This window comes from Bosea sp. OAE506, assembly GCF_040546595.1.
Lineage (GTDB): Bacteria > Pseudomonadota > Alphaproteobacteria > Rhizobiales > Beijerinckiaceae > Allobosea.
This window is the reverse complement of sequence record NZ_JBEPOB010000001.1, coordinates 4,027,652-4,919,947: the sequence shown is the minus strand read 5'-3', so window position 1 is coordinate 4,919,947 and position 892,296 is coordinate 4,027,652. Positions and strand designations below refer to the sequence as shown.

834 protein-coding genes, 5 tRNA genes, 17 pseudogenes, 2 riboswitches and 1 other annotated feature (2 of these 859 only partly in view) are annotated in these 892,296 nt (G+C 68.4%); of the genes and pseudogenes, 478 read left to right on the top strand and 378 right to left on the bottom strand.

Going from position 1 to position 892,296, the window contains the following annotated elements:
- Positions 1–434, top strand: partial view of a M20 family metallopeptidase gene (locus tag ABIE41_RS23840; RefSeq protein WP_192642939.1) — the 3' portion only. It extends 766 nt beyond the left edge of the window; the window shows 434 of its 1,200 coding nt (coding positions 767–1,200); its start codon lies off the left edge, out of view; the stop codon is at positions 432–434.
- A gap of 113 nt (positions 435–547) precedes the next feature.
- Here the strand turns inward: ABIE41_RS23840 and ABIE41_RS23835 are convergent, their stop codons facing one another.
- Together ABIE41_RS23835 and otsB are read right to left on the bottom strand one after the other, a co-directional pair.
- Positions 548–2,389, bottom strand: a complete 1,842-nt coding sequence (locus ABIE41_RS23835) for a glycoside hydrolase family 15 protein (protein ID WP_354193298.1) — start codon at positions 2,387–2,389, stop codon at positions 548–550.
- A gap of 2 nt (positions 2,390–2,391) precedes the next feature.
- On the bottom strand, positions 2,392–3,186 hold the full coding sequence (gene otsB / locus ABIE41_RS23830; RefSeq protein WP_192642674.1) for a trehalose-phosphatase: 795 nt from the start codon (positions 3,184–3,186) through the stop codon (positions 2,392–2,394).
- Between the two features lie 284 nt (positions 3,187–3,470).
- Here otsB and ABIE41_RS23825 point away from each other — a divergent pair, with 284 nt between their 5' ends.
- The 6 genes from ABIE41_RS23825 (at position 3,471) to ABIE41_RS23800 (ending at position 11,242) form a co-directional block, all read left to right on the top strand.
- The gene (locus tag ABIE41_RS23825) at positions 3,471–5,015 is read left to right on the top strand and encodes an alpha,alpha-trehalose-phosphate synthase (UDP-forming) (protein WP_192642673.1); all 1,545 of its coding nucleotides are present in this window, start codon (positions 3,471–3,473) and stop codon (positions 5,013–5,015) included.
- Between the two features lie 183 nt (positions 5,016–5,198).
- Positions 5,199–7,466 carry a phosphoenolpyruvate--protein phosphotransferase gene (gene ptsP / locus ABIE41_RS23820; protein ID WP_192642672.1) on the top strand — a complete coding sequence of 756 codons (2,268 nt, stop codon included), beginning with the start codon at positions 5,199–5,201 and terminating at the stop codon, positions 7,464–7,466.
- A 50-nt stretch (positions 7,467–7,516) separates the two neighbouring features.
- Entirely contained in the window at positions 7,517–8,602 is a 1,086-nt protein-coding gene (prfA, locus tag ABIE41_RS23815; protein WP_192642671.1) for a peptide chain release factor 1, read from the top strand.
- Positions 8,603–8,686: 84 nt separating this feature from the next.
- A complete protein-coding gene (locus ABIE41_RS23810) occupies positions 8,687–8,962 on the top strand; it encodes a hypothetical protein (protein WP_354193294.1) in 276 nt (91 codons plus the stop codon).
- A gap of 53 nt (positions 8,963–9,015) precedes the next feature.
- Positions 9,016–9,834: a peptide chain release factor N(5)-glutamine methyltransferase gene (prmC, locus tag ABIE41_RS23805; protein ID WP_354193292.1), complete on the top strand. Its 819-nt coding sequence runs from the start codon at positions 9,016–9,018 to the stop codon at positions 9,832–9,834.
- A gap of 364 nt (positions 9,835–10,198) precedes the next feature.
- Entirely contained in the window at positions 10,199–11,242 is a 1,044-nt protein-coding gene (locus ABIE41_RS23800) for a DUF4167 domain-containing protein (protein ID WP_354193290.1), read from the top strand.
- Between the two features lie 52 nt (positions 11,243–11,294).
- Here ABIE41_RS23800 and ABIE41_RS23795 read toward each other — a convergent pair whose 3' ends face one another.
- Together ABIE41_RS23795 and ABIE41_RS23790 are read right to left on the bottom strand one after the other, a co-directional pair.
- The gene (locus ABIE41_RS23795; RefSeq protein WP_192642668.1) at positions 11,295–12,080 is read right to left on the bottom strand and encodes an MOSC domain-containing protein; all 786 of its coding nucleotides are present in this window, start codon (positions 12,078–12,080) and stop codon (positions 11,295–11,297) included.
- Between the two features lie 79 nt (positions 12,081–12,159).
- Positions 12,160–12,504 carry a DUF2293 domain-containing protein gene (locus tag ABIE41_RS23790; protein WP_192642667.1) on the bottom strand — a complete coding sequence of 115 codons (345 nt, stop codon included), beginning with the start codon at positions 12,502–12,504 and terminating at the stop codon, positions 12,160–12,162.
- Positions 12,505–12,677: 173 nt separating this feature from the next.
- Here ABIE41_RS23790 and clpB point away from each other — a divergent pair, with 173 nt between their 5' ends.
- Complete coding sequence (clpB, locus tag ABIE41_RS23785; RefSeq protein WP_192642666.1) at positions 12,678–15,299, top strand: ATP-dependent chaperone ClpB; 2,622 nt, start codon at positions 12,678–12,680, stop codon at positions 15,297–15,299.
- 111 nt (positions 15,300–15,410) lie between these two features.
- Here clpB and metW read toward each other — a convergent pair whose 3' ends face one another.
- Both metW and metX read right to left on the bottom strand, forming a co-directional pair.
- A complete protein-coding gene (metW, locus tag ABIE41_RS23780; RefSeq protein ID WP_192642665.1) occupies positions 15,411–16,034 on the bottom strand; it encodes a methionine biosynthesis protein MetW in 624 nt (207 codons plus the stop codon).
- A 4-nt stretch (positions 16,035–16,038) separates the two neighbouring features.
- Positions 16,039–17,208: a homoserine O-acetyltransferase MetX gene (gene metX, locus ABIE41_RS23775; RefSeq protein WP_192642664.1), complete on the bottom strand. Its 1,170-nt coding sequence runs from the start codon at positions 17,206–17,208 to the stop codon at positions 16,039–16,041.
- A 229-nt stretch (positions 17,209–17,437) separates the two neighbouring features.
- On the opposite strand from metX, the gene ABIE41_RS23770 reads away from it, so the two are divergent.
- The 14 genes and pseudogenes from ABIE41_RS23770 (at position 17,438) to ABIE41_RS23705 (ending at position 33,682) form a co-directional block, all read left to right on the top strand.
- On the top strand, positions 17,438–18,292 hold the full coding sequence (locus ABIE41_RS23770; RefSeq protein ID WP_192642663.1) for a chorismate mutase: 855 nt from the start codon (positions 17,438–17,440) through the stop codon (positions 18,290–18,292).
- 162 nt (positions 18,293–18,454) lie between these two features.
- A pseudogene (gene hisC / locus ABIE41_RS23765) lies at positions 18,455–19,556 on the top strand (histidinol-phosphate transaminase).
- Positions 19,556–20,503, top strand: a complete 948-nt coding sequence (locus tag ABIE41_RS23760) for a prephenate/arogenate dehydrogenase family protein (RefSeq protein ID WP_192642661.1) — start codon at positions 19,556–19,558, stop codon at positions 20,501–20,503. The pseudogene hisC and the gene ABIE41_RS23760 overlap by 1 nt, the downstream one beginning before the upstream one ends.
- 128 nt (positions 20,504–20,631) lie before the next feature.
- Positions 20,632–20,707 (top strand) — tRNA-Thr (locus tag ABIE41_RS23755).
- Between the two features lie 225 nt (positions 20,708–20,932).
- Positions 20,933–21,403 carry a hypothetical protein gene (locus tag ABIE41_RS23750; RefSeq protein ID WP_192642660.1) on the top strand — a complete coding sequence of 157 codons (471 nt, stop codon included), beginning with the start codon at positions 20,933–20,935 and terminating at the stop codon, positions 21,401–21,403.
- Between the two features lie 125 nt (positions 21,404–21,528).
- Complete coding sequence (locus tag ABIE41_RS23745) at positions 21,529–23,154, top strand: amidohydrolase (RefSeq protein WP_192642659.1); 1,626 nt, start codon at positions 21,529–21,531, stop codon at positions 23,152–23,154.
- A 118-nt stretch (positions 23,155–23,272) separates the two neighbouring features.
- The gene (locus ABIE41_RS23740; protein WP_192642658.1) at positions 23,273–24,217 is read left to right on the top strand and encodes an ABC transporter permease; all 945 of its coding nucleotides are present in this window, start codon (positions 23,273–23,275) and stop codon (positions 24,215–24,217) included.
- Entirely contained in the window at positions 24,210–25,097 is an 888-nt protein-coding gene (locus tag ABIE41_RS23735; protein ID WP_192642657.1) for an ABC transporter permease, read from the top strand. The genes ABIE41_RS23740 and ABIE41_RS23735 overlap by 8 nt, the downstream gene beginning before the upstream one ends.
- A 46-nt stretch (positions 25,098–25,143) precedes the next feature.
- Positions 25,144–26,733 carry an ABC transporter substrate-binding protein gene (locus tag ABIE41_RS23730; RefSeq protein ID WP_210320853.1) on the top strand — a complete coding sequence of 530 codons (1,590 nt, stop codon included), beginning with the start codon at positions 25,144–25,146 and terminating at the stop codon, positions 26,731–26,733.
- Positions 26,734–26,843: 110 nt separating this feature from the next.
- Positions 26,844–28,280, top strand: coding sequence for an amidohydrolase family protein (locus ABIE41_RS23725; protein ID WP_192642656.1), 1,437 nt, complete (start codon positions 26,844–26,846; stop codon positions 28,278–28,280).
- A gap of 106 nt (positions 28,281–28,386) precedes the next feature.
- Positions 28,387–29,568, top strand: coding sequence for an acyl-CoA dehydrogenase family protein (locus tag ABIE41_RS23720; protein ID WP_192642655.1), 1,182 nt, complete (start codon positions 28,387–28,389; stop codon positions 29,566–29,568).
- A 20-nt stretch (positions 29,569–29,588) separates the two neighbouring features.
- A complete protein-coding gene (locus ABIE41_RS23715) occupies positions 29,589–30,167 on the top strand; it encodes a TetR/AcrR family transcriptional regulator (RefSeq protein ID WP_192642654.1) in 579 nt (192 codons plus the stop codon).
- A 75-nt stretch (positions 30,168–30,242) separates the two neighbouring features.
- Entirely contained in the window at positions 30,243–32,561 is a 2,319-nt protein-coding gene (locus ABIE41_RS23710; protein WP_192642653.1) for a putative bifunctional diguanylate cyclase/phosphodiesterase, read from the top strand.
- Between the two features lie 74 nt (positions 32,562–32,635).
- On the top strand, positions 32,636–33,682 hold the full coding sequence (locus ABIE41_RS23705) for a histone deacetylase family protein (RefSeq protein WP_192642652.1): 1,047 nt from the start codon (positions 32,636–32,638) through the stop codon (positions 33,680–33,682).
- 129 nt (positions 33,683–33,811) lie between these two features.
- On the opposite strand, the gene ABIE41_RS23700 is transcribed toward ABIE41_RS23705, so the two are convergent.
- The gene (locus ABIE41_RS23700) at positions 33,812–35,365 is read right to left on the bottom strand and encodes an acetolactate synthase large subunit (RefSeq protein WP_192642651.1); all 1,554 of its coding nucleotides are present in this window, start codon (positions 35,363–35,365) and stop codon (positions 33,812–33,814) included.
- A gap of 247 nt (positions 35,366–35,612) precedes the next feature.
- Here ABIE41_RS23700 and ABIE41_RS23695 point away from each other — a divergent pair, with 247 nt between their 5' ends.
- The 8 genes from ABIE41_RS23695 to ABIE41_RS23660 all read left to right on the top strand — a co-directional run bounded on the left by ABIE41_RS23695 (position 35,613) and on the right by ABIE41_RS23660 (position 43,613).
- On the top strand, positions 35,613–36,575 hold the full coding sequence (locus ABIE41_RS23695) for an ABC transporter substrate-binding protein (protein WP_192642650.1): 963 nt from the start codon (positions 35,613–35,615) through the stop codon (positions 36,573–36,575).
- Positions 36,576–36,702: 127 nt separating this feature from the next.
- Entirely contained in the window at positions 36,703–37,476 is a 774-nt protein-coding gene (locus tag ABIE41_RS23690; RefSeq protein ID WP_192642649.1) for an ABC transporter permease, read from the top strand.
- A gap of 11 nt (positions 37,477–37,487) precedes the next feature.
- Positions 37,488–38,267 (top strand): ABC transporter ATP-binding protein, encoded by a 780-nt coding sequence (locus ABIE41_RS23685; RefSeq protein ID WP_192642648.1) that lies wholly within the window; start codon positions 37,488–37,490, stop codon positions 38,265–38,267.
- A 186-nt stretch (positions 38,268–38,453) separates the two neighbouring features.
- A complete protein-coding gene (locus tag ABIE41_RS23680) occupies positions 38,454–39,212 on the top strand; it encodes a FadR/GntR family transcriptional regulator (RefSeq protein ID WP_192642647.1) in 759 nt (252 codons plus the stop codon).
- Between the two features lie 113 nt (positions 39,213–39,325).
- On the top strand, positions 39,326–40,276 hold the full coding sequence (locus ABIE41_RS23675; RefSeq protein ID WP_354193538.1) for a sialic acid TRAP transporter substrate-binding protein SiaP: 951 nt from the start codon (positions 39,326–39,328) through the stop codon (positions 40,274–40,276).
- A 157-nt stretch (positions 40,277–40,433) separates the two neighbouring features.
- A complete protein-coding gene (locus tag ABIE41_RS23670) occupies positions 40,434–41,012 on the top strand; it encodes a TRAP transporter small permease (protein ID WP_192642645.1) in 579 nt (192 codons plus the stop codon).
- Positions 41,013–41,020: 8 nt separating this feature from the next.
- Positions 41,021–42,427 carry a TRAP transporter large permease gene (locus ABIE41_RS23665; protein WP_192642644.1) on the top strand — a complete coding sequence of 469 codons (1,407 nt, stop codon included), beginning with the start codon at positions 41,021–41,023 and terminating at the stop codon, positions 42,425–42,427.
- 37 nt (positions 42,428–42,464) lie between these two features.
- Positions 42,465–43,613 carry an oxidoreductase gene (locus tag ABIE41_RS23660; RefSeq protein ID WP_192642643.1) on the top strand — a complete coding sequence of 383 codons (1,149 nt, stop codon included), beginning with the start codon at positions 42,465–42,467 and terminating at the stop codon, positions 43,611–43,613.
- Between the two features lie 8 nt (positions 43,614–43,621).
- On the opposite strand, the gene hutU is transcribed toward ABIE41_RS23660, so the two are convergent.
- From hutU to hutI, 4 genes are all read right to left on the bottom strand, one after another.
- The gene (gene hutU, locus ABIE41_RS23655; protein WP_192642642.1) at positions 43,622–45,292 is read right to left on the bottom strand and encodes a urocanate hydratase; all 1,671 of its coding nucleotides are present in this window, start codon (positions 45,290–45,292) and stop codon (positions 43,622–43,624) included.
- Positions 45,289–46,095 carry an N-formylglutamate deformylase gene (gene hutG, locus ABIE41_RS23650; RefSeq protein WP_192642641.1) on the bottom strand — a complete coding sequence of 269 codons (807 nt, stop codon included), beginning with the start codon at positions 46,093–46,095 and terminating at the stop codon, positions 45,289–45,291. The genes hutU and hutG overlap by 4 nt, the downstream gene beginning before the upstream one ends.
- A gap of 99 nt (positions 46,096–46,194) precedes the next feature.
- Positions 46,195–47,730 (bottom strand): histidine ammonia-lyase, encoded by a 1,536-nt coding sequence (hutH, locus tag ABIE41_RS23645; protein WP_192642640.1) that lies wholly within the window; start codon positions 47,728–47,730, stop codon positions 46,195–46,197.
- Positions 47,727–48,959, bottom strand: a complete 1,233-nt coding sequence (gene hutI, locus ABIE41_RS23640) for an imidazolonepropionase (RefSeq protein WP_354193277.1) — start codon at positions 48,957–48,959, stop codon at positions 47,727–47,729. The genes hutH and hutI overlap by 4 nt, the downstream gene beginning before the upstream one ends.
- 104 nt (positions 48,960–49,063) lie before the next feature.
- Here hutI and ABIE41_RS23635 point away from each other — a divergent pair, with 104 nt between their 5' ends.
- Together ABIE41_RS23635 and hutC are read left to right on the top strand one after the other, a co-directional pair.
- Complete coding sequence (locus ABIE41_RS23635; RefSeq protein ID WP_354193275.1) at positions 49,064–50,431, top strand: formimidoylglutamate deiminase; 1,368 nt, start codon at positions 49,064–49,066, stop codon at positions 50,429–50,431.
- Between the two features lie 5 nt (positions 50,432–50,436).
- On the top strand, positions 50,437–51,186 hold the full coding sequence (gene hutC / locus ABIE41_RS23630; RefSeq protein ID WP_192642639.1) for a histidine utilization repressor: 750 nt from the start codon (positions 50,437–50,439) through the stop codon (positions 51,184–51,186).
- A 76-nt stretch (positions 51,187–51,262) separates the two neighbouring features.
- Here hutC and ABIE41_RS23625 read toward each other — a convergent pair whose 3' ends face one another.
- Positions 51,263–51,526 (bottom strand): glycine zipper domain-containing protein, encoded by a 264-nt coding sequence (locus ABIE41_RS23625; RefSeq protein ID WP_192642638.1) that lies wholly within the window; start codon positions 51,524–51,526, stop codon positions 51,263–51,265.
- A 347-nt stretch (positions 51,527–51,873) separates the two neighbouring features.
- On the opposite strand from ABIE41_RS23625, the gene ABIE41_RS23620 reads away from it, so the two are divergent.
- From ABIE41_RS23620 to ABIE41_RS23605, 4 genes are all read left to right on the top strand, one after another.
- Positions 51,874–52,269, top strand: coding sequence for a PRC-barrel domain-containing protein (locus ABIE41_RS23620; protein WP_354193272.1), 396 nt, complete (start codon positions 51,874–51,876; stop codon positions 52,267–52,269).
- Between the two features lie 211 nt (positions 52,270–52,480).
- Positions 52,481–53,374 (top strand): transglutaminase-like domain-containing protein, encoded by an 894-nt coding sequence (locus tag ABIE41_RS23615; RefSeq protein ID WP_192642637.1) that lies wholly within the window; start codon positions 52,481–52,483, stop codon positions 53,372–53,374.
- 48 nt (positions 53,375–53,422) lie between these two features.
- Complete coding sequence (locus ABIE41_RS23610; protein ID WP_192642636.1) at positions 53,423–54,322, top strand: diacylglycerol/lipid kinase family protein; 900 nt, start codon at positions 53,423–53,425, stop codon at positions 54,320–54,322.
- A gap of 71 nt (positions 54,323–54,393) precedes the next feature.
- On the top strand, positions 54,394–55,071 hold the full coding sequence (locus ABIE41_RS23605; protein ID WP_192642635.1) for a phosphatase PAP2 family protein: 678 nt from the start codon (positions 54,394–54,396) through the stop codon (positions 55,069–55,071).
- Between the two features lie 15 nt (positions 55,072–55,086).
- On the opposite strand, the gene ABIE41_RS23600 is transcribed toward ABIE41_RS23605, so the two are convergent.
- The gene (locus tag ABIE41_RS23600; protein WP_192642634.1) at positions 55,087–55,575 is read right to left on the bottom strand and encodes a pyridoxamine 5'-phosphate oxidase family protein; all 489 of its coding nucleotides are present in this window, start codon (positions 55,573–55,575) and stop codon (positions 55,087–55,089) included.
- Between the two features lie 110 nt (positions 55,576–55,685).
- Between ABIE41_RS23600 and ABIE41_RS23595 the strand changes: the two genes are divergently transcribed.
- Entirely contained in the window at positions 55,686–55,838 is a 153-nt protein-coding gene (locus tag ABIE41_RS23595; protein WP_192642633.1) for a hypothetical protein, read from the top strand.
- Between the two features lie 12 nt (positions 55,839–55,850).
- Here ABIE41_RS23595 and ABIE41_RS23590 read toward each other — a convergent pair whose 3' ends face one another.
- Positions 55,851–57,065, bottom strand: a complete 1,215-nt coding sequence (locus ABIE41_RS23590) for a polyhydroxyalkanoate depolymerase (RefSeq protein WP_192642632.1) — start codon at positions 57,063–57,065, stop codon at positions 55,851–55,853.
- A 174-nt stretch (positions 57,066–57,239) separates the two neighbouring features.
- On the opposite strand from ABIE41_RS23590, the gene ABIE41_RS23585 reads away from it, so the two are divergent.
- The 3 genes from ABIE41_RS23585 to ABIE41_RS23575 all read left to right on the top strand — a co-directional run bounded on the left by ABIE41_RS23585 (position 57,240) and on the right by ABIE41_RS23575 (position 60,566).
- A complete protein-coding gene (locus ABIE41_RS23585; RefSeq protein WP_192642631.1) occupies positions 57,240–57,896 on the top strand; it encodes a glutathione S-transferase family protein in 657 nt (218 codons plus the stop codon).
- A gap of 110 nt (positions 57,897–58,006) precedes the next feature.
- Positions 58,007–59,452 (top strand): aldehyde dehydrogenase family protein, encoded by a 1,446-nt coding sequence (locus ABIE41_RS23580; protein ID WP_192642630.1) that lies wholly within the window; start codon positions 58,007–58,009, stop codon positions 59,450–59,452.
- Between the two features lie 109 nt (positions 59,453–59,561).
- On the top strand, positions 59,562–60,566 hold the full coding sequence (locus ABIE41_RS23575) for a BMP family protein (protein ID WP_192642629.1): 1,005 nt from the start codon (positions 59,562–59,564) through the stop codon (positions 60,564–60,566).
- Positions 60,567–60,569: 3 nt separating this feature from the next.
- Here ABIE41_RS23575 and ABIE41_RS23570 read toward each other — a convergent pair whose 3' ends face one another.
- A complete protein-coding gene (locus tag ABIE41_RS23570) occupies positions 60,570–61,583 on the bottom strand; it encodes a zinc-binding alcohol dehydrogenase family protein (RefSeq protein WP_192642628.1) in 1,014 nt (337 codons plus the stop codon).
- A gap of 101 nt (positions 61,584–61,684) precedes the next feature.
- Between ABIE41_RS23570 and ABIE41_RS23565 the strand changes: the two genes are divergently transcribed.
- Positions 61,685–62,035, top strand: coding sequence for a winged helix-turn-helix transcriptional regulator (locus ABIE41_RS23565; RefSeq protein WP_192642627.1), 351 nt, complete (start codon positions 61,685–61,687; stop codon positions 62,033–62,035).
- 9 nt (positions 62,036–62,044) lie between these two features.
- On the opposite strand, the gene pobA is transcribed toward ABIE41_RS23565, so the two are convergent.
- From pobA to ABIE41_RS23545, 4 genes are all read right to left on the bottom strand, one after another.
- The gene (gene pobA / locus ABIE41_RS23560) at positions 62,045–63,217 is read right to left on the bottom strand and encodes a 4-hydroxybenzoate 3-monooxygenase (RefSeq protein WP_192642626.1); all 1,173 of its coding nucleotides are present in this window, start codon (positions 63,215–63,217) and stop codon (positions 62,045–62,047) included.
- 105 nt (positions 63,218–63,322) lie between these two features.
- The gene (locus ABIE41_RS23555; RefSeq protein ID WP_192642625.1) at positions 63,323–64,201 is read right to left on the bottom strand and encodes a transglutaminase family protein; all 879 of its coding nucleotides are present in this window, start codon (positions 64,199–64,201) and stop codon (positions 63,323–63,325) included.
- Positions 64,198–66,690 (bottom strand): circularly permuted type 2 ATP-grasp protein, encoded by a 2,493-nt coding sequence (locus tag ABIE41_RS23550; RefSeq protein WP_354193265.1) that lies wholly within the window; start codon positions 66,688–66,690, stop codon positions 64,198–64,200. Before ABIE41_RS23550 ends, ABIE41_RS23555 begins: the two co-directional genes overlap by 4 nt.
- 36 nt (positions 66,691–66,726) lie before the next feature.
- Complete coding sequence (locus ABIE41_RS23545) at positions 66,727–70,131, bottom strand: transglutaminase family protein (RefSeq protein ID WP_192642623.1); 3,405 nt, start codon at positions 70,129–70,131, stop codon at positions 66,727–66,729.
- A 355-nt stretch (positions 70,132–70,486) separates the two neighbouring features.
- Here ABIE41_RS23545 and ABIE41_RS23540 point away from each other — a divergent pair, with 355 nt between their 5' ends.
- The 8 genes from ABIE41_RS23540 to eda all read left to right on the top strand — a co-directional run bounded on the left by ABIE41_RS23540 (position 70,487) and on the right by eda (position 78,780).
- Positions 70,487–71,983 (top strand): ABC transporter substrate-binding protein, encoded by a 1,497-nt coding sequence (locus tag ABIE41_RS23540; protein ID WP_354193263.1) that lies wholly within the window; start codon positions 70,487–70,489, stop codon positions 71,981–71,983.
- Between the two features lie 106 nt (positions 71,984–72,089).
- Entirely contained in the window at positions 72,090–73,154 is a 1,065-nt protein-coding gene (locus ABIE41_RS23535; protein ID WP_192642933.1) for an ABC transporter permease, read from the top strand.
- Between the two features lie 7 nt (positions 73,155–73,161).
- Positions 73,162–74,052, top strand: a complete 891-nt coding sequence (gene nikC, locus ABIE41_RS23530; protein WP_192642621.1) for a nickel transporter permease — start codon at positions 73,162–73,164, stop codon at positions 74,050–74,052.
- Positions 74,053–74,057: 5 nt separating this feature from the next.
- The gene (locus tag ABIE41_RS23525) at positions 74,058–74,909 is read left to right on the top strand and encodes an ABC transporter ATP-binding protein (protein WP_192642620.1); all 852 of its coding nucleotides are present in this window, start codon (positions 74,058–74,060) and stop codon (positions 74,907–74,909) included.
- Positions 74,910–75,027: 118 nt separating this feature from the next.
- Positions 75,028–75,780, top strand: coding sequence for an ABC transporter ATP-binding protein (locus ABIE41_RS23520; protein WP_192642619.1), 753 nt, complete (start codon positions 75,028–75,030; stop codon positions 75,778–75,780).
- Between the two features lie 124 nt (positions 75,781–75,904).
- Positions 75,905–77,407, top strand: coding sequence for a glucose-6-phosphate dehydrogenase (gene zwf / locus ABIE41_RS23515; RefSeq protein ID WP_192642618.1), 1,503 nt, complete (start codon positions 75,905–75,907; stop codon positions 77,405–77,407).
- Entirely contained in the window at positions 77,404–78,096 is a 693-nt protein-coding gene (gene pgl / locus ABIE41_RS23510; protein WP_192642617.1) for a 6-phosphogluconolactonase, read from the top strand. Before zwf ends, pgl begins: the two co-directional genes overlap by 4 nt.
- Before the next feature lie 39 nt (positions 78,097–78,135).
- On the top strand, positions 78,136–78,780 hold the full coding sequence (gene eda, locus ABIE41_RS23505) for a bifunctional 4-hydroxy-2-oxoglutarate aldolase/2-dehydro-3-deoxy-phosphogluconate aldolase (protein WP_192642616.1): 645 nt from the start codon (positions 78,136–78,138) through the stop codon (positions 78,778–78,780).
- Positions 78,781–78,902: 122 nt separating this feature from the next.
- Here the strand turns inward: eda and ABIE41_RS23500 are convergent, their stop codons facing one another.
- From ABIE41_RS23500 to ABIE41_RS23485, 4 genes are all read right to left on the bottom strand, one after another.
- Positions 78,903–80,009: an NAD(P)/FAD-dependent oxidoreductase gene (locus ABIE41_RS23500; RefSeq protein ID WP_192642615.1), complete on the bottom strand. Its 1,107-nt coding sequence runs from the start codon at positions 80,007–80,009 to the stop codon at positions 78,903–78,905.
- Between the two features lie 14 nt (positions 80,010–80,023).
- Positions 80,024–81,196 (bottom strand): M20 aminoacylase family protein, encoded by a 1,173-nt coding sequence (locus ABIE41_RS23495; RefSeq protein ID WP_192642614.1) that lies wholly within the window; start codon positions 81,194–81,196, stop codon positions 80,024–80,026.
- Between the two features lie 63 nt (positions 81,197–81,259).
- Complete coding sequence (locus ABIE41_RS23490; protein ID WP_192642613.1) at positions 81,260–81,649, bottom strand: cupin domain-containing protein; 390 nt, start codon at positions 81,647–81,649, stop codon at positions 81,260–81,262.
- 150 nt (positions 81,650–81,799) lie between these two features.
- Positions 81,800–82,768 (bottom strand): threonine ammonia-lyase, encoded by a 969-nt coding sequence (locus ABIE41_RS23485; protein ID WP_192642612.1) that lies wholly within the window; start codon positions 82,766–82,768, stop codon positions 81,800–81,802.
- A 170-nt stretch (positions 82,769–82,938) separates the two neighbouring features.
- Here ABIE41_RS23485 and argE point away from each other — a divergent pair, with 170 nt between their 5' ends.
- From argE to ABIE41_RS23455, 6 genes are all read left to right on the top strand, one after another.
- Positions 82,939–84,099: an acetylornithine deacetylase gene (argE, locus tag ABIE41_RS23480; RefSeq protein WP_192642932.1), complete on the top strand. Its 1,161-nt coding sequence runs from the start codon at positions 82,939–82,941 to the stop codon at positions 84,097–84,099.
- 151 nt (positions 84,100–84,250) lie between these two features.
- Positions 84,251–85,852 (top strand): ABC transporter substrate-binding protein, encoded by a 1,602-nt coding sequence (locus ABIE41_RS23475; RefSeq protein ID WP_192642611.1) that lies wholly within the window; start codon positions 84,251–84,253, stop codon positions 85,850–85,852.
- Positions 85,853–86,042: 190 nt separating this feature from the next.
- The gene (locus tag ABIE41_RS23470) at positions 86,043–87,026 is read left to right on the top strand and encodes an ABC transporter permease (protein ID WP_192642610.1); all 984 of its coding nucleotides are present in this window, start codon (positions 86,043–86,045) and stop codon (positions 87,024–87,026) included.
- Positions 87,027–87,042: 16 nt separating this feature from the next.
- Complete coding sequence (locus ABIE41_RS23465) at positions 87,043–87,987, top strand: ABC transporter permease (protein ID WP_192642609.1); 945 nt, start codon at positions 87,043–87,045, stop codon at positions 87,985–87,987.
- A gap of 5 nt (positions 87,988–87,992) precedes the next feature.
- Positions 87,993–88,994: an ABC transporter ATP-binding protein gene (locus tag ABIE41_RS23460; RefSeq protein ID WP_192642608.1), complete on the top strand. Its 1,002-nt coding sequence runs from the start codon at positions 87,993–87,995 to the stop codon at positions 88,992–88,994.
- Positions 88,991–89,992 (top strand): ABC transporter ATP-binding protein, encoded by a 1,002-nt coding sequence (locus ABIE41_RS23455; RefSeq protein ID WP_192642607.1) that lies wholly within the window; start codon positions 88,991–88,993, stop codon positions 89,990–89,992. Before ABIE41_RS23460 ends, ABIE41_RS23455 begins: the two co-directional genes overlap by 4 nt.
- Before the next feature lie 6 nt (positions 89,993–89,998).
- Here the strand turns inward: ABIE41_RS23455 and ABIE41_RS23450 are convergent, their stop codons facing one another.
- Positions 89,999–91,240: a peptide ABC transporter permease gene (locus ABIE41_RS23450; RefSeq protein ID WP_192642606.1), complete on the bottom strand. Its 1,242-nt coding sequence runs from the start codon at positions 91,238–91,240 to the stop codon at positions 89,999–90,001.
- 188 nt (positions 91,241–91,428) lie between these two features.
- Between ABIE41_RS23450 and ABIE41_RS23445 the strand changes: the two genes are divergently transcribed.
- The 5 genes from ABIE41_RS23445 to ABIE41_RS23425 all read left to right on the top strand — a co-directional run bounded on the left by ABIE41_RS23445 (position 91,429) and on the right by ABIE41_RS23425 (position 94,218).
- A complete protein-coding gene (locus tag ABIE41_RS23445; protein WP_192642605.1) occupies positions 91,429–91,941 on the top strand; it encodes a DUF2478 domain-containing protein in 513 nt (170 codons plus the stop codon).
- A 13-nt stretch (positions 91,942–91,954) separates the two neighbouring features.
- Complete coding sequence (locus ABIE41_RS23440) at positions 91,955–92,848, top strand: formate dehydrogenase accessory sulfurtransferase FdhD (protein WP_354193254.1); 894 nt, start codon at positions 91,955–91,957, stop codon at positions 92,846–92,848.
- A gap of 116 nt (positions 92,849–92,964) precedes the next feature.
- Positions 92,965–93,396: a hypothetical protein gene (locus ABIE41_RS23435; RefSeq protein ID WP_192642604.1), complete on the top strand. Its 432-nt coding sequence runs from the start codon at positions 92,965–92,967 to the stop codon at positions 93,394–93,396.
- A complete protein-coding gene (gene mobA / locus ABIE41_RS23430) occupies positions 93,396–94,016 on the top strand; it encodes a molybdenum cofactor guanylyltransferase MobA (protein WP_192642603.1) in 621 nt (206 codons plus the stop codon). Before ABIE41_RS23435 ends, mobA begins: the two co-directional genes overlap by 1 nt.
- Positions 94,017–94,092: 76 nt before the next feature.
- Complete coding sequence (locus tag ABIE41_RS23425; protein ID WP_354193252.1) at positions 94,093–94,218, top strand: hypothetical protein; 126 nt, start codon at positions 94,093–94,095, stop codon at positions 94,216–94,218.
- A gap of 158 nt (positions 94,219–94,376) precedes the next feature.
- Here ABIE41_RS23425 and ABIE41_RS23420 read toward each other — a convergent pair whose 3' ends face one another.
- Both ABIE41_RS23420 and ABIE41_RS23415 read right to left on the bottom strand, forming a co-directional pair.
- On the bottom strand, positions 94,377–95,510 hold the full coding sequence (locus ABIE41_RS23420) for an Mrp/NBP35 family ATP-binding protein (protein WP_192642602.1): 1,134 nt from the start codon (positions 95,508–95,510) through the stop codon (positions 94,377–94,379).
- A 24-nt stretch (positions 95,511–95,534) separates the two neighbouring features.
- Positions 95,535–95,765 carry a sulfurtransferase TusA family protein gene (locus tag ABIE41_RS23415; RefSeq protein ID WP_192642601.1) on the bottom strand — a complete coding sequence of 77 codons (231 nt, stop codon included), beginning with the start codon at positions 95,763–95,765 and terminating at the stop codon, positions 95,535–95,537.
- Positions 95,766–95,866: 101 nt separating this feature from the next.
- Here ABIE41_RS23415 and ABIE41_RS23410 point away from each other — a divergent pair, with 101 nt between their 5' ends.
- Positions 95,867–97,141, top strand: coding sequence for a c-type cytochrome (locus ABIE41_RS23410; RefSeq protein ID WP_192642600.1), 1,275 nt, complete (start codon positions 95,867–95,869; stop codon positions 97,139–97,141).
- Between the two features lie 78 nt (positions 97,142–97,219).
- On the opposite strand, the gene ABIE41_RS23405 is transcribed toward ABIE41_RS23410, so the two are convergent.
- The gene (locus tag ABIE41_RS23405; protein ID WP_192642599.1) at positions 97,220–99,259 is read right to left on the bottom strand and encodes a 4Fe-4S binding protein; all 2,040 of its coding nucleotides are present in this window, start codon (positions 99,257–99,259) and stop codon (positions 97,220–97,222) included.
- A 130-nt stretch (positions 99,260–99,389) separates the two neighbouring features.
- On the opposite strand from ABIE41_RS23405, the gene ABIE41_RS23400 reads away from it, so the two are divergent.
- From ABIE41_RS23400 to ABIE41_RS23345, 12 genes are all read left to right on the top strand, one after another.
- Positions 99,390–100,133: a biotin/lipoate--protein ligase family protein gene (locus ABIE41_RS23400; protein ID WP_192642598.1), complete on the top strand. Its 744-nt coding sequence runs from the start codon at positions 99,390–99,392 to the stop codon at positions 100,131–100,133.
- Positions 100,130–100,684, top strand: a complete 555-nt coding sequence (locus ABIE41_RS23395; protein WP_192642597.1) for a DUF6505 family protein — start codon at positions 100,130–100,132, stop codon at positions 100,682–100,684. Before ABIE41_RS23400 ends, ABIE41_RS23395 begins: the two co-directional genes overlap by 4 nt.
- On the top strand, positions 100,681–101,691 hold the full coding sequence (locus tag ABIE41_RS23390; RefSeq protein ID WP_192642596.1) for a DUF6352 family protein: 1,011 nt from the start codon (positions 100,681–100,683) through the stop codon (positions 101,689–101,691). The genes ABIE41_RS23395 and ABIE41_RS23390 overlap by 4 nt, the downstream gene beginning before the upstream one ends.
- A gap of 10 nt (positions 101,692–101,701) precedes the next feature.
- On the top strand, positions 101,702–102,232 hold the full coding sequence (locus tag ABIE41_RS23385) for a DUF3305 domain-containing protein (RefSeq protein WP_192642595.1): 531 nt from the start codon (positions 101,702–101,704) through the stop codon (positions 102,230–102,232).
- Positions 102,229–102,939 carry a DUF3306 domain-containing protein gene (locus ABIE41_RS23380; protein ID WP_192642594.1) on the top strand — a complete coding sequence of 237 codons (711 nt, stop codon included), beginning with the start codon at positions 102,229–102,231 and terminating at the stop codon, positions 102,937–102,939. Before ABIE41_RS23385 ends, ABIE41_RS23380 begins: the two co-directional genes overlap by 4 nt.
- Positions 102,940–103,046: 107 nt before the next feature.
- Entirely contained in the window at positions 103,047–103,853 is an 807-nt protein-coding gene (locus tag ABIE41_RS23375; protein WP_192642593.1) for a Cro/CI family transcriptional regulator, read from the top strand.
- Positions 103,854–103,897: 44 nt separating this feature from the next.
- Positions 103,898–104,098 (top strand): formate dehydrogenase, encoded by a 201-nt coding sequence (locus tag ABIE41_RS23370; protein ID WP_192642930.1) that lies wholly within the window; start codon positions 103,898–103,900, stop codon positions 104,096–104,098.
- Between the two features lie 13 nt (positions 104,099–104,111).
- The gene (locus ABIE41_RS23365; protein WP_192642592.1) at positions 104,112–107,090 is read left to right on the top strand and encodes a formate dehydrogenase subunit alpha; all 2,979 of its coding nucleotides are present in this window, start codon (positions 104,112–104,114) and stop codon (positions 107,088–107,090) included.
- 14 nt (positions 107,091–107,104) lie between these two features.
- Entirely contained in the window at positions 107,105–107,701 is a 597-nt protein-coding gene (fdh3B, locus tag ABIE41_RS23360) for a formate dehydrogenase FDH3 subunit beta (protein ID WP_066723776.1), read from the top strand.
- Positions 107,702–107,852: 151 nt separating this feature from the next.
- Positions 107,853–108,860 carry a formate dehydrogenase subunit gamma gene (locus ABIE41_RS23355; protein WP_192642591.1) on the top strand — a complete coding sequence of 336 codons (1,008 nt, stop codon included), beginning with the start codon at positions 107,853–107,855 and terminating at the stop codon, positions 108,858–108,860.
- Positions 108,861–108,960: 100 nt separating this feature from the next.
- Positions 108,961–109,491: a molybdopterin-guanine dinucleotide biosynthesis protein B gene (gene mobB, locus ABIE41_RS23350; protein WP_192642590.1), complete on the top strand. Its 531-nt coding sequence runs from the start codon at positions 108,961–108,963 to the stop codon at positions 109,489–109,491.
- Positions 109,492–109,498: 7 nt separating this feature from the next.
- Entirely contained in the window at positions 109,499–110,752 is a 1,254-nt protein-coding gene (locus ABIE41_RS23345) for a molybdopterin molybdotransferase MoeA (protein WP_192642589.1), read from the top strand.
- A 7-nt stretch (positions 110,753–110,759) separates the two neighbouring features.
- Here the strand turns inward: ABIE41_RS23345 and ABIE41_RS23340 are convergent, their stop codons facing one another.
- The 3 genes from ABIE41_RS23340 to ABIE41_RS23330 form a co-directional block, all read right to left on the bottom strand.
- A complete protein-coding gene (locus ABIE41_RS23340; RefSeq protein WP_354193244.1) occupies positions 110,760–111,533 on the bottom strand; it encodes a TIGR02186 family protein in 774 nt (257 codons plus the stop codon).
- The gene (locus ABIE41_RS23335) at positions 111,530–112,459 is read right to left on the bottom strand and encodes a sulfite exporter TauE/SafE family protein (protein ID WP_192642588.1); all 930 of its coding nucleotides are present in this window, start codon (positions 112,457–112,459) and stop codon (positions 111,530–111,532) included. The genes ABIE41_RS23340 and ABIE41_RS23335 overlap by 4 nt, the downstream gene beginning before the upstream one ends.
- 198 nt (positions 112,460–112,657) lie before the next feature.
- Positions 112,658–116,035, bottom strand: a complete 3,378-nt coding sequence (locus tag ABIE41_RS23330) for an SEL1-like repeat protein (RefSeq protein ID WP_192642587.1) — start codon at positions 116,033–116,035, stop codon at positions 112,658–112,660.
- A gap of 374 nt (positions 116,036–116,409) precedes the next feature.
- Here ABIE41_RS23330 and ABIE41_RS23325 point away from each other — a divergent pair, with 374 nt between their 5' ends.
- The 5 genes and pseudogenes from ABIE41_RS23325 to ABIE41_RS23305 all read left to right on the top strand — a co-directional run bounded on the left by ABIE41_RS23325 (position 116,410) and on the right by ABIE41_RS23305 (position 122,965).
- Complete coding sequence (locus ABIE41_RS23325; protein ID WP_192642586.1) at positions 116,410–116,865, top strand: MerR family transcriptional regulator; 456 nt, start codon at positions 116,410–116,412, stop codon at positions 116,863–116,865.
- Between the two features lie 219 nt (positions 116,866–117,084).
- On the top strand, positions 117,085–118,881 hold the full coding sequence (locus ABIE41_RS23320; RefSeq protein WP_192642585.1) for an acyl-CoA dehydrogenase C-terminal domain-containing protein: 1,797 nt from the start codon (positions 117,085–117,087) through the stop codon (positions 118,879–118,881).
- A 148-nt stretch (positions 118,882–119,029) separates the two neighbouring features.
- Entirely contained in the window at positions 119,030–120,238 is a 1,209-nt protein-coding gene (locus ABIE41_RS23315; protein WP_192642584.1) for an acetyl-CoA C-acetyltransferase, read from the top strand.
- Between the two features lie 11 nt (positions 120,239–120,249).
- Positions 120,250–122,058 (top strand): annotated as a pseudogene (locus tag ABIE41_RS23310) (FAD-dependent oxidoreductase); the annotation flags it as partial.
- A 412-nt stretch (positions 122,059–122,470) separates the two neighbouring features.
- The gene (locus ABIE41_RS23305) at positions 122,471–122,965 is read left to right on the top strand and encodes a peptide deformylase (RefSeq protein WP_192642582.1); all 495 of its coding nucleotides are present in this window, start codon (positions 122,471–122,473) and stop codon (positions 122,963–122,965) included.
- A gap of 4 nt (positions 122,966–122,969) precedes the next feature.
- Here ABIE41_RS23305 and ABIE41_RS23300 read toward each other — a convergent pair whose 3' ends face one another.
- Both ABIE41_RS23300 and aptA read right to left on the bottom strand, forming a co-directional pair.
- A complete protein-coding gene (locus tag ABIE41_RS23300; RefSeq protein ID WP_354193239.1) occupies positions 122,970–123,194 on the bottom strand; it encodes a hypothetical protein in 225 nt (74 codons plus the stop codon).
- 13 nt (positions 123,195–123,207) lie between these two features.
- A complete protein-coding gene (aptA, locus tag ABIE41_RS23295; protein ID WP_192642580.1) occupies positions 123,208–124,548 on the bottom strand; it encodes an omega-aminotransferase AptA in 1,341 nt (446 codons plus the stop codon).
- A gap of 179 nt (positions 124,549–124,727) precedes the next feature.
- Here aptA and ABIE41_RS23290 point away from each other — a divergent pair, with 179 nt between their 5' ends.
- The 3 genes from ABIE41_RS23290 to ABIE41_RS23280 all read left to right on the top strand — a co-directional run bounded on the left by ABIE41_RS23290 (position 124,728) and on the right by ABIE41_RS23280 (position 129,125).
- Complete coding sequence (locus tag ABIE41_RS23290) at positions 124,728–126,530, top strand: tetratricopeptide repeat protein (protein ID WP_192642579.1); 1,803 nt, start codon at positions 124,728–124,730, stop codon at positions 126,528–126,530.
- 148 nt (positions 126,531–126,678) lie between these two features.
- On the top strand, positions 126,679–128,172 hold the full coding sequence (locus ABIE41_RS23285; RefSeq protein WP_192642578.1) for an EAL domain-containing protein: 1,494 nt from the start codon (positions 126,679–126,681) through the stop codon (positions 128,170–128,172).
- A gap of 83 nt (positions 128,173–128,255) precedes the next feature.
- Positions 128,256–129,125 carry a TIGR01459 family HAD-type hydrolase gene (locus tag ABIE41_RS23280; protein ID WP_192642577.1) on the top strand — a complete coding sequence of 290 codons (870 nt, stop codon included), beginning with the start codon at positions 128,256–128,258 and terminating at the stop codon, positions 129,123–129,125.
- Between the two features lie 36 nt (positions 129,126–129,161).
- Here ABIE41_RS23280 and ABIE41_RS23275 read toward each other — a convergent pair whose 3' ends face one another.
- Complete coding sequence (locus ABIE41_RS23275; RefSeq protein WP_192642576.1) at positions 129,162–129,545, bottom strand: response regulator; 384 nt, start codon at positions 129,543–129,545, stop codon at positions 129,162–129,164.
- 265 nt (positions 129,546–129,810) lie between these two features.
- Here ABIE41_RS23275 and ABIE41_RS23270 point away from each other — a divergent pair, with 265 nt between their 5' ends.
- The 8 genes from ABIE41_RS23270 (at position 129,811) to mutL (ending at position 140,673) form a co-directional block, all read left to right on the top strand.
- Positions 129,811–130,254: a MaoC family dehydratase gene (locus ABIE41_RS23270; protein WP_192642575.1), complete on the top strand. Its 444-nt coding sequence runs from the start codon at positions 129,811–129,813 to the stop codon at positions 130,252–130,254.
- Positions 130,255–130,358: 104 nt separating this feature from the next.
- A complete protein-coding gene (locus ABIE41_RS23265; protein ID WP_192642574.1) occupies positions 130,359–131,327 on the top strand; it encodes a bifunctional riboflavin kinase/FAD synthetase in 969 nt (322 codons plus the stop codon).
- 327 nt (positions 131,328–131,654) lie between these two features.
- Complete coding sequence (gene ileS, locus ABIE41_RS23260) at positions 131,655–134,627, top strand: isoleucine--tRNA ligase (RefSeq protein ID WP_192642573.1); 2,973 nt, start codon at positions 131,655–131,657, stop codon at positions 134,625–134,627.
- Entirely contained in the window at positions 134,624–135,106 is a 483-nt protein-coding gene (gene lspA, locus ABIE41_RS23255) for a signal peptidase II (RefSeq protein ID WP_192642572.1), read from the top strand. The genes ileS and lspA overlap by 4 nt, the downstream gene beginning before the upstream one ends.
- A 75-nt stretch (positions 135,107–135,181) precedes the next feature.
- On the top strand, positions 135,182–135,826 hold the full coding sequence (locus ABIE41_RS23250) for a hypothetical protein (protein WP_192642571.1): 645 nt from the start codon (positions 135,182–135,184) through the stop codon (positions 135,824–135,826).
- 182 nt (positions 135,827–136,008) lie between these two features.
- Positions 136,009–137,295: a M16 family metallopeptidase gene (locus ABIE41_RS23245; protein WP_354193535.1), complete on the top strand. Its 1,287-nt coding sequence runs from the start codon at positions 136,009–136,011 to the stop codon at positions 137,293–137,295.
- A gap of 51 nt (positions 137,296–137,346) precedes the next feature.
- Positions 137,347–138,642: a M16 family metallopeptidase gene (locus ABIE41_RS23240; protein ID WP_192642569.1), complete on the top strand. Its 1,296-nt coding sequence runs from the start codon at positions 137,347–137,349 to the stop codon at positions 138,640–138,642.
- A gap of 225 nt (positions 138,643–138,867) precedes the next feature.
- Positions 138,868–140,673, top strand: a complete 1,806-nt coding sequence (mutL, locus tag ABIE41_RS23235) for a DNA mismatch repair endonuclease MutL (protein ID WP_192642568.1) — start codon at positions 138,868–138,870, stop codon at positions 140,671–140,673.
- Between the two features lie 9 nt (positions 140,674–140,682).
- Here mutL and ABIE41_RS23230 read toward each other — a convergent pair whose 3' ends face one another.
- From ABIE41_RS23230 to ABIE41_RS23210, 5 genes and pseudogenes are all read right to left on the bottom strand, one after another.
- Positions 140,683–141,057 (bottom strand): DUF2019 domain-containing protein, encoded by a 375-nt coding sequence (locus ABIE41_RS23230; protein WP_192642567.1) that lies wholly within the window; start codon positions 141,055–141,057, stop codon positions 140,683–140,685.
- A 16-nt stretch (positions 141,058–141,073) separates the two neighbouring features.
- The gene (locus ABIE41_RS23225) at positions 141,074–141,448 is read right to left on the bottom strand and encodes a DUF2019 domain-containing protein (protein WP_192642566.1); all 375 of its coding nucleotides are present in this window, start codon (positions 141,446–141,448) and stop codon (positions 141,074–141,076) included.
- Positions 141,449–142,384: 936 nt separating this feature from the next.
- Positions 142,385–143,278 (bottom strand): DMT family transporter, encoded by an 894-nt coding sequence (locus ABIE41_RS23220; protein ID WP_192642565.1) that lies wholly within the window; start codon positions 143,276–143,278, stop codon positions 142,385–142,387.
- An 83-nt stretch (positions 143,279–143,361) separates the two neighbouring features.
- A complete protein-coding gene (gene rsmD, locus ABIE41_RS23215) occupies positions 143,362–143,928 on the bottom strand; it encodes a 16S rRNA (guanine(966)-N(2))-methyltransferase RsmD (protein WP_192642564.1) in 567 nt (188 codons plus the stop codon).
- 949 nt (positions 143,929–144,877) lie between these two features.
- Positions 144,878–145,892 (bottom strand): annotated as a pseudogene (locus ABIE41_RS23210) (pseudouridine synthase); the annotation flags it as partial.
- A 388-nt stretch (positions 145,893–146,280) separates the two neighbouring features.
- Between ABIE41_RS23210 and ABIE41_RS23205 the strand changes: the two are divergent.
- A complete protein-coding gene (locus ABIE41_RS23205; RefSeq protein ID WP_192642928.1) occupies positions 146,281–146,709 on the top strand; it encodes a nucleoside deaminase in 429 nt (142 codons plus the stop codon).
- 12 nt (positions 146,710–146,721) lie between these two features.
- Here ABIE41_RS23205 and ABIE41_RS23200 read toward each other — a convergent pair whose 3' ends face one another.
- Positions 146,722–147,090, bottom strand: coding sequence for a hypothetical protein (locus tag ABIE41_RS23200; protein WP_192642562.1), 369 nt, complete (start codon positions 147,088–147,090; stop codon positions 146,722–146,724).
- 414 nt (positions 147,091–147,504) lie between these two features.
- On the opposite strand from ABIE41_RS23200, the gene ABIE41_RS23195 reads away from it, so the two are divergent.
- The gene (locus ABIE41_RS23195) at positions 147,505–147,912 is read left to right on the top strand and encodes a peptidoglycan L,D-endopeptidase MepK (RefSeq protein WP_192642561.1); all 408 of its coding nucleotides are present in this window, start codon (positions 147,505–147,507) and stop codon (positions 147,910–147,912) included.
- Between the two features lie 19 nt (positions 147,913–147,931).
- On the opposite strand, the gene ABIE41_RS23190 is transcribed toward ABIE41_RS23195, so the two are convergent.
- A complete protein-coding gene (locus ABIE41_RS23190; RefSeq protein WP_192642560.1) occupies positions 147,932–148,690 on the bottom strand; it encodes a sulfite exporter TauE/SafE family protein in 759 nt (252 codons plus the stop codon).
- A 104-nt stretch (positions 148,691–148,794) separates the two neighbouring features.
- Between ABIE41_RS23190 and ABIE41_RS23185 the strand changes: the two genes are divergently transcribed.
- Positions 148,795–149,538 carry an ArsR/SmtB family transcription factor gene (locus ABIE41_RS23185; RefSeq protein ID WP_192642559.1) on the top strand — a complete coding sequence of 248 codons (744 nt, stop codon included), beginning with the start codon at positions 148,795–148,797 and terminating at the stop codon, positions 149,536–149,538.
- Here ABIE41_RS23185 and ABIE41_RS23180 read toward each other — a convergent pair.
- The 5 genes from ABIE41_RS23180 to purD all read right to left on the bottom strand — a co-directional run bounded on the left by ABIE41_RS23180 (position 149,498) and on the right by purD (position 153,361).
- Complete coding sequence (locus ABIE41_RS23180) at positions 149,498–150,349, bottom strand: patatin-like phospholipase family protein (protein ID WP_354193229.1); 852 nt, start codon at positions 150,347–150,349, stop codon at positions 149,498–149,500. The genes ABIE41_RS23185 and ABIE41_RS23180 overlap by 41 nt on opposite strands.
- Positions 150,350–150,427: 78 nt before the next feature.
- Complete coding sequence (locus ABIE41_RS23175; protein WP_192642557.1) at positions 150,428–151,342, bottom strand: alpha/beta fold hydrolase; 915 nt, start codon at positions 151,340–151,342, stop codon at positions 150,428–150,430.
- Entirely contained in the window at positions 151,339–151,761 is a 423-nt protein-coding gene (locus ABIE41_RS23170; protein ID WP_192642556.1) for a type II toxin-antitoxin system VapC family toxin, read from the bottom strand. Before ABIE41_RS23170 ends, ABIE41_RS23175 begins: the two co-directional genes overlap by 4 nt.
- Positions 151,758–152,021 carry a type II toxin-antitoxin system VapB family antitoxin gene (locus ABIE41_RS23165; protein ID WP_192642555.1) on the bottom strand — a complete coding sequence of 88 codons (264 nt, stop codon included), beginning with the start codon at positions 152,019–152,021 and terminating at the stop codon, positions 151,758–151,760. The genes ABIE41_RS23170 and ABIE41_RS23165 overlap by 4 nt, the downstream gene beginning before the upstream one ends.
- A 59-nt stretch (positions 152,022–152,080) precedes the next feature.
- On the bottom strand, positions 152,081–153,361 hold the full coding sequence (gene purD, locus ABIE41_RS23160; RefSeq protein WP_192642554.1) for a phosphoribosylamine--glycine ligase: 1,281 nt from the start codon (positions 153,359–153,361) through the stop codon (positions 152,081–152,083).
- Positions 153,362–153,473: 112 nt separating this feature from the next.
- Between purD and xseA the strand changes: the two genes are divergently transcribed.
- The gene (gene xseA / locus ABIE41_RS23155) at positions 153,474–155,063 is read left to right on the top strand and encodes an exodeoxyribonuclease VII large subunit (RefSeq protein WP_192642553.1); all 1,590 of its coding nucleotides are present in this window, start codon (positions 153,474–153,476) and stop codon (positions 155,061–155,063) included.
- A gap of 12 nt (positions 155,064–155,075) precedes the next feature.
- On the opposite strand, the gene ABIE41_RS23150 is transcribed toward xseA, so the two are convergent.
- On the bottom strand, positions 155,076–155,954 hold the full coding sequence (locus ABIE41_RS23150; RefSeq protein ID WP_354193225.1) for a dienelactone hydrolase family protein: 879 nt from the start codon (positions 155,952–155,954) through the stop codon (positions 155,076–155,078).
- Between the two features lie 55 nt (positions 155,955–156,009).
- On the opposite strand from ABIE41_RS23150, the gene ABIE41_RS23145 reads away from it, so the two are divergent.
- A complete protein-coding gene (locus ABIE41_RS23145) occupies positions 156,010–156,231 on the top strand; it encodes a DUF2093 domain-containing protein (protein ID WP_192642552.1) in 222 nt (73 codons plus the stop codon).
- On the opposite strand, the pseudogene lpxK reads toward ABIE41_RS23145, so the two are convergent.
- From lpxK to ABIE41_RS23120, 5 genes and pseudogenes are all read right to left on the bottom strand, one after another.
- Positions 156,208–157,217, bottom strand: a pseudogene (gene lpxK / locus ABIE41_RS23140) (tetraacyldisaccharide 4'-kinase). The gene ABIE41_RS23145 and the pseudogene lpxK sit on opposite strands and share 24 nt — an antisense overlap.
- A complete protein-coding gene (locus ABIE41_RS23135; protein ID WP_192642550.1) occupies positions 157,217–158,521 on the bottom strand; it encodes a 3-deoxy-D-manno-octulosonic acid transferase in 1,305 nt (434 codons plus the stop codon). The pseudogene lpxK and the gene ABIE41_RS23135 overlap by 1 nt, the downstream one beginning before the upstream one ends.
- Positions 158,518–159,270, bottom strand: a complete 753-nt coding sequence (locus ABIE41_RS23130) for a lysophospholipid acyltransferase family protein (protein WP_192642549.1) — start codon at positions 159,268–159,270, stop codon at positions 158,518–158,520. Before ABIE41_RS23130 ends, ABIE41_RS23135 begins: the two co-directional genes overlap by 4 nt.
- A gap of 19 nt (positions 159,271–159,289) precedes the next feature.
- On the bottom strand, positions 159,290–159,523 hold the full coding sequence (locus ABIE41_RS23125; protein ID WP_192642548.1) for a DUF4170 domain-containing protein: 234 nt from the start codon (positions 159,521–159,523) through the stop codon (positions 159,290–159,292).
- A gap of 126 nt (positions 159,524–159,649) precedes the next feature.
- Positions 159,650–160,477 carry a 3'(2'),5'-bisphosphate nucleotidase CysQ gene (locus tag ABIE41_RS23120; protein ID WP_192642547.1) on the bottom strand — a complete coding sequence of 276 codons (828 nt, stop codon included), beginning with the start codon at positions 160,475–160,477 and terminating at the stop codon, positions 159,650–159,652.
- A gap of 248 nt (positions 160,478–160,725) precedes the next feature.
- On the opposite strand from ABIE41_RS23120, the gene ABIE41_RS23115 reads away from it, so the two are divergent.
- A complete protein-coding gene (locus ABIE41_RS23115; RefSeq protein WP_192642546.1) occupies positions 160,726–161,247 on the top strand; it encodes a DUF6101 family protein in 522 nt (173 codons plus the stop codon).
- Between the two features lie 5 nt (positions 161,248–161,252).
- Here ABIE41_RS23115 and ubiA read toward each other — a convergent pair whose 3' ends face one another.
- Positions 161,253–162,212, bottom strand: coding sequence for a 4-hydroxybenzoate octaprenyltransferase (gene ubiA / locus ABIE41_RS23110; RefSeq protein WP_192642545.1), 960 nt, complete (start codon positions 162,210–162,212; stop codon positions 161,253–161,255).
- A gap of 15 nt (positions 162,213–162,227) precedes the next feature.
- A complete protein-coding gene (locus ABIE41_RS23105; protein WP_192642544.1) occupies positions 162,228–162,704 on the bottom strand; it encodes a hypothetical protein in 477 nt (158 codons plus the stop codon).
- A 217-nt stretch (positions 162,705–162,921) separates the two neighbouring features.
- Here ABIE41_RS23105 and ABIE41_RS23100 point away from each other — a divergent pair, with 217 nt between their 5' ends.
- The 4 genes from ABIE41_RS23100 (at position 162,922) to ABIE41_RS23085 (ending at position 166,812) form a co-directional block, all read left to right on the top strand.
- Positions 162,922–163,668, top strand: a complete 747-nt coding sequence (locus ABIE41_RS23100) for a 16S rRNA (uracil(1498)-N(3))-methyltransferase (RefSeq protein WP_192642543.1) — start codon at positions 162,922–162,924, stop codon at positions 163,666–163,668.
- A gap of 149 nt (positions 163,669–163,817) precedes the next feature.
- Positions 163,818–164,987 (top strand): carboxylate-amine ligase, encoded by a 1,170-nt coding sequence (locus tag ABIE41_RS23095; RefSeq protein ID WP_192642542.1) that lies wholly within the window; start codon positions 163,818–163,820, stop codon positions 164,985–164,987.
- Positions 164,988–165,159: 172 nt separating this feature from the next.
- Positions 165,160–166,557: a glutamate--cysteine ligase gene (locus ABIE41_RS23090; protein ID WP_192642541.1), complete on the top strand. Its 1,398-nt coding sequence runs from the start codon at positions 165,160–165,162 to the stop codon at positions 166,555–166,557.
- Between the two features lie 78 nt (positions 166,558–166,635).
- Complete coding sequence (locus tag ABIE41_RS23085) at positions 166,636–166,812, top strand: Flp family type IVb pilin (RefSeq protein WP_192642540.1); 177 nt, start codon at positions 166,636–166,638, stop codon at positions 166,810–166,812.
- 12 nt (positions 166,813–166,824) lie between these two features.
- Here ABIE41_RS23085 and ABIE41_RS23080 read toward each other — a convergent pair whose 3' ends face one another.
- Positions 166,825–167,706, bottom strand: a complete 882-nt coding sequence (locus ABIE41_RS23080) for a LysR substrate-binding domain-containing protein (RefSeq protein WP_192642539.1) — start codon at positions 167,704–167,706, stop codon at positions 166,825–166,827.
- Positions 167,707–167,876: 170 nt separating this feature from the next.
- On the opposite strand from ABIE41_RS23080, the gene ABIE41_RS23075 reads away from it, so the two are divergent.
- Entirely contained in the window at positions 167,877–168,272 is a 396-nt protein-coding gene (locus tag ABIE41_RS23075; protein WP_192642538.1) for a DUF1127 domain-containing protein, read from the top strand.
- Positions 168,273–168,339: 67 nt separating this feature from the next.
- Here ABIE41_RS23075 and ABIE41_RS23070 read toward each other — a convergent pair whose 3' ends face one another.
- Together ABIE41_RS23070 and ABIE41_RS23065 are read right to left on the bottom strand one after the other, a co-directional pair.
- On the bottom strand, positions 168,340–169,263 hold the full coding sequence (locus tag ABIE41_RS23070; protein WP_192642537.1) for a DUF937 domain-containing protein: 924 nt from the start codon (positions 169,261–169,263) through the stop codon (positions 168,340–168,342).
- 92 nt (positions 169,264–169,355) lie between these two features.
- Positions 169,356–170,711 carry an MATE family efflux transporter gene (locus ABIE41_RS23065; protein ID WP_354193218.1) on the bottom strand — a complete coding sequence of 452 codons (1,356 nt, stop codon included), beginning with the start codon at positions 170,709–170,711 and terminating at the stop codon, positions 169,356–169,358.
- 176 nt (positions 170,712–170,887) lie between these two features.
- Here ABIE41_RS23065 and ispH point away from each other — a divergent pair, with 176 nt between their 5' ends.
- The 4 genes from ispH (at position 170,888) to ABIE41_RS23045 (ending at position 173,882) form a co-directional block, all read left to right on the top strand.
- Positions 170,888–171,907: a 4-hydroxy-3-methylbut-2-enyl diphosphate reductase gene (gene ispH, locus ABIE41_RS23060; RefSeq protein ID WP_210320851.1), complete on the top strand. Its 1,020-nt coding sequence runs from the start codon at positions 170,888–170,890 to the stop codon at positions 171,905–171,907.
- 12 nt (positions 171,908–171,919) lie between these two features.
- Complete coding sequence (locus tag ABIE41_RS23055; RefSeq protein WP_192642534.1) at positions 171,920–172,885, top strand: homoserine kinase; 966 nt, start codon at positions 171,920–171,922, stop codon at positions 172,883–172,885.
- Positions 172,886–172,896: 11 nt separating this feature from the next.
- The gene (rnhA, locus tag ABIE41_RS23050) at positions 172,897–173,343 is read left to right on the top strand and encodes a ribonuclease HI (RefSeq protein WP_192642533.1); all 447 of its coding nucleotides are present in this window, start codon (positions 172,897–172,899) and stop codon (positions 173,341–173,343) included.
- A 155-nt stretch (positions 173,344–173,498) separates the two neighbouring features.
- Positions 173,499–173,882: a response regulator gene (locus tag ABIE41_RS23045; protein ID WP_192642532.1), complete on the top strand. Its 384-nt coding sequence runs from the start codon at positions 173,499–173,501 to the stop codon at positions 173,880–173,882.
- Positions 173,883–173,922: 40 nt separating this feature from the next.
- Here the strand turns inward: ABIE41_RS23045 and ABIE41_RS23040 are convergent, their stop codons facing one another.
- The 3 genes from ABIE41_RS23040 to ABIE41_RS23030 form a co-directional block, all read right to left on the bottom strand.
- A complete protein-coding gene (locus ABIE41_RS23040) occupies positions 173,923–174,999 on the bottom strand; it encodes a sensor histidine kinase (protein WP_192642531.1) in 1,077 nt (358 codons plus the stop codon).
- 195 nt (positions 175,000–175,194) lie between these two features.
- Positions 175,195–175,689, bottom strand: a complete 495-nt coding sequence (locus tag ABIE41_RS23035) for a YqhA family protein (protein WP_192642530.1) — start codon at positions 175,687–175,689, stop codon at positions 175,195–175,197.
- Between the two features lie 84 nt (positions 175,690–175,773).
- Positions 175,774–176,223, bottom strand: a complete 450-nt coding sequence (locus ABIE41_RS23030; protein WP_192642529.1) for a GNAT family N-acetyltransferase — start codon at positions 176,221–176,223, stop codon at positions 175,774–175,776.
- Positions 176,224–176,931: 708 nt separating this feature from the next.
- Between ABIE41_RS23030 and ABIE41_RS23025 the strand changes: the two genes are divergently transcribed.
- Positions 176,932–178,044 carry an acyltransferase family protein gene (locus tag ABIE41_RS23025; RefSeq protein ID WP_192642528.1) on the top strand — a complete coding sequence of 371 codons (1,113 nt, stop codon included), beginning with the start codon at positions 176,932–176,934 and terminating at the stop codon, positions 178,042–178,044.
- Between the two features lie 302 nt (positions 178,045–178,346).
- Here the strand turns inward: ABIE41_RS23025 and ABIE41_RS23020 are convergent, their stop codons facing one another.
- From ABIE41_RS23020 to ABIE41_RS23010, 3 genes are all read right to left on the bottom strand, one after another.
- The gene (locus tag ABIE41_RS23020; RefSeq protein ID WP_354193212.1) at positions 178,347–178,901 is read right to left on the bottom strand and encodes a sugar O-acetyltransferase; all 555 of its coding nucleotides are present in this window, start codon (positions 178,899–178,901) and stop codon (positions 178,347–178,349) included.
- 159 nt (positions 178,902–179,060) lie between these two features.
- On the bottom strand, positions 179,061–179,546 hold the full coding sequence (locus tag ABIE41_RS23015) for a peroxiredoxin (protein ID WP_192642527.1): 486 nt from the start codon (positions 179,544–179,546) through the stop codon (positions 179,061–179,063).
- 51 nt (positions 179,547–179,597) lie between these two features.
- Positions 179,598–180,449, bottom strand: coding sequence for a protein-disulfide reductase DsbD domain-containing protein (locus tag ABIE41_RS23010; protein ID WP_192642526.1), 852 nt, complete (start codon positions 180,447–180,449; stop codon positions 179,598–179,600).
- A gap of 182 nt (positions 180,450–180,631) precedes the next feature.
- On the opposite strand from ABIE41_RS23010, the gene ABIE41_RS23005 reads away from it, so the two are divergent.
- Positions 180,632–181,243 (top strand): YqgE/AlgH family protein, encoded by a 612-nt coding sequence (locus ABIE41_RS23005; RefSeq protein WP_192642525.1) that lies wholly within the window; start codon positions 180,632–180,634, stop codon positions 181,241–181,243.
- A 91-nt stretch (positions 181,244–181,334) separates the two neighbouring features.
- Here the strand turns inward: ABIE41_RS23005 and ABIE41_RS23000 are convergent, their stop codons facing one another.
- From ABIE41_RS23000 to coxB, 12 genes are all read right to left on the bottom strand, one after another.
- A complete protein-coding gene (locus ABIE41_RS23000) occupies positions 181,335–184,244 on the bottom strand; it encodes an EAL domain-containing protein (RefSeq protein WP_465247103.1) in 2,910 nt (969 codons plus the stop codon).
- 119 nt (positions 184,245–184,363) lie between these two features.
- A complete protein-coding gene (locus ABIE41_RS22995; RefSeq protein WP_192642523.1) occupies positions 184,364–184,963 on the bottom strand; it encodes a GNAT family N-acetyltransferase in 600 nt (199 codons plus the stop codon).
- A 4-nt stretch (positions 184,964–184,967) separates the two neighbouring features.
- Positions 184,968–186,317 (bottom strand): M16 family metallopeptidase, encoded by a 1,350-nt coding sequence (locus ABIE41_RS22990; protein ID WP_192642522.1) that lies wholly within the window; start codon positions 186,315–186,317, stop codon positions 184,968–184,970.
- On the bottom strand, positions 186,314–187,729 hold the full coding sequence (gene thrC / locus ABIE41_RS22985; RefSeq protein WP_192642521.1) for a threonine synthase: 1,416 nt from the start codon (positions 187,727–187,729) through the stop codon (positions 186,314–186,316). Before thrC ends, ABIE41_RS22990 begins: the two co-directional genes overlap by 4 nt.
- A 264-nt stretch (positions 187,730–187,993) precedes the next feature.
- Positions 187,994–188,764 (bottom strand): SURF1 family protein, encoded by a 771-nt coding sequence (locus ABIE41_RS22980; RefSeq protein WP_192642520.1) that lies wholly within the window; start codon positions 188,762–188,764, stop codon positions 187,994–187,996.
- The gene (locus ABIE41_RS22975; protein WP_192642519.1) at positions 188,761–189,135 is read right to left on the bottom strand and encodes a DUF983 domain-containing protein; all 375 of its coding nucleotides are present in this window, start codon (positions 189,133–189,135) and stop codon (positions 188,761–188,763) included. The genes ABIE41_RS22980 and ABIE41_RS22975 overlap by 4 nt, the downstream gene beginning before the upstream one ends.
- A 66-nt stretch (positions 189,136–189,201) precedes the next feature.
- Positions 189,202–190,059, bottom strand: coding sequence for a cytochrome c oxidase subunit 3 (locus ABIE41_RS22970; protein ID WP_192642518.1), 858 nt, complete (start codon positions 190,057–190,059; stop codon positions 189,202–189,204).
- A 49-nt stretch (positions 190,060–190,108) separates the two neighbouring features.
- On the bottom strand, positions 190,109–190,723 hold the full coding sequence (locus ABIE41_RS22965) for a cytochrome c oxidase assembly protein (RefSeq protein ID WP_192642517.1): 615 nt from the start codon (positions 190,721–190,723) through the stop codon (positions 190,109–190,111).
- Entirely contained in the window at positions 190,723–190,893 is a 171-nt protein-coding gene (locus ABIE41_RS22960; RefSeq protein WP_192642516.1) for a hypothetical protein, read from the bottom strand. Before ABIE41_RS22960 ends, ABIE41_RS22965 begins: the two co-directional genes overlap by 1 nt.
- Complete coding sequence (locus ABIE41_RS22955) at positions 190,890–191,837, bottom strand: heme o synthase (RefSeq protein ID WP_192642515.1); 948 nt, start codon at positions 191,835–191,837, stop codon at positions 190,890–190,892. The genes ABIE41_RS22960 and ABIE41_RS22955 overlap by 4 nt, the downstream gene beginning before the upstream one ends.
- A gap of 139 nt (positions 191,838–191,976) precedes the next feature.
- Entirely contained in the window at positions 191,977–193,608 is a 1,632-nt protein-coding gene (gene ctaD, locus ABIE41_RS22950; protein ID WP_192642514.1) for a cytochrome c oxidase subunit I, read from the bottom strand.
- A 91-nt stretch (positions 193,609–193,699) separates the two neighbouring features.
- The gene (gene coxB, locus ABIE41_RS22945) at positions 193,700–194,581 is read right to left on the bottom strand and encodes a cytochrome c oxidase subunit II (RefSeq protein WP_192642513.1); all 882 of its coding nucleotides are present in this window, start codon (positions 194,579–194,581) and stop codon (positions 193,700–193,702) included.
- Positions 194,582–194,981: 400 nt separating this feature from the next.
- On the opposite strand from coxB, the gene ABIE41_RS22940 reads away from it, so the two are divergent.
- The 7 genes from ABIE41_RS22940 to ABIE41_RS22910 all read left to right on the top strand — a co-directional run bounded on the left by ABIE41_RS22940 (position 194,982) and on the right by ABIE41_RS22910 (position 202,614).
- Complete coding sequence (locus ABIE41_RS22940) at positions 194,982–195,491, top strand: invasion associated locus B family protein (RefSeq protein WP_354193206.1); 510 nt, start codon at positions 194,982–194,984, stop codon at positions 195,489–195,491.
- Complete coding sequence (locus ABIE41_RS22935; protein WP_192642511.1) at positions 195,488–196,099, top strand: hypothetical protein; 612 nt, start codon at positions 195,488–195,490, stop codon at positions 196,097–196,099. Before ABIE41_RS22940 ends, ABIE41_RS22935 begins: the two co-directional genes overlap by 4 nt.
- A 111-nt stretch (positions 196,100–196,210) precedes the next feature.
- Positions 196,211–196,310, top strand: a riboswitch (glycine riboswitch).
- 162 nt (positions 196,311–196,472) lie between these two features.
- Positions 196,473–197,630 carry a glycine cleavage system aminomethyltransferase GcvT gene (gene gcvT, locus ABIE41_RS22930; RefSeq protein ID WP_192642510.1) on the top strand — a complete coding sequence of 386 codons (1,158 nt, stop codon included), beginning with the start codon at positions 196,473–196,475 and terminating at the stop codon, positions 197,628–197,630.
- Between the two features lie 36 nt (positions 197,631–197,666).
- A complete protein-coding gene (gene gcvH, locus ABIE41_RS22925; protein ID WP_192642509.1) occupies positions 197,667–198,041 on the top strand; it encodes a glycine cleavage system protein GcvH in 375 nt (124 codons plus the stop codon).
- Between the two features lie 173 nt (positions 198,042–198,214).
- Entirely contained in the window at positions 198,215–199,555 is a 1,341-nt protein-coding gene (gcvPA, locus tag ABIE41_RS22920) for an aminomethyl-transferring glycine dehydrogenase subunit GcvPA (protein ID WP_192642508.1), read from the top strand.
- Positions 199,555–201,129, top strand: a complete 1,575-nt coding sequence (gene gcvPB, locus ABIE41_RS22915; RefSeq protein WP_192642507.1) for an aminomethyl-transferring glycine dehydrogenase subunit GcvPB — start codon at positions 199,555–199,557, stop codon at positions 201,127–201,129. Before gcvPA ends, gcvPB begins: the two co-directional genes overlap by 1 nt.
- 252 nt (positions 201,130–201,381) lie before the next feature.
- The gene (locus tag ABIE41_RS22910; RefSeq protein WP_192642506.1) at positions 201,382–202,614 is read left to right on the top strand and encodes a L,D-transpeptidase family protein; all 1,233 of its coding nucleotides are present in this window, start codon (positions 201,382–201,384) and stop codon (positions 202,612–202,614) included.
- Positions 202,615–203,002: 388 nt separating this feature from the next.
- Here the strand turns inward: ABIE41_RS22910 and ABIE41_RS22905 are convergent, their stop codons facing one another.
- The 9 genes from ABIE41_RS22905 to ABIE41_RS22865 all read right to left on the bottom strand — a co-directional run bounded on the left by ABIE41_RS22905 (position 203,003) and on the right by ABIE41_RS22865 (position 211,251).
- Entirely contained in the window at positions 203,003–203,479 is a 477-nt protein-coding gene (locus ABIE41_RS22905; protein WP_192642505.1) for a F0F1 ATP synthase subunit B family protein, read from the bottom strand.
- 11 nt (positions 203,480–203,490) lie between these two features.
- A complete protein-coding gene (locus ABIE41_RS22900) occupies positions 203,491–204,051 on the bottom strand; it encodes a F0F1 ATP synthase subunit B family protein (RefSeq protein WP_354193201.1) in 561 nt (186 codons plus the stop codon).
- A gap of 150 nt (positions 204,052–204,201) precedes the next feature.
- Positions 204,202–204,429, bottom strand: a complete 228-nt coding sequence (locus ABIE41_RS22895) for a F0F1 ATP synthase subunit C (protein ID WP_043231023.1) — start codon at positions 204,427–204,429, stop codon at positions 204,202–204,204.
- Positions 204,430–204,490: 61 nt separating this feature from the next.
- Positions 204,491–205,252, bottom strand: a complete 762-nt coding sequence (locus ABIE41_RS22890) for a F0F1 ATP synthase subunit A (protein WP_192642503.1) — start codon at positions 205,250–205,252, stop codon at positions 204,491–204,493.
- 46 nt (positions 205,253–205,298) lie between these two features.
- The gene (locus ABIE41_RS22885) at positions 205,299–205,649 is read right to left on the bottom strand and encodes an AtpZ/AtpI family protein (protein WP_192642502.1); all 351 of its coding nucleotides are present in this window, start codon (positions 205,647–205,649) and stop codon (positions 205,299–205,301) included.
- Positions 205,650–205,878: 229 nt separating this feature from the next.
- Positions 205,879–209,334 carry a chromosome segregation SMC family protein gene (locus tag ABIE41_RS22880; RefSeq protein ID WP_192642501.1) on the bottom strand — a complete coding sequence of 1,152 codons (3,456 nt, stop codon included), beginning with the start codon at positions 209,332–209,334 and terminating at the stop codon, positions 205,879–205,881.
- A gap of 156 nt (positions 209,335–209,490) precedes the next feature.
- A complete protein-coding gene (locus tag ABIE41_RS22875; RefSeq protein WP_192642500.1) occupies positions 209,491–210,111 on the bottom strand; it encodes a DsbA family protein in 621 nt (206 codons plus the stop codon).
- Between the two features lie 107 nt (positions 210,112–210,218).
- Complete coding sequence (locus tag ABIE41_RS22870; RefSeq protein ID WP_192642499.1) at positions 210,219–210,716, bottom strand: DUF721 domain-containing protein; 498 nt, start codon at positions 210,714–210,716, stop codon at positions 210,219–210,221.
- A gap of 46 nt (positions 210,717–210,762) precedes the next feature.
- Positions 210,763–211,251 carry a hypothetical protein gene (locus ABIE41_RS22865; protein WP_192642498.1) on the bottom strand — a complete coding sequence of 163 codons (489 nt, stop codon included), beginning with the start codon at positions 211,249–211,251 and terminating at the stop codon, positions 210,763–210,765.
- Positions 211,252–211,444: 193 nt separating this feature from the next.
- On the opposite strand from ABIE41_RS22865, the gene ABIE41_RS22860 reads away from it, so the two are divergent.
- The 3 genes from ABIE41_RS22860 to ABIE41_RS22850 all read left to right on the top strand — a co-directional run bounded on the left by ABIE41_RS22860 (position 211,445) and on the right by ABIE41_RS22850 (position 214,830).
- Positions 211,445–212,566, top strand: a complete 1,122-nt coding sequence (locus tag ABIE41_RS22860; RefSeq protein WP_192642925.1) for a PA0069 family radical SAM protein — start codon at positions 211,445–211,447, stop codon at positions 212,564–212,566.
- 191 nt (positions 212,567–212,757) lie between these two features.
- Positions 212,758–213,369 carry a ribonuclease HII gene (locus tag ABIE41_RS22855; protein ID WP_192642497.1) on the top strand — a complete coding sequence of 204 codons (612 nt, stop codon included), beginning with the start codon at positions 212,758–212,760 and terminating at the stop codon, positions 213,367–213,369.
- A gap of 261 nt (positions 213,370–213,630) precedes the next feature.
- Positions 213,631–214,830 carry a site-specific DNA-methyltransferase gene (locus ABIE41_RS22850; protein WP_210320849.1) on the top strand — a complete coding sequence of 400 codons (1,200 nt, stop codon included), beginning with the start codon at positions 213,631–213,633 and terminating at the stop codon, positions 214,828–214,830.
- Between the two features lie 7 nt (positions 214,831–214,837).
- Here ABIE41_RS22850 and mutY read toward each other — a convergent pair whose 3' ends face one another.
- From mutY to ABIE41_RS22835, 3 genes are all read right to left on the bottom strand, one after another.
- A complete protein-coding gene (gene mutY / locus ABIE41_RS22845; RefSeq protein ID WP_192642496.1) occupies positions 214,838–215,905 on the bottom strand; it encodes an A/G-specific adenine glycosylase in 1,068 nt (355 codons plus the stop codon).
- Positions 215,902–216,483 (bottom strand): hypothetical protein, encoded by a 582-nt coding sequence (locus tag ABIE41_RS22840; RefSeq protein ID WP_192642495.1) that lies wholly within the window; start codon positions 216,481–216,483, stop codon positions 215,902–215,904. The genes mutY and ABIE41_RS22840 overlap by 4 nt, the downstream gene beginning before the upstream one ends.
- Positions 216,484–216,562: 79 nt before the next feature.
- Positions 216,563–216,961, bottom strand: a complete 399-nt coding sequence (locus ABIE41_RS22835) for a GFA family protein (protein ID WP_192642494.1) — start codon at positions 216,959–216,961, stop codon at positions 216,563–216,565.
- Positions 216,962–217,106: 145 nt separating this feature from the next.
- Here ABIE41_RS22835 and ABIE41_RS22830 point away from each other — a divergent pair, with 145 nt between their 5' ends.
- The 6 genes from ABIE41_RS22830 to ABIE41_RS22805 all read left to right on the top strand — a co-directional run bounded on the left by ABIE41_RS22830 (position 217,107) and on the right by ABIE41_RS22805 (position 223,129).
- Positions 217,107–217,781 carry a FadR/GntR family transcriptional regulator gene (locus tag ABIE41_RS22830; protein ID WP_192642493.1) on the top strand — a complete coding sequence of 225 codons (675 nt, stop codon included), beginning with the start codon at positions 217,107–217,109 and terminating at the stop codon, positions 217,779–217,781.
- A gap of 128 nt (positions 217,782–217,909) precedes the next feature.
- On the top strand, positions 217,910–218,797 hold the full coding sequence (locus ABIE41_RS22825) for a fumarylacetoacetate hydrolase family protein (RefSeq protein ID WP_192642492.1): 888 nt from the start codon (positions 217,910–217,912) through the stop codon (positions 218,795–218,797).
- 69 nt (positions 218,798–218,866) lie between these two features.
- Positions 218,867–219,835 carry a Bug family tripartite tricarboxylate transporter substrate binding protein gene (locus ABIE41_RS22820; protein ID WP_465247102.1) on the top strand — a complete coding sequence of 323 codons (969 nt, stop codon included), beginning with the start codon at positions 218,867–218,869 and terminating at the stop codon, positions 219,833–219,835.
- A gap of 4 nt (positions 219,836–219,839) precedes the next feature.
- Complete coding sequence (locus ABIE41_RS22815; RefSeq protein WP_192642491.1) at positions 219,840–220,319, top strand: (2Fe-2S)-binding protein; 480 nt, start codon at positions 219,840–219,842, stop codon at positions 220,317–220,319.
- Positions 220,316–222,430: a molybdopterin cofactor-binding domain-containing protein gene (locus ABIE41_RS22810; protein ID WP_192642490.1), complete on the top strand. Its 2,115-nt coding sequence runs from the start codon at positions 220,316–220,318 to the stop codon at positions 222,428–222,430. The genes ABIE41_RS22815 and ABIE41_RS22810 overlap by 4 nt, the downstream gene beginning before the upstream one ends.
- A 3-nt stretch (positions 222,431–222,433) precedes the next feature.
- Entirely contained in the window at positions 222,434–223,129 is a 696-nt protein-coding gene (locus tag ABIE41_RS22805) for a molybdate ABC transporter substrate-binding protein (protein WP_192642489.1), read from the top strand.
- Positions 223,130–223,157: 28 nt separating this feature from the next.
- On the opposite strand, the gene ypfJ is transcribed toward ABIE41_RS22805, so the two are convergent.
- From ypfJ to ABIE41_RS22785, 4 genes are all read right to left on the bottom strand, one after another.
- Positions 223,158–224,048: a KPN_02809 family neutral zinc metallopeptidase gene (gene ypfJ, locus ABIE41_RS22800; RefSeq protein ID WP_192642488.1), complete on the bottom strand. Its 891-nt coding sequence runs from the start codon at positions 224,046–224,048 to the stop codon at positions 223,158–223,160.
- Positions 224,049–224,143: 95 nt separating this feature from the next.
- Positions 224,144–225,148, bottom strand: coding sequence for a cytochrome d ubiquinol oxidase subunit II (gene cydB / locus ABIE41_RS22795; RefSeq protein WP_192642487.1), 1,005 nt, complete (start codon positions 225,146–225,148; stop codon positions 224,144–224,146).
- 13 nt (positions 225,149–225,161) lie between these two features.
- Positions 225,162–226,592 carry a cytochrome ubiquinol oxidase subunit I gene (locus ABIE41_RS22790; protein WP_192642486.1) on the bottom strand — a complete coding sequence of 477 codons (1,431 nt, stop codon included), beginning with the start codon at positions 226,590–226,592 and terminating at the stop codon, positions 225,162–225,164.
- Between the two features lie 108 nt (positions 226,593–226,700).
- Positions 226,701–227,516, bottom strand: a complete 816-nt coding sequence (locus ABIE41_RS22785; protein ID WP_192642485.1) for a uracil-DNA glycosylase — start codon at positions 227,514–227,516, stop codon at positions 226,701–226,703.
- A gap of 203 nt (positions 227,517–227,719) precedes the next feature.
- On the opposite strand from ABIE41_RS22785, the gene ABIE41_RS22780 reads away from it, so the two are divergent.
- The 5 genes from ABIE41_RS22780 to ABIE41_RS22760 all read left to right on the top strand — a co-directional run bounded on the left by ABIE41_RS22780 (position 227,720) and on the right by ABIE41_RS22760 (position 235,242).
- The gene (locus ABIE41_RS22780) at positions 227,720–229,399 is read left to right on the top strand and encodes an electron transfer flavoprotein-ubiquinone oxidoreductase (RefSeq protein ID WP_354193190.1); all 1,680 of its coding nucleotides are present in this window, start codon (positions 227,720–227,722) and stop codon (positions 229,397–229,399) included.
- 536 nt (positions 229,400–229,935) lie between these two features.
- A complete protein-coding gene (locus ABIE41_RS22775) occupies positions 229,936–231,672 on the top strand; it encodes a tetratricopeptide repeat protein (protein WP_354193188.1) in 1,737 nt (578 codons plus the stop codon).
- 46 nt (positions 231,673–231,718) lie between these two features.
- Positions 231,719–232,723, top strand: a complete 1,005-nt coding sequence (locus ABIE41_RS22770; protein WP_354193186.1) for a 4-(cytidine 5'-diphospho)-2-C-methyl-D-erythritol kinase — start codon at positions 231,719–231,721, stop codon at positions 232,721–232,723.
- Positions 232,724–232,828: 105 nt separating this feature from the next.
- Positions 232,829–233,881: a hypothetical protein gene (locus ABIE41_RS22765; protein ID WP_192642483.1), complete on the top strand. Its 1,053-nt coding sequence runs from the start codon at positions 232,829–232,831 to the stop codon at positions 233,879–233,881.
- 113 nt (positions 233,882–233,994) lie between these two features.
- Positions 233,995–235,242 carry a DUF2254 domain-containing protein gene (locus ABIE41_RS22760; RefSeq protein WP_192642482.1) on the top strand — a complete coding sequence of 416 codons (1,248 nt, stop codon included), beginning with the start codon at positions 233,995–233,997 and terminating at the stop codon, positions 235,240–235,242.
- Between the two features lie 166 nt (positions 235,243–235,408).
- Here the strand turns inward: ABIE41_RS22760 and ABIE41_RS22755 are convergent, their stop codons facing one another.
- On the bottom strand, positions 235,409–236,437 hold the full coding sequence (locus ABIE41_RS22755) for a polyprenyl synthetase family protein (protein WP_192642481.1): 1,029 nt from the start codon (positions 236,435–236,437) through the stop codon (positions 235,409–235,411).
- A gap of 163 nt (positions 236,438–236,600) precedes the next feature.
- Between ABIE41_RS22755 and ABIE41_RS22750 the strand changes: the two genes are divergently transcribed.
- Positions 236,601–236,825, top strand: coding sequence for a putative signal transducing protein (locus ABIE41_RS22750; RefSeq protein ID WP_069054291.1), 225 nt, complete (start codon positions 236,601–236,603; stop codon positions 236,823–236,825).
- Positions 236,818–237,618, top strand: coding sequence for a tRNA1(Val) (adenine(37)-N6)-methyltransferase (locus tag ABIE41_RS22745; RefSeq protein WP_192642480.1), 801 nt, complete (start codon positions 236,818–236,820; stop codon positions 237,616–237,618). Before ABIE41_RS22750 ends, ABIE41_RS22745 begins: the two co-directional genes overlap by 8 nt.
- Here ABIE41_RS22745 and ABIE41_RS22740 read toward each other — a convergent pair.
- Complete coding sequence (locus ABIE41_RS22740) at positions 237,612–237,929, bottom strand: hypothetical protein (RefSeq protein WP_354193181.1); 318 nt, start codon at positions 237,927–237,929, stop codon at positions 237,612–237,614. The genes ABIE41_RS22745 and ABIE41_RS22740 overlap by 7 nt on opposite strands.
- A gap of 159 nt (positions 237,930–238,088) precedes the next feature.
- Positions 238,089–238,376 carry a hypothetical protein gene (locus ABIE41_RS22735; protein WP_354193179.1) on the bottom strand — a complete coding sequence of 96 codons (288 nt, stop codon included), beginning with the start codon at positions 238,374–238,376 and terminating at the stop codon, positions 238,089–238,091.
- A 236-nt stretch (positions 238,377–238,612) separates the two neighbouring features.
- On the opposite strand from ABIE41_RS22735, the gene ABIE41_RS22730 reads away from it, so the two are divergent.
- From ABIE41_RS22730 to ABIE41_RS22720, 3 genes are all read left to right on the top strand, one after another.
- A complete protein-coding gene (locus ABIE41_RS22730) occupies positions 238,613–239,530 on the top strand; it encodes a glycine--tRNA ligase subunit alpha (RefSeq protein WP_192642920.1) in 918 nt (305 codons plus the stop codon).
- On the top strand, positions 239,530–241,668 hold the full coding sequence (gene glyS / locus ABIE41_RS22725; RefSeq protein WP_192642478.1) for a glycine--tRNA ligase subunit beta: 2,139 nt from the start codon (positions 239,530–239,532) through the stop codon (positions 241,666–241,668). The genes ABIE41_RS22730 and glyS overlap by 1 nt, the downstream gene beginning before the upstream one ends.
- A 360-nt stretch (positions 241,669–242,028) precedes the next feature.
- Positions 242,029–242,190, top strand: a complete 162-nt coding sequence (locus ABIE41_RS22720; RefSeq protein WP_171905132.1) for a Thivi_2564 family membrane protein — start codon at positions 242,029–242,031, stop codon at positions 242,188–242,190.
- A 55-nt stretch (positions 242,191–242,245) separates the two neighbouring features.
- Here ABIE41_RS22720 and ABIE41_RS22715 read toward each other — a convergent pair whose 3' ends face one another.
- Positions 242,246–243,604: a hypothetical protein gene (locus ABIE41_RS22715; protein WP_192642477.1), complete on the bottom strand. Its 1,359-nt coding sequence runs from the start codon at positions 243,602–243,604 to the stop codon at positions 242,246–242,248.
- 219 nt (positions 243,605–243,823) lie between these two features.
- Here ABIE41_RS22715 and ABIE41_RS22710 point away from each other — a divergent pair, with 219 nt between their 5' ends.
- The 3 genes from ABIE41_RS22710 (at position 243,824) to upp (ending at position 247,147) form a co-directional block, all read left to right on the top strand.
- On the top strand, positions 243,824–245,086 hold the full coding sequence (locus ABIE41_RS22710; RefSeq protein WP_192642476.1) for a GTP cyclohydrolase II: 1,263 nt from the start codon (positions 243,824–243,826) through the stop codon (positions 245,084–245,086).
- 8 nt (positions 245,087–245,094) lie between these two features.
- Complete coding sequence (locus ABIE41_RS22705; RefSeq protein ID WP_192642475.1) at positions 245,095–246,312, top strand: URC4/urg3 family protein; 1,218 nt, start codon at positions 245,095–245,097, stop codon at positions 246,310–246,312.
- A 193-nt stretch (positions 246,313–246,505) separates the two neighbouring features.
- Positions 246,506–247,147, top strand: a complete 642-nt coding sequence (gene upp / locus ABIE41_RS22700; RefSeq protein ID WP_192642474.1) for a uracil phosphoribosyltransferase — start codon at positions 246,506–246,508, stop codon at positions 247,145–247,147.
- Between the two features lie 85 nt (positions 247,148–247,232).
- Here upp and ABIE41_RS22695 read toward each other — a convergent pair whose 3' ends face one another.
- From ABIE41_RS22695 to ABIE41_RS22660, 8 genes are all read right to left on the bottom strand, one after another.
- Positions 247,233–247,652 (bottom strand): DUF1236 domain-containing protein, encoded by a 420-nt coding sequence (locus tag ABIE41_RS22695; RefSeq protein ID WP_192642473.1) that lies wholly within the window; start codon positions 247,650–247,652, stop codon positions 247,233–247,235.
- Between the two features lie 169 nt (positions 247,653–247,821).
- Positions 247,822–248,250 carry a DUF1236 domain-containing protein gene (locus ABIE41_RS22690; RefSeq protein ID WP_192642472.1) on the bottom strand — a complete coding sequence of 143 codons (429 nt, stop codon included), beginning with the start codon at positions 248,248–248,250 and terminating at the stop codon, positions 247,822–247,824.
- A gap of 199 nt (positions 248,251–248,449) precedes the next feature.
- Positions 248,450–249,421: a tripartite tricarboxylate transporter substrate-binding protein gene (locus ABIE41_RS22685; RefSeq protein WP_192642471.1), complete on the bottom strand. Its 972-nt coding sequence runs from the start codon at positions 249,419–249,421 to the stop codon at positions 248,450–248,452.
- 65 nt (positions 249,422–249,486) lie between these two features.
- Positions 249,487–250,986 carry a tripartite tricarboxylate transporter permease gene (locus ABIE41_RS22680; protein ID WP_465247101.1) on the bottom strand — a complete coding sequence of 500 codons (1,500 nt, stop codon included), beginning with the start codon at positions 250,984–250,986 and terminating at the stop codon, positions 249,487–249,489.
- 4 nt (positions 250,987–250,990) lie between these two features.
- Positions 250,991–251,509: a tripartite tricarboxylate transporter TctB family protein gene (locus ABIE41_RS22675; protein ID WP_192642470.1), complete on the bottom strand. Its 519-nt coding sequence runs from the start codon at positions 251,507–251,509 to the stop codon at positions 250,991–250,993.
- Positions 251,509–252,498, bottom strand: a complete 990-nt coding sequence (locus ABIE41_RS22670; RefSeq protein WP_192642469.1) for a LysR family transcriptional regulator — start codon at positions 252,496–252,498, stop codon at positions 251,509–251,511. Before ABIE41_RS22670 ends, ABIE41_RS22675 begins: the two co-directional genes overlap by 1 nt.
- A 151-nt stretch (positions 252,499–252,649) precedes the next feature.
- Entirely contained in the window at positions 252,650–253,567 is a 918-nt protein-coding gene (locus tag ABIE41_RS22665; RefSeq protein WP_354193173.1) for a DMT family transporter, read from the bottom strand.
- Positions 253,568–253,676: 109 nt separating this feature from the next.
- Positions 253,677–254,339 carry a glutathione S-transferase family protein gene (locus tag ABIE41_RS22660; RefSeq protein ID WP_192642468.1) on the bottom strand — a complete coding sequence of 221 codons (663 nt, stop codon included), beginning with the start codon at positions 254,337–254,339 and terminating at the stop codon, positions 253,677–253,679.
- A gap of 352 nt (positions 254,340–254,691) precedes the next feature.
- Here ABIE41_RS22660 and mgtE point away from each other — a divergent pair, with 352 nt between their 5' ends.
- Positions 254,692–256,086, top strand: coding sequence for a magnesium transporter (gene mgtE / locus ABIE41_RS22655; RefSeq protein WP_192642467.1), 1,395 nt, complete (start codon positions 254,692–254,694; stop codon positions 256,084–256,086).
- 46 nt (positions 256,087–256,132) lie between these two features.
- Here mgtE and ABIE41_RS22650 read toward each other — a convergent pair whose 3' ends face one another.
- Complete coding sequence (locus ABIE41_RS22650; protein WP_192642466.1) at positions 256,133–259,147, bottom strand: sensor histidine kinase; 3,015 nt, start codon at positions 259,145–259,147, stop codon at positions 256,133–256,135.
- A gap of 269 nt (positions 259,148–259,416) precedes the next feature.
- Between ABIE41_RS22650 and ABIE41_RS22645 the strand changes: the two genes are divergently transcribed.
- From ABIE41_RS22645 to ABIE41_RS22625, 5 genes are all read left to right on the top strand, one after another.
- Positions 259,417–259,812 (top strand): phasin, encoded by a 396-nt coding sequence (locus ABIE41_RS22645; protein ID WP_192642465.1) that lies wholly within the window; start codon positions 259,417–259,419, stop codon positions 259,810–259,812.
- Between the two features lie 139 nt (positions 259,813–259,951).
- Positions 259,952–260,965 carry a phasin family protein gene (locus tag ABIE41_RS22640; RefSeq protein ID WP_192642464.1) on the top strand — a complete coding sequence of 338 codons (1,014 nt, stop codon included), beginning with the start codon at positions 259,952–259,954 and terminating at the stop codon, positions 260,963–260,965.
- 137 nt (positions 260,966–261,102) lie between these two features.
- Positions 261,103–261,179 (top strand) — tRNA-His (locus tag ABIE41_RS22635).
- Positions 261,180–261,375: 196 nt separating this feature from the next.
- Complete coding sequence (locus tag ABIE41_RS22630; protein WP_192642463.1) at positions 261,376–261,813, top strand: Hsp20 family protein; 438 nt, start codon at positions 261,376–261,378, stop codon at positions 261,811–261,813.
- Between the two features lie 94 nt (positions 261,814–261,907).
- Complete coding sequence (locus ABIE41_RS22625; protein ID WP_192642462.1) at positions 261,908–262,174, top strand: BQ00720 family protein; 267 nt, start codon at positions 261,908–261,910, stop codon at positions 262,172–262,174.
- Positions 262,175–262,179: 5 nt separating this feature from the next.
- On the opposite strand, the gene ABIE41_RS22620 is transcribed toward ABIE41_RS22625, so the two are convergent.
- Positions 262,180–262,956 (bottom strand): alpha/beta hydrolase, encoded by a 777-nt coding sequence (locus ABIE41_RS22620; RefSeq protein ID WP_192642461.1) that lies wholly within the window; start codon positions 262,954–262,956, stop codon positions 262,180–262,182.
- A gap of 140 nt (positions 262,957–263,096) precedes the next feature.
- On the opposite strand from ABIE41_RS22620, the gene ABIE41_RS22615 reads away from it, so the two are divergent.
- From ABIE41_RS22615 to rplT, 7 genes are all read left to right on the top strand, one after another.
- Positions 263,097–264,326, top strand: a complete 1,230-nt coding sequence (locus ABIE41_RS22615; protein WP_192642460.1) for a glycosyltransferase — start codon at positions 263,097–263,099, stop codon at positions 264,324–264,326.
- Between the two features lie 148 nt (positions 264,327–264,474).
- Positions 264,475–265,017 (top strand): translation initiation factor IF-3, encoded by a 543-nt coding sequence (gene infC / locus ABIE41_RS22610; RefSeq protein WP_066720171.1) that lies wholly within the window; start codon positions 264,475–264,477, stop codon positions 265,015–265,017.
- 49 nt (positions 265,018–265,066) lie between these two features.
- Entirely contained in the window at positions 265,067–265,861 is a 795-nt protein-coding gene (locus ABIE41_RS22605) for an aldolase (RefSeq protein ID WP_354193166.1), read from the top strand.
- Between the two features lie 129 nt (positions 265,862–265,990).
- Positions 265,991–267,046, top strand: coding sequence for a DUF1176 domain-containing protein (locus ABIE41_RS22600; protein ID WP_192642458.1), 1,056 nt, complete (start codon positions 265,991–265,993; stop codon positions 267,044–267,046).
- 222 nt (positions 267,047–267,268) lie between these two features.
- The gene (locus ABIE41_RS22595; protein ID WP_192642457.1) at positions 267,269–269,839 is read left to right on the top strand and encodes a chemotaxis protein CheW; all 2,571 of its coding nucleotides are present in this window, start codon (positions 267,269–267,271) and stop codon (positions 269,837–269,839) included.
- A 176-nt stretch (positions 269,840–270,015) separates the two neighbouring features.
- Entirely contained in the window at positions 270,016–270,216 is a 201-nt protein-coding gene (rpmI, locus tag ABIE41_RS22590) for a 50S ribosomal protein L35 (protein ID WP_069054318.1), read from the top strand.
- Positions 270,217–270,244: 28 nt separating this feature from the next.
- The gene (rplT, locus tag ABIE41_RS22585; protein ID WP_192642456.1) at positions 270,245–270,625 is read left to right on the top strand and encodes a 50S ribosomal protein L20; all 381 of its coding nucleotides are present in this window, start codon (positions 270,245–270,247) and stop codon (positions 270,623–270,625) included.
- Between the two features lie 154 nt (positions 270,626–270,779).
- On the opposite strand, the gene ABIE41_RS22580 is transcribed toward rplT, so the two are convergent.
- From ABIE41_RS22580 to ABIE41_RS22565, 4 genes are all read right to left on the bottom strand, one after another.
- Complete coding sequence (locus ABIE41_RS22580) at positions 270,780–271,559, bottom strand: LOG family protein (protein WP_192642455.1); 780 nt, start codon at positions 271,557–271,559, stop codon at positions 270,780–270,782.
- 31 nt (positions 271,560–271,590) lie between these two features.
- Entirely contained in the window at positions 271,591–272,208 is a 618-nt protein-coding gene (locus tag ABIE41_RS22575; RefSeq protein WP_192642454.1) for an SCO family protein, read from the bottom strand.
- Positions 272,209–272,216: 8 nt separating this feature from the next.
- Positions 272,217–272,735 (bottom strand): hypothetical protein, encoded by a 519-nt coding sequence (locus ABIE41_RS22570; RefSeq protein ID WP_192642453.1) that lies wholly within the window; start codon positions 272,733–272,735, stop codon positions 272,217–272,219.
- Positions 272,736–272,862: 127 nt separating this feature from the next.
- Positions 272,863–273,333, bottom strand: coding sequence for a hypothetical protein (locus tag ABIE41_RS22565; RefSeq protein WP_192642452.1), 471 nt, complete (start codon positions 273,331–273,333; stop codon positions 272,863–272,865).
- A 128-nt stretch (positions 273,334–273,461) separates the two neighbouring features.
- Between ABIE41_RS22565 and pheS the strand changes: the two genes are divergently transcribed.
- The 7 genes from pheS to ABIE41_RS22530 all read left to right on the top strand — a co-directional run bounded on the left by pheS (position 273,462) and on the right by ABIE41_RS22530 (position 281,965).
- On the top strand, positions 273,462–274,544 hold the full coding sequence (gene pheS / locus ABIE41_RS22560) for a phenylalanine--tRNA ligase subunit alpha (RefSeq protein ID WP_192642451.1): 1,083 nt from the start codon (positions 273,462–273,464) through the stop codon (positions 274,542–274,544).
- A gap of 28 nt (positions 274,545–274,572) precedes the next feature.
- Complete coding sequence (locus ABIE41_RS22555; RefSeq protein ID WP_192642450.1) at positions 274,573–275,760, top strand: ceramide glucosyltransferase; 1,188 nt, start codon at positions 274,573–274,575, stop codon at positions 275,758–275,760.
- Positions 275,757–278,180, top strand: coding sequence for a phenylalanine--tRNA ligase subunit beta (pheT, locus tag ABIE41_RS22550; protein WP_192642449.1), 2,424 nt, complete (start codon positions 275,757–275,759; stop codon positions 278,178–278,180). The genes ABIE41_RS22555 and pheT overlap by 4 nt, the downstream gene beginning before the upstream one ends.
- Positions 278,181–278,378: 198 nt before the next feature.
- Positions 278,379–279,290 carry an alpha/beta fold hydrolase gene (locus ABIE41_RS22545; protein ID WP_192642448.1) on the top strand — a complete coding sequence of 304 codons (912 nt, stop codon included), beginning with the start codon at positions 278,379–278,381 and terminating at the stop codon, positions 279,288–279,290.
- Complete coding sequence (locus ABIE41_RS22540; RefSeq protein ID WP_192642447.1) at positions 279,287–280,366, top strand: tartrate dehydrogenase; 1,080 nt, start codon at positions 279,287–279,289, stop codon at positions 280,364–280,366. Before ABIE41_RS22545 ends, ABIE41_RS22540 begins: the two co-directional genes overlap by 4 nt.
- 134 nt (positions 280,367–280,500) lie before the next feature.
- Complete coding sequence (locus ABIE41_RS22535; RefSeq protein WP_192642446.1) at positions 280,501–281,205, top strand: TerC family protein; 705 nt, start codon at positions 280,501–280,503, stop codon at positions 281,203–281,205.
- A gap of 19 nt (positions 281,206–281,224) precedes the next feature.
- Entirely contained in the window at positions 281,225–281,965 is a 741-nt protein-coding gene (locus tag ABIE41_RS22530) for a TerC family protein (RefSeq protein ID WP_192642445.1), read from the top strand.
- A 19-nt stretch (positions 281,966–281,984) separates the two neighbouring features.
- Here the strand turns inward: ABIE41_RS22530 and ABIE41_RS22525 are convergent, their stop codons facing one another.
- Positions 281,985–282,659 (bottom strand): 4'-phosphopantetheinyl transferase family protein, encoded by a 675-nt coding sequence (locus tag ABIE41_RS22525; RefSeq protein ID WP_192642444.1) that lies wholly within the window; start codon positions 282,657–282,659, stop codon positions 281,985–281,987.
- Positions 282,660–282,826: 167 nt separating this feature from the next.
- On the opposite strand from ABIE41_RS22525, the gene ABIE41_RS22520 reads away from it, so the two are divergent.
- From ABIE41_RS22520 to ABIE41_RS22505, 4 genes are all read left to right on the top strand, one after another.
- Entirely contained in the window at positions 282,827–283,498 is a 672-nt protein-coding gene (locus ABIE41_RS22520; RefSeq protein ID WP_354193158.1) for an AzlC family ABC transporter permease, read from the top strand.
- Entirely contained in the window at positions 283,485–283,817 is a 333-nt protein-coding gene (locus tag ABIE41_RS22515; RefSeq protein WP_192642442.1) for an AzlD family protein, read from the top strand. The genes ABIE41_RS22520 and ABIE41_RS22515 overlap by 14 nt, the downstream gene beginning before the upstream one ends.
- A gap of 125 nt (positions 283,818–283,942) precedes the next feature.
- Complete coding sequence (locus tag ABIE41_RS22510; RefSeq protein WP_192642441.1) at positions 283,943–284,809, top strand: branched-chain amino acid aminotransferase; 867 nt, start codon at positions 283,943–283,945, stop codon at positions 284,807–284,809.
- Between the two features lie 282 nt (positions 284,810–285,091).
- Complete coding sequence (locus ABIE41_RS22505; RefSeq protein ID WP_354193155.1) at positions 285,092–285,793, top strand: NAD(P)H-dependent flavin oxidoreductase; 702 nt, start codon at positions 285,092–285,094, stop codon at positions 285,791–285,793.
- Positions 285,794–285,812: 19 nt separating this feature from the next.
- Here ABIE41_RS22505 and murJ read toward each other — a convergent pair whose 3' ends face one another.
- Entirely contained in the window at positions 285,813–287,339 is a 1,527-nt protein-coding gene (gene murJ, locus ABIE41_RS22500; RefSeq protein WP_192642439.1) for a murein biosynthesis integral membrane protein MurJ, read from the bottom strand.
- A 208-nt stretch (positions 287,340–287,547) separates the two neighbouring features.
- The gene (locus ABIE41_RS22495) at positions 287,548–288,582 is read right to left on the bottom strand and encodes a glycosyltransferase family 2 protein (RefSeq protein ID WP_354193153.1); all 1,035 of its coding nucleotides are present in this window, start codon (positions 288,580–288,582) and stop codon (positions 287,548–287,550) included.
- Positions 288,583–288,719: 137 nt separating this feature from the next.
- Between ABIE41_RS22495 and ABIE41_RS22490 the strand changes: the two genes are divergently transcribed.
- Together ABIE41_RS22490 and ABIE41_RS22485 are read left to right on the top strand one after the other, a co-directional pair.
- Positions 288,720–289,547: a ChbG/HpnK family deacetylase gene (locus ABIE41_RS22490; RefSeq protein WP_192642438.1), complete on the top strand. Its 828-nt coding sequence runs from the start codon at positions 288,720–288,722 to the stop codon at positions 289,545–289,547.
- 104 nt (positions 289,548–289,651) lie between these two features.
- Complete coding sequence (locus ABIE41_RS22485; protein ID WP_192642437.1) at positions 289,652–291,346, top strand: methyl-accepting chemotaxis protein; 1,695 nt, start codon at positions 289,652–289,654, stop codon at positions 291,344–291,346.
- Positions 291,347–291,428: 82 nt separating this feature from the next.
- Here the strand turns inward: ABIE41_RS22485 and ABIE41_RS22480 are convergent, their stop codons facing one another.
- Positions 291,429–292,031, bottom strand: coding sequence for a superoxide dismutase (locus tag ABIE41_RS22480; RefSeq protein ID WP_192642436.1), 603 nt, complete (start codon positions 292,029–292,031; stop codon positions 291,429–291,431).
- Positions 292,032–292,361: 330 nt separating this feature from the next.
- Here ABIE41_RS22480 and ABIE41_RS22475 point away from each other — a divergent pair, with 330 nt between their 5' ends.
- On the top strand, positions 292,362–293,804 hold the full coding sequence (locus ABIE41_RS22475) for a hypothetical protein (RefSeq protein ID WP_192642435.1): 1,443 nt from the start codon (positions 292,362–292,364) through the stop codon (positions 293,802–293,804).
- Between the two features lie 13 nt (positions 293,805–293,817).
- Here the strand turns inward: ABIE41_RS22475 and ABIE41_RS22470 are convergent, their stop codons facing one another.
- Positions 293,818–295,971: a S9 family peptidase gene (locus ABIE41_RS22470; RefSeq protein WP_354193149.1), complete on the bottom strand. Its 2,154-nt coding sequence runs from the start codon at positions 295,969–295,971 to the stop codon at positions 293,818–293,820.
- A 337-nt stretch (positions 295,972–296,308) separates the two neighbouring features.
- Between ABIE41_RS22470 and ABIE41_RS22465 the strand changes: the two genes are divergently transcribed.
- The 3 genes from ABIE41_RS22465 (at position 296,309) to ABIE41_RS22455 (ending at position 298,138) form a co-directional block, all read left to right on the top strand.
- Positions 296,309–296,725 (top strand): Ros/MucR family transcriptional regulator, encoded by a 417-nt coding sequence (locus tag ABIE41_RS22465; protein ID WP_192642433.1) that lies wholly within the window; start codon positions 296,309–296,311, stop codon positions 296,723–296,725.
- A 220-nt stretch (positions 296,726–296,945) separates the two neighbouring features.
- Positions 296,946–297,284, top strand: coding sequence for a helix-turn-helix domain-containing protein (locus tag ABIE41_RS22460; protein ID WP_354193147.1), 339 nt, complete (start codon positions 296,946–296,948; stop codon positions 297,282–297,284).
- Positions 297,281–298,138, top strand: coding sequence for a DUF6456 domain-containing protein (locus ABIE41_RS22455; protein ID WP_354193145.1), 858 nt, complete (start codon positions 297,281–297,283; stop codon positions 298,136–298,138). Before ABIE41_RS22460 ends, ABIE41_RS22455 begins: the two co-directional genes overlap by 4 nt.
- Here ABIE41_RS22455 and ABIE41_RS22450 read toward each other — a convergent pair.
- Both ABIE41_RS22450 and ABIE41_RS22445 read right to left on the bottom strand, forming a co-directional pair.
- Positions 298,104–298,532, bottom strand: a complete 429-nt coding sequence (locus ABIE41_RS22450; protein ID WP_192642430.1) for a SufE family protein — start codon at positions 298,530–298,532, stop codon at positions 298,104–298,106. The two genes, ABIE41_RS22455 and ABIE41_RS22450, sit on opposite strands and share 35 nt — an antisense overlap.
- 88 nt (positions 298,533–298,620) lie before the next feature.
- Entirely contained in the window at positions 298,621–298,905 is a 285-nt protein-coding gene (locus tag ABIE41_RS22445; protein WP_192642429.1) for a hypothetical protein, read from the bottom strand.
- Positions 298,906–299,263: 358 nt separating this feature from the next.
- Here ABIE41_RS22445 and ABIE41_RS22440 point away from each other — a divergent pair, with 358 nt between their 5' ends.
- Genes ABIE41_RS22440 through ABIE41_RS22430 form a run of 3 tightly spaced genes read left to right on the top strand, consistent with a single transcriptional unit; the run spans position 299,264 to position 302,030 of the window.
- The gene (locus ABIE41_RS22440) at positions 299,264–301,033 is read left to right on the top strand and encodes a sensor histidine kinase (protein ID WP_192642428.1); all 1,770 of its coding nucleotides are present in this window, start codon (positions 299,264–299,266) and stop codon (positions 301,031–301,033) included.
- A 15-nt stretch (positions 301,034–301,048) separates the two neighbouring features.
- Complete coding sequence (locus ABIE41_RS22435; protein WP_192642427.1) at positions 301,049–301,663, top strand: hypothetical protein; 615 nt, start codon at positions 301,049–301,051, stop codon at positions 301,661–301,663.
- Between the two features lie 31 nt (positions 301,664–301,694).
- The gene (locus tag ABIE41_RS22430; RefSeq protein ID WP_192642426.1) at positions 301,695–302,030 is read left to right on the top strand and encodes a DUF1491 family protein; all 336 of its coding nucleotides are present in this window, start codon (positions 301,695–301,697) and stop codon (positions 302,028–302,030) included.
- A 19-nt stretch (positions 302,031–302,049) separates the two neighbouring features.
- On the opposite strand, the gene ABIE41_RS22425 is transcribed toward ABIE41_RS22430, so the two are convergent.
- Entirely contained in the window at positions 302,050–303,183 is a 1,134-nt protein-coding gene (locus ABIE41_RS22425; protein ID WP_192642425.1) for a DUF2336 domain-containing protein, read from the bottom strand.
- Positions 303,184–303,326: 143 nt separating this feature from the next.
- On the opposite strand from ABIE41_RS22425, the gene ABIE41_RS22420 reads away from it, so the two are divergent.
- On the top strand, positions 303,327–303,557 hold the full coding sequence (locus ABIE41_RS22420; RefSeq protein ID WP_192642947.1) for a hypothetical protein: 231 nt from the start codon (positions 303,327–303,329) through the stop codon (positions 303,555–303,557).
- 32 nt (positions 303,558–303,589) lie between these two features.
- Positions 303,590–304,357 carry a hypothetical protein gene (locus ABIE41_RS22415; RefSeq protein WP_192642424.1) on the top strand — a complete coding sequence of 256 codons (768 nt, stop codon included), beginning with the start codon at positions 303,590–303,592 and terminating at the stop codon, positions 304,355–304,357.
- Between the two features lies 1 nt (position 304,358).
- Here ABIE41_RS22415 and ABIE41_RS22410 read toward each other — a convergent pair whose 3' ends face one another.
- The 3 genes from ABIE41_RS22410 to ABIE41_RS22400 all read right to left on the bottom strand — a co-directional run bounded on the left by ABIE41_RS22410 (position 304,359) and on the right by ABIE41_RS22400 (position 307,888).
- The gene (locus ABIE41_RS22410; protein WP_192642423.1) at positions 304,359–304,997 is read right to left on the bottom strand and encodes a DUF1254 domain-containing protein; all 639 of its coding nucleotides are present in this window, start codon (positions 304,995–304,997) and stop codon (positions 304,359–304,361) included.
- Entirely contained in the window at positions 304,994–305,569 is a 576-nt protein-coding gene (locus tag ABIE41_RS22405) for a DUF1214 domain-containing protein (protein ID WP_192642422.1), read from the bottom strand. The genes ABIE41_RS22410 and ABIE41_RS22405 overlap by 4 nt, the downstream gene beginning before the upstream one ends.
- Before the next feature lie 93 nt (positions 305,570–305,662).
- Entirely contained in the window at positions 305,663–307,888 is a 2,226-nt protein-coding gene (locus ABIE41_RS22400; protein ID WP_192642421.1) for a transglycosylase domain-containing protein, read from the bottom strand.
- Between the two features lie 278 nt (positions 307,889–308,166).
- Here ABIE41_RS22400 and ABIE41_RS22395 point away from each other — a divergent pair, with 278 nt between their 5' ends.
- The 6 genes and pseudogenes from ABIE41_RS22395 (at position 308,167) to ABIE41_RS22370 (ending at position 314,224) form a co-directional block, all read left to right on the top strand.
- Complete coding sequence (locus ABIE41_RS22395; RefSeq protein ID WP_192642420.1) at positions 308,167–308,661, top strand: YcgN family cysteine cluster protein; 495 nt, start codon at positions 308,167–308,169, stop codon at positions 308,659–308,661.
- 154 nt (positions 308,662–308,815) lie between these two features.
- Positions 308,816–311,501: pseudogene (gene ppdK / locus ABIE41_RS22390) on the top strand (pyruvate, phosphate dikinase).
- Between the two features lie 269 nt (positions 311,502–311,770).
- The gene (locus ABIE41_RS22385; protein ID WP_066724499.1) at positions 311,771–311,980 is read left to right on the top strand and encodes a cold-shock protein; all 210 of its coding nucleotides are present in this window, start codon (positions 311,771–311,773) and stop codon (positions 311,978–311,980) included.
- Between the two features lie 178 nt (positions 311,981–312,158).
- Positions 312,159–313,595, top strand: coding sequence for a DEAD/DEAH box helicase (locus ABIE41_RS22380; protein ID WP_192642418.1), 1,437 nt, complete (start codon positions 312,159–312,161; stop codon positions 313,593–313,595).
- Positions 313,596–313,673: 78 nt separating this feature from the next.
- Positions 313,674–313,946: a translation initiation factor IF-1 gene (infA, locus tag ABIE41_RS22375; protein ID WP_066724490.1), complete on the top strand. Its 273-nt coding sequence runs from the start codon at positions 313,674–313,676 to the stop codon at positions 313,944–313,946.
- An 8-nt stretch (positions 313,947–313,954) separates the two neighbouring features.
- Positions 313,955–314,224 (top strand): hypothetical protein, encoded by a 270-nt coding sequence (locus ABIE41_RS22370; protein ID WP_192642417.1) that lies wholly within the window; start codon positions 313,955–313,957, stop codon positions 314,222–314,224.
- Positions 314,225–314,547: 323 nt separating this feature from the next.
- Here the strand turns inward: ABIE41_RS22370 and ABIE41_RS22365 are convergent, their stop codons facing one another.
- The 3 genes from ABIE41_RS22365 to ABIE41_RS22355 form a co-directional block, all read right to left on the bottom strand.
- A complete protein-coding gene (locus ABIE41_RS22365) occupies positions 314,548–315,171 on the bottom strand; it encodes a hypothetical protein (RefSeq protein ID WP_192642416.1) in 624 nt (207 codons plus the stop codon).
- 195 nt (positions 315,172–315,366) lie between these two features.
- On the bottom strand, positions 315,367–315,684 hold the full coding sequence (locus ABIE41_RS22360) for a DUF6894 family protein (protein ID WP_192642415.1): 318 nt from the start codon (positions 315,682–315,684) through the stop codon (positions 315,367–315,369).
- 73 nt (positions 315,685–315,757) lie between these two features.
- Positions 315,758–316,084, bottom strand: a complete 327-nt coding sequence (locus ABIE41_RS22355) for a hypothetical protein (protein ID WP_192642414.1) — start codon at positions 316,082–316,084, stop codon at positions 315,758–315,760.
- A gap of 107 nt (positions 316,085–316,191) precedes the next feature.
- Here ABIE41_RS22355 and ABIE41_RS22350 point away from each other — a divergent pair, with 107 nt between their 5' ends.
- Positions 316,192–316,524 (top strand): hypothetical protein, encoded by a 333-nt coding sequence (locus ABIE41_RS22350; RefSeq protein WP_192642413.1) that lies wholly within the window; start codon positions 316,192–316,194, stop codon positions 316,522–316,524.
- On the opposite strand, the gene ABIE41_RS22345 is transcribed toward ABIE41_RS22350, so the two are convergent.
- The 3 genes from ABIE41_RS22345 to ABIE41_RS22335 form a co-directional block, all read right to left on the bottom strand.
- Entirely contained in the window at positions 316,525–316,956 is a 432-nt protein-coding gene (locus ABIE41_RS22345; protein WP_354193136.1) for a hypothetical protein, read from the bottom strand. It lies immediately after the preceding gene.
- A 485-nt stretch (positions 316,957–317,441) separates the two neighbouring features.
- On the bottom strand, positions 317,442–317,849 hold the full coding sequence (locus tag ABIE41_RS22340) for a cell wall hydrolase (protein WP_354193134.1): 408 nt from the start codon (positions 317,847–317,849) through the stop codon (positions 317,442–317,444).
- Entirely contained in the window at positions 317,794–318,717 is a 924-nt protein-coding gene (locus ABIE41_RS22335; RefSeq protein ID WP_354193132.1) for a hypothetical protein, read from the bottom strand. The genes ABIE41_RS22340 and ABIE41_RS22335 overlap by 56 nt, the downstream gene beginning before the upstream one ends.
- Before the next feature lie 265 nt (positions 318,718–318,982).
- Here ABIE41_RS22335 and ABIE41_RS22330 point away from each other — a divergent pair, with 265 nt between their 5' ends.
- From ABIE41_RS22330 to ABIE41_RS22320, 3 genes are all read left to right on the top strand, one after another.
- Positions 318,983–320,227, top strand: coding sequence for an MFS transporter (locus ABIE41_RS22330; RefSeq protein WP_192642411.1), 1,245 nt, complete (start codon positions 318,983–318,985; stop codon positions 320,225–320,227).
- Between the two features lie 82 nt (positions 320,228–320,309).
- Entirely contained in the window at positions 320,310–321,296 is a 987-nt protein-coding gene (acuI, locus tag ABIE41_RS22325; RefSeq protein WP_192642410.1) for an acrylyl-CoA reductase (NADPH), read from the top strand.
- Between the two features lie 93 nt (positions 321,297–321,389).
- Positions 321,390–322,487, top strand: coding sequence for a glycoside hydrolase family 19 protein (locus ABIE41_RS22320; RefSeq protein WP_192642409.1), 1,098 nt, complete (start codon positions 321,390–321,392; stop codon positions 322,485–322,487).
- A gap of 21 nt (positions 322,488–322,508) precedes the next feature.
- Here the strand turns inward: ABIE41_RS22320 and ABIE41_RS22315 are convergent, their stop codons facing one another.
- Together ABIE41_RS22315 and ABIE41_RS22310 are read right to left on the bottom strand one after the other, a co-directional pair.
- A complete protein-coding gene (locus ABIE41_RS22315) occupies positions 322,509–323,408 on the bottom strand; it encodes a LysR family transcriptional regulator (protein WP_192642408.1) in 900 nt (299 codons plus the stop codon).
- A 70-nt stretch (positions 323,409–323,478) separates the two neighbouring features.
- Positions 323,479–324,459: an L-threonylcarbamoyladenylate synthase gene (locus ABIE41_RS22310; protein ID WP_465247100.1), complete on the bottom strand. Its 981-nt coding sequence runs from the start codon at positions 324,457–324,459 to the stop codon at positions 323,479–323,481.
- Positions 324,460–324,723: 264 nt separating this feature from the next.
- Here ABIE41_RS22310 and ABIE41_RS22305 point away from each other — a divergent pair, with 264 nt between their 5' ends.
- Positions 324,724–326,499 carry an acyl-CoA dehydrogenase family protein gene (locus ABIE41_RS22305; RefSeq protein WP_192642406.1) on the top strand — a complete coding sequence of 592 codons (1,776 nt, stop codon included), beginning with the start codon at positions 324,724–324,726 and terminating at the stop codon, positions 326,497–326,499.
- 17 nt (positions 326,500–326,516) lie between these two features.
- Here ABIE41_RS22305 and ABIE41_RS22300 read toward each other — a convergent pair.
- Positions 326,517–327,306 (bottom strand): annotated as a pseudogene (locus ABIE41_RS22300) (class I SAM-dependent methyltransferase).
- 80 nt (positions 327,307–327,386) lie between these two features.
- Here ABIE41_RS22300 and ABIE41_RS22295 point away from each other — a divergent pair.
- From ABIE41_RS22295 to ABIE41_RS22275, 5 genes are all read left to right on the top strand, one after another.
- Positions 327,387–328,244 carry an SDR family NAD(P)-dependent oxidoreductase gene (locus tag ABIE41_RS22295; RefSeq protein ID WP_192642405.1) on the top strand — a complete coding sequence of 286 codons (858 nt, stop codon included), beginning with the start codon at positions 327,387–327,389 and terminating at the stop codon, positions 328,242–328,244.
- Positions 328,245–328,331: 87 nt separating this feature from the next.
- Positions 328,332–329,321, top strand: coding sequence for a magnesium transporter CorA family protein (locus ABIE41_RS22290; RefSeq protein WP_192642404.1), 990 nt, complete (start codon positions 328,332–328,334; stop codon positions 329,319–329,321).
- Positions 329,322–329,422: 101 nt separating this feature from the next.
- Positions 329,423–331,207 carry an SLC13 family permease gene (locus tag ABIE41_RS22285; RefSeq protein WP_192642403.1) on the top strand — a complete coding sequence of 595 codons (1,785 nt, stop codon included), beginning with the start codon at positions 329,423–329,425 and terminating at the stop codon, positions 331,205–331,207.
- A 123-nt stretch (positions 331,208–331,330) separates the two neighbouring features.
- Positions 331,331–331,474: a hypothetical protein gene (locus ABIE41_RS22280; RefSeq protein WP_192642402.1), complete on the top strand. Its 144-nt coding sequence runs from the start codon at positions 331,331–331,333 to the stop codon at positions 331,472–331,474.
- A 136-nt stretch (positions 331,475–331,610) separates the two neighbouring features.
- On the top strand, positions 331,611–332,540 hold the full coding sequence (locus ABIE41_RS22275) for a lipid kinase (RefSeq protein ID WP_192642401.1): 930 nt from the start codon (positions 331,611–331,613) through the stop codon (positions 332,538–332,540).
- Positions 332,541–332,551: 11 nt separating this feature from the next.
- Here ABIE41_RS22275 and ABIE41_RS22270 read toward each other — a convergent pair whose 3' ends face one another.
- The 3 genes from ABIE41_RS22270 to ABIE41_RS22260 form a co-directional block, all read right to left on the bottom strand.
- The gene (locus ABIE41_RS22270) at positions 332,552–334,525 is read right to left on the bottom strand and encodes a methyl-accepting chemotaxis protein (RefSeq protein WP_192642400.1); all 1,974 of its coding nucleotides are present in this window, start codon (positions 334,523–334,525) and stop codon (positions 332,552–332,554) included.
- A gap of 114 nt (positions 334,526–334,639) precedes the next feature.
- Positions 334,640–335,143, bottom strand: coding sequence for an MOSC domain-containing protein (locus ABIE41_RS22265; RefSeq protein ID WP_192642399.1), 504 nt, complete (start codon positions 335,141–335,143; stop codon positions 334,640–334,642).
- Positions 335,144–335,149: 6 nt separating this feature from the next.
- The gene (locus ABIE41_RS22260; protein ID WP_192642398.1) at positions 335,150–336,196 is read right to left on the bottom strand and encodes a cysteine synthase A; all 1,047 of its coding nucleotides are present in this window, start codon (positions 336,194–336,196) and stop codon (positions 335,150–335,152) included.
- Between the two features lie 132 nt (positions 336,197–336,328).
- Between ABIE41_RS22260 and ABIE41_RS22255 the strand changes: the two genes are divergently transcribed.
- Together ABIE41_RS22255 and ABIE41_RS22250 are read left to right on the top strand one after the other, a co-directional pair.
- Entirely contained in the window at positions 336,329–337,582 is a 1,254-nt protein-coding gene (locus ABIE41_RS22255) for a class I SAM-dependent RNA methyltransferase (RefSeq protein ID WP_354193124.1), read from the top strand.
- Between the two features lie 40 nt (positions 337,583–337,622).
- Entirely contained in the window at positions 337,623–339,011 is a 1,389-nt protein-coding gene (locus ABIE41_RS22250; protein ID WP_192642915.1) for an FAD-binding oxidoreductase, read from the top strand.
- Between the two features lie 51 nt (positions 339,012–339,062).
- On the opposite strand, the gene ABIE41_RS22245 is transcribed toward ABIE41_RS22250, so the two are convergent.
- On the bottom strand, positions 339,063–339,830 hold the full coding sequence (locus ABIE41_RS22245; RefSeq protein ID WP_192642397.1) for an SOS response-associated peptidase: 768 nt from the start codon (positions 339,828–339,830) through the stop codon (positions 339,063–339,065).
- Between the two features lie 138 nt (positions 339,831–339,968).
- On the opposite strand from ABIE41_RS22245, the gene ABIE41_RS22240 reads away from it, so the two are divergent.
- Entirely contained in the window at positions 339,969–340,415 is a 447-nt protein-coding gene (locus ABIE41_RS22240) for a hypothetical protein (RefSeq protein WP_192642396.1), read from the top strand.
- Here ABIE41_RS22240 and ABIE41_RS22235 read toward each other — a convergent pair whose 3' ends face one another.
- Together ABIE41_RS22235 and dxs are read right to left on the bottom strand one after the other, a co-directional pair.
- Positions 340,416–341,156 carry a TlyA family RNA methyltransferase gene (locus tag ABIE41_RS22235; protein ID WP_354193121.1) on the bottom strand — a complete coding sequence of 247 codons (741 nt, stop codon included), beginning with the start codon at positions 341,154–341,156 and terminating at the stop codon, positions 340,416–340,418. It lies immediately after the preceding gene.
- A 10-nt stretch (positions 341,157–341,166) separates the two neighbouring features.
- Positions 341,167–343,080 carry a 1-deoxy-D-xylulose-5-phosphate synthase gene (gene dxs / locus ABIE41_RS22230; RefSeq protein ID WP_192642394.1) on the bottom strand — a complete coding sequence of 638 codons (1,914 nt, stop codon included), beginning with the start codon at positions 343,078–343,080 and terminating at the stop codon, positions 341,167–341,169.
- Between the two features lie 225 nt (positions 343,081–343,305).
- On the opposite strand from dxs, the gene ABIE41_RS22225 reads away from it, so the two are divergent.
- From ABIE41_RS22225 to ABIE41_RS22215, 3 genes are all read left to right on the top strand, one after another.
- Positions 343,306–344,946, top strand: coding sequence for an ABC transporter substrate-binding protein (locus tag ABIE41_RS22225; protein WP_192642393.1), 1,641 nt, complete (start codon positions 343,306–343,308; stop codon positions 344,944–344,946).
- Between the two features lie 5 nt (positions 344,947–344,951).
- Complete coding sequence (locus ABIE41_RS22220; protein ID WP_192642392.1) at positions 344,952–346,364, top strand: amidase; 1,413 nt, start codon at positions 344,952–344,954, stop codon at positions 346,362–346,364.
- A gap of 82 nt (positions 346,365–346,446) precedes the next feature.
- A complete protein-coding gene (locus ABIE41_RS22215) occupies positions 346,447–347,670 on the top strand; it encodes an MFS transporter (RefSeq protein WP_192642391.1) in 1,224 nt (407 codons plus the stop codon).
- Here the strand turns inward: ABIE41_RS22215 and ABIE41_RS22210 are convergent.
- From ABIE41_RS22210 to ABIE41_RS22195, 4 genes are all read right to left on the bottom strand, one after another.
- Entirely contained in the window at positions 347,648–348,568 is a 921-nt protein-coding gene (locus ABIE41_RS22210; RefSeq protein ID WP_192642390.1) for a pirin family protein, read from the bottom strand. The genes ABIE41_RS22215 and ABIE41_RS22210 overlap by 23 nt on opposite strands.
- Before the next feature lie 129 nt (positions 348,569–348,697).
- A complete protein-coding gene (locus ABIE41_RS22205; protein WP_192642389.1) occupies positions 348,698–348,955 on the bottom strand; it encodes an exodeoxyribonuclease VII small subunit in 258 nt (85 codons plus the stop codon).
- Positions 348,956–349,023: 68 nt separating this feature from the next.
- Positions 349,024–349,491, bottom strand: a complete 468-nt coding sequence (locus ABIE41_RS22200) for an Lrp/AsnC family transcriptional regulator (protein WP_069054388.1) — start codon at positions 349,489–349,491, stop codon at positions 349,024–349,026.
- A 146-nt stretch (positions 349,492–349,637) separates the two neighbouring features.
- The gene (locus ABIE41_RS22195) at positions 349,638–350,150 is read right to left on the bottom strand and encodes a tyrosine phosphatase family protein (protein WP_192642388.1); all 513 of its coding nucleotides are present in this window, start codon (positions 350,148–350,150) and stop codon (positions 349,638–349,640) included.
- Positions 350,151–350,302: 152 nt separating this feature from the next.
- On the opposite strand from ABIE41_RS22195, the gene ABIE41_RS22190 reads away from it, so the two are divergent.
- Positions 350,303–350,866 (top strand): acyl-CoA thioesterase, encoded by a 564-nt coding sequence (locus ABIE41_RS22190; RefSeq protein WP_192642387.1) that lies wholly within the window; start codon positions 350,303–350,305, stop codon positions 350,864–350,866.
- 24 nt (positions 350,867–350,890) lie between these two features.
- On the opposite strand, the gene ABIE41_RS22185 is transcribed toward ABIE41_RS22190, so the two are convergent.
- A complete protein-coding gene (locus tag ABIE41_RS22185) occupies positions 350,891–354,460 on the bottom strand; it encodes a NahK/ErcS family hybrid sensor histidine kinase/response regulator (protein WP_192642386.1) in 3,570 nt (1,189 codons plus the stop codon).
- Positions 354,461–354,618: 158 nt separating this feature from the next.
- On the opposite strand from ABIE41_RS22185, the gene mscL reads away from it, so the two are divergent.
- The 3 genes from mscL to ABIE41_RS22170 all read left to right on the top strand — a co-directional run bounded on the left by mscL (position 354,619) and on the right by ABIE41_RS22170 (position 357,551).
- Positions 354,619–355,038: a large conductance mechanosensitive channel protein MscL gene (gene mscL, locus ABIE41_RS22180; RefSeq protein ID WP_192642385.1), complete on the top strand. Its 420-nt coding sequence runs from the start codon at positions 354,619–354,621 to the stop codon at positions 355,036–355,038.
- Positions 355,039–355,158: 120 nt separating this feature from the next.
- Positions 355,159–356,349: a pyridoxal phosphate-dependent aminotransferase gene (locus ABIE41_RS22175; RefSeq protein ID WP_192642384.1), complete on the top strand. Its 1,191-nt coding sequence runs from the start codon at positions 355,159–355,161 to the stop codon at positions 356,347–356,349.
- 137 nt (positions 356,350–356,486) lie between these two features.
- Positions 356,487–357,551 carry an AbrB family transcriptional regulator gene (locus ABIE41_RS22170; RefSeq protein ID WP_192642383.1) on the top strand — a complete coding sequence of 355 codons (1,065 nt, stop codon included), beginning with the start codon at positions 356,487–356,489 and terminating at the stop codon, positions 357,549–357,551.
- Positions 357,552–357,573: 22 nt separating this feature from the next.
- On the opposite strand, the gene ABIE41_RS22165 is transcribed toward ABIE41_RS22170, so the two are convergent.
- The 3 genes from ABIE41_RS22165 to ABIE41_RS22155 form a co-directional block, all read right to left on the bottom strand.
- Positions 357,574–359,163, bottom strand: a complete 1,590-nt coding sequence (locus ABIE41_RS22165) for an ABC transporter substrate-binding protein (protein ID WP_192642382.1) — start codon at positions 359,161–359,163, stop codon at positions 357,574–357,576.
- Between the two features lie 96 nt (positions 359,164–359,259).
- A complete protein-coding gene (locus ABIE41_RS22160) occupies positions 359,260–360,201 on the bottom strand; it encodes an SMP-30/gluconolactonase/LRE family protein (RefSeq protein ID WP_192642381.1) in 942 nt (313 codons plus the stop codon).
- Between the two features lie 43 nt (positions 360,202–360,244).
- Complete coding sequence (locus ABIE41_RS22155; RefSeq protein WP_192642380.1) at positions 360,245–361,150, bottom strand: LysR family transcriptional regulator; 906 nt, start codon at positions 361,148–361,150, stop codon at positions 360,245–360,247.
- A gap of 120 nt (positions 361,151–361,270) precedes the next feature.
- Here ABIE41_RS22155 and ABIE41_RS22150 point away from each other — a divergent pair, with 120 nt between their 5' ends.
- The 8 genes from ABIE41_RS22150 (at position 361,271) to ABIE41_RS22115 (ending at position 370,848) form a co-directional block, all read left to right on the top strand.
- Entirely contained in the window at positions 361,271–362,707 is a 1,437-nt protein-coding gene (locus ABIE41_RS22150; RefSeq protein ID WP_192642379.1) for an FAD-binding oxidoreductase, read from the top strand.
- Between the two features lie 54 nt (positions 362,708–362,761).
- Entirely contained in the window at positions 362,762–363,046 is a 285-nt protein-coding gene (locus ABIE41_RS22145) for a GIY-YIG nuclease family protein (protein WP_192642378.1), read from the top strand.
- Positions 363,047–363,220: 174 nt separating this feature from the next.
- Positions 363,221–364,408 (top strand): FAD-binding protein, encoded by a 1,188-nt coding sequence (locus ABIE41_RS22140; protein ID WP_192642377.1) that lies wholly within the window; start codon positions 363,221–363,223, stop codon positions 364,406–364,408.
- Between the two features lie 106 nt (positions 364,409–364,514).
- Entirely contained in the window at positions 364,515–365,891 is a 1,377-nt protein-coding gene (gene glcF / locus ABIE41_RS22135; RefSeq protein WP_192642376.1) for a glycolate oxidase subunit GlcF, read from the top strand.
- A 224-nt stretch (positions 365,892–366,115) separates the two neighbouring features.
- Positions 366,116–367,687 (top strand): histidine--tRNA ligase, encoded by a 1,572-nt coding sequence (hisS, locus tag ABIE41_RS22130; protein ID WP_192642375.1) that lies wholly within the window; start codon positions 366,116–366,118, stop codon positions 367,685–367,687.
- A 250-nt stretch (positions 367,688–367,937) separates the two neighbouring features.
- The gene (locus ABIE41_RS22125) at positions 367,938–369,050 is read left to right on the top strand and encodes an ATP phosphoribosyltransferase regulatory subunit (RefSeq protein WP_192642374.1); all 1,113 of its coding nucleotides are present in this window, start codon (positions 367,938–367,940) and stop codon (positions 369,048–369,050) included.
- A complete protein-coding gene (gene hisG / locus ABIE41_RS22120; protein ID WP_192642373.1) occupies positions 369,047–370,048 on the top strand; it encodes an ATP phosphoribosyltransferase in 1,002 nt (333 codons plus the stop codon). The genes ABIE41_RS22125 and hisG overlap by 4 nt, the downstream gene beginning before the upstream one ends.
- A gap of 317 nt (positions 370,049–370,365) precedes the next feature.
- Positions 370,366–370,848 carry an META domain-containing protein gene (locus ABIE41_RS22115; protein WP_192642372.1) on the top strand — a complete coding sequence of 161 codons (483 nt, stop codon included), beginning with the start codon at positions 370,366–370,368 and terminating at the stop codon, positions 370,846–370,848.
- A gap of 123 nt (positions 370,849–370,971) precedes the next feature.
- Here the strand turns inward: ABIE41_RS22115 and ABIE41_RS22110 are convergent, their stop codons facing one another.
- The 4 genes from ABIE41_RS22110 to groES form a co-directional block, all read right to left on the bottom strand.
- Entirely contained in the window at positions 370,972–373,068 is a 2,097-nt protein-coding gene (locus ABIE41_RS22110) for an ABC transporter ATP-binding protein/permease (protein WP_192642371.1), read from the bottom strand.
- A 161-nt stretch (positions 373,069–373,229) separates the two neighbouring features.
- Positions 373,230–374,837: a PAS-domain containing protein gene (locus ABIE41_RS22105; protein ID WP_192642370.1), complete on the bottom strand. Its 1,608-nt coding sequence runs from the start codon at positions 374,835–374,837 to the stop codon at positions 373,230–373,232.
- A 335-nt stretch (positions 374,838–375,172) separates the two neighbouring features.
- Positions 375,173–376,810, bottom strand: coding sequence for a chaperonin GroEL (gene groL, locus ABIE41_RS22100; RefSeq protein WP_192642369.1), 1,638 nt, complete (start codon positions 376,808–376,810; stop codon positions 375,173–375,175).
- Positions 376,811–376,858: 48 nt separating this feature from the next.
- Positions 376,859–377,146 (bottom strand): co-chaperone GroES, encoded by a 288-nt coding sequence (gene groES / locus ABIE41_RS22095; RefSeq protein ID WP_069054408.1) that lies wholly within the window; start codon positions 377,144–377,146, stop codon positions 376,859–376,861.
- Between the two features lie 332 nt (positions 377,147–377,478).
- On the opposite strand from groES, the gene ABIE41_RS22090 reads away from it, so the two are divergent.
- Together ABIE41_RS22090 and ABIE41_RS22085 are read left to right on the top strand one after the other, a co-directional pair.
- Entirely contained in the window at positions 377,479–377,865 is a 387-nt protein-coding gene (locus ABIE41_RS22090) for a MarR family winged helix-turn-helix transcriptional regulator (RefSeq protein ID WP_354193108.1), read from the top strand.
- A 65-nt stretch (positions 377,866–377,930) separates the two neighbouring features.
- A complete protein-coding gene (locus ABIE41_RS22085) occupies positions 377,931–378,410 on the top strand; it encodes a PaaI family thioesterase (protein ID WP_354193106.1) in 480 nt (159 codons plus the stop codon).
- 6 nt (positions 378,411–378,416) lie between these two features.
- On the opposite strand, the gene ABIE41_RS22080 is transcribed toward ABIE41_RS22085, so the two are convergent.
- From ABIE41_RS22080 to ABIE41_RS22070, 3 genes are all read right to left on the bottom strand, one after another.
- Complete coding sequence (locus ABIE41_RS22080) at positions 378,417–379,259, bottom strand: DMT family transporter (protein ID WP_192642366.1); 843 nt, start codon at positions 379,257–379,259, stop codon at positions 378,417–378,419.
- On the bottom strand, positions 379,256–379,801 hold the full coding sequence (locus ABIE41_RS22075) for a GNAT family N-acetyltransferase (RefSeq protein WP_192642365.1): 546 nt from the start codon (positions 379,799–379,801) through the stop codon (positions 379,256–379,258). Before ABIE41_RS22075 ends, ABIE41_RS22080 begins: the two co-directional genes overlap by 4 nt.
- A gap of 82 nt (positions 379,802–379,883) precedes the next feature.
- Positions 379,884–380,324 (bottom strand): BLUF domain-containing protein, encoded by a 441-nt coding sequence (locus ABIE41_RS22070; protein ID WP_192642364.1) that lies wholly within the window; start codon positions 380,322–380,324, stop codon positions 379,884–379,886.
- Between the two features lie 244 nt (positions 380,325–380,568).
- Between ABIE41_RS22070 and ABIE41_RS22065 the strand changes: the two genes are divergently transcribed.
- Positions 380,569–381,996: a lipopolysaccharide biosynthesis protein gene (locus ABIE41_RS22065; RefSeq protein WP_192642363.1), complete on the top strand. Its 1,428-nt coding sequence runs from the start codon at positions 380,569–380,571 to the stop codon at positions 381,994–381,996.
- Between the two features lie 181 nt (positions 381,997–382,177).
- On the top strand, positions 382,178–383,002 hold the full coding sequence (locus ABIE41_RS22060) for a L,D-transpeptidase (RefSeq protein ID WP_192642362.1): 825 nt from the start codon (positions 382,178–382,180) through the stop codon (positions 383,000–383,002).
- Between the two features lie 92 nt (positions 383,003–383,094).
- On the opposite strand, the gene ABIE41_RS22055 is transcribed toward ABIE41_RS22060, so the two are convergent.
- Both ABIE41_RS22055 and ABIE41_RS22050 read right to left on the bottom strand, forming a co-directional pair.
- The gene (locus tag ABIE41_RS22055; RefSeq protein ID WP_192642361.1) at positions 383,095–383,880 is read right to left on the bottom strand and encodes a DUF2076 domain-containing protein; all 786 of its coding nucleotides are present in this window, start codon (positions 383,878–383,880) and stop codon (positions 383,095–383,097) included.
- 116 nt (positions 383,881–383,996) lie between these two features.
- Positions 383,997–384,770 carry a L,D-transpeptidase gene (locus tag ABIE41_RS22050; RefSeq protein ID WP_192642360.1) on the bottom strand — a complete coding sequence of 258 codons (774 nt, stop codon included), beginning with the start codon at positions 384,768–384,770 and terminating at the stop codon, positions 383,997–383,999.
- Positions 384,771–385,284: 514 nt separating this feature from the next.
- Here ABIE41_RS22050 and ABIE41_RS22045 point away from each other — a divergent pair.
- The 12 genes from ABIE41_RS22045 (at position 385,285) to ABIE41_RS21990 (ending at position 398,553) form a co-directional block, all read left to right on the top strand.
- Positions 385,285–387,273 (top strand): methyl-accepting chemotaxis protein, encoded by a 1,989-nt coding sequence (locus ABIE41_RS22045; protein WP_192642359.1) that lies wholly within the window; start codon positions 385,285–385,287, stop codon positions 387,271–387,273.
- Between the two features lie 204 nt (positions 387,274–387,477).
- The gene (locus tag ABIE41_RS22040; RefSeq protein ID WP_354193101.1) at positions 387,478–387,996 is read left to right on the top strand and encodes a M20/M25/M40 family metallo-hydrolase; all 519 of its coding nucleotides are present in this window, start codon (positions 387,478–387,480) and stop codon (positions 387,994–387,996) included.
- Positions 387,935–388,708, top strand: a complete 774-nt coding sequence (locus ABIE41_RS22035; RefSeq protein WP_354193099.1) for a hydantoinase/carbamoylase family amidase — start codon at positions 387,935–387,937, stop codon at positions 388,706–388,708. The genes ABIE41_RS22040 and ABIE41_RS22035 overlap by 62 nt, the downstream gene beginning before the upstream one ends.
- 33 nt (positions 388,709–388,741) lie before the next feature.
- Positions 388,742–390,154, top strand: coding sequence for an amidase (locus tag ABIE41_RS22030; RefSeq protein ID WP_192642357.1), 1,413 nt, complete (start codon positions 388,742–388,744; stop codon positions 390,152–390,154).
- 266 nt (positions 390,155–390,420) lie between these two features.
- A complete protein-coding gene (locus ABIE41_RS22025; protein WP_192642356.1) occupies positions 390,421–392,022 on the top strand; it encodes an ABC transporter substrate-binding protein in 1,602 nt (533 codons plus the stop codon).
- Positions 392,023–392,168: 146 nt separating this feature from the next.
- Positions 392,169–393,110 (top strand): ABC transporter permease, encoded by a 942-nt coding sequence (locus ABIE41_RS22020; RefSeq protein ID WP_192642355.1) that lies wholly within the window; start codon positions 392,169–392,171, stop codon positions 393,108–393,110.
- A 2-nt stretch (positions 393,111–393,112) separates the two neighbouring features.
- On the top strand, positions 393,113–394,021 hold the full coding sequence (locus tag ABIE41_RS22015) for an ABC transporter permease (RefSeq protein WP_192642354.1): 909 nt from the start codon (positions 393,113–393,115) through the stop codon (positions 394,019–394,021).
- Between the two features lie 167 nt (positions 394,022–394,188).
- Positions 394,189–395,124 (top strand): N-carbamoyl-D-amino-acid hydrolase, encoded by a 936-nt coding sequence (locus ABIE41_RS22010; RefSeq protein ID WP_192642353.1) that lies wholly within the window; start codon positions 394,189–394,191, stop codon positions 395,122–395,124.
- Positions 395,125–395,223: 99 nt separating this feature from the next.
- Positions 395,224–396,387, top strand: a complete 1,164-nt coding sequence (locus tag ABIE41_RS22005; RefSeq protein WP_192642352.1) for an amidohydrolase/deacetylase family metallohydrolase — start codon at positions 395,224–395,226, stop codon at positions 396,385–396,387.
- A 77-nt stretch (positions 396,388–396,464) separates the two neighbouring features.
- Positions 396,465–396,995 carry a GNAT family N-acetyltransferase gene (locus ABIE41_RS22000; protein WP_354193525.1) on the top strand — a complete coding sequence of 177 codons (531 nt, stop codon included), beginning with the start codon at positions 396,465–396,467 and terminating at the stop codon, positions 396,993–396,995.
- On the top strand, positions 396,992–397,450 hold the full coding sequence (locus ABIE41_RS21995) for a RidA family protein (protein ID WP_192642351.1): 459 nt from the start codon (positions 396,992–396,994) through the stop codon (positions 397,448–397,450). The genes ABIE41_RS22000 and ABIE41_RS21995 overlap by 4 nt, the downstream gene beginning before the upstream one ends.
- Before the next feature lie 20 nt (positions 397,451–397,470).
- Entirely contained in the window at positions 397,471–398,553 is a 1,083-nt protein-coding gene (locus tag ABIE41_RS21990; protein WP_192642912.1) for a D-TA family PLP-dependent enzyme, read from the top strand.
- Between the two features lie 50 nt (positions 398,554–398,603).
- On the opposite strand, the gene ABIE41_RS21985 is transcribed toward ABIE41_RS21990, so the two are convergent.
- The 6 genes from ABIE41_RS21985 to ABIE41_RS21960 all read right to left on the bottom strand — a co-directional run bounded on the left by ABIE41_RS21985 (position 398,604) and on the right by ABIE41_RS21960 (position 405,248).
- Positions 398,604–399,119, bottom strand: coding sequence for a DUF2345 domain-containing protein (locus ABIE41_RS21985; protein ID WP_192642350.1), 516 nt, complete (start codon positions 399,117–399,119; stop codon positions 398,604–398,606).
- Positions 399,120–399,205: 86 nt separating this feature from the next.
- Positions 399,206–399,931 carry a DUF1028 domain-containing protein gene (locus ABIE41_RS21980; RefSeq protein ID WP_192642349.1) on the bottom strand — a complete coding sequence of 242 codons (726 nt, stop codon included), beginning with the start codon at positions 399,929–399,931 and terminating at the stop codon, positions 399,206–399,208.
- A gap of 10 nt (positions 399,932–399,941) precedes the next feature.
- A complete protein-coding gene (locus tag ABIE41_RS21975; RefSeq protein WP_192642348.1) occupies positions 399,942–401,741 on the bottom strand; it encodes a gamma-glutamyltransferase family protein in 1,800 nt (599 codons plus the stop codon).
- A 147-nt stretch (positions 401,742–401,888) separates the two neighbouring features.
- The gene (locus tag ABIE41_RS21970) at positions 401,889–402,773 is read right to left on the bottom strand and encodes an ABC transporter permease (RefSeq protein ID WP_192642347.1); all 885 of its coding nucleotides are present in this window, start codon (positions 402,771–402,773) and stop codon (positions 401,889–401,891) included.
- Positions 402,773–403,717, bottom strand: a complete 945-nt coding sequence (locus ABIE41_RS21965; RefSeq protein ID WP_192642346.1) for an ABC transporter permease — start codon at positions 403,715–403,717, stop codon at positions 402,773–402,775. The genes ABIE41_RS21970 and ABIE41_RS21965 overlap by 1 nt, the downstream gene beginning before the upstream one ends.
- Before the next feature lie 25 nt (positions 403,718–403,742).
- A complete protein-coding gene (locus tag ABIE41_RS21960; RefSeq protein ID WP_192642345.1) occupies positions 403,743–405,248 on the bottom strand; it encodes an ABC transporter substrate-binding protein in 1,506 nt (501 codons plus the stop codon).
- A gap of 277 nt (positions 405,249–405,525) precedes the next feature.
- Here ABIE41_RS21960 and otnK point away from each other — a divergent pair, with 277 nt between their 5' ends.
- The 5 genes from otnK (at position 405,526) to ABIE41_RS21935 (ending at position 410,538) form a co-directional block, all read left to right on the top strand.
- Complete coding sequence (gene otnK / locus ABIE41_RS21955; RefSeq protein ID WP_192642344.1) at positions 405,526–406,791, top strand: 3-oxo-tetronate kinase; 1,266 nt, start codon at positions 405,526–405,528, stop codon at positions 406,789–406,791.
- Between the two features lie 73 nt (positions 406,792–406,864).
- Positions 406,865–408,193 (top strand): malonyl-CoA decarboxylase, encoded by a 1,329-nt coding sequence (locus tag ABIE41_RS21950; RefSeq protein ID WP_192642343.1) that lies wholly within the window; start codon positions 406,865–406,867, stop codon positions 408,191–408,193.
- A gap of 123 nt (positions 408,194–408,316) precedes the next feature.
- On the top strand, positions 408,317–409,828 hold the full coding sequence (locus ABIE41_RS21945) for a malonate--CoA ligase (protein ID WP_465247124.1): 1,512 nt from the start codon (positions 408,317–408,319) through the stop codon (positions 409,826–409,828).
- Between the two features lie 61 nt (positions 409,829–409,889).
- The gene (locus tag ABIE41_RS21940; protein ID WP_192642341.1) at positions 409,890–410,246 is read left to right on the top strand and encodes a type II toxin-antitoxin system RelE/ParE family toxin; all 357 of its coding nucleotides are present in this window, start codon (positions 409,890–409,892) and stop codon (positions 410,244–410,246) included.
- Between the two features lies 1 nt (position 410,247).
- Positions 410,248–410,538 carry a helix-turn-helix domain-containing protein gene (locus ABIE41_RS21935; RefSeq protein WP_192642340.1) on the top strand — a complete coding sequence of 97 codons (291 nt, stop codon included), beginning with the start codon at positions 410,248–410,250 and terminating at the stop codon, positions 410,536–410,538.
- A 42-nt stretch (positions 410,539–410,580) separates the two neighbouring features.
- Here ABIE41_RS21935 and ABIE41_RS21930 read toward each other — a convergent pair whose 3' ends face one another.
- Positions 410,581–411,384, bottom strand: a complete 804-nt coding sequence (locus tag ABIE41_RS21930) for a creatininase family protein (RefSeq protein ID WP_192642339.1) — start codon at positions 411,382–411,384, stop codon at positions 410,581–410,583.
- Positions 411,385–411,589: 205 nt separating this feature from the next.
- On the opposite strand from ABIE41_RS21930, the gene ABIE41_RS21925 reads away from it, so the two are divergent.
- The 4 genes from ABIE41_RS21925 (at position 411,590) to ABIE41_RS21910 (ending at position 415,813) form a co-directional block, all read left to right on the top strand.
- Positions 411,590–412,612, top strand: coding sequence for an ABC transporter substrate-binding protein (locus ABIE41_RS21925; protein ID WP_354193090.1), 1,023 nt, complete (start codon positions 411,590–411,592; stop codon positions 412,610–412,612).
- 111 nt (positions 412,613–412,723) lie between these two features.
- The gene (locus ABIE41_RS21920; RefSeq protein ID WP_354193088.1) at positions 412,724–413,539 is read left to right on the top strand and encodes an ABC transporter ATP-binding protein; all 816 of its coding nucleotides are present in this window, start codon (positions 412,724–412,726) and stop codon (positions 413,537–413,539) included.
- Positions 413,536–414,420, top strand: a complete 885-nt coding sequence (locus ABIE41_RS21915) for an ABC transporter permease (protein WP_354193086.1) — start codon at positions 413,536–413,538, stop codon at positions 414,418–414,420. Before ABIE41_RS21920 ends, ABIE41_RS21915 begins: the two co-directional genes overlap by 4 nt.
- 1 nt (position 414,421) lies before the next feature.
- The gene (locus ABIE41_RS21910; RefSeq protein WP_192642337.1) at positions 414,422–415,813 is read left to right on the top strand and encodes an FAD-binding oxidoreductase; all 1,392 of its coding nucleotides are present in this window, start codon (positions 414,422–414,424) and stop codon (positions 415,811–415,813) included.
- Here the strand turns inward: ABIE41_RS21910 and ABIE41_RS21905 are convergent.
- Positions 415,801–416,757, bottom strand: coding sequence for a hypothetical protein (locus tag ABIE41_RS21905; RefSeq protein WP_192642336.1), 957 nt, complete (start codon positions 416,755–416,757; stop codon positions 415,801–415,803). The two genes, ABIE41_RS21910 and ABIE41_RS21905, sit on opposite strands and share 13 nt — an antisense overlap.
- A gap of 311 nt (positions 416,758–417,068) precedes the next feature.
- Between ABIE41_RS21905 and ABIE41_RS21900 the strand changes: the two genes are divergently transcribed.
- The 6 genes from ABIE41_RS21900 (at position 417,069) to ABIE41_RS21875 (ending at position 421,705) form a co-directional block, all read left to right on the top strand.
- Positions 417,069–418,214, top strand: a complete 1,146-nt coding sequence (locus ABIE41_RS21900; protein ID WP_192642909.1) for an MlaE family ABC transporter permease — start codon at positions 417,069–417,071, stop codon at positions 418,212–418,214.
- Positions 418,215–418,368: 154 nt separating this feature from the next.
- Positions 418,369–419,091: an ABC transporter ATP-binding protein gene (locus tag ABIE41_RS21895; protein WP_354193523.1), complete on the top strand. Its 723-nt coding sequence runs from the start codon at positions 418,369–418,371 to the stop codon at positions 419,089–419,091.
- A 3-nt stretch (positions 419,092–419,094) separates the two neighbouring features.
- Positions 419,095–420,240 carry an MlaD family protein gene (locus ABIE41_RS21890; RefSeq protein ID WP_192642334.1) on the top strand — a complete coding sequence of 382 codons (1,146 nt, stop codon included), beginning with the start codon at positions 419,095–419,097 and terminating at the stop codon, positions 420,238–420,240.
- A gap of 4 nt (positions 420,241–420,244) precedes the next feature.
- Entirely contained in the window at positions 420,245–420,844 is a 600-nt protein-coding gene (locus ABIE41_RS21885; RefSeq protein WP_192642333.1) for an ABC-type transport auxiliary lipoprotein family protein, read from the top strand.
- 98 nt (positions 420,845–420,942) lie between these two features.
- The gene (locus ABIE41_RS21880) at positions 420,943–421,371 is read left to right on the top strand and encodes a MerR family transcriptional regulator (protein WP_192642332.1); all 429 of its coding nucleotides are present in this window, start codon (positions 420,943–420,945) and stop codon (positions 421,369–421,371) included.
- On the top strand, positions 421,307–421,705 hold the full coding sequence (locus tag ABIE41_RS21875) for a carboxymuconolactone decarboxylase family protein (protein WP_192642908.1): 399 nt from the start codon (positions 421,307–421,309) through the stop codon (positions 421,703–421,705). The genes ABIE41_RS21880 and ABIE41_RS21875 overlap by 65 nt, the downstream gene beginning before the upstream one ends.
- Positions 421,706–421,784: 79 nt before the next feature.
- On the opposite strand, the gene ABIE41_RS21870 is transcribed toward ABIE41_RS21875, so the two are convergent.
- Positions 421,785–427,400 carry an apolipoprotein A-IV repeat region-like domain-containing protein gene (locus tag ABIE41_RS21870; protein WP_192642331.1) on the bottom strand — a complete coding sequence of 1,872 codons (5,616 nt, stop codon included), beginning with the start codon at positions 427,398–427,400 and terminating at the stop codon, positions 421,785–421,787.
- Between the two features lie 264 nt (positions 427,401–427,664).
- Here ABIE41_RS21870 and ABIE41_RS21865 point away from each other — a divergent pair, with 264 nt between their 5' ends.
- From ABIE41_RS21865 to ABIE41_RS21855, 3 genes are all read left to right on the top strand, one after another.
- On the top strand, positions 427,665–428,000 hold the full coding sequence (locus ABIE41_RS21865) for an Hpt domain-containing protein (protein WP_192642330.1): 336 nt from the start codon (positions 427,665–427,667) through the stop codon (positions 427,998–428,000).
- A gap of 109 nt (positions 428,001–428,109) precedes the next feature.
- A complete protein-coding gene (locus tag ABIE41_RS21860) occupies positions 428,110–428,430 on the top strand; it encodes a 2Fe-2S iron-sulfur cluster-binding protein (RefSeq protein ID WP_192642329.1) in 321 nt (106 codons plus the stop codon).
- Positions 428,431–428,631: 201 nt separating this feature from the next.
- Positions 428,632–429,054, top strand: a complete 423-nt coding sequence (locus ABIE41_RS21855) for a universal stress protein (RefSeq protein WP_192642328.1) — start codon at positions 428,632–428,634, stop codon at positions 429,052–429,054.
- A 7-nt stretch (positions 429,055–429,061) separates the two neighbouring features.
- On the opposite strand, the gene ABIE41_RS21850 is transcribed toward ABIE41_RS21855, so the two are convergent.
- The 4 genes from ABIE41_RS21850 to ABIE41_RS21835 all read right to left on the bottom strand — a co-directional run bounded on the left by ABIE41_RS21850 (position 429,062) and on the right by ABIE41_RS21835 (position 431,469).
- Complete coding sequence (locus tag ABIE41_RS21850; RefSeq protein WP_192642327.1) at positions 429,062–429,661, bottom strand: hypothetical protein; 600 nt, start codon at positions 429,659–429,661, stop codon at positions 429,062–429,064.
- A gap of 64 nt (positions 429,662–429,725) precedes the next feature.
- Positions 429,726–430,901: a vWA domain-containing protein gene (locus ABIE41_RS21845; protein WP_192642326.1), complete on the bottom strand. Its 1,176-nt coding sequence runs from the start codon at positions 430,899–430,901 to the stop codon at positions 429,726–429,728.
- 89 nt (positions 430,902–430,990) lie between these two features.
- The gene (locus ABIE41_RS21840; protein WP_069057048.1) at positions 430,991–431,263 is read right to left on the bottom strand and encodes an HU family DNA-binding protein; all 273 of its coding nucleotides are present in this window, start codon (positions 431,261–431,263) and stop codon (positions 430,991–430,993) included.
- Positions 431,263–431,469 (bottom strand): hypothetical protein, encoded by a 207-nt coding sequence (locus tag ABIE41_RS21835; protein ID WP_192642325.1) that lies wholly within the window; start codon positions 431,467–431,469, stop codon positions 431,263–431,265. Before ABIE41_RS21835 ends, ABIE41_RS21840 begins: the two co-directional genes overlap by 1 nt.
- A 65-nt stretch (positions 431,470–431,534) precedes the next feature.
- On the opposite strand from ABIE41_RS21835, the gene ABIE41_RS21830 reads away from it, so the two are divergent.
- Positions 431,535–432,779 carry a flavin-dependent oxidoreductase gene (locus tag ABIE41_RS21830; protein WP_192642324.1) on the top strand — a complete coding sequence of 415 codons (1,245 nt, stop codon included), beginning with the start codon at positions 431,535–431,537 and terminating at the stop codon, positions 432,777–432,779.
- Between the two features lie 4 nt (positions 432,780–432,783).
- Here the strand turns inward: ABIE41_RS21830 and ABIE41_RS21825 are convergent, their stop codons facing one another.
- The 16 genes from ABIE41_RS21825 to xdhA form a co-directional block, all read right to left on the bottom strand.
- The gene (locus ABIE41_RS21825) at positions 432,784–433,143 is read right to left on the bottom strand and encodes a PilZ domain-containing protein (protein ID WP_192642323.1); all 360 of its coding nucleotides are present in this window, start codon (positions 433,141–433,143) and stop codon (positions 432,784–432,786) included.
- Between the two features lie 180 nt (positions 433,144–433,323).
- Positions 433,324–433,692, bottom strand: coding sequence for a PilZ domain-containing protein (locus ABIE41_RS21820; protein ID WP_192642322.1), 369 nt, complete (start codon positions 433,690–433,692; stop codon positions 433,324–433,326).
- Between the two features lie 136 nt (positions 433,693–433,828).
- Positions 433,829–434,155, bottom strand: coding sequence for a PilZ domain-containing protein (locus tag ABIE41_RS21815; RefSeq protein ID WP_192642321.1), 327 nt, complete (start codon positions 434,153–434,155; stop codon positions 433,829–433,831).
- A 116-nt stretch (positions 434,156–434,271) separates the two neighbouring features.
- Positions 434,272–434,730: a cupin domain-containing protein gene (locus ABIE41_RS21810; RefSeq protein WP_192642320.1), complete on the bottom strand. Its 459-nt coding sequence runs from the start codon at positions 434,728–434,730 to the stop codon at positions 434,272–434,274.
- Positions 434,731–434,748: 18 nt separating this feature from the next.
- Positions 434,749–435,447, bottom strand: a complete 699-nt coding sequence (locus ABIE41_RS21805; protein WP_192642319.1) for an ABC transporter ATP-binding protein — start codon at positions 435,445–435,447, stop codon at positions 434,749–434,751.
- Between the two features lies 1 nt (position 435,448).
- The gene (locus tag ABIE41_RS21800; protein WP_192642318.1) at positions 435,449–436,198 is read right to left on the bottom strand and encodes an ABC transporter ATP-binding protein; all 750 of its coding nucleotides are present in this window, start codon (positions 436,196–436,198) and stop codon (positions 435,449–435,451) included.
- Positions 436,191–437,192 carry a branched-chain amino acid ABC transporter permease gene (locus ABIE41_RS21795; protein WP_192642317.1) on the bottom strand — a complete coding sequence of 334 codons (1,002 nt, stop codon included), beginning with the start codon at positions 437,190–437,192 and terminating at the stop codon, positions 436,191–436,193. Before ABIE41_RS21795 ends, ABIE41_RS21800 begins: the two co-directional genes overlap by 8 nt.
- Complete coding sequence (locus ABIE41_RS21790; RefSeq protein ID WP_192642316.1) at positions 437,189–438,115, bottom strand: branched-chain amino acid ABC transporter permease; 927 nt, start codon at positions 438,113–438,115, stop codon at positions 437,189–437,191. Before ABIE41_RS21790 ends, ABIE41_RS21795 begins: the two co-directional genes overlap by 4 nt.
- A 95-nt stretch (positions 438,116–438,210) precedes the next feature.
- A complete protein-coding gene (locus ABIE41_RS21785) occupies positions 438,211–439,380 on the bottom strand; it encodes an ABC transporter substrate-binding protein (protein WP_192642315.1) in 1,170 nt (389 codons plus the stop codon).
- A gap of 250 nt (positions 439,381–439,630) precedes the next feature.
- Positions 439,631–440,713 carry a BMP family ABC transporter substrate-binding protein gene (locus ABIE41_RS21780; protein ID WP_192642314.1) on the bottom strand — a complete coding sequence of 361 codons (1,083 nt, stop codon included), beginning with the start codon at positions 440,711–440,713 and terminating at the stop codon, positions 439,631–439,633.
- Positions 440,714–440,742: 29 nt separating this feature from the next.
- Entirely contained in the window at positions 440,743–441,666 is a 924-nt protein-coding gene (locus ABIE41_RS21775; protein ID WP_192642313.1) for an ABC transporter permease, read from the bottom strand.
- A 103-nt stretch (positions 441,667–441,769) separates the two neighbouring features.
- Positions 441,770–442,834, bottom strand: coding sequence for an ABC transporter permease (locus ABIE41_RS21770; protein WP_192642312.1), 1,065 nt, complete (start codon positions 442,832–442,834; stop codon positions 441,770–441,772).
- On the bottom strand, positions 442,827–444,386 hold the full coding sequence (locus tag ABIE41_RS21765; protein ID WP_192642311.1) for an ABC transporter ATP-binding protein: 1,560 nt from the start codon (positions 444,384–444,386) through the stop codon (positions 442,827–442,829). Before ABIE41_RS21765 ends, ABIE41_RS21770 begins: the two co-directional genes overlap by 8 nt.
- Positions 444,370–445,224 (bottom strand): xanthine dehydrogenase accessory protein XdhC, encoded by an 855-nt coding sequence (gene xdhC, locus ABIE41_RS21760; protein ID WP_192642310.1) that lies wholly within the window; start codon positions 445,222–445,224, stop codon positions 444,370–444,372. The genes ABIE41_RS21765 and xdhC overlap by 17 nt, the downstream gene beginning before the upstream one ends.
- A complete protein-coding gene (gene xdhB, locus ABIE41_RS21755; RefSeq protein ID WP_192642309.1) occupies positions 445,221–447,575 on the bottom strand; it encodes a xanthine dehydrogenase molybdopterin binding subunit in 2,355 nt (784 codons plus the stop codon). Before xdhB ends, xdhC begins: the two co-directional genes overlap by 4 nt.
- On the bottom strand, positions 447,568–449,043 hold the full coding sequence (gene xdhA, locus ABIE41_RS21750) for a xanthine dehydrogenase small subunit (protein WP_192642308.1): 1,476 nt from the start codon (positions 449,041–449,043) through the stop codon (positions 447,568–447,570). Before xdhA ends, xdhB begins: the two co-directional genes overlap by 8 nt.
- Positions 449,044–449,337: 294 nt before the next feature.
- On the opposite strand from xdhA, the gene guaD reads away from it, so the two are divergent.
- Together guaD and ABIE41_RS21740 are read left to right on the top strand one after the other, a co-directional pair.
- Positions 449,338–450,660 (top strand): guanine deaminase, encoded by a 1,323-nt coding sequence (gene guaD / locus ABIE41_RS21745; protein WP_192642307.1) that lies wholly within the window; start codon positions 449,338–449,340, stop codon positions 450,658–450,660.
- A 55-nt stretch (positions 450,661–450,715) separates the two neighbouring features.
- Positions 450,716–451,738: a nucleotidyltransferase family protein gene (locus ABIE41_RS21740; RefSeq protein WP_192642306.1), complete on the top strand. Its 1,023-nt coding sequence runs from the start codon at positions 450,716–450,718 to the stop codon at positions 451,736–451,738.
- Positions 451,739–451,748: 10 nt separating this feature from the next.
- On the opposite strand, the gene ABIE41_RS21735 is transcribed toward ABIE41_RS21740, so the two are convergent.
- From ABIE41_RS21735 to ABIE41_RS21705, 7 genes are all read right to left on the bottom strand, one after another.
- On the bottom strand, positions 451,749–452,606 hold the full coding sequence (locus ABIE41_RS21735) for a D-amino-acid transaminase (RefSeq protein WP_192642305.1): 858 nt from the start codon (positions 452,604–452,606) through the stop codon (positions 451,749–451,751).
- Between the two features lie 107 nt (positions 452,607–452,713).
- Complete coding sequence (locus ABIE41_RS21730) at positions 452,714–454,309, bottom strand: peptide ABC transporter substrate-binding protein (protein ID WP_192642304.1); 1,596 nt, start codon at positions 454,307–454,309, stop codon at positions 452,714–452,716.
- A 121-nt stretch (positions 454,310–454,430) separates the two neighbouring features.
- A complete protein-coding gene (locus ABIE41_RS21725) occupies positions 454,431–454,943 on the bottom strand; it encodes a BLUF domain-containing protein (RefSeq protein ID WP_192642303.1) in 513 nt (170 codons plus the stop codon).
- A gap of 168 nt (positions 454,944–455,111) precedes the next feature.
- Positions 455,112–456,245 carry an alpha/beta hydrolase family protein gene (locus ABIE41_RS21720; protein WP_192642302.1) on the bottom strand — a complete coding sequence of 378 codons (1,134 nt, stop codon included), beginning with the start codon at positions 456,243–456,245 and terminating at the stop codon, positions 455,112–455,114.
- Between the two features lie 95 nt (positions 456,246–456,340).
- Positions 456,341–458,635: an NADP-dependent malic enzyme gene (locus ABIE41_RS21715; RefSeq protein WP_192642301.1), complete on the bottom strand. Its 2,295-nt coding sequence runs from the start codon at positions 458,633–458,635 to the stop codon at positions 456,341–456,343.
- A gap of 250 nt (positions 458,636–458,885) precedes the next feature.
- Positions 458,886–459,122 carry an Lrp/AsnC ligand binding domain-containing protein gene (locus ABIE41_RS21710; protein WP_038361355.1) on the bottom strand — a complete coding sequence of 79 codons (237 nt, stop codon included), beginning with the start codon at positions 459,120–459,122 and terminating at the stop codon, positions 458,886–458,888.
- Between the two features lie 55 nt (positions 459,123–459,177).
- Positions 459,178–460,002, bottom strand: a complete 825-nt coding sequence (locus ABIE41_RS21705) for an alpha/beta hydrolase (RefSeq protein WP_192642300.1) — start codon at positions 460,000–460,002, stop codon at positions 459,178–459,180.
- A 181-nt stretch (positions 460,003–460,183) separates the two neighbouring features.
- On the opposite strand from ABIE41_RS21705, the gene ABIE41_RS21700 reads away from it, so the two are divergent.
- Positions 460,184–461,185: an asparaginase gene (locus ABIE41_RS21700; protein WP_192642299.1), complete on the top strand. Its 1,002-nt coding sequence runs from the start codon at positions 460,184–460,186 to the stop codon at positions 461,183–461,185.
- 15 nt (positions 461,186–461,200) lie between these two features.
- Here ABIE41_RS21700 and ABIE41_RS21695 read toward each other — a convergent pair whose 3' ends face one another.
- The 3 genes from ABIE41_RS21695 to meaB form a co-directional block, all read right to left on the bottom strand.
- On the bottom strand, positions 461,201–462,580 hold the full coding sequence (locus ABIE41_RS21695) for a TIGR03808 family TAT-translocated repetitive protein (RefSeq protein WP_192642298.1): 1,380 nt from the start codon (positions 462,578–462,580) through the stop codon (positions 461,201–461,203).
- A 61-nt stretch (positions 462,581–462,641) separates the two neighbouring features.
- Positions 462,642–463,283: a pyroglutamyl-peptidase I gene (locus ABIE41_RS21690; RefSeq protein ID WP_192642297.1), complete on the bottom strand. Its 642-nt coding sequence runs from the start codon at positions 463,281–463,283 to the stop codon at positions 462,642–462,644.
- A 4-nt stretch (positions 463,284–463,287) separates the two neighbouring features.
- Positions 463,288–464,274, bottom strand: coding sequence for a methylmalonyl Co-A mutase-associated GTPase MeaB (meaB, locus tag ABIE41_RS21685; RefSeq protein WP_192642296.1), 987 nt, complete (start codon positions 464,272–464,274; stop codon positions 463,288–463,290).
- 106 nt (positions 464,275–464,380) lie between these two features.
- Between meaB and ABIE41_RS21680 the strand changes: the two genes are divergently transcribed.
- The 3 genes from ABIE41_RS21680 to ABIE41_RS21670 all read left to right on the top strand — a co-directional run bounded on the left by ABIE41_RS21680 (position 464,381) and on the right by ABIE41_RS21670 (position 467,637).
- Positions 464,381–465,550: an alpha/beta hydrolase gene (locus tag ABIE41_RS21680; RefSeq protein WP_192642295.1), complete on the top strand. Its 1,170-nt coding sequence runs from the start codon at positions 464,381–464,383 to the stop codon at positions 465,548–465,550.
- A gap of 121 nt (positions 465,551–465,671) precedes the next feature.
- Positions 465,672–466,679, top strand: a complete 1,008-nt coding sequence (locus ABIE41_RS21675) for an alpha/beta hydrolase (RefSeq protein WP_192642294.1) — start codon at positions 465,672–465,674, stop codon at positions 466,677–466,679.
- 61 nt (positions 466,680–466,740) lie between these two features.
- The gene (locus tag ABIE41_RS21670; protein ID WP_192642293.1) at positions 466,741–467,637 is read left to right on the top strand and encodes an alpha/beta hydrolase family protein; all 897 of its coding nucleotides are present in this window, start codon (positions 466,741–466,743) and stop codon (positions 467,635–467,637) included.
- A gap of 4 nt (positions 467,638–467,641) precedes the next feature.
- On the opposite strand, the gene ABIE41_RS21665 is transcribed toward ABIE41_RS21670, so the two are convergent.
- Complete coding sequence (locus tag ABIE41_RS21665; protein WP_192642292.1) at positions 467,642–468,100, bottom strand: Lrp/AsnC family transcriptional regulator; 459 nt, start codon at positions 468,098–468,100, stop codon at positions 467,642–467,644.
- 147 nt (positions 468,101–468,247) lie between these two features.
- On the opposite strand from ABIE41_RS21665, the gene ABIE41_RS21660 reads away from it, so the two are divergent.
- Positions 468,248–469,531: a cystathionine gamma-synthase family protein gene (locus ABIE41_RS21660; protein WP_192642291.1), complete on the top strand. Its 1,284-nt coding sequence runs from the start codon at positions 468,248–468,250 to the stop codon at positions 469,529–469,531.
- Between the two features lie 109 nt (positions 469,532–469,640).
- Here the strand turns inward: ABIE41_RS21660 and ABIE41_RS21655 are convergent, their stop codons facing one another.
- Positions 469,641–470,378, bottom strand: a complete 738-nt coding sequence (locus tag ABIE41_RS21655; RefSeq protein ID WP_192642290.1) for a DUF3750 domain-containing protein — start codon at positions 470,376–470,378, stop codon at positions 469,641–469,643.
- A 129-nt stretch (positions 470,379–470,507) separates the two neighbouring features.
- On the opposite strand from ABIE41_RS21655, the gene ABIE41_RS21650 reads away from it, so the two are divergent.
- The 5 genes from ABIE41_RS21650 to ABIE41_RS21630 all read left to right on the top strand — a co-directional run bounded on the left by ABIE41_RS21650 (position 470,508) and on the right by ABIE41_RS21630 (position 474,940).
- Positions 470,508–471,620 (top strand): polyamine ABC transporter substrate-binding protein, encoded by a 1,113-nt coding sequence (locus ABIE41_RS21650; RefSeq protein ID WP_354193065.1) that lies wholly within the window; start codon positions 470,508–470,510, stop codon positions 471,618–471,620.
- Between the two features lie 59 nt (positions 471,621–471,679).
- On the top strand, positions 471,680–472,834 hold the full coding sequence (locus tag ABIE41_RS21645) for an ABC transporter ATP-binding protein (RefSeq protein WP_192642289.1): 1,155 nt from the start codon (positions 471,680–471,682) through the stop codon (positions 472,832–472,834).
- A gap of 35 nt (positions 472,835–472,869) precedes the next feature.
- Positions 472,870–473,748, top strand: coding sequence for an ABC transporter permease subunit (locus ABIE41_RS21640; protein WP_465247123.1), 879 nt, complete (start codon positions 472,870–472,872; stop codon positions 473,746–473,748).
- Entirely contained in the window at positions 473,745–474,533 is a 789-nt protein-coding gene (locus ABIE41_RS21635; protein WP_192642288.1) for an ABC transporter permease, read from the top strand. Before ABIE41_RS21640 ends, ABIE41_RS21635 begins: the two co-directional genes overlap by 4 nt.
- A gap of 137 nt (positions 474,534–474,670) precedes the next feature.
- Positions 474,671–474,940: a hypothetical protein gene (locus ABIE41_RS21630; protein ID WP_192642287.1), complete on the top strand. Its 270-nt coding sequence runs from the start codon at positions 474,671–474,673 to the stop codon at positions 474,938–474,940.
- A 60-nt stretch (positions 474,941–475,000) separates the two neighbouring features.
- Here ABIE41_RS21630 and scpA read toward each other — a convergent pair whose 3' ends face one another.
- The 4 genes from scpA to ABIE41_RS21610 all read right to left on the bottom strand — a co-directional run bounded on the left by scpA (position 475,001) and on the right by ABIE41_RS21610 (position 480,529).
- The gene (gene scpA / locus ABIE41_RS21625) at positions 475,001–477,166 is read right to left on the bottom strand and encodes a methylmalonyl-CoA mutase (protein ID WP_192642286.1); all 2,166 of its coding nucleotides are present in this window, start codon (positions 477,164–477,166) and stop codon (positions 475,001–475,003) included.
- Positions 477,163–477,987 (bottom strand): bifunctional hydroxymethylpyrimidine kinase/phosphomethylpyrimidine kinase, encoded by an 825-nt coding sequence (gene thiD / locus ABIE41_RS21620; RefSeq protein WP_192642285.1) that lies wholly within the window; start codon positions 477,985–477,987, stop codon positions 477,163–477,165. The genes scpA and thiD overlap by 4 nt, the downstream gene beginning before the upstream one ends.
- A 12-nt stretch (positions 477,988–477,999) precedes the next feature.
- Positions 478,000–479,964 (bottom strand): methylmalonyl-CoA mutase subunit beta, encoded by a 1,965-nt coding sequence (locus ABIE41_RS21615; protein ID WP_192642284.1) that lies wholly within the window; start codon positions 479,962–479,964, stop codon positions 478,000–478,002.
- 178 nt (positions 479,965–480,142) lie between these two features.
- A complete protein-coding gene (locus tag ABIE41_RS21610) occupies positions 480,143–480,529 on the bottom strand; it encodes a DUF2267 domain-containing protein (protein WP_192642283.1) in 387 nt (128 codons plus the stop codon).
- A 156-nt stretch (positions 480,530–480,685) separates the two neighbouring features.
- Between ABIE41_RS21610 and ABIE41_RS21605 the strand changes: the two genes are divergently transcribed.
- The 3 genes from ABIE41_RS21605 (at position 480,686) to ABIE41_RS21595 (ending at position 484,420) form a co-directional block, all read left to right on the top strand.
- Positions 480,686–482,227: a helicase HerA-like domain-containing protein gene (locus ABIE41_RS21605; RefSeq protein WP_192642282.1), complete on the top strand. Its 1,542-nt coding sequence runs from the start codon at positions 480,686–480,688 to the stop codon at positions 482,225–482,227.
- A 215-nt stretch (positions 482,228–482,442) separates the two neighbouring features.
- Positions 482,443–483,834, top strand: a complete 1,392-nt coding sequence (locus ABIE41_RS21600) for a dipeptidase (RefSeq protein WP_192642281.1) — start codon at positions 482,443–482,445, stop codon at positions 483,832–483,834.
- A gap of 4 nt (positions 483,835–483,838) precedes the next feature.
- Positions 483,839–484,420, top strand: a complete 582-nt coding sequence (locus ABIE41_RS21595) for an LOG family protein (protein WP_069054484.1) — start codon at positions 483,839–483,841, stop codon at positions 484,418–484,420.
- Between the two features lie 143 nt (positions 484,421–484,563).
- Here the strand turns inward: ABIE41_RS21595 and ABIE41_RS21590 are convergent, their stop codons facing one another.
- The gene (locus ABIE41_RS21590; protein WP_192642280.1) at positions 484,564–485,013 is read right to left on the bottom strand and encodes a hypothetical protein; all 450 of its coding nucleotides are present in this window, start codon (positions 485,011–485,013) and stop codon (positions 484,564–484,566) included.
- 1,192 nt (positions 485,014–486,205) lie between these two features.
- On the opposite strand from ABIE41_RS21590, the gene ABIE41_RS21585 reads away from it, so the two are divergent.
- The 7 genes and pseudogenes from ABIE41_RS21585 to ABIE41_RS21555 all read left to right on the top strand — a co-directional run bounded on the left by ABIE41_RS21585 (position 486,206) and on the right by ABIE41_RS21555 (position 491,312).
- Positions 486,206–486,604 carry a hypothetical protein gene (locus ABIE41_RS21585; RefSeq protein ID WP_192642279.1) on the top strand — a complete coding sequence of 133 codons (399 nt, stop codon included), beginning with the start codon at positions 486,206–486,208 and terminating at the stop codon, positions 486,602–486,604.
- Positions 486,582–487,845: pseudogene (locus ABIE41_RS21580) on the top strand (DNA-packaging protein). Before ABIE41_RS21585 ends, ABIE41_RS21580 begins: the two are co-directional and overlap by 23 nt.
- 117 nt (positions 487,846–487,962) lie before the next feature.
- Positions 487,963–489,147: a phage portal protein gene (locus tag ABIE41_RS21575; protein ID WP_192642278.1), complete on the top strand. Its 1,185-nt coding sequence runs from the start codon at positions 487,963–487,965 to the stop codon at positions 489,145–489,147.
- Positions 489,144–489,344, top strand: a complete 201-nt coding sequence (locus tag ABIE41_RS21570; protein WP_069054486.1) for a hypothetical protein — start codon at positions 489,144–489,146, stop codon at positions 489,342–489,344. Before ABIE41_RS21575 ends, ABIE41_RS21570 begins: the two co-directional genes overlap by 4 nt.
- Positions 489,341–489,523: a hypothetical protein gene (locus ABIE41_RS21565; protein ID WP_192642277.1), complete on the top strand. Its 183-nt coding sequence runs from the start codon at positions 489,341–489,343 to the stop codon at positions 489,521–489,523. The genes ABIE41_RS21570 and ABIE41_RS21565 overlap by 4 nt, the downstream gene beginning before the upstream one ends.
- Complete coding sequence (locus ABIE41_RS21560; protein ID WP_192642276.1) at positions 489,520–490,041, top strand: HK97 family phage prohead protease; 522 nt, start codon at positions 489,520–489,522, stop codon at positions 490,039–490,041. The genes ABIE41_RS21565 and ABIE41_RS21560 overlap by 4 nt, the downstream gene beginning before the upstream one ends.
- A gap of 26 nt (positions 490,042–490,067) precedes the next feature.
- On the top strand, positions 490,068–491,312 hold the full coding sequence (locus ABIE41_RS21555; RefSeq protein WP_192642275.1) for a phage major capsid protein: 1,245 nt from the start codon (positions 490,068–490,070) through the stop codon (positions 491,310–491,312).
- A gap of 33 nt (positions 491,313–491,345) precedes the next feature.
- Here the strand turns inward: ABIE41_RS21555 and ABIE41_RS21550 are convergent, their stop codons facing one another.
- The gene (locus ABIE41_RS21550) at positions 491,346–492,185 is read right to left on the bottom strand and encodes a S1 family peptidase (protein ID WP_354193063.1); all 840 of its coding nucleotides are present in this window, start codon (positions 492,183–492,185) and stop codon (positions 491,346–491,348) included.
- A gap of 66 nt (positions 492,186–492,251) precedes the next feature.
- On the bottom strand, positions 492,252–493,022 hold the full coding sequence (locus ABIE41_RS21545; RefSeq protein WP_192642273.1) for a S1 family peptidase: 771 nt from the start codon (positions 493,020–493,022) through the stop codon (positions 492,252–492,254).
- Between the two features lie 71 nt (positions 493,023–493,093).
- Between ABIE41_RS21545 and ABIE41_RS21540 the strand changes: the two genes are divergently transcribed.
- The 22 genes and pseudogenes from ABIE41_RS21540 to ABIE41_RS21430 all read left to right on the top strand — a co-directional run bounded on the left by ABIE41_RS21540 (position 493,094) and on the right by ABIE41_RS21430 (position 515,310).
- Positions 493,094–493,663 (top strand): head-tail connector protein, encoded by a 570-nt coding sequence (locus ABIE41_RS21540; protein WP_192642272.1) that lies wholly within the window; start codon positions 493,094–493,096, stop codon positions 493,661–493,663.
- A gap of 3 nt (positions 493,664–493,666) precedes the next feature.
- Positions 493,667–494,011, top strand: coding sequence for a phage head closure protein (locus ABIE41_RS21535; protein ID WP_192642271.1), 345 nt, complete (start codon positions 493,667–493,669; stop codon positions 494,009–494,011).
- The gene (locus ABIE41_RS21530) at positions 494,008–494,418 is read left to right on the top strand and encodes a DUF3168 domain-containing protein (RefSeq protein WP_192642270.1); all 411 of its coding nucleotides are present in this window, start codon (positions 494,008–494,010) and stop codon (positions 494,416–494,418) included. Before ABIE41_RS21535 ends, ABIE41_RS21530 begins: the two co-directional genes overlap by 4 nt.
- A gap of 31 nt (positions 494,419–494,449) precedes the next feature.
- On the top strand, positions 494,450–494,860 hold the full coding sequence (locus ABIE41_RS21525; RefSeq protein ID WP_192642269.1) for a phage major tail protein, TP901-1 family: 411 nt from the start codon (positions 494,450–494,452) through the stop codon (positions 494,858–494,860).
- A gap of 10 nt (positions 494,861–494,870) precedes the next feature.
- Positions 494,871–495,239 carry a gene transfer agent family protein gene (locus tag ABIE41_RS21520; protein WP_192642268.1) on the top strand — a complete coding sequence of 123 codons (369 nt, stop codon included), beginning with the start codon at positions 494,871–494,873 and terminating at the stop codon, positions 495,237–495,239.
- Complete coding sequence (locus ABIE41_RS21515; protein WP_354193521.1) at positions 495,236–495,439, top strand: phage tail assembly chaperone; 204 nt, start codon at positions 495,236–495,238, stop codon at positions 495,437–495,439. The genes ABIE41_RS21520 and ABIE41_RS21515 overlap by 4 nt, the downstream gene beginning before the upstream one ends.
- 36 nt (positions 495,440–495,475) lie before the next feature.
- A complete protein-coding gene (locus tag ABIE41_RS21510; protein ID WP_192642266.1) occupies positions 495,476–496,072 on the top strand; it encodes a phage tail tape measure protein in 597 nt (198 codons plus the stop codon).
- Between the two features lie 11 nt (positions 496,073–496,083).
- Positions 496,084–496,723 (top strand): annotated as a pseudogene (locus tag ABIE41_RS21505) (phage distal tail protein, Rcc01695 family).
- A gap of 13 nt (positions 496,724–496,736) precedes the next feature.
- Entirely contained in the window at positions 496,737–497,618 is an 882-nt protein-coding gene (locus ABIE41_RS21500) for a DUF2163 domain-containing protein (RefSeq protein ID WP_192642264.1), read from the top strand.
- On the top strand, positions 497,615–498,058 hold the full coding sequence (locus ABIE41_RS21495) for an NlpC/P60 family protein (protein WP_192642263.1): 444 nt from the start codon (positions 497,615–497,617) through the stop codon (positions 498,056–498,058). The genes ABIE41_RS21500 and ABIE41_RS21495 overlap by 4 nt, the downstream gene beginning before the upstream one ends.
- A pseudogene (locus ABIE41_RS21490) lies at positions 498,058–501,975 on the top strand (baseplate multidomain protein megatron). Before ABIE41_RS21495 ends, ABIE41_RS21490 begins: the two are co-directional and overlap by 1 nt.
- A gap of 56 nt (positions 501,976–502,031) precedes the next feature.
- The gene (locus ABIE41_RS21480) at positions 502,032–502,352 is read left to right on the top strand and encodes a PepSY domain-containing protein (RefSeq protein ID WP_192642262.1); all 321 of its coding nucleotides are present in this window, start codon (positions 502,032–502,034) and stop codon (positions 502,350–502,352) included.
- Between the two features lie 41 nt (positions 502,353–502,393).
- Complete coding sequence (locus tag ABIE41_RS21475; RefSeq protein ID WP_066725926.1) at positions 502,394–503,062, top strand: response regulator transcription factor; 669 nt, start codon at positions 502,394–502,396, stop codon at positions 503,060–503,062.
- Positions 503,063–503,071: 9 nt separating this feature from the next.
- Positions 503,072–504,442 (top strand): sensor histidine kinase, encoded by a 1,371-nt coding sequence (locus ABIE41_RS21470; protein ID WP_192642261.1) that lies wholly within the window; start codon positions 503,072–503,074, stop codon positions 504,440–504,442.
- Positions 504,443–504,518: 76 nt separating this feature from the next.
- A complete protein-coding gene (gene ccmI / locus ABIE41_RS21465) occupies positions 504,519–505,619 on the top strand; it encodes a c-type cytochrome biogenesis protein CcmI (protein ID WP_192642260.1) in 1,101 nt (366 codons plus the stop codon).
- Positions 505,616–506,146 carry a cytochrome c maturation protein CcmE gene (ccmE, locus tag ABIE41_RS21460; RefSeq protein WP_192642259.1) on the top strand — a complete coding sequence of 177 codons (531 nt, stop codon included), beginning with the start codon at positions 505,616–505,618 and terminating at the stop codon, positions 506,144–506,146. The genes ccmI and ccmE overlap by 4 nt, the downstream gene beginning before the upstream one ends.
- Positions 506,147–506,153: 7 nt before the next feature.
- The gene (locus tag ABIE41_RS21455; protein ID WP_192642258.1) at positions 506,154–508,139 is read left to right on the top strand and encodes a heme lyase CcmF/NrfE family subunit; all 1,986 of its coding nucleotides are present in this window, start codon (positions 506,154–506,156) and stop codon (positions 508,137–508,139) included.
- Positions 508,140–508,144: 5 nt separating this feature from the next.
- Positions 508,145–508,624, top strand: a complete 480-nt coding sequence (locus ABIE41_RS21450; protein WP_192642257.1) for a cytochrome c-type biogenesis protein — start codon at positions 508,145–508,147, stop codon at positions 508,622–508,624.
- Between the two features lie 138 nt (positions 508,625–508,762).
- A complete protein-coding gene (locus ABIE41_RS21445; protein ID WP_192642256.1) occupies positions 508,763–509,941 on the top strand; it encodes a trypsin-like peptidase domain-containing protein in 1,179 nt (392 codons plus the stop codon).
- A gap of 173 nt (positions 509,942–510,114) precedes the next feature.
- Complete coding sequence (locus tag ABIE41_RS21440; RefSeq protein WP_192642255.1) at positions 510,115–510,798, top strand: winged helix-turn-helix domain-containing protein; 684 nt, start codon at positions 510,115–510,117, stop codon at positions 510,796–510,798.
- Positions 510,782–512,344: a sensor histidine kinase gene (locus tag ABIE41_RS21435; protein WP_465247099.1), complete on the top strand. Its 1,563-nt coding sequence runs from the start codon at positions 510,782–510,784 to the stop codon at positions 512,342–512,344. The genes ABIE41_RS21440 and ABIE41_RS21435 overlap by 17 nt, the downstream gene beginning before the upstream one ends.
- Positions 512,345–512,355: 11 nt before the next feature.
- The gene (locus ABIE41_RS21430) at positions 512,356–515,310 is read left to right on the top strand and encodes a bifunctional [glutamine synthetase] adenylyltransferase/[glutamine synthetase]-adenylyl-L-tyrosine phosphorylase (RefSeq protein WP_192642254.1); all 2,955 of its coding nucleotides are present in this window, start codon (positions 512,356–512,358) and stop codon (positions 515,308–515,310) included.
- Positions 515,311–515,322: 12 nt separating this feature from the next.
- Here ABIE41_RS21430 and ABIE41_RS21425 read toward each other — a convergent pair whose 3' ends face one another.
- The 3 genes and pseudogenes from ABIE41_RS21425 to ABIE41_RS21415 all read right to left on the bottom strand — a co-directional run bounded on the left by ABIE41_RS21425 (position 515,323) and on the right by ABIE41_RS21415 (position 522,058).
- Positions 515,323–517,620 (bottom strand): PAS domain-containing sensor histidine kinase, encoded by a 2,298-nt coding sequence (locus ABIE41_RS21425; protein ID WP_192642253.1) that lies wholly within the window; start codon positions 517,618–517,620, stop codon positions 515,323–515,325.
- A 213-nt stretch (positions 517,621–517,833) separates the two neighbouring features.
- Positions 517,834–520,480: pseudogene (pepN, locus tag ABIE41_RS21420) on the bottom strand (aminopeptidase N).
- 132 nt (positions 520,481–520,612) lie between these two features.
- On the bottom strand, positions 520,613–522,058 hold the full coding sequence (locus tag ABIE41_RS21415; protein ID WP_192642251.1) for a cation diffusion facilitator family transporter: 1,446 nt from the start codon (positions 522,056–522,058) through the stop codon (positions 520,613–520,615).
- Positions 522,059–522,210: 152 nt separating this feature from the next.
- Between ABIE41_RS21415 and ABIE41_RS21410 the strand changes: the two genes are divergently transcribed.
- The 29 genes from ABIE41_RS21410 (at position 522,211) to ABIE41_RS21270 (ending at position 549,567) form a co-directional block, all read left to right on the top strand.
- Complete coding sequence (locus ABIE41_RS21410; RefSeq protein WP_192642250.1) at positions 522,211–522,660, top strand: VOC family protein; 450 nt, start codon at positions 522,211–522,213, stop codon at positions 522,658–522,660.
- A gap of 120 nt (positions 522,661–522,780) precedes the next feature.
- Positions 522,781–523,674: a PfkB family carbohydrate kinase gene (locus ABIE41_RS21405; RefSeq protein WP_192642249.1), complete on the top strand. Its 894-nt coding sequence runs from the start codon at positions 522,781–522,783 to the stop codon at positions 523,672–523,674.
- A gap of 123 nt (positions 523,675–523,797) precedes the next feature.
- Entirely contained in the window at positions 523,798–524,652 is an 855-nt protein-coding gene (locus ABIE41_RS21400) for an urease accessory protein UreD (protein WP_192642248.1), read from the top strand.
- A gap of 10 nt (positions 524,653–524,662) precedes the next feature.
- Positions 524,663–524,977, top strand: coding sequence for a hypothetical protein (locus tag ABIE41_RS21395; RefSeq protein WP_192642247.1), 315 nt, complete (start codon positions 524,663–524,665; stop codon positions 524,975–524,977).
- On the top strand, positions 524,974–525,594 hold the full coding sequence (locus ABIE41_RS21390; protein ID WP_192642246.1) for an urease subunit gamma: 621 nt from the start codon (positions 524,974–524,976) through the stop codon (positions 525,592–525,594). The genes ABIE41_RS21395 and ABIE41_RS21390 overlap by 4 nt, the downstream gene beginning before the upstream one ends.
- 55 nt (positions 525,595–525,649) lie before the next feature.
- Positions 525,650–527,386 carry an urease subunit alpha gene (gene ureC / locus ABIE41_RS21385; RefSeq protein ID WP_192642245.1) on the top strand — a complete coding sequence of 579 codons (1,737 nt, stop codon included), beginning with the start codon at positions 525,650–525,652 and terminating at the stop codon, positions 527,384–527,386.
- A 71-nt stretch (positions 527,387–527,457) separates the two neighbouring features.
- Positions 527,458–527,709: a hypothetical protein gene (locus tag ABIE41_RS21380; protein ID WP_192642244.1), complete on the top strand. Its 252-nt coding sequence runs from the start codon at positions 527,458–527,460 to the stop codon at positions 527,707–527,709.
- Between the two features lie 72 nt (positions 527,710–527,781).
- Positions 527,782–528,819: an ABC transporter substrate-binding protein gene (locus ABIE41_RS21375; RefSeq protein ID WP_192642243.1), complete on the top strand. Its 1,038-nt coding sequence runs from the start codon at positions 527,782–527,784 to the stop codon at positions 528,817–528,819.
- A 108-nt stretch (positions 528,820–528,927) separates the two neighbouring features.
- The gene (locus ABIE41_RS21370; RefSeq protein WP_354193047.1) at positions 528,928–529,215 is read left to right on the top strand and encodes a putative quinol monooxygenase; all 288 of its coding nucleotides are present in this window, start codon (positions 528,928–528,930) and stop codon (positions 529,213–529,215) included.
- 28 nt (positions 529,216–529,243) lie between these two features.
- Entirely contained in the window at positions 529,244–529,963 is a 720-nt protein-coding gene (locus tag ABIE41_RS21365; RefSeq protein WP_192642241.1) for an urease accessory protein UreE, read from the top strand.
- A gap of 9 nt (positions 529,964–529,972) precedes the next feature.
- Complete coding sequence (locus ABIE41_RS21360) at positions 529,973–530,647, top strand: urease accessory protein UreF (RefSeq protein ID WP_192642240.1); 675 nt, start codon at positions 529,973–529,975, stop codon at positions 530,645–530,647.
- Positions 530,644–531,081 (top strand): DUF3995 domain-containing protein, encoded by a 438-nt coding sequence (locus ABIE41_RS21355; protein WP_192642239.1) that lies wholly within the window; start codon positions 530,644–530,646, stop codon positions 531,079–531,081. Before ABIE41_RS21360 ends, ABIE41_RS21355 begins: the two co-directional genes overlap by 4 nt.
- Positions 531,082–531,084: 3 nt before the next feature.
- On the top strand, positions 531,085–531,717 hold the full coding sequence (ureG, locus tag ABIE41_RS21350; protein WP_192642238.1) for an urease accessory protein UreG: 633 nt from the start codon (positions 531,085–531,087) through the stop codon (positions 531,715–531,717).
- Between the two features lie 40 nt (positions 531,718–531,757).
- Positions 531,758–532,318, top strand: a complete 561-nt coding sequence (locus ABIE41_RS21345) for a HupE/UreJ family protein (RefSeq protein WP_192642903.1) — start codon at positions 531,758–531,760, stop codon at positions 532,316–532,318.
- Positions 532,319–532,351: 33 nt separating this feature from the next.
- The gene (locus ABIE41_RS21340; RefSeq protein ID WP_192642237.1) at positions 532,352–532,936 is read left to right on the top strand and encodes an ANTAR domain-containing response regulator; all 585 of its coding nucleotides are present in this window, start codon (positions 532,352–532,354) and stop codon (positions 532,934–532,936) included.
- Positions 532,937–532,966: 30 nt separating this feature from the next.
- Positions 532,967–534,013 (top strand): CmpA/NrtA family ABC transporter substrate-binding protein, encoded by a 1,047-nt coding sequence (locus ABIE41_RS21335; RefSeq protein ID WP_192642236.1) that lies wholly within the window; start codon positions 532,967–532,969, stop codon positions 534,011–534,013.
- 307 nt (positions 534,014–534,320) lie between these two features.
- Complete coding sequence (locus ABIE41_RS21330; RefSeq protein WP_192642235.1) at positions 534,321–535,640, top strand: CmpA/NrtA family ABC transporter substrate-binding protein; 1,320 nt, start codon at positions 534,321–534,323, stop codon at positions 535,638–535,640.
- Between the two features lie 4 nt (positions 535,641–535,644).
- Positions 535,645–536,859 carry an NAD(P)/FAD-dependent oxidoreductase gene (locus ABIE41_RS21325; protein ID WP_192642234.1) on the top strand — a complete coding sequence of 405 codons (1,215 nt, stop codon included), beginning with the start codon at positions 535,645–535,647 and terminating at the stop codon, positions 536,857–536,859.
- A gap of 1 nt (position 536,860) precedes the next feature.
- Positions 536,861–539,566 carry a nitrate reductase gene (locus ABIE41_RS21320; protein ID WP_354193041.1) on the top strand — a complete coding sequence of 902 codons (2,706 nt, stop codon included), beginning with the start codon at positions 536,861–536,863 and terminating at the stop codon, positions 539,564–539,566.
- A gap of 34 nt (positions 539,567–539,600) precedes the next feature.
- Positions 539,601–540,509, top strand: a complete 909-nt coding sequence (gene ntrB / locus ABIE41_RS21315) for a nitrate ABC transporter permease (protein WP_192642233.1) — start codon at positions 539,601–539,603, stop codon at positions 540,507–540,509.
- A gap of 13 nt (positions 540,510–540,522) precedes the next feature.
- Positions 540,523–541,314 carry an ABC transporter ATP-binding protein gene (locus tag ABIE41_RS21310; RefSeq protein WP_192642232.1) on the top strand — a complete coding sequence of 264 codons (792 nt, stop codon included), beginning with the start codon at positions 540,523–540,525 and terminating at the stop codon, positions 541,312–541,314.
- A gap of 152 nt (positions 541,315–541,466) precedes the next feature.
- The gene (locus ABIE41_RS21305; protein ID WP_192642231.1) at positions 541,467–543,260 is read left to right on the top strand and encodes a NirA family protein; all 1,794 of its coding nucleotides are present in this window, start codon (positions 541,467–541,469) and stop codon (positions 543,258–543,260) included.
- A complete protein-coding gene (locus tag ABIE41_RS21300) occupies positions 543,257–544,846 on the top strand; it encodes a sulfite reductase subunit alpha (protein WP_192642230.1) in 1,590 nt (529 codons plus the stop codon). The genes ABIE41_RS21305 and ABIE41_RS21300 overlap by 4 nt, the downstream gene beginning before the upstream one ends.
- 91 nt (positions 544,847–544,937) lie before the next feature.
- Positions 544,938–546,089, top strand: a complete 1,152-nt coding sequence (locus tag ABIE41_RS21295) for an alpha-D-ribose 1-methylphosphonate 5-triphosphate diphosphatase (RefSeq protein ID WP_192642229.1) — start codon at positions 544,938–544,940, stop codon at positions 546,087–546,089.
- A 71-nt stretch (positions 546,090–546,160) separates the two neighbouring features.
- Positions 546,161–547,174 (top strand): DNA topoisomerase IB, encoded by a 1,014-nt coding sequence (locus tag ABIE41_RS21290; RefSeq protein ID WP_192642228.1) that lies wholly within the window; start codon positions 546,161–546,163, stop codon positions 547,172–547,174.
- A gap of 56 nt (positions 547,175–547,230) precedes the next feature.
- A complete protein-coding gene (gene dusA, locus ABIE41_RS21285; RefSeq protein WP_192642227.1) occupies positions 547,231–548,232 on the top strand; it encodes a tRNA dihydrouridine(20/20a) synthase DusA in 1,002 nt (333 codons plus the stop codon).
- Positions 548,233–548,241: 9 nt separating this feature from the next.
- Positions 548,242–548,697 carry a PaaI family thioesterase gene (locus tag ABIE41_RS21280; RefSeq protein ID WP_354193036.1) on the top strand — a complete coding sequence of 152 codons (456 nt, stop codon included), beginning with the start codon at positions 548,242–548,244 and terminating at the stop codon, positions 548,695–548,697.
- Positions 548,698–548,747: 50 nt separating this feature from the next.
- Positions 548,748–549,101: an ArsR/SmtB family transcription factor gene (locus tag ABIE41_RS21275; protein ID WP_192642225.1), complete on the top strand. Its 354-nt coding sequence runs from the start codon at positions 548,748–548,750 to the stop codon at positions 549,099–549,101.
- A gap of 25 nt (positions 549,102–549,126) precedes the next feature.
- Positions 549,127–549,567: an SRPBCC family protein gene (locus tag ABIE41_RS21270; protein WP_192642224.1), complete on the top strand. Its 441-nt coding sequence runs from the start codon at positions 549,127–549,129 to the stop codon at positions 549,565–549,567.
- 42 nt (positions 549,568–549,609) lie between these two features.
- Here the strand turns inward: ABIE41_RS21270 and ABIE41_RS21265 are convergent, their stop codons facing one another.
- Positions 549,610–550,851: an SMP-30/gluconolactonase/LRE family protein gene (locus ABIE41_RS21265; protein WP_192642223.1), complete on the bottom strand. Its 1,242-nt coding sequence runs from the start codon at positions 550,849–550,851 to the stop codon at positions 549,610–549,612.
- A gap of 325 nt (positions 550,852–551,176) precedes the next feature.
- Here ABIE41_RS21265 and ABIE41_RS21260 point away from each other — a divergent pair, with 325 nt between their 5' ends.
- Positions 551,177–552,010, top strand: coding sequence for a sulfite exporter TauE/SafE family protein (locus tag ABIE41_RS21260; RefSeq protein ID WP_192642222.1), 834 nt, complete (start codon positions 551,177–551,179; stop codon positions 552,008–552,010).
- 24 nt (positions 552,011–552,034) lie between these two features.
- On the opposite strand, the gene ABIE41_RS21255 is transcribed toward ABIE41_RS21260, so the two are convergent.
- Both ABIE41_RS21255 and ABIE41_RS21250 read right to left on the bottom strand, forming a co-directional pair.
- Positions 552,035–552,208, bottom strand: coding sequence for a DUF1289 domain-containing protein (locus ABIE41_RS21255; protein WP_192642221.1), 174 nt, complete (start codon positions 552,206–552,208; stop codon positions 552,035–552,037).
- Positions 552,205–553,098, bottom strand: a complete 894-nt coding sequence (locus tag ABIE41_RS21250; protein ID WP_192642220.1) for an adenosylcobinamide-GDP ribazoletransferase — start codon at positions 553,096–553,098, stop codon at positions 552,205–552,207. The genes ABIE41_RS21255 and ABIE41_RS21250 overlap by 4 nt, the downstream gene beginning before the upstream one ends.
- 81 nt (positions 553,099–553,179) lie before the next feature.
- Here ABIE41_RS21250 and cobT point away from each other — a divergent pair, with 81 nt between their 5' ends.
- Positions 553,180–554,208 carry a nicotinate-nucleotide--dimethylbenzimidazole phosphoribosyltransferase gene (gene cobT, locus ABIE41_RS21245; RefSeq protein WP_192642219.1) on the top strand — a complete coding sequence of 343 codons (1,029 nt, stop codon included), beginning with the start codon at positions 553,180–553,182 and terminating at the stop codon, positions 554,206–554,208.
- On the opposite strand, the gene ABIE41_RS21240 is transcribed toward cobT, so the two are convergent.
- Together ABIE41_RS21240 and ABIE41_RS21235 are read right to left on the bottom strand one after the other, a co-directional pair.
- The gene (locus ABIE41_RS21240) at positions 554,196–555,317 is read right to left on the bottom strand and encodes a D-alanine--D-alanine ligase family protein (protein ID WP_192642218.1); all 1,122 of its coding nucleotides are present in this window, start codon (positions 555,315–555,317) and stop codon (positions 554,196–554,198) included. The two genes, cobT and ABIE41_RS21240, sit on opposite strands and share 13 nt — an antisense overlap.
- A gap of 91 nt (positions 555,318–555,408) precedes the next feature.
- Positions 555,409–556,926 carry a sensor histidine kinase gene (locus tag ABIE41_RS21235; RefSeq protein WP_192642901.1) on the bottom strand — a complete coding sequence of 506 codons (1,518 nt, stop codon included), beginning with the start codon at positions 556,924–556,926 and terminating at the stop codon, positions 555,409–555,411.
- 86 nt (positions 556,927–557,012) lie between these two features.
- Here ABIE41_RS21235 and ABIE41_RS21230 point away from each other — a divergent pair, with 86 nt between their 5' ends.
- The 5 genes from ABIE41_RS21230 to ABIE41_RS21210 all read left to right on the top strand — a co-directional run bounded on the left by ABIE41_RS21230 (position 557,013) and on the right by ABIE41_RS21210 (position 559,830).
- Complete coding sequence (locus tag ABIE41_RS21230) at positions 557,013–557,564, top strand: thermonuclease family protein (protein WP_192642217.1); 552 nt, start codon at positions 557,013–557,015, stop codon at positions 557,562–557,564.
- A 94-nt stretch (positions 557,565–557,658) separates the two neighbouring features.
- The gene (locus tag ABIE41_RS21225) at positions 557,659–558,270 is read left to right on the top strand and encodes a glutathione S-transferase family protein (RefSeq protein WP_192642216.1); all 612 of its coding nucleotides are present in this window, start codon (positions 557,659–557,661) and stop codon (positions 558,268–558,270) included.
- A complete protein-coding gene (locus ABIE41_RS21220) occupies positions 558,270–558,740 on the top strand; it encodes a hypothetical protein (RefSeq protein WP_192642215.1) in 471 nt (156 codons plus the stop codon). The genes ABIE41_RS21225 and ABIE41_RS21220 overlap by 1 nt, the downstream gene beginning before the upstream one ends.
- Entirely contained in the window at positions 558,740–559,207 is a 468-nt protein-coding gene (locus ABIE41_RS21215; protein WP_192642214.1) for a hypothetical protein, read from the top strand. The genes ABIE41_RS21220 and ABIE41_RS21215 overlap by 1 nt, the downstream gene beginning before the upstream one ends.
- Positions 559,204–559,830 carry a uracil-DNA glycosylase family protein gene (locus ABIE41_RS21210; protein WP_192642213.1) on the top strand — a complete coding sequence of 209 codons (627 nt, stop codon included), beginning with the start codon at positions 559,204–559,206 and terminating at the stop codon, positions 559,828–559,830. The genes ABIE41_RS21215 and ABIE41_RS21210 overlap by 4 nt, the downstream gene beginning before the upstream one ends.
- Positions 559,831–559,855: 25 nt before the next feature.
- Here ABIE41_RS21210 and ABIE41_RS21205 read toward each other — a convergent pair whose 3' ends face one another.
- The 3 genes from ABIE41_RS21205 to ABIE41_RS21195 all read right to left on the bottom strand — a co-directional run bounded on the left by ABIE41_RS21205 (position 559,856) and on the right by ABIE41_RS21195 (position 562,849).
- Complete coding sequence (locus tag ABIE41_RS21205) at positions 559,856–560,242, bottom strand: hypothetical protein (protein ID WP_192642212.1); 387 nt, start codon at positions 560,240–560,242, stop codon at positions 559,856–559,858.
- Positions 560,243–560,396: 154 nt separating this feature from the next.
- Positions 560,397–561,491, bottom strand: a complete 1,095-nt coding sequence (locus tag ABIE41_RS21200) for a TRAP transporter substrate-binding protein (protein ID WP_192642211.1) — start codon at positions 561,489–561,491, stop codon at positions 560,397–560,399.
- A 272-nt stretch (positions 561,492–561,763) separates the two neighbouring features.
- Positions 561,764–562,849: a TRAP transporter substrate-binding protein gene (locus tag ABIE41_RS21195; RefSeq protein ID WP_192642210.1), complete on the bottom strand. Its 1,086-nt coding sequence runs from the start codon at positions 562,847–562,849 to the stop codon at positions 561,764–561,766.
- 239 nt (positions 562,850–563,088) lie between these two features.
- Between ABIE41_RS21195 and speB the strand changes: the two genes are divergently transcribed.
- The gene (speB, locus tag ABIE41_RS21190) at positions 563,089–564,141 is read left to right on the top strand and encodes an agmatinase (protein WP_192642209.1); all 1,053 of its coding nucleotides are present in this window, start codon (positions 563,089–563,091) and stop codon (positions 564,139–564,141) included.
- A 9-nt stretch (positions 564,142–564,150) separates the two neighbouring features.
- Here speB and ABIE41_RS21185 read toward each other — a convergent pair whose 3' ends face one another.
- Entirely contained in the window at positions 564,151–564,828 is a 678-nt protein-coding gene (locus ABIE41_RS21185; RefSeq protein ID WP_192642900.1) for a spermidine synthase, read from the bottom strand.
- Between the two features lie 270 nt (positions 564,829–565,098).
- Between ABIE41_RS21185 and ABIE41_RS21180 the strand changes: the two genes are divergently transcribed.
- The 3 genes from ABIE41_RS21180 to ABIE41_RS21170 all read left to right on the top strand — a co-directional run bounded on the left by ABIE41_RS21180 (position 565,099) and on the right by ABIE41_RS21170 (position 567,393).
- The gene (locus ABIE41_RS21180) at positions 565,099–565,878 is read left to right on the top strand and encodes a transporter substrate-binding domain-containing protein (RefSeq protein ID WP_192642208.1); all 780 of its coding nucleotides are present in this window, start codon (positions 565,099–565,101) and stop codon (positions 565,876–565,878) included.
- 73 nt (positions 565,879–565,951) lie between these two features.
- Positions 565,952–566,680 carry an ABC transporter permease gene (locus ABIE41_RS21175; RefSeq protein WP_192642207.1) on the top strand — a complete coding sequence of 243 codons (729 nt, stop codon included), beginning with the start codon at positions 565,952–565,954 and terminating at the stop codon, positions 566,678–566,680.
- On the top strand, positions 566,677–567,393 hold the full coding sequence (locus tag ABIE41_RS21170) for an ABC transporter permease (protein ID WP_192642206.1): 717 nt from the start codon (positions 566,677–566,679) through the stop codon (positions 567,391–567,393). The genes ABIE41_RS21175 and ABIE41_RS21170 overlap by 4 nt, the downstream gene beginning before the upstream one ends.
- Before the next feature lie 19 nt (positions 567,394–567,412).
- On the opposite strand, the gene map is transcribed toward ABIE41_RS21170, so the two are convergent.
- Complete coding sequence (map, locus tag ABIE41_RS21165; RefSeq protein WP_192642205.1) at positions 567,413–568,162, bottom strand: type I methionyl aminopeptidase; 750 nt, start codon at positions 568,160–568,162, stop codon at positions 567,413–567,415.
- A 145-nt stretch (positions 568,163–568,307) separates the two neighbouring features.
- Here map and ABIE41_RS21160 point away from each other — a divergent pair, with 145 nt between their 5' ends.
- The gene (locus tag ABIE41_RS21160) at positions 568,308–569,174 is read left to right on the top strand and encodes an NAD(P)-dependent oxidoreductase (protein WP_192642204.1); all 867 of its coding nucleotides are present in this window, start codon (positions 568,308–568,310) and stop codon (positions 569,172–569,174) included.
- 23 nt (positions 569,175–569,197) lie between these two features.
- On the opposite strand, the gene ABIE41_RS21155 is transcribed toward ABIE41_RS21160, so the two are convergent.
- The 3 genes from ABIE41_RS21155 to solA are packed head-to-tail and all read right to left on the bottom strand — an operon-like array spanning position 569,198 to position 572,446.
- Positions 569,198–570,388 carry a multidrug effflux MFS transporter gene (locus ABIE41_RS21155; RefSeq protein WP_192642203.1) on the bottom strand — a complete coding sequence of 397 codons (1,191 nt, stop codon included), beginning with the start codon at positions 570,386–570,388 and terminating at the stop codon, positions 569,198–569,200.
- Positions 570,385–571,287, bottom strand: a complete 903-nt coding sequence (locus ABIE41_RS21150; protein WP_192642202.1) for a DMT family transporter — start codon at positions 571,285–571,287, stop codon at positions 570,385–570,387. The genes ABIE41_RS21155 and ABIE41_RS21150 overlap by 4 nt, the downstream gene beginning before the upstream one ends.
- A 19-nt stretch (positions 571,288–571,306) precedes the next feature.
- Complete coding sequence (gene solA / locus ABIE41_RS21145; protein WP_192642201.1) at positions 571,307–572,446, bottom strand: N-methyl-L-tryptophan oxidase; 1,140 nt, start codon at positions 572,444–572,446, stop codon at positions 571,307–571,309.
- 297 nt (positions 572,447–572,743) lie between these two features.
- Here solA and ABIE41_RS21140 point away from each other — a divergent pair, with 297 nt between their 5' ends.
- Positions 572,744–574,414, top strand: a complete 1,671-nt coding sequence (locus ABIE41_RS21140; RefSeq protein WP_192642200.1) for a methyl-accepting chemotaxis protein — start codon at positions 572,744–572,746, stop codon at positions 574,412–574,414.
- Positions 574,415–574,425: 11 nt separating this feature from the next.
- Here ABIE41_RS21140 and ABIE41_RS21135 read toward each other — a convergent pair whose 3' ends face one another.
- The 4 genes from ABIE41_RS21135 to moaA form a co-directional block, all read right to left on the bottom strand.
- Positions 574,426–575,190 carry a hypothetical protein gene (locus ABIE41_RS21135; RefSeq protein ID WP_192642199.1) on the bottom strand — a complete coding sequence of 255 codons (765 nt, stop codon included), beginning with the start codon at positions 575,188–575,190 and terminating at the stop codon, positions 574,426–574,428.
- Between the two features lie 113 nt (positions 575,191–575,303).
- Positions 575,304–576,761: a hypothetical protein gene (locus tag ABIE41_RS21130; RefSeq protein WP_192642198.1), complete on the bottom strand. Its 1,458-nt coding sequence runs from the start codon at positions 576,759–576,761 to the stop codon at positions 575,304–575,306.
- Complete coding sequence (locus ABIE41_RS21125) at positions 576,751–577,338, bottom strand: hypothetical protein (protein WP_192642197.1); 588 nt, start codon at positions 577,336–577,338, stop codon at positions 576,751–576,753. The genes ABIE41_RS21130 and ABIE41_RS21125 overlap by 11 nt, the downstream gene beginning before the upstream one ends.
- A gap of 118 nt (positions 577,339–577,456) precedes the next feature.
- Positions 577,457–578,446 carry a GTP 3',8-cyclase MoaA gene (moaA, locus tag ABIE41_RS21120; protein ID WP_465247098.1) on the bottom strand — a complete coding sequence of 330 codons (990 nt, stop codon included), beginning with the start codon at positions 578,444–578,446 and terminating at the stop codon, positions 577,457–577,459.
- A 211-nt stretch (positions 578,447–578,657) separates the two neighbouring features.
- Between moaA and ABIE41_RS21115 the strand changes: the two are divergent.
- Positions 578,658–579,027: pseudogene (locus ABIE41_RS21115) on the top strand (gamma-butyrobetaine hydroxylase family protein).
- Between the two features lie 21 nt (positions 579,028–579,048).
- Here ABIE41_RS21115 and hpxZ read toward each other — a convergent pair.
- From hpxZ to ABIE41_RS21095, 4 genes are all read right to left on the bottom strand, one after another.
- On the bottom strand, positions 579,049–579,453 hold the full coding sequence (gene hpxZ, locus ABIE41_RS21110; protein WP_192642195.1) for an oxalurate catabolism protein HpxZ: 405 nt from the start codon (positions 579,451–579,453) through the stop codon (positions 579,049–579,051).
- Positions 579,450–580,622, bottom strand: a complete 1,173-nt coding sequence (locus ABIE41_RS21105; protein WP_192642194.1) for an amidase — start codon at positions 580,620–580,622, stop codon at positions 579,450–579,452. Before ABIE41_RS21105 ends, hpxZ begins: the two co-directional genes overlap by 4 nt.
- 117 nt (positions 580,623–580,739) lie before the next feature.
- Positions 580,740–581,318, bottom strand: coding sequence for a L,D-transpeptidase (locus ABIE41_RS21100; protein WP_192642193.1), 579 nt, complete (start codon positions 581,316–581,318; stop codon positions 580,740–580,742).
- 187 nt (positions 581,319–581,505) lie between these two features.
- Positions 581,506–581,757, bottom strand: coding sequence for a hypothetical protein (locus ABIE41_RS21095; protein ID WP_192642192.1), 252 nt, complete (start codon positions 581,755–581,757; stop codon positions 581,506–581,508).
- 173 nt (positions 581,758–581,930) lie between these two features.
- Between ABIE41_RS21095 and ABIE41_RS21090 the strand changes: the two genes are divergently transcribed.
- Positions 581,931–582,941 carry an ornithine cyclodeaminase family protein gene (locus ABIE41_RS21090; protein ID WP_192642191.1) on the top strand — a complete coding sequence of 337 codons (1,011 nt, stop codon included), beginning with the start codon at positions 581,931–581,933 and terminating at the stop codon, positions 582,939–582,941.
- Positions 582,938–583,741 carry a phosphate/phosphite/phosphonate ABC transporter substrate-binding protein gene (locus tag ABIE41_RS21085; RefSeq protein ID WP_192642190.1) on the top strand — a complete coding sequence of 268 codons (804 nt, stop codon included), beginning with the start codon at positions 582,938–582,940 and terminating at the stop codon, positions 583,739–583,741. Before ABIE41_RS21090 ends, ABIE41_RS21085 begins: the two co-directional genes overlap by 4 nt.
- A gap of 147 nt (positions 583,742–583,888) precedes the next feature.
- Here ABIE41_RS21085 and ABIE41_RS21080 read toward each other — a convergent pair whose 3' ends face one another.
- From ABIE41_RS21080 to cyoA, 13 genes are all read right to left on the bottom strand, one after another.
- A complete protein-coding gene (locus tag ABIE41_RS21080) occupies positions 583,889–584,842 on the bottom strand; it encodes an ABC transporter ATP-binding protein (RefSeq protein WP_192642189.1) in 954 nt (317 codons plus the stop codon).
- The gene (locus ABIE41_RS21075; RefSeq protein WP_192642188.1) at positions 584,839–585,474 is read right to left on the bottom strand and encodes an ABC transporter permease; all 636 of its coding nucleotides are present in this window, start codon (positions 585,472–585,474) and stop codon (positions 584,839–584,841) included. The genes ABIE41_RS21080 and ABIE41_RS21075 overlap by 4 nt, the downstream gene beginning before the upstream one ends.
- Positions 585,474–586,103: an ABC transporter permease gene (locus tag ABIE41_RS21070; protein WP_192642187.1), complete on the bottom strand. Its 630-nt coding sequence runs from the start codon at positions 586,101–586,103 to the stop codon at positions 585,474–585,476. The genes ABIE41_RS21075 and ABIE41_RS21070 overlap by 1 nt, the downstream gene beginning before the upstream one ends.
- On the bottom strand, positions 586,100–587,653 hold the full coding sequence (locus ABIE41_RS21065; RefSeq protein ID WP_210320844.1) for an HAL/PAL/TAL family ammonia-lyase: 1,554 nt from the start codon (positions 587,651–587,653) through the stop codon (positions 586,100–586,102). The genes ABIE41_RS21070 and ABIE41_RS21065 overlap by 4 nt, the downstream gene beginning before the upstream one ends.
- Positions 587,654–587,658: 5 nt before the next feature.
- Complete coding sequence (locus tag ABIE41_RS21060; protein WP_192642186.1) at positions 587,659–588,543, bottom strand: glycine betaine ABC transporter substrate-binding protein; 885 nt, start codon at positions 588,541–588,543, stop codon at positions 587,659–587,661.
- Positions 588,544–588,673: 130 nt separating this feature from the next.
- On the bottom strand, positions 588,674–589,336 hold the full coding sequence (locus ABIE41_RS21055; protein ID WP_192642185.1) for a DUF1684 domain-containing protein: 663 nt from the start codon (positions 589,334–589,336) through the stop codon (positions 588,674–588,676).
- Between the two features lie 130 nt (positions 589,337–589,466).
- A complete protein-coding gene (locus ABIE41_RS21050) occupies positions 589,467–590,000 on the bottom strand; it encodes a response regulator transcription factor (RefSeq protein WP_192642184.1) in 534 nt (177 codons plus the stop codon).
- A complete protein-coding gene (locus ABIE41_RS21045) occupies positions 589,997–591,244 on the bottom strand; it encodes an ATP-binding protein (RefSeq protein ID WP_354193018.1) in 1,248 nt (415 codons plus the stop codon). Before ABIE41_RS21045 ends, ABIE41_RS21050 begins: the two co-directional genes overlap by 4 nt.
- A 40-nt stretch (positions 591,245–591,284) precedes the next feature.
- Positions 591,285–592,043, bottom strand: a complete 759-nt coding sequence (locus tag ABIE41_RS21040) for an SURF1 family protein (RefSeq protein ID WP_465247097.1) — start codon at positions 592,041–592,043, stop codon at positions 591,285–591,287.
- On the bottom strand, positions 592,040–592,423 hold the full coding sequence (gene cyoD, locus ABIE41_RS21035) for a cytochrome o ubiquinol oxidase subunit IV (protein WP_192642182.1): 384 nt from the start codon (positions 592,421–592,423) through the stop codon (positions 592,040–592,042). Before cyoD ends, ABIE41_RS21040 begins: the two co-directional genes overlap by 4 nt.
- Complete coding sequence (cyoC, locus tag ABIE41_RS21030) at positions 592,420–593,052, bottom strand: cytochrome o ubiquinol oxidase subunit III (protein ID WP_192642181.1); 633 nt, start codon at positions 593,050–593,052, stop codon at positions 592,420–592,422. The genes cyoD and cyoC overlap by 4 nt, the downstream gene beginning before the upstream one ends.
- Positions 593,053–593,056: 4 nt before the next feature.
- On the bottom strand, positions 593,057–595,066 hold the full coding sequence (cyoB, locus tag ABIE41_RS21025) for a cytochrome o ubiquinol oxidase subunit I (RefSeq protein WP_192642180.1): 2,010 nt from the start codon (positions 595,064–595,066) through the stop codon (positions 593,057–593,059).
- Positions 595,067–595,079: 13 nt separating this feature from the next.
- A complete protein-coding gene (cyoA, locus tag ABIE41_RS21020; protein WP_192642179.1) occupies positions 595,080–596,291 on the bottom strand; it encodes a ubiquinol oxidase subunit II in 1,212 nt (403 codons plus the stop codon).
- Positions 596,292–596,465: 174 nt separating this feature from the next.
- On the opposite strand from cyoA, the gene ABIE41_RS21015 reads away from it, so the two are divergent.
- Entirely contained in the window at positions 596,466–597,797 is a 1,332-nt protein-coding gene (locus ABIE41_RS21015; RefSeq protein WP_192642178.1) for an MFS transporter, read from the top strand.
- Here the strand turns inward: ABIE41_RS21015 and ABIE41_RS21010 are convergent.
- Positions 597,751–598,233 carry a DUF1810 domain-containing protein gene (locus tag ABIE41_RS21010; protein WP_192642177.1) on the bottom strand — a complete coding sequence of 161 codons (483 nt, stop codon included), beginning with the start codon at positions 598,231–598,233 and terminating at the stop codon, positions 597,751–597,753. The two genes, ABIE41_RS21015 and ABIE41_RS21010, sit on opposite strands and share 47 nt — an antisense overlap.
- A gap of 83 nt (positions 598,234–598,316) precedes the next feature.
- On the opposite strand from ABIE41_RS21010, the gene ABIE41_RS21005 reads away from it, so the two are divergent.
- Positions 598,317–598,583, top strand: coding sequence for a hypothetical protein (locus tag ABIE41_RS21005; RefSeq protein WP_192642176.1), 267 nt, complete (start codon positions 598,317–598,319; stop codon positions 598,581–598,583).
- Positions 598,584–598,642: 59 nt separating this feature from the next.
- Here the strand turns inward: ABIE41_RS21005 and ABIE41_RS21000 are convergent.
- Both ABIE41_RS21000 and gph read right to left on the bottom strand, forming a co-directional pair.
- A tRNA-Val gene (locus tag ABIE41_RS21000) sits at positions 598,643–598,717 on the bottom strand.
- Between the two features lie 37 nt (positions 598,718–598,754).
- Positions 598,755–599,468: a phosphoglycolate phosphatase gene (gene gph, locus ABIE41_RS20995; protein ID WP_192642175.1), complete on the bottom strand. Its 714-nt coding sequence runs from the start codon at positions 599,466–599,468 to the stop codon at positions 598,755–598,757.
- A gap of 154 nt (positions 599,469–599,622) precedes the next feature.
- Between gph and ABIE41_RS20990 the strand changes: the two genes are divergently transcribed.
- The 4 genes from ABIE41_RS20990 (at position 599,623) to ABIE41_RS20975 (ending at position 603,185) form a co-directional block, all read left to right on the top strand.
- Positions 599,623–599,994 (top strand): hypothetical protein, encoded by a 372-nt coding sequence (locus ABIE41_RS20990; RefSeq protein WP_192642174.1) that lies wholly within the window; start codon positions 599,623–599,625, stop codon positions 599,992–599,994.
- 141 nt (positions 599,995–600,135) lie between these two features.
- Positions 600,136–601,587 (top strand): NAD-dependent succinate-semialdehyde dehydrogenase, encoded by a 1,452-nt coding sequence (locus ABIE41_RS20985; RefSeq protein WP_192642173.1) that lies wholly within the window; start codon positions 600,136–600,138, stop codon positions 601,585–601,587.
- Positions 601,588–601,705: 118 nt separating this feature from the next.
- Complete coding sequence (gene rpiA, locus ABIE41_RS20980; protein WP_192642172.1) at positions 601,706–602,407, top strand: ribose-5-phosphate isomerase RpiA; 702 nt, start codon at positions 601,706–601,708, stop codon at positions 602,405–602,407.
- Positions 602,408–602,666: 259 nt separating this feature from the next.
- On the top strand, positions 602,667–603,185 hold the full coding sequence (locus ABIE41_RS20975; RefSeq protein WP_192642171.1) for a DUF2059 domain-containing protein: 519 nt from the start codon (positions 602,667–602,669) through the stop codon (positions 603,183–603,185).
- A gap of 79 nt (positions 603,186–603,264) precedes the next feature.
- Here the strand turns inward: ABIE41_RS20975 and ABIE41_RS20970 are convergent, their stop codons facing one another.
- Positions 603,265–604,689, bottom strand: coding sequence for an APC family permease (locus ABIE41_RS20970; protein ID WP_192642170.1), 1,425 nt, complete (start codon positions 604,687–604,689; stop codon positions 603,265–603,267).
- A 141-nt stretch (positions 604,690–604,830) separates the two neighbouring features.
- Here ABIE41_RS20970 and ABIE41_RS20965 point away from each other — a divergent pair, with 141 nt between their 5' ends.
- Positions 604,831–605,877: an SDR family oxidoreductase gene (locus ABIE41_RS20965; RefSeq protein ID WP_192642169.1), complete on the top strand. Its 1,047-nt coding sequence runs from the start codon at positions 604,831–604,833 to the stop codon at positions 605,875–605,877.
- A gap of 6 nt (positions 605,878–605,883) precedes the next feature.
- Here ABIE41_RS20965 and ABIE41_RS20960 read toward each other — a convergent pair whose 3' ends face one another.
- The 3 genes from ABIE41_RS20960 to ABIE41_RS20950 form a co-directional block, all read right to left on the bottom strand.
- Entirely contained in the window at positions 605,884–607,383 is a 1,500-nt protein-coding gene (locus ABIE41_RS20960) for a tripartite tricarboxylate transporter permease (RefSeq protein ID WP_192642168.1), read from the bottom strand.
- A gap of 13 nt (positions 607,384–607,396) precedes the next feature.
- Positions 607,397–607,876, bottom strand: coding sequence for a tripartite tricarboxylate transporter TctB family protein (locus ABIE41_RS20955; RefSeq protein ID WP_192642167.1), 480 nt, complete (start codon positions 607,874–607,876; stop codon positions 607,397–607,399).
- A gap of 109 nt (positions 607,877–607,985) precedes the next feature.
- A complete protein-coding gene (locus tag ABIE41_RS20950) occupies positions 607,986–608,855 on the bottom strand; it encodes a Bug family tripartite tricarboxylate transporter substrate binding protein (protein WP_465247122.1) in 870 nt (289 codons plus the stop codon).
- A 264-nt stretch (positions 608,856–609,119) separates the two neighbouring features.
- On the opposite strand from ABIE41_RS20950, the gene ABIE41_RS20945 reads away from it, so the two are divergent.
- Positions 609,120–610,388, top strand: coding sequence for an O-antigen ligase family protein (locus ABIE41_RS20945; RefSeq protein WP_192642165.1), 1,269 nt, complete (start codon positions 609,120–609,122; stop codon positions 610,386–610,388).
- Positions 610,389–610,397: 9 nt separating this feature from the next.
- On the top strand, positions 610,398–611,765 hold the full coding sequence (gene gor / locus ABIE41_RS20940) for a glutathione-disulfide reductase (RefSeq protein WP_192642164.1): 1,368 nt from the start codon (positions 610,398–610,400) through the stop codon (positions 611,763–611,765).
- Between the two features lie 9 nt (positions 611,766–611,774).
- Here gor and ABIE41_RS20935 read toward each other — a convergent pair whose 3' ends face one another.
- Positions 611,775–612,809, bottom strand: coding sequence for an alpha/beta hydrolase (locus ABIE41_RS20935; protein WP_192642163.1), 1,035 nt, complete (start codon positions 612,807–612,809; stop codon positions 611,775–611,777).
- 489 nt (positions 612,810–613,298) lie between these two features.
- Here ABIE41_RS20935 and ABIE41_RS20930 point away from each other — a divergent pair, with 489 nt between their 5' ends.
- A complete protein-coding gene (locus ABIE41_RS20930; protein WP_192642162.1) occupies positions 613,299–614,684 on the top strand; it encodes a class II 3-deoxy-7-phosphoheptulonate synthase in 1,386 nt (461 codons plus the stop codon).
- Between the two features lie 82 nt (positions 614,685–614,766).
- Here ABIE41_RS20930 and ABIE41_RS20925 read toward each other — a convergent pair whose 3' ends face one another.
- The gene (locus ABIE41_RS20925; RefSeq protein WP_192642161.1) at positions 614,767–615,654 is read right to left on the bottom strand and encodes an outer membrane protein; all 888 of its coding nucleotides are present in this window, start codon (positions 615,652–615,654) and stop codon (positions 614,767–614,769) included.
- Positions 615,655–615,803: 149 nt separating this feature from the next.
- On the opposite strand from ABIE41_RS20925, the gene ABIE41_RS20920 reads away from it, so the two are divergent.
- Entirely contained in the window at positions 615,804–617,429 is a 1,626-nt protein-coding gene (locus ABIE41_RS20920; RefSeq protein ID WP_192642160.1) for a nitrilase-related carbon-nitrogen hydrolase, read from the top strand.
- Positions 617,430–617,447: 18 nt separating this feature from the next.
- Here the strand turns inward: ABIE41_RS20920 and ABIE41_RS20915 are convergent, their stop codons facing one another.
- Positions 617,448–618,929, bottom strand: coding sequence for a SulP family inorganic anion transporter (locus tag ABIE41_RS20915; RefSeq protein WP_192642159.1), 1,482 nt, complete (start codon positions 618,927–618,929; stop codon positions 617,448–617,450).
- A 64-nt stretch (positions 618,930–618,993) separates the two neighbouring features.
- Positions 618,994–619,049 (bottom strand) — a sequence feature (sul1 is cis-regulatory element that is thought to sense ions involved in sulfur or methionine metabolism; They are found in Alphaproteobacteria).
- A 126-nt stretch (positions 619,050–619,175) separates the two neighbouring features.
- Between ABIE41_RS20915 and gltX the strand changes: the two genes are divergently transcribed.
- Positions 619,176–620,534, top strand: a complete 1,359-nt coding sequence (gene gltX, locus ABIE41_RS20910) for a glutamate--tRNA ligase (protein WP_192642158.1) — start codon at positions 619,176–619,178, stop codon at positions 620,532–620,534.
- 122 nt (positions 620,535–620,656) lie between these two features.
- On the opposite strand, the gene ABIE41_RS20905 is transcribed toward gltX, so the two are convergent.
- On the bottom strand, positions 620,657–621,985 hold the full coding sequence (locus ABIE41_RS20905; RefSeq protein WP_192642157.1) for an MFS transporter: 1,329 nt from the start codon (positions 621,983–621,985) through the stop codon (positions 620,657–620,659).
- A 197-nt stretch (positions 621,986–622,182) separates the two neighbouring features.
- A complete protein-coding gene (locus ABIE41_RS20900) occupies positions 622,183–623,364 on the bottom strand; it encodes a DUF2865 domain-containing protein (RefSeq protein WP_192642156.1) in 1,182 nt (393 codons plus the stop codon).
- A 284-nt stretch (positions 623,365–623,648) separates the two neighbouring features.
- Between ABIE41_RS20900 and ABIE41_RS20895 the strand changes: the two genes are divergently transcribed.
- Positions 623,649–624,599, top strand: a complete 951-nt coding sequence (locus tag ABIE41_RS20895) for a phosphoribosylaminoimidazolesuccinocarboxamide synthase (RefSeq protein WP_192642155.1) — start codon at positions 623,649–623,651, stop codon at positions 624,597–624,599.
- A 149-nt stretch (positions 624,600–624,748) separates the two neighbouring features.
- On the opposite strand, the gene ABIE41_RS20890 is transcribed toward ABIE41_RS20895, so the two are convergent.
- Entirely contained in the window at positions 624,749–625,243 is a 495-nt protein-coding gene (locus ABIE41_RS20890) for a MarR family winged helix-turn-helix transcriptional regulator (protein ID WP_192642154.1), read from the bottom strand.
- A gap of 31 nt (positions 625,244–625,274) precedes the next feature.
- Positions 625,275–626,360, bottom strand: a complete 1,086-nt coding sequence (locus tag ABIE41_RS20885; RefSeq protein ID WP_192642153.1) for a TRAP transporter substrate-binding protein — start codon at positions 626,358–626,360, stop codon at positions 625,275–625,277.
- A gap of 63 nt (positions 626,361–626,423) precedes the next feature.
- Here ABIE41_RS20885 and ABIE41_RS20880 point away from each other — a divergent pair, with 63 nt between their 5' ends.
- The 3 genes from ABIE41_RS20880 (at position 626,424) to ABIE41_RS20870 (ending at position 628,508) form a co-directional block, all read left to right on the top strand.
- Entirely contained in the window at positions 626,424–627,248 is an 825-nt protein-coding gene (locus tag ABIE41_RS20880) for a fumarylacetoacetate hydrolase family protein (protein WP_192642152.1), read from the top strand.
- A 132-nt stretch (positions 627,249–627,380) separates the two neighbouring features.
- Positions 627,381–627,914 carry a hypothetical protein gene (locus ABIE41_RS20875; RefSeq protein WP_192642151.1) on the top strand — a complete coding sequence of 178 codons (534 nt, stop codon included), beginning with the start codon at positions 627,381–627,383 and terminating at the stop codon, positions 627,912–627,914.
- An 81-nt stretch (positions 627,915–627,995) separates the two neighbouring features.
- Positions 627,996–628,508, top strand: a complete 513-nt coding sequence (locus ABIE41_RS20870) for a CreA family protein (protein WP_192642150.1) — start codon at positions 627,996–627,998, stop codon at positions 628,506–628,508.
- A 9-nt stretch (positions 628,509–628,517) separates the two neighbouring features.
- On the opposite strand, the gene ABIE41_RS20865 is transcribed toward ABIE41_RS20870, so the two are convergent.
- The gene (locus tag ABIE41_RS20865) at positions 628,518–628,853 is read right to left on the bottom strand and encodes a hypothetical protein (protein ID WP_192642149.1); all 336 of its coding nucleotides are present in this window, start codon (positions 628,851–628,853) and stop codon (positions 628,518–628,520) included.
- A 321-nt stretch (positions 628,854–629,174) separates the two neighbouring features.
- Here ABIE41_RS20865 and cysS point away from each other — a divergent pair, with 321 nt between their 5' ends.
- Entirely contained in the window at positions 629,175–630,713 is a 1,539-nt protein-coding gene (cysS, locus tag ABIE41_RS20860; RefSeq protein WP_192642148.1) for a cysteine--tRNA ligase, read from the top strand.
- A gap of 159 nt (positions 630,714–630,872) precedes the next feature.
- A complete protein-coding gene (cimA, locus tag ABIE41_RS20855) occupies positions 630,873–632,471 on the top strand; it encodes a citramalate synthase (RefSeq protein ID WP_192642147.1) in 1,599 nt (532 codons plus the stop codon).
- Between the two features lie 124 nt (positions 632,472–632,595).
- On the opposite strand, the gene ABIE41_RS20850 is transcribed toward cimA, so the two are convergent.
- Positions 632,596–632,943, bottom strand: a complete 348-nt coding sequence (locus tag ABIE41_RS20850) for a hypothetical protein (protein ID WP_192642146.1) — start codon at positions 632,941–632,943, stop codon at positions 632,596–632,598.
- Between the two features lie 161 nt (positions 632,944–633,104).
- On the opposite strand from ABIE41_RS20850, the gene ABIE41_RS20845 reads away from it, so the two are divergent.
- Together ABIE41_RS20845 and ABIE41_RS20840 are read left to right on the top strand one after the other, a co-directional pair.
- A complete protein-coding gene (locus ABIE41_RS20845) occupies positions 633,105–635,018 on the top strand; it encodes an ABCB family ABC transporter ATP-binding protein/permease (RefSeq protein ID WP_192642145.1) in 1,914 nt (637 codons plus the stop codon).
- Positions 635,019–635,109: 91 nt separating this feature from the next.
- Positions 635,110–635,598: a hypothetical protein gene (locus ABIE41_RS20840; RefSeq protein ID WP_192642144.1), complete on the top strand. Its 489-nt coding sequence runs from the start codon at positions 635,110–635,112 to the stop codon at positions 635,596–635,598.
- A 6-nt stretch (positions 635,599–635,604) separates the two neighbouring features.
- Here the strand turns inward: ABIE41_RS20840 and ABIE41_RS20835 are convergent, their stop codons facing one another.
- Entirely contained in the window at positions 635,605–636,969 is a 1,365-nt protein-coding gene (locus tag ABIE41_RS20835; RefSeq protein ID WP_192642143.1) for a cytochrome P450, read from the bottom strand.
- A gap of 63 nt (positions 636,970–637,032) precedes the next feature.
- Between ABIE41_RS20835 and ABIE41_RS20830 the strand changes: the two genes are divergently transcribed.
- Both ABIE41_RS20830 and ABIE41_RS20825 read left to right on the top strand, forming a co-directional pair.
- Positions 637,033–637,845: a phosphatidylserine decarboxylase gene (locus ABIE41_RS20830; protein ID WP_354193513.1), complete on the top strand. Its 813-nt coding sequence runs from the start codon at positions 637,033–637,035 to the stop codon at positions 637,843–637,845.
- A 161-nt stretch (positions 637,846–638,006) separates the two neighbouring features.
- Entirely contained in the window at positions 638,007–638,855 is an 849-nt protein-coding gene (locus tag ABIE41_RS20825; protein ID WP_192642141.1) for a CDP-alcohol phosphatidyltransferase family protein, read from the top strand.
- Positions 638,856–638,864: 9 nt separating this feature from the next.
- Here the strand turns inward: ABIE41_RS20825 and ABIE41_RS20820 are convergent, their stop codons facing one another.
- Complete coding sequence (locus ABIE41_RS20820) at positions 638,865–639,254, bottom strand: hypothetical protein (RefSeq protein ID WP_192642140.1); 390 nt, start codon at positions 639,252–639,254, stop codon at positions 638,865–638,867.
- A 334-nt stretch (positions 639,255–639,588) separates the two neighbouring features.
- Here ABIE41_RS20820 and ABIE41_RS20815 point away from each other — a divergent pair, with 334 nt between their 5' ends.
- Positions 639,589–640,197, top strand: a complete 609-nt coding sequence (locus ABIE41_RS20815; RefSeq protein ID WP_192642139.1) for a Maf-like protein — start codon at positions 639,589–639,591, stop codon at positions 640,195–640,197.
- Between the two features lie 265 nt (positions 640,198–640,462).
- On the top strand, positions 640,463–642,100 hold the full coding sequence (locus tag ABIE41_RS20810; protein ID WP_192642138.1) for a methyl-accepting chemotaxis protein: 1,638 nt from the start codon (positions 640,463–640,465) through the stop codon (positions 642,098–642,100).
- A gap of 60 nt (positions 642,101–642,160) precedes the next feature.
- On the opposite strand, the gene ABIE41_RS20805 is transcribed toward ABIE41_RS20810, so the two are convergent.
- A complete protein-coding gene (locus ABIE41_RS20805; RefSeq protein WP_192642137.1) occupies positions 642,161–643,192 on the bottom strand; it encodes an NAD(P)H-binding protein in 1,032 nt (343 codons plus the stop codon).
- Positions 643,193–643,386: 194 nt separating this feature from the next.
- On the opposite strand from ABIE41_RS20805, the gene ABIE41_RS20800 reads away from it, so the two are divergent.
- The 4 genes from ABIE41_RS20800 to ABIE41_RS20785 all read left to right on the top strand — a co-directional run bounded on the left by ABIE41_RS20800 (position 643,387) and on the right by ABIE41_RS20785 (position 645,322).
- Positions 643,387–644,208, top strand: a complete 822-nt coding sequence (locus ABIE41_RS20800; RefSeq protein ID WP_192642136.1) for an SDR family NAD(P)-dependent oxidoreductase — start codon at positions 643,387–643,389, stop codon at positions 644,206–644,208.
- On the top strand, positions 644,201–644,440 hold the full coding sequence (locus ABIE41_RS20795; RefSeq protein WP_192642135.1) for a DNA gyrase inhibitor YacG: 240 nt from the start codon (positions 644,201–644,203) through the stop codon (positions 644,438–644,440). The genes ABIE41_RS20800 and ABIE41_RS20795 overlap by 8 nt, the downstream gene beginning before the upstream one ends.
- A gap of 128 nt (positions 644,441–644,568) precedes the next feature.
- Positions 644,569–645,018 (top strand): hypothetical protein, encoded by a 450-nt coding sequence (locus ABIE41_RS20790; RefSeq protein WP_354192998.1) that lies wholly within the window; start codon positions 644,569–644,571, stop codon positions 645,016–645,018.
- A 16-nt stretch (positions 645,019–645,034) separates the two neighbouring features.
- Positions 645,035–645,322, top strand: a complete 288-nt coding sequence (locus ABIE41_RS20785; protein WP_192642134.1) for a hypothetical protein — start codon at positions 645,035–645,037, stop codon at positions 645,320–645,322.
- Positions 645,323–645,341: 19 nt separating this feature from the next.
- Here the strand turns inward: ABIE41_RS20785 and ABIE41_RS20780 are convergent, their stop codons facing one another.
- Positions 645,342–646,214: a LysR substrate-binding domain-containing protein gene (locus ABIE41_RS20780; RefSeq protein WP_192642133.1), complete on the bottom strand. Its 873-nt coding sequence runs from the start codon at positions 646,212–646,214 to the stop codon at positions 645,342–645,344.
- Between the two features lie 239 nt (positions 646,215–646,453).
- Here ABIE41_RS20780 and ABIE41_RS20775 point away from each other — a divergent pair, with 239 nt between their 5' ends.
- The 6 genes from ABIE41_RS20775 to ABIE41_RS20750 all read left to right on the top strand — a co-directional run bounded on the left by ABIE41_RS20775 (position 646,454) and on the right by ABIE41_RS20750 (position 653,714).
- Entirely contained in the window at positions 646,454–647,248 is a 795-nt protein-coding gene (locus ABIE41_RS20775) for an SDR family NAD(P)-dependent oxidoreductase (protein WP_192642132.1), read from the top strand.
- Between the two features lie 13 nt (positions 647,249–647,261).
- Positions 647,262–648,521: a ribulose-bisphosphate carboxylase large subunit family protein gene (locus ABIE41_RS20770; protein ID WP_192642131.1), complete on the top strand. Its 1,260-nt coding sequence runs from the start codon at positions 647,262–647,264 to the stop codon at positions 648,519–648,521.
- On the top strand, positions 648,518–649,888 hold the full coding sequence (locus tag ABIE41_RS20765) for a four-carbon acid sugar kinase family protein (protein WP_192642130.1): 1,371 nt from the start codon (positions 648,518–648,520) through the stop codon (positions 649,886–649,888). Before ABIE41_RS20770 ends, ABIE41_RS20765 begins: the two co-directional genes overlap by 4 nt.
- A gap of 26 nt (positions 649,889–649,914) precedes the next feature.
- A complete protein-coding gene (locus ABIE41_RS20760; RefSeq protein ID WP_192642129.1) occupies positions 649,915–650,700 on the top strand; it encodes an SDR family NAD(P)-dependent oxidoreductase in 786 nt (261 codons plus the stop codon).
- 40 nt (positions 650,701–650,740) lie between these two features.
- Positions 650,741–651,760: a TRAP transporter substrate-binding protein gene (locus ABIE41_RS20755; protein ID WP_192642128.1), complete on the top strand. Its 1,020-nt coding sequence runs from the start codon at positions 650,741–650,743 to the stop codon at positions 651,758–651,760.
- Positions 651,761–651,833: 73 nt separating this feature from the next.
- Complete coding sequence (locus tag ABIE41_RS20750) at positions 651,834–653,714, top strand: TRAP transporter large permease (RefSeq protein WP_192642127.1); 1,881 nt, start codon at positions 651,834–651,836, stop codon at positions 653,712–653,714.
- A gap of 40 nt (positions 653,715–653,754) precedes the next feature.
- On the opposite strand, the gene ABIE41_RS20745 is transcribed toward ABIE41_RS20750, so the two are convergent.
- Positions 653,755–654,630 carry a LysR family transcriptional regulator gene (locus ABIE41_RS20745; RefSeq protein WP_192642126.1) on the bottom strand — a complete coding sequence of 292 codons (876 nt, stop codon included), beginning with the start codon at positions 654,628–654,630 and terminating at the stop codon, positions 653,755–653,757.
- Positions 654,631–654,718: 88 nt separating this feature from the next.
- Here ABIE41_RS20745 and ABIE41_RS20740 point away from each other — a divergent pair, with 88 nt between their 5' ends.
- The 10 genes and pseudogenes from ABIE41_RS20740 (at position 654,719) to ABIE41_RS20695 (ending at position 664,666) form a co-directional block, all read left to right on the top strand.
- Positions 654,719–656,317, top strand: a complete 1,599-nt coding sequence (locus ABIE41_RS20740) for an NADH-quinone oxidoreductase subunit L (RefSeq protein ID WP_465247096.1) — start codon at positions 654,719–654,721, stop codon at positions 656,315–656,317.
- Positions 656,314–658,716 (top strand): YbcC family protein, encoded by a 2,403-nt coding sequence (locus ABIE41_RS20735; protein WP_192642125.1) that lies wholly within the window; start codon positions 656,314–656,316, stop codon positions 658,714–658,716. The genes ABIE41_RS20740 and ABIE41_RS20735 overlap by 4 nt, the downstream gene beginning before the upstream one ends.
- Before the next feature lie 174 nt (positions 658,717–658,890).
- A complete protein-coding gene (locus ABIE41_RS20730; RefSeq protein ID WP_192642124.1) occupies positions 658,891–660,099 on the top strand; it encodes an ABC transporter substrate-binding protein in 1,209 nt (402 codons plus the stop codon).
- A gap of 40 nt (positions 660,100–660,139) precedes the next feature.
- Positions 660,140–661,000 carry a branched-chain amino acid ABC transporter permease gene (locus tag ABIE41_RS20725; RefSeq protein ID WP_192642123.1) on the top strand — a complete coding sequence of 287 codons (861 nt, stop codon included), beginning with the start codon at positions 660,140–660,142 and terminating at the stop codon, positions 660,998–661,000.
- A pseudogene (locus ABIE41_RS20720) lies at positions 660,997–661,371 on the top strand (ABC transporter permease subunit); the annotation flags it as partial. The gene ABIE41_RS20725 and the pseudogene ABIE41_RS20720, both read left to right, overlap by 4 nt.
- An 88-nt stretch (positions 661,372–661,459) precedes the next feature.
- The gene (locus ABIE41_RS20715; protein WP_354192991.1) at positions 661,460–661,981 is read left to right on the top strand and encodes a branched-chain amino acid ABC transporter permease; all 522 of its coding nucleotides are present in this window, start codon (positions 661,460–661,462) and stop codon (positions 661,979–661,981) included.
- Positions 661,981–662,703: an ABC transporter ATP-binding protein gene (locus tag ABIE41_RS20710; protein ID WP_192642121.1), complete on the top strand. Its 723-nt coding sequence runs from the start codon at positions 661,981–661,983 to the stop codon at positions 662,701–662,703. The genes ABIE41_RS20715 and ABIE41_RS20710 overlap by 1 nt, the downstream gene beginning before the upstream one ends.
- A gap of 10 nt (positions 662,704–662,713) precedes the next feature.
- The gene (locus tag ABIE41_RS20705; RefSeq protein ID WP_192642120.1) at positions 662,714–663,433 is read left to right on the top strand and encodes an ABC transporter ATP-binding protein; all 720 of its coding nucleotides are present in this window, start codon (positions 662,714–662,716) and stop codon (positions 663,431–663,433) included.
- Between the two features lie 37 nt (positions 663,434–663,470).
- Positions 663,471–663,866: a carboxymuconolactone decarboxylase family protein gene (locus tag ABIE41_RS20700; protein ID WP_192642119.1), complete on the top strand. Its 396-nt coding sequence runs from the start codon at positions 663,471–663,473 to the stop codon at positions 663,864–663,866.
- Between the two features lie 8 nt (positions 663,867–663,874).
- Positions 663,875–664,666, top strand: a complete 792-nt coding sequence (locus tag ABIE41_RS20695) for an N-acyl homoserine lactonase family protein (protein ID WP_192642118.1) — start codon at positions 663,875–663,877, stop codon at positions 664,664–664,666.
- On the opposite strand, the gene ABIE41_RS20690 is transcribed toward ABIE41_RS20695, so the two are convergent.
- The 3 genes from ABIE41_RS20690 to ABIE41_RS20680 all read right to left on the bottom strand — a co-directional run bounded on the left by ABIE41_RS20690 (position 664,667) and on the right by ABIE41_RS20680 (position 667,556).
- Positions 664,667–665,881, bottom strand: a complete 1,215-nt coding sequence (locus tag ABIE41_RS20690; protein ID WP_192642117.1) for an alpha/beta fold hydrolase — start codon at positions 665,879–665,881, stop codon at positions 664,667–664,669.
- Complete coding sequence (locus tag ABIE41_RS20685; RefSeq protein WP_192642116.1) at positions 665,881–666,786, bottom strand: NAD(P)-dependent oxidoreductase; 906 nt, start codon at positions 666,784–666,786, stop codon at positions 665,881–665,883. The genes ABIE41_RS20690 and ABIE41_RS20685 overlap by 1 nt, the downstream gene beginning before the upstream one ends.
- Positions 666,787–666,872: 86 nt before the next feature.
- A complete protein-coding gene (locus ABIE41_RS20680) occupies positions 666,873–667,556 on the bottom strand; it encodes a GntR family transcriptional regulator (protein WP_192642115.1) in 684 nt (227 codons plus the stop codon).
- A 110-nt stretch (positions 667,557–667,666) separates the two neighbouring features.
- Here ABIE41_RS20680 and ABIE41_RS20675 point away from each other — a divergent pair, with 110 nt between their 5' ends.
- On the top strand, positions 667,667–668,635 hold the full coding sequence (locus tag ABIE41_RS20675; RefSeq protein WP_192642114.1) for a tripartite tricarboxylate transporter substrate-binding protein: 969 nt from the start codon (positions 667,667–667,669) through the stop codon (positions 668,633–668,635).
- Between the two features lie 91 nt (positions 668,636–668,726).
- Here ABIE41_RS20675 and ABIE41_RS20670 read toward each other — a convergent pair whose 3' ends face one another.
- The 4 genes from ABIE41_RS20670 to ABIE41_RS20655 form a co-directional block, all read right to left on the bottom strand.
- The gene (locus ABIE41_RS20670; protein WP_192642113.1) at positions 668,727–669,521 is read right to left on the bottom strand and encodes an AsmA family protein; all 795 of its coding nucleotides are present in this window, start codon (positions 669,519–669,521) and stop codon (positions 668,727–668,729) included.
- 268 nt (positions 669,522–669,789) lie between these two features.
- On the bottom strand, positions 669,790–670,740 hold the full coding sequence (gene kdgD / locus ABIE41_RS20665; RefSeq protein WP_192642112.1) for a 5-dehydro-4-deoxyglucarate dehydratase: 951 nt from the start codon (positions 670,738–670,740) through the stop codon (positions 669,790–669,792).
- 82 nt (positions 670,741–670,822) lie between these two features.
- On the bottom strand, positions 670,823–671,740 hold the full coding sequence (locus ABIE41_RS20660) for a LysR family transcriptional regulator (RefSeq protein WP_192642111.1): 918 nt from the start codon (positions 671,738–671,740) through the stop codon (positions 670,823–670,825).
- Positions 671,741–671,790: 50 nt separating this feature from the next.
- Positions 671,791–672,783 (bottom strand): Bug family tripartite tricarboxylate transporter substrate binding protein, encoded by a 993-nt coding sequence (locus ABIE41_RS20655; RefSeq protein ID WP_192642110.1) that lies wholly within the window; start codon positions 672,781–672,783, stop codon positions 671,791–671,793.
- Positions 672,784–673,017: 234 nt separating this feature from the next.
- Here ABIE41_RS20655 and ABIE41_RS20650 point away from each other — a divergent pair, with 234 nt between their 5' ends.
- From ABIE41_RS20650 to ABIE41_RS20635, 4 genes are all read left to right on the top strand, one after another.
- Positions 673,018–674,013 carry a Bug family tripartite tricarboxylate transporter substrate binding protein gene (locus ABIE41_RS20650; protein WP_354192985.1) on the top strand — a complete coding sequence of 332 codons (996 nt, stop codon included), beginning with the start codon at positions 673,018–673,020 and terminating at the stop codon, positions 674,011–674,013.
- A 1-nt stretch (position 674,014) separates the two neighbouring features.
- Positions 674,015–674,473, top strand: a complete 459-nt coding sequence (locus ABIE41_RS20645) for a tripartite tricarboxylate transporter TctB family protein (RefSeq protein WP_192642109.1) — start codon at positions 674,015–674,017, stop codon at positions 674,471–674,473.
- Between the two features lie 12 nt (positions 674,474–674,485).
- Complete coding sequence (locus tag ABIE41_RS20640; protein ID WP_192642108.1) at positions 674,486–675,991, top strand: tripartite tricarboxylate transporter permease; 1,506 nt, start codon at positions 674,486–674,488, stop codon at positions 675,989–675,991.
- Between the two features lie 143 nt (positions 675,992–676,134).
- Entirely contained in the window at positions 676,135–676,677 is a 543-nt protein-coding gene (locus tag ABIE41_RS20635) for a lipocalin family protein (RefSeq protein ID WP_210320843.1), read from the top strand.
- A gap of 38 nt (positions 676,678–676,715) precedes the next feature.
- On the opposite strand, the gene phnE is transcribed toward ABIE41_RS20635, so the two are convergent.
- Genes phnE through phnD form a run of 3 tightly spaced genes read right to left on the bottom strand, consistent with a single transcriptional unit; the run spans position 676,716 to position 680,204 of the window.
- Positions 676,716–678,344, bottom strand: a complete 1,629-nt coding sequence (gene phnE / locus ABIE41_RS20630) for a phosphonate ABC transporter, permease protein PhnE (protein ID WP_354192981.1) — start codon at positions 678,342–678,344, stop codon at positions 676,716–676,718.
- Positions 678,341–679,126 carry a phosphonate ABC transporter ATP-binding protein gene (gene phnC, locus ABIE41_RS20625; RefSeq protein ID WP_192642106.1) on the bottom strand — a complete coding sequence of 262 codons (786 nt, stop codon included), beginning with the start codon at positions 679,124–679,126 and terminating at the stop codon, positions 678,341–678,343. Before phnC ends, phnE begins: the two co-directional genes overlap by 4 nt.
- 34 nt (positions 679,127–679,160) lie before the next feature.
- On the bottom strand, positions 679,161–680,204 hold the full coding sequence (gene phnD / locus ABIE41_RS20620) for a phosphate/phosphite/phosphonate ABC transporter substrate-binding protein (RefSeq protein ID WP_465247121.1): 1,044 nt from the start codon (positions 680,202–680,204) through the stop codon (positions 679,161–679,163).
- A gap of 305 nt (positions 680,205–680,509) precedes the next feature.
- On the opposite strand from phnD, the gene ABIE41_RS20615 reads away from it, so the two are divergent.
- The 3 genes and pseudogenes from ABIE41_RS20615 to ABIE41_RS20605 all read left to right on the top strand — a co-directional run bounded on the left by ABIE41_RS20615 (position 680,510) and on the right by ABIE41_RS20605 (position 684,863).
- Positions 680,510–681,826, top strand: a complete 1,317-nt coding sequence (locus ABIE41_RS20615) for an ABC transporter substrate-binding protein (protein ID WP_192642104.1) — start codon at positions 680,510–680,512, stop codon at positions 681,824–681,826.
- Positions 681,827–682,043: 217 nt separating this feature from the next.
- Positions 682,044–683,764: pseudogene (locus ABIE41_RS20610) on the top strand (ABC transporter permease).
- Position 683,765: 1 nt separating this feature from the next.
- On the top strand, positions 683,766–684,863 hold the full coding sequence (locus ABIE41_RS20605; protein WP_192642102.1) for an ABC transporter ATP-binding protein: 1,098 nt from the start codon (positions 683,766–683,768) through the stop codon (positions 684,861–684,863).
- A 73-nt stretch (positions 684,864–684,936) separates the two neighbouring features.
- On the opposite strand, the gene ABIE41_RS20600 is transcribed toward ABIE41_RS20605, so the two are convergent.
- The 6 genes and pseudogenes from ABIE41_RS20600 to ABIE41_RS20575 form a co-directional block, all read right to left on the bottom strand.
- Positions 684,937–685,728, bottom strand: coding sequence for an enoyl-CoA hydratase/isomerase family protein (locus tag ABIE41_RS20600; protein ID WP_192642101.1), 792 nt, complete (start codon positions 685,726–685,728; stop codon positions 684,937–684,939).
- Position 685,729: 1 nt separating this feature from the next.
- Positions 685,730–686,554, bottom strand: a complete 825-nt coding sequence (locus ABIE41_RS20595) for an ABC transporter ATP-binding protein (RefSeq protein ID WP_192642100.1) — start codon at positions 686,552–686,554, stop codon at positions 685,730–685,732.
- A gap of 10 nt (positions 686,555–686,564) precedes the next feature.
- The gene (locus ABIE41_RS20590) at positions 686,565–687,074 is read right to left on the bottom strand and encodes a MaoC/PaaZ C-terminal domain-containing protein (RefSeq protein WP_354192977.1); all 510 of its coding nucleotides are present in this window, start codon (positions 687,072–687,074) and stop codon (positions 686,565–686,567) included.
- A 46-nt stretch (positions 687,075–687,120) separates the two neighbouring features.
- Positions 687,121–688,119 carry an ABC transporter substrate-binding protein gene (locus tag ABIE41_RS20585; RefSeq protein ID WP_192642098.1) on the bottom strand — a complete coding sequence of 333 codons (999 nt, stop codon included), beginning with the start codon at positions 688,117–688,119 and terminating at the stop codon, positions 687,121–687,123.
- Between the two features lie 98 nt (positions 688,120–688,217).
- Positions 688,218–688,406, bottom strand: coding sequence for a hypothetical protein (locus tag ABIE41_RS20580; protein WP_354193510.1), 189 nt, complete (start codon positions 688,404–688,406; stop codon positions 688,218–688,220).
- A gap of 109 nt (positions 688,407–688,515) precedes the next feature.
- A pseudogene (locus ABIE41_RS20575) lies at positions 688,516–688,827 on the bottom strand (ABC transporter permease); the annotation flags it as partial.
- 446 nt (positions 688,828–689,273) lie between these two features.
- On the opposite strand from ABIE41_RS20575, the gene ABIE41_RS20570 reads away from it, so the two are divergent.
- Positions 689,274–690,209: a ketopantoate reductase family protein gene (locus ABIE41_RS20570; RefSeq protein ID WP_192642097.1), complete on the top strand. Its 936-nt coding sequence runs from the start codon at positions 689,274–689,276 to the stop codon at positions 690,207–690,209.
- 3 nt (positions 690,210–690,212) lie between these two features.
- Here the strand turns inward: ABIE41_RS20570 and ABIE41_RS20565 are convergent, their stop codons facing one another.
- Positions 690,213–691,850, bottom strand: coding sequence for an acyl CoA:acetate/3-ketoacid CoA transferase (locus ABIE41_RS20565; protein ID WP_192642096.1), 1,638 nt, complete (start codon positions 691,848–691,850; stop codon positions 690,213–690,215).
- A gap of 156 nt (positions 691,851–692,006) precedes the next feature.
- On the opposite strand from ABIE41_RS20565, the gene ABIE41_RS20560 reads away from it, so the two are divergent.
- The 4 genes from ABIE41_RS20560 to ABIE41_RS20545 are packed head-to-tail and all read left to right on the top strand — an operon-like array spanning position 692,007 to position 695,447.
- Entirely contained in the window at positions 692,007–692,750 is a 744-nt protein-coding gene (locus ABIE41_RS20560; protein ID WP_192642095.1) for a 3-ketoacyl-ACP reductase, read from the top strand.
- A 12-nt stretch (positions 692,751–692,762) separates the two neighbouring features.
- Positions 692,763–693,449 (top strand): DUF4286 family protein, encoded by a 687-nt coding sequence (locus ABIE41_RS20555; RefSeq protein ID WP_192642094.1) that lies wholly within the window; start codon positions 692,763–692,765, stop codon positions 693,447–693,449.
- A gap of 33 nt (positions 693,450–693,482) precedes the next feature.
- Positions 693,483–694,562: a LacI family DNA-binding transcriptional regulator gene (locus ABIE41_RS20550; protein ID WP_192642093.1), complete on the top strand. Its 1,080-nt coding sequence runs from the start codon at positions 693,483–693,485 to the stop codon at positions 694,560–694,562.
- 39 nt (positions 694,563–694,601) lie between these two features.
- On the top strand, positions 694,602–695,447 hold the full coding sequence (locus tag ABIE41_RS20545; RefSeq protein ID WP_192642092.1) for a shikimate dehydrogenase family protein: 846 nt from the start codon (positions 694,602–694,604) through the stop codon (positions 695,445–695,447).
- A gap of 151 nt (positions 695,448–695,598) precedes the next feature.
- Here ABIE41_RS20545 and ABIE41_RS20540 read toward each other — a convergent pair whose 3' ends face one another.
- The gene (locus tag ABIE41_RS20540; protein WP_192642091.1) at positions 695,599–696,813 is read right to left on the bottom strand and encodes an extracellular solute-binding protein; all 1,215 of its coding nucleotides are present in this window, start codon (positions 696,811–696,813) and stop codon (positions 695,599–695,601) included.
- A gap of 106 nt (positions 696,814–696,919) precedes the next feature.
- Between ABIE41_RS20540 and ABIE41_RS20535 the strand changes: the two genes are divergently transcribed.
- Positions 696,920–698,065 (top strand): AGE family epimerase/isomerase, encoded by a 1,146-nt coding sequence (locus tag ABIE41_RS20535; protein ID WP_192642090.1) that lies wholly within the window; start codon positions 696,920–696,922, stop codon positions 698,063–698,065.
- 48 nt (positions 698,066–698,113) lie between these two features.
- Here the strand turns inward: ABIE41_RS20535 and ABIE41_RS20530 are convergent, their stop codons facing one another.
- The 6 genes from ABIE41_RS20530 to ABIE41_RS20505 form a co-directional block, all read right to left on the bottom strand.
- Positions 698,114–699,142 (bottom strand): Gfo/Idh/MocA family protein, encoded by a 1,029-nt coding sequence (locus ABIE41_RS20530; RefSeq protein WP_192642089.1) that lies wholly within the window; start codon positions 699,140–699,142, stop codon positions 698,114–698,116.
- Positions 699,139–700,164, bottom strand: coding sequence for a Gfo/Idh/MocA family protein (locus ABIE41_RS20525; RefSeq protein WP_192642088.1), 1,026 nt, complete (start codon positions 700,162–700,164; stop codon positions 699,139–699,141). Before ABIE41_RS20525 ends, ABIE41_RS20530 begins: the two co-directional genes overlap by 4 nt.
- 15 nt (positions 700,165–700,179) lie before the next feature.
- Positions 700,180–701,370 carry an ABC transporter substrate-binding protein gene (locus ABIE41_RS20520; protein ID WP_192642087.1) on the bottom strand — a complete coding sequence of 397 codons (1,191 nt, stop codon included), beginning with the start codon at positions 701,368–701,370 and terminating at the stop codon, positions 700,180–700,182.
- A 102-nt stretch (positions 701,371–701,472) separates the two neighbouring features.
- Positions 701,473–702,306 (bottom strand): ABC transporter permease, encoded by an 834-nt coding sequence (locus ABIE41_RS20515; RefSeq protein ID WP_047582407.1) that lies wholly within the window; start codon positions 702,304–702,306, stop codon positions 701,473–701,475.
- Between the two features lie 4 nt (positions 702,307–702,310).
- A complete protein-coding gene (locus tag ABIE41_RS20510) occupies positions 702,311–703,201 on the bottom strand; it encodes an ABC transporter permease (RefSeq protein ID WP_192642086.1) in 891 nt (296 codons plus the stop codon).
- On the bottom strand, positions 703,198–704,274 hold the full coding sequence (locus tag ABIE41_RS20505) for an ABC transporter ATP-binding protein (RefSeq protein ID WP_192642085.1): 1,077 nt from the start codon (positions 704,272–704,274) through the stop codon (positions 703,198–703,200). Before ABIE41_RS20505 ends, ABIE41_RS20510 begins: the two co-directional genes overlap by 4 nt.
- A gap of 299 nt (positions 704,275–704,573) precedes the next feature.
- On the opposite strand from ABIE41_RS20505, the gene ABIE41_RS20500 reads away from it, so the two are divergent.
- Both ABIE41_RS20500 and uxuA read left to right on the top strand, forming a co-directional pair.
- Entirely contained in the window at positions 704,574–705,275 is a 702-nt protein-coding gene (locus ABIE41_RS20500) for a GntR family transcriptional regulator (protein ID WP_192642084.1), read from the top strand.
- A 51-nt stretch (positions 705,276–705,326) separates the two neighbouring features.
- Complete coding sequence (gene uxuA / locus ABIE41_RS20495) at positions 705,327–706,526, top strand: mannonate dehydratase (protein WP_192642083.1); 1,200 nt, start codon at positions 705,327–705,329, stop codon at positions 706,524–706,526.
- Positions 706,527–706,606: 80 nt separating this feature from the next.
- Here the strand turns inward: uxuA and ABIE41_RS20490 are convergent, their stop codons facing one another.
- The 3 genes from ABIE41_RS20490 to ABIE41_RS20480 are packed head-to-tail and all read right to left on the bottom strand — an operon-like array spanning position 706,607 to position 709,620.
- A complete protein-coding gene (locus tag ABIE41_RS20490) occupies positions 706,607–707,800 on the bottom strand; it encodes an ABC transporter substrate-binding protein (protein ID WP_192642082.1) in 1,194 nt (397 codons plus the stop codon).
- Complete coding sequence (locus ABIE41_RS20485) at positions 707,797–708,867, bottom strand: N-acetylglucosamine-6-phosphate deacetylase (RefSeq protein ID WP_192642081.1); 1,071 nt, start codon at positions 708,865–708,867, stop codon at positions 707,797–707,799. The genes ABIE41_RS20490 and ABIE41_RS20485 overlap by 4 nt, the downstream gene beginning before the upstream one ends.
- Positions 708,868–708,876: 9 nt before the next feature.
- Positions 708,877–709,620, bottom strand: a complete 744-nt coding sequence (locus tag ABIE41_RS20480; RefSeq protein WP_192642080.1) for a glucosamine-6-phosphate deaminase — start codon at positions 709,618–709,620, stop codon at positions 708,877–708,879.
- Positions 709,621–709,706: 86 nt separating this feature from the next.
- On the opposite strand from ABIE41_RS20480, the gene ABIE41_RS20475 reads away from it, so the two are divergent.
- Positions 709,707–710,927, top strand: a complete 1,221-nt coding sequence (locus ABIE41_RS20475; RefSeq protein ID WP_192642079.1) for an ROK family protein — start codon at positions 709,707–709,709, stop codon at positions 710,925–710,927.
- A 76-nt stretch (positions 710,928–711,003) separates the two neighbouring features.
- On the opposite strand, the gene ABIE41_RS20470 is transcribed toward ABIE41_RS20475, so the two are convergent.
- The gene (locus ABIE41_RS20470) at positions 711,004–712,350 is read right to left on the bottom strand and encodes an MFS transporter (protein ID WP_192642078.1); all 1,347 of its coding nucleotides are present in this window, start codon (positions 712,348–712,350) and stop codon (positions 711,004–711,006) included.
- A gap of 296 nt (positions 712,351–712,646) precedes the next feature.
- Between ABIE41_RS20470 and ABIE41_RS20465 the strand changes: the two genes are divergently transcribed.
- The 3 genes from ABIE41_RS20465 (at position 712,647) to ABIE41_RS20455 (ending at position 715,717) form a co-directional block, all read left to right on the top strand.
- Positions 712,647–713,675, top strand: a complete 1,029-nt coding sequence (locus tag ABIE41_RS20465) for a phosphotransferase (RefSeq protein ID WP_354192967.1) — start codon at positions 712,647–712,649, stop codon at positions 713,673–713,675.
- An 82-nt stretch (positions 713,676–713,757) separates the two neighbouring features.
- Positions 713,758–715,086: an aspartate aminotransferase family protein gene (locus tag ABIE41_RS20460; protein ID WP_192642077.1), complete on the top strand. Its 1,329-nt coding sequence runs from the start codon at positions 713,758–713,760 to the stop codon at positions 715,084–715,086.
- Positions 715,087–715,225: 139 nt separating this feature from the next.
- Positions 715,226–715,717, top strand: a complete 492-nt coding sequence (locus ABIE41_RS20455) for an Lrp/AsnC family transcriptional regulator (RefSeq protein WP_192642076.1) — start codon at positions 715,226–715,228, stop codon at positions 715,715–715,717.
- A gap of 80 nt (positions 715,718–715,797) precedes the next feature.
- On the opposite strand, the gene ABIE41_RS20450 is transcribed toward ABIE41_RS20455, so the two are convergent.
- From ABIE41_RS20450 to ABIE41_RS20440, 3 genes are all read right to left on the bottom strand, one after another.
- A complete protein-coding gene (locus ABIE41_RS20450) occupies positions 715,798–716,466 on the bottom strand; it encodes a haloacid dehalogenase type II (protein WP_192642075.1) in 669 nt (222 codons plus the stop codon).
- A gap of 174 nt (positions 716,467–716,640) precedes the next feature.
- The gene (locus tag ABIE41_RS20445) at positions 716,641–717,156 is read right to left on the bottom strand and encodes a GNAT family N-acetyltransferase (RefSeq protein WP_192642074.1); all 516 of its coding nucleotides are present in this window, start codon (positions 717,154–717,156) and stop codon (positions 716,641–716,643) included.
- Between the two features lie 111 nt (positions 717,157–717,267).
- On the bottom strand, positions 717,268–718,146 hold the full coding sequence (locus ABIE41_RS20440) for a LysR family transcriptional regulator (RefSeq protein WP_192642073.1): 879 nt from the start codon (positions 718,144–718,146) through the stop codon (positions 717,268–717,270).
- A 75-nt stretch (positions 718,147–718,221) separates the two neighbouring features.
- On the opposite strand from ABIE41_RS20440, the gene ABIE41_RS20435 reads away from it, so the two are divergent.
- The 5 genes from ABIE41_RS20435 (at position 718,222) to ABIE41_RS20415 (ending at position 724,132) form a co-directional block, all read left to right on the top strand.
- Positions 718,222–719,289 carry a four-carbon acid sugar kinase family protein gene (locus ABIE41_RS20435; protein WP_192642072.1) on the top strand — a complete coding sequence of 356 codons (1,068 nt, stop codon included), beginning with the start codon at positions 718,222–718,224 and terminating at the stop codon, positions 719,287–719,289.
- A complete protein-coding gene (pdxA, locus tag ABIE41_RS20430) occupies positions 719,286–720,284 on the top strand; it encodes a 4-hydroxythreonine-4-phosphate dehydrogenase PdxA (RefSeq protein WP_192642071.1) in 999 nt (332 codons plus the stop codon). The genes ABIE41_RS20435 and pdxA overlap by 4 nt, the downstream gene beginning before the upstream one ends.
- An 11-nt stretch (positions 720,285–720,295) precedes the next feature.
- Positions 720,296–721,303, top strand: a complete 1,008-nt coding sequence (locus ABIE41_RS20425; protein WP_192642070.1) for a cupin domain-containing protein — start codon at positions 720,296–720,298, stop codon at positions 721,301–721,303.
- A 378-nt stretch (positions 721,304–721,681) separates the two neighbouring features.
- Complete coding sequence (locus ABIE41_RS20420) at positions 721,682–722,674, top strand: catalase (RefSeq protein ID WP_192642069.1); 993 nt, start codon at positions 721,682–721,684, stop codon at positions 722,672–722,674.
- A 288-nt stretch (positions 722,675–722,962) separates the two neighbouring features.
- Positions 722,963–724,132: a sensor domain-containing phosphodiesterase gene (locus ABIE41_RS20415; protein ID WP_192642068.1), complete on the top strand. Its 1,170-nt coding sequence runs from the start codon at positions 722,963–722,965 to the stop codon at positions 724,130–724,132.
- A 63-nt stretch (positions 724,133–724,195) separates the two neighbouring features.
- Here ABIE41_RS20415 and ABIE41_RS20410 read toward each other — a convergent pair whose 3' ends face one another.
- Positions 724,196–725,578 (bottom strand): aminotransferase-like domain-containing protein, encoded by a 1,383-nt coding sequence (locus tag ABIE41_RS20410; RefSeq protein ID WP_192642067.1) that lies wholly within the window; start codon positions 725,576–725,578, stop codon positions 724,196–724,198.
- 319 nt (positions 725,579–725,897) lie between these two features.
- Between ABIE41_RS20410 and ABIE41_RS20405 the strand changes: the two genes are divergently transcribed.
- The 8 genes from ABIE41_RS20405 to ABIE41_RS20370 are packed head-to-tail and all read left to right on the top strand — an operon-like array spanning position 725,898 to position 732,777.
- Positions 725,898–726,380 carry an MSMEG_0572/Sll0783 family nitrogen starvation response protein gene (locus tag ABIE41_RS20405; RefSeq protein WP_192642066.1) on the top strand — a complete coding sequence of 161 codons (483 nt, stop codon included), beginning with the start codon at positions 725,898–725,900 and terminating at the stop codon, positions 726,378–726,380.
- 10 nt (positions 726,381–726,390) lie between these two features.
- Positions 726,391–727,440, top strand: coding sequence for a Nit6803 family nitrilase (locus ABIE41_RS20400; protein ID WP_192642065.1), 1,050 nt, complete (start codon positions 726,391–726,393; stop codon positions 727,438–727,440).
- Complete coding sequence (locus tag ABIE41_RS20395) at positions 727,373–728,503, top strand: MSMEG_0568 family radical SAM protein (protein WP_354192960.1); 1,131 nt, start codon at positions 727,373–727,375, stop codon at positions 728,501–728,503. The genes ABIE41_RS20400 and ABIE41_RS20395 overlap by 68 nt, the downstream gene beginning before the upstream one ends.
- Positions 728,500–729,045 carry an MSMEG_0567/Sll0786 family nitrogen starvation N-acetyltransferase gene (locus tag ABIE41_RS20390; RefSeq protein ID WP_192642064.1) on the top strand — a complete coding sequence of 182 codons (546 nt, stop codon included), beginning with the start codon at positions 728,500–728,502 and terminating at the stop codon, positions 729,043–729,045. The genes ABIE41_RS20395 and ABIE41_RS20390 overlap by 4 nt, the downstream gene beginning before the upstream one ends.
- A complete protein-coding gene (locus tag ABIE41_RS20385) occupies positions 729,045–730,025 on the top strand; it encodes a sll0787 family AIR synthase-like protein (RefSeq protein ID WP_192642063.1) in 981 nt (326 codons plus the stop codon). Before ABIE41_RS20390 ends, ABIE41_RS20385 begins: the two co-directional genes overlap by 1 nt.
- Positions 730,022–731,209: an MSMEG_0565 family glycosyltransferase gene (locus ABIE41_RS20380; RefSeq protein WP_354192957.1), complete on the top strand. Its 1,188-nt coding sequence runs from the start codon at positions 730,022–730,024 to the stop codon at positions 731,207–731,209. Before ABIE41_RS20385 ends, ABIE41_RS20380 begins: the two co-directional genes overlap by 4 nt.
- Positions 731,202–731,489, top strand: a complete 288-nt coding sequence (locus ABIE41_RS20375) for an MSMEG_0570 family nitrogen starvation response protein (RefSeq protein ID WP_192642061.1) — start codon at positions 731,202–731,204, stop codon at positions 731,487–731,489. Before ABIE41_RS20380 ends, ABIE41_RS20375 begins: the two co-directional genes overlap by 8 nt.
- A gap of 16 nt (positions 731,490–731,505) precedes the next feature.
- Positions 731,506–732,777, top strand: coding sequence for an MSMEG_0569 family flavin-dependent oxidoreductase (locus tag ABIE41_RS20370; protein WP_192642060.1), 1,272 nt, complete (start codon positions 731,506–731,508; stop codon positions 732,775–732,777).
- A gap of 67 nt (positions 732,778–732,844) precedes the next feature.
- On the opposite strand, the gene ABIE41_RS20365 is transcribed toward ABIE41_RS20370, so the two are convergent.
- The 6 genes from ABIE41_RS20365 to ABIE41_RS20340 all read right to left on the bottom strand — a co-directional run bounded on the left by ABIE41_RS20365 (position 732,845) and on the right by ABIE41_RS20340 (position 740,973).
- Positions 732,845–733,882, bottom strand: coding sequence for a TRAP transporter substrate-binding protein (locus ABIE41_RS20365; RefSeq protein WP_192642059.1), 1,038 nt, complete (start codon positions 733,880–733,882; stop codon positions 732,845–732,847).
- A gap of 37 nt (positions 733,883–733,919) precedes the next feature.
- Positions 733,920–735,224, bottom strand: coding sequence for a TRAP transporter large permease (locus tag ABIE41_RS20360; RefSeq protein WP_192642058.1), 1,305 nt, complete (start codon positions 735,222–735,224; stop codon positions 733,920–733,922).
- Entirely contained in the window at positions 735,221–735,835 is a 615-nt protein-coding gene (locus ABIE41_RS20355; RefSeq protein ID WP_192642057.1) for a TRAP transporter small permease subunit, read from the bottom strand. Before ABIE41_RS20355 ends, ABIE41_RS20360 begins: the two co-directional genes overlap by 4 nt.
- 133 nt (positions 735,836–735,968) lie before the next feature.
- A complete protein-coding gene (locus ABIE41_RS20350) occupies positions 735,969–737,624 on the bottom strand; it encodes a hydantoinase B/oxoprolinase family protein (RefSeq protein WP_192642056.1) in 1,656 nt (551 codons plus the stop codon).
- Positions 737,621–739,678 carry a hydantoinase/oxoprolinase family protein gene (locus ABIE41_RS20345; RefSeq protein ID WP_192642055.1) on the bottom strand — a complete coding sequence of 686 codons (2,058 nt, stop codon included), beginning with the start codon at positions 739,676–739,678 and terminating at the stop codon, positions 737,621–737,623. Before ABIE41_RS20345 ends, ABIE41_RS20350 begins: the two co-directional genes overlap by 4 nt.
- 386 nt (positions 739,679–740,064) lie before the next feature.
- Positions 740,065–740,973, bottom strand: coding sequence for an AraC family transcriptional regulator (locus tag ABIE41_RS20340; RefSeq protein WP_192642054.1), 909 nt, complete (start codon positions 740,971–740,973; stop codon positions 740,065–740,067).
- Positions 740,974–741,227: 254 nt separating this feature from the next.
- Between ABIE41_RS20340 and ABIE41_RS20335 the strand changes: the two genes are divergently transcribed.
- From ABIE41_RS20335 to ABIE41_RS20300, 8 genes are read left to right on the top strand one after another with little or no spacing between them, the layout of a single operon-like run.
- Entirely contained in the window at positions 741,228–742,544 is a 1,317-nt protein-coding gene (locus tag ABIE41_RS20335; RefSeq protein WP_192642053.1) for a tetratricopeptide repeat protein, read from the top strand.
- 43 nt (positions 742,545–742,587) lie between these two features.
- Positions 742,588–743,223 (top strand): hypothetical protein, encoded by a 636-nt coding sequence (locus ABIE41_RS20330; protein WP_192642052.1) that lies wholly within the window; start codon positions 742,588–742,590, stop codon positions 743,221–743,223.
- Positions 743,224–743,262: 39 nt separating this feature from the next.
- Positions 743,263–744,432 (top strand): patatin-like phospholipase family protein, encoded by a 1,170-nt coding sequence (locus ABIE41_RS20325; protein WP_210320840.1) that lies wholly within the window; start codon positions 743,263–743,265, stop codon positions 744,430–744,432.
- 6 nt (positions 744,433–744,438) lie between these two features.
- On the top strand, positions 744,439–744,828 hold the full coding sequence (locus ABIE41_RS20320) for a hypothetical protein (protein WP_354192950.1): 390 nt from the start codon (positions 744,439–744,441) through the stop codon (positions 744,826–744,828).
- Positions 744,825–745,880 (top strand): Rieske 2Fe-2S domain-containing protein, encoded by a 1,056-nt coding sequence (locus ABIE41_RS20315; protein ID WP_192642051.1) that lies wholly within the window; start codon positions 744,825–744,827, stop codon positions 745,878–745,880. Before ABIE41_RS20320 ends, ABIE41_RS20315 begins: the two co-directional genes overlap by 4 nt.
- The gene (locus tag ABIE41_RS20310) at positions 745,877–746,668 is read left to right on the top strand and encodes a hypothetical protein (RefSeq protein ID WP_192642050.1); all 792 of its coding nucleotides are present in this window, start codon (positions 745,877–745,879) and stop codon (positions 746,666–746,668) included. The genes ABIE41_RS20315 and ABIE41_RS20310 overlap by 4 nt, the downstream gene beginning before the upstream one ends.
- Complete coding sequence (locus ABIE41_RS20305; RefSeq protein WP_192642049.1) at positions 746,665–746,871, top strand: hypothetical protein; 207 nt, start codon at positions 746,665–746,667, stop codon at positions 746,869–746,871. Before ABIE41_RS20310 ends, ABIE41_RS20305 begins: the two co-directional genes overlap by 4 nt.
- Before the next feature lie 23 nt (positions 746,872–746,894).
- Positions 746,895–747,605, top strand: a complete 711-nt coding sequence (locus ABIE41_RS20300; protein ID WP_192642048.1) for an SDR family NAD(P)-dependent oxidoreductase — start codon at positions 746,895–746,897, stop codon at positions 747,603–747,605.
- Positions 747,606–747,616: 11 nt separating this feature from the next.
- On the opposite strand, the pseudogene ABIE41_RS20295 reads toward ABIE41_RS20300, so the two are convergent.
- The 4 genes and pseudogenes from ABIE41_RS20295 to ABIE41_RS20280 all read right to left on the bottom strand — a co-directional run bounded on the left by ABIE41_RS20295 (position 747,617) and on the right by ABIE41_RS20280 (position 752,041).
- Positions 747,617–748,225: pseudogene (locus tag ABIE41_RS20295) on the bottom strand (chlorite dismutase family protein).
- A gap of 72 nt (positions 748,226–748,297) precedes the next feature.
- Positions 748,298–749,830: a hypothetical protein gene (locus ABIE41_RS20290; RefSeq protein WP_192642047.1), complete on the bottom strand. Its 1,533-nt coding sequence runs from the start codon at positions 749,828–749,830 to the stop codon at positions 748,298–748,300.
- Positions 749,830–750,579: an ABC transporter ATP-binding protein gene (locus tag ABIE41_RS20285; protein WP_192642046.1), complete on the bottom strand. Its 750-nt coding sequence runs from the start codon at positions 750,577–750,579 to the stop codon at positions 749,830–749,832. Before ABIE41_RS20285 ends, ABIE41_RS20290 begins: the two co-directional genes overlap by 1 nt.
- A 526-nt stretch (positions 750,580–751,105) precedes the next feature.
- Positions 751,106–752,041, bottom strand: coding sequence for a LysR family transcriptional regulator (locus ABIE41_RS20280; RefSeq protein WP_192642045.1), 936 nt, complete (start codon positions 752,039–752,041; stop codon positions 751,106–751,108).
- A gap of 117 nt (positions 752,042–752,158) precedes the next feature.
- Between ABIE41_RS20280 and ABIE41_RS20275 the strand changes: the two genes are divergently transcribed.
- Together ABIE41_RS20275 and ABIE41_RS20270 are read left to right on the top strand one after the other, a co-directional pair.
- Positions 752,159–752,731: a carboxymuconolactone decarboxylase family protein gene (locus tag ABIE41_RS20275; protein ID WP_192642044.1), complete on the top strand. Its 573-nt coding sequence runs from the start codon at positions 752,159–752,161 to the stop codon at positions 752,729–752,731.
- Between the two features lie 59 nt (positions 752,732–752,790).
- Entirely contained in the window at positions 752,791–753,507 is a 717-nt protein-coding gene (locus ABIE41_RS20270) for a peroxiredoxin-like family protein (RefSeq protein ID WP_192642043.1), read from the top strand.
- Here ABIE41_RS20270 and ABIE41_RS20265 read toward each other — a convergent pair.
- Both ABIE41_RS20265 and ABIE41_RS20260 read right to left on the bottom strand, forming a co-directional pair.
- Positions 753,492–754,238: an acetoacetate decarboxylase gene (locus ABIE41_RS20265; protein ID WP_192642042.1), complete on the bottom strand. Its 747-nt coding sequence runs from the start codon at positions 754,236–754,238 to the stop codon at positions 753,492–753,494. The two genes, ABIE41_RS20270 and ABIE41_RS20265, sit on opposite strands and share 16 nt — an antisense overlap.
- A 13-nt stretch (positions 754,239–754,251) precedes the next feature.
- Positions 754,252–755,034 carry a 3-hydroxybutyrate dehydrogenase gene (locus ABIE41_RS20260; RefSeq protein WP_210320839.1) on the bottom strand — a complete coding sequence of 261 codons (783 nt, stop codon included), beginning with the start codon at positions 755,032–755,034 and terminating at the stop codon, positions 754,252–754,254.
- Between the two features lie 207 nt (positions 755,035–755,241).
- Here ABIE41_RS20260 and ABIE41_RS20255 point away from each other — a divergent pair, with 207 nt between their 5' ends.
- A complete protein-coding gene (locus ABIE41_RS20255; RefSeq protein ID WP_192642041.1) occupies positions 755,242–756,609 on the top strand; it encodes a DcaP family trimeric outer membrane transporter in 1,368 nt (455 codons plus the stop codon).
- Positions 756,610–756,673: 64 nt separating this feature from the next.
- On the opposite strand, the gene ABIE41_RS20250 is transcribed toward ABIE41_RS20255, so the two are convergent.
- Positions 756,674–757,357: an ankyrin repeat domain-containing protein gene (locus ABIE41_RS20250; RefSeq protein ID WP_192642040.1), complete on the bottom strand. Its 684-nt coding sequence runs from the start codon at positions 757,355–757,357 to the stop codon at positions 756,674–756,676.
- A gap of 169 nt (positions 757,358–757,526) precedes the next feature.
- Between ABIE41_RS20250 and ABIE41_RS20245 the strand changes: the two genes are divergently transcribed.
- Entirely contained in the window at positions 757,527–758,570 is a 1,044-nt protein-coding gene (locus ABIE41_RS20245; protein ID WP_192642039.1) for an MBL fold metallo-hydrolase, read from the top strand.
- A 66-nt stretch (positions 758,571–758,636) separates the two neighbouring features.
- Here ABIE41_RS20245 and ABIE41_RS20240 read toward each other — a convergent pair whose 3' ends face one another.
- The 5 genes from ABIE41_RS20240 to ABIE41_RS20220 all read right to left on the bottom strand — a co-directional run bounded on the left by ABIE41_RS20240 (position 758,637) and on the right by ABIE41_RS20220 (position 764,200).
- Positions 758,637–759,614 carry a Bug family tripartite tricarboxylate transporter substrate binding protein gene (locus tag ABIE41_RS20240; protein ID WP_192642038.1) on the bottom strand — a complete coding sequence of 326 codons (978 nt, stop codon included), beginning with the start codon at positions 759,612–759,614 and terminating at the stop codon, positions 758,637–758,639.
- Between the two features lie 89 nt (positions 759,615–759,703).
- Complete coding sequence (locus ABIE41_RS20235) at positions 759,704–760,552, bottom strand: fumarylacetoacetate hydrolase family protein (RefSeq protein ID WP_192642037.1); 849 nt, start codon at positions 760,550–760,552, stop codon at positions 759,704–759,706.
- A gap of 14 nt (positions 760,553–760,566) precedes the next feature.
- Positions 760,567–762,204: a bifunctional 3-(3-hydroxy-phenyl)propionate/3-hydroxycinnamic acid hydroxylase MhpA gene (gene mhpA, locus ABIE41_RS20230; protein ID WP_354192942.1), complete on the bottom strand. Its 1,638-nt coding sequence runs from the start codon at positions 762,202–762,204 to the stop codon at positions 760,567–760,569.
- A 26-nt stretch (positions 762,205–762,230) separates the two neighbouring features.
- Positions 762,231–763,148, bottom strand: a complete 918-nt coding sequence (locus ABIE41_RS20225; RefSeq protein ID WP_192642035.1) for a VOC family protein — start codon at positions 763,146–763,148, stop codon at positions 762,231–762,233.
- Entirely contained in the window at positions 763,145–764,200 is a 1,056-nt protein-coding gene (locus ABIE41_RS20220; RefSeq protein ID WP_354192939.1) for an amidohydrolase family protein, read from the bottom strand. The genes ABIE41_RS20225 and ABIE41_RS20220 overlap by 4 nt, the downstream gene beginning before the upstream one ends.
- Before the next feature lie 179 nt (positions 764,201–764,379).
- Between ABIE41_RS20220 and ABIE41_RS20215 the strand changes: the two genes are divergently transcribed.
- Positions 764,380–765,048: a GntR family transcriptional regulator gene (locus tag ABIE41_RS20215; RefSeq protein ID WP_192642888.1), complete on the top strand. Its 669-nt coding sequence runs from the start codon at positions 764,380–764,382 to the stop codon at positions 765,046–765,048.
- 171 nt (positions 765,049–765,219) lie between these two features.
- Here ABIE41_RS20215 and ABIE41_RS20210 read toward each other — a convergent pair.
- Positions 765,220–765,310, bottom strand: a tRNA-Ser gene (locus tag ABIE41_RS20210).
- A gap of 212 nt (positions 765,311–765,522) precedes the next feature.
- Between ABIE41_RS20210 and ABIE41_RS20205 the strand changes: the two genes are divergently transcribed.
- The 6 genes from ABIE41_RS20205 to ABIE41_RS20180 all read left to right on the top strand — a co-directional run bounded on the left by ABIE41_RS20205 (position 765,523) and on the right by ABIE41_RS20180 (position 769,916).
- Positions 765,523–765,598, top strand: a tRNA-Phe gene (locus ABIE41_RS20205).
- A gap of 218 nt (positions 765,599–765,816) precedes the next feature.
- On the top strand, positions 765,817–766,935 hold the full coding sequence (locus ABIE41_RS20200) for a mandelate racemase/muconate lactonizing enzyme family protein (protein ID WP_192642033.1): 1,119 nt from the start codon (positions 765,817–765,819) through the stop codon (positions 766,933–766,935).
- A 210-nt stretch (positions 766,936–767,145) separates the two neighbouring features.
- A riboswitch (TPP riboswitch) is annotated at positions 767,146–767,245 on the top strand.
- Positions 767,246–767,335: 90 nt separating this feature from the next.
- Positions 767,336–768,331, top strand: coding sequence for a glycine oxidase ThiO (gene thiO / locus ABIE41_RS20195; protein WP_192642887.1), 996 nt, complete (start codon positions 767,336–767,338; stop codon positions 768,329–768,331).
- On the top strand, positions 768,315–768,512 hold the full coding sequence (thiS, locus tag ABIE41_RS20190; protein ID WP_192642032.1) for a sulfur carrier protein ThiS: 198 nt from the start codon (positions 768,315–768,317) through the stop codon (positions 768,510–768,512). The genes thiO and thiS overlap by 17 nt, the downstream gene beginning before the upstream one ends.
- A gap of 13 nt (positions 768,513–768,525) precedes the next feature.
- On the top strand, positions 768,526–769,299 hold the full coding sequence (locus ABIE41_RS20185; protein WP_192642031.1) for a thiazole synthase: 774 nt from the start codon (positions 768,526–768,528) through the stop codon (positions 769,297–769,299).
- Positions 769,296–769,916 (top strand): thiamine phosphate synthase, encoded by a 621-nt coding sequence (locus tag ABIE41_RS20180; protein ID WP_192642030.1) that lies wholly within the window; start codon positions 769,296–769,298, stop codon positions 769,914–769,916. The genes ABIE41_RS20185 and ABIE41_RS20180 overlap by 4 nt, the downstream gene beginning before the upstream one ends.
- Before the next feature lie 127 nt (positions 769,917–770,043).
- On the opposite strand, the gene ABIE41_RS20175 is transcribed toward ABIE41_RS20180, so the two are convergent.
- The 3 genes from ABIE41_RS20175 to ABIE41_RS20165 form a co-directional block, all read right to left on the bottom strand.
- A complete protein-coding gene (locus ABIE41_RS20175; protein ID WP_192642029.1) occupies positions 770,044–770,358 on the bottom strand; it encodes an Rdx family protein in 315 nt (104 codons plus the stop codon).
- An 83-nt stretch (positions 770,359–770,441) separates the two neighbouring features.
- Positions 770,442–771,497: a DUF3616 domain-containing protein gene (locus tag ABIE41_RS20170; protein ID WP_192642028.1), complete on the bottom strand. Its 1,056-nt coding sequence runs from the start codon at positions 771,495–771,497 to the stop codon at positions 770,442–770,444.
- 91 nt (positions 771,498–771,588) lie between these two features.
- The gene (locus tag ABIE41_RS20165) at positions 771,589–773,076 is read right to left on the bottom strand and encodes a carboxypeptidase M32 (RefSeq protein ID WP_192642027.1); all 1,488 of its coding nucleotides are present in this window, start codon (positions 773,074–773,076) and stop codon (positions 771,589–771,591) included.
- A gap of 82 nt (positions 773,077–773,158) precedes the next feature.
- Between ABIE41_RS20165 and ABIE41_RS20160 the strand changes: the two genes are divergently transcribed.
- Entirely contained in the window at positions 773,159–773,437 is a 279-nt protein-coding gene (locus ABIE41_RS20160) for a hypothetical protein (protein WP_192642026.1), read from the top strand.
- Positions 773,438–773,444: 7 nt separating this feature from the next.
- Here the strand turns inward: ABIE41_RS20160 and ABIE41_RS20155 are convergent, their stop codons facing one another.
- Positions 773,445–774,536 carry an NADH:flavin oxidoreductase/NADH oxidase gene (locus ABIE41_RS20155; RefSeq protein WP_192642025.1) on the bottom strand — a complete coding sequence of 364 codons (1,092 nt, stop codon included), beginning with the start codon at positions 774,534–774,536 and terminating at the stop codon, positions 773,445–773,447.
- 155 nt (positions 774,537–774,691) lie between these two features.
- Between ABIE41_RS20155 and ABIE41_RS20150 the strand changes: the two genes are divergently transcribed.
- Genes ABIE41_RS20150 through ABIE41_RS20140 form a run of 3 tightly spaced genes read left to right on the top strand, consistent with a single transcriptional unit; the run spans position 774,692 to position 779,531 of the window.
- Positions 774,692–775,180 (top strand): MarR family winged helix-turn-helix transcriptional regulator, encoded by a 489-nt coding sequence (locus ABIE41_RS20150; RefSeq protein WP_192642024.1) that lies wholly within the window; start codon positions 774,692–774,694, stop codon positions 775,178–775,180.
- Positions 775,181–775,197: 17 nt separating this feature from the next.
- On the top strand, positions 775,198–776,409 hold the full coding sequence (locus ABIE41_RS20145; protein ID WP_192642023.1) for an efflux RND transporter periplasmic adaptor subunit: 1,212 nt from the start codon (positions 775,198–775,200) through the stop codon (positions 776,407–776,409).
- Positions 776,406–779,531 (top strand): efflux RND transporter permease subunit, encoded by a 3,126-nt coding sequence (locus ABIE41_RS20140; RefSeq protein ID WP_192642022.1) that lies wholly within the window; start codon positions 776,406–776,408, stop codon positions 779,529–779,531. Before ABIE41_RS20145 ends, ABIE41_RS20140 begins: the two co-directional genes overlap by 4 nt.
- Here the strand turns inward: ABIE41_RS20140 and ABIE41_RS20135 are convergent.
- The 10 genes from ABIE41_RS20135 to ABIE41_RS20090 all read right to left on the bottom strand — a co-directional run bounded on the left by ABIE41_RS20135 (position 779,482) and on the right by ABIE41_RS20090 (position 790,261).
- Positions 779,482–781,203, bottom strand: a complete 1,722-nt coding sequence (locus ABIE41_RS20135) for an SDR family oxidoreductase (RefSeq protein ID WP_192642021.1) — start codon at positions 781,201–781,203, stop codon at positions 779,482–779,484. The two genes, ABIE41_RS20140 and ABIE41_RS20135, sit on opposite strands and share 50 nt — an antisense overlap.
- Positions 781,200–781,616 (bottom strand): thiol-disulfide oxidoreductase DCC family protein, encoded by a 417-nt coding sequence (locus tag ABIE41_RS20130; RefSeq protein WP_192642020.1) that lies wholly within the window; start codon positions 781,614–781,616, stop codon positions 781,200–781,202. The genes ABIE41_RS20135 and ABIE41_RS20130 overlap by 4 nt, the downstream gene beginning before the upstream one ends.
- Positions 781,613–782,281, bottom strand: a complete 669-nt coding sequence (locus ABIE41_RS20125; RefSeq protein WP_192642019.1) for a DUF4166 domain-containing protein — start codon at positions 782,279–782,281, stop codon at positions 781,613–781,615. Before ABIE41_RS20125 ends, ABIE41_RS20130 begins: the two co-directional genes overlap by 4 nt.
- 37 nt (positions 782,282–782,318) lie before the next feature.
- Positions 782,319–782,876, bottom strand: coding sequence for a GbsR/MarR family transcriptional regulator (locus ABIE41_RS20120; protein WP_192642018.1), 558 nt, complete (start codon positions 782,874–782,876; stop codon positions 782,319–782,321).
- A 52-nt stretch (positions 782,877–782,928) separates the two neighbouring features.
- Positions 782,929–784,200, bottom strand: a complete 1,272-nt coding sequence (locus tag ABIE41_RS20115) for an acyl-CoA dehydrogenase family protein (RefSeq protein ID WP_192642017.1) — start codon at positions 784,198–784,200, stop codon at positions 782,929–782,931.
- Between the two features lie 11 nt (positions 784,201–784,211).
- On the bottom strand, positions 784,212–785,252 hold the full coding sequence (locus ABIE41_RS20110) for a phosphotransferase family protein (RefSeq protein WP_192642016.1): 1,041 nt from the start codon (positions 785,250–785,252) through the stop codon (positions 784,212–784,214).
- A gap of 49 nt (positions 785,253–785,301) precedes the next feature.
- Positions 785,302–786,702, bottom strand: a complete 1,401-nt coding sequence (locus tag ABIE41_RS20105; RefSeq protein WP_192642015.1) for a protein kinase domain-containing protein — start codon at positions 786,700–786,702, stop codon at positions 785,302–785,304.
- Positions 786,703–786,718: 16 nt separating this feature from the next.
- On the bottom strand, positions 786,719–787,459 hold the full coding sequence (locus ABIE41_RS20100; RefSeq protein ID WP_192642014.1) for a metallophosphoesterase family protein: 741 nt from the start codon (positions 787,457–787,459) through the stop codon (positions 786,719–786,721).
- A gap of 82 nt (positions 787,460–787,541) precedes the next feature.
- Positions 787,542–788,918 carry a methyl-accepting chemotaxis protein gene (locus tag ABIE41_RS20095; protein ID WP_192642013.1) on the bottom strand — a complete coding sequence of 459 codons (1,377 nt, stop codon included), beginning with the start codon at positions 788,916–788,918 and terminating at the stop codon, positions 787,542–787,544.
- 104 nt (positions 788,919–789,022) lie between these two features.
- The gene (locus ABIE41_RS20090) at positions 789,023–790,261 is read right to left on the bottom strand and encodes an aspartate kinase (protein WP_192642012.1); all 1,239 of its coding nucleotides are present in this window, start codon (positions 790,259–790,261) and stop codon (positions 789,023–789,025) included.
- A gap of 149 nt (positions 790,262–790,410) precedes the next feature.
- On the opposite strand from ABIE41_RS20090, the gene ubiG reads away from it, so the two are divergent.
- Positions 790,411–791,181 carry a bifunctional 2-polyprenyl-6-hydroxyphenol methylase/3-demethylubiquinol 3-O-methyltransferase UbiG gene (ubiG, locus tag ABIE41_RS20085; RefSeq protein ID WP_192642011.1) on the top strand — a complete coding sequence of 257 codons (771 nt, stop codon included), beginning with the start codon at positions 790,411–790,413 and terminating at the stop codon, positions 791,179–791,181.
- Positions 791,182–791,191: 10 nt separating this feature from the next.
- Here the strand turns inward: ubiG and ABIE41_RS20080 are convergent, their stop codons facing one another.
- Positions 791,192–791,500, bottom strand: a complete 309-nt coding sequence (locus ABIE41_RS20080) for a hypothetical protein (protein ID WP_192642010.1) — start codon at positions 791,498–791,500, stop codon at positions 791,192–791,194.
- 215 nt (positions 791,501–791,715) lie between these two features.
- Between ABIE41_RS20080 and ccrA the strand changes: the two genes are divergently transcribed.
- The 5 genes from ccrA (at position 791,716) to ABIE41_RS20055 (ending at position 797,694) form a co-directional block, all read left to right on the top strand.
- Positions 791,716–792,987: a crotonyl-CoA carboxylase/reductase gene (ccrA, locus tag ABIE41_RS20075; protein WP_192642009.1), complete on the top strand. Its 1,272-nt coding sequence runs from the start codon at positions 791,716–791,718 to the stop codon at positions 792,985–792,987.
- A 77-nt stretch (positions 792,988–793,064) separates the two neighbouring features.
- The gene (locus tag ABIE41_RS20070; protein ID WP_192642008.1) at positions 793,065–793,724 is read left to right on the top strand and encodes a glutathione S-transferase family protein; all 660 of its coding nucleotides are present in this window, start codon (positions 793,065–793,067) and stop codon (positions 793,722–793,724) included.
- Between the two features lie 106 nt (positions 793,725–793,830).
- On the top strand, positions 793,831–794,715 hold the full coding sequence (locus ABIE41_RS20065) for a DMT family transporter (RefSeq protein ID WP_192642007.1): 885 nt from the start codon (positions 793,831–793,833) through the stop codon (positions 794,713–794,715).
- Positions 794,716–794,835: 120 nt separating this feature from the next.
- Positions 794,836–796,542 carry an acyl-CoA dehydrogenase family protein gene (locus ABIE41_RS20060; protein WP_192642006.1) on the top strand — a complete coding sequence of 569 codons (1,707 nt, stop codon included), beginning with the start codon at positions 794,836–794,838 and terminating at the stop codon, positions 796,540–796,542.
- A gap of 81 nt (positions 796,543–796,623) precedes the next feature.
- On the top strand, positions 796,624–797,694 hold the full coding sequence (locus ABIE41_RS20055) for an HD-GYP domain-containing protein (RefSeq protein ID WP_192642005.1): 1,071 nt from the start codon (positions 796,624–796,626) through the stop codon (positions 797,692–797,694).
- 40 nt (positions 797,695–797,734) lie between these two features.
- Here ABIE41_RS20055 and ABIE41_RS20050 read toward each other — a convergent pair whose 3' ends face one another.
- The 10 genes from ABIE41_RS20050 to ABIE41_RS20005 form a co-directional block, all read right to left on the bottom strand.
- A complete protein-coding gene (locus tag ABIE41_RS20050; protein WP_192642004.1) occupies positions 797,735–799,630 on the bottom strand; it encodes a bifunctional sugar phosphate isomerase/epimerase/4-hydroxyphenylpyruvate dioxygenase family protein in 1,896 nt (631 codons plus the stop codon).
- A gap of 5 nt (positions 799,631–799,635) precedes the next feature.
- Positions 799,636–800,682 (bottom strand): Gfo/Idh/MocA family protein, encoded by a 1,047-nt coding sequence (locus ABIE41_RS20045; RefSeq protein WP_192642003.1) that lies wholly within the window; start codon positions 800,680–800,682, stop codon positions 799,636–799,638.
- A complete protein-coding gene (locus tag ABIE41_RS20040) occupies positions 800,682–801,419 on the bottom strand; it encodes an ABC transporter ATP-binding protein (RefSeq protein ID WP_192642002.1) in 738 nt (245 codons plus the stop codon). The genes ABIE41_RS20045 and ABIE41_RS20040 overlap by 1 nt, the downstream gene beginning before the upstream one ends.
- Before the next feature lie 102 nt (positions 801,420–801,521).
- Complete coding sequence (locus ABIE41_RS20035) at positions 801,522–802,265, bottom strand: ABC transporter ATP-binding protein (protein ID WP_192642001.1); 744 nt, start codon at positions 802,263–802,265, stop codon at positions 801,522–801,524.
- The gene (locus ABIE41_RS20030; RefSeq protein WP_210320838.1) at positions 802,262–803,284 is read right to left on the bottom strand and encodes a branched-chain amino acid ABC transporter permease; all 1,023 of its coding nucleotides are present in this window, start codon (positions 803,282–803,284) and stop codon (positions 802,262–802,264) included. Before ABIE41_RS20030 ends, ABIE41_RS20035 begins: the two co-directional genes overlap by 4 nt.
- Positions 803,281–804,159: a branched-chain amino acid ABC transporter permease gene (locus ABIE41_RS20025; protein ID WP_192642000.1), complete on the bottom strand. Its 879-nt coding sequence runs from the start codon at positions 804,157–804,159 to the stop codon at positions 803,281–803,283. The genes ABIE41_RS20030 and ABIE41_RS20025 overlap by 4 nt, the downstream gene beginning before the upstream one ends.
- Positions 804,160–804,347: 188 nt before the next feature.
- Entirely contained in the window at positions 804,348–805,484 is a 1,137-nt protein-coding gene (locus tag ABIE41_RS20020) for an ABC transporter substrate-binding protein (RefSeq protein WP_192641999.1), read from the bottom strand.
- A gap of 80 nt (positions 805,485–805,564) precedes the next feature.
- Positions 805,565–806,449 (bottom strand): shikimate dehydrogenase, encoded by an 885-nt coding sequence (locus ABIE41_RS20015; RefSeq protein ID WP_192641998.1) that lies wholly within the window; start codon positions 806,447–806,449, stop codon positions 805,565–805,567.
- Between the two features lie 113 nt (positions 806,450–806,562).
- A complete protein-coding gene (locus ABIE41_RS20010) occupies positions 806,563–807,492 on the bottom strand; it encodes a LysR family transcriptional regulator (protein ID WP_192641997.1) in 930 nt (309 codons plus the stop codon).
- Positions 807,493–807,577: 85 nt separating this feature from the next.
- On the bottom strand, positions 807,578–808,075 hold the full coding sequence (locus tag ABIE41_RS20005) for a DUF4142 domain-containing protein (RefSeq protein WP_192641996.1): 498 nt from the start codon (positions 808,073–808,075) through the stop codon (positions 807,578–807,580).
- A gap of 183 nt (positions 808,076–808,258) precedes the next feature.
- Here ABIE41_RS20005 and ABIE41_RS20000 point away from each other — a divergent pair, with 183 nt between their 5' ends.
- The 6 genes from ABIE41_RS20000 (at position 808,259) to ABIE41_RS19975 (ending at position 820,575) form a co-directional block, all read left to right on the top strand.
- On the top strand, positions 808,259–809,011 hold the full coding sequence (locus ABIE41_RS20000) for a hypothetical protein (RefSeq protein ID WP_192641995.1): 753 nt from the start codon (positions 808,259–808,261) through the stop codon (positions 809,009–809,011).
- A gap of 116 nt (positions 809,012–809,127) precedes the next feature.
- Positions 809,128–811,140, top strand: coding sequence for an autotransporter assembly complex protein TamA (locus ABIE41_RS19995; RefSeq protein ID WP_192641994.1), 2,013 nt, complete (start codon positions 809,128–809,130; stop codon positions 811,138–811,140).
- 11 nt (positions 811,141–811,151) lie between these two features.
- Positions 811,152–815,474 (top strand): translocation/assembly module TamB domain-containing protein, encoded by a 4,323-nt coding sequence (locus ABIE41_RS19990; protein ID WP_192641993.1) that lies wholly within the window; start codon positions 811,152–811,154, stop codon positions 815,472–815,474.
- A gap of 499 nt (positions 815,475–815,973) precedes the next feature.
- A complete protein-coding gene (locus tag ABIE41_RS19985) occupies positions 815,974–817,344 on the top strand; it encodes a porin (RefSeq protein ID WP_192641992.1) in 1,371 nt (456 codons plus the stop codon).
- Between the two features lie 269 nt (positions 817,345–817,613).
- Complete coding sequence (locus ABIE41_RS19980; RefSeq protein WP_192641991.1) at positions 817,614–819,905, top strand: OmpA family protein; 2,292 nt, start codon at positions 817,614–817,616, stop codon at positions 819,903–819,905.
- Between the two features lie 10 nt (positions 819,906–819,915).
- A complete protein-coding gene (locus ABIE41_RS19975; protein ID WP_192641990.1) occupies positions 819,916–820,575 on the top strand; it encodes a hypothetical protein in 660 nt (219 codons plus the stop codon).
- Positions 820,576–820,581: 6 nt separating this feature from the next.
- Here ABIE41_RS19975 and ABIE41_RS19970 read toward each other — a convergent pair whose 3' ends face one another.
- Together ABIE41_RS19970 and ABIE41_RS19965 are read right to left on the bottom strand one after the other, a co-directional pair.
- Positions 820,582–821,487 carry an alpha/beta fold hydrolase gene (locus tag ABIE41_RS19970; RefSeq protein ID WP_192641989.1) on the bottom strand — a complete coding sequence of 302 codons (906 nt, stop codon included), beginning with the start codon at positions 821,485–821,487 and terminating at the stop codon, positions 820,582–820,584.
- A gap of 138 nt (positions 821,488–821,625) precedes the next feature.
- Positions 821,626–823,698 (bottom strand): lytic transglycosylase domain-containing protein, encoded by a 2,073-nt coding sequence (locus ABIE41_RS19965; RefSeq protein WP_192641988.1) that lies wholly within the window; start codon positions 823,696–823,698, stop codon positions 821,626–821,628.
- 168 nt (positions 823,699–823,866) lie between these two features.
- Here ABIE41_RS19965 and dapA point away from each other — a divergent pair, with 168 nt between their 5' ends.
- The 3 genes from dapA to smpB are packed head-to-tail and all read left to right on the top strand — an operon-like array spanning position 823,867 to position 825,930.
- Complete coding sequence (gene dapA, locus ABIE41_RS19960) at positions 823,867–824,760, top strand: 4-hydroxy-tetrahydrodipicolinate synthase (protein WP_192641987.1); 894 nt, start codon at positions 823,867–823,869, stop codon at positions 824,758–824,760.
- Between the two features lie 52 nt (positions 824,761–824,812).
- Positions 824,813–825,460, top strand: a complete 648-nt coding sequence (locus tag ABIE41_RS19955; protein ID WP_192641986.1) for an FMN-binding negative transcriptional regulator — start codon at positions 824,813–824,815, stop codon at positions 825,458–825,460.
- Positions 825,457–825,930 (top strand): SsrA-binding protein SmpB, encoded by a 474-nt coding sequence (gene smpB / locus ABIE41_RS19950; protein WP_192641985.1) that lies wholly within the window; start codon positions 825,457–825,459, stop codon positions 825,928–825,930. The genes ABIE41_RS19955 and smpB overlap by 4 nt, the downstream gene beginning before the upstream one ends.
- A 208-nt stretch (positions 825,931–826,138) precedes the next feature.
- Here the strand turns inward: smpB and ABIE41_RS19945 are convergent, their stop codons facing one another.
- From ABIE41_RS19945 to lepB, 5 genes are all read right to left on the bottom strand, one after another.
- Entirely contained in the window at positions 826,139–826,774 is a 636-nt protein-coding gene (locus tag ABIE41_RS19945; RefSeq protein ID WP_192641984.1) for a LabA-like NYN domain-containing protein, read from the bottom strand.
- A gap of 138 nt (positions 826,775–826,912) precedes the next feature.
- Positions 826,913–827,497 carry an orotate phosphoribosyltransferase gene (gene pyrE, locus ABIE41_RS19940; RefSeq protein WP_192641983.1) on the bottom strand — a complete coding sequence of 195 codons (585 nt, stop codon included), beginning with the start codon at positions 827,495–827,497 and terminating at the stop codon, positions 826,913–826,915.
- A 153-nt stretch (positions 827,498–827,650) separates the two neighbouring features.
- Positions 827,651–828,577 carry a GTPase Era gene (gene era / locus ABIE41_RS19935; protein WP_192641982.1) on the bottom strand — a complete coding sequence of 309 codons (927 nt, stop codon included), beginning with the start codon at positions 828,575–828,577 and terminating at the stop codon, positions 827,651–827,653.
- A complete protein-coding gene (gene rnc, locus ABIE41_RS19930; RefSeq protein WP_192641981.1) occupies positions 828,570–829,301 on the bottom strand; it encodes a ribonuclease III in 732 nt (243 codons plus the stop codon). Before rnc ends, era begins: the two co-directional genes overlap by 8 nt.
- Positions 829,302–829,314: 13 nt before the next feature.
- A complete protein-coding gene (lepB, locus tag ABIE41_RS19925) occupies positions 829,315–830,082 on the bottom strand; it encodes a signal peptidase I (RefSeq protein ID WP_354192915.1) in 768 nt (255 codons plus the stop codon).
- Positions 830,083–830,331: 249 nt separating this feature from the next.
- Between lepB and ABIE41_RS19920 the strand changes: the two genes are divergently transcribed.
- Together ABIE41_RS19920 and aqpZ are read left to right on the top strand one after the other, a co-directional pair.
- Entirely contained in the window at positions 830,332–831,342 is a 1,011-nt protein-coding gene (locus ABIE41_RS19920) for a histidine kinase dimerization/phosphoacceptor domain -containing protein (protein ID WP_210320837.1), read from the top strand.
- A 74-nt stretch (positions 831,343–831,416) separates the two neighbouring features.
- Complete coding sequence (gene aqpZ, locus ABIE41_RS19915) at positions 831,417–832,142, top strand: aquaporin Z (RefSeq protein WP_192641979.1); 726 nt, start codon at positions 831,417–831,419, stop codon at positions 832,140–832,142.
- Positions 832,143–832,158: 16 nt separating this feature from the next.
- On the opposite strand, the gene acpS is transcribed toward aqpZ, so the two are convergent.
- Positions 832,159–832,566, bottom strand: a complete 408-nt coding sequence (acpS, locus tag ABIE41_RS19910; RefSeq protein ID WP_192641978.1) for a holo-ACP synthase — start codon at positions 832,564–832,566, stop codon at positions 832,159–832,161.
- Between the two features lie 9 nt (positions 832,567–832,575).
- Entirely contained in the window at positions 832,576–833,325 is a 750-nt protein-coding gene (locus ABIE41_RS19905) for a pyridoxine 5'-phosphate synthase (RefSeq protein ID WP_192641977.1), read from the bottom strand.
- Positions 833,326–833,564: 239 nt separating this feature from the next.
- Here ABIE41_RS19905 and ABIE41_RS19900 point away from each other — a divergent pair, with 239 nt between their 5' ends.
- From ABIE41_RS19900 to ABIE41_RS19890, 3 genes are all read left to right on the top strand, one after another.
- On the top strand, positions 833,565–835,265 hold the full coding sequence (locus ABIE41_RS19900; RefSeq protein WP_354192911.1) for an ATP-binding protein: 1,701 nt from the start codon (positions 833,565–833,567) through the stop codon (positions 835,263–835,265).
- Positions 835,266–835,367: 102 nt separating this feature from the next.
- Positions 835,368–835,760, top strand: a complete 393-nt coding sequence (gene rpoZ, locus ABIE41_RS19895) for a DNA-directed RNA polymerase subunit omega (protein WP_066721492.1) — start codon at positions 835,368–835,370, stop codon at positions 835,758–835,760.
- A gap of 168 nt (positions 835,761–835,928) precedes the next feature.
- Positions 835,929–838,157 (top strand): RelA/SpoT family protein, encoded by a 2,229-nt coding sequence (locus tag ABIE41_RS19890; protein WP_192642883.1) that lies wholly within the window; start codon positions 835,929–835,931, stop codon positions 838,155–838,157.
- A gap of 3 nt (positions 838,158–838,160) precedes the next feature.
- Here ABIE41_RS19890 and ABIE41_RS19885 read toward each other — a convergent pair whose 3' ends face one another.
- Positions 838,161–839,006, bottom strand: a complete 846-nt coding sequence (locus ABIE41_RS19885; protein ID WP_192641976.1) for a LysR substrate-binding domain-containing protein — start codon at positions 839,004–839,006, stop codon at positions 838,161–838,163.
- A gap of 115 nt (positions 839,007–839,121) precedes the next feature.
- Between ABIE41_RS19885 and ABIE41_RS19880 the strand changes: the two genes are divergently transcribed.
- Together ABIE41_RS19880 and recO are read left to right on the top strand one after the other, a co-directional pair.
- Positions 839,122–839,505 carry a tautomerase family protein gene (locus tag ABIE41_RS19880; protein ID WP_192641975.1) on the top strand — a complete coding sequence of 128 codons (384 nt, stop codon included), beginning with the start codon at positions 839,122–839,124 and terminating at the stop codon, positions 839,503–839,505.
- A 136-nt stretch (positions 839,506–839,641) separates the two neighbouring features.
- Complete coding sequence (gene recO, locus ABIE41_RS19875; RefSeq protein WP_192641974.1) at positions 839,642–840,385, top strand: DNA repair protein RecO; 744 nt, start codon at positions 839,642–839,644, stop codon at positions 840,383–840,385.
- Here recO and ABIE41_RS19870 read toward each other — a convergent pair.
- Entirely contained in the window at positions 840,292–841,083 is a 792-nt protein-coding gene (locus ABIE41_RS19870; protein ID WP_192641973.1) for a DUF1003 domain-containing protein, read from the bottom strand. The two genes, recO and ABIE41_RS19870, sit on opposite strands and share 94 nt — an antisense overlap.
- A 131-nt stretch (positions 841,084–841,214) precedes the next feature.
- Between ABIE41_RS19870 and parC the strand changes: the two genes are divergently transcribed.
- A complete protein-coding gene (gene parC, locus ABIE41_RS19865; RefSeq protein ID WP_192641972.1) occupies positions 841,215–843,461 on the top strand; it encodes a DNA topoisomerase IV subunit A in 2,247 nt (748 codons plus the stop codon).
- 153 nt (positions 843,462–843,614) lie between these two features.
- On the opposite strand, the gene ABIE41_RS19860 is transcribed toward parC, so the two are convergent.
- The 8 genes from ABIE41_RS19860 to hemB form a co-directional block, all read right to left on the bottom strand.
- Positions 843,615–844,220, bottom strand: coding sequence for an outer membrane protein (locus ABIE41_RS19860; protein WP_354192907.1), 606 nt, complete (start codon positions 844,218–844,220; stop codon positions 843,615–843,617).
- Between the two features lie 89 nt (positions 844,221–844,309).
- On the bottom strand, positions 844,310–845,314 hold the full coding sequence (locus ABIE41_RS19855) for a DUF2336 domain-containing protein (protein WP_354192904.1): 1,005 nt from the start codon (positions 845,312–845,314) through the stop codon (positions 844,310–844,312).
- Positions 845,315–845,474: 160 nt separating this feature from the next.
- Positions 845,475–846,500: a DUF2336 domain-containing protein gene (locus tag ABIE41_RS19850; protein ID WP_192641969.1), complete on the bottom strand. Its 1,026-nt coding sequence runs from the start codon at positions 846,498–846,500 to the stop codon at positions 845,475–845,477.
- Positions 846,501–846,657: 157 nt separating this feature from the next.
- Positions 846,658–847,404 carry an arginyltransferase gene (locus ABIE41_RS19845; protein WP_192641968.1) on the bottom strand — a complete coding sequence of 249 codons (747 nt, stop codon included), beginning with the start codon at positions 847,402–847,404 and terminating at the stop codon, positions 846,658–846,660.
- A gap of 76 nt (positions 847,405–847,480) precedes the next feature.
- A complete protein-coding gene (locus tag ABIE41_RS19840; protein ID WP_192641967.1) occupies positions 847,481–847,954 on the bottom strand; it encodes an RDD family protein in 474 nt (157 codons plus the stop codon).
- Between the two features lie 55 nt (positions 847,955–848,009).
- Positions 848,010–849,269 (bottom strand): threonine ammonia-lyase, encoded by a 1,260-nt coding sequence (locus ABIE41_RS19835; RefSeq protein WP_192641966.1) that lies wholly within the window; start codon positions 849,267–849,269, stop codon positions 848,010–848,012.
- A 56-nt stretch (positions 849,270–849,325) separates the two neighbouring features.
- On the bottom strand, positions 849,326–850,660 hold the full coding sequence (locus ABIE41_RS19830; RefSeq protein ID WP_192641965.1) for a branched-chain amino acid ABC transporter permease: 1,335 nt from the start codon (positions 850,658–850,660) through the stop codon (positions 849,326–849,328).
- A 100-nt stretch (positions 850,661–850,760) separates the two neighbouring features.
- Positions 850,761–851,867, bottom strand: a complete 1,107-nt coding sequence (gene hemB / locus ABIE41_RS19825) for a porphobilinogen synthase (protein WP_192641964.1) — start codon at positions 851,865–851,867, stop codon at positions 850,761–850,763.
- 116 nt (positions 851,868–851,983) lie between these two features.
- On the opposite strand from hemB, the gene ABIE41_RS19820 reads away from it, so the two are divergent.
- From ABIE41_RS19820 to ABIE41_RS19805, 4 genes and pseudogenes are all read left to right on the top strand, one after another.
- Positions 851,984–853,039, top strand: coding sequence for an enoyl-CoA hydratase/isomerase family protein (locus ABIE41_RS19820; RefSeq protein ID WP_192641963.1), 1,056 nt, complete (start codon positions 851,984–851,986; stop codon positions 853,037–853,039).
- Complete coding sequence (locus tag ABIE41_RS19815; RefSeq protein WP_192641962.1) at positions 853,039–853,485, top strand: DUF6163 family protein; 447 nt, start codon at positions 853,039–853,041, stop codon at positions 853,483–853,485. Before ABIE41_RS19820 ends, ABIE41_RS19815 begins: the two co-directional genes overlap by 1 nt.
- Positions 853,486–853,689: 204 nt before the next feature.
- Positions 853,690–854,202, top strand: coding sequence for a transcriptional regulator LdtR (gene ldtR / locus ABIE41_RS19810; RefSeq protein WP_192641961.1), 513 nt, complete (start codon positions 853,690–853,692; stop codon positions 854,200–854,202).
- 255 nt (positions 854,203–854,457) lie between these two features.
- Positions 854,458–855,700, top strand: a pseudogene (locus ABIE41_RS19805) (L,D-transpeptidase family protein).
- A gap of 229 nt (positions 855,701–855,929) precedes the next feature.
- Here the strand turns inward: ABIE41_RS19805 and ABIE41_RS19800 are convergent.
- The 4 genes from ABIE41_RS19800 to nhaA form a co-directional block, all read right to left on the bottom strand.
- Positions 855,930–856,295, bottom strand: coding sequence for a hypothetical protein (locus ABIE41_RS19800; RefSeq protein WP_354192897.1), 366 nt, complete (start codon positions 856,293–856,295; stop codon positions 855,930–855,932).
- A gap of 140 nt (positions 856,296–856,435) precedes the next feature.
- The gene (locus ABIE41_RS19795) at positions 856,436–856,822 is read right to left on the bottom strand and encodes a hypothetical protein (RefSeq protein WP_192641958.1); all 387 of its coding nucleotides are present in this window, start codon (positions 856,820–856,822) and stop codon (positions 856,436–856,438) included.
- Between the two features lie 550 nt (positions 856,823–857,372).
- Positions 857,373–857,759, bottom strand: coding sequence for a cupin domain-containing protein (locus ABIE41_RS19790; RefSeq protein ID WP_354192895.1), 387 nt, complete (start codon positions 857,757–857,759; stop codon positions 857,373–857,375).
- Between the two features lie 194 nt (positions 857,760–857,953).
- Entirely contained in the window at positions 857,954–859,159 is a 1,206-nt protein-coding gene (gene nhaA, locus ABIE41_RS19785; RefSeq protein ID WP_192641956.1) for a Na+/H+ antiporter NhaA, read from the bottom strand.
- A gap of 207 nt (positions 859,160–859,366) precedes the next feature.
- Between nhaA and glyA the strand changes: the two genes are divergently transcribed.
- The 11 genes and pseudogenes from glyA (at position 859,367) to allE (ending at position 867,978) form a co-directional block, all read left to right on the top strand.
- Complete coding sequence (gene glyA / locus ABIE41_RS19780) at positions 859,367–860,668, top strand: serine hydroxymethyltransferase (protein WP_192641955.1); 1,302 nt, start codon at positions 859,367–859,369, stop codon at positions 860,666–860,668.
- A gap of 56 nt (positions 860,669–860,724) precedes the next feature.
- Entirely contained in the window at positions 860,725–860,958 is a 234-nt protein-coding gene (locus ABIE41_RS19775; protein WP_192641954.1) for a hypothetical protein, read from the top strand.
- Position 860,959: 1 nt separating this feature from the next.
- Entirely contained in the window at positions 860,960–861,403 is a 444-nt protein-coding gene (locus ABIE41_RS19770) for a PIN domain-containing protein (protein ID WP_192641953.1), read from the top strand.
- A gap of 19 nt (positions 861,404–861,422) precedes the next feature.
- Positions 861,423–861,920 carry a transcriptional regulator NrdR gene (gene nrdR / locus ABIE41_RS19765; protein WP_192641952.1) on the top strand — a complete coding sequence of 166 codons (498 nt, stop codon included), beginning with the start codon at positions 861,423–861,425 and terminating at the stop codon, positions 861,918–861,920.
- The gene (ribD, locus tag ABIE41_RS19760; protein WP_192641951.1) at positions 861,913–863,058 is read left to right on the top strand and encodes a bifunctional diaminohydroxyphosphoribosylaminopyrimidine deaminase/5-amino-6-(5-phosphoribosylamino)uracil reductase RibD; all 1,146 of its coding nucleotides are present in this window, start codon (positions 861,913–861,915) and stop codon (positions 863,056–863,058) included. Before nrdR ends, ribD begins: the two co-directional genes overlap by 8 nt.
- A complete protein-coding gene (locus tag ABIE41_RS19755) occupies positions 863,058–863,705 on the top strand; it encodes a riboflavin synthase (protein ID WP_192641950.1) in 648 nt (215 codons plus the stop codon). Before ribD ends, ABIE41_RS19755 begins: the two co-directional genes overlap by 1 nt.
- Positions 863,706–863,740: 35 nt before the next feature.
- Positions 863,741–864,251 (top strand): annotated as a pseudogene (ribH, locus tag ABIE41_RS19750) (6,7-dimethyl-8-ribityllumazine synthase).
- Complete coding sequence (gene nusB, locus ABIE41_RS19745) at positions 864,248–864,745, top strand: transcription antitermination factor NusB (protein WP_192641948.1); 498 nt, start codon at positions 864,248–864,250, stop codon at positions 864,743–864,745. Before ribH ends, nusB begins: the two are co-directional and overlap by 4 nt.
- Positions 864,746–864,910: 165 nt before the next feature.
- Positions 864,911–865,897, top strand: a complete 987-nt coding sequence (thiL, locus tag ABIE41_RS19740; RefSeq protein ID WP_192641947.1) for a thiamine-phosphate kinase — start codon at positions 864,911–864,913, stop codon at positions 865,895–865,897.
- Between the two features lie 38 nt (positions 865,898–865,935).
- A complete protein-coding gene (locus ABIE41_RS19735; RefSeq protein ID WP_192641946.1) occupies positions 865,936–867,141 on the top strand; it encodes an MFS transporter in 1,206 nt (401 codons plus the stop codon).
- Between the two features lie 36 nt (positions 867,142–867,177).
- Positions 867,178–867,978, top strand: coding sequence for a (S)-ureidoglycine aminohydrolase (gene allE / locus ABIE41_RS19730; protein ID WP_192641945.1), 801 nt, complete (start codon positions 867,178–867,180; stop codon positions 867,976–867,978).
- Positions 867,979–867,982: 4 nt separating this feature from the next.
- Here allE and ABIE41_RS19725 read toward each other — a convergent pair whose 3' ends face one another.
- The gene (locus tag ABIE41_RS19725) at positions 867,983–868,876 is read right to left on the bottom strand and encodes a polysaccharide deacetylase family protein (RefSeq protein ID WP_192641944.1); all 894 of its coding nucleotides are present in this window, start codon (positions 868,874–868,876) and stop codon (positions 867,983–867,985) included.
- Between the two features lie 203 nt (positions 868,877–869,079).
- On the opposite strand from ABIE41_RS19725, the gene ABIE41_RS19720 reads away from it, so the two are divergent.
- Positions 869,080–871,236, top strand: a complete 2,157-nt coding sequence (locus ABIE41_RS19720) for a sodium-translocating pyrophosphatase (protein WP_192641943.1) — start codon at positions 869,080–869,082, stop codon at positions 871,234–871,236.
- 164 nt (positions 871,237–871,400) lie between these two features.
- Positions 871,401–872,324: a DMT family transporter gene (locus ABIE41_RS19715; protein WP_192641942.1), complete on the top strand. Its 924-nt coding sequence runs from the start codon at positions 871,401–871,403 to the stop codon at positions 872,322–872,324.
- 68 nt (positions 872,325–872,392) lie between these two features.
- Here ABIE41_RS19715 and ABIE41_RS19710 read toward each other — a convergent pair whose 3' ends face one another.
- Complete coding sequence (locus tag ABIE41_RS19710) at positions 872,393–872,887, bottom strand: outer membrane protein assembly factor BamE (protein WP_354192886.1); 495 nt, start codon at positions 872,885–872,887, stop codon at positions 872,393–872,395.
- Positions 872,888–873,029: 142 nt separating this feature from the next.
- Here ABIE41_RS19710 and ABIE41_RS19705 point away from each other — a divergent pair, with 142 nt between their 5' ends.
- From ABIE41_RS19705 to sugE, 7 genes are all read left to right on the top strand, one after another.
- Positions 873,030–873,566 carry a ubiquinol-cytochrome C chaperone family protein gene (locus ABIE41_RS19705; RefSeq protein WP_192641941.1) on the top strand — a complete coding sequence of 179 codons (537 nt, stop codon included), beginning with the start codon at positions 873,030–873,032 and terminating at the stop codon, positions 873,564–873,566.
- The gene (locus ABIE41_RS19700) at positions 873,563–874,117 is read left to right on the top strand and encodes a YceD family protein (RefSeq protein WP_192641940.1); all 555 of its coding nucleotides are present in this window, start codon (positions 873,563–873,565) and stop codon (positions 874,115–874,117) included. The genes ABIE41_RS19705 and ABIE41_RS19700 overlap by 4 nt, the downstream gene beginning before the upstream one ends.
- 115 nt (positions 874,118–874,232) lie before the next feature.
- The gene (gene plsX / locus ABIE41_RS19695; protein ID WP_192641939.1) at positions 874,233–875,306 is read left to right on the top strand and encodes a phosphate acyltransferase PlsX; all 1,074 of its coding nucleotides are present in this window, start codon (positions 874,233–874,235) and stop codon (positions 875,304–875,306) included.
- A gap of 10 nt (positions 875,307–875,316) precedes the next feature.
- Positions 875,317–876,294: a beta-ketoacyl-ACP synthase III gene (locus ABIE41_RS19690; RefSeq protein WP_354192883.1), complete on the top strand. Its 978-nt coding sequence runs from the start codon at positions 875,317–875,319 to the stop codon at positions 876,292–876,294.
- A 190-nt stretch (positions 876,295–876,484) separates the two neighbouring features.
- On the top strand, positions 876,485–876,799 hold the full coding sequence (locus ABIE41_RS19685) for an integration host factor subunit alpha (protein WP_066735618.1): 315 nt from the start codon (positions 876,485–876,487) through the stop codon (positions 876,797–876,799).
- A gap of 35 nt (positions 876,800–876,834) precedes the next feature.
- Positions 876,835–877,302 carry a MerR family transcriptional regulator gene (locus ABIE41_RS19680; RefSeq protein WP_192642880.1) on the top strand — a complete coding sequence of 156 codons (468 nt, stop codon included), beginning with the start codon at positions 876,835–876,837 and terminating at the stop codon, positions 877,300–877,302.
- Between the two features lie 119 nt (positions 877,303–877,421).
- Positions 877,422–877,736 carry a quaternary ammonium compound efflux SMR transporter SugE gene (sugE, locus tag ABIE41_RS19675; protein WP_066735621.1) on the top strand — a complete coding sequence of 105 codons (315 nt, stop codon included), beginning with the start codon at positions 877,422–877,424 and terminating at the stop codon, positions 877,734–877,736.
- Between the two features lie 10 nt (positions 877,737–877,746).
- Here the strand turns inward: sugE and ABIE41_RS19670 are convergent, their stop codons facing one another.
- Complete coding sequence (locus tag ABIE41_RS19670; protein WP_192641938.1) at positions 877,747–877,896, bottom strand: hypothetical protein; 150 nt, start codon at positions 877,894–877,896, stop codon at positions 877,747–877,749.
- 192 nt (positions 877,897–878,088) lie between these two features.
- Here ABIE41_RS19670 and ABIE41_RS19665 point away from each other — a divergent pair, with 192 nt between their 5' ends.
- Positions 878,089–878,592, top strand: a complete 504-nt coding sequence (locus ABIE41_RS19665; RefSeq protein WP_192641937.1) for a YciE/YciF ferroxidase family protein — start codon at positions 878,089–878,091, stop codon at positions 878,590–878,592.
- Positions 878,593–878,650: 58 nt separating this feature from the next.
- Here the strand turns inward: ABIE41_RS19665 and ABIE41_RS19660 are convergent, their stop codons facing one another.
- The 3 genes from ABIE41_RS19660 to ABIE41_RS19650 all read right to left on the bottom strand — a co-directional run bounded on the left by ABIE41_RS19660 (position 878,651) and on the right by ABIE41_RS19650 (position 880,316).
- A complete protein-coding gene (locus ABIE41_RS19660) occupies positions 878,651–878,803 on the bottom strand; it encodes a hypothetical protein (RefSeq protein ID WP_192641936.1) in 153 nt (50 codons plus the stop codon).
- On the bottom strand, positions 878,800–879,816 hold the full coding sequence (locus ABIE41_RS19655) for a LysR family transcriptional regulator (RefSeq protein ID WP_192641935.1): 1,017 nt from the start codon (positions 879,814–879,816) through the stop codon (positions 878,800–878,802). Before ABIE41_RS19655 ends, ABIE41_RS19660 begins: the two co-directional genes overlap by 4 nt.
- A gap of 74 nt (positions 879,817–879,890) precedes the next feature.
- Positions 879,891–880,316 carry a DoxX family protein gene (locus ABIE41_RS19650; protein ID WP_192641934.1) on the bottom strand — a complete coding sequence of 142 codons (426 nt, stop codon included), beginning with the start codon at positions 880,314–880,316 and terminating at the stop codon, positions 879,891–879,893.
- Positions 880,317–880,507: 191 nt separating this feature from the next.
- Between ABIE41_RS19650 and ABIE41_RS19645 the strand changes: the two genes are divergently transcribed.
- The gene (locus ABIE41_RS19645) at positions 880,508–881,440 is read left to right on the top strand and encodes a ring-cleaving dioxygenase (protein ID WP_192641933.1); all 933 of its coding nucleotides are present in this window, start codon (positions 880,508–880,510) and stop codon (positions 881,438–881,440) included.
- A gap of 65 nt (positions 881,441–881,505) precedes the next feature.
- Positions 881,506–882,126 carry an alpha/beta hydrolase gene (locus tag ABIE41_RS19640; protein ID WP_192641932.1) on the top strand — a complete coding sequence of 207 codons (621 nt, stop codon included), beginning with the start codon at positions 881,506–881,508 and terminating at the stop codon, positions 882,124–882,126.
- Between the two features lie 49 nt (positions 882,127–882,175).
- On the opposite strand, the gene ABIE41_RS19635 is transcribed toward ABIE41_RS19640, so the two are convergent.
- The 16 genes from ABIE41_RS19635 to ABIE41_RS19555 all read right to left on the bottom strand — a co-directional run.
- The gene (locus tag ABIE41_RS19635; protein ID WP_192641931.1) at positions 882,176–882,406 is read right to left on the bottom strand and encodes a hypothetical protein; all 231 of its coding nucleotides are present in this window, start codon (positions 882,404–882,406) and stop codon (positions 882,176–882,178) included.
- Between the two features lie 456 nt (positions 882,407–882,862).
- On the bottom strand, positions 882,863–884,008 hold the full coding sequence (locus ABIE41_RS19630) for a tyrosine-type recombinase/integrase (protein ID WP_192641930.1): 1,146 nt from the start codon (positions 884,006–884,008) through the stop codon (positions 882,863–882,865).
- A 187-nt stretch (positions 884,009–884,195) separates the two neighbouring features.
- Positions 884,196–884,702, bottom strand: a complete 507-nt coding sequence (locus tag ABIE41_RS19620; protein WP_192641929.1) for a hypothetical protein — start codon at positions 884,700–884,702, stop codon at positions 884,196–884,198.
- Positions 884,703–884,712: 10 nt separating this feature from the next.
- Positions 884,713–885,201, bottom strand: coding sequence for a single-stranded DNA-binding protein (gene ssb, locus ABIE41_RS19615; RefSeq protein ID WP_192641928.1), 489 nt, complete (start codon positions 885,199–885,201; stop codon positions 884,713–884,715).
- 3 nt (positions 885,202–885,204) lie between these two features.
- On the bottom strand, positions 885,205–885,453 hold the full coding sequence (locus tag ABIE41_RS19610; protein WP_192641927.1) for a hypothetical protein: 249 nt from the start codon (positions 885,451–885,453) through the stop codon (positions 885,205–885,207).
- Positions 885,454–885,456: 3 nt separating this feature from the next.
- On the bottom strand, positions 885,457–885,690 hold the full coding sequence (locus ABIE41_RS19605; RefSeq protein ID WP_192641926.1) for a hypothetical protein: 234 nt from the start codon (positions 885,688–885,690) through the stop codon (positions 885,457–885,459).
- Positions 885,683–886,834: a DUF5131 family protein gene (locus ABIE41_RS19600; RefSeq protein ID WP_192641925.1), complete on the bottom strand. Its 1,152-nt coding sequence runs from the start codon at positions 886,832–886,834 to the stop codon at positions 885,683–885,685. The genes ABIE41_RS19605 and ABIE41_RS19600 overlap by 8 nt, the downstream gene beginning before the upstream one ends.
- A 40-nt stretch (positions 886,835–886,874) precedes the next feature.
- A complete protein-coding gene (gene dnaN / locus ABIE41_RS19595; RefSeq protein ID WP_192641924.1) occupies positions 886,875–887,987 on the bottom strand; it encodes a DNA polymerase III subunit beta in 1,113 nt (370 codons plus the stop codon).
- A 120-nt stretch (positions 887,988–888,107) separates the two neighbouring features.
- Entirely contained in the window at positions 888,108–889,091 is a 984-nt protein-coding gene (locus tag ABIE41_RS19590) for a DUF2303 family protein (RefSeq protein ID WP_192641923.1), read from the bottom strand.
- 35 nt (positions 889,092–889,126) lie between these two features.
- The gene (locus tag ABIE41_RS19585) at positions 889,127–889,474 is read right to left on the bottom strand and encodes a hypothetical protein (RefSeq protein WP_192641922.1); all 348 of its coding nucleotides are present in this window, start codon (positions 889,472–889,474) and stop codon (positions 889,127–889,129) included.
- A gap of 5 nt (positions 889,475–889,479) precedes the next feature.
- Entirely contained in the window at positions 889,480–890,181 is a 702-nt protein-coding gene (locus ABIE41_RS19580) for a hypothetical protein (protein WP_192641921.1), read from the bottom strand.
- On the bottom strand, positions 890,178–890,345 hold the full coding sequence (locus tag ABIE41_RS19575) for a hypothetical protein (protein ID WP_192641920.1): 168 nt from the start codon (positions 890,343–890,345) through the stop codon (positions 890,178–890,180). Before ABIE41_RS19575 ends, ABIE41_RS19580 begins: the two co-directional genes overlap by 4 nt.
- Positions 890,342–890,860 carry a hypothetical protein gene (locus tag ABIE41_RS19570; protein WP_192641919.1) on the bottom strand — a complete coding sequence of 173 codons (519 nt, stop codon included), beginning with the start codon at positions 890,858–890,860 and terminating at the stop codon, positions 890,342–890,344. Before ABIE41_RS19570 ends, ABIE41_RS19575 begins: the two co-directional genes overlap by 4 nt.
- Positions 890,860–891,261, bottom strand: a complete 402-nt coding sequence (locus ABIE41_RS19565) for a hypothetical protein (protein WP_192641918.1) — start codon at positions 891,259–891,261, stop codon at positions 890,860–890,862. Before ABIE41_RS19565 ends, ABIE41_RS19570 begins: the two co-directional genes overlap by 1 nt.
- Before the next feature lie 95 nt (positions 891,262–891,356).
- A complete protein-coding gene (locus ABIE41_RS19560) occupies positions 891,357–891,974 on the bottom strand; it encodes a hypothetical protein (RefSeq protein ID WP_192641917.1) in 618 nt (205 codons plus the stop codon).
- 26 nt (positions 891,975–892,000) lie between these two features.
- Positions 892,001–892,296: the 3' portion of an XRE family transcriptional regulator gene (locus ABIE41_RS19555; protein ID WP_192641916.1), read on the bottom strand. It continues 688 nt past the right edge of the window; 296 of the gene's 984 nt are visible here — the last part of the coding sequence; its start codon lies off the right edge, out of view; the stop codon is at positions 892,001–892,003.

Below are 892,296 nucleotides of genomic sequence, written 5' to 3'. Positions count from 1 at the left end.
GCCAGACCGTCAACACGGTCGCGCCCCATGCCTGGTGCGAGATCGACCTGCGCTATGTCACGGCCGCCCAGCGTAGCGCGATGGTGGATGCCATCCGCGCCATTGTCGAGACGCCGGTCGTGCCAGGCACGGGCGCCGTGCTCTCGATCAAGGGCGAGTTCCTGCCGCTGGAAGGGACGTCTGACTCGCAGAAGCTGTTCGAGACCTATCGCGAAGCGTCCGCCGGCTTCGGCATCGCGACCATCGCCGAGTTCACCGGCGGCTGCGCCGATTCCGGCTTCACCGCGGCGCAGGGCTGCCCGACGCTGTGCAGCGTCGGGCCCATTGGCGGCATGGCCCATACGCCCGACGAGTTCCTTGAGGTCGAGAGTATCGTGCCCGCCGCGCAGGTGCTGGCGCTGTCGGTGATGCGCGCGGCGAAGCTGATGGAGTGAGGCGCCAGAGACGTCATGCTCGGGCGACGCGGAGCGGCGACCCGAGCTTCTCGGGCCGGAGGGTCTCCTTCACGAGATGGTCCGGGCAAGCCCGACCATGACGCTTACCTTGGTCAGAACGCCTCTTCCCAATTGCGGCTGAGCCGCATCGCCGAGTTGATCATCCCGACATGGGAGTAGGTCTGGGGGAAGTTGCCCCAGAGCTCGCCTGTTTCGAGATCAGCGTCTTCCGACAGCAGGCCGAAACTGTTGCGCCGTTTCAGGATGCGGCCGAACAGGGCCTTCGCCTCCTCGCGCCGGCCGATCGCATGCAGCGCATCGACATACCAGAAGGCGCAGATCAGGAAGCCGGTGTGCATGAAGCCGAAATCGTCCTGCGTCGCGTAGCGCAGGAGGAGGTCGCCGCGCGTCAGGTCGCGGCCGATCGCCTCCACCGTCGCGACATAGCGCGGGTCGTCCGCCTTCAGGAAGCCGAGCTCGGCGAGCAGCAGGAGGGTGGCGTCGAGATCGTCGCCGCCGAAGGTCGAGACGAGATGACCCTTCCCGGTGTTCCAGATGTTGTCGAGGATCACGCCCTTGAGGCGCGTGGCCTCGGCCTCCCAGTATGCGCTGCGGTCGGCGCGGCCGAGCGTCGCCGCAATGCGGGCGAGACGATCGCACGCCGCCCAGCACATCACGCTGGAGAAGGAATGCACCGCCTCCTTCTCGCGCAGCTCCCAGGGGCCGGCATCGGGCTTGTCGAAGCAGGTGGCGGCAAGCTGCCCCATCCGCTCCAGCTGGCCAAACAGCGATTCCTTGCCGGGCTGGATCAGGCGTTGGTCGAAGAAGGCATGGGTCGCCGCCAGCACGACCGCGCCATAGCCATCGTTCTGGACCTGGATCGCCGCGCCATTGCCGAAGCGCACCGGCTGGTGGCCGCGATAGCCCGAAAGCGTGGCTGCCTCGAATTCACGCAGCGTCCCGCCCCTCGTGATCGGATAGAGCGGCGGGAGATGCTCGGCGCCGCTTTCGGTGAAGCTGTCGACGATGTTGGTGATGAAGCCGAGATAGTCCTCCATCGTTCGCGTCGTGCCGAGCCGGTTCAGGGCGTGGACGACGAAATAGGCGTCCCGCAGCCAGCAGAAACGGTAGTCCCAGTTGCGCTGCGTGCCCGGCGCCTCGGGGATCGAGGTGGTCAGCGCCGCGACAATGGCGCCCGTCTCCTCGAAGGCGCAGAGCTTCAGCGTGATCGCCGCGCGGATGACCTCGCGCTGGTATTCGAAAGGCAGTGAGAGCGAGCGCACCCAGCCCCGCCAGTAATCCGTTGTCTTGTCTAGGAACTCGCGTGAGGTTTCCTCGATCTCGGCGCGAAGCGCCTCGTCGGAGCCGATGAAGAAGGAATAGGGCCGCTCCACTGCAAAGGGCACGCCGTCCACGACATAGGAGATCGGCGCGTCCGTGGTCAGGCGGATGGTCTGGTCGGCCCCGACGAAGCGGACATGGTTGGAGCCGCGGGTGATCTCGTCGGGCTCCTCGCCGATGCCGAGCGCGGGCTTCACGACCACGCGGATGCGCGGCCGGCCGGAGATGCGCCGGACGCGCCGGACGATCTGCGGCGGCCGGAAGAAGCGCTCATAGCGCACGAAGCGCGGCGCGAAATCGAGGATCTCGATGGCGTTGCCATGATCGTCCGACAGCACCGAGGAGAGGATCGCGGTGTTGTCGAGGTAGGACTGCTCGCAGCGTGTCATGCCCACGAGTTCGATCGCGAAGACACCCTTTTCGGGCATGGCGTCGCCGTCATCGGGCTGGTTGTCGATCAGGGCACAGAAAACCGGGTCACGGTCGAAGCGCGGGAAACAACCCCAGACGATCCGGGCGCGCCGGTCGATGAGGGCCGCGATCGAGCAGTTGCCGATCACGCCGAGGTCGAGCGAGGCCGAATGAGGCCCCGCAGGCATCGTCGAAACAGTCATCGTCATCCTTGATAGAAGCTGGAGGCCGTCAGGCGGCCGGTGTCGGCTGCGTTGAGGAGAATGGCACGCAGCGCGGTCGGCGAGGGCAGGCGCAGCGGCGCCAGCGTTTCGCCGTCGCCGATGCGAATCGAGAGCCCGCCGAGCGCATTCACCGCCTCGAAGCCATGCTCGTCGGTGACGTCGTCGCCGATGAAGACGGGCACGCGGCCGGCATAGGGTGCCGCCTGCATCAGCTGGGCGATGGCTGTGCCCTTGCTGGCGCTGGCGGGAACGAGTTCGGCCACCGCCTTACCGGCCTGCAGCCGCACGAGCGGGCCGATCCGGTCCGCGATGCCCTGCATGAGATCGAGTGCCTCGTCGTGAACATGCGGGGCGAGGCGCCAGTGCAGCGCGACCGAGATGTGCTTGTCCTCCACGATGATGCCGACATGGCTGTTGGCGAAGCGAACAAGGTCCCGCACGGCCAGCCGCATTTCGGCAGAGGCGTGCGCCTGCGTCAGCACTTCGCCTCCGAGGCGGACATCGGCACCATGCAGGGCCGCGGTGTCGAAGCGGTAGGGCGTCAGCACGTCGTCGAGGAAGGAGATCGGCCGCCCGGAGACGAGCGCCAGAGCGCCCGACAGATGGCCTCGCAGCGTGTCGAGCGCCGCAGGGACACGCCGATCGAGCCGGACATCGGCGGGAGAGGGCGCGATCTCGACGAGCGTCCCATCGAAGTCGAGGAACAGCGCGATGTCCCGCTGATCCGCAGCCCAGGACGCGGGCTGCGTGGCGACGGAAGGATCGATGAAGGTCATTGTAAAAAACCTGTTTGAAATCAAATGCTTTCGATGACTATCCGGGCGTTTCCGCGGTCCGTGAACGGCTGATCGTCGGTGCGGGCCATGCCCTATTCAGCATCGCAATTCGACATTACGCGGGCCGTCCCGCCTTCCTCTTTCCATAGCACGGCCACTCCGGCGCCGATTTCCGGCGACGCGATCTCGAAACATTACGCCGCGGCAGGCGTTCTGTTCCTGCTCCCTGCCGAATTTGGATCGTTGCGACGGCGGGAAACAGGCCACAGGAGACCATCGCCGCCATGCGCCTCGTCATCGTCTCGAACCGCGTCACCATCCCCGAGCGGAACGAAAAAGCCGCCGCTGGTGGGCTGGCGGTCGCGCTGCGGGAGGCGCTGGAGCAGCAGGGAGGCCTCTGGTTCGGCTGGAGCGGCAACGTCAAGGAGGCGGCCAGCGCACCGAACGTCGTCGAGCGTGGCAATGTCACCTATGCGGTCACCGATCTGACGGAGGCTGAACGCCAGTCCTACTATCTCGGCTTCTCCAATCGCGCGCTCTGGCCGCTGATGCACTACCGGCTCGGCCTCACCGAGTTCTCGCGGGTGGATTACGCCGGCTACCTCGCGGTCAACCGCCGCTTCGCCAAGGCGCTGATCGGTTTGCTGCGTCCCGACGACATCATCTGGATCCATGACTACCACCTGATCCCGCTGGCGGCCGAACTGCGCCGCCGCGGCGTCACCAACCGCATCGGCTATTTTCACCATATTCCCTGGCCGCCGGCCGAGGTCTTCGGCGCGTTGCCTTTCGCCTCGACGCTCGCGAGCACCATCGCCGCCTATGATCTCGTCGGGCTTCAGACGGAGACCGATGTCGGCAATCTGGTGGGCTGCCTCGTGGCGATGTGCGGCGCCGTCGTAGAGGGCGGACGGCTGCGTGTCGGCCGCCGCCAGACGCAGGTCCAGGCCTTCCCGATCGGCATCGACGTCGAGGCGTTCCGCAAGCTCGCGGCGGCTTCCGTGCGCTCGGCCACCACGCCGCTCAAGGCTACGCGCCAGTCGCTGGGCGAGCGCAAGCTCGTGGTCGGCGTGGACCGGCTCGACTATTCGAAGGGCATCGTCCAGCGGCTCGAAGCCTTCGGGCAGTTCCTGCGCAGCCACCCCGACCAGCGCGGCCGCGTCGGGCTCCTGCAGATCGCGCCGCCCTCGCGTTCGGACGTGCCCGAATATGCCGAACTCGACCGGCAATCGGACGAGGTCGCGGGGCGCCTCAACGCCGCGCTCGGCGAATTCGACTGGACCCCGATCCGCGTGGTCAAGAAAGCCTACTCCCGAAACGCGCTGGCGGGCTTCTACCGGCGTGCGCAGGTCGGCCTGGTGACCCCTATGCGGGATGGCATGAACCTGGTCGCGAAGGAGTATGTCGCCGCGCAGGACCCCACAGATCCCGGCGTGCTCGTGCTGTCGCGCTTCGCGGGGGCGGCGCATCAGATGGGCGAGGCGCTGATCGTCAACCCCTACGATACGCATGAGGTCGCGGAGGCCATCCGAACGGCGCTGGCCATGCCGAAATCCGAGCGCATCCGGCGCTTCGAGAAGCTCTACGCAACCATCGCCGCGACCGATATCGGCTGGTGGACGCAGAACTACCTCGCCGTGCTGTCGGGGGCCGCGCCATCGGAGCCGGAGATCGTGCCGTTTCCGGCGAAGCCCGCAAAGGCGGCTCAGGGGCGCTCTGGCTCGCGCAAGCCGCCGCAGAAGCCGCGTTCGGCGGAGGCCGCACCGGCGAACCTCCGCCTGGTCGGGCTGGGCAACGGTGCCTCCGCCGAGCCGCAGGCGCGTGGCTGACGCCCGTCCCCGCGCCGCGCCCTACAACCATTCCGCGTCATCGCGTCCGCGGCCCTTGCCCAAGACCGCCGCGGGTGGCTAGAAGCGCCCGAGGCGGGAGCGCTTGCGACTCGGCCATGACAGGTGTCAGGTCTGCGATGCATAGCGGCCTGGAAGGCCAGGCAGGCGGAGGACGAACAATCGATGCGAGGCGCTCACGGAGGATCGGGCGTTCTGCTGCGCCGCCTTCGGGAGGTCATGGCGGCGTCGATCAGCCCGCAGGAGCGGCTGGACCGGCTCGTCGTCCTCATCGCCGGCAATCTCGTCGCCGAAGTCTGCTCCGTCTATGTGCTGCGTGAGGACGGCTCGCTCGAGCTCTACGCCACCGAGGGCCTGAATCGCGAGGCGGTCCACCTCACGACCATGCGCGCCGGCGAGGGCCTCGTCGGCCTGATCGCCCGCGAGGCCGAGCCGCTGGCGCTCTCGGACGCCCAGAACCACCCGGCCTTCTCCTATCGCCCCGAAACGGGCGAGGAAATCTACCGCTCCTTCCTCGGCGTGCCGATTCTGCGCGGCGGCGCCGTGATGGGCGTCCTCGTCATCCAGAACCGCGCCTCGCGCCTGTACAGCGACGAGGAGATCGAGTCGCTCCAGACCACCGCCATGATCATGGCGGAGATGATCGCGGCCGGCGGACTCAAGTCGCTGGCCCGGCCGGGCGCCTCGATCGGCCTCGACCGTCCGATCCATGGCGTCGGCGTCTCGCTGGCGGATGGCGTCGGCCTCGGCCATGCGGTGCTGCACGAGCCGCGTGTGGCCATCACCAACTTGATCGCCGAGAACCCGGCCGGCGAGGTGAAGCGCCTCGAGGCAGCCATTGCGGAGATGCGCGCCTCGATCGACGAGCTGATCGAGCGAGGCGACGTCGCCCATATTGGCGAGCATCGCGAGGTGCTCGAGACCTTCCGCATGTTCGCCCATGACCAGGGCTGGCTGCGCCGCATGCGCGAGGTCGTGCTGACCGGCCTCACCGCCGAGGCGGCGGTCGAGCGCGTCCAGTCCGACACGCGCGCCAAGATGCTGCGCCAGACCGACCCCTATCTGCGCGAGCGCCTGCACGATCTCGACGATCTCGCCAACCGGCTCCTGCGCACCCTCGTCGGCAAGGCCAACGGCGTCGCCCGCGAGGAGATGCCGGAAAACGCGATCCTGATCGCGCGCTCGATGGGCCCGGCCGCGCTGCTCGACTACGACCGCGCGCATCTGCGCGGCCTCGTTCTCGAGGAGGGTGGGCCGACCAGCCATATCGCCATCGTCGCCCGCGCACTCGGCATCCCGGCGGTGGGCGAGATCGTCAACGCCACGGCGCTGATCCAGTCGGGCGATGCGGTCATCGTCGACGGACAGGCCGGCGAGGTCCAGATCCGGCCCCAGCCCGACGTCGAGAACGCCTACAAGGACAAGGCGCGGCTGCGCGCCCGCAAGCAGGAGCAGTACCGCAAGCTCAAGAGCCAGCCGGCCGTCACCCGCGACGGGGTGCCGATCGTGCTCCAGATCAATGCCGGCCTGCTGGTCGACATGCCGAATCTGGAGGCGACCGCAGCCGCCGGGATCGGTCTGTTCCGCACCGAGCTGCAGTTCATGGTCGCCGAGCACATGCCCACGACGAGCGAGCAGCAGGCGCTCTACACCGCCGTGCTCGACCAGGCGCAGGGGCGCCCCGTGACCTTCCGCACGCTCGACATCGGCGGCGACAAGGTGCTGCCCTATATGGAGCGCGTCGAGGAGGAGAACCCGGCGCTCGGCTGGCGTGCGATCCGCATCGGGCTCGACAAGCCGCGCCTGCTGCGCGCGCAGATCCGCGCGCTGCTGCGCGCCGGCGCCGGGCGCGATCTGAAGATCATGCTGCCGATGATCGCCACGGTCGACGAGTTCCTGCGCGCCCGCACCATCGTCGATCGCGAGCAGGCCATGCTGGCCAAGCAGGGTCATGTGCCGCCGCTCAGCCTCCAGCTCGGCGTCATGGTCGAGGTGCCCTCGCTGCTGTTCGAATTGCCCGAGATCGTGCGCGAGGCCGATTTCCTGTCGATCGGCACCAACGACCTGATGCAGTTCCTGTTTGCGGCCGACCGCGAGAACAAGCGCGTCGCCGACCGGTTCGATCCGCTCGGCGTCGGGGCGCTGCGCGCGCTCCGCAGCATCGTCGACGCGGCGACGGATGCGAACTGCCCCATCACCGTCTGCGGCGAGATGGGTGGCAAGCCGCTCGAGACGCTGGCGCTGATCGGGTTGGGCTATCGCGCCTTCTCGATGTCGGCGGCGTCGATCGGCCCGGTCAAGGCGATGCTGCGGGCGCTCGATGTCGGCAAGCTCACCGAGCGCATCGACTGGATGCTGGCATCGGGCGAGGGCGCCGCCAGCCTGCGGCCGCAGCTCGCCGCCTTCGCCGCCGAGTTCAAGGTGCCGGTCTAGCGGGCCGTCCCGGCCCCGCCGCACCCTCCCACCTCCCGTCCGAGTTCATCATGTCGCTTCAGCTTCCGCAGGACCGCCTCGACGCCATCGTCGCCCGCCACGCCGCGGCTTCGGCCGAGATCAATACGGCCACCGAGGCGACGCGTGTGGTCGAGCTGTCGCGGGAGCTCGCTGAACTCGGCCCTGTCGTGGCCGCCATCGCCGCCTGGCGCCAGGCGCAGACCGGCCTCGCCGAGGCCGAGACGCTGATCGAGGATGGCGCGACCGACGCCGAGCTGCGCGAGCTTGCCTATGAGGAGCGCGATTCCGCGCGTGTCGAGATCGACGCCCGCGCCCGCGAGATCCTGATCGCGCTGCTGCCGAAGGATGCCGCCGACGAACGCGGCGTCATCCTCGAGATTCGGGCCGGCACAGGTGGCGACGAGGCCTCCCTCTTCGCGGGCGACCTTTTCCGCATGTATCAGCGCCATGCCGCCCAGAAGAACTGGAGCATCGACATCCTCTCCGAGAGCGAGGGCACGGTCGGCGGCTACAAGGAAATCATCGCGGAGATTTCGGGCCGGGGCGTCTATGCGCGGCTGAAATACGAATCCGGCGTGCACCGCGTCCAGCGCGTCCCCGATACCGAGACCAGCGGCCGCATCCACACCTCCGCCGCCACGGTGGCGATGCTGCCGCTCGCAGGCGATGTCGACATCGTCCTCAACGACGCCGACATCCGCCTCGACACGATGCGCGCCGGCGGCGCGGGCGGTCAGCACGTCAACAAGACGGAATCGGCGGTGCGCCTGACCCATCTGCCCACCGGCATCGCGGTCGTGGTCCAGGACGAGCGCTCGCAGCACAAGAACAAGGCCCGCGCCTATGATCTGCTGCGCGCAAAGCTCTACGACATGGAGCGCACGCGGCTCGATGCCGAGCGCTCGGCCGATCGGCGCTCGCAGGTCGGTTCCGGCGACCGTTCCGAGCGGATCCGCACCTACAACTTCCCGCAAGGTCGCGTCACCGACCACCGCATCAACCTCACGCTCTACAAGCTCGACGAGATGATGCAGGGCCTTGTGCTCGACGACATCATCGACGCCCTCACCGCCGAGCATCAGGCCCGCCTGCTCGCGACAGAGGGGCTGGCATGAAGCGGGACGAGCCCCCTGCGATGAAACCTCTGCGCCCCTCCGGCGTTGCTGACGCATCGACAGTGCAACAGGGGGGACCCCTCGATGATCAAGACCTTTTCGGGCTTCGCCATCGCCGGCCTGATGGCCGGCTTCCTCGCCGCCCCGGCTCAGGCCCAGACGGCGGAGCGCGTGGAGCGCTCGATGGAGCGCGGCCTCAAGCGCGCGACGACCGGCGAGCCCGCCCGCATCAACAAGGCGATGACGCAGGCCCAGGCGCGCCGCGCCTGCCAGTCGGAGATGCGCGGCTCGGGCGAGAGCGGCTCGTCGATCCGCACCAAGATGCGCTTCTGCATGAATCAGAAGATGCAGGGCAACTGACCGCTCGCCCTGCGGCGACCGACGGCTTCGACGCCGCATCTCCCCTCCGGGAGGTGCGGCGTCAGCTTGTGCGGAGGCTGACGGAGGCCGGCCTCGACAATGCCGCGCTCGAGGCGCGCTGGCTCGTCGAGCAGGTCGCAGGCGCCACAGCCGATCCCTCGCTGCCGATCGCGCCCGAGGGCATGGCGCGTCTCGAAGACTTCACGATGCGCCGGCTCTCTGGCGAGCCGCTCTGGCGGGTCATCGGCGAGCGCGAGTTCTGGGGCCTGCCGTTCCGCCTGTCGCCGGAGACGCTGGAACCTCGGCCCGACAGCGAGACGCTGATCGAGGCTGCTCTCGCGCTGTTGGGGCCGCGCCGAACCGAGCCGCTGGCCATCCTCGACCTCGGAACGGGTACAGGCTGTCTGCTCATCGCCATGCTCGACGAATGCCCTGCCGCTCAAGGTCTGGGGCTCGATCTCTCGCCCGGCGCCTGCGAGACGGCCCGCGCCAATGCGCTGGCCAATGGTGTCGGCGGGCGCTGCGAGATTCGCCAGGGCCGATGGACGCAAGGGCTCGACGGCCGCTTCGACCTCATCCTGTCCAACCCGCCCTATATCCCCAGCCGCGAGATCGCCGGGCTCGCCCGCGAAGTGCGCGAGCACGATCCGTTGCTCGCGCTGGACGGCGGCATCGACGGGTTGGAGCCCTATCGCATCTTCGCGCTGACCCTCGGCGAGCATCTGGCGCCCGGCGGCCTACTCGTGCTGGAGATCGGGGCGGGGCAGGAGGCGGACGTGGTCGCGCTCATGCGCGAGGCAGGCTGGGTCGCGCGTGCAACGCGGCACGATCTCGGAGGTCATCCGCGCGCGCTGATCTTCGCCCTCCACTGAAAAAGCGCGGTCATTCGCGCGATTTTGCTTGGAGCGGCCGGGGAAATCCTCTATGCACCAACCTAGCCGACGCTGGTGTCGTCAGCACGGAGCCGCGGATCATGTCTGCGGTACCCGGTCGCTTCTTTCGGACATGTCCGCAGATCGACGGAACTGACCAGCCAGATTGGATACCGAAAGCGCTGTGGCGCTGATCGGCTGACGGGACCTCGGGTCCCCTTTGGAAAGAGCGCGTGAAGACCAGGAACGGCGGATCGCCACTTCAGGTCAATCTCCTCCGGCGCAGCGCCGCAACCCGCTGTGCGCCGGGACGCGCATGATGTCCCCACGGTTGCCTTGAGCACAGAGCGCGAGATTCACGCGAATGAGACCAGGTCAGAACCGGCGCATGCGCGGCCGTAACAACAATAATAACAACAATAACAATGGTAACCGGAAGGCGCCGAACCCGCTGCAGCGGAGCTACGAGTCCAACGGTCCTGACGTGAAGGTCCGCGGCACGGCCCAGCACGTGGCGGAGAAGTACCTCCAGCTGGCGCGCGATGCTCAATCGTCGGGTGACCCTGTGTCCGCCGAAAATTACTTTCAGCATGCGGAGCATTATTACCGCATCCTGCTCGCTGCCCAGGAGCAGATGGCCCAGCAGTTCGGCCACAGCTTCCCGCCCAACCGCGCCTTCAACGAGGATGCGGACGATGGCGAGGAGGATGGCGACGAGGACGGTCAGCCGATGCAGCAGGGCGGCCCTCAGCCCGACCAGCGCGGCGGCCAGGGCGGCTACAACAACAATGGCAACGGCAACGGCTATAATGGCCAGCACACCGGCCGCCAGGATGGCGAAGGCGGCGAAGGCCAGCGCTTCGACCGGGCGCCGCGTCAGAACGATCGCCCGGGCAATGATCGTCCCGGCAACGACCGTCCGGGCAATGACCGCCAGGGCAATCGCCGCTTCGACCGCAACGATCGCAATGGCGAGCGGCGCTTCGATCGTCCCGAGGGCGGCCAGAACCCGCAGGGCGGTTACGCGCCGCGTCCCGATGCGCCGCGCTCCGACATCCCGGTCGCCAGCGAGCAGCCGGATCTGGCGCCGCAGCCTGTCCAGGGCGAGCGTCGGTTCGATCGTCCCGATCGTGGCCCGCGCCCGGAGCGCCGCCCCCGTCGCGAGCGTGACGCTGGCCTCGATGCGGACCAGCCGGGCGACGATGTCGCGGCTGCGCTGCCGTCCTTCCTGACCAACCCGGTGCGCGTCCCGGTCACGGTCGAGCCCGAGGCGCCCGCCACGGAGCCCACCGCCGGCGAGTCGCCCGAGACTGCTGCAGAGGGCGCTCCCAAGCGTCCCCGCCGTCGCCGCTCCCCGCGCGAGGTCATGGATGCGCTGGGCTCGGAGGCCGATGGCTCGCCCGAGTGACGGCATGCGCGCTTGAACGATGAATGAGGGGCCCGCGAGGGCCCCTTTTTCGTCAGGAGATCCCGAGCGACGCCGGCGGCTCCGCCAGATCGAAACGCTCGCCCTCGGCCAGCCTCCCGCCGGCGACGATGCGGCAATAGATGCCGCAATCGACATGGCCGAAGGCGGACATCAGGGCCTTCGGCAGTTGCAGGTCGCGGGCGCCGGTCTGCGGGTCGACATTGGTCGCGGCGCAGCGCTCGATCCGCTTGATAACATGCAGCCGCAGGCCCGATGCGGTCGTCAGTTCGCGTCCCACGAGGTCGAGTTCCGCCCAGGGAGCCAGCCCCTCGACCATGATGTTGCCGCGGAAGCGCAGCGGATCGATGGCAGCGCCGATGCGCCCTTCCAGATCGGCGACGCTGGCGAGATTGATCAGGGAAACGAAACCGGAGCGCGAATCGGTGAAGCGATAGCCGTCCGGTGCTTCCAGCAACCGCGGTTCGCCGCGCAGCGCCTCCGGCATGAAGGCCTCGAAGAAGGCCGAGACGGACCGGCGGCCTTGCTCCGTGCGCGTCGAGGCGCGCAGCACCTCGGCCCCGTCACGGGCGATCACGAGGTCGCCGCTGTCATCCTCGAAACGGGTTCTCAGCGTCGCCAGCGCCTGATGCCGCATCAGCATCAGATAGCGGATCTTCGGCTGGTGGACCGGCTCGGCCGGGTCGAAACCCGACGGGCCGTTCTCGATGGCGAAGAGCCGGTCGCCGGGAAAATAGCTGTCGCTTTCCAGCCGTGCGGAGGTCAGGCGTTCGGGCGAGAGACCCTTGACCGGGTAGCGGTAGAGGGAGGCGATGCGCATGGTCGGTCCTTCGTCGATAGCGGCGGGACCCTAGCGCGCGCCCGCGGCGAGGTCCGATGACACTGTGTCATGGCAGCCATCAGCGCCGCGAGATCCGGGTCCGGACGGTTGCTTCCTCGGTCTCGGGCAGTTCCGCCACCGAGCGCTGGCAGCCCCAGCCCGCGAGGACAGCGTCCGTTTCGTCGACGACGAAGAAGCGCGCCGCTTCCCGGTCGTAGCCATCCGCGAGGAGCAGTTCGTAATCGGTGTGGACATGGCGGACATGGCTGCCCAGGGCGAGCCAGAGCGCGGTCGAGGGCGGGAGATCCTTCATATGCCGGCGCTCTGCCAGTTCCACCACGGCCTGCGCGTCGGCGAGCGGAATGCCCGGCGCCAGAGCCCGGAGCGCCCTACGGATCGACTGCTGTCGCTGCGTGCCAGCCATGCCCCATCGTGCCCGCGGGATTTGACCCAGGTCAATTCGGTTTCGCCGCCTCTTCCGTTGCGGGAATGCCACACTATCTAAGTCGCGAGGGGCGGCCCGAACGGGCGCTCCATCCTGACGAAAGGCGACCGGTTCACGCTGCTACGGGGCGTGCCGGTGGGCGGAGTGACCAGATGAACATCGAGAAATATACCGATCGGGCCAAGGGATTCCTGCAGGCCGCCCAGACCATCGCGCTTCGCGAAGGCCATCAGCAGTTCGCGCCGGAGCATCTGCTCAAGGCGCTGCTGGACGACAATGAGGGCATGGCCGCCGGTCTGATCGACCGCTCGGGCGGCAATGCCAAGCTCGCCCTCCAGCTCACCGACACCGCACTGGCGCGGCTGCCCAAGGTCAGCGGCGCGGGCGCCGGGGGCCTGAGCCTGACGCAGGGCCTGGCGCGTGTTTTCGACACCGCGGAGAAGGCGGCCGAGAAGGCAGGCGATTCCTTCGTGACGGTGGAGCGGCTGCTGCTGGCTCTGGCGATTGAGAAGGACAGCGAGGCAGGCAAGGCGCTGAGCAAGGCCGGCGTCACGCCACAGGCGCTGAACGCTGCCGTCGAGGCCCTGCGCAAGGGGCGCAAGGCGGATTCCGCCGGTGCCGAGCAGAGCTACGATGCGCTCAAGAAATATGCCCGCGACCTCACCGCGGCGGCCCGCGAGGGCAAGCTCGATCCGGTCATCGGCCGTGACGAGGAGATCCGTCGCACGATCCAGGTGCTCTCGCGCCGCACCAAGAACAATCCCGTGCTCATCGGCGAGCCCGGCGTCGGCAAGACCGCCATCGCCGAGGGGCTGGCGCTGCGTATCGTCAATGGCGACGTGCCCGAGGGTCTGAAGGACAAGGACTTGCTCTCGCTCGACATGGGCTCGCTGATCGCCGGTGCGAAGTATCGCGGCGAGTTCGAGGAGCGGCTCAAGGCGGTGCTGAACGAGGTTTCCGCGGCCGAAGGCGGCATCATCCTCTTCATCGACGAGATGCACACCCTCGTGGGCGCCGGAAAGAGCGACGGGGCGATGGACGCCTCGAACCTGCTCAAGCCCGCTCTCGCGCGCGGCGATCTCCACTGCATCGGCGCCACCACGCTCGACGAGTACCGCAAATATGTCGAGAAGGACGCGGCCCTGGCGCGGCGCTTCCAGCCCGTCTACGTCGACGAGCCCTCGGTCGAGGATACGGTTTCGATCCTGCGCGGGCTGAAGGAGAAATACGAGCAGCACCACCGCGTCCGCATCACGGACTCGGCACTGGTCTCGGCTGCGACCCTCTCCAACCGCTACATTACCGACCGCTTCCTGCCCGACAAGGCGATCGACCTCGTCGACGAGGCCTCGGCGCGGCTGCGCATGCAGGTCGATTCCAAGCCGGAAGAGCTGGACTCGATCGACCGCGAGATCGTCCGCCTCAAGATCGAGCAGGAGGCGCTCAAGAAGGAGAGTGACACCGGCTCGAAGGAGCGGCTGAAGCGGCTCGAATCCGAGCTCGCCGACCTGGAGTCGCGCTCCGCTTTGATCACAGCGAAGTGGAAGGCCGAGAAGGACAAGCTCGGCGCTGCCGCCGAACTGAAGACGAAGCTCGACAACGCCCGCAACGAGCTGGCGCAGGCGCAGCGCAAGGGCGAGTACCAGCGCGCCGGCGAGCTGGCCTATGGCGAGATCCCGCAGCTCGAGAAGACGCTGGCCGAGATCGAGGCCATCGGCGACTCCTCGGGCATGGTCGAGGAGGCCGTCACCTCCGACCATGTCGCGCAGATCGTCAGCCGCTGGACCGGCGTGCCCGTGGACCGGATGCTGGAGGGCGAGAAGGACAAGCTCCTGCGCATGGAGCAGGTGCTGGCGTCCCGCGTCGTCGGCCAGCGCGAGGCGGTCGAGGCCGTCTCGACGGCCGTTCGCCGCGCCCGCGCCGGCCTGCAGGACCCCAACCGCCCGATCGGCTCTTTCATGTTCCTCGGCCCCACCGGCGTCGGCAAGACCGAGCTGACCAAGGCACTGGCCTCGTTCCTGTTCGACGACGACACCGCGATGGTTCGCCTCGACATGTCCGAATACATGGAGAAGCACTCCGTCGCCCGGCTGATCGGCGCACCTCCCGGCTATGTCGGCTATGAGGAGGGCGGGGCGCTCACCGAGGCCGTGCGCCGCAGGCCCTATCAGGTCGTGCTTTTCGACGAGGTCGAGAAGGCCCATCCGGACGTGTTCAACGTCCTGCTGCAGGTGCTCGACGACGGGCGCCTGACGGACGGCCAGGGCCGCACGGTCGACTTCCGCAACGTCCTGATCATCATGACCTCGAACCTGGGCTCCGACTATCTGGTGAACCAGCCCGAGGGGCAGGATTCGGAAGCCGTCCGCGACGAGGTGATGGGCGTGGTCCGGCAGGCGTTCCGGCCGGAATTCCTGAACCGCATCGACGACATCATCCTGTTCCACCGGCTGCGCCGGGAGGACATGGGTGCAATCGTCGACATCCAGATGGCCCGTCTCGCCAAGCTCCTGACCGACCGCAAGATCGTGCTGGAACTGTCGAAGGACGCCCGCCAGTGGCTCGCCGACAAGGGCTACGACCCGGCCTATGGCGCGCGCCCGCTCAAGCGCGTCATCCAGAAGTCGGTGCAGGACCCGCTGGCCGAGATGCTGCTGGCCGGCAAGGTCCATGACGGCGAGACGGTGCCGGTCACGGTCGGCCCCGCCAGCCTGATGCTGGGCGATATCGCGGCCGTGAAGGAGAAGCGGCCGGTGGGCGTGCCGCTGAACTGATGGGGCTTAGGCGCCGTCATCCTCGGGCGGCCCGCAGCGCCGACCCGGGGATCTCCGGCAGGATCAATCTCCTGCAAGAGAGGCTCGGGTCTGCACCCGAGCATGGCGCCTTCACCCGCGCTTCAGCAGGAACACCGCCTGCGCGCCGAACAGGTTCCAGAACCACCAGGGCGCGCTGACGCCGACGCGGCCGCCTGCCGCGTCGAGCGCGACCGCGCGCTCCTTCTCGGCGCCGATCGTGTCGCATAGCGTCACGAAATCGCGGATCGTGCAGAAATGGATGTTCGGCGTGTCCCACCAGGCATAGGGCAGGGAGTCCGTCACCGGCATGCGGCCGAGGAAGAAGACCTGCCCGCGCATGCGCCAATGCCCGAAATTCGGGAAGGAGACGATGGCACGCCGGCCGATCCGCAGCATCTGCTCCAGCACGAAGCGCGGGTTGCGCGTCGCCTGGATGGTCTGGGACAGGATGACGTAGTCGAAGGCGTCGTCGGGATACTCGGTCAGGTCGGTGTCGGCATCACCCTGGATCACGGAGAGCCCGCGCGCGACGCAGCCCGCCACCCCCTCGCGCGATAACTCGATCCCGCGGGCATCGACATTGCGGGTCTCGGCCAGCAGCGCCAGCAGCGCCCCGTCGCCGCAGCCGACATCGAGCACGCGCGATCCCGGCGTCACCATCTCGGCAACGAGCTTGAGATCGATGCGGTTCGTGTGGCTGTCGATCTGCGCCATGGCCTCAGATCCCCCGCGCCCGCGCCGCTGCACCGAGGAAGCCGCGCGTCGTCGCGAACAGGTTGGGCTCCTCCAGCAGGAAGGCGTCGTGGCCCTTATCGCTCTCGAGTTCGACGAAAGAGACCGAGGCGCCGGCCGCGTTGAGCGCATGCACGATGGCGCGCGAATCCGCGGTCGGGAACAGCCAGTCGGAGGTGAAGGACGCCACGCAGAACCGAGTCTTCGTGCCCGCAAAAGCCTTGGCCAGCACGCCGTCATGGTCGGCGGCGAGGTCGAAATAGTCCATCGCCCGCGTCACGTAGAGATAGGAGTTGGCGTCGAAGCGCTCGACGAAGGAGAGCCCTTGGTAGCGCAGATAGCTCTCGACCTGGAAATCCGCGTCGAAGGAGAAGGTCGGCGCCTCCCGGTCCTGCAGCTTGCGGCCGAATTTGCGGTGCAGCGCCGGCTCAGAGAGATAGGTGATATGCGCGCCCATCCGCGCCACCGAGAGCCCCTTGGAAGGGCGCGTGCCCTCTTCGAGATAGCGCCCGCCGCGCCACTCGGGGTCGGCCATCACCGCTTGGCGGCCGACCTCGTGGAAGGCGATGTTCTGGGCGGAGTGCTTGGCGGCGGTCGCCAGCGGCAGCGCGGCAAAGACGCGATCGGGATAGCTCGCCGCCCATTGCAGCACCTGCATGCCGCCCATCGAGCCGCCGGCGACGCAGAACAGGGTCTCGATGCCCAGGCTGTCGACCAGATGGCGCTGCGCGCGAACCATGTCGCGGATCGTCACCATCGGGAAGGCAAGCCCCCAGGGCTTGCCCGTCTCGGGATGGGTCGAGGCCGGCCCGGTGGTGCCCGTGCAGCCGCCGACGACATTGGCGCAGATCACGAAGAAGCGGTCGGTATCGACAGGCTTGCCGGGGCCCACCATCGCGGTCCACCAGCCGCCCTTGCCGGTGATCGGGTTGCGGCTCGAGACATGCTGGTCGCCGGTGAGGGCATGGCAGACCAGGATCGCGTTCGAGCGGGCCGCATTCAGAACGCCATAGGTCTGGTAGGCGATCTGCCAATGGTCGAGGCTGACGCCGCAATCCATGGCGAGCGGCGTATCGGGGCCGAAGCGCGCTACCGCGCTCGTCGGCTCGTTCGCTTCCTTCAGGGGATCGGCCAGGCTCGCCGCGAAATCGCTCATTCTTGTCCGCTTCGACGCGATAATCTGTCTTGCCGGTCGGCTCGTTCGGAAGATCGAACTTAAGCGATGGCGTGACGCGGGCCTTCTGTCAACGCAGCGGTGCATTCGGTCGCTTTGCCAAGGCGTGGTGGGAGCGCTAAGGAGCGTGACGACGCCCGGCCAGGGGCCAGCCTTCAGGCTGCGCCTGGGTCAAAGCGGGCGCAATTCTGGCCAGAGATTCGTCTCCATCATGTCCGAAGCCGCCCCGCCCGCGCTCGCTGCCCCGACGACCCTCGCCGATCTGCGGGCCGAGATCGACCGCATCGATGCGCAGATGCATGCGCTGCTGATGGAGCGCTCCTCGATCATCGAGACGCTGATCTCGGTCAAGAAGACGCAGGCCTCCGGCTCCGCCTTCCGCCCCGGGCGCGAGGCGGACATGATGAAGCGCCTCGCGCTGCGCCATCAGGGCCTTCTGCCGCTCGACACGATCGAGGGCATCTGGCGCATCATCATCGCGACCTTCACCTATGTGCAGGCGAATTACGCGGTGCATGCCGACGTCTCGGGCGGCGACCCCGCGATGCGCGATTCCGCCCGCTTCCATTTCGGCTTCACCGTGCCCTTCGTCACCCATGAGGATGCCCGCGCCGTCATCCGCGCCGTGGCGGGCTCGGCCGGCGATCTCGGCATCTTCCGCATGGACCAAGGCGCCAGCGCCGGCATCTGGTGGCGCGATCTCGTCGGCGCCGATGCGCCCAAGATCATCGCGCGCCTGCCCTTCATCGAGCGGCCGAACCACCCGGCGGGCACCCCGGTCTATTGCATCGCCAAGCCGCTGGCGGATGCCGCCGTGCGCGAGATCGTGCTCTATGCCGCCCGTGTCGAGCGCTGGTCGGAGACGCTGCGGGCCGGGCTCGCCCAGCATCTGGCCGAGGTCTCGGCTTCGGCGGCCGACGGCTCGCATCTGTCGCTGCTGGTGGCTGCGTCGGGTGAGGTCGATCAGGCCACGATCCGCGCCTCGCTGGAGCCCGCAGGCCTCAGCGACTTCGCCGAGATCGGCAGCCACGCCGCCCGCTTCGCCTTCAAGCCCGTCCGTTCATAAATCCGATTATGTCTCTCGCCTGATCCCACCACCGTCATCCCAGACGAAGCGAAGCGGAGCTCCGGGATCCATCATAGAGCGCGGCGCGCTGCGATGGATTCCGGGTCTCCCTCCAGTCGCCCGGAATGACGGAAAGGGTCGCCAACGTCGAAAGCCAAGACCATGTCCGCAGCCTCCCGCCCCATGCCCCGCCCCGGCGTCCTCGACATCGAGGCCTATGTCCCCGGCAAATCGGCCGCTCCGGCCGGCGTGAAGCTGCACAAGCTCTCCTCCAACGAGACGCCGCTGGGCCCGAGCCCCAAGGCCGTCGAGGCCTACGGCAAGATCGCCGGCAAGCTCGAGCTTTATCCGGATGGCTCCTCGACCAAGCTGCGCGAGGCGATCGCCGGCCGCTACGGGCTCGATGCCGGCCGCATCATCTGCGGCACCGGCTCGGACGAACTGCTCCAGCTCATCACCAAGGCCTATCTCGACGATGGCGACGAGGGCGTCTTCACGCAGCACGGCTTCCTCGTCTACCGCATCGCGATCCTGGCGGCCGGCGGCAAGCCGGTCGTGGTCGACGAGACGAACTTCACCGCGGATGTCGACGCCATCCTCGCCGCCGTGACGCCGCGCACGAAGATCGTCTTCCTTGCCAACCCCAACAACCCGACCGGGGACCTACATCCCCTTCGACGAGGTCAAGCGCCTGCATGCCGGGCTGCCGTCGCATGTGCTGCTGGTGCTGGACGCGGCCTATGCCGAATATGTCCGCCGCAACGACTATGCCTCCGGCCTCGAACTGGTCGCCGAGAGCGAGAACGTCGTGATGACGCGCACCTTCTCGAAGATCTATGGCCTCGCCAATCTCCGCATCGGCTGGATGTATGGGCCGGCTCACATCATCGACGCGCTGGAGCGCATCCGCGGGCCTTTCAACGTCAATGGCGCGGCGATCGAGGCCGGTGCGGCCGCCATCGCCGACGAGGCCCATGTCGCCGCCGCGATCGAGCACAATGACAAGTGGCTGGCCTGGACCACCGCCGAGCTGGAGAAGCTCGGGCTGACGGTCACGCCCTCCGTCGGCAATTTCGTGCTGGTCCATTTCCCCGCGACGCCGGGCCGGACGGCGAAGGAGGCCGACGCCTTCCTGACGCAGCGCGGCCTGATCCTGCGTGGCGTCGGCGCTTATGGCCTGCCTGGCGCGCTGCGCATGACCATCGGCACCGAGGAGCAGAACCGCCTCGTCGTCGCCGCCCTCAGCGAATTCCTGGCGGCGTGATGGCGCCGTCCCAGGACAGCTTCGCGCCGCGGCGTGAGGCACCGCTCTTCGGGCGGCTCGCGATCATCGGCATCGGGCTGATCGGCTCCTCGATCGCCCATGCCGCCAAGGCGCTGAACCTCGCCGGCCGCGTCGTGCTCTATGACCGCGAGCCGGAGGTGCGGCAGCGGGCCCGCGAACTCGGCCTCGGCCACGAGATCGCCGACAGCGCGGCGGCTGCCGTGGCGGACGCCGACCACATCATCCTCTGCGTGCCGGTCGGCGCCTGCGGGCCGGTCGCGGCCGAGATTGCATCTGCGCTGAAGCCGGGCGCGATCCTCTCCGATGTCGGCTCGGTCAAGAAATCCGTGGTCGATGCGGTGACGCCCCATCTGCCCGAGGGCGTGCATTTCGTCCCGGCGCACCCGGTGGCGGGCACTGAGAATTCCGGCCCCGACGCCGGTTTCTCCAGCCTCTTCCTCAACCGCTGGTGCATCCTGACCCCGGCGGACGACGCCGATCCGGCCGCCATCGCCGCCACCCGCCAGTTCTGGGAGGGCATGGGCGCGATCGTCGAGGTGATGACCGCGAGCCATCATGACCTCGTGCTCGCCGTCACCAGCCATCTGCCGCATCTGATCGCCTACAACATCGTCGGCACGGCGGAGGATCTGGCGGCGGTGACGCAGTCGGAGGTGATCAAGTTTTCCGCCGGCGGCTTCCGCGACTTCACCCGCATCGCGGCCTCCGACCCGACGATGTGGCGCGACGTCTTCCTGCACAACAAGGATGCGGTGCTGGAGATGCTGGGCCGCTTCAGCGAGGATCTGGCGGTGCTGACCCGCGCCATCCGCTTCGGCGACGGCGACACGCTGCACAAGCACTTTACCCGCACCCGCGCCATCCGCCGCGGCATCGTCGCGCTCGGCCAGGAGAAGCCCGAGACGGAAAAGCTGCGCAAGGACTGAACAAGGCCGGACGGACGCGGAGGCGGACGGACGAAGCAGGGGGCGGACGAAAAAGCCGGAGTTTCCGGCCCGAGCCCCACGCCATCGCCTTGCCAAGAATCGGCCGGGCTGGTAGAGGCTCCCGCGTCGCCGCTTTAGCTCAGCTGGTAGAGCACCTCATTCGTAATGAGGGGGTCGGGGGTTCGAATCCCTCAAGCGGCACCATTTTCCCCCGTTATTGTCGGAATACTCGCGCGTTGGGCCAAGTGCAGTGGCCTATCCGCCTGTCGGTCTGAAATTGCCGGTTTTCTCTTCGTCTGCGCCAGACAGAGCGCAGGAGCCATTGGCAAAAAGTTCCCCCTGCCGACGTTTGCTATTGGGATTTGGCTAGTCTCTACTAAAGCTACTTGGCCGAGCATCCCCGCGACGCAGAGATTTGAGGACCGGCTGGTGACAGATGATCAGAGCCGCGACAAACGCTTTGCTGTTGCAGTCGTCGATGCTGTTCCGCCCGAGCACCATCTCGCGCTCAAGGCATGGGCTGACCAACTCCTTATCATAGCGAATTCACCGGCCCCGCGTTGGCAGAAAGCCAAAGAGGCGATGAGGGCCACGCGGGCGAGCGAAGTGATCTGGCCAGCGCTCAAAACGGTGGCAAAGCAGATCAAACGAGCGGGTTGGGATACCCGCTCGGGGCCGGCTAAGGCGTTCGTGAGCGTCGCAGCGGTGAGTGCCGCCGTGTTCGGCGGCAAGGCCGCCGGCGTCGCCGCTCTTGGTACAGCTGTAGGTGTCCCGCTCTGGATTGTGTTCGGAACAGGCGCTTGGTTCGCCAAGGCGGTCGCAGACGAGGTTACGCGGAAGAGCGCGCCTGCCAAAGGCGCAACCTACACGGTAATCGATGCGGATCGCCGTGATGTCTAAGAGGCGGACAGGCAATGCCGACTGCTCATCTCTTCATCGCCACCATGGCGCATTTTGCTGCGCGCGCTCCGATTGCCCGGGGATTTTTTTGATGCCATGAATTGGTTCCCGGAGGAACTAATTCCATGCCTAGCCTGCCGTACGCGGATCTTATTCTCCAGAACGGTCCGGTTTATCTCGGGCTGAAGGAGGGCTACGCCTCGGCTGTCGCGCTCTGGGCGGGCAAGGTTCTGGCGACCGGTACGCCTGCCGACATGGCGCCGCTGATCGGCCCCGGCACGAAGGTGATCGACCTCGCCGGCCGCATGGCGACGCCGGGCCTCTACGAGGCGCATCTGCATCTGCTGCCGCTCGGGCTGACGATGAAGGAGCTCGACATCCGGCCGCGCTTCGTGCGCACGCTGGACGGGTTGCTGGAGATGATCGCGCAGGCGGCGGCCAAGGCGAAGCCCGGCGAATGGATCCTGGCACGCGGCTACGACCATTTCGAACTGGACGTGAAGCGCCATCCGCACCGCACGGAGCTGGACCGCGCCGCGCCGAACAACCCCGTCTACATCGTGCGCGCCTGCGGCCATCTCTCCGTCGCCAATTCGCTGGCGCTGAAACTCGCCGGCGTCGACGAGAAGACCCCCGTTCCCGCCGGCGGCGCGATCGAGCAGGTCAATGGCGTGCTGACCGGGCTGATGGCCGAGAACGGCCGCGACGCCGTCAAGAAGGTCATCCCCGATCCGACCGACGAGGAACTCGTCGCCGCGATCGAGCGGGCCGGGCGCTACTGCAACTCCTTCGGCATCACCTCTGTGATGGACGCGGCGGTGGGCATGCGCTCGCGCTACCGCGAGGTCGCGGCTTATCGCACGGCGCAGCGCACCGGCCGCCTGCCGGTGCGGACCAATATGTGCCTGCTCGGCGGGCATAACGGCATCGTCGAGCAGTGCTTCGCCGACGGGCTGGTGACGGGGGCGGGCGACGACTGGCTCAGCGTCGGCCCGGTCAAGATCTTCACCGACGGCTCGGCCGGCGGCCGCACGGCGGCGATGAGCCTGCCCTATCTCGGCGAGCCCGAGACCAAGGGCATCTTCTGCCTCACCGACGCCGAGATGGACGCTCTGACGCGCGACTACCACGCCAAGGGCTATCAGCTCGCCGTCCACGCGATTGGCGATGCCGCCATCGAGCAGACGCTGAACGCGATGGAAAACGGCCTGAACGATCACCCCGATGCCGACCGCCGCCACCGCATCGAGCATTGCGGCTTCAACTCGAAGGAGCAGATCGCCCGCATGGTCCGGCTCGGCATCGAGCCCGTGCCGCAGCCGGTCTTCATCTATGATTTCGGCGATCTCTATCTCTCGGTGCTGGAAGCCGACCGAGTCGAGGCCTGCTATCCGATGCGGGACTGGATCGAAGCCGGTCTGAAGCCCGCCGCCTCCTCGGACGCACCGGTCTGCGACGCGAATATCTGGCCCAACATCTACACGATGCTGACCCGCAAGACGGCGCGCGGCACCGTCATCTCGCCGGACCAGACCCTGACGATCGACGAGGTCATCTCCGCCTACACAGAGTTCGGCGCCTATGTGAACCGCTGCGAGGACAGTCGCGGCCGCCTGCTGCCGGGCATGGCGGGCGATGTCGCAATCTTCTCGCGCGATCTGTCCAGCGCGACGCCGGAACAGCTATTGCACGAGACCCGCTGCGACATGACGATCATCGCAGGCAAGATCGTGTACGAGGCGGGAGCGTGATGGTGTTGAGAGCTTTGTCGTCATTGCGAGCGCAGCGAAGCAATCCAGAAGGGCGTCGCGCGTGCGCTGGATGGCGTCGTCGGCTTCGCCTCCTCGCCATGACGATGACTGCTCGCCCATGCTGAACCACATCGCCCAGCGCGTCGCCATGTCGGTGCCGGTGCTGCTCGGCGTGCTGCTGTTCGGCTTCCTGCTGCTGCAACTGGTCCCGGCCGACCCCGCCGCCATCGTCGCGGGCCCGACCGCGAGCCCCGAACTGGTCGAGCAGATCCGCAAGGATCTCGGCCTCGACCGGCCGGTCATCGTGCAGTTCGGCATCTATCTCGCCCGCGTCCTGCAGGGCGATCTCGGCGTCTCGCTGATCTCCAACACCAGCGTCATCGCCGAACTCGGCGAGGCGATCGGCCCCACCGCCGAACTGATGTTCGCCTGCCTGGTCTGGGCCGTGCCGCTCGGCATCGCGCTCGGCACCATCGCGGCGGTCTATCGCGGCCGCCTGCTCGACCGGGTCGTGATCGCGATCTCGGTCGCTGGCGTCTCGACCCCGGTGTTCTTCATCGGCCTGATCCTGATGCAGTATATCGGCTACCACTGGGGGCTCCTGCCGTTCATCGGGCGCGGCGGGCCGCTCTGGAGCCTCGACGGTCTCGCCGCCATCGCGCTGCCGGCGCTGACGCTCGGCCTCGTCTTCATCGGGCCGATCGCTCGGATGACGCGCACCGCCGCGCTCGAGGTGCTGAGCGCCGACCATGTCCGCACCGCCCGGGCCAAGGGCCTGTCCGAGCGCGCCGTGGTGCTGCGCCATGTGCTGCGCAACGCGCTCATCCCGGTGGTGACGCTGATCGGCCTGCAGGCCGGCTATCTGCTGGGCGGCGCCGTCGTCACCGAGACGATCTACTCCTGGCCCGGCGTCGGCCGGCTCGCGGTGGGCGCGATCCTGGCGAGCGATTTCCCGCTGGCGCAGGGCGCGATCCTCGTGCTGGCACTGGCCTTCCTCATCATCAATCTCATTGTCGACATGCTCTACGCCGTGCTCGATCCGCGGGTCGAAAAACATGGCTGACGTCGCCGTCACCGCCCCTGTCGCGAGCCGGCCGCTCAAGGCCTTCGGCCGCCGCATCCTGCGCGACAAGCTCGCTTTGCTGGCGGCGCTCGTGCTGCTGCTGATCATCCTGGCCGCTCTGTTTGCGCCATGGCTCGCCCCCTTCGACCCCTACAACACCACCCGCCGCCCCTTCATCCCGCCGCGCTGGAGCGAGGGCTCGCTGCCGCAGCATTGGCTCGGCACGGACGGGCAGGGCCGCGACATGCTCTCGCGCCTGCTCTACGGAACGCGGCTGACGCTGGTGATGGGCCTGGCCTCGATCATCATCGGCGGTGGCCTGGGTGCGCTCGTCGCCCTGCTCGGCGTCTATTACCGCCGGCTCGACCCATACATCATGCGCGCCGCCGACATCCTCCTGTCCTTCCCGGCGATCCTGCTCGGGCTGGCGCTGGCCGCCGTCGTCGGCCCCGGTTTGACCGCCATCGTGATCGCGCTCTCGATCGCGACCATCCCCGATGTCGCCCGCATCACCCGCAGCGCGGCCATCGTCATCATGGGGCAGGACTATATGGAGGCCGGCCGCGCCATGGGCCTGCCGGACCGCACCCTGATCTGGCGCTACCTTGCGCTGAACTGCCTGTCGCCGGTCTTCGTCTTCATGACGCTGCGCTTCGGCCAGATCATCCTGATCGGCGCGGCGCTCTCCTTCCTCGGGCTCGGCGTGCGCCCGCCCGAGGCGGAACTCGGCATGATGGCCTCGCTCGGCCGCGACGCGCTGTTCTTCGCGCCGCATATCTCGCTTTTGCCAAGCCTCGTGATCATCGCCATCGTGCTCTGCGTGAACCTGCTGGGCGACGCCCTGCGTGACCTGCTCGACCCGCGCATGCGCAACCAGTGAGGCGGCGCGCCGCCATTCGTTTCGACAACAAGAGGGGAGAACGATCGTGACGCATCTGAGATCCATCGCTGCCGGTGCCCTGCTGGGCCTGGCTACCCTCGCAGGACCAGCCCTGGCGCAGGGCTCCAACAACAGCCTCACCATCGTCCGCGAGGTCGACAGCGACCGCTACGACCCGCACCGCTCGACGGCGCGCGCCGCCTCCGAGGTCATCTTCATGATGGCCGACACGCTGGTCTCGCTCGACCACGACATGTCGACGATCAAGCCCGGCCTCGCCACCTCCTGGTCGATGTCGCCCGACGGCAAGACCTACACCTTCAAGCTGCGCAACGACGTCTCCTTCTGCGACGGCAAGAAGATGACCGCGCAGGACGTCGTCTACTCGATGAAGCGCTGGATCGATCCGGCGACCCGCTCGCCGGTGCGCTGGCGCGCCGGCAAGGTCGACGACATCGTCGCGGTCGACGACACCACAGTCGAGTACAAGCTGACCGCGCCCTTCTCGGAACTGCTCTACCAGCTCACCCAGAGCTTCGCCGTCATCATGGACAAGGCGAATGTCGAGGCACTTGGCGCCGATTTCGGCGTCAAGGGCTTCAACGGCACCGGACCCTATTGCTGGGGTGACTGGAAGCCGCGCAACGAGTTCCGCCTGAAGAAGCACGCCGCCTACAAGTGGGGCCCGCCGATCTATGAGAACAAGGGCGCCGCCCAGATCGAGGAAATCGTCTGGCGCATCGTGCCCGAGGAGAACACCCGCCTCGCCGCCGTCATGACCGGCCAGAGCCAGGTCACGCAATACGTGCCCTATTCGGGCCTTTCGCAGATTCGCGCCAACCGCAATCTCAAGCTGGTCGACTCCAAGGAAGCCTTCTGGACCTATTTCGTCGGCTTCAAGATCGACAAGGACGGCGTCAGCGACCCGGCGGTTCGCCGCGCCATGGTGATGGCCGTGGACCAGAAGGCGATCGCCGAGAACCTCTATTTCGGCGAGGTCGAGCCGGCCTATACCTATATCTCGACCGAGGCGCTGGACTGGAACAAGGGCGTCACGCCGATCACCACCAATGTCGCCGAGGCCAACAAGATCCTCGATGCCGCCGGCTGGGTGAAGGGTGCCGACGGCATCCGCGCCAAGGACGGCAAGAAGCTCGCCCCCGTCGTCTACGGCTTCACCGGCTCGACATGGCAGAAGCTGATGGAGGCGATCCAGGGTGATCTGCGCAAGATCGGCGTCGACCTCAAGGTCCAGCTCTTCGATGCCACCATCGCCTGGGGCAAGATGGCGACGCAGGAGTTCGACATGTTCGGGATGAGCTTCCCCTACATCTCGGCGGGCGACGCGCTGAACCTGTATTTCCCGTCCGCCAACGCCCCGACACCCAACCGGATGAACTGGAAGGACGAGCAGACCGACGCGCTGCTCTCCAAGGGCATGACCGCGCTGAACGATGCCGATCGCGCCGCCGCCTATGGCGAGGTGCTGAAAAAGGTGCATGAGGCCGCCGTCTGGCTGCCGCTCTATCACGAGCCGATGAAGATCGCGGCCTCGGCGAGGTTGGCTCCTTTCAAGGCCCACAACATCTATGGTTGCGGGCTCTACAAGGGTCTCGACCTGAAGTTCGTGCGCTGATCTTTCGTCAATCCCGGGCGATGCGAAGCGCCGACCCGGGAATCTCCTGCCAAAGATGGTGGGCCTCAGGCCGACCATGACGCCCTCATTCTGCCCTGCCGGAGCCTGCCATGCCGATTACCCTCATCCGCAATGCCAGCTGGATCGTCGCCTACGACGCCAAGGCCAAGGGGCATGTCTATCTGCGCGACGGCGACGTCGCCTATGACGGCGACCGGATCGTCCATGTCGGCGGCAGCTACAAGGGCAAGGCCGACGTCACCATCGACGGGCGCGGCAAGATGGTCATGCCGGGCCTCGTCAACATCCATTCCCATCCCTCATCCGAGGCGATGACCAAGGGCTGGAACGATGAGCTCGGCTCACCGAAGATGTATGGCACGGCGCTCTACGAGTTCATGCCGCTGTTCCGCTGCGACGCGCAGGGCATCAAATCCTGCGCGCAGGTGACCTATTCCGAGCTCCTGATGTCGGGCGTGACCACGCTGGTCGACATGTCGGTCGCCTGGGATGGCTGGCTCGAGACCTTCAAGGCCTCGGGGCTGCGCGGCGTCTTCTCGCCGATGTACCGCTCGGCCCGCTGGTACACCGACAATGGCCATCTCGCGAAATACGAGTGGGACGAGAAGGCCGGCGAAGCCGCGATGGCCGCTGCCATGAAGCTGCTCGACCAGGTGGCCGCCGACGACAGCGGGCGCCTCTCCGGCATGGTCTCGCCCTCGCAGATCGACACCTGCACGCCCGAGCTGATCCAGACGAGCTATGCCGAGGCCGAGAAGCGCAACGTGCCCTTCCAGATCCACGCTGCCCAGAGCGTGGTGGAGTTCCACGAAATCACCCGCCGCCACGGCATGACGCCGGTGGAATGGCTGGAATCGCTCGATGTCCTCGGGCCGTTCTCGATCATCGGCCACGGCATCTTCCTCGACCACCACTCCTCGGTGAAATGGCCGGCGACGGACGATCTCGGCTGCTTGGTCGAGACCGGCACGAACGTCGCCCATTGCCCGATCGTGTTCCAGCGCCGCGGCATCGCGATGCAGAGCTTCGGGCAATATGTCGCCGCCGGTGTCAATGTCGGCATCGGCACCGACACCTATCCCCACCACATGCTCGAGGAGCTGCGGGCCGTCTGCATCGGCTCGCGCATGATGGCGGAGGACGTCTTCGACCTGCGCACCTCGGATGCCTTCAACGCCGCGACGCTGGGCAGCGCCAAGGCACTCGGCCGCGACGACATCGGCCGCCTGGCCAAGGGCGCCAAGGCCGACATCGTGTTGGTCGACGTCACCCATCCGATGATGCGCCCGCTGCGCGATCCGATCCGCAGCCTGATCTATGCGGCGGGCGAGCGCGCCGTCACCACCGTCATCGTCGACGGTGTCACGGTCGTCGAGAACGGCAAGGTCCTGACCATGGACTACGCCGCCGCCACGGCCGAACTCGAGGAGGCCCAGCGCCGCGCCGAGCCGAAGGTCAAGGGGCTCGACTGGGCCGGCCGGGACCATCTCGAGATCTCGCCGCTGACCTTCCCGCCCGGGAAATAGCCGGCGTCGGTCCTCGCCGTTTTTGGCCGCGGCGGAACGCCTCGCTTGATCTCCCGCGATCGCCAACCTACCGTCCGGTAGGCTGGCGCATCGGGAGGAGATCGGCATGTCCGCAGTCGAGAAGATCGGGTCCGAGGGAGCATCGGCACGCTCGCCCTATTTCACCGAGGAGCACGAGGCGCTGCGCGACCAGGTGCGCCGTTTCGTCGAGACCGAGATCAAGCCTCACGCAAAGGCCTGGGAGGAAGCGGGCTTCGTGCCGCGCGAGGTTCTCCGGAAGATGGGCTCGCTGGGCTTCCTCGGCATCCGCTATCCGGCCGAATATGGCGGCTCGGAGATGGACACGATGGCGACCGTCGTCTTCGCCGAAGAACTCGGCCGCTCGACCTTCTCGGGCGTCGCGATCACCGCGCTCGTCCATACCGATATGGCCTCCGTCCACATCGCCAATGCCGGCAGCAAGGCCCAGCGCGACCGGCTGATGCCGGCGATCGTCGCGGGCGAGAAGATCGTCGCCGTCGCCGTCACCGAGCCCGACGCGGGCTCTGACGTGAAGGGCATCCGCACCACCGCGCGCCGCGAGGGCGACAGCTATGTGCTGAACGGCGCCAAGGTCTACATCACCAACGGCGTCCATGCCGATCTCTACTGCGTCGCGGCCAAGACCGACCTTTCCGCCAAGCCGTCGCAATCGGTCTCGATCTTCCTGGTCGAGAAGGGCACGCCCGGTTTCCGCGTCGCCCGCGAGCTCGACAAGCATGGCTGGCGGTCGTCCGACACCGCCGAGCTCGTCTTCGAGGATTGCCGCATCCCCGCCGAGAACCTGCTCGGGCAGGAAGGCCGTGGCTTCTACGCGATCATGAGCAATTTCCAGAACGAGCGCACCGTGATCGGCGCCATGGCGATGGGCGAGGCACAAGCCGCGATCGACCTGACGCTGGACTATGTGAAGACCCGGAAAGCCTTTGGCGCACCGCTCTGGGACAAGCAGGCTATCCGCCAGAAGCTCGCCATGCTGGCGGCGAAGGTCGAGGCCGGCCGGCAGCTCGTCTACCACGCCGCCTGGCTCGACGCCCAGGGCGTCGATGCGACGCGCGAGGTCTCGATGGTCAAGGCCTACTGCGGTGAACTCGTCAACGAGGTCATGTATGCCTGCCTGCAGTTCCATGGCGGCATGGGCTACATGCGCGAGAGCACGATCGAGCGCATGACGCGCGATGCCCGCGTCCAGGCGATCGGCGGCGGCGCCACCGAGGTAATGCTGGAAGAGGTCGCCAAGCGGCTGTGAGCGCGGCGACCGACACCCTTGTGGGGGACGTCGCCCCCGGCGGATCGCGCCGCCTGATCCTCGACACGGCGGCGCGGCTGCTGCGCTCGGGCGGCTATCACCAGACCACGCTGCGCGAGATCGCCGAGGCGGTCGGCATCCGCAAGGCGAGCCTCTATCACCACTTCGCCTCGAAAGAGGAGATCGTCGAGGCGGTGGTCAATGACGGCGTCCGCTTCGTGCGGGATGCCGTCGTCGCTGCGCTGGCGGGGATGGACGGCGCGTCACCGCGGCAAAGACTCGAGGCGGCGATCACCGCCCATCTGACCGCCCTTCATGGCCAGCGCGACTACACCACCGCGAGCTTCCGGGTCTTCACCTTCGGCGCGACGCCGGTGCCCGAGAGCGTGCGGGCGGCGAGGCGGGCTTATGAGGACGTCTGGCGTGGGCTCATCGCAGAGCTGCAGGCCGCCGGAGCCCTGCCGCAGGAGCGATCGGCCGATCTGATGCGCTACATGATCCTCGGGGCGATGAACGGCTCGATCGACTGGTTTCGGCCGGGTCGCTTCGCCATTGCGGAAGTCGCCCAGGAGTTCTCGGCCCTCATCCTCGCGCGCTGAAACAAAGTGGCGTCGCTTCGGAAGCGATCCGTCAATTTAACTCGCTTTTGAGGGGTTATCGCCGACAAGCGCCGCATGGCTGGCGGAAAATTGAAGTTTGGCGGCGAGTTTCGCGATTCCGCGATGGAGCAGGCCTTTACGGTCGCTCGGCATGACGAGACGCTCAGGCAGTGCCGGCTGCTCTTCCTGCTCTCGGCGGCGCTCAACACGCTGTTCCTGCTGAGCGACTGGCGCTTTGCCGGAACGCCGCATTTCTTCGTCGCCGTCCCGGCCCGGCTCTGCGTCGTCGCGTTCTCGCTGCTCTGCTTCCTGCTCGTCCGGCGCGCCACGGACATTGGCCGCACCCTGGCGGCAACCCTGCTCTGGGAGGTGACGACCGCGGTCGCGGTCGCCTTCCTCGTCAGCTCGCGCAGCGATCTCGCACTCTTCGTCGTCCTGCTGCTGCCCTCGATCTTCTATCTGGTTGCGACCACGCCCTTCCGCTTCACGCTGCTCATGGGCGTCGGTGCGAGCGTGCTGATGCTGACGGGCTATCTCGGTCGCGGTCCCTATCCCTCGACGCTGCTCGGCCTCGTGCTGGTGCTGGCCATGCTGAACTTCGCGCTCAGCCTCGTGGTGATCCACGCCAACCGCCTGCGCCGGCTGGAATGGCTGGCGACCCGGTCTGAGCGGGCGGCGCGCGAGGCGCTGGAGGAGAGCCAGGCCCTGCTCGAGCGCGTCTTCATGGCGGTGCCGATCCCGCTGGTGGTCACGGCGGTCGCCGATGGCAGTTATCTGCGCGCCAATGAGGCGGCGGTGCGCTATCTCGCGGCGCCGGGCGCGACGGGTCTCGCTGGCCGCACGATCGCCGACAGCATCGGCATCGACGACCGGCGCCGGGCCATCGCCGAACTGCGTGACCGCGGGCGGATCGAGACGCTGGAAGTGCCCCTGCGCGACGGCCAGGGCCGGATGCGCGAGGCGGTCATCACTGCGGCCTCCGTTCCGGTCGGACAGGGCCAGGCCTTCGCCGCCGGCATCGTCGACGTGACCGAGCGCAACGCCGCTGCGGCCCAGATGCGTTGGCAGGCGACGCATGATGCGCTGACGGGTCTCCCCAACCGGCTGATGTTCCAGGAGACGCTGGCAGATGCGCTGGCCAGTCGCGGCGGCGGCATCGTCGCCGTCTTCCTGATCGATCTCGACGACTTCAAATCGATCAACGACACGCTCGGCCACGACGTCGGCGATGGCCTTCTGGTTAGCGTCGGCCGGCTGCTGACCGAGGTGCTTGCACCGGGCGACACCGTGGCGAGGCTCGGAGGCGACGAATTCGTCGTCGTGGCGTCGCTCACGGAAGGGGGCGAGGCTGCGGCCGCCAAGGCCCGCCAGCTGTTGCAGGCCCTGCAGCGCTCGTTTCCGGGCATCGAGATCGCCGGTCCGATGCGGGCGAGCATCGGCTTTGCTCTGGCACCGCAGCACCATGACGAGGCGGGCGAGCTGCTCAAGGATGCCGATCTTGCCCTGTATCGCGCCAAGGCGCTCGGCCGGAACATGGCCGTGGCCTATGAGCCGGCGATGCGCGAGGCGATGAACGCGCGCGTGGAGATCTGCGGCGCTATCGTGGAGGCCGTGGCCCAGGGCCGGATTCTGCCCTTCTACCAGCCCCAGATCGACCTCGAGAGCGGCGCCATCGACGGCTTCGAGGTGCTGGCGCGCTGGGACCACCCCGCGCGTGGCATCCTGCCGGCGGGCGTCTTCCTGCTGGCTCTGCAGGATCCCGAGACCGCACGCCAGATCGGCGAGGCGGTGCTCGCGGGAGTCCTGGCCGATCGCCGTCGCTGGCTCGATGAGGGGCTGGCCGTGCCGCGTCTCTGGCTGAACCTCGCGCCGGGCGTGTTCCGCGACCCGCTCTTCGCCGACGGGCTACTGGAGCGGCTGCGAATCGCAGGTCTCTCGCCGGCTCAGTTCGGGGTCGAGGTCACGGAGAACGTCCTGCTGACCCGGCAGGGCGATCAGGCGGGGCCCGCCCTGCACCGGCTGCGCGGCGCCGGGATCAGCGTGGCGCTGGATGATTTCGGGACCGGCTATGCCTCCCTCACCCATCTGCGGCGCTTCCCCGTCGACGTCGTCAAGATCGACCGTTCCTTCGTCGCCCGCATCGGCGAGCAGGGCGAGGACGCGGCAATCGTGCGGGCCGTGGTCGCGCTCACGGCCGAACTCGGGCTGGATGTGGTCGCCGAGGGCATCGAGACCCTGCCGCAGCAGGAATTCCTGCGCGCCCAGCGCTGCCGCTTCGGCCAGGGCTATCTCTATGCGCCTGCCGTTGCGGCGCCGGATGTGCCGGCGCTGCTGGCCCAGCCGGACCTGCGGCCCGCCATCGACGCAGGGCAGGGCGGCGTCATCCCCGCCTGACGTTCGGGCGCAGGCTTTGCTAGCCTCATCGCATTCGGGCCGCGACCGGCCCGTCCCTGGAGACCTGTCGACCCATGCGCGCCTTCTACCATCCCGACCAGTCGATGCACGATCCCCAGCAATATCTGCGCTTCGGTGCGGTCGTGGCGCCGAAGGATCTGCCGGAGCGTACGGCGCGGCTGCTGGCGGCGCTGGCGCGGCACGGCATTACGCCCGAGCGACCCGCATCCCATGGCAAGGGTCCGGTGCTGGAGATCCACGATGCCGGCTTCGTCAAGTTCCTCGAAACCGCCTGGGAGCGTTGGCAGGATCTGCCGGCCGAGCGCGGCCCCGAAGTCTGGCCGAGCACCTTCCCTTATTGGAGCGGGCGTCCGGAGGAATCCGTCCGCCAGCCTTGCCGTCCGACCGGCTTCATCGGCCAGCTCGGCTGGTATCTCGGCGACATGTCGGTGCCGATCGGCGAGCATTGCTGGCATTCGACGCTGCTGTCGGCCGAGACGGCAGTCACGGCCGCCGATGCGATCCTTGCCGGCGAACGCGCCGTCTACTCGCTCTGCCGCCCCTCGGGCCACCATGCCCGCGCCGACCGGGCGACCGGCTTCTGCTACCTCAACAACACCGCCATCGCGGCGCAGCGCCTGCGTTCGAAATTCAAGAAGGTCGCGATCCTCGACGTCGACGCCCACCACGGCGACGGCACGCAGCAGATCTTCTACCGCCGCGACGACGTGCTGACGATTTCGGTCCATGCCGACCCGTCGAACTACTATCCGTTCTACACGGGCTATGAGGACGAGCGCGGCAATGGGCCCGGCGAGGGCTTCAACCTCAACCTGCCGCTGCCTCATGGCGCCGGCGGCGCGGAGATGGCCGCGGCCGTCGACAAGGCAGGCGAGGCGATCAAGGCTTTCGGCGCCGATGTGGTCATCGTGGCGCTCGGCTACGACGCCCACAAGGACGATCCCATCGGTGTGCTGAAGCTCGACGCCGCCGATTTCGGCACCATCGCCAGCAAAGTGAAGGGCTTTGGCCTGCCGACGCTGGTGGTGCAGGAGGGTGGCTACGCGATCGAGGCGATCGGCGAGTGCCTCGACGCGTTCCTCGGCGGGTTCAAGGCGTAGCCAGATGCGTCATGGTCGGGCTTGACCCGACCATCTCGTAATGAGGGGAGCCTGCCAGTTTAGTAGTGGGCTCACGCGGCAAGAGATTCTCGGGTCGCCCATCGGGCGCCCGAGAATGACGGGTCTGCCTCAGATCACCGCCTCGATCAGGAACGGCCCCTTGCGGCCGAGCGCGCCCTTGAACAGCTTGGTGAATTCCTCGGCAGTGGTGGCGCGTGCCGCTTCCACGCCCATGCCGCGCGCCATCGCGACCCAGTCCAGCGCCGGCTCGTCGAGGTTCAGCATCAGTGTCGCGTTGCGGCCAAAATCATTGACGCCGACGGCGCGCATCTCGCCATGCAGGATCGCATAGGTCCGGTTGGCGAAGACCACGGTGACGATGTCGAGGTTCTCGCGCGCCTGCGTCCACAGGCCCTGAACCGTGTACATGCCCGAGCCGTCGGCTTGCATGCCGATGACCTTGCGGTCGGGGCAGGCCACCGCCGCACCGACGCACATCGGGATGCCTTCGCCGATCGCACCCCCGGTGAGCTGGAGATAGTCGTGCTGCGGCGCGTTGTGGCACTGCTGGTAGAAGACGCGGCCCGATGAGACCGACTCGTCGCAGACGATCGCGTTCTCGGGCAGCAGCCGCGCCACGATGGTGCAGACCTTGTCGGCGTCGAGGTCGCCCGTGGGCAGCGCGGTTTCGGTCTGCGCCTTGGCGATGAAGGCGGGTTCGGCGTTGGTGGCGCCCGTCTCCTGCGCCAGCGCATCGAGCGCGCCGACGAGATCGTCGCCCATCTTGCCCAGCGTGGTCACGGTGCAGCCGTCATGGATCAGCCGGCCGGGCTTGCCCGGATAGGCGAAGAAGCCGACCGGGATCTGCGCGCCGACCAGCACGAGCAGGTCGATATCCTTGAGCTGCTCCAGCGCCATGTCGATGGGGTAGAACACCTTGGGGATCGCGACGCGGCCCGCGCCGCGCTCGATCCGCCCGTTCGACATCTGCCCATACATCTTGCAGCCCGTCGCCGCGCAGATGCGCGCCGCCGTCTCCATCGGCCCGGCACGCAGGGAAGCGCCCGTCATCATCAGCGCCGCCCGCGAGCCGTGCTGGCGAAGCGCCGCGGCGACCTCACTAATGGTCTCTGCCGCCACCGTCCGGAAGGCCGGAACCGGCGTCGCCTTGACCTCGGCCGGCTCGACCGAGCCCCAGGCGCAATCGCCCGGCAGGATCACGGTGGCCACGCCGGGCAGCGACATCGCCGCCGCATAGGCTTCGCCGATGGCGGGCCCGACATCCTCCGGCGTCGCGATCCGGTGCACGTAATGCGACATCGGTCGCGCCAGGCTCTCGATGTCGCTGGTCAGCGGTGCGTCGTTGACGAGGTGATAGGTCGCGTGGTCGCCGACGACGTTGAGCATCGGGGTCCAAGCCCGGCGGGCGTTGTGCATGTTGGCGAGCGCATTCGCCATGCCCGGCCCGCAGTGCAGCAGCGTCGCGGCCGGCTTGTCGGCCATGCGCGCATAGCCGTCGGCCGCACCCGTCACCACCCCCTCGAACAGGCCCAGCACGCAGCGCATCTGCGGCTTGCGGTCCAGCGCCGCGACGAAATGCATCTCGGAGGTGCCGGGATTGGCGAAGCAGACATCCACGCCATTGACGAGCAGCGTGTCGCAGAGGCGGTCGGCACCGTTCATTCGAAGTATCCCACGGAAGAGAATGGAAGAGTCGTCGAGAGGACGCACAGGGGAGGGGATGTTCCCGATCCTGTCAAACGAGAGAATGTCATCACTGTCCCCAGCCGCGGTGATCGACGGCTTGACGGATTTGCATATGCATTTAACCTCCGCTGGAACGAAGGTTGCATCCGCCTTCGCCATGCGCTGCGATGGGTCTCCGCCCTCGCGCTGCGGGTCGGACAGCACAACAGGGGAAGGTTCCGTCATGACAGGTTTGAAGCGTTGGGGAACGGTCGCGGGTCTCGGCCTCGCGGCAGCGCTGGCCACGGGCGGCGCACAGGCGCAGACCAAGGTCAGCATCGGCATTTCGGGCTGGACCGGCTTCGCGCCGCTGGTGCTGGCCAAGGAGGCCGGTATCTTCGCGAAGCACGGCCTCGACGTCACCATCAAGAAGATCCCGCAGAAGGACCGCCACCTCGCCATCGCCTCGGGCGACATCCAGTGCGCGGCAACCACGGTCGAGACCTGGATCGTCTGGGACGGCGCGGGCGTGAAGACCAAGCAGATCTTCCAGCTCGATAAGAGCTACGGCGCCGACGGCATGGTGACGCGCAACGCCACCGCGTCGATCAAGGATCTCAAGGGCAAGACGGTCGCGGCCTCGGCGCCCGGCACCTCGCCCTATTTCGCGCTCGCCTGGTTCCTCAAGGAGAACGGCATGTCCGTTAAGGACGTGACCGTGGTCAACATGGAGCCCGGCCCGGCTGCCCAGGCCTTCATCGCTGGCCAGAACGACGCCGCGATGACCTATGAGCCTTATCTCTCGGCCGTGCGCGAGAAGCCCGATGCCGGCAAGATCATCGCCACCACGCTCGACTACCCGATGGTGATGGACACCTTCGGCTGCACCCCGGCCTTCCTCGCCGCCAATGACGCGGCCGCCGCTGCGCTGACGAAGAGCTATTTCGAGGCGCTCGACATGATCGCCAAGGAGAAGGACAAGGCCTTCGGCATCATGGGCGCCGATGTGAAGCAGACCGGCGAGCAGTTCGGCAAGTCGGCCGCCTTCCTGAAATGGTCGGATGCGGCCGGCAACAAGGCCTTCTTCTCGGGCGACTGGCAGGCCTTCTCGGCCAAGGCGGCCGACCTGCTGCTCGAGATCGGCCTGATCAAGACCAAGCCCGACCTCGCCAGCCTCGTCGAGACGAAATACGTCGCCGGCAAGTGAGCTGATTCCCACGCGTCATGCCCGGGCTTGACCCGGGCATCTCTGGATGACGAGATTCTCGGGTCCGCGCTGCGCGCGGCCCGAGAATGACGGCTGCGAGCGGCCGGCATCAAATGAGACAATCCCAATGAAACCCCTCCAGCCGGTCTCCGCGTCCTCTCGCGTCGCCTACGGCATCGCCTTCTTCGCGCTGTTCGTGGCGCTGTGGTCGGTCGCGACCTTCGGCGGCTATGTCCAGAAGCTGTTCCTGGCCGACCCGCTCACGATGGTCCGGGAAGGCTACAACCTTCTCTTCCAATACGGCTTCGCCTTCGACATCGGCATGACGATCTGGCGCGTCGTCGGTGGCTTCGTGCTTGCCGCGCTGGTCGCCCTGCCGCTCGGCATTGCCATGGGCGCCTACAAGCCGATCGAGGCCTTCCTCGAGCCCTTCGTTTCGTTTGCCCGCTATCTGCCGGCTTCGGCCTTCATTCCCCTCCTGATCCTCTGGGCCGGCATCGGCGAGGCGCAGAAGCTGCTCGTCATCTTCATTGGCTCGGTCTTCCAGCTCATCCTGATGATCGCGGTATCCGTCGGCTCGATCCGGCGCGATCTGGTCGATGCCGCCTACACGCTGGGCGCCACGGACACCTCGGTGGTGCGGCGCGTGCTGCTGCCGAACGCGGCCCCCGAGATCGCCGAGATCTTCCGCCTCGTCCTCGGCTGGGCCTGGACCTATGTCATCGTCGCCGAGCTGATCGGCTCGTCGTCAGGCATCGGCCACATGATCACCGACAGCCAGGCGCTGCTGAACACCGGCCAGATCATCTTCGGCATCATCGTCATCGGCCTGATCGGGCTGGTCTCGGATTTCCTGTTCAAGGCGGTCAACCAGCGCCTGTTCCCGTGGGCGCAGAGGTAGTTGACGCGAAGATGAGCAAGCTCCTCGTCGAGAATGTCGGGAAGATCTTCCCGCCCCAACGCGGCGGCCAGCCGACGCGCGCCCTGATGCCGACCTCGCTGAGCGTCGGCGACAACGACTTCATTGCCATCCTCGGCCCCTCCGGCTGCGGCAAGTCGACCCTGCTGCGGATCATCGGCGGGCTGGAAACGGCGAGCGAGGGCCGCATCATGCTCGATGGCGCCCCCGTCACCGGGCCGGGCGCCGATCGCGGCTTCGTCTTCCAGAGCTACACGCTGTTTCCGTGGCTGACGGTCGTCCAGAACATCGCCTTCGGATTGCGCGAGAAGGGCATCGCCGAGCGCGAGCGGCTCGACATCGCCCGTGGCTGGGCCGAGCGCGTCGGGCTGGCGAATTTCGTCGACCATTTTCCCAAGCAACTCTCGGGCGGCATGCAGCAGCGCACCGCCATCGCCCGCGCGCTTGCCAACGATCCCAAGATCCTGCTCCTCGACGAGCCCTTCGGGGCCCTCGACAACCAAACCCGTGCCCTGATGCAGGAGATGCTGCTCGGCATCTGGGAGCGCGAGCGCAAGACCGTGCTCTTCGTCACCCACGATATCGAGGAGGCGATCTTCGTCGGTTCGCGTGTGGTGGTGATGAGCGCGCGCCCGGGTCGCATCAAGGCCGACATCCCCGTCGATCTGCCCCATCCCCGGCCCTACACGATCAAGACCAGCCCGGAATTCGTGGCGCTGAAAGAGCGCCTCGTCGAGGAGATCCGCGCCGAGGTCATGGCGGCCGACCACTGACGGCACGCAGGCTTCGCGGGCCGTCGCGCTGCCCGGGACCGCACTCGCTCCCCCCGCAAGAGGCACTTCCGCCCGCCGATTGACACCCGGGAGCGCAGGTGCTTCTCTCTGCGCCAATTGGCCTGACCACATGGCCAAAAGAGCCTCTCTCGACAGAGGCCTTGGGATGGAAACCGGGAGTAGACTGTGCCGCTCGAAGCTGTCGAGTCGCCACGCCTTTATCGACAGATCGCCGACCAGCTCCGCCATCTCATCGATCGGCGCGAGTATCCGGCGGGCGGCCGGCTGCCGCCGGAGCGCGAGCTCGCCGAAAAGCTCGGCGTTTCCCGCCCGTCCGTTCGCGAGGCGTTGATCGCGCTGGAGGTCGAGGGCCGCGTGCGCATCCGCATGGGCTCGGGCGTCTATGTGGTCGAGCGGCCCGTGGCCCCGCCGACGCTCATTGCCGCCGGCGAAGCCCCGGAGGGCCCCTTCGAGGTGCTGAAGGCGCGCGAACTCGTCGAGAGCGCGATCTGCGCCGAGGCCGCGGGGGCTGCATCCGCCGCCGATATCGCGGCGCTGGACGACATCCTGCGTCGCATGGAGTTGCCGGGTCTGGGCAGCGACGAACTCGTCGCGCTCGACCGGGCTTTTCACGTCGCCATCGCCGCGAGCCTCGGCAACGCCGTGCTCGCGCGCTTCGTTGGCCTGCTTTTCGACCAGCGCATCAACCCCTATTTCCGCCAGCTCGCGAGCTATTTCGAGAACGCCGAGTCCTGGCAGGAGGCGGTCGCCGAGCATCGCGCCATTCGCGATGCCCTCGCGGCCGGCGGCGGCGAGGCGGCCCAGGCGGCGATGCGGCACCATCTGCAGCGCTCGCAGGAGCGCTTCTCACAGAGTTTCGGCGAGGGCCCGCCACGGACCCGCGCCGGGGACGTCGGGCTGTCGCGCATCGCCGGCAGGTCCTGAACGAAGAGGCCTGAGCGACGATACCCGGATCAACAAGAAGAAGACCACGTAACCACGTCAACGAGAGCAATCCCATGGGAGGGACGACGATGAAGAAGACCTGTCTGACAATCATGGCCATGGCTGCGGGCCTTGCCCTTGGCGGCCTGCCGGCCCAGGCCCAGACCAAGCTGAAATGGGCGCATGTCTACGAGACCTCCGAACCCTTCCACACCGAGTCGGTCTGGGCGGCGGACGAGTTCAAGAAGCGCACCAATGGCCGCTACGAGATCACCGTCTATCCGGCCTCGCAGCTCGGCAAGGAAACCGACATCAACCAGGGCCTGACGCTCGGCACGGTCGACATCATCATTTCGGGGTCGAGCTTCGCCGCGCGGTCCTTCGCGCCGATCGGCGTGACCTACTACCCCTTCACCTTCCGCAGCCCCGAGCATCTGCTCGCCTATACCAAGAGCGATGTCTTCACCGACATGGCCAAGGGCTATCAGGAGAAGACCGGGCACCAGATCGTCTCGGTGACCTATTACGGCACCCGCCACACCACCTCGAACAAGCCGATCAAGAGCTGCGCCGACATGAAGGGGCTCAAGATCCGCGTGCCCGACGTGCCGGCCTATCTCGCCATGCCGCGCGCCTGCGGCGCCAACACGGCGCCGATCGCCTTCGCCGAGGTCTATCTCGCGCTGCAGAACGGCACCGTCGAGGCGCAGGAAAACCCGCTGACCACGATCGAGGCGAAGAAGTTCTACGAGGTTCAGAAGCACATCGTCCTGACCGGCCACATCGTCGACCACCTCAACACGGTCGTCGCCAAGGGCACCTGGGACAAGCTCTCGCCGGAAGATCGCAAGATCTTCAGCGAAGTCGCACAGGAGGCCTCGGCCCGCGCCACCAAGCAGATCCAGGCCGATGAAGTGAAGCTCGTCCAGTTCTTCAAGGACAAGGGCCTGACCGTGACCGAGGTCGACAAGGCCGACTTCCTCGCCAACGTCCAGAAGAACGTCACCTTCGAGCAGTTCGGCTATCGCAAGGCCGACTGGGAGCGCATCCAGGCGATCAAGTAAGTCTCAATCTTGCCTCCTCGCGACAACGTTTTCGTCATTGCGAGGAGGCGCTGCCGACGAAGCCATCCAGAGCCACTGCTCGACACCCTGGATGGCTTCGCTGCGCTCGCAATGACGATGGCCGCCTCGGCGGAGCTCCTCACGACTGGACCAGCCTATGACCCCGACGCCTGAAATCCACACCAAGGTGACGAGCGAGGAACTCGCCCACGTCTTCGACGAGGCACCTCCTCCTGCGGACCTCTCGGTCTACGGTGTCGAGGACTGGATCACGCTCGCGGCCTTCTGGGTCATGGTCGGCTGCGTCATCCTGCAGTTCTTCACCCGCTACGTCCTGAACAACTCCTTCGCCTGGACGGAGGAGATCGCGATCAACGCGCTCGTCGTCGTGGTCTTCCTCGGCGCCTCGCTCTGCGTGCGGGCCTCGCGGCATATCCAGGTCGATTTTCTCTACCGCTACATGTCGCCAGGCTTGGGGCGGATCATGGCGACCTTCGTCGACATCGTCCGCATCGGCTTCTTCGCCTACGGCACCTGGCTGACCTACAAATACGCGTCGCTGATCCCCGACGAGATGATGACGACGGTCGATCTGCCGAAATCGATCATCTTCAACGCCGTGGTCCTCGCCTTCGCGCTGATGACGCTGCGGGCGCTGCATGTCGCCTGGCAGAACCTTCGCCGCGGCTATTCCGTCCTTGAAAAGCCCGCAGCCTTCGACGGCTCGGAGGCCTGAGAACAGACATGCTGATCCTGCTCGGTTCCTTCCTCGCCCTGATGATCCTCGGCGTGCCCGTGGCGATCGCCATGGCCGTCGCGTCGCTGGCGTTCATCATCATCTCAGGCACGGTGCCCGACGTCATCCTGGCCCAGCGCATGATCGCGGGCGTCGAGAGCTTCCCGCTGCTCGCCGTGCCGTTCTTCATTCTGGCCGGCAACCTCATGAACATTGCCGGCGTCACCGGCCGGATCTATGCCTTCGCGGTCGCGCTCGTCGGCTGGATGCGCGGCGGCCTCGCCCAGGTGAACATCATCGGCTCGGTGATCTTCTCGGGCATGTCGGGCACCGCCATCGCGGATGCGGCGGGCATCGGCACGATCGAGATCAAGGCGATGAAGGACCACGGCTATTCGGCCGAGGTCGCGGTCGGTGTCACTGCGGCCTCCGCCACGCTGGGGCCGATCATCCCGCCCTCGCTGCCTTTCGTCATCTACGGGATGATGTCGAACACCTCGATCGGCGCGCTCTTCCTCGGCGGCGTCATCCCCGGCGTGGTCATGACGCTGTTCATGATGGCGACGGTTGCGATCTTCGCCCGCATCTACAAATGGGGCTCGGACTCCGCCTTCTCCTGGCGTGAGATCGGCACGGCGGGCATCGAGGTCGCCGTGGTGCTCGGCTTCCCGCTAGTCGCCTATGTCCTCATTTGGGCCGGGCTCTCAGATAATGTGGCCATCGGGCTGGCGCTCGCGCTGCTGCTGGGCCTCGACTACTATTTCGACTTCTCGGCCGTGATGGCGCTGATGACGCCGGTCATCCTGATCGGCGGCATGACGATGGGCTGGTTCACGCCGACCGAGGCCGCCGCCGCCGCGGTGATCTGGTCGCTCTTCCTCGGTCTCGTGCGCTACCGCTCGATGACGCTGCGGACCCTGACCAAGGCGACCTTCGACACGATCGAGACCACGGCCTCGGTGCTCTTCATCGTCACGGCCGCCTCGATCTTCGCCTGGCTTTTGACCGTGTCGAACACGGCGCAGATCATGTCGGACGCGATCCTCAGCCTGACCCAGAACAAATGGGTCTTCCTGGTCCTCGTGAATCTGCTGCTGCTCTTCATCGGCTGCTTCCTCGACACCATCGCCGCGATCACCATCGTGGTGCCGATCCTGCTGCCGATCGCGCTCAAGCTCGGCGTCGACCCGATCCACTTCGGGCTGATCATGACGCTGAACCTGATGATCGGCCTGCTCCACCCGCCGCTCGGGATGGTGCTGTTCGTGCTCTCGCGCGTCGCCAACCTCTCGGTCGAGCGGACCACGATGGCGATCCTGCCCTGGCTGATCCCGCTCTTCGCGGCGCTGTTCGCGATCACCTTCATCCCCGAGCTGACGCTCTGGCTGCCGCGGCAGATGGGAATGGTGCGGTGAGGATTGTCCCGGCCCGTGAGAGGGAGCCGGTGAAGGGATGACCGATCCGTGGACGCCCTTCCGCTTTGGCGGCGGGCGCACTCTGCCCAACCGCTTCTTGCTGGCGCCGATGACGACGGATGCCTCCGATCCCGACGGAATGGTCAGCGCCGGGGAGCGCGCTTTCGTGCGGCGACGCAGCCTGTCGGGTTTCGGTGGCCTGATCAGCTCATGCGCTTACGTTCATGAGGATGGTCGCTCCTGGAACGGCATCGGAGCGGCAAAGCCCGGGCACCTTCCGAGCCTTGAGGCGCTGGCGGGGGATCTGCGCGCCGGCGGCGGTCTTGCGATCCTGCAGATCTACGATGGCGGCCGCATAGCGCGGCCCGCCCTGATCGGGGAGGGACGGATGCGTGCCCCGTCGGCCGTCGCGTCGCTACGACCCGGCGCGCTGACCCCGCGCGAGATGACCGCGGCCGAGGTCGATGATCTCGTCGGCTGCTTTGGTGCGGCAGCCGAGCGGGCGCGACAGGCCGGCTTCGACGGCGTCGAACTCCATGGCGCCAATCACTATTTGCTGCATCAGTTCTTCTCGCCGCGCGCCAACCGCAGGCGGGACCGCTGGGGCGGTGACCGCGATGCGCGGATGCGCTTTCCGCTCGCCGTGGTGCGGGCGGCCCGAGAGGCGGTGGGGCCGGGCATGGTTCTCGGCTACCGGGTCACGCCGTTCGAGCCTGAACCCGATGGTTACGGGCTCGATGACGCGCTCGCGCTCGTCGATCGGCTGGCCGGTCTCGGCCTCGACTACATCCACGTGTCTCTCGATGATTTTCGCCTTCAGCGGCCGCAGCGCGAGGATCGCAACTACCTGGTTGCCAGCGCGCCCACCGGTGGTGACGGCCGCAGCCCTCTGGCGGAAATCCGTGCGGTGATCGCGGGGCGCTGCGCGGTCGTCGCCTGCGGCGGCGTCGGCACGCTCGCTGATGCCCGGGCCGCGATGGTGGCGGGCGGCGATCTCGTGGCGGTGGGCCGGGCGCCCTTGATCGACCCGGACTGGCTACGCAAGCTCGCCGACGGTCGCGAGGCTGACATCGCCTTGCGTTTCCCCCACGGGCCCGAGGAGATCGCGGCGCGATGCGCGATCCCGCCGCGCATGGTCGACTATCTGCTGAGCCGGCCCGGCTGGATCAAACGCGAGGACGCCTGAGCGGCGCCTCAGCCTATGCCCATCCCCGGTAGCCTCAGACCCTTCTCGCGCGCGCAGTCCTGCGCGATCTCGTAGCCGGCATCGGCATGGCGCATCACGCCGGTGGCCGGGTCGTTCCAGAGCACACGTTCGAGCCGCTTGGCCGCTTCCGGCGTGCCGTCGGCGACGATGACCACGCCCGAATGCTGCGAATAGCCCATGCCGACGCCGCCGCCATGATGCAGCGAGACCCAGGTCGCGCCGCCCGCCGTGTTGAGCAGAGCGTTGAGCAGGGGCCAGTCGGACACCGCGTCCGAGCCGTCCTTCATCGCTTCCGTCTCGCGGTTGGGCGAGGCGACGGAGCCGGAATCGAGATGGTCGCGGCCGATCACGACGGGCGCCTTCAGCTCGCCCTTCGCCACCATCTCGTTGAAGGCGAGGCCCAGGCAGTGCCGGTCGCCCAGCCCCACCCAGCAGATTCGCGCCGGCAGGCCCTGGAACTGGATGCGCTCGCGCGCCATGTCGAGCCAGTTGTGCAGATGCGCGTCGTTGGGCATCAGCTCCTTCACCTTGGCGTCGGTTTTGTAGATGTCCTCCGGATCCCCCGAGAGGGCCGCCCAGCGGAACGGGCCGATGCCCCGGCAGAACAGCGGGCGGATATAGGCGGGCACGAAGCCCGGGAAATCGAAGGCGTTGGCGACGCCCATGTCTTTCGCCATCTGGCGGATGTTGTTGCCGTAGTCGAGCGTCGGCACGCCCATGCGCTGGAAGTCGAGCATCGCCTTGACATGCTCGGCCATGGAGCGCTTGGCGGCCTCGATCGTCCCGGCCGGGTCGCGCTCCTTGCGCTCCTCCCACTGCTCGAGCGTCCAGCCGGCCGGCAGATAGCCGTTGAGCGGGTCATGCGCCGAGGTCTGGTCGGTGACGACGTCGGGTCGGATGCCGCGGCGGACCATGTCGGGGAAGACCTCGGCCGCATTGCCGAGCACGCCGACCGAGACCGCCTTGCCCTTGGCATGCGCGGCCTCGACGATTCTGAGCGCCTCGTCGATGCTGTCGGCCTTCTCGTCGAGATAGCGCGTGCGCAGGCGGAACTCGATCGAGGAGGGCTTGCACTCGACCGCTATCATCGAGGCCCCGGCCATGGTCGCGGCCAGCGGCTGGGCACCGCCCATGCCGCCGAGCCCGCCGGTCAGGATCCATTTGCCCTTGAGCGAGCCGCCATAATGCTGCCGGCCGACCTCGACGAAGGTCTCGTAGGTGCCCTGAACGATGCCCTGCGTGCCGATATAGATCCAGGATCCGGCCGTCATCTGGCCGTACATCATCAGCCCGAGCTTATCGAGATGGTGGAAGTGCTCCCAGTTCGCATAGGCCGGGACGAGGTTCGAATTGGCGATCAGGACGCGCGGCGCATCCGGATGCGTCCTGAAGATGCCGACCGGCTTGCCCGACTGGACCAGCAGCGTCTCGTCGGCCTCCAGCGAGCGCAGCGAGGCGCAGATCCGGTCGAAATCCTCCCAGGTGCGGGCGGCGCGGCCGATGCCGCCATAGACCACGAGCTCGCCGGGCTTCTCGGCGACGTCGGGGTCGAGATTGTTCATCAGCATGCGCAGCGGCGCCTCGGTCAGCCAGCTCTTGGCGGAAAGTTCGCTGCCATGGGGCGCGCGGATGACGCGGCTGTTGTCGATGCGGGTCATGAACGGCTCCGTTCGTGCTGGGCCGCCGCGTCGAGCGCTGCGGCGATGATGGCGGAGAGGGCGGATTGAAGGGGCGCGGCCGTGGCCGCGTCGAAAGTCCAGGGCGCGGCTTCCGTGGCGAGATAGGTGCTGAGCGCCTTCTCCATCTGGAGCGCGTGCACATGCTCGGCCGGGCGGCCGTAATGGCGGGTGATCCAGCCGCCCTTGAAGCGGCCGTTGACGACATGGGTCAGGGGCTGCGCGGCCATCGCTGCCGCTGCGGCGGCCTCCACGGCGGGCGCGCAGCTCGCACCCGAATTCGTCCCGAGATTGAGCGTCGGCAGCGTGCCGGGAAACAGCCGCGGGATCACCGACTTGATCGAGTGGCAGTCCCAGAGCACGGCATAGCCATGGGCCGCCTTGACCCGCGCGATCTCGGCTGCGAGCGCGTCGTGATAGGGCTGGAAATAGACGGCGCGGCGCCGCTCGATTTCGGCGGCGTCAGGCAACACCGTCCAGATCGGCGCGCCGTCGAAGGTCGTCGTAGGCACGAGTTCTGTCGTCGCCTGTCCCGGATAGAGCGAGACGCCCGACGGGTCGCGGTTCAGGTCGATGACGAAGCGCGACAGCTTCGCCTCGACGATCGTCGGCTGGAAGCGCTCCGCGAAGGCATAGACCTCGCGCATGTGCCAGTCCGTGTCCTCGACCAGCCGCCCGCGTTCGTTCAACGCGGCATGAACCTCCGATGGCAGCCCGGTGCCGGGATGCGGCATCGAGAGAATGAGCGGGGAGGGGCCCCGGGTGACGGTGACGATCGAGGTCATGCGTTCAAAGCTCCGTCATGCTCGGGCTGCCCCGAGCATCTCCTGCCCGAGATTCTCGGGTCTGCGCTGCGCTCCGCCCAAGAATGACGCGCGCGAGCCTCACGCCCCGAACTCCGCAAACGAGTCCAGCCCTGCCGCCTTGCCGACTGCGCCGGACAGCACCAGTTCCGTCGCCGCCGCGAGATCGGGCGCGAGGTAGCGGTCCTCTGTCAGCGGCGCGATCCGCCCGCGCAGCAGCGCCAGCACCGGCTCCAGCCGCGGGCTCGTCGTCATCGGGCGATGATGCTCGATCGCTTCCGCTGCCGTCATCAGCTCGACGCCGATGATGCTCGCGGCATTCGCCGCCATGTCCAACAGGCGATAGGCGCCATGCGTCGCCATCGAGACATGGTCTTCCTGGTTGGCCGAGGTCGGGATGGTGTCGACCGAGGCCGGATAGGCCTTCTGCTTGTTCTCCGACGCCAGCGCCGCGGCGGTTACCTGCGCGATCATGAAGCCCGAGTTCAGCCCCGCATCACGCGCCAGGAAGGGCGGCAGGCCGCTCATCACGGGGTCGACCAGAAGCGCGATCCGCCGCTCGGAGAGATTGCCGATCTCGCACAGCCCCATCGCCAGCATGTCGGCGGCAAAGGCCACCGGCTCGGCATGGAAATTTCCGCCCGAAACGACCTCGCCCGGCCCCAGCACCAGCGGGTTGTCGGTGACCGCATTGGCCTCGATCGCCAGCGTCGCTGCGGCATTGGCGAGCAGGTCGCGCACCGCGCCCATCACCTGCGGCTGGCAGCGCAGCGAATAGGGGTCCTGCACCTTGCTGTCGCCGAAGCGGTGGCTGTCGCGGATGGCGCTGCCGGCGATCAGTTCGAGCAGCAGCGCCGCGACGCGGATCTGGCCGGGCTGGCCGCGCAAGCGTTGGATGCGGGGGTCGAACGGCGTGTCCGAGCCCTTGAGCGCATCGACCGAGAGCGCGCCGGCGACCAGCGCGGCATCGAACACCCGCGCCATGGCGGTGAGGCCGGTGAGCGCCAGCGCGGTCGAGACCTGCGTGCCGTTGATCAGCGCCAGCCCCTCCTTGGGACCGAGCGCAAGAGGTGCCTGGCCGATCCGCGCGAGCGCATCCGCGGCCGGCATCACCTCGCCCTTGAGCCTGATCTCGCCGACGCCCATCAGCGCGGCGGTGAGATGGGCGAGCGGCGCGAGATCGCCCGAGGCGCCGACCGAGCCCTTGGCCGGCACGACCGGAAGCGCATCGGCCTTGAGCGCGCCGAGCAGCGCCTCGACCACAACAGGCCGAACGCCCGATGCGCCACGCGCCAGGCTCGCCGCCTTCATGGCGAGGATGAGCCGCACCACGCCGTCGGGCAGGGCAGGGCCGGTGCCGACCGCGTGCGACAGGATGAGATTGCGCTGCAGCGTCGCGAGGTCGGCATCCGCGATGCGGACGCTGGCGAGCTTTCCGAAGCCGGTGTTGACGCCATAGGTCACAGTGCCGGCCGCGACGATGTCGTCGACGATCGCCTGGGCGGCTGCGATTGCATCCGCACTTGCCGCCGACAGCGAGATCGACGCGCCGTCGATCACGTCGCGCCATTGCGTCAGGGCGGCGTGGCCCGGGTCGAGGAGAAAGGGCGTGCTCATTGTCCGTTCCAGATCCGGGCGTGAAGCGGGTTGAAGCCGATGCGGTAGGCGAGTTCGGCCGGGCGCTCGATGTCCCAGATCGCGAGATCGCAGGCCTTGCCCGCCTCCAGCGTGCCGACTTCGTTGGAGAGGCCGAGCGCCTGCGCGGCATGGCGGGTCAGCCCCGCCAGCGCCTCCTCCGGCGTCAGCCGGAACAGGGTGCAGGCCATGTTCATCACGAGCAGCGGCGAGGTCAGCGGCGAGGAGCCGGGATTGGCGTCGGTTGCGAGCGCGATCGCCACGCCATGTTGGCGCAGCAGCGCGATCGGCGGCTTCACCGTCTCGCGCAGGAAGTAGAAGGCCCCGGGCAGCACCACGGCGACCGTGCCGGCCTTCGCCATGGCGTTCACGCCGGCCTGGTCGAGATATTCGAGATGGTCCGCCGAGAGCGCGCCCATGCTAGCCGCCAGTGCCGCACCGCCGAGATTGGAGAGCTGCTCGGCGTGAATCTTGATCGCCAGCCCCTTGGCCTGCGCGGCCTCGAAAACCGCCCGCGTCTCGTCGGGCGAGAAGGCGATGCCCTCGCAGAAGACATCGACCGCATCCGCCAGCCCCTCCGCCGCGATGGCGTCGAGCATCGGCCCGGCAACGAGGGCGGTGTAGTCGCCCGAGCGGCCCTTGAACTCGGGCGGCACCGCATGGGCGCCGAGGAAGGTCGTGCGCACCCGCACCGGACGCTCCCGCCCGATCCGGCGCGCGACGCGCAGCGTCTTCACCTCGGCCTCAATCTCCAACCCGTAGCCCGACTTGATCTCGACGGTGGTGACGCCTTCCGACAGCAGCGCGGAGAGTCGCCGGTCGGCGCTGGCGAACAGCGCGTCCTCGCTCGCCGCCCGCGTCGCGGTCACCGTGGAGAGGATGCCGCCGCCGGCGCGCGCGATTTCCTCATAGCTCGCGCCCTGCAGGCGCAGCTCGAATTCATGGGCGCGGTCGCCGCCATAGACGAGATGGGTGTGGCAATCGATCAGCCCCGGTGTGATCCAGCGCCCGCCGCAATCGATCGTCTCTGCCGCCGCGAAGGCCGGCGCTTCCTTGCGCGGCCCGGCATAGAGGATGCGCCCGTCGCGGGCCGCCACGATGCCATCCTCGACAGCGCCATAGGGAGCCGCCGCCAAGGCCGCCATCGTCGCCAGCCGCGCATGCGTCCAGAGCCGGTCGCAGGTCGGGGTCTCAGCCGACATCGTCGCCATGTCGCGTCCTCTCGACTATCCTCGAACGGAGAGTATGCTAGCTAATTGCATATGCAAATGACAACCCCTTAATTGCATAGGCAATTAGACGCTGGAGAGACGCCGTGACCCTGACCCTGCATCTGCAGCAGGCCCTGCTGCCGGACGGTTTTGCCGAGAATGTGCGCCTCACTCTCTCGGAGGGAACGATCACCGCGGTCGAGCCCGGCGTCCCGGCGCAAGCGGGCGACACCAGGCTCTCCGGGCTGGCGCTGCCGGGCATGCCCAACCTGCACAGCCATGCCTTCCAGCGCGGCATGGCCGGCCTGTCGGAGCGCCGTGGCGCGAGCGAGGATTCGTTCTGGACCTGGCGCGAGGTGATGTACCGCTTCCTCGACCGTCTCGACCCTGATGACGTGCAGGCGCTCGCCGCCCAGGCCTTCGTCGAGATGCTGGAGGGCGGCTTCACGGCGCTCGCCGAGTTCCACTATCTGCATCATGACAGGGACGGGCGCCCTTATGCCGACATCGCCGCGATGGGGGCCGCCATCGCCGCAGCCGCGGACGAGACCGGGCTGGGTCTGACGTTGCTGCCCGTGCTCTACCGCTTCGGCAATTTTGGCCAGGCGCCGTCGGTCCATGGCCAGCGCCGCTTCGTCAACGACCGCGATTCCTACCTCAGGCTGATCGAGGCGAGCGAGGCCGCCATCCGCCCTCTGCCCGACGCCCGCCTCGGCCTCGCGCCGCATTCGTTGCGAGCTGTGGCGCTGGAGGATCTGGACTGGCTCGCCGGCCTGCGCCCCGGCACGCCCCTCCACATCCATGTCGCCGAGCAGATGCGCGAGGTCGAGGATTCGATCGCGATCATGGGCCGCCGTCCCGTCGCCCTGCTGGCGGACACCATCGCACTCGACCACCGCTGGTGCCTGATCCACGCCACCCATCTCGACGATGCCGAGCGCGATGCGATCGCGGCTAGCGGCGCTGTCGCAGGTCTCTGCCCGATCACGGAAGCGAGCCTCGGCGACGGCATCTTCGACGGCGTGCGCTACCGGCGCTCCGGCGGGGCCTATGGCGTTGGAAGCGACTCCAACATCCAGATCGACGCCGGCTCCGAACTGCGCCTCCTCGAGTATTCGCAGCGCCTGCGCGACCGCCGCCGCGCGCTGCTGGCCGAGGAGGATGCCTCGACCGGTGTCGCGCTGTGGCGCGCCGCCGCCGCCGGCGGGGCCCAGGCCTGCGGGCGGGCACTTGGGGCTCTCGCGCCGGGCATGAGGGCCGATCTCGTCACGCTCGATCCCGATCATCCGGCGCTCATCGCCAAGAGCGGCGAGGCGGCCCTCGACAGCGCGATCTTCGCCGCGAATGCGCTGCCCGTTCGGGATGTCGTCGTCGGCGGCCGGCATCTCGTCGCCGACGGGCAGCACCGCGCCCGCGGCGCGGTCAAGGCGCGCTTCGGCACCGTCATGCGCAAGCTTCTGGCGGCGCTGTGACGGCGATGGCTCAGGACCGGCTCGACGCCGTGAAACTGGATGGCGCAGGCCCGGTCTACGACCAGATTCGCCGGTCGATCCGTGATCTCATCCTCGGCGGCACCTGGCCGCCGGGCACGTCGGTCCCGCCCGAGCACGCGCTGATGGAGCAGCTCGGCGCCTCCCGCATGACCGTCCACCGCGCGCTCGTACAGCTGGCGCGCGAGGGGCTGATCACCCGCCGGCGCCGCTCGGGCACCGTGGTGGCAAGCCCGCCGACGACCCATGCCATGCTCGACATCCTCTCGATTCCGGCCGAGGTGGAGCGGCTGGGGCAGCGCTATGCCTATGAGGTGCTGGCGCGGCATGACGGGCGGCCTACGCCTGAGCTGGCGCTGCGCTTCGGGTTGAAGCGCGGCGAAAAGATTGCCCATCTCGTGACGCTGCACCGGGCGGACGACCAGCCCCATGTGCTGGAGGAGCGCATCATCCATCTCGCGACCGTGCCGGCTGCCGCGGCGGAGGATTTCGCAACGACCCCACCGGGCGACTGGCTGCTTCGCAACAGCCTCTGGTCGCAGGCCGAACATGCCATCAGCGCGGTCCCGGCCGAGCCGGATGACGCCACCCTGCTCGGCATCGCCGCCGGCGAGCCCTGCCTGCTGATCGAGCGGCGGACCTGGAACCACGCGGCCCCGGTCACGGCCGTGCGCTTGCTCTATCCCGGCAGCCGCCACCGCTTCGTCGGTCGCTTCGGTCCCTACGGCGCGGTTTGACACCGACCAAGAAAAAGCCCGGCTGGCGCATCGCGCCGGCCGGGCCTCTGTTTCACCGCCAATGCGGCGAGGTCGTTCAGCAATCGTAGCGGAAGCGCTGGCCGTACTCGTCGCGCCCGACGCAGGTGCGGGTGGGGGAGGTGGCGCCGCCGATCGCGCCGCCCGCGACACCGCCGATGGCCGCACCAGCCAGCGCGCCGCCGGCGCGACCGGTCGCAAGGCCACCGATGACAGCACCGGTGCCGGCTCCGATCAGGGCGCCGCCGCCGACACGCTCTTCCTGAGCGGTGCAGGCGCCGAGGGTGGCCGCCATCGCGGCGATGATCAGGATTTTCTTCATGGGTTCGTTTCCTTGGCGCTTCGTTGGGTGACGTTGGGTGACGATGCCGCGCGGTCGCCAGCTTAGGGCTCATCGTGGCGACCCGATGGCGGGCGGTGCCGACGTAACGTCTGCCTGTCCCGAATGTTCCGCGCGGGACCGGCCCGGGTCGTCCGCCCTCACGAAACACGCTCACGCGCTATCGCGAACATGCGCGCGCTAGGGGGAAAGGTGTCCTCCCGGGGACGGCTGAGCGCAGACAAGGGACGCCCCAAAAGCCGTGTGACGGGTGCGGAACCTTTGGCCCGGACGCTGCGTTCTTCCGACGATCTGCAGCACGACAGCTGCTCCTGACGGAGGACCCGATCATGACCATGAGCGACACGTTCTCGACGTCCGAGCCCAAGGTTTCGTCGAATCCCCTGATCGCTGGAGCCCGCGTGGCGGGAACCGAGGTCTACAACAGCACGGGCGACCATCTCGGCGAGATTTACGACGTGATGCTCGACAAGCGCAGCGGCAAGGTGGCCTACGCCATCATGTCGTTCGGCGGCTTCCTGGGCCTCGGCGAAAAGTATCACCCGATCCCCTGGAGCGTGCTCGATTTCGATCCCGAGCGGGGCGGCTATGTGGTGCCGATGACCAAGGACAAGCTCGAGGCGGCGCCGATGTATGACAGTCAGGGCGAGCCGGATTGGGACGACCGCGCCTATGGCAAGCGGGTCCACGATTACTACGGCACGATGCCCTACTGGATGATGTAGGCGACGCCCAGACGCAGGTCGCGGCGGTTGCTATCCCCCCAGCCGAACCGTCGTGGCGGCGGGATGCGGGCCGAAAGGCCCGCATCTTCCGTTTTATGAGAGCCTCTGCGGCCTAGCCGATCGGCGCAGCAGCGGAGGATGCCCGGGCGGGCCCTGGATCAGGGTGCCGCCCGCGCGGAGGCGCAGCCTCCCGCCAACCCGCGAGGGCGTCATGCGTATCCGCTACGGCTACAACATCGAGATCCTCTGCCAGCAGGAACTGCCGCTGGTCACCCTGCTCGACATCCACCCGTCGCGCCGGCACGACGTGCTGGTGCCGGACGAGTTGGAGGTGACGTCGCTGCGCGATCCGCAGATGCGGGTGGCGAGCAAGGAATACATCGATCAGTTCGGCAACATCTGCCGCCGCATCACTGCTCCGGCAGGCGGTATTGCGCTGCGGGCGCAGGGCATCGTGCATGATTCCGGCGAGCCCGATCCCGTCGATCCGAGTGCCGGCGAAGTGACGCCCGCCCGCCTCCCGGACGAGGCGTTGGTCTATCTGATGGGCAGCCGCTATTGCGAGACCGACAAGCTCTCGGCCCAGGCCTGGAGCCTCTTCGGTCATATTCCGGCCGGCTGGCCGCGCGTCCAGGCGATCGTGGACTTCGTCCACAACCACATCACCTTCGGCTACCATTTCGCCCGCAGCACCCGCACGGCCGCCGAGGCCTTCGAGGAGCGTATTGGCGTCTGCCGCGATTTCGCGCATCTGGCTGTCGCGCTTTGCCGCTGCATGAATGTGCCGGCGCGCTACTGCAATGGCTATCTCGGCGACATCGGCGTGCCGCGCGACCCGGCGCCCATGGACTTCAACGCCTGGTTCGAGGTCTATCTCGGTGGCCGCTGGTTCACCTTCGACGCGCGCCACAACCAGCCGCGGATCGGCCGCGTCGTCATCGCCCGCGGGCGTGACGCGACCGACGTCGCGATGGTCAGCTCCTTCGGGCCGCATACGTTGCAGCGCTTCGAGGTCGTGACGGAAGAGGTCGAGGAACCGGCACCGTCGCCCGTCGTCGGCGCCCCCATCCTGCGCGACGGCTCCTTCATGGCGACCCATCCCTGACCCAGGCGCCTCTTTCGCAATCGAACTTCCCTCTCACCGTCCTGGACCATGCACCACACTGTCGTCGTCAACGCCCGGGCCGGAACCGTCCTGGAGGCGGGTCAGGACGAATTCGCCGCGCGCATCGTGGCCGCCTTCGAGGCGAGCGGCTGCACCGCAGAGGTGCGGCTGGTGCATCCGCGCGAACTCGACGATGCACTGTCGCTCGCCATCGAAAATCCCGACACCATCCCCGTCATCGCCGGCGGTGACGGCACGCTGAACGGCGTGCTGCCCGTCCTGTTGCAGGCGCGGCGACCCGTCGGCGTGCTGCCGCTCGGCACCGTCAACGTGCTCGGGCGCGATCTCGGCCTCACCGGCACGCTGGAGGAGCAGATCGCCGCGGTCTGCCACGGCCAGCCGGTGGTGCTTGACATTGGCTGCGTCAATGATCGCCTGTTCCACTCGCTGTCGGGCATGGGCTTCTTCAGCCTGATGGCCCGCGAGCGCGAGCAGGCGCGGCGCCGCTTTCCCTTCAGCCGCGCCATCGCCTTCGCTGTCGCCGCGACGCGCTCGATCCTGTTTACCCGTGCGATCACCGTCGATATCGGCATCGGGAATGAGCGCAGCGTCGTGCAGGCCGATGCGGTGCTGGTCACGGTCAACGGCTTCGAGGGTGCGGAGTGGCACCGCCCCCGGCTCGATGGCGGCGTCTTCGAGGTCCATATCCTCAAGGCCGGCGGCCTCTACTCCCGCTGCAAGGCGGCCTTCTCCATCGTCTCGGGCGGCTGGCGCACCTCCCCGAACCTGACCTCCTTCACCGGCTCCGAGGTGACGCTGACCCGCCGCGACAAGCGCCGCGGCCACATCACCTTCGACGGCGAGGTCGAGCGCAAGGCGGGGCCGCTGCAGTATTCGCTGCTCCCCGGCGCCGTTCAGCTGATCTCCGCGCGAAACCGCTCCGTCTAGCGTCCGGCGGGTTGCGTCCCGCCTTTCGGCGCCTATGTCCCGATGGTCCCTGTTCCGGAGGCGGTCGTTCCGTGTTCTCCCCGCGCGTTCTTTTCCCCGTCGCCGCCGGCTTCGCCTTTCTCGGCCTGGCGCTCTTCATCGCCTCCGGGCACAGCTTCGCCTTCGACCGCACCATCGTCCTGTTCTTCCGCGAGACGGGTGATCCGGCCTCGCCGATCGGGCCGGCCTGGCTGCAGGAGGCGGTGCGGGATATGACGGCCTTCGGCAGCTTCGTCGGCCTCGGCCTGATGACGATCGCGGCGAGCCTTTCGCTCTGGATCTGCCGTCACCGCCCGCTGGCGATCGGGCTCGCCTTGTCGGTGATCGCCGCGACGCTGGCCTCGACCGGGCTGAAGATCCTGATCGGCCGAGATCGCCCCGATATCGTCGAGCATGCGGCGCTGACCTTCACCGCCAGTTTCCCGAGCGGCCATGCCTTTCTCTCGGCCGTAACCCTGCTGAGCATCGCCGGCTTCGTCGGCCTCGCTTCCCGCCGCGAGGACATCGCGCGGCTGTGCGTCTGGCTCGCCTGGGTGATGATCGGCCTGATCGGACTCAGCCGGATCTATCTCGGCGTCCATTGGCCGACCGACGTCATCGGCGGCTGGTGCTTGGGCATTGCCTGGTCGAGCCTGTCGGTCGCCATTCTCGGTCGGCGCATGGCGAGAGCGGAGGGGATCGATCCCGCACAGGCCGGACACGCCGCCTGAGCCGGGGTCGAGGCCTCAGCGCATGTCGATGGTGGCGTTGACCCCGAGATCGGGCGCGCGCCCGAGAATCTTCGCGGTCGCGAGCTTGAAAGCCACGAGCACGCCGCTCGACGGCCCGTTCCAGATCTCGGCGGAGATCGGCGTCAGCGCCAGCAGCGTCGCATCCGGATCCTCCGGCCCGCCGGGGAACCACGCGCCGGTCACCGGTGTCCAGATCCGGGCAAGGAGGTCGCGGTCCTCGATCGCCGCCGCCGCGCAACGCAGCGCTGCGTAGAAGTTCCGGTCCTCTTCGCTGACCGCGATCGACAGCGCCGTTGGTTCGAGGGCGGCCGCGAGCAGCGCTGCCTCGCGATGGACGATGAAGAGAAGGCGATGGTTCTCGCGGTCGACATGCCCGCTCATCGGCCGCGTGCGGAGCGCACCGTCGACGACCATCGTTACCATGCAGACGGGGTGGCGCTCGAGGGCCGCCCAGACGCTCTGCTGCAGTTCGGTCTCCGGCATGGCGGTCTCCTGATCGGTCCGTCGGTCCTCCGGCACAATGGCCGGAACAATGCCGCGGGTCGTGGGTTGGTAACGCGCCGCAGGGGATGCGGTTTCACACGGATCGTCACATGCTCGCTTCGCGCCAGGTTCTCGTTGCCCTCGTCTTCGCCCTCGTCGTCGGCCTCGCCGCCACCGGCTATGCCCTCTACCAGGAGAAGAAGCAGCCTGAAGGCGTCGAGATCTCGGTCGGCAAGAACGGGCTGTCGATCAAGGAGAAGTAGGCGCTCGGCCGCTCAGCTGTTGGCCAGGATCATGTTGCGGACGATCGGGTAGATCTGCCCGTCCCATTTGCGGCCCGAGAAGACGCCGTAATGGCCGACGCCGGCCTGCATGTGGTGGCGCTTGCGAAAGGGCTTCAGCCCCGAGCAGAGATCATGCGCCGCCGAGGTCTGGCCGAGTGCGCAGATATCGTCGCGCTCGCCCTCGACGGTGAGCAGGGCGGTGCGCCGGATGGCGCGGCAATCGACCGGCTCGCCGCGATAGGTCAGGGTGCGGGCCGCCAGTCGGGCCTCCTGGAAGATCCACTGCACGGTCTCGAGATAGAACTCTGCCGGCAGGTCGAGCACGGCGAAGTACTCGTCGTAGAACGCCTTGATCTTCTGTGCCTCCTCGGTCTCGCCGGTGGCGAGATGCAGGAACATGTCGATATGCGCGTTGACATGGCGCTGCATGTTCATCGCGACGAAGGCGCCGAGCTGGACGAAGCCCGGATAGACCCGCCGCCCGCCGCCCGGAAAGCGTGACGGCACCGTCGCGATCAGGTTGCGCCGGAACCAGTCGATCGGCTTGTCCATCGCCAGCTTGTTGACGGTCGTCGGGTTGACGCGCGTATCGACCGGCCCCGCCATCAGCGTCATGCTGCGCGGCTGGAACGGGCTGCCCGCCTGGGCCATCACCGCCGCCGCCGTCAGCACCTGCACGCAGGGCTGGCACACGGCGACGATATGCGTCTCGGCGCCGAGCGTCTCGACGAAACGGATCAGCGTGTCGACATAATCGTCATAGCCGAAGGGCCCGGCCTCCAGCGGCACGTCGCGGGCGTTGTGCCAATCGGTGATGTAGACGTCGTGGTCGCGCAGCAGCGTCGCCACCGTGTTGCGCAGCAGGGTTGCGAAATGGCCCGACATCGGCGCCACCACCAGCACCTTTGCCTGCGGCGTTTCGCTGTCCTTGCGGAAGCGCAGCAGGCTGCCAAACGGCAGGGTCAGCACCACCTCCTCGGTCACCGGCACGTCGCGATTGCCCTCGCGCACGCTGTCGATCTCGTAGGGCGGCCGCTCATGGGTGAGGCCGGCCCGTGTCACCATCTCATAGGCGGCGGCTGTCGCGCGCCAGTCCATCGGCTGGCCGCTCATCGCCCGGGCGCCGATCGCAGCCAGGGCCGATTGCGCCAGCATGCGCGCGGGGTTCATGAAATCCGCCTGGGTCTGGTAGGCGAGATAGAGCATCGCGATGCGCCTTCGGATCAACAGCCTGGTGCCGCAGCCGGGCTTGGCCGGTGGCAGCCCGCGCCCTCGTCGATGTTGCACTGCAAAAGGTCGTTTCCGCAAGATTGTTCTAATCCGCATTCCGGAGTGGAATGCCTCTTGCTAGATCTCGGGCTGCCGCAGAGGATGCCTGCCATGACCGGCGCGACACTGACCATCAGCAGCAAGAACTACTCGTCCTGGTCGCTGCGCGGTTGGCTGCTCTGCATGATGGCGGGGCTCGAGGTGGAAGAGCACATGCTTTCCACCGACGATCCCTCGACGCGGGCCGAGCTGCTGCTGCTTTCGCCCTCCTTCCTCGTGCCCTGTCTGACGCATGACGGCATCAAGGTCTGGGACACGCTCGCCATCGCCGCCTATCTCGACGAGATCAGGCCCGGTGCCGGCCTCGTGCCGAAGGACGCCGCCGCCCGCGCGCATTGCCGCGCCATCTGCGGCGAGATGCATTCCGGCTTCGCCAATCTGCGCTCGGCCCTGCCGATGAACCTCAAGGCGCATTATCCGGGCTTCAAGGTCTGGGCCGGCGCCCAGGCCGATATCGACCGCGTCACGGAAATCTGGCGCGACAGCCTGCAGCGCTATGGCGGGCCCTACCTCTTCGGCAAGACGCTGACGATGGCGGACGCGATGTATGCGCCCGTCTGCCTGCGCTTCCTGACCTATGACGTCGCGCTCGACGCCGCCTGCCAGGCCTATTGCCGGACGATCTCGGCCTGGCCCGCTTTGCAGCGCTGGATCGAGGCCGCTAGGGCCGAGCCCGACGACGTGGAAGAGCTCGACGCCGAGTTCTGAACGCGGCCATCATGCATGGCGGGGCAGACCCAATGCACCGGCCGGCATTGGCCATCGCGCTCCAAAGCGGCTAAACCCCGGCGAACACAAAACGCCGTGGGAGGCCGCTGATGACCGAGATGTTCAAGAACCTGATTGCCGGCGAATGGGCTGGTGGCTCGCAAGTTTCGCGCAACATCAACCCTTCCAACACCAACGACGTCGTCGGCGAATACGCGCAGGGCTCCGTCGATCAGCTCAACGACGCGGTCGCGGCCGCCAAGGCGGCCTTCCCGGCCTGGAGCCGCTCCGGCCCGCAGGAGCGCTACGAGATCCTGAAGAAGGCCTCCGACGAGATCCTCGCCCGCAAGGAGGAACTCGGCCGCCTGCTCTCCCGCGAGGAGGGCAAGACCCTGGCCGAGGGCATCGGCGAGGCCGGCCGCGCCGGCCAGATCTTCGCCTTCTTCGCCGGCGAGTGCCTGCGCCTGTCGGGCGAGGCGCTGCCCTCCGTGCGTCCTGGTGTCGGCGTCGAGATCACGCGCGAGCCGGTCGGCATCGTCGGAATGATCACGCCCTGGAACTTCCCGATCGCGATCCCCGCCTGGAAGATCGCCCCGGCGCTCGCCTACGGCAACTGCGTCGTCATCAAGCCGGCCGATCTGGTGCCGGGTTCGGCCTGGGCGCTGGTCGACATCATCCAGCGCGCCGGCCTGCCCAAGGGCGTGCTCAACCTCGTCATGGGCCGAGGCTCGGTCGTCGGCCAGGCGCTGCTGCAGCACAAGGACGTCCACGCCATCTCCTTCACCGGCTCGGTCGCGACCGGCCGCAAGGTCGCCGAGGCCTGCATCGCCTCCTCGCCGATGAAGAAGGTCCAGCTCGAGATGGGCGGCAAGAACCCGCTCGTCGTGCTCGACGACGCCGACCTCAAGGTCGCGGTCGAAGCCGCCGTCACCGGCGCCTTCTTCTCCACCGGCCAGCGCTGCACGGCGTCCTCGCGCCTGATCGTCCAGGCCGGCATCCATGACCGCTTCGTCGAAGCCTGCGTCGAGCGGCTGAAGGGCGTCGTCGTCGACGACGCGCTCAAGGCCGGCACGCATATCGGCCCGGTCGTCGACCAGAGTCAGCTCGACCAGGATCTGAAATACATCCAGATCGCCAAGGACGAGGGCGGCAAGCTGGCCTGGGGCGGCGAGCTTCTGAACCGCGAGACCCCCGGCTTCTACCTCCAGCCGGCGCTCTTCACCGAGACGACGAACGCAATGCGGATCTCGCGCGAGGAGGTCTTCGGCCCCGTCGCCAACATCATCCGCGTCAAGGACTACGAGGAGGCGCTCGCCGTCGCCAACGATACCGAGTTCGGCCTGTCCTCGGGCATCTGCACGACCTCGCTGAAGCACGCGACGCATTTCCGGCGCAATGCCGAGGCCGGCATGGTGATGGTCAACCTCGCCACCGCGGGCGTCGACTACCACGTGCCCTTCGGCGGTCGGAAGGGATCGAGCTACGGCCCCCGCGAGCAGGGCGCCTACGCCAAGGAGTTCTACACCACGGTCAAGACCGCCTACACGCTGGCCTGAGGCGACACTGGACCGGGCGGCCGCCGCGCCGCCCGGTCCTCCGACATTGCGGCGGGGGCTGATCTGGTCTTTGCTTCCGGCTGTTCTCAACCGGAGGGACCCCGCCACGATGACCCTGCTTCGTCCGAACCGCCGCACCGCGCTCGCCCTGATCTCGTCCGCCTCCCTGCCGACTCTCGGGCGGGCTCAGGCTCCGAAGAAGGTTGCCGCGCTCTTCGCCGGGCGCATCGACGATCGCGGCTTCATGCAGGCGGGCTATGACGGGCTGAAGCTCGCCGAAGCGCGCCTCGGCGTCTCCGTCGCCTTCAAACAGGGCGTCCAGCCGAAGCCCGAGGATCTGAGCGCCGCCTTGCGCGAACTCGCAGCAGCCGGGCCCGATCTCGTCATCGCTCATGGCGGCCAGAACAACGCCGCCGCCAAGACGGTCGCTGCCGAATTCCCGGCCGTGCGCTTTGCCGTGACCCAGGGCAACGTGACGGGGACCAACCTCGCGAGCTATGAGGTGCTGCAGGAGCAGTCGGCGTTTCTCGCCGGCATGCTCGCCGCTTTGACGACCCGCACCGGCGTCGTCGGGCATATGTCCGGCATCCGGGTGACGCCGGGACTGAAGGGCCGCGCCGCCTATGCCGCCGGTGTCGCCCATGCCGATCCGAAGGTAATCCTGCTGACCAATTTCTCCGGCAACCAGGACGACAACGCCCTGTCGGAGAAGGTCGCCCGCGCCATGATCGCCAAGGATGCGCAGGTCATCTTCACGATGCTGAACGCCGGCCGTAACGGCGTCATCGCGGCCTGCCGCGAACTCGGCGTCAAGCAGATCGGCAATGTCGGCGACTGGACGGCGATCGCGCCGGACGTCTTCATCGCCTCCGCCTTCGCCGATTCCGGCCGGGCCCTGTTCGATGCGGTCGCGGATTTCGCCACCGGCAAGTTCGCCACCGGCGAGATCAAGCGTCTGGGGCTGGAGACACCGGAGGCGGTGCGGCTGATCATGGCCCCCTCCGTGCCGAGCGAGATCCGCGGCCGCATCGAGGCCGCGGCGAGGGCGATCACCGCCGGCACCCTCGACGTGCCCGTGGAATGGGCGGGCTCGGAATTTCCGACGCCCGCCTGAGGCTCAGAAGCCTTCGAGCACGATCTTGCCCTTCGCCTTGCCGCTTTCGAGCAGGGCATGGGCCCGCTTCAGGTTGGCGACGTCGATCCGGCCGAAGCTCTCGGTCAGGGTGGTCCGCAGCTCGCCCGCATCGACCAGCCGCGCGACCTCGGCCAGCAGATCGCCCTGCGCCTGCATGTCGGGCGTCTGGTGCAGCGAGCGGGTGAACATCAGCTCCCAGTGCAGCGACAGCGACTTGTTCTTGAGCGGCATCACGTCGAGCGTTGCGGGATCGTCGATGACGCCGAGCCGCCCCTGCGGCGCAACGAGCTTCAGCACCTCGGGCAGGTGCTGGGTGGTGTGGGTCGTGAAGAAGACGAAGCCGGGCGCGCCGAGGCCGAGCGCTGCGACCTCCTCAGCCAGCGGGCGGCTGTGATCGACGACATGATGCGCGCCGAGTTCGCTCGCCCAGGCCCGGGTCTCGGGCCGCGAAGCGGTTGCGATGACGGTGAGATCGGTCAGGCGTCGTGCGAGCTGGATCGCCGCCGAACCGACACCGCCCGCCCCACCCACGATCAGCAGGGCCGTGGCCGCGCCGGGTACGGGATCGCGGACCTTCACCCGGTCGAACAGCATCTCCCAGGCCGTGATCATCGTCAGGGGCAGGGCGGCGGCCTCGGCGAAGGACAGGCTCTTCGGCTTCGGGCCGACGATGCGTTCGTCGACGAGATGAAGCTCCATGTTGGCGCCGGGCCGGTTCAGCGCGCCCGCGTAGAACACCCCGTCGCCTGGTCGGAAGGCCGTGACCTCGGGACCGACCGCCTTGACGACGCCCGCGGCATCCCAGCCGAGGATGCGCGCCTCGCCCTCCGGCGGGCGGGCGTTGCGCCGAACCTTCGTATCGACCGGATTGACCGAGATCGCCTTCACCTCGACCAGAAGGTCGCGGCCGCTGGCCACCGGTTCGGGCAGATCAAGCGGGATCAGGCTGGTTTCGGCGCTGATCTCCTGGGCATCGCGATAGCCGATGGCGCGCATGGTCGAGGTCTCCTGCGTTGCAATGCCGGCGAGATGACCGCTATTCTCGCTTGTCGCAAGTACGCACAAATACCGCCCATAGTGTCGAAAAGGATACCGTGATGCCGCCCCGCTTCAAGGAGCCCTTTTGCGCCGAAGGCTGCCCGGTCGAGGCCGCGCTGGGGTTGATTGGCGGCAAATGGAAGGGGATCGTGCTGTATCACCTGATCGGCGGGACGTTGCGCTTCAATGAAATCCGCAAGCGCGTCCCCGGCGTGACCCAGCGCATGCTCACCACACAACTGCGTGAGCTGGAGGCGGACGGGCTGATCCTGCGCGTCGTCTATCCGCAGGTGCCGCCCCGCGTCGAATACTCGCTCTCGGCCAAGGGGCGCACGCTAGAGCCGGTCATTGCGGCGCTGAAGGAGTGGGGCGAACGTCACGCCACGCGGCAGGAGTCGCAGGCCGCCTGAGCACTTCCGTCAGTAGGGCAGCCCGACATAATTCTCCGCCAGCGCCGCCATCGCATGCTCGGAGGAGACGAGGTAGTCGAGCTCGGCCTGCTGCATGCGCTGCTCGAACGGGCTCTGCTCCGGGAAGAGGTGCATCAGCGAGGTCAGCCACCAGGAGAAGCGCTCCGCCTTCCAGACCCGGGCCAGCGCCTTCTGCGAATAGGCGTCGATGCCGGCCTCGGAGCGGTCGAGGAAGAGCTCGCGCAGCGCCTCGAACAGGTAATGCACGTCGCTGGCGGCGAGGTTGAGGCCCTTCGCGCCGGTGGGCGGCACGATATGGGCGGCGTCGCCTGCCAGGAACAGCCGGCCGAAGCGCATCGGCTCGGCCACGAAGGAGCGTAGCGGCGCGATCGACTTCTCGATCGAGGGACCCGTCGTCAGGCCTTCCGCCGTTTCGGGGTCGAGCCGGCGGCGCAACTCGTCCCAGAAGCGTTGATCCGACCAGGCATCGACGCGCTCGTCGGTGCCGCACTGGACATAGTAGCGGCTTCGGGTGGCCGAGCGCATCGAACAGAGCGCGAAGCCTCGCTGGCTGCGGGCATAGATCAGCTCGTCGGAAACCGGCGGCACATCGGCGAGGATGCCGAGCCAGCCGAAGGGATAGACGCGCTCGAAGACGCGCAACGCGCTCGCCGGGATGCTGGCGCGGGCGACGCCGTGATAGCCGTCGCAGCCGGCGATGACGTCGCAGTCGAGCCGCTTGGGAACGCCGCCTTCGAGATAGGTGACATAGGGGCTGGTGCCGTCGAAGCCGTGCAGCGTCACGTCGTCGGCCTCGAAGACCGTCTTGCCGCCCTGCGCGGCGCGCTGGTCCATAAGGTCGCGCGTCACCTCCGTCTGCCCGTAAACGGTGACGTGCCGCCCGCCGGTCAGTTCGCTCAGCGCGATGCGATGGCGCTGCTCGCCGAAGAGCAGGTCGAAGCCGTCATGCGGCAGGCCTTCAGCATGGAGCCGCCCGCTGGCACCGACTTTGTCGAGCAGGCCGACCGTGCCCTGTTCGAGCACGCCGGCGCGAATGCGCGCCAGCACATAGTCGCGGCTCTTGCGTTCGAGAATGACGCTGTCGATCCCCGCCTGGTGCAGCAACTGGCCGAGCAGCAGCCCCGACGGGCCGGCTCCGATGATGGCGACCTGAGTTCGCAAGACATCCTCCCTGCGCCTGCCTTGCCGGCGGCTGCGCGGGAAACAAGTTGCCATGGCAACCAATAAAAGAAAAGCGCCTCGCGCGGGTTCTGTGGCCGCAGCGGGTCAGCCGATGGGGATGACGTCGACGGCCACGCCGATCTTCTGCGAGCCGGGGCCGATGACGACGCCGTCGAGCGGGGAGACGTCGGCATAGTCGCGGCCGAAGGCGGTGACGATGTGGTCGTCGGCGACGATCAGATCGTTGGTCGGGTCGAGGCCGATCCAGCCGGTCTCCGGACCGCACCAGAGCATCACCCAGGCATGGCTGGCGTCAGCGCCCTCGAGCCGTTTCTGGCCCGGCGGCGGCACGGTGCGGATATAGCCGCTGACATAGGCGGCCGGCAGGCCGAGCCCACGCAGCCCCGCGATCATGACATGGGCGAAGTCCTGGCAGACGCCGTGGCGCTCGCGGAAGGCTTCCTCCAGCGGCGTCGAGACCTCGGTCGCTTCGGGATCATAGGTGAAGTCGGCCCGGATGCGCGCCATCAACTCGGTCGCCGCCTCGAGGACCGGCCGCTTCTGCGGGAAACTGTTGCGCGCATAGTCGGTGACGGCGGCGACGGGCGGCACGAGACGGCTGGGATAGAGATGATGTGCGGGCGAATCCGGCGCCAGGCTGGCCGAGGCGAGGGCCTGTTCGCCGACATCCTCCCAGCTCCGCGTCAGGCCGGGGAAGGGCGCCTGGGGCCGCCTGACCTCGACGCGCGCCCGCATCTCGACCTTCAGCTCGCGATGCGGCTTGGCGATGGTGATCGTCGTCATCCGGTTGCCGAAGAAGCAAACGCTGTCGTCGCGCTCGGCCGGGCGTGGAGTCACGCTCAGTTCGCTGCTCTGGACGCTCTGCCCGCCATCGTTGCGCGGCTGCAGCCGTAGGATGCAGCGCGCGAAGGGGACCGGCCGGCTATAGGCGTAGGTCGTGACGTGACGGAGGTCGTAGATCACGCGATGCCTGTCAGGCGCGAGGCTTCCGGACCGCTGCTCTGCAGGAAATAGCGGTCGGCGATGGCGCTCGAGACGCCCATCAGCAACTGCTCAAAGAGCAGTATGCTGGTGCGGTCGAGCCGCGAGGCTTCGGCCGTGCGGCATTCGGCGGCGAGCTTCAGGATCAGCCGGCGCGGCGCTTCCAGCATGCCGTCCTCGGTCAGCGACGGCAGATCCCGAATCTCGGTGTCGAGCCTGTCGATCTGGAAGGCCACGGAGCGCGGGTTGTAGGGGTCGAGCATCACGAGATCGAGCACCGGCTGCAGGCTGGCGCCGAGCAGATAGCGCGAGCGATAGGTGATCTGCGAATCCGTCAGGTCGAGCAGCGCGTCGAGCGCGTCGCCCGGTGCATTGGTCTCGGCGAAGTGGCGGGCAAAGCGGCAGGTGGCGATGCCGCGCTCAAGCCTTCGCCCGATATCGAGGAAACGCCAGCCGGGGCCGCGCACCATGTTCTCCTGGCTGAGGCCCGAGAAGGCGGCGAGCGACTTCAGCGCCCGGTCGGCGATCTCGTAGGCCTCGCCCTCGCTGGGCTCGCGCCCGGCTTCGAGGGTGAGCTGCTGCTGCATGTCGCCGAACAGGCGCCAGGCGTCGATCGAGAGCCGCTCGCGGATGACCGAGGCCGTGCGTCGGGCCTCGCGTGTCGTGGCGATCGCGGAGCCATACTGGTCCAGCGCGTGCAGCGCCGCCGAGGCCTGGCCCGCCGGGGTCTGGCCGCGCCCTCCCGGCGATGCCCCCCAGGCGACAAGCAGATTGGCGAGGCGTTTCAGCGTCTCGTTGCGGCCCTGCGTCGGGTCGGTGTCGATCAGCCGCCCGAGCAGCGCGCGCACCAGCCGCAGTGTCGCCTCCGTCCGCTCCAGATAGCGACCCAGCCAGAACAGGTTGTCGGCGGCGCGGCTCGGCAGCGTGCCGGTGATCCTGCGGATGGTGATGCGGTCGGGCGCCGGCAGCAGCGACACCTGGTCGACCGGCGCGTCGGACGTCACCCAGACGTCGCTGGAGCGCACGCCGCTGCGCATGCTCACCGCCCGCGCGTCGCGCTCGTCTGAAATGCGACAGAAACCCCCGGGCATCACCTTCCAGCCATCCGGCGTCACGGCGGCGAAGACGCGCAGCGTCATCGGGCGTGGCTGCAGCCGGCCGTTCTGGAACACCGGCGTGGTCGAGAGCCGCACCACCTCCTGGCCGACATAGTCCATGCCCCGCGCCTCGATGCGGCGGCGCAGCGCCTCCTTCTCGGCGGCCGGGAGATCGGCCACCACGACCGGCCCGCTGTCGAGCCCGCCGCCGGCGCTCCGGAAGGCCGGCGCGATGCTCATTTCGTCGAAACGCTCCAGCACCACCGCCCGTTCGCGCGGCTGGCCGCACCACCAGGTCGCGACATTGGGCAGGATCATCGCCTCGCCCAGCAGCCGCTCGCCCAGTGCCGGCAGGAACCCCATCAGCGCGCGGGCCTCGACGACGCCCGAACCCAACCCGTTGGCGACATGCACGCTGCCCTTGCGGACAGCCTGAACCAGCCCGGCGACGCCCAGCGCGGAGGAGGCGTTGAGCTCGAGCGGGTCGGCGAAATCCCCGTCGATGCGCCGCCAGATCACGTCCGCCCGCTTCAGCCCGGCGATCGTGCGCACATGCACGCGCCCCTCGCGCATGACGAGGTCGCCACCCTCGACGAGCAGGAAGCCGAGATAGCGCGCCAGATAGGTCTGCTCGAAATAGCTTTCGTTCAGCGGCCCCGGCGTCAGCAGGCCGATGCGTGGCTCGACGCGCTTGGAGCGGGCGACGAGCCCGGCACGGAAGGCCTGGAAGAAGGCCGCCAGCCGCTCGATGTTCATCGTCCGGAACATGTCGGGGAAGGCGCGCGACAGGGCGAGTCGGTTTTCCAGCGCGTAGCCGGTTCCCGATGGCGCCTGGGTGCGGTCCTGCAGGACCCACCAGCGCCCGTCGGGGCCGCGCCCGAGATCGACGGCGTAGAGCTGCAGCGTGCCCCCGCCGGGGGCGCCCTGCAGCGGTCGAAGGTAATCCGGGCTGCCCGTCACCACGGAGGCCGGCAGGAGCCCGTTCGCGATCATCTCGCCGGGGCCGTAGATGTCGTCGAGCAGCGTGCTGAGGAGCTGCGCCCGCTGCGCGACCCCGGCCGCGATCGTCTGCCACTCCGCCCCTGTGATCACCAGCGGCACATGGCTGAGCGGCCAGGCCCGCTCCCCCGCGGTCGGGTCACGCGGATCGATGTCGCCATGGACGCGGTAGGAGACGCCGGTGTCGTGGACGTGGCGGTCGGCGAGGCCGAAGCGCTGGTTGAGCTCGTCCGGCGAGAAGGCGCACCACTCCGTCAGGAAGGGCTCCCATTGCGGGCGCACCTGGCCGTCGGCGCCGAGGATCTCGTCATAGACGCCCGGCAGCGGGCGATAATCCGCCAGCAGAGCGTTGCGACGCTCCGTCCTCACGCGCACGGAGGGGGATCGACCCTGGGCTGCCATCGCTCGCGTCTACACTCCCGCAGGGCGCCTCAGATCCAGCGTCAGCGGGAATTCGGCGCTGCGCTCTTCCGGCGGAATCGCCAGCGCGCCGGGAGTATGGCCGATCGCTTCGAAGCGCGCGAGCCGCCGCGCCTCCGCCTCGTACGAATTCACAGGCGGCGTCTCGTAATTGCGCCCGCCCGGATGGGCGACATGGTAGACGCAGCCGCCCAGCGAGCGCCCGACCCAGGTATCGACGATGTCGAAGGTCAGGGGCGCGTGGACGGGAATGGTCGGGTGCAGACCGGACGCCGGCTGCCAGGCCTTGAAGCGCACAGCCGCGACGCTCTCGCCCGCCGTACCGGCCGGGGTCATCGGCAGGCGGCGGCCATTGCAGGTGACGAGGTGCCGCCCGGGCACCAGCCCCTTCGCCTTGACCTGAAGCCGCTCGACCGAGGAATCGACATAGCGCACCGTGCCGCCGATCGCGCCCTCCTCGCCCATGACGTGCCAGGGTTCCAGCGCCTGACGGATCTCGATCTCGACGCCGCCATGCTCGACCTTGCCGAAGAAGGGAAAGCGGAACTCGGCCTGTGCCTCGAACCACACCGGATCGAAGGCGTAGCCGGCGCGGCCGAGATCGGCGAGCACCTCGCGGAAATCCTGCCAGACCATCTCCGGCAGCATGAAGCGGTCGTGCAGCGCCGTGCCCCATCGCACGAGCCCGCCCGTCTGCGGCTCGCGCCAGAACCAGGCAATCAGAGCCCGCACCAGAAGCTGCTGCGCCAGGCTCATCCGCGCATCCGGCGGCATCTCGAAGCCGCGGAATTCGATCAGCCCGAGCCGCCCGGTCGGACCGTCCGGCGAATAGAGCTTGTCGATGCAGATCTCGCTGCGATGCGTGTTGCCGGAAACGTCGACCAGCAGGTTGCGCAGGTGCCGGTCGACCAGCCAGAGCGGGATCGCGGGCGCGCCGGTGCCTGGAATGTTCGCCAGCGCGATCTCGAGCTCGTAGAGCGCGTCGTGACGCGCCTCGTCGATGCGCGGCGCCTGGCTCGTCGGGCCGATGAACAGCCCCGAGAACAGGTAGGACAGCGATGGATGCCGGTTCCAGTAGAGCACGATGCTCTTCAGAAGGTCCGGCCGGCGCAGGAAGGGCGAATCCAGCGGCGTGACGCCGCCGAGCACGACATGGTTGCCGCCGCCGGTGCCGGTGTGGCGCCCGTCGACCATGAACTTCTCGGCGCAGAGCCGCGCCAGCCGCGCCTCCTCATAGACGCCCCGCGTGATCTCGACGGCCTCGCGCCAGTTGCGGGCCGGATGGATGTTGACCTCGATGACGCCGGGGTCGGGCGTGACCTTGACGACGTTCAGCCGCGGATCGTGCGGCGGCGCATAGCCCTCGATATGGACCGGCTGGTTGCGCTCGCGCGCCACCGCCTCGACGCTGGCGACGAGGTCGAGATAGTCCTCCAGCCGTTCCACCGGCGGCAGGAAGACGCACAGCACCTTGTCGCGGATTTCGAGGCTGATCGCGGTGCGGACATGCTCGCCACCGATCTCCTGCTCGGTGCGGTCCTGCGCAGCGGCGCCGCCGGCCTCGACCGTGCGCGACATCTGGTGTGGCGAAGCCTGCGGGGGTGGGGCCGGCTCTGGCTGGACGGGCGCCTGATGCGGCGGATCGACCGCGGGGCCGAAGCCGCCGGCCGCGCGCGGCAGGGGCGGGCGCGCCTCCATCGGGTCCCGCGGGTGGATATGCGGGTACTCCGCCTTCGGCACGACCGGCAGGGAGCCGAGCGGCAGGCGATATCCGACCGGGGAATCGCCCGGCACGAGGAACAGCTTGCCGCGCCGCAGCCGCCATTTCTCGGAGCGCCAGCGCTTGTCGCCGGACTGAGCCTGCCAGCGCTGGACGGGAATGACATAGCCGCGCGGCTTGCCCAGACCGAGCTGGAAGACCTGCTGCATCCGCGCCCGCTCCTCGGGATCGGCGAGCCGCGGATCGAGCGGGTCGACATTTTCGGGAAGCTGCGCCTCCTTCAGCAGCCAGAAACCGGTGTCCTCATAGGCCGGCAGCACATAGTCAGCGCCCAGCCCCAGCCGCTCGGAAAGGCCTTCGGCGAGGGCCTCCGCCTCGGCCATCGTCGCGCCGGTCTCGAGTTCGCGGTCGATGCCGGTCGGGGCGCCGGGCTCGCGGGCGATCAGCGCGGCATCGCGCCAGATCGGCTCGCCATCGGCGCGCCAGTAGAGCGCGAAGGCCCAGCGCGGCAGGCTCTCGCCCGGATACCATTTGCCCTGGCCGTAATGCAGCATGCCGCCCGGCGCGAAGCGCTCCCGCAGTCGCCGGATCAGTTCATCGGCGCGCTGCCGCTTAGTCGGCCCCACGGCGGCGATGTTCCATTCCTCGCCCGTCTGGTCGTCGACCGAGACGAAGGTCGGCTCGCCGCCCATCGTCAGCCGCACATCCTGCGCCTGCAGGTCCGCCTCCACGCGCTCGCCCAGCGCGTCGAGGCGCTGCCAGGATTCGTCCGAGAAGGGCAGGGTGATGCGCGGCACTTCATGGACGCGCGCCACGCTCATGTCGAAATCGAAACTCGTCTCGGCATAGCTCGCGAGACCCGAGACCGGCGCCGCCGAGCGATAATGCGGCGTCGCCGCCAGCGGCAGATGGCCCTCGCCCGTCAAGAGACCCGAAGTCGGGTCGAGCCCGATCCAGCCGGCACCGGGAATGTAGACCTCCGCCCAGGCGTGCAGGTCGGTGAAGTCCTTGTCCGTGCCGCGCGGACCTTCCAGCGGGTCGATATCCGCCTTCATCTGGATCAGGTAGCCGGAGACGAAGCGGGCGGCGAGGCCGAGATGCCGCAGGATCTGCACGAGCAGCCAGCTCGTGTCGCGGCAGGATCCGGACTTGATGCCGAGCGTATGCTCCGGCTCCTGGACGCCGGGCTCCATGCGGATGCCATAGGCGATGGCACCGGCGAGGCGGGCGTTCAGGTCGACGACAAAATTGACGGTGTTGGTGGGCTCCCGCGCCACCGTGGCGAGGAAGTCCGTCAGGAGCGGGCCGGCCGGCTCTGTCACCAGATAGGGGGCGAGTTCCGCCCGCAGTTCTTCCGGATAGGTGAAGGGGAAGACCTCGGCATCGGTTTCGACGAAGAAGTCGAACGGGTTGATGATCGACAGCTCGGTGACGAGATCGACCTCGATGCGGAACTCCCGAACCGGCTCCGGGAAGACGTAGCGAGCCAGCCAGTTGCCGCTGGGGTCCTGCTGCCAGTTCACGAAATGCTCGGCCGGGGAGACCTTCAGCGAATAGCTGTTGATCGCCGCCCGGCAATGCGGCGCGGGGCGCAGGCGGATGATCTGGGGCCCGAGCGTGACGGGCCGGTCGTAGCGATAATGCGTGACGTGGTGGAGCGCGGCGATGATGGCCAAGGGCTGTGCACCTGCTTGTCATGGGCCGGCGGTCGCCGGAGTCCCCCTCACGTTAGCGAGGCCGGGAGGGCGCGCAAAGCTGCAACTCGCGACGCATTGCCCGATCCTGTCAGCCCGATGCACAAGAACTGTGCAGCAACATCTGGACATGCGCCTCGTCCTGCTGGACAGAAGCCGCCGACTGGTTCCACATTCACGCCAATGGCCGACGGACCGCGGCCGACAATCCGAACCGATGGGGAATGCGATGCGTCACGTTGCGAAATTGATGGTGGCGTCGGCCTTCACAGCGTTGCTGGCGACGACCGCCCAGACCACCGTGGCCCTGGCCCAGACCCCGAAGGACACGGTGGTCATGGCCAAGCAGATCGACGACATCATCTCGCTCGATCCGGCCGAGGCCTTCGAATTCTCCGGCGTCGAGGTCGTCACCAACCTCTACGACAAGCTGATGGGCGTCGATCTCGCCAAGAACAACGAGCTCGTTCCCGAAATCGCCCAGAGCTGGAGCGTCACGCCCGACAACCTGACCTACACCTTCAAGCTGCGCCCCGGCGTCAAGTTCCACTCCGGCAATGCGCTGACGGCGGCCGACGTGGTCTATTCCTTCCAGCGCGCCGTGACGCTCAACAAGTCGCCCGGCTTCATCCTCGCCCAGTTCGGCTTCACCAAGGACAACGTCACCGAGAAGGTGAAGGCGACCGACGACTCCACCCTCGTCATCACCGTCTCCAAGCCCTTCGCGCCGACCTTCTTCCTCAACTGCCTGACCTCGGGCGTCGCCTCGATCGTCGACAGCAAGCTGGTCAAGGCCAATGAGAAGGACGGCGACTGGGGCAATGGCTGGCTGAAGCAGAACTCGGCCGGCTCCGGCGCCTACAAGGTCCGCGCCTACCGTCCCAACGAGCAGTACGCGCTCGACGCCAACGAGTCCTGGTATAAGGGCGCGCCAAAGAACAAGCGCATCATCGTGCGCCACGTCGCCGAGCCGGCGTCGCAGCGCCTGCTGCTCGAGAAGGGCGACATCGACATCGCCCGCAACCTCTCGAAGGACCAACTCTCCGCCGTCAAGTCCAACAAGGACGTCGAGCTCGTCCAGGGCGACAAGGGCTACATCCTCTATCTCGGCCTGAACACGAAGAACGCGAACTTCGCCAAGCCGGAAGTCCGCGAGGCCCTGAAGTACCTGGTCGACTACGCCTCGATCGAGCGCAACATCGTCGAGGGCACCTACAAGGCGCACCAGTCCTTCCTGCCCAAGGGCTTCCTCGGCGCCATCGACGACCAGCCCTACAAGTATGATCCGGCCAAGGCCAAGGAGCTGCTCGCCAAGGCGGGTCTGCCGAACGGCTTCACCGTAACGATGGACGTGCGCTCGGTGAACCCGATCACCGACATCGCCCAGGCGATCCAGTCGAGCTGGGCCCAGGCCGGCATCAAGCTCGAGCTGATCCCGGGCGACGGCAAGCAGACGCTGACCAAGTACCGCGCCCGCACCCACGACATCTATATCGGCCAGTGGGGCCCGGACTATCTCGATCCGCACACCAATGCTGAGACCTTCGCCATCAACGAGAACAACGGCGAGGACGCGAAGTCGAAGACCCTGGCCTGGCGCAACGCTTGGGACATCCCCGAGATGACCAAGACCACCCAGGCCAACGTGCTGGAGACCGACGCCGCCAAGCGCGCCACCGTCTACGGCTCCCTGCAGCGCGAGCATCAGAAGGTCTCGCCCTTCGTGATCATGTTCCAGCAGGTCGAGGTCTCGGCCGACCGCAAGGGCGTCAAGGGCTGGGTCATCGGCCCGAGCTCGGACACCAACTTCTACGCGCCGATCTCGAAGAACTGAGCATTTCGAACGACACGCCCCGCCTCGGCCGGACGGCCGCGGCGGGGCTTTTGCTTCCGGCCTGGGGCCATCCCGCCCCGCCGGAGCCGAACACGGAAGAATGACGATGACGAACGTGGCTGCCAGCCCGGTTCGAAAACGCCCCTGGGGCGAAACGGCGGGCCGCTGGGCGAGGATCGCCTCGCGCGAGCTCGTGACCGTAGCCATCACCATCTTTGGCCTGCTGCTGATCACCTTCTTCATCGCCAGGGTGATCCCGATCGACCCCGTACTTGCGGTCGTCGGCGACAACGCCCGGCCCGAGACCTATGAGGCCGCCCGCATCGAGCTCGGCCTCGACAAGCCGCTCTGGCAGCAATTCGCTGTTTATGTCGGCAAGGTCTTCAGCGGCGATCTCGGCCGCTCGGTTCTGACGTCGAACACGGTCGTCGACGACATCAAGCGCGTCTTCCCGGCGACGCTGGAACTGGCGACGCTCGGCACGCTGATCGGCTGTCTGCTCGGCATCCCGCTCGGGGTCGTTGCCGCGGTCTATCAGGGCCGCTGGCCCGATCAGGTCGCCCGCATCATCGGCCTGTTCGGCTATTCGATCCCCGTCTTCTGGCTCGGCCTGATGGGGCTCTTGCTGTTCTACGCCAAGCTCGGCTGGGTCGGCGGGCCCGGTCGCGCCGGCGTCGCCTTCCAGGACCTGATCACGCCGGTCACCGGCATTCTGATGATCGATGCCGCGCTCGAGGGCGACTGGGAGGCGGTTCGCGACGCCTGGTCCCATCTCGTCCTGCCCGCCTCGGTGCTCGGCATCCTCAGCGTCGCCTATATCAGCCGCATGACCCGCAGCTTTATGATCACCGAGCTCCAGCAGCAATACGTCATTGCCGCTCGGGTGAAGGGGCTGTCCGAGTTTCGCGTCGTCTGGCGCCACGCCATGCACAATGCCTTCGTGCCGTTGGTGACGGTGATCGCCGTCTCCTACATGCACCTGCTCGAAGGCTCGGTGCTGACCGAGACGATCTTCGCCTGGCCCGGGCTTGGCCGCTACCTCACCAATTCGCTCCTCAACGCCGACATGAACGCGGTGCTGGGCGGCACGCTGGTGATCGGGGCGGTCTTCATCGGCGTCAACCTGCTGTCCGACATCCTCGGCCGGCTGGTCGATCCGCGCACGCGCTGAGGCCGGCATGACCACCTGGACCGACTATCTCCTCACCGATTCCCCGTCCTCCCGCCGCCAGGCGCGGCTCGGGCAGATGTACCGGAAATGGCTCGCCTTCCGGCGCAACCGTCTCGCCATGGTTGGGCTCGGCATCATCATCGCGCTGCTTCTGGTCGCCGCCTTCGCGCCGCTGATCGCCACGGCCGATCCGCTGGCGCAGAATCTCGACCGGCGCCTGCTGCCGCCCTCGGGCACGAACTTCTTCGGCACCGACTCGCTCGGCCGCGACATCTTCAGCCGCATCGTCTACGGCACCCGCGTCACGCTGGTGATCGTGCTGCTCGTCGTTGTCTCCGTCGGGCCGATCGGCCTGCTGATCGGCGCCGCCTCGGGCTATCTCGGCGGCTGGGTCGACCGGGCGCTGATGCGCATGACCGACGTGTTCCTGGCCTTCCCGCGCCTCGTCCTCGCGCTGGCCTTCGTCGCGGCCCTCGGCCCCGGCTTGGAGAACGCGGTCATCGCCATCGCGATCACCGCCTGGCCTCCCTATGCCCGCGTCGCCCGCGCCGAGACGCTGATCATCCGCCAGCAGGATTACATCGCCGCGATCCGCCTGCAGGGCGCCTCGCAATGGCGCATCGTCTGGAAGCATGTCGTGCCGCTCTGCCTGCCCTCGCTGATCGTGCGCACCACGCTCGACATGGCGGGCGTCATCCTGATCGCCGCCGGCCTCGGCTTCCTTGGGCTGGGCGCCCAGCCGCCGATCCCCGAATGGGGCGCGATGATCTCGGCCGGCCGCGAGCAGATCTTCGACCAGTGGTGGGTCGCGACCTTCCCCGGCGTCGCCATCTGCATCGTCGCGCTCGGCTTCAACCTGCTCGGCGACGGCCTGCGCGACGTCATGGATGCGAGGTGAGCGAGATGGATGAGCCCCTCCTCGAACTCGACAATCTGCGCGTCGATTTCCACACCCCCACCGGCATCGTCCACGCCGTGCGCGGCCTGTCCTTCACGCTCGGCCGCGAGCGGCTCGGCATCGTCGGCGAATCCGGCTCCGGCAAGTCGATGACCGGCCGTGCCATCCTAGACCTGATCCCGCCGCCCGGCGTCGTCACGGCCGACCGCATGGTCTTCCGCGGGCAGGACCTCCTGACCATGGACAAGCGCGAGCGCCGCAAGCTGCGCGGCCGCCGCATCTCGATGGTGATGCAGGACCCGAAATTCTCGCTCAACCCGGTCCGCACCGTCGGCGACCAGATCGCCGAAGCCTATCGCGTGCATCACAAGTCCAGCGCCCGCGAGGCGAAGGAACGCTCGCTGGCCATGCTGGAGCAGGTGCAGATCCGCGAGCCGGCGCGCGTCTACGACCTCTACCCGCACGAGGTCTCGGGCGGCATGGGCCAGCGCGTGATGATCGCGATGATGCTGATCGCCGAGCCCGATATCCTGATCGCCGACGAGCCGACCTCGGCGCTCGACGTCACCGTCCAGCTGCAGATCCTGAAGATCCTCGACGATCTCGTCACACAGCGCGGCATGGGGCTGATCTTCATCAGCCACGACCTGCATCTGGTGCAGTCCTTCTGCGACCGCGTCATCGTCATGTATGGCGGCAAGGCCATGGAGACGCTGCCGGCGGCCGAACTCGCCGACGAATCTGCTCGCGCCCGGCGCCACCCCTACACGCTCGGCCTGCTCGGCTGCCTGCCGGACCTCGACCATCCGCGCGCGAAGCTGTCGACCCTCGAGCGCGACCCGGCATGGCTGGCATGATGGCTTTGCAATTGAGCTCTGTCCGTCATTGCGAGCGCAGCGAAGCAAGCCAGCTTCGTAGAGCCCGACGCCCCCTGGATTGCTTCGCTGCGCTCGCAATGACGACGAGGCATCTGTCATGACCACGCAACCCGCGATCCGCGTCGAAAAGCTCAACGTCTCCTTCGGCGACTCGCATGTCGTGAAGGACCTCTCCTTCTCGGTCGCCCCCGGCGAGAGCTACGGCATCGTCGGCGAATCCGGCTCCGGCAAGTCGACGGTGCTGCGCGTGCTTTCGGGGCTGAACCGGGACTGGAGCGGCACCGTCGAGATCACCGGGCAGACCCAGCCGAAGATCCGTGACAAGGCCTTCTATCGCGCCGTCCAGATGGTCTTCCAGGACCCCTACGGCTCGCTCCACCCCAAGAAGACCGTCGACGATACCCTGGCCGAGCCGCTCGCCATCCACGGCATCGGCGACGCCGAGAAGCGGATCGGGCGGGCGATGGGGGAGGTCGGGCTGCCCGCCTCCTTCCGCTTCCGCTATCCGCACCAGCTCTCCGGCGGCCAGCGCCAGCGCGTCGCCATCGCGCGCGCGCTCGTGCTCGAGCCCTCGATCCTGCTGCTCGACGAGCCGACCTCGGCGCTGGACGTCTCCATCCAGGCTGAGGTGCTGAACCTGCTGCAGGCGCTGCGCCACGAGCGCAAGCTGACCTATATCCTCGTCAGCCATGACCTCGCCGTCGTCGGCCATATGTGCGAGCGGCTGCTCGTCATGCAGTTCGGCCGCGGCGTCGAGGAGATGACGGCGAGCACACTCGCCGCCCGCAGCCCGCAGACGGACTATGCCCGGCAATTGCTGACCGCCAGCGAGGGCTTCCGCCGCGATTGACGGCCGGTCGCCCTGCGATCTGAGCGTTTGGCAATCGCTGCGCTTGGTCTCATTCTCGTCGCAAGCCCGCCGTCCAGATGGACGCCGCGCCGGATTCGCGGACGGGCACGGAGACGACTGACCGATGGACGATATTGCCGGCCGCATCCTGCGGCCCGAAACCATTCCCGAGCGCACGCCGGTGCCCGCCTTCGACCTGGTGATCTTCGGCGCGGGCGGCGATCTCGCCATGCGCAAGCTGTTCCCGGCTTTGGCGCAGCGCAGCCGCGAAGGCGTTCTCCCCGACGAGAGCCGGGTCCTCTGCATTGTCCGCAAGCAGGAGGATGTCGAAGGGCTGCCGAAGCAGATCGCCAAGCGGCTGAAGGAGGAGGGGCTCTCCCCCGACCATATCCACGCCTTCCAGCAGCGCCTCACCATCGTCCTGCTCGATGCGGTGAAGCCGGAGACCTACAAGGCGCTCAAGAAGGCGCTCGGCGACGATGGTCGCGTGCGCTCGTTCTATCTCTCGACGCCGCCCGACCTCTTCATCCCGATCTGCGAGAACCTCGCTGCCGCCGACATCCTGACGCCGACCTCGCGCGTCATCCTCGAGAAGCCGCTGGGGCGCGATCTCGCCTCGGCGCGCGAGATCAACGATGCCGTCGCGCGCATCCTGCCGGAGGATCGGACCTACCGGATCGACCATTATCTCGGCAAGGAAACGGTCCAGAACCTGCTGGTGCTGCGCTTCGCCAACACGCTGTTCGAGCGCTCCTGGACCGGCCGCGACATCGACCATGTCCAGATCACCGTCGCCGAGACGGTGGGGCTCGAAAGCCGGGCCGGCTATTACGACAAGGCCGGGCAGATGCGCGACATGGTGCAGAACCATCTCATGCAGCTGCTCACCCTCTTTGCCATCGAGCCGCCCAATCTGCTCGAGGCCGGCGCCGTGCGCGACGAGAAGATCAAGGTGCTGAAGGCGCTGCGCCCGATCGTCGGGCCCGATGTCGAGCGCTACACGGTGCGCGGCCAGTACGGCGCGGGCCAGATCGACGGCCAGCGTGTGCGCGGCTATGCCGACGAGCTCGGCCATCTCAGCAACACAGAGACCTTCGTCTCGATCCGCTGCGAACTCGACAACTGGCGCTGGGCCGGCGTGCCGATCTATCTGCGCACCGGCAAGCGCATGGCGCAGCGCTATTCGGAGATCGTCGTCACCTTCAAGCCGGTTCCGCATTCGATCTTCGGCGGCGGCTCCTGCGACAAGCTCTATGCCAACCGCCTGCTGATCCGCCTGCAGCCCAATGACGGCGTCCAACTGCAGCTGATGATGAAGGTGCCGGGCTCGGGCCGGCTCAAGATCGTGCCGCGCCAGCTCGACCTGCGCTATTCCACCGCCTTCGACGAGCGCACGCCCGACGCCTATGAGCGCCTGCTGACGGACGTCATCCGCGGCGACCAGACGCTGTTCATGCATCGCGACGAGGTCGAGCAGGCCTGGCGCTGGGTCGATCCGATCATCGCCGGCTGGCAGGAATACGCCCCCCATCCCCATCGCTACGCCGCCGGCTCCTGGGGGCCGTCGCAGGCGATCGGGCTGATCGAGCGCGAAGGCCGCTCCTGGGCCGATCCGGACTTCGAATGATGCAGCCGCAAGGTCCCGTCGCCTGGCATCGCTTCGCGACCCTCGCCGACGCCTCCGAAGCACTGGCGGAGGCCGTCGCCATCCGCCTGCAGACCCTGCTGACGGAGCAGGGCCGGGCCTCGCTCGCCGTGCCCGGCGGCACGACGCCGGCCCGCTTCCTCGCAGCGCTCGGCACCCGCGATCTGGCCTGGGAGAAGGTGACGCTGCTGCCGACCGACGAGCGCTTCGTTGCCGCCGACGACGCGGCCTCGAACGAGCGCATGATCCGTGCGCAATTCGCGCCGCTTCGCGAGGGGCGGGTCCGCTTCCTGTCCTTCCATGGCCGTGGCAGTGATATCGAGGCGGCGGCGACCGCGCTTTCCTCCGAACTCGCGAGCCTGCCGCCGCTGGATCTGGTCGTGAGCGGCATGGGCACCGACGGCCATATCGCCTCGCTGTTTCCCGGCGAGGAGGCGCGCTTTGAAGGGCGGCCCGACAGCGGCATCTGCATCGCTACGCCGCCCGGCCTGCCGCCGCGTCTCTCCCTGTCTCCGGCGCGTCTTGCAGGCGCCGGCTGGACGAGCCTGCTGGTCTCGGGCACGCAGAAGGAGGCCGTGCTGAAGGCAGCCTCGAACCGCCCCGCGTCGCTGCCCGTCGATCTCCTCCTCGGCCGGCCGCAGGGCCTCGACGTCTACTGGGCGAAAGAGTAGACCGCGCGCAGCCGTTCAAACGATTGAAAGACGCCGACGATGGACGAGACTGCCGCGATTGCCCGCCTCGAAGCCTGTGGCGTGATTCCGGTCGTGGTGATCGAGGACGCCTCGCGCGCCATCGACCTGGCGCATGCCCTCGTCGCCGGCGGTATCGACGTCGTCGAGGTCACGCTGCGCCGCCCGGCCGGGCTAGCTGCGCTGGAAGCCATCGCCAGATCGGTGCCGGGGGCGCTGCCGGTTGCCGGCACGGTCGTTACGCCGGCGCAGGTCCAGCAGGTCAAGGATGCCGGTGCCAAAGCCGTCGTCAGCCCCGGCTTCAGCGAGGCCGTCGACGAGGCGCTGAAGGCCGCCGGGCTGCCCTGGCTGCCGGGCGTCGCCACCGCGTCGGACTGCATGCGCGCGGTCGCCGCCGGCCGCACCGTCGCGAAGTTCTTCCCCGCCGAGACGGCAGGTGGGCCGCCTGCGCTGAAGGCGCTGTCGGGCCCGTTCCCGCAGATGCGCTTCTGCCCGACCGGCGGCGTTGGCCTGAACAACCTCGCCAGCTATCTCGCCTTGCCGCAGGTCATCTGCGTCGGCGGCTCCTGGCTGGTCCCGGCGGACGCCATCGCATCCGGCGACTGGAAGCGCGTGACGCAGCTGGCGAAAGAGGCCAGCGAGGCGTTCAGGGCGCTGCGGCGCTAACCGCTCGCGTCATTCTCGGGCGGAGCAAAGCGCAGACCCGAGAATCTCTCGCAGAATGGAACGCGGGTACGGAGGCCTCATCGGCCTGAGATGCTCGGGTTTTCGCCCGAGCATGACGTCCGCTATGCCGCAAGCCGCTCCACCACCATCTCCGCGATCGCCAGCGAACTGGTCAGCCCCGGGCTCTCGATGCCCAAAAGGTTGACCAGCCCGTCCACGCCATGGACTTGCGCGCCGTCGATGCGGAAATCCGGCATCGGCTCGGTCGGGCCGTGCAGCTTGGGGCGGATGCCGGCATAGTCGGCGACGAGCGCGCCGTCGGGCAGGGCCGGCCAATAGGTCCGGATCGCGGCGTAGAACTTCTCGGCCCGCTGCGGATCGACAACGAGGTCCTGATCGTGCTGGACCCATTCGACATCGGGGCCGAACTTGACCCGCCCGCCCATGTCGATCGTCGCGTGGATGCCTAAGCCCGCCGCCTCGGGCACCGGGTAGACCAGATGCGAGAAGGGCTGCTTGCCGAGCAGCGCGAAATAATTGCCCTTGGCGTAGTGCTGCACCGGCACATGCTCGGGCGGGAACCCCTCCAGCGTGCCGAGAAGCTTCGGCGCGCCATGGCCGGCCGAATTCACGATCGTCCTGACGGTATAGGTCGCAGGCTCCTCGCCGCCGAAATCGACGCTGAAGCCGTCGGCCTCGCGGCGCCATCCGGCGATCGGCGTGTTGAGCGCCAGCGATCCGCCGGCCGCCTCGCATTCGCCGAGCAGCGAGAGCATGAAGGCGTGGCTGTCGACCACGCCGGTGTCGGGCGAGAGCAGCGCGATCTCGCAACGGACTTCCGGCTCTCTCGCCTGGGCCTCCGCGGCATCGAGCCAGCGCAGGCTGTCGACGCCCGAGGCCTGGGCACGGGCCATGATCGTCTCCAGCGCCGGCTTCTGCGCGGCGCTGGTGGCGACGATCAGCTTGCCGCAGGCCTTGTGAGGCAATCCGCGCTCACCGAGATAGGCATAGAGGCGCTGGCGCCCCTCGACGCAGACCTTCGCCTTCAGCGAGCCCGGCGGATAATAGATCCCCGCATGGATGACCTCGCTGTTGCGCGCCGACGTCTGTGTGCCGATGCCGTCCGCGGCTTCCGCGATCACGACCTCGCGCCCGGCCAGCGCCAGCGCCCGCGCCGTCGCGAGGCCGACAACGCCGGCCCCGATCACCAGGCAATCGATGTCGTGCATGAGGCGGGCGCCCTTCAGACCTTGGCCGGCATCGCGGTCTCGACGAGATTCGCCCAGTAGGTCACGCCGACCGGGATGACCTCGTCGTTGAACTCATAGGCCGGGTGATGCAGGCCGGCCGACTCGCCATTGCCGATGTTGATGAAGGCGCCGGGGCGCTCCTCGAGCATGTAGGAGAAATCCTCCGAGCCCATCGTCGGCGGCACGGTGGTGTCGACCTTGCCCTCGCCGAAGGCCGCCTCGATCGTGCCGACCACGAACTCGGCCTGCTCCGCATGGTTGAAGGTCACCGGGTAGCCATGGAGATAGTCGCAGACGACGCTCATCCCGAAGGCGCCCATGATGCCGGCGGTGACCTCCTTGATGCGCTTCTCGGCGAGCTCGCGCATCTGCGGCGTCAGCGTCCGCACCGAGCCCTTGAGCTCGACGGTCTGCGGGATGACGTTGAAGGCCTCGCCGGCATTGATCGCGGTGACGGACACCACGATGGAATCCAGCGGGTCGGCATTGCGCGACGAGATCGTCTGCAGTGCGGTCACCAGCTGGCAGGCGGCGACGATCGGGTCGTTGACCCGGTGGGGAGCCGCGGCATGGCCGCCCTTGCCCTCGATCTTGATGTGGATGCGGTCGGCAGCGGCCATCGTCGGGCCCTTGCGCACGTCGAACTGGCCGACGGCCAGGCCCGGCTTGTTGTGCATGCCGTAGACCTCCTGGATGCCGAAGCGGGTCATCAGCCCGTCATCGATCATCGCCTTGGCGCCGGCGCCGCCTTCCTCCGCGGGCTGGAAGATCACCACCGCGGTTCCGTCGAAATCGCGCGTCTCGGCGAGGTACTTGGCGGCGCCCAGCAGCATGGCGGTGTGCCCGTCATGGCCGCAGGCGTGCATCTTGCCCGGCACGGTCGAGCGGTGCTCCAGGTTTGTTTCCTCGTGGATCGGCAGCGCGTCCATGTCGGCGCGCATCGCGATCACCTTGCCCGAGCCCTGGTTGCGGCCCTTGATCACGCCGACGACGCCGGTCTGGCCGATGCCGGTCACGACCTCGTCCACGCCCCAGGCCTTCAGCTTCTCGGCGACGACGCCGGCCGTGCGATGCACGTCGTACATCAGTTCGGGATGGCGATGCAGGTCGCGGCGGATGGCCGTGAGCTCGGGATGGATGGCGGCGATGAGGGAGGCGTTGGGCATGGTCGATCCTCGGAGAGGGCAGCGATGGCCCGCGGGGCGGGCCGGGGGGTAAAGAGCGCCGGGTTAGGCGTCGGCGGGGACGTAGCGGCGGGATAACTCGTTGCGGTCGTCATAGGAGGCTTCGAAGATCGCCGCCGCCAGCGTCGCGCGCACATGCAGTACGCCGGTGCCGATGTTCTTGAAGCCATGGCGGGCGCCTGCGGGCACCAGCACGGACTGGTTGGCGGTGACGACCATCGTCTCGTCGCGCAGATAGATCTCGGCGGTGCCGGCCATGATCTCGAGCACCTCCTCGACTGCATGCAGATGCATCGGTGCGCCGAGGCCCGGATCGCAGAACTGCTCGAAGATGCAGAGCTGCCGGCTCTGCACCAGCGCAGAAACCCGCATCTGCGTCATCACGCCGTCGCGCCATTTGTCCTGCGGCTGCGTCTCGTGGTCGAGGATCGTCATCGCGCATTCCTAGCCGGTGGAGCCCTTCCGCGATGGCGGCAGGGCGCGCCCTGCTTCTCCAGAAACCCGAACGCGCGGCAGCGTCAAGGCTCTGATCTGCGACCCAGCCGCGCGTCGGCGTCAGGCCTCCCGCAGTTCCTCGCGCCCGCCTCAGACTCCGAACTGTGTCCGCCAGGCGGCGATGTCGTCGAGCGCGACATTCGAGCCGCAGAGCACGAGGCCGACGCGCTCGCCGGGCTTGAACATCTCCTTGCACGCCAGCGCCGCGGCGACGACGCAGGAGGCCGCCGGCTCCAGCAGCACGCGCCCGTTCTGCAGCACCCAGCCGATCTCGCGCACCGCCTCCGCGTCGGGCACGATCACGATGTCCTCGATGAACTGGCGCGCGGCCGCCATGGTCCGCTCGGTCGCAAAGGGCGCGCCGAGCGTGCGCGCGATCGAGGTCGGCCTGATCGGCACGGGCTTGCCAGCCTCGAGCGCCTGCGTCATGGCGGTCGCGCCTTCCGTCTCGACGCCATGGATGCGCAGCACCGGGTCGAGCCCCTTCATCGCCGCGCCGACGCCGGCCGCGAAGCCGCCGCCGCCGATCGAGATGAAGACATGGTCCAGCCGCCCGCCGGCATCGTTGTTCATCTCCAGCCCGAGCGAGCCATGGCCGGCGATGATCGCCGGATCGTCATAGGAGTGGACATGGGTCATGCCCTGGGCGGCGTAGTCCTCGGCCCTGGCGAAGGCCTCGATCGAGTCGGCACAGAGCTCGATCTCAGCCCCCAGCGAGCGGGCCATCTCGACATTGAAAGTGGCGGCGTTCTGCGGCATCAGCACCAGCGCGCGGCAGCCCATCGACTTGGCTACCAGCGCCACCGCGATGGCGTGGTTGCCGCCGGACACCGTGACGACCCCGCGCGCCAGCTCCCGGTCGCTCAGCCCCATCAGCTTGTTGAAGCAGCCGCGCACCTTGAACGAGCCGCCGAGCTGCAGGCTCTCGACCTTGACAACCGTCTCGACGCCGAGCCGCGCCGAGAGCCCCGCGCTGTAATAGGTTGGGGTCCGCCGGATCTTGCCGGCGATGCGCGCCGCGGCGGCCTGGATGTCGGGCAGTGTCACGTCGAAGTTCATGAAGGCGCCTCTTGCTTCGTCGCACCCTTATAGGGGCGCTTTGCGGCTCACGGAAACGCGGCGTTGGCAGGCGGGGCGAGGAGCCTTACACAATATATCAGGACAGCCGAATGATGCGCCGCGGCACGAAACCTGCCTCGGGCCGCTTTTCTGGAGAACCGCCCGTGACCATGACGCCCGCACCGTTCACGCCCAAGGAGATGCTCGCGAAGCTGGTGTCGTTCAACACGGAGTCGCAGCGCAGCAATCTCGAGCTGATTCATTTCTGCCGCGACTATCTCGCCGGCCTGGGCGTCGAGAGCACGCTGGCGTTCAATGCCGAGGGCGACAAGGCCAACCTCTACGCCACGATCGGCCCGAAGCGGGAGGGCGGCGTCGTTCTGTCCGGCCATACCGACGTCGTACCGGTGGCGGGGCAGGACTGGAGTTCCGATCCGTGGACGCTGACCGAGCGCGACGGCAAGCTCTTCGGCCGCGGCACCTGTGACATGAAGGGCTTCGATGCCATCGCGCTGGCGCTCGTCCCGGAGATGCTGGCCGTCCCGTTGCAGCGGCCGATCCACATCGCCCTGTCCTATGACGAGGAGGTCGGCTGCCAGGGCGCGCGCGTCCTCATCAAGGCGATGGTGGAGGATGGCTTGAAGCCCGCCGCCGTCGTCGTCGGCGAGCCCTCGATGATGCAGGTCGTCACCGGTCATAAGGGCGGTCTGCGCATGAAGACGACCGTGCGCGGTCACGCCGTCCATTCCAGCCGCGTCGATGTCGGCGTTCCCGCGGTGATGATCGCCGGGCGCCTGATCGACTGGCACAACCAGGTGATGGCCGAGAACAAGGCCCGCACCACGCCGGGCAACGGGTTCGAGCCGCCCTATACGACCCTGCATGTCGGCGTCGTTCAGGGTGGGACGGCGGTCAACATCACGGCCGAGCACTGCATGTTCACCCATGAGGTCCGCTGCATCCCGGGTGAAACCTTCGAGACCTACGAGCAGCGCTATCGCGCCGAGGTCGCGGCACTGGAAGCGCAGATGCAGGCGATCGCGCCCGAGACCGGCATCGACTTCGTCATCACCTCCGACACTCCCGCGATGGGCCCGGAGGAGAGCGGTGCGGCCGAGGAACTCTGCCGCCGGCTGACCGGCGACAATGGCCGCCATGTCGTCGCCTATGGCACGGAGGGTGGCCTGTTCCAGCGCGCCGGCTGGTCGACCGTGGTCTGCGGCCCCGGCGACATCGCCCAGGCCCACCAGCCCGACGAGTTCATCACTCTGGCGCAGCTCGACGCCGGCACGCAGTTCGTGCGCAAGCTGATCGCGGATCTCTCGCGCTAGCAGTCCCGGCGCGGCAGATGACGGAAAATTGTGCAGGCTCTGCCCTGCGCCATGCGTCCGCCGCGCAGGAGACCCGTGACTCGCGCGCGGCCTGCCTCTAGCATCCCTGTCTTTCGGGCGCCGCGGGGCGCCTGCATGGGAGGGTGACTTGATGAAGGCGCGTGTGTTCGGCCTTGCGGCCGCATTGCTCGGGGTTTCGCTGCTGGCGCTGGGCGCGGCCGAGGCCCGCCCCCTGAAATGGGCCGCCGCCGGCGACGCCCTGACGATCGATCCCCATGGCCAGAACGAGGGGCCGACCACCTCGCTCAACCAGCACATCTATGAAAGCCTGACCGAGCGGGACCATGCCGGCAAGCTGCTGCCGCTGCTGGCCTCGTCCTGGCGGGTCCTGCCCGACGACCCGACGACCTGGGAATTCAAGCTGGAATCGGGCGTCAAGTTCCATGACGGCGCGCCCTTCACCGCCGACGACGTGGTGTTCTCCTATGAGCGCGCCATGCAGCCGACCTCGGACTTCAAGGGCTATCTCACCTCGGTCGAGAAGGTCTCGAAGGTCGACGACCTGACGGTGCGCATCAAGACCAAGGGACCGAACCCGCTCCTGGTCAACAACACCTCCTCGATCCGCATCATGAGCAAGGCCTGGGCGGAGAAGAACAACGCCGTCAAGGCGCAGGATTTCAAGAACAAGGAAGAGAACTTCGCCGTCCGCAACGCCAACGGCACCGGCCCCTTCACCCTCGTCTCGCGCGAGGCCGACGTGAAGACGGTGCTGAAGCGCAACGACGCGTACTGGAACAAGGCCAAGGTCCCGCTCGAGATCACCGAGCTGACGCTGGTTCCGATCAAGCAGGACGCGACCCGCGTCGCGGCGCTGCTCTCGGGCGAGGTCGACTTCGTCCAGGACGTGCCGGTGCAGGACATCGCGCGCCTCAAGAACCAGCAGAACCTGCGCGTGAACTCCGGCGCCGAGAACCGCACCATTTTCTTCGGCATGGACGTCGCTTCCGCCGACCTCAAGGGCGACGATGTCCAGGGCAAGAACCCCTTCGCCGACAAGAAGGTGCGCCAGGCCCTGAACATGGCAATCAACCGGCCGGCGATCCAGCGCGTCGTCATGCGCGGCGAGTCGGTGCCGACGGGCGTGATCATGCCGCCCTTCGTCAATGGCTGGACCAAGGAGCTGGACTCCTTCCCGGCGGTCGACAACGCCAAGGCCAAGGCCCTGCTGGCGGAAGCGGGCTATCCCAACGGCTTCTCGGTGACGCTGCACTGCCCCAATGACCGCTACGTCAATGACGAGGGCATCTGCCAGGCGGCGGTGGGCATGTTCGGCCAGATCGGCGTGAAGGTGAACCTCGTCTCGCAGTCCAAGTCGATCCACTTCAACCTGATCCAGAAGAACCCGCCGGAGACCGAGTTCTACCTCGTCGGCTGGGGCGTCCCAACCTATGATTCCGACTACATCTTCTCCTACATGTACCACTCGCGCACGGGCTCGCAGGGCTCCTGGAACGCCACCGGCTTCAAGAACGCCGAGGTCGACACCATGATCCAGTCGCTCTCGCAGGAGGTCGATATCCCCAAGCGCGACGCGACCATCGCCAAGCTCTGGGCGCGGCTGAAGGACGAGACGATCTACCTGCCGATCCATCACCAGTCGCTCAGCTACGCGATGAAGACCTCGCTCGATATCCCGGTCGATGTCGGCAACAACCCGAAGCTGAAGATGGTGAGCTTCAAGGGCTCGTAGTCCCTTTCACGTCCTGGCTTCGTGAACCTTGCCGTCATCCCGGACAAGCCGCGTCAGCGGCGCTGCTCCGGGATCCATCATAGAGCACCGGCCAGCCCTATGATGGATCCCGGAGCTCCGCTGCGCTGCGTCCGGGATGACGCCGAGGGTGGGAATGACGTGACGACCGCCTTCGGAGGGTAGCCTCGCAATGCTCGCCTACATCCTGCGCTCGCTGATGCAGGGCATCGTCGTGATGCTGGCGGTCGCCTTCATCGCCTTCTCGATGTTCCGCTTCGTCGGCGACCCCGTCGTGAACATGCTCGGCCAGGAGGCGACGCTGCAGGACCGCGCCGAGCTGACCGAGCGGCTCGGCCTCAACGATCCCGTGCCGCTGCAGTTCGCCCGCTTCGTCGCGGATGCGGCGCAGGGTGATTTCGGCATCTCCTATCGCCAGGGCCGCAAGGTCTCGACGCTGATCCTGGAGCGGCTGCCGGCGACGGTCGAACTCGCTGTGCTCTCGGCGATCTTCGCCTTCGTCGCCGGCATCGCGCTCGGGGTCTATGCCGCCATCCGGCGCGACGGCTGGCTGGCCAATGTCGTGATGTCGCTCTCCCTGATCGGCGTCAGCCTGCCGACCTTCCTGATCGGCATCGGCCTGATCTACATCTTTGCCGTCGAATTGCGCTGGCTGCCCTCCTTCGGCCGCGGCGACACGGTCGCGATCGGCTGGTGGACGACCGGTTTGCTGACGACCAGCGGGCTGAAATCGCTGGTGCTGCCCGTACTGACCCTCGGCTTCCTGCAGCTCACCCTGATCATGCGGCTCGTCCGCTCCGAGATGCTGGAGGTGATGCGGGCCGACTTCATCCGCTTCGCCCGGGCGCGCGGCATTCCCGAACGGCGCATCGAGTTCCGCCATGCGCTGCGCAACACGCTGATCCCGGTCATCACCATTGCCGGCGTCCAGCTCGGCGGCGTCATCGCCTTCGCTATCGTCACCGAGACGGTGTTCCAGTGGCCGGGGTTGGGGGCGCTCTTCGTCAACGCGGTCCAGTTCGTCGATGTGCCGGTGATGTCGGCCTATCTCCTCTTCGTCGCCTTCGTCTTCGTGCTGACCTCGCTCCTGGTCGATCTCGTCTATGTCGCGCTCGATCCGCGCCTGCGGACGGGCAATCCGGCAATGGCGAAGTGACAGCGAGGTTCACGTCATGACCAGCATGCCAGCTTCCCCTAAGCCGCCCGGACGTCTCGCGAGGCTCTGGGATTCCGACATCGCCTACTCCTTCCGCTCCTCGCCGGTGACGGTCGTGGCGACGCTTCTGGCGCTGCTGCTCGTGCTGGCGGCGGTCGCGGCGCCGCTGATCGCGCCTTACGACCCGTTCGACCCCGCCTCGCTCGACCTGTCGGACGGCTTCTCGCAGCCGATGGTGCCCAATGAGATTACCGGCAAGGTCTTCTGGCTGGGCTCGGATTCGCAGGGTCGGGACATCTTCTCCGCCATTCTCTACGGCTCGCGCGTCTCCCTGCTGGTGGGCGCGGCCTCCGTGCTGTTCTCGCTCGTCATCGGCGTGGGCCTGGGCCTCGTCGCCGGCTATGTCGGCGGCCGCACCGAGGCGCTGATCATGCGCGTCGCCGACGTGCAACTCTCCTTTCCGGCGATCCTGGTTGCGCTTCTGGTCTTCGGCGTGGCCCGCGGCCTGATTCCGCCGGCGCTGCAGGAGCAGATGACGCTGCTCGTCCTCGTCGTCGCCATCGGCCTGTCGAACTGGGCGCAATATGCCCGCACCGTGCGCGGCTCGACGCTGGTCGAGAAGAACAAGGTCTATGTCGATGCGGCCCGGCTGATCGGGCTCAAGGCTTGGCCGGTGATGCTCAAGCACGTCCTGCCCAATGTCGCCGGGCCCGTGCTGGTGATCGCCACGATCAATCTGGCGCTCGCCGTCATCGAGGAGGCGACGCTCTCCTTCCTCGGCGTCGGTATGCCGCCGACCCAGCCCTCGCTCGGCACGCTGATCCGCTTCGGCCAGCAATATCTATTCTCTGGCGAGTGGTGGATCCTGCTGTTTCCCTCGCTGGTGCTGGTCCTGCTCGCTCTGTCGATCAACCTGTTCGGCGACTGGCTGCGCGACGCGCTCAACCCGAAGCTGAGATGAGCGCGATGCCGCCTGAAGACGCCGCCCCCATCCTCTCCGTCCGTGACCTCACGGTCGAGTTCGTCACCCGCCGCGGCACGCTGCGCGCGCTCGACCGCATCTCCTTCGACGTCGCGCGCGGCGAGGTGCTGGGCGTCGTCGGCGAATCCGGGGCCGGCAAATCCGTCACCGGCTCGGCCATCATCGGCCTGATCGACCCGCCAGGCCGTATCGCCGGCGGCGAGGTTCGGCTGTCGGGCGAGCGCATCGACAACCTGCCCGATGAGGCGATGCGCAAGGTCCGCGGCAAGCGCATCGGCATGATCTTCCAGGATCCGCTAACCAGCTTGAACCCGCTCTACCGGATCAGCGAGCAGCTGATCGAGACGATCCGCGTCCACACCGACCTCGATGCCGCCCAGGCCCGCGCCCGCGCCATCGCTCTGCTCGACGAGGTCGGCATCCCCGCCCCCGAAAAGCGCATCGACAGCTACCCGCACGAATTCTCCGGCGGCATGCGTCAGCGTGTCGTCATCGCACTCGCGCTCTGCGCCGAGCCCGAGTTCATCATCGCCGACGAGCCGACCACCGCGCTCGACGTCTCCGTGCAGGCGCAGATCATCGCGTTGATCAAGGCGCTCTGCCGGGAGCGCGGCACCTCGGTCATGCTCGTCACCCACGACATGGGCGTCATCGCCGAGACGGCCGATCGCGTCGCGGTGATGTATGCCGGGCGCATCGCCGAGATCGGCCCCGTGCGCGACGTTGTGAAGGAGCCGCTCCACCCCTATGCGAAGGGGTTGATGGGGGCGATCCCTTCGCTCGAGGGCGAGACCACGCGGCTCGTGCAGATCCCTGGCTCTATGCCGCGGCTCTCGGCCATCCCGCCCGGCTGCGCCTTCAACCCGCGCTGTGCCCAGGCCTTCGACCGTTGCCGGACCGAGCGGCCGGAACTGATTGCGGTCGGCAGCCGCAAGGTCGCCTGCCATCTCTACGACACGCCCACCGAAAGCGAGGTCGCCGCATGACCGCCGATCCCGCCGCGCTGGTCGAGGTCCGCGACCTGAAGCGCGTCTTCGACGTCTCGAAGCCCTGGCTCAACCGCGTCATCGAGCGCGCGCCGCGCCAGTTCCTGAAGGCGGTCGACGGCGTTTCCTTCGACATCCGCAAGGGCGAGACCTTCGCGCTCGTCGGCGAATCCGGCTCGGGCAAATCGACCGTGGCTCGCATGGTCGTCGGCCTGCTGCCTCCCTCGGCCGGCACGGTCACGATCGACGGCGTCTCGATGAGCGATGCGGCCGCGGCCGATGAGCGCCAGCGTCTGCGCCGGCGCATCCAGATGATCTTCCAGGATCCCTACGCCTCGCTCAATCCGCGCTGGCGCGTCGGGCGCATCATCGCCGAGCCGATCCGCGCCTTCAGCCTGATCGAGGGCGAGGCCGCGATCACCGACCGCGTCGGCGAATTGCTGACGCTGGTCGGCCTGCACCCCGACGACCGCACGAAATTCCCGCACGAGTTTTCAGGCGGCCAGCGCCAGCGCATCGCGATCGCCCGCGCGCTCGCCTCGGACGCCGAGTTCATCGTCTGCGACGAGCCGACCTCGGCGCTCGACGTCTCGGTCCAGGCCCAGATCCTGAACCTGATGCGCGACCTGCAGGAGCGGCTGGGGCTGACCTATCTTTTCATCTCGCACAACCTCGCCGTGGTCCGGCACATGGCAAGCCGCATCGGCGTGATGTATCTCGGCCGCCTCGTCGAGGTGTCGGAAGGGCGGCAGCTCTTCGCCGCGCCGCGCCACCCTTATACGCGCATGCTGCTGGACGCGGTGCCCGACGTGGCGATGGTCGGCAAGGTCCGCCAATCGGTGAAGGGCGAGATCCCGAACCCGATCGCGCCGCCTTCGGGCTGCACCTTCCACCCACGCTGCCCGCTCGTCTTCGATCGTTGCCGGGTGGAGAACCCGCCCGTGATCGACGGCGTGGCCTGCCATGCCGTGCAGGCCGCGCGCGAGGCGGCAGCCTGATCGCGATCAGGCGGACGTGCCGGCCTTCGGGCGCGTCGTGCCGGCGGGCTTGAGCAGCGGCGCGACGGGCCGGTCCGTGCGGTACTGGCCGCGCGCGATGGCACCGAACATCAGCACGACCGCGGTCAGCGTCATCAGCCACCAGGGCTGCAGTGTCGCAAAGCCGAGTGCCGAAAGAGCGAACGCCGTGGTGAAGGCCGCGACACCGCCGGCCGCGAGCGCGCTCGGCATCCGCCCTGCGGCCCGGATCGCGACATAGAGGCAGAAGGCGGCGGCGCCCGCGCCGACGAGGCCGAGCTCGTACCAGGTCTCGAAGAGCAGCGTCGTCGGGGTCGCGGGCGGCAGTGCGCCGGTCAGGCGCCCGCGCAGCACGGTGTCGAGTCCATGGCCGGTGACGAGCTGGATCGGTGCGCCGCTGACGACATCGGCCCAGGTCGCGAGCGACTGGACGATCCCGCTCTCCGGCAGCCGCGCGGCGATCGGAATCAGCAGGAAGGGCAGGATCGGCGCCAGCAGCATCAGCCCGGCGATCGCTGCCGCGATCAGGGCCGAGGCCTTCTCGCGGCTGGCGCTGACCGCGCCGAAGGCGACGGCGCCGCAGATCATCGCGACGGCCTCGCCATCCTCGAAACGGGTCAGCGAGAGCAGCCCGACCACGACCGCTAGCCCGACCGCGCTCAGGCCCCGCTCGCGCGACAGGAGCCAGGCCAGGGCGGGCCAGGCCATGATCAGGATCACGCTGATGCCGCGCTCGACGCTGCCCGCTTCCGCCTCGGCATGGCGCAGCGCGGCCACGACGATCAGCGCCAGAGCGAAGGCGCCGGCCACGCCCGCGCCCAGCGGGGCCAGGTTCAGGTTCGAGGCACGCATCCGCTCGGGCAGGGCCGCATTGCCGAGGAAGCCGAGCAGGACGGCCAGCACGAGATTGGCCGCCTTCTCGGTCGCCGAGACCGTGTAGGGGCTCCAGACCAGCGAGAGCACGGCCCAGCCGACGAGGCCGACCAGCATCAACGCCGGCAGGCTCAGCAGCGAGCGGCGGAACATCGTCGCGAACGCACGCGGGTCCTCGATCAGCGCCGCGATCACCAGCAGCACCACGCCGATCGGCGCCAGCACGACCGCGGCGCGGCGCGAGACCAGCGAGGCGATCGGCAGCAGCAACGCGAGCGTGCCGAAGGCGATGCGGCGCAGCAGCAGCGCGGCGTCGGCAGCCGGGTCGAGCGGGGGTGGGGCGAGGTGACGGGGCATGGAACGCGAACCGAGGGAGAGCCTCTGCCGGAGAGCGCCGGGAGGATGTGCCTCAACCGTAGCCGTCCCCAGCGGGCGAGACTGTAGGGCCGGCGCAACACTGGGTCCGCTTCTCGCCGCGAGGCGTCCGCTTCCCCTGCGGCGAATGTCCACTGGTGGCAGCCCCCTTTTCATGGGAAGAGGTCCTGATGCTGATGGCCGTCATTCCCTATTCGTCGGGTTTCCCCATCGATCGGTTCATGGCCGACACCGCCCAGCGGCTGAAGGCGCGGGGCTTACGTCTCGGCGGCGTCGTCCAGCACAATGACGGCGCCTGCGACAGCGGCTGCCTCTCGATGGAGCTCGAGGATCTCGCCAGCGGCGCGCGTTTCCCGATCAGCGAGAACCGTGGCGCCGGCGCGACCGGCTGTCGGCTCGACGCAGGCGGGCTCGCGGCCGCCGGCGGTGCGCTGGGCGCGGCGCTGGCGGGCGAGACCGATCTCGTCATCGTCAACAAGTTCGGCCGGCAGGAGGTGCTGGGCCAGGGGTTGCGGCAGGAAATCGCCGCGGCGCTGCTCGCGGGCCTGCCTGTCCTGATCGCTGTCCGGCGCGACATGCTGCCCGCATTCCGCGACTTTGCGGGAGAGGACTGGTCGGAGCTGCCGGCTCAGGCCGAGGCGGTCGAGGCCTGGGGGCTCGGCGTCGCGCGCGTGGCCGCCTGAGCGGAGGGGCGGGATGCCACAGGATATGAGCTTCCTCGACGATTACCTCGTGAGGCCCGACCCTCAGGCGTCCCGCCTCGGCGCCACCGTCTCCGGCATCGACCAGACCGGCGCGACCGTCGAGACCCGCGTCGTCACCGAGCGCGCGCTGACGCTCTATCTCAACGCCCAGGAGATCGTCACGATGATGACGATCGGCGACCATCCCGACGCGCTGGCGCTGGGCTATCTCCTGAACCAGAACATGCTCAAGCGCGGCGATGTGGTCGATGCCGTCGATTATGACGAGGAGCTCGAGGTCGTGGTCGTCCGCACGCCGGAGCGCACCAATTTCGAGGAGAAGCTGAAGAAGAAGACGCTGACCTCGGGCTGCGCCCAGGGCACCGCCTTCGGCGACCTGATGGAAGCGATCGACGAGATCGAACTGCCCAAGGCGGAACTTCGCACCAGCTGGCTCTATGCGCTGACGAAGAAGATCAACACCACGCCCTCGCTCTATCTCGAGGCCGGCGCCATCCATGGCTGCGTGCTCTGCGAAGGCGACAGGCCCTTGGTCTATATGGAGGATGTCGGCCGCCACAACGCCGTCGACAAGGTCGCCGGCTGGATGTTCCGGCACAATGTCGATCCTGCGAAGATGATCTTTTACACCACTGGCCGCCTGACCTCCGAGATGGTGATCAAGACCGTTCGCATGGGCATCCCCGTTCTGGTCTCGCGCTCGGGCTTCACCGAATGGGGCGTCGAACTGGCGCGCAAGGCAGGCCTCACCCTGATCGGCCGGGCTCGCGGCAAGCGCTTCGTCGCGCTCGCCGGCGAGCAGAACATCGTCTTCGACCAGGACCCGGACACGGTCGAGGAAGAGGGCGGGAAAAGCCGCCGCAAGGGGGCGGGGGGCGACGATTGAACCGCCTTGCGCCCCGAGCGGATTTGCCGTGTCCCACGCATTTGCTTGATCCCGGCGAGCAGGCAATCTGGTGGGGTCGGCCTGATCCTTGGCGCTACGGTCAGAGACAGGCGTGGGTGGCGCTGCTGGTTGGCTCAGGGGGGATTGTTGTTGCGGGGCTTATTGCAGCTCAATCCTTTCGGGAAGGACGCTGGAGTGGCGTCGGCATGGTCGTTCCGGTGTTCTGCGCGTTCCTCGCAGCGTGCGGTGTGCTTGCTATGAGCTGGCCGGCAGTTCGATTTCGGCGCGCGAGGGAGCTGACGTACCTCCTGACCGACCGCCGAGCGATCATCGTGGAAGGAAGCGCAGTGACAGATGCTCGTCTCGCTGCGATCCGCTCGGTCGAGGTTGAAAACAGCGGTAAGCCGATTGGAAGCGTCATTTTTCTGGATCGACCGGCGCCTCCCAGTGACAGCGGTCCTGACATGATCAGGGACCGCTTCATCGGCATCGCCGATGCCGAGGCTGTCGCCCAGGAAATGCGTCGCCTGCAGGGAATTGCGTCGTGATGCCCCCCACCCTCGGCCTCCTCCTCGCCGGCGGCCTCGCGCGCCGCATGGGCGGCGGTGACAAGCCGCTGCGGACCATCGCGGGCCGCAGCATTCTCGCCCATGTCATCGAGCGCCTGGCGCCCCAATGCGATCGCCTGCTGGTCAACGCCAATGGCGATCCCGCCCGCTTCGCGGATTACGGCCTGCCGGTGGTCGCCGACAGCGTGCCCGATTTCGCCGGGCCGCTCGCCGGCATCCTCGCCGGGCTCGACTGGATGGCGGCCCATCGGCCCGAGACCGAATGGCTCCTGAGCGTCGCCGCTGACACGCCCTTCATCCCGCGTGATCTCGTCGCCCGCCTCCATGCGGCGCGGGAGGCGGAGAACGTCCCGCTCGCCTGCGCGGCGTCCGGCGGCTGGACGCATCCGGTGATCGGGCTCTGGCCAGTGTCGTTGCGCGCGGATTTGCGTCACGCGCTGACGGTCGAGGACGAGCGCAAGATCGACCGCTGGACCGCCCGCCATGGCTGCGCCAGCGCGGAGTGGCCGGTCGATCCGGTCGATCCCTTCTTCAACGCCAACAGGCCCGAGGATCTGGACGAGGCCGAGCGGCTTTTCGCCACCCTGCCACCGGCTTGAACCCCCCGCTGTCCTTCGCTATCTGTCCAGTATAAGAGCGGCTTATCGCTGCCGTGTCGCCTTTCGGGGGAAGATCATGAAGTCGTTCGTCGCCGCCATCGCCGTCTCCGCCATCCTCGCCTTCGGCGCGAGCCTTGTGCTGAACGACTACTTCCAGAAGCCCGTCGACGTCGCCTTCACGACCGGCGGCGTCCGGCTCTGAGCGGCTGAAGTGGCGCCCGAACCAGGCCGACATGCTCGGGCTTGACCCGAGCATCTCGTGCCGCGGCAGGCCTGGCGCTTTACCGTCCTGAAATTCTCGGGTGCGCGCTTCGCTGCGCCCGAGAATGGCGTCGAGGTGGCCCCTAAAGGGCCCCTCCCTCACTCGATGACGATCCGTGGCGCGGCCTTGGCGGCGCCTCCGGCCATCGACGCCATCACCTGCCGCGCGATCGCGAGATAGGCCTTTGCATGGGCTGAATCCGGATCGCTCGCGACGATCGGCCGGCCTGAGTCGGACGTTTCGCGGATCGGCATGGCCAGCGGCACCTCGCCGAGGAAAGGCACGCCGAGGCGTTCCGCTTCATGCCGCGCCCCGCCATGAGCGAAGATGTCCGAGCGCGTGCCGCATTCCGGGCAGATGAAATAGCTCATGTTCTCGACGATGCCGAGGATCGGCACCTCGACCTTCTTGAACATCGCGACGCCGCGGCGCGCATCGAGCAGCGCCAGATCCTGCGGCGTCGAGACGATGACGGCGCCGGCCAGCGGCGTCTGCTGCGCCATGGTCAGCTGCGCGTCGCCGGTGCCGGGCGGCATGTCGACGACGAGCACGTCGAGCTCGCCCCAGGCGACCTCGCGCAGCATCTGGGTGATGGCCGAGATCACCATCGGGCCGCGCCAGATCATCGGCGTTTCCTCGTCGATCAGGAAGCCGATCGACATGATCTTCAGCCCATAGGCCTCCATCGGCGCCAGCGTCCGCCCGGAGACCAGCCGCGGCTTGCCGGTGATGCCGAAGATCTTCGGCACCGAGGGGCCGTAGATGTCGGCATCGAGCACGCCGACCTTGAGGCCGAGCGTCGCCAGGGCCACCGACAGGTTCGCGGTGGTGGTCGACTTGCCGACACCGCCCTTGCCCGAGGCGACCGCGATGATCTGCTTCACGCCCGGCACGCCGGCCGCCTTCGGCGTCGGGCCACCAGGCCCCGCACCGGGAGTGGGACGCTGCGCCTGCTGGCGCGCCTGCGCGGCGGCCGAGCTGGGCGCCTTATCAGCGGTCAGCCCAACCAGGACCTGGCTCACGCCGGGCAGGCCCGACACCGCGCTTTCGGCCGCCTTGCGCACCGGCTCCATGGCTGCGGCTTCGGTCGGGTCGATGCCGATGGCGAAGATCACCTTGCCGCCGTCGATCAGGATGTCGGCGACGCGGCCCGAGGCGGAGAGCGACTGGCCGCTGGCCGGCAGCTTCACCAGTTCGAGCGCGCGCAGGATATCGGCTTGGGTGAGGGCCAAGGGCTGAACTCCTATCGGCGCGGTTCAGGCCGGCGCCTTGCGGATGTGGAAGACGAGCAGGTCGCCGTCGCTGCGGCTCTCCTCGATCGCATCCCCGGTTTCGCGCATCAGGTTGGGAATGTCGATGGCCGCCATCGGATCGGTGCATTCGACCAGGAACAGCGTACCGGGCACGGCCCCCTTCAGCGCCTTGCGGACCCGCAGCGCCGGCAGGGGGCATTTCAGGCCGCGGAGATTGAGAGGCGTGGCGGTCATGGCGGGACCCGGTTGCAGGGGCGCAGCTTCATAGGATGGGCGGTCGCACCGGGGCAACTGGCCGCTTTGTCACGGCGCCCGGGAGCCGGCATGATGGGTGGATGCGATCTGTCCTGAAGCCTCTCTTCGTCCTTCTTTGCCTTGCCGATCCAGCTGCTGCCCAGGAACTGCGCGGCCATGGCGGGCCGGTGCGCGCCATCGCGGTCGCACCCGATGGCGCGAGCGCCATGACCGGCTCCTTCGACCAGTCGGCCATCCTATGGAGCCTGTCGGGTGGCACGGCGGAGGCCGTGCTGCGCTTCCATGAGGGCGCGGTGAACGCGGTCGCGGCCGTGCCGGGCCTCGGCTTCGCCACCGGCGCCGAGGATGGGCGCATCGCGCTCTGGCGCGGGGCGGCGGCCGAACCGGCCGAGGTCATCGAAGGCCATAAGGGGCCCGTGGCCGCGCTGGCGGTCTCGGCCGACGGGCGCCGCATCGCCTCCGCCTCCTGGGACGGGACGGCGCGGGTTACGACGCGCGAAGGCGGCGCCGCGCTCGCTTTCGAGGGCCATCAGGGGCCGGTCAACGGCGTCGCATTCCTGCCCGGCGGCGGCCTCGTCACAGCCGGCTATGACGCGACGCTGCGGATCTGGCCGGCCGACGCCGGCGCACCCCGGATCGTCACGCTGCCCGCGCCGCTCAACGGGGTCGTCGTCGCCGCCGATGGCGAGATCGCCGTCGCGGCGGCGGATGGGCGGCTGCGTCTGTTCGCACCGGATGGCGAGGCGCGCGGGGAGGTGGCCGTGGGCGAGACGCCGCTGATCGCGCTGGCGCTCTCGGCCGACGGCACGACCCTCGCAACGGGTGGCCTGCGCGGCCAGGTCGCGCTGGTCGACCGGGCCGCACGCCGGATCCGCGCGACGCTGGTCGGGCCGGGGCTGCCGGTCTGGTCGCTCGCCTTCCTGCCGGATGGCCGCCAGATCCTGTCGGGCGGCGCCGACCGTCTCGTGCGCCGCTGGAACGCCGTCACCGGCGAGCATATCGGCACGGTCGTGCCGCGCGCCGGGGCCGATGTACTCGCCGCCTTCAACGGCGAGCGTGGCGCGCAGGTCTTCCGCGCCTGCGCCGCCTGTCACACGCTAACGCCGTCCGACGGCAACCGCGCCGGGCCGACGCTGCACGGCATCTTCGGCCGCCGCATCGCCAGCGCGCCGGGCTACGCCTACTCCGAGGCCTTCAGGACGATGGACATCGTCTGGACCAAGGAGACGGTGGCGAAGCTCTTCGAGATCGGCCCCAACGCCTACACGCCCGGCACCAAGATGCCCGAGCAGACAATCGGCAGCGCTGAGGACCGCCAGGCGCTGGTCGACTGGCTGGAGAAGGTAACGAAATAGGCGTCATTCTCGGGCTTGACCCGAGAATCTAATTGCTGGTGTCAGAGATGCTCGGGTCAAGCCCGAGCATGACGTGACCTACTGCAGCGGATCTTCCCCGCGCTCGGCCCGCTCGCGCAGGTAATCCTCCGTCGTGCGAACCGGCGGGCGCTGCGGCGAGAGATGCGGGTCGAAGCTTTCGTTGACGACGACCTCGACGCGGCAATCCTCGCACATCTTCAGGACCGAGATGCGCTTGGCCGCGTCGCCCGAGAACATCCAGTGCTTGTTCTCCAGCTTGGCGGTGATCTTCTCGATCGTGCTGCGGACGCCGAAGGGCTTGGCGCAGCTGATGCAGTGGAACGGCTCCTCCTGCTTGATCACGCGCTTTCCGCCCTTCCAGGCATCGAAATCGATGCGCGGCTCCAGCGTGATGACCTTCTCAGGGCAGGTCGCGGCGCAAAGCCCGCACTGCACGCAGAGATCCTCCTGGAAGGCGAGCGTCGGCCGCTCGGGATCATCAGACAGCGCCTGCACCGGGCAGGCGGAGACGCAGGCGAGGCAGAGCGTGCAGCCATCCGTGTCGACATGCACGGTGCCGAAAGGCGCGCGCGGCGGCAGGGCGACCGTGGCCACCGGCATCGGTGCCGCGGCGTGCAGCTCGCCGATCGTCTGGCGCAGCAGCGGCCGGCCTTCGCCCATCGGGCGGAAGCGCGCCGGCCTGGGGGAGACCGTGCCCGGAGCGACCCGCACCAGCGCCGCCGCCAGCTGCTCGGGGTCGTCGGTCTCGATCAGCCCGGCGCTGCCGGCGCCATAGCCGAGCGCGCTGGCGAGCGTCTCGGCATAGGCGAGGTTGCGCTGCAGGCCGGAGAGATCGTGCTTCGGGCGGGCACGGCTGAGCACCTGCACGGACGCCGCGCCAAAGGAGAGCGCCGCGGCGAAGGCATCGAGCCCCATCTGGGTGATCTCGTTGACCCGCAGCGGCAGCACGCGGGCCGGCAGCCCCTCGCCGAAGCGGGCGAGCGCATCGATCAGCGGCTCGCCATGGTCCTCGTCATGCAGCAGCACGACCGGCTCGCGCCCGCCTGCCTCGGCATAGGTCGCCAGCAGCGTGCGCAGGCGGCGCAGCAGCGCATCCGCCGGCGGCAGCGCATAGGTCACCGCCCCGGTCGGGCAGACGGCGGCGCAGGCGCCGCAGCCGGCGCAGATCTCGGCAGAGATCGCGACATGGTCGCCATTGGGGGTGATCGCGCCGGTCGGGCAGAGCTCGAGGCAGCGCGTGCAACCCGTCTTTTTCGAGCGCGAATGGGCGCAGAGGTCCTCGTTCAGTTTGACATAGGTCGGCTTGTCGAACTCGCCGACGAGATGGCCGGCCTCCGCGATCAGCTTTTCGATGGCCGCCGGGCTCGCCGGGTCGGCGCGCAGATAGCCCGCCCGCAGCTCGCCGGCCGGAAACAGCGGCATGCCGCCGGAGACGTCGATAACGATGTCGCATTGCGAGGTCGCGCCGTTGCGCGGTTCGCCGAAGACGAGCCGGGCGCGGGAGGAGGGGGCCGGCGCGGCATAATCGTCGATGCGCAGCTCGAAGGCGCCGAGCCAGCCGGTCGCCGACACGATGGTGCCCTTCAGCACCGGCGTCTCGACCACGCGCGGCGGCGTGATCTCGCCGGGCCTGCTGATCAGGATGGTGACGTCGAGATGCTCGGCCAGCCGCTGCCCCACCGAGAGCGCCGTCTCGTCGCGGCCATAGACCAGCGCGACGCCCTTGCTGGTCAGGGTCGTGAAGGAGATCGGCGGCATCGGCTCGGCGGCGGCCGCCAGCAGCGCCGCCATCTTCGGCCCGGCCGCCTTGGCTTCGCGCGACCAGCCGCCCGTCTCGCGGATATTGGTAAAGACGAGATCGCCCGCATAATCGAGATCGGCCGCGATCTCCTCGAACAGCGGCGCCTCCTGCGTGCAGGCGACGGTGACAGCCGCGCTCTCGCCGAGCGCACGCGTGAACAGCTCGGTCTGCGTCCGGCAGAGATGGCGCGCGGTGCGTATATCGGCGCCTTTGCAGCCGCGTGCGATGGCCGCCGAATCGAGCGGCATGGTGTCCTCGCACGAGCACACCATCAGCGTGCGGGTGGCGTCTTGCATGGTGGGCTTGTCCTCGGGCCGGCGGCGTTGTGTCGCCTCTCTTGCGATAATCCGTGCTTATATGGAATTGGAGCGGTTCAAAAGAAACGAAGCCTGCGTGTTTCGTCGCACTCCCGGAGGAAGCCCGATCATGGCAGCCAGTGCCCTGCGCCCCGACGATCTGCGTCGCGAGCCGGTCCTGCCGCCGGGGTTCTCGCTGGTCGCACTGCGGGAATCGGGCGACGCCTTCGCCCATGCCTGCACGATCGCACCTGAGGCGGGCGCGGCGACGCTGGTCTGGACCCGGCGCTTCGACGTCATCGAATTCGCCGTCGTGCTGGAGCCGGACAACCCGCTGCGCGAGGCGCGGCTGGCGCATTACCTCGCCATGACGGCGCTGGCGGATGCGCTTGCCGTCTACAGCCCGCCCGAGCGGCCGATCCTGTTTCGCTGGCCCGATGCCCTGATCTACGACCTCGGGCTGATCGGCGGCGGCCGGCTGGCCTGGCCGGAAGACTGCGCCGAAGATTCAGTGCCGGAATGGCTCGTCTTCGGTGCCATGCTGCGCGCCACGACGATGACGCCCTTCGCCGTCGGCCAGGTCGGCGTCGGCATGGCCGAGGAGGGCTTCGAGGAAATCGACGCCGTCGATCTGATCGAGGCTTTCGCCCGCCACCTCATGCTCGCGGTCACGCGCTGGCAGAGCGCGGGGCCGAAGGCCGCCGCGCTGCGCTGGCTCGACCGGCTCGACAAGGTTGTCGGCACGCGCCACGGCATCGAGCCGAACGGCGATCTCGTGGCGACGACCCAGGCCGGCACCGAGCGTCGCAGCCTTGTCGAGGCGCTTGCGCGGGTCGACTGGCTGGACCGCGAGAGCGGCGGGCCGAAGCTGTGACCGGTCTGAAGCTGCCCCGCGCCATCCGGCTCGACCCGTCCGACACCTTCGTCTTCCGCCGGGCCGCCGAGCCGGGCGACTGGCTCGTGACCGGCTCCTTCCTGTTTGGCGGCACAGATCCCTCGGCGCTCGATGCCAAGGGCAAGGCTGCCTTCCGCTCCGGCTTCCTCGGTGTCGCAAGCTTCGGCTGGAGCACGCTCGCCGTGGTGACGGAGGCGACCGAGGCCGAGCGCGAGGCGGCGGTCGAAAGCCTAGCCGGCCATCTCGTCGACAAGCTTGGCGCGCCCGATCTCGCCACCGCGCGCGCCGCGGCTGCCGAGGAGGTCGCGTTTGCCGCCTCCCTCTGCGATCATCCGCCCCAGACCCTGCTCGCGCTGCACCGGGCGCTGGAGGACGGCGAGATCCGCGAGCGCTTCCGCACCCTGACGCCTCGCGACGCCAGCCAGAGCGAAGGCTTCCGCGCCTTTGAGTTCCTCGAGGTGGCGGGCGATGAGGACGGGCCGGTCGAGCATGTCGATCTCCTCAATCTCGAAAAGACCAGGCTGACATGACGCATTTCTGGGCCAGTTCCGGCCATCTCCTGCTGGATCGCGAACCCGGCGGCGGGCTGCGCGTTACCGACGATTTCCTCAAGGCGTATCTCGCCCGGCCGGAGCTGCTGCCGCCGGAAGAGGCCTGCGAGGCCGAGCGCGCGCTCCACGCCCGGCTGATGGAGACGCCGCAGGCGGAGATTCCGGCCGCCGCGATCGAGGCCATCGCCGATGAGGATGCCCGCGAGAACTGGCGCTTCATGCTCGGCTGGCGCGACAGGCTGCTGGCGGCGCCGACGCTGGAGGCGGCCTATGCCGGCATCATCCGCGAGGGCGTGAGCGCGATCCCGCCGCTCTTCCTCGACCAGCTGGTCCACGTCATCATGCGCGCGGCGCTAGACGAGGCCGACGACCCCTTCGTCACCCGGGCCGCCGAATGCCTGTTCCGCCCGCAGCGCGTCACCTTCCACGAGAACACGATCCTGCTCGCCGATGCCGAGATGATCGAGGGGCACGAGGCCGATCGCCATGCCTCGCCGCTGCTCGCCATGCTGGGCGGACCGGCGGCGACCGAGCTCGACATTCTCAAGCCGGCCAATGCCGATCATTACTGGCAGCGCTCGGACGGGTTCGACATGGTGCTCGACCTCGGCGGCTCCCCCTCGGGCCGGGCGGCGCTCGGCCAGGCCTTGCGCCACTGGATCCGCCAGATCCATGGTTTTGACGTCGCCATCGAACCGCTGGAGACGGTGACGGATGCGGACTGGCGCTGGTTCGTCGGTCTCGACGCCGAGGCCACCGCGATCGGCAATGCGCTCTGGCAGGGGAAGACGGTCGCCGCAGCCGACATGGCGCGCGTGCTCGCCCTGTTTACGCTGACGCTGCCCGCCGACGTTCCGGTCCTGCCCGCGGCCAAGGGCAAGCCGGTCTATCTGATCATGGCCATGTCGGCCGACAATCTGCTGCGGCTGAAGCCGCAGAACCTCGTCGCAGGCCTGCCGCTCGCCCGGCGCGAGATGGCGAACTGAGGAGGCAGTCATGACGCAGCAGCACATCGAGGTGGGCATCGTCGCCGAACGGCGTTCCATCGACTCGCCCTGGGCCGATCACGCCTGGACGCCGCTGGCCGTGCTGCCGGAGCCGCCGGCGCTCGCGCCATGGACCGAGCTGCCGGGCGAGCCAGGCCGGCGCCAGTTCTATCTCGGTCCCGCGACGCTGACGCTGCATTCGGTCGATACCGCCCATTTCCGCGAGAACTTCCAGGCCGGTCGCGCCAAGCTCTGGGTCGCGATCCGCCCGACCGGGATCGATCCCGAGATCGAGTTCGTCGGCGTCACGGCCGATCCGTTCGAGGGCGAGGTCTATTGCGAGAATGTCGGCGACATCGTCGAGGCGTTGCCGATGCCGATGGCGATCGCCGAGACAGTGCTCGCCTTCTTCGAGACGCATCATGTCGAGCGCGAGTTCATCAAGCGCAAGCGCACCGAGCATGATCCGCGCAAGGGGTCGGCTCCGCGCCCCGAGCCCGGCCAGCGCCGCCGCGAGAGCGGGCCAGGAGGGGCGCCATGAGCACCCGCACGCCGTCCGATGAAGGCTTCCTGACACGCTGGTCCCGCCGCAAGCGCGAGGTGGAGGGCGAGGAACTGCCGGCGCCGCCTCCCGCCCCCGCGACGGACACCGCCGCGCCGGCCACCCCCGAGGTGGCCGAGCCCGAGGCCGAACTGGTCGAGCCGCCCTCGCTCGATCTGATCGACAAGGACTTCGACCTCGCCTCCTGGCTGAAGCAGAACGTGCCGGAGGCGTGGAAGCTCGCCGCCATGCGGCGCGCCTGGGAGAACGACCCGGCCATCGCCGGCTTCGAAAATCCGGCCCGCGATTACGCACTGGACTGGAACACGCCCGGCGGCGCTCCGGGCTATGGCCCGCTGACGGAATCGGACGACATCGCCGAGATGGTCCGCGGAATCTTCGGGGACCAGCCCGCCCCTGCGGCAGCCTCACTGACCACGGAAGAGGCAACCGGCGACGGCATGTCGCATCCCCTTTCGTCTAAGGACGGGGAGGGCGATTCCGATGCTGCGGCGCGAGAAGAGGCGCCCGCCGAGGCCGAGCCGGTTGCGCTCCGTCTGAGCGAAAGCCCCGCAGACCCCTCGAATCGCCATCAGGATTGGCCCTCGGCGCAGCTCGAACCCGATGCTGCGGCGCAGCAAAACGAGGTTCGCGAGCCTGTTTCCGTGCGCGTGCGCAAGCGCGGCGGTGGCGCCATTCCAATCTGAATAGAGATTGGAATCGTTTTATTTTTGGGCAATAAGCAGGCGTTATCACGACTCCCGGGCGGCCCATTTTCGAGCCGCTCAGCCTTAAGGACATTGACCTGAGTCAAATGCGCGACCCGGCATTGGAAAAAGCGATCGGCAGCGTCGGTGGCGTCCGGGCGCTCGCGCGCAGTCTCGGGATTTCGCAGCCTGCGATCTCGAGCTGGAAGCGCGTTCCCGCCGACCGGGTCCTGTCCGTCGAGGCGACCACCGGCATCTCCCGCACTGAGCTGCGCCCCGATCTCTATCCGCGTCCCGATCCGGCCGCGGCTATCCAGTCCGAGATTGCGCTGACGCAGCCCATCGACGAGATCGATGCCGCGCGGGCGCAGGAATGTGAGCTGATCGGCGCGCTGCTCTGGCGGGCTCCGACGGCCGAGACGCTGGAGGTCCTCCGCGGCCTGCAGGGCGACGCCTCGCCCTTCGGCATGGCCCATCTCGCTCTGGCCGAGGCGGCCGACGAGGCGACGCCCGAAAGCCTGCGCGACGAGTTCTTCGAGCTCTTCATCGGCGTCGGCCGCGGCGAGCTGCTGCCCTACGCCTCCTACTATCTCACCGGCTTCCTCCATGAGCGCCCGCTGGCGCTGGTGCGCGAGGATATGGGCGCGCTCGGGCTGGCCCGCGATGCGCGCGCCGGCGAGCCGGAGGACCACATCGCCGTGCTGCTCGACATCATGGCGAAGCTGCTGCGCGGCGAGGTCGCCGCCGATGGCCTCGACGCGGACCGGTTCTTCGCCCGGCACATCCAGCCCTGGGGCGAGCGCTTCTTCGCCGATCTCGAGGTCGCGAAGGGTGCGAAATTCTACAAGGCGGTGGGCCGGCTCGGAAGCCTGTTCCTGTCGATCGAAACGCAGGCTGCGGGGCTGCCCGCATGACCGGCTCCACACACAACATAAAACCCGACGCTTGGGAGACGACGATGTCGAAAAGCAAAGAAACCGGCAAACCGGCCGTCGATCGCCGCAGCTTTTTCAAGGCGCTGGGCGCGGGTGCCACGCTGGCGGCGACGCCGGCGATGGTGACGCCGGCCGCAGCCGTCGATCCCGGCAAGGAAGAGACCAAGGCGCGCTACCGCGAGTCGGAGCACGTCAAGGACTTCTACCGCGTCAACCGTTACTGAGAGGCGCCGCATCATGCTGATCAAGCGTAAATCCGCCGACGTCCAGCGCGGCCGGCTCCAGTCGGCGATCGCCGGCCTGTCTTCCGGTGTCATGGATCGTCGCGCCTTCCTGCGTCGTTCGGGGCTCGTCGCGGGCGGCGTCGCCGCTGCCGGCGCCCTGCAGATCGGTTCGGTCCGCAAGGCCGAAGCCGCAGGCCTCGGCCCGGCGACCGGCACCAAGATCGTCAAGAACATCTGCACCCACTGCTCGGTGGGTTGCACGGTCAAGGCCGAGGTCGCCAACGGCGTCTGGGTCGGCCAGGAGCCGGCCTGGGAGAGCCCGATCAACCGCGGCTCGCACTGCGCCAAGGGCGCCTCGGTGCGCGAGCTGGTCCATGGCGACCGCCGCATCAAGTATCCGATGAAGCTGGTCGACGGCCAGTGGCAGCGCATCTCCTGGGACGTCGCGATCAACGAGATCGGCGACAAGATGATGGAGATTCGGGCCAAGTCCGGCGCCGATTCCGTCTATCTGCTCGGCTCAGCCAAGTTCTCCAACGAGGGCGCCTATCTGTTCCGCAAGTTCGCCGCCTTCTGGGGCACGAACAACGTCGACCACCAGGCGCGCATCTGTCACTCCACCACGGTCGCGGGTGTTGCCAACACCTGGGGCTACGGCGCGATGACGAACTCCTACAACGACATCCGCAACTCCAAGACGATCATGTTCATGGGGTCGAACGCGGCCGAGGCCCATCCGGTCTCGATGCAGCACATCCTCGTCGGCAAGGAGCAGAACCGCGCCAACGTCATCGTCTTCGATCCGCGCCTGACCCGCACCGCGGCCCATGCGACGGACTATATCCGCATCCGCTCGGGCACCGACATCGCGGTGATCTGGGGCATGATGTGGCACATCTTCAAGAATGGCTGGGAGGACAAGGCCTTCCTCGCCGCCCGCGTGCACGGCATGGATGACGTCCGCAAGGAGGTCGAGAAATACGACCCCAAGACGGTCGAGGACATCACCGGCGTTCCCGAGGCGCAGCTCAAGCGCGCCGCCGAGACCTTCGCCAAGGTCAAGCCCGCGACGTTCATCTGGTGCATGGGCGTGACACAGCACTCCGTCGGCACCGCCAACGTCCGCGCCATTTGCAACCTGCTTCTCGCCACCGGAAATGTCGGCGGTATGGGCAACGGCGCCAACATCTTCCGCGGCCACTGCAACGTGCAGGGCGCGACCGATTTCGGCCTCGATATCTCGAACCTGCCTTGCTACTACGGCCTGGTCGAGGGCGCCTGGCGCCATTGGGCCCGCGTCTGGGACGTGCCTTACGACTACTTCGTCACCCGCTTCGACGAGGTGCCGGCCAAGGGCGGCCGTCCGGCGCGCACGGCCAAGGCCAATATGGAGACCTCGGGTCACACCTCGACCCGCTGGTTCGACGCGGCCAACCTGCCGGCCGAACAGGTCGACCAGAAGGACAACCTCAAGGCCATGTTCGTCATGGGCCATGGCGGCAACACCATCCCGCGCATGCCCGATGCCGTGAAGGGCCTCGAGAAGCTCGAGCTTCTCGTCGTCGCCGATCCGCATCCGACGAACTTCGTCTCGCTCGGCCAGCGCAAGAACGGCACCTATCTGCTGCCGATCGGCACGCAGTTCGAGTGCTCGGGCTCGCGCACCTGCTCCAACCGCTCGGTGCAGTGGGGCGAGAAGGTCGTCGAGCCGATCTTCGAGGCGGCCAGCGACTATTTCGTCATCTACAAGCTGGCGCAGAAGCTCGGTTTCGCGGAGCCGATGCACAAGAACTTCCAGATGGTGCAGGGCAAGTACGGCCCCGAGCCGTCCGCCGAGTCGATCCTGCGCGAGATCAACAAGGGTGGCTGGTCGACCGGCTACACCGGCCAGTCGCCGGAGCGTCTGAAGCTCCACATGGAGCATCAGGACAAGTTCGATCTGGTGTCCTTGCGCGGTGCCGTCGGCTCGCCGGTCGAGAACGACTTCTACGGCCTGCCCTGGCCATGCTGGGGCACGCCGGAGCTCAAGCACCCCGGCACGCACATCCTCTACAACACCTCGCTCGAGGCCAAGAACGGCGGCGGCACCTTCCGTCCGCGCTTCGGCCTCACCCGTGAGCGTACGCTCGCCGACGGCAGCAAGGTCAACGACACGCTGCTGGCGGAGAACGGCTCCTACTCGCTGAACTCGGATATCAAGGACGGCTATCCCGAGTTCACCATGGGCGTGCTCAAGAAGCTCGGCTGGGATGCCGACCTGACGCCCAAGGAACTCGAGACGATCACCTGGGTCGGCGGCAACAACATCGACGCGGTGAACTGGGCAAACGACATCTCCGGCGGCATCCAGCGCGTCGCGCTCGCCCATGGCTGCGTGCCCTATGGCAACGGCAAGGCCCGCGCCAATGCCTGGAACCTGCCCGACCCGGTGCCGACGCATCGCGAGCCGATCTACTCGCCGCGCGTTGATCTCGTGGCGAAGTGGCCGGCCCGTCCCGACGAGCGCACCCTGCGCATCCCGAACCTCCACACCTCGGTCCAGAAGGCCGCCGTCGAGAAGGGTATCGCGAAGTCCTTCCCGATCGTCCTCACATCGGGTCGTCTCGTGGAATACGAGGGCGGCGGCGAGGAGACGCGCTCGAACCGCTGGCTGGCCGAACTGCAGCAGGACATGTTCGTCGAGATCAACCCGGCTGACGCCACCGCGCGTGGCATCAAGGACGGCAGCTTCGTCTGGGTCTCGGGTCCGGAGAACAACTCGAAGGCCCGCGTCAAGGCGCTGGTCACCGAGCGTGTCGGCAAGGGCGTGGCATTCATGCCCTTCCACTTCGGCGGCTTCTATCAGGGTCAGGACCAGCGCGGGAATTACCCGAAGGGAACCGATCCGATCGTGCTCGGCGAGTCGGTCAACATCGTCACCACCTACGGCTACGACCCGGTGACGGCGATGCACGAAGGCAAGGTCACGCTCTGCCAGATCGCAGCGGCGTAAGGGGGAACTGAACCATGGCCCGGATGAAATTCCTCTGCGACGCGGATCGCTGCATCGAGTGCAACGCCTGCGTCACCGCCTGCAAGAACGAGAACGAGGTGCCCTGGGGCATCAACCGTCGGCGCGTCGTCACCATCAATGACGGCAAGCCCGGCGAGCGCTCGGTCTCGATGGCCTGCATGCACTGCACCGACGCGCCCTGCGCGGCGGTCTGCCCGGTCGACTGCTTCTACACCACGGCGGACGCCGTCGTGCTGCACAGCAAGGATCTCTGCATCGGCTGCGGCTACTGCTTCTACGCCTGCCCCTTCGGCGCGCCGCAGTATCCGAAGGTCGGCAACTTCGGTTCGCGCGGCAAGATGGACAAGTGTACCTTCTGCTCAGGCGGCCCGGAGGCCGATCTCTCGCCGGTCGAGTTCCAGAAGTATGGCTCGAACCGCCTGGCCGAGGGCAAGCTGCCGCTCTGCGCCGAGATGTGCTCGACCAAGTCGCTGCTGGCCGGCGACGGCGAGATCATCGCCCAGATCTACAAGGAGCGGGTGGTGAAGCGCGGCTACGGCTCGGGCGCCTGGGGCTGGCAGACGGCCTACAAGGAAACCATCGCCATCTGACGTCCTGTCTGGAGACGGACGAAGGCCCTCATCGAGACGGGCCACGACAGGCGCTCCGAACGGAAACCGGCCAGGCCGGTCCCTTCGCCGGGGCGCCCTTTTCAGACAGATCGGCCTCTCGCGACGAGGGCCGGAGCAAGGGAACAGAGCCATGCGTTTCGGCGCCCATATCCGCCTGCTGGTGACCGGCCTGCTGCTGACCTTCGCGGTCGCGCTTGCCGTTCCCGCCGGCGCCCAGCAGGTCAACCCGACGGCCGATGCCGTCCGCGAGCGGCAGTTCCTCGACGCGCTCAAGGGCAATCCCCAGGCCGAGCTTCAGGGCCGCATCACCATTCCCGACCAGAAGGCCGCCACGCTGGAACGTCCGGCCGGCCGCGACTGGCGCGCCTTCCACCAGGGCACGATGCTGCGCACGGCGGTGATCGCGGTGCTCGGCACGCTTCTGGTGCTGACGGCCTTCTTCCTGATCCGCGGCCGCATCCTCATGGAGGCCGGTCCGGCGGGGCAGACGATCACGCGCTTCAACGCCTTCGAGCGCTTCGTGCACTGGCTCACCGCCGGCTGCTTCATCATCCTGGCGCTGTCGGGCCTGAACGTCACCTTCGGCAAGCTCGTCCTGCTGCCGCTGATCGGACCGCAGGCCTTCACCAACCTGTCGATCGCCGCCAAGTGGTCGCACAACTTCCTGGCCTGGCCCTTCATGCTCGGCATCGCGCTGATGTTCGTCATCTGGATCAAGGACAACATCCCGACCCTGATGGACCTGCGCTGGTTCGCCGCCGGCGGCGGCATCATCGGCAAGGGTCACCCGGAAGCGCGCCGCTTCAACGCCGGCCAGAAGGTCGTGTTCTGGAGCGTCGTTCTGGGTGGAGCGGCCCTCTCGGTTTCGGGCTTCTACCTGCTCTTCCCGTTCTCGGCTGGCGGCGTGCTCAATCTCCAGTTCTGGAACGTCGTGCACGGCATCGTCTCGGTGCTGATGGTCGCGCTCATCCTCGGCCACATCTACATCGGCTCGATCGGCATGGAGGGCGCCTTCGACGCCATGGGCTCCGGCGAGGTCGATCTCAACTGGGCCAAGGCGCATCACTCGCTCTGGGTCGAGGAAGAGATGCAGAAGGCCCGCGCGGGCGCCGACAACCGGCTGCAGCCGGCTGAATGATCCGCTTGACCCGCAGGGGTCGGCTGACGGATGACGACCGGGCGCTTCGGCGCCCGGTTTTCGTTTGGGGCCGTGGTTTTCGTTTGGGTGAAGGACGGCGATGCGTGTGATCGGCCTGGCGGGATGGAGCGGTGCGGGCAAGACCACCCTGCTGACCCGGCTGATCCCGGAGCTCGGCCGGCGCGGCGTCTCGGTCTCGACGCTCAAGCATGCGCATCACGCTTTCGATCTCGACACGCCGGGCAAGGATTCCCATGCCCATCGCGAGGCGGGCGCCCGTGAGGTGCTGATCTCCTCCGAGCGCCGCTGGGCCCTGATGCGCGAGTTGCGCGGGGAGGCCGAGGCCGAGCTGCCGGACCTGCTGGCTCGGCTGTCTCCCGTCGATATCGTCGTGGTCGAAGGCTTCAAGCGCCAGTGCCACGCCAAGATCGAAATCCACCGCGCCGGCAACGGCAAGCCGCCGCTCCATCCGGGTGACGACAGCATCGTCGCGGTGGCCAGCGACGTCGCCTTTCCCGACGCCGGCCGTCCGGTCGTCCCGCTCGACGACATCGCTGCCGTCGCGGAGATCGTCCTGGCGCAGGCCCTGCCGCTGGCCGAGACGCTGGCGCGCTGCGGCAGGAAGGACTGACGGCGCCATGGCCCAGCTCAGCCGCGACGACGAGGCCTTTGGCGCCCTGATGACACTCGAACAGGCGGGCGAGCGCGTCGCCGCGCTGGTCGCCCCGGTGAGCGGCACGGAGACGGTCTCTCTGGCCGCCGCCGACGGGCGCGTGCTGGCGGACGCGATCCTCTCCCCCCTCGATCTGCCGCCCTTCGCCAATTCGGCGGTCGACGGCTATGCCGTCCACTCCGCGGATCTCGCATCGTCGGGGCCGACGCGCCTGCCCCTCGGCGGCCGCGTCGCGGCGGGCGCCGATGCTGCAGGCCTCAGCGTGCGGGGCCGTGCGGTGCGGGTCTTCACCGGCGCGCCGATGCCGGATGGCGCCGACACCGTCTTCATGCAGGAGGATGTCACGCTCGAGGGCGAGGCCGTGCTCCTGCCGCCGGGGCTCGCCCGGGGCGCCAATGCGCGTCCGGCGGGTGAGGATATTGCGCGCGGCGCGCTTGCCGCGGCTGCGGGTCAACGCCTGCGGCCTCAGGATCTCGCCTTGCTCTCGGCGCTCGGCGTCACGCAGGTGGCGGTGCGCCGCCGGCCATGCGTCGCGATCTTCTCCACCGGCGACGAACTCACCGAACCCGGACAGCCGCTGCGCCCGGCCGCGATCTACGACGCCAATCGAGCCTTGCTGCGGGCCATGGTGGCGCGCGCCGGCGCGGAGGTCGTCGATCTCGGCATCCTGCGCGACGAGCGCGCCGGGCTGGCGAAGCGCCTTGCCGAGGCGGCACGCGATTGCGACCTCGTCCTGACCTCGGGCGGTGTCTCGACCGGCGAGGAGGACCACGTCAAGGCGGCGCTGGAGCAGGTCGGCGAGCTCGCCTTTTGGCGCATCGGCATCAAGCCCGGCCGGCCCGTGGCGCTGGGGCGCATCGGCACGGTGCCGTTCATCGGCCTGCCCGGCAATCCGGTCGCGGTCTTCGTCACCTTCGCCTTTGTCGCCCGCGTCCTGATTGCGCGGCTCGCCGGCACGGCGCCGGTCGCTCCTCTGTCGCTTCCGGTGCGCCTCGGCTTCGCCTACCGCAAGAAGGAGGGCCGCAGGGAATATGTCCGCGTCTCGCTCGAGCCCGGCCCCGACGGCGTGCAGGTCGCGCGCAAGCACCCGCAGGACGGGGCCGGCGTGCTGACTTCGCTGACGCGCACCGACGGTCTGGTCGAACTCGCCGAGGACATGACGCGGATCGAGGAGGGCACGCTGGTGCCCTTCCTCGGCTATTCGCTCCTGATCGGCTGAGCCGCGCTCAGTCTCGCCGGAAGACGACGCTGGCGAGCCAGCCCAGCAGCAGCGCCATCAGCACGGTGACGAGCCCGTAGACCAGCGGAAGCTCATGGGCCCCCGCTGCCAGGCGCTGCTCCATGCCGCTCTTCACCACCTCGAAATTGGTGGTCTGGCGGGCGAGTGGAACGCCGCCGGCATAGAGCACGATTTCGATCTCGTAGGATCCGGTCGGCGCGGTGGCGGGCACCTCGATCGGGGCGCTGAACACCGTGCTGGAGAGGAAGGTCACCCCCCGCTCCTCGGCCGAATAGAGCCCCTTCTCCGAGAGGATGCGCAGCAGCCCGTCCGAGAAACGGGCGGTGGTGGTGTCGAGGTCGAGCGCGGCGTCGCGGGTCTTGTGAGCGTTCTCCAGCCCCACGCGTTCGCGCCGCGCCGTCTCCGGGCTCACGATCTCGCTCAGCGGCCGGTTGCTCGCGACTGTCAGGAACAGCGAGCTGTCAGGGAAACGCCGCTGCGTGCGGTTGATCCAGATCGGCCCCAGCCGCTCCTTCTCGCGCACCAGCAGCATCCGCCGCGGCCCGCGTGCCGTGACGACGATGTCGTAGGGGTCGCCGCGTGCGACCGTCCGCCCGTCGCGCTCGACCACGCCGAAGACGGTGAGCTGGCTTCCGGTGTAGTTGGAGGTGATCAGGATCTGGTGGCTCGACATCGCCGCGATCAGCGTCTCCGCGCGCGCGACGCCGGCGCCGGCTGCGAGCAGCACGAGGAGAGCTGCGAGGCGCGCAAACAGGCTCACCGCGCCCCCTCCGAGATCACGACGGAGAACGGCTCGCTCGGCGGGATGAACAGCTCGATCGCAAAGCGCAGCCCGACCGAGAGGATCAGCAGAGCGAGCAGCAGCCGGAAGGATTCGACATTGAGGTTGCGGGCCGCCCGCCCGCCGAACTGCGCGCCGATCACGCCGCCCAGCAGCAGCAGGATCGCCAGCACCAGATCGACGGATTGGTTGGTCAGCGCGTGCAGCAGCGTCGCGCCCGTCATCGTCATCAGGATCTGGAACAGCGAAGTGCCGACCACGATGGCGGTCGGAATCCGGAAGAAATAGATCAGCGCCGGGACCAGGATGAAGCCGCCGCCGACGCCCAGCACCGCGCCGATGAAGCCGATGACGATGGCAAGCGTCGCGATGGGGATGACGCTGCAATAGAGCTGCGAATCGGGGAAGCGCATCCGCAGCGGCAGCCCCATCCACCACGGATGGGTGCCGGCCCGCCGCTTCAGCCGTGCCGGCTTGCCCGCGCGCACCCGCAGCATCGCGCGCAGGGCGTCATAGAGCATAAGCCCGCCGATGATCGTGAACAGCGTGACATAGGACAGGGTGATGACGAGCTCGAGCTGGCCCAGGCGCCGCATCGAGTTGAAGAACAGCACGCCGAGCAGGGTGCCGAGGATACCGCCCGCGACGAGGATGGTGCCGAGCTTGAGATCGAGCGCGCGGCGGCGCCAGTAGGTCAGCACGCCCGTCGTCGAGGAGCCGGCGACCTGGGCCGCGACGGTCGCCACCGCGACGGCGGGCGGGATGTCCAGGAAGATCAGCAGGGGCGTCAGCAGAAAGCCGCCGCCAACCCCGAACAGGCCTGACACGAAACCGACCGCGCCGCTGAGTCCCAGCACCGTGAGGATGCTGATCGGCAGCTCGGCAATCGGTAGGTAGATCTGCACCTCGGCTCCTCACGCGACGCGGGCGTCGGCTGGCGGGCTCTCTCGCCCGGTCTCACTCTGCACCGATCCGGTTAAGGGGAGTTTCCGATGCGGAGAGGCCGAAGCGGGCGGATGCCCGACTTCGACCTGATGGCGCGCCAACGCGTCGAAACCATGACGGTTCCAGCGCGCGAGGCCTCGGTCCGGCCGGCGCGGGGCTCAGATCCGGGCGGGCTTGGCCGGCTTCGGCGCCGTCGCGGTCGGCGAGGCCTCCCAGCCCCGTGCGGGCGGGGTCACCTCGTTGGCGGCGGCGCTGGCCTGGCGCGGCTTCCAGGTGGCGGCCTCGGCCTTGGCAGCGGCGAGATCGGTCGGGCTCAGGCGCTGGGAGACTTCGTCGCGCTTGCGCGCGGCGTCGTCGTCGCCCTGGCCGGCGGCCACGGCGAACCAGAGATAGGACTGGGCGAGGTCGGTCGGCGCGCCGAGGCCGCGACCGAGCAGGACGGCCAGATTGTACTGGCTGTCGCGCACGCCATGCTCGGCGGCACGCCGGAACCAGTCGGTGGCCGAGGCATAATCCGGCTTGCCCGAGACACCCTCGGCATGGAGGACGGCGAGGTTGTGCATGGCCTTGGCGTTGCCGCGCTCGGCGGCTCGCGTGTACCAGACCCGGGCCAGCGACAGGTCGCGGGCCGTGCCGATGCCCTTTTCGAACATATTGCCGAGGCGGAACTGGGCCGGGGCGAGCCCGGCGACGGCCGCGCGCTCGAACAGGCGCATGGCGAGCTTCGGATCGCGGGTGGCGGCCGGGCCGTCGGCGGCGCGGCTGGCAAGCTCGTAGACGGCGCGCGCGTCGCCATCGAGGGCGGCCTTGCGCAGCCCCGGGCCGCCGAGCCCGGCGGGCAGCTCGCCCAGGCCAGTCACGGGCTGAACCGTCTCGGCCGTTCCGGGGGTCGGGGTGGCAACCGGCGCCGCGGCGGGCGGGGCCGGAGGCTGGGTGGTCGAGCCGGTGATCTCGGCGGCGGCAGGAGCGCTGGCCGGAACGGCGGCCAGCGTGGTCGCCTGCGGGGCGACGGTGCCGGGCTGCAGAGCCGAGGACTGGTCCTTGGCAGGCGGGGAGGTGGGGGCCTCCTCGCGCGGCGCGATCGGGCTCTGCACGGCTTCGCCGGTCGTGGCCGTGCGCGGGCCTTTCAGCGCGCCGCTGACAAGGTGGGCCGTGCCGAGCGCCAGCACCAGCGCGGCGAGGCCGAGCAGGAGCGGGCGCTTGCGCTTCTCCAGCATCTCCTTGAGGCGGTTGCCGCCCTTGGGCGTCTCGGACGAGGCCGCCGGCGCCGTCGCGGCGGCTTCCGTGGCCGCCTTGGCGGAGCGACGCGCGGCGGCGATCAGGTTCTGGCGGATCGACTGCGGATCCGGCACGCCGCTCGCGGCAGTCTCGGCCCGCGGCCGCCCGGAGCCGGGCTCCAGCGGCACGTCGAGCGCGGCATTGAGCTGGGCCGCCGCCGTGGTGGCGACCGGCTCCGCCTTCGCAGCGGGCGCACGCTCGGGAGCGGCGATACGGTCCTCCATCGCCAGGCTGATGCCGGCGGGCGCGGCCGGCGGCTTGGCGGCGGCGCGCTCGGCGGCAGCCACGCGTGGCGGCATCGGCGTGCGCGGCGCTGCGGCGGCCTGCCGGTCAGACACCAGCTCGGCTTCCAGGCTGGAGAGCCGCGAGATGATGGTTTCGAGCGTCTGGTGGACGGCGCCGATGGCGTCCTGCGTCTCGCGCCCGGTCGAGGCCTGGGTTTCGTGCAGGCCCGACAGCAGCGTGCTGAGCTCCGACAGGCCGCTGGCCTGGGGCGCCTTGTCGAGATGGTCCGACATCGCGGCGCGGGCGGCGCGCTCGGCGGCCTCGGTGGTCTCTTCGCGCAGCGAGCGCAGATGCAGCACGAGGTCCTGCAGCGTGCGCTCCATGCCGGTCTCGGCGGAGCGGGTCGCTGCGGCGGCGTCGAGACGCTGGGCGAGGCCCGAGATCTGCCGCTCCAAGGCATCGAAGGCGCCGGTATCGGCGCCCGGGCGCCCGGCCTCGTCGATCTTCTCGGCGAGATTGCGCAGCATCTCCTCGACCGGGCGCAGATCGACCTGCGCGACCTGAATCGGCTGGCCGTCGCTGACCAGATGGGCGAGGCTGCTGGAGGCGGCGAGGTTCTCGATGCGCCCGGCGAGCGCCTCGATCTGGCGCGTGACCCCCGTGGGCCCCTTTTCCGCGAGCTGCTCGATGCGGGCCTGCAGCGCGTCGATGCGGTCCTCGATCTGGCGGTCGGGACGCGTCTCGATCTTGCCGGCGAGCGTCTGGATCTGCCGGGAAAGGGCCTCCAGCGGCTCGAGATCCTGCAGGCGCGACTGGCTGCGATCCGACAGGATGGCGTCGCGAACATCGTCGATCGCCGACGTCAGGCCTTGAAGCTCGCGCCCGTCAGGGCGGCTGTCGCGCATCCGCCCGATCTCGAGCGACAGCGCGCCGACCTGCTGAGACAGCTCGCCCAGCCGGGCTTCGTTGCCGCTGCTGGCGAGGATGTCGCGCAGCTCGGCGATGTCGCGCTGGACCGGCGCCAGCATCGTGCGGTCGCTGCCGCGCGCGGTGAGCGCGTCGACCTTGGCGGCGAGATGAGCGATCTCGAGTTCGAAGCGTTGGAAGCTCTCGCCCGAGCGGTCCTGAGCGAGGCGCGAAACCTCGGATTCGATCCGCGCCAGCGGCTTTAGGATGGGGTCGAGGCGGTCGCGCGTGTCGAGCCGGTCGAGCTTGGTGCCGAGATCGGCGATGCGGCTCTCGATCTGGTCGATTTGCGGGTCGCGCACAGGGGGCGCCGCACGGACGGGCGCCAGCGGACGCTCGGCGCGGGCGGCGGCCGGCGCGATGCGAGCGCTGAGGTCGCGCAGGTCCTGGCGCAGCGCGGAGATGCGGCTCTCGGCGGCGGCGGTCGGGGCGCGCGGGGCGGCTGTCTCTTCGTCGTCCAGCATGCGCTGGCGCGTGCGGATGTCGGTGACGGCGGCGGCCAGCCCGTCGCGGCTGAAGGCGAGGCGGGGCGCCGGCTCGCTGCGGGCAGGCGCACGCGCGGCCTCGCTCGTGCGGCGTTCGATCTCGACGAGCCGCTCGCCCATCGTTTTGATCGCATCGGCGATGACGCTGGTCGCGCGGTCCTGGCGCTCGGCGGCGGCGCGCTCGCCCGAGCTCATGCGCTGCTCGGCGGTCTCGATCCAGCGGGCGATCGAATCGAGCGCGCCGGCGGTCTTGGCGCTCGACTCCCGGGTCAGCTTCTCGATCTGCGCCGCCTGGGCGAGAACGGCATCGATCTCATGGCGGGCTGTTCCGTCCCGAGGCAGCGGGGGCGCGGGCTGCGGGGCGGTATCCATCTGGCCCTGGGAGAGCCGGGCGAGACGCTCCGACAGGGCCGCGATGTCGAGCTGCTCCGGGGGCGACGACAGCTCGGGCGCGGCTTCCTCGCGGAGCTTGTGGTCCAGCCACTCGCCGAGCGTCATCCCGGCGCGCCGAGCGGCGGCCTTGGCGGCATCGCGCGTGCGGGGATCGACGCCCTTGACGCTCCAGGGCAGGCTGGTGGCCATGTTGACGCTCGCCTTCGGGGCTTCCTGACCAGATCGGAAGAACGCAGGCCCCTGAATGCCGCGGCTTCCTGCGGATCGCCGACACCTGAAGATTACGTTGCCGCAGGCAGGACGCCGATCCGCAGGCGGGAGCTTTTGGCCGACGTGGTAAACAGCGGGTTAAGATTCGCGACCCCAACCGTTAATTTTGTCCCAACGCCGCCTTGACGCGGCGCGCCGAGGCGCTCATTCCACCCCCGGCTAACGGTAACTTACCTCAGGTAAGGGCGATATTACCTGACGCTAGGAGAGCGACCCGTATAGAAGGTCGTCATCCCCCAAGATCGCCGCGATTCAAGCCGGCGACATGTTCCCGTATTCAAGGATTGAACCCGATGTCACGCCAAAGCTCCGCTCTGGCGGCCGCCTCGATTGATACCGGCCGTGCCGACCCCGCCCTGAACGACGCCGATTCCTCGGGCGGTTTCACCATCAGCGATCTCGCCCGCGACTTCGGCGTGACGCTCCGCACGCTGCGCTTCTACGAATCGCGCGGTCTGATCGCGCCGGCTCGTTCGGGCATGACGCGCATCTATTCCAGCCGCGACCGCGCCCGCCTGGCTCTCATCCTGAAGGGTAAGCAGCTCGGGTTCACGCTGGTGGAGATCCGCGCCATGCTCGCCAATGAGGACAAGAAGGGCGCCGACACCGGCGCCGCGTCCGTGGGTGGCCTGCAGCTCAGCCGCGAGCAGGTTCTCGAGCAACTCGACCTGCTGCGCGCCCAGCGCTCGGAGATCGACGACGCCATCGCCGAGCTCGAAGCCTCTGCCGCCCGCTTCGCCAAGTCCTGAGCAGGCGAGGCGCGGGAACGGCGGATAGCCTCCGCCTGACCACGTCTTCCATGCATGTCATCGACGCCCCGGCATCCGCCGGGGCGTTTGTCGTTAGGGCCTCCTCACAACGCACGAACTCGCGAGCTTCCTTGCCAAAGCCGTCGAGATAGTTTAGATATGAACTATCACGATGCGTCGCGGTCGACGGCGCTCGAAGCGATGCGAGGGAGGCACGCCATGCCGGTTTACAAGGCACCCGTCGAAGACACCCTGTTTCTGCTGAACGACGTCTTCAACATCGAACGCTACAACAACCTGCCGGGCTTCGCCGATGCGACGCCGGACGTGGTCGAGGCCGTTCTCGGCGAGGGCGCCAAGCTCTGCGAGGAGGTGCTCCAGCCGCTGAATCATTCCGGCGATCAGGAGGGCTGCACCCGCCACGCCGATGGCCGCGTCACCACGCCGAAAGGCTTCAAGGCGGCTCATGAGGCCTATGCCCAGGGCGGCTGGATCGGGCTGGCCATGGATCCGGAGTATGGCGGCCAGGGTCTGCCCTACACACTCGGCGCCGTCATGAACGAGTTCGCCTCCTCGGCGAACATGGCCTTTGCCATGTATCCCGGCCTGACCATGGGCGCGATCGCTGCGCTGAACGTCCACGGCTCGGACGAGCAGAAGCGCACCTATCTGCCCAAGATGATCGAGGGCATTTGGTCGGGCACCATGAACCTGACCGAGCCGCATTGCGGCACCGATCTCGGGCTGATCAAGACCAAGGCGGTCCCCAACGGCGACGGCTCGTATTCCATCACCGGCACCAAGATCTTCATCTCGGCCGGCGAGCAGGACATCACCGAGAACATCATCCACCTCGTGCTCGCCCGCATCGAGGGCGCGCCGGCCGGCGTCAAGGGCATCTCGCTCTTCGTCGTGCCGCGCAATGCGATCGGTGAAGACGGCTCAGTGGGCGAGAACAACCACGTCTCCTGCGGCTCGATCGAGCACAAGATGGGCATTCACGGCAACGCCACCTGCGTCATGAACTATGACGGGGCGAAGGGCTGGCTCATCGGCACGGAAAACAAGGGCCTCAACGCCATGTTCGTGATGATGAACGAGGCCAGGCTCGGCGTCGCCATTCAGGGGCTGGCCCAGTCCGAGGTCGCCTACCAGAACGCCGTCGTCTATGCGAAGGACCGCGTCCAGGGCCGCTCGCTGACCGGCGCCAAGAGCCCCGACAAGGCCGCCGACCCGATCATCGTCCATCCCGACGTCCGCCGCACCCTGATGTCGATCAAGGCCTTCAACGAGGCGGCGCGCGCCTTCGTGCTCTGGAACGCGCTGAAGTCGGACATCGCCCATCGTTCGGGCGACGAAGCCGAGCGCCAGGCAGCCGACGACCAGCTCGGCCTGATGACGCCGGTGCTGAAGGGCGTGCTCACCGATGTCGGCTTCGACAACGCGGTGAAGGCCCAGCAGATGTTCGGCGGCCATGGCTACATCGCCGAATGGGGCATGGAGCAGTTCGTGCGCGATGCCCGCATCGCCATGATCTACGAGGGCGCCAACGGCGTGCAGGCGATGGACCTCGTCGGCCGAAAGCTCGGCCGCGACGGTGGCCGCGCCATCATGGCCTTCTTCAACGAGGTCGGCACGTTCCTGAAGGAGAACGGCGAGGACGAGGCGCTGAAGCCTCTTCTGGCGCCGCTGGCCGCCTCGCTCGGCCATCTCCAGCAGGCGACGATGTGGTTCATGAACAACGCGCTCGCCAAGCCCGATAATGCCGGCGCCGGCGCGACCGACTACATGCACCTGCTCGGCCTCGTCTCGCTCGGCTATATGTGGGCCAAGATGGCCAGGGTCGCGCAGGACAAGCTCAAGGCCGGCGCCAATGGCGCGACCGAGCGCATGAACACCAAGCTCGTCACGGCCCGCTTTTTCATGGAGCGCAGCCTGCCCGAGACGGCGGCGCATCTGGCACGGATCACCAGCGGCTCGGATTCGACGATGGCGCTGAGCGCCGAGCAGTTCTGACGATCGCGCCTCATGGTCGGGCTTGACCCGACCATCTCTGGCAGACCTTGCCGAAACCGCTGGATGACGAGATGGTCGGGTCAAGCCCGACCATGACGTCCGGCACGAAAACGAGCCGCCTCGCAGCGGCCAGCCCGGGAGGCCCCTGATGGCAGACGCATTCATCTACGACCATGTCCGCACGCCGCGCGGCAAGGGCAAGGCCGACGGCTCGCTGCACGAGGTCACCGCGATCGAGCTCGGCACGACGACGCTGCGCGCGATCCGGGACCGCAACGACCTCGACACCAAGCTCGTCGAGGACGTCGTCTTCGGCTGCGTCGATCCGGTCGGCGAGGCCGGTGCCGACATCGCCCGCACGGTCGCCCTCAAGGCCGGCTACGGCAAGGAGGTGCCGGGCATCCAGATCAACCGCTTCTGCGCCTCGGGGCTGGATGCGGTGAACCTCGCCGCCGCGCAGGTGATGTCGGGCCAGAAGGAGATGGCGATCGGCGGCGGCGTCGAGAGCATGAGCCGCGTCGGCATGGGCGCCTCGGGCTTCGGCATCGCGCTCGACCCCTCCGTCGCCATCGACACGTATTTCATGCCGCAGGGCATCTCGGCCGATCTGATCGCGACGAAATACGGTTTCTCGCGTGACGATGTCGACGCCTATGCCGTGCGCTCGCACAAGCGCGCCCATGCCGCCTGGGAGGCGGGACGCTTCAAGAATTCGGTCATCCCGGTCACCGACGTCAACGGCCTGACCATCCTTGCCCGCGACGAGACGATCCGGCCGGGCACCGACATGCAGGCGCTCGCTGCGCTGAAGGCCTCCTTCGTCCAGATGGGCGAGATGGGCGGGTTCGACGCGGTCGCGACGGCGGCGCATCCCGATGTCGAGTTCGTCAATCACGTGCACCATGCCGGCAACTCCTCGGGCATCGTCGATGGCGCGGCGGCCGTTCTCGTCGGTTCCAAGAAGGGCGGCAAGGCGGCGGGGCTGAAGCCGCGCGCCCGCATCCGCGCCTTCGCCACCGTTGGCTCGGATCTCGCGCTGATGCTGACCGGCCCGGTCGACGTCACCGAGCTGGTGCTGCGCAAGGCCGGCATGACCACCAAGGACATCGACCTGTTCGAGCTGAACGAGGCGTTTTCCTCTGTCGTGCTGCGCTTCCAGCAGGCCTTCGACATCGACGACGACATCCTGAACGTGAATGGCGGCGCGATCGCCATGGGCCACCCGCTCGGCGCCACCGGCGCGATGATCCTGGGCACCGTGCTCGACGAGCTGGAGCGGACGGACAAGAACACCGCCCTGGTGACGCTCTGCGTCGCCGCCGGCATGGGCGTCGCCACCATCATCGAACGGGTTTGAGGAAAGCCATCATGAACCTCACCAATTTCCGCTTCGAGACCGATTCCGACGGCATCGCGACCGCGACCTGGGACATGCCGGGCCGCTCGATGAACGTCATCACGCCCGAGCTGATGGCCGAGATCGACCAGATCATCGACACGGTCGCCTCGACCGAGGCGATCAAGGGCTGCGTGATCACCTCCGGCAAGGAGGCCTTCTCCGGTGGCGCCGACCTGACCATGCTGCAGGGCCTGCGCGACCTCTTCGTCAAGCTGTCGAAGGAGAAGGGCGAGCCCGTCGCGATGCAGAGCTTCTTCGACGAGAGCCGCAAGCTTTCGCTGCTCTACCGCAAGCTCGAAACCTGCGGGAAACCCTTCGCCGCTGCCATCCACGGCGTCTGCCTCGGCGGCGCTTTCGAACTCGCGCTCGCCTGCCAGTACCGCGTCGTCTCCGACGATGCCTCGACCCGCGTCGGCCTGCCCGAGATCAAGGTTGGGCTCTTCCCCGGCGCCGGCGGCACCCAGCGCGTCGCACGGCTGATGCAGACCGGCGACGCCCTCCAGATGATGTTCAAGGGCGAGCAGGTGAAGGCGCTGCCCGCGCGTAACACCGGCCTCGTTCATGCCGTCGTCCCACGCGATCAGCTCGTGGCCAACGCCAAGGAGTGGCTCAAGGCCAACCCGACTGCGACCGCTCCCTGGGACCAGAAGGGCTTCAAGCTGCCCTCCAACAAGGTCTATTCGCCGGCCGGCATGCAGATCTGGCCGCCCGCCAACGCGATCTATCGCCGCGAGACCAACGACAACTACCCGGCGGCCCGCGCCATCCTCTCGGCCGTCTACGAGGGCCTGCAGCTCCCGATCGACCTCGGTCTCAAGGTCGAGAGCCGCTACTTCGCCAAGATCCTGCGGACGAAGGAGGCGGCCTCGATGATCCGCTCGCTCTTCGTCTCGATGCAGGAGCTCAACAAGGGCGCGCGCCGCCCCGCCGATGTGCCGCCGAGCAAGCTGAAGAGGGTCGGCGTCGTCGGCGCAGGCTTCATGGGCGCCGGCATCGCCTATGTCACGGCCCAGGCCGGGCTCGAGGTCGTGCTGGTCGACCGCGACCAGGAGGCCGCCGACAATGGCAAGGCCTATTCGCACAAGCTCGTCTCCGACCAGATCATGAAGGGCCGCGCCAAGACCGCCGACCGCGACGCGCTGCTCGGGCGCATCACCGCCACGGCCGACTATGCCGCGCTCAAGGGCTGCGACCTCGTCGTCGAGGCCGTCTTCGAGGATCCCAAGGTCAAGGCCGAGGTCATCGCGAAGGTCGAGGTGGCTGTCGGCCCCAAGACCGTCTTCGGCTCCAACACCTCGACGCTGCCGATCACCGGGCTCGCCACCACGAGCCAGCGGCCGCAGAACTTCATCGGCATCCATTTCTTCTCGCCAGTCGAGAAGATGCTGCTGGTCGAGGTCATCATGGCCAAGAAGACCGGCAAGAAGGCGCTCGCCATGGCGCTCGACTTCGTCCGCGCCATCAAGAAGACGCCGATCGTCGTCAACGATACGCGCGGCTTCTACGCCAATCGCTGCGTCGGCAATTATCTGCGCGAAGGCCATCTTATGCTGATGGAGGGCGTGCCGCCGGCGATGATAGAGCAGGCCGGCAAGCAGGCCGGCATGCCGGTCGGTCCGCTCTCGCTCAATGACGAGGTCGCGGTCGATCTCGCATTCAAGGTGCTGAAGGCCACCAAGGCCCAGCTCGGCGAGGGTGCCGTCGATCCCGCGCAGGAGAAGCTGCTCTCCGACATGGTCGAGAAGAACGGACGTCTCGGCCGCAAGAACCGCAAGGGCTTCTACGACTATCCGGAATCCGGGCCCAAGCGCCTCTGGCCGGGGCTGGCCGATCTCGTCGGCAAGCGTCTGGCGCCGGAACAGGTCGATATGGAGGAGCTGCAGCACCGCCTTCTGGTGACGCAGGCGCTGGAGGCGGCGCGCACCTATGAGGAAGGCGTCGTCACCGATCCGCGCGAGGCCGATGTCGGCTCGATCATCGGCTTCGGCTTCGCGCCCTATTCGGGCGGCACGCTGTCCTTCATCGACAATATGGGCGCGGCCGCCTTCGTGAAGCTCTGCGAGGGGCTCGCCAAGAAGCATGGCGAGCGCTTCAAGCCCAACCGCCAGCTCAAGCGCATGGCCAAGACCGGCGAGAGCTATTACGGCGCCGCCGCCGCGAAGGCCGCAGCCAAGGCAGCCTGAGGCAGCCTTGGCAATCCTGCCGATCCTCCGGTTCCCCGATCCGCGCCTGCGCGCGGTCGCGGAGCCGGTCGAACGCTTCGATGCGGATCTGCGCCAGCTCGCCGCCGATCTGCTGGAGACGATGCGTGCCGCGCCCGGCGTCGGCATCACCGCGCCCCATGTCGGCGTGCCCCTGCGCCTCGTCGTGCTGGAGCTGACGCCCGGCGAGGTCCGCACTTATGTCAACCCGCAGATCCTCTGGGCCTCGCCGGAAACCGCCCGTACAACCGAAGGCAGCGTCTTGATGCCCGGCGTCACCGAGGAGGTCGAGAGGCCGGCGAAAATCCGCGTGAGCTGGCGCGATCTCGACGGCACCGCCCATGAGGCGGAGGCCGAAGGCTTCCTCGCCACCTGCCACCAGCACGAAATCGACCAGCTCGACGGAATCTTCTGGCTCCAGTGCCTTTCGCGGCTGAAGCGAGAGCGGGTGATCGCGCGGTATGGGAAGCTGGGGCGTGCTTAGCGGCTCACTTTCCGAAGGCCTTCTGTAGGATTGCGAGCAGTTCCGTTCCAGATGCGCGATCAAACTGCAGTGTCTGACTAAGTTTCCCCGGAACATCGCGGTCGTGCGATCCGAACGTGTCGATCTGCACGACCGGGCCTCGCGCGCCTTCACCAAACGTTTTGATGCGCGCGTGCACTTCGGTTGGATGGGCACGGCCCTTGGTGGGGCCGACCTCGATGCGTGTCACGCGCGCCATCACTTTACCCCGCCACGGCCCGGATCACCCGGCGCGTCTTCTCGACGATCTCGCCGATCTGGTCTTCGGTCACGATCAGCGGCGGGGTCAGCGCGATCGTGTCACCGGTGACGCGGATCATCAGGCCCTCCTCGTGGAAGGCGTGCTCCATCGCGGCATAGGCGCGCTTGCCGACGCCTTCGGGCCGCGAGGACAGGTCGATGCCGGCGACGAGCCCGAGCGTGCGGATGTCGAGCACGTTGGGCTCCTCCTTCAGCTCCATGATCGCATCGGCCCAGAGCGGCTCCAGTGTCTTCGCCCGCTCGAACAGGCCCTCGTCGCGATAGATGTCGAGCGTCGCCAGCGAAGCCGCCGCCGCCAGCGGATGGCCGGAATAGGTGTAGCCGTGGAACAGCTCGATCGCATTCTCCGGGCCGTTCATGAAGGCATCGTAGATGTGCTTGCGCACGATCACGCCGCCCATCGGCACGGTGCCCGAGGTCACGCCCTTGGCGAAGGTGATCATGTCGGGGATGACGCCGTAGCGCTCGGCCGCGAAGGCGAAGCCCAGCCGCCCGAAGCCCGAGATGACCTCGTCGAAGATCAGCAGGATGCCGTGCTTGGTGCAGATCTCGCGCAGGCGCTGGAGATAGCCCTTGGGCGGCGGCAGCACGCCGGTCGAGCCCGCCATCGGCTCCACCATCACGGCGGCGATGGTCGAGGCGTCGTGCAGGGTGACTATCCGCTCGAGCTCGTCGGCGAAATGCGCGCCGTACTCCGGCTCGCCCTTGGTGAAGCGCTGCTTCTCGCGGTCATAGGTCGCGGGCATGTGATCGGAGCCCGCCAGCAGCGAGCCGAAGAACTTGCGGTTGGAGACGATGCCGCCGACCGAGATGCCGCCGAAGCCGACGCCGTGATAGCCGCGCTCGCGCCCGATCAGCCGGGTCTTCGAGCCCTTGCCGGTGACGTTCCAGTAGGCGATCGCGATCTTCAGCGCCGTGTCGGCGGCCTCAGAGCCGGAGCCGGCGAAGAACACATGATCGAGATCGCCCGGCGCCAGCGCCGCGATTCGGGCGGCGGCCGCGAAGACCTTGGGATGGCCGAACTGGAAATTCGGGGCGAAATCGAGCTCCTCGGCCTGGGCCTGGATCGCCTCGATGATCGGCCGGCGCTTGTGCCCGGCATTGCAGCACCACAGGCCCGCCGTGCCGTCCATCACCGGCTTGCCCTCGGGGGTGTAGTAGTACATCCCCTCCGCCCGGGAGATCATGCGGGGGCGCTGCTTGAAGGCCCGGTTCGCCGTGAACGGCATCCAGAAGGCCTCGAGATCGTTAGGGCTCGCGATCGGGGAGGAGGCTGCGGTCATCGGGCGGATCCTGTGATTAACAATAACTCAACCTAACAGCACGATCCGGGCTGTAAATCGCATGCGGGACGGGGCATCCCTGCGTGGCCGTGACAGCGGGGGCGTGTTGGCGCAGTGGGGTGACCCAGCGTCGCTTTTGCTGTAATCCGAAAAAGGGGTGTAAACTGAACCGGACCCCCATGGACGCATTTGGCGCAGGCTCGGAACCGCTCGAAAACGAACCTGTCGCGGAGATCCGCGCGGGGCTCGCGCGCATCCTCGCGTCGGATGCCTTCCGCGCGGCGCCGCAGCTTTCCGCCTTCCTCGCCTTCATCGTCGAACGCGCCATCGCCGGCCGCGGCGGCGAGCTGAAGGGCTACACCATCGCGGTCGAGGCTTTCGGCCGTTCTCCCGATTTCGATCCGCAGTCGGACCCGATCGTCCGCGTCGAGGCCGGCCGCCTGCGCCGGGCGCTGGCGCAGTACTATGCCGGCGAGGGCACGGCCGATCCGCTGCGAATCACCATCCCCGTCGGCGCCTATGTCCCGGCCTTCGAGCGCGTCGAGCGTATGGCGGCCGAAGTCGAGGGGCCGGCGCGCAGCGTCCTCGACCCGTCCTTCCCGCCGTCTGGACCGCGCCATCCGATGCCGGCCGGCGAGCGGCCGCTCGAGCGCCGCCTCGCGAAGCGCTGGCCGCTGGCGGCGGGTCTGTCGCTGGGCCTGGCACTGCTCTCGCTCGCGGCCTGGTATGGCGGCCTGCTGGGGGCGCGCACGGACAACCGCGTCGCCTCGATGCGGGAGGCCGGCGCGGCGATGGCGAGCACGGGCCAGGAGATGCCCCTTGCCAGCCCCGGCAAGCCTGTCGCGGAACCGCTGGAGACGACCGTCCTCGTCATCTCGGTGCCGGACCTGCCCGATGCCGAGCTCGCCGCAGCCTCCCGCCGCTTCACGAATTTCCTGGTCGATGCGCTCTCCCGTTTCGACGACCTCCTGACCGTCAAGGTGCCGGCACCCGGGCAGCCGCTGCCGCCGGAAGCGGACTATGTGCTGGAGATGTCGGCCCACAGCGTCGCCGGCAGCACGGAAGGCTTCGGCCGGCTGAAGGCGGTCCCGGACGGGCGCATCATCTGGTCGGCCTCCTCGACGCGCGTCCTGACCGCGAATGACGAGGACCTTCCCGAAAATGCGAGGCGGCTGGCGACGCGGCTGGCGGAGCCCTTCGGCATCATCCACGCCGACATCCGTCAGAACCGGCCCGCAGGCCCGATGCGCTGCATCTATGAGGCGATCGACGTGCGCCGGACGATGGCGGCGCAGGACCATCTCGCCGCCCGCAGCTGCCTGCTGGATCTGGTCCGGCGTGATCCGACCTTTTACCCCGCCTGGATCCAGCTCGCCCAGTTGACGGTCTTCGAGCAGAGCTTCGGCTTCAACCCGCTGCCGGACCCGCCGCTGGAGCGCGCCCTGACGGCGGCGCTGACGGCGGTTCGGCTCGCGCCCTCCAGCGCCCGCGCGCAGCAGGCGCTGATGACGACGCTGTTCAAGCGCGGCGCCATCGACGAAGGGCTGGCCGCCGGGCGGATCGCCATGGCCCGCAACCCCTATGATCCCGACATCATGGCGATGCTCGGCGCCCGCTACATCCAGCTCAACCGGCCGGCCGAGGGGCTGCCGATGCTGGAGAAGGCGATCGCGCTGAGCGCCGGGCGCCCGGCCTCCTATGATTTCTATGCCCTGCTGGGCGCCCATCTCCTCGGTGCGCGGCAGGTGTCGCGCGGGCATGGCGAATTCCTCGGCGGCGGCAACCATCCCTTCTCGCTGCTCGGGCGCGCGATCCGTGCTGTGCAGACCGGCGACACCGACGAGCGCGCCCGCGCGCTGAGCGAACTTTGCGAGCAGTTCCCGGCCTTCCACAGCGAGCCACGGACCTGGCTGCTGCGTCGCGGCTTCGGGGTTGAGGTCACCGATCGCCTGCTCGCGGAGCTGGGCGTCGGCCGCCACTGACGGCGGCGCCCGCCCTTGCCGGGGGAGAACTGGCCTTTCGACGGGTGAAAACGGGCTAAAGCTCGCCTCCGCGCGGGTCTGCGGCTAGTGTTGTTGCAGTGGTGTGATTCGCCGTTTCTCCCGATCAACCCCTCGCGCGATCGCTGCCTTGGCCCCTCTCCGACCGAATGCCCTGCATCCTCTCGCCAGCGCCGTCACCGGCCTGTCGGCGGGCGCGGTCCTGACGCTGCTCTGGCCGACGCCTCTGGGTGCCGCGCTCGGCCTGTTGCTGGCCGGCGCGGGCTGGCTCGGCTCGATGTGGCTGACCGACCGGAGGTCGCAAGCGCAGCGCGAGCAGGTCCTCGCCGCCGTTGGCGAGGTCAAGGTTCGGCTGGCGACCAACGCGATCCGTATCGATGCCCTCTCCAAGCGCGTCGAGCAGATGCCGATGCGCGATGCCGATGCCGCTCCCGCGCGAGCCGCCATCAACGAACTCACGGCCGAGGTCGGTCTTCTCGGCGATCTGATCCACCAGGTCGCCACCACACTGGCCGATCACGACGCCGCCCTGGCCGCGGTTCAGTCGCGCGCCGCCGCCCCGGAGCCGGAAGTACGATCCCCGGCCATGGCTTTGGCCGCTGCCAAGGCTGCGCCGCTGGTCGTCGTCGATCCGGAAGCCGCGCGGCAGGAGCGCCTGAAGGCACAGGCGGCCGAGCGTGCGGAAGCCGCCCGCCAGGCGGAGGAGCGCGCGGCCTCGGAGCGCGCCGCCGTCATCGGGGCCGCCCTGTCGGACGGTCGCGTCGAGGTTCATCTGCAGCCGATCGTACAGCTGCCGCAGCGCCGCACGCGCGGCTATGAGGCGCTGGTGCGGCTGCGGCTCGATGAGCACACGCTGCTGCTGCCGCACGAGTTCATCCCCGTCATCGAGGAGCGCGGCTTCGGCCCGACGCTCGATGCGCTCGTGCTGACCCGGGCCTTGGCCATCGCCCGCCATCTCGGCTCCAAGCCCGGCGAACTCTTCGTCTCCTGCAATTTTAGCAGCGCGACCTGGAGTTCCTCGAAGGCGCTGGCAACGCTGTCGCGCATCCTCGAAAAGTATCGCGAGCACACCGGCCACCTCATCATCGAGATGCCGCAGCGCGTGTTCCGCGGGTTGGACCCGGCCAGCCTCGGCTTGCTCGGCGCCATGTCTGCCAATGGCGTGCGCTTCGCGCTCGACGAACTGGCCGATCTCAGGCTCGACCCCGTGTCGCTGTTCGATCGCGGCATCCGCTTCGTCAAGGCGCCCGCCGCCCTGCTGATGGAGCAGGTCGACAACCAGACGGCCGACATCGCGCCGGCCGATCTCACGGCGCTGCTGGCGCGTGCCTCGATCGTCCTGATCGCCGACCAAGTCGGCGACGACCCGACCGTCGCGGATATGATCGATCTCGGCGTCGCGATGGGGCAGGGGGCGGTCTTCTCGCCACCGCGACCGGTCAAGCCAGACGTCTTCGCCGAGCCGGCCGAACCCGCCGCGGCCGAGCAGCCGGCGCCGCCCGCCCCCGCGCCGGAGCAGCGCCTGGCCGAGGTCGTGGACTATCCCGCCCAGCCGGCGGCCGCCCGCGAGGCTCCGCCGGAGCGGCAGTCCTTCCGCTCGGTCCTGCGCCGCGCCACGGCCTGACCGCCGCCGCCCGGCCTTTCGCAGGTGCGAGGCGCGGCGTGATCCTGTAAAGCCGGCGGCATCGAGTCAGGGAGCCACCCGCCGTGCCGTCATCCGCCACCCCGCCGACCCTGCCGCTGTCGGGCTTCTCCGAGATCGCCGGCCGTTTCGACCTCTGCCTCTGCGATGTCTGGGGCGTGGTCCATAACGGCGTTGCCGCGTTCCGCGAGGCCGTCGCGGCCCTTGTCGCGATGCGCGAGCGCGGAATCACCGTCATCCTCGTGACCAACGCCCCGCGGCCCGCCGCGGTGATCGAGCAGCAGTTGGACGGTTTCGGCGTGCCGCGCTCGGCCTGGGACGCGATCGTCACCTCCGGCGATGTCTGCCGCGGCCTGATCGCGGCGCGGGCCGGCCGGCCGATGTTCAGGCTCGGGCCGGAGCGGGACCGGCCCCTCGTCGCAGGCCTCGACGCGCCCGAGGTTGCGCCCGAGGCTGCGGATTACGTCCTCTGCACCGGCCTAATGGATGACGAGACCGATACGGCCGAGACCTATGCCGGGCTGCTCGCCGGCTTCGCCGCGCGCGGGCTCGAGATGATCTGCGCCAATCCCGACCTCGTCGTCGAACGCGGCGGCAAGATCGTGCCCTGCGCCGGCTCGGTCGCGCTGGCCTATGAGGAGATCGGCGGGCGGGCGATCTATGCCGGCAAGCCGCATGCCCCGATCTACGAGGCGGCGCTGGCAGAAGCCGAGCGGCGGCGCGGCGCGCCGATCCCGCGCGAGCGGGTCTGCGGTATCGGCGACGCCATCCGCACTGACATCGCCGGCGCGGACGCCTTCGGCATCACGGGCATCATGGTGCTGGCGGGCATCCATGCGCAGGATCTGATGGAGGCGTCCTGGGACGAGCGCCACGGCTGGTTCGGCCGGCAGAGCCACCGCCCCGCCTATGCGCTGCCGCATCTCGTCTGGTGAGGCGCGGCAGGCGCGGGCTGGCGCCTCGCGCGGGGATCAGCCCGTGCAGACGGATTCGATCTTCGAGCGCAGGGTCTGCGCGTTGAACGGCTTCACGATGTAGTTGTTCACGCCGGCCTTCTTGGCGGCGATGACGTTTTCGGTGCGCGATTCCGCCGTCACCATGATGAAGGGCGTCGAGGCCAGCGCGTCTTCCTCGCGCACCCTCTGCAGCAGCTCGAAGCCGGTCATCGGCTCCATGTTCCAGTCGGAGATCACCAGGCCGTACTGCTTGTCCCGCATCTTGGCGATGGCCGCCTGTCCGTCCGAAGCATCGTCGACATTCTCGAAACCCAGCTGTTTCAGCAGGTTGCGGATGATCCGGACCATCGTCTGGTAATCATCGACCACCAGAATGGGCATGGACGGGTCGAGAGCCATTGCGGTGCTCCAAGCAAACGGTGACGGCGCGGATCAAGCCGCGCCGGGCCGCTGCAAGCGCGGCGGCAGTCAGTGGACCCAGCGTTACCGCGGCCTTGTTTCAAAGCCGTTAATCCAATGCCGCAGTGACGATGGGTTACGGGCTTTTGCCCGCCAGCCACGAAAGTCCAATGGCCGGCTTTTTGCCGCTGTGAGAGGTTGCGACGCAGCAAAGATCGATCCAGCCGCGCCCCCACGCCGTGGTCGAACCGAGGCATCCGCACCGATGACCAGCGCCCTTTATACCGTCCACGCCTTCGAGGACCTGACGATCGGCATGAGCCAGAGCCTCATGCGGACGGTGATGGAGCGCGACGTTTCGCTCTTTGCGGACCTCTCCGGCGACGCCAACCCGATCCATCTCTGCGACCGCTACGCCGCCAATACCAAGTTCGGCCAGCGCATCGCCCATGGCATGCTGACCGCGAGCCTGGTCTCGGCTCTGCTCGGCACGCGGCTGCCGGGCCCCGGCGCGGTCTATCTGTCGCAGACCCTGACCTTCCTCGCGCCCGTCAAGATCGGCGACGTGGTGACGGCGCGCGTCGAGGTGATGGAACTGGTGGCGGAGCGCCGCCGCGCCCGGCTGTTCTGCGAATGCCTGGTCGACGGCAAGGCCGTGCTCGAGGGCGAGGCCTGGGTCGCCCTGCCGCCGGCCCGGCCGCGCGGCTGACGCTGCCGACGGCCATCGGGCGACGGCCCGGCTTGACGCTTCGCCGCCGCTGGCCAATGAGGGGCCGGTCCGGCGCATGCCGGATGTCCGGATCGCCCGCACCGATGACCTCTTCCGCCGACGCATCCTCCAGCTTCGTTCTCGACCTCGACAAGCCCGTGCCGGCGGCGCTGCGCGGCTGCGTCGTCGCGCTCGGCAATTTCGACGGGGTGCATCGCGGCCATGCCGAGCTGGCGCGCGAGGCCGTCGATCTGGCCGGAACACTCGGGCGGCAGGCGGCGGCGCTGACCTTCGAGCCCCATCCACGCAGTGTCTTCAAGCCCGAGGAGCCGGTCTTTCGCCTGACGCCGCCCGCCGTGAAGACGGAGCTGCTCGGCGGGCTCGGCCTGCCGCTCACCTTCGTCCTACCCTTCGACCGGGCCGTCGCCGCGATCCAGGCGGAAGCCTTCGTCGACGATCTTCTGCTCGGCCGCCTCGGTGCCGCCGGTCTCGTCTGCGGTTACGATTTCCACTTCGGCCAGGGCCGGGCGGGCTCGCCGGAGATGCTGCAGGAGCGCTGCGCGGGGCAGGGCGTCCCCGTCGTCGTCGTGCCGCCCTTCGCCTGGGAGGGCGAGCCCGTCTCCTCGACCCTGATCCGCACGGCCCTCGAGCACGGCGACGTCGCCCGCGCGGCGGGCCTGATCGGCCGGCCCTGGTTCGTGCGCGGCGTCGTGGCCCATGGCGACAAGCGCGGCCGCGAGCTCGGCTACCCCACCGCCAACCTGCATCTGCCCCGCGACTGCCGGCTGAAATACGGCATCTATGCCGTGCGCATGAAGATCGACGGCATCTGGCATGACGGCGTCGCCAGCTTCGGCAGCCGCCCGACCTTCGACGACGGCGCGCCGCGGCTGGAAACCTTCGTCTTCGACTTCGCCGGCGACCTCTATGGCCAGCAGGTGGACGTCGCGCTCGTCGCCTGGCTGCGCGGCGAGGCGAAGTTCGACTCGCTGGAAGCCCTGATTACCCAGATGGACGCCGACAGCGCCCGCGCCCGCGAGATCCTGAGCACCACGCCGCCCTTCCTTCCGTAAGGGGGCTTTGCTAGAGCAACCTCGCGTTAGAAAAGCGCGCCGTCATCCCGGGCGACCGCAGGGAGACCCGGGATCCATTCCTGAGCCTTTCCGGATGACCGTAGTGGTTCCTGCGCTGAGATTTTTGCTCTAGAAGCCGATCATGATCATGTTGCGCATCTTCCGCTTCATCAGGCTCCGGCGAATTACGGGCCCGGCTGCCGCCCTGCGCTAGAAGCGCGGGCGTGCGCGCAGGCCGGGTGACCGTCGCAATTCTTCCTGTTTTCCAGCGGACAGCGCCACGCCAGACGATGATGGCAGGCCAGCCCGCCTTGCCCGAGCCGGACCATGACCGACAAGACCGCCGATACATCCGCCGCCGTCGATTATTCCCAGACGCTGTTCCTGCCCCAGACCGAGTTCCCGATGCGGGCCGGGCTGCCGCAGCGCGAGCCGGAACTGCTCGCCCGCTGGGCGAAGATGGACCTCTACCGCAAGCTGCGCGAGGCCGGCAAAGGCCGCGACCGCTTCGTCCTGCATGACGGCCCGCCCTACGCCAACGGCAACATCCATATCGGCCATGCGCTCAACAAGGTCCTGAAGGATCTCGTCACGCGCTCGCAGCAGATGCTGGGCTTCGATTCCAACTATGTGCCGGGCTGGGACTGCCACGGCCTGCCGATCGAGTGGAAGATCGAGGAGCAGTACCGCGCCAAGGGGCTGAACAAGGACGACGTCGATGTCGTTGAGTTCCGCAAGGAATGCCGCACCTTCGCCGAGCACTGGGTCTCGATCCAGCGCGAAGAGTTCAAGCGGCTCGGCGTCGAGGGCGACTGGGACGACCCCTACCTGACCATGGCCTTTCCCGCAGAGGCGCAGATCGCCCGCGAGATCATGAAATTCGCCGAGACCGGCCAGCTCTATCGCGGCTCCAAGCCGGTGATGTGGTCGGTCGTCGAGAAGACCGCGCTGGCCGAGGCCGAGGTCGAGTACGAGGAGCACACGAGCGACACGGTGTTCGTGGCGTTTCCGGTCGAACTCGCGACCGAACGAGAAGACCAAAATCTCTACTGCAATGCGTCGGTCGTCATTTGGACGACGACGCCTTGGACAATTCCCGGCAACCGCGCGATCTCATTCAACCACAAGATCGCCTACGGTCTTTATCGCGTCACTGCCGCGCCTGAGAATAACTGGGCGAAGGTCGGTGCGACCTACATCCTCGCGAAAAATCTGGCCGAAGGCGTATTCAAAGCTGCGAAGGTCGAAGCTTTTGAACTAGTCCAAGAAATTGACGCGACGGATGTCGCCGGCCTGACCTGCGCCCACCCCCTGCGTGGCCGCGGTTACGACTTCGACGTGCCCCTGCTCGACGGCGACCATGTCACCGACGATGCCGGCACCGGCTTCGTCCACACCGCGCCGGGCCATGGCCGCGAGGACTTCGATGTCTGGATGAGCAATGGCCGCCAGCTCTCCGAGCGCGGTATCGAGACCCGCATCCCCTACACCGTCGATGCCGATGGCCGCTTCACCACCGACGCGCCGGGCTTCGAGGGCGCGCAGGTCATCACCGACAAGGGCGAGAAGGGCAACGCCAACGAGGTCGTCATCAAAGCGCTCGCGGCGTCCGGCAACCTCGTCGCGCGCGGGCGGCTCAAGCACCAGTATCCCCATAGCTGGCGCTCGAAGAAGCCGGTGATCTTCCGCAACACGCCGCAATGGTTCATCGCCATGGACAAGGGCGTCGACACGCTGGGCAACCGCACCCTACGCGAGGTCGCGCTCGGCGCGATCAAGGACACCCAATGGGTCCCCGCAGCGGGTGAGAACCGCATCAACGGCATGATCGCCAACCGCCCCGACTGGGTGGTTTCGCGCCAGCGCGCCTGGGGCGTGCCGATCACCGTCTTCGTCGCGAAGGAGAGCAAGGAGATCCTCGTCGATGCGAAGGTGAACGCCGCCATCGCCGAGGCCTTCGAGGCGGAAGGCGCCGACGCCTGGTTCACCGACACCGACGGTGCGCGCTTCCTGAAGCCCTTCGGCTATGACCCGGCGAGTTACGAGCGCGTCACCGACGTGCTCGACGTCTGGTTCGATTCAGGCTCGACCCACGCCTTCACACTGGAGAAGCGGGCCGATCTGCGCGCAAGGCGCCGCGGCGACGGCGGCAATGACCGGGTGATGTATCTCGAGGGCTCGGACCAGCATCGCGGCTGGTTCCACTCCTCGCTGCTCGAAAGCTGCGGCACGCGCGGCCGCGCGCCCTACGACATCGTGCTGACGCACGGCTTCTGCCTCGACGAGAAGGGCGAGAAGATGTCGAAGTCCAAGGGCAACGTCACCGCGCCCCAGGACATCATCAAGGACTCGGGCGCCGACATCCTGCGCCTCTGGGTCGCGGCGGCCGACTATTCCGACGATCTGCGCATCGGCAAGGAGATCCTGAAGACCTTCGTCGAGACCTACCGCAAGCTGCGCAACACGATGCGCTGGATGCTCGGCACGCTCGCCCATTTCAGCGAGGACATCCGCGTCGCCGACGTCCAGACCATGCCGGAGCTGGAGCGGCTGATGCTGCACCGGCTGGCCGAGATCGGCCCGCAGGTCGAGGAGGCCTACCGGACCTACGACTACAAGAAGGTCGTGACGCTGCTGTCGCAGTTCATGAACACCGAGCTCTCGGCCTTCTATTTCGATGTCCGCAAGGACGCGCTCTATTGCGATCCGCTCTCGAGCCATGTCCGCAAGAGCGCGCTCACCGTCGTCGACCATCTCTTCCGCTGCCTGACGACCTGGCTTGCGCCGATCCTGGTCTTCACCGCCGAGGAAGCCTGGCTGGAGCGTTATCCCGAGCAGAAGACGCTCGACGGCTCGGTCCATCTCGAACTCTTCGCCAGCGTGCCCGATGCCTGGCTCGATGCCGAACTGGCCGAGCGCTGGAGCAAGATCCGCAAGGTCCGCCGCGTCGTCACCGGCGCACTCGAGCTGGAGCGCGCGGCCAAGCGTTTGGGCTCCTCGCTCGAAGCCGCCCCGCAGGTCTTCGTCTCCGATCCCGATCTGCTCGCGGCACTGTCGGGAGCCGATCTCGCCGAGATCAGCATCACCTCCGCCATCCGCGTCGAGAGCGGGGAGGGCCCGGCCGATGCGGTCCGCCTGCCCGAGGTGCCGGGCGTGGCGGTCGTCCCCCACCGCGCCGACGGCGTCAAATGCGCGCGCTCCTGGCGGTATTTCGATCCCGCTACGGCCGACCCGGCCTATCCCGCCGTGACGCCGCGTGACGCGAAGGCGCTGCGCGAACTGGGCCGGGGCGCCGCGTGAGCCCCGCCCGCCGCCTCGGCCTTGCCATCGTCCTGGTCGTCTTCCTCGTCGACCAGGCGCTGAAGCTCTGGCTGCTCTTCGGGCTGCGCCTGGCGGAGACGGGACCCTTCGCGGTCACACCCTTCATGGACATCGTGCTCGCCTGGAACCGCGGCATTTCCTACGGCCTGTTCCAGCAGCACAGCGACATCGGCCGCTGGGGCCTCGTCGTGATCTCGATCGCGGCCGCGATCTGGCTCGGCCGCTGGATGTGGCGCGAGCAGCGGCCGCTGACGGTGGCGAGCCTCGCCCTCATCGTCGGCGGCGCGCTCGGCAACGGGCTCGACCGCGCCGTCTATGGCGCGGTCGTGGACTTCGTTCACCTGCATTGGGGCAGCTTCAGCTGGTACATCTTCAACATCGCCGACGCCGCCATCGTTGTCGGGGTGGTCGGGCTGCTGTATGAGTCCTTCCGGCCGGCGGCCGAAAACGCGGCCTGAAACCGGCTTCGCCATCGTTTTGCCGTTCGTCTGCGGTTAGAGACGGGGAAGCAATATCCCCGAGGGAGGTTTGACATGGCGCATCGCATCCGCGTGACGCATCTGCTGCTGGCCGGCGGCCTCGCCTTGGCGGCGCAGCCCGCGCTCGCCCAGGAAGGCATGCTCTTCAAGAACCTGATGGAAGGCGTCGTCGGCGGCCGTCCGGGTGACGACATCGAGTATCGCCAGCGCCCGCCGCTGGTCGTGCCGCCGAACTCGACCCTGCCGCGTCCGCAGGACCCCGCCAGCGCCCGCAATGCCGCCTGGCCGAATGATCCCGACGTCGCCGCCCGCCGCGCCGATGCCGCTGCCGCCCGCGCGCCTGCCGGCTCCAACCCCAACTGGCGCAACAACCCGATGCTGAGCCAGGAAGAGCTGCGCCGCGGCCGCACCACCCGCGACACCGGCCGGCCCGAAGTCACCGAGGAACACAACAACTACAACAACCAGATCGCGCCGATCCGCGTCGGCCGCGAGCTGGCGACCCGCCAGAACCAGGTGGCGCTCGATCAGCTGAACTACGGCTCCGAGCCGCCGCGCCGCACGCTCTCCGAGCCGCCGGTCGGCTATCGTCGTCCCGCCGGCTCCGCCCCGGTGGGCCCCGGTCAGGGCGGCCCGGTCGAGGACAAGCAGGCCGTCGGCCAGCGCGAGTTCCTCACCGGCCAGGTGCCGATGCAGTAAGCCGCAAGGCCGCGGTGTCCCTTATGGGGCGCTGCGGCGTCGCGGCTCTGGGCCGGCCACTGGCGTTTCGCGCCGGCAACACATAAGTGCCCAACGAGGCGGTGCGTCGTTCCGATGCGCCGCCTCGCTGACATCGGTACGCGGCGCCGGCGTGCCCGATCATGGAGACGGCCCAGGTGAACATGCACGCGCAGCCGACCGCGGCCGCCCAGCCGGTCGAATCCTTTCGCCTCGCAAACGGTCTCGACGTCGTGGTGGTGCCGGACCGGCGCGCCCCCGTCGTCACCCACATGGTCTGGTATCGCAACGGCTCGGCCGATGATCCGGCCGGCAAGTCCGGCATCGCCCATTTCCTCGAGCACCTGATGTTCAAGGGCACGGCGAAGTGGCCGGCGGGCGAGTTCTCCAAGATCGTCGCCGGCCTCGGCGGCCAGGAGAACGCCTTCACCTCCTTCGACTACACCGCCTATTTCCAGCGCGTGCCGAAAGAGCACCTGCGCGCGATGATGGATTACGAGGCCGACCGGATGACCGGGCTGGCCTTCGACGAGAGCGTCGTCGGGCCCGAGCGCGACGTGGTGCTGGAAGAGCGCAAGATGCGCGTCGATGCCGACCCCGCCGCCCAGCTCGGCGAGGAATTCTCGGCCGCGCTCTTTGTCCACCACCCCTATGGCACGCCGATCATCGGCTGGGAGCATGAGATCGAGGGGCTGAACCGCGACGACGCCTTCGCCTATTACCAGCGCTTCTATACGCCGGAGAACGCGATCCTGGTCGTGGCCGGCGACACCGACGCCGACACGGTCCGCCGCCTTGCGGAGGAAACCTATGGCGCCATTCCCGCCCGCGGCGAGGCCCCGGTCCGCAAGCGCCCGGCCGAGCCCGATCCGCGCGCCGCGCGCCGGGTCTCGCTCAGCGACCCGCGCGTGCGCCAGCCTTCGCTGCGGCGCGGCTGGCTGACGCCGACCTATCTCAGCGGCGATGCCGGCGAGGTCTTCGCGCTTGAGCTCCTGGCCGAGATCCTCGGCGGCGGGACCACCTCGCGGCTTTACCGCCGCCTCTGCGTCGAGGCCGATCTGGCCTCCGGCGCCAGCGCCTATTTCATGGGCTCGATGGTCGACCGTGCCGCCTTCCAGCTCTCGGTCAGCCCCCGCCCCGGCGTCGAGATGGCGGCGCTGGAAGCGGGGCTCGATGCCGCGCTCGCCGCCTTCCTCAGCGAGGGGCCGAGCGAACTCGAACTCGCCCGCGCCCGCACCCGCCTCGTCGCCGAGACGATCTTCGCCCGCGACAGCCAGTCCTCGCTCGCCCGCATCTTCGGGGCGTCGCTGGCGGTCGGTGAGACGGTCGAGGACGTGCTGGCCTGGCCGGCTCGCATCGAGGCCGTCTCGCGCGACGCCGTTCTGGATGCGGCGCGGCGCTATCTGCGCCCCGATCGCGGCGTCACCGGCCTGCTCCTGCCCGCCGCCTGATCCGTCCTCCTTCCGCACGGGGCCGCGTTCCGGCCCGAGCCAGGACATGACATGAACGCTCCGATTCCCGCTGCCGCCACCAGCCTCGCCGGCCCCTCGGTCCCGGTCCAGAAGGTCCGCTCGCCTGCCGGCGTCGAGGCCTGGCTGGTCGAGGAACACAGCCTGCCGCTGATCGCGGTCGATTTCGCCTTCGACGGCGGCGCGACGCGCGATCCCGAGAACGCCGCCGGCAGCGCCTATCTCGTCTCCGGCCTGCTCGACGAGGGCGCGGGCGATCTCGACGCCGAGGCCTTCCAGGGCCGGCTCGCCGACCACGCCATCAGCCTCGGCTTCGATGCGCGCCGCGACGACTTCCATGGCCATCTCCAGACGCTGTCGAGCCATCGCGACACCGCTTTCGAGTTGCTGGCGCTGGCGCTGAACGCCCCGCGCTTCGACGCGGACGCCGTCGCGCGCGTCAAGGGTCAGGTCATTTCCGGGCTTCAGCGCCAGGCCCAGAACCCCGAAACCCTCTGCCGCAACGCGCTCTACGCCGCCGCCTTCCCCGGCCACCCCTATGGCCGGCCCGAGAAGGGCGATGTCGACAGCGTCTCGCGTCTCGAGGCCGCCTCGCTGAAGGCGCTCTCGCGCGATCTCCTGGCGCGGGCCGGGCTGAAGGTGGTCGTGGTCGGTGACATCACCGCCGATGAACTCGCCCGCCGGCTCGACCAGGTCTTCGGCGGACTGCCGGAAGGGCTCCCGCGCGCGCAGCCGGGTGAGGCCCTGCCGATCCAGGGCCTCGGCCAGACCCACACCATCGACCTCGACGTGCCGCAGACCGTGCTCCGCTTTGTCGGCCCAGGCCTGATGCGGCACGACCCCGATTTCATCGCGGGCAGCGTGCTGAACCACATCCTCGGCGGCTCGGCCTTCACCTCGCGGCTCTTCATGGAGGTCCGCGAGAAGCGCGGTCTGGCCTATGGCGTCTCCTCGAGCCTGCTGCCGCTGCGCGAAGGCGCGATGCTGGTCGGCGGCACCGCGACCAAGAACGAGCGCGCGGCCGAATCGATGAGCGTGATCCGCGAGGAGATGGCCAAGCTGGCCAATGAGGGCCCGAGCGAGCACGAGGTCGCCGAGGCCAAGCGCTACATCATCGGCTCCTATCCTCTGCGCTTCGACACCTCGCCCAAGATCGCCTCGGAACTGCTGGGCCTCGCCGTCAACGGCTTCGAGCCGGAGTTCCTAAGCGAACGCAACAGCCTCTTCGCCGCGGTGACGCTGGCCGACGTCAAGCGCGTCGCCGAGCGCCTCTTCGGCGATCCGCGCCTGCTGGTCCAGGCGGTGGGCCGGCCCGTCGGGCTGGTGTGAGTGTCTTTGAGCCCTCATCCTGAGGAGCCGCGCAGCGGCGCCTCGAGGGATGCTCCAGAGGGTTCGGGAGCCTGCTGCAACATCCTTCGAGACGCAGCCTTCGGCTGCTCCTCAGGATGAGGGCTGAGAGAGGCGCAGTGGCGCGGACATGAGCCGCTCCCATCCACTATCCTGCCTCAACGCTGCCCTTCGATTCGCCGCGCCGCCCGCCGCCCCGGAACCCGCATGCCCGTCCGCCGCCTCGATCCCGTTCTGGTCGACCGCATCGCCGCCGGCGAGGTGATCGAGCGGCCGGCTGCGGCGGTGAAGGAACTGGTCGAGAACGCCATCGACGCGGGCGCGCGCGCCATCGCCGTCACCATCGCGGCCGGCGGGCGCGAGCTCATCCGTGTCGTCGACGACGGCGCGGGCATGACGCCCGAGGACCTGGCGCTCGCCGTCGAGCGCCACGCCACCTCGAAGCTTCCCGATGGCGACCTCTTCGCGATCCAGTCGCTCGGTTTCCGCGGCGAGGCGCTGCCCTCGATCGGCTCGGTCGCGCGGCTCTCCATCGCCACCCGCCGCCATGATGCAACCCAAGGCTCGGGCCTCGTCGTCGAGGCCGGCGAGAAGGGCGTGGTCCGCCCCGTCGCGGCGGCACCCGGCACCCGCATCGAGGTCAGCGATCTCTTCGCCTTTACCCCCGCCCGTCTGAAATTTCTCAAGAGCGACCGGGCCGAGGCGCAGGCCGTCTCGGAGATGCTGCGGCGCCTCGCCATCGCGCGTCCGGCGATCCGGTTTTCGCTCGAGGGTGAGCATGTCTCCCCGTTCGACTGGCCAGCTGAGGGGCTTGGCGAGGAGGGGCAGTTGCGCCGGCTCGGCCGCGCGCTCGGCCGCGATTTCCCCGAAAACGCGCTGCGGCTCGATGCGGCGCGCGAGGGCGTCCATGTCACCGGCTTCGCCGGGCTGCCGACCTTCCACCGCGGCACCTCGGCCGGCGTGCATCTCGCCGTCAACGGCCGGCCGGTGCGCGACAAGCTGCTGCTCTCGGCGGTGCGCGGCGCCTATGCCGATGTCGTGCCCTCCGACCGCCACCCGGTGCTGTTTCTCGACGTCGCCTGCGATCCGCGCGCCGTCGACGTCAACGTCCACCCGGCCAAGAGCGAGGTCCGCTTCCGCGATCCGCAACTGGTCCGCGGCCTCGTCGTCTCCGGGCTGAAGGCGGCATTGGCGGAGGCGGGCCACCGCGCCACCACGACGGGCGGCGCCCGCACGCTGGAGGCCTTCCGCGCGGTTTTCGCTGGCACCGGCAACAGCACCTCGCCTTTGCGCCCAACCCTGCCGGACACGCCCGCCTGGAACGCGCCCGCCACCGGCTTCGACGCCCGCCCGCAGCAGGGCTTCGCGGGATTCGACGCCTCCTCGGCCGACGCCCGCGCCCATCTCGCGGAAGCCTCGCCGGACGCGCTCGACCGGCCGCTGGGCGCGGCCCGCGCCCAGCTCCACGAGACCTATATCGTCGCCCAGACGCGAGAAGGTGTCGTCATCGTCGACCAGCACGCCGCCCATGAGCGGCTCGTCTATGAGCGCCTCAAGGCCGAGCGCGCCCGCAGCGGGATCGCGACGCAGCCTCTGCTCCTGCCCGAGGTGGTCGAACTCGACCCCGTCGACGCTGACCGGCTCAACGCGGCGAGCGAGGATCTGGCGACGCTGGGCTTGAGGCTGGAGCCCTTCGGGCCGGGCGCTGTGCTGGTCCGCGAGGCACCCCAGCAACTCGCCGGCGGCAACCTCCAGAAGCTCGTCCGCGACGTCGCCGACGCGCTGGCTGAGCACGGAACCGCCGGTTCTCTGGAGCGCCGTCTCGACCATGTCCTGGCGACCATGGCCTGCCACAACTCCGTCCGCGCCGGCCGTCGGCTCCGTCCCGAGGAGATGGATGCGCTGCTGCGCGAAATGGAGATCACGCCCAATTCGGGCCAGTGCAACCATGGCCGCCCGACCTATGTCGAACTCAAGCTCGCCGACATCGAGCGGCTGTTCGGGCGGCGGTGAGGGAGCGGCTCACGTTGGCCGATAAATTCCATTGTCCAGATTGATGAGGGTCATTCCAGCGTCTCCGCATTGCGGACCCCATTTGGAGTCGGCGATCTCCTGTATCTCGCGACGGGCGGCGAGATAATCGACGGCAAGGGTGGCATGCGCCGCCGTCAAGCGGACCTGCATGTTGGGATGGCCGAAGAGCGTCATGAGGATGCGGCGCTGATCGCCGGGACGCGACTTCAGCTCGTCTTCGATCGCCTGGATTCGATCGTATCGCCGGTTGAACGCCGCGTACTCCTGGCGATCGAGAGCGTCGTACTGTTCGACGCACAGCTTTTCGAAGCGGGCGAGGAGTTCGCGGTCCGGCAAGCAGCTCAGCTTCGTGCCACGCCTCATCGAGTCCTCCTTCGGGTCAGGTCGGCCGATAGACCCCGTTGTCCAGATTGATGAGGGTCATGCCAGCGTCTCCGCATTGCGGACCCCATTTGGAGTCGGCGATATCCTGAATCTCGCGACGGGCTGCCGGGTAGTCGATCGCGAGATTGGCGTGAGCTGCTGAGAGCCGAACCTGCATGTTCGAGTGGCTGAAGAAGCGCCGAAGCAGCCGCCTTTGATCCCCGGGACGGGATTTCAGCTCCATTTCCAATGCATGGATGCGCCAGACCAGGCGGTTGACGCGCCCCCGTTCTTCGCGATCCATGGCGTCGTACTGCTCGATGCAGAGCTGTTCGAAGCGCCTGACGATCTCCTCACTGGACAGCGCCCCCAAATCCTCATCGCGCTTCATTTGAGAACTCCGAATGGACGCAGGGCCTCATGGCCGACACGGACATGCTCCGTCCAGTCGCGGCCGCGGAGATAACTGCGCGGCGATTGCATGCCGAAATCGGTATTGGGTCGGCTGTACCAGTCCGTAATTTCATGATGCTTGTAGCGGGGCACGCTGACAACGTTGCCGGGGCCGTCGAGCATCGAGCGCGGAAAGCCTTCACGCCCTCCCGCACCCTGCTCGACGATGTGGTGATCGTCATAAACCCTGTCGCCGCTGCCCCGCCTGTTGCTGGAGTTCGGCCAGTGATTGGGGAGGATCCTGAAAGGACCGGATCGACGGCCATTCGGAGTACAGCCAATGGCCCGCCTCGAGATATGGACGCGCTGCTCGAAATGGAGGTCACGCCCCAGTCAGGCCATTGCAACCACGGTCGCCCGATCTATGTCGAACTCAAGCTCGCGGGATATCGAGCGGCAGTTAGGGCGAAGGTCAGTATGTGACCCGAGCCATGCTCAGAATGTCTTGCATGTGGCAGAGTTTGTACCCCGCGAACAGTGGGTCACTATCGGAGGCCTATACGACGATCCTCTAAATGTGAATTGGGGAAACGTGCCGTCCGATTTGCCACACTGATAAGTCATTGAATACCACGTAACTGGTCCAGGAATAATATCCGCGACCAGACCCCCGGCATTCGAGTGGCTGTCGATCACCTGGTAGGGCCCCTTGCAGACCTCGCTTGCAGTCTTGAAACAAGCTTGTGGGGACTGGCTGCATTTGGTTGATTGAATTTGGGTGCCCGTCGGGCCCGTAAAGGATTCTGTGCTCGCAGTTTGGCAGCTTGCGACACCAAGCGCTGACATTGCAGCGATACAAATTCGAAACATCGAATATCCCTCGCATTTCTTGCAGGATGTTGCGATTGATCTCGGCCCGCGGAACGAAATCCTGTCAAGCCTCCGTGGCCTTCGCCCGTTCCGGGATCAGGATCGAGCCCGACGCCGCGATCACCAGCGCGAGGCCGAGCCAGTCGCTCGGCGTCGGGCGCTCGCCGAGCAGCAGCACCGAGCCGAGCACGCCGACAGCCGGCACCATCAGCGTCCCGAGACTGGCGATGGCGGCCGGGAGCCGCGCGATCACCGTGAACCAGAGCACATAGGCCAGCGCCTGTGCGCCGAGGATGTGGAAGGCGAGTGCCGCCACCGTCCGCGCCTCCAGCATCTTGGGCACCGGCACGCCCTCGAAGACGAGCATGCCGAGCCCCCCAGTCGCGCCGCCGATCAGGAGCTGCCAGGCGGCGATGGTCAGCGCCGGCGCGCTGACGGGCCAGCGCTTGCTGACGATGGTGCCCAGCGCCCAGCTGACGCTCGCGACCAGCGCCAGCAGCAGGCCGAAGGAGAGGCCGCCACCGGCGATCAGGGGCAGGCCGAGGCAGGCCAGCCCCGCGATGCCGAGCCCGAGCCCGACCAGCCGCCGCCGGTCGATCGGCTCGGCCAGGATGAATCGGGCGAGAAGCGTCGCCCAGATCGGCATGGTGAAGGTCAGGATCGCCGCGCGCGAGGTCGGCGCGGCCAGCTGCGCGAAGGCGAGCAGGATGTTGAAGGCCGCGATCGACAACAGCCCGGCGACCGCCAGCCGCAGCCATTGCGCCCGCGGCACCGCCAGCGGGACGCCGCGCCCCAGCGCGACCGCAACAAGGAACAGCCCCGCGAAGGTCATGCCGCTCGCCCGCAGCGTCCACGGAGCGATCTCGGTCAGCGCGATCCGCACCGCCGGCCAGTTGAAGCCCCAGAGCAGGCCCAGCAGCGGGACGAGCAGCAGAGAACGACCGGGCGGTTGCGACATCGTGCGACTATGCGTGGGTCGCGGCCGCCGGCGTCATGCGATTTGGGATGCGGCCCGATGCGTGAAGGGCATCGGGCGGACCGTTACGGCTGGCTCGCCTGCAGGATCAGAACCTGCGTCTCCCCGTACTCCCGCCGCTCGAGCAGTTCGAACCCGTCGGGCAGGGCGATCTCGACATCGCCAGCCTCCTCCAGGATCACCAGCGCGCCGGGCGCCAGCCAGCCGCCATCGCGGGCGGAGGCGAGTGCTGTCTCGCCGAGGCCCTTGCGGTAGGGCGGGTCGCAGAACACGACCGCGAAGGGGTCCATGGCGCTGATCGGGCCGAGCTTGGTCGCGTCGCGCCGGAAGACGCGGCTGTGGCCGGCGAGCCCGAGCGCCATCTGGTTCTCGCGGATCAGGCCGCGCGCCTCGGTGCCGTCATCGACCAGCAGCGCGAAGGTGGCGCCGCGCGACAGCGCCTCGAAGCCGAGCGCCCCGGTGCCGGCGAAGAGGTCGAGCACGCGGGCGCCGTCGAGCGGGTCGGCATAGGCATGGGCGAGCACATTGAAGAGGGATTCGCGCAGCCGGTCCGAGGTCGGGCGGATGGTCCCGATCCCCGGCTTGGGGCCGGCCAGCGCTCGCCCGCGCAAACGTCCGCCGACGATCCGCATCGGTTAGCCGTCAGTCCCGCTTGCCGCCGGAGCGCGGCCCCTTGGACCCGCCGCCAGGGCGGCCGCCACCCGGACGTCCACCGCCGCCCGGCTTGCCGCCGAAGGGCCGGCCGCCACCGGGTTTGCCGCCGAAGGACTTGCCGCCCGGCTTGGCGCCGAAGGATTTACCCCCGCTGCGTTCGCCGCTGCGGCCCGCGGGCCGCTCGCTGGAGCGCGCCGCATAGCTGCGCTTGGCGCCGCCCGGAGCGTCGTCGGAACGGCGCGGAGGCCGCTCACCGCCCTCGCGCGGAGCGCGTTCGGGGCGGTCGCCGCGGGGCGCACGCTCGGGGCGCTCGCCATAAGGCTTGTCGCCGCCGGCTCTCTCGGGTCTCGGCGCCCGCGCGGGACGCTCCGTGCGGGGCCCGGCATCCTGCCAGGGCCGCTCCTGCGTGCGGTCGCGCTCGCCACCTTCGATACGAGGGCGGCGGGCCGGACGCTCGCTGCTGCTGGCGCGTTCGGCTGCGCGGGGCTGGCGCGCCTCCGCGGCGTTCCGCTCGCCGCGCTCGCTGCGCGGCAGGCGATCGGGCCTGCGCTTCGGGTTCACACCGTCGCGCGCAGGCCTTTCGGCACGCTCCTCACGGGGCGGGGCGCCGACGCGCTCGACCAGCACGCGCCGGCCCTTGGGATCGGCGATCGCCTTGTCGCGGCGGCGCACCACCTCGCCGCTGGCCTCGCGCGTCTGGCGCTCGGCCTTGGGGTCGGCGCCGCGGCGCGGCGGGGCCTTGCGCTCGCGCTGCGGCTCGGCCTCGGCATCGCGCCAGACGGTGCGCTTCCACGGCTTGTCGCTGCGGTCGTCCTGCGAGGGCGTGCGCACGGCGTCGCTCTGCCAGCGCTCGGGCTTGCCGTCGCGGTCGCCGCTCTCGCGCCGGCGCGGGCGGTCATCGCCGCTCGGCGCAGCCTTGCTCACGAGAGGTCGCGGCGGGGCCGCCGGCAGTTCATCGCGGCGCGGCGCCTCGAAATCGACGCCGGCCTTGGCCATCAGCTCCTCGCCGAGCTGGTCCTTCAGCACGCGCGAGCGGATCTCGTCGACCTCGCCCTCGGGCAGGTCGGCGAGCTGGAACGGCCCGAACGAAACCCGGATCAGCCGGTTCACGTCGAGGCCGAGATGCTCAAGCACCGTCTTGACCTCGCGGTTCTTGCCCTCGCGCAGATCGACCGTCAGCCAGGTGTTGGAGCCCTGCTGGCGCTCGAAGCGCGCCACGACCGGGCCGTAGGAGACGCCGTCGATGGTCACGCCGTCACGCAGCGTGTCGAGCTTGTCCTGCGTCACCGAGCCGAAGGCGCGCACGCGGTAGCGCCGCAGCCAGCCCGTCTCGGGCAGTTCCAGCATGCGCGCCAGGCCGCCGTCATTGGTCAGCAGCAGCAGGCCCTCGGTGTTGATGTCGAGCCGGCCGATCGAGAGCACGCGTGGCAGGTCCTCCGGCAGCGCGTCGAACACCGTCGGCCGCCCTTCGGGGTCGTGGTTCGTCGTCACCAGCCCGCCGCGGCTTGTGATAGAGCCACATCCGCGTGCGCTCGCGCGCCGGCAGCGGCTCGCCGTCGATCAGCACGACGTCGTCGGGGCCGATATCCAGCGCGGGGCTGTCGATCACGCGACCGTTCACGCTGACGCGGCCTTCGAGGATGATCGCCTCGCTGTCGCGGCGCGAGGCAACGCCGGCCCGCGCCATTACCTTGGCGATGCGCTCGGGCTCCTGGATCAGCGAAGGCAGCAGCTTGGCCTCGGAAACCGGGGCTTCCTCGCGAGCCCGCCGCGGACGCGCCGGGCCGTCGGAGCGGGGACGGTCGAAGCGCGGTTTGTCGAAGCCGGGTTTGTCGAAGCGCTTGCCCCCGGAAGCCGGACGCTCGCCACGGGGCGCAAAGCCTTCGCGCGGCGGGCGGCTGCCGCTGCGCTCGCCATCGGGGCGGGCCCGGAACGGGCGCGCCGGGCCATCGGCTCGCGCCGGGCGCTCGGCACTGTCGCTGCGGCCACGGAACGGCTTGCGCTCGCCACCGGCCGATCCTCCGGCACGCGGGCCCTTGCCGCCGAAACCGCCGCCATCACGGCCGCCGCCAGACCCGCCGCCGCGTCCGCCGGTTCCGCCGCCCTTGCGCGGGCCCCGGCTTTTCTGATTGTTGTCGTCGCTCATGATAGCTCCTGAGCCTATCGTCTTGCGGGCGAAGATCCGCTTCGCACGCTGGACAGGCTCGAAATTCGCGGTGTAGCCGGCGCTTGTAGCAGAGCGCTTCCGGCGCCGCGAGCGCCAAAACGGAGGTTCGGTGGCCCCGCAGCGATCAAAGGCCGAGCCTGCGCCCGTGCCCGCCCCGGATCCGATGGCACTCGCCTTCGATGAGGCGCGCGCTGCCGCCTCGCGCGGGGAGGTGCCGGTCGGCGCCGTCGTCAGCCGGGACGGTGTGGTGCTGGCCCGCGCCGGCAACCGGACGCTGGAACTCAAGGATCCGACGGCCCATGCCGAGATGCTGGCGCTGCGGCTCGCTTGCGAGGCGCTGGGATCCGAGCGCCTGATCGGCTGCGATCTCCACGTCACGCTCGAACCCTGCCCGATGTGCGCGGCGGCGATCTCGTTTGCCCGCATCCGCCGGCTCTATTTCGGCGCGGGTGATCCCAAGGGCGGGGCGGTCGAGAACGGGGTTCGGCTCTATGCCAGCCCGAGCTGTCATCATGCGCCGGAGGTCTATGGCGGGCTGCGGGAGAGCGAGGCGGCCGCACTGCTGCGCGACTTCTTCCGCGAACGCCGCTAGCTGCGGCCGGCTTCAGCCGGCGAGCGTCAGCGGATCGGTGGCGGGCTCGCCAGCCTGCATTCGTGTGGGTTGGCCCTGCAGCGAAGCCAGCATCAGCGCCGCCAGCGCATCGACCGCGACGAGCGTGCTGCGCCGCGCCTGCTCGATCTCGGCGATCGGCACCTGTCCGTAGAGCAGCCGCGCGAACTGGGCGATCTGGGCCACGGCGAGATAGGTCGCCTCCTCCAGGGGCGGCGACAGCGCCACCAGCGGCAGAACGTTTTCGAGGTGCTTCTCGGCGGCCGCGCCCAGCGTCTTGGCGTTCAGCGCACCCGCCTTGAACACGGTGGCCTGCAGCGTCTCTATCTCGGAGAGGAGATAGTTGCGCGTCTCGTCGATCATTCTCCCTCTCCCCTGCAGGATCGGACGATCGAACGCTAGCATGCGTGAAGAGCCGTTGCGCTCGCAGAGCGCCCCTGCGGTTAGCGCTGCGTCAATGCGATGCCGCAAATCCTCCGGGCGAGGCCTTCGTATCGTCGGCCGAAATCCGCCGGCCAGCGGCCGAAACCGGCGCAGGCCGATCGGTGCGTTCGTAACCGTTGATGAATCTGCCCGATTCCGGAGCGTTTCAGGCGTGGCCGCCGAGTCTTGGGTCGAGCCTCAGGCTACAGTGATAGATCAGGATAGATCATCTGCCTTGTTTTGGCCGCGTGATCGCTCTAGTGAAGCGCCCGAACCGCTCAGCCGGACCCCATGATGGTGGCTTGAGCCTTCCACTCTCCCCATCACGTCAGGTTAGTAATGCGTTGTATTGTTATGGCCGTGATCTTCACGGTCTCGGTGCCTGTTCTTGCGCGCGCAGACTCCGCGATCGAGCAGGTTTCCTTCCAGCCCCAGGTCAAGGGGCTGCGCTGCCTCAAGGCCGAAACCGTCGCCATGATCCGGGACCTGGTCGGGAAGATCGGTCCGATCCAGATCACCTCGACCTGCGGCGGGCGCCATGCCCGCAATTCCCAGCACTACAGTGGCAAGGCCATCGACTTCCGCCCGCTGGCGACGACGCCGCGCAAGGCTGCCGCGGTGGCGAAGAGCCTCGATGCCGTCGGCGGTGTCGGCTCCTATTCGAACGGTCTCGTCCATGTCGATGTCGGGGACCGGCAACTGGCCTGGTACGGCGTCAAGCGCAGCAATCGCCGCTTCGCCTACAACACCCGCGGCCGCTGAGGCCCTGGCGCGACCGGCGTCAGCCGGTCGCGCGCAGCACCAGATAGCCGCCGAGCGCCAGAAGCCCGGCGAAGAAGCAGAGCCTGAAGGTCGCAGCCGAGATGCGGGCGCGCAGCGCCGCGCCTGCGGCCATGCCGGCGAGCGCAGGCAGGAGCGCGAGGCCTGACTGCAGCGCGACCCGCGCATCGAGCACGCCCGCCTCCAGCAGTCCGACAGAGAGCGCCAGCGTCGAGACCAGGAAAGACAGGCCGAGCGCCTGGACGAGTTCGTCCTTGTCGAGACCGAGCGCCTGCAGATAGGGCACCGCCGGCAGCACGAAGACCCCCGTCGCCGCGGTGGCCACACCGGTTGCAAGCCCGACGAGCGGCGCCAGCCATGCCTCGGCTCCGGCGGGGACCCGCAGCTTGGCCGCCTTCAGGCCGACCAGCCCGTAGAGCACCAGAGCGAGACCGAGCCACAAGGTCGCGGAACCGTTCTTCTGCTGCTCGATCAGTCCCGCGCCCAGCCAGGTCCCGGCCGCGATCCCGGCCAGCATCGGCCAGAGCCGCGAAAGGACGCGCCGGAGACTCGGCCCCGTCGCGAGCTGCCAGCCATTGGTGACGAGGTTGGGCACGGCGAGCAGCGCCGCGGCCTGGGCCGGCGCCATGACGACGCCGAGCACGCCGACGGCAATGGTCGGCAGGCCGAGCCCAATGACGCCCTTGACGAAGCCGGCGAGCAGGAAGGTCGCGGCAATGAAGAGCAGGAGGGAGGGATCGGTGCTGAGAGGCTGGAGCATGCCGTGTTGTCGCATTGCCGAAGCCCGCTGTCTCGGCAGGACACAACGGCCGCGGCCGTAGCATCGCCTCTTGCGCTGGCGGCAGGACGGCGCATCCTCGCGGCATGAACGCCAGCGGCCCCTACCTCGCGGAAATCGCCAGTCTGATGGGCGACCCCGCCCGCGCGAACATCCTGCATGCGCTGATGGATGGCCGCGCGCTGACCGCGAAGGAACTCGCCTTCCTCGCCGGCGTCGCCCCGCAGACCGCCAGCGGCCATCTGGCGCAATTACTACGGGGAGGCCTTCTGGCCGTCGCGGCACAGGGACGCCACCGCTACTACCGCCTGGCGGGTGCCGAGGTCGCCCAGGCGCTGGAGGGGCTGATGGTGCTCGCCGCTTCCGGGCCGGCCGCCCGGCGATTGCCAAAGCGCGTCGGTGCCGAACTCAGCCAGGCCCGCACCTGCTACGACCATTTCGCCGGACGGCTCGGCACGGATATCCACGATGCGCTTGTGGCGGGCGGTCATCTCGCCGTGGCCGAGGGCGGCTACGGCCTGACGCCGTCGGGGGAGGGCGTCTTCGCCGCGCTCGGGATTGCCCTGCCGGACAAGCCGCCGCGCCGCGCGCTTCTGCGCCCCTGCCTCGACTGGAGCGAGCGCAGGCCGCATCTCGCGGGCCATCTCGCCGCCGCCCTGGCCTGCCGCTGCTTCGATAAGGCTTGGGTCCTACGCCGCAAGGACAGCCGCGCGGTGACGTTGACGGAGAGCGGGCGGGTGGCGTTGGCGCAGGCGTTGCCGGGCTTCGTCTGCGACGCGCCCGAGCTCGTCAGCGCGCCTCTTCCAGCGCTTGCGTCAGCCGCCGTTTGACCTCGTCCTTGACGGGTTCGGCCGCCTCCAGGATCGCCTTCGCCTTGAAGAAGTCGAGCCCGCCGATACCATCGGCCCCGGCACGGATCAGGATGTCCGGCGGCTGGCGCTCGATCATGCGCTGTACGATCGTCCGCGTCAGGATCTGGCTGACGCCGAGCATCGCCTCCAGCGGGCTGGGAACCCGGGTCTCGCTGACCGTGGCCGGCGCGCTGGTGTCGACTGCCATGACGATCCGGCCCGGCGCCATCAGCCGGTCATAGGGCAGGGGGTTGATCGCGCCGCCATCGATCAGCACGCGCCCCTCGATCACGACCGGGCGGATCAGCCCCGGGATCGCCAGCGAGGCCGCCACGGCCGGCGTCAGCGGGCCACGGCCGAGGGCGACCTCGGCATGCAGATGGTAGTCGGTCGCCGTCGCCAGGAAGGGCGTCTTCAGATCCTCGAAACGGTCGGGCACGGAATCCGGCCAGAACAGGTCGAGCATCCGCTCGCCATCGATAAGGACGGGGTTCCCGAGCCCGCGCATCAGGTCGGTGAACTTGCCGATGCGGGCATCGAGCAGCCGCGCGATCACCTTGGCCCGGTCGCGGAAGGAGGCGGTGACATAATCGCGCAGATCGCGGCCCGACAGCCCGGCCGCATAGGCCGCGCCGACGATCGCACCCATCGAGCAGCCCGCGATCAGGGCCGGCCGAATGCCGAGTTCGTCGAGCGCCTCCAGCACCACGATATGGCTGAGCCCGCGCGCGCCGCCGGCCCCCAGCACGAGGGCAAGCTCGGTTTGGCCTGGCTGCGGCTGTCGCCGCACGGTGGCATCCTGCGAATCTTGGTCTGGAGGGCGGGGCGCGCTGCGCGTCATCACCCGAATCTGGCCCTTCGCGCCGCCTCAGGCAATGGGTTGCGACAGGAAGGGCACGAGCGCCGCCAGCGTCGCCGCCGGGTTCTCCTCGGGCAGGAAATGCCCGCTCGCGATCGCCGTCCCTTCCGCCTGCGGCGCGAAGGTCTCGCGCCAGATCTCGAGCGGGCTTGCGCCTTTCGCCGGGATGCCGGCCTCGCCCCACAGGACCAGCGTCGGGCAGAGGATGCGGGTGCCCGCGGCGAGATCGACCCGGTCATGCTCGACATCGGTGGTCGCACCGGCGCGGTAATCCTCACAGGCGGCATGAATCCGGGCGGGGTCGCCGAAGGATTCGCCATAGGCCTGCATCGCCAGGGGATCGAACAGGTCGAGCGACTTCGCTCGCGTCCAGCTCGCGATGGTGTGGTCGAGCCAGCCCAGCGGATCGGCCTTGATCAGGTTCTCCGGCACCGGCTCGGGCTGGGCGAGGAAGGTCCAGTGATAGACCTGCATGGCGCGCCCGGCATTCATGCCATCCCACATCGAGACGGTTGGCAGGATGTCCAGCAGCGCCAGCCTCTCGACGCGGCCGGGATGGTCCAGCGCCAGCCGGTAGGCGACGCGAGCCCCGCGGTCATGACCGACCACGGCGAAGCGCAGATGCCCCAGCGCCTGCATCACCGCGACGATGTCCTCGCCCATGGCGCGCTTGGTGTAGGTCTCGCGCCCACCATCGCCATGGGGCGCCATCGACCAGCCATAGCCGCGCAGATCCGGGCAGACCACGCTGTGCGTCTTGGCCAGTTCTGTGGCGATGCGGTGCCATTCGGCATGGGTCTGCGGAAAGCCGTGGATCAGCACCACCGGCGGTCCCTCGCCGCCGACGCGGGCGAAGATCTTGCCCACGGGCCCGTTGATCCAGCGCCCGGTAAAGCCGGGGAAGAGGCTGTCGATATTGCTCATGGATGGGCTCCTGCCGTCAGCGCAGATGCAATGTCGGTTCGGGTGAAATCCTCGCCCTTGTAGAGCAGGGGCGTCTGCAGGGATTTGGCAAGAGCATAGGAAAAGCAGTCGCCGAGATTGAGCTTCGCCGAGTGCCCGCCTTTTCCGAAGCGCAGGAAGGCTTCGCTGGCCAGGCCCGACTGTTCTGCATCGACCGGTCGTTGCTCAATGGCCAACGTCTGCAGCGCCGTCGCTAGCCCTGCCACGCTCAGGTTCGCGATCCGCGATGACAGGACCATGAACGTCTCGACGAAGGTTACGCCCGAGCAGTAGCTGATCGGTCTCGAATCGAGGAGATCGGAAAAGACCGTGGCCTCGGACTCCTCGGTCAGGATCGCGACGATCGCGGCGCTGTCGACGTCGAGGAGGCCGAGCGTCACGAAGGCAGGCCGTTCTCATCGTAGCCGATGATCTCGTCGTCCGTCCGCGGATCGTCGATGCGGTCGGCCCGAAATCTGGCCAGGATCGCTTCAAGGCGCTCCCTGTCGACAGAACCGGAGCGCCGTTCTTGCGTAGCCGGCAGCCTCGCCAACTGCTCTTCCGCTGCGATCGCGACAGCCTCGGCGATCGTCTCGCCGGTGCGGCTGGCGAGCTCGCGCACCAGGCGGTCGGCACGGTCACTCTTGATCATCAGCACCATGCTCGCCTCCGATATAGACCGAGACCTAGGCTGGTATACACGCGATCCACCCGCCGCTGTCAGCCTTCGCGCTCGCGCTTGACCGCCTGCCAGCCGATGTCGCGGCGGCAGAAGCCCTCCGGCCAGTCGATCGCGTCGACGCCGCGATAGGCGCGCGCCTGCGCCTCGCTCACCGTCTTGCCCAACCCCACGACATTGAGCACGCGCCCGCCGCTGGCGACGATGTCGGTCGCGGTCTGCTTCGTGCCGGCATGGAAAACGAGCACGTCGTCGAGCGCCGCGGCCTTGTCGATCTCCTTGATCACGCTTCCGGTCTCCGGCTTGCCCGGATAGCCGCGCGCGGCCAGCACCACCGTCAGCGCGGCCTCGTCCGACCAGCGCAGTGTGATGTTGTCGAGCACGCCGTCGCAGGCCGCCAGCAGCGCCGGCACGATGTCGCTCTTCAGCCGCGGCATCAGCACCTCGCATTCGGGATCGCCGAAGCGGACATTGTACTCGATCAGCTTCGGCCCCTGCGCGGTGATCATCAGCCCGGCGAAGAGCACGCCCTTGAACGGGGTCCCGCGCTGCGCCATGCCGGCCAGCGTGGGCGCGATGATCTCCTTCATCACCCGGGCTTCCATGGCGGCTGTCATCACCGGCGCGGGCGAATAGGCGCCCATGCCGCCGGTGTTGGGGCCAGTGTCGCCATCGCCGACGCGCTTGTGGTCCTGCGCTGAGGCGAGCGCCAGCGCGTTGGTGCCGTCGCAAAGCGCGAAGAAACTCGCCTCCTCGCCGATCATCCACTCCTCGATGACGATCGCGGCGCCGGCCGCGCCGAGCCCGCCTCCGAACATCATCTCGATGGCCTCGTTGGCCTCATCAAGCGTCTCCGCCATCACCACGCCCTTGCCGGCGGCGAGCCCATCGGCCTTGATCACGATCGGCGCACCCTGGGACGCGACATAGGCCTTGGCGGAAGCCGCGTCCGCGAAGCGGCCGAAGCCGGCGGTGGGGATAGCGAACTCGGCACAGAGCTCCTTGGTGAAGGCCTTCGAACCTTCGAGCTGGGCAGCCGCCTTCGAGGGACCGAACACCTTGAGGCCGGTGGCCACGAGATCGTCGGCCAGGCCCGCCACCAGCGGCCCCTCGGGGCCGACGACGACCAGCCCGATGCCCTGCAGCTTGCAGAAGGAGGCGACAGCGCCGTGGTCGGCGATGTCTATGACGACGTTCTCGCCGCACTGCGCGGTGCCGGGGTTGCCCGGCGCGATGAAGAGCCGGTCGCAGAGCGGCGAGGCCGAGATCGCCCAGGCCAAAGCATGCTCGCGGCCGCCCGATCCGATCAGAAGAATCTTCATCGTCGTTTCAATCCGCGGGGCTGGGTGGGCCAAAGGGTCGGCTGGGCAATAGCCGCCGCGGGCGTGGACGGCAACGCTTCTGCGGCTGCGCCGGCGCCGCTATGGTCGCGTCATGGACAGCGAATCGCCCAAGCCCGTCGGCAACACCCCCGAATGGTCGGTCTCGGATCTCTCCGGCGCGCTCAAGCGCACGCTGGAGGATGCCTTCGGCTTCGTGCGCGTGCGCGGCGAGATCTCGGGCTATCGCGGCCCGGTCGGCTCGGGCCATGTCTATTTCTCGCTGAAGGACGCCAACGCCAAGATCGACGCGGTGATCTGGAAGGGCGTCTTCGGGCGGCTGAAGACGAAGCCCCAGGAAGGCTTGGAGGTCATCGCCACCGGCAAGATCACCACCTTCGCCGGCAAGTCGAGCTACCAGATCATCATCGATTCGCTCGAGCCCGCCGGCATCGGCGCGCTGATGGCGCTGCTCGAGGAACGCCGCAGGCGGCTCGCCGCAGAGGGGCTGTTTGCGGAAGAGCGCAAGCAGCTCATCCCCTATCTACCCCGCGTTATCGGCGTCGTGACCTCGCCGACCGGCGCCGTCATCCGCGACATCCTGCACCGGCTGGAGGATCGCTTTCCCCGGCATGTGCTGGTCTGGCCGGTGCGCGTGCAGGGCGAGACCAGCGCGGCCGAGGTCGCCGCCGCCATCGCCGGCTTCAACGCCCTGCCCGAAGGCGGGCGCATTCCGCGGCCCGACGTCATCATCGTCGCGCGCGGCGGCGGCTCGCTCGAAGACCTGATGGGCTTCAATGAGGAGATCGTGGTGCGCGCCGCGGCCGCCTCGCTGATCCCGCTGGTCTCCGCCGTCGGCCACGAGACCGACGTCACCCTGATCGACCACGCCGCCGATCTGCGCGCGCCGACGCCGACCGGTGCGGCCGAAAAGGTCGTGCCGGTGCGCGCCGAGCTGATGAGCCTCGTCGCCGATCTCGCGCGCCGCCAGGCCGGTGCGATGCGCCGCCTGTCCGACCGCCGCCGCAGCGACCTGCGCGCGCTCGCCCGCGCCTTGCCGGGGCCGGAAGCCGTGCTGTCGGGCCCGCGCCAGCGGCTCGATCTCGCGGCAACACGGCTTGCCCCGGCGCTGGCACGCAACGCCCGTGTGCATGAGCAGCAGCGCGGCCTCGCCGCCCAGCGCCTTGCGCGCCAATCGCCCTTGGCGCGCCTCGCGGCCCTGCGGGCCCGGCTCGACGGCTATGGACGCGTGCTGGCGCAGGCTCGCAACGCGGCGCTGTCCGCCGAAAACCGGCGCATTGCCGACGCCCGGCGGAGGCTGAGCGAGCTTGAGCAACGCGCGGCAAAGGCTTTGACCCGCGGCGTCGCCCTGCGCAGCGAGAGACTGCCGGCGCTGGAGACGCGGCTGCAGCGGGCGTTTGCGCAGGGCCTGATGCGGCGTCGCGAGCGCTTGCGGTCCTCGGTGTCGCTGCTCGCTTCACTCGGGCCGGAAGCCGTTCTGGCACGCGGCTATGCGCTGGTGCGTGACGAGGCTGGCGCCCTGATCCGCGATCCGGGGCAGTTGCGGGCCGGTCAGGCGCTCGGCGTGCAGGTCGCAGGCGGACGTTTCGGTGTGGTGGTCGCAGGCGGTGGCGAGGGGCTTTCGCGAACGCCCCGTCCGCCGCGGCGGGAGACGGCAAAGCCGGGCCAGGGCGACCTGTTCTGACGCCTGTCCGCCTCAGAGCCCGTTCAGGAAGGACTTCACCCGCTTGATCGCGTCCTCGCGCGCCTCCGGATTGGTGCCGACGGTGGCCTTGCCGGTCCCGGTCGCGGAGAAGGCGATGTCGCTGCGCTCCTTCACCTCCAGCCGCGGATGGTCGAAATCATGCAGCGCCCCGGCATAGATCACGATCTCGACCTTCTCACCGCGGGCCTTCGCGGCCTTGGCGAGATAGTCGCAGGGGCCAGGTGGGGTCCAGTCGTCGGCGTCGCCGATCAGCATCATCAGCGGCATCCGCGCCATGAAGCTGGCCGATTCCGATTGAACCCGGCAGCCCGGATAGAAGGCGATGGCACGGGCGAAATCCGGCTGCTCGTCGGCCGGACGACGATCCTTGCGGATGGCGGCCAGCACCGTGGAGCCGCCGCCGGACCAGCCGAGCAGCGCAATCCGCTCGGGGCGGACATCGCCGCGTGACTGCAGCCAGTGCCGCGCGGCGGCGGCATCCGCGACACGTTCGCGGCTGGCCCGCACGGTGACCTCCTTGACGCCGCATTGCGAGCCGAGCCGGCGCGAGCCGTAGCTGTCCGGCATCAGGACGACATAGCCTTCCGCCGCGAGGCGCTCGCCCCAGTCGGAGTGGCGCAGCGAGAGCTTGCCGTTTTCGCGGAACAGGCCACCGCAGCCATGCAGCGCGACGACGGCGGGAAAGGGTCCGGGACCTTTCGGCCGATAGAGCACGGCGTCGAGATCGCCGTCATAGCTCGGCAGTCGCACGCGCTCATAGCCGCCCGCCAGCGCGGCCCCGGCCAGCAGCGACAGCGCCGCCATCGCCGCGGCGAGGCGCGCGACGCAGGCAATCACGAGGCTGGACTTCGTCGGGCGCAGCGCTATCACGGGACGGGATTATCCCGGCATTGCGCGCGCGGATCAACGGTTTAGATATATCGGCATGAACATCAGCGATCGCCCCCCGATGCCGGGGCAGGAAGCGGCCCTCGATTACGGCCATGGCGAGTTCCGCGTCGTGCGTCCGGGCGCCTTCGTGCGCTGCGCCGTGACGGGCGCGCCGATCCGCATCGAGGAGCTGCGCTACTGGTCGGTCGACTGGCAGGAGGCCTATGCCTCGCCCGAAGCCGTGCAGCTGAGGCTACGGCGCGCCGGCCGCGCCTGAGGCGCCCGATAGAAGCGCCTCGATCGCCTCCGGAGCGTCGAACACCAGCCTGACCGGAACGGGCAACAGCCGCGTCCGCGCTTCCTCCGGCCAGAGCGGGGCAAGCTTCACCCAGTCCTTTTCCGTCGTCGCCACCAGGCTGTCATAGAGCGCAGCCTCCGCGACGAGCGCCTGGACATCGGCGTGGCTGTAGGCGTGATGGTCGCCGAAGGCGCGCTCCGCGACGATCCGCGCTCCCGCCTCGCGCAGCGTCGTCGCAAACTTCTCCGGCCGCCCGATACCGGATACGGCGAGCACCGCCTGATCCGCGAGCCGGGCGACCGCCCCGGCATCCGGCTCAAGCCGGGCCCTAAGGACGGCAAGGCCCTTCGCTGTGGCCTGCGCCGCCACAGCCGCGCCAGCCTCTCCGGGGCCGATCACCAGCACGGCATCGACCTCGCCGAGCTGCTCCGCCAGCGGAGCGCGCAGCGGCCCGGCCGGCAGGCACAGGCCGTTGCCGACGCCCGAGGCACCATCGACCACCGCGAGCCTCAGCCGCTTGGTCAGCGCCGGGTTCTGCAGCCCGTCATCCATCACGATCACGCTGGCGCCGAGCGCCCGCGACAGGCTCGCTCCCGCCACGCGGTCGCGTGCGATCACGGTGCGGGCATGGCGCGCCATCAACAGCGGCTCGTCGCCGACGGCGCGCGCCGCGTGATGCTCGGGATGGACCTCGACCGCCGGCCGGGCAGGCTGCCGCCATAGCCGCGCATCAGCACGAAGGGCGTCTCGCCGCGCCGCGCCATCAGTCCCGCGAGCGCGATCGCCGTCGGCGTCTTGCCCGCCCCGCCGGCGACGAAATTGCCGACGCAGATCACCGGCACGCCGCAATCGACGCCCGGCCGCCTCATCCGCCGCAGCGTGATCGCGCCATAGATCCAGCCCAGCGGGGACAAAAGCCTGGCGAGCAGGCCCGGCCGGCGCCACCAGAAGGCGGGCGCCCGCATCAGGCGGCGCCGTCGCGTCGCCCGAGCGCGATCCGCATCAGCAGCGGCTCCAGCGCCTGGATCGTGCGGCCGAGCGCGCCGCCGAGCTCGCTGCTCGTCTGTGCGGCCGCCCGCGCGGCCTGGCGCGCGCTGGCGGGGTCGCTCAGCCAGCGGTGAACCGCCCCGGCCAGCCCCTGCGCATCGGCGACCTCGCGCGCGCCGCCACCCTTGTCGAAGGCGGCGAAGATCTCGGCGTTGTTGTGGACGAAGGGCCCATGCAGCAGCGCGCAGCCGAGCTTGGCGGGCTCGATCGGGTTGTGCCCGCCGATCATCGGCACGAGCGAGCCGCCGAGATAGGCCACCTGCGAGAGCCGGTAGAACAGCCCGAGTTCGTTGACGGTGTCGGCGATGTAGAGTTCCGCATTACGCTCTGGTAACTGGCCGGCGGCCCGGCGCGTGACGGCGATGCCGTTGGCCTCCGCCAGCGCCTCGATCTCGACGCCACGCTGCGGATGGCGCGGCGCGATGATCGTCAGCAGATTCGGCAGATAGGGCTTGATGCCGAGATGGGCGGCGATGACCTGCTCTTCCTCGCCCGGATGCGTGCTGGCGGCCACCCAGACGGGGCGCCCCGTCGTCAGTCCGTCGAGGATCGCCAGCGTGTCGGCATCGGCCGGTGGGGCGGGCACGTCGAATTTGAGGTTGCCGGCGACGCTGACGCGCGGCGCGCCCAGCTGCGCGAGACGCTCGGCGTCCCCTTGCGACTGGGCGAGGCAGGATTCGAAGCAGGAGAGCAGGAAGCGGGAGGTCTGCGGCGCCTTGTACCAGCGCGCGAAGGAGCGCTCCGACATGCGGGCATTGACCAGAACGAGCGGCACCTCGCGCTTGCGGGCCTCGATCAGCAGGTTCGGCCAGATCTCGGATTCGCAGATCAGCCCGAGCGAGGGCTGCCAGTAGTCGAGGAAGCGGCGCATGTAGCGGGGTACGTCGAGCGGCAGATACTGATGGATCACGCCGGCCGGCAGCCGCGCCGCCAGCAGCTTGGCCGAGGTCACCGTGCCGGAGGTCACAAGCACGGTCAGGCCACGCTTCTGCAGCCGCGCCACCAGCGGCAGCAGCGTCACCGTCTCGCCGACGCTGGCGCCGTGCAGCCAGGCCAGCGGCCGGTCGGGCCGGCGCACGCCCGGATAGCCACGCCGCTCGGCAAGGCGCGTCGGGTCCTCCTTGCCGCGCCGACGCCGCCAGACCAGAAGCCCGGCCGCAGCCGGCTCGAGCAGCCCCGTCAGCAGCCGGTAGCCGGAGAGGATCGCGCCCTTGCCGTTCACGGCGCCGCTCCTGGCGCCGCGGCTTCGGCGGCGAGCCGCGCCTGCCTCAGCCCGGCGCCGGGGTCCTGCGCGCCGACCAGGGCATAGGCGCGGGCATGAACGGCGTCGAGGCCGGCCTCCAGCGCCAGCCGCGCTGCCTCGCAGGCGGCCTCATCGGCCTCGCGCGCGACATGGATGGCTTCGCCGACGACGATGGCGCCGCGGCCGAAGGGCAGGCCGATCGAGGCCCGGTCCCAGCTCTTGAAGTCGATGCGCCGGCTCGTCACCACCGCGATCGGGTGCAGCGGGCGTCCGGAGGCCCGCGCGAGCTGGATGATCCCCGGCCCGACGATGCGGGCGCGCTTGGGGATGTCGGCGGTCAGCACCATCGTCTCGCCGGCCTTGAGCCGCTTCAGCATGGCGAGGAAGGCGCTGGCGCCGCCCTTCTCGCGGATCTTCTTGCCGAGCGCGCCGGAGCCGCGAATCGCCCCGATCCCGAGCTGGCGCAGCGCGACGGCGTTGAAGCCGCCATCGCCATGGCGCGAGACCAGGGAGCAGGCCGGCATCCAGTCCGGCCGCGAGAACGGGATCATGATGTGCTGGCCGTGCCACATCGCGATGATCAGTGGCAGCTCCGGGCGCACGCGCTCATAGACGTCCGCCGGCTCGACGACGAAGCGGTTGGTGCGCTGCACGAGGCGCAGATAGCCGGCCAGCATCCGGCCGAGCGCCTCCTGCGCCACGCGCGTCTTGAGAATCGAAAAGCCCATGAAGCTGGCGTCGAACCCTTCAGGTGTCGGGGTCGAGCAGGCGGTGGAGATGCACGATGAAGTAGCGCGTCTGCGCCTGGTCGACGGTGGCCTGCGCCTTCGCCTTCCAGGCGGTGTGTGCGCTGGCATAGTTCGGGAACACGCCGACCACGTCGAGCTTGGCAAGGTCCTTGAAGGTCACGCCTTCGAGGGAGCTCAGCTCGCCGCCGAAGACGAGGTGAAGAAGCTGCTTCTGTTCCGGCTCGGCCGCCATCGATCCCTCCAGCATGAACTGTCGCGCGCGCAATGCGCGGCACCTGTTAAGCCATCCGCGCGCGGGGCGCGAGTGCCGCGCGGCGGGTCATCGCGCATTCGCGGCGAAGGTTGGCTGAAAATGACCTCAGAGCCGCTGGGGCTGGGTGTCCCGCAGGCGCTGCATCGCCGACAGCAGGGGCGCCGAGAGCCCGTTGCCGCTGGCGACGAGCACGCCATGCACCGGTGTGGCCCGGTTGTAGACCACCGGTTCGCCGGCCCCGCCGCTCATCGTGCCGCCCGCCTCGCGCAGGATCAGGTCGGCGGCGGCGAGGTCCCAGTCGCGCGCATCCGCCGAGATCAGCCCGGCGTCGATCGAGCCGTCGGCGATGCGCGTGAGCCGCAGCGCCAGCGAGGGGATCTTGTCGACTGGCTCGAACGGCTCGATCCGCGCCAGCGCGTCCAGCATCGGCTTGGGCCCGGCGATACGGGCCTCGCCGAGGCGCGTCAGCGGTGTCGCGCTGATCGCGCCGCCATTCTTCTGGGCGCCGCCGCCGCGCAGCGTGGTGTAGGTCGCGCGGCACGCCGGCGCATGGACCACGCCGAGGATCGGCTCGCCCTCGTCGAGCAGCGCGACGCAGACCGCCCAGTCGGGCAGGCCGCTCATATAGGCGCGCGTGCCGTCGATCGGGTCGACGACCCAGACGAAGCGGCGCGACAGCCGCAGCGCATCGTCCACCGTTTCCTCGGAGAGCCAGGCGGCCTCCGGCAGCAGTGCCGAGAGACGGATGCGCAGGAAGGTGTCGACACCAATATCCGCTTCGGTGACGGGCGAACCGCCGCTCTTTGACCAGGTCCGCGCCGCGGTCTTCTCACCGGGGCGGAAGAGGTCGGTCGCGATAGCGCCGGCTTCGAGGCAGCTTTCGCGCACGGCCTTGAGCAGATCCGGTGCGATGGGTAGCGGAGATGTGCTCATGGGCGTTCCCTACGAAGGGCAAAGGCCTGCTTCAAGGCGAAAATGCGCCCCGGAGACGAAAGATTCCGTCAAGCATCATGCAGGAAACACGCCATGCAGGGCCCTGGAACGGCCCCGACACGCTCCCTTAACCCAACCGCTTAAGCGCTCGGAGAGGCCTGGGACGCAATCTCGTCCGGCAAGCACGAGAGCCCCGCACCACACAGAGGGCTCCGATGCGGCAGGGATTACAGAGAGGCGTCAAACCTATGGCCAGAGTCACGCCGGCCGCCGGGGAGTTCGGTTTCGCACCGAATGGCCCCGGCGGTACGACCGACCCGACGATCACTCCCCGCGAGGCCGCTGCGCCCGCCCCGGACGCGCCGCGCATCGAGCGCATCGGCTCCGTCCGGATCCTGCGGGGTTCCGCCGGTTGGCGCGGCGTTTCGCTGCGCCTGGCCAATCCGACGGGTGAGGACCAGATCTTCCAGCTCGCGCTGACGGCCGGCGACGGCCGCTCGATCACGATCGCGACCGTCGATGGCGACGACGCAGTGGCGCTCTGGCGCGACTGCGGCCGCAGCAGCGGCATGCCGCTGCTGCTCGAGACCAGCGATGGCGAGATTTCGCAGCCCTTCCCGCAGATCGGCCGGCTCGCGCTCGGGCCGACCCGGGTCAGGCGCCGCTATTCCTTCCTGAACGGCCGTCGTCCGCGCTTCCTGGTGCGGCGCAAGACCGGCAAGCTCGCCGAACGCCCGGTCGTCGTCGCCGGGGAACGCCTGACGGATTAGGATCGTCAGACGAACGGGGGGACCAGCGCATCGAGCGCAAAACCCGCCGCCAGCAACAGCCCCGCATGCCAGTTGGAGCGGAACAGCGCGAGCGCCACGGGCGCGCTCGCGCCCTTCAGCCGCGAAACCTGCCAGCCGAGATGCCCCGCAAAGGCCACGAGCCCCGCGAAGGCGAGGGCTCCGCCTCCGGCCATCCAGGTCGCCAGCCCCGCCAGCACCACCGTGATCGCAAAGCACAGCGCGATCGCTTCGCGTCCGTAATCGCCGAAGTAACGCGCGCTCGACTTGATGCCGGCGATGACGTCGTCCTCGATGTCCTGCATCGCGTAGATCGTGTCGTAACCGACCGTCCAGGCCACCGCCGCGGCATAGATCAGGAAGGCCGGCGCATCGAGCCGTCCGAACACCGCGCTCCAGCCGAGCAGACCGCCCCAGGAGAACGCCAGCCCCAGCACGAACTGCGGCATGTTCGTGATCCGCTTCATGAAGGGGTAGATCGCGACGATCGCGAGCGAGGCGATGCCCGCGACGATCGTGAAGCGGTTGAACTGCAGCAGCACCGCCAGTCCGACGAAGGACAGCGCCACCATGAACACCGCCGCCGCCTTGGCCGTGACCTGGCCGGAGGGCAGGGGGCGACCCCGCGTGCGCGCCACCTGCGCGTCGAGCTTGCGGTCGACGATGTCGTTGAAGGTGCAGCCCGCTCCGCGCATCACGATCGCGCCGATGAGGAAAAGCAGGCAGTGCCAGGGGTTGGGAAAGGGTGCGCCCGCGGCGATCGCCGCCAGCCCCGCCGACCACCAGCAGGGCAAGAGCAGGAGCTGCCAGCCGATCGGCCGTTCAATGCGCGCGAGCTTGAGAAAGGGCCGCGCCCGGCGTGGCGCCTTGGTATCGACCCAGTGCCCGCGCAGCGCGTCGGGCAAAGGGGCGTCCGGCGCCGGGGCGGAGGGTCCGGGGCCCGGCATGTTCGCCGCGCCGGTTTAGAGCGCGCCCTGCGGGATGCGCATGCCGCCGCCGGTTATGGCGTCGCCGCCGCCGAAGGGATTGCCGCCAGCGCCCTGCGCCTGCTGCTGCGCCCGGCGCATCATCTCGGCCTGCTGCTTCACGGCGTTGCAGGCCTGGGTGCGGATGCCGGCCGCCTTCTGGTTGTCGGCCTTCAGGCCTTCGATGAAGGAGGGCGGAATCTGGCACCAGTCCTGGTTGTCGGTCGCGAACTTCACCGTGGTGGCGCCGTTGCCGACCAGCCGGGTCATCGTGCTGCAGGCCTGCTGGGGGGTGAGCTTGCGCTTGGATTTCTGAGCGGCGCTGAGCGAGGCGACGAGCGACTGCCGCTCCTGCAGCAGGGCCTGGATCTTCTCGCAGCCGGAGGCCTGGGCGCGAGCCGGGGCGGCGTCGAGCAGCGCGGCCGCCGCGAGGCCCATCGTCGCGATCACTCCGGAAGCCAACCTGCGCCGCATCTCGTTTCCGCTCCACATCCTGCGGGGGCACTCCGGCCCCTCGCGGTTTCCTTAACAGCAACGCCGTGTTAGCGCCAAGAACCTTTGCGTGCCGGAGCTGCCGGCCGCCGAATAGAGCTGCCGTTAGCGGTGGATTGTGGCGGTTTTGGCGTGGATGACCGCCCAGCGACGGTCGCGAAGGGTGCGATCCGGCTGCCGAGAGGGAAGCGCTCGACCCATGACCATCCCCGATTTTGCGCGCTACCGGCTGTTCGTCGAGCCGGCTCTGGCCGAAGGCCATCGTCTTCCGCTCGCGCGGGAACAGGCGAACTACCTGATCTCGGTTCTGCGAATGAAGCAGGACGACACCGTGCTCCTCTTCAACGGGCGCGACGGCGAATGGCTCGCCGCCATCTCGGTCGAGGGGCGCAAGCAGGCAAGCCTCACCCTCGTCAGGCAGACCAAGCCCCAGCCGGCGCCTCCCGACCTGCATTATCTCTTCGCCCCGCTGAAGCATGCCCGGCTCGACTACATCGCCCAGAAGGCGGTCGAGATGGGTGCCGGCGTGATCCAGCCCGTGCTGACCCGCCGCACCCAGGTCTCCCGCCTCAATCTCGACCGCATGCGCGCCAACGCGATCGAGGCGGCCGAGCAGTGCGGCATCCTCAGCCTTCCCGACATCCGCGACGAACAGGGGCTGGAGGCCGCGCTCGCCGCGCTCGAGCCCGACCGGCTGCTGGTCTTCTGCGACGAGGCGATGGCGCAGGAGAGCCCAGTCAAGACCCTTGCGACGGCCCGGCCCGGCCCGCTCGCCGTCCTGATCGGCCCCGAAGGCGGCTTCGACGATGCGGAGCGGCACCTCATCATGGCGCGGCCGAACACGCTCGCCATCTCGCTCGGCCCGCGCATCCTGCGCGCCGACACCGCCGCCGTGGCCGCGCTGGCGCTCGTCCAGGCCGTGCTGGGCGACTGGCCGAGGGGCTGATTCGCGGAACGGGGCCGTCGCTGGAACGTTCTGCGGTCACGAGGGACGCATTCTCGACTCAATCGAGGGCAGTCTGGCGCGCCCGCCGGTCGGGCGATGCTGCGATGCGTCGCCGGCCCGGCCCCAAGGTCCGCCACGAGGATGAGCGCATGAGCGAAGACGGCCGTTTCGGCATCGAGGAAGAGTATTTTCTGGCCGATGCGGTCACTCGCGGCATCGGCCGCAAAGTCTCGGCCGCCTTCATCGAATCGGCCCAGCGCGCCTTTCCCGACGAGGTCCAGCGCGAGATGCTGCAGTCCCAGATCGAGGTCGCGACCCCGATCTGCCGCACAATGGCGCAGGCGAGGCAGTCGCTGACGAAGCTGCGCACCGGACTGGCCGGGCTGGCGTTGGAACACGACATGCTGCTGCTTGCCTGCGGCACGCATCCCAGCGCCGCCTGGTCGCGCCAGCGCGTCACCGATGCCGCGCGCTACGACACGCTGATGCGCGACCTCCAGATGCTGGGCAGCCGCAACCAGCTCTGCGGCCTGCATGTCCATGTCGAGGTCGTCGACGAGGACGAGCGCATCCGGCTGATGGCGCGGATCATGCCGTTCCTGCCGGTGATGCTCGCGCTTTCGACCTCCTCGCCCTTCTGGCAGGGACGCCGCACGGGGCTGATGGGCTATCGGCTCGCCGCCTATGGCGAACTTCCGCGGACGGGTCTGCCGGAGCTCTTCGCCGACCCGGCGGATTACAGAGCCTACCTCGACACCATGGTCGCGGCCGGCGCGATCAAGGATGCGAGCTACATCTGGTGGGCGATCCGGCCCTCGGACAAGCATCCGACACTGGAACTGCGCATCGCTGATTCCTGCACGAGACTGGACGACACGCTCGCCATCGTCGCGCTCTATCGCTGCCTCGTGCGCCACCTGCTGCGGCATCCCGGCCTCAACGCCGATCTGACGCCGGCCTCGCGCGCCATCGCCTGCGAGAATCTCTGGCGCGCCCAGCGCTACGGAATCCATGGCGGCCTGGTCGACGAGCCGAGCCGGAGCATGCGCAGCGTCCCCAGCCTGGTCGCGGATCTGGTCGCCCGGCTTGTCGATGATGCCCGCGCGCTCGGCTGCGAGGCGGAACTCGCCCTTTGCAACGACATCGCTGCCGCCGGAACGAGCGCCGATGTGCAGCTCGCGGTCTATGAGGAGGCACGCGGCCGGGCCGGCGGGCAGACGGCGGGGCTCGCCGCGGTCGTCGACTGGATCGCCTCCGAGACGCGGCTCGACGCCACCGGCTGGGGCCGGTCCGGCGCCCGCCACCGCGGCGCCGCCTGATCCAGCCCGCGCCGCCCTGCGCGGCGCGTTCGCCGATGATCCGCCAACGCGCGGCGAGGGTCGTTGTCGAGCGTTCGCGGCTCGCCTATGTCTGGCGCTCCCGGAGCCCGAGCCCCCGTGTCCTGCGACACGGACGGCGATCTGGCCGTCCTGTTGTTCTGCCGGAGCGCCCATGGCTCGCGACGTGTCCGATTCGACCCCGATCGGTTCCAAGGACGAATTGATGTCCTGGATGGCGGCGGGGGAGAAACCGCCTTCCGCCTTCCGGCTCGGCACCGAACACGAGAAATTCCCGTTCTATACCGACGATCTCTCGCCCGTTCCCTATGAGGGACGCGCGGCGGCCGAAGGGCGCCCGGCCGCGGGCGGCATCCGTCATCTCCTCGAAGGCATGCAGGCCAAGCTCGGCTGGGAGCCGATCGTCGATGCCGGCCACATCATCGGGCTGGCCGGTCCCGATGGCGGTGGCGCGATCTCGCTGGAGCCCGGCGGCCAGTTCGAGCTCTCGGGGGCTCCGGTCGCGACCCTGCATGAGACGGCGGCCGAACTCGACGGCCATCTGCGCGACATCAAGGCCGTGGCGCAGCAGCACGGCATCGGCTTCGTCTCGCTCGGCCATTCGCCGCTGTGGACCCGCGCCCAGACGCCGATGATGCCCAAGAGCCGCTACAAGATCATGGCGAACTACATGCCGAAGGTCGGCACGCGCGGCCTCGACATGATGTTCCGCACCTGCACGGTCCAGGTGAATCTCGACTTCGCGACCGAGGCCGACATGGTGCGCAAGCTGCGCGTCTCGCTCGCTCTCCAGCCGCTCGCGACCGCCCTCTTTGCCGCCTCGCCGTTCACCGAAGGCAGGCTCAACGGCTTCCAGTCGATGCGCTCCGAGATCTGGCGCGACACGGACCGCGCCCGCTCGGGCATGATCGCCTTCGCCTTCGACGAGGCCATGTCCTACGAGGCCTATGTCGACTGGGCGCTCGACGTGCCCCTGTATTTCGTCAAGCGCGGCGACACCTATCATGACGTCGCCGGGGCCTCCTTCCGCGATCTCCTGGCCGGAAAACTCCCGCAACTCCCGGGTGAGACGGCGACGATCTCCGACTGGGCCAACCATCTCGGCACCCTGTTCCCCGAGGTCAGGCTCAAGCGCTTCCTCGAGATGCGCGGCGCCGATGCCGGCTCGCCGGAGATGCTGAATGCGCTGCCCGCCTTCTGGGTCGGCCTGCTCTACGACCAGGCTTCGCTCGATGCCGCCTGGGATCTGGTCAAGGGCTGGAGCGAGGACGAGCGCCAGGCATTGCGCGATGCCGTTCCGAGGCAGGGGCTCGCCGCGACCGTCGCCGGGCGCAGCCTGCGCGAGATCGCCCGTGAAGTGCTCGCGCTGTCGCGGGCCGGTCTGGCGCGTCGCGCGCGGCTGAACGGCGAGGGGGCCGACGAGAGCGGCTTCCTCGATCACCTCGACGCGATCGTGACGGCTAACCGCACGGTGGCCCAGGATCTCGTGACGCGGTTCGAGACCGCCTGGGGCGGCAAGATCGCACCGCTCTTTACCGAGGTGAAACTATAGCCTGCGAAGGCGCGCATTCCGGCGAATGCTGCCCGATGCGTTAACCGGTTGGCGGGGATTTCCGGTCAGGGTGGCGCGATGCAGACGCTCCGCGCCCAAATGATCGAGTTTATCCGCGACGAGCGCGGCGCGACGGCGATCGAGTACAGCTTCATCGCAACGCTGGTCTCGCTCGCGATCATCGCGGGCGCAACAATGATCGGCGACCGTCTCAAGACCCTTTTCGAAACGACGGCGGCCGGCTTCAAGAGCTGACGCCCCAGCCGGCTACTCAGCCGCGGTCTTGAAACTCGCCAGATTGTCCAGGCTCTGGATGATGTGCTCGGCGAGAGCATTGGACAGCACCGAGGGATCGAAACGCGTCCGCAGCAGCCCGATCTTGCATGACGGAAGCGTCGCGAAACCCTCCGCCGGCCCCAGAATCCGCATCCCCGGTCGTACGGCGCTCTCTGGCAGCACGGAGACGGCGAGCCCTGCGACGACCGCCGCGCCGACCGCGGTGGAATTCCAGCTCGCATAGAGCACGCGGAAGCGCCGCCCCTTGTTCTCCAGCGCATCGACAGCCGCCTGGCGCCAGTTGCAGTTGGGCCGGCCCAGCGCCAGCGGCAGCGGGTCTTCCTCATGCACGCCATGGCGCGCCGAGGTGACCCAGAGCAGAGGCTCGATCCGGATGATCTCGCCCTGTCCGCGGCTTTCGACATGGGTGATGATGGCAAGGTCGATGTCGCCGGTGGCGATCCGCTCGGCCAGCATCGGCGTCGGCTCGCAGACCACCGTGACCTCGGCGCGGGGATTGGAGCGGGCAAACCGCGCCAGGATCTCCGGCAGGTAGCGGTCGGCATAGTCATCGGGCACGCCGAGCCGGATGCGCCCCTTGAGGTCGGCATCGGCGAAGCTCGCGACGCATTCGAGATTCAGCCGGACGATGCGCCGGGCATAGTCGAGCAGGCGCTCGCCATCCTCGGTCAGCTTGGCGTGGCGCCCGTCGCGCCCGAAGAGTGGCCGGCCGACGCGCTCCTCCAGCCGCTTCATCTGCATCGACACCGCCGACTGCGTCTTGAATACGATCTCCGCCGCGCGGGTGAAGGAGCCGGTGTCCGCGATCGCGACGAAGGTCTTGAGCTGGTCGGCATCGAGCACATGAGCCATCGAAAACCCTCGCGGCTGGTTCATCAATATCCGTGTTGTCAGGCATCATAAGCATTCGTTTGGCTGATGACCAGCGGAAAGCTAATCTCCCGTCATCATCCCGCTGCTGCCAAACGGTGCGTCCCGGCAGGGGTGCGATGCCCGCTCTCATCCGTCCACAGGAGGCCGTCATGCTGCTCATGACCTTCGCCACGAAGTCGCTCTCGTCCGTCGCGGTCGGTGCCACGCGTGTCGTGACCCTCACGTTCCGGCCGGTGAATGCCATCGTGAAAGCCCTGATCCATCGCCGAGAGGTGATGCGCCTGGGCGAACTCGACGAGCGCGGGCTCAAGGATATCGGCCTGGTCCGCTCCGATCTCGACGGCGCGCTCTCGGTCTCCTGGTTGTCCGACCCCTCGCTCATCCTCGCGGAGCGCTCCAGCGCCCGGCATGGCGTGGCCTCTCTGCGCCGCCAGGCCGCGCTCCAGCAGGCGGAGCGGGTCGCCCCGGCCGTGCCCGCCCGGCCTGCGCCGGTGGTGCCCGCGCGGCGCGCGGCGGTCGTCGAAACGGTTGCGTGCAGCGCCTGACCCCTTGGGGCTGCACGTTCCTGCGGGCGGAGGCTTCGTGCCTCCGCCCTTTTTCATGTCTGGACGCTCAGCGCCGGTTCGGACCGCCGAACATCGTGTCGAAGATCGACTTCATCGCCTGCTGATGGCTGTCCTGCACCTGGCGCCCGGTCTCGAACATCTGGTTGAGCGCGTCGAGGCCGATCGCGCCCGGCCCGGTCTCGTTTGAGTTGGGAGCGTCTTCCGCCTCGCGCTCGGGCGTCCGACGCGAAGACGGCGCCGTCCGCGCTTCAGGTTCGGGCTGGGGCTGCGCGCCGCCGAGCATGCCGGTGAGGATCTGTCCGAACATCCCGCCCATCTGGTCCATGCCGGTCTGTCCGCCCGGCATCTGGCCGCCGCCGAAGGGGCCGCCGCCCTGGGTCTGGCCGCCACCGGGTGCCTGCCCGTTGCCGAACATGCTGCCCAGGATCGCCTCGAGCGGATTCATCGGGGTGCTCGGCTGCGGGGTCGGCGGGGCCGGGGCCGGCTGCATGCCCGGCATCTGGCCGCGCATCATCTCGGCGAACTGGCCGAAGATGCCGCCGAACCCGTTGCTGTTCATCGATTTGGTCAGCCCGCCCATCACCATCGCGGCGATGACCGGTAGCATCTGCTTCAGCACCGCCTGGCCGACCCCGCTGGTCGCGGCTGCCTGCGCCGCCACCGCATTGCTGACCTCCTTGGAGCCGAAGATCTGGCTCAGCACATCGGTGCCAGCACTGCGGGCGTTGTCGGGAATGCCGTCGCCATTCGCGTCGAAGATCCGGCCGAAGGGCGAGGCGGTCATCATCTGCGCCAGCGAGCCGAAGGCATAAGGATCCTGCGTCTGCCGCTGCAGGCCCATCGAGAAGGCGGGCAGGAGTGCTTCGATGGCGGCCTGCGTCTGCTGCTGGCTCAGCCCGTATTGCCGGGCGAGGTTCTGTATCGCCTGGCCGTTCTGGGCCTGTTGCATCATCTCGAACAGATTCATCATGGCGTGCCTCCGGCTGCTGCGCGGTCTCTCGCCGCCTGTCCTGCCGACGATAACAGCGCGAGGGGGCGAGGCAAGCCGCGCGGGCGTCCGCCTCAGCCGCCCTTGGCCTGCCGCTCCAGCCGGGCGATGCCGCGATAGGCGAAGACCAGCGCCACGATGCCGAAGGCGACCGCGCCGAGCGCCGAGCCGACCAATGCCCCTTTCGGCCCGGCATATTGCGCGCCGAGCCAGGCGAGGGGGATCGTGCCCAGCGTCGCGCGGCCCCAGCTGAACAGCGTCGAGAGCAGCGGCATGCCGAGATTGTTGAAGGCGGCATTGGCGACGAAGAGCAGGCCGACGAACAGCCACATCGGCCCCGCGACGAGGCAGAAGAACATCAGCAATTCGCCGGTCAGTCCCGTTGCCCCGAAGGCGCCCGCAATCGGTCCACGTGCCAGCGCCAGCACCGCTCCCGAGACGATGACGCAGCCGATCGCGAACTGCGCCGAGGCTGTCAGCCCGGCGCGCATCCGGTCGAAGCGCCCGGCGCCCCAGTTCTGCGCGAGAATAGGCCCGACCGCTCCCGTCAACGCGAAGAGCACGCCGAAGGCGACGGGCACAAGCCGGTCCATGATCGCCAGCGCCGCCATGGCCCCGTCCCCGAACCGCGCGAAGATGCTGGTGAAGACGGCATTGGCGATGGGGTTGGAGAGATTGGTCAGGATCGCCGGTCCGGCGATGGCCATGGTGCTGGCACTGTCACGGCGCACGCCGGCGAGGCTCGGCCGTGCGACGATATCGTGGACGCGCACCGCCCCGTGCAGCCCGGTCGCGACGATGACGACGCGCGAGATCACGATCGCCCAGGCCGCGCCGTCCGGCCCCAGCCCGAAGCCGAAGATGAGCAGCGGGTCGAGCCCGGCCGTGGCGATGCCGCCGCCCAGCGTGACGAACATGGCCCGTCGCGCGTCGCCCACGGCGCGCAGCACGCCCGACAACCCCATGCCGACCGCCATCAGGGCGTTGGAGGGCAACACGATCCACAGGAAGGAGAGCGCGACGCGGTAGGATTCGTCATGGGCGCCGAGCAGGCGCAGCAGCCAGGGCAAGGCGGGCAGTGCGATCGCCGTCAGCGCCAGCGCCGCCAGCGCCATCAGAACCAGGGTCGAGGCTGCGATCCGCCGCGCTCCGGCCCGGTCGCCCGCGCCAAGCGCGCGTGCCGTCAGCGCCGAGACCGCGATCATCAGCCCGATATTGATTGAGATCATCAGGTAGAGGACGATCGTGGCAAAGCCGACGCCGGCGGTCGCCTCCGGCCGCCCCAGCCAGGAGACGTAGAGCAGCGACAGCAGATCGACGACGAAGATCGCCATCAGGCCGATCGCGCCCGTCCCGGTCATCACCGCGACATGGCGCATCAGCGACCCGCTGACGAAGACGGCCGTCGGAGAGGAGGGCTGGACGTTCACCGGCGCGGCTCGCTGCGGGCGAGGGCGGTGGGCGCGGGAGAGCATGCGGCAGGCATGTCGCGTCGGCTGGCTCCGGCGAGGGGTGGCGGGGTGCGGTGGTCCGTCGCCCTGTCTAGGCCGTCCTGCGTCGGCAGGCGAGGGTCATCGCCGCCGCACGCCGATGCCCTCCGCCTTTCTTGACATCGCCCGCGCCACGCCGAAAGAAGACCGCTGTCCAACCGGAGCCCCGCGTGACCAAGCCGCCGCTCGATATCCTGCTCTGTGCCCCGCGCGGCTTCTGCGCGGGCGTCGTGCGCGCGATCGACGCGGTCGAGAAGGCGCTGACCCTGCATGGCGCGCCGGTCTATGTCCGCCACGAGATCGTTCACAACAAATACGTGGTCGAATCGCTGAAGCGGAAGGGCGCCGTCTTCGTCTCCGAACTGTCTCAGGTGCCGGATGCGACGCGGCCCGTGATCTTCTCCGCCCATGGCGTGGCCAAGTCCGTGCCGGCAGAGGCCAACGCCCGCAATCTCTTCGCCATCGACGCGACCTGCCCGCTCGTCACCAAGGTCCATCGCGAGGCCGAGGTGCATCACAAGCGCGGCCGCCACATCCTGCTCGTCGGCCATGCTGGCCACCCGGAGGTGATCGGCACCATGGGGCAGCTGCCCCCGGGCGCGATCACCCTGATCGAGACGCTGGAGGATGTTGCGGCGCTGACGCCGCCGGCCGGCCAGCCGCTCGCCTATGTCACGCAGACGACGCTTTCGGTCGACGATACCCGCGGCATCGTCGAGGCGCTGCAGGCACGGTTTCCCGAGCTGATCGCGCCGCACAAGGAAGACATCTGCTACGCGACGACCAACCGCCAGGAGGCGGTGAAGCGCGTCGCCCCGCAGGTCGAGGCGCTGATCGTCGTCGGCTCGCCCAACTCCTCGAATTCCCAGCGCCTGCGCGAGGTCGCCGAGCGCGCCGGCTGCCCGGTCGCGCGGCTCGTGCTGCGGACCGACGAGATCGACTGGTCGGTCTTCGGCTCCATCCGCACGCTCGGCATCACCGCCGGCGCCAGCGCGCCCGAGGTGCTGGTCGAGGAGATCATCGACGCCTTTGCGGCGCGCTACGAAGTCCGCGTCGAAACCGTCTCGACCGCCGACGAGAACGTCTTCTTCCCGCTGCCGCGCGAATTGCGCGATGCGCCTGCAGCCGCCGAGTGAGCGAGCAAAGCTTTGGCCGTTTATACCGAAGTACCCGATGACGAGATGGCGGCGTTCGTCGCCCGCTATGGCATCGGCGATCTCCTCTCCGCCAAGGGCATTGCCGAGGGCGTCGAGAACTCGAATTACCTGCTGCACACGACGCAGGGCTTCTACATCCTCACCCTCTACGAGAAGCGGGTGAACCCGGATGATCTGCCCTTCTTCCTCGGGCTGATGCAGCATCTGGCGGCGCGCGGGCTGATCTGCCCGCAGCCCGTCAGCGACAGCCGCGGCGAGATGCTGGGCCGCCTTGCCGGGCGCCCGGCCGCGATCGTGACCTTCCTCGACGGACTGTCGGTGCGCCGGCCGACCGCGACCCATTGCCAGGAACTCGGGCGCGGGCTGGCGCTGCTGCACCAGGCCGGGGCCGATTTCGAGATGGAGCGGGTGAACGTGCTGTCCGTGCCGGGCTGGCGTCCTCTGGCCGAGCAGGCTGGTGCGGCCGCCGACACGGTTTCGGCCGGGCTGGCGGGCCGCGTCGCGGCCGAGATCGCGGTGCACGAGGCGAGCTGGCCGGAAGCGTTGCCGCGCGGCGTCATCCATGCCGATCTCTTCCCCAACAACGTCTTTTTCCTGAAGAACAGGCTCTCGGGGCTGATCGACTTCTATTTCGCCTGCACCGACGCCTTTGCCTACGATCTTGCGATCTGCCTGAACTCCTGGTGCTTCGAGGCGGACGCCTCCTTCAACCTGACCAAGGGCCAGGCCATGCTCGCCGGCTATGAGAGCGTGCGCCCGCTGACGGAAGCTGAGATCGAGGCCTTGCCGCAGCTCTGCCGCGGCTCGGCGCTGCGCTTCCTGCTGACCCGGCTGGTCGACTGGCTCAACGTGCCGCCGGGCGCGCTGGTCAAGCCGCATGATCCGCTCGAATACGATCGCAAGCTCGCCTTCCACCAGCGCGTCGCCGATGCGCGCGACTACGGGCTGAGGCGATGAGCGGCGCGACCATGACTGACGCTGTCGAGGTCTGGACGGACGGCGCCTGCTCCGGAAACCCGGGGCCCGGCGGATGGGGAGTCATCCTGTCCTACAAGGGCACGCAGAAGGAGCTCTCGGGCGGCGAGGCGATGACCACCAACAACCGCATGGAGCTGATGGGGGCGATCGCTGCGCTGGAGTCGCTGACGCGGCCCTGCACGGTCGCGCTGCACACCGACAGCCAGTATCTGCGCCAGGGCATCACCGCCTGGATCCATGGCTGGAAGAAGAACGGCTGGAAGACCGCCGACCGCAAGCCGGTGAAGAACGAGGAGCTCTGGAAGCGCCTCGACGCGGCGCTCAAGCAGCACAAGATCGAGTGGAAATGGGTCAAGGGCCATGCCGGCGACGTCATGAACGAGCGCGCCGACGAGCTGGCCCGCGCGGGCATGGCGCCGTTCAAGCCGGGGCGGTGAGCCGTTCTGTCCCGGACGGCGCGCATTCCGCAATCATTTCAACGCGAGCCGGCCGGTTCCACGGGCGTTTCCAGAATGGGCGCATAAACTAAAACAAAAGCGCTGAACTATATCATCGATCGGTGGTTCTGCTTTCTCAGTGAAAGTGTTCGTCGATGTCAAAAATTCTCGTCCTGATCGTGGACGACGAGCCTCTTATCCGCATGGATCTCGCCGATATGGTCGAGGAATCGGGCTATGGCGTGCTGGAGGCGGCCGACGCGGATGAGGCGATCCGGCTGCTCGAGGCCCATCCCGCCATCCGCATCCTCGTCACCGATATCGAGATGCCCGGCTCCATGGACGGGTTGAAGCTCGCCGCCGCCGTGCGTGAGCGCTGGCCGCCCGTGGCGATCATCGTCACCTCGGGCCGGGTCCGGCCAGGGGCCGACGAGCTTCCCTCGGAAGCCGTGTTCCTGGGAAAACCCTACCGCCCCGTCGCGATGTCGGCTGCTCTGGCCACCGCTGCCCGATCGCTCCCGGCTGGGGCCTCGAAGTAAGAGCCGGCCACGCCCTCGCGATGGCGGGGCTTCGGCTTCATCAGATATAGGCGACGCCCTCGCCCAGCAGCGGCTTTTCGTCCGCGCGCTGTTTCAGGCTGCGCCGTACCGTCACAACGGTTCCAGGCTTGGCGTCGAAGACGGTGATCTCCGCACCCAGCTGTTGAGCCAGCGCCTTGACGATGCTGGTGCCGAGCCCGCCTTTGCTGTCCTCGCCGGGATCGGGCATGCCGACGCCGTCATCGCAGATCGTGAGCGCCCACTCGGCTTCGCTCGCGTGATAGCCGACGCGGATCTTGCCGCCGCGACCGTCCGGATAGGCATGCTTGAGCGAATTGATGACCAGCTCGGTCACGATCAGCCCGAGGCTGATCGAGATGTCGGCCTCTACCGTGCTGTCGTCGATCTCGACCTCGAGCGAGAGGAGGGCCGGGTCGGGGATCATCGAGGCGGCGATGCTCCGGCAGAGGTTGGTCAGGTAGGCGCGCAGCGCCACGCTCCCCAGCTGCGATTTCGCCAGCTGCTGCTGCAGGGCTGCGATCGACATCACCCGGCTATGGGCGTTCTGGAGATGGCCGCGCGTTTCTTCCGACTGAACCTTGCGGGCGCTCTGCATCAGGATGCTGGCGATGATCTGCAGGCTGTTGGCGACCCGGTGCTGAAGCTCCTGCAGCAGGATCGCCTTTTCGCGCAGCAGATCGTCCTTCTGCTTCTCGCTCCGGCGGGCATCGGTCACATCGGCGACGGACAGCAGCAGGCGGATCTCGCCGCCCTCGGCGTCCTCGAGCTTGTGGGCGTTGATGACGAGACGCCGCGGATTGTCGGCGCCCTGCTGCAGGGTCATCTCATAGGCCTCGACCTCTGCGAAGCCGGCCGCCGTCGCCCGCAGCAGCGAATCCAGCTGGGGCACGTTCCATTCGCCCCCTCCGATCGTCGCCATCGGCTGTCCCACGACAATGGCGGGATCGCACTGGAAGGCCCGGCAGAACGAACGGCTGGCGACGATCACGGCGAGCTCCGCGTCGAGCAGCAGGAGCGGCGCGTCGGATGTCGAGATCACCGCGAGCGCCAGGCCGAGAGCCAGCGGGGGCGTCGGGGTCGGTTTGGGGGTGGGCATCGATGCCCTTTCGGCCTGCCGTGAGCCTTCGGAGCGAAAGCGGGAACCACAGGACCACTGCGGATGCGGCACGCCCGATCGGGCATGTCCTCTCCTCGTGGTTGCATCCTAGCACGGACAGTAGCCGAACGTGCCGTAAATCGGCTGTCGCCGTCCCGGCGGGCAAATGCGTGACGCCCTCGTGGATAGTGGCCCTCAGCCCGCCTTGTCGCCATTCCCGCCGGCGGCCGCGCCGTGGGGCATCAGCTTCAGTGCGCCGGCGATGAGCAGGATCGCTGCCGGCAGCACGAGATAGCCCGGTTCGAGCTTGCTGTCGGCGGTGGCCATGTCGGTCGCGAAGTCGACGATGAGATAGACCAGGATCGCCTGGCAGAAGGTGCTCTTCAGCTCCCCCATCTCGCTCGGGCGGATCCAGGAGGGCAGGTCGTCGCCGGCCGTGACCCGCTCCGCGATCACGAAGGTCGCGATCACCTTGGCGCCGAGCAGGGTGATGATGACCGCGAACAGGCATTCGTCGATCGTCTTCATCACCAGCGAGATCGTGCTCTGGGCGTGGTCATGGGCCAGCATGGCGCGGGCCGCCGCCAGCAGATTGGTGCCGGCCTCGCCGAGCAGCACGAGCCCGCTGCCGATCATGCCGAGCGCCGCGAGCGTGATGATCGCTCGTAATGCCAGTCCCGCCGCCCGCATCGCCGCCTCCGTCGCGCCGCCTCTTCAGGCGCCGGAATCGGGATAGGGGCTGGCGCACGCGGCGTCCATGCCTGGCGCGTGCCCTCAGCCGAGCGGCTGGCGATAGACGATGAAGCCGGACTTGTCGGCGACCTTGTCGTAGAGCGCCTGCGCCTGCGCGTTGCTCTCATGCGTCTGCCAGTAGACGCGAAAGCAGCCCTTGGCCTGCGCCATCTGCCGGACGGCCTCGATCAGCGTGCGCCCCGCGCCGGTCCCGCGCGCTTCGGGCGACGTGAAGAGGTCCTGCAGGTAGCAGACATCCGCCTCCCGCCAGGTGGTGCGGTGGATCACCCAGTGCACGAGCCCGATCAAAGCGCCCTCGCGCTCCGCGACGAAGCCGCCCATCGGCTCGCTGCCGCCGGTCAGGCGGGCGAAGGTGACGTCGTCGGTCCCGGCCGGCAGCGTCGCTTTGTAGAAGGTGAGATAACCCTGCCAGAGCGGGTCCCAGGCGGCGCGGTCCGTAGCGGCGAGCGGGCGGATGGTGAGGGCAGTCATGGCTTAGCTCCGGCAATCTCGGCAAAGCCTAGCGCCGGCCCGCCGGGCTGTCTCATGACGAAGCGAGATCGGATCGATCAGCGGGGAGAGAGGGGGCTCTGCCACTGCTGCCACCGAGGGAAAGGCCAGAGCATCACCACGACAGTGGGACAAGCCGGGCGCATCGCCAGCGCCGCTGATCTGATTGGCCACCCGGCACGATGCTGACGGCCGGCAAGGGCTACGCCGCCAACGCCTTACGCGCATTCGTCGGCGAGCGCGGAGGTTAGGCCAGCGTCCTGCCCAAGAGCAATCGGACGGATCTCCTACAGCTTGCTCTTGTACATGGGCGGGAACATCATCGAAGAATCATTCGAAGAGATCGAAGATTTCCTCCACGTCGAATTGCGCTACAACGAGCTCATGTAGGATCTATTGTAAATTATCAATCCGATGTTCTCAGATATAAAAATACATATATGACATCCAAGAGATCAGTCGATAACTCTGCGTAAACAATATAGATATTCAAACAGAATCATCGTGAAACTATGAGATCAATTCATGCGAGCATTGGCGTTTAAAATATGATCATTGCGGCTATTGTTTATTATCATTGATCAACGCATTCGGATTTTATCCAGTAAAGAATGCATATGGCTTGCAATTTTAATTCATCGGCAACGCGAAACGCCTAAGACTCCGTGTTGAAATACAGCGGAGGCAGTTGTGGCGCCAGAGCGGCAATTAACTCTTGACGGTATCCGTGGACTCGCCGCTTCCGCCGTTCTGGTTTCGCATTATCTGGCAGAACTTCCCGGTGGCATTCGAACGTTCGCCTTTGGTGCGATCGCGGTTGACGTGTTTTTTGTTCTGTCGGGGTTCCTCATAGGGCGTCTTATCTTGACGAGGCATGATGCGCCGAATTTTTTCGCCGTTTTTTACATACGACGGATTTTGCGCACTGTCCCATCGTATCTGATCGTATTGGTTTCGTTCTTCATCATTGCAACCGCGCTTCCGAATTGGGCATCCGATTCGGATAACGTGCCGGTATGGAGCTATTATACATTTACACAGAATTTTTTCTTCTCCGTACATGGAAGTACTGGGATTGATTGGCTTTCTCCGACGTGGACGCTCGCGGTCGAAGAGCAGTTTTATGTGGTTGCACCTGCTGCCATCGTCTTCATTCCACGACGATTGATCATATGGGTTGCGGCTCTGACTTTCGTAGTATCTCTGATGTATCGCATCCATATGGTTGCAGCAGGTCTGCCTGCCGTATCGTTTCTGTCGCTATTGCTGGCGCGGGCAGATACCCTTGCTGCCGGCGTTATTGCAGCTGCGCTGTGGTTTGAGCTTCCAAGGCAGGGGCGCTTCTATCGCCTTCTGGAAATCATGCCGTTGGCATGCCTGGTAATTATATTGTTTCTAAGCGTCAGCTATCCCAATGATAACTGGAAATTGACTTACTTTCACAGCATCATCGCTATTGCCGCGTCGGCATTTATTCTGCGAGCCGCAATCATGCCTCCGGCTGTCAAATGGCTCGAGGCTCGCTGGTTACGCTTCATGGGCGACAATTCCTATTCAATATATCTTATTCACATGCCAGTTGCCGGGATTGTTCATTATGTCGTGACGGGCTCGGCGCCTGGCATAACAACACCTTCCCAATGGCTCGCCACACTCCTCGCGACGCTCGCCACACTTGCAATCGGACGCATGCTCACGCGGTCTGTTGAAGAGCCTCTCACCGACCTTGGTCGGCGATTCAGGTGGAAGGCAACATCAAACGCGGCCGAAGAGACGCTGAGTCATCTGCATGGGAGGAGGTAGCCCCACGGCGGCAGGACATCGACGACGGTTCTGATCGACGGAAGAAACTCTTCATCCTGCGCCCTGCGTTATGGCCAGGGCGGCTTGGGCATCCTCGCCAGAAACATTTACGCCCTCTTCGATGCGCAGGGATGCCCGATCCAGTTCAAGCAGAGTCGATGGCCTGGCCGCCGGTCCCAGGTCTGCTCCCGACCCAGAGCGGACCATCGCTTCCCGCCCTGCAGCACTGCCGGTGACCTCGTCGAGGCTGTCATGCGTCGCGCGCTCCCGCCGCGAATGGCGCGAGGGAGGTCAGTCAACCGTCAGGCCTTGCCGCGCGGTCGGGCTGGATTGCCCATGACGGTCGTCCCGGCGGGCACGTTGCGGGTGACGACGGCCCCCGCTCCGATGATGGCATCATCCCCCACCGTGACGCCCGGCAGGATCAGCGCGCCGCCACCGATCCAGACATTCGCCCCGATCGTGATCGGGAGGCCGCTCTCGACCCCCGCGCGCCGAAGCGCAGGATCGCGCGGATGGTCGGCGGTGAGGAACTGCACGCCGGGCCCGACCTGCGTCAGGGCGCCGATCACCACGGGAGCGACGTCGAGGATGACGCAGTTGAAGTTCAGGAAGACGCCATCGCCGAGAGAGATGTGCTGCCCGTAGTCACAATGGAAAGGCGGGCGCACGACGGCGCCCTCGCCGACATGGGCAAACAGTTTGCGCAGCAGCACCCGCCGCTCGTCGGGTGATGCCGCCAGGGTGGTGTTGTAACGGACCATCCATTCGCGGGCACGCTGGGCATCCGCCTGGAGTTCCGGGTCGCCGGGCCGGTAGGCTTCGCCTGCCAGCATCTTCTGCTTTTCGCTTCTCACGATCGATCACTCCCGCCAAGCCACCGCAACGGACGCAGCGTCCGTCGACGACGTTAGCCGATAGACGCTGCGGGGCCTCAGGCGGATGCCCCGTCCGCCCAGCAAAAAGCCCGCGCCACCCTTGCGGACGACGCAGGCTCGATGATGGAATGTCCGGGCTCAGAGCTGGGCGAGCAGGGCTTCGGCGCCGGAAATGTCGGCCTTGCCGGGGCCGTCCTCGACGTTGAGCGCGGCGACGACGCCGTCCTTGACGATCATCGAGTAGCGCTGCGAGCGCGTGCCGAGGCCGAAGCCCGAGCCGTCGAGCGACAGGCCGATCGCCTTGGCGAAGTCGGCATTGCCGTCCGAGAGAAACTCGATCAGCCCGGCGCCGCCGGTCGCTTTGGCCCAGGCGTCCATGACGAAGACGTCATTGGTGCTGGTCACCATGATCGCGTCGACATTCTTGGCCTTGATGTCGGCCGCCTTGGCGATGAAGCCCGGCAGATGGTTCTTGTGGCACGTCGGCGTGAAGGCGCCGGGCACGGCGAAGAGCACGACGGTCTTGCCGGCGAAGAGCTCGTCGGTGGTCTTGGCCACCGGTCCCTCGGAGCCCATGAGGCGGAACGTCGCCTGCGGAAGCTTGTCACCCACCTTGATGGTCATCGCGCCTGTTCTCCGTGAAGGCCTTGCGGCAGCTGCCGCCCGGCTCACCGATTAGGGCTTGGCGGCGGGGATGTCGAGGTCGAGTCGCGTCTCGATGGCGGCAGGCTTGCCGCGCACGGTGATGATGAAGGGGATCGGCCCGGCCGCGCCCTTGGGCCGGTCGACGATCCGCAGCAGCGCCAGCGTCGTGCCGTCCGGCTGGAGGCTGAGCGTCGGCTTGCCGAAGGACCACATCCCGGCGCCCTCGATGAAGACGTCCTCGACCTTGCCCTCCGCGGGGGCCTGCAGCACAAGGCGCAAGCCCGGTTCGATCGCACCCTCGTCGAGCCTCGCCTCGAGGACCGAGAGCTTGCTCTTGCTCGGGCCGAGCTTGACGGGTGCGGGTACGCGCGCCTCGAAGCGCTCCAGCCGCGGCGAGGTCACGGAGGTCACGCCCGGTTCGAGCCACAGGCGAACCTCTCCCTTCACGGGGATGCAGATCTTCTCGCAGACGGCGTAGTCGAGCTTCAGCACCAGCATCACCGGCTTGGCCGGGTCGGCCGGCTGTACCGAGACAGGGATCACGACCTCGCCGACATAGCCGATCGAATGGCCGTTCCCGTCCTCGAAGCGCTCCGGCGTCGGCCAGCGCACATCGAGCCCGCCGATATTGGTCGATCCGCTCCAGTCGAACACCGGCGGCACGCCGAAATCGCCGGGGCTGCGCCAGTAGGTCTTGTAGCCCGGCGCCATCAGGATCTCGACGCCGATGCGCTGCTTGCCCGAGGCAGCGGTGGCGCCGGCGATGAGGCGCAGCGACGCATGGTCGCCCTTCGACCAGGGCGAGGTCGCAGCCTCTTGCGCCCGGGCGGGCGATGCCAGCGCGGCGGCGAGCGTCGCGAGGAGGATGAGAACGCGTTTCACAGCAGACATTTACGAGGCTTAGCCGCAAATTGCGACAAAATCCGCCATGCCGGCGCGAACAATCGCGTGATCCCGCCCGCCGAGCGGGCCGGCGCGGCGTCCCCGGCCCCTCTCTTGGGGGCTGCTGGTTTCGATGCGCGCCCCTGTTTCCAGCGCCGCCGGAATTGATCTAGCATGGCGCCATGAAGATCGGCTCGAACCAGCGCCTCAGCGGCCGCAGCTATCTCGACGGGCAGTGCCTCATCGCCATGCCGGGCATGGCCGATACGCGCTTCAGCCGCAGCGTCGTCTATGTCTGCGCCCATTCCGAAGACGGGGCGATGGGCATCATCGTCAACAAGCCCGCCGCCGACACCCGCTTTCCGGACCTCCTCGTCCAGCTCGACGTCATCCCCTCCGAGGAGCTGATTCGGCTGCCGAGCCAGGCCGAGAAGCTGCAGGTGCTGCGGGGCGGGCCGGTCGAGACCAAGCGCGGCTTCGTGCTGCACACCGCCGACTTCTTCCTGGAATCGGCGACGCTGCCGATCGACGACGGCATCTGCCTGACCGCGACGCTCGACATCCTCCGCGCCATCGCCATCGGCAGCGGGCCGGAGAACGCGGTGCTGGCGCTGGGCTATGCCGGATGGGGCGCCGGCCAGCTCGAATCCGAGATCCAGGCCAATGGCTGGCTGCACTGCGCCGCCGACCCCGCCCTGCTCTTCGACGACGGCGTCGACACGAAATATGCGCGGGCGCTGGGCAAGATCGGCATCGACCCGGCCTTCCTGTCGAGCGAGGCGGGACACGCCTGAGGCCACCTGCCGTTTTCAGGCGAAGGGCTGCGTAGAGCCGGGATCCTGTTTCAGGACATGCCCGGTCGGAGCCGGGCAAGACTCCCGTTCCTTACGCCGCTTCGCTTGAACTGGCCGCCGCCGCGCCCATCAGGCGCCGGGCTTCCGCGGCGCTCATCGGCTGGCCGAAGATGTAGCCCTGCGCGTACTGGCAGCCGAGCTGGTAGAGCTCGATCGCATCCGACTCGGTCTCCGCGCCTTCGGCCACCACGTCCATGCGCAGATCCGCAGCGAGCTGGACGATCGAGCGCAGGATCACCGGCGGCTTGCCGCTGCCCATCTGCCGCACGAAGCTCTGGTCCACCTTGATCGTGTCGAAGGGGAAGCGCTGCAGATAGGACAGCGAGGAATAGCCGGTGCCGAAATCGTCGAGCGAGAGGCCGGCGCCGAGGTCGCGGATGCGCGAAAGCATCTGCGCGGCATATTCCGGGTTCTCCATCACCAGGCTCTCGGTGATCTCGAGCTTGAGCGTGCCGGGCAGGATTCGCCGGCGCGCCAGAACGGTCTTCACATCGTGCAGCAGGTCGTGGCGCAGCAACTGCCGGCTGGAGACGTTGACGCTGGCGAAGATCGGCGGATCGACCTCGAGCGCCGCCTGCCAGGCTTCGAGCTCGCGCGCCGTGCGGTCCATCACATAGACGCCGAGATCGACGATCAGCCCGGTTTCCTCGGCGATGGCGAGGAAATCCTGCGGCATCAGCCGGCCTTCGCGCGGGTGATCCCAGCGCACCAGCGCCTCGAACCCGGCGATGGTGCGGTCTTCCAGCCGCACGATCGGCTGGTACATGACCTGGATCTCGCCGCGCTCGATCGCCCGGCGCAGATCGCTCTCCAGCGCCAGCCGGTCGTTGCGGTCGGTCCGCATCGCCGGCACGAAGACCTCGATCTTGTTGCCGCCCTGGCGCTTGGCATGGGCCATGGCGAGCTCGGCGTTCTTGAGCGCGTCGTCCTTGCGCGCCGCCGGCGCGGGGTCGAACAGGGCGAGCCCGACCGAGGGGGTCAGCAGGATCTCGCGCTCGGCGAAGGTGATCGGCGTCGAGACGGCGCGGCGCACGAGTTCGGCCAGCGCCAGGATGCGCTCGGGGTCGCGCTCGGAGACCAGGATCATCGCGAAGGTGTCCCCGCCGATGCGCGCCAGCGTATCCTGCGCCCGCAGCAGCCGCCCGAGCCGGCGCGCCAGCGTCAGCAGGATCGAATCGCCCGCCGAGAAGCCGACCGATTCGTTGACCTGCTTGAAGCGGTCGATGTCGATCACCAGGACGGTCGGGCGGATGCTCTCATCGGCGCGGCAGAAGCCGAACACGGCCGACAGCCGGTCCTGGAACAGCTTGCGGTTGGGCAGGCCGGTGAGGTTGTCATGCACGGCATCGTGCAGCATCCGCTCCTGCGCGGTGCGCTGCTCGGTGACGTCGGCGAGCGTGCCGATGACGCGGACCACCTCGCCGTCGGAGCCGATCACCGGCCGCGCCTTCAGGTTGAACCAGTGATAGTTGCCGCCGGCAGCCCGAAGGCGCAGGTCGAGATTGAGCTTGCCGCGGCGCTGCTCCAGCACGGCGTCGAGCGAGACGCGGTAGCGGTCGCGGTCGGCGACATGCATATGCTCGAACCAGCGCGAGGCCGAGCCTTCGAGCGAGCCGCGCGGCAGGCCGAGCAGCGTCTCGATCTGCGGCGAGACGAAGATCTTGTCGGCGCTGACGTCCCAGTCGAAGACGAGGTCGCCCGAACCCGACAGCGCCAGCGCACGCCGCTCGGTATCCGAAACCAGCCCCTGCGACAGGCCGCTGCCGGCAAAGGCGTGCTGGATGACGGTGAAGCCGATCAGCAGAACGATCAGCACCAGACCGCCCAGCAGCGCCGGCGCGACCAGATCGCGCTGGAACTGGCCCGTGACCGTGAAGCCCGCTGCGGTCACCCAGACCGCCAGCAGGAACCAGGTCGGGATCAGCATCACCGCGCGCTCGTAGCCATGCGTGGCGAGATGCAGGATCAGCACGAAGCCGACCGCCGCCACGGCCGCGATCGAGATGCGCGCGATGCCCGACGCCATCGGCGCATCGACGACCGCGAGCCCGACCAGCGCGGCGAGCCCCAGCATCCAGACGATGGTGACGTGGCTGTAGCGCACATGCCAGCGCGCCAGGTTGAGATAGGCGAAAAGGAAGACCAGCAGCGTCGCGGCCAGCACGACCTCGGCACCGGCGCGGTAGATTCGCTCGATCGCCGGAGTCAGCGGGAAGATGCGCTGGAAGAAGCCGAAATCGAGGCCTGCATAGGCCAGAACGGCCCAGGCCAGCGCCGCCGCAGCCGGGAAGATCACCGCGCCCTTGACCACGAAGATGATCGTCAGGAACAGCGCCAGCAGACCGGCGATGCCGATGATGATGCCCTTGTAGAGCGTCAGCCCGTTGGTTTTCTGGCGATAGGCTTCCTGCTCGTAGAGATAGAGCTGCGGCAGGTTGCCCGATTTCAGCTCGGCGACGAAGGTCACCGTCGTGCCCGGGTCGAGCGTGATCAGGAAGACGTCGGCATCGGGGCTGGCCTCGCGCTCGGGGCTGAGCCCCTGGCTCGCGGTCACGGCCTCGATGCGGCTGTCGCCGAGATCGGGCCAGATCACGCCCGAGCCGATCAGGCGGTGGAAGGGGGCGACCAGCAGCCGGTCGATCTGCTCGTCTGAATCATTGGTGAGCGCGAAGACGATCCAGTCCGGCCGCGCGCCCGATTCGCGGGCCCGCACCGCGATGCGGCGCACGATCCCGTCGGGGCCCGGTGCGGTCGAGATCTGGATGACGTCGCCGTCGGACTTGTTGCGCTCGACGACATTGGTCAGGTCGAGCACCGGCGCGTCGACGGGCACGCGGACCGCTTCCACCGCGGCGGCCGGGCCGGCCGCGGAGAGAACGAACCAGAGCGCGAGCCCGGCAACGGCGAGGCCGAAGCGGAGGCATCGGTCGGTGAGGGTCAAGCTGCGCTCGTATCTGGAACGGGGAACGGTCATGCGGCGTCGGGAGCCAGTCCTATCGGCGGCTCGTGGCGAGGGCAAGGCATGGCCGGTCCGGCCTCCCCAGCCTTCGCCGCCGCGGCTCATCGGCCCTCGCCCGGCAGCCGGTCGCTGGCGAGCGCGGCATAGAGCAGATGGTCCGCCCAGATGCCGTTTATGCGCAGATAGGAGCGCGCGAGCCCCTCATGACGGAAGCCGACGCGCTCGAGCAGGCGGCGCGAAGGCTCGTTGTTCGGCAGGCAGGCAGCCTCGACCCGGTGCAGGGCGAGGTCCTGAAAGGCGAAGCGCAGCGCGCCGCGCACCGCCTCGCTCATATGGCCCTTGCCGGCATGGCGCGCGCCCATCCAGTAGCCCAGCGTGCAGGCCTGGGCGACGCCGCGCCGCACGAGTCCCAGCGTCAGCCCGCCGAGCAGAGCTTCGCTGCGGGCATCGAGCAGGAACAGGGAATAGGCCTCGTCGGCGGCGATCTCGCGCGCCGCCCGCTTCACCCGCAGGCGGAAGGAATTGCGGGTCAGGTCGTCCTCGTTCCAGACCGGCTCCCAGGGCGTCAGGAAGGCGCGGCTCTCGATGCGCAGCAGTGACCAGGCGGCATAGTCGCTGGCCTGCGGCGCCCGCAGGATCAGGTTCTCGGTCCGGATCAGCGGGCGCGTCAGCGGCTCTGTCGAGAAGCGGAACAGCGCCATGGCGTCACACGCCCGCCCGTGCCGCGTGTTTGAGCGCCTTGGCCGGCGGCAACCCCTGCAGCGGGCCGACGGCCGCCACCGTCGGCTGGTGGCCGAGCAGCGAGCGGCCGGCTGCACGCACATCCTCCAGCGTCACAGCGTCGAGCCGCGCCGCCAGCTCCTCGCGCGGGATTGCCCGGCCGAAGAGCAGGACCTGCCTCGCCATCTGGTCGAGCTTGCCGCCGGGGCTTTCGAGCGAGGCCAGGAGGCCGACCTTCATCTGCGCCCGAGCGCGGGCAACCTCGGCTTCCGTCGTGTCCTCGGCCGCCTGCCGCAGGCAGGACAGCGCAACCTCGATCAGTTCGCCAACATCCTCCGGCGCCGTGCCGGCGCCGATTCCGAAGACGCCGCAATCGGAGAAGGGCCAGTGGAAGGCGTCGATGGCGTAGGCGAGACCGCGCTTCTCGCGCACCTCCTGGAACAGCCGCGAGGACAGCCCGCCGCCGAGCACCGAGGAGAAGATCTGCAGGGGATAATGCGCCCCATCCTTGAAGGCCCGGCCGGGAAAGCCGAGCACGAGATGGACCTGCTCCTCATCGCTGCCGACGCGCGCCTCGCCGCCCCTGTAGTGCCCGTCCTCGCGGGTCGGGAGGGTGGCAGGGCGGGGCGGCAGGGTTGCGAGATGCTGTTCTGCCAGCGCGACCAGCTCGTCGTGATTCACCGCGCCCGACGCCGCCAGCACCATGTTCCCGGCATGGTAATGGCGCGCGAGATAGGCGCGGATCGCATCGGGCGTGAAGCTCTGCACCGTCTCGGCCGTGCCCAGGATCGGCCGGCCCAGCGGCTGGTCCGGGAAGGCCGCCTGCAGGAAGCGGTCATAGACGAGATCGTCCGGCGTATCCTGCACGGCGCCGATCTCTTGCAGGATCACGCCCTTCTCCCGCTTCAGCTCCTCCTCGGTGAGGGAGGAGGCGGTGAGGATGTCAGAGAGAATGTCGACCGCCAGCGGCAGGTCGGAGCCGAGCACGCGGGCGGTGTAGCAGGTGTATTCGACCGAGGTCGCGGCATTGAGATCGCCGCCGACGCTCTCGATCTCCTCCGCAATCTGCAGCGCGCTGCGACGCGCGGTGCCCTTGAAGGCCATGTGTTCGAGCAAATGGGCGAGCCCGTGCTCATGGGGCAGCTCGTCGCGCGAGCCCGCACCGATCCAGATGCCGAGCGAGACGGTCGCGGCATGGTCCATGCGCTGCGAGACGATCCGCAGGCCAGACGGCAGCGTGGTCAGCCCGACGGAGGGGTCATGCGCGCCGCGGACCCCGCTGGCTGCGACCTCGGCCGTCTCGGCCGGGCCGGCCGCGCTCATCTCGGCGCTCATGCCGCGGCGCTCCGCACGGCCCGCGCCTTGGCGCGCACGAAGGCCTCGATCGCGCTCTGGTCGTTGGGCAGCAGCGTGAAGCGCTCCTCGCGCTCCATCAGATCGCCGAGATGCGCCGGCAGAGCCGGCGTCACGCCGCTCGCCGCCTTCACTGCGGCGGGGAACTTGGCCGGATGGGCCGTGCCGAGCACGATCATCGGCGTCGTGGGATCCTTGACCAGCCCGCCCCGCGCCGCCGCGACGCCCACCGCCGTATGCGGATCGAGCAGATAGCCGGCCTCGCGCCAGGTCCGGCCGATCTCGGCCGAGGTCGCCGCCTCGTCGATGCCCGCGGCGTCGAACTCGGCACGGATGGCGGCCAGCGGCTCGGCTGCGATCTCGAAGCGCCCCGATTGCTGGAGCGACTGCATCAGCCGGCGCACGGCGGCGCCGTCCCGGCCGTGCACTTCGAACAGGAGCCGCTCGAAATTCGAGGAGATCTGGATGTCCATCGAAGGCGAGGTCGTGGCGTGCACGCCCTTCATCTCATAGGCACCGCTGGCGAGCGTGCGCGCCAGGATATCGTTGCTGTTGGTGCCGATCAGCAGGCGCTCGATCGGCAGCCCTATCCGCTTGGCGACAAAGCCGGCGAGCACGTCACCGAAATTCCCCGTCGGCACGGCGAACGACACCTTGCGGCCGGGCGCGCCGAGCGAGACGGCGGAGGTGAAGTAATAGACCACCTGTGCCGCGATCCGGGCCCAATTGATCGAGTTCACGCCCGACAGGCCGATCTCGTCGCGGAAGGCGTGGTGGTTGAACAGCGCCTTCACCAGGTTCTGGCAGTCGTCGAAGGTGCCCTCGACCGCGACCGCATGGACATTGTCGGCCTCGACCGTTGTCATCTGCCGCCGCTGCACGTCCGAGACGCGGCCCTGCGGGTAGAGGATGAAGACGTCGACCCGCTCGAGGCCCTTGAAGGCGTCGATCGCCGCCCCGCCGGTGTCGCCCGAGGTCGCGCCGACGATGGTGGCGCGCTCGCCGCGCAGCTTCAGGACATGGTCCATCAGCCGCCCGAGCAGCTGCATCGCCACATCCTTGAAGGCGAGCGTCGGGCCGTGGAACAGCTCCAGCACGAAGAGATTGTCGCCGATCTGGTTGAGCGGGCAGACAGCCGGGTGCCGGAAGGTGGCATAGGCCTCCGCGATCATCGAAGACAGGGCCGACCCCTCGATGTCGCCATCGGCGAGCGCGCCGATCACACGCTCCGCCACCTGCGCATAGCTCTGGCCGGACAAGCCGGCGATCTCGTCCACCGTCAGCGTCGGAAACGTCTTGGGCACGTAAAGCCCGCCATCGCGGGCAAGCCCTGCGAGCAGCGCATCGGAGAAGGAGAGGGCGGGAGCCTCCCCGCGGGTGGACACATGCAGCACGGCGTCTTGTCTCGGTGATCTGGCGTGATGTCGGCGTGGGACAGCTATAGGCCTGCCGGACGGCGAGGGCAAAGCCTTGAACGCGGCTGCGGTCCATCTGTTCGCGAACCGCAGCCCACTTAAACCCAGCCCGTCATCCGGGGGCGACCGGAGGTCGACCGGGATCCATCCCGGAGCGGTGACGCAGCCCTACGGTGGATCCCGGCTTTTCGCGGCTTCGCCCCTTGTCAGGATGCCGCCCGAGGCCAGAACCGCTCTATCCGTTTAACCGGGCTCGCCCGCTTTCCGCCGCCCCTGCCAGGCGAAGGCTGAAAACACCCCGATCAGCGTCAGCGCCAGCCCGAACCAGGTCAGCGCATAGGAGAGGTGGTTGTCGGGGATGCGCGCGATCAGCTCCTTCGCATCGACACCGGCCGGGGGCGTCAACCCGTCACCCTGGCGCTCCGCCTCGAGATAGAACGGCGCGGCTGCCCCGATGCCGAGCGAGGCGGCGATCGCGGCCGGGTCGCGGGTGTAGAACTCGCGATTGGCGGGCAGGTCCGCCGGCGTGAAGGAGCCGCGGCCTTCCGCCGCGCGCAGGAAGCCGGTGACCGTCGCCGGGCCCGAGGCCGGCCTGATCTCGCCGAGGCGCCCCTCCGGCACGAAGCCGCGATTGACCAGGATGACGCCGCCATCGTCGAGCCGGAACCCCTGGAAGATCCAGCGGCCGAAGCCGGCGAGCTGGCGCGTGCCGCGCTCCCCGGCGGCGATGGTGGTGCGCACCCCGGCGAAGGGCCCATCGATGAAGGTTCCCTGTGCGCTCACCCGCGTCAGGTCGAGCGCGGCGGGGTCCAGCGATGCCCAGCTCGCGCTGGCCGGCATGGCGGCGGGCGCGCCCGCGGCCTGGGCGGCGAGCCGGTCGATGAAGACGCGCTTCTCGCTCATCCGCGCGATCTGCCACGCCCCGAGCGTGCAAAGGATCGCAACACCGAGGATCGACAGCAGCGCCGGCCAGAGCAGGCGGGGCCGGCGCGGGGAGGGGGCGGTCTCGCTCACTTCTCGAGCCTGCCTTCCTGCGCCTTGTGGACATATTGCAAGGAGACCGCGAGGCCCTTCATCGGCCGCAGCAGCGCGAGGCAGACGATCACCGCCAGCGGCAGCCAGATCACCAGATGCAGCCAGATCGGCGGCTCATAGGCGATCTCGACATAGAGCGCCGCACCCAGAACGGCGAAGCCCGCGATCAGCATGATGAACACGGCCGGCCCGTCCGCCGAATCGGCGAAGCCATAGTCGAGTCCGCAGGCTGCGCAGCGCGGCCTCACCTTCAGGAAGCCCTCGAACAGCTTGCCTTCGCCGCAGCGCGGGCAGCGGCCGGCAAGGCCGGTCGAATAGGGCGAGGGCAGGCTGGGCTGGTCGTCGGCCATGGCGGCCTCCTGAAAAGCGAAAGGCGGCCGAGGCCGCCTTTCAAGAACTGTCGCGGCTGCGCGGGTTCAGTGAGCGCCGGGTGCGCCGGCCGCCCAGACATAGATCGCGGCGAAGAGGAACAGCCAGACCACGTCGACGAAGTGCCAGTACCAGGCAGCGAACTCGAAGCCGAGATGCTGGGCCGGCTTGAAGTGGCCGAGATAGACCCGGTACAGGCAGACCGCGAGGAAGATCGTGCCGATCACCACATGCGCGCCGTGGAAGCCCGTCGCCATGAAGAAGGTCGCGCCATAGATGTGGCCGCTGAAGGCGAAGGCGGCGTGCGAGTACTCGTAGACCTGGCAGATCGTGAACAGCACGCCGAGGATCACGGTCAGCCACAGCGCCTGCTTCAGGCCCTTGCGGTCGTCATGGATCAGCGCGTGATGGGCCCAGGTCACGGTCGTGCCCGAGGTCAGCAGGATCAGCGTGTTGAGCAGCGGCAGGTGCCAGGGGTCGAAGGTCTGGATGCCCGTCGGGGGCCAGACGCCGCCGGTGAACTCCTTGCGGGTGTAGTTGATCGCCTCGCCGGCGAAGAGGCTGGCGTCGAAGAAGGCCCAGAACCAGGCGACGAAGAACATCACCTCGGAGGCGATGAACATTAGCATGCCGTAGCGGTGGTGCATCTGCACCACCTGGGTGTGATGCCCCTCGCGCTCCGCCTCGCGGACGACGTCCATCCACCAGGCGAGCATCGTGTAGAGCACGCCGAGCAGGCCGATGCCGAAGACAAGCGGGCCGAGCTTCATGCCGCCCAGCGTCATCGCCTTCATCCACATCACCGCGCCGGTCGCCATGACCGTCGCGCTGATCGAGCCGATGAGCGGCCACGGGCTCGGGTCGACGAGGTGGTAATCGTGGTTCTTGGTCTGGGCCCCGGCCATCTACAGTCTCCGCGTCCGGCTTTTGCAGCGCTCGTTACAGCGCAAGTCTCTACAGGTTCGTCTTGCCCGCGTCATCCTTGACGGGGTTGCCCCCGCCTTGGGCCAGCGGCTGCCCCGATTTCGAGGCGAAATAGGTGTAGGAGAGCGTGATCGCCTTCAGCCCGTCGAGATCGCGCTTATCGGCGATCTCCGGGTCGATATAGAACACCACCGGCGCCTCCAGGCTCTCGCCCGGCTGCAGCGTGTGCTCGGTGAAGCAGAAGCACTGGATCTTGACGAAGAACGCCGCGCCCTTGTCGGGAGCGATGTTGTAGCTCGCGATGCCCGTCGTCGGCCGGTCGGTGCGGTTGGTGATCTTGTAGAACACCGTCTTCGTCTCACCGACGCGAAGCTTGATCTCGGGGCTCTCGGCCTCGAATTTCCAGCCCAGCCCGGGGGCGACATTGGCGTCGAAACGCACCGACATCGTCCGGTCCAGGATCGTCCCGGCGGCGGCGGTGCCGATCTTCGGCGTCCCGCCGAAGCCGGTCGCGCGGCAGAACATGTCGTAGAGCGGTACGGCCGCGAAGGAGAGGCCGGTCATCCCCATGACGACGCCGCTGCAGATCAGCGCGGTGCGGCCGAGATTCTGGGGGCGTTGCGGGGCTGAGGCGGGCTTGTCCATCACAGCGGCCTGTTGAGAATGGCGGGACCGGTCTTCACCAGCGTCACCACGAAGAAGAACACCACGAGCCCGCCCAGCACGAGCGCGAGCGCGATCGAGCGGCGACGACGCCGTGCCATGTCCTCCGGCGAGAAGGCGGCCGGCGGCACGGGCTTCTGCGGGGCGCTCATCCGATCACCTTCGGCAGCGCCCACATCAGTCCGAGGCCGTTCTCGACCAGCAGCACGGCGAACAGCCCGAAGAGATAGAGGATCGAGAAGCCGAACAGCGACCAGCAGGCCTTCGTCGCAGCCTCGCCCTCGGTCGTCCGCCAGACCCGGATCGACAGCACGATCATGGCCAGCCCGCTCGCCGCGGAGATGACGAGATAGGCCAGACCCGCAAAGCCCATCAGCGCCGGCAGCACCGCGACGGGGGCCATCAGCAGCGTGTAGAGCACGATCTGGCGGCGCGTCGCGGCCGGGCCGGCGGCGTTCGGCATCATCGGGATGCCGGCGCGACCGTAATCGGCGGCCTTGACCAGCGCGAGCGCCCAGAAATGCGGCGGCGTCCACAGGAATATGATCGCAAACAGGACGATCGAATGGATGCCGAGATCGCCCGTAACGACGGCCTCGCCGATCATGGGCGGGAAGGCCCCGGCAGCCCCGCCGATGACGATATTCTGTGGGGTCCAGCGCTTCAGCCACATCGAGTAGACGACGGCGTAGAAGAAGATCGTGAAGGCGAGCATCGCCGCCGCCAGCAGATTGGCGACGAGGCCGAGCACCAGCACGGAGCCGATCGACAGCGTCAGGCCGAAGGCGAGCGCCTCGGAGGGCAGCACGCGGCCCGACGGGATCGGGCGCTTGGCGGTGCGCGACATCAACTGGTCGATGTCGGCGTCGTACCACATGTTGAGGCAGCCCGAGGCGCCCGCACCCACCGCGATCGCCAGCAGCGAGGCAAACGCGATCACAGGGTGCACGGTGCCCGGCGCGGTCGCCATGCCGGCCATCGCCGTGATCACGACGAGCGACATCACCCGCGGCTTCAGCAGCGCGAAGAAATCGCGCGCCTCGCCGGTCGAGGTCAGGGCAACGCCGTCGGTACGGGTCTCGAAGGCAGCAGACATCGGTTCGGTCGTCTTGTCCTTGGCGGCACCCTTGGGCGCCTGGGGAAACTCTGCGGCAGGGGCCGCCCGTCTCCGGAACGCCGCGCGGGCGCTCGGGGGAAGGGCGGCGGCGGGCCCTGGGGCCCGCCGCCAGTTGTCTTTAGTGGTCCGAGCCGCTGATGCGGGGCAGCGTCTCGAACTGGTGGAAGGGCGGCGGCGAGGACAGGGTCCACTCCAGCGTCGTCGCGCCTTCGCCCCACGGATTGTCGCCGGCGAGCTCCTTGCGGGAGAAGGCGACATAGACGCCGTAGAAGAAGATCAGCAGACCGGCGGCGAAGATGTAGGAGCCGATCGACGACCAGAAGTGCCATCCCGCGAAGGCGTCCGGATAGTCCACATAGTGACGCGGCATGCCGGCCAGTCCGAGGAAGTGCTGCGGGAAGAACAGCAGGTTGGCGCCGAAGAAGGCCACCCAGAAGTGCAGCTTGCCGATCCAGTCCGGGATCACATAGCCGCTCATCTTCGGGAACCAGTAGTAGAAGCCCGCGAAGATGCCGAACACGGCGCCCAGCGACAGCACGTAGTGGAAATGCGCCACGACGTAGTAGGTCGCATGCAGCGAGCGGTCGACGCCGGCATTGGCCAGCACCACGCCGGTCACGCCGCCGACGGTGAACAGGAAGATGAAGCCGATTGCCCAGATCATCGGCGCGGTGAAGCGGATAGAGCCGCCCCACATCGTCGCGATCCAGGAGAAGATCTTGATGCCCGTCGGCACCGCGATGACCATCGTCGCGAACACGAAATAGCGCTGCGTGTTGAGCGAGAGGCCGGCGGTGTACATGTGGTGAGCCCACACGATGAAGCCGACGACGCCGATCGCGACCATGGCGTAGGCCATGCCGAGATAGCCGAAGATCGGCTTCTTCGAGAAGGTCGAGATGATGTGGCTGACGATGCCGAAGGCCGGCAGGATCATGATGTACACTTCGGGGTGCCCGAAGAACCAGAACAGGTGCTGGTACAGGATCGGGTCGCCGCCGCCGGCCGGGTCATAGAAGGTCGTGCCGAAGTTGCGGTCGGTCAGCAGCATGGTGATCGCGCCGGCGAGCACCGGCAGGGCCAGCAGCAGCAGGAACGCGGTCACCAGCACGCCCCAGGCGAAGAGCGGCATCTTGTGCAGCGTCATGCCGGGCGCGCGCATGTTCAGGATGGTGGTGATGAAGTTGATCGCGCCGAGGATCGAGGCGGCACCCGCCAGATGCAGCGCGAAGATGCCGAAATCGACCGCCGGGCCGGGATGGCCGGAGGAGGAGAACGGCGGATAGATCGTCCAGCCGGTGCCGACGCCCTGAGCGCCAGGCGCGCCTTCCATGAACATCGACATGATCAGCAGCACGAAGGCGGCCACCGTCAGCCAGAACGAGATGTTGTTCATGCGCGGGAAGGCCATGTCCGGCGCGCCGATCATCAGCGGCACGAACCAGTTGCCGAAGCCGCCGATGACGGCGGGCATGACCATGAAGAAGATCATGATCAGGCCGTGGCCGGTGACGAAGACGTTGTAGCTCTGGCCATTGGCGAAGATCTGCAGGCCGGGCTGCTGCAGCTCGATGCGCATCATGATCGAGAGGAAGCCGCCGACCAGGCCCGCCATGATCGAGAAGATCAGGTAGAGCGTGCCGATGTCCTTGTGGTTGGTCGACATCAGCCAGCGGCGCCACCCGGTCGGGTGAGCGTGGGCGTCGTCGTGATGTCCGTGGGCGGGAGCGTGCGGAGCCGCTGTTGCCATCGCCTTGGTCTCCTCGTGCGAAATCGCTTCGCGACAGTCGGTCAGATCGGGTGGTGCGCGGGCCTTGCGGCCCGCGAAAGCTCGGAATGCGTCACTCGCCGGCGGCGGCGACCTTGCCGGCGGCGTCGCCGGCATTCGCGAATTTCTGCTTCGATTCGGCGAGCCAGGCCGTGTAGCGCTCCTGGCTCACGACGCGGAAGGCGATCGGCATGTAGGCGTGGTTCTGCCCGCAGATGAACGAGCACTGGCCGTAATAGATGCCCTCGCGGTCGGCCTTGAACCAGGTCTCGTTCAGGCGGCCGGGGATCGCGTCGATCTTCACGCCGAAGGACGGCACCGTGAACTTGTGGATGACGTCGGCGCCGGTGACCTGCACGCGCACGATCTTGCCGACGGGCACGACCGCCTCGTTGTCCACCGCCAGCAGGCGGGGCGCCTCGGCGGCGGCGATCTTGTTGCTGGCGATCGCCTCGGCGCGCTGCTTCTCGTCGAGCATCAGCGAATCGAAGGTGAAGGCGCCGCCGTCCTGCGGATACTCGTAGGACCAGTACCACTGCTTGCCGGTCACCTTCACGGTGACGTCGGCCTGCGGCACCTCGAGCTGCAGCTTCAGCAGGCGGAAGGACGGGATCGCGATCACGACCAGGATCAGCACAGGGATGACCGTCCAGGCCACCTCGAGCAGCGCGTTATGCGTGGTCTTGGAGGGCGTCGGGTTGGCCTTCTCGCTGAAGCGCCAGCAGACATAGATCAGAAGCGCCAGCACGAAGAGCGTGATCGCGAAGATGATCACGTTCAGCCAGTCGTGGAACCAGTGGATATAGGCGGCGACATCGGTCACGGCGCCCTGCAGGTTGAGCTGCCACGGGCTCGGCATGCCGGTGCCGGCGAGCGCGGCGTCCGGAAGCAGTGCCGCGGTGACGGCAAGGGCCGATGCGGCCAGTGTGGCTTGGGTCCTGCTCAGAAATCGCATCGATCCGACGTCGCTCCTCATCATGCCCCGCAGGTCGCTCCGGCGGCGCGCCTCCCTTGGGAGATGTGTCGACGGCCCAGCCATGCGCGGCGAGTGCGGCCGCGAGGCCGCCTTGCTCTTCGGGATTGCGATAAATCAAAGATCACGCTTGCGCCAGTGGGGCGATGCGAGGGGCCCGTGCGTCCCGTGCGGCATAATCGCGCGAGAGCGGGGGCGCCTTGGCGCGCCGGGGCGTACGGGTGCCGCCTTGACAGGGCCGGGCCTGCATGGTCCCAACGCAGGCGTTCGATTGCGAGCGACGGCGAAGTCACGCTCGGGTCGGCATTTCGCCCGAATCCTCGTATTCGACGGGCGGGGATCGCGGATGCGGCGGGATCGCCGCCTTGGAGGAATCGCAGGGATGGGTAGGATCATCGGACCTGTCTGCGCGGCGGCCCTCGCGCTCGCCGGCGCCGGGCTTTCGGGCGGGGCCGCCTTGGCCCAGGGCGCCGTCAAGTCCACGCATGGCGACTGGCAGATGCGTTGCGAGGTGCCCCCGGGCGCCAAGACCGAGCAATGCGCGCTGGTCCAGAACGTCGCGGCCGAGGATCGGCCCAATCTGACGCTGCTGGTGATCGTGCTGAAGACCGCCGACCAGAAGAGCCGTCTGCTGCGCGTCGTCGCGCCGCTCGGCGTGCTGCTGCCCTCCGGCCTCGGCCTCAAGATCGACGACAAGGACATCGGCCGCGCCGGCTTCGTGCGCTGCCTGACCACGGGCTGCGTCGCCGAGGTCGTCATGGACGACACGCTGCTCGGCCAGCTCAAGGGCGGCAAGAACGCCACCTTCATCGTATTTCAGACGCCGGAAGAGGGGGTGGGCGTGCCCGTCTCCCTCAACGGCTTCGGCCCCGGCGTGGAGACCCTGCCGTGAGTGAGATGCTGCTTCGTCGCCCGAGCCTGCTGGCTCTGCCCTTCCTCTGCCTCGGCCTCGCCGGCTGCGGCTCCTCCGGGTCGTCCTCCGGCCAGCCGAGCGCGATGCAGACGCTGGGCAACGTCGTGATGTTCCAGTCGACGACGCCACCGCCGGCCGAGCCGCTGCCCCGGGACGACCAGGACGAGCAGCTCGTCTGCCCCGAGGTCATCATCGCCGATGGCGGCGCGGCGCTGCGCGCCCAGTCCGGTCAGGACAGCGGCAGCCTGCGTCACCAGATCTCCATCCTGAACGTCGCGCGCGAGTGCACGCCGACCGGCAATGGCGGCTATCGCCTGAAGGTCGGCGTCGAGGGGCGGGTGCTGCTCGGCCCGGCCGGCGGCCCCGGCACCTATGGCGCGACGCTGACCACGACCGTCACCCGCGGCACCACGCAGGTCGCCCGCCGTGCCGCGCGCGTCGGCGGTACGATCGCCTCCGGCCAGGGCGGCACCGACTTCTCCCATGTCGAGGACGGCATCATCGTTCCCGCCGGCCGCGGCGAAGTCGAGATCATCGTCAGCCTCGGCAGCGGTTCGGCCACCCCGGCGCGCTCGCGCCGGCGCTGACCGGCAGGCCGGCGCGGCCGGCCGCCGCAAAGAGTCGCGCGCCTTGCCTGTTAAGAAGGCACGCGCGCGATTGACTTGCCCCGGCCGTCTTGTATCTGTGCCGACAGCCGCAACATCCCCGCGGGAGAGACCGGGTCCGGACTTGTCCGGCTCCGGCGCCGAAGGCGCAACCGCCCCGGAAACGCTCAGGCAAACGGACCGCGTGGGAACTGGCACTCTGGAAAGCGGCGGGGGCAACCCCGTCCACCGACGGGTGTAACCTGTCCGGCCCCACCAGGCCGGCTCGGGGAAATCTCTCAGGTTCCAAGACAGAGGGGGCGCGTTCCGGACACACCCGTCCGGGGCCTGCGCTCGACTCTGGAAGGGGCCGTTGATGGACGCCGCTGTTGCCGATGCCGAGGCCTCGCCCGAGGTCATCGTACTCAAGACCCCTCTTCATGCCCGCCATGTAGCGCTCGGCGCCCGCATGGTGCCCTTCGCCGGCTACGACATGCCGGTCCAGTACCCGACGGGCATCCTGACCGAGCATAACTGGACGCGCGAGAAGGCCGGCCTCTTCGACGTCTCGCATATGGGCCAGTGCTTCCTGGTCGGCCCCGACCACGAGACCACGGGGCGCGCCCTCGAGGCGCTGGTTCCCGCCGACATCGTCAATCTCGCGCCGGGCAAGCAGCGCTACTCGCAGCTCCTCAACGAGGAGGGCGGCATTCTCGATGATCTGATGGTGACGCGCTCGATCGATCCCGACGAGGACGGCGCGCTCTATCTCGTCGTCAACGCCGCCTGCAAGACGGACGACTACGCCCATATCGAGGCGCGCCTGCCCGCCCATGTGAAGCTGATCCGGGCCGAGCATCGCGGCCTGATCGCGATCCAGGGCCCCGCAGCCGAAGCCGCGCTGGCTGCGATCGCCCCCGAGGCCCGCGAGATGGCCTTCATGACGTCGCGCACCATGAAGGTCGCGGGCATCAAGGCCAATGTCAGCCGCTCCGGCTACACCGGCGAGGACGGCTACGAGATTTCGGCCGCCGCCTCGAAGATCGGCGAGATCTGGGACACGCTGCTGCTCGATGCCACTGTCAAGCCGATCGGCCTCGGCGCGCGTGATTCGCTGCGGCTGGAAGCCGGCTTGTGCCTCTATGGGCACGACATCGACACCACCACCTCGCCGGTCGAGGCCGCGCTGACCTGGTCGATCCAGAAGCGCCGGCGCGAGGAAGGCGGCTTCCCCGGGGCCGCCCGCATCCAGCGCGAATTTGCCGAGGGCGTCGGGCGTGTCCGCGTCGGCCTGCTGCCGGAAGGCCGGGCCCCGGCGCGCGAGGGTGCGGAGATCGCCACCCCCGAGGGCGAGATCGTCGGCAAGGTCACCTCCGGCGGCTTCGGCCCGACGCTGAACGCCCCCTGCGCGATGGGCTATGTCGCCAAGGCGCACAGCGCGCCGGGCACCCAACTCAACCTCATCGTGCGCGGCAAGCCGCTGCCGGCCGTCGTGGCGGCGATGCCGTTCGTTCCCAACGGCTACAAGCGCTGATCCTCATCCCGTTTTCTGTTTCCGGAGACTGAACTCATGTCCGAGACCCGCTACACCAAGGACCACGAATACATCCGTATCGAGGGCGACACCGGCATCGTCGGCATCACCGACTTCGCCCAGGGCCAGCTCGGCGACGTCGTCTTCGTCGAGCTTCCTGCGCTCGGCAAAGCCGTCTCCAAGGGTGGCGAAGCGGCCGTGGTCGAGAGCGTCAAGGCGGCCTCCGAGGTCTATGCGCCGGTCTCCGGCGAGGTCGTGGCCGTCAACAGCGAGCTCGAGGGCGCGCCCGGCACGGTGAACGAGGATCCTTCCGGCAAGGGCTGGTTCCTGAAGCTCAAGCTCAAGGACGCGGCCGAGCTCGAGGGCCTGATGAGCGAGGCCGAGTACCAGAACTACCTCAAGACGCTGTGAGCCGAACCTCCCCGTCATCCCGGACGAGCGGCGCAGCCGCGCAGATCCGGGATCCATCGTAGAGCGCCATTCTGGATCAGGATGAGCCCTTCGATGGATCCCGGGGCAAGCCCGGGATGACGGGGAGGGTTGAACCGACACGGGCGCCCCAAAACCGACAACGGACATTTCCCATGCGCTATCTCCCCCTGACCGATACCGACCGCGAGGACATGCTCGCTCGCATCGGCGTCGCGGATGTCGATGCCCTGTTTTCCGACGTGCCGGCCGACAAGCTGCTGAAGGCGCCCGTCGATCTGCCGCGCGCGAGGGGCGAGCTCGAGGTCGAGCGCATCATGGCCAAGATGTCGGCCCGCAACGTCGCGGCCTCCTCGGTGCCCTTCTTCGTCGGCGCCGGTGCCTATAAACACCATGTCCCGGCCACGGTGGACCACCTGATCCAGCGCTCGGAATTCCTGACGAGTTACACGCCCTATCAGCCCGAGATCGCCCAGGGCACGCTGCAGTACCTGTTCGAATTCCAGACGCAGGTCGCGGCGCTGACCGGCATGGAGGTCGCCAACGCCTCGATGTATGACGGCTCCACCGGCACCGGCGAGGCCGTGCTGATGGCCCACCGCGTTACCAAGCGGAAAAAGGCCGTGCTGTCGGGTGGCCTGCACCCGCATTACGCGCAGGTCGTTCGCACGCTTTCCGAGATGGCCAATGATCAGGTGGTGACGATGCCGCCGGACGTCGCGGCGGGCGAGGACATCCTCAGCCGGATCGACGACGAGACCTCTTGCGTCGTGGTCCAGAACCCCGACGTTTTCGGCAATCTGCGCGATCTCAGGCCGATCGCCGCCAAGGCCCATGCCCATGGCGCGCTGCTGATCGCCGTGTTCACCGAGGTCGTCTCGCTGGGCGCCATTGTGCCGCCGGGCGCTCAGGACGCCGATATCGTCGTCGGCGAGGGCCAGTCGATCGGCAACGCCCTGAACTTCGGCGGGCCCTATGTCGGGCTCTTTGCCGCCAAGTCGAAATACATCCGCCAGATGCCGGGCCGTCTCTGCGGCGAGACGGTCGATGCCGCCGGCCAGCGCGGCTTCGTGCTGACGCTCTCGACGCGCGAGCAGCATATCCGCCGCGACAAGGCGACCTCGAACATCTGCACCAATTCCGGGCTCTGCTGCCTGGCCTTCACCATCCACATGACGCTGCTCGGCCAGGCGGGCCTGGAACGCCTTGCTGAGGTCAACCACGCCAACGCCGTGGCGCTTGCCGACGCGCTGGCCGCCGTGAGGGGGGTGACGGTGCTCAACGAGAGCTTCTTCAACGAGTTCACCGTGAAGCTGCCCAGGCCCGCGGCCGAGGTGGTCGAGGCGCTCGCGGCAAAGGGCATTCTCGGCGGCGTCCCGGTCTCGCGCCTGCTGCCGCAGGCGGGGCTCGACGACCTGCTCCTGGTCGCATCGACCGAAGTCAACACGAACGAGGATCGGGCGGCCTTCGTGGCGGCGCTCGCGGAGGTGCTGTGATGCTGAACCGTCAGGGACGTCCCACCCAGGGCACCGTGTCCGCCCATGAGCCGCACGCGACTTTCACCGGCAACCGCGCGCTGCAGCAGATCGAGCCGCTGATCTTCGAGATCGGCCATCCTGAAACCACCGGCGTCGACATCGACGCGCCGGCTCCGTTCAAGTCGCGCCTCGGCGCTCATGCCCGCAAGGGCGAGATCGGCCTGCCCGGCCTCTCAGAGCCCGAGGCGATGCGCCACTATGTGCGCCTCAGCCAGAAGAACTACGGCATCGACACCGGGCTGTTCCCGCTCGGTTCCTGCACGATGAAGCACAATGCCCGCCTCAACGAGAAGACGGCGCGCATGCCCGGCTTCTCCGACGTGCACCCGCTCCAGCCGGTCTCGACCGTGCCGGGCGCGCTCGAGGTGATGCTCGAGCTCTCGCGCTATCTGATGACGCTGACCGGCATGCCGGCCGTGGCGCTGTCGCCGAAGGCCGGCGCCCATGGCGAGGCCTGTGGCATGATGGCGATCAAGGCCGCCATCGCCGCCAAGGGCGAGGGCGCGACGCGCAATGTCGTGCTCGTCCCCGAATCGGCGCATGGCACCAACCCGGCGACCGCGGCCCTGATCGGTTTCTCGGTGCGCTCGGTTCCCGCGCGGCCCGACGGCACGGTGGCGGTCGAGGACGTCAAGGCGCTGCTCGGCCCCGACATCGCCGCGATCATGCTGACCAACCCCAACACCTGCGGCATCTTCGAGCCGCAGATCGTCGAGATCGCCGCCGCGATGCATGAGGCCGGCGCGTATTTCTACTGCGACGGCGCCAACTTCAACGCCATCGTCGGCAAGGCGAGGCCGGGTGATCTCGGCGTCGACGCCATGCACATCAACCTGCACAAGACCTTCTCGACGCCCCATGGTGGCGGCGGCCCGGGCTCGGGCCCGGTCGTGCTGTCGGAGCGGCTGGCGCCCTTCGCGCCAGTGCCCTTCATCCATGTCGAGGGCGGTTCGGCCCGCCTCGTCGAGAACGCCGCCGACGCACCGGAAGGCAACCAGCCCTTCGGCCGCATGACCGCCTTCCATGGCCAGATGGGCATGTATGTCCGCGCGCTCACCTACATGCTCAGCCATGGTTCGGACGGCATGAAGCAGGCCTCCGAGGATGCGGTGCTGAACGCCAACTACATCCGCGCCGGCCTGTCGGACCTGATGTCGCTGCCGTTCCCGGATCACCCCTCGATGCACGAGGCGCTGTTCGACGATGAGTGGCTGAAGGGCACCGGGGTTACCACGCTCGATTTCGCCAAGGCGATGATCGACGAGGGCTATCATCCGATGACGGTGTATTTCCCGCTCGTCGTCCACGGCGCCATGCTGATCGAGCCGACCGAGTCGGAATCCAAGGCCTCGCTCGACCTCTTCATCGCGACGCTGCGCGACCTCGCCATGGCCGCCAAGGGCAACGACAAGGAGCGCTTCACCGGCGCCCCGCACCATGCCCCGCTGCGCCGCCTCGACGAGACCCGTGCCGCCCGCCAGCCGGTGCTGAAATGGGTGCCGCCGGCGCCGCTGGCGGAGGCCGCGGAGTAGGCTCGAACCATCGCGTATTGATCTCTCTGGATCCATGCCATGAGCCGTCGGATCGGCGCTCAGGCATGGATCCCCTTGCTTCTTCCGGGCTCCGCTATGGCCGCCAATGCGGGGGAGGGATGCAGCGATGGCCATTGCCGGTGAGGTCAGCAAAACTCCGACACCAAATCGCGCCGCCGCCTTAAGTCTTCCTTGACCATGCGCGAGGGATGATTCCGCCATGCGTCTGTGACGCTGTGTGGGATCACGTCCATGTCGGTGCGTTTCGTCAAAGCTTCCGTCGCCGCCCTGGCGCTTCTGCTGGGTGGCTGGGGCGCGCGGGCCAACGAGCCCAGCTACGGCCCCAACACCTATGATCGCACCCTCGAGGCGCTCATCGCGCATGAGGACATCGCGGGACGTGGCGGTTGGCCCAAGGTGCCGGCAGGCATCACCGCGCTGAAACCCGACGCCCAGGGGCCGGAGATCGCGGCGCTCAAGCAGCGGCTGCTGATGAGCGGCGATCTGGCGCCCGATGCCCTCCCAGGCGATCTCTACGATGCGAATGTCGTGGCCGCCGTGAAGCGCTTCCAGATCCGCCACGGCCTGTCGGACCTCGGCACCGTCGGCCGGCTCACGCTGAAGGCGATGAACACGCCGGTCGAGGTCCGCCTCAACCAGCTCACCGCCACGCTGGAGCGGCTGAAGGGCAACGGCTTCTCCTTCGCGGAGCGCTATGTCGTGGTCAACATTCCCGGTGCCAGCGTCGAGGCGGTCGAGAACGGCATCGTCCAGCGCAAGCATCTCGCCATCGTCGGCCGGCCGGACCGGCCCTCGCCGGTGCTGCAGGCCAACATCACCTCGGTCAATCTCAACCCGACCTGGACGGTGCCGACCTCAATCGTGAAAGCGGACATCATCCCGCATATGCGCAAGGATTCCGGCTTCCTCGCGAAGTCGCATATGCGTCTGCTCGGAGCCGAGAACCGCGAGATCGATCCCGCCACCGTCAACTGGGCCAGCCTGACTGCTCCCTATTTCACCGTGCGGCAGGACCCCGGCCCCGACAATTCGCTCGGCCAGATGAAGATCGACATGCCCAACACCGAGGCTGTCTATCTCCACGACACGCCGAAGAAGTCCCTCTTCCGCAACGACGTCCGCTTCAACTCCTCGGGCTGCGCCCGCGTCGAGGGCGTGCGCGATCTCGGCGCCTGGCTGCTCGAAGGCACCGAGTGGACGCCGGCCGCGATCGAGGCCGAGATCGCCAAGGGCGAGCGCAAGAACATACCCCTGAAGAAGGCCGTTCCCGTCGCCTGGGTCTATCTTACGGGCTGGCAGGGCGCCGACGGCATGGTCCAGTTCCGCGAGGACATCTACGGGCTGGATACGCCGCAGGGGATCGTCACCTCGACGATCCAGCGCCGCAAGCCGAAGGCGAAGCTGATCGGCAATGGCGAACCCAAGCCGGCAGCGCGCCTTCCCGCCAAGACGGCTGCCAACTGACATAGAACGGCGTTCTGCCAGGTTCTGAAGCACCGTGGATTTGTTCGGTCGGCTGACGCGGGCCGTCTCCGCTTTTTGGGCTGGCTATGACCGGAAGTCGGTCAGGGTTCGTCTGCGAACCATGCCGTCATCCCGGGCCTGCGCCGGGATCGATCGAAGGGCCCCAGGAAGCGACGAGCTGGCTTGCCGCTGGTCGCAGCCTTAGCCAGCGTGTCCGAGACGTCTCACCTGATAGGCGCTGGACCGGGCAGGCCGAAGGCTTCCCCGGTTGGGGCGAGAATCCCCACGGTCCATCCAAGCCCCAAAGAGAAACGCCGCAGCCCGGGGGCCGCGGCGTTTCCATGAAATCGAACCTGATAAGGCGGGCGGCCTTTCAGCCGCCCCGGTATCAGTTGAGCTTGGCCTTGACCTCGCCCAGCCCGGCGGCGAACAGCGCGTCGCCCGTGCTGCCGCCCACCTGCGAGCGGATGATCAGCTCGGCGGCCTTGGTCGCAGCCTCCGCAGCCGCGGCGCGAACCTCGGCCTCGGCCTGGCTCTCGGCGAGAGCGATCTTCTCCTCCGCCGACTTGGTGCGGCGGGTGACGAAGTCGTTCAGCTTGGCTTCGGCCTCGGTGGCGAGACGCTTGGCCTCCTCATTGGCGGCGGCGACGATGCTCGCGGCCTCCGATTCGGCAGCCTTGCGCTTTGCCTCGTACTCGGCGAGCAGCTTCTCGGCCTCAACGCGCAGGCGGCGCGCCTCGGCGAGCTCCTGGGCGACCTTCTCGCCGCGCGAATCGAGCGCCGAGACGATCGCCTTCGGCACGCCGAAATAGGCGAGGATGGCGATGAAGATGACGAAGGCGACGCCGACCCAGAGAGTATCCATCTGTCTTCTCCTCAGCCGCGCGCCAGAACCTGATCGACCGCCTCGGACGCCTCGGTGGCGCTCGGGGCCTTGCCGGTCAGCTTGGTGACGATCGCCACGGCAACGTCGCTGCCGAGGCCGCGCACAGCGCTCATGGCCGAGGCCTTGCTGGCCGCGATGGTCTCTTCCGCCTGCGCCAGCTTGGCCGCGAGATCGGCCTCGACGGCATGGCGGCGCTCTTCGGAAGCCTTGGCACCTGCTTCGCGCGAAGCCTGGGCGATGCCCTGGGCGTTCTTGCGCGCTTCGGTCAGGGCCGCCTCATAGGCAAGCGCCGTTTCCTCGGCCTTGGCCTGCATCTTGGAAGCATTGTCGAGATCGCGGGCGATGGTGCTCGCACGCTCCTCGAGAATCGCGCCGACGCGGGGCAGGGCGATGGTCGACATCAGCCAGTAGAGCGCGCCGAAGGTGATGGCGAGCCAGAACAGCTGACCCGCGAAGGTCGCGACGTCGAAGGGAGGGAAGGCGGCCTTTTCGCCGCTCAGGGGCGGTGTCGCGGCCTGGGCTGCCCCGGCCACCAGCGTGGCGGTCAGCACGGAGCCGACGAAGCCGGCCCAACCTTGCCTGACGGACCGTGAAGATCGAACCGGCATGGGCTGCCTTTCAGCGAAGGAAATCGAAAAGTCGCGCCCGAGCCCGCACAGGGGCGATCGGGCGCGACGGGAAGGCGGGTGGTCGAAAGCGCGTCAGACCACGAAGAGCAGGACGAGCGCCACGACGAAGGCAAAAATGCCCAGACCTTCGGCGAGCGCCGCGCCGATGAAGGCGCGCGGGAACTGGCCGTCGGCCGCCGAGGGGTTGCGCAGCGCGCCCGAGAGGAAGTTGCCGAAGATGGTGCCGACGCCGATGGCGGCGAGGCCCATGCCGAGCGAGGCGAGGCCAGCGCCGATGTACTTGGCTGCAACGGGATCCATGGTCTTTCTCCAGTGTGAAAAGGTGATGGCGGGTGGGATGGTCTCGCGAACTCTGCCCGGCTCAGTGGCCGGGATGCAGAGCGTCGTTGAGATAGACGCAGGTCAGGATCGCGAAGACATAGGCCTGCAGGAAGGCGACGAGGAATTCGAGAGCGGTCAGCGCGACGGCCAGCAGCAGCGGCAGCGGGGCGATAATGGTTGCGGCGCCGCCGGCGGCCAGGAGGGCGACGACGAAGCCGCCGAAGACCTTCAGCGCGATGTGGCCGGCGAGCATGTTGCCGAACAGGCGCAGCGACAGCGAGATCGGCCGCGAGACGAAGGAGACGGCCTCGATCAGGACCATGAAGGGCAGCAGCCAGCCCGGCACGCCTGACGGCACGAACAGGCCGAAGAAATGGCTGCCATGCTTGGCGATGCCGTAGACCAGCACGGTGCCGATCACCAGGAAGGCGAAGGCGGCCGTGACGATGATGTGGCTGGTCACGGTGAAGGAGCCCGGGATCATGCCGAGCATGTTGGCGCAGAGCACGAACATGAACAGCGAGAAGACGAGCGGGAAGAACGTCATGCCTTCCTTGCCCATCACGCCCGTGACGGTGGAGGCGACGAATTCGTAGATCATCTCGGCGAGCGACTGCAGCCGGCCTGGAACGACCGAACGCTGGCTCGAGCCATAGATCATGATCACCGAGATCACTGCGACGATGGCGACCATCAGCAGCGAGGCATTGGTGAAGGACAGGTCGAGGCCGAACGGCCGCAAGCCGATGATCGGCTTGATCTCGAATTGGTGGATCGGATCGATTCCGCCGCCAGCCGCCATGTCGTTTCAGCCCCTTGTCGTGCGGCCTTCCGGCCGCCAGCCTCGGTCAGTCTTTCGTCCCGCCGCCCTTGGACCCGGAGGTCGGACGCGAACCGAGCCGATAGACGGAGCGCAAACCAGCCATGGCTCCGATCACCAGGAAGATGATCAGCAGGAACGGAGAGGTTCCCAGCCACCGGTCTGCCAGCATCCCGATCAGGGCGCCTGCGATGATGCCACCTGCGAGATCCGTCGCGGCGCGCAATCCGGAGGACATCGCGCCAGCCATGGCGCCGTCCTCTCCGGCCGGGCTCGCGCCCGGCTTTTCGGCTCCTTCGGCCCGCCCGAGGGCGGTCTTCAGGGACCCCAGTCTTGCGCGCAACTCCGAGTCTGAGGCGTTTTTGTCGGGTTCGGTCATGGCAGCAGCTCCTCCATGATCGTGAAATGGCCACGATCCTGCAAAAAGCCACACGATCCCTGTCCGCGCCCCGCGCATCGAGCCGTCGTCAGCACGGCCTCCTTTATTGCCCGCCCCGGATGCTGTCAAGGCGGGTCGATGCCCGCTAAGGCATTGGAAAATCAGTAAATTCGGAGAAAAGCGGCATTCTTGCCGCATTGCGAAGGCGATTGTGGCCTTTTTTCAGCGCTCAGACAGCCTCGCGGATGCGCTCGGCCGTGGCGAGGTCGACCGAGACCATCTGGCTGACGCCACGCTCGGCCATCGTCACACCGAAGAGCCGGTCCATCCGCGCCATGGTGATCGGATTGTGGGTGATCAGGATGAAGCGGGTGCGCGTGTCGCGCGCCATCTCGTCGAGCAGGTCGCAGTAGCGCTCGACATTGGCGTCGTCGAGCGGCGCGTCGACCTCGTCGAGCACGCAGATCGGCGAGGGGTTGGTCAGGAACACCGCGAAGATCAGCGCGGTCGCCGTCAGGGCCTGCTCGCCGCCTGAGAGCAGGGTCATGACCTGCGTCTTCTTGCCGGGCGGGCGGGCGAAGATCTCGAGTCCGGCGTCAAGCGGGTCCTCCGCGTCGACCAGCTTGAGCTCGGCCGTCCCGCCCCCGAACAGCACCGCGAAGAGCCGCTGGAACTGGCCGTTGACGATCTCGAAGGCGGCGAGCAGGCGCTCGCGGCCTTCCCGGTTGAGCGCGCCGATCGCCTGGCGCAGCCGGCGCACGGCCTCGCTGAGATCGTCGCGCTCCGCGGTCAGCCCCTCGCGCTTGCCCTTGACCTCGGCCAGTTCGTCCTCGGCCCGCAGATTGACTGCGCCGAGCCGCTCGCGCTCGGCCTTGAGGGCGGCGAGGCGCCGCTCGACCTCCGCCTGCTCTGGCGGCTCATCGCCCGGCTTCAGCCCGGCGAGGCTGCCGAGCCGGTCGAGGCTCGTCTCCAGCCCCTCCTCGATCTGGCGCGCGACATCGGCGACGCGCTGCCGCGCTGCCTCGCGTCGCGCCTCGGCCGCCGCCCGCGTTTCGCGCGCTGCGGAGAGGCCTTCCAGCGCCGCTCGCGCCTGCCGGTCCGCCTCTGCCAGCGCCGCTTCGCCGAGCGCCAGCGCGTCGGCCGCGGCGCGGCGCTGCGCCTCCGCGCTTTCGATCTCGGCCAGCAGACGCCGCCGCTCGCTGAGGAAGGTGTCGGGGGCTTCCAGCAGTGCCGCCCGCTCGGTCGAGACGGTCTCGATGCGCCGGCGCGTCTCCTCGGCCGTCTGTCCGCTGCGCGCAGCGCGCTCGCGCCAGGCCTGCATGTCGGCCGCAATCGCCTGACGGCGCTGGGCGCGCAATTCCGCCTCGCGCCGCAGCGTCTGCACCCGTGCCCGCGCATCGGACGCGGCGATCCGCCGCTCGCCCAGTGCGACGCGGGCTTCGAGCAGCGCGGCCTCCAGCGCGGCCGTGGCGGGCAGGGCGGCCACGGCCTCCCGTTGCCGCGCCGCCTCGGCGGCCGTCTCCGCGATGCCGCGGCCGAGCCTGTCGATCGCCTCGCTCAGCGCCGAGCGGCGGGCCGCGACCTCGCCGGCCTTGCGTTCGGCGGCCGCGAGCGTCTCGCGCGCCTGATCGAGCGCGCGGCGGGCCAGGCGGGCCGCCTCGAGCGTCGCCGCTTCCGCCTGTATCGCGTTCTTGGCCTCTCGCGCCGCAGCATCCAGTGCCTGCCGGGACGCCGCCGCGACCTTTTGCGCCGCCTCCGCCTCTGTTTCGAGGTCGCAGAGACGGTTCCTCTCGGCGAGGCGGCGCGCGGCCGGGGAGGGCGCCTCGGCCGCGCCGGTCAGCCCGTCCCAGCGCCAGAGATCGCCCTCGCGCGAGACCAGCCGCTGGCCAGGCTTCAACAGCGTGCGCAGGCGCGGCCCGTCGCCGCGCGCCACGACGCCGATCTGCGCGAGGCGCCGGCGCAGCGCCGCCGGCCCGGTGACATGCGCTGCCAGCGGCTCAGACCCTGCCGGGAGGGCCGAATCGTCCTCGCCACCGCCGGTATCGAGCCAGTGGTTCGGCGCGGCGGGGTCGGTCGCAGCATCGAGATCGTCGCCCAGCGCGGCACCGAGCGCGATCTCGTAACCCTTGGCCACCGTCACCGAATCGAGGATGGCCGGCCAGCGCTCCGCGCTCGTCGGGGCCAGCAACTTGCGCAGTGTCCGAATCTCGGTGTCGAGCCGCTGGGCAAGGCGGTCGGCCTCGGCTAGCGGCGCGCGCAGCTGGGCTTCGCGCTCGCGCGCCGTGGCCAGCGCGGTCCGGGCCTCGGCGGCGGCGGCGTCTGCCATGCGCAGGCCGTCATCGGCGGCGCCGACGGCCGCCTGCAGCGGCTCCAGTGGCAGGGCGGCGCTGCCGGCATCAAGTGCGGCCTGGTCGCGGAGCAGCCGCTCGCGCTCCTGAAGGGCGCGGGCCTCGCGCTCCTTCGTCTCGCGCAGCGCCCGCTCCAGCGCGCCGCGCCGGGCCGCCAGCTCGGACAGCGCACCCTGGGCCGTCGCATGGGCGGCTTCCGCCTGAGCCAGCGCGGCCTCTGCCTCGGTGAGCACGGCCGTGGCCGCCTCGGCGCCATCCGCAGCACCCTCGCCGTCGCTCAGCAGCCCGGCCTCTTCCTGCGACAGGCGCGCCAGGCTCTCGGCGGCATCGCGCGCCACGCTCTCCTGTCGGCCGAGATCGCCATTGAGTTCCGCCAGCCGCCGCTCGAGCTCCTCTGCCCGCTGCCGGGCCCGCCGGTTCTCGGCCTCCAGCTCGTCGAGGCCGCGTTTCAGCCTCACCAGCCCGGCTGCTGCGGCAGCCTCGTTTTCGCGCAGGGCGGGCAGCTCATGGGCCGCGACCGCCTGTCGCTTCGCAGCCTCGGCCTGGATCCCGGTGCGCTCCGCCACGATGCGGACCGCCTCCTCCAGCGCCCGCCCGGCCTCCGCCTCCTGCGCCCGCGCCTGATGGTGCGCGAGCAGCGCCAGCGTTGCCTCCGCCCGTCGGATATCAGCGGCGAGGCTGCGATAGCGCGAGGCCTGGCGGGCCTGCCGCTGCAGCGCCTCGATCTGCCCGTCGATCTCGCCCAGCACATCCTCCAGCCGGGTGAGATTCTCCTCGGCGCCGCGCAGCCGCAGCTCGGCCTCATGGCGACGGCCATGCAGCCCGGCGATGCCGGCGGCGTCCTCAAGGATGCGCCGGCGCGATTGCGGTTTGGCGGAGATGATCTCTGAAATCTGGCCCTGCCGGACGAGGGCAGGCGAGCGGGCACCCGTCGCGGCATCGGCAAAGAGCAGCTGCACGTCGCGAGCGCGCACCTCCTTGCCGTTGACGCGATAGGTCGAGCCCTCCTCGCGCTCGATCCGGCGGGTGACTTCGAGAACGTCGGTCTCGTTGAAGGCGGAGGGGGCCTTGCGGTCGTTGTTATCCAGCGTCAGCGCCACCTCGGCCATGTTCCGGCCGGGGCGCTCGTTTGAGCCCGCGAAGATGACGTCGTCCATCCCCGAGCCGCGCATGTTCTTGAACGAGCTTTCGCCCATCACCCAGCGCAGGGCTTCGACGAGGTTGGATTTGCCGCAGCCATTGGGGCCGACGATGCCAGTCAGGCCGGGCTCGATCAGGAACTCCGTCGGCTCGACGAAGGTCTTAAAGCCGGTGAGCCTGAGGCGCGTCAGCTGCATCGGCGCGCCCGGTCTTTGTTACCCTCCGGCGTCGTCCCGGGCGATCGAAGATCGACCCGGGATCCATTCCGGAACGGTTGAGGCAGGGATCCCGGATCGGCGCGGCTGCGCCGCTGGTCCGGAATGACCGCGCGGATCGTCGATGGCCAGCCGTCCTCAGCCCGCCAGCAGCGGCTCGATGATCTTGTCGAATTCGGCGATCGAGAGCGCACCTGAACGCTTCTGCCCGTTGATGAAGAAGGTCGGCGTCGAATCCACCCCGGCCTTGGCCCCACGATCCTTCACGACCGTGACGGCGTCATAGATATCCTGCCTTTTCAAGCAGGCTTCGAAGGAATCCTGTGTGAAACCGGCCTGCTTGACCATGGTCGACAGCGCATCGACCGGCTTGTCGGTGAAGGCCCAGACCTTCTGCTGGGCGAAGAGCAGGTCGGTCATCGCGACATATTTGTCGTTGCCGTTGCAGCGCGCCAGCATGAAGCCCGCCGTCGCCAGCGGATCGAGCGGGAATTCGCGCAGCGTGAAGCGCACCTTGCCGGTGTCGATGTACTTCGCCTTCAGCGCCGGCCACGTGTCCTTGTGGAAGGTCGCGCAATGGCCGCAGGTCAGCGAGGCGTATTCGATGATCGTGACCTTGGCGTCCGCCGGGCCGAGCCAGACATCGCCGAGCGGGCCGGGCGTCGCGAGATCGGCCTGGGCCTGCGCCGTCGGCGCGCCGAGCACCGCGGCCGCCGCGAGACCGGCCGTGGCCGTCAGAAGCTGTCGCCTGTTCGTCATCGTTGTGGTTCCTGGAATGCGCGTGTCAGGGGCCAAGGCCCGGTTGTCGGTCCTATAGACGCGCGGATGATTGTGGCAAGATCGTCACCGCCGCCGCGCGCGGCGCCTCACGAAGCTGTGTCGGCACGATGGCGGGCCGCGCGCTGCGAAACATGCGCGCCCAGCCGCGCGAGACAGGCGCGCAGCGCCTCGCCCTCGACGCCGGCGACCTGCCGTTCCATCCGCGCCAGCAGAGCGGGATCGGCCGCAGGCGGCGCGGCCGCCACGACAGGCGCCTCGACCGGTCCCTGTTTCAGTACGAGCTTGCCGACGGCGCGCCAGCCGAGATGGGTGTTGACCCGCTCGATCACGATCGGCCCGAGCTGCTGCATCTCCAGCGCGAAGGCGCTCTCGACCCGCACAACCATCGTCGCGGGTTCCGACATCTCGCCGGGTGCCGGGCGCCGGCGCGGCCAGTCGATCTTGAGCGGGCGCGTGCGGGCAGCCAGTCGCTCGCCGACGATCTCCGGCCACAGCGCGACGATCGCCCGCCCGGCGAAACCCTGCGCGGCCAGAGCGGGCGCGAGCAGGTCGTCGATCAGATCTGCGAGGGGTTTGACGGCCATAAGCGAGTGTGCGGCGGCGCGGTCGCCGGCGCAAGCCGGCCGCACGCTATCCCGCTGCCCGCTCGCGGCCCACCGCGAGGCGCTGCGGCGAAGCCCCGAGACGGCCCGCAAGCGCATGGCCCTTGGGCAGGACGAGGCCGGCGCGCAACCGGTGCGGCCCGAAGGAGATCCCGGCACGCTCGCGCAGCGACTGGGCAAGACCCTTGAGTGGGATCAGCGCGGGCCTCTCCGGCGACATCAGCAAATGGCGCTCGACCGCCTGCGGCCAGTGCGCCTGCGGAATGTCGCCTTCCTCGAGCAGGAAGAGCCAGTCGCCCCGCGCCTGAGCGGCTCCCGCCGGCCAGCTGTCGCTTGCCCCGGCCCGCAGATAGCTCGCCCCCGTCGCATCCGCGAGACGCTCGATCGTGGCGTCGCCCGCGGCGTCGAGAACCACGGCATGACCGAGGAATCCGTCGGCCACCGCCGGGATCAGGACGGAGAAGGTGGCCGCGAGAGCCTCGGTCGAGCCGGTGCTGCGTATGACCGCTGTGAGCATGCGCCTCCTTATGTCGCAGCGCAGCATGTCGCAATCCTGTCGCTTGCAATCCGTTCTCTTTATGTTCACATTAAACGACGCAGAAATCGCCGATTCCCGGCGATTTTCAGGGAAGTTCAGCGCCATGCTCCAGAGCAGGCCCTCGTCGAGGCCGATTTCGGCCCAACCGCTGAAGCAGACCGGTGCGACGCCGATGTCGGTCTCGGCGCGCGTGGCGCCGGTCGATCCGGTCGCCTATGCCGGCCACCGCATCGATCCGGAGCGCCGCCGCGGCAGAGGCGCGACGATCAACCCCGGCGGCCGTTTCGAGGCCGAGCAGCGCCTCAGCGAGGATGACGGCTGGGGCTCGCTCGGCGATCTCGCCCCGTTCAGGACCGAGGTCGCGGTCGAGAAGCCGCGGACCATCATTACGAAGAACGATTCCCCCGACATTTCCTTCGACCGCTCGATCAACCCCTATCGCGGCTGCGAGCATGGCTGCGTGTACTGCTTCGCGCGGCCGAGCCATGCCTATCTCGGCCTGTCGCCCGGTCTCGACTTCGAGAGCCGGCTGACCGCCAAGCCCGACGCTGCGCTGCTGCTGGAGAAGGAGCTGTCGGCACCCTCCTACCAGCCGCGTACCATCGCGATCGGCACCAACACCGACGCCTACCAGCCGATCGAGAAGAAGCTGCGCATCATGCGCCAGATCCTCGAGGTGCTCGCCAAGTTCAACCATCCGGTCGGCATCGTCACGAAGTCCGCGCTGGTCCAGCGCGACATCGACATCCTCGCGCCGATGGCGGCGAAGGGGCTGGCCAAGGTCGCGATTTCGATCACCACGCTCGACCCCAAGGTCGCGCGCGGCATGGAGCCGCGCGCCGCCTCACCGGCCAAGCGGCTGGAGACGGTGAAGGCGCTGTCCGACGCGGGCATCCCGGTGACCGTTCTGGTCGCGCCGATCATCCCGGCAATCAATGAGCACGAGATCGAGCGCATTCTCGATGCGGCCAAGGCGGCCGGTGCGCGCGAGGCCGGCTATGTGCTGCTGCGCCTGCCACTGGAGGTGAAGGACCTCGTGCAGGACTGGCTCCTGACCCATCACCCCGACAAGCTGCGCCATGTCGTCTCGCTGATCCGCTCGACGCGCGGCGGCAAGGATTACGATGCAGCCTGGGGCCAGCGCCAGGTCGGCTCCGGCCCCTATGCCTGGATGATCGGTCGGCGCTTCGAGATGGCGGCGGAACGGCTGGGCTTCAACGGTGCGCGCCTACGGCTTCGCAGCGACCTCTTTCTCAAGCCGGAGCGGGAGAAGGCCCAGCTGAGCCTGTTTTAGGGGCACCGTCTTTTTTGCGATCCCTCATCTTAGGACCAGCCTTCAGGCTGCGTCTCGAAGGATGTTCCAGGAGGCGCCGGAACCAGTTGAAACATCCTTCGATACGCGGGCTTGTGCCCGCTTCTCAGGATGAGGGCTGAGAAGGGATCGCCGCTCTGGATTTCCCTGCGAATCCGCCATAAGCCGCGCCCATGACCGCCCATTTCCACCGCGAGACGCACGCCATCTCGAACGGACTCTGGCCGCTGGCCGGGGTCGACGAGGTTGGACGCGGGCCGCTGGCCGGGCCCGTGGTGGCGGCGGCGGTCATCCTTGATCCACAGACGGTGCCGGAGGGGCTCGACGATTCGAAGAACCTGACTCCGGCGCGGCGTGAGGAACTGTTCGCGCTGATCGCGCAATCGGCGCTCGCCATCGGCGTCGCCAGCGCCACAGCCGTCGAGATCGACGCCATCAACATTCGCCAGGCGACGCTGCTGGCGATGCGGCGCGCCGTGGCCGCACTGGCGGTCGCGCCGTCAGCCGTCCTCGTCGACGGCAACGATCCGCCGGCGCTGGCATGCGTTTGCGAATCCGTCATCGGCGGCGATGCGCAGATCGCCTCGATCGCCGCGGCCTCGATCGTCGCCAAGGTCACCCGCGACGCGATGATGGCGCGGCTCTGCGCACGCTATCCGGCCTATGGCTTCTCGCTCCACGCCGGCTACGGCACGCCCCATCACCGCGCCGCCCTGCAGGCCCACGGCCCGTGCCCCGAACACCGCTATTCCTTCGCGCCGGTGAAGGGCGTCTGGCGGCGTTAGGCATGCAGCCGTCATTCTCGGGCGAAGCGCAGCGCAGACCCGAGAACCCCCTGCAGGAGATGCTCGGGTCGAGCCCTAGCATGACGCTGCGCGCACCCTCCCGCCTTAACCTCCCCTTAGCAATTCCCCATATCCGCCAAGGGGCTGGGCAAAAACTGCAGCCCCAGAATGAGACGCATTTTTTTCAGCGCGGAAACTCGGCTTTTACCCTGACTGGCCAATATCGCGACTGTTCAAGTTGCGTAACGGTCTTGGGGCGTCATGGGTATTTTGCGTACCGGGACCACCAGCGCCGCCGTCCGGATTCAAGTTTCGCGTACCGGACGGCCCGCGCTGCAGTCACCGATCAAGGCCCCCCGGATCAAGCCGGCCAGCCTGCCGATCGAACTACCGCTCGACCAGATTCTGCTCGGTGACTGCGTGGCTGCGCTCGAGGCGTTGCCGCCAGCCAGCGTCGATCTCGTCTTCGCCGATCCTCCCTATAATCTCCAGCTCGGGGGCGATCTGCGCCGGCCCGATGACAGCCTCGTCGATGCCGTCGATGACGACTGGGACAAGTTCTCCTCCTTCGCCGAATACGACGCCTTCACCCGTGCTTGGCTGACCGAATGCCGCCGCGTGCTGAAGCCCGACGGCGCGCTCTGGGTCATCGGCAGCTACCACAATATCTTCCGCGTCGGCTCGATCCTGCAGGATCTCGGCTTCTGGGTGCTGAACGACATCGTCTGGCGCAAGGCCAACCCAATGCCGAATTTCCGCGGCCGGCGCTTCACCAACGCGCATGAGACGCTGATCTGGGCGGCCCGTGGCGAGGCCTCCAAATACACCTTCCACTACGAGGCTCTGAAGGGCGGCAATGACGACCTGCAGATGCGCTCGGACTGGTATCTGCCGCTCTGCACCGGCGAGGAACGGCTGAAGGACGAAGGCGGCGCCAAGGTCCATCCGACGCAGAAGCCCGAAGCCCTGCTCGCCCGCGTCATGCTCTCGGCCAGCAACCCAGGCGACGTGATTCTCGATCCCTTCTTCGGCACCGGCACAACCGGGGCCGTCGCCAAGGCGCTCGGCCGCCGCTTCATCGGCTGCGAGCGCGATCCCGGCTATGCCGAGGCCGCGCGCCAGCGCATCGCCGCGATCAAGCCGCTGCCGCCGGAGGCTTTTGCCACCGCGCCCTCCAAGCGCAGCGAGCCGCGCGTGCCGTTCCTGTCGCTGGTCGAGGCCGGACTGGTCAAAGCCGGCGAGACCGTCACCGACGAGAAGCGCCGCCACAAGGCCGTCATCCGTGCCGACGGCACGCTGCTGCTGGACCCCGCCGTGGGCTCGATCCACAAGATCGGCGCGCTGGCGCAGGGTCTCCCGAGCTGCAACGGCTGGACCTTCTGGCATGTCGAGCGCGACGGCGCCCTGATGCTGCTCGACACTCTGCGCGGCGAGATCCGCGCTCAGATGGCGGCGGCCTGAGTCCGGGTCAGCCCTGTGGGCTGCGTTTAACCCCCGCCGCCTCCAACACCTTCACCATCACCCCGGACAGCGGCTCCTCGCCCAGCGCCGCCAGCGGCGTGAAGCGCATCCCTGCCGGAGCCTGTGTCCTGGCCGGCGCGCTCGCCGTGAACACCGTCAGCTCCAGCGGGAAATGCGTGAAGACATGCCGCACCGGCGGCGCAAGCTGCTCCCAGCGCGTCACCACCGGCGCATCCTGCCAGGCGCCGTCCAGTTCGTAATCGGCGCTCCACTCGCTGGTCGGCACCTCGGCCATGCCGCCGAGCAGGCCCTTGGGCGGGCGGGTGCGCAGCAGCAGGGCGCCGTCCTCGCGCAGCAGCACGAAGGCCGCGCCTTTGCGGATCGCGCCGGCCTTCTTCGCCGCCTTGCGCGGGAAACTCTCCTGCGTGCCCTCGGCCTGCGCCCGGCAGGGCTCGCGCCAGGGGCACAGGCCACAGGCCGGATTGCGCGGCGTGCAGATGGTCGCGCCGAGATCCATCAAGCCTTGCGCGAAATCGCCGGGTCTGTCCTGCGGCATCATCTCCAGCACACGCTCGCGCACCAGCGGGCGGGCGCCCGGCAGGAGATCCTCGATCGCGAAGAGGCGCGTCATCACCCGCTCGACATTGCCGTCCACGGCCGCAGCCGGCTGGTTGAAGGCGATCGCCGCCACGGCGCCGGCCGTATAGGCGCCGATGCCGGGCAGGGCGCGCAGGCCTTCCTCGCTATCGGGAAAACGCCCGCCATGTTTGGCGACGACGGCGATGGCGCAGGCGTGCAGGTTGCGGGCGCGGGAATAATAGCCAAGCCCGGCCCAGGCCTGCATCACGGCCTCGGACGGCGCCTCCGCCAGCGCCTTTACAGTGGGAAAGCGCGCCATGAAGCGCTCGAAATAGGGTTTGACCGCCGTGACCGTCGTCTGCTGCAGCATGATTTCGGAGGCCCAGACCCGGTAGGGATCGGCGCTCTCGCCTGGCCCGGCGCGCCAGGGCAGGGCGCGGCGGTGGCGGTCGTACCAGGCAAGCAGATCGGCGGCGGCCGGCCGGGCTGCGATCATCGCGCCGAGAGCGAGGTCGCAATCCCCAGCGACAGCGCGGTCTGGCCGGAAATCTTGTACATCCGGTTGAACGTCGCCTTGGTGATCAGCGACGTGGCGCCGGGCACGCCCATTTCGTAGTAGATGTTGTTCATGTCTGCGGTCGCCGGCCCGGAATAGCCCCGTCCGCCGGATTGCTGCGGGGCATTGCCTTCGTGGAAGCCCAGGCCCGTCTTGATCGCCGCTCCATCCTCGAAGCCCGCGTTCAGGTAGAGCCGGCGGACACCGGCAGCGAACAGCCCGGTACAGGCGCTGTTGCAGGAGTCACGCGACGCATCGACGATCGTCACCAGGCCTGCGCTGCGAATGTCACGGGCCATTTCGCGTGCCGGGAAGACGCGTCCTCCCGGACTCGTCAGCCGCAACATCTTGACCTGTCGCCCCTCAGGCGTGGCCAGAAATTCGCGCAGGCGAAACTGGTCACCGTCGCGGATGGGGCCGCTCAATGTCGCGGTCGATCCGTTCTGAGAGATCTCGATGGCGTGCGCGGGCTGACCCGAGACCAGGCACAGCATCATCACCCCGAACACAACACGCATCGCCCGACCTCCGAAGCCGCGCCGCATCCTAGAGGACGGAGCCCTGATTCTGACAAGAGGCCTCGTGCGGTCGGCCGGCTCACGATCGCTTGGGGCGATCCCGGTCGTGCTGCTCGGCCGTCTCGAGCGGCGCCAACCAGTGCTCTCGGCGGATGGTCCAGAGCTCGTAGCCGGGCGTGATCGTGCTCGGCCCGCCGTCCAGTGTGCCGAGCTTGATCTCGATCTCGTCGGACCCCTCGTCGAAGCAGAACAGCGAGGAACCGCATTGCGGGCAGAAGCGGTCCTCCCCGGCACGGCTGCGCCAGCTGCCCAGCTCGCCCGACAGCGTCACCGTCATGCGCGGCCAGATGCCGAAGTAGGAGAAGGCGGAGCCGGAATCCTTCCGGCAGGTCTCGCAGTGGCAAAGCCCGGTGCGGATCGGCTCGCCGCTGACCTCGTACCGGACGCTCCCGCATTTGCAGCCGCCCGACAGTCTCATGGCACCGATCTCCCGAGGATCCTGACGTCATCTCAACCGAAGGCCCGCCACCGGGTTCCGGCCGGGCGGCGTCCGCGAAAAGGATTGCGCTCGCCCGCGGGATTGGTAGACCAATCGCTGCGGAGGAACCAGCAGCGATGCCGAGATGAGCACGACGACGCGCCACGCCCTGACGGTCCGGGAATACATCGCGGGCGGCATCCGCTCCGGTGTCTACCCCACCCATTCGCGGCTGCCGACCGAGCGCGCCCTGTCGGAGGAACTCGGCGTGCCGCGTTCGGCGGTGCGCGACGCGCTGGCGGTGCTGGAGAGCGGGGGGATCGTGAAGCGCGTCGTCGGCAGCGGCACCTATGTGCGAGAGCCGGTTGCCGAGACGGCCGCAGCCGATCCTCAGCCCCCGGCGGCCAGCCCGGCCGAGATCATGGAGGCGCGCCTTCTGGTCGAGCCGCGCCTGGCGCCGCTTGCCGCGATCAACGCGAATCAGGACGATTTCGCCCTGTTCGACGAATGCATCCGCCAGGGCGATGCGGCCGAGAACTTCGAGACCTTCGAGCATTGGGACGCCGCGCTTCACGAGGCGATCGCGAAATCCACGCATAACCGCCTCGTCATCGAGCTCTATGCGATGATCACCCGGGCGCGCGATCTGACCGCCTGGGGCGAACTGAAGCGCCGCAGCCTTAGCGCCGAGCGTCGCGACCATTATCGCCGCGAGCACCACGCCATCGTCGTGGCCCTCAAGGCGCGCGATGCGCAGGCTGCCGAACAGGCGCTGCTCGGCCATCTCGACAGGGTGCGCAGCAATCTTCTGGGGCGGTAAGCCTCCATTATTGGTTGACCAATGCGTCGGATTGGCGAGATTTCGTCCTGATTGGTTGACAGCTTGAGGGGGGCTGCTCTAGCCGTAGGACATCCGCGCCACCTGGGCGCCAGCATCGGGCCGTCTTCATGAAACTCGCCATCTTCACGCAAGGCCAGGACCAGGCCGCACAGGGCCGCCTCGGGATCATCCTCGGTGATCGCATCGCCGACCTCTCCGGGCTCGAGGGCGCGCCGGCCACCATGGCGGCCTGCTGCGCGCTGGGGGCGGATGCTGCGGCCCGGCTGACCGGCCTGGCCGAGGCGGCGCCGACCCTGCCGCTCGCCGAGGTGACGCTGCGCGCGCCCTTTCCGCGGCCGGCGCGCAATGTCTTCTGCGTCGGCAAGAACTATCACGAGCACGCCAAGGAGTTCGCCCAGAGCGGCTTCGATGCCAGCACCAAGGATGTCGTGCCGCAAGCGCCGGTGGTCTTCACCAAGCCGCCCTCGGCGGTGATCGGGCCGGGCGAGACGATTCCCGGCCATCTCGATCCGACGAAGTCCGTCGACTACGAGGGCGAACTCGCCGTCGTGATCGGCAAGGGCGGGCGTGGAATCGCGGCCGCCGACGCGCTCGGCCATGTCTTCGGCTACACGATCGTCAACGACGTCACCTCGCGCCAGCTCCAGCACAAGCACCGCCAATGGGTGCTGGGCAAGGGCATCGACGGCTTCTGCCCGATGGGCCCGGCCGTGCTGACGGCCGACGAGGTGCCCGATCCGCGCACGCTGCGCCTGCGTACCTGGGTCAATGACGAGCTGCGTCAGGACGCGACGGTGTCGGACCTGATCTTCGACATCCCGACGCTGATCAGCACGATCTCGGCCTACATCACGCTGGAGCCCGGCGACATCATCGCCACCGGCACGCCCGTCGGCGTCGGCATCGGCTTCAACCCGCCGAAGTTCCTCGCGGCCGGCGATGTCGTGCGCATCGAGATCGACGGCATCGGCACGCTCGAAAACCCGGTCGGCTGACCGACCGGGCCAGTTCACGACAATCCCATAAGGAAGCCGCGCCAAGCGGCCCATCAGGAGGAGGAAACGGTGTCCAGGATCAAGCTTCTCTGTCTCGCCGCTCTGGCGTCGGCCGCACTCGCGACCTCCGCTATGGCCCAGTCCTATCCCAGCCGCGGCGTCCGGGTGATCGTGCCCTTCGGCGCGGGCGGCCCGGCCGACATCTACGCCAGGGCCGTCGGCCAGCAACTGCAGGAGGCGCTGAAACAGCCCTTCACGATCGAGAACAAGCCGGGTGCCGGCGCTGTCATCGGCACGACGGAAGCCGCGCGCGCCACGCCCGATGGCTACACCCTGCTGATGATGTCCAACACCCACACCGCCAATGAGACGCTGATCCCGAGCAAGGGCTACAACCTCACCAAGGATCTGGTGCCGGTCGCGCCGGTCAACGCGGCCGATCTGGTGATCGTGGTCAATCCTTCGGTCGAGGCGAAGACGCTGCAGGAGTTTATCGCACTCGCCAAGGCCAAGCCGAAGCAGCTCAACTACGCCTCCTCGGGCGTCGGCACGCCCTATCATTTGGCCGGCGAGAGCTTCAAGGCGCTGAGCGGCACCGACATCGTGCATGTGCCCCATCGCGGCAGCGGCGAGGCGCGCACCAACGTCATCGGCGGCCATGTCCAGATGATGATCGACTCCGTCACCACCATGGCGCCGAGCATCGCGGCCGGACAGGTGAGGGCGCTCGCCACGACCGGCGCCACCCGCTCGGCGCTGCTGCCGGACGTGCCCACCGCCGCCGAGGCGGGGCTGAAGGATTACGAAGCGACGATCTGGCTCGGCTTCATGGCCCCGGCCGGCACGCCGCAGGCGGTGGTCGATCTGCTCAACGCCGAAATCCGCAAGGCTCAGGCTCGGCCAGAGGTGAAGGCCGAATGGGCGAAGCAGGGCACGCTCGGCATGGATATGAGCCCGGCCCAGTTCGGCGAGTTCATCAAGGCCGACATCGCGAAATGGGCCAAGATCATCGAGACCGCCAACATCAAGGTGAACTGAGGCGATGGAGGCCGGCACGCGCCTGACCGTCAACGGCACGGGCCGGACGCTGGCCGCCGCGTCCGAGACGATGCTGCTTGACGTCCTGCGCGGCGAGCTCGGCCTCAAGGCGGCGCGCTTCGGCTGCGGCGAGGGGCTTTGCGGCTCCTGCCGCGTCCTCGTCGACGGGCATGCCGTTGCCTCCTGCAACACGCCGCTCTGGTCGGTCGCGGGCCGCGAGGTCGTGACGCTCGAAGGGCTCGGCTCGCCCGGAGCGCCCCATCCCGTCCAGACGGCGCTGATCGCCGAACAGGCGGCGCAATGCGGCTACTGCATCTCCGGCATCGTCGTCAGCGCCGCGGCCCTGCTGGCGCTCACGCCCGATCCCGACGATGCCGCAATCCGGGCCGCGCTCGATCCCAATCTCTGCCGCTGCGGCGCGCATAACCGCATCCTGCGCGCTGTCCGTCGGGCCGCCGCCGCGATGAGGGACCGCGCCGCATGAGCGCCGCGACCGTCCTTCCCGCAGGGCTGCGGGTAACGCCGCGGCTCGACCGCTGGCTGGCCGTCTCGCCGGAGGGGCATGTCACGCTGTCGCCCGGCAAGGTCGAGATCGGCCAGGGCATCCTCACCGCGCTCGCCCAGATCTGCGCCGACGAACTCGACATCGCCGTCGAGCGCGTGCGCCTGCGGCCGGCCGATACCGCGGCGAGTCCCAATGAGGGCGTCACCTCGGGTAGCCTCTCGGTCTCCGATTGCGGCCTGTCCGTGCGGCTGGCAGCGGCGCAGACCCGGGGGCTCTTTCTTGCGGAAGCCGCCCGACTGTTGTCGGTGCCGCAGGAAGCGCTCTCGGTCGAGGACGGCGCCATCACCGGTCCCGGCAATCTCGCCACGAGCTATTGGGAGCTGGCCGGGCAGGTCTCGCTCGCCTGTCCCGCCGATCCGGCAGTGCAGCCGAAAGCGCCTGGCGCCCGGACCGTGACTGGCCGCCCGGTTCCGCGCATCGACCTCGCTGGCAAGGTCTTCGGCACCCGGCCCTTCATCCACGATCTCGACCAAGCCGGGCTGCTCCATGGCCGGGTGCTGCGCGCGCCGCGCCCCGGCGCGACGCTCGAAAGCCTGGACGAGGCGGCGCTGGCCGGCCTCGACGGGCTGGTCGCTTGGGTGCGGGACGGCAGCTTCCTCGGCCTCGTCTGCGAGAGCGAGGTCCAGGCCGAGGCTGCCCTCGTCAGCCTCGCCACGGCGGCGCGCTGGACCGGTGGTTTCGAGCTGCCGGACCAGCACGACCTCTCCGCCTGGCTGCAAGGCGAGCCTGCGGAGGCGTCCATCGTCGATCTCCGTGATGGGCCGGAGCCATCGCCTTCGACCCGCCGGCTGGTGCGCCGCTACCTGAAGCCCTATCTCGCCCATGCCTCGATCGGCCCTTCCTGCGCGATCGCCACCTGGGCGGAGGATGGCCTTCGCGTCGTCACCCACAGCCAGGGCATCTTCAATCTGCGGGCGGATCTCGCCCTGGTCTTCGGCCTGCCGGAGGACGCGATCATCGTCACCCATGCCGAGGGCGCCGGCTGCTACGGCCATAACGGCGCCGACGATGCCGCGCTCGACGCTGCGTTGCTGGCGCGCGCCGTTCCCGGCCGCCCGGTGCGCCTGCGCTGGTCGCGCGCCGACGAACTGGCGCGCTCGCCCTTCGGGGCCGCGATGGCGATCGAGATCGCCGCCGAGGTAGGGAAGGACGGCCGCATCGCCGGCTGGAGCCACGAGATCTGGAGCAACGGCTATGTCGCGCGCCCGGGTCGCGCCGGCAGTCCGGCCCTGCTGGCGAGCTTCGATCTCGAAAAGCCGTTCCCGCTCTACATCTCTCAGGATCCGCCGCTGGCCGGCGGGGGCGGGGCCCAGCGCAACGCCGTGCCGCTCTACGACTTCCCCTCCTGGCGGATCGCCAAGAACCGGCTGCTGACCATGCCGCTGCGGACGTCCTCGATGCGCGCGCTCGGGGCCTTCGGCAATGTCTTCGCCATCGAATCGATGATGGACGAGCTCGCCTATGAGCAGGGGGAGGACCCGCTCGCCTTCCGCCTGCGCCATCTCGGCGACGCGCGTGCGCGCACCGTGCTGGAACGCGCCGCCGCGATGGCGGATGGGGGCGGACCCGTCCTGGAGGGTAGGGGGCGCGGACTTGCCTTCGCGCGCTACAAGAACACCGGCGCCTATTGCGCAGTCGTGGCCGAGATCGACCTCGCGGCCGAGCCCCGCGCGACGCAGCTCTGGATCGCGGTCGATGTCGGCGAGGCGATCAACCCCGACGGCGTCGCCAACCAGATCGAAGGCGGGGCCGTGCAGGCGACCAGCTGGACGCTGAAGGAGGAGGTCGCCTTCAGCCGCGAGGCGGTGACCAGCACCTCCTGGGAAACCTACCCGATCCTGCGCTTCAGCGAGGTCCCGGAGGTGACGGTCGAGATCGTGCCCCGGCCCGACCTTCCGCCGCTCGGCGCCGGCGAATGTGCGCAGGGGCCGACCGCGGCCGCCCTCGCCAACGCCGTCCATGCGGCGCTGGGCGTCAGGGTGCGCCAGATGCCGATCACGCGCGACCGCATCATTGCGGCGATGGAGTAGCCTATGCCCGACATCAGCATTCTCAGCGGCGGCGCCGCCCACGCCCTAGTGCGCGCCCTCGAGCCGCAGTTCCGCGACGCCAGCGGTCATGGCGTCACCGGCACCTTCGGCGCGGTCGGCGCGATGCGTGCGAAGCTGGCGGAGGGCGAGCGGCCGGATGTCGTGATCCTGACGGCCGCCATCATCGCCGAGCTGGCGCGCGAGGGCACGGTGCTGCCCGAGACGGTTGCCGATATCGGAGCGGTCGAAACCGCCGTGGCGGTTCGCGGCGGTGATGCTGCGCCGTCGGTGGGTGACGAGGCCGCCTTGCGGCAGGCCTTGCTAACCGCCGACGCGATCTACTTCCCGGATCCGAAGCTCGCGACCGCCGGCATCCATTTCGCCGCTGTGCTCGACCGGCTCGGCATCGCCGACATCGTCGCCGCCCGGCTGCGAACTTCCCCGAATGGCGCGACCGCCATGGCCGCGCTTGCCAAGGCGCCGGAGGCGCGGCCGATCGGCTGCACCCAGGTCACGGAGATCGTCGCGACACCGGGCGCCGAACTCGTCGCCGTGCTGCCGAAGGGGTTCGATCTGTCGACCCGCTACACCGCTGCGGTGGTTTCAGGCTCGCCGAGGGAGGAGCCGGCGCGGGCTCTGGTGACGCTGCTGACCGGTCCAGCCGGCAAAGCGGCGCGGAGGCAGGCCGGCTTCGCCTGAGCGAAACCTGCGAGCCAACGCTCGGCGGTCAGACCTGCGCGGGCTTGAAAGTGTCGCAGGCCTGCATCGAGCCGGTGCGGAAGCCGGTGCTGAACCAGCGCTGGCGCTGGGCCGAGGAGCCGTGCGTGAAGGAATCCGGCACCACCTGCCCGCGCGAGGCCTTCTGCAGCATGTCGTCGCCGATGGCCGAGGCGGTGCGCATGGCCTCCTCGATGTCGCCCTGGTCGATGCGCCCCATCGCCTGGATGTTGTGCGCCCAGACGCCGGCAAAGCAATCGGCCTGAAGCTCGATGCGAACCGAGATCGCATTGGCCTCGCGCTCCGAGGAGCGCTCGCGCAGCTGGTTGGCCTTGGGCAGGATTCCCAGCAGGTTCTGGATGTGGTGGCCGACCTCGTGGCCGATCACATAGGCATAGGCGAAATCGCCACCGCCGCCGAGCTTGCGCTGCATCTCCTGGAAGAAGGAGAGGTCGAGATAGACGCGCTTGTCGGGCGGGCAATAGAACGGCCCCATCGCCGACTGGGCGGTTCCGCAGGCCGAGCTCGAAACACGGTCGAAGATCACCAGCCGCGGCGGCTCGTAGCGCCGGTTGGCCTGCTGCGGCAGAAGCTTGGTCCAGACGTCCTCGTTCTGCGCCAGCACGGCCGAAACGAAGCGCCCCATCTCGTCCTTGGGTGGCCCCGAGGCCGGGCGCGATTCCTGCGTCGGGGCCTGGCGTCCGCCGATGCCGCCGATGAGTTCGGCCCCGCCGATCAGCAGGCGCGGGTCGATGCCGAGCGCCCAGCCGACCAGCCCGAGCACGACCATGGTGCCGATGCCCAGGCCCCCGCGGCCGCCGGGCAGCCCTGCGAAATCGCCGCCGCCGCTGCCGCGCCGGTCCTCGACATTCTCGGACTGGCGGTAGTCTTCCCACTGCATGGCGTCGTCCCCGTAAGCCTGCCGGCAATCTCTACGGAGAGCGCACCGGACTCAAGCCACCATCGAACCGCCGGGGCGCCCGGCGGTTCCCGGACCTAATGATAGCCGCTGTCGGCCTTCACCTTGCCGCGGAAGGTCCAGTACACGAAGGCGGTGTAGAACAGGATCATCGGCAGCAGGAAGGTCACGCCGATCAGCACGAAGATATGCGAGGAGGGCGCTGCCGCGACGTCCCAGATCGTCAGGTCCGGCGGCACCAGATAGGGGTAGTTCGAGATCGCGAGCCCCAGGAAGCAGAGCACGAAGATCGCAATCGTCAGCGCAAACGGCGTGAACTCGTGCCGGCCATGCAGGCGCCGCCAGGCGAGGAAGCCGCACAGCGCCGTTAGCACTGGGAACGGCCAGAGCAGCGCCATGTTGCGCCAGGTGAACCAGCGCTCCGCAATGCGCGGATGGGCATAGGGCGTCCACAGCGAGACGATCAAAGCAAACGCCAGCAATCCCAGCAGCAGGACCTTCGCCTGCGAGCGGGCGCGCTCGGCCACGCGGCCTTCGGTCTTGTAGATCAGCCAGGTCGCGCCGAGCAGCGCATAGCCGACGACGACGCCGGCCCCGCACATCAGCGTGAACGGCGTAAACCAGTCGAAGGGCCCGCCGGCGAACTGCCGGTCGACCACGGTGATGCCCTGGATCATCCCGCCCAGGATCAGCCCCTGTGAAAAGGCTGCCACCGTCGAGCCGAGCCAGAAGGCGAGGTCCCAGACCTTGTGCTTGGGCTTGGCGACCCAGCGGAATTCGAAGGCGACGCCCCGGAAGATCAGCGCCAGCAGCATCAGCGTCACCGGCAGGTAGAAGGCCGGCATGATGATGGCGTAGGCGGTGGGGAAGGCGACCCAGAGCCCGCCGCCGCCCAGCACCAGCCAGGTCTCGTTGCCGTCCCAGAACGGCGCGACGGAGTTCATCATCTGGTCGCGCTCGCCCTCGTCGCGCGTGGTCGGGAACAGGATGGCGATGCCGAGGTCGAACCCGTCGAGCACGACATAGAGCATCACCGCGGTGCCGATCAGGCCGGCCCAGATGACGGGGAGATACCATTCCATCGCGGGTCTCTCCTCAGCTCGCCGGCTGGATGCGGTCGTCGCCGGGGCGCCCGTCGCCGAATAGGTCGGAAGCGGGTGCCTGCGCCGCCTTGAGCGGCCGCTGCGAGGGCTGCTCGGGCGGGTCCTGCAGCGTGATCGCGTCCGGCCCCTTGTCGATCAGCCGGTTGATCAGCAGCACACCGGCCGAGAACACGACGCAGTAGACGCAGACGAAGAGCGCCAGTGAAATCGCGACCTGCCCTGCCGTGACCGGCGAGATCGCGTCCTTGGAACGCAGTACGCCGGTGGCGATCCAGGGCTGGCGCCCGACCTCGGTGACGAACCAGCCGGCCAGGATCGCCATGAAGCCGAGCGGCCAGGTGTATTGCGCCACCCAGAGCCAGCGCCGCTCCTCGAAGACACGGCCCTTCCACCACAGCCAGGCGCCGAACCAGCCGAAGGCGATCATGAAGAAGCCGATGCCGACCATGATCCGGAAGCCGAAGAAGGGGATCTTGACCGGCGGCCGGTCGTGCACGGCGAAGTCGTTCAGGCTCGGGAAGAGCGCATCCATGCTGCCATGGGTGACCAGGCTGGCAACGCCCGGGATGGAAATCTCGAAGCGGTTGATGCCCTTCTCCTCGTCCGGCCAGGCGAACAGCACCAGCGGTGCGGGCTTGGAGGAATCCCAATGCGCCTCGATCGCGGCGAGCTTGGCCGGCTGGTACTTGGCGGTGTCCTCGCCATGCCGGTGGCCGATCACCGCCTGTAGCGGCGCGGTCAGCGCGATCATCAGGATCGCCATGCGCACCATGGTGCGCGCCGATTCGGTGCGGTGTCCGACGAGCAGATGGCGCGCGCCAGTCGCCAGCACGACGAAGGCGGTCGTCAGATAGGCCGCCGTCATCATGTGCATGAAGCGCATCGGGAAGGTCGGGTTGAAGATGATCTGCAGCCAGTCGACCGGATAGGCGATGCCGTCGCGCATCTCATGGCCGGTCGGGTACTGCATCCAGCTGTTGGCGGAGAGGATCCAGAATCCCGACAGCGCCGTGCCGCCGGCGACGATGCAGGCGGACATGAAATGCAACCAGGGCGGCACGCGCTTCCAGCCGAACAGCATCACGCCGAGGAAGGAGGCTTCGAGGAAGAAGGCGGTCAGGACCTCGTAGCCGATGATCGGGCCGATGACGTTGCCGACCACCTGCGAGAACCGGCTCCAGTTCGTGCCGAACTGGTAGGAGAGCACGATGCCGGAGACCACGCCCATCGCGAAGGAGACAGCGAAGATCTTGGTCCAGAACCGCGCAAGCGTGTGGAACTTGACGTCGCCGGTCTTGAGCCAGAGCCCCAGCAGCGTCGCGATATAGGCCGAGAGCCCGATCGTGAAGGCCGGAAAGACGATGTGGAAGGAGACGGTGAAGGCGAATTGGATGCGCGAGAGCAGGAAGGCGTCGATCACCATGGCCGTTCTCCGTCCGTCAGCGCGGCCGATCCGGGATTCGCCGGGGGCCGACTGCGCCAAGACTACGCCTGTTTTCGCCCGCCCGCATGATCCATCTGCACCCGCGCCCTAGGGCGCTTTGTCCAAGGCCGCCTTCAGCGCCCGCATGTCCCGCCAGGCGAGGCGCTTCTGCAAGGGCTGGCGCAGCAGATAGGCCGGGTGCAGCGTCGCCATCGCGGGGATGCGCCGCGTGCCCGTGTCGTATTCCTGCCATTTGCCGCGCGAGGCCAGGATGCCCGAGAGGCCGAGCAGTCCCTGGGCGGAGGGCCCGCCGATGCACAACAGGATGTCGGGGTCGGCGAGCTGGATCTGGCGCTGGATGAAGGGCAGGCAGATCGCCACCTCCTGCGGCGTCGGCGTGCGGTTGCCGGGCGGCCGCCAGGGCAGCAGATTGGCGATGTAGACGTCGTCCTTGCGGCTAAGCCCGATGGCGGCGAGCATCCGGTCGAGCAATTGCCCCGAGCGCCCGACGAAAGGCAGGCCGATGCGGTCTTCATCCGCGCCCGGCGCTTCGCCGACGATCATGACGCGTCCGTTCGAATTGCCGTCGGCGAAGACGAGGCTCTTGGCGGTAGCCTTCAGCGCGCAGCCCTCGAAACGGGCCAGCGCCTCCTTCAGCGCCTCCAGCGTCGCGGCCTCCTGAGCCAGGCTGCGCGCGCTCAGGGCGGCGTCGTCGGGGGCGGTCGCGGCGGCGGCGTTGGGACGCACGGCGACCAGAGCCGGCTGGCCCGCGCGCGGCGGCAGGACCGGTCGCGGCCGTGTCGGTTCGCTGGCCACAGGCGCGGCGAAATGGTCATGCGTGACTTCGTCCAGCGCCTCGGTGATGCCCATTTCGGCATACCAGGCGACGAGCTCGGCAGGATCGGGCGCGGCGGTGAGGGACATCGCGCCTGTCTAGCACGCCGGCACCGCGCTTCGCGAGCCGCCGCGGTTGCAAATTGAACCGTGCGCTTGGATAGAGGGTTTCCAGTCTGTCGCCCGCTCCGCCTTGTCGCTGCGGCGTCGATAGTTTATATATAAACTAATTGGGTTTGAGCCGGCGCTCGGTCTTCGCAGTACGGCTGGAGCGCAGGTTTTCGGAGGGCGGTATGGATCTCGAGCAGGCACGGGCCGAACCCCGCGAGAGCATGGACTACGACGTCGTCATCGTCGGTGCGGGGCCGGCCGGCCTTGCGGCGGCGATCCGGCTGAAGCAGCTCGACGAGAACGTCTCCGTCGTCGTGGTCGAGAAGGGCGCCGAGGTCGGCGCGCACATCCTGTCGGGTGCGGTGATCGACCCCTCGGGCCTCGACGCGCTGCTGCCAGACTGGCGCCAGGACGAAGCCCGCCCTCTGACCACCGAGGTCAGCGAGGACGTCTTCTACTTCCTGACAGAGCCCAACGGCATCCGGCTGCCTAATATCGGCATGCCCAAGCTGATGAACAATCACGGCAATTTCGTCGGCTCGCTGGGGCTGGTGACGAAGTACTTGGCGGCCCGCGCCGAGGCGCTGGGCGTCGAGATCTATCCGGGCTTCGCCGCCGCTGAACTGCTGTTCGACGAGGCCGGCGCCGTCGTCGGCGTCGCCACCGGCGACATGGGCATCGCCAAGGACGGCACCGTGTCGGAGCGCTTCACCCGCGGCATGGAGCTGCGCGGCCGCTACACCCTGCTGGGCGAGGGCGTGCGCGGCTCGCTCGCCAAGATCGCGATTCGCAAATACGGCCTCGACGCCGGCCGTGAGCCGCAGAAATACGGCATCGGCCTCAAGGAGATCTGGCAGGTCAAGCCGGAGAAATTCGTCAAGGGCCGGGTCCAGCACTCCTTCGGCTGGCCGCTCGACGGCTCCACCGGGGGTGGCTCCTTCCTCTATCATTTCGACGACAACCTGGTTTCGGTCGGCTTCGTCGTCCATCTCAACTACCAGAACCCGACGCTCTCGCCTTTCGACGAGTTCCAGCGCTTCAAGACCCACCCGCTGATCCGCGACCTGTTCGAGGGCGGCAAGCGCCTTTCCTACGGCTCGCGCGCGATCACCGAGGGCGGCTGGCAGTCGGTACCGAAGCTGACCTTCCCGGGCGGCGCGCTGATCGGCTGCTCGGCCGGCTTCGTCAACGTCCCGCGCATCAAGGGCAGCCACAACGCCATCACCTCGGGCATGCTCGCGGCCGAGAAGCTGTTGCAGGCGCTGGCCGCAGGCCGCTCCCATGACGAGGTCGTCGAGATCGAGAACGAGTGGCGCGACGGGCCCATCGGCGCCGATCTCAAGCCGGTGCGCAACGTCAAGCCGCTCTGGTCGAAATACGGCACGATGCTCGGCATCGGGCTGGGCGGCATCGACATGTGGCTGAACCAGCTCTTCGGCTGGTCGCCCTTCGGCACGCTGAAGCATGGCAAGCCCGACCATGCGACGCTGAAGCTGCTGAGCGAGGTCACGCCGATCGTCTACCCGAAGCCCGACGGCAAGATCTCCTTCGACAAGCTCTCCTCGGTCTTCCTGTCCTCGACCAATCACGAGGAAGACCAGCCGGCACATCTCAAGCTGACCGACCCGTCGATCCCGATCGAGAAGAACCTGCCGCTCTATGGCGAGCCCGCGCGGCTCTACTGCCCGGCCGGCGTCTACGAGGTTGTCTACAAGGATGCCGAGGCGAAGACCGAGCCGCGCTTCGTGATCAACGCGCAGAACTGCGTCCACTGCAAAACCTGCGACATCAAGGATCCGGCCCAGAACATCACCTGGACGGTTCCCGAGGGCGGCGGGGGGCCGGGCTACGCGAATATGTGACGCGGCCGCTCGTCGCAGCCGGATATGAAAAAGGGGGCGTGCCGGCTGGCGCGCCCCCTTTTGCTCGACGCCGGCCGCAGCCGGCGCGAAGACGATCAGCCCTTGCGGACGACGGCCGGAGCCGGCTTCTCGGGCTGGGCGCAACCGGCGGCGAAGCCGGCGAGCAGAGCGACAGCGGCAACGCTGAGAACGAGCTTCTTCATGAGAAAGATCCTGTTCGAATCGTCGTGATGGAAAAGACGACGGCAGACAATAGCCGACGAAACCCTACCGTATCGACAACGAAAACTGGCCGACGCTGCGTCATCGCATGGTTTTGCCGCACTGTGGCCTTCAGGCTACGGCGCGGGCCCCTCCGGCCGCCGCGAGGCTTGCCCGCCCGCCTGGAAACGGCCATCTTGCCAGCTTACGCGAAGCGGTCACGGTCGCGCGTCACCGACCACGTCTGCCGCGGAATGCGCGCGACGGCAGACCGAAGGAGAATGGCAGTCGTGGGATCTGGATTGAACCGCCGTGGCCCGATCACGGCCGCTGCCTTGGCGTTGCTCCTGGCCCTGCCCGTCGGCGCGGCCGCCCAGGGGGCGACGACGCGCGCCACCGATCAGCTCGACACCGCCGAGAGCCTGGAGGGCAACTATCTCGCCGCCATCGTCGCCGGTGCGGGGCGGGACCTCGGCGCCGCCTCCGTCTTCCTGCGCGAGGCGATCAAGGGCGATCCGCAAAACAACGACCTGCTCGAGCGCGCCTTCGTCGCTTTCCTTGCCGATGGCGCGATGCCCGACGCCTTCCGCGCCGCCGACAAGCTGATCCAGCGCGATCCTTCCAACGGCCTTGCCCAGCTCGCCATCGGCATCCGCGCGCTGAAGCAGAAGAACTACCAGACCGCCCGCAACCATCTGCAGCGCGGCGGCCGCGGCCGTGCGGCCGACATCACCGCGACGCTGCTCTCCGCCTGGTCGCAGCTCGGCTCGGGCCAGGCAACCCGCGCCATCGAGACGCTGGAGCGGCTGCGCGGCGAACCCTCCTACAACCTCTTCCGCGATTATCATGCCGGCCTCATCCTCGATGCTGCCGGCCGCAAGGCCGATGGCGAGAAGCGCCTGAAGAGCGCCTATGAATCGGAGAAGACGACGCTGCGGCTCGTCGATCTCTGGGCGAAGATGCAGGCCCGCAACGGTGATTTCGACGGCGCGGCCACGACCTATTCCGAGTTCGACCGGCTGCTGCCCAACCACCCGATCGTCCGCGACGGCCTCGCCAAGGTGGCCGCCAGGCAGGTGCCGCCCCGCCAGGTCGGCAATGCCCAGCAGGGCGCCGCGGAAGTGCTCTACGGCCTCGCCAGCGCGGGCAACCGCCAGGGCGACGAGGCGGCGGCGCTGCTTTATCTGCGTCTCGCCATCTATCTCGACCCCAATCATGACCTCGCTATCCTGACGCTGGGCGACATCCTGGAGCGCGCGCGCCAGCCGGAGGACGCCGTCGCCGTCTACGAGAAGATGCCGGCGAGCTCGCCGCTGCGGCCCAATGCCGAGATCCAGGCCGGTCTGGCGCTGGAGAACCTCGGCAAGCCCGAGGAGGCGGTGAAGCATCTCAGCGCCTTGATCGCCGAGCGGCCGGACGACATCGACGCGCTCTCGGCGCTCGGCAACATCTATCGCTCGCGCAAGATGTTCGAGGAGGCCGCGGCCACCTACGACAAGGCGATCGGCAAGCTCGCCTCGCCGGGTCGGGCCAACTGGGATCTGTTCTATTTCCGCGGCATCGCCCGCGAGCGCATTAAGCGCTGGCCGGAGGCCGAGGCCGATCTGCGCAAAGCGCTGGAACTCCTGCCCGAGCCTCTGGGCCGCGAGCGCGCGCTTGTGCTGAACTATCTCGGCTATTCGCTGGTCGACCAGCATCTCAAGCTCGACGAGGCGCTGGAGATGCTGCGGCGCGCCGTCGAGCTGCGCCCGCGCGACGGCTACATCATCGATTCGCTCGGATGGGCCTATTATCGCCTCGGCCGCTATCCCGAGGCGCTGCGCGAGCTTGAGCGCGCCGTCGAGATGCGCCCCTCCGACCCAGTGATCAACGACCATCTCGGCGACGTCTACTGGAAGGTCGGGCGCCGTCTCGAGGCCGGTTTCCAGTGGAACCACGCTCGCGACCTCAATCCCGAGCCCGAGGATCTCGCCAAGATCAAGCGCAAGATCGAGCGCGGCCTGGAGGATGGTCCCTCCGCCAACGCCGTCGAGCCGAAGGACCCGGCCGAGCCCAAGAAGGACGGCGGCTGACGCTGCCGCTCTCGCTTCGGACGGTTGCCTCGACAGCTTCGCTGATATGCCAGCACCGCTGACCACCCGCGCCCGCGCCAAGATCAACCTGACCCTGCGCGTGCTCGGCCGCCGCGCGGATGGCTATCACGAGCTCGAAAGCTTCGTTGCATTCGCCGGCACGGGCGACGCACTCTCGCTAGCGCCCGGCCCGCAGCTGACCCTCACCATCGACGGTCCGCGCGGGCAGGGGCTACCGGTCGACGACTCCAACCTGATCCTGCGCGCGACGCGCGCGCTCGAAGCCGAGACCGGCCCGCTGCGCAGCGGCGCCTTCCACCTCGTCAAGCGGCTGCCGGTGGCGTCGGGCATCGGCGGCGGTTCGGCCGATGCGGCCGCCGCGCTGCGCCTGCTCGCCCGTTTGAACGGGCTGTCTCCTGACGACCCCGCGCTGCTGCGGGCGGCTGCCAAAACCGGCGCCGACGTGCCCGTCTGCCTTGCCTCCCGCGCCCGCATCATGACCGGCATCGGCGAGCGCCTCGGGCCCCCACTCACCCAGCCGCCGCTCTTTGCGCTGCTGGTCAATCCCGGCGTGCCGGTCGAGACCGCGCCGGTATTCAGGGCGCTGGGCCTGAAGCCGGGGCAGCGCCATCCACTCCATTCGAGCCTTCCAGAAACGAGCGCTCATCCTGAGGAGCCGCGCAGCGGCGTCTCGAAGGATGGTCCGGAAGGCTCCGGAGACATCTGGAGCATCCTTCGAGACGCCCTGTCTGACGACATGGCTCCTCAGGATGAGGGCTCGTATGGGACGAACGCGACCCGAGCCGCCCTGATCGCCGCCCTCAGCGCCGCCGGCAACGATCTCGAAGCCCCCGCCCGCCGCGTCGCCCCCGTCATCGACACCGTGCTCGACGCCCTGCGTGCCCAGCCGGGCTGCCGCCTCGCCCGCATGTCCGGCTCGGGCGCGACCTGCTTCGCGCTCTTTGACGACTGCCGCCAGAGCGCCGCAGCGGGGAGGGCGCTGGCGCAAGAGCAGGCGGGGTGGTGGGTCAAGCCGACGCTGCTGCGGTAAGGGGCGGCGGGCGGCAGCGCCTGTTGCCGCTACAGGCCCCCCTCCGTAATCTCGTCTGCGATCTGGCGACGCTGCGGAGTGAACATAACCACAGGGGGCCGTCTCATGCGCATCATGCTGGTTCTGGTCCTGATGGTCGCGGCCTTCGCCGCGCGTGCCGCGACGCTGGATGATGCGATCGCCGCCTGGCTCGCCGATGATGACGCCAAGGCGCTGCCCGCCCTGTCGGCCCTGGCCCAGTCCGGCGATGACGATGCGATGCTGGCCTTGGGTGTCATCGAGCCCCGTGCCTGGGAGGGGCCCTATGTGCTGGGGCTGGAGCGCGCGCAGCGCATCGCGTTGCTGCGCCGGCCGGGCGGTCTCTCCGGCGAGAGCTGGCTTGCGGGCGTCACGGCTCGCCGGCCCCTGGCGGAGGCGTTCGTCGAGGCCCAGCAGAAGAGCAACCCCTGGCCCCTGATGGCGCTGGGCCAGAGCGATGCCGCGCGCAGCGCGTTGGCCATGGCCTTCAACCAGAACCCGTCCTCGCTCGCCGAAAGCGACCGACAGACGGAAATTCCCGACGAGTTGCGCGCTCTGGTCTGGCGGGGCGCCGCCCTGCGCCTGTGGCGGGTCGCCTATCCGACCCCGCCCACGCCGGATGTCGAGCGGCGCCTGCGTGGGGTTATTGCGCAGGCCTTTGCGCCGGAATGGAGCGGCAGCCTCCAGCAGATGCTGTTCTTCAGCGCGGACCCGGACCTCGGTGTCGGCATCTCCGTGCCCGAGGCGGCGAGTCTCGTAGGCCGCGTCCTGCGGCAGGGGCGTCTTCTGGCCGAAGGCAACACCCGTGTCAGGAGCGCATCCGAGCCGGCCCGCGACCGGGCGCTGGCTACGGCACGCACCCTCCTGACCACGGCGCCCGAGGCCGCCGCCGTCCGGCAATTCTGCACGGCGTCCTGTGAACAGGCCCTCGACAGTTGCGTGGAAACGCTCTGGTCGTTGACGGGCGGTGCCGACGCACAGGCCTATCTCCATACGCCCCTCGATGCGGTGATCCCCCAGAACCGCTATGTCGGGAGCCCGCGCCATCGCGGCGACATGATCCGGATGGCGCAGAAGCGTTTCCGGGCGGCGCCGCCCGGCATCGACGCCTGCGCGGCGAAACTCGTCTTCGGCGGGTAAGGGCGGCTCGGGCGCGACCAGTTCCGGCGAGCCGTTCGCGGCGCAACCCTTCCGCAATGGCTGCGTTGTCAGCGGTGCGCGCCCCTGCGCGGCTTCTCTGACGGACCTCTCTCATGACCTCGCGCTGGCTGTGGCACCTCTCCCAGATCACGCGGCGGATGTGGTTTCGCGCCAGCCTGTTCTCGATCCTGGCCGTGGTCACGGCTCTCGCGGCAATCGTGCTCGCGCCCTACATCCCGAGCGACCTGCCGACCAAGATCGGTGCCGACGCGGTCGATAATGTCCTTGGCATCATCGCCTCGAGCATGCTGGCGGTGACGACCTTCTCGCTGAGCACGATGGTGGCGGCTTATGCGGCCGCGACCAGCAATGTCACGCCGCGGGCCACTCGTCTGGTGATGGAGGACACGACGACCCAGAACGTCCTGGCGACGTTCATCGGCTCCTTCCTCTATAGCCTCGTCGGCATCATCGCGCTCAGCACGGGCGCCTATGGCAGCACCGGCCGCGTCGTCCTCTTCGTCGTGACGGCCGGCGTCATCGTGCTGATCGTGGTGACGCTGCTGCGCTGGATCGACCACCTCTCGCGCCTCGGCCGGGTTACCGAGACCACCGAGCGCGTCGAGAAGACCGCAGCCGAGGCGATGCGGCTGCATCGTGATCAGCCCTGCATGGGGGCCTCACCGCCGGCCGAGATGCCCGGCTCCGCCCGGCCAATCTATGCCTCCCGCATCGGCTATGTGCAGCATCTCGACGTCGGCGCGCTGTCGGACATCGCCGAGCGCGGCAAGGGGCGCATCTTCGTCCGAGCCACACCCGGAGCTTTCGTGACCCCGGTCGACCCCGTCGCTTTCGCAGAGGGGCTCGATGTCACCGAGCAGGAGGCTGATATCCGGGCCTGCTACACCATCGCCGATGTCCGCTCCTTCGATCAGGACCCGCGCTTCGGCGCCTCCGTCCTCGCCGAGATCGCCTCCCGCGCCCTCTCGCCTGGCATCAACGACCCCGGCACGGCGATCGATGTCATCGGCCGGGCGGTCCGCCTGCTGGCGATCGCAGCCGAGCCTCGCGAGCCGCAGCAGGAGGTGGCCTACCCCCGGGTTCACATTCCGCCGATCGCGATCGGCGATCTCTTCGACGATCTTTTCACCCCGATCGCCCGCGACGGCGCCGGCGTGGTCGAGATCGGGGTCAGGCTGCAGAAGGCGCTGCGGGTCCTGTCGCGGCTTGGGCCGCCGGAATTCGCGGAGAACGCCGCCCGCCATTCCCGCCTGGCCCTGCAACGGGCCAGCCATGCCCTGACGCTGGAGGATGACCTCGCGGTGTTGCGCGGCTTGGCGGCGGAGGTCGAACTGAGGTGAAGCCGGCAAAACCCGCCCCTTATCCCCGCCGCTCCGGCCCGTGCCTATCCTTCCCTTGCTGCACCCGACCAAAGGGGGCTGTCGCGAGGAATCGTGTAGCCGGGTATGGAGGCAGGCTTCGGGAGGCGCGGGCTTCCCTAACGTTGCGCGAGTCCTAGCCCGCTGCTCAATGCGCCCGCGCGACGCAGAAATCGACGGTTTCGTTCAGCGCCTGCTTCATCGGCGAGGCCGGGAAGAGGGCGAGCGCGTCCTTGGCCATCTTGGCGTAGTGCTCGGCGCGCTGGATCGTGTCGTCGAGCGCCCGGTGGCGCTTCATGATCGCCTGCGCCTCCTCGAGATCGCCGTCGCGGATCTCGCCTTCCTGCAGGGTGCGCGTCCAGAAGGCGCGCTCGGCCTCGCTGCCGCGCCGGAAGGAGAGCACCACGGGCAGGGTGATCTTGCCCTCGCGGAAATCGTCGCCGGTGTTCTTGCCGAGCGTGTTGGCGATGCCGCCATAGTCGAGCGCGTCGTCGATGAGCTGGAAGGCGATGCCGAGATTGAGGCCGTAGCTGCGGCAGGCGGCGGCATCGGTCTTCGAGCCGTTGGCGATCACCGGGCCGACCTCGCAGGCCGCCGCGAAGAGCTCGGCCGTCTTGCCGCGGATCACCGCGAGATATTCGTCCTCGGTCGTCTGCGTGTTCTTGGCGACGGAGAGCTGCAGCACCTCGCCCTCGGCGATCACGGCCGCGGCGGTGGAGAGAATGTCGAGCGCCCTCAGCGAGCCGACCTCGACCATCATCTTGAAGGCCTGGCCGAGCAGAAAGTCTCCGACCAGCACGCTCGCCTCATTGCCCCAGAGCATGCGGGCGGCGAGCTTGCCGCGGCGCATGTCGCTCTGGTCGACCACGTCGTCGTGCAGAAGCGTCGCCGTGTGCATGAACTCGACCGAGGCCGCGAGCTTCACATGCCCCTCGCCGCGATAGCCGCTGAGCGCGGCGGTCGCGAGCGTCAGCATCGGCCGCAGGCGCTTGCCGCCCGACGAGATCAGATGGTTGGCGACCTCGGGGATCATCGTCACGTCGGAGCCGGTGCGCGACAGGATCATCGCATTGACGCGTTCCATGTCGGCGCGCACCAGCCCGACCAGCCGCTCGATTCCGGCCTCGCGTGCGCTCTGGCCCGCTTCCTTGTCCTCGAACGCGACGACGACGCCCATACCCAATCCTTCCGGCGGCCTGCGCATCTTGCAGCGCCTGCAAGCCTTGCCACAACCGGCGCATGGGTGACCAGCCCTCGCGCGCCGGCAATGTCGCCGCAGGCTCGGGCATCGCAGCGAGACGGGGCTTGCGCCGGCGCCCGCGGACGGGCTCCATCGCGCGATGCATGAACTCGTCCGCACCAACGACATCGTCCTGCTCGGCGCCATCGAGGCGCTGCTGGCCTCGGCCAATCTCGACTGCCTGATCGCCGACCAGCACATCAGCGCGCTCGAAGGCATGATTGGCGCCTTCCCGCGCCGTCTGCTCGTGCGCGAGGCCGACCGCATGCGCGCCCGCGCCTTGCTGATCGACGCCGGCTTCGGCGGCGAGCTGCGTGATGGCTGAGGCGCTGCCCGGCCTCGGCGACATCGGCGAGGACCGGCTGCTCGACGGGCAGCTCGTCCTGCGCCAGCCGCGCAAGGGCCACCGCGCCGGTAGCGACGCCGTGTTGCTCGCCGCCTCGCTGCCGGATCTGGGGGAGGGGCCGCTGCTCGACATCGGCGCCGGCGTCGGCACGATCGGGCTGGCGGCCGCGCTCGCACAGCCGGCGCTGCGCGTGGTGCTGCTGGAGCGCGACCCGGAACTCGCCGGCCTCGCGACCGGCAATGCCGCGCTGAACGGCCTGGCGGAGCGCGTCGCGGTGGTGACGGGGGACATTGCCGGCCCCGCTGCGGCGCTGGGCGTCGCGCCAGGCAGCTTCGCCTGCGTCGCGATGAATCCGCCCTATTACCTGCCCCGGGCCAACCGGGCCTCGCCCATCCCCAACCGCCGGGCGGCCCATGTCGAGGAGGCCGGGCTGGAGTCCTGGCTGCGTGCGGCGCGGCGGCTGCTGAAACCGCGCGGGCGGCTACTGGTCGTCCACCGTGCCGAGGCCTTGCCGGAGTTGCTGGCCGGGCTCTCGACCGGCTTCGGCGCGGTCATGATCCGGCCCGTCCATGCGCTGGCGGACCAGCCGGCGATCCGCATCCTCGTCTCGGCGACGCTCGGCAGCAAAAAGCCGGCAGCACTGCTGCCGGCTCTGGTTCTGCACTGCCCCGAGGGTGGCTTCACCCCTGAGGCCGAAGCGCTGCATCGGGGGCGGGCCCGGCTGCCGATGGCGGAAGCTGGGATCACGCCGACGCAGCGGCCGCCTCAGTAGTAATAACGCGGCCCGTAGAAGGGCACGACCGGCGGCACGAAGACCGGCGGGGGCGGCGGGCCGTAGAAGCGCGGCGGGCCATAGTAGCGACGTGGGCCGTAGTAGCGCGGCGGCCCATAGTACCGGCGCGGGCCGTAATAGCGGCGCGGCGGGCCGTAATACTGCGCCTGGTCCAGCAGGCCGTCGGCAGGTTGCGTCGCCTGGGCGAGCGGCCCGGCGGCGACCGGCGCGGCCTGGGCGGGCGCTGCGGCGAGCGACAGGCCGCCGAGGCCGGCTGCCGTTGCGAGCGCGAAAAGCGTCTTGCGGATCATGATGAAAACCTCCTCGCTGCGACATCGGCGGGTCATGGGGAATCCCGCCATCCTCGAGCCGAATCTACGCGACATTTTCTGAACGGCGCGTCACCGCGCCGTTCAGCCTCGCTTCACAATGCGGCCGGAAGCGGGCGACGCTTCGGGCCGCGAGCCGCCTCAGCGGCAGACACGCACCGGGCGGATGACCCAGCGATAGCCATTCCAGACACGCCGGTCGACGAAGAAGCAGCGCGGGCGATAGACCGGGCGGCCATAGTAGCGGCGCGGGCCGTAATAGCGGCGCGGACCGTAATACTGCGCCTCCTGGACGAGGTCGCCGGCGGGCGCGGCCTGGGTGGCGCCGGCCGAAACCGGGGCGGCTGTCGCGGGCGCGATGGCGAGCGCCGAGGCGGCGAGGGTGACGGCGCCGAAAACGGCGGCGGCGATACGGTTGGACAGCATCATGGCACTCCTACTTCATAAGCCCGTCGATCCGACTCAAGCGCTCGCCCCGAACGCCGCGAATCCGGCGGATGATCGCGAGACTATCGCGCCGAGGATGAACGGAAGCTGTCCGGCTGCGGTTCCCTCTGCGGCTTGACCGAAAGCCCGGCCAGCCCCTAAGCACGGGCCATCCCGCCATCCGGAAGGCTTGCCCCTTGTCCGTCTCCGCTCCGCTTCCCGCCGCGGCCACGCCGGCCATGGACCCGACCCGCTCCTTCCAGGGGCTGCTGCTGACGCTGCAGCGCTTCTGGGCCGAGCGCGGCTGCGTCGTGCTCCAGCCCTACGACATGGAGGTCGGCGCCGGCACCTTCCACCCGGCGACGACGCTGCGCGCGCTCGGGCCCAAGTCCTGGAAGGCGGCCTATGTCCAGCCCTCGCGCCGGCCCAAGGACGGCCGCTACGGCGAAAACCCCAACCGGTTGCAGCACTACTACCAGTTCCAGGTCATCCTGAAGCCGTCGCCGCCGGATCTGCAGCAGCTCTATCTCGACTCGCTGCAGGCGATCGGCGTCGACCTCGCCCTGCATGACGTCCGCTTCGTCGAGGACGACTGGGAGAGCCCGACGCTGGGCGCCTGGGGGCTCGGCTGGGAGTGCTGGTGCGACGGGATGGAGGTCAGCCAGTTCACCTATTTCCAGCAGGTCGCGGGTGTCGAATGCGCGCCGGTGGCGGGCGAGCTAACCTATGGGCTCGAGCGTCTGGCGATGTATGTCCAGGGCGTCGAGAACGTCTACGACCTCAACTTCAATGGCGGCGAGGGCGAAGACCGCATCTCCTATGGCGACGTCTTCCTGCAGGCCGAGCAGGAGTTCTCGCGGCACAATTTCGAGCACGCCAACACCGAGATGCTGTTTCGCCACTTTACCGACGCCGAGGCCGAGTGCCAGGCGCTGCTGGCGGCGGGCGAGGCCGGCGAAAGCGCCAATGACAGCCGCCACCGGCTGGCGCTGCCAGCCTATGACCAGTGCATCAAGGCCAGCCACATGTTCAACCTGCTCGACGCCCGCGGCGTGATCTCGGTCACCGAGCGCCAGAGCTACATCCTGCGCGTGCGCGAACTCGCCAAGGCCTGCGGTGCCGCCTGGCTGAAGACGGCCGGCGGGGGAGCCAACTGATGCCTGATCTCCTGCTCGAACTCTTCTCCGAAGAGATCCCCGCCCGCATGCAGCGCAAGGCGGCCGAGGACCTGAAGAAGCTGGTCACGGACGCTCTGGTCGAGCGCGGGCTGGTCTATGAGGGCGCCAAGGCCTTCGCCACGCCGCGCCGGCTCGCTCTTCATGTCGCGGGCCTGCCCGTGCGCGGGCGCGACATCCGCGAGGAGCGCAAGGGTCCGCGGGTCGGCGCGCCCGATGCGGCCGTGCAGGGCTTCCTCAAGGCGGCGGGCATGGCTTCGCTCGACCAGGCGACCATCGTCAGCGACCCGAAGAAGGGCGACAGCTACATCGCCGTCATCGAGAAGCCGGGCCAGGAAACCGTCGCGGCGATTGCCGAGATCGTCCTTGGCGTGATCCGCAGCTTCCCCTGGCCGAAGTCGATGCGCTGGGGCAGGGCCTCGGCGGCCGGCGCCAGCCTGCGCTGGGTGCGCCCGCTGCATTCGATCCTCTGCACCTTCGGCGCCGAGACGGAAGAGCCCGAGGTCGTGTCCTTCGATGTCGACGGCATCGCCTCCGGCAACACCACCTATGGCCACCGCTTCCATGCGCCGGGCGCCATCGCCGTGCGCCGCTTCGACGATTACGTCGCTTCGCTGGAGCAGGCCAAGGTCGTGCTCGATGCCGACCGGCGCAAGGAGATCATCCTCGCCGACGCCAAGACGCTGGCTTTCGCGCAGGGCCTCGAACTGGTCGAGGACGAGGGGCTGCTGGAGGAGGTCGCAGGGCTGGTCGAATGGCCGGTCGTGCTGATGGGCGCCTTCGAGGAACGCTTCCTGGAGATCCCCGGCGAGGCGATCCGCGCCACCATCCGCGCCAACCAGAAGTGCTTCGTGCTGCGCGATCCCGCGACGGGCAACCTCGCCAACCGCTTCCTGCTGACCTCGAACCTGATGGCGAGCGATGGCGGGGCGGCGATCGTCGCCGGCAATGAGCGCGTCGTGCGCGCCCGACTCTCCGACGCCGCCTATTTCTTCGCGACCGACAAGGGCAATCTGCCCGACCTCGACACGTTCAAGGACAGCGCCGGCAAGCTTGGGCTCGACCTGTCGAAGCCGCTCGACCAGCGTATGGCCAAGCTCGACAAGCTCGGCGTCGTCTTCCACGCCAAGCTGGGTACCCAAGGCGAGCGCGTGCAGCGCATCGCGGCGCTGGCGCGCGAACTCGCTCCGATCGTCGGCGCCGATCCGGACCTCGCCGAGCGCGCGGCGAAGCTCGCCAAGGCCGACCTCCCGACCGAGATGGTGGGCGAGTTCCCCGAGCTGCAGGGCCTGATGGGCCGCAAATATGCGGAACTGCAGGGCGAGCACCCCTCGGTCTGCGCCGCGATCGAGGAGCACTACAAGCCGCTCGGCCCCTCCGACCGCGTCCCGACCGATCCGGTCTCGGTGGCGGTTGCGGTGGCTGACAAGCTCGACACGCTGGTCGGCTTCTGGGCCATCGACGAGAAGCCGACCGGCAGCAAGGATCCCTATGCGCTGCGGCGTGCGGCGCTCGGCGTGATCCGTTTGGTGGTTGAGAATGGTGTGCGGTTGGGAGTCGGTAAGGTTGCCGCGGACCCTGACCTCCTCTCCTTCTTCCACGATCGCCTGAAGGTCATGCTGCGCGACCAGGGTGCGCGGCATGATCTGGTCGATGCCGTGCTGGGCGAGGGCGCCTCTGGCAATGACGACCTCCTGCTCATCACCCGCCGCGTCGGCGCGCTCGGTCGCTTCCTCGAAACCGAGGACGGCAAGAGCCTGCTCGCTGGCTACAAGCGCGCCGCCAACATCCTCAAGGCCGAGGAGAAGAAGGACGGCGAGGGCGCCTTTGCGGGCGCCGCCGATCTCGGGCTGATCGCCCAGGCCGGGCTGATCGAGGAGAAGGGGCTGGCGGTCGCGCTCGCGCAGGCGACGCCGAAGGCCGAGGCCGCCGTCGCGGCGGAGGATTACGAGGGCGCGATGGCGGCGCTCGCCGATCTGCGGCCTGCGGTCGACGCCTTCTTCGACAAGGTCACCGTCAACGATCCCGACCCGGCGCTGCGCGCCAACCGCCTGCGGCTGCTCAATCAGCTGCGCGAAGCCACCCGCGCGGTTGCGGATTTCGGGCGGATTGCAGGGTAGTTCCACGTCATGGTCGGGCTTGACCCGACCATCTCGGAAACCAGCGTCCTCTCGTCCAGAGCTTCTCGGATCTGCGCTTCGCTGCGCCCGAGAATGACGAGTACTGCCGTCATGCTCGCCCTCGTGGTGAGCATCCACGGATCGCACCGCGCTCGACCAGGGAAGGCGTGGATGGTCGGGTCGAGCCCGACCATGACGGGAAGGCTCGCCGGCCTTAGCCCGCCCTTCGCCGGCAAAGCCCGCCGCTAGGGAACCTCTCCCGTCCAGCGACGTTCTGTCAGCGGATTGAGGTGCTGGCGAATGCGTCGCCACACCGGCTCCGGGGGGCCGGCTCACGGCCGAAGACCGAAGGTTCATTTCATGTCGATTCTGATTTCCCTGCTGATCACCGTTCTCGTCATCGGCCTCGTTCTCTATCTCGTGCGGATGCTGCCGCTCGACAGCCAGATCAAGAACGTCGTCCAGATCATCGTTATCGTGATCGGCATCATCTCGCTGCTGCGCTACCTCGCCGTATTCTGAGCAGGGGGGCCGCCGGAGGCTGGGCCCGACTTGGCCCGCCCACCGGTTGACACGATCAAGGGGTCCGAACGGGCCGCGGCGGAAGCTGCGGCCCGTTCGTCCGTTTCGGGACGGGGGGCGCGCCGCGAGGAACCGGAGGCAGCGGCCTTCCCTTCGGCACGGGTGGGGCCGGCCGGGCGGTGGGCACAGGTCCGTAGAAGGTCGTGATCACCTCGAGAATCCAGGTCGTGTTCACGTCATAGGCATAGGGTTGCTTGCGGTCGCGCCCGATGTAGTTGCGCAGCAGCTTCTCCGCGAAGAACAGGCGGCCTTCCAGTGTGTTGGCGACGATGTGGCCGTCGACCGCCTGTTTCCAGAGCGCTGCCACGCGCTTCTTGTGTTCGATTTTTTCGCTGACGTATTTCTGCGCGGCGGTTTCGTTGGCCACAAAGGCGGTCTGCTGCCCGAGCACCAACGCCCGGGCCCAGTTGCCCCGGTTCTGGATGAAGTCGCGGCCGCTGACGCGGTGCCTGCGGGCGTAGTCGTAGATCTCGATTCCCTGGACATTGACGCCGTGCATCATCAGCGTCTGCAGGAAGCTCATGAAATTCGCCTCGTCGGGCTGGTAGTGACCGCTGTCGTTGCAGACGGCCTTGATGATGCCCTGCTCGATGAGGATCGTGCCCGCGCACAGCACCGGATCGCCCGCCAGATAGGACGAGTGGTAGAAATTGCCGCCGCTGCCCGGGCCGGCGCTGGCTTCGCCGCAATGGTGGCGCGCCATGTAGAGGTCGCGGCCCATGCTCATCGCGAAGCCGCCCCACTGCGCCACATTGAAGACGGCCTTGTTCGAAGCGCTCGCCGATTCCGCCAGGACGAGCTTCATCTCCTTGGGCTGGTGCCGCTCCTGAGTGACCAGCCCGCCATCGGGCGTCGGCCGCGTCAGCTCGTGCCCCTTGCCGGGCCACATCCACATATAGGCCTTGCTGTTGCGGAAGCTGAGTTTGTATTTCTCGACCTCGGCGCGGGTCAGATAGGTCGCGAACTGGCCGACCAGATCGAGATGCTCGCCGTGATAGCTCAGCTTGCGGCCGAAATGGCGCTCCAGATACTCCGGCAGCGTGTTGATCGTGCAGGAGAGCGCCGCGGCGAGCGAATGGGCGGTGTATTTGTAGAGCTCGTAGATCGCCGGCTGCCGGCCCTTGTCCATGCCGGGCGTCTTGCGGTGCACCTTCAGCCAGTAATCCAGCGTGAAGAAGAGATCCGATTTCAGCTGGATCTTGGCGTAGGCTGACCGGTGCGGCCCGTATTCGCCCAGCAGCGCGTCGATGCGGGTCAGGATGGTGTCATCCTGCCGTCGGGCGAGGGCGACGCTGCTGTCCCTCTTCCACTGCTCGAGAGTAGGCGTCGACGTATATGCCTTCGCGCCGGCCATATCGCACTCCCCCCTGCCCAAATTACCTCTGCGGACACATGCCTCGATCTTGAACGATGTCCCCTCAGCTGTCGCTGAGTAAGGGCCCTGCGGCGGCTGTTGTCATCGTGCCAGTGCAGGTTGACCGGCTGCCCCTCTCGCGTGATAATACTCAATTGGGCGAGAGGTCCCAGGCAGCGAGCCTGGGACCTTTTGCTTTTGCAGGCTTCGGATCCGGCGATGAGCTCTCCCAACCGCACCACCCATACGAGGCTGACCTCCTATCCCGAGCCCGGCAGCGCGGCGACGCGCTTTCCCGTGCGCTGGGGGGCGCCGACTCCGGCCGAACGCGGCCCCATCATCGCCTCGACCACGACGCCGGCCGACCGCAACGTCATCGGCGCCCATGGCGGCTCCTATTCGGTCTATCGGGCGCTCGCGATCTCGGCGCGCGCCATGAACCCCTCGCAGCGCCCCGACCTGCACAACACCCACCCGACGGCCGAAATCCCGGAGCAGCCGCAATGGTTCCAGCCCGGGAAAATCGTCTCGATGGACCCGTTCGGCCATCGTGTCGCGCAGGATTTTGGCGGGCTGATCGGCGAGGGCATCGACATCCGGCCGACCATCGCCATCACCAAGGCCCGCCTCAACCTGCCGGAGATCCTGGCCGCGATGGGCGCGCATCGGCTGGCGCCCGATGAGCACATCCTCCACCGCTCGGGCGACATCAGCGTCACCAAGATCGCGATCGACCCGGTCTGGCACCTGCCCGGCATCGCCGAGCGCTTCGGCACGACCGAGGCCGAGCTGCGCCGCACGCTCTTCGAGCAGACCGGCGGCATGTATCCGGAACTGGTGACGCGGCCTGATCTGCGCGTCTTCCTGCCGCCGATCGGCTCGATTACGGCCTATGTCGTCGGCGAGGTCTCGGCCATCACCGATCCCAAGCGCCGCGTCGCCTGCCGCGTCCATGACGAGTGCAACGGCTCGGACGTGTTCGGCTCCGACATTTGCACCTGCCGGCCCTATCTCGTGCACGGCATCGAGGAGGCGGTGAGGGAGGCGCAAGGCGGCGGCGTCGGGCTGATCGTCTACAACCGCAAGGAAGGCCGCGCGCTCGGCGAGGTCACCAAGTTCCTCGTCTACAACGCCCGCAAGCGCCAGGAGGGCGGCGACAGCGCCGCAACCTATTTCGAGCGCACCGAATGCGTCGCCGGCGTGCAGGATGCCCGCTTCCAGCAGCTGATGCCCGACGTGCTGCACTGGCTGGGCGTCACCCGCATCGACCGGCTGATGTCGATGTCGAACATGAAATACGACGCGATGGTCGAGAGCGGCATCGAGATCGGCGAGCGCGTCGCCATTCCGCCCGAACTGATTCCACCCGATGCCTCGGTCGAGATCGAGGCCAAGAAGGCCGCCGGCTACTACTCCCCCGACGGCGCTCCCGGCGACAACGCGCTGAAGGCGACCGTCGGCCGCGACCTCGACAAGTTCTGAAAGCACCAATGCCCGATCGTGACCCGGAGGCGCTGCGCCTCCTGCTGAAGCCCGCCGCCATCCGGTCCCGCGCGCAGGAGATGCTGCGCCTCGGCCGTGCTGGCGACCTGCTGCATTTCACCGTCCATCCGGAGCGGCTGGAGGCCTGCGCCGATTATGTGCTCGAGACGATCTGGGCCAATTACCCGACGCTCGACATCCCGTTCCATGCCCGCTGGCGCCATTTCAACGTCGCCGGCATGGATCGCTGGGCCCTGCTCGACCGTGCCGCGCATTTCGTCGATGCACGCGAGCGCGGCCGCGCGGCCTATGATCTCGCCGTGGTCAGCGTGCTGCTGGACGCCGGCGCGGGGCCCGAATGGTCTTATCGCGACGCGGTCAGCGGCAAGCGCATTGCCCGCTCGGAAGGGCTGGCGCTGGCCTCCCTCGACATGTTCGCCGCCGGCCTGTTCTCCAGCGATCCGGCTCAGCCGCTGCGGGCGGATTCGACCGCGCTGAAGCGACTGGACCCGGCGGTTCTGGCGGCCGGATTCCAGTCTGCGCCCGGCAACGCCCTGCTGGCGGTCGAGGGGCGCGCCGCCCTGCTCAACCGCCTGGGCGAAGAGCTCGAGCGCCGCGGCCTGTCGCGGCCCGGCGACCTGTTCGACCGTTTCCTGTCGGCGGCCGAAACCGGCTCGCTGCGCGCCAGCCACATGCTGGGCGAGGTGCTGGCCACCTTCGGCGGCATCTGGCCCTCGCGCCTGACGCTCGCCGGCATCGCGCTGGGCGACACCTGGCGCCATCCTCTGATCGCGCAGGGCACCACCACGGCCGGGCTCGTGCCCTTCCACAAGCTCTCGCAATGGCTGACCTATTCGCTGATCGAGCCGCTGCAATGGGCGGGAATCGCCGTACTCGACGTCGACGAGTTGACGGGCCTGCCGGAATATCGCAATGGCGGGCTGCTGCTCGACATGGGTGTACTGGCCCTGAAGGACGAGGGCGAGGCGGCCCGCGCCCATGAGGCGGGCTCGACGCTGGTCGTCGAATGGCGCGCGCTCACGGTCGCTCTGCTCGACGAGATCGGCGCGCTGATCCGCCAGCGGCTTGGCCGTTCGCGCGAGGAGTTGCCGCTCGCCAAGGTGCTCGAGGGCGGAACCTGGGCCGCGGGCCGCCGCATCGCTGCCGAGAAGCGCCCCGGCGGCGGCCCGCCCTTGACGATCATCAGCGACGGCACGGTATTCTAGACGCGCGACGGATTTGCACTGAACCACGCCGTCATCCCGGACAAGCGGCGAAAGCCGCGCAGCTCCGGGATCCATCGGAGGGCTACGGAGCTCTACGATGGATCCCGGAGTTCCGCTTCGCTGCATCCGGGATGACGGCGCGTTTGATGGAGGCGCGAGCCTCCACGGCAATAGGAATGAGGGGCCTGAGAGAATGACCAAGCAGCAGGACGGGGTCACCGTCGTCGATCACCCGCTGGTGCAGCACAAGCTCACGCTGATGCGCCAGAAGGACCGCTCGACCAAGAGCTTCCGCCAGCTCCTTAACGAGATCGGCATGCTGCTCTGCTACGAGGTCACGCGCGACCTGCCGGTCGAGATGATCGAGATCGAGACGCCGCTGCAGACCTCGCTCCAGCCGGTAATCTCGGGCAAGAAGATGGTCTTCGCGCCGATCCTGCGCGCCGGCGTCGGCTTCCTCGACGGCATGCTGGAGCTCGTGCCGGCCGCCCGCGTCGCCCATATCGGGCTGTACCGCGACCCCGACACGCTCCAGGCGGTCGAGTATTACTTCAAGGCGCCGTCCGACATCGCCGACCGCATGATCGTGGTGATGGACCCGATGCTCGCCACCGCCAACTCCGCCGTCGCCGCCATCGATCGCCTCAAGGAGCGCGGCGCGAAGGATCTGCGCTTCGTCTGCCTGCTGGCGGCACCGGAAGGCATCGAGCGCCTGCGCGGCGCCCATCCGGAAGTCCGGATCTGGACGGCCGCGATCGACGAGAAGCTCAACGACCACGGCTATATCGTGCCGGGCTTGGGCGACGCCGGCGACCGCATGTTCGGCACGCGCTGACATCACTTTATATCCAACACGGAAAAGCCCGCCCCCTCGCAGGGGCGGGCTTCCTTTTGCGTCGGGCGAGATACCCGGCGCGGGATCAGTTGATGATCTGGACGATGCGGCGCGTGCGCGGCTCGACCACGACCGCACGGTCGTTGACGACGGTGTAGCGATAGCCCTTCGCGCCGTACTCGGTGGGAACCTCGCGGTAGACCACGCCCTGCTCGGGCAGCACGGTGCCGACGATGACCGGCTGCGTGTAGCTGTAGGAGGTCACGCCCTGGGTCATCACATAGCTGCGGAACCGGGCGGAATCGTCGATCATGGTGCCGCCGGCCGGATCGCGGGTCATCGGGGCCTGGACGGTCCCACCGACGCCGGCGCCAGCACCGACACCGAGCGCGGGGTCGCGGGTCGCACCGCCAGCCGGGTCGCGCACGGCCGGGCCGGTGCTCTGGGCGAAGACGGTGGCCGGCAGCACGGAGAGCGCGGCGACGAGGGCGAGCTTCTTGATCATGATGGGATGTCCCTGTTGTGGATGGTTGTCGAATTAACCTTTCGGGACCGTCGATGTTCCAGCGTCACCCGAGCCGCGAGCTCCTCGATGACCAACGGGAGATCACGAATGCGAAAGCCCGCCCCCTTGCGGGGGCGGGCCTGAATCATCGCTTGGGGCGACGCTGCGATCAGTTGATGATCTGGACGATGCGGCGCGTGCGCGGCTCGACCAGCACGGTGCGGCCGTTGACGACGGTGTAGCGATAGCCACCCTGCACGCCGTATTCCGCCGGAACCTCGCGATAGACCACGCCATCCTCCGGCAGCACGGCGCCGACGGCGACCTGCTCGCGATAGGTATAGGACGGCACGTCCTGCTCGACGACGTAGGTGCGGAACTTCGGGGTCGCGGCGTCGCCAATGATGGCGCCGACCACCGCGCCGCCGACACCGCCGACCGCCGCACCAACCGGGCCGCCGACGACGGCACCGCCGATCGCGCCCGAGGTCGCGCCGCTCAGCGCGCCACCGGTGGCGCCCGGCGAGGGTTGGTTCTGGGCGAAGGCCGTGGCCGGGATCGCGACGATCGCGGCGACGAGAGCAAGCTTCTTGATCATGGTGGTCTCCTTACGAAAAGGGATTTCGCCGAGACAACCAGCGGCACTGTGAAGGGTTCCGCGACGATCGGTCACGGTTTGTTGCCGACGGTGACAGAGGGGCGGTCCGTCGGAGATCTGCGGGCCCGAAACGCAGACGGCGGGCCAGGGGCCCGCCGTCACAGAGGCCCGCCGCGGAGGCGGGCGGAAGATTCGCAGCCTACTTGGGCGCGGCCTTCAGCGCCGGGTCCAGCTTGGCGGCGTCACGCTTGATCAGCGCGGCGAAACCATCCGGCGTGCGCTCGGCGGCAGTCGGCATCACGGTGCCCAGGTCGAGCAGGCGCTTCTTGGTGTTCTCGTCGTTCAGCGCCTTGTTCAGCGCGTCGACGAGGCGGTCGACGACCTCCTTCGGCGTGCCCTTCGGCGCGGCGATGCCGTTCCAGGCCTCGATCTGGTACTCGGGCAGGCCGGCTTCGGTGGTCGTGGGAACGTCCGGCAGGGCCGGCGAGCGCTGCGCCGAGGCAACCGCGAAGGCCTTGATCGTACCGGCCTTCACCTGCTCGGCGACCGAGACGATCTGGTCGCACATGAAGTCGATCTGGCCGGAGACGAGGTCGTTCAGCGCCGGGCCGGTGCCGCGATAGGCGACCGCGTTGAGCTTCGGCACGCCGAGCTGGCCCTTCAGCAGGGTGCAGGTCGTCCAGGAGACGGAGCCCAGGCCCGCATGGGCCTCGTTGAACTTGTCCGGATTGGCCTTCACCGCCGCGACGAAGGACTTCAGGTCCGTCGCCTCGATGTTCTTGCGCGCGACGATCAGGATCGGCGTGCCGCCGGCCAGGCCGATCGGCTGCATGCCGTTGATCGGGTCGTATTTCAGGCCGGGATAGGTCGCGGGCGCCGCTGAGAAGGTGCCGAGATGGCCCATCGCGATGGTGTAGCCGTCCGGCGCCGCGGTCAGCGCGCGGGTGATGCCGGTGGTGCCGCCGGCACCGGCGACGTTCTCGATCACGACCTGCTGGCCGAGCGTCTTGGACATGTTCTCGCCGACGAGACGCGCGATGATGTCCGTCGGGCCGCCGGCGGCGAAGGGCACGATCATCGTCACGGGCTTGGTCGGATAGGCCTGCGCCTGGGCGCCGACCGTCAGGGCGAGCGACAGGGCGGCCGCGAGGCCGAGTGCTGTTGTCTTCATGGGCGGGTCCTTCCTCATTATGGTTGCAGGCAAGGTGGGGCCGCGCCAGGGGCGCGGCAAGCCCGTCATTCGGTGAACACTTCGTCGCGCTTCTTGTTGATCGACGGCAGCAGCGCGATCACGAGAATGGCGACGGCGACGATCAGCAGCCCGGCCGAGATCGGCCGCTCGACGAAGGTCATGAACGACCCGCGCGAGATGATCAGCGCCTGGCGCAGCTTCTCTTCCATCAGCTTGCCGAGCACGAAGCCAAGCAGCATCGGCGCCGGCTCGAAGCCGAGCTTGATCAGCAGGTAGCCGAACAGGCCGAACATCGCGGTGAAGGCCACGTCCACCGGCTGGTTGTTCACCGAATAGATGCCGATGCAGCAGAAGATCAGGATCGACGGGAACATCAGGCGGTAGGGCACCTGCAGCAGCTTCACCCAAAGCCCGACCAGCGGCAGGTTAATGACCAGCAGCATCAGGTTGCCGATCCACATCGAGGCGATCATGCCCCAGAACAGCTCGGGGTTCTTGGTCATGACCTGCGGGCCGGGGATGATGCCGTGGATGGTCATCGCGCCGACCATCAGCGCCATCACCGCGTTCGGCGGAATGCCGAGCGTCAGCAGCGGGATGAAGGCCGTCTGGGCACCGGCATTGTTGGCCGATTCCGGACCGGCCACGCCCTCGATCGCGCCCTTGCCGAAGCGGGACGGGTCCTTGGCGAGCTTCTTCTCGAGTGTGTAGCTCGCGAAGGGGCCGAGCACCGCGCCATTGCCCGGCAGGATGCCGAGAATGCCGCCGAGGAAGGTGCCGCGCAGCACCGGAGCGGTCGACTGCTTGATGTCGTTCCAGTCGGGCAGGAGCCGCCCGATCTTGGTCTTCACCACGTCGCGCGTCTCGGGGTTCTCGAGATTGCGCAGCACCTCGGCGAAGCCGAACACGCCCATCGCCAAAACGGCGAAGTCGATGCCGTCCGCCAGCGGCGCGAAGCCGAAGGTCATGCGCTCCTGGCCGGTCTCGAGGTCGGTGCCGACGGTCGAGAGCAGCAGGCCCAGCATGATCATGCAGAAGGCCTTCAGGATCGAGCCGCGCGCCAGCACGACCGCGAAGCACAGGCCCATCACCATCAGCGAGAAATACTCGGCCGGGCCGAAGAGCAGCGCGAGCTTGGTCAGCGGCGCGCCGAGCGCGGCGATAAACACGGTCGCGACGCAGCCGGCGAAGAAGGAGCCGAGCGCCGCCGTGCCCAGCGCGACGCCGGCGCGGCCCTGCTTGGCCATCTGGTGGCCGTCCAGCGTGGTGACGACCGAGGTCGCCTCGCCGGGGATGTTGACCAGGATGGCCGTGGTCGAGCCGCCATACTGGGCGCCGTAATAGATGCCGGCGAGCATGATCAGCGCGCCCACCGGATCGAGCCCGAAGGTGATCGGCAGCAGGATGGCGATGGTGGCGATCGGGCCGACGCCGGGCAGCACGCCGATCAGCGTGCCGACGAGGCAGCCGGCGAAGCACAATGCGAGGTTCTGCAGCGACAGCGCGACGCCGAAGCCGAGCGAGAGGTTGGCGAACATATCCATCAGATCAGATCCCCAGCAGCCACGGTGCCAGCGGGATCGGCAGCGAAAGCGCGTATTTGAACAGCAGGGCGCAGGCGGTGCTCATGGCGACCGCGAAGATCACGAGTTCCTTCGGGCGGAAATCATCCGCCGCCAGGCCCGAGATCAGGATGACGAGCGGGCCGGCGACCGCGAGGCCGAGCTGAGGCACATGGATCGGGCCGATGTCGAAACCGCGGATGCACAGCCCGAAGACGCAGGCCGCGCCCAGCACGAACAGCACGCCGCGCCATGACCAGCCCGAGAGCTGCTCGCCGTGGAAGCGCAGGCTGGAGATCACCAGCAGCGCGCCGAGGAAGGCGCAGATCACCGCGAAGGACTTCGGCAGCATGCCCGGTCCGAGCTGGCGCAGCGTGCCCATGGGCAGGTCGCTAGAGAGCACCAGCGCGAGCCCAGCCAGCAGCATCATGAACACGCCGGCGGCGAGATCCTGTGTGGATCGGACGCGGATGCCCTGCGCCTTTTCGATTTTGTTCAAGCTCATCAGGCTCCTCCGACAGCCGACCCGACGAGGCGGGCCGTTCGTTTCAGCTTCGTGGCGGGAATGGCGAAGGGCAGGACCTGCCGCTCGTCGATCAGGGTGACGCTCTCCCGCAGGATCGCGAGGAAATCGTCGCGGGCGTCGAGCCGCTGCTGCGGCCGCCAGGCGATGCCGACCAGCGCGCCGGGCGGCGGCGGGTCGAGCAGCGCGCCGCGCAGACGGCGCATCGTGACGCCCGGGAAACTCAGGCGCGAGACCCAGTCTGGTGCCAGCGCCATGCCGAGCCCGGCCGCGACCGCCGACATCATCGCCGGCTTCTCGGTCGCCTCCAGGGTGACGTTGGGCACCGCGCCGACGCTCTCGAAATAGGCCATCACCAGATCATAGGCGAAGGGCCGGATCCGCTTGGAGGGCACGACGAAGGGCTCGCCGACCAGATCCTGCATCGTCAGATGCTCGCGTGCCGCCAGCGGATGCGCCTCGTTCAGGACGACGATCGGCCGCTCGACGCGCAGCACCTCGAAGGCGCAGTCGGTCGGCTTGCGCGGCGGCCGGGTCAAAGCGAGGTCGAGCTTGCCCGTCTCCAGCATCTGCACCAGAGCGGCGGTCATCGCCTCGACGAATTTGATCTGCACGCCGGGATAGCGCTCGCGGAAGGCGACCAGCGCCTCCGGCACGAAGCTGGACGAGGCGGCGTCGATGGCGCCGATGCGCAGCACCTTGCCGGACGCCAGCGAGGCCTCGCGCACGGCCCGCGAGGCATGCTCCATGCGCCCGAGAATGCCCTTGGCCTCTTCCAGCATGATCAGCCCCGCGCGCGTCAGCGCGACCTGCCGCGTGGTGCGCGTCAGCAGGCTGCAGCCGAGTTCTTCCTCGAGCGCGCTGATCTGTCGGGAGAGGGCGGGGGGAGCGAGGCCCAGCCGCTCAGCGGCACGGCCGAAATGAAGTTCCTCCGCCACTGCGATGAAACATCGCAGATGCCTGACGTCCATGAGTGTCCCTCTGGTCCCCTCTGGCGTATCGTTGACCGATATCTTCCAGTGCTCGTCGCGAAAGCCGATAGCGGCTCATGCCGCGAAAGCGACCCTAGAACAATTCATAATTTATTGGCAATAAACCGCCGCGTCTCCGGATGGGGACCAGTCACGAGGCTGTGGATGGGCGCATCACCTGCAGGATTCTCCCGTCGATCAGCGCGAGCCCGAAGAAGATCGCCGCCATGCCGGCGAAATGGCGCGGCAGCAGGCTTTCGCCGAGAAGTCCGACCCCGAGCAGGATTGCGCTGACGGGGATCAGGAAGGTCACCAGCACGACGTTGCTCGGCCCGGCCGAGCGCATGACCTTGAAGAAGATCACATAGGCCGCCGCCGTCGAGATCAGCGCGAGTCCCAGCAGGGCGAAGGCCGTCTGCGCCGTGGGCAGGGGCAGGGCCCAGGGTGGGCTCGCCACCAGCACGATCGGCAGGGTCATCAGCGTCGAGGCGCTGAGCTGCCCGGCGGCGCTGACGAGCGGCGGCAAGGCGCGGAAGCGCCGGCCATAAAGCCCGGAGAAGGCGTAGGACACCGTCGCGCCGATGCAGGCGAGCTGTGCCAGCAGGTTGAGGCCGAGCCCCGAGAGCGCATCCGGCCCGATCAGGATCGCGACGCCGGCAAAGCCCGCAAGGATGCCGGCGAGCTTGCGCGGCGTCGCGCGCTCGCCGCCGAAGGCGTGCATCACCAGCACGGTGAAGATTGGCGTCATCGCGTTCAGGATCGAGGCGAGCCCGCTCGGGATCTGCTGCTGGCCCCAGAGAAAGAGGCTGAACGGAATCAGGTTGTTGAGCACGCCCATGCCGAAGAAGGCGAGCCAGATGCTCCGGCCCACCGCCATCGAGAGCCCCGCCAGCCGCACCGCGAGCAGCAGCGCCAGCGCCGCCAGCCCGACCCGGACGAGCAGAACCGGCAGCGGCGGCCATTGCGCCAGCGCCAGCGCGTTGAAGAAGAAGGACCCGCCCCACAGCACCGAGAGCCCGGCCAGCATCAGCCAGTCGAGCGTGGACATCCGGGTTGGCAGGGCAGGCATGGGCATGGTCATCGCGGCATCTGTCCGTCCCGGACCGTCAGCCCGCGTCAGTAGGCTCCGGGCGGCCGTGCGGCCACCCGGATCCTGTCATCCCGAATGCGGCTGCGGCTCAGGCGGCTTCCGCGTCGCGCGCCGTCCACATCGCCTGGAAGGCGGGGCGGGCATGGCAGGCGTCGAGCCAGGCCTTCACATGCGGCGCCCCCTCGAAGAGCTGCGCCGCCGGCTTGGCGTAGCGGATGATCTCGGCGACGTTGATGTCGGCCACCGTGAAGCGTCCGCCCATGACGAAGCCGCCGCCCGCGGCCAGCGCCTTGTCGAGCACCGCGAAGGGGGCCGGCAGCGCGGCGAGTGCCGCCTCGACCAGCTTGGGATCGCGCTTCTCCGGCGGATAGGCCGCCATGTGGTACTGGATGTTGAGCGCATGGCTCTCGACCGCCGTGCTCGCCCAGAGCGACCACATCACCGCCAGCCCTTCCTCCTGGGCATCCTTGGGCGCCAGCGGGCCGCCATGCTTACGCGCGAGATAGAGGTTGATCGCCAGCGATTCCTGCAGCTTGAAGCCGCCATCGTCGATCGCCGGGATCTGCCCCTTCGGATTGACCGCGAGGAACTCCGGGCTCTGCGTGTGGATGGGCGCGCCCGGCGCCTTCGGGTCGGGTAGGCGGTAGACCTGGATCACCGGGACATGGGTGAAGGCGAGCCCGAGCTCGTTGGCCAGCCAGATGTTGCGCGAGGCGCGCGAGCGGTAGCAGCCATAGATCGTCAGGGTCATCGGAAGGGCTCTCCATCGGGCCGGCGCCACCCGGTCATCGGGCGGCGGCCGCACCATAGGAGGCGCCCCGCGCCACGCCAATGCACGTCCGCTCCGGCCTGCCCATGCGCTGAGGGCAACGCCGTTTCGCCGATGCCGCATCGCCCGCTCGATTGACCCGGCCGCCGCGCGGGAGCAGGGGATACGGCACGGCAGGCCGGCTCGGCTCGCCGCTCACCAGGAACCCTATCCCGATGCCCAGCGACAGTCCCAGTCGACCGTCGATGCCGTCTGCCGCCGACGCGCAAGCCTGACCGGGACGCCCCGGCTCGCCCGTGATCGGCCCTGACGGCCGATCACGAGGAACAAGCCGATGAACGAGATCGTCGATCGCGACACCATCCGCGGCGCCAGCGTGCCGGCGGACCTTCTCGCCCACACCCTCGCTGCGAGCCTCGCCAGCGAGCACGTCGCCGACATCGTCGAGACGCTCGAGGATCAGGGCGCGCGCAGCGCGGCCGCGATCCTGCTGGCGCTGCCCTTCGAGCGCGCCGTCGAGGTTCTGGACGAGCCTGCCTTCGAGACGGCCCCGGCCGTGCTCGCCCTGCTGCCGGAGGAGCGCGCCGCCGCCTTCCTCGACGCCATGTCGGCGGATCGGGTGACGGACGTGCTCGCCCGCACGGACGGGCCTGCCCGGGCGCGGCTGCTGCGGCGCCTCGATGCGCCGACCCATGCCGCAGTGACGCGGCTGCTGACCTATCCGGAGGGCAGCGCCGGCTCGCTGATGACGACCGAGTTCGTCAGCGTCCCCGCCGACTGGACGGTGGCGCAGACGCTGCGCCACATCGGCACGGTCGAGCGCTCGCGCGAGACCGTCTACTCGATCTATGTCCGCGATCCCGCCAGCGGCGTCCTGCTTCACGCCGTGCCGCTGCGGCGGCTGCTCAGCGGCGATCCGGGCGCCGCCATCACCACGCTCGCCCCCGCCCACAAGCCGGTCACCGTGACGCCCGGCGCGGACCGCGAGGACGTCGCGCGGCTGATCTCGAAATACAATCTGCTGGCGGTGCCGGTGGTAGACGTGGCCGGCCATGTCATCGGCATCGTTACGGTCGACGACGTGATCGACACGATGATCGCCGAGACGACCGAGGACGTGCAGAAGCTCGGTGGCATGGAGGCGCTGAACGAGCGCTACGACCAGATCGGCTTCCTGACCATGATCCGGAAGCGGGCCGGCTGGCTCTCGATCCTGCTCGTCGGCGAGATGCTGACGGCCTCGGCGATGCAGGTCTTCGAGGCCGAGCTGGAGAAGGCGATCGTGCTCGCGCTCTTCATCCCGCTGATCATGTCCTCGGGCGGCAATTCCGGCTCGCAGGCGACCTCGCTGATCATCCGCGCGCTGGCGCTGCGCGAGATCTCGCTGAAGGACTGGTGGCGCGTCGCCCTGCGCGAACTGCCGACGGGAATGACGCTGGGCGCCATCCTCGGCGCCATCGGCATCGCGCGGATCGTCGCCTGGCAGAAGCTCGGTCTCTACGATTATGGCCCGCACTGGCTGCTGGTCGCGGCCACGATTGGCGCGACGCTCGTCTGCATTGTCACCTTCGGCTCGCTGACGGGCTCGATGCTGCCCTTTGTGCTGAAGCGGCTGGGTTTCGATCCGGCCTCGGCCTCGGCGCCTTTCGTGGCGACGCTGGTCGATGTCACCGGCCTCGTGATCTATTTCGGCGTCGCCGCCGCGATCCTGACGGGCACGTTGCTCTGAGAGCCATGAGAGGGGGCCGGCTCGACGCCGGCCTCCCGAGGCCGCCTCAGCCCGCCAGCACGCGCTGCGGCGGGAAGGTGATCTCGACCAGCGTGCCCTCTTTCTTGACGGAGGTGATCGACATGGCGGCGCGGTTGGCCTCGACCAGCGCCTTGGTCAGCGGCAGGCCCAGACCCGTACCGCCGGCGCGCCGTGTCGTCGGCACCTGGCGGAAGGGCTCGAGTGCCAGCTCGATCTCTTTGTCGTCCATGCCGATGCCGGTGTCGCGGACCCGCAGGATCGCCTCGCCCTGGTCGCCCAGCGCGGTGGAGATGATCACCTGACCGCCGGCATCGGTGAACTTCACCGCATTGGAGAGCAGGTTGATCACGATCTGCCGGATCGAGCGCTGGTCGGCGACAACCGGCGGCAGCTTCGGCGAGAGCCCTGAGCGCAGCACGACGCGGCCGCGCTGCGCCTCCGGCTGCAGCAGGCTGACCGCCGAGAGCGCGATCTCGTTGAGATTGACGCTGACGAAGTCGAGATCGAGCTTGCCGGCCTCGATCTTGGCGAGGTCGAGCAGGTCGTTGACCAGGCTGATGACGTAGCCGCCCGACTGGTGGATGTCGCGCAGATATTCCTTGTAGCGCTCATTGGCGATCGGCCCGAAACGCTCCTCCGCCATGACCTCGGCAAAGCCGATGATCGCGTTCAGAGGCGTGCGGATCTCGTGGCTGATCTTGGCGAGCACGTCGGATTTCTGGGCGCTGGCCTTCTCGGCCGCCTTGCGCGCCTCGACCAGCTCGCCCTCGGTCTTCTTCCAGGCGGTGATGTCGCGCAGCACCGCGCAGAAGCGCCGCTCCGTGCCTTCCGCGATCTGGCCCATGGTCATGAACAGCGGGATCTTGCCGCCCTGCCGGACGCGGCCGACGACCTCGCGGCCGTCATTCATCACCGAGGCGACGCCGCCGCCCTTCAGCCCCTCGAGATAGTCCAGCGCCGGCGCATGGCTCTCGCCCGCGAAGAGCAGCGTGAACAGCTCGCCCGTAACCTCGCGCTGGTCGTAGCCGAACAGCGCCTCGGCGGTCTTGTTGAGCGAGAGGATGCGGCCGCGCTCATCCACCGTGACGACGCCATCGGTGGCGGTGTCGAGCATCGCGACGAGCTCGGCGATGCGCGCGTCGCGCACATCGGCGTCGAGCCGGAGCGCCTCGACGCGGGCGGCGCTTTCGAAGGCTTCAGCCTCGAACTCGGCCGCCAACTCCGCCTCCTCGGCCTCCTCCGGCGTTAGCACCGGCACCTCGCCGCCACCATCGGGATGGCGGAAGGCCATCAGCGTGGCAGCTTCCCCCTGCCAGAAGACGCTGGACAGCACGGCATCGACCTTGACCAGATGCCCCAGCCGGTCGAGCAGCGTCATCGCGCCGCCATCGGTGCGCTCGGCGTCCTTGATCAGCCGGCTAACGCCGCCGCCCGAGGCAAGGTCGTCGAGATCGGCATAGTCGAGCAGGTCGAGCATCGTCCGGTTGGCGTAGAGCGGCGTGTCGTCGCGGTTGACCAGAACCGCGATCGGCAGCTTGTCGAGCAGATCGGCATGGGAATTGGTCCGGCGCGGCTTTGCCGCCGCCGCCCTGCCGCCGTCGGGCCGACCCTCGGGCGCGGCAGCCGCCGGCTCGGCCTGGGCATCGGCATCGGTGGATGCGGCGGCCTCCCTGTCCTTCAGGCGCAGCGGTGCAGCCGGTGGCAGGCGCGGCGCCGCCGTCTCGTCGTCCCCGGCCATGCGGGCGCCCAGCGCCTTGGCGATCTCGCGGAAGGCGTTGCGCTCTGCGGAGCTGAGATGGGTCTTGGACGGCTCGATGATCGGCCGCACCGGCGCCAGATGGCCGTTGCGCAGCGGCACGATGTTGCCGGGCGCCGCCGGAGCAGGCGCAGTGCCGGCATCGCCCGACGCGTTCTCCTCGGTTGCCGCGCTCGGCTCCACGGCGGGTGCCGTGGCAACCGCGTCGTCGTCCGGGTCGGAGAAAGCCGCCAGATCGGCCGGATCGGCCTCGTCCTCGGCGGGCAGCTGAGCCTCGTCCGCGATCGTCTCGTCGACAGCCTCGGCTGCGGTCGCGGCGGAGACATCCTCCTCCTCGATCATCGCCTCGGCGGGGGCCACCACCGCGGCATCGAGCGCCTCGACCGGATCGGGCTGGAGCAGAGGGGCCTCGACCACTTCGTCCTGAGGCTCGATGGGCGCGTCCGGCTCGGCCTCCGTCAGCGACTGCGTCGGCTCTGGCGCGGGGAAGGCCTCGCGCGCGCCGGGCCTGACCAGCCCGAAGCCGCGGAAACCGGCGACCTGACGTGCGGCGTCGAGCACCGGCACGCCGGACAGTTCGACACGCGCGCCCTCATCCGGCCCCGTCCGCCAGAGGATCTCGTGCCCGCTCCAGGTCGTGCTGCCGGTCAGCCGGGCGAGCAGCCCGCCCGTACGGTCGGCAATCGTCGCGCCGATCAGTTCGGACCAGAGGCGGCCCGTGAAGGAAGAAACGGCCTCGGGGCCTGCAAGCTCCACGAGATTCGCCGACAGGCTGGTGATGCGGGCCTCGGTGTCACTCTGCCAGAGGAAGCGGATGGCGCGAGCAGGGGGAACTGCGTTCGCAATGGGCGCCGGTTCGGCCGCAGCGAGGGGCGCGGGTTCCTGCGCGGGGGCGGCGGGGGGCGGGGGGGTGATTCCCAGCCGCCGCAATTCGGAGGCCTGGATTGCGAGCGCCAGCACGGGGCCGGCTTCGTCTCCGTCCAGAAGCTTGCAGCCGCAGGTCACCAGCGTCGCCGCGAAGCCAGAGGTCAGCCGCAGCCGCTCGAGCCGAACGCCCTGCCGCGAGGCCAGGCCACCGGCGAGGAGGGCCAGCCGCTGCCGAGTCGCCGCAGGCAGATTGCCGCTCGTGGCGAGCAGAACCTGCGCCGCCGCATTGGCGTGGCCCGGCCTGTCGGCCTCCCGGTCCCAGAGCAGCAGTGCGCCGTCGGCCGCGAAGGAGGCGAGATGCTCGTCCGCCGCCGCTGCCGTTCCCAGCCCTGCCCAGTCCCGTCCGGCCTCGCTCATGCCTGCCTGCTCTCGGTTGGCGCCCTCAAGCTCGGCGCCATTATGCCTAACAAAGCCTTAATAGCGGCCAAATCCTCCTGGCGCCATGAGTGCAGGTGCGCCGTCCCGTCCCGACTCGAAACAGCGTTAACGCTGGCGGGCGGATCGCGCTAAGATTGTCATTGCGGCGCAATAATGATATTGCACCGCACAATAAAGATGGAGCCGCGGCCGGTGCAGCCGGCCGGGAACGGCTTTCAGGATAGCGGCGCTCAACAGGAGGACCACCCATGGCAATCAAGACCCCTTACGAAGTCCCCACCGAGATGCGCGAATTCGCCGAGCGCAGCGTCGAGCAGGCCCGCAAGGCTTTCGACGGCTTCATCGGCGCCGCCGCCAAAGCCGTCGATTCGGCTCATGGCTCGGCCGAGACGGCGCGCGTCAGCACGCATGACGCCGCCCGCAAGGCGATCTCCTATGCCGAGAACAATGTCGCGGCCGCCTTCGACCTCGCCCAGAAGCTGGTGCAGTCCAAGGACATCACCGAGGTCATGGCGCATCAGTCAGAGTTCATGAAGGCGCAGATGGCCGCGCTGCAGGCGCAGCTCAAGGAAATCGGCACGGCCGCGCAGGATGTCGCGACCAAGACGGCCGAGACCGTGGCGAAGGCCGCCAAGCCCAAATAAGCCTGATACCGACGACGCGGCCGCCGCCCGGCGGCCGCGACTGCGCCGACTGGTCATCCGGACAGAACCGGCGCGCCCCCCGGACGGACGGCCACAGCGACCGGCCGCGCCGTCATTGCCGCGCTGAAGGAGAACCGCGATGGTCAAGCCCGCCCCGACCCGCACCAAGTCGAAGGCCCCGGTCAGCCTGTCTCCCGTCAAGGCCCTTTCGGGCCCGCTGCCGGCCGAGCCCGCCGCTCCGAAGGCCCCCGCCGCTCAGACGAGCATGCCCAAGGCCGCCGAGGCGCCCAAGGCTGCCGAGGCGCCCAAGCCCGCAGATGCCCCCAAGCCTGCTGCAGCATCCAAGCCTGTTGAAGCATTGAAGGCTACGGAGACATCCAAGCCCGTCGAGATGTCGAAGCCTGCGGTCCTGGCCAAGCCCGCCGAAGCGCCCAAGGCATCGGCGGCCACGGCTTCCTCCAAGCCACTTCCTGCCAACCCCGTCTCTGCCAAGCCCGTGGCGGCCGCACCCGTGGCGAAGACGCCTGCGCCCCCGGCGGCTCCCGCTCCGGTCGGCAAGGTCGCGGCCAACGCTCCCGCCGCCAAAGCTCCCGCCGCCAAAGCCCCGGTGAAGGCGGCGGCCCGCACCAGCGCGCCCGCCAAGGTCGTGTCGGCTCCCGCGCCGAAAGCAGCGCCCGCCAAGCCCGTCGCGCCGGTCGTCGCCGCGATCAAGCCGCAGGCTGTCGCCAAGGCGGTCGAGAAGGTCGCGAACACTGCCGTCGAGTCGGCCGCCGCGGCGACCGCCACCGTGACGAAGCTGGCCGAGAAGACGATCGAAGCCGCCGCCGCGAAGGTCGAGGCGAAGCCGGCGCCTTCGCTGGCCGCGATGCCGCTGCCGCGCCCGCCCGAATTCGCCGCGATCGCCACCGGCACGGTGATGACGCAGACGCTGGCGATGGCGAAGGCCTTCGGTGCGCTGCAGGCGAGCATGCTCGACCATGCCTGCTCCGAGCTCCAGGCGCGTCTGGGCGAGGCCGAGACGCTCGCGCGCACCGACAGCGCCGCCGATGCGGTGGCGCTTCAGGCCAAGGCCGTGCGGCGCTCCTACGAATCCTATGCCGAGCATCTGAAGGAACTCGCGCGCATCGCCGGCAAGGCGATCGGCAAGCCCTGAGGAGAGCGGCGAACGGGCGCGTGGAGAAGGGCGGAAAAAGCCCATGAATCGCGGGTTGCATTCCCGCGGTTCCGGCTCTAGGTTCCGCGCCGCCGCCGATCTCGCGAAAGCGACCGATCGCCACGCGCCGGGTGCGGGCAGCCATAGCTCAGTTGGTTAGAGCGCTAGATTGTGGATCTAGAGGTCCCCCGTTCAAGCCGGGGTGGCTGTACCACCCGTCCCGCCCCGTTTCCGCGACGTTCCACCGCCCCGGTGGGGTTGCTGCGGCTCTTGAAGCCGCCCCACGGATCGCCATATCGTTGAGCAAGCGGAAGGGCTTCGCCTTCCGCCCGCGGGGCGCCGGATGTCTGGGCCCCGGTCGATCGGGAGCGCCCTCGCGGGCTCCGGCACCGTCAGGCAAGGTCCTGGGAATGACGCGTACGCCCAGTCTGTCCCATCCGTTTCTCCTCGGCTTCGACGACATCGAACGCGCTCTGGACCGGGTCGCGAAAGGCGCCAGCGAAGGCTACCCGCCCTACAACATCGAACGGCTCGCCCGCTCCGGCGATGAGCCGGACCGGCTCCGCATCACGCTTGCTGTGGCCGGCTTCGCCCGCGACCAGCTCGAGATCACGCTGGAAGAGAACCAGTTGACGATCCGGGGCCGCCAGATCGACGACAAGACGCGGCAGTTCCTGCACCGGGGCATCGCGGCGCGTCAGTTCCAGCGCAGCTTCCTGCTGGCCGATGGCATGCAGGTGCTGGGCGCGGATCTGTCGAACGGCCTGCTGGCCATCGATCTCGTCCGCCCGGAACCGGAAAGGCTTATCCGGCGTATCGATATCGTCAGTCGCGACGAGCCTGTTTGAAGGTCACGAAGGATGCGAGCGCGGTTTTTGCATCCGTTCATGATTGAGATCGTAATCTTGTAACCGCACTCGCACTGCTCTGAAGGAGGGCGCGATGAACGAAGACAGCACGATGATCCGGATGACCCCCCTGACCCCTGCGGAATTCGCCGCGCTGGGTACGGGCGAGGTTGCCTATCTCAAGTCGATGACATCCGACGAGCTGCTGCGGATCTTCCCGCAGGCGCCGGAGATCCAGTCGGGCCTGCAGCTCTTCGCCCTGCTCTCGGCGGATGGCGCGCCGATCCTGGTGACCGATTCGCGCGAGGCGGCGACCGCTAACGCCTGGGAGCATGACCTGCGGATGGTCAGCGTCCACTGACGCGCTCAGGGCGCGGTCGCGATTCCCGCGACCGCCGCCTGCAGGCGCAGGATGTCCTGCGCCGTCGAAAGCCGGTGGTCGCCGTCCTTGATCAGCGTCAGGCTGACGGCGTCGCCCGACAGATGCTCGACCAGCTTCAAGGCCTGGCGCCAGGGCACGTCCGGATCCTGCATGCCCTGCAGGATGTGCACGGGGCAGCCGGTGCGGATCTCCGACCCGAACATCAGGTGACGTCGCCCATCCTCGATCAGGGCCCGCGTGATCGGGGTCGGCTCCGGCGAATACTCCGACGGGCGCATCCAGACGCCGTCGCGCAGGATGGTCTGCCGGATCGCTTCCGGCATTTGCGCCCACATCAGCTCTTCCGAGAAGTCGACCGCCGGCGCGATCAGCACGAGGCCGGCTGGCGCCAGCGCCGTTCCCAGCAGCCGGCGCGACGCCAGCAGCGCCAGCCAGCCGCCCATCGACGAGCCGACGAGAATGGGGCGGGCAGCGCAGCGAGCCTCGATCGCCGACAGCGCGTCTTCGAGCCAGTGCGACAGCGTCCAGCGGGCGAAGTCGCCGCCACTTTCGCCATGGCCGGCATAATCGAAGCGCAGGAACGGCCGGCCGGTCTCACGTGCCCACTGCGCCAGAGCCTCGGCCTTGGTGGCGCGCATGTCGGAGCGGAAGCCGCCGAGCCAGACGACCGGCGCGCCCTCTCCGGGCTGCGAGAGGAGGGCGAGGCGGCGGCGATCTTCGCCGTCTCCGACCTCCAGCCATTGCGGTGCCTCGCGCTCCAACGCAAATCTCCTGTGACGAATCGGCGGTTCGGCGCGAATATAGGCTGCCCGACACGCCCCTGGGCAGGCATAGTCGCGCCGACGAGAACAGGCGCGGGCTCGACCGCGCAGCGACAAGGTGGCGTTTCAGAACGGTGAATATGTCTTTTCAGCCCGGCGCGCATCTGTCCCTGCCTTCGACCGAGTCCCATCCGCTGGTCGGGCGGACGATCCTCCAGATCATCCCCGATCTCGAGGCGGGCGGGGCCGAGCGCACGACCGTCGACATCGCCAAGGGCCTGACCGATGTCGGTGCCCGGGCGCTGGTGGCGACCGAAGGTGGCCGTCTGGTCGCCGAACTGCAGGCCAAGGGCGGCGTCTGGCTGCCGTTCCCGGCCGCGTCGAAGAACCCGCTCGCCATGGCGATGAACGTGCGCAGGCTCGTGCTGCTCTGCCGGCAGGAGGGCGTCGAGCTGATCCATGCCCGCTCGCGTGCCCCTGCCTGGGTGGCGCTGGCCGCGGCGCGGCTGCTGCGCCTGCCCTTCGTCACCACCTATCACGGCTCCTATGCCAGCCGTTCGGCCGTGAAGACGCTCTACAATTCGGTGATGGCGCGCGGCGACGTCGTCATCGCCAACTCGGCCTATACGGCAGAGCTGATCCTGGCCAAGCACGGCTTCGCCCGGGACCGTATCCGCGTCGTCAACCGCGGCACCAATTTCTCGGCCTTCGCGCCGCAGGCGGTCGCGCCCGAGCGCATCCAGGCGCTGCGCACCGGCTGGGGCATCCGGGCGCATCAGCAGATCGTGCTGCTGCCCGGCCGGCTGACGGGCTGGAAGGGCCAGCGCGTGCTGATCGAGGCCGCGCGGATCCTGCGCGACGGCGGCGACACCGACACCGCCTTCATCCTCGCCGGCGACCACCAGGGGCGGGACGGCTATGTCCGCGAGCTCGACCAGCTCATCGCCAGGGCGGGACTGGAGGGGCGGGTGCGCCGCGTCGGGCATTGCAGCGACATGCCGGCCGCCCTGCTCGCCGCCGCGGTCGTCGCCGTGCCCTCGACCGAGCCCGAGGCCTTCGGTCGTGTCGCTGTCGAGGCGCAGGCGATGGGCACTCCCGTCGTGGTCTCCGATCTCGGCGCCGTGCCCGAGACGGTGCTCGCCCCGCCGCAGACACCGCCCAACGAGCGCACCGGCTGGCGCGTCCCGCCAGGCGACGCCGCGGCGCTGGCCGACGCCCTGTCGGGAGCGCTCGCCCTGCGCCCTTCCGCGCGGGACAACCTCGCTTTGCGGGCCCGTCGCCATGTCGAGCGACACTTCTCGCTGGAGACGATGGTGGGCGACACGCTCGACGTCTATTGCGCCCTCCTCGAGGGCAGAGGCTCGGATTGAGCCGCCAGCCCTTGCCGAAAACGCGCGCGATCCCGATCTAGGGACCATTCGTCACAGGCTGCCGGCCCTCGTCCATTGACAACGCGCGTCTTTGTGCAATGTGTCTGGCCATGGGCGCCTGAAGCGCCGTTCACAGGAGAATACAGCCATTCGTCGTCCTTTCCGTGCCGCTCCGACCCCGACCAAAGACGGTCCGCGCTCCAATCGCGACATCCGCGGCGTCCGTGAGGTTCAGCTCATCGACGATACCGGCGCCAATCGCGGCGTGGTGTCGTTCTTCGAGGCATTGAAGATTGCCGAGGATGCCGGTCTCGACCTCGTCGAGATCGCCCCCAACTCCGTGCCTCCGGTCTGCAAGATTCTCGACTATGGCCGCTTCCGCTTCCTGGAGCAGAAGAAGGCCGCCGAGGCGCGCAAGAAGCAGCGCACCATCGAGATCAAGGAGATCAAGCTCCGTCCCGGCATCGACAAGCACGACTACGACGTCAAGATGAAGGCCATGCTCGGCTTCTTCGAGGAGGGCGACAAGGTCAAGGTGACCCTGCGCTTCCGTGGCCGCGAGATGGCCCACCAGGATCTCGGCGTGAAGGTGCTCGAGCGCGTCAAGGCGGATCTCGCCGAGACCGCGAAGGTCGAGAGCGACTGGCAGCTCGAAGGCCGCCAGATGGTCATGGTGCTGGCGCCGCGCTAGAGCGCTCGCGCCATGCAATCGGCATCAGGCCCGGCCCCAGTGCCGGGCCTTGTCATGTCGGGGCCAGCGATGCTTGGGTCGCAGCGACCCGACCGAACCGCGAGCGCCTGCCATGACCCAGCCCAGCATCACCAGCCAGCGCCGCGATCTCGCCGCCGCCTTGCGCCTCGCCGCGAAGTTCGACCTGAACGAGGGTATCTGTAACCACTTCTCGGTTGCGCTGCCGGATGGTCCGGACGGCCGCCCGCGCTACCTGATCAACCCCTATGGCGTTCACTGGTCGGAGATGAGGCCCTCGGACCTGCTGCTGATCGACGAGCGCGGCCAGGTTCTGGAAGGGGAGGGCGAGGTCGAGGCGACCGCCCGCAACATCCACATCGCCGCCCACAAGGCCAATCCGCGCCATGTCGCCGTGCTGCATGTCCACATGCCCTATGCGACCGCACTGACCATGGTCGAGGGCGGGCGGCTCGAGATGGCGCACCAGACCGCCTGCCGCTTCCATGGCCGGACGCTCTATGTCGACCATTTCGGCGGGCTGGCGCTCGACGAGAGCGAGGGCGAGGCCATCGTCGCCGCCAACAAGGCCGAGGCCGGCGCGGACATCACCTTCCTCGCCCATCACGGCGTCACCATCGGCGGTCCCTCGGTGGCCGTCGCTTTCGACGATCTCTATTTCCTCGAGCGCGCCTGCCGCCAGCAGGTGCTGGCGATGTCCACCCGCCGGCCGTTGAAGCTGATTCCCGACGCCGAGATCGAGGCCACCGCACGCGAATGGCGCCAGGTGCTGGTCTTCCAGTCGGAAAAGCACTTCGAGGCACTGCGGCGAATCGAAGGGCTCTGACCGAGCGTCACTTTCAGGTTCTCCCTCGCCCGGTCCTTGAATAATGTGACCCTGGACGGACCGGCGCTTGCGACAGGCGCGGCCGCTGCGGGGGGCAGGAATATGGGGTCGAATGGATTTGCGACGGCGTTGGCCGCGCTATTGCTGGCAGCCGCATCCGCGGGGCCGCTCGCAGCCCAGACGCCCCCGCCCGCCCAGGCCCCGGCGCCGGCCAAGCCCGACGAGACCAAGCTCGACCTGAAGCTCTTCGACAAGGCGGAGGTCGACCGCTCGAAAGGCTGCTCGGTTGCGCTGTGGCAGGCCAACCGCGACCCCGACAAGGACCGCTACGCCTTCATCTTTTCCGAGGCCCTGAGCGGCCAGAACCACGCCCGCCAGCCGGCGCGCATCAAGGTTGGCGAGAGGATCCTGACGCTGACGCGCGTGGCGATCGGCGGCAAGGTCGGCGGCTACGGCCTCTACCCCTACCAGCTCTACAAACTCGGCGCCGATGACGGCTTTGCCGTGCTCGACCTCAAGCTCGGCGAGATCGAGGGCGAGGCGGTGGAAATCGAGAGCGGCACGCTGACCGTGTCGATGGCCGGCAAGCAGCAGGCGCGTGTGCCCGTGAAGGGTGGGGCCGGCTGCATGACCGCGCCCGCGGCAGCCCCGCCCCCCGCGGCCCCGCCTGCGGCTGCTGGGGCGCCTGCGGGTCTGGACGGCATCTTCAGCCGCTACGCCGTCAGGCCCGCCCAGATCCCGCGCACGCTGCCGGCGACGCTCAAGAGCCGTTTCGGCTGCGACCCGGATATGTTGAAGACCGGCGTCACCGGCTTCCAGATGTCGGAGGAATCGGCGATCTGGGAACTCCCCTGCCAGCGCTTCAACATCCAGGCCAATGCCGTCTATGCGCTGGTCTACCTGCCGGAGCCGGCGCAGAATCTGCGCTTCCTGAGCTTCAAGGCTCCTCCCGGCAAGAAGCGCACGAGCGCTCCCGCCGAGCTGATGTCGCCGGAATGGGACGTGAAGACCCGCACCGTCACCGGCACGGCGCTCGGCCGCAGCGATGGCGATTGCGGGGTCTATGAGCGCCATCGCGTTGGCGCCGACGGAGAATTCGTCCTGGTCGAATACCGTGAAAAGGTCGCTTGCGACGGCAAGACGACTAAGCCGGAGCAGTTCCCGCTCGTGTATCGGGCGCGCTGAATGCTCACATTGACGTAAAGTCACTTGTCATTGCCGCGCCTTTCGCGCGGGCGCCTGCTTGAAATTTATGCAGCGAGACCTTCGCGAGCGGATGCGAATCAGCGCGGTTGATGATCTTCTGCCGCCCGCGTCGCAGCCGGTCGGCTGCGATTGCTCGCGTCCCTCGTCCGGTGCTGGACCGACGGGCGACGGCCTACCGGAGGCGCCTGCGACTTGCCTACGATGACTGGAGGACCCGAGATCGATCCGGCGCTCGCCGGCCTGATCCGGCACATGCGCGCGATCGACGACTACCGGCAGGTCTTCGACCGCCTGCAGGCGTCCTGGGATACGCTGACGTTGCTCGGTCAACTCTCGGGCAACGCCACCGAGATGTCGGGCACGCGCTCCGCCTTCGAGAAGCTCACTGCGAGCCTGCTCGGCCATCTCGCCAAGGAGACGCGGGACAAGGTGATGACCGATCTGCGCATCAAGGCGCAGAACGCCATCGACGTGCTGGTCCGCAATCTCTTCGAGCGCACCGCCGATATCGGCTTCCTCGCCGCCGACACCGACATCCGCGAGATGCTGGAGGCCCCCAATTCGTCCGAGGCGCGGGCGGCGATCGAGGCGCGCTTCCGCGACTATGTCGCGAAATACTCCGTCTATTCCGACATCGTGCTGGTCGACCGCGACGGCGCGATCCGCGCCCGTCTCCAGCCGCATGCGGCACAGCAGGCGCGCCACCCCCTGATCGACGAGGCCCTGACCTCGACCGGCGCCTATGTCGAGCATTACGGCGTCGTCGACTTCGTCGCTGACGAGAAGGCCCTGGTCTATGCCTGGCGCGTCGAGGATGCCGCCAAGCGCCCGCTCGGCGTACTCGTCCTTGTCTTCCGGCTCGCCGACGAGATGGAGGGCATCTTCCGCAAGCTGCTGCCCGAGCATGACTGGACCGTGCTGGGCTGTGTCTCCCCGGAGGGCGACGTCATCGCCGGCTCCTGCCCGATCCAGCTTCCGGCCGGGCTGAAGCTCTCGCCTTCGGCCCTGCAGGGGCGCGATCCGGTGATCCGCCTCGGCGGGCGGCAATATCTCGCCATGGCCTGCGGCACGGCCGGCTATCAGGGCTATATGGGCCCCGGCTGGCTCGGCCTCGGGCTGATCCCGCTGGAGGCCGCCTTCGACCAGGACGACGGCGAACTCGGCAAGGGCATCGACGAGGACCTGCTCGCCGCGGTTACCAGCCAGGCCGGGCTGTTCTCGGCCGAGCTGCGCAACGTCTCGCGCCAGGCGGCGGCGATCCAGGGCGATCTCAACCGCTCGGTCTGGAACGGCTCGATCCGCCAGGCCGGCTCGACGGCCGCCAATGCCGCTTTCTCGAAGATACTGCTCTGGGAGATCTCCAGCGCCGGCCGCAAGACACAGGCGGTCTGCGACGCCTCGATCGGCGATCTGCACCGCACCGTCGTCGCCGCCATCATGGAGAAGTGCCGTTCGCGCGCCGCCTTCGCCATCGACGTGATGGACCGCAATCTCTACGAGCGCGCCAATGACTGCCGTTGGTGGGCGCTAAATGCGAGCTTCGCCCGCGTCCTCGCGGCGCCCTCGCCGGAGGGGCGCCGGCTCTGCGGCGAGATCCTCGCCACGATCAACGCGCTCTACACGGTCTACAGCAACCTCATCCTGTTCGACACGCAGGGTGTGGTCGTCGCCGTCTCGCAGCCTTCGCAGGCTCATCTCGTCGGGCAGTCGCTCGAGGCCGAATGGGTGGCCCGCACGCTCGCCCTGCGCACAGGCCAGCACTATGCCGTCTCCGGATTCGAGCCGACACCGCTCTATGATGGGGCGCCGACCCTGATCTACACCGCCGCGGTGCAGAGCCCCGTCTGCGGCAGGGCGCTCGGCGGCATCGCTATCGTCTTCGATTCGACGCCTCAATTCGCCGCCATCCTCGCCGATTCCCTGCCGAAGGCCGAGGACGGCGCCGCCCTGACGGGCGCCTTCACCATTCTGGTCGGCAGCGACGGCCAGATCCTCTCCTCGAGCGACCCGCGCTTTGCCGTCGGCGATGCCAGTCCCCTGCCGGTCGACCCCGCGGCGCTGGAGCGGGACGGCGACCTCGCCGCCATCCGCAGCTTCGAAGGCAAGCACATGGCGGTCGGCGCCGCGCTCTCGAAGGGCTATCGCGAGTACAAGACCAGCGACGGCCACCGTGCCGATGTCGTGGCGATCTGCGCCGTGCCGCTCGGCATGGTTGCGGCCGACAGCGCGGCCCGCCCGGCGGCGGGCGCCGCCTCGGTCGCTCTGGCCGCGCAGAAGCCGGCCGACGGCGTCGAGGCCTTCGAGGTCGCGACCTTCCATATCGGCCGGCACTGGCTCGGCGTGCGGGCCCGCGACGTCATCGAGGCGGTCGATATCGCCGGCCTCAAGCCCTCGGCGAGGAAGGCGGGAGACGGCCTGCTCGCTGGCTACAAGCTGCATGAGGGCCAGCCGGTGCCCGTTCTGCGCCTCGCCCGGCTCCTCGGAATTCCCGATGCGTCCTCCGACGAGCAGCAGATCGTCATCGTGCGTGCGGCCGGCCGCACGCTGGGCCTGATCGTCGATGCGCTCGGCCTCATCCCCGAGATCGCGGCCTCGGAACTCCAGCCATTGCGCGACCTGACCTCGAAGACCGATGTCCCCGCGCTCGGCGTCGTCGCCACCCGCAACGCCCGCGGCGAGCCGGCGGGCATGCTGATGCTGCTCGACGTCGACCGCCTCGGCGCACGCCTGCAGGGCGAAAGCGGCCCCGCGCTGGTCCAGGCGGCGGAGTAGGGCGGGGCGGCCTGGCTCGCCCGCACCCTCGCGCTTGCCAGCCTGCGCCTTTTCTGTCATACGCGCGGCCTTCGATCGCCCGGCTGATAAGGGCTGCCGTGGCGGTCGATCTTTGCTTCCCGCAAGCAAACATGAAGCGGCGCCGTTTGCGCGCTCGCGACCTATGAGGAGCGAAAATGCCCAAGATCAAGACGAAATCGGCCGCCAAGAAGCGGTTCAAGATCACCGGAACCGGCAAGGTTATGTACGCCCAGGCCGGCAAGCGTCACGGGATGATCAAGCGGACTAACAAGCAGCTCCGCAATCACCGCGGCACCACCGTCCTCTTCGAGGGCGATGCGGCCAACGTGAAGAAGTATTTCCTCCCCAACGGCTGACGCCCCCTAATCTTCCGGAGATCATGATATGGCTCGCGTGAAACGGGGCGTAACGTCCCATGCCAAGCACAAGAAGACACTCAAGGCCGCCAAGGGCTTCTATGGCCGCCGCAAGAACACGATCCGCGCCGCCAAGGCGGCCGTCGATCGCTCGATGCAGTACGCCTATCGCGACCGCAAGAACAAGAAGCGCTCGTTCCGCGCGCTCTGGATCCAGCGGTTGAACGCGGCGGTGCGCGAGCACGGCCTGGTCTACTCGATGTTCATCAACGGCCTGCACAAGGCCGGCATCGAGCTCGACCGCAAGACCCTCTCGGCGATGGCCATCGACGACGCTGCCTCCTTCACGGCGGTGGTCGAGGCGGTCAAGGCCGCGCTCGGCTCCGAGGCGGAAGCCAAGGCTGCCTGAGCTTTCAGGCCCTGACGAGATACGAAAAAAGGCCGGCAGTGATGCCGGCCTTTTTGTTTGCTCAATGTCGTCATTCTCGGGCGTAGCGAAGCGGAGAGCCGAGAATCCCTTGAAGGAGATGCTCGGGTCTTCGCCCGAGCATGACGCGGATGCTCTAAGTCTGCACGCCGTCTTGCGTCGCCGGGCGCCAATTGTCTCCCGCGCCCTCGACGATGCGGGCATAGGCCTCCTCCGGCGTATCGGCATAAGCGAAGAGCGCGAGGTCCTGCGCCCGGATCAGCCCCGCCTGCGCCATCACCTCGAGGTTCAGCAGCGCCTGCCAGTAGGCCCGGTCGTAGAGCACGATCGGCACCGGGCGCATCTTGCCGGTCTGAACCAGCGTCAGGATCTCGAAGAGTTCGTCCAGCGTGCCGAAGCCGCCGGGGAAGACCACCAGCGCGGCTGCCCGCATGGCGAGATGCATCTTGCGCATCGCGAAATAATGGAAGCGGAAGGTCAGGTCCGGCGTCGACCAGGCATTGGGCTCCTGCTCGTGCGGCAGGGTGATGTTGAAGCCGATCGAGAGCGCGCCGGCCTCCGTCGCACCGCGGTTGGCGGCTTCCATGATGCCTGGCCCGCCGCCGGTGGCGATGACATGGTCGCGCCCGAGATCGCTCGCCGCCAGCGCGCCGCCACGTTCGGACGCCAGCTTCGCGAAGGCGCGGGCCGCGTCGTACCAGGCGTTGCCCTCGCGCACCCGCGCCGAGCCGAAGACGACGAGCGTCGAGAGGATGCCGCGGGCGCGTAAGTGGTCCTCGGCCTTCTGGTATTCGAGCATGAAGCGCACGCCGCGCGTCGAATCGCCGAGGATGAAGTCGGGGTCGAGCGCCGCCAGGCGGTAGGAGGGCGAGGCCTTCTGCGCTGTGCTGTCGGGCATGTCTGTCTTGTCGGGCATGTCTTGCGAATCCGGTGGGGCTGTCCCAGCCTTACGCCAGATAGCCCCGCAATACGGCCACCATGCGATCCGCGCCGGTCTTGTGCGGCAGGAGCGTCAGGAAGCGCCCCTCGCGGTCCATCAGATAGGTCAGCGAGCCATGGTCCACGCTGTGCTCCCCCGCGGCGTGATGCGGCAGCGTCAGCTTGCGGCGATGCACCTTGTAGGCCTTCGCGACCGCCGCGATCTGCGCCTCGCTGCCGGTCAGCCCGATCAGGCGGGGATGGAAAGCGCCGACATAGGCCGCCAGCACCGCAGGCGTGTCATGGGCGGGATCGACCGTGACGAAGAGCGGCGCCACGCGATCCGCCAGCGGGCCGAGCCCATCCAGCGCCTGCGCGATCGTCGGCATGTCGATCGGGCAGGTGTCGGTGCAGCGCGTGAAGCCGAAATAGACCAGCATGAACCGGCCCCGGAAATCGCCATTGCTGACGGCTCGGCCGTGGTGGTCGGTCAGCGAGAATGGCCCGCCGAACCGACCCGCCAGCGGATCGGGCCGGGGGGAGGGCGCGGCATGGCCGGAATGGCCGTGATGCTGCGCCAGCGCGGGCAGCCCCCAGCCGGCAGCGAGCCCGGCCAGCAGTGCGCGTCGTGTCGGCAGGCCCGCCATCCCCGCGTTCAGGGCTTCGGCTGGGGCGTCAGCCCCTTGATGCCGAGCGGGCCGGTCTCGGCAATGATCGCATTCGACTCCGGATCGGCCCGCCACCATTCCGGGGCGGGGCCGTTGCGGGCCTCCCACTGCGTCTTGAAGCGCTCGGTCGGCGTGAACGGAGCGGTGCTGCCGGCTTCGCGGACGCCCTGGGCGAAGAACAGCGTGATCGCCGGGTTCTCGATCAAGAGCCCGTCGGCCTCGACCTCCCGGCCGCAGAAGCCGGCGAGATCGGGCGCAGCCCCGGCGAAATCGACCTGGCCCTTGCCGACCAGCCGGAAGCGGCCATCGGCGTCCAGAATGCCGAGCTGGCGCTTCCCGGCGCCGCAATCGGGCGCGCAAACGCCCTTGAGATGGCACAGCGCCTCGACGACACGGCCCTTCAGCACGACCGGCTTTTCATGCGGGATGCCCCAGGGGTCGGCGGCAGCCGCGACGGCCGGAGCCAATACGGCCAGCGCCGCGACGCCAAGTCCCGCAGCCCTCATCCTGAGGAGCCGCGCAGCGGCGTCTCGAAGGATGCTCCAGACGTCTCCGGAGCCTCCTGGACCATCCTTCGAGACGCGCTCCTGCGTAGCACTCCTCAGGATGAGGGCTGGAAAGTGGCCCATCGCCTCAGTTCCCGAACGGCTGGATGCCGTGCTCATCATGGGTCAGGTTGATCACGCCCTTGTCGTCGGCGATCTTGTCCACGAGCAGGTATTTCACCCCGTCGCGCTCGAGCAGTTCGCCATCCACGCTGACCTCATGCGCCATCAGCCGGGCGATGCGGGGATTGGCGGCGCTGTCCGTGTCGTCGCCGATCCGCAGGATCAGGTAGAGCGCGCCCTCCGTGTCGCGGATCGCGACGGGAATGCCGCCGAGCGCGCACCAGACGGCGCATTGGTGATGGGCGCTGCCCTTGGCGAACATCAGCCCGCTGACCGTGCACCAGCTGTCGGCGATCTCGCCGGTGATGCTGACGCGCTGGCCATCCTGGGCCAGGGCCGGCCCGGCAAGGCCGAGCGCCAGCAGCACGGCGGCGATCGCGGCGCCCAGCGGGCGCCACAGGGCCAGGCTCGCACGCGTTTGCGACAGCCCTGTCATGAAGCGACGCCCATCATCGTCAAACCCCCGGGATTCGCGGGCGCCAGCCTGCTTTGCCGGCGTGATTGCCTCTAGCATCGAGGCTGGCGACACCCTAGAAGATGCCTCGCAAACGGACCAGAGCAGGCATGGACGAGATCGATCACTTGGGCGCGAGCCTTCTTGCCGAGATTGCGAAGGCGCAGGACGAGGCGGCGCTGGAGCAGGTCAGAATCGGCGCGCTCGGCAAGGCCGGCTCGATCTCGGCGCTGTTGAAGACGCTGGGCGCGATGACGCCCGACGAGCGCAAGGAAAAGGGCCCGCTGATCAACGGCCTGCGCGATCAGGTCCAGTCCGCGCTCGCGGCCCGCAAGGAGGCGCTGGCCGAGGCTGCGCTCGAGGCCAGGCTGTCGGCCGAGCGGATCGACGTCTCGCTGCCCGTGCGCGAAGGGCCCGAAGCCCGCGGCCGCATCCACCCGATCAGCCAGGTCATCGACGAGATCACCGCGATCTTCGGCGACATGGGCTTCTCGATCGCCGAAGGGCCCGATGTCGAGACCGACGACCTCAACTTCACCAAGCTGAACTTCCCCGTCGGCCACCCGGCCCGCGAGATGCACGACACCTTCTTCTTCGCGCCCGACGCGAATGGCGAGCGCAAGCTGCTGCGCACCCACACCTCGCCGGTTCAGGTCCGCACCATGCTGGCGCAGCAGCCGCCGATCCGCGTGATCTGTCCGGGCCGCACCTACCGGATGGACTCCGACCAGACGCACACGCCGATGTTCCATCAGGTCGAGGGGCTGGTGATCGACAAGGGCGCCCATATGGGCCACCTGAAGTGGATTCTCGAGGAGTTCTGCAAGGCGTTCTTCGAGATCGACACGGTCAAGATGCGCTTCCGGCCCTCCTTCTTCCCCTTCACCGAGCCCTCGGTCGAGGTCGACATCCAGTGCTCGCGCAAGGGCGGCGAGATCCGCTTCGGCGAGGGCGAGGACTGGCTCGAGATCCTCGGCTGCGGCATGGTCCACCCGAACGTGCTCAGGAATTGCGGGCTCGATCCGGAAATCTACCAGGGCTTCGCCTGGGGCATGGGCATCGACCGCATCGCCATGCTGAAATACGGCATGCCGGATCTGCGCCCCTTCTTCGAGGCGGATGTGCGCTGGCTCAGCCATTACGGCTTCCGCCCGCTCGACCTGCCGACGCTGACCGCCGGGCTGTCGGCGTGACTGCGGCCGGGAGCGGGAGGGCCGCGCGATGAGCGCCGCGGGATGGGCGGGCCTGTTCGCGGTGCTGCTCGTCGCGACGAATCTGCTCTGCCAGGCGATCGCCTATGCGCGGCTGCGCCGGGCGGATCGGCGCACGCCGCTGCTTGCGGCGCTGCCGCCGGTGACGATCGTGCGCCCTCTGCGCGGCATCGAGGCCTTCAGCCGCGAGACGGCGATCTCCGGGCTCGAACTCGACTATCCCGACTATGTCACCATCTTCGCCGTGGCCGATGCGGACGACCCGATCGTGCTGCTGGTCGAGGAGCTGATCGCCCGCTACGGCGCGGAGCGGGTGAAGCTCATGACCGGCGACGTGAAGGTCAGCGCCAATCCCAAGCTCAACAACTGCGTCAAGGGCTGGGAGGCGGCGCAGACCGAATGGGTCATCCTCGCCGATTCCAACGTGCTGATGCCGAAGGACTACATCCAGCGCCTGCTCGCCTCCTGGCGGGACGACACCGGGCTGGTCTGCTCGACGCCGGCCGGCTCTCGTCCCTTCGGCTTCTGGGCCGAGCTGGAATGCGCCTTCCTCAACACCTTCCAGGCGCGCTGGCAGTTCGCCGGCGAGGCCTGCGGCTTCGGTTTCGCCCAGGGCAAGTCGATGCTCTGGAACAAGCCCTTCCTCGATGCCCGCGGCGGCATCGCCGCGCTGGGCGAGGAGATCGCCGAGGATGCGGCGGCGACGAAGCTCGTCCGCCGCGCCGGCAAGCATGTCCATCTCGTCGGCCAGCCCTTCGAGCAGCCTTTGGGTGAGCGCAGCCTGTCCGACGTGGTGCAGCGCCAGTTCCGCTGGGCACGTCTGCGGCGGGTGACCTTCCTGCCCTTCTTCCTGCCCGAAATCCTCTCCGGCCCGCTTCTGGCGGTGCTGGCGGCGGCCGTCGCGCTGCCCGCCTTCGGCCTGTCCGCCTGGCTCGCCCCGGTGCTCGTGCTGCTGCCCTGGTATGTGGCCGAGCTGGCTTTCGCGCGCGGTGTCGGCTGGTACGGCTCCTGGCGCATGCCGCTGGCGCTGCTCGTGCGCGACATCGTCTTTCCCGGCGTCTGGGCCTATGCCTTCGTCGCCGGCGAGGTGAGCTGGCGCGGCAACGCGATGAAGATCAAGACGGACGGGGAGGACGAGCTGAACGCCGCGCCGGCCCCGATGTCCCATGCAATGACGAGAAGTGACGGACGCTCATGAAGTTCACCCTGTCCTGGTTGAAGGATCATCTCGACACCACCGAGCCGGTCGAGGCCATCGCTGAGGCCCTGACCCGCGTCGGGCTCGAGGTCGAGGGCATCGAGGACAAGGCCAAGGCGCTCGCCGCCTTCACCGTGGCCTATGTGATCGATGCCAAGCAGCACCCCAATGCCGACCGGCTGCGCGTCTGCCTGGTCGACACCGGCGCCGGCGAGCCCGTGCAGGTGGTCTGCGGCGCGCCCAACGCCCGCACCGGCATGAAGAGCGTCTTCTCCCCGCCCGGGACCTACATCCCCGGCAAGGACATCACGCTCGGCAAGGGCGTCATCCGCGGCGTCGAATCCAACGGGATGCTCTGCTCGGCCGCCGAACTGCAGCTCTCCGAGGATCATGACGGCATTATCGACCTGCCCGCGGACGCGCCGGTCGGCCAGTCCTACGCCGCCTATGCCGGCCTCAGCGATCCGGTCATCGAGATCGCGGTGACGCCCAACCGGGCCGATGCGCTCGGCATCGCCGGGATCGCGCGCGATCTCGCCGCCGCCGGCCTCGGCACGATCAAGACGACGCCGGTGGCGCCCGTGAAAGCCGGCTTCCCGTGCCCGGTCGGCGTTAAGCTCGACCTTGCGCCGCAGGACAAGGCGCTCTGCCCGGCCTTCGGCCTGCGCCTCGTGCGTGGCGTCAAGAACGGCCCGTCGCCGGACTGGCTGCAGTCCCGGCTGCGCGCGGTGGGCCTCAGGCCTATCAACGCGCTGGTCGACATCACCAACTTCATGACGCTCGACCGCAACCGCCCGCTGCACGTCTTCGACGCGGCCAAGGTCGAGGGCGACCTCGTCGTCCGCCGTGCGCGGGACGGCGAGACCATCGTCGCGCTCGACGGCAAGACCTACACGCTGACCTCCGAGCAGGTCGTCATCGCCGACGAGGCAGGCGTCGAGTCCATCGCCGGCATCATGGGCGGCGAGGCCTCGGGCTGCGACGAGGGCACCACCGACGTGCTGGTCGAGAGCGCGCTCTGGGACCCGCTCAACATCGCCCGCTCGGGCCGCGCGCTCGGCATCACCTCGGATGCGCGCTATCGTTTCGAGCGCGGCGTCGATCCCGATTTCTGCCGGCCGGGGCTGGATCTCGCCACGGCGATGATCGTCGAACTCTGTGGCGGCGAGCCGTCCGAGATGGTCTTCGCCGGCGAACTGCCCGGGAGCATGGCTGCGATCGAATTGCCCTGGGCCGAGGTCAAGCGCCTGACCGGGCTGGACCTGCCGGTGGCCGAGATGGAGCGGGCGTTGACCTCGCTGGGCTTCGAGGTCTCGGGCGCGGGCGAGCGGGTCCAGGTCGTGGCCCCGTCCTGGCGGGCCGATGTCGGCGGCAAGGCCGATCTTGTCGAGGAAATCCTGCGGATCGCCGGGCTCGATCGCGTCGTCTCGACGCCGCTGCCGCGCATCGCCGACGAGGTGATCAGGCCCGTCCTCACCGTTCTGCAGAAGCGCACCCGCCAGGCAAAGCGCCTGCTCGCCAGCCGCGGCCTCGTCGAGGCCGTGACCTGGTCCTTCATCGACCATGAGTCGGCCAAACTCTTCGGCGGCGGTTCGCCGGCGCTCGTGCTGGCCAACCCGATCGCGGCCGATCTCTCCGACATGCGGCCCTCGTTGCTGCCGGGGCTAATCCGCGCCGCCCAGGCCAATGCCGATCGCGGCTTCGGCGATGTCGCCCTGTTCGAAGTCGGCCAGATCTTCCAGAACGACCAGCCCGACGGCCAGCTCATGGCCGCGACCGGCCTTCGCCGGGGCACGGCGACGCTGGAAGGCGCCGGCCGCCACTGGGACGGCGCGGCCAAGCCCGTCGATGCCTTCGACGCCAAGGCCGATGTGCTGGCTTTGCTGGCCGGCCTCGGCGTGCCAACCGGCGGGCTGCAGATCGTGGCGGGCGGGCCCGACTGGGCTCATCCCGGCCGCTCGGCGACGCTGCGCTTCGGCCCCAAGGGCGTCATCGGCGCTTTCGGCGAGGTCCATCCGCGCATCCTCAAGGCGCTCGACGTCAAGGGCCCGCTGGTCGCCTTCGAGATTCATCTCGATACGCTGCCGTTGCCGAAAGCCAAGCCGACCAAGGTCAAGCAGAAGCTTAGCCTCTCCGGCTTCCAGCCGGTGACGCGCGACTTCGCCTTCATCGTCGACAAGGCGATCGCCGCCGGCGAGATGGTGAAATCCGCCCAGAACGCCGACCGCGCTTTGATCTCGGACGTCTCGGTCTTCGATCTCTACGAGGGCCAGGGCGTCGAGCCCGGCAAGAAGTCGGTCGCGCTGGCGGTCACGCTCCAGCCCATCGAGAAGACGCTGACGGAGACCGAGATCGAGGCGGTCGGTGCCAAGATCGTCGCCGAGATGGCCAAGCGCTACGGCGCAGCGCTGCGAGGGTAGGGGAGCGTCATGGTCGGGGCTTGACCCGACCATCCCGGAATCCCGTTCCCTCTCGTCCTGACGTTCTCGGGACTGCGCGCGGCGCAGCCCGAGAACGACGCGTCACAACCATTGATCAGGATTGTGTAATAATCGCTGCGCGCAATCGCGTGGGATTCAGCGTACGCGCTTCCGATTGCCTGACCCGAAGTGGCGCCCATGGCCCTCACCGATCTCCCCGTCACCGACAGCCTCTTTCCCGGATTCCGGCTGCTCGACATCACGACCTCGGGCGCGCGCATCCGGGTGCGGACGGGCGGGCAGGGGCCGGCGCTGCTCCTGCTGCACGGCTATCCGCAGACCCATGCGCTCTGGCACAAGCTGGCGGAGCGGCTGAAGGACCGCTTCACCCTCGTCTGCGCGGATCTGCGTGGCTATGGCGACAGCGACAAGCCGCTAACCGACCCCGAGCATTTTCCCTATTCCAAGCGCGCCATGGCGCTCGACATGGCGCAGGTCATGACGCAGCTCGGCCATCCGAGCTTCATGGTCGGCGCGCATGACCGCGGAGCCCGCGTCGCCCATCGCCTCGCGCTCGACCATGCAGACCGCGTGACGAAGCTCGCCACGCTCGACATCGCGCCGACACGCGAGATGTATGCCGGCACGACCGACGCCTTCGCCCGCGCCTATTGGCACTGGTTCTTCCTGATCCAGCCGGCGCCCTTTCCGGAGAAGATGATCGGAGCCGACCCCGAAGCCTATTGGCGCAAGAAATGCGGCTCGGGCGCAGCGGGCCTGAAGCCCTTCGCGCCGGAAGCGCTGGCGCATTATCTGCGCTGCTTTGCCGATCCCCAGACCATCCATGGCTCCTGCGAGGATTATCGCGCCGCCGCCACCATCGACATTCGCCATGACGACGAGGACGGCGGCCGCAAGCTGACCCAGCCCGTGCTGGCGCTCTGGGGCGAGAACGGCATCATCGGCAAATGCTTCGATCCGCTGGCGCTCTGGCGCCTGCGCGCGGAGAACGTTCAAGGCCGCAGCCTGCCTGGCGGGCATTATCTGGCCGAGGAGATCCCCGATCTCGTCGCTGCGCAATTCATCGCCTTCTTCGGAGACCTATCATGAGCCGCACGAACCGCGTCTACCGCATCGCCGCCATCGCCGGGGACGGCATCGGCAAGGAAGTGATGCCCGAGGGCCTGCGCATCCTCGAGGCGGCCTCGAAGAAATACGGCTTCGAGCTGCGGCTGGACGAGTTCGATTTCTCCTCCTGCGACTACTACGCCAAGCACGGCAAGATGCTGCCCGACGACTGGAAGGACCAGATCGGCGGCCATGACGCGATCTTCTTCGGCGCCGTCGGCATGCCCGCCCAGGTGCCCGACCACATCTCGCTCTGGGGCTCGCTGCTGCTGTTCCGGCGCGAATTCGACCAATACGTCAATCTGCGCCCGGTGCGGCTGATGCCCGGCGTGCCCGGCCCGCTGGTCGGCCGCAAGCCCGGCGACATCGACTTCTTCGTCGTCCGCGAGAACACCGAGGGCGAGTACTCCTCCGTCGGCGGCCGCATGTATGCCGGCACCGAGCGCGAGATCGTCATGCAGGAGACGGTGATGAGCCGCGTCGGCGTCGACCGCGTGCTGAAATACGCCTTCGAACTCGCCATGCGCCGCCCGCGCAAGAAGCTGACCTCGGCGACCAAGTCGAACGGCATCGCCATCACCATGCCCTACTGGGACGAGCGGGTGAAGGAGATGGCGAAGAACTACCCCGAGGTGACCGTCGACCAGTACCATATCGACATCCTGACCGCGCATTTCGTGCTGAACCCCGACCGGTTTGACGTCGTCGTCGCCTCCAACCTGTTCGGCGACATCCTGTCCGACCTCGGGCCGGCTTGCACGGGAACCATCGGCATCGCGCCTTCGGGCAATATCAATCCGACCGGCGATTACCCCTCGCTGTTCGAGCCGGTGCATGGCTCGGCGCCTGACATCGCCGGCCAAGGCATCGCCAACCCGATCGGCCAGATCTGGTCGGCCGCGATGATGCTCGACCATCTCGGCGAGACGGAAGCCGCCAAGGGCATCGAGGCCGCCATCGAGCGGGCACTGGGCGATGCCCGCACCCGCACGCGCGACCTCGGCGGTTCGCTTGGCACGGAGGCTGCCGGCAAGGCCGTCGAGCAGGCGCTAGGCTGACGGCCCCCAGATTCACGCAGTCGGATTGGTGACAAGCCGCCGACATTGAGGCATCGATCCTCCGCCGTGCCGGAACGCGGCCCCACCCGCCGCGTTGGGCTGCCGGGTGGCGGAGGAAATCCAAGGGGCTGGGAATGGACCTGTCGTCGCTGTCGCTGTTCGACCCGGCCCTCTGGGGCAAGCTGGTCGAGATCATCGCGCTCAACATCGTGCTGTCGGGCGACAATGCGGTGGTGATCGCGCTCGCCTGCCGGGCGCTGTCGCCGGAACAGCGCACCAAGGGCATCGCGCTCGGAGCTGGCGTCGCGGTCGTGCTGCGTGTCGTCTTCACGGTGCTGATCGCCTCCCTGCTCAACATGCCCTTCCTTCACATCATCGGCTCGCTGCTGCTGGTCTGGATCGCGGTCAAGCTGATCGTCGAGGACGGCGAGAGCGACGAGGATTCGATCGCCGCCAGCAGCAAGCTCTGGAAGGCCGTGCAGACGGTGGCCATCGCCGACATCGTGATGAGCCTCGACAATGTGCTGGCCATCGCAGCCGTGGCCAAGGACTCGATTCCGCTGCTGGTCGCCGGCCTCGTCATCTCGATCCCGCTGATTGTGCTCGGCGCCTCGCTGATCACCAGCCTCCTGACCCGCTTCCCCGTCCTCGTCTGGGCGGGCGCAGCCCTCCTCGGCTGGGTCGCGGGTGAAATGTTCGACAGCGATCCCTGGCTCATCGCCCGCTTCGGCGCCGAGACGCTCCACCGCTTCGAATACCCGGCGGCCCTGATCGGCGCACTGCTCGTGCTCGGCCTCGGCTACCTCCTCAAGCACCGCCGGCCAGATCCGGCCCTCTGACAAAGGGACTGACCGACCTATGGACTTTTCATCCTCCCAATTCTGGGTCTCACTGCTCCAGATTATCTGGATCGACCTGCTGCTGTCGGGCGACAACGCGGTCGTGATCGCGCTCGCCTGCCGCTCCCTGCCGGAGAAGCAGCGCAAGATCGGGATCTGGCTCGGCGCCTCAGCGGCGATCGGCCTGCGCATCATTTTCGCGCTGGTCGTCACCTACCTGCTGCTGGTGCCCTATCTGAAGATCATCGGCGGCCTGCTGCTGTTCTGGATCGCGGTGAAACTCGCCCTCGGCGAGGATGAAAGCCATGCCGAGATCGATGGCGGCACCACGCTCTGGCAGGCGGTGCGGACCATCGCCATCGCCGATGCCGTGATGAGTCTCGACAACGTCATCGCCATCGCCGCCGCCTCGCGCGGACACCCCGAACTCTTCATCTTCGGCCTGCTGCTCTCGATCCCGCTGATCATCATGGGCGCGCAGTTCCTCACCTCGATCATCACCAAGTACCCGATCCTGATCTGGATCGGTGCGGCCCTGCTGGGCTGGATCGCGGCCGAGATGATCCTGGGCGACATCGCCGTCCTGCGCTGGCTCCAGGTGAACATGCCGACCTGGATCAAGCCGGTCCCCACCGATGTCAGCGCCATTGGCATCGGCCCGGCCAACATGCCGCATTACGTCACCTCGGTGATCGGAGCGGCGCTGGTCTGCGCGATCGCCTATGTGCTGAAGCAGCGGCGCGGCGGGCACGCGGCCTAAGGCTGAGCCGCGTTCCGCACTACCCGATGACGACGATCGCGGCGGCCAGGATCTCCTGGCCGCCGTTTTCGATGGTGCGGCTGACACCGGTCGCGGCCGCAGCGTCGGCCCCGTCCCGCACCGTCAGCCGACCGTCCGGCGAGATCGAGACGGCGAAGCTCTCCGGGGGGCGGGCAAAGCCCGTGCCCAACGCCTTCACATAAGCCTCCTTGGCGCTCCATAGCCGTGCGAAGGCCAGAGGGCGCACGTCCTCTGGCTGGGCGAGAAGCCAGGCCGATTCCTCCGGATGCAGGACGGCGGTGGGCGTGGCCGCACGGGCATCCATTGCCTCGACATCGACGCCGACGAGGCTATGGGCGAGCGCCACCGCGACCATTCCGGCCCGGGTCGCCAGCGAGAGATGCAGTCGGCTCCCGCGCGGCTGCTCGACCAGGGGGCGTCCGCGCGCGTCATGGCCGATCGCGATCGCCCCCGGCGGCAGGCCGAGCTGCCGCGCCAGGATGCGAGCCCCGATCCCCCGACGCAGCGCCGAGCGCTCGGGCAGTGTGGCGGGCCGCTCCGGCGTCGCCACCAGCCAGACGGCCGGGAGGCTGGCGGCGATGTCGTCGGGAGAGGAAAGCCAGATCATCCCGGCAGGATAGGCCACGGCCGGGGCGCTCGCCATCGCTCCGGCGCCGCCCTGTGCCAGGGTCATGCGGCTAGCCCTCAAGGCGGCGTTGACCTGTGGCCCGCTTCGGCCTTGGAAGGATGGTCCGTCGCCCGCTCTCGGCGAGGCGGCGCAAGTGCGGGCCGCGACAGGCCCGCACATAGGGAGAGAACGGGTTGATGGAGGAAGCTCCGGCACAGACAAGTGCGGCCGGCATGCGTCTGGGCATGCGCAAGGTCATGGTGCTGGTGCCCGGCGTCGTCGTCTTCGCGGTCGCCTTCGGCGCGGCGGCCTCGGCCAAGGGGCTGAGCCTCGTCGAGACGTTGCTGATGAGCGCGCTCGTCTATGGCGGCATCTCGCAGCTCGTCGCGATGGAGCTCTGGCGCCCGGAATGGACCTGGGGCGCGATCGTCGGGCTCGCCGTCGTCACCGCCACCGTCAACTCCCGGATGATCCTGCAGGGCGCCTCGCTGCAGCCCTGGTTCGCGCCCTATCCGAAGGCGCTGAACGCGCTCCATCTGTTCTTCTTCACCGACGCCAACTGGGTCATCGGCACGCGCTACCGGGCCGAGGGCGGGCGCGATCTCGGCGTCCTGATCGGCGCCGGGCTGCTGCTCTGGGTGGTCTGGATCCTGTTCACGGGGCTTGGCTACTGGCTCGGCGCGCTGGTCTCTGATCCGCGCGCCTTCGGCATCGACCTGGTCATGCCGATCTTCTTCGCCGCGATGATCGTGCCGCTCTGGCGCGGCCGCCGCGCCGCCGTGCCCTGGGTCGCCGCGGGCCTCGCCGCACTGCTGACGGCCAAGCTCATCGACGGCTACGCCTTCATTATCGTCGGCTCCCTGACCGGGGCGATCGTGGGAGCGTTCAGCGATGACGCTGCCTGATCTCGGCTCCGCGAATCCGGGCGCCTGGGGCGCCGTCATCGCGATCCTCGCCATGGCGGTCGCGACCTATCTCTGCCGCATCGCCGGCGTGGTTCTGATGGGCTTCATCCCGCTGACGCCGCATGTCCGCCGCGGGCTGGCAGCGCTTCCGGGCTCGATCATCGCCGCCACCGTCCTGCCGCTGATCGAACGGCTCGGCCTGGCGGCCGGCATCGCGCTGCTGGCCGCGATGGGCAGCATGATCCTGCGTCGCAACGAACTGCTCGCGCTTGTCGTCGGCATGAGCGTCATCGCTGCCCTGCGCGCACTGGGCTTCTGATCCATCACCCACACCGATCGCTTCCATCACATCCCGTCATCGGGTTGTGCAGGGCTTCAGGTTGACGAAGGAAGGCCCGGGGCAGACGGTGCGCGCAACGTCGATTGCTACAGCAGGAGCGCCTGATGGCCTGGTATTCGCAGACTTGGACCTGGTTCGAGGGAGAGTGGCACGAGGGCAACCCGCCGATCATGGGGCCACGCAGCCATGCGACCTGGCAGGGCTCCTCGGTCTTCGACGGCGCCCGCTGGTTCGACGGCCTGGCGCCTGATCTCGCGCTCCACGCCGCCCGCGTGAACCGCTCCGCGACCGCGCTCGGCCTTAAGCCGACGGAAACTGCCGAGACGATCATCGCCAAGGCGCATGAGGGCATCAAGAAGTTCAAGGGCGACGTCGCCCTCTACATCAAGCCGATGTACTGGGCCGAGGCCGACGGCGTCTCGACGATCATCCCCGACGAGGAGTCGACGCGCTTCTGCCTGTGTCTGTTCGAGGCGCCGATGGGCCTGCCGCCCAACGGTCTCTCGGTGACGCAAGGGACGTTCCGCCGGCCGACGATCGAGACCGCCCCGACCGACGCCAAGGCCGGCTGCCTCTATCCAAACAATGCCCGCACGCTGCGCGCCGCCAAGGCCGCCGGCTTCGACAATGCGCTGGTTCTGGACATGCTCGGCAACGTCGCGGAGACCGCGACCTCCAACATCTTCCTTGCCAAGGACGGCGTGGTGAAGACGCCGATCCCCAACGGCACCTTCCTGAATGGCATCACCCGCCAGCGCGTCATCGGCCTGCTGCGGCAGGACGGCGTCACGGTCGAGGAGACCAGCCTGCGCTACAGCGATTTCGAGCAGGCCGACGAGATTTTCTCCTCGGGCAACTACTCGAAGGTCGTGCCGGTCGGCCGTATTGACAACCGCCAGCTCCAGCCAGGCCCGCTCTATCGCAAGGCCCGCGAGCTCTACATGGACTTCGCCAGCAGCAAGTCTGCCTGAGCATGGCGCGCCTCGTCACCAGGCTGACGCGGCAACTGGGCATCGAGCACCCCGTCCTCTCGGCCCCAATGGCGCTGGCGGCGGGCGGCGCGCTCGCCGCCGCCGTCACCCGCGCCGGGGGGCTGGGCCTGATCGGCGGCGGGCTATGGCGACGGGGACTGGCTCGAGCGGGAGTTCGCCCAGGCCGGCAACATCCGCACCGGCTGCGGTTTCATCACCTGGTCGCTGGCCAAGCAGCCGCATCTGCTGGCGCAGGCGCTGGCGCATCGCCCCGCCGCGCTGATGCTCTCCTTCGGCGATCCCGCACCCTTTGCGGCCGAGATCGCGGCGGCGGAGGTCCCGCTGATCTGCCAGTGCCAGTCGCTCGACCATGTCCGCCAGGCTCTCGATGCCGGAGCGGCGATCATCGTCGCGCAGGGCGGCGAGGCAGGCGGCCACGGCCACCGCCGTGCGACCTTTCCCTTCGTGCCGGAGGTTGCCGATCTGCTGGCGCGCCAGAGCCCCGACACGCTGCTGCTGGCGGCGGGCGGCATCGCCGATGGGCGCGGCTTGGCGGCATCGCTGATGCTGGGCGCCGACGGCGTGCTGGTCGGCACCCGCTTCTGGGCGAGCCGCGAGGCGCTGGTCCATGCAAGGCAGCAGGAGGCCGCGCTGGCCGCGACCGGCGACGGCACGGTTCGCACCTCGCTGCCCGACATCGCCCGCCGGCTCGACTGGCCGAAACCCTTCGACATCCGCGTTGCCGCCAATGCCTTCACCACACGCTGGGCCGGCCGCGACGAGGCGCTGAAGGCAGCGATCGAGCAGGAAGCACCGGCCTATCGTGACGCCTTCGCGGCCGGCGATCCCGACAACGCAGCCGTCATCGTCGGCGAGGCGGTGGGTCTGGTCGCCGATGTTCCGGGCGCCGGCGAGATCGTGACGCGCATGGTCGACGAGGCGGCGACGCTGCTGGGCGAGCGGGCGCGGAGCTTTCTGGGCTGAAGCCGCAGCCCGTTGCCGGCTACCGCAGCAGCCGGACCGTCCCTGTAGCCTTGAGCCCGACGGCGAGCACGACCGCGTAGAGCAGGGCGGCTAGCACGCTCACGGCCGCCACCGCGACGAGCCGGGGTTCGTGCGGCAAGCCGGCCGTCGCCGCGAGCAGGGCGGGCGCCGCGAAGCGGGCCGCTACGCCGGCGACAAGTGCCGCTGCGAGCGTGACCGAGACCAGCACCCCCAGCCGCGGATCCGGCTTCGCCCAGCCGCGCCGGATGCCGAGCACGAACAGGGTCGCGACATTAATCCAGGCGCCGGCCGCCGTGGCCAGCGCCAGCCCGGCCGCGCCGAAATCGCGCCACAACAAGAGCTTGAGCGCGACATTGGCGCCGATGGCGGCGAGCGAGACGAACATCGGCGTCGTCGTGTCGCCGCGCGCCTGGAAGGTCGAGACCTGGGTGCGGATCAGCACGATCGCCGGCAACCCCACCGCATAGGCCAGTAGCACCGCGCCCGCCGCCTGGCTCGCGGCGGCGTCGAAGCGTCCGCGCTCGAACAGGGCCGAGACGATGAGTTCGGGAATTGCGAGGAAGGCCGCCGCGAAGGGCGCCGCCGCCACGACCGTCAGCGCGATCGCCCGGTTCTGCGCCCGGTTCGAGCCCGCCTCATCGCCGGCCGCGATCAGGCGGCTCATCGTCGGCAGCAGCACCGTGCCGACGCCGATCGCGATCACGCCGATCGGGAGCTGGTAAAGCCGTTCGGCATAATACAGCGCGGCATAGGCGCCCGCCGGCAGCAGCGAGGCGATGATCGTGTCGGCGAAGAGCGCAATCTGCACGCCGGCCGAGCCGATCACCGCCGGTCCGAAGGCCTTGAAGAAGCTCTTCACATCGGCGTCCAGCCGCGGCCGGGTCAGGGCCGCGGCGACACCGGCGCGGCGTGCGGCGAAGGCAAGCAGCAGCCATTCGAGCACGCCGGCCACCGCCATGCCCCAGGCGGCGGCATAGGCGGCGCTGGGAAACAAAAAGGCGACCGCGAGCGCCGCGATAAGGCACAAATTCATCAGCACCGGGGCTGCGGCGGCGGCGGCGTAGCGGTCGACCGCATTGAGATTGGCCGAGAGCAGCGTCACCAGCGTGATGAAGAGCAGATAGGGAAAGGTGATCCGCGTCAGCGAAACCGCGAGATCGAAGCGCTGCGGATCATTCGCGAAGCCCGGCGCCAGCAGCCGCACGATCTCCGGCATGAAGGGCAGGGCGATCGCCACCAGCACGAGCTGGACGATCAGGTTGAGGCTGAAGACGCGGTTGGAGAAGAGCGCGGCCGCCGCCTCGCCACCCTGCTGGCGAATGCGCGCATAGGCCGGGATATAGGCCTGGTTGACCGCACCCTCGCCGAAGATCGCGCGGAAATGGTTAGGCAGCCGCAGCGCCACCGAAAACGCATCCATCATCGCGCCCGCGCCGAGCACGGCGGCCAGCACGATGTCGCGCACGAAGCCGGAAAGCCGCGACAGGAGGGTGAAGCCGCCGACGGAGAGGATTTTGCGAAGCATCGGATCGTCGGCAATCTTCGGTCGGGACCAGAACGCCGTCATTCCGGGCGGAGCGAAGCGCAGGCCCGGAATCCATCCTAGGGCGCCGACACCGCTCTATGATGGATCCCGGAGCGGCGTCGCTTTCGCGACTTGTCCGGGATGACGGTGCGCCCTGATCGAGAGGGCTCATACAGGTCGCCTACATCCCAGATCGAAGCGCCAGCGTCTACCGGATCAGCGGCGGCAGCGCGTCGCCGCGGGGGTGATCGACGGTGCGGGCGTCGAAGCCGACGCGCTCGCCGATCAAGTAGAGCGGCCGGCGCTTCACCTCGGCGAAGATGCGCCCGACATATTCGCCGATCATCCCCAGCGAGACGAGCTGGATACCCGAAAAGAACATGATGGAGACGATCAGCGACGGGAAGCCGGGCAGGTCGGTGCCGAAGAACAGCGTGCGCAGCAGGAAGAACAGTGCCGTCAGTGCCGCCATCAGCGCGATCACGACGCCCGCCCAGGTCGCGATCTTGAGCGGCACGGTCGAGAAGGAGGACAGCCCGTCGAAGGCGAAGGAGAACAGCGTGCGATAGCGGAATTTCGAAACGCCATGCTCGCGCTCGGCGACGTCGAAAGTCACGCCCGTCGAGCGGAAGCCGACCCAGGCATAGAGCCCTTTCGAGAAGCGCGCCCGCTCCGGCAGGGCCCTCAGCGCATCGACGACCTTGCGGTCGAGCAGGCGGAAATCGCCGGCGCCTTCCGGCAGCTCGGTTTCGCCGAAACGGGCGAAGAGCCGGTAGAAGGCCTTGGCGAAATTGCGTTTCAGCGGGGTCTCGCCGTCGCGGTCCGAACGCTGACCGTAGATGTTGAGGTAGCCCTCGCGCCACTTGTCCAGGAAGAGCAGGATCGTCTCGGGCGGATGCTGCAGATCGGCATCCATGATCACCACCGCATCGCCCGAGGCATGGTCGAGCCCCGCGGCGATGGCGATCTCCTTGCCGAAATTACGGCTGAACGAGACCGCGCTGACGCGGCGGTCCTGCGCCGCCAACAGGCGCAGAACCGCCAGCGTGCCGTCCCGACTGCCATCGTCCACGCAGACCAGCTCCCAGGAGGTCACCGCGCCGTCGAGCACCTGCTTCAGCCGCTCCAGCAGCAGCGGCAGGCTCTCCGCCTCGTTGTAGACGGGCACGACGACCGACAATTCGGGGCGGCTGGAATGACCGCGCGTCGGCGGCGAGGCGGACAGGGGCTGCGTCTCTGACACGGGATCGACCTCTCGACCACGCCGCGGGCGCCGTCCGGCGGAAACCGGAAGGCGCCGGGTGACGCGGCCCGCACGGAACCGTAAAGCTTCGCCGCGCTCTTAGCGCAAGGCGCCTGAACAGAGGACAACAAACCGGCATGGCGAGCGGATTTGTTTTATGCGCCGACGATTTCGCCCTGACGGACGGGGTCAGCCGCTCCATCCTCGCGCTGATCGAGGCGGGCAAGCTCTCCGCGGCGGGTGCGATGACCAACCGCCCGCACTGGCGCGGCTTTGCGGGGGCGTTCGGGGCGCTCGGCGAGAAGGCTGATCTCGGCCTGCACCTGAACCTGACCTGTGCCGCCCCGCTGGGTGCGCTGCCGCGGCTGGCGCCGGGCGGCGAATTCCCGACCTTGCCCGAACTGGCGCGCGCCGCCCTGACCTCGCCGGCGGTCCGGCGGGAAATCGCCGCCGAGATCGCCCGGCAGCTCGACGCCTTCGAGGACGGGATGGGCCGCCCGCCTGCCTTCATTGACGGGCACCAGCATGTCCATGTGCTGCCGGGCGTCCGCCGGGCCCTGCTCGACGCTCTGTCGCATCGCTATCCGCAAGGCAGCCTCTATCTGCGCGATCCGCACGACTCTCCGGTCGCCATCCGCGAGCGCGGCGTCGCCGTCGGCAAGGCCCTGACGATCTCGGCGCTGGCACTGGGTTTCCGGCGGGCCGCGCTGCGCCGCGGCTTCCCGGTCAACCGGGGCTTTGCGGGCGTCGCGCCCTTCGACGCCGCGCGCGACTTCGCAGCCGATCTGCAACGCTTCCTGCTGCGGCCCGGCGCCGCCCATCTCGTCATGTGCCATCCGGGCTTCGTCGACGACGAGCTGGCGCGGCTTGATCCCGTCGTGGCGACGCGGCCGGTCGAGCATGCGGCGTTGATGGAATACGTACCCGAAGGGCTGGCGATGATGCGCTTCGCCGACCTCGCCTGAGCGGCCGCGCAAGCCATTCTTTACCAAGCCGCGGCTAGACTCCGGTCGGAGTGTCTCCGTGGCTCGCGCCGCGTGTCGAGACGAATGCGGGGACTGTGCCGGCCATGATGTCTTTCAAGCGTGCGGGGACTACCGATACCGCCGCGCAGACACCTGCCACGGCCCGACGCTGGGGGCGCTCGCTCAGCAGTCAGATCGCCGCCGCGGCGGTTGCCATCGTCGCCGTCGCCATCATGCTCGTGGTCGTCGCCGCCGCCCGCTACAACGACACCAAAACGCGTGACGATCTCGAGCAGAAGATGAAGTCGCTCGTGCTCATGGTCGTCAACGCCTCGCCCTCGCTGATCCTGGCGCGCGATACCATCACCCTGACCCAGATCCTCGACTCGCTGCGGCGTGACCCGGATTTCGAGGCGGGCATCGTCGCCGACGACCTCTCCTCGCTCGCCAGCGCCGGCCGCAACGAGGAGGCGCGGCTGGCCCTGACGCCGCGCAGCCTGACCACGCTGCTCAAGCGCGAGCCCTGGGAGATTCTGAAGGACACCGACACGGCCGAGATCGAGGAAGATCGCTTCGTCACCTGGCTGCACGTCGTGCGCGTCGGTGGCCACCGCAAGCAGATCGGCTATATCGCCATGCGCTTCGACAAGTCGCGCCTGCTCGCCCGTGCGAAATTCGAGGAGGTCGCGACCATTGGCTTCGGCGTGCTGATCCTGCTGGTGCTCGGCCCGCTGCTCTGGTTCTCGCTCTCGCGCACGATGAAGCCGCTCAAGAGCATGACTCGGGCGATCGTCAGCATGTCCGACGGCCAGCTCGATACCCCGATCGATGCGATGGCGCGGCAGGATGAGATCGGCGCCATCGCCCATGCGCTCGGCGTGCTCAAGTTGCGCCTGGCGGAGCGCGCCGCGCTGCAGGAGAAGCAGCATGTCAACGAAACGGAGCGTCGCCTGCACCAGCAGAGCGTGGATGCGGCGATCGGCGTCTTCCGCGCCGAGGTCGGCGTCGCGCTCGAAGCCTTCAAGAGCAATGCGGACCGGATGAGCGAAGCCTCCAACGGCCTCGCCCGGGTCGCAGCCGAATCCTCCGGCCGCGCCGCCCGCGCCGCACAGAACGCCCACGGCGCCTCGGGCAATGTCGAGAGCGCCGCGCAGGCCGCCGAGCAGATGGGCGCCGCGATCCGCGAGGTCGAGTTCCAGGTCCGGCGCGTGCGCACCGAGATCGTAGAGGCGGCGTCGATTTCCCGCGACACGGCGGGCTCCGTGCGCGCGCTCGACGAGACCGCCCGCGCCATCGGCGAGGTCGTCAACCTGATCCGCGACATCGCCGCCCAGACCAATCTTTTGGCGCTGAACGCCACCATCGAGGCCGCCCGCGCCGGCGAGGCCGGACGCGGCTTTGCGGTCGTCGCCTCCGAGGTGAAGAGCCTGGCCTCGCAGACGGCCGACGCGACCGACAGGATCGTGGCGCAGGTCGGCGCCATCCAGGGCGCGACCGGCCAGGTGGTGGGCTCGATCCAGAACATTGCCGAGCGCATGAACGCGATCGAGAACTTCGCCAACTCGGTCGCGGTCTCGATCGAGCAGCAGGCCATCGCCACCGGCGAGATCGCGTCGGGCGTCGCGATGGCGAGTTCGTCGGCGCTGTCGGTGTCGAGCGATCTCAGCGTCCTCGCCGACTCGGTCGAGGAGACCGGCCGCTCGGCCGAGGAGGTGCGCGGCGCGGCCGGCGAGGTCGCGGCGCAGGCGCTGCGGCTGCGCAGCACGGTCGACCAGTTCCTGCAGAGCGTGGCGGCCTGACCGCGCCGAGTGTTTCCGACCCTGTCTGCCGACACAAAAAAACGGGGCCGCGAGGCCCCGTTTCTGTTGGTCCGTCGAAGGCTCAGGCCTTGGCGGCGGCGTCGTACATCTCCGCGACGTACTCCCAGTTCACCAGGCTCTCGAGGAAGGCCTTGAGATAGTCGGGACGGCGGTTGCGGTAGTCGATGTAGTAGGAATGCTCCCAGACGTCGCAGCCGAGGATCGGGCTCGCGCCGGTGACCAGCGGGCTCTCGCCATTGGGGGTCTTGGAGACGGCGATCTTGCCGCCCTTGACCTCGAGCCAGGCCCAGCCCGAACCGAACTGGCCGACGCCGGCGGCGACGAAGTCTTCCTTCATCTTCTCGACCGAGCCGAAGGAATCGACGATCGCCTTCTCCAGCGCGCCGGGGATCTTGCCGCCGCCATTCGGCTTCATCCACTTCCAGAAGTGGAGGTGGTTGTAGTGCTGGCCGGCATTGTTGAACACGGCGGCGTTCTTGCCATGCGAGGCCTTGACGATCTCCTCGAGCGACTTGCCCTCGAATTCCGTGCCCTTGATCGCGTTGTTGCCGTTGGTGACATAGGCGAGGTGGTGCTTGTCGTGATGGAACTCGAGCGTTTCCTTCGACATGAAGGGCTGCAGCGCGTCATGGGCGTAGGGCAGATCGGGAAGGGTGAAGGTCATCGGCGCCTCTCCTTGGGCTGGCAAATCGCGTGAACTGAGAATGGCTTGCCGCAGGGCGGCACGGGCCGGTTGGAGCCCCTCGGGGGCGCCCGCCATCCGCTTCGTTAGTTAAGCCTCCGTCGGCTCCCCGGCAACCGCTGGCGCCACATTGCAGCGGCGCATTGCGCCGGAAAGCGCCTCACTCCCGCCCGAATCCTCGCTTCTGTCGGGAGCGGAAATTGAAACTCTCTCTTATTCAATACGTTAGATGATGGCGGGGCAGACGGGCCACTCCAGGCGGCCCGGCGGATTGCCTGATTTGCCTTCCCGCTCATTGCCGAGGACACGCCGTTGATCATTCTCTTCATCCTGCTCGGCCTCGTTTTTCTCGGCGGCGGCGCGGCGGCGATCATCGACGGCTTGCCCTATATTGTGCTCGAGCGCGGCTTCACGCAGGTCATCATCGGCACGGTGGTGGCGGTCGCCGGCGTGATCATGCTGGCGCTCGCGCAGGTGCTGGCGAAGCTGCGCTCGCTGGAGAACAAGCTCTCAGGCACGACGATGGCGCTGTCTCTGGCCGGCGCCGCAGGCGTGGCGGCCCGCGAGCCGGGTCCGTCCTCATCGCCTTCACTCTCGGTGCCGTCTTCCGCTGAGCCGGTCTCCGGCGCTGCCGGCCCATCCGCGGCGGCAGCCGTCGCCGGTGCGCTCGCGGGCGCGGGTCTGGTCGGCGCCGCGGTGGCGGGAGCGGACAAGGCGGAGCCAGAGCCCGCAACGAAGGCCGACGAGCCGGATCTCTTCGGCGCGCATCTCGCCAGCGTCCTTGGGACGCCGGCTGCCCAGCCGGCCGAGAGCGAGGCTGACGCCACCGAGGCGCCCTCGGCTGCCGCGAAGACGGAGGCCGAACCGGCTGAGATGGCATCGGACCCGATCGAGGCCGAGGACCTGCCGGTCTTCGACCCGTTCCGCCCCGTCGATCCCGAGCCCGTGCTGCTCCCCACCTCCTTCGAGGTGGATGCGCCCTCACTGTCGCTGCCGGCCGATGACACGCTCCCGCCTGCGTCCGAGTCGCAGGAGGATTCCGCCGATCCGTGGGCCGATGCCACCGCGCCGGAGCCCGACACGGCGGAACCCGCGGCGCCACTGGCCTCCGACATCGACGACCCGCTCACGCCGGAGGCCCCGGCCGCCGTCGCCGAGGACGATGAGTTCGGCCGCCTGCGCGAAAGCCTTGCCGGGCTCGGCCTCGGCCCCGTCGGCGGGCGCGTCGAGCCTCGCTTCGACGGCCCGATCCGGAGCACGGCGGAGCCTGAAGATCTGGCGGCTGCAGCGAGCTGGATGGATTCGGCATTGAGCCGGCGCGCGCCGGAGCCGGAGGGGGCCGACGCGGTCGAGATCGTACCGCCGCCGCGGCGTATGGAGCCGACGCTGGCTCCCGACCTGCCCTGGCCGGTTCTCGATCTCGACGATCGCTCCGTGCCGGCCTGGCCGCCGCAGACGCAGGAGGTCACTTCAGCCGAGCCGGGTGCCGATGCCGCTCCGGCCTGGCACGAGACGGACCGGCATGAGACGGACCGGCATGGGCAGGTCGACGAGCCTGCCGCCTCGCCGGTCGAAACGGCTCCCGCAGCCTCCGATGAGGGCATCGTAGGCGCCTATCAGGTCGGCGAGGCGCATTTCACCATTTATGCGGACGGCTCGATCAAGGCCCGCACGCCCGATGGCGACTACAGCTTCGCCTCGATGGACGAGCTGAAGGTCTATCTCGCCAGCGAGAAGAGCCGGCTGGGAAGCTGAGCGCCCTGCGGCTTCAGGCTTCCCGCGCAGCCGCCTCGTCCGGCCAGCCGCCGCCGACGGCCTGGATGGCGAAGGCATAGGCCAGAGCCGTCTCCTTCAGCGAATCGAAGCGCCCGGCCGAGCCGGCATGGCCGGCATCCATGTTGGTGTGCAGCAGCACCGGCCCGCCGCCGGTCATGGTCGCACGCAGGCGCGCCACCCATTTCGCCGGCTCCCAATAGGTTACGCGCGGATCGGTGAGGCCCGCCATCGCCAGGATCGGCGGATAGGCCTGGGCCGTGACGTTGTCATAGGGCGAGTAGCTGCGGATCGTCTCGAAGGCGGCGACATCGCGGATCGGGTCGCCCCATTCCGGCCATTCCGGCGGCGTCAGCGGCAGGGTGTCGTCGAGGATCGTGTTCAGCACGTCGACGAAGGGCACTTCTGCGACGATGCCCGCGAAGAGGTGAGGGGCCATGTTGGCGACCGCGCCCATCAGCATGCCGCCGGCGCTGCCACCTTCCGCGACGATGCGTCCGCGTGCGGTGAAGCCGCCCTCCACGAGGGCCTCGGCGGCAGCGATGAAATCGGTGAAGGTGTTGCGCTTCTTCTCCCGCTTGCCGTCGAGATACCAGCGCCGGCCCTTCTCGGTGCCGCCGCGGACATGGGCGATGGCATAGACGAAGCCCCGGTCGACGAGGCTGAGCGGGCGCGTGCGGAAAGAGGCCGACATCGCCGAACCATAGGAGCCGTAGCCGTAAAGCAGGCAGGGCGCGCTGCCGTCGGGCGCCAGATCCGCCCGGTGCAGCAGCGAGATCGGCACCAGCTCGCCATCCTGCGCCTTGGCGAAGATTCGGCGCACCCGATAGGCCTCGGGATCGTGACCGGAGGGGATGTCCTGGCGCTTCAGCAGGACACGCGCGCCGCTGCCCATGTCGTAGTCATAGGTCTCGGCCGGACGGGCCATCGAGGCGTAGATGAAACGCAATGTGTCGGTATCGAACTCGTAGCCTGCGTCCAGCCCCAGCCCATAGGCCTCCTCGTCGAAGGCTATGCTGTTCTCGGCCCCGCTCGCGAGGTCGCGGATGACGATGCGCGGCAGCCCGTTCTCGCGCTCGAGCCGGATCAGGCGGCCCTTGAGACAGAGATGGCTGAGGATCAGCCGGCCCGGCACATGCGCGATCAGATCCCGCCAATGCTCCGCAGCCGGCGCCGACGCTGGCGCGGTGACGATCTTGAAGTCCTCGGCGCCGTCCGCATTGGTGTGGATCAGCAGCTCGTCGCCATGGTGCTCGACGTCGTATTGCCGCCCGAGCAGGCGCGGCGCGACGATCGCCGGCGTCGCATCGTCCTGGGTCAGGTCGACCAGCCGGATCTCCGAGGTTTCGTGATCGTTGATCGAGATCAGCAGGAACCGGCCGGACTGCGTCTCGTCGATGTCGACGAACATGCCGGCATCCGCCTCGTCATGGAGGAGCGTGTCCCGCTCGGCGGGCTCGCCCAGCCGGTGGCGTAGCACCCGGGACGGCCGGTGGTCGGCGTCGAGGCCGACATAGAAGAACGACCGGCTGTCGGCCGCCCAGACGATGTCGCCGGTAGTGTCGGGAACGGCGTCGGCAAGATCCTCGCCGCTCGCGAGATCGCGCACGCGGATCGTGTGGAGTTCCGAGCCCGCCTCGTCGGCACTCCAGGCCAGCAGCCGGTGGTCGGGGCTGTGGGCGGTGTCGGCGAGGTCGAAGAAATCCTTGCCCTCCGCCAGCGCATCGGCATCGAGCATGATCGTCTCGCGCCCCTTGCCGCCCCGCGGCTTGCGGCAGATCAGCGGATGCTCGGCACCCCGGCGATAGCGCGAATAGTAGAGGAACGGCCCATCCGGTTGCGGGACGCTGGAATCGTCTTCCTTGAGCCGGCCGCGCATCTCCTTGACGAGCTCGCGCTGCAGCACCCGCGTCGGCGCCATCAACGCCTTGGCATAGGCGTTCTCGGCCTCGAGATAGCTGCGGATGTCGGCGGGCAGGGCCTCGGGCTCGCGCAGCACCTCTTTCCAGTTCGCCGCCCGCAGCCAGTCGTAATCATCCTGCAGCGTGACGCCATGGACCTGCGTGGTCTTGGTCCGGATCTCGGCGCGCGGCGGAGAGGGCGGGCGCCGACGCGGGGTCTTCGCGGCGGGAACAGACTGTGGGCGCATCGACATCTCCTCGGGCCGGCGGCACCGACAGGTAGAGAGGCCGGCGCAGGCTGGCAAGATCAAGGCACAGGGCCAAGATGCCGCTCCGCACGGACGGCCGATACCATGTTCAACTGTGCGGCGCGGCAATAAATGGAGAGGATAAATCGTATTCGCGCGGGGCCGATCACTTGCGGCGACGTTGCCCATCCATTAAACGGTCCCGACCGATCCGCTGCAGTCGCGTCTGAGTCGATAGTGTTCGGGTGCTCTTGGTCAGGATCGCACAAGGCATTGATGGGTCAATGTCTTCCACAATCGCAGCAACGCAGCTTATGTATCAGGGAGTGACGCCATCATGGCCGACAACGACGGATCGGATTACATCGAGCTGACGGCGGACATCGTCTCTGCCTATGTCTCGAACAACTCTGTTCCCGCCTCCGATCTGCCTGCGCTGATCAGCGATGTTCACGCTGCTCTGAACCGCGTCGTCGGTGGCGCCGCGCCGGTCGTCCCGGCCGAGGCGCCCCGCCCGGCCATTCCGGTGAAGAAGTCGATCACGGCCGATTACCTGATCTGCCTGGAGGACGGGAAGAAATTCAAGTCGCTGAAGCGCCATCTGCGCACGCAGTACAACATGTCGCCCGAGCAATATCGCGAGAAGTGGGGCCTGCCGCCCGACTATCCGATGGTCGCCCCCAACTATGCCGAGGCCCGTTCGCAGCTCGCGAAGAAGATGGGTCTGGGCCAGCAGCGCCGCAAGCGCCGCTGATTGTCGGTGGCCGCCGCCGCTTTCTGCGGCGCGGGAGTTTCGAGAGGCCGCCGGTTCGCCGGCGGCCTTTTTCGTTGGCTGCGGGGATAACGCGGCTCCGTCGTCACGATGACTTGATATAGGAATTTATTCATGCAGTGATGATCCCCGGTCGGCCCGTTCCGGGGCGACGGAGGCAGAACACATCATGAACATGACGGGCTTTGACAGGAGCGATCCCTTGCGCGAGACGGCGGGCGCGCGCCTTGCGGAAGCGGCCGTGGCCGCCATCCGCCATATCCCGCCCACGGCCCTGCGGGCCGCCCGCCGCGGGCGCGCGCCGGCCGCCCAGGCGCGGCAGACGGCGATGTATCTCGCCCATGTCGTCTTCGGGCTGACCTTCACCCGCGTCGGCAGCTGCTTCGGGCGCGACCGCACCACGGTCCGCCATGCTTGCGCCGTGATCGAGGACCGGCGGGACGATCCGCTGCAGGAATTCGCGCTCGCGGCGCTGGAGGTCGCGCTGCTGGCGCTGATGCGGGCCTTGGAAGCGCTGATCCCGGCGGAGTCGCGCCGATGAGCCCCGCAGGTGGCACTGCAGCAGCCGAGGTCGCGCGGCTGGAGCGGCATCTGGCCGAGCCCGGCGCCTTTGCCTGCCCGTCGCCGCTGGGCTGCGGGCGGATCGCGCTCTATCGCAGCGGTGGCACGACGCTGGGCGCGGGCTTCGTCTCGCCCGAGGCGGTGCTGCCGCTGCTGGCGCGCGGCGCCGCCCTCTGGCGCGGCGAGGGCCGGGGGCGGCGCCTCGTCGCGGCAAAGCCCGCGACCGCCGCCGGGCGCCATCTGGCCGAGGCGCGCATCGTCGTCGATGGCACCGCCCAGATGGTCAAACTCGACGAGCGCGAGAGTCCGCTGCTCTGGCTGCACCGTCGACCGGGGAAGGATGGCCGGCCCCAGATCTCGGACGAGGAGTTCGCCGCGGGCGAGCGCTTCCGGTCCGATCTCACCCTGGCGCGGATGATGCCGCGCACGACGATGAACTGGGATGCCGCCTCGGCGCCCGACGGCCGCGGCGCCGGCAGCCGCGGCCCGGCAGAGGCCTCCGACACGGCGCTGGCCGCGCGCCAGCGCGTCGCCCGAGCCTGCGACAGGCTCGGCCCCGAACTCTCCGGCCTCGCGATCGACGTTTGCGGCTTCCTGAAGGGGCTCGATGCCGTCGAGCGTGAGCGCGGCTGGCCGGCGCGCTCCGCCCAAGGTCGTGCTGCGCATGGCCCTAGCGGGGCTCGCCCAGCATTACGGGCTCGTCGTCCCTCCGGCGCGCGGAAGCCGCGAGCTGCAGGTCTGGCAGGCGGAGGGTGCCCGCCCGCGGACCATGGCGGGAGCGGAATGAGCGGTGCCGCCCTCAGCCGCCGGCCGCCGTGCGGGCGTCGGCCTTGATGCGCTCGATCATCGAGCGCACGCCGTTGGAGCGCTGCGGTGTGAGATGCGCCGCTAGCCCGAGCCGCTCATAGGTCTCGAAGGCGTCGGTCGCGAGGATGTCGGCGGCGCTGCGGCCGGAATAGATCGCCAGCGCCAGGGCGACGAGGCCGCGCACGATATGGGCGTCGCTGTCGCCGCGGAAGGTCAGCCGCGTCTGCGGGCCGGGGCCGGCCTCGGCCCGGCCCTCGAGCCAGACCTGGCTGGCGCAGCCGCGCACCTTGTTGGCCTCGTTATGGGCCTCTTCCGGCAGCGGTTCGAGACTTTTGCCGAGCTCGATCAGATAGCGATAGCGGTCGTCCCACTCGTCGAGCAGGTCGAAATTGGCGATGATCTCGTCGAGGCTGGCGCTCATGATCCGTCCGTGCCGGCCGGGAGGTTGCCGGCATCGCAGCGTCTTCGGCGCCCCGCGCCCCGCCGTCAAGCGCGCTGCGGCCCGCGCGTCAGCGCGTCGCGGCGCTCTGTCCCGTGATCGCGCCGCGGGCGGCGCCGGCCGCCATCTCGAGCAGCCGCTGGCGTGTCTCGGGATCGAGCCCGGCGATGATCTGCGCCGCCTCGCGTGCGGCGGTCAGGCTGGAGGCGGTCTCGTGCGGAGGGACCTGCGCGACCGTTCGTAGGGCGCTGCGCGCGGTCGTCGCCGTTTGCGGCGCCTCGGACCGCCCGCCATGGACGGGCGAGTTCAGCGCGATCACGCCGATCACCGCCAGGCTCCGCAGGATGTAGGCCATCGCCGCCTCCGCTCCGAAAAGGGCGTTCTGCCCCGTTCTGAGCATCACATTAGCCGTCAATCTCGAAAAATCGCGTGATCTCGCATCGTCAAAGGCTGAGCATCATCTTCAGCTTCCGTTCACCTTGCTCGTAACATGGCCCGCGTCACCGTGCGAACCCGGACCATACGACTAAGGCGCTGACAGAACAGCGTAATTTCAGTCGTGTGAGGCGCGTGTCGGGCCTTGCTGCCCTATGTCTTTAAGCCCGGCTTAAACCGGCTCCGGCGAAGTTGACGTCAAGCGGGCGAACGGTCCGCGCAGGTCGGGCGTTGCGTTGTTCATGAAGCTGCAGGCGGTCAGGACACAGGTGGCGGCGATGGTGCACGCATCCGTGCTGCCCCATTCGCTCGAGCGCATGCGCCATGAGCGCTTCATCCTGACGCGCCTGCTCGTCGGCGGCGTCGCGCTCGGCCTCGCTCCTGCCTATCTCGCCTGGCGCGGCACGCTCGGTGCGCTGGAAGCCGCCGTCGTGGTCGCCGCCGCCCTCCCGCTGCTGGCGGTCGTCACCCTGTCGCGCAGCGGCCGTCTCGACATCGCGCACTGCATCTCGGCTGCCGCTCTGTCCCTCTTCATCGGCGCGCTCGCCGGCATGACCGGCGGCTCCGGCTCGCCGCTGCTGCTCTGGCTCGCCGCCGTACCCGCTGAGGCTATGTTCTTCGGCGCCCGACCCTATGTGGCCCGTGCCGGCATCATCGCCGCGATCACGCTGCTGGGCGTGATGTTGCTGGACGGGATGGGCCTCTTCGCCGCTCATGCCGGCTGGTCGCAGGACATGATGCCGACGCTCGTCATCGCCGCCATCCTCCAGGCGATGATCGTTGCCATCGGCTTCCTCCACCGCCGCCGCGAGGAGTTGCGCGAGCATCGCGCCTCCGACCAGCGGGCCCAGCTCCTGCTCGACCATGTCGGCGATCTCGTCACCTGGCACGATGCCGGCGGCGCGGTGGTCTATGCCAACCAGGCGGCCCGCACGCTCGCCGGCGCCGATCCGCGCGACCTGCACGGGCGCGGCCTGCTGGACCGTGTCCATGTCGCCGACCGGCCGCTCTTCCTGAAGGCGCTGAGCGACGCCGCCCATGGTGCCGGCGAGGCGACGGCCTGCTTCCGCACACTCTTCGTCCCCAAGGGCGAGAGCGAGCGGCAGCACCCGGTCTCGCTCTGGCTGGAGATGCAGGCCCACCGCATCGAGACCGCAGGCCCCGGCGACAGCGCCGCCGTCGTCTGCGTGATGCGCGATATCACCGCGCGCCGCGCTCTCGAGGAAGAGCAGGCGAGGGGCCATGCCGAGGCCGTCAAGGCCAGCGACGTCAAGGGCCGCTTCCTCGCCACCGTCAGCCACGAGCTGCGCACGCCGCTCAACGCCATCATCGGCTTCTCGGAGATGCTGAGCGACGAGGGGCATGCCTGGCTCGATGCCGGGAAGCGCCTGGAATATGCCCGCATCATCCACAGCTCGGGCCACCACCTGCTCGACGTGGTCAACACGCTGCTCGATATCTCCAAGATCGAGAGCGGCACGATGACGATCGACCAGGAGCCGCTTGACCTCTCCGAGATGGCGCGCGACTGCCTCGCGCTGATGAATCTGCGGGCCGATGCCGGCGAGATCCATCTCGAGCGGGTGCTGGGCCCCGATCTGCCGCTCGTCCAGGGGGACCGCCGCGCCCTCAAGCAGGTGATGATCAACCTGCTCTCCAACGCGATCAAGTTCACGCCGCCCGGTGGCCGGGTCGTGCTGGCGGTCGTGCGCGACGGCGAGATGATCGACCTGTCCGTGTCGGACACCGGCATTGGCATCGCTGCCGCCGACCTGCCCCGCCTGGGCGACCCCTTCTTCCAGGCCAAGGGGTCCTATGACCGGGCCTATGAGGGCACGGGCCTCGGTCTCTCCGTCGTCCGCGGCCTCGTCGGCCTGCATGGCGGCCGCCTTACCATCGAGAGCGCGCCCGGCGTCGGCACGCGGGTCTGCGTGCGCCTGCCGGTGGCGGGCGTCGCCGATGCCGAGCAGCCGGCCCGCATCGTTACCTTCGCCCGTGCCCCGCGCCGGGGCCTCGAATCCAAGACGCCGTTCCGCCTGACCGCCTGAACCACGAGCCCGCGCATGTCCACGATCGCCGCCCGCGCCCATTCCGGCGTTTCCCTGTCCGCTCCCGCTGTCCGGCGCCCGGCCAAGCCGGCCACTGCGACGCGCAGCAAGCCCGGCTGGCTCGGCCGCGTCGGGCGGCTGGCGCTGCGCAAGCCCGGCCGCGCGCTCGTCATGCTGCTCTTCATGGCGATCTCGGGCGCGATCCTGGCCAACGCCCTGTTCTTCCAGAAGGCCCGCCACCCGGCACCGATGATCTCGGCCCCCTCGGCTCCCGCTCCGGCCCGCCAGGCCGTGCGCGGCGAGCCGCCGGCCACCCCGTCCGCGCCGCTGCAGGCCGCTCCGACCCAGACGGGCGGCACGCCGATGCCGCCTGCGCGGCCGACGGAGCTGGTGCAGCCGGCCCGCGAGGCCCAGCCTCGGGAAGCCGCCCCGCGCCCGCCCGCAGCGGTGACCAATGTCGCCCGCAGCGCTCCTGCATCCGCGCCCGCCGCACCCGCGGCCCGGGCGCCCGCGGCTCCGCGCGATCCGATCGCCGACCTCATCAACGGCGCCGATATCCGCCCGCCGGCCGAAATCCGCCCCGTCTCGCAGACGCGCCCGGCCCAGCCGCGTCGCGGCGCCGAGAACTGAGCTGCCGGTCGCAGCCGGCCCGCGAGGCAGCATGGCGCGCCTGACCAGCGATTTCTGGGTATCGGCCTATCTGCGCCAGGCAGCGCATGACGGGCTGGTTGCCGTGCTGCGACGCCGCGGCGCGGCCGAGGCCGGCGCCATCTTCGTCAAGCTCGACCGGCTCGACCGCACGGCGGCGCTCTACGGCCCGGCGCCGCAGGCTCTGGCGGAGGAAGACGGCGTTCGCCGCTTCCAGCTCGTGCTCGACGGCGACCCCTTGAGCATCGAGGACCGCATGACGCGCGAGCTGCGCTTCGACAGCGATCTCTGGCTGGTCGAGATCGAGAACCGCGCCGGCGACCCGCGCCTGGACCTCGTCGAGACCTGAGCTTTAGACCTGATTTGGGTCAGGCGCCGTCGCGCTTCGCGCCGATCTTGCGCAGAATCTCGCTCGTGCTGCCGGCCGACTCCGACCGGGCCGGAGAGTGACGCACAGGCGTGCCGCTTGGGTCCATTGCCGGCTGGTGCTGGCCCTTGCGGGTCGCGGGCGCCGACGCCGCCCCGCCAATCTGGGCCACCAGCCGCTGTGCGATCGCAGGCCGCACCGCCCGCATCAGCCCGACCACGGCGAAGATGCGCTCGACCGAATGAGCCGCCTCGTCACCGAGACGGATCAGGAAACGTGTCGCGTCCTCGACGCTCGCCCCCGCAGCTGTCAGCGCCAGAGCCGCCAGGTCGCGTGAGACATCGGCCTCGAGCGCGCGTGTCAGCGCCGGGCCGCCGCCGAGATGGCGCGACAGCGCCTCGAAGGCGCCCGCGCGGTCGTCCGCCGCCATGGCGTGCCAGCCCGCCAGCGCCTCGCCGGATACGGCCGGCCGGCGTTCGGAGGGACTGAGCGCCTCCAGCGCCGCCAGCGAATCGAGAATGGCCTGCCGCCGCTCGGGGCCGGCGAAGAGAAACAGCGACGCGATCTCGGCGCTCGACAGGTCGCGCCGCGCCAGCAGCGGCTGGGCATAGCCGGCATCAAGCCGGGCTCGCGCCAGCAGCAGGTCGAGCGCCGCGCGGGGCAGGGCGATGGCCGTGTTGGCCATCAGGGCAAAGTCGAGCGCCCGCTCGCCCCGCTCGACCAGAATTAGCGCCGCCGTCGCGGTGAGGTCGCCGCGCTCCGCCAGCGCCGCCGGCAGGCGCCCATCAGCAGAGCCGGCGAAGCCTTCCATCTCAGCCTCGCCCAGCCGCAGTCCATGCTGGATCAGGGCGGCGAGCACGGCTCCGCCGCGCGCCTGCAGCGCCGCGATGGCGCGGGCCGGCGCATGGCGCCAGCCGCCGATCTTGCGCGCGAGAATCACCGCGGTGTCCTCGTCGACGCTGGGCACCAGCGCCTCCGCCATCTCGCCGAAGGCAGCGAGGTCGTCCGGGGCGGGGCTCGGCGTCGACATCAGGAGATCGGCCTTCACCCGCAGCGACACCTGGCTGAGATCGAGCCCGCCATCCCGTGCCAGGCGGGCGAGCTGGGCGATTTCGGCGGAAATGCGCGACGGCATGGGCTTCTCGACTGTGATTCTGGGCTTGAAGCGAGCGTAATCCCCGAGGCTTTAAGAGCGCGTTAACCATGTGCGGTCCTGATGTGAACCGGAGAGCGATCTCCCGCGACCCAATCTCAGGCGCCAAGGCATGGAGGCGCATCATGGCCGTCGTCATCTCCCTCGCGTCCCGGCTGCGGACGCAACCGCCGGAAGCCCGGACCACACGTCCGGAATCCGCGGCGATCCTGTTCTTCACCGGCGTGCGCTACGAGCGCGAGGCCGAGCCTGTTGCCGCCGATCCGGTGGTGCGTCGCCGCTCTCGTGCACTGGCCGCAAGCGCAAGCCGCCCGAAGCGTCCGCGGAAGGCGACCAGCGCCCGGCAGCCGGCGTGACGCATCTGGGGCGTCTCTCAGGCGGGCCCGCCATGCGGGCCGCTTCCCTGTCGCTGCTGCTCGCGGCGGGTGCCTGCACGGGCGATCTCGGCCGGCCGCGGCAGGACATCGTCAGCCAGATGCTGGCGCCGCAGGCCGGCTTCTGGGCCGCCACGGCCCGGGGCGAGGCCGCCTCGCACTTCCGCTTTACCGATGACGAGGAGCAGCTGCGCGACCGGGCCTGGCGCTTCGTCATGCCCGGCCATGAACGCAGCGTCTTCCAGGCGCAGACGGCTGCTCTCGCCCATTCGCGCATCCTGCCGGCGCAGCTCCATCTGGGCTACCGGGCGGAGTACTTCCAGGCGCTGACCGGCGGTTCCTTCGCCTCCCAGGCCTCCCGCTATGCCAGGCTCGCGGAGGATGCCAATGCCGACCGCATCCTGATCGGCCCGTTCCGCGCCAATGCGATGCGCGTCGTGGCGGCCGACCGGGTGCGCATGCGTGCCGCCGAGAGCTCGCCCGACGTCGCCCCTTCCCAGCTCGACCCGGCCTTTGCGCGCGTCGTCGAGAACGAGGGGTTGATCCTCTGGGTCTGCGAGCGCGTCGGATTCCGGATCGAGAGCTATCGCTATGCGCTGGCCAATCTCGTCGTCGAGATGCCGTCGCGCGAGGCGATCCGCGCCGAGCGCGCCATCATGGCGCTGGAGGCCGAGGCCGGGCCGCTTTGCAAGATGCCGCTGAACGGCGCCTTCGGCGGCGAGCGTGGCGCCGGCGCTCCCGGCGGTGAAGGCGGCAAGGCCCCCGTCGTCTACAAGGGCTGAGCTAGTCGGCCATGCCGCAGGCGACGCCCGACGCCAGCGCCTCGGCGTCGGCCCGGTCCGATGGCAGGCGCGCCAGCGCCCGCACCACGATGAGGCCGCGCTCGCTGTCGGAGACGACACGCAGTTCGCGCGAGACCTCGCCCTCCTCGTCGCGGGCGGCGCGCTCGTCCCGCTGCTCCTGCGTCATCACCAGGAATTCGACGACCCCGCGGATCGCGGCACGGTCGGTGATCGCATAGAGCGTGCCGCCACCCTGGCGATGGAGCGTCAGCGCGAGCGGCAGCGTCCCGGCCCGCGCGACCACGCGCATCGGGCCGGCGGCGAGATCGTAGCTGCAGATGGCCGTCACCGTCGCCGGATCGTCCTCGCGCGGCAGCGGCAGGCCACGCGGATCGCCCGCCCTGACCAGCTCGGCCTGTCCGCCGGCGCCGAGCGCGGCATAGGCATGGGCGGCGTCGCTCTCCGACAGGGGCGGGATCAGCAGGATCGTGACGATATGGACGATGCCGGCCAGCACCAGCCCGGCGCTGGTGGCGAGCAGGAGCCGCGCGAACGCGGCCGCGATCCGGCTGCGCAGCGGCAGGGCACGCGGCTGCGGCGCCTCCATCCCCTGCAGGGTGGCGGGGTCGGTCGCGCTCATGGGCAGTCGATCCGCTGGATGAGCGGCAGGCTCTCGGCCCGCGTCTCGCCCGCCTGGGTGGCGATCGGCGTATCGTAGAGCCGCAGCAGGAACTGGAAGCGCCCGCTCGTCGGCAGCGGCAGCCAGTCGCCCGCCTGGGGCCAGGCCGCGGCGGCGATCTGCAGTGTCCCGTTTTCCGCCCGCACCACCTCCGCATCGCTGAAGCCGCTGCGGTCCAGCGGCAGGCGGAAGGGGCGCCCGTCGCCATCCGTGACGGAGAGCGTCCAGCCCCGCGTCGTCGGAACCTCGCCCGAGAGCCGGTAGCGGCAGCGCCCGTCCAGCGCGCGGCCGTCCTGGTCGCGCTCCGCGATCAGCTCCAGGCCCTCGCCGGTGCCCAGCGGCAGGTGCACGCCGCGGGCGAGATAGGCACGCATATAGGGGTCGATGTCGCGCCCGCCGCTGCGCGGCCACGCGTGCCAGGGCCCGATCTCGACCATGCCGAGCAAAGGCCGCCCGGCCACCGCGAAATGCGCGGAGGCGAGGCCCAGCCCGGCGCCGAGCGCGATCACATAGGCCAGATGGACGACGCGCAAAGCCCTGCCTTCGGAAGACGCCGCCCGTGCAGCGACGGCGGCGCGAGTTGAACCAGCGGGCCGCATCCCGTCAACACGGCGCCAGCAGAAGGTCTAGCGAAGCGTCCGCTGCTCGGCTCCCGATGAGACTTCGCGGATGCCGACCTGGAGCGGCTGTCCGTTGCGGCGGGGGGCCTCGATCGTCTTGAACATCGCCCCAACCGAGGACAGCACCTCGAAGGACTGGCGCGGCATATGGCCTGCGCCCGGACCGGAGGCTGGGGACAGGGTCGCGGGCGCCTGCGCCTTTGCCACCGTCGCCGCCTTCGGATCGGGCGGCGCGACGCCCGGGATCGGCTTCAGCTCGAGCCCCTGATGCGCGAACTGCATGATCTCCTTCCACGTCATGGCCGGCAGGGAGCCGCCGGTCATGTTCGCGGTCTCGGAGGAATCGTCGTTGCCGTACCAGACCGCGCCGACGAGGTTGCCGGAATAGCCGACATACCAGGCGTCCTTGTAGCCGTTGGTCGTGCCGGTCTTGCCCGCGGTGACGACACCCTCCAGCGCCGCACGCCGCCCCGTGCCCTCGGTGGGCACCTTCGAGAGCATGAAGTTCATGTCCTGGGCCACCTGCGTGCTCAGCACCTGCGCCGGCTCGGGCTCGTTCCGGTCATGCCGGTAGATCACCTCGCCATGCGAGTTGCGGATCTCGACGGCGGCATAGGGCCGGGCCCTGCGGCCGCCATTGGCGAACACGGCATAGCCCGCCGCCATGTCGATGACCGTGACCTCGGCGGCGCCGATCGGCAGCGAGACCGTGTCGGTCAGCGGCGAGTTCAGCCCCATGGCGCGGCTGGTCTCGATGATCTTCAGCCGGCCGATCCGTGCGGCGCGGGCGACATGCGTCTCGCCCGTGGCTTGGCCCAGCGCGATCGACATCTGCACCGGGATCGTGTTGATCGACTTCGCCAGCGCGACGGTCAGCGGCATCGAGCCGGCGAAGGAGCGCCCGTAATTGTTGGGGCACCAGTTGCCGATGCAGACCGGCCGGTCGCTGACGATGGTGCTGGGCTTGTAGAGCCCCGCCTGCATTGCCGCGGCATAGACGAAGGGCTTGAAGGAGGAGCCGGGCTGCCGCAGGCTCGCCGTCGCCCGGTTGAACTGGCTCGCGCCATAGTCGCGCCCGCCGACCAGCGCCCGCACGGCGCCGTCGGTATCCATCACCGCCGTCGCGGCCTGCTTGGCGCGATAGCCCGGTCCATGCTGGCGCAGGATGGATTCGATCGCCTCGTCCGCCCGATCCTGGATCGCCGGGTCATGCGGCGTCTTCACGGTCAGCACGCGCTCGGGGCCGATCTTGCCGTCGTCGGCGAGGCGCCGGATCTCATCGAAGGCCCAGTCGAGATAGTAATCGGGGCTGGAATCGCGCCGCCGGTCGATCGGCGTCGCCGGGTTGCGCTTGGCGCTGTCGACCTGGCCCGCCGTCATGAAGCCGGCATCGACCATCGCGTTGAGCACGTCGTTGGCGCGCGCCCGCGCCGCCGGCAGGTTGACATGGGGGGCGTATTTCGTGGGCGCCTTGAACAGTCCGGCCAGCATCGCGGCCTCGGCCAACGTGACGTCGCGCACCGACTTGCCGAAATAGTAGTCGGCCGCCGCCGCCACCCCGAAGGTGCCGCCGCCCATATAGGCGCGGTCGAGATAGAGCTTGAGGATCTCGTTCTTGGTCAGCCTCTGCTCCAGCCAGATCGCCAGGAAGGCTTCCTTGATCTTGCGGTCGAGTGAGCGCTCATTGGTCAGGAACAGGTTCTTGGCGAGCTGCTGCGTCAGTGAGGAGCCGCCCTGGACGACGCCGGAGGCGCGCGCGTTCACCGTGACGGCGCGCAGCGTGCCGAAGACGTCGATGCCGAAATGCTCGTAGAAGCGCCGGTCCTCGGTCGCCAGAACCGCCTTGAGCAGATGGTCCGGCATTTCCTCGAGCTTGAGCGAATCGTCGTGGCGGGCGCCGCGATGGCCGAGCTCGACGCCGTAGCGGTCGAGGAAGGTCACCGCGAAGACCTGGTGCTTCAGCGCATCCTCCCGCCCTTCCTGGAAGGCGGGGATGGCCAGCGCCAGCATCAGGAAGGCGCCCGCGATGCCGAGATTCAGCCCCTCGCTGATGCCTTCGACGGCCAGCCTCTGGCCGCCGCTGACGGTGAGGCGGTCGGTGGCGCTGCGAATGCGCTCATAGGTGTCGCCCGCTCGGCGCGCGGCGCCCCACAGGCCGGCATCGACCCATGAATCGACCGCCAGCGCGAAGCGCTTCAGTCGGGTCGTCCAGCCTGTCTTCCTGAACTCCATCGTCGTCCTGGCACCCTGCCGAGAGCCGCCGTCCCGATCGACGGCGCCACGGTTCTGCTGCACTCCGGCCAGCCCGCCATCATAATCCCGCCGGACCGGACATACATATCGTCTTGACGCATCCATGCCAGAGGCCGGGTGCGAAATGCAGGGACAGCAGATTCCTTGCCACGGCGCCTGTCCCGTTTCGGCACGCACCAGCGATACCCCGGCCGCCCGCCGTTAGATGCGGCGCCGCCCGCGCTTCCCTCCGTCCGCGCCCCGTCGCATAAGGCCCCATGGTCGAAGATCCCAACCCCGACGAGCCCTTCTGGCGCACCACGCCGCTCGAGGCGATGAACCGCGAGCAATGGGAGTCGCTCTGCGACGGCTGCGGCCGCTGCTGCCTGGTCAAGCTTCAGGACGAGGATACCGGCGCCATTCTCGCGACCGATATCGGCTGCCGCCTCTTCGACGCCGGCACCTGCCGCTGCAAGGACTACGTCAATCGCTCGACCAAGGTGCCCGACTGCGTGACGCTGACGCCCCATGACGTCCGCACGCTGCCCTGGCTGCCGCCGACCTGCGCCTACCGGCTCGTCGCCGAGGGGCGCGACCTGCCCTGGTGGCACCCGCTGGTCTCGGGCGATCCCGAGACGGTGGTTGAGGCCGGCGTCGCAGTCCGCAACCGTGTCTTCGCCAGCGAGGACGACGTGCCGGACGAGGATGTGCCCGACCGCATCGTCACCTGGCCGCTGCGCTGGCCGAAGAAGGCGAGGGCGATGGGGCGTTAGGCCGCGCTTCGCTTGGCCCTGACCCTTCGGCTCATTGATTGTTCATCCGGTTTTCGGCATGACCACGCCGCGGCGCGCGGATTGCGGCGCCTGCGAACCATTCGCCGGCCGCTGCGTTCTTGCGCGGTCTGGATGATGTGAAGGGGCTGGGACAATGGCTGGCGGGAAGTGGGTCTACACCTTCGGCGATGGCAAGGCCGAGGGCGAGGCGGGCATGAAGAACCTGCTCGGCGGCAAGGGCGCGAACCTGGCCGAGATGAGCAATCTGGGCCTGCCGGTGCCGCCCGGCTTCACCATCACCACCGAGGTCTGCACCTGGTACTACGACAACGGTAAGCAGTTCCCGCCGGATCTCGAGGCGCAGGCGCAGGCCGCGCTGGCCGAGATGGGCCGGCTGACCGGCAAGACCTTCGGCGACCCCGCCAACCCGCTGCTCGTCTCGGTGCGCTCGGGCGCCCGCGCCTCGATGCCCGGCATGATGGACACCGTCCTCAATCTCGGCCTCAACGACGTCACCGTCGAGGCCGTCGCTAAGGCGTCGGGCGACGCCCGCTTTGCCTGGGACAGCTATCGCCGCTTCATCACGATGTATTCCAACGTCGTGCTCGACGTCGATCACGGTCATTTCGAGGAGGCGCTCGAGGACTACAAGGAGCGCAAGGGCCTGCATCTCGACACCGATCTCGGTGCCGAGGACTGGAAGGTCCTGGTCGGCAAGTACAAGGACATCGTCAGGAAGGCGCTCGGCAGCGACTTCCCGCAGGAGCCCCACGCCCAGCTCTGGGGCGCGGGTGGGTGCGGTCTTCTCCTCCTGGATGAATGCCCGCGCGATCAAGTATCGTGAGCTCAACAGCATCCCGGCCGCCTGGGGCACGGCGGTGAATGTCCAGTCGATGGTGTTCGGCAATATGGGCGACACCTCGGCCACCGGCGTCGCCTTCACCCGCAATCCCTCGACCGGCGAGAACGCGCTCTATGGCGAGTTCCTGGTCAATGCGCAGGGTGAGGACGTCGTCGCCGGCATCCGCACCCCGCAGGACATCACCGAGGCCGCCCGCAAGGAAGCCGGCTCCGACAAGCCCTCGATGGAGCGGGTGATGCCGGAGGCCTATGCCGAGCTCTGCCGAATCTACGGCATTCTCGAAAAGCACTACCGCGACATGCAGGACATGGAATTCACCATCCAGGAGGGCAAGCTCTGGATGCTGCAGACACGGTCCGGCAAGCGCACCGCCAAGGCGGCACTGCGGATCGCGGTGGAACTCGCGCAGGAAGGCCTGATCTCGCAGGAGGAGGCCGTCGGCCGTGTCGAGCCCGGCGCGCTGGACCAGCTCCTGCACCCGATGATCGATCCCAAGGCCGAGCGCCGCGTGCTGACGACCGGCCTGCCGGCTTCGCCCGGCGCCGCCGCCGGCGAGATCGTCTTCAACTCGGACGAGGCCGAGAACGCCCGCAAGGCCGGCCGTAAGGTCATCCTCGTGCGCGTCGAGACGTCGCCGGAGGACATCCACGGCATGCACGCCGCCGAAGGCATCCTGACCACGCGCGGCGGCATGACCTCCCATGCGGCGGTCGTGGCCCGCGGCATGGGCAAGCCGTGCGTTTCCGGCGCCGGCCAGATCCGCGTCGACTATGCCAAGGGCACGCTCACCGTCGGCCAGACCGTGCTCAAGGCCGGCGATGTCCTGACCATCGACGGTGGCAACGGCCAGGTGCTGCTGGGCGAGGTCAAGATGCAGAAGCCGGAGCTTTCCGGCGAGTTCGCGACGCTGATGGGCTGGGCCGACAAGGTCCGCCGCCTCAAGGTGCGCGCGAATGCCGAGACGCCCGATGACGCCCGCACCGCCCGCGAGTTCGGCGCCGAGGGCATCGGTCTCTGCCGCACCGAGCACATGTTCTTCGAGGCGGACCGCATCCAGTCCGTCCGCGAGATGATCCTCGCTGCCGACGACAAGGGCCGCCGCTCGGCGCTCGCCAAGCTCCTGCCGATGCAGCGCCAGGACTTTGTCCAGCTCTTCACGATCATGAGCGGGCTCCCCGTCACGATCCGCCTGCTCGACCCGCCGCTGCACGAGTTCCTGCCGCATGGCGAGGCCGAGATCGCGGCGGTCGCGCAGGCGCTGGGCGTCACGCCCGAGGCGCTGAAGCACCGCGCCACCGAGCTGCACGAGTTCAACCCGATGCTCGGTTTCCGGGGTGTCCGCCTCGCCATCGCCTATCCCGAGATCGCCGAGATGCAGGCCCGCGCCATCTTCGAGGCGGCCGTCATCGCCGCCCGCGAGACCGGCAAGGCCGTGATCCCGGAGGTGATGGTGCCGCTCGTCATGGGCGTGGCCGAACTGGACCTGGTCAAGGCGCGCATCGACGCCATGGCCAAGGAGGTCATGGCCGAGAGCAAGGTCGAGCTGACCTATCAGGTCGGCACCATGATCGAACTGCCGCGCGCCGCGCTGCGGGCCGAGGAGATCGCCAAAAGCGCCGAGTTCTTCTCCTTCGGCACCAACGACCTGACCCAGACGACGCTTGGCATCTCGCGCGACGATGCCGCCTCCTTCCTGGGCGCCTACACGGCCAAGGGCATCCTTGCGGCCGACCCCTTCGTCACCATCGACCAGGAGGGCGTCGGCGAACTGGTGAAGCTGGCGGCCGAGCGTGGCCGCAAGGCCCGGCCCGACATCAAGCTCGGCATCTGCGGCGAGCATGGCGGCGATCCCGCCTCGATCGGCTTCTGCGAGAGTGTCGGCCTCGACTACGTCTCCTGCTCGCCCTTCCGCGTGCCGATCGCTCGGCTGGCCGCAGCCCAGGCGGCGCTCGGCGCCGTGCGGGCGAAAGAGGGCTGACCGACAGCGGTCGATCTCCGTCTCATCCGCCTTTTGGCGGGTTCAGCGAGGGCTCCATGGCCGTCGCTGGACCCGCGTTGCATTTTATGCTAGGCCTCTCCATGTAAGACGAGATGCGGCCGGGTTCTGGCCATCATCCGCGCGGTCCTCTTCGGTCGGCGGCCACGATTCAGATCCACCACACATCGACTACGAGACCACGGCAGGCGTCCGCGCGCCCGGCTGTGTCTTCCCTCTATACGCGGATCTGAAACGCAAGGACGACCGATATGAACAAGGGCACCGTGAAGTGGTTCAACGCCACCAAGGGTTACGGTTTCATCACCCCTGAGAACGGCGGGCAGGACGTGTTCGTCCACATCTCCGCTGTCGAGCGCGCCGGGCTGCGCGAGCTGGTCGAAGGCCAGGTCGTGTCGTTCGAGCTCGTCGCCGATCGCAAGACCGGCAAGTCCTCGGCCGGCAACCTCGCCGTCGCCTGAGGCCTGAGACTTCCCAGGCCGGCTCCATGCCGGCCTGGTTCACCAACGACACCTTCCGGCGCTGTGGCTTAGCGGTTCGCCGGCAGGAAAGAGCAATAGACAAAGGCCGGGCGCAATCCGGCGGCACAGCCGATACCCACATGTGCCCCTTGCGTCGCGGCGTCCGGAAAGACCTGTTTTGACTCAATTTACCGACCTCGGCTTGGCCGAGCAGCTTCTCAAGGCGCTCGCCTCCGAAGGTTACACGACGCCCACGCCGATCCAGGCCCAGGCGATTCCCCCGATCCTCCAGGGCCGCGACCTCCTTGGTGCCGCCCAGACCGGCACCGGCAAGACCGCAGCTTTCTCGCTTCCGCTGATCCACCGGCTGCTCAGCCAGCCGCGCCGCATGGAAACCCGCTCGGTACGCGCGCTGATCCTCTCGCCGACGCGTGAGCTCGCCGCCCAGATCGAGACCTCGATCCGCGCCTATGCCCAGTTCACCACCATCAAGTCGGCCGTGATCTTCGGCGGCGTGCCGGTCGGCAAGCAGATCCGTGCGCTCGGCCAGCATGTCGACATCCTCGTCGCCACGCCGGGCCGCCTGCTCGACCTCGTCGACCAGCGCGCCGTCTCGCTGCGCGAGATCGAGTACCTCGTGCTCGACGAAGCCGACCAGATGCTCGATCTCGGCTTCGTCCATGCGCTGCGCCGGATCGCGACGCTGATCCCCAAGAAGCGCCAGACGCTGCTGTTCTCGGCGACGATGCCCAAGCCGATCCGTGAAATCGCCTCCGCCTATCTGAGCGATCCGGTCGAGGTCTCGGTCGCGCCGGTGGCGACGACGGCCGAGAAGATCGACCAGCGCGTCATCTTCACCAACCCCGCCGACAAGCCCTCGCTGCTGGCCAAGACGCTGAGCGTTCCCGAGATGGAGCGCGCCATCGTCTTCACCCGCACCAAGCACGGCGCCGACAAGGTCGTCCGCCAGCTCGAGGTCTCCGGCATCAAGTCCGCCGCGATCCACGGCAACAAGAGCCAGGGCCAGCGCGAGCGGGCGCTCGGCGCCTTCCGCGACGGCGAGTTGCGTATCCTCGTCGCCACCGACATCGCCGCCCGCGGCATCGATGTCGACGGCATCAGCCATGTCGTGCAGTTCGACCTGCCCAACGTCGCCGAAACCTATGTCCACCGCATTGGCCGCACCGCGCGCGCCGGCGCCTCGGGCGTGGCGATCGCCTTCTGCACGCCCGAAGAGCGCGGCGACCTCGCCGCGATCGAGAAGCTGACCCGCATCGCCATCACCCCGGTCGGCGACGTCCCCTATTGGGACGGTCGCACCCCGAAGAAGCCCCCCCAGAACCAGGGTCGCGGCGGGCGCGGGCAGCAGGGCGGCGGCGGTCGCGACCAAGGCCGCCCGCAGGGCGAGCGCTCGGGTCGGCCCCAGTCCGCGAAGCCGGCCCATGCCGGCGCTGCGCGCTCCGAGGCCCCCCGCAACGACCGGCCGCAGCGCGCCGAGCCGCAGGGCCAGCGAAAAGACGCCGGTTCCGCCAAGGAAGGGCTTGGCGGCGTCGCGTTCTTGCAGCAAAGAACACAGCAACCACGCACCAACGGCGCCCGGCGGCGCGCGAATTGACGCGCATTACGCTTGAGCGGGGCGGGGTCGCAGGCGCGATCCCGCCCCAGCGCCAACGGGCACACGAAGGACGACAGAATGGCTAAGGAAGAACTGCTCGAATTCGACGGGACCGTCGTCGAGGTGCTGCCGGACGGCAACTATCGGGTGAAGCTCGACAACGACCACGTCATCCTGGCCTATGCGGCCGGCAAGATGAAGAAGAACCGCATCCGCACCATCGCCGGCGACCGCGTGGTCGTCGAGATGTCGCCCTACGATCTCGATCGCGGCCGCATCAACTTCCGCCAGAAGACTGCCGGCCCCGCGCCCAGCGGCCCGCCGCGCAACCAGAACTTCCGCCGGCGCTGAGCCGCGCCATGCGGTTCACGCGCGTCGAGTTCGTCTTCGTCGCCTTCGGCGCGGTTCTCGGCGTTCTCGTCGCGCTGGTGTTCAAGGCCGGCTGGATTACGCCCTCCGCCGCCTTCCCGCCCTTCGTCCTCGTGCTGCTGGGTCTCGGCCTCAGCGAGATCGTCGCTGGCTTCGCGCTGGCGCGCTCGCCCGGCACGCTGGTCGGCATGCCCGCGCGCCTGCTCGCCTTCTTCCTCGGCGTCGGCGTGCTGGTGCTGCTGATGGGCGGGCTGGGATAGGGCGACGCAGGGGTCACTGGCTCCGGACGGCATTGCCGTCGAATGTGAATACTCCCTACGCTGACATCGCCGTCATTCCGGGCTTGTCCCGGAATCCATCATAGGGCGTGCCGGCGACGGGTGCGCTCTACGCTGGATTCCGGCGCTCCGCTTCGCTGCGGCCGGAATGACGCGCGTGAGGGAATGGGTGAGCGACATGCGCAGCAGTCGCGCTCGCTCGCTGGACGCGACGACCCATAAAAAAAACCCCGGCGTGAGCCGGGGTTGAGTGGTCTTTTCCGTAGTCAAAGGCAGTCAAAACACGAAGATCTCGAAGTCGAAACTCAGTAGCCGGCCTTCTGCCAGTGCTGCGAGCCCGGGCTCACCAGAACCTTGCGATGGCGGGTCTCGTAGACGGCCGGCACGGTCTCGTGCAGCACCTGCGTCGGCCGCACCATGACTTTGCGCTGGCGCTGGGTGTAGACGGCGGGGACGGTCTCGTATTCGACGCGGGCCGGCGAAACCTCGACGGTGCGCTGGCGATAGCCGTACTGCGGCTTGTCATAGACCCAGCAGCCGGTGGTGCGGCCATAGGCATCGGTGGTGACCTCCCAGCGCTTGCCGCCGGGCGAGATCAGGACCTTCTCCTGGACCGAGGAATACTGCGCCGGGACATGATGCGGGATCTGCCGCGCCGGATGGATCATCACCTTCTCGGTGACGTAGTCGTATTCAGCCGGCACGATGCGGCGATAGGTCTGGGACGGGCGCACGACCTGCGTCTCGGCGATCGAGCCATAGACCGGCGGCGTCTCCACCAGATTGTAGCAGGCTGCACCCTGGCAGGGCGCCGGGCGGCAGGAGGAGCCGTAGCAGCCGCCGGCCTGGGCCGCGGCGGTGCCGAGCAGCAGGGCCGCCGAGACGGCGGATGCCGCGAGAGCCGAAACGGTGAGAGCCTTCTTCGCCATGTTCGACAACCTGTCCCCAACCTCGCGGCGTCTGGCGCCGCTTCCTGACTCCGAGAAAGCCGGGAAACAGTGATGAACGCAAGGTAAACGCCGAAACAAGGTAAAATTAACCACGCCCGGCAGATGCGATCTGTTCATGCAGTTTGACGTTGCGTGAAGCCGATCGCGGGCATTTGAGCGGTTTTTTGCGCTTAATCAGCGCCCCTTGATCAGGGCCGCGACGGAATCGGCCGCGTCGTCGCCCGCCTGGTCGGCGGCCTTGGCGGCGGCTCTCGTCTCGTCGCCGCTGCGCGCCTCGAAGGTCATCGAGGCGCGGTAGACCTCCCTGCCGGTCTCGTCGTTGAGCTTGACGGAGAAGGCGGCGTGCCGGCCATTGGGCAGGATCTCGCTCGCCATGTCGGCCAGGGCGAGCTGCGCATCGTCGGTGGCGGCCTTCTCGTCGGGAAAGTCGAGCGGGTCGGCTTCCCGCTTGGCGCCCGATCCGTCGTCGCTGGTGATGAAGTATCGAGGCATGGCGCAACCCTCCGCAGAGGGAGCAACGCCCCGTCGCGGGGGCTGTTCCGCGGCGCGGGCCTCCGGCCCGGCGTCAGGGCCGCGCGAAGGCGATGATCAGGTAGAGCCCGGTCCAGAGCGTGGCATAGGCGCCCAGCCAAAGGCCGCGCTCGCTGCGCGTGCCGCCGAGTCGCTGCGTGCCCTCGACGCGCAGCACGGCGCCGACGCCGGCGAGCGCCAGCAGCGGCCAGAAGCCGAACAGCAGCATCACCGCGTTGATCGAGAAGGACAGGACCGAATGCCCGCCGCCCCAGAGCGAGAACAGCGGCATCGCCGAGAGGAAAGGCCAGGCGCAGAGCACGGGCAGGAACAGTGACCACGCCAGAATGCGGCCGATCTCGGTCTTCAGCGGCGAAGTCATATCCGGCATCATCCATCCCACCCATTGCCCTAGAGGCAGGATAGGAGGCGGCGCGCCCAAACACCACGCGCCGGCCCGCGACATATTGGCGGGTGGGGGAGGGGCGGATGCCGCAATCGCTGCTGGCGCCGCTGGTCATCATCCGCGGTCGTCGCGTCGCCTCTGAACCGCACCGTCATTCCGGGCGAGCGAAGCGAAGTCCCGGAATCCATCGAAGAGCGCCGGAGGCTTCCGATGTATCCAGGGGCAGGCCCGGGATGTGGGGGGTGTGCGTGCGTTCTTTACTTCGGAGCTTGGGCAACCGCATTCTGTTGCTCAACAACGTGCCCGAGGTGCGCGAGCTGTTCGCCTGGGCGTCGATCGACACGGTCGATCTTAGCTACGACGCGGGCGGCGCGGGGCATACGAAGCGGGTGCGGAAGTTGGTCGTCTCCGGGTAATCAGGCTATCCCCCGATCCCTCAATACCTGCCGCCACTCCTTAGCCTCTGCGCTATTCAGTGTTGGCTCGGCCAGGAACGTCGCAGACGCGATGAACGGCAGGATATCCTCGAACCCGCCCCGATCGATCAGTATCTGCTGATACTCCAGCTTCAGATCAATCAGCGTCGCTAGCGTCAACCGCTCTAAGCCTTCGATATCGAAGGATTTGGACGGGCCCGTTTCGACCTGCGTTACACATGACCAGACCCGAGAATATTGGTATGGAGGGCCAGTGAAGAAGGCTGAGGCGATCACGATCGCGCAGCTCTTGAAACGGTAGATTTGAAGTTTGAAATCGGCCCGTTCGAGATGAATTTGGGTGGCAGGGTTCGTCACAAAGGCAACGACCGCGACGGTGAACGGAAGGTCGTTCGATCCAATCGATTTCAAACCGCTCTGTGGGCTTGGCGAAATCGTAAGTCGGATCGGAAAGAACCGGATAGAGTCTACTAAACAGGAACGAGAAACGCCCTGGTTGCTCCTTAATGGCCGGGGTGACGTGACGACTGATCACCCGGGGCTCGTCAGTCAGTGTAACGTGCAAGTTGATGAAGTTGATTGCCTCCGGGCTGTTGATACTCGGATGGATCGTAAACCTAAACTCGGTTATGTTAGTGCCTGCGTCGGCAGGTTCTGGGCTCGCGAACGGCACAGGCACATCGGAAAGAAATCTTCGAGCTCTAAGATCGACGATCACATCTCCCGTTGCCATCTCGGCCAGTGTCGCAAGTGCTCGAGGTCGACCGTGCTCTACTACACCGATCCGAACTGTTTTTAGCCTCGAACCTTCAGCCATTGTCTCTTCCGCGATCGCCCCCGCCCCAGGTGGGCTCGAGCATTCGTTCATTGGCGCTCGAAGGTTCGCGCCTCACCCCTCACGTCTGCCCCGGCCGCAGCTTGTAGAAGACGTGCTGGCCGATCGTGTCCATCTTCTTGAGCTTCTTGGCCCAGTAGGGGCGGACATACTGCGCGTGATAGTGGGTCGAGGCGCCGACTTCGGGAAGATAGGTCGTGCCCTCATAGACCTCGCGGGCGATGCGGACCGCGTCGCGCCAGGGGCCGGGCTCGGTGATGCGCAGGGATTTGCCTTCGCAGGTGAAGGTGAACTGGCAGGCCAAATAGCGGTGGCTGTTCTGGTAGACCACGCCGCAGACGCTGTCGGGGTAGAGCGTGCTCTTGACGCGGTTGAGCACCACCTGCGCCACCGCGGCGCGGCCCTCGTCGGATTCAGAGCGCGCCTCGAAATAGACCGCTTCCGCCAGGCAGCGCTGCTGGCGCGCCATGTCGGCGGCCGGGATCAGCCCGGTATAGATCTCGCGTGCGCCGGTCTCGGGCAGCGCGCCGCGTCGCAGCGGCGAGGCGGGTGCGCGGGCCAGCAGGCCCGGCCCGCTCCGGCGCGGTCGGCAGCACCGCCGGCACCAGCGTGGTGACGCTGTAGTTGACCGACGGCGTCGTCGAGGTTTGCGCCAGCGGCGCGGCGACGCCGGGCGTCGCGCCGTCGAGCGTGCGCGGGACATTGCCATAGGGCGAGAGCCCCGAGGCCGCGAGCGCATCCGGCGAGGAATCCGAGAGCGCGGGGTCGGTCAGGCCCTGCTCGTTGGCAGGCGGCTCGAAGCCGACCGGCGGGCCGGTGATGCCCTCCGCCTCGCGCATGGCCTCCAGCGAAAAGCCGCCCGAGATCAGCCCCGGCTGGGTGTCGCCGAAGACGACGCGCTCGACTTCGCCCGGCGCCCGCGCCGAGAGGCCCGGGCGCAGCCGCGGCAGCGGATCGCCCTTGGCGCTGCGGTCGACCTCGGGGAAGCTCTTGGCGCTGCGCTTCAGCTCCTCGCGCGGCTGGCGCGGATCGATGGCGAAGCGGCGCTCGGGATCGTCGAAATTGAGATGCGCCTTGAGGACCGACGAGCTCAGCGACAGGCCGGGCAGACGGAAGGCGCTGGCCGCGACGAGCAGCGAGGGGCCTTCCTCCAGCTCCGAGGCCGGGCCGGGCAGGGTGCGGCCGAGCGCGGTCGCAGGCAGCGTGTCGAGGCCGGCGTTCTGGCCGGCGGAGGCGGTGAAGGAGACCAGCATCCCCGCGGCCAGCGCCCAGGGCGCGACCGTCGACAGGGCCCATTTCAGGCCCGCCGATCCGATGCGTCTCGTACGCCGGCGCAAACGCAAATGACTCAAAACCGCACACCCGTCCGAACACGAGGGGAGCGACCGGCGCACGAACGGCACGCTTTCGCCTGATGCCGTTATCACCTCGGTAGGGTTGAGCGCGGGTTAACGCCGGGTGGGGAGGTCGAGATCGCAGCGGCAAAGTCGCCGGCCTCCCATGCATCCGCGTGATGCGCCATGCCACGAAATCGCGTTATCGTGGCGTCGTGTTCGGCGCTATCGTGCAGCCACACGTCAGTCCTGCCGGAGATGTCAGTCCATGAGCGTCGCCTCGAGCCCCGCCCCGGGGCGCAGCCATGCGCCTGAGATCATCGTCGCGGCGGGCTGCCTGATCGCGCTGATCACCTTCGGCCCGCGCGCCAGCGCCGGCCTGTTCCAGATTCCGATGACGGTGCAGTTCGGCTGGGGGCGCGACACCTTCGGGCTGGCGCTCGCGATCCAGAACCTGCTCTGGGGGCTGGGCGCGCCGTTTGCGGGCGCCATCGCGGACCGCTTCGGCATCGTCAAGGTGTTCTGCGCGGGCGCGCTGCTCTATGGCGCGGGCCTCGTCATGATGGCGATCGCCACGACGCCGCTGCAGCTGCATCTGGGCGCCGGTGTCCTGATCGGCTTCGGCCTCTCGGCCTGCTCCTTCAACCTCGTGCTGGCCGCCTTCGGCAAGCTCCTGCCCGAATCCTGGCGGCCGATGGCGTTCGGCGCCGGCACGGCGGCCGGCTCCTTCGGCCAGTTCCTCTATCCGCCGATCGGCAACATCCTGATCGAGCAGATCGGCTGGAACCAGGCGCTGATGGTCTTCGCGATGACGCTGCTGCCGATCCTGCCGATCTCGATCTTCCTGTCGACGCGCAAGATCGGCGGGGCGGTCCAGGCCTCTGCCGCCAATCTGCCCAACCAGTCGATCGCCCAGGCGCTGACCGAGGCCTTCCGCCATCGCAGCTACGTCCTGCTGGTGCTCGGCTTCTTCACCTGCGGCTTCCAGCTCGCCTTCATCACCGTCCACATGCCGGCCTATCTCAAGGATATGGGCCTGCCGGCCTGGGTCGGCGGCTGGACGCTGGCCGTGATTGGGCTGGCGAACGCCGTCGGCTCCCTCTCCTCCGGCTGGCTCTCGACGCGGATGCCCAAGCGCCATCTGCTGGCCTGGATCTATTTCGGCCGCGCCGCCGCGATCGCCGTCTTCATCCTGCTGCCGCCGAGCCCGGCCACCGCGATCTGCTTCGGCATCGTCATCGGGCTGTTCTGGCTCTCGACCGTGCCGCCGACCTCCTCGCTGGTCATGCTGATGTTCGGCACGAAATACATGGCGATGCTCTATGGCTTCGCCTTCTTCTCGCACCAGGTCGGCGGCTTCCTCGGCGTCTGGCTCGGCGGCCTGCTCTACGAGGCCTTCGGCTCCTACATCGTCGTCTGGTGGCTGTCGGTCGCGCTCGGCATCGCCTCGGCGCTGATCAACCTGCCGATCGTCGAGAAGCCGGTCGAGCGCGCGGTGCCGCAGCCGGCCTGACGAAAGGCGAAAGCCGCGCGGGGTTGCCGCGCGGCCTGCGCTGCGTATCTGCTGCCGGAAACGCATTCCGGAGGATACGCCCATGACCAGCTTCAAGGCCCTCGTCGCAACCAAGGGCGAAACCGGCCCCAGCCTCGCCTTCACCGACTTCGCCGAGAGCGATCTCATGGAGGGCGATGTCACCGTCCGCGTCACGCATTCGACGGTGAACTACAAGGACGGGCTCGCCATCACCGGCCGCGCCCCCGTGGTCCGGCGCTGGCCGATGATCCCCGGCATCGACTTCGCCGGCCGGGTCGAGACCTCGGAGCATCCGGACTTCAAGCCGGGCGATCTCGTGGTGCTGAACGGCTGGGGCACGGGCGAGACCCATCTGGGCGCCTATGCCCAGAAGAGCCGCGTCAAGGGCGACTGGCTGGTGCCGCTGCCGGCAGGCCTCAATCCCGACGAGGCGATGGCGATCGGCACCACCGGCTACACGGCTATGCTTTGCGTGCTGGCGCTCGAGAAGCACGGGCTCAAGCCCGCAGATGGGCCGGTGGTCGTCACCGGTGCGGCCGGCGGCGTCGGCTCGGTGGCGGTCGCGCTGCTGGCCAAGGCCGGCTGGCACGTCATCGCCTCGACCGGCCGGGCCGAGGAGGCAGAGTATCTCAAGGGCCTCGGTGCCGCCGAGATCATCGACCGCGCGGAGTTGTCGGCGCCCGGCCGCCCGCTCGGCAAGGAGCGCTGGATCGCCGGCGTCGATGCAGTGGGCTCGCACACGCTCGCCAACCTGCTGTCCATGACGAAGTATGGCGGTGCCGTCGCCGCCTGCGGCCTCGCCCAGGGCATGGACCTGCCGGCCTCGGTCGCACCCTTCATCCTGCGCGGCGTCGCCCTGCTCGGCATCGACTCGGTGATGTGCCCGAAGCCGCGCCGTCTCGAGGCCTGGGCCCGGCTGGCGGCTGACCTCGACCGCGACCGCCTCGCCCTGATGACCACGCGGGTCCCGTTGACCGACGTCATCGACACCGCCCGCGCCATCGTCGATGGGAAGGTGCGCGGGCGGGTCGTGGTGGAGATCGGCTAGGCGGGCGGGGCGCCTGTCGCCAAAAGAGAGGATTGACGAAAACTAAACCATAGGTTGTATTCACCCCGCGGCGTTGCCTGGGGGGATACGGTGATGCAACCGACGGTCTTGTTGAGCGCCCTGATGCTGGCGGGGCTGATGGGCATGGTGGGGCAGGGTGCGCGCACGGTCGTCGGCCTGAAGAAGCTGCACGACTTCAACGCCACCCAGCCTCCCGATCAGGCCACGACCTTTCTCGCCAGCCGCCTCGTGATCAGCCTGATCATCGGCTTCATCGCCGGGGTGCTGGCCGCGCTGGCGATCGGCCTCGACAAGCTGACCGGCGCAGCGGGGGCGACAGTCGAGATTCTCCTGGGGCTCGCCGCTGCCGGCTATGCCGGCGCTGACTTCATCGAAGGGTTCATGTCCAAGTCACCCGCCATCACCGGCGGGGCGGGGACGACGACATCGACCAGTACGACGGGAAGCACTCCTGCGGTCGTACCGCCCGACCAGGCCGACCGGCTGATCATGCAGACGTCGCAGCTGAGCACGGAGATCGCCTCGCTGCAGTCGGTCCTTGCGAGCAACGTCGCATCGACTGCCTGGTCGAGCTTCTCCGCCGTCACGCAGATCACGCCGGAACTGGTCGCCCGGCTGTTCGTGCCAGCGACCCCGCTCGCCAATATCCGCACCCACCTGCCGCATGTCCTCGCCGGGCTGCGATCCTATGGTCTGGCCGATCGCGACATGCTGCTGATGGCGCTGGCGACGATCCGGGCGGAGACGGAAGGGTTCCTGCCGATCGACGAGATGAAGAGCAAGTTCAACACCGAGAAGGCCCCGTTTGACCTCTACGAGCCGGGCACGCCGATCGGGAAGCGGCTGGGCAACACGCAGGCCGGCGACGGCTCGCTGTTCAAGGGGCGCGGCTTCATCCAGCTCACCGGCCGGGACAATTACACCCGCATCGGCACGCAGATCGGCGTCGGTCTCGTCGCCCAGCCGCTTCAGGCCAACCAGCCCCGCATTGCCGGGCAGATCCTCGCGCAGTTCCTCTCCAACAAGGAGGACGAGATCCGCGCGGCTCTGGCGGCGGACAATCTTGCTCTTGCCCGAAAGCTGGTCAATGGCGGCAGCCACGGCTTCGACCGCTTCAAGGATGCGTATGCCAAGGGGTTGGCGCTGATCCCGGAAGGCATCGAGATCTGAAGCCGGTACCGTGGAGGGGACCTACCCTGTCCCCTCGATCAGCCCGCGCTTCTTCGCCAGTTCGCCGCCGACATAGTCCATGAAGGCGCGCACGCGCGGGGCGTTGCGGATGTCGGGATGGGTCAGGATCCACAGCCCGGTCGAGAAATCGGGGTCGGGTGGCAGCAGCCGTACCAGCGCGGGGCGCTGGTCGGCGATGAAGCAGGGCAGGGGGCCGATGCCGAGCCCCTGCTCAACCGCCTCCGCCAGCCCGAGCACGGCCGAACTCTTCAGCGCGATGCGTTCCGGCGCCACCTTCTCGCGGACATAGCGGGCGGCTTTGACATGGCCCAGCGCATCGCCGAGTGCGACCCAGTCGCGCGCGAACAGGCTGTCGGGATCGCCCAAGCCGGCCGCGCTCTGGGCGGCGTTGCCATAGATCGCCCAGTTCAGCGTCGCCAGCCGGCGCCCGACCAGCGTTTCGCCCGGCGCGTCGCTGGCGCGGATCGCGATATCGGCGTCGCGCTTCGACAGGTTGAGCGCCTGGTTGCCGATCACGACGTCGAGGCGGATGGCCGGATGGAGGGCGCGGAAGGCAGCGAAGATCGGCAGCAGCAGGTTGAGATAGAGCGTGTCGGTGGTGGTGATGCGCAATTCGCCCGAGGGTGCGAGGTCGCGCCCCGCCAGCCGGCGGCTGAAGGCGGCGACATCGTCCTCGACGCGGGCGGCCAGCATCGCCATCTCGACGCCGGCGACGGTCGCGACATAGCCGGTCTTGCGTCGTTCGAAGAGCTGCAGCCCGACCTGCTCCTCGATCTGCCCGAGGCGGCGGAACACGGTGGAATGGTTGACGCCGAGCGCCGCCGCCGCCCCCGTCAGCCCGTGATGGTCGGCGATCGCCTTGACCAGCCGGAAGTCATCCCAGGCGAGATTGGTGGTCATGACGGGCCCCTGCCGACGGTCCCCGGCAGGCAATCCGAAATCTTGCAGGAGTGCAAGTGCGCGGGCGGTTTCAGCGCGGCGCGGCAGCCCTCCGGAGCCGGTCGTTGATCGCCTCGCCCAGCCCGTCATCGGGGATCGGCGCGATCGCGATCACGGCGGGGCCAGCCGCATCGAGCGCCCGCAAATGCCCGAACAGGTTCGCCGCGGCTTCCGTGAGATCGCCGCCGGGGCTGAGATCGAGCGCGGGTGCGGCGCTCGCCACCAGTGCAGGGTCGCTGCCAAAGCCGAGCCAGGCCTCGCCGGGGCGAGGGGCCTCCGCCTCGAGCCGGATGCGCGCGGCAGGCGCGTAGTGAGAAGCGAGCAGACCCGGCGAGATCGGCGCCATGCCGGCCTCGCCCGCAAGCACGAGGGAGCGCCCGATCACGCCCTCGATCGCGGCGCGGGGCACGCCGCCGGGCCGCAGCAGGCGTGGCGCGCCGTCGAGGCAGGCGACGATGGTGGATTCGACGCCGACCGCCGTTACGCCCCCGTCCAGCACCGCGTCGATCCGCCCGTCGAGATCTTCAAGCACGTGCGCCGCGCTGGTCGCGCTGACACGGCCCGAGCGGTTCGCGGAGGGGGCTGCAATGGGGCGTCCCGCCGCTTGCAGGATCGCACGAGCGACCGGATGCGACGGCACCCGCAGCGCGACCGATCCCAGTCCGGCGCGCGCCAGCTCGCTGACCTCGCAACCGGCGGAGACCGGCACGACCAGCGTGAGCGGGCCTGGCCAGAAGGCTCTGGCCAGCGCCAGCGCGTTGGCGTCGAACAGCCCCTGCCGGCGGGCGGCGGCGAGATCGGGCAGATGCGCGATCAGTGGGTTGAAGCTCGGCCGTTCCTTGGCGGCATAGATGCCGGCGACTGCGGTGCCGGAGGTCGCGTCAGCCGCGAGCCCGTAGACCGTCTCGGTCGGCAGCGCGACGAGGCGGCCCTCACGCAACAGCTCCGCTGCCCGCGCGATCCCGGCTGGATCAGGGCGCAGGCGCTCTGTCATGCGGGGGGACGGGGGCATCCTGCGTCACGGGAATCTGCGTCACCATGGCTCCATCGCCGGGCGGTCGCGCCCGATTGACCCAAGACGGTTTACATATAAACTATATCCGTGCTGCAGCGGAGCCGTTCGCGCAGCGCATGGCATCGGGGATAGTTCCTCGCTACCATCGCGGCAACGCCAAAAGCGGCTGGCCGGAGCAAGGCGCACGGTCGGCCGACGTCACGAAAACAGAGAATGGCCGGCTGCGACAGTGGCAAGGCTGGCGTGCAGGGAGAAGACACGATGAGCTATCGCGCCCCCGTCGAGGACATCCTCGCCACGATGCGTCATGTCGCGGGCCTCGACCGGCTGATCGCGGATGGTCTGGCGCCGGAGCTTGATGGCGACATGGCTCAGGCCGTGCTCGACGAAGCCGCGAAATTCGCTGGAGACGTGCTCGCGCCGCTGAACCGCATCGGCGACAAGCACGGCTCGGTTCTGAAGGATGGCGTCGTGACCACGCCGCCGGGCTGGAAGGATGCCTACACCGCCTGGGCAGGCGCAGGCTGGAACGCGCTTCCGGCCCCGGCAGAGCATGGCGGCCAGGGGCTGCCGGCGCTGCTGCAATCGGCCTGCATCGAGATGTGGAACTCTGCGGCCTTTGCCTTCGCGCTCGGGCCGCTGCTGACGGTCGGCGCCATCGAGGCGCTGCACGCCCATGGCTCGGAGCATCTCAAGGAGACCTATCTGCCCAAGCTCGTCTCAGGCGAGTGGATGGGCACGATGAACCTGACCGAGCCGCAGGCGGGCTCCGATCTCAACGCGCTGCGCGCCAAGGCCGAGCCGGTGGGCGACGGCACCTACAAGATCACCGGCCAGAAGATCTACATCACCTATGGCGAGCACGACCTGACCGAGAACATCGTGCATCTTGTGCTGGCGCGCCTGCCCGATGCGCCGGCCGGCACGCGCGGCATCTCGCTCTTCCTGGTGCCGAAATACCTCGTCAACGGCGATGGTTCGCTCGGCGCTCATAACGACCTGCGCTGCTCCGGCATCGAGCACAAGCTCGGCATCCACGCTTCTCCGACCTGCTCCATGGCTTATGGCGACAAGGGCGGCGCGATCGGCTGGTTGATCGGCGAGGAAAACCGCGGCCTCGCCTGCATGTTCACGATGATGAACAACGCCCGCCTCAACGTCGCGCTCCAGGGCGTCGCCATCGCCGAGCGGGCCTATCAGCAGGCGCTGTATTTCGCGAGGGAGCGCCGCCAGGGCACGGCGCTTGATGCGCCCAAGGGGGCGCCGATGAGCCCGATCATCATGCATCCCGACGTCCGGCGGATGCTCATGGAGATGCGCGCCAAGACTCAAGCCGCTCGCGCCATCGCCTATCAGGTCGCCGAAGCGCTCGACCGTTCCCACCGCGAGGCCGACGAGGCCGCGCGCAAGGCCGCGGCCGAACGCGCCGCGATCCTTACACCCGTCGCCAAGGCCTATGCCACCGATATCGGCGTCGAGGTCGCCTCCACCGGCATCCAGATCCATGGCGGCATGGGCTATGTCGAGGAGACCGGCGCCGCCCAGCATCTGCGCGATGCCCGCATCGCCACGATCTATGAGGGCACCAACGGCATCCAGGCCATCGACCTCGTGCTGCGCAAGCTGCCGCTCTCGGGCGGACAGGCGGTGGCCGACCTGATCGCGCAGATGCGCGCCGTGGTGTCGGAGGTGAAGGCGGCCAACACCCCCGGCTTCGGCCACAGCGCGGCGCGTCTGGGCGCCGCCGTCGATGCGCTGGAGCGCGCGACGCAGTGGATGCTGGCGACCATGGGCAGCGACCAGGGGGCCGTCCTGGCCGGCGCGACGCCCTATCTCAAGCTCTTCGCCTTGGCGCAGGGCGGCACAGGCCTCGCCCGCAAGGCGCTCGCCACCCGCACAGAGGCGCAAGGGACTGATGACCTCGCCACAGCCCGCTTCTTCGCCGAGATCCTGGTGACGGAAGCGCCCGCGCTGGAACTCGCGGTGACGGAGGGCGCGGGCGCCATCGCGGACGCGGCCGCCGTCTTCGCGGCCTGAGAGCGGCCTGCGCTGCGCTATCCCGCGGCCGGCTTGCGGACGCGGATGTGCAGGAACAGCGGGGCGACGCGAGTGTCGGCGATATAGGGATGCAGGCGGGCTATCTCGGGGCTGGCCGAGGGCTCGGCCATGTGCTCGATCGTGAGCCCAGCTCGAACGATCAGCGCCACCCACTCGCTCAGGGTGCGGTGGAAGCGCGGCACCCGGAACGGCTCGACGGCGGCTTTCTCCTCGGGTGGAGCGGCGCCGAAGCGCCAGATGTCGAGCGCGCCATCGATGCCGTCAAAGTATAGGGCGACCTCGACGGCGCGCACGGTCCCGTCCGGTTCGCGCAGCACCTTGCGGTGGCGTGAAACACGGGTGAAGGATCGAGAACTGCAGGAAGCCGCCCGGCTTCAGCACGCGTGCCGCCTCGGACAGCACGAGGTCCTGCCGCGGCATGTCCATCAGCGACATGAAGGCGGTGGCGAAGTCGAAGCGCGCATCGGGGAAGGGCAGGGCCATGCCGTCGCCGACCTGGTAGGCGATGCCGAGTGGCTGCGTGGCTTCGGTTGCCAGCGCATGGCGGATGAAGGTCGGAGCGATGTCGATCGCACTCATGCGCGCGCCGGCCTGCGCGAGTAGGCGCGAGTTCGCACCCTCGCCGCAGCCGATATCGAGCCCCTCGAACCCCGCCACATCGGGCAGGTTCGCCATGAAGACGGGCGTGTTGAGAGCGTCGCGGTAGAGATCGTAGCCGGCCCGCGCCTGGCGGGTCCAGGTTTCGGCATTGCCCTCCCAACAGGCGGCGACGTCACTGGCTTCCATGATCGCTCTCGCCTTTTAGGGGAGCGCTCGTCTAGAGCATCAACTGCTGCTCCGCCTGTCCGACCGCGAGGCCCTTAGCAATGAACGACGACGATCCCGGGAAGCGGCTTTCCGGCCGCGTCTGCCTCGTCGCCGGTGCCTCGCGCGGGCTCGGGCGCGGCATTGCCCGGGCGCTGGGGGATGCCGGCGCGACCGTCATCGTCACCGGCCGCTCCAGCGAGGCGGGTCCGCGCACCGACCATCGCCCCGAAACCTTCGAGGACACGGCCCGCGAGGTCGAGGCCGCCGGCGGCAAGGGCCATCCCTATCGCTGCGACCATGTCAACGAACGGGAGGTCGACCAGCTTGTCTCCTGGTGCCTGCGCCGTTTCGGGCGGCTGGATTGTGTCGTCGACGCGGTCTGGGGCGGCAATGAGGGCTATGACGGCGAGCGCTATCCCGACGGCTCGGCTTTTGGGGCGCCGTTCTGGCGCCGGCCGGTGGCGCGGCTCGGCCAGAGCTTCGAAAGCGGCGTCTATGCCCAGTTGTTGCTGGCGCGCGCGGTCGCGCCCGCCATGGTCCAGTCACGCAAGGGGCTGATCGTGACGGTGGGGTTTGACACGTCCGGCGGCTATCTCGGCGACGTCTTCTACGATCTGGCGCAGGCGGCGATGCACAGGCTGACGCTGGCCATGGCTGAGGAGCTGAAACCCTTCGGTGTCACCGCGCTCGGTCTCTCGCCGGGCCATGTCCTGACCGAGCGCGTCCGCGAGGCCGGCCTCGCGCAGGCGGACAGCGAGACGCCGGCCTATGCCGGCCGCGCCGTCGCCGCGCTGCTGCAGGACGCCGAGGTGGCGCGCCATGCCGGCCGTGTGCTGCATGTTGCCGATCTCGCCCGGCATTATGGCTTCACGGACAGGGACGGCAGCGCGCCGCCGCGTTTCACCGTCCCGTCATGAGGCATGGCCCATAGCGTTTGACACGGGCTGCGGATCGGCGTTCCTGCCGCGCTCAGCCTGCAACCTGCGCCGCCCGAAGGTCCGCCCATGATCCTGATCCACGGAATCTGCCAGCAGACGCGCGACAAGCTCCTGCCCCGCACGGTGGAAGCCGATTCGCCGTTTCCGGTGGATTCGATCTGGATCGATCTGCTGAACCCGACCGCCGGGGAGGATGCGCGCGTCGAGAAGCATCTCGGCGTTTCGATCCCGACGCGGGAGGAAATGCACGATCTCGAGCCGTCCGAGATCATCTACACCGAGAACGGCGCGCATTACATGACCGCGCGCATCATCTGCCAGTCGGAAACCATCGTGCCCCGGCTGGCGGACGTCACCTTCATCCTGACCGACAAGGCACTGGTGACGGTGCGCTATGACGAGCCCGGCGCCTTCAACATCTTCCTGAACCGGGCCACCAAGCCGGGTGGCTGCGGCACCCAGCCCGAGGCGGTGCTGGACGGGCTGATCGAGGCTATCGTCGATCGCGCCGCAGAGGTGCTGCGCGGCGTCGGCGACCGGATCGATGATGCGTCGCGGCGGATCTTCGCCGGTCGCGGCCAGGACGTCGAGCAGGGCAGCGCCTATCAGGCGGTGATCCAGAAGATCGGCCAGTACGAGCACATCATCTCGAATGTTCGCGAGAGCATGGTTTCGGTCGAGCGCGTCCTGCTCTTCCTCTCGGCCAACTATACGAGACCGAAGAAGGCGCAGACCGGCTTCTCGGCCGAATGGCGCGCCGCCGTCCGCGACGTGCAGGCCATCGAGGAACACGCCACCTTCCTCTCCAACAAGCTGCAGTTCATGCTCGACGCGACGCTGGGCCTCGTCTCGATCGAGCAGAACAAGATCATCAAGCTGTTCTCGGTCGTCTCTGTGGCGCTGATGCCACCAACGCTGATCGCGTCGATCTACGGCATGAACTTCAAGACCATGCCGGAGTTGGAGTGGCAGTGGGGCTACCCCATGGCGATCGGGCTGATGATCCTCTTCGCCGTGCTGCCCTACATGTTCTTCCGCTGGAAGAAGTGGCTTTAGCGCATCGGCACGGAAACGGCTGACCGGTTTCCGGCTGAGCCGATGGGCGGATGAATGCCGGCGCGGTCTCCCGCGGCGCGGGATGATGCGGGCGATTGCCGATGACGACCCCCCAACTGCTTTCCGTCTCGCTCGTGGCGGTGATGATGGCTGCCTTCCTCTGGGGGCGGCTGCGTTATGACATCGTCGCCATGCTGGCGCTGCTGGCGGGCGTCGCCATCGGCATCATCCCGGCCGGCGAGGCCTTCAAGGGTTTCTCCGACGACATCGTCATCATCGTCGGCAGCGCGCTCGTTCTCAGCGCCGCGGTGTCCCGTTCGCGCGTGATCGAGCGTGGCCTCTCGCGCGTCATGCCGGCCCTGGGATCGACGCAGGCGCAGGTCGTGCTGCTGGTGCTCTCGGTCGCGGTCCTTTCGGCGATCATCAAGAACATCGGCGCGCTCGCGATGATGCTGCCCATCGCCTATCAGCTCGCCCGCAAGGGCGGCAGGTCCCCTTCGGTCTTCCTGATGCCGATGGCGTTCGCCTCACTGCTCGGCGGCATCGTCACGCTGGTCGGCACCTCGCCCAATGTCATCGTCGCGCGCGTGCGCGCCGAGCTCGGCGGCCAGCCGTTCTCGATGTTCGATTTCACCCCCGTCGGCATCGTCGTCGCGCTCGCCGGCTGCGCTTTCCTCGCCCTCGGCTATCGCCTGCTGCCGCAGGACCGACGCGGCGCGGTCTCGCTCGACCAGGCGATCGACATCAAGGATTACGTGACCGAGGCCAGGATCGGGCAGGCCTCCGCGCTCGCGGGCCGGACAGTCGCGGACCTCAAGGCTTTAGGCGGGGGCGACCTCCAGATCGTCGCCATCCTGCGCGACGAGCGGCGCCTGCAGGCGCCGCTGCCGGATGCCAGCCTCAAAAGCGGCGACACGCTTCTCCTGCGCGGCGACGCGGCTGTGCTGGAACGCGTCGTCGCCGAGGGCGGCCTCGACCTCGACGGCCAGCACCGGCCGATCGAGAAGGAGGACGCGCTCGATCCCGACCAGGTCAGCGAGGCGATCATCGGTCCCAATTCGGTGCTGATTGGCCAGTCCGCCGGCGATATCGGCCTTCACGCCCGCTTCGGCGTCAACATGATCGCGATCAGCCGCGCGGGCGAGCGCTTCACGCAGCGTCTGCGCGACATCCGCCTGCGGGCCGGCGACATCGTCGTCATCCAGGGCGACGAGAAGCAGCTTCCGGAAAAGCTGATGGAGCTCGGCCTGCTGCCGCTCGCCGACCGGGTCGTCTCGCTGGGCTCGACCCGCAAGGCGGTGCTGACGGTGTCGATCGTGCTGGCGGCCGTGGTCACGCTCGCCTTCGGCCTCGCCCCCGTGCCGCTGACCTTCTTCGCCGCCGCGGTCCTGCTGATCGCGCTGCGCTGCCTGCCGCTGCGCGAGGCTTATGGCAGCATCGACGCGCCGATCCTGCTGATGCTGGCGGCGCTGATCCCGGTCAGCGACACGCTGCGCTCGACCGGGGCCACCGACGTCTTCGCTGGCTGGCTGGCGCAGATCGGCGCGGGCCTGCCGGGCTGGGGCTCCGTCGCGCTGATCCTGGCCGCCGCGATGGCGGTGACGCCCTTTCTCAACAATGCCGCGACCGTGCTGGTGATGGCGCCGATCGGCGCCGGCTTTGCCGCCAAGCTGGGCTACAACCCAGATGCCTTCTTGATGGCGGTGGCGATCGGGGCGGCCTGCGATTTCCTCACGCCGATCGGCCACCAGTGCAACACGCTGGTGATGGGCCCGGGCGGCTACAAGTTCAGCGACTACCCGCGGCTGGGCGCGCCGCTGTCGCTGATCGTCCTCGTGGTGGCGGTCCCGATGATCCTGATCGTCTGGCCGTTGCGGGCGGGCTGACACCGCTTTCCGAGCGTCTTTCGCGTTGCGGCATGAAACCTCTCAGCTTCTTGTGCGTTGCAGCATTTCGGCCTATCCCAGTGCGGCCACCGCAACCTCTCCCAACCGACGAAAGGAGCGACGATGCTGGAACGGCATGAGGGCGACACCCTGCCCCAGGACGAGTGCGACCGTCCCGAACCGCAAACAGAAGCCATGGAGACCGACGAGACCACTGCGGTCTCGAACCGCGACTACCAGGCCGGCTTCTGGAGCCCGCCCAACTGACGCGGGCCGCCGCAACAGGGCCCGGCGCGGCAGGTGCCGCGCCGCGCCCGTCGAGCGGCCGCGGTTGAAAAGCCGCAAAGGCCCGCCCACTTCCGTGACCCGGCCGGTATCGGCCAAGAGGGAACCGGCGCAGGCCATGACGGAAACCACGAAACGGCGAGCCCTTCTGCTCCGCAATCCGAAGTCGCGGCGCGGCGGAGAGTCGATCGACGCCGTGCTGCAGCGACTGGACGACGGTGGCATCACGACCACCGTCGAGACCTTCGAACATCTGCCCGAGATCGCCCGCGACATCGTTCGGCTGCGCGACACGGCGGATCTCGTCGTCGTCTGCGGCGGCGACGGTTCGGTCTCCTCCTCGGCGCTGGCCGCGATGGAGAGCGGTCTGCCGCTCGGCATCATCCCGATGGGCACCGCCAATGACCTCGCCCGCACGCTCGATCTGCCGCTCGATCCCGCCGAGGCGGCGGGCGTCATCGCGGCGGGCCTGACGCGCCTTGTCGATGTCGGCACCGTCAACGGCCACGCCTTCTTCAATGTCGCCAGCATCGGGCTGAGCAGCGACCTCGCCCAGGGGCTCGACCCCGCGCTGAAGAAGCGCTTCGGACGCGTGGGCTACGCGCTCGCCGCCCTCAAGGTGCTGACCAAGGCCTCGACCTTCGCCGCCACCATCATCGAGAAGGGGCGGGCGACCCAGGTCGAGACCTTCCAGATCGCGATCGGCAACGGCCGCCATTATGGCGGGGGCAATGTCGTCGAGCAGGACGCCGAGATCGATGACGGCTCGCTCGATCTCTACAGCCTGGAACTCGGCAACGTCTGGAAGCTGGCGCTGATGCTGCGCTCCTTCCGCTCGGGCACACACGGCGCCTGGCAGGAGGTGCGCACTGCAAAATGCACCGAGTTCACCATCAAGACCCGCAAGCCGATGCCCATCAACGCCGATGGCGAGATCGTCACGGCGACGCCGGCTTTGTTCAAGGTCCATCCGAAGGCGGTGTCGATCTTCGCGCCGCCGGCCGGCCCCGAGCGGCTGGCCCTTCCGGGGCGGCTGTACCACCGCTGATCGGACGGCCGTCAGGCGGCGAGCGTCGCCATCAGCTTCTCGACCTCGCGGGCGAGCCGCTGGCTCTGCTCGGTGAGCTGGCGCGCCGAGAGGTTCACCTGGGCGGCGGCCTCCGTCGTGAGCTTCGCCCCGCCGCTGACTTCGCCGATGGTATGGGCGACCTCGACCGTCAGATGCGCGGTGCGCTGCGCATTGCTCGAGATCTCCTGGATGATCACCGTCTGCTCGACGAAGGCGGCCGCCATCGCCGTCGAGATGTCCGACATCTTCTCGATCGTGCTGCTGACCTCGCCGATCGACTCGACCGAGCTGCGGGCGGCGTCCTGCATGTCGCCGACGAGCTTGGCGATGTCGTGGGTGGCGCTCGCGGTCTGCGCCGCCAGCGCCTTCACCTCGGCCGCAACCACGGCGAAGCCGCGCCCGGCCTCGCCCGCCCGTGCGGCCTCGATCGTCGCATTCAGGGCCAGAAGGTTCGTCTGCTGCGCGATGTCGGTGATGACGCCCAGCACCGACCCGATCCGCTCCGCCGCGCTCGACAGGGACGCCATGCGTCCATCGGTGCGGCGGGCGTGATCCACCGCATCCCGTGCGAAGCGGCTCGAATCGTCGAGCTGGCGGTTGATCTCGCTGACGGCGACGGCGATCTCCTCGGCGGCGACCGCCATCGAGCTGACATGGGTCGAGGCCTCCCGCGCCGCGACGCCGACCAGCTCGGAGCGGTTCTGGGCGCGGCCGGCGGTCGAGGACATGTCGTCGGCGGCCGCCTCGAGCTGCATTGATGCGGCCGCGACGCTGGCGACGATGTCGCCGGCGGCCGCCTGGAAGCGGTTCGCTACATTGTGCAGCAGCCGTTCGCGCTCCTGCGCATTACGGCCCTCGATCGCATCCATCTCCAGCCGGGCGGCGTCGGCTGCGATGAGCTGGCGGCGGAAATCCTCGATCGCGCGGGCGATGTCGCCGATCTCGTCCGAGCGGTCGCAGCCGCTGATGGCAGTCTCGCGCTGGCCGGCGGAAACGCGCGCCACCTCGCTCGAGAGCGCCACGAGGGGCATCGTGAGACTGCGCGCCGCCGCGACCGTGAAGAAGATGATGACGATGAAGAAGGTGAGCTGGAGACCGAGCTTCATCGCGATCTCGCTGCGATGGAACGCGATCCGGTCGGCGAGCAGCGCGGCGAGGCTCGTCTCGACCACGCGCGACAGCTTGGGAATCGTGTCGGCCTCTGCGTCGAGGGCGGCCTCGGCTTCGGCGACGAGCCGCACCATCGGGGCGCTGTCCATCTCGACGATGATCGCCTGCATCGCCCGCGTCACCGTATGGGCGCCCTTGAGCAGGGCCAGCGCCGCATCGCCGATCTGCGCCTGAAGCCCGCCGCCGGCATTGCCTTCGACGGCAGAGGCGATCGCATTCTGCACGGCGTCGCGCGAGCGGGCGAAGCGGCTCTCGGCCGACACCAGAACCGCGACATCGCCACGCGAGCCGAACCCGGCCCGGAAGGGATCCAGCGCCCGGCGCAGCAGGGCGGCGGACGTCGCGAACTCGGGTAGCAGCACGGTTGCGACGCTCATGAGGTAATAGCTGTCGAGCTTGGGATCGAGCGTCAGGTAGGAGCCGTCGGCGATCTTCACCAGCGCGCTCTGGGCCTGCTCCATCGCCTGCACCGGATCCGGGCGGACCGCGGCGCGCAGGAAGGCGGTGACGGCGTCGCCCGAGCCGAAGACCTCGTCGAAGGCCGCGCGACCGGCCTCGACCGCCGCGATCCTCTCTGCTGGAAGCGAAGCCGACCGGCGCGACAGCTCGCCGATCAGCGGCGTCAGCGTCTGTAGATAGCGGACCCCGTCGAGCTCCCGGCTGGCGAAGTTGATGTCCTTCTTGGCCTGGTCGAGATAGGCATAGGTCATTAGGCCGAAGGGCACCGCAACGAGCATCAGCAGGCAGAGCAGCTTCTTGCTGATGCGGAAATCGGCATAGCGGACGATGCGCATGGGCGGTGGACCCGAACCGCCGCAACCCTGATGCGGCCAAAGCATGACCTTAGGGCAGAAGAGCGCATTTTGAGTTAATCCGATCGCGCCGATCTCGGGCTTGTCGAGCCGATCTCACGGCGTGGGCAGGCGCTCCAGTGCATCTCCGATCCCGACGCCGCCGCCCTCGACCACCCGCGCCGTGATCCCGCCATGGCCGCGCACGGAGTTGTAGCCGCCCACGCCAAGGATCTCCTCCATTCGCGAGCAGGGATGGCATTCCCCGGTCGCCTCCAGCAGCGCGGAGCCGAGCCTGAAACGCCGACCCTTGAGGGCGGCGAGGTTGATTCCCGCGACCACACTGTTGCGCCGGAGCAGATCGGGACTGAGCCCGTCACGGCCAAGATACGAGGCGATCGCGTCCAGATGCTCGGCCTGGATCAGCGTGACGTGGCGGGCGCCGCCGGTGCGGCTGCTGTAATGGTCGCCGATGAGCCCTTCGCTGGCGTCGAGCGTCGCCGTTTCGACGGCGACCATCGGTGCCCGCCGCGCCGGGCGCAGGCCGATCCAGACGACACGCCCGGGCCGCAGCGGCGCGTCGATCAGCCGCGCGAGCGGGGAAGCGGGGTCGAGCGGCATCGCCGGTCAGCCCATCACGCGCGCGACCGTCTCCTTCAACGCGCCGGCATCCCGCTCCAGCCAGCCCGGCACGGGCAGGCCCTTTGAGCGCAGGAACGCGGGGTTGAACAGCTTGGACTGATAGCGCGTGCCGTAGTCGCAGAGGATCGTCACGATGGTGTGGCCGGGGCCGAGCTGCCGGGCGAGCCGGATCGCGCCCGCGACATTGACGCCCGACGAGCCGCCCAGGCACAGCCCCTCATGCTCGAGCAGATCGAAGACGATCGGGATCGCCTCCGAATCCGGGATCTGGAAGGAGACGTCGATCGGCGCGTCGACCAGATTGGCGGTGATGCGGCCCTGGCCGATGCCCTCGGTGATCGAGGAGCCCTCGGACTTGAGCTCGCCGGTCGTGTAGAAGGAATGCAGCGCCGCGCCCATCGGATCGGCCAGCCCGATGGTGATCTTCGGGTTGAAGCGCTTCAGCGCGATGCCGGTGCCCGCCAGCGTGCCGCCGGTGCCGACCGCGCAGATGAAGCCGTCGACCTTTCCGTCGGTCTGCGCCCAGATCTCGGGGCCGGTCGTCTCGACATGGCCCTGGCGGTTGGCGGTGTTGTCGAACTGGTTGGCCCATATCGCGCCGTTGGGCTCGGTCTTCGCCAGCTCTGCGGCAAGCCGGCCCGAGACCTTCACATAGTTGTTCGGGTTGACGTAGCCGACGGCCGGCACCTCGACCAGCGTCGCCCCGGCCAGCCGCAGCATGTCCTTCTTCTCCTGGCTCTGCGTCTCCGGGATCACGATCACGGAGCGATAGCCCAGCGCATTGCCGACGAGCGCGATGCCGATGCCGGTGTTGCCGGCCGTGCCCTCGACGATGACGCCGCCCGGCCGCAGCTGCCCCTTCGCCTCGGCGTCGCGGATGATGGCGAGCGCAGCGCGGTCCTTGACCGACTGGCCGGGGTTCATGAACTCGGCCTTGCCGAGGATGGTGCAGCCCGTCTGCTCCGAGGCCCGCTTCAGCTTGATGAGAGGCGTGTTGCCGATCGCTTCGATGACGCCGTCGCGGCTCGCCATATCCGGATTTCCCTGTTTGCTCCCAACCTGATAGGCGAAAGCGGCGGACGGGTCACCAGCCTCGCGCCGCTCGGCCCCCGAACGAAACAGGGCGATCGGCGATGGCCGGCGCCGGAGACGATTTTGCCCCCGATGACGCTCGCGATGAACGAGATTCTCTCCGTCGGCCGCCTCGGCCTGCGCGGCGACGGCATCGCGCAGACGCCGACGGGCGATGTCTTCGTGCCCTATGCGCTGCCCGGCGAGACGGTGCGTGCGGTGCGCGATGGCGAGCGCGCCCAGCTGGTCGAGATCATCACACCCGCCGAATCGCGCATCGCACCGATCTGCCCGCTCTTCACCCGCTGCGGCGGTTGCGCCGCGCAGCACATGTCGGAAAGCGTTTACCGCGAATGGAAGCGGCGGCAGGTCGAGACCACGCTGGAGCGGGCGGGCATCGCAGCGCCCATCGCGGAGATCGTCGACGCGCATGGCGCCGGCCGCCGCCGCGTCACCTTCCACGCCCGGCGCGAGGGCCCCGGCATGCTCGTCGGCTTCATGGTCGCGCGCAGCCATGATCTGGTCGCCGTGCCGGCCTGCCCGGTGCTGGCGCCGGGGCTGGCCCGCGCACCGGCCGCCGCCCAGCTCGTCGCCAACCGGCTCGGCGGGTCCAACAAGCCGCTCGACATCCAGGTCACGGCCTCCGAGGCCGGGCTCGACATCGACATTCGCGGCCACGGCCCGGCTGGCGAGAAGCTCAGGCTGTCCCTGACCGAGGCGGCCGAGCGGCTCGATCTGGCGCGTCTCTCGATGCATGGCGAGATCGTCGTCGAGCGCCGCCCGCCGCAGCAGCGCATGGGCAAGGCGATGGTCGCACCCGCGCCCGGCGGCTTCCTCCAGGCGACGGTTGCGGGTGAGGAGGCCATCGGCGCGCTGGTGCTTGCTGCATTGCCTGCCAAGGCCAAGCGCGTTGCCGATCTCTTCGCCGGTTGCGGGCCGATCTCGTTTCGCCTCGCCGAGCGCGCGCAGGTGCTGGCCGTCGAGAGCGACAAGGCCGCCATTTTGGCCCTGACGCGCGCCGCCAGCACGACGCAAGCGCTGAAGCCGATCGCCAGCGATGTGCGCGATCTCTTCCGGCGCCCGCTGCTGGAGCACGAACTGAACGGCTTCGACGCCGTCATCCTCGACCCGCCGCGCGCCGGCGCCGAGGCCCAGGCGCGGCGGCTGGCGGCGGCGAAGACCCCGACCGTGATCTACGTGTCCTGCGACGCGGGGAGCTTCGCGCGCGACGCCGCGATCCTGATCGCGGGCGGATATGCGCTGGACGGTGTGACGCCGGTCGACCAGTTCCGCTATTCCGCCCATATCGAGCTCGTCGGCGTGTTCCGGCGCGCCAAGAAGAGCTGAGACCCCGGAGGCATCCGTGAGCGCATCCATCCTCGACGACATGGCGGCCATCGTCGGCGCGAAGAACATCGTCACCGATGCCGACGCCATGGTGCCCTACCTCAAGGAATGGCGGGACCTGTTCCGCGGCAAGGCGCAGGCGATCGTGCGGCCGGGCTCGACACAGGAGGTCGCCGAGCTCGTCAAGCTCGCCGCCCGCACCGGCACGCGCCTCGTGCCCCAGGGCGGCAACACCGGCCTCGTCGGCGGCCAGATCCCGATCGCCGAGGGCCGCGAGATCGTGCTCTCGCTGCAGCGGATGGATCGCGTCCGCAGCCTCGATACCGACAGCGACACGATGACGGTGGAAGCCGGGCTGACGCTGCAGAAAGCGCAAGAAGCGGCGGAAGCGGCCGGGCGCCTCTTCCCGCTCTCGCTCGCCTCGGAAGGCTCCTGCACCATTGGCGGCAACCTCTCGACCAATGCCGGCGGCACGGCGGTGCTGGCCTATGGCAATGCCCGCGAGCTCTGCATGGGCCTCGAGGTCGTGCTCGCCGACGGGCGGATCTGGAACGGGCTGCGCCAGCTCCGCAAGGACAACACCGGCTACGATTTGAAGAACCTCTTCATCGGCGCCGAGGGCACGCTCGGCATCATCACCGCTGCCGTGCTGAAGCTGTTCCCGCAGCCCGCCGCGCGCGCCACCGCCTTCCTCGCCGTGCCCGACCCTGAAGCCGCGCTGGCGCTGCTCAACGCCGCCAAGGCCGGCGCCGGCGGCACGCTCACCACCTTCGAGCTGATGTCGCGGCTGGGCGTCGAGTTCGTCCTGCGCCACGCCGCCGGCGCGCGCGATCCGCTCTCGGAGCCCTCGCCCTGGTATGTGCTGATGGAAGTCTCCGCCCAGTCCGCAAGCGGGCTCGACGAGGCGGTCGAGGCCTTCCTCGGCGAGGCCCTGGAGAACGGGCTGGTCACCGATGCCGCGCTCGCCGGTTCGCTCGCCCAGCGCGCCGATTTCTGGAAGCTGCGCGAAATGCTGTCCGAGGTGCAGACCTATGAGGGCGGCTCGATCAAGCACGACGTCTCGGTGCCGCTGCATGCGGTGCCGGCCTTCATCGCCCGCGCCTCGGAAGCCGTCTCGGCGATGGTGCCGGGCTGCCGGCCGCTGCCCTTCGGCCACATGGGCGACGGCAACATCCACTTCAACGTCAGCCAGCCCGTCGGCGCCGACAAGGCCGGCTTCATCGCGCGCTGGGAAGAGATGAACACGGCGGTCCATGCCATCGTCAGTGAGATGCACGGCTCGATCTCGGCCGAGCATGGCATCGGCCGCCTGAAGCGCGACCTTTTGCCCGGTGTCAAGGACCCGGTCGAACTGGCCCTGATGAAGACGCTGAAGGCAACGCTGGACCCGCAGGGCATCCTGAACCCCGGCGCCGTGCTGCCGATGTGAGTTCCAACAGTTCGGGCAATGAACCGCCCCGATTGTCGGAACTGCTATACGTCAGAACAGGCTGCCCTGACCGTCATCCCTGGCGCGCGCCGCCGGTTTGGGTCTGGCGCTGACGGTCGTGGCCTTGGGCGCCTCCGCCGTCGCCGGATCGAACGGCGCCTGAACCTCCGGGCCGTCATTCGCCACCTTGTTCACGGCTTGGCCGATCCGCACCATCTCCAGCAGATCCTCCGGTGGCGGCCGCAGCAGCGCGGTGTAGGCCTTAGCCTCGGCCGCGGGATCGAGCCAACAGTCGAAATCGCGCGGATCGAGGATCACCGGGCAGCGGTCGTGGATCGCCGACATCAGCCCGTTCGCTGGCCCGTTGACGAGCGCGACGGTATCGATTTCCGAACCGTCCTGCGAATGCCAGGTCTCCCACAGCGCCGCGAAGGCGAAGAGCCCGCGGTCGGGCCGCCGGAACAGATAGGCCCGGCTCTCGGCCTGCCGACCCTCGCCGAGCCGGTGCCATTCATAGAAGCCGTCGGCCGGCATCAGGCAGCGCCGCCGTGTCAGCGCCGCGCGGAAGGAAGGCTTGGTCGCGGCGCTCTCGCCGCGGATGTTGATCACGAGCGGGAAGTCTTTGGGGTCCTTGACCCAGCCCGGGATGAAGCCCCAGCGCATCAGCATGAACTGGCGCTCGCCCTCGTGCTGTCGCACCACCGGCACGGGCTGCGTCGGCGCGATGTTGTAGCGCGGCGGAAAGTTCGGCTGCTCGGCATAGCCGAACAGCGAGCGCATCGCGGTGGGGGGCAGGGTGATGGCATAGCGACCGCACATGACCCCGATGTGGCCCTCCCTGTGGGCGCGATCAACACTTTCTTTGGGTTTGCCGCCGCATGATCGCCGCCTGTTCGGGCACGCGCCGACCGGCTCCGCGACCGGGGTACGGGCCGAGGGAGAGGACGCTGAGCGGATATGGCCAAGCATCCGCGCCTCTCGACGGACTATCTCAACCGCTTTGCCGAAGCGCTGATGCTGATCGACCTGGCGGCCGACGATCCCGACATCGTGCAGGATCTCAAGGCCTGGCGCAGCGTGACCTATCGCGAGCATTTCGAGACATCGCCTCTGCGCATCGCGGCCTCCGCGCTGGCGGCCTATGACCTCGTGCCGCCCGAGCGGCGGGAGGGCTTCGAGGAACTCTGCCGCGCCATGACGCGGCTGGTCACGACGGCAACCGCTCTCCTCGCCGACCGCGCCGACCGACTGGATGCCATCACCATCGTCGAAGTGGCGGGTGACGCGCTGCGCCGGCAGATCGCCCGCGCCACCGAGTTCATCAACGCCAATGGCGCCGTCGATATCGTCGCGATCGAGATGCGCGAATTGCAGGCGGAGGTCGACGCGCTGCTGCGCCGCTGATCAGCCCGCCCGGCGCCCGCCGATCAGGAACTCGCGATTGCCGTCGCCACCCTCGATCGGGGAGGGGACGGGCTCTTCGATCGTGAAGCCGAGTTCGGCCATCACGGTCGCAATCTCCGCGCAGACGCGCTGGTGCACCGCCTCGTCGCGCACGATGCCTTTCTTCAGCGCCGCGCGGCCGGCCTCGAATTGCGGCTTGATCAGCGCGGCGATCGCCGCATCGGGCGCCAGCAGAGCCGCCACCGCAGGCAGCACGAGCCTCAGCGAGATGAAGCTGACATCGATCGCGGCGAGCGTCGGCGGCTCGGGAAGCTCGGCAGCCGTCAGGCTGCGGATGTCGCAGCCTTCGAGGCTTGTCACCCGCGGATCACCCCGCAGCGACGCATGCAACTGGTCGCGGCCGACATCGACAGCGATGACGTGGCGCGCGCCGCGCTTCAACAGGAGGTCGGTGAATCCTCCGGTCGAGGCGCCGACATCGATGCAGACGCGGTCCTTCGGATCGAAGCCGAAGACATCGAGCGCCTCAGCCAGCTTGAGCGCGCCTCGCGAGACGTAAGGGTGCGGCGCCTGCGCGGTCAGCACCGCTGTTGGCGCGAGCATCTGGGATGCCTTGCGGACAGGATGGCCATCGGCGATCACGAGGCCGGCGGCGATGGCGGCCTGGGCGCGCGCACGGCTCTCGCACAGCCCGCGATCGACGAGCAACTGGTCTGCCCGGCTCTTGACGACGACCGCCACGGGACTGCGGTCAGGCGCGCCTGGCCGCGACCGGGACGCCGAGCGCCCCTTCCACCGTCCGCACGATCCCGGCGGCATCGAGGCCGGCGGCGGCGTACATCGCCTCGGGCTTGTCATGCTCCTGATAGGTGTCGGGCAGAGTCAGCGTGCGCACCTTGAGTCCACCATCGAGCGCGCCGCAGCGGGCGAGCAGGTGCAGCACATGCGCGCCGAACCCGCCGACCGAGCCTTCCTCGACCGTGACGAGGATTTCGTGCTCGCGGGCGAGCCGCAGGATCAGCGCCTCGTCGAGCGGCTTGGCGAAGCGCGCATCCGCGACGGTGGTCGACAGGCCGCGCTGGCCGAGCTGCTCGGCCGCCATCAGGCACTCGGCAAGGCGCGTGCCGAGCGAGAGCAGCGCGACGCGCGAGCCCTCGCGCACCACCCGCCCGCGGCCGATCTCGAGCGGCACGCCGATATCGGGGATTTCGACCCCCACGCCTTCGCCGCGCGGATAGCGGAAGGCGATCGGCCCCTCGTCGAAGGCGGCCGCCGTGGCGACCATATGCGTCAGCTCCGCCTCGTCGGCCGCGGCCATCACGACCATGTCCGGCAGGCAGGCGAGATAGGCGATGTCGAAGGCGCCGGCATGGGTCGCGCCGTCGGCGCCGACCAGCCCGGCGCGGTCGAGCGCGAAGCGCACGGGCAGCTTCTGGATCGCCACGTCATGGACGACCTGGTCGTAGGCCCGTTGCATAAACGTGGAGTAGATCGCGCAGAACGGCTTGTAGCCCTCGGTCGCGAGGCCGGCAGCGAAGGTCACCGCATGCTGTTCGGCAATGCCGACATCGAAGGTGCGCGCCGGAAATTCCTTGCCGAAGGCGTCGATGCCGGTGCCCGACGGCATCGCGGCGGTCACCGCGACGATCTTGTCGTCCTCGCGGGCGGCCTTGATCAGAGCATTGCCGAAAACGGCCGTGTAGCTCGGCGCATTGGCGGGCGCCTTGGCCTGCTGGCCTGTGACCGGGTCGAACTTGACCACCCCGTGATACTTGTCGGCGCTGGCCTCGGCGGGAGCGTAGCCCTTGCCCTTCTGCGTCACGACATGGACGAGGATCGGCCCCGTCTGCGAGTCGCGCACATTGCGCAGGACCGGCAGCAGATGGTCTAGATTATGCCCGTCGATCGGGCCGACATAGTAGAAGCCCAGCTCCTCGAACAGCGTCCCGCCGGTGAAGAAGCCGCGCGCGAACTCCTCCGTGCGCTTGGCCTTCTCGTGGAAGAAGCGCGGCAGCCGCTCGGCCAGATGCTTGCCGATCTCGCGCAGCGAGCGATAGGTCCGCCCCGAGACGAGGCGGGCGAGATAGGCCGACATCGCGCCGACGGGCGGGGCGATCGACATGTCGTTGTCGTTGAGGATGACGACGAGGCGCGAGCCGAGCGCTCCCGCATTGTTCATCGCCTCATAGGCCATGCCGGCCGACATCGCCCCGTCGCCGATCACGGCGATGACATTGTTGCTGCCGCCGGCGAGATCGCGGGCCACCGCCATGCCGAGACCGGCCGAGATCGAGGTCGAGGAATGCGCCGCGCCAAAGGGGTCGTATTCGCTCTCCGAACGACGCGTGAAGCCGGACAGTCCGCCGGGCTGGCGCAGGGTGCGGATGCGCTCGCGCCGGCCGGTGAGGATCTTGTGGGGATAGGCCTGATGCCCGACATCCCAGATCAGCCGGTCGCGCGGCGTATCGAAGACGTGGTGCAGTGCGACCGTCAGCTCGACGACGCCGAGACCGGCGCCGAGATGGCCGCCCGTTACGGAGACGGCGCTGATCGTCTCCTGCCGCAACTCCTCGGCGACCTGACGCAGATCGCTGTCGGGCAGTTTGCGGAGATCGTCGGGCGTGTGGACGCGGTCGAGGATCGGCGTGTGAGGGCGCTGGGTCACGCGCCGGGTCTATCGCATCCCGCCGGGGTGGCACAAGGGCGGCAAGGTCGCGCGGGCTGGCGCGCCACCGCTCAGCCTGGCCATCGCCCCTGTGAAAGCTTCGTTTACCATAAGGTTATGGATAAGCCGCCTTCTGCACGCGTCGGCGGCTCAAACCGGCTTGTGCAGAGGCATGCAACTTGCTCCAACGGCAGCCGGGCGACGCTAGGACGGGGGAGAAAAGCGATGCGTTTCAAGGGGTCTGCAGAGGTCGCGGGGCGGTGCAGGGCCGCTCTCAGGATCGCGTTGCTGGCCGGGCTGGCCTGCGTCGGTCTCAGCCAGCCAGCGCAGTCGCAGGGCACGCTCCGCATCGCCATGACGGCGGCCGACATCCCCACCGCCACCGGCATGCCCAACAACGGCTTCGAGGGAATGCGTTTCCTCGGCTACCCCGTCTTCGAGAGCCTCGTGCTGTGGGATCTCACCACCACGGATCGTCTGGCGCCGCTGCGGCCGGGCCTGGCCGAGCGCTGGGAGCAGGCTCCCGGCGACCCGACGACCTGGATCTTCCATCTGCGCCGCGGCGTCACCTTCCATGACGGGACGCCCTTCGATGCCGATGCGGTGATCTGGAACTTCGAGCGCTATTTCAACAAGGATGCGCCGCAGTTCGAGGCGCCGGCGGCCGCGATCATCCGGGCCCGGGCGCCGATCATGACCGGCTACCGCAAGATCGACGCCTCGACCGTGGCGATCACCACCAACTCGGCCGCCTCCTACTTCCCCTACATGGTCTCGCTGGCGCTGCTGAGCTCGCCCGCCTCCTTCGAGAAGGCCGGCCGCGATTGGGCGAAGACGGCGCTGCTGCCGTCGGCCGGCACCGGTCCGTTCCGGATCGCCAGCGTGGTCCCGCGCGAGCGCGTCGAACTGGTGCGCCATGACGGCTACTGGGACGCCGCCGGCAAGGCGAAGCTCGACAAGGTCGTGCTGCTGCCCATGCCGGAGGCGAATGCGCGGCTGGCGGCTCTGCGCACCGGCCAGGTCGACTGGATCGAGGTCCCGCCGACGGACGGCATCCCGTCGCTGCGGCAGGCGGGCTTCGCCATCACGACGGGCTCCTACCCGCATGTCTGGCCCTGGCTGTTCAACATCGGCGCGGCGGACAGCCCGCTGAAGGATGTGCGCGTCCGCCAGGCCCTGAACTACTGTGTCGACCGCGACGGCATCGTCGCCCTGCTCAATGGCACGGCCGAGCCGGCCATCGGCTGGCTCAAGGCCAGCGACCCTGCCTTCGGCAAGCCCGCCAATCGCTATCGCTTCGACCCCGCCAAGGCGAAGGCGTTGCTGGCCGAGGCCGGGTTCGGCCCGCAGAAGCCGCTGACCTTCAAGGTCATGATCTCGACCTCGGGCTCCGGCCAGATGGCGCCGCTGCCGATGAACGAGTTCCTCCAGGCCAGCATGAGGGAGGCCTGCGACATCCGGATCGAGTTCAACGTCTCGGAATGGCAGGTCCTGCTCAACAGCATGCGCGCCCAGCCCGACCAGCCCTCGCTGGGCGGCTCGCTCGCCCTCAACATCGCCGGCCCCTCGACCGATCCGAGCGTCATGGCCCGCTATTTCGGCGCCGCCAGCGCCCCGCCCAACGGCTTCAACTTCCCGCAATGGAAGGATGCCGCCTTCGAGGCCGCGCTGGCGAAGCTCGCCGCGGCGAACGATCCCCGCGTGATCGAGGCGCAGACCGCGTTCGCGCATGAGCGGCTGGTGGACGATCCGCCCTGGCTGTATGTTGTCCACGATCTCAATCCGCGCGCCATGTCGAAGAAGGTCCAGGGCTTTGTCTCCCCGCAATCCTGGTTCGTCGATTTGACCCGCATCAGCATGCAGTGACCCTCATGGACACCGCCTCTCGCAGCAGTTCGGACCCGGCCCTGTGGCCGGCCCATGTCCTGGCGCGGGAGATCGCGGCCCGGCGGCTCTCGCCCGTCGATGTCGTCGAGGCGCTGCTGGCACGGATCGAGCGGCTCGACCCGAAGCTGCACGCTTTCGTCGACGTCTATGCCGACGATGCGCGGCTCGCCGCCGAGGCTGCGGAGAAGGCGATCCGCGCCGGCCATGCGGTGGGGCCGTTGCACGGCATGCCGGTCGCGCTGAAGGATCTGATCGACCTCGAGGGGCGCATCACCACCGGCGGCTCGGCCCATTGGCGCGGCCGCCGCTCGACCATGACCGCAACCATCGCCAGGCGCATGTTCGCCCAGGGCATGATCGTGCTCGGCAAGACGCATACGGTCGAGTTCGCCTATGGCGGCTGGGGCACCAACGAACACATGGGCACGCCCTGGAACCCCTGGGACGAGGCCGTGCCGCACACGCCGGGCGGCTCCTCCAGCGGCTCCGGCGTCGCCGTCGCTGCAAGGCTGGCGCCCTGGGCGATCGGAACGGATACGGGCGGATCGGTCCGGCTGCCGGCCGCCTTCTGCGGCATCACCGGGCTGAAGGTCACGATCGGGCGCATCCCGGTCACCGGCGTCATCCCGCTCTCCGCGACGCTCGACACGCCCGGGCCGATGGCGCGCAGCGTCGAGGATTGCGCTCTGCTCTACGACGTCCTGCAGGGGCCCGATGCCGCCGACCCGAACACCCGCGGCGTCATGTCCGAGAGCCCGATGTCGACGCTGCGGCGCGGCGTGCGCGGCCTGCGCCTCGCTCGCATGCCGCAGCGCGACCGCGCTGGCTGCGACGCGCAGGTGCTGGCGGCCTATGACCGCTCGCTGACCACGCTCGCCGGCCTCGGCGCCGAGATCGTCGACATCGATCTGCCCTGGCCGCTCGAGCATTTCACCACGACGAGCGGCATCGTCATGGCCGAAGCTTTCTTCAACGGCGGTGCCATGGCGCAGGACGCCTCCGCGCCGCTCGACCCGGCGGTCCGCGCCCGCTTCCTCGCCGGCGCTGAACTGACCGCGCAGGATTATCTGGCCACGAAGGCCTTCCAGGCCCAGGCCAAGCGCGACCTCGCCGTGGCGATGGCCGATATCGACGCCCTGCTGACCCCGAGCACCGCCACCCCTGCGATCCCGCTCGATGCGGTCGATCAGGATGTGATGCCGTCGCGCTTCACGCGTTTCGGCAATGTCATGGAGATGTGCGGGCTGTCGCTGCCCAACGGCTTCACCGCGTCGGGCCTGCCGCTCTCGCTGCAGATCTCCTGCCTGGGCTATCAGGAGGCGATGGCGCTTCGCATCGGCTTCGCCTTCCAGCAGGCGACGGATCACCACCTCGCCATCCCGCCCATGGTGGCCTGAGAGCAGGCCTCAACAGGAAACGGGTGGGAGCCGCCGGCGCCGGCTGACATCACCTGCCGACCTCCTCGGCAGGAGTTCCTCCGTGACGCCCACCGCCTTCCCGATCCTGCTGCTCCCCGGGACCATGGCCCAGTTCGCCGACCGGCTGGCGCTCGACACGATCACGCTGGCGGCGACGCAAGGTGGCGCCAGCCCGCGCCTCGTCGGCCTGCTGGTCGCGGCCCAGTCCGCGGCCTGGCTGCTGGTGTCGCTGCCGGCCGGCGTATTCTCCGACAGGCTCGCCCCGCGCGATCTCATCCGCTTCGGTGGGGCCCTGATCGCGACGGGCGCGGCGGCAGGCGCGGCTCTGCTGGCGCTCGGCCACACCGGCTGGCTGCTGGCCGCGACGAGCTTTGCCGCTGCGGCCGGCGCGGTGGTGATCGCGCTGTCGATCTTCGTGCTGATGCCGCGCACCGTCGCGATCGCCGACCTGCCGCGCGCGAATGGGCGGCTCGAACTGGGCCGCGCCGTCTTCAGCCTGGCGGCGCCGCTGATCGCCGGCTGGGCGGTTTCGCGTGGGCAGGGCTGGCTCGGCTTGAGCCTCTGCGCGCTCGCGGGCGTGCTGGCGCTGGCGGCTGCCTCCCGCCTGCCGGGCGAGCGCCCGCCGCCGCCGCCGCGGCTGCCACTGCACCGGGCCATCGCCGAAGGCGGCCGCTTCGTCGCCCGCCACCCCTATCTGCGGCCGATCGCGCTCTGCGCCATCGCCTGGAACCTCGCCTTCTTCGCCTTCACCGCGATGGTGGCGCCCTATGCCGCGCGCATTCTGCTGCTGGCCCCGGAGCGGATCGGCCTCGCCACGGCCGTCTATGGCGCCGGGTTGATCGCCGGAGCGGTCAGTGGCGCGACCCTCATCGCGCGACTGCCGGTGGGGATCGTCCTCGTCTTCGGCCCAGCCTCGTCACTGCTCGGGGCGGCCCTGCTGGCGCTGGCGCCGCCCGCCTTCGGCTGGCCCGCGCTCGCGCTCGCCTTCTTCCTCTTCGGCTTCGGCCCGATCCTCTGGTTCATCGCCCAGACCAGCCTGCGCCAGGCGGTGACGCCGCCGCATCTGCTCGGCCGCGTCAGCGCGACGCTGACCACGGCGATCTATGGCATGCGCCCGCTCGGCGCTCTGGCGGGCGGGCTCGCGGCCGAATACGGGGGGCTGGAGGCGGCGATCGGGCTGCCAGTCGTGCTCTTTGCCCTCTCGGCGCTCGCGATCCTCGCCTCGCCGATGCCGCGGCTGAAGGCGATGCCGGAGGGAGAGCTCACCCCTCGGGCAGCGGGATGAACTCGGCCTCGTCGCCCGGCACGGTGTCGAAGCGCCCCGCCTTCCATTCCGCCTTGGCCTGGTCGATCCGCTCCTTCGACGAGGAGACGAAGTTCCACCAGATGTGGCGGGGGCCGTCCATCGGCTCGCCGCCGACGATCATCAGCCGGGTCTGGTCGATGCCGAGGATCGAGATGCGGTCGCCCGGCTTGAAGATCAGCAACTGCCCGGCGCCGAACTCGTCGCCGGCAATGTCGACCTTTCCGGAGACGATATAGATCGCGCGCTCGTCATAATCGGAATCGAGCGGCAGGATCGCGCCCGGCGAGAGCACGGCCTCGGCATAGAGCGCATCCCAGGGAAAGCTGACGGGCGAGGTCTGGCCATAGGCCGAGCCCATGATCAGGCTGATGCGCTTGCCGCCTTCCACGATCCGCGGCAGTTCGGGGGCCGCATGGTGGACGAAGGCCGGCGCGGTCTCCTCATGCGATTTCGGCAAGGCGAGCCAGGCCTGGATGCCGAACAGCTTCGGCGGCTTCTGGCGCTCCTCCAGCCCGGTGCGCTCGGAGTGGACGATGCCGCGCCCCGCCGTCATCAGATTGACCGCCCCGGGACGGATCGGCAGCGCGGTGCCCAGCGAATCCCGGTGCATGATCTCGCCGTCGAAGAGATAGGTCACGGTCGAGAGCCCGATATGCGGGTGCGGGCGGACATCGATCCCCTGGCCGAGCAGGAATTCCGCAGGCCCCATCTGGTCGAAGAAGATGAAGGGCCCGACCATCTTGCGCCCCACCGAGGGCAGCGCGCGGCGAACCGAGAAGCCGCCAAGATCATGCGCGCGTGGCACGATGACCTGCTCGATCGCCTCGCAGGAGCGGGCATCGCCCAGGACGGGGTCTTCGGCGGGAAGCTGGGACATGGCGAACCTCTCCGGTGAGGCAGCCAGAGTGCGGGCTCGCCGGCCAGAGGGCAAGGTTGCCGCGGCGCGGCCCGTCGGTGTGAGAGCCCGACTGCGTTAGCGCGTCGTTTCGGGCGGGAGAAAGAGCGGCTACCGATCCACGTCGAGCGGGGCGGTGCCCGTCGGCTTGCCGTCGGCGGAGAGGGTGATCTTCTCGATGCGAGCCTCGGCCTGCTTCAGCAGCGCGTCGCAGCGCGACTTCAGCGCCTCGCCGCGCGTGTAGATCGCGATCGATTCCTCGAGCGGCACGTCGCCCCGCTCCAGCCGGGCGACGATATCCTCGAGCTGCTTCAGCGCTGCCTCGAAGGGCAGGGCGGCGACGTCGTCGTTGGAGATGGCTTCGCTCACGGCATGATTCCCGTTGTCGCGTCGCTTATCCGCCGGAGCGGCCCGGCCTGCAACCCCGGCCGGGCGGCTCAGACGGGAAGGGCCGAGCTCTTCTTGATCGAGCGCAGCGTCAGCGTCGACTGGACGCGGGTGACGCCCGGCAGCTGCGTGATGATGTCGGTGTGGATGCGCTCGAAGTCGGCGCTGTCGCGATAGATCACCCGCATCAGATAGTCATGCGCGCCGGCGAGCAGATGGCATTCGAGGATCTCGGGCAGGTTCTGCACCGCCTGCTCGAAGCCCTCCAGCGAGGCGCGGCCCTGCTGGTCGAGCGTCACGAAGACAAATGCGGTGCCCGGAAACCCCGCGATCTTGTCGTCGAGGATCATCGCATAGCCGCGGATCAGCCCGCTCTCCTCGAGCTGGCGCACCCGGCGCAGGCAGGCCGAGGGCGACAGATGCACCTTTTCGGCGAGATCGGAGTTCGTGATCCGGCCATCCGCCTGCAGGATCCGCAGGATGGCGCGGTCGCGTGAATCGAGTTCGATCGTGGTCATGATGCCCCTGGCTCCCCGGGCGGATGAATCCTGCGAAATTCGCCGGAGCGCAAGCAATCTTCTGCATCGATTTCAGCAGGACGGCGCTGCTTTCGACGTCAATCGCGTCCGGGCCGCACGAAGCTGCCGAGCCGCACGAGCCGTTTTCAATCCCATTTCAGCGCGAAAGGCGTGCCTTCGAACGCATCCGCGCCGCGCCCGATGCCGGCGATCGCCTCACGCATGCGCCCGTCGCGACCCAGCATCGCGTCGGCGATGGCGACGAGCCGGGCATTGGGCGTGGCCGAGGGCGAGGCCTGCCGCAGGCGGGCGGCGAGCTCGGCCTCGTCGCGCTCCGGAGCAAGCGCGCAGGCGGCGATGTAGGCCGCCGCGGTCGAGCGGCTGATCCCGGCCCAGCAATGGATCAGGATCGGCGCCGCGCGGTCCCAGCGTCGCGTGAAAGCCAGGAACCGCTCGACGTGGGCCTCGGCCGGCACGACATGGCCGTCCATCGGCGCGCTGATGTCGGACAAGCCGAGGAACAGGTGGTTGGCCTCCGCGATGCCGGCCGGGCGCTCCACCACCGTGCCGACATTGATCAGCGTCACGAGATGGCTGGGCCGCACGGCGGCGACGGTCTCGTTGAGCTTCGACAGCGGGGAGACATGCAGGCTCGGCATCGGTCGGCGTCCTGTTCGGGGGCGTGTGCAGCGCATAATCCAGCGGGGAGCTGCCGTCATCCCGGCCGCCGCCCGGGGGCATGATCGTTTACATATGAACTATGGCTCGCTACAACCGCGCAGTCCGGAGGCTTCCCTCTCGCGAGTGCGTCATGAATCTCTGGTTCCGCCTCATCTGGCTCCTCGTCACGAGCCCCTTCCGCCCCCGGTTGGAACCGCTGGCGGAGCCCTCGCGGCTCTCCTTCCGCGTCTGGCTTCATGACCTCGACACCTCGCTGCACATGAACAACGGCCGTTACTGGTCGCTGATGGATCTCGGCCGCACCGATGTGATGCTGCGCACGGGGTTGTGGCGGGCCGTGCTGCGCCACCGCTGGGTGCCGGTGGTCAATGGCGGCATGATTCGCTTCCGCCGGGAGCTGCGCGCCTTCCAGCGCTTTCGCCTGGATACCGAGATCCTGTGCTGGACACAGAGCTGGCTGGTGATCGAGCACCGCCTCGTGACCCGCGGCAAGGACGGCACCGAGACCATCGCGGCTCATGCGCTGGTCCGGGTCGCGCTCTATGACCGCTCGGAGCGAGCCTACGTGCCTGTCGCGCGCCTGATGAGCGAGATCGGGACGCAGGCGGAAAGCCCGCCGCCGCGGCCGGATGTCACCGCCTTCCTCGCCGCGGAAGATGCAATGCGCAGCACCGCTGCTGGCCCCGCGACCTGAACCGCCCCTCCAGCGCCCGGCGGCTCACTCCGCCGCGAACCGCGTCGTCCGCCACTGCGCCAGCAGCGCCCGCAGCGCTCCGGGCTTCAGCGGCTTGTTGAGCAGGTGGACGTCGAGCGCCGCGGCGGCCTCGCGCACGGTCGGCGAGCGGTCGGCCGTCAGCAGGATAGCCGGCAGAGGCAGGCGCGAGCGCTCGCGCACGGTGCTGATCGCCGTCAGGCCATTGCCATGGTCGAGATGATAGTCGGCGATCACGACGTCGGGCGCGCTGCGCTTCTGCAGGGCGAGCGCCGCGTCGAGGCCCGCTGCGGTCGCGACCTGGCAGCCCCAGCCCTCCAGCAGCCGCTTCATCCCGTCGAGGATCGCGGGCTCATTGTCGATCACCAGCAGCCGCAGCCCCGCGAGCTGGCCGGCTGGCGCCGGGCGCGGGGTCGTGTTGGTGCTCATCTCGGGCAGAGGCGAGGCGCGCGGCACCAGCACGGCGAAGCGGCTGCCGCGGCCGGGCAGCGAATCGAGCGTCAGCCGATGGTCGAGCGTGCGCGCGATGCGCTGGACGATCGACAGGCCCAGCCCGAGCCCGCGCGCGACCTTCGCGCCCTGGTCGAGCCGCTGGAACTCGCGGAAGACGGTCTTCTGCTTGCCCTGCGGGATGCCCAGCCCGGTATCGAGCACCTCGACCGAAACCTGCCCGGCGCGCCGGCGGAAGCCGATCAGCACCTTGCCGCTGGGCGTGTATTTGATCGCGTTGGAGACGAGATTCTGCAGCAGGCGCCGCAGCAGCCGCCGGTCCGAGCGGACGGCGAGGCTCGTCGGCATAAAGACGAGCTTGAGGCCCTTCTCCTGGGCGCTCGGCTCGAATTCGCGCTGGAGCTGGCGCATCAGCTCGTCCAGCCGGAAGGCGGTGATCTCAGGTTTCATCGCCCCGCCGTCGAGCCGCGAGATCTCGAGCAGCGCCGTCAGGATCTCCTCGACTGCGTCGAGCGAGGCGTCGATATTCTCGGCGAGATCGGGGCTGCCGGCCGCGCGGTCGCGCTCCACCAGCGAGGTCGCGTAGAGCCGCGCGGCGTTGAGCGGCTGCAGGATGTCGTGGCTGGCGGCGGCGAGAAAGCGCGTCTTCGAGGCGTTGGCCTCCTCGGCCTCCGCCTTGGCGCGCTGCAGCTCGGCATTGACGCGCAGGATTTCCTCGGTGCGCTCGACGACGCGCCGCTCCAGGCTCTCATTGGTGCGCTCGAGTTCCTCCTGCGCCGCCACAGCCTCGGTGATGTCGGTATAGGTCGTGACGAAGCCGCCATCGGGCAGCGGGTTGGTGCGGATCTCGATGACCTTCTTGGACGGGTACAGCTTCAGCCGGACCGGCTCGCGGTCGCGCACGAAGCTCTGCAGCCGCGCCGCCATCAGCTCGTCCTGCTGGCCGTCGCCATAGGCGCCGCGGGCGGCGTTGTAGCGCACGATCTCGTCGAGCCCCGTCCCGAAGCGCACCATCGAGGAGGGCAGGTCGTAGAGCTGGATGAAGGCCTGGTTCCAGGCCAGCAGGCGCAGGTCGCGGTCGAGCACGGTGATGCCCTGGCCGGCATGGTCGAGCCCGTGCTGGAGGATGTCGCGGTTGTACTGCAGCGCCGCGGACGCATCGTCGAGCAGCTTGAAGGCGGCTTCGGTGGTGAGGTTGCGCCGCCGCAGCAGCAGCGACAGCACGAGCCGCGAGGACGCGGCGCCGATGGCCGACGAGAGCAGATGTTCGCCGAAGCGCAGCAGGTGAATGTCGGCATCCCGCGTCGGATGGGATTGCTCGCCGCGGCTGCTGGCGAAACCCTCGAAGGCGCGCTGCGTCCGCTCCTGGCCGAGATAGCGCCCGATGGTCGACTGCAGTTCCGATTCGGTGACGCTGGAGCGCCAAAGCGAGAAGGACTGCGCCATCGTCGCGCGATCCGATTCGACGAAGGCGTTGGCCTGCAGGCGTTCCATCGCGGTCGCCGGCCGTAGCAGCGAGAAGCCGATATAGGCGAGCAGGTTCAGCCCCAGGCTCCAGAACACGCCATGCGGCAGCGGCGGCAGATCGAGCCCGAACAGCGCCTCCGGCCGCAGGGCGGCGTGGCCGAGCGGTCCGTTCGCCACGACATCCGCCCAGAAGCTGCCCGGCTTCACCAGGCTCGGCATCAGCAGCGTGTAGGCCCAGGTGGCGATGCCGACGATCAGCCCGGCCGCCGCGCCCAACGCCGTGCCGCGCCGCCAGAGCAGGCCGCCGAAGAAGGCCGGCGCGATCTGCGCCGTCGCGGCGAAGGAGAGCAGGCCGATCGCCACCAGCGCCTGCTCGCCGGCCGCTCGATAATAGGCGTAGCCGAGCAGGATGACGCAGAGGATGGCGACGCGCCGGATGATCACGACCTGCGAGCCGAGATCGCCGCCCGTCGTGCCGTGGCGCACCGTCTTCGTCTCGCCGGCGGTTGCTGACCCCGCCGGGTCGCTCAGGGCCCGCCGGCCACGCAGCAGCACCGGCATGACGAGGTGGTTGGAGATCATGATCGCCAGCGCGACGGAGGCGACGATCACCATCGCGGTTGCCGCCGAGAGCCCGCCGACGAAGACCAGTAGCGCGATCAGCCCGGCTTCCTTCTGCAGCGGCAGCAGCAGCACGGTCATGTCGCGGTCGATGCCGGCGCCCGGCATCAGCAACTCGCCCGCCATCGCCAGCGGCAGGACGAAGAGATTGATCAGGATCAGGTAGAGCGGGAACATCCAGGCCGCGCGGCGGACATCGGCTGCATCGCGGTTCTCGACGATGGTCATGTGGAACTGCCGGGCCAGCAGCAGCGCGGCGCAGGAGGAGAGCAGCGTCAGCGTCAGGAAGGTCGGCCAGTTCGACGTCCGCTCCCAGATCGGGGGCGCGCCACCCGGCAGATGGGCGGCCTGAGCGAACAAATCACTCGCACCGTCATAGAGCCCGTAGACGACGAACACGCCGAGCACGAGGAAAGCCACGAGCTTCACCAGCGATTCGACCGCGATTGCCAGCACCAGCCCGTCCTGGTGCTCGGTGGCATCGATATGGCGGGTGCCGAAGGCGCAGGCGAAACCGGCGAGCACCATCGCCACCAGGAAGGCGAGGTCGGTCAGCACCGGCGCATCGGCCGCCGCCGGCCGCCCGCCCGTCGCCGCGAGCAGCACCGAGAGCGAACTCGCCACCGCCTTGAGCTGAAGCGCGATGTAGGGCAGGGCGCCGATCACGGCGACGAGGCAGACCAGTGCCGCAACACGCTCGCTCTTGCCGTAGCGCGCGCCGACGAAATCCGCGATCGAGGTGATGTTCTGGGATTTGGCGATGCCCACGATCCGCCCGACGAAGCGGTGGCCGAAGCCGATCACCAGGATTGGCCCGACATAGATCCCGAGGAAATCGAGCCCCGCGCGGCCCGCGAAGCCGACCGATCCGTAGAAGGTCCAGGAGGTGCAGTAGACGCCCAGCGCCAGCGCGTAGATCGTCGCCCGGGCGCGGCCGCCGACGAGGCGCCGGCCCGAGGTGTCGGCCGCATGCGCGATCGCGAAGAGCGCGCAGAGATAGGCCAGCGCGACCAGGACCACGGACCAGGCGGGGATCATTCTGCCTCCATCGCAGCCGTGTCACCGACCAAACCTTAGAGGACGGGCACGCGCGGAGGAAACAGGTTTCCACCTGACCCCAACTTCCTCTAGCGTCACCCCCGCACATCAGGCGGCACGACAGAATCGGCCGCTCCACATCGAAAGGGGGCCGAGGAATGCTCGAGGAATTCAAGAAATTCGCGCTGAAGGGGAACGTCGTCGATCTCGCCATCGGCGTGATCATCGGCGCCGCCTTCGGCAGGATCGTCGATTCGCTGGTCAACGACATCATCATGCCGTTCATCGGCGCGCTCGGCGGGGTCGATTTCTCGAACTATTTCATCGGTCTCAACAGCGGCATCACCGCCACGACGCTGGCCGAGGCCCGCAAGCAGGGCGCGGTGCTGGCCTATGGCAACTTCATCACCATCGCCGTGAACTTCATGATCATCGCCTTCGTCCTCTTCCTCGTGGTCAAGGCGATCAACAAGCTGCAGAAGTCGCAGAAGGAGGAGCCCAAGGCGCCCCCCGCACCGGCCGAGGACGTCGTGCTGCTCGGCGAGATCCGCGATCTGCTGAAGCAGAAGAGCGTCTGAGCCGACCGATCGGCCGCGGTGACTCATCACTGCGGCCGATCGGGTCGATCTCGCGTTTTCATGCCGGGCGCCCGCGCAATCGGCTAAACATGCCTCTCCACACTCGCGAGGTCCTGCCCGATGTCGACCGTCACGCCTGCGGGCGCCAGCCTGCTGTCGTCGCTGCGCCCCGAGGCGCGCCATGCTCCCGAAAGCGGCATCGTCGAGGTCGTCAACCACGGCCGGATGAAGGAAGGGCTGATCCCGCTCTGGGTCGGCGAGGGCGACCTGCCGACGCCGGACTTCATCGCCCGGGCAGCCAACGCCTCGCTGGCGGCCGGAGAAACCTTCTACACCTGGCAGCGCGGCATCCCCGATCTGCGTGAGGCCTTGGCGCGCTATCACACGGCGCTCTATGGCCGGCCCTTCTCGATGGATTCCTTCTTTATCACCGGCTCGGGCATGCAGGCGGTACAGATCGTCGTGCGGATGGTCACCGGCCCCGGCGACGAGGTCGTCATTCCCACGCCGGCCTGGCCGAATGTCGGCGCCGCGATCGGCGTTGCGGGAGCGATCCCGGTCAATGTGCCGATGGACTATGTCCAGGGCCGCTTCTCGCTCGATCTTGGCCGGCTGGCCGCCGCCATCACCCCGAAGACGCGCGCCATCGCCATCAACTCGCCCGCCAACCCGACCGGGTGGACGGCCACGAAGGACGAACTGGCGGCCATCCTCGCGCTCGCCCGCCGGCATGGCCTCTGGATCATCGCCGACGAGATCTATGCCCGCTTCGTCTATGACGGCTCGGCCCGCGCGGCCTCCTTCCACGACGTGATGGATCCGGAAGACCGCGTCCTGTTCGTCCAGACCTTCTCGAAGAACTGGGCCATGACGGGCTGGCGCATCGGCTGGATCGAGGCCCCGCCGGCCTTCGGCCAGGTGATCGAGAACCTGATCCAGTATGCGACCTCGGGCTCCCCGGTCTTCGTCCAGCGGGCCGCCATCGCCGCGCTCGACGAGGGCGAGCCCTTCGTCGCCGAGCAGATCGCCCGCGCCACGGAAGGCCGCCGGATCATCGCGGAAGGGCTGAAGGCGACCAATCGGGTCACCTTGTCCCCGCCCGACGGGGCCCTCTACCAGTTCTTCTCGGTGGATGGCTGGGAGGACAGCCGGGCGCTCGCCATCGATCTGGTCGATCGCGCCAATGTCGGTCTCGCGCCCGGAACCGCCTTCGGCCCCGGCGGCGAGACGGGCCTGCGGCTCTGCTTCGCCCGCAAGGCATCGGACCTGGTCGAGACGGTCGCGAGGCTGCAGCGGGCTCTCGCCGGCTGAGCCGGGCGCGGCGGAGCGCCGGGGCAGGCCCGGCGCGCATGACGGCCGTGCGCTGCGTGGGCCGCCCACCAAATTGACCCCGGCGCGGCCTCTCGCCATGACAGTCATGCTGCATTGCAGCAGCGCGGCGGGGCATCATGGCGCAACCGGGGCATTCTTCGACGACGCTGACGGTCCTGTCCCGCGAAGCGGTCGTCATCGCCATCGCCGCCATCGGCGGGGCGCTGTTTTCGCTTCTGGGGGCACCGGCCGCCTGGTTGTCCGGCGCCATGATCCTGAGTGCGCTGGTTGCGTTCGTGCGACCCCTGCCGACGCTGCGCCGCTCCTGGTTCGATTCCACCGTGCTGCTCTCGGGCACGATCATCGGCGCGTCCGCCACCCCGGAAGCGCTGGCCGCAGCCGTGCGCTATCCGGCCTCCCTGATCGTCCTGCTCTTCGCCATGGCCGGCATCATGGCCGCCACCGGCGCCTATCTGCGCTATGTCGCCCGCTGGACCTGGCTGGATGCGCTGCTTGCGGCGGCGCCCGGCGCCCTGGCGACGGTGCTGGCGGTGGCCCAGTCGAAAGGCGCCAATATCGGCCGCATCTCGGTGGTCCAGCTGTTTCGCCTGCTCGTTCTGGTCGCGCTGCTGCCCAGCCTGATGCAGTTGACGGGACTTCATCCCGACGTTCCGGCGCCGCCGGCGAAGATCCTCGATGCCTGGACGATGCTGCTGCTGCTGCTCGCCGGATTCGGCGTCGGGCTCGTGCTCGACCGCATTGGCGTCGCAGCACCGATGATGTTCGGCGCGACGCTCGCCAGCGCCGTGGCGCATGGCACCGGCCTCGTCGAGGGCAGCCTGCCGCCGGCGGTGCAGATCGCGGTTCTGGTGATGCTCGGTTCGACGATGGGCGGACGCATCGGCGGCATTCCGCGGCGCGAGCTTTTGGGCCTGTTTCCGCTGGCCGCGGGCGGGTTGCTCGTCTCGCTCGGCGTCGCCTTCGCCTTCGCCTGGCCGGCGGCGCTGCTCGCCGGCGTGTCCTATGCCGATTCGATGACCGCCTTCGCTCCCGGCGGGCTGGAGGCCATGGCGATGCTCGCCTTCGCGATGGGGCTCGACACGCTCTATGTCGGGTCCCACCACCTGATGCGCTTCCTGATCATCGGCTTCGCGATGCCGTTCCTGCTCGACCGGGTCGGCAACCGCCCGCCGGAGCGCTGAGGCCCCGGCGGGTGGCTTAGGCTCAGTCGACGCCGATCGTCGTCAGGTCCTGGAACCAGTGCTGGGCCAGCACGAACTTCTTCACCTTCGGCGAGAGCGCATGCGGGTTGGTGTCGTGCACGACCCAGCCGAGCACCGCGTCGTCGACGATCAGGCTGTGCGCCTTGGCGAGCAGCTCGTCCTGCTTGGCGACGTCGAAGCTCTTGGCAGCCTCGTCGAGCAGGGCGTCCACCGCCGGGCTCGACCACGTCCCCCAGTTCACGCCGACGGGCGCGACCTGGCTGGAATGGAAGAAGCGGATGATCGCGTAGAGCGGGTCCGACGTAACATAGGCGATGTTGTTGGAGGAGACGTCGGCGTTCATCTCGTCCTTCGCGCCCTTGCGCCAGCGCGTGTAGAGCACCTCGAGCTCGACGACCTTGAACCCGATCTCGATGCCGACATCCTTGAGGTTCTGCTGGATGAACTCGTTCATCGGCAGCGACTGCATCTGGCCCGAACCGCCCTGGGCGATGACGAAGGTGGTCTTGAGCGGCTTCTGCTTGGAATAGCCGGCCTCGGCGAGCAGCTTCTTGGCGGCCTCCGGATCGTACTTGATCTGGAAGGTGGGCTTGCCGAACCAGGGGCTGGTCGGGTCGACCTGCCCGATCGCCGGGCGCGCGAGCCCGTTCAGCAGGGCGACGATGCCCTCGCGGTCGATGGCGAGGTTGAGCGCCTTGCGCAGCCGCACATCGGCCCAGGGCGAGCCCGGCGCCACCGACAGATGGTAGTTCCAGACATGCGGCGTGACGTTCTCGACGATCCGCATCTTGGCCGACTTCAGCTGCGGCACGGTATCGGGCGCCGGCGTCTCGATCATGTCGACCTGGCCGGTGATCAGCGCGTTGGTGCGCGCGAGAACCTCCGGCATCGGCAGCAGGATCAGCCGGTCGACCTTGGCGAGGCGCTTCTTGTCCCAGTAGTCCGCGTTCTTGACCAGTTCGGCGCGCTCGCGCGGCACGAACTTGTCGAGCTTGAACGGGCCGGTGCCCGAGGGCGTCATCGCGAACTTGTCCCAGTCCTTGCCGACCTTCTCGTATTGCGCGGGCGAGGACACCAGGAACCAGAGCATCTGGTAGGGGAAGAAGGAATCGACCGCCTTGGTGGTGATCTCGACCGTCTTGGCGTCGACGACGCGGTAGCTCGCCACCGACGGCAGCCGCGGCTTCACCTGCGCGGCCTGGCGGCGGTCGTAATGCGGCGCCTTCTCATCCAGCACCTTGTCGAGGTTCCAGACCACGGCGGCGGCGTCCAGCGCCGAGCCGTCATGGAACTTGACGCCGTCGCGCAGGGTGAACAGCCACTTCTTTTGGTCGCTCGGATCGACCTTCCACTCGGTGGCTAGCCCCGGCATCAGCTTTCCGGGCCGGTCGGCGACATCCATCTCCCAGGCCACGAGCGGGTCGTAGATGGTGTAGCCGGTGAATTTGTAGGCGCCCGCGCCGCGATCGGGCTGGCCCGAGGTCAGCGGGATGTCGGCGAGCGAAATGCCGTAACGCACCACGGATTCGGCCCGTGCGCCGCTGGCGAGCGAAAGGGCGATGGCGGCCGACAATGCCAATCGTTTCAACATGCATGCATCTCCGGAGGGAAAGGTGCATGCAGTTCAGCAAGCTGTGTGCCACAGCCGGCGCCCTCGCGAACATGTCATCGCGAGGGCTTCGTCAGGTCAGCGGTCGCCGGGCCATACGGCCCCGTTCGTGTTGGTCATCACGGCATAGAGCGAGCTGGTGCCGCAGATGAACAGGCGGTTGAGCCGCGGCCCGCCCCAGCAGACATTGGCGACGACCTCGGGGATCGCGATCTTGCCGATCAGCGTCCCATCCGGGTCGTAGATGTGCACGCCGTCGGCGGCGCTGGTCCAGATCCGGCCCTCGATATCGAGCCGGAAGCCGTCGAACAGGCCGGCCGTGCAGGTGGCGAAGACGTGCGAGCCGGTCAGACGCGTGCCGTCGGCACAGACCTCGCAGGCGCGGATATGGCGCGGCCCATGGACCGGATCGTGGCTGGCGCCGGTGTCGGCGATGTAGAGGATGCGCTCGTCGGGCGAGAAGGCCAGCCCGTTCGGCTTGACGAAATCATCCGCGACGATGGTCAGCGCCCCGCTTGCTCCGTCGATCCGGTAGACGTTGCAAGCGCCGATCTCGCTCTCGGCCTTGTTGCCCTCATAGTCGCTGAGGATGCCGTAATCGGGGTCGGTGAACCAGATCGACCCGTCCGACTTGACCACGACATCGTTGGGCGAGTTCAGCCGCTTTCCCCGCCAATGGCTGGCGAGAACGGTCGTCGAACCGTCAGGCTCGGTGCGCGTCACCTGCCGCCCGCCATGCTCGCAGGTGACGAGCCGGCCTTCGGCGTCGACCGTGTTGCCGTTGCTGTTGCGCGCCGGCTGCCGGAACACGCTCGTCTGCCCACTCATCGCGTCGAAGCGCATCATCCGGTCGTTGGGGATGTCGGAGAAGACCAGCGTGTTGTGCGCCCGGAACCAGGCCGGCCCCTCCGCCCAGCGCGAGCCGGTCCAAAGCCGCTCGACACGCGCCGAGCCGGGGATGACGCGGTGGAAGCGGGGATCGAGCACGGTCGAGCCCGTGCCTTCGAGAATGCCGAACATCGATTCTGTCTCCACCTTGGGGGGCGATGGGCCCATCTCACGATTACAGCGTCAGCCCGGCGTCCCAATAGGGCGTCTGGCCATAGAGCTCGCCGAGATAATCAACGAAGGCGCGCACCTTCTGCTCCATGTGCCGGCGGCTCGGATAGACCGCGTGGATGGCGACGCGGCTGCCGACCGAATAGGCCGGCAGCACCCGCTGCAGAGCCCCCGATTTCAGCTCCGGCCCGACATCCCAGGTCGAGCGCAGCGCGATGCCGAGCCCCGCCAGCAGCGCCTCGCGCACGACCTCGCTGGAATTCGTCCGCAATGGGCCGGCCACGCGCACCGTGACCGGCCCGGCGGGGCCATCCAGCTTCCAGTGGTCGGTGTTATGGGCGATCAGCGTGTGGCGCGAGAGGTCCTCGATCGTGGCCGGAACGCCCGCCGTGGCGAGATAGCCCGGCGTCGCGCAGAGCACGCGGTGGTTCGGCGCCAGCCGCTTCGCGACCAGGCTCGAATCCCTGAGATCGGCGATGCGGATGGCGAGATCGAAGCCCTCGCCGACGATGTCGATGAAGCCGTCGCCGAGCACGAGTTCGACGCTGACCAGCGGATGTGCGTCGAGGAAGGGCTTCAGATGGGGCGCGATGTGCAGCCGCCCGAAGGAGGTCGGCGCCGAAACGCGCAGCGTGCCGCGCGCCTGTCCAGCCCCGCTGGCGACCCAGGCCTCCGCGTCCTCGATCGAGGACAGGATCGAGACCACGCGCTCATAGAAGCCTTGTCCGGCCTCGGTCAGTGACAACTGCCGGGTCGTGCGCTGCAGCAGCCGCACGCCCAGCCGCTCCTCGAGCCGGCGGATGCGCTTGGAGATGACGGCCGGCGACAGGTTGAGCTGCCGCCCGGCCGCCGACATGCTGCGTGCCGTGACGACATGGGCGAAGACGTCGAGGTCACCGAACCGGTCCATGGCTGCACAGATCCCCCGTCGATTTTTTCGACTGTGGAAAAGATCATGCGCGTCGGTCGCACTGCAAGTCGTTTCGAATTGGTCTAGGCTGCGTGCCGTTCGCCCCGGGGAGACCGCATCATGTCCGCCATCGCCTTTCCGCTGCCCGATCCGGGCATCTTGGCGCGCCGCGAGGAGATCGTCGCCGGCCTCGCCCGGCTGGTCGCGCCCGCCGCGCTGATCACCGCCGAGGATGAGCGCCGCCCCTATGAGACGGACGCGCTGACCGCCTATCGCCGCCTGCCGCTGGCGGTCGTGCTGCCCTCGACGACGCAAGAAGTCGCGGCGGTGCTGAAATTCTGCGGCGAGCAGGGCGTGCCGGTGGTGCCGCGCGGTGCGGGCACCTCGCTCGCCGGCGGCGCGATCCCGCAGGAGGATGCTGTCGTCATCGGCGTCTCCAAAATGAACCGCATCCTCGCCATCGACTACGCCAACCGCACCGCGAAGGTGCAGGCCGGCGTCACCAATCTCGCCGTCACCGGCGAGGTCTCGGCCGAGGGCTTCTTCTATGCGCCCGACCCGTCCTCCCAGCTCGCCTGCTCGATCGGCGGCAATATCGGCATGAACTCCGGCGGGGCGCACTGCCTGAAATACGGCGTCACCACCAACAATGTGCTGGGCGTCACCATGGTGTTGCTCGATGGCAGCATCGTGGAGGTCGGCGGCGCCCATCTCGATGCCGCCGGCTACGACATCCTCGGCCTGATCAACGGCTCCGAAGGCCAGCTCGGCATCATCACCGAGGCGACGGTGCGCATCCTGCGCGCGGCGGAGGGCGCCAGGCCCGTGCTGTTCGGCTTCCCGACCAGCGAGCAGGCCGGTGCGGCGGTCGCTGCCATCATCGGCGCGGGCATCATCCCCGTGGCGATGGAGTTCATGGACAAGCCCGCCATCGAGATCTGCGAGGCCTTCGCCCATGCCGGCTACCCGATGGATGTCGAGGCGCTGCTGATCATCGAGGTCGAGGGCTCGGACATCGAGATGGACGCCCAGCTCGCCCGCATCGTCACGATTGCCCGCGAGCACGGCGTCAAGACGGTGAAGGAGAGCAAGTCTGCGATGGAGGCAGCCGCGATCTGGAAAGGCCGCAAATCCGCCTTCGGCGCCACCGGCCGCATCGCCGACTATATCTGCATGGACGGCACCATCCCCACCGGCCAGCTGCCTTATGTGCTGCGCCGCATGGCCGAGATCGTGAAGGGCTATGGCCTGCGCGTCGCCAATGTCTTCCATGCCGGCGACGGCAATCTCCACCCGCTGATCCTCTACAACTGCAACGACCCCATCGAGGCGCAGAAGGCGGAGGATGCCGGCATGGACATCCTCAAGCTCTGCGTCGAGGTCGGCGGCTGCCTGACCGGCGAGCACGGTGTCGGCATCGAGAAGCGTGACCTGATGACCTTCCAGTTCAACCCCGAGGATCTGAACCAGCAGATGCGGGTGAGGGCGGTGTTCGACCAGCGCTGGCTGCTCAACCCGGCGAAGGTGTTTCCGCTGGAAGGGCGGGTGGCGGCCTAATTGTCTTTCCGGGGCTCGCGAAGCGAGAACCCGGAACCGACGACCGGGTGAGAGATGGCCTACTTCCTCTATCTCATGGCTAGCAAACGAAGCGGCACGCTGTATCTCGGCGTCACCAACGATCTCGCCAGGCGAATCCATGAGCACAAGGCGAAGCAGAACGCCGGTTTCACGAGCCGTTACGATGTCGATCGTCTGGTCTGGTACGAAGAGTTCGCAGACATCCGGGATGCCATCGACCGCGAGAAGGTGTTGAAGAAGTGGCGCAGGGCTTGGAAGATCAAGTTGATCGAGGACATGAACCCCGAATGGAAAGATCTCTATGAAGGGCTCGCTTGAGGGGCATCGTGCCACCCTGTCATTCCGGGGCGGCCCTCTGGGCCGAACCCGGAACCCACGACTGGTTGAAATTTGTTTGATCGTCCGCGTTCGCGCGGAATGCGACGCCGCTCGCCCGGTCGTGGGTTCCGGGTTCTTCGCTGCGCGAAGCCCCGGAAAGACAGGAGGGCGCGAATGACCCTCCACATCCCCACCACCGAGGCGCAGGCCTGCGCCGTCGTGAAATCGGTCATCGACAGCGGCGTTCCCCTGTCGATCGGCGGCGGCGGCACGCGGGCCGGGCTCGGCCGCCCGACGCAGACGCAGAGCACGCTCTCCAGCGCCGGCCTTACCGGCATCACGCTCTATGAGCCGGCCGAAATGGTCATCGCCGCGCGCGCCGGCACACCGCTGGCCGAGGTCGAGCGCACTTTGGCCGATCGCGGCCAGATGCTGCCCTTCGAGCCGATGGACCACCGCGCGCTGCTAGGCAGCGAAGGCGAGCCGACCATCGGCGCCGTCGCGGCCGGCAACATCTCCGGCCCGCGCCGGATCAATGCCGGCGCGGCGCGCGATTCCCTCATCGGCATCCGGCTGGTGAACGGTCGCGGCGAGGCGATCAAATCCGGCGGTCGGGTGATGAAGAACGTCACCGGGCTCGACCTGGTGAAGCTCGTGGCCGGCAGCTACGGCACGCTCGGCTTCCTCACCGAGGTCACCTTCCGCGTGCTGCCGAGGCCGGAGCGCATCCTGACGCTGGCCTGGCGCGGCCTCTCGGACGAGGCGGCGGTCGCGCTGCTCTGCACCGCGCTCGGCTCGCCCTATGAGCCCTTCGCCGCCGCGCATCTGCCGGCCGGTATGGGTGCCGAGCAGCCCCGCACGCTGCTGCGGCTGGAGAACTTCTCCGACTCGATCGACTATCGCAGCCGCGAGCTGATCGCGCTGCTGGCGGTCCATGGCACCCCCGAGCGGATCGAGGGGCAGGATACGGTCGAACTCTGGCGCGATGTCCGCGACGCCCGCGTCTTCGCCGGCACGGAGGAGGCGGTCTGGCGGCTCTCGCTTGCACCGACAGACGGCCCGAAGGCGACGGCGGCCATCGCGGCGCGGGTGCCGGGCGCGCGCTGGTTCTACGACTGGGGCGGTGGGCTGGTCTGGCTCGCGGTCCCCGCCGGTGAGGATGCCGCCGCGAGCGCCATCCGTGCCGCGGTCAGGCCGCTGGGCGGCCATGCCACGCTGGTGCGTGCCCCGGCCGCGATCCGCGCGAGCGTGCCGGTGTTCGAGCCGCTGGCTGAGCCGCTGATGCGGGTGACGGCGGGCATCAAGACGAGCTTCGATCCGGCGGGCATCTTCGAGCCCGGCCGGATGTATGCAGGGGTGTGACGTGCGCCGTCATTCTCGGGCGGAGCGAAGCGCAGACCCGAGAATATCTCGGGAGGAGATGCTCGGGGCAAGCCCGAGCATGACGGGCAGGCGAAACGGATAGACCATGCAAACCAATTTCAGCCCTGCCCATCTCGCCTCGGACCCCAGGCTTCCGGCCTCGGAAAAGATCCTGCGGACCTGCGTGCATTGCGGTTTCTGCACCGCGACCTGCCCGACCTATCTTCTGCTCGGCGACGAGCTCGATAGCCCCCGTGGGCGCATCTATCTGATCAAGGACATGCTGGAGAACGGCAAGCCTGCGACCGAAGAGGTCGTGAAGCATGTCGATCGCTGCCTCTCCTGCCTCTCCTGCATGTCGACCTGCCCGTCCGGCGTGAACTACATGCACCTCGTCGATCATGCCCGCGCCCATATCGAGGAGACCTATGAGCGCTCCTGGCACGACAATCTGCTGCGGCGCGTACTCGGCGCGATCCTGCCCTATCCCGGCCGCTTCCGGGTCGCGATGCTCGGCGCAATGTTGGCGAAGCCTCTGGAACCGGCGCTCGGCGCCCTGCCGCTGGTGGGCGCGCGGCTGAAGGCGATGCTGGCGCTGGCGCCCTCCAAATTGCCCTCCCGCTCGCCGATGGAGGGGCCGCAGACATTCGCCCCCGCCGCCGCGCCTGCGGGCAAGCGTGTCGCCATCCTCTCCGGCTGCGCCCAGCCGGTGCTCGACCCCGCCATCAACGAGGCGACGATCCGGCTTCTGACGCGGCACGGCGTCGAGGTCGTGCTGCCGAAGGGCGAGGGCTGCTGCGGCGCGCTCGTCCACCATATGGGCCGCGAGCACGACGCCCACGCATTTGCCCGCGCCAACATCGATGCCTGGACCGCCGAGATCGAGGGCAAGGGGCTCGACGCCATCCTGATCACCACGTCCGGCTGCGGCACGACGATAAAGGATTACGGCTTCATGTTCCGCAACGAGCCGGCCTATGCCGCCAAGGCGGAGCGGGTTTCGGCGCTGGCCAAGGACGTCACGGAGTTCGTCGCGACGCTCGACCTCGTGCCCGTCCGGGATATGGCCATACTGATCGCCTATCACTCGGCCTGCTCGATGCAGCATGGCCAGCAGCTCAAGGACGGGCCCAAGCGCCTGCTCTCGGGCGTCGGATTCGCAGTGAAGGAGGCGCCGGAGGGCCACATCTGCTGCGGCTCGGCCGGTGTCTACAACATCCTCCAGCCGGAGATCGCGGGCCAGCTGCGCGAGCGCAAGGTCGGCAACATCCAGAAGACCAAGCCAATGCTTGTCGCCACCGGCAATATCGGCTGCATGACCCAGATAGCCAAGGGCTTCGCCGACCGCGGCGCCACCACCCCGGTGGTCCACACTGCCGAACTGCTCGACTGGGCGACGGGAGGGCCGCTGCCAGAGAAACTGGCGCAGGCCGGGTTCGCAGATCGCCCGCTGCGGGAGGTGGCGCGGGTGGCGGCGGAATAGACACGCACGTCATGCTCGGGCTTGACCCGAGCATCTCAGTCCGAGGGAGGCTCCCGCGCTCGTCCGTCCGGAGATTCTCGTGTCTGCGCGGAGTTCATCCTTGGGCCGACGAAGGTCGGACCCGAGGGCGACGCCCGAGAATGACGGGCAACGGCTTGCCCCATCCGCCCGCGCAAGCTACCGAACGGCCCAATCCCGCCGTCGAACACACGAAACGAACGCCCATGTCCGTGGACAAGCCCGCCCCCGCCAAGCTGAAGGCCCGCCAGCCGCGCGGCTTCGTCGATCGTGGCCCGGCCGATGTCGCCGCCACCGAGCGCATGCTGGCGGTCATCCGCGAGAGCTTCTCGCGCTACGGCTTCGATCCGGTCGAGACGCCGTTTGTCGAATACACCGATGCGCTCGGCAAGTTCCTGCCCGACCAGGACCGCCCGAACGAGGGCGTTTTCTCCTTCCAGGACGATGACGAGCAGTGGCTTTCGCTGCGCTACGATTTGACCGCGCCGCTCGCCCGCTATGTCGCGGAGAATTACGACGCGCTGCCGAAACCCTATCGCAGCTACCGCGCCGGCTATGTCTTCCGCAACGAGAAGCCGGGCCCGGGCCGCTTCCGCCAGTTCATGCAGTTCGACGCCGATATCGTCGGCGCCGGTTCTGTGGCCGCCGACGCCGAGATCTGCATGCTCGCCGCCGACACCATGGAGGCGCTCGGCATCAAGCGCGGCGACTATGTCGTCAAGGTCAACAACCGCAAGGTGCTCGACGGCGTGATGGAGGCGATCGGGCTCGGCGGCGAGGAGAATGCCGGCCGCCGGCTGACGGTGCTGCGCGCGATCGACAAGCTCGACAAGTTCGGGCCGGAGGGCGTGCGCCTTTTGCTCGGCGAGGGTCGGAAGGACGAGAGCGGAGATTTTACGAAGGGCGCGGGGCTGTCCAAAATTCAATCGGATGCAGTCTTGAACGCCTTTGGAGTGACTACTGTCCAAATCAGTGGCGGATCTCTCTTGCCCACAGACGGCGGCGTAGGGGAAATGCAGGCGCTCGTTTCGAAGATTGCTCTAAATCCTTCATTCCAAGCGGGCATGGAGGATTTGAACGCAATTCACGCGCTTATCACAGCCGCTGGCTATGGCTTGGACCGCATTCGCATTGACCCCTCCGTCGTCCGCGGCCTCGAATACTATACCGGCCCGGTCTACGAGGTCGAACTGACCTTCCCGGTCACCAATGAGGACGGGCAGGTCGTGCGCTTCGGCTCGGTCGCGGGTGGCGGGCGTTATGACGGGCTGGTCGGCCGCTTCCGACCCGAGCCCGTGCCGGCGACGGGCTTCTCGATCGGCGTGTCCCGGCTCTACACCGCGCTGAAGGCGGTGAAGTCGCCCATCGTCGATCAGAAGAACGAACTGCCCCTCGTCGTCGTCACCGCCATGGACAACAAGTCGCCGGAGTTCATGCCGGGCTATCAGGCTTTCGTCTCGACGCTGCGCCAAGCCAAGGGCGAGGACGGCAAGCCGCTCTGCCGCGCAGACCTCTATCTGGGCTCATCCGGCTTCAACGCCCAGATGAAGTATGCCGACCGCCGCGGCGCGGTCTGCGCCATTATTCAAGGGTCTTCGGAACGTGATGCCGGGACCGTCGTCATCAAGGATCTGATCCTCGGCGCTGAACTCGCCGCCGCCTCTCGCGACGTGAAGGATTCCGCCGAGCACAAGGCCAAGCAGGCGGAGGCGCAGTTCTCCGTGCCGGTCGAGGGGCTGGTCGAGGGTGTGAAGACGGTGCTCGCGCGGCATTCGTAAAGCGCGGGGAACCCTTCTCCCGGATGGGAGAAGGGCAGGGATGAGGGCCCGCCGCCAATCAAAAGGGCGCAGCGGAGCCGCTTGACCTCCATCTGAAAGGGCAGGCCCTCTTCCTTCTCCCATCCGGGAGAAGGAAGAGGGCGTCGCGCCTCCCGCGCTCTTGCGATTCCCGTTCACCCATTTCCCTCAAATGCCTCGAAAATCCGGGCCGCCGCTGCTAGGACAGCGCCCGTAACAGGATGAAGCCGCCGTGCCCGCGACCGCTGCCAGCATCGAGACCGTGATCGCGCTGTTTGCGCGCGAGGGCTATGCCCGCGCCGAGCCCGCGATCCTGCAGCCGGCTGACGTCTTCCTCGATCTCTCGGGCGAGGATATCCGCCGCCGCATCTTCATGACGCAGGATGCCGATGGCCGCGACTGGTGCCTGCGGCCGGAATACACCATCCCCGTCGCGCTCGATCACATCGCGTCTCGCCGCACCGAGCCCGCGGCCTACGCCTATGCCGGCCCGGTCTTCCGGATGCGCTCGGGCGAGCCCGGCGAATTCGCGCAGGCCGGAATCGAATCCTTCGGCCGTGACGACTTCGCCGCCACCGACGCCGAGATCATGGCGCTGACGGTCGAGGCCACCGCCGCGCTCGGCCTCGCAAGCCCGAAGATCCTGATGGGCGACGTCGCGCTGCTCGGCGCGCTGCTGGATGGGCTTTCCGTGCCGGCCGGCGCCCGCCGCCGCCTGATGCGCGCCGTCGTGCAGGGCCGCGGCACGGACGCTGTCGAGGCGCTCGATCCCCCGGTCGCCACCGGCGAGACCGCCCATGCCGGCCTGCTCAAGGCGCTGGAGGGGCAGGACCCCAAGGCGGCGAAAGCCTTCGTCGAGGACGTGCTGTCGATCGCGGGGATCTCGACCGTCGGCGGGCGCAGTGCCTCCGACATCGCCGAGCGCTTCCTGGCCCGTGCCGCCGAGCGCGAGAACCCGGTCAATGGCGACGTGAAGGCGCTGCTGGCGCAGGTGCTGGCGATCAAGGGCGATCCGGACACGGCCTCTGCCGCGCTGCGCGCGCTTGCAGACCAGGCCTCGCTCGATCTCGGCCGCGAGCTCGACGCCTTTGACGAGCGCACCGGCTTCCTCGCCGTGCGCGGCGTCGATGTCGGCGCGATCGGCTTCCAGGCCGCCTTCGCCCGCAATCTCGACTACTACACTGGCTTCATCTTCGAGCTGCACGACGAGCGACGCGGCGACGGCAAGCCGGTTGCCGGCGGCGGACGCTATGATCAGGTGCTCGGGCGCCTCGGTGCGGCCGCGCCGATTGCCGCGGTCGGCGCCTCGATCTGGCTCGAGCGCCTGGCGGGAGACGCCGCATGACCGACATCGCTGCTACAGACTCGGCCGCCAAAGACGCCCCGCTCGTTCTCGCCGTGCCCTCCAAGGGCCGGCTGCAGGAGAACGCGACTGCCTTCTTCGGTCGCGCCGGGCTGAAATTCGTCAAGTCGCGCGGCGAGCGCGACTATCGCGGCACGATTGCCGGCGTCGAAGGCGCCGAGGTCGCCTTCCTGTCGGCCTCCGAGATCGTCGCGCAGCTGGCGTCGGGTGCCGCCCATCTCGGCATCACCGGCGAGGATCTGGTGCGCGAGCAGGTCGCGGATGCAGATGCCGCGGTCGAGATGCTGACCCCGCTCGGCTTCGGCCACGCCAATGTCGTCGTCGCCGTGCCGCAGGCCTGGATCGACGTGCGGACCATGGCCGATCTCGACGACGTCGCCTCCAGCCTACGCAGCCGTCACGGCCGCAAGCTCCGCGTCGCCACGAAATACGTCAATCTGACCCGCCGCTTCTTCGCCCGCCACGGGCTGGCCGATTACCGCATCGTCGAAAGCCTGGGTGCGACCGAGGGCGCGCCGGCCGCCGGCACGGCCGAGATCGTCGTCGACATCACCACGACCGGCGCGACGCTGTCGGCCAACGCGCTGAAGATCCTCGACGACGGCGTGATGCTGGCGTCGGAAGCCAATCTCGTCGCCTCCGTGCGCGCGCCCTGGAGCGAGCGGGCGAGGGCGGCCGCCAACGCTATCCTCTCGCGCATCGCGGCCGAGGAGGAGGCGCGCTCCGTCCGTGAAATCCGGGCGAAGCTCGAGGCCGCATCGGACACGCTTGGCGATCTGCAGGCGCTGTTCGGCGCGCGTCTGCCCTTCGGCCCAAGCCCGGCTGGCGGGGTCGTGACGATCCATTGCCCGGAGAAGGCGGTATTCGCGCTCGTCGAGCATCTTGCCGCGGCGGGTGCCGACGACGTCACGGTCTCCGCGCCGGCCTATGTCTTCCGCAAGGCCAATCCACTGATCGAGCGCCTGCAGTCGCGCCTTTGAGGCAGCGACGCGCCTCAGGCGAGGCCGCCATGGGGGGCAAGGCGGCCTCGCCATTGCTTGCGGCCTCAGGGGGGGTGAGGCCGCAGGCTGAGGTCGCGCGGATGCGCTCCCGGAGGCTGATACGCGGCGCGGCCCGCAGCGGATGCACGCCGCCGCCGAAAAACCGCCTTCGCGCGACAGGGTGACTGCGGAAAGACGCTTCGCGGCACCTTGGCGGTTGATCGCCGGGCAATAGGCCGCTACGCGCTTTCCCACGCGGCCGGCGATGCGCTAGGGTCCGTGCCGATTTTCAGGTTCGACGACCGGGTAAGACGATCATGATTCGACGCCTTGGCTATGCCGCCATTCTCGCCGCCATGGCCGCGCCCATGCTGATGCCGACCGATGCGCAGGCGCAGCGTCGCAACCAGATGCCCTCGCGCGAGGAACTCGGCACGCCGCAGGCGGCGCCGATCCCGCCGCAGGAGAAGAACTTCCCGCTCGGCGCGGCCTGGACGGTGATCGCCCTCAACGGCAAGCCGGTCGCCGACCGTCGCGCGACGCTGATGGTCGACGCCAATCTGCGCGGCACCGGCTTCGGTGGCTGCAACACCTTCTCCGCCGCCGCCTATCCGCTGCGCTCGCAGGGCTTCGCGGTCGGTCCGCTCGCCTTGACCAAGCGCAGCTGCGACAAGGGCATGTCGGATTTCGAGCGCGCCTACCTCACGGCGCTGCGCGGCACGCGCAACTGGGATCTCGTCGAGGGCAAGCTCGTCCTCAAGGGCGTGGCCGGCGAACTGCGCTTCGACCGCGCGCTCTGATCCGCGACCACGCGCCGCGAGCCCGGCGCGTCACTCCAGGGCGGGCCGTCGGGCCCGCGCCGCCTCTCCCGCGATGCCACGCCATGACGGCTTGAGTGCGGGCCAGGGCAGCCCGCTCCGGCCTCACGCCTCGGCGGGCGCCTTTGCGGGCATGCGCGGCGTGAAGGTGCCGTCGGGGTTCGGCTCCATCGTCACCACGGCATCGTGCATCTCGCGCAGTGTCGAGCGATGGCCGATCGAGACGATCCGCGTCTGCGGCAAGGCCTCTTCGATCGTGGCGTAGATCTCGCCCTCGAGCTTTTCGTCCAGCGAGGCGGTGGCCTCGTCGAGGAAGAGCCAATCGGGCTTTGCCAGCAGAGCGCGTGCGACCGCAAGCCGCTGCTGCTCGCCGCCCGACAGGCGTTGGCCCCAGAGATCGACCTCGTCGAGCCGGTCGCGCAGATGGCCGAGGCGGACCTTGTCCATCGCCCGGCGGATAGCCTCGTCGTCATAGGTCTGGGCCTCCGACGGGTAGGCTAGGGCAGCCCTCAGGCTGCCCTGCGGCAGATAGGGCCGCTGCGGCAGCAGCATGATCTCGGCATTGGCGGGGATGCCGACCTTGCCCTCGCCGAAGGGCCAGATGCCGGCAATGGCGCGGAACAGCGTCGACTTGCCCGATCCCGATGGGCCGACGAGCAGCGTGCGCCGGGCGGCGCCGAGATCGAGATCGCTCACGCGCACGATCGGCGCGCCATTGGGCAGGGTCAGCACCGCATCGCCGACATGGACATCCCGGTCGGGGGCCGGGTCGCGATGGATCGTGGCGCCTCCGACCTCGGCGGCCTGCGACTGCGCGATCGCCGCCTCGAAGGTGGTGAGGCGGTTGATCGAGGCGAGATAGGAGGCGATCGACTGGTAGCTGTTGATGAAGAAGGACATCGCCGTCTCCACGCGCCCGAAGGCGGAGGAGACCTGCGTCAGGACGCCGAAGGTGATCGCCCCGGCGAAATAGTAGGGCGCCAGCAGCACGAACGGGATGACGACGTTGGCCTGGTTGTAGGCGAGCGTGAAGGTGGTGAGCTTCAGCTTGCGCCACATCAGCTCGTAGAAGTTCGCCACGATCGCCCGGAAGCTGCGCGCTAGATGTTGCCGCTCGGCCGGCTCGCCATGCATGAGCGCGATCTGCTCGGAGTATTCGCGCAGGCGGGCGAGGGAGAAGCGGAAATTCGCCTCGCGCCGCTCCTGCTCGAAATCCAGCGCGATTAGCGGCTTGCCGATCAGATGGGTGATCCAGGTCGCGACTGCGGCATAGATCAGCGTCGCCCAGAAGATGAAGCCGGGAATGACGAGACTGGTCCCCGGCACGGTGATGGCGACGGGGATGTTCCAGAGGATGATCGAGAACGAGACCAGGGTCGAGACCTGCGTCAGCATGGTCAGCGAGAAGGAATAGGTCTGGTTCAGGAAGGAGCGCGTGTCTTCCGAGATGCGCTGGTCGGGGTTGTCGGCCGTGCCGGCCAGCGATATCCGGTAATGCGTGCCGTTCTGCAGCCAGCGCCGGCTGTATTCGTCGGCCATCCATTCGCGCCAGCGGATCAGCAGCACCGACTGAGCGACGATCTCGATCAGATTGCTGATCGCCGAGATCGCGGCCCAGACGCAGAAGACCCAGATCAACTGCTCCCAGAACGCGGCGGCGTTCTTCTCCTGCAGGGCGTTGTAGAAGTCGCGGTAGAAGAAGTTCAGCCGCAGCGAGACGCCGACCTGGGCCTGGTTCAGGACGACGAGGAAGACGATCAGCGCCACCGCGAGATGGCCGAGCTTCACCCGGTATCGCCCGAGGAACCAGAGATTGGCCTGCGTCGCCTCTCCCGAGAGAAAATAGGGCGAGGAGATGCGGGCGATGCGCTGCACCACCGGCACGAAGGAGATGACGTAGATCAGGATGCCGAACACCGCGACGGTGGTGGCGAGGCTCGTCGGCGGCGAGGCCGCCGCCCAGCCCTGGGGCCAGTAGCCGCCCTGCGCCAGCAAGGCGCCTGCGCCGAAGACGACATATTCCGTGCCGAAGATGCCGGAGAAGATCTTCAGGAAGAAGTCGATCTCGGTGGAGCGGAACAGTGCCAGCGCAAGGAGGACACCGACGACTCCCATGCCGAGCGTGCCGGCGGAGCCGCTCTGCTGGCCGACGACGAGCGCCACGACGGCGAGCGCGGCGACGGCGAAACTCAACGGACGCATCGGCTGATCCTGATCAGAGCTGGAATCGCGGCGAACCCCGCGAGCGCGACCATGTCGCAGCGGATGCGGCCGTTCAATGGCGCTGCGTCAAGATGAGCAAATTGTCATGCCGTGGAGAGCGCCAAGCGAGGCGCCGCCATCATGCATCCCGCGCCGGGCGCTCAGCTCGCGAGCTTGCGTGTCGGCACCTGGCGGTCGGTCTTGTCGTCTATGAGCGTGACGATGCAATGCGTCACGCCCTCCCAGTCCGAAGCGGGGATATGCCGAATTCCCGCGATGCGCCGGCCGTTGCCCGGCGTCTCTATCGTCTGGACGGTCTCGCGGGTCCCGGCGTCGGTGATTTGCCCCAGCCGTGCAGGCCCATCGATCCTGTCGGCTGTGTCCTTCTCGAAGATCTCTCTGGCCGTCCGACCGATGATCTCCGAGCGCGGCATCCCGAACAGGACTTCGGCAGCCCGGTTGACGAAGACATAGCGATGGCTGCCCATGTCACGGGCCAGGATGGCCTCGTCGATGTTTTCGGCGACCGTGCCGAACAGCCGCTCGATCCGCTCCAGCATGTGCTCGACCTGATGCAGCCGGGTGAAATCCTCATGGGTCGCGACCCAGTCGCCCGCCGGCGTCGATCGACCGACGACCCGGATCCACCGCCCGTCCTTCAAATGGATGAAGCTGGTGGTCGGCTTGCCGAGCGCGATGCGGGCCTGGATCGATTTCACATAGCTCGCGGCATCGCCGGAAAAGAGGCCGGCCTCCGCCCGGTGAAACAGGATGTCGCGCAGGCTGCAGGGTGAATCCGTAATGGTGTCCGGCAGCTTGTAGATCGTCTTATAGGCGTCGTTCATCAGAACGACATTGGTCTGGGGATCGAGGATCACCAGACCCTGCGCCATGTTGTTGATCGCAGCGACGAAGTGGACTTCGTTGGCCTTGAAGTGCTCCTGCTCGCGCAGGGCTTCGCGTTCTTTTTTCCGCAGGGTCTCGTTGCGGTGGATGACCGTCTGAAGCTGTTGCACCGCCTCGGCCAGCTTCCCGATCTCGTCGGTTTTCGTGAGGTGCGGGACCGCGACCAGGCTCTTGCCCGCGGCGATGCTGTCGGTAGCGGCGGTGATGTCGAGCAGGGGCGTCACCAACAGGGCCTTGAGCAGGAAGACCGTCAGACCGGTCACGGCGATGGCCACGATTCCCAGCACGACCAGGATGTTCTGCATGCGCTGGACGGTATCGCCCATGCTGGCGATGATGCGGGCGCGCTGCGAGTAGACAGTGGCCAGCGCGGCCAGATCCTCGTTGAGCGCGGTGCGCATCGCACGGTTCGCGTCGTTGTCGCCCCATTCCCGGGCCGCGTCCTGGCTGACCGTCGTCGCGCGGTGGGCCATCTCGTTGTGGAAACGGATGAACTCCGAGACGCGGGCCTTGAGAGTGCCGAACAGCCTGCGATCGTCGGCGCGCAGACCGCGCTGCCAGCCATCCATCAGATAGGCCAACTCGAAGCTTCGCTGCAGCAGGGCCGAACTGGAGCGCTCGACGGCGGCCGTGTCGGGCGCCGTGGCGATGCCGCGCGCCTCCGTGAGGACGGCGAGGACGAGGCCGTTGGCCTTCTCGGCGTTGATCGCACCCTGGGCCGAGGTGTCGAGCTGATCGCGATAGGCGGATTGTTGGTTGAGGGCGTAAACCGAGACGACCGTCAGCGTCGAGATCAGGGACAGCAGCACGGCGAACGCAGCGTAGAAATGAAGTCGCACGCTGCTGCGAAGAGGTCGCGCCACGCGTTGGCGGTTCGATTTCGGCATCATCGGCATCCAGGGTTGCCTGCAAGGTCAGCTTGCGCCCCGATGATTGAGGTTTGCTTGCGTATTCTCCTACTCTTTGACGGTGACGATCACTCCGCCGACATCGCTCTAACCGCCGCTGGCGCTGTATGGGCCGCCAGCGACGGGGCGCGCCGGTCAGGGATGAGGCCCAACGAGAAAAGGCCCGGCTTGCGCCGGGCCTTCCCTTGTCTTCGCTGAAGCGAAGGCTGCGTGGATCAGAAGTCCATGCCGCCACCGAGACCGGGCTTGCCCGGTTTCGGCATCTTGGCGCTCCGGGCGTCTGGACTTCCTCAGAAGTCCATGCCGCCCATGCCGCCGCCGCCCATCGGGGGCATCGGGGAGTCCTTCTTCGGGAGCTCCGCGATCATCGCCTCGGTGGTGATCAGCAGGCCCGCGATCGAAGCGGCGTCCTGGATGGCGGTGCGCACGACCTTGGTCGGGTCGATGATGCCGGCCTTGACCAGATCGCCGTACTCGCCGGTCTGAGCGTTGTAGCCCCAGGCGTAGTCCTTCGACTCGAGCAGCTTGCCGATCACGACCGCGCCGTCACCGCCGGCGTTGTCGACGATCTGACGGGCCGGAGCCATGATCGCCTTGCGGACGATCTCGACGCCGGTCTTCTGGTCGTCGTTCTGGGTCTTGATCGACTTGACCGAGGAGAGCGCGCGCAGCAGGGCGACGCCGCCGCCCGGCAGGATGCCCTCTTCCACCGCAGCGCGGGTGGCGTTCAGGGCGTCGTCGACGCGGTCCTTCTTCTCCTTGACCTCGACCTCGGTCGCGCCGCCGACGCGGATGACCGCGACGCCGCCGGCGAGCTTGGCCAGACGCTCCTGGAGCTTCTCACGGTCGTAGTCCGAGGTGGTCTCCTCGATCTGCGCCTTGATCTGCGAAACGCGGGCCTCGATGTCCTTCTTCTTGCCGGCGCCGTCGATGATCGTGGTGTTCTCCTTCTCGATGCGCACCTTCTTGGCGCGGCCGAGCATCTGGAGGGTCACGGTCTCGAGCTTGATGCCGAGGTCTTCCGAGATCATCTGGCCGGCGGTCAGGATCGAGATGTCCTCGAGCATGGCCTTGCGGCGATCACCGAAGCCCGGAGCCTTGACGGCCGCGACCTTCAGGCCGCCACGGAGCTTGTTGACGACGAGCGTGGCGAGAGCCTCGCCCTCGACGTCCTCGGCGATGATGAGCAGCGGCTTGCCGGTCTGCACCACGGCCTCGAGGATCGGCAGCATCGCCTGGAGCGAGGACAGCTTCTTCTCGAAGATCAGGATGTAGGGGTCTTCCAGCTCGGCGACCATCTTCTCCGAGTTGGTGATGAAGTAGGGCGAGAGGTAGCCGCGGTCGAACTGCATGCCCTCGACGACGTCGAGTTCGGTCTCGGCGGTCTTGGCCTCCTCGACGGTGATGACACCCTCGTTGCCGACCTTCTGCATGGCGGTCGAGATCATCTTGCCGACCGACTCGTCGCCATTGGCGGAGATCGTGCCAACCTGCGCGACTTCGGCGTTCGAGGTGACCTTCTTCGAGTTCTTCTTGAGGTCGGCGACGATCGCCTCGACGGCGAGATCGATGCCGCGCTTCAGGTCCATCGGGTTCATGCCGGCCGCAACCGACTTGGCGCCCTCACGGACGATGGCCTGGGCCAGGACCGTGGCGGTCGTGGTGCCGTCGCCGGCATGGTCGTTCTGACGGGACGCGACTTCGCGAACCATCTGGGCGCCCATGTTCTCGAACTTGTCGGCGAGCTCGATCTCCTTGGCGACGGTGACGCCGTCCTTGGTGATGCGGGGAGCGCCGAACGACTTCTCGATCACGACATTGCGGCCCTTGGGACCGAGGGTGACCTTGACGGCATTGGCGAGGATGTCGACGCCGCGCAGCATCTTGTCGCGCGCATCGGTGGAAAAGCGGACTTCTTTGGCAGCCATGAGAGCTACTCCTTGGAATGCAAACGGAAAGGGATCGTCAGGCGGCTATCAGCCGATGACGCCCATGATGTCGGATTCCTTCATGATCAGGAGGTCCTGACCATCGATCTTCACCTCGGTGCCGGACCACTTGCCGAAGAGGACGCGATCGCCCTTCTTGACGTCCAGGGCGACGAGCTTGCCGGCTTCGTCACGGGCGCCGGGGCCGACGGCGACGATCTCGCCCTCCTGCGGCTTCTCCTTGGCGGTGTCGGGGATGATGATGCCACCCTTGGTCTTCTCTTCGCCATCAAGGCGGCGGACCACAACGCGGTCATGCAGCGGACGGAACTTCATGGTTCTGTCTTCCTCTCGGTACAAATTCGATGCGGGCCTCAGGATCCGCCCGCGTGGGCATCTGTTAGCAGTCCCCATAGGCGAGTGCTAACCGATGGCGCGGAGATAGGGCTGCCCCCTCCCGGAGTCAAGAAAACAACCGCAAGAAGGACGCGCTCTCGGACGCTGATGGTGAATGCGGCAAAGCCCTGCCCCGCCTGCGGGACTGGCCGGCTGCCAAGCCCGGCGGAAGGCGCTACCATGCCGCCATGTCCGAGCCCACATCTCCACCATCAGCCACATCGGAAACCCTCGACGACATCGCCCGCAGCTGCGTCGCGCTGCATGTGAGGATGACCGCGCGCGCCGTCACCCGCGCCTATGACGAGGCGATGCGCTCGAGCGGGCTCAAGATCACCCAGTTCGTGCTGCTTTCGGCGCTGAGTACGGGGGCCTGGCGCTCGGTCACCGAACTGGCGGAGCGCTTTGCGCTGGAGCGCACCTCGCTGACGCGCAACCTGCAGCTGCTCGCGGCGGAAGGGCTGATCGAGCCCATCGCCTGCAAGGGCAGGGCCTCGATCTATGGCGTGACGCCGAAGGGCCGCGCCGCCATCGACGCGGCGATCCCGCACTGGCGTGCCGCGCAGGAGCGGATCGAGGGCGGGCTCGGCAAGGAGGACTGGAGCCAGATGCGCGACCGGCTCAAGGCGCTGCGGCGCGTGGCGCGCGAGACGCTCTGACGGCGGCTTGACCGGGTCGAGGACACGCTTCTATCGTGTAGATACACGATCAATGGGGGATGTTCATGGCGCGCGACGTCGGAGTGGTATCGCGGGAGACTCTGCTGGCGGGCAGCGGTCTCGAGTTCCTGCGCGGCATGATCGAGGGCCGCCATCCAGGCCCGCCCTTCGCCGATGCGATGGATCTCGATCTCGTCGAGGTGGAGGAGGGCAGGGTGGTCTTCACCGGGCGTCCCTCGGCGCGCTTCTTCAACCCGCTCGGCACGGTCCATGGCGGCTGGACGGCGACGATCCTCGATTCCGCGATGGCCTGTGCCACCCATGCGACGCTGAAGCCCGGCGAGGGCTACACCACCCTGGAGATGAAGCTGAACTATGTCCGCCCGGTCATGCCCGAGAGCGGCATCGTGCGCTGCGAGGGCAAGGTCATCCATCGCGGCGGCACGGTGGCGACCAGCGAGGGCCGGTTGCTCGACGAGCGCGGCAAGCTGCTGGCGCATGGTACAGAGACCTGCGTGATCTTTCCGGCGCGGGCACCGCGGTGAGCCGCGCTATCGCCGGCTGATCGCGATCGCGCCCGCGACAATCAGCACTGCGCCGGCATAGGTCGTGATCAGCGGCACCTCGTCGAAGAAGGCGTAGCCGAGCAGGCTCGCCCAGATCAGCGCGGTGTATTCGAGCGGCGCCAGCCGCGAGGCTTCCGCCTTTGCGAAGGCCGAGGTCAGCAGCAGATGCCCGGCAACGCCGAGCGCGCCCGCGGCGAGATAGATCAGCACATCGCGCCCGGTGAGGGGCACGAACGCAAGCGCGGCGGGGACCGCCAGTAGCAGAGCCGGCCCGCAGTTCTGGAAGGCGACGATGACCGCGGGGTGCTCCTTCAGCGCGATCCGACGCAGCAGGATCAGGTTGAACGCATAGGTCACGGCCGAGAACAGGGCCGCCGCCACGCCGAGCCCCGCGCCGCTGACCTGTCCCTGCAGCCGTGGCCAGACCATCACCAGCATGCCGGCGACGCCGAAGCCGAGCGCCTGCCAGATGGGCGCGTCCATCTTTTCCTTGAGCAGAAGCCCGCCCAGCAGCGCCACGAAGACGGGCGCGAGGAAGGCGAGCGTCAGCGCCTCCGCCAGTGGCAGGACCGAGATCGAATAGAAGAAGCTGCCGGCCGTCAGCACCACCACCGGCACCCGGATGCTGTTGCCGATCACGCTGGCGCGGGTCGGGGCCGGCGGGCGCAGGATGGCCAGCACCGCCAGTGCGCAGACGCCGCCCATGGCAAAGCGCATGAACAGCGCGACGATGAAGGGATGCGACTGCATCTGCGCCTTCACCACGCCATCCATCGCAGTCAACAGCGCGATGCCGAGCAGGGCGCGCAGCGCGGGGCCGAGGCTCATCGCGTGCCGGCGAGATCGAGGCGGAAATGATGTTCCCAGGTCGCGGAGACATCGGCGAGGTAGCGCTCGCCCGGCCAGCGCCGGAAGCCCAGCTTCTCGTAGAAGCGATGCCCGCGCGCGAAGCGCGTGTCCGACCACAGCATCATCGCGCCGAAGCCGCCGCCCTGCGCGAAGGACAGCGCCTCGGCAAACAGCGCCTGGGCCAGCCCGGAGCCGCGGAAGGCGGGAGTGGCATAGACCTTGGTGATCTCGATGGCGTTCTGCTCCGGCACCGGTGTGGCGCCGAGCGAGGCGGCGATGCCGCCTTCGGGCGCATCGACCACCCAGAGCCGCCCGCCCTTCGCGGCGAAATGGCTCGCGGGCCTGCGCAGCTCGGGAAACTCCGACCATTCGAAGAGGCAGTAGGGATATTCGGCGAAACTCGCCGCGATCAGCGCCGCAAGCGGCTCGGAATCGCCGTCGCGCGCGGGGCGGATGGTGAGGCCGGCGGGGAGCGGGGCGGCAAGCGCGGGGGCGGAGAGGGAAGGGGCGGAACGGATCATGGCCGCATCGCCATAGCCGGCGCGGCCGCCATGCGATAGCGGCACCGGCGACGACGCGCATTCGGGCCGCGCATACAGGGGCTCAGGCGGGGGCGGAAGCCTGCACGCTCAGGTCCCTCGCCAGGGCCACGATCTGCTCGAAATCCGCCCGGGACCGGTCGATGCCGTCCTCCATGCCATGGGCGGCGAAGACCGGATCCTGCTGCGGCGTCCGGCGGCAGCCGCCCATCGTCCAGGCATGGAAAGTGCGCTGCTTGATCGGCTTGGTGCCGAGAACCGCGACGTCGCGATGGCGATCGTCCCGCACGATGCGGGCCATGGTCGCATCCAGCGCGTCGCGAGGCCCTTCCAGCACCTGCAGGAAACTGTCCCGATCGAAGATCAGGAAACCGGTGACGCCCGCATCCTGGTTGTTACGTCGCGAGACCGAGAGGATCGAGCGCAGGGCGGAAAGCTCGCTGTCGACACGTCCGGCCCGGTAGATCGATGTATAGACGAGCTGGAAGAGATTTCTGGATGGCATGGACTCGCCTGTCTGCGAGGAGGTTGTTGTCGAAACGCGGCATGTGTCAGCAGGTTCGCGCCAGAAAGATTTCAAAAGACCGAACGCCAGCGCAGATTCGGACATTCGGACCCGACGAGCCGGACGATTTGGAGATTCGCGCCGCCGCCGCTACGCCGGAGCCGCAGCCCGGCCGCCATCGCCTTGAGTCGCGCCGGGCGTCGCTGCAGCGAAGCGGGGGCCCGGCACGCATGATCGAGACGCGATGACCGTCCTGCTGCCCTTCGTCGTCAATGCCGCGCTGAACTTCGTTCTCGGGCTGCTGATCGCCTTCTTCCTCGGCCCGGCCGAGTTCGGCCGCTATGCGATCGGCGCCGCCATCATCGTCCTCGTCAACACTGCGCTGATGGACTGGATCCGCCTCTCGGCGGTGCGCTTCTACTCGCTCAAGACGCGCGAGACCGAACCCGAGATCCGGGCGACGCTGGATGTGCTGGTGACCGGCGTCAGCGTGACGCTCTGCGCCCTGCTGGTGGCGGCCATAGCCGCCGGGGTCGACACCCGCATGCCGGCGATGATGCTGGCGGCGGCGGTGCTCGCGGGCATCGGCGCCGGCCTCTTCGACTATCACGGCGCCATCGCCCGCGCCCGCTTTCTCGACGCCGCCTATGCCCGGCTGGTCATCGTCAAGAACGTGCTGGCGCTGCTGCTCATGGTCGGCGGCGCCTGGTGGACGCGCGACCCGACGGTCGTCCTGCTGGGCGGGCTGCTCAGCGTCGCGGTGGCGCTGATCTCGGTGCGCCGGAAACTCGCCGACGCCCCCCTCTCGGTCCGCGCCGCCCGGGCCGACCTCGCCTGGACCTTCGCGAAATATGCGCTGCCGATCGTCGCCGGCAATGCGATCTACTCGCTGATTCCGCTGCTCAACCGTTCGCTCCTGGCGGGCGCCCATGGCTTCGCCGAGGCCGGCTATTTCTCGCTCGCCTCGGATATGGGGCTGCGCCTCTTCGGAACGCTCGGCGCGACGCTCGAGATCGTCCTGCTGCGCCAGGTCATCCGCCTCGACGAGACGCGCGGCCGCGTCGCCGCGCAGAAGCGCATCGCGGCCAATCTCGTCATCGTGCTGGCCGTGGCGCTGCCGGCCGCCGTCGGCTTCGGCCTGGCGCTGCCGGCCTTCGACCGGCTGCTGGTGCCACCGAGCTTCCAGGGGCGCTTCTCGGCGTATATGGCGCCGCTGCTGCCCGGCTTCGTCGCGCTCGCCATCTTCCAGGCCGGGCTCTACCCCGCCTTCCTGCTGGAAAAGCGCACCCTCGTCGCGACGCTGGCGGCACTAGCCGGGCTCGCCGTCAATGTTGCGATCGTCACCGCCTTCGGCGGCTCGCCGCCCGGCATCTATGCCTGGGCGCAGATGGCCGCCTTCCTCGTGGTCCTCGTCCTCACGGGCTGGGTGGCGCTGCGCATTCTGCCGGTGCTGCCCTCGCTGCGCGATTGCGGCGCCGTGCTTTTGGCCGTGGCCGCCATGGCGCTGGCGATCTGGCCGCTGCAGAACCGGCTGCCCGCGATCCCCGAGCTGGGGCTCCAGGTGGTGCTCGGTGCGCTAGTCTATGGCGGCGTCATCCTCGCCTTCGACGTGGCGCGCTGGCGCACCCTGCTTTGGCTCTGGTGGGCAACGCGCCGCAGCGGGCAACGATGAAGCGGCCCGCCGCGTCCAAAGCCTAAACCTTTCCTTCACCCTGTCTGTTGAAGTGCCAATAAGGTTAATCCGTCGAATGCGACGGAGCGCGGCCGCAAACCTGCTGCGGCAGAACCTGATTTACCATTCCTTTTAAGACGTAAGCCCAGTCTTTCCCGGCCGAAGTCGAGAGAGTTGCATCATGCGTTCCCGTCTGTTCGTTTCATTGCTTGCGCTGTCGGCGGCCTGTGCGGCTGCCGGCCCTTCGATGGCCCAGGGCTATGGCCGCAGGGCGCCCGACGACCCGATGACCACGGCGTCGAACGCCCGGGGCAATTACGGCGGTGGTTTCATCGAGCTGCTGATGACGGGGCGCGATCCTTCGCCGTCACGGGGCGGGGCCGTCTACAACCGTCCCGGCTCTTCCGCCTATGGCCAGAGCGCCCGCCGCCCCGCCGGCTACGAGGTCGATCCCTTCGAACAGGCAACGATGGGGCGCGGGCAGGGCGGCTATGCTCCCGGCGGCCGCGTCGCGGCACTCGGCCAGCCGCTCGAGATGGAGCGCCCGATCGAGCGCGTCATCGATCCGCGCTTCCGCAAGCAGGAGGTCGCCTATGACGGGCCGCACAAGCCCGGCACGGTGATCATCGACACGCCGCAGCGCTTCCTTTTCCTGGTCCAGCCGAACGGCCGCGCGCTGCGCTACGGCATCGGCGTCGGCCGACCCGGTTTCTCCTGGGCCGGCATGAAGACCGTCAGCCGCAAGGCCGAATGGCCGAACTGGACGCCGCCGCCGGAGATGCTGAAGCGCCGGCCCGATCTGCCGCGCTTCATGCCGGGCGGCCCGGAAAACCCGATGGGCGCGAGGGCGCTCTATCTCGGCTCCTCGCTCTACCGCATCCACGGCACGAATGAGCCGCATACCATCGGCCAGGCCGTCTCCTCCGGCTGCATCCGCATGACCAATGACGACGTCACCGACCTCTATGAGCGTGTCCGCGTCGGGGCCAAGGTGCTCGTCATCTGAGGCTGACCCCCGCCCTCGTTCAGACATGAAAAAATCCGCCCGGCATCGCCGGGCGGATCGTCGTTGTCGCAGGTGATGACTGACGATAGGGCTCAGGCCCAGCTGTCGTCCTCGCCGCCGTCGAACATGCTGGAGCCGTCGTCATAGCCGGCATCCGCCGGCTCGGTCTGGGCCGCCTGCTGGTAGTTGGCGGCATTGGACGAGCCGTCGTCATAGGCCGCCGGCTGGGACTCGGCCGCGGCATTGTCTTGCCCCTGCGGAGCCGTCTCGGTCGGTTTCGTCGCGGCCTGGGCCGAGCCGCCGCCGAAGGCGTTGCTGAGGACGCTGCCGAGCATCATGCCGCCGGCGACGCCGGCCGCCGTGGTGAGGGCCGTCGCCATGAAGCCGCCGCCGCGTCCGGGAGCTTGCTGGGCTGCGTTGCCCCAGGGGCCGGGCGCCTGCTGGGCCTGGCCCGGCTGGACCTGCCCCGGCTGGCCGGGCGCCGCCTGCATGGCGCCGGGCTGCTGCCCGGTCCAGGCCGGCGAAGGCGCATCCGGTCCGCGCGACGGGAAGGACGGCACCGAGCGCGGCCGCGCCGGCTGGGCGGCTGGGCCGCCGCCGAAGATGCCGGACAGGAAACCGCCGCTCGCGGCGGGTGCCTCGGCCTGGCGGGTCTGCAGGTCGCGCAGCTGGGCCTGGAGGTCCTCGACCTGCGCCTGGAGATTGGTCAGCGCAGTCTCCTGCACATAGACCGCCTGGGCCATGGCGTAGGGCGCATAGGGCTGCTCTCGCAGCCGCTGCGCGATGTAGTTTTCAGCCTCGGGGTCGCGGGGCTGATTGGCCGCCTGTTTCAGGCGGTCGAAAATCCCGGCGATCACGTCGCGTTCCTGCGGCGTCATCGTCATCTCCTCCATCTGTGGGACGGCGCGGATGCGCCGCCGCCAAGAGAGGTGGGACCCGCATGTGACGGTATCAAGGCGTGGCGGCGGCCGCGGGCCGCCGTCCTGCCGATGCGTCAGATGCTGCTGCCTTCCGAGGTGAACTCGTCGAAGGTCTCGCCCGGCTGCGGGGTCAGCAACTGGCCCCGGTTCAGCACGACCACCGTCGTTCCCGTCGGAACGCGGCTGTGCAGGTCGATGATGTCCTGGTTGAACATGCGGATGCAGCCGCTCGACACGGACTCGCCGATCGACCAGGGCTCGTTCGTGCCGTGGATGCGATAGAGCGTGTCGCGATCGCCCTGATACAGATAGAGCGCACGGGCGCCGAGCGGGTTGTCGAGGCCCGAGCTCATGCCGCCGGCCCAGGGGCCGTTCTTCTCGGGATCGCGCGCGATCATCGCCGGGGTCGGCGTCCAGCGCGGCCAGGCCGCCTTGCGACCGACCGTGGCGCGGCCGCGCCAGGACATGCCCTGCTTGCCGACGCCGATGCCGTAGCGGATCGCCCGGCCGTTCTCACGGACGAGGTAGAGGAACTTGTTGTCGGTATCGATGACGATCGTGCCGGGCTGCTCGCGGGTTTGATAGGCCACCTCGCGGCGCAGGAAGCGCGGGTCGACCTCGGAAAGATCCGTCGCCGGCAGCGGATACTGCTCGTCGGGACGCTCGCCATACATCGCCAGATATTCGGCGCTGACGTTGAAGCCGCGCGTGCTGGCGACCTCGAAGGGCTGCTGCGGCTGCGAGACGCAGCCCGCCAGCGCAAGCGGCAGCAGGAACAACGTCGCGCGGCGCGATGGCTGGGCAAGCGAAGATGAGGGGGAGCGGACGGCGGGCTTCTCGACGGACATGAAGTTGGGGCTCTGCTTTATTGATCTTGCGGACGCGGCTGAACAACGGCGGAAAGGCTGCGACGTTCCACGCGTCACGCCGCACACCGTTCTTCAAGTCACATCGCATGGCCGCGAGGTGAACACGATATGGCCGAATGATGGCAGACACCGGCTGTGACGTCTCGGCAACAGATGAGGCGGCAGGGTGGCGCGGGGAAGTTCTTGCGGCGCGTGTCAGAACAAAACTTGTTTCAACTGGAACTAACTCGGCCTCGTCAGTCGAAACGTGCTCACTTTAAGCAAATCTTTACAGGATCGGTTAAGTCTAATTCCAGTGTGGGCGAAAGGCGCAGCGGCATGCCGCGTGCCGACCGGTTCGGCGCCCCGACGTTACGCCTGGCCTACCTTCTGTACTGACGCTGATGGGTGCGCATGGACTGCGCATCTCTGCCAACCGGCGCCGTCTGATCTTGCTTGTCCCCTCTGTGCGGGACGACGCCTGGGCCGACGCCGCTCCCAAACGGGTTCGTTGATGAAAAAGCTTCTGTCTATCCGCCTTCCCATTGCCACCCGCCTCGCTTTGCTCGGCGTCTTCTTCGTTGGCCTCGCGGTCGCAGCCTCCGTCATGGTGTCCCTGCAAGCGGCCGAGAAGGCGATGCGCGAACGCGCCCAGGCGAGCCTCGTCGTCAACATCAACCTGCTGCGCGACGTCGTGGCGGCGAAGGGCGAGCCCCGCCTCGACGGCGACAAGCTCTACTTCGGCGACGAGCTGATCAACGGGAATTTCGCGGCGGTCGACAAGGTCAAGGCGCTGGCCGGCAGCGTCGCTACGATCTTCATGGGTGATGTCCGCATCGCCACCAATGTGCAGAGGCCCGATGGCGGGCGTGCGGTCGGCACCAAGCTGGCACAGGGTCAGGCCTATGACACGGTGCTGAAGCAGCGCCAGACCTATTCCGGTGCGGCCGACATTCTCGGTCAGCCCTATTTCACGATCTACGAGCCGATCGTCCAGAAATCCGACAACCGCGTCATCGGCATCCTCTTCGTCGGCATCAAGCAGGCCGACTTCATGACCGTCGTCAGCGAGATGGTCACCGGCAACGTGGTCACGGGCCTGCTCATCGCCCTTGTCGCCGGCGTCGCGCTCTTCCTGCTCGTGCGCCGGATGATGAAGCCGCTCGGCAGCCTCAAGGGCGCCATGGACCGGCTGGCCGCGGGCGACCTTGTCACGGCCGTTCCGACCTTCCGGGCCGGCGAATTCGCCCAGATGGCAGGCGCAGTGAGCGTTCTGCGTCAGGCCGCTATCGAGAAGGAGCGGCTCGAGAGCGAGGCCGCGACCCAGGCCGGACTGATGGACGAGAGCCGCCGGTCGACCGAGGAGCAGCGCCAGGCGGCCGCCCAGCAGCGCCTGCAGCAGGCGCAGGAACTGGAGAAGGTCGTCAACTCGATCGCAGCCGGCCTTTCCGAACTCGCCCATGGCAATCTGACCCATCGCATCGGGTCCGAGATGCCGGCCGACTACGCCACGCTGCGCGACGACTTCAACGCCACGATCGACCGTCTCTCGGCCACCGTCCGCACCATCCAGGTCACCTCGGCCGATGTCGGCCTCGCCGCCCGCGAGATCAACATGGGCGCGGATGATCTCTCGAAGCGGACGGAAGAGCAGGCCTCCTCGCTGGAAGAGACCGCAGCCACCACCGAAGAACTCGCGGCCTCCGTGAAAGCCTCGGCCCAGGCCTCGCGCAATGCCGCGGCGATCGCCGACGAGGCGATGAAGGCGGCGCAGAACGGTGGCGCTATCGCCGGCCAGGCGGTCGAGGCCATGGCCCGGATCGAGGATGCCTCGACCAAGATCTCCGACATCATCCGGGTGATCGACGACATCGCCTTCCAGACCAACCTGCTCGCACTGAACGCGGCGGTGGAAGCGGCCCGGGCCGGCGATGCCGGCAAGGGCTTCGCGGTCGTGGCTTCGGAAGTCCGCACGCTCGCCCAACGCTCCAGCGAGGCGGCCAAGGACATCTCGGCGCTGATCTCCTCCTCCAACAGCGAGGTCGGCGAGGGCGTGAAGCTGGTGCGTCAGGCCGGCGAGCAGCTCAGCCACATCCTCTCCGCTTCGGAGAAGGTCGCGGCGACCATCGCCGACATCTCGGCGGCATCCGGAGAGCAGGCGAGCGGCATCGACGAGATGAGCCAGGCTGTCGCCCATCTCGACGAGATGACCCAGCAGAACGCGGCGCTGGCCGAAGAGAGCGCAGCATCCGCCGGCTCGCTCTCGGGCAAGATCGTCCAGTTGAACGACCTCGTCGCCTCCTTCCGCACGGGTCATGAGGCTCCGGCTATGGCCCCCGCGCCAAAGCCCGCGACCGAGCCGGCACGCCTGCGCCAGCTCGCTGCCGCCGCCTTCGGACAGGGCAAGGCCCCGGCGCCGCGCGAACTGGCCCCTCCGCCCGCCGCTCCGGCGAAGAAAATCGTCAACAGCCGCTCCGGCGACACGGGCTGGGAAGAGTTCTGAACCACGCCACTCCGGCGCCCTGAGCAGGGCGCCCAGCCACCCAACGGGCGCAGACGCGAGTCTGCGCCCGTTGCATTTGCGCCAGACCCCCTTGCCGCAGCGGGCATCGACAGGCCGCCTTCGGCGCGACTATGCAGGACGGGCGGTGCAGCGCGGGCCGGGAACCGGCCCCGGCGCCGGCACGGTCTGGCGGGGGAGACGAGCATGGGCAGCAATCTCAGGGTCGACGGCACGCGGCTGGTGTCGCGGCTCATGGCGCTGGCGGCCATCGGTGCAACGCCGGAAGGCGGCTGCCGCCGCCTCGCCCTGTCCGACGAGGACAAACAGGGCCGCGACTGGCTCGTCGCCGAGATGTCGGCGCTCGGCCTCACGGTGAAGATCGACGCCATCGGCAACATCGTCGGCATTCTCAAGGGGCGGGAGGAGGGCCCGGCCGTCATCCTCGGCTCCCATATCGATACGGTCGGCACGGGCGGGCGCTATGACGGCGCGCTCGGCGTCGTCGCCGGCGTCGAGGTACTGGCGACGCTGCGCGATGCCGGACTGGTGCCGAAGCGCGACCTCGCGGTGATCGCCTTCACCAATGAGGAAGGCGCCCGCTTCCACCCCGACATGCTGGGCTCCTATGTCTGGGCCGGCGGCATGAGCGTCGAGGCCGCCCATGCCGAGCTGGATGCGCGAAGGCGCCGTGCTCGGCACCGAGCTCCGGCGCATCGGCTATGAGGGGCCCGAACGGCCGGGCTTCCTGCCGGCGCATGCCTATCTCGAACTCCATATCGAGCAGGGGCCGGTGCTGGAGAACGAGGGCGGCGGGCTCGGCGCGGTCACCGGCATCCAGGCGATCTGCTGGCTCGAGCTGACGCTGAAGGGCCGGCCCAGCCATGCCGGCACCACGCCGATGGCCTATCGCAAGGATCCGGGCCTCGCAGCCGCACGGATCAACGTCTACGCCAACGACCTGACTCGCGCGATTCCCGGCCAGCTTGCCAATAGCGGCGTCATCCGGGTCCAGCCCGCCAACGTCAACGTTGTGCCCGAGACCGTCGTGATGACGCTCGACCTGCGTAATCCAGACGATGCCCGGCTCGCCAGGGCAGAGGCCGCGGTGCGGGCCTATTGCGCCGAGATCTCGGCGCGCCACGGCATCGAGATCGCCTTCCGCGACCTTGCGCGCTTCCCGGCCACGCCCTTCACTGAGACGCTGATCGCGACGGTGGAGAACAGCGCGGCGGAACTCGGCCTGCCGATCCGGCGGATCATCTCGGGGGCGGGGCACGATGCCCAGATGATGTCGCGCATCTGCCCCACCGCGATGGTGTTCATCCCCTCGATCGGCGGCCTCTCGCATAATCCGGCCGAGTTCAGCACGGAGCAGGACATCGCGGCGGGCGCCAATGTCCTGCTCAACGCGGCCTGGCGCGTCGCCAACGCCTAGACCTTCCGAACCGACGCAGACAGGATCAGCCCCATGACGACCATCGCATCGCTTTCGGCCGCCGAGCTCGGCCCGCTCTATGCCAGCCGCGAACTCTCCCCGGTCGAGGTTGCGCGGGACGCGCTGGAGCGCATCGAGCGCTTCGAGCCGCAGATCAACGCCTTCGTCGTTCGCGACGCCGAAGCGACGCTCGCCATGGCGCAAGCCTCGCAGGGGCGCTGGCTGAAGGGCGAGCCGCTCGGCCCGCTGGACGGGGTGCCCGTCACCATCAAGGACAATATCGGCGTGGCCGGCTGGCCGATGCGGCGCGGCTCTGCCGTGGCGACCGACGCGCCCTTCGCCGAGGACGCCCCGGCGGCGGCGCGGCTGCGCGAGGCCGGCACGGTCTTTCTCGGCAAGACGACGATGCCGGAATATGGCTGGAAGGGCGTCGGCGACTCGCCGCTCTCGGGGATCACCCGCAATCCCTGGAACATCGCCACCGGCCCCGGCGGCTCCTCGGCGGGTGCGGCCTCCTGCGCCGCTCTCAATCTCGGCTGCATCCATATCGGCACGGATGGTGCCGGCTCGGTGCGCATTCCGGCCGCTTTCACCGGGGTCGTTGGCCTGAAGCCGACCTATGGTCGCGTGCCGGCCTGGCCGGTCTCGACCATGGGCTTCCTCGCCCATCTCGGCCCGCTGGCCCGTACCGTCGCCGACACGGCGCTGGCGATGAACGCCATCGGCCGTCCCGACATCCGCGACATGACCGCGATGATCGACCGCGCGCCTGATTATGTCGATGGGCTCAAGGGCGGGGTGAAGGGCCTGCGCATCGCCTGGTCGCCCAATCTCGGCCGTGACGTCCCGGTCGATCCCGAGATTGCCGCGCTGACCCGGGCAGCGGCGCTCGCCTTCCGCGATCTCGGCGCGACCGTCGAGGAGGTCGACCCCGGTTTCGAGGATCCGATCGATACGCTGATGACGATCTGGTCGGCCGGTGCGGCGCTCGCCTTGCGCTCGGCTGGCCCCGCCGAGCGGGCGCGGATGGACCCCGGTCTTGTCGCCGTGGCGGAGCAGGGCGAACGTGTCGCCGGCGCGGCCTATGTCGATGCGCTGCTGAACCAGCGCAATGCGCTTGCGCACAGGATGGCGCAATTTCATGCACGCTTCGATCTGCTGCTGACGCCGACGCTGCCGCTGCCGGCCTTCGAGGTCGGCGCGAATACGCCCGGCCATGGTGCCTACGGTGACGACTGGACGCGCTGGACGCCCTTCACCTACCCCTTCAACATCACGCAGGCTCCGGCGATCTCGCTGCCCTGCGGGCTGACGGGCGCGGGGCTGCCGGCGGGGCTGCAGATCGTCGGCCCCTTCGGACGCGACGCGCTGGTGCTGCGGGCTGCTGCGGCCTTCGAGGCGGCGCGGCCTTTCCCTCGCATCCACGCGCCCGTCGGGGCCGCCTGAGAAGCGGGCAGGGGCTCGTCCCTGCCCGCGGCGGCGCCGTCTTGCGCCGCTGCCGCGCTGTCCAGAAAAATATTCTCTGCCCCTGAAAACGGCGCCGATGGCGCGTTCTCGCAGGAAACCCTCAGGCGGTTCCGTTTGGCACGATGCGTGCAAGCGGTTCGCGGCCTGCGGAGGGCCGGTCAGACGAGTTGTCACGGCAGATGTTTTCTGCCCAAACTCGCGCCAAGGTCACCCGTCGAGAGGTTGCCGTGTCAGGGGAGAGAATGATGGACCGCAGAACATTTCTGAAGACCGCGGCCGGAACCGGCGCACTCGCCGCAGCCGGCGGACTCGCCATGCCAGCCCTCGCTCAGGGCGCGGCGGCCGCCAAGACGCTGCGCTTCGTGCCCCAGGCGAACCTCGCGAATTTCGACCCCATCTGGGGCACGCAATACGTCGTGCGCAACGCAGCCCTGCTGGTCTGGGACACCCTCTACGGCATCGACTCGAAGTTCGAGCCAAAGCGCCAGATGGTCGAGAGCGAGACCGTCTCCGCCGATGGCCTGACCTGGACCTTCAAGCTGCGTGACGGCCTGAAGTTCCATGACGGCGCGCCGGTGACCTCGAAGGACGTCGTCCAGAGCCTCAAGCGTTGGCAGGCCCGCGACCCGATGGGCCTCATGATCAAGGCGATCGAGGTCGAGCTCGCGCCGGTCGACGACATGAGCTGGAAGTGGGTCCTCAACAAGCCCTATCCGAAGATGCTGCTCGCGCTGGGCAAGAACAACGCGCCCTGCACCTTCATCATGCCGGAGCGCATCGCCAACACCGATCCCTTCACCCAGATCACCGAATACATCGGCTCCGGGCCGATGAAGTTCGTGCGCAGCGAGTGGGTCCCGGGCGCCAAGGCGGTGTTCGAGAAGTTCGCCGACTACAAGCCCCGCACCGAGAAGCCCGACTGGCTTTCCGGCGGCAAGGTCATGATGTTCGACCGCGTCGAATGGGTGATCATGCCCGATCCGGCGACGGCCGCCGCCGCGCTGCAGAACGGCGAAGTGGACTGGTGGGAGACCCCGCTGGCCGACCTCGTGCCGATCCTCAAGCGCAACACCAATGTCAGCGTCGACATCGGTGATCCGCTCGGCAACATCGGCGCCTTCCGCATGAACCATCTGCACCCGCCCTTCAACAACGTGAAGGTGCGCCAGGCGGTGATGACGGCGCTGAACCAGGAAGACTACATGCGCTCGATCGTCGGCGACGACGACAAGCTCTGGAAGCCGATGGCCAGCTTCTTCACCCCCGGCACGCCGCTCTACACCGAAGAGGGCGGCGAGATCATGAAGAAGAAGAACGTCGCCGAGGCCAAGAAGCTCCTCGCCGAATCCGGCTACAAGGACGAGCCGGTGATCTGCGTGGTCGCGCAGGACATGGCCGCCACCAAGTCGATGGGCGACGTCACTGCCGAGCTGCTCAAGAGCATCGGCATGAAGGTCGACTTCGTCGCCACCGACTGGGGCACCGTCGGCGCCCGCCGTGCGCAGAAGACCGCGCCGGGGCAGGGTGGCTGGAGCATGTTCCACACCTGGCATGCCGGCGCGGACTGCGTGAACCCGGCCTCCTACACGGCCGTTCGCGCCAATGGCGAGAAGGCCTGGTTCGGCTGGCCCGACGTGCCCGCGGTCGAGACCGAGGTGACGAACTGGTTCAACGCCAAGGACATGGCCGAGGAGAAGGCCGCGATGGGGCGCCTCAACAAGGCCGCCGTCGAGAACGTCGTCTATTGCCCGACCGGCTTCTATCTCGGCTACCAGGCCTGGCGGAAGAACGTCTCGGGCGTCACCAGCGGGCCGTTCCCGGTCCTCTGGGGCGTCACCAAGGCCTGATCCGCCGCAGGGCGGGCTTCAGGTCTCATTCTTCTCCCGGGGGCGGCGCGCCCGACGCGCCGCCCCCGGACCTTCGCGGTCTCTGCCGCCGCCTCCGGCGGCACCGACCGGTCTGGTTTCGAACGACAAAGGGCGCGTGAGCCGCAATGCTGGCCTTCATCGTCAGACGCATCATCACGACCATCCCGGTGATGGCCTTCGTGGCGTTGTTCGTCTTTTCTCTGCTGTATGTGGCGCCGGGTGATCCGGCGGCGGTCATCGCCGGCGACCAGGCTTCGCCCGCCGATGTCGAGCGCATCCGCGCCAGCCTCGGGCTCGACCGGCCCTATCTCGTGCGCTTCGCCGAATGGTCCTTCCGCGTCCTGCAGGGCGACCTCGGCACCTCGATCTTCACCTCGCTGCCCGTGACGCAGCTCATTGCCCAGCGCATCGAGCCGACGCTCTCGCTGATGGTGCTGACGCTGATCTTCGCCGTCTCGATCGCGGTCCCGATGGGCGTCATCGCCGCCTGGAAGGCCGGCACCTGGATCGACCGCGGCGCCATGGCCTTCGCGGTCTTCGGTTTCTCGGTGCCGGTCTTCGTCGTCGGCTACCTCCTGGCCTATGTCTTCGCGCTGCAGCTCGACTGGGTTCCGGTGCAGGGCTACACGCCGCTCTCTCAAGGCTTCTGGCCCTGGTTCAGGAACCTGATCCTGCCGGCGATGACGCTGGGGCTGGTCTACATCGCGCTGATCGCGCGCATCACCCGCGCCACCATGCTGGAGGTCCTGCAGCAGGACTATGTCCGCACCGCCCAGGCCAAGGGCGTCGGCCAGCGCGAGGTTCTCTTCCTGCACGCCCTCAAGAACGCCGCGGTCCCGATCGTGACGATCATCGGCATCGGCATCGCGCTGCTCATCGGCGGCGCGGTCGTGACCGAGAGCGTCTTCGCCATTCCGGGGCTCGGCCGCCTCACTGTCGATGCCATCCTGCGGCGCGACTACCCCGTCATCCAGGGCGTCGTGCTGATGTTCAGCCTGGTCTACGTGCTGGTGAACCTGCTCATCGACCTGACCTATACGATCGTCGATCCGAGGATACGCTATTGACGATGCAAAGCTCGATTCCGGCCCCCGCCGCGCTGGCGGCGGCTCCGGAGCCTGCGGTCGCCCCGCGGCTGGGGCGTTTCAAGCGCTTCCGTCGCTATCTGCGCCGCCACCCCGCAGTGGCGATCGGCGGCTCGCTGCTTGTGCTGATGGCGCTGATCGGCCTCTTCGCGCCGCTGCTCTGGACGGTGGACCCCACTGCCATCGCCACCTCGCGGCGTACGCGCGTGCCCTCCGAGCTCTACTGGTTCGGCACGGACATGCTCGGCCGGGACATCTATTCCCGCGTCGTCTACGGCGCGCGCGTCTCGCTCGTGGTGGGCTTCAGCGTCGCCATCCTGTCTTCGGTCATCGGCCTGACGATCGGCCTCTTCGCGGGCTTCGTGCGCTGGGCTGACGGCATCGTCATGCGCATCATCGACGGCATGATGTCGATCCCGCCCATCCTGCTCGCCATCGCGCTGATGGCGCTGACCCGGGGTTCGATCCAAAACGTCATCATCGCCATCACCATCGCCGAAATCCCGCGTGTGGCGCGGCTCGTGCGCGGCGTCGTGCTGTCGCTGCGCGAGCAGCCCTATGTCGAGGCGGCGATCTCCAACGGCGCCCGCACCCCCCGCATCATCCTGCGCCACATCCTGCCCAACACCTTCGCGCCGATGAGCGTGCAGGCGACCTATATCTGCGCCAGCGCCATGATCATCGAAGCGATCCTCTCCTTCATCGGCGCCGGCATTCCGCCTGCGACGCCCTCCTGGGGCAACATCATGGCCGAGGGCCGCGCGCTCTGGCAGGTGAAGCCGCACATCATCCTGTTCCCGGCGATCTTCCTCTCGATCACCGTGCTGGCGGTGAACCTGCTGGGCGACGGCCTGCGCGACTCGCTCGACCCGCGTCTCGCCAAGGCCCTCTGAGGCCGGCAACGCGGGCCCGGGCCCGACATTTGTCCCGGGCGCCGGCGCCCGGGACCGGACCACGCCGCAGCATTGCGGCGCCTGACAGCCGAGCGTGAGCCCATGCCTGACCCTTCCGACGTCGCGGCCGCCGCCTCCGCTCCGGCTCTTTCAATGGGCACACTGCGATGAGCCGCCTTCTCACCCTCGCCGCAGCCCAGCTCGGCCCGATCCAGCGCGACGAGAGCCGCGCCTCCGCCGTCGCCCGCATGATCGACCTGATGCGTCAGGCCAAGGGCCATGGCGCCGATCTCGTCGTCTATCCGGAGGCGGCCCTGACCGCCTTCTTTCCGCATTGGTGGATCGAGAACGAGGACGAGATCGACAGCCATTTCGAGAGCGCGATGCCCGGGAACGAGACGGCGCCGCTCTTCGAGGAGGCCAAGCGCCTCGGCATCGGCTTCCATCTTGGCTATTGCGAGCTGGCTCATGAGGGCGGCCGCAAGCGCCGCTTCAACACGGCGATCCTGGTCGACAAGTCCGGCGCCATCGTCGGCAAGTACCGCAAGATCCATCTGCCGGGGCATCCGGAGCACCACCCCGAGGCGCCGTTCCAGAATCTCGAAAAGCGCTATTTCGAGACCGGCGATCTCGGCTGGCCGGTCTGGCGCAGCATGGGCGCCAATATTGGCATGATGATCTGCAACGATCGCCGCTGGCCCGAGAGCTACCGCACCATGGGGCTGCAGAATGTCGAGCTGATCCTGCTCGGCTACAACACGCCCAAGCACAATCCGCCCGCGCCAGACCACGACCGGCTCGGCAACTTCCACAACCAGCTCGTCATGCAGGCCGGTGCCTACCAGAACGCCACCTGGGTGGTCGGCGTCGCTAAGGCGGGTGTGGAAGCCGGCGTCGACCAGATCGGCGGATCCTGCATCATCGCCCCCACCGGCGAGGTTGTTGCCCAGGCGGTGACGGAGGGGGACGAGCTGGTCGTCGCCCGCTGCGACATGGATCTCGGCAAGAGCTACAAGGCCTCGACCTTCAACTTCGCCCGGCATCGCGAGCCCCAGGCCTATGGCCTGCTCGTCGAGCGCAAGGGCGCGGTCGAGCCGGCGTGAGCGCTCGACCCGATGCCGCGCCATAGACGGTCGCCGCTCGGCCGCGCTCTCAACACCAACATTCTGTTTTGAAATCCAAGTAACGGGCGGGGAAGCTCAATGACCCACGATCTCATCCTCAAGGGCGGTCGCGTCATCGACCCCTCGCAGAAGCATGACGGCATCCTCGATGTCGCCTTCACAGACGGCAAGGTCTCGGGCTTCGGCAAGGATCTCAAGGGCGCCAAGGAGATCCGCGACGTCTCCGGCTACATCGTCACGCCCGGCCTGATCGACCTGCACACCCATGTCTATTGGGGCGGCACGTCGCTGGGCATCGACGCCGACGAGTTCTGCCGGGCCTCGGGCGTCACCACCTCGGTCGACACCGGCTCGGCCGGGCCGGGCAACTGGCCAGGCTTCCGCAAGCACGTCATCGAGCGGAGCCAGGCCCGAATCCTCGCCTATCTCCATGTCAGCCACGCCGGCATCTACGGCTTCGACCACCGCGTCATGGTCGGCGAGAGCCGCGACATGGCGATGATGAACCCGGTCGACTGCGCCGAGGTCGCCGACAAGAACCGCGACCTCATCGTCGGCATCAAGGTCCGCGTCGGACTGCACGCCTCGGGCGACCAGGGCACCGCCCCGCTCAACGTCGCGCTGCAGGTCGCCAACGAAGTCGGCATGCCCCTGATGTGCCATATCGACCATCCGCCGCCCTCCTATGAGGAGGTGGTGAACATGCTGCGGCCGGGCGACGTCCTGACCCACGCCTTCCGCCCCTTCCCGAACGCGCCCTGCACCGCACAGGGCACGGTCAAGCCCGAGGTCGCGGCCGCCCGCAAGCGCGGCGTCATCTTCGACATCGGCCATGGCAAGGGCTCGTTCTCCTTCAAGACGACGCGCGCCATGCTCGCCAACGGCTTCCAGCCGGACGTGATCTCCTCGGACGTCCACAAGCTCTGCATCGACGGCCCGGCTTATGACCAGGTCACGACCATGTCGAAGTTCCTGCTGATGGGGATGAGCCTGAACGACGTCATCGCCGCCTCGACCGTGAACGCGGCCATGGCGCTGAAGCGCCCGGAATACGGTTCGCTCAAGGTCGGCTCGCTCGGCGACGCGACGATCCTGACGGTGAAGGAAGGCAAGTTCGACTATGCCGACGTCACCGGCGAGCACATGACCGGCGACCGCAAGATCCTCTCCGAGGGCGTCGTGCTCAAGGGCGCCTGGTGGCATCCGAAGCGGACGAACAAGTTCAGGAAGGTCGCGGGCTGAGCCGGCCCCATCGTGTCATTCCGGGTTCGAGCCTGCGGCTCGCCCCGGAATGACAAAGGGACAATCTGTTGCAAAGCGTGCTCTGGCGCCCGATGACCGCGACCGACCTGCCGGCCGTTCTGGCGGTCGCGGCCGTGGTGCATCCGGACTATCCCGAGGACGAGACCGTCTTCGCCGAGCGGCTGCGCCTGTTTCCGCAAGGCTGCCTCGTGCTGGAGGGCGCAGACGGGCCGATCGGCTATGTCATCGCCCACCCTTGGCAGCGCGCCGCGCCGCCGGCCCTGAACAGTCTGCTGCGCGAACTGCCGTCGCAGGCCGGCTGCTTCTACATCCACGATCTCGCGCTCCTGCCACAGGCACGCGGCAGCGGGGCCGGGGGTGTCGTCGCCGCGAGGCTGGCGGAGATCGCGGCCGACGCCGGCCTCTCCTGCCTCGCACTCGTCGCCATCGAAGGCTCGTCCGGCTTCTGGCGGCGGCAGGGCTTTCGCGCGGTGCATGAGCCTGCCCTTGCGGAGAAGCTCGCCAGCTATGACGATGCCGCCCGCTATATGGAGCGCGCGCTCCAGCCAGAACACGAAACGACCGCAGAGGGACGAACGACACCATGAGCGCCGAGCAGAAACTGAAGGATCTGGGCCTGGAACTGCCTGCGATGGTGGCGCCGATGGCCAACTATGTGCGCTTCAAGAAGGCCGGCGACCTCGTCTTCCTCTCGGGCCAGGGGCCGCGCAATCCCGACGGCTCGATCCCCAATGGCAAGGTCGGCAAGGAGTTCACCACCGAGCAGGCCTATGACTTTGCCCGCAATACAGGCCTGGGCCTGCTGGCGGCGATGAAGGAGGCGGCCGGCTCGCTCGACAAGGTCGAGGTCATCAAGCTGCTCGGGATGGTCAATGCCGTGCCGGAGTATGGCGACCAGCCCAAGGTCATCAATGGCTGCTCGGACCTGCTCGTCGCCGTGCTCGGCGAGAACGGGCGCCATGCCCGCTCGGCCGTCGGCATGGGCTCGCTGCCGGGCAACATGCCGGTCGAGATCGAAGTCATCATCAAGGTGCTGCCGTGAGCGCACTCGCCGAGGATCGGATGCGTTACGACACGCTCAAGGACGAGATCGCCCGCACATATGGCACGCCGGCCGTGGTGATCGATCTCGACAAGGTCGAGGCCAACATCGCGCGCCTTCAGGCCGTCTGCGATGCCAAGGGCGTCGCCAACCGCCCGCACATCAAGACGCATAAATCGCCCGAGCTCGCCCGCCTCCAGATCGAGGCCGGCGCGCGCGGCATCACCTGCCAGAAGCTCGGCGAGGCCGAGGTGATGGCCGATGGCGGCATCGACGACATCCTGATCAGCTACAACATCCTCGGCGAGCAGAAGCTCGGCCGGCTCGGCCATCTCCAGCGCCGGGTCCGGATGATCGTGGCGGCCGACAACCCCGTCACCATCGCCGGCCTGCCCCAGGCGGCGGAGATTGCCGGGCGCGACCTCGAGGTCGTCGTCGAATGCGACACCGGCCGCCAGCGCGCCGGCGTCGAGACACCCGGCGAGGCGGTCGAGCTGGCAAAGCTGATCGCGGGCTCGAAAGGTCTGCGCTTCGCCGGCTTCCTGATGTATCCGCCCGAGGATGGCTGGGCGCGCACGCAAGTGTTCCTCGACACCGCCAATCAGGGGCTGCGCGACGCGGGCCTGGAGGCGTCGATCGTCTCCACCGGAGGGTCGCCCAACATTCCCCATATCGGCGAGCTCAAGGGCGCGACCGAGCACCGCGCCGGCACCTCGATCTTCAACGACCGCATGCAGGTCGCGGCCGGGGTGGCGAGCCTGGAGGACTGCGCGCTGACCGTCTACGCCACGGTGGTCAGCCGCGCCGGCCCCGAGCGCGGCATCCTCGATTCAGGCTCCAAGACGCTGACGAGCGATTCCGGCGGGCTGAACGGCCACGGCCATATCCTCGAATACCCGGCCGCCCGCATCGCGAAATTCGCCGAGGAGCACGGCTTCCTCGATCTCTCGGCGAGCAATGACCGGCCGGGCGTGGGCGAGATCGTCCGTGTGGTCCCCAACCATGTCTGCGTCGTCGTCAACATGGTCGACCGTCTGGTGACCGTGCGCGGCGACAGGCTGGTGGGCGAATTGCCGGTCGCGGCCCGGGGCAAGCTGGTCTGAACGACGGAGCGCGGGGGAGGCGAAGGCCTCTCCCGCCTTGTCCCGCGCGCTCAGTTCTGGCCGATCTTGCTGCCTCTCATCACCATGTCGGCGCTCGACTTGACGGTGACGCGGCCCGACGCGGTGGTGGTGATGTCGCGCCCCCGCAGCGTCACCGACCCATCCTTCTTGAGCTCGATCTGGGCGCTGCCGCTCTTCACCGTCGCTTCGTCGGCGGCCGTCACGCTAAGCTTCTTGCCGGCCTCGATCGACATCGACTGGTTGCTGGAGAGGCTGAGATCGACCGTCGCCTGAACATGGCACTGTCGGCTGTCGAGCGTGATCTCCTGTCCGCCGGCCAGCTTGATCCGCGTCGCGGCGCTGACGGCGAAGTTGCTGCCGGCGGTCACGGCGACGGCGCTCCCCGCCGTGAGCGTCAAGGCGCCGCCGGCAGTGATGCTGACGCCGCCGGGTGCCGTGATCGACAGCGCGCCGCCGGGCGTGGCGGAGATCATCGCCGTCAGGGCGGCAATCTGGCTCTCGAGCTTGGCGATCCGGCGTTCGAGCGCAGCGCTGTCAGTGGCCATGGCGGCGTCCTCGCTTCATCCGCTCGAGCGAACGTTACGAAAGCTTAGCGCCTCTCGCGGCCGGACAGAAGTTCCCTCTGGAACAGCTATTCCGGATGCCGTGCGTTCCAAGCTGCAGCGTAATCGCTGCAGAGGCGGTCGAGCTCGGTGCGGTCGGTCACGCCGGCCGGGCGCGAGCGCGAGGGCGACGCCTGCTGGAAGGGGACATAGCGCTGATGCGCGACGCGCCAGAGACGGCGCAGCTCGGCGAGCGGATCGACATGGTCGTCGACGCGGATGTCGAAGCTCGGCACAGGTTCGCCCGACCAGATCCGGATCGCGGCCGACTGCCGCCCGCGCTTGTCGCCGCCCGCCTTCTCGCCGGCTTCGAGCGCGACCAGAAGCCGCTCGTCGAAATCCAGCGCGGAGGAGGCGATATAGGCCTTCAGCGTCTGCTGGATCACCTCCGGCCCGCTCAGCATGTTGCCGGCGACGGAGACCTGCGGCCCGTCAACTGCGCCGCACCAGTCGATGCAGGAGGCTCCGGTGAAGGCGGCGATCTTGCCCTCGCGGTCGATCACATGGAGCTGCCGATGGGCACGGCCCTCATCGGCCGCTGTCAGCGTCGCGATGATCTCGACCGCCGAGCGCCCCTCCTGGAGCAGGCGCAGGCCGTCCACCCCATAGAGCGGGTTGACGAAGGCCTGGGTCGCGATGGCGCCGATGCGGCCGCCGCCATAGGGCACGCGCGAGCCGACGGCGAAGGCGCAGGTCGAGACGGCGACGCCAAAGGCGCCGGTGGCGGCATCGCGGGCGACGATGGACCAGGTCATGCGTTTGTCCTCACCGGCCGGCCGCGTAGGCCTGCATCAGACGTGGCGTCGCGGCTGCGCGCAAGAGACCGTCGGCGCTCTTCTCGGCCGCAGTGAGACGGCCGATCGTCCAGGCCGGTGCCCGCTCCAGCTTGTGGCCGCGGCGGACCAGGTCGGCCAGCACGCTCTCGCCGATGCTCTCCTCCACCGCCAGATGGCCGAGCTTGGCCTCGCGCGGATAGAAGGTCGAGGGGAAGTGTTGGGTGTGGAACAGCGGCAGGTCGATCGCCTCCTGCAGGTTCAGCCCGTGATGCACGCGACGCAGGAACAGGCCGAGCTGCCACTGCTCCTGCTGGTCGCCGCCCGGCGTGCCGAAGACGAGGCGCGGCTCCCCGTTCTCGAAGGCGAGCGAGGGCGTCAGCGTCGTGCGCGGCCGCTTGAACGGTGCCAGCGCCGAGGGCAGCCCCTCGTCGAGGAAGAAGGCCTGGGCGCGGGCGTTGAGCGGGAAGCCCAGCGCCGGGATCACCGGGGAGGACTGGAACCAGCCGCCCGAGGGAGTGGCGGCGATCATGTTGCCCCATTTGTCGATGACGTCGATATGGACCGTGTCGCCACGCCGCCCGGCGGCCACCATCGCCGCCGTCGTCGGTTCGCCGACGGTCGCGTCGCCCTTGCCGGCCTGTCCGGCATAGCGCACGCCGGCCAGAGCCTGCGCCACCTGCGCCTCGAATCCGGCGATCATGCCCGGCCTCAACTCCTGCGAGGCGGTGTCCGTGATCAGGTTGCGGCGGCCCCGCGCGTAATCCTCCGAGAGCAGCGTCGCCAGCGGCACCTTCACGAAATCGGGGTCGCCGTAATAGGCCTCGCGATCGGCGAAGGCGAGCTTCATCGCCTCCGCGACATGGTGGACGAAGGCGGCGCTGTCGGGGCCCATCCCGGCGATGTCGATGCCCTCGAGGATCTTCAGCGTCTGCAGGAAGACGGGGCCCTGGCCCCAGGGACCGATCTTGAAGACCTCCCAGCCGTGATAGGTCACGCTGGCGGGCGTCTCGTAGGTCGGCTGCCAGCGCGCCATGTCGTCGGCGGTGAGCAGGCCCTTGTGGCGGCGGCCCGAGGAATCGATCGCCTCAGTCGTCCGGCAGAAGGAGTCGATCGCCTCGGCGACGAAGCCCTTGTACCAGGCGTCATAGGCGGCCTGGATCTGCTTCTCGCGGCTTCCGCCCGCGGCTTCCGCCTCGCTCAGGATGCGCTTGTAGGTCTCGGCCGCAGCCTTGTTGCGGAACAGAGCCTTGGCCTGCGGCACCTGCCCGCCCGGCAGATAGACCTCGCCCGAGGTCGGCCATTCATGGGTGAAGAGGTCGGTCAGCCCTGCGATGGTGTCCGAGACACGCGGCAGCATCGGGTGTCCGTTCTCGAAATAGCCGATCGCCGGCTCCAGCACCTCGCGCAGCGGCAGCAGGCCATGGTCGCGCAGCAGCGTCATCCAGCCGCCGAAGGCGCCGGGCACGACAGCGGCGAGCAGGCCTGAACCCGGCACGAGATCGAGCCCGAGCGCCTTGAAGGCGTCGATGGTCGCGGCTTCCGGCGCCGTGCCCTGGCCGCAGATCACCTCGACCTTCTTCGTCTTGGCCGAATAGAACACCGCTGGCATCTCGCCGCCGGGGCCGACCAGATGCGGCTCGACGACCTGCAGCACGAAGGCGGCCGCGGCGCAGGCGTCGAAGGCGTTGCCGCCCTTCTCCAGCATCGCCATGCCGGTTGCCGTGGCGAGCCAGTGCGTCGAGGTGCAGACACCGAAGGTGCCGAGGATTTCAGGCCGGGTCGTGAACATGCGGAGGATCCAGTGCAGGCGAAATCGGTGCGAGGCGAGCGGGCGGTGTAGGCCGGGTCCGCCCTGTCCGGGCGGGCGCGAGCTTAAGGCGAAAAGGCGAGCCCGGCTGCGCCGTCCCGGGCATGAGGGGCGCGCGGCGCAAGCAACTCACCCCTCCTTCGGGTCGAGCACGTCGCGCAAGCCATCGCCGAGCAGGTTGAAGCCGAGCACGGCGAGGAAGATGCAGACGCCCGGCGCCACCGACATCCACGGCGCCTGGTCCATGAAGTTCTTGGCGACGTTCAGCATCTGCCCCCAGGACGGGGCAGGCGGCTGCTGACCGAGGCCGAGGAAGGACAGGGCGGCTTCGAGGATGATCGCCTGCGCCATGAACAGCGTCGACTGCACCACGATCGGCGAGAGGATGTTGGGCAGGATATGGCGCACGACGATCCGCAGATCGCGGGCGCCGACGGCCCGCGCCCCCTCGACGAAATCCTCCGCCTTAACGCTCATCACTTGCGCGCGCACCAGGCGCACGAAGATCGGCACGGCCGAGAGGCCGATCGCGATCATCGCATTGGTCAGGGACGGGCCGAGCACGGCCGCGAAGGCGATCGCCAGGATCAGGAAGGGGCAGGCCAGCATCGCCTCGGTGACGCGGGAGATCGCGGCATCGATCCAGCCGCCATACCAGCCGGCGAGCAGGCCGAAGGGCACGCCGACGGCGAGCGCGATCAGCACCGAGATGATGCCCGCCAGCAGCGAGGCCTGCGCGCCATAGAACAGGCGCGAGACCTGGTCGCGCCCGAGTTCGTCTGTCCCGAACCAGTAGAGCTCCGAGGGCGGCTTGCGGATGGCGAGGAAGTTCGACTTCAACGGGTCGGCGATCGGCAGCAGCGGCGCCAGCACCGCCATCAGAACGAAGGCGAGCACGATGGCGCCGCCGATCAGGGCCGAGCGGTTGCGAGCGAGCCGCGCCAGCACGCCGGGCCGCGGGCGCAAAGCGAGTTCGGGGGGCGTCGCGAGCGTGTCCGTGGCTGCGGTCGTCATCACTGTGCCCTCAGCCGCGGATTGACGAGGATGTACAGCACGTCGGCCAGCAGGTTCATCAGGATGAAGCCGATGGCAGTACACAGCACCACGCCCTGCACCACGCCATAGTCCCGGTTGAAGACGGCATCGACGATCAGCTTGCCGAAGCCGGGGATCGTGAAGACCTGCTCGGTCAGCACGGCGCCGCCCAGAAGCTCGCCGAACAGGATGGTCGTCAGGGTGATGATGGGCACGAGCGCGTTGCGCAGCGCATGCCGGTTGACCACGGCATCCTCGTCGAGGCCCTTGGCGCGGGCGGTGCGCACATAGTCCGAGCGCAGCACCTCCAGCATGGCCGAGCGCGTGTGCCGCATCAGGAAGGCCGCAAGGCCAGAGCCGAGCACAAAGGCCGGCATGATCAGCCGCTCGATCGCGCCAATGGGATTGCTGAAGAACGGCTCGTAGCCCGAGGCCGGCAGCCAGCGGAGTTCGACCGAGACGACGAGGATCAGCATGATCCCGAGCCAGAAATTCGGGATCGAAAGCCCCGACAGCGCCAGAGCGCTCGCCGAGTAGTCGACGACCGTGTCCTTGCGCCGTGCTGCGAGCACACCGGCGGGAATGCCGATGGCGATGGCGACGATGATCGAGGCCACGGCCAGTTGCAGCGTCACCGGCAGCTTCTGCAGGATCAGGCCGAGAACGGGCTCGCCCGTGCGCAGCGAGCGGCCGAAATCGCCCTGCACCACCTGGCCGAGCCAGGCGAAGAACTGCACGACGACCGGATCGTCCATGCGGTAGATCGCGCGCAGCCGCGCGATCACCTCCGGATCGCGTTCCTCGCCGGCGATGACGAGGAACGGATCGCCCGGCAGCGCGCGCTGCAGGGCGAACACGAACAGCGACACCAGAAACAGCGTCGGGATCGCGATCAGGACGCGGCGGCCGATCAGCGCGAGCATGAGGCTCTCGTCGAGGCGTGGATCATCAAGACCGCTTGATTCCCGACAGCCGGATCATGCCGTCCGGGTTGATCACGAAGCCGCTGATGTTGGAGCGCAGCGCGAAGAAGACCGTCTGGTTGTAGAGATAGACGATCGGCAGCTCGTCCTGCAGGAACTTCTGCGCCGCGTCGTAGCGCTTCTTGCGCTCGGCGACGTCATAGACCGTGCGCGCCTCGTCGAGCAGCCGGTCGACCTCGGCGTTGGAATAGCGCCCGTCGTTCTGGTTGCCCTTGGTGGTGACGAACTGGTGCAGGTTGCCGTCCGGATCGATGCGGCCCGACCAGCCGATGCGGCTCATCTGGAACTTGCCCTGCTGCTGGTCGCGCAGCTGGCTGGCGAATTCCGTCGAGCGGATCTGGATGTCGATGCCCGCTTCCGCCGCCATCGCCTGGATGACCTGGCCAAGCTGGGCGTCGACCGGGTTGTTGGTGACGAAGAGCTCGACCGAGACCTTGGTCAGCCCTGCCTCCTTGAGCAGCGCCTTGGCCTTGGCGACATCGCGCGCCGGCACCGGGAAGTCGGCGCTGACATAGCTGTTGCCGGGGTTGAAGGGCTGCACCATCGGCTCATAGAGCCCCTCGAACACGACCTGGCTCAGCACCTTGCGGTCGATCGAGAGCGAGAGCGCCTGGCGCACCCGCTTGTCCTGCCCCATCGGCTGTTTTGCGGCGTCGCCATTGCCCGTGTTGATGGTGATGCCCTGGTAGCCGAGATTGGCGATGCTGGTGACCTTGAGAGCCCTGTCACCCTGCGCGGACTTCACGTCGGTCGGCGCCAGCCGCTCCAGCATGTCGAGCTCGCCCGAGCGCAGATTGGCCAGCCGCACGGTGGTGTCGGGGATGGAGCGGTAGAGCACCCGGTCGAAATGGTAGTTCTGCGCCTCCCAGTGCTCCTTGAAGCGCTCGAGAACGATGCGGTCGTTCTGCACCCGCTCGACGAACTTGTAGGGGCCCGAGCAGACCGGCTTGGCGCCGACATCGCCCGCCAGGGTCTTGGGCGCCAGCATCATGCCGGCGCGGTCGGTCAGCTGGGCGAGCAGCGTCGCATCGGGCCGCTTCAGCTTCAGCGCGATCGTCGTGGGATCGACGACGGTGATGCTGTCGACCGAAGCGAGCTCGGATTTGCGCAGCGAGTCGGGCAGGGTGCGGGCGCGCTCGAGATTGGCCTTGGCGGCCTCGGCGTCGAACGTCTCGCCGTCATGGAACTTGGCGTCGCTGCGCAGCTTCATCGTCAGCGTCAGCCCGTCCGCCGAGAAGGACCACTCGGTCGCCAACCGCGGCACGATCTTAAGATCGGGGGTGATGTCGAGCAGCTTGTCGCAGAGGCCCTTGAAGACGATCCGGCCGACGAAGGTGCGCGCCTTGTGCGGGTCGAGCACGTCAGGGTCCTCCTGCAGGCCGATCCGCAGGGTCGAGGGCGCCTGCGCGACGGCGGGGAGGGCGGCAAGCGTCAGAGCGGTGGCGCAGGCCAGGGCGGTGAGAAGCTTCATCGGATGTCCCCTGTTGTCGTTTGCGGTCATGATCGCCGAAGATCGTTCCGGTTGGTACCAGCCTGATGCAAATTCGCAGCGGCGTCGATGCCGCACCGTCGCGTCAGCGTCCGGATTGCATGCCGTTACGGAGGCCGCCTGCATGCAATTTGGCGGCCAGCGTCGGCCGTCGGGGCTCGCATGCGTGCCCCGTGCGCACTCCGGATCGCCTTGACGGCAGCGGGCCGCTACAAGACCACGCAACGAGACCGGCACAAAGCCGAATGGAGGAACGACGATGCTGCTGGGTGTGATCGCCGACGACATGACGGGCGCGACGGACGTGGCGCTGATGCTCAATCGCAGCGGCATGCGCACGGTGCAGACGATCGGCGTTCCCAGCCCGGGCCAGGCGCTGCCGGATGCGGATGCTGTCGTCGTCGCGCTGAAGTCGCGCACCAACCCCGTCGCCGAGGCCGTCGCCGATTCGCTCGCCGCCTGCGAGGCACTGCTGGCCGCGGGCGCACGGCAGATCCTGTTCAAATACTGCTCGACCTTCGATTCGACCGCGCAGGGCAATATCGGGCCCGTTGCCGGAGCGCTGGCGCAGCGGCTCGGCGCGGGTCTGGCCATCGTCTGTCCCGCCTTTCCGGCCAATGGCCGCTCGATCTATCAAGGCTATCTCTTCGTCGGCGCGGTGCCGCTTCACGAAAGCTCGATGAAGGACCATCCGCTGACGCCGATGCGCGATTCGAGCCTGATCCGCCTGATGGGTGCACAGACCTCGGGCGCGGTCGGGCTGGTCGATTACGCCACCGTCCTGTCCGGGGCCGGGGCGGTGAAAGCCCGCTTCGCTGCACTGGCCGACCAGGGCATGCGCTACGTCGTGACCGACGCGCTCACCAACGCCGATCTGATGGTGCTGGGCGAGGCGGCCGCCGATCACAAGCTTCTCACCGGCGGGTCCGGCATCGCGATGGGGCTGCCGCAGAACTTCCGCCGCGCCGGCCTGCTGCCGGAGCGCGAGATCGCCGCGAGCCTCGCCGCGCCTCAGGGGCGCGCCGGCATCATCTCCGGCAGCTGCTCGACGGCGACGCGCGGCCAGATCGCCAAGGCGATCGAGGCCGGCTACCCGGCGCTGAAGGTCGATCCGATGGCGCTGGTGTCCGGTGCGCAAGATGCTGCAAAGCTCGCCGACTGGGCGCTGGCGCAGGCCGCGGACACGCCCTTCCTGCTCTATTCCAGCGACGATCCCGCCGAGGTCGCCACCATCCAGGAGAAGCTCGGTCGCGAGACGGCCGGCGAGACGGTCGAGCACGCCTTCGCGCAGACGGCGGCCCTGCTGGCCGAGGGCGGTGTCTCCCGTCTTCTGGTCGCCGGCGGCGAGACCTCGGGGGCAGTCGTCCAGGAACTCGGCATCGGCCTGCTCGAGATTGGCCCGGAGATCGATCCGGGCGTGCCCTGGACCCGGGTGGCGCAGGGCCGCGACATGGTGATCGCGCTCAAATCCGGCAATTTCGGCGCGCCCGACTTCTTCCTGAAGGCCTGGGCCCTGCTGCGCTGAGACCGAAGGTGCGAGGGCGGGCTTGCACGCGCCGCCCGGCAGGGCATGATGGCCCCGGGAGGTCCGCAGCGACATGGCGTTTCTCGGCGAATTGCTGACCAATGTGGCCGATCGCGGCCGGGCGCTGATCGGCTTCGAGCGCTTCATCGGGCAGCGTAACCGGCCGATCGACCGGCTTTGCGAGGATCTGCTCTCGGGCCGGGGCGAGGCCTCGGGCATGGCGCTGGCGCAAGGGGTCCTGGAAGCCTGGGAGCGCCTCGACAAGCCGGGCCGGCGCGCCTTCTTCGCCATGCTTCAGGAGCGGTTCGGGCCCGATCACGAGCGGCTCGACCGGGCGATCGAGGCCTATCGCAACGAGCCCGGCGCGGCCACGATCTCGGCGCTTCACCTCGCGTCGGAACCTCGCCGGCAGGAGCTGCTGCGGCGCCTCAACCTCGCCCCCGGCGGCACCCATGTGCTGGTGCGGATGCGCGAGGCCCTGTTCGAGGCGATGGAGAGCGACCGCGATCTGCTGACCGTCGATGCCGATTTCCGGCATCTCTTCGGCTCCTGGTTCAACCGCGGATTCCTCGTGCTGCGCCGCATCGACTGGCGCTCGCCGGCGAATGTGCTCGAGAAGATCATCCGCTACGAGGCTGTCCACGAAATCCAGGGCTGGGACGATCTGCGCCGCCGGCTGGAGCCGGCGGATCGCCGCTGCTTCGCCTTCTTCCACCCGCAGCTGGTCGACGAGCCGCTGATCTTCGTCGAGGTGGCGCTGACGCGCGCGATCCCGCACAGCATCGGCGAGGTGCTGAGCGGGGAGCGCGAGGTGCTGCCCGCGGCCGAGGCGACGACGGCGGTGTTCTATTCGATCTCCAACTGCCAGGAGGGCCTGCGCGGCATCTCCTTCGGCAATTTCCTGATCAAGCAGGTCGCCGAGGATCTGAAGCGCGAGCTGCCGGGGCTCGAGACCTTCGTCACGCTGTCGCCGGTGCCGGGCTTTGCGCGCTGGCTCGAGGGCCTCGTCGCCGATCCGGGCGATCTCGGCCTGACGAACGAGGAGCGCTCGGAGCTGGCTCGCCCGGCCGGGGAGACGATCTCCCTCGACGACGCGACCCGGCTGCGCCGCGACAAGCTGCTCGGCCAGATGATGGCGCATTACATGCTGCGGGCGCGCACGGCCTCGGGGCGCGTGATCGACCCGGTCGCCCGTTTCCATCTCGGCAATGGCGCGCGGTTGGAGCGCATCAATGTCGGCGGCAACCTGTCGGCACGGGGGCTGCGCGAGTCGCATGGCGTGATGGTCAATTACCGCTACGAGCTCGACGACATCGAGACCAACCACGAGGCCTTCGCCACCCGCAACACGGTCGTCGCCTCGGCCGCCGTGCGCAAGCTGTTGCGGCCGGCAGCGAGTTGACCCGCGACGCACCTGACGCCAATGGGAGAACGGCCCCGTCCCGAGGGGCCGCGAAACGAGACGGCTACGCCTGAAAGGATCCTGATCATGGGCAACCACCTGTTCGACTTGGTCAGGTCTCGGATGCCGGCGCCGGATGCTCCCTTCGCCCTCCTCGATGACGGCCGGCGGTATGCCTATGCCGACATGGTCGATGTCTCCTCGCGCTTCGCCAATGCGCTGGTCGCGCTCGGGGTGCAGCCGGGCGACCGGGTGGCGGTGCAGGTCGAGAAGTCGATCGAAGCGCTGATGCTCTATCTGGGCGCGGTGCGTGCTGCCGCGATCTTCCTGCCGCTCAACACGGCCTATACACCGGCCGAGATCGAGTATTTCCTCGGCGACGCGCAGCCCGCCGTCTTCGTCTGCGATCCGGCGAAGGCCGACGCCCTGAAGCCCTATGCCGACAAGGCCGGCGCCAAGCTCGAGACGCTCGGCGTCTGGCGCTCGCCGGACGTCTCCGCCGGCTCGCTCTCCGTCAAGGCGCTCGCCGCTTCGACCGCGTTTGCAGACGTCGAACGGGGTGCGGACGATCTCGCCGCCATCCTCTACACGTCGGGCACGACCGGCCGCTCCAAGGGCGCGATGCTCAGCCACGACAACCTCGCCTCGAACGCGCTGGCGCTGGTCGATTACTGGCGCTTCACCAAGGACGACGTGCTGCTGCACGCGCTGCCGATCTTCCACACGCACGGCCTCTTCGTCGCGACCAACTGCGTGCTGTTCTCCGGCGCCTCGATGATCCTGCTGCCGAAATTCGATCCCGACCAGGTCTTCAAACACCTGCCCCAGGCGACCTGCATGATGGGCGTGCCGACCTTCTATGTCCGGCTGCTGCAGGATACCCGCCTGACGAAGGAGGCGACGAAGCATATGCGCCTCTTCGTCTCCGGCTCGGCGCCGCTGCTGGCCGAAACCCACCGCGAATGGCGCGAGCGCACCGGTCACGCCATTCTCGAGCGCTACGGCATGACCGAGACCAACATGAACACCTCGAACCCCTATGACGGGGATCGGGTGGCGGGCACGGTCGGCTATCCGCTGCCGGGCGTGTCGGCCCGCGTCGTCGATCCCGAGACGGGCAAGGGATTGGCCGCCGATGAGATCGGCATGATCGAGGTCAAGGGCCCCAACGTCTTCAAGGGCTACTGGCGCAATCCGGAGAAGACCGCCGCCGAGTTCAAGCCGGACGGCTTCTTCATCACCGGGGATCTCGGCAAGATCGACGCCGCTGGCTACGTCCACATCGTTGGGCGCGGCAAGGACCTCATCATCACCGGCGGCTACAATGTCTACCCGAAGGAGGTTGAGACCGAGATCGACGAGATGCCGGGCGTGATCGAGAGCGCCGTCATCGGCTGTCCGCACCGCGATTTCGGCGAGGGCGTCACCGCCGTGGTGGTGGTCAAGCCCGGCGCGACCATCACCGCCGCCTCGATCGCGCAGACGCTCGAACAGCGCCTCGCCAAGTTCAAGTTGCCCAAGCAGGTCTTCATCGTCGACGACCTGCCGCGCAACACAATGGGCAAGGTCCAGAAAAACCTGCTGCGCGAGCAGTACAAGGACATCTATGCGCCGAAGGGTGAAGCGGGGGCGTAGGGCAATCCGCCCTCTACGATTCCAGTTGCCGCGCAATACGGCATTGCCGTAGTATCGGCAGATGCAGGCCGTGTTGCTGACCTCGGTTTTCGAACGGCAGGCCAAGGCGGCTGGTCTGGGCGACGACGAGATTCAGGATATCGCGGTCGCCGTTGCGAGCAATCCTCTCGGCGGTGACCTGCTGGTTGGGACCGGCGGCGCGCGCAAGCTGCGCCATGCCGGCTGGGGTGAAGGAAAAAGCGGCGGCTACCGCACGATCCACTACTTCGGCGGCGACGATGTTCCGATCTTCCTTCTGGCTCTGATCGACAAAGGCAAGCGGGCCAATCTGAGCCAGGCCGAGCGCAATGACCTTGCCCGGACACTGCCGAAAATCGCCGATGCCTACCGGCAGGCGACCAAGTCAGGAGATCGTTGAGATGCCGACATTCGGACAGGACCTGGTCGCGAGCGCGACCGAAGCGGTGGCGATCGCGCGAGGCGACAAAGAGCCCGCCAAGACAATCACCGTCGAGACTGTCGATGTTGCGGCCATTCGCAAGAAGCTGGGCCTCTCCCAGGAGGCCTTTGCCCGCAAGTTCGGCCTGAGCCCGGCGACCCTGCGCGATTGGGAGCAGGGACGCCGCAGCCTGGACAGGACGGCCCGGGCGCTGCTCAAAGTCATTGACCACGCTCCCGACACCGTTGAGCGAGCACAGAAGGTCGCTTGATACAGCCCTGGCCTTCAGAGGCCAAAGGCGAGTTCTCGGGGGCTAGCCGACCCCCTGATACAACCGCTCCAGCGGAAACCGGGCCACATCCGCCAGCAGCTCGACGAACCCCTTGGCCTGGAAGGCGGCGGTCGCCTTGCCTTTCTCGGCCGTGGCGAGCGAGGCATCGCCCGCGGCGCCCGACGGATGGACGTCCTGCGCCATCCAGGCCATCGCGTGCAGCCCGGTCGGCCGCAGCCAGCTGTAGCCCTCGGCCGCCATATCGACCGTCAGCGGGTTGAAGGCGGCGGCTTGGCCCATATCGACCAGGTCTGGCCTGAAATGGAGCATCAGCGAGGTCTCGATGTCGCCGGCATGGATGCCGTGATTGACGTCGAGGTCGGCGAAGAGGCCCGGCGGCAGCCCGAAGGCGCGCCAGGCGGTCGTCACCGCCAGCATGCCGTGGCGCACGCGAAGCTCCCGCGCCACGACCTTCATCGGGTCGATGTTGCCGCCATGCGAGGTCAGAATCACCAGCTTTTGGATGCCCGCCCGCCGCACGCTTTCGCCGATCTCGATCCAGCTCTGCGTTGCGCTTTCCCAGGAGAGCGTCAGCGTGCCCGGCGAATGCAGGTGCTCGTTGGACTTGCAGATCGCCAGCGTCGGCAACACCAGAATATCGAGCCCGGCCGGCACCAGCGGCATTGCTTCCGCGAGCATCGCGTTCATGATCGTGGTGTCGACCGACACCGGCAGATGCGGCCCATGCTGCTCGATTGCCGCCAGCGGCAGGACGGCGACGGTCCTCTCCGCCGACAGGCGGGCGAAATCGGTGGTCTTCAGATCGCCCCAGAAGCGCGCGGTCATGATGTCTCTGTCTCCGTCTCGCCGGCGGATCAGGGTGTCCGGCGCCTCGCGGGCGAGGATGGCTGGGAAGATCGCCTGTGGGCAAGCCCGCTCCGGCGCGCGATGACGCGGTGTCGCGGTTCCGGCTTTCGGCCTGCCATGGCATACAGTTTGCTGGCGCGCAGCCAAGGCGTTCAGCCGAGGATTATCAGGGGAGGTCACAGGGATGACGATGACGAAGTACCGCCTGACGCGCCGTGGTGCGCTCGGCCTGATCGGTGGATCGGCGCTGGTCGCCGTGCCCGGAGCGCGGGTGAGCGCGCAGACGCTCGACAAGGTGTCCTACCAGACCAACTGGCGCGCGCAGGCGGAGCATGGCGGCTTCTATCTCGCCGCTGCCAACGGCATCTACAAGAAATACGGCATCGACGCCGAGATCCGCCCCGGCGGCCCGCAGCAGAACCCTTCGCAGCTCCTGCTCGGCGGCCGCGTCGACATGATCATGTCGAACTCCTTCGAGGCCATCCGCTATGCGCAGGAGAACATTCCCTTCCTCTGCATCGCCTCGATCTTCCAGAAGGATCCGCAGGTCATCATCTCGCATCCGGGCGTCGGCAACGACTCGCTCGCCGCGCTGAAGGGCAAGCCGATCCTGGTCGGCGCCGCCGGCCGCACCAGCTACTGGCCCTTCCTGAAGGCGAAGTTCGGCTACACCGACGAGCAGATCCGCCCCTACACTTTCAACATGGCGCCGTTCCTGGCCGACAAGACGATCTCGCAGCAGGGCTTCCTGTCATCGGAGCCCTTCGCCATCCAGAAGCAGGGCGGCGTCACGCCGGTGGTGCATCTCATCGCCGATGCCGGCTTCGAGAATTACAACACGACGATCAACATCTCCCAGAAGATGGTCGCGGAGAAGAAGGACCTGGTCCAGCGCTTCGTGACCGCGTCGCTCGAAGGCTGGGCCGCCTACATGAAGGGGCAGGACGTCGCCGCCGCCAACGCGCAGATCCTGAAGGACAATCCCGACATGGATCAGGAGAAGATCGACTACGCGGTCAAGGTGATGAATGCCAACGGCATCGTGCTCTCGGGCGATGCGACGACGCTCGGCATCGGCGCCATGACCGATGCGCGCTGGGGCTCGTTCTACAAGACGATGACGGAGGCGGGGGTCTTCCCGGCCGGCATCGATCTGAAGAAGGCCTACAGCCTGGAGTTTATCAACAAGGGCGTCGGCAAGGCGTGATGACACGTCATGCTCGGGCTTGACCCGAGCATCTCCTGACCGAGATTCTCGGGTCTGCGCTTCGCTGGCCCGAGAATGACGGCTCACATCGCAGAAGCGGATCATCAGGCTTTGGACACGGCCTCTCTGAGCACTCCCCATGCCGTTCGCCCCGAGGGTCGCAAGCCCCTGGTCTGCGTGCGCCATGTCTCGAAGCAGTTCGGCAACGGCACGCTCGCCGTGCGCGACGTCAATCTGAGCCTGGGGGATGGCGAGTTCGTCAGCCTGCTCGGCCCCTCCGGCTGCGGAAAATCGACGCTGCTGCGGATGATCGCGGGCCTCGGCGCGCCCTCCAGCGGCACGATCGAGTGGCCGACCACGGTCCATGACGCGTCCGGCGAGCCGCAGCGGGATCTCGGCTTCGTCTTCCAGGACCCGACGCTGATGCCCTGGGCGACGGCGCTCGCCAACGTGATGATGCCGCTCACCCTGAAGGGGGTGCGCACCAGCGAGGCCCGCGAGCGGGCGGCGGCGATGCTGGCGCTGGTCGGCCTCACCGGCTTCGAGAAGTCCTATCCCCGCGAACTCTCCGGCGGCATGAAGATGCGCGTCTCGATCGCGCGCGGGCTGGTGCTGCGGCCCAAGATCCTGCTGATGGACGAGCCCTTCGCCGCGCTCGACGAGATCACCCGCCACCGCCTGAACGACGATCTGCTCGAGCTGTGGTGGAAGGAGAAGTTCACCGCGGTCTTCGTCACCCATTCGGTGTTCGAATCCGTCTATCTCTCGAAGCGGATCGTGGTGATGGCGGCGAGACCCGGCCGCGTCATGGCCGATCTCGACGTCGATGCGCCATATCCGCGCGACGACCTCTTCCGCACCTCGCCGGAATACGCCCATCTCTGCCGGGTGGTCTCGGGCAAGCTCAAGGAGGCGATCGGCTCATGAGCATGCCATCGATCGAAGCCTCGGCCCCCGCCCATGGCGGCACCGACTCCGAGGCGCGCCCGGTCTTCGTCACCGAGCCGCGCCTGCTGGGCCTGCCGGCCAGTGCCTGGCCGCGCATCCTCGCGCCGATCGCCATCGGCGTGTTCTCGCTGGCACTGTGGGAGTTCGCGGTCCGCTGGAACGGCATCCCGGCCTATATCCTGCCCGGGCCGCTCCTGATCGGCCAGACCCTCGTCTCCGACTGGGGCACGCTGTCGGGCTCGCTCTGGATCACGCTGAAGATCACCTTCATGGCGCTCGCCGCGGCGGTGATCGTCGGCGTCACGCTCGCCGTGCTGTTCACCCAGTCGAAATGGCTGGAGATGTCGCTGTTGCCCTATGCGGTGATCCTGCAGGTGACGCCGATCGTCGCCATCGCGCCGCTGATCATCATCTGGGCCGGCGACATAAATCTCGCGCTGCTGATCTGCGCCTGGATCGTCGCCTTCTTCCCGATCCTGTCGAACACGATCCTCGGGCTGAACTCGGCCGACCACAACCTGGTCAACCTGTTCCAGCTCTATGGCGCGACGCGCTGGCAGACGATGCGCTACCTCAAGCTCCCGGCAGCGCTGCCCTATTTCCTGGCCGGGCTGAAGATTTCCGGCGGTTTGGCGCTGATCGGCGCGGTCGTCGCCGAGTTCGTCGCCGGCACCGGTGGCAGTGCCTCGGGGCTGGCCTATCGCATCCTTGAGGCCGGCTATCAGCTCAAGATTCCGCGCGTCTTTGCCGCCTTGCTGATGATCTCGCTGTCGGGCATCGCAATCTTCCTTTGCACGAGCTGGATTTCGCACATGCTGCTGCGGCGCTGGCACGAGAGCGCCCTGAAGCGGGAGAACTGAGATGAGCGCACTGCCTGAACGCCAGCCGAGGCCCGAGCGGGTCTCGCGCTACGACATCGCCGCGCTGAAGGAGGATCTCGCCGGCATTGCGTTGATCGACGAGGCGCAGGTCGTCCGCAAGCGCTCGCGCGACTTCTTCTGGTACTCGCCGATCCTGAACCAGCAGCTCGCGGACAAGTCCGCCGACATCATCGCCACGCCCCGCGACGAGGCGGAGGTCGTGCGAATTGCGGCGGCCTGCGCGCGTCGACGGATTCCGCTGACGGTCAGGGCGGCGGGCACCGGCAATTATGGCCAGGCCGTGCCGCTCGAGGGCGGCGTCCTCCTCGACATCACCGGCCTGACCGGCATCGAATGGCAGAAGCCCGGCATCGCCCGCATCGCCGCCGGCGCCCGCATGCTGGATGTCGACATCGCGCTGCGCGAGACCGGCTTCGAGCAGCGCATGCACCCCTCGACCAAGCGCAGCGCGACGGTCGGTGGTTTCGTCGCGGGCGGTTCGGGCGGCGTCGGCTCGGTGACCTATGGCGGGCTGCGCGAACCCGGCAACATCCTGGCCGCGCGCATCGTCACGGTCGAGGAAGAGCCGCGGATCATCGAATTGCGCGACGACGCGGCCCAGAAGGTCAACCGCGCCTATGGCACGACCGGCATCATCACGGCGCTCGAAATGCCGCTCGCGCCGGCCTGGCCCTGGATCGACGTCATCGTCGCATTCGACAGCTACATGGACGCCTTCGAGGCGGGCTACGAGGTCGCCCTCGCGGACGGCATCGTCAAGAAGCTGGTGACACCGATCTCGTCGGTGATCACGCCCTATTTCGGCGCGCTCAAGGCTCATTGCCCCGAGGGCAAGAGCATCCTGATCTGCATGATCGCCGAGGGCTCGCTCGGCCCGTTCAAGGCCATCGTCGGCAAGCGCGGCGCGGTGACCTATGAGGCGCCCTCGGAGGAGGGGCCCGGCACCGTGCCGCTCTACGAATACACCTGGAACCACACCACGCTGCAGTGGCTGAAGAGCGACCGTTCCATCACCTATCTGCAGTGCCTGTTCCCGCATGACCGGCTGGTCGAGAGCGCGCGCGAGACGATCGCCGCCTTCGGCGACGAGCTTCTGCCGCATCACGAGTTCATCCGCTTCGGCGGCAAGGTGACGGCGAGCGCGCTGCCGATCCTGCGCTACTCGACGCCGGAGCGGCTCAACGCTGTCATCGCCCAGCACGAGGCGTCGGGCGTCTTCATCGCCAACCCCCATGTCGTCTCGCTGGAGGAGGGCAGCCGGCACAAGCGGGCCGATGCCGACCAGCTCGGCTTCAAGGGCGAGGTCGACCCGCAGGGACTGCTGAACCCGGGCAAGATGGCGAGCTTCGTGCCCGCCGGTCAGCCGAAATAGGCGAGCTTCCGCGACGCGGACATCGCGTCGATCTCCCGCAGCGCGGCCTCGGCCCCCAGCAGCGGCAGGCCTGAGGCGGCAGCCATCGGCGCGCCGGCGGCGCGGTTCTCCTGCTGATGCGCGGCGCCGTTGCCGGCGCCGTGATCCGGCGTCAGGGCGGCCTCGGGCTCCTCGAACACCACGTCCTCGTCCAGCAGCGTCATCGAGCCGATGCGCGGCTCGCTGCCGAGCAGGCTCGCCGCATTCGCGCCGCTGCTGACAGGCTCAGGCGGCTGATCATCGATCTCGATGATCTCGATATCGTCCGGCACCGTGAAGGGCACGCTCTCGCGCAGGCCGAAATCCCTCGGCTTCGGCATCGGCACGAAGGGCTCGACCGTGCTGGCGAGGGGCGCTAGGCCGGCGACGGCGCGCAGGCTGCTGTCCAGCATCGCGATGGTGTCGGCGATCTTGTCGATCTGCTGCACCGTCCCGTCGACGATGCCTGTCGCGGTCGAGATTTCGGCGGCGCGCTGGTCGAGCCGGTCGCAGAGGTCATCGCCGGCGCCCGCTTCGCGCAGGTGCCAGGCCACTTCCTGGATGCTCTCTGTCGCCTGCACGATGCTGCCGGCGGCGGCCTCGATACGCGCCGCGAGGCCCGATGCCCGTTCCTCGGCCCGGCCGCTGATGCGCTCTAGATCGATCCGCAGATCCGCGATGAGGGCGGCGGCCTCGCCGATCTCCGGCTCAGTCGCGGGCAGGGTGGCGGCGGGCTCGGCAAGGCCGGTGCCGACGACACGCTCGATCCGCTGCAGGGCGCCGAGCAACTGCAGGGTGTCGGCCTGCCGGTTGCGCCTTGCGAATTCGGACATGAACCAGCGGCCGCGGGCGGTTTCCATCACCGCAGCCTCGATCGCCTCGTAGTCCGTCTCGCTCAACGGGGTCAGCGAACGTGCTTCGCTCATGGCCGATCTGCTCTTGGAGGACCGCGCGAATCGCGAGGGCGGTCCTGATGCACCGTGACGATTCCTGGCACTGCAGGACTTAACGAATGGTTCCCATGCGGCAGGTGGGCGCCGCGGGCGGGCGGGCGCGGGCAGGGAGATGCCGGAGCCGATGGAACACCCGGTTGTCTGCACGGTTGTTGCATCCGCGCCCCTTGCCAAGCGTAATCGTCACGGCGATACAGTCGCAAAGGGGTGGACCGGTGCCTGTAACAGGGCGTCGCGGATTGATGACGGTATCGTCGATCGCGGGCGAGGACATCACGCAGATCATGGCAGTCCCCGATACGGCTGAACCACAGGCGGTCTTCCGCGACGATTCCGGGACGCTCGCCGTGGCTCTGGCCGGTTCCTGGAGCGCGGATCGTGCACCGCGTGTCGAAAGCCTCGCCGAGGAGATCGGCGAGCGCGTCGCCAAATCGGCAAAGGCGCGTCTGGACCTCTCTGCGGTCGATCGCCTGGACACGCTGGGCGCCTATGTCCTCAACCGCGTCAAGTTTGAGCGCGAGAGCGACGGCGCATCGGTCGAGATCGTCAGCAAGCGGCCCGAGCATGGCGCGCTCCTGTCCGAAATCACCGTCCATGAGCGCGAGGAAGACCGCACGGGCGCGCCGTTTCGCATCGTCGACGTGCTCGTCCGCATCGGCGCGGCCGTCATCCGCTTCGGCCGCGACATGGTGGCCGGCTCGATGTTCCTCGGGGAGGTCGTCGTCGGCTCGGCGAGCGTGGTCGTCGGCCCGCGCAAGTTCCGCGGCCCTTCGATGGTCAACCAGATCGAGCTGATCGCCTTCAACGGCGCGCCGATCATCATGCTGATCTCGTTCCTGGTCGGCTGCATCGTCGCCCAGCAGGGCATTTTCCAGCTGCAGCAGTTCGGCGCGACCGCCTTCGTGGTCAACCTGACCGGCATCCTCATCCTGCGCGAACTCGCGGTGCTGCTGACCTCGATCATGATCGCGGGTCGCTCCGGCTCCGCGATCACGGCCGAGATCGGCTCGATGAAGATGCGCGAGGAGATCGACGCGCTGCGGGTGATGGGGCTGGACCCGATCGAGGTCCTCGTCGTGCCGCGTATCCTCGCGCTCGTCGTGTCTCTGCCGATCCTGACCTTCATCTCGGCGATGTCGGGCCTGACCGGGGCTGCGCTGGTGTCCTGGCTCTATGGCGGCATCGGCATCGACACCTTCCTGGCGCGGCTCCAGTCGGTGATCACGTGGAAGCATTTCGCCGTGGGCCTGGTGAAGGCGCCCTTCATGGCCTTCGTGATCGGGCTCATCGCCTCGATGGAGGGGCTTGCGGTCAAGGGCTCGGCCGAGTCGCTCGGCCGTCAGGTCACGGCCTCCGTGGTCAAGGCGATCTTCATGGTCATCGTCGTCGATGCCCTCTTCGCCATGTTCTTTTCATCCATCGCGTTTTGAGGACCGTATCCCGGACATGAGCGAGCAGGGGATACAGGAGCCGCCGGTCGGCGAGCGCGCCCGGGATGTGCCGGGGCCGGAGAGCACCACGCCGGAGGGCGAGGTCGTGATCCGCGTGCGCGATCTCAAGGTTGCCTTCGGTGAGAAGGTGATCATGGACGGGCTCGATCTCGACGTGATGCGCGGCGAGATCCTCGGTTTCGTCGGCGGGTCGGGCAAGGGCAAGTCCGTGCTGACGCGAACGATTCTCGGCCTCGTGCAGAAAGCGCGCGGCACGATCGAGGTCTTCGGCCAGGATGTCGATACGCTCAGCAGCGTGCAGCGCCGCGCGCTGGAGCGCCGCTTCGGCGTGATGTTCCAGCAGGGCGCGCTGTTCTCGGCGCTGTCGGTCAAGCAGAACATCCAGCTGCCTATGCGCGAATACCTGCAGCTCTCGCCCCGGCTCCTCGACGACATGGCGATGGTGAAGCTCGATCTCGTCGGCCTGCCGCCCGACGCGGCCGACAAATCGCCGTCCGAACTGTCCGGCGGCATGATCAAGCGCGCGGCCCTGGCGCGTGCGCTCGCACTCGACCCCGACATCGTCTTCCTCGACGAGCCGACATCGGGGCTCGATCCCATCGGCGCGGCGGAGTTCGACGACCTCATCGTCACGCTGAAGCAGACTTTGGGGCTGACCGTCTTCATGGTAACCCACGATCTCGACAGTCTTTATTCCGCCTGCGACCGGATCGGCGCCCTGGCGGACAAGCGCGTCATCGCCGTCGGCCCGCTGGCCACGATGCTGGCATCCGACCATCCATGGCTCAAAGCCTATTTCGGCGGCGAGCGGGCCCGGGCCCGCATGCCGGCGGAACACCGGGAAACAGCAGTCTAGCTCATGGAATCTCGCGCCAACTACGCCCTCGTCGGATTGTTCACGCTGGCGATTCTCGCCGCGCTGTTCGGCTTCGTCTACTGGTTCAACAGTGGCAATGCCGGTGGCCGGCAGGATGTCCGCGTCATCTTCAGCGGCACGGTCACGGGGCTGGGCCGCGGCTCCAGCGTTCTGTTCAACGGCCTGCGCGTCGGCGAGGTGACCAAGATCGAACTGCAACCCGATGATCCCAGCCGGATCAATGCGGTGATTTCCGTCGATGCCACCACGCCCTTGCGGGTGGATACACGCGCAAGGCTCGAGACCGTCGGCCTCGCGACCGGCATCGTCGCGGTCCAGCTGGTCGGTGGTGATCCGAAATCGCTGCCGCTGAAGCCGCCTGAGGGGCAGACCCTGCCGGTGATCGTGGCCGAGCGCTCCGAGCTTCAGGACATCGTCGAGACCGTGCGCAACATCGCGTCCAAGGCCGATGCGACGCTGAGCGGGCTCAACAACCTCGTCCAGAACAACGCCGGCTCGATCGGCAACACGGTCAAGAACATCGAGAAATTTTCCGCCGCCCTCGGCAACAATTCCGACGGCATCGACAAGCTGATGCAGAGCTTCGGCACGATCGCCGACACGATTGCGCCGCTGTCGCAGAAACTCGGCGTGCTCAGCGAAGAGCTGACGCAGATCGTCCGCTCGGTCGATCAGAAGAAGGTCACCGAGATACTCGGCAATGTCGACCGGTTCACCGCCGCGCTCGGCGGCTCCAGCGAGGATGTCGGCAAGGCGGTCAAGGACGTCGCCTCGATCACCGGCAAGCTCAACACAGCGGCCGACCAGGTCGAAGGCGTGCTGAAAAGCGCGCAGGCCTTCCTCAACACCGCGGCCGGCAAGGACGGGCGCAGCGCCTTCACCGAGGTCAGCGACGCCGCCAAGTCGATCCGCGTGCTCGCCGACAATCTCGACAAGCGCACCGCCGAGATCACCACCGGCATCAGCCGCTTCACCGGCCCCGGCCTGCGCGACATCGAGGCGCTGGCCAGCGACGGTCGGCGGACCCTGACGGACCTGAATCGCACTCTGCGGAGTTTGGAGCGTAATCCGCAGCAGTTCATCTTCGGCGGCAAACCCCCGCTCCCTCAATATGGTGGATCCCGCTAGACCCATGTCGATCCCGTTTTCGATGTCATCCTTCCGCAGGCCGAGCGCGCTCGCCCTCTCCCTGGCCGCCGGCCTGCTGCTCGCCGGCTGCGGTGGCGGCAGCGCCCCGACCACTTTCGACCTCAGCGCGCCGCGCGATTTCGGCCGCGTCGGCGGCTCGCGTGCCACCCTGGTGGTGCAGGAGCCGACGACGGTTCAGGCGCTCGATTCCGACCGCGTCATCGTCCGCGACTCCGCCGGGGCGCTGTCCTTCGTCGGTGGTGCGCAATGGGCCGACCGCGTGCCCAAGCTGGTGCAGGTGCGCCTGATCCAGACCTTCGAGAATGGCGGGCGTGTCGGCTCCGTCGCCCGCCCGGGCGACCGGATCACGCCCGAGACGCAACTGCTGACCGACATCCGCAGCTTCAACATCGACGCGGCGAGCGGCACGGCGGTCGTCGAGATCACCGCGAAGCTTGTCGGCGACCGCACCGGCGACGTCCGTCGCGCGCGGCTCTTCACGGCCCGCGTCCCTGCCGGTGCGGTCGACGGCCCCGGTGCCGCACAGGCGCTCGACCGGGCCTTGTCGCAGGTTCTGGTCGAGATCGTTCGCTGGGCGCGCTGAGGCGGCTGGCCTGTTGATCGGGGCCGTATGCGACGGGCTTGACTTCGAGTGCACTCGAAGAGGTACCTGTTCCGGCGTCGAGAACGGAAGAGGCCGTCATGAAGATCGGCGAACTGGCCAGACGCAGCGGCATGACCGCCCACACCATCCGCTACTATGAGCGGATCGGGCTCCTGCCCTACGCGCATCGCGATGGTGGTCGGCAGCGGGACTACGATGCCGCCATCCTTGGCTGGATCGAGTTCCTGCAACGCCTGAAAACGACGGGAATGCCGATCAGCGACATGCTGCGCTATGCGAAGCTGCGGAGCGACGGCGACGCGACCAATCGCGAACGCCAACTGTTGCTGCAAGCGCATCGCGTCACGGTCGCGGCCCGTATTGCCTGCCTTCACGAAGCCCTTTCCGCCCTCGATGCCAAGATCGCCGGCTATGGCGAAGCGGAACGAAGGCTCTTCACCCATGCTCAATCCGACCCATCCGAACCCGGACGACCGTTACGCGCGCGGACAGCGCGCGCTCGCTGAAATCGATGGAGCAGCCGGGCAGGCCGTCATCGACTCGCTGGCCGACATTGCTCCCGACTTCGCGCGATACCTGTTCGAGTTCCCGTTCGGTGACATCTACTCGCGGCCGGGGCTCGATCTCCGCAGCCGCGAAATCGCGACCATCGCCGCTCTGGCGGCGCTGGGACATGCCGTGCCGCAGTTGAAGGTCCATATCCGCGCCGGGCTGAATGTCGGCCTCACGCAGACGGAGATCGTCGAAATCCTGATGCAGATGGCCGTCTATGCCGGTTTTCCCGCCGCGCTCAACGGCCTCTTCGCCGCGCGTGAGGTTTTCGCGGACAAACCTTCCTGAGGTCGGGCCCCCCGAACGCACAAAGGGCCGCCCATCGCGGGCGGCCCTTCTGTCATTGGCGTATGCCTGTGGTCGGCGCTTACTCGAAGCGCCCGCTGGCATGGGCGAGCATCGTGTAGACCTTGCCGGTTTCCGAGGTCAGGTAGGTCTTGGCCACCATCGAGTCGCGGTCGTCCTTGGCGGCTTCCGCCAGCAGGCGCTCGAACTCGTCGATGTAGCGGTCGACCGTCTCCTTGAACTCGGCATCGCGGCGGTACTTGCGACGGATCTCGTCGAAGGTCTGCTGGCCCTGCAGCGTGTAGAGGCGACGCGTGAACACGTTGCGCTCGCCGCGCTTGTAGCGGTCCCACAGTTCCACGGCGGCGTCGTGGTCGATCATCCGGGCGATATCGACCGAGAGCGAGTCGAGGCGCTCGATCGAATGCGCGGTCGGCTTGGGCGCCTCGGCAGCCTTGTCCTCACGCGAGGCGCGGTTGAGCAGGTCCGAGAGCCAGCCACCCTTGGCGGGCGCGGCGGGCTCTGTCGCAGCCGGCCGGCGCGGAACCTCGGCCACCGGAGCGGTGGCCGGCGTCGGTGCCGGAGCCGGGCGGGGCGGCAGGGTCGGGCGCAACTCGGCCCGCAGCGCAGGCTCGTCCGTCTCCGGCGTCGCATCGAGCGAGGGCCGCAGCAGCGGCTCGACGGCCGGCAGGCGGGCCTGCGTCGTCACCGTCGCATAGGCCGGCTCCTGGCGGGGCAGGGTGGCGGCAGGCGTCGAGCGGCGGCTCTGGCCGGCATCGACCGGAAGAGCGACGTCGCTGCGGCGGCCCGAGCGGGTGACGATCTCGGTCAACTCGTTGAGCGCCTTGATCTGCTCGGCGACGACGCGGCGCATGGCCGACGTCGATTCCTGCGTCTCGCGCGGCAGGTCGAGTACGCCGCGCTTCAGCTCGGCACGCGTCTCCTCCAGCTCGCGCTGGATCTCGGCAGCCACGCCGCGCATGTCCTGCGCCGCACCCTGGAAGCGCTCCGTCACCTTGGCGAGTTCGCCGCCGACCTCGGCCGAGACCTGCTGATAGGCCTGGCGCAGGGCCTGGGCGGTGCGCTCGCGCTCCTGGCCGGTGGTGGTGCGGATCAGGTCGAACTGCTGCGTGATCGCGCCGGTGGTCGCCTCGGCCGAGTCGGACAGCACGGAGCCGATCTGGCGCGCGCGCGCCTCGGCGGTGCTGAGCGACTCGTCCATCAGCGCGGCGAAGGACCGCGTGATCGACTCGACGTCGTCGGTGCGGGTGGTGATCAGCCCATGCAGCTCTTCCAGCGCCTGCTTGCGCTCGGTGAGCGCCTTGCCGACGCGGGCCTCGACCTGCTCGAGGCGGCTCGCGACCGAGTGCAGCGCCGTGGTGCTGGCCTGCGTGACCTCGCCCAGGGCATGACCCTTGTCATCGAGCTGGCCGACGAGCACGGCCGTCTCGCGCAGCGCGCCTTCGGAGAAGGCCTTGAGCTCGGCGATCTGCTGGGAGATCTGCTGCGAGGCCTTGCCCGTCTCGTCCATCACGGTGCCGATGACGCTCTGCAGGTCGCCGACGCGGGCCGAGAGCCCGCCCTCGACGGCAGCGAGGTTCTTGTTCGCCCCATTGACGATCTGCTGCATCAGCTTGTTCGCCTCGCCGAGGCGGCCGAGCATGCCGCCGAGCTCGCCGCGAAGCTGCTCGTTGGTGGCGACGAGCGCCTCGACCGACTGGCGGGTGCCGTTCTCAAGCGTCTCGCGCAGCGCGTTCGACGAGGTGTCCAGCGCGGTCGTGATCGCGGTTCCGCGCTCGCGCAGACCCTCGATGATCGAGGAGCCGCGCGTCTCGATGGCGCGCACGACCGTCTCGCCGATATTGGCGACCTCGTTGGCGATCGACTCGCCGCGCTGCCCGAGCGCGGCGACCATGCCGCCGCCCTTGTCGTCGAACAGTTCGCGGAGTTCCTCCGCCCGCGCCCCGAGAGCCGAGGAGATGGCGTCGGACTTGTTCTGGAGCGTCTCCGCGATCTGCTGGCCGCGGGTGTCGAGCGTGCCCGAAACCGTATCGAGCCGGTTGACGACGCGCTCCTCGAAGCGCGCGACGCTGCGGTCGAGCGTATCGGCGATCTGCAGGGCGCGGCCGCCGAGGGTGGCGTTGATGGTGTCGGCCTTGTCGCTGAGCGTGCGCGTGAGCGACTCGCTCTTGGAGGTGACGACCTCGCCGATCTCGTCCGCCTTGGCGGCGAGCGCACGGGTGACCTCGCGGCCGCCCTCCGCCAGCACCCGGGCGATGTCGACGGTGCGCTCGACCAGCGCCTCGTTGAGCGCCGTGGCGCGCGAGCCGAGATTGCCGTCGATGCGGGCGATCAGGCTGTCGAGCGAGGAAGCGATTTCCTCGCTCTTGGCACCGGAGCGCTCCTCGAAGAGCTTGATCTGGCTCTCCATGGCGTCGGTCGCTTCGCGCGTCCGCTCCGCCAGGATCGCGGCAGCCTCGGCTGCCCGCGTGCCGACGCGGTCGGCCAGCGCCATCGCGTCCTCGCCGATGAGCTTCTCGACGCTCGAAATGCCGGTCGTGACCGCGAGCGTGAGCGCCTGGGCGTCGTGCGAGAGGCGACCGCTGAGTTCGCCGCCCTTGTGGATGATGACGTCCTCGAAGGCCGACAGACGCGATCCCAGCGCGGTCTCGACGTCGCGGCCCTGGTTCTCGAAGAGCTGCGCGAAGGCGCTGAGGCGCTGCCCCATCGTCGTCTCGATCTCGCGGCCCTGCTCATCGAACAGGCGGGTCAGCGCGTCGTGGCGGCCGGCCAGCGCCTCGGTGAGGGCTTGGGCGCGGCTCTCCACGGAGCGCAGCATCGATTCCGCATTGGCCGACAGCGCCTCGTTGACGCGGCCACCCTGCTGGGTGAGCGCCAGCACGATCTCCCGGCCCGTGCCCGCGAGCAGCGTGCGGGCTTCCTCGGCATGAACCGTGAAGGTCTCGCGCAGGCCGCGGGTCGCCTCGGTGACGCGCTCGGCCACGTCGCGGCCGTCGACATTGATGGTCTCGGAGAGGGAGCGGGTGGCATCGCCGAGGCGGCGCGCCAGTTCCTCGCTCTGCTCGCCGAGCAGGGTGTGGACTTCGCGGCCGGCACCGGCCAGCTCGCGCAGGAGCGTCTCGCGCTGGTCGCCGAGCAGGGTGCCGACCTCCTGGCCGGTTTCGGACAGGCGCTGGATGAAGCCGCTCTGCTGCTGCTCCAGGGCGGCCTGCGCCGCCTCGGCTGCACCGGCCAGACGGGCCGCGAGCGCCGTACCGCGCTCGTCGAGGCGCTGGTCGAGGCTGTCGCCGGTTTCGGCGAGGCGCGTGATCAGGGCACTGCTGCGCTCGGCCAGGACGCTGTGGACCGAACGGCCGACATCGGCAACGCGCGTGACCAGGGCCTGGCTCTCATTGCCGAGCAGGTCCTTCACCTCGAGACCGGCCTGCGACAGCTTCACCGTCAGGGACGCGGCCTGCTCGTCGAGCAGCGCGCCGACCCGGGCGCCGGTTTCCGTCAGGCTGGAGGCGAGGGCGTCGCTCTGGACGCCGATCAGGCCATGGACCTGTTCGCCGGCTTCGCCGAGACGCAGGACGAGCGCCTCGCTCTGCCCGTCGAGCAGCTTGGCGACTTCGGCGCCGGCATCCGACACACGGGTGACCAGGGCCTCGCCCTGTCCGGCGAGCAGGCTGGAGACGTTCGCCCCGGTGCCCGACACGCGGGCGACCAGGGTTTCGCTCTGCTCTTCCAGAAGCTTGGCCACGTCCGAACCGGTGCCCGAGACGCGGGCGACGAGCGCCTCGCTCTGGTCGGCCAGCAGGCGGGTGACCTGCTCGCCCGTGCCCGAGACCTTCGACACCAGCGTCTCCGCCTGGCGGTCGAGCATCGACTGCACGGTCTCGCCGGTTTCCGAGAGACGCGACACGAGCAGGCTGCCGCGCCCGTCGATGACGCCTTCCAGCCCTTCGGTGACGGAGGCGACGCGGGTCGCCAGCTCTTCGCCATGGCGCGCGACGACGGTGCCCAGCGACTGGCCGGCTTCGTCGACTCGCAGGATGATCGCGTCGCTGCGTTCGCGCAGGATGTCGTCAACGGTGCGCGCAGTGTCGTTGAGGCGGCTGACGAGGGTCTCGCTCTGCGTGCCGATCAGCGCGTTGACGTTCTCGCCGACCTCGGTGAGGCGCGTGGCGATCAGTTCGTTCTGGCGGGCGAGCAGCCCGTTCACGCCGCGGCCGACTTCGGCCAGGCGGTTGGTGACGCTGTCGCCTTCCTCCGCGAGCGAGACGCGCAGGGTCTCGCCGGTCTCGGCCAGGCGCGCGCGCAGCGTCTCGCTCTGGCTGTCGATCAAGGCCACCATGGTGCGGCTGCTGGTCTCGAACCGCTCGGCCGCCTCGGTGCCGCGGGCGGCGATGTCCTGCGCCAGCGTCTCGCCGGTGGCGCGCAGTGTCTCGTTCACGGTCTCGACGCGGGCGGTCAGCGTATCGACCACCTGCGAGCCGGTCTCGGTGATGGCGCGGGTGACGTCGCGGGCGCCCGTCGCCAGACCCTCCGACAGCACGGCGCCGGTGCGCTCGAGCGAGGTTGCGATGTCGCGGGCACGGCCGTCGAGGAGGGTGGAAAGGCTGTCGCTGGCGCCGGAGAGACGCTCGCTGACCTCGCCGGACGTGACCTGCAGGCGCTCGACGAGCTCGCTGCCACGGCCGCTGATCTCCTCGATCACGCGTTCGCCGGCCCGGCCCAGCGCGAGGGTGATCTGGTCGCCCTTCTCGCCCAGCGAACCGGTGACGCGGTCGCCGGCCTGGGTGACCGCCTCCGCGATGGCGCGGCTGGCATTGTCGAGATCCTTCGAGAGGTTCTCATGGGCGCCGCTGATCGCAAACTTCACGCGCTCTGCATTGCCGACCACCGCCTCGCGCTGGGTGACGAGTTCGTCGATGAGGGCGCGCAGGCGGATCTCGTTGTCGGCATAGGCGCGCTCGAGCGTGGCGATCTCGCCGCGCACGATCGTCTCGAGCTCGCCGGCCCGCGCCACGGCGCGTTCGATGCCATCGCCCATCGCGGCGACCTCGCGGCGAATCGTCTGGCTGAGCGAGAGCACCGAATCGGCGCCCACGACCTCGGGCTCAGCCAGCCGCAGCGCGACTTCGGTCATCGCGCGGGAAACCAGGCGCATCTCCTGCGTCCGGCGGTAGAGCGCTGCCAGCACGAAAAAGAACACGACCGGCGCACCGATGGCGAGCGCCAGCAGGGTCCATTCGCCGACTCCGAAGGCGGCGAAACGGTCCTGCAGGCCGCCGTCGATGGCGCCGAAGCGGTTGCGCAGCACGAAGGCCGCACCGCCGAGCCAGGTCAGCGTCGCCAGACCGGCGAACCAGTACGGCTTCGCCGAGGGGCGGACGGAGAAGGCCTGGACCAGGGAGCTGGAATCGCGCCGGTCGTCATTGGCGACGCGGCTGGTGTCGGGAGCGATCGCGGGACGGGGCGCGGGGGCAGCGGCCGGCGCCGCCGGCTGGGCCGCGGCCGGCTGCTCGATGCGCGGCAGGTCGAGCTTCAGATCGTTCTCGGTGGTCGAGGGCAGCTTCGGCTCCGGCGCCGCGGCACCTTCGGCGTCGGCCTTGGGCTGGTCCAGCCGGAGAGCCTCCTCGATCGCCGACATGGCAGCCTCGGTCGGATCCTGAAGCTTCTTTTGCCGATTCATGCTGTGCCGCCTTCGCCACGCTACTGGGGACAGGAGCCCATTCGTGTCGCCGCACCGGACGGACCGCCTCTGGTCCGGCAGGGAAAGCGACACTGCGCCCATCGTTTACCAATTGAAAGGGTAGTTGACGCTCTAAGCCTTGGGAACCCGCTTAGGGCGCCGATTCACAAACGTCGTTAACGCCTCATTCACCATGAAGGCGCTTGTTGGAAGGGGCGGGCACGCGCCGGTTGCCCCCGCCAGACCATTATTTCAGGGCCCAAAATGCCTCAGACCGCCATCGATCTCGACCATCTCTCCCGCCAGACCGGCGGCGACCAGGATCTCGAACGCGAGCTTCTCGCACTCTTCGCCCAGCAATGCGTGCGGCATCTGCGCGCCATCCACCAGGCCGAGGACCGGAGTGTCCGTCTCGACGCCGCCCACACGCTGAAGGGCGCCGCCCGCGCCATCGGCGCCTGGCAGGTCGCCGACGCGGCCGACGCCATCGAGCAGCGCCTCGCCGAGGCCGATCCGCGCCTCGAACTGGCGATGGACACGCTGGCCCTGGCCGCTGCCGAGGCGCGCGCCGTCATCGCCCGCTACGACAGCGCAGCCTGACGCAGCCGCGCCGGACCGATCCGCCGCAGCCCTTGCGACGGAAAGGGCTTTCCCCGATGCTTTGAAATGCTCTAAGGCGTGCGCGTCCCTTCGCATGCTGGAGTTCGAGATGCCGCAGGTCACCTTCATCGACACGCATGGCGAAAGCCGCACGGTCGAGGGCGAAGCCGGGGCCACGGTGATGGAAGTCGCCATCCGCAACGGCGTGCCCGGTATCGAGGCGGAATGCGGCGGCGCCTGCGCCTGCGCGACCTGCCATGTCTATGTTGACGACGCCTGGGCGGCGAAGACCGGCAGCCCAGAGCCGATGGAAGAGGACATGCTCGACTTCGCCTTCGAGGTGAAGCCGACCTCGCGTCTCTCCTGCCAGATCAAGCTGCGCGACGATCTTAACGGTCTCGTCGTGCGGACGCCGGCGCGCCAGGGCTGAGCAGCCCACCGTTGCACGCCCGCGGCTGCGCACTGGCCGCAAGCTGAAACCGTCTTGTTGCTGCCGCGCGCCTGGCGCAGCCTGGACAGCGCCGTACCCTCGTGATCGCCCGGTGGCCTTCGCCGGCCGGGTTTGCGCTGGATCATCGCCGCCCGGATGTGATCTCGTAATGTGCGGCCCACAGCAACGAGGAGCCGCGTGATGTACAAGTCGATTCTGGTCCCCGTCGATATCGCCGAGCCGGAACTGGCCGAGCCCGCCATCGCGGCTGCTGTCGGTCTCGCCAAGGGGGCAGGTGCGGCCGTGCGGCTGGTCTATGTCCGCTCGCTCGTGCCGATCACCTATATGGAATTCGTGCCGGCCGGTTTCGACGCCGAGCAGCAGGAGGATGCCGAGGCCAAGCTGGCGGCCATCGCCGCCAAGATCGAGCTGCCCGAGGCGCAGGTCTCGGCCAAGGTCCTGATCGGCTCGGTCCATGGCGAGGTTCTGGCCGAGGCGGAAGCCAGCGGCGCCGACCTCATCGTGATCGGCTCGCATGAGCCCGGGATGCTCGCCTACGTCATCGGCTCCAACGCCTCGGCGATCGTGCGGCGGGCCAAATGCTCGGTGCTGGTCGTCCGCTGACCGGGCCTCAGCCCGCCCGACCGGGCACGAGGTCGTCCGGCACTTCGCCGGTTGCGAGGTTGCGCGGCCGGTTGAGCACGACCATCGGCTTCACCTGCCAATAGGAGGCCGCCGCTAGCAGCAGTCCGAGCAGGGCCGTCGAATACTGACCCTGGAGCAGGCCGCGGCCGGTGAAGAAGGCCAGCATCAGCAGCGAAAGCCCGCTAACGAGGGCCAGCGCCACCCAGAGCGGCTGCGGCTTGCCGGCGACGAAACGCGCCCGCGGGCTGGCTTGCGCGATGGCCGCCGCCAGCGCGCTGACGAAGGCGTGATAGCCGGCATCATCGCGCTCCATATCGGTCAGCGAGCGCCAGGACAGGTTGCCGAAGGTGATGCTCTTGCCGTCGCTCAGCCGCAACTGCGTCTTGAAGCCTTTCGAGCTGATATTGCTCGGCGCATAGGTGAAGCGGACCTGCTCGACCGCCGAGAGGCGGACGCGATCGACCTTGCGCGTCGAATCGACCACCAGCGTGTCGCCCTCGAGCCGATAGGCGATCTCGAAGCCGACCGGGCGCGGTCGCTGGCGCCAGGATGGAGCAAGGGTGTCGTCGTCTGATATCGGCGTCATGGCGCGAGCCATAGCGGCTTGCAGGCGGCTTGTCAGGGCCGGCGTGTCACATGAGCTGCCGGCCTCAGCGTGCCAGCACCTTCATCGCCCCGTCGAGCCCGTCCAGCGTCAGCGGGAACATGCGCCCGCCCATCAGCGCGCCGATCTGCCGGATCGACTGGGTGTAGCTCCACAGATGCTGCTGCACCGGGTTGAGCCAGACCGACTTGGGAAAGCGCCCGGTGAGCCGCTCCATCCAGACCGCCCCCGCCTCCTCGTTCCAGTGCTCGACCGAGCCGCCGGGCATCGCGATCTCGTAGGGGCTCATCGAGGCGTCGCCGACGAAGACGGCGCGGTAATCGGCCGGATAGGTCCGCAGAAGCTCGAAGGTCGGGATCGTCTGGTCATGCCGGCGCCGGTTCTCGCGCCAGACCCGCTCATAGGGACAGTTGTGGAAGTAGAAATGCTCGAAATGCTTGAACTCGGCCCGCGCCGCCGAGAACAGCTCCTCGGCCAGCTCGATATGCCAGTCCATCGAGCCGCCGACATCGAGGAACAGCAGGACCTTGACGGCATTGCGCCGCTCGGGCCGCAGCTTGACGTCGAGATAGCCGTGGCGGGCGGTTTCGCTGATCGTCGAGTCGAGGTCGAGTTCCTCGGCCGCACCTGTGCGGGCGAATTTGCGTAAGCGACGCAGCGCGATGCGCAGATTGCGCACACCGAGTTCGCGCGTGTCGTCGAAGTCCTTGAAGTCGCGCTTGTCCCAGACCTTCACCGCCCGGAAATTGCGGTTGCCGTCCTGGCCGATGCGGACGCCCTCGGGGCTATAGCCATAGGCGCCATAAGGGGAGGTGCCGGCGGTGCCGATCCATTTCGAGCCGCCCTGATGGCGGCCCTTCTGTTCGGCGAGGCGCTGCTTCAGCGTCTCGAACAGCTTGTCCCAGCCGAGCGCCTCGATCTGGGCCTTCTCGGCGTCGGTGAGGTATTTCTCGGCCAGCTTGCGCAGCCATTCGTCGGGGATGGCCTGCTCCTCGACCGCCTGGCCCAGCGTCTCCAGCCCCTTGAAGACCTCACCGAAAACCCGGTCGAACCGATCGAGATGACGCTCGTCCTTGACCAGGCAACAGCGTGCGAGATGATAGAAATCCTCGACGCGGTGTTCCCCCAGGTCGGCCTCGACGCCTTCCAGCAGCGCGAGATACTCCCGCAGCGTGACGGGGACCTTGGCGGCCCGCAGATCGGTGAAGAGGCGCAGGAACATGGCGCTACTCTGGCGCCGGCGGCGTCGCCGTCAAGCGCGGACTCGCCGCACCTCCCGCCTGGAGCGGGAAGCACGGCAGAGCCGGCCGCTCACGCCACGGCGTCGGCGAGGTCCTTGGTGACCTTGAACTTCACGACGGTCTTGGCAGGAACCTTGATGGTGGCGCCGGTCGAGGGATTGCGGGCCTCGCGGGCCTCGCGCTTGGCGGCCGAGAACTTGCCGACGCCGCCGAGCGTGATGTCGTCGCCCGCCTTCAGGGTCTTCGCCACGACGGTGCCGAGCGAGGCCAGGATGGCAGAGACGTCGGTCTTCGACTTGCCGGTCTCGTCCGCGATCGCGGCGATGAGTTCATTCTTGGTCATCAGATCCTCCTTCGGAGTGGTGTCACGTCACGCGGCGCGTCGATACGGATCGAATCGAAGCGCGCGATGGCCACGAGACGCGCGGTGCGATTGCGGCAGTTGCCATGGTCGACGTCGAAAGGCGATGCCCGCAGCGCAAGATACGCACAGGAATCGCGTTCGTTCCGCGAGGGAAGGTCGGCCTGCAACCGCTGGGCGTCGTTCACGGACGCGATTGACAAGCCGAAGGCTGATATTTCAAGCTTGAAATAATACGGCCCGGGGGATCGGCATGAAGGTCATCATCGTCGGAGGCGGCATCGGCGGTCTCACGCTCGCACTCATGCTGCACGCGCGCGGCATCAGTGCCACCGTCTACGAGCAGGCGAGTGAAATCCGCGAGGTCGGCGTCGGCATCAACACGCTGCCTCATGCGATCCGGGAACTGGCCGAGCTCGGCCTGCTGCCCGCTCTGGACGCCGTCGCGATCCGCACCCGCGAGCTCGTCTACATGAACCGCTTCGGCCAGAGCGTCTGGCGCGAGCCGCGCGGCCTTCACGCCGGCGCGCCGGTCCCGCAATTCTCGATCCATCGTGGCCGGCTGCAGAGCGTGATCCGCGATGCCGTGGTGGCGCGGCTGGGCGAGGGCGCGGTGAGGACCGGCCGGCGGCTCCAGGGCTTCGTGCAGGACGAGGGCGGCGTGACCGCCCATTTCGTCGATGCCCGGCGCGGCGAGGCCGGCGAGACGGCGCGAGGCGACATTCTGGTCGCGGCCGACGGCATCCATTCGGCGGTGCGCGCGCACTACTTCCCGAACCAGGGCGCGCCGCGCTGGAACGGCGTGCAGATGTGGCGCGGCGCCTGCGACTGGCCTGTCTTCCTCGACGGGGAGAGCATGATCGTCGCCGGCGGCATGGCCGGAAAGCTCGTGCTCTATCCGATCGCGAAGGGCGCGACGCCGCAAACGCGGTTGACCAACTGGGTCGTCAACATCCGCACCGGTGATCCCGCCAAGCCGCCGCCGAAGGAGGCCTGGTCCAAGCCCGGGCGGCTCGAGGACGTGCTGCCCTTCGCACGCCGCTTCACTGTACCCGGCGTCGACATTCTTGCGCTGATCCAGGCCACGCCGGGCTTCTGGGACTATCCGATGTGCGACCGGGATCCGCTCCCGCGCTGGACTCATGGCCGCGTCACCCTGCTCGGCGATGCCGCCCATCCGATGTACCCGGTCGGCTCGAACGGGGCCTCCCAGGCAATCCTCGACGCCCGCTGCCTTGCCGACAGGCTGGTGAATTCCGAGCATCCGCGCCACGCACTCGCAGCCTATGAGGCGCAGCGCCTGCCGGCGACGGCCGAGATCGTGGCACTGAACCGCAAGGGCGGCCCGGAGCGCGTCATCGACGCTGTCGAGCAGCTGGCACCGAACGGCTTCGACGATGTCGAGCGCGTGCTGAGCTATGCCAAGCGCGAGGCGATCGTGAAATCCTATGCCGGTACGGCGGGCTTCTCGCAGGAGCAGCTCGCTCGGCGGGCATGAAGCCTCAGCCGGCCTCGGTCAGCTGCTGGATGCGGCTCTTGAGCCGGGCGTTGTCCTGCTCGCAATGCTTCAGGCGTCGGGCCATGTCGAGCGGGACGATCTCGCCCGCGGGCGGTGCCTCGAAGGTCACGCCGACCCGCTCGCCGTCGCGCCAGCGGATCCGCGCCACATAGGAGCGCTGGTGGCGCGTGATGTCGAGATCGAAGGCGTTCGGCAGCGCGATCGAGTCGGAGATCACCAGCAGGGCGCCGTCCTCCGAGACATTCCGCACGAGGCAATCCAGTGTAGAGCTCTTCTGATTGAAACTGACGCGGCCGCCGAGCAGAGATCGCAGGCGCTGTTTCTTTCTTCTTTCGACGAACATAATATTCATTTCCCTAAGGTCATGTTCATTACTGAGATAAACAGTAACAGCGATCCGGGAATGAGGCCGACTTAACCTTCCGTTAACGTTAACGGGCCCGACGAGACCGCGATGGCGCCTTGACGCTTGATCGGCGATGGCGAGAAGAGGGGCTCGGGAACGGCGCTCAGCCGACGTCGCTCAGCCGGCCTCGGTCAGCTGTTCGATGCGACTTTTCATGCGGGCATTGTCCCGCTCGGCCATGCGCAGGCGCATCGCAACATCGGTCTCCGATGCAGCAACCCCCTCCGCGAGGTCTTCGGCCTCGAAGGACACGCCGATGCGCGTGCCGGTGCGCCAGCGCACATGGGCGTGGTAGCAGCGCTGGCGCTGGGTGATTTCCAGCTCGAAATCGGCGGGCAGGAGAACCGTATCGGGCACCACAATGAGGGCACCGCCGTCGGAGATGTTGCGAACGACGCAGTCCAGGGTCGTGCGCTTCTGGTTGTAGCGCGCTCGCGCTCCCAGAAGAGAGCGCAACCGCGGTGTCTGCCGCCGCTCCGTCGTCATGGCTCGCTTCCGGCCGTCTTCAGCGGGCGGCCCCATGCCGCTCCACCAAAACCATGCCAGAGTCCGCGCTGCGCTGCAGCAACCGGTTCGGTCAATGTTTAACGATCGGTCGCCCGGATGCGCGAAAGAGAGGGGTTCAGCCCGTGTTGCCGCGGCCCGCACGCCGGGCCCGGACCTCGGCCAGCGAGACGACAGGCGAGGGGGTGGATTCCTCGGGCGTCAGGAAGGCGACGCCGACATCGTCGCCGCGCCGCCAGCATTGGCGGACCCGACGGCTGTCGCCGTTCGGGACGTCGAGCGCGAAGGTGTCCGGAAGCTCGATCCAGTCCGCCATCCGGATCATCGCGCCGGTCTGCGACCGATTGCGCACGGTGCAGGCGAAGACGGATTGCTCGCCGTTGAACACCAGCCGGGCCGGCTGGTACATGCGGCTGCGCGTCTCGAGGCGGCGATTGGCGATCATCGGCAGGCTCCCGCGAGCGATGCCTCCGAGAGGGCCGGAGGCGGCGTGCGCGCGAGACTGCCGCAGACCGGCCGCGGCCGCAGCCTTTACCTCGGCTTAACCTTACCCTGCCGGCGTCAGGCGCCGTCGGGCGGCGGCGGCAGGAAATCGACCTCGTGCTTGGCCGACAGCGCCACGACATCGGCCGGATTCTGCTCCGCCATCGAGTGGATGCCCCAGAACAGGTCGTAGAGGCGCCCCGTCGGCGCCACCCAGAACAGGCACTTCACCGGCGCATCGCTCTTGTTGAACAGGCCATGCGGGACATTGCGCGGCAGCCGGATCAGGTCGCCCGGCAGGGCATGGCTTTCGGCCCCGTCGAGGACGAGGTCGAGCCGTCCCTCGAGCATGTAGATGAACTCGTCCTGCGTGGTGTGGATATGCGGCGGCACGAAGGTGCCGGGCGGGAAGGTGGCGTGCCAGGAGAAGGAGTCCTCGCTGAGCGACTTCGGTACATAGGTCTGGCCGAGGATATTCCAGGAGATCGCATCGAGCCCCTCATTGGCCCGGGTGACGCCGGCGGTCAGTGGCTTCATGGCAGATGTCCTCGCTCGTCAGAAATGCAGGAAGCGGTCCTTGACCGCGCTGTCGCTGCGCAGATCGTCGCTGCTGCCGCGCCAGACGACGCGGCCCTTCTCCAGCACGACATGGCGGTCGGCGATCTTCGCCAGCGCGTCGACGTTCTTGTCGATCACCAGGATCGACTCGCCCTCGGCCTTCAGCGCCGAAAGGCAGGACCAGATCTCCTGCCGGATGATCGGCGCCAGCCCCTCCGTCGCCTCGTCCAGGATGATCAGGCGCGGATTCGTCATCAGCGCCCGCCCGATCGCCAGCATCTGCTGCTCGCCGCCCGAGAGCTGGTTGCCGCGATTGGCGCGGCGCTCCTTCAGGCGCGGAAAGAAGGCGTAGATCCGCTCGATGTCCCAGCGGGCCTTGCCGAAGCGGCTGGCGGCCGTGGCGATCAGGTTTTCCTCGACCGAGAGCGTCGGGAAGATCATGCGCCCCTCGGGCACGAGGCCGATGCCCGCCTGGGCGATCCGGAAGGCGGGCGCGCCCGTGAGATCCCGTCCCGCGACGCTGACCCGGCCGGCCTTGGGCGGGATCAGCCCCATGATCGCGCGGATCGTCGTGGTCTTGCCCATGCCGTTGCGGCCGAGCAGCGTCACCACCTCGCCTTCGCCGATCGAAAGATCGACACCGAACAGGATCTGCGCCTCGCCATAGCCGGCATCGAGCCCCTCGACGACGAGCATCCTACCCCTCCTCGCCGAGATAGGCTTCGCGCACCGCCGGGTCGGCCCGCACCGTGGCGGGATCGCCCGAGGCGATCACGCGGCCATAGACCAGCACGCTGACGCTGTCGGCGAGCGCAAACACCGCCTCCATGTCGTGCTCGACCAGCAGCATGGCGTAACGGCCTTTCAGGCTCGCCAGCAGCGAAATCAGCCGCTCGCCCTCCTCGCGGCCGACGCCCGCGAGCGGCTCGTCCAGCAGGATCGCGGCCGGCTCCAGCGTCAGAGCCATCGCGATCTCGAGCGCGCGCTTCTCGCCATGCGACAGCCGCCCGGCCAGGACATGGGCACGCTCGGTGAGGCCGACGGCCTCGACCGCCGCCCAGGCGGGTGCATTCAGGGCCTCGTCCCGGGCCGCGTTGCGGAACAACGCCAGCGGATGCGCGGCGCGCGCCTGGACGCCGAGTGCGACGTTCTCCAGCACCGAGAGAGACGGGATCGTCGAGGTGATCTGGAAGGTGCGGGCGAGGCCAGCCTGGGCACGACGTTCCGGCGAGAAGCCGGTGATGTCCTGCCCACGGAAGCGGATGCTGCCGGTGTCGGGCCGCAGCATGCCGGAGATCTGGTGGACGAGCGTGGTCTTGCCCGCGCCGTTGGGGCCGATCAGGGCATGAAGTTCGCCCGGCGCGACGGACAGGCTGACACCGTCCGTGACCTTCAGCGCTCCGAACGCCTTCTGGATCCCCGAGAGGACGAGCACGGGCTCAGTCATCGCGCCCGGCCCCGAGCTTGCGCATCAGACCGACCAGCCCGCCGCGCGTGAACAGCACGAAGAGCACGATCATCGGCCCGAAGATGACTTTCCAGTGCTCGGTCCAGCCGGCGAGGATGTCCTCGGCGAAGAGAAACGCGAGGGCACCGATGATGGCGCCGTGCAGCGAGCCGACACCGCCCAGCACGACCATGAAGATCAGTTCGCCCGATCGCGGCCAGGACATGAAGGCCGGGCTGACGAACTCCGTCTGGTTGGCGAGCAGGAAGCCGGACAGGCCCGCGATCAGCCCGCTGATCACATAGGCAGCGAGGCGCACCTGCGAGACCTGGAATCCGGTGACGGAAACCCGCGTGGCGTTTTCCCGGGCGGCGCGCAGAACACGGCCGAAGCGCGAGGCGACGATGACGCGCACGACGAGGTAGCAGGCGAGCAGCACGCCGAGCACGACATAGAAGAAGCCGGTGCGGTTCCCGAAGGCGTTGAACCCCAGCACCGTGCTGCGCTGGTAGAGCGTCAGCCCGTCGTCGCCGCCATAGGCCGACAGCGCCTGCGCCAGGAAATAGACCATCTGGCCGAAGGCGAGAGTGATCATGATGAAGGTGACGCCGCGCGTCCGCAGCGAGACATAGCCGGTCACCAGCCCGAAGAGGCCGCAGGCGGCCAGCACCACAGGCAGGATCAGCAGCGTCTCCGCGAGACCTTCCGTGATCATGATGCCGGTCGCATAGGCGCCGATTCCGACGAAGGCGGCATGGCCGAATGAGACCAGCCCGCCAACGCCGAGGATGAGGTCGAGCGAGAGCGCCGCGATGGCGAAGATCATCGCCCGCGTCACCAGCGTCAGCCAGTGCGAGGGCAGGCCAAGCGAGACCGCGAGCGGCAGCAGCGCTAGCAGCCCGAAGAGCAGGATCGGCACCAGCGGGACGCGCCGGGCGGGCAGGGTCGCTGCAGGCCCGGTCGCGGCGGGCAGGGTCGTGACGGCCTCGCTCATGCCCGGCCCTTCGAGGGCAGGAGCCCCTCGGGCCGCACGAACAGCACGATCGCCATGACGAGGTAGATCAGCATCGAGGACAGGGCCGCGCCCGCCGCCCGCGCCGAAGGAGCGCTCATGAACAGCCGCAGCAGGTCGTTCATGAAGGAGCGCCCGAGCGTGTCGACAAGGCCGACGATCAGCGCCCCGACGAAGGCGCCGCGGATCGAGCCGATGCCGCCGACCACGATCACAACGAAGGCGAGGATCAGGATGTTGTCGCCCATGCCGGGCTCGACCGAAAGGATCGGGGCCGCCATCGCGCCGGCGAAGGCCGCCAGCATCGTCCCGAAGGCGAAGACGATCATGAAGAGCCTGTTGATGTCGACGCCGAGCGCCGAGACCATGGGGGCGTTCGAGGCGCCGGCCCGCAGCAGCATGCCGGTTCGCGTCTTCTCGACGACGAACCAGAGCAGCGCGCCGACGGCGAGGCCGGAACCGATCAGCGCGAAGCGGTAGGTCGGGTAGAGGATGCCGTCGAGCAGCGCGACATTGCCGGACAGGAAGGCGGGGACGGGCACCGAGAGAGGCGCGGCGCCCCAGAGCATCTTCACGCCCTGGTTCAGCAGCAGGATCAGCCCGAAGGTCGCCAGCACCTGGTCGAGATGGTCGCGGGCGTAAAGGTGTCGAAAGACCAGGAACTCCAGCGCCAGCCCGATCACCAGCGCGGCAGCGAGCGCCAGCACCAGCCCGAGCACGAAGCTGCCGGTGATGCCGACGAAGGTCACCGCGAGATAGGCGCCGAGCATGTACTGCACGCCATGCGCCAGGTTGATGAAGTCCATCACGCCGAAGACGAGCGTCAGCCCGGCGGCCACCAGGAACAGCAGGATGCCGAGCTGGAGGCCGTTCAGGATCTGGACGATGAGGAGGCCGGTGGTCATGTCATGTCGCCCGTCATGCTCGGGCTTGACCCGAGCATCTCAGGAAAGAGATTCTCGGGTCTGCGCTACGCTTCGCCCGAGAATGACGAAGAGGCTTACTTCAGCGCGCATTCCTTGGCGTGCGGGTCGGCATAGTCCGTGAACACCTTCGAGACGATCTCGGTCTGGAACTTGCCGTCGGCGCGCTTGGCGGCCTTGACCAGGTAGAAGTCCTGGATCGGGTAGCCATTGGTGTTGAACTTGAACTTGCCGCGCAGTGAGGTGAAGTCTGCCTTCTTGATCGCCGCGCGCAGCTTGTCCTTGTCGCCCGTGCCGCCGGCCGCCTTGACGGCCGAGTCGATCAGCATCGCCGCGTCATAGGCCTGCTGGGCGTAGGAGCCCGGCACGATCTTGTAGGCGGCCTCATAAGCGCTGACGAACGCCTTGGTCTGCGGGTTGTCCATGTTCGGGGCCCAGGTCATGCCGCCGAACAGGCCGACCGCCGCATCCTGCTGCGCAGGCAGCGTCGATTCATCGACCGTGAAGGCCGAGAGGAAGGGGATCTTGCCCTGCAGGCCGGCCTGCGACCACTGCTTGACGAAGTTGACCCCGAGCCCGCCCGGCAGGAAGGCGAAGACGACGTCTGGCTTGGTCGAGGCGATCTTGGCGAGGTCGGAGGCGAAGTCCATCGAGGTCAGCGGCGCATAGACCTCGTCGACGACCTCGCCCTTGAAGTAGCGCTTGAAGCCGGCGAGCGAGTCCTTACCGGCCTGATAGTTCGGCGCGATGATGTAGGCGCGCTTGTAGCCCTGGTCCTGCGCATATTTGCCCAGCACCTCGTGGACCTGGTCGTTCTGGTAGGAGGTGACGAAGAAGTTCTGGTGGCAGCCCTTGCCCGCCATGGTCGAGGGGCCGGCGTTGGGCGAGATCAGGAAGGCGCCCGAGTCCAGCACGGGCTTGGCGATCGCGCCGAGGATGTTGGAGAACACCGGGCCGACCACGAAGTCAGCCTTGGCGCTCTCGACATAGGCCTTGACCTTGCCGACGGCGACATCGGGCTTGAGTTCGTCGTCGATCACGGTGACCTGCACCGGCACACCGCCGAGCTTGCCGCCGTTCTGGTCGATCGCGAGCTGGAAGCCGTCGCGGACCTGCTGGCCGAGCGCCGCGGCCGGGCCGGTCAGCACGCTGACGACGCCGATCTTGAGCGGCTCCTGCGCCTGGGCGGAGGCGATGCCGAGCGCGAGCAGGCCGGCACCGAGCGAAAGCGTGAGCTTGAGTGTCATGTCGGATGTCCTCCCGGGACGAACGAGAAAGCCACAGTGCGACAGGGGTCCCCTCGACCTCCTTGATCGCGCGATGAAGGCATATTGTTTCAAGCTTAAAATATCTGCAAGGGGGCCTTGCATGGGAATTTGTGGGCCGTGTCGATCGAGCCTTGGTCTCTGGCGACGCTGAACGGAGGCCCGAGAATCGCTTCAGCCCGAGGAGCGCTGGTATCCGTCATGGTCGGACCCGACCATGACGGCCGCGTCCTCACGCCTGAACGCCGTCCACATACCAGTCCATCTTGGAGAGCAACTCGTCGCCGGCCTTCTCGCCGGCCTTGAGGCGCACGGTGCCCTTCTGGTCCTTGAGCTCCCCGGTGAAGGGATGGAGCGTGCCGGCGACGATGCCCTTCGTGACCTCGTCGGCGGCTGCGCGGGCGGCGGGCGTGACGGCGTCGTTATAGGGCGCGATCTTGACCATGCCGTCCTTGATGCCACCCCAGACGTCCCCGGTCTTCCAGCTGCCGTCCATCACCTCCTTGACGCGCTTGATGTAGTAGCCGGACCAGTCATCGACGATCGCGGTCAGATGCGCCTTGGGCGCGAAGGCCTTCATGTCCGAGGCCTGGCCGAAGGCGAAGACGCCGCGCTGCTCTGCCGCCTGAAGCGCGGCCGCAGAGTCGGTGTGCTGGGTGATCATATCGCAGCCCTGGTCGATCAGCGCCTTGGCGGCGTCGGCCTCCTTGGCCGGGTCGTACCAGGTCGAGGCCCAGATCACCTTGGTCCTGAAGTTCGGGTTCACCTTGCGCGCCGCGAGCGTGAAGGCGTTGATGCCCATGACGACCTCGGGAATCGGGAAGGAGGCGATGTAGCCGGCCTGGCCTGACTTCGACATGTGCCCGGCGATGGTGCCGATCACGGCGCGGCCCTCGTAGAAGCGGGCGTTGTAGGTCGCGACGTTGTCGGCGCGCTGATAGCCCGTGGCGTGCTCGAACTTCAGGTTCGGGAACTGTCTGGCGACCTGGATCGTCGGGTTCATGAAGCCGAATGAGGTCGTGAAGATGATCTGGTTGCCGGCCTGGGCGAGCTGCCGGATCGCGCGCGCCGCATCGGGGCCTTCGGCGACGTTCTCGATGAAGCTCGTCTTGATCTTGGCGCCGTACTCCTTCTCGAGCGCCAGCCGGCCCTGGTCATGCGTCCAGGTCCAGCCATGGTCGCCGACCGGGCCGACATAGATGAAGCCGACGCCGAGCGGCGCCTGGGCCCGGGCGCCGGCGCCGAGCAGGGGCAGGGCGGCGGCGCTGGCGCCGGCCCCGAAATTGAACCGGCGGCGGGTGATGATCGAGGTCATGGATGTGGTCTCCGGTGGCGGGGGCGGCGTCAGGACGCCGAGAAAGGCTTGCCGAGACAGGCCGGCGCGTTGAGCCGGCCGGATCTTCGGCCTAGCGACATCATGGTCAGAACCGCGATTGTCGCAAGGTAGGGCGTCATTGCCAGGAATTCCGGTGCGAGCCAGGTGATGCCCGCAGCCTTCGCCTGGAGCTCCAGCGTCATCACGGCGCCGAACAGATAGGCGCCCAGCAGCAGCCGGCCCGGCTTCCAGGCCGCGAAGACCACCAGCGCCAGTGCGATCCAGCCCCGCCCGGCGGTCAGCCGGTCGGCCCACATCGGCGTCAGCGCCAGCGAGAAATAGGCTCCCCCCAGACCCGCCAGCGCTCCGCCAAAGGCAATCGCGGCATAGCGGATCGCGATCACGGGGTAGCCGATCGCATGGGCCGAGGCGTCGTTCTCGCCGACGGCGCGCAGGATCAGACCCGGCCGCGTCCGCCGCAGGAACAGGCTGACGCCGAGTACGAGCGCGAGCGAGAGATAGACCACGATGTCGTGGCCGAAGACCGCGCGCAGCAAGGGGTGCTCCGAGAGCGCCGCGGGAAACACCGGCCCGAGCCGCGTGATGGTGCGGCCGACGAAGCCTGCGCCGATCAGCGAGGAGGCGCCGATGCCGAAGATCGTCAGCGCCAGCCCGGTCGCCACCTGGTTGGCGGTGAGCGAGAGCGTCAGCACGGCGAACACCATCGCGGTCGCCACACCCGCCGCCATCGCCGCGACGAGCCCCAGCATCGTGCTGCCCGTGCTGAAGGCGACCGCGAAGCCCGCCACCGCCCCGCACAGCATCATGCCCTCGACGCCGAGATTGAGGACGCCGGCCTTTTCCGTGACGAGTTCCCCCAACGCCGCCAGCAGGATCGGCGTCGAGGCCGCGACGAGCGTCATCAGGATCGAGACGAGGATGGCGGTGGTCATCGCGCCCCCTCCGTCATTCTCGGGCGGAGCGCAGCGCAGACCCGAGAATCTCCGGGGAGAGATGCTCGGGTCGAGCCCGAGCATGACGTGCTGGTTGGAGCCCTCATGCCGCCCGCACCTTCCAGCCGATGCGGTATTTCACCAGCACGTCCGTCGCCAGCAACACGAAGAGCAGCAGCGCCTGGAACATGCCCGTCGCCGCCTGCGGCAGGCGGACCGTCGTTTGGGCGATCTCGCCGCCGACATAGGTCGCCGCCAGCACCACGCCGCCGAACACGATGCCGAGTGGGTTCAGTCGGCCGAGGAAGGCGACGATGATCGCTGTGAAGCCGTAGCCGGTCGGGAATTGCGGGGTCAGCTGGCCGAAGGGGCCGGCCGCCTCGAACAGCCCGGCAAGCCCGGCGAGCCCGCCGCCCGCCAGCAGCGTCGCCCAGGTCACGCGGTCGGCGCTGAAGCCGCCGTGGCGGGCAGCGGCAGGCGCCAGGCCCACCACCTTCACCGCATAGCCGGCGGTCGTCTTTTCCATCAGCAGCCACGCGACAAGCGCGATCAGCAATGCCGCCGGGATGCCGATATGGACGAGCGAGCCCGGCATGATCGCTGGAAGGGTCTGGTCGGCACCGAACATCCGGGTCTGGGGGAAGTTGAAGCCGTCCGGATCCTTCCAGGGCCCGCGTACGAGATAATTGAGGCCCTGCACCGCGACATAGGTCAGCATCAGGCTGGTCAGGATCTCGCTGACCTGCAGCCGCACGCGCAGGAAGGCGGGCACGGCCGCCCAGGCCATCCCGCCGAGCACGCCGGCAAACGCCATGGCCGGCAAGATCCACCAGCCGGTCATGCCATGCGTCGCCAGGGCCACGCCGGTGCCGGCGATCGCCCCCATGACGTATTGCCCCTCGGCGCCGATGTTCCAGACATTAGCGCGGAAGCCGATGGCGAGCCCGAGCGCGATCATCACCAGAGGCGCCGCCTTGACGCCGAGATCGGGCCAGCGCTGCGGCTCCACGAACGGCGTCACGAAGATGCTCTCGACGGCGTGGAAGCCGTCATAGCCCATTGCCGTGAAGACGATCATGCCGAGCAGCATCGTCAGCCCGATCGCGATCAGGGGGCTGAGCCAGAGCATCAGCGTGCTCGGCTCGCGGCGGCGGCGCCATTCAAGCATGGGCCGGCTCTCCGGGCTGTGAGGAGACCCCGTGGACCCCGCCCATCATCAGGCCGATCTCGTCGACGCCGAGGCTGGCGACCGCGCGCGGGGCCGACAGCCGGCCCTCATTGATGACGCAGAGCCGGTCGGCGAGCTCGAGCAGTTCATCGAGATCCTGCGAGATGACCACCACCGCCGAGCCCTTCTCCGCGAGGTCGACCAGTTCCTGCCGGATCGCCGCTGCCGCTCCCGCATCGACCCCCCAGGTCGGCTGGCAGACGATGAGCACGCCCGGCGTCTGGCCGATCTCGCGACCCATGATGAACTTCTGGAGATTGCCGCCCGAGAGCGAGCGGGCGAGCGCCGCGGTTCCTGTGGTGCGGACGTCGAAGCGCTTGATGACGGAATCGGCGAAGCGCTTGACGTCTCCCGTACTGATCAGCCCGAGAGGCGTCAGCGGCAGGCGGTGGCGCGCGGTCAGGATGGCATTGTCGGCGAGCGAGAAATCGGGGACCGCGGCATGGCCGTTGCGCTCTTCCGGCACGCAGCAGAGCCCGAGCGCCCGGCGCGCGCCCGCATCCAGCCGCCCCACCGGCTTGCCGTCGAGCGCGATGGCATCGGCCGTGTTCGCCGGCCGCTCGCCGGACAAGGCGGTCAAAAGCTCGGACTGGCCATTGCCGGCGACGCCGGCGATGCCAAGGATCTCGCCGGCCCGTGCCTCGAAGGCGACTGCACGCAGATCGGTGCCGAAGGGAGGCTCGCCCGGCAGTGTCAGCCCCGACACCGACAGCCGCACCGGCCCCGCGCCGGCGCTTCCGCCATGCTCGATCTGGCGTAGCTCGGCGCCGATCATCAGCTCGGCCATGCGCTTCGTGCTCTCGACGCGCGGGTCGCAGGTCGCAACGACCCGGCCAGCCCGCAGGATCGTGGCGGCCTCGCACAGCGCCTTGATCTCGTGGAGCTTGTGCGAAATGTAGAGGATCGCGCAGCCCTGAGAGGCGATCTGGCGCAGCGTGGCGAAGAGCTTGTCCACCTCCTGTGGCGTCAGCACCGAGGTCGGCTCGTCCATGATCAGCAGCTTCGGGTTCTGCAGCAGGCAGCGCACGATCTCGATGCGCTGCCGCTCGCCGACCGACAGCGTATGGACCTCGCGCTCGGGGTCGAGCGGCAGCGAGTAGCTTTCGAGGATGGCCGCGACGCGGCCCTTCAGCTCGTCGCTGTCGCAGGCCTCGTCGAGACCGAGCGCGATGTTCTCGATCACCGTCATCGCGTCGAACAGCGAGAAGTGCTGGAAGACCATGCCGATACCCAGCCGCCGCGCGGCCTTGGGCGAGGGGATCGAGACCGGCGCGCCGTCCCAGGCGATGGTGCCGCTGTCGGCCTGCTGCACGCCATAGATGATCTTGACCAGCGTCGACTTGCCGGCGCCGTTTTCGCCGAGCAAAGCGTGGATCTCGCCCGGGCGGACGCTGAGGCTGATGTCCTCGTTCGCCTTCACACCGGGAAAGCTCTTGGAGATGCCCGACAGGGCGAGCCGGGGGCGAACCGTCTGGTCAGGCGGTTGCGTCATGGCCGGCCCGTTCCTCCGCTCCGGCTCCTCGGGAAGCCTGTTGTTTCCGAAGCAAACTCCGCACCAGTTCGGCGGCCGTCAAGGCCGCGATCACCTCCGGCCGCTTGTCGTCCACATCGCCGCCGCCGATCGGGCAGCTGAGGCGCGACAGCGCGTCGTGCCGGCCGCCGGCGCGCAGGAAGCCGGCCTCGAACCGCGCCCGCTTGGTCGCCGAGCCGATCATGCCGACATAGGCCGCATCGCCCCGCTGCAGTGCGGCTTCCGTCAGCCGGTAGTCGAGCGCGTGGCTGTGGGTGAGCACGACATGGGCCGCACGGGGCGGCGCCGTGGCGACGGCCGCGACCGGATCGGCCATGCGGATGCAGGTCACCGCCGCCGGAAGCCCGTCCATGACGGCGTCGCGATCGTCGATCAGCGTCACCCGGAGGGGGAGAGGGGCCAGCGCCTCGACCAGGGCCCGCCCGGTATGCCCGGCGCCGAACACAAGCACGGCCGGGCGCGTTTCGGCCTCGGCTCGCTCCCGCGCCACCTGCATCGCGAGATCAGTCGATGTCGCGCGCCGGAGCGAAACCTCCACCCGCCCGCCACAGCACTGGCCCATCTGGGGGCCGAGCGGAATGTCGAGGCTGCGTTCGCGCTCGCCGTTCGCGAGCATCTCGCGCGCCATGTCGAGGCAGTGGAATTCGAGCTGCCCGCCGCCAATCGTCCCGGCCGCGCCGGTTTCGCTCGCCACCATCGTCGCGCCGGCCTCGCGCGGGGTCGAGCCCGCGGCATGGGTGAGGGTGACGAGGATGGCGCCATCCGCGAGGTGGCGGGCGAGGAAGGCGGCCACGCTCATCGACCCGCTTCCGCCCGAACCCGCTCCACCGCCGCCAGCACGCGCTCGGGCGTGGCGGGCGCATCGAGCCGCGGACAGACCCGGTGGCCGCCGACGCTCGCCACCGCATCCGACAGCGCATGCAGCACGCTGATGGCCAGCATCAGCGGCGGCTCGCCGACCGCCTTGGAGCGGTGGATCGTCGCCTCGCGATTGGGGGCGTTCTCCAGCAGTGCGACGTTGAAGAGGCGCGGCCGATCGGAGGCGACCGGGATCTTGTAGGTCGAGGGCGCATGCGTCTTCAGCACGCCCTTGGCATCCCAGACCAGTTCCTCGGTCGTCAGCCAGCCCATGCCCTGGATGAAGCCGCCCTCGATCTGGCCCTTGTCGATGGCGGGGTTCAACGACGTCCCGCAATCATGCAGGATGTCGACGCGCTCGACCTTGTATTCGCCCGTCAGTGTATCGACCGCGACCTCGGCCGCTGCCGCGCCATAGGCGAAGTAATAGAAGGGCTGGCCGCGCCCGGCCTTGCGGTCCCAATGGATCTTCGGCGTCGCATAGAAGCCCGTGGCCGAGAGCTGGACGCGCGCCATATAGGCCGCCTTGACCAGATCGGCGAAAGCGATCTCGCGGGCGCCCACCTGCACCAAGCCCGGCCGGAAGACGATTGCCTCCGGGCTTTCCTGCCAGTGCCGGGCGGCGAATTCGGTCAGCCGCGCCTTGATCGTCTCGCAGGCATCGAGCGCCGCCATGCCGTTGAGATCGGAGCCCGAAGAGGCTGCGGTGGCCGAGGTGTTGGGCACCTTGCCGGTCGTCGTCGCGGTGATCTTGACCTGGTCGAGGCCGATGCCGAAGGCGTGGCCCACCACCTGCGCCACCTTGACGTACAGCCCCTGGCCCATCTCGGTGCCGCCATGGTTCAGCATCACCGAACCGTCGGTATAGACATGCACCAGGGCGCCCGCCTGATTGTACCAGGTCGCCGTAAAGGAGATGCCGAACTTGACCGGCGTCAGCGCGATGCCGCGCTTCACGATCGGGCTTTTGGCATTGGCCTCCCGGATCGCCGCCTGCCTCGCGCGATAGTCGCAGGAGCGCTCCAGCCGCTCGATCACCTCGCCTGCGATGTTGTCGGTCACGGTCTGGTGGTAGGGCGTCAGATCGCGGCCGGGCCCGTCGCCGGGCGTGCCGCCATAGAGGTTGCGCCGGCGCACCTCCAGCGGATCGAGTCCGGTCGCGAAGGCGACCTCCTCGATGAAGCGCTCGGCCCCGACCATGCCCTGCGGTCCGCCGAAGCCACGGAAGGCCGTGTTCGACACGGTGTTCGTCAAAAGCGGTTCGGAGCGGGCGCGCACCGCCGGGTAGAAATAGCAATTGTCCATGTGGAACAACGCCCGGTCCGTCACTGGCCCCGACAGATCCGCGTTCCAGCCGCAGCGCGCCGCATAAACCGCGTCGACGGCATGGATGCAGCCTTGATCGTCGAAGCCGATCTCGTAATCGACGACGAAATCGTGCCGCTTGCCGGTGACGATAATGTCGTCGTCGCGGTCGGGCCGCAGCTTCACCGGCCGCTTCAGCTTGCGCGCGGCGAGCGCGGCGACGCAGGCGAAGAGATTGGACTGGGTCTCCTTGCCGCCGAACCCGCCGCCCATGCGCCGCACCTCGACGGTGACGGCATGAGAAGCGACGCCCAGCACCTGCGCCACCATGTGCTGCACCTCGCTGGGATGCTGCGTCGAGGAGAAGACCTGCATGTCCTCCTCCTCGCCGGGAATGGCGAGCGCGATCTGGCTTTCGAGATAGAAATGATCCTGGCCGCCGATGGTCATCGAGCCCTTGAGCCGGCGCGGGCTTTCCGCCAGCGCGGCCGCGACATTGCCGCGCTCGAGTTTGAGCGGGTCGGTCACCAGCGTGCCGCCCGCCGCGCGGGCCGCCGCCACATCGAGAACGGGCGGGACTTCCTCATAGACTGCCAGCGCCAGCGCCGCCGCCTCCCGCGCCGCCTGGCGCGTTTGCGCGACCACGGCGAAGAGCGGCTGGCCGTGATGCAGGATCGTCTGCGTCGCGAAGACCGGCTCGTCATGGCGATGCGTCGAGGAGATGTCGTTGGCGCCGGGAATATCGGCCGCCGTCAGCACCGCGACCACGCCGGGCGCCGCCAGCACGGGCGCGAGATCGAGCGACACCAGCCGCCCATGGGCGATGCGGCTGAGACCAAGATAGGCGTGCAGCAGCCCCTCCGGTGCAGCGATGTCGTCGATGTAGACGGCTTCGCCCGCGACATGGCGGGCAGCGGAATCGTGGATGCGCGGCGCTCCGACCACCGCGGAGGCTTCCTTGTCGAGCCGGCGACGCGCATCAGCCATGGGCAGCCTCCGCGAGTTGGCCGGCCACGCGTGTCTCGATATCGGGCTGCGTCGTCTCGATCAGGAACCGCCGCAGCAGGTTCCCCGCAACCGTCAGCCGGTAGCCGGCCGAGGCCCTCATGTCGCTGAGCGGCGTGAAATCGCGGGCCAGCGCGGCGATGGCCGCATTCACGGCCGCCTCGTCCCAGTTCCGGCCGGTCAGCGCGGTCTCCGCGGCGGCGGCGCGTTTGGGCGTGCCCGCCATCCCGCCATAGGCCAGACGGGCTTCCGCGATGCGGCCGGCGGAATCGCGCCGCAGCAGGAAGGCGCCGCAGACGGCGGAGATGTCCTCGTCGAAGCGCTTGGAGACCTTCGAGACATGGATGAGCGCATCGGAGCCCGGCCTGGGCACGATCACCGCCTCGACGAACTCGCCCTCGCGCCGGTCCTGCTTGCGGTAGTCGAGAAAGAAGTCTTCCAGCGGGATGTCGCGGCGTGTCACTCCGTCCGGCGTCGCCTTCGCCAGCACCAGCCTCGCCCCCAGCGCAATCAGCGCGGGCGGCAGGTCGCCGATTGGCGAGCCATTGGCGATGTTGCCGCTGATCGTGCCGGCATTGCGGACCTGTTCGCCGCCGAAGCGGCGCATCAGCTCGTCGAGTTGCGGCGAGAGCGACGCCAGCACCGGGCGAGCCTCCGCATGGGTCGCCATCGCGCCGAAGACGAGGTGATCGCCCCGATCCGCGATCTCCCGCAGTGCCATGATGCGCCCGAGGAAGATGACGGGGTCGAGCCGCCGCATGCCCTTCGTCACCCAGAGCCCGACATCGGTCGCACCCGCGACCAGCGTCGCCTGCGGATGGGCGGCCACCAGATCCGCCAGCCCCGCGACGGTGGCCGGCGCGAAGAAGCGCCCGTGGGGTCCGGAGAGGGCGAGCGTGTCGTCGTCTTCGAGATCATGCAGCCTCGCGGTGACCGCCTCGCGGTCCGGCCTGTCGCCGCCGCCGGACGACATGCGCTGCGCCGCCGCGATGATCGGTTCATAGCCGGTGCAGCGGCAGAGATTGCCCGCCAGCGCATCCTCGATACGCGAGACGGATGGCGCATCCTCGTTCAGCCAGAGTGCGAAGAGCGACATCACGATGCCCGGCGTGCAGAAGCCGCATTGCGAGCCGTGACAGTCGACCATCGCCTGCTGCACCGGATGCAGGCTGCCTTCCGGGCCTTTCAGATGCTCGACCGTCAGCACCTGGCAGCCGTCCAGCGTCGGCAGGAAGCGGATGCAGGCATTGATCGCCTCGTAGCGCAGCCGCCCGCGATCGAGCCGGCCGACGACGACGGTGCAGGCGCCGCAATCGCCCTCGGCGCAGCCTTCCTTGCTGCCGGTCAGGCGCCGTTCCAGCCGCAGCCAGTCCAGCAGCGTCAACGTCGGATCGCAGTTTGCGATCTCGATCAACTCGTCGCCGAGGAGGAAGCGGAGCGTGTCACGCATGACTCTGCACCGGCTGCGTGTGCCACGAGTGCGATGCATGATCCCGCATCCGCGCAGTCATCCCGGACAAGCGGCGAAGCCGCGCAGCTCCGGGATCCATCGGAGGGCTCCGGTGATCTACGATGGATCCCGGATCTCCGCTGCGCTGCGTCCGGGATGACGGCGCGGTTGAAGTGTGCGGTAGCAAGTCAGCGGGGAGAGACATCATGCCCTCAGATTAGGCATGATCTCCGCTTGGCCGGAAGCTTTGATTTGGTGCAGATGTGATGTGAATCCGAGCCGGAGTGCGCATCCTTGAGCCAGACCAGCCCCCTTTGCGCCCTGCGCGGCCGCCTTTTGTGGTTCGTGGCCGATCCGCACGATGTCGGCGAGGCGGCGCATCGTTATGTCGCGGATGGGGTGCTGGTGATCGAGGGCGGCGTCATTCGTGCCGTCGGCGCGGCGGAGGACATCCTGCCGACCCTGCCGGCGGGGACGCAGATCACCGACCACCGCCCGCATCTTATCATGCCCGGCTTCATCGACGCCCATCTGCACATGCCGCAGACGCAGGTGATCGCCTCCTATGGCGCCCAGTTGATGGACTGGCTCAACCGCTACACCTTCGTCGAGGAGCAGCGTCTGGCGCAACAGGGCCACCCCGAAAAGCTCGCGACCTTCCTGCTCGATGAATTGCTGGCCAACGGCACGACGACGGCGGTGATCTACTGCTCCGTGCATCCGCAATCGGCGGAAGCGCTGTTTGCCGAATCCGAGCGCCGCAACACCCGCATGATCGCCGGCAAGGTGATGATGGACCGCAATGCGCCCGAGGCGCTCACCGATACAGCCGAGAGCAGCTATGCCGACTCGAAGGCGCTGATCGAGCGCTGGCACGGCAAGGGCCGCCAGCTTTACGCCATCACCCCGCGCTTCGTGGTGACCTCGACGCCGGAGCAGATGGAGGCCGCCGGGCGGCTAGCCGCTGAACATCCAGACTGCCATGTCCAGACGCATATCAACGAGAACCGCGCCGAGATCGCGCTCGCCAACGAGCTTTATCCCGAGCCGGGCGACTATGCCGGCATCTACCAGCATTATGGCCTGATCGGCCCCAAGAGCCTGCTCGGCCACTGCATCCACATGACCGACCGCGAATGGCGGCGCTTTGCCGAAACTGGCACGGTCGCCGTCTTCTGCCCGACCTCGAACCTTTTCCTCGGCTCGGGCCTGTTCGACTGGGCCCGAGCCCGCGCGGAGGGCGTGCCGGTCGCCGTCGCGACCGATATCGGCGGCGGCACCTCCTATTCGATGCTGCGGACGATGTCGGAGGCCTACAAGGTGCTGCAGTTGCAGGGGCAGTCGCTCTCGGCCTTCGCCGCGCTCCACGCCATCACGCTCGGCAACGCCAAGGCGCTGAAGCTCGACCATCTGATCGGCTCGCTGGAGCCCGGCCACGAGGCCGACATCGTCGTGCTCGACGCGGGCGCCCAGCGCGCCATGGCGCACCGGCTGGAGACGGCGCGCGATCTGGCCGAGGAGCTGTTCGTGCTGGTCACGCTCGGCGACGAGCGCAACGTCGTCGGGACCTATGTGATGGGGGAGCGGGTGGAACGGCCGCCATGTTCAACACATTGATTTTTTGTTGAACACGAAGCATGTTCAACAACGTTCGATCATGTTGAACATGGCCATGGCCGAGATCGCTTATCACTCATCACTGGCCCACAGCGCCTACTACGATCTGCTCAACGCGCTGCGGGACGAAACGGTTTCCGAGCTGCGCGGCGCTCCGACCCGTGTCGAGCGCAATGGCCGCGTTTACTGGTACGACAGCTACCGCGTCGGCACCGAGGTCAAGAAAGCTTACATCGGCGAGGACAGCTCGCAATTGAGGCAGCGTCTGGACGGGGCGGCGACCATCAAGGCTGCGGCGGTCGAGCGACGCAGCCAGCGCACGCGCCTGATCCGGATCCTCCGGGCGGAAGGCTTCCTTCCGATCGACGCCGCCACCGGGAGCCTCGTGGCGGCGCTGGCAGCGACGGGCGTGTTTCGACTTGGCGGCACCCTCGTCGGCACGCTGGCTTTTCGTCTTTACGAGGGCGAACTCGGCGTGGGCTACCGGCTCGACGATGCCGCCCAGACCAACGACATCGATATTGCCAGTTTCGAGCGATTGTCGCTGGCGGTGCAGGACAGTGTCGAGGAAGGCCTGCCGCGACTGCTCGGCGATTTGGCCTTCGAACCCGTTCCGGGGCTGGATCGCCACAGGAGCTGGCGCTGGCGGCAGAGCCGCAAGAACCTGTTGGTTGAGTTCCTGACGCCGTCCTTTACCGACACGGAGGACACCAGGCCCCTGCAGGCATTGGGCGTGCACGCCCAATCGCTCCACTATCTCAATTTCCTGCTCGCGGAGCCGATCCTCGCCGCGCTCTGCTATCGCAACGGCGTTCTCGTCCAGATACCCCGGCCGGAGCGCTTCGCGATCCACAAGCTGATCGTGTCCGACCGGCGGCGAGAAGGAGCCGACAGCCTGAAATCGATCAAGGACCGCCGACAGGCGGCGTTCCTGATCGAAATCCTTGCGCGCGATCGTCCTGATGAACTGCGAGAGGCCTATCAGGACGCCTTGGCCCGCGGCCCACGCTGGCGCGAGCGACTCGCCGCTGCGCTGGCTCGCATGGAGGGAACGAAGATGCTTCTGGACGCTCTGTAGCCCGCCGGGGTCACCCCAGCACGCCGCCCTTGCGGGCAAAATCGATATAGATTTCGCGCAGGCGCAGCGCGGTCGGGCCCGGGGCGCCGTTGTGGATGCTGTGGCCGTCGATCGTCGTCACCGGCATGACGAGGCTGGTGGCGGAGGTGATGAAGGCCTCCTCGGCGTCCAGCGCCTCGGCCAGCGTGAATTCGCGCTCCTCGAAGGCGAAGCCCGTTTCTGCGATATAGGCCAGCACGGCCATGCGGGTGATGCCGGGCAGGACCTTGTTGGAGAGCGGCCGCGAGATCAGCGTCTTGCCCTTGACGATCCAGGCGGTCGACGAGGCGCCCTCGGTGACGACGCCGTCCTCGATCATCCAGGCTTCCTGCGCGCCGCTTTCGGCTGCGAACTGCTTGGCCAGCACCGGGGCGAGCAGGTTGACGCTCTTGATGTCGCGCCGGGCCCAGCGCAGATCCGGTGTCGAAACGACCTTGATGCCGGTCTTCACCGCCGGGGCGTTCACGAAGTTGCGGGCCTGGGTGAACATCACCAGCGTCGGCGTGACGTCCTTCGGGAAGGGGAAGTCGCGATCGGCCGCGCCGCGCGAGACCTGCAGATAGATGCCGCCTTCGTCGAGGCTGTTGCGCTTGATCAGTTCCTCGTGGATCGCAACCAGCTCGGCCTTCGACCAGGGCAGGGCCAACCGGATCTCGCCGCAGGAGCGTTCGAGCCGGGCCAGATGCGCCTCGCAATCGACCAGCTTGCCGCCGATCACGGCCGAAACCTCGTAGATGCCGTCGCCGAAGATGAAGCCGCGGTCGAAGATCGAGATCTTGGCATCCTCCTCGGGGAGATAGGCGCCGTTCACATAGACAATGCGGGACATCGGTCGGCTCTCGTCAGCGGGTTTCCAACAGCATCGCTCCTAGCCGAGACGCAAGCTGGGCGCGAGGGGCGAATGCCGGCGTCGATGCGGGGGCAGCCCCGCTTCTGTCAGGGGCGAAAGCTCAGGAAGCGCGAGGGGATCGCGCCTTGCGGGTTCGGCGCGAAGCCGGCGAGCCGGTTCGAGACGAGGTTCTTGTGCGAATAGTGCAGCACCGGGATCCAGGGTTGGTCGCGGACGATCAGGCTGTCGGCCTCCCGCAGGATCGCGGCGCGCCTGGCGAGATCGGCTTCGCCGGCCGCGAGCCCCAACAGCGCGTCGAACTGCGGATCGGCATAGCGACCGACATTGAAGGCAGTGTTGTCGCTCCGGAACAGGAAGAGGAAGGTCTGCGGATCGGAATAGTCGCCGATCCAGCCATAGCGGGCGACGTCGAAATCGCCGCCCTCGCGCAGATGGGCGAAATGCGCCGCGCTGTCGGTCTCGATCAGTGACGTCTCGACGCCGATCGCCGCCCATTGCTCCGCGATGGCCGCAATGGTGCGCCGGTTGTTGTCATTGCGGTTGTAGCGCAGCTCGATGCGCAGCGGCACGCCGGCTCCGTAGCCCGCGGCCGCCATCAGCCGCTTCGCCTCGTCTTCACGTTCGAGCGGGGAGGCGGCCTTGAAGTCGAGTTCGGCGCGTTCGCCATAATTGCCGATATGGGGAGGGATCACGCCATAGGCCGGCAGCATGGTGCCGGCCCAGACGCGCTCGGCGATGAACTCCCGGTCGATCGCGAGCGACAGCGCCCGGCGCAGCCGCGCATCGGAGAAGGGGGCTTTGGCCGTGTTGAGCAGCAGGAAATAGGTGCCGAGCGCCGGAGAGACGCGGACCTGTGCGCCCAGCCGCCCTCGCAGGGCCGCGATCTGGTCGGTGGGGATGTCGGTGGTCAGGTGCAGCTCGCCCGCCACGAAGCGCCGCGCCGCGACCGCCGCATCGGCGATGGGGTAGGAGATCACCGTTTCGATGCGGACCTCGGCGGCGCTGTGGAAGGCGGGGTTGCGGTCCAGCCGGATATGGGAACTGGGCACGAATTCCTTCAGCACATAGGGGCCGTTCGAGACCCAGTCCGCCACCCGCGCGGCCAGCCGGCCGGGCCGGTCCGCGGTCGCCGGGTGGACAGGCAGCGCGGCCTGGTGCGCCAGCAGTTCGAGCAGATGCGGCGTCGGACGTTCCAGCCGGATTTCGAGCAGCCCGGGCTCCGGGGCCGACACGCCGAGATCCTCCACGCGCGCACCTTCGGCCGCCTTGTGGATGCGCTCGGCGTTCAGGATCGGATCGAGCAGGGTCGCATAGGGCGCGCCCGAGCGCGGATCGACCATGCGCCGCAGCGAGAACACGAAGTCGGACGCCGTCACCGGCTCGCCATTCGACCAGCGCGCATCCCGACGCAGCATGAAGCGCCAGACCAGCCCGTCCTCGCTGGTCGTCCAACTCTCCGCCACGCCCGGCGCGATCTCGCCCTTCATCGTATGGATGACGAGGCCCTCATAGAGGTCGCGCAGCAGATGCGCCTCGGCGACGCTCGTCGTCCGCAGCGGATCGAGACTGCCAGGGTCGCCGTCATGGCTGCGATGAAGGACGCCTTGGGCCAGCGCGGCCCCAGCCGTCGCGAGCACCAACCCGATCGTCAGAACGAATGAGAGGCTCCGAATTCCAGGCATCGGGCGCGGTCCCTGCTGCCGCCGGCGCAAGTGAACCCGGCCGGGCGGGACGTCAGTAGAGCGCGACGCGAAGACGCCGCCAAGGGGCCGCGAGACAGGGTGGCACTCGCGGCCCTCAGCGTCAGGCGTGGCCGGCCGCGGTTCTGGCGACCGGCGCGGCGAATCCGGACCGATGGGTCGCATTGCCTTTGGGGAAATGGCTCTTCTTCTGCAGTTCGGAGGCGATCGATAGCAGCAGGTCGCGGATCTTGATCGAATCCCGGCCGGACTCGCCGATAAACTTGTTCAGGAACCGCATCTTCACCTGCAACTCGGCCGCGTTGTCGCGGATGAACTCGATCGAGTGAGCCAGCATCCCCGGCGCGAAGCAACGCTGGGGGATTTCACAGAATTCGACGATGCGGCAGCTGTCATGCCGCGCGTCCCGGCGGATGCATTTGTAGAGGTTGGCGACGTTGTCGAAGTCGCCCTCGATGATCTGGACGAATTTCCGGTCGAAGAAGAACATGAAGCCTGTGATATCGAAGACATGATTCTGTGCGGCCGCTACGGTCCGGATCGACTCCATTCCGTCTTCGAAATGATGGCCGTCAGGCAGCCGACAATGGCTGCTGTATATCAGCGACATGACCATGGAATGCTCCTGGTATTCAGCTTCGTTTGCGCAGCGTTGCTGCAATCGGCAAAAACGAATCAACCCAGGCCAACTGTGATCCCGCCCAAGGCAGAATGAGTTCCTCAATACGGCATAATTAACGTAAAGTAAATTGGCTTCCCTGCCCGCGAAGTGCCTCTTGTTTCGTCATTTCGGCTCGTCCAGCAGGAAACGGTCGTTCTCGAAGGCGATGACGCAGTCGGTTGCCAGAGCTCCGCAGTCGCGCAGCGCATTGGCCTTTGCGGTCTCGAGATCGGTCGTGCCGAACCAGTAGCGGAACTCCTTCTTGCTGCGGCTCAGCGCCATCGCCCGCTCGCCGGGGCCCGTGAAATAGCGCTCGAACACATCGAGCCGCGTGGTCAGGCCGAGCTTGACGTGGAAGGAGCGGCCCCGATCGCTGGGGATCGTCGGCAGGCCCCAGGCACGCAGCGAGGCGTCCATCTCGCGCAGCCACAAATGGCGCCCCTGTCCATGCAGGAAGGCCATGTGGCCGCGCGGCTTGAGCTCCGGCAGGTCGATGAAGCGCACATCCGCCCCGGCATCGAGCGCCGCCTTGCGCATGCGCGCGACCAGGGACGGCGGAAAGAGCTCGTCGTTGCGGGCATAGATCCAGAGTTGCGGCACAGCGTCCGGCCCCTGCCAGGCGGTCATGGCCGCGACCAGCGCGTCCTGTCCGCGCTCGGTGCAGCCCTCGAGATTGAGCCCGCCGGCGACGTTGACGACGCCGCGCAGGCCTGGCGGCTTGCGGCGCATCAACGACATCGCCGTGGCGCCGCCGGCCGATTCCCCGAGCAGGATCACCCGCTGCCCATCCACATCCGGTCGTGCCTGGAGGGCGCGCAGCGCGCCCTCGATGTCATCAGCGTCGTCGCCGAATGAGCCGGCGATATCCGGGGCAGGGCAGGAGGCCAGAGACGGCAGCGGCCCGTCGGACTGTCCGGCACCGCGGCGCATCACCACCGCGGCGAGCCAGCCCCGGCGGGCGAGGTCGCGCGCCAGCGTGGCGTAGCGGGCCGCCCGCAGATCGCCCATGCTGAGCGAACTGCTGTTGCGGCCATGGGTGATGATCGCCAGCGGCAGCCGCCCGGTCGCGCCCTCGGGCCGCACGATCAGGCTTTCGAGCCGGACCTCGCGCCCCTTCGCCTGGACGCGCAGGAAGCCGTTTTCCTGCCGCAGCGGCTCGCCGATCGGGGCGCCTTCTGCTGCAGCGGGAGGGGGAAGGACTGCGACGGCCAGCGCCGCCAGCAGGCCGAGGGCACGCAGAATCGTCGCAGGACTCAAGACCGGCTCCCCCCAAGGCAACGGCACCGCCCTCGGGAAGGCAGGCCGAGGCGATCATGGCAGAGCCCGTGTCCCTGCCGCAACGGATGCAGGATTCAGCCGGCCGCCGCCGCCCGCTCCTGCGCCTCGACCACCGCCACCGCCGTCATGTTGACGACGCCGCGCGCGGTCACCGAGCCGGTGAGGATGTGCACGGGCTTGGCCGCGCCGATCAGGATCGGCCCGACCGGCAGCGCATCTGCCAGCACCTTGGCGAACTGGTAGGCGATGTTGGCGGCGTCCAGGTTGGGGAAGATCAACACGTTGGCCACGCCCTTCAGCCGCGAGGAGGGCAGCACGCGCTCGCGCACCATCGCCACCAGCGCGGTATCGGCTTCCATCTCGCCATCGCATTCCAGATCCGGTGCGCGCTCGCGGATCAGGCCCAGCGCCTTGCGCATCTTGAGCGCCGAGGGCGTATCGGCGGCGCCGAAATCGGAGTGCGAGAGCAGCGCGATCTTGGGCTCGATGCCGAAGCGGGCGACGTGGCTTGCCGCCAGCACTGTCATGTCCGCGATCTCCTCGGCGCTGGGATCATGCTTCACATGGGTGTCGGCGAGGAAGAAGGCGCCCTTGTTGGTGATGATCAGCGTCATCGCCGAGATGTCGCAGACGCCGGGTGCCAGCCCGATGATGTCCTTGATGTGCCGCAGCCGCGACATGAACCGGCCCTCGAGGCCGGTGATCATCGCATCGGCCTCGCCGCGCGCCACTGCGAGCGCCGCGATCACCGTGTTGTTGGTGCGCACAAGCGAGCGGGCGGCCTCCGGCGTGATGCCGCGGCGGCCGGCGATGTCGAGATAGGTCTGGACATAGTCGCGATAGCGCGGGTCGTCCTCGGGGTTGATCACCTCGCAGTCGATGCCCGGCCGGATCGACAGGCCGAAACGCTGCACGCGGCTTTCGATCACGCTCGGGCGACCGATCAGGATCGGGATCGCGAGCCCCTCCTCCAGCGCCACCTGCGCCGCCCGCAGCACGCGCTCGTCCTCACCCTCGGCATAGATCACGCGCTTGGGGTCAGCCTTCGCCTGGGCGAAGAGCGGCTTCATGATGAAGCCGGAGCGGAAGACGAAGCGCGACAGCTCCTCGCGATAGGCGTCGATGTCGGGAAGGGGCTTGCGCGCCACGCCGGTCGCCATCGCCGCCTGCGCCACGGCCGGCGCGATCCGGATGATCAGCCGCGGGTCGAACGGGTTGGGGATCAGTGAGGTCGCGCCGAAGGTCGAGGATTCGCCGCCATAGGCACGCGCCGCGATGTCCGACGTCGCCTCGCGCGCCAGCGCCGCAATGGCGCGCACGGCGGCGAGCTTCATCGCCTCGTTGATCGTCGTCGCCTGCACGTCGAGCGCGCCGCGGAAGATGTAGGGGAAGCAGAGGACGTTGTTGACCTGGTTGGGATAGTCGGAGCGCCCGGTGCAGATCATCGCGTCGGGGCGCACGGCCAGCGCGTCCTCGGGCGTGATCTCGGGATTGGGGTTGGCCAGCGCCAGGATCAGCGGCTTGGGACCCATCGCCCTGGCCATTTCGGGCTTCAGCACGCCGGCGGCCGAGAGACCGAGGAACACGTCGGCGCCGGGGATCACCTCGGCCAGGGTGCGGGCGTCGGTCTCCTGCGCGTAGATTTCCTTCCAGCGGTCCATCAGGGTGTTGCGGCCCTTGTGGACGACGCCTTCCAGGTCGGTGACCCAGATGTTCTTGCGCTGCGCGCCGAGCTCGACCAGCAGGTTGAGGCAGGCCAGCGCGGCTGCGCCCGCGCCCGACACGACGATCTTGACGTCGCCGATCTTCTTGCCCGACAGGTCGAGCCCGTTGAGGATGGCCGCCGAGACGATGATCGCCGTGCCATGCTGGTCGTCATGGAAGACCGGGATGTTCATCCGGGCCTTGAGCTGCTCCTCGATCTCGAAGCATTCCGGGCCCTTGATGTCCTCGAGATTGATGCCGCCGAAGGTCGGCTCCAGCGCCGCGACGACCTCGACGAACTTCTCGATGTTCTTCTGCTCGACCTCGATATCGAAGCAATCGATCCCGGCGAATTTCTTGAACAGGACGGCCTTGCCCTCCATCACCGGCTTGGAGGCGAGCGGCCCGATGTCGCCCAGCCCCAGCACGGCGGTGCCGTTGGTGATGACGGCGACGAGGTTCTGCCGCGAGGTCAGCTCCGCAGCCTGGGAAGGATCGTCCACGATCGCCTCGCAGGCGGCGGCGACGCCGGGCGAATAGGCCAGCGCGAGGTCGCGCTGGTTGCCGAGCGGCTTGGTCGCCTGGATCTCGATCTTACCGGGGCGGGGCTGGCGGTGGTAGACGAGCGCGCCGGAGCGGAGATCGGGGGACAGGTTGCTCTTCATCGCGGCGGCTCCGGCGGCGCAGGCTCAATGTCAGGAGCAGCCGAGGTCGCGCGAACGAGGGGAGGTCGTCAAGCGCAGAACATGCATTAATCGCAGGCAGGGGTCGCCGCTGCCGGCACACGCGATCGCAGCGGCAGGAACTGCGCGGTTGAATCAGCGTGTGAAGGCCCTTGCGCGACAGCTGAAGAGATCGATTCAAGCCTCTGGCAGGAATCGCTTTTCGTGTCGCGCTGCGGTGCCGGGATAGGGCTCAGAACGCCTTGAAGGTAATGATCGTGTGGGTGTCGGCGATCTCGGGGATCGACTGCACCTTCTGGGCGACGAAATGGCCGATATCGACATCCGCGGCGACATGGAACTTCGCCAGGATGTCGTAATTGCCCGCCGTCGAGTAGATCTCCGAGGCGATCTCGCGATCGGCGAGCTCGCTGGCGACCTCATAGGTCTTGCCGAGCTTGCATTTGATCTCGACGAAGAAGGTCTGCATCACGGGCTCCGGAGTGTGGCCGAGGGTTCTCGATAGAACCTCACAGCCCTGCAGATCAAGCGCCGGCGAGTTCCGCGATGCGGCGTGTCATGCCGTTCTCGGGATCGGCGAGGCCGGCGATCACCGTGAAGTGGTTGGCACCGGCGATCTCCTCATAGCGGGTCTGGACGCCCGACAGGCCCCAGACATCGACGATGCGACGGCTCTGCTTGAAGTACTCCTCGCTCTCGTCGCCGCCGACCACCGCATCCATCACCAGGCCGGAGGGGGCGGGCCAGAACAGCGGGCTCTCGCGTTCGGCAGCCTCGAAGCTGAGCTTGAGCGCGCCGTTGATGCTCGTCTCCGTCAGCGGCTTCAGGTTGTAGAGGCCCGAAATGCCATAGGCGGCCGGCACGAGATGCTCCGGCAGGCCGTCCTCGACATTGGCCCAGTTGGTCGCGAGCAGGCAGGAGGCGAGATGCCCGCCGGCCGAGTGGCCCGTGGCGACAACGGGCAGGCCATAGCGTTGCCAGAGCGCAGCCGCGGCCTGCTGCATCTCCCAGATGATATGGCCGACCTCGACCTGCGGGCAGAGATCGTAGCCGACGACCGCGACGGGCAGGCCGCGGCGGTTCAGCCCGCGCGCCATATGCGAGAAGAAGCTGCGGTCCAGCGCCTGCCAGTAGCCGCCATGGATGAACATGACGATGGCGTTGCCGCTGCGCGTCTCCGGCTTGAACAGGTCGTAGCGCTGGCGTTCGCCTTCGCCATAGGCGACGCCGAGTTCGGCGGGCGCTTCGCTGCGATAGGCCTCGGCGTCGCGGGCCCAGCCGGCGATCAGTTGCGGATGCTCCGGCACGCGGGCGCGGTTGTTGTACTGGGTTTCGTAGTCGCTCGACATGGCTCGGCTCCGGTTCGCCCGATAGGCAGACGCGGCCCGCTCGGGGCGCCACGGTCCTGATGGCGGTTGCTGCCAGTTTGCGCCATCGCTTTTGACAGGTCGAGCCGCGGGCGGCACAAGGCTGCGCGCCGGGCGCATGGCCCCGCACCGATGCCGACACCGCTGCGACCCGGAGACGACGATGGACAACCCGATTCTGGCCGAGGTCACGCGCGGAAACACGGTCGAGTCGCGCCACCGCGGCGCCGCCATTGTCATGGATGCCGACGGCGCCGTGGTCTTCGCGGCCGGCGACGTCGAGCGGCCGGTGTTCCCGCGCTCTGCGGTCAAGGCGATCCAGGCGCTGCCCCTGCTCGAGAGCGGCGCCGCCGACCGCTACGGCCTCACCGAAGCCGAGATCGCACTCGCCGTCTCCTCCCATTCGGGCGAGCCGCTCCATGCCGAGACTTCCGCCGCCATGCTGGCCAAGGCCGGGCGCGAGCCTGGCTGCCTCGAATGTGGCGCGCATTGGCCGACCAACGAGAACGCTGCGCGGGCGATGGCCCGGGCCGGCCGTGAGCCGAGCGCACTCAACAACAACTGCTCCGGCAAGCATGCCGGATTCGTCTGTCTCTCCTGCGGCATCGACGAAGACCCCGCGGGCTATATCCGGGCCGAGCACGCCGTGCAGAAGGCCGTGCGCGGCGCGCTCGAGGAGGTCACCGGCGCAGCCCATTCGCGCGACCTGATGGGCACCGACGGCTGCTCGATCCCGACCTATGCCGTGCCGCTGAAGGCCCTGGCGCTCGGCTTCGCCCGCCTCGGCACAGGACACGGCTTCGGACCGAAGCGCGCCGAGGCCGCTACCCGCATCCGGAAGGCCGCCGCGGCTCATCCCTTCATGGTCGCCGGCACCGGCCGCTTTGACACCCGCGCCATGGAGCTGTTGCGCGAGCGGATCTTCATCAAGACCGGCGCCGAAGGCGTGTATTGCGGGGCCCTCCCGGAGCTGGGCTACGGCATCGCGCTGAAATGCGATGACGGCGCCGGGCGCGCGGCGGAGGTGGTGATGGCCAGCCTGATCGCGCGCTTCCTGCCGATGGACGAGGCTGAAGGCGCCGCCTTCGCGCCGCTGCGCGAGAGCGTGATGACGAATTGGAACGGCATCGAGGTCGGCCGGGTGAGGGCGGGGTCGGGCGGCTGAGACGCCGGCTGCGTCTCAGCCCACCGCGTTGTTCTCGACCCGCACGCCCGTGGCCCGGGCGTCGGGGCCCCGGGTGAGATCGCCCGTCACGGCCTTCCCATATTCCGTTCCGACCACCGCGCCGCGGCTCGCCTCGGCGATGACGTTGCCTGAGATCACGGCATTGCGCTGCTTGGGAACGAGCGAGACGCCGATGCCGATGCCGGTCCGGCGCACCATGTTTCCGGTCGCGACGAGGTTGCGCATGCCCCAGGACCAGCCGAGCGAGATGCCGATCTCGCTGGCGTCCTCGATGACGTTGCCGGTGACCGCGGCTTCGGCCTCGACATGGACGCCGATGCCGCCGATCGGCTCCTTCACGCCCGGATAGAGTCCCTTGCGGGCGCGCCGGACGATGTTGTTGGCGAAGACGCTGAGCCGGCCGCCATGGTCGAGATTGGTGATGTTGGCACCCTGGGCGCAGTCCTCGATCAGATTGTTCGCGATGATCGCGCCCTCGAAGGCGAACTCCGAATAGAGTCCGCATTCGCCACAGCGCCGGCCCTGATTGCCGAGGATCTGGACGCTGGTGCCGGAATTGTTGCGGATGAAGGTCAGGGCGCAGTCGCGCAGCTGATTGCCCTCGATGATGACGCCACCGGCCCGGTACAGGCTGATGCCGTTGCCGTTGGGCCCGTCGCCACCGGCATCGGCCCGGATGCGCTCGACCCGGTTGCCCCGCACAAAGGAGCGCTCGTCGCCCGCCTGGCTGCGCCAGAGCTGGATGCCGTTGTTGCCGCAATCCTCGACAGAGTTGCGCTCGATCCGCAGTCCCTGCGAGTCGAGCGAGAACAACGCCGATTCCCGCATCGACCGGAATTCGCTGCCCTCGATGAAGCCGCCCGAGCGGTTCAGCAGGAGCCCGACCGAACCGGCCCTGGCGAAGGCGCAGTCCTGGATGTCGAGTTGCCCGACACCCTCGGCCACGAGCAGCCCCTCGCTGGCCGGGGCGGGGATATCGAGCCCGTCCAGCGTCAGCCCGCGCAGTGACGCCCGCCCGACGCCGCGAGCCGACAACAAAGGTCCCGCCTGCGCCGCGACGAGGACGGTCGCGCCCCGCACGCCGACGAGATTCGCTCCCTCGGGCAGGACGATGCGGCCGATGCGATAGCGCCCGGGCGCGATGGCGAGCGGCGCCTGCCTGCGGGCGGCCTCCGCCAGTGCGGCCTGAAGCTGGCGCGACTGATCGTCGGGCGACCCGGGTCGCAACCCGAACTGGGAGGCATCGAGGCCGAGGCCCCCGAGCGGGACGGCGCGTTGCGGCGTCTGGGCGCGCAGCGGCGCGGCCGCGAGTGCGGCTGTGCCGAAAACGGCCGTCGCGAGCAGCGAGCGTCGCGAGATGGCAGGGGAGGTCATGGCCATGGCACCGCTGGTTCAAGCCCCATGCCGTGGCCGCCTGTGTCGTTCCGGGACGTGCTCAGCCGGATCTTCGCCCATGCCGGGCAAGGTCGATCCCCATCTCAGTGAGGCTGGCGACGAGACTTGCCGTTGACGGGCGGAAGGAGGCGACCCGCGCTTGCGGCTTGGCGCCGGGCGCGGGCCGCAGCCACGGCACATGGATGAAGATCACCGGCACGCCGCTACTGCGGTTAGGCCGGAGGGCGGCCGCGTAGCAGGCGTCGCAGAGATAGCGCCCGGCCGAGGGCGACAGCGCACTGCGCAGCCCGTGGCGGCGCAGTGCGGCCAGCGCGGCCTGCGGATTCCCCGTCGTCCAAAGGGGAAGGGCGGCCGGCAACGGCCTTGCGGTCGGTGTCGCCCCGCTGGAGTCGGGATGGAGCGGGCTGGCATGGCCGCGGCCGAAGAGCTCGACCCGGATCTTGCGGGCGCGCGCAGCGAGGCCCAGCATCAGGATCGCCCGGGGGCGCACCTCCGCGAGATGGGCGCGCAGGTGCGGCAGCCCTCCCGCATAGCTGGTTTCCAGGATCAGGGCCTCTGCGGCGAAGCCGGCGGCCTGCAGTCGGCTTGCCACGGCCCGCGCGAGAGCGGTCGTCGGATTGACCCGCACCCGCGGGAAAGGGCCGAAGCCCGTGACCAGAATGTCGGGGCGGGCTTCTTTCATCGGCTTACAATCCCAACGCCTGCGCGATGTCGTCGGCTGCGAGCGTCGGTGCCAGCTTGCCGGCCGCGACAGCCGCTTCGAGCGCGGGCGTCGCGGCCTTCAGCGCCGGGTCGTCGCGCAGCTTCGCCCGCAGCCGGTCCTCGACCATGGCCCACATCCATTTGACGTCCTGTGCATGGCGCTTTCGGGCGATGAGCCCCTTCGCCTCATGGCGGGCGCGGTGATCCTCGATCTTGGCCCAGAGCGTGTCGAGCCCGTCGCCGCTCAGCCCCGAGATCGTCACCACCGGCGTCGACCAGAGCGGAGACGAAGGCGCCAGAATGTGCAGCGCCGCCTGGTACTGCGCCGCGGCGGCGCGCGCGGCGGTCGCGCCAGCCCCGTCCGCCTTGTTGACCGCGATCATGTCCGCGAGCTCGATGATGCCCTTCTTGATGCCCTGCAACTCGTCGCCGGCATTGGGCAGCATCAGAACCAGGAAGAAATCGGTCAGCTCCGCCACAGCCGTCTCGGACTGCCCGACGCCGACCGTCTCGACCAGGATGACGTCGAAACCCGCCGCCTCGCAGAGCAGCATCGTCTCGCGAGTCCGCGCCGCGACGCCACCGAGCGTGCCGGAGGATGGCGAAGGGCGGATATAGGCGCGAGCGTCGACTGCGAGACGGGCCATGCGCGTCTTGTCGCCCAGGATCGAGCCGCCGCTGCGCGAGGATGAGGGATCCACCGCCAGCACTGCGACCTTGTGGCCGCGACCGGTGAGCAGGCTGCCGAGCGCATCGATCGTGGTCGATTTGCCAACGCCCGGCACGCCGGTGATGCCGACCCGGATCGCGCCTCCCGTCTTCGGCAGGATCGACTGGACGAGGGTGCTGGCCTGCCGGCGGTGATCGGGCCGGCGCGACTCGACCAGCGTGATCGCGCGTGCCAGCGCCGCACGGTCGCCGGCGAGGAGGCCGTCGGCGAGGGCGGTGACAGGAGCGCTGAGATCGGCCATGAGTCCACCTAGCAAGGCCGGGGGTCATGCGACAAGGTTCGGGAGGAGGGCGGCCTCCCTAATGTTGCCGACCGACCGGCCTGCGTCATGGCGGCGCTTTCGGGCGATGAGGACGATGCAGGCGGTGGTGCGGTTCAAGATCCTGGTTCTGGCGCTGCTCGCTCCCCTGGCGCTGGCCGCCTGCGGCACGCCGCGGGTGCTCGAGATCAGCAGGGGTGCCACCGGTGAGGTCGCGGGCAAGGTCGAGATCTTCGTCGCGACGACGCGCGAGGCATCGGCGGAGCCGGTCTATTTCAGCGGCGAGCGCGGGCCGCGGCTGTCCTTCGCCAGGCTCGACTTTACCGTCCCCCCCAGCCACCGGTCGGGCGAACTGGAACTGCCCGATTCGGGCCCGAGCGACCCCGCCAAGCATTTCGCCGTCACCAATGTGCAGCGGCTCGATCTCGCGCCCATCGTGGCGGATGTCCGCCGCGAAATCCTGAAGCGGCCCGCCTCACAGCGCGACGTGCTGGTCTTCGTGCACGGCTTCAACACGAATTTCGCCGATGCCGCCTATCGCTTTGCCCAGATCGTCCATGATTCGGGCTTCAAGGGTGTGCCGGTGCTCTTCACCTGGCCCTCGCGAGGGCAGTTGCTGGCCTATCCCTATGACCGCGAGAGCGCCTTCTATTCCCGCGACTTCCTCGAACTGAACCTGCGCGCCATCGCCCGCGACCTCGGCACCACGCGCATGGACATCCTCGCCCATTCGATGGGTACGCTGCTGACGCTGGAGACGATCCGGCAGGCCGCGATCCGTGGGGACGGCACCTTCGGCGGCAAACTCCGCGACATCATTCTGGCCGCGCCCGATGTCGATCTCGACGTGTTCAAGACGCAGATGCGCGAGATCAAGCGTCCCGTCACCGTCTTCGTCTCGGCCGATGACAGGGCGCTGGATTTCTCGCGCCGCTTCGCCGGCGACAAGACCCGCCTCGGTGCGGTCTCCGCCAAGGACACGCAGATCATCGCCGATCTCGAGAAACTCGGCGCGCGGATCATCGACCTCTCGGCGGAATCCTCGGGCGATCCTCTGAATCACAGCAAGTTCGCCTCCTCGCCCAAGGTCGTGCAGATGATCGGCCAGCGCCTGAAGGAGGATGGCGGCATCGCCACCGCCGGGCCCGGGCTTGGCGATCGGGTCGGCGACATCGCGGGGGGCGTCGTCGGCACGGTGGGCTCGACGGTGGGGCTGGTGGTGACCGCGCCCGCGGCGATCGTGTCCGGCCGCCGCTGACAGGCACGCCGATACCCTCTGCAGCGCAAGCGGGGCGCCGCCGCAATCTGGCCGCGTTAGCCTGTCGTTAAGAGTGCGCTGGCCAACTCGGCCTCCCACAACCGACCGGATTCCTGACACGATGCCAGTTTCGCGGCACGCTCCCTCACGCCGTCTAGCGATCTCGGGGCTTCTGGCTCTGGGGCTGTCGGCCTGCGCCCAGAGCGAGGCGACGGTCTCGCCCTTCGCGGAGCCGACCCGGGCCGATGCTTCGGCCCTTGGCAAGGAGCCGGAGTTGTTGGTCGTCACGACCCGGCGCTCGCTGGGGGCGCGCCAGCCCTATTTCGGCAGCGATCGCGGCTCGCTGACCTTCGCCGAGGTGCGACTGTCGCCACCGGCGAGGGGCATTTCCGGCCAGATTTCCTCGGTCGTCAGCGGCGACTGGGCGGTGCTCGGTGTCGACGCCGCCGATTCCTCCGATCCCGCCCGCGCCTTCGCGCAGGCCGCGACGGGCCGCGACGTGCTGCTCTATGTCCACGGCTTCAACGAGACCTTCGAATCGGCCGCCCGCAGCGCCGGGCAGCTCTCGCATTCGCTGGAGTTCCAGGGCCGCACCGCGATCTTCACCTGGCCCTCGGGCGGCAAGCTTTTCGACTACGCCTATGACCGCGAGAGCGCGCTGTGGTCTCGCGACGGCTTCGTCAGGGCGCTGCAGGCCCTGGTCGCCAACCCGACGGTAGGGCGCATCCATATCGTCGCCCATTCCATGGGAAGCTTCCTGACGCTGGAGGGGCTGCGCGAATTGCGCGATTCGGCCGAGGTCTATGCCCGCATCGGTTCGGTCATCTTCGCCTCGCCGGATGTCGACATCGACGCCTTCGAGCAGACCGTATCGCGCCTCGGCCCGCTCGCCCGCCGCATGACGGTGATCATCGACCCCGGTGACCGGGCGCTTGCCGTTTCGGCCCGCATCGCCGGTGGCGTGGCCCGCGCCGGGGCCACCGACCGCGCCCGGCTCGAGGCGTTGGGCGTGCGCGTCGCGGACACCTCGGGGCGTGGCTGGAGCATGCTCCGCCACGATCTCTTCCTGTCCGACAGCGAGGTCACGCAGGTCGTCCGCCGGGCCATGGACCGCGGCAAGGGCGCCTGAGACCGGGGCTTGCCGCCGCGGGGGTGCCCGCGCAATGTCGCCTCCGCGGAGGATCTTTGCCATGGCGATGTCCGGTCGGGGGGTGATGGTGGCGCTTCTGCTGGGCTGGAGCCTGCACGGCGCCGCGGCCCATGACCCGACGCCGTTCCAGGAGCCCGGCCGCAGCCATGTGATCCACGAGGACGTCTCGCCGGCCGGCGCCGAGGCGATCAATGTCGAGACTTATGTGCCGGCGGCCTGCACGGGCAAACCCTGTCCGCTGCTGATCGCGATCCACGGTCTGGAGCGCAATGCCGAGACCGCCCGCGAGAACTGGGTCGAGGCGGCCGAGCGCCATGGCCTGCTGATCGCGGCGCCGCATTTCGACCGCGACCGCTTCCCGACGCGGCTGTTCCAGCAGGGCGGCGTGCGCGACGAGGCGGATCCGGCCCGTTGGGTCTATGCCAGCATCGAGCGCTTTTTCGATCGCGCTCTGGCCAGCGGCCGCGTCGCAGGACCGAGCTATGTCCTGTTCGGACACTCGGCCGGCGCGCAATTCGTCCACCGCATGGTCCTGCTGATGCCGGCGGCGCGCTTCTCGACCGCGATCAGCGCCAACGCCGGCTACTACACCCTGCCTCGGCGGGGCGAGGCGGGCGGCTTCGCCTATCCCTATTCGCTGGCCGGCACGCCTGCGACCGAGGCGACGCTGGCAACCGCCCTTGCGAAGCCGCTTGTGGTGATGCTCGGCGAGCGGGACGACGACCCCGCCCATCCGCAGCTGAACCATAGTCGCGCAGCCGATGCGCAGGGGCCGAACCGGCTCGCCCGGGGACGCCATTTCATGGCCGTGGCGGCCACCGAGGCGGCCCGGCTGAAGGTGGAAAGCCCCTGGCGCGAGATCCTCGTGCCCGGCGTCGGCCACGATTCGCGGCGGATGGCCGCCGCCGCGGCGGAGGCTCTCTTCGCGGGGCGTTAGCCGCTTACAGCGGCGGCAGGCCGATGCGCTTCTTCACCGTCGCCAGCGCGAAATTCGACTCGACCGACTGGATGCATTTCAGCCGCGTCATCTTCTGCTTCAGGAAGCGCTCATAGCCCTCGATGCCGTCCGTCAGCACCCGCAGCAGATAGTCCTGGCTGCCGGTCATCAGGTAGCATTCGGTGACCTCGTTCCAGCCTTCGACCGCTCTCTCGAACTCGGCGATGTGCTCCTGCGTCTGCTGCGACAGCCGCACCGAGACGAAGACGCTGAAGGGCAGGCCATAGGCCTTGGGGTCGACGGTTGCGGAATAGCCCTGGATCACGCCGCTTTCTTCGAGACGTTTCAGGCGCCGCAGGCAGGGCGTGGGCGAAAGTCCGATCTTCTCCGACAGATCCTGGTTGGTGATGCGGCCGTCCTCCTGAAGAACGGCGAGCATCCGCCTGTCGACGCTATCGAGCATGATCTGCTTCCCGGGGGCTTCATCGTGGAGGAAAATCGCTGATTATGATCGTTAGCGAGTTGGAAGCGTCCAAGCAATCGCCACAAGCCGGGTCTACAGTGAGATCAGGCGCATTCCGCAACGCAGCCCTATCCCAGCGAGGCCATCATGAGCGACGACAGCTATCACAAGGACCGGATCGCCAACCGCAAGCTGCATCCCGAGACGCTGATGATGGGCTTCGGCTACTCGCCGGCCATGTCGGAAGGCTCGCTCAAGCCGCCGATCTTCCTGACCTCGACCTTCGTCTTCGCGAACGCCCAGCAGGGGAAGGATTTCTTCGACTTCACTTCCGGCCGTCGCCAGCCCAAGCCGGGCGAGAAGCCGGGTCTGGTCTATTCGCGCTTCAATCATCCGAATATGGAGATCCTTGAGGATCGCCTGGCGATCTGGGACGAGGCGGAGAAATGCGCCGTCTTCGCCAGCGGCATGGCGGCCATCGCCACGACCTGCTTTGCCTTCCTGCGGCCGGGCGACACGATCATCCATTCCCGCCCGCTCTATGGCGGCACCGAAACCCTGCTGAAGAACCAGATGGGCGCCTTCGGCGTCACGCCCTTCGGCTTCACCGACGGGCTCGACATCGCGCAGATGCGCGAGACCGCCAAGGCCGCTGCGGCGAAGGGGCGCGTCGGCATGATCCTGGTCGAGACGCCCGCCAACCCGACCAACGGGCTGGTCGATCTCGCCGCCTGCAAGCTGATCGCCGATGAGCTGGAAGCCTCGCAGGGCCATCGCCCGCCGGTCGTCGTCGACAACACCATGCTCGGCCCGAAATACCAGAAGCCGCTGAAGCAGGGCGCCGATCTCTCGCTGCTCTCGCTGACCAAATATGTCGGCGGCCATTCTGACCTCGTCGGCGGCTCGATCAGCGGCTCGGAGGCGCTGGTGCGGCAGGTGAAGAGCTGGCGCGGCTCGCTGGGCACGCAACTCGACCCCAACTCCTGCTGGATGCTGATGCGCTCGCTCGAGACGCTCGACATCCGCATGAGCCGCGCCAATGAGAACGCGCGGCTGGTCGCCGACTACCTCTCCGCCCATCCGAAGGTCGCCAAGGTTCATTATCTCGGCGACCTAAGGGAGGGCGACCCGCGCAAGGCGGTGTTCGACCGGCAATGCACGGCCGCCGGCTCGACCTTCGCCTTCGACGTCGTCGGCGGCGAGAAGGAGGCCTTCGCGCTGCTCGACAACCTCCAGATCATGAAGCTCGCGGTTTCGCTCGGCGGCACCGAGACGCTGGTCTCTCACCCGGCCGCGATGACGCATTCCGGCGTCGCCCGCGAACTGCGCGAGGAGATCGGCCTCACCGACGCGCTGATCCGCATCTCGGTCGGTATCGAGAACATCGAGGATCTGATCTCGGATCTGGCGCAGGCGCTGGAGGCGGTGTGAGGGCGGAACACGTCATGCTCGGGCGAAGACCCGAGCATCTCTCGCACGTTGTTCCCTGCATGAGATTCTCGGGTCTGCGCTTCGCTACGCCCGAGAATGACGCCTTATCCTAGACCCCGACGCGCCCCCAGCCCGGCAGCTTCAGCGCCGGGCTGCGCAGATCGAAGCCGGCCACCAGCCCGAGCAGGTTGACCTCGACACCCTCGACCCAGCCGATGGTGAAGCCGGCGAGCCCGTAGAGCGAGGCCTGGATGCCGGTGCGGCTCGGCGTCAGCCCGGCGAACAGGCCATCCTCGCGGAAATCCTTGCCGATCGCGGTCGGCGGCAGGGCACGCGCCAGTTCGGGCACCTCGGCCATGACATGCTGGACGAAGCTGTTGGAATTGGGCCCCGGCCAGGCCTGGTAGCTGCCGGGCGTGACATAGGCGTAGCTCTTGACCGCTGCTCGGATGCGCGGGATCAGCCGCGCGGCCGCCTCGCCGCGAATTTCGGCCACCGGCTCCGGCAGGTTGCCGTACCAGCGCCCATCGGCCTCGCGATGGTTGACGCGCACGGGCGTGCCCCAGCCGACGACGTCGAAGCGCGTATAGGCGCTGGCGCCGGGTTCCTTCACCACCACCCAGGAATGATGCGCGAAGACGCCGCGCCAGCGACCGACCCGGGCGGCGAAGACATGAACGGTCGCCTCTGGCTCGGTGGACGCCGCGGGCAGGAGCTTCGCGCTCGACCAGTCGGCCCGGCGCCAGTCATCGGCCGTTCCCTGCATCGACCACCACGCGGCATGGGTGGCGAGCGGGACGATGAAGACGAACAGGAACAGGAGGGACAGGAGACGGGCGACGCGCATGGGCGCAATATGTGGCAGGCCTGTTGCATCGCAAGATCGATCGACGCGGCGCGGGATCACAACGGCTTGAGACGTGGCGCCAAGCTGTTAGCTTCTGCGCCGCTCGTCCGGAGAGGAATCGAACGCGTCATGATGTCTGGCCGCTGGTTGAGGGGAATCGTTTCAGGTCTCGCGCTGGGACTGTCGCTGGCTGTTGCGGGCCAGGCCGCGGCACAGGGCAAGGAACTGCGGATCTACAACTGGTCCGACTATGTCGACCCGGAGGTGCTGGACGCCTTCAAGAAGGAAACCGGCATCACGGTCGTCTACGACACCTTCGACCAGATGGAGACCGTCGAGACCAAGCTGCTGGCGGGCAAGACCGGCTACGACCTGATCGTGGTCACCGCCTCCTTCCTGCCGCGCCATATCCCGCTCGGCCTCTATGCGCCGGTCGACGCCGCCAAGGTGCCCAATCTGAAGAACGCCTGGCCAGAGATCCAGGGGCGGCTGGCCAAATACGACCCCGGCAACAAGCACGCCGTGAACTACATGTGGGGCACCACCGGGATCGGCTACAACGTCGCCAAGATCAGGGAGCGGCTCGGCCCTGACGCGGTGATCGACAGCTGGAAGATCCTGTTCGATGCCGACCAGCTCAAGAAGCTCTCGAACTGCGGCGTGCATGTCCTGGATGCGGTCGAGGAGATGTTCCCCGCTGCGCTGCGCTATCTCGGCCTCAACCCGGATTCCAAGGCAGAGGCCGACCTGAACAAGGCGGGCGAGCTCTTGCGCAAGATCCGCCCGCACATCCAGAAGTTCCACTCCTCCGAATACATCAACGCGCTCGCCAACGGCGATATCTGCCTCGCCGTCGGCTATTCCGGGGACATCCTCCAGGCGAAGAAGCGCGCGGAAGAGGCCAAGAACAAGGTCGAGATCGCCTATTCCATCCCGAAGGAAGGTGCGCTGATGTGGTTCGATTCCTTCGTGATCCCGAAGGATGCGGCCAATCCGGACGCCGCGCTCGCCTTCATCGACTTCGTCAACCGCCCGGCGATGGCGGCGAAGAATTCCGACTTCATCCAGTACGCCAATGGCAACATCGCCTCGAAACCGCTGCTCTCGGCGGCCGTGCGCGACAATCCCGGCATCTATCCGCCCGATGCTGTGATGGCGCGGCTCTACACGATCACCCCTTACGACCAGAAGTCGCAGCGGCTAGTGAACCGGCTCTGGACCCGGGTGAAGACCGGCAAGTGAGCGCCGGGCAAAGTGGGCGGACAGGCGTGAGCGAACAGAGGGGGCGAGGGGCAGGCGCCATGCGCAAGGCATCGCCCGGCAGCGTGCGCCGCGCCTTCCAGCCCTGGAACGACCCGGCCGCGCAGCCGCTCGTCGAGTTCCGCGCCGTGACGAAGCGCTTCGGCGGCGTCAGGGCCGTCGCCGATGTCTCGCTCGCGCTTTACCCGCGCGAGTTCTTCGCGCTGCTCGGCCCCTCGGGCTGCGGCAAGACCACGCTGATGCGGATGCTGGCGGGCTTCGAGACGCCGGACGAAGGGCAAATCCTGCTCGACGGCGTCGACATCACCGCCGTGCCGCCGCATTTGCGGCCGGTCAACATGATGTTCCAGTCCTATGCGCTGTTCCCCCATCTCAGCGTCGCCGACAACATCGGCTATGGCCTGAAGCGCGAGGGTTTGCCGCGGGCCGAGATCGACCAGCGCGTGGCTGAGATGCTGGCGCTGGTCAAGCTGGACGGGCTGGGCAAGCGCCGCCCGGACCAGTTGTCCGGCGGGCAGCGCCAGCGCGTCGCTCTCGCGCGCGCGCTCGCCAAGCGCCCGAAGCTCCTGCTGCTGGACGAACCGATGGCGGCGCTCGACCGCAAGCTGCGCGAGGCCACGCAGTTCGAGCTGATGGACATCCAGAGCGAGCTCGGCACCACCTTCATGGTCGTCACCCACGACCAGGACGAGGCCATGACCATGGCCGACCGCATGGCGGTGATGGACCATGGCCGGCTCGTCCAGATCGACCCGCCCGACGTGATCTACGAGGCCCCCGTGAGCCGCCACGTCGCGGAGTTCGTTGGCGACATCAACATCCTCGAGGGCCGCATTGAATCCGTCGAAGGCGATCTCGTCAGCGTTGCGACGCCGCTGGCGGGCTGCGTCGAACTCGACGAGGAGGCGCCGGCCCTGTCGCCGGGGGAGCCGGTCCTCGTCGGGCTGCGGCCGGAGAAGATCGCGCTGAGCCATGACGAGCCGGCCCAGAGCGCTAACAAGGTCCGCGGCGAGATCTGGGACATCGGCTATCTCGGCGACATGACCATGGTTCAGGTCATGGTCGGCGGCGACGGCGGCCAGCTCCTGAAGGTCTCCCTGACCAACCGCTCGCGCCGGATCGAGCGCCCCTTCGCGTGGGAGGATGCGGTCTGGCTGTCCTGGGACGTCGAGGCCGGGCTGGTGCTGAAGCCGTGAGTGGTCGCGTTTCTCCGGCGAGGTCGCACGGCCGCCTGATCGTGGCCGTGCCCTATCTCTGGCTGGGGCTCTTCTTCCTGGCGCCCTTCGTCATGGTGCTGCGCATCGCGCTGTCGGACGCTGCCACGGCGCTGCCGCCCTATGCCCCGCATTTCGAGGGCTTCGCGGCCCTGCGCGACTTCCTGGCCGGGCTCGATCTCGAGAATTTCGGGCTGATCCTGGAGGATCCGCTCTACTGGCAGAGCTATCTCTACTCCCTGCGCATCGCGGCGCTGACGACGCTGATCGCGCTCGCGATCGGCTATCCGCTCGCCTATGCGATGGCGAGCGCCCCGGCGCGCTGGCGCGCCATCCTGCTCGTGCTCGTCATCCTGCCGTTCTGGACCTCCTTCCTGATCCGGGTCTACGCCTGGATCGGCATTCTGCGGCCCGAGGGGCTGCTTGACATGGCGCTGGCGGCGCTCGGCCTGAGCGATCAGCCGCTGCGCCTGCTCAACACCGAAGCCGCGGTCCTGATCGGCATGGTCTATTCCTACATGCCCTTCATGGTGCTGCCGCTCTACGCGACGCTGGAGAAGCTCGATCGCAGCCTGCTGGAGGCCGCCGCCGATCTCGGCGCGACGCCGCTCAGGGCCTTCCTGACGGTGACTCTGCCGCTCTCGCTGTCCGGCATCCTGGCGGGCTCGGCGCTGGTCTTCATCCCCGCTATCGGCGAATTCGTCATTCCAGACCTGCTCGGCGGGCCGGACACGACGATGATCGGCAAGGTGTTGTGGACGGAGTTCTTCTCCAACCGCGACTGGCCGCTGGCCTCGGCCGTGGCCGTTGTACTGCTGGTGGTGTTGGTCCTGCCGCTGGCGCTGCTGCAGCGCGCGCGGCTGGCGCGGGCCGGCGAGGCGGGAGGCGCGGCATGACCCGGCTCGGCCCCGGCCTCATCCTCGCCCTCGTCGCGGGCTTCGCCTTTCTCTACCTGCCGATCCTGGCGCTGATCGCCTATTCCTTCAACGCCTCGCGGCTCGTCACCGTCTGGGGCGGCTTCTCGACGCATTGGTACGGGACGCTGCTCGCCAACGAGCCGCTCCTGTCGGCGGCCTGGCTCAGCCTGCGCCTCGCCTTCGTCTCGGCCACGCTCGCCACCGCGCTGGGAACGCTTGCCGCGCTGGCGCTGGCGCGGCAGGGCCGCTTCCGTGGGCGCCTGCTGTTCTCCGGCATGGCGCTGGCGCCGCTGGTGATGCCGGAGGTGATCACCGGCCTTTCCCTTCTGCTGCTCTTCGTGGCGGCGGATGTGGAGCGCGGCTTCTGGACGGTGACGATCGCCCACGCGACCTTCGGGCTGGGCTTCGCCTGCATCGTCGTGCAGGCCCGCCTTGTCGGCTTCGACCGCTCGCTGGAGGAGGCGGCGCGCGATCTCGGCGCCACGCCGCTGGTCACCTTCTGGACGGTGACCTTACCCTTGATCGCGCCGGCGGTGGCGGCGGCCTGGCTGCTCGCCTTCACGCTGTCGCTGGACGACCTCGTGATCGCGAGCTTCACCACAGGGCCTGGCGCCACGACCCTGCCGATGCGGCTCTATTCGGCGGTCAGGCTCGGCGTCTCGCCGGAGATCAACGCCGCCTGCACGATCCTGATCGGCTTCGTCGCCACGGTGGTGATCGCGGCCTCGCTGCTGCTGAAGCGGCGCCAGGCTCTGGGCGCCTGATCGCCGGCGCCCATCGACGCCATCCCATCCCGCATAAACGGCGTGTGAATGGCGGCCTCAAACGCCGTTCAGGCGCATTCCGCCATGGTCGTGATCAAGGCGAGGGGATGGCCCGAGCCTGCAACAGGACAAGGATCATGGCCCGCAGATTCGTCGTTACCGCGCTGGCCGGGCTCGCTCTCGGCGCTGCCGTGTTCACCGCGGGCAGCGTCGTGGCGCCCGCCACCGCCGAGGCCTTCGGGGGGCGCTACGAAGAGGGTTGGGGCCCGCCCCGGCACGGCTGGCGGCCGCCGCCGCCCGTCTTCCACGGTTACTGGGGCCGGCGCCGCTGGCAGCACCCCGATGCCTACGGCTTCCGCCCACCGCCGCCCCGCTACGGTTACGGCTATGGTCACGGCTGGCGCTAGTGTCGCGCGGCGACATCCGTGATCATGGGACAGGCGCGGCCCGCCGGCCGCGCCTGTCTGCTACTCCGCGGCCGTGCGCTGGACATAGCCCAGCCGGCCGTTGAGGTCCTCGAGCAGCTTCTCGGCTGCATCGGCGATGACCGTGCCAGGCGGGAAGATCGCCGCGGCGCCGGCCTCGATCAGCGCCTCGAAATCCTGCGGCGGGATGACGCCGCCGACCACGATCATGATGTCGGGCCGCCCTGCCTTGGCGAGCGCCGCCTTGAGCTCGGGCACCAGCGTCAGATGGCCCGCCGCGAGCGACGACACGCCGATGATGTGGACGTCGTTCTCGACGCCCTGGCGGGCCGCCTCGTCGGGTGTGGCGAAGAGCGGGCCGATGTCGACGTCGAAGCCGAGATCGGCAAAGGCCGAGGCGATCACCTTCTGGCCGCGGTCATGCCCGTCCTGCCCCATCTTGGCGACGAGGATGCGCGGGCGGCGGCCATCGGCCTCCTCGAACGCCTGCGTCATCATCTGCACGCGCGTGACCGCAGGGTTCATCGTGCCGACCTCCCGCTTGTAGACGCCCGAGATCGACTTGATCTCGGCCCGGTGGCGCCCGAAGACCTGCTCCATCGCCAGCGAGATCTCGCCGACGGTGGCCTTGGCGCGGGCCGCCTTCACGGCGAGGTCGAGCAGGTTGGTCTCGCCCTTCGACCCTTCGGTCAGGGCGGCGAGCGCGGCCTGGACCTCGCTTTCGTTGCGCTCGGCCTTGAGGCGCTTCAGCTTGTCGAGCTGCTGCGCCCGCACTGAGGCGTTGTCGACCTTGAGCACGTCGATCGAGGCTTCGTTGTCGGGCTTGAAGCAGTTCACGCCGATGATCGCCTGCAGCCCGCCATCGATGCGCGCCTGCGTCTTGGCGGCGGCCTCTTCGATGCGCAGCTTCGGAATGCCGGCTTCGATCGCCTTGGCCATGCCGCCGAGCGCCTCGACTTCCCGGATATGGCCCCACGCCTTCGTCGCCAGTTCCGCCGTCAGCCGCTCGACATAATAGGACCCGCCCCAGGGATCGATGATCCGGCTGGTGCCGCTTTCCTGCTGGAGCAGGATCTGCGTGTTGCGGGCAATGCGCGCGGAGAAGTCCGTCGGCAGCGCCAGCGCCTCGTCGAGCGCGTTGGTATGCAGCGACTGGGTATGGCCTTGGGTGGCCGCCATCGCTTCAATCATCGTGCGCGGCACGTTGTTGAAGACATCCTGCGCCGTCAGCGACCAGCCGCTCGTCTGGCAATGAGTGCGCAGCGGCAGCGACTTCTCGCTCTGCGCACCGAAATCCTTGACCAGCTTCGCCCAGATCAGCCGGCCGGCGCGCAGCTTGGCGACCTCCATGAAGAAGTTCATGCCGATCGCCCAGAAGAACGACAGCCGCGGCGCGAAGGCATCCACCCCAAGCCCCGCCCGCTGGCCGGCGCGGATGTATTCGACGCCGTCGGCGAGCGTATAGGCGAGCTCGAGGTCCTGCGTCGCCCCGGCCTCCTGCATGTGATAGCCGGAGATCGAGATCGAGTTGAATTTCGGCATATGGGCCGAGGTGTAGGCGAAGATGTCGCCGATGATCCGCATCGAGGGGGCGGGGGGATAGATATAGGTGTTGCGGACCATGAACTCCTTGAGGATGTCGTTCTGGATGGTCCCCGAGAGCTTTGCTGCCGGAACGCCCTGTTCTTCCGCCGCGACGATATAGAGCGCCAGAACGGGCAGCACCGCGCCGTTCATCGTCATCGACACGCTCATCTGGTCGAGCGGGATGCCGGAGAACAGCGTGCGCATGTCGTAGATCGAGTCGATCGCGACGCCGGCCATGCCGACATCGCCGCCGACGCGCGGATGGTCCGAGTCATAGCCACGATGCGTCGCCAGATCGAAGGCGACGGAGAGACCCTTCTGGCCGGCGGCGAGGTTGCGCCGGTAAAAGGCGTTGGAATCCTCGGCCGTGGAAAAGCCGGCATATTGCCGGATCGTCCAAGGCTGGTTGACATACATCGTCGGGTAGGGACCGCGCAGATAGGGCGCGATGCCCGGCAAGGTGTCGACGAAGGAGAGCCCGTCGCGATCCTCTGGTCCGTAGACCGGCTTCACCGGGATGCCCTCGGGCGTCAGCCAGGGCTCGCCAGCCGGCAGCGCGGGGGAGGCGGGTCCTACGCCGTCGGCATAGGCCAGCGTCGCGAAATCCGGGATGGCGGTCATGGCTGTCTCCCGTCCTGACGATCCCACCAGTGGTGGAAATGATGCACCGGTCCGTGGCCATGGCCAACCGGAACCTCATCGGCGGCCGCGATCGCCGCCGAGATATAGGTCTTGGCATGGCCGACGGCTTCCGGCAGCGAGAGCCCCTTCGCCAGCCCCGAGGTGATGGCCGAGGACAGGGTGCAGCCGGTGCCATGGGTGTTGCGGGTGGTCAGGCGCGGCGCGGCAAAGCGCTGGCGGCTGCCGCCCGCGAGCAGCAGCAGATCGCTGCTGCTGTCGCCGCCGCCATGCCCGCCCTTGATCAGGACGTTGGCGGCGCCGAGCGCAGCGAGCGCATCCGCCTGCCGCTCGACGGCGTCCTCGGTTTCCGCCTCGCCGGTGCCGAGCAGAGCCGCCGCTTCCGGCAGGTTCGGGGTGATCAGCGTCGCCAGCGGGAAGAGATGGCGGTGGATAGCAGTGACGGCCTCGTTTTCCAGCAGCCGCGCGCCCGACGCCGCGACCATGACCGGGTCGAGCACGATGTTGCGCGCCTTGTGGCGCCTCAGCCCCTCGGCCACGGTCTCGATCAACTCGGCTGTCGCCAGCATGCCGATCTTCACGGCGGCGACGTCGAGATCCTCGAAGACGGCGTCGATCTGCTGCGAGACGAAAGCCGCCGGCACGGCATGAATCGCGCTCACGCCCCTCGTATTCTGCGCGGTCAGCGCGACGAGGACGCTGGCGCCATAGACCTGATGGGCCGCGAAGGTCTTGAGATCGGCCTGGATGCCGGCGCCGCCGCTGGAATCCGAGCCGGCGATGGTCAGGGCGATGGCGGTCATGGTCCGGGCTCCTCAGGCGGCATCATGCGCGCGCCGCAGCGCGTCGAGCACGTCGCAGCCTGCATAGATGAACGACCGCACCCCTGCTTCATTCAGCGCCGCCTCCAGGTCGCCGGGCCGGCCCGCGAGCCAGACAGTCGCGCCGGCCGTCGTCAGCGCCTGCGCGGCAGCAGCGCCCTCGGCAGCATAGGCGGCGTCCGACCCGCAGAGGCAGGCGAGACGCGCGCCCGAGGCCGTGAAGGCGGCCGCGAGCGCAGCGAGATCGGTGCTGTCGTCCTGCGCGAAGCCGTCGCCGACCGGGGCGGCGAGACCGCCCGCCTCGAACAGGTTGCGCGCGAAGCCGGCCCGCGCCGTGAAATCGGCGACCTGGCCGAGCGTCGCGAGGAAGACGACTGGCTTTGCGGCCGCATCGGCCCGGTCGCGCAGCGCCTCAAACGGTTCGGCCAGCCGCTGCGACGGCAGGGACTGCGCCCGCAAACCATCCTGCGGCGCGATCAGGCCCTCCTGGCGTTCGGCGCCCGCGGCGAGCCGAGCGATCAGGGTTTCCGGATCGGGCGCAGTTCCGCTCCGGCCCTTCGATGTGCCCATGGTGACCGGGGCGATATCCAGCACGGTGACCGCGGCTTCCTTGAGGTTCGGGAACTCGCTCGTGCCGGTGATCGGCTCGCGCCGCGTCGCGATCGCCCTGGCGCGCGCCTCGCGCTGACGCTCCAGCGCAGCCTGGGCCGTGCCGGTGGTCAGCGCCGTGAGGATGCCCGGCAGGCCGTCCTTCGCCTCCCGCTCGATCGCCTGCATCTGCGCCCAGCCCTGCTCGCACAGCGCCTGCGTCAGGGACTCGAAGCTGCCGGAGCCCGCGGCGGGGTCGGCGACGCGCCAGAGATTGGCCTCCTCCAGCAGCACGAGCTGGGTGTTGCGGGCGATGCGGCGGGCGAAGCCATCGGCAAGGCCAAGCGCGGCGGTGAAGGGCTGGACCGTCACGCCATCTGCGCCGCCGATGCCCGCCGAGAAGGTGGCGACGGTGCCGCGCAGCAGATTGACCCAGGGGTCGCGCCGCGTCAGCGAGCGCCAGGCCGTCTCGGCATGCAGGGGCATCGGCACGGGCGTCAGCCCGCAGGCGCCCTGGATGCGCGCCCAGAGCAGGCGCGCCGCCCGCAGCTTGGCGATGGTCAGGAACTCGTCGGTGTCGGCGACCAGCGTGAAGGAGATCGCGTCGCGCGCCTCCTCGAGCGAAAAGCCCTCGGCTTCCAGCGCGCGCAGGTAAGCGATGGCGCTGGCCAGGCCATAGCCCAACTCCTGCGCCTCGCTGGCCCCGGCCTCATGCCAGGGCCGGGTGTCGACCGTCACGAAGTGGCCGTTGAAGCCGCGCGCCTTCAGCGCCCGGATGGTCGTGGCGAGCCGGCGCCCGACCTCGGGCCAGGAGGCCGCGAGCCCGCCCGTGCCGGCGAAGACGCCGATCGGGTCCATGCCGAAATCGATCGACAGCGCCTCGGGCGAAAGCCCGCGCCTCTCGACCAGCGCCGCCAGCAGCAGGGCGTTGATGCGACCCTCCGGGGCGGGGTCGAGGCGCAGCTGGATCAGGTCGAGCATCGCGCCGTCGAGAGCGGCATCGAGCGCGGCGACGTTTTTGGCAACGAGCCCGTATCCGCGCGCGGCCCGGGCTCCGGCAAAGGCGATCGTCAGCGCGTTCGCGCCGCCCTCGAGATCGGCGAGCGCCAGCTTCTGCGCTTCGGCCGGCTCGGGATGGTCGAGCCGGGCCGCGACCTGCCAGCGGCCGGCCTCACTGCGGAGGGGGCGGTTGGCCGGCGAAGCCGCCGCATAGAGCGGCTCGATCCGGATGCCGTCGGCCGTCTTGGCAACGAGGCGCTTCTCGAAATCGCCGCCCTTGAGCACCTTGTCGACCGCCGCGCGCCAGGCTTCCTGCGTCGGGGCGGGAAACGCGCTCATGAAGGACAGGTCGGGATCCGGGGCCGAAGTCATGCCAAGCAGTCCTCGTCATCAGCCGCCGCGCGCGGCTGCGCGGCGGTGATTGCCATGCAGGGCGCCGCGCCGCCATTCCTACTTCGTCGCAACGCGGCTGCGCAAACCCGCGCCGGGCAGGGCGCAAACGACAACGCCGCCTCGCGGCGGCGTTGTAACCCTCACATTGCGGCGCGGCTCAGACGAACTGGCCGAGACCCGGGATCGCGCCGACGATGGCGCCCATCGCATCCTCGCCCGCCTTTTCCCGGCCGACGGCGAACATTTCCTTGGAAACCGACTGGATCTGCCCCATCGAGAGGCCGGCGCCCATGAGCTGGCCGCCCAGCGCCATCACGCCGCCGCTGCCGCCCATCATGCCGCCGACCATGCCCATCAGGCCGCCCTTGGCGCCGCCCTCGGCTGCCGCGAGCTCCGCTGCGCCGGGCAGGGCCGTCATCAGCTGGCCGATCTCGGCAGGGGGGCCTTCCTTCTGCAGGAAGGCGAGGATGATGCCGACCGCCTTGCGGGCGAGATCTTCGCTGAGGCCCGAGGCCGCGATCACGCGGGAAATCAGTTCATCCATGATGTCGATCCTGTCGGTTGCGGCGCGGATGGCCAGATAGTTCACATATCAACGATTGGGTCGCTGCGATAGTCCGGCGACCGGACGGGCTTCCGCCGACGACCGCCATTCGCTACATCCTTGCCGTGACCCATCGACAGCACAACAGGCAGGCCCATGGCGGATGACGGCGCGATTCTGATCGGCAAGAGCTGGAAGCCGGAAACCCTCCTGCTGAAGCTCGCCAACCGCCACGGCCTCGTCACTGGCGCCACCGGCACCGGCAAGACGGTGACGCTGCAGGTGCTGGCAGAGGGCTTTGCCCGCGAGGGCGTGCCGGTCTTCGCCGCCGACATCAAGGGCGACCTCTCGGGCATTGCTGCGCCCGGCGATTCGAAGCCGCCCTTCGTCAAGCGCGCCGAGGAGATCGGCGTGAAATACGAGCCCGACCAGTTCACCACCGTGTTCTGGGACGTCTTCGGCGAGCAGGGCCACCCCGTCCGCGCCACGATCTCGGAAATGGGGCCGCTGCTGCTGGCCCGCCTGCTCGATCTCAATGAGACGCAGGAGGGCGTGCTCAACATCGCCTTCCGGATCGCCGACGAACAGAAGCTGCTGCTGCTCGACCTCAAGGACCTGCGCGCGATCCTCGGCTTCATCGCCGAGAACGCCAAGGACCTGACCACCAAATACGGCAACGTCACCTCGCAGACGGTTGGCACGATCCAGCGCGCGTTGCTGGTACTGGAAAACCAGAAGGGCGACCTGTTCTTCGGCGAGCCGGCGCTCGAAATCTCCGATCTGATGCGGACGGACCGCTATGGCCGCGGCATCGTCAACATCATGGCCGCCGACAAGCTGATGGCCAATCCGCGGCTCTACGCGACTTTCCTGCTCTGGCTGCTCTCGGAGCTGTTCGAGCAGCTGCCCGAGGTCGGCGATCTCGACAAGCCCAAGCTGGTCTTCTTCTTCGACGAAGCGCATCTGCTCTTCAACGGGGCACCCAAGGCGCTGCTGACGGCGGTCGAGCAGGTCGTGCGGCTGATCCGCTCGAAGGGCGTCGGCGTCTATTTCGTCACGCAGAACCCGCTCGACATCCCCGAGACCGTGCTGGCCCAGCTCGGCAACCGCGTCCAGCACGCGCTCCGCGCCTTCACCCCGCGCGACCAGAAGGCGGTCAAGGCAGCGGCCGAGACCTTCCGCCAGAACCCCAAGATCAACACCGCCGAGGCCATCATGCATCTGGCCGTGGGTGAGGCGCTGATCTCGACGCTCGAGGGCAAGGGCTCGCCGACCATCGTCGAGCGCACGCTGATCGCGCCGCCAATGGCGCAGGTCGGCCCCTGCTCGCCGCAGATCCGCCAGCAGGCGCTGACGGAATCGGGCTTCAAGGGCAAGTACGACACGATGATTGACCGCGAGTCGGCCTATGAGGAGCTGATGAAGCGCAAGGAACTGTCGCCGGAAGAGGGGCCCGTCGAGGCCTCGACGACCGGCGGCGGCGGCATCCTCGACACGATCGGCGGCTGGCTCGGCGGCGGCGCGCCGCAGCAGCGCCCCAAGACCGGCCCCGGCAGCCGTGGCGGCGCCCTGCCGCAGAGCATGGCCGAGAAAGTGCTCACCTCGGCCGCCCGCTCGGCTGCGACCACGATCGGCCGCCAGGTCGGCACCGCGATCCTGCGCGGCGTGCTTGGCAGCATGATGGGCGGGAAGCGCTGAGAACACGTCATGCTCGGGCTTGACCCGAGCATCTCGTCAACGAGCCTTCTTGTCATAAGATTCTCGGGTCTGCGCTTCGCTGCGCCCGAGAATGACGCGCCAATTCGCATCGATGCCATGTCAGGACGAGGCTGACGCCGGCCCTGTGCCTTGCCATGATGGCGTCACCTGAATCGGCTCAGCCTCTCCGCCCGAGCCCAGCCCTGCCGAGTGCCATGACCCAGCTCCCCGCGATCCTCGCCCGCCTCGATGCCGATCTCGACGCCTCGCTGACCCGACTGTCGTCATGGCTCGAAATCCCCTCGATCTCGACGGATTCGGCTTACGCTGCCGACAGCCGCCGCGCTGCGGAGTGGCTGGAGAAGGACCTGGAATCGCTCGGCTTCACCGCCGGCCTGCGCGAGACGCCTGGCCATCCGATCGTGCTCGCCCATCGCCCCAAGCCCGGCGCACCGCATGTGCTGTTCTACGGCCATTACGACGTCCAGCCGGTCGACCCGCTGGAGCTTTGGGACACCAAGCCCTTCGAGCCGGTGATCAAGGAGATCGAGCCCGGCAGGAAGGCCATCGTCGCGCGCGGGGCCTGCGACGACAAGGGCCAGGTCATGACCTTCGTCGAGGCGCTGCGGGCGACGCTCAGTGAGACCGGCGACCTGCCGGTCGGCGTCACCGTGATGGTCGAGGGCGAGGAGGAATCGGGCTCGGTCAATCTCCCGGCCTTCGTCCGCGACAATGCCGCCGAGCTGAAGGCGGATTTCGCGCTCGTCTGCGACACCGGCATGTGGGACCGGCAGACGCCGGCCATCACCGCCTCGCTGCGCGGCCTGGTCTATCAGGAGGTGACGATCACCTGCGCCGACCGCGACCTGCATTCCGGCCTGTTCGGGGGGGCGGCGGCCAACCCCGTCCATGTGCTCGCGAAGATCGTCGCCGCCCTGCACGACGAGGACGGGCGCATTACGCTGCCGGGCTTCTATGACGGCGTCGAGGAGCCGACGAACCAGCAAAAGGCCGACTGGGCCGATCTCAACCTCACCGAGGACGAGTTCCTCGGCCAGATCGGGCTGAAGCACTCGATCGGCGAGACCGGGCGCATGCTGATCGAGCAGATCCAGTCCCGCCCGACCTGCGACGTCAACGGGCTCTGGGGCGGCTATACCGGGGAGGGCACCAAGACGGTGATCGCCGGCAAGGCCTCGGCGAAGGTCTCCTTCCGCCTCGTCGGCAGGCAGGACCCCGACAAGATCGCGGCCGCCTTCCAGGCCTTCGTGCGCGAGCGGCTGCCGGCCGATGTGACGGCGGACTTCGTCGCCCATGGCGCCTCACCGGCCATTGCGGTTCCGGTCGAGTCGCAGGCCCTGCGCCAGGCGCAAAACGCGCTGACCGAGGAATGGGGCCGCAAGGCCGTCACCATCGGCTCGGGCGGGTCGATCCCCGTCGTCGGCGATTTCAAGCGCCTGCTCGGCATCGACACGCTGCTCGTCGGTTTCGGGCTCGACGACGACCGCGTGCATTCGCCCAACGAGAAATACGACCTCTCCTCCTTTCACAAGGGCCAGCGCTCCTGGGCACGCATCCTGCAGGCGCTGGCAACGAAGGGGGCTTGATCCGATGAAATCCGTCTGCGTGTTCTGCGGGTCCAACCCCGGCAATGATCCCGTCTATGCCGAGGGCGCCCGAGCCATGGGCGCCGAGATCGCAAGGCGCGGCATGGTGCTGGTCTATGGCGGCGGCGCGGTCGGGCTGATGGGCATCGTCGCCGATGCCGCGCTCGCCGCCGGCGGCGAGGTCCATGGCGTCATCCCCCGCGCGCTGCGCGAGAAGGAGGTCGGCCATCACCACCTGACGCGGCTCGAGATCGTCGAGACCATGCATATCCGGAAAGCCCGCATGGCCGAGCTCTCGGAAGGTTTCATCGCCATGCCCGGCGGCATCGGCACCTTCGAGGAGCTGTTCGAGATCTGGACCTGGGCCCAACTCGGCATCCACGACAAGCCGCTCGCCTTCCTCAATGTCGCCGGCTTCTACGACCCACTGGCGACCTTCCTCGACAACACGGTGGAGGCTGGCTTCCTCAAGCAGACCCACCGCGCCATGACGATCACCGACACTGAGCCCGCGACCCTGCTCGACCGGATGGAGCAATATGTGCCGGCGGTGACGTATAAATGGGTGGAGAAGGAGGAGGTGTGACTTATTGCCAGTCGCATTTCTGATTGGCGTAGGTATTTAATCTCAGTTATGTGCGTGACGAATCAGTTCCGATGCCCATGGTTCCCAGCGACAGGCCGAAATAAACGACGATGACGAGATCGCTGGTTCGCCCCACGATCTCGTCAAGGCTGTGATTGAGGAGATCGCTGCTTCCTGTCCCGCATTTGGGCTAGAGCTTTCGATACACGGGGCTCGCTACGTAGCCGGTGAAATCTTTCAGCGCGTTTTAGATCGGGCCCCAGAGAGCGGGTTTGTAGATAGCTGATCAGGTTGAACACCAGTTTCCATGTGTCGTCGATTTCGGAGACGACTGCTTTTAGATCTGAAAGCTTATAGACGAGCATCTTTTTGGCGAGTTCTGCATGTTCGTCGCCGCTGCGCGATCCTGCCTCGTCTTTATGCCAGACAGATACGGTCCAGTTGGCGTTGTCCTTCGTTGGGAGCCAAATGATACCATCCTCAATGTCGTCGCAACTGCCATAGCAGCCGTGGGCGATATCGTTACGGGCGCTTTCTGTCTGGCCGTAGACAATCAAGATTGCTGCGAGGAGTTCTTGTTCGTCGCTGTCCAAGATCGAACTAGCTACCGTCGCAATTGTCTCTGTTCTGGATCGCTGTTGTCTTAGGGACGTATACAGAGCTACGGCGGCCTCGGAGCGGGTGCCCAGGAGTAAGCGAAGAACCAACGCCATTTCCGTTTCAACGTCGGTCCAGCGCGTAATAACGGACCCTATTGCAGCCAAATGGGCTGGTCGCTTGTCGAGTTGACTAGCACCGAGAGACCAAGGCCCCCGATGATATTTGCGAGGAAGCGGTTGCCGCGCCATAGGTAGCTCCGAAGACGACAAGACAGACGAGATGTTGAAGCGGATGCTGACGACGCCGCCGAAGCCGCATGAAACGGATCTTAAAGCGGGCGCCCGCAAGAATGACGAAGGGCCGGCGCTATCGCCGGCCCAACGGTTACCCTGCCTCGAAAGCCGACTTGAACGCAGCCGAATTGACGAGGAGCTTTGTCCATGCAGCCCGGTCGGTCTCTACCACCAGCAACAGGTCCTCAGAGCCCAGGATTTGCGATACGTAATCTCGCAACTGCGGGCACGTCCCCGGATACGACACATACCATACTGTCTCCAGAACTCGCCCCCGGAGCGACGCTGGACCAAGCGCCGAAAGATGGTCGTCCATCTGCTTATGGGTTGGGTGAGGCCCGTTCAGGTCGTACGTCACAATAAAATTAGCCATGGTGGCTCCGTGATCGAAAGCCGGGCTTGACCAAGGGCTAGATTCGGGAGTGAACTCCGAACCGCTAACCAGCCTGTCCCGCAGCCCGGCTAAGGGGAAATGCGGTCCAGAAACTTCCGCGCCACCGGGCTCCTACCCCCGGTGGCGTTTCCATTCCTAGGATCAACTGGCAACGTTCTCCGATTCGGCGTGCGCGCGCAAGTTGAGTGCACCGCTGTGCACAGACTCTCGAGACATAAGAAAATGCTTATGTCTTTCTATGCTTGCGCTTATGCAGGATGCGCTTGGCCTGCTGCTTACGCGAGCGCGGCTTGACCAATCCGCCGATAGGTGAGGCGCTTGCCGTCAATGTCCTTCATGCCGCGATCTAAGATCGCGAGCGCATATAGGAAATTAGTCCTTGACAGCGTCGCGCTGATCCGGTAGACATCAGGAACGCTCACGAAGTGTGACCAGACGCCAAGCCGCCGTGCTCATCCGCCGGCGGCTTTCGCATGTCGGGCCTTGCGAGGTTTACCCATGTCCGATTCCGATGATGACGCGCCGGCTCTGCCGGTCGCGAAGGGCAAGCGCTTGCCCGTGGGCCGCAAGGCCGTGGTGACGCGGCTCTGGCGCGCGGCGCAGCGCCAGCTCGACGCGCATGAGGCGCGGCTCGATGAACTGCCGAAGGGCGCGGCGGCCAGCAAATCCGAGGCCAAGGCGCTCGCCGTGCTCGCCCGCACCGTGCGCGAACTGGTGGCGCTCGACGCGGCGGCGCCCGGCCGGGAGGACAGATCCAACGATGAACTCTCGCCCGCCGCCGGACTGCGCCACGTCGCCGAACTCCGACAGGAGCTTGCACGACGTCTTGAAGTTATTGCGGGCGGAGGACCGCCTGCCGGCCCTGCAGCTCCTGATGGAGACGGCGTCGCCTCATGAATACGAGGTCCTCAAGGCCGAGTGGCTGATCTGGGCACGCCCAGATCAGAAGCCGCCGGAACGCCTCTGGTCGATTTGGCTCGTTCTGGGCGGTCGGGGCGCGGGGAAGACCCGCACCGGCGCCGAATGGGTCAAGGGCATGGCGCTGGGGCAGGAGCCTTATGCGCCGGCGGCGACGGAACGCATCGCGCTGGTCGGCGAGACGCAAGGCCAGGTCCGCGACGTGATGATCGAGGGCGTCTCCGGGCTGCTCGCGATACACACCCGCTGGGAGCGGCCGAGCTGGTATCCCTCGCGGCGGCGGCTCGAATGGCCCAATGGCGCCATCGCCCAGGTGTTTTCGGCGGAAGATCCGGAAGGGCTGCGCGGCCCGCAATTCGGTGCCGCCTGGTCCGACGAGCTGGCGAAATGGCCGAACCTTCAGGAGACCTGGGACATGCTGCAATTCGGGCTCCGGCTCGGCGACCGGCCGCGCCAGATCGTCACCACGACGCCCCGTCCCGTGCCGCTGATCAAGCGGCTGCTGGCGGATCCCGAGGTGGCGGTGAGCCGCGCGGCGACGAGCGCCAACCGCTTCAACCTCGCGGCCGATTTCATCCGCAGCGTGACGCAGAGCTATGGCGGCACCCGGCTCGGCCGCCAGGAACTCGACGGCGAACTGGTCGAGGAAAGCGCGGATGCGCTCTGGACGCGGGCGATGATCGAGGATTGCCGGGAGCGGGAGGCGCCGGCCCTGGCGCAGATCGTGGTGGCGGTCGATCCGCCGGCCTCGTCCTCGGCCCGGGCCGATTCCTGCGGGCTGGTGGTGGCCGGCCTCGACGGCGAAGGCCTCGGCCATGTGCTGGGAGGATGGCACCGTGTCGGGCGCACGGCCGCATGAATGGGCGGCAAAGGCGGTCGCGCTCTACCGGCGCTTCGAGGCCGATGCGCTCGTCGTGGAGGTCAACCAAGGCGGCGAGATGGCGACTGCCGTGATCCGCGAGGTCGATCCGGGCGTGCCGGTGAGCGCGGTTCGGGCGACGCGGGGCAAATATCTGCGGGCCGAGCCGGTGGCGGCGCTCTATGCGCAGGGGCGGGTGCGCCATGCCGGCGCCTTTCCCGCGCTGGAAGACGAGATGTGTGATTTCACCCCCGGCGGCCTCAGCTCCGGCCGCTCGCCGGACCGGCTCGACGCGCTCGTCTGGGCGCTGACCCATCTGATGCTGGGCCCGAAAGGCCGGCCGCGGGTGAGGGGGATTTAGGCCCGTCATTCGCGGGCGTAGCGCAGCGAAGACCCGAGAATCTCGGGACGAGAAGACACTGGTTTCCGAGATTCTCGGGTCGAGCCCGAGCATGACGCACTCATAAGCGAGACCTCCATGCTCAATTTCCTTCGCAACCTGCGCGGCTCCGCCGCGCCGGAACGCAAGCGCTCGCGCGTCGGGCCGCTGATCGCCCTGCATGAGGCCGGGCGCCCGGTCTGGACGCCGCGCGATTATGCGGCGCTCGCCCGCGAGGGCTATGAGCGCAACCCGGTCGTGCATCGCTGCGTCCGGCTCATCGCCGAGGCGGCTGCGCAGACCCCGCTGATCGCCAAGGTCGGCGATCAGGAAATGCCGGAGCATCCGGCGCTCGCGCTGATCGACAGGCCCAATCCGCGCCAGGGCGGCATCGCCTTCCGCGAGATGCTGTTCGGGCATCTGCTGGTCGCCGGCAACGCCTATGTCGAGGCCGCCGGCACGGGCCGCGAGCCACGCGAACTCTACGCGCTGCGGCCCGACCGGATGAAGGTCGTGCCCGGCCGCGATGGTTGGCCGGAAGCCTATGACTACACAGTCGGCGGCGACACGATCCGCTTCCGGCAGGACGAGGGCGTGGTCCCGCCGATCCTGCATCTCACCCTGTTTCATCCGGTCGACGACCATTACGGCCTCTCGCCGATCGAGGCCGCCGCCTGCTCGCTCGACATCCACAACGCCGCCAGCGCCTGGCACAAGGGCCTGCTCGACAATGCGGCGCGGCCGTCCGGCGCGCTGGTTTATGACGGCCCGGACGGGGCGAGCCTCACCGACGCCCAGTTCGAGCGGCTGAAAGCCGAGCTGGAGGAGAGTTTCCAGGGCGCCCGCAATGCCGGCCGGCCGCTGCTGCTCGAAGGCGGGCTCGACTGGAGGCCGCTCTCGCTGACGCCGGCGGAACTCGATTTCGTCGCGGCCAAGGGCGTCGCGGCGCGCGAGATCGCGCTCGCCTTCGGCGTGCCGCCGCTGCTGCTCGGCCTGCCCGGCGACAACACCCATGCCAATTTCGCCGAGGCCAACCGCGCCTTCTGGCGCCAGACCGCGATCCCGCTCGTGCGGCGCACGGCACAGTCGCTGGCGCAGTGGCTCGGGCCGGCCTTCGGCGGCGAGCTGACGCTGGAACCCGATGTCGACGCCATCGAGGCGCTCGCCGAGGAGCGGGAATCGCTCTGGCGCCGGCTCGGCGCCGCGACCTTCCTCAGCGAGGACGAGCAGCGCGAGGCGGTCGGCTACGGCCGCGCGCCGCGAACGGGAGAGGCCAGCCCATGAACCTGCTCGACCAGATCGTCACCGCCTTCGTCGGGCGCGCCGATGTCGGCCATCTCGGGCTGCTGCTCTGGGCTGCGACGGCGTCGGCCGCAGCCTGGTTCGTGATGCGCGAGCTTTCCGCCGCCAACCGGCGCTTTGACGATTTCGTGCGCGAACTCAACCGCTTCAACGCCCGTCACGAGGGGGACCAGCCATGACGCGTTCCGCAGACCAGAAGCCCGCCCCGCCGAAATCCTCCGGTCCTAGCCGCAGCCCGCCACGGCAGCCGGCGCGCGGGCCGGCGAACACCGAGGCCTTCGGCCGCTTCCTGCGCAATCTGGCCCGGCTGGAGGGCGGTGCGGTGCGGACGGGCAAGGCCGGGGAGCGGGCGCGATGAGGTCGTTGCCTCCCGCCGGCCCTTGCGACCGCGAGTCCAAGTTCCTGCCGCTGCCTCCGGCGCGCATCGGCCTCGACGGGCTGTTCGAGGGCTATGCCAGCCTGTTCGGCATCGCCGATCTCGGCAAGGACATCGTCGAGCGGGGCGCCTTTCGCGAGAGCCTGGTGCGGCGCGGGCCTGCCGGCATCAAGCTGCTCTGGCAGCATGATCCCGCCGAGCCGATCGGCCGCTGGCTCGCGCTCACCGAGGATTCGCGCGGGCTGTTCGTCAGGGGCCAGCTCTCGCTCGCCGTCGCCCGCGCCCGGGAGATCCACGCCCTGATGCGCGAAGGCGCGGTGGATGGGCTCTCGATCGGCTTCCGTTCCGAGCGCGCCCGAACCGAGCCGCGCAGCGGCCTGCGCCGGCTGGAGCGGATCGACCTCTGGGAGATCTCGATCGTGACCTTCCCGATGCTGCCGCAGGCGCGGATCTCCGCCGTCAAGGCGCTGCGCAGCGCATCTGCCTTCGCTCACGCCTGAACCCATTTTTTCCCCAAGGAGAGACCATGACCACTGCCAACCACGCACCCGAGAGCAAGGCCGCCGGCGCCGACCTGTCGCTGGCCTTCGACGATCTGCGCTACACGCTGGAGAGCTATCGCGTCAGCAATGACGAGCGTCTGGCCCAGATCGAGAGCCGCCACGGCGTCGATCCGCTGACCGAGGAGAAGATGGCGCGCATCGACACCGCGCTCGACGAGGCGACGCGCCGTCTCGACCGGCTGACGCTGGACCGCAGCCGCCCGGCGCTCGGCCGCGACGAGCCGCGCGATCCGCTGGTCGGCGAGCACAAGGCCGCCTTCGCATCCTATATCCGCAGCGGCGAGGCCGGCGGGCTCAAGCGGCTCGAGGCCAAGGCGCTCTCGGCCGGGTCGGGCCCCGATGGCGGCTATCTCGCCCCCTCCAGCGTCGAGAGCGAGATCCTGCGGCGGCTTTCGACCGCCTCGCCGATCCGCAGCCTGGCGACGGTGCGGACGATCTCGTCGGGCACCTACAAGAAGGCCTTCTCGACCACGGGGCCGGCCTCGGGCTGGGTCGGCGAGACCGCGGCGCGGCCGCAGACCGGCTCGCCCACCCTGGCGGAGCTGAGCTTCCCTGCGATGGAACTCTACGCCATGCCGGCGGCGACGCAGACCCTGCTCGACGACGCCATCGTCAACATCGACCAGTGGATCGCCGAAGAAGTCGAGAGCGCCTTCGCCGAGCAGGAGGGCGCGGCCTTCGTCAGCGGCGACGGGATCGACAAGCCCAAGGGCTTCTTCGCCTATCCGATGGTCGCGGAGGCGAGCTGGAACTGGGGCAGCATCGGCGTGCTCAACACCGGCGTCGCCGGCGCCTTCGCCACGGCCAACCCCTCCGACATCCTGGTCGATCTCGTCTATGCGCTGAAGGCGGGCTACCGCCAGAACGCGTCCTTCGTGATGAACCGCAAGACGCAAGGCGCCGTGCGCAAGTTCAAGGACTCGACGGGCCAGTATCTCTGGCAGCCGCCGGCCTCGATCGGCGCGCCCGCGACGCTGATGGGTTTCCCGCTGGTCGAGGCGGAGAACATGCCCGACATGGCCAACAACGCCATCGCGCTTGCCTTCGGTGACTTCCGCCGCGGCTATCTCGTCGTCGACCGGGCGGGCGTGCCCATCCTGCGCGATCCCTATTCCGCCAAGCCCTATGTGCTGTTCTACACGACCAAGCGGGTCGGTGGCGGCGTGCAGGACTTCGCGGCGATCAAGGGGTTGAGGTTCGCCGTCTGAGCCCGGGCCGGTGGCTGGGGGCGGGGTCCGCCCTCAGCGCATCGGCCACCAGCTGTAGCCGGAAGGGGCCGGCTGCTCGACCAGGCGCTGGTTGCTTCCCAGCATCAGCAATCTGGCCGCGGATTCGGTGATCCAGCTGCGGTGCTCGCTGATCGGCGTAATCGCGGTGAAGCCGCCGCAGATGCGCCGCTCGCGCGTGTTCAGCGGGCCGCTGGACCAGCTGACGATGCCGACCAGATCGCGGGAACGGATCTCGCCGCGCAGGACCGGTCCGCCGGAATCGCCGCGGCAGGCGCCGGCCCCGGGGGTCTCGCCCTTGGCCTCCGCATCGACGGCGACCTTGACGGTGTTCTGCGTCGTGTAGTTGCCGGCATTGACCAGCCGCGTCTCGCGCAGGCGGCGGGCCGTCTTCTTGTTGGTTTCGACCGAAAGGCCGAAGCCGGCCATGGTCACGACCTCGCCCTGCCACAGGCTGCCCCCGAGCGTGACCGGCTGGATATCGGCCGGAAGCGGGGCGGAAAGGCGCAGCATGGCCAGATCGGCGCCGGGCTGGGTGCGCGGCGTCGTGCCTGGCACGAAGCTGGGATGGGGCAGAACGGCCAGCACCGTATGGCGGCGCGGCCGGAAATTCGGGTCGAGGCTCACGACGCTGACCGAACCGCCGCCCATCAGGCAATGCGCCGCCGTCAGCACCAGCTCGGGCGCGATCGCGGCTCCCGAGCAGAGCTCGCCCCGGCTGGTTTCGATCCGCAGGGTCGAGGCTCGGGCGCCGCGCGCATCCTGCGAGGCGATGCCGCCGATGACCGCGAGCGCGGGCGTGCTGCCCGCAAGCAGCGCGGTGGCAAGGGCAAAGGCGAGGCGGCGCGTTGTCATGAGGCGGACCGGATGGACGAACATCCTTCAATCTAGGGACTGGTGCGCGCCAGTCCAGCTTTTCCCTCAGCGGGACGGCCCCCAGACGGCCCGGTCCGACCAGCGGGACAGCGTTCCGTCGATCCAGCCACGCTGCGGCGCGACGAGAACGCCCTGGCTGAGAAGGCCGCAGCTGCGGCCCGACGGGCCGGTCGACCAGCTCGTCACGGCGACGACGCCGTCACCCGAGGCCATCGGCCCGCCCGAGTCGCCCTGACAGGCGCCCGGACCGCTGCGCTTGCCGGCCCCTTTGGCATCCGCGGCCCAGAGCAGAATGCGGCCCGGCCCGTAAGGCTCGACCACCGCGAGCGTCGCGGAGCGGTAGATGCCGGTGCTGCGTGCTTCGCCCTCGCGCGACACGCCGTAACCGGCGAGGTCGATCGCGGTGCCGGCGCGGGGAGGGGCGCCTTCCAGCAGGGTCGCCGGCGCGAACCGGCCCGGCAGCGGCTGTGCCAGACGCAGCAGCGCAAGATCGATCGAGCGCTGGCGCGCTGCCACGGCGTCTGACCGGAATTCCGGATGCAGAGCGACGGCGGAGGGCGCCAGCAGGACGGGCTCGCCGCCGCCCTCTTTCCAGTGGATGCGCAGCTCGGTGCCGCCGGCGGCGCAATGGGCGGCCGTCAGCACACTGCGCGGCGACAGGACGATGCCGGTGCAGACGCCGCCCCGGGCATTGAGAACCATCAGGGTCGAGCCGGCGAGCGGCCCGCCCTCGCGGCCTGCGACAACGGCCAATGCCGGCACGGCGGCCAGCGCGCCGGCGAGACAGCCGAGGCCGATCAGAATTCCGACGCGCATCGCGCTCCTCCAGCTGGGAGGGGTTCGATAGCGCGTCGGCTCCCGCAATTGAACCCCGCATCGGAGCGACCATGACGCCGCTTGCCCTGACCCCGCCGGCCCAGGAGCCGGTTTCGCTGGCGGAAGCCCGCGCCTTCCTGCGGCTCGACCAGACAGCGGAAGACGACCTGCTGGCGACCCTGCTCACCGCTGCGCGGCTGATGGTGGAGGCCGCGTCGGGCCGTCTCCTCGTCGATCAGGCCTGGCGAATCGTGCTCGACCGGTGGCCGGAGGGGGGCGAAATCCGTTTGCCGCTCTCGCCCGTCGGCACGCTCACCGCCGCCCGGGTCTATGACGCGCTCGGCGCGCCGCAGCCGGTCGCCGCGACCGCTCTGGAACTCGACCGGACGGCGGATCCGCCCGTGCTGCGCATCGTCGGCGAGGTTCCCGAGATCGGCAGGCTGCGCGGCGCGATCGAGATCGACCTCGTCGCCGGTTTTGGGCCCACCGCCCAATCCGTGCCCGCGCTGCTGCGCCAGGCGGTGCTGCGGCTGGCGGCACGCTGGTTCGAGCATCGCGGCGATGTCGTCGGCCGCGATGCCGAGGCTCTGCCGACCGAAATCATGGCGCTGATCGCGCCCTTCCGCCGCACGAGGCTCTGAGCGATGGCGTCGAACCATCCGAACGGCAGCGAGGTCGGCGCGCTGCGCCGGCGCCTCGTTCTCGAAGCGCCGGTCGCGAGCGCCGACGGGCTCGGGGGCACGACCCAGGCCTTTGCGACCATCGCCGCTCTCTGGGCGCGGGTGGAGTGGCTGTCGGGTGCCGAGCAATGGCGTCGCGGGCGGCCCGAGCAGAGCGCGACCCACCGCGTGACGCTGCGCTGGCGTGCCGGTGTCGATGCGGGCCAGCGCCTGCGCGACGGCGACCATCTCTACGACATCCGCGCCGTCGCCGACCCTGATGGCGACCGGCGTCGCCTTGTCTGCCTGGTGCGGGAGCTTGGGCCATGAGCGACGCGATCCTCACCCTGCGCGCAGCGGTGCAGGTCGCGCTCGAGGCCGATGCCGGCCTCACCGCCCTCATCGGCCCGGGCCGCATCCATGACGAGGCGCCGCGTGGCGCTAACGGCGTCTATGCCGTGCATGGCGAGGTCGAGGCGCGAGACTGGTCGACCGGCAGCGAACGCGGCTGCGAGCAGGATTTTGGTCTCACCGTCTGGGCGGGCGAGAGCGGTTCCTCGCGGCTGGCGCTGGAAGCGGCTGCGCGCATCGTCACCGTCCTGGACGAGGCGATGCCGGCGCTGGCCGGGCACCGGATCGTCAATCTGCGCTGGCGCTCCAGCCGCCTGGCCCGGGACGGCGCCACCGGCCTCGCCTTCGTCGTGCTCCGGTTCCGAGCCGTGACGGAAGCGCTCTGAATTCAACGATCACGGGATGATGGAGGGCCGGATGTCGGCACAGAAGGGCAAGGATCTGCTGCTCAAGGCGGCGGATGCAGGAGGTGCGTTCGTGACGGTAGCGGGGCTGCGCGCCCGGCAGATCTCGTTCAATGCCGAGGCCGTGGACGTCACCCATTCGGAATCAGCCGGGCGCTGGCGCGAGCTTCTGGCCGGTGCCGGCATGCGCCGTGCCGCCATCAGCGGGGCCGGCATCTTCAAGGACGAGGCCTCGGACGCCTTGGTGCGCCAGATCTTCTTCGATGGGGCGATCCGAAACTGGCAGGTCGTGGTGCCGGATTTCGGCACCGTGACGGGCCCGTTCCAGCTCTCCAGCCTCGAATATCGCGGGGACCATGCGGGCGAGGTCACCTTTGACCTCTCGCTTGAATCCGCCGGCCAGGTCGCCTTTGCGGCACTGTGAGGAGAGGGCGATGGTCAACCGGTACCGGGGCGAGACGGCCCTGATGGTCGAGGGCCAGGCGTTGCCGATGCGGCTGACGCTGGGCGCTCTCGCTGAACTCGAGCAGGCCTTCGCCGTCGACAGCCTTCCCGCGCTCGGCGAGCGCTTTGCGACGGGGCGGCTGTCGGCGCGCGACGTCGCGCGAATCCTGGCAGCGGGGCTGCGCGGGGCCGGAAGGCCGCTCGGCGAGGACGAGGTCAGGGAGATGGCCTTCGATGGCGGGCTGAACGGCGGCATCCGAGCGGCCATCGCTCTGCTCGAGGCAACCTTCGGCGATACTACGGACGGTACGGCCACGCCGGAGGCCGATATCCGCCCTCCGGCGCCGCCGGCGGCCTGACGCCCCCGGCGGCGCCTTTTCCCTGGGCCGAGATCATGACCTTCGGGCTCGGCCGTCTCGGCTGGGCGCCCGACATCTTCTGGGACGCGACGCCGCGCGAGATCGCCGCGGCACTGAAGGCCCATCGCTACGGCCATGACGCCGGAGCCCCCGCACGCTCGGCGCTTCTGGCGCTCATGGCAGCCCATCCCGACGCCTGAATCGCGCCGCTCTCACTCCATCCCGAAAGGTCCGCCATGGCCGACGACGAGATCGACCTCTCCTCCCGCCTCTCCGACCTGCGGACCCTGGGCTCGCTGACCCAGAGCCTCGACAAATCGGCCGCGAGCTTCGGCAAATCGATCACCAACGCCTTCGCCAAGGGCATCATTGAGGGCAAGCGCTTCGACGAGGTGCTGCGCAGCGTCGGCCGTTCGATTACGGAGAGCCTGCTCAAATCGGCGCTGAAACCCCTCCAGAGCAGCCTGTCGAACCTGCTCGGCAGCGGGCTCAAGGGGCTCGCCGGCTCCTTCGGCGGGTTCGGCTTCGGCGGCTCGGGCGCCAGCGCCGCCCCCGTTGCGCCCTTCGCCGACGGAGGGGTCATCGCATCGCCGGCCTATTTCCCGCTCGGCCGGGGCCTCGGCCTGATGGGCGAGCGCGGGGCTGAGGCGATCCTGCCACTGAGCCGGGGGGCCGACGGCAAGCTCGGCGTCCGTTCGTCCGGCGAGGCGAGGCGGCCGCTCAATGTCGTCGTCCAGGTCTCTACGCCAGACGCCGACAGCTTCCGCCGCTCCGAGGCGCAGCTCTCCGCCGCCATCGCGCGGGCCGTGGCGCGCGGCAGCCGAGCGCTCTGAGGGAGGTGGTGATGAGCGATTTTCACGAAATCCGCTTTCCGACCACCATTGCGCGCGGAGCCCGCGGCGGTCCGGAGCGTCTGACGCAGATCGTTGCACTGGCCTCTGGCCGCGAGCGGCGCAACAGCCGCTGGGCCCAATCCCGCCGCCGTTACGACGCCGGCTTCGGCATCCGCACGCTCGACGCGCTGGCGGAGGTCGTCGCCTTTTTCGAAGAGAGGCGGGGCCGCCTTTACGGCTTCCGCTGGCGCGATCCGCTCGACTGGAAGAGTTGCGCGCCCTCCGCCACGCCTGCAGCGACGGACCAGGCGATCGGCACCGGTGACGGCATCACCCGCAGTTTCGCGCTCTGCAAGCACTACGGCATCGGCATCGCCCACCTATCGCAGGACGATCACCAAGCCGGTCGAAGACGAGGTGCTGATGGCGGTCGGCGGCGTGGTCGTCGATCCGGCTCATGTCACCTGCGATGCCGCGACCGGCCTTGTGACCTTTGCCGCCGGTCACGCGCCGCCGCCGGGTGCCGTCGTGACCGCTGGGTTCCTGTTCGAAGTGCCGGTGCGCTTCGACACCGACGCCATCGAGGTCGATCTCTCGGCCTTCGAGGCCGGCGAGATTCCGCGCATCCCCGTCGTCGAAATCATCCCCTGAAGCGAGCGGTGCCATGCGAGACATCCCCGAGGCCCTGGTCGCGCATCTCGCCCAGGGTGCGACGACCCTGTGCCGCTGCTGGAGCCTGACCCGCCGCGACGGCGTCGTGCTGGGCTTCACCGATCATGACGCGGCCCTTGTCTTCGACGGCGTGACGTTCGCTGCCGAGACCGGACTGGAGGCCGCGGAAACCGCGGCCGAACTCGGCTTCGCGATCGGCGGCGGCGAGGTTTCCGGCGCCCTCGCGGCGACCGGCCTGAACGAGGCCGATCTCGCCCGGGGGCTGTATGATGATGCCCGCGTCGCGGTCTGGCTGGTCAACTGGGCCGATCCCGACCAGCGGCTGCTGCTGGAGACCGGCTTCGTCGGAGAGATCCGGCGGGGGGACGGTGCCTTCACCGCGGAGGTGAGGGGCCTCGCCAAGGCCTTCGACGAGGAGCGGGGCCGGCTCTACACGCGCTCCTGCTCGGCCGACCTTGGGGATTTGCGCTGCGGGCTGACCATCGTGCCGACGCCCGCGACGGTCAGCGCGACCGACGGACGGCTCGGCTTCACCGCCGCTGCGCTGGCCAGCTTTCCCGACGGCCATTTCACCGGAGGGCGGCTCGTCTTCACGGCGGGCGCGAACACCGGCTTCGTCACCGAGGTGATGCGCCATGGCGCCAATGGCGACACCGCGTCGCTTCAGCTCTGGCAGGCACCGCCCTCGCGGATCGAGCCGGGTGACGCCTTTCAGCTCTCGCCGGGTTGCGACAAGAGCTTCGCCACCTGCCGGGGGCGGTTCGGCAACGGAGTGAACTTCCGGGGCTTCCCGCATATTCCAGGCAACGACTTCATCATCGGGGGCGTCCGGCCAGGCGACGGCGTCCTCGACGGCGGCAGCCTGTTCCGATGAGCGCGCCTCTGGAGCGGGCGGCGATCGTCGAGGCGGCGCGATGCTGGATCGGCACGCCCTATCATCACCAGGCCTCACTGCGCGGTGTCGGTTGCGACTGCCTTGGGCTCGTGCGCGGCGTCTGGCGCGATCTGCGCGGGCCGGAGCCAGAGGCGCCGCCTCCCCATACGCAGGACGGGGCCGAGCGGCTGGGGGCGGAGATGCTCGCCGAGGCCGCGCTGCGCCACCTCGTGCCGGTCGCGCCGGGGCAGGAGCGGCCCGGCGACGTGCTGCTGTTCCGCTGGCGCAGCCATCTGCCGGCACGCCATTGCGCGATCCTCTCGACGCCCGACCGCATCATCCATGCCCATGACGGCGCGCAGGTCGCGGAGGTCGCCTTCACCCGCTGGTGGCGCCGGCATCTGAGCCATGTCTTTTCCTTTCCCGGAGCGAGCGACTGATGGCGACTCTCCTTCTGCAGGTCGCCGGCAACGCGCTCGGCGCGGCTCTGGGCGGCCCGATCGGGGCCGTGATCGGCCAGGCGGTCGGCGGCATCGCCGGGGCGCGCATCGACCAGTCTCTGCTCGGCGGTTCGGCGGGCACGCGCAGTGTCGAGGGCCCGCGCCTCAGCGAGATCAGCGGGCTGGCCTCCAGCGAGGGCGCCGCCATCGCGCGCGTCTACGGCCGCGCCCGCATCGGCGGCCAGCTGATCTGGGCGACGCGGTTCGAGGAGGAGATCAAGGTTTCTGTCACGCGCAGCAAGACCGGCGGGAAGGGCAGCCCCAAGCAGAAGACCGTCGAGACCACCTACAGCTATTACGCCAATCTCGCGATCGGGCTGTGCGAGGGGCCGATCGCCTTCGTCCGCCGGATCTGGGTCGATGGGCGCGAACTCGATGTCGCGACCGTCGCCATGCGGGTGCACCAGGGTGACGAGGCTCAGGAGCCCGACCCGCTGATCGCTGCGAAGGAGGCGGGCGAGGCTCCGGCCTATCGCGGCCTCGCCTATGTCGTCTTCGAGCGCTTTGCGCTCGCCGACTACGGCAATCGCGTGCCGCAGTTTTCATTCGAGGTCGTTCGCGCCATCGAAGGACTCGGGCAGATGGTCCGGGCCGTGACTTTGATCCCGGGCGCCGGGGAGTTCGTCTACGAGACGCGCGCGGTCAGCCACGAGCCGGAAGCGGGCGTCAGCGAGAGCCTCACCCGGCACCAGCTCTACGGTGGCGCCGATGCCGACACCGCCATTGCCCATCTGATGGCGCTCTGCCCGAATTTGCGACGGGTCGCTCTCGTTGTGGCCTGGTTCGGCGACGATCTGAGGGCCGAGCAGTGTACGGTCGCGCCCCGCGTCGAGATCGCGCACAAGCCCACGGTAGGAGCCGAATGGACGGTGGCGGGGCTCAGCCGGGCCGGGGCTCGCGTGGTCAGCCAGGCCGATGGCCGCCCGGCCTTCGGCGGCACGCCTTCGGATGAGAGCGTGATCCGCCTGATCCGGCGGCTGCGCGACGACTATGGGCTCGAGGTCGTGCTCTATCCCTTTCTGATGATGGACATTCCCGCCGGCAACGCTCTGCCGGACCCGGCCTCCGGCGCCGCGGGACAACCGCATTATCCGTGGCGGGGCCGGGTGACCTGCTTCCCGGCGCCGGACGTCGGCGGCAGTCTGGACGGGACCGCTGCGGCCGCCACGCAGGTCGATGCCTTTGTCGGGACCCTGACTGTCGCGGATCTTGCAACCGAGGACGAGCGGGTTGTCTGCGCACAGCCCGACGAGTGGAGCTATCGGCGCTTCATCCTGCACTACGCCCGGCTGGCGCAGATCGCTGGTGGCGTCTCGGCCTTCGTGCTCGGCTCGGAGATGCCGGGCCTGACCCACGTCCGGGGCGCGGCCGGCTACCCCATGGTCGACGGACTGGTCGCTCTCGCCGGCGATGTCGCGAGCATTCTGCCATCGGCGACACTGACCTATGCGGCTGACTGGACCGAATATGGCGCCCATGTCCGCAATCACGGCCAGGATGTCGCCTTTCCGCTCGATCCGCTCTGGGCCTCACCGGCGATCGGCGCGATCGGCATCGACTTCTACCCGCCCTTGTCCGACTGGCGCGACGGCGCCGACCACGCCGACGCTTCCATCGCGTCGGGGCCGGCCGATCTCGCCTATCTCCGCTCCCGCCTGACTTCGGGAGAGGCCTATAACTGGTTCTATGCCGACGACACCGGCCGCGCCGACCAGACGCGCCTGCCGATCGAAGACGGAGCCTATGGCAAGCCCTGGGTCTTCCGGCCCAAGGATCTGGTCGGCTGGTGGACGCAGCCGCATATCGAGCGCGTGGGTGGCATCGAAACGCTGGCGACGCCCTACATCCCGGGCGCCAAGCCGATCTGGCTGACCGAGATCGGCATTCCGGCCGTCGACAAGGGTGCAAACGCGCCCAACGTCTTCCCCGATGCGAAATCCACAGAGGGCGGCGTTCCGCCCTTTTCGAGCGGGGCGCGGGACGATCTCGTCCAGGCGCGCGGTCTCGAGGCCATCCTCTCGGGCTTCGATCCGGCGCGACCCGGCTTCGAGGCGCATCGCAATCCGGTGCACCCGGTCAGCGGTCTGCGGATGGTCGACTCCGCCAACATCTTCGTCTGGAGCTATGATGCGAGGCCGTTCCCGGCCTTTCCCGATCTTGGCGGCATCTGGGCCGACGGCGCCGCCCACGACACTGGCCATTGGCTCAACGGCCGCATCGAAGGCACGCCGGCCGACCGCCTGCTGCGGCGCATCCTCTCCGATTTCGGTCTGCCTGCGGCCGACGGGATCGCCGTCGACGGCTTCGTCGACGGTTATGTGCTGGAACGCCCGCTTTCTGCGAGGCAGGCGCTGGAGCCGCTCGCCCAGGCCTTCGGCTTCGACGCAACGATGAGCGGCGGACGGCTGGTCTTTCGCGGCCGCGGCGGCACGGTGGCGCGGGTGCTGGGCCTCGACGATCTCGTGCTTGATCGGGAAGGGCGGCCCTATGCGCTGCGCCGGGCCCAGGAAAGCGAATTGCCGCTCGAATTGAGGCTCGGCTTCACAGATGGCGAGAGCGACTACCGCACGGCGGCAGTTTTGTCCCGACGGTTGGCCGGCGGCGCGCGGCGCGAGATCGGCGTGGAGACCCCGATCGTCACCCGCCTCGCGGAAGGCCAGCGCCTCGCGGATCGGCGACTGCAGGAGATCTGGGCCGGCCGCGAGGCCCTCGACCTCGAACTCTCGCCCGATCGGCTGGAGCTCGAGCCCGGCGACGTCGTGGCGCTCGCCGTCGATGACGGGGAAAGGCTGTTCCGCCTGACGCGGATCGAGGACGGGCCCACCCGCCGCGCGAGTGCGCGGGCGGTGGAACCTGCAATCTACCGCAGTGGCTCGCTCCCCAGCCTGCCGCGCCCGCCGCGCAGCGCACCGGCCCTGCCGGGCCGGCCGCTTGCCATCCCGCTCGCCCTGCCGATCGTGCGGACGCAGCCGCCGCCGCTGCTGTCCCTCGCCGCCTACGCCTCGCCCTGGCCGGGCGCGCTCGCCATTTGGCAGGCCGACGACGCAGGGTCCTTTGCGTTGCTGCGACTGATCGAGGCGCCGTCGATCGCCGGCGAGACGCTGACGGTGCTGCCGCCGGGGCCGCTCTGGCGCAGCGACCGCCACGCCGTGCTAGATATACGCCTGCGCGGCGGCGTTCTCGCATCAGTGACCCCCGAGGCGGCGCTGGCGGGTGCCAATGCGATCGCCTTGCTCGATGCGACGGGCGCGGTCGAGATCGTGACGGCCTCGCAGGCCGAGCTGATCGGGCCCGGGCGTTTCCGCCTTTCGGGCCTCGTGAGGGGCATCGCGGGCTCCTAGCCCGCCGCCGGGAGGAGCCTGCCAGCCGGCTCGCGGGTCGTCGTGCTCGACGGAGCAGCCGTCACTCTCACCGATGATCTCGCCGATCTGGGCGTGGCGCGGCGTTACCGCATCGGACCCGTTCAGCGCGACATCGCCGATGCGAGCGTGGTCGAGATCACGGCCGCAGCCGGTTCGGCTGCGTTGCTGCCCTTGGCTCCCGTCCATCCCCGTGCTCGCCGGGAGGCCGAAGGCATAAGGCTGTCCTGGATCCGGCGCACGCGCATCGACGGCGATTCCTGGGATCTGGCCGAGGTTCCGCTGGGCGAGGAGACCGAGCGCTGGGAGATCGCGGTCAGGCAGGAGGGGATCGAACTGCGGCGCACGACGACGCAGGAGGCGGTCTGGCTCTATCCCGCGGCCTCGGAACTGGCCGATTTTGGCGCACCGCAGCCGCAGATCGAGATCGTGATCGCCCAGATCAGCGCGGTGGCAGGGCGCGGGCACGAATACATTGGACGACTGCCCGTGCGCTGACATAATCGCCGCGATCCGCAGCATTCATGGCGTGTTCACGCGTGCAGGATTAGCCGATGTCGACCATGCCCTTCGAAACCGTCATCGCCCTGTCCCTGCTGGCGCCGCCCTTGCCGATCGTCACGATCGACAATCCGGAGCCGATTGCCTGCCTGTCCGCCGACGAGACGCGCGACGCGGTGGCGGAGGGGAGGGTGATCCAGCCCGCGCAGGCCTCGCGCCATGCCCGCCAGGCCGCGCCCGGCGAGGTCGTCCGCATCCGCCTCTGTCGGCAGGGGGATGAATACGTCTATGTGGTGACCACGCTGAAGCGCGATGGCCGAGTCGCCCGGGTGACGCTCGAGGGCCATTCGGGCAAGGTCGGCACCATCCGCTGAGCCCGCTGGTCTGGGGCCCGCCCAACAGGAGATGACCCGCCGTGAGACTGCTCGTCGTCGAGGACGACAAGGACCTCAACCGCCAGATCGTCACCGCGCTGGAGAATGCCGGCTACGCCGTCGACAAGGCCTTCGACGGCGAGGAAGGGCTCTATCTCGGCGAGACCGAGCCCTATGACGCGGTGATCCTCGATCTCGGGCTGCCGAAGGTCGACGGCGTCGCCGTGCTCCAGGGCTGGCGCCGCGCCGGCAAGACCATGCCGGTTCTGATCCTGACCGCGCGCGACCGCTGGAGCGACAAGGTCGGCGGCTTCGACGCCGGCGCCGACGACTACGTCACCAAGCCTTTCCATGTCGAGGAACTGCTGGCCCGCGTCCGCGCCCTGCTGCGCCGCGCCGCCGGCCACGCCACCTCCGAACTGGTCTGCGGCCCGGTGCGCCTCGACACCCGCGCCAGCCGCGTCGTGGTCGACGGCAACCCGGTCAAGCTGACGTCTCACGAATACCGGCTGCTGGCTTATCTTATGCACCATCAGGGTCGCGTCGTCTCGCGGACCGAGCTGGTCGAGCATCTCTACGACCAGGATTTCGACCGCGATTCCAACACGATCGAAGTTTTCGTGGGGCGGCTGCGCAAGAAGCTCGGCGTCGAGGTGATCGAGACGGTCCGCGGGCTGGGCTATATCGCAGCGGCGCCCGAAAAAGTCTGATCGCTACCGATGCCGATCCGCTCGCATCGCTACTCGCTGGGCGCGCGGCTCTTCATCTCGGCGGCGATCTGCTGTGCGCTGGTGCTGATGCTGGCCGGCTTCGGCCTGACCACGTTCTACCGCCGCTCGGCCGAGCGTGGCTTCGACGAGCGACTTAGCGTCTACATCAAGGAACTGATCGCCGACCTCGCCGCGCCGCCCGAGACCGAGCGGCAGGCGATCGGCGATCTCGGCGAGCCCCGTTTCGACCTGCCGCTCTCCGGCTGGTACTGGCAGATCATCCGCCTCGACGGCGAACGGCCGAGCATTCGCGCCTCGCGCTCGTTGGTGGGCGGCCAGTTGCCGAAATTGCTCGACCAGCCGATCGCGCCCAATGCCCGTGGCCTGCGCGAGAGCTACATCTCAGGCCCCGACGACCGGTCGCTGCGCATTCTCGAGCGCGAGATCGATGTCGGCGAGGATGGGCGTTTCACCGTCGCGGTCGCGGCCCCCTCGGACGAGATCGACGCCGATATCCGCGATTTCCGGCTCGCTCTCACGATGACATTCGTGCTGCTGGGACTTGCCCTCGTCGCCTCCACCATCGTTCAGGTGCGCTACGGACTGCGCCCGTTGAAGCGGCTAGGCGCCGCGGTCGGCATGGTCCGCACCGGGGAGGCGCCGCGCATTGCCGGGAGCTATCCGCCCGATCTCGCCCCTTTGGCGGGCGAGCTCAATCTTCTCATCGACGCGAATCACGAGATCCTCGACCGCGCCCGCACGCAGGTCGGCAATCTCGCCCATGCGCTGAAGACACCCCTCAGCGTCATGCTGAACGAGGCCGAGGCGGGCGACGGCAATCTGCCGCAGACGGTGCGGACCCAGGCTGCCGTCATGCGCGACCAGGTCCAGTATTACCTCGACCGGGCCCGTGCCGCGGCCCTCTCCGGCGCGCTGGGCGGCGTCACGGAGGTCGCCCCCTCGCTGGATGCGCTGATCCGGACCTTCGCCAAGATCTCCCAGGGCCGAGTGATCGCCGGCAGCCACGCCGTCCCGGGGTCGGTGCGCTTCCGGGGCGACCGGCAGGATCTCGAGGAGATGCTGGGCAATCTGCTCGACAACGCGTTCAAATGGGCCAGGGCGAAGGTGACAGTGTCGCTCGACCGGCCCGACGGGGCAGGGCGCATCACCCTGCTGATCGACGATGACGGCCCGGGCCTGCCTGACGAAGCGCAGGCCGATGTGCTCAAGCGCGGCCGCCGCCTCGACGAGGCCACCCCCGGTTCCGGCCTGGGCCTCTCCATCGTCGTCGATCTCGCAAAGCTCTATGGTGGAGAACTCGCGCTCGAGCGCTCGCCGCTGGGCGGTCTACGCGCCCGCCTCATCCTCCCTTCGGTCTGACCATGCCCATGCCGCGTGACCCTATGTCGCCATCTTCGGACATGAAGCCGACGCCGGTTTTGGCTATGAGCGTGGCATGCTGATCTGGATCATCTTCGCGCTCATGACGGGGGCGGCGATCTTCGCCCTGCTCTGGCCGCTCGGGCGGGGCCGCGCGCTGGCCTTTGCCGATGTCGCGGATGCCAGGAGCCTCTACCGCTCGCAGCTCGGCGAGATCGACCGCGATCTCGGGCGCAGGCTGATCGGTCCGGCCGAGGCCGAGGCCGCCCGTGCCGAGGCAGCGCGCCGCCTGCTGCGCGCCTCGGGTGACGAGAGCGGCCCGGAGGGCGAGACCGAATCGTCGCTGCGCCGTCGCCGCGCGAGCTCGGCTCTGGCCCTGTCCTGCGTGCCGCTGCTGGCCTTGCTGGTCTACGGCGCCTATGGCTCGCCCGGCCGGCCGGATGAGCCGCTCGCGGCCCGCCTTCAGGCCGATTCCTCCCGCCAGGATTTCGCGCTCGCTCTCGCCCGCATCGAGACGCATCTCGCAGCCAATCCCACCGATGGCAAAGGCTGGTCGGTCGTCGCCCCGGTCTATATGCGCCAGGGCCGCTATGACGACGCGGCGACTGCCTTCGCCCAGGCGATCCGCCACGGCGAGGCCAGCGCCGAGGCTCATGCCGGCCTCGGCGAGGCGCGCACGCTGGCGGCCGGCGGCGTCGTCACCGCGGCGGCCCGCACGAGCTTCGCCGACGCCCTGCGCATGGACGCGAAGAACGCGCGGGCGCGCTTCTTCCTCGCGATCGGCCAGGAGCAGGACGGCGACGCGACGGGCGCGGCCGAGGCGCTGCGCACGCTGCTCGGCGAAGCCCCGGCCGACGCGCCCTGGGCGCAGGCGGTGCGGCAGAGGCTGGCGCGCCTCGATGCCGAGAAGGCAGGCGGCCTGGCCTCCCTTGCGCCGGCGGACCAGCAGGCGGCGATCCGTGCTATGGTCGACGGGCTCGCGGCACGTCTGCAGGCAGGCGGAGGGTCCCTGCCGGAATGGACCCGCCTGATCCGCTCCCAGGTCGTGCTCGGCGACAAGGCGGCGGCGCGCGAGGCGCTGGCTCTTGCGCGGACGCGACTTGCGCAGGATGCCGCGGCAGCGGCCGCGCTCGATGCGCTGGCGGAGGAACTGGCCCTGAAGGAGACCGCGCCATGACCACCGTCGAGCCTGCGCGGCCGCTCGCCGGGCGGCGCCGCTACACACGCAAGCAGCGACGGCTGCTGCTGATCGGCGCGGCGGGCGCGGTGCTGTGCCTGGCGGCTGGGCTGGTGCTGTTCGCGCTGCGCGACACCATCGTGTTCTTCTACGGGCCGAGCGAAATCGCCGAGAAGGGCGTGGCGCCGGGGACCCGCATGCGCTTGGGCGGGTTGGTCGAGCAGGGCTCGGTCACGCGCGGGCCAGGCCAGCGCGTTGCCTTCTCGATCACCGACAGCCGCACCGTCATCAAGGTCAGCTATGAGGGCCTGCTGCCGGATCTGTTCCGCGAAGGGCAGGGCGTGGTGACGGAGGGCGTGTTCCAGGGGGGTACGCAATTCCGGGCGGATTCCGTCCTCGCCAAGCATGACGAGACCTATATGCCGCGCGAGGTCGCGGATGCGCTGAAGAAGCAGGGGCACTGGCAGCCCGGCGACCCCGCTGCGCCGGCCGCGTCCTCCAAACCGGCCGCCAAGGCCGCACCATGAGGCGTTCATGATCGTCGAGATCGGCCATTTCGCGCTGGCGCTGGCGCTGGGCGTCGCCGTCGTCCAGTCGATCGTTCCGCTCTGGGGCGTGGCGCGTCACGATCGTGCACTCGCCAGTGTCGGCTCGGCCGCCGCCGTCACCTGCTTCATGCTGGTGGCGCTCGCCTTCGCGGCGCTCGTGACGTCCTATGTCCGCTCGGACTTCTCGGTCGAGAACGTCGTCGCCAACTCGCATTCGACGCAGCCGCTGATCTACAAATTGACCTCCGTCTGGGGCAACCATGAGGGCTCGATGCTGCTCTGGGTGCTGATCCTGACGCTGTTCGGGGCGCTGGTCGCGTTCTCGCGCCGTTCGCTGCCAGTGCGGCTGCGGGCCGGCACGCTCGCCGCGCAGGGCATAGTCACGGTCGCCTTCTTGGCCTTCACCCTGCTGACCTCGAACCCGTTCCGGCGGCTGGTGCCGGCGCCACCCGACGGCCAGGACCTCAACCCCATCCTCCAGGACCTTGGCCTCGCGATCCATCCGCCCCTGCTCTATGTCGGCTATGTCGGCTTCTCGATCACCTATGCCTTTGCCGTCGCGGCGCTGATCGATGGGCGCATCGACGCGGTCTGGGCGCGCGCCGTGCGGCCCTGGACGCTGCTGGCCTGGGTCTTCCTGACGCTCGGCATCGCGATGGGGTCTTACTGGGCCTATTACGAGCTCGGCTGGGGCGGCTGGTGGTTCTGGGACCCGGTCGAGAACGCCTCGCTGATGCCCTGGCTCGCCGGCACGGCGCTGATCCACTCGACCGTGGTGATGGAGAAGCGCGACGCGCTGAAGGTCTGGACGATCCTGCTCGCGATCCTGACCTTCTCGCTCTCTCTGCTCGGCACCTTCATCGTCCGCTCGGGGGTTCTGACCTCGGTCCACTCCTTCGCGACCGACCCCGCGCGCGGCCTCTTCATCCTCTGCATCCTCGTCTTCTTCGTCGGGGGCTCGCTCGCGCTCTTCGCCTGGCGGGCGCCACTGCTGCGGCAGGGCGGCCTGTTCGCGCCGGTCTCCCGGGAAGGGGCGCTGGTCGTCAACAACGTCTTCATCGCCACCGCCTGCGCCACGGTCTTCGTCGGCACGCTGTATCCTCTGGTGCTTGAGATGGTGACGGGCGACAAGATCTCCGTCGGCCCGCCCTTCTTCAACGCGACCTTCGTGCCCGTGCTGGTGCCGCTGCTGCTGCTGCTGCCGCTCGGCCAGACCCTGGCCTGGAAGCGCGGCGACCTGCTGGGCGCGGCCCAGCGCAACCTCGCCGCCTTCGCGCTCGCCCTCGTCGCGGCCTTCGCCCTCGTGGCTTGGAGCTGGGGCGGGCCGGTGCTGGCGCCGCTCGGCGTCGGTCTCGGTGTCTTCCTCGTGCTCGGCGCGGCCTTCGATCTCGGGGACCGCATCTTCGCCCGTGCCAGCGGCTGGCCGGCGATGCTGTCGCGGGCCAAGGGCCTGCCGCGCTCGGCCTGGGGCACGGCGCTGGCCCATGCCGGTGTCGGCGTCAGCGTCATCGGCATCGCCGCCGCCGCCTGGAGCACAGAGGCCATCGGCGTACTGAAGCCGGGCGAACGCCTGACCAGCGGCCGCTACACTGTCGTCCTCGAATCCGTCCTCCCCCGCAGCGGCCCCAATTTCAGGGCCGAGGTAGCGCGTTTCCAACTCTTCTCCGGCAATCGCGAACTCGCCCCGCTCGAGGCCGCCAAGCGCGTCTACACGGCACGCAACATGCCGACGACCGAGGCCGGCATCCGCACCGATGGCCTCAGCCAGGCCTATGTCGCGCTGGGAGAGCCGCAGGGCGACGGCTCCATCGCGGTGCGGCTGTACGACAAGCCGCTGATCCTGCTGATCTGGATCGGCGCGATCGTGATGTCCCTGGGCGGCGCGCTCTCGCTGACGGATCGGCGCTTCCGGCTGGCGGCACCGCGGCGATCGCGGGTAGAGCCCGCCGCCGCGCCGCAGCCGGCGGAGTGAGCGCCATGCGTCGATCCCCCTGGCCGCGGCTCGCGCTTGCCATCCTGCTGGCGATCGCCCCCGGGCTTCCGGTGCTGGCGGTGCAGCCGGGCGAGGTGCTGCCGGACCCGGCGATGGAGCGCCGCGCCCGCGCGATCTCCGGCGAGTTGCGCTGCCTCGTCTGCCAGAACCAGTCGATCGACGATTCCGACGCGCCGCTCGCCAAGGATCTGCGCGTGCTCGTGCGCGAGCGGCTCGTCGCCGGCGACAGCGACACGGCGGTGCGCGATTTCGTCGTGGCCCGCTATGGCGATTTCGTGCTGCTGCGGCCGCCCTTCGACCTGCGCACCGCGTTTCTCTGGGCTGCGCCGCTTCTCATCCTGCTCGCCGCGCTGCTCTTCACCTGGCGCAGGGGCCGGGCGATGCCGGCTCCCGACAGCGCAGCCCCGCTCTCGGAGGAGGAGCGTCGGCGGCTCCAGCGGCTCCTGGATTCCGAGGCGCCCTGAGCCGGGTCGGCGCTCCCCGGAAACAAAGCGTTACCTTACGAAATCGTCATCTTCGGGCGAAACCGGCGTAACGCGGGCCCCGTCATGGTCCTCATCACGAGCAGGGAAGGCCCTGCCGCTGATTTCGAGGTTTTCGCCATGACGACCCAGACCACCCCCTCCCGCTCCATCCTGAAGCGCGGCGCCCTTCTCGCCGGCGCCGCCACGCTGGGCATCGGCCTGGCCGCCGGCATCGCTGACGGTGCGCTGAAGTTCGACCATCCCGCCTTCGCCCAGCCGATCCAGCTCTCGGGCGTCCAGACCCAGCTTCCCTCCTTCGCCGACATGGTCGAGAAGGTGAAGCCCGCCGTCGTCTCCGTCCGCGTCAAGCAGACGATTGACGCTGCCGATGACGGCCAGGGCAGCCTGGACGACCTGCCGCCCGGCCTGCGTCGCTTCTTCGAGCAGCAGGCGCCGCGCGGCGCGGCCCCCAGCCGTCCGCAGCCGCGCCAGGGCATGTCGCAGGGCTCGGGCTTCTTCATCAGCCAGGACGGCTATGTCGTCACCAACAACCACGTCGTCGACAAGGCGTCCGAGGTCCAGCTCGTCACCGATGACGGCAAGACCCTGAACGCCAAGGTCATCGGCACCGATCCGCGCACCGACCTAGCACTGCTTAAGGTCACCGAGGGCGGCAGCTTCCCCTTCGTCCAGCTGGCGGCCGGCAAGCCGCGCATCGGCGACTGGGTGCTTGCGGTCGGCAACCCCTTCGGTCTCGGCGGCACGGTCACGGCCGGCATCGTCTCGGCCCAGGGCCGCGATATCGGCTCGGGCCCCTATGACGACTTCCTGCAGATCGATGCGGCGGTGAACCGCGGCAACTCCGGCGGCCCGACCTTCAACCAGAAGGGTGAGGTCGTCGGCGTCAACACCGCCATCTACTCGCCCTCGGGCGGCAATGTCGGCATCGCCTTCGCCGTCCCCGCCTCGACTGTGGAGCAGGTCGTCACCGCCCTCAAGAAGGACGGCACGGTGGCGCGCGGCTTCATCGGCGTGCAAATCCAGCCGGTGACGGCCGAGGTCGCGGAGGCGATCGGGCTGAAGGAGCCCCACGGCGCCCTGGTCGCCGCCGCCGAGCGCAATGGGCCCGCCGCCAAGGCTGGCATCAAGCGCGGCGACACGATCGTCTCGGTCGACGGCGTGGCGATCAAGGATGCCCGCGAGCTCTCGCGCAAGATCGCGACCTATGCCCCGGGCTCCAAGGTGAAGCTCTCCGTCTGGCGCGACGGCAAGGAGCGCGACCTCTCCTTCGAGGTCGGCAAGCAGCCGGCGGCCTGAATTCGGGCACGATGAACAGGCTGCCGACCGCGCGGTCGGCAGCATCAAGGGCAAGGCTCGTGTTCTCCCGGCAGTCCGTCGCCCCCGCGCCGGGAGACCAGCCTTCACCGCGGCAGGCCGGATGCGTATCCTCCGGCCTGCCGTTTTCGTCCGTTCTGGGATAGGCTTGGCCGATGCGACTGCTGATCGTCGAAGATGATGCCGAGGCTGCGGCCTATCTGACCAAGGCCTTCCGCGAGGCCGGCCATGTCGCCGACCATGCCGGCGACGGTCTCGAAGGCTACGCCATGGCCGAGGGCGGCGGCTATGACGTGCTCGTCGTCGACCGGATGCTGCCGCGCCTCGACGGTCTCTCGCTGATCCGCTCGCTGCGCGAGCAGAAGGACGCGACACCGGCCCTGATCCTCTCCGCCCTGGCGCAGGTCGACGACCGCGTGAAGGGCCTGCGTGCCGGCGGCGACGACTATCTGCCGAAGCCCTATGCCTTTTCCGAGCTGCTGGCGCGCGTCGAGGTGCTGGCGCGCCGCCGCGGCGCGCCAGCCTCCGAGCCCACCAGCTATCGCGTCGGTGATCTCGATCTCGACCGGCTCGCCCATCGCGTCACCCGCGGGAGCACCGAGATCCTGCTCCAGCCGCGAGAGTTTCGCCTGCTCGAATATCTGATGAAGCATGCCGGGCAGGTGGTGACGCGCACCATGCTGCTGGAGAACGTCTGGGACTATCATTTCGACCCCCAGACCAATGTCATCGACGTGCATGTCAGCCGCCTGCGCGCCAAGGTCGACAAGGGTTTCGAGCATCCGATGATCCACACGATCCGCGGCGCGGGATACATGATCCGTGACGCCGCTCGCTGAACCGGCCGCCGCCGCGGGGACGGCTCGCGCCGCGCAGCGCTTCCTGCCGACGCTGTTCCGCACCACCGCCTTCAAGCTGACGGCGGTCTACCTCGTCGTCTTCGCGCTCTTTGCCGGGCTGCTGCTCGGCTATGTCGCCTGGAACGCCAAGCGCCTGCTCGACGACCAGATCCGCTCCACCATCGACGCGGAGATCCAGGGCCTGGCCGAGCAGCAGCGGCAGGGCGGCATCCGGCGGCTCGTCAATGTCGTGGAGCGCCGCTCGCGCGCGCCCGGCGCTTCGCTCTATCTCGTCACCACCCCGGTCGGCGAGCGCATCGCCGGCAATGTCGAGGCGCTGCCGCCGGGCACGCTCGACCGGCCGGGCGAGGCCGAGATCGAATACGCCAGGACGAGCGAAACAGTGGACCGGCCGAGCCACGCGATCGTTCGCGTCTTCGTGCTGCCGGCCGGCTTCCGCCTGCTGGTCGGGCGCGACGTCGAGGAGCGCGAGCGGCTTGGCATCGTCATCCGCCGGGCCGCGGGCTGGTCGCTGCTCGTCGTCTTCGTTCTCGGCTGTTTCGCGAGCTGGTTCGTGGCGCGGCGCGTGCTCAAGCGCATCGACGACATGACCGGCACGGCGCAGTCGATCATGGCCGGCGACCTCAAGGGCCGCCTCGCCATCTCCGGCACGGGCGACGAGCTCGACCGGCTCGCGCTCAACCTCAACGCCATGCTGGAGCGCATCGGCGAGCTGATGGCCGGCATGCAGCAGGTCTCGGACAACATCGCCCATGACCTCAAGACGCCGCTGACGCGGCTGCGCAACCGTGCCGAGGAGGCGCTGCGCACCGCAAGCTCGCCGGACGAGCTGCGCGCCGCGCTCGACGGCTCGATCGACGAGGCCGACAACCTGATCCGCGTCTTCAACGCCCTGCTGATGATCGCACGGCTCGAGACCGGCCGCATCCAGGACAGCATGGACGGGCTCGACCTGTCGGAGATCGTTTCAGGTCTCGCCGAGCTCTACGAACCGCTGGCCGAGGAGGCGGGCCTGTCGCTCGTCACGGAGGTCGCGCCCGGCCTGCGGGTGATCGGCAACCGCGAACTGATCGGTCAGGCGCTGGCCAATCTCATCGACAACGCGCTCAAATATGGCGAGCCCGGCGAGGGCGGGCGCGCGCAGGTGATAGTCGCCGCGCGACGCGAGCGCGACGAGATCCTGCTCAGTGTCGCCGATCACGGGCCCGGTATCCCGGCCGAGGATCGCGCCCGCGTGCTCGAGCGCTTCGTGCGGCTCGATGCCAGCCGCAGCAAGCCCGGCTTCGGGCTGGGCCTCGCCCTGGCGGCCGGGGTGGTGCGCCTGCATGGCGGGCAGTTGCGTCTGGAGGACAATGCGCCGGGCCTGCGCGTGGTGATCGCCCTGCCGGCCGTCACGGCCCTGTCCGAGCCGCCGCCGGCGCCGGTCGAGACGGCCGGTCTCGCCAAGCCTGTGGACATGATGGCTCCGTCCGCGCGTCCTGGCTCGACAGCGGCGCCGAACCCTGTTGGCGTCCCCTCCCTCTGAAAGGGACTGCGATGACGGGGCGTCTGTGTGACAGGCTGAAGGCGGCGCCGGTGCTGCCGGCGCGGGCGCGGGCCGCCCAGCTTCTGGCGAAGGACCTGATCGAGCGCCTGCACGACGAGGCGGCCGCTCAGGCGCTGGCCGCGCATTTCGCCGGAAACGAGCGCAGTGCCGCGCTTGTTGCAGGGCTCGTCGCGCATTCCCCCTTCCTCACCCAGATCATGCGGCAGGACCCGACCGGGCTGCTCGCCTGCCTGACCGAAGCGCCGGAAGCGCGCCGCGATGCGCTTTTGCTCGAGATCGGGCAGGCGGGCGCCGCGGCGGGCGAGGCGCCCGAACTGATGCGTCTGCTGCGGCGCTTCCGGCGCAGCATGGCGTTGCTGATCGCGCTTGCCGATATCGGCGGCGTCTGGGACGTCGACACCGTTACGGCCGCGCTCACAGCGACCGCCGACAATGCGGTCAGGCTCGCCACTGATCACGTTCTTCGCCAGGCGGCCGATCTCGGGCGCATCCGCCTGCCCGATCGCGCCGATCCGGGAGCGGGCTCCGGCCTCGTCGTGCTCGCGCTCGGCAAGCACGGCGCGGGCGAGCTCAACTACTCCTCCGACATCGACATCGTCGTCTTCTTCGACCCCGATGTGGCGGAAGCCGCCGGCGTCTCCGAGCCGACCAGCTTCTACGTCAAGCTCACCCAGCAGATCGCCCGCATCATCCAGGAGCGCACGCCCGACGGCTACGTTTTCCGCGTCGATCTGCGCCTGCGGCCGGATCCCGCCTCGACCCATGTCGCCGTGCCGCTGCCCTCGGCCTATGCCTATTACGAGACCGTCGGCCAGAACTGGGAACGCGCCGCGATGATCAAGGCGCGGCCCGTCGCGGGGGAGTTCTCGCTCGGCCAGCGCTTCCTGAAGGATCTCGCCCCCTTCATCTGGCGCAAGTATTTCGACTTCGCGACCATCGCCGACATCCACGCGATGAAGCGGCAGATCCAGACGGTGAAGGGCCATGAGACGATCGCGGTCGCCGGCCACAATGTGAAGCTCGGGCGCGGCGGTATCCGCGAGATCGAGTTCTTCGTGCAGACGCAGCAGCTCGTCTTCGGTGGGCGTCGCACGGCGCTGCGCGGCCCGCGCACGCTGGAGATGCTGGCGGAGCTGACGCGGGAGGGCTGGATCACGCCCGCCGCCCGCGACGAACTGGCCGAGTCCTATCGCTGGCTGCGGACGATCGAGCATCGCCTGCAGATGCGCCATGACGAGCAGACGCAGACGCTGCCGAAGGCGGCGGCCGATCTCGAGGCCTTCGCCCGCTTCTGCGGCTATGCCTCGACGGCGGCCTTCGGCAAGGCGCTGACCGCCCATGCCCGCCGCGTCGAGGGCCACTACGCGCTCCTGTTCGAGGAGGGGCCGAGCCTCGCCAGCGAGGCGGGAACACTGAGTTTCACCGGCTCTGACCTCGATCCGCAGACGCTGGAGACGCTGCAGAAGCTCGGCTTCCGCCAGGCCGGGACAGCGGCCGAGACGGTGCGGGGCTGGCATTTTGGCCGCCGCGCCGCCGTCACCAGCGCCCGTGCCCGCGAGGTGCTGACGGAGCTGACGCCGGCGCTGCTCGTCGCACTGGGCCGCACCGCCGATCCCGACGGGGCGCTCGCCCATCTCGACAACGCCTTCGTTCGCATGCCCGCCGCCGTCGAGCTGCTGACGCTGCTGCGCTCGCAAGGCTCGCTGCTGACGCTCTTCGCCGAGATCCTCGGAAGCGCGCCGCGGCTGGCGAAGGTCGCGGCGCTTCACCCGCATGTGCTCGACGGCGTCATCGACCCCGCCTTCGGCCAGGCCTCGCTCGACGGCGATGCGCTGGTGCGCCGGATCCGCAGCGTCGTCGGCTCGCCGCCGCCCAGCGTCGAGGACGGGCTCGACCGGCTGCGCGATGCCGCACGGCAGGAGAACTTCCTCGTCGGCGCGCGTCTCCTCTCCGGCGTCTATCCGGCGCAGGCCGCGGCCCAGGCCTATTGCACGGTGGCTGAGGCCTGCCTGCGTGTGGCCTTCGACGACACGCGCGCGGCCTTCGTGGCCGATCACGGCGTGATCGAGGGGGCCCAGAGCGTGGTGGTCGGGCTCGGCCGGCTCGGTGCGGGCGAACTCACGCCGTCATCCGACCTCGACCTGATGCTGCTTTATGACCGGCCGGAGGATGCCGAGCCGAGCAGGGGCCGCCGCAGCCTCGATCCGGTGACCTGGCATGTCCGCTTTACCCAGCGCCTCGTCGCCGCGCTGACGGTGCCGACGCGGCGCGGCACGCTCTATCAGGTCGACATGCGGCTGCGCCCGTCGGGCAACAAGAGCCCGGCCGCGACCCAGTTCGCGGGCTTCGAGGCCTATCACCGCGGCGAGGCCGAGATCTGGGAGGAGATGGCGCTGACCCGCGCCCGGGTCGTGGCGGGCGATCCCGCGCTGGCGGAGCGCGCCGAGGCCTCGATCCGCGCGATCCTGAGCCGCCGCCGCGAGCCGGCGAAGGTGGCTGCCGCCGTCGCCCAGATGCGCGCCCTGATCGCGAAGGAGAAGGGCGAGAAGAATCCCTGGGATCTCAAGCTCGCCCTCGGCGGCCTGACCGATCTCGACTTCCTGGCGCAGTATCTCGTTCTGGCCCATGCGGCCGATCATCCGGGCCTGCTCGCCCGAGACACGATCTCGGTCTTTGCGGCGGCACGCGGTGCGGGCGTGCTGGCGGCGGCCGATGCCGCGGCGCTGGAGGAGGCCGCACGGCTGATCGGCGATGTTCAGCTCTGGCAGCGCTTCACGGTGGAGGAGGCGTTCGATCCCGCGGCCGTGCCCGCCCGGGTGATGACCCGCATCGCGACATCGGTGGGCCGCCCCGACACCAAGGTCCTGCGGGCCGAGCTGGACGAGGTGCGCGCCGGGGTGCGCGCCATCTTCAACCGTGTGCTGGGCGTCGCGCGTTCGGGCTGAGGTGGGTGTGGCTCAGGCCGCCTTCGCCATGACCCGGCCGGCGCCGCCGTCGAGCGGCAGATGGACCATGACGATGGTGCCGGCGCCGATCGCCGAGCGCAGCCGCAGCGAGCCGCCATGCAGCTCGGTGAGGGAGCGGGCGATGGCGAGCCCGAGGCCCGAGCCCTTGTAGCTGCGGGTGAGGTCGCCCTCGACCTGCTCGAAGGGGCGGCCGATCCGGTCGATCTTCTCGCGCGGGATGCCGATGCCGCTGTCCTCGACGAAGATGTTGAGCGCGCCCGGCACGGGGCGGATGCGGACCGCGACCTGCCCCTCGTCGGGCGTGAACTTGACGGCGTTGTCGAGGAGGTTGCCGAGGATCTGGTAGAGCGCGTGCGGGTCGGCCTCGAGATGGGCGTCGCGCGGCCCCTCGACGGTGAGCTGGAGCCCCTTGCGGTTGATTTCGTCCTGGACCTTGCGGACCGCCTCGTCGACGACGAGCCCGACGACGATGTCGGTCTTCTCCAGATGGACCTTGCCCGACTCCAGTCGCGACATGTCGAGGATGTCCTCGATGATGCCGAGCAGGTAGCGGCCGCTTGAGCTGATGTCGCTGACATAATCCGCGTATTTGTCGCCGAGCGCCCCGAAGATGCCGTTCTCCATGATCTCGGAGAAACCGATGATCGCGTTCAGCGGCGTGCGCAGCTCATGGCTCATATTGGCGAGGAATTCGGATTTGGCGCGGTTGGCGCTCTCCGCCGCCGCTTTCTGCTCGAGATAGCGCTCGGCCATGTCGGCGAGCTGCTGGGCCTGCATTTCGAGCTTCTGGCGCGAGGCCTTCAGGTCGGTGACGTGCATCAGGAGCTGATGCTCCGACTGGGTCAGCCGCTCTTCCTGTTGCTTCAGCTTGGTGATGTCGGTGCCGACCGAGACCGAGCCGCCATCCTTGGTGCGCCGGCCGTTGATCTGCAGCCAGCGGCCGTCCGACAGGCGCGCCTCGTAGGACGATGAGCCATCCGTGCCGCGCAGCGAGCGCAGAGGCTCCTGGTCGATCGTGGGCTGGGCGCTCGATCGCATGATCTCGTCATGGCAGATGCCGGCGACGGCGAGCTCGGGCGGCAGCTTGTGGAGCTGCTGGTATTTCGCGTTGCAGAGCACGAGCCGGTTCTCGGCATCCCACAGCACGAACGCCTCGGAAATGGCCTCGACCGCGTCGCGCAGGCGGGCATCGGCCGTGGCCGTGCGCTCGGCCATGCGCCGCTGCTCGGAGATGTCGACGACGATGCCGACGAGATGCTTGGCGTTGGTGCGGCGGTCGGTGACGAGCTCGGCACGCGCCTTCAGCCAGATCCAGTTGCCGGCGCTGTCGCGGACGCGGAACTCCTGGTCGAGATGGGTGGCCTCGCCGCGGCTGATCGCGTCCGCAAGTGCGTAGAGATCGACATCGTCATGATGGATGAAGCCGCTGACCTCGCCGAAGGACATGTACTGGCCGGTGCGGGCATAGCCGAGCATGGCGTACATCGAATCCGACCAATAGATCCGGCCGCGGGCGAGGTCCCAGTCCCACAGCCCGCAATGGCCGCGGTTGAGGGCGGTGTCGATGCGCTCCCGGATACAGTCGCAATCCTCGTCGGCGGCACGCGCCCGGCGGGACTGCACGATGAAGCCGATGGTGATGGCGGTCAGCACGATGCCAGCGGTGGCGAAGAGCAGGGCCAGCCCGCTGCGGCGCTGCTGCCAGATCGACAGCACGCGGGACACCGGGTGGAGCACTGCGACCTGCCCGAGGGGGGCGGACAGGTTGCGCACGGTGGCGATTGCCTCGACGCCGTCCGGGAGGGTGATGCGCATCACGCCGGCGCGGTCGCCGAAGGCGGTGAGCGGCTGGGTCGGGCCGAGGAAATCGACCAGCGTGCGCCGCGTCTGGCCGATCGCCGGCTCGCTGGCGATGACATGGCCGTCCTCGGCGCTGACATGGACGATGCGGCCATGGGCGGCGAGATGGCGCGTGGCGAGCGAGGACAGCACCAGGGCCGGTGCGAGGCCGCGCTGCGAGGCGTTGTCGAGTTCGCGGGCCAGCAGGGCCGAGACCAGATCCATGTCGCTGGCGGCGTCCGTGAGGGCGTCCTCGCGCATGGCCGTGGTCTGGATCGCGGCGCCGGTGGCCAGCAGGATGATGAAGAGCGCGACCAGCCCGGGAATGACGGTCCGGATCGTCGGTTCGAGACTTTCGAAGCGCTGATACAGCGGGTGTGTCAGCGATCGTGCGACACCCAGAATCGAATCTGCGCGCACAGTTGCGCAGCCCGCGTTGGCACGCGTCATGCCCGTCCCCCTTCGGATACTTTACCGACAGTAGATCGGGAGACGTGCCGCATCCCCGCGAATCACTTTCAGTTGAATCCGCGCGGGTCGGTTTGTCTAGCCTTGAGTTGAATCGGGAACGCCGATTTCGCCTTCAGGTTGTGGTGTTTAACCGATTGAATCTTGTGCGCGTAATGAAGCGTTAACCTTTTCGACAGGTGGCCGTTAACCCCTTCACGCGAGCGTCCGCTCGGCGATGTCGGCGACGTCGCGCGAGAGGTTCGGCGTCTCGGCCACCATGGCGAGCTTCGCCTGCGCCAGGGCTTTCCGGCCGGGCTCCAGCATGCGCCAGCTCTTGAAGGAGGCGAGCAGCCGGGAGGCCATCTGCGGGTTGCTGCGGTCGAGCGCAATCACGGTCTCGGCCACGAAGGCGTAGCCTGCGCCGTCGGTGCGGTTGAACTGCGTGAGGTTGGCCGCAAAGCCGCCGATCAGCGCCCTGACCCGGTTCGGATTGCTCAGCGAGAAGGCCGGATGCTGCATCAGGTCGCGGACGCGGTCGAGCGTCGTCGGCTCCGCGATCAGCGCCTGCGCCATAAGCCACTTGTCGAGGACCAGCGGCTCGGCCGCGTAGGTCTTGGCGAAGCGGGCGATCAGCGCCTCGCGAGCCTCGCCCGGGACGAGCGTCATGGCTGCCAGCGCGGCGAGCCGGTCGGTCAGATTGTCGCCGCTGGCGAACTGCGCCTCGGCGAGGCGGGCGCCCTCCTGCGGGGAGGCTAGCGCGATCAGCCCAAGCGTCTCGTTGCGCAGCGCCCGACGGCCGGCTGAAGCGGCATCGGGGCTGTACTGGGCCGACACGCCGAGCTTCTCCCGCAGATCCGACAATTGCGAACCGAGGCGAAGGCCAATCTCGGTTGAGAGCGCGCGATGGGCGGCCTGGATGGCGTCGGGATCGACGTCGCGCCCGATCTCGCGTGCAACGTCGCCCATCGCGGGCAGACGCAGCACCTGCGCTGCGAAAGCCGGGTCGGACGGCGCCTGGTCACGCAGGAAATCCCCCAGCCCATCAGCCAGGTCCCGCCCCGTGACGCGCAGGGCCTCGATCTGGGCGGGGTCGCGCCCGGCCTCGACAAGCGCGCGCATCGCCACCGTCTGCCAAGCCTGCCAGCGGTTGAACGGGTCGCTGTCGGCCGAGAACAGCCGCAGCAGATCGGCGTCGGCAAGGTCGAGCTCGAGGCGCACCGGCGCCGAGAAACCGCGCAGCAGGGAGGGGATCGGTGGCTCGCCCACATCGGTGAAGGTCACCGAGAGCGAGGGCCGGTCGAGCACGATCAAACCGTCGCCGGCATAGGCCTCCGAGTCCGTGGTCAGGGGCAGGTCGCCGCTGCGTCCGACGAGGCCGAGGGCGACCGGGAGGACGACGGGCTGCTTCTCCGGCTGGCCTGGCGTCGGAGCCGTCTTCTGCGCCAGATCCAGCGTGTAGCTGCGCGCCGCCGCGTCGTAGCGGCCGGAAGCGACGATCGTCGGCGTTCCCGCCTGCTCGTACCAGCGCGCAAAATGGGTGAGGTCGTGGCCGGAGGTCTCGGCGAAGCAGCCGAGAAAATCCTCGATGGTCGCCGCCGTGCCGTCGCAGCGCGCGAAATAGAGGTCCATGCCGGCGCGGAAGGCGGCCTCGCCCACCAGCAGCTTGAGCATGCGGATCACCTCCGCGCCCTTCTCGTAGACCGTCGGCGTGTAGAAGTTATTGATTTCCTTGTAGGCGCGCGGCCGCACGGGATGCGCCAGCGGCCCGGCGTCCTCGGAGAACTGCGTCGTGCGCAGCGTCCGCACATCGGCGATACGCTTCACCGCGCGGGGAGCGCTCGTCGGACGAAAACTCCTGGTCGCGGAAGACCGTGAGGCCCTCCTTCAGGCAGAGCTGGAACCAGTCCCGGCAGGTGATGCGGTTGCCGGTCCAGTTGTGAAAATACTCATGCGCGATGATCGCCTCGATCGAAGCGTAGTCGCCGTCGGTCGCGGTCTGCGGGTCGGCCAGCACGTATTTGTCGTTGAAGATGTTGAGGCCCTTGTTCTCCATCGCGCCCATGTTGAAATCCGACACGGCGACGACGTTGAACACGTCCAGATCGTAGTTGCGGCCGAAGACGCGCTCGTCCCAGCGCATGCAGCGCACCAGGCTGTCCATCGCCCATCCCGCGCGGTCGGCCTTGCCGGGCTCGACATACACGGCGAGTTCGACGCTGCGGCCCTCGGCGGTCACATAGCTCTGGCGGACATGGTCGAGCGCGCCGCCCACCAGCGCGAAGAGATAGGCCGGCTTGGGATGGGGGTCGTGCCAGACCGCGAAATGCCGCTCGCCGCCCGGTACCTCGCCCGATGCAACGAGATTGCCGTTGGAAAGCAGCACGGGGGCGATCAGCTTCTTCGCCTCCAGCCGCACCGTGTAGACGGACATCACGTCCGGCCGGTCGAGGAAGTAGCTGATCCGGCGGAATCCATCCGCCTCGCACTGCGTGCAATAGACATGCGAGGAGAGGTAGAGCCCCATCAGCTTGGTGTTCGCGGAGGGGTCGACCTCCGTGTCGATCATCAGCGTGAAGCGCCGCGCCGGCGGGGCGTGCAGCGTCAGCTGCTGCGGGGTGACGCTGTAGGCCGCCTCGTCGATCAGCAGCCCGTCGAGCCGCAGCGCCACCAGCTTGAGCTCGTCACCGTCGAGCACGAGCGGGGCCCCAGGGCGCCCGGCGGGGTTCGGCCGCAACCCGAGCTGCGAGCGGATGCGCGTCTTCGTCGGGTGCAGGCTGATGTCGAGATCGACCGTGTCGATCAGCCAGTCGCTGGGGCGGTAATCCTCGAGGCGGATCAGGGGCGTGTCGTCGGGGCGCATCGGGAACTCGGATCTGCGTTTCGGTTCATCCGGCGCGCCGGATATGTAGAAAGGTCTGTAGCCCGGCGGCCCGCGAGCCGAAAGCTCGGCCCCGTGTCGCTGGGCCGAAAGCCTGCCGGAGGGTGCCTGCGCCTAGCTTGCGGGCCCGGCGATGGCGGGTTCGGCATGGCTGACGAGGCGGCAGACCTGCGGCCGCGCGATCCGTACGGCCCGCTCGATCTGGTCGACGGCAGCATGAACCGCGGCGACGTCGAGCGCCGGATCGACGCGGCAGTGATAGTTCACCACCAGGCCGTTCAACGTCTGGCGGACCCTGACATTGTGGATGTCGTGGATCGGCCCCTTCAGCGTCGCGGTTTCAGTGGCCAGTGCCTTGCCGATATCCTCGACTGTATCCCAGGCGGCGTCATGGCCGGCCGGCGCACCGGTCTCCATCGGCTCGATATGGGTTTCGACCTCGGTCTCGCCGCCGAACTCGTCCCGGATCGCCGCCTCAAGCCGCGTCGCGATCTCATGGGCCTCGCCTAGCGTCAGGCGCGCCTCGACCTCCATGTCCAGACTGACCGAGAGCCGCTGCCCGATCGTGTGCACGGAGACGTGGTGTACCGGGATCTTGAGCTTGAGCGCGATCAGCAGCACGCGCTCCAGCGCGGTCTCGTCGTCGACCTGGACCGGGTCGGTGGTGACTGCGATCGCGGCGCCGGGTTCGATCCGCTCGAACTCTGCGGTCAGAGCCTCGCGGATCGCCGCCACCCGCTCCAGCGGCAGCGTGCGCGAGACGGTGATGCCGATCTCGCCATGGATGCGCCCGCCCGTCGGGCGGACCTTGAGCCAGTTGACGCCGACCACGCCGGGCACGCTCTCGGCGCCCTCGCGCAGGCGCTCGCTCACCCCCTTGGGCGCCGCGTCGAGAAGGGTGTCGATGGTCCGCCGCCCCAGCCGGTAGGCCGACAGCGCGGTGAAGGCCGCGATTGCGAAGGCGGCGATCGTGTCGGCCCGGGCGACGCCGTACCAGACGCCGACGAGACCGGCGAGCACGAGGGCGGAGCCGACGAAATCAGCGGAGAAATGCGTCGCTTCGGCCGCCAGCGCCTCGCTCCCGGTCTCCTTCGCGACTTTCGTCAGCGAGCGCCAGCGGATCGCATCCACCACCATCGAGAGCAGCATGATGCCGATGACGATGGGCGTCACCGAGACGGTCTCGATCAGCCCCGTCCAGAGCCGGTTGCCGGCTTCCCAAAGGATCGCGCCCGCCAGCGTGAACAGGATCGCGGTCTCGACCAGCGCGGCCAGCGCCTCGACCTTGCCATGGCCGTAATGGTGCTCGTCATCGGCCGGCTTGTCCGAGACGCGCACGGCAAACCAGGTGAACAGGGTCGAGCCGACATCGATCAGGCCCTGGAGGGCGTCCGTCAGCAGGGCGAGCGAGCCCGACAGGATCGCGCCGACGATCTTGGCGCCGGTGAGCAGCAGCGTCGCCATCACCGAGAGAATCGCGGCGCGCTGCTTGATCTGCGCCATCTGGGCGGCGCTGGCGCGGGCGGGCGTGCCCTCCAGACCGTCTTGCGTTGAGCTCATGGCCTGTCCTGCCGGCTGCGTCTTGGAACTGTGTTCACGAGCGGCGATGCTTTCGCCCGATTCAACGGTAGGATCAACCCGACACCATCAGGTGAACGCCGCAAGGATGCGCCCGCCGCCACCGTCGGGCCGAAGAGGAAACGGACAAATCGATGCGCTATCTCCACACCATGGTCCGCGTGACCGATCTCGACGCCTCGCTGGATTTCTATGTGAACAAGTTCGGCCTGGTCGAAACCCGCCGGATCGAAAACGAGAAGGGCCGCTTCACCCTGGTCTTCCTGGCCGCGCCCGACGAGGTCGAGACCGTGCGCCAGCAGGGTAGCCGCGGTCGTCCGACGCTGGAGCTGACCTATAACTGGGACCCCGAGACCTACACGGGCGGCCGCAATTTCGGCCATCTCGCCTATGAGGTCGATGACATCTACGCCACCTGCGACAAGCTGATGAAGGCCGGCGTCACCATCAACCGCCCGCCGCGCGACGGCAACATGGCCTTCGTCCGCTCGCCCGACAATATCTCGATCGAACTGCTCCAGAAGGGCGACCCGAAGGCCCCGGCGGAGCCGTGGCTGAGCATGCCGAACACCGGCGTCTGGTAGGCGCCGGATGCTGGCAACTGGTGCGCGTCTGTGAGGGGATGGGGTGATGCATCCGGAAGGACCCATTTGCGTTGAACGGGAGCGTCGCATTGCTGCCCGGACGGACCGCGACCCGCTGCGATGACCGGCGTCTTCTGTCTCGGCATCTCGACGCTGGACTATGTCTACAGCGTCGAGACCCTTCCTACGCGCGGTGAAAAATACCGCTCGAAGGGTCTCGCGGTCGTCGGTGGTGGCTGCGCCGGCAATGCTTCGGTGGCCATCGCCAGGCTCGGCGGCCGGTGCTGGCTGGCGACGCGTCTCGCCGACGACCTGACCGGCGACCAGATCGTCGCCGATCTCGCGCGCGAGGGCGTGGAAACCGGCTTTGCCCGCCGCGTGCCCGGCCTGCGCTCGCCGGTCTCGGCCATCCTGGTCGATGCCCAAGGCGAGCGCATGGTGATCTCCTACTCTGATCCGGAGATGCCGGAGGACACGGACTGGCTCCCGAACGCCTTGCCGGAGGGGGCGCGGGCCGTGCTCGCCGACACGCGCTGGGGCGAGGGCGCGCTCGCGGCGTTGCGGCTCGCACGCGCCGCCGGCGTGCCCGGTGTGCTCGACGGCGACCGCAAGCCACCCCATCCCGATCTGGTCGCGACCGCAAGCCATGTCGCCTTCAGCGCCCAGGCCCTGGCGGAACTCTCCGGCGAGGAGGACCCGCGCGCCGGTCTCGCCCGGATCGCACGCGACGGGTCGACCTGGCTGGCGGTCACGCTCGGACGGGACGGCGTGCTCTTCGTCGAGGACGGCACGGTCGCTCATCTGCCCGCCTTCGCGGTCGAGGCCGTCGACACGCTCGGCGCCGGCGATGTCTGGCACGGCGCCTTCGCGCTCGCGCTGGCGGAGGGGCAAAGCGAGCGATCGGCGATCCGCTTCGCCTCGGCGGCAGCGGCGATCAAATGCACCCGCTTCGGCGGGCGGGCCGGTACGCCGCGGCGTGAGGAGATCGAGACCTTTCTGACGCAGCGGGGCTGAGAGCCCATAGGCCGGGATTGCCCATTATTTGGGCAGCCGAGGCGGGCGAGGCTCTTGCCGGAAAACGACGCGCGCGGAAGATTGCAGCGTCGTTCGACTCCGCCAGCCCGTTCGGGACCCTCCATGTACGCGCCGCCCGTTCCGGCCGCCACCGATCCGCTGCTGCCCGCCTATGTCCGCGCCGCGGGCGGGGTGGCGCTGCGCTTTGGCCGCGTCGGTGCACAGACGCTACGGCTGGACCTCTCCGAATCCGGCGGCTACCGCGCCCGCTTCCCCACCACCTTCGACGCAACCAGCGAGGCCGTGCTGATCAACACCGGCGGCGGCATGGCCGGCGGCGACACGATGAGCGTGACGGTCGATCTTGGCCCCGGCAGCGAAGCGATCGTCACCACCCAGGCCGCCGAGAAGATCTACCGCAGCCAGGGGGGCGACACCCGCATCGAGACCCGCCTGAGCGTCGCCGCCGGCGCCTCGCTCTGCTGGGTGCCGCAGGAGAGCATCCTGTTCTCCGGCGCGCGCCTGAACCGCCGCCTCGCCGTCGATCTTGCGGCCGATGCCCGGCTCGTCGCCTGCGAGAGCGTGTTCTTCGGCCGCAGCGCCATGGGCGAGAGCGTGCAGCGCGGCGCCTTGCGCGACCGCTGGCGCATCCGCCGCGACGGGAAGCTCGTCTTTGCCGAGGATGCCCGGCTTGAGGGCGCGATTGCCGAAACGCTGGGGCGCTCCGCGATCGGCGCCGGCGCCCGCGCCGCCGCGACGATCCTCGTCGCCGGTGGCGAGCTCGCCGACAGGCTGGAGCAGGTCCGCGCGCTCGCCGAGGAGGCGCAGGCCGGCGCGGTCGAGCTCGGCGCCGGCCTCGTCTGCGACCTTCTGGTCGTCCGCCTTCTCTCTCCCGATGCCCAGGCCCTACGTCGCGTGCTCGTCACGCTGCTCGGGCATCTGACCGGCCGTGCGCTGCCGCGCACCTGGTCAACTTGAGGAGAGCATCATGCTGGCGATCCAGGGTCTGAAATGCATCTACGACACCGGCGCGCGGGGCTGGGCGATCGAGCTGGCGCTGAGCGGCGAGGGCGAGGAGGCGGTGCGCCGCTTCGACGTAGCCGGCCCCGATGATGCCGAGATGCTGATCGAGGCCTTCGAGGACTCGACTGCGAGCGCCTTCGACCCGGCGACGGGCGAGATCGTCTTCGCCTATGAATATGCCGATTTCGGCATCGAGGACGAAGACGGTTCGGAAGACGAGGACGGCGAGGACGAGGGTTCGGACGGCGCCGACGAGGACGAAGAGAAGGACAAGACATGAATCTGACGCCGCGCGAAAAGGACAAGCTGCTCGTCGCCATGGCCGCCATGGTCGCGCGACGCAGGCTCGAGCGCGGCGTCAAGCTGAACTATCCCGAGGCCGTCGCGCTGATCACCGACTTCGTCGTCGAGGGCGCGCGCGACGGCCGCTCCGTCGCCGACCTGATGCAGGCGGGCGCCCATGTGGTGCGCGCCGACCAGGTCATGGACGGTATCGCCGCCCTCATCCACGACGTCCAGATCGAGGCGACCTTCCCTGACGGAACCAAGCTCGTCACCGTCCACGAGCCGATCCGCGGCGCGTCCGACACGATGAAGCCCGGCGAAGTTACGACGCTGCCGGGCGACCTTGTCATGAACGAGGGCCGCGAGAGCCTCTCGCTCACCGTCTCCAACACCGGCGACCGGCCGATCCAGATCGGCTCGCATTATCATTTCTTCGAGGCCAATCCGGCACTCGCCTTCGAGCGCGACAAGGCGCTTGGCTTCCGGCTCGATATCCCCGCCGGAACGGCGGTGCGCTTCGAGCCGGGCCAGACCCGCGAGGTCAGGTTGGTCGCAGTCGCCGGCAAGCGCGAGGTCTACGGGTTCCGGCAGGAGGTCATGGGGAAGCTCTGAGCGGTCTGACGCTCTGAACTGCCGCAGCCCTGATCCGCCTCGAGGAGATGACACGATGCCCTTCAATTACCCCCGCAACGCCTATGCCGCGATGTTCGGCCCCACCACCGGCGACACGGTGCGCCTCGGCGACACCGATCTCGTCATCAAGGTCGAGAAGGATTTCACGACCTATGGCGAGGAGGTGAAGTTCGGCGGCGGCAAGGTCATCCGTGACGGCATGGGCCAGAGCCAGGTCCGCAATGCCGACGGCGCCGTCGACACCGTCATCACCAACGCGCTGATCCTCGACCACTGGGGCATCGTGAAGGCCGATATCGGCATCCGCGCGGGCCGCATCTGTGCCATCGGCAAGGCCGGCAATCCCGACATCCAGAGCGGCTTCGGCAATTTCGACCCCACCGAGACGATCATCGTCGGCCCGGGCACCGAAGTCATCGCAGGCGAGGGCAAGATCGTCACTGCCGGCGGCTTCGACAGCCATATCCATTACATCTGCCCGCAGCAGATCGAGGATGCGCTGATGAGCGGGCTCACCACCATGCTCGGCGGCGGCACCGGCCCCGCGCACGGCACGCTGGCGACGACCTGCACGCCCGGCCCCTGGCACCTCGGCCAGATGATCAAGGCCGCCGACGCCTTCCCGATGAACCTCGCCTTCGCCGGCAAGGGCAACGCGGCGCTGCCCGGCGCCCTGATCGAGATGGTCGAGGCCGGTGCCTGCGCGATGAAGCTGCACGAGGACTGGGGCACGACGCCGGCTGCGATCGACAACTGCCTCTCCGTCGCCGACGACTACGACGTGCAGGTGATGATTCACACCGACACGCTCAACGAAAGCGGCTTCGTCGAGGACACGATCGCCGCCTTCAAGGGCCGCACCATCCATGCCTTCCACACGGAAGGGGCGGGCGGCGGCCATGCGCCCGACATCATGAAGGTCGCAGGCCTCGAGAACGTCCTGCCGTCATCGACCAATCCGACGCGGCCCTTCACCGTCAACACGCTCGACGAGCATCTCGACATGCTGATGGTCTGTCATCACCTGTCGCCCTCGATCCCGGAAGATCTTGCCTTCGCCGAGAGCCGCATCCGCAAGGAGACGATCGCGGCCGAGGACATCCTGCACGATCTCGGCGCGCTCTCGATGATGTCCTCGGACAGCCAGGCCATGGGCCGTGTCGGCGAGGTGATCACCCGCACCTGGCAGACCGCGCACAAGATGAAGGTCCAGCGCGGCACGCTCGCGCAGGATGTCGGCACCGGCGCCGACAATTTCCGCGCCAAGCGCTATGTCGCGAAATACACGATCAACCCCGCCATCGCGCATGGCATCTCGCGCCATATCGGCTCGATCGCGATCGGCAAGCTCGCCGATCTCGTGGTCTGGTCGCCGGCCTTCTTCGCGACCAAGCCGGACCTGATCATCAAGGGCGGCATGATCGCCGCTGCCCCGATGGGCGACCCGAACGCCTCGATCCCGACGCCGCAGCCGGTGCATTACCGCCCGATGTTCGGCGCCTTCGGCAAGGCGGTGACCTCGACCTCGCTGGTCTTCGTCTCGCAGGCCGCGATGGCCAACGGCCTGCGCAACCGGCTGGGCACCGAGAAGGAGATGGTCGCGGTCGAGAACACCCGCGGCGGCATCTCCAAGAAGAGCATGATCCACAACGACGCCACGCCCGACATCCAGATCGACCCGGAGACCTATGCGGTCGTTGCCGACGGCGAACTGCTCGTCTGCGAGCCCGCCAAGGAACTGCCGCTGGCGCAGCGCTATTTCCTGTTCTGACGACGCAGCACGGCGCGGAACAGCCCACCTCGCCCTGGCGTTCCTCTCCCTCCAGAACAGGGAGGTTCGCCATGGCTACCGACAAGGATCCCGAAGGGCAGCAGCCGGAAGCGCTCGCCACCTTCGCCGCGACGGCGCGAAACGATTCCCGCAAGCCTGCGGAGATCGGTCTGACCGCAACGCCGGACACCGAGCCGCTCGCCACCGCACCGGAGGCGAAGGCCGAGGCGGCGACGAAGGTGCTGCGCGAGGGCGTACTCGGCCGGGATCAGGGCGCCGCCGAAGCGGTCGATGCCCTGCCGGATCGCACGCGCGACGGCTGAACCCGCATCATTGACAGCCCGGCCTCGTCCATTCTCTAGTCGGCAAAACACAAGCCGACAGGGAAGAACGCCATGGATCGACGCCAGACCACCCGCATTCTGGCGGCTTTGTCCCTCTTGGGCGCCGCCTGGGGCGGTCTCGCGCCCGCCAAGGCGCAGGAGGTGACCGTCTACTGTTCCATTCTTGAGGAACAGTGCCGCGAGGGCGCGGCGATGTTCGAGAAATCGACCGGCATCAAGGTCGCAATGGTCCGCAAGAGCACGGGCGAGGTCTATGCTCAGGTGAAGGCGGAGGCCGGCAATCCGCGCGGCGATGTCTGGTGGGGCGGGCCCGGCGAGCCGCATCTCCAGGCGGCGGAAGAGGGGCTGCTGGACGAGTACAAGTCGCCGAAACTCCCCGAGCTGCTCGACTGGGCGCAGCGCCATGCCGAGCAGTCGAAATTCCGGACGAACGGCATCTATCTCGGGGCGCTCGGCATCGGCTACAACACCGAACTGCTCAAGAAGCGCGGCATCGCCGCCCCCAAATGCTGGGCCGACCTGCTCGATCCCAAGCTCCGCGACGAGGTCCAGATCGCCGATCCCAATTCCTCGGGAACGGCCTATGTCTTCCTCGCCACCACGGTTCAGCGCCTCGGCGAGGAGAAGGGCTTCGAGTACCTCAAGGCGCTTCACCGGAACATCAACCAGTACACGAAGTCCGGGATCGCCCCGGTCAAGGCGACCGCGCTCGGCGAGACGACGGTCGGCATCGCCTTCATCCACGACATGCTGACCCAGAAGCTGCAGGGCGCGCCGATCGAGACCGTCGCTCCCTGCGAGGGCACGGGCTACGAGACCGGCTCGGTTTCGATCATCAAGGGCGGCCGCAATCCCGACGCCGCGCGACGCTTCGTCGATTTCACGCTGTCGCCCGAGGCGCAGAACATCAACGCCAAGCTCAAGATCAACTCGATCCCCTCGAACCGGAATTCGGCCCTGTCCCCCGACGCGCCGAAGTTCTCGGAGATGAAGCTGATCGACTACGATACCCCGCGCTGGGGCTCCCCGGCCGAGCGGTCGCGACTGCTGAAGAAGTTCGATGCGGAGGTGAAGTCCCAGCCGCGCTGAGCGCGGGGAGGATCGGGCATCTGCATCCGCCAGCCGCTCCTTCGCGTAATCGGGCTTCATCACCGTTGCGTTCGGAGCCTGGCTTTTTGTCCGATCCTTTTCTCGTCATTGCCCGTATCGAGGTCCGCCCCCGATACCTGGGAGACGTTCGTCGCCGCCGCCACTGCCTGCATCGAGGCGACCCGCCGGGAACCCGGCTGCCTCGGCTACGAGTTCCACGAGAGCCTGACGAGCCCCTGCCGCTTCGTGTCGTTCGAGAGCTGGGAGACCCGCGCCGACATCGACCGCCACATGCGCTCGGAGCACATGGTGACATTCCTGAAGGCGACGAGGGCTTGCGTCATGGCGCCTCCGGTGATCGAAGTGATCGAGCCGCGGTCGATCGACCGCCTCTGATCTTCGCTTCAGTCACGGACTATCCATCATGCTTCGCGCCACCTCCGTCGTTCGCAAGGCCGCCGTCAGGCAAGACCGCGTCGTCGATACGCTGACGCTCGACCATGACGATCGCAACCGCCGCCGCCTCGCGCTCAAGGCCGATGGCGGGCTCGACGTGCTGCTTGATCTCGACAAGGCGACGGCGCTCGGCGACGGCGACGCCGTCAAGCTCGAGGATGGCCGTCTGGTGCTGGTGAAGGCCGCGCCGCAGAGCCTGCTCGAGATCAAGGCCGAGAACCCGCTGCGGCTGATGCGCGTCGCCTGGCATATCGGCAACCGGCATACGCCCGCCGAGATCACCACTGACGCGATCTATATCGAGAACGACCATGTGCTGGCCGAAATGGTGCGCGGTCAGGGCTGCGCCATGCAGGCCGTGATGCGGCCGTTCCAGCCCGAGCGCGGCGCCTACGACCACGACCACGCCAATTGCGACCATCCCAGCCACGCCCATGGCCATCATGATCATGGTCATCACGACCACCACCATGATCACGACCACGCGCATCATGGGCACGATCACGCGACGCACGCCCATGGTCATGCCGAGGCGCACGCTCATGGCGACAAGGGGCACGCCCATGCGGAAGCGCATGCGCACGCCCATGGTGACGCCTGCGGCTGCGGGCATGACCACGCGCATCACGACCATGGCCACAAGCACGGCGCCGAACACGGCCACAAGGGCCACAGCCACGATCACTGAGCAGCGCGCATGGCGGCCCATCTGCCCCTGATGGTCTGGCTGTCGCCGTCCTTCCCGGTCGGCGCCTTCGCCTATTCCCACGGCCTCGAATGGGCCTTCGAATGCGGCGACCTGCATGACGCTGCGACACTGCGGGACTGGCTCGAGGCGCTCGTCGTCCACGGCTCGCTGCGCAACGACCTGATCCTCTTCGCCTGTGCCGCCCGTGCGCTCAATGCAGGCGACGATGCGGCGCTGGCCGAGATCGCCGAACTCGCCCTGGCGCTGGCGAACTCCGCCGAGCGCCGGCTCGAGACGGTGACGCAGGGCAACGCCTTCGTCGCGGCGCTGCGGGCCGCCTGGCCCTGCGAGGCGATCGAGCGCCTCAAGCGGATCTGGCCGGAGGATATCGCCTATCCGCTGGCCGTCGCGGCAGCCAGCGCGGGTCACGGCCTGCCGCTCGCGGCGTCGCTGGAGGCCTATGGCCTGGCCTTCGTCGCCAATCTCGTCTCGGCCTCGGTGCGGCTCGGCATCGTCGGCCAGACCGACGGGCAGAGGCTTACCGCCGCACTGGTTCCCGCCGTGCAGGCGGCGGCCGCGGAAGCCGAGCCTGCGACGCTGGATGACCTCGGCGGCTGCGCCTTCCGCTCCGATCTCGCCTCTCTGCGCCACGAGACGCAGTATTCGCGGCTGTTCCGCTCGTGACGGGCGTCGTCGCCCCGGCGCTCGCGCTCGTGCTGGCGGCGGTCGCACTTCTCCATGCCTACTGGGGACTTGGCGGTCTCTGGCCGGCTTCCGGCGAGCAGGACCTCGTTCGCCGGGTCGTCGGAGACCCCCGTCTGAAGCGCATGCCACCGCCGGCCATGTGCCTGCTTGTGGCAGCCGTGATCGCCGTCACCGCGCTCTGGCCGCTGCTGCTGGCCGGCTGGTTCGGGACGGTCGCGACGGGTTGGTTCGCCCGGAGCGTCGGAGGCGCCATCATGGCCGTGTTCTTGCTCCGGGGCATCGCAGGCTTCCTGCCGGCCTGGCGGCGCAAGCATCCCGTCGAGCCCTTCGCCACGATCGACGGGCGCATGTATTCGCCGCTGTGTCTCACGGTTGCCGCCGGCTACGCCGTTCTGCTGTTTCAAGGAGTCTGACCCGTGACCCGTTCCCCCCATGGCCCTCTCCGCGTCGGCATCGGCGGCCCCGTCGGCTCCGGCAAGACGGCGCTGATGGAGGTGCTCTGCAAGCGCATGCGCGACCGCTACGACCTCTGCGCCATCACCAACGACATCTACACCAAGGAGGATGCGCGGCTGCTGACGGTGGCCGGCGCGCTGCCGCAGGAGCGCATCATGGGCGTCGAGACCGGCGGCTGCCCGCATACCGCGATCCGCGAGGACTGCTCGATCAATCTCGCCGCCGTCGAGGAGATGCGCGGCAAGTTTCCCGATCTCGACATGATCCTGATCGAGTCCGGCGGCGACAATCTCGCCGCCACCTTCTCGCCCGAACTGGCAGATCTGACGATTTATGTGATCGACGTCGCGGCCGGCGAGAAGATCCCGCGCAAGGGCGGCCCCGGCATCACCCGCTCCGATCTGCTGGTCATCAACAAGACCGATCTCGCCCCCCATGTCGGCGCGGATCTTGCAGTCATGGAACGCGACACGAAGACGATGCGCGGCAAGCGGCCCTACGCCTTTACCAACACCAAGGCGGGCGAGGGCGTCGACGCGGTGATCGACTTCATCGAGACGGCCGGCGGGCTGAGGGCTGCGCCGGCGGCATGACGAACGGACGGGGATTGCAACGATGGCGGCGACGACACGAATGGCTCTGGCCTTGATCGCGACGGCGCTCGCCGGGCCCGCTCTGGCCCATACCGGCACCGGCGCCGTGCATGGCTTCGGGGCGGGGCTGATGCACCCGCTGCTCGGGATAGACCATGTCCTCGCCATGGTCGCCGTCGGCCTCTGGGCCGGGCTCACCGGCGGTCGCGCGCGCTTCGCCTATCCGTTCGCCTTCGTCGGCATGATGGTGCTGGCCGGGCTCTGGGGCATGTCGGGTGAGGCGTTGCCCGGCGTCGAGATCGGCATCGCCGTTTCGGTGGTCGTGCTCGGCCTCGCCATCGCGCTGAAGGCGAGCCCGCCGCTGACGGCCGGCGCCGCAGCCTGCGCGATCTTCGCGATCTTCCACGGTTACGCCCATGGTGCCGAGCTTCCCGCAGGCGCAAGCGGGCTCGGCTACGCACTCGGCTTCGTCCTCTCGACCGCCGCATTGCATGGCGCGGGGCTCGCTGCGGCCGGTGTTCTGGCTGCGCGGGCCCCCCTGCTGGCGCGCATTGCCGGTGGCGGCGTGGCGCTGGCGGGGCTGGCCCTGCTCGCGGGCTAGGCGGCCGTCGCACCGCCTGACCCGGCGCCGCCCGTGAGGCCCGATCTCAAGATCCTGATCGTCGATGCCAACCCGGTGCGGGCGGCGATCATCGACGAGGGCCTGCGCGAGGCCGGCTTCACCGATCTCGTGCGGATCGGCGCGACGCAGGGCCTGGTCAAGGCGATCGAGACCCATGATCCCGACGTGGTCGTGATCGACCTCGAGGACCCCAGCCGCGATGCGCTGGCCGACATGTTCCTGGTCAGCCGCCATGTCCGGCGGCCGATCACCATGTTCGTCGACCAGTCCGATTCCGCCTCGATCGAGGCCGCAGTCGAGGCTGGCGTCTCCGCCTATATCGTCGACGGGCTGAAGAAGGAGCGGATGCAACCGATCCTGCAGACCTGCATCAGCCGCTTCAACGCCTTCCGCAAGCTCCGCGAGGAACTGGACGAGGCCCGCTCCCAGCTCGAGGAGCGCAAGCTGGTCGACAAAGCCAAGGGCATCGTCATGCGCATGAAGAGCCTGCCGGAGGAGGAGGCCTATGCCCTGCTGCGGCGCACCGCCATGAACGACAAGCGCAAGCTCGTCGACATCGCGCGCTCGATCATCACGGCCGCCGAGGTGTTCAAATGACCAAGGTGCTGACATGACCGAGGTGCTGACATGACGCTGCATCTGCGGGTCGGCTTCATGCCGCTGGTCGATTGCGCGCTGGTCGTGCTGGCCAAGGACGAGGGGTTCGCCGAGGCCGAGGGGCTGAACCTCGAACTCGTGCGCGAGGTGTCCTGGTCCAATCTGCGCGACAAGCTCAACGTTCGCCTGTTCGACGCCGCCCATATGCTCGGCCCAGCCGCCATCGCCGCGACGCTCGGCGTCGGTGGCGTCCGGGCGCCCATGGCAGTGCCGCTCGCGCTCAATCTCGACGGTGCCGCGATCACGGTGACGTTGCGGCGCTATGAGGAACTCGCGCGCCTCGCCGAGGGCGATATGGCCGATACGACGGTGTCCGCCCGCGCGCTCGCGGCGCTGGTCGCCCGCCGCAAGGCCTCGGGGCTGCCGCCGCTCACGCTGGCGGCCGTCTTCGGCTTCTCCAGCCACACCTATCTGATCTGCGAATGGCTGGCGAAGGCCGGGCTCTCGTTGGGGACGGATATCCGCTTCGAGGTTGTTCCACCGCCCCAGACGGTCGAGGCCCTGCGCAGCGGCCGCGTCGATGGCTTCTGTGCGGGTGCGCCGTGGAATGCCGCTGCAGTGGCGGCCGGGGTCGGCGCGATGGTCCACACCAGCACCGATCTGCGGCGAGACTGCCCCGATAAGGTCCTCGCCTGGCAGGCCGACGATATCGAGCGCCGCCCGGCCGCGGTCCAGAAGCTGACAGCGGCCATCCTGCGGGCCAGCGACTGGGCCTGCGACCCCGCCAACATCCCGCGCTTCGCCGCGCACCTCTCGGCGCCTGACCGGCTCGCACTCCCGGTCGAAATCCTCGAGCCGGTGCTGCACTTCAATCTGCTGCAGGGCGCGGGGCGACCGCCGCGCCAGGTCGAGCGCTTCATCCGCTTCGATCGCGAGGCGCTGCGCCCGGTTCCCGAGCAGGCCGACTGGATTCTGGCGGGCATGGAACGCGCCGGACAGATCGTCCCGTCGCCCGGAATGCTGGAGCAGGCGCGCGCCGTGTTCCGGCCTGCCGCTTTTCCGATCGATACCGCCTGATCCGCTGGCGTGGCGCCGAAATGAGCAGTCACGCCTGATTTCTGCGCTTCATCGGCCGGGTCTGATCGCGCCACCAACCCCTGCGTGCACCGTCCAAGCTGTTGTAATTCCAGACAGCCGCCTGCGCGGCGCCGGCTGGCACGAACCTTGTAAGGCTTGATCCGACGCGGCCAACGCTGCCCGCGCCATCCTCCGAACCGGAACTGCACAGCAACGCCGCTGTCGAACGTGCCCATGGGTGCATTCGCGCGGCGTTTTTCGTGTTCGGCGGCAGGCGGGCCTTCCTTCGCAAACCGAGAGGCGATCGATGACGAACACAGTCGAGACCAGCACAAAGCCCGCATCCGTGAATGTCGGCCGCCGCCGGCTGCTGAAGCTGTCGGGCGCCGCCGCGCTGTTGAGCGCCGCGCGCCTCGCGCTGCCGTCCGGCGCCTTCGCGCAGAGCGCGGGCCCCGAGGTCAAGGGCACGCGTCTCGGCTACATCGCGCTGACCGATGCCTCGCCCCTGATCATCGCCAAGGAAAAGGGCCTCTACGCGAAGTACGGCCTGCCCGACATGGACATCGCCAAGCAGGCGAGCTGGGGCGCGACGCGCGACAACATGGCGCTCGGCTTCAAGAACAACGGCATCGATGGCGGCCACATCCTGCGCCCGAAGACGCATCTCTATTCCACCGGGAAGGTGATGCAGAACAACCAGCCGCTGCCGATGTACACGCTGCTGAACCTCAACGAGGACGGCCAGGCGATCTCGGTCTCCAACGAATACAAGGACCTGAACGTTCAGAAGGATGCCTCGCCGCTGAAGCTCGCCTTCGAGCGAAAGAAGGCGGCGGGCAAGGAACTCACCGCCGCCATGACCTTCCCGGGCGGCACCCACGACCTCTGGATCCGCTACTGGCTCGCCGCCGGCGGCATCGACCCCGACACCGACATCAAGGTCATCACCGTGCCGCCGCCGCAGATGGTGGCGAACATGAAGGTCGGCACGATGGACTGCTTCTGCGTCGGCGAACCCTGGAACGAGCAGCTCGTCAACCAGAACATCGGCTACACCGCCCTGACCACCGGCGAACTCTGGTCGCGGCACCCCGAGAAGATCCTCGGCATGCGGGCCGATTTCGTCGACGCCAACCCGAAGGCGACGCAGGCCATCCTGATGGCGGTGATGGAAGCCCAGCAATGGGCCGACAAGCGCGAGAACCGCCAGGAACTCTCCGAAATCGTCGGCCGCCGGCAGTGGTTCAACGTTCCCGTCAATGACATCAACAAGCGCCTGCTCGGCGACATCAACTACGGCAATGGCCGCGAGGTGAAGGGCACCAATCTCCAGATGAAGTTCTGGGGCGAGGGCGGCTCGTCATCCTATCCCTGGAAGAGCCTCGACACCTGGTTCGTCACCGAGAACATCCGATGGGGCAAGTTCGAGCCGACGATCGACATCAAGGCGCTGGTCGACAAGACCAACCGCTCGGATCTCTGGCGCGAGGCGGCCAAGACACTGGGCGTTTCCGGTGCCCCGACCGCGGATTCCCGCGGCGTCGAGACCTTCTTCGACGGCGTGAAGTTCGATCCCGCGGCGCCGATGGACTACCTCAAGGCCCTCAAGATCAAGCGGGTCGCCTGAGCCGATGGCCGAGCCCCTCGTCATCGTCGGGAAGGGCATGGCCGCGACGCGGCTGGTCGAGGAACTCGGCCAGCGCGCGCTCGGTCGCCATGCCATCGCGGTGATCGGCGAGGAGCCGCGGCTGGCCTATAACCGCGTCCTGCTCTCGCCGCTGCTGGCCGGCGAGATCGCCGAGGCCGATGTCGAGCTGAAGCCGGCCGCCTGGTGGCGCGCCCGCGGCGTCTCGACCTTCTATGGGCGCGGCGTCACCGCCATCGACCGCGGCGCGAAGATCGTGACCCTCGCGGACGGCGCAACGCTGCCCTATGGCAAGCTCGTCCTGGCGACCGGCTCGAAGCCGGTCCGGCCGCCTTTGCCGGGCACCGACCTGCCGGGCGTGATGACCTTCCGCGACATGGCCGATGTGCGGACCCTGCGCGAGCGGGCCCGTAGCGGCGCGCGCATCGTCGTCATCGGCGGCGGCCTGCTCGGCATCGAGGCTGCCTATGGGCTGTCGCGCAGCGGTGGGCGGGTGACGCTGCTGCATCTGGTTGACCGGCTGATGGAGCGCCAGCTCGATGCCGAGGGCGCGGCCCTGCTGGCCGAGGCCGTCGCGCTGCGCGGCATCGATCTGCGGCTGGGCGCCGCCACGCGAGGCTTCGTCGGACGCGACCATGTCGAGGCCGTCGAGCTCCAGGACGGAACCGTGCTGCCGGCGGACCTCGTCGTCGTCGCGATCGGTGTGCGGCCCCATGCGGAACTCGCGCGGGCTGCCGGGCTCGGCGTGGACCGCGGCATCCTCGTCGACGATGGTTTGGCCACGAGCGATCCCGATATCTTCGCGATCGGCGAATGCGCCCAGCACGACGGCAGCGTCTACGGGCTGGTCGAGCCGGCCTATGAACAGGCGCGCGTGCTGGCGCGTCGGCTTGCCGGCCAGCAGGCGCGCTATCGCGGCTCGCTGCTGGCGACCAATCTCAAGGTCAGCGGCATCGGCGTATTCTCCGCGGGAGAGTTCGAGGCGGGGGAGGGGGCGCAGACCATCGTGCTGCGCGACCGCGCGACCGGCCTCTACCGCAAATTCGTCATCCGCGACGGCCACCTCGCCGGCTGCGTCCTCGTCGGCGATACGCAGGGCGCGCTGTTCTATCTCCGGCTGATCCGCTCGGGGCAGGACATCTCCGCCATCCGCAGCGAACTGCCCTTCGGCGAGCCCTATTGCCTGGCGGAGGCGGCCTGAGATGCGTCGCGATGCCGATCAGCCCGGGCCACCCATGCCTGCCGAGGCGATCCGCACGACCTGCCCCTATTGCGGCGTCGGCTGCGGCGTTCTCGCGACACCGGATGGGCGCGGCGGTGCGACCATCGCGGGCGATCCGTCCCATCCCGCCAATCTCGGCCGGCTCTGCTCCAAGGGGGCGGCACTGGGCGAAACGCTAGGCCTCGACTCGCGCGTGCTGCATCCGCTGCGCCGCACCGCAACCGGCGGCTATGAGCGCGTCAGCTGGGATGTGGCCTTGGACGCGGTCGCCGATGGGCTGAAAGGCGTCATCGCCGCTCATGGGCAGGACGCGGTCGCCTTCTATCTCTCCGGGCAGCTCCTGACCGAGGACTACTACCTCGCCAACAAGCTGATGAAGGGCTTCATTGGCTCGCCCCATGTCGACACCAATTCGCGGCTTTGCATGGCCTCGACCGTCGCCGGTCAGCGCCGCGTCTTTGGCTCTGATACCGTGCCGGGCAGCTATGAGGATCTCGACCGGGCCGATCTGATCGTCCTCGTCGGCTCGAATGCCGCCTGGTGCCACCCGGTCCTGTTCCGCCGCATGCAGCAGAACCGGGCGCAGCGCGGCGCCCGCATCGTCGTCATCGACCCGCGCGCGACCGCCACGAGCGAAGACGTGGATAGGGTGCTGCGGCTGGCGCCCGGCTCTGACACGCTGCTCTTTGCCGGTCTGCTGGTCCATCTCGCCGATCACGGCCTGACCGATGCGGACTACCTCGCCTGCCATGTCGAGGGCTATGAAGCCGCCCTCACCAATGCCCGCGAGATCGCGCCCTCGTTGGCGGCGGTCGCGCGCGGGACGGGGCTCGACGAGACCGAGATCGCCGCCTTCTACGCGCTCTGGAGCGAGACGCCGGCCGTCGTCACCGCCTGGAGCCAGGGCGTCAACCAGTCGGCGCAGGGCACCGACAAGGTCGCGGCGATCCTGCACTGCCACCTGGCGGCGGGCCGCATCGGCAAGCCGGGCAGCGGACCCTTCTCGCTCACCGGCCAGCCCAACGCGATGGGCGGCCGCGAGGTCGGGGGGCTGGCCAATATGCTGGCCGCCCATATGGGCTATGCCCCGGCGGAGATCGACCGCGTCCAGCGCTTCTGGAATGCGCCCCGGATGGCGCAGGCCGAGGGCCTGAAGGCCGTCGCGATGATGGAGGCGGTCGAGGCCGGGCGCATCCGCGCGCTCTGGGTGATGGCGACCAACCCGGCTGTCTCGCTGCCCCGGGCCGACCGGGTCCGCGCGGCGCTCTCCGGGCTCGACCTCTTCGTCGTCTCGGAGAACGTGCTCTCCAACGACACGCTCTCGGCGAAGCCGCATCTCATCCTGCCGGCGGCCGCCTGGGGCGAGAAGGACGGCACGGTCACCAATTCCGAGCGCCGCATCTCGCGCCAGCGTGCCTTCTTGCTACTGCCAGGCGAGGTCAGGCCGGATTGGTGGATTATCGCGCAGGTCGCGCAGCGTCTGGGCTTCGCGGACGCCTTCGCCCATGCCGGCCCGGCCGCAATCTATGCCGAGCATGCCGCGCTCTCGGCCTTCGAGAATGAGGGCCGCCGCGATTTCGACATCGGCGCCCATGCGGGTCTGACGAAGCGCGCCTATGACGCACTCCAGCCTGTGCAATGGCCGGCCCCCGCCGCCCGGCCGCTCGGCACGCCGCGCCTCTTCGCCGAAGGCGGCTTCTTCACGGCGGATGGCCGCGCCCGGATGGTGCCGCTCGCCACCCCGGCGCTTGCCAGTGCTGCGAGCGAAGCCATGCCGCTGCTGCTCAATACGGGGCGCCTGCGCGATCACTGGCACACGATGACGCGCACTGGCCTCAGCCCCCGGCTCAGCGCTCACAGCGCCGAGCCATCCGTCCAGATCCATCCTGAGGATGCGCGCCGCTACGCTCTGACAGAGGGCGGCTTCGCCCGTATCGCCAACGCCCATGGCAGCGTCGTGCTGAAGGTCGCGCTCGATCCCGGCATGACGCGCGGGTCGCTCTTCGCACCGATCCACTGGTCGGCGGAGACCGCTTCTCATGCTCGCATTGGTGCGGCCGTCCAGGCTGTCTGCGATCCCTGGTCCGGCCAGCCGGAGATGAAGGCGACGCCGTCATCGGTCGAGCCTGTGACCTATGCCGCGCAGGGTTTCGTGCTGTCGCGCGAAGACTTTATGCTGCCCGAGGGCAGCTGGTGGTCAAGGCTCGCGGTCGAGGGCGGCGAGGCGCGGCTCTTCGCGACGGATGCCGGGCCGGCCGAATTGATGGCCGCCGTCAGGGCCCGCTTCGAAGAGGCGGACCTGACCGAGATGGTCGACATGGCCGGCGGCGCCTATCGCTGCGCCGTCATCCGCGACGGCCGGCTGCTGGCTGCCCTGTTCCTTGCCCCCTTCGGCGGCTTGCCGCTCTGGGACAGCATGAAACGCGCCTTCGCTGATCACGCGGCGCTGCCGGACAATCGCCTCGCGCTGCTAGCCGGGCGCAGCCTTGACGGCGCGGCCGATGCCGGCCCGACCGTCTGCGCCTGTTTCGGCGTCGGCCTCGCGGCGATCCGCGCCGCCTTCGCCGGAGGCGCGGCAAGCCCCGACGAGATCGGCCGACAGCTCAAGGCGGGTACCAATTGCGGCTCCTGCCTCCCCGAAATCCGCCGCATCGGCGCGCAGGCGCGCGCCACGATCGCGGCATGAAGCCCTCGCGATGCGACAACCAGAGGAGAATCTGATGGGTCGGGCCGTCCTGAAGGAAGTGGAGACGGGCGCGACGGTGGTTGCGTTGCCGGGCGCCAAGCCCGGCGTGGTGGCGCTGCCGGCGCCCGCCCGCAAGCCGCTGTCGGCCAGGCTGCTGCCCTGGCTCAGGGCGATCCTCGTCAATGTGCTGCCGCCGCTGGTGACGGTCGCGCTGATCGCACTGTTCTGGCAGATCGCGGCCTCGGGCCCGCAATCTTCGCTGCCGCCGCCGACCAAGATCTGGGAGGAGGCGAAGGATCTCATCGTCGAACCGTTCTACTGGGCGGGCTCGCAGGATATTGGCCTCGGCTGGCGCATCCTGGTCTCGCTTCAGCGCGTCGCCATCGGCTTCAGCCTCGCTGCGATCGTCGGCGTGCTGCTCGGCGCGCTCGTCGGCCAGTCGGTCTGGGCGATGCGGGGGCTCGATCCGGTCTTCCAGGTGCTGCGCACCGTGCCGCCACTGGCCTGGCTGCCGCTCTCGCTCGCGGCCTTCCGCGACAGCCAGCCCTCGGCGATCTTCGTAATCTTCATCACCGCGATCTGGCCGGTGATCATCAACACGGCCGTCGGCATCCGCAACATCCCGCAGGACTACCGCAACGTCGCGCAGGTGCTACGGCTGAACCAGGTCGAGTTCTTCTTCAAGATCATGGTGCCCTCGGCGGCGCCTTACATCTTCACGGGGCTGCGCATCGGGGTCGGCCTGTCCTGGCTCGCCATCGTCGCGGCCGAAATGCTGACCGGCGGCGTCGGTATCGGCTTCTTCATCTGGGACGCGTGGAATTCCTCGCGCCTGTCCGACATCATCGTGGCGCTCGTCTACATCGGCGTGGTCGGCTTCCTGCTCGACCGCCTGGTCGCCTTCGTCGGCGCGATCGTCACCCGCGGCACGCTCGTCAACTGAGGAGGATCGACCGATGAGCTATCTCAAGATCGACCATGTCGACAAAACCTTCCAGCGCGGCGCGACCTCGACCCCCGTCCTCAAGGACATCAGCCTCGAGATCGAGAAGGGCGAATACGTCTCCGTGATCGGCCATTCCGGCTGTGGCAAGTCGACCCTGCTCAACATCATCGCGGGGCTGACGCCGATCACGAGCGGCGCGGTCCTGCTCGAAGGCCGGGAGGTCCGCGATCCCGGCCCCGAGCGCGCCGTGGTCTTCCAGAACCACTCGCTGCTGCCCTGGCTCACCGTCTACGACAATGTCGCGCTGGCCGTGAACAAGGTCTTCGGCGGCCGCAAGTCGAAGGCCGAGCGGCATGACTGGATCCTGCACAATCTCGACCTCGTCCAGATGGGGCACGCGAAGGACAAGCGCCCGGCCGAGATCTCCGGCGGCATGAAGCAGCGCGTCGGAATCGCGCGCGGCCTCTCGATGGAGCCGAAGATCCTGCTGCTGGACGAGCCCTTCGGGGCGCTCGACGCGCTGACCCGGGCGCATCTGCAGGATTCGATCATGCAGATTCACGCCACGCTCGGGAACACGATGATCATGATCACCCATGACGTCGACGAGGCGGTGCTGCTCTCGGACCGCATCGTGATGATGACCAACGGCCCCTCCGCCCGCATCGGCGAGGTGCTCGACGTTCGGCTCGCGCGGCCTCGCAAGCGGCTCGATCTGGTCTCCGACCGGACCTACATCGCCGCCCGCGAGGCGGTGCTGAAGTTCCTCTACGAGCGCCACCGCTTCGTCGATGCGGCGTGAGCCCTTGATGCCACCCTCCGCGTCATCCCGGACGCAGCTCCAGGATCCATTATAGGGCGCCGTCGAGCCCTCCGATGGATCCCGGGTCAAGCCCGGGATGACGGCTCAGTGTGGGGAGACGGGATCACCCCACGACCCGGAAAAGCAAAACCATGAGCGACGACTTCACCCCCGAGCAGAAGCGCTATCTCGAAGGCTTCATGTCCGGCATGCAGTCCGCCCGCACAGCGCGTGGCCTGGGCCCGCTCGGCGGTGGGGCGACTCCCGCGGCCGCGCCGTCAGGTCCCGATCGCGAGCATCTGGAGGCGCAGGCGCGCCAGGTCGCTGACGGCGGCAAGCTCGTCGACCAGGAGAAATGGAAAGCGGCCGAACATCCCTTCGACGCCTATGCCCGCTTCAAGCAGCAGGCGGGGACTGGCACTTATCCCAAGCCGGACGACAATTTCCGCTGGCGCTATCACGGGCTCTTCTACGTAGCGCCCGCGCAGAACAGCTATATGTGCCGCCTGCGCATTCCCAACGGCATTCTGACCGCCTGGCAGTTCGAGGGCGTCGCCGATCTCGCCGAGCGCCTGGGCGGCGGCTACAGCCATGTCACCACTCGCGCCAATCTCCAGGTTCGCGAGATCACGGCCGAGAACGGGCCGGCCTTCCTCGAAGGGCTCGTCGATCTCGGCCTGACCGCAAAGGGCTCTGGCGCCGACAACATCCGCAACGTCACGGGCTCGGCCACCGCCGGCATCGACCCGCTCGAACTGCTCGACACGCGGCCCCACGCCCGTGCCTGGCACCATCACATCCTCAACAACCGCTCGCTCTACGGCCTGCCGCGCAAGTTCAATGTCGCTTTCGATGGCGCCGGCTCGATCGCGACGCTGGAGGACACCAACGATATCGGCTTCCAGGCGATCGAGGTGCTGGAGGGCGCCAGCTTCGAGGGACAGCCCGTGGCGCCCGGCATCTGGTATCGCCTCGCGCTCGGCGGCATCACCGGCCACAAGGACCTCGCTCGCGACACCGGTGTCGTCGTCGCGCCCGCGGATGCGGTTGCCGTCTCGGACGCGATCCTGCGCGTCTTCATCGCCAATGGCGACCGCACCGACCGCAACCGCTCACGGCTGAAATACGTGCTCGACGCCTGGGGCTTCGAGCGCTTCCTCGCCGCCGTCGAGGAGAAGCTAGGGCGGCGCCTGATCCGGGTCGAGACCGCCTTCGTCGCACCGCGGCCGGTCTATGACCGGCTCGCCCATATCGGAGTCCACCGCCAGCTCCAGCCGGGCCTCAACTGGGTCGGCGTGGCGCTGCCCGTCGGCAAGCTCACCGTCGCCCAAATGCGGGTCATCGCCTGCGTCGCGCGCCAATGCGGCGATGGCGACATCCGCCTGACCGTCTGGCAGAACCTGCTGATCTCCGGCGTGCCGGATGCGAAGGTCGACGACGTGCTGGCCCATCTCCAGGCGGCCGGGCTCTCGGCCGAGACCTCGATCCTGCGCGCCGGGCTGATCGCCTGCACCGGCGCGACGGGGTGCAAATTCGCCGGCGCCTACACCAAGGAGGATGCGCTCGCGATCGCCGCGCATTGCGAGCCGCGGATCACGCTGGATACGCCCGTTAACATCCACCTCACCGGCTGCCACAACTCCTGCGCCCAGCACTATATCGGCGATCTCGGCCTGATCGGCGCCAAGGTCCCGGTCGGGGAGGAGGGTGACACGGTCCCGGGCTACCATGTCTTCGTGGGTGGCGGCTTCGGCATCGAGGGCGGCATCGGCCGCGAGTTTCGCACGAATGTGAAGGCGGAGGAGGCGCCGGCTGTGGTCGAGGCGATCCTGCGCACCTGGCAGACGCACCGCGCCGCGCCCGACGAGAGCTTCGTCGCCTTCGCCCGCCGCCACGAGATCGGAGCGCTGCAGGCGCTCGTCGCGCAGACGGGAGACGCGGCATGACCATCCAGACCGCCAGCCCCATCGTCCAGGTCCTGCCCGAGACCGCGCCCTTCAGCGAGGAACAGCGCTCCTGGCTGAACGGCTTCTTCGCGGGGCTGCTCTCACTCGACAATGCCGGCGTCACCGCACTGTCTCCGGCGCAGAACGCCGCCGTGATGGGCCAGGCCGAGGATGATGGCGCGCCCTGGCACGATCCCTCGATGGAACTGCCCGAGCGAATGCAGCTCGCGCAGGGCAAGCCTCTCCCGCGCCGGCTCTTCGCCGCCATGGCCCAGCAGGATTGCGGCCAGTGCGGCTATCTCTGCGAGACCTATTCGGCGGCGATCGCCTCGGGCGCCGAGGCAAGGCTCAATCTCTGCGCGCCGGGCGGCAAGGATACGCTGCGCCAGGTCAAGGCGCTGATGGAGGAAGGGGGCGCGGTTGCTCCTGCGGCTTCTGCGACGGACGTGCCCGCGCCCGCCACGCTCGGCCCGCTGGGGCGTTGCCGCGAGAACCCGGCCCTCGCCACCTTCCTCTCCCGCCGCAAGCTCAATGGCGAGGGCTCGCAGAAGGAGACCTGGCATGTCGAGTTCGACCTCTCGGGCTGCGGGCTCGACTATGTGGTGGGGGATGCCTTCGGCGTCGTCGCGCAGAACGATCCGCGCCTGGCCGACGCCGTCATTGCCCTGCTCGGCGCCCGACCCGATGCGATCGTGAATGGCAAGACTCTTCGCGGGGCGCTGATCTCGGACGTTGCACTCGGCCCCGCGCCCGACGCGCTGTTCCAGCTGATCTCCTACGTCACCGGCGGCGAGACCCGAACAAAGGCGAAGCGGCTGGCGGCCGGCGAGGACCCTGATGGCGATCTCGACCGGCTCGACGTGCTCGGCACGCTCCACAAATTCGCCCATGCCAGGCTTTCGCCTGAAGCCTTCGTCGAGGCGCTCGATCCACTGCAGCCGCGCCTCTATTCGATCTCGTCCTCCCACAACGCCACGCCGGGTCGCGTCTCGCTGACGGTGGATGCCGTGCGCTATCGCATCGGCACGCGCCCACGCTGGGGCGTCGCCTCGACCTTCCTGGCCGAACGCGTCGAGCCCGGCGAGACGGTGCCGGTCTATGTCCAGCGCGCGCATGGCTTCGGCCTGCCGGCCAATCCGGATACGCCGATCATCATGTGCGGACCGGGCACCGGCATCGCGCCGTTCCGCGCCTTCCTGCACGACCGGCGGGCGACGAAGGCGCCGGGCCGCAACTGGCTGTTCTTCGGCCATCAGCGCCGCGCCAGCGATTTCTTCTACGAGGATGAGCTGAGCGCGATGAAGCAGGAGGGCCTGCTGACCAACCTGACGCTTGCCTGGTCGCGCGACGGCGACGAGAAGATCTATGTCCAGGACCGCATGCGCGAGCGCGGCGCCGAACTCTTCGCCTGGCTGGAGCAGGGCGCGCATTTCTATGTGTGCGGCGACGCCAAGCGCATGGCGAAGGACGTCGAGCGCGCCATGGTCGATGTCGTCGCCGCGCATGGCCAGCGCTCGGCCGAGGAGGCGGTGGCCTATGTCGCGGCGCTCCGGAAGGCGGAACGCTACCAGGCCGACGTCTACTGAGAGCGGGGCCGGCTGGCAGAGGGCGCCCGTGCTGTGTCACGGTGCCGTCATCCCGACGTTCCAAGGGCGGGGATCGTCCGCAGGCGCGGCCATGGGGGATTCGGTGTCGATCGCGATCAGGGGTGGGCAGGTTCTGCTCGAAGGTCTCGAGCGCTGCGATCTTTATCTGGAAGACGGCCGGATCGCCGATATTGACGGCGTCGGCGAAGCTTCGTTGACGCTCGACGCCACCGGGCTTCTGGTCCTGCCCGGCCTCGTCGATTGCCATGGCGACGCCTTCGAGCGTCACATCATGCCGCGGCCGCGCGTCGCCTTCGACATCGACCTTGCTCTGAGGGATGCCGACCGGGCCCTGCTCGCCAATGGCATCACCACTGCCTTTCACGGCGTCACCTGGTCCTGGGAGCCGGGTCTGCGCGGGGCGGAGAACGCCCGGGCTCTGGCCGAGGCGATCGCGCGGCTGCAGCCGGAACTGGGCGCCGACACACGTTTCCACCTGCGCCACGAGACCTTCAACCTCGAGGCCGAGCCGCAGATCCTCGCCTGGCTGGCGCAGGGCCGCATCGCCGTGCTCGCCTTCAACGATCATACCGAAGGCACGCTGAAGGCCCGCCACCGGCCCGACAAGATCGGCAAGATGGTCGAGCGCACGGGCCTGACCACGGAGGCCTTCATGGCGCTGGTCGAGACCGTCTATGCCCGCAAATCCGAGGTCGAGGGCTCGATCACGCGGCTTGCCGCGGCGGCGCGCGCGGCCGGCGTGACGATGTTCTCCCATGACGACATGACGCCCGAAATGCGCGCCTCGTACCGGTCGCTCGGCGTCGCCGTCGCTGAATTCCCGATCGATGAGGCGACCGCGCGCGAGGCGGCAGCCCATGGGGAGGCCATCGTCTTCGGCGCGCCCAATGTCGTGCGCGGCGGCTCGCATACGGGCTGCCCCAGCGCCGAGGAGATGGTGCGCGCCGGCCTCTGCACCATCCTGGCGTCGGACTATTACTATCCGGCGCTGGCGCTCGCGCCGTTCCTGCTGGCGCGCAGCGGTGCGGCCTCCTTCGCCGAGGCCTGGGCGCTGGTCTCGCATGCGCCGGCTCAGGCGCTGGGGCTCCACGACCGCGGCGTCATCGCGCCGGGCAAGCGCGCCGATCTCGTCCTCGTCGAGGAAGGCCCCCAGCCCCGCATCGTCGCGACCATCGCCGGCGGCCGGCTGGTCCACCTGGCCGATCAGCGCCTGCTCGGCTGAGGGGCCCGGTTCCGTCCGGAACTTTCGCCGGCTGCACCGATTGTAGACCCGTCGAGATCGGGAGCGGTGCCATGGCGTTGCTGGAAAAGGATGAGGCCCCGGTTCGCCTGAAGCGCGCCACGGCCACGGACCTCGGCATCACCCGTCATCGCGCCGGCAAGGGCTTCAGCTATCGCGATCGTGAGGGACAGCGCGTCACCGATGCGGCGACGCTTGCCCGGATCCGATCGCTCGCCATCCCCCCGGCCTATGTCGATGTCCGCATCGCAGCCGACCCGCGCGCCCATCTCCAGGCGGTCGGCCATGACGAGGCCGGTCGCGTCCAGCATCGCTATCATCCCGGCTGGGAGAAGGTGCGCGAGCGGCGCAAGCTGAAGCGCCTGAAATGCCTGCTCGATGCCCTGCCGAAACTGCGCGCGGCGATCGCCCGCGACCTAAAGGACAGGCAGCTTACGCGCGACAAGGCGCTGGCCTGCGCGGCGGCGATCATCGACCGCTGCCATATCCGCGTCGGCAACGAGACCTATGCCCGCACCAATGGCAGCCATGGCGCGTCCACCCTGCTCAAGCGCCATGCCCGCGTCACCGGCAACCGCGTCGAACTGTCCTTCAAGGGCAAAAGCGGCAAGCAGATCGCCTGCGACCACACGGATCCGACACTGGCACGCGCCCTCGCACGGCTGATGACCCTCCCGGGCAAACGCCTGCTGCAGTACCGGCGCGAGGATGGCGCCATCGCCGAGGTCAGGGCGAGCGAGATCAACGCCTACCTCAAGCGCGTCAGCGGCCTGCCGGTCAGCGCCAAGGATTTGCGCATGCTCGCCGCCAATGCGGCGGCGGCCGAGCTGTTGCTGGCGGGCGAGGTGATCGCGACCGAGACGGGCAAGAAGCGTCAGCTCGCCGACATCATGCGCGCCATCTCGGAGCGGCTGGTCAACACGCCGGCCGTCGTCCGCAAGAGTTATGTCCATGCTATCGTGCTGCGCGCCTATGCGACCGGCCGGCTCAAGCGTTGCTACGAGAAGGCCAAGGCCCGCGGCGCCTGCACGCGGATCGAGCGCGCGCTCGGGCTGGTCGCGGCCTGATCCTGCGGGCGGCCGCCACAGGTGCATCGCGACGGATTTTCCGCTAGTCAGCCGCCATGACCGCCCTTTCGCCCGAGCTGCTGCGCTTTTCCGTCGCGCCGATGATGGACTGGACCGACCGGCATTGCCGCGTCATCCACCGCCTGATGTCGCGCCGGGCGCGGCTCTATACCGAAATGGTGACGGCGCAGGCCGTGATCCGCGGCGACCGCCAGCGACTGATCGGCTTCGACGCGGTCGAGCATCCGGTCGCGCTGCAACTCGGCGGCAACGATCCCGTGCTTCTGGCGCAGGCCGCCCGGATCGGCGCCGATTTCGGCTATGACGAGATCAACCTCAACTGCGGCTGCCCCTCCGACCGCGTCCAGGGCGGGGCCTTCGGGGCCTGCCTGATGCGCGAGCCGGCGCTGGTCGGAGACTGCGTTGCGGCCATGAAGGCGGCGGTTGCGATCCCCGTCACGGTGAAGTGTCGCATCGGCGTCGACGATCAGGACCCGGAAGCAGCGCTTGATGCGTTGACGCAGGCGGTCACGGCGGCGGGCGTCGATGGGCTGATCGTCCATGCCCGCAAGGCCTGGCTGCAGGGGCTCTCGCCCAAGGAGAACCGCGAGATCCCGCCGCTCGACCATGACCGCGCCTACCGGCTGAAGGCGGCCCATCCCGCTCTGCCGGTCGCCATCAATGGCGGCATCCGCGCACCGGGGGAATGGGCGGGCCATCTGGCGCATCTCGACGGCGTCATGATCGGTCGCGAGGCCTATCAGAACCCGGAAATCCTGCTGCGCGTCGATCCGCTACTCTTTGGAGAGGACGCGCCGGTTGCGGACGCCTTCGCCATGCTGGAGGCGCTGGAGCCGCATCTCGCGCGCCATCTCGATGCCGGCGGCCGGCTGCATGCCTTCACGCGCCATCTCGTTGGCCTGTTTCCCGGCCGGCCAGGCGCGCGCCAGTTCCGCCGCCATCTCGCCGAGCATTGCGTCGCGGTCGGCGCAGGGCTGGCCGATCTGCGCGCGGCGATCGCCCATGTCTCCCGGCACGACGCCGAGCGCGCGGCCTGAGGAGGCAAGATGATGGCCGAGGCGCCTTCCGACACCGAGATCGGCCGCCGCGTGGCCGACAGCTTCGGCAAGCAGGGCTTCATGACGACGCTGGGCGCGCGGCTCCTGCGCGTCGCGCCGGGCGAGGTCGAGATCGAACTGCCGGTCGGCCCGCAGGTCTCGCAGCAGCATGGTTTCGTGCATGCCGGTGCGGTCGCGGCCATCGCCGATTCCGCCTGCGGCTACGCGGCGCTGACGCAGATGCCGGCGGGGGCGGGCGTGCTGACCGCCGAGTTCAAGATCAACCTGCTGGCGCCCGCTGCCGGCGAAAAGCTCATTGCGCGGGGTCGCGTGGTGAAGGCGGGACGGACGCTGACGCTCGCTCTCGCCGAGGTCTTCGCGGTCCGGGACGGAGCAGAGAAGCTTTGCGCCATGCTCACCGCCACCTGCATGGCGGTCGGCGGGCGCGAGGGCGTGTCGGATTGACGCGGCTGCGCGACTTGACGCTTATAGCGGACCTTAGGTAACTTAACGCGATGGTTAAGTTGGAGTCGTCGCAGCTGGACCGGACCTTCGCGGCTCTGTCCGATCCGACGCGCCGGGCCCTGCTCGCGCGCCTCGAGGGCGAGGAAGCGGTCTCGGTCAGCGAACTGGCGCGGCCTTTCGCGATGTCGCTGCCGGCGGTGATGAAGCATCTCGACGTGCTGTCGGATGCCGGGCTGATCACGCGGACGAAGGCGGGCCGCACCGTCTCCTGCCGTCTCAATGCCGACCCGATGGAGGAGGCGATGGGCTGGCTCGCACGCTATCAGCGGTTCTGGACGCAGCGCCTCGATGCTCTGGAGGCGATGCTGGAGGCGCGCCGCAAGGCCCCCACAGAGGCCGAGTGAGCGCAGCCCCGAGAGAGGACCGGCCATGGACGAGTCCGTCGCGACCACGCCGAGCCTGACGATCAAGCGCCGGCTGAACGCCACGCCGGCGGAAATTTTCGAGGCCTGGACCGATCCGACGCTGCTGATGCAGTGGTTCGGGCCGGAAAACGTCGTGACGCAGGAGGTCTCGGTCGACCCCCGTGTCGGCGGCGGGTTCCGCGTGGTGATGCTGGAGGATACCGGCGAGCGCCACGAGGTTTCCGGCACCTATTACGAGGTCGTCGCGAACAAGAAGCTGGTCTTCTCCTGGTCATGGATCACGACGCCCGAGCGCGTCTCGCGGGTGATCGTCACCTTCAAGCCCGATGGCGCGGGCACGATCCTGACCCTGCTGCACGAGCAGCTCTTCGACGAGCAGGCGGTCAAGGGCCACACCCATGGCTGGACCGGCTCGCTGGCCAAGCTGGAGGCGCTGTTCGCCTGACGACCGGCCCGGCTCTACGCTGGGCCGGTCGCAGTGTCGTTCTCAGCCCGGCCCGGCGCCCTGCGTGCCCAGATAGAGCGCGTAGATCGACTGGCTCGCGGCCATGAACAGCCGGTTCCGCTTCGGCCCACCGAAGCAGATGTTGCCGCAGACCTCCGGCAGGCGAATGCGGCCGATCAGCTTGCCGGCAGGGTTGAAGACGTTGACGCCGTTGTAGCCGACATTGCGCCCGGCATTGGACGAGGCCCAGAGATTGCCCTCGACATCGCAGCGTAAGCCATCGGGCCCGCAATTCACGCCGTCGAACATGCAGTCCGAGAACACCCGCCCATTGCTGAGCTTGTTGTCGGCGCCGACATCGAAGACATGGATGTCGCCTTTGCCGCCCGTCCCGGTATCGCCCGGTCCCTTGCCGGTCGAGGCGATGTAGAGCCGCTTGAAGTCGGGCGAGAAGCACAGGCCGTTGGGGTCCGGCACCTGCGATTCCGGCACGACGAGCTCGACGCGGCCGCTCGGGTCGAGGCGGTAGGTGTTGGTCGGCAGTTCGCGCTTGGCGAGCCCGATGCCCGGTGGCTGGCCCAGCCGCGGATTGATCTTGCCGTTGGCGTTGCTCGGCCCGCCCGGTGCGTCGGGTGCGCCCTCGTAGAGCTGGCCGCCATAGGGCGGATCGGTGAACCAGTAGCTGCCGTCGGGATGGGCGACGATGTCGTTTGGCGAGTTCAGCTTCTTGCCGTCGAAAGAATCCGCCAGCACCGTCGCCGAGCCGTCGAGCTCGTAGCGCACGACGCGGCGGTTCAGGTGCTCGCAGGAGAGCTGCCGGCCCTGGAAATCGAAGCTGTTGCCGTTGCTGTTGCCGGACGGCGCGCGGAAGACGCTGACATGGCCGTCATCCTCGATCCAGCGCATCTGGCGGTTGCGCGGGATGTCGCTCCAGACGAGGTACTGGCCCTGGGCGTTCCAGGCCGGCCCCTCGACCCAAAGGCCGCCGGTCCAGATCCGCTGGATCGCGGCATTGGGCTGCGCCAGCCCGTTGAAGGCGGGATCGACGGCGATCACGTCCGGGTCCCAGAAATAGGTCGTCGGCGCGCCCTGGCGGCTGAAGTCGCGGGGCGGGCTGGTGACGGTCGTCGGTGGGGATGGCCGGTTCGCGGTGGATTGGGCGAAAGCCGGCCCGGTGGCGGCGGCAAGCGCTCCGAGCCCTGCGGCGTGGATCAGGCGGCGCCGCGACAGGATCGCAGGCTGCGTCTCGGTGGGATCGTGGTCGTGAACAGTAGGGTCTGTCATCGCTTTATCCTCCCAGATGATGGTTGCTGTCCGGCTTGGTGCCGGCATCGGTTCGTTGTGACGGTCTCCTCTGGTCGTTCGCCCGCGACGGGCGGACGAGACGCAGATCATCAGCGGGACGGGCCGGGGTCGAGCGGCGCCGGCGTGGGGGCCGCCGTGCAAAGCGAGCATGGAGCAGGGCTCTCCGCGGCACCCGTCTTGCTGGGTCCTGGACACGGCGCGGGCGCGGCTGTCGGATCATCGCTGCATATCGGCTCCGCCCTGCCGTGCTTGCTCCGGCGCCGGAAATCCCCCACAGCAGCCTCCCCTGTCTCGGAACGCTGTCATGCTTGCTGGAATTCCCGTCGGCGACCTCGTCTTCCTCGCCATCTCGCTGGTCGCAGCGGGGGCCGTCACCGGCCTGCTCGCGGGCGTCTTCGGCGTCGGCGGCGGCGCGGTTATCGTGCCGATCCTCTACGAGGTCTTCCGCGTCATCGGCGTGCCCGAGGATGTCCGCATGCCGCTCTGCGTCGGCACCTCGCTGGCGGTCATCATCCCGACCTCGATCCGCTCCTTTAACGCCCATCGCGCCAAGGGCATGGTCGACATGTCGATCCTGAAGATCTGGGCGGTCCCCGTGGTCCTCGGCGTCATCGTCGGCAGCTACATCGCCCGCTTCGCGCCTGCCGACCTGTTCAAGATCATCTTCGTCATCGTCGCGATCTTCAGCGCGCTGCGCCTGCTCTTCGCCTCCGACCGCTGGCAGCTTGGCACGGAGATGCCGGGCAAGGTGCTGATGACGATCTATGGCGGCGTCATCGGCGTGCTTTCGGCGCTGATGGGCATCGGCGGCGGCCAGCTTTCCAGCCTGTTCATGACCTTCTATGGCCGCCCGATCCACCAGGCAGTCGCGACCTCGTCGGGGCTTGGCGTGCTGATCTCGATCCCCGGCGCGCTCGGCTTCATCTATGCCGGCTGGCCGAAGATGGACGTGCTGCCGCCGCTCTCGCTCGGCTATGTCTCGCTGATCGGCTTCATTCTGTTCATCCCGACCTCGATCTGGACGGCGCCGATCGGTGCGCGCCTCGCCCACCGGCTGTCGAAGCGCAAGCTCGAGGTCGTCTTCGGCCTGTTCCTGCTGATCGTTGCTGCCCGCTTCATCTGGTCGCTGGTGGTCTGACAGACCGCGCGTTGACGCCGCGCCTCAGGCCTTGCGGGTCGTCTGGCTCAGCAGCCGCGCCATGATCGCGCGGCGCTCCGTCTCGCTCAGGCTGCTCCAGCGCCCGATCTCGTCGAGCGAGCGTCCGCAGCCGAGGCAGTGCCGGGTTGCAGGGTCGAGCTGGCAGAGTTTGACGCAGGGCGAGGAGATCGCAGTCATGCGGCGCCGGTCCAGGACATTCCCGCATTGAGCAGCAGCGCAAAGCCGAGATAAAGCGCGATCTCGTCGCACTGCTGCGTCGCGCCGGCGATATCCCCAGTCTGCCCGCCGATCAGCCGCCGGCACAGCCGCGTGACGAGTGCGGCGTTGAGTGCGGTCAGCACCAGCCCCAGCAGAAGCGCGCGCAGCGGCAATCCGGCGACGAGACAGAAGCTCAGTGCCAGCACGAGGCCAATGACGTAGGCGAGCCCGGCGGTCAGTCGTGTCGGCCGCCCGACCGCGGCCGACGCCCCATGGGCGCGGGCGGGCGCCATCATGGCGAGAAGCCGCACGCCCGACAGCCGCGACAGGATCGCGGCCATTAGGAAGACGGCTGAGGCCGCGACGGGCCCGGCGCGGTCGATAACGAGGGCCAGCGCCGTGACCCGCAGCAGCAGCGCAAGCCCCATCGCCAGTGCGCCATAGCTGCCGAGCCGGCTGTCCTTCATGATCTCCAGACGCCGCTCGACGTTGCGCCCGCCGAACAGCCCATCGGCTGCGTCCGCGAGCCCGTCTTCATGCAGAGCGCCGGTCGTGATCGCGAGCGTCGCGATGGCGAGCGTGGCCGAGAGCAGCCCGCCGAGCCCGGCGGCTCCGGCTCCGGCCAGGACCAGCCCGGCCGGAAGGGCGATGACCAGCGCCGCGAAGGGCAGGGCGCGCGGCACGGTGCGAAAATCGGGTGCGGCATGGGGATCCGCCTCGCCGGGCAGGGCCGGGACCGGCAGGCGGGAATAGAACCGGATGCAGATCGCTGTGGCGATAGCCCAGCCCGGCCACGCTGGCTCGGCGCCCGCTGGCGGCACAGGCGCGGCCTGCGGCGGCGCGGCATCCCTGTCCTCGATTGTCTTCATCCGCTGCAGCCTATAGCAGCAGCGGCAACCGCGGGGCCATCGCCGAAGCGCCGCCGCCTGTCCTTAGCCACAGAGTCCGCCATGGCCGTTTCTGGATTGCCCTTCGACGACATCCGCGAACTGATCGCCGCGATGCCCGGCCCCGACATGGCGGCCGCGAACATGGTGCGCGCCCGCGACAAGGAGCTGACCAAGCCCGCCGGCAGCCTCGGCCGCATGGAGGAGATCGCCGAATGGCTCGCCGCCTGGCAGGGCAAGGGCAAGCCTTCGGTCGACCGTCCGCTGGTCTGCGTCTTCGCCGGCAATCACGGCGTCGTGGCGCAGGGCGTCTCGGCCTTTCCGCAGGCGGTGACGCGCCAGATGCTGGAGAACTTCGCCGCCGGTGGCGCCGCGATCAACCAGATCTGCGCCGCCTTCGATCTCGGCTTCAAGGTCTTCGATCTCGCCCTCGATCTGCCGACGGGCGATTTCACCCAAGGCGATGCGCTCGACGAGCGCGCCTGCGTCGCCACCATGGCCTTCGGCATGGAAGCGCTGGTCGGCGGCACGGATCTGCTCTGCCTCGGCGAGATGGGCATCGGCAACACCACCTCGGCGGCGGCGATCTATGCCGCGCTCTATGGCGGCGACGCCGCCTTCTGGTGCGGCCGCGGCACGGGGCTGGACGATGACGGCCTGAAGCGGAAGATCGCCGCGGTCGAGGCCGGCATCGCGCTGCACCGGGCCCATCTCAAGGACCCGCTCGAGGTGCTGCGTCGGCTCGGCGGGCGCGAGGTCGCGGCCATCTGCGGCGCCATCATCGCCGCCCGCTCGCAGCGCATTCCCGTGATCCTCGACGGCTATGTGGTGACGGCCGCTGCCGCCATCCTGCACGCGATCGAGCCCTCCGCGATCGACCACTGCATCGCCGGCCATCTCTCGGCCGAGGGCGCCCATGCGCAGGTGCTGGCGACGCTCGGCAAGGCGCCGCTGCTGGCGCTCGACATGCGGCTGGGCGAAGGCTCGGGCGCCGCTCTCGCCGCCAGCCTCGTGAAGGCGGCGGCTGCGATCCACAACGGCATGGCGACCTTCGCGCAGGCGGGGGTCACGGGGAAGGATCAGGCCTCGTAGCTCGTCCTCAGCCCAGCCCGCTCGGCGTGGCGCTCCTGCGCTAGCTCGACCAGCCGCGTCAGCAGCGCGGGGTAGGGCATGCCCGAAGCTTCCATCATCTTCGGATACATGCTGATCGCGGTGAAGCCCGGCAGCGTGTTGATCTCGTTGAAGAAGAAGGCCCCGCTCTGGCGGTCGAGGAAGAAGTCGACGCGCGCCAGCCCGCTGCAGTCGAGCGCAACGAAGGCGTCGATCGCCAGCTGCCGCACGCGCGCCATCTGCGCGTCGTCGAGCTTCGCCGGCAGGTCGACGCTGGCGCCGTCTTGGTCGATGTACTTCGCCTCGTAGGAGTAGAACTCGTGCTGCGGGCCGGCGTTGAGCTCGCTGGCGACGCTCGCCACCGGTGGCTCGCCGTCGAGGACGGCCACCTCGATCTCGCGGGCGTCGATGCCCTGCTCGATGAGGACCTTGAGATCGTATTCGAAGGCGTCCGCCAGCGCGGCGTCGAGATCCTCCCAGCGCTTCACTTTGTGCACGCCGACGCTGGAGCCCATGTTGCAGGGCTTGACGAAGACCGGCAGCGTTAGCCCTGCGCGGGCGGCCTGCGTTGCCGCAGCAGGGTCCCGGCGATAGTCGCGCCGCGCAACCGCGAAATAGGGCGCGACGGGCAGGCCCGCCAGGGCCGCCAACCGCTTGGCAATGTCCTTGTGCATCGAGACCGCCGAACCGAGCACGCCCGAGCCGACATAGGCTGCGCCTGCGAGTTCGAGCAGGCCCTGCAGCGATCCGTCCTCGCAGAGCGGGCCGTGGATCACCGGGAAGACGACGTCCACCGGGGCGATCGCTGAGGCATCGGCGTTGCTCGGCAGGATCGCGGTGCGCCCATCCGCCTGCGGCTCGAGGCGGATCGCCGGCGAGTCCGAGGGGATCGGCAGGCTCTCGGTGTTGGCGGCCTCGATCCGGCGCAGATCATGGCACTGCCAGCGGCCTTCCTTGTCGATGCTCACCGGCACCGGCTCGAAGCGCTCGCGGTCGAGATAGCGCAGCACGGACGCCGCGGACTTCAGCGAGACCTCATGCTCGCCCGACTTGCCGCCATAGAGCACCGCGACGCGCGTTTTCCGGTTCATGATCGAACAATCCGAGAGGGAGGAGAGACAGAGAGCGTGGGCGGCGCGGAAACGGGTGTCGACGAGAGCTGTGGCACGATTCGGGCAGCGGTCACGCGGCCCGCGTCTGCGGTTCGGGCAGGGCTGCGAGCGTGTCCATGACGCGCACCGGCGGCAGCGTGACCGTCACCTCGGTGCCGGCGCGGGGCTTGGACTTCAGGTTGAAGCCGCCGCCATGAAGGTCGACCAGCCCCTTGACGATCGGCAGGCCAAGGCCCGAGCCCTGTTCGGCCGTCTTGATCGCGAGCGAACCGCGCCCGAAGGTCTGCAGCACGATCGGGATCTCGTCCTCGGGGATACCGGGGCCTGTATCGGCGATGGAGACATACTGCCCGCCATTGGCCGTCCAGCCGACCTTGATGGTGATCTCGCCGCCAGGCGGGGTGAACTTGATCGCGTTCGAGAGGATGTTGAGGACGACCTGGCGTATCGCGCGTTCGTCGGCCCAGACCTTGGGCAGATCGGGCTCCACCGCCTCGCGGATCGTCTGGCTCTTCGCCTTTGCGCGCAGGTTGAGCATGTGCCGGCAGTCCTCGGCGATGTCGGCGAGCGAGAGCGCCTCCTCATGCAGCTCGTATTTGCCGGCCTCGATGCGCGACAGGTCGAGGATCTCGTTGATCAGCTCGAGCAGATGCTGGCCGGAGCCGTGGATGTCGCCCGAATACTCCTTGTAGGCCGCGTTGGCATGGGCGCCGAAGACCTCGTTCTTCATCACCTCGGAGAAACCGAGGATGGCGTTGAGCGGCGTGCGCAGCTCGTGGCTCATCGTCGCCAGGAAGCGCGATTTGGCCAGATTGGCCTCTTCCGCCTTGCGCCGGGCCTCGTCCGAATTGGCGTTGGCGGTTTCGAGCTCGGCGATCAGCGCGTCCTTCTCGGCTCGGAACGCGATCGTGGAGACCGAGCTGGCATAGAGGCGGTTGGCGAGGAAGACGAAGAAGAGCTGGGCGGCGGCCGCCATCACCGCGGTCGTCAGGCTGTCCATGTCGGTGCGCCCCCAGAAGAAGGCGGCGATGCCGATCATGATGGGCACGATGCCGGCATAGACCGCCATCGGGATCGAGGCGGCCAGCATGACCGTGAGCGCGCTGACGATGAGCAGCGTCGTGGTGACGAAGACCTTGGCGCCCGGTGCATCAACCTGTGCGAAGATCACCAGCATCATCGTCCAGGCGATGCCGTTGAAGCCCTCGGCAACGGCGAAGGCGCGCCGCCAGCGCTGGATCGCAACCCCGTCCGTCGGTTCGGAGAGAAAACGCCGGCTCATCACGACGATGAGCATCGTCGCCAGCAGCACCGCGCCGACCCAGGGCGTGACCTTGTAGACGGGCACCCAGAGGCAGGCTGCGGCGGCGATCGTGAGCACGAGCACGAGCGTGCCGACCGAGCCGTTCATCCGGTATTCGGCGAAGACGCGCAGCAATTCGTTGTCGAAGGCGCGTTCGAGGCCCGTCGAGGAGGTCAGCCGCTCGCGCACCGACTTCACCTCGCGGGTGACGAGCTTGCGGCGTGCGACAGCCGTCGGGTCTGGCCCGCGCCCGCGCTGCACCTGTTCGGCCGTCACTTCCGCCATGATCGAGAAACGCGACATCCTCTACCGGTGCACGGAGTGCGCGCCGGGTCTGCCATCATGGTCGGCAAATCGTTAAGCTCTTCCTGATGGCGCGCTTCGGATTCCCCCGTTGGAAGGATGGCCCCCTCGGCTGGCGGCGGGTCGGCCGCCCGGTCGACATCGTCGTGGCGCTGGGGCTGCTCGGATTGCTCGCCATCGCGGGTGCCGTCCTCCAGTACCGCCTCGGCCCCGCCCGCTCGCTCGTCGGGGTCGCCCGCGCCATCGACGGCGACTCGCTGCGGCTCGCCGGCGAGGAATTGCGGCTTCAGGGGCTCGACGCGCCCGAATTCCGCCAGACCTGCACCGACCCTGCGGGGCGGACGGTGGAGTGCGGCCGCGCATCCCGTCGCGCGCTGGAGGTGCTCTTGGCGCGCGGCCTCGTCACCTGCGAGATCGGCCGGATCGACCGCTATGGCCGGGGCCTGGCCCAGTGCCGGCAGGGCGAGACCGATATCAACGCGACGCTGGTGCGCGACGGCCATGCCGTCGCCTATGGCGGCTATCGCAGCGAGGAGGCGCAGGCCCAGGCGGCTGGGCGGGGGCTCTGGGCGTTGCGCTTCGAGCGGCCCGAGACCTGGCGGCGGATGCACCCGCACTGACGAACGCCATAGAACCATCACGAAACGGCTGGAAAGGAATTGACCGGTCCGCCTTCGGCATGGTCGGGTCGCGCGGCGACGGGAGAGGATGTCGATGAAGCTTTATGACGGCGGGCGGGCCCCCAATCCGCGCAGGGTGCGGATTTTCTTCGCCGAGAAGGGCGTGCCGCTGCCCGAGCTCGTGCCGGTCGACATGGGCAAGCGCGAGCACAAGAGCGAGGCCTTCACCAAGCTCAACCCCGCGCAGCGCCTGCCGGTCCTCGTCCTGGAGGATGGCACCGCGCTGGCCGAAACGATTGCGATCTGCCGCTACATCGAGAGCCTGCACCCGCAGCCGCCGCTCTTCGGACGCGATGCGCGCGAGCAGGCCCTGGTGGAGATGTGGAACCGGCGCATCGAGCTGGGTCTCTTTGCCGCCGTGGCAGCGGTGTTCCGCCACTCCCATCCCTCGATGGCCGAACTCGAGACGCAGGTGCCCGAATGGGCCGAGGCCAATCGCGAGCAGATCGACGACCATCTCTGGCTGCTCGAGCTTCAGCTCGCCGGCAGCCGCTTCGTCTGTGGCGAGGACCTGACCGTCGCCGATATCACGGCCGGCATCGCGATCGACTTCATGAAGCCCTCGCGCATTCCGCTTCCGGAGGATTTCGTGCAGATCCGGCGCTGGCATGCGGAGCTGACCGCACGACCGAGCTGGAAGGCCTGATGCGGAGCGGCCTTCTCCTGCTGGCGGCGCTGGCGGCGCTGCATGGACCGGCGCGGGCGGTCGAGCGTCTCGACGGCGATACCATCAAGCGCGCCTTCGAGGGCAACACCGTCAGCGGCCGCTACACCAATGGCGGCTTCTTCACCGAGTTTCATGATCCCGACGGCCGCGCGCTCGGCCACAATGGCTGGCAGCCCAACCGCGACGCCTGCTGGACCACGCGGGGCGACCAGGTCTGCTATTATTATGGCCCGCAGAGCGACCGCACGGTGCATTGCTTCACCGTGGAGCTGAATCGCGATCTCTACATCCTCCGCAACGCCGGCAACGGCCAGATCAACGCGCTGGCTTCCGTCGAGCCGGGCAATCCGCGCAAGCACGGCGACAATGGCGAGTCCTGGTATTGCGACGGCCTGATCTCGAAGGCCCCGGAGGTTCCGATGACGCGGCGGCGCGTGGCGGCGCGCTGATGCTGGCGGCCACGGTTTGTCTCGCCCTCCTCGCCGGGCTGGCATCAGTCGAGGTCGCGATTGCCGCCGAGCGGCTGGACGGCGAGGCGATCCGCCGTGCCTTCGAGGGCAACACCGTCGCAGGCCGCTATGCCGGCACCAACCACCCCTTCAGCGAGCATCACCATCAGGACGGCCGTGCCACGGGCCATAATCGCGGGGTCCCCAACACCGATGCGTGCTGGACGACCATGGCCGATTCCGTCTGCTACTATTACGGACCGCGCGAGACCCGCAGGACCTACTGCTTCACGGTCGAGCGGAGCGAGCGGCTCTACATCCTGCGCCGCCAGCCGGGCGGCGAAATCAACGCCATGGGGACCGTCGCGCCGGGCGATCCGGACGGAGCCAGCGCCGGCTCGCCGAACTGGAGCTGCGACGGGCTGATCTCGTCGGTGCCAGGCGCCACGCATCTCGCCAGCCGATGACGGTGGGAGAGGAGCTGGACGAACTGCTGCGGGACCTGCGGGCCTGCCGTTTGTGCCGGGACGCACCCTTGCGCGGGCCGCCGCTGCCACATGAGCCGCGCCCGGTCATCCAGGCCTCAGCCACCGCCAGGCTGTGCATCGCCGGGCAGGCGCCGGGCACACGCGTTCATGCCAGCGGCCGTCCCTTCACCGATCCGTCCGGCGTGCGGCTGCGCCAGTGGCTGGGCCTCGACGAGGCCCACTTCTACGATGCGAGCAAGATCGCCATCGTGCCGATGGGCCATTGCTTCCCCGGGCTCGACGCCAAGGGCGGCGACCTGCCGCCCCGGGCCGAGTGCGCACCGCTGTGGCGGGGCCGGGTGTTCGACGCACTGCCTTCGATCGAGCTCGTTCTCGCGATCGGGCAGTATGCGCAGACCTGGCATCTGGGCGCGGAGCGGGGAACGACCCTCTCGCAGACCGTGGCACAGTGGCGGGCCATCCTCGACCGGCCGGTCCAGCCCCGTGTCATTCCACTGCCGCACCCGTCCTGGCGCAACAATGGCTGGCTGCGGCGACATCCCTGGTTCGAGGACGAGCTTTTGCCGGTGCTGCGCCACGAAGTCGCGCGGCTGGTGGCGTAAGCGGGCGCGCGCGTCGCGACCGGCGTCAGCGGTAGTTGTAGCTGCCTGATTCCAGCCCGCGATCGACCTGTCCCCGGACGCGAAGCACGGTGCGGACCGGCCCCACAGCGGATTCGCCGCGCCCTTCGAGCTGAACCAGCGCACCGGCCGAGGTGCCGTATCCGCTGCGCGAACTCTTCCCCATGTCCATCCGCACGGATCCGCCGACGCGAACGCAGGAGGTCGAGCCGTTGATCCGCACGAAGCCGGGGCCGTATTCGGGGCAGGGACGCGTCGCGCCTGCATCAACCCGCGCGGGCTTGGCGCGCTCCTTGGCGGGGCCGCGGCCGGGCAGGGGCTCGCCGATCGACTGCGACTGCGCCGCTGCTGCGGTCAGCAGAAGAGCGAGGGCCGTGGCGGTTGCGCGGATCATGGGCTCGGTCCGAGGTTGACGGATCTGGCAGGCTCGCCCGACAACAAGGCGGCGCTGTGGCACGACCCTAACGCGGACGCCTGAATCGGAAAACCCCGGCCTCGCGACCGGGGTGTGGGGTCAGTTGGGCCGCGCAGCGGCCGGTCGCTCCTTGTCAGAGCTGATTGGCCGCGCGCGCGCGGATCAGGAAGTTGTCGTAGGTGTATTCGGCGATCTGGAACCAGAGATATTCGTCGTTCCGGAAGGCCGACATCGCCTCGTAGACCTTCTTGAAGTCGGGATTCTTGGCCGCGGTTTCGGCATAGACCTCCTTCGAGGCCTTCAGGCAGGCTTCGAGGATCTCCTGCGAGAACGGCCGCAGCTGCGCGCCGGCGCCCACGAGACGCTTGAGCGCGCCCGGGTTGCGGGCGTCGTACTTCGCCTGCATGTCGAGATTGGCGAGGCCGGCTGCCGTGGTCAGGATCGACTTGTAGACCTTGGGCAGGGCCTCCCACTTCGCCGTGTTGAGGAAGAAGTGCAGTGAGGCACCACCCTCCCACCAGCCCGGATAGTAGTAGAACGGCGCGACCTTGTTGAAGCCGAGCTTCTCGTCATCCGCCGGGCCGACCCATTCGGCCGCGTCGATCGTGCCCTTCTCCAGCGCGGGATAGATGTCGCCACCGGCGATCTGCTGCGGCACCACGCCGAGCTTGGCCATCACCTGCCCGGCAAAGCCGCCGATGCGCATCTTGACGCCCTGCAGGTCGGCGACGGTCTTGATCTCCTTGCGGAACCAGCCGCCCATCTGGCAGCCGGTGTTGCCGCCGGGCAGCGCGTAGATGTTGTATTTCTTGTAGAATTCGTTGAGCAGCTCGTTGCCGCCGCCATGGTAGAACCAGGCGTTCTGCTGGCGGGCGTTCAGGCCGAACGGAACCGCCGTGCCGAAGGCGAAGGTCGGATCCTTGCCGACATAGTAATACGACGCGGTGTGGCACATCTCGACGGTGCCGTTGGTGACGGCGTCGGAGGCCTGCAGGCCGGGCACGATCTCGCCGGCCGCGAAGACCTGGATCTGGAACTTGCCGTCCGTCGCTTCGGAAACCGCCTTCGCCAGCACCTCGGACGCGCCGTAGATCGTGTCGAGCGATTTGGGGAAGGAGGAGGTGACGCGCCAGCGGACCTCCGGCATCGCCTGCGCGATGGCCGGGCTGGCGATGGCTCCGGCGGCTGCGCCGGTGCCGGCCACCTTCAGAAATTGACGACGCGTCATCCCGGTCTCCTCCCCTGGAGCGTTTGGCGTGCCTGTTGGTCAGGCATCACGATCGCGTCAGGAAAGCAGGTCTTGAGCGCAACGCAAGCGGAAAATGCATGCAGATCATGCGTTGGGTGCATGTATTCCCTTAGGTCAAGTCTCGGTCGCGCGCCTGAAGCAGGGCGGGCGCTCCACAAGCCGCAAAAGCAGCCTGCAAAACGCAGAAAGCCCGGCCAAGGCCGGGCTTTCGCAACAGAAGGCGTGGCAGACCGCCCGGAGGCGGGCCAGCCTCAGCGGGCGCGCGAGCGCACCTGGAAGACGTCGAAGCTGAGCTCCGCCACCTGCCACCAGAGATACTGGTCGCCGCGGAAGGCAGCCATCGACTCGATGGCCTTCTTGAAGTCGGGGTTCTTGGCGGAGATCTCGCTGTAGAGCTCGTTCGAGGCCTTGAGGCAGGCTTCGAGGATCTCCTGCGAGAACGGACGCAGCTGCGTGCCGGCACCGACCAGACGCTTCAGCGCCGACGGGTTCTGCACGTCGTACTTGGCGGCCATCTGAGTGTTGGCGTAGGTGCAGGCGGCGGTCAGCGCGGCCTGATAGGTCTTCGGAAGCGCGTTCCACTTCTCGAGATTGACGAAGGCGTGCACGGTCGGGCCGCCCTCCCAGAAGCCGGGATAGTAGTAGAACGGGGCGACCTTGGAGAAGCCGAGCTTCTCGTCGTCATAGGGGCCGACCCACTCGGCGCCGTCGATCGTGCCCTTTTCCAGCGCCGGATAGATGTCGCCGCCGCCGATCTGCTGCGGCACGACGCCGAGCTTCGCCAGCACCTGGCCGGCGATGCCGCCGATGCGCATCTTCAGGCCCTGCAGGTCCGCAGGCGTCTTGATCTCCTTGCGGAACCAGCCGCCCATCTGGGCGCCGGTGTTGCCGCAGGGCAGGCCGTAGATGTTGAACTTCTTGTAGAACTCGTTGAACAGGTCGTTGCCGCCGCCCTGGTAGAGCCAGGCGTTCTGGCCGCGCGCATTCAGGCCGAACGGCACGGACGCCGCCACCGCGAAGGTCGGGTCCTTGCCGACATAGTAGTAGGACACGGTGTGGCACATTTCGACCGTGCCGTTGGTCACGGCGTCGGCAGCCTGCAGCGCCGGCACGATTTCACCGGCCGCGAAGACCTGGATCTGGAACTTCCCGTCGGTCAGGTCCGAGACCATCTTGGCCATGACCTCGGCGCCGCCATAGATCGTGTCGAGCGACTTCGGGAAGGAGGAGGCCAGGCGCCACTTCACCTCGGGGTTCGCCTGGGCGACAGCCGGGGAGGCGATCGCGGCGGCGGCGGCACCGGCGGTGGCGGTCTGGATAAACTGACGACGCTTCATAGGGGGACATCTCCTCGAGAGTTGTGGCGGTTGGGGGGCGGTTCATCCGCCCTCGCCAAGCATTGAGACTTGCTCAGCTTTCTAGAGGAACGCTGCGCCATTCGCGAGCCTTTTCGCTGAGGTGGTCTTCGACTTTCAGCTAGGGCGGCTCATGCTTTGGCAGGCCCCGAAAGCTCGGCTACAACCGCTGCCGTCACGGGCGGCCGCCGCCCCCGGTGCAGGACGCAACGAGGCAGGGCATGGATCAGGACAAGCTCGCGCAGCTGAGGCAGCGCTACGCCGGGGCCAGCGGCGCCGATATTCACGATCCCCACTTCGCCAGGGTCGCCGCCGGCCAGTTCCAGGGCGACAAGCGCAAATGGCCCTTCTCGGATGTCGCGACCTTCCTTGGCGCGCCCTATCGCCCGGATGCCCTCAGCACCCCGGGTCTCGGCGGCCTCGACGTTGCGATCATCGGCCTGCCCATGGATCTCGGCGTCACCAACCGCGCCGGCACGCGCCTTGGCCCCCGTGCCGTGCGCGCCATCGAGCGCATCGGCCCGATGGATCACGTCATGGGCACGGCACCGCTGACGATGCTGAAGGCGGCCGATATCGGCGACGTGCCCTTTCGCTCGCGCTACTCGCTGGAAAGCTGCCACGAGGACATCGAGGCGACCTTCCGCACCATCGTCGAGGCCGGCGTCTCGCCGCTCGCGGTCGGCGGCGACCATTCGATCACCTATTCGATCCTCAGGGCGGTCGGCGCCAGGCGCCCGGTCGGCATGGTCCATATCGACGCCCATTGCGACACGTCCGGCCCCTATGAGGGCTCGAAGTTCCACCATGGCGGGACGTTCCGGCAGGCGGTGCTCGACGGCGTGCTGGATCCGCAGCGCGTCATCCAGATCGGCATCCGCGGCGGTGCCGAATATCTCTGGGAGTTCTCCTATGAGAGCGGCATGACCGTGATCCATGCCGACGAGGTCGACGGGCTCGGCATTGAGGCCGTGATCGCCAGGGCGCGCGCCGTCATCGGCGACGGGCCGACCTATGTCTCCTTCGACGTGGATTCGCTCGACCCCGCCTTCGCGCCGGGTACCGGGACGCCCGAAGTCGGCGGGCTGACGCCGCGCGAGGCGCTCGCCATCCTGCGCGGGCTGAAGGGCGCCGACATCGTCGGTGCCGACGTCGTGGAGATCGCCCCGCAATATGACGCAACCTCCAACACCGCCCATTGCGCGGCACAGGTGCTCTTCACCGAACTCTGCCTGATCACCGAGGCGAGGGCGCTGGGTAAGGGGCGGCCCTGAGAGGGGCGCTCACGCTTTCCGGGCCAGCCAGATGATGTGGCGGGCTCCGGACTTGCCGCGATGGGCCCGCACCATCACCTCCTCGACGGCGAAGCCGGCATGGCGCAGCCGCCCCGTGAAACGCCGGTCGGGACCCTGCGACCAGACCGCCAGGATGCCGCCGGAGCGCAGCGCCGCCTTGGCCAGGCCGAGGCCGCCATCCTCGTAGAGCCGGTCATTGGCGGCGACCGTCAGCGCCTCCGGCCCATTGTCGACATCGAGCAGGATCGCGTCGTAGCGCCCGGCGCCGTCCGCGATGACGCGGCCGACATCCTGCACCGCGATGGTGACGCGGGGATCGTCCAGGCAGCCCGCGAACAGCTCCGCCATCGGCCCCCTGGCCCATTCGACAACGGCCGGAATCAGTTCCGACACGGTGATCTCGGCCTCGGCCGGAAAGCTCGCGAGCGCCGCGCGCAGGGTGAAGCCCATGCCGAGCCCGCCGATCAGGAGGCGCGGCTTCGTCCGCCCGGCAAGCCGCGTCGCGACGAGCGTGGCGAGGGCTTCTTCCGAGCCGCTGAGACGGCTGTTCATCAATTCGATCGTGCCGAGCATGATCGAGAACTCGGCGCCGCGCCGCTTCAGCCGCAATTCGCGTCCTGCGGCGCCGGGCAGGGTGGCCGTGTCCAGCAGGGTCCAGGGGATCACGGGCTCGTCTCGCGGTCGGAGGGGCTCCCGGCGCGGGAGGATGCGGGGGTGGTAGGAGAGCGCGGCGCCGTCGTCCAGAGCCGTGTCCTCGATGCCGGGCTGGTTCCGCATTGCCGCACCGGGCGGGGAGCCTGCCGCATAATTCGGCGCGCGGGCTCACAAAAGCTGCTCGCGCCCACTTGCGGCCTGCCCGCGGCATCGCCCAATCTGTGGGCAGAGCCGGCAACGGGACCGCGAAAGCCCGGCCGGCCGAACCCAATGGGAGGTACCATGAAAGGTTTCGCACGAGTCATCGCCGTCGCGCTGCTGACGGCCGTCGGAGCCAGCGGCGCCCTGGCGCAGGCCAAGGAGTGGAAGGAAGTCCGGATCGGCACCGAAGGCGCCTATCCGCCCTTCAACAACCTGAACGCCAAGAAGGAACTGGAAGGCTTCGAGATCGACTACGGCAACCTGCTCTGCGAGCGGATGAAGGTGAAGTGCACCTGGGTCGTGCAGGACTGGGACGGCATCATCCCGGCGCTGCTCTCCAACAAGTACGACATCATCATCGCCGGCATGAACGCCACCGACGAGCGCAAGAAGCGCGTCGACTTCACCTCGGTCTACACCAAGACGCCGATCTGGATCATCGGCCCGAAGACGACGACCTCGACCGACGTCTCGCCCGCCGCCCTGAAGGGCAAGGCCATCGGCGTGCAGGGCTCGACCGTCCATTCGAACTATGTCGAGAAGGTCTACAAGGATTCCACCGCGCGTCCCTATCCGACGCAGGAGGAGGCGAACCTCGACCTGCTCAGCGGCCGCCTCGACTACATCATCGCCGACTCGCTCTCGCTCGAGGATTTCCTCAACGGCAAGGGCAAGGACTGCTGCAAGAAGATCGGCGAGATCACCCGCGATCCCGCGATCCACGGCCCCGGCGTTGGTGGCGCCGTGCGCAAGGATGACACCGCGCTGAAGGCGCTCTTCGACAAGGCCATCGCCGAGACCATCGCCGACGGCTCGCACAAGAAGATCGCCGACAAGTATTTCAAGATCCCGATCCTCTGATCGGTTCGGCATTCGCGGCCGGCGCGGTTCCCCCGCGCCGGTTCACGCTTCCAAGGCCCGGCACCCCCCATCGATGTTCGACAAGTTCGCGCTCCTCGGTTTCGGCGATGGCGGCTGGGGGCTCGCTCTGCTCCAGGGCGCCGGCATCACCATCTCAATCGCGCTCGCGACGCTTCCCTTCGGCCTCGCGCTCGGGCTGATCGTCGCGCTCGGAGCCCGCTCGCAGCGCGCTGTGCCGCGCATGCTGGCAACGGCTTACACCACCGTCTTCCGCGGCGTGCCCGAGCTTCTGACGCTCTACATCATCTATTTCGGCGTCCAGGTCCTGCTGCAGGAGGCCTGGCGCTGGCTCGGCCTGCCGGGCTCCTTCTCGATGCCGCCCTTCGTCGCCGGCATGGTCGCGCTCGGCGTGGTGCTGTCGGCCTTCTCCAGCGAGGTCTGGGTCGGCGCGCTCAACTCGATTCCCAAGGGCCAGCGCGAGGCTGCAGCGGCGCTGGGCCTGTCCAAGGGCCAAGCCTTCCGCCTCGTCGTCTTCCCGCAGCTGATCCGCGTCGCGCTGCCCGGCCTCGGCAACAACTGGATGGTGCTGCTGAAGGAGACCTCGCTGGTCTCGGTCATCACCCTGCCGGACATCATGTTCATCACCACCCGCGCCAATGTCGCGACCAAGGAGCCGTTCCTGTTCTTCGGCGCGGCGATGGCGATCTATCTGGTCTTCTCGATGATCTCGGCCTGGGGCATCGGCCGGATGGAGGCCCGCGCCAACCGCGGCATCGCCGCCTTCGGGGGCACGACGCGATGACCTGGTGCGAGTATCCCGGCTGGGCCGTCGGCAGCGAGGTCCTGCAGAACTATGGCTGCCGGATGGCCACCGGCGTCGGGCTGACGCTCCAGCTCGTTGCGATCTCGGTGTCGCTGGGCTTCCTGCTCGCGATCGGGCTCGCCGTGGCGCGGCTCTACGGGCCGCGCTGGGCGCAGGCCCTGATCAACGGCTACACCACCTTCTTCCGCGGCACGCCGCTGCTCTGCCAGCTCTTCCTGGTCTATTACGGGCTCGGCCAGTTCCGCCTGTTCTGGACCGATATCGGCCTGTGGTGGTTCTTCCGCGAACCCTTCTACTGCGCGCTGCTGACTTTCGTGATCAACACGGCCGCCTATCAGGCCGAGATCCTTCGCGGCGCCATCCAGTCCATCCCGCGCGGCCAGTTCGAGGGCGCACTGGCGCTCGGCCTCCACCGCTGGTCGAGCCTGCGCCACGTCATCCTGCCGCAGGCGATGATTCTGGCGCTGCGCCCCCTCGGCAACGAGCTGATCGTGATGATCAAGTCGAGCGCGCTGGCCTCGCTGGTGACCCTCTACGACCTGATGGGCGCGACGAGGCTCGCCTTCTCGCGCTCCTTCGACCTGTCGATCTACCTCTACGCAGCGCTGATCTATCTGCTGCTTGTCGAGATCGTCCGCCGCGTCTGGGACCGGCTGGAGCTGAGGCTGACGCGCCACATGGCCCTGCGCTGAGGGCCGGCCGCGGTCGCGGTCAGGCCGGCAGCGTCAGCACCATCGCGCCATTGGCGGTGGCCACCAGCGTGTGCTCGTACTGCACGGTGGGTGCGCGCGGCTCGCCATAGAGCGTCCACGGATCATCGCCGTTCTCGGCCCAGTTCGCGCCCAGCGAGAGGAAGGGCTCGATGGTGAAGACCTGGCCCTTCTGCATCACCCGCCGCTCGGACCGGTCTGGCCAGGTGGCGAGTTCCTTCGGCTCCTCGTGGAGCGAGCGCCCGACGCCGTGGCTCGCGAGATTTCGCACCAGCGTATAGCCGTTCTTCTCGGCGAAGCGGCCGATCGCATTCCCGATGCCTGACAGCGGCTTGCCGGCGCCGACCTGCCCGATCCCGACCCAGAGCGCGCGCCGCCCGTCGCGGCAGAGCCGCTCCGTCCTGCGGGCCACGGGTGGCACGGCGAAGGAAGCGCCCGTGTCCGAATAGAAGCCGGCCTTCTCGGCGGAGACGTCGATATTGATGAGGTCGCCGGCCTCGATCCGCCGCGCGCCGGGGATGCCATGGGCGATCTCGTCATTGACGCTGATGCAGGTCGCGCCGGGGAAGTCGTAGTCCAGCTCCGGCGCCGAGCGCGCACCCTCGCGCTCCAGCAGGGCCCGCCCGATCCGGTCGAGCTCGGCGGTCGTCATCCCGGTTTCGATTGCCTTGCCCATGGCGGCCAGCGTCTGCGCGACGATGCGGCCGATGTCCTGCAGGCTCTTGAGGTCGTCGTCGTTCGAGATCGTCATGGCGGGTGCCTAGCCGCATCCCGGAACGCTCACAACCGACACCGCGTCATCGCGCATATGCGGCAGCACAGCCGCGCGCCTTTGCAGAGCGCCGGCCGCAGGGTAAAGCGCTGATCGAAATCAGAACAATCCAGCGGAGCGAAACATGGCCAAAGTCGCGTTCATCGGTCTCGGCGTCATGGGCTATCCCATGGCGGGTCACCTCAAGGCCAAGGGCCACGAGGTCACCGTCTACAACCGCAACCCGACGAAGGCTCAGGCCTGGGTCTCGCAGCATGCCGGCGTCTCGGCGCCCACGCCCGCCGACGCGGCGAAGGGCCAGGAGATCGTCTTCGCCTGCGTCGGCAATGATGACGACCTGCGCTCGGTGACGCTGGGCGAGCAGGGCGCCTTCGCAGGCATGGAAAAAGGTGCGATCTTCGTCGACCACACCACGGCGTCGGCCAATGTCGCGCGCGAACTCGCCGCGGCGGCGAAGGTCGGCGGCTTCGGCTTCGTCGATGCACCGGTTTCCGGCGGCCAGGCGGGTGCGGAGAACGGCGTTCTCACCGTGATGTGCGGTGGCGAGCCCGAGGCTTACGCCCGCGCCGAGCCGGTGATCGGGTCTTACGCCCGCATGTGCAAGCTGATGGGCCCTGCCGGCTCCGGCCAGCTCACCAAGATGGTCAACCAGATCTGCATCGCCGGCCTCGTCCAGGCGCTGTCCGAGGGCGTCCATTTCGCCAAGCGCGCCGGTCTCGACGTCGAGACCATGCTCGAGGTGATCTCGAAGGGCGCTGCCGGCTCCTGGCAGATGGAAAACCGCGGCAAGACGATGAATGCCGGCAAATTCGATTTCGGCTTCGCCGTCGACTGGATGCGCAAGGATCTCGGCATCGTGCTGGAGGAGGCTCGCCGCAACGGGGCGCAGCTCCCCGTCACCGCGCTGGTCGACCAGTTCTATGCCGAGGTCCAGAAGCTCGGCGGCCGTCGCTGGGACACCTCGAGCCTGATCGCCCGCCTGGAAGACTGAGGATATGGCTAGCCCGCGCCGCGTCAGCGGCGTGGGCTCGTGCCACGCCGGCCGAAATAGACCGCCACGAGTCCGGTCAGGGTCAGAACCCACATCAGCACCACCAGCGAGGGTGGCCAGATCGTCACCAGCCAGCTGATCAGCACCGTCATCAGCGCGCTGAGCCCGAGCTGGATCGCGCCCATCAGGCCGGCGGCCGACCCGGCGAGTTCCGGTCTGGCGGAGAGCGCCTCCGCCGTCGAACCGGGGATCGTCATGCCGTTGCCGATCGAGTTGATCGCGAGCGGCAGGAACAGCATCAGCGGCGACCAGGCGGGGCTCAGCGACAACGGCACCGCGACGGTCATCGCGATCGAAGAAATGACGAGCCCCAGCCGCACCATGCGCGGCGCGCCGATTTTGACCACCAGCCGCGCCATCGCGAAGTTGCCGACCATGTATCCCGCAGCATTGAGGATGAAGAAGGCGCCATAGGTGTCGCTGCCGCGCCCCATCGTCTCGACGACGATATAGGGCGCTGCCGCGATGAAGGCGAAGAAGGTCGCCGAACTGGTCGAGACGGCCACCACGTTGAGGACGAAAACGCGGTTGGTTATCAGCTCGGGGAAAGCCCGAAAGACCCCCAGCAGCGGCGTGCGCTGCCCCAGGTTCGGCGCGGTCTCGGGAAGGCGGGCGAGTGTCAGCATCAGCGTGACCACGCCGCTCGCCGCCATGAACCAGAGGATCATCCGCCAGCCCAGCGCCGTCTCGATCTGCCCGCCGAGCCAGGGCGCGATCATCGGTGCGACCACCATCACCATCGTCACCGTGGCGATCTGGCTGGCCGCCTCGTCGCGGCTTGCGGTGTCGCGGATGATGGCGCGCGACAGCGCGAAGACGGAGCCCGAGCCTGCGCCTTCCAGCACGCGGGCCAGCAGCAGCACCTCGATCGAGGGAGCGAGCGCCCCGAGCACCGAGCCGGCGATGAAGAGCACGATGCCGGCATTGACGCAGGGCCGCCGGCCGAACCGGTCGGAGAGGGGGCCGCTGACGAGCTGGGTCAGCGCGACGGCGACGAGGAAGAAGGTCAGTGCAAGCTGGATCGTGGCGTAGCTCGAGCCGAAATGGCGCGACAGCGCCGGTGCGGCGGGGGCAAGCAGGTTGAGCGCGATCGGCTGCAGAGCCGACATCGCGACCAGGACGGTGAGGGTCGGCTTGAGGGCGCTGGCGTTCATGTCGGGGGCGTGCTCGGCAGCTTGAGCTGGGACTGCGGCACGACCCGCTGCCGGTGCATGGTGTAGAGCCCGCTCGCCACGATCATCGCAATGCCGAGCCCCGCCAGCGCATCGGGCACATGGCCCCAGACGGCATAGCCCATGATCACCGCCAGGATGACGACCGAATAGCGGTAGCCCGAGACGACCCCGACATCGGTGTTGCGGTAAGCGCTGATGATGCAGATGCTGCCCGCGGTCATCAATGCGGCCGCGGCCGCGACATAGCCCGTCTCGCGCCGCCAGACCGGCTGCCAGACCTCGAAGAACCCATACGCACAGGCGACGAGGCCGACGATCGCCGTCGTCATCAGCGCGATCACCGTGGAGGGGATCTCGTTGCCGATCCGCCGGGTCAGCAGGTCGCGCGCGGCGGCCATGGCGGCGCTGATCAGGGCGACGAGGGCCGCGGCGTTGAAGGAATCCGTCGCAGGCCGCAGCACGACCAGCACGCCACAGAAGCCGAGGAAGACAGCCAGCGTCCTGCGCCAGCCGACGCGCTCGATCCGCAGCACCACGGCCAGAACCACGATGATGATCGGCGATGCCAGCAGGATGGCGGTCACGTCCGCCAAGGGCATCTCGGCCAGCGCCCAGATGAAGGTCAGCGTCACGCCGGCATCGATCAGCCCGCGCAGCAGCACGATCGGCCGGAACGCCAGCCGCAGCTTGGGGCCTTCCTTGAACAGAATGACGAGGCTGAGCGCGCTCAGCAGCGCAAAGCCCGTGCGCAGCGTGATCGCCTGGCCGGCCGGATAGACCTCACGGGCGAGTTTCATCAGCGCGTCGTTGCAGACGAAGAGCGCCATCGCGGCCAGCATGGCGATGATGCCGCTTCGGTTCTGCTCGGGGCTGGCCACGCGGCTCGGTTCTTTCGTCTCAGGCCGCGAAGCGCGCCAGCGAGAAGGGCGCGAGGTCGAAGCGCGATTGCCCGCTGTCGGAGAGATCGGCCAGGATCTCGCCGATCGCGCTGGCGAATTTGAAGCCGTGCCCCGAGCAGCAGGAGGCGAAGACCGCCTGCGGCACGCCGGGCACGCTGTCGATGATGAAATCCTCGTCCGGCGTCACGCTGTAGAGGCAGCCCTTCAGCGTCAGCGGTTCGCCCGCCGCATCCGGCAGATAGCGGGCGAGGCAGGCGCGGATCAGCTCGACCTGGCGCGGGCTCGGCGTGCGGTCGTCCTCGCGCGGATCCATCGGCTCGCGTCCGAAATGTGGCCCGCCGAGCTTGAAGCCGGGATGCTCGTAGAGCGGGAAGCCGTAGAAATTGCCTTCCTCAACGGTGAGGATGAAGACCGGAAAGACGCCTTCGCGGTAGAGCTCGGGCTTGCGGGTGGTGAACCAGCCGATCGCCTGGCGCACCGTCGTCACCGTCTGCGCCAGCGAAGGCACGGCATCGGCGATCCAGCCGCCCGAGGTGATAACCAGCCGTCCGGCGCTGTAGGTGCCGCGCGCCGTCCGCACCGTCACCCCGCCATCGGCGGTCGGCGACCAGTCGAGCATCGGCTCGTTGGTGCGGATCTCGGCGCCGCGCGACTGGGCGAGGCCGACATGGGCGAAGATCGCCTTCTCGGAGGCGACGAAGCCGCCGCCCGGCTGCCAAAGCCCGATATGGCCCGATGGCAGGGTGAAGCCCGGAAAGCGCCGCGCGAGCTCCTTCGCGTCGAGCTGCTCGTGCTCGAGCCCATGGTCCAGGCAGGATTGCAGCGAGGATTCGACCTGGCCGGCGCCGGCCGGCGCGAGATCGAGCGAGCCGGTGACATGCAGCAGCTTCAGACCGGCCTCATCGCCCGTCTTCCGCCAGAGTTCATGCGCGCGCTGGACGATCGGCACATATTTCGAGCCCTCGAAATAGGCCAGCCGGATGATCCGTGTCAGCCCGTGCGAGGAGCCCATCGTGTGGCCGAGATCGAAGCGCTCCAGCCCCAGGACGCGCAGGCCGCGCTGCGCCAAATGCCAGCAGGCGGCCGAGCCCATGGCGCCGACACCTGCGACGATCACGTCATAGCTGTTGCTGTTCATCGGAGGTTCGCTCGGCAGGTGATGCGGGAGGGGAGGGATCGACGGGAGCGGCAGGCAAGCCGCGTCCCGAGCCTTAACCCGACGCGCCGCGACGGTCCATGCTCGCCCGTGCAGGGCGGCCCGTCGCGGCATGGTGGTGAGCCTTTGTTAACGATGTCCGACCATAACAGGGCATGGCTTGAGGAACTGGGTGGGGTGATGCACCGAAGGGTTCGACGCTGGCTGAGCGGTCGAAGCCGGACGGACGCCGACGACCCCGTTTCGGCTGGGGCGTCGCCGCCCGCGGCCGGCCCCGCATTGGCCGTTGCAACCACGGATACCGTCGATCGCGAGGCCGTCGCCGTCCTCGAACAGGACGTCGTGGCCGCGATGCGCCGCCTTGCCGCCGATCTCGGCGAGGCCGAGCACTACTCCACCGAATCCGAGACGCGCTCCAGCGTGATCCATGAGCGCGTGCTCGGCATGCGCGAGGCCACCGCCACCGCGAGCGCCAATTCGGCCGCCCTCGTCACGGCCTCGCGTCAGGTGTCGGATGCCGCCGGGCAGATCGGCTCCTCGATGAACCATGCCCGCGACCGGCTCGACGCCGCCGCCACGCGGGCGGGCGAGGCCACCGAGATGATGACCGGCCTCGCCATCGCGACGGCCGAGATCCGCGGGATCGTCGATTCCATTGCCGAGATCGCCCGCCAGACCAATCTGCTGGCGCTCAACGCCTCGATCGAGGCGGCGCGTGCCGGCGAGGCCGGCCGCGGCTTCGGCGTCGTCGCCCAGGAGGTCAAGGTCCTCTCGGTCGAGGTACGTGAGGCGGTGGAGAACATCCGCAACCGCGTCGACCGCCTCACCCAGGCCGCCCATGGCTCTGCGGCCATCGTCACGGACGCGCTGCAGATGGTCCGGGACGTGAACCCGGTCATCGCCGCCATCGGCAACGCCTCTCAGGAACAGGCGACCGCAACCGCCGAGCTGTCCCGGAACGCCGGCGAGACCGCGCGCTTCGTCGACACGGTGGTGCAGCGTGTCGAGGAGATCGACCGCGTCGCGCTCTCGGCGGCGACCGAGAGTGCCAATGCCCGTCGGGCGACCGCCAAGGGCGCGAGCCTGGCGGACGGGATGCTGCGGCGCTTCATTCCGACTCTTCGCCACTCCTCCTTTGCCGACCGCCGCGTCCATGACCGATTCCCGGTCGAGCATGTGGTCAAGGCGAAGCTGGGCCCCGACGATTTCACCAGCCACACCATCGATCTCGGCCGCGGTGGCGTTCTGATCGTGCGGCCGGATGGGCGCAACCTTGTCCCGGGATTGCGCGGCACGATCGAGATCGCTGACCTTCCGCCGATGCCCTGCCGCATGGCCGCCGCAACCGATCTCGGCCTTCACATGGCCTTCGACCGTCAACTCGACGACCAGGCGGCGCAGCTCGACGAGATGATCGGGTCGATCGAGACGGGCTACCGTCCGCTGATCGACCGGGCCCAGGGCTTCGCCGCCGAGGTCGTGGCCTGCTTCGCCGAGGCGCTGGCGAGCAAGCAGCTGACAGAGGCCGATCTGTTCGACGTCGACTATGTCGCCATGCCGGACACGGACCCGCAGCAGGTGCGCAACCGCGCCCTGCCGGTGCTGGAGCAGATCCTCCCGCCGCTCCTGGCCCGGACGGTGGCGCGCGATCCGCGGTTGCTCTTCACCGTGCCGATCGACCGCAACGGCTTCATCCCCGTGCACAACACGGCCTATGCGATGCCGCAGCGGCCGGGCGATCCGGTCTGGAACGCCGCGCATTCCCGCAACCGGCGCATCTTCGACGACCGCGCCGGTATCGCGGCGGCGCGCTCGGTGCGGCCTTTCCTCGTCCAGTCCTATCTGCGCGATATGGGCGGCGGCGTGACCGAGATCGTCCGCGAGGTCGATGCGCCGGTCCGTATCAACGGCCGCCACTGGGGCGGCGTGCGCATGGCCTACCGGATGTAGCGCGCCGGGCTCTAGAGGCGCTCCCAGACGAAGGGAATGCCCGAGCCGCGCAACGCCTGCTGCCAGAGGGTGCTGGCCTGTTCGAGCCGCTGCGGCTCATAGACGCCCTGGACCTGATGGACCTGGAGCTGCCAGCTGCGGGCGTCCGAATCCTGCCAGACCTTTCCGACGAGGCGCTTCAGCCGCTCGCCATCGCGCGCTCCCGGCGCGGAGCCGAAGAACGTGAACTGCCCGGAGTTCTGCAGCATGTCCGAGACGAGCACGAGCGCCTTATCGCCTTCGCGCACGCGCGTCTCGGGTCGCGAGGCGACGTCGCCCACCGCCTCGACGATCGGCGAGAGATTGCCCTTCGCCGGCTGGGTCAGCACCGACAGGGCCTCGTCGAGCGGACGGCCGAATTTCTCGACCCAGCGCAGATAGTCGCGGCGGGGATTGCCGATCAGTTCGCTGGCGGTCCGTCCGGGATTGCACAGCGACAGCAGCGGCGGGAAGCCGGGCTCGAACACGTCCTTGAAGACATAGATCGAGAGCATCCGGTCGGCGGGCAGGGTCTCGCCGATCTGCTTGACCAGCCGTTTCAGCCGTCCGGACTGCACCTCGCTCCACGGATCGCTCTTGTCGACCAGGACCAGCGTGTGTCCGATGGCGCCCGTCTTCAGGCACAGGCTGTCGGGGTCCCGCGGCGGACCCTTGAGCAGCGAGGGCGCGGCGAAGAAGCCGACCAGCGCCACGCCGGCGAGGATGGAGGCGACGATCGCCCAGCTTTCGCTCTTCATCGGCCGTTCGTCTTCTTTCGTCTCTGGGCGCGGGCCTGCGCTACGGGGGCTGTCTAGCCGGGGCGGGCGGCGGCGTCACCCGAGCGGTCCTGCGCGGCGCCACGGCCTGTGGATCAGCGCGGGGCGGCGGCGAACTCGTCCCGGATCTGGCGACGCGTCGCCTCGTCCTGCTCGAAGGCGTCGCGCCCGGCCTCGGCGGCGCGCGCCTTCAGCCGCTCGATTTCCCCGGCCAGGTCGAGCCCCCGCACCAGGGCGAGCTGCTCGCGCAGCTTGGCTTCCACCAGCGCCGGCATCGTGGCGAGCTGACGTTCGAAATCGTCGATCGCGGCCCGCAGCGCCGCATATTCGGCCAGCGCCACCGGCTGGTCGATCTCGGACACGTTGAGGTTCTGCGAGAAATAGGCCGGCGGTATGTCCGTCCGCACCCGCAGATTGGCCTCGCGGTACTGCATCAGCGCGGCATCCTTCGCCGTGCGCAGCTGGGTCAGTCGGGCTCCATAGAGGTCGCGCGCCTCGTCGGCGGCGGCCTTCACGGCCTGCAGGCGGGTGCTTTCGCGGGCGCAGTCCTCCTTGAAGCCGTCGATGCGCGAGCGCACCGTCTCCAGCTCGGGCAAGAGCTCGGCATCGAGCCGGCGCCGCTCCTCCTCCACCGCGCTCCAGCGCTGGCGCCAGCGCTGATAGGCGGCGCCATGGCCGGGATAGGTCCCGAAGGCGGAATAGCCCTTCACCGCCGCGGCGAAGGCGACCAGGCAGCCGATGATAACGAGCGCCGCCGATTTCAGCTCGGTGATCGCGAAGGGATCCGCCATCAGCCGCGGCAGGACCTGCAGCGAGCGGGCATCGGGCGTCGCGATCAGCATCTCGCGGTAATGCCCGACGGCGAGGTTGAACATCACGATCAGGACGATCAGCGCGACATAGGCGGGCAGGGCCCACAGCAGATGCGACGGGCGCACATGCTGGCAGTAGCGCGCCGGCCCGAGCCCCGTCAGGAAGCCCAGCGCGATGTTGAGCGCCGAGATGATGACGGCTGTCGCCGCGCCACCGACGAGACCGAACTCGCTGGCCTCCGCGAAGAAATTGCCGTTCAGCAGGCTCTCCAGCGTCAGCGGCACGATCAGGAACAGCAGGATGAACTGCCATTTGTCGACCTTCGGGTCGGCCGATCGCCTGTGGGTGTAGTTGAAGAACTCGTATTCGCGCTTCGCCTTCAGCGCGTCGTAGACGCGCTGCTCCAGCTCTCCGCCATGGCGGTTGAGCAGCGCGCGCATCGCGGCCTCGATCGAGCGGATGCGGCCCTCATAGCGCTCCTGCGTGAACTGCTCCCGCCGCGCGGCGATCTCGGCCCCGAGGCCGTTGAGCGTCGCGGAAGCCTCCTGCCGGATCGCGGTGAACAGTTCGATGACGCGCGAGAGCAGCGTCAGCTCCGTCTGCGAGGGCGAAGCGGAACTCGCGGGCGGCTGGTTGTCCAGCGCGTCGCGGGCGCCGTGATGGCCGGCCTGCACCACCTCGGCGAGGTGATGGGCGGTGATCGGCGGAATCGCGCCGGCCGTGCCGCGGTCAGACGCCATGGGCCTCTCGCATCAGGAAGCGCCGCGCCTCGACGACATCGACATGGAAATCGCGGAAGCGCCGCCAGCCGGGGTTGCGGTAGCGACGCTCGAACCAGACCGTCAGCGCGAGCAGAACGGCCGTGATGCCGAAGGTCGCCGCGGCGTCGCCGCCGAGCGCATCGCCGGCATTCAGCCGCAGCAGCGTGACGGCGACGGCCAGAAATGTCGCCAGCGCCAGAAGGGCCGCGATCCGGTGGCGGCCGAGATCGCGCGCGAGCTGCAGGGTCAGGCCAAGGCCCGCCGTGGCCGCCAGGGCGGCGAGTTCGAGAACGAGCAAGAAGGCAATAGCGGCGGCGAGCCAGGCCCCGATCCCGGTGGGGGAGGCCGGCAACAGCGTCAGATGGACGGTCCAGGCAGTCGAGAGGGCCAGAGCGAGGCACCCGCAAACCAGCAGCGCGACGAGTGCCGACGGGAGCTTGAGGTCCGGCCAGAGCCGTCGCGCGATGATCGCGAGCCGCGCAATCTGCGTCTCGAGCACGAAATGCCAGACGGATTGCCCGGCCGAACGCAGCCGGGACCACAGGCTCCTGATCATCGGACGCTCGCAACCTCCACCACGGAACCAAGGTCGGGGCTTTGCCGCGACGCGTCAAGGCGCCGCAACGTCAGGCAAAAGCCCCGTCGCGCTTGGTTTCCAGGCCGGAAAATCGCCCTCAACCGCCGGTGACGCTCATATGGCGCCCGACGGCCGGCTTCGCGCGGCGACGGTCGATGACGAAGTCATGGCCCTTCGGCTTGCGCGCGATCGCCTCCTCCATCGCCCTGTGCAGAAGCGCGTCGTCTGCGGAGGCGCGCAGCGGCGCGCGCAGATCGGCGGCATCCTCCTGGCCGAGGCACATATAGAGCGTGCCCGTGCAGGTCAGCCGCACGCGGTTGCAGCTCTCGCAGAAGTTGTGCGTCATTGGCGTGATGAAGCCGACGAGCCCGCCGGTCTCCTGAACGCGGACATAGCGGGCCGGCCCGCCGGTGCGGTAGGGGTCCTCGACGAGGTTGTACTTGTCCATCAGCCGGGCCCGCACAACCGAGAGCGGCAGGAACTGGTCGATGCGCCCGGGCTCGATCTCGCCGAGCGGCATCACCTCGATCAGCGTCAGATCCATGCCGAGGCCGTGAGCCCAGACCATCAGGCTCTCGATCTCGTCCTCGTTGACGCCCTTCAACGCAACCGCGTTGATCTTGACCCGCATTCCCGCCTTGCGGGCTGCCTCGATACCGCCCAGCACCTTGTCGAGATCGCCCCAGCGCGTGATCTGGCGGAACTTGTCGGGGTCGAGCGTGTCGAGCGAGACGTTGATCCGCCGCACGCCGTAATCGGCCATTTCCTGCGCGTAGCGGTCGAGCAGGGAGCCGTTCGTGGTCAGCGTCAGCTCCTCGAGCGCGCCCGAGGTCAGGTGGCGCGAGAGCGAGCGGAACAGGCTCATCACGTCGCGCCGCACCAGCGGCTCGCCGCCGGTCAGGCGCAGCTTGCGCGTTCCCCGCGCGATGAAGGCCGTGGCGAGGCGGTCGATTTCCTCGAGCGTCAGCAGGTCGCGCTTCGGCAGGAAGGTCATGTCCTCGGACATGCAGTAGACGCAGCGGAAATCGCAGCGATCCGTCACCGAGATGCGCAGATAGGAGATGTCGCGGCCGAACGGGTCGGTCAACACGGGCCGCGCCAGGGGCGCGATACCCGGCCGTGCGGCGGCATCTGGCAGAGGGCTGTCGAGAAGCACGATCGGCAACTGTCCGTTCGGTGGCCGGGTTTGCGGCAGGCTTAAACCCATCCCGGCATTGCGTTGAGCCGGAGACATTGGCATTGCAGCCGCCGAGGTCAAGCGGGAGCGATCGTCGCGGACCGCCAGCGGAGTGTCCATCATGTCGTCCTGGCCGACCGAGATCCGTCTCTCGAAGGACCGCCGCACCCTCCACGTCAGCTTCGACGATGGCGCGAGCCACGCGCTGGCCGCGGAGCTGCTGCGGGTCGAAAGCCCCTCGGCCGAGGTCCAGGGCCATGGCCCGACGCAGAAGAAGACCATCCCCGGCAAGCGCGAGGTCGAGATCCTCAAGGTCGAGCCGGTCGGTCACTATGCCGTGAAGCTAACCTTCGACGACATGCACGACACCGGCATCTTCGGCTGGGACTATCTTCGCGAGCTCGGTGAAACCGGCGGATGCGAAGTTCCAGGCCTATCTCGACGCGCTGGAGGCGCAGGGCCTGTCGCGGGAGCCGCAGCGCCGCCGCTGAGGCCTCCCTCGGGCCTGCGGCTCAGTAGAGCTTCAGCCCATCCATCGTCGAGACATGGGCGGAGATCACCTTCCAGCCCAGCTCCGGGAAGCGCACCCAGCTCTGGCTCTGCCGGCCGACGAGGTCGCGCCCGCGCACCTTGAACTCGAGGTTCACGGTGGCGATGTCGCGGCCCAGCGTCAGGATCTCCAGCCGGATCCGCTTTTCCTTGATGCCCGGCCCGGGCGGGCGGGCGACGCGGTGGGCATGGATCTCGTCGAAGCCGTAGCCGTTCTCGTGCAGCGCGTAGCGGATCGTGTGCGGGCTGTTCCAGAAGGTCGCGTCGAGCACGTCGACATTCTTGTCGATCAGCGCCTGCTCATAGGCCTCGAACAGCGCCGAGACCTCGGCGACGATTTCGGGACGGTTCGGGGTGAGATCGGTCATGCGGCAGCTCCCATGGCGCGGGCGACGGCGATCAGCGAGGCGTCCGTGCCGCGCCCGCCGATGATGGAGAGGCCGACAGGGGCGCCGTTCACGGTTGCGCCGGGCAGGCTGACCTGCGGCGAGCCGGTGAGCCCACCCTGCGAGCAGAGGCAGCTGATCCGGTCCTTGAGCGGCTGCAGCGCCGGCTGCGACAGCCCGCGCAGCGGTGCCGGGAAGGCGGTCGTCGGCAGGCACAGGATCGTGCCCGGCGGCAGCAGATGGCGCAGCCGCGCGCGGGCCTCAAGCCGCATCATCTCGGCCCATTGCCGCTCGCCTTCGGGCATTCTAGCGCCGTTGAGCAGGCCCGCCACGACGCTGAAGGCCATGCGCGGATTGGCGGTCTCGACCCAGCCGCGGAAGGTGTTCCAGGCCTCGACCGGCTGCAGCGTGCGCTGCGCCCGCGCCCAGACGGACAGGCCCTGCGGCGCCATGATCTCCTCGCGGACCTCGCCGACGATCCGGCTCAGGCGCGCGACCATGGGCTGCAGCGCCTCCGCCACCTCGGGGTCGGCGAAGGCGAAGGCGTCCGTCGCGATCAGCAGCCGCGTCGGCAGCGCTCCCGGAGCCTCGCCCAGCAGCGCGGTGGAGACGCGGGCGAAGGTCTCGGCATCGCGCGCGAACCAGCCGGTCGTGTCCGAGCTCGGCGCCTGCGGCAGCATGCCGGTCGTGTCCAGGCGGCCATGCGTCGGGCGGATGCCGTAGAGCCCGCAGAAGCTCGCCGGCACGCGAACGGAACCGCCCGTGTCGGTGCCGAGCGCGGTGTCGCACAGGCCCGCTGCTACCGCCGCGGCCGAACCCGAGGAGGAGCCGCCCGGCACGCGCTCGGGCGCCGCGGTGTTGATCGGCGTGCCGTCGAAGGCGTTCTCGCCGAGAATGCCGAGCGACACCTCGTCGGTGATCGTCTTGCCGATGAAGCTGGCGCCGGCGTCGAGCAGGGTCTGGACGGCCCAGGCATGGCGCTGGGGGACCGGATTGACCATCGCCCAGTCATGATTGCCGCCGCCGGTCGGCAGGCCCGCGACGTCGAACAGGTCCTTGACCGCGAAGCTCAGCCCGTCGAGTGCCCACCCGGCCTTGCCCGAGAGCGGCATCAGCGTGCCGGGTACGAAAGCGTTGACGGTATCGTCCATGATCGATCCTGAAAAAGGCCGGGCCCAGCCACTCGCAAGCAGGATGCCAGCTGGCGGCGCCACAGAAAAAGGGCCGCCCCGGAGGACGGCCCTTTCGAAAGGAACAGACGCCTCGGCTCAGCGCGCGACGACGACGCGGGTGCCGACCTTAACGCGCTCGTAGAGGTCGATCACGTCCTCGTTGAGCATGCGGATGCAGCCGGAGGAGACGGCCTGGCCGATCGTCTCCGGCTCGTTCGAACCGTGGATGCGGTAGAGGGTCGAGCCGAGATAGAGCGCGCGGGCGCCCATCGGGTTCTCCGGGCCGCCGGGCATGAAGCGCGGCAGGTCGGGGCGGCGCTTCAGCATCTGGGCCGGGGGCGTCCAGGTCGGCCATTCCTGCTTGCGGGTGATGGTCTGGGCGCCGGCCCAGTCGAAGCCGGGGCGGCCGACGCCGACGCCGTAGCGCATCGCCTTGCCATCGGGCATGACCAGATAGAGGCGCCGCTCGGAGGTGTTGATCACGATGGTGCCGGGGCGCTGCTTGCCGTCATAGGAGACGATCTCGCGTGGGATCGCAGTGGCCTGAGCCTTGGCCGGATCCTCGAAGACGAACAGCGGCTGGCGCGTCAGCGGGTCGATCTCGGCGCGGGCAGTGGTCGCGAGGGCGAGCAGGCCAAGACCACTGAGCGTGGCCATACGGAAGAAGCGGTTCATCGGGACCTCGGGCGGCGGCAAGAAGGGGAGCGGACGGCAAAAAGCTGACGCGAAAACGTCAACATCTCCTCAATTTCCTGTCAGAGTCCGGTCACAGGCGCAATCCGACCTGCATCACATCGGTGCGATCCACAGGGCTTTGCAGGGCCTCGTTGCGCCCCTGCAACATGGCGTGCCGGACGCCGGCTCAGATGTCGAGATCGGCGATCCCGAAGCTCTGCAGCAGCTGCTTGCGGTCCATGCAGCTCACATCATAGGTCACCGCCCGGCCCTTGAGTTCCGGCCGCTGGCCGAGCTTGCGCGTCATCTCCGTAGCGACGGCGTCGATACGCGCCTCGCAGGCCTCGATGCTGGTGAATTGCGTCTCCGCAACGCGGGCAGACGTGCATTTCGGCTCGCCCGCGATGCAGGCGAGGATGATCATGGTGAAGGCGTCCATTGGATGTCCCTACCGAGTGACTTCCCCCGACCGGTCGCAGCAAGTTCCTTGCCAGTTCCGCGCACCCTGATAGCGCAGCGCATGCGGCGCTGTCGCGAAAGGCCGGGGCGGAGGCGCACAGCCGTGTATTGTCGGGCTTCGCCCGCTCCCGAACCCCGTGCCGAGGTTGCCGCGTGTCCCATCCGCCGCTCTATATCGACTTCCTCAACGCGCTCGACGTCGAGGCGCTGAAGCTCACCGATGCGGAAATCATTGCCGCGGTCGAGGCAGGTCTTGCCGCCCAGGGCCGCGGCCAGACCGAGATCGAGCCGCGCGTCCATCTGATGCCGAAGGCTGGCGCCAACGGCCATTTCAACGTGCTGCGCGGCGCCTTCCGCGCGCCGATCGCCCGCGCCGGGGTCAAGGTGATCGGCGACTTCGTCGACAACTACAAGCAGGGCCTGCCCTCAGAGATGGGCCTGCTCCTGCTGATGGACCAGATGACCGGTGTCCCCACCGCGATCGTCGACGGCAGCCATCTCACCGACATGCGCACAGGCGCGATCACCGCGATCGGCGCCAAACATCTCGCCCGCAAGGGCTCGAAGGTGCTGGGCCATATCGGCGCGCGCGGAACGGCCTACTGGAACGTCCGACTGCTCGATTCCCTATTCGATTTCGACGAGATTCGGGTCCATTCCCGCCGGCCCGAGAGCCGCGACGCCTTCGGGGCTCGCCTCTCGGCCGATCTCGGCAAGCGCGTGGTCGTGACGGAGGATTGGCAGAGCTGCGTCGAGGGCGCCGACATCGTGGTCGAGGCTTCCCGGCTGAACGCGCCGGAGCCGATGCTGAAGACCGACTGGATCAAGCCGGGCGCCTTCGTCGTGCCTTATGGCACGATGAGCGCGGTCGAATTGTCGCTCACCGACATCATGAGCAAGCTCGTCGTCGACGATTGGGGCCAGTGCAAGGGCGGCCCCTTCGGCAGCCTGCGCGCCCATGTCGAGGCCGGCAAGCTCTCGGAACAAACGCTCCATGCCGAGATGGGCCAGATCGTCGCCGGCCTCAAACCCGGCCGCGAGCGCGACGACGAGACCATCCTGTTCTGGCATCGTGGCCTTTCGCTCTCGGACATCGCGCTCGGCCATTTCATGCTGGAGAAAGCCAAGACCATGGGCCTCGGCCAGAGGCTGCGCTACGCGTGAGGCTCATTGCCAACGCCCGCATGTATGCCGTCGATGCCGCGACGGCGGCGAACTGGACGGCGCTCTTCGCCCGGATCGCGGAGATGGCCGGCGTCCCGCTCGCGGTCATCCCGCATGCGGCGCCGGCCCCGTTGGAAGACCTCTGGCGGCGCGACGATCTCGGGCTCGCCTTCATTTGCGGCTACCCGTTCGCGCGGGGTGGCTTCCCCGTGCAGCCCGTCGCCGCACCTGTTCCAGCCTCGGGTGATGGCCGCCCACTCTATGCGACCCATCTCGTCGTGCGGGCCGAGAGCGACATCGCCACGCTCTCGGACAGCTTCGGCGGCCGCCTCGGCTGGACGGTCGCGCACTCGCAATCGGGCTTCAACGCGCTGCGGACCCACCTCCTGCCGCACTGGCAGGCGAGGGGTCCGCTCTATGCGAAGAGCATCGGGCCTTTGCTGACGCCGCGGCGGGTGATCGACGCGCTGCTGGCCGACGAAATCGACATCGGCCCGCTCGATTCCTACTTTTACGACCTGCTGCTGGTGGCCGAGCCGCACACCGCCGCACGTTTGCGCATCGTCGAAACGACGGCGCTGCGGCCAATGCCGCTGCTGGTGGCGTCGAACGGTGTCGGGGAGGCGGTCATCGCGCGGTTGCGGGCGGCGCTGCTGGCCGCTCATGGGGACGAGGAGGGACGCGCGATCCTCGCCCGGCTCCGACTATCAGGCTTCGCCGCCGTCGAGCTGGAGGCCTACCGCGTGCTGGTCGAAGAGGCGGATGCGGCGGATAGCGCGGGATACCTCCAGCCGGGCTGAGGCGAAAACGGTGGCTTCGGAACCTCTCCGTCATCCCGGACAAGCCGCATAGCGGCGCAGATCCGGGATCCATCGGAGAGCGCAGCCCCCTTCGATGGATCCCGGCGCTCCGCTTCGCTTCGGCCGGGATGACGGCGAGGGTTGAATTCAGAACAGTACCGTCCCCGCACTCCGCGCGCGAATGCCCGCCAGCGTGATCTGTCCCAGCGCCGCGCCGTCCTCGCTGCGGATCGTCGCGGCGTCGCGGCCTTCGGCCAGCAGCGCCGACAGCACCTCCCGCAGCGAGAGCGTGCCCGGCAGCGCGAAGCCGCCCGCAGCCTCGCCGGGCTCGACGGCTTCCGTCGCGCGCACCAGCGAGAGCCGGCGCAGGGCCCGGTCGGCGCCGACGAAATCCGCGACGAAATCGTTCGCCGGCGCGGCCAGCAGCCGGTCGGGCGTGTCGTATTGCACCAGCCGCCCATCTTTCAGGATCGCGACGACATCGCCCATGCGGATCGCCTCGTCGATGTCGTGGGTGACGAGGATCACCGTCTTCTTCAGCCGCTTCAGGATCGCCAGGAACTCCTCCTGCAGCCGCCCGCGTACGATCGGGTCGACGGCGCCGAAAGGCTCGTCCATCAGCATCACCGGCGGATCGGCGGCGAGCGCGCGCGCCACCCCGACGCGCTGGCGCTGCCCGCCCGAGAGATGGCGCGGATAGCGCGATAGGAACTGGGACGGATCGAGCCCGACGAGGTCTAGCATCTCCGCGACGCGCGCCTTGATGCGGGGCGCCTCCCAGCCCAGAAGCTTCGGCACGGTCGCGACGTTCTGCGCAATCGTCATATGCGGGAACAGGCCGATCTGCTGGATAACGTAGCCGATATGACGGCGCAGCTCGACCGGATCGGCCTTGGTGACGTCGCGGTCGCCGACGAAAATCTGCCCCGAACTCGGCTCGATCAGACGGTTGACCATCCGCATCGTCGTGGTCTTGCCGCAGCCCGAGGGGCCGATCAGCACGCAGACCTGTCCGGTCTCGATCGTCAGGTCGAGCGCGTCCACCGCCGGCTTGGCAACGCCGGGAAACAGCTTGGTGACCTTCTCCAGCCGGATCGTCATGAGGCTCCCATCCGCAACTGGCGTGTCATCAGGCGTTCGATCCCCGCAAATCCGATCTCGACAGCCAGTGCCAGAGCCGCAACCGCGACGGCGCCGGCGATGAGCTGCGGGAAGTTGAAATTGGCCATGCCGGCGGTGATCAGTTCGCCAAGCCCCCCGCCGCCGATGAAGGCGGCCAGCGTCGCCGCCGAGACGATCTGCACCGCCGCCGTGCGAATGCCTGCGAAGATCACAGGCAAGGCGAGCGGGATCTCGATGCGCGTCATCACCTGCGCGTCCGAGAAGCCCTGACCGCGCGCGGCGTCCACAATGTCGGCGTCGACCTCGGTCAGGCCGGTATAGGTATTCAGCAGCAGCGCAGGCAGCCCGTAGAGCGTCAGCGCCACCACCGAGGGCAGGAAGCCAGTGCCCAGCAGCGGTAGCATGATCACCAGCAGCGCGAGCGAGGGCACGGTCCGCAGAATGTTGACGATCGCGATGGCGGCGTTGGCGAAACCGCGATGGCGCGTCAGTAGCAGCCCGAGCGGCAGCGCGATCAGCAGCACGGCGGCCAGCGCGACCCCGGTCAGCCAGAGATGGTTCTGCAGCGCGACGATGAAGATCTGGGGGTTGGCGGAAATCCAGGTGGCCATCAAACGGTCTCCGCCTGGTTGGCGCGCAGCCGCAGCTCGACCCGGCGCAGGCTCTCGTCGCAGAGGATCGCCAGCGCCGAGGTCACGACCGCGCCGGCGACGACCTTCTCGCCGAAATCCTGGGTAATGCCCTGGAAGATGATGTCGCCGAGCCCGCCCGCATTGATGAAGGCGGCGACGGTGGCGACCGAGACCTGCGTCACCACAGTGATGCGGATGCCGGCGATGATGACGGGGAGCGCCAATGGCAGCTCGATGGCGAAGAGCCGGCGCCAGCGGCCATAGCCCATGCCGTCGGCAGCATCGAGGATGTCGGGCGCGATCTCCTGCAGCCCGGTCGCGACATTGCGGATGATGATCAGGAGCGCATAGGCGACGAGCGCGACGATCGCCGGCCAGAAGCCTAAGCCGAGATAGGGGATCAGCAGTGCGAAGATCGCCAGCGCCGGCACGGTGTAGAGCGCGCCCGAGACCAGCAGCACGACGAGCGCGAAACCGGGCCGCCGGGCCGAGAGCACGCCGAGCGGCAGGCCGATGGCGAGCGCAATCGCCAGCCCGACGCCGACGAGCTGGATATGCTCCCAAAGCGCGATCAGCAGCCGGTCCCAGTTTTCGATCGTCCAGCTCATGGCGCGATCCCGACTGGCCCAGCCACATCGGCCAGCATCAGCCCGCCGGCCTCGATCGCGAGCGCCAGCGCCTCGTACTCCCGCCCCATCGGCCGGTCGTCGTCGAGGCGGGCGACATGAGCGCGCACGAAATTATGTGCAACGGCGGTTCCACGGCCGAGCCTGATGTCGCCGCGCAGATCGACGGCCTCCGCGGCCACCACAAGCTCGACCGCCGCCAGCCGAGTCAGGCGCCTCGCGATGGCATGCGTCTTCTCGACAATGGCGGGCGTCATCGGCGCGTAATCTTCGACGCCGTCGGCGACGGGCAGCGTCATGGCGCCCAGCGGCAGGGCGAGATGGCGGATTTCGGCCTCCAGCGCCGCGGCGATCTTCTGCGTCGTCGCGAAGCCTGAATGCGAGCCGCCATGGCGCGTCAGGAAGCGCGGCAGATCGCTCATGCCGGCATTCATCAGCTTGACGATGCGCGCGGCGGAGGTCGCCGCCAGATGGGAAAGCGCAAGACCGGCGGCTTCAAAGGTCAGGGCGAGCTCGGTCGTGTCGAAATTGACGCTGGAGAGCAGGATATCGCGCTCGACCAGTACGGCCGGGCTGTCCGGCGCGCTCGCGAGTTCGGCGTCGACCGTTTGACGGGCGGCGGCGACGGCCCGCAAGGCGTGGCCCGCGACCGGCGCAAGGGTGCGAAACGAGATCGGGTCCTGCAGCCGCCGTGCTGCGCCGGGCGCCCAGAGATCGCTGCCGGCGAGCAGTCGGCGCAGGCGGTCGACACCGGCGGCGTGGCCGGCCATCCCCCTAAGAACCGCGAGGTCGGGATCGAGCGGCGAGAGATTGGCCCGGAACGCTTCCAGCGACAGCGCCCCTGCGACGATGACGGCGTCGAGCGCCTTGACCATCGCCTCGGCCGCCAGCGCGGCCATTCCCACGCTCTGCGCATTGGCATTCAGAAGAGCCAGCCCGTCCTTGGGGCCGAGCAAGGGCAGCGCGATACCCGCCGCCGACATCGCCTCGCCACCGGGCAGAATGGCGCCCCGGAACTCGGCCTCGCCCTCGCCGATCAGCGGCAGGAACGCCTGCGCCAGTGGGCTGAGATCGGCTTCGCCGAGCGAGCCGGTCCGACGCACCACGGGGTGAACGCCCGCATTGAGCATGGCCGCGATCGTCTGCGCCAGAACAGGGGAGATGCCGGATGCGCCATTGCAGATCGCGACAAGCCGCGCCGCTAGTAGAGCCCGCACCTCGACCGTCGAGAGCGGTTCGCCGACGCCAACGGCTCGCGCGCGGATCGCACGGGCCTGAAAGGCTGGGATCGCGTCTGCGTGGAGGCGGGTATCGACCGCCGCTCCCAGCCCGGTCGTCAGGCCGTAGACGCTGTCGCCTCGGTCGAGTGCCCGCAGCACGACGGCCCGCGCCGCCTCCAGCCGCGAAAGCAGGCCCGGATGCAGCCGCACCAAAGCGCCGTCCTGCGCGATGGCAAGGATCGCCGCCGACTTGACCGGTTCGCCGCCGAGGATGATGGCGGCAGGCGGCTCGTCGGTGCCGGCCGCAGGCAAAGCGCTCAGTTCACCAGTCCCTTGGCCTTGAGGAAGGCCGCCGCGACGGTCCGCGGCTCCTTCTTGTCGACCTCGACCTGGCGGTTGAGCTCCTGCATCGTCGGGTTGTCGAGGGCAGCGCCGACCTTCTCGAGGATGCCGACGATCTTCTCGTTGGCGGCGATCTCGGGGCGCACGACGGGCGCGAGGAAATAGGGCGGGAACAGGGCCTTGTCGTCCTCGAGCGCGACGAACTTGTCGGCCGCGATCTGCCAGTCGGTCGAGAAGCCGTTGGCGACCTCGATCTGCTTCTGGTTCAGCGCCTCGTAGCGCAGGCGCAGGGCCGCGAACTGCTTGAACTCGGCGAATTGCGCGCCATAGACCTCCTTGAGGCCGGCGATGCCGTCGCGGCGATCGACGAATTCCGTGCCGGCGCCGAGCCGCAGTTTCGACGATGCCTTGCCGAGATCGCTGAGCGTCTTGAGGTTGAACTCCTTGGCCGTCTCCGGCCGGACCACGATCGCATAGCCGTTGTTGATGTTCGACGGCTTCAGCCAGGTCAGGTTGAACTCCTTCTCGTAGAAGGCCTTGACCATGCCGCGCACCTTCTCGGGGTCGGTCTCGGTCACCCCTTGCGCCTTCATCACGGCGTTCAGCCCCGTGCCGGTGTATTCGGGATAGAGATCGATTGCGCCGCTCTTGAGCGCCTCATGCGCCACCAGCGTCCCGCCGAGATTGATCTTGCGCTCGACCTTGAAGCCGGCAGCTTCCAGTGCGGCGCCATAGAGCTCCGCGACGATGAACTGCTCGGTGAAGTTTTTGGAGCCGATCTTGACCGTCTGGGCCGAGGCCACCGAGAGGCCGGTCGCCAGCAGGGCCGCGGCCCCGAGAAGCGTTTTGAGAAGGCGCATGGCTGGTTCCTTGGGAGGGCTCGTGAGGGTCAGGCTAGCAAGCAGGGCGTGCGATGCAAGGAGCGGGCGAGACAAAGACGCGTGATGCTGTCGCCGGTCGCCGGGGGAGAAGGATCGCTGTCCGCCCGGCTCAGTCGGCGGCGTTTCGTTCCCCGCCACGGATCGCGACAGGCAGCCGGTTCTCGGCCGGCGAGAGCGGGCAGACCCAGGCTTCCGAATAGGCGCAGGAGGGGTAATAGGCGAAGTTGAAGTCGAGGATCAGCCGGCCCGCACCGTCGCTGCCGAGATCAGCGCTCTTGATCGTGTCGAGCAGGTAGCGTCCGCCGGCAAAGCTCTCGCGTCCGTTGCTGGCGTCGCCGAAGGGCAGGAAAACGCCGCCGCCATAGCTCTCGATCCAGTACAGCGTCAGTTCCCTGCCCAGCGGCTCCAAAAGCCCGTCCGTCATCGCGAAGGGCAGCAGTGTCATCATGCCGTCCTTGCCGGCCTCGACGCGGATCACCTCGCGGTCATGCGCCGGCACCGTGGCGACAGTGAAGCGCAATGCGGGGTCATAGGCGAAACAGTCGATACCGCGGAACTGCGCCCGGCGTGCCGCCGAAAGCGGCGATTGCGGGTGCTCGCGGAACAGCCGGTCGCGCACGCTGCGCCAGTGCAGCCAGCCCTCTTCGCCAGGCAGGGCGCGGATGGCGGCGTAGAGATCGGCCACTTGGCGGCGCCAGTCATGCAGGCTCGAGAAGCGTTCCAGCGTCGTGGACGCCGCTGCGCTGCTGGCCGTATCGATGATGTCGCTCATGATGTCCCACCCCAGCCAGTGCCTACGCCGTGGCGCCGATCGCGGATCAACGCGCGGGAGCCGATCGGGTTTCAGGCGGGCAGAATGACGAGAGCGGCTGTCAGCTCCCGTCAGGGGCGCGGCTGCGATTTCAGGTGAGGCGGCGCTTCTCGAGCTTCCGGGCGAGCGTGCGGCGATGCATGCCGAGCCGCCGCGCCGTCTCGGAGATGTTGAAATCGCTCTCCACCAGGGTTTCGTGAATGCGCTCCCATTCCAGGTTCTTGAGCGAGGTCTGGCGCTGGGTCAGCGGCACCTCGGCATCGCCCTGCACGCGCTCGAACGCCGCCTCGATATCGTCGGTGTTGGCCGGCTTGGCGAGGTAGTGGCAGGCGCCGAGCTTGATCGCCTCGACCGCGGTGGCGATGCTGGCAAAGCCCGTCAGCACGACGATCTTCATTTCCGCGTCGCGCTCGTGCAGCAGGCGGACGCATTCCAGTCCCGACCCGCCGACCACCTTGAGATCGACCACGGCATAGCCCGGCGTCACCGTCTCGAGCAGGGTCCGCAGGCTCTCGATGCCGTCGCAGACAGCCACGGCATAGCCGCGGCGCTCGAAGGAGCGGCGCAGCACCGGTGCGAAGGCGGAATCGTCTTCCACGATCAGGAGCGTCTTCTCGTCGCTCATCGGGCATCCTCCTGGGAGACCACTACGGGCGAGAGCGCCATCAGGGGCAATGTCACGGTGACGCAGGCGCCCCCCGTTTCGCGGTTGCGGGCCTCCAGCGTGCCGCCGAACTTGCGCATGACGTTGCTGACCAGGAACAGCCCGAGCCCGCCGCCGGGCCGCCCCTTGGTCGAGCGGTAGGGCTTGCCGAGTCCGGCGAGAATCTCGGCCGTGAAGCCGGGCCCTTCGTCGGCCACGACGATGGCGAGGTCTTCGCCGCGCCGCTCGACCTGCACCGTCATCGCCTGGGGCGAGGCCTCCTGTGCGTTGTCGAGCAGATTGCCAAGCACCTGCTTGAGAGCGGGGTCGGAGACGATCTCCGCATCGGGGGTGAAGGCGTTGACATAATCGAGCCGCATCGGCGCCCGGTGCGAGCGCCATTGTTCGATCAGCTCATCGACGAAGCCGCGCACGGTGGTCCAGCCCGGATTTTCCGCCCGTGTCTCGCCCGAGGACATCAGGATGCCGGAGACGATGGTCTTGCAGCGGTCGAGCTGGGCCTGCATCTCGCCGATCTCGGCGATCAGCTCTGGTTCGGCCTTGAGCACCGGCATCCGGCGCCAGTCGTTGAGAATGACGGACAGGGTCGAGAGCGGGGTGCCGAGTTCATGCGCCGCGCCAGAGGCGAGCAGGCCCATGCGGACGATATGGTCCTCTTCCACGGCGCGCTGGCGCAGATCGGCGAGCTTTTCGTCGCGGATGCGCAAATTCCGGCTGATCCGCTGCAGGAACAGGACGAGCAGCCCGGCCGCGATCAGGAAGCAGACGAAGACGCCCTGGAGATAGAGGCGCGGCACGCCGTCATCGAACGCGACGGGCAGGGCCAGCGGCTCATGCGCGCCCATCAGCAGGACGAAGCACAGCCCCGCCAGCCCGACCAGGACCCAGGTCGACCACCATTCCAGCAGCACGGCCGCAAGGCCGATCTGCAGCAGATACAGAAAGATGAATGGGTTGCTCGCGCCGCCGCTGAGATAGAGCTGCGTCGTCAGCGCGCCGAGATCGAACAGCAGGGCGGCGAAGAGCTCGCCATTGCGGACATCGGCGGCGACGCGGTGGTGGCGCAGCAGGCTCGCCAGATTGAGCACCACCAGCAGCAGGAGAACCAGCATCATGTCGCCGAGCGGCAGGGCGATGCCGAGGATGCGGTCGACGAAGAGGATCGTCACCACCTGACCGCCGACGGCGAGCCAGCGCAGCTGCACCAGAAGCAGCAGGTTTTTCTGGTTGGTGGTGTCCTGGAACCTAATGGGCCTGCTCCCGCGCCCGCCGCAGCCGGAATTCGTGGCGTAGCACGAAGACCAGAGCGGCCGCGAGCATGGCCGCGAGAGCAAACCAGGTGGCCGCATAGACGAGATGGTTGTCCGAGAAGCGGACCACCGTCAGCCCGCCCACCGGAAAGCCGCCGGCATTGGGGGTGGCATCGGCATCGACGAAATAGGGCGCGGCCTGAGTCAGCTGGCGCGCGGCGGCGATCGCCGCGACGTCGCGGGAATGCCAGCGATCCTCGGCCGGCGCATTCGCCCGCAGGAACCCGCCGCCGGGCTCGCTGAGCCGCAACAGGCCGGTGACGGTGACAGTGCCCTCCGGCAGCGCCTGTGCACGGCTGGCGCGCTCGCGCCGTTCCGGCGGCACGAAGCCGCGATTGACCAGGACCGTGAAGCCGGAACCGGTGACCAGCGGCGTCAGCACCCAGGAGCCCGCACCGCGCTCCGTCACCGCCTGCACGAGGACCTCGCGGTCATGCAGGAAGCGACCTTTGACGACGACGCGGGTGTATTCGGCCTCCGCGATGGCGGGCCACGCCGAGGGCCCGGGCGCCGCGACGGGATCGGCGTGGATGCGGGCCTCGACCCGCTCGATCAGCGCCCGCTTCCAGAACAGCCGCTCGACCTGCCAGACACCGAGCCGCGTGAAACCGGCAATCCCCGCGAGCGCGAGCAGCGCGACGAGGACCAGGACCGCGCGCGACCGCGGCGCGCGGGCCGCGGCGGCGGAGGTCACGGCATCTGCCTCATATCGTGCACCGGCATCATGTTGGTGTTCAGGTGGTACATCACCCACAACGAACCCGCGAGCGTGATCACCACGACGATCACGGTGAAGACCAGCGCCAGCAGCGTCCAGCCGCCTTCGACGCGGCCGTTCATGTGCAGGAAGTAGATCATGTGTACGACGATCTGGACGACGGCGAAGCCCATCACCACGAAACCTGTGAGCTGGTTGTTGCCGAGCGCGCCCGACATCACCAGCCAGAACGGGATGGCGGTGAGGACGACCGACAGGCCGAAGCCGGTCATATAGCCGCGGAAAGAGCCATGGGCCTCGTCCTCGGGATGAGGCTCGTAGCCCGGCTGGTGCTGGGCGTTCGTCTCGGAGCTCATCGCAGCATCCCCATCAGGTAGACGAAGGTGAAGACGCCGATCCAGATGACGTCCAGGAAGTGCCAGAACATGCTCAGGCACAGAAGGCGCCGGCGGTTGGCGGCGATCAGCCCGTGCCGGGCGACCTGCGTCATCAGCACCGTCAGCCAGACCAGGCCGAAGGCGACGTGCAGCCCGTGCGTGCCCACCAGCACGAAGAAGGAGGAGAGGAAGGCGCTGCGCTGCGGCGTCGCGCCCAGCGAGATCAGGTGGTGGAACTCGTAGAGCTCGATGGCGAGGAAGGCGAGGCCGAACAGCCCCGTCACCGCCAGCCAGGCTTGCGTCGCCGCGACCTTGCCCTTCGCCATCTCCAGCATGGCGAAGCCGAAGGTGATCGAGGAGAAGAGCAGCATCGCGGTGTTGATCGCGACGAGGTTGAGGTCGAACAGGTCCTTCGGCGCGGGACCCGCTGCGTAGTTCGCCCCGAGCACGCCGTAGATCGCGAACAGGATCGCGAAGATCAGGCAGTCGCTCATCAGATAGAGCCAGAAGCCCAGCGGCGTGCTGTGGCCCTCGGGATGCGGGTGCTCGTCCTTGAGATAGAAGACGGGCGCGTCGCCGCCCTGCGGAACGGTCATCGTCGATGCCATGATGTCAGGCCCCCGATCCTGCGAGCAGGCGGGTGCGCGCGTTCTCCGCGGCGACGACCTCCTCTTCGGGAATGTGGAAATCGCGGTGGTAGTTGAAGCTGTGGGCGATCGCGACCAGGAGGATGCCCGCGAAGGACACCGCCGCCAGCCACCAGATGTGCCAGATCAGCGCGAAGCCGAGCGCCACCGAGATCCCTGCCAGCACGAGGCCGGTCGGCGTGTTCTTCGGCATGTGGATCGGCTTGAAGCCCTCGACAGGTCGGACATAGCCGCGGCGCTTCATGTCGGTCCAGGCGTCGTTGTCGTGCACCACCGGCGTGAAGGCGAAGTTGTAGGCCGGCGGCGGCGAGGACGTGGCCCATTCCAGCGTGCGCCCGTCCCACGGGTCGCCGGTGAGGTCGCGCAGTTCGTCACGCTTCCAGATGCTGTAGGCGATCTGGGCAATGAAGCTGACGATGCCGAGCAGGATCAGGAAGGCGCCGAAGCCGGCGATGATGAACCAGATCTGCAACGAGGGATCGTCGAAGACGCGCATCCGCCGCGTCACGCCCATCAGGCCGAGCACATAGAGCGGCATGAAGGCGAACAGGAAGCCGAGCGTCCAGAACCAGAAGGAGAACTTGCCCAGCAGCGGGTGCAGGCGGAAGCCGAACGCCTTCGGCCACCAGTAGATCATGCCGGCGAAGAGCCCGTAGAGCACGCCGCCGATGATGACGTTGTGGAAATGCGCCACCAGGAACAGGCTGTTGTGCAGCACGAAGTCGGCGGGGGGCACGGCGAGCAGCACGCCGGTCATGCCGCCGATGACGAAGGTCAGCATGAAGGCAATGGTCCACATCATCGGCAGCTCGAAGCGGATGCGGCCGCGATACATCGTGAACAGCCAGTTGAAGATCTTCGCCCCGGTCGGGATCGAGATGATCATCGTCGTGATTCCGAAGAAGGAATTCACGCTCGCGCCCGAGCCCATCGTGAAGAAATGGTGCAGCCAGACCAGGTAGGACAGGATGGTGATGACGACCGTCGCATAGACCATCGAGGTGTAGCCGAAGAGGCGCTTGCCCGAGAAGGTCGAGACGACTTCGGAGAAGATGCCGAAGGCTGGCAGGATCAGGATGTAGACCTCCGGATGGCCCCAGATCCAGATCAGGTTCACGTACATCATCGGGTTGCCGCCGAAGTCGTTCGTGAAGAAGTTGGTGCCGACATAACGGTCGAGCGTCAGCAGGGCGAGCACCGCGGTGAGCACCGGGAAGGTCGCCACGATCAGCACGTTGGTGCACAGCGAGGTCCAGGTGAAGACCGGCATCTTCATCAGCGACATGCCGGGGCAGCGCATCTTCACGATCGTGCAGATCAGGTTGATGCCCGATAACGTCGTGCCCACGCCTGCGATCTGCAGCGCCCAGATGTAATAGTCGACGCCGACCTCCGGACTGTAGGAGATCCCCGAGAGCGGCGGATAGGCGAGCCAGCCCGTGCGCGCGAACTCGCCGACGAAGAGCGAGATCATCACCAGCACCGCGCCGGCCGTCGTCATCCAGAAGCTGAAATTGTTCAGGAAGGGGAAGGAGACGTCGCGCGCGCCGATCTGCAGCGGCACGACATAGTTCATCAGCCCCGTCACCAGCGGCATGGCGACGAAGAAGATCATGATCACGCCATGGACGGTGAAGAGCTGGTCGTAGTGATGGGCGTTGAGGTAGCCCTCGGACCCGTTGAAGGCGATCGCCTGCTGGATGCGCATCATCACCGCGTCGGCGAAGCCGCGCAGCAACATCACCAGCCCGAGGATCATGTACATGATCCCGATCTTCTTGTGGTCGACGCTGGTCAGCCAGTCACGCCACAGCCAGCCCCAGAGCCGGTAATAGGTCAGCGCGCCGACCACCGCCGCGCCGCCGAGTGCCACGACGGCGAAGGTGGCGACAAGGATCGGCTCGTGGATCGGGAAGGCAGCGAGCGTAAGCTTGCCAAAGATCGGAGAGGTGGCGGCAACGGAAGCGTCGGTCACGGGGATTCTCGCTTCAGGACTGTGACGAACGGGCGAGGCCGAGCAGTTCGGTAAAGGTCTGCGGCCGGCGCGGCGTCAGGGGGGCGAACGTCAAGGGAGCAAGCGTTGTGAGGGGAGGCGTCAGGCCCAGGCCCCGGATTGGGGTCAGGTCGCGCGGGGTGGTGTCGGGCGGTGCCATCGCCATCATGGCCTTCGCCTCCTCGACCGTGCAGATCGAGGCGATGTAGCGCGGCTCCTCGCCAAAGGGCGCCTGGTTGCCGCCGCGGCGCGAATACTTGTCGTAGGCCAGCGGCAGCGTCGTATGCAGGCCGGCGAGGCCCAGCCCCCCCTTGGCGTCGAGCGCCATCATCTCGCTCATGCACATCTTGCCGGGCTGGACGCAGAGATTGCGGATGGCGTCGAACAGGCGCGGCTCGGTCGCGCCGAAGCGCTGCACCGCGACGTTCTCGCTCGGCCGCTCCAGCTGGAGATAGGCCGTGCGGTCGAGCCGGGCGTCGCTCTCCTTGGTCTTGGCGACCCAGCCCTCGAAATCGCCCTCGCTCATGCCGAGGAAAGCGAAGCGCATGCCGGAGAAGCCGGCGCCGCTGTAATTGGCCGAGAAGCCCTGGTAGCGGCCGGGCCGGTTGATCACGGCATGGAGCCGCGTCTGCATCGCCGGCATCGCGTAGATCTGGCCAGCCAGCGCCGGGATGTAGAAGGAGTTCATCACCGAGGAGGAGGTGAGCTTGAAATGGATCGGCCGGTCGACCGGAGCGGCGAGCTCGTTGACGGTAGCGATGCCCTGCTCGGGGTAGATGAACAGCCATTTCCAGTCGAGCGCGACGACCTCGACCTCGAGCGGCTTCGTCGTCGCCGGCACCGGCTTGCCAGAGGCGATCCGGTCGAGCTTGCGGTAGGGGTCGAGCAGATGCGTGCCCATCCAGGTCAGCGCGCCGAGCGCGATGATGATCAGGAGCGGCGCCGCCCAGATGACCAGCTCGAGGCCGGTCGAATGGTTCCAGTCCGGCTTGTAGGTCGCCTCCTTGTTGGAGGCGCGGTAGCGCCAGGCAAAGAAAACCGTCAGCGCCATCACCGGCACGATGATCAAGAGCATCAGCACCGTCGAGATCACGATCAGGTCGCGCTGCTGCGCGGCGATGTCGCCCGATGGCGCCATGACCACGAGGTTGCAGCCGCCGAGCGCGGCGAGCAGGGGAAGCAGGGCAAGGACACGCAGGGGGCTCAAGGCAGACACCTTTCGCTGATCGGCTTGTCCGGAGAGCTAGCTGCGGTGCAGCAAAGGTAACATTGGACAATTTGCCCAATGCCGCCTGACAGCCCGATGGGGCACTAGAACCGCTGCCGCGGCATGGTGCGACGCACCATGCCTTCATGTGACCGATGCGCGACGGGACAGATCATGGCTCAGATGCCGACCACGGCGGAACGCGACGCCAGCCATCTCAGCGAGAGCCATGGCGAGGTGAACCCGGGCGAGATGGCGATCGGCGTCATTATCGGCCGCACCTCCGAGTTCTTCGACTTCTTCGTCTATGCCATCGCCTCGGTGATCGTTTTCCCGAAGCTGGTCTTTTCCTTCACCGACCCGCTGACGGGAACGCTGTATTCCTTCGCGATCTTCGCGCTGGCCTTCATCGCGCGCCCCTTCGGCACGGTCCTCTTCACCGCGATCGACCGCAAGGCCGGCAAGAGCGCCAAGCTGACGCTCGCCCTGTTCCTGCTGGGCACCTCGACCTGCGCCATCGGCTTCCTGCCGAGCTATGACAGCATCGGCGCGGCCTCGATCTGGCTGCTCGCGCTCGCCCGCATCGGCCAGGGCATCGCGCTCGGCGGCACCTGGGACGGGCTCGCATCCCTGCTCGCACTCAATGCCCCCCAGCGCCATCGCGGCTGGTATGCGATGATCCCCCAGCTCGGCGCGCCCTTCGGCCTGATCGTCGCCAGCGGGCTCTTCGCCTTCTTCGTCGGCAATCTCTCGGCCGAGGACTTCTACAGCTGGGGCTGGCGCTACCCCTTCTTCGTCGCCTTCGCGATCAACGTCGTCGCGCTCTTCGCCCGGCTGCGCATGGTGGTGACGCCGGACTACCAGAACCTGTTCGAGACGCGCGAGCTGCAGCCCACGAAGATCGCCGCGACGCTGCGGGCCGAAGGGCGCCATGTCGTGATCGGCGCCTTCGCGCCGCTGGCGAGCTTCGCCATGTTCCACATGGTCACGGTGTTCCCGCTCTCCTGGGTCTTCCTGTTCACCAATGAGGGGCCTGCGCGCTTCCTCGTCATCGAGGCGGTGGGCGCGGTCTTCGGCGCCATCGCCATCGTCGCATCGGGCATGATCGCCGACCGGATCGGCCGGCGCGCGCTGCTCGGCGGCTGCGCCATCGCGATTGCGGTGTTCAGCGGCTTCGCGCCGCAGCTGCTCGACGGCGGCCTCATTGGCGAGCTCGTCTTCATGATCGGCGGCTTCATCCTGCTCGGCCTGTCCTTCGGCCAGTCCTCCGGCTCGGTCGCCTCGGCCTTCTCGCCGACCTATCGCTACACCGGATCGGCCCTGACCTCCGACCTCGCCTGGCTCTTCGGCGCCGGCTTCGCGCCGCTGGCGGCGCTGCTGCTCTCGACCCATTTCGGCCTGATCTCGGCGGGCGCCTATCTGCTCTCCGGCGCCATCGTCACGCTGCTGGCGCTGCGCCTCAACCGCCGCTGGGAGCTGCGCCGGGCCGATGAGGGGCGGGGGTGAGATCGCCCCGCTCGCGCAGCAAAGCGAGCGTGCGCTGATCGGCCGACCCGCCGCAGCGCTGCGCGATCACGTCAGTGAACAGGTTTTGTTCGCCCTCGGCCGCGAGCGAGAACAGCGTCATGCTGGAGACGAACTTCACATCGTCCGGCGAGCCGAAGATCTCATGCAGGGTCCGACCCTCGACCGCCAGAACGGTCTCCGTGCAGGCGCTCAGGCGAGCGCCGAGCACGGGATGCGCCAGATAGGCGCGCGCCTCCGCCAGCCCCGAGAGCCCATAATGTCGTGCCGTCTCGGACGATCCGAGCCCGCGCAGCTGCGGGAACACGAACCACATCCAGTGGCTGCGCTTGCAACCCTCCCGGAGTTCCGCCAGCGCCTGAGTGTGGACCGGCGCCTGGGCGGCGATGAAACGTTGCAGATCGAAGGGGTCGCTCATGCCCCGGAGGTGGTGCAGGATCGGGCGGATGCAAGCCGCGGTGGGGCTGTCGGGCCGCGCCAGCCGGTCTGGGGGAGGGCGATATGGCCGGGGATCCGCTCGTCAGGCGCCGCCGCCAGTTTTCGAAACTGAAGGGCTGGCACCGCAACCGCAGCGGCAACTGGCAGATCGAGATCCGGCAGTTCCGCGTGACGATGTTCGAGAACGCGCTCGGCTGGGGCGCCGTGATCAGCCATCCGAGCCGTCCCGAAGGCACTTTCACTTCGGGCCGGTGCGGCAACTTCGTGGAGGCGCAGGGCGCCGCATTCGATCTGCTGGTGATGCTGGAAAAGCAGTTCGCCGACGCGTGATGAACGACCGCACGCACAACGCGCGGCACATCAGGGCAAGGCGATCATCTGGGAGAAAATGGTGGGCGACACAGGGATCGAACCTGTGACCACTCCCGTGTGAAGGGAGTGCTCTACCGCTGAGCTAGTCGCCCGCACCGGCGCCTCTCCTAGTCGGCGCGCGCCGCGTCGTCAAGAATGGGCGACGACCTTCGCAGCCGTCCCCGCATGGCCGCCGCCCAGCACCTGCCGCACGGCCGCGGGCAGGGCGTCGAAATGCTGGATGATGACATCGGGCTCCAGCGTCTCGATCGGCACGTCGGTATAGCCGAAGGGCACGCAGATCGTCGGGATGCCGGCCGCCTTCGCGGTGGCGATGTCCGTGCGCGAATCGCCGATCATCACGGCGCGTGCGGGATCGCCCCCGGAGGCCTCGATCGTCAGCGTCAGGTGCCGCGGATCGGGCTTGTGGAAGGGGAAACTGTCGCGCCCGGCCACCGAAGCGAAACGCTGCGCGATGCCGAAATGGTCGAGGATCAGCCGCGTATGCAGGATCGGCTTGTTGGTGCAGACGGCGAGCAGATAGCCTTCCGCCGCGAGCTGATCGAGCGCGCCGAGCACGCCGTCGAAGAGGTGGCTATGGGAGGCGACGTCGTCTGCATAGATCAGCAGGAAATCCTCGAACAGCCGCTCCAGCGTCTCCTCGTCGAGCGGCCGGCCCGAGACCTTGAAGCCGCGCGAAATCAGTGCGCGTGCGCCCGCGCCGACCAGTTCGCGCGCCCGCTCCAGCGGCAGGGCCGGCAGCCCCTCGCGCACGAGGATGACGTTGAGCACGCGCATGATGTCGGGGGCGGTCTCGGCAAGCGTGCCGTCGAGATCGAAGACGACGATCGGGGGCAGGGTCATGGGCAGGCCGCTCCTGGCGCGTGGACGCTGCGCATAAACGGGCTGAACGGGCTTTTGGCAAGCGCGCCCGGCGCGGCAGGGCAGCGTCCGGGAAGACATCGTCGGCTCCGGCATTGATGCTATCGTGCCGGCGATTCGTGGAAGGAACAGTACCGTGTCTCGATCCCTCCGACCCTTGGTCGCCCTGGCCCTCCTCGGCGGGCTGGCTCTGGCCGGCACCGCGCAGGCTGCCCCCTTCGATTTCGCGCCCGCGCCGCAGACGGACCTGAACCGGGTCTACCGCGTCGACAAGGCCACCGGCGAGGTCGCCGCCTGCCAGTTCCAGCTCAAGGAGGGCGGCGTCGGCGTCACCGTCTGCTTCCCGCCGGGCGAGGGCGCCGGCGCGCAGGCGCCGAGCGACTACACGCTGATGCCGTCGCGGCATGAGCGCGAGGGCGGAATCTTCCGGGTCAACATCCGCACCGGCGAGATGAGCATCTGCTACGTCTTCGACGACAAGACGGTCTGCACGCCCCAGGCAAAGTAGGGCGCTTGCAACATTAGGCCGCAGGACGGGCGCAAAACCGCAGGACCTGTGGCATAGCGGCTGCCTGTCGCGGTCGTCAGCGGCGCGCGGCACATGGTATCAAGGGCGCGCCTCCATCCCTCCGCGTCCCGGAAGCCCGCCATGCTCAAGCTGAACGATCCCTCCCTCCTGAAGTCGCAGTGCCATGTCGATGGCGCCTGGATCGGCGAGGGCGTCGATGCGGTCGACAATCCGGCCACCGGCGAACTGCTGGCGAAGGTGCCGCGCTTTGGTGCCGACGAGACCACCGCCGCCGTCGAGGCCGCCTCGCGCGCCTTCAAGCCCTGGGCGAAGAAATCAGCCAAGGAGCGTTCGGTCATCCTGCGCAAATGGTTCGACCTGATCATGGCCAACCAGGAAGACCTGGCGCAGATCATGACCGCCGAGCAGGGCAAGCCGCTGACCGAGTCGCGCGGCGAGGTCGCCTATGCCGCCTCCTTCGTCGAGTTCTATGCGGAAGAGGCCAAGCGCATCTATGGCGAGACCATTCCCTCGCCCTTCCCGAATTCCCGCATCATCATCCAGAAGCAGCCTGTCGGCGTCTGCGCCGCGATCACGCCGTGGAATTTCCCGGCTGCGATGATCACGCGCAAATGCTCGCCGGGTCTGGCCGCCGGCTGCACCTTCGTGGTCAAGCCTGCGCCGGACACCCCGCTGACGGCCTTTGCCCTGATCGAGCTCGCCATCCGCGCCGGCTTCCCCAAGGGCGTGCTCAACATCGTCACGGGCGATGCGGTCGCGATCGGCAAGGTCATGACGACGCACCCCGCCGTGCGCTTCATCGGCTTCACCGGCTCGACGCCGGTCGGCAAGCTCCTGATGCAGCAGGCGGCCTCGACGGTGAAGAAGGTCGGGCTCGAGCTCGGCGGCAATGCGCCCTTCATCGTCTTCGACGACGCCGATGTCGACGCCGCCGTGCAGGGCGCGATCGCCGCCAAGTTCCGCAACATGGGCCAGACCTGCGTCTGCACCAACCGGCTCTTCGTGCAGGACGGCATCCATGACGAGTTCGTCGCCAAGTTCGCCGGCGAGGTCGCCAAGATGAAGGTCGGCAACGGCACCGAGGTCGGCGTCGTCCAGGGTCCGCTGATCAATGAGCGCGCCATCGAGAAGGTCGAGCGCCATGTGGCGGATGCCGTGGCCAACGGCGCCAAGGTCGTGGTCGGCGGCAAGCGCCATGCGCTGGGTCGCACGTTCTACGAGCCCACCGTGCTCGCCGGCGCCACCACCACCATGCTGATGACGCGCGAGGAGACCTTCGGCCCCGTCGCCCCGGTCTACCGCTTCAGCACGGAGGAGGAGGTCGTCGCGCTCGCCAACGACACGCCCTTCGGGCTGGCCGCCTATTTCTACTCGAAGGATCTCGGCCGCGCCTTCCGCGTCGCCGAGGAGCTCGAATACGGCATGGTCGGCATCAACTCGGCGATGCTCGGCACCGAGGTCGCCCCCTTCGGCGGCGTCAAGGAGTCCGGCCTCGGCCGCGAGGGTTCGCTCCACGGCATCGAGGAGTTCGTCGAGATCAAATACATGCTGATGGGCGGCCTCGGGGCTTGAACCGGGCCGCGACCGCCGTCATTGCGGGGAGCGTCGCGACAAGGCGATCCGGTGCGGCAAGCGCTCGTCCCGGATCGCGTCGCTGCACTCGCTATGACGTCGAGTTGAGGACAGGACCATGAGCCCCGACGATCTGAAGAAGCTCGCCGCCGCGCGCGCACTCGAACTCGTGACGCCCGGCATGCGGCTGGGCCTCGGCACCGGCTCGACGGCGAAGCATTTCGTCGATCTGCTCGGCGCGCGCGTCGCGGCCGGCCTCAATGTGATCTGCGTCTCGACCTCGGAGGTTACGGAGGCGCAGGCGCGTGCATTGTCGATCCCGATGTCGACGCTGGACGAGACGCCCGAGCTCGACCTCATCATCGACGGCGCCGACGAGGTCGATCGCGAGCTTCGCCTGATCAAGGGCGGCGGCGCCGCCCTGCTGCGCGAGAAGATCGTCGCCGCTGCCTCGGCCCGCATGGTCGTGATCGCCGACGACACCAAGCTGGTCGAGCGTCTTGGCCGCTTCCCGCTGCCGATCGAGATCGTGCCCTTCGGCATGGAGGCGACGCGTCGTGCCGTGCTCGCCGCCATGGCGGGGGCCGGAGCGGCCGGCGATCTCGTCCTGCGGCACAAGCCCGACGGCAGCGTCCTCGTGACCGATGGCGGGCACTGGATCCTCGATGCCCACCTCGGTGAGATCCCGCAGCCCGAGGCCCTGGCAGCGGCGCTCGCCGCGATTCCCGGCGTCGTCGAGCACGGCCTGTTCCTCGGCCTCGCCGATGCGGCGATCCTGGCCGGGGCGGGTGGGCTGACGATCCTCGGCCGCCTCGACTGAGCCCGCCCGCGAGCGGCTTCCCCAATGTCCCGGTCGGCCGGAACGGGCGGAGCGCGACATCGCTTCGCCTTAAAATGCCTTTTCACTCGGCGCTTTCATGCTCTAAGGAGACCGCTGATGCGGGCTCCGCTACCGGGGCCGCCTGAGTCGGTGGGAACCGGGCAGGACTGATTCAACCAATGGCTGGGTCGCCCGGTGCGGCACCGACCGCCACTCCAGCAACGATGGCGCGATCCGGCGCAGGACGAAGGGGCTCAGAATGATCCGTCACCATTTCGCCGGCTTGGCCGTCAGCCTGGCGCTTCTGCTCGCCGGCCCTGTCCAGGCGCAGACGGCCCCTGCGCCGGCGCAGGCCGAGATTCCGCAGAGCTGGCTCGAGGCCGGTCGCGACGTCGTCGTCCTCTCGGGCCTGGGCGATTCCTTCGACTCGATCTATCGCGAGTTCCGCGAGCGCGTGAGCCAGACCGTGGCCACGACCCGTCCCGAGGTCCGCAAGGACATGGAGCAGGTCATCGACGCGCTTCGCCCGGAGGCCGAGAAGCGCAAGCAGGAGATCGTCGCCTCCGCATCCTATATCTTCGCCAAGCGCATGAGCGAGTCCGATCTCAAGGAGGTCGCCGCCTTCTTCCGCTCGCCGGTCGGCCAGCGCTACAACGCCATGCGCCCGGGCGCGATCGACGAGATCTTTGCCCTGCTCCAGCCCTGGAGCGTGCAGACCAGCAATTTCCTGTTTGACCGCTTCAGCGAAGAGATGCGCAAGCGCGGCCACAAGCTCTGAGACAGACGGCCCGGCCGTCTCTCCCACGACCAGACAAGCGCCGTCGGCCCCGGGCAGGCGGCGTTGTCATGTCCGGCGGCTAGTTCTTCGGGCCGATGCGGGCGTGGCCTTCGCCGTCGCGCGGCGCGCCGGTGGGCTGGCCGGTGGCCCGGTTCACCGCCACGGTGACGAACCACAGCAGCACGCCGATGCCGATCAGCGCGCCGGCGATCTGGTACTGGACCATGTCGCGGCCGGTCCACGGACCGGCGAAGAAGGCGCAGGCGAGGGCGCCGAGCACCGGCAATACGGTCGGCGTGCGGAAATGGTCGTGCGCCACCCTGTCCTTGCGCAGCACCAGCACCGTGACGTTCACGACGGCGAAGACGCAGAGCAGCACCAGCGCCGTCGTCCCGCCCAGGGCGGGCACCTCGCCGACGAAGGTGATGAGCCCGAAGGCCAGCAGCGTGGTGAAGCCGATCGCGACGAACGGCGTGCGGCGCTCCGGATGCACCTGCCCCAGCACCGCCGGCAGCACATGCTCGCGGCTCATGCCGTAGACCAGCCGGCTCGCCATCAGCATGTTGATCAGGGCGCTGTTGGCGACCGCGAACATGGTGATGAAGCCGAAGATCCAGAGCGGGAAGGAGGGCGCCCCCGCCTGTACGACCTTTAGAAGCGGCGTCTCTCCCTCGCCGAGCTCCTCCGGCGGCACCAGCGTGATCGCGGCGATCGAGACCAGCACATAGATCACTCCGGTGATCACCAGCCCCGCCAGCAGCACCTTGGGGAAGATGCGGCTGGGATCCTTGCACTCCTCGGCCATGTTGACCGAATCCTCGAAGCCGACCATCGCGAAGAAGGCGAGCGTCGTTGCCGCGATCACCGGCCAGAACAGGCCGCCATCGGCCGCAGGCTTGAAGGCGAGCACCCGCGAGACGTCGCCCTGGCCGGCCGTGATCGCCATCAGCCCGATCACGATGACGATCAGCAGGCCTGTCAGCTCGACGCAGGTGAGAACGACATTCGCCTTCACGCTTTCGCCGACGCCGCGCAGATTGACGGCCGCGACCAGCGCCATGAAGCCAAGCCCCACCACCGTGATCCAGCCTGTCCCCGTCAGGCCGAGATCCAGCGCGCTCGAGAGATTGGCGGCGAAGGCGCGCGAAGCCGTCGAGGCCGACGTGATCCCCGAGCACATCACTGCGAAGGCGACGATGAAGGTGATGAAGTGGATGCCGAAAGCCTTGTGCGTGTAGAGCGCCGCGCCGGCCGCGCGCGGATATTTGGTGACCAGTTCGAGATAGCTGAAGGCGGTCACTAGGGCGACGACGAAGGCGAGCAGGAACGGCAGCCAGACGACCCCGCCGACCTGCTTGGCGACCTGCCCGGTCAGCGCATAGATGCCGGTGCCGAGGATGTCGCCGACGATGAACAGCAGCAGCAGCCACGGTCCCATGACCCGCTTGAGGCTGGGTTGGGTTTCAGGCGAAGCGGTGGTGGCTGGAATGCTGGCGTCGGTCATGGAATCCTCGTGTCGGCGTGCCGCTTCATGAACACAGTCATGCCGCATTTGTTCAGCGCGGTGCCGAAACTGGCCTGTCCCCGTGATGGAAGGGGCCTTGGCTGGCCGATCCATCTCGCCGCCTGATCATCTGGAGCCCCCATGTCGATCTCCCCTGGAACCGTCCTCGTCACCGGCGGCTCCGGCTTCCTGGCGGGGCGCTGCATCCTGTCGCTGCTCCAGGCGGGCTACAGCGTCCGCACGACGATGCGCACGCCGGGGCGACAGGCCGCCCTGCGCGCTGCGCTCGCAGCGGCAGGCTGCGTGGCCGGAGAGCGCCTTTCGGTGCTGCAGGCCGATCTGATGGCCGATGACGGCTGGCGGGAGGCGGCGGTGGGCTGCGACCGCGTGCTGCATATAGCCTCGCCGCTCTCGGCAGCGGCGCCCCGCCACGAGGACGAACTGATCCGCCCGGCCCGCGAGGGGACGCTGCGGGTGCTGCGCGCCGCCCGGGAGGCGGGCGTCGGTCGCGTCGTCCTGACCTCCTCCTTCGCCGCGATCGGCTATGGCCGCACGCTGGAGCGCCCCTTCACCGAGAGCGACTGGACGGACACAGGGGATGCCGGTCTCGCCGCCTATCCCAAATCCAAGGCGCTGGCCGAGCGTGCTGCCTGGGATTTCGTCGATCGCGAGGGCGGGGGGCTGGAACTCGCGGTCGTCAACCCGGTCGGAATTTTCGGGCCGCTGCTCGGCCCCGACCTTTCCGCCTCGATCCTGCTGGTGAAGAGCATGCTGGAGGGGCGCCTGCCGGCCCTGCCGCGGCTGATGTTCGGCGTCGTCGATGTGCGCGATGTGGCGGAGCTGCATCTGCGCGCCATGACGCACCCCGCCGCCGCGAATGAGCGCTTCATCGCCACGGCGGGGGATTTCCTGACCATGCAGGAGATCGCGCTGGCGCTGCGCGAGCGCCTCGGCCTGGCGGCGGCGCGCGTCTCGACGCGCGTCCTGCCGGACTGGGTGGTGCGTTTCGTCGCCCTGTTCAGTGCCGCCGCTCGACAGGCGGCGACGCCCGAACTCGGCCGGCGCAAGACAGCCACCAGCGCCAAGGCGCAGGCCATGCTGGGCTGGGAACCGCGGCCGGCCGCCGAGGCGCTCGCCGCGACGGCTGAGAGCCTGATCCGGCTGGGACTGGTCGGCGCGGGCCGCTGACGGGCGTCAGTCCTCGCTCGCCTTGAACTTGTTCAATCCCTTCATCACGAAGGGCGCCACCAGCGCGACGAAGGCCAGGCCCAGCAGCGTCGCCGAGATCGGGTTCTCCAGCAGGATCATCGGATCGCCGAGGCTGATCTGGAGAGCCCGGCGCAGCTGCGCCTCCGCCATCGGCCCCAGGATCAGCCCGACGACCATCGGCGCGACCGGATAATCGTAGCGCCGCATCAGATAGCCGAGATAGCCGAAGAGGAAGAGCATGCCGAGCTCGACCGGCGAGGCGTTGACCGCGAGCGTGCCCATCGTCGCGAAGACGAGGATGCCGGCATAGAGCCAGGGCTGCGGCACGGCGAGCAGCTTCACCCAGAGCCCGATCAGTGGCAGGTTCAGGATCACCAGCATGACGTTGGCGATGAACAGCGAGGCGATCAGGCCCCAGACCAGATCCGGCTTCTCCGCAAAAAGCAGCGGGCCGGGGTTGAGCCCGTATTGCTGGAAGCCCGCCAGCATGATCGCGGCCGTCGCCGAGGTCGGCAGGCCGAGCGTCAGCAGCGGCACCAGCGTGCCCGCAGCAGAGGCGTTGTTGGCCGCTTCCGGCCCCGCCACGCCCTCGATCGCGCCCTTGCCGAACTCGTCTGGATATTTGCAGAGCTTCTTCTCGGTCGAATAGCTCAGGAAGGTCGGCACCTCGGCCCCGCCTGCCGGCAGCGCGCCGATCGGGAAGCCATAGGCCGTGCCGCGCAGCCACGGCGCCCAGGAGCGCTTCCAGTCCTGTTTGCTCATCCACAGCGAGCCCTTGATCGGGATGATCTCCTCGGGATCGCGGAAGCGCTTGGAGGCGACGAAGAGCGCTTCGCCGACCGCAAAGAGGCCGACCGCCAGCGTCGTCACCTCGATGCCGTTGAGCAGCTCCGGCACGCCGAAGGTCAGTCGCGCCTGGCCGGTCAGCTTGTCGATGCCGACGAGGCCTAGCGTGATCCCGAGGAACAGGCTGGTGAGCCCGCGCAGGGGCGAATCGCCGAAGGTCGCCGAGACCGTGACAAAGGCCACGATCATCAGCGCGAAATAGTCCCAGGGACCGAACTTGATCGCGACCTCGACCAGCCAGGGCGCGAGGAAGGCGAGCCCGATCGTGGCGATGAGACCGGCGACGAAGGAGCCGATCGCGGCGGTGGCCAGGGCAGGGCCGCCGCGGCCGGCCTTGGCCATCTTGGAGCCTTCGAGCGCGGTTGCGAGCGAGGCGCTCTCGCCTGGTGCGTTGAGCAGGATCGCGGTCGTCGAGCCGCCATACATGCCGCCGTAATAGATGCCGGCGAACATGATCAGCGATCCGGCGGGATCGAGCTTGAAGGTCACGGGCAGCAAAAGCGCGACCGTCAGCGCTGGGCCGATACCCGGCAACACGCCCACGGCGGTGCCGAGGAAGACGCCGATCAGGCAGAACATCAGCTTGGAGGGCTCGAGCGCGACGCCGAAGCCGTTCAGAAGCGAGACGAGGGTGTCCATGGGCCGGCGCTCCTCAGAGGAACAGACGTTCGAGCGGCCCGGCCGGCAGCAGCAGGGTCAGGAGCTTGGCGAAGACGAGGAAGATGACGAGGCCGAGCACGAAGCCGATGGCGGCATCGACCGCCAGCGCCCGCCGGCCGAAGCCGCGCGCCGTGCAGGCGAAGAGGATCGTGATCGCGATCACGAAGCCGGCGCCTGTGGCGATGCAGAGGATGAGGCCGGCGAGGCCGCCGACGATCCACAGCAGCGCGCCGGCATCGGCCGCCTCCGGCTTCGGCAGCCCGCCCTTGAAGGCGACGACGAGATGCGCGAGGCCGAGGATGACGAGACCGCAGCAGGCCACCAGCGGCATGGCGGTGGGGCCGAGACCGTAATTCGAGGTGATCGTCTGCTGCGAGGCGTCGTAATAGACGACGCCGGCGAGGGCGAGCAGCAGCAGGCCGACGAGGAGGGCGGGCCGGTCGGCGCCGCGTGACGGGGCATCGTTCGTCATGGCGTATCCATCATCGACGGTTCGATCTGCGGGGCAGTGGAGACGGGGTGGAGGGGAAAAAAAGGGGGCCGGTCCCCGGCCCCCTGGTCTTGCTCGCGATGCGCCGCGCTTACTTCACCAGGCCGACATCCGTCATCACCTTGGTGACGCGCGTCTGCTCGGCCTTCAGGAACGCGTCGAATTCGGCGCCGCCGAGATAGGCGTCGTCCCAGCCGCGGGCCTTGAGGATCTCGGCCCATTCCTTCGACTTGACCATCTTTGCGACGGTGTCCGAGAGGTTTTTGGTCTGGTCGGCCGAGAGGCCCGGAGGGGCGACGACCGAGCGCCAGTTCATCAGCTCGAGATTGACGCCGCCTTCCTTGAGGGTCGGCGCGTCGGGGGCGTTGTCGAGACGCTTCGAGGAGGAGACGCCGACCACGCGCAGCTTGCCGGCCTTGATCTGGCCTTCGAACTCGCCATAGCCGGAGATGCCGGCGGTCACGCGCCCACCGAGCATGGCGGCGAGAGCCTCACCACCACCCGAGAAGGGGATGTAGTTGATCTTCTTCGGGTCGCCGCCGGCGGCCTCGGCGAAGAGCGCGGCCAGGATATGGTCGGCACCGCCGGCCGAGCCGCCGGCCCAAGTCACCTTGGCCGGATCGGCCTTGACGCGCTCGGCGAGGTCCTTGGCGTTCTTGATCGGCGACTCCGTCGGCACGACGATGACCAGCGCCTCGGCCGTCAGCCGCGCGATCGGCGTCACCTGCGTCAGGTTCACCGGCGACTTGTTCAGCAGGATCGCGCCGACCATGACGAAGCCGTTGACCATCAGCTGGTTGCCATCGCCCTTGGCGTTGATCAGCTGCGCGAGCCCGATCGTGCCGCCGGCGCCCGTGACGTTGGCGACCTGCACGCTCTTGGCGATGCCCGACGCCGTCAGCGCCTGCTGCATCGAGCGCGCCGTGCCGTCCCAGCCGCCGCCGGGGGCTGCGGGCGCCATGATCTTGAGTTCGAGCTGGGCGAAGGCGGCCGTCGACAGGCCGGCCACCGCGACGGCGGTGACAGCACAGCGCTTGAGAAGGGATGTCAGCATGTATTTCCTCCGCTCGCGGATTGAACCGCGCGATTTTTGGGCGACGTTCGCCAGTGGCACTTCGCCGCGCACGCCGTCAATTGCGCCTGATTGATCAATCCGGAGTCAAGACAAATCGCCGGCCGCGCGCGCCCCTAGTCCTCGGTCCGACGATGGCGTAAGCGCTGGCGCATGAACCAGCCGATCCCTTCCCTTGCGACGCATCCGGCCGGCGGACGGGTGCCGGAGCGGCTCGCGGCGCTGGGCGCGGGTCTTCTGGTCTCGCTGCCGCTCGCCATGTGGATCGCCAACCGCTCCGCGCCGCTGGTGCTGGCCCTGGCGGCCGGGGCCTTCTGCGCGGCGGTCGTAGCGGGCGAAGGCTGGCGCCCCCTGGTCCGGCGCGCCGGGCTCCTGCTGCGAAGCCCGATCGGCCTTGCTCTGTCCGGCTTCCTGCTCTGGTCCCTCGCCACGATCGCCTGGAGCCATCGGCCACTGCCGAGCCTGGCCGCGTGGGGCGAATTCGCGCTGCCGCTCGCCTGTGGCGCGGCGATCGCCGCCTCCGGCCGGTTCCGCCCGAGTCCGGCCCTTGGCCGTGGCCTGGCGATCGCCGTCGCCGCGGCGGCGCTGCTGATGATGGCGGAACTCGCGACGGGGCTGGCGCTCCGGCGCGCCCTCGATATCGGTCGCCAGGTCACCTACGTCTTCAATCGTCCGGTGCTGACCTGCCTGGTCCTGGCGCCTGTTGCCTTCGCGGCGCTGTTTGGCCACCGGTCGTCGCAGCGCTGGAACGGGGCGCTGGCGGTCCTTCTCGTCCTCGCGGTCGCCTGGGCCTGCCTGGGGTCGGAGAGCGGTGCGGCCGGTCTGGGCGTGCTCGTCATGGCGGTCGTCGCGGTGCTCGCACGCCTGGCCCCCCGCCTCGCGCTCGCTGCGGTGGCTCTGGGCTTCGTCGCGACGATGGTGCTGGCCCCCGTCGTCGGGCGCCTGGGCGACGCATTGCTGCCGCCCGCGCTCCACGAGCGTCTTGCCAATTCGCATTCGCGCGACCGTGTCGACATCTGGCTCTCCTTTGGGGAGGCGACGCTGGCCCGGCCGATCCGCGGCAGCGGCTTCGGCACCTCGCCGACGCTCGACCGCCACCCCGTTGCCGCCGAGGTCTCGCCGCCGCGTCGCGCGTTGCTGGCCGTGGGCCACCCGCACAATGCGCCGCTGCAGGCCTGGACCGAGACCGGCGCGGTCGGTGTCGCGCTGCTCGCCTTCGCCGGGCTTGCCCTGCTGCTGCGGCTGAAGCGGTTGGCGGCCGCGGATCTGGCGCCGCGGCTCGCGCTTTTCGCCTCGGCCTTCGCCGTGGCCGCGGTGGCGCATGGCGCCTGGCAGGGCTGGTGGATTGCGGCGCTGACCATGGCGGCGCTATGGCTCTATCGGCTGCCGGTCGGCTCCGATGCCGATGATCGCGGGGCGTAAGAGGACATCATGGCTGAATTCGACGTCGATCTCTTCGTCATCGGGGCCGGCTCCGGCGGAACCCGGGCCGCCCGTATCGCCGCCGGCCATGGCGCCCGCGTCATGATCGCGGAGGAGGATCGCATCGGCGGCACCTGCGTCATCCGCGGCTGCGTGCCCAAGAAGCTCTTCGTCTATGCCAGCCGCTTCGCCGAGGATGTCGAGGACGCCGCGGGCTTCGGCTGGACGGTTCAGAAGCCGGTCTTCGACTGGCCGACCCTGCGCGACGCCGTCGGCAACGAGGTCACCCGCCTCTCCGGCCTCTACCGCAAGGGGCTGAACGGCGCGGGCGTCACCATCCGCGAGGAGCGCGCCACCGTCGTCGATGCCCACACCGTGCGCCTCGCCAAAAGCGGCGAGACGATTCGTGCCCGTCACATCCTTGTCGCCACGGGCGGCTGGCCGGCCTTCGATCCGCCTATTCCCGGCGGCGAGCTCGGCATTTCCTCCAACGAGATCTTCCATCTGCCGAGCCTGCCGAAGCGCATGCTCGTCGTCGGCGGCGGCTACATCGCGCTCGAATTCGCCAGCCTCTTCGTTCGCCTTGGCGTCGAGGTCACGGTGCTCCACCGCGGCGACAACGTGCTGCGCGGTTTCGACGAGGACATCCGCAATCGCCTGCGCGACGCGCTCGAACAAGCCGGCATCCACTTCCGTCTTGGCTGCACGGTCGGCCGCATCGAGCTGCTGCCGGACGGCACCCGCCGTGCCCATTGCGCCAGCGGCGAGCCGATCGATGCCGATGTCGTGCTCGTCGCGACAGGTCGCCGTCCCAACACGGCGGGGCTCGGCCTCGCCGAGGCCGGCGTCGAGCTCGGCCCGCTGGGCGAGGTTCTGGTCGATGACGATTCCGCCAGCAGCGTGCCGTCGATCCACGCGGTCGGCGACGTTACCAACCGCGTCAACCTGACCCCGGTCGCGATCCGCGAGGGCCACGCCTTCGCCGACTCAACCTTCGGCAACAAGCCCTGGCGGATGAGCCATGGCATGATCGCCTCGGCGGTCTTCACCACCCCGGAAATCGGGACGGTCGGCCTTTCCGAGGTCCAGGCCGCAGCGGCCGGCCACGAGTTGCGGATCTTCGAATCCGGCTTCCGGCCGATGAAGGCGACGATCTCGGGCCGCAACGAGCGCGTCTACATGAAGCTCGTCGTCGACGCGCAGACCGACAAGGTGCTCGGCGTCCACATCCTCGGCCATGACGCCGGCGAGATCATCCAGGCCGTCGCCATCGCCGTGACGATGGGCGCGACCAAGGCCGATTTCGACCGCACCATCGCGCTGCATCCGAGCGCGGCCGAAGAACTGGTGACGATGCGGACGCCGCGGGCGGGGTAGGGCCGCTCGCTACCGGACGAGCCCCTTCTTGGCGAGCCAGTCCTGGATCAGCTGGGCGACCTCCAGATTGTTCTTGTCGAGCATCATCATGTGGGAATTGCCCTTGATGCCGACGGTCGGGAGATTGACCACGTCGACCGAGCCGCCCGCGGCCCGGATCTTGTCGCCAAAATCGGTGCCCGTCTTGCGGATCGCCGGCCAGCGCGCGTCCTGCTCGATATAGTCGCCATAGACCATCAGGACGGGGATGTCCTTGAGGACATCGGCCCTGGCGGGGTCGCCGATCCCCGCGGGCTCGACCGCGATCAGCGCCTTCACCTTGTCGGGCCGCGCCTGCGCTACCTTGAAGCCGAACTGGCCCGACTGGCTGTGGAAGGCGATCACGCAGGGGCAGACCTTGTCGACCTTGGCGATATAGGCGTCGATGATCATCTGGTCGGTCGACGTCCAGCGCGGCACGATCTGCTTGACGAAGTTGTCGTAGCCATCCGGCGGGAACTGGCTCCCGGCGAGGTATTTCCGCTTGGAAGGATCGGCATTGTAGCTGTTGGCGCCGTCGCCGATCCGGAACCGTTCGAACGGATTGGCCGTCGTCAGGAAGACCGGCTCCCCGGGGATGACGTCTGGGTACATCGCCCAACCGGACCGGCCGCGCTCGACCGCATCGGAATTGTAGACCGCCCAGCCTTTGCGCAGGAAGAACTCGAGCCAGCCCCGGCGCCCGTCAGGCGTTGACTCGTAATTCACGCCGGTCATGCCGCCGCCGTGCCAGAGCAGCAGCGGAACCGAACCGCGCTCGTTCTGCGGCAGGAAGTACTGCACATACATCTGCCCGGTCTGGTAGGTGCCGTTCGGATCGACCCGCGCCGGCGTGCCGCCGGGCGTGAACACCACATCCTTCACGGGCCGGCCCGAGATCTCGACCAGCTTGCCGCCGACATGGAAAGAACCCATGCCGCGCAGGGCCAAGGGCTCCTCGGCCGGTGCGGCGCCGGCGGTGGCGAGGGTGAGCGCCACGGCAGCGGCGAATGAGCGGAAAGGCATCGGCGTAGTCCTCCATGACGCTCTGATCGCGGCGTCTGTGGGGAGAGGCTAGGAGCCGGTTTCCGGGCTGGCAAGCATCGGGCGTGGCTTCGAGCCGGCGCCTCTGGAATGGGCCCATGCCGCCCCGGCATCCCCCGGTCTGGCGACGGGATGGCCCTCGCCGGCGCTGACAATTTCGGCCGCACGGAGATCGCGCCGGCCCGACTGCAACAGCTGTACGACCCACGCCATCGGCGTTGAATCAGGGGTCGAACCCGTTCAGCCGGCGCTTCATCGTCTTCATCTGCGCTGTGACCAAGCGGAATCGATTTGCGAGCCGCTGCCGGCAAGCGGCTGGATCGATTCAGCTTTCGCTAACCATAAAGGGCGTTGCGTCGGCGCGGTGGGGCTCGCTCGCCATGGTGGCCTTCGCGGCGCCATAGGTGTATAGGCGCGCCTTCGCGCTTTCGAAGAGGTTAACCCGCGCGAGCGAAGTCAGGAGCAGGACCCATGTCGGAGCGGTGGACGCCCGAGAGCTGGAGGGCCAAGCCCGTCCAGCAGATCCCGGATTATCCGGACCAGGCAGCCCTGAGGGCGGTCGAGCAGCAGCTCGCCGGCTTTCCGCCGCTCGTTTTTGCGGGTGAGGCGCGCAAGCTGAAGAAGGCCCTCGCGAAAGTCGCAAACGGCGAGGCCTTCCTGCTCCAGGGTGGAGACTGCGCCGAGAGCTTCGGCGAGCACTCGGCCGACAACATCCGCGATTTCTTCCGGCTCTTCCTGCAGATGGCGGTGGTGCTGACCTTCGCCGGCGGCTCGCCCGTGGTGAAGGTCGGGCGCATCGCCGGCCAGTTCGCGAAACCGCGCTCAGCTCCGACGGAGACGATCGGCGGCGTCGAGCTGCCGAGCTACAAGGGCGACATCGTCAACGACAACGCCTTCACGCCGGAAGCGCGCATTCCCGATCCGCGCCGCCAGCTCGAGGCCTACAGACAGTCGGCGGCGACGCTGAACCTTCTGCGCGCCTTCGCCACGGGCGGCTACGCCAACCTCGACAACGCGCATCGCTGGATGCTCGGCTTCGTCAAGGATGCCCCGGCCTCCTCGCGCTACAACGAGGTCGCCGAGCGCATCACCGAGGCTCTCGACTTCATGCGCGCGATCGGCATCGACCCCGAGACGCACCCCGAGATGCGCTCGACGGACTTCTACACCAGCCATGAGGCGCTGCTGCTCGGCTACGAGCAGGCCATGACCCGCGTCGATTCGACGACGGGCGACTGGTACGACACCTCCGGCCACATGGTCTGGATCGGCGACCGCACGCGCCAGCTCGATCACGCCCATGTCGAGTTCTTCCGCGGCATCCGCAATCCGATCGGCCTGAAATGCGGCCCCTCGACCACGGTCGACGGCCTGCTCAAGCTGATCGACGTGCTCGATCCGCAGAACCAGGCCGGGCGCCTGACGCTGATCGGCCGTTTCGGCGCCGACAAGGTCTTCGACAACCTCCCGGCCCTGGTGCGTGCCACCAAGCGGGAAGGGCGCAACGTCGTCTGGTCCTGCGACCCGATGCACGGCAACACGGTCAAGGCCGCCAGCGGCTACAAGACCCGCCCCTTCGACCTGATCATGACTGAGGTGAAGAACTTCTTCGCCGTCCACCAGGCCGAGGGCACCCATGCCGGCGGCCTGCATCTGGAGATGACCGGCAAGAACGTCACCGAGTGCACCGGCGGCGCTCGCGGCATGACCGATGCGGATCTCAACGACCGCTACCACACGGTCTGTGATCCGCGCCTCAACGCCGAGCAGGCGCTGGAGCTGGCCTTCCTCGTGGCGGAGTTGGTGAAGCGCGAGCGCGCCGGCCGCGCCCGGCCGGAGGTCGAGGCGGCCGAGTGATCGGCCACCCGTCTCGGGGTTGAAATGAAAAGGCCGGGGCGCATCGCCCCGGCCTTTTTGCTTCGAAGAGGATGTTGCTGCGTCAGAACTTCAGGCCGGCCGCCACGCGCCCGGTGTTCACCGTCGTCGAGGTGCCCTCGACATCGGCGAAGCGGATGATCTGGTATTCGGCGCGCAGGAAGAGGTTGTCCGTCAGCGCCATGTCGATGCCCGCACCCGCCGAGAGGCCGAAGCCATAGACGTTGCGCTTGGTCTCGCCGACCCGCAGCGGATAGCCCGCGGCGACGAGATTGTTCTCGAGAGCTCCCGAGACCGGGTTGATGCGGGTGAAGCGCCATGTGGCATCGATCGTCGAGGTCGTATCGAAGCGCCCGAGCGCGCCGCCGACCGTCGCATAGGGCATGATCCGGCCATAGGCCCAGCCCATGCGGACGCGCGCCGTGGCATAGTCCTGCAACTGCGCGCCATTCCGGGTCGTCATGCTGATGTCGTTGAGTGTGCCGTCCGAGGTCGTGAAGCGGCGACCGATGAAGTCGCTGATCAGGTACTCGTGGCCGGATTTGGTATAGTCCGCCTCGAGACCGAGAACCACGTCGCCGAAGGCGAAGTTGTAGCCGGCGAAGCCGAAGAAGGTCGAGCCGCTGTCGCGCTTGGAGGGCAGGTTGCCCACCAGAGAGCCGAGATTGGCCTCGGAGCCGAGAAGCGTGTTGCGGTAGGCGTAGTTCGCCAGCGTCTGCAGGCCGTTGCCGGGCTTGAACTTGGTGTCGGATAGGCCCGCACCGCCGCCGAAATAGAAGCCGGACCACTTCGTGTTGCTGTCGAATTCCGGCGCAGGCGGAGCGTCGTCGATCTGCGATCCACGCAGCACCGGGTAGTCGGCCGCCAGGGCGGCGCCCGGGGCGGTCGCGACGCCGGCCAGCAGGGCGGCGGCCAGAGCTGCGGCCGGTCGATGAATGAGGCGGGTACGCATGGTCGTTTCTCCGAACGACGGCCGGCGATCTTGCAGGAGCGGCTCGTTCCTGATTCATGCGCGCTTAACCCTAACGTCAGGTTAAGCCCGTGCCGCGGTGCCGGCCCGTCGGCGTTGCTCGCCCGGCGGGGCCGCGCTACAGCCCCGCCATGACCGACCGCTCCTTCCGCCTCGCTCTCGCGCAGACGAGCCCGCTCCTCGGTGACGTGGCGGGCAATGCCGAATGCGTGCGCGCCGCCCGGGGACGTGCTGCTGCGGCGGGGGCCGATCTCGTGCTGTTTCCCGACGGCGTTCTCGCCGGTGGAGCAGCGGGGGGGCTGGTGCATCGCCCTGCCTTCCTCGATGCCTGCCGTCGGGCCTGCGAGGATCTGGCGCGCGAGACCGTCGATGGTGGGCCGGCCCTGCTGCTCGGCCTGCCCTGGGTCGAGGGCGGCGCCCTCTACGATGCCCAGGCCCTCCTCGATGGCGGCGTCATTCAGGCCGTCCGCTTCAAGGTCCGGATCGGCGAAGCGGGCGCGAGCGCCTTCCGGCCGGGGCCGCTGCCCGGCCCGGTGCCCTTCCGCGGCCTTCTCCGCCTCGGCCTCGTCCCGGGTGAGGATCTCGCCGACGAGGAGGTCCCGGAATGCCTCGCCGAGACCGGCGCCGAGCTGCTGCTGGCTTGCGACGCTGCGCTCTACCGACGGGGCGGCGCCGACCGGCGCCTGAACCGCGCCGTGGCACGCGTCGTCGAGACGGACCTGCCGCTGGTCTGGCTCAACGCCGTGGGCGCAGGGAAGGCGGGTGTCTGCGATGGCGCCTCCTTCGTCCTCGCTGCGGACCGCAGCCTGACGCATCATCTGCCGGCCTTCCGCGAAACGCTCGTCGTCACACAATGGATTCGTCGCGACGGCGTCTGGACGAGTGAGCCGGGCGAGGTCGCTGCGATCGAAACCGGCGACGAGGCCGATTATGCTGCCTGCATGCTCGGCCTGCGCGAGCATGTCCGCCTGACGCGGGCGACTGGCGCCGTTCTCGAGCTCTCCAACTCCGCCAGCGCGCTCTGCGCCGCCCTGGCGGTGGATGCGCTGGGGCCGAAGCGGGTCGAGGCCGTCCTGCTGGCCGGGGGCGAGCCCGGCGAGGCCGCGCCGGCCGATGCCGCGGCGACCGCGGCCGTGCTGGGGCTGGCCGCGCGGACGATGCCCATGGCGGGCCTGATCGGGGCGCTCGACGTGGCCTTGCCGGCCTCCGGCGCCCAGGCCACGCCGGATCGGATGGACGTGGCCCGCGCGGCCCTTCTGACCGCCCTCGCGCGAGGGATGGACCGCACCCTGCTCGCGCCGTCACCCCGGTTCGGGGCGTCCGGAGCGGCTGCCGTCATCGGCGATCTGAATCCCGTTGGCGATCTCTCACCGGCTGAGATCGACCGCCTGCTGGAACTGCGTCGTGGCTGGAAGCCTGTGGGCGCGCTGGGGCCCGACCGCCTGCTGCTCCCCGCCCTCCCGGTGGCGCCGGAAGAGCAGCCGCGGGACGCGATCCTGTCCGCGCTCGCAGCCGGACAGCGCATCGCCGAGATCGTCGCAGCAGGCCACGACGCGGCGACCGTCATGGCGCTTCAGGAAGAGCAGCGCTCGGCTGCCGATCCCCGGCGCGCTGCGCCCCGGATCAGGCTCACCGAGAGCCTCGATGAGGCCGCGGTCCGCCACGGCTTCGTCGATCGCGGCGAACCGGCCAATGAGCCGGACGCCACGCTGGTGCGCGGCATCGGGCGCCCGGGCGCAGACAGCATCGATTTCTGAAGCCGGCGCACCCGGCCTTCAGTGGACCGGCGCTGCGCCCGTATCCGCCTTGTCGTGCCGCCCGAAGCGGTCGACCATCGTCGCGCTGGCCTCGTTGAGGCCGAGCACCTCGACCTCCGCCCCGTTTTTGCGGAGGCGCAGCACGACCTTGTCGAGCGCGCCGATCGCCGAAATGTCCCAGAAATGCGCATGGGTCAGGTCGATGGTGACGCGCGCCGGCCGCTCCTCGAACGAAAAGCCGCGCAGGAAGCTCTCGACCGAGGCGAAGAAGATCTGGCCGCGCACCACATAGGTCGCGGCCGTGCCGTCCGCGCTGTCGCCCCTCTCGACGGCGACGAGCCGCGCGACCTTGCCGGCGAAGAACACGCCCGAGAGCAGCACGCCGACGAGCACACCTTTGGCGAGATCATGCGTCGCCACCACGGTCGTCACCGTCGCCAGCATCACGATGGAGGAGGGCAGCGGGTTGCTGCGCAGGTCGAGGATCGAGCGCCATGAGAAGGTGCCGATCGAGACTATGATCATCACCGCGACCAGCGCCGCCATCGGAATGATGCGGACGAGATCGTCAAGCACGAGGATCAGGAAGAGCAGGAAGGCGCCGGCGATGAAGGTCGAGAGTCGTCCGCGCCCGCCCGAGGTCACGTTGATCACCGACTGGCCGATCATGGCGCAGCCGCCCATGCCGCCGATCAGCGCCGAGGCGATGTTGCTCGCGCCCTGGCCGTAGCATTCCTGGCTCTTGTTGCTGGTCGTCTCGGTCATGTCGTCGACGATCTGCGCCGTCAGCAGCGACTCCAGCAGCCCCACCGCCGCCAGCGCGACCGAATACGGAAAAATGATCCGCAGTGTCTCGAAGGTCAGCGGCACCTGCGGCAGCGCGAAGACTGGCAATGTCGAGGGCAGCTCACCGAGATCGCCGACACGGCGCAGATCGAGCCCGAAGCCCCAGGCCAGCGCCGTCAGCACGGCGATCGCCACGAGCGGGGAGGGGATCGCCTTGGTCAGATAGGGGAAGAGGTAGATGATCCCGAGTCCGGCCGCGATCATCGCATAGGTGAGCGTAGGAACACCGATCAGCTCCGGCAGCTGCGCCATGAAGATCAGGATCGCGAGCGCGTTGACGAAGCCGGTGATGACCGAGCGCGAGACAAAGCTCATCAGGCGTCCGAGCCGAAGCGCGCCGGCACCGAGCTGGATCAGCCCCATCAGGATCGTCGCGGCGAAGAGATAGGGCAGGCCATGCTCCTTGACGAGCGTGACCATGAGGACGGCAGTGGCAGCGGTGGCCGCCGAGATCATCCCCGGCCGGCCGCCGACCACGGCGGAGACGCAGGCGATGGCGAAGGAGGCGAAGAGGCCGACCTTGGGGTCGACGCCGGCGATGACCGAGAAGCCGATGGCCTCCGGAATCAGGGCAAGCGCCACGACGATGCCGGAGAGGACGTCGCCCCGGATGTTGGAGAACCATTCACGGCGATAAGCGGAGAGTGCTGTCATTGAGGAACCCATGAGCGATCGGAACCCGCGGCGATTGCGCAGGCTTCAGGCGGATCGGCAGTTGGGTTGTCCGGCGGATCGGCGGCCGGAAGAGCCACCCGGATTTTCACCGGGTCCGTTCGAATACTCTTATTCAGTCATGGATCATGCTGCGCTGCAAGAGATGCGGGCGCGCTGCACCATGCTCCCCGCACATGGCCGCGCGGGCGATTGTCGCTGCCGGCCAAAAGCGCCATAAGCGCCGCCATGACCAGCCCCGCGCCTTCCCGCCCGCCGCTCCTGCGCTTCGCCCCGTCGCCGACGGGCTATCTGCACATCGGCAATGCCCGCTCGGCCCTGTTCAACGGGCTCTATGCCCGGCGCCATGCCGGCCGCTTCATGCTGCGCTTCGACGACACCGATCTCGCGCGTTCGAAGCCGGAATATGCCGCCGCTATCGCGGAGGATCTCGCCTGGCTCGGCATCGTCCCCGATCTCGTCATCAGCCAGTCGCAGCGCCTCTCGCTCTACGATGCCGCGGCGGAGGATCTGCGCGCCGCGGGCCGCCTCTACCCCTGCTACGAAACCGCCGACGAGCTCGAACGGCGCCGCAAGCGCCAGCTCGCCCGCGGCCTGCCGCCGATCTACGACCGCGCCGCGCTGAAGCTCACCGCCGAGGACCGGGCGAAGCTCGAGGCGGAAGGGCGCCGGCCGCATTGGCGCTTCCTGCTGGAGCCGCGCGTTGTCGCCTGGACCGATCTGATCCGTGGCGACGCCCATGTCGACTGCGCCTCGCTCTCCGACCAGGTGCTGATCCGTGAGGACGGCAGCTATCTCTACCATCTGCCCTCGGTGGTGGACGATGCGGCGACCGGCGTGACCCACATCATCCGCGGCGAGGACCACGTCACCAACACGGCGGTCCATATCCAGATCTTCCAGGCGCTGGGTGCGGCGCTGCCGGCCTTCGGACACCACAATCTTCTGACCACGGCGAGCGGCGAGGGGCTCTCGAAGCGCCTCGGCCATCTCTCGCTGCGCGGGCTGCGCGAAGCCGGCGTCGAGCCGCTGGCGGTGGCGGCGCTGGCCACGCTGACAGGCTCCTCCGATGCGGTGCGCCCGGTCGCCAGCCTCGACGAGCTGGCGGGTTTGGTCGATCTCGCCCATGTCTCGCGCGCCCCGGCCAAGTTCGACGAGCACGATCTCGACACGCTGAGCGCCCGCACGCTGCATCAACTGCCCTATGCGGCGGTCGCGCCGCGGCTGGCAGAGCTGGGCATCGGCGGGGCGGAGCCGTTCTGGCTGGCGATCCGCGGCAACCTCTCGAAGCTCGACGAGGCGCGGCTGTGGGACGACGTCGTGCGCGGGCCGATCCGGCCCGTCGTCGCGGACGAAAGTTTCGCCGAAACGGCCGCTTCCCTGCTGCCGCCGGAACCCTTCGACGCGACGACCTGGAAGAGCTGGACGGCCGCCGTCCAGGCCGCGACCGGGACCAAGGGCAAGGCGCTGTTCATGCCGCTGCGCCAGGCCCTGACCGCACAGGACCACGGACCCGAGCTGGCGGCGCTGCTGCCGCTGATCGGGCGGGACAAGGCGCTGCGGCGCCTCAAGGGCGAGAGCGCCTGAAGGCCGACCGTCATTCTCGGGCGCTGCAAGGCAGCGACCCGAGAATCTCATGACCAGTAGGTACGGGTTTGCGAGATGGTCGGGTCAAGCCCGACCATGACGCCCCCTGCTCGGGCAATCCCTCAATCGTGCCGGTGCATCGCCGACTGATGCTTGGTGTCGCGCATCGTCGAATAGACCAGCAGCGAGATGAAGATCACACCGGCGAGGTAGTAGTAGAACCACTGCTCGTGGCCCTGCTGCTTGAAGAACAGCGCGATCGCGGGCGCTGTGCCTCCGAAGATCGAGACCGTCAGCGCATAGGGGACGGCGACGCCGGTGGCCCGGATCGAGGTCGGGAACAGCTCCGCCTTCACCACCGCATTGATCGAGGTGTAGCCGGCCACGAAGACCCAGGCGCCGGAGATCAGCAGGAAGGCGACCCAGGGCGATTTGGTGCCGGCCAGCGTCGTCAGCAGTGGCACCGTCAGAAGCGTGCCGGCGACACCGAAGAAGATCAGCATCGGCTTGCGGCCGATCCGGTCCGAGATCGCGCCATAGATCGGCTGCAGGATCGCGGCGAAGATCAGCGATCCGGCGATGACATAGGTCGTGGTGATGTCGGAGAAACCGGCGGTCTGCCGTACGAAGGTCTGCATATAGGTCGTGAAGGTGTAGAAGGCCGCGGTGCCGCCGGCGGTCAGCCCGACCACGATCGCGATCTCGCGCGGATAGCGCATCAGCCCGCGGATCGAGCTCTCGCGCTTCACCGGGTTCTTGCTGGCTTCCGTGAAGGACTCCGTCTCGTGCATGTGGCGGCGCATGAACATCGCCGTGACGGCCAGCAGCGCCCCGATCACGAAGGGGATGCGCCAGCCCCAGGCGACGAGCTGCTCATGCGTCAGGAAGACGTTCTGGAGCAGCAGCAGCACCAGGATGGCGGTGAGCTGCCCGCCGATCAGCGTGACGTACTGGAAGCTCGAATAGAAGCCGCGATGCTCGGGATCGGCGATCTCGGAGAGATAGGTCGCGCTCGCTCCGTACTCGCCGCCGAGGCTCAGACCCTCGATGATGCGCGCCAGCGCCAGCAGGGCCGGGGCCGCGAAGCCGATCGTCGCATAGGTCGGCGTCAGCGCGATGATCAGCGAGCCGAAGCACATCATCAGCACGGAGATCGTCAGTGACAGGCGCCGCCCGTAGCGGTCGGCCAGATGGCCGAACAGCCAGCCGCCGAGCGGGCGCACTATGAAGCCGGCGGCAAACAGCGTCGCCGCATTGAGCTGCTGCACCACCGGATCGCTGGAAGGGAAGAAGGCCGGCGCGAAATAGAGCGAGAAGGCCGTATAGGCGTAGAAATCGTACCATTCGACGAGATTGCCGACGGAGCCGACGAAGATCGCCTTCAGGCGTCGTTTCGCGTCGGCGAATTCGATCGGATGCGGTTGCGGCTGGGATGTCGCGGTGTCGGACATGGCGGTCTCCGGCGCGGGAGCGGCCGGTCCTGCCGCCGACGACGGCGCGAGGCGATCGGCGAGGCGGTTCGGGTCCGCTGCCCCGATGAGGGTGGCGTTACCTCCTCTATCGCGCCGTCGTCGTCATGCGTCCACGGGCTAGCCAGTTCGGTTTTGCGCGACTGCAATACGCTCAGCGCATGGAACAGCCTGCGTCCTCAGGGCCGGATGGTCGCGTTTCCGAGATTGGGCGCGAGGTTCGGCGCGACGATCCGCACCGTCCGGCGTTCGCCCGTCACGCTCTGCGATTCCCGCTTGAGGCCATCGCCCTTGTCGAGAACGCGCTCGCCGACCGAGGCCGGGCCGACGCCGGCCGACTCGGTCCCGGAGGTCGGAGAGTTCTCGGACGGCATCGGCTTCTCTTCGGGAATCGCGGGCGTAGCGGCCGGCTGCACCGCAGGAGCTGCGGCGCCGCGCCGCTTCGGATCGGGCTTTGCCTCCTTCGGCCGCGACAGTTCCGCGGCGCGCTGCTCGGTGACGATGACGTCGCCCTTGCGCTTGTCGAGCAGGTACTCGGCTTCCTTCAGGGCCTGCGCCCAGCTTTGGCCCTGCGCGCGGCAGGTGCAGGCGGAATCGAAGCTGCGCTGATACTTGCCGGCGTTCGGCAGTGAGGCATAGGGCTGGCCGGTGGCGCGCGCGACCGCGTTCTGGATGTCGCCGCCATTGGTCATGCCATAGGCCAGCGTCTCGACGCCGGGGCAGAGCGCCTGGCACATTTCGTCGGAGCTGTCGCGTCCGCCGGGATTGTTGGCGAGCGGGAAGAAGAAGCCGTCGCAGGTCCGCACGCAAACCGTCTGGGGGCCGCCCATCCGCGGCTTTTCGGGCTCGATCGGCTGCTCGGGGTCGAGCTCCGGCATCGTCGAATCGATTTCTCCGCGGCGTGGCTCGAGGCCGAAGATGGTCTCGAAGAAGCCGCGCTGCTGTGGGGCGCGGCAGTTGGCGTTGATCGCGGAGGCGAGCTGCGCCCGGCGCTGCTCTACGGCGCCGCCCTGCGCCGCCTGCTGGAGATTGGCGTACTGTGCCTGCAACTGGCCGATCTGCGCGCGCAGGCCGCCACATTCGCGGGGAGGCCCCTCGCCGAAGAAGGTGAAGCCGCCGCGCTCGCAGCCCATGGCGCGGTACTGGTTCGTCGCCTGCGCGAGCTGCGCGCCGACGCGTTGCGCCATCTGCGCCGCGCGCGGATCGCCGCCGCCGCGCTGGCCCTGCAGGCTGGCGAGTTCGGAGCGCCAGGCATTGCAGGCGGGCGACTGCGCCACCGCCGCGCCGCCGGTGAGGGCGAGCGCGAACAGCGCCGCACCGAGGCGGCCGGGGGAACGCAGTCGGAGGCGTCTGAAGAGCATCGCGGGTCGGATCACGTCACCTGCTTGTCGGTCTCGAATGCCAGACGGCCCTTGTCCAGGGCTGGCGGGCTCGCCGGAGCACAACAGCCGCCAAACGCGACGGAACTATGGAGCGGTGCCGCCGCGGGCGCGGCCTGCAGGCGTTCGCATGCCATATCCGCCGCCGCCGGGCAATCGTCGCACCACCTTGGGCGGGACCGGTTGGCGCGCGCGCGCCGACTGTCTAGAAGGCTCGCGAGCCATCCGCGCATGTCGCGCGGGCGCAGCGACCGGGCGATGCCGACATGACCGAACCTCTGGCGCTGGAAGCCGCCTTCATCCCCGAGCTGCCGAACTACTATCGCGGCAAGGTCCGCGAGAACTATGACCTGCCGGACGGCCGGCGCATCCTGATCTCGACCGATCGCCTCAGCGCTTTCGACCGCGCCATCGCCGCGATTCCCCATAAGGGCCAGGTCCTGACCCAGACCGCGCGCCACTGGTTCGAGCACACCGCCGACATCTGCCCCAACCACGTGCTCGAATATCCCGATCCCAATGTCGTGGTCGGCAAGCGGCTCGACATCCTTCCGGTCGAGATCGTGGTGCGCGGCTATCTCGCCGGCACCACCGGCACCTCGATCCTGACCATGTACAAGCAGGGCCGGCGCGAGATGTACGGGGTCAGCCTGCCCCACGGCCTGCGCGACAATGAGCGCCTGCCGGAAGCGATCATCACCCCGACCAGCAAGGCCTTCGACGGCGGCCATGACGAGCCGCTCTCGGCCGCGCAGATCGTCGATGAGGGGCTGCTGACCCGCGAGCAGTGGGACACGGTGAGCCGCTACGCGCTGGCGCTTTTCGCGCGGGGCCAGGCGATGGCGGCGCAGCGCGGCCTGATCCTCGCCGATACCAAATACGAGTTCGGCACCGACGCTGACGGCACGATCCTGCTCGCCGACGAGATCCACACCCCCGATTCCAGTCGCTACTGGATGGCCGATAGCTACGCCGCGCGCTTCGCAGCGGGCGGTAAGCCGGATTCCTTCGACAAGGATTTCGTTCGCAACTGGGTCGTCGCCCGTTGCGATCCCTACAAGGAGGATCTGCCGCCGATCCCCGCCGAGCTGATCGCGCAGACGACCGACGTTTATGTCCGCGCTTTCGAGACCATCACCGGGCAGGCCTTCCAGCCGCCCCCGGCAGGCGAGCCGCCACTGGAGCGCATCCGCCGCAATCTCGCGCGGTTTTTTTGATCAACCAGCCCTCATCCTGAGGAGCCGCGCCAGCGGCGTCTCGAAGGATGCTCCAGTGTTCTCGGAATCTCCTGGAGCATCCTTCGAGACGCGCTTCTGCGAAGCGCTCCTCAGGATGAGGGCTGATGAAGACGGAAGGCGAGCCCCCCTCAGCCCTCGTCGTCGCGATAGCTGCCGGCGAGGTGGCGGCTGCGCTCGGTCAGGGTCGAGAGCACGCGCTCGAAGACCTTGAGCTCCTCGGGCGCGATGCCCTCTGTCCAGCGCGCCTGGAAGGCCAGCGCCAGCGGCACGATCTGGGCATAGATCCGCTCGCCGGCCGAGGTCAGGGCGACGAAGGATTCGCGCCGGTCCTGCCGGTTCTCGGCGCGCGAGACGAGGCCGCGCTTCTCCAGCTCCGAGACGGCGCGCGAGACCTTGGTCTTGTGCATCTGCGCGAGCTCGCCGATGTCGCGCGAGGTCAGCTTGCCGAACTCGCCGAGCTGCGCGACCACCCGCCATTCGGGAATGCCGATGCCGAATTGCGCGTCGTAGATGCGCCCCAGCGCGCGCGCCGAGTGGAAGGCCACGACATTGAGGCGGTAGGGCAGGAACTGCTCCAGCCGGAGCGGCGCTTCCGGCTGGGGAGAGGGGGGCTTCGTCGTCATGGTTGGGCGTCAGCCTCCCGCGGCCGGCGCCTCAGCGCGCCTTCAGCCGGTTCATGAAGCTGTCGAAGGACAACTCCGCTACCTGCCACCAGAGCAGGTTCTCGCCGCGGAAGGCCACCATCGAGTCGTAGCCGGCCTTGAAGTCGGCACTCTTGGCCGAGGTCTCGGCGTAATACTCCTCCGCCGCCTTCAGCGCCGCTTCCATCACCGGCAGCGGGAAGGGGCGCAGCTGCGCGCCCTGGGCGACGAGCCGGCGCAGGCCGCCCGGGTTCACGAAGTCGTATTTGCCGAGCATCCAGTTGTTGGCCGCCTCGCAGGCATTCTGGACGATCGCCTGGTAGTGCTTGGGCAGCTTGGCCCAGGCCTCCTTGCCGATGATCAGGTGCAGCATCGCGCCGCCCTCCCACCAGCCAGGATAGTAGTAGTATTTGGCGACGCGGATGAAGCCGAGCTTCTCGTCGTCATAGGGGCCGACGAACTCGGCCGCATCGATCGTGCCGCGCTCCAGCGCCGGGTAGACGTCGCCGGGTGCGATCTGGGTCGGCACCACGCCGAGCTTGGCCAGCACCGCGCCGCCCATGCCGCCGATGCGGAACTTGAGGCCCTTGAGGTCGTCGATGCCCTTGAGCTCGTTGCGGAAGAAGCCGCCCATCTGGCAGCCGGAATTGCCGCAGGGGATCGAGTACGCATTGAAGCGGTCGAGCACGCCGTTGACGATCTGCTCGCCTCCGCCGAAATACCACCAGCTGTGCTGCTGGCGGGCGTTGAGCCCGAAGGGAATCCCGGTGCCCAGCCCCAGCGTCGGGTCCTTGCCGATGTAGAAATAGGTCGGCGAATGCGCGCATTCGACCGTGCCCGAGGACACCGCGTCGAGCGCCTGCAGGCCGGGCACGATCTCGCCGGGCGCGAAGACCTGGATCTGGAACTTGCCGTCGGTCGCCTCGCTGACCAGCTTCGAGAACTGCTGCGCCGTGCCGAAGATGGTGTCGAGCGACTTCGGGAAGCTCGAGGTCAGCCGCCATTTCACCTCGGGCTGCGACTGCGCGATCGCGGGCATCGCGACAGGGGTCGCGGCGGCGGCGAGAGCGCCTGTTTTCAAAAAGTCGCGGCGTTTCATAAGGTGATCCTCCCACGGGCTTGTTCTGCCCTTATTGGCCCGTCAGGCGAGGAATGAAAAGACATGAAACTCGCTTCACTTGAGCATGGTCGCGACGGCCGTCTCGTCGTGGTCTCACGCGATCTCACCCGGGCGACCGACGCCTTTCCCGTCGTGCCGACCCTGCAGGCGGCACTCGACGACTGGGACCGGCTCGCCCCGCGCCTCGGCGATCTGGCGGAGGCGCTCGAGCACGGCTCGGTGCCCTCATTCCGCTTCCACGAGCATGACTGTGCCGCGCCACTGCCGCGCGCCTTCGGGCGGTTCGTCGCAACGGGCGGGGTGGGCGAACTCGCTTCGGCCCCCTCGGCCGGGGCGCTGGGGCCCCGCCAGCCCGTGCGCGCCGTCGATGAGGCTGCCGGTCTGGTTGCCGAGGCGGGACTGGCCGTCATTGCGGGCGACCTTGCGGCACGGTCCGGGTCGCCGCAGGCGGCAGGCGTGATCCGCCTCGTGATGCTGGGCTGCCGGGTGCTGGAAACGAAGGGCGCCACAAGCGAGGCTGACGCCGCCGCCCGCGAGGTGGCTTTCAGCTTCTCGCCGGTCGTCGTGACGCCCGACGAGATCGGCCCCGCCTGGCGCGATGGGCGCGTCGAGCTGCCCCTGCTGCGCCGGGTCAACCAGCAGCCCCTGCAGCGGGGCGAGGTGCCGGCGGGCATCGCAGCGGGAAGCCTGCTGGCACAGGCGGCCGCGCGGCAGGCGCTGCAGGCGGGGACGATCCTGGCCTGGGCCGTGCCGATGCCGCAGGAGCAGCCGCTGCGCTTCGGCGACACCGTCCGCATCGAGATGAAGGATGCGGCGGGCCATTCCATCTTCGGCGCGATCGAGCAGGAGATCCTGCCGCTCGGGTGAGGGGAACCGTAGCGCCACCCACGCGTCATAGCGCTTGGCGTCAGGGGGCCTGGCGTCGTACCGCTTGGCGGCCGCAGGGGCGCCCGCTACCTTGCCGCATAACCGCACATCCTCCGCGAGAGCCGACGCCTGATGATCGAAACCGTCGCCTTCTATCCCGAGACCGTCCCGCTCGCCTTCTTCGTCTGGGGGCCGGTGCTGGTGATGGTGCTGTTCTGGGCCGCGGGCATCTGGTCCAGCCGCCAGGGCGTGCCGCGCATGCTGGAGAACGACTGGAACGGCTACAATGCCGACGATGTCGAGAAGCTCTTCGCTCTCTATGGCGAGACGCACCGCGCCCGCTACCGCAACCGGGTGCTCCCGGCCGACGTCGCCTTCGCCTTCACCTACGCCATCGTCGGCGCGATCCTGATCGCGGGGCTCGCCATGCGCGGTCAGCCCTGGTGGGTGGCGGCGCTCTGCGGCGGCGGCTGGCTGCTCGGCGGCCTCTGCGACGTGGCGGAAAACCTCGCCGTCGCCCGTCTGCTCGACAAGTATCCGAAGGTCGAGGCCGGCGACGTCGCCTTTGCCAGCCGGGCGACGCAGTTCAAGCTCGTGCTGTTCCTGGCGGGCATCGCCGGCGCAATCGCTGCGGCCTATCTCGCCTTCAAACCGCTGGCGGCCTGAACGCCGCGCCGGCTCTGGCGGGAGCCGACCAGCGCAACCATATCCGGCGCGAGGCCCTCGCGCCGCTGGAGAGACGACCCCATGAAAGCCCTTGCTTCCGCCCTTCTGGCCGGTGCCCTCGGTCTTGCCGGTCTGGCGGCCCCGGCCACGGCGCAGGAAGATCTGATCTTCCGCAAGTCGACCGTCTGGAAGATGCTGACGCCTGACGACAAGCTGGCGGTCTACGGCGTCGACGATCCCGTCGTCGAAGGCGTCGCCTGCCACTACACCGTGCCCGAGAAGGGCGGTGTGTCCGGCATGTTCGGCGTGGCCGAGGAGGTCTCGGACGTCTCGCTCGCCTGCCGCCAGATCGGCCCGATCCGGTTCAAGGAAAAGGCCGAGCAGGGCGATGTCGTGTTCCGCGAGCGGCGCTCGCTGATCTGGAAGAAGATGCAGATCGTCCGCGGCTGCGACGCCAAGCGCAACGTCCTGATCTACATGGTTTATTCCGACAAGCTGATCGACGGCTCGCCGAAGAACTCGACCTCGAGCGTGCCGATCATGCCCTGGGGCGGCACGGCCGAGCCCGCCAGGTGCAGCGAGTGGATCAGGTGAGCGACGGCCTCAGCCGCCGCAGGTGATGACCAGAGGCTGCTCAGGAGCAGCAGCGGGGGCGGTGCGAGCCTTCGAGAGCGATCCGGTGAAATCCTCGCGAGAGGCCAGTCCGAAGGAGTTCGCGCGGGCATAGCCCTGGGCTTCGCACCAGGCGTCCGCGACGATCTTGCCGCATTCCGACTTGCTGGAGATGCAGTCGGCGACGCCGTAGCCGTCGCTGGCGGGGATCAGGAAGGTGCGCTGCCCATTGGGGGCGGCCTCGGTCTTCGTCGTCGGCAGGACCGACAGCGAAAGTCCGGCTCCGACGATCCCGAACAGGCCGATCAAGGCAACGGCGCGACGCATGGGGTGACTTCCTCGCAAACGATGGGCGCTCAACCCTCGACTCACGAGGATGGTTCCTATCGGTTAAAATTTGAATAAAATGTCCTGCATCCGGCGCGGCCGGAGCAAAAACGGGGCGCCCTCTTGACGGAAAGCGCGCGCGAAGGCAAGCGTGTCGGGATGACGCGGGCCCTCAACATTATCTGCATGATTTGCCGCTAGCTCTCGCTGGCCGGCTGCTCACGTCCTCATCCTGAAACGGTAAAGACGCAACAGCGCCCCGGCCAGCGGCCAGGATCGCCCTTCGTCACGCTTTCGCCGTTCGCCAGGATCAACACCCCGATGCCGACCCTCAGGCTCTACAACACGCTGACCCGGACGAAGGAGGACTTCGTCCCCGTCGATGCCGCCAATGTCCGCATGTATGTCTGCGGGCCGACGGTCTACGACTACGCCCATATCGGCAATGCGCGCCCGGTCATCGTCTTCGATGTGCTCTACCGGCTGCTGCGGCATCTCTATGGTGCCGACCACGTCACCTATGCCCGCAACCTCACCGACGTCGACGACAAGATCAACGCACGCGCCGCCCGCGATTTCCCCGGCCTGCCGCTGAACGAGGCGATCGCGAAGGTCACCGAGAGCACCACCGCGCAGTTCCATGCCGACATCGCGGCGCTCGGCTGCCTGCCGCCGGACGAGGAGCCCCGCGCCACCGACCATATCGGCGAAATGCAGGCGATCATCCACCGCCTGATCGCGCGCGGCGTGGCCTATGTCGCCGAGGAGCATGTGCTGTTCCATGTCCCGGCCGTGGCGCATCTGCGCGCCGCGCCGAAATACGGCTCGCTCGCCCGCCGTCCGCTCGACGAGATGATCGCGGGGGCACGGGTCGATGTCGCGCCCTACAAGCGCGATCCGATGGATTTCGTGCTCTGGAAGCCGAGCCGCGACGGCGTCGATCCCGGCTGGCTCTGGCCGGAGGGCGCGCCCGAGGGCATCACCCGTCCGGGCCGGCCGGGCTGGCACATCGAATGCTCGGCCATGTCGATGGCGAAGCTGCTCGAGCCCTTCGGCGGCGGGCTTGCCTGCGACGATCCCGCCAGGAACGTCTTCGACATCCATGGCGGCGGCATCGACCTCGTCTTCCCGCACCACGAGAACGAGATCGCCCAATCCTGCTGCGCCTTCGGCGGCGCAGACGGCTCCGGCCGGATGGCGAACTACTGGATGCACAACGGCTTTCTGCAGGTCGAAGGCGAGAAGATGTCGAAGTCCCTCGGCAACTTCGTCACGATCAACGAGCTGCTGGAGACGGACAAGTTCGGCGGGCGCAAATGGCCCGGCGAGGTGCTGCGCCTTGCGATGCTGAAGACGCATTACCGCCAGCCGATCGACTGGACGGTGAAGGCGCTGGAAGAGGCGGAGGCGACGCTACGAAGCTGGGAGCCGCTCGTTCGTACCATCTCAAACCACTCAACCGAGGCTCCCCGCAATGTCAGCGAGGACGTGGTGGAGGCTCTGCTTGACGACCTGAACACTGCCAAGGGCATGGCTGCGCTGCATTCGTTGGCTCGCTCCGCCAGAAACGGGGATGGTGAGGCAGCATCGTCCCTTGCCGCAACAGCCGATTTCCTCGGCTTGCGACGGCATGCCTGGGACGCTGCCGAGCAAGGTCTGACGTTCAAAACGGCGACCGACGACGCCTTTGACGCTAAGATTGAGGCTCTGATCGAAGCCCGCCTTGCCGCTCGCGTCGCCAAGGACTTTAAGCGCTCAGACGAGATCCGCGACGAACTCGCCGCCATGGGCATCGCCCTCAAGGACGGCAAGGACCCCGCCACCGGCGAGCCGACGACGACGTGGGAGGTGAAGCGATGAACCGCGACACGCGGCCCGCCGCCATCCTCATCAAGCCTGAAAAAGAACAGCCATGACCCCGAAGATCCGCCCCGCCGGCTCGCTCTCTGTCGCCATCAAGCTCGTCATGTTGGCGATGGTGGTGCCGCGCGTGTTGCGCTTCAAGCTGCGGCGCGACGCATGAGCGCGGCCCGCATCCACCTGTTCGACACGACGCTGCGCGACGGCGCGCAGACCACCGGCGTCGATTTCTCGCTCGACGACAAGCGCGCCGTGGCGGGCCTGCTCGACCGGTTGGGCATCGACTATGTCGAGGGCGGCTATCCCGGCGCCAACCCGCTCGACACCGCCTTCTTCGCCGAAAAGCCGACGAAACACGCCAAATTCGCCGCCTTCGGCATGACCAAGCGGGCGGGACGCTCGGCCGCCAACGATCCCGGAATCGCCGCGCTGCTCGAGGCGAAGGCGGACGCGATCGTCTTCGTCGCCAAGAGCTGGGACTACCATGTCCATGTCGCGCTCGAGATCCCGCTCGAGGACAACCTCGCCGGCATCCGCGAAAGCGTCGAGGCGGCGAAGGCCGCCGGCCGCGAGGTCATGCTCGACTGCGAGCACTTCTTCGACGGCTACAAGGCCAATCCGGACTACGCGCTGGCCTGCGCCCGCACGGCCTATGAGGCCGGCGCCCGCTGGGTCGTGCTCTGCGACACCAATGGCGGCACACTGCCCGACGAGATCGGCGCTATCGTCGCAGCTGTCGCGAAGGTCGTTCCGGGCGATCATCTCGGCATCCACGCCCATGACGATTGCGGCTGCGCCGTCGCCAATTCGCTGGCCGCCATCGAGGCCGGGGCGCGCCAGATCCAGGGCACGCTGAACGGGCTGGGCGAACGCTGCGGCAACGCCAATCTGGTGACGCTGATCGGCGCGCTGAAGCTGAAGGAGCGCTATCGCGGGCGTTTCGCGCTGGGCATCGACGAGAAGCAGCTCGGCGAGCTCAGCCAGGTCTCGCGCGCCCTCGACGAGATGCTGAACCGCGCGCCCAACCGGCATGCGCCCTTCGTCGGCGCCTCCGCCTTCGCCACCAAGGCCGGCATCCATGCCTCGGCCGTGCGGAAGGACCCGCGCACCTACGAGCATGTGCCGCCCGAAGCGGTCGGCAACCGCCGCAAGGTGCTGATCTCGGACCAGGGCGGCAAGTCGAACCTCGTCGCCGAGCTGGAGCGCATCGGCGTCACGCTCGGCCGCGACGATCCCCGGCTCGGCCGCGTGCTGGAGGAGGTCAAGGAGAAGGAGGCGCAGGGCTACGCCTTCGAGGGCGCCGACGCCTCCTTCTACCTGCTCGCCAAGCGGATCATGGGCGAGGTGCCGGCCTATTTCGAGGTCGAGCGCTTCAAGGTGAATGTCGAGCGCCGCTACAACGCGCTCGGCGATCTCGTCACCTTCTCGGAGGCGATCGTGAAGGTGAAGGTCGGCGACGAGGTGCTGATCTCGGCCGCCGAGGGCGCGGCCGGCCCGGTCAACGCGCTCGATGTCGCGCTGCGCAAGGATCTTGGCCGCTACCAGTCGCTGATCGCGGGGCTTCGCCTCGTCGACTACAAGGTCCGCATCTTCCAGGGCGGCACGGATGCCGTCACCCGCGTGCTGATCGAGTCGGCGGACGAGACCGGCGAGCGCTGGACCACGGTGGGCGTCAGCGCCAACATCATCGACGCGTCCTTCCAGGCGCTCGTCGACTCGATCACCTACAAGCTGATGCGATCCGGCGCGACGGGGTAGGGCACCTACGTCATCCTCGGGCGCAGCGCAGCGCAGACCCGAGGATCTCAGAACAAGTCCGGCGCTTGATGCCAGTCCGGCAAGAGATGGTCGGGTCAAGCCCGACCATGACGCGCTGCCCCGTTTACTCCGTCAGGCGGATGACCTTGTCCCTGCAGAGATTCATGTCCTCGGCGTCGCTCTCGACGGCGTCGTCGAAGCGCGCGAGCACGAAATAGCTGCAGCCGGCCGGCTTGTTCAGCTTCACCGCGATGCTCTTGCCCGGGGCCAGCGGCTTGGCGATCTTGCCGACGAGGCGGGGCTGGTCGCCGCCGGTGGCGATCTCGAACAGCGTCAGCGGCACCGACCGCATATTGGTGACCGTGATCTGGGCCGGCGGCTTGGCGCTTTGGGCGGTGGCCGGCAGTGTCGTCGCCAGCAGGCCGGCGGGAAGCGCGAGCAGGCCCGCGAGCACAAGTCGGTTGATCGTCATGGTATTTCGTCCCCAATGACGCGCTCGTGGCGCTGCACGATCTGACACCCGCCTTGGGACGGAAGCAAGGCGGCGAAAGGTTGGAGAATGTTGTTCTCCTGCCCCATGCAATCGCGACCGAATGGGCCTATATCGGCGCTCCAACCTGGAATCGTCCCAAGATGTCATCGCCTGCCGCGCCGCCCCCGGCGAAGCCCTTCGCGCGCTCCGCCGTGCTCCAGCCTGGCTCCGGCTTCGTGGAGACTTTCCGCGCGCTCTGGCCCTATCTCTGGCCGGCGGACCGCGCCGATCTGCGCCGCCGCGTGGTGCTCGCCTTCGCCCTGCTGGTGATCGGCCGCATCGTGCTGATGGGCGTGCCCTTCGCCTTCAAATGGGCGACCGATGCGCTCGCCAACACGCCCTCCAGCCTGCAGAACTGGCTGCCCTGGTTGGTCGGCGCGCCGCTGGCGCTGACGGTGATCTACGGCCTCGCGCGCGTTGGCTCGGCGGCGTTCATCCAGGCGCGGGATGCGCTGTTTGCCCCCGTCTTCATGCATGCGGTGCGCACGCTCGCGTTGCAGACCTTCGGGCATCTGCACCATCTCTCGCTGCGCTTCCATCTCGAGCGCAAGACCGGCGGGCTGACGCGCGTGCTGGAGCGCGGACGCAACGGCATCGAGGAAATGGTGCGGCTCGGGCTCAACCAGCTCGTGCCGGTGACGATCGAGCTCGTCCTGATCATCGCCGTGCTGCTGACGATCTTCAACTGGCTCTATGTCGTCGTGCTCGTCGTGATGGTCACGACCTACATGGCCTACACCATCAAGGCGACGGAGTGGCGCATCGCCATCCGCACGCAGATGAACGAGTCCGACACCGACGCCAATTCGAAGGCGATCGACTCGCTCTTGAACTACGAGACGGTGAAGTATTTCGGCGCCGAGGCCCGGGAGACCGCGCGCTACGACCTCTCGATGGCGCGCTATGAGCGCAACTCGATCAAGGCTTACACCTCGCTCGCCTGGCTGAACTTCGGACAGGCCGCGATCTTCGCGGCGGGCCTGACCATCTCGATGGTGATGGCGGTGCAGGGCTTCCGGGCGGGTACGCTGACGGTTGGCGACTTCGTGCTGATCAACGCCATGCTGATCCAGCTTTACCAGCCGCTGAATTTCATGGGCACCGTCTATCGCGAGATCAAGCAGGCGACGCTCGACATCGAGCAGATGTTCTCCCTCATCGGCAAGGACCCGGAGATCCAGGACAAGCCGGGCGCCAAGCCGCTCGTCGTGCCCGCCGGCGAGGTCTCCTTCGAGGACGTCCACTTCGCTTATATCCCCGAGCGGCCGATCCTGAAGGGCATCTCCTTCACCGTGCCGGCGGGCAAGACCATCGCCATCGTCGGCCCGTCAGGTGCCGGCAAATCGACGATCTCGCGTCTGCTCTTCCGCTTCTACGAGCCGCAGACCGGCCGCATCCTGATCGACGGCCAGCCCATCGCCGATGTCCAGCAGGTCTCGCTCCGCGCCGCCATCGGCATGGTCCCGCAGGATACGGTGCTGTTCAACGACACGATCGAATACAACATCCGCTATGGCCGGCCCGAGGCCACGGTGGAGGAGGTCGAGGAGGCCGCCCGGCTCGCCCAGATCGACCGCTTCATCAAGTCGCTGCCCGAGGGCTACGCCACCTCGGTCGGCGAGCGCGGCCTGAAGCTCTCCGGCGGCGAGAAGCAGCGCGTCGCCATCGCCCGCACGATCCTGAAAGGCCCGCCCGTCCTGGTGCTGGACGAGGCGACCTCGGCGCTCGATTCCTTCACCGAGAAGGAAATCCAGGACGCGCTCGATTTGGTCAGCCGCGGCCGCACCACGTTGGTCATCGCTCACCGGCTCTCGACCGTGATCAATGCCGACGAGATCATTGTGCTCGACAAGGGCCTGATCGCCGAGCGCGGTAGCCACGCCACGCTTCTGGCGGCGGACGGCATCTACGCCTCGCTTTGGAACCGCCAGCGTCAGGTCGACGAGGCCAAGGCGACGCTCCAGCGCGCCAGCGCCGAGGAGGAGCCGAGCGTTCGGGTCACGCTGGCGCCCTGACGGCAGGCGCGGCAGGCGCGTCGCTGGCCCTGGCGGCGCGCTTCCTGCATCCTGCCATCGCCACCTCCGGCCCACCCGACGAGGCGATGCGATGTTCAATCCCCTGAGTTTCGTCGGCTTCCACACCTGGCTCAGCCTGATCGCCATCCTGGCCGGTTTCCCGGTCGCGGCGGGGCTGCTGCGGGGCCATGTCAGCCCGCGCTGGACCGGCGTGTTCCTGTCCACCGCCTTCGCCACCAGCGCGACCGGGTTCGGCTTCCCCTTCAGCGGTGTGCTGCCCTCTCACATCATCGGCGGCGTGGCGCTCGTGCTGGCGGTCGTGGCCGGCTTCGCGCTCTATGGGCGCATGCTGATCGGGCCTTGGCGCGGCATCTATGCGATTACGGCGATGCTCAGCTTCTACCTGCTGCTCTTCGTGCTGGTGGCGCAGTCCTTCCAGAAGGTCCCGGCGCTGCGGGCGCTGGCGCCGACCGGGTCCGAGCCGCCCTTCGCGATTGCCGAGGGCCTTCTCCTCGTCGCCTTCATCGGTTTGACCTGGCTGGCGGCCCGGCGCTTCACAAGCTACCGCGTCGCGGCCTGAGCCCGTTCACCGCGCGACGGCGCGCATCCGCAGCGGCTGCTTCGGCCGCAGCGTGATCTTGAGCGTTGGTTCGGGCGCCTTGCCCGGCAGCGGTTCGAGCCGCAGCGCCGGCAGAAGCACGGCCAGGATCGCGACCGCCTCCATCGTCGCAAAGGCGCTGCCGATGCAGATGCGGGGGCCGGCGCCGAAGGGCAGATAGGCGTAGCGATGGCGCCCGCGGGCCGCATCGCCGAGGAAACGCGACGGGTCGAACTGCTCGGGCCGGTCCCATAGCTGTTCGTGGCGGTGCACCGCCTGGATCGGCACATAGAGAACCATGCCCTGCTTGAGCGCGACGCCACCGAGCGTGAACGGCTCCTCGACCTCCCGCGTGATCACCGGCGCAGGCGGGTAGAGCCGCATCGCTTCCTGGAACACCGCCTTGGTCAGCGGCAGCGCCGCGATATGGCGCGGTTGCAGCGGGCCACCTTCCGTCACGGCCGCGATCTCATCGAGAACCTTCGCTTCCCAGTCGCGGTTTTTCGCCAGCAGATGGAAGGTCCAGGCGAGGCCGAGCGCGGTCGTCTCGTGGCCGGCGGTGACGAAGGTCAGGAGGTTGTCGACGATCTCCTCGTCGCTCATCGCCCGGCTGGTCTCGGGGTCGGCGCTGGCCAGCAGCATGTCGAGCAGGTCGCCATTCTCCGGCGGCTCGTCCCGGCGCTGCGCCACCAGCGCCCGCAGATTTTCGCGCAGATAGGTCACCGAGGCGCGCGCCTTGGCCCGGCCGGGATAGGGCATCCAGTCCGGCAGGCCGAAGAGGTTGTAGATGAACATGTAGTTGGACGGCTCGAGATAATCCGAGATCGCCTGCTCGACCTTGCCGACATCGAGCGCCTGTGCGCCAGACAGCATCGTCTCGATGATGATGTCGAAGGTGGTGCGCATCATCTCATGGCCGATATCGAGCGGCGCTGAGGCCGCCTGCCAGCGCCCCCGCGTCGCCTGCGCCGCCTCGATCATCTCCGGCAGGAAGCCGAGCAGCTTCTCGTGCTGGAAGCCCGAGGCCACGGCCTGTCGTTGCCAGCGCCAATGCCCGCCATCGGCGGTGAGCAGCCCCTCGCCGATGGCGGGGCCGAGCACCTTGCGGATGAGTTCGCCCTTGCCGAGCTTGCCGGCCTGGCGGGTCAGCGCTTCCTGGATCAAGGCGGGGTCGCAGACATAGAGGCTGGATCGCCCGGCCGTCTTCGCCAGCACCAGCCGCTCGCGATAGACCTCCGGCGGAAGCGCCTGGAGCGGGTTGCGCAGCAGCGAGGCAATCACCGAGAGCGTCGCCCGGCGGCTCTCCACCAGGCCCGGGGGCTGCGTCAGGGCGAGGGCGTCGAGTGTGGTCACGGCCGGTCTCCTGTTATGGGCACAGGGTCGGCGTCGAATGGGGCGCGGCGATGACGCTCTTCCCTGCGCGCCCCGAACCCCCTAAACAGCGCCCAGAACCGGCGGCCCTTTCCGCCGCAGACCGCATCGGGAGGCGCGACAGCCGCGCGCTCCGCATCACGGAATTCAAAACCCATGTCGCTCGTCGATTCCGTCCGCAAGGTGATCGTGCCCATCCACAAGGAGGGTTACGTCTTCATCGCCATCGCGCTCGTCGCGACGATCGTGCTCGCCAATCTCTGGTCGCCCTTCGGCTGGATCGGCGCGATCATCACGCTCTGGATCTGCTACTTCTTCCGCGATCCGATCCGCATCACGCCGCAGCGCGAGGGGCTGGTGATCTCGCCGGCTGACGGCCGCGTCAGCCAGGTGGCCTCGGCCCTGCCGCCGCCGGAGCTCAACCTCCCGGCCGAGCCGATGACGCGCATCTCGATTTTCATGAACGTCTTCGATTGCCATGTGAACCGCGCCCCCGTGCCGGGCCGCATCGTCAAGATGGCCTATACGCCGGGCCTGTTCCTGAATGCCGAGCTCGACAAGGCGAGCGATGACAACGAGCGCAACGCGCTGGCGATCGAGACCGCCCACGGCATCGTCGGGGTCGTCCAGATCGCCGGCCTGATCGCCCGTCGCATCGTGCCCTTCGTCAAGGAAGGCGAGGTCATCGGCACCGGCGAGCGCTTCGGCCTGATCCGCTTCGGTTCGCGCGTCGATGTCTACCTGCCGCTCGGCGTCGTGCCGCTGGTCGGCGAGGGCCAGACGGCTTTCGCGGGCGAGACGGTGCTGGCCGATTTCGCCGGCAGCGAGCCGGCGGTGCGGGCGTTCAGGGGTATCTGATACCGGGCTCGTCATTCTCGGGCTTGACCCGAGAAGCTCCCGCCGGAAGGGCGCAGATGCCTCCTCCGGCACGCGATGCTCGGGTCACGCCCGAGCATGACGGTGTCCTGACCCATCGCCCCGCCTAGCCTCCGCCGCCAAAACCGCGTATCCCGGCTCGCATGAGCGACCTATTTCCCCCCTTCGAGCCCGAGCGCGTCGAATCGAAGCGCGCGCGCTTCAAGCCGATTCCGTTCCGGCTGATCGCGCCCAACGTCATCACCCTGCTGGCGCTCTGCCTCGGGCTGACCGCGATGCGCCTCGTCGTCGAGGGCAAGCTCGAGACGGCGACGATCTGCATTCTGATCGCCGCGGCGCTGGACGGCGTCGACGGACGCCTGGCGCGCATGCTCAAGGGCACCTCGCGCTTTGGCGCCGAGCTCGATTCGCTCTCCGATTTCGTCAATTTCGGCGTCGCCACCGGCTATGTGCTGTGGATCTTCGTCCTGCACGATCTGAAATCCTTCGGCTGGATCATCGTGCTGACACTGGCCTGCGCCATGGCGCTGCGCCTGGCGCGGTTCAACGTCATGATCGACGATCCCAACCGGCCGGAATGGCAGAAGAACTTTTTCGTCGGCATGCCGGCCCCGGCCGGCGCGATCACGGCCATGCTGCCGCTCTATCTGCATTTCATCGGCGTGCCGGTGCAGGATTACGGCGCGGTGCCGGTCGGGCTCTACATCCTCTTCATCGCCTTCCTGACGATCTCGCGCATCCCCTGCTATGCCGGCAAGACGCTCGGCACGCGCATTCCGCGCGACAAGGTGCTGCCGATCTTCGTCGCGGTCGTTGTCGTGGCGGGGCTGCTCTTCGCCTACCCCTTCGAGATGCTGGCGCTCGTCGTGATCGCCTATCTCGCGCTGATCCCGCTCAGCGCCGCGCGCTATCGCCAGCTTGACCGCGAGCACATGGCCTCGTCGGCCTCCGCCGCGTCGGCGCCGGCGGAAGCACCTCCCCCGGCCGGCTGAGCGGCGCTCTCAGCCGCGGCGGCGCGACCGCCCGAGACGGGCGGCGTTGGCGCTGGTGCGTCGCGAGAACGGCTCCAGCGTCGAATGGGCGACCTTGGCGGCCGCGTCCGCGAGATCGACGCTGCCGAGCGGGCTCAGCATCAAACCCCACCAGAACAGAGCGCCGGCCTGACCGGCGGCAAAGCCACTTTCGAGCACGGCGGTGACCTTTTCCGTCACGGCCTGGGCCGCCTCGCGCTGGCCCCGGCTGTCGCCGAGCGCGCCCTGCATCAGGATCGGCATCCGCATCGCGATCGTCAGGCCCGCATCGGCCTGCATCGTAGCCATCCGCGCGGCCAGCGCCTGCGCTGCTCCGCCCGCCGCGATCGCGGCGCGGGCCTTGCGTGGGGTCGAGGGCATGTGGGGGAGGACTCCGGATCTTGGTGCGCGGATCGCCTGAACCCAACGCGGGGCCAGCCTGAATGATCCTGCAGCCTTCCGACTCTGCCGATGCCGCCCCAGACTTGCAATCGGCGAGAGCGACAAACCCTGCACCAATTATGCGCATGGTGAATGGCGTGGCGAAAAACGGGGCAGCGAACCGCGTCCAGCGCGGGACGCAAGAGGCGGATTTATCCGCCGTCGAAAATGCTCTAGAGCCAATGCAGCGCCGCGCGGCGTCCGGTCCGCGCGCTCAACCGGTCTGTTTCCCTTGAACCTTTTCGCTGCTCCCAAACAACCCGGCTGGCGCCCGATGCTGGTTCTGGCGTCGGCCTCTCCGCGCCGGCTCGCTTTGCTCGAACAGGTCGGCCTGAAGCCGGACGCGCTGCTGCCGGCTGATCTCGACGAGACCCCGCTGAAGGGCGAGCGCCCGCGCGATCTCTCCCGGCGGCTGGCCCGCGAGAAGGCCCAGGCCGCCCGTATCGGTGCCGCGAGCCGGCCCGATCTCGAAGGCTGCTACATCGTCGCCGCTGACACCGTCGTCGCGGTGGGCCGCCGCATCCTGCCCAAGGCCGAGATCGTCGATGAGGCGGCCGCCTGCCTGCGCCTGCTCTCCGGCCGCGCGCACCGGGTCTACACCTCGGTTGCGCTGGTAACGCCCGGCGGCGCGCTCCGCGAACGGGTGGTCGAGACACGGCTGCGCTTCAAGCGGCTCTCGACCGAGGATATCGAGACCTATCTCGCCTCGGGCGAGTGGCGCGGCAAGGCCGGCGGCTATGCCATCCAGGGCATCGCCGGCTCCTTCGTGGTCAAGCTGGTCGGCTCCTACAGTGCCGTCGTCGGCCTGCCGCTTCACGAAACCGTCAATCTGCTGGGCGGCGAGGGCTTCCCGGTCCGCTTCGGCTGGATGAACGTCGGCTGATCCTCCGATAACGACCTGCCGCAGGGGAGAGTGTCACCGCTCGTGGCGGTATACAGTGTAAATTCAGATAGACGCGAACGTTTCATCGCATGACGTAATAGAATTCCCCTTCGTTAAAGCGTATAATTCGCGTTTAATCATTTATTAGCTTTTTCTTAGTGTAATTCGATGGGCAGCATTTGCTGCCCCATGGCATTGGCGCTCTCGCGGCGGCCGATGACCCAAAACTATGTCAGATAAAATCTAACTTCCTGGAGGAGCCCCTGTGACGTCGCCCATTCACGACCGCCTGGACTTTCTGCAGATCGACCAGAAGACGAAAGACGACGTCAAGCGCCTGAAGCCCATCGTGGCCGCCCAGATGCCGGTCGCTCTGGCGCGCTTTTATGATCACATTAAGCGTTACCCTGAGACGCGGAAGTTCTTCGCCTCGGAAAACATGATGAACTCGGCGCGGAATCGGCAGATTTCGCATTGGGATATCATCGTCGAGGGCGAATTCGGCGACGACTACTATCGTCGTGTCTCCATCGTCGGCCAGACCCATGCCCGCATCGGCCTAGAGCCGCGCTGGTACATCGGTGGCTACGCGCTTGTCCTCGAGGACCTGATCCGCGCCGCCATTTCCGCCCAGAGCCGCCGGAAGGGCTGGTTCGGCGGGGGCGATGACAGCGAACAGCTGGCCGATTCTCTGGCGAGCCTGAGCAAGGTCGTGCTGCTCGATATCGAACTGGCGGTCAGCGTTTACTTCGAGGCGGCCGAGAAGGCGCGTCTCGAAGCCGAGGCCAAGCAGGCGGAGGTCGCGGCGGAGGCGATCCGGACCTCGCAGCAGGAGGTCGTCAGCCTGTTCGGCGACGCCTTCGACAGGCTGGCGGGCGGCGATCTCGGCGTCCGCATCGACCGGACCGTTCCTCCACTCTTCGAAGGGATGAAGGAGAACTTCAATCACACCGTCGAGACGCTCGCGCGGACCATGACGACGATCAAGGCGGCCTCGTCCGAGGCGCAGGCCAAGTCGGCCGACATCAAGTCGGGCGCCCATGACCTGTCCTCGCGCACCGAGCAACAGGCCTCTGCGCTGGAGGAGACGGCGGCGACGAGCGAGGAGATGGCAGCCTCGGTCAAGGCGTCCGCCCAGGCGGCCAAGCAGGCGGCCGATCTGGCCGCCCGCGCCATGTCGAGCGCCCGCTCCGGCGGCGAGATCGCGACGCAGGCTGTCGAGGCGATGGGCCTGATCGAGGAAGCCTCGCACAAGATCTCGGATATCATCCGCGTCATCGACGACATCGCCTTCCAGACCAATCTGCTGGCGCTGAACGCGGCGGTGGAAGCGGCACGGGCGGGCGAGGCCGGCCGTGGCTTCGCGGTCGTCGCCAGCGAGGTCCGCACGCTGGCGCAGCGTTCGGGTGAGGCGGCCAAGGACATCGCTGCGCTGATCGCGTCGTCGAACGTCCAGGTCCAGCAGGGCGTCTCGCTGGTGCGCCGGGCGGGCGATGCGCTGACGCAAATCGTCGCCGATTCGGGCGCCGTCTCCGACACGATCGTCGAGATTTCGGCGGCCACGGCCCAGCAGGCGACCGGTGTCGACGAGATGAGCCAGGCGGTCGCCCAGCTTGACCAGATGACCCAACAGAACGCCTTGCTTGCCGAGCAGAGCGCGTCCTCCGCCGGTTCGCTCTTCGCCAAGATCGGCGAGCTCAACGAGCTGGTGGCCGCCTTCCGCACCAGCCATCAGGCCGGCCTCGCCGTCATGGCGCGGGCGGGGAATGAGGTCAGGGCTTCCGCCACCGCCTCAGAGCCCGAGCGCCTGCGCAAGCTTGCCGCTGCGGCCTTTGCCCCGGCGCGTGCCGCCAAGCAGGTCGTCAACGGCCACCCGCAGTCGACCGGCTGGGACGAGTTCTAGCGCGAGGATTACGCCGGAGCGCGCCGGTTGATCCGACCGGCGCGCCTCGGCTCCTCGATCTCAGAACACCGCGTGGTCGCCCCGCTCCGGCGCGGCGGCCCCGCCCAGGACCGAACGGTAGAAATCGAACAGGGTTTCCGACCCGGTCGAGGGCGTGGCCGCGGCATCGTAGCGGCCGGTCGCCGGGTCCAGTACCAGCATGGATTCGGTGGCGTAGTAGCGGCCGATCCGCGCCAGTTCGGCTTTTGCCGCCAGCGACGGCACAAGGGCGCCGGCAAGGCTCAGGGCGGCGATGATCCCGTCGAGCAGCGCGACAGGAACCTGGCGGAAGCGGGCAGGGCGGCCCAGCATCGCAAACAGCGCTTCGCCCTGCTGGCGCGGTGTGATCGCCTCGCCTGGACCACCGATCGGCAGGATGCGGTTCCACCGACTCTCGTCATCGAGGCAGCCTGCGATGAAACTCGCGAGGTCCCCGTCGCTGATCGGCTTGCAGGCGGTGAGCGTGCCGTCGCCGAAGAGCAGGAAGGGCTTGCCCGCGCGGACGCGCTCGATCTGCCCCGACAGCGACTTGAAGAAGGCGGTCGGCCGGACGATCGAATAGCGCAGCCCGGAGTCGATCAGAGCCGCCTCGAAGGCGAGTTTCGCCTGCTGGAAGGCGAGGACCGGCTTCTGAACGCAGATCGCCGAGAGCAGCACGAAATGCGGGACGCCAGCCCGCTTTGCGGCTTCGAGCACGTTCAGATGCGCGCGATGGTCGACGGCCCAGGCATCTGCGGGTGCACCCGTGCGCGAGGCCATACAGGACACCACCGCGTCGAAGCGCTCTCCCGTAAACCCGTCGCGGGCCAGGGTCGCCGCGTCTGACAGATCGACCGCCCTTACGGTCACGTCCTGAGGAAGGCGGGCGGTCGCCGGCCGGCCCGGCACGGCTGCGCCCTGGCTTTGCGGCCGGACGAGGCACACGACCTCATGCTCTTGTCGCAGTAGCGCCCCGGCCGTGGCACGGCCGATGGTCCCGGTCGCCCCGACGAGGCAAACCCGTTTGCGGCGGCTCGCCAGGGGCTCGTCGATTGCGCGGTCGAGCGGTGGCATGGGCTGCGCTGCGTTCCTCTCGATCAACGTCGCATCGCCGGCGCGGGCGGGATGGAACTCGGGTGGATCAGAGCGGCTGTCGTCGCCTCTGGCAAGAGCCCGCGAGGCCGCCGCCTTGCGCGAGGCTCCACAAGCTCCGATCCTGTGCGCGCGGACGCAGCCCGTCTCACAAGGGCGCGCCGGGGAGGATACGCATGTCGGGACGTCTGAGAGGCAAGGTCGCGATCGTCGCCGGGGCGGGGTCGATCGGGCCCGGCTGGGGCAATGGCAAGGCCACCGCCACGGTCTTCGCCCGCGAAGGCGCCAAGGTGATCTGCGCCGACATCAACCGCGATGCGGCGGAGGAGACCGCGGCGATCATCCAGAACGAGGGCGGCCAGGCCTTCGCTGTCCAGGCCGATGTGACGCGGGCCGATCAGGTCGCCGATCTCGTCGGCCGCACGCTTGGCCGCTATGGCCGCATCGATATCCTCGACAACAATGTCGGCATCGCCGAGGTCGGCGGCGTCGTCGAACTGTCCGAGGAGGTCTGGGACCGCGTCTTCAAGGTCAACCTGACCGGCGCCTTCCTGGCTATGAAGCATGTCATCCCGGTGATGCAGCGCCAGTTCGAGGAGAGCGGGGAGGGCGGCTCGATCATCAACATCTCCTCGATCGCCTCGATCCGTTACACCGGCGTGCCCTATGCCAGTTACTCCGCGACCAAGGCCGCTCTGAACCAGCTCACCCGCACCACCGCCGTGCAATACGCAGCCCAGAAGATCCGGGTGAACGCGATCCTGCCCGGGCTGATGAAGACGCCGATGGTCGAGCATTCCGCCGGTCTCGCCGAGGCCTATGGCGAGGGCGATGTCGAGGCGATGTGGGCGGCGCGTGACGCGCAGGTCCCGATGGGCCATATGGGCGAGGCCTGGGACGTCGCCTACGCCGCCTTGTTCCTGGCCAGCGACGAGGCGCGCTATGTCACCGGCCTCGAAATGGTCGTCGATGGAGGGATCACGCTCAAATATGGCTGATAACGAGAACACCCCGCCGGCGGCCAGCCCGTCGGTCACCAGTGCCCCGTCGCTCAAGCCCTGCGCCAACTGCGGCAAGCCGGCGCAGCCCCGCTACAAGCCCTTCTGTTCGGCGCGCTGCGCCGATATCGATCTCGGCCGCTGGTTGAAGGGATCCTACGTGATTCCCGGCGAGCCGGTGGAGGCCAGCGAGAGCGGCCTGCCGTCACAGGAACGTGACCCGGAAGCCTGACGCGTGCCGGCCGGTGCCCCCTCAGCCGTGGCGCGTTTCAGCCGCCATTCATCCGGCGCCGGCTAGGAAAGACGCAACGGCCATCCGCGCGGTCGACGCGACGAGACGGGCCCAGGTCAGGAGACGGAATGATGATGTCAAAGCTCGTTCGGGTCGTCGTCGCCGGCGCGCTGCTGCTCGGCGCCCTGCCGGCGGGCGCCCAGGTTTATGATCCCTTCGCCAGCATCCGCCAGGGCGCCGGGCGCGAGGCTCCGCCCGCACCGCCGCCCCAGCAGCGGCAGTGGCAGCAGCAGGCCCAGCCCGACAGCCGCTATGATCGCGGTTACGACCGCGACTACGACCGTCGGGGCTATGACCGGGGATATGATCGCGGCTACGACCGGGGCTACGAGCGCCGTCCGCGCTACGAGGAGGAGCGGCCCCGCTACTATGAGGAGCGCCCGCGCTATCGCGAGGGTGGCCGCGGCGGCGCCTACTGCGTGACCTCGCGCGGAACCTGCCCGACGCCGCCGGCCCCGCGCGGCGCACCCTGCCGTTGCAATATCGACGGCTTGGACAAGCGCGGCGTCATCCAGTAGCGGCCGGCCGCGCGCGATGGCGAGCTATACCGACGAACTCGAGGCGGTGATGGCGGCGGAGCAGCGGCTGCGCGGCGCAATTGCCATCGCCATCGCCCGCGACGACGCCGGTGCCGATCGGGCGTCACCGTCGTCGCGGCATCTCGCGGCGGCCGATGCGGCGATCGATGCCTGGGCGGAGGAGGGCGAGGAGGCGCTGGATCAGCGCGCCTTCCGGCCTCTCACGCCGCTTCAGGAGATGCTGGCCGAGCATCGCGCGCTGCTCGAGCGCATCGCCGACATCCAGGACCGGCGCCTGTCCTGACCCTGCTCTGGCGGCAGGTTCACGCGCGCATCGTCTGCTCGATCCAGTTCGCCAGACGCTTCACGTCCGGCCGGCTGCGCAGATGCGGCGCGATCCAGAGATTGAGCTCGTGCGGCCCGTCGACGAAGCCGAAGGGCGCGACGAGATGGCCGCGTGCAATCTCACTCTCGACCAGGATCTCGGGCGCGATCGCGACTCCCAGCCCGCAGGCCGCCGCCTGGTTCTGCAGATAGAAATGGTCGAAATTGTCCTGCGGCTGCAGCGGCTCGCCGCGATAGCCGAAAGCCTCCATCCATTCCCGCCAGGCGTTGACCCGCGTCGCTGTGCCCAGCAGCCGCGCCTGCGCCAGGTCGGCGGGCTGCTTCAGCCCGAGCCGTTGCGCATAATCGGGGTGACAGACCGGGCCGACGCGCTCGCGCAACAGCGGCCGGATGATCACCTCGTGCGGCGCCTTGAACATGGTCGAGCGGATCGCGAGGCTGATCTCGTCGCGCAGGAAGTCGACCTCGCCATAGTTGAGGTTGAGCCGGATCTCGACATCCGGATTGGCGCGCTTGAACTCTCCGAGCCGGGGAATCAGCCAGTGCATGCTGATGGTCGCCGAGCAGGAGAGGGTGAGCGGCAGCGGCGCCAGTGCCGCGACGCCCTGCTGCATCCGCGCGAAGGCGTCGCCCAGTGTTGCAGCGAGCTGCCCGCCCTGTACCGTGGGCTCGACGGATTTCGGCAGCCGCTTCAGCAGCGGCACGCCCAACTCCGTTTCCAGGCTGCGGACATGCCGGCTGATCGCGCCATGGGTCACGCCCAGTTCCGCCGCTGCCGCGGACATGCTGTTGAGCCGCGCCGTCGCTTCGAAGGCGCGCAGCGCGTTGAGGGGGAGGCGGGGCGAAGCCATAGGCGACCCTTTCTGCTGTGAGAAAATCTTACAGCAGCCGGCGCCGAATTGGGATGTCGTTTCCGCGGTCTCCTGCCTTAGCCTGTGTTCAACGACAGAAACGAGCAGGGCCGGAGACGCGAGGAGAGGGGGTGCCGGAGCGGCGCCCCGTCGAGACCGTCAGACGCCCGCCGAGAGGAAACGCCGAGTGTTCCAGGCTCCGCTCCCGCGGTGCCGTGGTGCCGTGGCTGGAGGCAGGCATGGCCGGACGGCTTCAGGACAGGATCGCGATCGTCTTCGGTGCCGGCTCGGTCGGGCCCGGCTGGGGCAATGGCAAGGCCACGGCGGCTATCTTCGCCCGGGAGGGCGCCCAGGTCGCCTGTGTCGACGTCAACCGCGCTGCCGCTGAAGAGACGGTCGCCATCATCACCGCCGAGGGTGGCCGCGCCAGCGCCCATGCCTGCGACGCCACGCGCTCCGACGAGGTCGCTGCACTGGTCGCCGACATCGTCGCGGCCCATGGCCGGATCGACGTGCTGCACAACAATGTCGGCTATGCCGGGATGGGCGGGCCGATCGAGCTCGACGAGGCCGACTGGCACCGCACGCTCGATCTCAACGTCACCACCTGCTTCCTCGCCGCCAAGCATGTGCTGCCGCATATGCTCGCCCGGAAGAAGGGCGCGATCATCAATGTCTCCTCGGTCGCTGCGATCCGCTACACCGGCTATCCCTACAGCGCCTATTACGCGGCCAAGGCGGCTGTGAACAACTTCACCATGGGGCTGGCGCTGCAATATGCCCGCGAGGGCATCCGCGTGAACGCGATCATGCCGGGCATGATGAACACCCCGCTGATCCACCAGCAGATCGCCGGGCAGTATGCCAGCACCGAAGAGATGATCGCGGCCCGCGACGCCGCCAGCCCGACGGGCAAGATGGGCACGGCCTGGGACATCGCCCATGCGGCGCTGTTCCTCGCCTCCGACGAAGCGGCCTACATCAACGGCGTGGCGCTGCCGGTCGATGGCGGCCTGACCTGCCGCGTGGCCTGAGAGGACGCGATCGATGCTGACGGACCGCTTCGAGGCCGATTATCTGCTGGAGACCCCCATCGACCCCGCGCGCGCCGCCGAGACCATGGCGGGCGAGCAATCGAGCGGCACCTTCGTCGCCATCCCCGGCGAGACGCCGGAGCTGAAGGAGCGCGCCTCCGCACGGGTGGTGGCGCTCGAGATCCTGGAGCGTGACGTTCCGGGCCGCTCGCTGCCTTCCAATGTTCCAAGCCCTCCGGATGAGCGCATCACCCGGGCACGCGTCACCCTGTCCTGGCCGCTGGCCACGATCGGTCCCTCTCTGCCCAACCTCGTCGCCACCGTCGCCGGCAATCTGTTCGAGCTGAAATGCGCCAGCGGCCTGCGGATCCTCGACATCCGCCTGCCGGCGGCCTTCGGCGAGGCCTATCCCGGCCCGCGTTTCGGCGTCGCCGGCACGCGGCGCCTCGCCGGGGTGGAGGGCCGCCCGCTGATCGGCACGATCATCAAGCCCAGCGTCGGCCTCGATCCGGCCGCGACCGCTGCGCTTGTCGACGAGCTCTGCGGCGCCGGAATCGACTTCATCAAGGACGACGAGTTGCAGTCGGACGGGCCGGCCTGTCCCTTCGACCAGCGCGTCGCCGCGGTGATGGCGGTGGTCGAGCGCCATGCCGACCGCACGGGCCGTAAGCCGATGTTCGCCTTCAACCTGACCGGCGATCTCGACCAGATGCGCCGCCGCCACGACACCCTGCTCGCCCACGGCGCCACCTGCCTGATGGCGAGCCTGAACTCGGTTGGCCTCGTCGGGATGATCGAACTGGGGCGCTTCGCACAGCTGCCGATCCACGCCCATCGCAATGGCTGGGGCTATCTCTCGCGCCACCCGATGTTGGGCTGGTCCTATGTCGCCTGGCAGAAGCTCTGGCGTCTGGCGGGGGCCGACCACATGCATGTCAACGGGCTCTCCAACAAGTTCTCGGAGACCGACGACAGCGTCGTCGCCTCGGCGCGCGAATGCCTGACGCCGATGTTCGCCGACAAGCCCTGCACGGTCATGCCGGTCTTCTCGTCGGGCCAGACGGCGCGGCAGGCGCACGGCACCTATGCCGCGCTCGGCAGCACCGACCTGATCATGACGGCCGGCGGCGGCGTGATGGCCCATCCCGACGGCGTTGCGGCAGGTGTGCGCTCGCTGCGCGAGGCTTGGGCGGCGGCAATCGCCGGAATCCCGCTGGCCGAGCACGCGCGTACCCATCCCGAACTCGGCCGGGCGCTGGAGATCGCGGCGTGAGCGCGACGCGCCCGCTCCCGGCGGGGCCGCTCGTCGCCTTCTACGGCGATGATTTCACCGGCTCGTCGGCCTCGATGGAGGCGCTCGCCTTCGCCGGGCTCGAGACGGTGCTGTTCCTCGCCCCGCCGACGGCGGAGCGTCTGTCCGCTTTCCGGCACTGTCGCGGCATCGGCATTGCCGGTGTCGCGCGCTCGCGCAGCCCGGCCTGGATGGACGAGCACCTGCCGCCGATCTTCGCCGGCCTGAAAGCGCTCGGAGCCCCCGTCTTCCATTACAAGGTCTGCTCCACCTTCGATTCCGCACCCCATATCGGCTCGATCGGGCGGGCAGCGGAGATCGGTGCGGGGGTCTTCGACGGCTGGATTCCGCTCGTCGTCGGCGAGCCCGGCATGGGCCGCTTCCAGAGCTTCGGCCATCTCTTCGCGCTCGCCCATGGCCGCGGCTACCGGCTCGACCGGCATCCCGTCATGGCGCGCCACCCGGTGACGCCGATGGACGAGGCCGATCTCGGCCGCCATCTCGCGCGCCAGACGCAGTTGCCCATCGGCCTCGTCGATTTCGTCGCGATGAAGCGGGGCGCGGGTGACGCTGCGCTGGACGCCGCCCTCGCGGAGGGCGCAGCCATCGTCTCGATCGACGTCATGGATGCGCAGACCCTGGAGGAGGCGGGCCGCCTCCTCTGGCAGCGCGGGGGGCAGCCCTGTTTCGCCATCGGCTCGCAGGGCGTCGAGGCGGCGCTCGTGGCGCATTGGCGCGCCGCGGGCCTGCTGCCTGCGGCACCCGCCCTGGCTTCGCCGGGAGCCGTCGCGCAGATCGCCGTCGTCTCGGGCTCGGTTTCGCCGGTCACCGCCCGCCAGATCGCCACGGCGCAGGAGCGGGGCTTTGCGCCGATCCGCATCGCGCCCGAGCACGCGGTCGATTCCCGTGCCTGGGAGAGCGAGATCGAGACTGCCACCCAGCGCGCGCTGGCGGCGCTGGCGGAAGGCCAAAGCCCGCTCGTCTTCTCAGCCCAGGGGCCGGACGATCCGGCGGTGGCGCGGCTGCGCGAGGCGGTGGCTGTTGCAGGCCTCACGATCGAGGCGGTCAACGACCGGATCGGCGCGGCGCTCGGCACCATTCTCGATCGCGTGCTTCGCGAGACCCGCCTGACGCGCGCGGTGATCTCGGGCGGCGACACCTCGAGCCATGCGGCAGCCCAACTCGGCATCGATGCGCTGACGGCCATCGCGCCGATGGCGCCCGGCTCACCGCTCTGCCGCGCCCATGCGCCCCAGCCGGAACGGGACGGGCTCGAGCTGGTGCTCAAGGGCGGCCAGGTCGGCGGGGACGATTTCTTCGACGCGGTTCGCCAGGGCGGTGCCGCATGAACGGGCCAGGAATGGGAACGGACGCAATGCGCAGGCTCGAAGGCAAGATCGCCCTGGTCACCGGCGGCGCGCGCGGCATCGGCCTCGCCATCGCTCGTGCGCTGACGGCGCAGGGAGCCGTTCCGGTGCTCGCCGACATCAACGAGGAGGGTGCCCGCCAGGCGCTGGCCGGTCTCGGAGCGCCCGAAGGCATGGCCGCGGCGGTCGACGTTGCCGATCAGGCGTCCGTGACGGCACTGATCGAGGCGATCGTCGCCCGCTATGGCCGGCTCGACATTCTCGTCAACAATGCCGGCATCGGCGGCAACACGCCGTTTCTGGAAATCGACGCGGAGACCTGGAACCGCACCATCTCGATCAACCTGACGGGCGCCTTCTTCGTCGCCCAGGCCTGTGCCCGGGTGATGGCGAAGCAGCGCTCCGGCAAGATCATCAACATCGCGTCGCTCTCGGGCCAGCGCGGCGGCCATGGCCGCGGCGCCTATGGCGCGGCGAAGGCGGGCCTCGAACTGCTGACCAAGGTGATGGCGGTCGAACTCGCGGAATACGGCATCAACGTCAACAACATCGCGCCCGGCGCCATCGAGACCGAGATGGCGAAGTTCGCCCATGATGCCGCGACCCGCGCCGCCTACAACTACCTCATCCCGATGACGCGCTATGGCACGCCGGAGGAGATCGCCGACGCGGCGGTCTTCCTCTGCTCGGACGAGGCCCGCTACGTCCACGGCCACACCCTCAATGTCGATGGCGGCTTCCGCGAGGCGGGACTGATGTTCCGCGGCGACAAGGCGGCGTCGCCGACGGCCTGAACGGCCCACTCCATCAAAAAACAAACGGGAGGTTACAACGATGACGCTCACGATCAGCCGCCGCCGCTTCGCCACCCTCGCGGGTGCGGGCGCGATCTCCACGGCCCTGCCGCTGCGCTATGCCCATGCTGCCGAGCATACGTTCAAGATCGGCACCAATGTGCCCGCCTCGCACCCGCTCAACGTCCACCTCACCAAGGCGGCGGAGCAGGTGAAGGAGCAGACCAACGGCAAGTTCGAGTTCCAGCTCTTCCCGAACAACCAGCTCGGCGCCGATTCCGACATGCTCTCGCAGCTGCGCTCGGGCGCGCTCGAATGCTTCCTGAATTCGGGCGTCAACGTGCTCTCGACGATCATTCCCGCCGCCGCAATCTCCGGCGTCGGTTTCGCCTTCAAGGACTATCCGGCGCTCTGGAGCGCGATGGACGGCAAGCTCGGCGCCCATCTGCGCCAGCAGATCACCCGTGGTGGCTTCGTCGTCATGGACAAGATCTGGGACAACGGCTTCCGGATGATCACCAACAGCTCGCGGCCGATCGTCCAGCCGGAAGACCTGAAGAACATGAAGATCCGCGTGCCGGTCAGTGCGCTCTGGCTCTCACTGTTCAAGTCGCTCGGCGCCTCGCCGACGGGGCTGAACTTCGCCGAGGTCTATTCGGCGCTTCAGACCAAGGTGGTCGACGGGCAGGAGAACCCGCCGGCGATCATCTCGGCAGCCAAGCTCTTCGAGGTGCAGAAATACTGCTCCGTCACCAACCATATGTGGGACGGCTGGTGGTTCCTGATCAACCGCCGCTCCTGGGGCCAGGTGCCGGCCGACATCCAGGCGACTGTCAGCCGCATCCTGAACAGCGCCTGCGAAGCGGAGCGGACCGATGTCGCCGCGCAGAACATCGCCTTGCAGAAGGACCTCGCCGCCGCCGGCATGATCTTCAACGAGGTCAATCCGGCGCCCTTCCGCGAGGCTTTGTCGCAGGCCGGCTTCTACAAGGAGTGGCGCGGCAAGTTCGGTGACGAGCCCTGGGCCCTGCTCGAAGAGGCCGTCGGCAAACTCGCCTGACGCCGATCCCGTTTCGGCCGCGCCCAAATAGGCGCGACCGATTTTTTCCGCGTCCATCCCCAGCGAGGCAGCGATGACAGACGCAACGCCGATCAGCGAAACCCAGGCCTTCGCCATCGAGGAGCAGGTCCCGCCGCGACCCAGCGCGCGGCTGCGCTTCCTGATGGCGCCGCTGGAGGCCTTCGCGGCCCTGCTGCTGGTCGGGCTGATCGGCCTCGTCCTCGTCGCGGTGTTCTGGCGCTATGTCCTGTCGTCGCCGATCACGGCGGCCGACGAGATCGCGTCCTTCCTGTTCCTCTGGATCGTCATGCTCGGCGCGGTCATCGCCATCGACCGCGGCGAGCATCTGCGCCTGGCGCTGGTGATCAATGCGATCGGCCCGCGCGCCCGCTCGCTGCTGGAGACGACCGGCCTCGTCGTCATCGGGGCCTTCCTCGCCGCGCTGCTGCCCTCTGCCATCGAGCACTGGATCGACGAGTTCCCCGTGACCTCGCCGGCGCTCAACATCTCCACCGCCTGGCGCATCGCCGGCATCCCGATCGGCATCGGGCTGATGCTCTTCGTGCTGGCGGTGAAACTCTGGACCGAGGCGCCGCGCCGCGACCTCGTGACCGCGGTTGTGCTGGTGGCGGCCACCATCGGCCTGCTCTGGCTGCTCTCGCCGGTGCTCGCCGGACTCGGCAAGGCCAATATCCTGATCCTGCTGGTCGGCGTCATCGCGCTCTGCCTCGCCATGGGCGTGCCGATCGCCTTCTGCTTCGGCGCCGGCGCGATGGCCTTCCTCGTCTTCTCGACCAAGCTGCCGGTCACGGTGATCGTCGGACGCATGGACGAGGGCATGTCGAGCCTGATCCTGCTTTCGGTGCCGGTCTTCGTGCTGCTGGGCTGCATCCTCGATGCAACGGGCATGGGCAAGGCGATCGTCGATTTCCTCGCCTCGATGTTCGGCCATGTTCGGGCCGGCATGTCCTATGTCATGCTCGGTTCGCTCTATCTCGTCTCCGGCATCTCCGGCTCGAAAGTCTCGGATATGGCCACTGTGGCGCCGGCGCTGTTCCCGGAGATGAAGCGCCGCGGCAACAAGCCCGAGGAGATGGTCGCCCTGCTCGGGACGGGCGCGATCATGGCCGACACGGTGCCGCCCTCGATCGTGCTCATCGTCATCGGCTCCGTCGCTGGCATCTCGATCGCGGCGCTGTTTGCCAGCGGCTTCGTCGTCGCCTTCTTCCTGCTGCTGATTCTCGCCCTGGCCGCCCGCTGGAAGGCGCGGGGCGAGGCGCTGGAAGGGGTGCGCCGCGCCCCGCTCGCACTGATCGGCAAGGCGCTGGTGGTCGCCGCGCCCGCGCTTGTCCTGCCCTTCCTCGTCCGGGGCGCGGTGACGGAGGGCGTTGCGACGGCCACCGAAGTCTCCACCATCGCCGTGGTCTACGCCCTGATCGTGGGCATGATCCTCTATGGCGGGCTCAAGGCCGCGCAGATCTACCGCATGCTGATCGAGACCGCCGCCATGACCGGCGCGATCCTGATCATCCTCGGCACGGCCTCGGCCGCCGCCTGGGTGCTAACCCAGACCGGCTTCGCGCAATATCTCGCTGCGGTGATGAAGGGCCTTCCCGGCGGCTGGATCGTCTACATGGCGGTGACGATCGCGGTCTTCCTGACACTGGGCTGCCTGCTCGAGGGCCTGCCGGCGATCGTGCTGCTGGCGCCGCTGATGTTCCCGATCGCCAAGGATCTCGGCATCCACCCGGTGCATTACGCCATGGTGGTGGTGGTCTCGATGAATATCGGCCTGTTCACCCCGCCCATCGGCATCGGCCACTACATCGCCTGCTCGATCGGCAAGGTCGATCCCGACGCCGCGATGAAGACGGTCTGGTTCTATCTCGGGGCGCTGCTGCTCGGTCTGCTCGCCATCGCACTGGTCCCGGCGATCTCGATCGCTTTCATCTGAGGCATGCCGGGGCGGCCCTCGCGCCGCTCCGGCTCCCGCCTCAACCCTGCTGCCCGAGTAGGTCCTGCAGCAGCACGTTGCGGAAGGTGCGCGCGACGGTGACCGCGTAGAAGCGCTCGACGATGCCGGGCAACGAGGCCCCGATCGCGAGCAGCCCCTGCGCAAGTTCGTCCTGGATGACGATGGGTGGAAGCACGCCCAAGCCCACGCCCTCGCGCACCAGCAGGCGCATCATCGCCATGTCGTCGACCTCGGCGGCGATCTGCAGCGTGACGCCCGCGCGGTCGATCAGCGCGTCGATGTCGTCCCGCAGCCCCGTATGCAGCGGCGGCAGGATCACCGGATGCCGCGCGAGCAGGGTCTCGAAATCGCCCGTCTCCGCGACGAGGTCGCGCCGGCCGACCAGGCTCACCGGCTGCTCGGCGAGCTTGTGGGTGAGGAAGGCGCGTTCAGGGTCGGAGGCCGGCGGCTGGTTGGTCAGCACCGCATCGAGCTGATGGGCGGCCAGCGCGCGCAGCAGTTCCGGCGTCGCGCCCGACTTCAGCACGACCTCGACATCCGGACGCCCGAGGATCGGGCGCAGGAAGGCGAGCTGGAAATTGCGCGACAGCGTTGCCTGCGCACCGACGCGCAGCACATGCCGCGACAGGCCGCTTTCGCGCAGCGTGCCGAGCAGATCGTCCCCCGTGGCGAAGATGATGTCGGCATGATCGCGGGCGATCCGCCCGGCCTCGGTCAGCAACAGGCCCCGCCCGGCGCGCTCGAACAGACGGTGCCCGACCTGCTCCTCGAGCCGCTTGATCTGCACGGAGAGGGCCGACTGCGTCAGGTTGAGGCGCTGGGCCGCGCGGCCGAGATGCCCCTCCCGCGCGACCATCCAGAAATAGCGCAGATGATTGTAGTTCAGTCCGGACATCGTTCGATCATAGCGAACGGAACTGCGCAAACAATGAATTTTTAGCGCATCGGGGCCGGTGTTATTGCGGTGCGAGATCAACCAGCCCGTGAGCCCTGCCGTGCCCCATCTCGCGCTCCCGCTTCTCGCCCCGGCCATCCTCGCTGCGACGGCGCTGTTCCTGCTGCGCCGCGAGGCGCTCTCGGCGAAGGGGCAGGGGCTTCTGGCGGAGATCGCCGCAGCGCTGGCGCTGGTCGTGGCTCTCGTGGCGGCCGTGCAGCTCGCTGTGTCGGGCCCCGCCACGCTGACGCTGCTTGCCCCACGCGGCCTTGGCCTCTCGGCGCGCCTCGACATCGTCGGTGTGACCATGCTGCTGCTGATCACCTTCGTCGGCTGGGTCGTCCTGCGCTTCAGCCGCAGCTATCTCACCGGCGAACCGGGCCAGAGGCGCTTCACCGGCTGGATCTGCGCGACGCTCGCCGCCGCGATCCTGCTCGTCTGCGCCGGCAACCTGCTGCAGCTGCTCGCAGCATGGATCGCGACCAGCCTCTGCCTGCACCGGCTGCTGCTGTTCTACCCCGCGCGCCCGGCGGCGCAGCGGGCGGCGCGCAAGAAATTCGTCGTCGCCCGGCTGGCGGATACGGCTCTGCTGCTGGCCTGCCTCGTCCTGTTCGCGGGCTACGGCACCGGCGACATCGGCGCGATCATGGCGCAGGCGCGCAGTGGGCCAGTGCCCGCCGGGACGGGCTGGGCGGTCGCGCTGCTGGTGACGGCGGCCCTGCTGAAATCGGCGCAGTTCCCCGCCCATGGCTGGCTGGTCGAGGTGATGGAGGCGCCGACGCCGGTCTCGGCCCTGCTCCATGCCGGCATCATCAATGCCGGCGGCTTCCTGCTGATCCGCTTCGCCGACCTGCTGCTGACCACGCCGGGCGCACTGGCGGCGCTGGTGCTGATCGGTGGCTTCACCGCCTTGCTGGGTGGCCTGGTGATGCTGACCCAGTCGGCGATCAAGACGTCGCTCGCCTGGTCCACGGTGGCGCAGATGGGCTTCATGGTGCTGCAATGCGGGCTGGCGCTCTTCCCGCTGGCGCTGCTGCACATCGTCGCCCACTCCCTCTACAAGGCCCATGCCTTCCTCTCCTCGGGCTGGGCGGTGGAGCAGGTCGCGGCCACGCGTCGCCCGGGGCCGGTCGCGGTCGCCAGCATTCGCGTCGTGGCGCAGGCCTTCGCCTTTGCGCTGGCGCTCTACGCCCTGCTCGGGCTCGGCTTCGGCTTCGCCGACAAGTCGCCGCAGGCGATCGCTCTCGGCGCCATCCTCGTCTTCGGCGTCGCCTATCTGATCGCGCAGGGCCTCGCCGACGCCGCTCCACGCGCGCTCACCCTGCGGACATCGGCGGCGGCCATCGCCGCCTCGCTCTCCTACTTCCTGCTCCAGCGCTTCGCGCAGTGGCTGACCTCGGCGACTCTGCCGCCGATCCCGCCGCCCACCGCGCTGGAATGGGCGCTGATCGTGCTGACGCTGCTCTCCTTCGGCGGCGTCGCCTTCGCCCAGGCGCTGTTTCCGCACTGGGCCGGCCACCCCGCCCTGGCCGGGCTGCGCGTTCATCTCGCCAACGGCTTCTACGGCAACGCCATCTTCGACCGTCTCACCGGTGGCTGGGCGCAGCCCAGACCATCTCTCCCGACCAGCGAAAGGAGCCCGTCATGAACGCGCAGCCCGGACAGGACGCCCTGCAGGCAGCCCTGATGGCGCAGGCCGATCGCGCCGCCCGCATCATCCCGCCGCTCTGGCCCCTCTCGGCCTCCGTCGCGGTGAACCCCTTCCTCGGTCTCGCCGGGGAAACGCTGCCCGGTGCGGCGGCCCGCCTTGGCAGGGCCGGAGGAATCCCCGTCACCATGCCGCGCAGCTTCTACCGGGAGCGCTGGCGGGCGGGAGAGATCACGCCGGCTGATCTGGCCGCTGCCGTCGCCGACGATCCGGATGCGCCCGGTCTCGCGACGGTCGAGGCGGCCCTCGCAGAGGACCCGGCGCCTGTCGCCGCGATCCCGACCGTCGCCGCGCTCTGCGCCGACGCCACCGGCATCGACTGGCCTGGCTTTATCGCGGACCGGATCGGTGCATGGGCCTCGGGCCATTTCGATCTTGGCCAGGCGATGTGGCCCAAGACTATCGCGACCGGCGCCTATGAATCCTGGCGCGCCTTCGCGACGCAGGACCTTTCGCCCGAGATCGCGGGGCTGAAGGGCTTCTGTCTGCGCATCTCGCGGGAGCCGCTGGCGGCACCGGCAGCGATCCGGCGCGCAAGCCTTGCGCTCGGCCTGCCGCAGGCCGCGGCCGAGAGCTATTTCACCACGCTCCTGACCGGGCTCGGCGGCTGGGCGCAATATGCCCGCCAGCTGCACTGGCAGGCCGAGCGCGACGGCGGCACCGACCAGACCATCACCGACCTGCTCGCGATCGCGCTCGCCTTCGAGGCAGCCCTGCAGGCGCAGTTCGGGCGGCAGATCGCCGAGCCCTGGCGGCAGGCGATCGATGCCCATGCCGCACCGGTCGAGCCGAGCACCGACCAGATCATCGACGCGCTGCTGCAGGAGGCCTATGATCGCGCCGCGCAGCGCCGCTTCTTCGCGGCCTGGAGGCCGGCCGTCTCGCAAAAGGAGCCGGCCGCGCGCCCCTCGGTGCAGGCTGCCTTCTGCATCGACGTCCGCTCCGAGATCATCCGCCGCACACTGGAATCGCTTGATCCGGGCACGGAGACGCTGGGCTTCGCCGGCTTCTTCGGCATCGGCGTCTCGCATCGCCGGCTCGGTTCGGTGGGCGGCGAGGCGCGGCTGCCGGTCCTCCTAAAGCCCGGCGTTAGCTCCTTTACCTGCGACGTGCCCGGCGAGGCCGCGGAGGAGAAGCAGCGCATCGGTGCTCGCGCCAGGCGCGCCTGGGGCCGCTTCAAGCGCGCCGCGGTCTCCTCCTTCGCCTTCGTCGAGGCCAGCGGGCCGCTCTATCTCTGGAAGCTCTTCCACGACTCCGTCACGGCCGATCGCCGCCCGGACGGCGACCGGGCGGCGCCGCGGCTCGACGCTTCGCTCACGGCGGCGCAGCGCATCGAGATGGCGGCGACGATCCTGCGGGCGATGTCGCTGACCTCGCGCTTCGCCCGGCTGGTGCTGCTCGCCGGCCATGGCGCGCGGCTGGTCAATAACGCCCATGCCAGCGCCCTGCAATGCGGCGCCTGCGGCGGCTTCCCGGGCGACGTCAACGCCCGCCTGCTGGCCGGGCTGCTGAACGACGACGAGGTCCGGATCGGGCTCGCGGCGCAGGGGATCGACGTCCCGGCCGATACGCGCTTCGTCGCCGGGCTGCACGACACGGTCAGCGACGAGATCACGCTGTTCGACCGGGCGGCGCTGTCGCCCTCGCACGCTGCCGACCTCGCCAGGCTGGATTCGCTGCTGGCCTCGGCCGGACGGCTCGCCCGCACCGAGCGCGCTCTGCGCCTGCCAGGTGCTGCCGGCGAGGGCGACGTCGCCCGGCGTGGCCAGGACTGGGCGCAGGTGCGGCCGGAATGGGGGCTGGCCGGCTGCAAGGCCTTCATCGCCGCCCCGCGCCGGCACACGGCGGGGGCCTCCCTGGCCGGGCGCGCCTTCCTGCACAGCTATGACTGGCGCGCCGACAGCGGGTTCAAGGTGCTCGAGCTGATCCTGACGGCGCCCGTCGTCGTCGCGAGCTGGATCAGCCTGCAGTATTACGGCTCCGCCGTCGCCCCGGCGGCCTTCGGTGCCGGCAACAAGCTGCTGCACAACGTCGTCGGCGGGATCGGCGTCTTCGAGGGCAATGGCGGCGTGCTGCGCGGCGGCCTGCCCTGGCAGTCCGTCCATGACGGCGAGCGGCTGATGCACGAGCCGCTGCGCCTCTCCGTCGTCATCGCCGCCCCGCGCGAGGCGATCCTTGGCGTGCTCGAAAAGCACCCCAATCTGCGGGCGCTGTTCGATCAGGGCTGGCTCGCGCTCTTCGCGATGGACGATGCCGGGCAGGTCGCCGCCCGCTATCACGCCCGCGACGGCTGGGCCGATCTCGACCCGGCGCCCGGCCCGGCGGTCCTGGCCGCCTGATCCGCGCGGCGCGGCAACGCCGCGCCGGCAGGCCTGTCAGCCCGCAATACAGGCCGCCGCACTTGATCGCCTCACCGGTTGTCAGACAATCTGTCAATCAGTTGACAGGGCGCCGACGACTATGGGATGCCTGTCTCCGCTGATGCCCGCAGAAGGCAGATCGTGGAGGAAGAGATGATCAAGCTGTCGCCCACTCGCCGTGGCCTGATGCTCGGCGCCGCCGGTGCCATCGCCGCGCCCTATGTCGTCCGGGACGCTGTCGCCCAGGGCAAGGCCGTCAATGTCGGCGTCATTCTGCCGCTGTCGGGGGCCAACGCCCAGTTCGGGATCAATTCGCGTAACGGCATCGAACTGGTCGCTGACGAGATCAACGCCGCCGGCGGCATCAAGGCGCTCGGCGGGGCCCGCATCAATCTGGTCATCGCCGACTCGACCTCGACGCCGACCACCGCCGCCAATGTCGCCCAGCGCCTGCTGACCCAGAACGATGTCGTGGCGATCCTCGGCGCCTTCGCCTCGTCGCTGACCATCGCGATCTCGGAGGTCACCGAGCGTCGTGGCGTGCCGCTGCTGACCATGTCCTTCTCGGACCAGATCACCGGGCGCGGCTTCGAGAACATCTTCCAGGTCGTCGCCAAGGCCTCGGTGATCGGCAAGGCGCAGTTCGACGGCACGGCCGCCATCGCCGCGAGTGCCGGCCAGAAGCTCGAGCGCATCGCCATCATGTATGAGGACACGGCCTATGGCACCTCGCAGGCCGGCGGCCTGCGCGAGGGCGCCAAGGCGGCCGGCGTCCAGATCGTCATGGACGACGCCTATCCGCTGGGCATCACCGACGTCACGCCGCTGATCAACAAGCTGCGCGCCTCGGGTGCCCAGGCGGTGTTCCCGGTCTCCTATCTCAATGATTCCCTGCAGATCATCCGCGCGATGCGCCAGCAGCGCATCACCATCCCCGCCATCGGCGGCGCCGCCGGCTACGTCATCCCCGATTTCGAGAAGGGGCTGGGCGAATTCGCCGAGGGCGTCCTCTCGATCTCGCCGGCCAATTACGACCTTGCGCCGGAGCTGACCGAGCGGTTCCGCAAGCGTTTCGGCTACTTCATGGTCCATGAAGCGCTGGAGCACGCCGTCTGCATGGACGTGCTGGCCCAGGCGATGGAGAAGGCCAAGTCGGCCAAGCCCGAGGATTTGCGCAAGGCCCTGCAGGGCGCCCGCTTCGAGGGCGGCTGGAACAAGGCCATGACGGGCGGCGCCGTCCAGTTCGACAAGACTGGCCTCAACACGCTCTCCGTCCCCGTCATGGTCCAGTGGCGCAACAAGGAGCTCGTCACCGTCTGGCCCGCCGACGTCGCCAAGGCAAAGGCTGTCTGGGGCGGCTGAGCCGAAAGGCGGTCGGGCCGGGCAGGGGAGAGAGACGGCTATGGCGGTGGTTCAGGCCATCCTGGACGGCTTGATGATCGGCGGTGTCTACGCCGTCATCTCGATCGGCCTGACGCTGGTCTTCGGCGTGATGGGCATCGTGAACTTCGCGCAGGCGGAGTTCCTGATGCTCGGCATGTTCGTGGCGTACTATGCCTGGGCCTGGCTCGGGCTCGATCCGCTGCTGGCGGCACCGCTCGCCTTCGCCGTGGTGTTCGTGCTCGGCGCCGCGATCCAGCGCGTGCTGATCAAGCGCGTGCTTAAGGCACCCGAGGTGGCGCAGATCTTCCTCACCGTCGGCCTGCTGATCGTGCTGGAGAACGCCGCGCTCCTCATGTTCGGATCGGGCTTCCGCTCGGTCTCGACGCCCTACCAGACCTCGTCGCTGCAACTCGGGCCGCTTTTCATCTCGGTGCCCTATCTCGCCGCCTTCGCCATGTCGGTGGCCTCGGGGCTGGCGCTCTGGCTCTTCCTGAAGTCGAGCTGGTTTGGCCGCGCCATGCGCGCCACGGCGCAGGATCCGATGGCCGCGCGGCTGATGGGCATCGACGCCGACCGCATGCACATGCTCGCCTTCGCGCTTGGCGTCGGGCTCACCGCTTTCGGCGGGGCGGTGATCCTGCCCTATCTGACGGCCTCGCCCACGGTCGGCACGCAATTCGCCGTGCTGATGTTCACCGTGGTGGTGCTGGGCGGGCTGGGCTCGGTCGCGGGCGCGGTGGTCGGCGGTCTCGCCGTCGGCATCATCCAGTCGCTCTCGGCGCTGGTCTTCCCGATCCAGCTGCAGAACCTCGTCCTCTTCGTCGTCTTCATCGCGGTGCTGGCCTTCCGGCCGAAGGGCCTGCTGGGGGCGGCCCGATGAACGCGCCGTCCGTTCGGCAGGCGGCCGGCCTCGCGCTGCTGGCGGCACTCGCCATCGCCCTGCCTTTCGCCTTCGAGCCGCGCGGCTACGGCATCCGCATCCTCTGCCTGGCGCTGCTTTTCGCCGCCATGGCGCAGGCCTGGAACATCGTCGCCGGCCTCGCCAACCAGATTTCGCTCGGCCACGCCGCCTTCTTCGGCATCGGCGCCTACACCTCGACGCTGCTTTTGATCCATTTCGGCATGACGCCTTGGCTCGGCATGGTCGCGGCGGCGGTGCTGGGCGGGCTTGCCGCCCTGCTGATCAGCCTGCCGACGATGCGGCTGCGCGGTCACTACTTCGCCCTGGCGACGCTCGCCTTTGGCGAGGTGATGCGCGTCGTCGCCAACAGCTGGGGCGGTCTGACCGGCGGGCCCGTCGGCATCTCCATCCCCTTCGCCAAGCCGAGCCCTCGGCCTGATGCAGTTTGCCGATACGCGCGCCTCCTACTGGCTGATGCTGGGGGCGCTCGTCGTGGTGACGCTGATCTTCATCGCGATCAAGCGCAGCCGCCTCGGCTATCGCCTGCGGGCGATCAAGGAGAATGCCGACGCGGCCGAGGTCATCGGCGTCGACACCACCCGCACCAAGATCGTCGCGGCGGTGATCTCGGGCGCGCTGACAGCGGCGCTCGGCACGCTCTACGCCCAGTTCCAGTTCTTTTTCGATCCCGACACCGTCTTCGGCGTCGCCTCGATCTCGGTGCGGATGGCGATGATCGCCATCGTCGGTGGCATCGGCACGGCGGCGGGCCCGATCCTCGGCGCCTTCTTCGTCATCCCGCTGGAGGAGATCGCCAATCAGGTCTTCTCCGCCCAGGCGGCCGGGCTGTCGCAACTGGTCTTTGGTGTGCTGCTGATCCTCGTCATCCTGGTCGAGCCGCGCGGCTTCATGGCGATCGGCCCGCGGATCCGGCGCCTGCTGCGCCGGGAGGAACGCTGATGGTCGCCCCTCTGCTCCAGGTCACCGGGCTCGGCAAGCGCTTCGGCGGGCTGCAGGCCTTGTCGGATGTGTCGCTGTCCGTGGCGCCGGGCGAGATCCTCGGGCTGATCGGCCCCAATGGCGCCGGCAAGACGACGCTGTTCTCGACGCTGGTCGGCCTGCACCGGCCCGATTCCGGCACGATCCGGCTCGACGGTTGTGACCTCGTCGGCCTCAAGCCGCACAAGATCGCCGCGGCGGGCATGGTCAAGACCTTCCAGAACGTCGCGCTCTTCCTCGACTCGACGGTCCTCGACAATGTCCTGACCGGCGGGCTGATGCGCCATGCGATTCCCGAGGCCCGCGAACTGGCCAGGCGCTGCCTCGAGCGGGTCGGCATCGGCGCGATCGCCGGCAAGCTCGCGCGCGATCTCTCCTTTCCGGAGCGGGCCCGCGTCGAGGTGGCGCGCGCGCTCTGCACCGAGCCGCGGGTCCTGCTGCTCGACGAGGCGATGGCGGCGCTCAACCATGCCGAGATGGACGCCTTCATGGCGCTGCTGCGCCAGCTGCGCGCGGAGGGGCTGACGCTGGTCGTGGTCGAGCACCACATGCGCGCGATCATGGCGCTCTGCGACCGGCTGGTCGTGCTGAATTTCGGCCAGAGGATCGCCACCGGCACGCCGGCCGAGATCGCGCGCGATCCGGCCGTGATCGAAGCCTATCTCGGCCGGTCGGCGGCGTGAGGAGGGTGCGATGACGAGCCAGTCTCCGCTTCTTTCGATCGCCGGGCTGAACGCCGGCTATGGCGGCCTCGACGTGCTCCACGATGTCTCGATCGCGGTCGGCGCGGGCGAGTTCGTCTGCGTGATCGGCGCCAACACGGCGGGCAAGAGCACGCTGCTGCGTACGATCTCGGGGCTCGTCTCCGCTCGCGGCAGCATCCGCTTCGACGGCACCGAACTCGTCGGCCGGCCCTCCCATGCAATCCCGGCGCTCGGCATCGCGCATGTGCCGGAAGGTCGCCATGTCTTCCCCGAGATGACGGTCGAGGAGAACGTCATGCTCGGCGCCTATGCGGTGCGCTCCGCCAGCGATCTCGCGGTGCGGCGCGACCGGGTGCTAACGATGTTTCCCCGGCTGCGCGAGCGGCTCGGACAGCTCGCCGGCACGCTCTCGGGCGGCGAGCAGCAGATGGTCGCGATCGGGCGGGCGCTGATGCTCCAGCCGCGGCTGCTTCTGCTCGACGAGCCGAGCCACGGCCTCGCGCCGAAGATCGTCGACGAACTCCACGACACCTTCCTGGCCGTCAGCAGGACGGGCACATCCATCCTGCTGGTCGAGCAGAACACCACGCTGGCGCTCTCCGTCGCCGGGCGTGGCTATGTGCTGGAGAGCGGCCGGGTCGTGCTGTCGGGTACGAGCGCGGAACTCTCCGGAAACGACGCCGTCCGAAGCGCCTATCTCGGGCTCTGAGGACCACCGAACACCACCACGAAAGGGATCAAGGCCGATGTCGCACAGTGATCAGTTCAACAAGGGCCTCGAAGTCCGCCGCAAGGTGCTCGGCACCGACTATGTCGATGGCAGCCTCGCCAAGGCCGACGACTTCATGATGGCCTTCCAGAACATCACCACCGAATGGTGCTGGGGCTATGCCTGGACGCGGCCGGGCCTCGAGCACAAGACGCGCTCGATGCTGAACCTCGCCATGCTGACCGCGCTCGGCAAGCCGGCCGAGCTCAAGCTCCACGTCAAGGGCGCGCTCGCCAATGGCGTCACCGTCGACGAGATCAAGGAAATCCTGCTCCACGCGACCGTCTATTGCGGCATCCCGGCCGGCCTCGACGCCTTCAAGGCGGCCCATGAGGTGCTGAAGGCCGAGGGAGCCGTTCCGGCCGACAAGTGAGACCGGCCATGGCCGGCTGGGAGGTCTTCGCCCTGCGCTATGCCGTGCATGAACGCCGGGCCTTCGAGAACTTCATCCGTGCGCCCGATCCGCACGACGCGCCCATGCCGATGGACTATTTCGTCTGGGTCGTGCGGCGCGGCGAGCGGGTCGTCGTGGTCGACACGGGCTTCACCCCCGAAGGTGGGGCCCGGCGAGGGCGCACGCTGATCAGACCGGTGGAGGTCGCGCTGCGTCAGCTCGGCGTCGCGCCGGAGACGGTGGAGGACGTGGTGATCACGCATCTCCACTATGACCATGCCGGCAATCTCGATCTCTTCCCGAAGGCCCGCTTCCATTTGCAGGACGCGGAGATAGGCTTCGCGACCGGCCGGCACATGTGCCAGGCCTGCATCCGCTACCCCTTCGACGTCGAGGATGTCGTGAGGATGGTGCGCGCGGTCTATGCCGAGCGCGTCGTCTTCCATGACGGCAATGCGGAACTCGACGAGGGCCTGAGTCTGCACAAGGTCGGCGGCCACAGCGCGGGCCTGCAGATGGTCCGCGTCGAGACCGCCCGTGGGCCGCTCGTGCTCGCCAGCGATGCCGCGCATTTCATGGCCAATATCGAGCGGCAGAACCCGTTTCCGATCTTCTTCGATCTCGGCGCGCTGGCGCAGGGCTGGCGCGCCGCGCGCCGCCTCGCCGGAGCGGAGGAGCGCATCATCGCCGGTCACGATCCACTGGTGCGGGAGCTCTACCCCGCCGTCGAGGGCTCGGGGGGCGAAACGGTCGCGCTCCACCTGCCGCCGCTGCGCTAGTCAGCGCGGCCCTCCGACATGGGCCAGCGCCGCCAGCAGATGCGGGCGGAACAGGTCCGCGTCCTCGCACATCGGGAAATGGCCGAGCCCCTCCATGACGCGCAGATCGGCGCCCGGAATGAGCGAGGCGAGCTTCGCGCCGTCCTCCGGCGTCGCCGAATAGTCATAGGTGCCGCAGAGCAGGGACACCGGCGTGCGCGCGGCATCGATGCGCGGCGCTACCTCCGCGCCGTCGAACTCGTCGGAATAGAAGGCGAGGTCGCCGGCATAGATCTCGGGCGCTCCTTGAGAATAGATCCAGGCGGCCCGGCGGCGGCTGTCGATCGGGCTCGTCGGGCTCATCAGCCCGCGGACGAAGGCGGCGTTGTGCAGCCCGGCATGGACGCCGACATGGTGCTGGTACGGGTTGCGTCGCCCCTTCGAGCGGAAGGGGGGCTCGATCGCGATGACGCCGGCGACGAGATCGGGCCGCTCCGCCGCCAGCAGCAGAGCGAGCGCCGCACCCATCGAGCCGCCGGCCACGATCGCTTTCTCGCCGATGACCTGCTCGATGATGGCTGCGCACCAGCCGAGATAGCGCGCCCCCGAGAGCCGGTACGGCTCGCCCAGCCAGCCCTCCGGTGGCATCGAGCGGCCATGGAAGGGCATGTCCGGCGCGATCAGGCGCCAGTTGGTGGCAAGAGCGACATCGGCGAGTTGTCCGTGGAACTGGCGGGAATCGGCGCCGGCCGTGTGAAGGAACAGCACCGGCCGCCCGCTTCCGGCGCTCTCGACATAGATCTCGGCTGCGCCCTCCGGCAGGGCGACCCGGTGATAACGCCCTTCGATCTGGCTCATTCGCCGGGCGACGGAGGGCGCCGGAGCGGCGGGCGACAGCACGACCAGCTCGATCAGCCGCTCGATCACGGCCCGCGCCTGCGCGATCACGAGCGGGTCGCCGGAGAGGGTGAAGGCGGGATTAGCGATCGCCAGCGCCGTGAAGGCCTGGAAGCGCGGCGGCGGCGGCAGGGTCAGGAACCTTGCCCAGTCCGCGTCTGCCGCCGACAGCACGATGTCGGGCGCCGCCGTGCCCTCGAAGACCACGACGCCGTCATCGAGCCGCAGCAGGATATCGTCGCCCGCGCCTTCGATCTGCAGCACCGCGACGAGGCCGGAGCCGAACCGGCGCAGTTCGGCGTCGCGGGCCGCCGCGGCGATGCGCGCCCGCAGGCCCATCAGCCGCGCGAGCCGGCGGCGAGCGCCTGGAGATGGCGGTGAATCTCGGTGTGGTCGGCCTGCGCGCCGAGCCCGCCCTTGGCCGCCTCCCACAGCGCGGCCACCGACTGGATCTGCGGCAGCGGAAGCTCGAGATGATCGGCGAGATCGGCGGCGATGCGCAGATCCTTGGCCATCAGCGCGAGCGAGAAGCCCGAGTTGAAGGCCTCCGAGATGACGAAGGGCTTCATCTTCACCTCGGTCGAGTTGTTGCGGCCCGTCGAGGCGTTGAGCACGTCGACGATGGTCTCCGGTGCGAGGCCAAAGCGCCCGCCGACCAGAAGAGCTTCGCAGGCCGCGACCAGCCCCGCCGCGGAGACGTAATTGTTCAACGCCTTCATCGCATGGCCGGAGCCGATCGGCCCCGTCGCGAAGATCGACTTGCCCATCGCCGCCAGCACGGGCCGGGCGCGTTCGACCGCCTCGGCCGCTCCGCCCGCCATAATCGCGAGCGAGCCGTCGATGGCCCGCTTCACGCCGCCCGAGACGGGCGCGTCGATCAAGTGCAGGCCCAGCGGCGCGAGATCCGCCGCGAGGCCCACCGTATCGGTGGGCGCCGAGGAGCTCATGTCGATGACGAGCGCACCGTTGGCCAATGCATGTGCGGCGCCCGAGGCGAGCAGCACATCGCGCACGATGCGGCCATTGGGAAGCATGGTGATCAGGATGTCGGCGCCTTCAGCAGCTTCCCTCGCATCGGCGAAGGCCGTACCGCCCGCCTCGACGAGCGCCTGCCGGGGCGCCTCGGCCGGGTCCGCGCCGCGCACGGCAAAGCCCGCCGCGATCAGCCGCCGTGCCATCGGCAGGCCCATCTGGCCGAGGCCGATGAAGGCGATGGGGGCAGGGGCGCTGGCGCTGTCAGGCATGGAACGATCCTCCGGCGTCGCGCCAAGGGCGGCGCGGCGTCGCGCGGATTTCTGGGCGCTATCAGACAATCTGTCAATTCGCGGCATCAGCCGCGGGGCGGCTCCCGCTCCAGCACGGCGAGCGCCACCTTCGCCGCCATCGCGATGTGATGCCGGCAGGCCTGCTCGGCGCGCGCGCCGTCCCGCGCCGCGATGGCGTCGTGGATCGCTTCGATTTCCGCCACGCTGTCGTCGAGCCGGCCCTGCTGCGTCATCGAGGTGAAGCGCAGCAGCGTGATGCGGTTATGCAGCATCGTCAGCGACTGCTTGACGAAGACATTGCCCGCGCCCTCCATCAGCACGCTGTAGAAGCGCGTCTTGGCCGCGACGAGCTGGGCGCGGTCGCTGTTGCGGGCCGCCTGTCGGAACCCCGCTACCGCTTCCTTCAGTTCGCGGATCGCCTCGTCGCTGCCCTGTTCGGCAAAGGCGCGGCCGGCGAAGCCCTCCAGCAGGGCGCGCACATCATAGAGCTGGCGGGCCTCGTCGAAGGTGATCGAGGAGACCTCGGGACCGCGATGCGGCACCGTCACGACGAGGCCCTCCGCCTCGAGCTGCCGAAGAGCCTCGCGCACCGAGGTCCGGCCGACGCCGATCTGCTCGCAGAGTTCGCGCTCGACGAGGCGCTGGCCCGGGCGGAAATGCCCGGAGGCGATCGCCTCCCGGATCCGGTCCTCCACCAGGAGACGCAGCGTGGCCGCCTGCCGCGGGATACGAAGATTCATCTCGGTCATGGAAAACACATTGCCGGGCGCGGGCACGTCGTCAATCTCCGCGCTTGACCCGGCGACGGGCAGATTGTCTGATAGCAGGCAATTCAACGATAAATATCCTGGGAGGCCCCATGAGAACCCTGTTGCTCGGCCTGGCGGCCGCAGCCGCGCTGGCGATCGCGCCCGCCGCGGCGCAGAGCTACCCGAACCGCCCGGTAACGATGCTCGTGCCCTTCGCGCCCGGAGGCACCACCGACGTGCTGGCCCGCATCCTCGCCGAGGAGATGGGCAAGGTGCTCGGACAGAACGTCATCGTCGAGAATGTCGGCGGGGCCGGGGGCCGGTCCGGGACCGAGCGCGTCACCCGTGGCGAGCCGGACGGCCATATGGTGCTGTTCGGCAATATGGGGCCGATGGCGGCCAGCCGGGCGCTGTTCAAGGACCAGCGCTACGACCCCCGCACTGACCTCGCGCCCATCGGCCTCGTCGCCGACGTGCCGATGGTGATGGCGGCGAGCAAGAAGAGCGCGGTCGCCGATCTGAAGGCCTTCATCGCCAAGGCGAAGGCCGAGGGCGACAAGGTGACCTTCGGCACGGCCGGCTTCGGCGCGACCTCGGATCTGGCGCCGCGGCTCCTGCTGCATCAGTCGGGGCTGAAGGCGACGATCGTGCCCTACAAGGGCGCGGGGCCGGCGATCCAGGACCTGATCGGCGGCTTCGTCGATGGCGTCATCGACCAGACCGCGACGCTTCTGCCGCTGCATGCTGCCGGCTCGGTGACGGCGCTCGCCGTGACGGGCGACAGCCGCCTGCCGCAGGCGCCGGACGTGCCGACCTTCGCGGAGGCTGGCCTGCCCGAGTTCGGCATGAAGGTCTGGAATGCGCTTGCCGTCCACAAGGACACCAGCCCCGCGATCGTCGCGCGCCTGGTTGCAGCCCTGGACAAGAGCCTCTCCTCGGATTTCGTCCGCACGCGGTTCGAAGGTCTGGCCGTCCCGGTCCCGCCCGCCTCGGTGCGCGGTCCCGCCCATCTGGACCGGTTGGTGAAGGCCGAGGTCGAGCGCTGGGAGGCGGTGCTGAAGGACGTCCCGAAGCAGTGAGACGAGGCGCGGTGCCGGCTCGTCCGGCACCGCGTTCGGCGCGGCCGACTACCGGGGTGCAAGGTGGGCTCAGCGCCCGCCCTGCCAAGCCCTACCAGTTGACGATGACCGGCCGGGGCATGGTGTATTTTGCGACGAGGCAACGAAGGGTGTCGACGATGTCGCGATCCTCGCTGGCCATGATCAGTGACCAGATGTCGCCCGTGAAGCGCAGCAGCAGGTCCTCGATCTCGTCATATTCCAGATCGGAGAAATCGAAGCCCACGGTCGTCGGGCTGGCGCGGTTGGCCACCTGGAACGCGGTCAGGCGCCGGACCATCGCTGTCAGCGTGTCGGCGGTTTCGGCCGTCTCGGCCAGATTGCGGGCCATGACCGCGCCCTCCGCGGCGAGCGACATGATGCGCCCGATGACGATCCGCTTGTCGAGCAGGCTCATCGTGCGCAGGCTGCCGCTGAAGCGCGGCGTAAAGGCGGCCCGCTTCTGCGCGGCGGCGCGCAAGCCGAGCTCGGCATCGTGCAGCCTCACGCCGGATTGGGGCATGAAGTACTCGAGATCGCAGGCGACCCCGCTGCACCAGACCCGCTGCGAGCTGATCTCGACATTGACGATGCGGCCCGTCGCGCTGCGAACCTCGGCAACTTCGGCATCGTAATAGCCGTTCGTCTCCAGCAGCCAGAGCCGCCGGTCGCGCTGCGAGCTTCTCAGCACCGTGCCCGCCGCCAGCAGATCCTTGTTCTGGATTTCGGGCCAGACCCGCTCGACGAGACGCAGATAGCCGGGATTGGCAGCGATATAGTGGGATCCGTCCGGCCCTGCCGTCGAAAGGCAGGCCGGCACGTCTGCGAGCTGCACGAGATCGGCAGTGAGATTGCGGGTGGAAAACATTCGGGCGATCCGGCGATGGGACTGTCTGCGTCACATGGCCTGAATATTCTGAATCGCGCGATTCTGCAGCAATTTTGTTTCGCTGCGTAGCCCGATCGGAGTGTTTCGTGCACGCCGCGTTAAACCGTTCTAAGAAAGACCCTCCCGCGCCCGGCCGGCCGGCTTCGGCGCTTGTCCCCACTTGCGCCGACGCCCTCTGGTGACAGGCGAGCGCCGGTCTTGCTGGCCCCGCGTCGGCGCGGCGCCGCCCGCCATCTCCGGAGCGTTGTCAGGCCGCGGCGCGCTCGCGTGTCGCGAATTCGCTCGTGTCGAGCCGGGTGACAAGGGCCGCGAGCTCTGCGGTCTCGCCCTCGGTGAGATCGGTCAGCGGGGTCCGGACCGGGCCGGAATCGCGCCCGATCACCTTCATGCCGGCCTTGATGATCGAGACGGCATAACCGCGCTTGCGGTTGCGGATGGCGATCAGCGGCAGGATGAAGTCGCGCAGGCCCGCCTGCACCAGCGCACGGTCGCGGCGGCGCACCGCATCGTAGAACCGCGTCGAGAACTGCGGGACGAAGTTGAATACGGCCGACGAGTAGGTCGTGACGCCCATTTCGAGATAGGGCAGGGCGAAGGTCTCGGCCGTCGGCAGGCCGCCGATATAGGTCAGCCGGTCTCCCAGGCGCAGATGGATGCGCGTCATCAGCTCGATATCGCCGATGCCGTCCTTGTAGCCGACCAGGTTGGGATTGCGCTCGCAGAGCCTGGCAAGCGTTTCCTCGGTGATGATGGCGTTGTCGCGATTGTAGACGATGACGCCAAGCTTCGTCGCCTTGCAGACCGCCTCGATATGGGCCGCCAGCCCCTCCTGCTCGGAGAAGACGAGATAGGGCGGCAGCAGCAGGATGCCGTCTGCGCCGACATGCTCGACGGCGCCGGCGAGTTCGGTCGCGATCTGCGTGCCATGACCGACGCCGGCCAGCACCGGCACGCGGCCGCGTGTCTCCTGAACGGCGGTCGCCACCACTGCGACCACCTCGGCCGGGGAGAGCGAGAAGAACTCGCCCGTGCCGCCGGCCGCGAACAGGCCTGCGACCTCGTAGCCGCAGAGCCAATCGAGATTGGAACGGTAGCGCGTCTCGTCGAAGGCATTGCCCGCCTTGAAGGGCGTCACGGGAAAGGACAGGAGGCCATTGCCGATATGGCGCGCCATCTCCTGCGGGGTCATCTTGCTCATGCTCGGCTCCTTGGCTGACTGCAGCGAGGAGTAGATCAAGAGCGATGCCGAAGGTGACCAATCCCTGTATCGGTCGATCCAATCATTGGATCGCTGGCATGGGCCTGGCCGGCTGCTGCGCCATTTGCCGGGCGAGGCTCGCCACGATCGGAACCAGCGGGTTGTCGTTGTCCTCGCGGCTCACGAAGAACAGCTCGGCCGGGCGCTGCCGCGGCAGGTCGACCGGGCGCAGCGCGACGCCGCTGAAATGCAGGTTCATCGCGGTCTCGGGAACCAGCGCGACGCCGACGCCGGAATGGACCATCGCCAGGATCGAATGGATCTGGGCGAGATGCTGGACATAGTTCGGCACCAGACCCGCCCGGGAGAACAGCTCCACCAGCAGGTCGTGGAAATAGCGGGCCTCATAGGGCGCGTACATGACGAAGGGCTGCGCCGCGAGCTCGTCGATCGCGATCGTGGCAGAGCCGGCGAGGGGATGGTCCGCATGGACCGCCGCGACGAGAGGTTCGGCTGTGACGCGAAAGGCGCTCAGGCCCGTGCGGGGAATCGGCGGGCGCAGAAGGCCGATGTCGATCTCGCCGGAATCCAGCCGCTTGAGCTGGTCGCCGCTGACCATCTCCTTCAGCGAGATCTCGACATCGGGCATCTCGCGCCGGCAGGCCGCGACCAGTTCCGGTACATAGGAATAGGCCGAGGTCGCCGTGAAGCCGATATTGATCGAGCCGGCCTTGCCATTGGCGACGCGCTTGGCGAGGAGCGCCGCGCTTTCGGCGAGTTTCAGCAGCCGGCGGGCCTCGGCCAGGAAGCTCTGGCCGGCCGGCGTCAGCTTCACCGTTCGGTTGCTGCGCTCGAGCAGGACCACGTCGAGCACCCGCTCGAGGATCTGGATCTGCCGGCTCAACGGCGGCTGCGTCATGTTGAGGCGCAGCGCCGCCCGGCCGAAATGCAGCTCCTCCGCGACGGCGACGAAGCAGCGCAACTGGCTCAGCTCGAACATCCCCGGCCTTCTCCCTGGCGTCGTCCCCGCCACCCGTCGCCGGGAAAGGCTCAGTTCTGGATGGTGATTCCGGCCTTGTCGATGATGCCCTTGAACTTGGCGATCTCGCTTTGCGCCTTGGCCCGGGCCTCCTCGCCGCTGGAGGGCGTCGCCGCGGCGCCCAGTTCCTCGAAGCGCGAGACGACCGTCGGATCCTTGAGCACGGCCTGCATCTCGGCGGTCAGGCGGTCGCAAATCTCCTTGGGCGTTCCCTTCGGCGCGAGAAACCCGTTCCAGGAGCTGATGTCGAAGCCGGGCAGCGTCTCGGCCAGCGTGGGCACCTCCGGTGCGATCTTGGCCCGTTCCGTCGAGGTGACCGCGAGTCCACGCAGCGTCCCGGCCTTGTAGTGGGGATAGGGCGAGGTGAAGTTGTCGAAGGAGACCTTGACGTTGCCCGCGATCAGATCCTGCACCAGCGCGCCCGATGAGCGATAGGTGACGTGCTGCATCTTCACGCCGGCCAGCTGCATGAACAGTTCGCCGGAGAGGTGGATCGAGGTGCCGATGCCCGAGGAGCCGAAATTCTCCTTGCCGGGGTTGGCTTTCAGATAGGCGATGAACTCGCTGACGTTCTGAGCCGGGATCGACGGGTGGATGCACAGGAAGTTCGGCTGCGACGAAGCCAGCGAGAGGAACTCGAAATCCTCGAACGGCTTGAAAGGCAGCTTCTCCTTGTAGAGGTTCGGATTGATGCCATGCGTCGAGGGCGTGGTCATGCCGATGGTGTAGCCGTCCGGCGTTGCGTGGGAGAGCGCCGCGACGCCCGTATTGCCCCCGGCCCCGGCGCGGTTCTCGATGATGAAGGCCTTGCCCATCCGCTGCGTCAGCTTCTCGCAGATGATGCGCCCGACGAGGTCCGTGGTTCCGCCAGCCCCGAAGGGAATGATGACCGTCACCGGCTTGGCCGGATAGGCCTGTGAGAAACCGCTGCGCGAGGCCAGCGGGGCGGCCAGCGCGCCGCCGGCAAGGCTGAGCGCTGCGCGGCGCGTGATCGATCGGCTCATTGTCGTCCCTCCCAGGATCTGTCGCGGCTTTTGCCGTCTGCCCGCCAGACTAGGCGCGGGCGCGCCCCGGGCAAGGGCCGCGGCGCTATCGCGTGATCCAAAAAAGGTATGGTTCCATTGCCGATCTAACTCACTGGCGCATCGTGCCGCGCCTATCCTGTGCGGACCAAGGCAGCTGCCAAGACTGCCCGCGACCCCGGCCGCAAGCCGCTTCGCACCCCACAGGAGGATCGAATGACCCGAGACCACAACCCCTTTCGTCTGTCCACAATCGCCGCGAAGGGCTTGGCCCTCGCGATGCTGGCCGGCATCGGGCTCGCTGCTGCGCCGGCGGCGGCCCAGAACTTCGAGCGCCCGGTGCGGCTCGTCGTTCCCTTCGCGCCCGGCGGCACCTCCGACATCCTTGCCCGCCTGATCGGGCCCAAGCTTTCGGCCGCGATCGGCCAGCCCGTCGTGATCGAGAACAAGCCGGGCGCGGCGGGCAATCTCGGCGCGGACGCCGTGGCCAAGTCGCCGGCGGACGGCCACACTCTGCTGCTGATGGATGTCGGCTCGCTGGCGACGGCACCAAGCCTGTTCTCGGACCTGACCTATGATCCCGCCAAGGATCTCGCGCCCGTCTCGATGGTCATGTTCGGCCCCTATGTGCTGGCCGTGCATGAAGCCGTCCCTGCCAGGACGGCGCAGGAGCTGATCGCCTACGCCAAGGCGAACCCGAACAAGCTGGCGGTCGCCAATTCCGGCGTCGGCGCGGCCAACCACATCACCGCCGTGCAGATGGCCAAGGAGCTCGGCATCACCTGGAAGAACGTGCCCTACAAGGGCGGCGCGGCGGCCTCCCGCGCCGTCGTTTCGGGCGAGAGCGGCGTCATCATCAACGGCTCGACCGCGACGCTGCCCTTCGTCTCCAACAAGCAGCTGGTCGGTCTCGCCGTCACCGGCGAGGAGCGCGTCGCCGGCCTGCCGACCTTCAGGGAGGCGGGGCTTCCCGGCGGCGATGCCGGCACCTGGCAGGGCGTCCTGACCCGCGCCGGCACACCGCCCGCCACGGTCGCCCGCCTCAACGCCGAGATCGGCAAGATCCTGCAGGACCCCGAGATCAAGGCCAGGATCGCCGAGCAGGGCGGGGTGGTGGAGACCGGCTCCCCGGCCGAGTTCTCGACCTGGCTGAAGGATGCCACCACGCGCTGGGGTGGCATCATCAAGGAAGCCGGCATCAAGGGCAGCTGAGATGGCCCCGGTGACCCGTTCCGGAAAAGACTGGCAGGACCTGCTCTTCGGCTTGTTCCTCGTTGCGGTCGCGGCAGGCGCTCTCTTCGCGACCCGCAACCTCAATGTCGGCAACGCAGCCGATATGGGCGCGGGCTACATGCCCCGCGTCGTCTCGCTCGGCCTGCTCGCCTTCGGCCTGTTCTTCTGCGGGCGGGGCATCAGGCGGGCCGGACTGGCGATCGAGCCGGTGCAGTTGCGGCCGCTGCTTGCGGTACTTGCCGCGGTCGGCATCTTCGCGCTGACGGCGGAGAAGCTGGGGCTGGCGATTGCCTCGGTCGTGACCGTCGTCCTGGCGAGCTTCGCCACCCGCGAGGGACGCCTGCGCGAGACCGTGCCCTTCGCGCTGCTGCTCTCGGGCGCCGCCGTCCTTCTCTTCATCAAGGTTCTGGCGCTGCCGGTGCCTGTCTGGCCGCGCTGAAGGCTGCCCGCCATGGACCTCTTCGACAACCTGCTGCTGGGGCTTTCGACCGCCCTCGAGCTCAACAATCTCGGCCTCTGCCTGCTGGGCGTGCTGATCGGCACGGCCATCGGCGTGCTGCCGGGCATCGGGCCGATCCCGACGGTGGCGCTGCTGCTGCCCTTCACATTCGGGCTGAACCCGGCCGGAGCCATGATCATGCTCGCCGGCATCTTCTACGGCGCGCAATATGGCGGCTCGACCACCGCCATCCTCGTCAATGTGCCTGGCGAGACCTCCTCGGTGGTGACCTGCCTCGACGGCCACGAGATGGCCAAGCAGGGCAAGGCCGGGACGGCACTCGCAATCGCCGCGATCGCGTCCTTCTTCGCCGGCACGGTGGCGACGATCGTCATCGCGGTGATGAGCGTGCCGCTCTCGGTTCTGGCGCTCAAATTCACCGCGGTCGAGTATTTCAGCCTGCTCGTGCTCGGCCTGATCGCCGCCGTCGTGCTGGCGCATGGCTCTGTGGCGAAATCGCTGGCGATGGTCCTGCTCGGCCTGCTGCTCGGCCTCGTCGGCATCGATGTCAGCTCCGGTGCCGCGCGCATGACCTTCGGCATCGCGGAGCTATCCGACGGGCTCGACTTCGTGCCCATCGCGATGGGCCTGTTCGGGCTGGGCGAGATCATCGCCAATCTCGAGCGGCCGGCGCAACGGCGCGTCGTCAGCCAGAAGGTCCGCGACCTGATTCCGAGCCGGGCCGATCTGCGCGCCGCCTTCCCGGCCATGCTGCGCGGCACGGCGCTGGGCTCGGTGCTGGGTGTGCTGCCCGGTGGCGGCGCGGCGCTGCCACCCTTCTCCTCCTACGCCCTCGAGAAGAAGATCGCGAAGGACCCGTCCCGCTTCGGCAAGGGGGCGATCGAGGGCGTGGCCGGCCCCGAGGCCGCCAACAATGCCGGCGCGCAGACGAGCTTCATTCCGCTGCTGACACTCGGAATCCCGGCCAACGCCCTGATGGCGCTGATGATCGGCGCGCTGATGATGCAGGGCATCCAGCCCGGGCCGCAGATCATGACCGAGCAGCCCAGGCTGGTCTGGGGCGTTATTGCCTCGATGTGGGTCGGCAATCTAATGCTGCTGGTGATCAACCTGCCGCTGATCGGGCTCTGGGTCTCGATGTTGAAGATCCCCTATCGCCTGCTCTTTCCGGCGATCGTACTGTTCTGCTGCATCGGCACCTACGGCATCGCCAACAGCCTGTTCAATGTCTGGCTCATGCTGGGTTGCGCGGCGGTCGGCTACTTCTTCATCAAGATCGGCGTCGAGCCGGCCCCGCTGCTGCTCGGCCTTGTGCTCGGGCCGCAGCTGGAGGAGAACTTCCGCCGCGCCATGCTGCTCTCGGACGGCAATTTCGCCGTCTTCCTGACGCGCCCGATCAGCGCCACGCTGCTGCTGGTTGTCGCGGTACTCCTGCTCGCGCTGCTTTCGCCGGTGGTGCTGCGAAACCGCAAGGCGGCCCTGGCCGAGAGTACCTGAGACGGCGCTCCCGGCTCATGAACATCCAATGGCTCTGACGGGGCTTCGCCGGCGGCCGCGATATGCCAAGCTCGGCTGTGGTCTTGCCCGGGAACAGCGCTCGCGGCCGGGCGTTGCACGGCAGCCCCATGCGAGGAGAGATCATGAAGACCGCCCTGATTGCGCTGGCGATGACGTCGGCCCTGGCTCTGGCTGCCTGCAATCCGCTGGAGGTCGGGCCCGTCGGGAATGCGAGCGTCCCGGAGCCGCGCAAGCCGGTCGACCTCGGCCGCTATGTCGGGACCTGGTACGAGCAGGGCCGCTACGAGGCCAGCTTCCAGAAGGGCTGCGAAGGCGTCACGGCGCAATATGCCGCCAAGCCGGACGGGACCGTTTCCGTCGTCAATTCCTGCCGGCAGGGCAGCCCGACCGGCCCGGTGAGATCGGCGGACGCCTCCGCCCGCGTCGTCGACGGTTCGAACGGGGCCAAGCTCAAGGTGACGTTCTTCTGGCCCATCCAGGGCGATTACTGGGTCCTTGACCGGGCCGATGACTACAGCTGGGCGATCGTCGGGGAGCCGTCGGGGCGCTATCTCTGGCTCCTGACGCGCAGCCGCCAGATCAGCCCGAAGCAATATGCTGCGCTGGTCAGCCGGGCGCAGGCGCTGGGCTACGACACCACCCTGGTGCGGCGCACACAGCAGTGAGGGCAGGCGCGTCGCGCCCACTCCTCTCCGCTGTCACCTCAAATCACCCGCGACCGGATGGTCGCGGTGACGATCTCCGTCACGACGACGACGGCGAAGATCACGAGTAGCACCAGGCCGACTTGGTCCCAGTAGAGATTGTCCATCGAGGCCTGCAGCGCGACGCCGAGCCCGCCGGCCCCCACCAAACCGAGCACGGCGCTCTCGCGGACATTGATGTCCCAGCGGAACAGGCTGACCGCCAGGAAGGCCGGCTTCACCTGGGGCCAGAACCCCTTCAGCAGGATGGCGCGGCGCGAGGCGCCGGCGGCACGCAGCGCCTCGATCGGCCCGGCCTTGGCCTCCTCGATCGCCTCGGACAGGAACTTCCCTGTAAACCCGATCGAATGCACCGCCACAGCCATGACGCCGGCCAGCGCGCCCGGCCCGAACACCGCGACAAACAGCAGGGCCCAGACCAGCGTGTGCACGGAACGCGTCGCGACGAGAATGAAGCGCCCCAGCGCATTGACGATCGGAGAGGGTGCGACATTGCGGGCGCACATCAGCGCGACCGGCGTGGCCAACAGGATGGCGAGGATCGTCCCCAGCGTCGCCGTGTGCAGCGTCTCGACCAGGGCGGTGCCCACGGTCTTTCCGAAATAGCTCCAGTCGACCGGCCACATGCGGCCGAACAGATCGGCGGTCTGCTGCGGTGCGTCGTAGAGAAATTCCGGAATGACCTCGATGGTCTGGACAGACCAGCCCAGCGCCAGTGCCGCCAGCCCCCAGAACGCCAGCCTCAGGCCGCGTTCCAGCGGCGTGAACCGGCGCCAGAGGCGGCCCTGCGGGCTCTCGACCACGAGGCCGGACGGGGCCTCGTCCTGGTAGATCCGCCGCATGAAGGCGGAGAGCACCTCTCCCGCCATCACGGTCACGATGATCGCGATGATGATGGTCAGCACGAAATCATAGTCGAAGCGCTGGAAGGCGGTGAACAGCGTCGCCCCGATGCCGCCGCCGCCGACGAGGCCGACCAGCGCGGAATTGCGCAGGTTGGAATCGAGCTGGTAGGCGGCAAAGCCGATGAAGCGCGGCAGCACCTGCGGCACCACGCCCATGGTCACGACTGAGAGGAACGGCGCGCCGGCGGCGCGCAGCGCCTCGATCGGCTTCATCGACATCTCTTCGATCGCCTCGGCGATCAGCTTGGCGATGAAGCCGAGCGTCGCGACCACCAGCGCCATCACGCCGGCGAGTGCGCCGAAGCCTACCGCCTTGACGAACAGGATGGCGACGATGACCGGGTGGAAGGTGCGGCAGAGCGCGATGACTCCGCGCGCCGCGACGGTCACCGGCAGGGGCATCAGGTTGCGCGCGGCAAACAGCCCGAGCGGCAGGGCCAGCAGAACGCCCGCTGCGGTCGCGATGATCGCGATCTGCAGCGATTCCAGCATCCCCGACCACAGGAGCTGCATCTTGTCTGTGGCGGTGTTGGGCGGAAACATCCGGCCGAGAAAGCGCGCGCCATTGTCGAGCCCCAGGACGAAACGCTCCCAGCGGATGTCGAGGATTTGCGCGGCATAGGCGACATAAACGAGGAACAGCGCTGCGCCGATGCGCAGCGGCCAGTTGGGTGGAAAGGCGCGGGCGCGCAGGCTGCCCGAAGCGAGCGGAGGCGCACTCATTCCATCCAGCCTTCGCCGCCATAGATCTCGGCAAGGTGGCTGTCCTGCAGTCCGGCCGGCGGCCCGTCATAGACCACGATGCCCTTCGACATGCCGATGATCCGCAGAGCATAGCGCTTCGCGAGAGCGACGTTGTGGATGTTGACCAGCACCGGAATGTCGCGCTCGCGCCCGACCTGCGCCAGCAGCTCCATGATCTCGACCGAGGTCTTGGGGTCGAGCGAGGAGGTCGGCTCGTCGGCGAGCACGAGATCGGGGTCCTGCATCACGGCACGCGCGATGCCGACGCGCTGGCGCTGGCCGCCGGAAAGCTGATCGGCGCGCCGGGTGGCGAATTCGCCCAGCCCGACCGAATCGAGCAGCGAGAAGGCCCGCGCGATGTCGGCCTCCGGGAAGCGCCGCGTCCAGGCGCGCCAGACCGGCACATAGCCGAGCCGGCCGCAGAGTACGTTTTCGATCACCGTCAGCCGCTCGACGAGGTTGTACTCCTGGAAGACCATGCCGAGACGGCGCCGCGCCTGGCGCAGGGCCTCGCCCTGAAGCTTCGCGAGATCCGTGCCGCCGAGCATGATCGAGCCGGAGGTCGGGTCGACCAGCCGATTGATGCAGCGGATCAGGGTCGACTTGCCGGTTCCGGACGGCCCGATGATGGCAACGATGCCGGGCTCGGACACGGTCAGCGAGATGTCGCGCAGAACCGGCTGGCCGGCCCGGTATTCCTTGACGAGATTGCGGATGACGAGCGCCCGGCCTTGGCCGGGCGCCGCGGGCAGGGCGCTCATGATGGGAACCTCGTCGGAGGGCGGCGTCGCGGGATCACGGCGCCTTGGCCGGGGCGGCGTTCTTCTTCGCCAGGGCCTCGGCCTCGCGCTTCGCCTCCGTGTCATAGGCCGACTTGTTGTAGGGCGTGCCCGATTTCTCGGCGACATCCCGCACGACCGCCCAGTCCTTCTGGTAGGTGATCGGCAGGAAGCGGTCGTCGCCGTTGAACTCCTTGGTCATTTCCGGCGTGAAGCGGAAGGAGAAGAAGCAGTCGGTCAGCTTCTTGGCGAGTTCGGGCTTGAGGTCGTGGGCATAGGCGAAGGACGAGGTCGGGAAGATCGCGCTGCGGTAGATCTCGCGCACATCCTCCTTCTTGATCGTGCCGCGCACGATCATGCGCTCATAGACGTCGCCCGCGACCGCACCCATGTCGTAGTCGCCCGAGACGACGCCGAGGATCGACTTGTCGTGCCCGCCCGACATCAGCGGCTTGTAGTCGGTTTCGGCCGTCAGCCCATGCTCGGGAAAGAGCACGCGCGGCGCGAGATTGCCGGAATTGGACGAGGGCGAGGTGTGGGCGACCTTCTTGCCCTTGAGGTCCGACAGCTTCTGATAGGGGCTCGAGGCCTTGACCACGGCGACGAGGTTGTAGCCGCGCACCTCGCTGCCGACGCCCTTCGCCGCGAAGGGCACGGCGCCGGCGAGGTTCACAGCAAAGCCGGTCGGCCCGGTCGAGAAGCCCGCGAAATGCAGCCGGCCCGAGCGCATGGCCTCGATCTCGGCGGAGTTGGACTGGACCGGATAATAGACGATGCGCTTGCCGGTGCAGGTCGCGAGATGGTCGGTGAACGGCTTGAAGATGTTCGCATAGACGGCCGGATCCTCGACCGGCGTATAGGCCCAGACCAGCGCCGAGGGATCTTTCCACTTCTTCGGATCGGTCGGCGCATCGGCGACGAGGTCGCGATCCGCATCGCAATACATCGTGTCGAGCTGGCCCCGGTTGGGGCAGGCATCCTGAGCCGCAGCCTGGCTGCTCAAGCCGCCCATGCTCAGGACCAGCAGCGACGCCGTCGCCGCGAATTGCGTCAGTTTCAGGCTCATCGAACGTTTCTCCCGCGCTGCCGGTTCGCCCGGCTTGCTGCAGGTATGTGACACAAAACTGTCATGTTCAACCCGCGAGCGAGGCCCGCTCGTGGAGGTTCTGTCCGCCGCTTGGCGTCGTTCCGGCCCCCGGAGTGCCCACGGCTGTCCCGCGTGGCGCCAAGCTCCCTTGGGGCAGGGTGACAAGCCGAGGGTGGATATGACAGTTTCATGACGCGCTTGGCGGCGAGCCGCCGAGCGACGCATGTCCGGCCTCGATGCCGGACGCGGTCAATCAAATCCGGGAGGTTACGGTTGCGATGAAGACACTGGTTCTGGCGCTGGCTTTCGGCCTCGCATCATCGGTCGCTCTGGCGCAGGCCCCTGCGGGCAAGGTCACCGTGGTCACGTCGTTCTCGAAGGACGTCACGGACCCGATCAAGAAGGCGTTCGAGAAAGCGACGCCCGGCGTGACGCTCGAGGTCCAGAACCGCAACACCAATGCGGGCGTGAAGTACCTCGAGGAAACGAAGGCGAACAACCAGGTCGATCTATTCTGGGCCTCGGCGCCGGACGCTTTCGAGGTGCTCAAGGGCAAGCAACTGCTCAGCGCCTACAAGCCCAAGGCGACCGGTATCCCCGAGAAGATCGGCTCCTATCCGATCAACGATCCCGCCGGATTCTATGCGGGCTTCGCGGCTTCCGGTTACGGCATCATGTGGAACGAGCGCTATGCCCGCGCCAACAAGCTGCCCGAGCCGAAGGAGTGGCAGGACCTCGCCAAGCCCGTCTTCTTCGACCATGTCGCCATCGCCGCGCCCTCGCGCTCCGGCACGACGCATCTGACCATCGAGACGATTCTGCAAGGAGAGGGCTGGGACAAGGGCTGGCGCACCATCAAGGAGATGGCCGGTAATTTCCGGGCGATCAACGAACGCTCCTTCGGCGTGCCCGAGCAGGTCAATTCCGGCCAGGTCGGCGTTGGCATCGTCATCGATTTCTTCGCCTTCTCGGCGCAGGCCTCCGGCTTCCCGGTCAAGTTCGTCTATCCGAGCGTGACCACGGTCGTGCCGGCGAATGTCGGCATCGTCACCAACGGACCCAACAAGGCGGCCGCCGAGGCCTTCGTCGAATTCCTGCTCTCGCCGGCCGGGCAGGAGGTTCTGCTCGAGCCCGGCATCCGCCGCCTGCCGGTCAACCCGGCCGTCTATGCCAAGGCCGGCGCCGACTACCCCAATCCCTTCACCGACCCGCGCTTCCAGAAGATGATCGGCTTCGATGTCGACAAGTCTGAGGCCCGCACGGCGGTCGTCGACACGCTGTTCGACCAGCTGATCTCGTTCCAGCTCGATGCACTCAAGGGCGTCACCAAGACGCTGCACGAGGTGGAGGCGGCACTGGCGAAGAAGCCGAGCCCGCAAGCGAAGGCCCTGCTCGACGAAGCCCGCACCCTCATCGCCGCCATGCCGGTCGGCGAGGCGCAGGCCTCAAGCGCCGAACTGCGCGGCGCCTTCACCGGCGGCAAGGAGAAGGGCGCGCGCCAGGCCGAGGTGGAGGCGCAATGGGCGAGCTTTGCCCGCGACAGCTATGCGAAGGCGAAGGCCAAGGCGGAAGAGGCGCTCAAGGCGGCGAAGTAGGGCCGTCACTGTCATTCTGGGGTCGGTGCTTGCGCCGACCCGAGACCTACAATTCGGATTGGACCCCAACCTCAGCCCTCATCCTGAGGAGCGATCGCAGATCGCGTCTCGAAGGATGCTCCAGGAGGCTCCTGTGACATCTGGAGCATCCTTCGAGACGCCGCGTTCCGCGGCTCCTCAGGATGAGGGCTGGAGTGGACGAGCAGCCAGAAACCGCATGACCGCCATCCCCACCGCCACTCTTCCCCGCGCCCGCCGCCTCTCCGCCTCGCCGGGCCAGATCGCGCTGGCGCTGGCGATCGCGGCGTTCCTGCTGCTGTTTCTGGGGCTGCCGGTCGGGACCGTGCTCTACGTCGCCTTCACCGAGAAGGGCACGTCCAACTTCACGCTGGTGAACTTCTACGATTTCGTCCGCACCGAGCTGTTCATGCGTTCGCTGTGGAACTCTTTCTACGTCTCCGCCATGTCGGTGGTCTGGGCCTCGGTCTTCGCCCTGCCGCTGGCCTATCTGACGACCCGCTTCGTCTTCCGCGGCGCGATGCTGGTGCAGACCCTCGGCTTCCTGCCGCTGATCATGCCGCCCTTCGTCGGCGCGGTGGCGATGCAGCTCTTCTTCGGCCGCAACGGCTCGATCAACCTGCTGCTGGACGACTGGTTCGGGTTCAAGATCGGCTTCATGGAGGGGCTGAACGGCGTCATCTTCGTCCAGTCCGTCCACTACTTCCCCTTCATCCTGATCAATCTCTCGGCGGCGCTGCGCAATATCGACCGGGCAATGGAGGAGGCGGCGCAGAATCTCGGCTCCTCGGGCTTTCGCCTGTTCCGCCGCATCGTCTTTCCGCTCGCCCTGCCGGGCTATCTCGCCGGCGCCTCGCTCGTCTTCGTCAAGGTCTTCGACGATCTGGCCACGCCGCTGCTGCTGAACGTCAAGGACATGCTGGCGCCGCAGGCCTATCTGCGGGTGACCTCGATCGGCATCGCCGACCCCATGGGCTACGTCATTTCCGTGGTGCTGATCGTCGCCTCCGTGATCGCCATGTGGTTGTCGGCGCTGGCGCTGAAGGGGCGCGACTACGCCACGACCCAGCGCGGCGGCGGCGGTCTCGCCCGGCGCGTCATGACCCCCCCGGTGAGGCCGTGCTCGGCTATGGCGTCGTCATCCTGATCCTGGCGCTGGTGCTGGCGCCGCATCTGGGCCTGCTGCTGCTTTCCTTCGCGACGATCTGGTCGTTCTCGCCGCTGCCGGACGCCTTCACAACGGCTCACTACGCCCGCGTCTTCGGCGAGAGCTCGGTCTACATAAAGAACACGCTGATCTATGCCACGCTGGCCGGCGGCATCGACATCGTGCTCGGCGTTGCGATCGCCTATCTCGTCCTGCGAACCAAGCTGATCGGCCGCGAATGGCTCGACTGGGCGGCCTCCGCCGCACTCGCCATTCCCGGCGTGGTGCTCGGCATCGGCTATCTCAGGACCTTCTATGGCGTCACCCTGCCGGACGGCACGCCGTTGGCCTCGCTCTGGATCACCATCGTGCTCGCGCTCGCGATCCGGCGCCTGCCCTATGCGCTGCGGGCCTGCTACGCCGCGCTCCAGCAGATCTCGGTCTCGCTCGAGGAGGCGGCGGAAAACCTCGGCGCCACCAAGGCCCGCACGGTCCGGCGGGTCGTCGTGCCGCTGATGGCGGGCGGTATCCTCGCCGGCTTCGTCACCTCGTTCTCGACGGCGGCGGTCGAGCTCTCGGCGACGCTGATGCTGGTCCAGTCGAACTCCGACGCGCCTCTCGCCTTCGGCCTCTACGTCTTCATGCAGTCGGCCGCCGGCCGGGGTCCAGGCGCGGCGCTTGGCGTCGTGGCGGTGCTGCTCGTGGCGCTCTGCACCTTCATCTCGCATCTGATCATCGAACGCAGCCAGAAGGCCAAGGGAATGGGCCACTGACATGAACGCGATTGCCCCACTCACCACCCCGGCCGTCTCGGTCGACATCGAGGGGGTCAACCTCTCCTATGGCGACAATCACGTCCTGAAGACCGTCGATCTGTCGATCCGGCCCGGCGAATTCTTCGCCTTCCTCGGCCCTTCGGGCTGCGGCAAGACCACGCTGCTGCGGCTGATCGCCGGCTTCAACCAGGCCGATACGGGCCGCGTGCTAATCGGCGGCAAGGACATTTCCGGCCTGCCGCCCTGGAAGCGCGATGTGGGCATGGTCTTCCAGTCCTATGCGCTCTGGCCGCATATGACGGTGGCGCGCAATGTCGCCTTCGGGTTGGAGGAACGCGGCGTGGGCCGTGCTGAGGTCGAGCGGCGGGTCGCGGTCGCGCTCGACCTGGTCGGCCTCGGGCATCTCGCCGAGCGCCGCCCCTCGCAGCTCTCCGGTGGCCAGCAGCAGCGTGTCGCCGTCGCCCGCACCGTCGCCGTCGAGCCGAAGGTGCTGCTGCTCGACGAGCCGTTGTCCAATCTCGATGCCAAGATGCGCGTCCAGGTGCGCCGCGAATTGCGCGACCTGCAGCAGCGGCTCGGCCTGACCACGATCTTCGTCACCCATGACCAGGAGGAGGCGAACACGATCTGCGACCGCATCGCGGTGATGAATGACGGCGTGGTCCAGCAGGTCGGCACGCCGATGGAGCTCTATGAGCGCCCCGCCAACCTCTTCGTCGCGAATTTCCTCGGCACCGCCAACATCCTTGACGGTACTGTCGTCGGCACCGGCGCGGAGCGCCATTTCGCTATCGAGGGCGGGATCAGGCTCCCGCTCGCCGCGGATATCGCCATCCCCGACGGTGCGAAGCTGGTCTTCCGCCCGCAGCACGCCAGCCTCACGGCCGCCAAGGAGCAGGCCGGCGACGGGCTGGCTCTGCCCTGTGTCGTGGCGCATCGCGAGTTCCTCGGCGCGAGCGTGCGCTACGGCGTGCGCGTCGGCGCCACCGAAGTCGCGGTCGACACGCCCTTCCTGTCCGGGCGCGAACTCCACGAGGTCGGGGCTGCCGCGACCGTCACGCTCTCGCCCCACGCGCTGATCTGGCTGACGTACTGACGCTGAGCGGCATGTCCGCGATGGGGTAGGGCGGACGTCTGGACGGCATCCGCGCCAGCCGCGCCGAAGGGCTTCAGCGCCCCGAGAAGACGGGCAGGCGCTTGCCGAAGAAGGCGGCTGCGCCCTCATGCAGGTCGTCCGAGTCGAAGATGCGCTGCTGCGCGACATTGGCCTGCATCAGCCCGGCGTCGAGCGGCTGGTCGTCGGCACGATCCACGAGTTCCTTCGCGAGGCGGTTCGAGATCGGTCCGCGCTGGACGATCTCGCCGGCCAGCCGGCGCGCGGCGTCGAGTGCCGACCCATCTGATGCGACCGCGTTGACGACGCCCCAGGCGAGGGCGACCTCGCTGGAGATGGTGGCGCCGGTGAACAGCATCTGCTTGGCGCGGGCGGGTCCGACGAGGCGGGTCAGCCTCACGGCGCCGCTGCCGGCGAGCCCGCCGAGATGACATTCAGGCAGGCCGATGGCGACGCCCGCCTTCAGGACCCGCAGATCGCAGCAGAGCGCCAGTTCGAGCCCGCCGCCCAGCGCCGGCCCGTCGATGGCGGCGATGGTCGGCATCGGCAGCCTCGCAAGATTGCGCAGCACCATGTCCTCGACCAGGATTTTGCGTTCGCTGGCCTCGTGGCGGACCGAGGCGAATTCCTTGATGTCGCTGCCGGCGCAGAAGGCGCGGGCCTCCCCACCATGCAGGATGACGCAGCGCAGGTCGTCGCGTCGTGCGAGGTCGGCGAGGATGCGGTTGAGCTGGCGCAGCAGCGATCCCGTGACCAGGTTCAGCGGCCCGTTCGCCAGCGCGATTTCCGCGACGAAGGGCGTCTCGGCCAGGCTCGCGCTGCCCCCCGTCGCGACGCCATCGGCCATGTCAGGCTGCGCTCTGTTGCGGCAGGGTGATGCCGTGAAGCACGCCCATGCGCTCGAACTGGTGGTGGATGCGGTCGACATAGGCCGCGAAGGCGGCGGCGTCACCGAGCACGATCGGGCGCGGACGCGGCAGGTCGACCTGGATGTCGTCGATCACCTCGCCCGGGCTCGGGCTCATCACGAGGATGCGGTCGGAAAGGCCCACCGCCTCCTCGACGCTGTGGGTGATGAACAGCACGGTCGGGCGCCGGCGCAGCCAGAGGCTCTCGAGATCGGTGCGGACCTGCAGGCGCGTCAGCGCGTCCAGCGCACCGAAGGGCTCGTCCATCAGGATGACGGGCGGCTCGTGGACCAGTGTCCGGATCAGCGAGACGCGCTGGCGCATGCCCCCCGAGAGCTGGTTCGGATACTTGTCCATGGCGTGTTCGAGCCGCAGCTGCGCGAACAGGTCCTTCGCCCGCCGCGCCAGCGTCTCCCGGTCGAGCCCGCGGATATCCGCATGCAGCATGACGTTCTCGAAGGCCGTGCGGAAATCGAGCAGCAGATGGTCCTGGAAGGCGATGCCGACATCGGTGATCGGCTTGGTGACGCTGCGCCCGTCGACGGTGATCTCCCCGGTCGAGCGGGAGAGCAGCCCGGCCACCATCAGCATCAGCGTGCTCTTGCCGCAGCCCGAGGCGCCGACCACCGAGATGAACTGGCCGGCGGGGATCGTGATGTCGAGCGGCTTCAGAGCGCGGAAAGGTTTCTCGTCCTCGGCCCCGAAGACCTTGGAGACGTTGCGAATCTGGATCGTCACACCGGACTTCTGGTCGTGATCGGGCATGGCCTGTCCGTCAGTTGGCCGCAGGGGCGGTGGTCGAGGCCGCGACGGCATCGAGCGGGACCTTGGAGACCAGCAGGGCCTTGCGGCCCTGCTGCACGAGGGTGCCGTCCTGCTTGACGACCTTGACCTCGAAGGTCGCGATCGCCTGCGTCGGCCGCGAGCGGCTGTCGCGCAACTCGGCGAGTTCGTAGTCGACGAAGATCGTGTCGCCGACGAAGAGCGGCCCGACGAACCGCCAGCCGTCGATGCCGAGGAAGGCGATCGCCGTCTCGCGCAGCTCGCCGGTGCGCGCCCACATCAGGCCATGGGCATAGGCGAGACCGAGCATGCCATGGGCAACCCTTCGGCCGAACTGGCTGCTCTGGGCGTAGACGTCGCTGGTGTGCAGCTCCGAAAAATCGCCCGTCAGCCCCGCGAAACCGACCAGATCGGCATCGGTGATCGTCCGGCCCGGGCTGCGAAAGCGCATCCCGACAAAGAGGTCGTCATAGCGATAGCCCAGTCTCGGTTTGTCCAGCATGGCGTGCGGCATCGTCCTGGTCACGGGGAGGGCGGGAAGCGCCTGCTCACTTGCAGGCGCGCATCTCGCCGTCCGCCGGCAGATACTCGTTGGTGTAGTAGCTCTTGGGGTCCTGGCCCTCGGGCAGGAGCTTGACCTCGGAGAGCAGCGCCTGGGTGCGGGTCCAGTGCGCGTCCTCGGCCTTGCCGATGAACTTGGCGCCGCCGCTGCAGAACAGGGGGGTGATGGCGGCGAGTTCGGCGGTGGCGAGCTTGACGTTCACGTCCGGGAACAGAGTCTTGACGTGCTCGATCGCCTTGGCGGGGTTGTCGAGCGCGAAGGACCAGCCCTTCAGGCTCGCGGCGATGAACTTCTTCAGCACCTCGGGATTTTGCTTGATGAAGTCGTTCGAGGCGAAGATCGAGGTCGCGACCGTGGGCACGCCATGGTCGGCGAAGGGGAAGTTGCTCAGCTCCGCGCCCTGCATCTCCAGCTGGATCTGGTAGGCGTCGAGCGAACCGAGGATCGCATCGACCTGGCCCTGCAGCAGCGAGGGCACCATCGCGGCCACCGGCATGTTGATCAGCGTCATGTCCGATTCCTTCAGGCCATTGGCCTTCAGCAGAAGCGGCAGCATGGGACCCTGTGAGGAACCGGCGGGCACGCCGACCTTCTTGCCCTTGAGATCGGCGAGCGACTTGATGCCGGTCTTCTTGAGCGCGTTCACCGAGTTCGGGTTCGACTGGTAGACCGTCGAAACGATCCGCATCGGCGCGCCCTTCGAGATGAGCTGGCTGATCGCCACCGCATCCGCATAGGCGAGCTGCGAACGGCCGCTGGCGACGAGCTGGGCGGTGTTGCCCGAGCCGTTGCCCTGCACGACCGTCACGTCGAGGCCGGCGGCCTTGTAGTAGCCCTCGCCGACGGCGGCGGCGAAGCCGGCATTGGGGCCGCCTGCCGTCCAGTTGAGCTGGAAGGTGACGGGGGTCTGCGCCAGCGCGGCAGCAAGCCCGAGGCCGGCGGCGAAGGCGGTGGCCGCCAGCGAGCGATTGATCCAGTGCTTCATGTGAACCCTCCCATTGTGTTTGTCTTGTTTTGGTCTTCGTCTCGGTGGCGGCGGAGCGTCGGCCCTTCGGCCGGCGCACCGCTGCCCGTGCGGCGTGCTCAGCGGCGGGTGCGGCGCTGCCAGGGCGTCATCAGCCACTCGCTGAACTCGACGGCGTAGTTGATGACGATGCCGATGACGGTGAGCACGACGAGGACCGCGAAGGTCAGCTCGATGTCCAGCGTGCTGGTGCCGCGCAGCAGCACATAGCCCAGGCCCTGATTGGCACCGACGAACTCGGCGACGATGGCGGCCGTCGCGGCGATGGTGGCGGAGGTCTTGATGCCGGAGAAGAATGACCGGCAGCGCGGCCGGGAAGCGCAGATACCAGAAGGTCTGCCAGGTGCTCGCCCCCATCGACTGCGTCAGATAAAGCAGCCGCTGGTCGAGGATCTGGAAGCCGCTGATGCTGGCCAGCAGGAGCGGAAAGAAGGTCATCAGCAGCGTCAGCAGGACCTTCGATTCCATGCCGAAGCCGAGCCAGACGAGGAAGAGCGGCGCCACCGCAATCTTCGGCACGAGCTGCAGCAGCATGATCGGCGGATAGAGCGTCTGCTTGGCGACCGGCGAGAGCGCAATCAGCAAGCCGAGCGGGATTGCGAAGACGACAGTCAGGCCGAAGCCAAGCACGATCTCGGTCAGCGTCACCTTGGCGTTGAGCCAGAGCATGCCGGCATCGGTGACGACGCGCTGGAACACGGCGCCGGGCGCCGGAAGCAGATAGGCCGGAATCTTGAAGAACTGGATCGAGAGGGACCAGAGCGCGACGATGGCGACGAAGGTCATCGGCGGGATCAGGTTCCAGCCGATCGCACGCAGCCGTCGCATCGCCGGGGAGCGGCGCCGCGGCGCGGCCTCAGCGGCCGACGCACCGTCGAAATCGGACGCCGCGCGCGACGCCATCTGCGAAGCCATGTCCCGGCTCTCCTTCCCTGCTGTCCGGCGCCTGCCCGAAGGCGGCACTCTTGATGGGGCGCTACGCTGCCTGGGCAGGGCGCCGCCATGATCGATGAGCAGAAGCTAGTCGAGCCCGGCTCGCGTGACAAGCAAAATGTATCCGCTTACATTGATATGATCCGCGGGGTCGCGGCGACGCCGGTCGCGGGAGGCAGGCTATGAAGGATCCGCATGTCGTAGTCGCCGGCGCGGGAGCGATGGGCTGCCTGTTCGGCGGTCTGTTGGCCGAGCGGGGCCTGCGCGTCACGCTGCTGATGCGCAGCGAGGAGCGCGCCGCCGCGATCCGCGAACGGGGCCTCGTCATCGTCGGGGAAGGAGGCGAGCGCAGCGTCCCGCTTCGCGCCACGACCGAGCCCGGCGCCGTCGCGCCGGCCGATCTCGTTCTCGTCCAGTCCAAGGCGCATGCGACACGCGCGGTCAGCCAGATTGTGGCGCCACTCATGGCGCCGGGCGCCCTTGCCGTGAGCTTCCAGAACGGTCTCGGCAATGAGGAGATCATAGCGGAAGCCATGGGGTCGGGGGCCGTCCTGGGCGGTCTGACCTCGCTCGGCGCGACGATGGAAGCCCCTGGCGTGGTGCGCAACTACGCCGCGCTGCCGACCCTGATTGGTGAGATGTCGGGCGGGGTCTCGCCGCGGGCCGAAGCCCTGGCTGCCCTGCTGACCGCCCATGGCATCCCGACAGAGGCGAGCGCGTCCATTCTCACCGAGAAATGGCGCAAGCTGATGCTGAACGTCGCCATGTCCGCAACCAGCGGGCTGACGGGGCTGACGATCGGCGGTGTCGCCGGCCTGCCGCCTCTGGCCCTGGTCGCGCGGCGGGCGATGGACGAGGCCGCCGCCGTCGCGCTGGCCTGCGGGGTCGATCTGCCTCCCGAGACGCGCTACCGGACATTCGACGGCATCGTGGCCAGCGGGGCGGCGCGCAACAAGACCAGCATGCGCCGCGACATCGAGGCGGGCCGCCCCAGCGAGGTCGAGGCAATCTATGGCAGCGTGATCGAGCGGGGGCGCGCCAAGGGAGTCCCGACGCCGACGCTCGAGGCCCTCGCGGCTCTGATGCTCGGGCTGGAACAGTCGAGGAAAGAGTCCTGAGCCTCAGGCCGGCTCGGCCACGCCTGCGACACGCCGGGGGCTGTCCTTCAGGCCCAGCCGGCGTCGCGGCTGGCGCGCCTGCGAGCCGAGCGCCGCGATGTCGCGCTTCAGGCCCATCGGTTCGGCCGCGAAAAGGCGCGCATCCATCGTCTTGAGATCGGCCGCGATGGCAGGGCGGAAGTCCATATGGGCGACGATGTCGCGCTCGATATCGATGCCGGGCGCGACCTCGCAGAGCTCGAGCCCGCCCGCGCCGACGCGGAAGACGGCGCGCTCGGTCACGAAGACCGCCTCGCGGCCCTGCTCGCGGGCGAAGCTGCCATTGTAGCAGATCTGCTCGACGGCACGGACGAACTTGCGGCTGCGCCCTTCCTGCAGGATGCGCAACTGCCCATCCGTGGTGGCAATCTGCAGCCCGCCGGCGGTGAAGGTGCCGCTGAACACGACCTTGCGGGAGTTCTGGCTGATGTTCACGAAGCCGCCGATGCCGACGATGGTGTCGCCGAAGCGGCTGACATTGACATGCCCCTCGCCGTCGACCTCGGCGAAGGAGAGGAAGGCGATGTCGAGCCCGCCGCCATCATAGAAATCGAACTGGTAGGGCTGGTCGACGACGGCGTCGTAGTTCTGCGCGGCGCCGGAATCCGGCCCGGTCAGCGGCGCGCCGCCGACAAAGCCCTGCTCGTTGGTCAGCACGATCTCGTCGAGGAAGCCTTCCTCCGCCGCGACCGCCGAGACGCCGGTCGAGATGCCGGCGCCGAGATTGCAGATCGCGCCCGGGCGGATCTCCATGGCCGCGCGGCGCGCGACGATCTTGCGCTCGGTGAAGGGTAGGCGGCGCATGCCCTCCAGCGGAATCCGCATCTCGCCGGAATAGCTGGGATTGTAGTCGCTCCAGTAGGTCTGGCGCTGGTTCTCGTCGACGACGACGTAATCGACGAGAATGCCGGGGATCTTCACCGCACGCTGCGGCAGCGTCCCGCGCCGCGCCAGCCTCTTGACCTGCACGACGACGACCGCGCCGAGGCGCCGGCCCGCCTGGGCGGAGGAGAGCATTTCGCCGGGCACCGCCTCCTGCTCCATGGTGACGTTGCCGTCCTCGTCGGCGGTGGTCCCGCGCAGCAGCACAACATCGAGTGGGAAGGGCTTGAAGCGCAGCCACTCCTCGCCGCCGATCTCCAGCAACTCGACCATGTCTTCGCGCGCCGAGGCACTCTGCCGCGCGCCGCGTTGGCGCGGATCGACGAAGGTGTGCAGTCCCGTCTTGGTGATGACGCCGGGGCGGCCAGCCGCGATCTCGCGCGTCATCTGCGCGATCACGCCCTGCGGCAGCGTGTAGGATTCGATCAAATCTTTCTGCGCCAGCTCGATCAGCGGTGGGGAATCGACCAGCGCGCCGGTGATGCTGCGCCTGAGCATGCCCGCGTGGCGAAAGCGCGCCGCGCCCTTCAGCTTGCGGTCGCCGATGCCGACGGCGTGGATCAGGCAGAGGTCGCGCGGGGCGCCAGTCTCGAGAAAGCGGGCCTCGACCGCCTCCAGCACGGCCTCCGGCACGCAATGTCCCCCGCCTGAGCCGCTGACCAGGATGCTGTCGCCGGCCTGGATGAGCGAGGCCGCCTCGCTCGCGCTGATCACCTTCATCGGTCGCTTCCTCGCTGCGTCCGGCATCGGGGCGATTGACTTTCGCAGCCGGTTTTGTAACCGCTTGCATAGAATTGGGAGTCGACCAGTGTCAAGCCCGAGCCGCCTTGCCCCGACCATGAGAGGCCCTGCCGGTCAGGCCGCGAGACCGGCGCCGTGAAACGCGTTGCGATCGTCACCGGGGCGGGGCGCGGCATCGGCGCGGCGATCGCGGAGGCGCTCTCGGCCGCCGGCTTCGTCGTGGCGCGCGTCAGCCAGGAGCCGGCCGCCGAGGCGCAAGCCATTCCGGCCGGCGCCGGCGCCTATTACAGCCGCGACGTGGCCGATCTTGCCGGCCATGACGCGCTGATCGAGCGGATTGCCGCCGATCTTGGAGAGCCGGACTGCCTGGTCAACAATGCCGGCATCACCTCGCGCCAGCGCGGCGACCTGCTTGATCTCTCGCCGGGGAGCTTCGACGACACGCTTTCGGTGAATCTCCGGGCGGGCTTCTTCCTGACGCAGGCGTTCGCGCGCCGGCGGCTGGCGCGTGCTCCGGGCCAGCCGGGCTCGATCGTCTTCATCGGCTCGGCCAATGCCGAGATCGTCGGCGAGAACCGCGCCGACTACTGCATCAGCAAGGCCGGCGTCGGCATGATGGCGAAGCTGTTCGCTTCGCGCCTGGCCGCCGACGGCATCGCCGTGTTCGAGGTTCGGCCGGGCGTGATCCGCACGGCGATGACGGCGCCCGCCACCGAGAAATACGATGCGCTGCTCGCGGCCGGCGGCATTCCGATGCAGCGTTGGGGCGAGCCGTCCGATGTCGGGCGCACCGTCGCCGCGCTCGTCACGGGGGCGATCCCCTATGCGACCGGCATCCATATCGATGTCGGCGGCGGGCTGCAGTTGCACAGGGTCTGAGGAGAGAACGACGTGGCATTGGCGGGCAAGGGCGTGCTGGCGATCTGGAACGGCATCGCTGACGAGGCGGAGGCCGATTTCGTCGCCTGGCATATCGGCGAGCATATCCCCGAGCGCGTCGCGGTACCGGGCTTCCTGCGTGGGCGCCGCTATGTGGCGGAGCGGGGCACGCCGAAATACTTCAACTTCTACGAGACGGAGACGCCTGAGGTTCTGGTCTCGCCGGACTATCTGGCCCGGCTGAACGCGCCGTCGCCCTGGACGCAGCAGGTCGTCCGGCATTTCCGCGAAACGTCGCGGACGATCTGCCATGTCGCGAGGAGCCGCGGGCTCGGCGACGGGGCCTTCGTCGCGACGCTCCGGCTGGCAGCGAGCGGCGAGCGTGACGCATTCTTCGCCGGGCTGAGCACAGTGATGGACAAGCTGCAGGCAGCGCCCTCGATCGCCGCCGTGCATCTGCTCGAAGGGCAGGGCGGTGGTGGCGGTGCCACCGCCGAGAAGGCATTGCGCGGCGAGCCCGACCAGACGGCGGACTGGATCCTGCTGGTGGAGGCCGTCGAGGCCGCGCCGCTCGAGGCGGCGCTTGCCGCCCATGCGCCGCCGCAGACGCTGTCGGCCTTCGCATCCGGCTACGATCCGGCGCGCGATTATGGCATCTACCGCCTGCAATACGGTCTGGCGAAACCGCAGCTCGCCTGAGGTCCTGCCGGCCGGAGCGGGAGAGATGAGCGCATGACGAGGGTCAAGACTGTCGACAGGCGAGCCGCCATGGTGCCGTCCGAGGGGCGCGGCGAGGCGCGCCGCAGCGTCGGTTTGCGCGAGGTGGCGCAGGCGGCGGGCGTCTCGACGGCGACCGTCTCGCGCGCCATCAACAATCCCGACGTCGTCTCGGCCGATCTGCGCGAGCGCATCGCAGTCGCGGTCGAGCAACTGGGCTGGGTGCCGGACGGCGCGGCAAGGGCGCTGAGCACCCGGCGCTCCCAGACCATCGGCGCGGTGTTTCCGGCGCTGTCGATCGGTGATTTCGCCCATGCGACGCAGGCGATCCAGTCGGAGCTGTCGCAGGCGGGCTACACGCTGCTGCTCGCCTGCTCGGAATATGATCCCGATCTGGAACTGCGTCAGGTCCGCAAATTCGTCGAGCGCGGCGTCGATGGGCTGATCCTGGTCGGGCAGGCGCACCATCCCGAACTGGTGCCGCTGCTGCGGCGGCGCGACATGCCCTTCGTCAACACCTTCGTCTACGACTCCCAGACCCACGGCACCTGCGTCGGCCCCGACAACCGCAAGGCGCTCATGATGATGACGGAGCACCTGGCCGATCTCGGCCATGTCCGCTTCGGTGTCATCGCGCAGTCGACCCTCAACAACGACCGCGCCAGCGCGCGCCTCGACGGCGTGCGGGACGCGCTCGCCAGCCGCGGCCTTGCTGTCCGGCCGCAGCATTTCGCCATGGGCGAATGGTCGATCGCCGATGGGCGGCGCTTCCTGCGGAGCCTCTGGCAGACCGATCCCAAGCCGACGGCGATTATCTGCGGCAATGCCCATCTCGCCGTGGGCGCCGTGCTGGAGGCGCTCGCGATGGGCCTTCGCCTGCCGGCCGACCTCTCGATCGTCGGCTATGACGACATCGAGATCATGAGCCATCTGCCCGTTCCGGTGACGACGGTGCGCGTGCCCGGTGCCGAGATCGGCCGCGTGGCCGCTCAGGTTCTGACCGCCCGGCTGGAAGGGCGCGACTGCGCCGCCTCCTTCGAGGCCGAGGCCGAACTGGTGATCCGCGCCTCCTCCGGTCCCCCGCCTGCGGCCTAGCCGCATCTCAGTCCTGCCCGGTTCCGGAAGATCACCACGATGTCCGAACAGATTCCCGCTCCTGCCATCAGCGGGGCCACCCGCCTGATCGGCTTCCTGGGCGATCCCGTGATCCACGCGCGTTCGCCGCAAAACGCCAACCCGCTCCTGGCAGCGGCCGGGCACGATGCGGTGGTCGTGCCGTTCCATGTTCCCGAGGCGCGCTTCGATGGGGCCATGCCCGGCATCATGGCGCTGGCCAATCTCGACGGGCTCGTGGTGACGATGCCCTACAAGGCGCGGCTGATGCCGCTTCTGGACGAGATCAGCGGCCGGGCGCGGGCCGTTGGAGCCGTCAATGCGGCCCGCCGCACGCCGGAGGGGCGCTGGATCGGCGACATCTTCGACGGAGTCGGGCTCGTGGGCGCCGTCGAGGGGCTGGGCGTGGGCTTGAAGGGCGCAAAGGTCGGTCTGGTCGGGGCCGGTGGGGCCGGCGCGGCGATCGCCTTCGCCCTGACGGAGGCCGGCGTCTCGTCACTGGCGATCGACGACCGCGATCACGACCGGGCAGCCGATCTGGCACGGCGCGTCGCCGCCTTCGGCCCGGCGACACCCGTTGCCGGCGCGTTTGCCGTCGCGGATCTCGATCTGTTGGTGCATGCGACGCCGGTGGGCATGGCGCCGGGCGATGGGCTCGCCCTCGACATCGGCGGCCTGACTTCCCGCACCGCCGTCGTCGATATCGTCACCAAGCCGATGACGCCATTGCTGGAGGCCGCCGCGGCGCGCGGCTGCCGTCATGCGGGCGGCGGCGCGATGGTCGCCGCCCAGACCCGTGCGATCCTTGGTTTTCTCGGCTTCCCGGTCGGCTCCGTGGCACAAGCCGAAGCCCCGCGGGTCCCGTAAAGCTGCGGGGCCGGCGCGTCGCGACGCCAGACCGGGACGGTGCCGAAACGGATGCGGCCTCCGCTGGGGAGGCCGCATGGAGAGGCGATCAGACCGATATCGCCGGATCGCGAAGCGCCGGAAGGGGCCCTGACCTCGCGAAGGCGCTCGGTTACTTGCGCTTGGTGCCGACTTCCTCGTCCCAGCGCCGGAAGGCCACCACCATCTTGTCGGGCGTCAGCGGCGTCTCGATCGGGTTGTTGGCGATCAGATCGGCATATTCCGGCCGGCCGTACTCGGCGATCGCCTTCTGGCTCTCGGGCGGCGCCATCGAGAGCGGCACGTCCTTCACCGCCGGGCCGGGATAGAAATAGCCCTCGTCATAGGTGTAGGCCTGCTGCGCCGGCGTCAGCGTATGGCTGATCAGGTCGAGGATGACGGCGAGCTTCTCCGGGGCGACGCCCTTGGGCACGAACATGTACTGGGCGTCGGAAACCCAGTGGAAGCCCTTCAGCGTCTGGATCTTGGCCTCCTTCGGCACGATGCCGAGCGCGCGCGGGTTGATGTCCCAGCCCGTGGTCGAGACGATCATGTCGCGCGAGCCGTCGCCGAGCTCCTTCATCGTGGCGCCGGTACCGGTCGGATAGTACTCGATGTTCTGGCCGAGTTCCTTGAGATAGGCCCAGGTCTTCTCCCAGCCATTGACCGGGTCCTTGGGGTCCTTGTCGCCCAGCAGATAGGGCAGGCCCATGATGAAGGTGCGGCCCGGGCCGGAATTGGCCGGGCGGGCATAGAGGAAGCGGTTGGGGTTCTGCTTCGTCCAGGTGAGCAGTTCCTCGGCGGTGGTCGGCGGGGTCTTGACCTTGGCCGGCATGTATTCGAGCAGCGGGCCGGACGGATAGTAGACCACGCACATGCCCTGGCCGCCGCCGAGATTGTGCATGTCGAGCGCGGCCTTGAGCAGGATCTTGCTCGGATCGGGCAGCGAGGCCGCGTGGGCGGGAAGCAGCGGCTCCCAGAGGTTCTGCTCGATGCCGGCCGAGAGCGCGTCGAGCCCGCCGATGACGAGGTCGATGTCGACGCGCTTGGCCTCCTGCATCGCCTTGATCTTGCCCGGCAGCTCCGGCGCCGGCGCCTTGGTGAAGGTCATGCGCGAGACCAGGTTCTTCTTGGCGTCCCGATAGTTCTCGAGCGGCTTCTGCAGCAGCGCCAGCGCGCCGCCGACATCGATGATGCTCAGCGCGATCGGCGACTTCGGCAGGGCCGGAGCCTGCGCCAGTGCGCCGGTCGTACCCAGCACGGGAAGCGCGGCGAGCGTGGCGACGCCACCCTCGACAAACTGGCGTCGCGAGGTGCCGTTGCGGGTCTTCGAGGTTTCGTCAGACATGGGTCTCTCCCTTTTTCGTTCGCTGCTTGGAATCCGTCAGGTATGACCTGCCGTCGAAGGCCGCCGCCCTGGAACGAAGGGCGGAGCGAAAGGCGAGGACAGCGCAATGCACGACAACGAGGCCGATGCGCTGGCGGGCTGGCTGACGGGAACGCTGCTGCCCGGCTGGCTGGCGCGAGCCTGGGCTCCCGAACGACCCGGCTATGTCGAGATGGTGTCGCCCGAAGGCGGCGCAATTGAGAGCGACACACGCAGCACGCTTGTGACGGCGCGGCTGGCCTATGTCTTCAGCCATGCCCATCTGCTGGGCGTGCCCGGCGCGCTCGACGCGGCCCGTCATGGCATGGATTTCCTCTGGCCGCGCTGCCGGCGCCCGGAAGGGCTCTTCAGCCATCGCTGCACGCTGGCCGGCGAACCGGTCGATGCGAAGTCCGATTTCTACGATCTCGCCTTCGTGCTGTTCGCCTGCGGCTGGTTCGCCCGCGCGAGCGGCGAGGGGATCTGGCTGGAGCGGGCGGAGGCTGTGATGGGCTTCATCGAGACCGCGCTCGCCCATCCGCAGGGTGGCTTCGCCGAGGACACGCTGGGCACGCTGCCGCGCCGGCAAAACCCGCATATGCATCTGCTTGAAGCCAGCCACGCTTTGGCCGAGACCTCGGGAGACCGCCGCTGGCTCGCCCGCGCCGACAGCCTCGTGCGGCTGATGCGCGAGCGCATGCTCGATGCCGCGACCGGCTCGCTCGGCGAGTTTTTCTACGAGGACTGGCAGACGGCGGGCGGCCGCGCCGGGCAGATCCGCGAGCCCGGCCATCACTACGAATGGACCTGGCTGTTGCACCATCACGACCGGCTGACCGGCGGCGCCGAGGGCCGCGATGCCGCCCGCAAACTCTATGCCTTTGCCGAGCGCCATCACGGTCCCGGAGCGGCCCATCCCGTCATCAACGAGATCGGCCCCGATGGTGCCGTGCTCGACGGCGCCGCGCTGCTCTGGCCGCAGACGGAGTATCTCAAGGCGCTGACGGCGCGCATCGAGTTCGAGCGCGATCCCGTCGCGGCCGAGCGGCTCGATCCGCATCTGGCGCTGATGTTCGAACGCTTCGTCGATCGCCGCACCGGCCTCTGGCACAACCGCATCGACGACACGGGTGCACCGGTCGTGGCCCCGGTCCCGGTGCGCGTGCTCTATCACCTGCTGCTGGCGCTGGCTGAGGTCGTGCGGGTCAAGCGCCTGGCCGCACTCCGGGGCTGAGCCTCGTCCCGCCTTCGCCGATGCGCTGGCGCTCCCCGCGATCATGCGTCAGCCTCCCGTCCCGCGCGCCGCCGGCCAGCCGGCGGTCTTCAGGATGGCGTCGACGAGATGCTGCGAGGCCAGTGCCTCCTCGCCAGTGACGACGGGGTCGCGACCTTCCACGATCGCATCGAGGAAATCGCCGATCACGGCGCGGTGGGCGTCGTGCGGGAAGTCCATGATGTTGGCGCCGCTGCCGGTCGAGCCCTCGGCCTCGACCACCTCCTTGCGCCCGTCGAGGAAGGACAGTTCGAGCCGCCCGCCGACCAGTGCCGCGAAGCCTTTCGTGCCGATGATCTCGATGCGCTCGGGATGGCCGGGATAGGCCGCCGTCGTCGTCACCAGCGTCGCGGGCGCGCCCGAATCCGTCTCGAGCAGGGCCGAGACGTAGTCCTCGGTCTCCATCCGGTGCAGGCCGGTGGTGCGCGCCTGCGCGGCGACGACCTTCGAGACGCCGACCAGCGAGCGGAACAGGTCGAGCGAGTGGATTGCCTGCGTCAGCAGCACGCCGCCGCCGTCCCGCGCCAGCGTGCCCCGGCCCGGCTCGTCGTAATAGGCCTGCGGGCGCCACCACGGCACCTGCAGGAAAGCCGCCTCGATGCCGCCGAGTTCGCCCCCGTCGAGCGCTGCATTGAGGCGCAGGCTCGCCGGCCGGAAGCGATGCTGTAGCACCACGCCGAAGACCTTGCCGGTGGCACGCGCCGCCGCGACAAGCTCCGCGCCGCGCGCGCTGGTCAGTTCCAGCGGCTTCTCGACCAGCACATGCTTGCCGGCCTCGAGGCAGCGCCGCGAGACCTCGAGATGGCTGGAGGGCGGTGTCAGCACGATCGCCGCATCCACTGACGGATCAGCAAGCACCGCGTCGAGGTCAGTCGAGGTCGGGAAGGAGAAGTCGCGGGCATAGGTCGCGGCGCGCTCGGGGGAGCGGCTGACGGCGAAGCGGACATCCGCGCGCTCGGCGAGGTCGAGCAGGCTCTTCGAATGCGGCAGCGAGGCCGGTCCGAGGCCGATGATGGCAAGGCCGATGCGGCGGGTCATGCGGCGCTCCGTTCGGGTCTGGTCGCGAGCCTGACGGCTTGCGCTTGCGCTTCCAGCGCGAGTCGGCAGACGGTGAAGACATGCGACTGGCGCATCGCGGTCTCGCTGCGCGCGCCGACATCGGCGACGAGATCGCGGAAATAGGTCAGCGGCTCGCGCGATGCGTCGATATGGCGGGTGCCGGAGCGGTCGACGAGGAAGACATGGTCGGTGCCGGGCCGGCCGGCGATGTCGACATATTTGCGCAGCTCGATCGTGCCCTCGGTGCCCAGCAGCGTCAGCCGCCCGTCGCCCCAGGTCGGCAGGCCGTCGGCTGTGAACCAGTCGCAGCGGATATAGCCGCCGGCACGGTCGCCGCGCAGCAGGATCTCGCCGAAATCCTCGAAGCCAGGCCAATCGTCCGCTCCGAAATGGCCGACGGCCGACGTCACGATCTGCGCCTCCGTCGAGCCCGTGAAATGCAGGAACTGGTCGATCTGGTGCGAGGCGATGTCGGTCAGGATGCCGCCATAGGTCGCCGTATCGAAGAACCAGCCGGGCCGGATCGCTCGGTTGAGACGGTGCGGCCCCAGCCCCACCGTCTGGATGACGCGGCCGATCGCGCCGTCGGCGATCAGCTTGCCGGCGACGATCGTGGCCGGCACGACGAAGCGCTCGGAGAAGCAGATCGAGAAGATCCGTCCCGTCCGCGCCACGGCGGCTTCGACCGCGGCCAATTGGCCGAAATCGGTGACGCCGGGCTTGTCGAGCATCACATCCTTGCCGGCCTCCATCGAGCGGATGGCGATGGCCGCACGGTCGCGGGGGATGGCGGCGCAAGCGATGAGGTCGATCGTGGGGTCGTCGAGCAGCGCTTCACGATCGCACGGCGCGAGCGCAGGAAAGCGCTCGCGGAACCCCGCGAGCACGCGTTCGTCGCTGGTCGCTGGATCGAAGCCGACGCAGGTCGCGCCGGCCTCGATCAATCTACCCACCATGTGGAAGATGTGGCGGTGGTCCAGCCCTATCGCCGCGAAGCGCATGCCGCGTCGCCCCCGCTACTTCGGCGCGCCGTGACCGACGCCGATCTCCTGGTCCCAGCGCCGGAAGGCGGCGACCAGACGTTCGGGCGTCAGCGGCGGACGCGTCGGGGTCTGCAGGATCATGCCGTCATATTCGGGGCGCCCGAACTCCTTCAGGATGTCGCGGCTCTCCTGAGGCGCCATGTCGAGCGTGATGCCCTTGATCGCCGGGCCGGGATAGAAATAGCCCTTGTCATAGGTCGCCGCTTGGGCCTCGGGCTTCAGCAGATGATTGATCAGCGCCAGCAGCGCCGGCATTTTCTCGGCCTGCACGCCCTTCGGCACGCACATGAACTGCGTGTCGGGGATCCAGTGCGTGTTGGCGAGGGCGAAGACCTTGGCTTCCTTGGGCACGATGCCGAGCACGCGCGGATTGATGTCCCAGCCGAAGGTGGTGACGATGACGTCGCGGGTGCCGTCGCCGAATTCCTTCATCGTCGCGGCGGTGCCGGTCGGATAGTAGTCGATGCCGGTGCCGAGCTCCTTGAGATAGGCCCAGCTCTTGTCCCAGCCCTTCATCGGGTCGGACGGGTCGGCATCGCCGAGGATGTAGGGCAGCCCCTGCAGGAAGGTCCAGCCGGGGCCGGAATTCAGCGGCCGCGCATAGGTGAAGCGCTTGGGGTTCTGCTTCACAAAGGCGAGGAATTCGGCGGCGGTCTTCGGCACCGTCTTCAGCCGCTCGGCGCTGTAGCCGAAGAGCGGGCCCGACGGTGAGTAGACGACCGCCACCCCCTCGTTCTGGCCGAAGTTCTTCTGCATCATGAGCGCCTGCTCGTGATAGATGTCCTCGGGCTTGGGCAGGGCGGCGCCATGGGACTTCCAGAGGTCGACCCAAAGACCCTGCTGGATACCGTCCGACATGGCGCCCGGCCCGGTCAGGACGAGATCGATATCGACGCGGTTGGCATCCTGCTGGGCCTTCAGCTTCGCCGGCAGCTCGGGCGAGGGGGCGCGGGAGAAGTTCAGCCGCGAGATCAGCTTCGGGTTCGCCTTGACGAAGGCCTCGATCGAGGCCTGCGTCAGCTGGAGATTGCCCGCGACGTCGATGATGTTGAGCGAAACCGGGGCGCCCTGCGCGCGCACCCCGGTTGCGGCCAGCGCGGCGGCACTGGCGACGCCTGCCATGACGGCGCGGCGATGGGGCCTGAACTGCGTCTTGTCGGTCATTGGTGTCTCTCCCTGGGTTGCCCCTCTATCCGGCGCCTCGGACAGGCGCCGCCGGGGTTTCGATGGTCGAGAGCGGCGGGCCGTGGCCCGCCGCCGGTCGTCTCAGCGCCGTCCGCCACCTCCGACGATCTGCGTCGGGTTGACGAAGCGCAGCGCGATCACCAGCCAGACCAGCGTGGTGACCATGTAGATCACCGCCATCGCGTCGATGGACTGCACCGCCCGCACACCCGCCGCGAAGACGGCGTAGTAGAGCGCCACCACCAGCGTCTGGCTCGTCGGGCCGGCGGTCAGGAAGGTCAGCTCGAACATCGCGATGGTGCGCACGAGCACCAGCAGCAGCGCTGCCAGAATGCCGGGCATGAGCAGCGGCAGCAGCACATGGATAAAGAGCTTGAAGGTGTTGGCGCCGAACACACGCGCCGCTGCCTCGATCTTGGTGTCGATCTGCTCGATGAAGGGGATCATCACCAGGATGACGAAGGGGACAGTCGGCACGAGGTTCGCGAGGACGACGCCTGACATCTGGCCCGCGAGCCCGAGCTTGTAGAGCACCGTCGCCAGCGGAATGCCGTAGGTGATCGGCGGCACCAGCAGCGGCAGCAGGAACAGCAGCATCACGATCTTCTTGCCGGGGAAGTCGCGCCGCGCCAGCGCATAGGCAGCCGGCACACCGATCAGCCCTGACAAAAGCACCACCAGGAAGACGATCTGGAAGGTGACGGTCAGTACGTCGGAGAGCTGGAACTCCGACCATGCGGAATAGTACCAGCGCGTCGTCCAGCCGGCCGGAAACCAGGTCCCGAGCCAGCGCGTGGCGAAGGAGCTGGTGATCACGGTCGCGATCATCGCCAGCAGGTTGAGCAGGAAGAACCCGATCAGCGCCCAGTTGGCGGCGGCCCAGATCTTCGTCGAGAGACGGGTATCGGCGACCATCGACTCAACCCTTCCCGCCGCCGGCCGGCCCGCGATAGAGCAGGCCGCGCAGGCTCAACACCAGCACCACGATCGACAGCTGCACCATTCCCATGATCATCGCGATCGCGGAGGCCAGCGAGTAGTCGTATTCCTCGAACGCCGCCTGATAGGCCGCGATGGAGATCACCCGCGTTGGCCCCGCGGGCGCCCCCAGCAGCACCGCGGAGGGGAACACCGAGAAGGCCTGCACGAAGCTCAGGCAAAAGGTGATCGCCAGACCCGGCAGCAGCAGCGGGAAGAGGATGTGCTTGAAACGCTCCCAGGGGCCGGCGCCCAGCGTCGCGGCGGCCTTCTCCAGCGCGGGATCGATGCCCGAGAGGTAGGACAGCGTCAAAAGGAAGGTGAAGGGGAAGCCCGTGATCACCAGCGACAGCATCACGCCCCAGTAGTTGTGCAGGAGCTTGATCGGCGTCGAAATCAGGCCGATCCACATCAGGCTGCGGTTGAACCAGCCCTGCGGACCGAGATAGGCCAGCAGCCCCTGTGCCACCAGAACGGTGCCAAGCGTGATAGGAATCACCAGCAGCGTCGTCAGCAGCCGCTGGCGTTGCAGCAGCCGGACGCGGAAGGCGATCGGCACGGCGAAGACCAGCGTCAGCAGCGTTACCGGCAAAGCGAGCCAGAGGGTCGTCGCGATCGTCCCGTAAAGGAAGGAATCCGAGAAGAAGCGGCTGTAATTGGCAAAGGCGCCGCCGTGCTTGGGATTGAACGACAGCACCAGCCCGTACAGGAAGGGGTAGATGAAGAGCAGCAGCAGGAAAATGACCGCCGGAACGACGAGCAGGGTCAGGCCGTCGACCCCGCGGGCCGCCAGCCGCTGCTTCAGCGGGATGTCGTCGAGGGCCGCGCTCATGCCGCGCCTCCGCCGAACACCAGCACCCGGTCGGGCGCCGCGCCGAGCGTCACCGTCGCTCCCGGCTCAAGCTTGTCATGGGCGAGGAACGATAGATCCGTGCCGTCCTCCATCCGCCCGAAGCCGACGAATTCGCGGCCCCGGAACTCGGTGGAGATGATCGTCGCCTGAAGCCCCTTCTCGCCGGCTGCAACCGGATGCAGATCCTCCGGCCGGATCGCGACATGGCCGGCCTGGCCGGCCGCAACCGCACCGCGGCTGCGGCCCTTGATGGTGGCACCGCCGACGGCGACAGCCGCCGTGCCGCTTTCCAGGGCCTTCACCTGGCCCTTCACGACATTGCGGAAGCCCATGAACTCGGCGACGTCGAGATGGTCGGGCTGCGAGAAGAGCTCTTCGGGCGTGCCGACCTGCCGCATCTGCCCGTCGCGCAGCACGACGATGCGGTCGGCTAGAGACAGCGCCTCTTCCTGGTCATGGGTGACGTAGATCGTGGTGGCGCCGAGCGCATTGTGGATGCGGCGGATTTCGGCGCGCATCTCCAGCCGCAGCTTGGCGTCGAGGTTCGAGAGCGGCTCGTCCATCAGCACCAGCGGCGGCTCGACCACGATGGCCCGCGCGATCGCGACGCGCTGCTGCTGGCCGCCCGAAAGCTGGCCAGGCAGCTTGTCGACCTGGCTCTGCAGCCGCACAAGCGCCACCGCCTCCTCGACGCGCTTGTCGATCTCGGCCTTGGGCAGCCCGCGCATCTTCAGGCCGAAGCCGATGTTGCGGCGGACGTTCATGTGCGGGAACAGCGCGTAGTTCTGGAACACCATGCCGAAACCGCGCTCTTCGGGCCGCAGCGGATCGATGCGCTTCTCGTCGAGCCAGATGCCGCCGCCGGTCGCCGGCAGGAGGCCCGCGATCAGGTTCAGCGTCGTCGACTTGCCGCAGCCCGAGGGGCCGAGCAGAGCGATGAACTCGCCCTTGCGGATCGTCAGCGAGACGTCCTTGAGGGCGTTGTGTGTTCCGAAATCGCGGCTGAGGCGATCGAGCTTCAGCTCGCGGAAATTGGCGGCATGTATCGTCATGGAAGCCACGCGGTTGCGGGCAGGCGAGCAGCGCCTGCGGACAAGAATCGGGGAGCGGGAGGCGAGGGCATCACGGCTGTCAGGCGGCGCGTCGGCATGTCTGCGGGCATGCCGCACCCATGTCGATCCACAGGGCCCTGAAGGCTGAAAGCACGTCCTGTCCTCCCGATCATCAGGCTGCCCGGCATCCTGCGGGCGGGCCGGATCTCCCGGCCTGTCCGCGGCGTCCTCCCATCCAGGGACGGTTGACGCTCCGTTCGCAGCGTTGGTATGCTAGTATACTAATCAACGAGATTGCAATGACCATCTCAGCGGTCCGCCACGGCACCGACCAGATCCACCGGTCTCTGAGGGCCGATATTCTCGGCGCAGCACTGCTGCCGGGTGCGGCGATGTCGGAGGCGCGCATGGCTCTGCGCTTCGGCGTCAGCCGCACGCCCGTGCGCGAAGCCTTCAAGCGGCTGGTCGAGGAAGGCTTCTTGGTCGTCGTGCCGCAGGTCGGCACCTTCGTCGCGCCGATCGACCTCGCGGCGGTCTATGACAGCCAGTTCGTGCGCGAGACGCTGGAATGCCGCACTGTCGCGCTCGCCGCCGAGCGGCTGGACGAGGAGGGCCGGGCCCGCCTCGACGCGCTGGTGGCCCAGCAGGCCGAAGCGATGCAGGCGGGAGACCGGGTGAGCTTCTTCCGGCTCGACGAGGCGTTCCATGCCGAGCTCTCGCGGCTGGCCCGCCACCCATCCGTCTGGAGCATGATCGAGACCGTCAAGGCACAGCTCGACCGCGTGCGCTGCCTGTCGCTGGAAACGCCGACCTGGTCGGACATGATCCTCAGCCAGCATCGCGAGATCGCGGCGCGTGTCGGCGCCGGCGACGCAGCCGGGGCCGAGGCCGCGATGCGCGCCCATCTGCGCACCGTCTTCGACGCCATCGAAACCATCGCCCAGGCTCATCTCGACGCGTTCGACAAGAGCCGCCTCGGCGCGAAGCCGCCCGGTCCCTGACAGGCGCCGCTCACCCTCAAGACGATCATTGCTGACGAAGGACACCCCGATATGGAAGAAACCTGGCGCTGGTTCGGACCCAGGGACGCCGTTCGCCTGCCGCAGATCCGGCAGACGGGCGCGCGTGGCATCGTCACCTCCCTCCACGACATCCCCTATGGCGAGGTCTGGAGCGTCGAGGCGATCGAGGAGCGCAAGGCGCTGATCGCGGAGGACGCCTCGCTCGGCCTGCGCTGGAGCGTCGTCGAGAGCCTGCCGATCCATGAGCGGATCAAGCTGAACGAGGGTGACCAGACCGCCCTGTTCGACAATTACCGCGCTTCGATGCGCAACCTCGCCGCCTGCGGCATCAAGACGATCTGCTACAATTTCATGCCGGTGCTGGACTGGACCCGCACCGAACTCGCCTGGCCGACGCCCGGTGGCGGCCGTGCGCTGCGCTTCGGCATCGTCGAATTCGCGGCCTTCGACTGCTACATGCTGGAGCGTCCGGGCGCCGAGGCCGAGTTCTCCGAGGCGACGCTCGCAGCCGCCAAGGCCTGGGCGCAGCGCGCCTCCGAGGCCGACAAGGAGAAGCTGCTGGCCAACATCATGGCCGGCCTTCCCGGCGCCTATGACCGCTACGACATTCCCGGCCTGCGCAAGATGCTGGACCGCTATCGCGGCGTGACGCCGGCGATCCTGCGCGAGAACCTCGCCCGCTTCCTGCGCGAGATCATCCCGCTGGCCGACGAGCTCGGGATGCGTTTTGCGATCCACCCCGATGATCCGCCGCGTCCGCTGATGGGCCTGCCGCGCATCGTCTCCAACGAAGCCGACATCGCCTTCATCCTCGGTTCGGTCGACAGCCGGGCGAACGGCCTGACGCTCTGCTCGGGCTCGCTCGGTGCGGGGCCGACCAACGACGTGCCGGGGATCGCCCGCCGCTTCGCCGAGCGCATCCACTTCGCGCATCTGCGCAACGTCGCCAAGGATGCCGACGGCTCCTTCATGGAGGCGGACCATCTCGACGGCGACACCGACATGGTGGCGCTGGTCAGCGTGCTGCTCGAGGAGCAGGAGCGCCGGCGCTTGGCGGGCCTCGCCGACTGGCGCATTCCGATGCGTCCCGACCATGGTCACGAGCTGCTCGACGACATCGGCAAGCCGACCCATCCCGGTTATCCGATCATCGGCCGCCTCAAGGGCCTGGCCGAATTGCGCGGCGTGATGCGGGCGGTTTCCTCCGCCAAGGGCTGGCCGCTCGCCTGAGCCGCGGCGCCGTCGATCGCACCTGAAAAAGAGCCCCGCAGCCAGAGACTGCGGGGCTTTCGCATTTGGGTCGCGGGAGGTCAGCGGGCGCGCTTGGAGCCGACCAGCTCGTCCCATTTGCGGAAGGCGACGACCATCTTGTCGGGCTTCAGCGGCAGTTCGATCGGGTTCTTGGCGATCAGGTCGGCATATTCGGGCCGGCCGAACTCGGCGATGACCTTCTGGCTGCTCTCCGGCGCCAGCGACAGCGGCACGTTCTTCACCGCCGGGCCGGGATAGAGATAGCCCTCGTCATAGGCATAGGCCTGCATCTTCGGCGTCAGCACATGCGCCATCATGTCGAGCACGACCGCCAGACGGTCGTTCGGCACGCCCTTGGGCACGCACATGAAGAAGGCGTCCGAGACCCAGTGGAAGCCCTTCAGCGTCTGGATCTTGGCTTCCTTCGGCACGATGCCGAGCGCGCGCGGATTGATGTCCCAGCCGGTGGTCGAGATGATGATGTCGCGCGAGCCGTCGCCGAACTCCTTCATCGTCGCGCCCGTGCCGGCCGGGTAGTACTCGATGTACTGCCCGAGTTCCTGGAGATAGGCCCAGGTCTTGTCCCAGCCATTGACCGGGTCCTGCGGGTCCTTGTCGCCGAGGATATAGGGCAGGCCCATCATGAAGGTTCGGCCGGGCCCGGAATTGGTCGGGCGCGCATACATGAAGCGGTTCGGATTGGCTTTGGCCCAGGCGAGCAGCTCCTCGGCTGTGGTCGGCGGCGTCTTGACCCGGTCGGGCATGTATTCGAGCAGCGGCCCTGAAGGGTAGTAGTTCACCACGACGCCGAAGCCGTCGCCCTGGACCTTGTGAAGGTTCAGCGCGGCCGGCTCGTAATTCGCCTCGATGTTGGGGAACTTGTCGGCGAAGTCGGGCAGGATCTTGAGCCAGAGCTTCTGGTCGAGGCCCGCCGCCAGCCCGTCGCTGCCGGTCAGGACGAGGTCGAGATCGGCCCGACCCGCCTCCTGCTGCGCCTTGATCTTGCTGGCGAGCTCCGGTGCCGGCGCCTTCACGAAGGCGATGCGGGAGACCAGCTTGGGATTGGCGGCGCGGTAGTCCTCGAAGGCCTTCTGCATCAGCGCCAGCGCACCGCCGACATCGATGATGCTGATTGCGACCGGCGCGGCCGGCAGCGGTGGCGAGGCGGCGAAGGCGGCCGGGCCGGTCGCGGCGAGCGTGCCCAGGCCGCCGAGCACGGCGCGTCGGTCGAGTCCCTTGAAATCGGCTGTCATGCTTGGTCTCCCCTTGTTGTTTCAGTGGTTGAGAACGTCGCGTGCCGAGGGCCGTAGCGGCGCTCGATGGGCCCGAGCCGTAGGCTTTCGACCGTCAGATCCTCGCGCCAGCTCACCTCGCCGTAGGGCATCGGCAGGCCATGCGCAGCCAAGGCCGGAGCGAGCAGCGCGAGCGGATGGTCCGAGGCCATCGCCAGCGCCTGCTGGGGCGTCGCGATGCCCCAGCGCACGATGTTGCGCACGGCCTGATCGAGACACAAGGCGGAGCCGGCGAGCGAGCCGCTGGGCAGGCGGATCGCCCCCTCCGGCGTGCGCAGGATGTCCATGCCCGCAAAACGATAGGGACCTGGCTTCGCCGCGGCCCCGGCCACGGCATCCGTGACCAGCATGGCGCGGTCGAGCCCTTTGGCGCGCAGCAGCACCTTCAGGGCGGCGGGATGGAGATGGATGCCGTCGGCGATGAAGGAGGCCTGCAGCCGGTCCTCGGCGAGTTGGGCGAAGATCGGATTCTCCAGCTTGTGGGCGCTCTGCGGCATGCCGTTGCCGAGATGCGTCGAAAGCGTCGCGCCCGCCTCGGCGGCCGCCGCGATCTGGCTGAAATCGGCAGCGGTATGCCCGAGAGCGACCACCGTTCTGCCGCGCGACAGCGTGCGGATGAGATCGAGCGCGCCGGGCAGTTCCGGCGCGAGCGTCACCATCAGGATCGGACGGGCGACCAGGCTCTGCAGCCTTGCAACCAGCGCGGGGTCGGCGGCCGTCATCGCTCCCGGCGGGTGGCAGCCGGCATAGCCCGCCCCCGAGTTCAGGAACGGGCCTTCGAGATGGTAGCCGGGGCACATCGCCGGTCCGAGCCGGCTGGCCGAGACGGCGGCATCCAGCGCGCGGAACCGGGCCTCGAGTTCGTCGGGATAGGCCGTGATCAGCGTCGGCAGGCAGGTCGTGACGCCGGTCGCCAGCATCGCCTCCAGCGCCTGGTCGAGCGCGTCGGCCGTGATCGTCTCCGTGTTGAAGTCGATGCCGGCGAAGCCGTTGACCTGGAGATCGACGAGACCGGCCGAAACCACCATGGCCCGCGGTCAGCTCCGGCTCAGCAGCGAGGCCGCCGCTGGATCGACGAAGGCGACCGTCCGCTCATGGCGTTGCAGAATGGAGGCCGGATGCAGCGGCGTCACCTCGCCCTCCAGCGCGTCGCGCGTCGCCTGCGCCTTGCGGGTGTCGGAGACGGACAGCACGATCAGCGCGCTCTTCAGGATCTGGCGGACGCTCATCGAGATCGCCCGCTGCGGCACCGCCTCGAGGCTCGGGAACCAGCCCTCGCCGAACTGCTGGCGGCGGCACGCCTCGTCGAGCGTCACGATGATGTAGGGATCGTCGGTCTCGAAATCGGCCGGAGGGTCGTTGAAGGCGAGATGGCAGTTCTCGCCGATGCCGGCGAAGCAGACATCGATCCTGCGCCCGCCGATCAGCCCGTTCAGGCGCTTCGCCTCGGCGGCGGGCTCGGCCAACCCGTCGACCGGCATGAAGCGGACCTTGCCGCCGAGCGGGCCGACGAAACGTTCCTCCAGATAGCGCCGGAAGCTCGCCGGATGGTCCGTGCCGAGGCCGACATACTCGTCGAGATGGAACGCCGTGACCTTCGACCAGTCGATGTCGTCGGCCGCGACGAGCGCCTGCAGCATCTCGAACTGGCTGGCGCCGGTGGCGACGACGATCGTCGCCTCTCCGTAGCGGGACAAAGCCTCGCGGATGGCCGCCGCGCCGCAGGCCGCAGCCTGCACGCCGAGAATCTGCTTGTCCGGGACGATCCGCACATCGATCATGGTAATTTTGAACCGCTTACTCGATAAAATGTTTGAAAACGACTGCTTTCAGTCTAGAAAAGCCTGTCGAAAAGGCAATTCGTATTTTGAACAAGCGCGTTTTAAAATATTCAGGCGCCGAGCCGTCGGCGGACGCGGCGGCCACCTCTGCACAGGAGCGCGACCGCGCCCTGGTCTACCGGATCGTCGCAGAGGGCAGGGCCCAGTCGCGCCCCGAGATCGGCCGCCTGTCGGGCCTGCGGTCCTCGACCGTCTCGCGCGCGGTCGGTGAACTCCTGGCCTGCCGGCTGCTGGCGGAAACGGCCGGCGGCGGACGGGGCAGGGGGCGCCCTGCCGGCGTGCTGATCGCCAATCCCCGCGCCATCGGCTGCTCGGTCATCCACATCATCAGCCAGTCGCTGGCGGGAGCGCTGATCGACCTCAAGGGCGATGTCATCCTCCGCACGACCCGCCCGGTGCCGCGCGACGCTGACAATGCGGCGATGGGAGAGGCCATGCGCGAACTCGCCGCGACGCTGCGGGGCGCGATGCCGCACGGCATGGTCCATGCGGGCACGGCCGTCTCGCTCTCCGGACTGATCGACCTGCGCCAGAGCCGCTGGCTGATGGCCTCGCGCTGGCCCGCGATGCGCGAGCTTGATGTCGAGGCTCTGCTCGGCCCCGCGGCCGCGCCCGTCCGCATCGGCCGAAATCTCGACGCCGAGCTGCGCGCCCGCGTGGCCCGCGAGCCGGACCGTTTCGCCAGCGGCACACTCCTGCTGCATTGGGGCTGGGGCATCGGCCTGGCCCATGCCGTCGATGGCGAGCCGCTCTCACCCGCGGGCGGCCCCTTCGGCGAGATTGGCCACTGGCGATTTTCCGTGCTCGAAGGCCGTCGCTGCGGCTGCGGCAACACCGCCTGTCTCGAGACGGGTGCCGCGCTCTGGGCGTTGCTGCCGGTCCTGCGGCAGCTCTGGCCGCAGCTCGGGGAGGATGAGGAGGGGCTTGCCGACGCGCTGGCCGACTGCGACCTGCTCTCCGTTCCCGACATCGAGGCCGCAGCGGTCATCCTGGCGAGAGCCCTCGCCAATGCCTGCCGGCTGCTCTTTCCCCGCCGCATTCTCGTCAGCGGGCCGCTCGTCGCCAATGCGGCGCTCTTCGCCCGGCTCGACACGCTTTTTCGTCAGGAAGGGGCAATGGCGGGCTTCGCCATGCCGGCGCTCTCCGTCGTGCGTGCCAGCGCCGCCATGGAGATCGAAGGCGCCGCCGCGGGCCTCCTCGATCGCAGCATCCGCGCGACCTTGTCGGACACCGCACAGACGGGCTGACAGGGGCGGGCGTCCGGTTCTCCACGAACGCCGGGCACACGTCCTGCCAGGGCCCTATCCCCGCCAAAAGGCCTCTTCAACCAGCGCGCGCGGGCCAATGTCGATGGAGATCGTCGATCACGAAGGCATGGGCATGAACGTTTTGCGCCGCACCGGCGAGATGCGGGTGATCGGCCGGCAGATCGTCATGGCGGTGGACGAGGTCGCCGGCCTCTTCCGACGGCCAAGCCTGCGCCGCGGCCATGATGGCGGCGAAGGTCAGGAGGGCGAACATGCTGAAGGCCAGAGCGACCGGCATGGTGGCCCCGAGCCAACCGGCCAGCGGATAGGTCAGCAGCCAGCAGGCATGCGACAGCGCAAACTGCGCGGCGAAGACGGCCGGTCGATCCTCCGCATGGACCGAGCGACGCAGCAGCCGCCCCGATGGCGTCTGCACGGCGGAATAGCCCAGGCCGAGCAGCAGCCAGGTCGCCAGCAGACCCGGCCACAAGGTCGAGCCCGGGCTTCCCGCGCTCCCGGACAGGAGGGCCGCCGCGACCGCGAGAACGCAACCGAGACCGATCGCGGCCGCGAACATGACACGTCGGTCGGGCAGCCGCTCTAGCAGCCGTGGCAAGGCGAGCGCGGCGATCATCGAGCCGCCACCGAAGCAGCCCAGTGCAAGCGCGACCTCGCCGTCGCCGAGTCCCAGCCGGCCTTTCACGAAGACGACCGTATTGACGATCACCATCGCGCCGCCGGCTGCCGCCGCCATGTTGAGCGCGAGCAGGCCGCGCAGCCGCGGCGTCGCCAGGTAGATCCGCATCCCCCGCGTGGTCCGATCATAGATTCCGCCCGTCCGCGCGATGGCCGGCGAGACCGGAAGCGTCACCGAGAGCACGAGAGCGGCGGAGACGAGGAAGCCTGCGACCGTGCCGGAGAACAGCCAGTGATAGCTGATCAGCGTCAGCAGTGCGGCGGCCAGCATCGGGCTGATCAGGCTCTCCAGATCATAGGCCAGCCGCGAGAGCGAGAGGGCCCTGGTATAGTCCGCCTCGTTGGGCAGCACGTCGGGGATCGTCGCCTGGAAGGTCGGGGTGAAGGCGGCCGAGGCGGACTGCAGCAGGAAGATCAGGACGTAAATCTGCCAGACCTCGCTGACGAAGGGCAAAAGCAGCGCGATTGCGGCCCGGACCAGATCCATCGCGATGAGGAATGCCTTGCGCGGAAGCTGAGCGGCGAACGCCCCGACAACCGGCGCAATTGTGACGTAAGCGACCATCTTGATCGCCAGCGCCGTGCCGAGAACCGTGCCAGCCTTTTCGCCCGCAAGGGCGAACGCGAGCAGCCCCAGCGCGACCGTCAGCAGGCCGGTACCAAGCAGCGCGATGATCTGCGCGAGGAAGAGCCGGCCATAGGTGCGGTTGGCGAGGACGGCGAGCATGGGCGGATCCTTTTGGAGGAACTTGGCGATCGGCCCAATCATCTGCCGAAGGCGGTCGGAAACGCGACATCTTGTGCTCGCGATCGGCGACTTGAAGCATCTTGCGCAGCGCCGCGGGCCTAATCTTCCCGTTACAGGACGTGATCGGGACGGCCAAGACGAGTCCGGGTTGCCCTATGGCTGATCGTTGCAAGGCGCGGAGAACCCGGTTGAGTCTCGAGAGCGATGCTGATCTCCCACAGGACGCGAGCGGGCGCATCGTCGCGGCCGGGGACGGGGCGAGATCGGCCGGCATCGTGGCTGACGACGCCGTTTATCTGCGCGAGGCCGCCGCCGTTCTCGCGGCGCCCCCGGGTGTCGTGCTCGCCGGCTGGATGGAGGACCTTCTGGCGCGGAACTACGGTCTGTCGGGCCAGATCGAAATCCTGTCCTCCGAGGTCGAATGCACCGCCGAGGTGCGCCTCCCCGATGATCGGCGGTTGATCCTCAAGGTCTCGGCGCAGCCGGCGGCGGTCGAGAGCTTCCGCTTCCAATCCGCCGCGATTGCCGCCGTCGCGGGGGCTGAGGGCTTCGTCGCGCCCCGTATCCTGCCGACGCGCGATGGGAAGCCGATGGTCGAGCGCGACGGCGTCTGCGGCTATCTCCAGACCCGCCTGGACGGCACGGCCCTGCACCGTTTGCCGGCGACGCCCGGATTGCTCCGCGAGGCCGGCCGGGCCCTCGGACAGCTCGATCTCGCTCTGGGCTCGAGCGAACTTCCGGCGATGCACCGGCCGGTGCTCTGGCATGTCCGGTGCTGGCCGGGCCTGATGGAGCTGCAGCATCACCTGCCGTCCGGCCCGGTCGCCGAGGCGGTGCGCCGGGCGATGGCGGATTTCCAGCGAGACATCGCCCCCCGGCTGGGCGAGGTGCCCTGGCAGGTCGCTCACAACGACCCCAGCCCCTTCAACATGCTCGCGACCGACGATGGCATCGCCTTCATCGACTTCGGCGACGGCTGTTACGGGCCTCGCATCCAGGATCTCGCCATCGCGGCGAGCCATGTCGTCAGCGATCCGTCTCTTCCTTTGGGCGGGGCCGAGCATCTGATTGCCGGCTATGCCGAGGCCCTGCCGCTGTCCGGCATCGAAGCCGGCTTGCTGGTCGGGCTGATGAAGGCGCGCCAGAGCGCGCTGATCCTGATCAATTACTGGCGCTCCCACCTGTTTCCGGAGAATGCGGCCTATATCAACAAGAATGTCGGTCGCGCCGAACGGGGTCTGTCGATCCTCTCCGCACTTGGCGCGGGCGAGTTACGGGAGGCCGTCATGGCAGCGACCCGATGAGGACCGGACATCCCGCAGCCGCCATCCACTCCACCGCCGGGCGCCGCCCCGCTCCCTCATCCATAGTCACAGGCTAAAGCCCATGTCCGTCGATCTCATGCCCAACCGCTACAGGCCGGGCGAAGCCGACATCGACCCCCGCGACGCGGAGTTGATCGCTCGTCGCGATGCGGTCCTCGGCGCGTCCTACCGGCTGCAATATCGCAAGCCCGTTCATTTCGTTCGCGGCGAGGGGATGTGGCTCTACGACCCCGACGGCCGCCCCTATCTCGATTTTTACAACAATGTCCCCTCGCTGGGGCATTGCCACCCCGAGGTGAACGCGGCCATGGCGGCGCAGGCCGGCCTGATCAGCGCCAACACGCGCTATCTCGAGCCGCAGCTCGTCGATTATGCGGAACGGCTGGTTGCCACCTTCCCGCAGGAACTCGACCGGGTCGTCTTCACCTGCACGGGCAGCGAATCCAACGACCTCGCGCTCAGGATCGCCAAATTGGCCAGTGGGAACGAAGGCGTGATCGTCTCGTCCTATGCCTATCACGGTACGAGCGCGGCGGTCGCAGCGGTCTCGCCCAATCTGGGGGCGGCCGTACAGCTCAGCCCATCGGTACGGCTGGTGTCGCTGCCGGGGCCTGCCGGCGTACCGGCTGCGCAGGCGGCCGAGTTCTTCGAGGCGCAGGTGCGGGCCGCTATCACCGATCTCGACCGGCGCGGGATCGGCGTCGCCGCGCTCCTGATCGACAGCATCTTCTCCAGCGATGGCGTCTGGGTCGATCCACCGGGCTTCATCGCCGGCGGGGTCGCCTCCGTCCGCGAGGCGGGCGGGCTCTTCATCGCCGACGAGGTGCAGCCGGGCTTCGGCCGAACGGGTGCGCATCTCTGGGGCTTCGAGCGCCATGGCATCGCGCCCGACCTCGCCACGCTCGGCAAGCCGATGGGCAACGGCTTCCCGATCGGAGCCGTCGTCGGCCGGCATGCGCCGATGGATCGCTTCGGCAGGACGGCCCGCTACTCCAACACCTTCGCAGGCAACACCATCGGCATCGCGACGGCCGATGCCGTTCTCACGGTCCTGCAGCGCGATCGGATCCCGCAAAATGCGCTCGCGATGGGGGCGCGCCTCGATGCCGGCCTGGTAGAGCTGGCGGGACGCAGGCCGGGTCTGCTGGCCTGGCGCCATGCCGGGCTCTTCTTCGGCATCGATATCGGCCTCGACGGCATGGCGCCCGCAGAGCGACGCGTCATGGCCCTGAACATCGTCAATGCCCTGCGCGACGACGGCGTCCTCATCAGCGCGACCGGTGCGAATGAGGATACGCTGAAGGTTCGCCCGCCGCTGGTCTGCGAAGCGAGCCATGTCGACCGCTTCCTGCAGGCGCTCGGGGATGCGCTCGCAGCCGCCGCTCCCTGAGGCGGCTTGCACGACGGGGCGAACCGTCTGAGGATCGCATGGTGCCCGCGGGCAGCCGGGCAACCCGGTACGGAGCGGGGCGGCAGGGCGTCAGAGGCGCGGGCTGCCGCATTTTGAGATCCAGAACGAGCATGAGCGCATGGGGCCCGCAGTTTCACTCGACCGGCTCGACTTCAAGCTTCTCGACCATCTCCAGCGCAACGGCCATTGCTCGAATGTCGAGCTGGCCGCTGCGGTAGGCCTTTCGCCCAGCCCCTGCCTCGCGCGGGTGAAGCGCTTGCTGGAAGTCGGCGTGCTGCGGGGGTTCGAGGCCGACATCGCGATCGAGAAGCTCGGCGAGTTCATCACCGTCTTCAGCGAGATCACGATCGGCGAGCATCGCCGCAACAGCTTCCGCATCTTCGAGGAAGCGGCCGAACAGCTGCCCGAGATCACGGAGTGCTACAATGTCAGCGGCGGCTGCGACTACATCCTGAAGATCACCGCCACCAGCATGTCGCGGTTCAGCGAGATCCGCGACCATCTGATTGAGCTGGATGTCGGCATCATCAAGTTCACGACGAAGATCGTCCTGCGAAAGCCCTTTGCCAGCCGCACCGTGCCGCTGCGCAGCCTGAAGCTCGGCGGCTAGCGGCGTTGCTGCCACCATCGCGGCACCGCAAGGGCCGCCGCGATGGGGAAGGGCGCCGGCCGTCGTTCGGCGCCGGTGTGTCAGAGGCCAAAAACGCCCGGCAGCCCGCCGATGTCGCGGATTTCGACATAGCCGTAATAGGGATTCGGCGGCTCGTGGCCCCGGTTCACCCAGACCTTGTTCTTGATGCCGAGGTCATGCGCCGACATCAGGTCGTAGCGGAAGGACGAGGAGACATGGCAGATGTCTTCCGGGCCACAGCCGAGCATGTCGAGCATGTACTCGAAGGCCTTGAAGCGCGGCTTGTAGGCACCCGCCTGCTGCGCGGTGTAGACGGCGTGGAACGGCGCGCCGAGCCGGGCGACGTTGTGCGGAATCTGGTCGTCCATCGCATTCGACAGGATCACCAGCGGGATCTTCTCGGCGACCTTGGCGAGGCCCGCGGGCACATCGGGATGCGGCCCCCAGCTCGGGACCTGCTCGTAGACCCAGCGTGCATCCTCGGGACGGGACACGACGCCGTTGCGGCGGCAGGTCTGTTCCAGCGCGTTGTAGACGATGGCCTCATAGGGCTTCCAGTCGCCCATCACCTCATCGAGGCGGTAGGCCGAGAACTCGTCGATGAATTTCAGCATCGCGGGCTCTTCCAGTTGCGCGCCATAGAGCGAGCGCGCGGCGTCGGCCATCGCGAAATAGATCAGCGTGCCGTGACAGTCGAAGGTCACGTATCGAGGTTTGATGATGCCCATGGCTGCGGCTCCCGCTTGACGAGGCGATCGGCCTCGCTGTCGCGGCGATCCTAAGGGCCGGTCGCCTCACGGCACGCGCAGGATCGCGGCCCCGTCGAGCAGGAATTGCCGCAGTTCGGGCGTCCGGCAGCATATCCTTCGCTCAGGCGGACAGGGGCTCCCGGCAACGCGGCGTCAGCCCTCGCCGCCGATGCGACGCTGGAACCAGGTCGAGCTGATCCAGGCGCCGCGCTTGCGCGCATAGTCCTTGAAGGTGCCGACCTCCTCGAACCCCAGCCTGACATGGAGGGCGTTGGACGCGGCATTGGGCTGGGCGACGCCAGCCACGGCGAGATGGATGTCCTCCTGCTCCAGCAGCGTGAGCAGGGCGCCGTAGAGCCGCGTTCCGAGCCCGCCGCGGCGCCGCTCGGGATGCATGTAGATGCTGGTCTCCACCGTGGTGTCGAAGGCGGCCGATGGCCGGTAGCGGCTGCTATAGGCGGCCCCCAGCACACCGGAGGCATCCTGCGCCACCAGCAGCCGGTAGCGCCCCGCTCCATAGCCGCCAAACCAGGCCCGGCAGCTGTCTGGCGTCATCTGCTCCGTGGTGAAGCGGGCGTTGGTATGCTCGATATAGTGGTTGAAGATTGCGGTCAGGGCAGGGATGTCGGCCGCGATGCCCGGCCTGATGAGGACGTCGTCATGGGGCATGGGACCCGGGACCTTCGGTGCTTCTCACAAAGGGGGCGCCGGGTCGCACCCCGTTCCGCTGGAGCTCTCGGGTAGCGCATCCCGCCGGGCGTTGGGAAGCGCCGGCCGAGGTCAGCGGCCGAAGCTGCCAACCTGCTCTTCCAGCCATTGGCAGAATGCGCTCGCCTGTTCGGTGAGGGGCAGCCCGCCGGTCCGGATCAGACCGTAATGGCTGCCATCGGCATCGAAGCCGGCCGGTGCGAGCAGTCTCTGGCGCTCGATATCGTCGACCGCGAGAATGCGTGGGCTCATCGCCACGCCGAGGCCGGCGGCGGCGGCTTCGACGACCAGGAAATGGTGGTCGAGGTAGCGAATCTCGCTGGGCCGCCGTGCCGATGGATGGGCCGCCAGCCAGTTCGGCCAGGCATCGGGGCGGGTCTTGGAACCTAGGGCGAGATAGTGTCCCGTCGAGAAGCCCGCGACGAGACCGGGGCTCATCACCGGCCCCACCTGCTCCGCGAACAGGCGCTGGACATGCCAGGATTCGGGCAGGGCGAAATCCAGGCGGCGGATGGCGAGATCGATGCGGTCGCGCCTGAACTCGACCGGGCCGCCACCGACCGAGAGATGCACGGCGACATCCGGATGAGCCGCCTGGAAGCTGGGCAGTCGGGGAATGAGCCAGCGCATCGCGACCGAAGGCTCGCAGGAGACGACGAGTGTGCCGGACTGCTGCAACGTCGCGCGCAAGCCCTCGATCGTCGCTCCGATCTCGCCGAAGCAGCGCCCGACCGTCTGGTGCAGCGCCTGACCGGCCGCTGTCGGACGGATGCCGCGCCCATCCCTCTCCAGCAGATCGAAGCCGAGGTCCTCGGAGAGCTTGGCGACTCGCCGGCTGACGGCGCCATGGGTCAGGGCCAGCGCCTCGGCGGCCTTGCGGACGGACCCGAGGCGGGCGACCGTCTCGAAGGCTCTGAGATCGTCGAGAGACGGAAGGTCGGACCGCTTCATCGGTGATTTTCTATCACCAGTGGTGCGGCGAAACTATCGCTTTTCCCGCCATCGGCGGCGACCCATGATGGCCTCATGCGAAGCGGACACCACCCGACCCTCGGCATCCTCGCCGACGATCTGACCAGCGCGGCCGATGGCGCCGGTCCCTTCGTCATGCGCGGCCTGTCGGCATCGATCGGTCGCGGTCGGCTGCCGCGGCAGGAGCGGACGGTCACGGCCGTGGACAGCGGCGCCCGCTCTGTTCCGGCGCAGGAGGCCGCGGCGAGGGTGGCGGCGCTGACCGCTCCGCTCGCGGCGCGTGACATCCTGTACAAGACGGTGGATTCGACGCTGCGCGGGCATGTCGCGATCGAACTGGAAGCCTGCTTCCGGGCGAGCGGCCGTGCGACGCTGGTGTTCGCGCCGGCCTTTCCCGAGGCGGGCCGCACGACGGTCGGCGGCATCCAGCTCGTCGACGGCGTTCCGGTCTCCCAGACCGTCTATGGACGTGATCCCGTCCATCCCGCCCGGCATTCGGCATTGGCCGATCTCGTTCCAGCCTCGATCGGAAACGTCGCGCTGCTGGATGCCGCGACGCAGGACGAACTCGACGCAAAGGTCGCAGCCCAGCCTGATCCCGCCACGATCCTCTGGGTCGGTTCGCCGGGCCTGGCGAAGGCGCTGGCGCGTCGGCTGGCCCCGGGCAGCCCGCCGCCCGCAACCGCGGTGCTCGCCGGTGGCGAGATCCTGGTCGTGGTCGGCACGGCCAATCCGCTGAGCCACCGCCAGGCGGACGCCTTGCGCGCGGTCGCCGGTGCCACCGTGTTGCGGAGCCCGGACAGCCGTCAGACCGATCCCGCCGCGGTGCTGGACCGCCTCGCAAACGATGCTCTGGACAGGATCGACGGAGGCACCGTCGCCGCCATCATCGCGACCGGCGGGGACACGATGGAGGCCATCCTGCAGCGCCTGGGCATCGACGAGTTCGAGATCCTGCGCGAGCTTGCCCCGGGCTTCCCGCTGGGCCGCGCCCTCGACCGTCGGGGACAGCCGCTGCTGCTCGCCATGAAGGCGGGCGGCTTCGGGAACGACCAGACCCTGCGCGACGCCGTTGCGCAGCTCCGCCCGCCTCGCGCATCAGGACTTCGGGAAGCGCCATGAACAGCCAGGCCCCACTTGCGATCACGATGGGCGATGCCTCCGGCATCGGGCCCGAGATCATCGCCAAGACGTTCGCCCGGGGCGGCGAGCGCGCCGTCGTCTATGGCAGTCAGGCCGTGATGACAGACATTGTCCGCCGGCTCGGACTCGGTCTGACAATCCGCAGCGTCGCCGGCCCGCAGGCGGAGACGCCGCAGGCCGGCTGCATCGACGTGATCGAGGCCGGCCGGATCGTGGAGCCGCCGCCGCTGGGCCAGATCAGCGCCGTCTCCGGCCAGGCCGCCTTCGACGCGATCGTGGCAGCCATCGCCGCCGCCAAGGCCGGCGAGGTCAGCGGCATCGTCACGGCGCCGATCCACAAGGAGGCGCTGTCGCGGGCCGGCATCAAATATCCCGGCCATACCGAAATCCTGGCCGATTATGGCGGCGCCGAGCGGGTGGCGATGATGCTCGCCAATGACGAGATCCGGACCGTGCTGGTGACGATCCACACCTCGCTGCGGACCGCGATCGATCAGGCGGATTTCGCTGCCCAGATGTCGGCGATGCGACTGGCGCATGAGGGCGGCATTGCACTCGGGATCCCGGCCCCGCGCATCGCGGTCGCTGGCCTTAACCCTCATGCCGGCGAGGGCGGGCTCTTCGGCGACGAGGAAATCCGCATCATCGCGCCGGCCATTGCGGCCGCACGGGCCGAGGGAATCGATGCCAGCGGTCCCTGGCCGGGTGACACCGTCTTCATGCAGGCGCGCCAGGGCCGCTTCGACGTCGTGGTGGCGCAGTACCATGACCAGGGGCTGATCCCGGTGAAGTATCTCGGTCTCGAGAAGGGCGTGAACATCACGCTGGGATTGCCCTTCGTCCGCACCAGTCCCGACCACGGCACCGCCTTCGACATCGCGGGTCAGGGCATTGCCGATGTCGCCTCCATGGAAACTGCCCTGGCCTATGCGCACCGGCTGGTCGCCGCGCGGGCCACGAGCCACACGAGCTGAAAGACCACACCATGGGACTTCGCTTCATCTTCATGCTGACGCGCAGCGACCGCACGGTCGAGGACGCGGCGGACCAGTTACAGACGGCGCTGAGCCTCGGCGTCCGGCATATCGGCTTCAAGGACATCGGGCTGCCGATCGCGCAACTGAAGGCCCTGAACGCCGCGATCAAGACCGGCGAGGCCACCTCCTATCTCGAAGTCGTCTCGCTCGACCGAGACAGCGAGATCGCATCGGCCAGGGCGGCGCTCGAAATCGGCGTCGATGTGCTGCTGGGTGGCACACGGGCGGAAGACGTCCTGCCCGTGATCGCCGGCTCCCGCATCCAGTACTGCCCCTTTCCCGGCCGGATCGTCGGCCATCCCAGCGTCCTCGAAGGCAGCCTCGCCGAGATCGTCGAGAGCGCCAGGGCGCTCGCCGCCCATGACGGCGTGCACGGGCTCGATCTGCTGGCCTATCGCTTCAAGGGGGACGTCCCGGCCCTGATGCAGGCCGTCTGCGCTGCCGTCGCCAAGCCTGTCTACATCGCCGGCTCGATCGACACGCCCGAACGCATCGCCATCGTCAAGCAGGCCGGGGCGGCCGGCTTCACCATCGGCACCGCGGCGCTGGAGGGGAAATACCCGGCCGACGGCGTCTCGGTGCCGGACCAACTCGCCGCCATCATCCGCGACGTCGCGCGGCTGAACAATCACCTCTCGCCCTTCAGCAAGAAGAACCTCGCGGCCTCCTTCGCGGCTCTGCCGACGGCCGGTGACGCGCTCGTCTCCGGCCAGGTCAACGGCATGCCGATCGGCCTCACCCGCTTTGCGGGCACCGCGGCCTGGCAGTTCGACCTGCACAGCGACAAGCTGATCTTCGTCCACAAGGGCCGGCTCTTGATGGCGTTCCGGGACCGGGAGGAGATCGTCGGGGAGGGCGAGTTCATCGTCGTCCCGCATGGCGTCGAACATCGGCCGGCTGCGCTCGACGGAATCTGCGAGGCCGTCGTCGTCGGCCCGGCCAAGCCCGCTTCGTAAAGGCGCGATTGAGGCGCCTGCCTCAGCCACAGGACCAACGACAAGCGCCGGCCCCTTGCCAAGGGCCGGCGCTTGCGTTTGCCGTCATGCGTCACGCCAACACGCAGCCGTGAAGCGAGTTGAAGAACGGTTGATCGCCAGGCTCCGAAATTCGTGACGGCATGCGCTTTCGGCGCGCCGTGAGGAGCTGCCCATGATGTCGATCAGCCCAGACCGATCCGATAGCCCGGCGAAGTGGCTGGGTGTCGCAGCGGATGGACACAGCCGACATCACCCGACCGGCCGCGGGGCGCTCAGCATCCTCAAGGGGATGGCCACACCACCCATGCGCCGCCTCTCGCTTCACCTTCCGACTCCGCGAACCTTGATGAGGACGAAATGACCCTTGCCATCCTGCTCCGCACCACCTGCGTCGGGGCCATCTGCGCGTTCGCCCAGGCGTCCCCGTCGCTCGCCCAGAATGCGACGACGGAAACCATCGTCGAAACCATGCGGACCTTGTCCGGCAAGCAGTCGACCCGGCCGAGCGGTGCCAAGGGGCAATGCTTCACCGCCCGCTTCATACCGAGCGCGGAAGCCCGGCAGCTGTCGAAATCGCCCGCCTTTGCGGGCGAGCGGGCCGCCGTGGTGCGGTTCTCGGTCGGAAGCGGCAACGCCAAGGTCCCGGATGCGACCAGGACTGTGAATCGCGGCATGGCACTGCGGATCGATCCCAACGGCCCCGGTCAGACCGAGTTCGTGATGGTCAACGCTCCGGTGAATTTCGTGAAGTCTCCGGACCAGATGCTCGCCTTCCTCCAGGCGAGGCTGCCCGGCGCCGACGGCAAGCCCGATGCGGCGAAGATCAAGGCCTTCTCCGACGCCAATCCCGAGACTGCGAACCAGGGTCGGTTCCTGGCGGGCCGGCCCGTCCCGGCCTCGTGGGTCGGTGTCAGCTACTGGGCGATCCACCCCTACACGCTAACCAATGCACAGGGCGCGACGCAGATCGTGAAGTTCAAGCTGTCGCCCAAGGGCGGCGAAGTCGGCCTGAGCGACGAGGAAGCCAAGGGGAAGCCGGCCGACTTCCTCGTCGATGAGCTGAAGGCGCGCCTGGCGGAGAAAAAGCCGGCCGGTTTCGAGGTTCTGGCCATTCTTGGCTCGGCCGGCGAAGCCGCCATCCCGGCGACGCAGACTTGGCCGGATGAGGAGACGCGGCGCAGCGTCAAGCTGGCCGAACTCACCGTGACCGGCCTGGCGGACAACGAGATCTGCGATCGCGAGATCTTCGACCCGACCAGACTGGCGGAGGGCGTGGCGGGTCCCACCGACGACCCGCTCTTCGCCGAACGGGCGCCCGCCTATGCGATCTCGATCACCCAGCGGCATTGAGGCTGGCCTCACCCGCTGCCGATGGCCCATGCGGGCCGCGTGAGGATCTCTGTTGCCGCGCCGCGTCGAGCGGCGCGGCGCGGGGTGTCTTCGTTCCCGCCCAGACGCGCTGGTCGAGATGATCGGCACGAAGGGCCGGCAACCATACGCACGCCTTTACGTAACCTTAGGTAGCCTCGCTGCACAGTAAAGGTGACGAACACGATCTTGCCGACGAAGGACGTATCGATGTCGATCCTTGCCTGCCTCGCAAACGGCGCTGAAACCGCAGGCCGTTCCGACGGGTTCATGATCGACCGAGTGCTTCAGTCGGTGCGCCAGCACTTGGGCATGGAGGTCGCCTATGTGTCGGAGTTCGTGCGCAATGAATCGGTCTTCAGGGTCGTCGATGCCCCCGGCCTGGAAGCGCTGATCAAGCCGGGTGACTCGCGCTCGCTCGACGATGTTTACTGCCGCCACATCCTCGCGGGCCGTTTGCCGGAGTTGATCCCCGATACCTCGGCCATTCCCTTTGCCGCGGCCATGCCGATCACCCAGGCTGTCCCCATCGGCGCCCATGTCAGCGTGCCCCTGACGCTGTCGGACGGGTCCGTCTTCGGCATGTTCTGTTGCCTGAGTCCGCATGCCAACCATTCGCTCAACGGGCGCGATCTGCAGGTCATGCGCGCCTTCGCGGACATCACGGCCCAGCATATCGATGAGGATCGGCGCAGCAGCCGCGATCGCGATGCAAGGCAGGCCCAGATCGCCCAGATCATCGACGATCGCGCCTTCGACATCCATGTCCAGCCGATCTGGGATTTCGCCAGCGATCGTGCCGTCGGCTTCGAGTGCCTGGCGCGCTTCTCCCAGGAGCCCCGGCGCTCGCCCGACAAATGGTTTGCTGAAGCCGCCGAGCTCGGCCTTGGCGTACCGCTGGAACTGGCGGCGATCGAGGCCGCTCTCGATCATGCCGGGCGTTTGCCGGACCATATCTACCTGACGATCAATGCCTCCGCCGATGCGGTGATGGCGCCGGAATTCGGCGACGTCGTCAGCCGGCTGGACCCGCATCGTCTCGTGATCGAGGTGACGGAGCATGGCTTGGTGCAGGACTATGAAGGTCTGCTGGCCAAGCTCGACGGGCTTCGCAGTCAGGGCGTCCGCCTCGCGGTCGATGATGCGGGGGCCGGTTATTCGGGCCTGCAGCACATCGTTCGCCTGAAGCCCGACATCATCAAGCTCGACATGTCCCTCACGCGGAATGTGGATGGCGATCCGGCCCGGCGGGCGCTCGCCAGTGCGCTGATCTTCTATGCGCGCGAGACGGGCTGCCAGATTCTGGCCGAGGGGATCGAGCGCGATGCCGAATTGCAGACCCTGAAGCTGCTGGGCGTCAGCAAGGGCCAGGGCTACTGGCTCGGTCGGCCCGTGCCGATCGACGTCGCCGTCTCGGAGCTGTCATCGGTGGCCGCCTAGCGCCTGCGGCCAAGGCCAGGCTCCGGCGCCCGCAGGCCCCCGCGTCAGTCGACAGGGCCTCTTCTAGAGGAAGGTCGACGTCGCGGCGGGTGTCCCGTCCAGCGTATGGGCCATGAACTCGAGCGCACTGCGCAGCCGCTCGCGCGGCAGCGGGCCGCCCAGACAGATCCGCACGGACTCGGGTGGCGCCCCTTCGACGGTGAAGGCGTCGCTGGCGACGATGCCGAGGCCCGTCGCGCGCATATGGCCGATGAAGGACGAACGCGTCCAGGCTTCGGGCAGCGGCACCCAGAGATTGAAGGCCAGCGGATCGGCCTTGAAGCTGTTGGGAGGCAGGATCTCGGCAGCCAACTGCTGTCGCGCGATCGCTTCCTGGCGGATGAAGCGCAGGATCGCGTCCGCCGTGCCGTCCTCGATCCAGCGCGTCGCCAGCGCCACCGTCAGCGGCGAAGCCATGATGTTGGCCGCGCGCATTGCAGCCGCGAAGGGCCAGGCCTGCTTCGCCTCCGGTGCGACGACATAAGCCGCGCGCAGGCCCGCTCCGATGCATTTCGCCAGCCCTGCGATGTGCCAGGTCAGATCTGGGGCGATCGCGGCGAACGGAGCCGGTCCGTGGGCCGGAATGAAGCCATAGGCGTCGTCCTCGACGATCGGCAGGCGGTGGCGGCGCGCGACGGAGGCCAGTGCCTCGCGGCGGGGTTCGGATATCGTCAGCGTGGTGGGGTTGTGCAGGGTGGGGTTGAGATAGAGCGCCTTGGGCGCATGGCGCCGGCAGGCCTCGGCGAGAGCATCGGGCGTCACGCCGTCCTCGTCCATCTCGAGGCCGACGAGATTCAGGCCGAGCTGTGCCGCGATCGAGCGGCAGCCCGGATAGGTCACCGCCTCGCACAGGATGGTGTCGCCCGGCCTGGCGAGAAGCCCGAAGATGCCGAGCAGCGCAGGATGAGCGCCCGGCGTCACCAGGAGCCGGTCGTGGCTGGGCACCAGAGCGCGCCGCCCCAGCCAGTTCGAGGCCGCATCCTTGTCGGCCTGCGCGCCGCCGAAGCCCTGATAGCGCAGCAGGCCCACGAGGTCGCGCCCCACCTCCGCCAGCCCCGCGCTCATCCGCCCCAGCAGATCGGGATCATCAGGCTCGGGCGGCAGGTTCATCGACAGGTCGACGGGCGAGGGCACATGAGTCCGCCCGGGCGCCGAACGCGGGCGCGGCAGGCTGATGAAGGTGCCCTGGCCGACGCGGGATTCGACGAGGCCGCGCTTCTGGGCCTCGACATAGCCGCGGGCCACAGTCGTGAAATCCACGGCCAGACGCTGGGCGAGCTTGCGCTGCGGCGGCAATCGATCCCCCACCGCCAGTCGCCCCGCCCGCACATCCAGTGCGATGGCATCGGCGATGGCGAGGTAGCGCGGCAGGTCGCTCAGCGAGAGGTCGGGTGTCCAGGCCAGCATCGTTTTCGGGTCTCGCGTGACGCAATCAAGATTGACTGTACATTGTAGCATTCCATCCTGTCACGCAATTTGCTTTGTCGGGGAAAACGGCGTCGCGATGCTCTGAGGGCGCCCCAATTTAATCGTTTGTCGAATTTTGTTGCGCGCGATCATATATCAAGCAGGTATTTATTCGCGGTCCTCGTCGAGTGATCGCATTATTGACTGCATTCAAAACGTTTTACAGGCGCCTCATCGGGACCATCAATCTGGCATGCGGGTTGCAGATACCGGTTCGCAGCCCGCCGCTCCGAGGCGGTCGCCAGAAACGAGGTGAGCGATGCCAGCCGTCACGAAGGAAGCCAACAAGAAGGGCGATTTCCTGGTCGACTACGAAGAGAAGGTCTTCGAGGACGTCAAAGCCCAACCGGGCGAGAAGGCCCTGATCACCTTCCACACCGTCGCCTTCGAAGGCTCGATCGGTCTCGTCAACCTGCTGCAGGCCCTGCGGCTCCAGCGGAAGGGCTTCGAGACTTCGATCCTGCTCTATGGCCCCGGCGTTACGCTCGGCATCCTGCGCGGCTTCCCCAAGCTCGGCGACGAGCCCTTTCCGGGCGCGCAGAACTTCGGCAACCAGATCGAGAAGTTCATGGCCGAGGGCGGCAAGGTCTATTGCTGCCGCTTCGCGCTGCAGATGCTCTACGGCCATGGCGAGGGCTCGCTGATCCCCGGCATCAAGCCGATCAGCCCGCTCGACGTGCTCGACTGCGTCCTCCTGCACCGGCGCGACAACGCTTTCATTCTCAACACCTGGACGCTCTGAGGTCATCGCGATGGCGCAGGGCCCCATGATCCGCGTCGCCGCCATCCAGATCGCGCCCGATCTCGAGAGCGGGTCGGGCACGCTGGAGCGAGTGCTCAACGCCATAGGCGATGCCGCCGCCAAGGGGGCGAAGCTCGCGGTCTTCCCCGAGACCTTCGTGCCCTGGTACCCGTACTTCTCCTTCGTGCACCCGCCGGTCATGACCGGCGGGGAGCATGTCAGACTCTATGACAATGCCGTCACCGTGCCCGGGCCGGTCACGGAGGCCGTCGCCGCCGCCGCGCGCCGGCACGGCATCGTCGTCGTTCTCGGCGTCAACGAGCGCGATCACGGCTCGCTCTACAACGCCCAGATCATCTTCGACGCGACCGGGGAAATCCTGCTCAAGCGTCGCAAGATCACGCCGACCTTCCATGAACGCATGATCTGGGGCCAGGGCGACGGAGCCGGGCTCAAGGTTGTCGACACGGCGGTGGGACGCGTCGGCGCGCTCGCCTGCTGGGAGCACTACAATCCGCTCGCCCGCTACGCCCTGATGGCGCAGCACGAGGAGATCCACGTCGCCCAGTTCCCGGGCTCGCTGGTCGGGCCGATCTTCGCCGAGCAGATCGAGGTCACGATCCGCCACCACGCGCTGGAGAGCGGCTGCTTCGTCGTCAACGCGACGGGCTGGCTGACCGAGGACCAGATCGCCCGCATCTCGCCCGAAGAGGGGCTGCGCAAAGGTCTTCGCGGCGGCTGCATGACCGCGATCGTCTCGCCGGAAGGGCGCCATCTGGTGCCACCGCTCACCGAAGGCGAGGGCATTCTCATCGCCGATCTCGACATGAGCCTCATCGTCAAGCGTAAGCGGATGATGGATTCCGTCGGGCATTACGCCAGGCCCGAACTGCTCAGCCTGATGCTCGACAACCGCCCGGCCGAGCCGATGCGCACCCACGCCGCATTCCCCGTCTCATCCTTCGACAGGAGCAGCCCCGATGGAGCAGTCGATGCCCCAAGCCATGCCGACGGAGCACCTGATCAACGAGTTGCAATCCTTCGGGGTGCGGCTGGTTGATCCCAAGGCCGGCGCCGAAAGCCGGCGCGGCGGGGCAGGGCCCTCCGACCACAAGGCGATGACCATCGACGGCATGACGGTGATGGTGCCGGTCCATACGGCGCCCTCCTTCGACAGCCCCTATCTGGTCGAGCAGCCCGACGCCTTCGGAAAAAGCCGGATCACCCGCGAGGGACTTGTGCTCGGCGAGGTGTCGTTTCCCTTGCAGCCGCGCTTCTACGGGCTGAAGACCGCCGACGGCGTGCCCTATTCCAAGATCGCCGTTCTGCATGGGCGGGATGTGCTGGCGACCACCGTGCTGCAGACCTGCATCCGCTACCAGAGCCGGACCAAGACCTGCCAGTTCTGCGCCATCGGCCAGTCGCTCGCGGCAGGCCGCACCGTCGAGCGCAAGACACCGGCCCAGCTCGCCGAAGTCGCCAAGGCCGCCGTCGAGCTCGACGGCGTCAGGCACATGGTCATGACGACGGGAACGCCGTCCACCAAGGATCGTGGCGCTGCGATCCTCACCGAGAGCGCCCGGGCGATCAAGGCGGCCGTGCCGCTGCCGATCCAGGCCCAGTGCGAGCCGCCCGATGACGATGCCTGGTTCGGCCGCATGCGCGAGGCCGGCGTCGATGCGCTGGGCATGCATCTCGAACTCGTCATGCCGGAGCTGCGCAGGCGGCTGATGCCGGGCAAGGCCGAGGTCCCGCTGGAGCGGTACTTCACGGCCTTCGAGGCGGCTGTGCCGGTATTCGGGCGAGGCCAGGTCTCGACCTATATCCTGGCCGGGCTCGGCGACACGCGCGAGGCGATCCTCGACATCGCGCAGCGGCTGGTGGCGATCGGCGTCTATCCCTTCGTCGTGCCCTTCGTCCCCATCTCCGGAACGCCGCTCGAAAGCCATGCGACGCCGCCGGCCGCCTTCATGCATTCGATCCTGGGGCCGCTGGCCGGGATGCTGGTTTCGAGCGGCCTGAAGGCGATCGACGTCAAGGCCGGCTGCGCCAAATGCGGCGCCTGCTCGGCGCTCTCGACCTATGAGCGCGGCCAGGCCCTTCGGCAGGGAGGTTGCGCGTGATGTTCGAGCCCTTTGCCCCGTTTCTGCCGAGCGAGTACCGGATCAAGTTCGCGACCGAAGCCTGGGAGCGCGAGGGCGCAGCCAGGCTCAGGCGCAGGGTGTTCTGCGAAGAGCAGGGCCTGTTCTCGGGCGATGACCGTGACGCGATCGACGACCATGCGATCCTGCTCGTGGCGATCTCGCTCTGGGGCGTGGCGGCCGACGACGTGGTCGGTACCGTGCGCATCCATCAGGCCGAACCTGGATTGTGGTGGGGCTCGCGGCTGGCGGTCGAGGCCGGCCACCGTCGCGTCGGCGCGCTGGGGGCAACGCTGATCCGGCTGGCCGTGTCGTCCGCCCATGCGCTGGGGGCGCAGACCTTCCTCGCTCATGTCCAGAGCCAGAACGGGCTGCTGTTCCAGAAGCTGCACTGGGATGTGCTGGAGCCGGTCGATCTGCACGGGCACCCGCATCTGCGCATGCAGGCCGATCTGGCGCATTATCCGCCCTGTTTTACACCCGAGATCGGCTTCCAGGCGCTGCCGGCGCGGAAGGCCGCGTGATGACGAGCATCTCCTCCCTGTCGACGCTTGCCGCCACGCTTCGGGCCAGCCGCAGTTTCGGTGCCAAGGAGGATATCGGCCTCGTCGCCAGCGGGCTCGGTCTGTCGGGTTCATCGGCGGTCCCGGTGGGCGACGACTGCGCTGCGATCCCCGATGGCGAGGGCCATCTGCTCCTGGCGATCGAAGGCTTTATGAACGAGTTCGTCGCCGGCGACCCCTGGTTCGCCGGCTGGTGCGGCGTGATGGTCAACCTCTCCGACATCGCCGCGATGGGCGGCCGCCCGACCGCGATCGTCGATGCGCTCTGGGCCGACGGGGCAGAGAACGCCCGGCCGGTGCTCGAGGGTCTGCGGGCCGCATCGCAGGCCTATGGCGTGCCGATCGTCGGCGGACACAGCAACCTGCGCACGGATCGCGGCCAGCTTTCGGTCGCCGTGCTCGGTCGTGCCAAAGCGCTGCTGACGAGCTTCGACGCCAGGCCCGGCGACAGGCTCGTGGTGGCCATCGACCTGCGCGGGCGCTATCGCGAGCCCTTCTCGAACTGGGAAGCCGCGACGCAGGCGCCCGCGACGCGCCTGCGCGGCGACCTCGAGCTGCTGCCCGCCATCGCCGAGGCCGGCCTGAGCCGGGCCGCCAAGGATATCAGCCAGGGCGGCATCGTCGGCACGGCCGCCATGCTGGCCGAATGCTCCGGCGTCGGCATCGAGATTGATATCCGTGAGATCCCGGGCCCCGACGGCGTGCCGCTGGATCGGTGGCTGCTGACCTTTCCGAGCTTCGGCTACCTGCTCGCCGTTGCGCCTGCCGATGTCGCGGCCGTCACCGGCCGGTTCGCCGCGCGCGGCATCGCGGCCGCCGATATCGGCACGGTCACGACGGGCTCCGAGATCGCCATCACCGATGGCACGTCCCACGAAACCATCTGGAACGTCGCGGCCCGCCCGCTGCTGCGATGCGCGCCCGGGGAGGTTGCCGCGTGAGCCGTTCTCTGCGCATCGCCATCCTCGCCCATTCCACCAATCCACGGGGGGGCGTGGTGCATGCGCTGGCTTTGGGCGAGGCGCTGACCGCGCTCGGCCATGAGGCGGTGGTCCACGCGCCCTCGCGACCGGGGCAGCGCTTCTTTCGCGAGCCCGCCTGCGAAACCGTGCTGGTCCCAGCCGCGCCCTCCGGCGACGGTCTCGCGGCCCTCGTCGAGACCCGGGTCGGCGACTACGTGGCCCATTTCGAAAAGGGCGCGCAGCGCAGCTTCGACGTCTACCACGCCCATGACGGCATCTCCGGCAACGCGCTCGCGACGCTGAAGGCACGTGGCGTCATCTCCCGCTTCGCGCGCACCGTCCATCACGTCGATGCCTTCGCCGATCCACGGATCGAGGCCCTGCAGGCCCGCTCGATCGTGGAGGCGGACCGGCATTTTGTTGTCAGCCGCCATTGGCAGGCCAGGCTTCGCGGAGGGTTCGGGCTGGACGCCGACATCGTCGGCAACGGCGTCGACCGGCGCTTCTTCACGCCGCGTCCGGATGGCCGCGAGCAGGTGCTCAAGCAGAGTCTCGGCCTCGGATCCGGCCCTGTTCTGCTCGCCGTCGGTGGCGTCGAGGAGCGCAAGAACACCCTGCGGATGTTGCAGGCCTTCGCCCAGCTGCGCGCGATCCGGCCCGATGCGCAGCTGCTGATCGTCGGCGGGGCCTCGCTGCTCGACCATGCCGGCTATCAGCGTGCCTTCAGGGCCGAACTCGAAGCCGATCCCGACACCGCCCGCTCCGTCATCCTCGCCGGCCCGCAGCTTCAGGCCGACATGCCCGCTCTCTATCGGCTGGCGGACGCGCTGGTCTTTGCCTCCGTTAAGGAGGGCTTCGGGCTTGTGGCCCTCGAGGCGCTGGCCTGCGGGACGCCGGTCCTGACCTCCCATGTCCCGCCCTTCACCGAGCATTTCGGCCAGGACGACGTGGTCTGGTGCGACCCTCTCGATCCCGGGTCGATCGCCAATGGCATGGCGGCCGTGCTCATGCCCGAGCTTCGCGGCAGGCTGGAGTTGCGCCGTGAGGCGGCCCTGGCGCCCCATCGCTGGGACAGGACCGCCGCCGCCCATCTGCCGGCCTATCGCGCGTTCGCCACGATGCCGCTGCCGGGGACGGCACCGCAGGAGCTGGCCCATGCCTGAGATGCACTTCCACATCCGTTGGCCCGACGGCGAGAGCGAGCGCTGCTACTCGCCTTCCCTGGTCATCAAGGAGCATTTCGAGCCGGGGCAGAGCTACGAGCTCGCCGATTTTCTCGGCCGCAGCCGCCTCGCGCTGACCATCGCCAGCGACCGCGTGCGTGCGCGCTACGGCCATCCCTGTTCGCTGGCTCTAGGCCAGTTGGCCCGCATCGAGGCCAGAGCGGCGCGCTATCGCGCCGGGCCTGCCGCAGCCGTGCAGGTCGAGCGCTTCGAGGAATGAACCGGAGGATCGTCTGATGAGCCTGCCAACCACCCGCCATGTGCCCGTCGCCATCATCGGCGGCGGACAGGCCGGCCTGTCGATGAGCTGGTGCATGAAGCAGCGGGGTATCGAGCATCTCGTCTTCGAGAAGCACAAGGCGGCCCACACCTGGTCGACGCAGCGCTGGGATTCGTTCTGCCTGGTCACGCCCAACTGGCAATGCCAGCTTCCGGGTCATCCCTATGCCGGAGACGACCCCGACGGCTTCATGCTGAAGCACGAGATCATCGCCTATCTGGAGGCCTACAAGGCCAAGGTCGATCCGCCCCTCCGCGAGGGGGTATCGGTGAACCGCGTCACACGATCGGATGCCGGTTTCGCCATCGCGACCTCGGAGGGAGATTACAGCGCCGACCGGATCGTCGTGGCCTCGGGCGGCTATCACCAGCCGATCATCCCGCGCATGGCCGAACGACTGCCCGGGACAATCCAGCAGCTGCATTCCGAGCAGTACCGCAACCCGGCCTCTCTGCCGCCGGGCGCGGTCCTGGTCGTCGGGTCCGGCCAGTCGGGCTCGCAGATCGCCGAGGACCTTCATCTCGCCGGGCGGCAGGTCCATCTCGCGGTCGGTGATGCCCCGCGCTGCGCGCGCTTCTATCGCGGCCGCGACGTCGTCGCCTGGCTCGGCGACATGGGCTATTACGACATGCCTGTCGAAAAGCACCCGCTGCGCGAAGGGGTGCGGGACAACACCAACCATTATGTCACGGGCCGCGACGGTGGCCGCGATATCGATCTGCGCGCCTTCGCCCGTGAAGGGATGAAACTCTACGGCCTGCTCGACGGGCTCGACGGAACGACCCTGCGCTTCCGCCCGACACTGAAGGCGTCGCTCGACGAGGCGGACCGCGTCTACAACGGCATCAACGCGACGATCGACACCTGGATCGCCGACAAGGGCCTGAGCGCGCCGCCGCCCTCCGTCTACCGGCCGCTCTGGGAGCCCCAGGGAGAGCCCGCTGCGCTCGATCTCGAAGCCGAGGGCATAGGCTCGATCATCTGGTGCATCGGCTTCCAGCCCGATTTCCGCTGGCTCGACGCCCCCGTCTTCAACGGGGCCGGCCACCCCGTCCACCGGCGCGGCATCACGGCCGTCGATGGCGTCTACTTCCTGGGCCTGCCCTGGCTGCACAGCTGGGGTTCGGGACGGTTCTCGGGCGTGGCCCGCGATGCCGAGTTCCTGGCCGACGATATCGAGACGCGTCTGACCTGTGCCTCCGACAGAGCCGGGCGAACCGCCGCCTGAGACGCCGTCGCCGGCCATAGCTCGGCCCCAGGCACCGCTCGCAGCGAGCGGTGCCTGGGGTGCTCGTTCAGATCTTGAGTTTGAGGAAGGTGCCGATCGTGCCGTTCCAGGTCGTGACGCATTCCGCGCCGCAGCGACCGGCGAAGGCGGGCAGGATGACCTTGGTCAGCGCGTCCTTGCGCAGCGCCTCGTCCTCCGGCGTCACCGGAACGAGCTTCATCGCCGCCGGCGGCCCCTCGCTGCAGGCCTTGCCGGTGTTGCAGTCGAGGCCGGTCTGGGTCTCCGTCTTGGCCTGCTCGAAGATCGAATCCTCGAGCTTGCGCAGGCCGCTGGTCAGGAACGCCTGAACCTTCGGGTCGAGCGTGTTCCACCATTTCAGATTGGCGAGCTGGGCGGAGAGGCCGAAATTGATCGGCATCGGCGAGATGAACTTCGCGCTCTCATGCCATTTGGAGCGGTAGCCGGAGAGCGCGCCGGTGATGGCGCAGTCGATCACGCCGCTGGCGAGTGCCGGCTGGACCTCGGCGAAGGCAAGATTGATCGGCGAGCCGCCGATATGGCCAACGAAGGCCTGCTGCGAGGCGCCCGACGCGCGGACCTTGCGGCCCTTGAGGTCGGAGATCTTGGTGAAGGCGTCGCGGCAATAGATCACCTGGGCCTGATAGGTGCCGAAGCCCAGCAGCTTCAGGCCGTGCTTCTCCTCCAGGAACTTCGCATAGGTCGGGCGGAAGACGTCGACGACCTTCTGCAACTCCTCGACCGAACCGACGAGGCCGACGAGGTCGGTGGCCTCGTTCATCGGGACTTCGCCCGAATTGTAGTTCAGCACCGTGGTGGCGAACTGAAGCGTGCCGGCCGAGACGAGGCGGAAGATCTCGGGCCCCTTGAAGCCGAGTTCGGTGAAGGGCTTGACCTGCACCTTGATGGCCCCGCCGGATTCCTTCGGCACCGTCTCGTTCCAGAACGGCACCTCGCGGTTGGTGTACATCGACAGATTGCCGATGCTGCCGACGGCGTTGAAGCTCGTCGCAGGCAGGCCCTGGGCGTGCGCGGCGCCGCAGAGGAGGGTGCCGGCAAGGGCGGCGATCGGGACCAGGCGTTTCATCGCAAGCTTCTCCTCTTTGGGGCGGGTTTCAGCGGCTTCAGCCGCCGGCTTTGGGATTGAGAACGGTCGGCAGCCACAGCGCCAGCTGCGGGAAGGCGATCAGGATCGCGATCATCACCAGCATCGCCACCACGAAGGGCAGGGAGCCGATGCACAGATCCATGAAGTTGCCTTTGCCGCGCACGGCCTGGACGACATAGAGGTTGAGGCCGACCGGGGGCGTGATCAGTGCCGCCTCCATCAGGATCACGAAGATGATGCCCCACCAGACCGGGCTGTAGCCGAGCGCCGTGATGACGGGGACGACGACCGGCGTCGTCGCGATCATCATCGACAGTGTCTCCATGAAGCAGCCGAGGATCAGGTAGAACACCACGATCGCGATGAGCATGCCGAGCGGCGGCCAGCCCAGCGCCAGGACAAGATCGGTGATCGCCTTCACCAGCCCGATCGAGACCATCACGAAGTTGAGGAAGAAGGCGGCGATGACGATCAGCATCACCATGCAGGTCGTCCGCACCGTGCCCTCGAAGGCCCGCAGCAGCACCGGCAAGGTGAGCTGGCGGTTGGCGGCGACGAGCAAGAGCGTCGCCATGAGGCCGAGCGCTGCCGCCTCCGTCGGCGTCGCGATGCCGGCATAGATCGAGCCGACGACGACAAGGAAGAGCCCCAGCGGCGGGATGAGATGGCGCAGACCCGCGACGCGCTGGCGCCAGAGATCGCCGGTATCGACCTTCGGGCCGGCCCAGTCTGGCCGGTAGAGCGCCAGGCCCAGCACCATCAGAGAGAACAGCCCGGCGAGCATGAAGCCCGGGATGAAGCCCGCCGCATAGAGATCGGCCACCGAGGTGTCGGTCAGCACGGCGTAGATGATCATGTTGATCGAGGGCGGGATCAGGATGCCGAGCGTGCCGCCGGCCGCGATCGACCCTAGGAATAGCGGCCGGTTGTAGCCGCCCTTGTCCATGTTGGGAATCGCCACGGTGCCGATCGTCGCCGCCGTCGCCACCGACGAGCCCGAGGTCGCCGCGAAGATCGCACTTGCGGCGATGTTGGTGTGGATCAGTCGGCCCGGAACGCGCGCAAACCAGGGCGAGAGCGCGCTAAACAGCCGCTCGCTCATGCCCGAGCGATGCATCAGCTCGCCCATCATGATGAACATCGGGGCGGCGATCAGGATGAAGTCGTTGGAGGAGTTCCAGGCCAGCTCGCCCACGGCCCCGGTCATCGGGAAGAAGGCGTAGTTGGCCTGCAGCACATAGGCCATCAGCGCGAGCGCGGCGGCGACGGGGATGCTCAGCCCCACAAGGGCGACGAGCAGGGAGAGCGCGGTCCCGATCACGGGCGGGCCTCCCCGCCGGCGGCCGGGTTCTCGACACCCGACTGCTCGATCTCCTCGGTCACCCGCAGCGAACCGATCAGCGCGTCGAAGCCTTGCCGGTCATGCGCGATCAGCCGGGCGATCGCCTGGATCGGGATCAGCACCGCCATGCAGGCGAACCAGACGAGGCCGACGCACCAGATCCCCTGCGGCAGCACCATCGGGACCTGCAGCTGCGACACCGACTTGGCGTTGAGGGCCCAGGATTGCGCGAGCGTGCCCCAGGCGAACCAGGCCAGCGCCACGGCGATCAGCGAAAGCGCCAGCGAGGCGATGATGTCACAGACGATCCGGACCTTGCCGGGCAGCACGTCGAGCAGGATGTCAACGCGGATATTGGCCTTGGATGTGACGGTGAAGGCCAGCCCCAGCCCGATGCAGGCGGCCAGCGCATAGCCCGAGATCTCGAAGCTCTCGACCATGCCGCGCTTGAACAGGAAGCGCGTGATCACGTCGATGGTGATGAGAAAGCTGCAGCCAAAAAGCACGATCGCTCCCGCGGCCCAGGCCAGGACGCGCGAGATGCGCTGCGGCAGCGGCTCGTCGGGAAGAAGGCGGGAGAGGTCACTCATGGACAGGCCAGGGTACGCAGGCGGGTGGTCGTCTTCATCAAGGCCGGTCTCCGGGGCGCCCGCTGCGCGTCACTTCGCATGTGACCACGCGTCAAGGTCGGGATGCAATAGTCCCGCCAGCGCGACGCGCCGGTCACGAGACGTACCCGTCGGCCCTGTCGGCGGCGATGGCCGCGAGATCGCGCTCTCGGGGGTCGCCATGGCCGCCGCCGCCCGGCGTCTCCATGCGGACGATGTCGCCGGCCTTCAGCACGCAGCCGATGGTCTTGGCCGCCAGCTGCGTGACCTGCCCGTCGCGGATCAGGGAAAGCCGCCCTCCACGCCCGGGCTCGCCGCCGGCCAGCCCGTAGGGCTGCGAGGCGAAGGCGTCGAAGGAGGCGTTGAGCAGGCCGTGCTCGGCGATAAAGCGCCATTCGCGCACCAGCCCGAGGCCGCCGCGCATCTTCCCGGCACCGGCCGAACCGGGCAGGAAGCCGTAATGCGTGAAGCGCAGCGGGAAGATCGCCTCGATCATCTCGATCGGCGTGTTCTGGCCGTTGTGGAATCCGGCCGAGAGACCCGAGGGGCCGTCAGCCTCGGGATGGCCACCCCAGCCGCCGATTTCGGCGTCGAAATAGACCTGCCGGCGGCCATCCGCATGGCGGATATTGACCGCGTGGTTGAAGGTCACGCCGTAATAGGAGGCTGGAATGCGTTCGGGGATCGCCTCGGCAAAGGCCTTCAGCACCGCGGTCGCAATGCGGTGGCCGGTCAGCATGCGCATCGAAACCGGCGCGGGGAACTGGGCGCTGACGAGCAGCCCATCGGGCGCGCTGACGGTGATCGGGCGGTAGCAGCCGGAATTGGCGGTCGCCTCGATGCCCGACGCTGCAATCACGGCGTAGTAGACCGCCGAGCGGGTCGTCGCCATCGTCGCATTGATCGGCCCGCGCGCCTGGGGCGAGGAGCCCTTGAAGTCGACCGTCAGGCGATCGCCCGCGATCGTCAACGTCACCGCGATGCGCTTCTGTCCGGCCTCCATGCCGTCGCCGTCGACGAAATCCTCGGCCTGGTAGACGCCGTCCGGTAGCGCGGTCAGCGCCGCGCGCATCGCGGTCTCGGAATGGTCGAGCAGGGCCTGCCCGACCTCGCGCAGCGTCTCGACGCCATAGCGCGCCGCGAGCTGTCGCATCGCCCTGGCGCCGACTTCGAGCGCCGCGATCTGGCTGAGGAAATCGCCGCGGAAGGTCTCGGGCTCGCGGACATTCTGCAGGATGGTCGAGAAGAGATCGTCCTGCATCTCGCCCTCACGGACGATTTTCACCGGCGGCAGCCGCAGGCCCTCCTGGAAGATCTCGACGGCATGGGCGTTGTAGCCGCCGGCCGCGCCGCCGCCGACATCGACATGGTGGATCAGGACGCAGGTGATGGCGATGCGCCGGCCCTCGACGAAGACCGGCTTGAAGGCGAGGAAATCCGGCAGATGCTGGCCGCCGCAATAGGGATCGTTGGTGACGACGACATCGCCCTCGCGCCAGCGCTCCAGCGGCAGATGCCGGGCGATGATCTCCTGCAGGCAGAGCTCCATCGAATTGAGATGGACCGGCATGCGCGCCGCCTGGGCGATGTTGCGGCCTTCGCCGTCGAACACAGCCGTCGAATAGTCGAGCAGCTCGCGCACCGTCGTCGAGCGGCTGGTGCGCCAGACCGTGATCGACATCTCCTCGGCCGCCGAAACCAGCGCATGCGAGACGATTTCGAGGAGGACTGGATCGACCTTGCTTGCCACCTTGCTATCGACCTGGCTCATGACAGCGCCTCCCGGGTCGCGACGAGATCGCCGGAGGGCCTGACGGCGAGCCGCCAGCCTGCGGGAATGATCAGCGTGGTGTAGGCCTGCTCGACGATCGCGGGTCCCTCGACGCTCGCGCCCGCTCCGAGCGCCGCCTGCTCGTAGACCGGGGCGGTCGTCCAGCCACCGCCGAGATGGACGGCACGCTCGCGCCGGGCGGCCGGTGCGCCGGCCGCCGGCGCCTGGGCGCTCGCCGTGCCGCCGAGAAGGCCGACCGCCGCCAGCCGCATCGTCACGAGCTCCACTGTCTCATCGGGGTCGTCGAAGGAGAAGCGCTGGCGATGCGCCTCGTGGAAGCGCTCGCAAAGCCGCGCGAGGGCAGCGTCGTCCTGCGGGACCTCGTCCAGCGGCACCAGCAGCTCGAAGGCCTGGCCGCGATAGCGCAGATCGGCCGCGAGTTCGAGGCGACGCTGGGCGGCCGGCAGGCCGTCGGCCGCCAGCAGCGCCTCACCCTCGGCCAGCAGTTCGTCGGCGAGCGCGGCAAAAGCCGGGGCGGCGCCCGGTTTCAGTGGCAGCACGCGGGTGCGGGCAAGGTCATGGACGATGTCGGATTGCAGGATGCCATGGGCGGAAAAGGTCGAGGGATCCTTGGGGAAGATCACCGTCGTCATGCCGAGTTCCTCGGCGACCTCGACGGCATGGAGGCCGCCAGCGCCACCGAAGGACATCAGCGCGAAATCGCGCGGATCGAGCCCGCGCTCGAACAGCGAGAGCTTGATCGCCCCGGCGAGCTTGGCGACGACGACGGCGAGGATGCCGGCCGCGGCGCGATCGCGGTCGAGCCCGAGCGGGCCGGCGATGCGGGTGTCCAGTGCCGCGCGGGCATCGTCGAGATCGAGCGCGAATTCGCCGCCAAGGAAGGTCACGGGGTCGAGCCGACCGAGGATCAGATTGACGTCGGTGACGGTCGGCTCGGTGCCGCCGCGGCCATAGCAGACCGGGCCGGGTCTCGCGCCGGCGCTGCGCGGGCCGACCTGGAGGCGGCCCGACGCGTCGAGCGAGGCGATTGAGCCGCCGCCAGCGCCGATCGTGCGCATGTCGACCATCGGCACGCGCACGGGAAGGCCGTCGATGTCACCCTGCGCGACGACGGCGCGGCGGCCCTCGCGGATGACGGCGACGTCATAGCTCGTGCCGCCCATGTCGACGCCGACCACATTCGGGAAGCCGAGCTGGCGCGCGACGCCCTCGGCGGCCAGCACGCCGCCGGACGGCCCCGATAGCAGGAGCTTGACCGGCGCATCGCCGGCTGCGCGCGGGGTGGTCGCCCCGCCATTGGACTGCACGAGATAGAGCGGCGCGGTCAGCCCTTCGGCTACGATCCGCGCCAGCAGCGCGTCGATATAGCGCCGCACCACCGGGATCAGCAGCGCATTGAGCACCGTCGTCGAGGTCCGTTCGAACTCGCGGATCTCGGGCGAGACCTCGTGCGAGCAGGACACGGCCAGACCCGGCAGCCGCGTCAGCAGGCGGTCGCGGATCGCGATTTCATGGGCTGGGTTGGTGAAGCCGTTGAGCAGCGCGATGGCGCAGACGCTCGCGCCCGAGGCGGCAACCCGGTCGATCGCGGCCTCGACGCTGGCCGCGTCGAGGGCCGTCAGCACCTCGCCGACGGGCCCGATGCGCTCGACCACGCCGAAGCGCCGCCGCCGCGGCACAAGCACGGCCGGCGGCTCGGGCTTCAGGCGGTAGATCTCCTTGCGCGCGTGACGGCCGATCTCCAGCACGTCCTCGAAGCCGGCCGTGGTGATCAGCGCACCCTCGGGCAGGTTGCGCGTCAGCACCGCATTGGTGGCAATCGTCGTGCCATGCATCAGCAGGCTGACGTCCGACAGTGCGAAGCCGAAGCGGGCGGCCGCGCCCTTGATGGCGTTCATCAGCCCAAGCGAGGGATCGTCCGGCGTCGTCGGGGATTTGAAGCTTTGCGTCGTGCCGTCGGCCTCGTCGACGCATTCCAGGTCCGTGAAGGTGCCGCCAATGTCCACCGCGATCCGAATTTTCTTGGCCGTCATGAAGTCCAGTGTCCGAAAGGGGAGGTCGCGGATGGGCAGGCGCCGCGAGGGGGGATCGCGGCACTCGGGGGGAATGCAATTTCGGGGCTGATGCTGGACCAGGCGTCCACCGGATGTCCAAGCGAATCTGTTCGGCTCGCTCCAAGGCGGCGCGACGCGAGCGATCGCCCGCCGCGAAAGCCCCGAAAGCCCGTCTGTTACTGCTCAAAAAGGTTGACGCCGTCAGCCGACTGGCGGCCAAGACCCTGCCGCATTCATCGCAGGATGACCGCTGCCGAGCCCTCGGTGCGGTCCGGGCACGGCCGGCATCCAACGATTCGAGCCAGCGCTGCGACGGGAGTGGGAAGGCCTAGCTCGGCAGCCACGTCCTCAGTCTCCGGTCCTGATCAATCGGGCCGCGCAGCCAGCCCCGTCCACGGCACGCCGCGACCACCCGCGTGACGCCGAATCTGGGCTCGCATGCTGCGCAGGCTGGTGAAGCCGCAGCGCCTCGCAACCTCCTCGATCGGGTGCTCCTTCGCTTCCAGCAGCCGCAGGCACTGCCGCGTGCGCTGCTGCTGGATGTAGCGATAGGGCGAGACACCGATCTGCGCCTGGAACTCACGCGCGAAGTGGAACAGGCTGAGCCCGGCGATGGTGGACAGTTCGGTGAGCGACAGGTCCTTGTCGAGGTTGCCCTCGATATAGGCGAGCACCCGCCTGATCTCGATCCTGCGATAGGTCGAGCGGTCTTTCGACTGCGCCGCGCAACGCAGCAGGCTGCCCGCGAGATGGGCGACCGCGCTGTCGAGGAAAAGCCGTGAGGCGTCGTCGGTCCGGGCCAGCTCGGTCCAGAGCGAGCGGCATGCCGCCTCGAGGACGTTATTCTTGAAATAGCGGCCGATGAGGGGGCGCAGGGCGGCTTCCTCGTCTGCGAACAGCTCGTCGTCGAGATCCGTCAGCAGGCCGCCGCTCCAGGTCAGCACCAAGAGCCGCGTTGGCCCGGCGATTTCGTAGCGCACCTCGGTCCCGGGCGGCACGAGCAGAAAATCGCCTCGGCTGCGGGGCCGCTGCTTCCAGCCGTCGCCATAGTCGAAGCGGGTCGGGCAGGCGGCCTTCAGCGGCAGGCCCAGGACCCAGTCCGTGCAGGCGATGTCGGTGAAGTCGTGCGCCTGCTGGTCCACGACGAAGCCGTGGAACTGGCTCCAGAGATGGGTGCGGTGCTCCTGCGGGAACTGCGAATACGCAGAGGAGCGATAGAAGTCCGCGAAGGATCGTCTCGGCCGGCCGAGGCTGGCGATGGCATGCGTGGTCATCGGTCCCCCTTTCGCCTGAGCATGGCGCGGTCGCTGCACTGCAAAAAGGGGCTTTCGTGGCCCGCAGCGCCTTCTTGCCGGGTCATGGCAAGCCTTCGCAGCAAGATCGCGCCCCGGCGTCATCGCAAGATGATTTGCCCTCGGCTAGCCTCTCGCAAGTGCAAAAGCGGTGGTTCACAAGCGAAAGGTGCGGATGTGAAGTCTGATCCCGCAACCGTGTTCGGCTTCGGGGTTTCGTCTGGCGGAGCCCCGACATGAGAGACGCGTTCGGCTCCGAACACGCCGTAGCGGACGCGACCGCCACCGGCGCCTTTGCCGCGGCGGTTCAGGCCCTGGCCAGCCACCGGCCCGATGCCGGCGCCCATCTCGAGGCCGCGCTGCGGGCGGCGCCCGCAATGACCGCGGCCCATGCTCTCGCCGGCATGGGCGGCATCCTCCTCGCGGGGAGGGACCACCTGGCAGAGGCTGCAGCCCGGCTTCAGCGGGCGCAGGAGTCGATCGGCCGCAGCGGCGGTGGAACGGCTTTCGAGCGAGCCCTGGTCAGTGCGTTGGACCATGCCGTGGCGGGACGCCTGCGCGCCGCCGCCAATGTCCTCGACGACTTCCTCTACCGCGATCCCAACGCCTTCCTGGCTATCAAGCTCTCGCATGCGCTGCGCTTCATGACCGGCGATGTCGACGGCATGGTCAGCCTCACGGCACGCCTCAGCCTCGAATGCGAGCGGTCCAATGCCGGCTATGGCTATCTTCTCGGCTGCCACGCCTTTGGGCTGGAGGAGATGGGGCGTCTGAACGAGGCCGAACGTGTCGGGCGGGCGGCGCTGAACATCGCCGCCGACGATGCCTGGGGTCTGCATGCGGTCGCCCATGTCTTCGAGACGCGGGGCCAGAACGCCGAGGGCAGTGGCTGGCTGGAAACGCATCGCGGTGTCTGGACCCGCTGCAACAACCTCTCGCGTCACTTCGCCTGGCATCTCGCCCTGTTCGCGCTCGGCCGCGGCGATCACGACTGCGTGCTCGACATCTATGACCGCGAGGTCGCCGGCGATCTCGACGGCGATTTCCGCGACTTCGCCAACGCCGCCTCGATGCTCTGGCGCCTGCGCCAGGCCGGCGTCGATCCCGGCGTGGCCCGCTGGCAGGCGCTGTCGGAGGTCGCGGTACGGCATGCCCGCGGCACGACGCTGGTCTTCGGACAGTTGCATTTCCTGATCGCTTTGCTCGGCGCGGGCCGCCTCGACGAGGCTGCCGATCTCGCTGAATTCATTCACGAAAACGGTCGTTCGACGACCGATCAGGCCAATGTCTCCCGCAATGTCGGGGCCGAACTCGCCTTTGCGCTGGTCCAGGCCGAGCGGGGGGCGGGCCCCCAGGCGCCGGTCGGGTTCCTCGCTCGGCGGCTGCACAGGCTCGGCGGCAGCCATGCCCAGCGCGACGTCTTCCTGCAGGCGCTCGCTGGCATGGCCTACGAGGCCGCCGATGACGTGGGGCTCAGGCAGGTGCTGGCCGTAAGACGGCGGCACAAGGCCGACGACCGCCCCGTAACCGATTGGGTTTCGCGCACGAATTGAAGGCCAGCGCTGATCCTGGTGGATCCGATGGGGGAGAACGACGATGACGATGACAGCCGATGCGAGGCCCGCAGCCATCAGCAACCGGACGGTGGTCCATCTGTTCGCGGGGGGCCTCGCAGGTCTGCTGATCTGGGAAATCTGGGCCCGCGTGCTGACCAAGGCCGTCCTGGGCTATCCGCTCGAGCCCGCGGGGCTGATCGACGCGATTGCCCAGCACCGGCTCGGCCTGTCGGTGCCCTATCTGCTTCGCGAGGCGCTGCATTACGGCGTCGGCATCGTCGGCTACCCGGTCTTCTACTTCATCGTCTCGCGCTTCGTGCCGCGCTGGCCGCTGGTGCTCGACGCCATCGTCTTCGTGACCTTCAGCGCCGGAATCGTCGGGCTGATCGCGGCAGGGACCTTCGCCCCCATCCATTTCATCTTCTGGACGGCGGCGGTGGGGCTGATCGCGACGCGGGCGATCAACCGCAGCCCGCTGATCGCGGATGCGATCACCTGGGGCAACTTCACCTGGTTCAACGCGCTCGGCCTGATGGCGCCGATCGGCGGGCTATCCTTCTACCTGCTCGGAGAGGGGGGTGAACTCTCCTATATGAGCTTCGTCGGCCACGTCATCTACGGCGCGGTGGCGGTGTGGCTGTTCGAGCGGCTCGAAACCGGCGCCGGCCGTGGCTGAACCCGGCACGGCGGGGATCCCAACGGGAGAGGCACGATCATGACCGCACAGATCCGCAACAAACCCGCCGATTTCGACAAGAAGATCGGGCTGGTGCTGCAGGGTGGCGGCGCACTCGGCAGCTATCAGGCCGGTGTCTACGAGGCCCTGGCGGAGGCCGGCTATCATCCGGACTGGGTGGCCGGCATCTCGATCGGCGCGATCAACGGCGCCATCATCGCCGGCAACGCACCCGCGGACCGGATCGCCCGGCTGCGGGGCTTCTGGGAGCGCGTCACCGCGCCGGTGGCGAGCTTCCCCTTCCTGCCCTTCTCGCAGACGATGAACCGGCGCTGGCATGCGGCGAGTGCCCTGCTGTTGGGTCAGTCGGGCTTCTTCGCGCCGCGGCCCCTGACCGAGTGGTTCGGCTCGCCGGTCAGCTTCTACGAGACCGCCGCGCTGCGCAGTACGCTGGAGGCCTTCATCGATTTCGACCGGCTGAATGCCCGCGAGACGCGCTTCAGCGTCGGCGCCGCCAATGTCAGGACCGGCGACTTCGCCTATTTCGACAGCCGAGAGATGCGGATCGGGCCCGAGCACATCATGGCGAGCGCGGCGCTGCCGCCCGGCTTCCCGCCCGTCGAGATCGACGGCGAGCATTACTGGGATGGCGGGCTGGTCTCGAACACGCCGCTGCAATACGTCCTCGATTACGTGCCGCGGCGCAGCCGGCTCACCTTCCAGGTCGATGTCTTCAACGCAGAGGGGCGGCTTCCCGACGACCTCGAGAGCGCGATGGAGCGCGAGAAGGACATCCGCTACTCGAGCCGGACCCGCGCCGCGACCGATATGGCCCGCGTCATCCACGACGTCCGCCACAACATCAACTGCCTGATCGAGCGCCTGCCCGACGATCTGCGCCGGACCAAAGAGGCGCAGTTCCTCTATGATTTCGGCTGCGTGACCCGGATGGACATCGTCAGGCTGAGCTATCGGCCGGTCGAGGTGCAGGGCCCCTCGAAGGATTACGAGTTCAGCGCCGACACCATGGAGGCGCGCTGGGCGCAAGGCATCCTCGATGCACGCGCGGCTCTCTCGGGCAGCCCCTGGCTCGAGCCGATGCCCGAGGAACTCGGCGCGCGCCTGTTCGACGGCGCCTGGGCGACCAATGCCCCGGCGCAGACGAGCCTGCTGGCGCGCAGCCGCCCCGCCGCCGCGGAAGTGGGCTGAGGCGCGATGGAGGCTGCCACCATCGTCGTCGCGCTCGGTCAGGCCTGGCTGCTGGCCGGGCTCGCCGTCGGCATCGCCTTCCTCCTCTTCGGCCTGGACAGGGTCGATGCCGCGGCGCGTGGCGCCTATGGGTTCCGGCCGCTGCTGTTGACCGGACTCGTCCTGCTCTGGCCGCTGGTGATCTGGCGCTGGCTCGAGGCGTTGGCGCCAGCTCCGGTGCCTTGCGCCCCGCCATCGCTGCGCCGGCGGCACAAGCGCGCCCATGCCGTCCTCTGGCTCGGCCTCGCCGGCCTGCTGCCCCTCGTCCTCGCCACGGCGCTGGTTCTGCGGCAGCACGACCTGCCGGCACCAGCCTCGCTGCGGATCGATGCGGGCGCGCGGGAGGCGGAGGAATGAGCGTCGCCTATCGGCCGGTCGGCTGGACGCGCAGCAAGATCGTCTATGACGCAGCGCTGCTGGCCGGGGTCGCGCTCTATCTCGTCGCCTTCATGCGCCTCGCGCCCGGGGCCCGACCGGCCGGCACCCTGCTCGACGCCCAGTCCCTGGCGATCAAGGCCTTTGGCAGCTGCGCCTTCCTGCTGCTGACGATGGTGCTGATGATCGGGCCGCTCGCCCGGCTCGACCAGCGCTTCCTGCCGCTGCTCTACAACCGCCGCCATTTCGGGGTGATCACCTGTGCCGTGGCGGCGAGCCACGCCATGGCGGTGATCGACTGGTACTTCGCCTACAGCCCGCTCTCGCCCTGGGTTGCACTGTTGGCGACGGACACCGCCTCCGGAGAGCTGCGCGGCCTGCCCTTCATTCCCTTCGGCGTGCTCGCCTTCCTGATCCTCCTCGTTCTGGCGGCGACCAGCCACGATTTCTGGCTCGCCTTCCTCGGCCCACCGGTCTGGAAGGCCATCCATATGAGCCTCTACGGCGCCTATGGGCTGGTCGTGCTGCATATCGCCTTCGGTGTCCTGCAGGATGCGCGCAACGCCGGCCTGCCGCTGCTGGTCTTCGGCGGGGCGGGCGCGCTCATCGCACTGCATCTCGCCGCGGCCTGGCGGGAGCGGCGGCGCGACCAGCCGATGGCAGTCAAGGCAGAGGGCTGGGTCGCCGCCGGCCTGATCCGCGACGTCCCCTCGGGGCGCGGGCTCGTCGTCCCGCTCGCGGATGGCTCCTCGGTGGCGATCTTCCGCGAGAACGACAGCCTGGCCGCGATCAGCAACCTCTGCGCCCATCAGAACGGCCCGCTGGGCGAGGGGCGGCTGCGCGACGGCTGCGTGATCTGCCCCTGGCACGGCTATGAGTACCGCCTGCGCGACGGCTGCGCGCCGGCGCCCTTTACCGAGCGCGTCGCGACCTACCAGCTGCGGCTGGAGGGGGAGGCGATCCTGCTCGATCCGCGCCCCAATCCGCTCGGCACGGCGGTCGAGCCGCTCTCCATCCCCGGGGACCGGCGATGAGCCCTCGCGCCGAACCGGACGAGTTCTTCATCGGCTGGAGCGGGCAGACAGGCCCGCGCCTCGGGCGCTTTCTCGCCGTGGTGGCGGTCATCTGCGTCGTGGCGATGGCGCTGGTCGGATATGCGCTCAGCCGTCACGCGGACGATCCCGCCGCGGGGCTGCTGCGGCTGGGCGAGCGCGACGCGGGCGGCGGGCCGGTGCGCCCCGATGACTGGGGCGGTGAACAGGTGCTGCAGGGCCATGTTGCGCGGCTGGGCTATCCGCTGCTCCACCTGCCGCCAAGCGCCGGCTTCCCGCGGGGACGGGTGATGCTGCTGAGCGGAGACGGCAAGCGCGGCCCCGATCTGCCCGCCGTTTCGGGTCCGATGGAACTGCGCGGCAGCGTGCTCCGGCGCGGCAGCCTCGAAATGCTCGTGGTCGACAACGCGCTGCCGCTACCTGCATCGCCGGATCTGCATCCGGCGATGCATGAGGCGCTCGGCCGCTGGCGGATCGCCGGCGAGATCTGCGACGGCAAGTGCTATGCGGGCGCGATGCGTCCCGGGGCGGGGCTGTCGCACAAGGCCTGCGCCAATCTCTGCCTGATCGGCGAGGTGCCGGCGGTGTTCGTGACCGCCGATCCCGTCGCCGGCAGCCGGTTCCTGCTGCTGGCCGGCGCCGATGGCGGCCCGCTTCCGGCGACGCTGCTCGGCCGCGTCGGCATCCCGGTGACGCTGCAAGGCGAGGTCGAGCGGATCGGCAACGTGCTCGTGCTGCGTCTCGACCCCGAGCCGGCGAGGCGTCCGTGAGCGATCGTCTGCTCGGAATGGCCGCAACCCTGCTCGCCGGCGCCCTGGCCTGTGGTGTCTTCCTGCAGGCGGCGCCGCTGGCCGCCCTGATCGGCCTCGGCGAACTGCATCTCGTCTTTCGCCTCGGCCTGACCTTCATCGCGCTCGGCCTGTTCGATGCGCTCCTGACGCGGCTCCTGGCCCGCATCCGCCCCCATCCCTGACCCGAGAAGCACTGGATCCGACGATGACCGAGACATCCCCCATCGTGATCGTCACCGGCGCGGCCGGCAATGTCGGCCGCGCGCTATTGGCGACGCTCGCCACGCGCGGGCACCGCCTCGTGGCGATCGACCGGCAAGCCTCCGCCATGGAGGACCTGCTTGCGCCATTCGGCGGGCGCGAGCGCCATCTTATCCTGCCCGATCTCGACCTCTTCGATGCCGGGGCCTGCGAGAGCGCGATCCGGGCCTCGCTGGCGCGCTATGGCCGCATCGACGGCATCGCCCATACGGTCGGCGGCTTCGCCTCGGCCACAGCGGCCGAGGGCGGCCCGGACCTCTGGGAGCAGATGTACCGGCTGAATGTCCTGACGACCCTGAACATCTTCCGGGCCGCGCTGCCGCCGATGCGGGCGGCCGGGCGCGGCAGCCTCGTCGCCATCGGCGCCGGCGCCGCGATCAAGGCGCCTGCCGGGCTCGCCGCCTATGCGGGGGCGAAGAGCGCCGTCCACCGGCTGGTCGAGAGCTTCGCCGACGAACTCAAGGCCGACGGCATCCGCGTCAAGGCGATCCTGCCCTCGATCATCGACACGCCGCAGAACCGCGCCGCCATGCCGGACGCCGACCACAAGGCCTGGGTCCAGCCGCGCGAGATCGCCGATGCGATCGGCTTCCTGCTGGCCGAGGACGCCAGCGGGGTCACCGGCGCCTTCATCCCGGTGTCGGGCCGCCTCTGAGCCGCTGCGGGTCAGGCGAGGGCGGTTCGCTCGAGCCGGATATCGACCTCGCGCTCGACGAAATCCCACTCCCGCGTCGCCCGCAGCCGCGCCAGCAGCGCGTCGAAGGCTGGCGCGTCGGCCGGCGCGAACTCGAACCAGGTCAGAAAATCGAAGGGCTCGCCGAGATCGCGGCTGTGGTGGAGCCGCCGCGCGATCGCGGGCAGGTAGTCCATCCCGATGCGCGTGTGATGCGAGGTGTCCTCGAAGATCGCGCGCCGCTCGTCCTAAGCCAGATCCCACCACGCCGCCGATTTGCGGATCGGGATCAGGGCCGCCTGCGTCGCCTGCGGACGGTCGAGGCCCTGCTGGCGGAGACGCAGGCCGTCCACCTCGTCGCGCGTCGCATAGCGGGTGTTGCTGAGCGTGCCGAGCAGGCGCCAAGGGTCGGCGCCGCCCTCTGCCCCGGGCGCCCAGGGGCGAATGGTCAGGGCATCGGCCGCGGCGAGGCTCGCACCCCGATGGCTGGCGATCGAGCAGATCCGCCACTCTCCAACGGCACCCGCGCTGAAGGCATAAGTCGAGGCCACCGCGCTCCCCTCCGACCCGTCCGACGTCGGGACGCGCGGAGCAAGCGCCATGCCCGAACCAGCCCTGGGCTCCGGTGGAGAAGGCCAGGACCAAAGGTCAGTCGAGCCTGACGGGCCTCCGGCTCAGGCTGCGCCGCGCGGGCGGGCCGCATACAGCACGCCCATCGTCGCCGCGGCCAGGAGCGCGCCCAGCATCGTGGCCAAATAGTTGCCCGACAGCAGGGGCCAGAGCCCGACCGCCACCATCGTCAAGGCGAGAAGCTCGATCAGCGTCACGGAGATGGGACTTTTCATGCGCCGCCTGATCAGGCCGGACCTCGCCAGCTTGGGTTGATGCCAGACATTGACGAGGATGCCGCAGGCGATGGCGCATGCCACCCCGAGCAGACTGACCAGGCCGGCCCAGGAATCGACGATCAGCAAGAGCATCAATGGCGGTGCGGCGAAGGTGACGGCCAGCCAGCCGATGGCGCCGAAACGGGCGCGCGCCCGCAAGCGGGGGTCCAACGGCGCGGTCAGGGCCAGTTCGGCCGCGTCATCGGCCGACATTGCGATCCAGGTCAGGCCGCCGGCAATCTGGCCGGACAGAACGATCAGCACCGGCACCAGCGCCGAGGCGTCGTCGGCCCCGTTCGCGACGCGATAGACCGTGATGGCGGCGAACGGGATGAGGAAGATGCACTGCATCAGGATCTGCGACAAAAGCCACGGATCGCGTAGGATGATGCGCCGCTCCTTGAGCATCAGCGCCGCCACGGGAGAGGCTCCGAAGGAGGCCCGACTGCGCCTCGCGCGGGCGGGAACGGCCGACGCCGATCCCGCGGCCAGGACGGCATTGCGCACGAAGCTCTCGGCAAGGCCGGTGAACATCAGCACGGCGATCAGGGCGGCGCAGGCGATCACGGCCGACAGGGCCACGAGATCGCCCGTCACGGCGCGGGCCGGCAGCATCGCCCATTGCCAAACGACGGACTGAGGATGGGCCACATAGTCCGCAACGAGGGCGTTCTTGGGACCCGGCCCGAAAATGGCCTCCCACTGCACCATCACGATCACCAGCAGACCAGCCAGGGCGGCCGCCACCTGCGCGGCAACCCGCGTGCTGCGGATGCCGATCAGGCGAACCATCCCCATGGTCAGCGCGATCGCGATGGCCGTCGCGGCGAGTGCAAGGGCCATGACCAGCGGCAGGCCGCTCAACCAGTGAGGCCCGCGCTGCACCGCCAGCAGGATCAGCATCGGCGCGCCATAGAGGCCGGCCTTGGCGAGCGTGAAGCCGAAGACATTGAGCGCCCGGACCAGCAGCACGGTTTGCGGCGGCAGGGGTGCGGAGAACATCAGGTCGTAGTCGCCGCGCGCATACAAAGCATATGCCGCTGAATCGAGCGCGGCGGAAATCATGAGCACGAACAGGAAGGCGAGATTGATCGTCAGGGTGATCTGAACGCGCGGATCGGCAGGGTTCAGGTCCCCGGCCGACATCAGCAGAAGATGCGACACGCCGAAGATGATCGTGCAGACCAAGCCCAGCACGCCCGCGATGCGCCACGGACGCATGGCCGTCTTCGGCCCCGCCATGTCGGCAAGGCCGCGCATCGCCAGGCGGGCCTCATGCGCCAGCACGGTGCGCGTTGCACCCGAGAGGAAGGCGCTCATCAGGCAGCCTCTTCGCGCGCGACGATGTCGAGGAAGACGTCTTCGAGGGTCGACCCCTCCGATCCGCCGCCATCGCGCAGCTCCGCCATCGTGCCTTCGCAGACCAGGCGGCCATTGCGAATGATGCCGATACGGTCGCTGAGCCGTTCGGCGACTTCGAGGATATGGGTGGTGAGGATCACGGTCGCGCCGGTGGCGACACGGGCCTGAAGCAGCTCCTTCACATGGCGCGCCATCGACGCATCGAGGCCCGTCAGCGGCTCGTCGAGGATCAGCAATTCGGGTTCGTGAATCAGCGCGCCGGCCAGCGCGACCTTCTGGCGCATGCCCTTGGAAAAGCCCTCGCAGCGCTGATCGGCGACGCGCGCCAGCTCGAGGGTGTCCAGCAAGGCGTCGCGGCGCTGCTGTGCGGCCCTGGGTTCGACCTGCCAGAGCCCGGCGACGAAATCGAGATATTCGACGGGCGTGAGCTTGTCATAGACCATCGGCTCATCCGGGAGCCACGCCACCACGCGCTTGGCCGCGATCGGATCACGCAGGCGGTTGATCCCGCAAATGTCGATCTCGCCCGCATCCGGAGCAAGCAGCCCCGCGACGATCCTGAGCGAGGTCGTCTTGCCCGCCCCGTTGGGACCCAGCAAAGCGTAGAGCTCGCCGCGCCGGACACGGAGATCGAGGCCGTTGACCGCCGTGAAGCCGCCAAAGCGCTTCACCAGACCGCGGACAACCAGCGCATCATGGCCACTCATGCGAACGCTCCCATCATGAGGGGGCGTTATGCGGCATCACCGGTGACGTTCAGGTAAACCGATCTTCCCAAAGAGGGCAGGGCCGGTTCGTCTGACCAATTGGCCGGCTGTCTCGGCCGCCGTGGAGATGGCAGCGAGCGACGGGTTCCTCACCCCTCCCAGGATGAGGGGCGCCATGCTTTGCAGCCGCGGTACCTGTGAGAGGATCGCCAACGGCTGACCGGCCATCGCTCTCCGGCGCCATCGACGGACGACAGCGATGCGCGCATTGGCGGTCAGGCGCACAGGTACCACGGCGGGCTTTGCCTTGCGGATCCAGAAGACGTGGCTGCGCCTCGACAGACAGGCTCGGGCGAGATGCGCCAATAGCCGACGTGAGGCAGATTCCCGATACCGGCGATGAGGGTGCTATCCTTGGACGTGCAAGCCACGATCTACCGCCAATGCTCCGAGATGTTCGCTGCCCGCGGTGCATCGTGCGGGCGAGACTGTCGCGTCGATCCCACAGTGACCGTATCGGGCGGCTTCAGCGGGACTGGCTCTCGGCCTTGAGGCCATAGGAGCCGAGCCGCGGGTCGAGTTCGAACTCGTGGGCGAGGAAATCGATCATCGCGCGGACCTTCGGCGCGAGGAAACGCCGCGAGGGATAGACGGCCTGCGTCGGCAGGGGCTTTGGCTCGAAATCGGCGAGGATGACGGCAAGGCGGCCCGAGGCAATCTCGTCGGTGAAATGCCAGACCGGCACGACGCCGATGCCGAGACCGGCGAGCACGCCTTCGCGCACGCCCTCCGAGTTGTTGACGCGGTAGCGCCCGGAAACACTGACCGAAACCGGGCCGTCGTGTCCTGAAAACTCCCAGCGGTTGCCGGTCGCCAGCCGCGCATAGACGATGCAGTCATGGCCGGCGAGATCGGCGGGCACGACCGGCGTCCCGCGAGTGGCCAGATAAGCAGGGCTGGCGACCGTGACGCGCCGCGTCAGCCCGATGCGGCGCGCGATCAGGCCCGGATCCACGATCGCGCCGATGCGGATGGCAAGATCGATGCCCTCCTCGACGAGATCGGTGAAGCCATCGTTCATGACGAGGTCGATGGTCACGCCCGGATGGCGCGCGAGAAAGGCCGGAAGCCGCGGAACGATATGCAGCCGGCCGAACACCACGGGGCAGGCCAGCCGCAGCAGCCCTGTCGGTGCGAGCCGTAGCCGGCCCACCGAACCCAGCGCCTGCTGCACGCTGTCGAGCGTCTGGCGCGCCTGCTCGTAGAGAACGCGGCCATCCTCGGTGACGGCGAGGGCCCGGGTCGTCCGCTGGAAGAGGAGGGCGCCGACCCGCTCCTCCAGCGCCGCGATCTGACGCGAGATCGTCGGCTGGCTGGTGTTGAACTCGGCCGCCACGGCGGTGAAGGAGCCGGTCTCGACGACCCGTAGAAAGGTTTTGAACAGGGTCAGCAGATCGGACATTCATACACATTACGTATCAATGTTCTGTCGACAAGCGGCGTTATCGCGCCGGGATGAATGACGCATGGTCCGGTCATGGAGCTGGCGCAACGGCCGCTCCCAACCCGGAGAGACCCCATGACCGCGTTCACGCTGTACACCGTCGAGACCGCCCCCGAAGCCGCCAGGGCGCAGCTCGCCGGAATCGAGAAGGCCTGGACCTTCATCCCGAACCTGCACCGCACCCTGGCCGAGAGCCCGGTCACGCTGCAGGCCTATGACACGCTGTTCGGGCTGGTCGGCCAGAGCAGCTTCACGCCGGCCGAGCAGCAGGTCGCGTTTCTTGCGATCAACGTCGCCAATGAATGCGAATACTGCACGGCCGGCCATTCGGTGCTGGCCAAGATGGCCGGCGTCACGCCCGACGTCGTCGAGGCGCTGCGGGAGAGCTCTCCGGTCGCCGATGCGCGGCTGGAGGCGCTGCGCCACTTCGTCGAGCGGGTCGTCGCGGAGCGCGGCTTTGCGGGCGATGCCGCCGTCGAGGCCTTCCTCGCCGCCGGCTTTACCCGGGCGCAGGTGCTGGAGGTCGTCCTCATCGTCGCGACCAAGACGATCTCCAACTACGTCAACCACCTGACGCACACGCCGCTCGACGCCTTCATGGCCCCGACGAAATGGACGGCACCTCGCAACCGCTCCCACGCCGCCTGAGCGCGCCCCGCCGGCGGCGCCGCCGCCGGTCTCTCTCAGCCCCGATCCGGAGCCGGACCATGACCGCCCAGACCCACGCCAGCCTGAAGACCGAACTCGATGCGTTCCGGGAGGGATGGACCCGGCGCGTCGGGGCGGAGACCGCAACGCTGGTGGCGCAGGACATCGAAAACCTGCGCCAGTCCGGCCTGCTCGACCGCGTCGCGCGCGCCGGATCGCCGATCCCCGCGCTGCGCCTGCCGAACGCGGCGGGAGATCCCGTCGATCTGCGCGCCCTCGCCGAGTCCGGTCCGCTCGTCATCGTCTTCTATCGCGGCGGCTGGTGCCCCTACTGCAATCCGGAGCTGCGCAGCTACCAGAAGCGGCTGGCCGACTTCGCCTCACGGGGCGCGACGCTGGTCGCCGTCTCGCCGGAGACGCCCGACGACACGCTCGACACGGCGGAGAAGAACGGCCTCGCCTTTCCGGCCCTGTCCGATGTCGCCGGACGCCTGGCCGATGCGCTCGGCATCCGCTTCAGGCTCTCCCCTGAGATCGAGGCGCTCTATCGCCAGTTCGGCCATGACCTGCCGGCCCGCAATGGCGACGGCGAATGGTCCCTGCCGGTGCCCGCGACCTTCGTCGTGGAAAGGGGCGGGACGATCGCGGCCGCCTTCGTCGACCCGGACTATCGGCATCGCTTCGATCCCGCGGACGCACTCGCGGTGCTGGCGCAGCTCCCGTCTGCTGCGCCTCTCCAATCAGACGAGATCCGTCGCCCTCACGGCTTCAGATAATCGTGGATCTTGCGGCCGAAGGGCAGGGTGAGGTCGGCGATGAAGTGGTGGGCGCCGAGCACCCGGCGCACCGGCAGGTCGGCGACCGGCGCGTTGACATGCGGCACCAGATGCAGCCGGCCCGGGCCGATCCAGGAGCCTTTGACCGTGATCTCGGTCAGGTTCAGCGCCACGAGCTGGCAGATCTCCGGCTCGCCATCGACACCCGGGATGATCTTCAGGTTGACCTGGGTCTTCGACAGCGTCGCGGTCGTCTTCACCCCGTTGCCGGCGAGGCTCTCATGCTTGTAGCCCATCGTCCCCATGGCGACCTGCTGGCCGGCATAGTCCAGCGTGCCGGTCAGCGTGTCCTTGACCAGCTCCAGCTTCGGATGGGCGTATTTCTTGGGGAAGCCCCAGATCTCGCGGCCGGCCGAAATCGGCGGCTCGACGTCGAGATACATCTGCGAGACGAAATTGACCTCCTCCTCGCCGAAGCGGCAGGGGATGACGATGCCGGTCTCGGTATAGCTCCCGAAGCCCGAGGAATCGGGCATCTTGATCCACTCGTAATGGACCACCGGCTGGGCCAGGGGCTCCAGCGGCTCGGGCAGATGGTGGCGGATCAGCGCGGGATCGGTCTCGTAGCTGATGACCATGTATTCGCGGTCGATGAAGTGATAGGGCCCGGCCGGGTAGCTCGGCCTGGCGAGCGGCATCGAGGGCAGGTCGAGGATCTGCTGGCGGTTCATGGCGAGGCTCCCCTTACTGTGCTGTCCAGCCGCCATCGACCGGCAGGATCACGCCCGTGATCGAGCGCGCCGCGTCCGATGCAAGAAACACCGCCAGGCCCGCGACCTCCTCTGACGTGACGAACTGCTTGGTCGGCTGGGCGTGGAGCAGCACGTCGTTGATGACCTGCTCCCGCGTCAGGCCGCGCGCCGCCATCGTCTCGGGAACCTGCTTCTCGACCAGCGGCGTCCAGACATAGCCGGGGCAGATCGCGTTCACGGTGATGCCGAAGGTGGCAGCTTCCAGCGCGACCGTCTTTGTCAGCCCGGCGATGCCGTGCTTGGCGGCGACATAGGCCGATTTGAACGGCGAGGCGACGAGCGCATGGGCAGACGCCGTGTTGACGATGCGGCCGAAGCGACGCGCCTTCATGCCGGGCAGGGCGGCCCGGATGGCGTGGAAGGCGGCCGACAAATTGATCGCCAGGATCGCATCCCATTTTTCGATGGGAAACTCATCGACGGGCGCGACGAACTGGATGCCGGCATTGTTGACGAGGATGTCGACCGAGCCGAACTCGGCTTCGACGCCGGCGACCATCGCCGCGATGGCGGCGCCATCGGACATGTCGGCGGCGCTGTAGCTGGCGGTCACGCCGAACTCGGCCTCGATGGCGGCGCGCTCCCGCTCGATCGCCTCAGCGGGGCCGAAGCCGTTGATGACGACATTCGCCCCCGCCTGCGCATAGGCGCGGGCCATCGCCAGCCCGATGCCCGAGGTCGAGCCGGTCACGATCGCAGTCCTGTCCTTCAGCATGATGGTTGTCCCCTCCTCGATGACGTCCGAAGACAGGGGTTCGCCTAGCATGGCCGATGCCGCGCATCTGCGACGCAAGGCGCGAATACTGGTTCTTGCGTGGGTTTGTTGAAACAATACCGCAAGTTACGACCGTTCTCCGGCTATATTTGTCTCTGTTGGCCCGCCAGCATCCTGCGATCTCCGCGAGCGTCGAAGGATGGTGCCATGGTGCGAAGGATCGAAGGGGCGGGCCGCGCGGCCCTGCTCGTCTGCGGTGTCTTGGGTTGGGGAGCGACACCAAGCCGGGCCCAGGATCGGACCGAGCGGCTGGAGCGGCTGATCCTGGAGCAGCAGAAGCAGCTCGATGCGCTCCGCCGCGAGGTGGGAGGTCTGAAGGCCGCCCGGAGAACGGCGCCGCCGCAGGTCGCGGCGAAGGCGGGTGCCGCGCCTGCTGAGACGCCCTACGTCCTGAAGGGCGGCGTTCCGCTGAGCTGGCGCCTGCCGGGCACCGACATCGACATCAAGATCGGCGGCAAGGTGAAGGCGGACGCGATCGGGCGGATCGGCGGCAACCAGTCCGCCGGTGCGGAGGACCTGTTCGCCGTGGCCGCGATCGACACGAGGCGGACCCGCTTCGGCGACGATGCCGTGCGGATCCATGGCCGCGAGAGCCGTTTCAACCTAGAGCTGACCAAGAGCTGGACGCCGCTGGGTCGGGCACGGGGCTTCATAGAGGGCGATTTCTTCGGCGGAGGCGGCAATGAGATTGCGTCCAACTCCGATTCCTTCCGGTTGCGCCATGCGCTGATCGAGATCGGGCCGCTGCTGGCCGGGCAGTGGTGGTCGACCTTTTCCGACCCGTCCGCCTATGGCGAGACGCTCGATTTTCAGGGCGCCGGCGGGCAGACCTTCATCCGCCAGGGGCTCGTGCGCTACGAGCACAAATTCGCCGGGGGGCTTTCGGCGGCACTCGCAGTCGAGAATCCCGAAGGTCGCGTCCAGTTCGGGCCCGGCGCCGCGGTGACGTCGTCGCGCGACACCTTTCCCGACATCGTTGGCCGGGTTCGCTACCAGGGCGACTTCGGCCATCTGCAGGCCGCCGCCGTCGTGACCCGGACCAATGCCCCTAACGCGCTGGCCAGCGACGAGACCGGCTATGCCGGCACGATCACCGGGCGGGTCAACCTGCCGGCGATCGGTGCCAAGGACAACATCCGCTTCCAGGCGACCTACGCCCATGGCGCCACGCGCTTCATCCAGGAGACGGCCGGTGTCAGCCCGAGCGTGTTCTACGATCCCGCGACGCGCCAGGCCGAGGCGCAGAAGACCTTCGGCGGCTATGTCGCCTTCCAGCACTGGTGGACGAACGAGCTGCGCAGCAACCTCGTCTACAGCTATGTCCGGTCGGACCTGCCGCGCTTTGCGGCCGCGACCACGTTCAAGCACAGCCAGTACGGCGCGGCCAACCTGATCTGGAGCCCGGTGCCGGAACTCGATCTGGGTGTCGAGCTGCTTTACGGGCTGCGCGAGGACAAGGATGGCGCGACGGGGACGCAGACGCGCCTTCAATCCTCGGTCACCTACCGCTTCTGAGCCCCGAGCGTCAAAAGCGCGGTTCGGGCAGGCTTTCGACCAGCTGGCTCAGGGACGGCCATTATCAGCGTTCCAGAATGCGAACCATCGCGCCATAGCCGCGCTGGCGCGCCATCTCGATCGGCGTGACGCCATTGCGGTCGCCGATGTCCCGCCGGGCTCCGGCCGCGACGAGATGGCTCACGGTGCGTTCGTGCCGTTGGCCGCCATCGCCGAGGATGATGGCCTCGATCAGCGCGGTCCAGGCGAGGTTGTTGACATGGTCCAGCGGAGCTCCGGCTTCGATCAGCATCCTGACGATCTCGTCGTGGCCGAGATGAGCGGCGGCAATCAGCGCAGTGCCGTCATAGGGGCTGGTGATCGCCCTGGGATCCGCGCCGATCTCTAGAGCCACGCGCATCGTTTCGGCATCGTCTGCCACGGCGGCGATCGTGACCGTGTCGTAGCGCTGGGCATCAAGGGCGCGCGGATCGGCCCCGAGCCTGACCAGCGCGCGCATCGCCTCGCGCTGCCGGGCATGGGTCGCGATATGAAGGGCGGTCCGGCGCTGGCCGTCGCGTGTGTCGACTGCGGCACCAGCCGCCACCAGTCTTTCGATGGCTGCGACATCGCCCGTCCAGGCGGCGGCCTGCAGGCCGTCATAGGCGGCGATGTCGGCGGCGGAAGGCGGCGTCTGCGCCGAAGTCGGCACAGTGGCAAGGACCATCATCAAGCCCAGCGTCAGCACGGCGGTCAAACAGCGCAACATGTCGGCGTCTCCTGTGGCGCGCGTCGAACAGCCTTCGCAAGGCCGTGAAGCGTGCCGTGTGGGGCTGGTCACGCGACTTGTCCATTGTCATCATCGTCTATTGCAAGGATAACGAGAGAGGCGCTGTGTGCGTTTGACAAGGCGAGGGGGCGGACGCCTGGCCCTCGGGATGATCGGCAGCCTTCTTGGCGCAGGGCGGGCTCAGTCCGCCGAGACGGGCCGTCCAGCCGGTCGGACCTTCTACTATTACGGCCCGCCGAGCGACCATTTCGACGGCGCGCGCTTCTTCAATCCCGATCGCAGGGGGGAGCCCCGGGGCTTGGGTGATGTGCTGAAATGGCGCCTGACGGGTGCCAGGCAGAGCTGGCCCTATCCCTATCCGAGCCCTTTCGCGGGCGCACGCCCGTCCGGCTTCGCGCCCGTTGGGCTGCGCACGATCCTCGTGGGGCACGCGACCTTCCTTATTCAGATCGGCGGTCTTTCGATCCTCACCGATCCGGTCTGGTCGGAGCGCGCGAGCCCCTTTCCGGACGTCGGGCCGCGCCGCTACAACCCACCAGGCATTGCCTTCGACGAGCTTCCCCGGATCGATGCGGTCCTGATCTCGCACAACCATTACGACCATCTCGACCTGACGACGATTGAGCGTCTCTGGCGTCGGGACCGGCCCCATATCGTCGCCCCGCTCGGCAATGACGCGATCATCAAGGCGCGCGATCCGGCGATCGCGGTGACAACGCTGGACTGGGGAGAGCGGGCCGTGCTGGCCCCCGGCGCAACGGTCAGCGCCGTCCCGGCCCAGCATTGGTCGGCGCGAACGCTCAACGATCGCAACCATGCACTATGGGCAGGCTTCGTGATCGAGGCCCGTGGCCGGACCGTCTACTTCGCCGGCGACACCGGCTTTGGCGACGGCAACATCTTCAGTGGCATCGCCGCCCGGCATCGGCGTATCGATCTCGCGCTTCTGCCGATCGGGGCCTATGAACCGCGCTGGTTCATGGCGGAACAGCACATGAACCCCGACGACGCGGTCCGCGCCTTCCGTCTGCTGCGCGCCAAACAGGCTCTCGGATACCACTGGGGGACATTCCAGCTCACAGACGAGGCGGTTGACCAGCCGCCTCTCGATCTTGGCCGGGCGCTTGCAACCCGGGACATCCCGTCGACGCGTTTCCTGGCGGCCAGGCCGGGTCAAGTCTGGTCTGGTTGAGAGAAAGCCACACCAGAACAGCCTGATCGCAGCCCGGCAACGCCACCCGCTAGCTAAGGCCTGCGCTCATTGAGGCTCGATGCCGAACTCCTTGATGAGCGCGCCCATGGTCGCGATCTCCTTGGTCAGGAAGGCGCCAGCGCCGGCCGGCGTCGCAAGCGGTCCGACATCGACGTCGAAGCCCAGCGTCGGGGCGCGCTCGCGCAGATCCGCCTGCTGCAGGCTCTCGGCGATCTTCTGGCTCATCGCCTGGACGATCTCGGGCGGCGTGCCGGCCGGCGCCATGACCATGAACCAGCCGCCGATATCCGCGCTGGCGAGGGTTTCGGCGATGGCGGGTGTGCCCGGGAGAGAGGCCAGCCGCCGGGTGCCGGCCACCGCCAGCGGCCGAAGCGTTCCCTCCTTGATGAAAGGCTCCGCGACCGAGGCCGACTGGATCGTCGCCTGGACGCGGCCGGCGATGGTGTCCTGGATCGAATTGGCGGCCGAGGCATAGGGCACCAGCACCATCTTGATGCCGGCACGCCGGTTGATCGTCTGGCCGATCAGGCCGGAGATGTTGCGCTCGCTGTCGACGGCCAGGCTGATCTCGCCGGGCTTGGCCTTCTCCTGGGCGATCAGATCCTCCAGCGTCTTGAAGGGCAAGGCGGGGTTGACCAGCAGCAGGTGATGGCTGCGCGCCACCATCGCCACCGGCATGAGATCCTTCTGCGGATCATAGGGCAGCTTGCGGAAGGTATGCGGATTGGTGGAAAGCGACGCCGAAGTGGCGAAGAGGAAGGTGTAGCCGTCCGGCGTTGCGCGGGCGACCGCCTGCGTGCCCACGATGTTGGCGGCGCCGGTGCGGTTCTCAACATAGACCTGCTGGCCGAGGCTGCGCGAGAGCTTGTCGGCCAGCACGCGCGCCAGAATGTCGGGGCTGTTGCCGGCGGCCTGGGGCACGACGAGCGCGATCGGCCGCTGCGGCCAGGCCTGAGCCTGCGCGCCCCCGATCGCGGCGAGCGCGAATGTGGCGCCGAGCGCCAGTGATCTGAACTTGGACATCGTGTCCTCCGGGCTCTTCTGGGATTGGAGGGAGCACCGCCGGGCGTGCTCCGCGAGCCTCGAAGGCGCGCTTCCGGCGGCGTTATGAATCAGGCCTCGTCGGCGATGCCGTTGCGCAGGATGCCGAGGCGGTCGATCTCGACCTCGACGACATCGCCGGGCTTCAGCCAGAGCGGGGGATTGCGCTTGGCGCCGACGCCGCCGGGCGTGCCGGTGGCGATGACATCACCGGGCTCGAGCCGCGTGAAGGACGAGCAGTATGCGATGATCTTGGGGATATCGAAGATCATCTGCGCAAAGGTCGCGTCCTGCACGACCTGGCCGTTGACGCGGGTCTGAAGGCGTAGATCGGGGAGGGGGCCGAGCTCGTCCGGGGTCATCATCCACGGGCCGAAGGCGCCGGTGTCGGGGAAGTTCTTGCCCGGCGTGAACTGGTGGGTGTGGCGCTGGAAGTCGCGGACGCTGCCGTCATTGTAGCAGGCATAGCCGGCGACATGGTCGAAGGCGCCCTCGCGGGCGATGTAGCGGCCCGGCTTGCCGATGACGATGGCGAGTTCGCCCTCGAAATCGAGCTCGTGCGAGACGCGCGGCCGGACGATGTCGGCACCATGGCCGGTCTGGGAATTGGAGAAGCGCGCGAAGATCGTCGGGTTCTCGACCTCGGCCCGGCCGGTCTCCTTGCGGTGCATCTCGTAGTTCAGTCCGACGCAGAGGATTTTGTCAGGGTTCGGCACGACCGGGAGCCAGGTCACGGCCGAGAGCGGATGGCGCGGGGCGCTGGGGGCGGCTGCGGCGACCTCCTCCAGTGCCGAAGCGGCGATGACGCTCTTGAGATCGGGATAGCGGGCCGACAGGACGGCGCCGAGATCGACGGCTTCGTCGCCCTCGATCAGACCCCAGCTTGGGCCGCCCTGAAGGCGGAAGGTGGCAAAACGCATCGGGATGGATCCTCTCAGGACAAGGCGTGTTCGATGGGGGCGGCCGGCGCTGCAGGCGTGCGGGCGGCGAGGCCGCGGCTGTAGGCGTCGATCAGCGCGGCAAGCGCCGGGCTGTCCGCAGCCGTGCCGAAGACGTAGTGGTCCGGCCGCACGATCGCGGCGGCCCGCCCGCATGCTGAAAACCAGTCGCGCACGACGCCATCGCATTCCGCGACCGTGATATCGGCCTGCGCGACGGGCGCGGCTCCCGACGACGCCAGGGCGATGACGGTGAGCCCCGCGGCCCGCGCCGTCGTGAGCAGGCCCTCCGGCAGGGTGCCGGCCAGTGCGGCCTCGATCACGAGGCGGCTTCCCGCTCCCGCGACGGAATCGAGGCGCGCGCGCCCTTGGGCCGTCTCGATCCAGGGCTGCGGGAAGAGCCGTCCCCGCGCCGGATCGGCTTCGTCGGCGAGAAAACCGGTCGTCAGCGGCGGCACGATCTCCTGGCGGGTGAGTGTGCGTGGCTTGCCACCGCCCTCGGCGAGGATACGGGCGTCACGCGCGCGCGCCGCCACCGGATCGCGCTCGCAGATGACCTGGCCGATCGCCTTGATGCGCGTTGTCAGCTCGCGGACATGCGCGCTGCGTTCCGCCTCATAGCTGTCGAGCAGCGCATCGCCCGACGACCCGTCGAGGACGCGCTTGAGCTTCCAGACGAGATTGGCGACGTCGCGCACGCCCTGGCACATGCCCTGACCGATGAAGGGCGGCTGCTGATGCGCGGCGTCGCCCGCGATGAAGACGCGGCCCAAGCGCCAGCTCTCGGCGACAAGCGCATGAAAGCGGTAGCTCGCGGCCCGCCACAGGGTCGCGTCTTCCGGCGTCAGCCAGCGCGCCAGAAGCTCCCAGACGCGCTCCGGCGTCTGCGCCACGCGCGGATCCTCGCCCGGCAGCAGCATGATTTCCCAGCGCCGATGGTTGCCGGGCCCGATGATGAAGCTCGTCGGCCGCTGCGGATCGCAGAACTGCGCCGAATTCTGCGGCAGCTTCGCCAGGGCTGCGTCGTGCACGAGCATGTCGACGACCAGCCAGGGCTCGTCGAAGACCAGATCGGTGAGACGGATTCCGAGCCGCTCCCGGACGCCGCTGGAGGCGCCGTCGCAAGCGATGACGTAGCCGGCGGTCACAATGCGGCGGGTGCCGTCATCGGCGCGCAGCGTCAGCGTCACCTTCTCGAATGCCGCGTCGAGATCGATGACCTCGGTGCCCAGGCAAACCTCCACACCGGGGAGGGCCTGTGCATGAGCCCGCAACGCCGCCTCGACGGGCGGCTGCGTGAAGACCATCGTCGGCACATAGCCCTGCGGATAGGGCTCCGGCACGGTGTCGATCCGACGGATCAGCTGTCCGTCGGCGCCGAAATGTTCCGACGCATGGAACGGCGCAACATGCGGCAGGACGGCGTCCGCGACACCGAGATTGTCGAGGATGCGCATGATCTCGTGGTCGATCGCGATGGCGCGCGGCTTGTCATAGACCTCGCGCTGCCGGTCGATGACAAGGCTTCGGATCGAATGATGCCCAAGCAGGCTGGTGGCGACGGCCCCGCTCGGGCCGAATCCGACCACGACGACTTGGAAATGCTCGGGATCGGGATGGCTTGTCTTGCTCACCTGATCGAAAGTCCTTTGCTGGGCGTTCATGGGAATCCCGCCGGCGAGGCCATCGGGCGATATATGATCGCCGTCTGGGCCGCCTTCACATGGTCGGGCTTGGGGGGCGCGATGCCCCACTGGTCGGTTCGGCCGGGCGGCCAAATCCACTCGTCGGGTCCGCGCACGCGGTAAGCGTCGTCGACCTGCAGCACCTCCGCCGTGAACTCGACGACGAAGCCGACCGGATCGACGAAATAGGCGAAGACATTGTCGCCGGGTCCATGGCGCCCGACGCCCCAGCCGATCGGATAGCCGGCATCGACGAGCCGGCCCGACGCCCGCATCACCGATTCCCAGTCCGGCACGAGGAAGGCGATGTGGTTGAGGCCGCTGGCCTTCGCATCGGCCAGCACCACGGCGTGATGGTCGCTGTTGCAGCGCAGGAAGGCCATCAGCTTCGAGCGGTCGGTTAGCGCGAAGCCAAGCCCTTGCTCGAAGAAGCGCGCCTGGGCGTCGACATCGTGGCTGTTGAGGTTGACATGGGCGAGCCGTGACGCCCGGTCGGGGCTCTCGCCGGGATCGTCATGGAGCGCGTCGCCTTGGACGAAGCGATAGACGCCGCCCTGCGGCTCGGCCAGTGCGAGCAGTAGGCCGCCGCCGGGCTCGAGCGTGGGCGCGGGGCCGGCCAGCACCCGGGCGCCGTGGCGGACGGCACGCTCAGCTAGGACTGCGAGATCGGTCTCCGGATCGGCCCGGAAGGTCACCGACAGGATCTCCGGCGCTGCGCTGGGCTTCAGCACCAGGACATGGTGATCCGCGCCGGTCGCCCGCAGACAGACGGTCTCGCCCTGCCGTGCCGCGACCTCCAGCCCCCAGACCTGCGTATAGAAGCGCTCGGAGAGGGCGATGTCGGGTGTGCCGATCTCGACGGAGCGCAGGGCGGTGACGGGAAAACGGCTCATGGCGAGACCTCGCTTGAGCGCCCGAGGAAGGTCGCCGCATTGTCGCGCAGCAGTCGCGCGCGCAGCGCCTCGTCGGCGAAGGCGGCCTCGATCCGCGCGGCCGGGCGGCGCTCATGGAAATTGAAGGGATAGTCCGTGCCGATCATGACCTGCGTCTCGCCGAAGAGCCGGACCAGGTGCTGCAGCGTCGGCTCGTCATAGACGAGCGCATCGTAGAACAGTCGCCGGGCCTGCTCGGTCGGCGAGGCCTGGATGCTCTCCTGCAGGGCTGGGAAGACGCGCCTTCCTTCCTCCAAACGCGGCAGCAGCAGCCCGAGCGTACCGCCGCCATGGCTGAAGGCGATCCGCAGGCGCGGATGCCGCAGCATCAGATTTGAGCAGATCACGGAAGCCGCAGCGAGCCCGACATCGCCCGGATAGGCCAGCACCTGCTGGAGCTGGGCCGGCCCGACCAGCCGCTCCTGCCCGCAGGGACGCACCGCATGGACGAACACGGCTGCGCCGAGCTCTTCGGCCGCCTCGAAGAAGGGGTCGAAATCGGGAGCGCCGATCGGCCGTCCGTTGACGTTGCTGCCGACTTGCACGCCGACGAAGGCGGGATCGCGCATCAGCCGCTCCAACTCTGCCAGCGCGCGGTCCATGTCCTGCAGTGGCAGGGCGCCCAGTCCGACCAGCCGCCCACCGGACTCGCCCACCATCGCCGCGATCTGGTCGTTGATATAGCGCAGCAGTTCGTCCGCATCGGCCGCGTCCATCCAGTAGGACATCAGCTCCGGCATCGCCGAGATCGCCTGCAGCGACAGGTTCATCTCGTCCATGTCGGCCAGGCGCTTGGGGACGTCCCAGCAGCGGTCGGAGACGGTACGATAGGTGCGCCCGTCGATGACGACATGGCGATGGCAGGGCTGGGCATCGGCCATGGCGGGCCAGCCCTTCGGCGTCGGCCCCTTGAGATAGGCCGGAAAGCGCGCGGGGACGACGTGGGCGTGGATGTCCACGCCGCAGCGACAGCCCCCGAGCTTCCAGCTCCGCTCCGTTACCGCGCTCGCCACGATCCCTCCCCAGTATTCGATTTTTTGTAGCTGGCGCCGACAATATTCGATAATCATGCGTCGTAAAGCAAAATTTATAAATTATGCGCAAGGGAGGCAGCGTGTACAGATCGCAGATCGGCATCATGTCGGGCGGCGGCGCCCGTCGGCCCGCCTCGCAGGAGATCGATCCCCTTCGCATGACAGCGCCGACGCCATCGACCCGAACGCTCGACCTCTATGACAAGCTGCGCGAGGACCTCCTCAGCGGGCGGCTCAAGCCCGGCCAGAAGCTGCAGATGCGCTTCCTGATGGAGGCCTATCAGGCCGGGCAGACGCCGCTGCGCGAGGCCCTGAACCGGCTGACCTCCGAGGGGCTGGTCCAGTCGCGCGAGCAGCGCGGCTTCGTCGTCTCGCCCGTCAGCAAGTCGCAGCTGCAGGAGCTGACGATGACCCGCTGCTGGCTCGAGGCGCTGGCGTTACGCAAATCCATGGAGGCCGCGACGCCCGAATGGGAGGAGGCGCTGGTCGTGGCACATCATCGCCTCGCCCGGACGCCGCGCTCGCTCAATACGGAGCAGTTCGAAGACAATCCCGACTGGGAGCGCCTGCACCGGATCTTCCACCGCACTCTGATCAGCCAGTGCGGTTCGGCCTCGCTCATAGGCTTCTGCGATCATCTCGCCGACCAGCTCTATCGCTATCGCCGCGTCTCGATCCGGCGCGTCTTCTCAACGCGCAAGATCGGCGACGAGCACCAGGCTATTCTTGCAGCCGTGCTGGACCGGGCGGTCGACCGCGCGGTGCAGTTGCTCGAGAAACACTACCGGGACACCGCGGACGTGCTTCTCGACGATCCAGCGTTTTGAAGCGAAGCACCCTCCGGTCCTCGCGTCGCAGATGGACCGGAAGACCGCCTCGACAGACAGGCTCGGTCGAATCGATGCAGACGAGAAACGCCCCCGTGCTGTGATGGGCGACTGTGACAGAATCGTCCTCGGGAGAGACGAGCCGCGTCCGCAATATCAAGGGCTTAGGAGTGGCGGAGACGGAGGGATTCGAACCCTCGATACCCTTGTGGGGTATGCTCATTTAGCAAACGAGTGCCTTCAGCCTCTCGGCCACGTCTCCGTTGGATGCTCTATGCCCGATGGCCGGGCGCTTTGACAAGCCGTCGCAGCGCGCTTTCGCGCAGCTTTTGCGGCGGGGAGGCGGTGGCAGGCCGGGGCGCCGGGCCGCGGCAACCGGATCGTGACCGGAAAGCCGACGAAGCGACTGGACAGCCCCGCCGGCACTGGCTATACCGCGCCCACCAACAGGGACGCGGCTTTCGCATCCCCGGCGCCCAGATAGCTCAGTTGGTAGAGCATGCGACTGAAAATCGCAGTGTCGCTGGTTCGATTCCAGCTCTGGGCACCATTCTCTTCCTGATTATCGATGGTCTCCGCACACCGGTCCCGGGTCCGCATCGCCGTGACGGGCCTCGCCTGATCCGGCGCCCGGCGACCCGCCCCTCTTCACTTGCATGTCGGGCGCGCCGCTTCCGGCGTTGAAGCGCGTCTCCGGCTGTGGTCGTCTCCTGACCAACAAGCCGCCGCGGCCCGCACGGTCGCGAGCGGAGGCCTGGGAGGACAGCCATGCGCATCGCCAGAATCGAACCCTTCATCCTGCATATCCCCGTCACCGGCGGGTCGATCGCCGATTCGACGCATCGGATCAGCCATTGGGGCGTGGTCGGCACCAAGATCGTCACGGAGGAGGGGCTGGAGGGCTATGGCTTCACCGGCACCCATGCCGATCTGCCCTCCGACCGGCTGATCACCGCCTGCATCCGCGATTGCTATGCCCCGCTGCTGGTTGGCGAGGACGCGTCGGAAACGAACCGGCTCTGGCTCAAGCTCGCCCGCCATCCGGCGCTGCAATGGGTCGGCCGCGCCGGCATCACCCAGCTCGCGCTCGCCGCGGTGGATGTCGCGCTCTGGGATCTCAAGGCGAAAAAGGCCGGCGTGCCGCTCTGGCACCTGCTCGGTGGCGCCAGCAAGCCGCAGCTCGAAGCCTATAACACCGATATCGGCTGGCTCTCGATCCCGAAGGACCAACTGATCGAGGGGTGCCGCCAGGCGGTCGAACGCGACGGCTTCCACCGCATCAAGGTCAAGGTCGGCCATGCCGATCCCGGCATCGACATCGGCCGGCTCGAGGCGGTGCGCCACGCCGTCGGGCCCCATGTCGCGCTCGCCATCGACGGCAACGGCAAATGGGACCTGCCGACCTGCAAGCGCTTCTGCGCCCGCGCCGAACCGCTCGACATCTTCTGGTTTGAGGAGCCGCTCTGGTATGACGATGTCGGCTCGCATGCGGCGCTCGCCCGCTCGACATCGATCCCCGTGGCGCTCGGCGAGCAGCTCTATTCGCTCGACGCCTTCCGCGCCTTCATCGCGGCGGACGCGATCCATTACGTCCAGCCCGATGTGACGCGGCTCGGCGGCATCACCGAATACATCCAGGTCGCCGATCTCGCTTTGGCGAGCCGTCTGCCGGTTGCGCCCCACGCCGGCGAGATGAGCCAGGTCCATGTCCATCTCGCCTATTGGCACCAGGCGACGCCGGTCCTCGAATACATCCCCTGGATCAAGGACGCCTTCGAGGAGCCCGCGAACGTCGTCGATGGCTGCTTCCTCAAACCCCAGCGGCCGGGCGCCGGCACGACGCCCACGAGCGACGCCTTCGCCCGCTTCGCCAAGCCGCTGGGCTGACCCGGACGGCACCGAACGCGAAGGCAGGCAATCAAAACGCACCGGTCATCCCGGGCGACCGCAGGGAGATCCGGGACCCATTCCGGAACCCCACCGAGCGAGGCTCAGGCATGGATTCCGGGTCTGCGCTTCGCTCCGCCCGGGATGACCTCGTTCAGGAGCACATGGCCGTCCTGCCTTGCTCATGCCGCCATGGCAAACTAGATTGACGGTGATCCGTTGGGGTGCCGCAAGGCTGAGAGGCGCAAGACGCCAACCCATCGAACCTGATCCGGATAATGCCGGCGAAGGGAACGGTCGTCGCAGCGTCGCTTCACCCGTCCTGCCACGTCCGCAGCCTTCACGGCCGCGAGGGTAGGGCATGCCAAACGCATCCATCCAGTCCCGGTCCAACCCACCGTTGCGGGTCGGCATCGTCGGCGCCGGCGTTGTCGGGCTTGCCTGCGCGGTCGAACTGCTTGGCCGTGGCGCCGAGGTCGAGATTTTCGAGCGGGGCGAAACGGCCGGGGCCAAGGCCTGCTCCTGGTGGGCCGGCGGCATGCTGGCGCCCTGGTGCGAGGGCGAGAGCGCCGAGGAGCCGGTCGTGCGGCTCGGCCAGGAGGCCGCCGCCTGGTGGGAGCGCCATGTCGAGGGCGTCGTCCGCAAGGGCACGCTCGTGGTCGCCCCCAGCCGCGACCGTGCCGAACTGCGCCGCTTCGCCAGCCGCACCTCCCATCTGGTCGAGATCGATGCCGAGGCTATCGCCGCGCTCGAGCCCGATCTCGCCGGGCGCTTCGGCAAGGCGCTGTTCTTCGAAAGCGAGGGCCATCTCGATCCGCGCCTCGCGCTGGCGGGGCTGGCGGCGAAGGTGATCGCGCTGGGCGGGCGCATCCATTACGGCCGCGAAGTCGCGCCCGAGGACGTCGCTGCTGACGCCGTGCTGGACTGTCGCGGGCTCGCCGCCCGCGAGGCGCTGCCCGATCTGCGCGGCGTCAAGGGCGAGATGCTGCTGCTGCGCACCCGCGAAGTCACCCTGTCGCGCCCGGTTCGGCTGCTGCATCCGCGCATCCCGCTCTATGTCGTGCCGCGGGCCGACGGCATCTTCATGGTCGGCGCGACGATGATCGAGGGCGGCGACCGCAGCGCCGTCACCGCGCGTTCGATGCTGGAACTGCTCGGCGGCGCCTATGCGCTGCATCCGGCCTTCGGCGAGGCGCAGATCGTCGAGATCGGCGTCGATGCGCGCCCGGCCTTTCCCGACAACCTGCCGCGCTTGACGCGTCGCGGCCGGGTCATCCATGTCAACGGCTTCTATCGGCACGGTTTTCTCCTGAGCCCCGCCATGGCGCGGCTGGCGGCGGAGGCCCTGCTCGATCCCGCCAGCATCCCGGAGAGGCTTCATGACGTTGCTGCTTAACGGCGAGCCGCGCGAGGTCGAAGCCACCACGCTCGAGCAGGCGCTGGCCGAACTCGGCTATGCCGGCAAGGTCGTGGCCACCGCGGTGAACGGCGACTTCGTCCCGGCCCGCAAGCGCGAGACCGTCACGCTGACGGAGGGCGACCGCATCGAGGTCGTCGCCCCGATGCAGGGCGGCTGAGAGGATCACCGACATGGCGAACTTCTATGGTTTCGAGCCGAAGAGCCGGCTCTTCCTCGGCACCGCGCAATATCCGTCCCCCGCCATCCTGGCGGATGCGGTGAAGGCGTCGGGCGTCGAGATCGTCACCGTCTCGCTGCGGCGCGAGGCGGGAGAGGGCGGGGCAGGGCAGGCGTTCTGGTCGCTGATCCGCGATCTCGGCGTGCGCGTGCTGCCCAACACGGCTGGCTGCCACGGCGTCAAGGAGGCGGTGACGACGGCGCAGATGGCGCGCGAGGTCTTCGGCACGAACTGGATCAAGCTCGAGGTCATCGGCGAGGACGACACGCTCCAGCCCGATGTCGTCGGGCTGATCGAGGCGGCGCGCATCCTCACGAACGATGGCTTCGAGGTCTTCCCCTACACCACCGAGGATCTCGTCGTCGGCGGCCGCCTGCTCGATGCCGGCTGCGAGGTGCTGATGCCCTGGGGCGCGCCCATCGGCTCCGGCCGCGGCCTGAACAACATCTACGGCCTGCGCAGCATGCGCGCGCATTTCCCCGACATCCCACTGGTGGTCGATGCCGGCATCGGGCTGCCCTCCCACGCCGCCCAGGCGATGGAACTTGGTTACGACGCGATCCTGCTCAATACGGCTGTGGCCAAGGCAGGCGACCCCGTCAGGATGGCGCAGGCCTTCGCACAGGCGATCGAGGCCGGCCGCACTGCGTTCGACGCGCAGCCGATCGAGGCGCGCGACATGGCCGCGCCCTCGACCCCGGTCATGGGCAAGGCCTTCCTCTCATGAAAGCATCCGCTGTGAAGCTCGACCCGTTCTACCCGATCTTCGACAGCGCCGACTGGCTCGCCCGCATGCTGCCGCTCGGCGTGAAGCTGGTGCAGCTGCGCGTCAAAGACCGGGGCGAGGCCGAGACCGGCCGCGAGATCGCTCGCGCGAAGACGCTGTGTGCGCAGGCCGATTGCGTGCTGGTCGTGAACGACTACTGGCGGATGGCCATCGAGGAGGGCTGCGACTTCGTCCATCTCGGCCAGGAGGATCTCGACGGTGCCGATCTCGCCGCGATCCGCAGGGCCGGGATGCGGCTCGGCATCAGCAGCCATGACGAGGCCGAACTGGAGCGCGCGCTTGGCACGCAGCCGGACTATGTCGCGCTCGGCCCGGTCTATCCGACCATCCTGAAGGCGATGAAATGGGCGCCGCAGGGGCTGGACCGCGTCACCGACTGGAAGCGCCGCATTGGCGACATCCCGCTCGTCGGCATCGGCGGTGTCTCGCTGGAGCGCGCGCCGGGCGTGTTCGAAGCGGGCGCCGACATCGTCTCGGCGGTCACCGACATCACGCTGAACGCCGCTCCAGAAGCGCGGCTGAAGGCCTGGATCGCGGCGACGCGCTCGGCCACGTAACGGCTGGTCGTCAGGCTCGGAACCACACCCGTCATCCGCGGGGCTCCGCTTCGCTGCGGCCGGGATGACGCTGTGGTTCCACGCGTTTTCGGGATGGTCGGGTCAAGCCCGAACATGACGCGCGGGCTCAAACGCTCTCCACCGCCGCGTGGCCATCGACATGGCCGAGGCTGCGCTCGGGATCGAGCCGGTCGCGCACGCGCTGCTTCAGCACCTTGGAATCGGGGAAGCCGCCCTCGCTCTTGCGGTCCCAGATCAGCTCGCCCTCGTAATGGATTTGGAAGATGCCGCCGGTGCGCGGGATCAGCGCGACCTCGCCGAGATCCTGCCCGAAGGTCGAGAGCAGCTCCTGGCCGAGCCAGGCGGCGCGCAGCATCCACTGGCACATCGAGCAATAGGTGATGGTGATGCGGGGCAGGGGGCGGGCGGCGGTGTCGGTCATGGGCGTCAGGCTTTCGCAGGATGGGCGTGGCCTTCGAGACCATGCTTAGCCCGCCCGGTGCAAGCCCGTTTCGGCATGGCCGATCAGCGGGGAATGCCGAAGCGCAGTGCCCCGCCGTCGCACAGCCCGTCCGACAGGATCAGCGCCTCATAGGGGCGCCCCGGTTCGTCCGAGAGCACGGCGATCGCCTCCGGCTTGATCTCCTCGTCGCAGCCGCGCAGCGTGACGCCGCCGAGATCGAGGCTCGCCAGCGGCCGGATGGTCTCGTCCGCGCCCGTCCAGTGCAGCACCGCAAAGCCGCGGCCCTCGTTCGCCTTGTCGTCGTCGGGACCGGTCAGGATCAGGATCCCGTCGCTGACGGCCACGAGATCGCGCACCGAGCGTCCCGGCCCGAGCGGAAGCGTGAACAGCTTCGGATCGGCGGGGCCGCCCTCGAACAGGGCCTTCTTGTCGACCGAAAGGACCTTGGCGCCGTCCCTGGTGACAGGCCCTCGGTAGCCCACGAAGAGTCGCTCGCCCTTCACCGCCAGCCCCTCGATGTTCACGCCGTTGCGGCCGGGCGGAATCGTGCCGAGGCACATGCCGTCGCCGACATGCTCCTTGAGGCCGGGAAGGGACCCCATCAAGGTCCAGAGCGCGTTGGTGTCGGCCATCTCCTTGGGCCGCCCGGACGAGTCGAGATCGGCGCGCCCCGTCTTCGGGTCGAGCCCGAAGCGCATGAGACGACGGCTCTCCGGATTGGTCTCGCAGTCGCTGCGTTTGGCGCTGTGCGATCCCGCGACGTAATAGAAGCGCCCGTCGGTCGCCGCCGCTTCCGCGTCGAGCTCCACCTTGCCCGGCCGCAGCACGATCCGCTCGCCCTGGGTACGCAGGGCGCCGCCATCCAGCGTCAGGTAGCGCGCCTCGCCGCCTTCGTCGAAGACCGCGAGGCACAGACGCGGGGCGCCCGCGGGCAGGGACGGACAGGCGATGCCGCTCAGCGACTGCCGCGTCTTCTTCGGCTTGCTGGCGAAGGCGAAACCCTCACCCACTTCGAGCGGGCCGGCACTCGGCCGGATCGCCGGTGGCTCCGCCGCCTGTGTCGAGGGGGCTGGCGCGAGCGCGACGCAGAGCCCGATCAGCACGGTGGCCCCAAGCATCCTTCGCATCGTCATCACCGGCGCCCCTCTGATCGAGCCGTAGCAGAATAGGTATTGAGTTCGGGTCAATGCAACCAATGGTTGCGATAACTCAGCCGCCGTAGCGCCGCTTCAGATGCGCCTTGAACACCGAGGCATCGAGCGGGCGGCCCGTCGCCTGCGTCAGCAGATCGTCTGTCTCCAGCAGGCAGCCCTGGCTGTGGATGTTGGTGCGCAGCCAGGCCAGCAGCGGCGCAAAATCGCCGCGGCCGATGCCGGGCAGGATGTCTGGCTGCGCCTGGCAGGCCGCCGCGAAGATCTGCGCGGCGGTCATGGCGCCCAAAGTATAGGTCGGGAAATAGCCCCAGCCGCCGCTCGGCCAATGGACGTCCTGCAGGCAGCCAAGCCGGTCATGGGGAACGGTGACGCCGAGCAGATCCTTCATGCCCGCGTTCCAGGCAGCGGGCAGCTCGGAGAGCGGCATGGCGTCCGCGATCAGCGCCTTCTCCAGCCGGTAGCGCAGGATGACATGGGCCGGATAGGTCACCTCATCGGCATCGACGCGGATGAAGCCCGGCTGGACCTTGGTGTAGCGCCGCCACAGCGCGTCGGTCTCCCAGGCCGGGCCGGAGCCTCCGAAGGCTTCGCGCATCAGCGGCGCGGCATAGGCGATGAACTCTTCCGAGCGGCAGGCCTGCATCTCGACCAGAAGCGACTGGCTCTCGTGCAGGCTCATGCCACGGGCCTGGCCGACCGGCTGATGGAGATAACCCTGCGGCCGGCCCTGCTCGTAGAGCGCATGCCCGGTCTCGTGCAGCACGCCCATCAGCGCCTTGGCGAAATCCGCCTCGTCATAGCGGGTGGTGATGCGGACGTCGTTGTCGGCGCCGCCGCAGAACGGATGGGTGGAGACGTCGAGCCGCCCGCGCTCGAAATCATAACCCAGCGCCGCCATCATCTTGAGGCCGAGCGCCCGCTGCGACTCGATTGCGAAGGGCCCTTCCGGATCGGCCGTCTGCGGGCGCCGCGCCTGAACCGCCAGCACCTCTTGCGTAAAGCCCGGCAGGAAAGCGGCGAGATCGTCGAACAGCGCGTCGATCTTCGCCGAGCGCCCGCCCGGCTCGTAGTCGTTGAGCAGCGCGTCGTAAGGCGACAGCCCGAGCTTCTCGCCCTTGGCCCGGCCGATCTCGCGCTGGATCGTCAGAACCTCGGCGAGATACGGCAGCAGGCCAGCGAAATCGCTCTCCGCCCGCGCCTGTCGCCAGCGCATCTCGCAGGCCGAGATCGCCTTGGAGGAGGCCTCGACGAGATCGGCCGGCAGCGCGGTCTCTACTGTCCAGAGCCGCCGGATCTCGCGCAGATTCGCCCGCTCCCAGGGTCCGAGCCCGTCAACCGCGTCGGCCTCCCCCAGCCAGTCGCCGATGCGCGCGTCCGTGATCAGCCCGTGATGCATCACCCGCAGCAGCGCCAGGCTCTCGGCCCGCGTGCCGGCCGCGCCCTTCGGCATCATCACGTCGTTGTCCCATTGCAGGATGCCGATGGCGTTCCCGAGCGCCGCGGCGCGGCCGAAATGGGCGGAGAGGTTCGCATAGGCGGTCATGGCGTGTCCTCGGTCTCGATTGCGGGCCGCCACGGGTGCAGCTAGCATTTGTCATCTGATGAGGCGCTGGAGCGTGAACCCCATGGCGGTCAAGGCTTCGGCATGTGCCGGTCTGCTGTTCCTGTGCGCCTGCCAGGGCACCATCCCGACCTATGGTTTTCAACCCCTGGCGGGACAGCCTGTCGTCCCCTCGAGCGAGGCCGATGCGACCTGCCTCGGCCGGGCGGCGGCGGCCAAACGCGCGGCGGCCGCCGACATCTGGGCCCAAGGCGGCGAGCCCGCCTACCACCAGACCTATGCCGCCTGCATGGCGTCCTTCGGCTGGAAGCGCATCGTGGTCAGCTCCTACCGCTACGGCTGAGCGCGCCTCAGCCGAACAACGTCTTGAACTGCCGCGGCTGCGAGCGGAGATACTGGTTGGGCACCTTGACCGTGGCGCCGAGCTGAGCGGCGGCATGCCAGGGCCAGCGCGGATCGTAGAGAATGCCGCGCGCAATGCCGACGAGATCGGCGTCGCCCGTGCCGACGATCGCCTCCGCCTGCTCAGCCTCGGTGATCAGCCCGACCGCGATGGTCGGCAGCCCGGTCGCCAGCTTCACCGCCCGCGCGAAGGGCACCTGGTAGTTCGGGCCGAGTGGGATCTGCTGCGCGCCGGAATTGCCGCCGCTGGAGACATGGATGAAATCGGCCCCGCGCGCCTTCAGCGCTTGCGAAAAGGCGATCGACTGCTCCAGGTCCCAGCCACCCGGCACCCAGTCCGTCGCCGAGAGCCGAACGCCGACGGGATAACCCGCCGGAACCACGGCCTTCACCGCCTCGAAGGCGGCGAGCGGGAAGCGCATCCGGTTCTCCAGCGACCCGCCGAATTCATCCTCGCGCTTGTTGGACAGCGGCGAGAGGAACTGGTGCATCAGATAGCCATGTGCGGCATGCAGCTCGATCGCGGCGAAGCCGAGCCTCACCGAGCGCCGGGCCGCTTCCGCGAACTGCTCGCAGAGCCGCGCGACGTCGTCGCTCGTCAGCGCGCGCGGCTGGCGCGCATGGCCGTCGAAGGCGACCGGGGAGGGGGCGCGCGTCTCCCAGCCGCCGGCATCCAGCGCGAGCTGGCCGCCGCCATGCCAAGGCTGCGCCACGGAGGCTTTGCGCCCGGCATGGGCGAGCTGGATCGCGATCGGCATCTCGGAATGAGCGCGCACGGCCTTCAGCGTCCTGGCCAGCGCGGCCTCCGTCCCGTCGTCCCAGAGCCCTACATCCTGCGGGCTGATGCGCCCGGCCGGCTCGACCGCCGTCGCCTCGATGATCAGCAGGCCGGCGCCCGAATGCGACAGATTGCCGAGATGGATCGTGTGCCAGTCGGTCGTGTGGCCGTTCTCGGCCGAATACTGGCACATCGGCGCGATGACGATGCGGTTGGCGAGGGTCAAGCCGCCGATTTGGAAGGGGCTGAAGAGCTGGCTCATCACGGGTCTCCTGAGGCGAACCCGGTATAGGCGCCCGGCGTGCCGGCTGCCACTGCCGCAGGCGCGCATCAAGAGATTGTGCGGATGCGAAGAGGCGCCCCGCTTCCGCCGCAATCGCAGCAACTGATAAGCCTGCTTATCATAAGGAGACTGCGATGGAGCGGCCCCTTCGGCGCGAGCTGATGTTCCAGATGGTCGAGACGGCGCGGCTGATGCGCACCCATGTCGACCAGCGTGCCCGCGAGCACGGCACCACCCGCGCCCAATGGGGTGTGCTGTCGCGGCTGCGCCGCCGCGAGGGCCAGAACCAGGTCGCGATGGCCGAGCAGCTCGACATGCAGCCGATCTCGGTGGCGCGGCTGATCGACCGGCTCGAGGGGCAGGGGATGGTCGAGCGTCGGGCCGATCCGGCCGACCGCCGCGCCCATCTGCTCTACCTCACGCCCCAGGGCCGGGCGTTGGTCGAGGGACTGGATTCGCTGCGCACCGAGATCGCCGGCGAACTGCTGGGGGATGTTGAGGACGAGGCCCTGCGCGCCACGCTCGACACGCTGGCCACCATCCGCACCCGCATCCGCGACGGCCGGCGTGAACGCCAGGCCGGATACGCCGTTCCGACCGCCGCCACCGCCGGCGCAGCCTGATTGACCGGAGCTGATCGATGAAGCGCAAGACCATCCTCGCCATCGCCGGCCTCGCTGCGGTCGGGCTCGCCGGCGGCCATTGGCTCGCCACCTCGCGCGGCGCGGTCGATCCGACTGAGGGCGCCCGCAGTGCCCGCGCCGGACGGGGCGGTGACGGCGCGGCCGCGGCGGTGGTGACCGCCATGGCCGAGCGGGCCGACATGCCGGTGCGCAAGCGCGCCATCGGCTTCGTCGAGACCCCGGCCAGCGTCGTCATCAAGTCGCGCATCGACAGCCAGATCGTCGAGCAGCACGTCGTCGACGGCCAGTTCGTCCGCAAGGGTGATCTGCTCTTCAGCCTCGACGATCGCGACATCCGGGCCCAGATCGACAGGGACGAAGCCGCCATCGCCCGCGACGAGGCGACCCACAAGCGTACCGAGGGCGATCTGGCGCGCTATCAGCAGCTCTTGGCGCGCAATGCCGGCACCCAGCAGGCGCTCGACCAGGCGACTGCCGACGAACGCTCTTCCGCCGCCACCATCCTCGCCGACAAGGCGGCGCTGGAGGCCGACCGGCTGAAACTGGGCTACGCCCGCATCACCGCGCCGATCGACGGGCGGGCCGGCGCGGTGCAGGTGACGCCGGGCAATCTTGTCGCCGCTGGCACCTCCGGCGCCAGTTTGGTGACGATCACGCAGATGAAGCCGCTGCGCGTCGGCTTCGCCCTGCCGGAGCGGGATCTCCCGGTGTTGCAGGGCGCGCTCGCCTCGGGCCGGCCGGTCGCCGTCAGCGCGCGCATCCCTGACAGCGGCCGCCCGGCCGCGACGGGCACGCTCAACTTCGTCGATTCCGCGGTCGACATGAGCTCCGGCACGATCACCGCCAAGGCGCTCTTCGCCAATGACGATCTCTCGCTCTGGCCCGGCCAATTCGTCGATGTCGAGATCGCCGCCGACACGCTGAAGGACGTCGTCGTGGTGCCCACCGTCGCGGTCCAGGCCGGGCAGAAGGGGCCTTATGTCTTCGTCGCCGGGCCGGACCAGACCGTCTCGCTGCGCCCGGTCACCGTCGCCCTCGCCGACGGCGACCGCACGGCGCTGACCGCCGGCGTCGAGCCCGGCGAGCGCGTCGTCGTCGACGGCCAGCAGCGGCTGAAGGAGGGCGCCCGCTTCCGTGAGCCGCAGCCGCCGCAGACCCCGCCGGCCGCGCCGAAGCCGGCCCCTGTCGCCCAGGGAGACCGCTCATGAGCCTCTCCGCCTTCTGCATCCGCCATCCGGTCGCGACCATCCTGATGTCGGCCTCGCTCGTCATGGCGGGCCTCTTCGCCTGGCGCTTCCTGCCGGTGGCCGCGCTGCCGCGGGCCGAGTTTCCGGTCGTCAACGTCTCCGCCCAGCTGCCCGGCGCCTCGCCCGACACGATGGCGACCTCGGTGGCGACGCCGCTGATCAAGCAGTTCGCCACCATCGCCGGCATCGACTCGATCGCAACGACGAACGCCCAGGGCTCAACCTCGATCGCGATCCAGTTCGTCCTCAACCGCAACATCGACGCGGCCGCCGCCGACGTGCAGGCCGCCATCGCCCGCGCCCAGAAGCAGCTGCCGCTCGAGATGACGACGCCGCCGAGCTACCGGAAGGTGAACCCGGCCGATGCGCCGATCGTCCTGCTGGCGCTGAAGAGCGACCTGATCCCGCTGTCGCAGCTCGATGCCTTCGCCCAGCAGGTGATCTCGCCCGCGCTCTCCACCGTGGACGGCGTCGCGCAGGTGCAGATCTTCGGCAGCCAGAAATACGCCGTCCGGATCCAGATCGACCCTGTCGCACTTGCCGCGCGCGGCATCGGCGTCGACGAGTTGCAGAGCGCGATCACCGCCACCAACGCCAACACCCCGGTGGGCACGCTGCAGAGCACGAACCAGCAGCTCACCATCCAGGCCCGCACCCAGCTCGCCAATGCCGCCCAGTTCGCCAACGTCATCGTCGCCAACCGCAACGGCCGCCCGGTGCGGCTGGGCGACGTCGCCAAGGTCATCGATTCCGTCGAGAACATGCAGACCGCAAGCACCTATGACGGCATTCCCGCCGTCGTGCTCGCCGTCCAGCGCCAGCCCGATGCCAACACCGTCGCGGTGGTCGACAAGGTCAAGGCGATGCTGCCGGCCTTCGAGGAGCAGTTACCGGCCGCCGCCTCGCTCTCGCTGCTCAACGACCGCTCGCAGTCGATCCGCCAGGCGGTCGAGGACGTCCAGTTCACCCTGCTTTTGACCATCGCCCTGGTGGTGATGGTGATCTTCCTGTTCCTGCGGCGGCTGGCGGCGACCTTCATCCCCGCCGTCGCGGTGCCGATCTCGATCGTCGGCACGCTGGCGGCGATGTATGCCTTCGGCTTCTCGATCGACAACATCTCGCTGCTCGGGCTGACGCTCTCGGTCGGCCTCGTCGTCGACGATGCCATCGTCATGCTTGAGAACATCGTCCGCCATATGGAGGAGGACGGTCTCTCGGCCTTCGACGCCGCGCTGAAGGGCTCCTCCGAGATCGGCTTCACCATCGTCTCGATCTCACTTTCGCTGGTTGCGGTCTTCATCCCCGTTCTGCTGATGGGCGGCGTCATCGGCCGCATCTTCAACGAGTTCGCCGTGGTGGTGACGGTCTCGATCCTGGCCTCGGCCTTCGTCTCGCTGACGCTGACGCCGATGCTCTGCGCGCGGCTTCTGTCGCATCACGGGCCGGCGCAGGAGGAGAACGCCTTCGGCCGCGCGCTGGAGCGCGGCTTCTCGGTGCTGCTGGCGGGCTATGACCGCGCGCTGGTGCTGTGCCTGCGCATCAAGCCGGTGATCCTGCTGACCTTCTTCGCCACGCTGGCGGCGACAATCTGGCTGCTCCAGACGACGCCCAAGGGCTTCTTCCCGCAGGAGGACATCGGCCAGCTCCAGGTCTCGACCGAGGCGCGGCAGGACATCTCCTTCACCGCGATGAAGCAGGCGCAGGACGAGGTCGCCCGCGTCTTCCGCGCCTCGCCGCATGTCGCCCATGTCGCGTCGACCGTCGGCGGCAGCTCGGGCAGCGCCGGCGCGCTCAATGCCGGGCGCCTCTTCGTCGAGCTGAAGCCGCAGGGCGAGCGCCCGGCGCTGCAGACGGTGCTGGCCGATCTGCGGCGCGATCTGTCGCGCGTCGCCGGCATCAACGTCTTCATGACGCCGGTGCAGAACCTCAACATCGGCGCGCGCGCCGCCAAGAGCCAGTACCAGCTCGTCGTGCAGGGGCTCGACCAGGGCCTGATGAACGACTGGGCGGTGCGCCTCGCCGATGCGATGGGCCGCGATCGCGGAAGCTTCGCCGACGTCACCACCGATCTCCAGAACAACGCGCTGGAGGCGACGCTGGTGGTCGATCGCGACAAGGCAAACCAGTTGAAGATCGGCGCCGATGTCCTTCGTTCGACTCTGTATTCCGGCTTTGGCGTCCGCCAGGTCTCGACCATCTACACCGCCGGCGACAGCTATCAGGTCGTGGTCGAGTTCGACCCCAAGGGCGGCTGGACGCCCGACCGTCTTGACCAGATCCGCGTGCGCGCCGGCAACGGCACGCTGGTGCCGCTGGGCGCCTTCGCCCATGTCGAGCGCCGTGCCGGCCAGCTCACCGTCAACCAGCTCGGCCAGCTCCCGGCGGTGACGATCGCCTACAATTTGCCGGCAGGCGTGGCGCTCGGCGACAGCGTCAAGCGCATCGAGGCGCTGAAGGCGGAGATCGGCCTGCCCGCCTCGCTCTCGACCACGCTGGCCGGCACCGCCAAGACCTTCCAGGATTCGCTCGCCAACCAGGGCCTGCTGATCGCGGGCGCGATCCTGACGATCTACATCGTACTCGGCATCCTCTATGAGAGCTTCATCCACCCGCTGACGATCCTGACCGGGCTGCCCTCGGCGGCCATCGGGGCGCTCGGCGCGCTGCGCCTGTTCGACCTCGACCTCTCGGTCATCGCGATCATCGGCCTCCTGATGCTGATCGGCATCGTGAAGAAGAACGCGATCATGATGATCGACGTTGCGCTGGTGCTGAAGCGCGAGGGCAAGAGCGCGCAGGAAGCGATCCATCAGGCCTGCGTCATGCGCTTCCGGCCGATCCTGATGACGACGCTCGCGGCGCTGATGGGCACGCTGCCGATCGCGCTCGGCGCCGGCGCCAGCGCGGAACTCCGCCAGCCGCTCGGCATCGTCGTCGTCGGCGGGCTGATGATCAGCCAGGTGCTGACGCTGTTCATCACGCCGGTGCTGTTCATCTACATGGACAGGCTGTCGGAGGGGCTGGGGCGGCTGTTCAGTCGCTCGAGGGACGAGGGGAAGCCTCTGCCAGCTCCGGCTGAGTAACCGCACCACCGGCCGGCACGAGCCAGCCCCGATAATGCGTCAGCAGCCCGACGAAAGGCAGCGTCAGCCTGATGTCGAAGCGGAAGCGGCCCTGGTCGTCGGTATGCTCACGCGCTTCCGAGCGGGGCAGCAGCAGGCGCGGAAGCGGGATGCCCAGGCAGCGGGCGCCCGAGACGGCCAGCGTGAGCCCGTCCGCGCTTGTCATAACGTCGAGCCCGAACCGCATGGGCCCGAACGCCTCCTCGAGTCGGCCGCGACCGTCCACCGACAGGCGCGAGCTGAAGCGTGACCCGCCGAAATTCCGCGTCCAGACCTCCGCCTCGCCCTGTGCACCGGTAACGCGGTCGACGGTCACGGTGACAGGGAGGTCCCACGCCGCAGACGGCAGGCCGATCAGCCATCGCAGCAATCGAGCGAGGGGATGCGAACCGGCCTCGATGCAGGCACGGCCGTGCCAAACCGGCGGCCCCTCTGGAGCGTGGAATGCCGTCAGTGGGGCTGGGAGCGCCGCGAACGCCGCCTCGCCGAGGGCCTGACGGACGATGGACTGGTCGTGCACCGCCTCCTCCCGGCGCGTCGTGATTGCATAGGGGGCCGACTCGGCTTCGATCTCCGCCAGTGTCAGCACCCCGATGGCGGGCCGGGCACCGGGTGTCAGTCGGCCGTTGAGCAAGGCCTGAAGTGCGGCGGCTGCCGGCAGCGTCGGCACATGCGGGCCGTCGCCATGCTCGGCCAGCAGCGACCAGCACGAACGCCGGAACCGACCCTGGGCATCGAGCCCCGTGACGGTGACCAGCATGCCACCGCGATCCGAGGTCGGCAGGCGCGTGATGCGTCGGGCCGCCAGCAGGGCAGGGATCAGCGCATCGAGTCTGCCGATCGCCCCGTGACGGCGCAGCCATGCCAGGCTCATGATGCCCCACTGCTCGACCGGGGATTCGAGCCCGGCCCGGAAGGCTACCCGGGATTGGACGTTCAGGCTCGGTCCAAGCCATTGCGCGTCAACCGTTTCCACGGCCGCCACGCGGCGTCGGCCAAGACCGGGTATGGCGATGCGCCTGCTGTCCAGCCAGCCATCCGTGGCCTGAAGCGCGCCCTCGCGCCAGATCGGGATCAGTCGGCCGGCATAGGACAGGATCGCGGCGATGACCGCCTCGCCGACCTCGCTGCGCCCGCCCGGCGTGATGGCGATGTCGAGGGTGTCGATGCGCTGCCAGCCCGTCGTGAGGGCGGCCACGGCGGCGGTCGACAGCGCCGGCGTCGAACTCGCGCCAGCAAGGGCTACCAGACCACGTTCTCGCGCCAGCCCGTCCAGCGCGGCGCCATAACCGAGGATGTAGTCGCGCGCATCCGCGAGATCGACGACATGCGCCCCCGCCGACAGGGCTGCAAGCGGAACCTCGTATCCGGCGCCCTGAAACGGCCCGGAGGCGTCGATTACCAGCCAGGGCGCCAGCCTTGCGATCTCGTTGGACGGCTCGCGGCAATGGTCGAAGCCCAGCCCGGAGATCGTCGTCCCCGGAATGGGGGTGATCGCGCTCGCCAGCGTGCGGGCCTTGCCTGCGTCACGCGAGGTGATCAGCAGCTCCAGACCCGGGGTCGCGGCAAGATGGCGCGCGAGCCTTCGGCCGAACACACCGGTTCCACCGATCAGAAGGACGCGCCGTGTCATGTCCCATCGGGCAGGCTGAAGCGATGACGCTGGGAGGGATCGGGCCTCTCGCAGGCGGTCTTCTGGCCGAACAGGCGGTAGCGGTTGCGGGCGACGCGGTCGTAGAGCCGGTCCCGCATCGCGCGCGGCAGTACGGAGCCGATCCGCAGCAGCCGCGCCGGCCCACGGAGATGGCGCAGCAGCGCCAGCACGCCATCGGACTTCGCCAGCGCCTTGCCGCCCTCGATGAACAGGAAACTCTCGGGATCGTCCGGGTCGATGCCATGGGCCTGCGCCAGCGCGCGGCCCTTGCGCGACTGGATCGCGACGAAGCGGATCGCAGGCTCGCGCTCATGGCGCAGCGTGTACTGCACGGCGCCGGAACACAGCACGCAGACGCCATCATAAAGCCAGATCGGAGCCGGCCCGCTCATGAGCGTTCGTCCCGGTAATGCCCCTCCTGGTAGAGCAGCTGACCGAAGAGACGGTGCGAAAGGGCGAGCGTGAAGGCAAAGGTTCCTGGCCCGGTGGCGCGATGGCCGACGGTGAGAGCACCCGGCGCGAGCCAGCCGGGCAGTGTCAGTCTGATGCCACCGAAACTGAGGGCGTAGCCGGCGCTACGGAAGATCAGCGCGCCGTCCTCGACGCTGGGCCGCAGGGCCATGGTCACGCCGAAGCCGATGTATTCCTCCAGTCCGGTCGGCCCCGAGAAGCGCTTGGCCGAATGGATCACCTGCGGAAAGCCGGCCCTTTTCGCATAGAGCCGCGTCCAGATCTGGCCGCCCGTCGCCGCGTCCTCGGTCACCGTGACGATGCTGGCAACGTCGCTGTCGGGGCAGATCGGCAGCGGCGCGCCGATCAGGCGCAGGGCCTGCGACAGGATTCGGCCGGCCCAGCTCATCTGCATTGCGGCGATGCGTCCGACATAGGTCACTGCGGCATTGCCACCCAGCCGCTTCGAGAACCGCGCGCGGATGTCGGGTGGAAGAGCGCTCCACTGATGCGCGCCGAGCAGCGTCCGAAAACGGAGGTCGACGAGTTCGCCGGGCGCCGCATGTCCGGGTTCGGACTCGCTCTGGTGGCGTGACTGCACGCTCATCGAGGTCACTCCATGGGGTGGTCGAAAACCGCTTGTTTCAGGTCTTTCCACCGGGGAGGTAAGAAGCGATCTTCGCTCCGAGCCTCATCAGCATGTCGCGCTTGCCCTGCGGGATCGAGAGCATCTGGCCGTACCAGCGATCGACCGCCGTGGTGAAATCCAGCATGTCCTTGAGTCGTTGGCGGGCCACGGGGCTGACCTTCCCGTCCTTTTCGGCCTCGGCGACACAGGCTCTCAGCGCCGCCAGTGCCGGATCGATCTCGCGCGCCTTGCGCCCGGCGGCGATCCGCGCGGCGATCTCCCATACATTGGTCTCGGCTTCGAAATGCTCACGCCGATCCTGCCGCAACGGCACGCGCCGGATCAGGTTCCAGGCCAGCAATTCCTTGATCGAGTTGGAGACGTTCGAGCGCGCCATGCCGAGGCTCTCGCAGACGTCCTCGGCCGTCAGAGGCCGCTCGGCCAGATAGAGCAACGCATGGATCTGGCTGATCGAACGGTTGACGCCCCATTGTCCGCCGAGGTCACCCCATTGCAGGACAAAGCGTTCCAGAGATGCCGGGAGTCTGTCAGTTGTTTTCGTAATTTCTGCCATAACAGAAATATAAGACAGAACGAGTTGCCGCGCAAGCGCGTCGCTGCCGTCTTCAGGGTGTGGGCTTTCGGTAGGGCCGCTTGACCCCCTGCTCGGCGAAGGTGCTTCGGTTGCTCTGCTGGTGCTTCTTGACTTCGGCGCGGGCCACGGTGCGCAAGTGCACCTCGTCGGGGCCGTCAATGAAGCGCAGGGCCCGGCCCCAAGAGTAGATGAAGGCGAGTGGCGTGTCGTTGGAGAGCCCCGCGGCGCCGAAGACCTGCATCGCCCGGTCGGCGATCTTCGTCTGTAGCCGCGTCGCCACCACCTTGATCGCCGAGACTTCGGTGCGGGCGGCCTTGTTGCCGTGGGTGTCCATCATCCAGGCCGCGCGCAGGCAGAGCAACCTTGCCTGGTCGATCTCCATGCGCCCCTCGGCGATCCAGTCCTGCACATTGGCGTAGTCGGAGAGGGTGCGGCCGAAGGCCTTGCGCTGCAAAGCCCGCTCGACCATCAGCTCGAGCGCCACCTCGCACTGCCCGATCGAGCGCATGCAGTGGTGGATGCGCCCGGGCCCGAGCCGCGCCTGCGCCAGCGCGAAGCCCGCGCCTTCCTCGCCCAGCAGGTTGGCGGCCGGCACGCGCACGGCATCGAAATCGGTCTCGGTATGTCCCTCCGGCGAATGGTGGTTGAGCAGCGGCAGGTTGCGCATCACGCTGACGCCGGCTGCATCCATCGGCACGATGATCATCGAGTGGCGCTTATGCGGGTCGGCATCCTCGGCGAGGTCCGACAGCCCCATCACGATGCAGAACTTGACGTTGGGATGCAGCGCCCCGGTCGTCCACCATTTGCGGCCGGTGACGATGTAGTCGTCGCCGTCGCGGATGATCGTGGTCTGCAGGTTCGTCGGGTCGGAGGAGGCGACGCCGGGCTCGGTGATGCCGACGCAGGAGCGAATCTCGCCGTTCATGAGGGGAACCAGCCAGCGCGCCCGCTGCTCCGGCGTCGCGAACAGATGCAGGATTTCCATGTTGCCGGTGTCGGGGGCGTTGCAGTTGAACACCTCCGACGACCAGTAGATCCGCCCCATGATCTCCGCGAGCGGCGCATATTCGAGATTGGAGAGCCGCGTGCCCGGCTCGTCCGGCTTCAGCGCCGGCAGGAACAGGTTCCACAGGCCTTCCGCCTTGGCCCGCGCCTTCAGCCCGTCGATCAGCGCCATCGGATAGCGCCCAGCCTCGACCTCCTCGCGCCAGCGCGCATCGGCGGGCTGGACATGGGCGTCCATGAACGCCTGCAGCCGCGTGCGCAGCTCCTCGACCCGGGCGGAATAGGCGAAGTCCATGGTGTCGTCCCTCAGTCGCGGCCGTCGATCACGGCCTCTGCGCGCAGCGCGAAACTCTCCGCCATCTCGCCGACCGCCACCGCATTCTCGGCGGCAGCGTTGCCGGCCTTCGCCCGCGCCGCGATGCCGTCGAGGATCACCGCAAAGCGAAGCAGCGAGAAGGCGAGGTGGAAGCGGCCCGGCCCCGCGGCGCGGCCGGCGGCGGTGCAGTAGCGGTCGAGATAGGCGGCTTGAGTCGGAATGCCCAGCGCCTCGCGATCGAGCCCGACGATGCCGGCATACATGGCGGGCGTCGAATGCCAGGGCAGGCAGGAGAAGGCGACGTCCGAGAGCGGGTGCCCCAGCGTCGACAGCTCCCAGTCGAGCACGGCGATCACCTCGGGCCGGTCGGGCGCGAACATCAGGTTGCCGAGCCGGAAATCGCCATGGACGATCGTGGTCTCGGGCGTCTCGTCGAGATGTTCCGACAGCCAGCCGAAGACCCTGTCCACCGCCGGGATCTCCTGCGTCTTCGTCTCCTGCCATTGCCGGCCCCAGCGGGCGATCTGGCGTGCGTAGTAGTTGCCGGGCTTGCCGTAGTCAGACAGCCCCGCCGCCTGCCAGTCGAAGCCGTGCAGCGCGGCCAGCGTCTCGGCCATGGCGAAATACATCGCCTCGCGGTCGTCAGCCGTCACGCCGGGCAGGGCGGTGTCGTGGAAGACGCGGCCCTCCAGCCGCTCCATCAGGTAGAACGGCGTGCCCACCACGCCCTCGTCCGCCTCGAACAGCAATACGGGTGGCACCGGCACGGCCGAGCCCGCCAGCGCCTTGAGGATGCGGTATTCGCGATCCACCGCATGCGCCGAGGGCAGCAGCGGCCCGGGCGGTTTCTTGCGCAGCACGAGCCGCGTGCCGGCGTCCGGATAGGACAGGAAGAAGGTCGGGTTGGACTGGCCGCCGCTGATCCGCTCCAGCGTCATCGCCCCCGCGGCCCGGGCGGGCAGGGTCGCGCGCAGATAGGCATCAAGACGGGCGGCGTCGAATTCCAGCGGAGCGGGGGCGGGCGCAGGCATGGGCGGCATCATCGGCAGGGGGAGGGGCGGGGTCAACGCGACGGACGGGTCACGATGTCGCGCCGCCCTTGATCCTGACCACCGAGGCCGAGCAGCGCGCCTCGGCCACCACCTTGGTCGAGACGCTGCCGAGATGGCGCCGCACCGCCGAAGAGCTGCGGGCCCCGAGCACGATATGGTCGATGTCGTTGTGCTCGGCATAGCCGAGGATCGCGTCGGCGGCGCTGACCGCCTCGATGACATGGTAGCTCACCCGGTCCTCGCGCAGATGCAGCGGCCGGGCCCAGTCCTTCAGCGCCACGAGACGCCCGATATAGGCCGAGCGGCCCTGCGCATCGACGCCCTGACTGTCGCGCAAAAGCTCGGTGCGCAGGATGCTCAGGCAGGCGAGCCAGGAATCCTCCCGCGCGTCCAACAGGCGGCGCGTCTCCGCCAGGATCGCCTGCGCCAGCGCGTCATGGGCGCCCGAGAGATCGACCGCCGCCAGCACGATTGAGGGGCCGGCCTCGTGGCGCTCGCGCGTCGGCGGCCCCAGCACCTCGCTCTCCTCGCGCTTCTGGAAGCGTGCCAGCAGGCGCTGCCCCAGGCTGGGCGGGGCTGACGGCTTGCGATGGCGGGCGACCACGACTTGGTCGGGATGGCGCAGGTCGAAGGCAACCTTGGCGGCATCCGCATAGCGGCGGCTGCGATCGACCTCGAGGCAGCGCAGCACGATCTCCTCGAGCCAGGCCGGCATGTCCGGCCGCAGCGCGCGTGGCGGGCGTGGCGCGTGATAGAGCCGCCGCTTCATGCCGGGCAGCGTCGCGGGCCGGCCGAAGGGCTCCTCGCCGGTGGCTGTCTGGTAGAGCAGGCAGCCCAGCGCGAAGATATCGCTCGCCGGGTCGGAGCGGTCGCCCAGCACCTGCTCCGGCGCCATATAGGCCGCCGTCCCCATCGGGGCGGAGCTCTCCTCGCCGAGCAGATCCGGCAGCTCGGCATGGCGCGACAGGCCGAAATCGAGCAGCACGGCGCCATTCGGCGTCATCATCACATTCTCGGGCTTGAGATCGAGATGCACCACCTTCTGCCGGTGCAGATCGGCGAGCGCGATGGCGATCGCGCTGCCGATGCGCACCACCTCGGCGATCGGCAGCGGCGCCGTGCGCATCGTCTCCGCCAGCCGTTCCCCCGCGACGAATTGCATCGCGATATAGGGGAGAGCGGCGAGATCGCCGGCGCCGACGACGCGGGGCACATGCGGCCCGGACAGCCGCCTGCGGACCATCACCTCGGTTTCGTAACCGACGATGGTCGAGACATCGGCGCCGGGGTCGAGGATCGGGATCTTCATCACCAGCGGCAGGTCGTGGTCGGGATGGCTCACCCGCCAGAGCGTCGCCATGCCGCCAGACGGAAGCCGCTCCGTCAGGGTGAAGCCGTCGATGACCGAGCCGATCCTTGGCGTCTCCATGGCGGTTCCCTCCGTCCTAACGGCCGACCTGCAGCCGCAGGCCGAGCCAGTCCGGCAGCCCGGCCGCGGCGATCTTGCGGGCGGTCTCCTGCGTGTCATAGGGCACGCGGACCATCGTCACCTCGCGCCGCTCGGTATCGAGAAGCGCAAAGCAGGCGGCCGGATTGCCATCGCGCGGCTGGCCGACGGCGCCGACGACCACGACATGGCGGCGGATCGCCGAGAGCGGCGCCGCCACCTGGGCCAGCGGCGTGAAACGCACCGGCTCGCGCCCCGGCAGCGCGTAATAGATCGCCGGCACATGCGTATGGCCGCAGAGCACCAGCGGCGCCGACGTCGCCGCCAGGCACTCGCCCGCCGCCTTCTCAAGGCGCAGATAGGGCCATTTGCCCGGCGCCGCGGCGCTGGCATGGACCAGCAGCATCCCCGGCAGCTCTGCCGTCAGCGGCAGGCGCGACAGAAAGGCGAGATGGGCGGGCGAGAGCTGCGCGCGTGTCCAGACGATCGCGTCATGGGCATGCGGTGTCATCCCGCCCGGGCCCTGGACCGTGGCCTCGTCATGATTGCCCAGGACGCAGAGCGCCCCGTCCGCGACCAGCCGTTCCGTCGTCTCGACTGCGAAGGCGGGGTCAGGGCCATAGCCCACGATGTCGCCGAGCAGCACGATGCGGTCGGGCGCCAGCCGCGCGACCTCGGCGAGGACCGCCTCGGTCGCCTCGCGATTGGCGTGCAAATCCGTGAGGACGGCGATGCGCATGGGCGGCAGGACCGCGGGGATCGGACCACCGCTGTGCCACCGTCAGGCGGAGGGCGCCATTGGCCTTTCGGCGCGCAGCCCTTCAGGCGGCCGGCCGCAGGCTCGCGAGGAAATGCGCCACGAGGTCGCTGATCATCCCGGCCGAGGCCTCGACCTGCACGGCGGCGCTGTCGAGCTCGATCGACATCTTGGCGACATCGCCGATCGAGAGCCGTGCCGCCTGGGCCGAGCCCAGGCCCTCGCGGGTGCGGGTCGCGGCCTCCTGCGTGTCGGCGGCCATGTCGGTGGTGGCGCTCGACTGCTGCTGGACTGTCTGCGCGATCGAGGACGCCGATTGTTCGAGCCGCCCGATCGTCAGGCTGATCGAATCGACATGCCGGACGCAGATATCCGTTGCGGCCTGCACCTGGGCGATCTGGGTCGCGATCTCGCCGGTTGCGCTCGCGGTCTGGTGGGCGAGCGATTTCACCTCGCCGGCGACGACGGCGAAGCCGCGCCCGGCCGCGCCCGCCCGCGCCGCCTCGATCGTGGCGTTGAGGGCGAGCAGGTTCGTCTTGGTCGCGATCTGCTCGATCAGCGTGACGATCGAGCCGATGCGCCCGGTCGCCTCCGTCAGCATCGCCATCGAATCCGAGACCTCGCGCGTATCGGCGACGGCGGCTGCGGTGATGGTGGAGCTCTGCTGGGTCTCGCTGCTGACATGGTCGAGCGCGCTGACCAGCATGTTCGTGGCGGCGACGGCGCGGTCGATCCTGTCGGTGCAGGCGCGCGCGGCATCCTCCGCCACCGTCGCCTCGCGGTCGGCCTGGCCGCTGCGATAGAGGCTGGTCGCTGCATAGTCGCGCAGCGTGCTCGCGGCGACCCGCAGGCTCTCCGAGAGCTGGCCGATCTGGGTCTGGAAGGAGGACGCGGCCAGATGCAGCGCGTTCTCCCGCCGCGTCAGCCCGATCCGGCTCGCCCGCTGGTGGCAGGAGGTCGCGGCCAGCGCGTCGCAGAGCAGGAGCCGGGTCAGCGCCGCGGCATCGGCGATGGCGGCCTTGCTGCTGAAGCGCCGCCGCCGCGCAATTTCCGCGAAGAGCGGCTCGATCAGCCGCAGCGCCGTGCCGAGCCGCGTGCGGATGCCCATGGCGTCGCCATAGTCGCTGGTCGCGGCGCGGTTGAGATCGGCAGCGTAGTCGTCGCCGAACTCGCCCTGGAACAGCATCTCGAGATGGCGCTGCTCGGCCTCGACGATCGGCTGGCGATGCCGCTCGACATGCGGCCTCATATCCGCGACCGAGCGTTCGAGATGGTCGCAATAGTCGCTCGTCGCCGCGCGCGCCCGCGCGCTCACCACCGGCAGCAGAGACCGCGCCACGGCGATCGAGCGCGCGTCCACGCCGGAGACGGCCAGCAGCTTCTCGATGCCGGCGCGCGTGATCGCAGCGGGTTCTGCGGGAGAGGGTGTATCCTGGGTCAAGATGCGCCTGTGCCGGAGTTTCGCCGGCTCTGACGGTCTCATGAACCCCTTAAACAAAGCCGGCGCGAAATTAAGAGCATTTTCGCGCCGTCTTCAGCGGCTTCTTAAGCCGCGTCGAGCCCGTAAAGCGAGTGCAGCGTGCGCACCGCGAGCTCGGTATAGGCGGCGTCGATCAGCACCGAGAACTTGATCTCGGAGGTGGTGATGGCGCGGATGTTGATGCCCTTTTCCGACAGCGCCCGAAAGGCGCGGGCCGCGACGCCGGCATGGCTGCGCATGCCCACGCCGATGGCCGAGACCTTGACCACGTCGGTCGCGCCCTGCAGCGCCTGGTAGTGGATCTGCCCGTGCAGGCTCTCCAGCAGCGTCTTGGCGCGCTCGTAGTCGGCGGTGGGCACCGTGAAGGTGATGTCGGTCGTCGCCTGGTCGTCGGAGACGACCTGGATGATCATGTCGACATTGATGTTGGCGTCCGCCAGCGGGCCGAAGATGGCCGCTGCCACGCCCGGCTTGTCGGCCACGCGCCGGAGCGTGATCTGGGCTTCGTCGCGCGAGAAGGCGATGCCGGTGACGATCTGCTGTTCCACGATGTCGTCCTCGTCGCAGATGAGGGTGCCTGGATTGGGATTGGTGGGGTCGTCGAAGGAGGAGCGCACATAGGTCGGCACGCGATGCACCATCGCGATCTCGACCGAGCGGACCTGGAGGACCTTCGAGCCGAGCGAAGCCATCTCCAGCATCTCCTCGAAGGAGACCCTGTCCATGCGCCGTGCCTTGGGCACGACGCGGGGATCGGTGGTGTAGACCCCGTCGACATCGGTGTAGATGTCGCAGCGATCCGCCTTCAGGCCTGCCGCGATCGCGACCGCCGAGGTGTCGGAGCCGCCGCGCCCGAGGGTGACGATGCGGTTGCTGGCGCCATGCATGCCCTGGAAGCCGGAGCAGACGGCGATCTCGCGGTTGCGGTCGAAGCCGACGATGATGCCGGCCCCGTCGACGCTCTCGATGCGGGACGAGCCATGCGCGTCGGAGCCGTAGATCGGGATCTGCCAGCCCTGCCAGGAGCGGGCCGGGAGCCCCATTTCCTGCAGCACGAGCGCCATCAGGCCAGAGGTCACCTGCTCGCCCGAGGCCACGACGACATCGTATTCGGCGCGGTCGTAGAGGGGGGCCGCCTCCTTGCACCAGGCGACCAGCTCGTTGGTCTTGCCGGACATGGCGGAGACGACGACCGCGACCTCGTGGCCGGCATCGAACTCGCGTTTGACGTGCCGGGCCGCGTTCTTGATCCGCTCCACCGTGGCGACGGACGTGCCGCCGAATTTCATCACCAGACGGGCCATGGCGGTCCAAAGGCTCTCGAAGACGGGATGTCCCGCCGGGCGGGACGAAAGGTCACCCTCGCGCCGGGCGCAGGGCGCGTGTAGATGACGGGGAGCGGCGGGCCTGTCAATGCGACGAAGGCCCGGCGGGCGGCGAAGGGAACAGGACGATGGCGGCGACCGCACGGACCGGAGGCACGACGCGGGACGGCTCCACGATCGACGCCGCCGAGGTGGCGCGCTTCGAGGGCATCGCCCGCACCTGGTGGGACCCGAAGGGACCCATGGCGGTGCTGCACAAGTTCAACCCCGTCCGCCTCGCCTTCATCCGCGACCTCGCCTGTGACCGTTTTGGCCGCGATCCGAAGACGATCCGCTCGCTCGAGGGGCTGAGCCTGGTCGACATCGGCTGCGGCGGCGGCGTCCTCAGCGAGCCGCTGGCCCGGCTGGGCGCGCAGGTGACGGGGCTCGATCCCGCGCCGACCAATGTCGCTGTCGCTCGCGCCCACGCCGAAGCATCGGGCCTGCCGGTCGATTATCGCCAGGAGACGATCGAGGCGCTGGTCGCCGACGGCGCGCGCTATGACATCGTGCTTGCGATGGAGGTCGTCGAGCACGTTGCCGATGTCGACGCCTTCGTCGCGGCCTGCTGTGCGGCGGTCAAGCCGGGCGGCCTGCTGGTGATGGCGACGCTGAACCGCACGCTGAAATCCTACGCGCTCGCCATCGTCGGGGCCGAATATGTCCTGCGTTGGCTGCCCCGCGGCACCCATGACTGGGAAAAGTTCGTGAAGCCCGAGGAACTCGGCGACGCGATCGCGCGCAACGGCCTCGACCTCGGCGAGACCACGGGCGTGACCTACAACCCGCTGACCGACCGCTGGTCGGCCTCGCGGGACACCGACGTCAACTACATGACCGTCGCCTACCGGCGCGCCTGACGCCGGCCGCTCAGAGCCAGCGCCGGATCGTCGTCAGCAGGATCAGCAGGCCGAGGCTCGCCAGCAGCGCGATGACGGAGGTCGTCAGCGCCGGATTGGTGCCGATCGTATAGCCGAGCTTGCGCCAGGCGAGCGTCCCGAGGATCGCGCCCGTCAATCCGATCGAGCCGTTGAGGGCGATGCCGAAGCCGCCGTCGCGCAACAGCAGGTCGGAGAGCCAGCCGAACAGCAGCAGCGCGACCGCCACCACCGCCAGGAAGATGACGAGCGTCGGGGTGGGCATGTCGGGCAGGCCGAGCATCTGGATCAGCGCGCGCATCGGGCGGTCTCCGCAAGTCGAAACACCATAGCGCCCAGCGGTTAAGGGGATGCTGCGATCCGGCACGGCGCTCCGGCGCCATGATCTGCCGTCCGTGCATTTTGCGGCGCAATATAGTTCGATCGGCTGATGGCGCGACGCAGCATATGATGCATGATCGCTCCAACCACCCTCGGCCCGACGGCCGGCGGGCGGACAGCAGGGGAGAGACGACCATGTCGAAGACGCAGGCCGCCGCGCAACCGCTCAAGGACCTCTACGAACTGGGCGAACTGCCCCCGCTCGGCCATGTGCCGGCGAACATGTATGCCTGGACCATCCGCCGCGAGCGCCATGGCCCGCCGCAGGACAGCTTCCAGGTCGAGGTCGTGCCGACCTGGGCGATCGGCGAGGAGGAAGTGCTGCTCCTCGTGATGGCCGGTGGTGTCAACTACAACGGCATCTGGGCGGGCCTGGGCCAGCCGATCTCGCCCTTCGACGTGCACAAGCAATCACTGCACATCGCCGGGTCCGACGCCTCGGGCATCGTCTGGGCGGTTGGCTCCAAGGTGAAGCGCTGGAAGGTCGGCGACGAGGTCATCGTCCACTGCAACCAGGACGACGGCGACGACGAGGAGTGCAATGGCGGCGACCCGATGTTCTCGTCATCCCAGCGAATCTGGGGCTACGAGACGCCGGACGGCTCCTTCGCGCAGTTCTGCCGGGTGCAGTCGCGCCAGCTCATGGTCAAACCCAAGCACCTCTCCTGGGAGGAGGCGGCCTGCTACACGCTGACGCTCGCCACCGCCTATCGCATGCTGTTCGGCCATGCCCCGCACACGATCAAGCCGGGCGATAACGTGCTGGTCTGGGGCGCCTCGGGCGGTCTCGGCGTCTTCGGCGTGCAGCTCTGCGCGGCCTCGGGCGCCAACGCCATCGGCGTGATATCGGACGAGACCAAGCGCGATTACGTGCTGGGGCTGGGCGCCAAGGGCGTCATCAACCGCAAGGATTTCAACTGCTGGGGCCAGATGCCCACCGTGAACAGCCCGGAATATGATGTCTGGGTGAAGGAGGCCCGCAAGTTCGGCAAGGCGATCTGGGACATCACGGGCAAGAAGGACGTCGACATCGTGTTCGAGCATCCGGGTGAGGCGACCTTCCCGGTCTCCTGCCTCGTTGCCAAGCGCGGCGGCATGGTGGTGTTCTGCGCGGGCACCTCGGGCTTCAACATCACCTTTGACGCCCGCTATGTCTGGATGCGGCAGAAGCGCGTCCAGGGCTCGCATTTCGCCCATCTCAAGCAAGCGAGCGCCGCCAACCAGTTCGTCATCGACCGGCGCCTCGACCCCTGCATGTCCGAGGTCTTCCCCTGGGACAAGATCCCGCTCGCCCATCACAAGATGTGGAAGAACGAGCACGCCCCGGGCAACATGTCCGTGCTGGTCTATGCCCCGCGCACGGGCCTGCGCACCTATGAGGACGTCGTCGAGGCGCTGGCGGGGTAGGGCGCTCACGCGGGCTTGCGCGCTGGAGCGATAAAACTTAAACGTTCGGTAAAGTAAATCGCCGAACGAGGGGTCCCATGTCGCTCCAGCTCTTTGCCCATCCCTTCTCCTCCTATTCGCAGAAGGTGCTGATCGCCCTCGACGAGAACCAGACGCCCTTTACACTGCGCCTGCTCAGCAGCGAAAATCCGCAGAACGGCGAGGAATTCGCCGCGCTCTGGCCGGTGAAGCGCTTCCCGGTGCTGGTCGACGGGGCCGAGACGATCGTCGAATCCAGCATCATCATCGAGCATCTCGAACTGCATTACCCCGGCCCGCGCCCGCTGCTGCCCCGCCAGCCGCGGGAGGCGCTCCCGGTGCGGGCGATGGACCGCTTCTTCGACAATTACGTGATGACACCGATGATGCGGATCGTCTTCGACCGGATCCGGGCGCCGGAGGACCGGGATGCGCTCGGCATCGCCGAGGCGCGGGCGCTGCTGGACACTGCCTATCAATGGCTCGAGGGCCAGCTTGCCGGACGAGACTGGGCCTGTGACGGCGACTTCTCGATGGCCGACTGCGCCGCGGCACCCGCGCTGTTCTATGCCGATTGGGTCCACGAGATCGACGCGGCCTTCCCGACGACGCGCGCCTATCGCGCTAGGCTGCTCGCGCGCCCTGCCGTTGCGCGCGCCGTCGAGGCGGCACGGCCCTATCGCCACCTCTTCCCGCTCGGCGCCCCGGATCGGGACTGAGGCGCGCCGATCGCGCCGCGCGCGGCCCGAACATGGCGCCGCGGCGCCGGCGCGCTGTCGCGCTGCGGGGAAGGGCTGTAGAGCATCGCGCTCGCAAAGGCGTCCCATGCTGTCCTCGCCCCTGTTCCTGCGCATCGTCCCGCTCGTTTTCACCTTCCTCTGGTCGTCGGGGTGGATCGTCGCGGGCTATTCGGCGCAATACGCCGACCCGCTGACCTTCCTCGCGGTGCGCTTCGCCACGGCGGGCGTGTTGCTGGCGGCCCTGTCGCTGGCGGTCGGAGCGCCCTGGCCGGCGACGCCGCGCGCCTGGCTCGACTGCGCGATCTCGGGCGTGCTGCTGCACGCGATCTATCTCTGCGGCGTCTGGTGGGCGGTGCGCCACGGCCTGCCGGCCGGCATTTCGGGCCTGATCGCGGGCCTCCAGCCTATCCTGACCGCGCTGCTGGCGCCGGCCCTGGTCGGCGAGCGCATCTCCCTCATCCGCTGGGCCGGCATCGCCTTCGGTTTTGTCGGAATCGCACTGGTCCTGGAGCCAAAGCTGGTCGGCGTCGATCCCGCCGCCCTCTGGGGCATCCTGATCCCCGTCGCGGTCAACATCGTCGGCATGGTTGCGGTGACCTTCGGCTCCTTCTTCCAGAAGGCGCGCATCGTCTCCGGCGATCTGCGCACCGTCACGACGATCCAGTATGCCGCGGCCGTCGTCTTCACGCTGCCGCTGGCCTTCGCGCTCGAGCCGATGCGGATCGAGTGGAACCTGACCATGGCGCTCGTCCTGGGCTGGTCGGTGCTGGCCCTGTCGCTCGGCGGAATCGGGCTCTATCTGCTGATCCTGCGCCGCGGCGAAGTCTCGCGCATCGCGACCTTCCTCTATCTCGTGCCGGCTCTGGTGGCCGTCGAGGCCTGGATTCTGTTCGGCGAAACGCTGACGCCCATCCAGATCGCCGGCATGGCGCTCACCATCATCGGGGTCGCGCTGGCCAGCCGCAAATAGCGTGTCGGCGCAGGGCCGCACCATGCGGCGGTCCTGGGACATGCGGCATTCTTGCGCCGAAAGGGGCATTCCGGCTTTTCAAATCGCGCCCTATGCTGCGACGCACAAGGGAGAGCAACTATGAGCGCACAAGCCGCCGCCATCCATGTCGCCGAGCCGGCCCCCGAGAGCGCCACGGCGCTGATCGCCGCCGCGCTGCCCGGCTTCGAGACCCTGCTGCAGAATGCCGTCGCCGCCGTGCGCGCGAAGGTGACGGTGGAGGGCAAGATCTCCTCCGCCCGGCTCGAAGCGCAGCAGCACGCCGCCCATGGCCTCGCCTGGCTCGCGACCTATGTGATGTCGCTGCGCGAGATGAAGGCCTATGGCGAGCGCCTCGCATCCGAGAACCGTTATGGCGCGATCGAGGATTACGCGATCCGCATTGGCGCCGGCGAATATGCCGCGCAGATCTTCGGCGGCATCCCGATGAGCCAGGGCGAGATCATCAGGCTTGCCGCGCTCGGCCTCTCCGAGAAGGCGATCGCCGCTGCTGACACGCCGGCCGCCCGGGCCCTGATCGCGCAGGGCAACACGCCCGAGAACCGCGCCCGCCTCGTCGACCTGTTCAGCCAGGACGACGGCGCCGCCGGCGTCGGCGATCCCGGCCTCGACGAGACGCTCGAGGCGATCCGCTCCGAGATGCGCCGCTTCTGCGCCGCGGAGGTGACGCCCCACGCCCATGAGTGGCACCTGAAGAACGACTACATCCCGATGGAGGTCGTCGAGAAGATGGCCGAGCTCGGCGTCTTCGGGCTGACGATCCCCGAGGAATTCGGCGGCATGGGCCTGACCAAGGTCTCGATGTGCGTCGTCTCGGAGGAGCTGTCGCGCGCCTATATCGGCGTCGGCTCACTCGGCACCCGATCGGAGATCGCTGCCGAACTCATCCTCTGCGGCGGCACGGCCGAGCAGAAGGAGCAATGGCTGCCGAAGCTGGCCTCCGGCGAGGTCCTGCCCACCGCCGTCTTCACCGAGCCCAACACCGGCTCCGACCTCGCCAGCCTGCGCACCCGGGCCGTGAAGGACGGTGACGTCTGGAAGGTCTCCGGCAACAAGACCTGGATTACCCATCCCGTCCGCGCCGATATCATGACGCTGCTCGTGCGCACCGACCCCACGGAGAGCGGCTACAAGGGCCTCTCCATGCTGATCGCCGAGAAGCCGCGTGGCACGGACGAAGATCCGTTCCCGGTCGCGGGGCTCACCGGCGGCGAGATCGAGGTTCTCGGCTATCGCGGCATGAAGGAATACGAACTTGCCTTCGACGGCTTCACCGTCAAGGGCGAGAACCTGCTCGGCGGCGTCGAGGGCCAGGGCTTCAAGCAGCTGATGCAGACCTTCGAGGCCGCCCGCATCCAGACGGCGGCACGTGCCGTCGGCGTCGCCCAATCGGCCTTCGATCTCGGCTTGCGCTATGCCCGCGAGCGCGTCCAGTTCGGCAAGAAGCTGATCGCCTTCCCGCGCGTCGCCGACAAGCTGGCGATGATGGCGGCCGAAATCCTGATCGCCCGCCAGCTCACCTATTTCGCCGCCCGCGAGAAGGATGCCGAGCGCCGCTGCGATCTCGAGGCCGGCATGGCCAAGCTGCTCGGAGCCCGCGTCGCCTGGGCCGCCGCCGACAATGCGCTGCAGATCCATGGCGGCAACGGCTTTGCGCTCGAATACGCCATCAGCCGCGTGCTCTGCGACGCCCGCATCCTGAACATCTTCGAGGGGGCCGCCGAAATCCAGGCGCAAGTGATCGCGCGGCGGCTGGTCGAAGACGCGGATGCCTCCCGCGCTGCCTAACGTTTGGGCAACCGCAACAACGGCAAATTTACGCTTCGCGTGATTGGTTGAGAGGATGTACCGCCTCGGAATTGTTTCCGGATGCTTCTGATCACCGACCGCTCGGACGGCCATCCCGATCTGGCGCGCAGGCTCGGGCTGATCGGGCCATGCGCGGTCGTGATCCTCGGCGCCGAGTCAGAAACGAGCGATCCCCGGCCGGCGATCGTGATCGGCGACGTCGATCTCGGCCGGCGCGAGAGCGTCGAGGCGATGCGCGAGGCGCTGGCCCGCCATCGCGACAAGAACGCGCCCTATCTTTGTTTGCTGCGCGAGATGACGGTCCGCACCGCCATCCAGGCGCGGGCCATCGGTGCGACGGAGGTGCTGCCGGCGGATGCCCCGGCCGCGCTACTGGTCAAGACCGTCGAGCAGCTTCTCGGCGAAGGGGAGGGCGGCGATCCGGCGAGAGGCACCGTCGCCTTCACCCGGGCCCAGCTCGCCACCGCGGCGGCCTCGCTCGCCGACATGCTGGGGTCGGTCGCAAAAGGGGCGCCGGTCCCGCTGCGGGCGGTCGAGGCTTCGGTCGAGGCGATCGAGCAGGCGGCCGGCGCCAGCGACATCGGCGACCTGCTTCAGGTCGTCTGGAGCTATGACGACCTGACCTATCAGCACTGCATGCTGGTCGCGGGCCTTGCCGCGAGCTTTGGCCATCAGCTTGGCTTTTCGGTGGAGGACCGCAAGCTGGTGACGCGTGCCGCCGTCCTCCACGACATCGGCAAGGCGCGCATCCCGCTCGCCATCCTGCACAAGCCCGGCGCGCTCGATCCCGCCGAGCAGGTGGTGATGCGCGGCCACCCGGTGATCGGCTACGAGATGCTGGTGAAGCAGGGCGGCCTGCGGCCGGAGGTGCTGGCGGCGGTGCGCTCCCACCACGAATATCTCGACGGCTCGGGCTATCCCGACGGGCTGAAGGACGCGGAGATTGGCGATATCGTGCGGATGATCACGATCTGCGACATCTATGCGGCGCTGATCGAGCGACGCAGCTACAAGCCGCCGATGGCGCCCGACCAGGCCTATGCCATGCTGGTGCTGATGGGCACGAAGCTCGACGCTGCCCTGGTGCGGGCCTTCGAGGCCGTCGTGCTGAAGACCTCCCAAGCGGCGTAAAGCAACTCCTCGGCAGGGGGCATCCCCCGGCGCTCCGTCCTCAGACCTCCCGCAGCGAGCGCGGCATTGTCACGGGCCGCGCCTCGCGGGCCTGCGCCGCCAGCCGCACCGGTGCGTTGACCGCGCCGAAACCGGCATAGCCGCCCCGCCGCTCGACGATCTCGAAGAAGAAGCGCTGCGCGAAGACATGGGTATAGACCTGCAGGAATTCGGCCTCGCCGTCGCGGTCGTAGAGGATGTGGTGGTCGCGCAGCGCGTCGATGAAGGCGGGGTCGAGCCCGTGCCGCGCTTCGAGGTCCTCGTAGTAGTTCTCGGGGATGGCGAGGAAGGACAGCCCCGCCTCGCGCATCGCCTGGACCGCCGCGAAGATGTCGGGCGCGCTGAAGGCGATATGCTGCACGCCCGAGCCGAAATGCTCCGAGACGAAGCGCGAGGACAGGGTCCGCGTCGCCTGCGAGCCGTTGAGCACGAAACGCACCCCGCCCTCGGGCGAGACCAGCGGCCGGCTCTCCACCAGCCCCGCCGGATCCGCGATGGCGAGCTGCGGAATCCGCTCCAGCGCGAAGAGCGAGGAGTAGAACAAGAGCCAGGACAGCATCTCCTCATAGTCCATCGACTGCGAGATGTGGTCGACCCGCGCCAGCACATCCGGTGACGGGGCGCCGGCCGTAGGTGGCACAGCCTCGAAATCCCGCTCCCAGATCTGGCCGAGTTCGCCGCTGGGTTGGGTGAAGTAGATCAGCGACCCGCCGACGCCGCGGATGGCGGGAATATGCAGTTCCCCCGGCCCGACGGCCTGCTCGAAGCTCTGGATCTTCAGCCCCAGCGCGCGGGTCATCGCCTGCTCGACATCATCGACGCGTAAGGCAATCGCGCAGGCGCCTGGCCCATGCATGATCGCATGCGACTGGGCGAAACCGTCCGTCTCGGTGTTGAGCAGCAGGCTGATGCCGCCCTGGCTCCAGCGGGAGACCGCCTTGCTGACATGCTGGCCGCTATGGCGGAAGCCCAGCGCCGCCAGCAGCTTGGCGAGTTCGGCCGCCGTCTCCTCATCGAGCGCGAACTCGATGAACTCGACATCGAGCACTTTCGCGCGCGCTGGCAGATGCGGCTGTGCCTGGTCGGCGAGCGCGATCAGCGAGCGCATGCCGTCGGTCGCGAGGCGCCGCGCCGAGCCGGCCCGGAACTGGTCGTTGAAGATCTCGTGCGAGAGCGGCCCGGCATAGCCGGTCTGCGCCACCGCCCGCATGAACTCGGCCACCGCGAGATCGCCCTGGCCGGGGAAGCAGCGGAAATGCCGGCTCCAGCTCAGGACGTCCATGTCGAGCTTCGGCGCATCCGCCAGCTGGACCAGGAAGATGCGGTCACCCGGAATCGAGGCGATCGGCCCCAACGGCGACTGGCGCGCCAGCGTGTGGAAGGAATCCAGGATCAGCCCGATCCGCTCATGCTCCGCCCGGCGCACGATCTCCCACGCGTCGCGATAATCGTTGACGTGCCGGCCCCAGGCCAGCGCCTCATAGCCGACGCGCACGCCAAAGCGCGCGGCGAGCTCGCCGAGCTGGTGGAAATCCGCCGCCGCGCGGTCGATCCCGCCCAGCGCCTGCGGCGAAACGTTCGAGCAGATCAGCATCAGATCGGTGCCGAGCTCGTTCATGATCGCGAATTTGCGCTCGGCCCGGGCAAAGCCGCGGGCTCGTAGCGGCTCCGGCATGCCCTCGAAATCGCGGAAGGGCTGGAAGGCGCAGATTGTCATGCCGAGATCGGCGACCATGCGGCCGACCTCGCGCGGCCCGCCGTCGAAGGTGAGGAAATCGTTCTCGAACACCTCGACCGCGTCGAACCCGGCCGCTGCGATCGCCTGCAGTTTTTCCGCGAGGTCGCCGCTCAGCGAGACGGTGGCGATCGAGGTCGGGTTCGGCGCTGGGTTCGTCATGGCTGTCAGCCCTCCATGCGGTCGATGGTGACGGGCTCGCCCCGCCGCGCCGCCTGAGCCACCGCCTCGATCACCGCGAGTGTCCGGGCCGCATCCGCCGCGTCGGTGATTGGCGTCTCCGTGCCGCGGATCACCGCGCAGAAATGCCGGATCTGTTCGGCCAGCGGTTCCAGCGGCGCCAGCGCCAGCGTCTCGCGCAGCAGCGGCTCCCACCAGCCCTGGCGGCCCTCATAATGCCAGCGGTCGAGCGCAGGCACCGAGAGCGAGCCCTCGCTGCCGGCGAGCAGGTAGCAGAGCCCGTCGCGCTGCGGATAGGCCTTGTTCTCGCCCGAGGACAGCTCCCAGCTCCACGGCGTCGGCGTGACATCGGAGACGGTGGCCGTGCCCAGCGCACCGTTTTCGAAGCGGAAGACAAGGGCGGCGGTGTCCTCCACCGCGAAGCCGCGCGTCGCGTTCGAGGTCATCGCCTGCACGCTCTCGATCTCGCCGCAGATGAAGCGGAGGTTGTCGATGTCGTGGATCAGGTTGATCAGCACCGGCCCGCCGCCCGCCTCGCGCCGCCAGGCGACGTCGAAATAGTCGTCCGGCTTGCGGATCAGGAACAGCGAGGTCACCGCGACCAGCCGGCCGATCCCGCCCTCGCGGACCAGCTTGCGCGCCGCCTTGACGATCAGGTTGTGGCGCCGGTGATGGCCGGCGAGCACGGGAACGCCGGTGCGCGCCTGTGCCGCGACCAGACGCTGCGCCGCCGCGACGCTCTCGGCCAGCGGCTTCTCGATCAGCACGGGCACGCCGGCTTCGAGGCATTCGATCGCGCCCGGCACATGCAGCGCATTGGGCGTCGCGATGATCGCCCCGCCCGGCTTCAGTGCCGCCAGCATCTCCGTGATCGAGGCGAACCAAGGCGTGCCGCGCTCGGCGGCCAGCGCCTTGGCCGCATCGGTCGGGTCGCAGATCGCGGCGCAGTCGCAGTCGCCGGAGGCGTCCAGCCGCTCCAGATGCGCACGCCCGATCAGCCCGGCGCCGACGAGGGCGATCTTCAGGTTTGCCATTACGCCGCGTCCGTCAGCGCGCCGCCCAGGAACAGCTGCGCCACCCGCGGGTCTGCCAGGATCTCCGCCGCGGGGCCCTGCATCCGGGTCTGGCCGAGTTCGAGCACGAGGCCCTCGTCGGAAATTTCCAGCGCCGAGCGGGCGTTCTGCTCGATCATCAGGATGGTGACGCCCTTGGCGCGCAGCTCCATCAGGATCGCGAAGGTCTCCTGCACCAGCATCGGCGAGAGCCCGATCGAGGGCTCGTCGATCAGCACCAGCTTGGGATCGAGCAAGAGCCCGCGCACGATCTCGAGCTGCTTCTGCTGCCCGCCCGAGAGTGTCGAGGCCTGGACATCGGCCTTGGCCCGCAGCGCCGGGAAGCGGTCGAGCGCCGCCTCGATCCGCTTGGGCATGTCGGTGATGTGCGCGCCCGCTGCGACCGAACCAAGTTCGAGATTGTGGCGAACCGACAGCTCGGGGAAGATGTTGCGCCCCTGCGGCACATAGCAGATGCCGGCCTCCAGCAGCTTGCGCTGGCTCCAGTTGGTGATGTCGGTGCCCTCGAGCCGGATCGTGCCCTCGCGCACCTTCAGGAGGCCAAAAATCGCCTTGAACACGGTCGATTTGCCGGCGCCGTTGGGGCCGATCACCGTGGTGATGGCGGCGCGGCGCACCTTGAACGTCGTGCCGTTCAGGATGGTCATGGCGCCATAGCCGCCGACCACGCCGTCGAGTTCGAGGATGGGGGTGGTCATTCCGGTCTCCATTCCCTTCCGCGTCATTCTCGGGCGGAGCGCAGCACAGACCCGAGAATCCCTTGCAGGAGATGCTCGGGTCGAGCCCGAGCATGACGGATGTTAATGCCCCAGATACGCGTCGATCACGGCCGGGTTGGCGCGGACCTCGGCCGGCGTGCCTTCCGCCAGCACTCGGCCCTCCGCGAGCACGATGACGCGCGAGCACAGGCTCATCACGAAATCCATGTTGTGCTCGATGACGACGAAGGTCGCGCCTTGCTCGGCATTGATCGCGCGCAGCCGCTCCTTGAGATCGCCCAGCATGGTGAGGTTGACGCCACCGGCGGGCTCGTCGAGCAGCACGAGGCGGGGGCCGGCCATGAAGGCCATCGCCGCGTCGAGCAGCTTCTGCTGGCCATAGGAGAGCCCGCCCGCCTTGGCGTCCGCCAGATGGCCGAGCTTGAAGAAGCCGATCATCTGCTCGGCCTTCTCGGTGAGCCCGGCATCACGCGCCCCGAACAGGCGCGACAGCATCGAACCCTCATGCTCTTGGCCCGCGAGGATCAGGTTCTCGCGCACGGTCAGCTCGGGGAAGACCTGCAGCAGCTGGAAGGTGCGGCTGACGCCGAGCCGGTTCAGCTCCGAGGGACGCATATGGGTGACCTCGCGGCCATCCAGCTTCACGCTGCCTTCCGTCGGCTCGAGCTGGCCGAGGATGCAGTTGAACAGGGTCGACTTGCCGCAGCCATTGGGGCCGATGATGCCGAGGATCTCGCCCTCCTTCACCGAGAAGGATACCCCGTTGACCGCCTTGATGCCGCCGAACGCCTTGTGGAGATTGTCGACTTCCAGAACCGTGTTCATCGGGTCTCTCCCCGCTTGCCGGTGAGTTTCGCCCAGGCCCGCTCCATCAGCCCGCTCACCCCCTGCGGGCAGGCGATCAGCAGCAGCATCACGATGGCCGCGAAGATGATCAGGTAGAGCGAGCCGGCGAAGCGCAGCCATTCCGGCAGCACGACGCCGAGCAGCGCGCCCACGAATGGCCCGAGCAGGTAGCCCGAGCCGCCCGCCACCACCATCAGCAGCAGGAAGAAGCTCTGCGACAGCGAAAACGGCGAGGGGTCGATGAACTCGACCAGCGGCGCATAGAGCGCCCCCGCGAAGCCCGCATAGGCGGAGCCGATGGCGAAGGCGAGCAGCGTGTAGGCGCGGGTGTCGATACCCAGGCTCGCGGCACGGATCGGGTTCTCGCGCAGCGCCGTGAAGGCGCGGCCCCAGGGCGAGCGGATCAGCCACCAGAGCGCCACCGCCAGGATGAAGGTCACCACGACGACGAAGCGGTGGAATTCGAGCGCGCCGAACAGCTTGATGCCGAAGAAATCCGGCCGGTTGATGTTGGAGATGCCGAAGACGCCGCCGGTGAGCCACTGCTCGTTGCGCAGGATCAGCCAGATCAGCGTCGAGAAGGCGAGCGTCACGAAGGCGAGGTAATGCGCCTTCACCCGCAGCGCCGGGAAGCCGAGCACGATGCCGACCGCGAAGGTCAGCAAGCCCGAGAGCCCGAAGGCGGCATACCAGGAGACGCCGTATTTCGTCGTCAGGATCGCGGTGGTGTAGGCGCCCAGCCCCATGAAGGCGGCCTGCGCCAGCGACTTCAGCCCGGCATAGCCCAGTGTCAGGTTCAGCCCCATCACGGCGACGCTCATCACCAGCCAGAGCGAGAGCACATAGGTGCCGTAGCGGCCCATGCCGACCGGCGCGAACCAGAGGATCACGGCGCCCGCCAGCAGCGTCAGGAAGGCGCCGTCGAAGGTGCCGCCGAGCGGCAGCCGCGCGAGGCGAGGCGAGGAGCTCATGGTCTCGCGGGTCGCTTGCACGGTCATACGCGGCGCTCCTCTTTGCGGCCCATCAGCCCCTCGGGCTTGAGCAGGATGATCACCACGAGCAGGACGAGCGGCACGGCCAGCCGGTAGGAGCTCGAGACATAGGCCGCCGCCATCGAGTCGACGACGCCTACGATCAGCCCGCCGACCAGCGCGCCGCGGACCTGGTTGAAGCCGCCGACGATGGCCGCGATGAAGGCGAACAGGCCGATGACCTCGCCATTCGAGAACTTCGCCAGGTAGATCGGCGAGATCAGCACCGAGGCGACGACGGCGAGCGCGGCGTTGATCACGAAGGTCAGGAGCACCATCCGCTCGACGGGGATGCCGAGGATGCGCGCCACGGTCGGGTTCTGCGCGGTCGCCTGCATCTGCCGGCCGAGCCGCGTGCCGCCGACGAACCATTGCAGCAGGCCGATGACGGCGAAGGCGCAGGCGATGATCGCCAGATGCTGAAGCGAGATCGCGGCGCCGAAGACCTCGATGGTCCTGGTGGGAACGAAGGAGGGGAAGTTCTGCGCCTCGGCCGAGAAGCCGTCCTTGGCGCCTTCCTTCATGATGATCGACAGCGCCATGGTGGCGATGGCGAGCGGCAGCACGCCATGCTTGATCATCGGATCGACCACGGTGAGCTTGAAGCCGACGCCGAAGATCAGGATGAAGGCGGCGATGCCGATCAGCGCGCCCAGCCAGACCGGCGCCCCGAAAAGCTTGATCGCGAGCAGCACCAGCACGGCCGGCAGCATCACGAACTCGCCCTGGGCGAAGTTGATGGTCTGCGAGGTCTGCCAGACCAGCGTGAAGCCGATGGCAGCCAGCGCGTAGATCGCGCCCGTGGCGATGCCGGCAATGAGATAGGCGATGAATTCGGCCATGGGGGTGCCTCGCTCGAGGGGAGAGCGTCGTTGTAAAGGTGCCGTGTCATCCCGGCTCTCAGCGGCGCTTGCGCCGCTGAGAGCCGGGATCCATTCCTGAGCCTTTCCGGCCTCGTGCCGGAATGGATCCCGGGTCTCCCTTCGGTCGCCCGGGATGACAGCGACCAGTCTTACGGAAGCGTGTGACCTTACGGCTTGATCTTCGGCAGCGTCGCCGTGATCACCTGCTTGCCGTTCTGGACCTCGGCGAGGAAGCTCTCGCGGTCGAGGTCGCCATTGGCCTCGATCGTGGTCTCGATCAGGATGCCAGGCTCCTCGGAGGTCTTGATCGTCGCGCCACGCAGCGTGTCGGCGACGCCCTTCTTGTCGAACTTCTTCTGCTTCTCGGTCGCCCACTTGATCATATAGACGGCCATGTAGCCCTTCAGGCCGTTATGGTCGGAGGCGTAGTTGTACTTCGCCTGGAACTTCTTGCCGAACTCCTGGAAGGCCGGGATCGGCGCGTCGATCGACAGGCCGACATGGCCGCGCACGCCATTGGCGGCGTCGCCGGCGAGCTCGATCACCTTGGCGCCGAGCAGCGTCGTCTCGCCGACCATCGGCTTGGTGATGCCCTGCTGCTTGGCGGCGCGCAGGAAGCGGGCGCTCTCCTCCTCGTTCAGATAGACGAAGACGGCGTCGGCATTGGCGTTCTTGATCTTGATCGCGTCGGCGGCGAAATCGGCCTGGCCCTGCTCGGTCGAGACGTCGGCCGCAACCTTGATGCCGACCTTCTCGAGCTCGGGGATGATCGCGTCACGTCCGCCCTTGCCGAAGTCGTTGTTGACCCAGACCACGGCGACCGAACCGGCCTTGACGGTGTCCTTGAGGTACTTGGCGATCTTCGGCATCGCGGCCGACTGGCTGAGCGAGGTGCGGAAGATGTACTGGTTGCCCTGCTTGGTCAGGCCGGCCGCCTCGCCGCCGACGATCTGCGCGATCTCGGCGCGCTGCGCGATCTGCATGGAGGCGCCGATCGGGCCGGAGAAGACCGGGCCGAGCACGGCATAGGTGCCCTCGTCGATGGCGCGCTGCACGGCGGCGCGGGTGTTACCCGGGTTAGTCTGCGTGTCGTAATGGACGATCTCGATCTGCTTGCCGAGAATGCCGCCCTTGGCGTTGATGTCGGCGACGGCGAGGTCGATGCCGTTCTTCCAGTTGGTGCCGGCGGTCGCGCCGGCGCCCGACAGCTCGACGACGTCGACGAGCTTCACCTTCTCCTGCGCCAGCGCAGGCGTGGCGAGCCCGGCCGTCACGGCCGCTGCGATGATCCATGGGGTCTTCATTGCGTGTCTCCTCCAGCTCTGGTTGTGCTTTTTTTGGTCTTCTTGGGTGGCCCGCGGGCCGTCTTTGAAGTGGGGTGATCTCAGGCTGCGCGGTGCCTGGCCTCCTGCGCGGCGAGCGATCGGTCGAAAGCGTCGGCGATCGCGCCGTCCGGGGGCTGCACCCCCGTGAACAGCGAAAACGCATCGACGGCCTGGTTGATGCTGAGCTCGCGCCCCGTCATCACCACGGCGCCCGCCTTCTGCGCGGCTTTGAGCAGCGGTGTCCAGAGGGGATGATAGACGGCATCCGCCACCCACTGAGACTTTCGGATAAGATCGGCCGGCACGGGGCTGTCGCGGTTCGGCAGCATGCCGACCGGGGTGCCGTTGACGAGGCCCGCCGCACCCGACACCGCCGCCTCGACGCTGCTGCAGATCTCGACCCGCGCCAGTTCGCCGATCTGGTCGGCCAGCGCCTGCACCTTGGCGCGGTCGCTGTCATAGAGCCGCAGATGGCTGACGCCGCAGCCCGCCAGCGCGAAGCCGATCGCCTTGCCCACCCCGCCCGTACCGATGATCGCGACGGGGGCGTCGCCATCGGCGCGGCCGAGTGCGCGATAGGAGGTGGCGAAGCCGGTCGCGTCGGTGTTGTGGCCAGTCAGCACGCCGTCGCGAGATACGACTGTGTTGACGGCCCCCATGGCGCGGGCCTCCGGCGAGAGCGCGTCGAGCAGCGGGACGACCGCTTCCTTGTAGGGATAGGTGACGTTGACGCCCGAAAAGCCCATCCGCCGCACGCCGTCGAGGATGGCGACGAGATCGGCGCGTGCGGCGCCGGCGACCTCGATCAGATGGTAATGCAGCTCGAAACCGGCGGCGCGCGCGGCAGCCTCATGCATCGCGGGCGCGGCGGAGTGGGCGATCGGCGTGCCGATCAGGCCCAGCAGCACGCGCTTCGTCCGGTTGGCGATGGCAATGTCCGGCATCGTCTCGTCCCTGTGTGGCTCGCCCATCGTCTTAGCAGGCGTTGCCACCACCAGATAAGCCGATCGTCCTCGCTAACGCGATGACCAATTTGATCGCATAACCTAACCTGATGTTATCCTGCCAGCCGGCCGCGGATCTCTGGGGCACGCGGTCTCACCACCGCATCCATCTCCTGCCGCAGCAGCGTCACGAAGGTCTCGGCATAGACCGAAGGCGCCTTGTCGTTCTTGATCGCGACATAGGTCTGGAACTGCGTCGGCTCGGCGATCGGGATCGTGGCGATGCCCTGCATCGAGCCATGCGCCACGGTGAACTGGTCGATCACCGCGATGCCGAGCCCCGCCCGCACCAGCGAGCAGACCGTGGTGCCGAAGCGCGCCTTGATGACAATGTCGTAGGCGAGTCCCTGGCGGCTGAAGATCTCGGCCATGACCCGGCCATAGGGGTCGTTGGGGTCGATGCCGATCAGCGGATGGCGGACGATCTCGGAGGCCGAGATCACCGGCCGCCCGGCGAGTTCATGGCCCTCGGGCACGATGCAGAGCAGTTCGCCCCGGCTCAGCGGCAGGAAATCGATGCCGGGATGGTCAAGCTTGTAGCTCATCGCCGCGATCTCGCCGCGGCCCAGCAGCAGATAGTCGAGCGCTTCCTCGATCTTGAGGATGTTGATGTCGAGCCGCAGATCGGGGTGCTTGCGCTTCAGCTTCTCGATCGCGCGCGGCACCATCACATGGCAGATGCTCGGCACCGAGCCGATCCGCAGTTCGACGCCACCGCCGCGCTCGATCCGCGCCAGCGTGTAGTGGAGGTCGTCGACCTTTTTGTAGACGCCGTTGATCTGCTCGAAGATGTCGTTGGCTTCGGGCGTCGGCACATAGCGCCCGTGGCGACGCTCGAAGAGCTTCAGCCGCAGCGTCTTCTCGGTGTGCTTCATCAGCCGGCTGATGCCGGGCGCCGACACTGCGAGCAGCTTCGCCGCGCCGCTGATCGTGCCGGTGATCATGATGGCGCGGATCACCTCGATCTGCCGCAAGGTGAGCATGGCCGTACCGTCCCCTCAGCGTCTTTTGACGCCGAGCGGAGGGGAGCGGCGCCCGACTGTCAAGCAGGCGGGGCAGGGCAGGCGGTCATTGCGGCTTGGGCAGGGCCTTCGCCTCGGCATCGAGCTTCTGCAGCGTCGGCAGCGTCTTCTCGGCGAAGGCCTTGAGCTCGGGGTCCGAACCGCCTTCGGCATAGGCCGCGATCACGGCGAGGCTCTCCTCCTGCGCCTGTCGCTGGGCGCTGACATAGGCGCGGTCGAAGTCGGGCCCCTGCAGCGCGGCAAGATCGCGCAGCACATCGAGCTGGTGTCCGTCCGGGCGCTCCGGCAGCGCGATGTCGGAGCGCTTGGCGATGATCTGCCGCAGGCTGCTGCCGGTGGTGCCGCGGTCATTTGCGAGGCGGTGGGCGAAGCTCTTGATCTCGGGCGAGATCGTCTTGTGCAGGGCGAGCGTCGCCGATTCGACGGCGAACATCGTCGAGGCCGCGGTCTTGTGGACAAAATCCTGAGGCGGCATCGCGGTCTGGGCCGTGGCACTCAGCGACCACAGCAGGGTCGCGGTCATGATCGGGAGAAGCCGTTTCATCGCGGCGGACTGCCTTTCCGGAAAGGGGGTGGATGCAAGGTCAACCCGGGCGCGCCGAAGCGGTTCCCCGGCAGTGGCGTTCCCAGCGACGTCGCCGCAGGGGTGGCCTCGCGCGCGCCGCTCGTGCAGGGTGCGCCCCGAACACCGGCCAGGCCGGGACGATGAGGACAGGGACGAGACGCCATGCCGACCACTCACGAGACCCTGCGCGCTGCGCTGGTCGCAACCCGCCGCGACAAGAGCCTGATCGAGATGGCCGAGCAGCCGGTTCCGGGGTCCTTCCTCGACGGGCTGGCGATCCAGGCCGACATCGCCAAGACGCTCGGCCATGCGCAGGCCGGCTGGAAGGTCGCCATCGCCGAGGACGGCACGCCGGTCGCCGGCCTGATGCCCGGCCCCTGGCTCGCTCCCGGCGACGTCTATGACGGCGCGATCGGCGCCGAGCTGCGCGTCGAGATCGAGATCGCGCTGCGGCTGGCCAAGGACGTGCCGATGCGCCCGAATCAGCCCTATTCGCGCGCCGAACTGCTCGGCCATTGCGACAAGGCCTATCTCGGCATCGAGATCGTCGAGAGCCGGATGGCCAACTGGCAGGGGGTGCCCTTCGCGCTCTGGCTCGCCGACGCGCTCGGCCATGGCGGCTACTATCTGGGCCAGGAACTCGACATGAAGGTGCTGGACGAGGTCGCGGGGCTGACCTGCTTCATCTCGCTCAACGGCGTCACGATCTACGATCAGCCGGCTGTGCACGGAAACGGCGATCCGATGGCGCCGTTCCTGGCTTGGGCCAACCGCAAGGACGAACTGATGGGCGGCCTTCGCGCCGGCCAGATCGTTACCACGGGCAGCCTCTGCGGCGGCGTCCTGTCCCCCGGCAAGGGCGAGATCGTCACGAAGCTCGCCCCCCTCGGCGGCGTATCGCTAACGCTTCGTTAATCACATCGCTCAAATCCGGCGCATTTGCTTGCGCCGGATGTCTTTCTGTATGGTCGGGCGAGGAACATCGGTAGGATGGTCCCGTTGCGTCGTGGGGGGAGTTGCTTGGAGGTAAGATGCGGTCCTGGCGGAGAGCGGGCAGCGCGGTTGCGCTGAGCGGAACCTGTGCGCTCGCCCTGATGGCCGGTCTGCGGCCCGCGCCGGTGCAGGCATTCGACCTGTCGTCGCTGGACCTCTTTGGCCTTTTCACGAAGAAGGACGAGCCGCCGGCTGTCAGTCAGGCGACGCTTCCCTACCGGCTCGAGTTCGATCTCGGCGGCGCCGATGACGCGAAGGCGCTGACGCGCACGCTTCAGGATGCCTCGCTGCTCTACAGGCTTCGCGCGGACGCACCCCCCGATGGCGAAACGCTGGCCCGTCGCATGGTGGCCGATCTCACCCCTCTGGTCGATGCGCTCTGGTCGCAGGGCTATTTCAACGCCGAGGTCGCGCTCATGGTCGACGGCGTGCCACTGCGCGTCGGGGCCGAGCCCGATGCGAGGCTGATCCGCGCGCTGGAATCGCATCGCAACCGCGAGGCGGTGCCGATCACGGCCACGGTCAATCCGGGGCCGGTCTTCGCGCTCCGAAATGTCGGCGTTGACGAACGCGGCATCACCGGTGCGCCCGCCATTGCCGATCCGCTCAAGGTGAGCCGCCTCAGCCCCGGCGAGCCCGCGACCTCGGCCTCGCTGCGGGCGGCCCGGGCGGCACTGGTCGATTATCTGCGCGCGCAGTCGCGCCCGCTCGCCAAGGTCGTCGAATTGCGGCCCGTGGTGGACCATGCCGCCCGCGTCATGGACGTCACCTATGTCGTCGAGCCCGGCCCCGTGGCCGGCTTCGGCACGGTCTCGGTCCAGGAGACGGGCGACATTCCGCCCGAGGTCATCCGCTCCTTCATCTATCTGGAGCCGGGCGATCGCTATTCGCCCAAGGCGCTGACCGACACGCGCAAATCCATCAGCACCATCCCCGCCGTCGGCTCGGTGCGGATCCGCGAGTCCGAAAGCCTGGACGGCGCCGGCAACCTGCCGATCTTCGTCGAGGTCACCGAGCGGCCCAAGCGCCTGCTCGGCTTCTCGGCGCGCTATTCCACCATCGATGGGCCAGCCGTGCGGACCTATTGGGAACACCGCAACCTCTTCGGCGGGGCCGAGCGGCTGCGGCTGGAGGGCGATCTGTTCTTCGCGCCCCGCATCGACGGCAGCAAGATCACGAAGTTCGAGGATTTCGAGCGCTCCGATCTCGGTGGCCGCTTCGCCTTCAGCTTCCTCAAGCCGGCGCTCGGAGGCAGCCGCTATGACTGGCTGCTCGACGGCGTCGCGACGCGCCAGCGCGTCGGCACCAACCGTTTCGGCGGCTACACCGCCCGCTACGGCAACGTCACCACCGCGATCCAGCGCCGCTTCAGCGACACCTTCTCGGTCTCGGCGGGGCTCGAGGTCGAGAGGGGGCAGACCAGCGATGTCCTCGGCCAGGTCGACTACACCCTCGTCGGCATCCCGCTCTCGGTGAAATACGATTCGACGGATAGCCTGCTCGACGCGACCCGCGGCTTCCGCGCGAGCGCCTCGGTCGCGCCCTATCCGACCTTCCTCGGCTCGACCGTCGGGATCGTCCAGAGCAAGGCCAGCTTCTCCACCTATTACGCACTCGACGAGGACGCCCGCTATGTGCTGGCCGGCCGCCTCGGTCTTGGCTCGATTGCCGGCGCCGATCTCGACGACATCCCCGCCACGCGGCGCTTCTATGCCGGCGGCGGCGGCTCGGTGCGCGGCTATGCGTATCGCACGCTCTCGCCGCTGGGGCCGCTCAACCGGCTGACCGGCGGGCGCAGCCTGTTCGAGGCTTCGGTCGAGGCCCGCATCAAGATCACCGACACGATCGGCGTCGTGCCCTTCTTCGATGCCGGCACCGCGTTTGAGGGCAGCGTGCCCGACTTCAAGCAGCGCCTGCAGATGGCTGCGGGTCTCGGCCTTCGCTACTACACCGCCATCGGGCCGATCCGTGTCGACGTCGCCGCGCCGCTCAACCCGCGCAAGGGCGACAAGCCCGTCGCGCTCTATGTCAGCATCGGGCAGTCCTTCTGATGCGCCCCTTCATGAGCCCCTCCCGCCTGAACCTGCCGCGCCTGGCGCTCCTCGCCGCGCTGGTCGTGGCCGGCTTCCTCGCCCTCGCGCCCTTCGGCGGCTTCGCCCAGAACGCCCAGACCGATCGCGGCGTCGTCGCCGACCTGATCTCCAAGGCCCTGTCGAGCGACACCAGCCAGGTCTCGATCGGCGCGGTCAACGGCGCGCTGTCCTCGGATGTCGAGATCCGCGACATTGTCTTGTCGGACCGCGATGGGCCCTGGCTGCGGCTTGACCGCGTGCGCCTGATCTGGACGCGCAGCGCGTTGCTCCTGCGCCGCCTCGACGTCGACCGGCTCGAGATCGGCAAGCTCGAACTCCTGCGCAAGCAGGCGCCCCAGCCGGCCGGCGCCGCGCCGGCGAGCGACCAGCCAATCCTGCCCGAGCTGCCGCTCAAGGTGATCGTCCGCGCCTTCCAGTTGAACGAACTCGTGCTGGGCGAACCCGTGCTCGGCGTTCCCGCGACCCTGGGAGCCACCGGCTCGGCGACGCTGGGCCCGCCCAGTGAAGGGCTCAACCTGAAGCTGGCGGCGCGCCGCCTCGATGCGCAGGGCCGGTTCGACGTCAACATCGCCTTCGTCCCTGACACCACGCGGCTGCAGCTCGACGTCAAGCTCGACGAGCCCGCTGGCGGGCTGATCTCGAAGGTCGCCGGCCTGCCGGGCGAGCCGCCGGTCACGCTGGATCTCGGCGGCGACGGCCCGCTCGATTCCTTCGGCTCGACGCTGATCTTCAATGCCGGCCCGACCATCGGCGCGCGCGGCGATGCGCGGCTCGACCGCACCGGTGCCGAGCGCAAGCTCAACCTCGCGCTGGATGCTCGCATCGAGGGTCTGATGCCGGCCCCCGTCGCGCCGGTCTTTGCGGGCTCGACGCGGCTGGACGGCTCGGTCGGCTTCGCCGATGACGGCGGAATCGACATCCGTAACATGGCGCTTGTCTCCGCGCTGGCGCGGCTCGACGTGCTCGGTCGCTACACCGCCGACAAGATGCTCGACCTTCGGGTCACCGCCGCCGCCCGCCCTAATGCGGAAGGCAAGACCGTCGCCTCGGGCACCGAGATCGCCAAGCTTGCGTTTGACGCCACGATCAAGGGACCTGTGGCGGGTCCGACGATCGTCGCGAAACTCGACGCGAGCGAGGCCCGCCTTCCTGCCGGAGGCTTCGAGCGCCTCGGCCTGACCTTCAACGCCACGCCGACCGGCCAGATCGGCCAGCCCGGCACGCGCATCGCCCTGACCGCCGATGGCGAGGCCGCGGGCATCGCGCTGGCGGACCGGTCGCTCGCCCGCGCCGTCGGCGAGCGCGTCACCTTCACCCTGCGCGGCACCGCCCAGGATGATGGCACTGCCGATTTCGAGACGCTGCGGCTCGCCATGTCAGGGCTGGACCTCGACTACAAGGGCAAGGCCGGCAATGCCCGCACCCTGGGGCGCCTTCAGGCCGTGCTGCCCGATCTCGCCCGCCTCAGCGGACTCGCCGGGCGCCCTCTCGGCGGCCGGGCCGAGGTCGTGGCCGAGATCGATGCCACACCGCGGCTCAATGATTACGGCGCCCGGCTGAGCGGGCGAGGGGAGCGGCTCGCCACCGGCGACGCCCGGCTCGACCGCCTGCTCGCCGGCCAGTTCAGCCTCGACGGCCGGGTCCGCTCGCTGGCGGAAGACATCACCGTGAGCGGCCTTCGCTTCGCCGGCCAGCACGCGACCGTGACCGCCGAGGGCGGCATCGGCCGGCAATCCTCCGACCTCCAGATCGCTCTGGCGCTGCCGGACCTGCGGCGCGCCGATCCGCGGCTCTCGGGCCGTGGCGACGTGACCGCCCGTCTAAGCGGCCCGCGCGAAAAGCTCGACGCGACCGCCCGGCTTGCCATCGCTGACGCGACCGCGCTCACTCGCCCCATTCCACGCCTGACCCTCGATGCCGTGATCCGCGATCTGCAGGGCGCGCTCGACAGCCGCCTGACCCTCAACGGAGAGATCGATTCGCGGCCCGCCACCGGGACAGTGGCGTTGGCACGCCTGCCGGGCGACGGCTGGAACCTCTCGGCGCTCGACATCGCCATCGGCTCTGTCCGGCTGAACGGCGGCCTGACGCTTGATCCCGCCAGCCGGGCCGAAGGGCGCATCACGCTAGCGGCGCGCAATCTCGACGATCTCTCGGCGCTCGCCCTGACCAAGCTCGGCGGCCAGCTCGACGCCGATATCCGCCTGGCCGTGGTCGAAGGGCGGCAGAATCTCGATCTCACCGCCAGGGGCGCAAAACTGGCCGGCCCCTCGCTCGCGATCGATCGGCTCGACGCCACCGCGGCCGCCCGCGACGTCTATGGCCGCCCTCAGCTCGATGCGGCGCTCGCCATCGACCGGGCCGTCCTGGCCGGCGAGGCGGTCAGCGCCATCCGCTTCGATTCGAAGGGTGCTCCCGATGCGAGCGCCTTCACGCTGACCGCCAGCGCGCGCGGCTTCGCGCTCGACGGCGTCGGCCGCCTCGTCCCGGGCGAGCCGCTCGCTCTTGAACTCTCGCGCTTCGAGGCGCGCCGCGACAGCCGGCGCATCGCGCTGGCCAACCCGGCCAGTTTCCGTTTCCCCGCAGGGGGCGTCGAGATCGCCGGCTTTGCGCTGGCGATCGAGAACGGGCGCCTGACTGTGGCTGGGCGCGCGGGCGAAACCCTCGACCTCGACATCGCCGCCCGCAATGTGCCGCTGTCCGCGGCCCGCATCTTCGCGCCGGGGCTCGACCTTGCAGGCACGCTGGAGGCGCAGGCGAAGATCGGCGGCACCGCCGGCGCACCGACCGGCCCCTGGAGCCTTAGGATCGCCCGGCTGGTCACGCCGGAGACCCGCCGCGCCGGGCTGCCTCCCATCGAGATCGCAGGCAGCGGCGCCCTGAAGGGCGAGGTCGTCACCGTCGACGCGAAGGTCGATGCCGGCCGCGGCGCCAGCCTGACACTGCGCGGCACCGCTCCCCTGAATGCGGCGGGTGTGCTCGACCTCGCAGCCCAGGGTCGTCTCGACGCAGCCCTGGCCAACCCGCTGATCGGGGCTCAGGGGCAGCGCGTCACCGGTGCCGTCGCGATCGATATGCGCGCGGCCGGTTCTCTCGCCGCCCCGCGCCTCAGTGGGGCCGCCACGCTGAGCGGCGGCAGCTTCACCGACGTGCTCCAGGGCGTCCGTCTGACCGCAATCGAGGCCCGCATCGCCGCCAATGGCGAGAACCTCACCATTGAGCGTGCCAGCGCCAGCACGCCCAATGGCGGCACGCTGTCGGCCACGGGCCGGGTCGCGCTCGATCCCGCAGCCGGTTTCCCCGGCCAGATCCGCATTCAGGGCAACCGCGCCCAGCTCGTCTCCAGCGGCATCGTCACCGCCGTCGCCAATCTCGGCCTCGAGATTGGCGGGCCTCTGGCCCAGCGCCCGCGGGTCAGCGGCCGCGTCGATGTGCTCTCGCTCGACGTCACGGTGCCTGACCGGCTGCCGGCGACGCTGCGCCCGGTCGATGGAATCAAGCATGTCCGCCCGACCGGCACCGCCGCTGCGCGCCTTGCGGCGGAGAAGCGCAAGGCCCGTCCAGCCGCACGCGGCGCCCGCCCGGCGCCGGCCTTCGACGCAGCGCTTGCGCTCACCATCGCGGCACCCAGCCGCGTCTTCGTGCGCGGCCGCGGCATCGATGCAGAATTGGGTGGACAGCTGCGCGTCGGCGGCAGCCTGGCGTCACCGCAGCTCGACGGCGGCTTCGAGCTGCGTCGCGGGCGCCTGACCGTGCTGAGCCAGCGCCTCGACTTCAGCCGTGGGCGGTTGACCTTCACCGGCGGCACGCTGCCCGAGCTCGATTTCGTGGCCGAGACCCGGGCGGGCGACGTCACCGCCCGCGTGCTCGTCACCGGCCCGGCCGACCAGCCCGCCTTCGCCTTCACCTCCAACCCGGACCTGCCGCAGGACGAGGTGCTCTCCCGCCTCCTCTTCGCGCGAGCCTCCGGTTCGCTCTCGCCCTTCCAGGCGCTGCAGCTGGCCCAGACGGCCGCGCAGTTCGCCGGGGGTGGCGGCGACGATTCCTTCGAGCGGCTGCGCAAATCCCTCGGCGTCGACAATCTCGACATCCAGGTCGGGGCGGGCGGCCCCACGGTAGGCGTCTCGCGCTATATCAGCGACAACGTCTCGGTGGGCGTGAAGGCCGGTGCGCGGCCCGAGGATAGCGGCGTCTCCGTCAACATCGATGTGACGCGCCGGCTGAAGCTGCAGGCGGAGACCAATGCCGAGGGCGGTGCGGCCGTCGGCGTCGGTGCCGAGTGGGAATACTGACGCGGGTTCGCAGCGTCTCCCACCGCGGTAACGCCTTCAGTCCTGACACGCCCCGGAAGCTGCGCCCCGTAGGGATGCCGCAGTCGCCGGGCTCACTCCCGCTGCCGCGACCCTCCGGAGAATCGAAAACGCCCGCAGGGCGATCGGCGGCTCCGGTGATTCCAGGCTGGAACGGCTCAAATCGGGGCTTGCCGGGCGGGTGCGGTTAACGGTTGGTAAATTTCGACCGTCAAAGCGTGGCCTCCCTGCAACACCCGATTTCAAAGCACCCCCCCGCGGCTCTCGGCGACGTGATCGCGGTTGATCGGCCCCCCGGCATTCGTATGGTTGTCCTGCGTCGGGACGTTCCCGGTCGCTGTTTTTCGTCTTCGCCTCTGAATGGTCAGGGACGCGGGCGAAAGACCGGGAACAAGCCGGTTCGGTGATTGGGTCTCCTGGGGCCATTCACCAACGAGCCGGCGGAAGCCCGAGGGTCTCGAAACTCTTTTGGAGGTTACCAATGAAGCTCGTTAAGAGCCTCCTCCTCGGTTCCGCCGCCGGCTTCGCCGCGGTCGCCGGGGCTCAGGCCGCCGACCTTCCCTCGCGGAAGGCCGCTCCGGTCGAATACGTTCGCGTCTGCTCCGCCTACGGCGCAGGCTTCTTCTACATCCCCGGCACCGAGACCTGCCTCCGCGTCGGCGGCCGTGTTCGCGCCGAGTATGTTGTCGGTGAGCGCTTCGGCGAGTCCGACTCGTACGGCACCCGCGCTCGTGGTCGTCTGAACATCGACGCCCGTACCGCGACCGCCTACGGCACGCTCCGCACGTTCATCCGCTACGAGCTGACGAACAACTCGGGCATGTACAACAACGGTTCGGGCGGCTTCAACGTCGGCGGCAACGTTGCCGGCTTCTTCACCTCGGCTGCTTCGACCGTCGCCACCTCGAACGTCGACCTGGCCTTCGTGCAGTTCGGCCCGATCACCGCCGGTCGCGCTCAGTCGTTCTTCGACTTCTACGCCTCCGACTTCAACTTCTTCTCGATCCGTACGGCTGATACCCGTCTGAACCTGTTGGCCTACACCGCCACCTTCGGTTCGGGCTTCTCGGCCACGATCTCGCTCGAAGACCGCGTCTCCGGCACCGGCACCGGTGGTGGTCGCGATCTCGGCGTCGGCTCGCTCGCTGGCGCTGGCCTCGTCCGTCAGGGCCAGGACTATCCGGACCTCATCGGCTCGCTGCGCGTCGATCAGGGCTGGGGCTCCGCTCAGCTGTCGGGCGCCATCGGCAACCGCAAGGGCGCTGCTGCTGCGGCTCTCGGCGCTGTCGAGGGTGACGAGTTCGCCTGGGCCATCCAGGGCGGCGTGAAGATCAACCTCCCGATGCTCGCCGCCGGCGACCAGCTCTTCCTGCAGGCGGCTTACGCCGACGGCGCGCTGGGCTACCTCGGCTACACGGGTTCGGGCGTCGGCGCCTTCGGCCTCGGCCGCATCGGCAACCTGGCTCTGTTCGACACCGCTCTGAACACCGTCACCGGTTCCATGAAGAACTCGACCGGCTACTCGCTCGTCGCGGCCTTCCGCCACTTCTGGACCCCCACGCTGCGTTCGGAGATCTCGGCTTCGTACTCCGAGCTGAAGCTCGGCTACGTCACGCCGGGTACGGTCGGCCTGCAGCGCTCGATGGACCCCAAGGAGTTCATCGCCGCCGCCAACCTGATCTGGTCGCCGGTCTCCGGCCTGGATATCGGTGTTGAGGTTCTCTACTCGAACCTGCAGCTCCGTCAGCCGGTCGTCGCCGTCGACAACTTCGGCGCCCGTTCGAACGCTGCTCGCCTGATCAAGAGCGAAGACACGATCGCCGGCCGTCTGCGCATCCAGCGCGACTTCTGATCGTCTCGCACGATCCTAGTCGGAAGCCCCGGGGAAACCCGGGGCTTTTTTCATGTCTGCATGTCCTCGGCGCGCCGAAGCCCTTCGAAAGGTTGACAGGCGCTGGGTGAAGCCGCTTCCTGAGGTCGACGCTCCGCTCGGCCGGACAGCGCGACCTCCGCTCCGCCGCGAGCGCCCGGTGCGCCTCCCGACGCGTGGTGCGGCACCGTTCAGGGCACGGTCGCCTCGATGCGTCCGGCCCCGGGACGAAAGGGGCTTGGGGGTCGGGCATGTCGCAACCGGGACGTTGGCTTTGGGGGCTGGTGCCACTGGCGCTGCTCTGGGGCGCCGGAAACCTGTTTCTCGGAGAGGCGATCGAGCGCGATGTCGGCCGCCGGGCCGTCGCAGCGGCCGCCGCTGTAGCCGGCGAGGCGCCGGGCGCACGGCCGATCACGGCCCAGATCAACGGACGCGACGTCACGATCGGCGGCGAGGCGCTGTCCGCGGATGGTGCGGCGCGTGCCATCGCGCGGCTGAGGGCCGAGTTCGGTGTGCGGCGTGCGCTGGGCGGGCTCTCCCAGGTCGTCGCCCAGAAACCCTATAGCTGGTCGGCCAGCCGTCGCGCCGACGTGCTGACGCTGGGTGGCTTCGTCCCGGACGAGGCAACGGCCCGCGGACTCGTCGCAGCCGCAGAGAAGGCCCTGCCGGGGCTTCGCGTCGAGGATCGCCAGAGCCTTGCCTTCGGCGCTCCTCCGGGATTTGCGGAGATGGCGACTGCCGTGCTGGCCGAACTGCCGAAGCTCGCGAGCGGCAAGGTCGCGCTCGACGACACACGCTTCTGCATCGAGGGCACGGCGGCGACGCCGGACGACCATGTCGCGCTGCAGGCCGCCCTCGCCAGACCGCGCGAAGGTTTCCAGCCGGTCGCCTGCACGCTCGATGCCCCCACCGTCTCGCCCTATCGCTGGAACGTCGAGAAGCTCGCGGACGGGTCGCTCCGGATTGAGGGCTTCGCTCCGCCAGCCTTGCGCGAACAGCTGCTCGAGGCGCTGCGCCGGGCTTTTCCGGGCCAGGTTGCGGTCGATGATCGCACGAAGCCCGCCGCGGGCGAGCCGCCAGCGTTCCTGACGCGCGTTGCGCGGGCTTTCGCGGATCTCTCGCGGCTGCGGCAGGGCCGTGCCGAGCTTGAGGGCGATGCGTATCGCCTGTCCGGTGACGGGCCGGAAACCTATGAGGCCTGCCAGGCGCTGCGCCTCCAGATCGCGCAAGGCGACGGTCCCGATTCCGTCGCGCAGGCCACGATTGCCTGTCCGCCGGCCCCCCCGCCGCCGGTGGAAACACTGATGCCGCCGCTGCCCGACATTCCCGCGCCGGTCTTCCTGCCCTCCGAACTGCCGGCGCCCGCGCCGCGCGTCGAGGCGCCGGTCGCTCCGGCCACTCCGCCTCCTCCGCCGGTCGCTCTGGCGTGGTCCGCCGCAATCGGCGCCGATGGCGTGACCCTCCAGGGGCAGGTGCCCGATGCCGCCAGCCGCGACGCGCTTCTGGCCCGTGCAGGCGCCATCGCCGCCGGCAGGCCGGTGACGGACCGCCTCGCGCTCGAGGGCAATCTGCGCGATGCGGCCGATTACGGCGAAGCGACGGGCTTCGCGCTCGATCTGCTCGGACGGTTGAAGCGTGGCAGCGTGACGCTGGCAGAAAAGACGCTCAGCCTGGCCGGCGAGGTCGCCGACGGGACCGCATGGGCCGACCTTGACGCGCTGCTCCGCCGCCGCCCGCTGCCGGCCGGTCTTGCGCTCACCGGGGAGGGGGCCACGACCGTGGTTCCGCGGCCTTACCGGCTCGCGCTCGCGGTGGATCGCAACGGCCTCGGCCTGAGCGGCTATCTGCCCAATTCCCGGAGCCGCGAGCAGTTGCGGGCGCTGGTGGAGGCCTCACCGCTGAAGGGCCGATGGCGCGACGAGACCCAGATCCTGCCCGGCGCACCGGAAGGCTTCGCTGCCGCCGCCGTCATGGCGGTCGGCAATCTGTTGCGGCTTGACCTTGGCTCCGCCGAGATCGCGGACGATCTCGTCACCCTGCGGGGGCTGACTTGCCGCGACCTGATCCAGCGCGAGATCGAGACCAGCGCGGCGGCGGGCCTGCCGGCGGGCTTCCGCATCGATGCCGCCATCGGCCTGCGCCAGACGGGTTGTGTCGTCGATCCGCCCGCGACCTGCCAGAACGACCTCGACGCGCTGACCAAGCGCAACACGGTCCTCTTCGCCCAGGGCACGTCGGTGGTGGCGCTCGATGCGCCGACCGAGCGCGTCGTCGGCGAGGCGGTGGCCATCCTGAACCTGTGCCCGACGGCCCGCATCACCATCGAGGGCCATACCAACAGTGATGGCGAGCGCGGCGTCTTCAACAATCTCGACCTGTCGGCCCGCCGCGCCCTGCGCGTGCGCGACGAACTGGTCCGCCGCGGCATCGACCCGTCGCGACTGGAGACGCAGGGCTTCGGGACCAAGCGGCCGCTTGTGGCCCATGGCCTGCCTGACGCCCGTGCGATGAACCGGCGTGTCCAGTTCACGGTCGCGAAGTAAGGAGGCGGACATGCTGTATCTTGCCAGCCAGTTTGTCTGGTTCCTCGCCGCCGCCTTCGCGCTCGGCCTCGTCATGGGCTGGATCGGCCGGGATGGCGGCCCGCTGCGCCTCGGTGGAGCGATCGCTGGCTGGGTTGCCGTGCTCTGGGGGCTCGGCGCCGCAGTGACCTGGCTGCAGTTCCTGAACGGAACGGCCGCCGTTTGGGTCGAGACCGCCCTGTTGTTCAGCGGCGTCTATGTCGCGGGCTGCGTCCTCGGCGCGCTGCTGTCGGGCACGCGGCCGTCGGTCGAGGCGGAGGCGCCGTCCGCCGTCGCCACGCTGCCGCCCGTTGCGGGCGAGGCGGACATTCCCGGCCAGCGCCCGGCCGGCCTCGTTGCGGCGAAGGAGGCGAGGCCCGACGATCTTAAGCTGATCAAGGGCATCGGCCGCCAGAACGAGGACCGGCTGCAGGCGCTCGGCATCTGGCATTTCGAGCAGATCGCCGCCTGGACGTCGGCCAATGTCGAATGGGTCGGCAGCTATCTCGCCTTCCCGGGCCGGATCGAGCGCGAGGACTGGGTCAGCCAGGCGAAGACGCTGGCCGCCGGCGGCGACACCGAATTCGCCAAGCGGGCCCGGGCCGGCCTGGTCGAGACCTCGCGCGACAGGGACGAGCCGGCGAAGGCGTGAGCGGCCTCAGGCTGCCCGGCGCTCCGACCGGGCGATCAGCCGGCCGATGCGCCGCACCATGTCCTTGGTGCCGAGCATCGGCGCATGGCCCTGGCCGGGCGCGACGAAGGTCTCGCAATCGGGATGGCGCTCGCCCATCTCGACCAGCGTCTTCTCCGCCAGCAGGTCGGAGTTGGCGCCGCGGATCGCCAGCATCGGTACGGCATTGAGCCCGTCGAAATAGGGCCAGAGGATCGGCAGCGGCGCCTCGAGGTCGAGTTCCTCCAGGACCTTCATCAGACTGCTGTCGTAATCGGGCTTCAGCGGCCCGTCGCGGTCGGTCCAGGTCCGGCGCGCCATCGTCTCCCACTCCGCCTCGCCGAAGAGCGGGAACTGCTGGTCCGACAGACGCTTCAGGATCTCGGCGCCCTCGGCGAAGCTGCGTGGCAGCGGCAGCTTGCCGACATAGCCGCGGATGCGCAGCAGCCCGCGCGCATCGATCACGGGGCCGATGTCGTTAAGCACGACGCCGCGGATCGCTCCGGGCCGAGCGGTGCCCATCGCCATGGTCAGCAAACCGCCGCGCGAGGTGCCGACGAAGACGGCCGCCTCGATTCCGGCCGCGACCAGCACCTGCATCACATCGTCCAGCTCGACGCGGATGTCGTAGTTCTTCCAGTTGCGGTCGTAGCCCGAGAGGCCGCGTCCGCGGTAGTCCAGCGCCAGCACGCGCCGCGGCTTGGCCTCGTCCTGCGACAGTGCGAGCGCCAACTCATGGAAATCGGCGGCCGTGCGCGCGAAGCCCGGCAGGCAGACGACCGGCAGGGCGGCAGACGCCAGCGGCCCGTAATCGCGCGCATGCAGCCGCAGCCCGTCGCGGGCGCTGACGAAGAGCGAGGTGAAGCCTGTTTTTGTTTCGGTCGCAGTCAACACTCAGCCCTCATCCTGAGGAGCGCCGGCAGGCGCGTCTCGAAGGATGGTTTCAGATCGCGCTGGAACATCCTTCGAGACGCCGCGTACTGCGGCTCCTCAGGATGAGGGCTGCGCGAGACCTGCCATCTCCCGGCGACCCTAATCCCGCCGCCCGCCGCGCTTCAAGTCGTGGTCGATCAGATAGGCGGTGCGCTGGTTCAGCCGCTGGCGGTAGACCTGCAGGTTCTCCATCACGCGCTGCACATAGTTGCGCGTCTCGTAGAACGGAATGCGCTCGATCCAGTCGACCGCATCGACCTCCGGCAGGCGCGGGTCGCCATAGGCCGCGATCCATTTCTTCACATTGCCGGAGCCGGCATTGTAGGCGGCGAAGGTCAGGATGTAGGAGCCGCGCCACTCCTTCAGCAGGTCGTTCAGATGGGCCGCGCCCATCTGCGCGGAATAGAGCGCGTCGCGGCCAAGCCGCGGCCAGTCGAAGGGCAGGTTGGCCCGCCGCGCCGTCTCGCGCGCCGTCGCGGGCATCATCTGCATCAGCCCGCGCGCCCCGGCATGCGACATCGCGGTCGGGTCGAAGGCGCTCTCCTGCCGGGCGATGGCATGGACGATGGCGCGCTCCATCGGATCGCCGAGCACGGGAAATTCCGGCACGCCGGTTGTCGGGAAGGCGGCGGTGTCGAGCGGGAAGCCGCGCTGCAGCGCGCTCTTCCCCAGTGCCAGCAGGGCGCGCGTATCGCCCTCGCGCTGCGCGATCGCGGCCACCGCCTCCAACGCGGGGGCGGTGTTCAGGCGTTGGCCGAGATCGACCAGCATCTGCGCGGCGAGATCGCGCTCGCCGATCCTGTAGAGCAGGCGCACGCCGGCATGGCCGGGCAGGTGCTGCAGCGCCGCCGCTGCCGAGCGTCGCAGCGGCAGATCAGGCAGGCCGAGCCGGGCCCGCGCCAACTGCCCGTAATAGGCGACCGGGTGCTCGGCAGCGCGCTCATAGGCCGCTCGTGCTTCCTCGGCCTTGCCGATGTCCTCGAAGGCGCGGCCCTGCCAATAGGCGGCACGCGAGACCGAGATCGGCGTTTCGGCATGGCGCGCCGCCTCGCTGAAATGCTCCAGCGCGATCCCCGGCTGGTTGCGGAAGCGCAGCGCTATAAATCCGGCATGCCATTCCGCGTCGATCCGCTCGGCGGCATCCTCCGCGCCGTGGCCGGCGGCGACGCCATAGGCGGTGGCGGCGTCGCCGGCGTCGAGCAGTTTCCGGGAGATCAGGCGGCGCTCGATCCACCAGGCGTCGCCGTCGCCGAGCAGAGCGGGATCGCGCGGCACGCCGGCCAGCCATTTCGCTGCCTCCTGCGGCTTGTCGGTGCGTCGCGCCTGCTGCGCCTGCAGAAAGGCGAAGGAGACGTCGCCGCGCAGCGAAGCCGGAACGGCTGCGATCAATGACGGCGCAATCGCTCTGCGGGCATCGCCGCTGGCGAGCCGGGCGCGGGCGAGCAGCCCGTAATCGGCCGAGACCCGCGCCGCATTGCGTAGCGCCGCCGCGTCGTTGCCACGGAAGATGTAGCGCTCAGCCCGCAGGCGGTGGTCGGCCGCCGTCAGGAAAGCGCCGAACGCCTCCAGCACGATCTTCTCGAGCGGCGCGCCAAGGTGGTCCTGCAGCCAGATCTGGCGCACGAGCGCGTTCGCCTCGTCATTGCGGCTCTCCGACGCCAGAGCCAATGCAAGCGCGACGCGCCCTGCGGGGCTCACCGGCTTCTGGCCATGGAAGAAGGCCCGCACGACGGCCGGGCTCTTCCGCTCCGCGACCAGCATCTCCTCGGCGCGGCGCCGGAACAGCGATGTCGCCGGGTAGTTCGGATAGGCCTTCAGGAAGGCGTCGATCCGGGCAAAGGGCAGCACGCTCGTGGCGCTGCGGATCGCGACCCATTCCAGCAGCGCACGCGCCGTGCGTTCGTCGACCGAGGCGGCAAGCGCATCTCCCTCCGCGAGCGCTCCGCGTTTATAGGCGGTGACGGCTTTGGCGAGCAGGTCGAGATCGACCTCCGAGGCCCGCAGCGCGTCGGCCGGGTAGGGCGGCAGCGAGGCCGTGGTCTCGACATCGACCGCGCCGAGGGGATCGCGCTGGGCGGCATGGGCGCCGTCGTCGCCGGCGAGCGAAGGCGTGCCCAGCAGGAGGGGCAGCAGAAGTGCGATCATCCGCGAGCGGATGACAGGCGAGGCCATGGCGGGCTCCACGGTCGGGTGCGTCGCCAACGATGCTCGGGGAAGCGGGTTTACGAAGACTTAACCATGGAAGGGCCTATTTTTACGGCAGGCCGGCTTTGCCTGCCGCCGGGGACGGTTTATGTGTGACGCCCTCGTCACGATCATTCGCTCCAGGACGCTGCTTCCATGACCAAGCATCCCGCCTTCACCGGTTCGCTCCCCGCGCTGGTGACGCCGTTCAAAGGCGGCCGGATCGACGAGGAGGCGCTGCGCGCGCTGGTCGACTGGCAGATCGAGAACGGTTCTTCCGGCCTGGTCCCGGTCGGAACGACCGGCGAGAGCCCGACGCTGTCGCATGACGAGCATCGGCGCGTCGTCGAGATCGTGATCGCCCAGGCGAAGGGTCGCGTGCCCGTCATCGCCGGCGCAGGCTCGAACAATACTACGGAGGCCATCGACCTCGCCGTCCATGCCGAGAAGGCTGGCGCCCAGGCCGTGCTCGTCGTTACGCCCTACTACAACCGCCCGACCCAGGAGGGGATGTACCAGCACTTCAAGGCGGTGAACGATGCGGTCGGGATCCCGATCATCATCTACAACATCCCGCCGCGCTCGGTCGTGGACATGTCGGTCGAGACGATGGCGCGGCTCTACGAGCTGAAGAACATCGCCGGCGTGAAGGACGCCACCGCCAATCTCGCCCGCGTCTCGCAGCAGCGCCACGCCATGGGGCCGGATTTCATCCAGCTCTCGGGCGAGGATATGACAGCGCTGGCCTATATGGCGGCCGGTGGCCATGGCTGCATCTCGGTCGTCGCCAATGTCGCGCCGCGCCTCTGCGCCGACCTGATGACAGCCGCTCGGGCCGGCGACTATGCCGGCGCGCTGAAGGTGCAGGACCGCCTCGTGCCGCTGCATGATGCGATCTTCAAGGAGCCCGGCCTCGCCGGCGCCAAGCATGGGCTCGCTCTCCTCGGCCGCGTCGATGAGGAGGTCCGCCTGCCGCTGCTGCCGGTGACGCCTGCGACCGGCAAGGTCATCCGCGACGCCATGGTGTTCGCCGGCCTGCTGAATGCCTAAATAGGGAAGCTGCGTCCGTCCGGTCCCCCGGCCGACGCCAGGGAGACCGAGGATGTACGAGCCCAGCCATTTCAAGGTCGAGGATCGCGAGGCGCTCTTCGCCGTCATGCGCGCCCACCCGCTCGCGACGCTCGTCAGCGCCGGCGAGGACGGGCTGATCGCCAATCCGGTTCCCTTCGTGCTGCATGAGGGGGAGGGAACGCAGGGCGTGCTGCGCGCGCATCTCGCCCGCCCCAACCCGCAATGGAAAGCGATTGCGGCCGGCGCCCAGGCGCTGGTGATCTTCACCGGCACCGAGCGCTATGTCACGCCGGCCTGGTATGCCTCCAAGCGCGAGCACGGCAAGGTCGTGCCGACCTGGAACTACGTCACCGTCCAGGTCCGTGGCCCCGCCCGCACGATCGAAGATCCCGCCTGGCTCCACGCCCAGCTCGACTCGTTGACGCGCCAGCAGGAAGCGCCGCGCGACGAGCCCTGGAACGTCACCGACGCGCCGGAGGCTTTTGTGGCGGCGCAGATGCGTGGCATCGTCGGCATCGAGATCGAGATCGCCTCGCTGGTCGGCAAGTTCAAGCTCAGCCAGAACCGGCAGGACGCCGACAAGCTGGGCGTTTTCAATGGCCTGGCGGCCGACCCTGAATCGGAATCGCAGGCGATGGCGAGTCTCGTCAAGGCCCATGCGCTGGGAGGCACGGCATGAAGAAGCCCGATCCGGAGCGCTTCAAGCTCGCGGCTGACAACCGCAAGGCGCGCTACAATTACGAGATCACCGAGACGCTGGAGGCCGGCATCGCGCTGCAGGGCACCGAGATCAAGTCCCTGCGCGGCGGCAAGGCCACGATCGGTGAGAGCTATGCCGGGCCGATGGGCACCGAGCTCTTCCTGTTCAACGCGCATATCCCCGAATATCTCGAGGCCAACCGCTTCAACCACAACGTCAAGCGGCCGCGGAAGCTGCTGCTGCACCGCCGTCAGATCAACAAGCTGATGGGCGCGATCCAGCGTGACGGCTACACCGTGATCCCGCTCAAGGTCTATTTCAACGACAAGGGTCGCGCCAAGGTCGAGCTCGGTCTCGGACGCGGCAAGAAGCTGCACGACAAGCGCGAGACCGAGAAGAACCGCGACTGGAACCGCGACAAGGCCCGCATCATGAAGGCAGGTGCGTAGGCTCCGTCATTCTCGGGCGGAGCGCAGCGCAGACCCGAGAATCTCCGGCCGAAGAAGGCGCCGGAGCCTCCGGGTCACAAGTTGCTCGGGTCAAGCCCGAGCATGACGACGGCGACGCCACCTCGTCCCGCGCATCCCAGTGGATACGCTTCGTAGAGCCCGAACCCCGCGGCGTCAGCCGGCCGGGGCTTTTGGTGGGTCGGGCATCTCAGCCCTCGGCGGGCTCGTCGCCCTGGCGGATGCCGTAGCGCCGCTCCAGCCCGGGATTGCCCGGTGTCACCGGGCCGCCCGGCGCAGCTCCGCTGCGGGCGTTGCGCTCGGCCGGGTCGCGGCCGATCTTCTGCATCAGCTGGGCGAGGTCGATGAACTCGTCGCATTGCCGGCGCAGATCGTCGGAGACCATCGGCGGGCTCGTCGAGACCGTGGAGACGACCGAGACCTTCACGCCCTTGCGCTGCACCGCCTCAACCAGCGGGCGAAAATCGCCATCGCCCGAGAACAGGTAGATCTGGTCGAGATGCGGCGCGAGTTCGAGCATCTCGATCGCGAGCTCGATGTCCATGTTACCCTTGATCCGCCGGCGCCCAGTGGCATCGGTGAACTCCTTGGCCGCCTTGGTGATGACGCGGTAGCCGTTGTAGTCGAGCCAGTCGACCAGCGGCCGGATCGAGGAATACTCCTCGCTCTCGATCAGCGTGGTGAAATAGAAGGCGCGGATCAGGTTGCCGCGGCCCTGGAATTCCCGCAGCAGCCGGCGGTAATCCATGTCGAAGCCGAGTTGCTTCGACGTCGCGTAGAGATTGGCGCCATCGATGAAGAGCGCGATGCGCGGGTCGGCGGCCATGGAAAACACTCCGTCTGAAATCGCTTTTGAAAAATCAGAATGAAAATGAAAGGCGGTGGAAGCATGTCGGGCGCGACCGATGCCGCGCCCGGATCAATCATCGTCAGTGACCGCGCTTCAGTGGCGCGCGGGGAGGGCTCAGGCACTCAGGCCGCGGCTGCCGGGCTTGGTGGCGGGAAGGGCGGCCAGCTCCGGCGGCAGCGCGTCGGGCGCATAGTCGGGCACGGCGTATTCCATCAGGCTGACCAGCTCCATGCCGAGCTCGGCCCGGCCCGCCGAGCGGTCGATCAGGCAGGCAGCGCCGACGATGGTGCCGGGCTCGTCCTTCACCGAGTGGCGGCATTCGCGCAGCGAGAGCCCCGTGGTGATGATGTCTTCGATGATGATGCAGCGCGCCCCGGCGGGCAGGGTAAAGCCGCGGCGCAGCCTGAAGCTGCCGCCCTCGCGCTCGACGAACACCGCCTTGGCGCCCAGATGCCGGGCCGTCTCGTAACCCGGCACGATGCCGCCGATCGCGGGCGAGACGACATAGTCGATCTTGCCGAAGCGCGCCTCGATCTTGGCCGCCAGCGCCTTGCACAGCCGCTCGGTGCGCACCGGATCCTGGAAGACGAACATCTTCTGCAGGAAGACGCCGCTGCGGCGGCCCGACGACAGGATGAAATGCCCCTCGAGAAGCGCACCCGCCTCGCGGAATTCGGCGAGAACCTCGTCGTCGGTCATGGTAGGCGCTCCAGAAGTGAAAGGTCGGCGGGGTCTTTGCGTCGGATCACGTTGGTACGCAAGGCGCGAGGAGCCCCTCATTCATAGTCCTCATCCTTCGAGACGCCACTGCGGGGCTCCTCGGGATGATGGCTGAGCACGCTTGCAGGCCGCTCAGCCCTTCGGAAACTCCAGCCCCATCTCGCGATAGCGCGCCGGGTCGTCGCTCCAGTTCTCGCGCACCTTCACGAACAGGAAGAGGTGCACGGTCGCTTCGGCGGCTTCCGCGATCTCGACGCGGGCCTTCTGGCCGATCGCCTTGATCGTCTGGCCGCCTTCGCCGAGCACGATCTTCCGCTGGCCCTCACGCTCGACATAGATCGTCTGCTCGATCCGCACCGAGCCGTCCGGGCGCTGCTGCCACTGCTCGGTCTCGACGGTGGAGCGATAGGGCAGCTCGTCATGCAGCCGCTCGAAGATCTTCTCGCGAGTGATCTCGGCGGCGAGGAAGCGCAGCGGCGCATCCGAGATCTGGTCTTCCGGATAGAGCCACGGTCCCAGCGGCAGGCGGGTCTCCAGCCAGGCCAGGATGTCCTTGACGCCGTAGCCGGTCAGGGCCGCGATCATGAAGGTGGTCTCGAAAGAGCCGAGCGCGTTCACCTTGGCGGTGATCTCGAGCAGCTTGTCCTTGGCGATGATGTCGATCTTGTTGAGGATCAGGAACTTCGGCTGCTTCAGCTCGGCGAGCTTTTCGAGCAGGCGCGTGTTTTCCTCGTTGTCGAAGCGCTCGACATCGATCAGCACGCCGATCAGGTCGGCATCGGTGGCGCCGCCCCAGGCGCTCGTCACCATCGCGCGGTCGAGCCGGCGCTTGGGCTGGAAGATGCCGGGCGTGTCGACGAAGATGATCTGCGCCGCACCCGACATGGCGATGCCGCGCACCTGGGTGCGCGTCGTCTGCACCTTGCGCGAGACGATCGAGACCTTGGCGCCGACGAGCTGGTTCAGCAGGGTCGACTTGCCGGCATTGGGCGCGCCGATCAGCGCGACGAAGCCGGCGCGGGTCGGTCCGGTGGGGGCGCCACCCGTCTCGTCAGCCATGGTCGCTCTCCATCGTTTCAGTCCACAGCCCCTCGCGGCGCAGGAAGGCTTCGGCGGCGGCCTGCTCGGCCAGCCTTTTGGACGGCCCCTGCGCCTCGGCGTCGACGAGGCCCGTAATGCGCGCCGCGACGCGGAACACCGGGGCATGGTCGGGTCCGGAGCGGCCGCGCTCGGAATAGGTCGGTGTCGGATAGCCCTGGCCCTGGGCCCATTCCTGCAGCGCTGTCTTGGCGTCCCGCAGCGGCCGTACCGGCTTGAGCAGGCGCTCGCCGAAGGCACGCTCGACCAGCCCGCGCGCCGCCTCATAGCCGCCGTCGATGAAGACGGCGCCGATGATCGCCTCGCAGGCATCGGCCAGGATCGCCTTGTTCTTGCGCGCGCCGCCGAGGATCTCGCCTTCACCTAGTCGCATGAAGGCGCCGAGATTCCAGGCGATCGCGACCTCGGCGCAGGTTTCCTTGCGCACGAGATCGGCCAGCCGGCGCGACATGTCGCCCTCGGCCGCAGTCGGATAGCGGACGAACAGCATGTCGGCGATGCAGAGCCCCAGAACCCGGTCGCCGAGGAATTCGAGACGCTGGTAGCTCTGCAGGCGCGGGCCTTCCGCGCTCATATGGGTGAGGGCGGTGTTGAGCAGCCCCTGATCCGTGAAGGCATGGCCGAGCGTCGCCTGCAGGCGGGCCGTCTCGGGCGGCTTGCGCCCGTTGTCGCCGGCCTTGCTCACGTGTCCATTCCGTTCACTTGATCGCGCTGAACAGGCGGTTCCAGCGCACCGTCCAGGGCCATTCCCACAGCTTCCAGGCGGAGGCGCCGTCCTCGATCGAGAAGAAGATGATCTCCGCCCGGCCGACGAAATTCTCGAAGGGCACGAAGCCGACACTGCGGTCGCGCGAATCCAGCGAGTTGTCGCGGTTGTCGCCCATCATGAAGAAATGACCGGGCGGCACGACGAAGACCGGGGTGTTGTCGAAGGTGCCGGTGTCGCCCTCGCGTTCGATGATCTGGTGCGAGACGCCGTTGGGCAGGGTCTCGCGATACTGGATCGCCGGTGCGCTGCGGCCCCAATTGTCCGTGGTGATGAAGTCGGCGATGCGCTCACGCTTCACCGGCTGGTTGTTGATGTGCAGGATGCCGTCGATCATCTGGATGCGCTCGCCGGGCAGGCCGATCACGCGCTTGATGTAGTCGGTCGAATTGTCGGTCGGCAGCTTGAACACGGCGATGTCGCCGCGCTTGGGCTCGGCCGCCCAGACGCGGCCGGAGAACAGCGGCGGGCTGAACGGGATCGAGTGCTTCGAGTAGCCGTAGGTGTATTTCGAGACGAACAGATAGTCGCCGATCAGCAGCGTCGGGATCAGCGAACCCGAGGGGATGTTGAAGGGCTGGAACAGCAGCGTCCGGATCACCAGCGCGATCAGAAGGGCCTGTACGACGACCTTGATGGTCTCGACGATGCCGCCCTCGTCCTTGGCGGTCTTCTTCTTCGAATCGACGTCGTTGGCCACGCGGGCGCTCCTGGGACGGGGGTCCAGCGGGCGGTCTAGCGGAATGTCGTCCGGCAGACAACGCCGGGAAGGAGGGGTTTGGCAGGCGCGGCGGGGGCTTAGGCGAAACCGGCCGGGCGATTTGTCATGCGACACGTCTTTTGACATGGATGTGCCGTCCAGCCGTTCTAGGGAAGACCTCGTCGCGCCGGCCCGGGTGGTCCCGCCGCGTGCCGCCCGTCGTTCGAGAGACCAGCCGTTCAGGATTCCGTGAAGACATTCGATCTGCCCCCGTCCCTGTCCCGCCCGCAGCCCGTCTCCGGGGCGGTGGTGGGCATCGGGCTGGCCTGCGTCATCTCCGCTCTCGCGGTGCTCGGGCGTTTCGCGCTGGAGGGCACACTGCCGGCCGGCTATCCCTTCCTGACCTTCTTCCCGGCCGTCATCATCACAAGCTTCCTGTGCGGCACGGCCGCCGGGACGCTCTGCGCGGTGCTGTGCGGGATGGCGGCCTGGTACTGGTTCATTCCGCCCGACGGGTTTGCGCTGGATCGGCAAAGTGCCTTCGCGCTGTCCTTCTATGTCTTCATCGTCGCCGTCGACATCGTGCTGATCCATCTGATGACCCGTGCGATGCGGCGGCTGGAGGCGGAGAAGCGGCTCTCCAACGCGCTGGCCGAGCAGCAGAGGACGATGTTCGAGGAACTGCAGCACCGCGTCGCCAACAACATGGCTTTCGTTGCCAGCCTGCTGAACATGTCGCGGCGGCGGCTGGCGGCCGATCCGGCGGCGGCGCCGGCGATCCTCGACGATGCGCGCAACCGCATCGAGACCATGGCGCGCATCCACCGGCGCCTGCACGATCCCAACCAGGTCGACCTGCCGGTACGGGCCTATCTGCAGGATCTCTGTGCCGACGTCGTCGAGACCAGCGGCCTTTCGGGCGTCACCTGCGCGGTGGACGTCCCCGAGATGACCTTCGACATCCGCAAGCTGACCACGATCTCGATGCTCGTCTCCGAGGTCGTGACGAATTCGCTGAAGCACGCCTATCCGGATGGCCGGAGCGGGCACATCACCGTCTCGCTGCGCCGCCTCGCCGGCGGCGAAGCGGAGCTGACGATCGCCGATGACGGCGTCGGCCTGCCGACGATGCCCGACGACGCCTCGCCCGGCCATGGCCTGGGCAACCGCATCGTCGAGGCGCTGGCCAAGCAGCTCAAGGGCAGCGTCACGCGGCAGTCGAACCCGGGACTCGCGACACGCATCCTCTTTCCGCTCTGAGCCGGCGGCCCCGCACGATTGACCCTGCGGGAACCTGGGAGCACGATCGTCTTCATCTCGGGGGAGACGGCATCATGAACGGCAGGAAATATGCGGCGGAGGCTATCGGCACTTTCTGGCTGACTTTTGCGGGCTGCGGCAGCGCGGTTATCGCGGCCGGGTTCCCGCAGGTCGGCATCGGCCTGCTCGGCGTCTCGCTCGCCTTCGGCCTGACCGTCGTCACCATGGCTTATGCGATCGGCCATATCTCGGGCTGCCACCTCAATCCGGCGGTGACCGTCGGCCTCGCGGCGGGCGGGCGCTTTCCGTCCAACCAGATCCTGCCCTACGTCGTGGCGCAGGTCGCTGGCGCTGTCGTCGCCGCCGGCGTGCTCTACCTCATCGCCAGCGGCGCGCCCGGCTTCGATCTGGCCAAGGGCTTCGCCTCGAACGGCTATGGCGAGCACTCGCCGGGGAAATACAGCCTCTTCGCCGGCTTTCTCACCGAAGTGGTGATGACGATGATGTTCCTCTTCATCATCATGGGCGCCACTCATGGCAAGGCGCCGGCGGGCTTCGCGCCGCTCGCGATCGGTCTGGGGCTCTGCCTGATCCATCTGGTCAGCATCCCCGTCACCAACACCTCGGTGAATCCCGCGCGCAGCACCGGCCCGGCGCTCTTCGTCGGCGGCTGGGCGATGGGGCAACTCTGGCTGTTCTGGGTCGCGCCGCTGATCGGTGGGGCGCTCGGCGGCATCGTCTATCGCTGGCTGAGCGAAGAGCCGACCGGTCAGGTCATAGGCACCGCGCCGGCGGAGTAGGCCGCCCCAGCGATCTTCAGCGGCTGGTCAGAGGCCGCGCCTCGATCACCACGAAGGCCTGCGCCATCGGCGGGTCGTCGGTCATCGAGACATGCACGAAGGCCTCGTGCCCCGGCGGTGTCATCGCCGCAAGCCTGGCGGCGGCGCCGCCGGTCAGCCGCAGCGTCGGCCGCCCCCCGGGCAGGTTGACGACCTCCATGTCGCGCCAGAAAACGCCGGCGCGCAGCCCCGTGCCCAGCGCCTTGGAACAGGCTTCCTTGGCGGCGAAGCGCCGCGCATAGGAGGCCGCGCGCGTCGCCCGCCGCTCCGACTTGGCGCGCTCGCCCTCGGTGAAGATGCGGTGGGTGAAGCGCTCGCCGAACCGGTCCAGCGATTTCTGGATGCGGTCGATGTCGCAGAGATCGGAGCCGATGCCGAGGATCATGGGCCCGGTCTAGCCGGCGCGGCGACCCTCGTCCATCGCCTGCCGCATCCGCAGGAGCGCGGCATCGAGGCCGATGAAGATGGCCTCGCCCATCAGGAAATGGCCGATGTTGAACTCGACGAACTCCGGCACCGCGGCGAGCTGTCTTGCGGTCTCGTAGTCGAGCCCGTGCCCGGCATGAACCTCGAGCCCGAGCGAGGCGGCGAAGGCCGCGCCCTTGGCGAGGCGCGCGAACTCGGCCTGAGCCTTGTCGGCATGCCCGTCAGCGACGGCATGACACCAGGTCCCGGTATGTAGCTCGATCACCGGCGCGCCGAGCTTGGCCGCCATCGCGATCGGCGCCTCGTCGGCCTCGATGAAGAGCGAGACGCGGCAGCCGGCAGCCGACAGACGGGCGATGGAGGGCCGCAGCGCCGCCTCCTGGCCGACGATGTCGAGCCCGCCCTCGGTCGTGCGCTCCTCGCGCTTCTCGGGAACGAGGCAGGCCGCATGCGGCTTCAGGCGCTCGGCCAGCGCGATCATCTCCTCCGTCGCCGCCATCTCGAAATTGAGCGGCTTGGTCAGCTCCGCGGCGAGGCGGGCCATGTCAGCGTCGCGGATATGGCGCCGGTCTTCGCGCAGATGCGCGGTGATCCCGTCCGCGCCCGCAGCAACCGCCTGATGCGCGGCGCGCACCGGGTCGGGCAGCGCGCCGCCACGCGCATTGCGCACCGTCGCGACGTGATCGATGTTCACGCCCAGTCGCAGCCGGTTCGCCATGGGTCAGATCTCCTCGGGACCGGGCGTGCATAGACGACAAACCGCCACCGCCTCAAGACACGCATTGTCACGGCTGGGCTCACGAAAACTGATAGGTCGCGAGGATTGGCCGCGCGACCTTCGCGCTTCGGTAACCGCGTCGCCAGCGAAGGCGGGCGCGCCGCCGCGAATAAGGCAATCGTAAAGACTCGTCCCTAACGTCACCGGCGGGGACAGATCGTGGCGATGGGACGCGGGCCGTGCAGCTTGCCGTAAAGACGGGCACATTCGAGACCGATGTGACGCGGGACCGGCGCGATCTCGCGCAGGACGCCGATCGCTCGCTCGGCCGCGTCGTCTCCTGCGACGGTTCGCGGGCGACGATCGCCAGCACGGTCGCGGGCATGACCCGCCTCGGCCCCGAATCCTGGACCGTCGGCCGGATGATCTCGATCAATCTCGGCCGCACCCGCATCGTCGGGCTCGTCTACGAGATGTCGGCGGTGAACGCCGTCTGGGACGAGGGCGCCGACAACGCCATCCATGTCCAGGTCGAGCTGCTCGGCGAGGTCACCGAGGCTGCCGATGGCCGCACCAGCTTCCAGAGCGGCATCTCGACCTATCCGCCGATCGGCGCCGTCGCGCACCGCATCCGCGCTGGCGACCTTGCGCTCGTCCATGATCTCGGCACCCGCAAGGCCATCACCATCGGCACCCTGACCCAGGATCCGTCGATCCCCGCCACCGTCTGCATCGACGACATGCTGGCGCGCCATTTTGCGCTCGTCGGCACCACCGGCGTCGGCAAGTCGAGCGCCGTCTCGCTGCTGCTGCGCCGGGCCGTCGCGGCGCGGCCGCGACTGCGCGTGCTGATCCTCGACCCGCACAACGAATATGCCTCCGCTTTTCCCGACCGCGCTCTCGCGATCGACGCCGAGGCGCTCGACCTGCCGTTCTGGATGTTCAAGCTCGAGGAGTTCGCCGAGGTCGTTTTCCGCGGCCGCGCCGCCTTCGAGGAGGAGGGCGACATCCTGCGCGAGGTGGTGTCGGGCGCGCGCGAGCGCTACCGCTCCGGCAGCCTGCGCAACTCGATGCGCGACATTAACTCGACCCTGCTGAAACGCCCGCTCGACATCGGGCTCGGCCGCCGCGAGGAGGGCTCGGGCAGCGCCGGCGACATGCCGACGCCCTATCGCATCATCGACGCGATCGCGATCATCGAGGAACTCATCGGCCTCCATGAGAAGCGCTGGCCGCATGCGGCGCTGCGCTCGCTGAAAGTCCGGCTCGAGACCCTGCACAACGACCCGCGCTACCAGTTCATGTTCGCCCGGGCGAATATGATGGAGACGATGGCGCCCGTCCTGGCCCAGATCTTCCGCCTGCCGCATCACGGCCGCCCGATCACGGTCTTCCAGCTCGGCGGGCTGCCCTCGGAGGTGGTCGACGCGGTCGCCTCCGTGCTGGCGCGGCTGTCCTTCGACCTCGCCTGGGCGAGCCAGGGCACCTACGAGATCCTGCTGCTCTGCGAGGAGGCCCATCGCTACGTGCCGGCCGATCCGTCGCTCGGCTTCCAGCCGACGCGCCAGGCCATCGCCCGCATCGCCAAGGAAGGCCGCAAATATGGTGCCTATCTCGGCGTGGTGACGCAGCGCCCCGGCGAACTCGACCCGACCATCCTGTCGCAATGCTCGACCATCTTCGCGATGCGGCTGGCCAACGAGGTCGACCAGCAGATCATCCGCTCCGCGATTTCGGACGCCTCCGCCAGCACGCTGAAATTCCTCTCCTCGGTCGGCAACCGGGAGGCGATCGCCTTCGGCGAAGGCGTCGCCACGACGATGCGGATGCGCTTCGCCGAACTCGCCCCCCACGAGCTGCCCTCGATGGACGTCGTCACGGGCACCGACGGGCGCCGCGAGCCGGGGCTCGACGAAATGGTCCGGCGGTTGCGCGGCTGAGGCTGCGCCGCCGCGACGCCAATCTTGCATCTGCAGTGCTTTGCCTGTAATGGCACGCGCTACCCATTTCCCTGCATCGCGACAGATCAGAAGGAGCCGCCCATGGCTCGCGTCACCGTTGAAGATTGCATCGACAAGGTCGACAACCGCTTCGAGCTGGTCCTGCTCGCCAGCCATCGTGCGCGCATGATCCAGTCGGGCTCGGCGATCCTGGTGCCGCGCGACAACGACAAGAACCCCGTCGTGGCGCTGCGCGAGATCGCCGACGAGAAACTCAAGCCCGAGGATCTGAAGGAAGATCTGATCCACTCGCTGCAGAAGCATGTCGAGGTCGACGAGCCGGAGGCCGAGACGGTGCCGCTGCTCGCAGCCCCCGGCCAGAGCGCCTCGACCCCCGATTCGGAGGTCCAGTTCGACCGCATGAGCGAGGAAGACCTCCTGCGCGGCCTCGACGGTCTCGTTCCCCCAACCGAGAGCGCCGACGACGAGGATTGAGCCTCACGTGGCCACAAGCCTAACGGCTTCTTCACCCAATCCGCGAAAGCCCGGCATCGCCGGGCTTTTTCATGTCCCGATCGGGGAATACGCCTTGCTGCTGTCTCGCGCTGCCCCGATATTGGGCGACTCCAGATCAGGCAGGCGTGACAGAGGGCCCGCATGGGCATGATGCGGCAATACGAACTCGTCGACCGGGTTCGCAGCTATAATCCCAACACCGACGAGGACCTCCTCAACCGGGCCTATGTCTATGCCATGCGTGCCCATGGCACGCAGAAGCGTGCCTCCGGCGACCCGTTCTTCGCCCATCCCCTCGAAGTCGCGGCGCTCCTGACCGATCTCAAGCTCGACGATGCGACCATCGTCGCCGCGGTGCTGCACGACACGGTCGAGGACACGGCCGCCACGCTCGAAGAGATCGAGAGCATGTTCGGCCCCGATATCCGCCGGCTGGTGGACGGGCTGACCAAGATCAAGAAGCTCGACCTCGTCTCCAAAAAGGCGGCCCAGGGCGAGAATTTCCGCAAGCTCCTGCTCGCCATCGTCGACGATGTCCGCGTGCTGCTGGTCAAGCTCGCCGACCGGCTGCACAACATGCGCACCCTTCATTTCATGGCGCCCGAGAAGCGCCTGCGCATCGCCGAGGAAACCGCCGAGATTTATGCCCCGCTCGCAGGCCGCATGGGCATGCAGGAGCTGCGCGAGGAACTCGAGGAACTCGCCTTCCGTCACATCAAGCCCGAAGCCCATGCGACCGTCACCAAGCGGCTGGAAGAGGTCACCGAGCGCGAGGGCAGCGTCATCGGTGCGATCGAGCGCGACCTCAAGGACAAGCTTGCCGCCAGCGGCATCCAGGCCGATGTCTCCGGCCGCCGGAAGCGGCCCTATTCGATCTGGAAGAAGATGGAGCGCAAATCCATCTCCTTCGAACAGCTCTCCGACATCTTCGGCTTCCGCGTCATCGTCGCGACGCCGGAGGATTGCTACCGCGTGCTCGGCATCGTCCACATGACCTGGCCGATGGTGCCGGGCCGCTACAAGGACTACATCTCGACGCCTAAGCAGAACGACTACCGCTCGATCCACACCACCGTCGTCGGGCCGGGCCACAGCCGCGTCGAACTGCAGATCCGCACCGACACGATGGACCGCATTGCCGAATACGGCATCGCCGCCCACGCCCATTACAAGGACGGCCGCACCACGGAGCTGGCGCAATACGCCGACGAGAGCCGCGCCTATCAGTGGCTGCGCCGCACGGTCGACCTGCTGGCGGAAGGCGACAGTCCCGAGGAATTCCTCGAGCACACCAAGCTCGAGCTCTTCCACGACCAGGTCTTCTGCTTCACGCCCAAAGGCCGGCTGATCGCGCTGCCACGGGGCGCGACCCCGATCGACTTCGCCTATGCGATCCACACCAATGTCGGCAACAGCGCCGTCGGCGCCAAGATCAACGGCCGCATCGCCCCGCTGCTGACCGAGCTCGCCAATGGCGACGAGGTCGAGATCACCCGCGCCGAGGGGCAGACGCCGCCGGCCGCCTGGGAATCCCTGGTCGTCACCGGCAAGGCTCGCGCCGCCATCCGCCGTGCCACCCGCAGCGCCGTGCGCCGGCAGTATTCCGGGCTCGGCCGCCAGATCCTCGAGCGCGCCTTCGGCCGCGTCGACCGGCCCTTCACCGACGAGAAGCTGAAGGCCGCGCTGAAGCGCCTCGCCCGCAACGCCGTCGACGACGTGCTCGCCGCCGTGGGGCGCGGCGAGATGTATTCCGGCGACGTGGTCAAGGCTGTCTATCCCGATCTCGAGCCCGAGAAGCGCAACGCGCCTGATCCCAAGACGGCCGCCGCCGGTAGCGGCAAGGGCTGGTTCGAACTGCGCAAGGGCGAGAACCTGAAGTTCAAGCTCCCGGGCGAGGGGGCAGGCGACCAGGTTTCCGGTGACGACGCGATTCCGATCCGCGGCCTCGGCGGCGACCTGCCGGTGCGCTTCGCACCGAACGGGGGCGCCGTGCCGGGAGACCGCATCGTCGGCATTCTGACGCCGGGCGAGGGGGTGACGATCTACCCGATCCAGTCGCCCGCACTCGCGGCCTTCGACAACGAGCCCGAGCGCTGGCTCGATGTCCGCTGGGACCTCGACGACAAGGCGATGCAACGGTTCCCAGCGCGCATTGCCCTGAACTCGATCAACGAGCCCGGCTCGCTCGCCCAGATCACCACCACCATCGCCGAGCATGACGGCAACATCGATGCAGTCGCGATGCACCGCCCGAACCCGGACTTCACCAATGTCACCATCGACCTGACGGTCTGGGACCTGAAGCATCTCAGCGCCATCATCAGCGAATTGCGCGAGAAGCGGGTGATCAGCCGGGTCGAGCGGGTGGTGGGGTAGGCCTCAGCCCGCCCGGAAGGCCGCCGCGAGTTCCCGCACGAAGGCGTTCGCGCGCGGCGTCGCGACCTGGCTGCGCAGCACGACGCAGGAGGTGCCGAGGTCGGGCAGGCCCCAGTTGCGCCCGACATCGGCCGTCCCTGCCGGTGCCAGCCTTGCCGCCAGCGGCGAGACGCCGAGCCCACCGGCGACCGCCGCCAGCACAGCGCTCATGCCGCCGCCGATGAAGGCCTCGCGCCAGGCGATGCCGGCGCGGTCGAGCGCCGCCATACCGTGCTGGCGCAGCCAGCAATCGGGCATCAGGCTGACCAGCGGCAGCGCCTCGTCCGGCTGCCGGACCAGCCGCGGCGCAGCGAACCAGCCGAACGCATCCTCCCGCAGCACTTCGCCGCTGCGGCCGGGCGCGAGGCGGCGAATGATCGCGACATCGAGTTCGCCGCGCTCGAAGGCAGCCTCCAGCGCCCGCGACGGCTCGATCCGCAGCGCGATCACGACATCCGAGTGGGCGGTGGCGAGCCTCGCCAGCACGGCCGGGATCTCCGCGCCAACCGCCTGCTCGCTAATGCCGATCGCCATGCGCTCCGGTGCGGCGGCAAAGACCGTGAGCGCCTTGGCCTGCGCGGCCATCAGGTCGCGCGCCGCGGGCAGGAAGCGCTCGCCCTCCGCCGTTAGCCGCACCAGCCTTGGATGGCGCTGGAGCAGCACCTTGCCCAACCGCTCCTCCAGCCGCCGGATGCGCGTGCTGACCAACGACTGCGTCGTGCCCAGCGCCTCGGCTGCCCGGGTAAAGCTGGCGAGATCGGCCGTTCTGAGGAAGGCGGCGACGGCTTCGGGATCGAGCGCGGCGAGCATGAATGATCCTCAATCGATATCGCTAATATCATCTTCGATACGGTTTCAGGATGCATCGCGCAAGCTACGGTCTTCCTCACTGGCGGGACCGCCGCTGTGCCAATGGAGACCTCTCATGCCCCTGATCCGAATCTCGATGCGCCGCGGGCGCCCCGCCTCGCATCCCGCGGCGATCGTCGATGGCGTCTACCGCGCGCTTCGCGCGACCTTCGAGGTGCCTGAGAACGACCTGTTCGCGGTCGTCCACCAGCACGAGGCTGACGAGTTTGTCTTCGACGCGAATTTCTTCGGCTTCCAGCGCTCGGCCGGGCTGGTGATCATCCAGATCACGGTCGCCAATACCCGCGGCGTTACCCAGAAGAAGGCGCTCTTCGCCGCCATCGCGGCCAATCTCCAGCAGGAGCCCGGGCTGAAGCCGGACGACATCTTCATCAACCTGCTCGAGGTCAAGCGCGAGAACTGGTCCTTCGGCGGCGGCGTGGCGCAGTATGTGGCCTAGACGTCATTCTCGGGCGAAGCGACAACCCGAGAATCTCATGACCAGCGGACTCTGGTTTCCGAGATGGTCGGGTCGAGCCCGACCATGACGAGCCGGCCCTGTTTCGCCCTGCGATATCCTGCCCTAAACCCATCCCATGGAATGGAGCGACGAGGGCACGATCATCGGCGTCAGGCGCCATGGCGAGAGCGCCGTGATCCTGGAGGTGATGACCCGCGACCATGGCCGCCATCTCGGCCTCGTCCGCGGCGGCCGCTCAGCGAAGCAGCAGCCGGTCCTCCAGCCGGGCAACGCCGTCGCGCTGGTGTGGCGGGCGCGGCTCGACGAGCATCTCGGCGAATACAAGGTCGAGCTGCTCGCCTCGCATGCCGCGCGGCTGATCGCGGCGCCGGTCGCGCTCTACGGGCTCGGCACGATCGGGGCGCTGCTGCGGCTGTTGCCGGAGCGCGACCCCCATCCCGGCCTGCACGAGGCGCTTTCCGTCATGGTCGCCCATCTCGACGAGCCTGCCCTGGCGCCGGCGCTGGTGGTGCGCTTCGAGGTCGCGATGCTGTCCGAACTCGGCTTCGGGCTCGATCTCGCGCGCTGCGCCGTCACGGGTTCGCCCGACGATCTCAGCCATGTCTCGCCGAAATCCGGCAAGGCCGTCAGCTGCAAGGCGGCCGAACCCTATCGCGACAGGCTGCTGCCGCTGCCTCCCTTCCTCAGCGAAGGGCAGGGCGCCCGCCAGCCCTCCGCCGCCGATCTCGCGGCCGGCTTTTCGCTGACGGGCTTCTTCCTGCGCCGCTATGTCTTGGAGCCGCGGGGCTTGGCCGAGCCGCCGGAGCGGGCGCGGCTGGTCGAGCTTGCGGCGCGCGCCGCGCTGGCGTCCGAGGCCTGAGCGCTGCGCAGCTCCTGCAGCAGCTCGATCTGCACCTCCTGGATCTCGGCCAGACGCTGCCATTGCCGGTTGACGAGATGGTCCATCTTCTCGTGCAAATGCCGGATCTCCAGCTCCGCCTTCAGGTTGACCTGGTAGTCGTTGCGCGAGCGGGCCCGGTCCTTCGCCTCCTGCCGCTGCTGGCTCATCATGATGACGGGGGCCTGCACGGCGGCGACGCAGGACAGGACAAGATTGAGCAGGATGAAGGGATAGGGGTCGAAGGTGGTCGCCCCGGCGATGTTGATCGTCATCCAGAACGCGATGACGACGCCAAACGAGATCAGGAAGGCCCAGCTCCCGCCAAAACTCGCAACATGGTCGGCCAGGCGCTGGCCGACGGTCCGGTCGCGGTCGATCTCGTCATCGGTGTTGCTGGTGATCAGTTCGGAGGAAGCGAGGCTTTTCGCCACCTGCCGGTCGAGCTCGGTCAGTTCGCCGCGTTCGCTGGCGAGCAGCGCGTTGACATAGCGCGAGCGGTAGGTCGCGACGGCGTCCTGCGAGACCAGCGCATGGGCCGGGAGATCGGGGTGGTCGCGGCGGATCGCGTCGGCCAGCGCTGGCCGCAGCGCGTCGAGACCGATGAGGTGGCGGCGCGGCAGCGTGCGGCCGGTCAGCGCGCAGACGCCGGTGTCCTGGTCGGGGTCTTGGCTGGTCATGCGGGTCTCCCTCGCGACCGGGCGTGCGCCGGTCGATTGCAACGCTGGTCTTCGCCCGCCAACGTTCTAGCGGGGCGATTCGCGTCGTGCGATAGAGGCGCGTCTGGAATCGCAGCGGGGGTGAGCAAGCCATGGGAAAGCCGGTCGATCCGCCGCCGGAGGAGGAGTCCGAGCGCATCGACCTGAAGGCGGCGCTCGAGGAGCGCTACCTCGCCTATGCGCTCTCCACCATCATGCACCGCGCCCTGCCGGATGCCCGCGACGGGCTGAAGCCCGTGCACCGGCGCATCCTGCACGCGATGCGCCTGCTGCGGCTCGACCCCGGCCAGGTGCACAAGAAATGCGCCCGCATCGTCGGCGACGTCATCGGCAAGTTCCACCCGCATGGCGACCAGTCGGTCTACGACGCGCTGGTGCGCCTCGCGCAGGATTTCGCCCAGCGCTACCCGCTCGTCGATGGCCAGGGCAATTTCGGCAACATCGACGGCGATAATGCGGCGGCCTATCGCTACACCGAAGCGCGCATGACCGAGGTCGCGCGCCTGCTGCTCGATGGCATCGACGAGGACGCGGTCGATTTCCGCGAGACCTACAACGGCGAGGACGAGGAGCCGATCGTGCTCCCCGCCGCCTTCCCGAACCTGCTGGCGAACGGCTCGCAGGGCATCGCGGTCGGCATGGCGACCTCGATTCCGCCGCACAACGCCGCCGAACTCTGCGACGCGGCGCTTTATCTGATCCAGCATCCGGAGACCTCCTCCGAACAGCTGATGACCTTCGTGCAGGGACCGGACTTCCCGACCGGTGGCATCATCGTCGAGAGCCGTGCCTCGATGGCCGAGACCTACCGCACCGGCCGCGGCGCCTTCCGCACCCGTGCCCGCTGGCATGCCGAGGATCTCGGCCGTGGCACTTGGCATGTCGTCGTCACCGAAATTCCCTACATGGTCCAGAAGGGCCGGCTGATCGAGAAGATCGCCGAGCTTCTGAACGACAAGAAGCTGCCGCTCGTCGCCGACATCCGTGACGAATCGGCGGAGGACATCCGCGTCGTCATCGAGCCGCGCGCCCGCAACGTCGATCCGGCTCTGATGATGGAGTCGCTCTTCCGGCTGACCGAGCTGGAATCGCGTATCTCGATGAACATGAACGTGCTGACCGGCGGGCTCGTCCCGCGCGTGCTCGGCCTCAATGAGGCGCTGCGCGCCTGGCTTGACCATCGCCGCGACGTGCTGCTGCGGCGCTCGCGCTTCCGCCTCGGCCAGATCGAGAAGCGGCTCGAAATCCTGCGCGGCCTGCTGATCGTCTATCTGGACCTCGACCGCGTCATCAAGATCATCCGCGAGGAGGACGAGCCGAAGATCGAGCTGATGCGCGTCTTCGAGCTGAACGAGGTCCAGGCCAACGCCATCCTCGACACCAGGCTGCGCGCACTGCGCAAGCTTGAGGAGATGCAGCTCAAGACCGAGCTCGACGAGCTGACCAAAGAGAAGGGCCAGATCGAGGAGCTGCTGGCCTCGGAACCCGTGCAGTGGAAGCTGATCCAGCACGACATCCGCGAAGTGAAGAAGCTCTTCGGCCAGGAGACCGCGATCGGCAAGCGGCGCACCTCCTTCGCCGACATGCCCGACACCACCGACATCGACCTGACGCAGGCCATGGTCGAGCGCGAGCCGGTGACCGTGGTGATCTCGAAGAAGGGCTGGATCCGCGCCCTGAAAGGTCATGTGCAGGACCAGTCGACCCTGACCTTCAAGGGCGATGACGGGCTGAAGACGGCCTTCTTCACCGAGACGACGGCGAAGCTCCTGGTGCTCGCCACCAACGGCAAGGTCTTCACCCTGGAAGCGGCCAAGCTGCCCGGCGGGCGCGGCTTCGGCGACCCGATCCGCCTGATGATCGACCTCGAGGAACATGCCGAGATCGTCGAGGCCTTCCCCTACCGGCCCGGCCTCAAGCTCTTGATGGTGACGACGGACGGGCGCGGCTTCGTCGTGCCGGCCGACGACGTTGTCGCCAATACCCGCAAGGGCCGTCAGGTGCTCAATGTCGACATGCCCGTGGAAGCGCTGCTGGCGACCCCGGCCGAGGGCGACCATGTCGCGATCATCGGCCAGAACCGCAAGCTCAACTGCTTCCCGCTCTCGGAAGTGGCAGAGATGAGCCGCGGCAAGGGTGTGCGGCTCCAGCGCTACAAGGATGGCGGCGTCTCCGACGCCAAGACCTTCAAGCTGGCGGACGGCCTGACCTGGCGCGACACCTCGGGCCGGACCTGGACCGTGGCGCAGGCCGAACTAATGGAGTGGCTCGGCCACCGCGGCGAAGCCGGCCGCCTGCCGCCCAAGGGCTTCCCGAAGAACAACAAGTTCGGGGGTTAGGCGCTCACTGTCATGCTCGGGCTCGATCCGAGCATATCGCAAACCAGAGGTCTCTGGTCGTGAGATTCTCGGGTCAAGCCCGACAATGACGCCTGTGGTCAACGGCTTGGGACGATCGCCTGAATCACTCCCGCAACCGCCTGAATCAAACTCTCAGCGGATGCTCTGGCCGACGACGCCGACTTCGAGGCCGAGCGTGAGGTTGTTGGTCACCGCCCATTCGACGCCGGCGCGTGCCTCGGGCCGAACCGCGATGTCACTGCGCGAGAACGGCGATGACCAGGGCGTGGCGCCGTAGCGATAGGTCTCGTTGGCGGCGGCCATGCCGACCTTGGTGTAAACAAGCACATCCGGCGTCACCAGGACGCCCGTCTTGATCTGGAAGGCGCCGGCGAAGTCGCGCGTGAAGCTCGCCTGACCGAAGCCCGGCGTGTTTGCGCCACCGAAGCTCGGCATGTAGTCGAGCGCGCCGACGATGCCGTAGACGAAATTGCCCTCGCGCTTCATCACACCCGCCTCGAGCCCGAAGGTCGGGCCGGCGCTGGTGCCGAAGCGCTTCGAACTGGTGACGTTGAAACCCGTCGAGATGCGGGCATAGGAGCCCTCCCAGCGAACGCCGCCAGGTGCCAGCGTCGGCTGCGACCAGGCGAAGGAGGGCAGCGGCGCAAAGCCGTCGAAGGGCAGCCAGGACTGGGCACGGGCCGCGCCCGGCAGGAGCAGGGCGCCGGCGATCGCGGCGGAGAGAAGCGGCACTCTCACGGTCAAACAGGTCCTCATCGCAGCCGGCCCGATTTCGAGCCTAGCATGAGGCCGCCGGAATGTCGCGGATTTGTGGCCGCGTGCGCGCGTCAGGACAGCTTGGTCTTGAGCTTGAGGAAACGCATCGTCCGCTCTGCGGTGGCGAGGTCGAGCGCGGCATAGGCCTTCAGATCGTCCTCGGTCGCGGCCCTGGCGAACATCATCCGCCGCCCGCGCAGCCGCAGTACGGCGCCGAAGGCCTCCGTCGAGACACCGAGTGCCCGGCAGGCGACGGCAATGCCGCTCGCGTCCCGCTGCATCAGCACGCGCAGCGCCTGGTCCGTGCTGAGGCTGGCGACCTGGGCGAAGACCAGCGCGAGGTGGAAGGCGCGGTCCTCGTCGGCCAGCATCGAGACGATCTCGTCCAGCGGGCGTGTGCCGGCGGCGAGATCGGCCATCAGCAGCTTGATCTCGAGCCGCTGCTGCCGGGCCTGGCGGGCGAGGCTCAGCGCCTCGCTGCCCGGCTTGTTCCAGAGCCCGCCATCGTCGCTCATCTGCTCGACGATCCGCATCACGCGCTCGGCGCGGTTCGGCGTCAGGTCAGAGCGGGAGCACAGCGCGAGGCTGATCTGGCCGTCATGGCCGCCGCGCTCGATCAGCCGGTCGAAGCCCTTCTCTGAGAGGCTCGCGCCCTCATTGGCGCTGACGGTGTGCAGCACCTCGCGGTCGCCGCGCTCGACCAGGATGTCGGTGACGCTCTCGGAGAGACGCGCGCGCTCGGCGATGGCCACGAGATGGCGCTGCGACTGCGTCACCGCGATCGCCGCAAGGTCCGTGTCGGTCAGCACCGGCGAAAGCTTGAGCACGAGGCGCGCCACATCCGCGTCCGGATCGGAGGCGAGCGTCACCGCAACGTCGCGCGGCAGTGTCGGCGTCTCGGCGACGCGGTCGGCATAGTCGCGCCGGGCATCGGCTTCGAGATGCGGCAGCGATTTGAGCGCGATCTCGCCATAATGGGCCTGCGACGCCTCGTTGGGCGCCTCATCCAGCAGGAACAGGTCTGTGACCGCGTTTAGCAGTTGCCGCCGGCTGTCCGACGACATTTCCGCAGGCATTCGGGACAGTTCGCTGAGCATTGGGCGATCCGGGGACAGGTGAGATGCTCACCATAGCGCGCAGGGTTTGACCGATGATTAAGATGACCGTGCGTGAACCGGGCAATTGCGCATCGTCGTCGGGCGCGGGCACAGCGCCCGACCGGCCTTGCGCCGCCGCTCAGGCGACGCGCGCCTTCATTCGGATGAAGCGCATCCCGCGCGTGGCGGCGGCGCTGTCGATCTGGGCGTAGCGGCGCAGATCCTCCTCGGTGTCCTTGTTGGCGAACATCAGGCGCCGCGCCCGCAGCGCCAGCACGCCCGCGAAGCCGGGGATGCCGATGTCGAGCGCGCGACAGGCCAGCGCGATGCCGCTGACATCCCGCTGCAGCAGCGCGCGCAGGGCCTGCTCGACGCCGATGTCGGAGACGCGGGCCAGCACCTGCGCGAGGTGGTAGGCGCGGTCTTCCTCGGCCAGCATCACGACGACCTCGTCGAGCGGGCGCGTCCCGCTTTTGAGATCGGCGATGAGCTGGTTGACCTCGAGCCGCTGGCGCCGTGCCAGCCGCGCGATCGCAGCCGCCTCGCTGTCGGAGGCAAAGTCGACGTCGCCCTGCTCGCCGAGCTCGGCCAGCACGCGCAGCACCCGCTCGGCGCGAACCTCGCTGAGATCGGACCGGACGACGACGGCCAGCGGGATCGCAGCCTCCTCGCGGCCGCGGTCGAGCAGCTTCTCGAAACCCTCTTCCGTAAAGGCCGCGCCCTCATTGCCGCCCACGGTCTTGAGGACCTGGGTGTCGCCGCGCTCGACGAGGATGTCGGTGATGTTCTCCGACAGCCGGACGCGCTCGGCGATGGCGGCGAGATGAGCCTGGGACTGGTTCAGCGCGATGGCGGCGAGGTCTCGGTCGGTCAGCACGGGAGACAGCCGCAGGACGAGCCGCGCGACCTCGCCGTCCGGATCGCCGGCGAGCGCATTGGCGACGCTGCGCGGCAGGTTCGGCTCCGCGGCGACCTCGTCGGCATAGCCCTGGCGCGCCTGCAGATCGAGATGGGGCAGGGCGCGCAGCGCGATCTCGCCATAGTGGTGCTTCGACATACCCGTCGGCTCGGGGTCGCAGAAAAACAGGTCCGTGACCGCCTGCAACAGCCGGTGCCGGGCGTCGGAGGAGGTCTCCGCGGCCAGTTTGAACAGCGAGTGCAGCATGGTGCCCCCAAGCCTTTCCCATGACGGGCCGGCCCCGAAGGACCGCGTCCAATGTGACGCGGCACCGCGCCCGCGCAAACCATTGTCGGAAATTGGTATGAACAAAACCTATTGCCGCAGCGTCAGGGCCGGACGGCCCGCTGCGCGGCGTTGCGGTTCAGCCGAAGCGTTCCCAGCCCTGTGGCAGCAGGCGCTCCTGGGGCAGGAAGCGCTCCTTGTAGGCCATCTTCGGCGAGCCATCGACCCAGTAGCCGAGATAGACGTAAGGCAGGCGCAGCTTCCGGGCCCGCTCGATATGGTCCAGCACCATGAAGGTGCCGATCGAGCGCGCCTCCAGCGACGGGTCGAACACCGAATACACCATGGAGAGCCCGTCGCTCAGCCGGTCGGTCAGCGCCATCGCGAAGAGGTCGCCCTGACCACGCCCGGTGAAGCCGCTGTCGGGGCCGCGGCGGCGATACTCGATCAGCGATGTCTCGACATGGGTGTCCTCGACCATCATCGCAAAATCGAGCGCCGACATCGTCGCCATGCCGCCATCGGGGTGGCGCTCGTCGAGATAGGTGCGGAACAGGGAATAATGCTCCGAGCGGGGCCGTGGCGGCAGCCATTCGCCGATCAGGTCGCTGTTGCGCGACATCACCTTCCGGAAGCCGCGCGAGGGCCGGAAATCGTCGACAAGGACGCGCACCGAAATGCAGGCCCGGCAGGTCTCGCAAGCCGGGCGATAGGCGATGCTCTGCGAGCGGCGGAAGCCGCCATGGCTCAGCACATCGTTGAGGTCGCGGGCGCGGGCGCCCACGAGATGGGTGAAGACCTTGCGCTCCTCGCGCCCGGGTAGATAGGGGCACGGCGTCGGCGACGTCAGGTAGAATTGCGGGGCATCCCGCAACGGGCGCGTCACGTCAGGCTCGCTCCGGCGTAGGGGTCGAAGCGGAGTGTAGCAGCCGCGCCGGTATCAACAAGGGCAGGACGCGCCCTTAGGCGCGCACCACCACGAGCCCGGTGAGCAGGTCGTGCGCGAGGCGCCGGTCGCTGCGCACGATGCCGCAGAGGATGTCGAGCACCCACAGCGCCACTGTCGAGGCCGCGACGTAGAACAAAAGCGCGTGCACCGCCGCCGCCAGCCCGTCGGGCCGGCCGCCCGTGGCAGTCTCGACGCGCAGGCCGGCCATCCGCATGCCCCAGGTCGCCTGGCGCGGGCCGCCGATCGTCAGCGCAGCATAGCCGAGCGCGGTCGCGACCGTCGCGATCGGGATCAGCAGCCAGGTCGCGCCGAAGGTGACGATGCCGAGCACGCCGAGCGCGAACCAGACCAGCGTGCCGAGGATGGCGAGCACGATGATGTCGCCGATCCAGGCGAAGATGCGCGAGCCCAGGACGCCGCTGACATCCTGGACCGGTCGCTCGCCCACGGCGACGATCGGGGGCTGGCCATAGCGGGTGTCGGTCATCTGAATTCGTGTCCTGTTCTCGGTCGGGCCGGTGTGGCCTCCACACAATGTTTGGTCAGCGTCCCGGTTCCGCAAGGTCGCGGCCGGCAAGCCCGCGCGGCAGCACGCGATGGGGCGCAAACCCGCTCTCGCGCAGGGCGGCCTCGATCGTGGCGGAATGGGCGCTGCCGCGGGTCTCCACCGTGACGTCGAGCGTCACACCCTTGGCCGGCACATCGAGGAACAGCCGGCCATGGCTGACCTCGAGGATGTTGGCGCCCTGCTCGCCGAGCAGGCTCGCGACCTTGCCGAGCAGGCCTGGCCGATCGGCGGTCGTCAGCCGGAAGGCCACGATGCGGTCCTCGCGCTCGAGTTCGCGCACCATGATCGCCGCCAGCAGGCGCGTGTCGATGTTGCCGCCGCAGAGCAGCAGGCCGACCTTGCGCCCGGCATAGCGCCCCGGCTCCTTCAGCATCGCGGCGAGCCCGGCCGCGCCGGCCCCCTCCGCCAGGCTGTGCTGAAGACTGGCGTAAGCGTAGACCGCGCGCTCGATCAGGTCCTCGCCGACCAGCACGATGTCGGAAACGAGGCTGGAGACGATCGGCAGGGTCTGGACGCCGACCGTCTTGACCGCGATGCCCTCGGCCAGCGTCGGCCCGCCGACGGGCAGGTCGTCGGCATTGATCGCGTTGAAGAAGGAGGGGTAGAGCGCCGCCTCCACCCCGATCAGCTCGATCGACGGCTTCAGCGCCTTGGCGGCCACCGCATTGCCGGCCATCAGCCCGCCGCCGCCGAGCGGGACGATGAGCACCTCCAGTTCGGGATCGTCGTCGAGCATCTCGCGCGCGATCGTGCCCTGGCCCGCCATCACGGCGGGATCGTCATAGGGATGCACGAAGACCAGTTCCTCTGCCTGGGCGAGTTCCCGCGCCTTCTGCGCCGATTCGTACAGCGTCTCGCCATGCAGCACGACGCGGGCGCCATGGGAGCGCGTGTTCTCGACCTTCACCAGCGGCGTCGTCTCCGGCATCACGATCGTCGCGGGAATGCCGAAGCGCCGGGCGTGATAGGCCACCGCCTGGGCGTGGTTGCCCGCCGACATGGCGATGACGCCGCGCTCCCGCTCGTCATCGTCCAGTGTCAGCAGCTTGTTGACCGCGCCGCGCTCCTTGAAGGAGGCCGTCGCCTGCATGTTCTCGTGCTTGACCAGCACGGTCGCGCCCGTGAGGTCGGAGAGGCGCGGCGCCGGCACCAGCGGGGTGCGCAACACATGGCCCTCGATGCGCCGTGCCGCCGCCTCGATATCTGCCGGTGTGATGGAGAAGGGCTCGCTCATGATGGGGAGTCCGGTGTCTGGAAGGAGGGCGAAGGCGAGACGGCGAGGGAGGGCGTTCAGACCGGCCGCGGCGCCAGCGCGCCGTCGCCGAAGAAACCGCCCGGCCGCAGGATCAGGACCACGGCGAGCAGGGCATAGACGGCGATATCGCGCTGTTCGAGCGGCATCGTCGCCGACCAGAGCACTTCGAACAGGGCGATGCAAAGCCCACCCAGCGCGGCGCCCGCCGGCGTGCCGATGCCGCCGAGGATGGCGCCGATCAGCGCCTTCAGCCCGAGCGTGAAGCCGCCGGCGAAACCCATCCCGCCATAGACGGCGGTGACGATAACGCCGGCCATGCCGCTGGCGGCGCAGGCCAGGATCAGCGCCTTGTCGTGGACTGCCCGCGCATCGACGCCGAACAGCGCGGCGGTGCGGGCATCGTCCGCCACGGCGCGCCACTGCCGCCCATAGGCCGAGCGCGCGATCAGCAGAACCAGCCCCAGAGTCGCCGCGAAACCGGCGGTCGCGACACCGAGCCAAAGCGGTGTCGCCGTGACGACGAAGCTGCCGGCCCGCGCCAGCGCCATCGGTTCGTTGAGCACCGGCGGCAGCCAGCGCAGCCCCGTGCCCTGGACGAGGCGAAGATATTCAGACAGCGCGATCCCGAGCCCGACGGTGGCGATGAGCACCTGCTGGCCGCGGCCGCGCGCCAGTGGCCCCAGCACGACGCGCCCCATGGCGAAACCATGCAGCGCGGCGACGAGGATCGCGACGACGAAAGCAGCCCCGAGCCCCGCAAGCGGCGTCGACGCAGCGACGGAGACGAGCAGTGCCGCACCGACCACCGAGGCCGTCGCGCCGAGCGCCGCGAACTCGCCGAAGCTCAGGATGATGCGCCCGCTGAGGCCATAGATCAGGGCATAGGCGCAGGCGAGCAGGGCATAGATCGCCGCCGAGGGCAGGCCGCTCACGCCCTGCTGCAGACCATAGGCAAGCGCCGGTGGCAATTCCGGGAGCCAGAGGGGCAGCGGCGCGCCGGGGTCGGCAGGCGGGTCGCGCCGGTCCTCCAGATAGAAGCGGCGCAGCAGGTAGAAGCTGGCATCGCTCATCGGACGCCCGTCCGAGGCGACGCCGATCAGGGCGCCCGGCCGCAGGCCTTGGCCTTCCCCGGCGAAGAGACAGTCGATGCTGCGACGGCGCACCGGCCCCTCGGCCGGGCCGGCGACATAGATGATGCGGAGGATTCCGGGTCTCGGCCCCGCGCCCGCACGCTCGATCGCGATCGGCGTGCCCGGCGCGTTGAGCGCGGGAATCGCCTGCCGGCAGAGCCGCTGCTGATCGGTGTCGAAGCGCTCGCTGCAGCCGCCGAGCGCGAGAACGAGCAGAATCGTCGGCAGGAGAGGTCGCATGCGGCGCGCAACGTAACGCAGAAGCGGCCGCGTGCCATTCGTATTACAAGGAACGCAGCTACGAAGCTGCGCTTGCAATGACGTGCGACGATGCGAAGCGTCAGCCGGCGGCCTTGAGCTTCTGCGCCACCTGCGGCGCGAAATAGGTCAGCACGCCGTCGGCACCGGCGCGCTTGAAGGCGGTCAGGCTTTCCATCATCGCGCGTTCGCCGTCGAGCCAGCCATTGCCGGCCGCCGCCATGATCATCGCGTACTCGCCCGAGACCTGGTAGGCGAAGGTCGGCACCCGGAAATGGTCCTTCACCCGTGCGACGATGTCGAGATAGGGCAGGCCGGGCTTGATCATCACCATGTCAGCGCCCTCATCGAGATCGAGCCCGACCTCAGCGATGGCCTCGTCCGAATTGCAGGGGTCCATCTGGTAGGTGCGCTTGTCGCCGACCAGCGTCGCATTGGTGCCGATGGCGTCGCGGAACGGGCCGTAGAAGGCAGAGGCATATTTGGCCGCATAGGCCATGATCTGCACGTCCTCCTGGCCCGATGCGTCGAGCGCTGCGCGGATCGCGCCGACGCGACCGTCCATCATGTCGGAGGGGGCGATGACGTCGGCCCCGGCATCGGCGAGCGCCAGCGCCTGCTGGACGAGGATCGCCACGCTGGCATCGTTGAGGATGCGCTCGCCATCCATCACGCCGTCATGGCCATGGGAGGTGTAGGGGTCGAGCGCCGCGTCGCAGATGATGCCGATCTGCGGCACCTCCGTCTTGATGGCGCGCACGGCCCGGCACATCAAGTTGCGCGCGTTGAGCGCTTCCGAGCCGGTCGGGTCGCGCAGCGCCTTGTCGACGAAGGGGAAGGGCGCGATCGCCGGAATGCCGAGCGAAGCCGCATGCGCCGCCTGGCGCACCGCCTCCTCGATATTGAGCCGGTCGACGCCCGGCATCCAGGCGACGGGCGTCCGGGCTTCGGTCGAATCCATCAGGAAGAGCGGCCAGATCAGGTCGTCTGTCGTGAGACGCGTTTCGCGCACCAGCCGCCGCGACCATTCCGCCTTGCGGTTGCGCCGCATGCGCCGGGTCAGGCCGAGGGCCGGGGCCGTATCCGGGCGAAGCTGCGGCGCCGGGAAGGGCCGCACGTTCCGGGTGTCCAATGAGGCCTCCGTCGGCTCGGTGATGCCGGCAGGGCCGACGCGATCACCGTAGCACATCGGAACGGTTCCAAAAAAGGGGCTGTGGTCGCACGAGCGGTCGGGCGCCCGGGCGCGTTGACAAGCATCGCCGGCCCGTCCCAGAACCGGGCCGACGCAGCAGGGAAAGCAGCCGCATGTCGCAGACCCCGGAGATCCAGTGCGAGCGGCGCGGCGCGGCGGGCGTGGTCGTGCTCGACCGGCCGAAGGCGCTGAACGCGCTCACGCTTCCGATGGTCCGCGAACTCGCCAACGCGCTCGACGCCTGGGAGAAGGATCCCGCGGTCGAGCGCGTCATCGTCACCAGCACCAGCGAGAAGGCCTTCTGCGCCGGCGGCGACATCCGCACCCTGCACGATCTCGGCAAGGCCGGGCAGCATGACGAGATGCTCGCCTTCTGGGGTGAGGAATACATCCTCAACGCCCGCATCCAGAGCTATTCCAAACCCTATGTCGCGCTGATCGACGGCATCGTCATGGGCGGCGGCGTCGGAATCTCGCTGCATGGCAGCCACCGGATCGCGGGCGAGCGCTATCTCTTCGCCATGCCCGAAGTCGGTATCGGCTTCTTTCCCGATGTCGGGGCGACCTTCGCCCTGCCGCGCCTGCCGGATGCGGCCGGAATCTATCTCGCGCTGACGGGTGACCGGGTGGGCGCGGCCGATGCGCTGGCGCTCGGGCTCGCCACCCATGCCGTGCCGAGCGCGCGGATGGCGGAGCTTACCGACGCGCTGACACGCCGTGGCGCGCTCGACGACATCCTCGCCGGCTTCACCCATGATCCGGGCCAGCCCCGGCTCGCCCCGGAGCGCGGGCTGATCGCGGACTGCTTCGGCGCCGCGACTCTGCCCGAGATCATCGCCCGGATCGAGGCCGCCGCGGCCGGCGGCAGCGCCTTCGCCGGCAAGCTACGCCAGACGCTCGCGGTGAAGTCCCCGACCAGCGTCGCCATCGCCTTCGAGCAGATGCGCCGCGGCGCCACACTCGCTTTCGCCGAAGCGATGCGCACGGAATTCCGCATCGTCTCGCGCATCGCCCATGGCCATGATTTCTACGAGGGCGTCCGCGCCGTCGTGATCGACAAGGACCAGGCGCCGCGCTGGCGCCCGGCCACGCTCGACGACGTCGTGCCGGCCGACATCACCGCCTATTTCGCGCCGCTCGGCGCCGCCGAACTGAAGCTGGCGCCCTGATGCCGGGCGGGGACGGCGAGGTTCTGCGCGGCCAGCGCAGCGACGAGGCCTCGGGCGGCGTCGCGGCGGCCCCCACGCGCTGGCGCACCCTGCTGGTCTGGATGCTGCGCATCCTCTCCGTGCTCTGGCTCGCCAAGGGCCTGCTCGCCTGGGCGGTCATCTTCGGCATCGGCGGCGAGAACCAGCCGCCCTTCGAGAACCGCCTGCTCAGCTTCCAGGCGATCACGGTCTATTTCGCGGTGATTGACCTCGTCGCGGCGGTGGGCCTCTGGCTGACCTCGACCTGGGGGGGCGTACTCTGGCTGTTGGCGGCGATCAGCCAGCTGCTGCTGGCCTTCTTCTTCCCCCGCCTGCTGCCGATGACGCCCTGGCTGACCGGCGCCTATATCGCCGCGATTCTCGCCTATTTCCTCGCGACCTGGGCGGCCGAGAACGAGGCTTCCTGAGGTCCGGACGCCTCGACTGCGGCGGGTCCTGGTAACTAACGCTTTAGCTTAAGCGTTTCTGGCTTCATCTTGGATTCACCCAAAGGGGTAAATCCCCGATTCATCCTGATATTTAAACTCGTTTTCATCCGGCCCGCCTATGGTGTTTCTCAGAAGCGGATCGGGAGATCAATCCTGACCGACAGTCAACAGGCGGGATATACCATGAAAGCGAGCGTCAAGACTTCGGTTGTCGAAAGGTCTGACGAGGCTGACCTGAAGGTGAAGCCTCTCTACCTCGAGTCCCTCACGCTGGTGGAGCGGCTGCATCGCCGCCTGCTCGACGTCATCAAGGACGAGTTCGAGCGGCGCGGCCGCGACGACGTCAACAGCGTGCAGGCCCTGCTGCTCTACAACATCGGCGATGCCGAGCTGTCGGCCAGCGAGCTGCGCACGCGCGGCTACTATCTCGGCTCGAACGTCTCCTATAACGTCAAGAAGCTGGTCGAGCTCGGCTACCTCCACCATGCCCGCTCGCGGATCGACCGTCGCTCGGTGCGCATCAGCCTGACGGAGAAGGGCGCCGAGGTGCACAATCTCGTGAAGGGCGTCTACGACAAGCATGTCCGCACGGTCGAGCAGATCGGCGGCATCGCGGCCGACGACTTCGAGCGGATGAACAACGCCCTGCTGCGCCTCGAGCGCTTCTGGACCGACCAGATCCGCTACAAGCTCTGAATCGGGCGCCATCGCCCGCTTCACCGCCCTGCCCACGCCGTCGCCGCTGCCGCCCTCCGGGCCGGGAGCGGCGACGCGTTGCGCCGCTGCCACAATCGTGCCCCGCATGTTGCGGGATGCGGGCATGCCCTAAAATCGCCGCGCTCATCACGCGTCGTTAATTGTGTTAAGGCAGCTTCGCCGGCCATGAGGTTGCCCGCCCGGGCGGTCCAAGGCCGCGACGGCCGCACAGTGAACGATGTCGAGAGGGATGTGATGCCGACGATGAGCCTGACCCGCCGCGAGACAGTGCTGGCGCTGCTTTCGGGCGCCGCTGCCACCACGGCCGTGCCGGCCTTCGCCCAGCAGGCGGAGTGGCGCCAGAGCTATGATTCCGGCGCCCGCAACGCGGTGGCCCGCTCGCATACGCCGATGCTCTCCCCGGAATCGCTCCAGGCGACTGAAGCAGCGATCGTCGCCTATCGCGATCTCGCGGCGCGCGGTGGCTGGCAGCCCGTCCAGCTCAACGACAAGATGGCGGTCGGCTCGCGCGGACCAGGCGTCGTCGCCCTGCGCCAGCGCCTGATCGTCACCGGCGATCTCGACGCCAACGCCGGCACCAGCAACATCTATGATTCCTATGTCGAGGCGGGCGTCCGCAATTTCCAGGCGCGCGTCGGTCTCTCGACCACGGGCGCGATCAACCGCGCGACCGTCACCGCGCTGAACGTGCCGATCGACCGTCGCATCCGCCAGCTAGAGACCAATGTGGTGCGTCTGCGCACCTGGGCCGGCAATCTCGGCAACCGCTACGTCGTCGCGAACATCCCGGCCGCGATGGTGGAGACGGTCGAGAACGGCCAGGTCGCGACGCGTCACGCCGCTGGCGTCGGCAAGATCGACCGCCAGTCGCCGCTGCTCTCGACCAAGATCCCCGAGGTCAACTTCAATCCGACCTGGACGGTGCCGGCTTCAATCATCAAGAAGGACCTCATCCCCAAGATGAGGAAGGAGCCGACCTACCTCACCGAGAACAAGATCCGCATCATCGGCCCGTCCGGCGAGATCGCGCCCGAGCGCGTCAACTGGAATTCCGACGAGGCGACGCGCTACACCTTCCGGCAGGACCCGGGCGGCGAGTTCAACTCGCTGGGCTTCGTGCGCATCAATATCCCCAGCCCGCACGGCGTCTACATGCACGACACCCCGGCCAAGGGCATCTTCGGCGACGATTTCCGCTTCGTTTCCTCGGGCTGCATGCGCGTCCCAGAACGTGCGCGACTACATCGCCTGGCTGCTCAAGGACACACCCGGCTGGGACCGCGCCAAGATCGACCAGGTCATCGCCTCGGGCGAGCGCGTCAACGCCCGCATCAGCAACCCGGTGCCGTGCTACTGGGTCTATGTCACCGCCTGGGCGACGCCCGATGGCGGCGTCCAGTTCCGCGACGACATCTACAACAAGGACGGGCTGGGCCCGGCCCCCGTCGCCGCCCTCCAGGGCGAGCAGGACATCTGAGCGGCTTTTTCCCAGCCGTCCGAGACAAGGAAACCCGCCGGAGACGGCGGGTTTTTCGTTGGGTGACGCGGGTTTGCGCGAGCGATGGAGCCGGGTTTGGGTCGGGAGCGTCCATTAACAGCCGCGAGCGGGCATTTATGTTATCGCATCCGCATGACCGCACTGCGCACCTCCTTACTAGTGCTGCTTGGCTGTATCGGAGCGGCCATCCTGGACATAGCCGCCTCGGTCATGTTCCAGCCTCGTCCCCGTTTTCGACCGCGACCATCCAGACTACGGACCCTTCGCTTCGCAATTCGAACGGGCCGCAAAAGCGTTCTCTGCCGGAGAGGACTGGGCGATCATCGACCTTGCTCCAGTTAATGGCGGTGCGTGGCGAAGCGCTTGTCTGTTCGGAGGCTTCACCCGCCCCGTAGAGCGGCTGCTCTCGCTCGGCGCTACCGTAACCGCGCCAGACCGCCAACGCCTTTCCAGATCCCTTGGTTGGCGTGCCGCTCCGGTGGAAGAGTTCGAGATGCTTGTCGCCTTCACTGACGAGCAAGGCCAGGCGCACTTCCTCCATTTCGATCGGGGCGTCGGGGCCGAAGGGCAGCACTATGAGGCCTGCGTGACGAGGCCGAAATCTCGGGTCGCAATTGCATCTTGGAATACCGAACCGACCCGCACGCCTGCGCCGATCCTCGACTGACCTTTCGGACAGCAACCATGGCCGCTATGGGTCGGATGGGGATACGGCTACGGAGAAGGGGGCAGCACCATCTGCGGGTCTGCTTTGGACCATTCGCGCGCGTATTTCGGGCACCCAGAAATTTGCAGCGTCGCTCCGTCGCGCGAGCGCTTCAGCGAACAGGTCTTGCCGCCGACCACGACACGCGTCAGGTCTAAGCGCCGCCACCCGTCTTCGATGCTGCTGCTCGAAACACCATGGAGTTCTCCTCCGGAGAGGAGCCCGCCTCTGAGGAAGCAAAATGCGGCATAGAAACCTCCTTGGCGCGGCACTGTCCTCATTTCAGTTTCCCAACAGCCGAGGGCATCGACATCGTGAGCCTTCTGCGCAGCCGCACCCGTCGAAAGAATGACGAACAACGCCGCCGCAACAGCATAAGATTTTGCGATGTGCATTTTTTCCGCCACCAACGATAATCGGCGCAATCTGGCCTAACTCGGTCAACGTCCGCAACGGGTCGGAAGCAGCCACTAGCTCCAGTTCTGTTCGGGCGCACTCGCGACTGGACCCGATGCGAACGTTGATGCAGCGAGCTTAGCTTCTCAGCCCCGCCAGCGGCGAATAAGCCAATCCATCGAGCGCCCAGCGCACCAAGCCGCTGCCGACATGGCCAAGTATGCTGGTATGAGCAGGATTGCGAAGGCGAGGCCCTGTCCGGTTTGAGACGACCACGCGAATACGGCTGAAACGACAAGGGACAAGCCCAAGTAGCACGAGGCAATGAGAAGCGCCGATCTGAACGATGCCTCCGCTAATCCTAAGAAAAACGGGAAGCCGACGATAAAAAGAGCGAAGCCAACAAGAGCCATCGTGCGGCCCGTGTCGACAACGTCAGGAGCAATCACGGCTGACCGCCAGCGTTCATTTCGATACTGGGCTTCTTGGTTCAACTGAGCTGAACATTTAGTTGCGATTTGCCAACTCCGGGCCTTCTGCAATGGGTCTTTAGCTGCCGCTTGCAGGCTGCGTCGAGCTATACGCGCCCGTAAAATCTTGGGGTGGTGTCGTAACTGCAAGGTAGACCAGTGGCACCGAACCTGTGTTCTCCACTCCATGGGTTTCCCCAGCAGGAGTGCGAACGACATCCCCTGCGGCCAACTTTTCGGTTCTGCCATTTTCGAGCAGAAGAACGCCTTCGCCTTGCTCGACAATCCAAGTCTGCTCTGACGTTGGATGGGTGTGTCGGCGCGAAATTGAGCCGGGCTCCATCGTGACGTGCGTTATGGTCGCTTGAGCACCCGGCGCATTTTTGGGCCATAGAATCTGCCTTGATCGAATGCCTGTCTTCACCAAGACCTCGCAATCGTCCAAACGTAGCCGCTGTAACCCCATTTATCCCTCCAGACACGCAAGCCAACGTTTTGGCACGGCAAATTGCGTCCGCAACCGGTCGGTTGCAGACCTTGCGTACCTCACTCCAGTCGCGCCCCTCTCATGCAATCCCGAGAAACAACGCCAGAGACCGCCTCACCGCGAGCATAGACGAAGGGGCGCGCCAGGAGGGGTAAGGCGCGCCCACGCCCTCTTCACTCTGCCCGCCGCTCCGGCGCTCTTCCGCGGCCTGCGAGGCGCAGCACCGCTGCGCCTGCCACTGCCGAGACCACGGAGCCCAGCAGCACGCCGATCTTGGTCGCGTCGCCCAGTTCCGGGTTCTCCGGGAAGGCGAGCGCCCCGATGAACAGGCTCATGGTGAAGCCGATGCCGCAGAGCAGGGCGACGCCATAGAGCTGCGTGTAGTTGGCCTGCGCCGGCATCAGGGCCAGCCCCGCCTTGATCGAGAGCCAGGAGAAGCCGAACACGCCGATCTGCTTGCCGACGAAGAGGCCGAGCGCGATCCCGAGCGGCACGGGCGCGAGCGCGGTGGCGGGCGTCATGCCGGTGAAAGACACGCCCGCATTGGCGAAGCCGAAGATCGGCACGATCAGGAAGGCGACCCAGGGGTGCAGCACATGCTCCAGCGTGTGCAGGGGCGAGTGCTCCGGCTCGTCGCTGTCGCTGCCGTCCCCGATCGGGATCGTCAGCGCCAGCGCGACGCCCGCCAGCGTCGCGTGGACGCCGGATTTGAGCACGAAGAACCAGAGCAGGGCGCCGAGCGCGAGATAGGCCCAGAGCTTCGTCACATGCAGGCGGTTGAGCACGACGAGCCCGACGATGCAGGCGCCCGCCAGCCCCAGCATCGGCAGTGACAGGTTGCTGGTGTAGAACAGCGCGATGATCACGACCGCGCCGAGATCGTCAATGATCGCCAGCGCCGTCAGAAAGATCTTGAGCGAGACGGGCACGCGCGAGCCCAGCAAAGCGAGCACGCCGAGCGCAAAGGCGATGTCGGTGGCGGCGGGGATCGCCCAGCCGCGCATGGCGACCGGGTCGCCCCGCGTCAGCGCCAGATAGATCAGCGCCGGCACGACCATGCCTCCCAGCGCCGCGATGCCGGGAAGCGCCCGGCGCGACCAGCTCGAGAGCTGCCCTTCGAGGAACTCGCGCTTGATCTCCAGCCCGACGAGCAGGAAGAACACCGCCATCAGCGCATCGTTGATCCAGTGCAGGATGCTGAGGCCCGCGACATAACTTCCCAGCACCGAGAAATAGAGCGGTGCGACCGGTGAATTGGCGATGACCAGCGCCAGCGCTGCGGAGACCATGAGCAGCACGCCGCCGGCGGCCTCGCTTTTCAGGAAGGCGCCCAGAGGGGAGCGCCTGGCGAAAGGGGCGTCGTCGGTGTTTTGCTGCATGCCGGATCCGGTTTCCTTGCCGTGGATGAGGGATCTCCCTTGTGCCTTCCCCGCGCGCTCATGTCACCCGCTTCCCGCTTGGAAAGGGGCTCCGCGGGTGCTACGGGACCGCCCATGGCGGGATCGAGCGCGGATTCCGCAAGACTGATTCAACCGCAGGGGCCCGGTCCGGCCCATGCGACGATCCAGCGCCGATGGAGCCTCGCCATGAGCCATGACGCCGCCGCCGAAAAGCACCTTTCGAACTCGTTCTTCGGCGCCTCGCTGGCCGATGCCGACCCCGAGATCGCGCGCGCCATCGACCTCGAGCTCAGCCGCCAGCGCGACGAGATCGAGCTGATCGCCTCGGAGAACATCGTCTCCCGCGCCGTGCTCGAGGCTCAAGGCTCGGTGATGACCAACAAATACGCGGAAGGATATCCGGGCCGGCGCTATTATGGCGGCTGCCAGTTCGTCGACATCGCCGAGAAGCTGGCGATCGAGCGCGCCTGCCGGCTCTTCGGCTGCGGCTTCGCCAACGTCCAGCCCAACTCCGGCAGCCAGGCCAACCAGGCCGTGTTCATGGCGCTGATGCAGCCCGGCGACACCTTCATGGGCCTCGACCTCGCCGCCGGCGGGCACCTGACCCATGGCGCGCCGGTCAACCAGTCCGGCAAATGGTTCAACGTCGTGTCCTATGGCGTCTGCGTCGTCGACCAGCTGATCGACTATGACGCGCTCGAGCGGCTCGCCCGCGAGCACAAGCCCAAGGTCATCGTCGCCGGCGGCTCGGCCTATGCCCGCCACTGGGACTTCGCCCGCTTCCGCGCCATTGCCGACGAGGTCGGCGCCTATCTCTTCGTCGACATGGCGCATTTCGCCGGCCTCGTTGCGGGCGGCTCGCATCCGTCGCCGTTCCCCCACGCCCATGTCGCGACCACGACCACGCACAAGACCCTGCGCGGCCCGCGCGGCGGCATGATCCTGACCAATGACGAGGCGCTGGCGAAGAAGTTCAACTCGGCCATCTTCCCGGGCATCCAGGGCGGGCCGCTGATGCATGTCATCGCCGCCAAGGCGGTCGCCTTCCAGGAGGCGCTGCAGCCGGAGTTCAAGATCTACGCCCGCGCCGTCGTCGAGAACGCCAAGGCGCTCGCCGACACGCTCAAGACCAAGGGCTTCGACTTGGTTACCGGCGGCACCGACAACCACCTGATGCTGGTCGACCTGCGCTCCAAGAAGGTTACCGGCAAGGCCGCCGAGATCGCGCTCGGCCGCGCTCACATCACCTGCAACAAGAACGGCATCCCCTTCGACCCCGAGAAGCCGATGGTCACCTCCGGCATCCGGCTGGGCACGCCTGCCGCGACCTCGCGCGGCTTCGGTGTCGCCGAGTTCAAGAAGGTCGGCGAGCTGATCGCCGAGGTCCTGGACGGCCTCAGCCAGAACGGCGAGGAGGGCAACGCCGCCGTCGAGCAGGCGGTCAAGGCGAAAGTCCACGAGCTGACCGGACGCTTCCCGATCTATTGAGGGACCTGCCTCTCGTTGCCAGATCGTGGTATGATGACCACAGACGAGGGTTGATCATGACGACGATCACAATCGAGGAACTGCGCCGGCTCGCTGCGGCTGGCGCGGTTTCGCTTCCGGACACGTTTTCGCAGAGAGGCGCCTCGATCGACGCGGTCATCGACCCTAGCGGGTCGGAGCGCGCGGCTCAGGTTGCGGAGCTGCTGAAGACTGTGCGCGATCTGACGAAGGACCGCACGGTCGAACAGACAGCTGAATTGGAGCGGTGGCTGGAAGAACGCGAAGTCTGAGGTGAGACCGCCTTCCGCCATATTGGTCGTCGATGCAAACATCGTCTTGAGTTGCGCGCTGGGGTTGCGCGGAGGGGATGTTCTCGCTGTCGTGGCCCGGCACCGCCTCTTGGCAATCTCCCAGCGCGCCGTGGACGAAATCGACAAGGTTGCGATGCGCCTGGTCGAAGACGGGCATCCGACCGCTTTGTTTGCTCCAAAGTTGGTTGTTGATTTGAAGATTGTCGCAGAGACGGAGTATTCACGCCTCATCCCCGAGGCCGCGAAGACGCTGATGCTGGCGCCCGCCTCCCGCAATGGGAGTTCGGCCGATGCCCATGTGTTGGCGCTCGGTTGGCTGGCGGAGGCTGACATCTGGTCTCACGATCGCGACTTCGCCGGAACAGGATGGCCATCCTGGTCTACCGCCAATCTAAGGGCCGCTTTGGCCCGCGAAGAGCTCTGACGAGGACTGAAGGCCCACCATGCGCTGTCCCTATTGCGGCTCCCTCGACACGCAGGTGAAGGATTCGCGCCCGACCGACGATTCCGCCGCCATCCGCCGCCGCCGCGTCTGCCCCGATTGCGGCGGCCGCTTCACCACCTTCGAGCGGGTGCAACTGCGCGAGCTGACGGTGGTCAAGCGCTCGGGACGGCGCACGGTGTTCGACCGCGACAAGCTGCAGACGTCGATCGAGGTGGCGTTGCGCAAGCGCGCCGTCGCGCCTGAGCGCATCGAGCGCATGGTCAACGGCATCGTGCGTCAGCTCGAAAGCTCGGGGGAGGGCGAGATCGCCAGCTCGGCCATCGGCGAGCTGGTGATGGAGGGGCTGAAGGCGCTCGACGACGTCGCCTATGTCCGCTTCGCCTCGGTCTACAAGAATTTCCGCGAGGCCCGCGATTTCGAGGCGATCCTCGGCCAGCTCAGCAGTGACGAGGAGGCGGGCGAGGCCGTCCCGCCGCCGCCCCGGGCCGATGGCTGAGGCCCACGCGGACCGCGCCGCCATCGACCGCGACTTCATGCGCCATGCGCTGGCTTTCGGCGCGCGCGGGCAGGGCACGACCTGGCCGAACCCCTGCGTCGGCGCGCTGGTGACGCAGGACACCGCCGACGGGCCGGTCATCGTCGCCCGCGGCCATACCCAGCCGGGAGGGCGCCCGCACGGCGAGGCCAACGCCTTCGACCGTGCCGGCCCCAATGCCGCAGCCGGCGGCACGCTCTATGTGACGCTCGAACCCTGCTCGCATCGAACCATCCGCGCCGCGACGCCGTGCGTCGAGCGCACGATCCTCGCTGGCGTCCGCCGTGTCGTCGCGGCGATGGCCGATCCCAACCCGCTCTTCCAGGGGCTGGGCTTCGCCCTGCTGCGGACGGCCGGCATCGAGGTGACGACCGGCGTGCTGGAGGCGCAGGCGCAAGCCGCCCATCGCGGCCATGTCCTGCGGGTGACGCGCGGCCGGCCGATGGTGACCTTCAAGATTGCCCGGACGGCGGACGGCTATGCCGGCGGGCCGGGCGGCTCGCGGCTCGCGGTCTCCTGCCCGGCAGCGAATGGCTGGGTCCATCTCCAGCGCGCTCATCACGACGCCATCATGCTCGGCATCGGGTCGGTGTTGGCCGACGATCCGCTTCTGACCGTGCGCCTGCCGGGCCTCGCAGAGCGCTCTCCGGTGCGGGTCGTGCTGGATTCGCAATTGCGGCTGCCGGTGGCCTCGCAACTCGTGCGGACGGCGGCCGAGGTCCCGCTCTGGGTCCTGGCTGCCGAGACGGCGCCGGTCGAACGCGAGAGGGCGCTGGTCGCTGCCGGGGTCGAGGTGATGCGCGTCTCGGCCGACGCGCAGGGGCATCTCGACCTCGCCGAGGCGCTCACCCTGCTGGGCACGCGCGGCATCACCCGCGTTTTCTCGGAAGGCGGGCCGACCGTGGCGGAAAAGCTCGCTCTCGCCGGGTTGCTCGACGAGGTCGTGGTCTCGACCTCTCCGAACGCGCTCGGCCAGCCCGGTGTCGTCGCGGTACGGCCGGCCCTTGCGGCGGCGCTGGCCGACCCCGATCTGTACCGCCTTGCGGAGACCGGCCTGATCGGTCAGGACCGCTTCGAGCATTTCGTGAGGACAGGCTGATGTTCACCGGCATCGTTACCGCCATCGGCACCGTCGTCGAGAGCGAGCGCAAGGGCCCGAGCCTGAAGCGGCTGGCCATTGCCTGCCCCTATGAGGCGGATGGCATCGAGATCGGCGCCTCGATCGCCTGCGGCGGCGTTTGCCTGACGGTGACGGCCCTGCGGCCCCGCACGGATGGCGAGCCCGGCTGCATCTTCCAGGTCGAGGCGGCCGCCGAGACGCTGGCCAAGACGCTGGTCGGCCAATGGGAGGTCGGCAGCGCGATCAATCTCGAGCGCTCGCTCAAGGTCGGGGACGAACTCGGCGGCCATCTCGTCACCGGCCATGTCGATGGCGTCGGCCAGATCCTGACGATCGAGCCGATCGCGCCTGATCCCGACGAGCCCTGGGGCGCGACCGCGCGCTTCCATATCCGGGCGCCGCAGGGACTGCCGCGCTTCATCGCGGCGAAAGGCTCGATCTGCCTCGACGGCACCTCGCTGACGGTCAACACCGTCGCGGACGACGTCTTCACCGTGCTGCTGATCCCGCACTCCTTCGCGGTCACCACCTGGGGGCAGCGCAAGGCGGGCGATCCCGTCCATGTCGAGGTCGATCTGATGGCGCGCTATGCCGCGCGGCTTGCGGAGGCGCGTGCGGAGGTCTAACCAGCGGCCTCATCGTTTCGAATAGGACAAGAACCATGGCCGGACCCCGGCAATCCTCGGCCGCACCGGCCGCAACTTCGGCCGTCGATCTCGACGGCGCACGCGTTCTCGTGGTCGAGGCGCGCTTCTACGACACGCTCGCCGACGAATTGCTGGAAGGCGCGCTCGCCGTGCTCGACAAGGCGGGCTGCCGCGTCGATGTCGTCACTGTTCCCGGCGCTCTGGAAATCCCCTCGGCCATCGTCTATCGGCCTGCGCGCCGCCGACGAGGCGGTCGACCCGTATGAGGCTGTGGTCGCGCTAGGCACCGTGATCCGCGGCGAGACCGGCCATTACGACATCGTCGCCGGTGAAAGCTCGCGCGCGCTGATGGACCTGTCGGTCGCCTTCGCGCTGCCGCTCGGCAATGGCATTCTCACCGTCGAGAACGAGGCGCAGGCCTGGGCCCGCGCCAACCGCTCGGAGATGGACAAGGGCGGCGGCGCGGCGGAGGCCGCGCTTGCAGTCCTGCGCTACAAGCGCTCGCTCGGGGAGCAGTCGACATGAGCCGTCCGGAATCGGGCCGGCCGGAATCCAACCGGGCCGAGATGCGCCGCGGCGCGCGGCTCTCGGTCGTGCAGGCGCTCTATGAGATGGAGATCGGCGGGCGCGGCGTGGTCGAGGCCATGGCCGAGTTCGAGGCGTTCTGGATCGGCAAGCTGGTCGAGGACATCGAGCTGCCCAAGGCGGAGATTGCGTTCTTCCGAGACCTCCTCGGCGGCGTCGTGCGCGAACAGCGCCTGGTCGACCGCTCGGTGGACGAGGCCCTCGCCTCCGGCTGGCCGCTGAAGCGGATCGAGGCCGTCGTGCGCGCCATCTTCCGGGCAGGCGCCTACGAGCTCGCCTTCCGCAAGGATGTCCCGGCCCGCGCCGTCATCTCGGAATATGTCGCGGTTGCGCGTGCCTTCTACGAGGGCGAGGAAATCGGCATGGTCAACGCGGTCCTCGACAAGCTCGCCCGCGATTTCCGTTCCGACGAGTTCGACGCGCCTGCGGCGTGACGGCTTTTCCATCGCCCGGGTCATCCCGGGCGACCGAAGGGAGACCCGGGATCCATTCCGGAGCGCCGATCGGTCAGGCTCCGGAATGGATCCGGGATCGGCGCGGCTACGCCGCTTGTCCGGGATGACGCTGGAAGGTGGAAAAGGGCTGCTCGGATGTCGGACATGGAACGCCCCGGCGAATTCGAGCTGATCGCCCGCTATTTCGCGCCGATCGCCGGGCCGGGCGGGCTGGGCCTGATCGACGATGCTGGGCTGCTGCGGCCGGCCCGGGGCTACGAGATCGTCGTCACCGCCGATGCGCTGGTCGCAGGCGTGCATTTTTTCCCCGACGATCCGCCGGGCTCGATCGCCCGCAAGGCGCTGGCGGTGAATCTCTCCGATCTCGCCGCCAAGGGCGCAAAGCCCGAAGGGTTCGTGCTGACGCTCGCTTTGCCGAAGGGCTGGGCCGATAGCTGGCTCGCCGGTTTTGCAGCCGGGCTTCAGCAGGCCGCCGGCGAGGGGGCCTGCCCTCTGATCGGCGGCGACACTGTCTCGACGCCGGGACCGCTGACGCTCTCGATCACAGCCTTCGGCAGCGTCCCCGCAGGGCGTATGGTATCGCGCTCGGGCGCGAAGGCCGGCGATATCCTGGCCGTTTCGGGCACGATCGGCGACGGCGCGCTTGGGCTGAAGGTTCATGGCCCGGACGCCCCGCCCTGGGTGGAGAGTCTCTCGCCGACTGACCGCGGCTATCTCGCCGATCGCTATCTCCATCCGCAGCCGCGTCTGCGCCTCGCCGCCGCGCTGCAGGCTCACGCCTCCGCCGCGATGGATGTGTCCGATGGGCTGGTCGGCGACCTCGCGAAGCTGCTGAAGGCCTCAGGGTTGGGCGCCGAGGTCGATCTCGACGCCGTGCCGATGTCGGAGGCGGCGCGCGCTGCGATCATGGCCGCTCCTGCGCTGGCGGAACTGGCCTGGACCGGCGGAGACGACTACGAAATTCTCTGCACGGCTTCGCAGGGAGAATTTCCTGCTCTGGCCGAGGCGGCGCTGGCGGCGGGAATCGCGCTGACCGTCATCGGGACGGTGACCGACACCACGGGCGCCATCGCATATCGTGAGGGGGGGCGGGTCCGCGACTTCGCGGCCGGCTCCTTCGCTCATTTCTGAAGCCGGCCCCGGGCCGTCTTCGCAGGGACGGCAAAGTCATGAACCAGCATGTTCCGGTCGCAGACGCAGACGCGCTCGCCAAGCGCAACTCCGTCGTCCTCGCCTGCGCCCAGGCGCTCGGTGGCGCCAGCCCCTCGATCGTGATTTCGCTGGGCGGCATCGTCGGCTCGCAGCTCGTCGTCGACCAGCATTTCGCCACCGTGCCGGTGAGCCTGATGCAGCTCGGCATTGCGGTGGGTGTCATTCCCGCGGCCATGCTGATGCGCCGCCATGGCCGCCGCAACGGCTATCTGCTGGGCGCGCTGATCGGCGCCAGCGCGGCTGCGACGGCAGCGGCCGGCGCCAGCACCCGGCTGTTCTGGCTGTTCTGCCTGGGAACCTTCGCCTGCGGCCTCTACGGCGCCTTCGTCCAGAGCTATCGCTTTGCCGCAGCCGACTCGGCCACGGAGAGCTTCCGCCCGCGCGCCATCTCCTGGGTCATGATCGGCGGCATCGCCGCCGGCGTTATTGGCCCGCAATCGGTTTACTGGACGCGCGATCTCACGCCGGCCGCGCCCTTCGCCGCCAGCTTCCTGGCCCAGGGCTGCCTCGCGCTGATCGCGATGCTGGTCATCCTGCAGCTTCGGGCGCCGCCGGTCGCGCCGGTCAGGACGACAGGCGGGCGGCCTCTTCCGGAGATCATGCGGCAGCCGAAATTCATCGCCTCGGTGACGGCTGCGCTGGTGACCTATGGGCTGATGAGCTTCGTGATGACGGCGGCGCCCCTTGCCATGGTCGGCTGCGGCCATTCGGTCGGCGATGCTGCGCTCGGCATCCAGTGGCATGTGCTGGCGATGTTTGGGCCGAGCTTCTTCACCGGCCGGCTGATCGCGCGCTTCGGCAAGGCCCAGGTCACCATCGCCGGGTTGCTGCTCACCGCGCTCGCGGCGGTGATCGGGCTCACCGGCCTCAGCGTCGCGCATTTCTGGATCGCGCTGGTCGTGCTCGGCGTCGGCTGGAACTTCGGCTTCATTGGCGCCACCGCGTTGGTGACGGACTGCTACCGGCCGGAGGAGCGGGTGAAGGTCCAGGCCGCCAACGACTTCCTGGTCTTCGGCTCGGTCGCGATCGCCTCGTTTTCGTCGGGCGGGCTGCTCCATGCCGGCGGCTGGGAGAGCGTGAACTGGCTGGTGTTTCCCCCGGTCGCCGTGGCGATGGCGCTGGTGCTCTGGCAGGCCTTGGGCCAGCGCGCCCAGCCAGCCTGATCCCGGCCGGCGCGCAGCAACAATAGGAGACAGCCGATGCGTCCTCACCAGCTGCCGCAGATGGCCGGTAGGCCCGCCGTCGGCGCGATCGGCCATAACCGCGGCGTGGTGGCGCGCAACTACGCCTTCATGCCGCCGGAAGGCGTGCTCGTCAGCCGCCTGCCGCATTGGGAGCGCACGATCGTGCGCATTCTGGCCGCGCCCGTGCTCGGTGCGCAGTTCGCGCAATATGTCTTCGAGATCGAGCCGGGCGGCGGGACGCGTGCCCCCTTCGCCGAGGACGGCATCCAGCATTTCTACTACGGGCTGTCCGGCGAGGCCGCCTTCGCTGTCGCGGACGGCGCGCCCGTCGCGTTCGGGAAGGGCAGCTTCGCCTATCTGCCCCCGGGCACGTCGTTCAGCCTGCGCAACGACAGCGCGGCGCCTGTCCGCGTTCTCGGCTTGCGCAAGCGCTACGAGCCCGCGGCGGGGCTGGCCGTACCCGAGCCGATCCTGTCCCATCAGGATGCGGTCCCGGTCACCAACCACACCGGCATGGAGGGGCGGGGCTTCCAGTTCCTGCTGCCCTATGGCGACCTGCGTTTCGATTTCGAGATGAACCTGATGTGGTTCAAGTCGGGCACCTGTTTCCCGGATGTCGAGACCCATGTCATGGAGCACGGGCTCTACATGCTGGAAGGGCAGGGGCTCTATTTCCTCGGGCAGGACTGGCACGAGATCTGGGCGCAGGATTTCATCTGGATGGGCGGCTACTGCCCGCAGCAGTTCTATCCGACCGGCTTCGACGACGCCTGCTACCTGCTCTACAAGAACGTCAACCGCGACGTGGCTCTCTAGGCGTTCAAGCCCCCGCGGAGGAGAACGCGCTCCGCCGATCCAGCGCCAGCTGACGGTGATGGGCCGCGAGGTCCGCACCAGTGCTGATCCAGGCCGTCTCGTCCTGCCGGATGCGGGCGAGGAGCTGGTCGAGGACGCGAGCCGGGCCGGGGCGACCCGACACCCAGTCATGCAGCGTCAGCGTGAACAGGCCGCCGGCGGCGGCGCAGGCCTCCCAGTCGAACAGCCATTCCTGCAGCATGACGACCGGGCTCGTCGGCGGCCAGCGGGCGTCGAGGCCGGTCATCTTGAAACGCGTCGTGTCCTCGCGGCTCCAGGACACTGGCAGTTCCGTGACCCCATCCAGATCATAGGGATGCTCCAAGCCAGCGAGGGAACTGTCGTAGAGCCCCCGTACCCCCAGCAGGGCGTGCATGGGCCGCGTCAGTTCCCATCCCGGCGCGCGGAAGCCGGCGGGACGCTGGCCTGTCTGCGCGACGAAGATTGCGATCGACGCGTCGAGCGCCTCGCCGAAGGCCTCGGTCGAGATCTCGCGCGTCGCTTCATGTGCGAAGCCGTGCAGCCCGACCTCATGGCCGGCGGCAACAAGGTCCGGCAGGAGCGCGGGCTGGCGCTCGGCGATCAGCCCCGGCACGAAGAAGGTCGCCCGCACCTCATGGCGCGCCAGGATCTGCAGCAGATGCCGCAGCCCCGCCCGCAGCCCGTATTGCCGCTGCTCGCGCTCGGAAAGATAGCCTGAATCCGCCTGATTGCGCTCGCGCCAGAGCAGCGGCGTGTCGGCGTCGACATCGATGCTGATCCAGGCGGCGGAGGTCTTTCCGGCCGGCCAGGGATAGGGCGCGGCCGGGGCGGCCACCGACCCGGACCCCGCCTTCGTCGCCGGTCTCGAAGCTGTCATGGCGCCCCCGCAATCATCTGGTCGCGAATCCCCGGACAGGTTTGCGCTTCCCTGCAAAACTTGCCACAAATTCGCCTGACACTGGCGACGCAAAGCGAGCCGACAAGTCTTTCGGCCCGATTTTCCTGAGCCTGGCGTCCAAAGCGGCAAATGAGGAGCGACAGCGCTCCCGCTCGGTCGGAAGCTCAAGGTCAGGAAACGGAATGTCAGCCCTGCTTATCATCATCGTCTTAAGTGCATTATCGATCGCCTATGGCGTCTGGGCCTATGCCGACGTCATGAAGCGAGATGCCGGCAACCAGCGCATGCAGGAGATCGCAGCGGCGGTCGCCGAGGGGGCTCAGGCCTATCTGAAGCGGCAATACATCACCATTGGCATGGTCGGTGTCGTGCTCTTCGTCGCGCTCGCCTATCTGCTGGGGCAGTGGGTTGCGATCGGCTTCCTGATCGGCGCCGTGCTGTCGGGCATGGCCGGCTTCATCGGCATGAACGTCTCGGTGCGGGCCAATGTCCGCACCGCCCAGGCCGCCATGCAGTCGCTCGGCGAGGGGCTCGACGTCGCCTTCAAGGCCGGTGCCGTCACCGGCATGCTGGTCGCCGGCCTCGCCCTGCTCGGCGTCGCCGTCTATTACGGCGTCCTGACCTCGATGCTCGGCTTTTCGCCCTCGAGCCGCGTCGTCATCGATTCGCTGGTGGCGCTCGGCCTCGGCGCCTCGCTGATCTCGATCTTCGCCCGTCTCGGCGGCGGCATCTTCACCAAGGGCGCCGATGTCGGCGCCGACCTCGTCGGCAAGGTCGAGGCCGGGATTCCCGAGGACGACCCGCGCAATCCGGCCACCATCGCCGATAACGTGGGCGACAATGTCGGCGACTGTGCCGGCATGGCGGCCGACCTGTTCGAGACCTATGCGGTGACGCTGGTCGCCACGATGGTTCTGGCCGCGATCTTCTTCGCCGGCCAGGCGACGCTCGGCACGATGATGCTCTACCCGATGGCGATCGGCGCAGCCTGCATCGTGACCTCGATCATCGGCACCTTCTTCGTCAAGCTCGGTGCCAACCAGTCGATCATGGGCGCGCTCTACAAGGGCTTCATCGCCGCCGGCGTGCTCTCGATCGGCGCGATCGCGGCCGTCAACTATCTGATGTTCGGGGGCTTCGCGGCCTCCTTCACGACGGTGCAGGGCGTCACCTTCACCTCGGGCGGGCTCTTCGCCTGCGCGCTGGTCGGCCTCGCCGTCACGCTGCTGATCGTCGTGATCACCGAATACTACACCGGCACGGGCAAGCGCCCGGTCGTCTCGATCGCCCAGGCCTCGGTCACCGGCCACGGCACCAACGTCATCCAGGGCCTCGCGGTCTCCCTGGAATCCACCGCGCTGCCGACGATCGTGATCATCGCCGGCATCATCGTCTCCTATGGCCTCGCCGGTCTCTTCGGCATCGCGATTGCCACCACCGCCATGCTGGCGCTGGCGGGCGTCGTCGTGGCGCTCGACGCCTTCGGGCCGGTCACTGACAATGCCGGCGGCATTGCCGAGATGGCCGGCCTGCCCAAGGAGGTCCGCCACTCCACCGACGCGCTCGACGCCGTCGGCAACACCACCAAGGCGATCACCAAGGGTTATGCGATCGGCTCGGCGGGCCTCGGCGCGCTGGTGCTCTTCGCGGCCTACACCTCGGACCTCAACTTCTTCGTCGCCGAGGCCAACAAGGCGGGATCGACCTCGTTCCAGTACTTCAAGGGCGTGGTCGTCGATTTCTCGCTGTCCAACCCCTATGTCGTCGTCGGTCTGCTGCTCGGCGGCCTGATCCCCTTCCTCTTCGCCGGCATGGGCATGACGGCGGTGGGGCGCGCGGCGGGCTCCGTCGTCGAGGAGGTCCGGCGCCAGTTCAAGGAGAAGCCGGGCATCATGGACGGCACCGAGCGGCCCGACTACGCGCGGGCCGTCGATCTCCTGACCAAGGCCGCGATCAAGGAGATGATCGTGCCCTCGCTGCTCCCGGTTCTGGCCCCGATCGTGACCTTCTTCGCGATCAACGCCATCGCCGGCAAGAACCAGGCCTTCGCGGCCGTCGGCGCCATGCTGATGGGCGTCATCGTCACCGGCATCTTCGTCGCGATCTCGATGACCTCGGGCGGCGGCGCCTGGGACAACGCCAAGAAGTCCTTCGAGGACGGCTTCGTCGACAAGGACGGCGTGCGCCACATGAAGGGCTCCGACGCGCACAAGGCTTCGGTCACCGGCGACACCGTCGGCGACCCCTACAAGGACACGGCGGGCCCCGCCGTGAACCCGGCGATCAAGATCACCAACATCATCGCGCTGCTGCTTCTGGCGATCCTGGCTCACAGCTGAGCCGGGCAGCCTTCGCGACAAACATCGACCCCGCGGAGCGATCCGCGGGGTTTCTCGTTGCGTGCGACCGGGTGGCCCTGGCAACCTTCGGCCGCGCCCGTAGCGTTCCCGCAAGCCAGCGCGTGTGCCGGCGGGCATGACGTCTCCATCACAGGAGACCTCACATGACCCCGTCCACCGCTGCCGCACCCCGTTCCGGGGCAGGGCGCTTCACCGATCTCGCCCTTCTTCTCCTCCTCGCCACGCTCTGGGGCGGCTCCTACAGCTTCATCAAGGTTGGCGTGGAGACGATCCCGCCGGTGACGTTGATCGCGGCGCGCACGCTGCTGGCGGGGGCGATCCTGCTGGGGGTGATCCGCTGGCGCGGCCTGCGGCTGCCGCGCGATCGTGCGACCTGGCGGCTCTTCCTCGTCCAGGCCTGCCTCAACAGCGTCCTGCCCTTCACGCTGATCGCCTGGGCGGAGCGCAGCGTCGAGGCGGGGCTTGCGACCATCCTGAGCTCGACCAGCCCGATCTTCGTCGTGGTCCTCGGCCTGCTGGCGGGTACCGGCGAGCGGCTGTCGCCGATCAAGCTCGTCGGCATCGCCTCGGGCCTGGCGGGCACTCTGCTGATTGTCGGCAGCGAGGCGATGGCGGGGTTCGGAGCCGATCTCGCCGCCCAGCTCGCACTTGTCGCGGCCAGCCTCTGCTATGGCGGTGCGGCGCTGTTCGGGCGCCACTTCAAGGGGCTGGACCCGATCATGCCGGCCGCTGGCTCGCTCATTTGCGGGGCAGCGCTCCTGATCCCGCTCAGCCTCGCCGTCGACCGGCCTTGGACCTTGGCGCCCTCGCTCGCCTCGATCCAGGCGCTGCTCGCGCTCTCGGTCGTTTCGACCGCGCTCGCCTTCGTGATCTATTTCCGCCTGATCGCCCGGCTGGGCTCGGTCGCGACGACGTCGGTGGCCTATCTGCGGGTGCCCACCGGTGTGGTGATCGGCATGGTCTTCCTCGGCGAGAGCCTGGCGTCCACAGCCTGGGCCGGCCTCGTCCTGATTGTCGGCGGCGTTCTGGCGATGACATGGCCGGGTCGCCGCCGCGCCACAGCTTGAACCGACGGCAACAAAAAACCCGCGGCGCCCGCCGCGGGTTTTGTCTCGTCAGGCCCGGTGGAAGACGCTCATGCCCCCAGCGGGTTGAAGCGTGTCACGCCGCGGAAGAGGTTGCGCAGGAAGCTCTGCTCCTCGCCGCCGGTGGCGGTGGTGCGGCTGATGAAGTCGAAGATCACGCCGTCCTGCAGGCCGTAATTGGCGATGCGCTCGACCTTGAAGCCCTTATTGAAATAGATCACCAGCACCGTCTGGTCGACGACCGAGAGGTCTTGGAACTGGAAGCGCCGGCGCACGGTCTGACTGATGTAGTAGAAAGTGCGATTGCCGACGGTCGAGGTCGTCGAGGGCGTGCCGAGGATCGACAGCACCTGCTGCACGTCCATCCCGACCTTGACCTGCGCGATCAGCGCCTCGTCGGCGACGAAGCCGCGCTTGAACTCCTCGTTCATCCCCGCCGAGGTGGCGAGCTTGAAGCCGCCGGCATTGGGGCCGCAGGCGCCGAGCGCCAGGGACGTCGTCGCGAGGAGGCCGATGAGGGCGGTGCGGCGGGAGACGGCGATCATGGGGAGGGCATCCAGTGGCGCTGCGGCGATGGGCCGGGGCCCGAGCCGCTTGTCAAACGGGTGAGGGTTGGCGTAACGCCCGAGGATGGCTTTGGCAAGGCGAGGGACCTCTTCCGCGCCGCCGGCCAGGGATTGCAGCAGCATGTTCGGATGGTTTGGCAAGCGTGAGAGCAGGACGGCGCCGGTCGATGCGGTCTTCGCCCGCATCGCCGAGGCGTCGCGCCAGCCGGCGCTCTATCTCGTGGGCGGCGTGCCCGACAGCTTCGAGGGCCGCTTCGAATCGCTGACGCTGCATGTCTTTCTCGTCATGCGCCGCCTGCGCGAGCTGCCGGCGCCGGCGGATGATGTGGCGCAGGATCTGGTCGACGCGAATTTCGCCTATCTCGAGTTGGGCGTTCGCAATGGCGGCGTCAGCGACATCGCGGTGCCCAAGCGCATGAAGAAGATCGGCCAGATGTTCTACGGCCGGGTGCAGGCCTATGAGGCGGCGCTGGTTTCGCCGGAGCCGGCCGCGCTGGACGAGGCCTTGCAGCGCAATGCGAGCCCCGAGGCCAATGGGGCGGCCTATCTCGCCGCCTATGCAAGGCGCATCCAGGCGAAGCTGGCGGCGCTCGATCTCGACGGCATCCTGAACGAGCCCGGCCTGTTTCCGCTGCCGGCGGAGGAGACGGCCCGATGACAGACACTGCAGCCCCCCTGCCGCTGAGCCGCCCCGTCAAGGTGGATGAGATCAAGCTGCGCGGCACGCCCTTTTCGCTGAAGGCCGAAGCGCATGAGAAGGCCGGCATCGCGACGATGCTGGGCCTGCCCTCCGTCGAATCGCTCGAGGCGCGCTACATGCTGTCGCGCAGCGGCGAGCGCGTGAAGCTCGAGGGCACGATCAAGGCCGCCTTCCACCAGACCTGCACGGTGAGCCTCGACGATTTTCCGGTCGCGCTCGACGTGCCGCTGAAACTCGACTTCGCGCCGCAGGAGCCGGCCGAGCCGCGCCGCCGCGCCGCCGCCGATGACGCAGGCGAGATCGACATCGAGGTCAGGCTCAATGAGGACGATCCGCCCGAGCCCATCGTCGACGGCGTCATCGATCTCGGCGCGGTGACGCTCGAATTCCTGGCGCTGGCGCTCGATCCCTATCCCCGGAAGCCGGGCGCCGTCTTCGCCGAACCCGCGCCGGAAGAGCCGCCGGAATCGCCCTTCGCCAAGCTGGCGCGGCTCAAGAAGGACGACTGACGGCGCGTTCGCGTGCTCTGGCGGCTTGCGGCGGGCGCCCAAGTCGCTATTGTCCGGCCCGCATCGAGCCGCCCCGGACGGAAGGTCGGCCGCTCCTGGGATCAACCATCACTCCATGACACGACCGGTTACAATCGCGCTCGATGCGATGGGCGGAGACCATGGCCCTGCCATCGTCATCCCCGGCGCCGCGCTGACGCTGGAGCGTCGTCCCGATGCGCGTTTCGTCGTCTTCGGGGACGAAGGCGAGGTCCTGCCGCTGCTCGATCAGCATCCCAAGCTCAAGGCCGTGACCACCTTCCACCACACCGAGGTGTCAGTGAAGATGGATGACAAGCCAAGCCAGGCGCTGCGCTACGGCCGCTACAAATCCTCGATGTGGCGCGCCATCGACGCCACCAAGACCGGCGAGGCCGACGTCACCGTCTCGGCCGGCAACACCGGCGCGCTGATGGCGATGTCGAAATTCTGCCTGAAGTCGATGCCCGAAGTCGACCGCCCGGCGATCGCCTGCCTCTGGCCGACGGTGCGCGGCGAGAGCGTCGTGCTCGATGTGGGCGCCACCATCGGCGCCGATGCACGTCATCTCGTCGACCTCGCGGTGATGGGCGCTGCCATGGCGCGCGTCATCTTCGATCTCGACCGCCCCACCGTCGGTCTGCTGAACGTCGGCGTCGAGGAGATCAAGGGCGTTGAGGCGGTCAAGGAGGCCGGCCGCATCCTGCGCGAGCTGAACCTGCCGCATTTGAGCTATCACGGCTTCGTCGAGGGCGACGATCTCGGCAAGGGCACGGTCGACGTCGTCGTCACCGAGGGCTTCACCGGAAACATCGCGCTGAAGACGGCCGAGGGTACCGCTCGCCAGATCAGTTCCTATCTCAAGGCGGCGATGGGTCGCTCGCTGATGGCCAAGATCGGCTATCTCTTCGCGCGCGGCGCCTTCGCGGCACTGAAGGACAAGATGGATCCGCGCAAGGTCAATGGCGGCGTGTTCCTCGGCCTCGAGGGCATCGTCATCAAGAGCCATGGCGGGACCGACGCCGTCGGTTTCGCCAGCGCAACCGAGCTCGGCTACGAAATGGCGCGCGAGAACCTGATGTCCAAGGTCCGCGAAATGGTCGCGGCCTCCGCCCGCCAGGAGGCCACCGCCCAGCAGGAGGCCGCGGCACGGTCAGCCGCGGCCCATTGAGGAAACCGGTTTGTCGATTTTGCGTTCCCGGATCGTGGGCTGCGGTTCCTATCTGCCCGCGCGCATCGTCACCAATGCCGAACTGGCCCAGCGCGTCGACACTACCGACGAGTGGATCGTCCAGCGCACGGGCATTCGTCAGCGCCATGTCGCTGCCGAAAGCGAGACCACCTCGGTTCTCGGGCTGAAGGCCGCCCAGGCGGCGCTGGCCGATGCCGGCATGGAGCCAGCCGAGGTCGACCTGATCATCGTCGCGACCGCGACGCCCGATCACACCTTCCCGGCCACTGCGACGCAGATCCAGGCCGCGCTCGGCATTGCCGGCGGTGTCGCCTTCGATCTCCAGGCGGTCTGCTCCGGCTTCGTCTTCGCGCTCGCGACGGCGGACAAGTTTCTCAGCACCGGTGCGGCGCGGACCGCGCTCGTCATCGGAGCCGAGACCTTCTCGCGCATCCTCGACTGGGAGGACCGCACCACCTGCGTGCTCTTCGGCGACGGGGCGGGCGCGGTTGTGCTCAGGGCGGAACCGGGCGAGGGCACGCTGGCGGACCGCGGCGTGCTCGCGACGCATATCCGCTCGGACGGGCGCTACAAGGACAAGCTCTATGTCGATGGCGGGCCGGGCTCGACCAAGACGGTCGGCTTCCTGCGCATGGAGGGCAAGGAGGTCTTCCGCCATGCCGTGCAGAACCTCGCCGAGACCGTGCGCCACACCTTCGCGGAAACCGGCCTGAGCGGCGCGGACATCGACTGGTTCGTACCGCACCAGGCCAACCGCCGGATCATCGACGCGACGGCCGACAAGCTCGGCATCGGCCATGACCGGGTCGTCGTCACCGTCGACCGGCACGGCAACACCTCTGCCGCCTCGATCCCGCTGGCACTGGCCGAGGCGCATCGCGACGGTCGCATCCGCCCCGGCCAGCTCGTCCTGATCGAAGCCATGGGCGGCGGCTTCACCTGGGGGTCCGCCTTGATCCGGTGGTGACCCACGACAGCGGGAAAACTGTCATATTGTCCGGATTTTCTCGCTCTTTTCATTGAAATTCGGCTGCAGGGCGCTTCAGCGCCCGTTCGAGCATTGACCCGGCCTCAGGCTGCGCCTAGCGTTCATCGTCCGGAATGGCGAAAGGCAGGTGGCAGACCCGCCGGCCGAGATAACGCCTTGGAGGATATGGATGGCGGGGCACACGGTTACGCGGGCGGACCTCTGCGAGGCGGTGTATCAGAAGATCGGCCTCTCGCGGACGGAGTCGTCCAAGCTCGTCGAGGCCGTCCTCGATGAGATCTGCGACGCGGTTGCGCGCGGCGAGAACGTCAAGCTCTCCTCCTTCGGCTCCTTTGTCGTACGCGACAAGGGCGAGCGAATCGGGCGTAATCCCAAGACGGGCGTGGAAGTGCCGATCGAGCCGCGCCGGGTGATGGTGTTCAAGCCTTCGAATGTGATGAAGGCCCGGATCAACGGACAGACGAGCGAGAGCGAAGACGCGTGAGCCTGGAGTTCCACACCGGCGAGACAGAGGCCGACATGGACACCAAGAGCCCGGATGCCTTCCGTACCATCAGCGAAGTCGCTGAAGACCTCGATATTCCCCAGCATGTCTTGCGCTTCTGGGAAACGCGCTTTCCCCAGATCAAGCCGCTGAAACGCGGCGGCGGCCGGCGCTATTACCGCCCGGACGATGTCGCTCTCCTCAAGGGCATCCGCCGCCTGCTCTATGGCGAGGGCTACACGATCAAGGGCCTGCAGCGGATCCTGAAGGAGCAGGGGCCGCGCCATGTCCAGGCCATCGGCCGCGGCGCGCCGATCGGTCCGCCGCCGGCGGGTGCCGCCAAGGGGCGCGAGGGCGCCAGCGCTCAGCCGGCGCAGCCTGGCCGCGCGCCGGTGCCGCCGGGGCTCGACGACATCACCCTGCTGACCGCCGTTCTGGCCGAACTGGGCGAGTGCAAGCGCATCCTCGACCGCGCCCTGCAGCCGCCGCCGGAGCTCGCCTGACGCTGCCGGTTGAAAGCGCCAGGACCCTGTCCTAGATCGAAGGACGGGGACGACCCCGGCGCAACGTCGCCTGTTGGTCCGGCGTGGACGACCTCGCCATTTCGACGAGGAGCGCCGTCATGGCCTGGCTCTATCTCTTCATCGCGGGTCTGTTCGAGGTCGGCTGGGCGATCGGCCTGAAATACACGCAAGGATTTACCCGTCTCGTGCCGACCGTGCTGACGCTCGCCAGCATGGCGGTCAGCCTCGGGCTGCTCGGGCTGGCGCTCAAGAGTCTCCCGGTCGGCACCGCCTATGCGGTCTGGACCGGCATCGGCACGGTCGGTACGGCCATTCTGGGCATCGTCCTGCTCGGCGAGCCCGCCACCGCGCTGCGTCTGGCCTGCATCGGGCTGATCGTGGCGGGCATCGTCGGCCTCAAGCTCGTCGCCTGAGCCGGCGTCGTCATTGCCGCCGCCATTCGGCTGGCCAGTAGCCGCCGCGCTCGATCGCGACGATGAGCACGATCACCGCCAGCGTCACCACGATCGTTATCAGCTTGGCATTCCACGGAACGCCGCGGCCGATCAGCCAGATCAGCGCGAGGCCGATCATCAGGGGAACGAGCATTTCCATGGGCAAAGCTTAAAGGAAGCGCTGCTCGCGCGAAACCCGCTGCCGCACCGACGCGACCGGCCCGCCGGGCGGAACACATCCAGCGCGCGCACGTTCGTTGGGCAGGAGAGGCGCATCCCGCAGCGGGGGCGCCGCACAGCCTTCTTCCCGATCCGAACCCAGGAGACCGCCATGGGACTGTTTTCCAAGGACATCAAGACGATGGACGACCTCTTCGTCCATCAGCTCCAGGACATCTACTACGCCGAAAAGCAGATCCATAAGTCGCTGCCCAAGATGATCGAGAAGGCGACGGATCCGACCCTCAAGCAGGGCCTGACGGCGCATCGCACCGAGACCGAAGGCCATATCGCCCGCCTCGAGCAGGTCTTCAAGCAGCATGGCGCCGAGGTGAAGGCCGTCGACTGCCCCGCCATCGACGGCATCCTGAAGGAGGCCGACGAGGTCGTCGGCGAGGTCGCCGACAAGCAGGTGCTCGACGCCGCGATCATCGCCGCCGCGCAGGCGGTGGAGCATTACGAGATCACACGCTACGGCACGCTGACGGCCTGGGCCAAACAGCTCGGCCGCGAGGATTGCGCCGCCCTGCTGCAGCAGACCCTCGACGAGGAGCATGCCGCCGACGAGAAGCTGACCAAGCTCGCCGAGACCGGGATCAACCGCAAGGCGGCCTGATCCCGCCGAAGCCGAAGCATCGGATGAGCCCGCGACGAACCCCGTCGCGGGCTTTCTGTCAGGTCGGGTTGCCGGGGTCTCCGGGCGGCACCTTTGGTGGCTTCTCGCCGAAGCGGCCGCGTGCCCAATAGCCGGCCAGGGCGAGGCCGGGCGGGATCGACAGGAGCAGCAGCCAGGCCAGGCCGCTGAGTTCGCTGGTCGCGGTGCTCATTCGGCATCCGTCTGCGACGCAGCCGCGTCGGAGCGCGGCGACAGCGCGAGCTGCCCTTCGATCAGCGGCCTCATCCGGCCGAGCTCGCCGGCCATGAAATCGAGGAAGAGGCGCACCCGCGGCGAATGGCGCAGATCAGGATGGGTCAGCAGCCAGAGATCGGCGGCCAGCCCGTCGTCGGGCAGGGCGAGCCGCGTCAGCGCCGGCTTCCGGTCGGCGATGAAGCAGGGCAGGAAACCGATCCCGATGCCGGCCTCAACCGCTTCGGCCAGTCCCAGAACCGTGTTGACCTTGTAGACGATCCGCTCCGGCGCGACATGCTGCGCCAGATAGCGCACGGCCTTGAGCGCCGCGAAGGAATCGCCCAGCGACACCCAGCTGCGCTGCCAGAGGCTCTCCGTTGAGATCGCGTCCGTGCCTGCGAAATCGCTCGCGCGGCCGTAAAGCGCCCAGGCGATCCGCGCCGCTTTGCGGCCGACCAGAGTCTCGGGCGGATTGTCGGTCGCGCGGATGGCCACGTCGGCGTCGCGCTTCGACAGGTTCAGCGCCTGGTTGCTGAGAAGCACATCGAGCCGGATGTCGGGGCACTGCGCCAGAAAGCCGGCGAAGACCGGGGTCAGCAGGTCGACCAGCAGCGTGTCGTTGGTGGTGACGCGCAGATCGCCCGCGGGCTTGATTTCCTGGCCGGCGAGCCTGAGCGCGAAGGCGCTGATGTCGCTGTCGACGCGCTCGGCGAGCTGCGCCATCTCGTCGCCGGCCGGGGTGGCGACATAGCCGCTGCGATGGCGCTCGAACAGCTTCACGCCGAGCGCCTGCTCGATCTGGCCGAGGCGGCGGAACACCGTCGAGTGGTTGAGGCCGAGCGATGTGGCGGCGGCGGGAAGGGCGCGGCGGTCCGCGATCGCCTTGATCAGGCGGAAATCGTCCCAGGCGAGCGTTTGCGGGCCGGTCCGGGTGGGCGGCGTGCGGGCGACGGGGGCGGCGCCGGAGGGGGGCTTTGCTGAAGCGGGCATCGCCGCACTCTCCGATAGGACATCGCCGCCTTCAAGGCCGGGATGGCCCCGAAGGCGGCGAGGGGATGACGGCCTCAGGCGGTGGCGGGCGTGCCGCGCGCGGGCAGGCGGGCGGACTTCAGCGCCAGCGCGCCGTCGCCGAGCAGGCCATGGGCGAGGGCGGTGAGAGCCAGGAAGGCCGGATATTCCCAGCCGCCGTTGGGCGCGTTGAAGACCCAGCCATTGGGAGCGTGGACGAAGAGCGCGCCCAGCAGGATCGGCAGCAGCAGCAGCGAGACATAGCGGCCGTAGAAGCCGACGAGGATGGCGAGGCCGCCGACGAGCTCGGCCAGGATGATAGGCCAGGCGAGAAACGACGGCAGGCCGACCTGCCCGAGGAAGCCGGCGAAACCGGCCGGGGTGAAGACGGCGATTTTCAGATAGGCATGGGCGATGAACATCAAGCCGAGCGCGATGCGCAGGCCGAGCGCGGCATAGGGGGCGAGGCGAAGGTCGATCATGGGGGCAGTCTCCTGAAACGGGACCGGTCTGGTCTCGCCACAAGAGATCGCTCTCGCATCGGTGCAATGCAAATGACTTGATGCCAATGTTGACATTGCATCATAGCAATGGTTTCGCACTGGCCTTTCGGCGCCGTCGGTCCAATCTCATGGCCAACGGGGCGCCGCCCCGGTTCGAAAGGACCACCGCCATGCAGATCAACGGCATTCATCACGTCACGGCGATCGCCGGTCCGGCCCGCCGTAACCTGGATTTCTACGGCCGCGTGCTCGGCCTGCGCCTCGTCAAGAAGACCGTCAACTTCGACGATCCGGGCACCTATCACCTCTATTACGGCGACGCTGCCGCGGCGCCGGGTTCGATCCTGACCTTCTTCCCCTGGGAGCATGCGGCTCCGGGTCGCCTCGGCGTTGGCGAGACGCAGGAGACGGTGTTTCGCGTGCCGGAGGGGTCGATCGGCTACTGGGCCCATCGCCTCGTCGAGCACGGTGTGCCCCATGACGTGCCGGTGAAGCGCTTCGGCGAGACGGTGCTGGCCTTCCGCGATCCCGACGGGATGCGGCTGGCGGTCGTCGGCGTGCCCGGCATCGAAGCCGAACCCGCCTGGGGCGCCGGGGAGATCCCCGTCGAGCATGCGATCCGCGGTTTCCACGGCGTCAGCCTGCTCGTTGCGGATGCGGCCCCGACCGGGGCGATCCTGAGCGATGTCTTCGGCTTCCGGGAGATCGGTCGCGAGGAGACGCTGGTGCGCTACCGCGCTGATGGCGCACCGCTGGGGGATGTCGTCGACCTGCGCGTCGCCGGCGGCTTCCTGCCGGCGCGGCAGGGCGCGGGCTCGGTCCACCACATCGCCTTCCGTGCGGCCGACGACGCGGCGCAGGAGGAGATGGTTCGCAAGCTCGCGGAGAACCATGGCATCCGGACCACGGAGCAGAGGGACCGGAACTATTTCCGCTCCGTCTACTTCCGCGAGCCCGGCCATGTGCTCTTCGAGATCGCGACCGACGTGCCGGGCTTCGCCGTGGACGAGCCGGCCGACAGCCTCGGCCAGGCGCTGAAGCTGCCTCCGGGCCTGGAGACGCAGCGCGCCCGCATCGAGGCGGTGCTGCCGGCCCTCGCCTGATCGAAATCCCGCCCCGCCGCCCGGTGGGGCGGGGTCATGCTCCCGTTCCGAAAGGAGGATGTCCGATGGACACCGCCACGACCACCGACTTCATCCATATCCATGAACGCGGCGCTGACGCCGCGCGGGCGCCCCTGCTGCTGCTGCACGGCACCGGCGGCGACGAGCGTGACCTGCTCGGTCTCGGCCGGGCGGTGGCGCCCGGCGCGACCCTGCTGTCGCCGCGCGGCCAGGTGCTCGAAGGCGCCATGCCGCGCTTCTTCAAGCGCCTCTCAGAAGGCGTCTTCGACGAGGACGACCTGCGCCGGCGCACCCACGAGCTCGCGGATTTCGTCGAGACGGCGCGCGAGCGCTATGGCCTCGCCCAGCCCGTCGCGCTCGGCTTCTCGAACGGCGCCAACATCGCAGCCAGTCTTCTGCTGCTGCGGCCGAAGGTGCTCGCCGGGGCGGCTCTGCTGCGGGCGATGTCGCCCTTTGCGCAGCCGCCGCAGGCGGACCTCACCGGCAAGCGGGTGCTGATCCTGTCGGGGGCGATGGATCCGATCGTCCCGGCGGCTGATGTCGGGCGCCTGGCGCGGACGCTGTCGACCAACGGCGCGACGGTCGACCACCGCACGCTGGCCGCCGGCCACGGCCTGTCCCAGGCCGACATCAACCTGCTCGGCGGCTGGCTCGCTGTGGCCTGAGCCGCGAGCGCAACAAAAAAGGGCGGCGCCGGGCGCCGCCCTCCCTCGCTCAGGCCGAAGGCGCTGCGGCCTTGCGACGGGGCGTCTTCGGCGCGGCCGGTTCCGGCGGCGGCTCGGCCGCCTGCTTGGCCAGCCGCTGGGCGCGCAGCGCCTCGATCTTCTTGCGGGCGGCAGCCTCCTCGGCGGCGATGCGCCCGCTCGACTTCTGCTTCTCGCGCGGTGCTTCCTGCACGCTGTTCACATCGTGCCAGGCGCGCGGTCCCCGGTTGTCCCCTGCCATCGTTTTCATCCTTCTCTCGCACGCTGATGCCAGAGCTTACCTGCGATTGCGTCGGGATACGAGCCGCGTCGCAGGGTTTTGACGGGACAGGCGCAGAGGCGCACCCGGTCAGGCCAGCAGCGGCAGGGCGATCGCCATGGCGATGGTCAAAACCATCACCATCCGCAGCAGCACGGCCTTCTGGCCGGAGACCCGAAACGAAGCGGAACGCGGGGACGCAGGCATGGCGACAGGCTCCGGCGACGGCGGAGTCCTAACGTTTCGTCATCGCGAGAAGGTTGCAAGGGCGGGGCGGCCGCCAGCCTGTGGAGAACCCGGGAAGGTGGTGCCGACCGCGACGAGGGGGGCTGCGGATCGGCCTTCGGTGAAATGGTCGGAGCGAGAGGATTCGAACCTCCGACCCCTTGTCCCCCAGAGCGATGGGCCAAGGGCCGATTTCGATGATGGGCGCTGCGGTTAGGAGGCGCCCCCTGTCTTGCGTCGGGACTTTTGTCGGGGGTTCGTGTCGCGGTCAAGGGCCTCGCGCACGTCGTCGAGCGTGACATGGGCATAGAAGCGGGCGGTGGTGTCGATGTCGGCATGGCCGAGCAGGCGCTGCACCGCCTTCAGGTTCCCGGTCTGGCGCAGGAGGCGCGTCGCCCTGGTGTGGCGGGTGTCGTGGAAGCGCAGATCGAGCGAGAGCTTGCCTTTGACGTGCCGGCGCCACTGGCTCTTCATGTCCTCATAGGTGACGGGGTAGCGCTTGCCGCGGTCGCGCCCGTCGCGGGTGCGTCTGGCGACATAACAGAAGACGTGATCGGGGTGGTGCCCGCGGCAGCCGGCGAGGATGGCCTTCATCTCGCGGGTGAGCGGGATGGTGTGATCGCGGCTGCCCTTCTGCACCACCGTGATGGTGCCGGCCTCCCAGTCGATCTGGTCCCAGCGCAGGAAGCATTCGGCGAGCCGCAGGCCGCTCGCCAGGGCGAAGCGCCAGAGATCCCGATAGCCTTCGCGCAGGCGCTCGCCGATCGCGGATTCCTGCGCGCCCGCCTTGATCTCGCGGACCAGCTCGCCGCGCTCCTCGAGGCGGTGCGCCGGCCAGTCCGGCTGGTCCGGCAGGCTGAGCTTCCATTTGCGCCGGGCATGGGTGAAGAGCTTGCGCAGGAGATCGACGGTCGAGCGGTTGACGGTGGCCGGCGCCACCAGCGGCGCGGGGCTGCCGTCCTTCAATTTGATGCGGCCCTTGACGGTCTGGCCGCGGCGCCAGGCGACGAGCGTCGTGAGGTCGGGATCTGTGATCGTGTCGAGCCGCCGGGCGCCGCCGAAATAGCCGACGAGCCGGCCGATATCGGTGAAGGTGGTGGCGCTGTTGGCGTGGTGCTGGCCGGCCTCGTTCCAGTAGCGCTCGAAGGCGGCCTGCAGCGTCAGGGGCGCTTCGCCCCGGAAGGCTGCTGCTGCGGCGCGCTCGGCCGCGATCTCGCGCTTTGCCCGTTCGCGCTCGGCAACCTGGATCTGCTCGGCGGCGCGCTTGGTCGTGGCGGTCGTGCTGATGCAAAATCGACGGCCACCACATTGGAAGTCGACGACGTATTGCTCGCGGCCTTTCGGCTTGTAGACGGACATTCGGTCCTCCTCCGGCGCGCGATGAAGGCGGCGAGGTCGTCAGGATGGAACAGGCGCCGGGGCCTCTTCAAGCCCGCGCCTTTGAGGATGTAGGTCAGCTCCCCGGCTTGGACATAGGCGCGCAGCGTCTTGGCGGTGCAGTGAAGCGCCGCCATCGCCATGGCCGGGGTGAGGAGATCGTCGCGGGTCATGAGGGGTCGTCGTCGGCGTCAGGGATACGCGCGTTGATGCGATCCCATGCGGCGTCATACTCCGCCGCGGGCAACGCGGCCCTTATCGCGGCGAGCTGCTCACGGTGCTGGAGGCGGCGCCAGTGATAGTCGGCGTCGTTACGGCCCGATTTCGATAGCGCCTTATCCTCGCTCTCGTGCCACGCCTGCGCACGGGCCAGCGCCTCGCTGATCTCTCCGATCCTCTCATCTTGTGCGAGGGGCGTGGATTCAGCGGTGACGGCGGCGTCGTCTTGCTTCTCCTCGGCGCGTGATGCGTTGAAGACTTCGCGGGCGAACCGTGTGAAGAAATCCTGCACACCGCGCCAGTCCGCGCCAGAGATGATTGCGTGCCGCTCGCCGGTCTTCTTGTCGAGAAGCCGATAGGACGAGCCGCGGCCTTTTGTCTGGACCTCCCAGCCGCCCGGCAGCGGGATGTATTCCCGGCTGTGGTCATCGGGGTCGTGCTCAATTACGTCGCCCATGGCTCACCTCCTAGAACGGGATGTCATCGTCGAGACTGGCGCCGCCGGCCTGGGCGCGGCTGGCGCCGTCACGCGCCGCACCATAGTCGCCGCCGCTGTCGCGGTTGCGCACCGTGCCGTAGCTCTCCGGGTCCGGCGCCTCGCGCTCGGCCTTGTCGAGCAGGGTCAGCTCGCCGCGGAAACGCTGCAACACGACCTCGGTGGTGTATTTCTCGACGCCGGCCTGGTCGGTCCATTTGCGGGTCTGCAGCTGGCCCTCGAGATAGACCTTCGAGCCCTTCTTCAGGTAGCTCTCGGCGACCTTGGCCAGCCCCTCGTTGAAGATGACGACCTTGTGCCACTCGGTGCGCTCCTTCCGCTCGCCCGACTGCTTGTCGCGCCAGGTCTCGGAGGTGGCGAGGCGCAGCGAGGCGACCGGCTCGCCATTGCTGAGCCGGCGGATTTCGGGGTCGCGGCCGAGATGGCCGAGCAGGATGACCTTGTTGACGCTTCCGGCCATGATCTAGCGCTCCTTCAGTTTCGGCTCGCCATTGGTGCCGATGATGATCGTGTAGGACCGCGCGCCCTTCTCCGCCGCGCCTCTCCAGAGGCTGCTCAGCCCGAGTTCAGAGCTCGGCCCGAAGAATCGATCCGGCAGCCACGCGCTGACGAAGCGCTGGCGTGCGATAGCCTCGCCGCAGACCGTGATGCTGGCCTCGTCGACATTGCCGTCGGGATAGGTGACGAAGCTGATTTCGCATGACTGGGGCATGGTTCAGGCTCCGATCTGGCTGAACAGGTCCGTCGTCTCGGCCGGGCGCTTGCGGGCGCGCAGGAGAGGCTCGGCGATGCGGTGATTGCGCTCGGCGCGGATGACCTCGGCGGTCGCGCGGATGAAGGCCCGCTGCGCGGCATGGCGCCCGCGCTTCCACTGGGGCTGGGCCTGGGCGAGGCGAAAGGCGGCCTCCGCCTCGCGCCGCCGGCGGCGAAGGGTGGCGAGGTCAGCCATGGGACGCCTCCGCGTCTGCAGGCGTAGAGGCTCGGGACAAGCCCGCGCATGACGGGAAGCCGTCATGCGTCGCGCCGTCCAGAAGTCGGCTGGCCTTGGCCTTGCCGGTTCGGCCCATGACGTGAAAGCGCTCGCCGTGAAACCCCCGGCCGCCGGCGAGGTTGAGCCAGCGCGTCTGGTCGTTGTCGGCAAAACGATAGCTGTAGTCTTTGCGCCAATCCGGGTCGTCGCGCTCGCGGTCGACCAGCGGCGCCCAGGTGCCCCACTGTTTGAAGAAGAAGGCCGTTCCGGCGGCGGCGCATTGGTCGCGGATCGCGCGGGCCCAGTCCGGATGCATCGGCCGGGCGTTCGGGCCGCTCTCACCGCCGACGATGATCCAGTCGAGGCCTGCAGCGCATCGATCGTCGTGATGATGGTGCGGGAGGCGCGGGTCGCTCTCGTGAAGTATGCCGTGAATGACTTCGCCGGCTCGCCCGTCGTGGCGATGGGTGCCGTCGCAGCCCCGTTGGCCGCCCATCCATAGCGTGCCGCCAAGATTAGACCGAAAATCGATCGGCCCCAGCAGCGGCTCGGCGGAAACGCCGACCCAGGGGATCCCGTGCTTCGCCTTCAGCGCGAGCAGGCGCGGGATGTCGCGGTCGGCCTCGTCCTGGTTGCAGACGGTGACCAGCAGACCGGCGTGCTTCGGCCAGGTCGTGACGCCGATCGCGGCCAGGCGCTTCTCGACCACGCTGATGCGCTTGGTCACGATCTGGATGTCGAGCCGGTTGCACTGGACGATCTTGGCCCAGGCCTCGGCGAACCATTCGAGCGGCACCTCGGTATCGAAGAGGTCCGACATCGACTGGATGAAGACGCGGCGGGACAGCGGGATGCGCGGATCGGGTAGGCCGAAGGCCTTGGCGTTGCCGTTGGCACATTCGGCATCGGCGGCCCAGTCGGCATAGTCATTGTCGAGCCGGTTGAGCATGGCGGCGGCGCCCTTGATCTTGCGACGCGGGGCGCCGAGGCCCCAATGCTCGCCGCCGAAGCGGGCGGACCATGTCTCGGCGTAACAATGATCGCAGCCGGGCCCGACTTTCGTGCAGCCCCACCAGAAATTGACCGTGGCGTCGGTCCATTCGATTTTCGTCGTCTCGGCCATGTCGGGCTCCTTCCCGCAATGAGCGTCAGCGAATTGCGGGCTAGACTCGCATCGGCATCAGCACGATCAGCAGGGGGGCGTTGTCGCGGCTTTCGAAGATGGCGGGCGAGCCGGCGTCGGCGAGTTTCATGGCGACGGTGTCGCCGCCCAGCACGGTCAGAACGTCGAGCAGATAGCGGCTGTTGAAGCCGATCTCGACCGGCGGGCCGGCATAGTCGGGCGAGAGTTCCTCGGTCGCGGCGCCGCTGTCGGGGTTGCTCACCGAGAGGGTGAGGCCGGCATCGGAGAGGCTGAGCTTCACGGCGCGGCCGCGCTCGCTCGAGATCGTCGAGACGCGGTCGATCGCCTGGCGGAAGGCCTCCGCCTCCACCGTGGCGCGCTTGTCGTTCCCCGCCGGGATGACGCGCTGATAATCCGGGAAGGTGCCGTCGATCAGCTTCGAGGTGAGGGTGGTGGCGCCCGCGGTGATGCGGATCTTCGTCGCGGAGATCTCGACCGCGAGGTCGCCCTTGGCGTCCTTCGCCATGCGGGCGAGCTCGCCGACCGTCTTGCGGGGCACGATGATGCCGGGCATGCCGGCCGCGCCCTCGGGCGCCGCCATCTGCAGCCGGGCGAGGCGGTGTCCGTCTGTCGCCACCGCGCGCAGGACCGGGGCGCCATCGGCCTCGGTCGTGTGCAGGTGGATGCCGTTGAGATAGTAGCGCGTCTCCTCGGTCGAGATCGCGAACTGCGTGCTGGCGATCATCTCGGCGAGCGTCGCGGCCGCCATCTCGAAACGGTGCGAGAATTCGCCGGCTGTGATGTCGGGAAAGTCGCTCTCCGGCAGGCTGTGCAGCTGGAAGCGCGAGCGGCCGCTGCGGAGGATGACCTTCTCGCCCTCGGTGGCGAGCGTGATGTCGGCCCCGGCCGGCAGCTTGCCGACGATGTCGGTCAGCGTCTGGGCCGGCAGGGTGAGCGCGCCCTCGATCTCGGCTGTGCAGGGCAGGGTGGTGCGCGCCTCGATGTCGAGATCGGTCGCGCGCAGCGTCAGCACCTCGCCCTTCGCGGCCAGCAGGATGTTGGAGAGGATCGGAATCGTGTTCCGCCGCTCGACGATGCGCGAGAGCGCGGCCAGGGCCGGGGCGAGCGTGTCGCGGGAGATGGTGAGTTTCATGGCTGCGCCTCGCTGGTGTTCCCGTCATGCCCGGGCTTGACCCGGGCATCTCTGGGGAGGTTCGCTGGTTTCCGAGATGCTCGGGGCAGGCCCGAGCATCACGCGGAAGCCGAGGGGGTCTCAGGCCTCGGGGGAGCCTTCAAAGGTCGGGAGCGCCGTCTTCTGCTTGACCGTGTCGAGGTCGTTCTTGACCTGGTCGCGCAGCCAGAACTGCCAGCGATAGAGCTGGTAGAACCACATGATCGAGCCGCCCTGGATGCGGTAGCGCAGCCGGGCCGGGATGCGGACCGCGTCGCCATCGACGAAGGCCGGCACCGACACCATGAAGAGGCCGGGAATCTCGACCTTCTCGCCCTTGGTGTTGGTGTGCTCCTCGACGAATTCGACCGTGCGCTCGCCGGAGGAGAGCCGCTCCTGCCGCTTGACGCGCGCACCGACGAAGACCTCGAGGCTGCGCGAAAGTGCGATCAGGTCGTTCGGCGTGGCGAACTTCTCCTTGAAGAGCGCCTCGTATTCCGTGACCTCCGGGCCGAACGGTGCGGAAAGCTCGGCGGCATGCTCCTCGAGGAAGGCGGCAAACTCGGCCTGCTCCATCGCCTTGCCGTTCTTCTCGATCCAGACCTTGAATTCGTCGGTGACCGGGAAGGCATAGCGAATGCGGTGGTTGCCCCAGCGCGGGGTGCCGTCGAGGTCGTGATAGTCGATCACCGCCGTCAGCGCCGGCTCCGGCCATGCCGTTTTGGCGAAGACGACCGAACCGTCATCCTTGTGGCGATCGACGAGGTCGATGAAGCTCTGCAGCGTCGTGGTGCTTGCCGTGCCGAGGCGGCGTGCCGGTTCCTGGCGGTGCTTGTCGATCAGATCCTTGAGGGAGCTGATGGGGGCGGCGCCCTTGCGGCGATCGAGCAGCAGCGGCACACCCGCTGGCAGGCCGGCGCCGAGGCCTTCCGTCGGCACCTGGATGACCCCGACCGTCATGGCGTCCTGTGCCAGCTCGACGATGGCGCGCACGCCTTCGCCCTGGTCGGGGATGCCGCCGGCGCGGATCGGCTCGAAGACGGCGGCTTCGAGGGTGGCGGGCTCTGCCGCATACTTGCTGGCCATGAGAAGGTTCCTGTCGGTGAGAGGGGAAAGGTGGGTCAGACGGCTTCGCGTTCGCGCGGCGCCGTCGCGTCACGCGGGCCGGCAAACATGTCGATCTGGCTCGGGTGCTGGACCGACAGCGCGCCGTCGAGCGTCCAGAACGGCGTGTCGGAGAAGGCCTTTTCCTTCGGCGGCTTGCCGTTGACCTTGGGGCGGATATCGAGCCGGCCGGACTGGAAATTCAGCGTCAGCGTGATGTCGATCGACGCGGTGCCCTTCTCCTCGGGCAGGTTTTCGAGCGCGGTGATGCACTTCTCCAGCTCCTCGTCGAGGCGCTCGGCGAAGCGGCCGCGGCTGAGCAGGCCGAGGATCTCGGTGACACTGCGGATGGGACGTGCAGACATGGGCGTCAGGCCTCCGTGAGGGTTTTGGCTGGGGCGGGCTTGCGGCGGGCGGCGAAGCCCGGTGTCGGGGCGCGGGGTGCCGGCTGGGCCGCGAAGGTCTCGGGCAGGTAGCGGCGCAGTCGCTCGCGGTATTCGTCCGAGGCCTTGGGCCAGGGCCAGACGCTGATCCGGCCGGGCAGGCGCAGCGGCTGGGCGGCCTCGACGACCGGCGCCCAGGCTTGCGGACTGCGCACCAGCAGATGGGCGCGCTCGGTGGCCAGCATGCGGATGTCGAAGACCTTGACGATGGCGTGATGGGCGAAGCGCGCCCGCTCGATGCCTGCGGCCCGGTAGATCGCTTCGTCGAGCTTGAGCTTCATCAGCCGGATCGACTCGTCTATGCGTGTCCCGGCCTCCGGGCCATAGGTCGCTCCAGCTCGCGCGATCAGCGCTGCGACGATCGGCGTGGCGATGTCGCCGAGATAGGCCTCATGCGCGTCATGCAGCAGGAAGGCGGCTGCGGCTTCCTTGTCGCGCGTGGCGGCGAAGACGGCGTCGGCGCCGATGACGCAATGCTGCGCCACCGAATAAGGCCCGCCCGGCACATGGCCGGTGAAGCGGGCGAGCCGGGCGAGCGCATCCGGCACGTCGACCGCGAAATCGACCTGCCGCCAATCGGGGTTCAGCAGATCGAAGGCGCGGCCGGAGGCGGTCTGGAGCCATGTCATAGCGGTCTCCCGCGGCGCAGGATGCGCTCGATGTCGGTCCAGAAGTCGCCATGCAGCTTCGCCAGCAGGCTCTCGGCGCGAAACCGAATGTCGGGCGGGCAGCAGGCGCAGGCGAGGATCGCGTTCATCAACTCGATGAGCGATTGGCGCTGGGTCGGGCTCATGACCGCGCCTCCGCGTCATGCTCGGGCTTGCCCCGAGCATCTCGGGCCGCGTGGGGCTCCAGCGCCTTCGTGTCCTGAGATTCTCGGGTCTGCGCTTCGCTGCGCCCGAAAATGACGTTGGCCCCGGCCTGCATCGCCTGGATGCGGGCGCTGCGCTCGGCGAGGCCGCGCAGGGTGGCGAGGCTGTCGTCGACCTGCTCGAAGACGCGGATCAGCAGCGCCATCTCGGCGCGCATCGTGGCGAGGTGGACCTCGCTGCGGGCCAGCGCATCCGGTCGCTGCAGGGCGCCCGACAAGGCCGAGGCGCGCATCAGGAAGTCGCCGGTGCGGTGGCAGAGCAGCGTAGCGGCGGCGATCGTCTCCGCCGGGAGCGGATCATTCGCGGCGACGAGGGGCGGCCACTTCGTGCATCGAACCGCCGGACCATAACGAAACGCCTTCTCGGCGTCCGTGAAGCGATGGGAGTTTGCGAGCAGCAAGGTCGCCGCCTCGAGTTCGTGACCGAGCGGGCCCATCACAGCGCCCCCGTGGCATGGCCGGCCCAGAGGGCGAGGCTGGCGACGAAGACGGTGACGGCGGCCGCCGAGGCGGCGATCTGGGCGGCGCTGTCGCGGCGGACGATGGCGCCGCGGGCGCCTTTCACCGCGTTCTGCGCCTTGTAGGTCGCGAAGGCGATGGTGGCATGCGCCTCGACCTGCCGGATGTGCCAGCCGAGGCGGAGGAGGTTGTGCTCGGTGACGACCGCGTCCTCGGTGCGCTCGCGCACCTCTCGGCCGATGTCCTCGATCATCCGCTCGCGGATGGCGGCGGGGGTGACCATCTGCACCCGGTCGACGGGCCAGATATAGCCGTCCTGGACGGCAATGCGGGCTTCGCTTTCGGCGCGGCCGGCGGGATAGGTGGGCTGCGGATGCAAGGCGGCCTCCATCGGGTTGATGGAGGCAGAATTACACCGGTATTTTTACACCGTCAATAGGGGCGGTGTATTTTTGCCCTCAATCCGCGTCGGGGCTAGCGCCGCGTCTTGCCGAGTCGGGCAAACTCGACCTGAGGGGCAACGAGCACCGTGCGCTTGAACATGCCGCCCGGCATGTCGGTCCGATGTTCGGTGTAGTTGAAGCGGACGCGCACTCGGCACTTTGCAGTATCGGCCTCCTTCGAGGTCTCGCAGTTTTCGCGGAGGTAGGCCACGTCGGCAGGATCGCCCAGCGGCGCGCGCCCGAAAAGGGTCATCGAGTCGTTGGTCAGGATCCTCAGATCGTTGTCGGCCACCCAATAGACCCTGACCGATGCGAATTCGATATCGCGATTGACCCACTTGTCGGGGGTGTTCTTCACATCAGCCGGATCGATGCGCTTGAAAGTCCGGGCTGAGAACGGAGCAGGCGCGACCGCCGCAGGCGGCTTGGCAGCGGGTGGGAGGGGCTCGATCGTCGCGTTGACCTTCGGCTTCTCGTTCGGGTTGAGATCCAGCAGCCGCCGCATCTCGTTCGTCACGATCCGGTCATAGCAGGCCAGGCGCGCCTCATCGGCCTCGAGCATCGTCGCGCATTCGGTGACATCGACGGCGTGCGCCGGGGCGGCGCAGAGCAGGGCGAGGACCAACAACGGGTGTCGAAAAGCGGCCATGACTGTCTCCTGTTGAACAACGCGGATCATATGCCGAGAAGATCGTTTAGCGTGAGAACCTTGTGGCAGGTCTCGACATAGCGCCGATCAAATTCGATCAGGGCCGGCGGGTTGAATTGCTCGACGATGAGCTTCTCGCCTGTGCGTTTCACCAGTTTCTTGATCCAGGCCTCGGTCGGCCCGTCCTCGCTGTAGCGCGCGACCAGAACGATCGTGTCGCCAATCTGGCAGGGACGGTGCGGGTGGATGATGCGCAGCTCGCCATGCGGGTGCGCCGGATACATCGATTCGCCTTCGACATAGATGCCATAGGCATCCTTGA

Excerpts from the sequence above, each read along its gene's own strand:
- ABIE41_RS23835 (WP_354193298.1), bottom strand. The coding sequence starts at position 2,389 with ATGACTGTTTCGACGATGCCTGCGGGGCCTCATTCGGCCTCGCTCGAC.
- otsB (WP_192642674.1), bottom strand. The coding sequence starts at position 3,186 with ATGACCTTCATCGATCCTTCCGTCGCCACGCAGCCCGCGTCCTGGGCT.
- ABIE41_RS23825 (WP_192642673.1), top strand. The coding sequence starts at position 3,471 with ATGCGCCTCGTCATCGTCTCGAACCGCGTCACCATCCCCGAGCGGAAC.
- ptsP (WP_192642672.1), top strand. The coding sequence starts at position 5,199 with ATGCGAGGCGCTCACGGAGGATCGGGCGTTCTGCTGCGCCGCCTTCGG.
- prfA (WP_192642671.1), top strand. The coding sequence starts at position 7,517 with ATGTCGCTTCAGCTTCCGCAGGACCGCCTCGACGCCATCGTCGCCCGC.
- ABIE41_RS23810 (WP_354193294.1), top strand. The coding sequence starts at position 8,687 with ATGATCAAGACCTTTTCGGGCTTCGCCATCGCCGGCCTGATGGCCGGC.
- ABIE41_RS23800 (WP_354193290.1), top strand. The coding sequence starts at position 10,199 with ATGAGACCAGGTCAGAACCGGCGCATGCGCGGCCGTAACAACAATAAT.
- ABIE41_RS23795 (WP_192642668.1), bottom strand. The coding sequence starts at position 12,080 with ATGCGCATCGCCTCCCTCTACCGCTACCCGGTCAAGGGTCTCTCGCCC.
- ABIE41_RS23790 (WP_192642667.1), bottom strand. The coding sequence starts at position 12,504 with ATGGCTGGCACGCAGCGACAGCAGTCGATCCGTAGGGCGCTCCGGGCT.
- clpB (WP_192642666.1), top strand. The coding sequence starts at position 12,678 with ATGAACATCGAGAAATATACCGATCGGGCCAAGGGATTCCTGCAGGCC.
- metW (WP_192642665.1), bottom strand. The coding sequence starts at position 16,034 with ATGGCGCAGATCGACAGCCACACGAACCGCATCGATCTCAAGCTCGTT.
- metX (WP_192642664.1), bottom strand. The coding sequence starts at position 17,208 with ATGAGCGATTTCGCGGCGAGCCTGGCCGATCCCCTGAAGGAAGCGAAC.
- ABIE41_RS23770 (WP_192642663.1), top strand. The coding sequence starts at position 17,438 with ATGTCCGAAGCCGCCCCGCCCGCGCTCGCTGCCCCGACGACCCTCGCC.
- ABIE41_RS23760 (WP_192642661.1), top strand. The coding sequence starts at position 19,556 with ATGGCGCCGTCCCAGGACAGCTTCGCGCCGCGGCGTGAGGCACCGCTC.
- ABIE41_RS23745 (WP_192642659.1), top strand. The coding sequence starts at position 21,529 with ATGCCTAGCCTGCCGTACGCGGATCTTATTCTCCAGAACGGTCCGGTT.
- ABIE41_RS23740 (WP_192642658.1), top strand. The coding sequence starts at position 23,273 with ATGCTGAACCACATCGCCCAGCGCGTCGCCATGTCGGTGCCGGTGCTG.
- ABIE41_RS23735 (WP_192642657.1), top strand. The coding sequence starts at position 24,210 with ATGGCTGACGTCGCCGTCACCGCCCCTGTCGCGAGCCGGCCGCTCAAG.
- ABIE41_RS23725 (WP_192642656.1), top strand. The coding sequence starts at position 26,844 with ATGCCGATTACCCTCATCCGCAATGCCAGCTGGATCGTCGCCTACGAC.
- ABIE41_RS23720 (WP_192642655.1), top strand. The coding sequence starts at position 28,387 with ATGTCCGCAGTCGAGAAGATCGGGTCCGAGGGAGCATCGGCACGCTCG.
- ABIE41_RS23710 (WP_192642653.1), top strand. The coding sequence starts at position 30,243 with ATGGCTGGCGGAAAATTGAAGTTTGGCGGCGAGTTTCGCGATTCCGCG.
- ABIE41_RS23705 (WP_192642652.1), top strand. The coding sequence starts at position 32,636 with ATGCGCGCCTTCTACCATCCCGACCAGTCGATGCACGATCCCCAGCAA.
- ABIE41_RS23700 (WP_192642651.1), bottom strand. The coding sequence starts at position 35,365 with ATGAACGGTGCCGACCGCCTCTGCGACACGCTGCTCGTCAATGGCGTG.
- ABIE41_RS23695 (WP_192642650.1), top strand. The coding sequence starts at position 35,613 with ATGACAGGTTTGAAGCGTTGGGGAACGGTCGCGGGTCTCGGCCTCGCG.
- ABIE41_RS23690 (WP_192642649.1), top strand. The coding sequence starts at position 36,703 with ATGAAACCCCTCCAGCCGGTCTCCGCGTCCTCTCGCGTCGCCTACGGC.
- ABIE41_RS23685 (WP_192642648.1), top strand. The coding sequence starts at position 37,488 with ATGAGCAAGCTCCTCGTCGAGAATGTCGGGAAGATCTTCCCGCCCCAA.
- ABIE41_RS23675 (WP_354193538.1), top strand. The coding sequence starts at position 39,326 with ATGGCCATGGCTGCGGGCCTTGCCCTTGGCGGCCTGCCGGCCCAGGCC.
- ABIE41_RS23670 (WP_192642645.1), top strand. The coding sequence starts at position 40,434 with ATGACCCCGACGCCTGAAATCCACACCAAGGTGACGAGCGAGGAACTC.
- ABIE41_RS23665 (WP_192642644.1), top strand. The coding sequence starts at position 41,021 with ATGCTGATCCTGCTCGGTTCCTTCCTCGCCCTGATGATCCTCGGCGTG.
- ABIE41_RS23660 (WP_192642643.1), top strand. The coding sequence starts at position 42,465 with ATGACCGATCCGTGGACGCCCTTCCGCTTTGGCGGCGGGCGCACTCTG.
- hutU (WP_192642642.1), bottom strand. The coding sequence starts at position 45,292 with ATGACCCGCATCGACAACAGCCGCGTCATCCGCGCGCCCCATGGCAGC.
- hutG (WP_192642641.1), bottom strand. The coding sequence starts at position 46,095 with ATGACCTCGATCGTCACCGTCACCCGGGGCCCCTCCCCGCTCATTCTC.
- hutH (WP_192642640.1), bottom strand. The coding sequence starts at position 47,730 with ATGAGCACGCCCTTTCTCCTCGACCCGGGCCACGCCGCCCTGACGCAA.
- hutI (WP_354193277.1), bottom strand. The coding sequence starts at position 48,959 with ATGGCGACGATGTCGGCTGAGACCCCGACCTGCGACCGGCTCTGGACG.
- hutC (WP_192642639.1), top strand. The coding sequence starts at position 50,437 with ATGGCTCAGGACCGGCTCGACGCCGTGAAACTGGATGGCGCAGGCCCG.
- ABIE41_RS23625 (WP_192642638.1), bottom strand. The coding sequence starts at position 51,526 with ATGAAGAAAATCCTGATCATCGCCGCGATGGCGGCCACCCTCGGCGCC.
- ABIE41_RS23620 (WP_354193272.1), top strand. The coding sequence starts at position 51,874 with ATGACCATGAGCGACACGTTCTCGACGTCCGAGCCCAAGGTTTCGTCG.
- ABIE41_RS23615 (WP_192642637.1), top strand. The coding sequence starts at position 52,481 with ATGCGTATCCGCTACGGCTACAACATCGAGATCCTCTGCCAGCAGGAA.
- ABIE41_RS23610 (WP_192642636.1), top strand. The coding sequence starts at position 53,423 with ATGCACCACACTGTCGTCGTCAACGCCCGGGCCGGAACCGTCCTGGAG.
- ABIE41_RS23600 (WP_192642634.1), bottom strand. The coding sequence starts at position 55,575 with ATGCCGGAGACCGAACTGCAGCAGAGCGTCTGGGCGGCCCTCGAGCGC.
- ABIE41_RS23595 (WP_192642633.1), top strand. The coding sequence starts at position 55,686 with ATGCTCGCTTCGCGCCAGGTTCTCGTTGCCCTCGTCTTCGCCCTCGTC.
- ABIE41_RS23590 (WP_192642632.1), bottom strand. The coding sequence starts at position 57,065 with ATGCTCTATCTCGCCTACCAGACCCAGGCGGATTTCATGAACCCCGCG.
- ABIE41_RS23585 (WP_192642631.1), top strand. The coding sequence starts at position 57,240 with ATGACCGGCGCGACACTGACCATCAGCAGCAAGAACTACTCGTCCTGG.
- ABIE41_RS23580 (WP_192642630.1), top strand. The coding sequence starts at position 58,007 with ATGACCGAGATGTTCAAGAACCTGATTGCCGGCGAATGGGCTGGTGGC.
- ABIE41_RS23575 (WP_192642629.1), top strand. The coding sequence starts at position 59,562 with ATGACCCTGCTTCGTCCGAACCGCCGCACCGCGCTCGCCCTGATCTCG.
- ABIE41_RS23570 (WP_192642628.1), bottom strand. The coding sequence starts at position 61,583 with ATGCGCGCCATCGGCTATCGCGATGCCCAGGAGATCAGCGCCGAAACC.
- ABIE41_RS23565 (WP_192642627.1), top strand. The coding sequence starts at position 61,685 with ATGCCGCCCCGCTTCAAGGAGCCCTTTTGCGCCGAAGGCTGCCCGGTC.
- ABIE41_RS23540 (WP_354193263.1), top strand. The coding sequence starts at position 70,487 with ATGGCCAAGCAGATCGACGACATCATCTCGCTCGATCCGGCCGAGGCC.
- ABIE41_RS23535 (WP_192642933.1), top strand. The coding sequence starts at position 72,090 with ATGACGAACGTGGCTGCCAGCCCGGTTCGAAAACGCCCCTGGGGCGAA.
- nikC (WP_192642621.1), top strand. The coding sequence starts at position 73,162 with ATGACCACCTGGACCGACTATCTCCTCACCGATTCCCCGTCCTCCCGC.
- ABIE41_RS23525 (WP_192642620.1), top strand. The coding sequence starts at position 74,058 with ATGGATGAGCCCCTCCTCGAACTCGACAATCTGCGCGTCGATTTCCAC.
- ABIE41_RS23520 (WP_192642619.1), top strand. The coding sequence starts at position 75,028 with ATGACCACGCAACCCGCGATCCGCGTCGAAAAGCTCAACGTCTCCTTC.
- zwf (WP_192642618.1), top strand. The coding sequence starts at position 75,905 with ATGGACGATATTGCCGGCCGCATCCTGCGGCCCGAAACCATTCCCGAG.
- pgl (WP_192642617.1), top strand. The coding sequence starts at position 77,404 with ATGATGCAGCCGCAAGGTCCCGTCGCCTGGCATCGCTTCGCGACCCTC.
- eda (WP_192642616.1), top strand. The coding sequence starts at position 78,136 with ATGGACGAGACTGCCGCGATTGCCCGCCTCGAAGCCTGTGGCGTGATT.
- ABIE41_RS23500 (WP_192642615.1), bottom strand. The coding sequence starts at position 80,009 with ATGCACGACATCGATTGCCTGGTGATCGGGGCCGGCGTTGTCGGCCTC.
- ABIE41_RS23495 (WP_192642614.1), bottom strand. The coding sequence starts at position 81,196 with ATGCCCAACGCCTCCCTCATCGCCGCCATCCATCCCGAGCTCACGGCC.
- ABIE41_RS23490 (WP_192642613.1), bottom strand. The coding sequence starts at position 81,649 with ATGACGATCCTCGACCACGAGACGCAGCCGCAGGACAAATGGCGCGAC.
- ABIE41_RS23485 (WP_192642612.1), bottom strand. The coding sequence starts at position 82,768 with ATGAACTTCGACGTGACACTGCCCGACATCCAGGCCGCCGCGGCGCGC.
- argE (WP_192642932.1), top strand. The coding sequence starts at position 82,939 with ATGACGCCCGCACCGTTCACGCCCAAGGAGATGCTCGCGAAGCTGGTG.
- ABIE41_RS23475 (WP_192642611.1), top strand. The coding sequence starts at position 84,251 with ATGAAGGCGCGTGTGTTCGGCCTTGCGGCCGCATTGCTCGGGGTTTCG.
- ABIE41_RS23470 (WP_192642610.1), top strand. The coding sequence starts at position 86,043 with ATGCTCGCCTACATCCTGCGCTCGCTGATGCAGGGCATCGTCGTGATG.
- ABIE41_RS23465 (WP_192642609.1), top strand. The coding sequence starts at position 87,043 with ATGACCAGCATGCCAGCTTCCCCTAAGCCGCCCGGACGTCTCGCGAGG.
- ABIE41_RS23460 (WP_192642608.1), top strand. The coding sequence starts at position 87,993 with ATGCCGCCTGAAGACGCCGCCCCCATCCTCTCCGTCCGTGACCTCACG.
- ABIE41_RS23455 (WP_192642607.1), top strand. The coding sequence starts at position 88,991 with ATGACCGCCGATCCCGCCGCGCTGGTCGAGGTCCGCGACCTGAAGCGC.
- ABIE41_RS23450 (WP_192642606.1), bottom strand. The coding sequence starts at position 91,240 with ATGCCCCGTCACCTCGCCCCACCCCCGCTCGACCCGGCTGCCGACGCC.
- ABIE41_RS23445 (WP_192642605.1), top strand. The coding sequence starts at position 91,429 with ATGCTGATGGCCGTCATTCCCTATTCGTCGGGTTTCCCCATCGATCGG.
- ABIE41_RS23440 (WP_354193254.1), top strand. The coding sequence starts at position 91,955 with ATGCCACAGGATATGAGCTTCCTCGACGATTACCTCGTGAGGCCCGAC.
- mobA (WP_192642603.1), top strand. The coding sequence starts at position 93,396 with ATGCCCCCCACCCTCGGCCTCCTCCTCGCCGGCGGCCTCGCGCGCCGC.
- ABIE41_RS23425 (WP_354193252.1), top strand. The coding sequence starts at position 94,093 with ATGAAGTCGTTCGTCGCCGCCATCGCCGTCTCCGCCATCCTCGCCTTC.
- ABIE41_RS23415 (WP_192642601.1), bottom strand. The coding sequence starts at position 95,765 with ATGACCGCCACGCCTCTCAATCTCCGCGGCCTGAAATGCCCCCTGCCG.
- ABIE41_RS23410 (WP_192642600.1), top strand. The coding sequence starts at position 95,867 with ATGCGATCTGTCCTGAAGCCTCTCTTCGTCCTTCTTTGCCTTGCCGAT.
- ABIE41_RS23405 (WP_192642599.1), bottom strand. The coding sequence starts at position 99,259 with ATGCAAGACGCCACCCGCACGCTGATGGTGTGCTCGTGCGAGGACACC.
- ABIE41_RS23400 (WP_192642598.1), top strand. The coding sequence starts at position 99,390 with ATGGCAGCCAGTGCCCTGCGCCCCGACGATCTGCGTCGCGAGCCGGTC.
- ABIE41_RS23390 (WP_192642596.1), top strand. The coding sequence starts at position 100,681 with ATGACGCATTTCTGGGCCAGTTCCGGCCATCTCCTGCTGGATCGCGAA.
- ABIE41_RS23385 (WP_192642595.1), top strand. The coding sequence starts at position 101,702 with ATGACGCAGCAGCACATCGAGGTGGGCATCGTCGCCGAACGGCGTTCC.
- ABIE41_RS23380 (WP_192642594.1), top strand. The coding sequence starts at position 102,229 with ATGAGCACCCGCACGCCGTCCGATGAAGGCTTCCTGACACGCTGGTCC.
- ABIE41_RS23375 (WP_192642593.1), top strand. The coding sequence starts at position 103,047 with ATGCGCGACCCGGCATTGGAAAAAGCGATCGGCAGCGTCGGTGGCGTC.
- ABIE41_RS23370 (WP_192642930.1), top strand. The coding sequence starts at position 103,898 with ATGTCGAAAAGCAAAGAAACCGGCAAACCGGCCGTCGATCGCCGCAGC.
- ABIE41_RS23365 (WP_192642592.1), top strand. The coding sequence starts at position 104,112 with ATGCTGATCAAGCGTAAATCCGCCGACGTCCAGCGCGGCCGGCTCCAG.
- fdh3B (WP_066723776.1), top strand. The coding sequence starts at position 107,105 with ATGGCCCGGATGAAATTCCTCTGCGACGCGGATCGCTGCATCGAGTGC.
- ABIE41_RS23355 (WP_192642591.1), top strand. The coding sequence starts at position 107,853 with ATGCGTTTCGGCGCCCATATCCGCCTGCTGGTGACCGGCCTGCTGCTG.
- mobB (WP_192642590.1), top strand. The coding sequence starts at position 108,961 with ATGCGTGTGATCGGCCTGGCGGGATGGAGCGGTGCGGGCAAGACCACC.
- ABIE41_RS23345 (WP_192642589.1), top strand. The coding sequence starts at position 109,499 with ATGGCCCAGCTCAGCCGCGACGACGAGGCCTTTGGCGCCCTGATGACA.
- ABIE41_RS23330 (WP_192642587.1), bottom strand. The coding sequence starts at position 116,035 with ATGGCCACCAGCCTGCCCTGGAGCGTCAAGGGCGTCGATCCCCGCACG.
- ABIE41_RS23325 (WP_192642586.1), top strand. The coding sequence starts at position 116,410 with ATGTCACGCCAAAGCTCCGCTCTGGCGGCCGCCTCGATTGATACCGGC.
- ABIE41_RS23320 (WP_192642585.1), top strand. The coding sequence starts at position 117,085 with ATGCCGGTTTACAAGGCACCCGTCGAAGACACCCTGTTTCTGCTGAAC.
- ABIE41_RS23315 (WP_192642584.1), top strand. The coding sequence starts at position 119,030 with ATGGCAGACGCATTCATCTACGACCATGTCCGCACGCCGCGCGGCAAG.
- aptA (WP_192642580.1), bottom strand. The coding sequence starts at position 124,548 with ATGACCGCAGCCTCCTCCCCGATCGCGAGCCCTAACGATCTCGAGGCC.
- ABIE41_RS23290 (WP_192642579.1), top strand. The coding sequence starts at position 124,728 with ATGGACGCATTTGGCGCAGGCTCGGAACCGCTCGAAAACGAACCTGTC.
- ABIE41_RS23275 (WP_192642576.1), bottom strand. The coding sequence starts at position 129,545 with ATGGCTCTCGACCCGTCCATGCCCATTCTGGTGGTCGATGATTACCAG.
- ABIE41_RS23270 (WP_192642575.1), top strand. The coding sequence starts at position 129,811 with ATGACCAGCGCCCTTTATACCGTCCACGCCTTCGAGGACCTGACGATC.
- ABIE41_RS23265 (WP_192642574.1), top strand. The coding sequence starts at position 130,359 with ATGACCTCTTCCGCCGACGCATCCTCCAGCTTCGTTCTCGACCTCGAC.
- ileS (WP_192642573.1), top strand. The coding sequence starts at position 131,655 with ATGACCGACAAGACCGCCGATACATCCGCCGCCGTCGATTATTCCCAG.
- ABIE41_RS23250 (WP_192642571.1), top strand. The coding sequence starts at position 135,182 with ATGGCGCATCGCATCCGCGTGACGCATCTGCTGCTGGCCGGCGGCCTC.
- ABIE41_RS23245 (WP_354193535.1), top strand. The coding sequence starts at position 136,009 with ATGCACGCGCAGCCGACCGCGGCCGCCCAGCCGGTCGAATCCTTTCGC.
- ABIE41_RS23240 (WP_192642569.1), top strand. The coding sequence starts at position 137,347 with ATGAACGCTCCGATTCCCGCTGCCGCCACCAGCCTCGCCGGCCCCTCG.
- mutL (WP_192642568.1), top strand. The coding sequence starts at position 138,868 with ATGCCCGTCCGCCGCCTCGATCCCGTTCTGGTCGACCGCATCGCCGCC.
- ABIE41_RS23230 (WP_192642567.1), bottom strand. The coding sequence starts at position 141,057 with ATGAGGCGTGGCACGAAGCTGAGCTGCTTGCCGGACCGCGAACTCCTC.
- ABIE41_RS23225 (WP_192642566.1), bottom strand. The coding sequence starts at position 141,448 with ATGAAGCGCGATGAGGATTTGGGGGCGCTGTCCAGTGAGGAGATCGTC.
- ABIE41_RS23220 (WP_192642565.1), bottom strand. The coding sequence starts at position 143,278 with ATGTCGCAACCGCCCGGTCGTTCTCTGCTGCTCGTCCCGCTGCTGGGC.
- rsmD (WP_192642564.1), bottom strand. The coding sequence starts at position 143,928 with ATGCGGATCGTCGGCGGACGTTTGCGCGGGCGAGCGCTGGCCGGCCCC.
- ABIE41_RS23205 (WP_192642928.1), top strand. The coding sequence starts at position 146,281 with ATGGCACTCGCCTTCGATGAGGCGCGCGCTGCCGCCTCGCGCGGGGAG.
- ABIE41_RS23200 (WP_192642562.1), bottom strand. The coding sequence starts at position 147,090 with ATGATCGACGAGACGCGCAACTATCTCCTCTCCGAGATAGAGACGCTG.
- ABIE41_RS23195 (WP_192642561.1), top strand. The coding sequence starts at position 147,505 with ATGGCCGTGATCTTCACGGTCTCGGTGCCTGTTCTTGCGCGCGCAGAC.
- ABIE41_RS23190 (WP_192642560.1), bottom strand. The coding sequence starts at position 148,690 with ATGCTCCAGCCTCTCAGCACCGATCCCTCCCTCCTGCTCTTCATTGCC.
- ABIE41_RS23185 (WP_192642559.1), top strand. The coding sequence starts at position 148,795 with ATGAACGCCAGCGGCCCCTACCTCGCGGAAATCGCCAGTCTGATGGGC.
- ABIE41_RS23175 (WP_192642557.1), bottom strand. The coding sequence starts at position 151,342 with ATGAGCAATATCGACAGCCTCTTCCCCGGCTTTACCGGGCGCTGGATC.
- ABIE41_RS23165 (WP_192642555.1), bottom strand. The coding sequence starts at position 152,021 with ATGGTGCTGATGATCAAGAGTGACCGTGCCGACCGCCTGGTGCGCGAG.
- purD (WP_192642554.1), bottom strand. The coding sequence starts at position 153,361 with ATGAAGATTCTTCTGATCGGATCGGGCGGCCGCGAGCATGCTTTGGCC.
- xseA (WP_192642553.1), top strand. The coding sequence starts at position 153,474 with ATGGACAGCGAATCGCCCAAGCCCGTCGGCAACACCCCCGAATGGTCG.
- ABIE41_RS23145 (WP_192642552.1), top strand. The coding sequence starts at position 156,010 with ATGAACATCAGCGATCGCCCCCCGATGCCGGGGCAGGAAGCGGCCCTC.
- ABIE41_RS23130 (WP_192642549.1), bottom strand. The coding sequence starts at position 159,270 with ATGGGCTTTTCGATTCTCAAGACGCGCGTGGCGCAGGAGGCGCTCGGC.
- ABIE41_RS23125 (WP_192642548.1), bottom strand. The coding sequence starts at position 159,523 with ATGGCGGCCGAGCCGGAACAGAAGCAGCTTCTTCACCTCGTCTTCGGC.
- ABIE41_RS23120 (WP_192642547.1), bottom strand. The coding sequence starts at position 160,477 with ATGAGCACATCTCCGCTACCCATCGCACCGGATCTGCTCAAGGCCGTG.
- ABIE41_RS23115 (WP_192642546.1), top strand. The coding sequence starts at position 160,726 with ATGGCCAGAGTCACGCCGGCCGCCGGGGAGTTCGGTTTCGCACCGAAT.
- ubiA (WP_192642545.1), bottom strand. The coding sequence starts at position 162,212 with ATGCCGGGCCCCGGACCCTCCGCCCCGGCGCCGGACGCCCCTTTGCCC.
- ABIE41_RS23105 (WP_192642544.1), bottom strand. The coding sequence starts at position 162,704 with ATGCGGCGCAGGTTGGCTTCCGGAGTGATCGCGACGATGGGCCTCGCG.
- ABIE41_RS23100 (WP_192642543.1), top strand. The coding sequence starts at position 162,922 with ATGACCATCCCCGATTTTGCGCGCTACCGGCTGTTCGTCGAGCCGGCT.
- ABIE41_RS23095 (WP_192642542.1), top strand. The coding sequence starts at position 163,818 with ATGAGCGAAGACGGCCGTTTCGGCATCGAGGAAGAGTATTTTCTGGCC.
- ABIE41_RS23090 (WP_192642541.1), top strand. The coding sequence starts at position 165,160 with ATGGCTCGCGACGTGTCCGATTCGACCCCGATCGGTTCCAAGGACGAA.
- ABIE41_RS23085 (WP_192642540.1), top strand. The coding sequence starts at position 166,636 with ATGCAGACGCTCCGCGCCCAAATGATCGAGTTTATCCGCGACGAGCGC.
- ABIE41_RS23080 (WP_192642539.1), bottom strand. The coding sequence starts at position 167,706 with ATGGCTCATGTGCTCGATGCCGACCAGCTCAAGACCTTCGTCGCGATC.
- ABIE41_RS23075 (WP_192642538.1), top strand. The coding sequence starts at position 167,877 with ATGCTGCTCATGACCTTCGCCACGAAGTCGCTCTCGTCCGTCGCGGTC.
- ABIE41_RS23070 (WP_192642537.1), bottom strand. The coding sequence starts at position 169,263 with ATGATGAATCTGTTCGAGATGATGCAACAGGCCCAGAACGGCCAGGCG.
- rnhA (WP_192642533.1), top strand. The coding sequence starts at position 172,897 with ATGACTGACGCTGTCGAGGTCTGGACGGACGGCGCCTGCTCCGGAAAC.
- ABIE41_RS23045 (WP_192642532.1), top strand. The coding sequence starts at position 173,499 with ATGTCAAAAATTCTCGTCCTGATCGTGGACGACGAGCCTCTTATCCGC.
- ABIE41_RS23040 (WP_192642531.1), bottom strand. The coding sequence starts at position 174,999 with ATGCCCACCCCCAAACCGACCCCGACGCCCCCGCTGGCTCTCGGCCTG.
- ABIE41_RS23035 (WP_192642530.1), bottom strand. The coding sequence starts at position 175,689 with ATGCGGGCGGCGGGACTGGCATTACGAGCGATCATCACGCTCGCGGCG.
- ABIE41_RS23030 (WP_192642529.1), bottom strand. The coding sequence starts at position 176,223 with ATGACTGCCCTCACCATCCGCCCGCTCGCCGCTACGGACCGCGCCGCC.
- ABIE41_RS23015 (WP_192642527.1), bottom strand. The coding sequence starts at position 179,546 with ATGACCATCAAGGTGGGTGACAAGCTTCCGCAGGCGACGTTCCGCCTC.
- ABIE41_RS23005 (WP_192642525.1), top strand. The coding sequence starts at position 180,632 with ATGAAGATCGGCTCGAACCAGCGCCTCAGCGGCCGCAGCTATCTCGAC.
- ABIE41_RS22995 (WP_192642523.1), bottom strand. The coding sequence starts at position 184,963 with ATGGCGCTGTTCCGCTTCTCGACAGAGCCGCTGACGCGCCCGCTGATC.
- ABIE41_RS22990 (WP_192642522.1), bottom strand. The coding sequence starts at position 186,317 with ATGAGCGCCGAGATGAGCGCGGCCGGCCCGGCCGAGACGGCCGAGGTC.
- ABIE41_RS22975 (WP_192642519.1), bottom strand. The coding sequence starts at position 189,135 with ATGGCCGACGACCAGCCCAGCCTGCCCTCGCCCTATTCGACCGGCCTT.
- ABIE41_RS22970 (WP_192642518.1), bottom strand. The coding sequence starts at position 190,059 with ATGGCCGGGGCCCAGACCAAGAACCACGATTACCACCTCGTCGACCCG.
- ABIE41_RS22965 (WP_192642517.1), bottom strand. The coding sequence starts at position 190,723 with ATGGACAAGCCCGCCTCAGCCCCGCAACGCCCCCAGAATCTCGGCCGC.
- ABIE41_RS22960 (WP_192642516.1), bottom strand. The coding sequence starts at position 190,893 with ATGAGCGCCCCGCAGAAGCCCGTGCCGCCGGCCGCCTTCTCGCCGGAG.
- ABIE41_RS22955 (WP_192642515.1), bottom strand. The coding sequence starts at position 191,837 with ATGTCTGCTGCCTTCGAGACCCGTACCGACGGCGTTGCCCTGACCTCG.
- ctaD (WP_192642514.1), bottom strand. The coding sequence starts at position 193,608 with ATGGCAACAGCGGCTCCGCACGCTCCCGCCCACGGACATCACGACGAC.
- coxB (WP_192642513.1), bottom strand. The coding sequence starts at position 194,581 with ATGCGATTTCTGAGCAGGACCCAAGCCACACTGGCCGCATCGGCCCTT.
- ABIE41_RS22940 (WP_354193206.1), top strand. The coding sequence starts at position 194,982 with ATGGGTAGGATCATCGGACCTGTCTGCGCGGCGGCCCTCGCGCTCGCC.
- gcvT (WP_192642510.1), top strand. The coding sequence starts at position 196,473 with ATGGACGCCGCTGTTGCCGATGCCGAGGCCTCGCCCGAGGTCATCGTA.
- gcvH (WP_192642509.1), top strand. The coding sequence starts at position 197,667 with ATGTCCGAGACCCGCTACACCAAGGACCACGAATACATCCGTATCGAG.
- gcvPA (WP_192642508.1), top strand. The coding sequence starts at position 198,215 with ATGCGCTATCTCCCCCTGACCGATACCGACCGCGAGGACATGCTCGCT.
- gcvPB (WP_192642507.1), top strand. The coding sequence starts at position 199,555 with ATGCTGAACCGTCAGGGACGTCCCACCCAGGGCACCGTGTCCGCCCAT.
- ABIE41_RS22910 (WP_192642506.1), top strand. The coding sequence starts at position 201,382 with ATGTCGGTGCGTTTCGTCAAAGCTTCCGTCGCCGCCCTGGCGCTTCTG.
- ABIE41_RS22905 (WP_192642505.1), bottom strand. The coding sequence starts at position 203,479 with ATGGATACTCTCTGGGTCGGCGTCGCCTTCGTCATCTTCATCGCCATC.
- ABIE41_RS22895 (WP_043231023.1), bottom strand. The coding sequence starts at position 204,429 with ATGGATCCCGTTGCAGCCAAGTACATCGGCGCTGGCCTCGCCTCGCTC.
- ABIE41_RS22890 (WP_192642503.1), bottom strand. The coding sequence starts at position 205,252 with ATGGCGGCTGGCGGCGGAATCGATCCGATCCACCAATTCGAGATCAAG.
- ABIE41_RS22885 (WP_192642502.1), bottom strand. The coding sequence starts at position 205,649 with ATGACCGAACCCGACAAAAACGCCTCAGACTCGGAGTTGCGCGCAAGA.
- ABIE41_RS22880 (WP_192642501.1), bottom strand. The coding sequence starts at position 209,334 with ATGCAGCTGACGCGCCTCAGGCTCACCGGCTTTAAGACCTTCGTCGAG.
- ABIE41_RS22875 (WP_192642500.1), bottom strand. The coding sequence starts at position 210,111 with ATGACGAACAGGCGACAGCTTCTGACGGCCACGGCCGGTCTCGCGGCG.
- ABIE41_RS22870 (WP_192642499.1), bottom strand. The coding sequence starts at position 210,716 with ATGGCCGTCAAACCCCTCGCAGATCTGATCGACGACCTGCTCGCGCCC.
- ABIE41_RS22865 (WP_192642498.1), bottom strand. The coding sequence starts at position 211,251 with ATGCTCACAGCGGTCATACGCAGCACCGGCTCGACCGAGGCTCTCGCG.
- ABIE41_RS22860 (WP_192642925.1), top strand. The coding sequence starts at position 211,445 with ATGTCGGTCTCGGCGCGCGTGGCGCCGGTCGATCCGGTCGCCTATGCC.
- ABIE41_RS22855 (WP_192642497.1), top strand. The coding sequence starts at position 212,758 with ATGACCGCCCATTTCCACCGCGAGACGCACGCCATCTCGAACGGACTC.
- ABIE41_RS22850 (WP_210320849.1), top strand. The coding sequence starts at position 213,631 with ATGGGTATTTTGCGTACCGGGACCACCAGCGCCGCCGTCCGGATTCAA.
- mutY (WP_192642496.1), bottom strand. The coding sequence starts at position 215,905 with ATGATCGCAGCCCGGCCGGCCGCCGCCGATCTGCTTGCCTGGTACGAC.
- ABIE41_RS22840 (WP_192642495.1), bottom strand. The coding sequence starts at position 216,483 with ATGCGTGTTGTGTTCGGGGTGATGATGCTGTGCCTGGTCTCGGGTCAG.
- ABIE41_RS22835 (WP_192642494.1), bottom strand. The coding sequence starts at position 216,961 with ATGAGACTGTCGGGCGGCTGCAAATGCGGGAGCGTCCGGTACGAGGTC.
- ABIE41_RS22830 (WP_192642493.1), top strand. The coding sequence starts at position 217,107 with ATGAGCACGACGACGCGCCACGCCCTGACGGTCCGGGAATACATCGCG.
- ABIE41_RS22825 (WP_192642492.1), top strand. The coding sequence starts at position 217,910 with ATGAAACTCGCCATCTTCACGCAAGGCCAGGACCAGGCCGCACAGGGC.
- ABIE41_RS22815 (WP_192642491.1), top strand. The coding sequence starts at position 219,840 with ATGGAGGCCGGCACGCGCCTGACCGTCAACGGCACGGGCCGGACGCTG.
- ABIE41_RS22810 (WP_192642490.1), top strand. The coding sequence starts at position 220,316 with ATGAGCGCCGCGACCGTCCTTCCCGCAGGGCTGCGGGTAACGCCGCGG.
- ABIE41_RS22805 (WP_192642489.1), top strand. The coding sequence starts at position 222,434 with ATGCCCGACATCAGCATTCTCAGCGGCGGCGCCGCCCACGCCCTAGTG.
- ypfJ (WP_192642488.1), bottom strand. The coding sequence starts at position 224,048 with ATGCAGTGGGAAGACTACCGCCAGTCCGAGAATGTCGAGGACCGGCGC.
- cydB (WP_192642487.1), bottom strand. The coding sequence starts at position 225,148 with ATGGAATGGTATCTCCCCGTCATCTGGGCCGGCCTGATCGGCACCGCG.
- ABIE41_RS22790 (WP_192642486.1), bottom strand. The coding sequence starts at position 226,592 with ATGGTGATCGACGCCTTCCTGCTCTCGCGCATCCAATTCGCCTTCACC.
- ABIE41_RS22785 (WP_192642485.1), bottom strand. The coding sequence starts at position 227,516 with ATGTCCCTCACCGCCGCGCCCGATCCTGCCGAGCTCGTCGCCTGGTAT.
- ABIE41_RS22780 (WP_354193190.1), top strand. The coding sequence starts at position 227,720 with ATGGATCTCGAGCAGGCACGGGCCGAACCCCGCGAGAGCATGGACTAC.
- ABIE41_RS22770 (WP_354193186.1), top strand. The coding sequence starts at position 231,719 with ATGCCAGCACCGCTGACCACCCGCGCCCGCGCCAAGATCAACCTGACC.
- ABIE41_RS22765 (WP_192642483.1), top strand. The coding sequence starts at position 232,829 with ATGCGCATCATGCTGGTTCTGGTCCTGATGGTCGCGGCCTTCGCCGCG.
- ABIE41_RS22760 (WP_192642482.1), top strand. The coding sequence starts at position 233,995 with ATGACCTCGCGCTGGCTGTGGCACCTCTCCCAGATCACGCGGCGGATG.
- ABIE41_RS22755 (WP_192642481.1), bottom strand. The coding sequence starts at position 236,437 with ATGGGCGTCGTCGTCGCGTTCGAGGACAAGGAAGCGGGCCAGAGCGCA.
- ABIE41_RS22750 (WP_069054291.1), top strand. The coding sequence starts at position 236,601 with ATGCATGAACTCGTCCGCACCAACGACATCGTCCTGCTCGGCGCCATC.
- ABIE41_RS22745 (WP_192642480.1), top strand. The coding sequence starts at position 236,818 with ATGGCTGAGGCGCTGCCCGGCCTCGGCGACATCGGCGAGGACCGGCTG.
- ABIE41_RS22740 (WP_354193181.1), bottom strand. The coding sequence starts at position 237,929 with ATGATCCGCAAGACGCTTTTCGCGCTCGCAACGGCAGCCGGCCTCGGC.
- ABIE41_RS22735 (WP_354193179.1), bottom strand. The coding sequence starts at position 238,376 with ATGATGCTGTCCAACCGTATCGCCGCCGCCGTTTTCGGCGCCGTCACC.
- ABIE41_RS22730 (WP_192642920.1), top strand. The coding sequence starts at position 238,613 with ATGGACCCGACCCGCTCCTTCCAGGGGCTGCTGCTGACGCTGCAGCGC.
- glyS (WP_192642478.1), top strand. The coding sequence starts at position 239,530 with ATGCCTGATCTCCTGCTCGAACTCTTCTCCGAAGAGATCCCCGCCCGC.
- ABIE41_RS22720 (WP_171905132.1), top strand. The coding sequence starts at position 242,029 with ATGTCGATTCTGATTTCCCTGCTGATCACCGTTCTCGTCATCGGCCTC.
- ABIE41_RS22715 (WP_192642477.1), bottom strand. The coding sequence starts at position 243,604 with ATGGCCGGCGCGAAGGCATATACGTCGACGCCTACTCTCGAGCAGTGG.
- ABIE41_RS22710 (WP_192642476.1), top strand. The coding sequence starts at position 243,824 with ATGAGCTCTCCCAACCGCACCACCCATACGAGGCTGACCTCCTATCCC.
- ABIE41_RS22705 (WP_192642475.1), top strand. The coding sequence starts at position 245,095 with ATGCCCGATCGTGACCCGGAGGCGCTGCGCCTCCTGCTGAAGCCCGCC.
- upp (WP_192642474.1), top strand. The coding sequence starts at position 246,506 with ATGACCAAGCAGCAGGACGGGGTCACCGTCGTCGATCACCCGCTGGTG.
- ABIE41_RS22695 (WP_192642473.1), bottom strand. The coding sequence starts at position 247,652 with ATGATCAAGAAGCTCGCCCTCGTCGCCGCGCTCTCCGTGCTGCCGGCC.
- ABIE41_RS22690 (WP_192642472.1), bottom strand. The coding sequence starts at position 248,250 with ATGATCAAGAAGCTTGCTCTCGTCGCCGCGATCGTCGCGATCCCGGCC.
- ABIE41_RS22685 (WP_192642471.1), bottom strand. The coding sequence starts at position 249,421 with ATGAAGACAACAGCACTCGGCCTCGCGGCCGCCCTGTCGCTCGCCCTG.
- ABIE41_RS22680 (WP_465247101.1), bottom strand. The coding sequence starts at position 250,986 with ATGGATATGTTCGCCAACCTCTCGCTCGGCTTCGGCGTCGCGCTGTCG.
- ABIE41_RS22675 (WP_192642470.1), bottom strand. The coding sequence starts at position 251,509 with ATGAGCTTGAACAAAATCGAAAAGGCGCAGGGCATCCGCGTCCGATCC.
- ABIE41_RS22670 (WP_192642469.1), bottom strand. The coding sequence starts at position 252,498 with ATGGACGTCAGGCATCTGCGATGTTTCATCGCAGTGGCGGAGGAACTT.
- ABIE41_RS22665 (WP_354193173.1), bottom strand. The coding sequence starts at position 253,567 with ATGCCTGCCCTGCCAACCCGGATGTCCACGCTCGACTGGCTGATGCTG.
- ABIE41_RS22660 (WP_192642468.1), bottom strand. The coding sequence starts at position 254,339 with ATGACCCTGACGATCTATGGCTGCTACCGCTCGCGCGCCTCGCGCAAC.
- mgtE (WP_192642467.1), top strand. The coding sequence starts at position 254,692 with ATGAACGAGATCGTCGATCGCGACACCATCCGCGGCGCCAGCGTGCCG.
- ABIE41_RS22650 (WP_192642466.1), bottom strand. The coding sequence starts at position 259,147 with ATGAGCGAGGCCGGACGGGACTGGGCAGGGCTGGGAACGGCAGCGGCG.
- ABIE41_RS22645 (WP_192642465.1), top strand. The coding sequence starts at position 259,417 with ATGGCAATCAAGACCCCTTACGAAGTCCCCACCGAGATGCGCGAATTC.
- ABIE41_RS22640 (WP_192642464.1), top strand. The coding sequence starts at position 259,952 with ATGGTCAAGCCCGCCCCGACCCGCACCAAGTCGAAGGCCCCGGTCAGC.
- ABIE41_RS22630 (WP_192642463.1), top strand. The coding sequence starts at position 261,376 with ATGACGCGTACGCCCAGTCTGTCCCATCCGTTTCTCCTCGGCTTCGAC.
- ABIE41_RS22625 (WP_192642462.1), top strand. The coding sequence starts at position 261,908 with ATGAACGAAGACAGCACGATGATCCGGATGACCCCCCTGACCCCTGCG.
- ABIE41_RS22615 (WP_192642460.1), top strand. The coding sequence starts at position 263,097 with ATGTCTTTTCAGCCCGGCGCGCATCTGTCCCTGCCTTCGACCGAGTCC.
- ABIE41_RS22595 (WP_192642457.1), top strand. The coding sequence starts at position 267,269 with ATGACTGGAGGACCCGAGATCGATCCGGCGCTCGCCGGCCTGATCCGG.
- rpmI (WP_069054318.1), top strand. The coding sequence starts at position 270,016 with ATGCCCAAGATCAAGACGAAATCGGCCGCCAAGAAGCGGTTCAAGATC.
- rplT (WP_192642456.1), top strand. The coding sequence starts at position 270,245 with ATGGCTCGCGTGAAACGGGGCGTAACGTCCCATGCCAAGCACAAGAAG.
- ABIE41_RS22580 (WP_192642455.1), bottom strand. The coding sequence starts at position 271,559 with ATGCCCGACAAGACAGACATGCCCGACAGCACAGCGCAGAAGGCCTCG.
- ABIE41_RS22575 (WP_192642454.1), bottom strand. The coding sequence starts at position 272,208 with ATGGCGGGCCTGCCGACACGACGCGCACTGCTGGCCGGGCTCGCTGCC.
- ABIE41_RS22570 (WP_192642453.1), bottom strand. The coding sequence starts at position 272,735 with ATGAGGGCTGCGGGACTTGGCGTCGCGGCGCTGGCCGTATTGGCTCCG.
- ABIE41_RS22565 (WP_192642452.1), bottom strand. The coding sequence starts at position 273,333 with ATGACAGGGCTGTCGCAAACGCGTGCGAGCCTGGCCCTGTGGCGCCCG.
- pheS (WP_192642451.1), top strand. The coding sequence starts at position 273,462 with ATGGACGAGATCGATCACTTGGGCGCGAGCCTTCTTGCCGAGATTGCG.
- ABIE41_RS22555 (WP_192642450.1), top strand. The coding sequence starts at position 274,573 with ATGAGCGCCGCGGGATGGGCGGGCCTGTTCGCGGTGCTGCTCGTCGCG.
- pheT (WP_192642449.1), top strand. The coding sequence starts at position 275,757 with ATGAAGTTCACCCTGTCCTGGTTGAAGGATCATCTCGACACCACCGAG.
- ABIE41_RS22545 (WP_192642448.1), top strand. The coding sequence starts at position 278,379 with ATGGCCCTCACCGATCTCCCCGTCACCGACAGCCTCTTTCCCGGATTC.
- ABIE41_RS22540 (WP_192642447.1), top strand. The coding sequence starts at position 279,287 with ATGAGCCGCACGAACCGCGTCTACCGCATCGCCGCCATCGCCGGGGAC.
- ABIE41_RS22535 (WP_192642446.1), top strand. The coding sequence starts at position 280,501 with ATGGACCTGTCGTCGCTGTCGCTGTTCGACCCGGCCCTCTGGGGCAAG.
- ABIE41_RS22530 (WP_192642445.1), top strand. The coding sequence starts at position 281,225 with ATGGACTTTTCATCCTCCCAATTCTGGGTCTCACTGCTCCAGATTATC.
- ABIE41_RS22525 (WP_192642444.1), bottom strand. The coding sequence starts at position 282,659 with ATGACCCTGGCACAGGGCGGCGCCGGAGCGATGGCGAGCGCCCCGGCC.
- ABIE41_RS22520 (WP_354193158.1), top strand. The coding sequence starts at position 282,827 with ATGCGTCTGGGCATGCGCAAGGTCATGGTGCTGGTGCCCGGCGTCGTC.
- ABIE41_RS22515 (WP_192642442.1), top strand. The coding sequence starts at position 283,485 with ATGACGCTGCCTGATCTCGGCTCCGCGAATCCGGGCGCCTGGGGCGCC.
- ABIE41_RS22510 (WP_192642441.1), top strand. The coding sequence starts at position 283,943 with ATGGCCTGGTATTCGCAGACTTGGACCTGGTTCGAGGGAGAGTGGCAC.
- ABIE41_RS22505 (WP_354193155.1), top strand. The coding sequence starts at position 285,092 with ATGCTCTCCTTCGGCGATCCCGCACCCTTTGCGGCCGAGATCGCGGCG.
- murJ (WP_192642439.1), bottom strand. The coding sequence starts at position 287,339 with ATGCTTCGCAAAATCCTCTCCGTCGGCGGCTTCACCCTCCTGTCGCGG.
- ABIE41_RS22490 (WP_192642438.1), top strand. The coding sequence starts at position 288,720 with ATGGCGAGCGGATTTGTTTTATGCGCCGACGATTTCGCCCTGACGGAC.
- ABIE41_RS22485 (WP_192642437.1), top strand. The coding sequence starts at position 289,652 with ATGATGTCTTTCAAGCGTGCGGGGACTACCGATACCGCCGCGCAGACA.
- ABIE41_RS22480 (WP_192642436.1), bottom strand. The coding sequence starts at position 292,031 with ATGACCTTCACCCTTCCCGATCTGCCCTACGCCCATGACGCGCTGCAG.
- ABIE41_RS22470 (WP_354193149.1), bottom strand. The coding sequence starts at position 295,971 with ATGCGCCCACAGTCTGTTCCCGCCGCGAAGACCCCGCGTCGGCGCCCG.
- ABIE41_RS22465 (WP_192642433.1), top strand. The coding sequence starts at position 296,309 with ATGGCCGACAACGACGGATCGGATTACATCGAGCTGACGGCGGACATC.
- ABIE41_RS22455 (WP_354193145.1), top strand. The coding sequence starts at position 297,281 with ATGAGCCCCGCAGGTGGCACTGCAGCAGCCGAGGTCGCGCGGCTGGAG.
- ABIE41_RS22450 (WP_192642430.1), bottom strand. The coding sequence starts at position 298,532 with ATGAGCGCCAGCCTCGACGAGATCATCGCCAATTTCGACCTGCTCGAC.
- ABIE41_RS22445 (WP_192642429.1), bottom strand. The coding sequence starts at position 298,905 with ATGGCCTACATCCTGCGGAGCCTGGCGGTGATCGGCGTGATCGCGCTG.
- ABIE41_RS22440 (WP_192642428.1), top strand. The coding sequence starts at position 299,264 with ATGGTGCACGCATCCGTGCTGCCCCATTCGCTCGAGCGCATGCGCCAT.
- ABIE41_RS22435 (WP_192642427.1), top strand. The coding sequence starts at position 301,049 with ATGTCCACGATCGCCGCCCGCGCCCATTCCGGCGTTTCCCTGTCCGCT.
- ABIE41_RS22430 (WP_192642426.1), top strand. The coding sequence starts at position 301,695 with ATGGCGCGCCTGACCAGCGATTTCTGGGTATCGGCCTATCTGCGCCAG.
- ABIE41_RS22425 (WP_192642425.1), bottom strand. The coding sequence starts at position 303,183 with ATGCCGTCGCGCATTTCCGCCGAAATCGCCCAGCTCGCCCGCCTGGCA.
- ABIE41_RS22420 (WP_192642947.1), top strand. The coding sequence starts at position 303,327 with ATGGCCGTCGTCATCTCCCTCGCGTCCCGGCTGCGGACGCAACCGCCG.
- ABIE41_RS22415 (WP_192642424.1), top strand. The coding sequence starts at position 303,590 with ATGCGGGCCGCTTCCCTGTCGCTGCTGCTCGCGGCGGGTGCCTGCACG.
- ABIE41_RS22410 (WP_192642423.1), bottom strand. The coding sequence starts at position 304,997 with ATGAGCGCGACCGACCCCGCCACCCTGCAGGGGATGGAGGCGCCGCAG.
- ABIE41_RS22400 (WP_192642421.1), bottom strand. The coding sequence starts at position 307,888 with ATGGAGTTCAGGAAGACAGGCTGGACGACCCGACTGAAGCGCTTCGCG.
- ABIE41_RS22395 (WP_192642420.1), top strand. The coding sequence starts at position 308,167 with ATGGTCGAAGATCCCAACCCCGACGAGCCCTTCTGGCGCACCACGCCG.
- ABIE41_RS22385 (WP_066724499.1), top strand. The coding sequence starts at position 311,771 with ATGAACAAGGGCACCGTGAAGTGGTTCAACGCCACCAAGGGTTACGGT.
- infA (WP_066724490.1), top strand. The coding sequence starts at position 313,674 with ATGGCTAAGGAAGAACTGCTCGAATTCGACGGGACCGTCGTCGAGGTG.
- ABIE41_RS22370 (WP_192642417.1), top strand. The coding sequence starts at position 313,955 with ATGCGGTTCACGCGCGTCGAGTTCGTCTTCGTCGCCTTCGGCGCGGTT.
- ABIE41_RS22365 (WP_192642416.1), bottom strand. The coding sequence starts at position 315,171 with ATGGCGAAGAAGGCTCTCACCGTTTCGGCTCTCGCGGCATCCGCCGTC.
- ABIE41_RS22360 (WP_192642415.1), bottom strand. The coding sequence starts at position 315,684 with ATGCCTCGATACTTCATCACCAGCGACGACGGATCGGGCGCCAAGCGG.
- ABIE41_RS22355 (WP_192642414.1), bottom strand. The coding sequence starts at position 316,084 with ATGACTTCGCCGCTGAAGACCGAGATCGGCCGCATTCTGGCGTGGTCA.
- ABIE41_RS22350 (WP_192642413.1), top strand. The coding sequence starts at position 316,192 with ATGCCGCAATCGCTGCTGGCGCCGCTGGTCATCATCCGCGGTCGTCGC.
- ABIE41_RS22340 (WP_354193134.1), bottom strand. The coding sequence starts at position 317,849 with ATGGCGCGCCAGCAGCGCTGCCTGGCGGAAGCGGTCTATTTCGAGGCG.
- ABIE41_RS22330 (WP_192642411.1), top strand. The coding sequence starts at position 318,983 with ATGAGCGTCGCCTCGAGCCCCGCCCCGGGGCGCAGCCATGCGCCTGAG.
- acuI (WP_192642410.1), top strand. The coding sequence starts at position 320,310 with ATGACCAGCTTCAAGGCCCTCGTCGCAACCAAGGGCGAAACCGGCCCC.
- ABIE41_RS22320 (WP_192642409.1), top strand. The coding sequence starts at position 321,390 with ATGCAACCGACGGTCTTGTTGAGCGCCCTGATGCTGGCGGGGCTGATG.
- ABIE41_RS22315 (WP_192642408.1), bottom strand. The coding sequence starts at position 323,408 with ATGACCACCAATCTCGCCTGGGATGACTTCCGGCTGGTCAAGGCGATC.
- ABIE41_RS22310 (WP_465247100.1), bottom strand. The coding sequence starts at position 324,459 with ATGCCCCCGTCCCCCCGCATGACAGAGCGCCTGCGCCCTGATCCAGCC.
- ABIE41_RS22305 (WP_192642406.1), top strand. The coding sequence starts at position 324,724 with ATGAGCTATCGCGCCCCCGTCGAGGACATCCTCGCCACGATGCGTCAT.
- ABIE41_RS22295 (WP_192642405.1), top strand. The coding sequence starts at position 327,387 with ATGAACGACGACGATCCCGGGAAGCGGCTTTCCGGCCGCGTCTGCCTC.
- ABIE41_RS22290 (WP_192642404.1), top strand. The coding sequence starts at position 328,332 with ATGATCCTGATCCACGGAATCTGCCAGCAGACGCGCGACAAGCTCCTG.
- ABIE41_RS22285 (WP_192642403.1), top strand. The coding sequence starts at position 329,423 with ATGACGACCCCCCAACTGCTTTCCGTCTCGCTCGTGGCGGTGATGATG.
- ABIE41_RS22280 (WP_192642402.1), top strand. The coding sequence starts at position 331,331 with ATGCTGGAACGGCATGAGGGCGACACCCTGCCCCAGGACGAGTGCGAC.
- ABIE41_RS22275 (WP_192642401.1), top strand. The coding sequence starts at position 331,611 with ATGACGGAAACCACGAAACGGCGAGCCCTTCTGCTCCGCAATCCGAAG.
- ABIE41_RS22270 (WP_192642400.1), bottom strand. The coding sequence starts at position 334,525 with ATGCGCATCGTCCGCTATGCCGATTTCCGCATCAGCAAGAAGCTGCTC.
- ABIE41_RS22265 (WP_192642399.1), bottom strand. The coding sequence starts at position 335,143 with ATGCCGCTCGACCCCGCTTCCCCGCTCGCGCGGCTGATCGACGCGCCG.
- ABIE41_RS22260 (WP_192642398.1), bottom strand. The coding sequence starts at position 336,196 with ATGGCGAGCCGCGACGGCGTCATCGAAGCGATCGGCAACACGCCTCTC.
- ABIE41_RS22255 (WP_354193124.1), top strand. The coding sequence starts at position 336,329 with ATGACGCTCGCGATGAACGAGATTCTCTCCGTCGGCCGCCTCGGCCTG.
- ABIE41_RS22250 (WP_192642915.1), top strand. The coding sequence starts at position 337,623 with ATGGCGGCCATCGTCGGCGCGAAGAACATCGTCACCGATGCCGACGCC.
- ABIE41_RS22245 (WP_192642397.1), bottom strand. The coding sequence starts at position 339,830 with ATGTGCGGTCGCTATGCCATCACCCTGCCCCCCACCGCGATGCGCTCG.
- ABIE41_RS22240 (WP_192642396.1), top strand. The coding sequence starts at position 339,969 with ATGGCCAAGCATCCGCGCCTCTCGACGGACTATCTCAACCGCTTTGCC.
- ABIE41_RS22225 (WP_192642393.1), top strand. The coding sequence starts at position 343,306 with ATGCGTTTCAAGGGGTCTGCAGAGGTCGCGGGGCGGTGCAGGGCCGCT.
- ABIE41_RS22220 (WP_192642392.1), top strand. The coding sequence starts at position 344,952 with ATGGACACCGCCTCTCGCAGCAGTTCGGACCCGGCCCTGTGGCCGGCC.
- ABIE41_RS22210 (WP_192642390.1), bottom strand. The coding sequence starts at position 348,568 with ATGTCCCAGCTTCCCGCCGAAGACCCCGTCCTGGGCGATGCCCGCTCC.
- ABIE41_RS22200 (WP_069054388.1), bottom strand. The coding sequence starts at position 349,491 with ATGACCACGATCGAACTCGATTCACGCGACCGCGCCATCCTGCGGATC.
- ABIE41_RS22195 (WP_192642388.1), bottom strand. The coding sequence starts at position 350,150 with ATGCCGAGCCTGCATGTCTCCCCGCTGTCGAAGCTCAACGAGACCGTC.
- ABIE41_RS22190 (WP_192642387.1), top strand. The coding sequence starts at position 350,303 with ATGAATCTCTGGTTCCGCCTCATCTGGCTCCTCGTCACGAGCCCCTTC.
- ABIE41_RS22185 (WP_192642386.1), bottom strand. The coding sequence starts at position 354,460 with ATGATCCCCGCCTGGTCCGTGGTCCTGGTCGCGCTGGCCTATCTCTGC.
- mscL (WP_192642385.1), top strand. The coding sequence starts at position 354,619 with ATGCTCGAGGAATTCAAGAAATTCGCGCTGAAGGGGAACGTCGTCGAT.
- ABIE41_RS22175 (WP_192642384.1), top strand. The coding sequence starts at position 355,159 with ATGTCGACCGTCACGCCTGCGGGCGCCAGCCTGCTGTCGTCGCTGCGC.
- ABIE41_RS22170 (WP_192642383.1), top strand. The coding sequence starts at position 356,487 with ATGGCGCAACCGGGGCATTCTTCGACGACGCTGACGGTCCTGTCCCGC.
- ABIE41_RS22165 (WP_192642382.1), bottom strand. The coding sequence starts at position 359,163 with ATGTTGAAACGATTGGCATTGTCGGCCGCCATCGCCCTTTCGCTCGCC.
- ABIE41_RS22160 (WP_192642381.1), bottom strand. The coding sequence starts at position 360,201 with ATGTTCGGCATTCTCGAAGGCACGGGCTCGACCGTGCTCGATCCCCGC.
- ABIE41_RS22155 (WP_192642380.1), bottom strand. The coding sequence starts at position 361,150 with ATGGACCGGTTCGGTGACCTCGACGTCTTCGCCCATGTCGTCACGGCA.
- ABIE41_RS22150 (WP_192642379.1), top strand. The coding sequence starts at position 361,271 with ATGTCCGCCATCGCCTTTCCGCTGCCCGATCCGGGCATCTTGGCGCGC.
- ABIE41_RS22145 (WP_192642378.1), top strand. The coding sequence starts at position 362,762 with ATGGCCTACTTCCTCTATCTCATGGCTAGCAAACGAAGCGGCACGCTG.
- ABIE41_RS22140 (WP_192642377.1), top strand. The coding sequence starts at position 363,221 with ATGACCCTCCACATCCCCACCACCGAGGCGCAGGCCTGCGCCGTCGTG.
- glcF (WP_192642376.1), top strand. The coding sequence starts at position 364,515 with ATGCAAACCAATTTCAGCCCTGCCCATCTCGCCTCGGACCCCAGGCTT.
- hisS (WP_192642375.1), top strand. The coding sequence starts at position 366,116 with ATGTCCGTGGACAAGCCCGCCCCCGCCAAGCTGAAGGCCCGCCAGCCG.
- hisG (WP_192642373.1), top strand. The coding sequence starts at position 369,047 with ATGACCGACATCGCTGCTACAGACTCGGCCGCCAAAGACGCCCCGCTC.
- ABIE41_RS22115 (WP_192642372.1), top strand. The coding sequence starts at position 370,366 with ATGATTCGACGCCTTGGCTATGCCGCCATTCTCGCCGCCATGGCCGCG.
- ABIE41_RS22110 (WP_192642371.1), bottom strand. The coding sequence starts at position 373,068 with ATGCGTCCGTTGAGTTTCGCCGTCGCCGCGCTCGCCGTCGTGGCGCTC.
- groL (WP_192642369.1), bottom strand. The coding sequence starts at position 376,810 with ATGGCTGCCAAAGAAGTCCGCTTTTCCACCGATGCGCGCGACAAGATG.
- groES (WP_069054408.1), bottom strand. The coding sequence starts at position 377,146 with ATGAAGTTCCGTCCGCTGCATGACCGCGTTGTGGTCCGCCGCCTTGAT.
- ABIE41_RS22090 (WP_354193108.1), top strand. The coding sequence starts at position 377,479 with ATGACCGCGCGCGCCGTCACCCGCGCCTATGACGAGGCGATGCGCTCG.
- ABIE41_RS22085 (WP_354193106.1), top strand. The coding sequence starts at position 377,931 with ATGGCGCGCGACGTCGGAGTGGTATCGCGGGAGACTCTGCTGGCGGGC.
- ABIE41_RS22080 (WP_192642366.1), bottom strand. The coding sequence starts at position 379,259 with ATGAGCCTCGGCCCCGCGCTGCGCGCCCTGCTCGGCATCGCGCTGTTG.
- ABIE41_RS22075 (WP_192642365.1), bottom strand. The coding sequence starts at position 379,801 with ATGATCCGTTCCGCCCCTTCCCTCTCCGCCCCCGCGCTTGCCGCCCCG.
- ABIE41_RS22070 (WP_192642364.1), bottom strand. The coding sequence starts at position 380,324 with ATGCCATCCAGAAATCTCTTCCAGCTCGTCTATACATCGATCTACCGG.
- ABIE41_RS22065 (WP_192642363.1), top strand. The coding sequence starts at position 380,569 with ATGACCGTCCTGCTGCCCTTCGTCGTCAATGCCGCGCTGAACTTCGTT.
- ABIE41_RS22060 (WP_192642362.1), top strand. The coding sequence starts at position 382,178 with ATGCGTTCCCGTCTGTTCGTTTCATTGCTTGCGCTGTCGGCGGCCTGT.
- ABIE41_RS22055 (WP_192642361.1), bottom strand. The coding sequence starts at position 383,880 with ATGACGCCGCAGGAACGCGACGTGATCGCCGGGATTTTCGACCGCCTG.
- ABIE41_RS22050 (WP_192642360.1), bottom strand. The coding sequence starts at position 384,770 with ATGTCCGTCGAGAAGCCCGCCGTCCGCTCCCCCTCATCTTCGCTTGCC.
- ABIE41_RS22045 (WP_192642359.1), top strand. The coding sequence starts at position 385,285 with ATGAAAAAGCTTCTGTCTATCCGCCTTCCCATTGCCACCCGCCTCGCT.
- ABIE41_RS22040 (WP_354193101.1), top strand. The coding sequence starts at position 387,478 with ATGGGCAGCAATCTCAGGGTCGACGGCACGCGGCTGGTGTCGCGGCTC.
- ABIE41_RS22035 (WP_354193099.1), top strand. The coding sequence starts at position 387,935 with ATGCCGAGCTGGATGCGCGAAGGCGCCGTGCTCGGCACCGAGCTCCGG.
- ABIE41_RS22030 (WP_192642357.1), top strand. The coding sequence starts at position 388,742 with ATGACGACCATCGCATCGCTTTCGGCCGCCGAGCTCGGCCCGCTCTAT.
- ABIE41_RS22025 (WP_192642356.1), top strand. The coding sequence starts at position 390,421 with ATGGACCGCAGAACATTTCTGAAGACCGCGGCCGGAACCGGCGCACTC.
- ABIE41_RS22020 (WP_192642355.1), top strand. The coding sequence starts at position 392,169 with ATGCTGGCCTTCATCGTCAGACGCATCATCACGACCATCCCGGTGATG.
- ABIE41_RS22015 (WP_192642354.1), top strand. The coding sequence starts at position 393,113 with ATGCAAAGCTCGATTCCGGCCCCCGCCGCGCTGGCGGCGGCTCCGGAG.
- ABIE41_RS22010 (WP_192642353.1), top strand. The coding sequence starts at position 394,189 with ATGAGCCGCCTTCTCACCCTCGCCGCAGCCCAGCTCGGCCCGATCCAG.
- ABIE41_RS22005 (WP_192642352.1), top strand. The coding sequence starts at position 395,224 with ATGACCCACGATCTCATCCTCAAGGGCGGTCGCGTCATCGACCCCTCG.
- ABIE41_RS21995 (WP_192642351.1), top strand. The coding sequence starts at position 396,992 with ATGAGCGCCGAGCAGAAACTGAAGGATCTGGGCCTGGAACTGCCTGCG.
- ABIE41_RS21990 (WP_192642912.1), top strand. The coding sequence starts at position 397,471 with ATGCGTTACGACACGCTCAAGGACGAGATCGCCCGCACATATGGCACG.
- ABIE41_RS21985 (WP_192642350.1), bottom strand. The coding sequence starts at position 399,119 with ATGGCCACTGACAGCGCTGCGCTCGAACGCCGGATCGCCAAGCTCGAG.
- ABIE41_RS21980 (WP_192642349.1), bottom strand. The coding sequence starts at position 399,931 with ATGACCTGGTCCATCGTCGCCCGCGATGCCGCCACCGGCGCCTTTGGC.
- ABIE41_RS21975 (WP_192642348.1), bottom strand. The coding sequence starts at position 401,741 with ATGTTCACGACCCGGCCTGAAATCCTCGGCACCTTCGGTGTCTGCACC.
- ABIE41_RS21970 (WP_192642347.1), bottom strand. The coding sequence starts at position 402,773 with ATGACGACCGCAGCCACGGACACGCTCGCGACGCCCCCCGAACTCGCT.
- ABIE41_RS21965 (WP_192642346.1), bottom strand. The coding sequence starts at position 403,717 with ATGCTCGCGCTGATCGGCCGCCGCGTCCTGATCGCGATCCCGACGCTG.
- ABIE41_RS21960 (WP_192642345.1), bottom strand. The coding sequence starts at position 405,248 with ATGAAGCTTCTCACCGCCCTGGCCTGCGCCACCGCTCTGACGCTTGCC.
- otnK (WP_192642344.1), top strand. The coding sequence starts at position 405,526 with ATGCTGCTGGGTGTGATCGCCGACGACATGACGGGCGCGACGGACGTG.
- ABIE41_RS21950 (WP_192642343.1), top strand. The coding sequence starts at position 406,865 with ATGGCGTTTCTCGGCGAATTGCTGACCAATGTGGCCGATCGCGGCCGG.
- ABIE41_RS21945 (WP_465247124.1), top strand. The coding sequence starts at position 408,317 with ATGCCGGCGCCGGATGCTCCCTTCGCCCTCCTCGATGACGGCCGGCGG.
- ABIE41_RS21940 (WP_192642341.1), top strand. The coding sequence starts at position 409,890 with ATGCAGGCCGTGTTGCTGACCTCGGTTTTCGAACGGCAGGCCAAGGCG.
- ABIE41_RS21935 (WP_192642340.1), top strand. The coding sequence starts at position 410,248 with ATGCCGACATTCGGACAGGACCTGGTCGCGAGCGCGACCGAAGCGGTG.
- ABIE41_RS21930 (WP_192642339.1), bottom strand. The coding sequence starts at position 411,384 with ATGACCGCGCGCTTCTGGGGCGATCTGAAGACCACCGATTTCGCCCGC.
- ABIE41_RS21925 (WP_354193090.1), top strand. The coding sequence starts at position 411,590 with ATGACGATGACGAAGTACCGCCTGACGCGCCGTGGTGCGCTCGGCCTG.
- ABIE41_RS21915 (WP_354193086.1), top strand. The coding sequence starts at position 413,536 with ATGAGCATGCCATCGATCGAAGCCTCGGCCCCCGCCCATGGCGGCACC.
- ABIE41_RS21910 (WP_192642337.1), top strand. The coding sequence starts at position 414,422 with ATGAGCGCACTGCCTGAACGCCAGCCGAGGCCCGAGCGGGTCTCGCGC.
- ABIE41_RS21905 (WP_192642336.1), bottom strand. The coding sequence starts at position 416,757 with ATGAGCGAAGCACGTTCGCTGACCCCGTTGAGCGAGACGGACTACGAG.
- ABIE41_RS21900 (WP_192642909.1), top strand. The coding sequence starts at position 417,069 with ATGGCAGTCCCCGATACGGCTGAACCACAGGCGGTCTTCCGCGACGAT.
- ABIE41_RS21895 (WP_354193523.1), top strand. The coding sequence starts at position 418,369 with ATGGACGGGCTCGATCTCGACGTGATGCGCGGCGAGATCCTCGGTTTC.
- ABIE41_RS21890 (WP_192642334.1), top strand. The coding sequence starts at position 419,095 with ATGGAATCTCGCGCCAACTACGCCCTCGTCGGATTGTTCACGCTGGCG.
- ABIE41_RS21885 (WP_192642333.1), top strand. The coding sequence starts at position 420,245 with ATGTCGATCCCGTTTTCGATGTCATCCTTCCGCAGGCCGAGCGCGCTC.
- ABIE41_RS21880 (WP_192642332.1), top strand. The coding sequence starts at position 420,943 with ATGAAGATCGGCGAACTGGCCAGACGCAGCGGCATGACCGCCCACACC.
- ABIE41_RS21875 (WP_192642908.1), top strand. The coding sequence starts at position 421,307 with ATGCTCAATCCGACCCATCCGAACCCGGACGACCGTTACGCGCGCGGA.
- ABIE41_RS21870 (WP_192642331.1), bottom strand. The coding sequence starts at position 427,400 with ATGAATCGGCAAAAGAAGCTTCAGGATCCGACCGAGGCTGCCATGTCG.
- ABIE41_RS21865 (WP_192642330.1), top strand. The coding sequence starts at position 427,665 with ATGCCTCAGACCGCCATCGATCTCGACCATCTCTCCCGCCAGACCGGC.
- ABIE41_RS21860 (WP_192642329.1), top strand. The coding sequence starts at position 428,110 with ATGCCGCAGGTCACCTTCATCGACACGCATGGCGAAAGCCGCACGGTC.
- ABIE41_RS21855 (WP_192642328.1), top strand. The coding sequence starts at position 428,632 with ATGTACAAGTCGATTCTGGTCCCCGTCGATATCGCCGAGCCGGAACTG.
- ABIE41_RS21850 (WP_192642327.1), bottom strand. The coding sequence starts at position 429,661 with ATGACGCCGATATCAGACGACGACACCCTTGCTCCATCCTGGCGCCAG.
- ABIE41_RS21845 (WP_192642326.1), bottom strand. The coding sequence starts at position 430,901 with ATGTTCCTGCGCCTCTTCACCGATCTGCGGGCCGCCAAGGTCCCCGTC.
- ABIE41_RS21840 (WP_069057048.1), bottom strand. The coding sequence starts at position 431,263 with ATGACCAAGAATGAACTCATCGCCGCGATCGCGGACGAGACCGGCAAG.
- ABIE41_RS21830 (WP_192642324.1), top strand. The coding sequence starts at position 431,535 with ATGAAGGTCATCATCGTCGGAGGCGGCATCGGCGGTCTCACGCTCGCA.
- ABIE41_RS21825 (WP_192642323.1), bottom strand. The coding sequence starts at position 433,143 with ATGTTCGTCGAAAGAAGAAAGAAACAGCGCCTGCGATCTCTGCTCGGC.
- ABIE41_RS21820 (WP_192642322.1), bottom strand. The coding sequence starts at position 433,692 with ATGACGACGGAGCGGCGGCAGACACCGCGGTTGCGCTCTCTTCTGGGA.
- ABIE41_RS21815 (WP_192642321.1), bottom strand. The coding sequence starts at position 434,155 with ATGATCGCCAATCGCCGCCTCGAGACGCGCAGCCGCATGTACCAGCCG.
- ABIE41_RS21810 (WP_192642320.1), bottom strand. The coding sequence starts at position 434,730 with ATGAAGCCACTGACCGCCGGCGTCACCCGGGCCAATGAGGGGCTCGAT.
- ABIE41_RS21805 (WP_192642319.1), bottom strand. The coding sequence starts at position 435,447 with ATGCTCGTCGTCGAGGGGCTCGATGCCGGCTATGGCGAGGCGCAGATC.
- ABIE41_RS21800 (WP_192642318.1), bottom strand. The coding sequence starts at position 436,198 with ATGACTGAGCCCGTGCTCGTCCTCTCGGGGATCCAGAAGGCGTTCGGA.
- ABIE41_RS21795 (WP_192642317.1), bottom strand. The coding sequence starts at position 437,192 with ATGAGCGAGGCCGTCACGACCCTGCCCGCCGCGACCGGGCCTGCAGCG.
- ABIE41_RS21790 (WP_192642316.1), bottom strand. The coding sequence starts at position 438,115 with ATGACCACCGGCCTCCTCATCGTCCAGATCCTGAACGGCCTCCAGCTC.
- ABIE41_RS21785 (WP_192642315.1), bottom strand. The coding sequence starts at position 439,380 with ATGACACTCAAGCTCACGCTTTCGCTCGGTGCCGGCCTGCTCGCGCTC.
- ABIE41_RS21780 (WP_192642314.1), bottom strand. The coding sequence starts at position 440,713 with ATGACCTCGATCATCACCCGCCGCCGGTTCAATTTCGGGGCCGGCGCC.
- ABIE41_RS21775 (WP_192642313.1), bottom strand. The coding sequence starts at position 441,666 with ATGACCACCGCCATCCTCGTCTCGATCCTGATGACGCTCGTCGCGGCC.
- ABIE41_RS21770 (WP_192642312.1), bottom strand. The coding sequence starts at position 442,834 with ATGCTTGAATGGCGCCGCCGCCGCGAGCCGAGCACGCTGATGCTCTGG.
- ABIE41_RS21765 (WP_192642311.1), bottom strand. The coding sequence starts at position 444,386 with ATGACGCAACCGCCTGACCAGACGGTTCGCCCCCGGCTCGCCCTGTCG.
- xdhC (WP_192642310.1), bottom strand. The coding sequence starts at position 445,224 with ATGAGCGTGGCCGCCTTCCTCGCCCGCCACCTCGCGGATGGCGCCATC.
- xdhB (WP_192642309.1), bottom strand. The coding sequence starts at position 447,575 with ATGGCTGATGCGCGTCGCCGGCTCGACAAGGAAGCCTCCGCGGTGGTC.
- xdhA (WP_192642308.1), bottom strand. The coding sequence starts at position 449,043 with ATGCGTGACACGCTCCGCTTCCTCCTCGGCGACGAGTTGATCGAGATC.
- ABIE41_RS21740 (WP_192642306.1), top strand. The coding sequence starts at position 450,716 with ATGGCCGAGATCGCTTATCACTCATCACTGGCCCACAGCGCCTACTAC.
- ABIE41_RS21735 (WP_192642305.1), bottom strand. The coding sequence starts at position 452,606 with ATGTCCCGCATTGTCTATGTGAACGGCGCCTATCTCCCCGAGGAGGAT.
- ABIE41_RS21730 (WP_192642304.1), bottom strand. The coding sequence starts at position 454,309 with ATGCCTGGAATTCGGAGCCTCTCATTCGTTCTGACGATCGGGTTGGTG.
- ABIE41_RS21725 (WP_192642303.1), bottom strand. The coding sequence starts at position 454,943 with ATGGTCATGTCGCTGATATACAGCAGCCATTGTCGGCTGCCTGACGGC.
- ABIE41_RS21715 (WP_192642301.1), bottom strand. The coding sequence starts at position 458,635 with ATGAAGAGCAACCTGTCCCCCGATCTCCGCTCCGGCGCGCTCGTCTAC.
- ABIE41_RS21710 (WP_038361355.1), bottom strand. The coding sequence starts at position 459,122 with ATGCAGACCTTCTTCGTCGAGATCAAATGCAAGCTCGGCAAGACCTAT.
- ABIE41_RS21705 (WP_192642300.1), bottom strand. The coding sequence starts at position 460,002 with ATGTCGAGCGACTACGAAACCCAGTACAACAACCGCGCCCGCGTGCCG.
- ABIE41_RS21700 (WP_192642299.1), top strand. The coding sequence starts at position 460,184 with ATGGACAACCCGATTCTGGCCGAGGTCACGCGCGGAAACACGGTCGAG.
- ABIE41_RS21695 (WP_192642298.1), bottom strand. The coding sequence starts at position 462,580 with ATGACCTCCCCTGCCATCTCGCGACGCTCGCTGCTCGCGACGGCCGTT.
- ABIE41_RS21690 (WP_192642297.1), bottom strand. The coding sequence starts at position 463,283 with ATGAAAGAAGCCCGCCCCGACATTCTGGTCACGGGCTTCGGCCCTTTC.
- meaB (WP_192642296.1), bottom strand. The coding sequence starts at position 464,274 with ATGGCCGATCTCAGCGCTCCTGTCACCGCCCTCGCCGACGGCCTCCTC.
- ABIE41_RS21680 (WP_192642295.1), top strand. The coding sequence starts at position 464,381 with ATGAGGACGATGCAGGCGGTGGTGCGGTTCAAGATCCTGGTTCTGGCG.
- ABIE41_RS21675 (WP_192642294.1), top strand. The coding sequence starts at position 465,672 with ATGCCAGTTTCGCGGCACGCTCCCTCACGCCGTCTAGCGATCTCGGGG.
- ABIE41_RS21670 (WP_192642293.1), top strand. The coding sequence starts at position 466,741 with ATGGCGATGTCCGGTCGGGGGGTGATGGTGGCGCTTCTGCTGGGCTGG.
- ABIE41_RS21665 (WP_192642292.1), bottom strand. The coding sequence starts at position 468,100 with ATGCTCGATAGCGTCGACAGGCGGATGCTCGCCGTTCTTCAGGAGGAC.
- ABIE41_RS21660 (WP_192642291.1), top strand. The coding sequence starts at position 468,248 with ATGAGCGACGACAGCTATCACAAGGACCGGATCGCCAACCGCAAGCTG.
- ABIE41_RS21655 (WP_192642290.1), bottom strand. The coding sequence starts at position 470,378 with ATGCGCGTCGCCCGTCTCCTGTCCCTCCTGTTCCTGTTCGTCTTCATC.
- ABIE41_RS21650 (WP_354193065.1), top strand. The coding sequence starts at position 470,508 with ATGATGTCTGGCCGCTGGTTGAGGGGAATCGTTTCAGGTCTCGCGCTG.
- ABIE41_RS21645 (WP_192642289.1), top strand. The coding sequence starts at position 471,680 with ATGCGCAAGGCATCGCCCGGCAGCGTGCGCCGCGCCTTCCAGCCCTGG.
- ABIE41_RS21635 (WP_192642288.1), top strand. The coding sequence starts at position 473,745 with ATGACCCGGCTCGGCCCCGGCCTCATCCTCGCCCTCGTCGCGGGCTTC.
- ABIE41_RS21630 (WP_192642287.1), top strand. The coding sequence starts at position 474,671 with ATGGCCCGCAGATTCGTCGTTACCGCGCTGGCCGGGCTCGCTCTCGGC.
- scpA (WP_192642286.1), bottom strand. The coding sequence starts at position 477,166 with ATGACCGCCATCCCGGATTTCGCGACGCTGGCCTATGCCGACGGCGTA.
- thiD (WP_192642285.1), bottom strand. The coding sequence starts at position 477,987 with ATGACCGCCATCGCCCTGACCATCGCCGGCTCGGATTCCAGCGGCGGC.
- ABIE41_RS21615 (WP_192642284.1), bottom strand. The coding sequence starts at position 479,964 with ATGACTTCGGCCCCGGATCCCGACCTGTCCTTCATGAGCGCGTTTCCC.
- ABIE41_RS21610 (WP_192642283.1), bottom strand. The coding sequence starts at position 480,529 with ATGGATGAACTGATTTCCCGCGTGATCGCGGCCTCGGGCCTCAGCGAA.
- ABIE41_RS21605 (WP_192642282.1), top strand. The coding sequence starts at position 480,686 with ATGGCGGATGACGGCGCGATTCTGATCGGCAAGAGCTGGAAGCCGGAA.
- ABIE41_RS21600 (WP_192642281.1), top strand. The coding sequence starts at position 482,443 with ATGACCCAGCTCCCCGCGATCCTCGCCCGCCTCGATGCCGATCTCGAC.
- ABIE41_RS21595 (WP_069054484.1), top strand. The coding sequence starts at position 483,839 with ATGAAATCCGTCTGCGTGTTCTGCGGGTCCAACCCCGGCAATGATCCC.
- ABIE41_RS21585 (WP_192642279.1), top strand. The coding sequence starts at position 486,206 with ATGTCCGATTCCGATGATGACGCGCCGGCTCTGCCGGTCGCGAAGGGC.
- ABIE41_RS21575 (WP_192642278.1), top strand. The coding sequence starts at position 487,963 with ATGCTCAATTTCCTTCGCAACCTGCGCGGCTCCGCCGCGCCGGAACGC.
- ABIE41_RS21570 (WP_069054486.1), top strand. The coding sequence starts at position 489,144 with ATGAACCTGCTCGACCAGATCGTCACCGCCTTCGTCGGGCGCGCCGAT.
- ABIE41_RS21565 (WP_192642277.1), top strand. The coding sequence starts at position 489,341 with ATGACGCGTTCCGCAGACCAGAAGCCCGCCCCGCCGAAATCCTCCGGT.
- ABIE41_RS21560 (WP_192642276.1), top strand. The coding sequence starts at position 489,520 with ATGAGGTCGTTGCCTCCCGCCGGCCCTTGCGACCGCGAGTCCAAGTTC.
- ABIE41_RS21555 (WP_192642275.1), top strand. The coding sequence starts at position 490,068 with ATGACCACTGCCAACCACGCACCCGAGAGCAAGGCCGCCGGCGCCGAC.
- ABIE41_RS21550 (WP_354193063.1), bottom strand. The coding sequence starts at position 492,185 with ATGACAACGCGCCGCCTCGCCTTTGCCCTTGCCACCGCGCTGCTTGCG.
- ABIE41_RS21545 (WP_192642273.1), bottom strand. The coding sequence starts at position 493,022 with ATGCGCGTCGGAATTCTGATCGGCCTCGGCTGTCTCGCCGGCGCGCTG.
- ABIE41_RS21540 (WP_192642272.1), top strand. The coding sequence starts at position 493,094 with ATGACGCCGCTTGCCCTGACCCCGCCGGCCCAGGAGCCGGTTTCGCTG.
- ABIE41_RS21535 (WP_192642271.1), top strand. The coding sequence starts at position 493,667 with ATGGCGTCGAACCATCCGAACGGCAGCGAGGTCGGCGCGCTGCGCCGG.
- ABIE41_RS21530 (WP_192642270.1), top strand. The coding sequence starts at position 494,008 with ATGAGCGACGCGATCCTCACCCTGCGCGCAGCGGTGCAGGTCGCGCTC.
- ABIE41_RS21525 (WP_192642269.1), top strand. The coding sequence starts at position 494,450 with ATGTCGGCACAGAAGGGCAAGGATCTGCTGCTCAAGGCGGCGGATGCA.
- ABIE41_RS21520 (WP_192642268.1), top strand. The coding sequence starts at position 494,871 with ATGGTCAACCGGTACCGGGGCGAGACGGCCCTGATGGTCGAGGGCCAG.
- ABIE41_RS21510 (WP_192642266.1), top strand. The coding sequence starts at position 495,476 with ATGGCCGACGACGAGATCGACCTCTCCTCCCGCCTCTCCGACCTGCGG.
- ABIE41_RS21500 (WP_192642264.1), top strand. The coding sequence starts at position 496,737 with ATGCGAGACATCCCCGAGGCCCTGGTCGCGCATCTCGCCCAGGGTGCG.
- ABIE41_RS21495 (WP_192642263.1), top strand. The coding sequence starts at position 497,615 with ATGAGCGCGCCTCTGGAGCGGGCGGCGATCGTCGAGGCGGCGCGATGC.
- ABIE41_RS21480 (WP_192642262.1), top strand. The coding sequence starts at position 502,032 with ATGTCGACCATGCCCTTCGAAACCGTCATCGCCCTGTCCCTGCTGGCG.
- ABIE41_RS21470 (WP_192642261.1), top strand. The coding sequence starts at position 503,072 with ATGCCGATCCGCTCGCATCGCTACTCGCTGGGCGCGCGGCTCTTCATC.
- ccmI (WP_192642260.1), top strand. The coding sequence starts at position 504,519 with ATGCTGATCTGGATCATCTTCGCGCTCATGACGGGGGCGGCGATCTTC.
- ccmE (WP_192642259.1), top strand. The coding sequence starts at position 505,616 with ATGACCACCGTCGAGCCTGCGCGGCCGCTCGCCGGGCGGCGCCGCTAC.
- ABIE41_RS21455 (WP_192642258.1), top strand. The coding sequence starts at position 506,154 with ATGATCGTCGAGATCGGCCATTTCGCGCTGGCGCTGGCGCTGGGCGTC.
- ABIE41_RS21450 (WP_192642257.1), top strand. The coding sequence starts at position 508,145 with ATGCGTCGATCCCCCTGGCCGCGGCTCGCGCTTGCCATCCTGCTGGCG.
- ABIE41_RS21445 (WP_192642256.1), top strand. The coding sequence starts at position 508,763 with ATGACGACCCAGACCACCCCCTCCCGCTCCATCCTGAAGCGCGGCGCC.
- ABIE41_RS21440 (WP_192642255.1), top strand. The coding sequence starts at position 510,115 with ATGCGACTGCTGATCGTCGAAGATGATGCCGAGGCTGCGGCCTATCTG.
- ABIE41_RS21430 (WP_192642254.1), top strand. The coding sequence starts at position 512,356 with ATGACGGGGCGTCTGTGTGACAGGCTGAAGGCGGCGCCGGTGCTGCCG.
- ABIE41_RS21425 (WP_192642253.1), bottom strand. The coding sequence starts at position 517,620 with ATGACGCGTGCCAACGCGGGCTGCGCAACTGTGCGCGCAGATTCGATT.
- ABIE41_RS21415 (WP_192642251.1), bottom strand. The coding sequence starts at position 522,058 with ATGAGCTCAACGCAAGACGGTCTGGAGGGCACGCCCGCCCGCGCCAGC.
- ABIE41_RS21410 (WP_192642250.1), top strand. The coding sequence starts at position 522,211 with ATGCGCTATCTCCACACCATGGTCCGCGTGACCGATCTCGACGCCTCG.
- ABIE41_RS21405 (WP_192642249.1), top strand. The coding sequence starts at position 522,781 with ATGACCGGCGTCTTCTGTCTCGGCATCTCGACGCTGGACTATGTCTAC.
- ABIE41_RS21400 (WP_192642248.1), top strand. The coding sequence starts at position 523,798 with ATGTACGCGCCGCCCGTTCCGGCCGCCACCGATCCGCTGCTGCCCGCC.
- ABIE41_RS21395 (WP_192642247.1), top strand. The coding sequence starts at position 524,663 with ATGCTGGCGATCCAGGGTCTGAAATGCATCTACGACACCGGCGCGCGG.
- ABIE41_RS21390 (WP_192642246.1), top strand. The coding sequence starts at position 524,974 with ATGAATCTGACGCCGCGCGAAAAGGACAAGCTGCTCGTCGCCATGGCC.
- ureC (WP_192642245.1), top strand. The coding sequence starts at position 525,650 with ATGCCCTTCAATTACCCCCGCAACGCCTATGCCGCGATGTTCGGCCCC.
- ABIE41_RS21380 (WP_192642244.1), top strand. The coding sequence starts at position 527,458 with ATGGCTACCGACAAGGATCCCGAAGGGCAGCAGCCGGAAGCGCTCGCC.
- ABIE41_RS21375 (WP_192642243.1), top strand. The coding sequence starts at position 527,782 with ATGGATCGACGCCAGACCACCCGCATTCTGGCGGCTTTGTCCCTCTTG.
- ABIE41_RS21365 (WP_192642241.1), top strand. The coding sequence starts at position 529,244 with ATGCTTCGCGCCACCTCCGTCGTTCGCAAGGCCGCCGTCAGGCAAGAC.
- ABIE41_RS21360 (WP_192642240.1), top strand. The coding sequence starts at position 529,973 with ATGGCGGCCCATCTGCCCCTGATGGTCTGGCTGTCGCCGTCCTTCCCG.
- ABIE41_RS21345 (WP_192642903.1), top strand. The coding sequence starts at position 531,758 with ATGGCTCTGGCCTTGATCGCGACGGCGCTCGCCGGGCCCGCTCTGGCC.
- ABIE41_RS21335 (WP_192642236.1), top strand. The coding sequence starts at position 532,967 with ATGACGCTGCATCTGCGGGTCGGCTTCATGCCGCTGGTCGATTGCGCG.
- ABIE41_RS21330 (WP_192642235.1), top strand. The coding sequence starts at position 534,321 with ATGACGAACACAGTCGAGACCAGCACAAAGCCCGCATCCGTGAATGTC.
- ABIE41_RS21325 (WP_192642234.1), top strand. The coding sequence starts at position 535,645 with ATGGCCGAGCCCCTCGTCATCGTCGGGAAGGGCATGGCCGCGACGCGG.
- ABIE41_RS21320 (WP_354193041.1), top strand. The coding sequence starts at position 536,861 with ATGCGTCGCGATGCCGATCAGCCCGGGCCACCCATGCCTGCCGAGGCG.
- ntrB (WP_192642233.1), top strand. The coding sequence starts at position 539,601 with ATGGGTCGGGCCGTCCTGAAGGAAGTGGAGACGGGCGCGACGGTGGTT.
- ABIE41_RS21310 (WP_192642232.1), top strand. The coding sequence starts at position 540,523 with ATGAGCTATCTCAAGATCGACCATGTCGACAAAACCTTCCAGCGCGGC.
- ABIE41_RS21305 (WP_192642231.1), top strand. The coding sequence starts at position 541,467 with ATGAGCGACGACTTCACCCCCGAGCAGAAGCGCTATCTCGAAGGCTTC.
- ABIE41_RS21300 (WP_192642230.1), top strand. The coding sequence starts at position 543,257 with ATGACCATCCAGACCGCCAGCCCCATCGTCCAGGTCCTGCCCGAGACC.
- ABIE41_RS21295 (WP_192642229.1), top strand. The coding sequence starts at position 544,938 with ATGGGGGATTCGGTGTCGATCGCGATCAGGGGTGGGCAGGTTCTGCTC.
- ABIE41_RS21290 (WP_192642228.1), top strand. The coding sequence starts at position 546,161 with ATGGCGTTGCTGGAAAAGGATGAGGCCCCGGTTCGCCTGAAGCGCGCC.
- dusA (WP_192642227.1), top strand. The coding sequence starts at position 547,231 with ATGACCGCCCTTTCGCCCGAGCTGCTGCGCTTTTCCGTCGCGCCGATG.
- ABIE41_RS21280 (WP_354193036.1), top strand. The coding sequence starts at position 548,242 with ATGATGGCCGAGGCGCCTTCCGACACCGAGATCGGCCGCCGCGTGGCC.
- ABIE41_RS21275 (WP_192642225.1), top strand. The coding sequence starts at position 548,748 with ATGGTTAAGTTGGAGTCGTCGCAGCTGGACCGGACCTTCGCGGCTCTG.
- ABIE41_RS21270 (WP_192642224.1), top strand. The coding sequence starts at position 549,127 with ATGGACGAGTCCGTCGCGACCACGCCGAGCCTGACGATCAAGCGCCGG.
- ABIE41_RS21265 (WP_192642223.1), bottom strand. The coding sequence starts at position 550,851 with ATGACAGACCCTACTGTTCACGACCACGATCCCACCGAGACGCAGCCT.
- ABIE41_RS21260 (WP_192642222.1), top strand. The coding sequence starts at position 551,177 with ATGCTTGCTGGAATTCCCGTCGGCGACCTCGTCTTCCTCGCCATCTCG.
- ABIE41_RS21255 (WP_192642221.1), bottom strand. The coding sequence starts at position 552,208 with ATGACTGCGATCTCCTCGCCCTGCGTCAAACTCTGCCAGCTCGACCCT.
- ABIE41_RS21250 (WP_192642220.1), bottom strand. The coding sequence starts at position 553,098 with ATGAAGACAATCGAGGACAGGGATGCCGCGCCGCCGCAGGCCGCGCCT.
- cobT (WP_192642219.1), top strand. The coding sequence starts at position 553,180 with ATGGCCGTTTCTGGATTGCCCTTCGACGACATCCGCGAACTGATCGCC.
- ABIE41_RS21240 (WP_192642218.1), bottom strand. The coding sequence starts at position 555,317 with ATGAACCGGAAAACGCGCGTCGCGGTGCTCTATGGCGGCAAGTCGGGC.
- ABIE41_RS21235 (WP_192642901.1), bottom strand. The coding sequence starts at position 556,926 with ATGGCGGAAGTGACGGCCGAACAGGTGCAGCGCGGGCGCGGGCCAGAC.
- ABIE41_RS21230 (WP_192642217.1), top strand. The coding sequence starts at position 557,013 with ATGGCGCGCTTCGGATTCCCCCGTTGGAAGGATGGCCCCCTCGGCTGG.
- ABIE41_RS21225 (WP_192642216.1), top strand. The coding sequence starts at position 557,659 with ATGAAGCTTTATGACGGCGGGCGGGCCCCCAATCCGCGCAGGGTGCGG.
- ABIE41_RS21220 (WP_192642215.1), top strand. The coding sequence starts at position 558,270 with ATGCGGAGCGGCCTTCTCCTGCTGGCGGCGCTGGCGGCGCTGCATGGA.
- ABIE41_RS21215 (WP_192642214.1), top strand. The coding sequence starts at position 558,740 with ATGCTGGCGGCCACGGTTTGTCTCGCCCTCCTCGCCGGGCTGGCATCA.
- ABIE41_RS21210 (WP_192642213.1), top strand. The coding sequence starts at position 559,204 with ATGACGGTGGGAGAGGAGCTGGACGAACTGCTGCGGGACCTGCGGGCC.
- ABIE41_RS21205 (WP_192642212.1), bottom strand. The coding sequence starts at position 560,242 with ATGATCCGCGCAACCGCCACGGCCCTCGCTCTTCTGCTGACCGCAGCA.
- ABIE41_RS21200 (WP_192642211.1), bottom strand. The coding sequence starts at position 561,491 with ATGACGCGTCGTCAATTTCTGAAGGTGGCCGGCACCGGCGCAGCCGCC.
- ABIE41_RS21195 (WP_192642210.1), bottom strand. The coding sequence starts at position 562,849 with ATGAAGCGTCGTCAGTTTATCCAGACCGCCACCGCCGGTGCCGCCGCC.
- speB (WP_192642209.1), top strand. The coding sequence starts at position 563,089 with ATGGATCAGGACAAGCTCGCGCAGCTGAGGCAGCGCTACGCCGGGGCC.
- ABIE41_RS21180 (WP_192642208.1), top strand. The coding sequence starts at position 565,099 with ATGAAAGGTTTCGCACGAGTCATCGCCGTCGCGCTGCTGACGGCCGTC.
- ABIE41_RS21175 (WP_192642207.1), top strand. The coding sequence starts at position 565,952 with ATGTTCGACAAGTTCGCGCTCCTCGGTTTCGGCGATGGCGGCTGGGGG.
- ABIE41_RS21170 (WP_192642206.1), top strand. The coding sequence starts at position 566,677 with ATGACCTGGTGCGAGTATCCCGGCTGGGCCGTCGGCAGCGAGGTCCTG.
- map (WP_192642205.1), bottom strand. The coding sequence starts at position 568,162 with ATGACGATCTCGAACGACGACGACCTCAAGAGCCTGCAGGACATCGGC.
- ABIE41_RS21160 (WP_192642204.1), top strand. The coding sequence starts at position 568,308 with ATGGCCAAAGTCGCGTTCATCGGTCTCGGCGTCATGGGCTATCCCATG.
- ABIE41_RS21155 (WP_192642203.1), bottom strand. The coding sequence starts at position 570,388 with ATGAACGCCAGCGCCCTCAAGCCGACCCTCACCGTCCTGGTCGCGATG.
- solA (WP_192642201.1), bottom strand. The coding sequence starts at position 572,446 with ATGAACAGCAACAGCTATGACGTGATCGTCGCAGGTGTCGGCGCCATG.
- ABIE41_RS21135 (WP_192642199.1), bottom strand. The coding sequence starts at position 575,190 with ATGAAGAGCGAAAGCTGGGCGATCGTCGCCTCCATCCTCGCCGGCGTG.
- ABIE41_RS21130 (WP_192642198.1), bottom strand. The coding sequence starts at position 576,761 with ATGGCGTCTGACCGCGGCACGGCCGGCGCGATTCCGCCGATCACCGCC.
- ABIE41_RS21125 (WP_192642197.1), bottom strand. The coding sequence starts at position 577,338 with ATGATCAGGAGCCTGTGGTCCCGGCTGCGTTCGGCCGGGCAATCCGTC.
- hpxZ (WP_192642195.1), bottom strand. The coding sequence starts at position 579,453 with ATGACCGATCTCACCCCGAACCGTCCCGAAATCGTCGCCGAGGTCTCG.
- ABIE41_RS21105 (WP_192642194.1), bottom strand. The coding sequence starts at position 580,622 with ATGGACGATACCGTCAACGCTTTCGTACCCGGCACGCTGATGCCGCTC.
- ABIE41_RS21100 (WP_192642193.1), bottom strand. The coding sequence starts at position 581,318 with ATGAACCGCTTCTTCCGTATGGCCACGCTCAGTGGTCTTGGCCTGCTC.
- ABIE41_RS21095 (WP_192642192.1), bottom strand. The coding sequence starts at position 581,757 with ATGGACGCCTTCACCATGATCATCCTCGCCTGCATCGCGGGCGAGCCG.
- ABIE41_RS21080 (WP_192642189.1), bottom strand. The coding sequence starts at position 584,842 with ATGACGATCCGGCTGGAGAAGGTCACCAAGCTGTTTCCCGGCGTTGCC.
- ABIE41_RS21075 (WP_192642188.1), bottom strand. The coding sequence starts at position 585,474 with ATGGCCACCTGGATTTCCGCCAACCCCCAGATCTTCATCGTCGCGCTG.
- ABIE41_RS21070 (WP_192642187.1), bottom strand. The coding sequence starts at position 586,103 with ATGAGCTGGACGATCGAAAACTGGGACCGGCTGCTGATCGCGCTTTGG.
- ABIE41_RS21060 (WP_192642186.1), bottom strand. The coding sequence starts at position 588,543 with ATGCGCCTTCTCAAAACGCTTCTCGGGGCCGCGGCCCTGCTGGCGACC.
- ABIE41_RS21055 (WP_192642185.1), bottom strand. The coding sequence starts at position 589,336 with ATGAGCGACATCATCGATACGGCCAGCAGCGCAGCGGCGTCCACGACG.
- ABIE41_RS21050 (WP_192642184.1), bottom strand. The coding sequence starts at position 590,000 with ATGAGCGACGAGAAGACGCTCCTGATCGTGGAAGACGATTCCGCCTTC.
- cyoD (WP_192642182.1), bottom strand. The coding sequence starts at position 592,423 with ATGAGCTCCGAGACGAACGCCCAGCACCAGCCGGGCTACGAGCCTCAT.
- cyoC (WP_192642181.1), bottom strand. The coding sequence starts at position 593,052 with ATGGCATCGACGATGACCGTTCCGCAGGGCGGCGACGCGCCCGTCTTC.
- ABIE41_RS21015 (WP_192642178.1), top strand. The coding sequence starts at position 596,466 with ATGGCTCAGATGCCGACCACGGCGGAACGCGACGCCAGCCATCTCAGC.
- ABIE41_RS21010 (WP_192642177.1), bottom strand. The coding sequence starts at position 598,233 with ATGAGCGACCCCTTCGATCTGCAACGTTTCATCGCCGCCCAGGCGCCG.
- ABIE41_RS21005 (WP_192642176.1), top strand. The coding sequence starts at position 598,317 with ATGGCCGGGGATCCGCTCGTCAGGCGCCGCCGCCAGTTTTCGAAACTG.
- gph (WP_192642175.1), bottom strand. The coding sequence starts at position 599,468 with ATGACCCTGCCCCCGATCGTCGTCTTCGATCTCGACGGCACGCTTGCC.
- ABIE41_RS20985 (WP_192642173.1), top strand. The coding sequence starts at position 600,136 with ATGCTCAAGCTGAACGATCCCTCCCTCCTGAAGTCGCAGTGCCATGTC.
- rpiA (WP_192642172.1), top strand. The coding sequence starts at position 601,706 with ATGAGCCCCGACGATCTGAAGAAGCTCGCCGCCGCGCGCGCACTCGAA.
- ABIE41_RS20975 (WP_192642171.1), top strand. The coding sequence starts at position 602,667 with ATGATCCGTCACCATTTCGCCGGCTTGGCCGTCAGCCTGGCGCTTCTG.
- ABIE41_RS20970 (WP_192642170.1), bottom strand. The coding sequence starts at position 604,689 with ATGACCGACGCCAGCATTCCAGCCACCACCGCTTCGCCTGAAACCCAA.
- ABIE41_RS20965 (WP_192642169.1), top strand. The coding sequence starts at position 604,831 with ATGTCGATCTCCCCTGGAACCGTCCTCGTCACCGGCGGCTCCGGCTTC.
- ABIE41_RS20960 (WP_192642168.1), bottom strand. The coding sequence starts at position 607,383 with ATGGACACCCTCGTCTCGCTTCTGAACGGCTTCGGCGTCGCGCTCGAG.
- ABIE41_RS20955 (WP_192642167.1), bottom strand. The coding sequence starts at position 607,876 with ATGACGAACGATGCCCCGTCACGCGGCGCCGACCGGCCCGCCCTCCTC.
- ABIE41_RS20950 (WP_465247122.1), bottom strand. The coding sequence starts at position 608,855 with ATGGCGCCCGCAGCCCCCGGCGGCGGCTGGGACGGCACGGCGCGCTCG.
- ABIE41_RS20945 (WP_192642165.1), top strand. The coding sequence starts at position 609,120 with ATGAACCAGCCGATCCCTTCCCTTGCGACGCATCCGGCCGGCGGACGG.
- gor (WP_192642164.1), top strand. The coding sequence starts at position 610,398 with ATGGCTGAATTCGACGTCGATCTCTTCGTCATCGGGGCCGGCTCCGGC.
- ABIE41_RS20935 (WP_192642163.1), bottom strand. The coding sequence starts at position 612,809 with ATGCCTTTCCGCTCATTCGCCGCTGCCGTGGCGCTCACCCTCGCCACC.
- ABIE41_RS20930 (WP_192642162.1), top strand. The coding sequence starts at position 613,299 with ATGTCGGAGCGGTGGACGCCCGAGAGCTGGAGGGCCAAGCCCGTCCAG.
- ABIE41_RS20925 (WP_192642161.1), bottom strand. The coding sequence starts at position 615,654 with ATGCGTACCCGCCTCATTCATCGACCGGCCGCAGCTCTGGCCGCCGCC.
- ABIE41_RS20920 (WP_192642160.1), top strand. The coding sequence starts at position 615,804 with ATGACCGACCGCTCCTTCCGCCTCGCTCTCGCGCAGACGAGCCCGCTC.
- ABIE41_RS20915 (WP_192642159.1), bottom strand. The coding sequence starts at position 618,929 with ATGACAGCACTCTCCGCTTATCGCCGTGAATGGTTCTCCAACATCCGG.
- gltX (WP_192642158.1), top strand. The coding sequence starts at position 619,176 with ATGACCAGCCCCGCGCCTTCCCGCCCGCCGCTCCTGCGCTTCGCCCCG.
- ABIE41_RS20905 (WP_192642157.1), bottom strand. The coding sequence starts at position 621,985 with ATGTCCGACACCGCGACATCCCAGCCGCAACCGCATCCGATCGAATTC.
- ABIE41_RS20900 (WP_192642156.1), bottom strand. The coding sequence starts at position 623,364 with ATGCTCTTCAGACGCCTCCGACTGCGTTCCCCCGGCCGCCTCGGTGCG.
- ABIE41_RS20895 (WP_192642155.1), top strand. The coding sequence starts at position 623,649 with ATGACCGAACCTCTGGCGCTGGAAGCCGCCTTCATCCCCGAGCTGCCG.
- ABIE41_RS20890 (WP_192642154.1), bottom strand. The coding sequence starts at position 625,243 with ATGACGACGAAGCCCCCCTCTCCCCAGCCGGAAGCGCCGCTCCGGCTG.
- ABIE41_RS20885 (WP_192642153.1), bottom strand. The coding sequence starts at position 626,360 with ATGAAACGCCGCGACTTTTTGAAAACAGGCGCTCTCGCCGCCGCCGCG.
- ABIE41_RS20880 (WP_192642152.1), top strand. The coding sequence starts at position 626,424 with ATGAAACTCGCTTCACTTGAGCATGGTCGCGACGGCCGTCTCGTCGTG.
- ABIE41_RS20875 (WP_192642151.1), top strand. The coding sequence starts at position 627,381 with ATGATCGAAACCGTCGCCTTCTATCCCGAGACCGTCCCGCTCGCCTTC.
- ABIE41_RS20870 (WP_192642150.1), top strand. The coding sequence starts at position 627,996 with ATGAAAGCCCTTGCTTCCGCCCTTCTGGCCGGTGCCCTCGGTCTTGCC.
- ABIE41_RS20865 (WP_192642149.1), bottom strand. The coding sequence starts at position 628,853 with ATGCGTCGCGCCGTTGCCTTGATCGGCCTGTTCGGGATCGTCGGAGCC.
- cysS (WP_192642148.1), top strand. The coding sequence starts at position 629,175 with ATGCCGACCCTCAGGCTCTACAACACGCTGACCCGGACGAAGGAGGAC.
- cimA (WP_192642147.1), top strand. The coding sequence starts at position 630,873 with ATGAGCGCGGCCCGCATCCACCTGTTCGACACGACGCTGCGCGACGGC.
- ABIE41_RS20850 (WP_192642146.1), bottom strand. The coding sequence starts at position 632,943 with ATGACGATCAACCGACTTGTGCTCGCGGGCCTGCTCGCGCTTCCCGCC.
- ABIE41_RS20845 (WP_192642145.1), top strand. The coding sequence starts at position 633,105 with ATGTCATCGCCTGCCGCGCCGCCCCCGGCGAAGCCCTTCGCGCGCTCC.
- ABIE41_RS20840 (WP_192642144.1), top strand. The coding sequence starts at position 635,110 with ATGTTCAATCCCCTGAGTTTCGTCGGCTTCCACACCTGGCTCAGCCTG.
- ABIE41_RS20825 (WP_192642141.1), top strand. The coding sequence starts at position 638,007 with ATGAGCGACCTATTTCCCCCCTTCGAGCCCGAGCGCGTCGAATCGAAG.
- ABIE41_RS20820 (WP_192642140.1), bottom strand. The coding sequence starts at position 639,254 with ATGCCCTCGACCCCACGCAAGGCCCGCGCCGCGATCGCGGCGGGCGGA.
- ABIE41_RS20815 (WP_192642139.1), top strand. The coding sequence starts at position 639,589 with ATGCTGGTTCTGGCGTCGGCCTCTCCGCGCCGGCTCGCTTTGCTCGAA.
- ABIE41_RS20805 (WP_192642137.1), bottom strand. The coding sequence starts at position 643,192 with ATGCCACCGCTCGACCGCGCAATCGACGAGCCCCTGGCGAGCCGCCGC.
- ABIE41_RS20800 (WP_192642136.1), top strand. The coding sequence starts at position 643,387 with ATGTCGGGACGTCTGAGAGGCAAGGTCGCGATCGTCGCCGGGGCGGGG.
- ABIE41_RS20795 (WP_192642135.1), top strand. The coding sequence starts at position 644,201 with ATGGCTGATAACGAGAACACCCCGCCGGCGGCCAGCCCGTCGGTCACC.
- ABIE41_RS20790 (WP_354192998.1), top strand. The coding sequence starts at position 644,569 with ATGATGATGTCAAAGCTCGTTCGGGTCGTCGTCGCCGGCGCGCTGCTG.
- ABIE41_RS20785 (WP_192642134.1), top strand. The coding sequence starts at position 645,035 with ATGGCGAGCTATACCGACGAACTCGAGGCGGTGATGGCGGCGGAGCAG.
- ABIE41_RS20780 (WP_192642133.1), bottom strand. The coding sequence starts at position 646,214 with ATGGCTTCGCCCCGCCTCCCCCTCAACGCGCTGCGCGCCTTCGAAGCG.
- ABIE41_RS20775 (WP_192642132.1), top strand. The coding sequence starts at position 646,454 with ATGGCCGGACGGCTTCAGGACAGGATCGCGATCGTCTTCGGTGCCGGC.
- ABIE41_RS20770 (WP_192642131.1), top strand. The coding sequence starts at position 647,262 with ATGCTGACGGACCGCTTCGAGGCCGATTATCTGCTGGAGACCCCCATC.
- ABIE41_RS20760 (WP_192642129.1), top strand. The coding sequence starts at position 649,915 with ATGCGCAGGCTCGAAGGCAAGATCGCCCTGGTCACCGGCGGCGCGCGC.
- ABIE41_RS20755 (WP_192642128.1), top strand. The coding sequence starts at position 650,741 with ATGACGCTCACGATCAGCCGCCGCCGCTTCGCCACCCTCGCGGGTGCG.
- ABIE41_RS20750 (WP_192642127.1), top strand. The coding sequence starts at position 651,834 with ATGACAGACGCAACGCCGATCAGCGAAACCCAGGCCTTCGCCATCGAG.
- ABIE41_RS20745 (WP_192642126.1), bottom strand. The coding sequence starts at position 654,630 with ATGTCCGGACTGAACTACAATCATCTGCGCTATTTCTGGATGGTCGCG.
- ABIE41_RS20735 (WP_192642125.1), top strand. The coding sequence starts at position 656,314 with ATGAACGCGCAGCCCGGACAGGACGCCCTGCAGGCAGCCCTGATGGCG.
- ABIE41_RS20730 (WP_192642124.1), top strand. The coding sequence starts at position 658,891 with ATGATCAAGCTGTCGCCCACTCGCCGTGGCCTGATGCTCGGCGCCGCC.
- ABIE41_RS20725 (WP_192642123.1), top strand. The coding sequence starts at position 660,140 with ATGGCGGTGGTTCAGGCCATCCTGGACGGCTTGATGATCGGCGGTGTC.
- ABIE41_RS20715 (WP_354192991.1), top strand. The coding sequence starts at position 661,460 with ATGCAGTTTGCCGATACGCGCGCCTCCTACTGGCTGATGCTGGGGGCG.
- ABIE41_RS20710 (WP_192642121.1), top strand. The coding sequence starts at position 661,981 with ATGGTCGCCCCTCTGCTCCAGGTCACCGGGCTCGGCAAGCGCTTCGGC.
- ABIE41_RS20705 (WP_192642120.1), top strand. The coding sequence starts at position 662,714 with ATGACGAGCCAGTCTCCGCTTCTTTCGATCGCCGGGCTGAACGCCGGC.
- ABIE41_RS20700 (WP_192642119.1), top strand. The coding sequence starts at position 663,471 with ATGTCGCACAGTGATCAGTTCAACAAGGGCCTCGAAGTCCGCCGCAAG.
- ABIE41_RS20695 (WP_192642118.1), top strand. The coding sequence starts at position 663,875 with ATGGCCGGCTGGGAGGTCTTCGCCCTGCGCTATGCCGTGCATGAACGC.
- ABIE41_RS20690 (WP_192642117.1), bottom strand. The coding sequence starts at position 665,881 with ATGGGCCTGCGGGCGCGCATCGCCGCGGCGGCCCGCGACGCCGAACTG.
- ABIE41_RS20685 (WP_192642116.1), bottom strand. The coding sequence starts at position 666,786 with ATGCCTGACAGCGCCAGCGCCCCTGCCCCCATCGCCTTCATCGGCCTC.
- ABIE41_RS20680 (WP_192642115.1), bottom strand. The coding sequence starts at position 667,556 with ATGACCGAGATGAATCTTCGTATCCCGCGGCAGGCGGCCACGCTGCGT.
- ABIE41_RS20675 (WP_192642114.1), top strand. The coding sequence starts at position 667,667 with ATGAGAACCCTGTTGCTCGGCCTGGCGGCCGCAGCCGCGCTGGCGATC.
- ABIE41_RS20670 (WP_192642113.1), bottom strand. The coding sequence starts at position 669,521 with ATGTTTTCCACCCGCAATCTCACTGCCGATCTCGTGCAGCTCGCAGAC.
- kdgD (WP_192642112.1), bottom strand. The coding sequence starts at position 670,740 with ATGAGCAAGATGACCCCGCAGGAGATGGCGCGCCATATCGGCAATGGC.
- ABIE41_RS20660 (WP_192642111.1), bottom strand. The coding sequence starts at position 671,740 with ATGTTCGAGCTGAGCCAGTTGCGCTGCTTCGTCGCCGTCGCGGAGGAG.
- ABIE41_RS20655 (WP_192642110.1), bottom strand. The coding sequence starts at position 672,783 with ATGAGCCGATCGATCACGCGCCGCGCAGCGCTCAGCCTTGCCGGCGGC.
- ABIE41_RS20650 (WP_354192985.1), top strand. The coding sequence starts at position 673,018 with ATGACCCGAGACCACAACCCCTTTCGTCTGTCCACAATCGCCGCGAAG.
- ABIE41_RS20645 (WP_192642109.1), top strand. The coding sequence starts at position 674,015 with ATGGCCCCGGTGACCCGTTCCGGAAAAGACTGGCAGGACCTGCTCTTC.
- ABIE41_RS20640 (WP_192642108.1), top strand. The coding sequence starts at position 674,486 with ATGGACCTCTTCGACAACCTGCTGCTGGGGCTTTCGACCGCCCTCGAG.
- ABIE41_RS20635 (WP_210320843.1), top strand. The coding sequence starts at position 676,135 with ATGAAGACCGCCCTGATTGCGCTGGCGATGACGTCGGCCCTGGCTCTG.
- phnE (WP_354192981.1), bottom strand. The coding sequence starts at position 678,344 with ATGAGTGCGCCTCCGCTCGCTTCGGGCAGCCTGCGCGCCCGCGCCTTT.
- phnC (WP_192642106.1), bottom strand. The coding sequence starts at position 679,126 with ATGAGCGCCCTGCCCGCGGCGCCCGGCCAAGGCCGGGCGCTCGTCATC.
- ABIE41_RS20615 (WP_192642104.1), top strand. The coding sequence starts at position 680,510 with ATGAAGACACTGGTTCTGGCGCTGGCTTTCGGCCTCGCATCATCGGTC.
- ABIE41_RS20605 (WP_192642102.1), top strand. The coding sequence starts at position 683,766 with ATGAACGCGATTGCCCCACTCACCACCCCGGCCGTCTCGGTCGACATC.
- ABIE41_RS20600 (WP_192642101.1), bottom strand. The coding sequence starts at position 685,728 with ATGGCCGATGGCGTCGCGACGGGGGGCAGCGCGAGCCTGGCCGAGACG.
- ABIE41_RS20595 (WP_192642100.1), bottom strand. The coding sequence starts at position 686,554 with ATGCCCGATCACGACCAGAAGTCCGGTGTGACGATCCAGATTCGCAAC.
- ABIE41_RS20590 (WP_354192977.1), bottom strand. The coding sequence starts at position 687,074 with ATGCTGGACAAACCGAGACTGGGCTATCGCTATGACGACCTCTTTGTC.
- ABIE41_RS20585 (WP_192642098.1), bottom strand. The coding sequence starts at position 688,119 with ATGAAGCACTGGATCAATCGCTCGCTGGCGGCCACCGCCTTCGCCGCC.
- ABIE41_RS20570 (WP_192642097.1), top strand. The coding sequence starts at position 689,274 with ATGAAGGATCCGCATGTCGTAGTCGCCGGCGCGGGAGCGATGGGCTGC.
- ABIE41_RS20565 (WP_192642096.1), bottom strand. The coding sequence starts at position 691,850 with ATGAAGGTGATCAGCGCGAGCGAGGCGGCCTCGCTCATCCAGGCCGGC.
- ABIE41_RS20550 (WP_192642093.1), top strand. The coding sequence starts at position 693,483 with ATGACGAGGGTCAAGACTGTCGACAGGCGAGCCGCCATGGTGCCGTCC.
- ABIE41_RS20545 (WP_192642092.1), top strand. The coding sequence starts at position 694,602 with ATGTCCGAACAGATTCCCGCTCCTGCCATCAGCGGGGCCACCCGCCTG.
- ABIE41_RS20540 (WP_192642091.1), bottom strand. The coding sequence starts at position 696,813 with ATGTCTGACGAAACCTCGAAGACCCGCAACGGCACCTCGCGACGCCAG.
- ABIE41_RS20535 (WP_192642090.1), top strand. The coding sequence starts at position 696,920 with ATGCACGACAACGAGGCCGATGCGCTGGCGGGCTGGCTGACGGGAACG.
- ABIE41_RS20530 (WP_192642089.1), bottom strand. The coding sequence starts at position 699,142 with ATGACCCGCCGCATCGGCCTTGCCATCATCGGCCTCGGACCGGCCTCG.
- ABIE41_RS20525 (WP_192642088.1), bottom strand. The coding sequence starts at position 700,164 with ATGCGCTTCGCGGCGATAGGGCTGGACCACCGCCACATCTTCCACATG.
- ABIE41_RS20520 (WP_192642087.1), bottom strand. The coding sequence starts at position 701,370 with ATGACCGACAAGACGCAGTTCAGGCCCCATCGCCGCGCCGTCATGGCA.
- ABIE41_RS20515 (WP_047582407.1), bottom strand. The coding sequence starts at position 702,306 with ATGGTCGCCGATACCCGTCTCTCGACGAAGATCTGGGCCGCCGCCAAC.
- ABIE41_RS20510 (WP_192642086.1), bottom strand. The coding sequence starts at position 703,201 with ATGAGCGCGGCCCTCGACGACATCCCGCTGAAGCAGCGGCTGGCGGCC.
- ABIE41_RS20505 (WP_192642085.1), bottom strand. The coding sequence starts at position 704,274 with ATGACGATACATGCCGCCAATTTCCGCGAGCTGAAGCTCGATCGCCTC.
- ABIE41_RS20500 (WP_192642084.1), top strand. The coding sequence starts at position 704,574 with ATGACCATCTCAGCGGTCCGCCACGGCACCGACCAGATCCACCGGTCT.
- uxuA (WP_192642083.1), top strand. The coding sequence starts at position 705,327 with ATGGAAGAAACCTGGCGCTGGTTCGGACCCAGGGACGCCGTTCGCCTG.
- ABIE41_RS20490 (WP_192642082.1), bottom strand. The coding sequence starts at position 707,800 with ATGACAGCCGATTTCAAGGGACTCGACCGACGCGCCGTGCTCGGCGGC.
- ABIE41_RS20485 (WP_192642081.1), bottom strand. The coding sequence starts at position 708,867 with ATGGTGGTTTCGGCCGGTCTCGTCGATCTCCAGGTCAACGGCTTCGCC.
- ABIE41_RS20480 (WP_192642080.1), bottom strand. The coding sequence starts at position 709,620 with ATGATCGATGTGCGGATCGTCCCGGACAAGCAGATTCTCGGCGTGCAG.
- ABIE41_RS20470 (WP_192642078.1), bottom strand. The coding sequence starts at position 712,350 with ATGCTCGCCGTCCTCGCCAACCGCACCTATGGCCGGCTCTTCCTCGCG.
- ABIE41_RS20460 (WP_192642077.1), top strand. The coding sequence starts at position 713,758 with ATGTCCGTCGATCTCATGCCCAACCGCTACAGGCCGGGCGAAGCCGAC.
- ABIE41_RS20455 (WP_192642076.1), top strand. The coding sequence starts at position 715,226 with ATGGGGCCCGCAGTTTCACTCGACCGGCTCGACTTCAAGCTTCTCGAC.
- ABIE41_RS20450 (WP_192642075.1), bottom strand. The coding sequence starts at position 716,466 with ATGGGCATCATCAAACCTCGATACGTGACCTTCGACTGTCACGGCACG.
- ABIE41_RS20445 (WP_192642074.1), bottom strand. The coding sequence starts at position 717,156 with ATGCCCCATGACGACGTCCTCATCAGGCCGGGCATCGCGGCCGACATC.
- ABIE41_RS20440 (WP_192642073.1), bottom strand. The coding sequence starts at position 718,146 with ATGAAGCGGTCCGACCTTCCGTCTCTCGACGATCTCAGAGCCTTCGAG.
- ABIE41_RS20435 (WP_192642072.1), top strand. The coding sequence starts at position 718,222 with ATGCGAAGCGGACACCACCCGACCCTCGGCATCCTCGCCGACGATCTG.
- pdxA (WP_192642071.1), top strand. The coding sequence starts at position 719,286 with ATGAACAGCCAGGCCCCACTTGCGATCACGATGGGCGATGCCTCCGGC.
- ABIE41_RS20425 (WP_192642070.1), top strand. The coding sequence starts at position 720,296 with ATGGGACTTCGCTTCATCTTCATGCTGACGCGCAGCGACCGCACGGTC.
- ABIE41_RS20420 (WP_192642069.1), top strand. The coding sequence starts at position 721,682 with ATGACCCTTGCCATCCTGCTCCGCACCACCTGCGTCGGGGCCATCTGC.
- ABIE41_RS20415 (WP_192642068.1), top strand. The coding sequence starts at position 722,963 with ATGATCGACCGAGTGCTTCAGTCGGTGCGCCAGCACTTGGGCATGGAG.
- ABIE41_RS20410 (WP_192642067.1), bottom strand. The coding sequence starts at position 725,578 with ATGCTGGCCTGGACACCCGACCTCTCGCTGAGCGACCTGCCGCGCTAC.
- ABIE41_RS20405 (WP_192642066.1), top strand. The coding sequence starts at position 725,898 with ATGCCAGCCGTCACGAAGGAAGCCAACAAGAAGGGCGATTTCCTGGTC.
- ABIE41_RS20400 (WP_192642065.1), top strand. The coding sequence starts at position 726,391 with ATGGCGCAGGGCCCCATGATCCGCGTCGCCGCCATCCAGATCGCGCCC.
- ABIE41_RS20395 (WP_354192960.1), top strand. The coding sequence starts at position 727,373 with ATGCCCCAAGCCATGCCGACGGAGCACCTGATCAACGAGTTGCAATCC.
- ABIE41_RS20385 (WP_192642063.1), top strand. The coding sequence starts at position 729,045 with ATGACGAGCATCTCCTCCCTGTCGACGCTTGCCGCCACGCTTCGGGCC.
- ABIE41_RS20375 (WP_192642061.1), top strand. The coding sequence starts at position 731,202 with ATGCCTGAGATGCACTTCCACATCCGTTGGCCCGACGGCGAGAGCGAG.
- ABIE41_RS20370 (WP_192642060.1), top strand. The coding sequence starts at position 731,506 with ATGAGCCTGCCAACCACCCGCCATGTGCCCGTCGCCATCATCGGCGGC.
- ABIE41_RS20365 (WP_192642059.1), bottom strand. The coding sequence starts at position 733,882 with ATGAAACGCCTGGTCCCGATCGCCGCCCTTGCCGGCACCCTCCTCTGC.
- ABIE41_RS20355 (WP_192642057.1), bottom strand. The coding sequence starts at position 735,835 with ATGAGTGACCTCTCCCGCCTTCTTCCCGACGAGCCGCTGCCGCAGCGC.
- ABIE41_RS20350 (WP_192642056.1), bottom strand. The coding sequence starts at position 737,624 with ATGAGCCAGGTCGATAGCAAGGTGGCAAGCAAGGTCGATCCAGTCCTC.
- ABIE41_RS20345 (WP_192642055.1), bottom strand. The coding sequence starts at position 739,678 with ATGACGGCCAAGAAAATTCGGATCGCGGTGGACATTGGCGGCACCTTC.
- ABIE41_RS20340 (WP_192642054.1), bottom strand. The coding sequence starts at position 740,973 with ATGACCACGCATGCCATCGCCAGCCTCGGCCGGCCGAGACGATCCTTC.
- ABIE41_RS20335 (WP_192642053.1), top strand. The coding sequence starts at position 741,228 with ATGAGAGACGCGTTCGGCTCCGAACACGCCGTAGCGGACGCGACCGCC.
- ABIE41_RS20330 (WP_192642052.1), top strand. The coding sequence starts at position 742,588 with ATGACGATGACAGCCGATGCGAGGCCCGCAGCCATCAGCAACCGGACG.
- ABIE41_RS20325 (WP_210320840.1), top strand. The coding sequence starts at position 743,263 with ATGACCGCACAGATCCGCAACAAACCCGCCGATTTCGACAAGAAGATC.
- ABIE41_RS20320 (WP_354192950.1), top strand. The coding sequence starts at position 744,439 with ATGGAGGCTGCCACCATCGTCGTCGCGCTCGGTCAGGCCTGGCTGCTG.
- ABIE41_RS20315 (WP_192642051.1), top strand. The coding sequence starts at position 744,825 with ATGAGCGTCGCCTATCGGCCGGTCGGCTGGACGCGCAGCAAGATCGTC.
- ABIE41_RS20310 (WP_192642050.1), top strand. The coding sequence starts at position 745,877 with ATGAGCCCTCGCGCCGAACCGGACGAGTTCTTCATCGGCTGGAGCGGG.
- ABIE41_RS20300 (WP_192642048.1), top strand. The coding sequence starts at position 746,895 with ATGACCGAGACATCCCCCATCGTGATCGTCACCGGCGCGGCCGGCAAT.
- ABIE41_RS20290 (WP_192642047.1), bottom strand. The coding sequence starts at position 749,830 with ATGAGCGCCTTCCTCTCGGGTGCAACGCGCACCGTGCTGGCGCATGAG.
- ABIE41_RS20285 (WP_192642046.1), bottom strand. The coding sequence starts at position 750,579 with ATGAGTGGCCATGATGCGCTGGTTGTCCGCGGTCTGGTGAAGCGCTTT.
- ABIE41_RS20280 (WP_192642045.1), bottom strand. The coding sequence starts at position 752,041 with ATGTCCGATCTGCTGACCCTGTTCAAAACCTTTCTACGGGTCGTCGAG.
- ABIE41_RS20275 (WP_192642044.1), top strand. The coding sequence starts at position 752,159 with ATGACCGCGTTCACGCTGTACACCGTCGAGACCGCCCCCGAAGCCGCC.
- ABIE41_RS20270 (WP_192642043.1), top strand. The coding sequence starts at position 752,791 with ATGACCGCCCAGACCCACGCCAGCCTGAAGACCGAACTCGATGCGTTC.
- ABIE41_RS20265 (WP_192642042.1), bottom strand. The coding sequence starts at position 754,238 with ATGAACCGCCAGCAGATCCTCGACCTGCCCTCGATGCCGCTCGCCAGG.
- ABIE41_RS20260 (WP_210320839.1), bottom strand. The coding sequence starts at position 755,034 with ATGCTGAAGGACAGGACTGCGATCGTGACCGGCTCGACCTCGGGCATC.
- ABIE41_RS20255 (WP_192642041.1), top strand. The coding sequence starts at position 755,242 with ATGGTGCGAAGGATCGAAGGGGCGGGCCGCGCGGCCCTGCTCGTCTGC.
- ABIE41_RS20250 (WP_192642040.1), bottom strand. The coding sequence starts at position 757,357 with ATGTTGCGCTGTTTGACCGCCGTGCTGACGCTGGGCTTGATGATGGTC.
- ABIE41_RS20245 (WP_192642039.1), top strand. The coding sequence starts at position 757,527 with ATGATCGGCAGCCTTCTTGGCGCAGGGCGGGCTCAGTCCGCCGAGACG.
- ABIE41_RS20240 (WP_192642038.1), bottom strand. The coding sequence starts at position 759,614 with ATGTCCAAGTTCAGATCACTGGCGCTCGGCGCCACATTCGCGCTCGCC.
- ABIE41_RS20235 (WP_192642037.1), bottom strand. The coding sequence starts at position 760,552 with ATGCGTTTTGCCACCTTCCGCCTTCAGGGCGGCCCAAGCTGGGGTCTG.
- ABIE41_RS20225 (WP_192642035.1), bottom strand. The coding sequence starts at position 763,148 with ATGAGCCGTTTTCCCGTCACCGCCCTGCGCTCCGTCGAGATCGGCACA.
- ABIE41_RS20215 (WP_192642888.1), top strand. The coding sequence starts at position 764,380 with ATGACAGCGCCGACGCCATCGACCCGAACGCTCGACCTCTATGACAAG.
- ABIE41_RS20200 (WP_192642033.1), top strand. The coding sequence starts at position 765,817 with ATGCGCATCGCCAGAATCGAACCCTTCATCCTGCATATCCCCGTCACC.
- thiS (WP_192642032.1), top strand. The coding sequence starts at position 768,315 with ATGACGTTGCTGCTTAACGGCGAGCCGCGCGAGGTCGAAGCCACCACG.
- ABIE41_RS20185 (WP_192642031.1), top strand. The coding sequence starts at position 768,526 with ATGGCGAACTTCTATGGTTTCGAGCCGAAGAGCCGGCTCTTCCTCGGC.
- ABIE41_RS20180 (WP_192642030.1), top strand. The coding sequence starts at position 769,296 with ATGAAAGCATCCGCTGTGAAGCTCGACCCGTTCTACCCGATCTTCGAC.
- ABIE41_RS20175 (WP_192642029.1), bottom strand. The coding sequence starts at position 770,358 with ATGACCGACACCGCCGCCCGCCCCCTGCCCCGCATCACCATCACCTAT.
- ABIE41_RS20170 (WP_192642028.1), bottom strand. The coding sequence starts at position 771,497 with ATGCTTGGGGCCACCGTGCTGATCGGGCTCTGCGTCGCGCTCGCGCCA.
- ABIE41_RS20165 (WP_192642027.1), bottom strand. The coding sequence starts at position 773,076 with ATGACCGCCTATGCGAACCTCTCCGCCCATTTCGGCCGCGCCGCGGCG.
- ABIE41_RS20160 (WP_192642026.1), top strand. The coding sequence starts at position 773,159 with ATGGCGGTCAAGGCTTCGGCATGTGCCGGTCTGCTGTTCCTGTGCGCC.
- ABIE41_RS20155 (WP_192642025.1), bottom strand. The coding sequence starts at position 774,536 with ATGAGCCAGCTCTTCAGCCCCTTCCAAATCGGCGGCTTGACCCTCGCC.
- ABIE41_RS20150 (WP_192642024.1), top strand. The coding sequence starts at position 774,692 with ATGGAGCGGCCCCTTCGGCGCGAGCTGATGTTCCAGATGGTCGAGACG.
- ABIE41_RS20145 (WP_192642023.1), top strand. The coding sequence starts at position 775,198 with ATGAAGCGCAAGACCATCCTCGCCATCGCCGGCCTCGCTGCGGTCGGG.
- ABIE41_RS20140 (WP_192642022.1), top strand. The coding sequence starts at position 776,406 with ATGAGCCTCTCCGCCTTCTGCATCCGCCATCCGGTCGCGACCATCCTG.
- ABIE41_RS20135 (WP_192642021.1), bottom strand. The coding sequence starts at position 781,203 with ATGACACGGCGCGTCCTTCTGATCGGTGGAACCGGTGTGTTCGGCCGA.
- ABIE41_RS20130 (WP_192642020.1), bottom strand. The coding sequence starts at position 781,616 with ATGAGCGGGCCGGCTCCGATCTGGCTTTATGATGGCGTCTGCGTGCTG.
- ABIE41_RS20125 (WP_192642019.1), bottom strand. The coding sequence starts at position 782,281 with ATGAGCGTGCAGTCACGCCACCAGAGCGAGTCCGAACCCGGACATGCG.
- ABIE41_RS20120 (WP_192642018.1), bottom strand. The coding sequence starts at position 782,876 with ATGGCAGAAATTACGAAAACAACTGACAGACTCCCGGCATCTCTGGAA.
- ABIE41_RS20115 (WP_192642017.1), bottom strand. The coding sequence starts at position 784,200 with ATGGACTTCGCCTATTCCGCCCGGGTCGAGGAGCTGCGCACGCGGCTG.
- ABIE41_RS20110 (WP_192642016.1), bottom strand. The coding sequence starts at position 785,252 with ATGCCTGCGCCCGCCCCCGCTCCGCTGGAATTCGACGCCGCCCGTCTT.
- ABIE41_RS20105 (WP_192642015.1), bottom strand. The coding sequence starts at position 786,702 with ATGGAGACGCCAAGGATCGGCTCGGTCATCGACGGCTTCACCCTGACG.
- ABIE41_RS20100 (WP_192642014.1), bottom strand. The coding sequence starts at position 787,459 with ATGCGCATCGCCGTCCTCACGGATTTGCACGCCAATCGCGAGGCGACC.
- ABIE41_RS20090 (WP_192642012.1), bottom strand. The coding sequence starts at position 790,261 with ATGGCCCGTCTGGTGATGAAATTCGGCGGCACGTCCGTCGCCACGGTG.
- ubiG (WP_192642011.1), top strand. The coding sequence starts at position 790,411 with ATGGCGGCGACCGCACGGACCGGAGGCACGACGCGGGACGGCTCCACG.
- ABIE41_RS20080 (WP_192642010.1), bottom strand. The coding sequence starts at position 791,500 with ATGCGCGCGCTGATCCAGATGCTCGGCCTGCCCGACATGCCCACCCCG.
- ccrA (WP_192642009.1), top strand. The coding sequence starts at position 791,716 with ATGTCGAAGACGCAGGCCGCCGCGCAACCGCTCAAGGACCTCTACGAA.
- ABIE41_RS20070 (WP_192642008.1), top strand. The coding sequence starts at position 793,065 with ATGTCGCTCCAGCTCTTTGCCCATCCCTTCTCCTCCTATTCGCAGAAG.
- ABIE41_RS20065 (WP_192642007.1), top strand. The coding sequence starts at position 793,831 with ATGCTGTCCTCGCCCCTGTTCCTGCGCATCGTCCCGCTCGTTTTCACC.
- ABIE41_RS20060 (WP_192642006.1), top strand. The coding sequence starts at position 794,836 with ATGAGCGCACAAGCCGCCGCCATCCATGTCGCCGAGCCGGCCCCCGAG.
- ABIE41_RS20055 (WP_192642005.1), top strand. The coding sequence starts at position 796,624 with ATGCTTCTGATCACCGACCGCTCGGACGGCCATCCCGATCTGGCGCGC.
- ABIE41_RS20050 (WP_192642004.1), bottom strand. The coding sequence starts at position 799,630 with ATGACGAACCCAGCGCCGAACCCGACCTCGATCGCCACCGTCTCGCTG.
- ABIE41_RS20045 (WP_192642003.1), bottom strand. The coding sequence starts at position 800,682 with ATGGCAAACCTGAAGATCGCCCTCGTCGGCGCCGGGCTGATCGGGCGT.
- ABIE41_RS20040 (WP_192642002.1), bottom strand. The coding sequence starts at position 801,419 with ATGACCACCCCCATCCTCGAACTCGACGGCGTGGTCGGCGGCTATGGC.
- ABIE41_RS20035 (WP_192642001.1), bottom strand. The coding sequence starts at position 802,265 with ATGAACACGGTTCTGGAAGTCGACAATCTCCACAAGGCGTTCGGCGGC.
- ABIE41_RS20030 (WP_210320838.1), bottom strand. The coding sequence starts at position 803,284 with ATGACCGTGCAAGCGACCCGCGAGACCATGAGCTCCTCGCCTCGCCTC.
- ABIE41_RS20025 (WP_192642000.1), bottom strand. The coding sequence starts at position 804,159 with ATGGCCGAATTCATCGCCTATCTCATTGCCGGCATCGCCACGGGCGCG.
- ABIE41_RS20020 (WP_192641999.1), bottom strand. The coding sequence starts at position 805,484 with ATGAAGACCCCATGGATCATCGCAGCGGCCGTGACGGCCGGGCTCGCC.
- ABIE41_RS20015 (WP_192641998.1), bottom strand. The coding sequence starts at position 806,449 with ATGCCGGACATTGCCATCGCCAACCGGACGAAGCGCGTGCTGCTGGGC.
- ABIE41_RS20010 (WP_192641997.1), bottom strand. The coding sequence starts at position 807,492 with ATGCTCACCTTGCGGCAGATCGAGGTGATCCGCGCCATCATGATCACC.
- ABIE41_RS20005 (WP_192641996.1), bottom strand. The coding sequence starts at position 808,075 with ATGAAACGGCTTCTCCCGATCATGACCGCGACCCTGCTGTGGTCGCTG.
- ABIE41_RS20000 (WP_192641995.1), top strand. The coding sequence starts at position 808,259 with ATGCCGACCACTCACGAGACCCTGCGCGCTGCGCTGGTCGCAACCCGC.
- ABIE41_RS19995 (WP_192641994.1), top strand. The coding sequence starts at position 809,128 with ATGCGGTCCTGGCGGAGAGCGGGCAGCGCGGTTGCGCTGAGCGGAACC.
- ABIE41_RS19990 (WP_192641993.1), top strand. The coding sequence starts at position 811,152 with ATGAGCCCCTCCCGCCTGAACCTGCCGCGCCTGGCGCTCCTCGCCGCG.
- ABIE41_RS19985 (WP_192641992.1), top strand. The coding sequence starts at position 815,974 with ATGAAGCTCGTTAAGAGCCTCCTCCTCGGTTCCGCCGCCGGCTTCGCC.
- ABIE41_RS19980 (WP_192641991.1), top strand. The coding sequence starts at position 817,614 with ATGTCGCAACCGGGACGTTGGCTTTGGGGGCTGGTGCCACTGGCGCTG.
- ABIE41_RS19975 (WP_192641990.1), top strand. The coding sequence starts at position 819,916 with ATGCTGTATCTTGCCAGCCAGTTTGTCTGGTTCCTCGCCGCCGCCTTC.
- ABIE41_RS19965 (WP_192641988.1), bottom strand. The coding sequence starts at position 823,698 with ATGGCCTCGCCTGTCATCCGCTCGCGGATGATCGCACTTCTGCTGCCC.
- dapA (WP_192641987.1), top strand. The coding sequence starts at position 823,867 with ATGACCAAGCATCCCGCCTTCACCGGTTCGCTCCCCGCGCTGGTGACG.
- ABIE41_RS19955 (WP_192641986.1), top strand. The coding sequence starts at position 824,813 with ATGTACGAGCCCAGCCATTTCAAGGTCGAGGATCGCGAGGCGCTCTTC.
- smpB (WP_192641985.1), top strand. The coding sequence starts at position 825,457 with ATGAAGAAGCCCGATCCGGAGCGCTTCAAGCTCGCGGCTGACAACCGC.
- ABIE41_RS19945 (WP_192641984.1), bottom strand. The coding sequence starts at position 826,774 with ATGGCCGCCGACCCGCGCATCGCGCTCTTCATCGATGGCGCCAATCTC.
- pyrE (WP_192641983.1), bottom strand. The coding sequence starts at position 827,497 with ATGACCGACGACGAGGTTCTCGCCGAATTCCGCGAGGCGGGTGCGCTT.
- era (WP_192641982.1), bottom strand. The coding sequence starts at position 828,577 with ATGGCTGACGAGACGGGTGGCGCCCCCACCGGACCGACCCGCGCCGGC.
- aqpZ (WP_192641979.1), top strand. The coding sequence starts at position 831,417 with ATGAACGGCAGGAAATATGCGGCGGAGGCTATCGGCACTTTCTGGCTG.
- acpS (WP_192641978.1), bottom strand. The coding sequence starts at position 832,566 with ATGATCCTCGGCATCGGCTCCGATCTCTGCGACATCGACCGCATCCAG.
- ABIE41_RS19905 (WP_192641977.1), bottom strand. The coding sequence starts at position 833,325 with ATGGCGAACCGGCTGCGACTGGGCGTGAACATCGATCACGTCGCGACG.
- rpoZ (WP_066721492.1), top strand. The coding sequence starts at position 835,368 with ATGGCTCGCGTCACCGTTGAAGATTGCATCGACAAGGTCGACAACCGC.
- ABIE41_RS19890 (WP_192642883.1), top strand. The coding sequence starts at position 835,929 with ATGATGCGGCAATACGAACTCGTCGACCGGGTTCGCAGCTATAATCCC.
- ABIE41_RS19885 (WP_192641976.1), bottom strand. The coding sequence starts at position 839,006 with ATGCTCGCCGCGCTCGATCCCGAAGCCGTCGCCGCCTTCCTCAGAACG.
- ABIE41_RS19880 (WP_192641975.1), top strand. The coding sequence starts at position 839,122 with ATGCCCCTGATCCGAATCTCGATGCGCCGCGGGCGCCCCGCCTCGCAT.
- recO (WP_192641974.1), top strand. The coding sequence starts at position 839,642 with ATGGAATGGAGCGACGAGGGCACGATCATCGGCGTCAGGCGCCATGGC.
- ABIE41_RS19870 (WP_192641973.1), bottom strand. The coding sequence starts at position 841,083 with ATGACCAGCCAAGACCCCGACCAGGACACCGGCGTCTGCGCGCTGACC.
- parC (WP_192641972.1), top strand. The coding sequence starts at position 841,215 with ATGGGAAAGCCGGTCGATCCGCCGCCGGAGGAGGAGTCCGAGCGCATC.
- ABIE41_RS19855 (WP_354192904.1), bottom strand. The coding sequence starts at position 845,314 with ATGCCTGCGGAAATGTCGTCGGACAGCCGGCGGCAACTGCTAAACGCG.
- ABIE41_RS19850 (WP_192641969.1), bottom strand. The coding sequence starts at position 846,500 with ATGCTGCACTCGCTGTTCAAACTGGCCGCGGAGACCTCCTCCGACGCC.
- ABIE41_RS19840 (WP_192641967.1), bottom strand. The coding sequence starts at position 847,954 with ATGACCGACACCCGCTATGGCCAGCCCCCGATCGTCGCCGTGGGCGAG.
- ABIE41_RS19835 (WP_192641966.1), bottom strand. The coding sequence starts at position 849,269 with ATGAGCGAGCCCTTCTCCATCACACCGGCAGATATCGAGGCGGCGGCA.
- ABIE41_RS19830 (WP_192641965.1), bottom strand. The coding sequence starts at position 850,660 with ATGCGACCTCTCCTGCCGACGATTCTGCTCGTTCTCGCGCTCGGCGGC.
- hemB (WP_192641964.1), bottom strand. The coding sequence starts at position 851,867 with ATGTGCTACGGTGATCGCGTCGGCCCTGCCGGCATCACCGAGCCGACG.
- ABIE41_RS19820 (WP_192641963.1), top strand. The coding sequence starts at position 851,984 with ATGTCGCAGACCCCGGAGATCCAGTGCGAGCGGCGCGGCGCGGCGGGC.
- ABIE41_RS19815 (WP_192641962.1), top strand. The coding sequence starts at position 853,039 with ATGCCGGGCGGGGACGGCGAGGTTCTGCGCGGCCAGCGCAGCGACGAG.
- ldtR (WP_192641961.1), top strand. The coding sequence starts at position 853,690 with ATGAAAGCGAGCGTCAAGACTTCGGTTGTCGAAAGGTCTGACGAGGCT.
- ABIE41_RS19795 (WP_192641958.1), bottom strand. The coding sequence starts at position 856,822 with ATGCACATCGCAAAATCTTATGCTGTTGCGGCGGCGTTGTTCGTCATT.
- ABIE41_RS19790 (WP_354192895.1), bottom strand. The coding sequence starts at position 857,759 with ATGGGGTTACAGCGGCTACGTTTGGACGATTGCGAGGTCTTGGTGAAG.
- nhaA (WP_192641956.1), bottom strand. The coding sequence starts at position 859,159 with ATGCAGCAAAACACCGACGACGCCCCTTTCGCCAGGCGCTCCCCTCTG.
- glyA (WP_192641955.1), top strand. The coding sequence starts at position 859,367 with ATGAGCCATGACGCCGCCGCCGAAAAGCACCTTTCGAACTCGTTCTTC.
- ABIE41_RS19775 (WP_192641954.1), top strand. The coding sequence starts at position 860,725 with ATGACGACGATCACAATCGAGGAACTGCGCCGGCTCGCTGCGGCTGGC.
- nrdR (WP_192641952.1), top strand. The coding sequence starts at position 861,423 with ATGCGCTGTCCCTATTGCGGCTCCCTCGACACGCAGGTGAAGGATTCG.
- ribD (WP_192641951.1), top strand. The coding sequence starts at position 861,913 with ATGGCTGAGGCCCACGCGGACCGCGCCGCCATCGACCGCGACTTCATG.
- ABIE41_RS19755 (WP_192641950.1), top strand. The coding sequence starts at position 863,058 with ATGTTCACCGGCATCGTTACCGCCATCGGCACCGTCGTCGAGAGCGAG.
- nusB (WP_192641948.1), top strand. The coding sequence starts at position 864,248 with ATGAGCCGTCCGGAATCGGGCCGGCCGGAATCCAACCGGGCCGAGATG.
- thiL (WP_192641947.1), top strand. The coding sequence starts at position 864,911 with ATGGAACGCCCCGGCGAATTCGAGCTGATCGCCCGCTATTTCGCGCCG.
- ABIE41_RS19735 (WP_192641946.1), top strand. The coding sequence starts at position 865,936 with ATGAACCAGCATGTTCCGGTCGCAGACGCAGACGCGCTCGCCAAGCGC.
- allE (WP_192641945.1), top strand. The coding sequence starts at position 867,178 with ATGCGTCCTCACCAGCTGCCGCAGATGGCCGGTAGGCCCGCCGTCGGC.
- ABIE41_RS19725 (WP_192641944.1), bottom strand. The coding sequence starts at position 868,876 with ATGACAGCTTCGAGACCGGCGACGAAGGCGGGGTCCGGGTCGGTGGCC.
- ABIE41_RS19720 (WP_192641943.1), top strand. The coding sequence starts at position 869,080 with ATGTCAGCCCTGCTTATCATCATCGTCTTAAGTGCATTATCGATCGCC.
- ABIE41_RS19715 (WP_192641942.1), top strand. The coding sequence starts at position 871,401 with ATGACCCCGTCCACCGCTGCCGCACCCCGTTCCGGGGCAGGGCGCTTC.
- ABIE41_RS19710 (WP_354192886.1), bottom strand. The coding sequence starts at position 872,887 with ATGATCGCCGTCTCCCGCCGCACCGCCCTCATCGGCCTCCTCGCGACG.
- ABIE41_RS19705 (WP_192641941.1), top strand. The coding sequence starts at position 873,030 with ATGTTCGGATGGTTTGGCAAGCGTGAGAGCAGGACGGCGCCGGTCGAT.
- ABIE41_RS19700 (WP_192641940.1), top strand. The coding sequence starts at position 873,563 with ATGACAGACACTGCAGCCCCCCTGCCGCTGAGCCGCCCCGTCAAGGTG.
- plsX (WP_192641939.1), top strand. The coding sequence starts at position 874,233 with ATGACACGACCGGTTACAATCGCGCTCGATGCGATGGGCGGAGACCAT.
- ABIE41_RS19685 (WP_066735618.1), top strand. The coding sequence starts at position 876,485 with ATGGCGGGGCACACGGTTACGCGGGCGGACCTCTGCGAGGCGGTGTAT.
- ABIE41_RS19680 (WP_192642880.1), top strand. The coding sequence starts at position 876,835 with ATGGACACCAAGAGCCCGGATGCCTTCCGTACCATCAGCGAAGTCGCT.
- sugE (WP_066735621.1), top strand. The coding sequence starts at position 877,422 with ATGGCCTGGCTCTATCTCTTCATCGCGGGTCTGTTCGAGGTCGGCTGG.
- ABIE41_RS19670 (WP_192641938.1), bottom strand. The coding sequence starts at position 877,896 with ATGATCGGCCTCGCGCTGATCTGGCTGATCGGCCGCGGCGTTCCGTGG.
- ABIE41_RS19665 (WP_192641937.1), top strand. The coding sequence starts at position 878,089 with ATGGGACTGTTTTCCAAGGACATCAAGACGATGGACGACCTCTTCGTC.
- ABIE41_RS19660 (WP_192641936.1), bottom strand. The coding sequence starts at position 878,803 with ATGAGCACCGCGACCAGCGAACTCAGCGGCCTGGCCTGGCTGCTGCTC.
- ABIE41_RS19655 (WP_192641935.1), bottom strand. The coding sequence starts at position 879,816 with ATGCCCGCTTCAGCAAAGCCCCCCTCCGGCGCCGCCCCCGTCGCCCGC.
- ABIE41_RS19650 (WP_192641934.1), bottom strand. The coding sequence starts at position 880,316 with ATGATCGACCTTCGCCTCGCCCCCTATGCCGCGCTCGGCCTGCGCATC.
- ABIE41_RS19645 (WP_192641933.1), top strand. The coding sequence starts at position 880,508 with ATGCAGATCAACGGCATTCATCACGTCACGGCGATCGCCGGTCCGGCC.
- ABIE41_RS19640 (WP_192641932.1), top strand. The coding sequence starts at position 881,506 with ATGGACACCGCCACGACCACCGACTTCATCCATATCCATGAACGCGGC.
- ABIE41_RS19635 (WP_192641931.1), bottom strand. The coding sequence starts at position 882,406 with ATGGCAGGGGACAACCGGGGACCGCGCGCCTGGCACGATGTGAACAGC.
- ABIE41_RS19630 (WP_192641930.1), bottom strand. The coding sequence starts at position 884,008 with ATGTCCGTCTACAAGCCGAAAGGCCGCGAGCAATACGTCGTCGACTTC.
- ABIE41_RS19620 (WP_192641929.1), bottom strand. The coding sequence starts at position 884,702 with ATGGGCGACGTAATTGAGCACGACCCCGATGACCACAGCCGGGAATAC.
- ssb (WP_192641928.1), bottom strand. The coding sequence starts at position 885,201 with ATGGCCGGAAGCGTCAACAAGGTCATCCTGCTCGGCCATCTCGGCCGC.
- ABIE41_RS19610 (WP_192641927.1), bottom strand. The coding sequence starts at position 885,453 with ATGCCCCAGTCATGCGAAATCAGCTTCGTCACCTATCCCGACGGCAAT.
- ABIE41_RS19605 (WP_192641926.1), bottom strand. The coding sequence starts at position 885,690 with ATGGCTGACCTCGCCACCCTTCGCCGCCGGCGGCGCGAGGCGGAGGCC.
- ABIE41_RS19600 (WP_192641925.1), bottom strand. The coding sequence starts at position 886,834 with ATGGCCGAGACGACGAAAATCGAATGGACCGACGCCACGGTCAATTTC.
- dnaN (WP_192641924.1), bottom strand. The coding sequence starts at position 887,987 with ATGAAACTCACCATCTCCCGCGACACGCTCGCCCCGGCCCTGGCCGCG.
- ABIE41_RS19590 (WP_192641923.1), bottom strand. The coding sequence starts at position 889,091 with ATGGCCAGCAAGTATGCGGCAGAGCCCGCCACCCTCGAAGCCGCCGTC.
- ABIE41_RS19585 (WP_192641922.1), bottom strand. The coding sequence starts at position 889,474 with ATGTCTGCACGTCCCATCCGCAGTGTCACCGAGATCCTCGGCCTGCTC.
- ABIE41_RS19580 (WP_192641921.1), bottom strand. The coding sequence starts at position 890,181 with ATGACATGGCTCCAGACCGCCTCCGGCCGCGCCTTCGATCTGCTGAAC.
- ABIE41_RS19575 (WP_192641920.1), bottom strand. The coding sequence starts at position 890,345 with ATGAGCCCGACCCAGCGCCAATCGCTCATCGAGTTGATGAACGCGATC.
- ABIE41_RS19570 (WP_192641919.1), bottom strand. The coding sequence starts at position 890,860 with ATGGGCCCGCTCGGTCACGAACTCGAGGCGGCGACCTTGCTGCTCGCA.
- ABIE41_RS19560 (WP_192641917.1), bottom strand. The coding sequence starts at position 891,974 with ATGGCCGCTTTTCGACACCCGTTGTTGGTCCTCGCCCTGCTCTGCGCC.